The sequence below is a fragment of the Phycisphaeraceae bacterium genome, assembly GCA_019636555.1.
In the GTDB taxonomy this organism is placed as follows: Bacteria; Planctomycetota; Phycisphaerae; order Phycisphaerales; family UBA1924; genus JAFEBO01.
In genome coordinates this window covers 2,075,029-2,997,774 of record JAHBXH010000001.1, presented here as the reverse complement: position 1 = coordinate 2,997,774, position 922,746 = coordinate 2,075,029, and the positions used below count along the sequence as shown (strand labels likewise).

At 61.8% G+C, this 922,746-nt stretch carries 835 protein-coding genes, 17 tRNA genes, 1 other RNA gene and 1 pseudogene (1 of these 854 only partly in view); 470 read left to right on the top strand and 384 right to left on the bottom strand.

Translation table 11 applies throughout. The features are described from left to right. The 3 genes from KF691_12880 to KF691_12870 all read right to left on the bottom strand — a co-directional run. On the bottom strand, window positions 1-1,799 hold the 5' portion of the coding sequence (locus KF691_12880; protein MBX3390336.1) for a hypothetical protein. 556 nt of this gene lie to the left of the window's left edge; the window shows 1,799 of its 2,355 coding nt (coding positions 1-1,799); it begins with the start codon at window positions 1,797-1,799; the stop codon falls past the left edge of the window. Continuing rightward, window positions 1,796-4,099 carry a BatA domain-containing protein gene (locus KF691_12875; GenBank protein MBX3390335.1) on the bottom strand — a complete coding sequence of 768 codons (2,304 nt, stop codon included), beginning with the start codon at window positions 4,097-4,099 and terminating at the stop codon, window positions 1,796-1,798. The genes KF691_12880 and KF691_12875 overlap by 4 nt, the downstream gene beginning before the upstream one ends. A gap of 61 nt (window positions 4,100-4,160) precedes the next feature. Beyond that, a complete protein-coding gene (locus KF691_12870) occupies window positions 4,161-5,219 on the bottom strand; it encodes a DUF58 domain-containing protein (GenBank protein ID MBX3390334.1) in 1,059 nt (352 codons plus the stop codon). Window positions 5,220-5,374: 155 nt separating this feature from the next. Between KF691_12870 and KF691_12865 the strand changes: the two genes are divergently transcribed. Next, the gene (locus KF691_12865) at window positions 5,375-5,905 is read left to right on the top strand and encodes a hypothetical protein (GenBank protein ID MBX3390333.1); all 531 of its coding nucleotides are present in this window, start codon (window positions 5,375-5,377) and stop codon (window positions 5,903-5,905) included. Between the two features lie 80 nt (window positions 5,906-5,985). On the opposite strand, the gene KF691_12860 is transcribed toward KF691_12865, so the two are convergent. Next, window positions 5,986-6,465, bottom strand: coding sequence for a hypothetical protein (locus KF691_12860; GenBank protein MBX3390332.1), 480 nt, complete (start codon window positions 6,463-6,465; stop codon window positions 5,986-5,988). Between the two features lie 293 nt (window positions 6,466-6,758). On the opposite strand from KF691_12860, the gene KF691_12855 reads away from it, so the two are divergent. The 3 genes from KF691_12855 to KF691_12845 all read left to right on the top strand — a co-directional run bounded on the left by KF691_12855 (window position 6,759) and on the right by KF691_12845 (window position 11,972). Beyond that, complete coding sequence (locus tag KF691_12855) at window positions 6,759-9,293, top strand: serine/threonine protein kinase (protein ID MBX3390331.1); 2,535 nt, start codon at window positions 6,759-6,761, stop codon at window positions 9,291-9,293. A gap of 49 nt (window positions 9,294-9,342) precedes the next feature. Further along, a complete protein-coding gene (locus KF691_12850; GenBank protein MBX3390330.1) occupies window positions 9,343-10,149 on the top strand; it encodes a helix-turn-helix transcriptional regulator in 807 nt (268 codons plus the stop codon). Between the two features lie 116 nt (window positions 10,150-10,265). Continuing rightward, window positions 10,266-11,972, top strand: coding sequence for a hypothetical protein (locus tag KF691_12845; GenBank protein MBX3390329.1), 1,707 nt, complete (start codon window positions 10,266-10,268; stop codon window positions 11,970-11,972). 42 nt (window positions 11,973-12,014) lie between these two features. Here KF691_12845 and KF691_12840 read toward each other — a convergent pair whose 3' ends face one another. Both KF691_12840 and acnA read right to left on the bottom strand, forming a co-directional pair. Continuing rightward, window positions 12,015-12,464, bottom strand: a complete 450-nt coding sequence (locus KF691_12840) for an acyl-CoA thioesterase (GenBank protein MBX3390328.1) — start codon at window positions 12,462-12,464, stop codon at window positions 12,015-12,017. Next, entirely contained in the window at window positions 12,464-15,322 is a 2,859-nt protein-coding gene (acnA, locus tag KF691_12835) for an aconitate hydratase AcnA (protein ID MBX3390327.1), read from the bottom strand. The genes KF691_12840 and acnA overlap by 1 nt, the downstream gene beginning before the upstream one ends. Before the next feature lie 113 nt (window positions 15,323-15,435). On the opposite strand from acnA, the gene KF691_12830 reads away from it, so the two are divergent. After that, on the top strand, window positions 15,436-16,326 hold the full coding sequence (locus KF691_12830) for a LysR family transcriptional regulator (protein ID MBX3390326.1): 891 nt from the start codon (window positions 15,436-15,438) through the stop codon (window positions 16,324-16,326). Between the two features lie 80 nt (window positions 16,327-16,406). Then, window positions 16,407-16,841, top strand: a complete 435-nt coding sequence (locus KF691_12825) for a GNAT family N-acetyltransferase (GenBank protein MBX3390325.1) — start codon at window positions 16,407-16,409, stop codon at window positions 16,839-16,841. A 24-nt stretch (window positions 16,842-16,865) separates the two neighbouring features. Here KF691_12825 and KF691_12820 read toward each other — a convergent pair whose 3' ends face one another. Next, window positions 16,866-17,933, bottom strand: a complete 1,068-nt coding sequence (locus KF691_12820) for a hypothetical protein (protein ID MBX3390324.1) — start codon at window positions 17,931-17,933, stop codon at window positions 16,866-16,868. A gap of 171 nt (window positions 17,934-18,104) precedes the next feature. Here KF691_12820 and KF691_12815 point away from each other — a divergent pair, with 171 nt between their 5' ends. The 3 genes from KF691_12815 (at window position 18,105) to KF691_12805 (ending at window position 23,000) form a co-directional block, all read left to right on the top strand. Next, window positions 18,105-19,931 (top strand): S8 family serine peptidase, encoded by a 1,827-nt coding sequence (locus KF691_12815; protein ID MBX3390323.1) that lies wholly within the window; start codon window positions 18,105-18,107, stop codon window positions 19,929-19,931. A 101-nt stretch (window positions 19,932-20,032) separates the two neighbouring features. Beyond that, window positions 20,033-22,108 carry a S46 family peptidase gene (locus tag KF691_12810; GenBank protein ID MBX3390322.1) on the top strand — a complete coding sequence of 692 codons (2,076 nt, stop codon included), beginning with the start codon at window positions 20,033-20,035 and terminating at the stop codon, window positions 22,106-22,108. A 46-nt stretch (window positions 22,109-22,154) separates the two neighbouring features. Then, a complete protein-coding gene (locus KF691_12805) occupies window positions 22,155-23,000 on the top strand; it encodes a hypothetical protein (GenBank protein ID MBX3390321.1) in 846 nt (281 codons plus the stop codon). 6 nt (window positions 23,001-23,006) lie between these two features. Here KF691_12805 and KF691_12800 read toward each other — a convergent pair whose 3' ends face one another. Then, window positions 23,007-24,323 (bottom strand): hypothetical protein, encoded by a 1,317-nt coding sequence (locus KF691_12800; protein MBX3390320.1) that lies wholly within the window; start codon window positions 24,321-24,323, stop codon window positions 23,007-23,009. A gap of 126 nt (window positions 24,324-24,449) precedes the next feature. Between KF691_12800 and KF691_12795 the strand changes: the two genes are divergently transcribed. Continuing rightward, the gene (locus KF691_12795) at window positions 24,450-25,736 is read left to right on the top strand and encodes an NAD-dependent epimerase/dehydratase family protein (GenBank protein MBX3390319.1); all 1,287 of its coding nucleotides are present in this window, start codon (window positions 24,450-24,452) and stop codon (window positions 25,734-25,736) included. Window positions 25,737-25,822: 86 nt separating this feature from the next. Further along, window positions 25,823-26,605: a zinc ribbon domain-containing protein gene (locus KF691_12790; GenBank protein MBX3390318.1), complete on the top strand. Its 783-nt coding sequence runs from the start codon at window positions 25,823-25,825 to the stop codon at window positions 26,603-26,605. Between the two features lie 146 nt (window positions 26,606-26,751). On the opposite strand, the gene dps is transcribed toward KF691_12790, so the two are convergent. The 8 genes from dps to KF691_12750 all read right to left on the bottom strand — a co-directional run bounded on the left by dps (window position 26,752) and on the right by KF691_12750 (window position 33,566). After that, window positions 26,752-27,222, bottom strand: a complete 471-nt coding sequence (dps, locus tag KF691_12785) for a DNA starvation/stationary phase protection protein Dps (GenBank protein MBX3390317.1) — start codon at window positions 27,220-27,222, stop codon at window positions 26,752-26,754. Between the two features lie 54 nt (window positions 27,223-27,276). Beyond that, window positions 27,277-27,987, bottom strand: coding sequence for a nicotinate-nicotinamide nucleotide adenylyltransferase (locus KF691_12780; protein MBX3390316.1), 711 nt, complete (start codon window positions 27,985-27,987; stop codon window positions 27,277-27,279). 9 nt (window positions 27,988-27,996) lie between these two features. Further along, window positions 27,997-28,410, bottom strand: a complete 414-nt coding sequence (locus tag KF691_12775; GenBank protein MBX3390315.1) for a hypothetical protein — start codon at window positions 28,408-28,410, stop codon at window positions 27,997-27,999. A gap of 120 nt (window positions 28,411-28,530) precedes the next feature. Further along, entirely contained in the window at window positions 28,531-29,292 is a 762-nt protein-coding gene (locus KF691_12770; protein MBX3390314.1) for a ChbG/HpnK family deacetylase, read from the bottom strand. Window positions 29,293-29,326: 34 nt separating this feature from the next. Further along, on the bottom strand, window positions 29,327-30,073 hold the full coding sequence (locus KF691_12765) for a class I SAM-dependent methyltransferase (protein MBX3390313.1): 747 nt from the start codon (window positions 30,071-30,073) through the stop codon (window positions 29,327-29,329). A 273-nt stretch (window positions 30,074-30,346) separates the two neighbouring features. Further along, window positions 30,347-31,459 (bottom strand): hypothetical protein, encoded by a 1,113-nt coding sequence (locus KF691_12760; protein MBX3390312.1) that lies wholly within the window; start codon window positions 31,457-31,459, stop codon window positions 30,347-30,349. Window positions 31,460-31,502: 43 nt separating this feature from the next. After that, window positions 31,503-33,239: an HAD-IIIC family phosphatase gene (locus KF691_12755; protein ID MBX3390311.1), complete on the bottom strand. Its 1,737-nt coding sequence runs from the start codon at window positions 33,237-33,239 to the stop codon at window positions 31,503-31,505. 33 nt (window positions 33,240-33,272) lie between these two features. Further along, entirely contained in the window at window positions 33,273-33,566 is a 294-nt protein-coding gene (locus KF691_12750; protein ID MBX3390310.1) for a hypothetical protein, read from the bottom strand. Between the two features lie 252 nt (window positions 33,567-33,818). On the opposite strand from KF691_12750, the gene KF691_12745 reads away from it, so the two are divergent. Next, entirely contained in the window at window positions 33,819-35,261 is a 1,443-nt protein-coding gene (locus KF691_12745; GenBank protein MBX3390309.1) for an endonuclease/exonuclease/phosphatase family protein, read from the top strand. Between the two features lie 26 nt (window positions 35,262-35,287). Here the strand turns inward: KF691_12745 and KF691_12740 are convergent, their stop codons facing one another. The 4 genes from KF691_12740 to metK form a co-directional block, all read right to left on the bottom strand. Next, window positions 35,288-37,678, bottom strand: a complete 2,391-nt coding sequence (locus tag KF691_12740; GenBank protein ID MBX3390308.1) for a hypothetical protein — start codon at window positions 37,676-37,678, stop codon at window positions 35,288-35,290. A 150-nt stretch (window positions 37,679-37,828) separates the two neighbouring features. Next, a complete protein-coding gene (locus tag KF691_12735; GenBank protein ID MBX3390307.1) occupies window positions 37,829-38,545 on the bottom strand; it encodes a PEP-CTERM sorting domain-containing protein in 717 nt (238 codons plus the stop codon). A 242-nt stretch (window positions 38,546-38,787) separates the two neighbouring features. After that, window positions 38,788-39,408 carry a DNA-3-methyladenine glycosylase I gene (locus KF691_12730; GenBank protein MBX3390306.1) on the bottom strand — a complete coding sequence of 207 codons (621 nt, stop codon included), beginning with the start codon at window positions 39,406-39,408 and terminating at the stop codon, window positions 38,788-38,790. A gap of 110 nt (window positions 39,409-39,518) precedes the next feature. Next, window positions 39,519-40,694: a methionine adenosyltransferase gene (gene metK, locus KF691_12725; GenBank protein MBX3390305.1), complete on the bottom strand. Its 1,176-nt coding sequence runs from the start codon at window positions 40,692-40,694 to the stop codon at window positions 39,519-39,521. Between the two features lie 260 nt (window positions 40,695-40,954). Here metK and KF691_12720 point away from each other — a divergent pair, with 260 nt between their 5' ends. Together KF691_12720 and KF691_12715 are read left to right on the top strand one after the other, a co-directional pair. Next, the gene (locus tag KF691_12720) at window positions 40,955-41,959 is read left to right on the top strand and encodes an MBL fold metallo-hydrolase (GenBank protein MBX3390304.1); all 1,005 of its coding nucleotides are present in this window, start codon (window positions 40,955-40,957) and stop codon (window positions 41,957-41,959) included. A gap of 84 nt (window positions 41,960-42,043) precedes the next feature. Continuing rightward, on the top strand, window positions 42,044-42,292 hold the full coding sequence (locus KF691_12715; protein MBX3390303.1) for a hypothetical protein: 249 nt from the start codon (window positions 42,044-42,046) through the stop codon (window positions 42,290-42,292). 27 nt (window positions 42,293-42,319) lie between these two features. On the opposite strand, the gene KF691_12710 is transcribed toward KF691_12715, so the two are convergent. Together KF691_12710 and KF691_12705 are read right to left on the bottom strand one after the other, a co-directional pair. Next, a complete protein-coding gene (locus KF691_12710) occupies window positions 42,320-43,531 on the bottom strand; it encodes a hypothetical protein (GenBank protein MBX3390302.1) in 1,212 nt (403 codons plus the stop codon). Continuing rightward, window positions 43,531-44,367: a UDP-2,3-diacylglucosamine diphosphatase gene (locus KF691_12705; GenBank protein ID MBX3390301.1), complete on the bottom strand. Its 837-nt coding sequence runs from the start codon at window positions 44,365-44,367 to the stop codon at window positions 43,531-43,533. Before KF691_12705 ends, KF691_12710 begins: the two co-directional genes overlap by 1 nt. A 166-nt stretch (window positions 44,368-44,533) precedes the next feature. On the opposite strand from KF691_12705, the gene purM reads away from it, so the two are divergent. Together purM and KF691_12695 are read left to right on the top strand one after the other, a co-directional pair. After that, window positions 44,534-45,703, top strand: coding sequence for a phosphoribosylformylglycinamidine cyclo-ligase (purM, locus tag KF691_12700; protein MBX3390300.1), 1,170 nt, complete (start codon window positions 44,534-44,536; stop codon window positions 45,701-45,703). 108 nt (window positions 45,704-45,811) lie between these two features. Further along, complete coding sequence (locus tag KF691_12695; protein ID MBX3390299.1) at window positions 45,812-47,413, top strand: hypothetical protein; 1,602 nt, start codon at window positions 45,812-45,814, stop codon at window positions 47,411-47,413. 709 nt (window positions 47,414-48,122) lie between these two features. Here the strand turns inward: KF691_12695 and KF691_12690 are convergent. Beyond that, entirely contained in the window at window positions 48,123-48,695 is a 573-nt protein-coding gene (locus KF691_12690; protein MBX3390298.1) for a hypothetical protein, read from the bottom strand. A 237-nt stretch (window positions 48,696-48,932) separates the two neighbouring features. Here KF691_12690 and KF691_12685 point away from each other — a divergent pair, with 237 nt between their 5' ends. Beyond that, the gene (locus KF691_12685; protein MBX3390297.1) at window positions 48,933-49,343 is read left to right on the top strand and encodes a flavin reductase; all 411 of its coding nucleotides are present in this window, start codon (window positions 48,933-48,935) and stop codon (window positions 49,341-49,343) included. 4 nt (window positions 49,344-49,347) lie between these two features. Here KF691_12685 and KF691_12680 read toward each other — a convergent pair whose 3' ends face one another. The 3 genes from KF691_12680 to KF691_12670 form a co-directional block, all read right to left on the bottom strand. Then, window positions 49,348-49,698: a hypothetical protein gene (locus KF691_12680; GenBank protein ID MBX3390296.1), complete on the bottom strand. Its 351-nt coding sequence runs from the start codon at window positions 49,696-49,698 to the stop codon at window positions 49,348-49,350. A 197-nt stretch (window positions 49,699-49,895) separates the two neighbouring features. Then, the gene (locus tag KF691_12675) at window positions 49,896-50,822 is read right to left on the bottom strand and encodes an ankyrin repeat domain-containing protein (protein ID MBX3390295.1); all 927 of its coding nucleotides are present in this window, start codon (window positions 50,820-50,822) and stop codon (window positions 49,896-49,898) included. Between the two features lie 63 nt (window positions 50,823-50,885). Next, window positions 50,886-53,018, bottom strand: a complete 2,133-nt coding sequence (locus KF691_12670) for an elongation factor G (protein ID MBX3390294.1) — start codon at window positions 53,016-53,018, stop codon at window positions 50,886-50,888. A 348-nt stretch (window positions 53,019-53,366) separates the two neighbouring features. Between KF691_12670 and KF691_12665 the strand changes: the two genes are divergently transcribed. The 4 genes from KF691_12665 to KF691_12650 all read left to right on the top strand — a co-directional run bounded on the left by KF691_12665 (window position 53,367) and on the right by KF691_12650 (window position 57,860). After that, a complete protein-coding gene (locus KF691_12665; GenBank protein MBX3390293.1) occupies window positions 53,367-55,121 on the top strand; it encodes a glutamate--tRNA ligase in 1,755 nt (584 codons plus the stop codon). A 128-nt stretch (window positions 55,122-55,249) separates the two neighbouring features. Further along, window positions 55,250-55,879: a redoxin family protein gene (locus tag KF691_12660; GenBank protein MBX3390292.1), complete on the top strand. Its 630-nt coding sequence runs from the start codon at window positions 55,250-55,252 to the stop codon at window positions 55,877-55,879. A gap of 361 nt (window positions 55,880-56,240) precedes the next feature. Further along, window positions 56,241-57,023, top strand: coding sequence for a TlpA family protein disulfide reductase (locus KF691_12655; protein MBX3390291.1), 783 nt, complete (start codon window positions 56,241-56,243; stop codon window positions 57,021-57,023). 12 nt (window positions 57,024-57,035) lie between these two features. Then, a complete protein-coding gene (locus KF691_12650; GenBank protein MBX3390290.1) occupies window positions 57,036-57,860 on the top strand; it encodes a class I SAM-dependent methyltransferase in 825 nt (274 codons plus the stop codon). A 7-nt stretch (window positions 57,861-57,867) separates the two neighbouring features. Here KF691_12650 and KF691_12645 read toward each other — a convergent pair whose 3' ends face one another. Continuing rightward, the gene (locus KF691_12645; protein ID MBX3390289.1) at window positions 57,868-58,260 is read right to left on the bottom strand and encodes an ACT domain-containing protein; all 393 of its coding nucleotides are present in this window, start codon (window positions 58,258-58,260) and stop codon (window positions 57,868-57,870) included. Window positions 58,261-58,342: 82 nt separating this feature from the next. Between KF691_12645 and KF691_12640 the strand changes: the two genes are divergently transcribed. Beyond that, window positions 58,343-60,268: a glutamine--tRNA ligase/YqeY domain fusion protein gene (locus KF691_12640; GenBank protein ID MBX3390288.1), complete on the top strand. Its 1,926-nt coding sequence runs from the start codon at window positions 58,343-58,345 to the stop codon at window positions 60,266-60,268. Between the two features lie 9 nt (window positions 60,269-60,277). Here KF691_12640 and KF691_12635 read toward each other — a convergent pair whose 3' ends face one another. Then, on the bottom strand, window positions 60,278-60,694 hold the full coding sequence (locus tag KF691_12635) for a type II toxin-antitoxin system VapC family toxin (protein ID MBX3390287.1): 417 nt from the start codon (window positions 60,692-60,694) through the stop codon (window positions 60,278-60,280). Continuing rightward, window positions 60,691-60,945, bottom strand: coding sequence for a type II toxin-antitoxin system Phd/YefM family antitoxin (locus tag KF691_12630; GenBank protein ID MBX3390286.1), 255 nt, complete (start codon window positions 60,943-60,945; stop codon window positions 60,691-60,693). Before KF691_12630 ends, KF691_12635 begins: the two co-directional genes overlap by 4 nt. Before the next feature lie 117 nt (window positions 60,946-61,062). Between KF691_12630 and KF691_12625 the strand changes: the two genes are divergently transcribed. Then, window positions 61,063-62,472, top strand: a complete 1,410-nt coding sequence (locus tag KF691_12625) for a lytic transglycosylase F (protein MBX3390285.1) — start codon at window positions 61,063-61,065, stop codon at window positions 62,470-62,472. A gap of 32 nt (window positions 62,473-62,504) precedes the next feature. On the opposite strand, the gene KF691_12620 is transcribed toward KF691_12625, so the two are convergent. Next, window positions 62,505-64,019: an NADP-dependent isocitrate dehydrogenase gene (locus tag KF691_12620; GenBank protein MBX3390284.1), complete on the bottom strand. Its 1,515-nt coding sequence runs from the start codon at window positions 64,017-64,019 to the stop codon at window positions 62,505-62,507. A 158-nt stretch (window positions 64,020-64,177) separates the two neighbouring features. On the opposite strand from KF691_12620, the gene KF691_12615 reads away from it, so the two are divergent. Beyond that, window positions 64,178-64,672 (top strand): DinB family protein, encoded by a 495-nt coding sequence (locus KF691_12615; GenBank protein MBX3390283.1) that lies wholly within the window; start codon window positions 64,178-64,180, stop codon window positions 64,670-64,672. Here the strand turns inward: KF691_12615 and KF691_12610 are convergent. Next, entirely contained in the window at window positions 64,669-65,742 is a 1,074-nt protein-coding gene (locus tag KF691_12610; protein MBX3390282.1) for a threonylcarbamoyl-AMP synthase, read from the bottom strand. The two genes, KF691_12615 and KF691_12610, sit on opposite strands and share 4 nt — an antisense overlap. 162 nt (window positions 65,743-65,904) lie before the next feature. Between KF691_12610 and KF691_12605 the strand changes: the two genes are divergently transcribed. Continuing rightward, complete coding sequence (locus tag KF691_12605; protein ID MBX3390281.1) at window positions 65,905-67,482, top strand: hypothetical protein; 1,578 nt, start codon at window positions 65,905-65,907, stop codon at window positions 67,480-67,482. A gap of 12 nt (window positions 67,483-67,494) precedes the next feature. On the opposite strand, the gene KF691_12600 is transcribed toward KF691_12605, so the two are convergent. Then, the gene (locus tag KF691_12600) at window positions 67,495-67,962 is read right to left on the bottom strand and encodes an META domain-containing protein (protein MBX3390280.1); all 468 of its coding nucleotides are present in this window, start codon (window positions 67,960-67,962) and stop codon (window positions 67,495-67,497) included. Between the two features lie 63 nt (window positions 67,963-68,025). Between KF691_12600 and KF691_12595 the strand changes: the two genes are divergently transcribed. Beyond that, a complete protein-coding gene (locus KF691_12595) occupies window positions 68,026-68,466 on the top strand; it encodes an SRPBCC family protein (GenBank protein MBX3390279.1) in 441 nt (146 codons plus the stop codon). 39 nt (window positions 68,467-68,505) lie between these two features. Here KF691_12595 and KF691_12590 read toward each other — a convergent pair whose 3' ends face one another. Further along, entirely contained in the window at window positions 68,506-69,087 is a 582-nt protein-coding gene (locus KF691_12590; GenBank protein MBX3390278.1) for a TerB family tellurite resistance protein, read from the bottom strand. 122 nt (window positions 69,088-69,209) lie between these two features. Between KF691_12590 and KF691_12585 the strand changes: the two genes are divergently transcribed. Then, window positions 69,210-70,412: a hypothetical protein gene (locus KF691_12585; protein ID MBX3390277.1), complete on the top strand. Its 1,203-nt coding sequence runs from the start codon at window positions 69,210-69,212 to the stop codon at window positions 70,410-70,412. A gap of 3 nt (window positions 70,413-70,415) precedes the next feature. Here KF691_12585 and KF691_12580 read toward each other — a convergent pair whose 3' ends face one another. Then, on the bottom strand, window positions 70,416-71,306 hold the full coding sequence (locus KF691_12580; protein ID MBX3390276.1) for a hypothetical protein: 891 nt from the start codon (window positions 71,304-71,306) through the stop codon (window positions 70,416-70,418). 455 nt (window positions 71,307-71,761) lie between these two features. On the opposite strand from KF691_12580, the gene KF691_12575 reads away from it, so the two are divergent. After that, window positions 71,762-73,702: an NHL repeat-containing protein gene (locus KF691_12575; GenBank protein ID MBX3390275.1), complete on the top strand. Its 1,941-nt coding sequence runs from the start codon at window positions 71,762-71,764 to the stop codon at window positions 73,700-73,702. A gap of 4 nt (window positions 73,703-73,706) precedes the next feature. Here the strand turns inward: KF691_12575 and KF691_12570 are convergent, their stop codons facing one another. Then, window positions 73,707-74,159, bottom strand: a complete 453-nt coding sequence (locus tag KF691_12570) for a hypothetical protein (protein MBX3390274.1) — start codon at window positions 74,157-74,159, stop codon at window positions 73,707-73,709. 85 nt (window positions 74,160-74,244) lie between these two features. Between KF691_12570 and KF691_12565 the strand changes: the two genes are divergently transcribed. Continuing rightward, window positions 74,245-75,846 carry a sulfatase gene (locus KF691_12565; GenBank protein MBX3390273.1) on the top strand — a complete coding sequence of 534 codons (1,602 nt, stop codon included), beginning with the start codon at window positions 74,245-74,247 and terminating at the stop codon, window positions 75,844-75,846. Between the two features lie 27 nt (window positions 75,847-75,873). Here KF691_12565 and KF691_12560 read toward each other — a convergent pair whose 3' ends face one another. The 6 genes from KF691_12560 to KF691_12535 all read right to left on the bottom strand — a co-directional run bounded on the left by KF691_12560 (window position 75,874) and on the right by KF691_12535 (window position 80,612). Next, a complete protein-coding gene (locus tag KF691_12560; GenBank protein ID MBX3390272.1) occupies window positions 75,874-76,551 on the bottom strand; it encodes a DUF4190 domain-containing protein in 678 nt (225 codons plus the stop codon). A 78-nt stretch (window positions 76,552-76,629) separates the two neighbouring features. Next, window positions 76,630-77,529, bottom strand: coding sequence for a phage holin family protein (locus KF691_12555; GenBank protein ID MBX3390271.1), 900 nt, complete (start codon window positions 77,527-77,529; stop codon window positions 76,630-76,632). A 160-nt stretch (window positions 77,530-77,689) separates the two neighbouring features. Further along, complete coding sequence (locus KF691_12550; protein MBX3390270.1) at window positions 77,690-78,415, bottom strand: hypothetical protein; 726 nt, start codon at window positions 78,413-78,415, stop codon at window positions 77,690-77,692. Between the two features lie 256 nt (window positions 78,416-78,671). Next, a complete protein-coding gene (locus KF691_12545; GenBank protein MBX3390269.1) occupies window positions 78,672-79,088 on the bottom strand; it encodes a hypothetical protein in 417 nt (138 codons plus the stop codon). Window positions 79,089-79,133: 45 nt separating this feature from the next. Next, window positions 79,134-80,105, bottom strand: coding sequence for a fatty acid desaturase (locus KF691_12540; protein ID MBX3390268.1), 972 nt, complete (start codon window positions 80,103-80,105; stop codon window positions 79,134-79,136). A gap of 327 nt (window positions 80,106-80,432) precedes the next feature. After that, window positions 80,433-80,612 (bottom strand): DUF2726 domain-containing protein, encoded by a 180-nt coding sequence (locus KF691_12535; protein MBX3390267.1) that lies wholly within the window; start codon window positions 80,610-80,612, stop codon window positions 80,433-80,435. A gap of 178 nt (window positions 80,613-80,790) precedes the next feature. Between KF691_12535 and KF691_12530 the strand changes: the two genes are divergently transcribed. Continuing rightward, the gene (locus tag KF691_12530) at window positions 80,791-82,251 is read left to right on the top strand and encodes a methyltransferase domain-containing protein (GenBank protein ID MBX3390266.1); all 1,461 of its coding nucleotides are present in this window, start codon (window positions 80,791-80,793) and stop codon (window positions 82,249-82,251) included. Between the two features lie 98 nt (window positions 82,252-82,349). On the opposite strand, the gene KF691_12525 is transcribed toward KF691_12530, so the two are convergent. From KF691_12525 to KF691_12505, 5 genes are all read right to left on the bottom strand, one after another. After that, on the bottom strand, window positions 82,350-82,760 hold the full coding sequence (locus KF691_12525) for a hypothetical protein (GenBank protein MBX3390265.1): 411 nt from the start codon (window positions 82,758-82,760) through the stop codon (window positions 82,350-82,352). A gap of 120 nt (window positions 82,761-82,880) precedes the next feature. Beyond that, a complete protein-coding gene (locus tag KF691_12520) occupies window positions 82,881-83,108 on the bottom strand; it encodes a type II toxin-antitoxin system HicB family antitoxin (protein ID MBX3390264.1) in 228 nt (75 codons plus the stop codon). Next, the gene (locus tag KF691_12515; GenBank protein ID MBX3390263.1) at window positions 83,105-83,359 is read right to left on the bottom strand and encodes a type II toxin-antitoxin system HicA family toxin; all 255 of its coding nucleotides are present in this window, start codon (window positions 83,357-83,359) and stop codon (window positions 83,105-83,107) included. The genes KF691_12520 and KF691_12515 overlap by 4 nt, the downstream gene beginning before the upstream one ends. Further along, the gene (locus KF691_12510; protein MBX3390262.1) at window positions 83,356-83,931 is read right to left on the bottom strand and encodes a hypothetical protein; all 576 of its coding nucleotides are present in this window, start codon (window positions 83,929-83,931) and stop codon (window positions 83,356-83,358) included. Before KF691_12510 ends, KF691_12515 begins: the two co-directional genes overlap by 4 nt. A gap of 159 nt (window positions 83,932-84,090) precedes the next feature. Continuing rightward, complete coding sequence (locus tag KF691_12505; GenBank protein MBX3390261.1) at window positions 84,091-84,210, bottom strand: hypothetical protein; 120 nt, start codon at window positions 84,208-84,210, stop codon at window positions 84,091-84,093. Between the two features lie 95 nt (window positions 84,211-84,305). Here KF691_12505 and KF691_12500 point away from each other — a divergent pair, with 95 nt between their 5' ends. Both KF691_12500 and KF691_12495 read left to right on the top strand, forming a co-directional pair. Continuing rightward, a complete protein-coding gene (locus KF691_12500; GenBank protein MBX3390260.1) occupies window positions 84,306-84,680 on the top strand; it encodes a hypothetical protein in 375 nt (124 codons plus the stop codon). 258 nt (window positions 84,681-84,938) lie between these two features. Next, window positions 84,939-85,799, top strand: a complete 861-nt coding sequence (locus KF691_12495; GenBank protein MBX3390259.1) for a hypothetical protein — start codon at window positions 84,939-84,941, stop codon at window positions 85,797-85,799. A 19-nt stretch (window positions 85,800-85,818) separates the two neighbouring features. Here KF691_12495 and KF691_12490 read toward each other — a convergent pair whose 3' ends face one another. The 4 genes from KF691_12490 to KF691_12475 form a co-directional block, all read right to left on the bottom strand. Continuing rightward, the gene (locus KF691_12490) at window positions 85,819-86,046 is read right to left on the bottom strand and encodes a type II toxin-antitoxin system HicB family antitoxin (GenBank protein ID MBX3390258.1); all 228 of its coding nucleotides are present in this window, start codon (window positions 86,044-86,046) and stop codon (window positions 85,819-85,821) included. A gap of 8 nt (window positions 86,047-86,054) precedes the next feature. Further along, window positions 86,055-86,435: a DUF86 domain-containing protein gene (locus tag KF691_12485; GenBank protein MBX3390257.1), complete on the bottom strand. Its 381-nt coding sequence runs from the start codon at window positions 86,433-86,435 to the stop codon at window positions 86,055-86,057. A gap of 2 nt (window positions 86,436-86,437) precedes the next feature. Further along, complete coding sequence (locus KF691_12480; GenBank protein MBX3390256.1) at window positions 86,438-86,749, bottom strand: nucleotidyltransferase family protein; 312 nt, start codon at window positions 86,747-86,749, stop codon at window positions 86,438-86,440. Window positions 86,750-86,852: 103 nt separating this feature from the next. After that, window positions 86,853-88,916, bottom strand: coding sequence for an elongation factor 4 (locus KF691_12475; protein ID MBX3390255.1), 2,064 nt, complete (start codon window positions 88,914-88,916; stop codon window positions 86,853-86,855). 239 nt (window positions 88,917-89,155) lie between these two features. Between KF691_12475 and KF691_12470 the strand changes: the two genes are divergently transcribed. After that, window positions 89,156-90,871 carry a hypothetical protein gene (locus tag KF691_12470; GenBank protein MBX3390254.1) on the top strand — a complete coding sequence of 572 codons (1,716 nt, stop codon included), beginning with the start codon at window positions 89,156-89,158 and terminating at the stop codon, window positions 90,869-90,871. After that, window positions 90,822-91,232, top strand: coding sequence for a hypothetical protein (locus KF691_12465; GenBank protein ID MBX3390253.1), 411 nt, complete (start codon window positions 90,822-90,824; stop codon window positions 91,230-91,232). The genes KF691_12470 and KF691_12465 overlap by 50 nt, the downstream gene beginning before the upstream one ends. 71 nt (window positions 91,233-91,303) lie before the next feature. Here KF691_12465 and KF691_12460 read toward each other — a convergent pair whose 3' ends face one another. Both KF691_12460 and KF691_12455 read right to left on the bottom strand, forming a co-directional pair. Continuing rightward, a complete protein-coding gene (locus KF691_12460; protein MBX3390252.1) occupies window positions 91,304-94,138 on the bottom strand; it encodes a serine/threonine protein kinase in 2,835 nt (944 codons plus the stop codon). A 147-nt stretch (window positions 94,139-94,285) separates the two neighbouring features. Continuing rightward, on the bottom strand, window positions 94,286-95,200 hold the full coding sequence (locus KF691_12455) for a fibro-slime domain-containing protein (GenBank protein MBX3390251.1): 915 nt from the start codon (window positions 95,198-95,200) through the stop codon (window positions 94,286-94,288). A 308-nt stretch (window positions 95,201-95,508) separates the two neighbouring features. Between KF691_12455 and KF691_12450 the strand changes: the two genes are divergently transcribed. Beyond that, window positions 95,509-95,871, top strand: a complete 363-nt coding sequence (locus KF691_12450; protein ID MBX3390250.1) for a DMT family protein — start codon at window positions 95,509-95,511, stop codon at window positions 95,869-95,871. 14 nt (window positions 95,872-95,885) lie between these two features. On the opposite strand, the gene KF691_12445 is transcribed toward KF691_12450, so the two are convergent. The 6 genes from KF691_12445 to trmB all read right to left on the bottom strand — a co-directional run bounded on the left by KF691_12445 (window position 95,886) and on the right by trmB (window position 101,621). Then, entirely contained in the window at window positions 95,886-97,349 is a 1,464-nt protein-coding gene (locus KF691_12445; protein MBX3390249.1) for a trypsin-like peptidase domain-containing protein, read from the bottom strand. 301 nt (window positions 97,350-97,650) lie between these two features. Next, complete coding sequence (locus KF691_12440) at window positions 97,651-98,370, bottom strand: 7-carboxy-7-deazaguanine synthase QueE (protein ID MBX3390248.1); 720 nt, start codon at window positions 98,368-98,370, stop codon at window positions 97,651-97,653. After that, window positions 98,370-99,113, bottom strand: a complete 744-nt coding sequence (gene queC, locus KF691_12435) for a 7-cyano-7-deazaguanine synthase QueC (GenBank protein ID MBX3390247.1) — start codon at window positions 99,111-99,113, stop codon at window positions 98,370-98,372. The genes KF691_12440 and queC overlap by 1 nt, the downstream gene beginning before the upstream one ends. A 12-nt stretch (window positions 99,114-99,125) precedes the next feature. Further along, the gene (locus tag KF691_12430) at window positions 99,126-100,139 is read right to left on the bottom strand and encodes an aspartyl protease family protein (GenBank protein MBX3390246.1); all 1,014 of its coding nucleotides are present in this window, start codon (window positions 100,137-100,139) and stop codon (window positions 99,126-99,128) included. 3 nt (window positions 100,140-100,142) lie between these two features. After that, entirely contained in the window at window positions 100,143-100,760 is a 618-nt protein-coding gene (locus KF691_12425) for a helix-turn-helix transcriptional regulator (GenBank protein ID MBX3390245.1), read from the bottom strand. Window positions 100,761-100,862: 102 nt separating this feature from the next. Beyond that, entirely contained in the window at window positions 100,863-101,621 is a 759-nt protein-coding gene (gene trmB, locus KF691_12420) for a tRNA (guanosine(46)-N7)-methyltransferase TrmB (GenBank protein MBX3390244.1), read from the bottom strand. Between the two features lie 328 nt (window positions 101,622-101,949). On the opposite strand from trmB, the gene KF691_12415 reads away from it, so the two are divergent. After that, window positions 101,950-104,121 (top strand): hypothetical protein, encoded by a 2,172-nt coding sequence (locus KF691_12415; GenBank protein ID MBX3390243.1) that lies wholly within the window; start codon window positions 101,950-101,952, stop codon window positions 104,119-104,121. A gap of 1,143 nt (window positions 104,122-105,264) precedes the next feature. On the opposite strand, the gene KF691_12410 is transcribed toward KF691_12415, so the two are convergent. The 5 genes from KF691_12410 to KF691_12390 all read right to left on the bottom strand — a co-directional run bounded on the left by KF691_12410 (window position 105,265) and on the right by KF691_12390 (window position 110,047). Further along, window positions 105,265-105,426 (bottom strand): hypothetical protein, encoded by a 162-nt coding sequence (locus KF691_12410; protein MBX3390242.1) that lies wholly within the window; start codon window positions 105,424-105,426, stop codon window positions 105,265-105,267. Beyond that, a complete protein-coding gene (locus tag KF691_12405; protein ID MBX3390241.1) occupies window positions 105,426-105,740 on the bottom strand; it encodes a hypothetical protein in 315 nt (104 codons plus the stop codon). Before KF691_12405 ends, KF691_12410 begins: the two co-directional genes overlap by 1 nt. A 275-nt stretch (window positions 105,741-106,015) precedes the next feature. Beyond that, window positions 106,016-108,253, bottom strand: a complete 2,238-nt coding sequence (locus tag KF691_12400) for a hypothetical protein (protein ID MBX3390240.1) — start codon at window positions 108,251-108,253, stop codon at window positions 106,016-106,018. Window positions 108,254-108,611: 358 nt separating this feature from the next. Next, window positions 108,612-109,400, bottom strand: coding sequence for a hypothetical protein (locus tag KF691_12395; GenBank protein MBX3390239.1), 789 nt, complete (start codon window positions 109,398-109,400; stop codon window positions 108,612-108,614). Continuing rightward, window positions 109,397-110,047 carry an RNA polymerase sigma factor gene (locus KF691_12390; GenBank protein MBX3390238.1) on the bottom strand — a complete coding sequence of 217 codons (651 nt, stop codon included), beginning with the start codon at window positions 110,045-110,047 and terminating at the stop codon, window positions 109,397-109,399. Before KF691_12390 ends, KF691_12395 begins: the two co-directional genes overlap by 4 nt. A 271-nt stretch (window positions 110,048-110,318) precedes the next feature. Between KF691_12390 and KF691_12385 the strand changes: the two genes are divergently transcribed. Genes KF691_12385 through KF691_12375 form a run of 3 tightly spaced genes read left to right on the top strand, consistent with a single transcriptional unit; the run spans window position 110,319 to window position 112,335 of the window. Then, the gene (locus KF691_12385) at window positions 110,319-110,858 is read left to right on the top strand and encodes a PH domain-containing protein (protein MBX3390237.1); all 540 of its coding nucleotides are present in this window, start codon (window positions 110,319-110,321) and stop codon (window positions 110,856-110,858) included. After that, on the top strand, window positions 110,855-111,646 hold the full coding sequence (locus tag KF691_12380; protein ID MBX3390236.1) for a PH domain-containing protein: 792 nt from the start codon (window positions 110,855-110,857) through the stop codon (window positions 111,644-111,646). The genes KF691_12385 and KF691_12380 overlap by 4 nt, the downstream gene beginning before the upstream one ends. 20 nt (window positions 111,647-111,666) lie before the next feature. Beyond that, on the top strand, window positions 111,667-112,335 hold the full coding sequence (locus tag KF691_12375) for a nitroreductase family protein (GenBank protein ID MBX3390235.1): 669 nt from the start codon (window positions 111,667-111,669) through the stop codon (window positions 112,333-112,335). A 19-nt stretch (window positions 112,336-112,354) separates the two neighbouring features. On the opposite strand, the gene KF691_12370 is transcribed toward KF691_12375, so the two are convergent. From KF691_12370 to KF691_12360, 3 genes are all read right to left on the bottom strand, one after another. Continuing rightward, entirely contained in the window at window positions 112,355-113,302 is a 948-nt protein-coding gene (locus KF691_12370; GenBank protein ID MBX3390234.1) for a bifunctional helix-turn-helix transcriptional regulator/GNAT family N-acetyltransferase, read from the bottom strand. A 176-nt stretch (window positions 113,303-113,478) separates the two neighbouring features. Next, window positions 113,479-114,078 carry a GNAT family N-acetyltransferase gene (locus tag KF691_12365; GenBank protein MBX3390233.1) on the bottom strand — a complete coding sequence of 200 codons (600 nt, stop codon included), beginning with the start codon at window positions 114,076-114,078 and terminating at the stop codon, window positions 113,479-113,481. 72 nt (window positions 114,079-114,150) lie between these two features. After that, a complete protein-coding gene (locus tag KF691_12360; GenBank protein MBX3390232.1) occupies window positions 114,151-114,438 on the bottom strand; it encodes a hypothetical protein in 288 nt (95 codons plus the stop codon). A gap of 118 nt (window positions 114,439-114,556) precedes the next feature. Between KF691_12360 and KF691_12355 the strand changes: the two genes are divergently transcribed. Further along, window positions 114,557-115,441, top strand: a complete 885-nt coding sequence (locus KF691_12355) for a polyphosphate kinase 2 family protein (protein ID MBX3390231.1) — start codon at window positions 114,557-114,559, stop codon at window positions 115,439-115,441. A gap of 71 nt (window positions 115,442-115,512) precedes the next feature. On the opposite strand, the gene carB is transcribed toward KF691_12355, so the two are convergent. Next, window positions 115,513-119,151 carry a carbamoyl-phosphate synthase large subunit gene (carB, locus tag KF691_12350; protein MBX3390230.1) on the bottom strand — a complete coding sequence of 1,213 codons (3,639 nt, stop codon included), beginning with the start codon at window positions 119,149-119,151 and terminating at the stop codon, window positions 115,513-115,515. A 143-nt stretch (window positions 119,152-119,294) separates the two neighbouring features. Continuing rightward, window positions 119,295-120,473 (bottom strand): DUF1275 family protein, encoded by a 1,179-nt coding sequence (locus KF691_12345; protein ID MBX3390229.1) that lies wholly within the window; start codon window positions 120,471-120,473, stop codon window positions 119,295-119,297. 216 nt (window positions 120,474-120,689) lie between these two features. Between KF691_12345 and nhaA the strand changes: the two genes are divergently transcribed. Both nhaA and KF691_12335 read left to right on the top strand, forming a co-directional pair. Next, complete coding sequence (nhaA, locus tag KF691_12340) at window positions 120,690-122,120, top strand: Na+/H+ antiporter NhaA (protein MBX3390228.1); 1,431 nt, start codon at window positions 120,690-120,692, stop codon at window positions 122,118-122,120. 242 nt (window positions 122,121-122,362) lie between these two features. Continuing rightward, window positions 122,363-124,105 carry an agmatine deiminase family protein gene (locus tag KF691_12335; GenBank protein MBX3390227.1) on the top strand — a complete coding sequence of 581 codons (1,743 nt, stop codon included), beginning with the start codon at window positions 122,363-122,365 and terminating at the stop codon, window positions 124,103-124,105. A gap of 196 nt (window positions 124,106-124,301) precedes the next feature. On the opposite strand, the gene KF691_12330 is transcribed toward KF691_12335, so the two are convergent. From KF691_12330 to KF691_12310, 5 genes are all read right to left on the bottom strand, one after another. Beyond that, entirely contained in the window at window positions 124,302-124,469 is a 168-nt protein-coding gene (locus KF691_12330) for a hypothetical protein (protein MBX3390226.1), read from the bottom strand. A gap of 150 nt (window positions 124,470-124,619) precedes the next feature. Then, window positions 124,620-126,161: a SpoVR family protein gene (locus KF691_12325; protein ID MBX3390225.1), complete on the bottom strand. Its 1,542-nt coding sequence runs from the start codon at window positions 126,159-126,161 to the stop codon at window positions 124,620-124,622. An 84-nt stretch (window positions 126,162-126,245) separates the two neighbouring features. Beyond that, entirely contained in the window at window positions 126,246-126,512 is a 267-nt protein-coding gene (locus tag KF691_12320) for a hypothetical protein (GenBank protein ID MBX3390224.1), read from the bottom strand. Window positions 126,513-126,799: 287 nt separating this feature from the next. After that, complete coding sequence (locus tag KF691_12315; GenBank protein MBX3390223.1) at window positions 126,800-127,474, bottom strand: hypothetical protein; 675 nt, start codon at window positions 127,472-127,474, stop codon at window positions 126,800-126,802. 17 nt (window positions 127,475-127,491) lie between these two features. Next, entirely contained in the window at window positions 127,492-127,908 is a 417-nt protein-coding gene (locus KF691_12310; GenBank protein ID MBX3390222.1) for a DUF721 domain-containing protein, read from the bottom strand. A 344-nt stretch (window positions 127,909-128,252) separates the two neighbouring features. Here KF691_12310 and KF691_12305 point away from each other — a divergent pair, with 344 nt between their 5' ends. The 5 genes from KF691_12305 (at window position 128,253) to lpxA (ending at window position 133,011) form a co-directional block, all read left to right on the top strand. Beyond that, entirely contained in the window at window positions 128,253-129,347 is a 1,095-nt protein-coding gene (locus KF691_12305) for a hypothetical protein (GenBank protein ID MBX3390221.1), read from the top strand. Between the two features lie 130 nt (window positions 129,348-129,477). After that, a complete protein-coding gene (locus tag KF691_12300) occupies window positions 129,478-129,813 on the top strand; it encodes a ferrous iron transport protein A (GenBank protein MBX3390220.1) in 336 nt (111 codons plus the stop codon). After that, window positions 129,810-131,903, top strand: coding sequence for a ferrous iron transporter B (locus tag KF691_12295; GenBank protein ID MBX3390219.1), 2,094 nt, complete (start codon window positions 129,810-129,812; stop codon window positions 131,901-131,903). The genes KF691_12300 and KF691_12295 overlap by 4 nt, the downstream gene beginning before the upstream one ends. Continuing rightward, window positions 131,903-132,079, top strand: a complete 177-nt coding sequence (locus KF691_12290; GenBank protein ID MBX3390218.1) for a hypothetical protein — start codon at window positions 131,903-131,905, stop codon at window positions 132,077-132,079. The genes KF691_12295 and KF691_12290 overlap by 1 nt, the downstream gene beginning before the upstream one ends. A 113-nt stretch (window positions 132,080-132,192) precedes the next feature. Beyond that, complete coding sequence (gene lpxA / locus KF691_12285; protein ID MBX3390217.1) at window positions 132,193-133,011, top strand: acyl-ACP--UDP-N-acetylglucosamine O-acyltransferase; 819 nt, start codon at window positions 132,193-132,195, stop codon at window positions 133,009-133,011. Between the two features lie 40 nt (window positions 133,012-133,051). Here lpxA and rlmKL read toward each other — a convergent pair whose 3' ends face one another. The 3 genes from rlmKL to KF691_12270 form a co-directional block, all read right to left on the bottom strand. Continuing rightward, entirely contained in the window at window positions 133,052-135,301 is a 2,250-nt protein-coding gene (gene rlmKL, locus KF691_12280; GenBank protein MBX3390216.1) for a bifunctional 23S rRNA (guanine(2069)-N(7))-methyltransferase RlmK/23S rRNA (guanine(2445)-N(2))-methyltransferase RlmL, read from the bottom strand. Between the two features lie 12 nt (window positions 135,302-135,313). Beyond that, the gene (locus tag KF691_12275) at window positions 135,314-136,513 is read right to left on the bottom strand and encodes a glycosyltransferase (GenBank protein MBX3390215.1); all 1,200 of its coding nucleotides are present in this window, start codon (window positions 136,511-136,513) and stop codon (window positions 135,314-135,316) included. A 98-nt stretch (window positions 136,514-136,611) separates the two neighbouring features. Further along, window positions 136,612-137,262 (bottom strand): hypothetical protein, encoded by a 651-nt coding sequence (locus KF691_12270; protein MBX3390214.1) that lies wholly within the window; start codon window positions 137,260-137,262, stop codon window positions 136,612-136,614. Window positions 137,263-137,447: 185 nt separating this feature from the next. Here KF691_12270 and KF691_12265 point away from each other — a divergent pair, with 185 nt between their 5' ends. Continuing rightward, on the top strand, window positions 137,448-137,849 hold the full coding sequence (locus KF691_12265; GenBank protein MBX3390213.1) for a hypothetical protein: 402 nt from the start codon (window positions 137,448-137,450) through the stop codon (window positions 137,847-137,849). 18 nt (window positions 137,850-137,867) lie between these two features. Here KF691_12265 and KF691_12260 read toward each other — a convergent pair whose 3' ends face one another. Further along, complete coding sequence (locus KF691_12260; GenBank protein MBX3390212.1) at window positions 137,868-138,341, bottom strand: nucleoside deaminase; 474 nt, start codon at window positions 138,339-138,341, stop codon at window positions 137,868-137,870. Window positions 138,342-138,365: 24 nt separating this feature from the next. After that, the gene (locus KF691_12255) at window positions 138,366-139,895 is read right to left on the bottom strand and encodes a DEAD/DEAH box helicase (GenBank protein MBX3390211.1); all 1,530 of its coding nucleotides are present in this window, start codon (window positions 139,893-139,895) and stop codon (window positions 138,366-138,368) included. A gap of 626 nt (window positions 139,896-140,521) precedes the next feature. Here KF691_12255 and KF691_12250 point away from each other — a divergent pair. After that, window positions 140,522-141,286, top strand: a complete 765-nt coding sequence (locus tag KF691_12250; protein ID MBX3390210.1) for a hypothetical protein — start codon at window positions 140,522-140,524, stop codon at window positions 141,284-141,286. A 49-nt stretch (window positions 141,287-141,335) separates the two neighbouring features. After that, window positions 141,336-141,992 carry a hypothetical protein gene (locus KF691_12245; protein MBX3390209.1) on the top strand — a complete coding sequence of 219 codons (657 nt, stop codon included), beginning with the start codon at window positions 141,336-141,338 and terminating at the stop codon, window positions 141,990-141,992. A 299-nt stretch (window positions 141,993-142,291) separates the two neighbouring features. On the opposite strand, the gene KF691_12240 is transcribed toward KF691_12245, so the two are convergent. Then, window positions 142,292-143,104, bottom strand: coding sequence for a hypothetical protein (locus KF691_12240; GenBank protein MBX3390208.1), 813 nt, complete (start codon window positions 143,102-143,104; stop codon window positions 142,292-142,294). Between the two features lie 218 nt (window positions 143,105-143,322). Between KF691_12240 and KF691_12235 the strand changes: the two genes are divergently transcribed. Together KF691_12235 and KF691_12230 are read left to right on the top strand one after the other, a co-directional pair. Next, entirely contained in the window at window positions 143,323-144,222 is a 900-nt protein-coding gene (locus KF691_12235) for an SPFH domain-containing protein (protein ID MBX3390207.1), read from the top strand. Window positions 144,223-144,413: 191 nt separating this feature from the next. After that, window positions 144,414-144,608 carry a hypothetical protein gene (locus tag KF691_12230; GenBank protein ID MBX3390206.1) on the top strand — a complete coding sequence of 65 codons (195 nt, stop codon included), beginning with the start codon at window positions 144,414-144,416 and terminating at the stop codon, window positions 144,606-144,608. Between the two features lie 66 nt (window positions 144,609-144,674). Here the strand turns inward: KF691_12230 and KF691_12225 are convergent, their stop codons facing one another. Together KF691_12225 and KF691_12220 are read right to left on the bottom strand one after the other, a co-directional pair. Continuing rightward, on the bottom strand, window positions 144,675-145,727 hold the full coding sequence (locus tag KF691_12225; protein MBX3390205.1) for a ParA family protein: 1,053 nt from the start codon (window positions 145,725-145,727) through the stop codon (window positions 144,675-144,677). Continuing rightward, on the bottom strand, window positions 145,724-146,914 hold the full coding sequence (locus KF691_12220) for a putative DNA binding domain-containing protein (protein ID MBX3390204.1): 1,191 nt from the start codon (window positions 146,912-146,914) through the stop codon (window positions 145,724-145,726). Before KF691_12220 ends, KF691_12225 begins: the two co-directional genes overlap by 4 nt. A gap of 126 nt (window positions 146,915-147,040) precedes the next feature. Between KF691_12220 and KF691_12215 the strand changes: the two genes are divergently transcribed. Together KF691_12215 and ruvX are read left to right on the top strand one after the other, a co-directional pair. Continuing rightward, a complete protein-coding gene (locus KF691_12215; GenBank protein ID MBX3390203.1) occupies window positions 147,041-148,240 on the top strand; it encodes a mannose-1-phosphate guanylyltransferase in 1,200 nt (399 codons plus the stop codon). A 126-nt stretch (window positions 148,241-148,366) separates the two neighbouring features. Further along, window positions 148,367-148,849, top strand: a complete 483-nt coding sequence (ruvX, locus tag KF691_12210; GenBank protein MBX3390202.1) for a Holliday junction resolvase RuvX — start codon at window positions 148,367-148,369, stop codon at window positions 148,847-148,849. Here ruvX and KF691_12205 read toward each other — a convergent pair. After that, window positions 148,768-149,628 (bottom strand): hypothetical protein, encoded by an 861-nt coding sequence (locus tag KF691_12205; protein ID MBX3390201.1) that lies wholly within the window; start codon window positions 149,626-149,628, stop codon window positions 148,768-148,770. The genes ruvX and KF691_12205 overlap by 82 nt on opposite strands. Window positions 149,629-149,863: 235 nt before the next feature. Between KF691_12205 and KF691_12200 the strand changes: the two genes are divergently transcribed. From KF691_12200 to KF691_12190, 3 genes are read left to right on the top strand one after another with little or no spacing between them, the layout of a single operon-like run. Next, a complete protein-coding gene (locus KF691_12200) occupies window positions 149,864-150,973 on the top strand; it encodes a hypothetical protein (protein ID MBX3390200.1) in 1,110 nt (369 codons plus the stop codon). A gap of 4 nt (window positions 150,974-150,977) precedes the next feature. Next, on the top strand, window positions 150,978-153,707 hold the full coding sequence (locus KF691_12195; GenBank protein ID MBX3390199.1) for a tetratricopeptide repeat protein: 2,730 nt from the start codon (window positions 150,978-150,980) through the stop codon (window positions 153,705-153,707). Between the two features lie 36 nt (window positions 153,708-153,743). Beyond that, window positions 153,744-154,193, top strand: a complete 450-nt coding sequence (locus KF691_12190; GenBank protein ID MBX3390198.1) for a hypothetical protein — start codon at window positions 153,744-153,746, stop codon at window positions 154,191-154,193. A 74-nt stretch (window positions 154,194-154,267) separates the two neighbouring features. Here the strand turns inward: KF691_12190 and KF691_12185 are convergent, their stop codons facing one another. From KF691_12185 to KF691_12145, 9 genes are all read right to left on the bottom strand, one after another. Beyond that, the gene (locus KF691_12185) at window positions 154,268-155,305 is read right to left on the bottom strand and encodes a M28 family peptidase (GenBank protein MBX3390197.1); all 1,038 of its coding nucleotides are present in this window, start codon (window positions 155,303-155,305) and stop codon (window positions 154,268-154,270) included. Between the two features lie 182 nt (window positions 155,306-155,487). Continuing rightward, the gene (locus KF691_12180; protein ID MBX3390196.1) at window positions 155,488-156,108 is read right to left on the bottom strand and encodes a hypothetical protein; all 621 of its coding nucleotides are present in this window, start codon (window positions 156,106-156,108) and stop codon (window positions 155,488-155,490) included. 128 nt (window positions 156,109-156,236) lie between these two features. Beyond that, window positions 156,237-156,956 carry a hypothetical protein gene (locus tag KF691_12175; protein MBX3390195.1) on the bottom strand — a complete coding sequence of 240 codons (720 nt, stop codon included), beginning with the start codon at window positions 156,954-156,956 and terminating at the stop codon, window positions 156,237-156,239. A gap of 138 nt (window positions 156,957-157,094) precedes the next feature. Continuing rightward, a complete protein-coding gene (locus KF691_12170) occupies window positions 157,095-158,897 on the bottom strand; it encodes a hypothetical protein (GenBank protein ID MBX3390194.1) in 1,803 nt (600 codons plus the stop codon). A gap of 132 nt (window positions 158,898-159,029) precedes the next feature. Further along, window positions 159,030-159,884 (bottom strand): OmpA family protein, encoded by an 855-nt coding sequence (locus tag KF691_12165; GenBank protein ID MBX3390193.1) that lies wholly within the window; start codon window positions 159,882-159,884, stop codon window positions 159,030-159,032. A gap of 50 nt (window positions 159,885-159,934) precedes the next feature. Beyond that, window positions 159,935-160,717: a MotA/TolQ/ExbB proton channel family protein gene (locus tag KF691_12160; GenBank protein ID MBX3390192.1), complete on the bottom strand. Its 783-nt coding sequence runs from the start codon at window positions 160,715-160,717 to the stop codon at window positions 159,935-159,937. 211 nt (window positions 160,718-160,928) lie between these two features. Beyond that, a complete protein-coding gene (locus KF691_12155; GenBank protein ID MBX3390191.1) occupies window positions 160,929-161,447 on the bottom strand; it encodes an asparaginase in 519 nt (172 codons plus the stop codon). A gap of 143 nt (window positions 161,448-161,590) precedes the next feature. Further along, on the bottom strand, window positions 161,591-161,917 hold the full coding sequence (gene rplU / locus KF691_12150) for a 50S ribosomal protein L21 (protein ID MBX3390190.1): 327 nt from the start codon (window positions 161,915-161,917) through the stop codon (window positions 161,591-161,593). 126 nt (window positions 161,918-162,043) lie between these two features. After that, window positions 162,044-162,964, bottom strand: a complete 921-nt coding sequence (locus KF691_12145; GenBank protein ID MBX3390189.1) for a cation transporter — start codon at window positions 162,962-162,964, stop codon at window positions 162,044-162,046. 180 nt (window positions 162,965-163,144) lie between these two features. On the opposite strand from KF691_12145, the gene KF691_12140 reads away from it, so the two are divergent. Next, complete coding sequence (locus KF691_12140) at window positions 163,145-163,891, top strand: hypothetical protein (GenBank protein MBX3390188.1); 747 nt, start codon at window positions 163,145-163,147, stop codon at window positions 163,889-163,891. A gap of 60 nt (window positions 163,892-163,951) precedes the next feature. On the opposite strand, the gene typA is transcribed toward KF691_12140, so the two are convergent. The 5 genes from typA to KF691_12115 form a co-directional block, all read right to left on the bottom strand. Next, window positions 163,952-165,856 (bottom strand): translational GTPase TypA, encoded by a 1,905-nt coding sequence (gene typA / locus KF691_12135; protein MBX3390187.1) that lies wholly within the window; start codon window positions 165,854-165,856, stop codon window positions 163,952-163,954. Between the two features lie 236 nt (window positions 165,857-166,092). Continuing rightward, window positions 166,093-167,286 carry a hypothetical protein gene (locus tag KF691_12130; GenBank protein MBX3390186.1) on the bottom strand — a complete coding sequence of 398 codons (1,194 nt, stop codon included), beginning with the start codon at window positions 167,284-167,286 and terminating at the stop codon, window positions 166,093-166,095. Window positions 167,287-167,699: 413 nt separating this feature from the next. Continuing rightward, window positions 167,700-168,554 (bottom strand): hypothetical protein, encoded by an 855-nt coding sequence (locus tag KF691_12125; GenBank protein ID MBX3390185.1) that lies wholly within the window; start codon window positions 168,552-168,554, stop codon window positions 167,700-167,702. Next, window positions 168,551-169,195 (bottom strand): RNA polymerase sigma factor, encoded by a 645-nt coding sequence (locus KF691_12120; GenBank protein ID MBX3390184.1) that lies wholly within the window; start codon window positions 169,193-169,195, stop codon window positions 168,551-168,553. Before KF691_12120 ends, KF691_12125 begins: the two co-directional genes overlap by 4 nt. 175 nt (window positions 169,196-169,370) lie before the next feature. After that, window positions 169,371-169,967, bottom strand: a complete 597-nt coding sequence (locus tag KF691_12115) for a thioredoxin family protein (GenBank protein MBX3390183.1) — start codon at window positions 169,965-169,967, stop codon at window positions 169,371-169,373. Between the two features lie 160 nt (window positions 169,968-170,127). Between KF691_12115 and KF691_12110 the strand changes: the two genes are divergently transcribed. From KF691_12110 to KF691_12095, 4 genes are all read left to right on the top strand, one after another. Beyond that, entirely contained in the window at window positions 170,128-171,207 is a 1,080-nt protein-coding gene (locus tag KF691_12110) for a hypothetical protein (protein MBX3390182.1), read from the top strand. A gap of 59 nt (window positions 171,208-171,266) precedes the next feature. Continuing rightward, on the top strand, window positions 171,267-172,298 hold the full coding sequence (locus KF691_12105; protein ID MBX3390181.1) for an HD domain-containing protein: 1,032 nt from the start codon (window positions 171,267-171,269) through the stop codon (window positions 172,296-172,298). Window positions 172,299-172,310: 12 nt separating this feature from the next. Next, a complete protein-coding gene (locus tag KF691_12100) occupies window positions 172,311-173,030 on the top strand; it encodes an LON peptidase substrate-binding domain-containing protein (protein MBX3390180.1) in 720 nt (239 codons plus the stop codon). A gap of 158 nt (window positions 173,031-173,188) precedes the next feature. Next, window positions 173,189-173,458 carry a hypothetical protein gene (locus tag KF691_12095; protein ID MBX3390179.1) on the top strand — a complete coding sequence of 90 codons (270 nt, stop codon included), beginning with the start codon at window positions 173,189-173,191 and terminating at the stop codon, window positions 173,456-173,458. Between the two features lies 1 nt (window position 173,459). Here KF691_12095 and KF691_12090 read toward each other — a convergent pair whose 3' ends face one another. The 4 genes from KF691_12090 to KF691_12075 form a co-directional block, all read right to left on the bottom strand. After that, window positions 173,460-174,218 (bottom strand): hypothetical protein, encoded by a 759-nt coding sequence (locus KF691_12090; protein MBX3390178.1) that lies wholly within the window; start codon window positions 174,216-174,218, stop codon window positions 173,460-173,462. A gap of 27 nt (window positions 174,219-174,245) precedes the next feature. Then, complete coding sequence (locus KF691_12085) at window positions 174,246-174,884, bottom strand: hypothetical protein (protein MBX3390177.1); 639 nt, start codon at window positions 174,882-174,884, stop codon at window positions 174,246-174,248. A 135-nt stretch (window positions 174,885-175,019) separates the two neighbouring features. Beyond that, a complete protein-coding gene (locus KF691_12080) occupies window positions 175,020-175,709 on the bottom strand; it encodes a lipid-A-disaccharide synthase N-terminal domain-containing protein (protein ID MBX3390176.1) in 690 nt (229 codons plus the stop codon). Next, a complete protein-coding gene (locus KF691_12075) occupies window positions 175,706-176,551 on the bottom strand; it encodes a glycosyltransferase family 2 protein (GenBank protein ID MBX3390175.1) in 846 nt (281 codons plus the stop codon). The genes KF691_12080 and KF691_12075 overlap by 4 nt, the downstream gene beginning before the upstream one ends. Window positions 176,552-176,610: 59 nt before the next feature. On the opposite strand from KF691_12075, the gene KF691_12070 reads away from it, so the two are divergent. Genes KF691_12070 through KF691_12050 form a run of 5 tightly spaced genes read left to right on the top strand, consistent with a single transcriptional unit; the run spans window position 176,611 to window position 181,475 of the window. Continuing rightward, window positions 176,611-177,006 (top strand): 2Fe-2S iron-sulfur cluster binding domain-containing protein, encoded by a 396-nt coding sequence (locus tag KF691_12070; GenBank protein MBX3390174.1) that lies wholly within the window; start codon window positions 176,611-176,613, stop codon window positions 177,004-177,006. A 24-nt stretch (window positions 177,007-177,030) separates the two neighbouring features. Then, window positions 177,031-177,267: a Fe-S cluster assembly protein IscX gene (gene iscX / locus KF691_12065; GenBank protein ID MBX3390173.1), complete on the top strand. Its 237-nt coding sequence runs from the start codon at window positions 177,031-177,033 to the stop codon at window positions 177,265-177,267. Between the two features lie 4 nt (window positions 177,268-177,271). Then, window positions 177,272-177,925 (top strand): RlmE family RNA methyltransferase, encoded by a 654-nt coding sequence (locus KF691_12060; protein MBX3390172.1) that lies wholly within the window; start codon window positions 177,272-177,274, stop codon window positions 177,923-177,925. 9 nt (window positions 177,926-177,934) lie between these two features. Beyond that, window positions 177,935-179,941 (top strand): VWA domain-containing protein, encoded by a 2,007-nt coding sequence (locus tag KF691_12055; protein MBX3390171.1) that lies wholly within the window; start codon window positions 177,935-177,937, stop codon window positions 179,939-179,941. 55 nt (window positions 179,942-179,996) lie between these two features. After that, window positions 179,997-181,475 carry an alkaline phosphatase gene (locus KF691_12050; GenBank protein ID MBX3390170.1) on the top strand — a complete coding sequence of 493 codons (1,479 nt, stop codon included), beginning with the start codon at window positions 179,997-179,999 and terminating at the stop codon, window positions 181,473-181,475. Window position 181,476: 1 nt separating this feature from the next. Here the strand turns inward: KF691_12050 and KF691_12045 are convergent, their stop codons facing one another. The 4 genes from KF691_12045 to KF691_12030 form a co-directional block, all read right to left on the bottom strand. Then, a complete protein-coding gene (locus tag KF691_12045) occupies window positions 181,477-183,291 on the bottom strand; it encodes a hypothetical protein (protein ID MBX3390169.1) in 1,815 nt (604 codons plus the stop codon). A 62-nt stretch (window positions 183,292-183,353) separates the two neighbouring features. Then, on the bottom strand, window positions 183,354-184,493 hold the full coding sequence (locus KF691_12040; GenBank protein ID MBX3390168.1) for an AAA family ATPase: 1,140 nt from the start codon (window positions 184,491-184,493) through the stop codon (window positions 183,354-183,356). Further along, on the bottom strand, window positions 184,408-188,406 hold the full coding sequence (gene smc / locus KF691_12035; GenBank protein MBX3390167.1) for a chromosome segregation protein SMC: 3,999 nt from the start codon (window positions 188,404-188,406) through the stop codon (window positions 184,408-184,410). Before smc ends, KF691_12040 begins: the two co-directional genes overlap by 86 nt. Before the next feature lie 128 nt (window positions 188,407-188,534). Then, the gene (locus KF691_12030; GenBank protein MBX3390166.1) at window positions 188,535-190,469 is read right to left on the bottom strand and encodes a flagellar basal body P-ring protein FlgI; all 1,935 of its coding nucleotides are present in this window, start codon (window positions 190,467-190,469) and stop codon (window positions 188,535-188,537) included. Window positions 190,470-191,081: 612 nt separating this feature from the next. On the opposite strand from KF691_12030, the gene KF691_12025 reads away from it, so the two are divergent. The 5 genes from KF691_12025 to KF691_12005 all read left to right on the top strand — a co-directional run bounded on the left by KF691_12025 (window position 191,082) and on the right by KF691_12005 (window position 197,966). Next, window positions 191,082-191,660: a dCTP deaminase gene (locus KF691_12025; GenBank protein ID MBX3390165.1), complete on the top strand. Its 579-nt coding sequence runs from the start codon at window positions 191,082-191,084 to the stop codon at window positions 191,658-191,660. 47 nt (window positions 191,661-191,707) lie between these two features. Further along, window positions 191,708-192,073, top strand: coding sequence for a four helix bundle protein (locus KF691_12020; protein MBX3390164.1), 366 nt, complete (start codon window positions 191,708-191,710; stop codon window positions 192,071-192,073). A gap of 71 nt (window positions 192,074-192,144) precedes the next feature. Continuing rightward, window positions 192,145-195,678, top strand: a complete 3,534-nt coding sequence (locus tag KF691_12015) for an adenosylcobalamin-dependent ribonucleoside-diphosphate reductase (protein MBX3390163.1) — start codon at window positions 192,145-192,147, stop codon at window positions 195,676-195,678. A gap of 609 nt (window positions 195,679-196,287) precedes the next feature. Next, complete coding sequence (locus KF691_12010) at window positions 196,288-196,965, top strand: hypothetical protein (GenBank protein MBX3390162.1); 678 nt, start codon at window positions 196,288-196,290, stop codon at window positions 196,963-196,965. A gap of 308 nt (window positions 196,966-197,273) precedes the next feature. After that, a complete protein-coding gene (locus KF691_12005) occupies window positions 197,274-197,966 on the top strand; it encodes a hypothetical protein (protein ID MBX3390161.1) in 693 nt (230 codons plus the stop codon). A gap of 178 nt (window positions 197,967-198,144) precedes the next feature. Here the strand turns inward: KF691_12005 and floA are convergent, their stop codons facing one another. The 7 genes from floA to KF691_11970 form a co-directional block, all read right to left on the bottom strand. Beyond that, window positions 198,145-199,152 carry a flotillin-like protein FloA gene (floA, locus tag KF691_12000; GenBank protein MBX3390160.1) on the bottom strand — a complete coding sequence of 336 codons (1,008 nt, stop codon included), beginning with the start codon at window positions 199,150-199,152 and terminating at the stop codon, window positions 198,145-198,147. Window positions 199,153-199,280: 128 nt separating this feature from the next. Further along, window positions 199,281-200,594: an MFS transporter gene (locus tag KF691_11995; protein MBX3390159.1), complete on the bottom strand. Its 1,314-nt coding sequence runs from the start codon at window positions 200,592-200,594 to the stop codon at window positions 199,281-199,283. Between the two features lie 96 nt (window positions 200,595-200,690). Next, complete coding sequence (locus tag KF691_11990) at window positions 200,691-202,130, bottom strand: radical SAM protein (GenBank protein ID MBX3390158.1); 1,440 nt, start codon at window positions 202,128-202,130, stop codon at window positions 200,691-200,693. Window positions 202,131-202,221: 91 nt separating this feature from the next. Beyond that, window positions 202,222-204,261: an OPT/YSL family transporter gene (locus KF691_11985; GenBank protein ID MBX3390157.1), complete on the bottom strand. Its 2,040-nt coding sequence runs from the start codon at window positions 204,259-204,261 to the stop codon at window positions 202,222-202,224. Between the two features lie 65 nt (window positions 204,262-204,326). Next, window positions 204,327-206,819 carry an OPT/YSL family transporter gene (locus KF691_11980; protein MBX3390156.1) on the bottom strand — a complete coding sequence of 831 codons (2,493 nt, stop codon included), beginning with the start codon at window positions 206,817-206,819 and terminating at the stop codon, window positions 204,327-204,329. A 42-nt stretch (window positions 206,820-206,861) separates the two neighbouring features. Beyond that, complete coding sequence (locus KF691_11975; GenBank protein ID MBX3390155.1) at window positions 206,862-207,362, bottom strand: hypothetical protein; 501 nt, start codon at window positions 207,360-207,362, stop codon at window positions 206,862-206,864. A 54-nt stretch (window positions 207,363-207,416) separates the two neighbouring features. Beyond that, complete coding sequence (locus KF691_11970) at window positions 207,417-209,369, bottom strand: hypothetical protein (protein MBX3390154.1); 1,953 nt, start codon at window positions 209,367-209,369, stop codon at window positions 207,417-207,419. A gap of 177 nt (window positions 209,370-209,546) precedes the next feature. Between KF691_11970 and KF691_11965 the strand changes: the two genes are divergently transcribed. Beyond that, window positions 209,547-210,158: a hypothetical protein gene (locus KF691_11965; GenBank protein MBX3390153.1), complete on the top strand. Its 612-nt coding sequence runs from the start codon at window positions 209,547-209,549 to the stop codon at window positions 210,156-210,158. Between the two features lie 6 nt (window positions 210,159-210,164). Here the strand turns inward: KF691_11965 and KF691_11960 are convergent, their stop codons facing one another. Next, the gene (locus tag KF691_11960) at window positions 210,165-210,896 is read right to left on the bottom strand and encodes an NUDIX domain-containing protein (protein ID MBX3390152.1); all 732 of its coding nucleotides are present in this window, start codon (window positions 210,894-210,896) and stop codon (window positions 210,165-210,167) included. Window positions 210,897-210,985: 89 nt separating this feature from the next. On the opposite strand from KF691_11960, the gene KF691_11955 reads away from it, so the two are divergent. From KF691_11955 to KF691_11930, 6 genes are read left to right on the top strand one after another with little or no spacing between them, the layout of a single operon-like run. Continuing rightward, window positions 210,986-212,506, top strand: coding sequence for a UDP-N-acetylmuramate--L-alanine ligase (locus tag KF691_11955; protein ID MBX3390151.1), 1,521 nt, complete (start codon window positions 210,986-210,988; stop codon window positions 212,504-212,506). A gap of 3 nt (window positions 212,507-212,509) precedes the next feature. Further along, window positions 212,510-213,445, top strand: a complete 936-nt coding sequence (gene murB, locus KF691_11950) for a UDP-N-acetylmuramate dehydrogenase (protein MBX3390150.1) — start codon at window positions 212,510-212,512, stop codon at window positions 213,443-213,445. Next, on the top strand, window positions 213,442-214,371 hold the full coding sequence (locus tag KF691_11945) for a D-alanine--D-alanine ligase (protein ID MBX3390149.1): 930 nt from the start codon (window positions 213,442-213,444) through the stop codon (window positions 214,369-214,371). The genes murB and KF691_11945 overlap by 4 nt, the downstream gene beginning before the upstream one ends. A gap of 23 nt (window positions 214,372-214,394) precedes the next feature. Next, window positions 214,395-215,456, top strand: a complete 1,062-nt coding sequence (locus tag KF691_11940) for a hypothetical protein (GenBank protein ID MBX3390148.1) — start codon at window positions 214,395-214,397, stop codon at window positions 215,454-215,456. 18 nt (window positions 215,457-215,474) lie between these two features. Beyond that, on the top strand, window positions 215,475-216,515 hold the full coding sequence (locus KF691_11935; protein ID MBX3390147.1) for a hypothetical protein: 1,041 nt from the start codon (window positions 215,475-215,477) through the stop codon (window positions 216,513-216,515). Window position 216,516: 1 nt separating this feature from the next. Then, window positions 216,517-216,981 carry a transcription elongation factor GreA gene (locus KF691_11930; GenBank protein MBX3390146.1) on the top strand — a complete coding sequence of 155 codons (465 nt, stop codon included), beginning with the start codon at window positions 216,517-216,519 and terminating at the stop codon, window positions 216,979-216,981. Between the two features lie 37 nt (window positions 216,982-217,018). Here KF691_11930 and KF691_11925 read toward each other — a convergent pair whose 3' ends face one another. Then, on the bottom strand, window positions 217,019-217,846 hold the full coding sequence (locus tag KF691_11925; protein ID MBX3390145.1) for a TIGR00730 family Rossman fold protein: 828 nt from the start codon (window positions 217,844-217,846) through the stop codon (window positions 217,019-217,021). A gap of 83 nt (window positions 217,847-217,929) precedes the next feature. On the opposite strand from KF691_11925, the gene KF691_11920 reads away from it, so the two are divergent. From KF691_11920 to KF691_11885, 8 genes are all read left to right on the top strand, one after another. After that, window positions 217,930-218,778 carry a type II secretion system protein gene (locus KF691_11920; protein ID MBX3390144.1) on the top strand — a complete coding sequence of 283 codons (849 nt, stop codon included), beginning with the start codon at window positions 217,930-217,932 and terminating at the stop codon, window positions 218,776-218,778. 58 nt (window positions 218,779-218,836) lie between these two features. Continuing rightward, entirely contained in the window at window positions 218,837-219,670 is an 834-nt protein-coding gene (locus KF691_11915) for a hypothetical protein (GenBank protein ID MBX3390143.1), read from the top strand. An 82-nt stretch (window positions 219,671-219,752) separates the two neighbouring features. After that, entirely contained in the window at window positions 219,753-220,424 is a 672-nt protein-coding gene (locus KF691_11910) for a hypothetical protein (GenBank protein MBX3390142.1), read from the top strand. A 105-nt stretch (window positions 220,425-220,529) separates the two neighbouring features. Further along, entirely contained in the window at window positions 220,530-221,252 is a 723-nt protein-coding gene (locus KF691_11905; protein MBX3390141.1) for an ABC transporter ATP-binding protein, read from the top strand. After that, window positions 221,249-222,619: an ABC transporter permease gene (locus KF691_11900; protein ID MBX3390140.1), complete on the top strand. Its 1,371-nt coding sequence runs from the start codon at window positions 221,249-221,251 to the stop codon at window positions 222,617-222,619. Before KF691_11905 ends, KF691_11900 begins: the two co-directional genes overlap by 4 nt. A 31-nt stretch (window positions 222,620-222,650) precedes the next feature. After that, on the top strand, window positions 222,651-223,424 hold the full coding sequence (locus tag KF691_11895) for a DUF3299 domain-containing protein (GenBank protein ID MBX3390139.1): 774 nt from the start codon (window positions 222,651-222,653) through the stop codon (window positions 223,422-223,424). Between the two features lie 13 nt (window positions 223,425-223,437). Continuing rightward, entirely contained in the window at window positions 223,438-224,100 is a 663-nt protein-coding gene (locus tag KF691_11890; protein ID MBX3390138.1) for a CoA transferase subunit B, read from the top strand. Further along, window positions 224,097-225,224 carry a membrane dipeptidase gene (locus KF691_11885; GenBank protein MBX3390137.1) on the top strand — a complete coding sequence of 376 codons (1,128 nt, stop codon included), beginning with the start codon at window positions 224,097-224,099 and terminating at the stop codon, window positions 225,222-225,224. Before KF691_11890 ends, KF691_11885 begins: the two co-directional genes overlap by 4 nt. Here KF691_11885 and KF691_11880 read toward each other — a convergent pair. After that, window positions 225,221-226,192, bottom strand: coding sequence for a M48 family metalloprotease (locus KF691_11880; protein MBX3390136.1), 972 nt, complete (start codon window positions 226,190-226,192; stop codon window positions 225,221-225,223). The two genes, KF691_11885 and KF691_11880, sit on opposite strands and share 4 nt — an antisense overlap. 145 nt (window positions 226,193-226,337) lie before the next feature. Here KF691_11880 and ubiE point away from each other — a divergent pair, with 145 nt between their 5' ends. Both ubiE and KF691_11870 read left to right on the top strand, forming a co-directional pair. Continuing rightward, window positions 226,338-227,123, top strand: a complete 786-nt coding sequence (gene ubiE / locus KF691_11875; GenBank protein MBX3390135.1) for a bifunctional demethylmenaquinone methyltransferase/2-methoxy-6-polyprenyl-1,4-benzoquinol methylase UbiE — start codon at window positions 226,338-226,340, stop codon at window positions 227,121-227,123. Between the two features lie 364 nt (window positions 227,124-227,487). Then, window positions 227,488-228,231 carry a hypothetical protein gene (locus tag KF691_11870; protein MBX3390134.1) on the top strand — a complete coding sequence of 248 codons (744 nt, stop codon included), beginning with the start codon at window positions 227,488-227,490 and terminating at the stop codon, window positions 228,229-228,231. A 70-nt stretch (window positions 228,232-228,301) separates the two neighbouring features. Here KF691_11870 and KF691_11865 read toward each other — a convergent pair whose 3' ends face one another. From KF691_11865 to KF691_11855, 3 genes are read right to left on the bottom strand one after another with little or no spacing between them, the layout of a single operon-like run. Next, on the bottom strand, window positions 228,302-228,856 hold the full coding sequence (locus tag KF691_11865; protein MBX3390133.1) for a peptide chain release factor-like protein: 555 nt from the start codon (window positions 228,854-228,856) through the stop codon (window positions 228,302-228,304). A 38-nt stretch (window positions 228,857-228,894) separates the two neighbouring features. Beyond that, the gene (gene tsaD / locus KF691_11860; protein ID MBX3390132.1) at window positions 228,895-229,983 is read right to left on the bottom strand and encodes a tRNA (adenosine(37)-N6)-threonylcarbamoyltransferase complex transferase subunit TsaD; all 1,089 of its coding nucleotides are present in this window, start codon (window positions 229,981-229,983) and stop codon (window positions 228,895-228,897) included. A 3-nt stretch (window positions 229,984-229,986) separates the two neighbouring features. Then, window positions 229,987-231,723, bottom strand: a complete 1,737-nt coding sequence (locus KF691_11855) for a S41 family peptidase (GenBank protein ID MBX3390131.1) — start codon at window positions 231,721-231,723, stop codon at window positions 229,987-229,989. 289 nt (window positions 231,724-232,012) lie between these two features. Here KF691_11855 and hflX point away from each other — a divergent pair, with 289 nt between their 5' ends. The 4 genes from hflX (at window position 232,013) to KF691_11835 (ending at window position 235,213) form a co-directional block, all read left to right on the top strand. After that, entirely contained in the window at window positions 232,013-233,563 is a 1,551-nt protein-coding gene (gene hflX, locus KF691_11850; protein MBX3390130.1) for a GTPase HflX, read from the top strand. A gap of 43 nt (window positions 233,564-233,606) precedes the next feature. Beyond that, a tRNA-Thr gene (locus tag KF691_11845) sits at window positions 233,607-233,681 on the top strand. A gap of 170 nt (window positions 233,682-233,851) precedes the next feature. After that, window positions 233,852-234,787: a hypothetical protein gene (locus KF691_11840; GenBank protein MBX3390129.1), complete on the top strand. Its 936-nt coding sequence runs from the start codon at window positions 233,852-233,854 to the stop codon at window positions 234,785-234,787. Window positions 234,788-234,799: 12 nt separating this feature from the next. Then, complete coding sequence (locus KF691_11835; protein MBX3390128.1) at window positions 234,800-235,213, top strand: DUF2007 domain-containing protein; 414 nt, start codon at window positions 234,800-234,802, stop codon at window positions 235,211-235,213. 4 nt (window positions 235,214-235,217) lie between these two features. Here the strand turns inward: KF691_11835 and KF691_11830 are convergent, their stop codons facing one another. From KF691_11830 to gcvP, 3 genes are all read right to left on the bottom strand, one after another. Next, entirely contained in the window at window positions 235,218-238,304 is a 3,087-nt protein-coding gene (locus KF691_11830) for a proline dehydrogenase family protein (GenBank protein MBX3390127.1), read from the bottom strand. Between the two features lie 86 nt (window positions 238,305-238,390). Continuing rightward, window positions 238,391-240,169 carry a hypothetical protein gene (locus KF691_11825; GenBank protein MBX3390126.1) on the bottom strand — a complete coding sequence of 593 codons (1,779 nt, stop codon included), beginning with the start codon at window positions 240,167-240,169 and terminating at the stop codon, window positions 238,391-238,393. Window positions 240,170-240,185: 16 nt separating this feature from the next. Continuing rightward, a complete protein-coding gene (gcvP, locus tag KF691_11820; GenBank protein ID MBX3390125.1) occupies window positions 240,186-243,125 on the bottom strand; it encodes an aminomethyl-transferring glycine dehydrogenase in 2,940 nt (979 codons plus the stop codon). 145 nt (window positions 243,126-243,270) lie between these two features. Here gcvP and KF691_11815 point away from each other — a divergent pair, with 145 nt between their 5' ends. Then, on the top strand, window positions 243,271-245,211 hold the full coding sequence (locus KF691_11815; GenBank protein MBX3390124.1) for a M28 family peptidase: 1,941 nt from the start codon (window positions 243,271-243,273) through the stop codon (window positions 245,209-245,211). A gap of 30 nt (window positions 245,212-245,241) precedes the next feature. On the opposite strand, the gene KF691_11810 is transcribed toward KF691_11815, so the two are convergent. The 3 genes from KF691_11810 to KF691_11800 are packed head-to-tail and all read right to left on the bottom strand — an operon-like array spanning window position 245,242 to window position 248,273. Next, window positions 245,242-245,823: a hypothetical protein gene (locus KF691_11810; protein ID MBX3390123.1), complete on the bottom strand. Its 582-nt coding sequence runs from the start codon at window positions 245,821-245,823 to the stop codon at window positions 245,242-245,244. Beyond that, window positions 245,820-247,535, bottom strand: a complete 1,716-nt coding sequence (gene nadB, locus KF691_11805; GenBank protein MBX3390122.1) for an L-aspartate oxidase — start codon at window positions 247,533-247,535, stop codon at window positions 245,820-245,822. The genes KF691_11810 and nadB overlap by 4 nt, the downstream gene beginning before the upstream one ends. 12 nt (window positions 247,536-247,547) lie before the next feature. Next, window positions 247,548-248,273, bottom strand: a complete 726-nt coding sequence (locus KF691_11800) for a DinB family protein (GenBank protein ID MBX3390121.1) — start codon at window positions 248,271-248,273, stop codon at window positions 247,548-247,550. Window positions 248,274-248,344: 71 nt separating this feature from the next. Between KF691_11800 and KF691_11795 the strand changes: the two genes are divergently transcribed. From KF691_11795 to KF691_11780, 4 genes are all read left to right on the top strand, one after another. Further along, window positions 248,345-248,734 (top strand): acyl-CoA thioesterase, encoded by a 390-nt coding sequence (locus KF691_11795; GenBank protein MBX3390120.1) that lies wholly within the window; start codon window positions 248,345-248,347, stop codon window positions 248,732-248,734. 47 nt (window positions 248,735-248,781) lie between these two features. Then, window positions 248,782-249,132, top strand: coding sequence for an STAS domain-containing protein (locus KF691_11790; protein ID MBX3390119.1), 351 nt, complete (start codon window positions 248,782-248,784; stop codon window positions 249,130-249,132). Between the two features lie 47 nt (window positions 249,133-249,179). After that, a complete protein-coding gene (locus tag KF691_11785; protein MBX3390118.1) occupies window positions 249,180-249,764 on the top strand; it encodes a phosphoribosylglycinamide formyltransferase in 585 nt (194 codons plus the stop codon). A 392-nt stretch (window positions 249,765-250,156) separates the two neighbouring features. Further along, a complete protein-coding gene (locus KF691_11780; protein ID MBX3390117.1) occupies window positions 250,157-251,638 on the top strand; it encodes a PDZ domain-containing protein in 1,482 nt (493 codons plus the stop codon). 36 nt (window positions 251,639-251,674) lie between these two features. Here KF691_11780 and KF691_11775 read toward each other — a convergent pair whose 3' ends face one another. Next, on the bottom strand, window positions 251,675-253,219 hold the full coding sequence (locus KF691_11775) for a hypothetical protein (protein MBX3390116.1): 1,545 nt from the start codon (window positions 253,217-253,219) through the stop codon (window positions 251,675-251,677). Between the two features lie 166 nt (window positions 253,220-253,385). Here KF691_11775 and KF691_11770 point away from each other — a divergent pair, with 166 nt between their 5' ends. The 4 genes from KF691_11770 (at window position 253,386) to KF691_11755 (ending at window position 257,821) form a co-directional block, all read left to right on the top strand. Continuing rightward, a complete protein-coding gene (locus KF691_11770; protein MBX3390115.1) occupies window positions 253,386-254,396 on the top strand; it encodes an FAD-dependent thymidylate synthase in 1,011 nt (336 codons plus the stop codon). A 306-nt stretch (window positions 254,397-254,702) separates the two neighbouring features. Then, window positions 254,703-255,389, top strand: coding sequence for a PEP-CTERM sorting domain-containing protein (locus tag KF691_11765; GenBank protein MBX3390114.1), 687 nt, complete (start codon window positions 254,703-254,705; stop codon window positions 255,387-255,389). Between the two features lie 564 nt (window positions 255,390-255,953). Beyond that, on the top strand, window positions 255,954-256,679 hold the full coding sequence (locus KF691_11760; protein ID MBX3390113.1) for a PEP-CTERM sorting domain-containing protein: 726 nt from the start codon (window positions 255,954-255,956) through the stop codon (window positions 256,677-256,679). A 413-nt stretch (window positions 256,680-257,092) separates the two neighbouring features. Further along, window positions 257,093-257,821 carry a hypothetical protein gene (locus KF691_11755; protein MBX3390112.1) on the top strand — a complete coding sequence of 243 codons (729 nt, stop codon included), beginning with the start codon at window positions 257,093-257,095 and terminating at the stop codon, window positions 257,819-257,821. A gap of 73 nt (window positions 257,822-257,894) precedes the next feature. On the opposite strand, the gene KF691_11750 is transcribed toward KF691_11755, so the two are convergent. Continuing rightward, entirely contained in the window at window positions 257,895-258,581 is a 687-nt protein-coding gene (locus KF691_11750) for an RluA family pseudouridine synthase (protein MBX3390111.1), read from the bottom strand. 95 nt (window positions 258,582-258,676) lie between these two features. Here KF691_11750 and KF691_11745 point away from each other — a divergent pair, with 95 nt between their 5' ends. The 4 genes from KF691_11745 to KF691_11730 all read left to right on the top strand — a co-directional run bounded on the left by KF691_11745 (window position 258,677) and on the right by KF691_11730 (window position 263,550). Then, the gene (locus KF691_11745; GenBank protein MBX3390110.1) at window positions 258,677-259,978 is read left to right on the top strand and encodes a PD40 domain-containing protein; all 1,302 of its coding nucleotides are present in this window, start codon (window positions 258,677-258,679) and stop codon (window positions 259,976-259,978) included. A 105-nt stretch (window positions 259,979-260,083) separates the two neighbouring features. Beyond that, a complete protein-coding gene (locus tag KF691_11740; protein MBX3390109.1) occupies window positions 260,084-261,031 on the top strand; it encodes a hypothetical protein in 948 nt (315 codons plus the stop codon). 174 nt (window positions 261,032-261,205) lie between these two features. Then, complete coding sequence (gene fahA, locus KF691_11735; GenBank protein MBX3390108.1) at window positions 261,206-262,594, top strand: fumarylacetoacetase; 1,389 nt, start codon at window positions 261,206-261,208, stop codon at window positions 262,592-262,594. Window positions 262,595-263,232: 638 nt separating this feature from the next. Then, window positions 263,233-263,550 carry a multidrug efflux SMR transporter gene (locus KF691_11730; GenBank protein MBX3390107.1) on the top strand — a complete coding sequence of 106 codons (318 nt, stop codon included), beginning with the start codon at window positions 263,233-263,235 and terminating at the stop codon, window positions 263,548-263,550. Window positions 263,551-263,556: 6 nt separating this feature from the next. On the opposite strand, the gene KF691_11725 is transcribed toward KF691_11730, so the two are convergent. The 16 genes from KF691_11725 to KF691_11650 all read right to left on the bottom strand — a co-directional run bounded on the left by KF691_11725 (window position 263,557) and on the right by KF691_11650 (window position 278,537). Next, window positions 263,557-264,066, bottom strand: coding sequence for an FUSC family protein (locus KF691_11725; protein ID MBX3390106.1), 510 nt, complete (start codon window positions 264,064-264,066; stop codon window positions 263,557-263,559). A gap of 88 nt (window positions 264,067-264,154) precedes the next feature. Beyond that, a complete protein-coding gene (locus KF691_11720; GenBank protein ID MBX3390105.1) occupies window positions 264,155-264,670 on the bottom strand; it encodes a GAF domain-containing protein in 516 nt (171 codons plus the stop codon). A 265-nt stretch (window positions 264,671-264,935) separates the two neighbouring features. Beyond that, on the bottom strand, window positions 264,936-265,184 hold the full coding sequence (gene rpsR / locus KF691_11715) for a 30S ribosomal protein S18 (protein ID MBX3390104.1): 249 nt from the start codon (window positions 265,182-265,184) through the stop codon (window positions 264,936-264,938). 124 nt (window positions 265,185-265,308) lie between these two features. Beyond that, a complete protein-coding gene (locus KF691_11710) occupies window positions 265,309-265,845 on the bottom strand; it encodes a DoxX family membrane protein (protein MBX3390103.1) in 537 nt (178 codons plus the stop codon). After that, complete coding sequence (locus KF691_11705) at window positions 265,842-266,381, bottom strand: rhodanese-like domain-containing protein (GenBank protein ID MBX3390102.1); 540 nt, start codon at window positions 266,379-266,381, stop codon at window positions 265,842-265,844. The genes KF691_11710 and KF691_11705 overlap by 4 nt, the downstream gene beginning before the upstream one ends. 28 nt (window positions 266,382-266,409) lie before the next feature. Next, on the bottom strand, window positions 266,410-267,558 hold the full coding sequence (locus KF691_11700) for a DUF1573 domain-containing protein (GenBank protein ID MBX3390101.1): 1,149 nt from the start codon (window positions 267,556-267,558) through the stop codon (window positions 266,410-266,412). Between the two features lie 140 nt (window positions 267,559-267,698). Beyond that, window positions 267,699-268,868 carry a tRNA-dihydrouridine synthase gene (locus KF691_11695; GenBank protein ID MBX3390100.1) on the bottom strand — a complete coding sequence of 390 codons (1,170 nt, stop codon included), beginning with the start codon at window positions 268,866-268,868 and terminating at the stop codon, window positions 267,699-267,701. Window positions 268,869-268,911: 43 nt separating this feature from the next. Next, window positions 268,912-270,252: an NADH-quinone oxidoreductase subunit H gene (locus KF691_11690; protein MBX3390099.1), complete on the bottom strand. Its 1,341-nt coding sequence runs from the start codon at window positions 270,250-270,252 to the stop codon at window positions 268,912-268,914. A 151-nt stretch (window positions 270,253-270,403) separates the two neighbouring features. Beyond that, window positions 270,404-271,141 carry a hypothetical protein gene (locus tag KF691_11685; protein ID MBX3390098.1) on the bottom strand — a complete coding sequence of 246 codons (738 nt, stop codon included), beginning with the start codon at window positions 271,139-271,141 and terminating at the stop codon, window positions 270,404-270,406. Window positions 271,142-271,333: 192 nt separating this feature from the next. Next, window positions 271,334-273,076 (bottom strand): GH3 auxin-responsive promoter family protein, encoded by a 1,743-nt coding sequence (locus tag KF691_11680; protein ID MBX3390097.1) that lies wholly within the window; start codon window positions 273,074-273,076, stop codon window positions 271,334-271,336. A gap of 53 nt (window positions 273,077-273,129) precedes the next feature. Next, window positions 273,130-274,026, bottom strand: a complete 897-nt coding sequence (locus tag KF691_11675; protein ID MBX3390096.1) for an alpha/beta hydrolase — start codon at window positions 274,024-274,026, stop codon at window positions 273,130-273,132. Window positions 274,027-274,163: 137 nt separating this feature from the next. Beyond that, window positions 274,164-274,928: an ABC transporter ATP-binding protein gene (locus KF691_11670; GenBank protein MBX3390095.1), complete on the bottom strand. Its 765-nt coding sequence runs from the start codon at window positions 274,926-274,928 to the stop codon at window positions 274,164-274,166. A gap of 18 nt (window positions 274,929-274,946) precedes the next feature. Continuing rightward, on the bottom strand, window positions 274,947-276,617 hold the full coding sequence (locus tag KF691_11665) for an ABC transporter permease (GenBank protein ID MBX3390094.1): 1,671 nt from the start codon (window positions 276,615-276,617) through the stop codon (window positions 274,947-274,949). Beyond that, window positions 276,559-277,350, bottom strand: a complete 792-nt coding sequence (locus KF691_11660; protein ID MBX3390093.1) for an SDR family oxidoreductase — start codon at window positions 277,348-277,350, stop codon at window positions 276,559-276,561. The genes KF691_11665 and KF691_11660 overlap by 59 nt, the downstream gene beginning before the upstream one ends. A 47-nt stretch (window positions 277,351-277,397) precedes the next feature. Further along, window positions 277,398-277,772 carry a hypothetical protein gene (locus KF691_11655; protein ID MBX3390092.1) on the bottom strand — a complete coding sequence of 125 codons (375 nt, stop codon included), beginning with the start codon at window positions 277,770-277,772 and terminating at the stop codon, window positions 277,398-277,400. Window positions 277,773-277,814: 42 nt separating this feature from the next. Then, window positions 277,815-278,537, bottom strand: a complete 723-nt coding sequence (locus KF691_11650) for a hypothetical protein (protein ID MBX3390091.1) — start codon at window positions 278,535-278,537, stop codon at window positions 277,815-277,817. Between the two features lie 477 nt (window positions 278,538-279,014). Between KF691_11650 and KF691_11645 the strand changes: the two genes are divergently transcribed. Beyond that, window positions 279,015-279,095 (top strand) — tRNA-Cys (locus KF691_11645). A gap of 99 nt (window positions 279,096-279,194) precedes the next feature. Next, the gene (gene mscL / locus KF691_11640) at window positions 279,195-279,641 is read left to right on the top strand and encodes a large conductance mechanosensitive channel protein MscL (protein MBX3390090.1); all 447 of its coding nucleotides are present in this window, start codon (window positions 279,195-279,197) and stop codon (window positions 279,639-279,641) included. Between the two features lie 33 nt (window positions 279,642-279,674). Here the strand turns inward: mscL and KF691_11635 are convergent, their stop codons facing one another. Beyond that, a complete protein-coding gene (locus tag KF691_11635) occupies window positions 279,675-280,565 on the bottom strand; it encodes an FkbM family methyltransferase (GenBank protein MBX3390089.1) in 891 nt (296 codons plus the stop codon). A gap of 25 nt (window positions 280,566-280,590) precedes the next feature. Next, window positions 280,591-281,727 (bottom strand): peptide chain release factor 2, encoded by a 1,137-nt coding sequence (prfB, locus tag KF691_11630; protein MBX3390088.1) that lies wholly within the window; start codon window positions 281,725-281,727, stop codon window positions 280,591-280,593. A 122-nt stretch (window positions 281,728-281,849) separates the two neighbouring features. On the opposite strand from prfB, the gene KF691_11625 reads away from it, so the two are divergent. From KF691_11625 to KF691_11615, 3 genes are read left to right on the top strand one after another with little or no spacing between them, the layout of a single operon-like run. After that, window positions 281,850-282,758 carry a hypothetical protein gene (locus tag KF691_11625; GenBank protein MBX3390087.1) on the top strand — a complete coding sequence of 303 codons (909 nt, stop codon included), beginning with the start codon at window positions 281,850-281,852 and terminating at the stop codon, window positions 282,756-282,758. Further along, window positions 282,751-283,236: a hypothetical protein gene (locus KF691_11620; protein MBX3390086.1), complete on the top strand. Its 486-nt coding sequence runs from the start codon at window positions 282,751-282,753 to the stop codon at window positions 283,234-283,236. Before KF691_11625 ends, KF691_11620 begins: the two co-directional genes overlap by 8 nt. A gap of 44 nt (window positions 283,237-283,280) precedes the next feature. After that, window positions 283,281-284,549 carry a hypothetical protein gene (locus tag KF691_11615; GenBank protein ID MBX3390085.1) on the top strand — a complete coding sequence of 423 codons (1,269 nt, stop codon included), beginning with the start codon at window positions 283,281-283,283 and terminating at the stop codon, window positions 284,547-284,549. A gap of 17 nt (window positions 284,550-284,566) precedes the next feature. Here the strand turns inward: KF691_11615 and KF691_11610 are convergent, their stop codons facing one another. Then, window positions 284,567-285,253, bottom strand: coding sequence for a hypothetical protein (locus KF691_11610; GenBank protein ID MBX3390084.1), 687 nt, complete (start codon window positions 285,251-285,253; stop codon window positions 284,567-284,569). Between the two features lie 11 nt (window positions 285,254-285,264). Further along, complete coding sequence (locus KF691_11605) at window positions 285,265-285,765, bottom strand: hypothetical protein (GenBank protein MBX3390083.1); 501 nt, start codon at window positions 285,763-285,765, stop codon at window positions 285,265-285,267. A gap of 174 nt (window positions 285,766-285,939) precedes the next feature. Between KF691_11605 and KF691_11600 the strand changes: the two genes are divergently transcribed. Then, window positions 285,940-286,629, top strand: coding sequence for a hypothetical protein (locus tag KF691_11600; protein ID MBX3390082.1), 690 nt, complete (start codon window positions 285,940-285,942; stop codon window positions 286,627-286,629). Window positions 286,630-286,666: 37 nt separating this feature from the next. Here KF691_11600 and KF691_11595 read toward each other — a convergent pair whose 3' ends face one another. Beyond that, the gene (locus tag KF691_11595) at window positions 286,667-288,664 is read right to left on the bottom strand and encodes an ABC-F family ATP-binding cassette domain-containing protein (protein ID MBX3390081.1); all 1,998 of its coding nucleotides are present in this window, start codon (window positions 288,662-288,664) and stop codon (window positions 286,667-286,669) included. 175 nt (window positions 288,665-288,839) lie between these two features. Between KF691_11595 and ffh the strand changes: the two genes are divergently transcribed. Then, on the top strand, window positions 288,840-290,369 hold the full coding sequence (ffh, locus tag KF691_11590; protein ID MBX3390080.1) for a signal recognition particle protein: 1,530 nt from the start codon (window positions 288,840-288,842) through the stop codon (window positions 290,367-290,369). A gap of 3 nt (window positions 290,370-290,372) precedes the next feature. Here ffh and KF691_11585 read toward each other — a convergent pair whose 3' ends face one another. The 4 genes from KF691_11585 to KF691_11570 all read right to left on the bottom strand — a co-directional run bounded on the left by KF691_11585 (window position 290,373) and on the right by KF691_11570 (window position 294,257). Further along, complete coding sequence (locus KF691_11585) at window positions 290,373-290,927, bottom strand: hypothetical protein (GenBank protein ID MBX3390079.1); 555 nt, start codon at window positions 290,925-290,927, stop codon at window positions 290,373-290,375. Window positions 290,928-291,092: 165 nt separating this feature from the next. Then, window positions 291,093-291,836 (bottom strand): prephenate dehydrogenase, encoded by a 744-nt coding sequence (locus KF691_11580; GenBank protein MBX3390078.1) that lies wholly within the window; start codon window positions 291,834-291,836, stop codon window positions 291,093-291,095. 55 nt (window positions 291,837-291,891) lie between these two features. Further along, window positions 291,892-292,443, bottom strand: coding sequence for a hypothetical protein (locus tag KF691_11575; GenBank protein MBX3390077.1), 552 nt, complete (start codon window positions 292,441-292,443; stop codon window positions 291,892-291,894). Next, complete coding sequence (locus tag KF691_11570) at window positions 292,437-294,257, bottom strand: methylmalonyl-CoA mutase (GenBank protein ID MBX3390076.1); 1,821 nt, start codon at window positions 294,255-294,257, stop codon at window positions 292,437-292,439. The genes KF691_11575 and KF691_11570 overlap by 7 nt, the downstream gene beginning before the upstream one ends. A gap of 104 nt (window positions 294,258-294,361) precedes the next feature. On the opposite strand from KF691_11570, the gene KF691_11565 reads away from it, so the two are divergent. Further along, window positions 294,362-295,669 carry an MgtC/SapB family protein gene (locus tag KF691_11565; protein ID MBX3390075.1) on the top strand — a complete coding sequence of 436 codons (1,308 nt, stop codon included), beginning with the start codon at window positions 294,362-294,364 and terminating at the stop codon, window positions 295,667-295,669. A gap of 19 nt (window positions 295,670-295,688) precedes the next feature. Here the strand turns inward: KF691_11565 and KF691_11560 are convergent, their stop codons facing one another. Then, window positions 295,689-296,324 (bottom strand): hypothetical protein, encoded by a 636-nt coding sequence (locus KF691_11560; GenBank protein MBX3390074.1) that lies wholly within the window; start codon window positions 296,322-296,324, stop codon window positions 295,689-295,691. A 306-nt stretch (window positions 296,325-296,630) separates the two neighbouring features. Between KF691_11560 and KF691_11555 the strand changes: the two genes are divergently transcribed. Further along, window positions 296,631-298,316 carry a hypothetical protein gene (locus KF691_11555; protein ID MBX3390073.1) on the top strand — a complete coding sequence of 562 codons (1,686 nt, stop codon included), beginning with the start codon at window positions 296,631-296,633 and terminating at the stop codon, window positions 298,314-298,316. On the opposite strand, the gene KF691_11550 is transcribed toward KF691_11555, so the two are convergent. Continuing rightward, the gene (locus KF691_11550) at window positions 298,317-299,027 is read right to left on the bottom strand and encodes a hypothetical protein (GenBank protein ID MBX3390072.1); all 711 of its coding nucleotides are present in this window, start codon (window positions 299,025-299,027) and stop codon (window positions 298,317-298,319) included. 370 nt (window positions 299,028-299,397) lie between these two features. Here KF691_11550 and KF691_11545 point away from each other — a divergent pair, with 370 nt between their 5' ends. Then, window positions 299,398-299,559: a hypothetical protein gene (locus tag KF691_11545; protein ID MBX3390071.1), complete on the top strand. Its 162-nt coding sequence runs from the start codon at window positions 299,398-299,400 to the stop codon at window positions 299,557-299,559. A 36-nt stretch (window positions 299,560-299,595) separates the two neighbouring features. Here KF691_11545 and KF691_11540 read toward each other — a convergent pair whose 3' ends face one another. Further along, window positions 299,596-300,570: a 3-hydroxybutyryl-CoA dehydrogenase gene (locus tag KF691_11540; protein ID MBX3390070.1), complete on the bottom strand. Its 975-nt coding sequence runs from the start codon at window positions 300,568-300,570 to the stop codon at window positions 299,596-299,598. 82 nt (window positions 300,571-300,652) lie between these two features. Between KF691_11540 and KF691_11535 the strand changes: the two genes are divergently transcribed. Beyond that, window positions 300,653-300,961: a hypothetical protein gene (locus tag KF691_11535; protein MBX3390069.1), complete on the top strand. Its 309-nt coding sequence runs from the start codon at window positions 300,653-300,655 to the stop codon at window positions 300,959-300,961. Window positions 300,962-301,017: 56 nt separating this feature from the next. After that, a complete protein-coding gene (locus tag KF691_11530; GenBank protein MBX3390068.1) occupies window positions 301,018-301,455 on the top strand; it encodes a rhodanese-like domain-containing protein in 438 nt (145 codons plus the stop codon). Between the two features lie 7 nt (window positions 301,456-301,462). Here KF691_11530 and KF691_11525 read toward each other — a convergent pair whose 3' ends face one another. Continuing rightward, window positions 301,463-302,935: a dockerin type I repeat-containing protein gene (locus KF691_11525; protein ID MBX3390067.1), complete on the bottom strand. Its 1,473-nt coding sequence runs from the start codon at window positions 302,933-302,935 to the stop codon at window positions 301,463-301,465. 199 nt (window positions 302,936-303,134) lie between these two features. Beyond that, the gene (gene carA / locus KF691_11520) at window positions 303,135-304,340 is read right to left on the bottom strand and encodes a glutamine-hydrolyzing carbamoyl-phosphate synthase small subunit (GenBank protein MBX3390066.1); all 1,206 of its coding nucleotides are present in this window, start codon (window positions 304,338-304,340) and stop codon (window positions 303,135-303,137) included. A gap of 193 nt (window positions 304,341-304,533) precedes the next feature. On the opposite strand from carA, the gene priA reads away from it, so the two are divergent. Further along, entirely contained in the window at window positions 304,534-306,918 is a 2,385-nt protein-coding gene (priA, locus tag KF691_11515) for a primosomal protein N' (protein MBX3390065.1), read from the top strand. Window positions 306,919-306,933: 15 nt separating this feature from the next. On the opposite strand, the gene mnmA is transcribed toward priA, so the two are convergent. Beyond that, window positions 306,934-308,163: a tRNA 2-thiouridine(34) synthase MnmA gene (gene mnmA, locus KF691_11510; GenBank protein MBX3390064.1), complete on the bottom strand. Its 1,230-nt coding sequence runs from the start codon at window positions 308,161-308,163 to the stop codon at window positions 306,934-306,936. An 85-nt stretch (window positions 308,164-308,248) separates the two neighbouring features. Here mnmA and KF691_11505 point away from each other — a divergent pair, with 85 nt between their 5' ends. After that, window positions 308,249-309,388, top strand: coding sequence for a hypothetical protein (locus KF691_11505; GenBank protein ID MBX3390063.1), 1,140 nt, complete (start codon window positions 308,249-308,251; stop codon window positions 309,386-309,388). On the opposite strand, the gene KF691_11500 is transcribed toward KF691_11505, so the two are convergent. Both KF691_11500 and KF691_11495 read right to left on the bottom strand, forming a co-directional pair. Beyond that, window positions 309,315-310,325, bottom strand: coding sequence for a hypothetical protein (locus KF691_11500; GenBank protein ID MBX3390062.1), 1,011 nt, complete (start codon window positions 310,323-310,325; stop codon window positions 309,315-309,317). The genes KF691_11505 and KF691_11500 overlap by 74 nt on opposite strands. A 47-nt stretch (window positions 310,326-310,372) precedes the next feature. Next, window positions 310,373-311,197, bottom strand: a complete 825-nt coding sequence (locus KF691_11495; protein ID MBX3390061.1) for a phosphoribosylformylglycinamidine synthase subunit PurQ — start codon at window positions 311,195-311,197, stop codon at window positions 310,373-310,375. An 85-nt stretch (window positions 311,198-311,282) separates the two neighbouring features. Here KF691_11495 and KF691_11490 point away from each other — a divergent pair, with 85 nt between their 5' ends. The 4 genes from KF691_11490 (at window position 311,283) to KF691_11475 (ending at window position 316,313) form a co-directional block, all read left to right on the top strand. Continuing rightward, the gene (locus tag KF691_11490; GenBank protein MBX3390060.1) at window positions 311,283-311,744 is read left to right on the top strand and encodes a carboxymuconolactone decarboxylase family protein; all 462 of its coding nucleotides are present in this window, start codon (window positions 311,283-311,285) and stop codon (window positions 311,742-311,744) included. A 52-nt stretch (window positions 311,745-311,796) separates the two neighbouring features. After that, the gene (locus tag KF691_11485) at window positions 311,797-313,134 is read left to right on the top strand and encodes a DUF1015 domain-containing protein (protein MBX3390059.1); all 1,338 of its coding nucleotides are present in this window, start codon (window positions 311,797-311,799) and stop codon (window positions 313,132-313,134) included. 26 nt (window positions 313,135-313,160) lie between these two features. After that, window positions 313,161-313,733 carry a thioredoxin family protein gene (locus KF691_11480; GenBank protein ID MBX3390058.1) on the top strand — a complete coding sequence of 191 codons (573 nt, stop codon included), beginning with the start codon at window positions 313,161-313,163 and terminating at the stop codon, window positions 313,731-313,733. Between the two features lie 258 nt (window positions 313,734-313,991). Next, the gene (locus KF691_11475; GenBank protein MBX3390057.1) at window positions 313,992-316,313 is read left to right on the top strand and encodes a hypothetical protein; all 2,322 of its coding nucleotides are present in this window, start codon (window positions 313,992-313,994) and stop codon (window positions 316,311-316,313) included. Window positions 316,314-316,352: 39 nt separating this feature from the next. On the opposite strand, the gene KF691_11470 is transcribed toward KF691_11475, so the two are convergent. Continuing rightward, a complete protein-coding gene (locus tag KF691_11470) occupies window positions 316,353-316,886 on the bottom strand; it encodes a DnaJ domain-containing protein (GenBank protein ID MBX3390056.1) in 534 nt (177 codons plus the stop codon). 86 nt (window positions 316,887-316,972) lie between these two features. Between KF691_11470 and KF691_11465 the strand changes: the two genes are divergently transcribed. The 4 genes from KF691_11465 to KF691_11450 all read left to right on the top strand — a co-directional run bounded on the left by KF691_11465 (window position 316,973) and on the right by KF691_11450 (window position 319,852). Further along, a complete protein-coding gene (locus KF691_11465; GenBank protein ID MBX3390055.1) occupies window positions 316,973-317,668 on the top strand; it encodes an amino acid racemase in 696 nt (231 codons plus the stop codon). Window positions 317,669-317,935: 267 nt separating this feature from the next. Then, complete coding sequence (locus tag KF691_11460; protein MBX3390054.1) at window positions 317,936-318,940, top strand: site-specific integrase; 1,005 nt, start codon at window positions 317,936-317,938, stop codon at window positions 318,938-318,940. 15 nt (window positions 318,941-318,955) lie between these two features. Further along, window positions 318,956-319,040: transfer RNA gene (locus tag KF691_11455), tRNA-Leu, on the top strand. Between the two features lie 134 nt (window positions 319,041-319,174). Continuing rightward, window positions 319,175-319,852, top strand: coding sequence for a class I SAM-dependent methyltransferase (locus KF691_11450; protein ID MBX3390053.1), 678 nt, complete (start codon window positions 319,175-319,177; stop codon window positions 319,850-319,852). An 11-nt stretch (window positions 319,853-319,863) separates the two neighbouring features. Here the strand turns inward: KF691_11450 and KF691_11445 are convergent, their stop codons facing one another. After that, entirely contained in the window at window positions 319,864-320,355 is a 492-nt protein-coding gene (locus KF691_11445; GenBank protein ID MBX3390052.1) for a MogA/MoaB family molybdenum cofactor biosynthesis protein, read from the bottom strand. Window positions 320,356-320,430: 75 nt separating this feature from the next. Between KF691_11445 and KF691_11440 the strand changes: the two genes are divergently transcribed. After that, window positions 320,431-320,616, top strand: a complete 186-nt coding sequence (locus KF691_11440) for a hypothetical protein (protein ID MBX3390051.1) — start codon at window positions 320,431-320,433, stop codon at window positions 320,614-320,616. Window positions 320,617-320,623: 7 nt separating this feature from the next. On the opposite strand, the gene moaC is transcribed toward KF691_11440, so the two are convergent. Both moaC and KF691_11430 read right to left on the bottom strand, forming a co-directional pair. Beyond that, window positions 320,624-321,055: a cyclic pyranopterin monophosphate synthase MoaC gene (moaC, locus tag KF691_11435; protein MBX3390050.1), complete on the bottom strand. Its 432-nt coding sequence runs from the start codon at window positions 321,053-321,055 to the stop codon at window positions 320,624-320,626. A 90-nt stretch (window positions 321,056-321,145) separates the two neighbouring features. After that, on the bottom strand, window positions 321,146-322,360 hold the full coding sequence (locus KF691_11430) for a molybdopterin molybdotransferase MoeA (GenBank protein ID MBX3390049.1): 1,215 nt from the start codon (window positions 322,358-322,360) through the stop codon (window positions 321,146-321,148). A gap of 46 nt (window positions 322,361-322,406) precedes the next feature. On the opposite strand from KF691_11430, the gene KF691_11425 reads away from it, so the two are divergent. Genes KF691_11425 through KF691_11415 form a run of 3 tightly spaced genes read left to right on the top strand, consistent with a single transcriptional unit; the run spans window position 322,407 to window position 323,862 of the window. After that, entirely contained in the window at window positions 322,407-322,640 is a 234-nt protein-coding gene (locus tag KF691_11425) for a MoaD/ThiS family protein (GenBank protein MBX3390048.1), read from the top strand. Further along, window positions 322,637-323,080 (top strand): molybdenum cofactor biosynthesis protein MoaE, encoded by a 444-nt coding sequence (locus KF691_11420; protein MBX3390047.1) that lies wholly within the window; start codon window positions 322,637-322,639, stop codon window positions 323,078-323,080. The genes KF691_11425 and KF691_11420 overlap by 4 nt, the downstream gene beginning before the upstream one ends. Further along, window positions 323,077-323,862 carry a sulfite exporter TauE/SafE family protein gene (locus KF691_11415; GenBank protein ID MBX3390046.1) on the top strand — a complete coding sequence of 262 codons (786 nt, stop codon included), beginning with the start codon at window positions 323,077-323,079 and terminating at the stop codon, window positions 323,860-323,862. The genes KF691_11420 and KF691_11415 overlap by 4 nt, the downstream gene beginning before the upstream one ends. Window positions 323,863-324,138: 276 nt before the next feature. Here KF691_11415 and moaA read toward each other — a convergent pair whose 3' ends face one another. Continuing rightward, window positions 324,139-325,218, bottom strand: a complete 1,080-nt coding sequence (moaA, locus tag KF691_11410) for a GTP 3',8-cyclase MoaA (protein MBX3390045.1) — start codon at window positions 325,216-325,218, stop codon at window positions 324,139-324,141. 186 nt (window positions 325,219-325,404) lie between these two features. On the opposite strand from moaA, the gene allB reads away from it, so the two are divergent. From allB to pucL, 5 genes are read left to right on the top strand one after another with little or no spacing between them, the layout of a single operon-like run. Next, a complete protein-coding gene (gene allB, locus KF691_11405) occupies window positions 325,405-326,823 on the top strand; it encodes an allantoinase AllB (protein ID MBX3390044.1) in 1,419 nt (472 codons plus the stop codon). Continuing rightward, on the top strand, window positions 326,799-327,827 hold the full coding sequence (gene alc, locus KF691_11400) for an allantoicase (protein ID MBX3390043.1): 1,029 nt from the start codon (window positions 326,799-326,801) through the stop codon (window positions 327,825-327,827). Before allB ends, alc begins: the two co-directional genes overlap by 25 nt. A gap of 6 nt (window positions 327,828-327,833) precedes the next feature. After that, window positions 327,834-328,373, top strand: coding sequence for a 2-oxo-4-hydroxy-4-carboxy-5-ureidoimidazoline decarboxylase (gene uraD, locus KF691_11395; GenBank protein MBX3390042.1), 540 nt, complete (start codon window positions 327,834-327,836; stop codon window positions 328,371-328,373). Continuing rightward, a complete protein-coding gene (gene uraH, locus KF691_11390) occupies window positions 328,370-328,714 on the top strand; it encodes a hydroxyisourate hydrolase (protein ID MBX3390041.1) in 345 nt (114 codons plus the stop codon). The genes uraD and uraH overlap by 4 nt, the downstream gene beginning before the upstream one ends. A 46-nt stretch (window positions 328,715-328,760) precedes the next feature. Then, window positions 328,761-329,612 carry a urate oxidase gene (pucL, locus tag KF691_11385; protein MBX3390040.1) on the top strand — a complete coding sequence of 284 codons (852 nt, stop codon included), beginning with the start codon at window positions 328,761-328,763 and terminating at the stop codon, window positions 329,610-329,612. Window positions 329,613-329,630: 18 nt separating this feature from the next. Here pucL and KF691_11380 read toward each other — a convergent pair whose 3' ends face one another. From KF691_11380 to KF691_11330, 11 genes are all read right to left on the bottom strand, one after another. Then, complete coding sequence (locus KF691_11380) at window positions 329,631-331,100, bottom strand: hypothetical protein (GenBank protein MBX3390039.1); 1,470 nt, start codon at window positions 331,098-331,100, stop codon at window positions 329,631-329,633. Between the two features lie 75 nt (window positions 331,101-331,175). After that, window positions 331,176-332,939 (bottom strand): adenine deaminase, encoded by a 1,764-nt coding sequence (gene ade, locus KF691_11375; GenBank protein MBX3390038.1) that lies wholly within the window; start codon window positions 332,937-332,939, stop codon window positions 331,176-331,178. Continuing rightward, entirely contained in the window at window positions 332,936-333,538 is a 603-nt protein-coding gene (locus KF691_11370) for an NTP transferase domain-containing protein (protein ID MBX3390037.1), read from the bottom strand. Before KF691_11370 ends, ade begins: the two co-directional genes overlap by 4 nt. Then, entirely contained in the window at window positions 333,535-334,386 is an 852-nt protein-coding gene (gene xdhC, locus KF691_11365; protein MBX3390036.1) for a xanthine dehydrogenase accessory protein XdhC, read from the bottom strand. The genes KF691_11370 and xdhC overlap by 4 nt, the downstream gene beginning before the upstream one ends. A 4-nt stretch (window positions 334,387-334,390) precedes the next feature. After that, on the bottom strand, window positions 334,391-335,266 hold the full coding sequence (locus KF691_11360; protein ID MBX3390035.1) for an FAD binding domain-containing protein: 876 nt from the start codon (window positions 335,264-335,266) through the stop codon (window positions 334,391-334,393). After that, entirely contained in the window at window positions 335,263-335,766 is a 504-nt protein-coding gene (locus KF691_11355) for a 2Fe-2S iron-sulfur cluster binding domain-containing protein (protein ID MBX3390034.1), read from the bottom strand. The genes KF691_11360 and KF691_11355 overlap by 4 nt, the downstream gene beginning before the upstream one ends. A 6-nt stretch (window positions 335,767-335,772) precedes the next feature. After that, window positions 335,773-337,986: a xanthine dehydrogenase family protein gene (locus tag KF691_11350; protein MBX3390033.1), complete on the bottom strand. Its 2,214-nt coding sequence runs from the start codon at window positions 337,984-337,986 to the stop codon at window positions 335,773-335,775. Between the two features lie 77 nt (window positions 337,987-338,063). Beyond that, window positions 338,064-339,371 (bottom strand): hypothetical protein, encoded by a 1,308-nt coding sequence (locus KF691_11345; protein ID MBX3390032.1) that lies wholly within the window; start codon window positions 339,369-339,371, stop codon window positions 338,064-338,066. A gap of 2 nt (window positions 339,372-339,373) precedes the next feature. Further along, window positions 339,374-339,886: a hypothetical protein gene (locus tag KF691_11340; GenBank protein ID MBX3390031.1), complete on the bottom strand. Its 513-nt coding sequence runs from the start codon at window positions 339,884-339,886 to the stop codon at window positions 339,374-339,376. After that, on the bottom strand, window positions 339,886-340,941 hold the full coding sequence (locus KF691_11335) for a hypothetical protein (protein MBX3390030.1): 1,056 nt from the start codon (window positions 340,939-340,941) through the stop codon (window positions 339,886-339,888). The genes KF691_11340 and KF691_11335 overlap by 1 nt, the downstream gene beginning before the upstream one ends. Next, complete coding sequence (locus tag KF691_11330; GenBank protein ID MBX3390029.1) at window positions 340,938-341,432, bottom strand: prepilin-type N-terminal cleavage/methylation domain-containing protein; 495 nt, start codon at window positions 341,430-341,432, stop codon at window positions 340,938-340,940. Before KF691_11330 ends, KF691_11335 begins: the two co-directional genes overlap by 4 nt. A 161-nt stretch (window positions 341,433-341,593) precedes the next feature. On the opposite strand from KF691_11330, the gene KF691_11325 reads away from it, so the two are divergent. The 11 genes from KF691_11325 (at window position 341,594) to KF691_11275 (ending at window position 351,816) form a co-directional block, all read left to right on the top strand. Beyond that, entirely contained in the window at window positions 341,594-341,986 is a 393-nt protein-coding gene (locus KF691_11325) for a response regulator (GenBank protein MBX3390028.1), read from the top strand. Next, entirely contained in the window at window positions 341,983-343,164 is a 1,182-nt protein-coding gene (locus KF691_11320; protein ID MBX3390027.1) for an HD-GYP domain-containing protein, read from the top strand. Before KF691_11325 ends, KF691_11320 begins: the two co-directional genes overlap by 4 nt. Before the next feature lie 90 nt (window positions 343,165-343,254). Continuing rightward, window positions 343,255-345,048 carry a PAS domain-containing protein gene (locus KF691_11315; protein MBX3390026.1) on the top strand — a complete coding sequence of 598 codons (1,794 nt, stop codon included), beginning with the start codon at window positions 343,255-343,257 and terminating at the stop codon, window positions 345,046-345,048. Between the two features lie 11 nt (window positions 345,049-345,059). After that, window positions 345,060-345,395: an STAS domain-containing protein gene (locus KF691_11310; protein MBX3390025.1), complete on the top strand. Its 336-nt coding sequence runs from the start codon at window positions 345,060-345,062 to the stop codon at window positions 345,393-345,395. Continuing rightward, window positions 345,392-347,158: a Flp pilus assembly complex ATPase component TadA gene (gene tadA, locus KF691_11305; GenBank protein MBX3390024.1), complete on the top strand. Its 1,767-nt coding sequence runs from the start codon at window positions 345,392-345,394 to the stop codon at window positions 347,156-347,158. Before KF691_11310 ends, tadA (KF691_11305) begins: the two co-directional genes overlap by 4 nt. Continuing rightward, a complete protein-coding gene (locus KF691_11300; protein ID MBX3390023.1) occupies window positions 347,155-348,390 on the top strand; it encodes a type II secretion system F family protein in 1,236 nt (411 codons plus the stop codon). The genes tadA (KF691_11305) and KF691_11300 overlap by 4 nt, the downstream gene beginning before the upstream one ends. Further along, window positions 348,387-349,439: a hypothetical protein gene (locus KF691_11295; protein MBX3390022.1), complete on the top strand. Its 1,053-nt coding sequence runs from the start codon at window positions 348,387-348,389 to the stop codon at window positions 349,437-349,439. Before KF691_11300 ends, KF691_11295 begins: the two co-directional genes overlap by 4 nt. Next, window positions 349,436-350,035: a PilN domain-containing protein gene (locus KF691_11290; GenBank protein ID MBX3390021.1), complete on the top strand. Its 600-nt coding sequence runs from the start codon at window positions 349,436-349,438 to the stop codon at window positions 350,033-350,035. Before KF691_11295 ends, KF691_11290 begins: the two co-directional genes overlap by 4 nt. 8 nt (window positions 350,036-350,043) lie before the next feature. Beyond that, window positions 350,044-350,619, top strand: a complete 576-nt coding sequence (locus KF691_11285; GenBank protein ID MBX3390020.1) for a hypothetical protein — start codon at window positions 350,044-350,046, stop codon at window positions 350,617-350,619. 43 nt (window positions 350,620-350,662) lie between these two features. Beyond that, window positions 350,663-351,163, top strand: coding sequence for a hypothetical protein (locus tag KF691_11280; protein MBX3390019.1), 501 nt, complete (start codon window positions 350,663-350,665; stop codon window positions 351,161-351,163). Between the two features lie 170 nt (window positions 351,164-351,333). Further along, window positions 351,334-351,816, top strand: coding sequence for a type II secretion system protein (locus KF691_11275; GenBank protein ID MBX3390018.1), 483 nt, complete (start codon window positions 351,334-351,336; stop codon window positions 351,814-351,816). 130 nt (window positions 351,817-351,946) lie between these two features. Here KF691_11275 and KF691_11270 read toward each other — a convergent pair. Then, window positions 351,947-352,018, bottom strand: a tRNA-Gly gene (locus KF691_11270). A 312-nt stretch (window positions 352,019-352,330) separates the two neighbouring features. Here KF691_11270 and KF691_11265 point away from each other — a divergent pair. Then, on the top strand, window positions 352,331-354,607 hold the full coding sequence (locus KF691_11265) for an Ig-like domain-containing protein (GenBank protein MBX3390017.1): 2,277 nt from the start codon (window positions 352,331-352,333) through the stop codon (window positions 354,605-354,607). Here the strand turns inward: KF691_11265 and KF691_11260 are convergent. After that, window positions 354,604-356,403: a methyltransferase domain-containing protein gene (locus KF691_11260; protein MBX3390016.1), complete on the bottom strand. Its 1,800-nt coding sequence runs from the start codon at window positions 356,401-356,403 to the stop codon at window positions 354,604-354,606. The genes KF691_11265 and KF691_11260 overlap by 4 nt on opposite strands. Before the next feature lie 18 nt (window positions 356,404-356,421). Then, entirely contained in the window at window positions 356,422-357,144 is a 723-nt protein-coding gene (locus KF691_11255; GenBank protein MBX3390015.1) for a phosphopantothenoylcysteine decarboxylase, read from the bottom strand. Between the two features lie 500 nt (window positions 357,145-357,644). On the opposite strand from KF691_11255, the gene KF691_11250 reads away from it, so the two are divergent. The 28 genes from KF691_11250 (at window position 357,645) to arfB (ending at window position 395,428) form a co-directional block, all read left to right on the top strand. Next, window positions 357,645-359,006, top strand: a complete 1,362-nt coding sequence (locus KF691_11250) for a type II/IV secretion system protein (protein MBX3390014.1) — start codon at window positions 357,645-357,647, stop codon at window positions 359,004-359,006. A 19-nt stretch (window positions 359,007-359,025) separates the two neighbouring features. Further along, window positions 359,026-360,147, top strand: coding sequence for a type IV pilus twitching motility protein PilT (locus tag KF691_11245; GenBank protein MBX3390013.1), 1,122 nt, complete (start codon window positions 359,026-359,028; stop codon window positions 360,145-360,147). A gap of 348 nt (window positions 360,148-360,495) precedes the next feature. After that, a complete protein-coding gene (gene tadA, locus KF691_11240) occupies window positions 360,496-362,232 on the top strand; it encodes a Flp pilus assembly complex ATPase component TadA (GenBank protein MBX3390012.1) in 1,737 nt (578 codons plus the stop codon). A gap of 48 nt (window positions 362,233-362,280) precedes the next feature. Then, window positions 362,281-363,573, top strand: coding sequence for a type II secretion system F family protein (locus KF691_11235; protein MBX3390011.1), 1,293 nt, complete (start codon window positions 362,281-362,283; stop codon window positions 363,571-363,573). A gap of 94 nt (window positions 363,574-363,667) precedes the next feature. After that, window positions 363,668-364,807: a prepilin-type N-terminal cleavage/methylation domain-containing protein gene (locus tag KF691_11230; GenBank protein ID MBX3390010.1), complete on the top strand. Its 1,140-nt coding sequence runs from the start codon at window positions 363,668-363,670 to the stop codon at window positions 364,805-364,807. Further along, window positions 364,804-366,081: a prepilin-type N-terminal cleavage/methylation domain-containing protein gene (locus KF691_11225; GenBank protein ID MBX3390009.1), complete on the top strand. Its 1,278-nt coding sequence runs from the start codon at window positions 364,804-364,806 to the stop codon at window positions 366,079-366,081. Before KF691_11230 ends, KF691_11225 begins: the two co-directional genes overlap by 4 nt. Further along, complete coding sequence (locus KF691_11220; protein MBX3390008.1) at window positions 366,081-367,250, top strand: prepilin-type N-terminal cleavage/methylation domain-containing protein; 1,170 nt, start codon at window positions 366,081-366,083, stop codon at window positions 367,248-367,250. Before KF691_11225 ends, KF691_11220 begins: the two co-directional genes overlap by 1 nt. A gap of 59 nt (window positions 367,251-367,309) precedes the next feature. Next, window positions 367,310-369,286: a prepilin-type N-terminal cleavage/methylation domain-containing protein gene (locus tag KF691_11215; protein ID MBX3390007.1), complete on the top strand. Its 1,977-nt coding sequence runs from the start codon at window positions 367,310-367,312 to the stop codon at window positions 369,284-369,286. A 38-nt stretch (window positions 369,287-369,324) separates the two neighbouring features. Further along, complete coding sequence (locus tag KF691_11210) at window positions 369,325-374,622, top strand: hypothetical protein (GenBank protein MBX3390006.1); 5,298 nt, start codon at window positions 369,325-369,327, stop codon at window positions 374,620-374,622. Window positions 374,623-374,852: 230 nt separating this feature from the next. Further along, a tRNA-Pro gene (locus KF691_11205) sits at window positions 374,853-374,926 on the top strand. A gap of 27 nt (window positions 374,927-374,953) precedes the next feature. After that, entirely contained in the window at window positions 374,954-376,111 is a 1,158-nt protein-coding gene (locus KF691_11200; protein ID MBX3390005.1) for an ABC transporter permease, read from the top strand. Beyond that, complete coding sequence (locus KF691_11195; GenBank protein ID MBX3390004.1) at window positions 376,108-377,214, top strand: ABC transporter ATP-binding protein; 1,107 nt, start codon at window positions 376,108-376,110, stop codon at window positions 377,212-377,214. Before KF691_11200 ends, KF691_11195 begins: the two co-directional genes overlap by 4 nt. A 44-nt stretch (window positions 377,215-377,258) precedes the next feature. After that, complete coding sequence (locus tag KF691_11190; GenBank protein ID MBX3390003.1) at window positions 377,259-378,365, top strand: hypothetical protein; 1,107 nt, start codon at window positions 377,259-377,261, stop codon at window positions 378,363-378,365. 165 nt (window positions 378,366-378,530) lie between these two features. Next, a complete protein-coding gene (locus KF691_11185; protein MBX3390002.1) occupies window positions 378,531-379,388 on the top strand; it encodes a hypothetical protein in 858 nt (285 codons plus the stop codon). A gap of 93 nt (window positions 379,389-379,481) precedes the next feature. Continuing rightward, window positions 379,482-380,951, top strand: coding sequence for an exodeoxyribonuclease VII large subunit (gene xseA / locus KF691_11180; protein ID MBX3390001.1), 1,470 nt, complete (start codon window positions 379,482-379,484; stop codon window positions 380,949-380,951). Between the two features lie 8 nt (window positions 380,952-380,959). Further along, a complete protein-coding gene (locus KF691_11175) occupies window positions 380,960-381,208 on the top strand; it encodes an exodeoxyribonuclease VII small subunit (protein MBX3390000.1) in 249 nt (82 codons plus the stop codon). A gap of 75 nt (window positions 381,209-381,283) precedes the next feature. After that, window positions 381,284-382,612 (top strand): prepilin peptidase, encoded by a 1,329-nt coding sequence (locus tag KF691_11170; GenBank protein MBX3389999.1) that lies wholly within the window; start codon window positions 381,284-381,286, stop codon window positions 382,610-382,612. 202 nt (window positions 382,613-382,814) lie between these two features. Next, entirely contained in the window at window positions 382,815-383,510 is a 696-nt protein-coding gene (locus KF691_11165) for an OmpA family protein (protein ID MBX3389998.1), read from the top strand. Window positions 383,511-383,786: 276 nt separating this feature from the next. After that, window positions 383,787-384,386, top strand: a complete 600-nt coding sequence (locus tag KF691_11160; protein MBX3389997.1) for a sigma-70 family RNA polymerase sigma factor — start codon at window positions 383,787-383,789, stop codon at window positions 384,384-384,386. A gap of 29 nt (window positions 384,387-384,415) precedes the next feature. Next, a complete protein-coding gene (locus KF691_11155) occupies window positions 384,416-385,282 on the top strand; it encodes an anti-sigma factor (GenBank protein ID MBX3389996.1) in 867 nt (288 codons plus the stop codon). Between the two features lie 249 nt (window positions 385,283-385,531). Further along, window positions 385,532-386,443, top strand: coding sequence for a sigma 54-interacting transcriptional regulator (locus tag KF691_11150; protein ID MBX3389995.1), 912 nt, complete (start codon window positions 385,532-385,534; stop codon window positions 386,441-386,443). A gap of 343 nt (window positions 386,444-386,786) precedes the next feature. Beyond that, window positions 386,787-386,860: transfer RNA gene (locus KF691_11145), tRNA-Val, on the top strand. Window positions 386,861-387,096: 236 nt separating this feature from the next. Then, window positions 387,097-391,017, top strand: a complete 3,921-nt coding sequence (locus tag KF691_11140; GenBank protein MBX3389994.1) for a PDZ domain-containing protein — start codon at window positions 387,097-387,099, stop codon at window positions 391,015-391,017. A gap of 88 nt (window positions 391,018-391,105) precedes the next feature. Then, window positions 391,106-391,178 (top strand) — tRNA-Thr (locus KF691_11135). Between the two features lie 261 nt (window positions 391,179-391,439). Next, window positions 391,440-391,522 (top strand) — tRNA-Tyr (locus KF691_11130). Window positions 391,523-391,721: 199 nt separating this feature from the next. Further along, complete coding sequence (locus KF691_11125; GenBank protein ID MBX3389993.1) at window positions 391,722-392,786, top strand: fatty acid desaturase; 1,065 nt, start codon at window positions 391,722-391,724, stop codon at window positions 392,784-392,786. A 338-nt stretch (window positions 392,787-393,124) separates the two neighbouring features. Next, window positions 393,125-394,846, top strand: a complete 1,722-nt coding sequence (locus tag KF691_11120; GenBank protein MBX3389992.1) for a hypothetical protein — start codon at window positions 393,125-393,127, stop codon at window positions 394,844-394,846. 144 nt (window positions 394,847-394,990) lie between these two features. Then, window positions 394,991-395,428, top strand: a complete 438-nt coding sequence (gene arfB, locus KF691_11115; protein MBX3389991.1) for an aminoacyl-tRNA hydrolase — start codon at window positions 394,991-394,993, stop codon at window positions 395,426-395,428. A gap of 136 nt (window positions 395,429-395,564) precedes the next feature. On the opposite strand, the gene KF691_11110 is transcribed toward arfB, so the two are convergent. Next, a complete protein-coding gene (locus KF691_11110; protein MBX3389990.1) occupies window positions 395,565-397,028 on the bottom strand; it encodes a sigma-54-dependent Fis family transcriptional regulator in 1,464 nt (487 codons plus the stop codon). Between the two features lie 56 nt (window positions 397,029-397,084). After that, window positions 397,085-398,011 carry a HAMP domain-containing histidine kinase gene (locus KF691_11105; GenBank protein MBX3389989.1) on the bottom strand — a complete coding sequence of 309 codons (927 nt, stop codon included), beginning with the start codon at window positions 398,009-398,011 and terminating at the stop codon, window positions 397,085-397,087. Window positions 398,012-398,132: 121 nt separating this feature from the next. Between KF691_11105 and KF691_11100 the strand changes: the two genes are divergently transcribed. Then, complete coding sequence (locus tag KF691_11100) at window positions 398,133-398,333, top strand: hypothetical protein (protein ID MBX3389988.1); 201 nt, start codon at window positions 398,133-398,135, stop codon at window positions 398,331-398,333. Between the two features lie 21 nt (window positions 398,334-398,354). Here KF691_11100 and ileS read toward each other — a convergent pair whose 3' ends face one another. Together ileS and KF691_11090 are read right to left on the bottom strand one after the other, a co-directional pair. Beyond that, a complete protein-coding gene (gene ileS / locus KF691_11095) occupies window positions 398,355-401,387 on the bottom strand; it encodes an isoleucine--tRNA ligase (protein MBX3389987.1) in 3,033 nt (1,010 codons plus the stop codon). A gap of 321 nt (window positions 401,388-401,708) precedes the next feature. Continuing rightward, complete coding sequence (locus KF691_11090; protein MBX3389986.1) at window positions 401,709-402,251, bottom strand: DUF2617 family protein; 543 nt, start codon at window positions 402,249-402,251, stop codon at window positions 401,709-401,711. 253 nt (window positions 402,252-402,504) lie between these two features. Here KF691_11090 and KF691_11085 point away from each other — a divergent pair, with 253 nt between their 5' ends. Both KF691_11085 and KF691_11080 read left to right on the top strand, forming a co-directional pair. Further along, entirely contained in the window at window positions 402,505-404,694 is a 2,190-nt protein-coding gene (locus tag KF691_11085) for a hypothetical protein (protein MBX3389985.1), read from the top strand. Then, complete coding sequence (locus tag KF691_11080) at window positions 404,691-405,074, top strand: hypothetical protein (protein ID MBX3389984.1); 384 nt, start codon at window positions 404,691-404,693, stop codon at window positions 405,072-405,074. Before KF691_11085 ends, KF691_11080 begins: the two co-directional genes overlap by 4 nt. A gap of 1 nt (window position 405,075) precedes the next feature. On the opposite strand, the gene KF691_11075 is transcribed toward KF691_11080, so the two are convergent. The 6 genes from KF691_11075 to KF691_11050 form a co-directional block, all read right to left on the bottom strand. Continuing rightward, the gene (locus KF691_11075; protein MBX3389983.1) at window positions 405,076-405,903 is read right to left on the bottom strand and encodes a hypothetical protein; all 828 of its coding nucleotides are present in this window, start codon (window positions 405,901-405,903) and stop codon (window positions 405,076-405,078) included. A 308-nt stretch (window positions 405,904-406,211) separates the two neighbouring features. After that, window positions 406,212-407,528, bottom strand: coding sequence for a flavodoxin-dependent (E)-4-hydroxy-3-methylbut-2-enyl-diphosphate synthase (gene ispG, locus KF691_11070; protein MBX3389982.1), 1,317 nt, complete (start codon window positions 407,526-407,528; stop codon window positions 406,212-406,214). A gap of 156 nt (window positions 407,529-407,684) precedes the next feature. Next, entirely contained in the window at window positions 407,685-408,212 is a 528-nt protein-coding gene (locus tag KF691_11065) for an N-acetyltransferase (protein ID MBX3389981.1), read from the bottom strand. 13 nt (window positions 408,213-408,225) lie between these two features. After that, entirely contained in the window at window positions 408,226-409,815 is a 1,590-nt protein-coding gene (locus KF691_11060) for an MFS transporter (protein MBX3389980.1), read from the bottom strand. A 54-nt stretch (window positions 409,816-409,869) separates the two neighbouring features. Beyond that, window positions 409,870-410,487, bottom strand: a complete 618-nt coding sequence (locus KF691_11055; GenBank protein ID MBX3389979.1) for a hypothetical protein — start codon at window positions 410,485-410,487, stop codon at window positions 409,870-409,872. Between the two features lie 179 nt (window positions 410,488-410,666). Beyond that, entirely contained in the window at window positions 410,667-411,518 is an 852-nt protein-coding gene (locus KF691_11050) for a hypothetical protein (GenBank protein MBX3389978.1), read from the bottom strand. Between the two features lie 155 nt (window positions 411,519-411,673). Between KF691_11050 and KF691_11045 the strand changes: the two genes are divergently transcribed. Beyond that, window positions 411,674-412,066, top strand: coding sequence for a PilZ domain-containing protein (locus KF691_11045; protein MBX3389977.1), 393 nt, complete (start codon window positions 411,674-411,676; stop codon window positions 412,064-412,066). Window positions 412,067-412,131: 65 nt separating this feature from the next. Next, window positions 412,132-413,181, top strand: a complete 1,050-nt coding sequence (gene obgE / locus KF691_11040; protein MBX3389976.1) for a GTPase ObgE — start codon at window positions 412,132-412,134, stop codon at window positions 413,179-413,181. On the opposite strand, the gene KF691_11035 is transcribed toward obgE, so the two are convergent. The 27 genes from KF691_11035 to KF691_10905 form a co-directional block, all read right to left on the bottom strand. Beyond that, the gene (locus KF691_11035; protein ID MBX3389975.1) at window positions 413,129-413,761 is read right to left on the bottom strand and encodes a hypothetical protein; all 633 of its coding nucleotides are present in this window, start codon (window positions 413,759-413,761) and stop codon (window positions 413,129-413,131) included. The genes obgE and KF691_11035 overlap by 53 nt on opposite strands. 23 nt (window positions 413,762-413,784) lie before the next feature. Beyond that, window positions 413,785-414,681, bottom strand: a complete 897-nt coding sequence (lpxI, locus tag KF691_11030; GenBank protein ID MBX3389974.1) for a UDP-2,3-diacylglucosamine diphosphatase LpxI — start codon at window positions 414,679-414,681, stop codon at window positions 413,785-413,787. Window positions 414,682-415,139: 458 nt separating this feature from the next. Next, window positions 415,140-417,965, bottom strand: a complete 2,826-nt coding sequence (locus KF691_11025; GenBank protein ID MBX3389973.1) for a response regulator — start codon at window positions 417,963-417,965, stop codon at window positions 415,140-415,142. 364 nt (window positions 417,966-418,329) lie between these two features. Continuing rightward, window positions 418,330-418,650, bottom strand: a complete 321-nt coding sequence (locus KF691_11020) for a zf-HC2 domain-containing protein (protein ID MBX3389972.1) — start codon at window positions 418,648-418,650, stop codon at window positions 418,330-418,332. A 13-nt stretch (window positions 418,651-418,663) separates the two neighbouring features. Further along, the gene (locus KF691_11015) at window positions 418,664-419,302 is read right to left on the bottom strand and encodes a sigma-70 family RNA polymerase sigma factor (protein ID MBX3389971.1); all 639 of its coding nucleotides are present in this window, start codon (window positions 419,300-419,302) and stop codon (window positions 418,664-418,666) included. Window positions 419,303-419,349: 47 nt separating this feature from the next. After that, on the bottom strand, window positions 419,350-420,210 hold the full coding sequence (locus tag KF691_11010; GenBank protein ID MBX3389970.1) for a DUF620 domain-containing protein: 861 nt from the start codon (window positions 420,208-420,210) through the stop codon (window positions 419,350-419,352). 75 nt (window positions 420,211-420,285) lie between these two features. Beyond that, entirely contained in the window at window positions 420,286-421,623 is a 1,338-nt protein-coding gene (locus KF691_11005; protein MBX3389969.1) for a hypothetical protein, read from the bottom strand. An 89-nt stretch (window positions 421,624-421,712) separates the two neighbouring features. Continuing rightward, window positions 421,713-422,249, bottom strand: a complete 537-nt coding sequence (locus tag KF691_11000; GenBank protein MBX3389968.1) for a hypothetical protein — start codon at window positions 422,247-422,249, stop codon at window positions 421,713-421,715. Window positions 422,250-422,394: 145 nt separating this feature from the next. Beyond that, on the bottom strand, window positions 422,395-423,117 hold the full coding sequence (locus tag KF691_10995; GenBank protein ID MBX3389967.1) for a hypothetical protein: 723 nt from the start codon (window positions 423,115-423,117) through the stop codon (window positions 422,395-422,397). Window positions 423,118-423,146: 29 nt separating this feature from the next. Continuing rightward, window positions 423,147-424,931, bottom strand: a complete 1,785-nt coding sequence (locus KF691_10990; protein MBX3389966.1) for a flagellar hook-basal body complex protein — start codon at window positions 424,929-424,931, stop codon at window positions 423,147-423,149. A 127-nt stretch (window positions 424,932-425,058) separates the two neighbouring features. Then, window positions 425,059-425,538, bottom strand: coding sequence for a hypothetical protein (locus KF691_10985; protein ID MBX3389965.1), 480 nt, complete (start codon window positions 425,536-425,538; stop codon window positions 425,059-425,061). Continuing rightward, window positions 425,538-425,993, bottom strand: a complete 456-nt coding sequence (locus KF691_10980; GenBank protein MBX3389964.1) for a hypothetical protein — start codon at window positions 425,991-425,993, stop codon at window positions 425,538-425,540. Before KF691_10980 ends, KF691_10985 begins: the two co-directional genes overlap by 1 nt. Before the next feature lie 81 nt (window positions 425,994-426,074). Beyond that, on the bottom strand, window positions 426,075-427,625 hold the full coding sequence (locus tag KF691_10975; GenBank protein ID MBX3389963.1) for a flagellar hook-length control protein FliK: 1,551 nt from the start codon (window positions 427,623-427,625) through the stop codon (window positions 426,075-426,077). Further along, a complete protein-coding gene (locus tag KF691_10970; protein ID MBX3389962.1) occupies window positions 427,609-428,352 on the bottom strand; it encodes a hypothetical protein in 744 nt (247 codons plus the stop codon). The genes KF691_10975 and KF691_10970 overlap by 17 nt, the downstream gene beginning before the upstream one ends. After that, complete coding sequence (locus KF691_10965; protein MBX3389961.1) at window positions 428,349-428,807, bottom strand: flagellar FliJ family protein; 459 nt, start codon at window positions 428,805-428,807, stop codon at window positions 428,349-428,351. Before KF691_10965 ends, KF691_10970 begins: the two co-directional genes overlap by 4 nt. Window positions 428,808-428,816: 9 nt before the next feature. Continuing rightward, window positions 428,817-430,145, bottom strand: coding sequence for a FliI/YscN family ATPase (locus KF691_10960; protein ID MBX3389960.1), 1,329 nt, complete (start codon window positions 430,143-430,145; stop codon window positions 428,817-428,819). A 35-nt stretch (window positions 430,146-430,180) separates the two neighbouring features. Next, window positions 430,181-430,924 carry a hypothetical protein gene (locus KF691_10955; GenBank protein MBX3389959.1) on the bottom strand — a complete coding sequence of 248 codons (744 nt, stop codon included), beginning with the start codon at window positions 430,922-430,924 and terminating at the stop codon, window positions 430,181-430,183. A 24-nt stretch (window positions 430,925-430,948) separates the two neighbouring features. Further along, on the bottom strand, window positions 430,949-431,989 hold the full coding sequence (gene fliG, locus KF691_10950; GenBank protein MBX3389958.1) for a flagellar motor switch protein FliG: 1,041 nt from the start codon (window positions 431,987-431,989) through the stop codon (window positions 430,949-430,951). A gap of 16 nt (window positions 431,990-432,005) precedes the next feature. Then, entirely contained in the window at window positions 432,006-433,769 is a 1,764-nt protein-coding gene (locus KF691_10945) for a hypothetical protein (GenBank protein MBX3389957.1), read from the bottom strand. A gap of 200 nt (window positions 433,770-433,969) precedes the next feature. After that, window positions 433,970-434,278 (bottom strand): flagellar hook-basal body complex protein FliE, encoded by a 309-nt coding sequence (fliE, locus tag KF691_10940; protein ID MBX3389956.1) that lies wholly within the window; start codon window positions 434,276-434,278, stop codon window positions 433,970-433,972. A 141-nt stretch (window positions 434,279-434,419) separates the two neighbouring features. Continuing rightward, complete coding sequence (gene flgC, locus KF691_10935; protein MBX3389955.1) at window positions 434,420-434,848, bottom strand: flagellar basal body rod protein FlgC; 429 nt, start codon at window positions 434,846-434,848, stop codon at window positions 434,420-434,422. A gap of 105 nt (window positions 434,849-434,953) precedes the next feature. Beyond that, window positions 434,954-435,403, bottom strand: a complete 450-nt coding sequence (locus KF691_10930) for a hypothetical protein (protein ID MBX3389954.1) — start codon at window positions 435,401-435,403, stop codon at window positions 434,954-434,956. A 66-nt stretch (window positions 435,404-435,469) separates the two neighbouring features. After that, window positions 435,470-436,987, bottom strand: coding sequence for a sigma-54-dependent Fis family transcriptional regulator (locus tag KF691_10925; GenBank protein ID MBX3389953.1), 1,518 nt, complete (start codon window positions 436,985-436,987; stop codon window positions 435,470-435,472). 32 nt (window positions 436,988-437,019) lie between these two features. After that, entirely contained in the window at window positions 437,020-438,105 is a 1,086-nt protein-coding gene (locus tag KF691_10920) for a hypothetical protein (protein ID MBX3389952.1), read from the bottom strand. Between the two features lie 45 nt (window positions 438,106-438,150). Next, a complete protein-coding gene (locus tag KF691_10915) occupies window positions 438,151-438,591 on the bottom strand; it encodes a hypothetical protein (GenBank protein ID MBX3389951.1) in 441 nt (146 codons plus the stop codon). Between the two features lie 25 nt (window positions 438,592-438,616). Continuing rightward, the gene (locus KF691_10910) at window positions 438,617-441,082 is read right to left on the bottom strand and encodes a tetratricopeptide repeat protein (GenBank protein MBX3389950.1); all 2,466 of its coding nucleotides are present in this window, start codon (window positions 441,080-441,082) and stop codon (window positions 438,617-438,619) included. Between the two features lie 186 nt (window positions 441,083-441,268). Then, window positions 441,269-443,467, bottom strand: coding sequence for a DUF5110 domain-containing protein (locus KF691_10905; GenBank protein ID MBX3389949.1), 2,199 nt, complete (start codon window positions 443,465-443,467; stop codon window positions 441,269-441,271). A 294-nt stretch (window positions 443,468-443,761) separates the two neighbouring features. Here KF691_10905 and KF691_10900 point away from each other — a divergent pair, with 294 nt between their 5' ends. The 14 genes from KF691_10900 to folK all read left to right on the top strand — a co-directional run bounded on the left by KF691_10900 (window position 443,762) and on the right by folK (window position 457,012). After that, complete coding sequence (locus KF691_10900; protein ID MBX3389948.1) at window positions 443,762-444,565, top strand: DUF4097 family beta strand repeat protein; 804 nt, start codon at window positions 443,762-443,764, stop codon at window positions 444,563-444,565. A 91-nt stretch (window positions 444,566-444,656) separates the two neighbouring features. Further along, window positions 444,657-445,463, top strand: coding sequence for a DUF4097 family beta strand repeat protein (locus KF691_10895; protein ID MBX3389947.1), 807 nt, complete (start codon window positions 444,657-444,659; stop codon window positions 445,461-445,463). A 163-nt stretch (window positions 445,464-445,626) separates the two neighbouring features. Next, entirely contained in the window at window positions 445,627-446,124 is a 498-nt protein-coding gene (gene fliN, locus KF691_10890; GenBank protein ID MBX3389946.1) for a flagellar motor switch protein FliN, read from the top strand. A 53-nt stretch (window positions 446,125-446,177) separates the two neighbouring features. Further along, on the top strand, window positions 446,178-447,020 hold the full coding sequence (locus tag KF691_10885) for a hypothetical protein (protein ID MBX3389945.1): 843 nt from the start codon (window positions 446,178-446,180) through the stop codon (window positions 447,018-447,020). 158 nt (window positions 447,021-447,178) lie between these two features. Further along, the gene (gene fliP, locus KF691_10880) at window positions 447,179-448,006 is read left to right on the top strand and encodes a flagellar type III secretion system pore protein FliP (protein ID MBX3389944.1); all 828 of its coding nucleotides are present in this window, start codon (window positions 447,179-447,181) and stop codon (window positions 448,004-448,006) included. Then, on the top strand, window positions 448,003-448,260 hold the full coding sequence (locus KF691_10875; protein ID MBX3389943.1) for a flagellar biosynthetic protein FliQ: 258 nt from the start codon (window positions 448,003-448,005) through the stop codon (window positions 448,258-448,260). Before fliP ends, KF691_10875 begins: the two co-directional genes overlap by 4 nt. 18 nt (window positions 448,261-448,278) lie before the next feature. Further along, entirely contained in the window at window positions 448,279-449,064 is a 786-nt protein-coding gene (locus KF691_10870; GenBank protein MBX3389942.1) for a flagellar biosynthetic protein FliR, read from the top strand. Between the two features lie 3 nt (window positions 449,065-449,067). Continuing rightward, on the top strand, window positions 449,068-450,135 hold the full coding sequence (gene flhB / locus KF691_10865) for a flagellar biosynthesis protein FlhB (GenBank protein MBX3389941.1): 1,068 nt from the start codon (window positions 449,068-449,070) through the stop codon (window positions 450,133-450,135). A 16-nt stretch (window positions 450,136-450,151) separates the two neighbouring features. After that, window positions 450,152-452,359, top strand: a complete 2,208-nt coding sequence (flhA, locus tag KF691_10860) for a flagellar biosynthesis protein FlhA (protein MBX3389940.1) — start codon at window positions 450,152-450,154, stop codon at window positions 452,357-452,359. Window positions 452,360-452,534: 175 nt separating this feature from the next. Then, entirely contained in the window at window positions 452,535-453,917 is a 1,383-nt protein-coding gene (gene flhF, locus KF691_10855) for a flagellar biosynthesis protein FlhF (protein ID MBX3389939.1), read from the top strand. Next, window positions 453,914-454,936, top strand: a complete 1,023-nt coding sequence (locus KF691_10850) for an AAA family ATPase (GenBank protein MBX3389938.1) — start codon at window positions 453,914-453,916, stop codon at window positions 454,934-454,936. Before flhF ends, KF691_10850 begins: the two co-directional genes overlap by 4 nt. Before the next feature lie 216 nt (window positions 454,937-455,152). After that, entirely contained in the window at window positions 455,153-455,416 is a 264-nt protein-coding gene (locus KF691_10845) for a hypothetical protein (GenBank protein ID MBX3389937.1), read from the top strand. Window positions 455,417-455,585: 169 nt separating this feature from the next. Further along, window positions 455,586-456,443 (top strand): FliA/WhiG family RNA polymerase sigma factor, encoded by an 858-nt coding sequence (locus KF691_10840; protein MBX3389936.1) that lies wholly within the window; start codon window positions 455,586-455,588, stop codon window positions 456,441-456,443. Window positions 456,444-456,502: 59 nt separating this feature from the next. Beyond that, complete coding sequence (gene folK / locus KF691_10835; GenBank protein MBX3389935.1) at window positions 456,503-457,012, top strand: 2-amino-4-hydroxy-6-hydroxymethyldihydropteridine diphosphokinase; 510 nt, start codon at window positions 456,503-456,505, stop codon at window positions 457,010-457,012. A 14-nt stretch (window positions 457,013-457,026) separates the two neighbouring features. Here folK and KF691_10830 read toward each other — a convergent pair whose 3' ends face one another. The 5 genes from KF691_10830 to KF691_10810 form a co-directional block, all read right to left on the bottom strand. Next, complete coding sequence (locus KF691_10830) at window positions 457,027-457,818, bottom strand: N-acetylmuramoyl-L-alanine amidase (GenBank protein ID MBX3389934.1); 792 nt, start codon at window positions 457,816-457,818, stop codon at window positions 457,027-457,029. A gap of 112 nt (window positions 457,819-457,930) precedes the next feature. Next, the gene (gene asnB / locus KF691_10825; GenBank protein ID MBX3389933.1) at window positions 457,931-459,922 is read right to left on the bottom strand and encodes an asparagine synthase (glutamine-hydrolyzing); all 1,992 of its coding nucleotides are present in this window, start codon (window positions 459,920-459,922) and stop codon (window positions 457,931-457,933) included. A gap of 45 nt (window positions 459,923-459,967) precedes the next feature. Beyond that, window positions 459,968-460,573, bottom strand: coding sequence for a hypothetical protein (locus KF691_10820; protein ID MBX3389932.1), 606 nt, complete (start codon window positions 460,571-460,573; stop codon window positions 459,968-459,970). Between the two features lie 41 nt (window positions 460,574-460,614). Further along, window positions 460,615-461,394: a site-specific DNA-methyltransferase gene (locus KF691_10815; GenBank protein MBX3389931.1), complete on the bottom strand. Its 780-nt coding sequence runs from the start codon at window positions 461,392-461,394 to the stop codon at window positions 460,615-460,617. Continuing rightward, the gene (locus KF691_10810; protein ID MBX3389930.1) at window positions 461,391-461,723 is read right to left on the bottom strand and encodes a hypothetical protein; all 333 of its coding nucleotides are present in this window, start codon (window positions 461,721-461,723) and stop codon (window positions 461,391-461,393) included. The genes KF691_10815 and KF691_10810 overlap by 4 nt, the downstream gene beginning before the upstream one ends. Before the next feature lie 495 nt (window positions 461,724-462,218). On the opposite strand from KF691_10810, the gene KF691_10805 reads away from it, so the two are divergent. Together KF691_10805 and KF691_10800 are read left to right on the top strand one after the other, a co-directional pair. Then, window positions 462,219-463,049: a hypothetical protein gene (locus tag KF691_10805; GenBank protein MBX3389929.1), complete on the top strand. Its 831-nt coding sequence runs from the start codon at window positions 462,219-462,221 to the stop codon at window positions 463,047-463,049. A gap of 20 nt (window positions 463,050-463,069) precedes the next feature. Then, on the top strand, window positions 463,070-464,092 hold the full coding sequence (locus KF691_10800; protein MBX3389928.1) for a polyprenyl synthetase family protein: 1,023 nt from the start codon (window positions 463,070-463,072) through the stop codon (window positions 464,090-464,092). Between the two features lie 79 nt (window positions 464,093-464,171). Here KF691_10800 and KF691_10795 read toward each other — a convergent pair whose 3' ends face one another. After that, window positions 464,172-465,233, bottom strand: a complete 1,062-nt coding sequence (locus KF691_10795; protein ID MBX3389927.1) for a hypothetical protein — start codon at window positions 465,231-465,233, stop codon at window positions 464,172-464,174. A gap of 233 nt (window positions 465,234-465,466) precedes the next feature. Between KF691_10795 and KF691_10790 the strand changes: the two genes are divergently transcribed. Next, a complete protein-coding gene (locus KF691_10790) occupies window positions 465,467-466,384 on the top strand; it encodes a prepilin-type N-terminal cleavage/methylation domain-containing protein (GenBank protein ID MBX3389926.1) in 918 nt (305 codons plus the stop codon). Window positions 466,385-466,439: 55 nt separating this feature from the next. Then, the gene (locus KF691_10785; GenBank protein ID MBX3389925.1) at window positions 466,440-467,747 is read left to right on the top strand and encodes a tyrosine--tRNA ligase; all 1,308 of its coding nucleotides are present in this window, start codon (window positions 466,440-466,442) and stop codon (window positions 467,745-467,747) included. Between the two features lie 20 nt (window positions 467,748-467,767). Here the strand turns inward: KF691_10785 and KF691_10780 are convergent, their stop codons facing one another. After that, a complete protein-coding gene (locus KF691_10780; protein ID MBX3389924.1) occupies window positions 467,768-468,814 on the bottom strand; it encodes a hypothetical protein in 1,047 nt (348 codons plus the stop codon). Between the two features lie 78 nt (window positions 468,815-468,892). On the opposite strand from KF691_10780, the gene rnpB reads away from it, so the two are divergent. After that, window positions 468,893-469,357: RNase P RNA component class A (gene rnpB, locus KF691_10775), an RNA gene on the top strand. Window positions 469,358-469,416: 59 nt separating this feature from the next. Here the strand turns inward: rnpB and KF691_10770 are convergent. The 4 genes from KF691_10770 to KF691_10755 are packed head-to-tail and all read right to left on the bottom strand — an operon-like array spanning window position 469,417 to window position 473,124. Beyond that, window positions 469,417-469,830, bottom strand: coding sequence for a hypothetical protein (locus tag KF691_10770; GenBank protein ID MBX3389923.1), 414 nt, complete (start codon window positions 469,828-469,830; stop codon window positions 469,417-469,419). A 36-nt stretch (window positions 469,831-469,866) separates the two neighbouring features. Next, entirely contained in the window at window positions 469,867-470,730 is an 864-nt protein-coding gene (locus KF691_10765) for a hypothetical protein (GenBank protein MBX3389922.1), read from the bottom strand. Further along, window positions 470,727-472,157: an ABC transporter permease gene (locus KF691_10760; GenBank protein MBX3389921.1), complete on the bottom strand. Its 1,431-nt coding sequence runs from the start codon at window positions 472,155-472,157 to the stop codon at window positions 470,727-470,729. Before KF691_10760 ends, KF691_10765 begins: the two co-directional genes overlap by 4 nt. Beyond that, window positions 472,150-473,124, bottom strand: coding sequence for an ATP-binding cassette domain-containing protein (locus tag KF691_10755; GenBank protein MBX3389920.1), 975 nt, complete (start codon window positions 473,122-473,124; stop codon window positions 472,150-472,152). The genes KF691_10760 and KF691_10755 overlap by 8 nt, the downstream gene beginning before the upstream one ends. Window positions 473,125-473,275: 151 nt before the next feature. On the opposite strand from KF691_10755, the gene KF691_10750 reads away from it, so the two are divergent. Continuing rightward, window positions 473,276-474,403 (top strand): PCRF domain-containing protein, encoded by a 1,128-nt coding sequence (locus tag KF691_10750; protein ID MBX3389919.1) that lies wholly within the window; start codon window positions 473,276-473,278, stop codon window positions 474,401-474,403. Between the two features lie 6 nt (window positions 474,404-474,409). Next, the gene (locus KF691_10745) at window positions 474,410-475,738 is read left to right on the top strand and encodes an aminoacetone oxidase family FAD-binding enzyme (protein MBX3389918.1); all 1,329 of its coding nucleotides are present in this window, start codon (window positions 474,410-474,412) and stop codon (window positions 475,736-475,738) included. On the opposite strand, the gene KF691_10740 is transcribed toward KF691_10745, so the two are convergent. Further along, complete coding sequence (locus tag KF691_10740) at window positions 475,722-475,886, bottom strand: hypothetical protein (protein MBX3389917.1); 165 nt, start codon at window positions 475,884-475,886, stop codon at window positions 475,722-475,724. The genes KF691_10745 and KF691_10740 overlap by 17 nt on opposite strands. Window positions 475,887-475,933: 47 nt before the next feature. Between KF691_10740 and aroD the strand changes: the two genes are divergently transcribed. Together aroD and KF691_10730 are read left to right on the top strand one after the other, a co-directional pair. Then, window positions 475,934-477,652, top strand: a complete 1,719-nt coding sequence (gene aroD, locus KF691_10735; protein MBX3389916.1) for a type I 3-dehydroquinate dehydratase — start codon at window positions 475,934-475,936, stop codon at window positions 477,650-477,652. Window positions 477,653-477,713: 61 nt separating this feature from the next. After that, the gene (locus tag KF691_10730; GenBank protein MBX3389915.1) at window positions 477,714-478,043 is read left to right on the top strand and encodes a hypothetical protein; all 330 of its coding nucleotides are present in this window, start codon (window positions 477,714-477,716) and stop codon (window positions 478,041-478,043) included. Window positions 478,044-478,058: 15 nt separating this feature from the next. Here the strand turns inward: KF691_10730 and KF691_10725 are convergent, their stop codons facing one another. The 3 genes from KF691_10725 to KF691_10715 all read right to left on the bottom strand — a co-directional run bounded on the left by KF691_10725 (window position 478,059) and on the right by KF691_10715 (window position 479,482). Then, complete coding sequence (locus KF691_10725) at window positions 478,059-478,589, bottom strand: hypothetical protein (GenBank protein ID MBX3389914.1); 531 nt, start codon at window positions 478,587-478,589, stop codon at window positions 478,059-478,061. Window positions 478,590-478,614: 25 nt separating this feature from the next. After that, the gene (locus KF691_10720; GenBank protein MBX3389913.1) at window positions 478,615-479,001 is read right to left on the bottom strand and encodes an acyl carrier protein; all 387 of its coding nucleotides are present in this window, start codon (window positions 478,999-479,001) and stop codon (window positions 478,615-478,617) included. Between the two features lie 82 nt (window positions 479,002-479,083). Further along, the gene (locus KF691_10715) at window positions 479,084-479,482 is read right to left on the bottom strand and encodes a polyketide synthase dehydratase domain-containing protein (GenBank protein MBX3389912.1); all 399 of its coding nucleotides are present in this window, start codon (window positions 479,480-479,482) and stop codon (window positions 479,084-479,086) included. A gap of 92 nt (window positions 479,483-479,574) precedes the next feature. Between KF691_10715 and recO the strand changes: the two genes are divergently transcribed. Then, window positions 479,575-480,318 carry a DNA repair protein RecO gene (gene recO / locus KF691_10710; protein MBX3389911.1) on the top strand — a complete coding sequence of 248 codons (744 nt, stop codon included), beginning with the start codon at window positions 479,575-479,577 and terminating at the stop codon, window positions 480,316-480,318. Window positions 480,319-480,418: 100 nt separating this feature from the next. Then, window positions 480,419-481,900, top strand: coding sequence for an HDOD domain-containing protein (locus tag KF691_10705; protein ID MBX3389910.1), 1,482 nt, complete (start codon window positions 480,419-480,421; stop codon window positions 481,898-481,900). Between the two features lie 13 nt (window positions 481,901-481,913). Here the strand turns inward: KF691_10705 and KF691_10700 are convergent, their stop codons facing one another. Further along, window positions 481,914-483,152, bottom strand: a complete 1,239-nt coding sequence (locus KF691_10700) for an insulinase family protein (GenBank protein ID MBX3389909.1) — start codon at window positions 483,150-483,152, stop codon at window positions 481,914-481,916. A gap of 38 nt (window positions 483,153-483,190) precedes the next feature. Then, entirely contained in the window at window positions 483,191-484,258 is a 1,068-nt protein-coding gene (thiE, locus tag KF691_10695; protein MBX3389908.1) for a thiamine phosphate synthase, read from the bottom strand. 45 nt (window positions 484,259-484,303) lie between these two features. On the opposite strand from thiE, the gene KF691_10690 reads away from it, so the two are divergent. Continuing rightward, window positions 484,304-485,077: a 6-phosphogluconolactonase gene (locus tag KF691_10690; GenBank protein MBX3389907.1), complete on the top strand. Its 774-nt coding sequence runs from the start codon at window positions 484,304-484,306 to the stop codon at window positions 485,075-485,077. A 3-nt stretch (window positions 485,078-485,080) separates the two neighbouring features. Next, window positions 485,081-485,878 (top strand): RluA family pseudouridine synthase, encoded by a 798-nt coding sequence (locus KF691_10685; GenBank protein MBX3389906.1) that lies wholly within the window; start codon window positions 485,081-485,083, stop codon window positions 485,876-485,878. Between the two features lie 2 nt (window positions 485,879-485,880). Here the strand turns inward: KF691_10685 and hemW are convergent, their stop codons facing one another. Then, window positions 485,881-487,080 carry a radical SAM family heme chaperone HemW gene (gene hemW, locus KF691_10680; GenBank protein MBX3389905.1) on the bottom strand — a complete coding sequence of 400 codons (1,200 nt, stop codon included), beginning with the start codon at window positions 487,078-487,080 and terminating at the stop codon, window positions 485,881-485,883. A 223-nt stretch (window positions 487,081-487,303) separates the two neighbouring features. On the opposite strand from hemW, the gene KF691_10675 reads away from it, so the two are divergent. Beyond that, the gene (locus KF691_10675; protein ID MBX3389904.1) at window positions 487,304-487,804 is read left to right on the top strand and encodes an FHA domain-containing protein; all 501 of its coding nucleotides are present in this window, start codon (window positions 487,304-487,306) and stop codon (window positions 487,802-487,804) included. A 27-nt stretch (window positions 487,805-487,831) separates the two neighbouring features. Here the strand turns inward: KF691_10675 and KF691_10670 are convergent, their stop codons facing one another. Beyond that, the gene (locus tag KF691_10670; protein ID MBX3389903.1) at window positions 487,832-488,011 is read right to left on the bottom strand and encodes a hypothetical protein; all 180 of its coding nucleotides are present in this window, start codon (window positions 488,009-488,011) and stop codon (window positions 487,832-487,834) included. Window positions 488,012-488,184: 173 nt separating this feature from the next. Between KF691_10670 and KF691_10665 the strand changes: the two genes are divergently transcribed. The 5 genes from KF691_10665 (at window position 488,185) to KF691_10645 (ending at window position 492,544) form a co-directional block, all read left to right on the top strand. Next, the gene (locus tag KF691_10665; GenBank protein ID MBX3389902.1) at window positions 488,185-489,543 is read left to right on the top strand and encodes an adenylosuccinate synthase; all 1,359 of its coding nucleotides are present in this window, start codon (window positions 488,185-488,187) and stop codon (window positions 489,541-489,543) included. A gap of 26 nt (window positions 489,544-489,569) precedes the next feature. Next, the gene (gene uppS / locus KF691_10660; protein MBX3389901.1) at window positions 489,570-490,463 is read left to right on the top strand and encodes a di-trans,poly-cis-decaprenylcistransferase; all 894 of its coding nucleotides are present in this window, start codon (window positions 489,570-489,572) and stop codon (window positions 490,461-490,463) included. Continuing rightward, window positions 490,456-491,394 carry a phosphatidate cytidylyltransferase gene (locus tag KF691_10655; GenBank protein ID MBX3389900.1) on the top strand — a complete coding sequence of 313 codons (939 nt, stop codon included), beginning with the start codon at window positions 490,456-490,458 and terminating at the stop codon, window positions 491,392-491,394. The genes uppS and KF691_10655 overlap by 8 nt, the downstream gene beginning before the upstream one ends. Window positions 491,395-491,520: 126 nt before the next feature. Continuing rightward, the gene (locus KF691_10650; protein ID MBX3389899.1) at window positions 491,521-492,282 is read left to right on the top strand and encodes a hypothetical protein; all 762 of its coding nucleotides are present in this window, start codon (window positions 491,521-491,523) and stop codon (window positions 492,280-492,282) included. A gap of 28 nt (window positions 492,283-492,310) precedes the next feature. Next, window positions 492,311-492,544, top strand: coding sequence for a ribosomal protein L7/L12 (locus KF691_10645; GenBank protein ID MBX3389898.1), 234 nt, complete (start codon window positions 492,311-492,313; stop codon window positions 492,542-492,544). On the opposite strand, the gene ruvB is transcribed toward KF691_10645, so the two are convergent. Continuing rightward, the gene (ruvB, locus tag KF691_10640) at window positions 492,545-493,585 is read right to left on the bottom strand and encodes a Holliday junction branch migration DNA helicase RuvB (protein ID MBX3389897.1); all 1,041 of its coding nucleotides are present in this window, start codon (window positions 493,583-493,585) and stop codon (window positions 492,545-492,547) included. A 55-nt stretch (window positions 493,586-493,640) separates the two neighbouring features. Further along, entirely contained in the window at window positions 493,641-495,128 is a 1,488-nt protein-coding gene (locus KF691_10635) for a hypothetical protein (protein ID MBX3389896.1), read from the bottom strand. A 312-nt stretch (window positions 495,129-495,440) separates the two neighbouring features. On the opposite strand from KF691_10635, the gene rpsJ reads away from it, so the two are divergent. The 31 genes from rpsJ (at window position 495,441) to KF691_10480 (ending at window position 514,963) form a co-directional block, all read left to right on the top strand. Further along, window positions 495,441-495,749 (top strand): 30S ribosomal protein S10, encoded by a 309-nt coding sequence (gene rpsJ / locus KF691_10630; protein MBX3389895.1) that lies wholly within the window; start codon window positions 495,441-495,443, stop codon window positions 495,747-495,749. Between the two features lie 123 nt (window positions 495,750-495,872). After that, a complete protein-coding gene (rplC, locus tag KF691_10625) occupies window positions 495,873-496,565 on the top strand; it encodes a 50S ribosomal protein L3 (protein ID MBX3389894.1) in 693 nt (230 codons plus the stop codon). Window positions 496,566-496,936: 371 nt separating this feature from the next. Next, window positions 496,937-497,710 (top strand): 50S ribosomal protein L4, encoded by a 774-nt coding sequence (gene rplD / locus KF691_10620; GenBank protein MBX3389893.1) that lies wholly within the window; start codon window positions 496,937-496,939, stop codon window positions 497,708-497,710. After that, the gene (gene rplW, locus KF691_10615; protein ID MBX3389892.1) at window positions 497,711-498,001 is read left to right on the top strand and encodes a 50S ribosomal protein L23; all 291 of its coding nucleotides are present in this window, start codon (window positions 497,711-497,713) and stop codon (window positions 497,999-498,001) included. It abuts the gene before it with no gap. Window positions 498,002-498,028: 27 nt separating this feature from the next. Next, a complete protein-coding gene (rplB, locus tag KF691_10610) occupies window positions 498,029-498,886 on the top strand; it encodes a 50S ribosomal protein L2 (GenBank protein MBX3389891.1) in 858 nt (285 codons plus the stop codon). 51 nt (window positions 498,887-498,937) lie between these two features. Beyond that, complete coding sequence (rpsS, locus tag KF691_10605; GenBank protein ID MBX3389890.1) at window positions 498,938-499,240, top strand: 30S ribosomal protein S19; 303 nt, start codon at window positions 498,938-498,940, stop codon at window positions 499,238-499,240. Window positions 499,241-499,510: 270 nt separating this feature from the next. Beyond that, entirely contained in the window at window positions 499,511-499,846 is a 336-nt protein-coding gene (gene rplV, locus KF691_10600; GenBank protein ID MBX3389889.1) for a 50S ribosomal protein L22, read from the top strand. A gap of 11 nt (window positions 499,847-499,857) precedes the next feature. Next, the gene (gene rpsC / locus KF691_10595; GenBank protein ID MBX3389888.1) at window positions 499,858-500,559 is read left to right on the top strand and encodes a 30S ribosomal protein S3; all 702 of its coding nucleotides are present in this window, start codon (window positions 499,858-499,860) and stop codon (window positions 500,557-500,559) included. A gap of 62 nt (window positions 500,560-500,621) precedes the next feature. Then, window positions 500,622-501,041 carry a 50S ribosomal protein L16 gene (rplP, locus tag KF691_10590; GenBank protein ID MBX3389887.1) on the top strand — a complete coding sequence of 140 codons (420 nt, stop codon included), beginning with the start codon at window positions 500,622-500,624 and terminating at the stop codon, window positions 501,039-501,041. Between the two features lie 62 nt (window positions 501,042-501,103). Beyond that, entirely contained in the window at window positions 501,104-501,310 is a 207-nt protein-coding gene (gene rpmC / locus KF691_10585) for a 50S ribosomal protein L29 (GenBank protein ID MBX3389886.1), read from the top strand. A gap of 52 nt (window positions 501,311-501,362) precedes the next feature. Beyond that, window positions 501,363-501,701, top strand: a complete 339-nt coding sequence (gene rpsQ, locus KF691_10580) for a 30S ribosomal protein S17 (GenBank protein MBX3389885.1) — start codon at window positions 501,363-501,365, stop codon at window positions 501,699-501,701. Between the two features lie 43 nt (window positions 501,702-501,744). Beyond that, window positions 501,745-502,131: a 50S ribosomal protein L14 gene (gene rplN / locus KF691_10575; GenBank protein MBX3389884.1), complete on the top strand. Its 387-nt coding sequence runs from the start codon at window positions 501,745-501,747 to the stop codon at window positions 502,129-502,131. Window position 502,132: 1 nt separating this feature from the next. After that, complete coding sequence (gene rplX / locus KF691_10570) at window positions 502,133-502,486, top strand: 50S ribosomal protein L24 (protein MBX3389883.1); 354 nt, start codon at window positions 502,133-502,135, stop codon at window positions 502,484-502,486. 24 nt (window positions 502,487-502,510) lie between these two features. Further along, a complete protein-coding gene (gene rplE / locus KF691_10565) occupies window positions 502,511-503,206 on the top strand; it encodes a 50S ribosomal protein L5 (GenBank protein ID MBX3389882.1) in 696 nt (231 codons plus the stop codon). Beyond that, window positions 503,207-503,392 carry a type Z 30S ribosomal protein S14 gene (locus tag KF691_10560; protein MBX3389881.1) on the top strand — a complete coding sequence of 62 codons (186 nt, stop codon included), beginning with the start codon at window positions 503,207-503,209 and terminating at the stop codon, window positions 503,390-503,392. It abuts the gene before it with no gap. 44 nt (window positions 503,393-503,436) lie between these two features. Then, window positions 503,437-503,835: a 30S ribosomal protein S8 gene (gene rpsH / locus KF691_10555; protein MBX3389880.1), complete on the top strand. Its 399-nt coding sequence runs from the start codon at window positions 503,437-503,439 to the stop codon at window positions 503,833-503,835. Window positions 503,836-503,905: 70 nt separating this feature from the next. Next, complete coding sequence (gene rplF, locus KF691_10550) at window positions 503,906-504,475, top strand: 50S ribosomal protein L6 (protein ID MBX3389879.1); 570 nt, start codon at window positions 503,906-503,908, stop codon at window positions 504,473-504,475. A 38-nt stretch (window positions 504,476-504,513) separates the two neighbouring features. After that, on the top strand, window positions 504,514-504,876 hold the full coding sequence (gene rplR, locus KF691_10545; protein MBX3389878.1) for a 50S ribosomal protein L18: 363 nt from the start codon (window positions 504,514-504,516) through the stop codon (window positions 504,874-504,876). A gap of 53 nt (window positions 504,877-504,929) precedes the next feature. Beyond that, complete coding sequence (gene rpsE, locus KF691_10540) at window positions 504,930-505,649, top strand: 30S ribosomal protein S5 (GenBank protein ID MBX3389877.1); 720 nt, start codon at window positions 504,930-504,932, stop codon at window positions 505,647-505,649. 35 nt (window positions 505,650-505,684) lie between these two features. Beyond that, on the top strand, window positions 505,685-506,365 hold the full coding sequence (gene rplO / locus KF691_10535) for a 50S ribosomal protein L15 (GenBank protein ID MBX3389876.1): 681 nt from the start codon (window positions 505,685-505,687) through the stop codon (window positions 506,363-506,365). A gap of 129 nt (window positions 506,366-506,494) precedes the next feature. Beyond that, on the top strand, window positions 506,495-507,901 hold the full coding sequence (secY, locus tag KF691_10530) for a preprotein translocase subunit SecY (protein MBX3389875.1): 1,407 nt from the start codon (window positions 506,495-506,497) through the stop codon (window positions 507,899-507,901). A gap of 38 nt (window positions 507,902-507,939) precedes the next feature. Continuing rightward, window positions 507,940-508,164, top strand: coding sequence for a translation initiation factor IF-1 (gene infA, locus KF691_10525; GenBank protein ID MBX3389874.1), 225 nt, complete (start codon window positions 507,940-507,942; stop codon window positions 508,162-508,164). Between the two features lie 97 nt (window positions 508,165-508,261). Further along, complete coding sequence (locus KF691_10520) at window positions 508,262-508,999, top strand: polyprenol monophosphomannose synthase (GenBank protein MBX3389873.1); 738 nt, start codon at window positions 508,262-508,264, stop codon at window positions 508,997-508,999. Between the two features lie 86 nt (window positions 509,000-509,085). Beyond that, window positions 509,086-509,202, top strand: a complete 117-nt coding sequence (gene rpmJ / locus KF691_10515) for a 50S ribosomal protein L36 (protein MBX3389872.1) — start codon at window positions 509,086-509,088, stop codon at window positions 509,200-509,202. Between the two features lie 72 nt (window positions 509,203-509,274). After that, the gene (rpsM, locus tag KF691_10510; protein MBX3389871.1) at window positions 509,275-509,658 is read left to right on the top strand and encodes a 30S ribosomal protein S13; all 384 of its coding nucleotides are present in this window, start codon (window positions 509,275-509,277) and stop codon (window positions 509,656-509,658) included. 63 nt (window positions 509,659-509,721) lie between these two features. Continuing rightward, complete coding sequence (gene rpsK / locus KF691_10505) at window positions 509,722-510,096, top strand: 30S ribosomal protein S11 (GenBank protein MBX3389870.1); 375 nt, start codon at window positions 509,722-509,724, stop codon at window positions 510,094-510,096. A gap of 203 nt (window positions 510,097-510,299) precedes the next feature. Continuing rightward, window positions 510,300-511,319 (top strand): DNA-directed RNA polymerase subunit alpha, encoded by a 1,020-nt coding sequence (locus KF691_10500; GenBank protein MBX3389869.1) that lies wholly within the window; start codon window positions 510,300-510,302, stop codon window positions 511,317-511,319. Between the two features lie 187 nt (window positions 511,320-511,506). Then, window positions 511,507-512,130: a 50S ribosomal protein L17 gene (gene rplQ / locus KF691_10495; protein MBX3389868.1), complete on the top strand. Its 624-nt coding sequence runs from the start codon at window positions 511,507-511,509 to the stop codon at window positions 512,128-512,130. 99 nt (window positions 512,131-512,229) lie between these two features. Continuing rightward, window positions 512,230-513,270, top strand: a complete 1,041-nt coding sequence (gene pheS / locus KF691_10490) for a phenylalanine--tRNA ligase subunit alpha (protein MBX3389867.1) — start codon at window positions 512,230-512,232, stop codon at window positions 513,268-513,270. 234 nt (window positions 513,271-513,504) lie between these two features. Continuing rightward, window positions 513,505-514,131 (top strand): nucleoside monophosphate kinase, encoded by a 627-nt coding sequence (locus tag KF691_10485; protein ID MBX3389866.1) that lies wholly within the window; start codon window positions 513,505-513,507, stop codon window positions 514,129-514,131. Window positions 514,132-514,174: 43 nt separating this feature from the next. Further along, window positions 514,175-514,963, top strand: a complete 789-nt coding sequence (locus KF691_10480; GenBank protein MBX3389865.1) for a prepilin-type N-terminal cleavage/methylation domain-containing protein — start codon at window positions 514,175-514,177, stop codon at window positions 514,961-514,963. 54 nt (window positions 514,964-515,017) lie between these two features. Here KF691_10480 and KF691_10475 read toward each other — a convergent pair whose 3' ends face one another. Next, complete coding sequence (locus tag KF691_10475; GenBank protein MBX3389864.1) at window positions 515,018-516,685, bottom strand: transglutaminase domain-containing protein; 1,668 nt, start codon at window positions 516,683-516,685, stop codon at window positions 515,018-515,020. 136 nt (window positions 516,686-516,821) lie between these two features. Here KF691_10475 and KF691_10470 point away from each other — a divergent pair, with 136 nt between their 5' ends. Next, complete coding sequence (locus tag KF691_10470) at window positions 516,822-517,724, top strand: prepilin-type N-terminal cleavage/methylation domain-containing protein (protein ID MBX3389863.1); 903 nt, start codon at window positions 516,822-516,824, stop codon at window positions 517,722-517,724. 135 nt (window positions 517,725-517,859) lie between these two features. Here KF691_10470 and KF691_10465 read toward each other — a convergent pair whose 3' ends face one another. Then, entirely contained in the window at window positions 517,860-518,324 is a 465-nt protein-coding gene (locus tag KF691_10465) for a nuclear transport factor 2 family protein (protein ID MBX3389862.1), read from the bottom strand. 191 nt (window positions 518,325-518,515) lie between these two features. Between KF691_10465 and KF691_10460 the strand changes: the two genes are divergently transcribed. From KF691_10460 to KF691_10445, 4 genes are all read left to right on the top strand, one after another. Next, window positions 518,516-520,030 (top strand): class II fumarate hydratase, encoded by a 1,515-nt coding sequence (locus KF691_10460; protein ID MBX3389861.1) that lies wholly within the window; start codon window positions 518,516-518,518, stop codon window positions 520,028-520,030. Window positions 520,031-520,499: 469 nt separating this feature from the next. Then, entirely contained in the window at window positions 520,500-521,072 is a 573-nt protein-coding gene (locus KF691_10455) for a hypothetical protein (protein ID MBX3389860.1), read from the top strand. Beyond that, complete coding sequence (locus KF691_10450) at window positions 521,069-521,257, top strand: hypothetical protein (GenBank protein MBX3389859.1); 189 nt, start codon at window positions 521,069-521,071, stop codon at window positions 521,255-521,257. Before KF691_10455 ends, KF691_10450 begins: the two co-directional genes overlap by 4 nt. A gap of 494 nt (window positions 521,258-521,751) precedes the next feature. Then, the gene (locus KF691_10445; protein MBX3389858.1) at window positions 521,752-522,405 is read left to right on the top strand and encodes a hypothetical protein; all 654 of its coding nucleotides are present in this window, start codon (window positions 521,752-521,754) and stop codon (window positions 522,403-522,405) included. Window positions 522,406-522,457: 52 nt separating this feature from the next. Here the strand turns inward: KF691_10445 and KF691_10440 are convergent, their stop codons facing one another. Beyond that, window positions 522,458-522,970 (bottom strand): hypothetical protein, encoded by a 513-nt coding sequence (locus tag KF691_10440; GenBank protein MBX3389857.1) that lies wholly within the window; start codon window positions 522,968-522,970, stop codon window positions 522,458-522,460. Between the two features lie 512 nt (window positions 522,971-523,482). Here KF691_10440 and KF691_10435 point away from each other — a divergent pair. After that, window positions 523,483-525,060: a hypothetical protein gene (locus KF691_10435; GenBank protein MBX3389856.1), complete on the top strand. Its 1,578-nt coding sequence runs from the start codon at window positions 523,483-523,485 to the stop codon at window positions 525,058-525,060. A 123-nt stretch (window positions 525,061-525,183) separates the two neighbouring features. Here KF691_10435 and KF691_10430 read toward each other — a convergent pair whose 3' ends face one another. After that, a complete protein-coding gene (locus KF691_10430; protein MBX3389855.1) occupies window positions 525,184-525,402 on the bottom strand; it encodes a hypothetical protein in 219 nt (72 codons plus the stop codon). A gap of 98 nt (window positions 525,403-525,500) precedes the next feature. Here KF691_10430 and KF691_10425 point away from each other — a divergent pair. The 3 genes and pseudogenes from KF691_10425 to KF691_10415 all read left to right on the top strand — a co-directional run bounded on the left by KF691_10425 (window position 525,501) and on the right by KF691_10415 (window position 527,449). Continuing rightward, window positions 525,501-525,629: pseudogene (locus KF691_10425) on the top strand (transposase). A gap of 217 nt (window positions 525,630-525,846) precedes the next feature. Further along, window positions 525,847-526,701 carry a hypothetical protein gene (locus KF691_10420; GenBank protein MBX3389854.1) on the top strand — a complete coding sequence of 285 codons (855 nt, stop codon included), beginning with the start codon at window positions 525,847-525,849 and terminating at the stop codon, window positions 526,699-526,701. Between the two features lie 67 nt (window positions 526,702-526,768). After that, on the top strand, window positions 526,769-527,449 hold the full coding sequence (locus tag KF691_10415) for a hypothetical protein (protein ID MBX3389853.1): 681 nt from the start codon (window positions 526,769-526,771) through the stop codon (window positions 527,447-527,449). A gap of 280 nt (window positions 527,450-527,729) precedes the next feature. On the opposite strand, the gene KF691_10410 is transcribed toward KF691_10415, so the two are convergent. Together KF691_10410 and KF691_10405 are read right to left on the bottom strand one after the other, a co-directional pair. Beyond that, the gene (locus KF691_10410) at window positions 527,730-528,065 is read right to left on the bottom strand and encodes a ribonuclease E inhibitor RraB (protein MBX3389852.1); all 336 of its coding nucleotides are present in this window, start codon (window positions 528,063-528,065) and stop codon (window positions 527,730-527,732) included. Between the two features lie 9 nt (window positions 528,066-528,074). Then, window positions 528,075-528,731 (bottom strand): hypothetical protein, encoded by a 657-nt coding sequence (locus KF691_10405; GenBank protein MBX3389851.1) that lies wholly within the window; start codon window positions 528,729-528,731, stop codon window positions 528,075-528,077. 298 nt (window positions 528,732-529,029) lie between these two features. Between KF691_10405 and KF691_10400 the strand changes: the two genes are divergently transcribed. From KF691_10400 to KF691_10385, 4 genes are all read left to right on the top strand, one after another. Continuing rightward, the gene (locus tag KF691_10400; GenBank protein MBX3389850.1) at window positions 529,030-529,626 is read left to right on the top strand and encodes a transposase; all 597 of its coding nucleotides are present in this window, start codon (window positions 529,030-529,032) and stop codon (window positions 529,624-529,626) included. A gap of 107 nt (window positions 529,627-529,733) precedes the next feature. Further along, window positions 529,734-530,033, top strand: coding sequence for a hypothetical protein (locus tag KF691_10395; GenBank protein ID MBX3389849.1), 300 nt, complete (start codon window positions 529,734-529,736; stop codon window positions 530,031-530,033). Window positions 530,034-530,319: 286 nt separating this feature from the next. Further along, complete coding sequence (locus tag KF691_10390) at window positions 530,320-531,009, top strand: hypothetical protein (GenBank protein MBX3389848.1); 690 nt, start codon at window positions 530,320-530,322, stop codon at window positions 531,007-531,009. Window positions 531,010-531,352: 343 nt separating this feature from the next. Then, window positions 531,353-533,590: a hypothetical protein gene (locus KF691_10385; protein MBX3389847.1), complete on the top strand. Its 2,238-nt coding sequence runs from the start codon at window positions 531,353-531,355 to the stop codon at window positions 533,588-533,590. 193 nt (window positions 533,591-533,783) lie between these two features. Here KF691_10385 and KF691_10380 read toward each other — a convergent pair whose 3' ends face one another. The 4 genes from KF691_10380 to KF691_10365 form a co-directional block, all read right to left on the bottom strand. Further along, a complete protein-coding gene (locus KF691_10380; GenBank protein MBX3389846.1) occupies window positions 533,784-534,287 on the bottom strand; it encodes a tail fiber domain-containing protein in 504 nt (167 codons plus the stop codon). Then, entirely contained in the window at window positions 534,260-535,255 is a 996-nt protein-coding gene (locus KF691_10375; protein ID MBX3389845.1) for a hypothetical protein, read from the bottom strand. The genes KF691_10380 and KF691_10375 overlap by 28 nt, the downstream gene beginning before the upstream one ends. An 845-nt stretch (window positions 535,256-536,100) precedes the next feature. Further along, a complete protein-coding gene (locus KF691_10370) occupies window positions 536,101-537,663 on the bottom strand; it encodes a beta-lactamase family protein (protein ID MBX3389844.1) in 1,563 nt (520 codons plus the stop codon). A gap of 256 nt (window positions 537,664-537,919) precedes the next feature. Beyond that, a complete protein-coding gene (locus KF691_10365) occupies window positions 537,920-538,432 on the bottom strand; it encodes a DUF1801 domain-containing protein (protein ID MBX3389843.1) in 513 nt (170 codons plus the stop codon). A 396-nt stretch (window positions 538,433-538,828) separates the two neighbouring features. Between KF691_10365 and KF691_10360 the strand changes: the two genes are divergently transcribed. After that, a complete protein-coding gene (locus KF691_10360; GenBank protein ID MBX3389842.1) occupies window positions 538,829-539,695 on the top strand; it encodes a hypothetical protein in 867 nt (288 codons plus the stop codon). Window positions 539,696-539,747: 52 nt separating this feature from the next. After that, complete coding sequence (locus KF691_10355; GenBank protein MBX3389841.1) at window positions 539,748-540,308, top strand: dihydrofolate reductase family protein; 561 nt, start codon at window positions 539,748-539,750, stop codon at window positions 540,306-540,308. A 78-nt stretch (window positions 540,309-540,386) separates the two neighbouring features. Here KF691_10355 and KF691_10350 read toward each other — a convergent pair whose 3' ends face one another. After that, complete coding sequence (locus KF691_10350) at window positions 540,387-541,331, bottom strand: hypothetical protein (protein ID MBX3389840.1); 945 nt, start codon at window positions 541,329-541,331, stop codon at window positions 540,387-540,389. Window positions 541,332-541,498: 167 nt separating this feature from the next. On the opposite strand from KF691_10350, the gene KF691_10345 reads away from it, so the two are divergent. From KF691_10345 to KF691_10335, 3 genes are all read left to right on the top strand, one after another. Next, window positions 541,499-542,209, top strand: coding sequence for a VOC family protein (locus KF691_10345; GenBank protein ID MBX3389839.1), 711 nt, complete (start codon window positions 541,499-541,501; stop codon window positions 542,207-542,209). Window positions 542,210-542,229: 20 nt separating this feature from the next. Beyond that, a complete protein-coding gene (locus KF691_10340; GenBank protein ID MBX3389838.1) occupies window positions 542,230-542,985 on the top strand; it encodes a class I SAM-dependent methyltransferase in 756 nt (251 codons plus the stop codon). 245 nt (window positions 542,986-543,230) lie between these two features. Continuing rightward, on the top strand, window positions 543,231-544,082 hold the full coding sequence (locus tag KF691_10335) for a hypothetical protein (GenBank protein ID MBX3389837.1): 852 nt from the start codon (window positions 543,231-543,233) through the stop codon (window positions 544,080-544,082). A gap of 119 nt (window positions 544,083-544,201) precedes the next feature. On the opposite strand, the gene KF691_10330 is transcribed toward KF691_10335, so the two are convergent. Beyond that, entirely contained in the window at window positions 544,202-544,726 is a 525-nt protein-coding gene (locus KF691_10330; GenBank protein ID MBX3389836.1) for a GNAT family N-acetyltransferase, read from the bottom strand. Between the two features lie 141 nt (window positions 544,727-544,867). On the opposite strand from KF691_10330, the gene KF691_10325 reads away from it, so the two are divergent. Then, entirely contained in the window at window positions 544,868-545,413 is a 546-nt protein-coding gene (locus KF691_10325; protein ID MBX3389835.1) for a hypothetical protein, read from the top strand. Between the two features lie 48 nt (window positions 545,414-545,461). After that, the gene (locus tag KF691_10320; GenBank protein ID MBX3389834.1) at window positions 545,462-547,027 is read left to right on the top strand and encodes an FAD-dependent monooxygenase; all 1,566 of its coding nucleotides are present in this window, start codon (window positions 545,462-545,464) and stop codon (window positions 547,025-547,027) included. Between the two features lie 4 nt (window positions 547,028-547,031). On the opposite strand, the gene KF691_10315 is transcribed toward KF691_10320, so the two are convergent. The 4 genes from KF691_10315 to KF691_10300 all read right to left on the bottom strand — a co-directional run bounded on the left by KF691_10315 (window position 547,032) and on the right by KF691_10300 (window position 549,465). Further along, the gene (locus KF691_10315; GenBank protein MBX3389833.1) at window positions 547,032-547,976 is read right to left on the bottom strand and encodes a hypothetical protein; all 945 of its coding nucleotides are present in this window, start codon (window positions 547,974-547,976) and stop codon (window positions 547,032-547,034) included. Between the two features lie 187 nt (window positions 547,977-548,163). After that, window positions 548,164-548,418: a hypothetical protein gene (locus KF691_10310; GenBank protein ID MBX3389832.1), complete on the bottom strand. Its 255-nt coding sequence runs from the start codon at window positions 548,416-548,418 to the stop codon at window positions 548,164-548,166. Window positions 548,419-548,461: 43 nt separating this feature from the next. Continuing rightward, window positions 548,462-549,196: a Gfo/Idh/MocA family oxidoreductase gene (locus tag KF691_10305; GenBank protein MBX3389831.1), complete on the bottom strand. Its 735-nt coding sequence runs from the start codon at window positions 549,194-549,196 to the stop codon at window positions 548,462-548,464. Between the two features lie 89 nt (window positions 549,197-549,285). Beyond that, a complete protein-coding gene (locus KF691_10300) occupies window positions 549,286-549,465 on the bottom strand; it encodes a hypothetical protein (protein ID MBX3389830.1) in 180 nt (59 codons plus the stop codon). Between the two features lie 229 nt (window positions 549,466-549,694). Here KF691_10300 and KF691_10295 point away from each other — a divergent pair, with 229 nt between their 5' ends. From KF691_10295 to KF691_10270, 6 genes are all read left to right on the top strand, one after another. Continuing rightward, entirely contained in the window at window positions 549,695-550,573 is an 879-nt protein-coding gene (locus KF691_10295) for an acyltransferase (GenBank protein ID MBX3389829.1), read from the top strand. A gap of 295 nt (window positions 550,574-550,868) precedes the next feature. Further along, window positions 550,869-552,074 (top strand): thiolase family protein, encoded by a 1,206-nt coding sequence (locus tag KF691_10290; protein ID MBX3389828.1) that lies wholly within the window; start codon window positions 550,869-550,871, stop codon window positions 552,072-552,074. Window positions 552,075-552,196: 122 nt separating this feature from the next. Further along, window positions 552,197-554,122, top strand: a complete 1,926-nt coding sequence (locus KF691_10285; GenBank protein MBX3389827.1) for a sigma 54-interacting transcriptional regulator — start codon at window positions 552,197-552,199, stop codon at window positions 554,120-554,122. A 197-nt stretch (window positions 554,123-554,319) separates the two neighbouring features. Next, a complete protein-coding gene (locus KF691_10280) occupies window positions 554,320-554,577 on the top strand; it encodes a hypothetical protein (protein ID MBX3389826.1) in 258 nt (85 codons plus the stop codon). Then, window positions 554,574-555,203 carry a sigma-70 family RNA polymerase sigma factor gene (locus KF691_10275; protein ID MBX3389825.1) on the top strand — a complete coding sequence of 210 codons (630 nt, stop codon included), beginning with the start codon at window positions 554,574-554,576 and terminating at the stop codon, window positions 555,201-555,203. The genes KF691_10280 and KF691_10275 overlap by 4 nt, the downstream gene beginning before the upstream one ends. Before the next feature lie 198 nt (window positions 555,204-555,401). Beyond that, a complete protein-coding gene (locus KF691_10270; protein MBX3389824.1) occupies window positions 555,402-555,620 on the top strand; it encodes a hypothetical protein in 219 nt (72 codons plus the stop codon). A 12-nt stretch (window positions 555,621-555,632) separates the two neighbouring features. On the opposite strand, the gene KF691_10265 is transcribed toward KF691_10270, so the two are convergent. From KF691_10265 to KF691_10245, 5 genes are all read right to left on the bottom strand, one after another. Beyond that, window positions 555,633-556,232, bottom strand: coding sequence for a hypothetical protein (locus KF691_10265; protein ID MBX3389823.1), 600 nt, complete (start codon window positions 556,230-556,232; stop codon window positions 555,633-555,635). Window positions 556,233-556,361: 129 nt separating this feature from the next. Then, window positions 556,362-557,426 (bottom strand): dTDP-glucose 4,6-dehydratase, encoded by a 1,065-nt coding sequence (gene rfbB / locus KF691_10260; protein ID MBX3389822.1) that lies wholly within the window; start codon window positions 557,424-557,426, stop codon window positions 556,362-556,364. 140 nt (window positions 557,427-557,566) lie between these two features. Further along, a complete protein-coding gene (rfbD, locus tag KF691_10255) occupies window positions 557,567-558,424 on the bottom strand; it encodes a dTDP-4-dehydrorhamnose reductase (GenBank protein ID MBX3389821.1) in 858 nt (285 codons plus the stop codon). Beyond that, window positions 558,421-558,915, bottom strand: a complete 495-nt coding sequence (locus KF691_10250) for a dTDP-4-dehydrorhamnose 3,5-epimerase family protein (GenBank protein ID MBX3389820.1) — start codon at window positions 558,913-558,915, stop codon at window positions 558,421-558,423. Before KF691_10250 ends, rfbD begins: the two co-directional genes overlap by 4 nt. A 62-nt stretch (window positions 558,916-558,977) precedes the next feature. Further along, window positions 558,978-559,706 carry an NTP transferase domain-containing protein gene (locus KF691_10245; GenBank protein MBX3389819.1) on the bottom strand — a complete coding sequence of 243 codons (729 nt, stop codon included), beginning with the start codon at window positions 559,704-559,706 and terminating at the stop codon, window positions 558,978-558,980. 107 nt (window positions 559,707-559,813) lie between these two features. Between KF691_10245 and KF691_10240 the strand changes: the two genes are divergently transcribed. Beyond that, complete coding sequence (locus KF691_10240; protein ID MBX3389818.1) at window positions 559,814-560,932, top strand: glycosyltransferase family 1 protein; 1,119 nt, start codon at window positions 559,814-559,816, stop codon at window positions 560,930-560,932. A 24-nt stretch (window positions 560,933-560,956) separates the two neighbouring features. On the opposite strand, the gene KF691_10235 is transcribed toward KF691_10240, so the two are convergent. Beyond that, window positions 560,957-562,369: a M20/M25/M40 family metallo-hydrolase gene (locus KF691_10235; protein ID MBX3389817.1), complete on the bottom strand. Its 1,413-nt coding sequence runs from the start codon at window positions 562,367-562,369 to the stop codon at window positions 560,957-560,959. A 260-nt stretch (window positions 562,370-562,629) separates the two neighbouring features. Here KF691_10235 and KF691_10230 point away from each other — a divergent pair, with 260 nt between their 5' ends. The 3 genes from KF691_10230 to KF691_10220 are packed head-to-tail and all read left to right on the top strand — an operon-like array spanning window position 562,630 to window position 565,738. Continuing rightward, complete coding sequence (locus KF691_10230) at window positions 562,630-563,625, top strand: alpha-ketoacid dehydrogenase subunit beta (GenBank protein ID MBX3389816.1); 996 nt, start codon at window positions 562,630-562,632, stop codon at window positions 563,623-563,625. Continuing rightward, a complete protein-coding gene (locus KF691_10225) occupies window positions 563,622-564,293 on the top strand; it encodes a hypothetical protein (GenBank protein MBX3389815.1) in 672 nt (223 codons plus the stop codon). Before KF691_10230 ends, KF691_10225 begins: the two co-directional genes overlap by 4 nt. A 17-nt stretch (window positions 564,294-564,310) precedes the next feature. After that, complete coding sequence (locus tag KF691_10220; GenBank protein ID MBX3389814.1) at window positions 564,311-565,738, top strand: 2-oxo acid dehydrogenase subunit E2; 1,428 nt, start codon at window positions 564,311-564,313, stop codon at window positions 565,736-565,738. 3 nt (window positions 565,739-565,741) lie between these two features. Here the strand turns inward: KF691_10220 and KF691_10215 are convergent, their stop codons facing one another. After that, window positions 565,742-566,377: a response regulator gene (locus KF691_10215; GenBank protein ID MBX3389813.1), complete on the bottom strand. Its 636-nt coding sequence runs from the start codon at window positions 566,375-566,377 to the stop codon at window positions 565,742-565,744. A 27-nt stretch (window positions 566,378-566,404) separates the two neighbouring features. Continuing rightward, a complete protein-coding gene (locus tag KF691_10210) occupies window positions 566,405-568,090 on the bottom strand; it encodes a hypothetical protein (protein ID MBX3389812.1) in 1,686 nt (561 codons plus the stop codon). A 38-nt stretch (window positions 568,091-568,128) separates the two neighbouring features. On the opposite strand from KF691_10210, the gene KF691_10205 reads away from it, so the two are divergent. The 15 genes from KF691_10205 (at window position 568,129) to KF691_10135 (ending at window position 586,440) form a co-directional block, all read left to right on the top strand. Then, entirely contained in the window at window positions 568,129-569,523 is a 1,395-nt protein-coding gene (locus KF691_10205; GenBank protein MBX3389811.1) for a hypothetical protein, read from the top strand. 150 nt (window positions 569,524-569,673) lie between these two features. After that, a complete protein-coding gene (locus KF691_10200; GenBank protein MBX3389810.1) occupies window positions 569,674-570,153 on the top strand; it encodes a PTS sugar transporter subunit IIA in 480 nt (159 codons plus the stop codon). Beyond that, window positions 570,153-571,070 carry a polyprenyl synthetase family protein gene (locus KF691_10195; protein MBX3389809.1) on the top strand — a complete coding sequence of 306 codons (918 nt, stop codon included), beginning with the start codon at window positions 570,153-570,155 and terminating at the stop codon, window positions 571,068-571,070. The genes KF691_10200 and KF691_10195 overlap by 1 nt, the downstream gene beginning before the upstream one ends. A gap of 155 nt (window positions 571,071-571,225) precedes the next feature. Continuing rightward, the gene (gene dxs / locus KF691_10190; GenBank protein ID MBX3389808.1) at window positions 571,226-573,355 is read left to right on the top strand and encodes a 1-deoxy-D-xylulose-5-phosphate synthase; all 2,130 of its coding nucleotides are present in this window, start codon (window positions 571,226-571,228) and stop codon (window positions 573,353-573,355) included. Between the two features lie 21 nt (window positions 573,356-573,376). Next, window positions 573,377-574,249 (top strand): NAD(+)/NADH kinase, encoded by an 873-nt coding sequence (locus tag KF691_10185; GenBank protein ID MBX3389807.1) that lies wholly within the window; start codon window positions 573,377-573,379, stop codon window positions 574,247-574,249. Between the two features lie 124 nt (window positions 574,250-574,373). Then, entirely contained in the window at window positions 574,374-574,589 is a 216-nt protein-coding gene (locus tag KF691_10180; GenBank protein MBX3389806.1) for a DUF3185 family protein, read from the top strand. A gap of 363 nt (window positions 574,590-574,952) precedes the next feature. After that, window positions 574,953-575,966, top strand: a complete 1,014-nt coding sequence (locus tag KF691_10175; GenBank protein MBX3389805.1) for a hypothetical protein — start codon at window positions 574,953-574,955, stop codon at window positions 575,964-575,966. 219 nt (window positions 575,967-576,185) lie between these two features. Continuing rightward, the gene (locus KF691_10170) at window positions 576,186-577,184 is read left to right on the top strand and encodes a MoxR family ATPase (protein ID MBX3389804.1); all 999 of its coding nucleotides are present in this window, start codon (window positions 576,186-576,188) and stop codon (window positions 577,182-577,184) included. A 31-nt stretch (window positions 577,185-577,215) separates the two neighbouring features. Next, window positions 577,216-578,109, top strand: coding sequence for a DUF58 domain-containing protein (locus KF691_10165; protein MBX3389803.1), 894 nt, complete (start codon window positions 577,216-577,218; stop codon window positions 578,107-578,109). Next, complete coding sequence (locus KF691_10160) at window positions 578,109-579,110, top strand: hypothetical protein (GenBank protein MBX3389802.1); 1,002 nt, start codon at window positions 578,109-578,111, stop codon at window positions 579,108-579,110. Before KF691_10165 ends, KF691_10160 begins: the two co-directional genes overlap by 1 nt. Then, a complete protein-coding gene (locus tag KF691_10155) occupies window positions 579,107-580,165 on the top strand; it encodes a VWA domain-containing protein (GenBank protein ID MBX3389801.1) in 1,059 nt (352 codons plus the stop codon). Before KF691_10160 ends, KF691_10155 begins: the two co-directional genes overlap by 4 nt. Then, a complete protein-coding gene (locus KF691_10150; protein MBX3389800.1) occupies window positions 580,162-582,405 on the top strand; it encodes a VWA domain-containing protein in 2,244 nt (747 codons plus the stop codon). The genes KF691_10155 and KF691_10150 overlap by 4 nt, the downstream gene beginning before the upstream one ends. After that, window positions 582,405-584,291: a BatD family protein gene (locus tag KF691_10145; protein ID MBX3389799.1), complete on the top strand. Its 1,887-nt coding sequence runs from the start codon at window positions 582,405-582,407 to the stop codon at window positions 584,289-584,291. The genes KF691_10150 and KF691_10145 overlap by 1 nt, the downstream gene beginning before the upstream one ends. Then, window positions 584,288-585,217: a hypothetical protein gene (locus KF691_10140; GenBank protein ID MBX3389798.1), complete on the top strand. Its 930-nt coding sequence runs from the start codon at window positions 584,288-584,290 to the stop codon at window positions 585,215-585,217. Before KF691_10145 ends, KF691_10140 begins: the two co-directional genes overlap by 4 nt. A gap of 548 nt (window positions 585,218-585,765) precedes the next feature. Next, a complete protein-coding gene (locus KF691_10135) occupies window positions 585,766-586,440 on the top strand; it encodes a response regulator transcription factor (GenBank protein MBX3389797.1) in 675 nt (224 codons plus the stop codon). Window positions 586,441-586,631: 191 nt separating this feature from the next. Here the strand turns inward: KF691_10135 and KF691_10130 are convergent, their stop codons facing one another. Both KF691_10130 and KF691_10125 read right to left on the bottom strand, forming a co-directional pair. Next, window positions 586,632-587,411: a hypothetical protein gene (locus KF691_10130; protein MBX3389796.1), complete on the bottom strand. Its 780-nt coding sequence runs from the start codon at window positions 587,409-587,411 to the stop codon at window positions 586,632-586,634. Further along, complete coding sequence (locus KF691_10125) at window positions 587,408-588,658, bottom strand: right-handed parallel beta-helix repeat-containing protein (protein MBX3389795.1); 1,251 nt, start codon at window positions 588,656-588,658, stop codon at window positions 587,408-587,410. Before KF691_10125 ends, KF691_10130 begins: the two co-directional genes overlap by 4 nt. Before the next feature lie 709 nt (window positions 588,659-589,367). Here KF691_10125 and KF691_10120 point away from each other — a divergent pair. Then, window positions 589,368-590,501 carry an IS5 family transposase gene (locus tag KF691_10120; GenBank protein MBX3389794.1) on the top strand — a complete coding sequence of 378 codons (1,134 nt, stop codon included), beginning with the start codon at window positions 589,368-589,370 and terminating at the stop codon, window positions 590,499-590,501. 73 nt (window positions 590,502-590,574) lie between these two features. On the opposite strand, the gene KF691_10115 is transcribed toward KF691_10120, so the two are convergent. After that, window positions 590,575-591,495: a recombinase family protein gene (locus KF691_10115; protein ID MBX3389793.1), complete on the bottom strand. Its 921-nt coding sequence runs from the start codon at window positions 591,493-591,495 to the stop codon at window positions 590,575-590,577. A gap of 209 nt (window positions 591,496-591,704) precedes the next feature. On the opposite strand from KF691_10115, the gene KF691_10110 reads away from it, so the two are divergent. The 3 genes from KF691_10110 (at window position 591,705) to KF691_10100 (ending at window position 595,084) form a co-directional block, all read left to right on the top strand. Continuing rightward, entirely contained in the window at window positions 591,705-592,133 is a 429-nt protein-coding gene (locus KF691_10110) for a hypothetical protein (GenBank protein ID MBX3389792.1), read from the top strand. Window positions 592,134-592,370: 237 nt separating this feature from the next. Continuing rightward, window positions 592,371-593,462 (top strand): hypothetical protein, encoded by a 1,092-nt coding sequence (locus KF691_10105; GenBank protein ID MBX3389791.1) that lies wholly within the window; start codon window positions 592,371-592,373, stop codon window positions 593,460-593,462. A 425-nt stretch (window positions 593,463-593,887) separates the two neighbouring features. Beyond that, window positions 593,888-595,084, top strand: coding sequence for a type II secretion system protein (locus KF691_10100; GenBank protein MBX3389790.1), 1,197 nt, complete (start codon window positions 593,888-593,890; stop codon window positions 595,082-595,084). Between the two features lie 189 nt (window positions 595,085-595,273). Here KF691_10100 and KF691_10095 read toward each other — a convergent pair whose 3' ends face one another. The 4 genes from KF691_10095 to KF691_10080 form a co-directional block, all read right to left on the bottom strand. Next, window positions 595,274-596,407 carry an IS5 family transposase gene (locus tag KF691_10095; protein ID MBX3389789.1) on the bottom strand — a complete coding sequence of 378 codons (1,134 nt, stop codon included), beginning with the start codon at window positions 596,405-596,407 and terminating at the stop codon, window positions 595,274-595,276. 566 nt (window positions 596,408-596,973) lie between these two features. Continuing rightward, window positions 596,974-597,064, bottom strand: a tRNA-Ser gene (locus tag KF691_10090). Between the two features lie 193 nt (window positions 597,065-597,257). Continuing rightward, window positions 597,258-597,536: a hypothetical protein gene (locus KF691_10085; GenBank protein ID MBX3389788.1), complete on the bottom strand. Its 279-nt coding sequence runs from the start codon at window positions 597,534-597,536 to the stop codon at window positions 597,258-597,260. Window positions 597,537-597,741: 205 nt separating this feature from the next. Next, entirely contained in the window at window positions 597,742-598,374 is a 633-nt protein-coding gene (locus KF691_10080) for a DUF3553 domain-containing protein (protein ID MBX3389787.1), read from the bottom strand. Between the two features lie 337 nt (window positions 598,375-598,711). On the opposite strand from KF691_10080, the gene KF691_10075 reads away from it, so the two are divergent. The 3 genes from KF691_10075 to KF691_10065 all read left to right on the top strand — a co-directional run bounded on the left by KF691_10075 (window position 598,712) and on the right by KF691_10065 (window position 599,816). Beyond that, window positions 598,712-598,963 carry a DNA-directed RNA polymerase subunit omega gene (locus KF691_10075; GenBank protein ID MBX3389786.1) on the top strand — a complete coding sequence of 84 codons (252 nt, stop codon included), beginning with the start codon at window positions 598,712-598,714 and terminating at the stop codon, window positions 598,961-598,963. A 90-nt stretch (window positions 598,964-599,053) separates the two neighbouring features. After that, window positions 599,054-599,677, top strand: coding sequence for a phosphopantothenoylcysteine decarboxylase (locus KF691_10070; protein MBX3389785.1), 624 nt, complete (start codon window positions 599,054-599,056; stop codon window positions 599,675-599,677). A gap of 50 nt (window positions 599,678-599,727) precedes the next feature. Next, window positions 599,728-599,816 (top strand) — tRNA-Ser (locus KF691_10065). 21 nt (window positions 599,817-599,837) lie between these two features. Here KF691_10065 and KF691_10060 read toward each other — a convergent pair. Together KF691_10060 and guaA are read right to left on the bottom strand one after the other, a co-directional pair. After that, window positions 599,838-600,398 carry a GNAT family N-acetyltransferase gene (locus KF691_10060; protein ID MBX3389784.1) on the bottom strand — a complete coding sequence of 187 codons (561 nt, stop codon included), beginning with the start codon at window positions 600,396-600,398 and terminating at the stop codon, window positions 599,838-599,840. 22 nt (window positions 600,399-600,420) lie between these two features. After that, window positions 600,421-601,986 carry a glutamine-hydrolyzing GMP synthase gene (guaA, locus tag KF691_10055; protein ID MBX3389783.1) on the bottom strand — a complete coding sequence of 522 codons (1,566 nt, stop codon included), beginning with the start codon at window positions 601,984-601,986 and terminating at the stop codon, window positions 600,421-600,423. 120 nt (window positions 601,987-602,106) lie between these two features. On the opposite strand from guaA, the gene KF691_10050 reads away from it, so the two are divergent. Genes KF691_10050 through ftsY form a run of 7 tightly spaced genes read left to right on the top strand, consistent with a single transcriptional unit; the run spans window position 602,107 to window position 606,281 of the window. Next, on the top strand, window positions 602,107-602,487 hold the full coding sequence (locus tag KF691_10050; protein MBX3389782.1) for a hypothetical protein: 381 nt from the start codon (window positions 602,107-602,109) through the stop codon (window positions 602,485-602,487). Further along, on the top strand, window positions 602,484-602,993 hold the full coding sequence (locus tag KF691_10045) for an ATP-binding protein (protein ID MBX3389781.1): 510 nt from the start codon (window positions 602,484-602,486) through the stop codon (window positions 602,991-602,993). Before KF691_10050 ends, KF691_10045 begins: the two co-directional genes overlap by 4 nt. After that, window positions 602,986-603,336, top strand: a complete 351-nt coding sequence (locus KF691_10040) for an STAS domain-containing protein (protein MBX3389780.1) — start codon at window positions 602,986-602,988, stop codon at window positions 603,334-603,336. Before KF691_10045 ends, KF691_10040 begins: the two co-directional genes overlap by 8 nt. 16 nt (window positions 603,337-603,352) lie before the next feature. Continuing rightward, the gene (locus KF691_10035; GenBank protein ID MBX3389779.1) at window positions 603,353-604,186 is read left to right on the top strand and encodes an ABC transporter permease; all 834 of its coding nucleotides are present in this window, start codon (window positions 603,353-603,355) and stop codon (window positions 604,184-604,186) included. Between the two features lie 52 nt (window positions 604,187-604,238). After that, complete coding sequence (gene ribH, locus KF691_10030) at window positions 604,239-604,799, top strand: 6,7-dimethyl-8-ribityllumazine synthase (protein MBX3389778.1); 561 nt, start codon at window positions 604,239-604,241, stop codon at window positions 604,797-604,799. A gap of 1 nt (window position 604,800) precedes the next feature. Further along, window positions 604,801-605,316, top strand: a complete 516-nt coding sequence (locus KF691_10025) for a hypothetical protein (GenBank protein ID MBX3389777.1) — start codon at window positions 604,801-604,803, stop codon at window positions 605,314-605,316. After that, entirely contained in the window at window positions 605,316-606,281 is a 966-nt protein-coding gene (gene ftsY / locus KF691_10020) for a signal recognition particle-docking protein FtsY (GenBank protein ID MBX3389776.1), read from the top strand. The genes KF691_10025 and ftsY overlap by 1 nt, the downstream gene beginning before the upstream one ends. Window positions 606,282-606,437: 156 nt before the next feature. Here the strand turns inward: ftsY and KF691_10015 are convergent, their stop codons facing one another. Together KF691_10015 and KF691_10010 are read right to left on the bottom strand one after the other, a co-directional pair. Continuing rightward, on the bottom strand, window positions 606,438-608,192 hold the full coding sequence (locus tag KF691_10015) for a hypothetical protein (protein MBX3389775.1): 1,755 nt from the start codon (window positions 608,190-608,192) through the stop codon (window positions 606,438-606,440). Window positions 608,193-608,202: 10 nt separating this feature from the next. Further along, on the bottom strand, window positions 608,203-609,663 hold the full coding sequence (locus KF691_10010; protein ID MBX3389774.1) for a magnesium chelatase: 1,461 nt from the start codon (window positions 609,661-609,663) through the stop codon (window positions 608,203-608,205). Between the two features lie 199 nt (window positions 609,664-609,862). Between KF691_10010 and KF691_10005 the strand changes: the two genes are divergently transcribed. Together KF691_10005 and KF691_10000 are read left to right on the top strand one after the other, a co-directional pair. After that, window positions 609,863-611,227, top strand: a complete 1,365-nt coding sequence (locus tag KF691_10005; protein ID MBX3389773.1) for a pyridoxal-phosphate dependent enzyme — start codon at window positions 609,863-609,865, stop codon at window positions 611,225-611,227. 146 nt (window positions 611,228-611,373) lie between these two features. Next, window positions 611,374-612,591, top strand: coding sequence for a cystathionine gamma-synthase (locus KF691_10000; GenBank protein ID MBX3389772.1), 1,218 nt, complete (start codon window positions 611,374-611,376; stop codon window positions 612,589-612,591). Between the two features lie 325 nt (window positions 612,592-612,916). On the opposite strand, the gene KF691_09995 is transcribed toward KF691_10000, so the two are convergent. After that, the gene (locus KF691_09995) at window positions 612,917-615,061 is read right to left on the bottom strand and encodes a hypothetical protein (GenBank protein MBX3389771.1); all 2,145 of its coding nucleotides are present in this window, start codon (window positions 615,059-615,061) and stop codon (window positions 612,917-612,919) included. Between the two features lie 192 nt (window positions 615,062-615,253). Here KF691_09995 and KF691_09990 point away from each other — a divergent pair, with 192 nt between their 5' ends. Further along, window positions 615,254-618,286 carry an FAD-binding oxidoreductase gene (locus tag KF691_09990; GenBank protein MBX3389770.1) on the top strand — a complete coding sequence of 1,011 codons (3,033 nt, stop codon included), beginning with the start codon at window positions 615,254-615,256 and terminating at the stop codon, window positions 618,284-618,286. Window positions 618,287-618,307: 21 nt separating this feature from the next. On the opposite strand, the gene KF691_09985 is transcribed toward KF691_09990, so the two are convergent. Next, entirely contained in the window at window positions 618,308-618,544 is a 237-nt protein-coding gene (locus tag KF691_09985) for a CDGSH iron-sulfur domain-containing protein (protein ID MBX3389769.1), read from the bottom strand. A 142-nt stretch (window positions 618,545-618,686) separates the two neighbouring features. Between KF691_09985 and KF691_09980 the strand changes: the two genes are divergently transcribed. From KF691_09980 to KF691_09965, 4 genes are all read left to right on the top strand, one after another. Further along, a complete protein-coding gene (locus tag KF691_09980; GenBank protein MBX3389768.1) occupies window positions 618,687-619,652 on the top strand; it encodes a hypothetical protein in 966 nt (321 codons plus the stop codon). Window positions 619,653-619,656: 4 nt separating this feature from the next. Beyond that, the gene (locus tag KF691_09975) at window positions 619,657-620,070 is read left to right on the top strand and encodes a metallopeptidase family protein (protein MBX3389767.1); all 414 of its coding nucleotides are present in this window, start codon (window positions 619,657-619,659) and stop codon (window positions 620,068-620,070) included. Window positions 620,071-620,186: 116 nt separating this feature from the next. After that, window positions 620,187-621,983 carry a S49 family peptidase gene (locus tag KF691_09970; protein MBX3389766.1) on the top strand — a complete coding sequence of 599 codons (1,797 nt, stop codon included), beginning with the start codon at window positions 620,187-620,189 and terminating at the stop codon, window positions 621,981-621,983. Between the two features lie 15 nt (window positions 621,984-621,998). Continuing rightward, window positions 621,999-623,003: an aldo/keto reductase gene (locus KF691_09965; GenBank protein ID MBX3389765.1), complete on the top strand. Its 1,005-nt coding sequence runs from the start codon at window positions 621,999-622,001 to the stop codon at window positions 623,001-623,003. Between the two features lie 44 nt (window positions 623,004-623,047). On the opposite strand, the gene KF691_09960 is transcribed toward KF691_09965, so the two are convergent. The 3 genes from KF691_09960 to pyrH form a co-directional block, all read right to left on the bottom strand. Further along, complete coding sequence (locus KF691_09960; GenBank protein MBX3389764.1) at window positions 623,048-624,178, bottom strand: hypothetical protein; 1,131 nt, start codon at window positions 624,176-624,178, stop codon at window positions 623,048-623,050. A 240-nt stretch (window positions 624,179-624,418) separates the two neighbouring features. After that, a complete protein-coding gene (gene frr, locus KF691_09955; GenBank protein ID MBX3389763.1) occupies window positions 624,419-624,988 on the bottom strand; it encodes a ribosome recycling factor in 570 nt (189 codons plus the stop codon). Window positions 624,989-625,031: 43 nt separating this feature from the next. Next, complete coding sequence (gene pyrH / locus KF691_09950) at window positions 625,032-625,805, bottom strand: UMP kinase (protein ID MBX3389762.1); 774 nt, start codon at window positions 625,803-625,805, stop codon at window positions 625,032-625,034. A gap of 254 nt (window positions 625,806-626,059) precedes the next feature. On the opposite strand from pyrH, the gene KF691_09945 reads away from it, so the two are divergent. From KF691_09945 to metG, 9 genes are all read left to right on the top strand, one after another. Continuing rightward, complete coding sequence (locus KF691_09945) at window positions 626,060-627,037, top strand: VWA domain-containing protein (GenBank protein MBX3389761.1); 978 nt, start codon at window positions 626,060-626,062, stop codon at window positions 627,035-627,037. Continuing rightward, window positions 627,034-628,218: a hypothetical protein gene (locus KF691_09940; GenBank protein ID MBX3389760.1), complete on the top strand. Its 1,185-nt coding sequence runs from the start codon at window positions 627,034-627,036 to the stop codon at window positions 628,216-628,218. The genes KF691_09945 and KF691_09940 overlap by 4 nt, the downstream gene beginning before the upstream one ends. Beyond that, entirely contained in the window at window positions 628,218-628,964 is a 747-nt protein-coding gene (locus KF691_09935; protein MBX3389759.1) for a MotA/TolQ/ExbB proton channel family protein, read from the top strand. Before KF691_09940 ends, KF691_09935 begins: the two co-directional genes overlap by 1 nt. A gap of 18 nt (window positions 628,965-628,982) precedes the next feature. Further along, on the top strand, window positions 628,983-629,465 hold the full coding sequence (locus KF691_09930) for a biopolymer transporter ExbD (GenBank protein MBX3389758.1): 483 nt from the start codon (window positions 628,983-628,985) through the stop codon (window positions 629,463-629,465). Next, entirely contained in the window at window positions 629,462-629,881 is a 420-nt protein-coding gene (locus KF691_09925; GenBank protein ID MBX3389757.1) for a biopolymer transporter ExbD, read from the top strand. Before KF691_09930 ends, KF691_09925 begins: the two co-directional genes overlap by 4 nt. After that, window positions 629,865-632,537 (top strand): hypothetical protein, encoded by a 2,673-nt coding sequence (locus tag KF691_09920; protein MBX3389756.1) that lies wholly within the window; start codon window positions 629,865-629,867, stop codon window positions 632,535-632,537. The genes KF691_09925 and KF691_09920 overlap by 17 nt, the downstream gene beginning before the upstream one ends. Before the next feature lie 108 nt (window positions 632,538-632,645). After that, a complete protein-coding gene (locus KF691_09915; GenBank protein MBX3389755.1) occupies window positions 632,646-635,342 on the top strand; it encodes a hypothetical protein in 2,697 nt (898 codons plus the stop codon). Then, the gene (locus KF691_09910; GenBank protein MBX3389754.1) at window positions 635,339-636,298 is read left to right on the top strand and encodes a hypothetical protein; all 960 of its coding nucleotides are present in this window, start codon (window positions 635,339-635,341) and stop codon (window positions 636,296-636,298) included. Before KF691_09915 ends, KF691_09910 begins: the two co-directional genes overlap by 4 nt. A 49-nt stretch (window positions 636,299-636,347) precedes the next feature. Continuing rightward, complete coding sequence (gene metG, locus KF691_09905) at window positions 636,348-636,752, top strand: methionine--tRNA ligase subunit beta (GenBank protein ID MBX3389753.1); 405 nt, start codon at window positions 636,348-636,350, stop codon at window positions 636,750-636,752. A gap of 17 nt (window positions 636,753-636,769) precedes the next feature. On the opposite strand, the gene KF691_09900 is transcribed toward metG, so the two are convergent. Genes KF691_09900 through KF691_09890 form a run of 3 tightly spaced genes read right to left on the bottom strand, consistent with a single transcriptional unit; the run spans window position 636,770 to window position 638,976 of the window. Beyond that, window positions 636,770-637,816 carry a hypothetical protein gene (locus KF691_09900; GenBank protein ID MBX3389752.1) on the bottom strand — a complete coding sequence of 349 codons (1,047 nt, stop codon included), beginning with the start codon at window positions 637,814-637,816 and terminating at the stop codon, window positions 636,770-636,772. 21 nt (window positions 637,817-637,837) lie between these two features. Beyond that, on the bottom strand, window positions 637,838-638,338 hold the full coding sequence (locus KF691_09895; protein MBX3389751.1) for a hypothetical protein: 501 nt from the start codon (window positions 638,336-638,338) through the stop codon (window positions 637,838-637,840). Beyond that, window positions 638,335-638,976, bottom strand: coding sequence for a sigma-70 family RNA polymerase sigma factor (locus KF691_09890; GenBank protein MBX3389750.1), 642 nt, complete (start codon window positions 638,974-638,976; stop codon window positions 638,335-638,337). The genes KF691_09895 and KF691_09890 overlap by 4 nt, the downstream gene beginning before the upstream one ends. A 102-nt stretch (window positions 638,977-639,078) precedes the next feature. Between KF691_09890 and KF691_09885 the strand changes: the two genes are divergently transcribed. The 14 genes from KF691_09885 to speB all read left to right on the top strand — a co-directional run bounded on the left by KF691_09885 (window position 639,079) and on the right by speB (window position 654,007). Continuing rightward, a complete protein-coding gene (locus KF691_09885; GenBank protein ID MBX3389749.1) occupies window positions 639,079-639,420 on the top strand; it encodes a DUF4286 family protein in 342 nt (113 codons plus the stop codon). Between the two features lie 40 nt (window positions 639,421-639,460). Then, window positions 639,461-640,072, top strand: a complete 612-nt coding sequence (locus tag KF691_09880; GenBank protein ID MBX3389748.1) for a sigma-70 family RNA polymerase sigma factor — start codon at window positions 639,461-639,463, stop codon at window positions 640,070-640,072. Window positions 640,073-640,122: 50 nt separating this feature from the next. After that, window positions 640,123-641,346 carry a hypothetical protein gene (locus tag KF691_09875; GenBank protein MBX3389747.1) on the top strand — a complete coding sequence of 408 codons (1,224 nt, stop codon included), beginning with the start codon at window positions 640,123-640,125 and terminating at the stop codon, window positions 641,344-641,346. A gap of 166 nt (window positions 641,347-641,512) precedes the next feature. Beyond that, the gene (locus KF691_09870) at window positions 641,513-641,806 is read left to right on the top strand and encodes a 50S ribosomal protein L35 (protein MBX3389746.1); all 294 of its coding nucleotides are present in this window, start codon (window positions 641,513-641,515) and stop codon (window positions 641,804-641,806) included. Window positions 641,807-641,910: 104 nt separating this feature from the next. After that, on the top strand, window positions 641,911-642,285 hold the full coding sequence (gene rplT, locus KF691_09865; GenBank protein MBX3389745.1) for a 50S ribosomal protein L20: 375 nt from the start codon (window positions 641,911-641,913) through the stop codon (window positions 642,283-642,285). A gap of 132 nt (window positions 642,286-642,417) precedes the next feature. Next, window positions 642,418-643,098, top strand: a complete 681-nt coding sequence (locus KF691_09860) for a site-2 protease family protein (GenBank protein MBX3389744.1) — start codon at window positions 642,418-642,420, stop codon at window positions 643,096-643,098. Further along, the gene (locus KF691_09855) at window positions 643,095-644,387 is read left to right on the top strand and encodes a cofactor-independent phosphoglycerate mutase (protein MBX3389743.1); all 1,293 of its coding nucleotides are present in this window, start codon (window positions 643,095-643,097) and stop codon (window positions 644,385-644,387) included. The genes KF691_09860 and KF691_09855 overlap by 4 nt, the downstream gene beginning before the upstream one ends. After that, window positions 644,384-645,037, top strand: coding sequence for a hypothetical protein (locus KF691_09850; protein MBX3389742.1), 654 nt, complete (start codon window positions 644,384-644,386; stop codon window positions 645,035-645,037). The genes KF691_09855 and KF691_09850 overlap by 4 nt, the downstream gene beginning before the upstream one ends. Before the next feature lie 24 nt (window positions 645,038-645,061). Further along, the gene (locus KF691_09845; protein ID MBX3389741.1) at window positions 645,062-645,880 is read left to right on the top strand and encodes a BtpA/SgcQ family protein; all 819 of its coding nucleotides are present in this window, start codon (window positions 645,062-645,064) and stop codon (window positions 645,878-645,880) included. A gap of 107 nt (window positions 645,881-645,987) precedes the next feature. Continuing rightward, window positions 645,988-647,556, top strand: coding sequence for a M48 family metalloprotease (locus KF691_09840; GenBank protein MBX3389740.1), 1,569 nt, complete (start codon window positions 645,988-645,990; stop codon window positions 647,554-647,556). A gap of 1,139 nt (window positions 647,557-648,695) precedes the next feature. After that, window positions 648,696-650,180 carry an aminotransferase class III-fold pyridoxal phosphate-dependent enzyme gene (locus KF691_09835; GenBank protein MBX3389739.1) on the top strand — a complete coding sequence of 495 codons (1,485 nt, stop codon included), beginning with the start codon at window positions 648,696-648,698 and terminating at the stop codon, window positions 650,178-650,180. Window positions 650,181-650,286: 106 nt separating this feature from the next. Then, window positions 650,287-651,453 carry an arginine N-succinyltransferase gene (locus KF691_09830; GenBank protein MBX3389738.1) on the top strand — a complete coding sequence of 389 codons (1,167 nt, stop codon included), beginning with the start codon at window positions 650,287-650,289 and terminating at the stop codon, window positions 651,451-651,453. Continuing rightward, the gene (locus tag KF691_09825; GenBank protein MBX3389737.1) at window positions 651,450-653,018 is read left to right on the top strand and encodes an aldehyde dehydrogenase family protein; all 1,569 of its coding nucleotides are present in this window, start codon (window positions 651,450-651,452) and stop codon (window positions 653,016-653,018) included. The genes KF691_09830 and KF691_09825 overlap by 4 nt, the downstream gene beginning before the upstream one ends. A gap of 32 nt (window positions 653,019-653,050) precedes the next feature. After that, a complete protein-coding gene (gene speB / locus KF691_09820) occupies window positions 653,051-654,007 on the top strand; it encodes an agmatinase (protein ID MBX3389736.1) in 957 nt (318 codons plus the stop codon). Window positions 654,008-654,105: 98 nt separating this feature from the next. Here speB and KF691_09815 read toward each other — a convergent pair whose 3' ends face one another. Continuing rightward, entirely contained in the window at window positions 654,106-654,597 is a 492-nt protein-coding gene (locus tag KF691_09815) for a hypothetical protein (protein MBX3389735.1), read from the bottom strand. Between the two features lie 99 nt (window positions 654,598-654,696). On the opposite strand from KF691_09815, the gene tilS reads away from it, so the two are divergent. Next, the gene (gene tilS / locus KF691_09810; protein ID MBX3389734.1) at window positions 654,697-655,698 is read left to right on the top strand and encodes a tRNA lysidine(34) synthetase TilS; all 1,002 of its coding nucleotides are present in this window, start codon (window positions 654,697-654,699) and stop codon (window positions 655,696-655,698) included. Here the strand turns inward: tilS and cyoE are convergent, their stop codons facing one another. From cyoE to KF691_09760, 10 genes are all read right to left on the bottom strand, one after another. Next, window positions 655,699-656,625 carry a heme o synthase gene (gene cyoE / locus KF691_09805; protein MBX3389733.1) on the bottom strand — a complete coding sequence of 309 codons (927 nt, stop codon included), beginning with the start codon at window positions 656,623-656,625 and terminating at the stop codon, window positions 655,699-655,701. It abuts the gene before it with no gap. 151 nt (window positions 656,626-656,776) lie between these two features. Further along, on the bottom strand, window positions 656,777-657,997 hold the full coding sequence (locus KF691_09800) for an endonuclease/exonuclease/phosphatase family protein (protein ID MBX3389732.1): 1,221 nt from the start codon (window positions 657,995-657,997) through the stop codon (window positions 656,777-656,779). Window positions 657,998-658,025: 28 nt separating this feature from the next. Then, entirely contained in the window at window positions 658,026-659,423 is a 1,398-nt protein-coding gene (locus tag KF691_09795) for a family 16 glycosylhydrolase (GenBank protein ID MBX3389731.1), read from the bottom strand. After that, the gene (locus KF691_09790) at window positions 659,423-660,892 is read right to left on the bottom strand and encodes a beta-glucosidase (GenBank protein MBX3389730.1); all 1,470 of its coding nucleotides are present in this window, start codon (window positions 660,890-660,892) and stop codon (window positions 659,423-659,425) included. The genes KF691_09795 and KF691_09790 overlap by 1 nt, the downstream gene beginning before the upstream one ends. A 35-nt stretch (window positions 660,893-660,927) precedes the next feature. Beyond that, window positions 660,928-661,782 (bottom strand): carbohydrate ABC transporter permease, encoded by an 855-nt coding sequence (locus KF691_09785; protein ID MBX3389729.1) that lies wholly within the window; start codon window positions 661,780-661,782, stop codon window positions 660,928-660,930. Continuing rightward, window positions 661,779-662,756 (bottom strand): sugar ABC transporter permease, encoded by a 978-nt coding sequence (locus KF691_09780; protein ID MBX3389728.1) that lies wholly within the window; start codon window positions 662,754-662,756, stop codon window positions 661,779-661,781. The genes KF691_09785 and KF691_09780 overlap by 4 nt, the downstream gene beginning before the upstream one ends. Continuing rightward, window positions 662,753-664,177 (bottom strand): carbohydrate ABC transporter substrate-binding protein, encoded by a 1,425-nt coding sequence (locus KF691_09775; protein ID MBX3389727.1) that lies wholly within the window; start codon window positions 664,175-664,177, stop codon window positions 662,753-662,755. Before KF691_09775 ends, KF691_09780 begins: the two co-directional genes overlap by 4 nt. A gap of 107 nt (window positions 664,178-664,284) precedes the next feature. After that, window positions 664,285-665,106 carry a hypothetical protein gene (locus KF691_09770; protein ID MBX3389726.1) on the bottom strand — a complete coding sequence of 274 codons (822 nt, stop codon included), beginning with the start codon at window positions 665,104-665,106 and terminating at the stop codon, window positions 664,285-664,287. Between the two features lie 305 nt (window positions 665,107-665,411). After that, the gene (locus KF691_09765) at window positions 665,412-666,446 is read right to left on the bottom strand and encodes a DUF1559 domain-containing protein (protein ID MBX3389725.1); all 1,035 of its coding nucleotides are present in this window, start codon (window positions 666,444-666,446) and stop codon (window positions 665,412-665,414) included. Window positions 666,447-666,463: 17 nt separating this feature from the next. Further along, window positions 666,464-667,543 carry a LacI family DNA-binding transcriptional regulator gene (locus KF691_09760; protein MBX3389724.1) on the bottom strand — a complete coding sequence of 360 codons (1,080 nt, stop codon included), beginning with the start codon at window positions 667,541-667,543 and terminating at the stop codon, window positions 666,464-666,466. A gap of 529 nt (window positions 667,544-668,072) precedes the next feature. Here KF691_09760 and KF691_09755 point away from each other — a divergent pair. The 3 genes from KF691_09755 (at window position 668,073) to KF691_09745 (ending at window position 670,898) form a co-directional block, all read left to right on the top strand. Beyond that, window positions 668,073-668,285, top strand: a complete 213-nt coding sequence (locus KF691_09755) for a hypothetical protein (protein MBX3389723.1) — start codon at window positions 668,073-668,075, stop codon at window positions 668,283-668,285. A 207-nt stretch (window positions 668,286-668,492) separates the two neighbouring features. Then, window positions 668,493-669,881 carry a hypothetical protein gene (locus KF691_09750; protein MBX3389722.1) on the top strand — a complete coding sequence of 463 codons (1,389 nt, stop codon included), beginning with the start codon at window positions 668,493-668,495 and terminating at the stop codon, window positions 669,879-669,881. Window positions 669,882-670,019: 138 nt separating this feature from the next. Beyond that, a complete protein-coding gene (locus KF691_09745) occupies window positions 670,020-670,898 on the top strand; it encodes a hypothetical protein (GenBank protein ID MBX3389721.1) in 879 nt (292 codons plus the stop codon). Between the two features lie 23 nt (window positions 670,899-670,921). On the opposite strand, the gene KF691_09740 is transcribed toward KF691_09745, so the two are convergent. Beyond that, window positions 670,922-671,599, bottom strand: coding sequence for a GNAT family N-acetyltransferase (locus KF691_09740; GenBank protein MBX3389720.1), 678 nt, complete (start codon window positions 671,597-671,599; stop codon window positions 670,922-670,924). A 44-nt stretch (window positions 671,600-671,643) separates the two neighbouring features. Here KF691_09740 and KF691_09735 point away from each other — a divergent pair. Beyond that, window positions 671,644-671,717: transfer RNA gene (locus KF691_09735), tRNA-Arg, on the top strand. A 10-nt stretch (window positions 671,718-671,727) separates the two neighbouring features. Here KF691_09735 and KF691_09730 read toward each other — a convergent pair. From KF691_09730 to def, 4 genes are all read right to left on the bottom strand, one after another. Beyond that, on the bottom strand, window positions 671,728-672,765 hold the full coding sequence (locus KF691_09730; GenBank protein MBX3389719.1) for a hypothetical protein: 1,038 nt from the start codon (window positions 672,763-672,765) through the stop codon (window positions 671,728-671,730). A gap of 102 nt (window positions 672,766-672,867) precedes the next feature. Next, on the bottom strand, window positions 672,868-673,491 hold the full coding sequence (locus tag KF691_09725; GenBank protein MBX3389718.1) for a hypothetical protein: 624 nt from the start codon (window positions 673,489-673,491) through the stop codon (window positions 672,868-672,870). Window positions 673,492-673,500: 9 nt separating this feature from the next. Beyond that, window positions 673,501-674,436, bottom strand: coding sequence for a methionyl-tRNA formyltransferase (gene fmt / locus KF691_09720; protein MBX3389717.1), 936 nt, complete (start codon window positions 674,434-674,436; stop codon window positions 673,501-673,503). After that, window positions 674,433-674,984, bottom strand: coding sequence for a peptide deformylase (def, locus tag KF691_09715; protein MBX3389716.1), 552 nt, complete (start codon window positions 674,982-674,984; stop codon window positions 674,433-674,435). Before def ends, fmt begins: the two co-directional genes overlap by 4 nt. A 128-nt stretch (window positions 674,985-675,112) precedes the next feature. Between def and KF691_09710 the strand changes: the two genes are divergently transcribed. The 3 genes from KF691_09710 to KF691_09700 are packed head-to-tail and all read left to right on the top strand — an operon-like array spanning window position 675,113 to window position 679,558. Further along, window positions 675,113-676,609: a hypothetical protein gene (locus tag KF691_09710; GenBank protein ID MBX3389715.1), complete on the top strand. Its 1,497-nt coding sequence runs from the start codon at window positions 675,113-675,115 to the stop codon at window positions 676,607-676,609. A gap of 9 nt (window positions 676,610-676,618) precedes the next feature. After that, the gene (gene kdsB / locus KF691_09705) at window positions 676,619-677,428 is read left to right on the top strand and encodes a 3-deoxy-manno-octulosonate cytidylyltransferase (GenBank protein MBX3389714.1); all 810 of its coding nucleotides are present in this window, start codon (window positions 676,619-676,621) and stop codon (window positions 677,426-677,428) included. 51 nt (window positions 677,429-677,479) lie between these two features. After that, complete coding sequence (locus KF691_09700) at window positions 677,480-679,558, top strand: CTP synthase (GenBank protein MBX3389713.1); 2,079 nt, start codon at window positions 677,480-677,482, stop codon at window positions 679,556-679,558. Between the two features lie 10 nt (window positions 679,559-679,568). On the opposite strand, the gene KF691_09695 is transcribed toward KF691_09700, so the two are convergent. Then, on the bottom strand, window positions 679,569-680,237 hold the full coding sequence (locus KF691_09695) for a hypothetical protein (protein ID MBX3389712.1): 669 nt from the start codon (window positions 680,235-680,237) through the stop codon (window positions 679,569-679,571). A 145-nt stretch (window positions 680,238-680,382) separates the two neighbouring features. Here KF691_09695 and KF691_09690 point away from each other — a divergent pair, with 145 nt between their 5' ends. The 8 genes from KF691_09690 to KF691_09655 all read left to right on the top strand — a co-directional run bounded on the left by KF691_09690 (window position 680,383) and on the right by KF691_09655 (window position 687,695). Next, window positions 680,383-680,805: a hypothetical protein gene (locus KF691_09690; GenBank protein ID MBX3389711.1), complete on the top strand. Its 423-nt coding sequence runs from the start codon at window positions 680,383-680,385 to the stop codon at window positions 680,803-680,805. Between the two features lie 10 nt (window positions 680,806-680,815). After that, complete coding sequence (panC, locus tag KF691_09685) at window positions 680,816-681,688, top strand: pantoate--beta-alanine ligase (protein MBX3389710.1); 873 nt, start codon at window positions 680,816-680,818, stop codon at window positions 681,686-681,688. Between the two features lie 128 nt (window positions 681,689-681,816). Then, window positions 681,817-682,938 (top strand): glycine cleavage system aminomethyltransferase GcvT, encoded by a 1,122-nt coding sequence (gene gcvT, locus KF691_09680; protein MBX3389709.1) that lies wholly within the window; start codon window positions 681,817-681,819, stop codon window positions 682,936-682,938. A 296-nt stretch (window positions 682,939-683,234) separates the two neighbouring features. Beyond that, a complete protein-coding gene (locus KF691_09675) occupies window positions 683,235-683,888 on the top strand; it encodes a hypothetical protein (GenBank protein MBX3389708.1) in 654 nt (217 codons plus the stop codon). 121 nt (window positions 683,889-684,009) lie between these two features. Then, window positions 684,010-684,093 (top strand) — tRNA-Leu (locus KF691_09670). Between the two features lie 158 nt (window positions 684,094-684,251). Then, a complete protein-coding gene (locus KF691_09665; GenBank protein MBX3389707.1) occupies window positions 684,252-685,277 on the top strand; it encodes a hypothetical protein in 1,026 nt (341 codons plus the stop codon). 26 nt (window positions 685,278-685,303) lie between these two features. Beyond that, window positions 685,304-686,446 carry a bifunctional diaminohydroxyphosphoribosylaminopyrimidine deaminase/5-amino-6-(5-phosphoribosylamino)uracil reductase RibD gene (gene ribD / locus KF691_09660; protein MBX3389706.1) on the top strand — a complete coding sequence of 381 codons (1,143 nt, stop codon included), beginning with the start codon at window positions 685,304-685,306 and terminating at the stop codon, window positions 686,444-686,446. A 250-nt stretch (window positions 686,447-686,696) separates the two neighbouring features. Next, the gene (locus KF691_09655) at window positions 686,697-687,695 is read left to right on the top strand and encodes a hypothetical protein (protein MBX3389705.1); all 999 of its coding nucleotides are present in this window, start codon (window positions 686,697-686,699) and stop codon (window positions 687,693-687,695) included. Here KF691_09655 and KF691_09650 read toward each other — a convergent pair. Further along, window positions 687,692-688,987 (bottom strand): aminomethyltransferase family protein, encoded by a 1,296-nt coding sequence (locus KF691_09650; protein ID MBX3389704.1) that lies wholly within the window; start codon window positions 688,985-688,987, stop codon window positions 687,692-687,694. The genes KF691_09655 and KF691_09650 overlap by 4 nt on opposite strands. Window positions 688,988-689,205: 218 nt before the next feature. Between KF691_09650 and KF691_09645 the strand changes: the two genes are divergently transcribed. After that, the gene (locus KF691_09645; GenBank protein ID MBX3389703.1) at window positions 689,206-690,285 is read left to right on the top strand and encodes a M20/M25/M40 family metallo-hydrolase; all 1,080 of its coding nucleotides are present in this window, start codon (window positions 689,206-689,208) and stop codon (window positions 690,283-690,285) included. Between the two features lie 82 nt (window positions 690,286-690,367). Continuing rightward, window positions 690,368-691,891 carry a hypothetical protein gene (locus KF691_09640; protein ID MBX3389702.1) on the top strand — a complete coding sequence of 508 codons (1,524 nt, stop codon included), beginning with the start codon at window positions 690,368-690,370 and terminating at the stop codon, window positions 691,889-691,891. Between the two features lie 74 nt (window positions 691,892-691,965). Here KF691_09640 and KF691_09635 read toward each other — a convergent pair whose 3' ends face one another. Next, a complete protein-coding gene (locus tag KF691_09635; GenBank protein ID MBX3389701.1) occupies window positions 691,966-692,544 on the bottom strand; it encodes a response regulator in 579 nt (192 codons plus the stop codon). Between the two features lie 511 nt (window positions 692,545-693,055). Here KF691_09635 and KF691_09630 point away from each other — a divergent pair. The 8 genes from KF691_09630 to KF691_09595 all read left to right on the top strand — a co-directional run bounded on the left by KF691_09630 (window position 693,056) and on the right by KF691_09595 (window position 704,340). Beyond that, window positions 693,056-695,296 carry a HEAT repeat domain-containing protein gene (locus KF691_09630; protein ID MBX3389700.1) on the top strand — a complete coding sequence of 747 codons (2,241 nt, stop codon included), beginning with the start codon at window positions 693,056-693,058 and terminating at the stop codon, window positions 695,294-695,296. Window positions 695,297-695,408: 112 nt separating this feature from the next. Further along, entirely contained in the window at window positions 695,409-696,479 is a 1,071-nt protein-coding gene (gene pstS, locus KF691_09625) for a phosphate ABC transporter substrate-binding protein PstS (protein MBX3389699.1), read from the top strand. Between the two features lie 23 nt (window positions 696,480-696,502). After that, window positions 696,503-697,648: a phosphate ABC transporter permease subunit PstC gene (gene pstC / locus KF691_09620; GenBank protein MBX3389698.1), complete on the top strand. Its 1,146-nt coding sequence runs from the start codon at window positions 696,503-696,505 to the stop codon at window positions 697,646-697,648. Between the two features lie 10 nt (window positions 697,649-697,658). Then, the gene (gene pstA / locus KF691_09615; GenBank protein ID MBX3389697.1) at window positions 697,659-698,543 is read left to right on the top strand and encodes a phosphate ABC transporter permease PstA; all 885 of its coding nucleotides are present in this window, start codon (window positions 697,659-697,661) and stop codon (window positions 698,541-698,543) included. A gap of 219 nt (window positions 698,544-698,762) precedes the next feature. Next, window positions 698,763-699,524 carry a phosphate ABC transporter ATP-binding protein gene (gene pstB / locus KF691_09610; protein MBX3389696.1) on the top strand — a complete coding sequence of 254 codons (762 nt, stop codon included), beginning with the start codon at window positions 698,763-698,765 and terminating at the stop codon, window positions 699,522-699,524. Between the two features lie 126 nt (window positions 699,525-699,650). Continuing rightward, complete coding sequence (locus KF691_09605; protein ID MBX3389695.1) at window positions 699,651-702,602, top strand: 2-oxoglutarate dehydrogenase E1 component; 2,952 nt, start codon at window positions 699,651-699,653, stop codon at window positions 702,600-702,602. 47 nt (window positions 702,603-702,649) lie between these two features. Continuing rightward, a complete protein-coding gene (gene odhB / locus KF691_09600; protein ID MBX3389694.1) occupies window positions 702,650-703,993 on the top strand; it encodes a 2-oxoglutarate dehydrogenase complex dihydrolipoyllysine-residue succinyltransferase in 1,344 nt (447 codons plus the stop codon). Between the two features lie 17 nt (window positions 703,994-704,010). Then, on the top strand, window positions 704,011-704,340 hold the full coding sequence (locus tag KF691_09595) for a hypothetical protein (GenBank protein ID MBX3389693.1): 330 nt from the start codon (window positions 704,011-704,013) through the stop codon (window positions 704,338-704,340). Between the two features lie 17 nt (window positions 704,341-704,357). Here the strand turns inward: KF691_09595 and KF691_09590 are convergent, their stop codons facing one another. The 7 genes from KF691_09590 to ndhC form a co-directional block, all read right to left on the bottom strand. Beyond that, window positions 704,358-704,876: a low molecular weight phosphotyrosine protein phosphatase gene (locus KF691_09590; protein MBX3389692.1), complete on the bottom strand. Its 519-nt coding sequence runs from the start codon at window positions 704,874-704,876 to the stop codon at window positions 704,358-704,360. Then, window positions 704,873-705,805: a hypothetical protein gene (locus KF691_09585; GenBank protein ID MBX3389691.1), complete on the bottom strand. Its 933-nt coding sequence runs from the start codon at window positions 705,803-705,805 to the stop codon at window positions 704,873-704,875. The genes KF691_09590 and KF691_09585 overlap by 4 nt, the downstream gene beginning before the upstream one ends. Next, the gene (locus KF691_09580; GenBank protein MBX3389690.1) at window positions 705,805-706,464 is read right to left on the bottom strand and encodes a hypothetical protein; all 660 of its coding nucleotides are present in this window, start codon (window positions 706,462-706,464) and stop codon (window positions 705,805-705,807) included. The genes KF691_09585 and KF691_09580 overlap by 1 nt, the downstream gene beginning before the upstream one ends. Window positions 706,465-706,474: 10 nt before the next feature. Next, entirely contained in the window at window positions 706,475-707,140 is a 666-nt protein-coding gene (locus tag KF691_09575; protein ID MBX3389689.1) for a hypothetical protein, read from the bottom strand. Between the two features lie 44 nt (window positions 707,141-707,184). After that, the gene (locus KF691_09570) at window positions 707,185-707,637 is read right to left on the bottom strand and encodes a DUF2752 domain-containing protein (protein ID MBX3389688.1); all 453 of its coding nucleotides are present in this window, start codon (window positions 707,635-707,637) and stop codon (window positions 707,185-707,187) included. Between the two features lie 45 nt (window positions 707,638-707,682). Beyond that, window positions 707,683-709,452: an EAL domain-containing protein gene (locus tag KF691_09565; protein MBX3389687.1), complete on the bottom strand. Its 1,770-nt coding sequence runs from the start codon at window positions 709,450-709,452 to the stop codon at window positions 707,683-707,685. A gap of 238 nt (window positions 709,453-709,690) precedes the next feature. Next, window positions 709,691-710,101: an NADH-quinone oxidoreductase subunit A gene (ndhC, locus tag KF691_09560; GenBank protein MBX3389686.1), complete on the bottom strand. Its 411-nt coding sequence runs from the start codon at window positions 710,099-710,101 to the stop codon at window positions 709,691-709,693. 45 nt (window positions 710,102-710,146) lie between these two features. On the opposite strand from ndhC, the gene KF691_09555 reads away from it, so the two are divergent. From KF691_09555 to acpS, 11 genes are all read left to right on the top strand, one after another. Further along, complete coding sequence (locus KF691_09555; GenBank protein MBX3389685.1) at window positions 710,147-711,100, top strand: YdcF family protein; 954 nt, start codon at window positions 710,147-710,149, stop codon at window positions 711,098-711,100. A gap of 245 nt (window positions 711,101-711,345) precedes the next feature. Beyond that, on the top strand, window positions 711,346-713,082 hold the full coding sequence (gene groL, locus KF691_09550; GenBank protein ID MBX3389684.1) for a chaperonin GroEL: 1,737 nt from the start codon (window positions 711,346-711,348) through the stop codon (window positions 713,080-713,082). A 317-nt stretch (window positions 713,083-713,399) separates the two neighbouring features. Beyond that, a complete protein-coding gene (locus tag KF691_09545; protein MBX3389683.1) occupies window positions 713,400-714,137 on the top strand; it encodes a DedA family protein in 738 nt (245 codons plus the stop codon). A gap of 17 nt (window positions 714,138-714,154) precedes the next feature. After that, the gene (locus tag KF691_09540) at window positions 714,155-714,658 is read left to right on the top strand and encodes an HIT family protein (GenBank protein MBX3389682.1); all 504 of its coding nucleotides are present in this window, start codon (window positions 714,155-714,157) and stop codon (window positions 714,656-714,658) included. Window positions 714,659-714,742: 84 nt separating this feature from the next. Further along, window positions 714,743-715,033 (top strand): co-chaperone GroES, encoded by a 291-nt coding sequence (gene groES, locus KF691_09535; GenBank protein MBX3389681.1) that lies wholly within the window; start codon window positions 714,743-714,745, stop codon window positions 715,031-715,033. A gap of 37 nt (window positions 715,034-715,070) precedes the next feature. After that, window positions 715,071-715,442: a four helix bundle protein gene (locus KF691_09530; GenBank protein MBX3389680.1), complete on the top strand. Its 372-nt coding sequence runs from the start codon at window positions 715,071-715,073 to the stop codon at window positions 715,440-715,442. Window positions 715,443-715,499: 57 nt separating this feature from the next. Then, window positions 715,500-717,122, top strand: coding sequence for a chaperonin GroEL (gene groL / locus KF691_09525; protein ID MBX3389679.1), 1,623 nt, complete (start codon window positions 715,500-715,502; stop codon window positions 717,120-717,122). Between the two features lie 693 nt (window positions 717,123-717,815). Then, complete coding sequence (dnaJ, locus tag KF691_09520) at window positions 717,816-718,976, top strand: molecular chaperone DnaJ (GenBank protein MBX3389678.1); 1,161 nt, start codon at window positions 717,816-717,818, stop codon at window positions 718,974-718,976. A 51-nt stretch (window positions 718,977-719,027) separates the two neighbouring features. Further along, window positions 719,028-719,606, top strand: a complete 579-nt coding sequence (locus KF691_09515; protein MBX3389677.1) for a nucleotide exchange factor GrpE — start codon at window positions 719,028-719,030, stop codon at window positions 719,604-719,606. Window positions 719,607-719,623: 17 nt separating this feature from the next. Then, complete coding sequence (locus KF691_09510) at window positions 719,624-719,995, top strand: zinc ribbon domain-containing protein (GenBank protein ID MBX3389676.1); 372 nt, start codon at window positions 719,624-719,626, stop codon at window positions 719,993-719,995. A 21-nt stretch (window positions 719,996-720,016) separates the two neighbouring features. Next, window positions 720,017-720,406: a holo-ACP synthase gene (acpS, locus tag KF691_09505; protein MBX3389675.1), complete on the top strand. Its 390-nt coding sequence runs from the start codon at window positions 720,017-720,019 to the stop codon at window positions 720,404-720,406. A 5-nt stretch (window positions 720,407-720,411) separates the two neighbouring features. Here acpS and KF691_09500 read toward each other — a convergent pair whose 3' ends face one another. Beyond that, complete coding sequence (locus KF691_09500; GenBank protein ID MBX3389674.1) at window positions 720,412-721,227, bottom strand: tetratricopeptide repeat protein; 816 nt, start codon at window positions 721,225-721,227, stop codon at window positions 720,412-720,414. 105 nt (window positions 721,228-721,332) lie between these two features. Here KF691_09500 and KF691_09495 point away from each other — a divergent pair, with 105 nt between their 5' ends. Then, window positions 721,333-722,808, top strand: a complete 1,476-nt coding sequence (locus tag KF691_09495) for an AMP-binding protein (GenBank protein ID MBX3389673.1) — start codon at window positions 721,333-721,335, stop codon at window positions 722,806-722,808. Window positions 722,809-723,008: 200 nt separating this feature from the next. Next, window positions 723,009-725,108, top strand: a complete 2,100-nt coding sequence (locus tag KF691_09490; GenBank protein MBX3389672.1) for a hypothetical protein — start codon at window positions 723,009-723,011, stop codon at window positions 725,106-725,108. Between the two features lie 93 nt (window positions 725,109-725,201). Here KF691_09490 and KF691_09485 read toward each other — a convergent pair whose 3' ends face one another. Next, window positions 725,202-726,002 carry an NAD-dependent deacylase gene (locus KF691_09485; GenBank protein ID MBX3389671.1) on the bottom strand — a complete coding sequence of 267 codons (801 nt, stop codon included), beginning with the start codon at window positions 726,000-726,002 and terminating at the stop codon, window positions 725,202-725,204. A gap of 162 nt (window positions 726,003-726,164) precedes the next feature. Between KF691_09485 and KF691_09480 the strand changes: the two genes are divergently transcribed. Continuing rightward, window positions 726,165-727,364 (top strand): glycosyltransferase family 2 protein, encoded by a 1,200-nt coding sequence (locus tag KF691_09480; protein MBX3389670.1) that lies wholly within the window; start codon window positions 726,165-726,167, stop codon window positions 727,362-727,364. 86 nt (window positions 727,365-727,450) lie between these two features. After that, window positions 727,451-728,056, top strand: a complete 606-nt coding sequence (locus KF691_09475; protein MBX3389669.1) for a methyltransferase domain-containing protein — start codon at window positions 727,451-727,453, stop codon at window positions 728,054-728,056. A gap of 18 nt (window positions 728,057-728,074) precedes the next feature. On the opposite strand, the gene KF691_09470 is transcribed toward KF691_09475, so the two are convergent. Next, window positions 728,075-728,491, bottom strand: a complete 417-nt coding sequence (locus KF691_09470; protein ID MBX3389668.1) for a DUF3052 family protein — start codon at window positions 728,489-728,491, stop codon at window positions 728,075-728,077. Window positions 728,492-728,512: 21 nt separating this feature from the next. Then, window positions 728,513-730,216, bottom strand: coding sequence for an MmgE/PrpD family protein (locus KF691_09465; protein ID MBX3389667.1), 1,704 nt, complete (start codon window positions 730,214-730,216; stop codon window positions 728,513-728,515). Window positions 730,217-730,483: 267 nt separating this feature from the next. Between KF691_09465 and KF691_09460 the strand changes: the two genes are divergently transcribed. The 8 genes from KF691_09460 to KF691_09425 all read left to right on the top strand — a co-directional run bounded on the left by KF691_09460 (window position 730,484) and on the right by KF691_09425 (window position 739,055). Continuing rightward, window positions 730,484-730,672: a hypothetical protein gene (locus KF691_09460; GenBank protein ID MBX3389666.1), complete on the top strand. Its 189-nt coding sequence runs from the start codon at window positions 730,484-730,486 to the stop codon at window positions 730,670-730,672. 56 nt (window positions 730,673-730,728) lie between these two features. Beyond that, window positions 730,729-730,983 (top strand): sigma-70 family RNA polymerase sigma factor, encoded by a 255-nt coding sequence (locus KF691_09455; protein MBX3389665.1) that lies wholly within the window; start codon window positions 730,729-730,731, stop codon window positions 730,981-730,983. Continuing rightward, window positions 730,980-731,198 carry a hypothetical protein gene (locus KF691_09450; protein MBX3389664.1) on the top strand — a complete coding sequence of 73 codons (219 nt, stop codon included), beginning with the start codon at window positions 730,980-730,982 and terminating at the stop codon, window positions 731,196-731,198. The genes KF691_09455 and KF691_09450 overlap by 4 nt, the downstream gene beginning before the upstream one ends. After that, window positions 731,195-731,488, top strand: a complete 294-nt coding sequence (locus KF691_09445; GenBank protein MBX3389663.1) for a hypothetical protein — start codon at window positions 731,195-731,197, stop codon at window positions 731,486-731,488. The genes KF691_09450 and KF691_09445 overlap by 4 nt, the downstream gene beginning before the upstream one ends. A 156-nt stretch (window positions 731,489-731,644) precedes the next feature. Beyond that, a complete protein-coding gene (locus KF691_09440; GenBank protein ID MBX3389662.1) occupies window positions 731,645-733,171 on the top strand; it encodes an NCS1 family nucleobase:cation symporter-1 in 1,527 nt (508 codons plus the stop codon). A gap of 66 nt (window positions 733,172-733,237) precedes the next feature. After that, on the top strand, window positions 733,238-734,626 hold the full coding sequence (locus KF691_09435) for an aminotransferase class III-fold pyridoxal phosphate-dependent enzyme (protein ID MBX3389661.1): 1,389 nt from the start codon (window positions 733,238-733,240) through the stop codon (window positions 734,624-734,626). Between the two features lie 56 nt (window positions 734,627-734,682). Further along, complete coding sequence (locus KF691_09430) at window positions 734,683-736,530, top strand: cation:proton antiporter (GenBank protein ID MBX3389660.1); 1,848 nt, start codon at window positions 734,683-734,685, stop codon at window positions 736,528-736,530. A gap of 11 nt (window positions 736,531-736,541) precedes the next feature. After that, window positions 736,542-739,055: a hypothetical protein gene (locus tag KF691_09425; GenBank protein MBX3389659.1), complete on the top strand. Its 2,514-nt coding sequence runs from the start codon at window positions 736,542-736,544 to the stop codon at window positions 739,053-739,055. Between the two features lie 17 nt (window positions 739,056-739,072). Here the strand turns inward: KF691_09425 and hydA are convergent, their stop codons facing one another. From hydA to preA, 3 genes are all read right to left on the bottom strand, one after another. Beyond that, entirely contained in the window at window positions 739,073-740,458 is a 1,386-nt protein-coding gene (gene hydA / locus KF691_09420) for a dihydropyrimidinase (protein MBX3389658.1), read from the bottom strand. A gap of 101 nt (window positions 740,459-740,559) precedes the next feature. Further along, window positions 740,560-740,931, bottom strand: coding sequence for a GxxExxY protein (locus KF691_09415; GenBank protein MBX3389657.1), 372 nt, complete (start codon window positions 740,929-740,931; stop codon window positions 740,560-740,562). Between the two features lie 120 nt (window positions 740,932-741,051). Continuing rightward, a complete protein-coding gene (gene preA / locus KF691_09410) occupies window positions 741,052-742,182 on the bottom strand; it encodes an NAD-dependent dihydropyrimidine dehydrogenase subunit PreA (GenBank protein ID MBX3389656.1) in 1,131 nt (376 codons plus the stop codon). 284 nt (window positions 742,183-742,466) lie between these two features. On the opposite strand from preA, the gene KF691_09405 reads away from it, so the two are divergent. The 7 genes from KF691_09405 (at window position 742,467) to KF691_09375 (ending at window position 750,518) form a co-directional block, all read left to right on the top strand. Then, window positions 742,467-745,400, top strand: coding sequence for an insulinase family protein (locus tag KF691_09405; GenBank protein ID MBX3389655.1), 2,934 nt, complete (start codon window positions 742,467-742,469; stop codon window positions 745,398-745,400). A 111-nt stretch (window positions 745,401-745,511) separates the two neighbouring features. After that, a complete protein-coding gene (locus KF691_09400; GenBank protein MBX3389654.1) occupies window positions 745,512-746,363 on the top strand; it encodes a hypothetical protein in 852 nt (283 codons plus the stop codon). Window positions 746,364-746,489: 126 nt separating this feature from the next. Continuing rightward, a complete protein-coding gene (locus KF691_09395; protein ID MBX3389653.1) occupies window positions 746,490-746,864 on the top strand; it encodes a four helix bundle protein in 375 nt (124 codons plus the stop codon). A 17-nt stretch (window positions 746,865-746,881) separates the two neighbouring features. Next, entirely contained in the window at window positions 746,882-748,693 is a 1,812-nt protein-coding gene (locus KF691_09390) for a fumarate reductase/succinate dehydrogenase flavoprotein subunit (GenBank protein MBX3389652.1), read from the top strand. Between the two features lie 2 nt (window positions 748,694-748,695). After that, window positions 748,696-749,118 (top strand): hypothetical protein, encoded by a 423-nt coding sequence (locus KF691_09385; protein ID MBX3389651.1) that lies wholly within the window; start codon window positions 748,696-748,698, stop codon window positions 749,116-749,118. Window positions 749,119-749,161: 43 nt separating this feature from the next. Beyond that, window positions 749,162-749,950, top strand: coding sequence for a succinate dehydrogenase/fumarate reductase iron-sulfur subunit (locus KF691_09380; GenBank protein ID MBX3389650.1), 789 nt, complete (start codon window positions 749,162-749,164; stop codon window positions 749,948-749,950). Window positions 749,951-750,008: 58 nt separating this feature from the next. After that, window positions 750,009-750,518 carry a hypothetical protein gene (locus KF691_09375; protein MBX3389649.1) on the top strand — a complete coding sequence of 170 codons (510 nt, stop codon included), beginning with the start codon at window positions 750,009-750,011 and terminating at the stop codon, window positions 750,516-750,518. 10 nt (window positions 750,519-750,528) lie between these two features. On the opposite strand, the gene KF691_09370 is transcribed toward KF691_09375, so the two are convergent. From KF691_09370 to KF691_09355, 4 genes are all read right to left on the bottom strand, one after another. Next, window positions 750,529-750,984, bottom strand: coding sequence for an RpiB/LacA/LacB family sugar-phosphate isomerase (locus KF691_09370; protein MBX3389648.1), 456 nt, complete (start codon window positions 750,982-750,984; stop codon window positions 750,529-750,531). Between the two features lie 10 nt (window positions 750,985-750,994). Beyond that, window positions 750,995-752,635: a glucose-6-phosphate isomerase gene (gene pgi, locus KF691_09365; GenBank protein MBX3389647.1), complete on the bottom strand. Its 1,641-nt coding sequence runs from the start codon at window positions 752,633-752,635 to the stop codon at window positions 750,995-750,997. Between the two features lie 42 nt (window positions 752,636-752,677). After that, a complete protein-coding gene (tal, locus tag KF691_09360) occupies window positions 752,678-753,772 on the bottom strand; it encodes a transaldolase (protein ID MBX3389646.1) in 1,095 nt (364 codons plus the stop codon). A 109-nt stretch (window positions 753,773-753,881) separates the two neighbouring features. After that, window positions 753,882-754,478: a histidine phosphatase family protein gene (locus KF691_09355; protein MBX3389645.1), complete on the bottom strand. Its 597-nt coding sequence runs from the start codon at window positions 754,476-754,478 to the stop codon at window positions 753,882-753,884. A 221-nt stretch (window positions 754,479-754,699) separates the two neighbouring features. On the opposite strand from KF691_09355, the gene KF691_09350 reads away from it, so the two are divergent. From KF691_09350 to KF691_09320, 7 genes are all read left to right on the top strand, one after another. Continuing rightward, window positions 754,700-755,824 carry a hypothetical protein gene (locus KF691_09350; protein MBX3389644.1) on the top strand — a complete coding sequence of 375 codons (1,125 nt, stop codon included), beginning with the start codon at window positions 754,700-754,702 and terminating at the stop codon, window positions 755,822-755,824. Beyond that, a complete protein-coding gene (locus KF691_09345; protein ID MBX3389643.1) occupies window positions 755,821-757,764 on the top strand; it encodes an aldehyde dehydrogenase family protein in 1,944 nt (647 codons plus the stop codon). The genes KF691_09350 and KF691_09345 overlap by 4 nt, the downstream gene beginning before the upstream one ends. A gap of 32 nt (window positions 757,765-757,796) precedes the next feature. Beyond that, complete coding sequence (locus tag KF691_09340; GenBank protein ID MBX3389642.1) at window positions 757,797-758,798, top strand: hypothetical protein; 1,002 nt, start codon at window positions 757,797-757,799, stop codon at window positions 758,796-758,798. Between the two features lie 6 nt (window positions 758,799-758,804). After that, window positions 758,805-762,038, top strand: a complete 3,234-nt coding sequence (locus KF691_09335; protein ID MBX3389641.1) for an AMP-binding protein — start codon at window positions 758,805-758,807, stop codon at window positions 762,036-762,038. Between the two features lie 46 nt (window positions 762,039-762,084). After that, a complete protein-coding gene (locus KF691_09330) occupies window positions 762,085-763,068 on the top strand; it encodes a glycosyltransferase (protein ID MBX3389640.1) in 984 nt (327 codons plus the stop codon). Between the two features lie 62 nt (window positions 763,069-763,130). Next, window positions 763,131-763,910 (top strand): FkbM family methyltransferase, encoded by a 780-nt coding sequence (locus KF691_09325; protein ID MBX3389639.1) that lies wholly within the window; start codon window positions 763,131-763,133, stop codon window positions 763,908-763,910. Beyond that, on the top strand, window positions 763,907-764,791 hold the full coding sequence (locus KF691_09320) for a glycosyltransferase (GenBank protein MBX3389638.1): 885 nt from the start codon (window positions 763,907-763,909) through the stop codon (window positions 764,789-764,791). The genes KF691_09325 and KF691_09320 overlap by 4 nt, the downstream gene beginning before the upstream one ends. Window positions 764,792-764,803: 12 nt before the next feature. Here KF691_09320 and KF691_09315 read toward each other — a convergent pair. After that, a tRNA-Gly gene (locus KF691_09315) sits at window positions 764,804-764,875 on the bottom strand. A 55-nt stretch (window positions 764,876-764,930) separates the two neighbouring features. Between KF691_09315 and KF691_09310 the strand changes: the two genes are divergently transcribed. The 3 genes from KF691_09310 to KF691_09300 all read left to right on the top strand — a co-directional run bounded on the left by KF691_09310 (window position 764,931) and on the right by KF691_09300 (window position 767,510). After that, window positions 764,931-765,848, top strand: a complete 918-nt coding sequence (locus tag KF691_09310; GenBank protein ID MBX3389637.1) for an isocitrate lyase/phosphoenolpyruvate mutase family protein — start codon at window positions 764,931-764,933, stop codon at window positions 765,846-765,848. 106 nt (window positions 765,849-765,954) lie between these two features. Further along, window positions 765,955-767,121 carry a citrate synthase gene (locus KF691_09305; GenBank protein MBX3389636.1) on the top strand — a complete coding sequence of 389 codons (1,167 nt, stop codon included), beginning with the start codon at window positions 765,955-765,957 and terminating at the stop codon, window positions 767,119-767,121. Window positions 767,122-767,195: 74 nt separating this feature from the next. After that, on the top strand, window positions 767,196-767,510 hold the full coding sequence (locus tag KF691_09300) for a hypothetical protein (protein ID MBX3389635.1): 315 nt from the start codon (window positions 767,196-767,198) through the stop codon (window positions 767,508-767,510). Between the two features lie 77 nt (window positions 767,511-767,587). Here the strand turns inward: KF691_09300 and tig are convergent, their stop codons facing one another. Next, window positions 767,588-768,985 carry a trigger factor gene (gene tig / locus KF691_09295; protein ID MBX3389634.1) on the bottom strand — a complete coding sequence of 466 codons (1,398 nt, stop codon included), beginning with the start codon at window positions 768,983-768,985 and terminating at the stop codon, window positions 767,588-767,590. Window positions 768,986-769,162: 177 nt separating this feature from the next. Here tig and KF691_09290 point away from each other — a divergent pair, with 177 nt between their 5' ends. Beyond that, the gene (locus KF691_09290) at window positions 769,163-770,023 is read left to right on the top strand and encodes an ROK family protein (protein ID MBX3389633.1); all 861 of its coding nucleotides are present in this window, start codon (window positions 769,163-769,165) and stop codon (window positions 770,021-770,023) included. On the opposite strand, the gene KF691_09285 is transcribed toward KF691_09290, so the two are convergent. The 14 genes from KF691_09285 to KF691_09220 all read right to left on the bottom strand — a co-directional run bounded on the left by KF691_09285 (window position 769,980) and on the right by KF691_09220 (window position 786,159). Next, window positions 769,980-771,239, bottom strand: a complete 1,260-nt coding sequence (locus tag KF691_09285) for a pyridoxal phosphate-dependent aminotransferase family protein (protein MBX3389632.1) — start codon at window positions 771,237-771,239, stop codon at window positions 769,980-769,982. The genes KF691_09290 and KF691_09285 overlap by 44 nt on opposite strands. Before the next feature lie 104 nt (window positions 771,240-771,343). Continuing rightward, window positions 771,344-772,255: an N-acetylmuramic acid 6-phosphate etherase gene (gene murQ / locus KF691_09280; protein MBX3389631.1), complete on the bottom strand. Its 912-nt coding sequence runs from the start codon at window positions 772,253-772,255 to the stop codon at window positions 771,344-771,346. Further along, window positions 772,252-773,394 (bottom strand): anhydro-N-acetylmuramic acid kinase, encoded by a 1,143-nt coding sequence (locus KF691_09275; GenBank protein ID MBX3389630.1) that lies wholly within the window; start codon window positions 773,392-773,394, stop codon window positions 772,252-772,254. The genes murQ and KF691_09275 overlap by 4 nt, the downstream gene beginning before the upstream one ends. Window positions 773,395-773,398: 4 nt before the next feature. Beyond that, on the bottom strand, window positions 773,399-775,312 hold the full coding sequence (locus KF691_09270; GenBank protein MBX3389629.1) for a hypothetical protein: 1,914 nt from the start codon (window positions 775,310-775,312) through the stop codon (window positions 773,399-773,401). Beyond that, window positions 775,305-776,891 (bottom strand): sodium:solute symporter, encoded by a 1,587-nt coding sequence (locus tag KF691_09265; protein MBX3389628.1) that lies wholly within the window; start codon window positions 776,889-776,891, stop codon window positions 775,305-775,307. The genes KF691_09270 and KF691_09265 overlap by 8 nt, the downstream gene beginning before the upstream one ends. Window positions 776,892-777,452: 561 nt before the next feature. After that, window positions 777,453-778,337, bottom strand: coding sequence for a superoxide dismutase (locus KF691_09260; GenBank protein ID MBX3389627.1), 885 nt, complete (start codon window positions 778,335-778,337; stop codon window positions 777,453-777,455). Between the two features lie 102 nt (window positions 778,338-778,439). Then, on the bottom strand, window positions 778,440-779,261 hold the full coding sequence (tsf, locus tag KF691_09255) for a translation elongation factor Ts (protein MBX3389626.1): 822 nt from the start codon (window positions 779,259-779,261) through the stop codon (window positions 778,440-778,442). 75 nt (window positions 779,262-779,336) lie between these two features. Then, complete coding sequence (gene rpsB, locus KF691_09250; protein MBX3389625.1) at window positions 779,337-780,170, bottom strand: 30S ribosomal protein S2; 834 nt, start codon at window positions 780,168-780,170, stop codon at window positions 779,337-779,339. A 268-nt stretch (window positions 780,171-780,438) separates the two neighbouring features. Next, a complete protein-coding gene (locus KF691_09245) occupies window positions 780,439-782,115 on the bottom strand; it encodes an efflux transporter outer membrane subunit (protein ID MBX3389624.1) in 1,677 nt (558 codons plus the stop codon). Next, window positions 782,112-783,212: a biotin/lipoyl-binding protein gene (locus KF691_09240; GenBank protein ID MBX3389623.1), complete on the bottom strand. Its 1,101-nt coding sequence runs from the start codon at window positions 783,210-783,212 to the stop codon at window positions 782,112-782,114. Before KF691_09240 ends, KF691_09245 begins: the two co-directional genes overlap by 4 nt. Continuing rightward, complete coding sequence (locus KF691_09235) at window positions 783,209-784,000, bottom strand: ABC transporter ATP-binding protein (GenBank protein ID MBX3389622.1); 792 nt, start codon at window positions 783,998-784,000, stop codon at window positions 783,209-783,211. Before KF691_09235 ends, KF691_09240 begins: the two co-directional genes overlap by 4 nt. 5 nt (window positions 784,001-784,005) lie before the next feature. After that, window positions 784,006-785,166 carry an ABC transporter permease gene (locus tag KF691_09230; protein MBX3389621.1) on the bottom strand — a complete coding sequence of 387 codons (1,161 nt, stop codon included), beginning with the start codon at window positions 785,164-785,166 and terminating at the stop codon, window positions 784,006-784,008. Between the two features lie 90 nt (window positions 785,167-785,256). Continuing rightward, window positions 785,257-785,970, bottom strand: coding sequence for a CerR family C-terminal domain-containing protein (locus tag KF691_09225; protein ID MBX3389620.1), 714 nt, complete (start codon window positions 785,968-785,970; stop codon window positions 785,257-785,259). Window positions 785,971-786,085: 115 nt separating this feature from the next. Then, window positions 786,086-786,159: transfer RNA gene (locus KF691_09220), tRNA-Arg, on the bottom strand. A gap of 233 nt (window positions 786,160-786,392) precedes the next feature. On the opposite strand from KF691_09220, the gene rpsT reads away from it, so the two are divergent. The 3 genes from rpsT (at window position 786,393) to KF691_09205 (ending at window position 787,891) form a co-directional block, all read left to right on the top strand. Then, window positions 786,393-786,692, top strand: coding sequence for a 30S ribosomal protein S20 (gene rpsT, locus KF691_09215; GenBank protein MBX3389619.1), 300 nt, complete (start codon window positions 786,393-786,395; stop codon window positions 786,690-786,692). Between the two features lie 200 nt (window positions 786,693-786,892). Continuing rightward, window positions 786,893-787,624, top strand: a complete 732-nt coding sequence (locus KF691_09210) for a CPBP family intramembrane metalloprotease (GenBank protein MBX3389618.1) — start codon at window positions 786,893-786,895, stop codon at window positions 787,622-787,624. A 192-nt stretch (window positions 787,625-787,816) separates the two neighbouring features. Continuing rightward, a tRNA-Glu gene (locus KF691_09205) sits at window positions 787,817-787,891 on the top strand. Between the two features lie 49 nt (window positions 787,892-787,940). Here the strand turns inward: KF691_09205 and KF691_09200 are convergent. Next, window positions 787,941-788,522, bottom strand: a complete 582-nt coding sequence (locus tag KF691_09200) for an NAD(P)H-dependent oxidoreductase (GenBank protein ID MBX3389617.1) — start codon at window positions 788,520-788,522, stop codon at window positions 787,941-787,943. Between the two features lie 99 nt (window positions 788,523-788,621). Here KF691_09200 and KF691_09195 point away from each other — a divergent pair, with 99 nt between their 5' ends. Genes KF691_09195 through KF691_09185 form a run of 3 tightly spaced genes read left to right on the top strand, consistent with a single transcriptional unit; the run spans window position 788,622 to window position 791,619 of the window. Then, a complete protein-coding gene (locus tag KF691_09195; GenBank protein ID MBX3389616.1) occupies window positions 788,622-789,314 on the top strand; it encodes a methyltransferase domain-containing protein in 693 nt (230 codons plus the stop codon). Continuing rightward, a complete protein-coding gene (locus KF691_09190) occupies window positions 789,236-790,489 on the top strand; it encodes an FAD-dependent monooxygenase (GenBank protein ID MBX3389615.1) in 1,254 nt (417 codons plus the stop codon). The genes KF691_09195 and KF691_09190 overlap by 79 nt, the downstream gene beginning before the upstream one ends. Further along, complete coding sequence (locus tag KF691_09185) at window positions 790,486-791,619, top strand: type III polyketide synthase (GenBank protein ID MBX3389614.1); 1,134 nt, start codon at window positions 790,486-790,488, stop codon at window positions 791,617-791,619. The genes KF691_09190 and KF691_09185 overlap by 4 nt, the downstream gene beginning before the upstream one ends. 50 nt (window positions 791,620-791,669) lie before the next feature. On the opposite strand, the gene KF691_09180 is transcribed toward KF691_09185, so the two are convergent. From KF691_09180 to KF691_09160, 5 genes are all read right to left on the bottom strand, one after another. Then, complete coding sequence (locus KF691_09180) at window positions 791,670-792,539, bottom strand: hypothetical protein (GenBank protein MBX3389613.1); 870 nt, start codon at window positions 792,537-792,539, stop codon at window positions 791,670-791,672. Window positions 792,540-792,789: 250 nt separating this feature from the next. Continuing rightward, window positions 792,790-793,620 carry a carbohydrate ABC transporter permease gene (locus KF691_09175; protein ID MBX3389612.1) on the bottom strand — a complete coding sequence of 277 codons (831 nt, stop codon included), beginning with the start codon at window positions 793,618-793,620 and terminating at the stop codon, window positions 792,790-792,792. A 69-nt stretch (window positions 793,621-793,689) separates the two neighbouring features. Then, window positions 793,690-794,685: a sugar ABC transporter permease gene (locus tag KF691_09170; GenBank protein ID MBX3389611.1), complete on the bottom strand. Its 996-nt coding sequence runs from the start codon at window positions 794,683-794,685 to the stop codon at window positions 793,690-793,692. 42 nt (window positions 794,686-794,727) lie between these two features. Then, window positions 794,728-796,152, bottom strand: a complete 1,425-nt coding sequence (locus tag KF691_09165; GenBank protein ID MBX3389610.1) for an extracellular solute-binding protein — start codon at window positions 796,150-796,152, stop codon at window positions 794,728-794,730. 295 nt (window positions 796,153-796,447) lie between these two features. Next, window positions 796,448-796,699, bottom strand: coding sequence for a hypothetical protein (locus KF691_09160; GenBank protein ID MBX3389609.1), 252 nt, complete (start codon window positions 796,697-796,699; stop codon window positions 796,448-796,450). 130 nt (window positions 796,700-796,829) lie between these two features. Here KF691_09160 and KF691_09155 point away from each other — a divergent pair, with 130 nt between their 5' ends. Next, complete coding sequence (locus tag KF691_09155) at window positions 796,830-799,238, top strand: hypothetical protein (GenBank protein ID MBX3389608.1); 2,409 nt, start codon at window positions 796,830-796,832, stop codon at window positions 799,236-799,238. A gap of 62 nt (window positions 799,239-799,300) precedes the next feature. Here the strand turns inward: KF691_09155 and KF691_09150 are convergent, their stop codons facing one another. Both KF691_09150 and KF691_09145 read right to left on the bottom strand, forming a co-directional pair. After that, the gene (locus KF691_09150; protein MBX3389607.1) at window positions 799,301-800,338 is read right to left on the bottom strand and encodes a DUF1570 domain-containing protein; all 1,038 of its coding nucleotides are present in this window, start codon (window positions 800,336-800,338) and stop codon (window positions 799,301-799,303) included. A 41-nt stretch (window positions 800,339-800,379) separates the two neighbouring features. After that, window positions 800,380-803,673: a valine--tRNA ligase gene (locus KF691_09145; protein MBX3389606.1), complete on the bottom strand. Its 3,294-nt coding sequence runs from the start codon at window positions 803,671-803,673 to the stop codon at window positions 800,380-800,382. Between the two features lie 44 nt (window positions 803,674-803,717). Here KF691_09145 and KF691_09140 point away from each other — a divergent pair, with 44 nt between their 5' ends. Both KF691_09140 and KF691_09135 read left to right on the top strand, forming a co-directional pair. Beyond that, window positions 803,718-804,752 (top strand): tetratricopeptide repeat protein, encoded by a 1,035-nt coding sequence (locus tag KF691_09140; protein ID MBX3389605.1) that lies wholly within the window; start codon window positions 803,718-803,720, stop codon window positions 804,750-804,752. 230 nt (window positions 804,753-804,982) lie between these two features. Then, window positions 804,983-806,230, top strand: a complete 1,248-nt coding sequence (locus KF691_09135) for a hypothetical protein (protein ID MBX3389604.1) — start codon at window positions 804,983-804,985, stop codon at window positions 806,228-806,230. A 32-nt stretch (window positions 806,231-806,262) separates the two neighbouring features. Here KF691_09135 and recJ read toward each other — a convergent pair whose 3' ends face one another. Continuing rightward, window positions 806,263-807,897: a single-stranded-DNA-specific exonuclease RecJ gene (gene recJ, locus KF691_09130; protein ID MBX3389603.1), complete on the bottom strand. Its 1,635-nt coding sequence runs from the start codon at window positions 807,895-807,897 to the stop codon at window positions 806,263-806,265. Window positions 807,898-808,104: 207 nt separating this feature from the next. Here recJ and KF691_09125 point away from each other — a divergent pair, with 207 nt between their 5' ends. Beyond that, window positions 808,105-808,686, top strand: a complete 582-nt coding sequence (locus tag KF691_09125; GenBank protein MBX3389602.1) for a cob(I)yrinic acid a,c-diamide adenosyltransferase — start codon at window positions 808,105-808,107, stop codon at window positions 808,684-808,686. Window positions 808,687-808,689: 3 nt separating this feature from the next. After that, window positions 808,690-810,198, top strand: coding sequence for a serine/threonine-protein phosphatase (locus KF691_09120; protein MBX3389601.1), 1,509 nt, complete (start codon window positions 808,690-808,692; stop codon window positions 810,196-810,198). Here the strand turns inward: KF691_09120 and KF691_09115 are convergent. Next, window positions 810,188-810,511 (bottom strand): hypothetical protein, encoded by a 324-nt coding sequence (locus KF691_09115; GenBank protein ID MBX3389600.1) that lies wholly within the window; start codon window positions 810,509-810,511, stop codon window positions 810,188-810,190. The genes KF691_09120 and KF691_09115 overlap by 11 nt on opposite strands. Before the next feature lie 22 nt (window positions 810,512-810,533). On the opposite strand from KF691_09115, the gene KF691_09110 reads away from it, so the two are divergent. From KF691_09110 to KF691_09100, 3 genes are all read left to right on the top strand, one after another. Then, window positions 810,534-811,922, top strand: coding sequence for a hypothetical protein (locus tag KF691_09110; protein ID MBX3389599.1), 1,389 nt, complete (start codon window positions 810,534-810,536; stop codon window positions 811,920-811,922). Window positions 811,923-812,029: 107 nt separating this feature from the next. After that, window positions 812,030-812,665 (top strand): penicillin-binding protein activator LpoB, encoded by a 636-nt coding sequence (locus KF691_09105; protein MBX3389598.1) that lies wholly within the window; start codon window positions 812,030-812,032, stop codon window positions 812,663-812,665. A gap of 48 nt (window positions 812,666-812,713) precedes the next feature. Continuing rightward, window positions 812,714-814,483 (top strand): serine/threonine protein kinase, encoded by a 1,770-nt coding sequence (locus KF691_09100; protein MBX3389597.1) that lies wholly within the window; start codon window positions 812,714-812,716, stop codon window positions 814,481-814,483. 33 nt (window positions 814,484-814,516) lie between these two features. Here KF691_09100 and KF691_09095 read toward each other — a convergent pair whose 3' ends face one another. The 6 genes from KF691_09095 to KF691_09070 form a co-directional block, all read right to left on the bottom strand. Continuing rightward, window positions 814,517-815,053 carry a hypothetical protein gene (locus KF691_09095; GenBank protein MBX3389596.1) on the bottom strand — a complete coding sequence of 179 codons (537 nt, stop codon included), beginning with the start codon at window positions 815,051-815,053 and terminating at the stop codon, window positions 814,517-814,519. A gap of 32 nt (window positions 815,054-815,085) precedes the next feature. Beyond that, on the bottom strand, window positions 815,086-816,162 hold the full coding sequence (locus KF691_09090) for a ThiF family adenylyltransferase (GenBank protein ID MBX3389595.1): 1,077 nt from the start codon (window positions 816,160-816,162) through the stop codon (window positions 815,086-815,088). Window positions 816,163-816,184: 22 nt separating this feature from the next. Further along, window positions 816,185-817,447, bottom strand: a complete 1,263-nt coding sequence (locus KF691_09085) for a metallophosphoesterase (GenBank protein MBX3389594.1) — start codon at window positions 817,445-817,447, stop codon at window positions 816,185-816,187. 126 nt (window positions 817,448-817,573) lie between these two features. Next, complete coding sequence (rpsG, locus tag KF691_09080) at window positions 817,574-818,065, bottom strand: 30S ribosomal protein S7 (protein ID MBX3389593.1); 492 nt, start codon at window positions 818,063-818,065, stop codon at window positions 817,574-817,576. 147 nt (window positions 818,066-818,212) lie between these two features. Next, the gene (gene rpsL, locus KF691_09075) at window positions 818,213-818,608 is read right to left on the bottom strand and encodes a 30S ribosomal protein S12 (GenBank protein ID MBX3389592.1); all 396 of its coding nucleotides are present in this window, start codon (window positions 818,606-818,608) and stop codon (window positions 818,213-818,215) included. 113 nt (window positions 818,609-818,721) lie between these two features. Then, window positions 818,722-819,219 (bottom strand): response regulator, encoded by a 498-nt coding sequence (locus KF691_09070; GenBank protein MBX3389591.1) that lies wholly within the window; start codon window positions 819,217-819,219, stop codon window positions 818,722-818,724. A 178-nt stretch (window positions 819,220-819,397) separates the two neighbouring features. On the opposite strand from KF691_09070, the gene KF691_09065 reads away from it, so the two are divergent. Both KF691_09065 and dacB read left to right on the top strand, forming a co-directional pair. Continuing rightward, complete coding sequence (locus KF691_09065; protein ID MBX3389590.1) at window positions 819,398-819,871, top strand: hypothetical protein; 474 nt, start codon at window positions 819,398-819,400, stop codon at window positions 819,869-819,871. Window positions 819,872-819,958: 87 nt separating this feature from the next. Further along, window positions 819,959-821,485, top strand: coding sequence for a D-alanyl-D-alanine carboxypeptidase/D-alanyl-D-alanine-endopeptidase (gene dacB / locus KF691_09060; protein MBX3389589.1), 1,527 nt, complete (start codon window positions 819,959-819,961; stop codon window positions 821,483-821,485). Window positions 821,486-821,531: 46 nt separating this feature from the next. On the opposite strand, the gene KF691_09055 is transcribed toward dacB, so the two are convergent. Then, window positions 821,532-824,282, bottom strand: coding sequence for an insulinase family protein (locus KF691_09055; GenBank protein MBX3389588.1), 2,751 nt, complete (start codon window positions 824,280-824,282; stop codon window positions 821,532-821,534). An 86-nt stretch (window positions 824,283-824,368) separates the two neighbouring features. Continuing rightward, a complete protein-coding gene (locus KF691_09050) occupies window positions 824,369-826,540 on the bottom strand; it encodes a UbiD family decarboxylase (protein MBX3389587.1) in 2,172 nt (723 codons plus the stop codon). Window positions 826,541-826,553: 13 nt separating this feature from the next. Here KF691_09050 and KF691_09045 point away from each other — a divergent pair, with 13 nt between their 5' ends. Genes KF691_09045 through KF691_09035 form a run of 3 tightly spaced genes read left to right on the top strand, consistent with a single transcriptional unit; the run spans window position 826,554 to window position 829,563 of the window. Next, window positions 826,554-827,285, top strand: a complete 732-nt coding sequence (locus tag KF691_09045) for a class I SAM-dependent methyltransferase (GenBank protein ID MBX3389586.1) — start codon at window positions 826,554-826,556, stop codon at window positions 827,283-827,285. Then, window positions 827,282-828,313 (top strand): ABC transporter ATP-binding protein, encoded by a 1,032-nt coding sequence (locus tag KF691_09040; protein ID MBX3389585.1) that lies wholly within the window; start codon window positions 827,282-827,284, stop codon window positions 828,311-828,313. The genes KF691_09045 and KF691_09040 overlap by 4 nt, the downstream gene beginning before the upstream one ends. Continuing rightward, window positions 828,310-829,563: an ABC transporter permease gene (locus KF691_09035; GenBank protein ID MBX3389584.1), complete on the top strand. Its 1,254-nt coding sequence runs from the start codon at window positions 828,310-828,312 to the stop codon at window positions 829,561-829,563. The genes KF691_09040 and KF691_09035 overlap by 4 nt, the downstream gene beginning before the upstream one ends. Here KF691_09035 and proC read toward each other — a convergent pair. Then, window positions 829,560-830,453: a pyrroline-5-carboxylate reductase gene (gene proC / locus KF691_09030; GenBank protein ID MBX3389583.1), complete on the bottom strand. Its 894-nt coding sequence runs from the start codon at window positions 830,451-830,453 to the stop codon at window positions 829,560-829,562. The two genes, KF691_09035 and proC, sit on opposite strands and share 4 nt — an antisense overlap. Before the next feature lie 44 nt (window positions 830,454-830,497). Here proC and KF691_09025 point away from each other — a divergent pair, with 44 nt between their 5' ends. From KF691_09025 to KF691_09015, 3 genes are all read left to right on the top strand, one after another. Further along, window positions 830,498-831,502: an acetyl-CoA carboxylase carboxyltransferase subunit alpha gene (locus KF691_09025; GenBank protein ID MBX3389582.1), complete on the top strand. Its 1,005-nt coding sequence runs from the start codon at window positions 830,498-830,500 to the stop codon at window positions 831,500-831,502. Between the two features lie 142 nt (window positions 831,503-831,644). Further along, window positions 831,645-832,424, top strand: coding sequence for a TraR/DksA C4-type zinc finger protein (locus KF691_09020; protein MBX3389581.1), 780 nt, complete (start codon window positions 831,645-831,647; stop codon window positions 832,422-832,424). 86 nt (window positions 832,425-832,510) lie between these two features. Continuing rightward, the gene (locus tag KF691_09015; protein MBX3389580.1) at window positions 832,511-833,113 is read left to right on the top strand and encodes a signal peptidase II; all 603 of its coding nucleotides are present in this window, start codon (window positions 832,511-832,513) and stop codon (window positions 833,111-833,113) included. Here KF691_09015 and KF691_09010 read toward each other — a convergent pair. After that, the gene (locus KF691_09010; protein ID MBX3389579.1) at window positions 833,110-833,493 is read right to left on the bottom strand and encodes a cupin domain-containing protein; all 384 of its coding nucleotides are present in this window, start codon (window positions 833,491-833,493) and stop codon (window positions 833,110-833,112) included. The two genes, KF691_09015 and KF691_09010, sit on opposite strands and share 4 nt — an antisense overlap. A 43-nt stretch (window positions 833,494-833,536) precedes the next feature. Here KF691_09010 and KF691_09005 point away from each other — a divergent pair, with 43 nt between their 5' ends. After that, window positions 833,537-834,187, top strand: coding sequence for an MBL fold metallo-hydrolase (locus KF691_09005; protein ID MBX3389578.1), 651 nt, complete (start codon window positions 833,537-833,539; stop codon window positions 834,185-834,187). Between the two features lie 30 nt (window positions 834,188-834,217). Here the strand turns inward: KF691_09005 and KF691_09000 are convergent, their stop codons facing one another. From KF691_09000 to KF691_08980, 5 genes are all read right to left on the bottom strand, one after another. Further along, entirely contained in the window at window positions 834,218-835,906 is a 1,689-nt protein-coding gene (locus KF691_09000; GenBank protein ID MBX3389577.1) for a hypothetical protein, read from the bottom strand. Window positions 835,907-836,023: 117 nt separating this feature from the next. Further along, window positions 836,024-838,507 carry a hypothetical protein gene (locus tag KF691_08995; GenBank protein MBX3389576.1) on the bottom strand — a complete coding sequence of 828 codons (2,484 nt, stop codon included), beginning with the start codon at window positions 838,505-838,507 and terminating at the stop codon, window positions 836,024-836,026. Window positions 838,508-838,774: 267 nt separating this feature from the next. After that, window positions 838,775-839,626, bottom strand: a complete 852-nt coding sequence (locus KF691_08990) for a pseudouridine-5'-phosphate glycosidase (GenBank protein ID MBX3389575.1) — start codon at window positions 839,624-839,626, stop codon at window positions 838,775-838,777. 105 nt (window positions 839,627-839,731) lie between these two features. Continuing rightward, window positions 839,732-840,085 (bottom strand): HU family DNA-binding protein, encoded by a 354-nt coding sequence (locus tag KF691_08985; GenBank protein MBX3389574.1) that lies wholly within the window; start codon window positions 840,083-840,085, stop codon window positions 839,732-839,734. A 130-nt stretch (window positions 840,086-840,215) separates the two neighbouring features. Continuing rightward, entirely contained in the window at window positions 840,216-841,022 is an 807-nt protein-coding gene (locus KF691_08980; GenBank protein MBX3389573.1) for an endonuclease/exonuclease/phosphatase family protein, read from the bottom strand. A 47-nt stretch (window positions 841,023-841,069) separates the two neighbouring features. Between KF691_08980 and KF691_08975 the strand changes: the two genes are divergently transcribed. Further along, window positions 841,070-842,065 (top strand): D-glycerate dehydrogenase, encoded by a 996-nt coding sequence (locus KF691_08975; protein MBX3389572.1) that lies wholly within the window; start codon window positions 841,070-841,072, stop codon window positions 842,063-842,065. A gap of 18 nt (window positions 842,066-842,083) precedes the next feature. Here KF691_08975 and KF691_08970 read toward each other — a convergent pair whose 3' ends face one another. Beyond that, complete coding sequence (locus KF691_08970) at window positions 842,084-842,509, bottom strand: hypothetical protein (GenBank protein MBX3389571.1); 426 nt, start codon at window positions 842,507-842,509, stop codon at window positions 842,084-842,086. Window positions 842,510-842,722: 213 nt separating this feature from the next. On the opposite strand from KF691_08970, the gene KF691_08965 reads away from it, so the two are divergent. Further along, window positions 842,723-843,067: a hypothetical protein gene (locus KF691_08965; protein ID MBX3389570.1), complete on the top strand. Its 345-nt coding sequence runs from the start codon at window positions 842,723-842,725 to the stop codon at window positions 843,065-843,067. 154 nt (window positions 843,068-843,221) lie between these two features. Beyond that, window positions 843,222-847,199, top strand: coding sequence for a preprotein translocase subunit SecA (gene secA / locus KF691_08960; GenBank protein MBX3389569.1), 3,978 nt, complete (start codon window positions 843,222-843,224; stop codon window positions 847,197-847,199). Between the two features lie 78 nt (window positions 847,200-847,277). On the opposite strand, the gene KF691_08955 is transcribed toward secA, so the two are convergent. Beyond that, window positions 847,278-847,880 (bottom strand): hypothetical protein, encoded by a 603-nt coding sequence (locus tag KF691_08955; GenBank protein ID MBX3389568.1) that lies wholly within the window; start codon window positions 847,878-847,880, stop codon window positions 847,278-847,280. A 313-nt stretch (window positions 847,881-848,193) separates the two neighbouring features. Here KF691_08955 and KF691_08950 point away from each other — a divergent pair, with 313 nt between their 5' ends. From KF691_08950 to KF691_08920, 7 genes are all read left to right on the top strand, one after another. Next, complete coding sequence (locus KF691_08950) at window positions 848,194-848,991, top strand: type II secretion system protein (GenBank protein MBX3389567.1); 798 nt, start codon at window positions 848,194-848,196, stop codon at window positions 848,989-848,991. A gap of 44 nt (window positions 848,992-849,035) precedes the next feature. Further along, a tRNA-Pro gene (locus KF691_08945) sits at window positions 849,036-849,109 on the top strand. Between the two features lie 192 nt (window positions 849,110-849,301). Then, window positions 849,302-849,757: a winged helix-turn-helix transcriptional regulator gene (locus tag KF691_08940; protein ID MBX3389566.1), complete on the top strand. Its 456-nt coding sequence runs from the start codon at window positions 849,302-849,304 to the stop codon at window positions 849,755-849,757. An 87-nt stretch (window positions 849,758-849,844) separates the two neighbouring features. Next, the gene (locus KF691_08935; protein ID MBX3389565.1) at window positions 849,845-850,951 is read left to right on the top strand and encodes an efflux RND transporter periplasmic adaptor subunit; all 1,107 of its coding nucleotides are present in this window, start codon (window positions 849,845-849,847) and stop codon (window positions 850,949-850,951) included. Further along, window positions 850,938-854,048 carry an efflux RND transporter permease subunit gene (locus tag KF691_08930; GenBank protein MBX3389564.1) on the top strand — a complete coding sequence of 1,037 codons (3,111 nt, stop codon included), beginning with the start codon at window positions 850,938-850,940 and terminating at the stop codon, window positions 854,046-854,048. Before KF691_08935 ends, KF691_08930 begins: the two co-directional genes overlap by 14 nt. Then, on the top strand, window positions 854,045-855,505 hold the full coding sequence (locus tag KF691_08925) for an efflux transporter outer membrane subunit (protein MBX3389563.1): 1,461 nt from the start codon (window positions 854,045-854,047) through the stop codon (window positions 855,503-855,505). The genes KF691_08930 and KF691_08925 overlap by 4 nt, the downstream gene beginning before the upstream one ends. 9 nt (window positions 855,506-855,514) lie before the next feature. After that, on the top strand, window positions 855,515-856,402 hold the full coding sequence (locus tag KF691_08920) for an SDR family oxidoreductase (GenBank protein MBX3389562.1): 888 nt from the start codon (window positions 855,515-855,517) through the stop codon (window positions 856,400-856,402). 202 nt (window positions 856,403-856,604) lie between these two features. On the opposite strand, the gene KF691_08915 is transcribed toward KF691_08920, so the two are convergent. Next, entirely contained in the window at window positions 856,605-857,744 is a 1,140-nt protein-coding gene (locus KF691_08915; GenBank protein ID MBX3389561.1) for a PLP-dependent transferase, read from the bottom strand. A 245-nt stretch (window positions 857,745-857,989) separates the two neighbouring features. Here KF691_08915 and KF691_08910 point away from each other — a divergent pair, with 245 nt between their 5' ends. Next, complete coding sequence (locus tag KF691_08910; protein ID MBX3389560.1) at window positions 857,990-858,508, top strand: thioredoxin family protein; 519 nt, start codon at window positions 857,990-857,992, stop codon at window positions 858,506-858,508. Between the two features lie 229 nt (window positions 858,509-858,737). Here KF691_08910 and KF691_08905 read toward each other — a convergent pair whose 3' ends face one another. Further along, complete coding sequence (locus KF691_08905) at window positions 858,738-859,478, bottom strand: 3-oxoacyl-ACP reductase FabG (GenBank protein ID MBX3389559.1); 741 nt, start codon at window positions 859,476-859,478, stop codon at window positions 858,738-858,740. A gap of 396 nt (window positions 859,479-859,874) precedes the next feature. On the opposite strand from KF691_08905, the gene KF691_08900 reads away from it, so the two are divergent. Both KF691_08900 and KF691_08895 read left to right on the top strand, forming a co-directional pair. Continuing rightward, complete coding sequence (locus tag KF691_08900; protein ID MBX3389558.1) at window positions 859,875-860,654, top strand: hypothetical protein; 780 nt, start codon at window positions 859,875-859,877, stop codon at window positions 860,652-860,654. Window positions 860,655-860,786: 132 nt separating this feature from the next. After that, window positions 860,787-861,206 carry a hypothetical protein gene (locus KF691_08895; protein MBX3389557.1) on the top strand — a complete coding sequence of 140 codons (420 nt, stop codon included), beginning with the start codon at window positions 860,787-860,789 and terminating at the stop codon, window positions 861,204-861,206. On the opposite strand, the gene KF691_08890 is transcribed toward KF691_08895, so the two are convergent. The 3 genes from KF691_08890 to KF691_08880 form a co-directional block, all read right to left on the bottom strand. Next, window positions 861,184-861,666: a VOC family protein gene (locus KF691_08890; protein ID MBX3389556.1), complete on the bottom strand. Its 483-nt coding sequence runs from the start codon at window positions 861,664-861,666 to the stop codon at window positions 861,184-861,186. The two genes, KF691_08895 and KF691_08890, sit on opposite strands and share 23 nt — an antisense overlap. Before the next feature lie 271 nt (window positions 861,667-861,937). After that, entirely contained in the window at window positions 861,938-862,528 is a 591-nt protein-coding gene (locus tag KF691_08885) for a malonic semialdehyde reductase (protein MBX3389555.1), read from the bottom strand. Beyond that, complete coding sequence (locus tag KF691_08880; protein ID MBX3389554.1) at window positions 862,525-863,748, bottom strand: aminopeptidase; 1,224 nt, start codon at window positions 863,746-863,748, stop codon at window positions 862,525-862,527. The genes KF691_08885 and KF691_08880 overlap by 4 nt, the downstream gene beginning before the upstream one ends. A 130-nt stretch (window positions 863,749-863,878) precedes the next feature. Here KF691_08880 and KF691_08875 point away from each other — a divergent pair, with 130 nt between their 5' ends. After that, window positions 863,879-865,612 (top strand): hypothetical protein, encoded by a 1,734-nt coding sequence (locus KF691_08875; protein ID MBX3389553.1) that lies wholly within the window; start codon window positions 863,879-863,881, stop codon window positions 865,610-865,612. A 107-nt stretch (window positions 865,613-865,719) separates the two neighbouring features. On the opposite strand, the gene KF691_08870 is transcribed toward KF691_08875, so the two are convergent. Further along, complete coding sequence (locus KF691_08870) at window positions 865,720-866,379, bottom strand: DUF1579 domain-containing protein (protein MBX3389552.1); 660 nt, start codon at window positions 866,377-866,379, stop codon at window positions 865,720-865,722. A gap of 159 nt (window positions 866,380-866,538) precedes the next feature. Between KF691_08870 and KF691_08865 the strand changes: the two genes are divergently transcribed. Next, window positions 866,539-867,579, top strand: a complete 1,041-nt coding sequence (locus KF691_08865; protein ID MBX3389551.1) for a DUF2891 domain-containing protein — start codon at window positions 866,539-866,541, stop codon at window positions 867,577-867,579. Window positions 867,580-867,615: 36 nt separating this feature from the next. Beyond that, on the top strand, window positions 867,616-868,911 hold the full coding sequence (locus KF691_08860) for a PP2C family protein-serine/threonine phosphatase (GenBank protein ID MBX3389550.1): 1,296 nt from the start codon (window positions 867,616-867,618) through the stop codon (window positions 868,909-868,911). A 1-nt stretch (window position 868,912) separates the two neighbouring features. On the opposite strand, the gene KF691_08855 is transcribed toward KF691_08860, so the two are convergent. Together KF691_08855 and crcB are read right to left on the bottom strand one after the other, a co-directional pair. Continuing rightward, a complete protein-coding gene (locus KF691_08855) occupies window positions 868,913-869,293 on the bottom strand; it encodes a DUF190 domain-containing protein (GenBank protein MBX3389549.1) in 381 nt (126 codons plus the stop codon). 2 nt (window positions 869,294-869,295) lie between these two features. Next, complete coding sequence (gene crcB / locus KF691_08850; protein ID MBX3389548.1) at window positions 869,296-869,694, bottom strand: fluoride efflux transporter CrcB; 399 nt, start codon at window positions 869,692-869,694, stop codon at window positions 869,296-869,298. A 226-nt stretch (window positions 869,695-869,920) separates the two neighbouring features. On the opposite strand from crcB, the gene aspS reads away from it, so the two are divergent. After that, entirely contained in the window at window positions 869,921-871,774 is a 1,854-nt protein-coding gene (aspS, locus tag KF691_08845; GenBank protein ID MBX3389547.1) for an aspartate--tRNA ligase, read from the top strand. Window positions 871,775-871,787: 13 nt separating this feature from the next. Here aspS and KF691_08840 read toward each other — a convergent pair whose 3' ends face one another. Further along, entirely contained in the window at window positions 871,788-872,492 is a 705-nt protein-coding gene (locus tag KF691_08840; protein ID MBX3389546.1) for an SDR family oxidoreductase, read from the bottom strand. A 63-nt stretch (window positions 872,493-872,555) separates the two neighbouring features. Between KF691_08840 and KF691_08835 the strand changes: the two genes are divergently transcribed. From KF691_08835 to KF691_08825, 3 genes are all read left to right on the top strand, one after another. Next, the gene (locus tag KF691_08835) at window positions 872,556-874,121 is read left to right on the top strand and encodes an extracellular solute-binding protein (protein ID MBX3389545.1); all 1,566 of its coding nucleotides are present in this window, start codon (window positions 872,556-872,558) and stop codon (window positions 874,119-874,121) included. A 73-nt stretch (window positions 874,122-874,194) separates the two neighbouring features. Next, complete coding sequence (pyk, locus tag KF691_08830; protein MBX3389544.1) at window positions 874,195-875,754, top strand: pyruvate kinase; 1,560 nt, start codon at window positions 874,195-874,197, stop codon at window positions 875,752-875,754. Between the two features lie 16 nt (window positions 875,755-875,770). Beyond that, window positions 875,771-877,078, top strand: a complete 1,308-nt coding sequence (locus KF691_08825) for a CinA family nicotinamide mononucleotide deamidase-related protein (protein MBX3389543.1) — start codon at window positions 875,771-875,773, stop codon at window positions 877,076-877,078. A 9-nt stretch (window positions 877,079-877,087) separates the two neighbouring features. Here the strand turns inward: KF691_08825 and KF691_08820 are convergent, their stop codons facing one another. After that, window positions 877,088-878,482: a dihydroorotase gene (locus KF691_08820; GenBank protein ID MBX3389542.1), complete on the bottom strand. Its 1,395-nt coding sequence runs from the start codon at window positions 878,480-878,482 to the stop codon at window positions 877,088-877,090. Between the two features lie 178 nt (window positions 878,483-878,660). Here KF691_08820 and KF691_08815 point away from each other — a divergent pair. Beyond that, window positions 878,661-878,734: transfer RNA gene (locus KF691_08815), tRNA-Pro, on the top strand. Window positions 878,735-878,977: 243 nt separating this feature from the next. Here KF691_08815 and KF691_08810 read toward each other — a convergent pair. After that, the gene (locus tag KF691_08810) at window positions 878,978-879,499 is read right to left on the bottom strand and encodes a PD40 domain-containing protein (GenBank protein ID MBX3389541.1); all 522 of its coding nucleotides are present in this window, start codon (window positions 879,497-879,499) and stop codon (window positions 878,978-878,980) included. Between the two features lie 143 nt (window positions 879,500-879,642). Here KF691_08810 and KF691_08805 point away from each other — a divergent pair, with 143 nt between their 5' ends. Further along, the gene (locus KF691_08805; protein MBX3389540.1) at window positions 879,643-879,840 is read left to right on the top strand and encodes a hypothetical protein; all 198 of its coding nucleotides are present in this window, start codon (window positions 879,643-879,645) and stop codon (window positions 879,838-879,840) included. A gap of 158 nt (window positions 879,841-879,998) precedes the next feature. Here the strand turns inward: KF691_08805 and KF691_08800 are convergent, their stop codons facing one another. Genes KF691_08800 through KF691_08790 form a run of 3 tightly spaced genes read right to left on the bottom strand, consistent with a single transcriptional unit; the run spans window position 879,999 to window position 881,703 of the window. Further along, window positions 879,999-880,319 (bottom strand): hypothetical protein, encoded by a 321-nt coding sequence (locus KF691_08800; GenBank protein ID MBX3389539.1) that lies wholly within the window; start codon window positions 880,317-880,319, stop codon window positions 879,999-880,001. Window positions 880,320-880,348: 29 nt separating this feature from the next. After that, a complete protein-coding gene (locus KF691_08795) occupies window positions 880,349-881,149 on the bottom strand; it encodes a DUF899 domain-containing protein (protein MBX3389538.1) in 801 nt (266 codons plus the stop codon). Between the two features lie 47 nt (window positions 881,150-881,196). Beyond that, window positions 881,197-881,703 (bottom strand): SRPBCC domain-containing protein, encoded by a 507-nt coding sequence (locus KF691_08790; protein ID MBX3389537.1) that lies wholly within the window; start codon window positions 881,701-881,703, stop codon window positions 881,197-881,199. Between the two features lie 399 nt (window positions 881,704-882,102). On the opposite strand from KF691_08790, the gene KF691_08785 reads away from it, so the two are divergent. Together KF691_08785 and KF691_08780 are read left to right on the top strand one after the other, a co-directional pair. Next, window positions 882,103-882,708, top strand: a complete 606-nt coding sequence (locus KF691_08785; protein MBX3389536.1) for a class I SAM-dependent methyltransferase — start codon at window positions 882,103-882,105, stop codon at window positions 882,706-882,708. A 210-nt stretch (window positions 882,709-882,918) separates the two neighbouring features. Then, a complete protein-coding gene (locus KF691_08780) occupies window positions 882,919-883,389 on the top strand; it encodes a GNAT family N-acetyltransferase (protein ID MBX3389535.1) in 471 nt (156 codons plus the stop codon). On the opposite strand, the gene KF691_08775 is transcribed toward KF691_08780, so the two are convergent. The 3 genes from KF691_08775 to KF691_08765 form a co-directional block, all read right to left on the bottom strand. Next, entirely contained in the window at window positions 883,376-885,244 is a 1,869-nt protein-coding gene (locus tag KF691_08775) for a hypothetical protein (GenBank protein ID MBX3389534.1), read from the bottom strand. The genes KF691_08780 and KF691_08775 overlap by 14 nt on opposite strands. A 127-nt stretch (window positions 885,245-885,371) precedes the next feature. Beyond that, entirely contained in the window at window positions 885,372-889,328 is a 3,957-nt protein-coding gene (hrpA, locus tag KF691_08770; GenBank protein ID MBX3389533.1) for an ATP-dependent RNA helicase HrpA, read from the bottom strand. Between the two features lie 8 nt (window positions 889,329-889,336). Beyond that, window positions 889,337-890,881: a hypothetical protein gene (locus KF691_08765; GenBank protein MBX3389532.1), complete on the bottom strand. Its 1,545-nt coding sequence runs from the start codon at window positions 890,879-890,881 to the stop codon at window positions 889,337-889,339. A gap of 90 nt (window positions 890,882-890,971) precedes the next feature. Between KF691_08765 and KF691_08760 the strand changes: the two genes are divergently transcribed. Beyond that, window positions 890,972-891,208 (top strand): NifU family protein, encoded by a 237-nt coding sequence (locus KF691_08760; GenBank protein MBX3389531.1) that lies wholly within the window; start codon window positions 890,972-890,974, stop codon window positions 891,206-891,208. Between the two features lie 217 nt (window positions 891,209-891,425). After that, window positions 891,426-891,644, top strand: coding sequence for a carbon storage regulator (locus KF691_08755; GenBank protein MBX3389530.1), 219 nt, complete (start codon window positions 891,426-891,428; stop codon window positions 891,642-891,644). A gap of 18 nt (window positions 891,645-891,662) precedes the next feature. On the opposite strand, the gene KF691_08750 is transcribed toward KF691_08755, so the two are convergent. The 4 genes from KF691_08750 to KF691_08735 form a co-directional block, all read right to left on the bottom strand. Continuing rightward, window positions 891,663-892,088 (bottom strand): RidA family protein, encoded by a 426-nt coding sequence (locus KF691_08750; protein MBX3389529.1) that lies wholly within the window; start codon window positions 892,086-892,088, stop codon window positions 891,663-891,665. A 3-nt stretch (window positions 892,089-892,091) separates the two neighbouring features. Continuing rightward, window positions 892,092-892,562, bottom strand: coding sequence for a nucleoside-diphosphate kinase (gene ndk / locus KF691_08745; GenBank protein ID MBX3389528.1), 471 nt, complete (start codon window positions 892,560-892,562; stop codon window positions 892,092-892,094). Window positions 892,563-892,666: 104 nt separating this feature from the next. Beyond that, window positions 892,667-893,443 (bottom strand): trehalose-phosphatase, encoded by a 777-nt coding sequence (gene otsB / locus KF691_08740; GenBank protein MBX3389527.1) that lies wholly within the window; start codon window positions 893,441-893,443, stop codon window positions 892,667-892,669. Continuing rightward, complete coding sequence (locus KF691_08735; protein ID MBX3389526.1) at window positions 893,440-894,810, bottom strand: trehalose-6-phosphate synthase; 1,371 nt, start codon at window positions 894,808-894,810, stop codon at window positions 893,440-893,442. Before KF691_08735 ends, otsB begins: the two co-directional genes overlap by 4 nt. Window positions 894,811-894,984: 174 nt before the next feature. On the opposite strand from KF691_08735, the gene KF691_08730 reads away from it, so the two are divergent. The 4 genes from KF691_08730 to KF691_08715 all read left to right on the top strand — a co-directional run bounded on the left by KF691_08730 (window position 894,985) and on the right by KF691_08715 (window position 899,689). After that, entirely contained in the window at window positions 894,985-896,118 is a 1,134-nt protein-coding gene (locus KF691_08730; GenBank protein ID MBX3389525.1) for a glycosyltransferase family 2 protein, read from the top strand. A gap of 322 nt (window positions 896,119-896,440) precedes the next feature. Then, a complete protein-coding gene (locus tag KF691_08725; GenBank protein ID MBX3389524.1) occupies window positions 896,441-898,075 on the top strand; it encodes a peptide MFS transporter in 1,635 nt (544 codons plus the stop codon). A gap of 106 nt (window positions 898,076-898,181) precedes the next feature. Further along, window positions 898,182-898,811 carry an aquaporin gene (locus KF691_08720; protein ID MBX3389523.1) on the top strand — a complete coding sequence of 210 codons (630 nt, stop codon included), beginning with the start codon at window positions 898,182-898,184 and terminating at the stop codon, window positions 898,809-898,811. 44 nt (window positions 898,812-898,855) lie between these two features. Then, on the top strand, window positions 898,856-899,689 hold the full coding sequence (locus KF691_08715) for a M48 family metalloprotease (GenBank protein ID MBX3389522.1): 834 nt from the start codon (window positions 898,856-898,858) through the stop codon (window positions 899,687-899,689). Window positions 899,690-899,701: 12 nt separating this feature from the next. Here the strand turns inward: KF691_08715 and KF691_08710 are convergent, their stop codons facing one another. Then, a complete protein-coding gene (locus KF691_08710) occupies window positions 899,702-900,016 on the bottom strand; it encodes a hypothetical protein (GenBank protein MBX3389521.1) in 315 nt (104 codons plus the stop codon). A 137-nt stretch (window positions 900,017-900,153) separates the two neighbouring features. Here KF691_08710 and KF691_08705 point away from each other — a divergent pair, with 137 nt between their 5' ends. From KF691_08705 to KF691_08680, 6 genes are all read left to right on the top strand, one after another. Continuing rightward, window positions 900,154-902,394, top strand: a complete 2,241-nt coding sequence (locus KF691_08705) for a DNA topoisomerase VI subunit B (protein MBX3389520.1) — start codon at window positions 900,154-900,156, stop codon at window positions 902,392-902,394. 252 nt (window positions 902,395-902,646) lie between these two features. Further along, on the top strand, window positions 902,647-903,837 hold the full coding sequence (locus KF691_08700; protein ID MBX3389519.1) for a hypothetical protein: 1,191 nt from the start codon (window positions 902,647-902,649) through the stop codon (window positions 903,835-903,837). A 41-nt stretch (window positions 903,838-903,878) separates the two neighbouring features. Further along, entirely contained in the window at window positions 903,879-904,769 is an 891-nt protein-coding gene (locus KF691_08695; GenBank protein MBX3389518.1) for a hypothetical protein, read from the top strand. 80 nt (window positions 904,770-904,849) lie between these two features. After that, window positions 904,850-905,590: a dienelactone hydrolase family protein gene (locus KF691_08690; protein MBX3389517.1), complete on the top strand. Its 741-nt coding sequence runs from the start codon at window positions 904,850-904,852 to the stop codon at window positions 905,588-905,590. 80 nt (window positions 905,591-905,670) lie between these two features. Further along, window positions 905,671-906,801, top strand: coding sequence for a DNA topoisomerase IV subunit A (locus KF691_08685; protein MBX3389516.1), 1,131 nt, complete (start codon window positions 905,671-905,673; stop codon window positions 906,799-906,801). A 13-nt stretch (window positions 906,802-906,814) separates the two neighbouring features. Beyond that, a complete protein-coding gene (locus KF691_08680) occupies window positions 906,815-907,237 on the top strand; it encodes a zf-TFIIB domain-containing protein (protein MBX3389515.1) in 423 nt (140 codons plus the stop codon). Between the two features lie 24 nt (window positions 907,238-907,261). On the opposite strand, the gene KF691_08675 is transcribed toward KF691_08680, so the two are convergent. After that, on the bottom strand, window positions 907,262-908,533 hold the full coding sequence (locus tag KF691_08675) for a TCR/Tet family MFS transporter (GenBank protein MBX3389514.1): 1,272 nt from the start codon (window positions 908,531-908,533) through the stop codon (window positions 907,262-907,264). A 140-nt stretch (window positions 908,534-908,673) separates the two neighbouring features. Next, window positions 908,674-909,513 carry a hypothetical protein gene (locus tag KF691_08670; protein MBX3389513.1) on the bottom strand — a complete coding sequence of 280 codons (840 nt, stop codon included), beginning with the start codon at window positions 909,511-909,513 and terminating at the stop codon, window positions 908,674-908,676. Between the two features lie 220 nt (window positions 909,514-909,733). On the opposite strand from KF691_08670, the gene KF691_08665 reads away from it, so the two are divergent. From KF691_08665 to KF691_08655, 3 genes are all read left to right on the top strand, one after another. Beyond that, window positions 909,734-910,522, top strand: a complete 789-nt coding sequence (locus KF691_08665) for an AMP nucleosidase (GenBank protein ID MBX3389512.1) — start codon at window positions 909,734-909,736, stop codon at window positions 910,520-910,522. Window positions 910,523-910,601: 79 nt separating this feature from the next. Continuing rightward, window positions 910,602-910,997: a nuclear transport factor 2 family protein gene (locus KF691_08660; protein MBX3389511.1), complete on the top strand. Its 396-nt coding sequence runs from the start codon at window positions 910,602-910,604 to the stop codon at window positions 910,995-910,997. Window positions 910,998-911,150: 153 nt separating this feature from the next. Continuing rightward, window positions 911,151-914,534, top strand: a complete 3,384-nt coding sequence (locus tag KF691_08655) for a PD40 domain-containing protein (GenBank protein ID MBX3389510.1) — start codon at window positions 911,151-911,153, stop codon at window positions 914,532-914,534. 292 nt (window positions 914,535-914,826) lie between these two features. On the opposite strand, the gene KF691_08650 is transcribed toward KF691_08655, so the two are convergent. Next, window positions 914,827-915,759, bottom strand: coding sequence for an NHL repeat-containing protein (locus tag KF691_08650; GenBank protein ID MBX3389509.1), 933 nt, complete (start codon window positions 915,757-915,759; stop codon window positions 914,827-914,829). A 656-nt stretch (window positions 915,760-916,415) separates the two neighbouring features. Between KF691_08650 and KF691_08645 the strand changes: the two genes are divergently transcribed. From KF691_08645 to tnpA, 6 genes are all read left to right on the top strand, one after another. After that, window positions 916,416-917,519, top strand: a complete 1,104-nt coding sequence (locus tag KF691_08645; GenBank protein MBX3389508.1) for a prepilin-type N-terminal cleavage/methylation domain-containing protein — start codon at window positions 916,416-916,418, stop codon at window positions 917,517-917,519. 36 nt (window positions 917,520-917,555) lie between these two features. Beyond that, window positions 917,556-918,080: a hypothetical protein gene (locus tag KF691_08640; protein MBX3389507.1), complete on the top strand. Its 525-nt coding sequence runs from the start codon at window positions 917,556-917,558 to the stop codon at window positions 918,078-918,080. A 98-nt stretch (window positions 918,081-918,178) separates the two neighbouring features. Beyond that, window positions 918,179-919,225 (top strand): hypothetical protein, encoded by a 1,047-nt coding sequence (locus tag KF691_08635; GenBank protein MBX3389506.1) that lies wholly within the window; start codon window positions 918,179-918,181, stop codon window positions 919,223-919,225. 77 nt (window positions 919,226-919,302) lie between these two features. After that, window positions 919,303-919,743 carry a hypothetical protein gene (locus tag KF691_08630; GenBank protein ID MBX3389505.1) on the top strand — a complete coding sequence of 147 codons (441 nt, stop codon included), beginning with the start codon at window positions 919,303-919,305 and terminating at the stop codon, window positions 919,741-919,743. 69 nt (window positions 919,744-919,812) lie between these two features. Then, complete coding sequence (locus KF691_08625; protein MBX3389504.1) at window positions 919,813-921,258, top strand: M20/M25/M40 family metallo-hydrolase; 1,446 nt, start codon at window positions 919,813-919,815, stop codon at window positions 921,256-921,258. A gap of 387 nt (window positions 921,259-921,645) precedes the next feature. Then, the gene (tnpA, locus tag KF691_08620) at window positions 921,646-922,089 is read left to right on the top strand and encodes an IS200/IS605 family transposase (GenBank protein ID MBX3389503.1); all 444 of its coding nucleotides are present in this window, start codon (window positions 921,646-921,648) and stop codon (window positions 922,087-922,089) included. A gap of 291 nt (window positions 922,090-922,380) precedes the next feature. Here tnpA and KF691_08615 read toward each other — a convergent pair whose 3' ends face one another. Beyond that, window positions 922,381-922,551 carry a hypothetical protein gene (locus KF691_08615; GenBank protein MBX3389502.1) on the bottom strand — a complete coding sequence of 57 codons (171 nt, stop codon included), beginning with the start codon at window positions 922,549-922,551 and terminating at the stop codon, window positions 922,381-922,383. Window positions 922,552-922,746: the final 195 nt, after the last annotated feature.

Genomic DNA, 922,746 nt, shown 5'->3' with positions numbered 1-922,746 from the left:
AGAATGGCTTGCTGCCCGCTCCGGGAGAGACTTTCGCGCGCGAGCAGGCGAACGAGCGGGAGCCAGAAGCGTTCCGGCAAAGTCTCGCCACGACCGTATCGCCAGCGCCAGATTTCATCCGTCGCGACGTACAACACGCGTCCGGCTCCGTAGCGCATCGTGATGACCAGCGGCATCGCTCCCGAACTTCCGATCGGGCCGGACGACGGGCTCGCCACCGCGAGAACTTCCGCCGCGGGTTTGAGCTGCTTGGGGTCGATGAGCTGGGCGTATCGCAGAGCATTCCAGCCCGCGCTCACATCGCTCAGGATCTCGGGCCATGCTTGCGAGCCCTCTTCGCCGAGCCGTAGCACACCGAGGCGCTCCGCGGCCGGCGCGGGCGAGACGAGCACTGATTCAGCGAATGTTCTCGCGCCCGAAGAGCCGTCATCGAGCGCGAACGGAAGCAGGTCGGCGAGGGGAGTATTCCGCCAGGTCTGAGGGGTTGAGTTGGGTCCGGCTATCCAGAGCAATCCGGCGCCCTTGACCGCGACAAGCTCCTTGATCTGGGCGAGTTGTTCGGCGCTGAAGAGCTCGGATCGGACATCGCCCATCACGATGACATCGAACGGCAGCCACTCTTCTCGTGTTCGTGGAATCGAAGCGAGTGGATCGGTGCCTTCCTGCAGATAGCGTCGATCGGAGGAGAGAATGAGGGCGCTCGACCGGATGGAGCGCTCGCGCAGCAGCAGGTTCTTGAGGTATCGGTACTCCCAGCGCGGGTAGCCGTCGAAGAGCGCGACGCGCACGGGCCGATCCAAGACGCGCAGCCCGATCGAATACTCGTCGTTCTTGGTCGCAGCGGTCGGGCCGTTTCCTTCGGGAAGAACGGGTTTCACCACCCAACGGAATTCCTGAGCGTTCCCCGGGCGAGTCATCATGGTGAGCGTGGCGTTGCCTGTTGTGCCCGCACTCTCAGGGACCGGTCGGCTGTCGAGCAGCTTGCCGGTCGCTTCGTCGATGAGGTCGATCTTCGAGCCCCGCAATGCCTCCGGCTTTCCGATCGCTTCCAGATCGACCGTGACCGGGACAAAGTCTCCGACAAACGCAACCGACGGTGCGGTGACCCTCTTGAGCGAGATGCGAGTCGGAGGCTCGTCGCTGCCGAGCGCCACTGAAAACACGGGAACCTGCCGTCCTTGAAGCTGTCGGAGCAGCGATCGCGACGGCTCGTCGGCGCTGCGCCCGTCGCTGACCAGCACAATGCCGCTCAGCGGTTTGGAGGCGGCGCGCCGAAGTGTCTGTTCGAGTGCCGCAGCGATCAGGGTGCGCGTCCCGTCGGGGGGCGGCAGAGTGCTCGCGTCCGGAGGAAGATCAAAGGTCCGCGCGTCGAACCCGAGCCAAAGCACATTTCGCTCCGGATCGAGCTTGGCGAGGGCTTTTTTGGTTTCCTCGACGGCATGGCGCAATTGATCGTCGCGCGACTTGCCGTCAACGTCCGCGACTTCCATCGACTGCGAGCGATCGGCGAGTACAACGACCCAGTCCTTTTCCACCGTCTCTTCGGTCTTGACGAGACGCGGCCCCGAAATCATCGCGGTCACCAGCACCAGCGAGAGCCCTCGCAGTGTCGCCAGAATCGCGCGGCGATTGATAGTTCCCTCGAGTCGGCGGTAGCCCCACCAGGCAAGCGCAACGGCCCCTGCCAGCACGAGGGTCCATCCCCAGGCGGGAATCGGACGTATCCATTCGAGCGCGACGCCAGGATCGCCGGGTCGAAGTGTCTTCAGCGCGAAGAGTCTTGTGATCAGATCGTTCACGCCGCCACCTCGCGGATCTGATCTGTGGAAGGCTGGTCTTGGGCGGATTGCGGCAACGCAGGGCGATCGAGACGGTCTGCTCGAACGGTTGCGTGGCTGAAGAGACGTGAGAAGACCACATCAACCATGAGGAGCAAGAGGCCCGCGAGCAAGAGAGGAAGATCGATTGGGGGTGTGCGACGAGAGCCGCTGAGCATGATCGGTGCGCCGGGGGACTGAGAGTTTGTCGCCGCCCATGCAAAGTCGCGCGTGCGCATCCACTTGCGAAGAAACGACTCCAGTGCCGCCCTGGGCTGTGTCGTGGTGCTTGACCCGCGAGTGTCGACGTTGACGGCGATTACGTCCTTTGTCACTCCCCGATCATCCACTCTGCGCCAGATTCCGGAGCGTTTGGCGATGGTCGGGACGATCGCGCCATCCTTGGACTCAATGGCTCGAAGTTCGTCGGGAGATTCGAGCGCCGCGCCCGCGACCAGATCTATCGACCCCGAAGCGATGCCCACTCCCTGACGCACGATTTCCTGAATCAGAGGCACCATCAACGGCATCGCCGGCAGATTTGTCCAGCTCAATTCGGGCGAAACGAAGAAAACGACGATGAGTCCCTTGCCGGCGGCGCCCGTCGCGATCGGACGCGCGGAGGCGAGCAGCGGTCGGTGATCATTTAGTCGGAGCAGCCACGAACCGTCGCCCTTGAGATCCACACCGAGAAGCCGCGTCGCGACCACGGGCCGAGTGAGTTCGGTCAAATCGGCTCCCAAGGCTCCGATGATGGCCTGATCGGCATTCGCGCCTCCCAGCGGGCGCGGGTCCTTGAACTCGATCACCTCGCGCTCGAAGATCCAGCCGAAACCCATGGCCTTGACAAATTCATCCGTCCAGCGCTGCACACCGGTCTGCGGTGCAGGGCAAACAACGACGAGCCCGCCCTTGCGGGCAAAGTCGGCGATGAGCGGCCACGAGGCACCGTCGACGAGATCGGGCCGGACGACGAATGCCGCGTCGATCGCACCGAGCGCTTGTCCAGTCAGCCGGCCCGGATCAATCCGGCTGATCCGGATCGGGTCGTTCTCAGATCCGAGATCCACACCCTGAGTCGAAGCGGTCGGCGCGAGCGCGAGCGTGAGCCAGTCGGCGGCCGAATATCCGGCTGGGCCGGTTGTGCCGTCGCGGGCTTCGACAGGCGCGATCAGCGCGATACGGAGTTGCTCCCGAACTTTCCAGGGACGCCGGAAGACATTGTCGCTCGTGATCGCATCATCATCGATTCTGCCTTCAATCCACGACGCGGTCGGGATCGCTTCATCCTTTGTTGCCGGCATCGCGACAGGGGCGAGTACGGTCACGGCGTCTTCGCCGGCGGCAAAGCGCACCGGCGTTTTTGTCCATGATTGCTCGTCATCACCGTCGCGCCCGTCTGTCACGCGTAGCCGTAGCTGGACGGATGCCGGGCGATCGATCCCTCGCCCGAATCGTCGCAGGGAAACGCGAGCCTGCTGAGTCGACGTAATTTGACCGGTCCGCAGGAGCATCGAACGCAGGGGTTCGAGTCCTGTGATCGCGACGTTCTCGACCGAGTCGTCCGAAGGGGGCGACGCGACGAGCGTCAGCCGTGTATCAGCCCCGACGGTCTCGTTCGCGACATCGCGTTCGGGCGTTTCGCGCGAGAGGTCGATACTCCCGGCTCGCAGTGGCGAGAGCAAGGCAACGGTTTTTTCTCGTGAAGAGTCCCCGGACGAATTGTCGCGCGCCAGAGCCGCGGCCCCCGAAAAATCGGCGCCCGAGTCGGCCGGTTCGATCAGGTCGAGTACGCGCCGAACGCCGGTGAGGTCACCGGATGGTTCCGCGAGAAGCTTCTCCGCAGGCGATGCGAGCGTAACGATCGTCGCGCGGTCGCCCCGTCCCGCATCCAGTTCCTCCAGCAAGTGCGCCGCGCGCTGCTTTTGCGAGTCGAGTTCGGTCGCGCTTCCTGCCTCGGGCGCACGCGCTTGCGACGCGAGGCTGTTATCGATCACGATGGTCAGATCGCGGGGCCGTCTGCTGTCGGCGGCACTCGCGCCCGAAAACAGCGGTCTTCCAACCGCCAGAGCCAGACAGAGCACCGCGAGAGTCCGGGCCGCCAGCAGAAGGATCTGTTCGAGCCGGAGCCTGCGCTTGTGCCGCCTGAACGCTTCCAGCACGAATTTCATCGCTCCCCATTCCAGCGGCTTTCGTTTCCGGCGGAAGAGCAGGTGGATGATGATCGGCGCCGCGATGCACGCGAGCGCCGCCATCGCCAGAGTTGGATTGAGAAACGTCATGCGTCGGGCGATTCAATCCGTACGGTCGGTGAAGCGTGGGGGCGTGGGGCCTCGGGCTGTTTCATGCCAGGTGCCTCTTGATCTGCGCATTGCGACGAGAAACAAACGAGGCGAGTGCCGGTCCTAGGAACTCGTGCGTGTTGACCAGTGTGTAGTCGTACCCCATGCCGCGCAGGAGCGCCCGGAGTTTGGCGTTGTGCTCGTGGAGCGCCTCGAGATAGCCCTTTCGGATCGCGCGCGGATCGATCCGAAGAGTTGATTCGCCTTCGAGCCCTTCGAGCAGCACACCTCCGGCGTTCTCGCGGAGATCGAAGTCCAGCTCCGCTTCGTCCATAATCTGAAACGCCATCACGTCGGCCTGTGCATGCCGAGTGCGAGCAAGCGCATCCTTGATCGTGTCGATGTCCATGAAAAAGTCGCTGACGATCGCGAGTATGCAGCGGTTGGTGATCTGAGCAAAGGTCTCGTCGATCGCACGTCGCAGATCGCTCGGTCGGCTCGTCGAGTCTTCTGCGCCGGGGTGCGAGCGTCGCGCGGGGTGCGATGAGAGCGCGCTCACGATCTGGCGCCACGTTCCCTGACTGCTGGAACGCTTGAGCACCAGGCGCACGCGCTCATCGAACATTTCCAGCCCGACGCGATCGCCCTGGCGCAGCGTGATGTACGAAAGTGCCGCGGCGAGTGCCGTCGCGTGATCGAACTTGCTCCAGTGCGTCCGGCCGTCCGGGCTGTTTCTTCTTCCCGCTCCCGAGGCCTCGGCGAACAATCTGCTTCCGAACGACATCGAGCCGGAGCAATCGACCATCACGATCAGGTCGAAGTTTGTCTCCTGCTGATACTGCTTGAGATGCAGTTTGTCCGAGCGGGCGAACACCTTCCAATCGAGATGGCGAAGGTCATCCCCCGGCGAATATGGACGGTGCTGAGCGAATTCGACGGAGAAACCTTGGTAAGGCGACCGATGTTGACCGCTTGAAAGCCCTTCCACGATCATCTTGGCCCGGAGCTCGAAGCTCGAAAGTCGGGCGAGGGTCTGCGGATGGAGATAGAGAGAGGCCTCGGTTGACGGGTCTGAAGCCGATCCGATTCCGGGATTTCCGCTGGTTTTCGGGGTTTCCAAGCGTCCAATTGCCTCCCTGCACGACCATCCTATCGGTTCGCACCAGCCGCCCGAGTGGCTGGTTTTACCGAACTTTCTGCGACTGCACCCCTCTTTCTGCTCGTATCAGGAACTGGATGCGGTATTCTCGTACGATGGGACCAGTGGGAGCGGTCATGAAAACCAACCGGCAAGTCTCGATTCTGCGGCTTTTTGCGATGGGCGTTTTTTCGTTCCTGATCATGGGGTGCGAAAACAAGCTCACGCGGGATAACTACGAAAAGATCCAGGTTGGAATGACGGTTGATCAGGTCACGGCTATTTTGGGGCCGGGAGAAAAGATCACTGAGGGCGGCGCTTCGAAGCTCGCGAAGGACATGCTCGGGGACATCACGTTCGCGCAGCAGCGCCAGAATCAGAATCAGATCAAGCAGGGCTTGGGTGATCTCACCGGGCAAGCCGCCAATCGCGATAAGCAGATTCAGCGCGAAGCGGAGGGCAATCCGGCGCCGGTTCCCGCCGGATCTCCCGGTGCGCGCTCGGTTGCCGCAGCCTCGGGGAAGTCGGCTTCCGTTCTGGCAGCTGCGCCTGTTGTCGCGTCCCGTCCGCCGGTACGCGACCGCTGGATATGGAAGACCGATGGAATCGAGATCACGGTGGACTTTTCGGATGACATCGTGACGACGAAGAATCAGGACGGGCTGTAATTCCCGCCCGCAATTCTTCCTGCGACTCTTATGACAGCGCCGTGGCGCGATGATCTGCGGCGGCTCAGAAAAACCAAGGTTCAGGCCGTTCTTGCGACGCGCGCTTCGGATATGAACGTGTGCGCGTACTCCTGGAACTCGTCGTGAAGGATCTTCATCGAGGGATTCGCCATCATTCGCCGGAATGAGTCTTCCGCCGCGATGACCCTGAAGCGTTTCACCCACGATTCGAAGTATTCGTCCGACAACTGCCCGTGCTGATGGCTGTACCACGCGATCTCGAAGAGCGACAACTGCATCAGGTTGAAAAAATACTGCCTGATTTCTTCTTCGCCCTTCAGATTCCGCACGTCGTCCTTGTAGACATGGGCGAGCTGCGGGTTATCCACGCGCATCCGGCGCAGCGACATCTGCAACTCCACGAGCTTCGTGAAGTTGGCCACGTGCTGGGCCTTTCGCGCGTAGTAGAACTGAAATGCCGCGAAGATCAGACCGCCCGCGATCGAGAGCGAGGAGATCGTCTGGAGGATGATCGCCGCGAGTTGGAAATTCGGGTTCATGCGGGGCGATTCTTGGCGGTGCGCCGCGGTGTGCCGATCCGATCGAGCGGTTGCCCTGCCGCGGTTATCAAGCTCAGGATTCAACTGGCTTTCGCGCCACTTGTGTGTCAGAATGGGCGGAGTCGTGCCTGCAAGATTGATGTAAGTCCGGAAATGGGCTCGGTTTGGAAGAGAATCCGAACGACATCCCGCATGCGTCCATTACCCGGGTCCGGGAAATAGCCCGGAAAGTTGCCTCTGCGCCGAAGGAACGGCGCCGGTCGCTGCTCGAGTCCGAATGTGACGGCGATCGGGTGCTGCGATCTCGTGTCGAGATGATGCTGCTCCGGCAGGATCAGCAACAGACACTCGATGGGACAGCGGACGAGATCGTTCCGCCGATTTCGAGCGCCAAGTCGCCGGAGCGCGTCGGGCGCTACAGCATCCGGCGCATTCTGGGCGAGGGCGGGATGGGCGTGGTGTATCTCGCCGAACAGGATCGGCCGCGGCGGACCGTGGCGCTCAAGGTCATCCGACCCGGGCTTCTGACTCCCCGCCTGCTCCGCCGTTTCGAGCACGAGTCGGAGGTGCTGGCGCGCCTGCAGCACGCGGGCATCGCGCAGATCTACGAGGCTGCGACGCACGAGTCGGAAGCCGGCGCGCAACCTTTCTTCGCGATGGAACTTGTTGAAGGAAAGCCGCTCACGCATTACGCCTTCGAGCGGCATCTCTCCTTGAAGCAAAGGCTCGAGCTCTTTCAGAAGATTTGTGACGCCGTGCAGCACGCTCACCAGAAAGGCGTGATCCATCGGGATTTGAAGCCGAGCAACATCCTCGTCACGGCGTCCGGGCAACCGAAGATCCTGGATTTCGGGATCGCGCGGGCCGCGGATGATTCGGCGCAGTCGCCCGCCGCGACAATGAGGACGGAGGCGGGGACACTTGTTGGAACGCTGCCGTACATGAGCCCGGAGCAGATCGGCGATCCGTCCGGGGTGGATGTCCGCTCGGACGTCTACACGCTCGGCGTGATTCTGTTCGAACTCTTGAGCGGCAAGTTGCCCCACGCGCTCGAGACCCACACGCTGCCCGAAGCAGTCCGCATCATCTCGGAGTCCGACGCGCCCTCGCTCAACTCGATCGACCGCACCATTCCCGCCGATCTGGCGACGATTGTTTCGAAGTCGATGGAGAAGGATCGAACGCGGCGCTATCAGAGCGCGTCTGATCTTTCGGCCGACATCGGGCGGTTTCTGAGGGACGAACCGATCCTCGCGCGCCCGCCGAGCCGCGCGTACAAAGTCCGCAAGTTCGTGCGGCGGAATCGGGCGCTCGTCACCGGCGCGACCATCGCCGTGCTGGCGCTGCTCGGGGGAGTGGTGGGGACGACCTGGCAGGCGGCCGAAGCCATGCGGGGCCGGAGGCTCGCGGAGGTGCGGGGCGTCGCGCTCGAAAAGCAGAAACAGATCGCGGAGCGAGAGGCGCAGACCGCCCGGGCCGTCAACCTCTTTTTGACCCGAATGCTCGAAGGGGCGAATCCCGAAAGCGACGGCAGCGGCGACGTTTCCGTGCAGCAATTGCTGGCGAGCGCGATCGAAGAGCTCGAATTGACGACTCCGCCTCCGACAGTCGAAGTACCGGTGCGAGTGACGATCGCCGGAACGTTTCGCGGCATGGGGAAATACAAAGAAGCTATTCCGCAGATGGAACGTGCCTGCGAAGTTGCCGTGCGCGAATTCGGAGAAGCGGACGACCGCACGCTCGATGCGCGCCGCAACCTCGCCTTTGCATATGCCGACGCCGGGCGCACTGAAGACGCAGAAGAACTCACAAAGCGGATTCTGCCGGTCGTCGTTCGCAATCACGGGGAGGATTCTCTTGAAGCGGCTCGTGTGCGCTGTGAACTCGGTCGCGTCCTGATCGAGCGCGGCGAATTGACCGACGCCGAGAATTTTTTTCGTGCCGGGCTCTCGGTTCTCCGCCCGAGGCTGGGAGACTCTGACCGCGAAGTGCAGCAGGCAATGCACAACTTTGGAACGTCCTTGTCGGCCCTCGGAAAGCTCGATGAGGCCGAGCGCCTGCTTCGCGAGACGGCAGTTCTTCGCGAAGCGACCTACGGCAAGGACCATCTGCTGGTCGCCTACACGCTCAATTCGCTCACGTCCGTGCTGCAGCGCCAGGGCAAAAAGGAAGAGGCGCTGGCACTCCTGCAACAGGTGCTCGCGATGCGACTGAAACATCTTCAGCCCGATCATCCGAGCGTGCTGGTGTCAAAGGGCAATCTCGCCGTCGGCTTGGTGGGAGTGGGCCGCGTGGCCGAAGCCGAACCCCTCCTCCGTCAAGTCGCCGAAGCGCAGGTCAGGACGCTGGGTGAAACCCACCAGAAAACTCTGAGCACGATGGGCAATTTGGCCTATGTGCTGGAAGAATCGAAAAAGCCCGCCGAGGCGGAAGCCCTCTACCGGCGCATCCTTGCACTCCGCAAGGAGAGCGGGCAGATGGATGCCGATTCCTGGAACCAATACAACAACCTCGCGATGCTGCTCCAGGCGCAGGAACGCTTCGACGAAGCGCTCGGTCTTTACGAAGAATTGCTGGCCGGCTGTCGGGGCAAGCTTCCCGAAGACCACTGGGCGCTCGCCATTTATCGAAACAACTACGGTCAGTGCCTGACCGAAGCGGGACGCTACGAACAAGCAGCGAAAGAGCTTGCCGAAAGCCATGCGGTGCTGCTGGCTTTCTTCAAGGATGGACATCCTCGGGTGTTGAAGTCGCAGGAGCGGATCGAAATCCTGGCTCGCGAGTCAAAGAAACACGGATTGGCGCTCCCCCCCTCCGCCTCCCGGTAGGCCGAAACGATGCACCGAGAAGCTGGCGAACCGGTATGAATAAGCGACGATGATCCGGCTCAGTTCAGGCAAGTACTTCGGCGAAACGACGCAAGTCCGCACCTTCGGCGATTTCCGGGTGACAGCGACGCGCTATGCGCCGGGGACGGTGCTCCCGACGCATTGTCACGAACAGGCGTACCTGCTCGTGTCGCTCCGCGGCGTGGCCATCGAACGCGCGCTGCACGAGGATCATGTCTGCGTCCGGGGCTGCGTTGTGTTCAATCGTGCCGCCGAGTCGCATCGCGATCACGTCTCGAACGCAGGTGCCGAAGCGCTGAACATCGAACTGCCGGGGCCCTGGCTCGATCGAGTTGCCACCGATCTGCGCACCAGCCCCGTGCTCTATCGATTCGCGGGAGGTGCGCTCCACGCGGTCGGCGCGCTCCAACTCGCCATGTCTTCGACCGATCCGCTCGCGCCCTTTGTCGTTGAAGAGGCGGTCACCACGATTCTCGATTCGCTCAGCTGCATACAGCACCTTTCTTCGAGGAGAGCCCGCTGGCTGAACAGCGTCGAGCAGATCGTCCGGGAGCGGCAGGGTTTGCCGCCCAGCCTCGAGACGCTTGCGGATCACGCCGGAGTCCATCCGGCGCATCTCTGCCGACAGTTCCGCCGCACTCGCGGGCGCACGATCAGCGAATTTGCGGCGTGTGTTCGGGCCGACCGGGCGCTCGATCGGGTGCTGACAACTTCGACGCCTCTCTCAGAAATCAGTGCAGAGTGCGGATTCTCGGATCAGGCGCATCTGACGCGGATGTTCCGCCGGTTCTACAACACTACCCCGGGACGCGCCCGGCGCGAATCCCGGCGGTAGCTGAACCGCGAAGCGCAAACAGCCTTCAAGAAGGGTTTGCTCCGTTGCGGCATCATTTGGAGTGAGGAGCGATCCGACCGCTTGACGCGAACGGGCTCCTCCATCGAGGACAGCCAATGCAAACCTGTACGACCCGCTTCGTCGCCGCGTGTGCATCTCTCGTCACGTATTCCGTCTCGGCGTTTCCGCCACCGACCGCGCCGCACGCGGGTGAGCTCCTGCGCGCCAAGCAGTACGCCCAATCGGTCGTGGAGTATGAAGCGTACCTCAAGACCAACCGATTCGACGGTTCCGCGTGGTCGAACTACGCCTACGCGCTGCACATGGCGGGGGATCTGGAAGGGTCGATTCAAGCGGGGCTGAAGGCGCTCGAGCTGGGGTTCCGGCCAGAATCCGAGTCGTACAACATCGCCTGCGCGTACGCGCTGCAGGGCAAGAGCGATCAGGCGATCGAGTGGCTCACAAAGGCATTCGAGAACCGCTACGCGGATCAGGAAACTTTGGCGGCCGACGACGATCTGAATTCGCTCCGCAAGGACCCGCGATTCGTTGCGCTCACGGGGCTCAACCCGCCGGAAGAGAGTGATCCGGCGAAGAGATGGGCGTGGGACTTCGATTTTCTGGCGAGGCGGATGAAGCAGATGCATTGGAATCTCTACGCGAATGTCTCAAAGGAAAAATTCCTTGCGGAGATCGAGGCTCTCAAGAGCGCCGCGGCGTCCGGTGTGAGCGAGGACAGGCTGCGCGCGAGGATCTCACGGCTGCTCGCGATGGTGGGGGACGGGCACACAACTCTCGCGGCGTACGCCGAAGGCGAAAAAGCGTTGAACCGGATCCCGCTCCATCTCTGGGCGTTCCCGGAGGGGATCTACGTGATCGGGGCTCCGGAAGATCTGAAGGAGACTGTCGGAGCGAAGATCACACGAGTCGGAACGATGGGCGTGGAAGATGTGGCGACAAAGTTACGCCAATTCTGCTCCGTGGACAACGACATGGGGTACCTGTATTCGGTGCCGGCCAGATTGCTCCAGCCTGCGGCACTGCAGGAGATCGGGGCAACCGGGGAGGGTGACATCGAATACACCCTCCGCCTCGCCGACGGCAGCGAGAAGGCGATCCGAATCGCACCGCGCCCGATGGCCCGAGACGGATTCGGGAAATCGCGGCTCTTCCGCAAGGGTTATATCTATGCGAACGCAGGAGCGAATGTACGGGCGCCGCTGTATCAGCAGGATCTGGAGACGCCGCTCACGCTGAAGTATCTGGATGATCTCAACGCCGTCTACTTCGGCTTTCAGGCCGTCTCCGGAAACGAGAACGAACCCTTCCGGCACGTCATCGAATCAATGAACAGCCTCATCGAGGAGAAGTCGCCGGAATACCTCATCATCGACATGCGGTTCAACGGCGGCGGGAACACCGGGCTCGTCGGACCGTTCGTCGAATCCGTCATTCGCAACGAGAAACTGAATCAGCACGGCAAGCTCTTTGTCATCATCGGGCGGAACACCTTTTCCGCGGCGCAGAACACCGTGAACATGCTCGAGAAGTTCACCAACGCGACATTCGTGGGCGAACCCACCGGCTCACGCCCCCAGTTCGTCGGCGAAAGCACTTACGTGCTGCTGCCGTACAGCAAGCTGCGCATCCATTGCTCGTCGCGGTACTGGCAGATTCTTGATTCAACCGATCGGCGCACATGGGTCCAGCCCCAGATCGCGGCGGAATTGTCCTTCAAAGACTTCGCGGAAAACAGAGATCCGTGCATGGAGGCGATCAACGCACAAATCGCCAGGAGCGCTGCCACCCCGGCGTCGAAGTAATCTAGACTCCGACCGGGATTTCTCGCGCACCGGGCAACGCGACTATCGCGCACGGCCTTCCATTCCCAGGATCGCACTCCGAATCGTCGGCGGCATCCCAACCTTCGACGAGGCTTTGTAGTCGTACGACACGATGGTTCCGCGAGCGACCGCAGCGACTTCGCGGGTTTTGCCGCTGACGATCGCGTGCGCGAGCGTGAACCGATCTTCTTCGATCGATTCGAGCTTTGAATCGATGCGGATCGTGTCGGGAAAGACGAGCGGTTGACGGAACCGCATTTCCACGAATTGCAGTATGAATCCGACGCCGGTCTGATCGCGTAGCGCGTGGCAGCCCGCTTTCCGCAGGAAATCGATCCGCGCCGTTTCGATGTAGCGGAAAAAGACCACGTTGTTGACGTGGCCCAGCGCATCCATTTCGCCCCACGCGATCGGTATTTCGATCGACGTGTGCGCCGGATGAGCGAGATCGGCTCGGAGTTCGGCTGTCATCACACCATCGCCGGCTTCTTGGATTTGCTGTCGTTCAGCAATCGACGAAGAACGGTGTGCAGAACGCCGCCGTTGCGGTAGTACTCCGCTTCGACCGGTGTATCGATGCGGCAGCGCGTCGTGAAAGCCACCTTCCTCCCGTCGGGTTTGTTCGCGGTGACCTTCACCTCGCAGCGCGGCTCCACGAGTCCTTCAACGCTCACGTGCAGGTCGATGTCGAACGTCTCATCGCCCTTGAGCCCAAGTGACTCGGCGGTTTGGCCCTCAACAAAGTTGAGAGGCAGAACGCCCATGCCGACAAGATTGCTCCGATGGATGCGCTCAAAGGATTCGCTGATCACGGCTTTGACGCCGAGTTCGAGCGTTCCCTTGGCCGCCCAGTCGCGGCTCGAACCCATGCCGTAGTCCTTGCCGGCGAGCACGACGAGAGGCGTGCCTTCCTTTCGATAGTTCATCGCGGCGTCGTAGATGAACGAAATCTTGCCGCCGCCCGATTTCGACATGTCGCGCGTCCAGCCGCCTTCCTTGATCTTGTTGGTGGCCGGATCGACCGCAATCTTGTTCTTGACGCGGATGTTCGCGTAGGTGCCGCGGGTCATGACGAGGTCGTTGCCGCGGCGAGTTCCGTAGGTATTGAAGTCGGCCTTGCGGATGCCAAGTCCCTTCAGATACTCACCGGCCGGAGAATTCTCCGCGATGTCGCCGGCCGGGCTGATGTGGTCGGTCGTGATCGAGTCGCCGACGTACGCCAGCACACGTGCGCCCTTGATCGCCTTCGGAGGAGTGGGGGTCGGCTTCATGCCTTCGAAGAAAGGCGGCTTGTGGATGTACGTCGATTTGTCGTTCCACTTATACGAGTCGCTCTTGGAAACCGGGACCTTGTTCCACTGCTCGTTGCCGGTAAAGACATTTGCGTACTGCTTGCGGAATTGCTCCGGGCTGAGGCACTGGCTCTTCAGCTCTTGCACTTCCTTCCACGTCGGCCAGATGTCTTTCAGGTAGATGGACTTTCCGTCCTTGCTTCGGCCGATCGCTTCGGTCGCGAGATCGATGGCAACGCTGCCGGCAATCGCGTACGCCACGCACAAGGGCGGACTGGCGAGGTAATTCGCCTTGACGTTCGGGTGCACGCGACCTTCGAAGTTGCGGTTGCCGCTGAGCACGCTGGCGACGATCAGATCGCCGCCCTTGATCGCGCTCTCGATTGCGTCCGGAAGCGGGCCGGAGTTTCCGATGCAGGTCGTACAGCCGTAGCCGACGGTGTAGAAGCCAATCGACTCGAGATCGGCGGACAGATTGGCCTTGTTGAGATACTCGGTGACAACTTTGGAACCCGGGGCGAGCGAAGTTTTGACCCACGGCTTGCGGGTGAGGCCGAGCGCTCGAGCCTTGCGAGCAACGAGGCCCGCGGCGATCAAGACGTCGGGATTGCTCGTATTCGTGCAGCTCGTGATCGCGGCGATCACCACATCGCCGTGATGCAACTGGAAAGACTTGTTGTCGAGCTTGACATCAACGCCGATGCAGCCCGGGTCGGGCGCGCCGGACGGGTCCGCCGCGTTCGCGGGCTTCGCGGCGTTTCCGCCCTCGTCGATCCAGCGTGAAACGTTGACCGATTCGGCCGGGGCCTTCTTGCCGAAGCTATCGACGAGTTCCTTGTTCCACGCGGTTTTGACGTCTTTGAGCAGAACGCGATCTTGCGGGCGCTTGGGTCCGGCGAGCGAGGGCTGAACGGTCGAGAGATCGAGCTCGGCGACGTCGGTGAATTCGGGCTCGGCGCTTCCCTTGGTCCAGAACAATCCGTTCGCCTTGCAGTATTCTTCGACCAGCGCCACGGTTGCCTCGTCGCGCCCGGTGAATCGCAAGTAATCGAGCGTGGCCTGATCGATGGGGAAGAAGCCCATCGTCGCACCGTATTCAGGCGCCATGTTCGCGATCGTGGCGCGATCGGGAACGGAGAGTGCCGCGAGCCCGTCACCAAAGAACTCGACGAACTTGTCGACGACACCCTTCTTGCGGAGGATCTGCGTGACGGTGAGGACCAGATCGGTCGCGGTGGTGCCCTCGGGCAATTTGCCTTTCAGGCGGAATCCGATCACCTCGGGCGTGAGCATGTAGATCGGCTGGCCGAGCATGACGGCCTCGGCCTCGATGCCCCCCACGCCCCAGCCGACGACGCCAAGGCCGTTCTCCATGGTCGTGTGGCTGTCCGTTCCGACACAGGAGTCCGGGTACACCACGGTCTCGCCGTCTTGCTGTTTGGTGAGGACGCAGGTCGCGAGGTATTCGAGATTGACCTGGTGCACGATTCCGGTCGCCGGCGGCACGCAGGTGAAGTTATTGAGCGACTGCTGGCCCCACTTCAGGAATTCGTAGCGCTCGCCGTTACGTTCGAATTCCTTGTTGGCGTTGACGGTCAGCGCGGTTCCCAGCGAAGTGGGGGGGCCGAACGCATCGACCTGCACGCTGTGATCGATGACGAGATCGCACTTGACGAGCGGGTTGATCAGATTCGGATCGCCGCCCATCGATTTCATGGCGTCGCGCATCGCGGCAAGATCCACAACGCATGGCACGCCGGTGAAATCCTGCAGCACGACGCGCCCCGGCATAAAGGGGATTTCTTCTTTCGCCGGGCTCTTGGCGTTCCAGTTCGCAAGACCGGAAACATCGTCGGCGGTGACCACAAAGCCGTCGAGGTTCCGCAGCATCGATTCGAGCAGCACGCGGATCGAATAAGGCAATTTGTCCACGTGCCCGATGCCGGCCTGTTTGAGAGCGTTCAGGTTGTAGTAGGAGTACGTGCCGTGCTTGGTCTTGAGCGATGCTTTGGACTTGAAGGGGTCCTGGAATGCCATAGGTCACCTCGGGGTTGTCGGGTCGGAACGCACAACCCTATCCCTCGATCGGCATGAATCGAATCGATGCAGATTACGTGTCTGATAAACGCTTGTTATAATCAATCCGAGCCATGGAATTGAGCCAGCTTCGGTATTTTCGCGAAATCGCCCGTACCGGCCACATGACTCGTGCCGCCCGCGTGCTCGGGGTTTCACAGCCGGCGCTTTCGGCCATGCTGCGCAAACTCGAAGAGGAAGTCGGCACGAGCTTGCTCCACCGCACCGGCAAGGGTGTCGAACTCTCGGAAGCCGGCAGAGTGTTTCTGCGTCACGCCGATGATGCGGTCCGCAACGCGGATGAAGCACTGCACGAAGTGCGCCGGCTTTCGGGACTCGAAACCGGTTCAATCCGAGCGGGCGCGGGCGCGACCGCGGCTTCGTACATCCTTCCCGCCGTCGTGAGCGAGATGCGCCGCGCGTATCCGGGCCTCAAGTTTCATGTGCGCGAGATGGGGTCGTCTGCGGTCGTCGAATCCATTCTCGGGGGCGAACTTGATCTCGGGATCGTCACGCTTCCGGTGCGCCGCGTGGGCGCGAAACAACTTGTCTTGCAGCACCTTGTCGAAGACGAGCTGCGGCTCATCACGCCGATGCGTCACCGGCTCGCGAAAGAGACTTCATTCCGCTGGAGCGACTTGAAGGGTGAATCGGTCATCGGGTTCGAGGCTGGCTCGGCGGTTCGTGAAGTCGTGGACCATGCCGCGGCGAACGCTGGCGTGACTCTCGAAGTCGTCATGGAGCTGCGCTCGATCCAGAGCATCCAGCAGATGGTGGCGGCGGGTGTCGGAGTCGGGTTTGTGTCTCGGCTCAGCGACGGGGCCAAGCGCTTGCCTTCGTTGACACCGAAAGGCGAGCCGCTCAAGCGCGAATTGGCGATCGTGCGGCGGAGCGATCAGACACCGAGCAGCGCCGTCGCCGAATTCGAGCGCCGCCTATTGAAATACGCTGCGACTCTACCGTGAACCGGCGGTGTGCCAAGAACCGAAGTAGCGCAAGGACGCGCGGGGCGGGATTGCGCGAGGAACTTCTCCTATGTTCCGCCATGAATGTCACTATTCGTGTCGCGGCAGAGTCCGATGCGGTTCCGCTGGCCACCCTCTCGACGCAGCTCGGCTATCCGGCCTCCTCCGAAGTTATGCGAGAGCGGCTGCGATACAAGCCCGATCCGAATCGGGCGCTGTTCGTCGCCGAATCGGGAAATGAAGTTGTCGGCTGCCTTGAAGTCGCGGTGATGTTCGCCTGGGAAACCGGAGAGTGGGCTGAGATACGCGGTTTGGTTGTGCTGGATTCGGCGCGGAGCCTGGGAATCGGCGGGAAGCTCGTTGCGCACGCCAAAGAGTGGGCGCACGGCCGTGGTCACACCAAGCTTCGCGTCCGAACGAATGAGGTTCGCACTCGGACGCACGAGTTCTATGAACGGCTTGGATTTATGAAAACCAAGTCGCAGCGGGTGTATGACATTTCGCTTGGCGTATGAGATTCCCGATGTTTCAAGCGGAATCTATTTCAATCGCTCCACGATCATCTTCTGGCTTTGCCTGAGCGAGATGGTTTGTTCTCCGATCTTCAGCTCAGCATCGAGTTTCTGATTCGCCTGCGAGGAGCGGAGGAATCCGTCCTCCTGATCCCAATCGGTGAAGCCCGAGTACTCCGCCTTGCTGAGTTTCAGCCCGCCCGATCCGGGGCTCGGATCTGATGCGGGAACGAGTTGACCATCAAACTCGATCCGGCCGCGCGAGCCTTGAACTTTGGTCAGCTGGTAATCGGTGTGCAGGCGCGAGCCTCCGATCGGGAACAAATCGAGCGATGTGTCGGAAGACCAGCGCTCTCCGCGCTTGGCGTACCGCTTGCCAGGCGTGCTCACAATCGACTTGAACAGCTCGCGCAGCTTCTGATCGCCGCCGATCTGCATCATCTCCTCGGGCGCCATGGGGTTGAGAGCCCGGACGAATTTCTCGCCGCCGCGGACTTGCAGGACGTTTCCATCCGGATCAAAGAGCACGGTGAGCGTTTCCCCCACCAGCGGCCGGAGTGTTTCTTCGAGTGTCGGCGGCTCGCCGAGCCCGTTGAGCGGATCGCTCTTTTTCTTCAGCGCCGGCTTCTTCGCCGGAGCTTTGCTGTCGAATGAGTCGTTCACCCCCGGGCCCTCGACATGCGACCGGATGCTCTCGATGACGATGTCGACCTGGCTGTTGCCGTCTTCGCGCGGCTTTGTCGGTTTGAACACGAGCACAAAGTCCTGCTGGGTCTTCATCTCGTCTTCCTGCGGCGCCTTGTTGTCGATCAGCGCGGCAGGATCGGGCTTGGTCTCGCGGCTGTCGAGCGAAAGGCGGATGCGCCGATTCTGTCCGAATTGAAATTTCGGCCTCAGATCGAACGCGCCCGTCGGGATTTCGTCTTCTTTTTTCTGGTCGGATGGGCTGTCGCCGCTCGGTTTGTCAGCAGCCGGCTTTTCCGGTGCGCTCGCCAGGCCAGACGCGGAATTCCGAGGGGCGGAGTTTCCGTCCGCCCAAGCAGGCGGCGCGAACAAAAGGGCAACCGCGGGTGCAACGACACACAGGTTCTTCATGGTTGATTGTTCTCCCGCCGGGCTCAGCGCCCTCCGCATCCGTACGGATTTCCGCGTTGGCGGATTCGGCTCGCTTGCGAAAGTGTGGTCAATCCTGGGAGCTGCCCTCTTGCCCGGGGGCAAACCTCGATTAGACTGCGGTCGTGAGGGATTGTTTGGAGGGGTCGTTGCATGCAGATAGCTCGTCTTTCGCTCGCCACCGTTGCCGCGGCAGGCGCTTCTCTGATCGCGGCCTCCGGGCTGCATGCCGCTGCGCCGGCGGCACCGGTTGCCGGCCGCTCTGCCGTACTTTCCCTCGACTGGGCTCCTCATCCGGATCGGCATCCGACGCGCATTCTGCTCCGGCTCGATCCGCTCAGTGATCGTTCCGAATCTCAGACCGAAGCGATGCTCAGCAATGCGGGAGTGCGGCGCACCATTCAGAGCATCGAGCTGGTTCCCGGCTTGCGGATCGTCGAGACGGATGATGGCCGCGTAAACGAGGTCGTTTCTTCGTTGAGGCATCAGGCCGGCGTGCTGTATGCCGAACCGGACTATGCGATCTATGCGTGCGCGCAGCAGACGCCGTTTGGAATCAATGAAATCGGGGCGCCTCAGGTCTGGCCCAAGTGGGGAACCGGCTCGGGAATGAGTGGCGGGGGTGGGGGGGCGGGTGGGGTGATCGTCGGACACCTTGATACAGGCGTCGATCTCACGCATCCTGATCTTCCAACTCCGCTGATGACTGCATCGTTTGTGCCGGGTTTGATTGTCGATGACTTCGATTTCCACGGCACGCACACGGCGGGAACGCTGCTCGCGCGGGATAACGACATCGGTGTCGTCGGTGTTGCGCCGACGGCCGACATCATCGTCGCGAAGGTGCTGAACAACTGGGAGTTCGGCTTTCACAGTTACGCGATCGCCGGCGTCAATTGGGCGGTCGCGAACGGCGCGCGCGTGCTGAACATGGCGCTCGGCGCGACGAACTTTGATCAGGCGTATCTCGATACCTGCAACGCGGCACTCGATTCCGGCGTATTGCTCGTCGCGTCGGCCGGGAATCTTTCGAACAACGCACCGTTCTACCCGGCATGGTTTCCATCCGTCATGGCTATATCAGCCGTGTATCGGAACGACGAGTTCCTGCCGTGGTCGTCGTATGGTCCGCACATTTCACTCGCCGGCCCGGGCGAAGACGTGTATTCAACGATGCCGATTGTCGGCTGGAACGTGCGATGGAATGAGACGGATCACGCTTCCAATCAATTGCGCGGCGGTACGGTCGATCCATACACAGGGAACGCCGTGTTCTGCGGTTTGGGGGATTCCCCCGCGGCGTTTCCGCCCTCTGTCAACGGCCAGATTGCCCATGTCCGGCGCGGTGTCAACACCATCGGACAGAAAGTTCAGAACGCGTACAACGCGGGCGCGAAGGCGGTCATCGTCTCCAACAACGTGCCGGGCGGCTTCACGGAGAATTTCACGCCACATCTGCGTCTGCCGGTCTGTTCGATCTCGCAGGCCGATGGCGATGAACTCGAGGCGAACGACGGGATTCTGACGACGATCAACCAGTTCAACGCCGGGCATACTTATGGAAACGAATCAGGGACGTCGGTTTCGTGTCCGCACGTTGCCGGTGCCGCGGCACTCCTGATCGGAAACTTTGTTCCCGCTTCCGGACTGCCCGCGTTGCCGCCGCTCACGACGCGTTGGGTGCTTGAGCGCACCGCACGCCAGGTCGGCGATCCGCCCCGGAACGACTACTACGGCTGGGGGATCGTCGATGCGTACGCGGCCTCGCGCTACCTGCACGGACGGATTGCCTGTCCGGGAGATTTGAATACAGACGATTTCGTGGACGATACCGACTTCGTCGCGTTTGCCGGGTTCTACAACGATCTGCTGACTCCCGGGGGTCCCTACACCGGCGCCGATTTCAACGGCGACGGCTTCACGGACGACGCGGATTTTGTGATCTTTGCTTCGATGTACGATCAGTTGCTCTGCCCTTGACGCGACCGAAATCAACAAGAACCAATGAGCGGACAACGCCATCGCGCGAGGCGATCTCGTATCATCTTGCTCGAACCAGAATCCTTGTAACGGAGACTTCGATGACTCGATTCGCTCTTTGTGCCGTGGTTTCGCTGGGAGTTCTCGCCGTTGCCGGCCAGGCGAGTGCGCTCGCCGATGAAGGAATGTGGCTGCTCAGCAATCCGCCTCGCGAAACTCTGAAGTCCAAGTACAACTTCGATCCGAGCGAAGATTGGCTCAAGCACATGCAGCGATCGGTTGTTCGCGTGGGTATGGGCGGCACGGGTTCGATCGTTTCGCCCGATGGCCTGGTGATGACCAACAACCACGTCGGACTGAGCGCGATCGCGAAGCTGAGCACGAAGGAAAAGAATTATCTGAAGGACGGGTTCTACGCGCCGTCGCGAGAGGAGGAACTCAAGTGTCCTGACACAGAGATTCGAGTGCTGTGGGAGACGCTGGACGTGACCGATCGGGTGAACGCCGCGGCAAAGCCCGGCATGTCCGCGGCGGAGGCCGGCGCCGCGAAGCGCAAGGCGATATCGCAGATCGAAAAGGAATGCCAGGATTCCCCGGGTTTCCGCTGCCAGGTTGTCACGCTCTATCAGGGAGCGAAGTACCACGTCTACAAGTACAAGGTCTTCAACGATGTTCGGCTGGTCTTTTCGCCGGAGGAAGTGGTGGGTTCCTTCGGTGGCGACACGGACAACTTTGAATTCCCGCGCTACAGCCTCGACATGACGTTCTTCCGCCTCTATGAGGACGGCAAGCCGTACAAGCCGGAGCATTACCTGAAGTGGAGCGCGAACGGCGCGAAAGAAAACGAGCCGGTCTTTGTGTTCGGACATCCGGGACGGACGCGGCGTCTCTACACCGTCGACCACCTCAAGTTCCTGCGCGATGTCGATCTGCCCGAACGCATGAACCGGTATTGGCGCCAGGAGATCAAGTTGCAGGGCTTTGCGGGGCGCAGTGCTGAGAACGCGCGCATCACGCAGCGTGACATGCGGGGCGTCGCAAACGGGCGAAAGGTCTACACCGGCCTGCTCGCAGGACTCGAGGATCCCGTGCTGATGGGCACGAAGGTCAGCGAGGAGAGCGAATTGCGATCGTTCATTGATCGCGACAGCGAGCACGCGCAGGAGTGGGCGGGCGCGTTCGTGGAAATCGCGGACGCCGAACGCGCGTACCGCGACTTCTATGTGGAAAGGGCCACGATCGATACGGTCACCAACGGAAGCGGGCTCTTGAGCCGCGCATTCGATATTGTGCAACTCGCCGACGAGCTTCCCAAGCCGAGCGCAGAGCGTCTGCGCGATTATTCCGATCCATCGCTCCCGTCACTCTACCTGCGCTTGTATTCGACCGAGCCGCTTCCGGAAGCGCTCGAGATCGAGAAAGTCACGCAGATGCTCGGTCTGCTCGCGGAGCGGCTCGGCGGAGATCATCCGCTTGTGGTGAAGGCATTTGCCGGAAAGTCCGCACGCGCTCGTGCCGAGGAGTGTGTCAACGGCACCTCGCTCAATGATCCTGCGGCGCGAAAGGCTCTCGTGGAGGGCGGCGCGGCGGCGTTGAAAGCGTCGAATGATCCGATGTTGCAGCTCGCCGCCGTCTTCGATCCGCGATCACGCGAACTTCGGAAGATGTACGAGGACAAGGTCGAGAGCGTTGAACGCGACGCGTACGCCAAGATTGCCGCGGCACGCTTCGCCCGTTCAGGTGAGAACATGTACCCCGATGCGACGAGCAGCCTGCGCATGAGTTTCGGGAGGGTTCAGGGAGTGCCCCGCGACCGCACGCCGGCCTTTACCGACATCGCCGGTTTGTTTGCTCGTGCCGAAGAGCGCCAGGGAGAGCCCGAGTTCACCCTGCCTGCCAAGTGGCACGCCGCCAAGCCGAAGCTCGACATGGCGACCCCTTACAACTTCATCGCCGATTGCGACATCATCGGGGGCAACTCGGGTAGCCCGACGGTGAATGCCAAAGGTGAGATCGTCGGCCTGATCTTTGATGGGAACGTCTACTCACTGACCGGCGACGTGATTTATGACGGAACCAATGCCCGGAGCGTTTCCGTCGATTCGCGGGGAATCGTCGAGGCTTTGCGGAAGGTCTACGACGCCGAAAAGCTGGCGGATGAGCTGACTCACAAGTAGTGGCGCAGACCGAATTTGAAATCCGGTACGCTCTGCGCTCGGAGCCATGTCGAAAGTTTGCATCCATTGCGGCATCGATTGCAGCGAGAGCAAGCGCTTCAAAGACGCGAAGGGACGCTATGCGTGCCTCAAGTGTCACGATCGGATCAAGTACGGGCTGCCGATCGAGCGAGATCTTCCGGCGGATCAGGGTGCGCCGATCGCGCTCGCAGACGAAGCGCCGATCGAAGGTGAGCGCGTTGCCTGCCCGCGCTGCAAGCACGAAATCCCTCCGGGTGAAACGGTTTGTTCGAACTGCCGCTACGACATTTCGATCGGTGCGGCCCCGCCGGCGCCCATGACCGAGTACTCGCGCCCGTGTGGGAAGTGCGGCTATGACCTCAAGGGGCTTGCGCTGAGCGCCTCGTGCCCGGAGTGCGGAGCGGATCCGCACACGCAGGCGCGGGCGAAGAAAGCAAAGCACCAGAACCAATTCGAAATGTTCTACAAGGAGCCGCTCATCTACTCAGCGGTGGGTTTGGTTGCGCTGTTGATCATTCGCTTGCTCACGAGCGATCTGCAGACATTCGTGATCGACTGCATCGCGATCGGGATCTGTGTGCCCCTTGCACTCGGAGCGTATTGGGTGTTCAGTCTCATCTGGGCGGGCGGGTTTGATCAGGGTTGGCTGCTTGCCGCGGCAAACTTTCTTGCGGTCTTCGCAGTCGCTTCACCGGTCGTCGTGGTCTTCAGCCCGATTCCACTTGTGGGCTGGATCGTTTGGTTGACGGCATATCTCTGGCTGCTCAAGGTCCGGCTGGACCTTGATGGCTGGTGGGACGCATTCATCCTCGCGCTGATTCTGGCCGGAATCCAAATTCTTGCGAAGCTGGGCCTCGCGGCGCTCATCTAGTCTCAGTCAAACTGTCGGAGTCTCCGACGCTCTCTCTCGTTGTTTGAGCGTGCGGCCGAGGGAAACGCCGACCCCAGCGAACAGTGTGCAGAGGATCAACACGCTTGAAATGCCCAACGGCGGAGAGATCTTCTCGAGGCCCACTTGCGTCCAGCCCCCGACCACATCCCCGAATCGATAGACAAATGTGTCTATGAAGCTCTTCGACTTGTACCTTTCAACGGGCGAGACGACCGTGTACAGCACCTCGCGCGCCGGACGATCGAGCGCGTAATGAAGCCCGCGCCGCGCAACCTGGACCGGGATGAGCATGGTCACGGTGGGAGAGAACAGCAGGAGGCCGATGGAAGCGAGCGTTGTAAGCGGTGTGATCGTCAGCGTAGCGGCGATGCCGAGCCAGCGCAAAACCCTTCCGGCGACCAGGAATTGCAGCGCCGCCGTCAGAATATTGGCGTACAAATCGATCGATGCGGTCACATTTGTTCGCGCGATCTTGGCGTCCGCCTTTGGAAGGTCAGCGAACTGAACGCTGAGAATCTTCACCTGCAACATGTAAACCAGCGTGCCTGTGGCCGAGTAGAGAAACAGATAAAGCACCAGCCGACGCAGGTAAGGCGAAGCGATCGCCCGCCACATTCCCTCCGTCATTTCGGCGATCGTCCCACCGGATGCACGACGAACTCGAGAAGCGTGCTCCGGCGAATAGCGCAGGATCCACGCGGCGCACCCTGCGGAGATGACGAGCAGGGCTGTCGCGACCCACATGAAACTTGAATAGCTCAGGGTCACGGCGAGCAGCTTGACGATGAAGGAACCCGAGATGCCCCCGAGCGTGATCCCAAGGCCGACGATCGGGAAGCCGCGTTTGGCTCGGTCGGCGCTGAGAATGTCCGACATCGTCGCCCACAGAATCGAGAGGCTTAGCAGATTGGCGACGCTGACGCCCACATAAAAAACTCGGTCTACCAGAAGCGACCTTTCGGCACCCTGCGCGCCGAAGAAAAAGGCCGCCAGCGCTGCCGCGGCCACCCAGATCGAAAACGCGAGCAAGACAAAGTGCTTCCATGCCAGGCGCGAGACGAGCAGCCCGACGATGGCCACCGCCCCGATCATGGTGACGAACGTTGCGACCTGGAGGGCCGCGACCGCTTCGACTCCGAGTGCCGCGGCCGTCGCGTCGCGGAGCGGCTTGGCGACCGAGTAACCCGCGAAGAGTGAGAATGCGCAAAGAGCGGCCGGGCCGACGATCGACAAGTCGCCCGGTTGAAGGCCGAGAAACCGCGAGACCGGATCACGTTCTGACGGGTTGCCCGGCTCGGTCATGAAGCCCTTTCTTCAGCTAGGCCCATTGCGACTGCAACCCGCTTTCGGTGTCATGGTACAACGCACGATTCCGATCGTTGCACGGCCGCGATTGCGGTCGTTCCTGCCGGGCATGGAGTATTTCCGATGTCAGAGAACCACTTTTCACGCCGCGAATTCGCTCGTTTGACCGCTCTTGCGGGCGCCGCAATCGGAGTCGCGGTGGTCGGATTCGGGCCGACTGCATTCGCGCGACTTGCCGCAATAAGTCCGGAACAGCCGGACAAGCAGTTGTCCATTCTCATTCTCGGCGGCACCGGTTTCTCCGGCCCCAAGATGGCCGAGTATGCCAAGAGCCGGGGCCACAAGGTCACGCTCTTTAATCGGGGACGAACGGAAAAAAGAATCGGCATGGTGGAAGATGTCGGTCACCTGTACGGCAATCGCGATCCGGACAAGAACTCCGATGAGGCCGATCCCGATTCGCCCAAGGGTCTCACCCAACTCGAGGGCAAACGGTTCGATGCGATCATCGATACCTCGGGGTTCTATCCGCGCCATGTCAAGGCGTCAGCCGAGCTTCTGAAGGACTCTGGTTACTACCTGTTTATCTCGACGGTGTCGGTGTACGAAGGAAACAGCAAGCCGGCGGATGAGAATGACGAACTCGGAAAGGTCGAAGACACGACGACGGAAAACATGGGCGCTCAGATGGAGCGTTATGGTCCGCTCAAAGTGCTGTGCGAGAAGGAAGTCCAGCGCGTTTTCGGTGATCGCTGCTCGATCGTGCGCCCCGGTTTCATCGTCGGGCCGGGAGATCCGAGTGATCGCTTCACCTATTGGCCGGTTCGGGCCAGCGAGGGCGGCGAAATGCTGTGCCCGGGAGATGGTTCCGACCCGGTGCAGTTCATCGACAACCGAGACTTGGCCGAATGGTGTGTGCGCTTGTGTGAGACTCGGACTCCGGGCGTGTTCAACGCCATTGGACCTGACGGGATGGAAGGCAAGAAGCTCAATGTGAGGGGCCTTGTCGAGGCGTGCATCGCTGCGAGTGCCGCGACCGGCGGAAAAAAGGCGACTCCGGTTTGGGTCCCATTTGAATTCCTCGAAGAACAGCAGGTTTCGGTCGGTGGTGATCTTCCGATCATCATTCCTTCGACGGGTGAGGCGGCGGGCTTCCACAGGCGGTCGAACGCGCGGGCAGTCGCCGCGGGATTGACCTACCGGCCGGTGGAGGACACCTGCCAGGCGACGCTCGAATGGTGGCCCAAGGAAGTGGCCCGGCGCGAGCGCGTCGGGAATCAGTTGGTTGAAGAAGCAAAGAAAGCCGGCAAAGAGCCGCCGAGGCTTCCCGATCCGACCAAGCTGGGCGTCGGCATGAGCCGTGAGCGCGAGGCTCAGATCCTCAAGGCCTGGAAAGAAAGCAAGGGTTGAGTTGAAAGATATCTGCTAGGCGATTCGACGATCAACCCGTCATAATGCGGCGATTTCAACAAATCGTTTTCTGTTAGAATCTCGGCATGGGGTTGACGCCGAAGTCTGTTCAGAAGTTCAGCACGCCGTCAAGGCCGGCGCCGCTTCCGCTCGCGAGTGAAGTCGACGAAACAGTTACGAATTGTCCCGCGTGCAGCGTGGCGATCCGCCCTGGCGCCGTGCTCTGCATCAATTGCGGTGCGAGGATTGGTCGGATCGATTCGGTTGCGCCGTCTGGTTTCGCCACGCGTGCGCCCTGTCCGAACTGCGATTACGACATGTCCGGAATGAGCGGCACAACCTGCCCCGAGTGCGGCGGGGTGGCGCCGTTCGCACCGCCGAAACTCGATTTCCTGACGGAGCAGGAAGAGTGGACTTCAAGGCAGGTGTTCTGGGAAGCGTGTCGAAATGGAGTGTGGGTCGGGGCGCTGGGACTGGCAATTCTGTTTGCGCTCGCGGGCGGCTGGTACGGCGCGGATGGGATGAAGTTCTGGCTCGCGGCCATCGTGCCGACTTGGGTGGTGGCGTCCGTCGGTTTCATCGTGTGCGGCCTGATACTTCGGTTTTTGGATACGTCGCTCCCGATTACCCTGTTTCACGTGCTCGCTGTCGTGCTGGTCGGTTTGGCCGTGACAGAACTTGTCTTCCCCGTGACCGGCGGTCGGATCTGGTTCTCGCTGAAGACCATGCTGCTCGTACCGATCGTCGTCACCGGGGCGACTGTCTTGGTGATGGACGATGACGACAAGGTGCAGTGCTTCCTGGCGAGTCTGCCGATATCGCTGGCGTGCCTTGTCGTGCCGCTCGTCCTCTTCGCGATTCTGGCCTAACAGGCTGTTGAAAAACTCCAACCAGTCGCAATTTCGAACCGCCATCTACCCTCGCGACCCGGGTCTGAGGGCCAGAAAGTTGTCTGCAATGCGTCGGCGCAGTAGGCACAATCAGAATTTCAACAGCCTGCTAAGTGCGAGGGTCTTTAGGCGTTGTGGCTTTCGATGAGCCAGATGTACTTGTCGAGATCGCCAGTCAACCTTGTGAAAAGATCGGTGGTCACGGCATCTCCCGATTTATCGCAGTGATCAATCGCCTCGCGCCAACTGGTTGCCAGTGTCGAAAGTGAAGCGCACAAAGCGTCGACGTGCTTCTTCTCGCTGGCGATTCCGTGCGGATAGGGCTTGAGCGATGTGTTCTTGGCGACGTCGCGCGAGCATCCGCTCGGCGAGCCTCCGAGCGTCGCGAGCCGTTCGGCGATCGCGTCGGCGCTTTCGGCGATCGCGTCGGCGACTTTGTCAAACAACTCATGGATCGCGATGAAGCCCGGACCCCTCACATTCCAGTGTGCTTGCTTCGTATGGCTCCACGCATCCAGTGTGTCGGAGAGGCGAGCCTGGAGTACTTCGATCGAATCCGCCTTGATCTTTTTGGGCAAAGTATTGTGCGTCTTCATATCCGACGGTACGCCGAAGGACGAAAGAAAGCTTCTGGTGGAGCGATTCCGGCTTCAGCAGCGGTAGAGATGGTTCCGCCGGATGTAATCGAGCACGGCGGGCGAAAGAGACTCCGCCAGTTCGGGGGTTTCCTTTCCGCGCGCCGACCTGAGCAAATCTCTCACGCGTGTGGAGCTGATATTCGAACGCGAGATCGGAACGATCGACTCCTCCCAAATCCCAAGTTCGGATTCCGACCAAAACAGATTCTGCTTCATCGACGACAAAAAACTCAGTGCATCCGCTCCGCGGAGCATCACGATCGGCCGTGCGAGTTCGAGGATTTCCCGCGGGTCACGCCAGCGGTGAAACGAAAGCGCCTGATCGCTCCCGAGCAGGAGCCGTAGATTGAGCGGCCGACTCAAACATGTGCGAAGCCTGCGCAGCGAATCGACTGTGTAGCTCGGGCCGCCAGAAAAGCGAGCCCGCGCGAGTTCATCATCCCAAATCGCCGACTGCAGGACTGGCTCAATCGCAAGCTCGAGCATTGCCAGACGGTTCGCATCGCCGGCTCGCGGAAGCGAATCCTTCAACGGATTCTGTGCCGCCGGGACATAGATGAGCCACGCAGAATCCAAGTTCACGGCGGAGCGCGCTTCAACCGGAAGCCGAGTATGACCGAAATGGGGCGGATCAAAGGTGCCGCCGACGAAGATCAGATCGGTCGCGTGCCGAGGGATTTCGGGAGGTGTCGGCGGCGGGCAATGAGGTGGAAGGTCCGTCACGCCGACATGCTAGCGGTTGTCGTATCCCGAGTCGGGAGTGTCCGCAAGAACGTCCTTGGACGGACGAAAACCGTCGGCAGCGTCGCGCATTTCTTCCAGTTGGATGCCCGGAAACTGGCGGGCGAATTCGATCTGCGTCAGCCTCGTCGCGAGCGGCAAGCCGGCGCGATCGAAAACGCTGAAGACCCTCGTCTTGCCGTACAGACCGATCCGGACGATCGATTCGCGTCCGACGAGCGTGACAATCGGCTTGACGCCGAATTCGCGGGCAAGCGGTGGGAGTGTTTCGACGAGGAGCTGCGGTGACTCCGATGCACTCGCGGAGCTGGCCGAAAGCGAGCGACCGAGGATGACCGTTGCGACGAATGCCGCGGCGAGTGCGGCGGACGGCACGTGGCGGCGCCAGGCAAAGGCGGTGCGCATGTCCGACTTATCGGCCGGCTTTCGGCGCGAATGAAGCCGGGGTTGACTTCTTTGACAGAGTTTGAATTCGCGGGCCCGGCGCAAGGCCTGCCTGCACGCGTCCGGTCGCCTTGTTCGACTTCACAAGTCGTTGTAACTAACCAGCGAGATTGGCGGCTTGGAACGAGCTTCCCACGGAGTATCCATCAACTCCTCCTCGCGCTTGAAGATCGGATCGTCCGAGCCGGGGTGGACCATGAGTTCGACTGTCCGTGCCCGCGGGACCGTCGGCAGCAGATCGTGGTAGATCCAAAACCAGGTAAATAGGTCGGTGGTTGTGGTGCGAGGCGCCATCCAGCGGAGCGCCGTGTGCCAACCCAGCTTTTTGAGGCGTTGTTTCATGCCGCCCACGAGCGGATCGGTCGGGTGATACAGGTTCATCGTCGTGCGGACTCTTCGGATTCCTGTCATTGCTTGCACGCGCTTCAGCACTTTGAAGAGCGGCGCGTGCGTGTGGGTGTGGTGGTGCGAATCGAGATGGCTGACCGGTACTCCGAGCGAACGCACTTTGTTTACCTGCGTGATCCACTCGCGCTCCACGGCCGCGAGGAGGGCGTCGTCATAGGAAACCTCGCGCGCTTTGCGCGCGAACTCTCCGGCGTCACCGAGCAGCGGGCGCAGCGTCGGATCGCCTGTGACCGGGCGCAGGTCGGTCAGGTTCAGATGAACACCGAAGGAGCAACGCGGGAATTCCTTCGTGCGGGCCGCGGCATCTTCGAGCGCCGGTCCATTCGCCATGATCGTCGAACTTGTGAGGCGGCCCCGACGCATCAGGCCAAAGATCGCGTCGTTCACGCGACCGGAAAGACCCAGATCGTCGGCATTGATGATGACGCGCGTCATTTCAGGTGTCTGGGCGTGCGAGGGCTGGAGACAACTACTTCCGGACGCAACCGAACCCGTTGCGGATATTCAGATACTTGCGGCCCACTTCCCTGGAGAAGTGGAACATCGCGGGATTGGCGAAGATGTCGTCGGAGACCACAAAGCCGCCGTTCTTGACATGAGGCCAGGCGCAGCGGTACTCGAAGATCATGTGGTCGTACGTGTGCAGAGAATCGTGAAAGAAGATGTCGATCGTTCCGAGCTCCTTCAGCGCTTTGGGAAGGAGTTCGCGTGCATCGCCCAGACGCAAGTCGTAGCGAGTCCGCAGGCGCTGCGGAACGCACCAGCCAGGATCAACGCCCGGTGGCAGCGAGCCCTCGAGCATGTGATCGGTCGCGCCCTTGATCGGCTCAGTCGCCGGTAGATCGATCGACACGAGCCGCCCCTTGCTGTTGTCTTCCATCGCCTGCAGAATGACGGCGCTGCTGATTCCGTCGAAGACGCCGGTCTCCACATAAATCTCTGGCTTGGCCATGCGGACGAGGAGGTACTGGAATTCGAGCCAAGGTTCCCACTGAGCGCGGCGGCGGCGCTTGGTCAGCGACAAACGATCAACATCAAGAAAGAGGCTATCGTTCTTGTGGTACTCGTAGCGAAGCTGCTCGATATCTTTTGGATTTGCGTCCGGCCATAGCTTCTTGATGGCCTCCTGGGCGTAGAGCCGCTCGGGTTGCGTGAGCACTGCCGGCATGCGACGCGCGAAGTTGACGACTCTGCCGAACGTGATTGGTCGCTTCATAGTTCGGGAACCTCCAAACGGGATCACCAGTTCAGGGAAGAGCATCGGGCGAGTGGAGGGGTGGGTGTATCCGGAGGCGATGGCCGGCAGGGAATCACCGCGACGCCCCATGATATTGCAAAGAAGAGCGAATTATCGGAGTGAGATCGGCAACCAATTCGGAGCCCGCTGATCCAAATCATATGTTTTTTACATGAAGTCTGCTTTGCTGAGCGCTGCAGGCCGGGCGCAAATTCCGCCTCACCCCGCCGGTGCATCATAAAGAAGCTTTGATTACGGTCTCATCAGCAGCATGTCGCCCGATGCGTGGGTGAAAAACCACGGCGTCTGTTCATCAAAGGACGTCCCCGGGGGGGGGCGGAAGAGCACGCGAAGCCCGCCGGCATGCACCAACCCCATGCGCTTGAGAATTGCGTCAAACTCCGGATCAAAGACCTGGAGTTCAACGACTTCGACCCGTCCCCGTTCACTGGCGAGATCGCCGTCACCCTGGTCAGAATCAAAGTGGCGCAGGACAAATAGAGCAAGATCGCGTTTGCGTGGGCCGTCGATGTCCGCGATGAAGTAATCGAGAAGCGCGCCCACGCTTACCCGACCGAGCCCATGCTGCGTTGCGTCGAGAATGCTTCGCTTGAGAAGTGCGTACCCGATCAAACTGCCCTTGTCAAAAATCTCGAACGCCTTGATGCGTCGGTGAGCGAGCGCCCAGTTGAGAACGCGCGAATCGCGTGGAAAATAACTATGCTTCGATGCCAGGACGATTGCGTCGATGCGCGAATCGAAGCGATCGACCGCCTTGTACTCGAGTTTCGGCTGGGCGCGAGCGCCGCGGAACGCGTACAACACGCGTGCAGATACTCCAATCGGAAGTGCGAAGATTTTTGCGAGCGTCTCGGATTTGAATAACTTGCGTGCAACGGGCCGTCCGCTGAGAAAACAGACCCACCGTTTCAGAGGACCGATCTCTCTCATTCCCGCCGCCTTGTAGAGCTTCTGGGCGGCGGCGCTCGGACCTCCGCATGCGAGCATCGTTTTGCAGCGGGCAATAGCGTTCAGGATGATCATCGCGCCCGCGCCGGTCTGCCGACGCGTTTCGTCGAGAAAGAAGCCGTCCATTTCGTGGATGCGATGTACCTTGCCGTCAATGGACCAGGTCGTGGCATGGACGCCGAGCCGCCCCACAACCTCGGCACTCCCGTCTTCTTCCTGATCGAGCGCAAGGAGCATGACGAGGTCATTGGGCTGCGCGTGTGGATTGTCGTGCAGCAATCTCACCCACTCCGAAGTGTTGGACGCGAGGTATCCGTGGGGATCGGCGTACCGGCTCGCGATTCCTTCGGGTGGAATGTCGGCGAGTGTGTGGGTTTTAAGGATGACCTTTCCCATGCGGGTGGAGATTACGAGTCCGCTCAATTGCGTCGGTGCACGGTCACGAGCCGGCCAGAGTAGGTTCGGCGACAACCGTTCCATCGCCTCGAACCAGAGTGATATGCGAAGGAGTCGGGAACTCGTTCTCGTGCAGCCACCAGAATTCCGTGGCGGCGTCATTCTTCGGCAGGCCCGACTCGTCCTTGAAGTAGTCGTGACACGGCTTGTTCCGTTTGGTTTCGAGGTATCTCGCGGTCGTTTTTTTCGCTCCGAGCTTCTTCGCAAAGTCGAGCAACGTCGTCAACATCCCCTTCTCGACGCCACGCCCCATCACGCGGCAGGAAAGCAGAAAATCGGTGACGGTCGCTTCGCTTCCGTTTACTTCGACCGCCGCAAGACCCGTGAGCCCGTAATCGCCGAAGCGGTCCGCCACCCGATACGCGTACATCGCGTGGTTCTTTTCCTGGCCCCAGGCAAGTAATTCTGCTTCGGTCATGCGCCGAGTCGTCAGGTTCATCTGATTCGTCTTGTTGAAAAGCTGCGCCGCCCGCTTGATGTTGCCCAGTCCGAGCGGCTCGTACGTCACCTTCAGTTGGAGAGATGCGAGCCAATCCTCCATCGAAACGGAGGATGACTTAGACTCGGTGCGAGCGCGCTCCGCGACGTACATCTCCGTGCGCCCGAGGTCCTCGTCCGTCACGCTCGGCCGGTCGAAGAGTCGCAGCGCGTGCAGCGCCTGCGTGTAGAGCATCTTGTCGGCGGGCCAATCCGGAACCGTGACCTGCGGCAGTGACTCTTTCACGCGGGCCCGCTCCGCCGGGTTGTCGTCGATGAACACGACGCTGTCGAGGCCCAAGTTGAGTTCTTCAACAAGTTCCTTAATGTTCGTCGCCTTGTCGAGCCAGTTGATTCGCCAGCCTGCGAAATCGGAGTCCTTCAGAACCATTTCCGGGTTCTCGCGGATCGCGCCGATCGCGGTTTCCTCGTCGTTCTTGCTGACGATACCGAGGATGATCCCGGAGTTCTTGAGCGCCTTGAGCGCCCGCTGAAACTCAGCGAACGATTCTCCGATCGGGTCGTGCCCGCCGAGCGCGACACCCTCCCAACCGTTCTCGCCGACGATGCCGCCCCAGAGCGTGTCGTCGAGGTCGAGCACAACCAGTTTCTTCGAGAGCCCCGCGAGCCCCCGCAGAATCGCCTTGATATCCGCCGCGGCATCCTTGAAGACCTCGAGGCTGTAAAGCGCCTTGGTCATCAGCCACAACTTCGGATTCGTCGCATTTTTCCCCGCGCTCGCCATCCAGCGCGAAGCATCGAGCAAATGAACCTTCGAATTCGATCCGAGTTTTTCCGCAAGACGCGCGTTCATCAGCGTTAGCGCGTGCACCGCGCCGACCGCGCCGGGACGCGATTTGAGTTCGAGTCCTCCGGTGCCGCGCCACCACGCCGGCATCGTCCACATCGGAACAAACACGGCTTCAACTCGCTCGCTTGCCCGAGTGACAAGCGACGCGAATTCGTCCACTTCCTCAAGCAGTTCTTCTTGGGTCACACGCTCACGTGCGAGGATGCGCCGAAATGCATCGATCGCTCGCTCGGGGCGCGTCCAGGCCACCGCGATGTTCGCCCCTTCTTTCCAGCAGGAGAGCGCGCCGTTCATCAGAATCTGCTGCACTTGGTCGAACGGCGCAACCGTGGCCTTCATCGCGGGTGCATCGTCCGCGTTCCGCAGGATCGCGCCGAGCTGGTCGATCGTGTGGTCGGCGATGAGCAGGCAATGAATCGTCTTGATGTCCATGGTTTTCGGTACGCTCTCCCGAAGCGGAGGTCTTCAGCCCACTCGGGACACGATGTAGTCCGCCAGCGTGTCCACGGTTCGAAAAACCGTCGCCGTGTCGGCCATGGCTTTCTCGTCGGTCAAAGTAAAGCTCGGATGACCAGCGGCCTGTACGCGTTGCTCAACCTGCAGGACAAACGTGAGCAGGCCCAAAGAGTCCAGCTTGCCGCCTTGGCCGAACAGGATTGCCTTCGGATCCTTAGTGATTTGGTTCTCGGACCCTTGGGCAGCATTGACCTCGTCGATGGCCCCGTAGATCGCGTCCGTAATTTGCTGCTTGCTTGCCATAAGTCCTTTTCGGTGAAGCCGAGCGCCCGCATGGGTGGATCGGCCGATTGCACGCGCCGGAAAAGGGCGCATTGCCCAAAGAATTTGCCGGGCGGCGGGGGTCGAAGTTTATTCAGCCCGACAGGGGTTCGGAGCCCGCGCCAAAAGCTTGGTCCTGAGCCCGGCGGTCTTTGCGCGATCTCAAACGAGGGCGCCATTGATTTCCTGTTCCCGGGATTTGCAGTCGTCGCTGCGCTCGCGGATAGTGGAGGCATGAGAAGGTCGCTCCAGTACTGTATTGGTTTTGTCTTCCTGTTTGCCGCAGGTTGCGCGACCGAGTCGCCTCGAGCGCATCATGTTCCGGATGCGGCGTCCTCGAGCGCCGTCGCGCGCGCGGACGACCAGTATCTTTACCTGCGCTTCAACCCCGGCGACGCGAAAAAAACAATTCAGGACAGCGACGAAACGGTTGCGCTCCTGCTCGACACAGACGGCGATGCGGCTACGGGTTTTCGACGACGCGAAAAGCCGTTCGCCGCGATGGGCGCCGACATGGAGATCCAGTTTTCTCCGGTCAACCCCCGCGGCGGTGCGCCGGGAAAGGGTGTTGCGTTCTACCGCCTCGATCAAGCGGGCGGGAGGTCGCAGTTGCGCGCCGAGGACTTCGATTTTCTGTTCGCCCCGACCTACGCGTCGCGGTGGTATGACGCGCGCGTGTCGCGCTTCTTTGCCGCTTCTTCCGGCCTGCCGACCGCCGGGTTGGCCTCGAACGGAAAGGGTCGAGGCGCGTTCGTGATCTACGACCAGCGCGGGCGGATCGTCGGTTACAGCGATCCCTTTGAAGTTGAATTCCCCCCGATCGCTAGCGCACCGAAGCGCTCGAACGACGGAATCCCGCCAAAGTCACCCGATGCCGTCCGCATTATGGCATGGAACGTTTGGGGCAAAATGCAGGAATCGCCGGAGAAGTTTTGTGCCGTCATTCGCACGATCAACCCCGACATCATCATGCTCTCTGAATGGAAGAGTGATGCCCCGACGCTTGAGCAACTTCTGAATCGCAATATGCGTGGGGAGATCGGAATCGCTGTAGCATGGAATGCCGCGGCAGGTCCCGGTGTCGCGGTTGCTTCAGTTTTTCCGACGCGGCTCGCCGGTCCGAACAATCTCGAACTCGGTTGGAACGGCGAAAAACGCAAAGTGCGCTTTGTCTCCGCGGCCGTCCAGACGCCGGTCGGTCCGGTGCTGGTCGGCGCCATGCATCTCAAATGCTGCGGCGGAAGCGGCTCGAACGAAGACGCGCTGCGGATTGCGGAAGTGGACACGATCAATCAGGCGATGCAGCAGATCAGCCGCGCCGATGCCGCGGATATCCGCGTGCTCGGCGGCGATTTGAATCTTGTCGGAAGCCGTGTGCCGCTCGATATTCTGTGCCTGAACGCGGACGCCGACGGAAGCGATCTCACGCCGGCCGATCCTGTGGTGCTCGGCGATGATTGGCTCTACACATGGCGCGACTGGGGTAGCGGATTCTCGCCCGGCCGGCTCGATTGGCTGGCCTACAGCGACGCCACTGCGCAGCCGGTGCGTCAATTCGTGTTCGATCCGGCCCGACTGAGCGATTCGGCGCTAGCGAAAATAGGGCTCTCCCGCGCGGATGCGCAGCCGAGCGATCACCTGCCGGTCGTGGTCGACTTCAAACCGATCGCGCGATAGCGAAGGCGCGGTACCCGAATTCTCTTCTACAAGTAACCCTCGTCGCGCAGCGCCTGGATGATCTGGTTTACGATCGGGCCCGAGACCTTGCCGCCGCTCCCCGCGTATTCCATCACGACGCTGACTACGTACTTCGGCCGTTCGTTCGGTCTGCCGACCAGCACAACAAACCACGAGTGATCGCCCGAGCGCACGACATCGTTCGGTCCGGGGCCGATTCCGTCGTCGTCGGCGCTGTCGCCGAACTTCAAGTCCGGCGCCGCGGCAGTCCCGGTCTTTCCGAGAACGCGTACGCCCGGGATGTTGAATATTGGGTCACGAATGCCGTCGATCGAAAGGTGATTCCCTGTACCCAGGTCCTCTCCGACCGAGCCGGCGAGGCCTTCCATCGCATCCTGAACGGCCCAAGCAGGGAGATTCAGGTCAACGGGAGCCGCGCGCGGCGCATCGGCGACGATGCGGGGCGTCACGCGCACCCCCGATCGCGCAATCGTCGCGTATGCGTCCGCTGCATGCAGAGGCGTCCATGTCACGGGCCCCTGACCGATTCCCATCTGGATCGCCTCGCCCATGGTGAGGTCGCGCTTGTTGCCGTACACCTGCAGCGACCCCGGATATTCCGGCCCGATCCCGAGATTCCAAGTTTGCGTCACGCCGAATTCCCGGAAGACGTCGGCGATCGCCTCCGGACCCAGGCGCTTGCCGAGCGTGAAGAAGAAGATGTTGCACGAAACCTTGATGCCTTCCGCGTCGCTGAGAGCGTGGCCGAGTTGCTCGGTGTGCGTCTGATCGAAACGCTTGTAGATCCAGCACCGGAGCATGTTCGGTTCGTTCGGCAAGAGGTGGCCGGTGCATTCGATCGTCTGGCCTCGCAGAAAATTCCCGTGCTGCGCGGCACCCGTCAGAATGAGGGGCTTGACGATCGAGCCGGGCGGATACGGCTTGGCGATCGCGCGATTGAGGAATGGGACATTGATCTTGTCATCGAAGACCTGCTCGGGGTTTTCCTTGATCAGGCGCCGCGAGACCTCGGGCATCGACACCATCGCGAGGATGTCTCCCGTGTCGATATCAAGAACAACGGCGGCGCCCGCGAGCGGCGTGCCCACCGGCATGGTCGGGTTCGGCGTGCCGTGCCAATCCTGAACCACCGCCAGACCCGCGTTTGGAGACATCACCGCCTGCACGCGTGCCTGCAGCATGGCGTCGATCGTGAGTGGAACACTCGAGCCAACGGATGCGGGAAGCATTTCGATCGCGTCCGGCTGTGAAATGCGATCGAGGTGCTGAGTCCGGAGACCTCGAAGGCCGCGCAACCGAGATTCCATCGATGCCTCGATCCCCGAACTGCCGACTCGATCGTGCTCGCGGTACTCGCCCCGATCGACTCCGCCGCTCGTGAGCACGCGCGCCGCAAAGACCGGATCGTTCGCGATCTGGATTTCCCGCCTTTCCTGATCCTCACGGAAAACGCGCCCCCGCATCCAGCCCAGAATGTGCCCGGCCACGCCCTCGACGGGAACCTCGACTGTGGCATCCGACCGCATCGGCAGCGGGAAGCGCGACTTGTCGAGCGTGATCGTCATCGAATCGAGCGGATACTCGCGATCGCCGGTGTCGATGATCCTCACGCCCGGAAGCCGCGAGATCATCAGTTTGTCGGGATCGTGCACCGACTCGAGCAAGTCGGAAGCGCCAGGCAATTCGATCATTCCGTCCGCGATCATCTGTAGCTCGAAGGCGGTGCCATCAGGAATCCGCTTCAGTACCGAGACGGCGCGTTGTTGCTCGGCGATCGGGCGCGAGGCAACCGACTCGATCTTGCGAAGTTCTTCTTGCGTCAGAACGCGATCCGGCCCGCCACCTGCGGATTTCACCGCTTCGCGGATCATGTCTTCGCGCCTGCGATCCCGGATCGCGTCGTAGAGCTGATCGACTCTTCCCACGGCTTCCTTTGCGAGCGCATCGAGTCTCCCCCGGTCGATCGCCGCGACGCGTGCCAGTTCCGCCATTCCGCTTTCCACTCGGGCGTCGAGCAGCGCGGTCAGCCTCTCGATGAGCAGCTTTCGTGCGCCAGGGCCCGATTCGCTCCACTGCGCGCGGTTGCCGCGCGCCAGCTCCTCCGCTTTTTTCGCGGCCCAGGTGCCCTTGAGTACGTCGTAGCCGATGGCGACGTCGTAGCTCGGGCGGTCCTGCGCCAGAATCCGTCCCTTGCGGTCGAGGATGTTGCCGCGAACCGAAGGAGTCCATTGCCGCGTCACGAGGCGGGATTCGGCGGCACGAAGGAGTTCCGCGTGTCTCGTCGTTGTGAGTCGGGCAGTCTGCACCAGCGGGAAAGCCAAGCCAACAAAAACCAGGCTCATGATGATCAGGAGCCGGCGATGAAACATTCGGGGGATGAGGTTGGTGATGTCCACAGCCTGGCTGTTGTACGCGTGCGCGATGGTAAGGATCGGCGCGGAGCGGCCGGAGGCACCAACATCGCCAAGGTAAAAAGAAACAAGGCCCGCCGCGATGGGCCGGACCTTACTGGATTCGTTGTTACGCAGGAAACTATCAGCCGCAACTCAGCGGCGCCGGCGTCCCGCGATCAGACCGGAGAGGCCCAAAAGGGCGAGCGAGCCGGGTGCCGGGACTTGCTCCGCAATGATTTCAAGCACGGGGCCATCGTACGTGAAATTGGAGAATCCGGCGTATGTCGCGGCAACGGTGTCGCTTTGGCCCTCGAAGGTGAGGGTGACGATGTTGCTGGCCGAGCCCGCCATCAGTCGGCTGAGAAGGCCGGGGCTGAGAATAAGGTTGTAAGTATCGATCGTTCCGCTTGCGATTGGTGTGTAGGTGTACGTGACGAGAGCCGTCGCCTCGCGAACGAGGCCGTCGGCGCCCTGGCTGTTGCCGCCCGGAAGGAATCCGGCGTTGAATCGCAGAGGGCTCGTGCCGGAGTCAAAGGACGTGGAATTGTTCGAGCTGAAAAAGACCGAAACGTCTCCCGCGGTTGAAAAGGCGGCATTGGATTGAGTGAGTTTGAGACGGGCGCCCGTCACGACCCAGTTGTTTACACCGTACAGCGCATCGAGGGCTGCCTTGTCGGCGGTCATATCGAACCGCGCGGCGCCCCAACTGGCGAAATTGCCGTTCGCGTTTCCTTCGATATTGAAAAAAGCTTCTCCGCTCGTGGGTGGGCGAGGTCCGCCCGGCTGCACGGTTGCGTTCGAGAAAGCCTCCGCACCAAGTACCGAAGCGGAACACCCCATCGCGCATGCGATCGCCAGAAACCTGCTCATGTTCTCTCCTCCCGGGCTTCCACCCGACAAACCGGCCGAACCGCAAAACAAGCCACAGAACCGAAATCCTGTTTCCATCCGGCCCCGCCTGAGGCTACCGAGACATCAGCCTGATGCAATCGCGGTCCCGGAAACCATGCCGAAGAGTCCCGAGATTTTGTGAGTGCGAAACGTTTTGGAAGCTCTTTGATCGGGTTCTGCTGATGCGATCCGAACATCGGATTTCGGGCTTGCCCGTTTGCTCACACACGATGAACGGTGCGGTTCCGGTGGCCGGTCGCTCTTTCCGCTGAGATGGCCCGCGGGGCGCAAAAGCAGGTCGCGGCGTGATCGTTCACCATGCCGATCGCCTGCATGAACGCGTAGATGATCGTCGAGCCTACGAAGGTCATGCCGCGCCTGCGAAGGTCCTTTGAGAGTGCGTCTGACTCTTGAGAAACCGAGCGAAAGTCCTTCGGCCCCCGCGGACGATTGACGATGGGTTTGCCCTTCACGAACTCCCACAAGTAGCGATCAAATGAGCCGAACTCCTTCTGGATCGCAAGGAAAGCGATCGCGTTCTTGCGCGTGCCGAACACTTTCAGACGATTGCGGATGATGTCGCCCTCGGACAGAATTTGTTCGAGCTGCGCATCGGTCAGCTTCGCGACCTTGCGGACATCAAAGCTGCAAAACGCCTTGCGATAGCCCTCGCGCCTGCGCAGGATCGTGTACCAACTCAGGCCGGCCTGCGCCCCTTCGAGAATCAGCATCTCGAAGAGCTTGCGATCATCGTGCACAGGAACACCCCATTCCGTGTCGTGATACGCGATGTAGTCCGGTTTGTCTTGGGGTACCCACGCGCATCGACTCTTTGGTTTCATGCATAGTGGTAGGGGCGCCGCTTCCTTGCGACTCCCAACGAAAAAGCCCCGGGCGTTGCCGGGGCTGGAGGGAGCTTGTTTGTCCGAGTTCCGATCGTCGAGTTTCCTGCTTACTTGCACGCCGCCTTGAGCGCGTCGGCCTTGTCGGTCTTTTCCCACGAAAAGGTTTCGAACTTCTTGCCGTTCACCGTCACGCTTCCCGGAGCGCGTCCGAAGTGCCCGTGTTTCGCGGTCGCGCTGAAAATCGGCGTCCTGAGATTCAGGCTCTCGATGATCTTGCGAGGAGTGAGCCCGAACGTGTTGCGCACGGCTTGGCTGATCTTCTCTTCATCGACCTTGGCGGTCCCGAAGCAGTCGACGTACACGCTCGTCGGTTCGGCGACGCCGATCGCGTAGCTCAATTGAATCTCGCATCGATCGGCAAGTCCGGCGGCAACAACGTTCTTCGCGATGTAGCGGGCCATGTACGCCGCGGAGCGATCGACCTTCGTCGGATCCTTGCCGGAAAACGCGCCGCCGCCGTGCCGACCCATGCCGCCGTACGAATCGACGATGATCTTGCGCCCCGTGAGGCCGGTATCGCCGTGCGGCCCGCCGATCTCAAAGCGGCCGGTCGGGTTCACGTGCACCTTGATCGCCTGGTTCCACCACTCCTTGAGCACCGGCTTGATGATGTGCTCGACAACCTGCTTCTTGAGTTCTTCCTGGCGGTCGTTCCATTGCGGATCGTGCTGAGTGCTCAGCACGACGGTGTCGACGCGCACGGGCTTGCCGTCCTGATACTCAACGGTCACCTGGCTCTTGGAATCCGGGCGCAGCCCCGGGATCTTTCCGTTCTTGCGGACATTGGCCTGCTGCTCAACAAGCTGGTGGCTCAATTGGATCGCCAGCGGCATCAGCTCCGGCGTGTCTCTGCATGCATAGCCGAACATCATCCCCTGGTCGCCCGCGCCCTCGCGGTCAACGCCCATCGCGATATCCGACGACTGCTTGTTCAGCGCGACAAGGACCGCGCACGAATCCGAATCGAAACGCATGTCGCCGCTGGTGTAACCGATTTCGCGCACGGTGCGCCGGACGATCTCCGGAATGTCGACGTACGTCTTGGTTGTCACTTCACCCGCGACGACGACAAGCCCGGTGGCGCACAGCGTTTCGCACGCGACGCGGCTGTACGGATCATCCGCCAGCATCGCATCGAGAACGGCGTCGGAAATCTGGTCCGAAACCTTGTCGGGGTGACCCATCGAGACGGACTCGGAAGTGAACAGCTGCGTGCGAGCCATGAGGCATGCTCTCCAATTCTGGAAGTGAAGTTGTGCCGCCGCCGCGCCCGGCGGTCGGATCCGATTCCATCGGATGGAATCGGGGGCTGAGGATAGGCGCGCGAGCCGCTTGCCTTCTATGCGTCTATCCGGATATTCGGATGAAAGCAAGTGTGCCCCCGTTTGGAAATCACGGCGGCCCCTCCAAGGTCGGTATCTTCGCTATTGCAGCGATCGTGCCAGGTACGTTTATCGTTCCTCAACTCCGGAGCCCAAGCCCGATGAACGTACTTTGCCAAGCTATCGGGTTCCTCGGCGCGATCGGGTTCGCTCTTGGTGCGATTGGCTGCTCGTCAGCTCGTTCCGTCGACAGCAGAAGCGCCAACGAGCGCTCCCCATTCCTCATCGTGCTCGGCATAGCGCAGGACGGAGGTGTGCCGCAGGCGGGTTCGTTTGATGAGCCGGGCCGGCATGATGCATCGAAACGGAAGATGGTTTCGTGTCTGGGCTTGGTCGATCTGCAGACCGGCAAGCACTGGCTTTTCGACGCCACACCTGATTTCCCGGCGCAGCTCACTCTGCTGCACGATGCCGGCGCAAAAGGAAAGGCGCCGGACGGCATCTTCCTGACACACGCGCACATCGGGCATTACACCGGGCTCATGTATCTCGGGCACGAAGCGATGGGCACGCAAGGCGTGAAGGTCTACGCGGCACCGCGAATGCGGAGTTTCCTCGAGTCGAACGGACCCTGGGATCAGCTCGTTCGCTACCACAATATGAAGATCGAATCACTGACGCCGGGCGAGCCCGTGCGAATCTCGGAAGAGTTGCGAGTCACGCCGTTCCCGGTGCCGCACCGGCAGGAGTACTCCGAAGTGCTCGGATTCCGGATTGATGGCCCCGGTCGATCGGTGCTCTTCATTCCGGATATCGATTCGTGGGACGATCTCGACGCGACCGGCGTTCGCATCGAAGACCTGATCGCGGGAGTGGACGTGGCCTACTTGGATGGAACGTTCTTTGGTGAAGGGGAGATCCCCGGGCGCAGCATGAAGGGAATCCCGCACCCGATGATCAGTTCGAGCCTGGAGCGGTTCAAACACCTGCCGCCATCGGAGAGAGCAAAGGTGCGGTTCATCCACTTGAATCACACGAACCCGGTGCTCGATCCGGCTTCGGACGCCGCGAGGCAGGTGAGTCGGGCGGGCATGAATGTCGCTCAGGAAGGGGAAGTGATTTCGTTGGATACAGCCGAAGGGTCTGCCCGTGCGAACGCACGCTGAAGGCGCGGGACAGTACGCTGAAGAGGCAATCTCCTGCCTCGAAAGTTCTGAACACGGCGCGGAGCGCGACACGATTCCGTTCCGATGGCAAAACGCTGCGAGTTGCTGGAAAACCAACTTCAGAAGAATCTCAGCACCGACGGCCCGCTCGCAGCAGTCAGCGCCGCCCTCATTGCGAAGCTTGACTCCCCGCGCCCCAAATCAATCGCCCTGCTCGAATCTGTCTTGCGCGATCCCGCCAAGAACAAGCAGGCCCGTGCCGCGGCACGCGACGCGCTCTTCCATCTCCGCGATCGCACCGAAGCGGATCCGACAGCGCCACTGGATCGTTGAGTAGAAACGATGCACCCTCGCGCTGGGCTACGCAAGTGCGGGATGCGTGATGGTGTTCGCGCGGACAACCGGGGCAATTGAACTTGGCTCGTCCAATGGAGGCCTCAGCAGCCGCAACACTTCTCGCGCAGCGAACTTCGCGGCATCGGGCCTCGCCAGGTTTGCCGTTTGTGCCTGCATTCTCAGCAGCTGTTCTCGCTCGGACTCCAGCAGGCGCGCGGCGAGTTCGCCCGCGTCAAACTCGTTCGAGGCCAGTACCGCAGCGCCCGAATCGACAAGCACCTCGGCGTTCCGCACTTCTTGGCCCGGGATCGGGTTGAAGAGCACCATCGGGAGCTTCGCCGCGAGGGCTTCACAGGTTGTGAGGCCACCCGGTTTGCCGACGAGCAAGTCGGCCGCGGCCATCAACTCGTGCATGCGGTTCGTTTTTCCCACTACATGGCAGCGATTCGATTTTGTCCAATTCGCTCCGCGCATCTGCCGCAACAGAGCCAGATTGCGTCCGCAGACGACGACAACATGGGCCTGCGCCGAGGACTCGAGCAAAGCGTGCGCCGCACGATCGATGCCGCCCAGCCCAAGCCCGCCTCCGCTCACGAGCGCCACCGGCGAATCCGGCGGCAAACCGTGTCGCCGGCGAGCGACCTCGCGCTCCGGCAGGTTTGAAAACCTCTGATCAATCGGGATTCCCGAAACGTGAATTGTCCTTGCCGGAAAGCCGCACTCTTCGAGACGGTTCACGGCGGCCGGCCCCGCCACAAGAAACAAGTCGATTCCGGGCACTCGCCACGCTGCGTGCGGATGCTGATCTGTAATCACGACAGCCAGCCGGAATGAAAGACTTTGGCGCTCGCGCAGGCGAGCGAGCACCCGCGCGCAGAGAAAGTGCGTGCAGAGCACGACTTCTGCGCCGAGTACCTCTTCGCGCGTTTGCAGATGCCGCAGAGCACGATCTTCGACACTTGCAAGCACGCCGGGCTCCGATGGCGTCGGGCGTTCGTCGGTCCGGTCGTAAAGCCATCCGGTGAGGCGAGGCGCGCGGCGGGTCGCGATCAGATACGCATCGCGATACGCCGCAGTGAACCAGCGCGGCGCATCAGCCAGCACATCGATGATCGGAGCGCCGACCGTTCGATCGGCATGGCGCAGCGCCGTCGCGATCGCCGATGCGGCACGCGCGTGTCCACAGCCCACATCGGCGGTGCAGAGAACGACCGAGGCGCCGCCGGTTGCACGCATCAGAACGCGAGCTCCAGTTGCGGATCATCTGCGATGACCACTCCCTCCTCTGGAATGGTCGGGATTGTGATGCCGGCGTTCTGAAGCTCCGCTGCGGCATCGAGAATCTCAAAGCGCCCATCGTGATGTTCGACGAGCAGGGAAGTGCGCTCGATCCAGTCGCCGCAGTTGGCGTAGAGCGAAACGGACCCGTCGGATTCGGTGGTTTCTTGGATGAGGGGTTGGTGGATGTGTCCGCAGATGACGCCGTTCATGCCGCGCCGGCGTGCCTCGGTGAGCAGCGCCTGCTCGAAGCGCGAGATATAAGTGCACGCGCCCTTCACCCGGGCTTTCACCGTTCCGGAAAAGCTCCACTTTGGAAGTCCTACACACGAGCGCAGCCCGTTCACGATGCGGTTGAGCGCGATGAGCCGGTCGTATGCCCACGTTCCCACCAGCGCCAGCATGCGCGAGTGCTGCACGACAAGGTCGTATTCGTCTCCATGCGTGACCAGCAGCAGCCGCCCATCGACTGTGCGATGAGCGGCCTGCTTTGCGATTCGCACGCCGCCGAGATCGATCCCGATGTACTGCCGCAGCGCATCATCGTGATTGCCCGGGATGTACGTGACAACCACGCCCTTCTTGGCCAGTTTGAGTACGCGACGCACAACCTGGTTGTGCATCACCGGCCACCGCCAGCGGGAGCGCAGCGCCCAAAGGTCCACGATGTCGCCCACAAGGTAGAGCCGTTCGCATTGCAGATGCTTGAGAAACGCGGAAAGTTCCGCGGCGTGCACACCCGCAAACCCAAGATGGGTGTCGCTCAGAAAAACGGACCGGTACGAAAAGCTCATGTCGGCCTCCTTGCCCTGGAGCGTGTTCGACGGTCCGGGCAGCTATCGACCAGATTTGTCGCAAGCGCCAAGAGCGTCCGGCCTTCGTCAGCGAGGTCTCGCGCAATCTTCATGACCGGGAGGCGGACGCGATCTGCGACGAGCCGCCAAGTGATACCCTCGACGCATGCCCGCCGAAACCCTTCCGCCCGGCTCGAAGTCCCGCGCTTCGCTCACCTACGCCTCCGCCGGCGTCGACATCAACGAGAAGGACTCGTTCACCGAGTCGCTCGAATCGACCATGCGCCGAACATTCGGCCCGCGCGTGATCCCGAACCCCGGCGGCTTCGCCGGGCTCTTCCGGCTCGATTACAAAAAAGGTCTCTTCAGCCGCAACTACAAAGACCCGGTGCTTGTCGCGTGCTGTGATGGTGTGGGCACGAAGGTGAAATTGGCCGCGGATCTCGGCGTGTTCAACACGGTGGGAATCGACCTCGTCGCGATGAACGTGAACGACCTGATCGTGCAGGGCGCCGAGCCGCTGATTTTTCTCGATTACATCGCCGTGCCGACGGTGGATAAGAAAATGCTCGCGGCGATCGTCGAAGGCGTCGCCGAGGGTTGCAAGCAGAGCGGGTGCGCGTTGCTCGGGGGCGAGACCGCGAACATGCCCGATGTGTATCGCGCGGGCGATTTCGATCTCGCGGGCTTCTGCGTCGGCGTCGTCGAACTCAAGCGCGCGATCAATCCGACACGAGTGCACCCGGGCGATGTGATCCTCGGCCTCGCTTCAAGCGGGATCCATAGCAACGGTTACTCGCTGGTGCGGAAAGTCGTGCAGCACGCGGGGCTTGATCTCGGCAAGGTGTATGAAGAGCTGAACGAAGTGGCGAAGGGGCAGAGGGGCAAAGGGACAAAGGGAAAGAAGAAGGCAGGAGGCAACGGCGGCCCGCGCACGCTCGGGCAGGTGTTGCTCACGCCGACGCGGATTTACGCCGGGAACATCGTCAAACTCCAACGCAACTACCGCGTCAAGAACGTGATCAGCGGCATGGCGCACATCACCGGCAGCGGCCTCGCCGACAATCTGGTCCGCTCAATTCCGAAAAACTGCGACGCGATCATCGATCGCTCAACCTGGCCTGTGCCGCCGGTGTTCACGTTCCTCCAGCAGCATGGCAACATCGCGGATGACGAGATGAAGCGTGTCTTCAACCTCGGAATAGGTTACTGCGTGATCGTGAGGAAGGCGTTCGCCGAGAGCATCAAAGAGCAACTCGAGAGACTGGGCGAATCGGTGTTCGTGATCGGCGAGGTCGTCAAAGGCAAGGGACTGATGCGGGAACGAGCGATCTGAGGTCCGGACAGCCAGTTTTCTTTGCAAAGTTGCCAAATTTCGAGCAAGGATTTGGCCCGAACAGGCAAGGCTGGAGGGGCGTGAACCGCGCTCTTTGGGAGGCTCGCCATGTTGAATAAAGCATTGCTCGCTGCGTCAGCCGGCTTGACCGCCGCGATTTCGGCTTCCGCTGCTCCGCCTGTCATTTACAACCTCGGCATCTATCCGGGTGGCACGGAATCGCACGGAGCGGCAGTGAGCCACGATGCCACCTACGTGACCGGCTACGGCGATTACATCTTCAACAATCAGACTTTCTACTACGCGTTCCGATGGAGCATCGCGGGTGGGCTGGTGAACCTCGGGACGCCCGCGAACATCACGACGACCGCCGGCAACTCGATGGACTACAACGGGATCGGCATCGCCGGCAACGGGAGCAATAAATTGTTCCGATGGACGGTCGGGGGCGGGATGCAAAACCTCGGCCTGCTGACAGGCGGCACGCTCGGGCTGGCAACCGGGATCAGCGGCGACACCAACATCGTTGTGGGATACAGCAACACGACGGGCGGAAACACGTACGCGGTGAAGTGGGTGAACCCCGGCGGGGGCGGGCTGACGGTGCTCCCGTCGCTGCCGAATGGAGTCTTCGGCTCTGCCGCGTACGGAATCAGCTCCGATGGCTCGACGATTGTGGGCGGAAGCACCTGGTCGGGCAGCGGATATCGCGCCGTTCGCTGGTTGCCGGGAAACATCGTTCAGGACCTCGGTCCGCTCGCGGGGGCAACCGACTTGCGCGCGTACGCGATCAGCAAGAACAACGTGGTGATCGTGGGGGATGCGCAGATCCCATCGGGTGATCGAATCTTTCGATACGTGAACGCGACAATGCAGAATCTCGGCACACCCTTCGGAACGACCGATTCCTACAGCCGATCGACCAACTTTGATGGAAAGGTCGTGACGGGTCGCGCGAAGATCGGCCTCAACACCTATCGAGCCTGCTACTGGAGCACCAACACCGGAATGCTCGACCTCGCGACATGGGTCACTTCGCTCGGCGGCAATCTGACTGGCTGGGTGCTCGAAGAGTCGTGGGGCGTTTCGAACGACGGTTCGGCGATCGCGGGCACGGGCACGTTCAACGGCCAACGCCGCGCGTTTCTCATCAAGGGCCTTCCCTGCCCGAGTGTCGCGACGATTATCACCGATCCCGTTGATCGCGCGGTCTGCGCCGATCCGAATTCGAGCGCGACTCTCGGCATGACGATCGAGGCGCCCGGCGACGTGACGTATCAGTGGAGCGTCGAGTCGCCACCGGACAGCGGCGTTTTCGAGCCGATCACCGGCCCGGTCTTCGTCGATTCCACCGGGCAGTTTTCGTTCGAGGTTGCCGGCTGGGACGGACCGGAGATCACGATCACCGGAGCGCGGGCGGTGGGGCCGATCAAGGACATCAAGTTCGGCGGCGGAGTCACCAACCCCTGCGGCACGGTATCGACCAGCGTCGCCCGCGTCGCGCTCTGCACGTCGGACCTCACCTGTGATCTCGTTGTCGACGATGCGGACTTTGTGCAGTTCGCCGCGGCGTACAACGATCTCATCTGCCCCGGCGGCACGCCCGGCGTCCCCGATTTCTGCCCGGGCGATCTCAACTACGACGGCTTTGTGGATGACGCGGACTTTGTCATCTTCGCCGCGGCATACGACCAGCTTTTGTGCGTGTGAGACCCGGCATCCGGCCGAAACACAACCGCCCCGGTGGTGAACCGGGGCGGTCTCGGTGGTGGCGACGGGCATCTACGAATGGTGGGAGTGGTGCGCCCGCCGCCGGTGGTGGTGGTGATTCAGATCCCCGACCCGCGCGCGAAGTTGGTGTCGCCAACTTCGGCGGCAAATTGCTTTCCGGCGGCGCGACGACCCCAAAAGATTCGGCGCAGCCGCCTTGAAATGCCCCCGTGCGCTCTCGCCCGCGGCGGCATGACGTAGAACTCGGTCGAGTGCACCGGACTGCGGCCGTGCAAGGTTGCCCGTCGCGTGGGGGAGAGAATGAACCGTCATCCGATCGCATCATGCGATCGTCGTCGGGTTCGGGCGATCGGCGCATCCATGCGCCGCGGGGCAAATCCCTTTGCAATCCCCGCGCCGGGCAACCCCGGCGCACTCAAATCGAGAAACGATTCACTTGTCAGCCCACACCAAACCAACGCAACTCTCTTCTTGCCAGCGATCTACGGATCTCTCCGCGAACCGCGGGCCAAACTTTCCAACTCGGCCGGAGCCCTTTCGAGCTCGCGGCGGATTGATTCACACCCTCCCCAAACGTCCCGTTGCCGGGCCTGGTTTCAAGCGGTACGTCCCCACCCGACGCGACCTTCCTCGCGGCCGAATTCGCCGCAGGCCTGGGTCGCCGGTTGAAATCGAACCTCAACGCACTTCATCTCTTCCCATCTCCCGAATTGGTCGTACGCGTGAACTTTTCCGCGAGTCTGGGCATCGTCTGGAACCGCTCCTTCAAATTCGGCTTCCATGCATCTCGTCCCCTGACTTCGAGGCGATCCCTCACCCCGATGACCACGACCTCGCTCGGCATCCCAACCAGCTCCAGGTGCTGCTTGGGTAGCGAGAGCCGTCCGGCAGAATCGGGCTCGACCCGTTCCGCCAGCGAGAAGAACTCTGCTTCGAGCTGCGCCTGATCCGACGAAGGCATCAAGGTCTCGCGCCCCGCGTTCTGCAGGTTCGCGATCCGCTCGAACGTGCCTTCGGGATAGAGCCGCAGAAGCATCCCTTCCGGCCACGGAACGCAGATCCAGGCTTTGCCATCGATTCCCTCGTTCCACTGCGACCGGTACTTCGCCGGGATGGCCAGACGCTGCTTCGCGTCGATGGTCAGCTCCGTCGATCCGGTGAACAGCACTGAAACCCCCGGTCGATAGCACTGGAAACATCCCTCAGGCCGGAGAATCGCGGCGTCCCGCACGACGCGACCCGACTTGGGAAAGATACCCACTTTTCGACACTTTGCAACACCTTCCCCCACGAAGTGCACGAGTTGTGTATAACTTTTGCGCGAGTTTGCGAGTTGTGGATAATCTGTCGCTTCGCGCAACGTCTGCGCGGTTGCCTGCGAGATATATCCATGTGTCCACTGGTGTTACGTTCTCGAAGAGCCGACGTGGGTGGCGTGGTTGAGTATTTGCCACTGCCCGAGTCCCGTCGGTCGGAGGCGCTGTCGGTTCTCTCGCTTTTGCCCGCCGGCGCTTTTGTGATGGCGGCAGGCTTCGAGGGCAAGCGCGCCGGAGTGGTGGCGCGCAGTGTGGCGGTCGTTGCAGACGAGCCGTTGATGGTCGGAGTTTCGATTCGGCGCGGTCACTGGATCGAGCCGCTGATCCGAGACAGCCGCGCTTTTTCGATCAGTGTTCTCGATAGCGCGGACGCGTTGTCACCCCGAAAGTTTGCAGACGATGCGCCGCGCGACGACGATCCCTTCGATTGCATCGCGTGGGAAACCCTGCAGAGTCAGGCGCCGGTGTTGCGTCGATCGCTCGCGGCGATTGACTGCGAAGTGGTGCGACGGCTCGATCTCGAAGCCGACTGCGCGCTCATCATCGGGCGCGTGCTCGACGCGAAAATCTTCTCGGGTGTCGCGGGAAAATAGCCGTTTATCCGTTGACGTCGAGCGAGCGGCCGATCGCGACACCGGTCGCCGCGGCGTTGCGATCTCCGGGCTGCGCGTGCATCGCAAGAGTCCCGCGCGAGGTGTAGACCGCGGGTGCGGCGAACACCGACTTTGCGGGCGCACTCTTTTCGATCGCGGGTTGCTTGACAGCGCCCGACGTGAGGCGCTCGATGCTGTTACTCAGTTTCTCCGGACGCGAAATCGCGACTTGATCCGAAACACCCGCGGCACGAGAAATCGTCCCGGCGACGCTCCCTGCATTCGCCTGAGCGCTGGCGGGCGCGCCGTAGGTTTGCGAGAGCCGGATTGAAGCGCTGGTGTTGATTGTGTTCATGCGTGTGGCGGCTGGGAGACGGCGCGGGAGAAGAATCTAGCGGCGTTGAGCCTCTGTAGTCGTCACGGAGTCGCCACCACGTTGAAGATTTGCGCCCGCGGCGCAACGACTGCGCCCAAGGTGCGCAAAAACGAAGCACCCTTCCGCTCTGAAGAGTGCTGTCGTGCTGTTTCTGACGCGGCCCGGATCGAGACGAGTTAATGCGACTTTCGGACGAGTTCGGCAACCGCGTTCCCGTTGTCGTCCGAACGGCGGAGCGCCCAATCGAGTGCCGTCGCGCCGTCCTTGTCTTTGAGTTCGGTCTTGCATCCGTTCGCCAGCAGGATCTTCACTCGCTCGACGTCTGCGCGATCGCAGGCGATCATCAGCGGAGTCAAACCATCGGCGGACTGCGCGTTGATATTGCCGCCGCGTTTCACGAGCATCGAGATGACTTCTACCGGCGCGCCGCCTTCGGCGGCCATGTGCATCGGCGTCAGGCCGTTGAGGTCGGTGTCGTTCGGGTTCGCGCCCGCTTCGAGAAGGATTTCGGTTTTTTCCACGTTGCCGGCGCGCAGCGCCGTCATCAGCGCTGTCTGCCCCCACTTGTTTTTGGCGTTGATATCGGCGCCCGACTTCACAAGGAGATTCACGCTCTGTGCATCACCTCGACCCGCGGCCATCATGAGCGCCGTCCAGTTCGCTTCATCACGCACGTTCTTTTCGGCGCCGGCATCAAGCAGGTGCTGCACCATGTTCGGCGTGCCCCAGCCCGCGGCCCAGATGAGCGCCGTGCGCCCATCGCGGCTTCGGACATCGAGTGAGGGCTTCGCATCGAGGATTGTCTGGGTTGCTTTGTCCTGCCCCGCAACGATCGCGGCCATCAGAGGCGTCATGCCGCGTTGCCAGAGCGGACCGGACTCGATGACAACGTCGAGTTTCGCCCCATTCCGGATCTGCGCCGCCAGAGCTTCGGTGTCGCCGCGCTCCGCGAGTTCGTGCAGCGAGATTCCCTGGACCCCCGCGGAGGCGGTGGTCGCTCCGACATCAGTCGGTAGCTGGTGAACGTAGTAGTAGAGCACGCTCCCTGCCGCAGCGAGGGCGATCACGGTGACAATGAAAGAGATCGGTTTGCGTTCCGACATCGATACCTCCTAAGATCGCGCCTAGAGGACGATCCGCTTGCCGTCCTCAGCCTAGCACAACCCTCATTCTTTCTCTTCCTGGGGCTTAAATGCCGCAACAACGGCCGCCTGGACCTGGGGCGGCGTTTGTTCGTCGTGGCTGTAGTCCATCGAGAAGCTGCCGGCGCCGCCGGTCATGCTCTTGAGTTCGTTGGCGTAGTTCGAGAGTTCGCCCAGCGGAGCGACCGCACGGACAATGCACGTGTCACCCGACTGAACCTCGGAATCCTGAACTCGGCCGCGTTTGGTGGAGAGATGTCCGGCGATATCGCCCATGTAGCGACTGGGCGCGGTGACCTCGACGGTCACGTACGGCTCGAGCAGTTTGGGCTTGGCCTTGGTGACCGCTTCGATGAATGCCTTGCGGCCGGCGGTGATGAACGCGATTTCTTTGCTGTCGACGTCGTGATACTTGCCGTCGTAGAGCGCGACGCGGATTCCCTGCATCGGGTAGCCGGCGAATGCGCCGTTCTCGATGACCTGCTTCACTCCCTTCTCGACTGCGGGCCAGTATTGACGGGGGACCGTGCCGCCGACGACCTCGCTCGCGAATTCGAAGCCGGTCGGGTGATCGGAAGGCAGAGGCTCGATGCGGAGATAGACCTCGCCGAACTGCCCGGCGCCGCCGGTCTGCTTTTTGTGGCGGTGGTGCCCATCTGCCTTCCCGGTGATGGTTTCTTTGTAGGCGACTTTGGGCTGGCTTGTGATCAACTCGATGTTGAACTGCTTCTTGAACTTCTCGATGACGATGCGCAGGTGAAGTTCGCCCAGTCCGCGCATCACGGTCTGGTTGGTCGCGGCGATGCGCTCGATGCGGAGGCTCGGGTCTTCCGCCATCATCTTGTGCGAAGCTGCGGAAAACTTGGTTTCGTCCGATTGGTTCTTGAGTTGGATCGCCAGCCCGTAGAGCGGCTTGGGCAACGGGAGCGCGCGGAGGTGGACGGTGCTTGCCTCGGGCGCTTCGTGCAGGATGCCGTTGAAGTGCAGGTCGTCCACCTTACTGATCGCGGCGATCTCGCCGGGCCCGACCTCCGAAACTTCGACGTGCTCCTTGCCCTGCAACTTGAAGAGATGCCCGACGCGGAAGGGCTTGTTGTTGTCGTCGATGTAGAGTTCCTGCTTGTGTTTGATCGTGCCCGAATGCACACGGAAGATGCCGAGCTTGCCGACGAACGCGTCGGTCGCGACCTTGAAGACGTGCGCGATGACTTTTCCTTTGGGATCGGGCTTGGGCACGAACTCCTCTTCGATCGGGGCGCCGCTCTCGTCGGCGCCTTTGCGGATCTCGAACTCGGGCGGGCTCACTTCGAGGGGGCTCGGGCAGAGGCTGGCGAAGACGTGCAGCAGATCATCGACGCCCGCGCCGGTCTTGGCCGAGCAGAAGCAGATCGGGACAAGGTGCGCTTCGCCGAGCGCTTTCTCGAATGCCGCGTGCAGCTTCTCGGGATCAAAGCCGGCGCCTTCGCCCTTCTCGAGATATTCCATCGTGAGTTCGTCGTCGACCTCGATCACCTGCTCGACGATCGCCTTGTGCGCCTCGTGTACGGATGAGAAATCGGTCTGATCGCCGGCGGCGTCGTGCCCGTCGTGCTCGAAAACGTTAATAACTTTCTTTCCCTTCAAGGTCGGAAGATTGATCGGAAGGCAGATGGCCCCGAAAACTTCGCGAATGCGCGCGACGAGTTCCTCAAGCCCGTCGGCGTTCTCTTCCATTTTGTTGACGATGATCATGCGCGGGATCTTGCGGTCCGCGGCGACGCTCATCAGCCGGCGAACGACCGAATCGATTCCCTTGTGCGCATCGATCACCACGGCGACCGTTTCGACGGCGGGAAAGCACGCGATCGCATGCCCGATGAAATCGACGAGGCCGGGCGTATCGATGAGATGCACATCGTGGCCTTCATAGTCAAAGTGAAGAAAGGAAGGCTGGAGCGAATGCTTGTGGTGCCGCTCCTCCTCGGAGAAGTCGCTGACTGTGTTCCCTTCTTCCACCGTTCCTGCCCGCTTGGTCGCACCGGCGCTAAAGAGCAATTTCTCGGTGAGTGTCGTTTTTCCCGCTCCGCCCGAACCGACGAGGCAGATGTTTCTGACGTCGGCGACGGAGCGGGCACCTTGGCCTCCCGCGGTATGAGATTGGGTTTGAGTGGTGGTCATGGGCATTTCCTCCGTAGATAGGTGAGCTCGGGGACACAACCGACCGGATTGTCAGCGGGGGCGAGCCGGCGGCACGCTCCCGTCGCCCCAGTCTAAACCATCCGGAGCGAAGGTCAAAGTCGAATGTGCTCCGGGCGAGGAATGTATGGAGAAGTAGATGAAGACCGGCGTCGCCGCGTGGTATCGCTCGCCGCCGGAAAGTTCCGAATTCTGGAATGGTTCTTCTGTGATGCGTCGAGCGGACCAAGGATCGCCCGGGCGTGCTGAGCATATACGCGCACTTTGATCGAATGCGGCATGTTCGCGCCACTCCCGCGAAGTAGCATCTCATTCCTACCCTTGCCTCCCATGTCTTCAAGCCCACTCGTGACGCGCTTCGCGCCCTCTCCCACCGGCCATCTTCACATCGGCGGCGCGCGCTCCGCGCTCTTCTGCTGGGCCTTCGCCAAAAAGAACAACGGCCGCTTCATGCTCCGCATCGAAGATACCGACGCGGCACGCAGCAGCCTCGAATCCGCCCGCGGCATCATCGAAGACCTGCACTGGCTCGGCATCGTCAATGACCTCGGCCCCTACATTGCCAAAGACGGTTCGATCGGTCAGCACGACTGGGAAGCCGGAAGCGGTCGTGAACCAGTGGGGGAGTTCTTTCAGGCCAAACGGGTCCCGATCTACAACAGGTATCTCGAACAGCTCGTAAAAGCCGGGCGCGCGTACCCGGCCTTCGAGAGCAACGAAGAGATCGAGGCGCAGCGAAGAGCCGCGGTCGCGGCGAAGCAGACCTACCGCTATCCGCGCCCGGCGGAGATCGAATTCGGGAAGTTCAATGCCGCGCTCGAAGCGCGCTGGAATCGCGCGCAGGCCGGCGAGCGCCACGTGATGCGGTTCGCGGCGCCGCGCGAAGAGATCGTCGTCCACGATCAAGTTCTGGGCGATGTGAAGTATGCCGCGGGCGAGATGGACGATTTCGTGATCCGTAAGGCCGACGGCTTCCCGATCTATCACTTCGCGGTCGTGATCGACGACGAGACGATGGGCGTGACGCACGTGATGCGCGCGCAGGAGCATCTCAACAACACGCCGCGCCACGTCGCGCTGCAGAACGCTCTCGGCTTCCGCACGCCGTTCTATGCCCACATGCCGCTCATCGTGAACATGGACGGCAGCAAGATGAGCAAGCGAGACAAGGCGAAGTTCGCGCGCAAGGCGGCAAAGGACGCGATCGCGAAGGACAAGTCGATCACGCCTGCGACGCTGGCATCCGCGAGCGGACAGGACGAAAAGCTGATCGGACAGTTCCTGAGCGCCGACAACGACAGTTTGGAAGTCGCGCAATCGCTCGCGAAGCACTTCAAGGTTGCGCTCCCCGAAATCGAAGTGTGGGATTTTCGTCAGAACGGCTATTTGCCCGAGGCGATCACCAATTTCGTCTCGCTGCTCGGCTGGAACCCCGGTCTCAAGACCGCCGACGGCAAGGACCTCGAGAAGTTCGACATGAAGTTTCTCGCCGAGCACTTCGGGATCGAGCGCATCGGCAAGACCAGTTCCAAGTTCGACCGCGCGAAACTGCTGAGTTTCAACGCCGACGCGATCAACGCCTTGCCGGACGACCTCTTTGCAAAGCGCTGGCGCGAGTGGTGCACGGAATTCGAGCCGGACTTTGCGAGAGCGGTGGGAGATTCTGATTCGCGCTGGCTGTTGCTGGCGCGCGCCGTCAAACCCCGGGCCAAGACGTTGCGTGATGGAGTGAAAGCTTCGGCGTTCCTGCTTCGCTCGGATGCCGCCACCGATTTCGATCCTGCCGCCGCAGACAAGAACTTGCTCACGAGCGACCGCGCGGGTCTCAAACTCCTTCGCACCATCCGCGACCGATTTGAAACCGTGTCGGAAACAGAGTGGAAGTCGGAATTGCTGCATTCTCTGATCGAGCAGGTCGGGCAGCAGGCCGCAACCGGCATGGGACCTGTCTCGCAGGCAATCCGCGTGGCTGTCGCCGGCGCTGCGGTCAGCCCGCCTCTGGGCGAAACACTCGCAGTCCTGGGAAAGCGTTCGGCTCTCGTGCGGATGGATACTTGCTTGAAGAAGTTCGGGAACATTTGTTGAACGAACGGCTTTTCTGCGGAACTCGGCGAGCGGTATTCCCTCTAATAGAGGTTGACCCGGCCGGGTACAGGTCGCAACCTGATTCGTGAGTCGTTCTTTGTGGCGAACAGATCGATAGAGGAGTTGCCATGCGTCTTCTTTCCAAGCCGTCGGTCTTGTTGCTTGCAGTTGGGACGATTGCCGCATGTCTCGCATTGCCTCCGATGGCGATGTCAACCGCGCTTGCGGGAGAAAAGGCCGGGGCTGGGTCGGGTTCGCCGCAATCGAGAAAGCTCGAAGTCGGTTCGAACGCGCCCGAGTTCTATCCGTCGAAATGGATCAAGGGTGATCCGGTCAAGAAGTTCGACCAGGGCAAGGTCTACGTTGTCGAGTTCTGGGCGACGTGGTGTGGGCCGTGTCTCCAAAGCATTCCGCACCTGACCGAGATGCAGAAAAAGTACAAGGACAGTGTGGTCATCATCGGGATGGCGAGCTCCGAGCGAGTGAGCAAAGGCGGAAAAGATGAACGCTTCGCCAGGGTTCAGAAATTCGTGAAGGACCAAGGCGACAACATGAACTATCGCGTCGCATTCGAAGCTGATCGCAAGGTGAGCAAGGCTTGGATGGGTGCGGCAGGGGTGAGCACCATCCCGCATGCTTTCATCGTCGGTGGGGACGGGAAGATCGTCTGGATCGGAGACCCGCGAGTTCCCGCCTTCGGGGAGAATCTGAAGAGTGCAGTCGAGGCGGCCAACGCGGACATGAAAAAGGACAATTGATCTTCCGTCCCTTTCTGGTCGACCGCCTGTTTGACATTGAAACCAAGAGATGCCCCGCGTTCGGGGCATTTTTTTTGTGGGGTTGGGGAGGCAGACAGTGAAGCGATCACTCTTCCGGTCGACCGCGAACCCCAAAAAGCCCGGCGACCCCACACCCTTTTCCGGTGTCGATTTCTGCGCGAATCGCGCGGAGAACTCGCGGGTGTCGCGCAGACTCTGCACGACAAAATTCCGTGCAAAATACTGAACTCGAAGTTCATTCAAGTCGGCACAAAAAGTCCGATCTTCCTGCCCGATATCGAGCATCGGGATACGCCGCGCGACCGAGTGCGCCGCCGTCGAAGCCCCGGGGTGCCGACCCATGAAGATCCGTCCAATCTTTGCCGCCGCCGGTCTTGCCATCGCATGCTGCGCCACCCTGACGACGAGTCACGCCGTCGCGAACAACGCCGAAGCCGCTCAGGCTCCGGCGCTGACCGCCGGGTCGCGCGCTCCCCGCATCTCGGTCGATCGCTGGCTGAAGGGCGCGCCGGTTTATACGTACGAGCCGGGCCGCGTTTACGTCATCGAATTCTGGGCCACATGGTGCACGCCGTGCGTGGGAAGCATCCCGCACCTGACCGAGCTCCAGAAGAAATACCCCAACATCGTCATCATCGGCGTGACTGCCTCCGAGCAGCCGACGCAGTCAAACCTCGACGACCGCCTGACGAAGGCAGAGAGCTTCGTTGCCAAGCAGGGGAGCCGGATGGACTACACCGTGGCCTACGACGGAAACGGCTTCATGTGGTCGAACTGGATGGTCCCCGCGCAGCGTGGCGGCATCCCCTGCACGTTCATCATCGGGGCCGATGGAAACATCTCCTGGATCGGTCATCCCTTGCTTGATGAGTTCGACCGGGCGCTCGAAAACACGCTAAGCCAGTCGGGGGTCCGGAACGACGCATCCAATTGGCAAACGATCAACGTGAAGCCGTTGAACTCGACGATCCCCGCGCCGACGCCGAAGAAGGCTTCGGCCCCGACCAAAGTCGTTTCCAATCAGCCGGCCAAGATCGCTCCGGCTTCGACGCGAATCCCGCCCGCTTCGCCGGCAACAAAGAAAATCGCAACCGGTCCGACTCGTGACGACGGGCCGAAGTAGCCGATCGGCCGCGTGCCGCAACAATCCGGGGTGCGCGAACTCGACAGATTTGATTGCTACGAAGCCTGTGTGCAATCACCCGCGCACGTCGCGAAGTTTCTGCGCGCGGTGCATGGAAATCACCCGCGGGTTTTGCGTGAGGATTTCTGCGGCACCGCTGCACTGAGCCGCCGGTGGCTCGAAGATGCCGGACGTCTCGGCGAAGCGGCGCGGGCGGTCGCGGTTGATCTCGATCCCGATTGTGTTGAACGAGCTTCGCGGCAAAGTCCGGAGGCGCTCAGGGTGCTCCGCGCAGATTGCCGCAATCCGCATGTCGGAGATGGAGCCGCAGCCGACGTTGTCTTTGTCGGAAACTTCTCGGTCGGTTACCTCCATACTCGTTCGGAACTCGTGAGCTATCTGCGGCATTCGCGAGAGCGACTTGCTCGCGTAGCCAGGGGCGACCGCGGGGGAGTATTCGTCTGCGATACGTACGGCGGCGCATCGGCGTTCAAGCTCGGCTCGCTGACCCGCAAACACCCATCGCGAACGGGCGAAATCATCCACTATCACTGGGCGCACGAGGAGGCCGATGCACTGACGGGAATGGTGACGAACTCCATTTCGTTCAAAGTCGAGCGGGCGGGAGAAATCGTGCAGGAGTTGCCGCGGGCGTTCGTCTACCGCTGGCGGCTTTGGAGCATTGCCGAGCTGCGCGAAGCGATGATCGAAGTGGGCTTCGCATCAACCGAGGTGTACACCGAATGCAATGTTGTGCCCGGAGAAGTGCCGTGGGCGGTGCACGAGCCGTCGGAACTCAAAGATGACTGGATTGTGCTGGTGGTGGGCAGGACCTGAGCGATGATCAACTGAAACGGTGGCCGGCTTGGGTGAGAACTGCCTTTGCGCGATCAAGGTCGCTCTCGCGTACCAGGATGTAGTCGGTATCAAAGCTCGCGATCGGCGCGATGCTTATTCCCGCGTCCGCGAGCGGCACCGCGAGGCTCGCGATGATCCCGACTTGATTGAAATCCAGGGTCGCATCGATACCGATGATCCTCCACGGGCCTTCCTTCCGAATACCCGGCGGCACCGCCGAATCCGGGCAGATCACGCATTGCTCGGTGCGAGTGCGCACCCGCAAGAAGAGTGTCTCGTTCTCGGCCCACGTCGGCGGTTCGGCTCCGGGTTCGAGCCTTGCGTAGGCGAACAGTCCGGGCAGAACACGAAGCTGAAGCTTGTGGTTTGGAATCGCCATGCGCCGAGCGTACCCGCGCCCCCGCCAAAGACTCCTGTGAAGGGCGATTCCTGAACTCTTTCGCTCGTAGAATCCCGCCCTTATGACCGGTCCCACAAACACTTCCAAACCTTCCGGTGGCAAGCCCGTCGCGCCTTCCAATCCGCCCGCCGCGGAATCGTCATCGCAAGATCGCTCGCTGAACTTTCTCGAGCAGATCGTCGAGGCGGACAACGCTTCCAAAAAATGGGGGACGTGGGGCGCCAAGGAGCCGGCCCGGGCGAACGTGCCGCGGGTGCACACTCGTTTTCCGCCGGAACCAAACGGCTACCTGCACGTCGGCCACGCCAAGAGCATCTGCCTGAACTCCGGTCTCGCCAGGAAGTACGGGGGCAAGTTCAACCTGCGCTTCGACGACACCAACCCGGCGAAGGAAGAACAGGAATACGTCGATTCGATCATCCGCGACGTGAAGTGGCTGGGGGGCGATTTCGACACCGGCCCGAACGCGGGCGGGCTGCACTTCGCGAGCAACTACTTTGATCAGATGTACGCGTTCACCGAGGAACTCGTGCGCAAGGGCAAGGCGTACGTCTGCCAGTTGTCGGGGGAGGAGGTATCCGCCCGCCGCGGCACGCCGACGGTTCCCGCGACTTCTCCCCATCGCGATCGCCCGATCGAAGAGAGTTTGAGGCTGCTCAAAGAGATGCGCGACGGCAAGCATCCGAACGGCGCGATGACCGTGCGCGCGAAGATCGATCTCGCCTCGCCGAATTTCAACCTGCGCGATCCCGTGATGTACCGCATCATCCACGAGCGCCACCACAACACCGGCGACAAGTGGTCGATGTACCCGATGTACGACTGGGCGCACGGGCTCGAAGATTCGCTCGAAGGGATCACGCACAGCATCTGCACGCTTGAGTTCGAGAATCACCGCCCGCTCTACGACTGGTTCATCGATGCGATCAACGACGGGCGTGCTGGCTCTGGTGGCACCGGTCTCCAGACCGGTGATTCTGCGGCTCCCTGGTCATCCCTTCCCAAGATCCATCATCCGCAGCAGATCGAGTTCGCCAAACTGCGCCCGACCTACACCGTCATGAGCAAGCGCAACCTGCTCAAGATGGTGGAAGAGAATACAGTGTCGGGCTGGGACGACCCGCGCATGCCGACGATCAGTGCGATGCGTCGGCGGGGCTACCCGCCCGAGGCGCTCCGCAATTTCGTCACCGATGTCGGCGTGACCAAGGTCGAGAGTTACATCGACATCGGACGCCTCGAAAACGCCGTGCGCGACGTCCTGAACAAGATCGCGCCGCGCGGCATGGCGGTGCTAAAGCCGCTCAAGGTGACGATCGAAAACTGGCCCGCCGAACCCGATGGCAAGTCGAAGGTGGACGAACTCGATTTTGTCATCAACCCCGAAGACGAGAGCGTCGGAAAGCGCAAGGTGCCGTTCTCCAAAGTCATCTACATCGAGCAGGATGACTTCATGGAAAACCCGCCCAGGAAGTTCTTCAGGCTGGCGCCCGGGGCCGAGGTTCGTCTGCGCTGGGCGTACTTCATCACGTGCACGGGAGTGGAGAAGGACGCCGCGGGAAACATCACCGGCATCCGCGCGACCTACGACCCAGAGACGCGAGGGGGCGACGCGCCCGTCGGGCCCGACGGCAAGCCGACCAAGAAGGTCAAGGGCACGATCCACTGGGTGAGCGCGCAGCACGCCGTGCCGGCGGAAGTCCGACTGTTTGACAGACTGTTTACGGCAGAGGTTCCGGGCGAGAAGACCGGGAGCTACCTCGACGATCTCAACCCGAACTCGCTCGAAGTGGTGCAGGCGCTCGTCGAGCCCTGGCTTGCGGAGAATGCGAAGTACAACAACGAAGCCCTCGAAGGCGCACGCTTCCAGTTCGAGCGGCTGGGCTATTTCAATGTGGACAAGGATTCGACGCCCGGCAAACTCGTGTTCAACCGCACGGTGACGCTGAAAGACAGTTGGGCGAAGGAAGCCAAGCCGACATCCTGAGTGCACTCGCTATCCGAGCACCGCAATCTTCAACTTCCTTGCAGCGGTCGCGAGCTGCTTGTCCATCGTCGCCAGCGGCAGGCGCCGCCGCGCTGCAAGATCGAGGTATGCGGCGTCGTAACTGGTCAACCCGTGCGCGCGGCAGAGCGACAACAGCGGGCCGAACGCCCGGCTCGCGAATTCATGATCGACATCAATGTCGAGCGCAGACAACATCTTCAGAAACTTGTCTGATTGTGCGGGCGTGCTCCGCTTGCGCTTTTCCGCCATCGCGAGCGCGTTCGCAATTTCGAGCATCCACAAGCCCGGAACAACTGCCGCTTCTTCTTGCAATCGAGAGAGCAATTCACCAGTTTCCGGCGTCGCTTCTTCGTCGAAGAGCCAAGTGAGAGTCGTCGAACAATCGAGAACAAACGCGGCGCTCACCGGCGCCCCTCCGCGATGAGGTCTTTGATCCGCAGTCCACGGAGCTTCATCCCCTTCGCGAGCTTGCGCATGCCCTCGATCGCCGCCCGCTTTTTCGCGGCAGAACTCCGCCGAACCGGGACCATCTTCGCTACCGGCGCTCCGTGTCGCGTGATCGTCACTTCTTCTCCGTTCTCCACGCGTTCAAGAAGGTCGGAAAAGTGGGTCTTCGCGTCATAGGCGCCGATGCGGTTGTCTTTGAAGTCGGCCATACCGAAGTATATCGACTGGTCGGACACTAGTCTAAGCCGGCGTACCGCCGAATGGGCTTCTGGCTGCTGCGGCGGCGAGAGCCGCCGCACTTTGCCAAGTGCCGTAGACTGGGCCGCATGATCGCAAGAATCCTTTTCGCGGCCGCATGCCTGCTGCTCGCGCCCTCCTCCCGCGCCCAGTCCCAATCCGACATTCTCGTCCAGCGTGTCGGCTCGCTCCGCCACGACGATCTCCCCGAAATGCTCAAGCTCGGGGTGATCCGCGTGCTTGTCAGCCCCTCCCGCACCGATTTCTTCGTCGATCAAGGCCAGTGCCTCGGTTTCACCCACGATCTGATGACAGCCTATCGCGATGATCTCGTCAAAAGTCTCGACGATCACGACCGCAAACTCACGCTCGTCTTTGTTCCGGTTGCCTTCGACGATCTGATCCCGGCGCTCATAGAAGGAAAGGGCGATGTCATCGCCTCCAACTTCACGATCACGCCGCAGCGAGCCGAGAAGGTCGCGTTTTCCGATCCGTACATCTCGGATGTCCACGAGGTCGTTGTCAGCGGTCCGCGCAGCCCGAAAATCGATTCGATCGACGATCTCGCCGGCCAGGAATTGCTTCTTGTCGAAGGTTCCAGCTACGAAGCACACGCAAAGGCGCTCTCGGCGCGGCTGGTCAAGGAAGGAGAAAAGCCGATCCGCATCCACACGCCCGAGCGACCGCTCGAGACCGAGGACATTCTCGAACTTGTTTCCGCCGGTTCCATTCCTTTCACCGCCTGCGATCGTCACATCGCAAATCTCTGGGCGAAAGTGCTGCCCGATCTCGCCGTTCACGAAGACATTTTTCTTTCCAGTGGCAACAACATCGCCTTTGCCGTTCGACCGGACAGCAAGCAACTGCTCCAAAGCCTCAACCACTTCGTCGCCGACCACAAGAAGGGCACGCTGCTCGGCAACATCCTCTTCAAGCGCTATTTCGAGAACGCAAAGTGGTGCAAGGATGCGCTCAAACCCGTCGGTCGCGTCCGCATCGACCGCCTCAAGGCCGATTTCAGGAAGTACGCCTCGATGTACGATTTCGATTGGCTGCTCATGGCGGCACAGGGATATCAGGAATCGCAGCTCGATCAGGACAAGCGCAGCAGCGCCGGCGCGATCGGAATCATGCAGCTGCTTCCCAGCACCGGCAAGCAAATGGACTGCGGCAATATCGAAATCGCCGCCAACAACATCCACGCCGGCATCAAGTACATGTCGTGGCTCCGCGAAAACTACTTCAGCGATGACGACCTCGCGCCCGGACCGCGCGTGGATTTCACCCTCGCGGCATACAACGCCGGACCGGGGCGCATCCGGCAACTCCGCGAAAAGGCCAAGTCCGCCGGGCTCAACCCCAATCTCTGGTTCGACAACGTCGAACAGATCGCGATGCAGGAAATCGGCATCGAGACCGTGCGCTACGTCCGCAATATCAACAAGTATTACGTCGCCTATTCGTCGATGCTTGCGCTGCGCGAAGAGCAGGATAAATAACTACAAGTAGCATCAATCGACATCCGACATCGCTACTGCCCCTGCGCCAGGCTGTACCCCTTCACTCCATCGAACGTGCGAAGCAACTCGTACGAGCACACCGTAAAGCTCTCCGCCACGCGGTCCATGAGCGCCACACACCGGCTCTGCCCGAAACTCCCCGGCGCGACTCCGTCTTTTAATTCAAACCGCACGCGGTAATAGTCCACGCACTCGGTGTACACGCTCCCAGTCGGCCAGACCTGCGTGCCCCGGTTTGAAATAAGCGTCAACTTGAACGGCGTATCCGCCGCGGCACGCTGCATCTCTTCCGCCAGCGCCAGCGGGCTCAGCGGCGTATCAAGATAAATGTCGCAGCCGACCACGTGGGTGACCACGTTCTTGAACGTGCGGATCACCCGCGGCCCGCTCGGCTTGGCCTCGCGCACGAACGTGGGGGTCTTCGCTTCCGGTACATCCACCGCGGGCACCGTCTTTGGCTTGTTCCCCAGGTTCCCGATGATCGCGTTCGTGAAGTCACGCGTGCCGACGCTGGGTTTGCTCTTGTCCCCGAAATCGCCCGTGTGCACGCCGCTCTCGAGCGTCGCGAGCAGCGCGTTCTCGATGTTCGAGGCCTCGCGGTTCAGGCCGATGTGCCGGAGCATCATCATCCCCGACAGGACAAGACTCGTCGGATTCGCGATGCCGCGCCCGGCGATATCGGGCGCCGTCCCGTGCACCGCTTCGAAGATCGAGATGTGATTCCCGATGTTCGCGCTCGGCGCGAACCCGAGCCCGCCGACCAGCCCTGCGCACAGGTCGCTGACGATGTCGCCCTGCAGATTCGGCAGCACGATGATCTGATACTGCTGCGGCTTCACCACCAGATTCAAACACAGCGCATCAACAATCACGTCTCCCGTCTCGATCTCCGGAAAGTCCTTCGCCGTGGAGCGGAAGCGATCCAGAAAGAGGCCGTCCGTCATCTTCATGATGTTGGCCTTGTGTCCGCAGTGCACCTTTTTCACGCCCACTTTGCGCGCCGTTTGGAACGCGAACCGATGCACCTCATCACATCCCGGCGCGCTCATGAGACGCTTGCACTGGATCGTGTCGTTGCTCAGGCGGTGCTCGACGCCTCCGTAGGTGTCCTCGATGTTCTCGCGCACGATCGCGAAATCGATCGCGATCCCCGCCTTCGAGTACACCGTCTCCACGCCCGGCAGCGTCTTGAACACGCGATAGTTCGCAAACGCGTTCCACATCTTGCGCGCGGTGACGTTGATGCTCTTGCCACCGCCGCCCTTGGGAGTTTCCATCGGGCCTTTGAACAGGATCCCGCTCTCTTCCGTCACGCGGATCGCCTCGTCCGTCATGCCGCGGCTGTTCCCCTCCGCAAACACGCCCGCGCCCATCTTCACTTCGCGGAAGTGCACCCAATTCATCACGCCGGCGGCTTTGAAGAGTTCCAGCGTGGCGTCCATGATCTCGGGGCCGATGCCGTCGCCCTTGGCGACCGCGATCTGGATCTGATTCGGAGCGGGAGTCGTTGTCGCAGGGGTGCTCATGAGGGCTTTCGGGTGAGGCTGCTACGGGCTGCTGCTCGCGAATTCCGAAGTTTTTTCGGGATTCGGTAACTCGGGCGTTTTCTAGGTCATCCAACGCGGGCCGAAGGCCCTGTCGGGGGGCCCAACAGTAGACGCCGACGGTTCAAGGAGTCACGACCATGTCCACTGCGCAGCGGGATCACGCTCTTCATTCGCTCGCCTTCGCTCACGCCTTGACACAGAAGGCAATGGCCGATTTTCCCGAGGGCAAGCTCACGCACCAGCCCTCACCGACGGACAACCATGCGCTTTGGACCATCGGCCACCTCGCGACGACCTACGCGTGGTTCAAGTCCTGCTTCGATGGCGTGATGCATCCGCTTCCCGATTCCTATAACGCGCTCTTCGGCATGAAGAGCAAGCCGAATCCCGAAGCAAAGAACTATCCCTCGCTCGCAGAACTGAAGAAGCACTTTGATGCTTCGTACGACGCGTTCGTCGCCGCGGCGAAGAAACTCTCCGACGCCGATCTCGCCAAGGCGCCGGCGGTCGAGACCGGCGGCTTCTGCAACGACAAACTCGACGCGCTCGATCGCGCAGCCTGGCATGAAGGTTGGCACTGCGGCCAACTTTGCGGCGTGCGCAAGTCGCTCAATCTGCCGAGTGTTTTCTAGCGTTCGCTCGTCGCCCTCTTCAGTCGATCCCGCACCGCCCGCCACACCGGGTTCTTGCTTTCATCCGGGGGGGTCACGATGACAATCAGCTCCCCATGCAGCGCATCGGCTTCGCGCAGCGCCGCGTAGAGCCGACGCGCATACCCGCGCGCGTCCGCCGGCATGCGGAGGACATGTGCTCTCTGAATCCCCCTCCCGGAGGGAGGGGGCTTGGGGGTGGGCGATTTCTGAAGCCGCTCCCCTGAGGGAAGGGGTTCGGGGAAGGGTGAATCCGCCTCAGACTGGTGCGTCATCACGACGCACACTCCGCGCACGCCATTCACAACTTTCTCGACCTCGTCCGCATCCACCATGATCGCCTTTGTTCGCGGCGCATAGTGGGAGCCCAATTGTCCCGGTGCCTCAGCGGGCGTTGATGCCGTCGGCGAAGCGCGAATGACGCCGCTGTCCGCGCACTCGACATTTCGTCCCAGCACTTCGCCGATCAGCGCGGCATCGATCAAACCGCTCCGAAGCACCCGCGCGCTTCCCCCGACCACCGACACAACCGTGCTCTCGATTCCCCCCGTGCACGATCCACCATCGAGAACCAGAACGTCGCGCTCATCGAACGCATCGCGGACATGAGCCGCCGTCGTTGGCGAGACAAAGCCGGAGATATTCGCGCTCGGCCCGACCAACCCGCTCCCAAATGCTTCGAGGAGCGCAAGCGTCAACGGGTGCGCCGGACATCGGACCGCTACGTTCGGTCCGCTCCCGGTCACGACGTCGGGCAACGTCGAAACCTTGGGCACAACAATCGAAAGCGGCCCCGGCCAGAACTTCCTCGCCAGCTTTTTCGCATCCTCCGGCCATTCTGCCGCGACCGATTTCGCCATTTCTTCGCCGGAGACGTGGACGATCAGCGGGTTGTGCGCCGGTCTCCCTTTCGCCGCAAAGACTTTCCGCACCGCTTCTTCGCTGAAGGCATCCGCGCCCAGCCCGTACACGGTTTCGGTCGGAAAGGCCACCAGCCCGCCGCTCCGAAGGCGTTCGACCGCCTGGGCAATTTGTTCGGGGCTTCCGTCCACGGTCGCGAATGCTCCAGTTCGTGCGCAAGTCTTGCCGAAATCAATACATGGATTCGTTGGTTGGTGTTTACAAACCAACCGGCAATCCCCGCGTAAAGTACTCCCCGGTCGGACCGAACGCCGATCGCCAGCCCAGCATATTCGAGCAGAACGGAGTCTCTCATGCTCTCCCGATTTGATCTCACCCGTGCCGGTATCGTTGCAGTCGCCGCGGGGCTGCCCGCGTTTGCGATCGCGCAAGTGAAAGACGTCGCGTCCTATCAGGCCGTGATCGTTGCTCCGTCTGCCGACGTCCACTCGGGAGATACGTCCGTCTTCTACAGAGTGGGGGCGCTGCAGGAAGGCGCGGTCGTGCTTGTCGATGGCGAGAGCGCCAACTGGTCGCGCATCAGCTACCCCGCAGACTCCTTTGCGATCGTTCGCGCCGAAGACGCGACCTACGACCCCGCAACCAAGGAACTCAAGCTCAGCAAGCCGAGCCGTCTCTTCGCCGGCAACAAGACCTCGGGCTTCGCGGGTAGTTGGAAGGCGCTCCTCCCGACGACGCTGCCTGTCGGCACGAGTCTGAAAGTTCTGCAGGTTGAAGAGGGTGCTGCGGGCTCCGGTGCGGTCGCCTACCGCGTACCGGTCCCCGCCGAAGCACGCGCGTTCACCGAATCAAAGAATCTGCGTAAGGCCACGCCGGCAGAAGTGAGCGCGTTCCGCGCCAAGGGCGGAACTGTGGCCGAAGCGGGCGCAGCTTCACCCACTCCGACAGCCGAGCCGGTCGCCGCGGCACCGACAATAAACACACCCGCAGCTTCCCCACCCGCGAGCGCACCCTCGAGCACGCCCTCGACTCCAGCTGTGGACAACAGCCTCGTTACGCCCATGAACACCAGCGGCACAGCCGGCGCTCCCGCGTCGTCGTCTCCGGCACCAACCGAACCCGGCACAACAACGCCAGCCCCGGTCACGATCGATCAGAGCACAACCAACGCCGGTTCGACGCCGGCACAGGGCACGCCCGGATCGACTCCATCCACCGCCTCGGCACCCGCACCCGCGGCTCCGGTCACCGCAAACATGCGTGCCGCGGCACGCATCAAGGAGCTCGATCAGGCGTTCGACCGAGTCAATGCGCAGCCGCTGGGCGAGGCCGAGTACGAGACTCTGATCTCCGAATACGAGCGCACGCTGCAATCGCTTTCGGGCCAGATCACCCCCCGCCAGCGCACGCTTCTCGAGCAAAGGCTGAACATCCTCAAGTTCCGCAAGGATCTGCGCCAGCAGCAACTCGCGCTCCTGAACGACAGCGGCACGGTGCAGCAGCAGAATCAGCAGGTCTTGCAGAATGTGGCTCAAGTCGAATCAACACGCGTTTACAGCATCGTCGGCCAGTTGCAGCCGAGCACGGTCTACAACGGACAGACCCTGCCGCTGATGTACCGTATCCAGAGCGTCGGCACCAGCGTGCCCCGCACGCTCGGCTACATCAAGCCCGATCCGCGCTTCAGCTTCAACGACAAACTCGGCCAGATCGTCGGCGTCATCGGCGATTCGTCGATGGACAAAGATCTGAAACTGAACGTGATTACACCCGTGCGCATCGACCTGTTGCAGGGTGTTCCGATGCAGCCGACACCGCAGCAACAGGCGCCGGTGCAGGTCCCCTCGGCGCCTTCCGGACAGCAGTTGCCCCCGGTTGTGATTCCGGATTCGCCGCAGCAGCAGCAGCGCGTGGTCGAGCCGACCAAGTAACTCGCGATCGCGTCACGAGCCGCCGCGAACAAACTGCATGATCTGCGTCGCTCCGTCGGTGAGCGTCAGCTTTGACCCGTCGATCTTGAAGTTGCGCACTCTCCAGAGCGCGTCAAGATACTCGCGCTCCAATTTCATCGCGTACTCGGGGCCGGCCATCATGGTCGTGCCGGTCGGTGAGAGTTTGAAATCGCCTTTCGAAAGTGCATCAAGATCGATCTTCGACATCAACCGATTGACACCCGCAAACCCCGACACGCTCCCGTCAGCGCTGATGTCGAGCGTCGGTTTCTTCACCGGCGCATCCTGCGGCACAAGCTGCATGAAGCCCTTGTCCCCGATCGAATCCAGAGTCCAGGTCCCTATGACCGATTCGATCGCTTTCGATTCCGCAACGTTTTTGGAAACCGCATCCGACTCGCATGCCGCAACCGCGGCAAGCAAGAAGCAGCAGAACGCCGACAGGAAAGCAGTTCGCATCGGTACCTCCTCGATGCCTTGAGCCTATCACGTAGGCGAATCCGAATCGGTCGCCGGCGGCGAATGCTTCTGCGTGACCACGCAATCTTTATCCTCGAGATCTCGCAGGAGCTTCCGCTCCCGCTCGACTCGGTCTTCCCGTTTTTCGCAGCGCCGGAAAACCTCGAGGCCATCACGCCTCCGTGGCTCAACTTCCGCATTCTGACGCCCCGCCCGATTCAAATGAAGCAGGGCGCGCGGATCGATTACAGCATCCGGCTTCGAGGAATCCCGCTCCGCTGGCGGACGGAAATCACGCTTTTCGAACCGCCGCACCGCTTTGTCGATCTTCAAGTGCGAGGCCCGTATTCATTTTGGGAGCACACGCACACATTCGCGGCGACTTCGACGGGCACGCGCATCATGGATCGCGTTTGTTACTTGCCGCCGAAAATTCCTCTCTTTGCAACTCTGCTCGAGCAGCAGCGCATCCCGCAGTGCCTCCTGCAAACACCGGCGCATTGAGACCAACGCGATCACTCGTTCACTTGCAAGCCGCGAAAATCAGACCGTCAGTTCTTTTCGAATAGCTTCGATCGCCTTCTTTTCCGATGCGCTCTCGGTGAAGAAAACCTTGAGGATCCCGCCGCTGGCTTCCGCGACCTGGTGCGCGTATTTCAGCAGATCTTCCCGGAACGTGTCGAGTTCCTGCTTGCTCAAGGTCTTGCGCAGCTCCGCCGCGTACATCTTCCAGAGCGTCCGCCCGTCCGGAGTCGGTCCTTTGTTGAGCCAGTTCTTCAGGTGCGCAAGCACTTCGCTGTTCCGCGGAATGCCCTGCTTCGCCGCCGCGCTGATGACCGCGTCGGCCTCCGCCTGATCGAATGTTCCGTCCGCCCACGCGACCTCGACGAGCGGGAAGAGCTTGAACGCCGTCAGCATTTCGCCGTTCATATTGAGCCGAACGACACGATCGAGGAATTCATCGTTCGTGATTCCGGTCGCTTTGGTGATGGCATCCTTGGCCATCTTGTTCTCGAAGATGCCGCGAAGCTTGTCCACCATCTGAACGTCGCGCGTCCGAAAATAGCTGTCTTCAAGGCTCTGTCCGCGCTCCTTAAAGGCATCATGCGACTGCGAGAAACTCATCTCAAGACTCCTTGCTGGCGCCGGCGGCGCGAATTCGACGAAGAGCTTTCCAAACCCGGGGGGGCGTGATTCTACCGGGATTCGGACGTGTTTGCCGCTGGCAAATCGATTACCATGGCCGCATGACCATTCTCCTTTGCGCAATCCTGCTGCTCGCGGTGCCGGAGCCCAAACCGGCGCCGGATTTCATCGACATCGTCACGACAAATTTCACCAAATGGGATCTCAACCACAACGGGTCCCTTTCGCCGGAGGAGATCGATCGCCTGGTGATCGAGCCGAGCATCAAAGGAGACGAAGCCGCGGCGATCGGCGCGATCAAGACCATGCTGCGGCTCGGATATTCCGTGCCTCCGATGACCCTTGACTATTTCAAGCAGTCGGCGCCGAAGGCGGAGAAGACGGACGACGCCACGGCGGAAGGACGCCCCGAAGTGCGCTACTTTGGAGGGCCGAATTGGAACAAAGGCTTCGAGATCGCGCGCAAACGCATCGCCGATCCGAATCGCGATCTTTTCCGATACCCGACGGTGGATCTCAAGCAGTTCAAGCAGGGGATGCTGGGCGATTGCTACTTCGTTTCGATGATCGGCGCGCTCGTGAACAAGCAGCACGATGCGGTGCGCCGGATGATCGCGATCCAGCGCAACGGAATGATCAAGGTCAGCTTTGCTGACAACGAAACGATCGTGATCCCTCCGCTCACCGATGCCGAAATCGCGACGTCCTCCACGACCGGCGAAGAAGGCACTTGGGTCGCGGTTTTCGAAAAGGCGTTCGGAACGCTCCGACAGGCACAGTTTCCCGAAGTGCACAAGGAAGGGGTCGCTTCCGACGCGATCGCCTTCGGGGGCACGATGCTCACCACGATCCGTGTGCTCACCGGACACGAATCCGAGCAGTTCCTGATCAAGTCCTCGGTTCAGGTCTCAGGCAAAGGCGAATACAAGTTTCAGCTCCGCGCTCAGCCTCAGGAAATCACGCGGATGACGCGCGACAAGCTCAAGAACGCGCTCTCGAAAAAGAAGCTTGTCGGAGCCGGCACCTATCCCGAAGCGCAGCCGCCGGGAATTTCCAGCCGCCACGCCTACGCGATCATCGGCTATGAGCAGCAGGGGGATCAGGTCGTCATCTGGAACCCGCACGGAAACACGCACAAGCCCAAGGGAGCGCCCGGGCTTGAGAACGGATATCCCACCGAGAACGGCATTTTCAAGGTTCCGATGAAGGACTTCGTTCAGATCTTCGGCGCGCTCGAGATCGAACTCGACATCTCCGCAACGACCACGGGCGTTCGCAGCGGCAAGACCAGTGGCGGGCGTTAGCGCTCACTTCTTCTTGTCGAACAAGCCGGGAATCAGGTCGGTCGCTTTCTTCGCGGCGTCGTCCACCGCTTTCTTTCCCTGTTCGACCGCTTCGGTCACTTTGCCCGCGCTGAGCTTTTCCAGTTCCTTCGGGTCGGCGAGCACTTTCATCCCCAGCTTGTCGAGTTGACCGAGATTCGCCAAACCGCCCTGCAATTCGCCAAGGATTTCTGTCGGCAGAATCCCGTTTCCTTTTTCCGCAGCCGCGGCCAGCACCGCCTGCACGATGATCGATGAAAGCTGCGAGAGCGTGACCCCGCTTCCCCCGACTCCCGAGCCCGTCTGGCCGACGTTCTCAAGCTTCACTTCCTGAATCGGGATCGTCACCTTCGTGAGATTGCCGATCGCACCAGGTCCGCCGACAAGATCAACACCGACCTTGATGTTCTTCAGCGAGAGCTCGTTGATGACAAATTTCTTCTCGTTGCCGCTGCTCTTGGAAGGGGAACTGCCCGAACTCAACTTCGACAGATTGTCGAGGATAACCGAGTAGTTGGCCTTTCCGCCTTTCTTTTCGAGAGAGACATTCAGGTCGTCGAGCGAGAGGTGGGGGAGCCGCACGGTCGACTCGCGAAGCGAAGAAAAAGAGACCGCGACGCTCCCGTCCCCGAGCGACAGAAAGGGCGAAGACCCATACCCCGGCGGATTCGCGACGTTCAGGCCCGACATGCTGAACGTGCCGCCGAGGATCCCGACGTCGGCCGAGTTGAGCGTGGTGGGGACTCCGAGCGCGTACGTGCCGCCCGATTCGATCGCGCGCTTGGCAATCGAATCAATGGAATAGAACGCGAAGACGACCGCTCCGATCACGAGCAACACGAGCGCGAAGACGACCAGCATCAGTTTCTTGATCATGTGGATTGCTCCCCGTTTCAACGATGATACACGCTGCCGGTACGCGTGAGCACCAAATCAGGTCAAGAAAGATCGGCGCCGCGCCCGGCCGCCTGCGCTTTTCGGTGCACGCCAAACCCGAAGCGCTCTGTTACTCCGTCGCGCGGAGAATCCGTCTACACGATTCAGATGCCATCACGCCGAATTGAGTCGCTTCGCTTACCGCAACATCGATGTCCGAAATTCGTTGACGCTCCGCACGCCAAAATGATCTTGTCTTCATTTTGCGAACGCCGCCAATCAAACCGCAGATCGCCTTGACTGAAACGGCTTCGCCAAGTAGATTTGAACTTAGATCCATATGCGAGGCGGCCGCTCTTTGGCCCCTTTGTTGCTCTCTTCCTGCGAACCCCGATCACCTGTTGGGGGCGGCCAAAGCATTCTGCTTCACACAACTCGAAGCGCGGAGGTGTTCGATGAGACTATTTGTAGCGGCGATGGCGTTGCTCCTCGCGAATGTGGTGTTCGGCCAGGTTCGAGCCAGCGCCCCGGACATGCAGATGGTCCACGGGCGCGTCCGATCCGGAAACGCGCCGATTCCGTTCGCATCGGTCACGCTCTACCTCGCCGGCAAGCAGAAAGCCGCAGGGGAGCAGGCTTTGGGCTGGGCGATCGCCGATGGGGCCGGTAACTTTTCGATCGAATACACGCCTTCTCCTAATCGAGGCGATGTCTTCTATCTCGTCGCCGACGGTCCTCTCCCGACGGTCCGTCTCGCCACGGTGCTGGGCACGCAGCCCTTCCGCGGACTTGCCACGATCAACGAGCGCACCACGATCGCCACGGCAATGGCAATGGCTCAGTTCATCGACGGAACATCGATCGGAGGAAAAGGACCCGGCCTTCAGAACGCCAGCGCGACGCTGCGCAATCTCGTCGACATCCGCACGGGAAACGTCGGGCATGTTCTCGCGACCAAGCCGAACGGATCGCTCACTACCACGATGGCGATGTTCAATTCTCTCTCCAATGCGCTCGCAGGCGCTGTGCGCGGAATCAATACGGCGGGATTCTTCCTCGCCGCGGCACCTCCTGGCGGGCCCGTCCCCCTCAACACGCTCGACGCCGCGATCGATATCGCGCATAACACCTGGCATCATCCGCTGGCGCTCTTCGAGCTCTCTCTCGCAACGCAGCCCTATCAACCTTTTCTCGACCAGGCGCCGGTGACTTGGGCGCTCGCGCTCAAGTACGACGGGAACGGCCATGAATTCGACGGGCCCGGCGCGATCGCGTTCGACGCACAAGGAAACGCCTGGGTCAACAACAACTACGGCTTCCGAAACAATCACTCGCTCCCGACCTGCGGCAGCAAAGTGCTCTCGAGACTCACCCCCAGCGGCCAAGACTTCCCCGGCGCTCCCTACAACGGTTTCAGCGCCGGCGTCGACGGCGCTGGCTACGGGATGGCGGTCGATCCCTTCGGGCAAGCGTGGGTCGGCAACTTCGGCTTCTTCGGCTCCACATGCCCGTGTCAGTTCGCGCCGGCCGCCAATAGCGTCTCGCTCTTTAGCGCGACTGGAACACCGGTCAGCCCATCGACCGGCTACACACAGGGTTGCGTCGCCGGTCCGCAGGCCACCGTTTCTGATCACGGAGGGAATATTTGGATCGCCAACTCCTGCGGCGGAAGCGTGACGCGATACGCGAACGGCAACCCCAACACCAATTGGATCTTCGATTTCACCAGCAATCAAATCGTCGACGAGTGCCTCGGAATCACCGATGTGAAACCTTTCGGGATCGCGATCGACCACGCAAGCAATGCGTGGGTGACCCTGAATGGACAGGACACTGCGGTTCTGCTCTCACCGGCCGGAGTTCCGCTCGCACATGCCGCGTCGGACGCGCAGATCACGGCCCCGATGGGCATCGCGATCGACAGTGTCGGCGACGTGTATGTTTCCAATTCGGGAATCATCCACGTTCCGTGCTACGAGTGCGGCGACACCATCGATTCCATCTACGGTCCTCTTCTCCCCGATCTCGATCACGCCTCGGTTTCCAAGCTCTCTCCGACAGGAGCGACGCTCGCCCGGTTCACCGGCGGCGGCATCTTCATCCCCTGGGGCATCGCGGTCGATGGCGACGATAATATCTGGGTCGCCAATTTCGGCGGCAACCGCGTCTCCGCGTTTCACAACGACGGAACACCGATCGCCCCATTCGGGTTTCACAGCGATGCGCTCCAGCGCATCACCGGTGTTTCGATCGACCCGTCGGGGAATGTCTGGCTCGCGAACAACTGGCTCCCTCTTCCGGTGCAGACCAATCCCGGCGGAGACGGAGTCGTTGTATTTGTTGGGATCGCGGCGCCGGTGAAGACGCCGCTGCTGGGGCCGCCTCAGCAGCCGTAACTTTTCACGCTTCGCTGTAAAACCCGCCGCCCATGTCTTTCAGTTTTCCCGCGCGCACGAGCGCTTGCCAGATCTGGTCTGGGAATCCATCGGGCGGCTTGATCGCGTCAATGTCGGAGTGTCGCCCTCCGGACGTGTACCGCCCGCCGAGCCTCGATTCATCCGCGAGCCGGCTCACCTTGATCCGCTTGTGAAACGCGCGCATCGCCGCGTCGAGTTCGGACGCGGGAAACTCCGGGATCGGCGTCGCCGCGGCAGCATCGACCTTCCCTTCGATCGCGTCGATCAGCGCTTCGAGCCCGTCGAGGTCGCGCGCTTTGACCACTTGCTCGACGCGGACGCCGTCGCTCGTCAGGCGCGCAAGCAGACGCGATACGAGCGCCCACGATTCCGCGGCATTGCCCTTTCCGGCCCGCAGCTCTTTCGAAACCGACCGAACTTTCTCGAGCACATTCATGCCGGAGCATAGAGGCGGTGACGCTGGCTCGACGGCGATGACAGCGCCTGTACACTCCATGTCGTCAGACGCGGAGGTTGCACCGATGAAAACATCCTTCGAAACAGTCGGCGTTTCCGTTCGGCGACGCTGCTCCCGGGTGCTTCTCGCGGCATTCCTGAGCGTGGCGGCCTGCTTTGCCGCGCGCGCACAAGCTGCAGGCGGAGCGGATCGCCCCAACATTCTCTTCATCTTCTCGGATGATCATGGCACCCAGGCCATCAGCGCCTACGGATCGCGCATCAACCGCACGCCGAACATCGACGCCATCGCGCACGAGGGCATGCGTTTCGACAACTGCTTCGTCACCAACTCGATCTGCGGCCCTTCGCGCGCCGTCATCATCACGGGGAAGTACAGCCATCTCAACGGCTTCTATCACAACCGAAACAAGCTCAATCCGGATCAAACGATGGTCTCGCGCCTGCTCCAGCAGGCCGGATACAACACCGCGATCATCGGCAAGTGGCACCTCACGACCGATCCGCCCGGCTTCGATCACTACGAAGTGCTCAACGACCAGGGCACCTACTACAACCCTGAGATGTTCCGCGACGGACAGAAGGTCCGCTACACCGGCTACACCACCAACATCATCACCGATCTCGCGCTCGACTGGCTCAAGGACGACCGCGACAAATCCAAGCCCTTCTTTCTGATGTACCAGCACAAGTCGCCTCACCGGCCGTGGGACCCCGCTCCCGAATACTTCAACGTCTACGAAGATCAGCTCATTCCCGAGCCGTTGCTGCTGCTCGAAGATCTCTCCGCCCGCGGCACGCCCGCCCGCCAGTCCGACATGCAGATCGGCGAAACGCTTGATGATCGCGATCTCAAGTTCATCCCGCCCGCCGAACTCAACGCCGAGCAGCTCGCGGCATGGAACGCGGCATACGTCCCGCGAAACGCACGCTTCCGCGACTCGATGCTCACCGGCGACGCACTCATCCGCTGGAAATACCAGCGATTCATCAAGGACTACCTGCGCTGCGTCGCGGCAATGGACGACGGAATCGGGCGCGTGCTCAAGTATCTCGACGACTCGGGCCTCTCAAAGAGCACGATCGTCATCTATTCCTCCGACCAGGGCTTTTTCCTCGGCGAGCACGGTTGGTTCGACAAGCGATGGATGTACGAAACATCGCTCCGTACTCCGCTTCTTGTGCGCTGGCCGGGCGTCACTCCGCCCGATTCGTTCTGCAACGCGATCGTTTCCAACCTCGACTTCGCGCCCACATTCCTCGATATCGCCGGCGCGAAAATTCCCGACGACATGCAGGGCCGCTCACTCGTCCCGCTTCTCCGGGGTGACAATCCGCCCGACTGGCGCACAATCTTCTACTACCACTACTACGAGTATCCGGGTTGGCACTTCGTCCGTCGCCACGACGGCGTGACCGACGCCCGCTTCAAGCTCATTCACTTCTACGAGCCGGATGTCAACACCTGGGAGCTCTACGACGTGAAGTTCGATCCGTTCGAGATCAACAACCTGATCTCGAATCCCGAATACGACTCGGTCAAGAAGCGACTCATGCATCAGCTCGAAGAGCGCCGCAAGGCCCTGAAGGTCACCGATTCGGATCCTCCCGAATCCGACATGGGCGACTTCCCGCCGCGCACGCGGATCAAAAAGCTGGCGCCGTAATTCGGCCGAGCAGCGAAGCCGTGCTTGCTACTTGCTCGGCAAGATCCACGGTTTGCCCGTGTCGGTCGTAACGTCTTTCAGGTTCGGAAGGATGAGACGCCACTGTTCAGGAGCGAGAAACTGCACGCTCAAGTCACCGAATCCAACATTCGTGCCGGACCGGTTGAGCGCGGGATTCTCGAAGAGCAGAACCTGCTTGCCGTCGAATGTGCTTTTCTGGCCTCCGACGTACAAGTATGAGGGCTCGCCGGGAGTTGCAGAAGGCGATTCCCACACCGCAGGATCGACTATCTGGCCGAGTCTGACGCGCAGATCCGCGCCCACTTCAGGGAACGCGTCGTGGTTCTCGTCTGCATACACCATCAGCGCCTGCGAGATCGAGCGTATCTGCGTGCCGCTCTTGATCTGCCTCGCCGCCTGCCGCGCCTTCCCGAGCGCGGGTAGCATGATGCCCAGGTAGAAAAAGGACAGCACGCAACCAAGTACGAGCGAGGCACCCCCGACCGAAATCCCGGCGATCGCCAGGCCCTTGCCGCCAAACTCGCTCGGTCTGTTGTTGGCGCGTGTGAGCGCAATGATGCCCAGAATCAATCCGACCAGACCAAAGAGCGGAAAGCAAAAGCCCAGGAGCGCAAAGACCAAAGCGGTAATCGCCATCCCGGATTTCAGGCTCATAGGCGGCGGGCTTGTCGGAACATCGCTCATCTTCAGCACTCCCAATTGTGAATCTCTGCACAACGTGCGAAGAGACTAGCAGATTCCCGCGGGGCCTGCCCGCCCTGATCACCAGGCGCTCTGCGCCCGGACCGGGCTGTCATCTTCGCGCTTGGGGACGCCTTCGCCACGCGCGTCCTCCGCGAGTCGCGCGAACACGCGGGCGCACGGAAAAAAGTTCACTCCTGCGCTCGGGACCGCAATAAACGACTTCTTCTCTCCCGCCGCCGCGATGTGCATGTGCCCGTTGTGCATCCAGACCTGGCTGAGTTCGCTCCACCGAACCAGCGTCTGTTTCCGCTTGCCGCGCTTTGGCGTGATGCCGTCCCGCGAGACCTCCGCACTCTTGCACCACTCGAACCTTCCGCGCTCCGCAAGCTCCTTCTCGATGCGCTCGGCGACGTGGATCTCGATCGCTTCGCGCACGAAGTCCATCTCGTCTTCACCCTCGAACCGGCTCTTCAGAAACCCCTTGCGCTTTTCCTTGTGCTTGCCTCCATACGAAAACTTGCGCCCGTCCTCCATCCACATCGCGACCGTCATGATCGTGCCCGTGTACACCCCGTTGTGATAGTGTCGCACCAGGTTGTACATGAAGCGATCGACTTCTTCGTACGCAAACTCGTCCGTACGGCGCGGGCCTTTCCGCACCAGACCGCTCTCGTAGAAGTCGTAGGAGTACAGGATCTTGAACGCCGAGAGCAAAGCGGCGCCCAAGAACACGGCGCCGATCAGCACGCTCGGAAGCCACGACGGCGTATTCGGCGACTTCGACGACGCCGGAAGAAAGAAGCCGAGCGTCATGAGCCCGACGCCAAACAGCGCGGCAATCACGGCGAAAACCAGCCGCGCATAGAAGCCGGCGCCGCTGACGCCGCGGCTTGTGATGAATTCGCCGAAATCGCGCCCGGGCACTCCGCACCTTGGCGTGTCGTCCGCCGAAATCTTTGCTTGTTCGTTCGCGTCCATTCTCTGCCCCGGTTTGCGCCGCAACGCGGCAGCAGCAAAGAATAGAACAACGCGAATCGTGCCGCGAATGCAAGACCTTGCTCGGCCCGCTTGCCCCGAGGCTTACCCATCACGCACTTCCGAATCGTGTGCACGCTCTCCGGCTGCCGCACTCGATCCATCATCCGCGCCGGCGACGAACCCCAACAGCGCCGGCGATGCCCGCCAGCGCGAGCGCACCGGGCGCCGGGATTACGTGCAGCGTCCCCGCAAAGTCGATGAGATCCGCGTCCGGTGTCGCGGTGTTCACTTCTTGTGCGCCGTTGATGAGCAGATCGTGATACCAGAAGCTCTGCGTGCGAGAATTGTTGTGGAACATGATGGTGCGGGTGCCGCCGGCTTGGCCGATCGTCATCACGCCGGTGCGGACGATCCATTGAAGCTGCGGTGCGCCGCCGGAGCTTGGGCAATAGGCCGCAAGAGCGCCACTCAGCAGCAGATTCGCCGCAAACGAAGTTGGCGCAGTGGTTCCCAGGATGGTGTTGCCGCTCGAAATCGAGTTGGACAAATAGGCCGCGTTCCCGGCGGACATCGATCCTCGAAAATGTGAGCTGAGCAAATCACCGTTCGCTCCCGAACCCCAGTTCGTGAGCACTTCGGAGCCCGTGATGCGCGCGAACGCAACGGCCGGTCCTGTTCCGTTGACCGTCGTCACCTGTGTGCCCGGAGAGGCGTACGCGACCACGCGGAATCGGACCGTTGCCGATCCGGTCGTGACATCGACCGTCCGGTCGTTGCCATACGTTGCCCCGTCGTCGGAGCTGAATTCGTAACTAAATCCGAACGATGCGTGCGCACCGGCGGCGATGCCGCCCGCGGCCAAAAAGCCAATGACAAACGTCTTCATGTCTCTCCTCTCGTTCCCAAAGTGCAATTCAGGCGGCGGAAGCCTGTCCTCGGCAGCATACAAGCCTGGCCGTTGCGACGCAACACTTCTTGAGACTTGTTCCCGCGGTCTGAGCGAGCGCTTGACAACATCCGGGCGCGATAACTCGACACAGGCCCTTTGTTGTGTCCCGCGCGGAGCGCAATCCGCCTCTCCGTTGCCCTTCTCAACCACCCGAGTTGAAGAGAGGGTATTCGCTACGCCCGGCTGTCACCCGTCAACCACCCGTGTGGCGATTCTCGGCCCAAGCATCCTCCAGCGCGGCGCCCTGGTCGGCATTGAGGAATCCGATCCCGCGGAACGGGCTGCGCCAAACCTTCCACGAAGCAATGACCTCGCAGCGGAACGGATCGCACCGAATTGAACGCGATGACGCCGCCACGACCCGCATCCCGCAATCGGCACGCAGCGGCTGAAAATTCGGATGATCGCTCGAATGACGCAACGCGCTTTCGACGCAGAGCCGGCCACATAGCGCCGGCACCGGCCGCTCGTGAGCTAACCGCGTGACCACCCAGATCACATCGCCGCGCTTCAGCACCTGCAATTCGATTCCGCCCCACAGGTCGAGCTCGTCAAGGCCTTCGTGGCGCTCATCCTGCTCGCGCGACGATTCAAACACGATGCAGTGCATAACGACCGCCTTTCCGCGAGTCGTTCGCGCGATGGATTGAGTTCCTCACCATGGTCGCTTCTTGGCGGCGATGCGCACGCGATCCGGCTTCCGAATTTCGCTCGCGAGCCCTACCAATTGCAGCCCACGAATGAGCAGGTAACTGAGATCAAACTCCCACCAGCGAAGCCCGTGGCGTGCGCTCGTCGGGAAGGCGTGATGGTTGTTGTGCCAGCCCTCTCCGAGCGCAAGGAATCCGACGATCGGGTTGTTCCGGCTCTCGTCGCGGCTTTGAAACGGGCGCGTTCCCCACAGATGGCAGATCGAATTCACGCTCCACGTCACGTGGTGCACCAGCAGTATCCGCACGAGCCCTCCCCAGAGAAAACCCAGCAGCACGCCGCCCCACGACATCGAGATCAGTCCTCCGAGGATCGCCGGAAGCGCGAGACCGATCAGCACCCAGAGCACAAACTGTCGATCCGCCAGCGCGATCGCGCGGTCTTCGCGCAGATCGCGCGAGTATTTCGCCAGGCCCGTCGCGGCGGGGCCGAACAGCCAGCCCAGGTGCGCGTGGAACGCGCCGCGAACGGTCGCCAGGACTCCATCGCCCCACGAACCGCGCGGGCCCATGTGCGGCGAGTGCGGATCGTGCTCCGTGTCCGAATGCTGATGGTGTTTGCGGTGTTCGGCGCACCAGCGGATCACCGGGCCCTGCACCGCCATCGAGCCCGCCGCGGCAAACAGATATCGCAGCACCGCCGGAGTCTTGAACGATCTGTGCGTGCACAACCGGTGGAAACCGACTGTGATGCCGAGCGCGGAAACAACGGCCATGCCGAGAAGAATCCAGACATACAGCCACCCGAATGCCACGCCCCAAAGAAGCCCGATCGCCGCGCCCAGGCCCGCAAACGGCAAGAGCACCGTCGTGAGATTGATGGCCACCAGGCGCCGGCGCGCCCATCGATGCGGAGTCTCACCACCCGGTTCAACGAGCGGTGAGCATGCTTGTTCGATCGCTGGCGGTCTTTGCATCGGCGCTCCATCAACCTCTGGAGACAAGGGGGACGCCGGAAGTCAGCCGAGTCGGGGGTTGCTGGAACAGCATACGGATGCTCCGAGCGCAACGTTCAAATCTTTCAACATCTTGAAGTGATTCGACTGCGTCAACACCGATTCGCATCGCGCCAGCGGGCGAGCTTTCTCCGATTTCAGCGCGCAACCATCTCCAGCGACGCCAAAAGGCAGATTCGCTGAAATTATCCTGAGAATCGCCTGCACACTGCCCGTGCGCCGAGTGCCGAGCAGAAATGCAAGTTTCAAGAGAATCGACGGCCGCTGCCCGGTGGGAATTCGCCATTGTTAGCAAATCGCGAAGAAGTCATCCCCCGCCGCGGCGGGCACTCGCAAAAACGGCACGCCCGCCGCACTCAGGGCCCGGTTCACGAAGTCGACGCGCTCCCGCCTGTCCTCGCGGCGGTGTGAATTGTCGTCGAGTTCGATGATGAGTTGGGGGGCGAAGGTGTGAGGATCGCTGAGCACGAAGTCGACGGATTTGCGGTCGATTTTGTCTTGTTAGGCGCGCCACAGCGCGACGCCCGGGCGGGGGCAAATGAACTTGCAGAGTTGGACTTGGGGGAAAATGCGCGAGCGGTCGTCGCGCGAGATCGAAACTTCCCATCGGAACGTATCCTTTGAGACGCCCTCGGAGTCGCCCGCCATGTCGCTCACCGCCAACCCGCTTGCCGCGCTGCGTGAGCGATTGGTGCGACTTGAGTTTCACGTCCGGGGCCGTGTCGGCTTTCTCAACTCCGAGCGCGGCACGCCCGAACAGCGCCTCGAGAACCTTCTCGAAGCCACCGACGACGGCGCACCAATCTCCACTGCGCTCCGACTCTTCACGCTTGGCGTGCCTGTTTCAACGGCCCAGGCCGCGGCGAGCGTCGGCCCCGAGCTCGTCCCCGCGTTGGTCGAAGCCGGACTACTTCGTCGTGAAGGAGACCGCGTCCGTTCGACGGCGGCGATCTCCTTTGTGGGGGAGATCGCCGCGGCAGAGGATTTCACGCCTCATCGTCCGGAGGATGACGTCGATGACTTCGTCGCGCCGATCGCGCTCGGCAGCCGCATCCTCTCGCTCTTCAGCGTACCCAAGCCCGGCGGCGGGGGCCGGCTCCTGGAGATCGGCACCGGGCAGGGGTATCCGATCACCGCGGCTTCGCCGGCATTCCGCTCGGCCATTGGGACCGACATCAGCCCGCGCGCGATCGAGTGCGCCCGCATCACCGCCCAGCTCAATGGACGCGGCAACATCGAATTTCGTCAGGGGAACCTCTTCGAGCCGCTCGATCCAAAGAGCGACGTGTTCGATTCGATCATGGTCAATCCGCCGTATGTGATCGTTCCGACGGACGATACGGGCGCGGTCGCCGGGGGCGACGCGACGCTGACGGAGCAGATCGTTCGCGGGATTCCGCCTTTCCTGGCCGAGGGAGGGTTCGCGACGGTGCTTGGCAATTGGGGGCACGCCGGCGAGGCAGATTGGGCGCACCCGGTGCGGGATTGGGTGCAAGGGTCGGGCTGCGACGCCATGGTCATCCGGTTCAGAACCGAATCACCTCACGCGTACGTGCAGACGTGGCGGCGCGAGTTGAGAACGTTGCGGCCTTTTCGAGAACCGGCGCCGGTGGCGTCGTGGCTCGAAATGTTCCGTTCGATGGGCGTGGGCGCGATCACACTCGGTCTCATTGTCCTCGGCCGACGCGCCGGCAGGAATTGGTTCCATGAACTGACGCGCAACACCGCCGGCATTCAGCCTGGCGCGGGCGCACAACTTCGCCGGGTGTTCGCGGCACGCACAAGGCTCTTCAACACCGCGTCGCCTGCAGATCTGCTGGCACAGCCTGCGCAATTGGCGCCGTGCGAGTTGTCGGGGCGGCCCATGCCCAGGGGACCCGGAGAGTGGGGAGTATTCAACGGCACGCTCCGCCAAACCGAAGGCTGGCCAGAGCCGGTCGCGGTCGATCCGTTAGCGCTCGCGATATTGATGGGCACAACCAGCCGCAAACCGTTGCACGCCGTGACCGCTGCCGCGGCAGAGGCCAAAGGCATGAGCCCGAGCTACGCCCAGGAGATGATCCGGAATCACGTGTCACGCTGGTTCGAACTCGGGTACCTGTCGTAATCGTGAGGGGGGTGGCGGTGGGGGTGGGCGTGGGGGGCAGTCAGCAAGAAAAAACCCTGCGGATTCTTTCTGCAACGAATTCCGGCTCAGCAAAAGCATTACGTCAGATCGGCGGGGCGATAAATCTCGTGGAGGTAGCCGGGTAGCGGTTCGCCGCTATGAATGCGGAGTTCGAGCTGGACCTCGGTGCCATCCTTGTCGTAGATCGCGCCTTCGCCGTCGAGAGCGGCGAACAGGTTGAAGAACGCGCCGTGCAAGTGTTCAGCGATGGTGTTGCGCAGCGCTTCCAAGAGTTGCGGGTCGGTGTTGACCCCCAATTCCGCAAGGCGTTTGTGCAACGTCTGAGCAGATGCGACCGGGTTGAGAACCAGCGGCGTCTTGGGATCAAAGGGATTTGGTTGCGTTTTGGGTTGTCCGGTCTTGACGAAAGCAACCGTTCGATTGACTTCGGAGCGAATGCCTTTGTTGATGGTGTGAAAGAGAGCTTCTGCGGCGGCCTTGGAATCCATATGGAACTCCTCGAGAGTTGCACAAGATATCAATGGGCAGCGGGGATGGCCGTGCGGGTAGATGCGCATTAGAAGTGGGAGTCGTTCAACTCCTTGTTTGGGCTCGGGAGGAATTCAAATTTACGAGGCGATCGCGTAGTGCACCGGGCGGTAAAGCGCCTTCGGGATAGGGCGTTTTCTTGCACGAGCGGTCTCAAGCCAAAGCCGCATTGCGATCTGGACTTCGTGAACCGCTTCTTCCGGCGTCGCGCCGAACGCGGAGCAGTACTCCAAATCAGGAATGTCGGCGATGTACCCGCCGTCTTCCTTGCTGAAAAATACGTTGATGTGGTACTTGGGCTGCTTCATGGCCGTTCGATGCGGAGACTATACGCATCGACGAGCTGGAGCAGTTTCTTGATCTGGTAGGGCTTCGCTTGGCCACCGTAGTCCTGAAGGTTCAAGTGTTTTGGGACCTTTGGGTGGACGTAAATCCGGTGGCTGCCGCCGTCATGTCGGTCCAATTCGAAGCCCAGAGCCTCGATGAGTCGAACGAAGTCACCGAAGCGCACGTTGGCGCGATCAGTCTGGATGCGGCGAAGGAGTTTGTCCGGTTTCACGGAGTGAAGTCCTCAGCGATGGAATGCAGAAATGCTGCAAGTCGCTTTGCCTCGGCTTGCTTGAGATCTCTGGGCAGGTTTACCACCCTGACAATGAGATCTGGCCGCAGCGGGAATTCGTATTCAAGGCCACTGGGCGCACTCGGGGAGGGCGGCAGCACGCGGGAAACGTGATTGTGTGTTACGCGGTTTTCAGGTCGCATGGCCGACTTACGATTTGCGGTTACCGATTTCGTTACGACAGATTTCCCTTCTCCGCGCGCCTTCGGCATTTGAAACGCGACGGGATCATCCGTGTAACCGATGAAAAGCGAAAGAGATTTCTCGAGCCTGCTTCGATAATCCCGAAGCGACTTCGGTGAAACCTCTGGATTCAGATTGGCGAACCGACGCATTGCCGCTTCCACGTCAACCGTCCGCACATCCTCTCTTTCAAGCGGATCAAGAGACCAAAGCACCCGCTTTGAGTTGCTCTTCATTACCGAGATCGTGGCTTTCGGAATCCAACCCTTGTTCCCTGCTCGATCAATGAATTCGACGAGCTTGTCGGCCGAATAGTCTTGCGTAAGCATGGCGAACGATACCGCATTCAACGGTCGGCGACGGCCGTTTCTAGAAAATCAACGACACAACAACAGACAGAAAGGCGTAAATCCAGTAATGGCATGAAGTTGCGCCTAGAGAAAATTTCTGAAAAAGTGTCGGGTGTTGTCGAATGTGGTGGAGCGTCGTCAATCCCCCTGATCCAACACTGCCATAAACGCTTCCTGCGGGATCGTCACGCTACCCACGCTCTTCATCCGCTTCTTGCCTTCTTTCTGCTTTTCGAGGAGCTTGCGCTTGCGGCTCACGTCGCCGCCGGAGCAATCGGTTGCGCCACTCCCCAGCGTGCATTCATGATACCAAGCGCCGGATGCGGCCGGCGTTGCCGATATTCTCTGTCTCTGTGTTCATCCACTTCGGCGAAAAGACCGGTCGGTTCAAGGTCGGGCGGGTTGCGGCATTCTGCCCGATCTGCCGCGATGTGGCCGTGCATCGGCTGGTGAGCGTGCGGAAGCAGATGCATGTGCAGGGGCTCGGGATCGGCCGCGGCAAGGAGCTGCACGAGGAAACGACTTGCGAGGTGCGGGTGATCACGATTCCCCCGTCGTCCGCTCCTCTCTCGCCTTCCGCTCTTTCAACTCTTCGCCCGTTGCCAGACATGAAATGTCTGGTTCACGACCACACCCCCAAAAAGACATTTCCACCAAATCCCATCCTTGCCTCTATCCCTGTCGCGTCAGCGACACAAATCAACCTCTTTTCCCGCGGCACGCTCTGAGAACTCACCCCGCGCGCAATCCGCTCGGCGCGCCGCTCTCCACCGCCCCGTCCGGCTCTTCCCCACCTGTACGCTTCCCCTTTGCCCCTTTGCCCCTTTGCCCCTTTGCCCCTTTGCCCCTTTGCCCCTTTGCCCCTTTGCCCCTTTGCCCCTTTGCCCCTTTGCCCCTTTGCCCCCACAATCCGCTATCCACAAAAATCTCCCTTTCCAACCAAATTCCCCTTGCGTAGTACGGTATCTGTCCGGTATACTGCCCCCATGATCCCAGGAAACTCACCCGGCCACTGGCTGCCCGACATCAAGCGTTACGTCCGCCCCATCGACGGCTTTGCCGCCCCCGACATCGCCGATCCTCTGCCCCCCGGCGAGCGGCCCAAAGACTTCGAAATCCCGCCCGCGCCCGATTTCGACCGCCCCGTCAAACCCGGCCACGAGAAAGACCTTTTCCTCGCCCTCGCCGATCCGCACGCCTCGCTCATCGACGTCGCCAACGAGTTCAAAGTCTCGCTCGAAGCGCTCTCCGTCTGGATGGTCCGCCCCGATATCGCGGCACGCCTCGAATCCATCGCCGAGGCCTCCGTCGTCCGCGCCCGCTTCGTCGCCAAATCCTTCCTCCCCGCCGCGGCACGCACCGCGGGCCGCATCCTCGCGCTCCACCAGATCGTCCGGCGCCACAACCCCAAAAGCCTGGCACGCGATTCCAACAACGAACGCCGCTTCGACAAAACCGCAATCCAGGCCGGCATCTTGCTCGCGCGCCTCGCCACCTTCGGCGAAAAACCACCGCCGCGCAAGACTGGTTCGCCGCCCCAAGACAAAGCATCCGCGCAATCACCCGCGCAATCGCCGTCACAAGAAGAGTCTTCTCAAACAGCGCCGCCGCAATCCGCCGAATCTCCCGCAAATCAGGTTGCCGACTTTCAATCGACGTCTTTGCACGATGGAGCGCGCGAGCCCGCGCTCTCCCGATCGCTGTCAAAGAAGCGCCGCGAGACGTTGCACGCCTCTCCGCGCCATGCCGCCCCCGCAATTGCCCCGGCGATCGGACCTGCAGTCGCCGAATCAGCCGATTCCGCAGCGGTTTGCCAACGCCAAAAACCGAATGCATCGAGCGGGTGAAGACACTGAAAGCGATCGACTACGACGCGACTTGGTAGATCGCCGGCCGGTACCGGGGTTTTGGGATGCGCTTGCCGGCCGACTTTGCCGCGGCGAGCCATGCACGCATCGCGATCATGACTTCCCGCATCGCCTTCTCCGGGGTCTCACCGAACGCGGAGCAGTACCTGAGGTCCGGGACATCGGCGATGAAACCCTTATCCTCGGCACTGAAGAAGACGTTGATGTGGTATTTTGGAGTGGGCATTCAGCCGGCTATCCGCGTTCATTGTCATTGGGGAGGCTATCGATGCCTTTCTCAAGCGCGGCGAGAAGCGACGGAAGGTGAGAACGCAAGATCCGCCAGAGTTTGTCAGGCATCAGGCGGTCGTATTCATGGGAAAGGATGTGACGGGTGCCGACGATTTGCTTCCACGGAACCGCAGGCAGTTTCGCGCGAGCTTCATCGCTGACGCGAGAAGCGGCTTCGCCAATGGCTTGCAGATACCACGCGAGAGAAGTTTGAAATACGCGGCGAGCGCGGAATGTTTCTTCGTCGACCGAAGCGAATTCGGCGATGCACTCGCGGCAGAGGTAGAGCATGTGCTCTGCGCGAAGTCGGTCTTCCGGTCCCGATTGGCGACGATTCCGGCGCATGACTACGCGGCGAACGCGATCACAGAATTCGACACGACGCGTTCGAGGTTGTGGGGCGAAAACATATCGGGGATCTTCAGGTCGACTTCACGATTGAAGATTTCGCAGAGATCCTGCTGCATGCCGCCGAGTTCGAAAAGGTCCGGATCGGAGCCAGCGGTAAACTCGAGGAGAATATCGATGTCGCTCTCAGGAGTTTGGTCGCCTCGGGCGAAGGAGCCGAAGATGCGGATGCCTCGGATGCCGTTCGCCGCACAAAACGCCGCGAGCTTCGCGGGATCGGCCAGTTTGGAGATTGCAGAGTGTGCGACCATGTTGAATTCCCAGGTGGCAAACAAGTGTATCGGGCGGATGCGATCGCAAAGTCCCAAACCAGACCCAACCCCGACCTCTCCCTTTGGGAGTTTCAGATGATGATCAGTCCCCCTGATCCAAAACCGTCATGAACGCTTCCTGCGGGATCGTCACGCTCCCCACGTTCTTCATCCGCTTCTTGCCTTCCTTCTGCTTTTCGAGCAGTTTGCGTTTGCGCGAAACGTCGCCGCCGTAGCACTTGGCGAGGACGTTCTTGCGGAAGGCCTTGATGGTTTCGCGGGCGATGATGCGCGAGCCGATGGCGGCCTGCAACGGAATCTCGAACTGGTGGCGGGGGATCTGTTCTTTGAGGCGCGCGATCAGGTGTCTGCCGCGGCCTTCGGCCTTCTGGCGATGGACGATGATCGCGAGCGCTTCCACCGGATCGCCGTTGATGAGGATGTCCATCTTGTTGAGGTCGTCCGCTCGATACCCGATCACCTCGTAGTCCATCGTGCCGTACCCGCTCGTCAGGCCTTTCATCTTGTCGAAGAAGTCGTAGATGATCTCAGCAAGCGGAATCTCGAACTGCAGCAGCTCGCGGCCGGCGGAGACAAACTGCTGGTTTTTGTAGGTGCCGCGCCGGTCGAGGCAGAGCTTCATGATGTCGCCGATGTATTCCTTCGGGACCATGATCTCGACGCGGCAGACCGGCTCGCGGATTTCTTCAACGAACGAAAGACTCGGCAGGTCGGCCGGGTTGTGCACTTCGAGCAACTGGAAGTTCGCGGGCACGCCCTTGCCGTCCATGCCGGCGATGAACGGAGATTCGGGATCGACCGGCTTGAGCGATTGGCCGTTGGCGCCGGTGATGGTGTCCGTGCCGCGGACGAGCACGTGGTAGGAAACGGTGGGGGCGGTCTGGATGATCTCGACGCCGCCTTCGCGCTCGAGGCGCTCCTGGATGATGTCCATGTGGAGCAGGCCGAGGAATCCGCAGCGAAAACCGAAGCCGAGCGCTTCGGAGTGGACGGGCGCGAATGTAAAGGAGGAATCGTTCAGGGAGAGCTTTTCAACCGCCTCACGCAGTTCTTCGAAGTCCGAACCTTTACCGTCTTCGGTGGTCGCGGGATAGAAATCACAGAAGACCATCTGGCGCGGCGGCTGATAGCCGGGGAGCGCTTCGGTCGCAGGGTCAACCTCGAGCGTGATGGTGTCGCCGATGCGCACGTCTTTGAGCGTGCGGATGGCGGCGACGATGTAGCAGGTTTCGCCCGGGCCCACTTTGCCGCCGGGGAGGCGGTAGGGCTTGGGGTTCATCTTGCCGATCTCGGTGACGAGGAACGAGCGGCCGATGCCCATCATACGGATCTTGTCGCCGACTTTGAGTTCGCCGTCGAAGATACGGGCGTAGACGATGACGCCCCGGTAGTCGTCGTAGACGGCGTCGAAGATGAGCGCGCGGAGCTGCTTGACGACTGGTTTCCGGGGAGCCGGGAACTTTTCGCAGATGGCGGCGAGAAGTTCGGGGAGACCCTGGCCGGTTTTGGCGGAGACGAAGATCGCGTCGGCGGCGTCGAAGCCGAGAGTCTGCTCGATTTCTTCGGCAACTTCATCGGGGCGCGCGGAGGGGAGATCGATCTTGTTGATGACGGGAACGATCGTCAGATTCTCGTTGACGGCGAGGTAGGCGTTCACCAGCGTCTGCGCCTGCACGCCCTGTGTGCTGTCAACAACGAGGATCGCGCCGTCGCAGGCCTTGAGCGCGCGGGCGACTTCGTAGTTGAAGTCAACGTGGCCGGGGGTATCGATGAAGTTGAGCATGTAGAGCTCGCCGTGAGAATCGGCGGACTCGCCCTTCTTCGTCTTGTGGTTCGAGCCGTCGCCGCTCTCCGGGGCGGAATCGTCCATCGGCGATTCGTATTCGGTCTCGAGTTCGTCGGACTTGGTGCCGGGCTTGTGGCGATGGAAGACGGTGACGGCGGAGGCCTTGATGGTGATGCCGCGCTCGCGCTCAATGTCCATCGAATCCAGGATTTGCTCTTTGGCTTCGCGCGCGGAAACGGCGTTGGTGGCCTGGAGGAGGCGGTCGGCGAGCGTGGACTTCCCGTGATCGATGTGGGCGATGATCGAGAAATTACGGATGTGATCCGGAGGATGCGCTCCGGTTTGGGACGGTTCGGGCATTGGAGGGGATCGTAGGGAAGAAAAGCGCAAAAAAGCAGGCAGCAAACGCGTTAGTGGAGCAAACGGAAACAGGGAAAATGCAATGAATTGCGACGAGAGTGCGGATGGGTTCGTTGAATTCAAAGGTGTTTGCATTCGACATTCGTATTCGCCGCCGAAACGCCGCATCCCGGCACGTCGAGCGCGGTGTTCGCCCAAGGGGCGGAACCGATTCTCACAAGAGGCGTTATCGTGAAGTGATGCGGATTCCGGGCAGCAAGATCTACCGCGCGTTCCCTGACCTGGATCAGTTCAGCGATGACCAGTGCCGCAAGTTTCTTCGTGCCGCCAACCGCGGCTTCTGGTGGGCATCGCTCCGGATCTTCGTGTGGGTTTCCGGAACGATCAGCATTCTCATGGTCGCGGCGGTCGGTCTGAGTTTCCTGACCGGTGCCTGGCAGACTTGGCTGGGCGAAAGTGTTGTCGAATTCGTCGGCGGACTTTCTCCGTGGCTCGCACTTGCTGTGCTGGTGCCGCTCGCGGCATTGGTGTTGCGCGATTGGATGCTGATCCGGCTCGTGCGGTCGATCCTGCGAAACCGCGGATGCTGCAGCAAGTGCTCGTATGGTTTGCTCGGCTTACCGGTCGATGCGGAATTGTGCGTGACCTGTCCGGAGTGCGGCGCGCGGACGAAGGTTGATCCTTCGCTCGGCGAACTCACGAGGGACGCGCAGGGCAACACGCGCTTCCAGCCGAGCGCGGATTCGCTCGTCGTCCGCAAGTTCTGGACACCCCGGCGAAAGAAATGGGCGATCCGCATCGGCGCCGCGGCGGTTCTGGTCTTTGTCGTGTTTCCGCTTACCGCGCTCGCGATCCGCGAAGCATTGATGCAGTTCGATGCATCGAAAGCAAGCGCCGATCGCATGCGAATCCGGGCGGAGTGGGCGGCGCTAATGGAAGAAGGGCAGCCGCAAGGATCGTCGCCAGGACAAACCGATGCATGGACGATTCAGCAGGCGATCAGCAACACGCACGATCGGATCATCAATCAGCTGATGGCGACGGATCCGAAGCGAAACCCCGACGGCGACGTGCCGATGGTGGACTTGATTTATTTGCCGCCTGTGCCGCCCGGTCCGGATGACTTTGGAGGATCGCTCTTTCCGCCCGCGCTGGAGCGATACAAACGGAAGCTCAAATCACGCGAACTCGGCCTCGAACTGCTGAAGGAGATGCGCGAGGCCGGAGCTTTTGAGGACCTCGATCGGATGTGCAAGGCGCGTCGGGCGCTCCCGAACATCGTCGTCGACCCCAATCGTCCGCTCTCGGAGGTACTTCCCTCCGAGATTGGTCGGTGCAGGGCCCTGTTCCGGATGAACGCGGCCCGGATGTATCTCGCCCGGCAGAGCGGAGACGTGGACGAGTACGTTCGTGCCGCCGAGGCGAACTTTGCGTTGATCAGAATGCTCCGATGCGGTCCGACCGGCATCTATCAATTGGTGGCCACCGCGATTCAAGCCGGAACGCTCGACCAATGCAGCGGCTACTTTGCGGACGGTGCGCCGCCGGAGCTCGCCGGGAAACTGCGTGCGGCAATGGCCCGGCAACATTCGGTTGCCGCGTACCCCTACGGAATCCGCGGGGAACAACTGATGACCGCCGACACCATCGCGTGGCTGTTCGAAAAGCCGTCGCGGGTGCGGCTGGGGATGCGGAGTAGCGCGGTCATCGAACTACTCGGCACAAGCATGTCGAGCACGCCGATTTCCCAGTCTTGGGTCGGCTGGTACGGTGAGAACAAGGCCGTGTTGGAGGCTCTCTTTGCTGAGAAAATCACGAACTCGAAAGCAGAGTCGTGGCTGCGAACGGTGAACACCATTGACACAAGCCTATCCGCTCGTCGATCGCTTCGTCGGGGGCTACTCGATGATTCTCTATGCGCAGGACCGGGACCTGGCGATCGGGCGCGGCTTTGAACGGGTGCTCCGCATCGAAGAATTCCGCGCCGAACACGGCGCACTGCCAAAGTCGCTGGATGCGCTCGGCATCGAAGCGGGGAGCGATGTCGCGCAGGACCCGTACTCCGGAACACCCTTCGGCTACTTTGTCATCGACGAGGCGGGGAGAGAGGAACTCGCGCGCAGTTGGCCAGACAACGATTCTCGAGAAAAGCTGATTCGTCAGGGCTACTTGCTCATCTCGGCCGGGCCGGACGGCAAAATCGACTTTCAGACTTGGCGCGACTCCACATCTCTCTTACAGGTGTGGGAAGCGCCGCAGCGTGCAAGAGAGCCCGGAAAGGACTTGCTCCTGACCCCGCTACAGCAAAAGCGATGAGTGCGATCTACCTTGTCTTCAAATTGAGCCGCAGGTGTTCCTCTACTTCGGGGAATGCGTGCTCCGGCGCTTCAAGCCGGTTCGGGCTGCGCATCGCGTCCCGCGACGAGCGCGCCCGTCACCGCCAGCGCGATGATCGGCAAGCTTCCGACGAGCGTGAGCGGCGCGTACCACGTCGTGAGGTCGAGCGAGATGGGGAAGTTGACGAGGATCGTCGAGACGAGCAGCATCACCGAAAAGGCGAGCAGTCCGCACAAGCGAAGCATCAGCATGCAGCCGACCGCGCAGGCCGCGGCGGAGACCGAGACCGCATTGTCCTGCAAACCGCCGATGATCAGCCACAAGAACGCCGCCGACAGTACGTACGCCACCCACTGCGAGCGGAAGAGCTTGTCGCACCCGAGCAATACGAGCGTGATCAGCAAGGGAACAGCGATGTTTCCCGCCAGAGTCTGGAAGAGGATCGCGAGCGCGAACGGAAACCCGGAGAACCACGGCATGGTCGCGACGAACGGATCGGCGACGTGGAAAGGTTGAAGATCAACGATCACCATGAGCGCGAAGAACGGCCCGAAGAACGAGCCTGCGGCGCAGCCGATGAGAATGTCGCGCCACACGAGCGGATCGCGCCCGCGCCCGGAGAGAAGGCGCGTCCACGAGATGAGCAGGCGGGGCCAGCGTCGGCGGACGATCGGCTCGAGCGCGAGATACACGATCCACATCAGACCACCGAGCCACATGGCGCGAGCGAGCTGGAGTCCGATGATCTGAAAATCTATCAAGCCGGCAACGGAATGGCGGCCGACGCTGAGCGAGAAGAGACAGATCGCGCCGACAAAGACCGCGAGCGTGAGCGCGCCGCGCCGATCGCCCCGCCCCGCGCGATAGTTCTTCCACGCCAGCACGACAGAGCTCACGATTCCGACGAGCAGCGTGACGTTGATGATTCCGCCGATGATCTCCGCGGCGCTCCAATGTCTCACCGACCGATCCGAGGCTGCGGGCCGTCCGCCGCGTCCGGTCGCTGCGCTGTCGTTGGCGCGATCTTCTGCTATTGCGTCAGAGTCTTCGAGCGCCGGCGCCTCTTCGTGCGCATCCGGATCACCGGCTTCGGCTTTCGCGTTTGGGTGCGCAGGCAAGCGCCAGAGCGGCTTGGTGCGGAAAGAGACCGGAACGCCGTCGAGCGACGCGGCCTCGAACTGAACGGGAACATCCGGGAGATCCGGGTATGTGCCGCGCCAGGCGTAGCGCGTGTCGGCGGGGACGTTCGGCGCGATGGTCGGTCGGGTCGATTGGAACTTGTTGATGTCCACACCAGCCGCATCGAAGAACGGCGCCCAGTCGATCGGCTTCGCGGGCACCGAATCGCTCGTCCCCGCGAATCCGAACTCAGGCGCGCGCCGTTCAAAGCGCATCAAGTCGCCCGCGCTCGAGAGCGCTGCGTAGACGCCGTCGGCATATTCGCGGGGCGGCGAATCGGCCCCAACGAACAAATGCCCGATCATCGTCGGGCGAATCCAGCGCGGCTCCGCGCGATACCAGAAATAGATGCTGGGCGGAAAACGGTTTGCCAGCTTTTCGAATCCGCCGATTTTCGAGGCGCTCTTGATCGCGTTCTGGTCCGCGTCGTAGCCGTACGCCTGATACGCCTTGGGCGGATCGGCGCCCAGCTTTTCGAGCATCTCCCGCGCGCGGATCGCCATCGCATCCGTGGGCGAACCGAACGGAGCGATTCGATGAATGCCGTACCGATCCTGCAGCCAGCCGAGGATCCCGACCATCACAACCACGAGTGCGACCATTGCCCATGCGAACCGGCGCGGGATGCTCCCTTCGACACCGGCGAGCGCGACGAGTTCTGGGCTGGGCGTCTCGCCCGCGGCGAGTGCCGCGGCGAGCGGATCGCCTCCCGGAAGCGCAGCGGAAACCGCGAGCGCGCTTGCGGGCCGATGAGCTGGGTCGAATTCAAGGCAGCGGAGGATGACGGTCTCGACCGCGGGGTCGAGCGATTTGACGTGATCGCTCGGTGCCTGTGGGCGCGTGCCGCTCTCGCGCGAGGCGCGGAGCTGCTGCATGTTCTCGACCTGGTACGCCGGCTTGCCGGTGAAGAGCTCGTAGAGCACGAGTCCGAGCGAGTAGATGTCGCTCTTCTTGCTGACGCCCTGGCGCGCGAGCTGTTCGGGCGCCATGTACGCGGGCGTGCCGCTGGCGACGTCTCCTTTCGCGACGAGATCGGAGAGGATTCCGGCGACGCCGAAGTCCATGATGCGGGCGTTGCCACGCCCGTCGAGCATGATGTTCGCGGGCTTGAGATCGCGATGGATGACGCCGAGTTCGTGGGCGGCGTGGAGGCCCGCGCAGATCTGGCGCGCGAGCTGGCAAGCCTTGTCCTCGGGCAGGTGTCCGATTCGCTTCAGGAGTATGGAGAGGTCTTCGCCATCGACATACTCCATCGAAAGAAAGACGTGATGGCCGCCTCCACCCGCCGCGCTACCGATCTCTCCGAAGTCGTACACACGGCAGACGTTCGGATGGCTGATCTCGCGGGTGAGCCGAACCTCCGAACGGAAACGGTCGAGCTTGAGCGGATCGGCGGCGAACGCATCGGGCAGGAACTTGAGCGCGACGGAAGTTCCGAGCTTGAGATCGTCGGCGCGGTAGACCTCGCCCATGCCACCCTTGCCCAGGCGCGAGACGATCCGGTAGCGATCGGCGAGCACAGTACCGGGTGCAAAGCGCGAGCCGTCGGTCGATGTCGAAGTGAGATGTGTGGGCGGCAGGGGGTTCGTGCTGGGCGGTCCACCGGAGAGGCCCGACCCGCCAGAAAAGTTGCTCGGAGGACCCGCCGGCGCGGAAGGGCGATCGACCGTCACGGGATCTTCGGATGGCATTTGAGGTTCGGACACGCTGACCAAAACGTAGCACAATCCCAAAAAGCCGACACGGGCCTCAGGACGATCCTGAAGCCCGCGTCGCGGCGCGTGGGCACACGGAGGTGTGCGGTGGTGATCGAGGACGGTCCGCCGACTCCGCCGGCGGTCCGGAGGTGTCGCTTAGTCGAAGAGGCCGCTGACCGGGGGCGGATCGACTGCCATGAGGCTGATGGTCGTGTCGATGCGGCAGTTCGAGGCGGTGGTGTGGCGTTCCGCGAAGCAGAGCTTGAGCGGATACTTCTTGCCGTCCTCGAGGCCCTGGATGCGGTCGAGCTCGATGGTCTGGCTGATGGCGCTGTGCACGCCGCCGATATCGACCACGAGCTTCTTGTTCACGAACACCCAGACGTCGTCGTCACCGGTGAACGTGAAGGTCTGGCCGGTTCCCTTCTTGTACGTGAACTCGGTGTCGAGCTCGAAGGTGAACCCGAAATTCTTGCTCTGGTTCGGCGAGTTGCCGAAGAGTTCGCCGTTGATCGGGAAGAAGCCTCCCTTGGCCGAGTAGCCGGCGTCGGTCTTGTCGCTGAACGAGTAGATGTTCGAGTTCGCCTGGCGGACGAGCACGAGCGGGACCGTCTTGCTCAGGTTGACACCCGGCACGTTGCGGAACCACTGCTTGAAGTTGTCCTCGGTGGTGAGCGCGCCGCCGTTGCTCGTGGAAATCGAGCTGGCCTTGTCGCCGCTCTTCGCGGCGAGGTAGGACTTGGCGACGGGCATGATGTTGCGGCTGCTCGCGTCCATCGCTTCGGTGCTCACCTTATTGCCCTGACTCTTGAAAGCGGGCTTGCCGTCGGCGTCGAGTTCATCCTTCACCATGTTGGTGTAGTGGCCGTAGCCGCCGGACGGAACAAACTCGAAGTCCTTGTGACCGCCCGTTTCGCTCGCCCACTTGAAGTCGCGGCAGACGCCGTAGAGCGTCAGCGAACTGGGGAGTGCGGCGTACGGGTCGTCCGCCGTGCGTGCCGGCGCTTTCGAAGGCGTCAGCAACGCGCCGGCGACCGCGAGGCCCGCAAGGGCCAGGAGGCTGGCCGGCATTGTGAATCGAGTCCTGGATCGGAACATTTGGAAACCCTCCTCGGCCACCCGGCCGTTGCTCTCTTGTCGCGCCTTCGAGCGGACAGGTGAATGGTCAGAAACGCGAATCTGAGTTACCAGTGGCGGTGATCGTTTTTTCGACGGTGAGGTCCGTTTATTCCGGCGCGAAGAGAGTGAGGAGGTGAGGAGGTGGGAATACTCGAAAGCCTGTTCACCTGTTCACCTGTTCACCTGGTCGCCTCCGCATCTCCGCGCGTCGCAATCGGTCGGCGAAGGCGCGACGTGTTGCTTCGGTTCTACTCTCGGCCATGGAAATTCCCCGCTGGGTCTGGACAGTGCTGCTGCTCGCCGGTTCGAACACGTTTATGACCTTTGCGTGGTACTACCACGTCAAGCAGAAGTCGTGGCCATTGCTGGTCGCAATCTGCGCGTCGTGGCTTATCGCGCTGCCGGAGTATCTACTTCAGGTCCCGGCGAACCGAATGGGTCACATCGATCACGGCGGCGCCATGACACTGCCGCAACTCAAGATTCTGCAGGAAGCGATTACGCTCGCGGTCTTCACGGCTTTCACGATCTGGGTGGCGAAAGAAAAAATGCGGATCAACGACGCCGTCGCGCTCGGGTTGATTCTCGCGGCGGTCACGGTCTCGATGATGGGCCGGCGCTGAAGCGGATGCGACGTCTATTTGGCCGGGAAGTCGATCGCGCCGCGCATGCGGTTTCGGATCACGCTCATCCGGACGCCCTGCGACAGGTCGGCCTTCTCAAGAATCGCGCGGAATTCCTCGGCCGTGCGCACGGGCTGCTCGCCGATCGCCACGATGACATCGCCTTCGTCAAAATCGGACGAGGCAGGCCCGGCGGGATCCAGCTTTTGCACGATCACCCCCTGTATGCCGCCGAACCCCCGCCCGAGCATGCGCCGGATTTCCGGGTCGAGCGTGCGCACGATACCTCCGAATCGATCGGAGTAGATGCCGCCGAGGGACTGAGCTTCGTTGGCGCTCCAGTCGGCAATCAGGACATTGACCGACTTGATTTTTCCGTCACGAAGGATTTCGAACGTGGACTTGGTGCCGGGCGGCGTGACGCCGATCGCCGCGCGAAGCGTTGAGAATCTCGACATCGGCCGGCCGTTGTAGCGCGTCACGATGTCGCCCTCTTTGATGCCCGCCTCGGCGGCGGGAGTATTTTCCATGACGCGGCTGACGAGCACGCCGCCTTCTGAAGTCAGCCCGATCTGCTTCATGCGGGCGGAGGTGAGCTCTTCGAACTCGACACCGACCCAGCCGCGCACGACACGACCGGACTTGAGAATCGACTCCATCACTCCCCTGGCGATCTGGGCCGGAATCGCAAAGCCGATTCCCTCGCTGCCGCCGGCGCGGGTCGCGATCGCGGAGTTGATGCCGACAACGCGGCCCTCAAGGTCGAGCAGCGGGCCGCCCGAGTTTCCCGGGTTGATCGCGGCATCGGTCTGGATGAAATCCTGGTACATGTCGCGGCTCGCGCCGGGGAGGGCCACGCCGGAGCGGCTCTTGGCCGAGACTATCCCGGTGGTGACGGTGTTTGCAAAGCCGAAGGGTGAGCCGATCGCGATCACCCAGTCGCCGACTTCGACGCTGTCGGAATCGCCCATCATCGCAGTGGGGAAAACCTCGTTGGGCGGGGGGTTCTTGATTCGGACAACGGCAAGATCCGTGAGCGGGTCGCGGCCGACGACCACGGCATCGAACTCGCGCCCGTCGGTCAATTTCGCTTTGTGCGAGTCGCCGACTTCAACGACGTGGTTGTTGGTGAGGATGATTCCGCTGCTGTCAACGAGCACGCCCGAGCCGAAGCCGGCGGGCTGGTTGATCGTTCGACCGGTCGGCCTCGAAAAGAATCCGTTGCTCTCCATTTCGGGGACGCGCCGGATGGCGGTGATGTGGACCACGGCCGGTTCGACCTGCTTGGCGACGCGCTGGAAGGCGCGAGAGAGAGCACGGGCGGATTGGAGGTCGTCGGCGGCGGTCGGTTGCGGCGCGGTCTGCGCGCACACACTCGCCGGTGCGAGCGCGGCGGACGCTCCCGCGAACAGCGCGACGGCAAGAGAAATCGACCGGGCGATACGGGGTGAATCGGATCGGGCGTTGATGGAGGTCATAAGCAATTGTTCGCTCGGAGTGGCGGGGGAAGTTCATCGGAACGAAGTGAAGCGCGAGCCGGGCGCGAGGGGTTCGGCCCATCGAATCAAGATTCTTCAACGCAAAGACGAGGCCGGCGCGCACGTATCGCGCCGCGGCCGCTTCGCTCAATCAAGGAGATGCGCGACTCGGCACTTTCCGTCGGTGCCGGCGGAAACGATATCCGGAAGTGGGGGGTCGGGAGTATTCAAACGGACGCAGAGTGTGAGAGCGATTGAAGAGCGGCAGCCCGGCGGAGTCTTGGGACGCACGTTCTTCGCGTCACGTGCCGCGCACGTTTCCGAAGAGTTCGATGTGCAGTCTCGGGCAGTAGCGCCAGCCCCGCTTGATGCATTCGTCGACGATCCAGCGCCGTTGGGCGAGCGCCTCGACCGTGATCCCTTCGGGCATGAGCAGCACATCGTCGCGTGCCCAGCCGCGCAGGCTCTGGAGAAGTGCTTCGATTTCGTTCAACTGCGCCGGGTCGCTCACGACAAACTTGAGTTGGCGCTCGGGGTACGCACCGATGAGTTGCTGCAGGGCTTGGAGATTGATGCGGCGGGCTTCGTGGCGCGCCCGCCAGTGACCGCTCTCATCGCGCGGATCGCCGGCGAGCGGCGTCGAGTTGCTCAGTTTCGGGCTGATGCTTATCAGGTCGCACGCGATCTCGCGCCAGACTGTGCCCGCCGTTTCGATCGTGATGTGCATGCCGAGTGCGCGAAGCGCGGACGCGAGATCTTCGGCTTGTTCGAAGATCATCGGTTCGCCGCCGGTGATGACCGCGTGCGCGACGCCGGCGCGCTTGGCGCGGCCGGCTTCCGCGATGAGGTCCTGCATTTCTCGCTGCGTCGATTCCGCGTTCCAACTCGCGTACGGCGTATCGCACCAGGCACACCGCAGGTTGCATCCGCTGAAGCGGACGAACCAGGAAGGAACGCCCGCCAGTTTGCCCTCGCCCTGGATGCTCGTGAAGGATTCGGAGATGGGTGCGGCAGTTGCCATCAGGCGTATCGGGTCGGGTCGGGCACACCCGCCTCCTCGAAGCCGCGGCGGCGGAGTTGGCACGAATCACAGGCGCCGCAGGCGAGTGGTTTTCCCGCCGCGTCCACCTTCGGGTCGTAGCAACTGGTCGTCAGTGAGTAGTCCACGCCAAGCTTTGTTCCGAGACGGATGATCCCGGCTTTGGTGAGCGATGAGAGCGGCGACTGGATGACAAAGCCGCGCCCATGGCCGGCGAGCGCTTCGGTACCGATCTTGGTTCCGAGATTGGCTGCCTTCGCGAATGAGTCGATGAACTCAGGGCGGCAATCGGGGTAGCCGGAATAGTCGATTGCGTTCACGCCGACGAAGATATCTCGCGCGCCCACGACTTCCGCGAGCGCCGTCGCGATCGAGAGGAAGATCATGTTGCGTGCGGGGACGTAGGTGATCGGAACTCCGTCGCCGATCGCCTGTTCATCGCGGTTTTTCGGCACGGCGATGTCCGAGGTGAGCGCGCTGCCGCCGATCGCGCGCAGGTCGAGCCGCACGATCCGATGTTCGCGCGCCTGGAGAGAGCGCGAGACGAGTTCGGCCGCGCCGAGTTCGACGCGATGGCGCTGGCCGTAGTCGATCGCGAGCGTGACGCAGGCGAACCCCGCGTCGCGGGCCGCCGCGAGCGCGGTGGCGCTATCGAGTCCGCCTGAGAGGAGGACAACGGCGACGGAATCTGGACCAGCGGACGCTTGCGGCAGCACAATCAACAGTACGGGGCGCGGTTATTTCGTGGCGGTCGTCTCGGTCGAGACTTTGACGCCTTCCGGCTTGGGAACCAGCCCGATCCGCAGGTGCGGATAGTCGGTGATGATAACGAATTTCCGGAGGATGTCCGTGCCGATGTTCGCGTCTTTCGATGGCTCGGCGAGAGCGCCCTTGGCTTCGAGCGCGAAGTCGGCGTCCACGTTCTCGAACTTGCTGCCGCCGAGCTCGAGGCTGGTGATCTTGCCACGCTTTCCCGCCACGAAGCCACCGACGCCGCCCAACTTGCAGTCCTTGACCTCGCGATCTTTCAGAAGTTCATACTTCTCGACTGCGGGTTGATGGAACGTGACTGAGCCTGTCGCACCGAGATCCAGCCGGAAAGTGCCGGCATGTCCCTCGAAAGCGCCCGGCACGGTGGGCACGCGGTCGTGAATATCGAGCGGCGTCCACTCGCCCTGAGAAAGCGTGTAGGTCTCGGGATCAAACAGCGAGATGCTCGGTGCGGCGAGATCGATCTCTGCGACGCTCTTCGAGATCACGCCGTAGCCGATGATGCCGCAGATCTTTTCGCCGACCAGCGGCTCGAGAAACGCGAGATCGACTTCCATCAGCGGATGATCCTTGAACGTCATCGCGCCGAGCTGCATTTCCCTGGCGTTGTACAGCTTGGCTTGCTTGGATCCGCCGACACCGCTCGCCTGGATCGAGCCGTTTTCCTGAAGATCAAGACCCGCGACCTGCGGCGTCGAGATGCAGCAGATTCCAGCGCCGGTATCGAAGATGAACCAGCCCGCGTCGTGGTTGTTGATCTTGGGCCGCACGAGGATGTGGCCGGACTTGATGCGCTTCACTTCGAGCGCGGGCGATGCGTTCCGGTCAAACGTGATCTCGCCCTGGAGCGGGACTCCATCGGCGTCGGTCTTGCCCGAGTGCGGCGCCGGTGGCTCATCAAGCAAGCGGGCAGAGCACGGCGCGAGCGCGAGGCCGCAGCAGAGCAAGAGCGCGGATCGGACAGGCAGCGAGTTCTTCATAAGTTACCCTTTCTTCCCGGATTTGCCGGGAGACTTTGTGGATTTGCGCGAGCGTTCGCCGAAGCCGGATGGAGCCAGCAAAAAGCCCAGTGAGACCGCGCGCCGGTTGGGGCCCGGCCTGCCGCGCCGGAGCACCGAGTGGAGCGAATCGAGCAGCGAGTTGATGGACGCGAGGTCGGTCTCGTTGACCCAGCCCATCACGCGTCCGCCCCAAAGAACTCGGCAGCCATCGGGTCCGGGCGACCTGGCCGCCAGGCACTCGCGCTCGAATTCGCGGAGCGAAAGCTTGAGCGCGTTGCGCACGACGCGAACCAGATCGGTGCGCGGCGCGGATCGGTAATCGAGCTTCACCGAGCTGGCCGGAAGTTCATACACAACGCCGTTGCTCGCATCTTCGGGCTGTTGCTGGCGCTGGCGTACGAGCCCGACGCGTTCGAGCGCCCGCAGATGAAAGTAGAGCGCATCGGGGCGCCGCCCCAGCAGATCCGCGAGGCGGGCGACTGTTGATGGACCGGCGCTCGAGAGCGCATCGACGATTTCCTGGCGCGTCGCCGATGCGAGCGCGCGTGCCGCGGCGGGCTTGGCGATCGGAAATGAACGGGCGGCAGCGGCTGAGGACATATTGAATAATACACCAATTATTCAAACACGGCTTTTGGGGGGGCGGGATCGCCGGCGTTCGTCCCAGGCATGCGGACGTCTCTGTGCGGCGGCAGGGGGTTATCAGGACTTTCGGAGCACCGTCGCGTGCGGCTTCTTCGTTTCGCCGCACATCTTTTTTTCGTAGTTGGTCGCCACGACCTGTCCCTCGCCGACCCACTCGGGTGCCACGAACAGTTCGCGCGAGAACACTCGCCCGCCCGGAGCGTGCGTCGCGTCGGTCCAGCGAGCAAAGAAAGTCTCCATCCAGGCCCAGTATTCGTCGTGATCGGTCACGATGCGGAGTTCGCCGCCGGGCGCCAGCGCGCGCCACGCCTGCTCAAGAAACTTGTCCTGCACGACGCGGTTCTTGTGGTGCTTGCTTTTCGGCCAGGGATCCGAGTAATAGAGATGGATCGTGTTCACGATCTCATTGGGGCAACGCCACTTGAGGAATGCCACGGCATCGGCGTGGAGCAGACGGACATTGCCGAGCGCCGCACGACGGACCCGATCGGCCGTGTATGCGTAGAACGCGCCTTCCCACTCAATTCCGAGAAAGTTCGTGTGCGGGTTTTCTTTCGCGACGTTCAGGATGAACGTGCCCTTGCCGCAGCCGATTTCGATCTCGAATCGATTCGCGGGGGCCGCGAACCACCGGCGCGGGTCGAGCCTGCCCGCGAGCGGATTCGACATCACCTCGTCGGGGAGCGCCGGATATTCCTCCGGGGAAACCCCAATTTTTCCGGGCGCAACGTCGAGTTCTCGTCCGTGACCCAGTTTTCCTCCGGAAAAGCGGTCGGACTTTCCGGGAACGTGAGGATTCGAGGGATTTTGAGACATGAAGGGCGGTGACTTGAGCAATTCCGGCGAGATTGTTTGCTGTGCGTTCGCACTGTAGCGGCGAAATGAAAACGCGATCATCAATCCGCGGCGATCCGACGGGCAAAACCCTACGTATAACATGCCGGTTTGGAAATCCTGCCGTGTCCGCGCCCTCGCGATGTCGATAGAAGTGGGTGGCCAGCGCGGAGGCCGTTGGTGTCGCGTTTACAAGTTGGCGTTCCAGGGACGGATGGGATCAGGCCGGCGCTCCGCCGCGTGCTGCTCCCGATCTTTTTTTCGCGCACGGACGTTTCGGCGTTCGCGAAGCGCGACAAAGGGGTGAGACATGCTCGATGAGCGCAGTTTCTTCATGACCTCCTCCGCGATGGGTTCGGGTTCCGGCGGATCGCCGAGTTCGGCGGTGACGGCATCGGACCTCGTGGGCCTCATCGATTCGCGCCTCGATCGCAAGCGCTTTCAGGATCATCACTGGACGGGCTCGTTCTGGGAATACCTCGACATCGTTTCGCAGAACCCCTCGGTCTGCCGCAACGCGTATCAGCGTCTGTACGACGCGATCCTGTCCTGCGGCAGCGAGAAGTACCGCGTCTTCAAGAAGGACGTGACGCGCTATCACTTCTTCTCTGATCCGTTCGGCGGCGGCGCCGACGCGATCTTCGGCCTCGACGTCGCGCTGATGCAGCTCGTCGATTTCCTGCGATCGGCTTCCGAAGGCTACGGAACCGACAAGCGCATCCTGCTTCTGCACGGTCCGGTCGGTTCGTCCAAGTCCACCATCGCGCGCTTGCTCAAGAAGGGCAGCGAGGCGTACAGCCGCACGCCCGAGGGCGCGCTCTATTCGTATTCGTGGCTGCTCGACGAGCACTGCGAAGTGAAACCCGCGTCGACCGGCGCCGAGGCGCTCCGCACGCACGAATTTGCGTGCCCGATGCACGAGGACCCGCTGATCCTGGTGCCGCGCGAGGCACGCGATGCGCTTCTGGCGAACCTGAACGAGAAGTACCGCCCGCAGCACCACAACGGCAAGATCCGGATCTACGGCGACCCCGACCCGTTCTGCCGCAAGATTTTCGAAGACCTGATGACCTTCTACAAGGGAGACTGGAAGAAGGCGATGGACCATGTGAAGGTCCGGCGCATCGTGCTGAGCGAGAAAGATCGCGTGGGGATTGGAACATTCCAGCCGAAGGACGAGAAAAACCAGGACAGCACGGAATTGACGGGCGACATCAACTACCGCAAGATCGCGGTGTACGGCAGCGACAGCGATCCGCGTGCGTTCAACTTCGACGGTGAACTCAACATCGCCAACCGCGGCATCTGCGAGTTCATCGAAGTGCTGAAGCTGGATGTGGCGTTCCTGTACGACCTGCTCGGCGCGTCGCAGGAGCACACGATCAAGCCGAAGAAGTTCGCACAGACGCACATCGACGAGGTCATCCTCGGGCACACGAATGAGCCCGAGTACAAGCGGCTCCAATCGAACGAGATGATGGAGGCGTTCCGCGATCGCACGATCAAGATCGACGTGCCGTACAACATCCGGCTGGATGACGAGGTGCGGATCTATCAGAAGGACTTCGGTCCGGATCGCATCAAGAACATCCACATCGCGCCGCACACGCTCGAGGTCGCGGCGATGTGGGCGGTGCTGACCCGGCTGGAAGAGCCGAAGAAGGCCGGGCTTGCGCTCATGCAGAAGCTCAAGCTCTACAACGGCAAGAGCATCCCCGGATTCACCGAGGACTCGGTGCGCGAACTCAAGGAGGAGGCGCCGCGCGAGGGCATGAACGGCATCTCGCCCCGCTACATCCAGGACAAGATTTCGAACGCGCTCGTCGGCCGCCAGGCGATCGAGGAGCGCTGCATCAACCCGTTCATGGTGATCAACGAGATCGAGGGCGGGCTGGCGCACCACTCGCTGCTGAACGACGAGAACACCAAGAAGCGGTTCCGCGAGTTGCTCGCGGTCGTCAAAGAGGAATACGAGGACATCATCAAGGGCGAGGTGCAGCGTGCGATCAGCGCCGACGAGGACGCGATCCGGCGGCTCTGCGTCAACTACATCGAAAGCGTCCGCGCGTACACGCAGAAGGAGCGGGTCAAGAACCGCTACACCGGGCGCGACGAAGAGCCGGATGAACGGCTCATGCGGTCGATCGAGGAGAAGATCGATATCCCCGACAGTCGCAAGGACGATTTCCGCCAGGAGATCATGAATTACATCGGCGCGCTCGCGCTCGACGGGAAGAAGTTCGAGTACAACACCAACGCGCGGCTCTACCGCGCGCTCGAGCTCAAGCTCTTCGAGGACCAGCGCGACACGATCAAGCTGAAGAACCTCGTGAGCAGCGTGGTCGACGACGAGACGCAGCAGAAGATCGATATCGTGAAGCAGCGGCTCATCAAGCACTTCGGCTACAACGAGACGAGCGCGACGGATGTGCTCAACTACGTCGCGAGCATCTTTGCAAGAGGCGATAGCAAGCAGCGGTAAGTCTTGTCGCGAACCGAGAACATCCGGTTCGGGATGGCTTCAAGGGTCTCCAGGAAGTGTCGCGCTCTGGTGGTTTTCGTGAAACCGGACAGCGAGGGCCGTTGGTATCGTGTTGGGCGGTGGCATCCTCAACGCGCATTTCCTCGCCTTCGCCCGGTCGACGCGATCCGAATTGGGTGCGCGCGATTCGCCATCCCATAACGCTGCTCGGAATCGTTTTGGTATTGCTGCTCGACGCCGGATGGATTGACGCGTCGACATCCCCTCCGGCCTATTCGCCCGTTCTCAACTACGTTGCCGTTGGGCAGTGGGTCGATGATCCAATACTCGCCGTTGGGCCTCCGATACCCGTGCGCGTGTTTCGCGCTCCGGATGGAACCATCGAAGTTCGTTGCGAGGGCGATGAAAACCCTCCCACGGCAGCCGCCGTCGAGATTCGAGGTTGTCGGGTTCGGCGGGCCGCAACTTGGTTGTACGGACTTTGGGGCATGACTTCCGAAATACGCGGGATGTATATCGAGCCGAACTACGCGTTGATGACTCCGCGGGAGTGGCGGGCCTTTCCCGCAGCAGTGCTCGCCGGATTACAGGCGGCACCGAACTCGAGTGAGTACGAAGAGGAAATAGGCTTTTTGAAATCGGGGCAATTCCAGCACGCTCGTTTTCGGTGGCAAGGAGTTGTTCACAACGGAGTCGTCGGAGTACTCGTACTGGCGACCATGTACGGACTTGTCGAAAATCTACGGCATGTCTTTCGGACGCTGCGTGCGAAGCGAAGGCTCGCGCGTGGTCTTTGCGTCGAATGTGCATATCCATTCGCAGCAAACAGTCCGATCTGTCCCGAGTGTGGAGGGGATTTGACAACGGAGCGCGGGGCGTTTCAGAGCGCATGAAATACTCGGTGCGCCGCCGCCAGCGTCCGCTCGTCGCAATTCCGAAGGCCAGCAGCCCTGCTGAGGTGGCGCCAGGCGCAGGAATTTGCATAAACGAAAAGTTGTGCGTGCCGTCCAGGCTTCCCGACCCGCTCATGACGAGCGTTCCGTGGAACGCGCCAGTGACGGGGTCGTACTTCGGAACGTTGTCGGTTCCGAGCGAGCCGACAAGGAGTTTCCTGCCGAATCGCGCATCCGATCACGCGCGTTATTATTTTCGAAAGCCGAACAACCGGTCTTTCTCTGCCGCGGCATGACACCCAACGCACGATTCGATGGCCCCCATCGATGTGATCTCTTTCCCGCCGGAATCCATTGTCGCGTAGATCCAGCCACGATCCGAGTTCGGTGTCGATTCGTCGAACTTGGTCATCACAAAGAGTGACGAAATCGGTCCGGGCGATAGGTCTTCCCTTCGCGTTCGACGACCTCAGATGCCGGCGCCCCTTGGGCACCCGGCACCGTCGCCACGGGAGCGTGCGCTTCTTTGACGACCGTGAATCCCGCCGGAATCCGATAGTTGATGTCCGCGTGGCGATCCGCCCAGTCGTAAACATCGGGCTGATTGCAGTAAAGGTAATACAGCTTGCGGCCGTGGGCTTTCTCGTCCTTGCTCTCGCTCCAGTGAAGATTGACTGGTTTTGGCGGAAGGCAAAGCGTGGGCGCCCATCGCGCCGCATCGGACATGCGTTGCCAACCGGAATATTGCGTACCGGTCTCGTGCAAGGAGCGACGGATCTCAGCATCGGCCCATTGAGACGGCGATTCGGACGGGGGAGTCGGAGGCGGACCCGCGACCCGCGGAGACGCTTTGCGGGGGACGGATGACTGCTCTCCGCAAGAGCAAAGCACGATGCCGGAACAGGCGATCACGACGGCGGCTAAAGCTCGCATCCGGAACTCCCGACTCATTTTGCAGGCGCAACCGGGTGAGTTGTTCGCCCCGCGTCCCTTTGTTCCGTCTACGGACAAAGGAACGCGGTGTAGGCGGAATTAAAGATCACGAAATCGAGGTCGTCCACCACGCCGTCGTTGTTGAAGTCGGCAGCGCTCGAGGCGGGCGGAACGGTGAACTTGTCATATTCTGCCGCGAAGAGAATGAAGTCTGCGTCGTCCACGACATCGTCGGCGTTCAGATCGCAGGGGCAAGGAGGCCGAACGATAATCTGGGCCGCGGCAACCGCGACGCGCTTTCCGACGCAGATGTCGGCGTTGAAACGATCGAGGACCATGAGCACGTAGTAGGTTCCGGGCGCCGTCGTATTGGGGATCATCGATGCGGAGACGGTATTTGCAGACGATCCGGCGTTGAGCGCGGGACGATTGAGTGTGGAAGAGATCAGGATGTCCGCCGGTTCGTACGTCGTGTTGGTCGAGAGGTAGTAATAAACGTCGTAGACGCCGCTCGTGCTCGCGCCCATGTTGGTTGTGCTGCCGGTCAGCGTGATGGGGCGGCCGGCGCGGATCGGCGCGGGCGCGACATAGACCACCTCATCGGCGGTCAGATCGGCGCCGGGCTTGTCGCGCTCGTATCCCCACCACAGAAAGTGAGGTGTTCCGGCACCCACTCCGGCGCCGGTCTGGTCCCACACCGCGCCGATCCAAGTCTTCGGTTCGCAGTAGTTTCGGCGCGTGGTGAAGTAGTCACCCCACGCGTTGGTGAGTCCGCCAACACCAACGGCGGGCGGACCGTTCGTCGATTGCGCGACACCCTGATTCTCGAAACTAGCCGGGATATTGCCGTTGTCCGATTTCCACACGAACGCGGCAGGCTGATTCACACCCGCGGCGCCGGCGGAACCGACATAGATCGTGCCGCCCATGTTGTTCTCGGAGTTGGGATGCGCCGAGGGGAAGACCCAGCAGTAGTTGTTGTTGAAGATATTGTCGTCCTTGGTCGCGGCGCTCGTTCCGTTGATGTTGATGGTGCTCGTGGTGCTTCCAACGACTCGGGTATAGGGATATGTGAAACCGCCTCCGCGGTTCGACATCCACATGAAGCCGAGAAAAGTGTTGGGCACGCCGTCGCGGAGGACGTAGCAGCACATGACTCGGTTGTCGCCACGCTGCACGAAGTTCGTGCCATCGGAATGGGTGCCGGGCGGGGGCATCGTGAGCGGCGAACTCTGAAAGCCGGAGTGGGTGATATCACCCGAGAACATGTTTCCGCCGTCCGGCCAGATCCAGGCGCGAAGCGTCGTGTTGTTGACGTGCGTTCCCCAATACATGTTGACCCGGGAACCCTGTGATGGGCGGAGCGTTCCGGGAGTGGTGCGGTAGAGGTACTGGTATGTCAGACCGCCGCCATCGGTGAGGTCCGTCCAGGTCGCGCGGTAGATCACGGCGCCGCTGTTGGCGTTTCCCGCCGTGGTGTACACATTCGTTGTCTGATACAGGTTGCCATCCGAAACCGCGAGGTCGGGGTAGTCGAGCCAGAAGCCCGTGTTGGCGATTCCGAAATCCTCGGGAGCGGTGCGGTACAGCGTCCACGTGATCGCGCCGTTGTTCAGCGCGGTCGAGATGTTGGTCGAGACGGCGAGGCGCTGGATGTTGTGCGTGCCCGCGCCGTTCTGGTTGTACTGAAGCACCCAGACCATAATGTCGAGATCGCGGTTGTAGTGCACGATCTGGTCACAGCAGACGCCTCCGGCGTCTGCCGCGGGCGGCGCGGGAAACTGCGTGGAAGGGTTGATGTACTGCCACGTGACGCCGCCGTTTCGCGAGATCGCGGCGTAGGTATTGCCGGTCCAGAAAACGACGTTTTTGATTTGTCCAAGGCTCGGCTCGTTGGTTGTGATCGAATTGGCGGCCGGGACCAGCGGCGGGGCGCCGATGAACGCGGTGTTGTTGCGCCAGACGTTGATGTCGTTGGGTGCTCGATCGACGAAGTCGTTCCCGAAAAAGTTCGCCTCCGTTGGTGGCGAGGTGGGGACCAGGTGCGCGGGATCAAATCCCGGCGCGAGCGGCACTTTTTCGGCCGGGTGATCCGTGCGGCAAAGAACGCACTCCAGCGGCACGCCCATTTCGAACGGGTCGCTCAGGAGCTTCGTGGTGAACGTGCCTTCGGGCTGGATCGTCACGGACCCGATGAATTCGTCCGGGCGATCCGCGGTGCGCTGAACGGGCGCTGCCTCGGATGCGCGCGGAATGCAGAGCGACCAGGCCGCATAAGCAAGCACAGCGAAAGCACGATTCCTCATATTTTGCTCCCCGTGAGCGTCGCCTCGGCGCTCTCTTGCTCATGAAATTACACGCAGGCAACGATCGTTGCAAGTGGAGTTGGTCGATTCGGGTGGTGTCCGGCATACAGAATAAAAACATCGCGTCTGCGGCGTGGGACTTGGTGGCAAGCGGGGATCACCAGCCAACGCGCCGGATGCTCGCGCCGATGTTGTCGCGGGAACGCGCCGCACGCCATAGAGCGAGCGGTCCTGCGCGGCAAGCGGCCCCGCACGCGCGGGGCTCGCTGTGAGGAAAAGGGCTGGTTGTTGCAGTTTCAGATGTCGGACAAGCCGCGCCTGATTGCAGAAACGACGTCCGACACAACCTGCGATACAGCTAGTTTGCCGCCTTAAACACCGCGAGGTTATTGATGATGTGCGGCGCGTCGAGCGGAGTAACTTCGTAGAGCGCGATTCCGTCGATTTCCGTCGAGAAGAAATTCACGCCGCCCTTGTCTTCGGGTTGGCGGCGACACGGGAATCCCCAGTCGTTTTGGCGCGAGACCGTGTCGATCGCAACAATCACAGGCTTGCCGTCGACTCTGGCGAGCAGCAACCCCGTGTAGTTCGAAATCGCCGTGGTGTAGCTCCATCCGACGAACTGGACGTTCGGAAGGTCTTCTTTCGGGGCCAATGCGACACCGAATCGCTGCTCCATCCATCTCGCGAACTTTTCTTTCGTGGTGCACTCTTCGGAAGGTCGGAACTTGTGATCGACGAGTTTGTAATAGGCCGCGGCGAGCGTCGGCCGCTCTTTCTCGGTTCCCGGCGCTGTCATCCAGAAGTAGGCCTGGATACACACCGCAATCGCGAGGAGCGCCGCGAGCGCCCCGAACAACTTGTATTCCCGTGACCAACCGGTCCGTCGCGGCTTCGGGGCAAATGCTTCCGCTTCCTCACGCGTGAGAATTCCGGCGACGGGCGCCGCGCCGAACCCGGCGCTCAGCGAAGCATCCATGCGCCGCTGGAGTTCGACGTCGGCCTTGAGCGAGTCGGAGTGAGCGATTTTCTGCTCGAATTCCAGACGCTGCGATTCCGACATCGCGTTGTCGAGATAACGATCGAGGTCGTCGCCCTCGGGCGCCGGCAGATTCGAGGAGGAATTGGGAGGAACAGGCTGGCTCAACGCGGGCCTCCTTGCCCGATCCGGCCGTTTCTCGATGTCAGGAAGTCTCGCATCGCCCGGCGCGAGCGGAATACGTGGCTCATTGCGGTGTTTTCGTTGAGCTCGGTGATGGCGGCGATCTGGGCATAGCTCATCCCGCCGACGGTCCGCAGCAAAAGACAAACGCGCGAAGTCTCTTCGAGATTGTGGAGAGCCCTGATTACTTCCGCATCGAAATGATCCGGATTGGAGACCGATCCGTCCGCGGAGACGGCCGGGGCGCTGTGTTGCTGCTTGGACGATTTCGCCGCCTGATACGCGAGTGCATCCCCGCCTGTCGCTTTGGCAGGATTCCGAATCCGTTTCCGTAGGGCATTCCTTGCGACGTTGCGGACGATCTGAGCCATCCAACCTTCAAAGGACGTCCCCGGAGTAAAGCGATCCAAACTCGCTAGCGCGATCACCGACGCCTCCTGCACGACATCATCTGCTTCGACACGATCTCCCAATACCGCCGACGCCACGATCGTCAGAGCGGGTCGAGCACGTGCGATCAGCCGAGCAAACTCCGCTTCCGACAGCCGCGAACTCTCACCCGGCGCGACGCTTCCCGGAGCCTGAGGCTTCCCTGCGTCGTCGGAAGATGAACTGCTCGCTTCGAGATTCATAGCGAAACAGCGAAGCGTATTCCGTGCATTGTCGAACCTTTGTCCCCGCCGGACGGGTCGGCTTCCGGCGATTTCCCTCTTTCCTCTGCCCGCTCATGTCCGCCAAACGAGCGCTTCTTGCCGGATTGATCGCCTTCCGATGAAATTCGGGCCGAACATCACTCGAATCCGGCAATTGCCATCTGAATCGACATTCGGGGTTTGCCGAGCGAAAGGGCCGACCGGCAGACAAGCCTTCGCCCAACAATCGCATAAAGTCTCAAGAGCCGTCATGAATTCGGACCCCACCAGCGATCCCCGATCGATAACCAGGCCGGACCCGGCATTGCTCAATTACTACCTGGTTGTTTCGCTATTCACTCTTGTCGCATTTCCGATCGTTTTTCTTGTCGCGTATATCCGTTTCAAGACTCTTCGCTATCGCTTCGACGAAGACGGAATCTGGATGGCGTGGGGGCTCCTTTTCCGAAAAGAAATCACGCTGACGTACCGGCGGATTCAGGACATTCATGTCACAAGAAATGTCGTACACCGATGGCTGGGCCTTTCCACCATTGACGTCCAGACCGCCGCGGGAGGCACCGGGCCCCAGATGCACATCGAGGGCGTTCGCGAGGCCGATGGATTGCGCGACTTCCTTTACGAGCGAATGCGCGGGGCGAAGGGTCATCTTGAAGCGACGCCTCGGGAGGCTGAACCGCCGCTCGCGACGGATGAATCGCTGGCACTGCTCCGTGAGCTGCGCGGGTCGATCGATCGGCTCGCCGATCGGCTGGATGCTCTCGGCGGACGCGGAGGAGTGCGCTCGTGACCAAGGCGCTTCAGAATCAGGTAATGGGGCCGGTCGAGTCGTGCGCCGCCTGGATCTATGAAGGTGTCTGGGGGATTCTGGCTGATTTGCTGCGAACGCCGCGGCAGCCACCCTTGCTTCCCAGTGCTCCGGACGAGGAAACGGTTTCTCTCAAGCCAAGTCAGGCGTGGCTTCGCTATCTCAAATTCTGGTTTTGGATCGGGCTCACCATCATCGACGCGGTGATCCTGGGCGGGTGGCTGATTATTTTGTTTGTGAATCCGGTCGTCGGCGCGATTCTGGCGGTGCCGGCCTGGATTGTCGCGTTCGTGCCGGACATATTCGCGTACATCGCGATTCATCTCCGGTACGACACGACGTGGTACATCATCTCGCCGCGTTCGATCAGGCTTCGCAACGGGATCTGGGTCATACGCGAAACGACATTCACGTTTGAGAACGTGCAGAATGTCGAGATCACTCAGGGACCCGTCGAGCGATGGTTCGGATTCGCCAATCTCAAAGTCGAAACGGCGGGCGGGGGCGTCGTTCACACCCAGCACGGCGCGCACCCGGACGGCTCAAACGTCGCGTTCCTTTTCGGGCTCGAGAACGCCCACGAGATCCGCAAGACCGTCATGGAGCGCGTCGCGGCGTCGCGAACGACCGGGATCGGAGACGAATCGGCACGACACGTCACGGAGGCGGCGGCATCTACAGCGCCGTCGCGATTGTCGGCGGAACACCTTGCAGAGCTGCGGGCCATGCGAGACCGGCTGCGCACGGCGCTGGGCGAGTCTGCCGCGTGACGGATGAGAATGATTCGGGCATGGCGCTTCCTCCGCACACAGAACCGTTTCTTCCGTTCAAACCCGACCTTGAGCCCCCCGCGGCGGCACGGGAGTTCTACGAGACGATGAAACTCCGGCGCAGTGTCCGGATGTTCAGTCATAAACCGGTGAGCGATGAAACCATCCGGTGGTGCATCGCGGCCGCCGGGACAGCCCCATCGGGTGCGAACAAGCAGCCCTGGCGTTTCGTTGCCGTTTCCGATCCGGCGCTCAAGCGAAAAATCCGCGAAGGGGCGGAAGCGGAGGAACGCGAGTTCTACGAGCGGCGTGCGACCCCGGAGTGGCTGGCCGATCTGGTGCCGCTTGGGACCGATGCGGACAAGGGCTTTCTCGAAGTTGCGCCGTGGCTGATCGCCGTCTTCAAACTGATGAAGACCGACGCCGACGAATCGGGCGCCCAGGGTCAGGTCTACTACGTGAATGAATCGGTCGGAATCGCGTGCGGGATGCTCTTGAGCGCGATCCACCATGCAGGCCTGGTCGCGCTGACGCACACGCCGAGCCCGATGAGGTTTCTCACCGAGATATTGGGTCGGCCGGAATACGAGCGGCCGTTCTTATTGATCCCGGTGGGATACGCGAGCGACGATTGCGTCGTTCCCGCGATCACCCGCAAGCGAGTGGAAGAGATCGCAGTGTTTCGGTAGCGGGAAGCGGCCCCGTCACTCAGCGACCGACCTTGGCTTCCATGACGAGATCCGTGCGAGCGCACTCAGTCTTCGAAGGCTTTTCGACTTCCTTGAAGCCGAGCTTCTTGTAGAGGCGCACCGCGGGCTCGAGCACCCGGCTGGTCTCGAGAAACACGGTCTTCGCGCCCTTCTTCTTTGCCCGGGCCATGGCTTCGCGGGTCAGCAGCTCGCCGATGCCTCGCCCGCGGTGTCGCGCGTCAACTGCCAGCTTCGTGAGTTCCCAGCGGCCGGGCTCCATCGGCTTGATCGCCACGGCGCCGACGGTCTCCGCGCCCATCACCGCCATCAGCACGCTGCCACCCTTGGCGACGATTTCCGTTTCCGGGCTCCTGAGCGTCCGCTCGTCGATCGGCTCCATCTTGAAGTGCTGCTCGATCCACGCGGCGTTGAGCGTGCGGAACTTGTCCTTGTTCCGGTTGTCCATGTCCACGATCTTGACGCCTTCGCTCAGGAAAGCAGTCTCGATGCGCTCGGCGAGCGGGCGGACGCGGAGAGCCTCCTCGAGCCGTTCGAGCTTCTCGATGATGTCGAATCCTGCATCCTCGGAAAGTCCGCGGCTGGCCGCTTCGATCGCGCTCCAGATCGGCTCCATCTTGGCGGCGAGCTCGCGCCCTTTCTTGGTGAGTTCGAGCGTGCGCCGACGCTCGTCGCGGGCGTCGGTTTTCGAGGAGAGCATGCCGAGCGAGGTCAGCTCCTTGCTCATCTGGCTGATGGCCGGGTGCGTAAGCCCGAGTTGAATCGCCGCTTCGCCCACGCTCAACACCTCGCGTTCGGCGAGCAGTTTGAAGAGCCCGAACCACTTCGGCGAGAACTCGACGTTTTGCGTGCGATAGAAGCGAGCGGCATCTCCCATCAGATCATCCGAAAGCCGCCGAAAACGGCTGGCAAGCGCGAGATATCCCAGCGCACTCAGAAAATCGCCCATCGCGAGACCCCCTCGAACTTCGTCCTTCCCCCGCGGTAGCAGGGATTTGTGACGATGCGCGTAGTATGACACGAAAGCTGTTTCCTGTCTAGGGGCGTCCCCCAAGAACAGCGTTGAACGATCATTCAAATCGTATCCACTGCGGTCGGGCGTGGCAGCGATCGTCACTTCGCGATTCAGCCGAGCAACTTGCTCAGGATCGCGCTGCGGTAGTTCGTGTACGGCCACTTCCAGTGTTCGATGAAGCGGTAGCCGCGGCGGATGTAGAAGTCGTAGAGCTCTCTGTCCGGCTCGGCCATTGAGAGCGCGAGTTCTTTGGCGCCGGTTTCGCGAGCTCGTTTCTCGACCATGTCCATGAGCATGCGCCCGATGCCGCATCCCTGATAGTCGGGATCGACGGCGAGCTGAGAAAAGCTCGCCACTTCGGGTTTGCCGAACCAAGGCGGACCCTGGCTCTCTTCCACTTCGTGGAACAGAATGGTGCCGACCAGTTTTTGCCCGGTGCGAGTCTGAACGCCGGCAGCGTGATCGACCGCGACGTAGCACTCGCCGCTGAAAACCCGCTGCTCGGTGACCTCGGCGGTTTGGCGTCCGGCGAGCGGCTGGAGGCCGAGTGCGACCTGCTTCGCGTACGCGCGGTGCAGGAGCTTGGTCATTTCCACGATGGAATCGCTCGGAGCAAGGCGGCGCGTCGTGATGTTCGCGCTGTCGCGGCGGTCGATGGCGATCGACGCCGCCCGTCCGCGTTGTGATTCGTTTGGAGAGTCCAGACTCATGGAACGGGAACTCTACGCAATTGCGGGTTGCATGTGCGCCGGATTCCCGGCACGCGAAGAAAAAAAACGCGGCTATCGCCCCGCCGCCAGTTCGCCCACTAGCGCCGCCAACTGCTTCACGTCCCTGGCTTCGAGGACGGTCCGCGCCTTCGCCGGGTTCATGGGATATTTCGCCTGAATGAGGTGGCCCAGGGCCAGGTCAACCTTGGCCCAGAGCTTCTCGCGTGCCTTGTCCGATTCGGCAAGATACAGCTCGCTCGCGGCCTCCTGGAGCGTCGCGAGGTGGCGCGTGTCTGCATGCTCGTAGAACCGGTTGATCGCGCCCTTCGCCTTTTTGCCGTAGTGCCCGCCGTAGGTCATGCACGATCCTAGAAGGCGGTAGCAAGGCAGGGAGAAGTCGGGCTTGGGCGGCGGCGCGTTTCCCGGTACGATTTGAACGCCATTGTTTGCGGACGAACCCAGCTCGGAGGCGTTCACCATGCCCAAGATCACCGAGGACCTGATCCGCGACTATCGAATCACCAGCGGCAAAGGGTTCCGTCTGAAGCAGATAGACCCCGCTGACACCGGAAACCTTCACGAGAAGAAAGAAGCAAGGGAACTGCTCGAGCGAGGGGTGAACTGGCTGGCGGAGGAGCAGGAGAAGCTTTACGCCTCGGACAACTGGTCGCTCTTGCTCATCTTCCAGGCGATGGACGCCGCTGGCAAGGACGGAACCATCAAGCACGTGATGAGCGGCATCAATCCGCAAGGGTGCCAGGTGCACTCATTCAAAGCGCCGACCAGCGTCGATCTCGATCACGATTTTCTGTGGCGATGCTCGAAAGTGATGCCCGAGCGCGGACGCATCGGTATCTTCAACCGTTCCTACTACGAAGAAGTGCTCGTCGTGCGCGTCCACCCGGAGTTTCTCGCGAAGCAAAAGCTGCCGCCGCAGCTTGTCGGGAAGAAGATCTGGGATCAGCGCTTCGAGGACATCCGTAATTTCGAGAAGTATCACTCGCGGCAGGGCACGATCATCCGCAAGTTCTTCCTGCACGTCTCGCGGAAAGAGCAGCAGCGCCGGTTTCTCGCGCGCCTCGAAGAAAAAGACAAGAACTGGAAGTTCTCGACTTCAGACATCGCGGAGCGTGGCCACTGGGACAAGTACATGGACGCGTATGAGGACATGATCCGCAACACCGCATCAGATCACGCGCCGTGGTATGTCGTACCCGCGGACAACAAATGGTTTACACGCCTCGTGGTCGCCGCCGCAATCGTGGACGCGGTACACAGCCTCGACCTCAAATTCCCCGAAGTCGATAAGAAAAAGCGTCAACAGCTCGAAGCGATCGAGGCGACGCTGAAGAAAGAGAAGTAGACGCGGGCTCGCAATCTGCCGCGAGCCGCAAATTCTCTTCCAAACTCGAATCGGATTCCGGCAGCGCCGGATCACACCCCGACCGCCGCACGCTCGACCGAGTCCGTCTTCCCGTTGTTGTAATCGAGATAATCCTGCAGCGCCGCGACGCGCCAGTCGCCGAAACGCAGCGCCTTGATCGCGCGAACCGCCGCGGCAGCGCCGGTCGTCGTGGTGATGATCGGCACGCCCAGCCGGATCGCCGCCGCCCGAATCTTGCCTTCGTCGGTAAGCCGCCCCGTCCGCGTGGGGGTGTTGATCAGCATCTGCACCTGGCCGTCCGCCATCATGTCGATGACGTTGGGTCGGACCTGCGCTTCGATCTTCTGCACCGGCTTCACGTTCAATCCGTGCTCTGAGAAGAACGACGCCGTGCCCGGGCTCGCGAACAGGCCGAAGCCCATCGCCTCGAGTTCCTTGGCGAGCGGCATGAGCGTGATCCGATCGCTCTTGCGCACGCTGATGAAGACATTGCCTTGTCCCGGCAGCACCGTGCCGCAGGCGATCTGGCCCTTGGCGAAAGCGATGTCGGCGGAGAGGTCGATCCCCATCACCTCGCCCGTGCTCTTCATCTCCGGCCCAAGCACGATATCGACGCCCGGGAACTTGCTGAAGACAAACACCGACTCCTTGACGGCGTAGACGCCTCTATGCACAGGTTCCTTTGCCCCGAGTTCGCCGAGTTTCTTTCCCATCATCACCATCGCGGCGATCCGGGCCCACGGCGTATGCGTCGCCTTCCCGACGAAGGGCACCGTGCGGCTGGCGCGCGGATTGACTTCGAGAATGGAGATTCGGTCGCCCTTGATCGCAAGCTGCACGTTCATCAGCCCGTTCACGCGCAGTTCTGCCGCCAGGATCTGCCCGATCTGGCGGATGCGATCCACCATCGGGCGTGGGAGGCTCCACGGGGGCAGCGTGCACGCCGAGTCGCCCGAGTGCACGCCCGCCTGCTCGATGTGCTCCATGATGCCGATGACGATGCCCTTGCGGGTTCCGTCGTTGCCGGAAAGAAGGTCGGTCGAACCCGACTTCCCCGGGATGAAATCCGCGACGACGTCCATGTCGACTTCGGTCGCATCGTCGAGGAACTTGTCCACCAGCACCGGCGCGTTCTCGAGGTCGGAGATGTTCACGGCGCTCGTCATGTAATGGCGGAGCGCTTTTTCGTCCGGGCAGATTTCCATGCCGCGCCCGCCCAGCACGTAGCTCGGGCGGACCAGCACCGGATATCCGATGCGGTTGGCGATCTCAACGGCCTGGTCAAGCGTTCGCGCGATGCCGCTCGGCGGCTTGAAGAGCCCGAGGCGCTCGAGAAGCGCATCGAACCGCTTGCGGTCTTCGGCCAGATCGATGGAGTCGAGGCTGGTGCCGATGAGCGGCACGCCACCCTTGACGAGCCCGTGCGCGAGATTGAGAGGAGTCTGCCCACCGAACTGAACAATCGTGCCGTGCACCAGCCCGTTCCGCTTGCCGTTGCCGCCATCGGCTTCACGTTCCAGCGTCTTCCCGTTGAGGCGCTCGATGATGTTGAGCGTGTCTTCGAGGGTCAGCGGTTCGAAGAAAAGCAGGTCCGAGGTGTCGTAATCGGTGCTGACCGTTTCCGGGTTGGAGTTGACCATCACCGACTCGAAGCCGAGTTCGCGTGCGGCGAACGCGGCGTGCACGCAGCAATAGTCGAACTCGATTCCCTGGCCGATTCGGTTCGGGCCGCCGCCGAGGATCACAACTTTCTGCCGGTCGCTGACGCGGATCTCGTCATCGCCACGGAAAGAAGAAGGTGTCGAGGTGTCAAGGTGTCGAGGTGCCGAGGGCGCCACACCGGATAAGCCGGAAGCTGCGGATGTCTTCTGTTTCTGATTTCCCTGGACACCTTGAAACCTGGACACCTCGACACCTTTCTCATACGTCGAGTAGTAATACGGCGTGACGGCTTCAAACTCCGCGGCACACGTATCGACGAGCTTGTACACAGGTTCGATGCCGAGGCTCTTCCGATACTCGCGCACTCTCAGGATCATCTCGGGCGAAATGGTCCCGAGATAGAGATTCGCAAGCTGCGCATCGCTGTAACCAAACTGCTTGGCCTCGAACATCGTCTGCGCCGGCACATCTTCGAGCTTTGAATAGCCGCACAGCACATCTTCGAACTCGACGAGCTGACGAATCTGATCGAGGAAGAAGTAGTCGATCTTGCAGAGCTCGTAGATCTTCTCGTCGGTCCAGCCCAGCTTCATCGCGTAGCGGATGTAGTAGAGCCGGCCCTGGCTCGGGACCGCGAGTTTGCGGCTGAGTTTCTCGGGCGAAATCGGCCACTCGATCTCGGAACCGTCCACGGTGCGGTAAGAGTGCGAACCGTCGGGGTTGGTGATCCGCCCGGCCCGACGGGCGGCAAGCCATTTGTCGTTGCGATCAAGCCCGAGCCCGAATCGCTTCACGTCCATCGAGCGGATGACTTTCTGCAGGCTCTCCTTCAGCGTCCGCCCGATCGCCATCGCCTCGCCCACGCTTTTCATCTGCGTCGTCAGCGTCTCGTCCGCTTCGGGGAACTTCTCGAAAGTCCACCGCGGCATCTTGCTGACCACGTAGTCGATCGTCGGCTCGAAGCACGCGCTCGTCGTGCCCGTGATGTCGTTGCGGAGTTCATCGAGCGTGTAGCCCACCGCGAGCTTCGCGGCAATCTTCGCGATCGGAAAGCCCGTCGCCTTTGACGCGAGCGCCGAGGAGCGCGAAACGCGCGGGTTCATCTCGACGACGACCATCTCGAATTTGCCGTCGTTCGGCGCCGGATTCACCGCGAACTGCACGTTCGAACCACCTGTTTCAACCCCGACCGCGCGCATGATCGCGATCGCCGCGTCGCGCATCGCCTGATATTCCTTGTCGGTCAGTGTCAGGATCGGCGCGAAGGTCAGCGAGTCGCCGGTGTGCACGCCCATCGGGTCGAAGTTCTCGATGCCGCAGATGATGACGCAGTTGTCTTTCTTGTCGCGGACGACTTCGAGCTCGTATTCCTTCCAGCCGAGCACCGACTGATCGATCTGGACCTGGCCGATCATGCTGGCCCGCAGGCCGCGCATGGTGATCTCGTCGAACTCTTCCTGGTTGTACGCGATGCCGCCGCCGGTGCCGCCGAGCGTGAAGGCGGGCCGGATGATCGCGGGCAGGCCGATTTCCTTGAGAAACTCGCGTGCGTCATCCAAGCTCGTGACGGTCTTGGCCTTCGGCAGTTTGAGACCGATCGATTCGCAGATGTCCTTGAAGATCTGGCGGTCTTCGGCGCGGTGGATCACCTGACGCGTCGCGCCGATCATCTCGACGCCGAATTCCTTGAGGATGCCGTCGTCGAAGAGCTTGCAGGCGCAGTTGAGCGCGGTCTGGCCGCCGAGCGTGGGGAGGATCGCGTCGATCGGAAAGCCGAGGTCTTTTTCGCGCTGCAGGATTTTGCGAACGGCGTCGGGCGTGATCGGCTCGATGTAGGTCCGGTCGCTGAACGCCGGATCGGTCATGATCGTCGCCGGGTTGGAGTTGATCAGGACGAGCCTGTATCCCTCGGCCTTGAGCGCCTTGCACGCCTGCGTTCCCGAATAGTCGAATTCGCAGCCTTGTCCGATGACGATGGGGCCGGAGCCGAGGATCAGAATCGTCTTGATGTCGGTCCGCTTAGGCATCCTGTCCCTTTGTTCGTCGTCGCGGTCCCAGTGCCGAGGGTAGTGGGGTGGGGTTTGAAGGTAGGGTGGGGGTACCCGGGGCGCAAACTCGATGACAATAGCCGCCGCTTCCGGCAAGGTCCAAGTTTGAAAGGGGTGCGCCGTCAGAAACCGGGTTTTTGCCGTGTCGGCTCGACGCCGCCTTCTCGGTGGAGCACGTTCAGCCCGCGCGCGATGGCAAGCTCAAGATCGGCACAAGTGTCGAGCGGGTCGAGCAGCCCACCCGCGGCATCCCTGAGTTGCTCGAACTGTCGCGGCGTCAACCCGGCCAGCACCATCGCCCGTCCCTCGGCGTCCAGTTTTCGGAGTGCCGCTCGGAGCTCAATCGCGCTGTTCTCATCAAGGTGGGTCACTTCGTCGAGGTCGAGGATCACGACGCGAGCGGTGCGAGGGAGCCGATCCGCCCATGCCAGCAGGTTCGGCATCCGATGAATCTTTCCCGCCCGATCGTGGTCCTTGCGGACGTGGAAGATCGCGAGTTCCGGAGGCAGCCCAAGCCCGGCGGATTCATCCACCAGATCGCTCTCTTCGATCTCGGCGATCGGACGCGACACGTCCTGGTAGATGATCCACGCCAGAAAGAGCACGGGCGGAAACATCGCCCAGCGCGCACCGAACGCGAAGGCAAAGGTTCCGAGCCCGGCTCCGAGCGCGAACGAACCCATGATGGAGGCGAGCAGCGCGAGGCGCTTTGAAGCAGGGTGGCTCCGAAGGGAAACGCGAGGGTGCGAGCCCTCGATCCGGCGCTTGCGCTCGTCCGACAGCCACCAGAAAAACTGAACCGCTTCGAGTCCGAGGTCGGTCAGCACGCCGGTCACGTGCGTCGTGCGGACGACGCCGCTGGAGATGCGGGTGATCGTCGCGTTCTGAAGCCCCATCGCCAGCGACGCAACGCCCGTCATGAGCAAAAGACGGTTGCCGCTCGCGATCGTGTCGCTCGCGAGCGTCTCAACGAGCAACGCAAAGACCGCCAGCAAAGTTGCTTCGATCGCCATCGGCAGGACGTAAATGGACTCCCAGCCGCGCCGGTTTCCGAGTTCGGTCGTAAAGCCGGAAATCGCGGAGCCGACAACGAACGAAAAAAGCAGGAAAAGAAGAAAGGCGACGAAGCTCCAATTTTGCTCGCTGACCGCACGCCCGAGATCCGACGTGGTCCCCGAGACATGGCTCGTGACATGGCCACAGGTCAGAATCGTCAGGATGTTGGTATATCCCGCGATCCACGCGAGCGTGATCGCAAGCCGTGCTTGCTGAACAAAGGAATGTGCCTGCGCGACGAACACTGAGAGAGCCAGAATTGCCTAGGGTGGCGTGCGGGAGTTCCGTCTCATTATCGGCTCGCGCCTGTCGGCAACTCCGCCTCGCCTCCGGTCCACCGGCGAAATCGGTTCGGTCGCTTTCTGAAGCAGGCAGGCCAACCATCACACACCGCCCGCCTGCGCGGCCGGCGCGGTCGTTGTCTCGATTGCGGCTTTCATTCCAGTCACGGGGAACACTCGATGGCGCAGAAGAGTCCCGATTTCTTCAAGCAAGTCACCAAAAAGCGGCGCCCGATCGATGCCGCAATCGAGCCGGTCGCGTACTACGCCGGAAAGGAAGCCGCGGGCGGCATCGTGCTACTGGTGGTCACGATCGTCGCGCTGATTCTGGCCAACAGCACGCCCGCCATCGCGCACGCGTTTCACGACTTCTGGACCGGGATCCCGGTGAAGCTGCACATCGGATCGTGGGTGTTCCCCTCCGGAAAGCATCCGGGGCACCTGGAGTGGTGGGTGAACGACGCTCTCATGGCGGCGTTCTTCTTTGTCATCGGCCTCGAGATCAAACGCGAGTTTCTCGCGGGCGAATTGAAAGATCCTCGAAAGGCGGCGCTGCCCATCGTTGCCGCCGTCGGAGGAATGGCGATTCCCGGGCTGATCTACGCCGCGTTCAACTGGGGCGCCGAAACCATGCGCGGCTGGGCCATCCCGACCGCCACGGATATTGCCTTTGCGCTCGGTGTGCTGGCGCTGCTGGGCAGGCGCATCCCGCCCGGGCTGCGCGTGTTTCTTGTCACCCTCGCGATCGCCGACGATTTGGGCGCGCTGCTCATCATCGCGATCTTCTACACGAGTTCAGAGGACCTGAGCATGCTGTCGCTCGGCCTGGCGTTTGCCACCATGGCAGTGATGGGTTGCATGAATTTCCTGGGTGTCCGCCGCTGGTGGATCTATGGGATCGCCGGGCTGGTGCTGTGGTATTTCGTGCTCCAGTCGGGCGTGCATGCGACCATCGCCGGCGTGATGGGGGCGATGATGATCCCCGTCCGCACACGCATCGACGGCGCGGAGTTCGCTCGGGTTGCGCGCCGATTGGCCGACGAACTCGATCGTGATATCGCGGAGGAGAACAACGGCAACGGAGGCCACGGCAAACAAACCATGATCATCACGAGCCCGGTTCAGCAGGGTGTGCTGCAGACCATGGAAAAACTGGCCGAAGGCGCCCAGACGCCGCTCCAGCGACTGGAAAAGGGAATGATGCCCGCGGCCGTGTTCTTTGTCGTGCCGATCTTCGCTCTCGCGAACGCGGGCGTGTCGGTCGGAGATGTGTTCGCCGACGCCGTCCGCGATCACGAAGCGTGGGGAATCGTTGCGGGCCTTGTTGGAGGCAAGACGCTCGGCATCGTCGGTGCCTCGTTCCTGGCGGTTCGCCTCGGCTTCAGCGCGCTACCGACCGGCGTCACGTGGAGGCACATGGTGGGCGCAGCACTCCTCGGAGGCATCGGCTTCACGATGTCGCTGTTCATCGCGCACCTCGCGTTCGGGGGATCCGAGCGGCTGCAAATCGCGAAGCTGGCCGTGCTCACCGGCTCGACTCTCGCCGCGGTTCTCGGCGCCGGCGTGCTTTTGACCTGTCGCGCGACGCCCGAACCCGAGTCGAATCACTGAGCGGGTTGCCTCGACCTTGCCGGCGGATACCGGACGCCCGACACGGTTCGGAGTGAACATGCCGAGGCGTACGCAGGTCTTACTTGAGAATCTGGCTCCATTGATCGGCCGAGGATTGGTGCCGGCCCGGAAAGCGTTGCCGCCGCGACGCGAAAATGCCTTGTTTGGCAGAACGCGCGCAGTTAGAATCGAGTTCGGTTCAATTGATGCGCCGTTCACCCTTTCCGCCCCAAGGATTCTCCATGCGTGTTTCGATCGCCCTGCTCGCCGGCGTCGCTGTTGGTTCCTCTTCACTCGCCCAGCAAGTTCTTGAGTCGCAACCCGGTCCGATCCTCGAAGACGGCCGCCTCGTCTTCCCCGAAGGGGCCGATATTCCGCGCTCGATGACGCAGGCCGAGCGCGATTACATGGCGCTCCATCCGGCGCAGCAGAATCCGTTCACCGATCGCATCGGAGGCACGCGCCCGCCCGGCCCCATCAAGTGCCCCGGTGAATACGCGCCGGCGCAGGCCATCCTCATGTCCTGGGACGGCACAACGGCGCAGAACAACATCCTCGCGACGATGGCCAAGCACATCACCACGACCGGCAACGCCGACGTCTACATGGTCGTCGATACCACCAGCGAGCAGACAAGCGTCACCTCGTCACTGTCAAGCGCCGGCGTCAACATGTCGCGCATCAAGTTCTTCGTGCGCACCACCGACTCCATCTGGATCCGCGACTACGGCCCGCGCTTCATCTACATCGGCACCACCGGCGTCCCCGGTCAAGGTGCAGTCCGCGGCATCGTCGATCACATCTACAACCGCCCCCGCCCCAACGACGACGCCTTCCCGCTCTGGTTCGGCCCCTCCGGCTTCGCGAGCAAGAAGTTCGGCGTCTACGACCTGGGCATGACGCACGGCGGCGGCAACTACCACCTCGATTCGATCGGACGCTCCTTCGCGACGCAGCTCATCCAAAACGAAAACCTGTCGCTGAGCGCGTCGGACATCATCAACACCTGGCACGATTTCCAGAACGTCAACACGACGATCCTGCCGCCGTTCCCGACCTCGGTCGACAGCACGCAGCACATCGACATGTGGATGCAGATCATCTCGGACAGCCGGGTCATCATCAGTGACTGGCCCAGCAACCCAGGGTCCACGCAGGACGTCATCTGCGACAACGCAGCCGTGCAGCTCGCCGGCATGGGCTACACCGTTTTCCGCACGCCCGCCCGCTCGCTCAGCGGCACGCACTACACCTACGCCAACATGGTCGTCTGCAACGATCTCGTGCTCCTGCCCACGTACACAAACTCGACGATGACGAGCGCCGGACACAACACGCAGGCGCTCACCGCCGTGCAGCAAGCCTTCGATTTCAACAACGACGGCATTCCCGACAAAACAATCGTTCAGGTCCCGTGCGACGCGCTGGCAACCTCCGCCGGCGTCATGCACTGCATCGTCATGCACGTGCCCGCGGCACTCGGCGCCCCCGGCATCAACGGCCAGTGCCCGACGGCGCATGTCAGCACGCTCAACAGCGCCACGACGCTGACACCGGGACAGTCGTTCCCCCTCACCTGGCTCACCGACGACGACAAGAACATCGGCACGATCGACATCCACTATTCCGCAAACGGAGGCGTCTCCTTCCCGCTCACGGTCGCCGCGAACATTTCCGACAGCGGCACACTCGCCTGGACCGTTCCGAATCACCCGACCGCCAAGGCCCGCATCCGGGTCACAGTGCGCGATCTCGACGGCAACAGCGCCACCGACATCAACGATGCCAATTTCACGGTTTCAGGCACGCCCTGCCCGGCAGATATCAACCTCGACAGCTACGTCGACGATATCGATTTCGTCCAGTTCGCCGGAGCGTACGACGAGCTGACTTCTTTGCTCGGCGACTTCAATGACGACGGCTATACCGACGATCTTGATTTCGTCATCTTCGCCGGTGCTTACGACAGCTACGTGTGTCCCTGAACGTTTTTTGGAGAGTGACGTTCGAGGTTTGGCGGAAGCACACGAGCGGGGAGACGGCTTTCCGCCCGGCTCGCCACGCGAATCGTGATCGGCGAAGTACCGCGGCGCGTGTGATGGCACTCGCTCGTTGGCGGCTCGATCGCCCCGTTCAGGGGCGTGGTGATACGCAGCGCAGACGCGTTGCGCGACCGGGGCGCTACTTCTTGCCCGCGTTCTTGATGTTGTCGCTCGATTCCTGCAGGTCTTCGCCAAGGCCCTTGGTGGCGTTGCAGCCGAGGATGGTCACGGCGACGACGGCCGCCGCGGCAATCCCAGCAACACGAACGAGCGGACGAACCTTTTTGGTGTGGTTGTGAGTAGTCATGACGGGAGAATACCCGGCTTTTTTGGATTTGCAACCGACCGACCGGGCCCGCTCGCTTTTTGCCGCCGCGCTCGGCAAGGTATTGCATCACCGTGAACGGTTTCGCACGTTTGACTCATCCGACTTGCACGACTGAAGCCGGGCCCGGTCTCACTCGATGGAGTGCGCGGGTTTGGGCGTATCGGAGTTGATGCGTTCCTTCTTCGGCTTCCCGCCGATTTCTTCCATCGAAAGCAGGTGCAAGTCTTCGTTGATGATCGCCTGGAGATGCACCGGTCGGCCCCAGATCAGCCGCACGTTCTGAAGCACCTGCTGCGCTTTGGCGGCGTCGATCTCGAGCCCCGCAAACTTGTGCGCGAGGTAGAGCTCCCCCCGGTTCTGGAAGTTGGCGTCGGCCACATAGATAAACGGCTGTCCCATGTTGGTGAGATGGTGCAGCAGCGTCTGCTTCACGCGCTGGAAGTCGCGCGACACGACCTTGATCTCGCCCGTTTGCGGATCGCGCTTGTGCTGGTACATCTTGTGCCGCTCGACGAATTCCTCCGTCAGGAACTCATCGATGAAACTGATGTCGTTGTAGATGCGCCGCACTTCGAAGATCTTCTCGCGCCCCTTCATCGACTTGTCATCGAACGCCTGCTTGGCGCCGATCGCCTCGAGCTGCTCCCACGCAGCGCCGTGCCGGCCCGTGTCCCATCGGCGCTCGATGTCCTTGAAAAGCTCAACGCCGATCTTGTACGGGTTGAAGCCGCCCGGCGCCATGTGCACCACGCCGGAATGCTGGTCGGCGTAGTGGATGATCTCCGTCGCCTCGAGAAAGTGCTGCGTCATGAGCTTGCTGTGCCAATAAGTCGCCCAGCCTTCGTTCATGACCTTCGTCATCGCCTGCGGCGCGAAGTAGTACGCCTCGTCGCGAACGATCCCGAGGATGTCCTGCTGCCAGTCTTCGAGCGGCGCGTTCTTCAGCAGGAAGAGCAGAATGTCGCGCGTCGGCTGCGCCGGGTACCGCGCCCGCGCCGCTTTCTGCTGCGCTTCATGCGCCTGCTTCTCCCGGTCAAGTGCGTGCTGCGGGTTGATGAACGGGTCCATGTAGTCCTTGGCCGGAAGCTTCTGCGGCTCGAACTTTTCGTGTTCCCTCCCGCCCGATCGCGCCGGCGCCGCGTCGCGCTGCACGAACATCGAGTGCGGGTCGATCAAGTGCTCGATCGTCAGACACGCATCCAGAAAGCGCTCCACCTCTTCTTGTCCGTGCGTGTCGGCGTGGCGCCGCACCCGCGTCGCGTGGTTCGCCATCTCGTCCATCATCTTGCGGCTGGTCTTGCTGAACCAGAAATTGTTCTTGAAGAAATCCGCGTGCCCGTAGACGTGCGCCATCACCAGCTTCTGATCCGTGACGCTGTTCGATTCCTGCAGGTACGCATAACACGGGTCGTTGTTGATCACCATCTCGTAGATGCGCCCCAGCCCGTACGCGTCGCGCTTCGAGAGTTTCTCGTACTCCATCCCCCAGCGCCAGTGCGGGTAGCGCGTCGGGAACCCACCGTAGCTCGCGATCTGGTTCATCGTGTCGAACGGCAGAACCTCGAAGATCACCTCGGGAAAATCAAGGCCATACTCCTTCGCCTTGGCCTCGATGGCCTTTTTGTGCGCGAGGAGTTCCGGAGAAAGATCTGTGTGCGGCGTTCCGGGCATACGAGAGTTATCGGCGAGATTCCCTCAAGAGATACGCGGAACTCGCATTCCCGGTGCGGCCGGAGGCCCGATTTCAACCTCGCCTCATCCAAACAGGCCGGTGAACCGCGCGACGATCCAGAAAACGCTCAGGGCCGAAGCCAGCACAACATAAATCAGGAGCCGGAACGTTAGTTTTTCGACCTCGCCCATCACCTCGGCGCGGTTCCGCTTGATGAAAATCCGGGCCGCTCCCGGTGCGCCGAAAAACAGCAGCCACAGCGAGAGAACCCCCGAACCTGCGTAAGAGACAACAAACCCCCGCGGATAGGTGGCGGTGGGAATCTGGATTTGATTCCATAGGACCGGCAAATCTGGACCGTGCCGAGCAGACCGCTCAGTGCCCCGAGTGCGCCCGCCGAAAAAACAAACCAAAGTCGGCGCGGATTCGGCTTGGGAATCCGTTCGAGTTGCAGCCGCAACGGCGCCCGGCACTCCGGGCATGTTTCCGCCGTGATCCCGCGCAGGTTGTACCCGCATCCCGGGCAAAGGGCATCGTTTTCTGACAGAAAAGCCCTCAGCGCCGTCGTCGACATGCCGCGATGCTACCAAGTTGCCCACGACATCCTGCCCACGACTTCTTGCCCACGACACCGTGTCTAGAACATCCGCATGAGCACGGAAAGATAGTTCGCCACATAGTCCAAGATCGTCGCGATGAACACCGACACGCTCGCCGTCAGCAACAAGGCGTTCGTCCGCGGCGACATCGCCTTCATGCGCGGAATCGCAAGAAGCCCGACGCCGCCCACAAAGAGACTCAACACAAAAACGATGATCGTGATCTGATACACAAAATTCTGAGCAATGAAAAAAGTCCAGATGTTCTCGATCAGCGACGGCTCCCTGCCGCCCGCGTTCACTCCGCCGCCGGAAACCGGCAAGCTCCCGGGCGCCGGCGGCAGCGCAAGCTGCCGCGGCAATCCCGGCGCCGGAGCCGCGTTCACCACAGATGGAAACTTGCGCAGCGTGCCCTTGTGATACTGCCAAACCCTCATCCACGTCGAGAACGTTCCCCCAACTCCCCATATAAAAAGCGAGCCGTTGATCAGCAGCGAAAACATCCACTGCGGCACGAAACTCAGCCGGGGCTTGAGTTGCAGCGTGAGCGGCCACGCGCACTCGGGGCACCGGGATTGATCGCATCCGTGAACGTCATATCCGCAGTCCGGGCACCGTACGCGTCCTTCGCGCAGAAAAAGAACTCGAGCCTCATCCTGCGAGGCTCCCGCCGGCGACTCCGCGGATTGGATTTCGCTGGGAGGATTGCTCATACGCGGCACAATCGCGATCACCGATCACGCGGGGACTTGGCTCTGGTCTTTTTTCCGTTCTCGTGCCGATCCGGCTGTACTCGATTCCGCACCGGGCCCGCGACAAACCGCAACCGCAAAACTGGAACCCCTCTGCGAGCGAGCGCGCCGGCTCCCTCGCTCTGAAACCAATGATTCACCGAATACGCCGCGGCAGAAGAATCACAGGCGATCTCAAGCGTCCCCGAACGCAGCGCGACAGGCCGACAGGATTCGGCGATTTCGGGCGGGGCAGTTTCCTCCCACGCTTCGGTGGCCTTGATCAACCCGCGGTCAGCCCTTCTCGCGTCTTGCGCTATCCGCTGAACCCCCGCTGAAATCGTGAGGTTCTTCGGGACACTCAAACGCCACTTTCGCAGCCGATCGAGATGGAGTTTGGCGGCGGCAGAATGCACGGATCGAGTGTACAGCCTCGCCGCAGCGTTCCCGCCTCGGACGGACTATTGTTTTATGCCGATCGCCGGTTCCGGATTCTCAAGGCCGCCGGCAAGTGAAATGAGCGAGTCCTGTTTTTTGCTCGGTGCCAATGGAAGCGCCGACGGACTTCTCGATCGGTCCAAGCGATGCGCGAGAGGGAACATTCGCCAGCGCGGAAAGTCGAGCGAAGAGATTGGGTAATCGTCGAGGACGGCGTGGGAGGGGCAGGGGCGGCTATCCGCATGGAGCCGGCGGTGGCCATCCGCACGGCCGGCTCGGTGACCATCAGGGCGGCGGTTGGGGGGGCGGCGTCGCCGCCCTCATGCGCCCCGGCCCGGTGACGTTCCCAGGTCTCGAGATCCCGCCCGGGCTGACACGCATCAAGCCCTTCGAAGATCTCACCTCGATCGATCCGGCGCCACGCCTCACGCTCGAGTACGCGGGTTGCCCGGCGAGTTGCCGCCTCATCGACCTCTTCTGCCCGATCGGCCGCGGCCAGCGCGGGCTCATCGTCTCGCCCCCCAAGGCCGGCAAAACCACGCTCCTCAAAGACATCGCGACGGCGATCCTGCGCAACCACCCCGATGTCGAGGTCGTCGTCCTGCTGGTCGATGAGCGCCCCGAAGAGGTCACCGATTTCCGCCGCACCTTTTCGCAGTTTCTGACCGAGCAAGCCGACACCGTGCGCCGCGGCGAGCAGGCGGTCGCCGAACTCATGAAGGAACTGCCGCCGGATGTTGCCGCACAGCTCAACGCCGGAACCAACGGCGATGCCGACATCCCGCACGCGTCGGCGCCGGCCCCCGCGCCGATCGCCGTTGCCCCGCGCGTTCGGGTTGTCGCCAGCAGCAACGACCACCCGGTCGAGAAACACATCCAGGTCGCGCTCGCGACGCAGGCATACTGCAAGACGCTCGTCGAAGCGGGGCGCCACGTCGTGGTGATGCTCGATTCGCTCACGCGCCTCGGGCGCGCGTTCAACAACTCGCGCCATCACGCCAGCAGCGGCCGGACGATGACCGGCGGACTCGACAGCAAGGCGCTCGAAGTGCCGCGACAGATCTTCGGCGCCTCGCGCAACACCGAAGAAGCCGGAAGCCTGACGATGATCGCCTCCTGCCTCGTCGATACCGGCAGCGCCGCCGATCAGGTCATCTTCGAAGAGTTCAAAGGCTCGGGAAACATGGAGCTCATCCTCGATCGCAAGATCGCCGAACGCCGCCTCTTCCCCGCGATCAACCTCGCCGCCAGCGGCACCCGCAAAGAACACCTCCTCATGAGCGAGGCCGAGCTCAACACCATCACCGCGCTGCGCCGCCGCCTCCTCGCGATGCCGCCCCATCAGCAGATCGAGCAATTGCTCGCGGCACTCCAGCGTTTCCCCACCAACGCCGCGCTCGTCGGCAGTGCGGGATAATCAAAGATTCGACGCTCCGAAGCCGGATGCCTTGTGCCTCGATGCCCCGTGCCTTGATGCCTTCTTCTTTGTCGACCACGCTTCGCTCCAGTCGAATCGCGATCAACGCTCACCTCGCTACCATGCGCACGTGAGCGTCCCGATGAATACTCCGCCGCCGGGCTGTGTCGCCGAACCACCCACCGGCCCGACGAGTTCGCTCGATTCTCTGCGTCCCGGCGAGATCTCCCACGTCGCCAGTCTCGGCGTCGATGACCCGGGCGATGCCGCTCTTCTTCGCGCCATGGGTCTGCGTCCCGGAATCCGCGTGAAGGTCGTTCGCCTCGGCGAACCCACGATTCTTGAAGTACTCGGTGCCGAAGCGTGCGGCTGCGCGTGCGCAAGCCGCATCGGCCTGACCAAAGCGCTCGCGTCTCGCGTGCGAGTCGCGGCATCCGGGGTCACGGGGCCGGAGAAGGCTCGATGAGCGACTGCCCGCGTTGCGAATCCTGCGCAGTGGGTGTGGAGTTGGATGAAGGCGCGCCCGTGATCTCCGAACCGGGCGTGCTGCATGTCCCGCTCCTCGGAAACCCCAACACCGGCAAGACCACTCTGTTCAACTCGCTCTGCGGCCTCCGCCACAAGACAAGCAATTTCCCCGGCACGACTCAAGAAGCGAGAATCGGCGTCGTGCGCCTCGGGGCATCGGGCAACGGCGCGACCGTTCACCTCGTCGATCTTCCCGGCATCTACTCGCTCGAACTCGACCTGATGGAAGCCCGCATCTGCCGCGAGGTGCTCGCGGGCAGGCTGAGCCCCCGGGGCGAACCGATCGGCGACCCCGAGGCCATCTGCATCGTTGCCGACGCAACCAACCTCGCGCGCAACCTTGTTTTCGTCGGCGAGGCCCTCCGCCGCCGCTTGCCGACCGTCGTCGCGCTCAACATGATCGATCTCGCCCGCGCGGAAGGTCGCGATATCAACCTCCGAACGCTCGAAGAGCAGATCGGTTGCCGCGTCATCGCCGTCAGCGCCCGAAAGGGCGACGGCCTGCAAGATCTCGCCGCGGCACTCCGCACGGCGACCGTCCCGACGCACACCCCGCCGGGCGATCAGGCGGAACTCGAACTCTGGGCCGATCGCCTCGCGAGCAAGGCCATGCAGCCCGCCGGGGACGCGGCATTCGCAACTCCCCGCGCTTCGCTTACCGACCGGCTCGATCCGCTCCTCGTCTCACCGTGGACCGGTGTCCCGATCTTCGCACTCGTGATGGTCGCGTTGTTCTACGCCATCTTCTCGATTGCCAAGTTCCCCATGGACGGGATCGACTGGTTCTTCGGATACGCCGCGGACAAAATCGAGTTCTATTTGCCGCCGGGAATCCTGCGCGATCTGATCGCGCGGGGAGTGGTGGTGGGTATCGGCGCCACCGCCGTCTTCGTGCCGCAGATCTGCCTGCTCTTCTTTCTCATTTCGCTGCTCGAAGACACCGGCTATCTGGCGCGCGCGGCACTCCTGATGCACCGCGCGCTCCGGCCTTTCGGTCTGCCGGGGCACGCCTTCGTTCCTCTGCTCTCGAGTCACGCCTGCGCGCTCCCGGGCATCATGTCCACCCGCGTCATCCCCGATCGGCGCGAGCGACTCGCGACCATTCTCGTCGCACCCTTCATGACTTGCTCCGCCCGCCTCCCCGTCTACGTGCTCATCACAAGCCTTCTCTTCAAGGGCAAGCCGCTCTACGCCGGTCTCGCCTTTGTCGGCTGCTACATGCTCGGTGCGCTCGCGGGACTCGTGAGCGCGTTCATCGCGCGCCGGACAATTCTCAAAGGGCCGTCGCGCGCGATGGTTCTGGAATTGCCGACCTACAAAGTCCCGAGCCTCCGCACCGCGCTCGCGACGACAATCGACCGCGGCTGGGTCTTTCTCAAGAACGCGGGCACCAACATTCTCGCGATCTGCGTCGTGCTCTGGTGGCTCGGAAGTTACCCGCACGTGCCGCCGCCGGAAAGCGCGAACTTGTTGCGCGAGCAGGCGACGAGTCTGCAGGCGATCGCCGACACCGAGGCGGACAAACAAAAATCCGGAGAAATGAGCGATCGGGCGAAGGAACTTGGTGAAGAGGCCGATCGCCTCACCGCCGCGAACGCCAAAGCCAACTCGTTCATCGGCCGCATCGGAAAAGCCGTGCAGCCGGTCTTCGCACCGGTCGGCTACGACTGGCAGCTCACGGTCGGCGTGCTCACCAGTTTCGCCGCACGCGAAGTCTTCGTCTCAACGATGGCGGTCGTCACCAGCGCAGGTGACGAAGACCCCGATGTGCGCGATCAGGGGATCATCGACTCGATCGCAAGTGCGCCGCGCAGCGACGGCAAGACGCCGATCTTCACTCCCGCAACCTGTTGGTCGGTACTGGTTTTCTTCGTCCTCGCGATGCAGTGTCTGCCGACGCTCGCGGTCACAGCCAAGGAGGCCGGCGGCATCAAGTGGGCGCTCCTGCAACTCGGCTGGATGAGCGTGATCGCCTACGCCGCGGCATTCATCGTTTACCAGGGACTCCGATTCGCGGGGGTGTCCTGATGTCGCTCCCGATCGGGGATTGGCAGTTCTGGGTCGCGACGGTGGTTGCGGTCCTTGCGCTCTGGCTCGTCCTCCGCAACTTGCTTCCCCCCGGTTGGCTTCCGTTTACAAAGCCAAAGCCGAAGGAAACCAAGACCTCGATCACCATCCGGGGCGAACCGGTCGATCGAAAATGACATCTGTTTGACGCCGTTTCGCGCGGACAGGGTGGAATTGCGGAACTCGCGAATCTCGCACGGAATTTGTCGAAATACCGGTGGAGGGGTCCGCGTCGAAGCTACGGTGGGTTATGACAAGTGTGCATCCGACGTCGATTCTCTCCAAAGAGTGTGAGATTGGCGAAGGAGTTGTGATCGGGCCCTGGTGCGTTCTGGCAGGCCGGATTCGTATCGGCGACGGTGTCCGCCTGATCGGAAACGTGTACCTTCAGGGTCCGCTCACGATCGGCGCACGTACGGTCATCTATCCGTTCTGCGCCATCGGTTTTCCACCCCAGCACGTTCGCTTCAAGAACGGTGATCCGACCGCCGGTGTCATTCTTGGAGAGGACACGACCCTCCGCGAACACGTCACGGTCCACGCCGCGACCGGCGAGCAACGCGCAACAACGGTGGGCAACCGAAACCTGTTGATGGTGAATTCGCATCTCGGCCACGATGCCCGCACCGGGAATGACGTCGTTCTGGTGAACAACTCTGCGTTGGGCGGGCACGCCGAGGTGTCGGATGCGGCCACGCTGGGCGGCGGCGCACTCGTTCACCAGTTCACACGCGTCGGGCGCATGGCATTTGTCGGGGGCGGAACACGAGCCGTCGCCGACGTACCGCCCTTTACGAGCGCGGTCGAGCGATCACGCCTCGCGGGAATCAACCTGATCGGACTGCGGCGCGCCGGTGTTGCGCGGCACGACATCACCAGTGTGCGCGAGGCATTCCGCAAGAGCTTCCGCGAACCGATGACCCGGCCGGAGATGGTCGAAACTTTGACGCGCCTCGGCACGCGCTGCGCGATGGTCGCCGAAATGGCGACGTTCGTCAGCCAGTGCGCGAACCGTCCGATCAGTGTCGGCTACGAACGGGGCGAGCACGAAATCGGCGCGGTGGTCTGATTCGCGATCGAGGCAGGCGAAAGCCCGCCGCGCGTTTGGATCAGGGAACCGCGATCTTCCAGCACCGGTGGATGCGCTCGTTGCGGAAATCCTCGGGCACAGTTTGCCGGCTGATCTCGCGCACCTGCAACCCGGCTGCCTCGAGCTTGGTTTCGTCGAGCTTGAACTGACGAAAATTGTTCGAGAAGAAAATCGTCGAACCCTTCGCCATCATCGCGGCAGTTCGCGTGATGAGTTCGATGTGCGCCGCCTGCACCTCGAAGTCCGCCTCCGTGCTCTTGCTGTTGGAAAAAGTCGGCGGATCGATGACCGCCAGGTCGTAGTGCTCTCCGGGCGCGTGCCCGCGCAGGAACGCGAGCACATCCGAGCGCACCAGTTTGTGCTGCTGCGGGCTAAGGCCGTTCAGCGAAAGGTTCCGCGCCGTCCAGTCGAGGTAGGTGTTGGAAAGATCGACGCTTGTGGTCGAATCCGCGCCGCCCGCCCCCGCGTAGACCGTGAAGCTTCCGGTGTAGCAGAACAAATTGAGAAACCGCTTGCCTTTGGCCATGTCGCGCACCATGCCGCGCGTGATCCGGTGATCGAGAAACAGGCCGGTGTCCGCGTAGTCGGTGAGATTCACCTCGAATTTCAGCCCGCCCTCGCGCGCGACGATCGTCACATGATCGTCGCCCACGCGCTCGTGCTGCGTCAATCCGCGCTGGCGCGGCCGGTCCTTCATATGCATGTGCGACGGGTCGATCTCCAGCACCCGCGCGGTCCGAGCAACGACCTCGTCGCACCAATCCGCGTGCTGCGCGAGCGAGCGGCTGTGCGCACGCTCGTGCTCGAAAATGTGCGCGTGATCCTCGTACCGGTCGATCACCAGCGGCACATCGGGACAATCCCGCTCGTACAGCCGGTAGCAATGAATCCCGCGGTCCGGCCACTTCCGCAAATGCCGCACGCGCTTCGCGAGCCGCGACTCGAAATCGTTCAGCTCCCGCACATCACGCTCGCGCAACCCGCCGAATGCAGGCACCCCCTCCCTGAGGGAGGGGGTTGGGGGTGGGCGCGCTTTGTTGAATTGGCTACCGAAATCTGGATCAGCCTCCCCCTCCGCAGTCGCAGCCTCGCTCTGTCGACTCGTCCATTCCGCATTCGGCCGCGGTCCCAAAAACGAGTAATACGTGCACTCGATCTGCGCATTGAAAAGCTTGCGCCGGCGCGTCGCCTTCTGTCCGAGCAGCCGCTCAAACTCCGGGTAGGCCGTGAGAATGTGGTGCGACCACGTCGGCATCGACCGGAACACCCGCGGCATCGCGCGATACAACTCCTCGACCGGCGCCGTTTCTCCGAGGCGCACCCCGTACGGCGGATTCGAAATCGTGCATCCGTATTCGGCTTTGGTGGCAAGATCTTCAAAAGCGCGCTTGCTGAAATGGATCGCGCGATCGACGCCCGCCGCCGCGGCGTGCCTCCGAGCGAGCGCGAGCGCCTCATCGCTGATATCGCCGGCGTGGATCGTCACGGGCAGCTTGTCCTTCGCCAGGTCCGCCGCTTCCTCATCCGCCGCGTCCCACGCCGACTCGGGAATCGCCGGCCAGTGCGCGCTATCAAAATCACGCGTGCGACCCGGCGCGATGTTCAAGCCAATCAGCGCCGCCTCGATCGGGATCGTCCCGCTGCCGCAGAACGGATCGATGAGCGGCCGATCCGGATTCCAAACGCTGAGCAGAACGAGTCCCGCGGCCAGCGTTTCCTTCATCGCGGCTTCGCCCACATAGTCGCGGTAGCCGCGCTTGTGCAGCCCGACGCCGCTGGTGTCAATAGTCAGAACACAGGTATCTTCGAGCAGGGACACCTCGATCATGACGCGCGCGCCGGTTTCAGGCAGCGTCGTCGTGCGATGCGCTCCCAGCAATCGTTCGACGACCGCCTTCTTCACCGTCCGCTGAATCGCGGGCACGCTCGAAAGCTGACTCTTGACGCTGCGCCCATTCACCGGAAACTCAAAGTCGCGGCCGATCCACCGTTCCCAAGGCAGCGACTCTGTCGTTTCAAACAGCGCATCAAAATCGGCGCACGCAAACCGCGCGATGGTGAGAAGCACTCGATCCGCCGTGCGCAGCCAGATATTCGCCCTGGGAATCGCTTCCAGCCCCGCCTCGAACAGCACCCGCCCGGTCGAAACAATCTTCGCCTCGTAACCCAGTTGCGCAAGTTCGCGCTGCGCGACCGATTCGAGCCCGAATGCCGTGGCGGCGACGAGTTGGAAATGCTCGGTGGATTTGAACTGAGGGGAATCGTTCACGGGGGCTGAAGATTAGGAAGAAGGCGCGGCGTCGACCGACTCGCGGATCACGCGCCGCATCTGATCGAAATTGGCCTCTTCAGAAAACCGCTCCGCGTTCACGCGGCAGGCGCGCGCCGCAGAACCCTTCGACGGGCAATGCCCGATCGCATCCGCAAGCGATTCGACGGTCTGCTCATCGAACACGACTCCCGTTTGGCCGTTGATGACGGTGTCGCGCGAGCCGCCGACACCGAACGCGACCACCGGAGTGCCGCAGGCCTGGGCTTCGAGCGCGACGATCCCGAAGTCCTCGAGCTGCGGGAAGAGCAGCGCATCCGCGCGCCGGTAGAGTGCTCGCAGCAGCGGATCGCTGACGCGACCGAGCAGCGTGACGTACTTTGAATCGGCGGTGCTTTCCTTCAATCGGCCAAGCTGCGATCCCGAACCGGCGACGACGAGCGGACGTTTCAGCCGCTCCGCCGCGGTAATCGCAAGCTCCGCTTTCTTGTACGGCTCGAGCGCGCCGATATAGAAGAGAAAACCGGAGGGGAGCGAACCCAGCTTCGACTCGTCTTCCGCGGAGAGCGCATCGTCTCCTTCCGGTGTGAAGTAGAGTGTTCGCACCGGCGGGAAAACGATTTCGGAGTCGAGCCCGTAAAAGTTTCGGATGCGTTCCTGCGTGACGGTCGAGATCGCGATGTACCTCGTGACGTGCTGAGCGGCGCGATAGTCGAGCCGACGAAGAAACGGCGAGCAGCCGCGTAGGCCGAGACCCATCAGTCCCTGGTTGTACTGATCCCCGAGTTCCCAGAGGTAGCGCGGGGGCGTGAAGCAGACGCAGATGTGGCGCACACCCTTCGGCACGCGCAGCGCGTGAATTGCCGCGGAACTGGACGAAAGGACGACATCGATCGGACTGCGCGCGTGGTCGTGCGCGAGTGTGCGGGAGAGAGTCGCGACTCCGGCATGATAGAAAGGCAACAACCAGCGACGGGCACGATCCGAACCCGGAACGCTGTTCAGAAACGACACTCGCCGCGGCAGCGAGTCGATCGCGGACGTGATCGGCCTGCCGTTGTCAAACATGGTGTAGACAATTGGCCGCGGTCGATCTGGCGATTCGTGCGCAATCAGCCGTGCGTGGCAATCAAGCACGCCCTCGCCGCCTCGGTAGCCGACGAGCCAGTCGTGCGCGAGCGCGACGCGGGGAAATGGTGAACCGGCTTCCAAGGGGCGAAGCGTACCACTCCGGACACGGGCGATTCGCGCACGAAAAAGGCCGCGCCCGGGGAAAGGGGCGCGGCCCTGAACACCCTGAAGGAAATCGATCAGCGGCGCCGACGGCCGGCGATCAAGCCGCCCATGCCCAGGAGCGCGAGCGCGCCGGGGGCCGGAATGATTTCGAACGCCATGTTGTCGCTCGGACTGAACGCGATCCATCCGCTGTTCGGATAGAAGAATGAAGCGTTGGCGGTGTTGCCGGTCGCGCTGACATTCCAGACGAACGTATCGCCGAACGGGTTGGCGAGCAGCCCGCCGACGCTGAGCCAGTACTTGCCGCCGGCGAGATTGAGGGGCGCGATGTTCAGGTCGAACTGGTATTGGATGGCGTTGGCGACCGAGAGATTGCCGGTGGGTGTAATTGTGAGTCCGGCCTTGACGGGCTGGCTGTGGTACAGAACATTACCGGCATCCGGGATGCCGCCGAGATCGCCGAAGATCGCGACGTCGAATCCGGTGATGTTGGTCAGATCGGCGAATTGAAAATTCTGGCTGCTGCCCCACCAGCGCAGAGACGTGACGGTCCCGCCGGCGATGGTGAAATCGTCGGCCATGCGCTGCGTGAAGAACTGGCCGGGCCCTCCCACGGAGAAGTAGCCGCCGGAACCCGGCGCGTTGTCGGGCTGGCTGTACAAAGGCGCGGCAGACGCCGAACCACAAATCGCAAAAACGCTGAGCGCAACAAGACCCGTTTTCATGTCTGCATCTCCTCCAGAATATCGGCCGCGGCGGAGCGGCATGTATGAACTGACAGACTACTGGGCGCGTGCATTCGACGCAAGGCTCACTTTGAAAACTTTGCTCCTTAACAATTCGCGATACACGGAGCGCTTATCGGGCTTCGCGGCTCTGATTTGTCGACCCGGCAGAACAGGAGGGCATGATGACGCGGCAGAACCCAATCGGGCACATCAACTGGCACGACTACACAATGAAGGACGCGGGGGAACTTCGTGACTTCTACAGCAAGGTCGTCGGCTGGGGCACATCGGAAGTTCCGATGAAGGACGGGGACGGCGCCTACGCGGACTACTGCATGCATGCGTCGGGGGAAAAGGGTCAAGCGGGGCCGGTCGTCGCGGGAGTTTGTCACGCACGCGGATCGAATGCGAAGCTGCCCACGCAGTGGCTGATGTACATCACGGTTGCAGATGTCGAGGCGAGCGCGAAGCAATGTGTTGCGCTCGGAGGGAAACTGCTCGACGGCCCGCGCAAGATGGGGAGCCAGATGTTCTGCTGCATTCAGGACCCCGCCGGCGCCGTCTGCGCTCTCATCTCGCCCTGACGCCAGCTTCCCGCGCCATCAGTATGCGCGGCCGCGTGCGGCCTTCCATTCCGAAAAGAGATGGGCGCACTCAGCGACAAGCACGCCGCGGATCGCCTTGGTCTTGCTCTTGCCGATGCGGTAGACCTCTTCGATCGGCAGCGTGAGTTCGGTGAAACCCGCCGTCTCCGCATCCGCGATCGTCGCGCCGCAGTAGACCGCGTCGAGTTTGCTCCAATGAATCGCCGAGGCGCACATCGGGCAGGGCTCGGTGGTGGTGTACATCACGCAGCCGGCGAGATCGATCGAGGCGAGCGCTTTCGCGGCGTTCTGGATGCAGACGACCTCGGCGTGCGCGGTCGGATCGGTTCGCTTCCAAACTTCGTTGTGTCCGCCGGCAACGAGAGCGCCCGCGCGGACGACCACGGCGCCGAAGGGAGATTGGCCGCTCGCGATTCCTTTGCGCGCCTGCTCGATCGCGTGGCGCATCCAGTGTGAATGATCTTCGCTCATGCGAGAAAGCCTAGTCGTGCGGGGTCAGTGGTTTCCGTGCGGGCGACGATCGTTTCGCGGGCCGCGGCTTGGCCTGGGTGAGTGGCGCGGCTGGCCCCGGTTTGCGTGCCAGCCCCGACCGCCGGAGTCGGCGCGACGCTCGTGATGCGCGGACTCTCCGGCGTGTTCGTGCGGCGCGGGCGCCGGCGGCTCGGGGAGGTCGGGCAATTGCCAGATCGGATTGAATTTCTTGCCGGTGGTGCGCTCGATATCGCGCATCAGGCCGCGCTCTTCGCCGTCGCAGAAGCTGATGGCGATGCCCTTGGCGCCCGCGCGCCCGGTCCTGCCGATGCGGTGCACGTAGGCCTCGGGCTCCATCGGGAGATCGAAGTTGAAGACGTGGGTGATGCCGTCGACATCGAGCCCGCGCGCGGCAACGTCGGTCGCGACGAGGATGCGCGAGCGTCCGGAGCGGAAGCCATCGAGGGCGCGCTCGCGCTGGTTCTGGGCTTTGTTGCCGTGGATCGCGACGGCGGAAATGCCGGAGCGATTGAGCGTTTTCGACAAGCGATCGGCGCCGTGCTTGGTCTTGGTGAAGACGACTGCGCGCGTGACCTTTGCTTCCTGGAGCAGGTGCTCGAGCAGCACCGACTTCATGCGCTTCTGCACCATGTAGAGGGATTGCTCGATCATCGGTGCCGCGGACGCGATCGGAGTGACCGCGACTTTCACCGGGTTTCGCAAGAGCGAATCGGCGAGGCGCATGATTTCGCGCGGCATGGTGGCGCTGAACATCATCGTCTGGCGCTCGGGGGAAAGCAGGCTGACGATGCGGCGGATCGGTGCGATGAAGCCCATGTCGAGCATGCGATCGGCTTCGTCGAGGACGAGAATCCGGATCTGGCTGAGATCGACGTGGCCCTGATCGATGAGATCGATGAGGCGACCCGGCGTGGCAACGACGACATCGACACCTTCGCGGATGGCGCGGACCTGGCGACCCTGGCTGACGCCGCCGAAGATGCAGACGCCCCGGACGCCGGTGTGGCGTCCGTAGGCGACGAAACTCTCGCCGATCTGGGTTGCGAGTTCGCGCGTGGGTGAGAGCACGAGCACGCGCGGCAGATGGGGGCCGCGGTGGGTGAGATCGCGCGGCTGGGTCTGGAGCAGGTGGAGAATGGGGAGCGCGAATGCGGCGGTTTTTCCCGTGCCGGTTTGGGCGCAGCCGAGCAGATCGCGCCCGGCCATCGCGGGCGGGATCGCCTGCGACTGGATCGGCGTCGGGGTCGTGTAGCCCTCGTCGGTCAGCGCGCGAAGGACGGTGGGCGCGAGCGCGAGTTCAGAGAATTGCTTGACCTGCGGCGTCTCAACCGACGCGATGTCGGCGTTGCGCGGGGCATCGTCGGCGCCGCCGCGCGCGATCATGTTGTTCACCGGATTCTGAGAGGGCCAGCCGGAGCGCTGCGCGTGCGGGGCATCGGTCGCGTGCGGGTCGGCGTGTGAGGAGTTGTGGTGGGGATGGGGTCGATCGTGGTGGGGGCGCGACTGCGAGCGATCGCGCTGTTCGCCGTGCATCGGGTGCTGCCCCTTTGCAACGCGCGGATGTGAGGAATGTCCCGCGTGATGCCCCTGCTTGGCTTGGGGGCGTGCGGCGTGTTGACCGGAGCGGTTCTCGTTTGAGCGGTGCTCACTTGAACGGTTTTGGCCGCCCTGTTGATTGGAACTTCCCGCGGCATTCCCGTGGGAGTGTCCATTGTTTTTCTTCCAGTGACGCGGGCCGGAATGGGACTTGTTGCTATTGGGGCGGTTGTTGCCGCGGGAATGGTTGTTGGAACGTGGGTGCATGAAAAGACTCGGACTCCTCGTGCCGCGGGCGCATTGCCAACGCGGACGAACTGTTTCTGGCGTTTCCTGCACCAAACTATGGGGCGAGGTCGTGCCGTACTGGGCCCCCCGCGGAGAGTGGGAGGGTGGGTGGAGCGGCAGGAAAAAGCTCGTGCCGCTGCCAGCAGATTCCCAGGACGATCGGGGCGGGCACCCATGAAAGGGGGCCCAGCCGAAAGTTGAGGCCACTGGCGAGGCAAAACAATAGGCGCGCAAGGGAGCAGGTGCTCGTTGAGCTCTTGGTGCTGCGCGGTAGGCTTTTCTGAGGCGGGAGTGGAACAGCGAAACGATCGCGGACCGATTTCGAAAGGCAACTCATGCGCGCATCCAGCAAAGCTGTGGTCTTGGCGTGCGGGCTCGCGGGTCTTCAACTCTCGGCGGCGGTCGCGGGGCAGGTCTACTACACGGCGAAGGCGGGCTTCATCGGCGCGACCAATCCCGTGCTCGTCGAGGACTTTGAGAGCGCGCCCACGGAGCAGCTTCTGGCATCGCTCACGAGGCCGGTGGGAACATTCACCCCGTACGCGGGGACGCCCGGACCCAACGTCTACATCAATCTCGCGAACTACACCAACTTCGGCGTGCCGGGTCCGATCGGAACCCAGGTGATCACGGCGAACGGCGATGAAGACTTTGAGCTGTTCTTCGCTACGCCGACGAACAACGTGGGCTTTGACACCTACCTCAACGAGTTCGGGCCGGCGACGATCCGTCTGTACGGCGCGGGGCACGTTCTGATCGAAACGTACATGCACAATCACGATCCGACAACGGTCGGGTTCTTCGGGGTCGTTTCCGATGTGGCCCTGACCAGCATCCGGTGGACGACTTCGATCGGCCGTTCCGTTAACACCGGGTACGACAACATTCTGATCGGGGCGGCGTGCCCGGGCGATCTCAATCACGACGGCTTCGTGGACGACTCGGACTTTGTGATCTTCGTCGGCGCGTACAACATTCTCGATTGTGCGGATCCGGGGATGCCGGCCGGATGCCCGGCGGACCTGAACGGCGACGGGTTTGTGGACGATGCTGATTTCGTGGTCTTCGTTGTCGCCTACAACAATCTTGTGTGCGGGTAGAGTGCGCCGTGCAGACTGTCCGGGTTCGGACTCTGCTATCTTGTGGCGCATGCTCTGCCGCCTGACGGGCAAACTTGAATCGGTGAACGAATCGACGGCGATCGTCGCGTCGGCGGATGGGAGCAGCGCGCGCGAAGTGCTGTTGCCGGCGTATGTCGCGAAGTCGCTCGCGGCGAAGGTCGGCCAGATGGTGACGTTCAACACGCTCGAATATCTCGAGGGGCAGGGGCAGGGGACGAGTTTCATTCCGCGGTTGATCGGGTTCACGGCGCTGCGCGATCGCGCGTTCTTTGAAGTCTTCACGACCGTGAAGGGGATCGGGAACAAGAAGGCGCTGCGGGCGATGGCGGTTGAACCCGCGGGGATCGCCCGCGCGATCGCGGCGAGAGACGGCGCGGCGCTCGTGAAGCTGCCGGAAATCGGCAAGCGGATGGCGGAAACGATCATCGCGGAATTGCACGGCAAGGTCGAGACATTCCTCAGTGAACAGGAGCTGGGCTCACTTGAGATCAAGGCGGGAGCGATCCCGGCGCCCGTGCGGCTCAGCCCGATCGCGGAAGAAGCGGTGACGGTGCTGACGACGCTGGGCGAGACGCGGGGCGAGGCGGAGAGACGGGTGGCGCTCGCGCAGGAGAAAACGGCCCGCGCGGGGAAGACGGTGCGGACGGCGGATGAGTTGGTGGCGGCGGTGTTTGCGGGCGGGTGAAGAGAAGCAGTTCAACACGGAGAACCACGGGGAACCACGGAGAAAGACACGGAGGGTGAATTTGGATCGCAGATCGAAGATTTCAGATCGCAGATTTCAAATCGCAGATCGAATATTTCAAATCGCAGATCGCAGATTGGTGAAGCCGCGAATTTGATGGGACCCACCGATCGCGGAGAAACCACGACTGGTAGCACGGGTGTCGATGAACCACGGTTGCTGACACCGCTTTCGATGAATCAAGATTGGTGACAGGAGTTTCGAGGAACCGCGATCGGTGGCGCGTGGTCGCGCACGCGTCAAGCGGCGACGGGGACCGCGTCGGGGAGCGGGCTCGAGAGTTCGCCGGGAGAGATGATGTCGAAGGGCGATGGGATCGGCGGCGGAAATGAAGCGGGTGCTGTGATTTGTGGCGGATCGAACGGCGTGCTTGCGTGCGCTGTGGTTTGGCGCGCGACCGAATCAGAATCGGGAACGGAATCGCCGGGCGCTTCTTGATGTGTGGGTACTGGAGGTTGATCGGGTGCGGACTGATTTGCGTCTTTCAATGGCGCGGGATCGGATGTTTGCTCGATCGATTGCGCTTTGAAGACATCTCCGGAAGCATCGCTCGCGATCGGCGGCGGGATTTCGGGTGGCGAATCGAAGCCCGGAACGTCCGACGCGTGCGCGGAGATCTCGATGTCGGGCATTTGCTCAATGTCCGTGTTCGGATGGAAGGCTTCGGGGTTTGGGGTTTTGTGAAGGGTGCGGGCGAAGCGGCGTCCCTTGACGGGTTTGTTTGCGGCGCGGCTCTGGCGGAGCAGATCGGAGGCGGCGCGGCGCTTTTCGGCGAGCGAGCCTTCGGAGGCGCAGACTTCCCGCAGGGTGGACATGGCGGGGATTCGAGACGCGAGCGCGAAGAGGCGGGTCTGCTGCTCGATGCACTCTTCGTACTGCTCGATGCATTCACGGACCTCTTTGCCGCGGACGAAATCGAGGACCGTTGGGATGCCGACCTTGAGCGCGCGGGCGATCTGGACGAGCGGGACGCCCTCGAGGTAGAAGGCGAGGAGCGCGGCCTCATCGCGGGGTGGTGGAATCTCAATCGGTGCTGGTTTGATGGCGTCCATGCCGAACAAAATACGGGTTTTGATCGGTATTACAAGCAGAAAATCGGATTTTGTAAGGCAATTTCTTAAGTTTTTACCCCTCTCGGACTTAGGGCAAATATCCCACCCAACATGAAACCGGCGGGCTCCGTATCCTATCAAAATGATATCATTTCAATACCAAGCGAGCGACTTGTGGGGGCTGGATGGCTCGCGCCGGGGTTGGAAAGGAGATTCCGATGACGAACGAGATTGCGGCGAAGACGGTTCGGGGATGGCCGGTGTTGTTCGGCGGGCTGATTGCGTTTGTGCCGATCATCGCGTTGTTCGTGTATGCGGTGAGGAATTCGCAGGGAATGCCGCACGCGCCGGCGGGGATGGTGGCGCTGGGCATCGTGGCGGTGCTGCTGTTTGTCGCGAATGTGACTCTGCTGGCGGGGCTGACGATCATCCAGCCGAATACGGCGCGGGTGGTGATTTTCTTCGGGAGCTATCACGGCACGGTGAAGACGTCGGGCTTCTGGTGGATCAATTCGCTGGCGAAGAAGCCGAGTGTTTCCCTGCGCACGAACAACATGGTGACACCGACGATCAAGGTGAACGATGTGCGGGGCAACCCGATCGAGATCGCGGCGGTGGTCGTGTGGCGCGTCGAGAACGCGGCGCGGGCGACCTTTGACGTTGCGAACTTCAGCAGCTTTGTGGACACGCAGTGCGAATCGGCGCTGCGGCATCTGGCGTCGGTGTATCCGTACGACACGGGGGATGCGCACGAGATGTCGCTGCGCGGATCGACGGATGAGGTGAGCAAGACTCTGATGGCGGAACTTCAGGAGCGCGTCGCGAAAGCGGGCGTGACGATCGAAGAGACGCGGCTTTCGCATCTGGCGTACGCATCGGAGATCGCGGGCGCGATGCTGCGGAGGCAGCAGGCGGATGCAATCGTGTCGGCACGGTTCCGGATCGTCGAGGGCGCGGTGGGGATGGTTGAATCCGCGCTCGAGCATCTTGAGAAGGGCGGGAAGGTGAAGCTGGACGATGAGCGACGCGCGGCGATGGTGAGCAACCTGATGGTCGTGCTGTGCGGCGATCACGGGGTGCAGCCGGTCGTGAACGCGGGGACGCTGTACAGCGGGTGATGGGTGGCGCAGATATTCACCGCAGAGTCGCAGAGAGCGCGGAGGAAGAGGGAATGGAATTGAATGACGGCGGCCTCGACGCGAGGTCAACGGCATAGAGAGCTTCGAGTTTGGTGCAGAAAAACAAGGCGAACCCTTCCCCCAACCCCCTCCCTCAGGGAGGGGGCTTCTAAAGAGAGACGTCGGGATTCATGGCCGAAGACCGCAAGTCCATTTTGCTTCGGATACCGCCGGATCTGTGGGAGCAGATCAACCGGCTGGCGCAGAGCGAGCTGCGCTCGACGAATGCGCAAATCGAGTTTTTGTTGCGGGAGGCGATGAAGGGGAGGGGGATGGGTGAGCGAACACAGCCAGATGCCCAAGCCGGATCGGAGTTGAAGCAATGACGGGGCTGAAGCAACAGCTGCTAGATTGAATCGAACTCGGATCAGCGTCGCACGTCACAAGTTGGTTCAAGCGGCGGGCGTCGAGGGGTTGATTGACTCTGGGAGTGAAACGCTGCTCGAGGATTCGGCTTCAATATCTCGCAGGATCCGATTTGCAAGCGATTCGAACTGGTCTTTGCAGTCCAAAACGGCCGCGGCGTGACCCCCGATCGCCCCATCGGCGGCGGTAAGGTGAAACATCGGCTTGCGGGCGTCCTGCGCCATTGGCATCAAACTCTTGAAGTGCTTTAGCATGGCCAGTTGATTGGGATCGATTTCAGCCGTTGCGGCTGGAGTGTCTTTGGAATTCAAGACCTCGCGCGAGTAGACGCCGGGAATGCGGTTAGCCCACTTGAGGTAGGATTTTACTGGACGATTTTCGCGGACGGATGGATTGAGCAGCACATATCCCAGTGGGAGCATTTGCCCGGAGGGCAAGGGCAGTCCGGATGGGGGCTTGCCGTTTTCGAGCCGGTTGCGCCAGCCTTTGCGCCATTCCCGAAGCGTGGGACCAAGGTTTCTGAGGCCTTGAAGCGAGAAAAGGTCCGCACCGAGCGGAATGACGACGAAGTCGGCCGCGACGAGCGCCGCGCGATTAATGGCACCGATGTTGGGACCCACGTCGATGAGGACGATCTCGGCACCGCAGGACTCGGCAGCCTTTTTCATGATCCTGTAGAAAGCGGTGATCACGCGAAACGCGTCATGGGCATTGGCGGGATTGTCGTCGAGGCATCGGCTCCAAGCCTCGGAGACGCGATCTTCGAAAGTGCTGAGGCCCAGGTCGCCCGGAATCAGCGAGAGGCGTGGAGCGATCGACTGGGTGCTGCAATCAGAAATGTCGCCGAGTTTCTGGATCAAGGAATCGATGGCGCCGAGTACGGTGCGCGGGTGTTGGCCCTCGGGCCAGAGGCTCTCGACATCGGGTTCGTTGAGGAAGATGCTTGTAAGGTTGGACTGGGGATCGAGGTCTGTGGCAAGCACGTGATGACCAAGGTCGCGGAACATCCAGGCCAAGTGATAGACCATGGAGGTCTTGCCTACGCCGCCTTTGTTGTTGAAGAAGGCGACGGTCTTCATGGTTTTTTCCGGACGATCATTGCGATGTGATTCTCACCGACCACATAATCGAGAGCGGGGCTGCCGTTCGCGGCCAGACGGTCGTTGGCGAGGGCGATTCCGCGTCCGAACCTGTTGGCGAAGCCGAGGGTTTTTGCGGCTTCGGCGAGGAGGGGATTCCGGTAGGAAGTTCCATTTGGGAATTGCGACTTAGTGAGATCTCCGAAGAGAGAACCCGGATTTTGAATTTCGATTCTGTCTGTGAAATGGTTGATGGATACTGGCGTGGTTGAGCCCTCATAGTTGCGATGGATAATCGCATTGACGAATAGTTCGTGAAGCGCAACGTCGGGGTAGTCGTAGATCGTTTGCTCGCTCAAGTCGGGCTGGCGCGCCGGCCGCGCGTTCGCGACGTCTTTGGCTAGGCGGTCGAGATCGCGAAGGACGACGACGAGATCGCCGGAAAAGCGTTTTTCGGTTAGAACGGGCGAGGCCTGATCAGCCCCGTCGTAGCGAACATACTGGGTATATGCGGCGGGAAAGAATGTAAGCGGCGACTTGCCGAAGGTCAGGATCGATCCGTTTGTGGGAGCATTGAACTGCAAACTGTAAAACCGCAATGAGGCGAGTTGTTGCGAAATATCGCGACCGTTCTCGTCCAGCACTTCCTTGGACACGCTTCGCGGCAGGTAGTTGAGGGTAAACAGCTCTAGCGCGAGATCGTCGAGCGAGGCTTCTCGGCAAGCTTGCAAATCCCATGTCTTTGCGCGGTCCACGCGACGTTCGGAAAGACGGCGTTCCTGCTCCGCAGTCGCACGATCGACGGAAGGGCCCGTACGGATCCACACTGTTTGGTTATACCGAACCGGCGGCATGTCGGACGGGAGAACTTCTACAACCGCGATTTCGACTCCGTTGTGAGTGGCCGTGAAGACGTGCATTGACGGTAACGGCAGAATGTTGCCGTTGTCTCGGTAGCCGGCGAGCCTTTCAAGCAGCCTTTCATCAATTTTGTCTCCTGTCGGCCGGCCGTGGCGATCGACACCGACGAAGAGGTAGCCCGGCAACCCGCTTGCAGGCATGTCGTTGGCAAAAGCGCAAATCGCCTTACAAAATTTGGAGGAATCATCGAGTGACTGAGTACGTTCGACCCGAAAAGATTCGAGGTCCGCGAGAAGTTGCGCGATTTCGGCGGTCGTCAATGTCACGATCGGAGTCTATGCGAAACGGTGGACCGTGGTGGAGCTTTGCGGAGCGGGGAACCTGGGAATCGGGTTTGAAAGAGGGCGGTTCAGCATGGCAATTTCCTGTCCGCTCCCGTATCTTCCCCTCCCATGCGATACGCGATGATCATGGCGGGAGGAGCGGGAACTCGGTTGTGGCCCATGAGCCGCAAGGAGATGCCCAAGCAGCTCATCAAGTTCATTCAGTCGAAGAAGAGTGGCCCCGAATCGAAGGCGGCGAACGAGAAGAGCGCCCACCCCCAAACCCCCTCCCAGAGGGAGGGGGCTCCTGAAATGAAGTCGCTGCTCGGGATTGCCGCGGAACGGCTCGAGGGCGTGGTGCCGAGCGAGAAGAGATTTATCTGCACGAGCGAGGGATTTCGCTCGGTGATCCGGCGCGATCTGCCGTCGTTCACGGACGAGCGGATCATGGGCGAGCCGGTGGGGCGCGATACGGTGAACGCGGTCGGGTTCGCGGCGGCGGTGTTCGAGAAACTGGACAAGGACGCGGTGTTCTCGGTTCTGACCGCGGACCACATCATCGAGCCGCAGGATGTGTTCCGCGAGCGGATGGACCTTGGATACAAACTCGTTGAAGCGGACCCGAAGCGGTTGGTGACGTTCTCGATTAAGCCGACGTTTGCGGCGACGGGGTACGGATACGTCGAGCGCGGCACGCCGATCCGCGGAGTGGCGGGAGCTGAAAAGGATGGAAAGTCGCTGGCATTCCACGTCGCGCGGTTTGTGGAGAAGCCGGACTTGCCTCGCGCGCAGGCGTACCTGCAATCTGGTTCGTTCAACTGGAACAGCGGGATGTTCGTGTGGAAGGCTTCGACTTTTCTTGAGGCGCTCAAGAAGTTCAAGCCGGAGAGCCACGCGGGAATGATGGAGATCCAGAAGGCGTGGGGGACCGGGACGCAGCAGGAAACGATCGCGCGCGTCTATCCGAATCTGCCGAAGATCAGCGTCGATTTCGCGATCATGGAGCCCGCGAGCAAGGATAAGGAATTCTCGGTTTGCACGGTGCAGATGGATGTGAACTGGCTCGATGTCGGTTCATGGCCGAGCTATGGCGAGACGCTGAGCGCGGATGCGAGCGGCAATCGCACGGCGAACGGATCGGGCGCTTCGTTGATTCACCAAGGGAAGAACAACCTGATTGTGAACGGAGGGAAGAATCACACGGTGGCGCTCTTGGGTGTGGACGATTTGATCGTGGTACACACCGAGGATGCGACGCTGATCATGCCGCGGGCGAAGGCGGAAGAGTTGAAGAACCTGCATGCGAGTGTGGAGGAGAGGTTGAAGTAGGGGGGAGGCATTCGGCATTCGGCATTTGGCAACGGGCATTCGGCACGAAGTACTGGGCACTCGTATTCATCGATACATCCGCAATTCGCCAAGCGCCGAGCTCAGAATGGGAAGAGGATGCGGTATTTGGCGATTGATCTTGGGGAAAAACGGACCGGGCTTGCGATGGGAGATCGCGAGACGGGGCTCGTGTCGGCGCTCGAGGTGATCGAGTGCGCGATCGACGCCGATGCGGGGAAGATGCTGCTTGAGCGGCTCGCGCGGGCGATCGAGAATCATCTCGGGGATTCGGCGGGGACACTGGTGATGGGGCTGCCCCTGAACATGGACGGCAGCGAAGGGGCGCAGGCGAAGAAGGCGCGAACGTTCGGCGAATTGCTCGCGGCGAGGACATCGCGAGCGGTCGTGTATCACGACGAGCGGCTGACGTCGGTGGAAGCGGACTGGTCGATGGCGCGGACGGGGATGACGCGCGGGCAGAAAAAAGAGAAGCGGGATGCGCTTGCCGCGGCGGCGATTTTGCGTGATTACTTCGGCTCGCTGCGCGGCGAATCGGCGGGCTCGGACGGCGGCGTGTCGGATTCGCCGGATGTCGGCGAAGACTCTTGAGGCGAAGTGTCCTCGGAATTCTTTTGGCCATCGGGCGAAACCGTGGACATCAGAAGATCGGCGGTGACGTCCACCATGGGCACGGAGGTTTCGCCGGGAAGCGATGAGAAGAAATCGGCGAGGCGCACGACCCACTGCGCGCGGAGGGTCAATTGCTCGCCCTTGATCGAAAGATCGGCGGCGGGTGCGCGGAGAAACGATACCATCGTTCGCTGAATCACCCTTTCCGTGGTGATCCCGTTGATGCTGATGTCGGCGACGATGGTGCACATGTACGCCGAGGAGGACTCATCCTTTGAGAGGAGCTTGGTGTCGACGGCGTTGCGGATGGTGAGCGCGACGGTGGGAAACTCGTCGAGTTTCAGCGGGCCGCCCTGCGCCGTGCTCCAGCGGGCCAGCGTCGCGGCGTCGAGGATGGAAGTCCACGGCACCTGCCACTGACCGGCGGTGAGGACGGGCCCGAGCGCGCCGTTCGATGCGGCTTCCATTGGAACACGGGCGACGACATATCCGGCAAGGTTTTGCGGCGAAGACTGCAAGCCGCTGAGCGGGGCGGTGATCGAAAAAGAAGGAGCGGCAACTGTGTGATAGACCGCGCCAAGTTTTCGATGATTCAAGAAGGGCTTGAGCGCCAAGCCGGACTTGGTGCGCTCCGCGAGCTTGGGATTCGGTCTGCGGGCAAGGCCGCTCCCGGCGGGTGCTTCCCGCTTGGGCGGATCGGCGGGTGTTTCGGGTTCCGCGCCCGGCAGCGGAGAGACCGGCAGCGCCAGAGCCGTCATCGCAACCACCAGCGCCCGGCGGCGTGCCGTACCGGTCCTGAACGAGCGGAATTTTGGAAAGTTTCTCACCGCCAATACATTCGCACCGCACGGGGGCCTTGACAACACATTTTCGCGATTGGATGCCGATCTTCTTTGTCGCCAAGCTACCGGCGCATCTGTACCCTTCTCCGGGCCGCGGCGAAAGGTGAACAAAGCACGTCTTCCGGGACGTATAGGAAAGAGGGACCAGAAATTGAGTCGGCTTCACAACGCTTTCATCCGCTCGCACGCCCGCATTCGTTTTGGAACGGCGGTTGTCGCTGCCGGACTGGTGGCGGTCAGCGGGCGCGCCCAAACCGCGGAAACTCCGGCTACGCAGCCTTCGGAAATCCGATCCGAGCCCGTGCCCGGGGGGACGATCAAGATTCTTCCCGATGAGCCGATCGCGGGGTTCTCCACAGCGGACCAGTTGCTCGCGGAACTCGAAACCGCCGATGCGGACTTGCGCGCCTTGCAGGCGGACATCCGGTACACGCGCGACTTTGCGATCGCGGGCGACACGCAGGTTCGGACCGGCACGCTCTGGTTTCAGGATGTGACGGCGACATCGCAGGCGGGCAAGGGTTCGCCGCGCAAACGCCGCTTTGCGATTCAGTTCGACAAGCTGAGTTTCGGTGATCGCGAAGAGAATCAGACGCAGATTTACAACTTTGACGGCGAGTGGCTGGTGGAGCGATTCCCGGGTGAGAAGCGCATGGTCAAGCGGCAGGTTGTCCCGCCGGGCGAGAGCTTTGATCCGCTGAAGATCGGCGAGGGACCGCTGCCGATTCCGATCGGTCAGAAGAAAGACGACATCCTGGCGCGCTACGACGCGACGCTGCTGCCGCCGGAAGATGGGTTCGATGAGATGCCGGCGGTGCGGATGAGGGAGTTGACGCAGATGGCGGAAGGGTGCGTGCAACTCATGCTGAAGCCGCGGGCGGAGCGCGCGGACACGGATGACTTCAAAGAGATTCGTCTGTGGTATCGCCGACAGCCGCTGCCGAACGGGAAGGAGGGGAGGCTTCTGCCGCGGATCGCGAAGACGGAGAATCGCGCGGGCGACATTTCGGTCGTGCAACTGATTCGCGTGAAGACGAATGATCAGGTTCAGATTGAAGCATCGAAGTTTGACACGACGACTCCGCCGACGGGGTGGGATGTGGTCGTTCAGCCGTTCCGTGGAGGCATCGAGGGAGACAGCCCGGCCGTCGCGCCGGCGGGTGCGGCCCGCGCGACCGACGCAACCGAGCGTCCTCAACGTCCGGAAAACAGTGTTGTCCCGGGTTCTTCAAGACCACCCCAGAACTCCGAGCCGAAGTAAGACTATGGAATTCGCCAAGCCGATTGCGTTGGGAACTTGGCAGGCCGCGGCGCGGCGCGCGGGGGTTGTTGTCTTGTCGGCGTGCGCGATGCTGGCGTCGGCGGGCGTGACAGTCCCCGAGGCGGAAGAAAAGAAACCGGGTCCGCCGTCGGTCGTGCAGAGAATGCTCGATACGCCGTATCTCACGGATTCGGAGCGCGCGGATATCCGCGTGCGGCACGGGATCTGGACGGAGCAGGACCTGCAGGATGCGGCGAGGCGCGCTAGAGCGGCGATCACGCGGGGCGCGTGGGACGATCCGGCGCTGAGCGATCAGAACGCCGATGTGCTGGATCGGGCGGAGGCGATGGTGCTGCGGGGTGATGCCGCGGAAGCGCTGAAGGTGCTCGGTGGGCTGGAGGGCAAGGCGGTTACGCTTCGCGCGCTGCGGCTGACTGCCGAGGCGCAGGCAGCTCAAGGAGACAAGGACGGCGCGATCAAGACACTTGCGCAGCTCGAGCAGCGCGTGGTGAAGGAGCGGCAGAACTCGGCGTGGGAGCTTGTTGAGGGCGTCCGCGGGCTTCACCTCAAGTTGCAGATCGAAGGGCCGTCGAAAGTGGGGGCGGTCGGGCAGGATTTTCAGTCGATGATGTCGATGCTGGCCCGGGCGCGCGAGCAGCTCGATCGCCTGTGTTGGATCGCGCCGCTCGAAGAAGCGGTGCTGCTCTCAGAAAAGGACAATCGGCCCGAGGCGGGTGAGGCGCTCGAGCAGACGCTCGAACTGAATCCATCCTCCGCCGAGGCGTATTACCTGCTGGGGCGCATGTCGGTCGATTCATTCAATTTCCAGCAGGCCGAAAAGATCATCGAAAAGCTGCGAGAACTCGCGGGTCGGATCGATCGGGCCGGAACCGAGCCTGTCGGCACTCACGAAGCGGGCGAAGCGGTCGCGCCATATGCGGACATGCTCGAATCGCGCCTGCGCGTGAGGCAGCGCGATCCCAGGGGCGCGCTCGAAGTGTTGAAGCCGACTCTTTCCCGGTTCCCGTCGCAATTGGAAGCCCGGGCGCTCGAGGCGGCGGCGATCGCGGCAGGATTCGACCTGCCGGGGGCGGATCGAGCGCTTGCCGAACTCGACAAGATCTCACCCAACACGTATCTCGGATACCTGTATGTCGGCAAAGCGCTCGCCGAGCAGCGTCAGTACGCCGATGCGGCGCGATATCTCGAGGAGGCGACGAAACGGGCGCCGCGGCTTGCCGATGCCTGGATCGAGCTGGGCTTGCTGGAAGTGCAGGCGGCGCGCGATGACCGGGCGCTTGCGGCACTTGAGAAAGCAGAAGCGCTCGACCCGTTCAATGTTCGAGCGGCGAACAGCCTGAAGCTCGTGCGCGATGTCGCCGGCTTTTCGCGGATCGAGAGCGATCACTTTATTGTCCGCTATCGGCCGGGAGTGGATCTCGCGCTGGCGCGGGAGATGCCGCCGATTTTGGAGCGCATCTACGCGCGCGTCACCGGGGACAAGCCGGGGGGTATCCGGTATCCGCTGAATTTCAAGACCGTGATCGAGTTGATGCCGGATCACCACTGGTTCAGCGTGCGGATCACGGGCATGCCGCAGGTGCACACGATGGCGGCGGCGACGGGCCCGTTGATCGCGATGGAGGCGCCGCGGCTTGGTGATCAGAACACGGTTGGGGCGTACGACTGGGCGCGCGTCATTCAGCACGAGTTCACGCACACCGTGACGCTCGCACGCACGAGCAACCGCTTACCTCACTGGTTTACCGAGGCTTCGGCGGTCTACCTTGAAGATGCACCGCGCGATTGGAACTACATCCAGATTCTCGCCCGCGCGTGCGAAACGAAAACACTTTTCGATCTCGATGAGATCAATGTCGCGTTCACGCGCCCGAAGAAGCCGACCGATCGATCGCAGGCGTACGGGCAGGGCGCGTGGATGTACGAGTACATCGTGACGCGGTTCGGCCCGGAAGCGCCGCTGAAACTCATGGATCGGTATGCGGCGGGGGATCGCGAACCGCAGGCTTTCCAGTCCGTGCTCGGGATGTCGCGCGAGCAGTTCCTTGATGAATTCAAAACGTGGGCGGGCGAGCAATTGATCGCATGGGGCATGCGCCCGAAGCCGGGCCAGCCGGAACTTCTTACGTTGCTTGAAGAGTGGCGGGCCAAACTCGGCGCCGGTCACGAAGAGGCCCCGCCGACGATCGAAGTGATCGATGAGTGGCTCGAGCAATATCCGGATCACCCGGATCTGCTCGAAATGGCGGTGCGGTTGCGCGTCAAGGCGAATCGCAACAAAGCGTCGGCGGAGATGGTGCCGATCATCGAGGCGTATGCCGCGGCACGTCCGGGCGACCCGACGCCTCACAAGCTGCTGGCGGCGCTATTCCTTGATGAGGCATCGCCGGCGCACGATCCGGCGAAAGCTATTCCGCACCTGGAGTTTCTGGACGCGCGCGAACAGAACTCGGCCAGTTTCAGCGTGCAGCTCGCGCGCTTGTACGCAACGCAGGGAGATTGGGACAAGGCGTGGGCGAAGGCGATCCGCGCGTGCATCGTCGCGCCGTACGAGGCGGCGAACCGCGAATTCGCGGCGACGGTCGCGATCAAGAGGCGGGATTTTGATGCCGCGAAATGGCAGCTCGAAACGCTCCAGATTCTGGAGCCGGATCGGCCGATTCATGCGCAGCGACTCAAGGCGCTCGAGGGACTGAAGAACAAGGGCGAGTAATCGCACCGGCGGTCCAAATCGCCTATTCTCGTGGCCATGATCACCCCTGCGCCCACGACCAAGATTGATCCGAAACTCTGCCGCGGCGTGTTCGAAGGAACGGCCCCGGCCGCGCATTCGGTGGGCGAACCGGCGGCGGAGCACATTGTCATTTCGATCCCCGACACGTCGTACCAGCTGCACCTCATTCCGACCGCGCCCGTGACGAAGGAAAAGGGCGACCGGATCATCGGGACGATTCGGCTGAGCGCACGCCGCATCGATGTTGTTCAGACCGGCGGGCGCTATGTGGAGCCGGTGTTCGGAAGGCCGCGGCGCGTCCAGGGCACGGTCATCGCATTGGAAACGGATGCGATTGTGGTAAATGCCGGAGTGCCCATCTGGGTGGCTCCGACGGACCAGCGTCAATCACCGGGAAGTTTCGAGGTGGGGCAGTTTGTCAGTTTCGATGCGCTCGAGGGAGCGACGTTTTCGCCGCAGGTGTAGCGCGCAGCCTCGGCTCTCCGAAGTTGCTCGGGCCTCGTGCGGTTGCTGCAAGATGCGAACGTGCGACGTGGCTTCTACTTCGCCAGTTCACGGACAACCTGGGCGATGCCTTCGATGACGCGGGCCATGCGCTCGTAGTCGAGCGTGTCGGGCTTGTCGGAGGCGGTGTGGTAATTCGGATTTCGGAAATGTGCCGTGTCGGTGATCATGATCGCCGGATAGCCGACCTGCCAGAACGCCCAGTGATCGGACCAGCCGATGCCGGGAATTCCTTCAGGCAGGGCGGCGCCTTCGCTCGGGAAGTCGGTGCTCTCGCGGAAGACGCCGATGCATCGCTTGACGAGTGCGCGATTGGAGACGTTGCCGGCGAAGCCGATGAAGTTGGCGCGGTTTGAAAAGAGGAGGCCCATCGGGAAGGGATACTTCTGCGAGCCGGGGTCATTCTTGTAGTAACCGAGCATTTCGAGGCTGAGCATCGCGACGATGTTGTCTCCCGCGGCGCGGCATGCTTTCGCGTAGACCAAGCTGCCCATGTCGGCCTGCTGAAACGCCGGCGGCTCCTCGTTTGGAAACAGAACAAACCGAATCGTGCGATTCTGAGGCCGCGCGGCGAACGCCTTCGCGAGTGCGAGCACGCCTGCAACGCCGCTCGCGTTGTCGTCGGCGCCGGGCGTGCCTTGATAGGAATCGAAATGGGCGCCGACGATCACGATCTCATCGGGGAGTGTTGTCCCGCGCAGTTCCGCCTCGAGATTCGGCGCCGGGCTGCCGCGCGATGGAAACGAATGGTCCACAACTCGATACCCGAACGAATCAAGTTCCGACTTCAAGAAGGCAGCAGAACCGGCCAACTGACGCGGATGAAACGTGCTGCGATAGCCGATGTCCGCCGCTAGAGTCTCGACGTAGATCCGTAGCTCCGCCGCCAGTACCGCTTGTGCAGGAGTCAAGGGCCGAAGCGGACCTGCAAACGTCTCCCCGGGCATTCGCAACATCATCCACCAGCACCAGAGGAGCGCAAGAGCCAGGAGCATGCCGAGAATCGCGAGCCGAACGAGCGAGCGCTTTGTCGCTATGCGAAAACGACGTCCTTCCGAAACCGCTTGCTTCATGTCAGCCCTCCGGAATCAAATTCCGCAGGGCTATTCGTTGTTAGCGTTCACTAGTTCCGCCCGGCCATTGCAGTAAACACAAATTCTAAGCGCGGCGCTGCGGGAGGCGAACTCGCGCCTTTCGCCCAGCACTTTCCTGATCCAAGGCATTCGAGCCCGTCGGGAACGCGCGAGCGGAAGACTTAGAGTTTTCGTCGCCGAAGCAGAATAGATGCCGCCATGCTCAAGGGTGCGAGCGAACCGGCGCTCGGGACTAGGTAAAAGCTTTCCGGTGCGCCCTGAGAGCCGTCGATCGGATCGATCACGCGGATCCCGATGCGCACCGAATCACTGAGTTGTGAGCGCTCGTCATCGGACAGATTGACCGCGAAGAGGTGACCCGCACCGCCCACACCGGAATTGATTTGGGTAAGCAACATGGGAGTCGAAAAATCCGCTGAAAAGAGTTCCACGCCCGCCGCGGAATAGAAAACGACGGAGAATTGACGCAAGGTGATATCGGGATGGGAACCTGGCTGAGCGATATTGAGAACAACAGCAAGCTGCGAGAGATTCGCGCCGGCAGACACGATCTCGGCGATTGAGCGCGTCTGCGAAAACGGCTTCGCGTCGCCGCTGCGCACATCGGCGGAGCCGTTCCAGGCCACTCCGCCGGATTCGCTGCCGTTGGCCTGAAGCGCAAGCACCGAGAGCACGCTCCCGAAGCCTGTTCCGTCTTGATCGAACTGGCCCATGTACGAAATCGACGCGCCGACCGCCGTGGTGCTGGATGCGACGGCTGAAAGAAACGCATGGAACTTCATGTCGGGTCTCCTTTTTCCCGTTGAAAGGATCCGACAGGTGGATGAAGGGTCGCTCAACGGCGAGTAAAAAAAAACTCCCGGCGATCTCGCGCCGGGAGTTTCAGAATGTGCGCAAATTCACAGCGAATTCACGGCGTACACCGACGGCGCTGGCAGGCGATCAAACCTGCCATTGCGAGAGCGCCCGCTCCGGCCGGAGCCGGAACCGGGATGATCTCGACGCGCCAGTTGTCGATGCCGCAGTCGGTCTGAATGCTGGAGTTTCCGGAGTTGCCGCGCCAGAAGCCGAACTGCATGATGCCGCCGGAGGTGGAGAAATCGGGGTTGCTGGAAGAGATGAGATTCCCGGTGTTGGTGAGTTCCCAGAAGTCACCGGCGAGAAGTCCGGGGGCGGAATTGCTCTGCCACGTGTTGTACGTTGCGTAGGGCATGACGAGGATCGGCGTGCGCTGGATGTAGTACGTGCCGCCCTGGAAGATGACCAATCCCGATCCCTGGCCGTTACCCGGCTGGTTGATGAAATTGATCGAGTCCTCGCTGTAGTTGATCGAAGCGATCGCCTGCGCGCCCGGGTTGTAGCTGAACGTGCCCCGCATGTGCAGGCCGATGACCGCGGCGAGCGGGCCGGAGGCGTTCAGGGTGTTGCGGATGCGACGGTATTGGTTCGGATTCCCTCCGACCGGGATCTGCAGGCCGTTGGTCGTGCTGCCGAGGCCGTTGGCGTTGGTGACGGTGGTGAGCGTCCAGTCTGAATTGTTGAAGATGCCGTCGAAGAAAACGACGGCGCGGGCGGAACCGGCGAGAGCTGCGGCGGCGATAGCGCTCCAAACAACTGGGTTGCGAGACATCGTGAAAACTCCTCGATTGTCGGATGAACTTCCGCGCGACGCGTGCGAGAGCTTCATCGCAGCTGAATTGCGCGCCGAAACACAAACCTTGCAGCGGCATCAAAAGAAATCTCGTCCTTGCGCGGTCGGGCGCCGCTGCTACGGGCAAACAAGCGTGTCGTAAGCATTCGCGAAGATTGCGAAATCAAGATCGTCGACAAATCCGTCGAAGTTGAGATCGGCCGGGCAGCGGGGCGGCATGGCGGGCGCGGCGCAATCGAGCAGGTTGTACGCCGTCGCGAACAACACAAAATCGGAATCGTTTACGAACTTGTCGCAATTCAGATCCGCCCAGCAGACCGAAATCTGCGCCGTGGCGCTGGTCGCGCTTCCGCAGGAGTTGGAAACAATGCACCGAAGTTCGATGAACGGAAGGCCGGGGCTGAGCTGCTGGAACGCGCTCAGATTCAGCGTCGCGGTCGCGGAGTTCGCCGCCACGAAGGTGCGCGCTCCGCCCGTGTTTGTTCCGTTGGCCACAGGAATCCAGGAAGGAACGGCGACCCCAATTTTCCACTGCCACTGGTAGCTGAATGGACCGGTCCCGGCCGCGGTCAACGAGACCGCGGCGCCGTTCGGCGTGCAGGCCGTCAGATTGTCCGGCTGCTGGATGATGTTGATCGGGATATTCGATCCGAACACGAACGCGGCGCCCTGAACCGGATTGCTCCCGACTTTTCGGAAGGGCGCGCCGCCGACCGCGGCGCTGCCGGCGAGCGCAACCGAGGAGCCGAACATGTCTCCACTCTGGCCGTTCACCTCAAGAAGTTTGGACTGCTGCGACCAGGCTGTTCCGATGCGTGCAAAGACATACGCGGATCCCTGCGCATCCGAGCCGCCGACGCTTTGGTTGGGGGCGCCGAGAATCGCGGTATCGCCCGAGAGCACGCAGCTCGATCCGAGATAGTCAAACGCTCCGCCGTCGGAGGCGACCAGCTTTGCCTGCTGGCTCCACGCGCTGCCCGAGCGAAGGAACACGTACCCCGCGCCCTGGTATTCGTTCAACGCGACCGCCTTGTGGTACGCGCCGATGAGGGCGGAACCGCCCGAGATTGAAGCGCTCGAGCCGAAGTTGTCTCCGGTCGCGCCGTCGGCCGCTTCCAGCCTCGCCTGGTGCGACCAAGCGGCGCCGGATCGCGTGAAGACATACGCCGCCCCCTGCGCGAGTCGGCCCGAAACGGCCTTTCCGCTCGCACCGATGACGACGGTGTCGAGACCGGCGCCGACAGAGAAACCGAAGAAATCGTTGGCGGCGCCGTCCGCTGCGATGAGCTTTGCCTGCTGCGTCCAGACCGAGCCGCTGCGCGTGAAGACATACGCGGCGCCCTGATTGAAATTTGCACCGGACGACTTGGCATACGCACCGACGATCGCAGTGTCTGCGAAGATGCTGACGGCGCAGCCGAACGAATCTCCGGCGGAACCGTCGCCCGCGAGCAGCTTGGCTTGCTGGGTCCAAACGGTTCCGGTTCGAGTGAAGACGTAGGCCGCGCCCTGAAATGCGTTCCCGCCGACCGACTTCCCCGGCGCGCCGACAATGATCGTGTCGCCCGAGATCGACGCCGAAAATCCGAGCGAATCACCCGAGCTTCCGTCCGCCGCGCTCAGAGTGCCTTCCGCGGCCCAGGCGCCGCTCACGAACCGATAGACAAACGCCTGGCCCTGAAAGCCGTTCAGCCCCACGGACCGATTCGGAGCACCAAAGACGATCGTGTCGGTTGTGGCCGCCGCGGCACTTGCGAACGCATCGCTCGCGGCGCCGGCCGAGGCCGCAAGTTGAACGGGCACGCAGCCTTGCGCTTTGGCGTGCGAGCTCCACACGTCCACCCACGCCGCAACCCAAGTCGCGACCAACATCGCAACACGGGCGAATCCCATCGCTTTGCAGGCGAACCCACGACGCATTCTCTTCTCTCCGGCCCGCAGCGCACACCTCGTCCCTCCGCTGAATCGGGGAAGGCGCGAGGCGAGTCCGACCAGTCTACTGCGAAAACGACCGGCCGATCAAGCGGAATTGGGCGAAGAATCGCACCGGATCTAGGGTTCTTCGCTCTGCGTGTTGCCGGTCGCGGACTTGCTGTACGGATCCGGGGGGAGCGCTTCGCTCGTCACGACGATCTCGACACGCTGATTCGTGCGGTCGCTCTCCCTCGACCACGTGTTCGGTACCAGCCGGTCGCTGTCGCCGTAGCAACGGAGGATGAGCTGCTCCGGCGAGATTCCCTGCTCAATCAGGGCATTGAACACGGCCATCGAGCGGTCGTAGCTGAGCTTCATCGCTTTCTGCACGTTGCGCATCGCCTCGGGCGGGCTGCAGTGGCCTCGCAATTCGATGTAGTATCGCTGACCGCGGAGTTTCTTCGCGGTGTCCACGATCGTTTCCTTTGCGCTGCTCGAGAGCGCGGACGAATTGTCGTCGAACGCGATGAGCGCACCCAGGCTGCTGAAGTTCGTGGGTCTGAGCGTTTGCTGACTCTTGTGTTTGCCCGCGATCCCCGAGGCATCGCCTTCTCCGCGCAGCTCGCGCAGGCGCTCGACGAACTGCTGTTCGTTCGCCTTGGTCGAGTTGATATTGATCGGATTGCCGAACCCTTCGCGCATGCCGATGACGAAATCGAGCATCGCCTGCGAGGGCTTTCCCGGGTCGTTGGAAGGGTCTCCGCTCGACGAGGCCTCACCCTTGGGGCCCATGTTCATCGCGAGCAGGATGACGAAGAAGCCCATCATGAGCGCGACGTTATCGGCGAACGAAATGAGCCACTCGGGCGCACCCTCGTGTTCGCCCTCGGCGTGGCCGCCGCCCCCGTGATGCCCGCCGCCGTGATGGCCACCACCGTGGGATGCGCCTCCCTCGTGGCCTTCTTCGTGTTTGTCTTTGTGCGCGTCGGCCATGGTGGTTCTTCATCTGCACCACTCGTGCAGGGCGACGAGTGGTGACACGGTCATGCCGCGGCCTTGAATGGATCGCGGCGCACCGAGGGGATGAACGCGAGCATCTTGTCGAGTGTGACGCGAGGGTTATCGCCCGCCTGAACGCTGAGAATGGCCTGGACCATCATCTCGCGGTTGAGGATCTCTTCGCCCGACTTGATACCGAGCTTGTCGCCGATGGGACCGGCGACGGCGTTGGCGATAATCGCGCCGTACATCGTGGCGACGACGGCGATGGCGAGTGCATGGCCCAGGGCGCCGATGTCGGCGCTGGCGAGCTGACCGAACATGCCGACCTGACCGACCAGCGTTCCGACCAGTCCGTATCCGGGCCCGTAGAGCTTGATGAGATCGAAGAACTTCTTGCCGGCCTTGTGGCGATCCTGCATGGCGAGGACTTCCATGCGGAGCGTTGCTTCGATGCTCGCGGGTTCAACGCCGTCGATCGCCATCTTGAGCCCGGCGGCCAAGAACGGGTCCTTGATCTTCGCGATCTCGGGCTCGAGAGCAAGAATTCCGTCGCGCCGGGCCTTGTCCGAGAGCGACTGAACGGTCTGGATGACTTCGTTGGCGCTCATGCCCTTCTGGAACAGGAACGTCTTGATGTAACCCGGAACCTGCTTGAGTTTCTCCATCGGCATCGCGATGAACACGACGGAGACCGAGCCGCAACCCACCATCAGCACGCCTTCCAGCGAATAGAACATCAGCAGGTTGCCGTGCGAGACTTCGAAGACGACGAAGCCGAGCGCCGCAACGCCGATGAGGATGCCGATGATGGAGGCTTTGTCCATGGAGAATGCGCCTCTGACGAACGTGCCGGATACACCGGTGCGAGCGCGAAGCGCGAACACACCGGACCCCCACTCGATCGGCGAGGGACCGGGGCGGGCTGAGGGCGGGCGTGGGCGGCGTGCGACGAATAAACGGACGGACGCCGGTCGCGCCGGGTGTGACGGTCGTGCGCGAGCCCGATTCGATTATCGGGCAGTGGATTGAGTGAGGTCAGGCGCGGACAAAGGTGCCCCGAGTCCGATCTTTCTTGACGCCCGGGAATGCGAGCGCCCGTCCATGCGCGACGCAATACACGCCGGGTGCGAGCAGGCCCGCGGCGAAGATCGCCTCGTTCAAGTTCTGCAGGGCGTCCGACCGCTTCATTTCGAAGGGACGCATCGCGCCCGTGAGGACAATGGGGATACGAGGCGAGGGTATTTCCTGGAGGATTCGTTCACCCGTCAAAGCGAGCGTGTCGGTCCCGTGCAGGATGACGATGCCGCCGGACTGCGTCGCGTGTTCCGGCGAGCCGCCCGCGGCACGCACAGCGCCGACGATGGCGGCGCGATCTTCGTCTGTCATCTCGAGGCTGTCTTTGCTGAGTACTTCGATCGTGCGGATCGTCTTGTCGATCAACCGCAGCCGGGAAAGCATGCGCCGGACGATCGACCGGCGATTCGCGAGGCTGCCGCTCGCCTCGTCGTAGGTTTTTTCGATTGTACCGCCGGTGGTGATGAGGGTGAGGAGCATGGGGAAGGCACTAGTCAACAGGCACTAGGGAAAGAGACAAAGTGAAGCGTACCCCCAAAAAAGAAAACGGCACGGTGAGGACCGTGCCATTCCGAATTCTGTTCTTCACGAGTGCCTAGTGCCTAGTGCCAAATGTCTGCCCATCACCCGTTGATCGAGGTGATCTTGATCTTGGTGTACTTCTGGCGGTGGCCGGTCTTTTTGCGCCAGGTCTTCTTCTCACGGAAGTGGTGCACGTAGATCTTTTCGCCGGCCACGATCGGATCGACGACCTCGGCCTTGACCGAAGCACCGGCGACATAGGGCTGCCCGATCTTGGCCTCGCCGCCTTCTTTGCCGACGACAAGCACCTTGTCAAACGTGAGGGCGGAACCGACCTTGGCGTTGCCCTGCTCGGTCAGGTCGACGAGGATTTCCTCGCCCTGAACGACTTTGCGCTGGCCGCCGAATTCTTCGATAATCGCGTACATGCCGAACTCCAAGATCCCGCTGGGGGGTTGAGATACTAGGCAGGTCCGGGCGTTTTTTCGAGATTGGAGAGGGCAAGTGGTGCCCCCATCGCGGTTTGCAGGCCCCGGAGGCGTCTAGGTCGGCCCTTATTCGCTGCGACCGGTTTGGGAGCCTGCCGCGGGTTCGGTGTGAATGAGGACGTCCCGGACGTTCGGAAGCCCCGCCCGGACGGCGTCCTTGACCGCGTGGGCGACGGCGTGGGAGTCCCGGACCGTCATCCCGCCGTCCATCCAGACGTGCATGTCGATCCAGTAGAGGACGCCGCTCTTGCGGGCGAAAGCCTTCTGCACGAGCACGACTCCCGGCACTGCGGAAGCGATCTGTCGAGCCTGTTCCGCGACCGAGTCGGATTGCTCGTCGAGCAACTCACGCAGCGGCGTGCGCATGATGCGGCAGGCGTTTGTGATGATGATCGCGGAGGCAAAGAGCGCGGCCCAATCATCGGCGGGCGCCCAGGCGTCGGTTCCGGTCCGCCAGTTTCCGAACAGGGCGATGCTGATTCCGATGAACGCCGCGAGAGAGGTGATCGCGTCGGCGCGATGATGAAACGCATCGGTCGCGAGCGCGGTTGAACCTTCGGCCCGAGCGCGCCTGCGCCCGGCGCGATAGAAGATCTCTTTGGTGACGACGACCAGAATCAGCACCAGCAGTGTCCACCAGGCGGGGGGGTGGTGAGGCGTGATGATTTCGCGAATCGCCTCGATCGCGATTCCGATGCCGGCCAGGAGAACGAGAAACGAGACCGCAAGCGCCGCAAGGGGTTCGGCCTTGCCGTAGCCGTAGGGGTGTTGCTCGCTCGCCGGACGGGATGAAATCAGGAGTCCGCCCCAGATCACGCCGGAACCCACGATGTCTGCGAGTGATTCGATCGCATCGGCGATCAGCGCGTAGCTGTGGCCGACGATTCCCGCCACCAGTTTCACGACCGCAAGCAGCATGTTCGCGATCAGACCCGCCAGCGCGTAGCGGCGGGAGGATCGGTTCTTGGACGCTGGGCTTGGCGGCATGCAGAGCGATGGTATCGGACCGCGCTTGCGCACTCTCTCTGATCGCTGCAGACCGGCGTGCGGGAATCAGAACGCCGGCTGAGTGGTTGCCGCAGCGCCGTTGCATTGTGAGGCTTGGGGAAGGACCGGGAGTGTTTTCCGGGGGTCTCGGGGGGAGTTCCTTCAACGGGGGCGTGGATCATGAAAACGGTCAGAAACATCGTCGCCATGACGGGAGCCATCGCGGTTTGCTGCGCTGCGAACGCGGGCTTCTTTGCCGACTTCGAGACGTACGCACCGAACCAGAGACTGCAGGGCGTGGACGGGTGGAAGGGTTGGAACAACGCGTCCACCGTCGCCGGTCTCGTCAGCAGCTCCATGGCGTACGACAGCGACCGTTCTTTGCGGATCTCAGGAACCGCGCAGTCGTCGACTGATGCGGTCCATGAATTCTCGGGAGCGACTTCCGGTGTATGGACAGTCTCCGCGATGCAGTATCTGGGCGCGAACCAGAAGGGTTCCACGTACTTCATCCTGATGAACAAGTACAACGAGAACGCGAACAATAACAACGCCTTCTGGAGCACACAGCTCCGGTTCGACCTGAGCGCCGGTCGCGTCTACGACGATTTCCGCGGCGGATCGGCCTCGATCGTAACGAATCAGTGGGTGTCGATCCGCGTCGACATCGACCTGACGAACAACACCGTCAAGCACTACTACAACGACATCCTGATCAGTTCCGGTACATGGACCACGGGGTCGGCTTCGAAAAAAGCGATCGCGTCGATCAACTTGTATACGGGAGCGAAGAACGACGCGTACTACGACGACATCTCGATCGGCAGCAGCTCTGAGTTCAGCGCGTCGCGCATTCCCGCGCAGGGCTCGATCGCGACCATGGCGGTCGCGGGATTGTGCATGATGCCTCGGCGTCGGCGCAGGTAACGGAAAACAGCCGATTCTTCCGATCACGCAGGAGCGGGCCAGGCGCCCGCTCCTTTTGCCTTAGGCGCTCGCGGCCTCCGCCTTGTCGCGGCTCTGGCGTTCGGCGCGCTTGCGGGATGATTCGTCGAGGATTTTCTTCCGCAGGCGGATGCTCGCGGGCGTCACCTCGACAAGTTCATCGTCCTCGATGTACTCGAGAGCGTACTCGAGCGTGATTTTGCGGGGTGCTTTCAACACGACCGTCGCTTCCTTGCTCGCGGCACGGATGTTGGTGAGGTGTTTCAGTCGCGTGCAGTTGATGACAAGGTCGTTGTCGCGGTTGTGCTCGCCGACGATCTGCCCGGCGTAGACTTTTTCCTGCGGGATGACGAACATCACGCCGCGATCGGCGAGCTGTTCGAGGGCGTAGGTTGTGACGGCGCCGGATTCGAGGCTGATGAGAACGCCCATGGCGCGGTGGCTCATCTCGCCGCTGACGGGCGCAAATTTGAGGAACGAATGCGTCATGATCGCCTCGCCCTGCGTCGCGGTGAGGACGCGCCCCCGCATGCCGATAAGCGAGCGCGAGGGAATCTCGAACTTGAGGTGCGTGAGATCGTTGCCCCGGGGCTCCATTTTCTTGAGTTCGCCCTTGCGTCCGCCGACGAGTTCCATCACGGCGCCGACGGAGGAGTTGGGAGCATCGATGACGAGTTCTTCAACCGGCTCGTGAGGCGCGCCGTCGATCTCGCGGATGATGACCTCGGGCTTGCCGACCGAGAGTTCGAATCCTTCGCGGCGCATGTTCTCGATGAGGATTCCCAGGCTCAGAACGCCGCGGCCGGAAACCATGAACTCGTCGGCGGTGCGCCCGGATTCGACGCGCATCGCGACGTTGCGCTCCAGTTCCTTGAACAGGCGCTCGCGGATCTGGCGGCTGGTGACGTACGTGCCGTCCTGGCCGGCGAACGGTGAATCGTTGATGCGGAAGAGCATCGTCATCGTCGGCTCGTCGATCGTGACCGGCGGCAGCGCGATCGCGTTTTCCGGGTCGGCCACCGTGTCGCCGATGTCCACGCTTTCGAGCCCGACGAGCGCACACAAGTCGCCCGCTTCGATCGTCGCAACTTCGCTGCGCTTCAGACCTTCGAAGCGCATGAGTTTGGCGACCTTGGTGTTCACGCGCTTTCCGTCGCGCTTGAGCACGGCGACCTGCTGACCGGCCTTGATCTGGCCGGAGAAAATGCGGCCGATGCCGATGCGCCCGACATAGTCGTTGTAATCGAGGTTGGTGACGAGCACCTGGAGCGGCTTCTCGATCTCGGCCCGCGGCGGCGGCACGTGCTTCACGATCGCCTCAAAAATATCGCGAAGATCCGTTGGCTTGGGCTGACCCTCGGGCACCGGCCACGCGGTGGTCGCCCAGCCGTCGCGCCCGGCGCAGTACACCGTGGGGAAGTCGAGCGCGAGTTCTTCGGCGCCGAGTTCGACAAACAGGTCGAATACTTCGTGCATGACATCCATCGGGCGACCGTCGGGTCGATCGATCTTGTTCACGATCACGACCGGCTTCAGCCCGGCTTCGAGCGCCTTGGTCAACACGAACTTGGTCTGCGGCATCGGTCCGTCGAACGAATCGACGAGCAGGAGCACGCCGTCGGCCATTCGCAGCACGCGTTCAACTTCTCCGCCGAAGTCGGCGTGGCCCGGCGTGTCGATGATGTTGATGCGGTAAGTGACGCCGTCGAGACCGGTGTAGTTGACCGCGCAGTTCTTCGACAGGATGGTGATGCCGCGCTCGCGTTCGAGCGGGTTCGAATCCATGATCAGGCCGTGCTGCCCGCCTTCGAGCTTTTCGAGTTCGCCGGCGCGGAAGTTGCCCGACTGCTTGAGAAGATTGTCGACCAGCGTCGTCTTTCCATGGTCGACATGGGCGATGATCGCGACGTTGCGGATGAGCGGGTTGACGGGCGGATTCGTGGTCATGGGGCGTCGCGATCTGGAGGGAAAACACGGAGGGTGGGGGCGGGGCTGGAATTCCAACTCCGTCCGCGGCAATGGCTTACAAACAGGTGGACGGACGGCAGCGACGCCCGAACAGGTCCATTCTAGGGGGGAAGAAAGGGATCGTCTTCGCGCGTTGGGGGATTCTGAGAGGCTCAGAAACCGCGGCGTGATTCTGGTTCAGAAGTCGTTTTGATCGCGCGGAGTGGAGCGGTGAACTAGGGACAAAGAAGCGCGTTGTATGCATTCACGAAAACGACGAAATCGCCGTCATCCACGAAGCCATCGCCATTGAGGTCGGCCGGACAGCCGGGAGGCATCGCCGGATCCGTGCAGTCGAGAATGTTGTACGCCACCGCGAACGGCGAAAAATCGTTGTCGTCTACGAACCCATCTCCGTTCAGGTCTCCCTTGCAGGGAGGGTGATCCGTCCAGAGCAGCGCTTCCTCGCGCTGGTGCAAGCTGTTGTATCCGGATCCGGAGATATACGTCGTGCCGCCGTCCGTCCAAATGGCTGTGGCCTCTGACTGAATGAATTCCGACGGGAGGAACGTGGACAGATCGATCCACGAAGCGGCGCTGCCGGACCAGAGGCTGGCATGCTTCATGGCATCGAACACGGCGTAGCCCACTTGCAAAGAGCCGGCTATCCCTTTGGCAAATGAGTTCGTGGCGCCGGTCGGGTTCAGATCGATCCAAGAGCCGGCGCTTCCGCTCCAAAGCGCGGCGTGACTGGAGGTATCGGGCACCCGAACGTATCCGGCTTGATGCGTTCCATCGACGCAGTAGGCGATCGAGGAGATGTTTCCTGCCGGGTGCAGGTTCACCCAACCGGCGGCGCTGCCGCTCCAGAGTGCGGCGCTCTGGATTCCACCGTCGTTGACGACATAGCCGACTTGTTTGCCTCCCTTGACACCGAAGGCTTCCGACGAATGGGTATAGCCGGAGATCGGGTTCGGCGGTGGATTGAGATTGACCCAGGATGCAGCGGAGCCGCTCCAGAGCGCGGCGTTGTAATACCCGATGTTCGTGTTTCCCACCTGTTGTCCGCCCGCGGCAGCGAAGACGCTCGAGGTGGATGTCCCGGCGGGGTGGAGGTTGATCCAAGATGCGGCGGTCCCGCTCCAGATGCCGGCGCGCGGGAATCCATCCGTGTAGACCTCACCGGCCTGGAGGGCACCATCGACGCCATACCCGATCGAGTAAACGGTGCCGGCGGGGTGGAGATTCACAAACGAAGCGGCTGTGCCGGTCCATAGCGCCGCCCTGATATGGCCGACGGTCGGCCCGATTTGAGCGTATCCGACTTGCTGCTTCCCGCTGCCGCCATTGGCTCTGGATGAAAGCGCTCCTGCAGGGTGCAGGTTGATCACCGTCCATTGGGCGAGCGCGGCGGAGAGTGGTGCGAACAAGAGCCCACACACAACAAAAAACTTCGCTGCCCCGGACACGGCGCTTACGCGAGCATGTTTCATAAGACTCCCCCGGATTCATTCGCGTGCCGCGACCGTCGGCTGTCTCTAGCGTTTGGCCTCTCGAAGCGAATCAGAATAAAGACTAACCGGTCGAGCGCGGAATTGCTTGTCTGGATCGAGGAATGACGAAAAACAGCTAGTTTGAGGCCAGATTTCCTGCCATTCAGCCCCCGGGACCGAACGTTTGGTCGACGCGGGCCTCGGACTGCGGGTGCGTTGCGCCCGAAACGAGTCATTCGCTTCGCAATGAAGTCAGGGAAGAGGTGTCAGGCCGCGCTCCGAATCGGTGATCTGCGCGAGGGCTATTCGCAACCGAATTGCAAGTCGGCAGTCAGCCTTGCGATGCACAGTTACCTGAAACTGTCGCGTGCCGGGCCGGCCACAGGGACGTATGAGCTTTGCTCTTTTTGGCGGCCGGTGGCTGCCGCGGCACGGTAGACGTCGCTCCGCTGAAACTTGCCGCCGGAGTACATCGCGTCGGGCTGCGTGTTCCACTGGAGCACGGCCGCACGCGCGCGCCTGGACTGGTTCGAGTTTGCGAACCGATCAGGGCCGGGGTTTACGAAGCTCAGGCCGGTGCGCTCGATGCGCACGGCGCCCGTTCCCGCCATCTGATTCGCGACCGCGCGCGGATCGGTGTTGCGCGTCATGACGATCGACTCAATATCGGGGACGATCGAAGTCTCTGCAACAGGCGCGATGACATAGGAATGCTGCGATGGATTTCCGACCGGACTTCCCGTGGTATTACGAATCGCCTGACGCGCGTCGCTTACAAGATCGGTCTGAGCGATCGACTGCGTTGGTATCGGGTTGCGCAGCGCCGCAAGCGATATCCACATCACACCGGCGCAAAGCGCAAGCGCCGCGGCAATCCGCACGCCGATCGAGGAGGCAACGCTTCGCCTCGGAAGCGGAGCGGGCAGGAACACCGGCCTGTCCTGCAATTCGGCCAGGATCTGAGCGCTGAGGTCGCTTGAAGGCGACGGCGACCGAAGCATCTCGCCGAGTTGCTGAAAATCTTCCAGTTCTTGGCGCAGTTGCTCATCGCTCGCGAGCAGCGCCCGCAGCTTCGGAGACTGCGCCGAGATATCGCCATCAAGAAAAGCCTGAATAAGCTGGCGGCCTTCGACCCGGCGCGCGACAACATCAAGATGCTCCGATGGGCCTCTTGCGTTTCCCGGATTGGTCGGCTTTTCGGTCACGGCTTGGAATCCCCCGGGCTCAGCGCCACCGCGCGCCTCGCAAACAGCGGCAGCGCGCCGGCCTGCTGCTCGATCGCGACCACGTCGCCGACGCCCCGCACAAGTTCGGATCGTAAGCGCTGGCGCCCGCGGTGCAGGTGGCTCTTGACCGTGCCCTCGGGCAGTTCCATGTGTTCGGAGATCAGGCGGATCGGCCACTCGAGCTGGTGAAACAGGACGATTGCTTCGCGTTGCTCGGTTGAGAGGAGCAGCAACGCGCTCTGGAGCGCATCGCGTGCCATGCCGCGCTGCTCGACGTCGCGCCCGATCGAGCCGGCGTGATCGTCCTTCCGCATCGCCCAGATGTCGCTGGTGTCGCCCGCGCTCGCAGGGCGCTTTTTCTCGCACATGTTCAGCCACACCCGCCGGGCGATGGTGAACAGCCACGTTGAGAAGCGGAAGTTCTCGTTGAAGTTGTGCAGGCTCGAGAGCACGCGAAGAAAAGCCTCCTGGGTCACGTCTTCCGCGACATCCCACCGGCCGCACATGCGATAGATATACGCCTGCACGCCGGACTGATGGCGCCGAATGAGCATCTCGGCGGCGGACAGATCGCCGCGAGCCGCACGCCGTACCAGTTGGAGCTCTTGGAGCTTCTGCATGGTTTCGCTCCAGACTGGTACTCGGCATACCGCGGACCGGTTCCGCGGTTGCAGAAATACTGCCCGGAGGCCTCCTTCTTAGACCCGCGGGTCCAAAGCGGGTTCCTCAACCGCATAGAGATTCGCGAGACCCCGATTTCCGGCGTCGAACAGCGGAAACGCCCTGAAACCGGACCTAGTCGTGATGTTTCTGGCGCAGCTTCGGCGACAATCTCAGCAATAAGTGCACGCGCTCCAGTTCATCCAGCCAGTCTTGGCGCGTCTCGGCGATCTCGTCCGCCGGGACCGGTGCACCGGGAAACGGGCACGACGCACCCAGGGCCTTTGCCGCCATCGCCCGGTAGCGCGTCAGCGAGCGGTCACCGAGGATCGAGACGAACTCGAAGTCCTCGTTCAGAAAGATCACGGTCGGGACGCGATTGCCCCCGCAGATCATCGCGGCATCCGACAGTTCCGACGCATCGTCCCGATCCACAAAGCGAAGATCGATCACGCCTCCGGTGGAGACCGGCGAGACCTCCGCCAACTGCTGGAAGAGCGGGCACTGATGAACGCAGTCGCCGCACCATGTGCCGCTGAGGACAAGGATGTTGATCCGGCGCGTGAACGAGCGGATGAGTTCGTTTTGAATCTGCGAGAGCGGGGCGTGCTCGCGGCTGATCTTGTCGAAGTGATTCCACGATTGCTGCTGGTGATGCGTTCCGGTCGCGACATACGCGGGGTACGCGAGTGCGTGCTCGAATGTTGAACGGAGGAGTGATTGTGTGAACATGATGGTGTCGGGCGGATGCGGTGGGCTGGTGCGGACTGTGGCGGAGTTGGTGGGGCGGGGGACCGTTGCAACTCAGATGTCCCGAACCGGAACAAGGAACACAAGAACGGTCTGATTTTTGGAGTACGCGTTGACAGACCGGCGGAGAGATCGAGGTGCATTGTTCTCTGCGTGGCGGCTGCCCGTTCATGATGATGCGGGCGTCGCGCGAGAGCTGCTGCCGATGCGGAGCCTTCCATCCGGGACCGCGCGGCTCGATCGCGTGCGCGACAAGGCGCATCTCGTGTACAGCGATCTCACAAGTTTCCGGCGGCTCATGATCCGGGTCATCGTGCTCGCCGTCCCGATGGGGATCGCCATGCCCTTCGTCATGTTGTGGCTGAGGCCGGCCGGAGTGCCGTTGCCGGTGATCAGCGCGTGCGCGGGTTTGCTCATGGCACTTGTGCTGCGCGTGTGGATGAGGCGAGACTTCGCCAAGCTCGCGGCCCGCGCGCCGGAAATCGCGGATGCATGCCTCGACGAGGGCATCTGTCCGTGCTGCGGCTACAACCTCGCGGGGGTCGTGAGCGCCAGTGAGGCGGCGCCCGAATCAGGCAAAGTCGTGCGATGCACCGAATGCGGCGCATCTTGGTTCCGATCGCGCGTTCATCGCATCGAATGGGATGAAACCGCCGATGCGCGCGAAAAGCCGACCATGCGCACGATCCTCCGAGCGCAGTCGATGCTCTACAGCTCGATGGCTTTCAAAGACGACGCGGGCAAAGCCGTGTCGCTCGCGCGGTTTTCCGACCTCAAACTCGTTCGCAACTCCGCTTCCGGCTTGCATCGCGCGCGGCTGGACGATTGCATCCGCACGCTCCGTTACAAGGGTTTGTGGAAGCGCCTCTTGTTTGCCTCGCTCGTCCTGCCACTCTTGATCGCGATCATTTCCGACTTTGCGACCCGCCCGCTCTCCGGAATCGGTTTGCTGCAAGGTCTGCAGGCGATCGGGCTCGTCGTCTGGCTCATTGGCGCCGTCGCGATCATCCAGAGCGACATGGGACGGTCCGGCGCGAAGCGTGCCGCACTTTTGAAGTCGTACATGCTGTGCCCGGCCTGCGGCGCGGATCTTGAGTCGCGAATCGGAAGGGAGCCGGGCGCCGCGACTTGCGCCGAGTGCCGCGCAGCATGGAATGTCACGCCGCGCGCCCCACAACAGAACGCCGGCACCAACATATCGTCGCCGGCCGAGCCTCGATAGAATTGCATCGGGCGCTGCGTGAACGCTGCGCCCGCTTGTCAACGTTCATCGAGTAGATCATGTCCCAATTGTCCCTGGAAACCGAAAGACAGAATTCATCCTCGCGCCGCTTCATCGTGGAGTTCCGCGAGCCGCCGGAGCGCGTCAGCGGCGCGTTCTCGATCAGCAACGCCCAGATGGGCCAGACCCGCGCGGGCAAGTCGTATCTCCGCTGCATCATCGGCGACAAGACCGGCGAGATGCCGGCGCGGATGTGGTCGATTGAAGAACAGCAGTTTCGCCGCCTGCCGACCGATGGTTTCGTCGCCATCGAGGGCGAGACTCAGGCGTACCAGGGCGAACTGCAGTTGATCATCCATTCGATCAGCGCCGTCGAGCCGACGCCCGATCTCCTCCGTGATCTGCTCCCTTGCTCGAAGCGCCCACCGGAAGAAATGTTCGCCGAACTTTCCAAGCTGCTCGCAACGCTCGAGCACCCGGCGATCAAGGCTCTTGCGCAGACCTATCTCGCCGACAAGTTTCTGATGGACGCGTTCAAGCAGTGTCCCGCCGCCAAGAGCATGCACCACGCCTATCTCGGCGGCTTGCTCGAGCACACCCTTAACCTGCTCAATCTCGCCGACCGCGTCTGCCCGCTCTACCCGAAGATCAATCGCGACCTCGTGATGATGGGCCTCTTCCTGCACGATCTGGGCAAGACCCGCGAACTGAGCTTCGACAAGGTCTTCACCTACACCGATCGGGGCGAACTCATCGGGCACATCGTCGAAGGCGCAATCATGCTGCACGACAAGGCGCAGGTCATGATGCGCGAGAGCGGCCAGCGCCTGCCTCCCGGCGCGCTCACCGTGCTTCAGCACATCATCCTCAGTCACCACACCCTCCCCGAGCACGGCGCCGCGAAGATTCCCGCGACGCCCGAAGCGATTTTCGTCGCGATGCTTGACAACCTCGACGCCAAGACGACGATCGCGATGAACGCCGCGCGCCCCGAACGCGCCGCCGAATTCGACATGGGCGGCAACTTCACCGAAAAACAGTGGGCGCTCGAGAACGTGAAGCTGTTCAGGCCGGACGTCTTGAAGCAGTAGGCGGGCCACGCCATGTCAAGCGAAGACAACACGATCCAGGTGAACTTCTCGCGGGCCTTGCCGCTCTTCCCTCTGGATCAGGTCACGCTGCTCCCGCAGCAGGTGCTGCCTCTGCACATCTTTGAGCCGCGCTATCGCCAGATGGTGAGCGATGCGCTCGATGGCGTCGGCCAGATCGCGATGGCGGTTTTCCAGGGCAAGCGCTGGAAGCAGGAGTATCACGGACGCCCGCCGGTCCGACCCGCGGTCTGCATCGGGCACATCGCGCAGCACGAGAGACTGCCTGACGGCCGTTACAACCTGCTGCTCCGCGGCGTCTGCCGCGCCAAAGTGCTGCGCGAAACCCCTGCGCCCGAAGGCCGGCTGTACCGCGAAGCGATGCTCGAACCGATGGGCCTGTCGCAGGACGAAACACCCTTGCTCGCGCGACTTCGAAACTCGCTCGAGACGCGACTGGACCACGGGACGCTCAAGCGCCTGCGCCAAGCCGACACGCTGCTCGAGTTCGTCCGCGACGACGACATCCCGACGACCGCGCTGCTCGAACTGATTTCGTTCACGCTCGTGGAAGACAAGGAAAAGCGCTATCGCCTGCTCGAAGAAGGCGACGCTGATGCCCGCGCCAGAATCGTCGAGGTCGAATTGAAGCACCTCGATCGCCTCATCCGAATGGCGATGCCACAGATGGGCGAGGCAGGCGAGGGCTATCCCCGGGGCTACACGCCCAACTGACGCCTCTTAGGAATGCATTCGTCCGATAACACAAATCCATTCTCCAAGATTGAACTTGCAGGCAAAAACCGCCGTATGTAAAATGAGGACTAACATCGGGGGAGGCGGTTGCACTCCCGGTTGAAGGGTCTTCAGGGGAAACGGTTCAGGAGCGAGTCATGCGTACCACCACGATCAAGGCAAATCGGTTTGGCGGGTCCAAGTTGAGCGCGCTCGTGATCGCCGGGGCGCTCACGGTCGGAAGCACCGGCTGCAACAACGCCCTTGAGGGCGGTCTCTCGGGTGCGGGGCTTGGTGCGCTCGCGGGCATGGCGATCGGCAGCACCTTCGGCCACATGGGCACGGGTGCTGCGATTGGTGCCGCGGCGGGGGCGCTCGGCGGCCTGATCATCGGCGACCAGAACGAGCGTCGAGCCAACGGTCAGTAGTTCAAAATGAATATGGGTTCTCAGCGACCGCGCGCCGGCGAGGCTCGGGAGCAGGTCCTTCGCGCGCCGCGTCGCGGCACGCTTCCGCCAGGCGCTGATGAAGTTTCTCGTGCTCGGGAATCGCGTCGAGGTAGAGCATCAACTCGTCCACGCGCCACGACGCCGGGATGTTCGGGCTCACGCGCGCGATCGCGGCATCGCCGAGTGCTTCTTCGGTGCGCTCGAACCACTCGACGTCCGGCGCCGCCGATGAATTGTCCTTCGTCGGACCGACACCCTCGCGATCGTGCATGCCGACGACGCCGACGGGCGGATCGACCTGCGCTCGGATCGTGATCGTGTCGATCAACCCGCCCTTGGTGACCGCCGCGATCGGCCATTTTCCGGCGCGCGTCATCGGTTCGCGGCAGAGCAGCAGAATCGGAATCGACTTTGAGTCTGCGGCCTCGCGGATGTCGCGAGCTTCGATCGCGATCATCGGAGGTTGCGCGAGATACAGCCCCGGCCGCAGTTCCGATGGTTTGAGACGCGAGGTCACGATCGTGTGATGCCCCGCGTCGCACGCGATCTGACGGATCTGTCTGCGCGCTTCCTGCAGCGGTAACACGATCCGCGCCATGCGCTCGAAATCTTCGGCCTGTCGCGCGCGTTCGAGCGCGCGGACCGAGAGCTTGACGACGGTGAAGTACTCGGTGTCGAGCAGCGCCTGACTGGCTTGCTCCATCAGGCGATCGATCGGGTTGGAAGCGTCCTTGGCCATCATTGCGAGAATCGGAGCTGTGTCGCGTTACAACTGCGCGCCCGAGCCGATACGCCCGTCCCGGACCATGTCGGCGATCGATCGGAGCGTCTTGGACCACTGGCGCGCCAACGGCGCCATGTCGTACAGCAAAATATCGGAGAGCGCCGAGAAATCCTGCGACTCGAGCGCGGTGCGGATGCTGCCCAGTTTCTCGAGCATCGCCGAGAATCGTCCGGAGAGCGGTGTCGGATCGCCGTCGGCCAGCGTCAGCGAATCAAGATCAAGGTGAAGGAGCGCCGCACCCTTGTTCAGGATGTCGCACACCGCCTGCCACGTCGCGATCGACTCGCCGAGTTTGCCGAGCGCCGCCTGCGTCTTGCCCGCCTGGATGTCGCGCCCCACCTGATCGTGATCCTCGGCGACGTGCGTCAGCGCGTCCGCGGCATCCGCCAGCGTAAAACTCACGAGCGAGCGTGGCTCGGCGCTCCGCATGTTGAGGTGCTGGATATTGACCGGGTCGTCGCTCGGGCTCGAGAGCAGCTCATCCGAGATCTGCGTTCCGTCGGCGAACGCCTCCACGATGATGCGCCCGCGTGCCCGTGCGGCTTCCTGAGCCGAACGCATCGCCGCGGCGAGCGTCGGTCGATCGATCGGGATTGGCTGGTTATCGAGTAGAACCTGCATGGTCGAACGAAGTGGAAAGAGAATCCGGGCGCGACGTCGTTCTGCACCACACGCTTTCGAATTCACGCGGCCGTCCTGTCTTCGGTCGCGTCCGGCGGGTCGGGTGGGGGGTGGGGTGGGGGTGGGCCGGAGAGATCAGGATAGCGACCCGGCCCCGGAAGGTTGCGCCACGGTCGCGGGGTTCTCCGAGGCGGACGGAATATTCTCACGCTCCTGAGCCTCGCGGCGGCGCTGCTTCGCGATAAGGCGCAAGTTTCGTGCGTAAATCACGATACCGGTCGATTGGCCGAGCACTCCGACCGCATCCTGACGCCAGACAAAGTACGTGAACAGGCAGATTCCGCCGAGCAGGCTGAACCACCAGAAAGCCGGCGTAATGATGCTGACCTTGTGCCGCTCGCTGATGAGCCACTGCAGGAACATCCGCCCGCTGAACATGAGTTGTCCGCCGAAGCCGATCGCGATCCAGACGAGGCTCGCCCAGCTCGTGATGTTGAGCAGCCGGAAGAGCCAATTCTCGCGACCGTCCGCGACCTGTGCCGCGACGCTCGCGCCGAAGAAGGCCTCGAACTCCGGGCGCGAGAGCGCAGCGGATTCAAAGCCTTCGCGCGTGAGCAGGCGGAATTTCTGTGAATCGGGCGAGTCTCCGGTCACCTCGACGAGCCCGCGCGTATCACCGATTCGCACTTCTGTCGTGAGCGCATCTTTCTGCGGGTGCATTTTGTTGCCCGAAGGGCCCATCACCAGCCAGAAACCGATCCCGATGAGCAGCGCCATGAGCGCAGCAGGCTCCCACTTGAATCGGCCCTTGGTTTCCGGATTCAAGCGTGCATCTCCGCCGGCTGATTGGTCGCGGCTCCGGGCGTCGATCCACGCGATGCCGCGTTTTCCGGAGCGATCTCGACCGATTCCACGCTGCGCCTGCGCGATCGAAAATACCGCACGGCGAAAAGGTCGATCAGTCCCGGGATTGCGCGTTTCGTGATTCCCAGACCGTATTTGGTTTCGCCCGCATGGCGAGGGCGGTGATTCACCTGCACCTCCACGATCTTTCCGCCCAGGTCGCGGATCGTGACCGGCACAAACCGGTGCATCCCCCGAAGCTCGAGCGGCAGCGCGAGAGCGAATTCCCGCTTCATGATGCGGAGTGAACACCCCGTATCGCGCACGCGATCTCCCAGCAGCAACCGCCGGAAAGTCCGCCCGACCCACGAGCCGATTTTCCGGATGACATTGTCCTGTCGGGCGTGCGAACGGTCCCCTTGCACAAGGTCCGCGCCCGACTCCGCCATGCGCCGGAGCATCATCGGAAGGTCGGCAGGATCGTTCTGGAGGTCCGAGTCCATCGTCGCGATGAGCCGGCCTCGTGCGGCGCGAATCCCCGCATGAAACGCCGCGGACTGCCCGTTGCCCTTCCCGGGCGGCGTCTTGCTCATCGCGACGACCCGCAGCCACGGTCGATCGGCCGCGAGCGAGGTCAGAATTGTGCGTGTCCGGTCCGTGCTGCCGTCATCGACGACGACCAGTTCCCACGAAATCGAAAGGGGCGAAAGCGCCTTCTCGATCTCTTTCGCGAGCGCTTCGAGATTGTCCTGTTCGTTGTGCGCGGGCGTTACCACCGACAAATCCAGCACGCGGGTCGGGGATGTGGACGGTTTCACGAACATGAACCTCAAGGGTAGGAGCAATCGGTTCCGGCGCTTATAGTTCCGCACAAGGGACTGACATGCACATCCGTGAGATCGACACAACCAAAAACCCGGCGAGCGTCGCCGTGAAATTCCTTCTGGAAGACCCGGAGGGCATGGGAGTCTCCAATTCCGAGATGAGCTTCAAAGCGCCCAAGACCCGGACGCTTCTCGAACTCGCGCTCGAGAACGGGATCAACATCGAGCACGCCTGCGGCGGCGTCTGCGCCTGTTCCACCTGCCACGTCCACGTCGAGCAGGGGATGAACTCGCTGACCGAAGCAACCGAGGCCGAGGAAGACCGCGTCGAAGAAGCCCCCGGTCTCAGCCGCAACAGCCGCCTGAGCTGCCAGTGCGAAATCATCGGCGATGGACCGATCGTGGTGCGCGTGCCGGCGTGGAATCGCAACGCGGTCAAGGAAGTGCCGCACTAGCAACCGGCGAGGGCGATCGCAGCGATGGGCGCAAGCAGCACATTCGGCTGGCTCGACGTAAGGCGGATCGGCGAAGAACTCGCGGATCGTCTGCCGGAGAAGGATCCGGTGCGCGTCGGTTTTCCGGAGCTTCGTCAACTCGTCATGGCGTTGCCGGGCTTCAAAGAAGAACCGGGCCATCCTTCGAACGAGAGAATCCTCGAAGAGATTCAGCGCCACTGGATGGAGGAGCGGTCGGATCGTCTCGACGACGAAGACTAAGCCGATGGCCCAACGCCGAATCCTGCACGACGAGTTCTTCAAGAAAGCCAAGGCCGAGGGCTACCTGGCGCGCTCCGCCTACAAGCTGAAGGAAATCCAGGAGCGACACCGCTTGCTCCGCGCAGGCATGAGCGTCGTTGATCTTGGCTGCGCCCCGGGAAGTTGGCTTCAGGTCGCGAGCGAAACGGTTGGGAAGAAAGGCTTTGTCGTCGGAATCGACTTACAGGAAGTCCGCGACCGCATGCCGCCCAATGTCCGGACGATCCGGGGCGACATCTTCAAGACCGATGCAACAGCGCTTCTTCCGGAGCCCGAAGCCAAGTTCGATGTCGTGCTCAGCGACATGGCTCCCAACACCAGCGGCCACGGGGACGATGCGCTCTCGGTCCGCCTTTGCCGCCGGGTGCTCGAATTGCTCCCGAGCCTGCTCGCTCCGGGGGGCGGATGCGCGATGAAAGTGCTCGAAGGAAGCGGATATCCGGAACTGCTCCGCGACTGCCAGAAACTCTTCGCGAAAGCCAAAGGTCTCAAGCCCAAGGCCAGCCGCGACGCTTCGCGCGAGATTTTCATCGTGTGCGAGGGCTACAAGGCGCCGGCCGCGCCGGTGCAGCAACCCGCTCCCGGTCACAAGCCGGCCCCCGGTTGGTCGAGACCCTAGCGTCCAGCGATGTCGTTCCTCGCACCAACATCTGCGCTGATTGCCGCGGCACTCGTGCTGCCGGCACTCCTCGCGATGTATCTGCTCAAGTTGCGCCGGCGCCCTCTCCGCGTCAGTTCGATCATGCTCTGGCCCGAATCGGCAAGCGACATTCAGGTCAACGTCCCCATCGCGCCGCCCAAACCCAGCTGGCTGATGCTGCTCCACCTGCTGATCGCGTGCACGCTCATCGCGGCGGTGGGACGGCCGGTCCTGCTTCATTCAGGAGAGCACGCCGGAAAAGTCCTGCTCATCATCGATCGCTCCGCTTCGATGCGAGCGATGGACGGCGCATCGTCGACCGGCGAGCGGATCTCCCGACTCGACGAAGCCAAGCACAAGGCGCGCGGCATCGTCAATGGATCCGCGGCATCGACGCAGTTCGCCGTTGTCGCCGCCTCTTCGGGCGCCGAAATCATCGGTGAATTCTCGGCCAACCCGGGGAGTATCGCTTCGTCCATCGATCGCGTTTCGCCGACCGATCAACCGGGCGATCTGAACTCAGCCATGGAGGTTGCGCGAGCTCTACTCCAGAGCGTGCGGGTTTCCGAAGAGATCGATTCCGGGGCTGAGGTGCTCGTCTTCAGCGACGGATCATTCGAGGATGGATCGAGAGAGCCGCCCTCTCCCGGCGGAGTCGTGCGACTCGTCCGGTGCGGACCACCCCCCTCGGCCGACAAACAGAATCTCGGCATCGTCGTGCTTTCCGTGCGCCGAGATGCGGATCATCCGGATGTCGTCAATATCTTCGTCAAGGTTCAGAACGCGTCACGCTCGGCCCGTTCTGTTCCGATTCGGCTCTCGATCGACGGCGCCGTTCTCGAAACCCGCACGGTTTCTGTCTCGGGCCAAACCAACGCCGGATTGGGCGAGACGTCGGTCGTGTTTTCCGCGAGCGTTCCGGCCGGCGGCATCGCGATGGTTTCGCTGCTGGTCGATGAAGAGCGCGACTTGCTCTTGAGCGACAATGCCGCGGCAATCAACCTCCGGAACGCGGCGCCGGCCCGCATTTTACTGGTGCAGCGAGCGGGCGGACCGCGAATGGATGGCGAACCCGCCGCGATCTTCTCGGCGGATTTTCTTCTCGCGGATGCGCTCGCCGAGTTGAGCCCGGGCGAACTCACACGCGTCACGCGCGATCGCTACGAAGCGATGGCCGCGGCGGGCGAACTGAAGTTCTACGACATCGTGGTCTTCGATGGCGTTGCGCCGAGCGCAGCGCCGGTCCTTCCGAGCCTGAGCTTCGGCGCCGGAGTGCCCGAACTCGAACTGGGAGAGCCGGCGCCCGCCAAAGAAGCACACCCGGTTCAGTCCTGGTCACGGTCGAGTCCGCTGCTGCGGGATATCACGCTCGACGGCGTGGTCGTCGCGCACGAGCGTGCATTCCGAGGCAAGGGATCGGAGGTGTTGGCGCGGAGCGAGCGGAGTCCGCTGATCATTCTGAGCGAGCCCGAGAACGGGCCGAAGAGGATTCTCGTTACGTTCCGGCTCGAAGATTCGAATTGGCCGCTCCAGGCGGGATTCCCAATATTTCTGAAGTCCGCCGTCGATCTCTTGACCTCGAAGGGCGCCGAAAACGCCGGCGTGCAGTTTCTCACCGTGCAGCCCGTTTTCTTCGAGGGAATCGGCAATCCGCCCCGATACGTCGGTCCGGCGGACGTGCTTGCAAGAATCGCACCCGGACAACCAGTCAGCGACTCGCCCGACGCCAAGCGACGGATGACGCTCGGCGTGCTCGATCGCGCCGGGGTGTACACACCCGAATCCGGCGCGGGCTTTCCCCCGATTGCGGTCAACCTGCTCGATTCGCACGAGAGTGCGGTTGCAACGAGCGATGTGCTCCGCGTCGGGAGCCGCGTCCTTTCCCAAACCGGAAACATTTCTCGGCCCCGCGAAGTCTGGTGGTGGGCGCTGGTGCTCGCGGCCGCGTTGCTCGCGATCGAGTGGCTGATCTTCGCGCGCTCTGCACGTTTGTAACCGGGCATTGTCCGTACAATGCGGGTCGCCGGATCCAGCCACCGTCGGGATCGTCATGGAACCAACCAAGCACGTGCCGCATCTCGTCCCGCCGCTTGATCGGCGCGGTTTCCTCGGCCTTTCACTCGGTTCCGCCGCGGGCCTTGCCGCCGCGTCCGCATTTGCGCCCGGCCTGGCTCGCGCGCGCCAGCCGGTTCGAACAGCTCCGAGTTCCGCTGCCAAGACCGCGCACAACGTCATCTTCATGGTCTCCGACGGCATGAGTTTCGGCACCCTCTCGCTCGCCGAGATCGCGTGCCGGGTTCGACACGCCAAGCAAACCAGCTGGATCGATTTCTGGGGTCGTGAGGGTGCCCGGCGGTCGGTCATGCGGACCAGTTCCGCCGATTCGCTCGTGACCGATTCGTCCGCCGCGAGCTCGGCCTGGGGAACCGGCGTCCATATCAACAATGAGGCCGTCAATTTCACCCCCGACGGAAAGACCCCGACGCCGATTCTCGTGCAGGCGGCACAGAACGGCAAGGCGACCGGTCTTGTCACCACCACGCGGGTGACACACGCGACACCCGCAGGCTTCATCGCCAATCACCCTTCGCGAAACGCCGAGGGAGAGATCGCACGTCAGATCATCGAGCGACGGGTCGATGTGACGCTCGGAGGCGGGAGCAAGTTCTTCCCCGAAGCGCTCCTCGCGACGCGTACGGATCTCAAGGTTCTCCGAAGCCGCTCCGACTTTGAGGACTACTCCAAGACTCTCGGAGCCGAAGCGCCCGGCCCGGTGCTGGGTCTTTTTGAAAAATCCCATCTTCGCTATGAGTGCGAGCGCGACAACATCGATCCATCCCTGGCGGAGATGACAACGCTCGCTCTCTCGCAGCTTTCGCGGCACAGCAACGGCTTCGTGCTCCAGATCGAGGGTGGCCGCGTCGATCACGCGGCACACGCAAATGATGCCGGCACCCTGATCGGAGAGCAACTCGCGTTCGATCGCGCGCTCGGTGCGGTGCTCGCGTGGATCGAGAACCGGGACGACACGCTTCTCATTGTGACCACCGATCACGGCAACGGGAATCCGGGCCTGACCGTGTACGGACCGGAAAGTTACAGAGGAATCGAAAGTCTCGCCCACACCCGCCACTCGTTCGACTGGGTCTTCTCGCAGCTCGGACTAAAGCTCGAGTACGACGACCCCGTGGTTCACGAAGTGATCACCGGACAGGATCGTGTCGGCTCAATCGTCCGCGAGGCAACCGGTGTTGAACTCGGTCGCGAAGAAATCGCAGCGTTCGTCGGAGCGCTCCGCGGCCAGAACCCGCAGCTCTTCGAACCGATGAGCCGCGCGAGCAGTGTTCTCGGAAGCTGTCTCGCAAATCACTTCGGCATCGGATTCGTGAGCCCGAATCACACCGCGGACTTCGTGGAACTGACGGCGCTCGGACCGGGCAGCGAGAGGATCGCGCCCTTCATCGACAACATCGAGTTGCACGGCGTGATGACCGAAGCGCTCGATCTTCGGCCCGCGCGCGCGATCTGATCTACCACTTCGTCAAATCGACGCACGCACGTGCCGGCTCGGTGGACCATGGAAAGACGGCGCGAGGCCACGACGAACGGATATTCCCGCGCACGTGCTCGACGCCGAATCGAACGAGACCGGGTCTCTCGACGGCACGATTCGGAACCGGAAGCCGGAGCGACCAGTGACCGGCCGAGGGGACGATCTGCGCCCCCGGCAGCAGCGAGTCGCGCGTGCCGGCTTCGCGCACCGTCGCGACCGCTTCGCCGCTCTCGGGAATGCGCGAGGTCTCGGGCAATTCCACCTGCACAACCTGCGTCGGACGATCGATCGGTCCGTACCAGATCCGGATCGTCTGATGCTCGAACGTGCTCCGCTCCACCTCGAGGTAGATCGACCAGCCCGAGCCGGTCGGAACATTGGTCGGCCCGGCTTCGCGGACCAGCCGCGCCGCCAGGGCGCCCATGTCCGACCGGTCGCCGGTGGGAACAGGGCTGAGGGTTTGCGAGCGTGTCCACGAAGAAATTGTGAGATCGAGAAACGTCGGCGCGATGAGCAATCCCGGCGGGCGTGCAGCCAGACTGCGCCGGTTCACCGCGAGTCGAGTGGACCAGACGCCGACGTGTGCTTCGACCGACGATCCATCGTCGTTCCCGGCGGACAGAGCGAGTGCCGGGATAGCAACAATCTGGGCACGGTCCGGCGGAATCGAAATGAGTTCCGGCGATTGCGCGGCAACGCGTCCCCCGGCCCATCCGAGCGCGGGCGCACCGCTCAAGTTCGCCAGGCCGATACGCGGCAACGGCATCCGCGATTCGGTGTCGAGCAGCCCGGCATCATCGCTGACCCACGCGCACGCGGGAGGTCGGCGCGAGAGCCAGTTGGTTGCCGCGGCAATCACGCCTTGCGAAGTGTCCCGGTTCGAAAGCAGAGCATCCAGCAGCGCCTGAGAGTCCGCCGCGTCGGCCCACGCGGGCGCAAACCGATCGGTCGCTCCGCTCAATCGCACCACCCGCGTGCACTCAACAAGCACGCGCCGGTAGAGCGATGCATCGGCGCGCAGAAGCCGCAGCAGGGCGTGATTCCACATCGCGCTCTGCCGCGCCGCGAGCAAGTCCGAAATCGTCGGCGGATCGGGCCGCGCCACCGGCTCGAGCGAATCGAGGGCGAACGGCACCGGCGCAAGCGTTGTCGGCGCCGCCGGAAGACCGAAAAGCGCCGATCTCCAGCGCGTGAACGGGCTCATCCCCTCCAGGCGCAGGCACTCGAGCACAAGCGGATCGCTCCGCGCCGCACGCGATAGTTCCGGAATCTCGAACTTCAGCGGCTTCTCCGCTGGAATCCACGCGAGATCGATGTGCTTGTCCCCGATCCAGAGCCAGTGCCCGATCGCATCCGGCGGCAATCCAACTTCGCAGAATTCGATCGTGCTCGCACCCGGCTGCGAGACACCCGCGCCTGTTGTTTCATTGATTCGGCCCACCGGCCCGACCCATCTCGACGCGATGCTCTCGAGTGAGCCAAACGATTGTCCCGTCGAAAATGCTTCGGCCGTCGCCCGCCGAATCGTGATCGGCACCTCCCGCCCGTCGTCGAGTTTCGCCTGGGGGATGCGCCCCGTGCTCCCAAGAATCGCCGATGCCGGAACGAGCAGTGTCTGACCGAACACCGCGATAAGCGGCTGCCTGTCTTCCGCCTTTGGCGTCGGCGGCAGAAAGTTTGTGCTCTGCGCCGGACCAAACGGCGAAGGCTGCTTCGCCGGAGGGGGACTCGTCGAGCACCCGAGAATCGGGATCATCAATCCAAAGACGAGGATGCGCGTGGCCTTCTGCACCGGGTAAATGGATGGTTCGCAGCACGCCGCTTCGGGGTTGCACCGCCGGCGAAACGCGCTTCTCAAGTTCCTTCGAGCGGCAAAGTCTGCACGATATTCGAAACCACCGCATCGGGAGTGACCCCTTCCGCGCTCGCCTCGAAATTCATGATCAGCCGGTGACGCATCGCGGGCAGGGCCGCTTCCGCGATGTCTTCCGTGGACACGGCCACCCGTCCCTCACGCAGCGCGCGGCATTTACCAGCCAGCACCAGCGTCTGCGCCGCGCGGGGCGAAGCCCCCAGCCGCACGTACTGATTCACCATCGGCGTCGCGAACGACCGGCCGGAAACGGTTGCCGCAGGCTGCGTCGCGAGAACCAGCCGTACCGCGTAGTCGCGCACGCTCGGTGCGATCGGCACGCGCCGGATCAGATCGCGGTGCGCGAGGATCCGCGCCGCGTCGAGCGATGAACTCGGCGCCGCTTCCTCGCTGCCGGTTGTTCGCTCCAGAATCTCCGCGAGGTCCTCCCGCCCCGGCGGGCGAACGAGCAACTTGAAGAAAAAGCGATCGAGCTGCGCTTCCGGCAACGGATAAGTACCTTCCTGCTCGATCGGATTCTGCGTCGCCATCACAAGAAACGGAGACGGCAGCGGATACGTCGCGCCGCCGACGGTGACGCTGCGCTCCTGCATCGCTTCGAGCAGCGCCGATTGCGTCTTCGGTGTGGCGCGATTGATCTCGTCCGCGAGGATGACCTGAGCGAACACCGGCCCCTCGCGGAATCGAAACTCGCGCTGTGTTCGTCCGCCCTCGCCCGCGCTCTCGATCACCACGGTCGTGCCGGTGATGTCCGCGGGCATCAGGTCGGGCGTGAACTGCACGCGGCTGAACGAAAGACTCGTGGAGCGCGCGAGCGTGCGCACCAGAAGCGTCTTTCCGATCCCCGGCACGCCCTCGAGCAGCACGTGACCGCCGAGAAACAGGCACACCAAGACGCCCTCGATGATGTCCTTCTGCCCGACGATGACGCGCGAAACCTGTTCGAGCGCGCCCGCGAAATCTTTGCGGAATTGGTCGGCGAGTTGATTGATGTCTTCGTTCGGATCGCTCACGGGCCGATCGTAGCGGAATCCGTCAGTTGTCGCTCGGGACAACCGGAGATTCGCGCTCGTGCATCGCCGCGAGCGCCCGGCGCAGCGGACCCGGCGAAGCCGCACCATCCGAAACTTGCTTCGGTTCGATCGATTGTGCCGCCGTCGACTGCGCGTCGTGCCGGATCGACCCGTCCTTGCCGACCTGCTCGAACTTCACGGTGACGCGCGTCGAAACGCCGCGCTCCTGCATCGTCACGCCGAAGAGGCGATCGGCCTGCTGCATCGTCCGCTTGTTGTGCGTGATGACGATGAAGTGCGAGAGATCGGTGAACTGGCGTACCACCTGCCCGAAGCGGTTGACGTTGCTCTCGTCGAGCGCCGCGTCCACTTCGTCAAGGATGCAGAAGCACGATGGCTTGCTGCGGAAGATGCTCATCAGGAGCGCCACCGCCGTGAGCGTCTTCTCGCCTCCCGACAATTGGCTGATGCTGCGAGGCTCTTTTCCGGGCGGCTTCGCAACGACCTCGATGCCGCTCTCGAGCAGATCGACCTCCTCGGTTTCGACCTTGCTGATGGTGCCGTCGGCGTTCTCGATCTCGCGCACGAGGGGCATGAGGCGGACCTCGGCTTTGCCTCCGCCGAAGAGGCGCCGGAACATTCCTTCGGCGCCGCCGAACTGTTCCTGGATTTTCGTGAACACGGCGCCGAACCTCTCCTTGGAGATGACATTGAGCTTCTCGATGAGCTCGACGAGTGTCGCCCGGGCGGTGTCCATGTCCGCCACTTGTTTTACAAGGGTTTCGTTGGCCGACTCAAGCGTGCCTTCCTCGTCGATCGCGTCGAGGTTCACATTGCCCAGCGCTTTGATCTGTTCCTTGAGGTTTGCGATGCATGCCGCGGCGCTCGACACGTCGGGTTTGCTTACATCGCCCGTCGCGAGCATCTCGCGGTACTGCGGGTACTCGGCCGCGAGATCGACGCGGAGTTCCTGGTGCGTGCGCTCCTCGACGGTCTCGCGCTTTACCTCGAGCTCGCGCCGGGTGATCTCGAGCGCGTTCCAATCGCGCTCGAGGGTCATGGCGTGCTCGCGCGCGGAGTTGAGCGATTCGGTTACTTCGATGACGATGTCGCTCGCGCCCGCGATTTCCTTCGAGATCGCCTCGGATCTTGCGGAGACCTCGGCGAGGGCCGCGGCGGACTCCTCGATGAGCGAGCTGCTCTCCTTGATCGCGGCGTTGAGTTCTTCGACGCGGGCTGCGCCCTGCTCGGCGTGGGCCGAAAGATCGCGCTTCTGTCGCTCGGCATCGTCGCGCGCGAGTTCGAGGCGGGAGAGTTCGCGGCGAGCGACCGAGGCCTGCGCCGTGAGGCGCTCGACCGCGACCTTGACCTGGGTGCACTGTTCCGAGAGCGCTTCGGCGCGGGCGCGGGATGCGGCGGAAGCGGCCTCGGCCTCGCGGGTCTGGGCGGTGTGCTCTTCGAGAAGCCCGCCGAGCTTCTGCGCCCGCTCGCGGAGTTCGCTCGCTTCCTGTTCGAGCCTGGTGCGACGGGCGCGGAGCCCTTCGAGTTGCTGACCCGATTCGCTCTGATCGCGGACGATGCGGGCGAGTTCGGCGGTCTTGCGCTCCATCAAGCCGTGGTGCGCAACGGCCTGGCGCTGGGATTCGGCCAGCTCGCGTCGGAGCGCGCCGGTCTGTTCGCCGAGCGCCGAGGCGGCGGAGCCGACGGTTGCGAGTTCGCCCTTGGCGGCATCGAGCTGGGCGCGAACCTGCGCCGCCTGCTCTTCGAGTTTTTCGGTTTCTTCGCGGCGGGCGAGCACGCCCACGCCCGACGCGCTGTCGGCGCCGAGCGGACCCGCGATCACGCGGCCGTCGCTCTCGATGACCGTTCCATCCTGCGTGACGAAACGGGCCCGCTCCGGCAGCACGCCGGAAGCGGCGAGCATGAGCGCGCCATCGATCGATTCGACGACGAACGTCTCACCCAGCAAGCGGTCGATGGTGCGCGACAATGCCTCTGCGCTCTCGAGCCCCGCGCGGGGCGTGACGAGCCCGCCGAGCCGGACGACTTTGGATGCCAGTGTCGGATCGACATCGGAGATCGTGCCGGGGAATTCGCCGGTGCGCTGGGATCCGACGTCGAGCGGAAGAAAAGTCACGCGCCCCGGCAGCGACGCGATCTCTTCTGCATTCGGCAGCTGCGCCGGGGTTTCGACGACCAGCGCCTGCAACCCGGCGCCGAGCGCTGCTTCGACGGCCTGCGTCGCGCCCGGATTCACTTCGATCAGATCGGCGAGCGCGCCGCGCACGCCGGCAAAGCGACCTTCCTGCCGTGCCTTGAGCACGGCGCGAACGGCCTCGGCGTAGCCGACGTGGTCTTCGGCCATCTCACGGAGCGTGGCGCGCCGGCTCTCGATGCGTGCAAGATCCTGCTGCAACTCGCCGACGCGCTTGGCGAGCGAATCGCGGCCGCCCGAGAGGCGCTCAAGTTCCGCCAGCGCCGATTCGAGTTCGCCTTCCAGCCTCGACACTTCCGACCCGAACTGCGCGAAAGCCTGGCGGGCCTGTTCGCTGTCGCGCTCGGTCGCGAGCATCCCTGCCTGGATCTGCTCGGCGCGGCGCTCGAGCCCGGCGATCTGATCCGCGAGCCCGCGTGCCTGCCTTTCCTCGGCTTCGGCGGAGGCGACGAGACCGGCGCGCTCGCGGTCGATCTGCTGCATCTGCCGGCGCTTCTGCGCGAGTTCATCCTCGCGGGCCTGCGCTTCGGTCAGGAGCGAAGCACGTTCGGAAGTGAGTGCCGCGAGCGCACGCTCCTGCTCGTCGCGCTTTTCCGCTTCGGCGGCGAGCGTTTCACTCGTATCCGCGATCGCCGCGCCGACTTTGACCAGTTCCTGCTCGAGATTCGACAGGCGATCGCGATCGAGTTCCAGCCGCGCGACGACATCCGTGAGCGAGCGCTGCGACATTTCGCGCTTCTGCGTCGCCTGGGACGACTGGAACGCGACGTTCAGCCTTTCCTGTTCCGCGGCCCGGCCGATCGCCTGCTTCTCGGCGCGGGTTGCCTCGGCCTGCAGCCTCTGCTCGTCGAGTTGCATGACCTGCTGCTGCGCGCTCGTGCGCTGTGATTCCAGATCGCTCTGCCGGCTGGCGAGCCCGTCGAGACGCGTGCGAAGTTCGTCGTACTGATCGAATGCCAGTGCCGTGCGCCACGCGGTCAGTTCGGTATCGAGTGTCTGGAACTTGCGGGCCTTGGCGGCTTGACCCTTGACCAGACGAAGGCGGCGCTCGGTGCTTTCGAGTTGCAGGCGTGTGCTCGCGAGATTCTGCTCGGTCTTTTCGAGCTTGCGCATCGCTTCGATGCGGCGCTGCTTGTACTTGGCGACTCCCGCGGCTTCTTCGAAGATCGCGCGCCGTTCCTGCGGGCTTGCGAGGAGCATGCGATCGACCTTGCCCTGTTCGATGATCGAATAGGCGTCGGCGCCGATGCCCGTATCCAGGAATAGCTCGCGGATGTCGCGGAGACGCGCGCGTCGTCCGTTGATCAGATACTGGCTTGTCCCGTCCCGGTACAGCCGGCGCTCGACCTCGACCGTGTCGTGGTCGATGGGAAGGCCGCGCTTGCCCTTCACGCTCGCGTCGACGATCGAGTCCTCGGCCTCTTCGAGCGCGGCCGCTTCGCCAGCGGCATCTGCGAGCCCATCGGGCGTGATGCTTCCTTCTGGTTCGATCGATTCGGTCGTTTCGCCGATTGCGGCATCCGCCGGAGCGAGATCGGTTCGTACCGGGTTTTCAAAGGTGAGGGTGACGCTGGCCATCCCGGCGGGTTTGCGCCCGGCGCTTCCGGCGAAGATGACGTCGAGCATTTCCGTGCCGCGAAGGCTCTTGCTGCTGCGCTCGCCCAGCACCCATTTGATCGCGTCGACGACGTTGCTCTTGCCGCAGCCGTTGGGACCGACGATGCCCGTCACCATGTCCTCGAAAATGAACTCGGTGGGGTCGGCGAACGACTTGAAGCCGGCGAGAGACAGTTTGACCAGGCGCATGAAGCGGGCAACCTCCTGTCGCGAGGGTCGTGGGCCGAACTCGCGCCCGCGCCCCGGCCCGATCCATGGGCCAATAGCGAGGACGCAATTATAACAAATCCGGGTGCTCCGTGCGACGATTCCGGTGCTTACTTCTTCTTCGGCTCGCGCGGGATCGGAACAACGATTGGTTTGAGGCCGCCCTCTTCGCGCGGCGCCAGGGTCGCTTCGGGCGACTCGAGCACGACCACTTCGGCCCTGTCTTTGGTCGTCTCCGGGCGCTCTTTGTGCTGGCCGGCGTTTGCTGCCGTCAGGGCCGCGAGGAGGCGGTCGCGTTCGGTGGCGAAATTGCAATTCATCGCGCCGGCCTTGTGAATGGCGTACAGGGCACCGACCACCTCGCTGTAGCTGAGCCCAAGGCCGGGGCGGGGGTCCTCGGGCGTGGGGGTGTGGGCGAAGAACTCGATCAGCTTGGGCAGCTCGGGATCGACTTCCTGCTGGGTGATCGTGTCCGTTTTCCAATCCCGGTAGAAGAGTTTGATCGGGCCGTTCGCGTCCTGGGCGTTGATCATGAGGCGATCGGACCAGGCCGAAGCGAACATCGGCTTGACCAGCTTTGGATCCTGCCCGAAAACGACGACGCGCGGAGTTCCCTGCTGGGTGATGTAGACGAGGCCGGTGCCGCCTTGGACGCGATCGAGGAAGAACCCGTCGCCGAGCCGTTTGCGGCTGACGCCCTGGATGGAGCCGGCCGGGATGTCCGACTCCGCCAGGACCTGCAATTGCGTGGGGCTGAGGCGGATGGCGTTTGGGTCGGGATTGGTGAACTGTTCGCGGAGCAGGCGGTTCAGGCGATTGCGCTCGGCGCGCTCGGCCAGCGCTTCGTACGCCGCGACCCGTACCAGCAGCGGTTTTTCCTGCAGCAGATCGCGCAGCGTCAGGTCCACGGTCGGGCCGGCGCTGATCCGTCCGAGCAGGGCGATCGCGTCGAGCCGCTCGGCGCCGCGACCTTCGAGCGCCAGTTTCTTCAGCGATTCTGCCGCGAGCGGATCGCCCAGACTCGCGCCCGCCCGGAGTGCCGCGTAACGGGGCGCGACTTCGTTGTAGTCGTAGAGCTCACGGATGATGGGCAGGGCCTGATCGCCGAGCGCTTCCATGCACCACGACATTTCCCCGGCGAGGAACGGTTCGGCCTTTGCCGCGTCGACGTAGCGCTGGGCGTAGCGCTGAATAGGTCCGTCGACTTGCACGTACTGAACGAGTTTCAGAAACTCGACAGGATCGGAGCGATAGGACTCGGGCACCGAAATCTCGACAATCTGGCCCGAACGGCCGCGTGCCACCGGTGCGCGTTCGGGGGTTTCCTCGGGAAATCTCGAGTTGATCGCGCTGGTGATCGCTCGCGCGCGGGTGTGGAAGTTGTTATCGAGGACGATCTCGAGGGGCATCGGGTTGACCATCACGCCGCCGTCGAGGACGCGTCCGGCCGTGGCGGTCACGCCGGCTCCTTCCTGTCCGGGATCGGAGAAGGGGTTGATGAAGATCGGGCCATAGGCCTGCGCGACGACCTTGCCCCGCGGGCCGCCCGCCGGTTTGGTCTGCCCGAGCTGCAGGGCGGTGGTCCAGAGGCGACCTCCTTCGAGGCTCGAAGCGTTCATGGCGCGCACGAAAACATCGAAGTGCATCCCGCGCGGTGCACCCGGCGCGACCAGCGCCTGCACGTACACCACGGCGACGTTCTTGTCTCGGAGGAGCTGCTTGGGCGTGACCTTGTCGATCGCCTGCCACTTGTATTCGTTGGCGGCGCTGATGTCGCGGAGTTGAATCTCTCGCTCCATCAACGCGGCGATGCCGTCGTCGAGCTGCTGCCCGCCGGTTCCCTGGAGGCCGACGACAAGGCCGTAGCCGCTGACAAGGACGGGATCCACGTTGCGGAAACTCGATTCGGCGCCGACGGTGCCGCGCAGCGCCGGCGCTACATCACGCACGACCGGCGTGACGGCCCGGGGCTTGGGCTTGTCGTCCGAGGCGCAGCCGCTCAAAGAGAGCCCGATCAATCCACAGGCGAGAATGCCATTCCTCATCGCTTGAGCGACCTCCAAAGCCACACATCACTTCCGCTCGAGAGCCCCGACAACACGGAGCATTCCCGGTGTTTCGGGCGCCTCTCGGCGCCCCGTGCCCTTCCCGCGGCGGCAGACTGTACGAAATGCCGGGGGCGCTTCGTTGCAAAAGAACTGTCGCGAGGCCGAGATGCGCGCAATTTCCCGATTCCCGCTGGACGGCCGACCCGAACAGAATTCGGCTGTCGGTTGGTGTCGGCAACCGGCGGTTCCGGTCGTTCGATGACGGTCGGTGTCACCGCGTGTCGGCGCGGGGTGTGGATAACTTCCCTGTGAAGATTTCATAAGCAGCGCAAACGCTGAAAAACACGATTCTTGCGCGTTGGCGACAGATTTCACACAATCCATACCCACTATTTTGTGCCGCGAGACCCTTGCAGCCACGATCTGTAGTGGTATGCTCTGGGTCCTTCGACAGCAGATTCGAACGGGTCGTGGACGTTCGGGTCGGGGGGTTTCCGGGGCTTGGTCACCGGAAAGGAACTTGGAGCGGAGCCTCAAGCAATTCGGTTTGTCTCGCCGCGATCCGGGTTCGCGGCCGGAATATGCGTCGCTTTGATCGGAGATTGTTCAGTGTCTGTTCTATCGGATCGCCAAATCAGGAAGCTCGTGAAGATCGGGCCGTTCGAGGAAGCGAAAAAGCGTCCCGGGCGCATCTCATACGGCGTTTCGAGTTACGGCTACGACGTGCGCGTCGGCACGCACTTCAAGATCTTCACGCCCGCGACACACTCGGGCGACATCGCGGTCGTAGACCCAAAGGCGTTCAGCGACGACATGATGATCGAGGTCGATGTCGCGGGGCGGCCGGCGGACAAGCAGTACGTCATCATCCCGCCCAACTCGTTCGCGCTGTGCGAGACGGTGGAGTATCTCGATGTGCCGCGGGATGTCCTGGCGATCTGCGTGGGCAAGAGCACGTACGCGCGTTGCGGGCTGATCGTGAACGTGACTCCGCTGGAGCCCGAGTGGCGCGGCAAGGTGACGCTTGAGATCAGCAACACGACGCCCCTTCCGGCGCGGGTCTACGCGAACGAGGGGATTGCGCAATTGATTTTCTTGAAGGCCGACGACGTGTGCGAGAAGTCGTACGCGGACAAGGCGGGGAAGTACCAGGACCAATCGGGGCTCACTCTTCCGAAAGTCGACTGAAAAGAAGGCATCAAGGCACGGGGCATCGAGGCATCGAGCAATGAAGCATGTCAGAGCCAATCAAGTCGTATCAGGACCTGATCGCGTGGCAGAAGGCCTACACGCTGGGGAAGGTCATTTACGAGATAGCAGCAACGTTGCCCGAAGCGGAGAGGTTCGGACTGATGTCTTCGCTTCGACGGATGTCGGTTTCGATTGCAAGCCACATCGCAAACGGATATGGACGCGGCGTGACCAGCGACTACATCTGGTTTCTCAAACAGGCTCGAGGCGAGCTGTACCAACTCGACACTCAACTTCTCTTTGCTCGGGATTTCAAGTATGTCACGGCGCAGGTGTACGAGACGATCAAGTCTCAACTGGATGAATCGGAACGGGTGCTCGCGGGCCTGATCCGCAGCCTCGGCGGATAGTGCCTCGATGCCGCATGCCTTGATGCCTTCTTTTTCCTCGAACTCTCAACGCACTGAAGACGGATCATTTCATGAAGATTTCTCGCCGCTTCACTTCTGCAAATTCCGACCCCTTCTCCTCTGTCAAGTGGGTGAAGCGATCGTCGAAGATTTCCAACCCCGACGGCTCGATTGTCTTCGAGATGAAAGACGCCGAGGTTCCGGAGAGTTGGTCGCAGCTCGCGACCGATATCATGGTCAGCAAGTACTTTCGCAAGGCGGGAGTGCCGCAGGCGGATGGATTGAAGGGGCCGGAGAAATCGGCGAGGCAGGTGATCCACCGTCTGGCTGGTTGCTGGCGCTTCTGGGGCGAGAAGCACGGATACTTCGATTCGGCGTCGGATGCGCAGGCGTTCTACGACGAACTCTGCTACATGATGGTGCACCAGATCTGCGCGCCCAACAGCCCGCAGTGGTTCAACACGGGCTTGAATTTTGCGTACGGGATCAGCGGGCCGGCGCAAGGCCACTTCGTCGCCGATCATAAGACCGGCGCCGTGACGCTTGCGAGCGACGCGTACACGCACCCGCAGCCGCATGCCTGTTTCATTCAGAGTGTTGATGATGATCTCGTCAGCGAGGGCGGGATCATGGACCTCTGGGTGCGCGAGGCCCGCCTCTTCAAGTACGGCAGCGGCACTGGCACCAACTTCAGTTCGCTCCGGGGAGAGGGCGAGAAACTCTCGGGCGGCGGCAAGTCGAGCGGGCTGATGTCGTGGCTGCGCATCGGCGATCGCGCGGCGAGCGCGGTCAAGAGCGGCGGGACGACGCGGCGCGCGGCGAAGATGGTTTGCCTCGACATGGACCATCCGGACATCGAGACGTTCATCAACTGGAAGGTGCGCGAGGAAGTGAAGGTCGCGGCGCTGGTGGAGGGGCTCAAGGTTCTCAAGAAGGGCAACAAGGAGATTGCGGATACAAGCGAGCGCCTCGGGCTCAAGCTCGATTACGACTTCAACGGCGAGGCGTACTACACGGTCAGCGGGCAGAACAGCAACAACTCGGTGCGCATCCCCGATTCGTTCTTCGATGCGCTCGACAAGGACGGCGACTGGAACACGACGTGGCGCGTGAACGGGAAGGTCGCGCGTTCGTTCAAGGCGAGCAATCTTTGGGAGCAGATCGGCTTTGCCGCGTGGCGGTGCGCCGACCCGGGCGTGCAGTTCGATGGGACGATCAACGCGTGGCACACCTGCCCGAGCGCGGGACGGATCAATGCGAGCAACCCGTGCAGCGAGTACATGTTCCTCGACAACACGGCGTGCAACCTCGCGTCGCTGAACGTGCTGCGGTTCTATGACGCGGACGCGCGGACGTTTGATGTCGAGCGGTACGAGCACGCGATCGACCTTTGGACGATGGTGCTTGAGATCAGCGTGCTGATGGCGGCGTTCCCGAGCAAGCCGATCGCGGAACTCTCGTGGAAGTACCGCACGCTGGGCCTGGGCTACGCCAACCTCGGCGCGATGCTGATGCAGGCGGGGATTCCGTACGACAGCGAGGAGGCGCGGGCCGTGTGCGCCACGCTTTCTTCGATTCTCACCGGCCGTTCGTACCGGATGAGCGCGTTGATGGCGGGGGAGCATGGGCCGTTCCCCGGGTACGGACCGGACAAGGCGAACATGCTCCGGGTCATCCGGAATCACCGGTTCGCGGCGTACGGCGAGGCGCGCGACAGCGACTCGTACGAAGACCTGCGGATTCGCCCGGTGCCGATCGATCACAAGTTGTTCAAGTCGGGAAAGATCGCGATCGCCAACGCGGAGCAGATCCTCGATCGCGCGGTGGTCGCGTGGGATGAGGCGCTGACCGAGGGCACGCGCTTTGGCTTCCGCAACGCGCAGACAACGGTGATCGCGCCGACGGGGACGATCGGCCTCTTGATGGACTGCGACACGACCGGCGTCGAGCCCGACTTCGCGCTCGTCAAGTTCAAGAAACTCGCGGGCGGCGGCTACTTCAAGATCGCGAACGAGTCGGTGCGTCCGGCGCTCAAGGCGCTCGGCTACTCGGATGATCACATCAAGGAGATCATGGAGTATCTGCTCGGGACGCTCCATCTGAATGTCGCCGTGCCGCCCCACACCGGCGGGCTGAAGACGAATATGACGCTCTCGTCGCTCCTGCGCAGCAAGGGCGTGACGGAGGACGAAGTGCAGGCGATCACGATGAGCCTGCCCTCGATGTTCGAGCTGACGTTCGCGTTCGGCGCGTTCGCGGTGGGGGAGGAAACACTGAAGCTGCTCGGCGTTGATCCCGCCAAGGCTCGCGCGGACTACTCGTTCAACTTGCTCAAGCACCTGGGCTTGAGCGACGTGCAGATCGAAGGATTGAACCGGGCGATCTGCGGCACGCAGACGATCGAGGGTGCGCCGCACCTCAAGGCCGAGCATCTGCCGGTGTTCGACTGCGCCAACAAGTGCGGCAAGCTCGGGCAGCGCTATATCGCGGCCGAGGGGCACATCCGCATGATGGCGGCGGCACAGCCGTTCATCAGCGGCGCGATCAGCAAGACGATCAACCTGCCCAATGAGGCGACGGTGGACGACATCAAGTCGTGCTATCGCCTCTCGTGGGAGCTCGGGCTCAAGGCGAACGCTTTGTATCGCGACGGCTGCAAGCTGAGCCAGCCGCTCAGCAGCACGGCGGATGAGGCCAAGAGCGAACTCAAGAAGGAAGACGAAAAGGCGATCGAGGTCGAGGTCGTTTCGGGAAGCGACGAAGACGCGAACGAGCTTGCGGAAGCGCGAGCCGAAGTCGCGGGCGATGTGGCCCGCATGGCCAGCGCCGTGCAGGTAGGCAACGAGCGCGTGGTGGTCGAAACACAGGTGCAGATCGTGCACCGACCGATGCGCCGGCGCCTGCCCGACACGCGCCCGAGCCTGACGCACAAGTTCAACGTCGCCGGTCACGAGGGATATTTGTCGGTCGGGCTTTATGAGGATGGCCGACCGGGCGAGCTCTTTATCACGATGAGCAAGGAAGGCTCGACGATCGGCGGGCTGATGGACTCGTTGGGCACGGCGGTTTCGGTCGCGCTGCAGTACGGCGTGCCGGTCGAGAGCCTCGTGAACAAGTTCAGCCATCAGCGCTTCGAGCCGGCGGGCATGACGGAGAATCGCGACATTCCGTTCGCGAAGAGCCTCGTCGATTACATTTTTCGCTGGCTCGGGATGCAGTTCATTCCGGGGTATCGCGAGGCGCACGCGCCCAAGCGCGAGCCCGAGGCACCGACGCCGGTCGCGACGGAAGTTCGGATCTCGCTCGAACACGAGGCACCGAGCGCGGGGCGAGACCCTGCGCCGGGAAGGTTGACGGTCGATTCTCCCCGATCGGTCCAGGCATTTGCAGAGACGTTCACACGAGCGGGAACGGCGGTCGGTGCGGTGAAGGCGCATCTCGCGCCGGCTCCGCAGACTGTCGCGACGGTTGCCGCGTCGGCGCTGTCGGCGGCGATGGAGAGTCTGGGAGATGCGCCCGCGTGCGACGGATGCGGCACGATCACGGTTCGCAGCGGCACCTGCTACAAGTGCCTCAACTGCGGAGCGAGCATGGGTTGCAGCTGAGATTTGGAAGACGGAGGCGCGTGTGCGTCTTCGCAGAGGCCCGCGGCGTATACGAGTCCGCCCCGGGAAAATGTTCCGGTTGTTCGCCGCGAACGATCGGAACGCAGAGTTTGGTCACGTTTCATCCGGCAGCGGGAGGGAACCCTGCCGAGGCAGGCGGCACGGAAAAGTCGCCGGCCCACGAGGAACTTTTCGGTTCATGACGACGCACGGACTCCGGCGCGGTCGGAGTCACGGCAAAGCCGAACGGAAATTCGGAACGGGACAAGTGCCCGATCTGCTCGCGTCATGGATGAATCGAAAACGGGATGTGACCGATTCTGGGTGAGCTTGGCGTTTTCGGACCAATGACGAAGCGCCGTTGCGGGCCTCTGCGAAGACGCATTGTGGGCTGCCGTCAACCGTTTGGAAATAACGCGTGGGGGCATGGCGGAAGCCGCTTTCCGGACGAACGGTTGCTTGGAAAAGCACGAAAAAGTCGGAGATCGCCTTGCAAAAGTGCGAGTTCTGGAGAAAATAGGGTCCGGAGGTCGGCCCTCATTCGTCCGGATTGGTTTCCCGTTGGCGGGGGAGGACGGATGAAGGCCCTAGAGAGAGAGGAATGTTTCCGTGCCCAAATTTCAATCGATCGCTGTTGGTGCGTTGGCCATGGTCGTTGCCGCGGGTTCTGCCGTTGCCGGCCCGTTGGTGACGTTTACGTACACGAACCTGAACGGTATTTACAACGACAACGGAAATGGAACCGGCAATTTCACGGCGCTGGCAACGAATGGCGGCGGGTTGCGAACCGACGGATCGGTTTCGCGCGTTGTCGGACCCGGCGCTGGAACGGCGGTGTTCAATCCGGGCTTTTTCGGCGGTTCTGCCGCGGATTTCGTGCTGAATTTGTCGGTGTTCAATAAGAACAACGTCTTCGGCACGGCCCAGGGAATCGGCCATTTCACGATCACGGACACGCTCGGCAATCGTCTCGAGGGCGATTTGACGGGTGACTGGATCAACTTCGGCGGCGCGACGTTCTTCAACGGCGCTATTTCGAACAGCTTCTTCGTTCCGATCCTCGCCGGCGCCTTTGTTGGCAACACCGGGTTCTTTGCAATGGATGTTCCGGGGCAGCCTTTGGACGGATCGCTCGTTCAGTTGTTCCTGGACGCCCCGGGAGCCGGATTCTTTGATGCCTCGTTCCGAGAGATTTCGACGGGCGTCGCCGGACAGTTGGTTCCGACTCCGGCCTCGATTTCGTTGCTCGGCCTTGGCGGATTGATCGCCGCGCGTCGCCGGCGTTGAGTCTTGCGAAATACCAAATCGAACAAAGGCCAACCGAAGCGGTTGGCCTTGTTTGTTTTGCGTGTATGGCATAGCGAGGGACGTCCGGTAAGCCCGCAATGCGTGCGCGTCCGGGCAATTTTGTGGAGCAACCACAACTTTTCATGCCAGTTGCCTTGCCGTTCTTGCGGGCTGGTGCATGTTTGACACGTGGGAGAGTCCCGGCCTTTGTGGTCGCGTCCGTTGGCGACCGGGCGGGTCTCTTGGGTGTCCGCATCGGACCAGTCATTGAGGTGACGGTCCGCCAAGAGGATGGGAGAGGAGCTGTGGTGAAGACTTTGAATACGACCAAGCTTGCTGTTGCGGCGGGACTGACGATGGGGCTTGCGAGCCTTGCGTCGGCCGGACCGCTGGTGACCTTTACGTACACCAATCTGTCGGGGCAATACGCCTACAACCCGATCGGTGATACGGGTGCGTTCAAGGCGACGGCTGTTTCGAACGGCGCGTTGCAATCAGACGGCAGCGTGAGCCTTGTTCCGAACCCCGGCGCGGGCACTGCTGTGTTCAACCCCGGGTTCACGAGCCGCACGATCGCGAGCTTCGAGATCGACCTGAGCTTCTTCGGTCGAGTCGGAAACATGGCGTCGGGCAACGGGACATTCAAGGCGGTTGACACCCTTGGAAATATCCTCACCGGCCAGCTTGCCGGCGACTGGGTGATGTTCGGCGGCGCCGTGTTCTTCAACGGCGCGATCCGCGGCGCGGTGCTGATTCCGAATCCGGTGGCCGTCCTGCCGTTCACGGGTGAAACAGGCTCGTGGAACATGGGCGTGCCGATGGCGCTCCAACCGCTCGATGGTTCGATCGTTCAGATTCACCTCGCGGAGCCCGTGAATTCGAACATGGATCACGACTTCCGCGAAGTTTCGACCGGTGTTGCCGGTCAGTTGGTTCCGACGCCCGCGTCGATGGCGCTCTTGGGATTTGGCGGATTGATCGCCGCCCGTCGCCGCCGCTAATTGGTTTGAGTTTCGGCCGAGTCTGGGAAGAGAAAAAGTTACAGGGCCCGCGATATCGCGGGCCTCGTGACTTTTTTGGGGAATCGAGATTCCGGTGCGCGCCGGCGACTCTGCTCGTGCGGAATGTGGAGCGGACCACTCGATTCGACGCTGCGAGCCGAGAGGGAATCCGGATGGCTCAGCCCTGGTTCGGCAGATTGTTCGTGTCGCCTGCGATGCCCGCGCGCATCGCGGTGTCGGCCTGGACATTCTGCAGGCGGTAGTAATCCATGACTCCCAGGCGGCCGTTGCGAAGAGCATCGGACATAGCCTTTGGCACCTCGGCCTGCGCGAGCGTCACGATCGCCTGGTTTTCCTGGATCTTGGCCTTGTTTTCCTGCTCGAGCGCCATGGCAAGGGCGCGGCGCTTTTCGGCTTCCGCCTGGAAGCGGGCCTTGTCGGCCTGCGCCTGATCTGCCTGGAGCTTGGCGCCGATGTTGTCGCCGACATCGACATCGGCGATGTCGATCGAGAGGATTTCGAACGCGGTGCCGGCGTCGAGGCCCGAACGCATCACGGTCTTGCTGATCTGGTCCGGGTTCTCGAGCACGGCCTTGTGATCTGCCGCGGAGCCGATTGTAGAGACGATTCCCTGACCCACGCGAGCGATGATCGTCTCTTCGGTCGCGCCGCCGACGAGGCGAGCGATGTTGGTTCGGACCGTGACGCGGGCTTTGCAACGGAGCTGGATGCCGTCTTTCGCGACTGCGTCGATCGTTGCGCGGGGGCCGTTTTGAGCGGGGCAGTCGATGACTTTCGGGTTGACGCTGGTTTGCACGGCATCGACGATGTCGCGCCCGGCGAGATCGATGGCGGTCGCGACGTCCCAGGTGAGCGGGATCTTGGCTTTCTGGGCCGAAATCAGAGCGTTGATCACGTGGGGCACGCGCCCGCCGGCGAGGTAGTGCGTTTCGAGCGCGTTTGTCGGGATGTCCATGCCCGCCTTCACGGCACGGATACGGCTGTAGACGATGGTGCGCACGTCTACTTTCCGGAACCGCATCGCAATCATGTCGAAGATTCCGACGCTGGCATTGCTCAGCAGGGCCTGGAACCAGAGCGCGGCGAACTGGAAGAAGATCGTGATGAAGATCAGAAGGATGATCCCGCCGACGACGCCGAGACCGATCAGGACTGGAGTGGGCATGAAGAGAACTCCGCGGTTCGGGTCCGGAGTGGGCCCGACGCGGCGAGTATAGAGAGAAGCGGGGCGGGCGGGGCAGGGGGTCGGGGCGGTTCGTGCAGTGGGAACGAGCAAAGGCGAAGAACGGGTTGCTACTTCCCAGCATCTTCGGCGAGATCGATGGGCTTGTCGTGCAGCTTGTCGAGGCGGCGGATTTCGGGGATGAGCCAGGCGACGCCCGCGACGACGAGGATCGTGCCGAGGCCGCCGCTCACGACGCTGATGATCGGACCGAAGAACCGAGCGACGAGGCCGGATTCGAAGGCGCCGAGTTCGTTCGAGCATTCGATGAAGACGCTGTTGACGGCGGAAACGCGGCCGCGCAGATGGCGCGGGGTTCGGAGCTGAACAAGCACGTGGCGCACGACGATTGAGATGCTGTCGAGGGCGCCGAGCAGGACGAGCATGGTCATGGAGAGCGCAAACGAAGTCGAGATGCCGAAGATGATCGTGCAGAATCCGAAGCCCGCGATCGAGAGCAGCATGGCCGGACCTGCGCGCCGGATGAGCGGGAACCACGCGAGCACGAGAGCCATCACGCCGGCACCGATGTACGGACCGGCCTTGAGCCAGCCGAGCCCGACCGCGCCGACGTGCAGGATGTCGCTCGCGTAGATGGGGAGGAGCGCGGTCGCGCCGCCGAGCAGCACCGCGAAGAGATCGAGCGTGATCGCGGCGAAGATGGTGCGCTCTTTCCAGAGGTGGCTGAGCCCGTCGAGCATGCCGGCGAGCGACATCTTGCCGCGGGCCGCGGTGTGGTGAGAGATCGGCCTGAGCCCGAGCGTGGTGAGCGCGAAGACGGCGCAGAGAATCGCGGAGATCGCGTAAACGGGCCAGGCGTGGTGGACGTGATAGATGATGTAGCCGGCGATGAGCGGCCCGGCGACCGCGGCGACCTGGAACATGCCGCTGTTCCAGGTGACGGCGTTGGGAAAATCGTGCTCGGGAACAAGATCGGGGAGAAGGCTGGAGCGCGTCGGCCCGTTAAATGAGCGCACACAGCCGGAAAGCGTGATCAACAGGAACATGAGCCAGAGCGAGGCCGTTGAGAATGAGGCGAACGCGAGCAGCGCCGCCATGATCGCGAAGCCCGATTGGGTGAGAAACAGCACGCGCTTGCGGTCGAAGGAATCGATGACGTAGCCCGCGGGAAGGGCCATGATCACGACCGGGAGCGCGCGGGCCAGGCCGATGAAGCCGAGCGCGAGGGCGGCGCCCTTGGGGCCGAGGAAATTTTCGGCGCTGGCGCGTTCGTAGATCTCCCACGCGAGCGCCATCGCCATCATCTGAAGGCCCGTGGCGGAGGTGACGAAGCCGGCGGCGAACAGGCGGTAGTTGGGGTGACGGAGTGCCGCGAACGGATCGTGCTTTGCTTTCGAGTGGTGGGAGCGTTTGGAAGTAGCCATGAGGGTCGCGGGTAGGCGATCCTATGGCTTGGACAGTGAAAGGTTGCGGAGCTTGAGGAAGGTCCGCGCGGACTGAAGTCCGCGGCTCTGAATTGATCAAGATCGATCGTCAGCGACGCGCCACAGGTTTCCATCTCGCGACACGCGCCTGTACAACGTGTCGCGTTCCACCGGCTTGAACCCTGCTTCGCGGATCGCCTTCTGCAGTGTCCAGACGTTGACTTCCTGGTGCGTGCTGCTGCCGCCAACTTTCGTGATGTCGTACCAGACGACCGTGCCGTCGATATCGTCGGCGCCGGACTGGAGCATGAGCTGCGCCATCGGAAGCGTCTGCATGATCCAGAAGGCTTTGACATGCGGGAAGTTGTCGAGCATGAGGCGCGCGATCGCGAGCGTGCGCAGATTCTCGAGTCCCGCCGGGCCGGGGAGATGCTCGAGATCGCTGCCGTCGGGGAAGAACGGGAGAGGGATGATGGTCTGGAAGTAGCCGCTGGAAGAAGGTGTTGAGGTGTCGGCCTGTGGAGGTGCCAAGGTGTCGAGGTGTCGAGGTGTCGAGGGGGAACCAAAGGCAACGCGCTCGGGAAGCGGCGTGTTTTCGCGCGTCAGCGTGATGACCGGAACATCCGTGCCCTCGTCGCCGGAGTAGCCAAGATGGCCGATGGCGCCGTGCGCTTCAATTCCCCCGCTCTGGACACCTTGACACCTGGACACCTTGACCCCTTCATACCCCATCCGCGCCAGCGCGCGATCCTGCGCCCGGCGGAGCATGTCCATGTGCACAAGCCTGTCTTCGCGCTCTTCGATGTGACCGTACAGAATCGTCGCGTTCGTGTTGAGTCCGAGTTCGTGTGCAACGCGGTGGACATCGAGCCAGACATCCGAGCGAATCTTGCCCTTGAAGGCCTCATCATGCACGCGGTCGTCGAAGACTTCGGCGCCGCCTCCAGGCAGCGAACCGAGCCCGGCCTCTTTGAGTCTTTCGAGGACGAAGCGGATGCCGCTGACGCGGTCATCGGCCTTGTAGACCTTGGCGATCTTCGCGAGGTGAACGATCTCGACGGCGGTGAAGGCTTTGACGTGGAGCTCGCTGCCAAGCGAGCGGGCGGTATCGCGGATGGTGCTGACGAGATCGGTGTAGTACGAAAACGGCAAGTACGGATGCAGCCCGCCGACGGAGTGCATCTCCGTCGCGCCGTTCTCCACCGCCTGGCGCACCTGATCTTTCACATACTCCATGTCGCGCGTGTAGGCGCCGTCGTCGTCCTTCTTGCGATAGAACTCGCAGAACTTGCACGAGAGCGCGCAGATGTTGGAGTAGTTCAGGTGGCGGTTGATGTTGTAGTAGGCGATATCGCCGTGGAGGCGGCGGCGCACCGAATCGGCCAGCTCACAAACCGTCCAGATGTCGGGCGTGGTGAAGAGGAGTTCGCCGTCTTCGAGCGAGAGGCGCTGGCCGGAATCAATCTTCGCGCGAATACTGCTCAGCCGCGAGTCGATTCGAACGCCGGACACCGAGTGATCAAGAACCGCGGGCATGGCTCAGGGTAGAGGGCCGCCGAGCGGGTTTCAATTGATACTGAAAGATCAAAACAAGCCTGTTTTTTAGCCTTTGTGGCGGTTGCGGCGATCACGCTTGAGGGGGAGCAAGAGCGAAGACGCGAACGAGGATGTCGCCGATACCAACGAGTGCCGCACCGGCGATGATGCCGGCGCAGATGGGTTCGTGCGTGTCGATCCACAAGCGATGGCCGAAACTGTCCTTTCGGGCGTAGTAGATCTTGTGCATCAGCCAGAAGAACGCGGCGCCTGCAAACATTGCCATAGTGGATTCGGGGGGCACCACAACGCCCAAACCGATGGCGAGCGGGCTGAGAGGAAACTTGCCCTTGGTTCTGATTCGTATCACCTCGAAGACAAGGCCCATGACTCCCGCGATCACCATGGACCACACGATGGAGGTGGTGAGCAGCGATCCTGTCCCGCCACCGAAAATGGATGTCACGAGTTCCGAAACGCCCTTCCACTGAAGAGCCGACGGAAATCCGAACTGGCCGGTGACCATTTTTTGTTCGACGTTGTCGCCGGGCCGGTAGCTGGAAAGAAACAGGGCATAGAACAGGGGCACGCTGGCCATCGCGCCCGCCGTGATTCCGATGGTGTGGGCCCATGCCTGCTGGCGTGGCTTAGCGCCGAGCATGTAGCCGGGCTTGATATCCATCAGCAGATTGCTGGCGTTGCTCGCGACTTCCACGCACATGACGCCGGTCATGAGATTGGTGGGCGGGTGCTTGGGGTCGAGCGCGCCGTAGGTGAACTGCGGGATCTTCGAGAGAGCGCCCGTCGGCGTCGTGCCGGTGAGCGCCGTGCTGCTCGCGGCGATAAGCGTCAGCACGATCACCATGGGAATCGCGGTCGCCCCGAAGATGACCGGGACGCCGAACCACGCGGTGGCCATCCACACGCCGATCGCGCCGACGATCGGGATGCCGACGAACGAAACCCACAGGGGCAATTCGATGTGGCGAACGGGGTCGTGCGGCCGGTCGCCACGGCGGGTGAGACCCTTGAACGCTTCGATGAAGATCTTCGGTCGCGCGAAGAGCGCCGTCAGCGAAGCGACCACCATCATGACGATGCCCCACCAGAGCGACCAAGTGTTGAGAATCTGGACTCGCCCGAAGACGGCGTCGCCCGCGGCGAGGCTGCCGCTCTTTGGCTGAATCTCTCCGTAGTTGATCATGATGGGCGCGATCACGGCGAAGTTAATCATCATGCCGATAAGCAGACTGCTTGCCGATTTGATGCCCATGAGCGCGCCTGCGCCGACCATCGCGAGGTCGAGTGCGGGGGTGAGAGCGAGTTGGCGGAGCGGGATGCCGCCGATCGCCGGTTCCCAACCCTTTTTGCCGAGCCAGGTGTAGAAGCCCTCGATGTTGTGGGGCAGATGCCAAGTTTGATCGAGTTGGTCTTTGTAGTTGACAAGAACCGCCTGCCATTTTTCACCGGTCTTGAAGACGAGGTAGAGCGCGTGGAGCGCCTTGAGATAACTCTCGCCCATCAGGAACGAGAGCAGCCCCGTGAGCCCGGCGGCGATCGCGAGCGCCTTGGCTTTGAACATCCCCACGGCGGCGTGCGATGTGTAGAGCGTGTCGAGCACGACGCCGCAGGCACGGCCTTCCGGAAACGGCTGCTGTTCGTCGTTGATGAAGCGGCGCTTCATGGGGAAGGCAACGAGCACGCCGAGGATCGACAGGACGACATTGAAGAGCAGCATCTGCCACCAGGGCATGAGCTGGTTCTGCACCCACATGTAGGCGGTAATGCCGCTGATGAGCGGGCCGGTCATGTAGCCCGCGGCGGTAGCGACCGACTGTGTGCAGTTGTTCTCGAGAATGGTCATGTCGCGCATGCCGAAGCGCGACAGGAGCCGGTATATGGAGAACGAGAGAATGACGCTGGTGAGTCCGACACCGAGCGTCCAGCCGGTCTTGGCGCCGACGTAAAGGTTCGTTGCCGAAAGGATGCCGCCGAGCAGGAATCCGGTGAGCGCGGCGCGGAACGTGAGCTGGGGCATGCTGCCGCGGAAGACGTTCTCCAGCCACCAGCGATCCTTCTGCTCGCGCGACCAGGTACGGACTTGTTCGTCGGTAAGAGTGGGGATAGCCATGGGTTCGGAAGGGTACCCGAATCCGGGGGATGAGTTCGAGTTCAGACCGGGATCCAATTGGTGATTCAAAGAATCCAGCCGGCCTGAATCATCAAGCCGACGACCGTTGCGGTGATGGCGAGAGCCGCCGCCATGAGCGACTCACCGGCGATGAGTCCGGATGCGATCGGCACGTTGTACTTCTCGCAGGACTTCGACGCGATTTTCGACCAGACGAGCGCGATGACCGCGCCGATGAAGAATGAAAACGCGTTGTTGAACGGCATAACCCAAGCCAGACCCATGCCGGTCGCCGAGGGCATGTATCCGCGATACTTCTGAGGCAAGAGCCGATCGACGATCGGAAGGATGACGCCGACGACGGCGCCGATGAAGATCGCCCAAACCGCGGAAGGAGGCAATTCGGCGACGCCACGCACGAGCACGCGCGCGACGGCTTCCCACGCGCGCGTAGACGGAAGCGCGAACGACTCGAGTTTCTCGCGGTTGGGTACCATCAGGTACCAGATCGGGACGATCGCGACGGTTCCGAAGAAGACGCCGAAGAACTGCGCCAAGAACTGCTTGCGCGGATTGGCGCCGAGCAGGTAGCCGGTCTTAAGATCCGTCAGCAAGTCGGCCGAGGAAGAAGCGCTGTTTGCCGCAATTCCGGCAGAGGCAAGATTCGCGCTGATATTGGCGGGCGCCAAGCCTGCAAACATGAGCTGCATGACTTTGCCCATCGCGCCGATCGGTGTGGTGTCGGTTTCTCCGGTTGCTCGAGAAGCCACAAGCGAGAGCACAAAGGACATCGCCACCGCGATGATCCCCGCGTACCAACTGACTTTGAACGCTTGAATCTGTAGCCAGACCATCGCGATGGTGATCGGCACCATGCCAAGGATCATCCACATGCCCGGCACTTCGATCCGAGAGAGTTCCGCGCGCTCGTGAAGGCCGGCTTCTGCGCGCTGGCCCCGGAATGCGCGAACGAGCGTCTTCCATTGGAGTGCCACGGCCATGAGCGAGGAAAACACCATGAGCGAGGTGCCACCCCAGAGCGACCAGCGGGTGATCGTGATGGTGCCTCCGCCCCAGTCCCAGATGAAGTTCGGTTGATAGCGAAGGGGATTGAACGCCGCGGCGCGAGCCGCTTCGATCTGGGCTTCATTTTGTCCGGCGGCTTTGGCGGACGCGGCGGCGGCGTCGCCGGCCTTGATCGCCTCGCGGTTTGCGTAGTTGAATGCTGCGGTCTTCGCGGCGGCGTTGCCGATTCCCGTTGCAATGGCGTCGCGCTGATCGGCAAGTTCGCTTTCGGAGAGTTTCTTCGCTGAGCGGTTTTCTTTCTTTGCGACGCGCTCCGCTTCCGCTTGTGCCGCGGCGATCTCGTCGAGCTGGATCGTCGCCGCATTCTGTGCCGCTGTGCGAACCGGTGCGGCATCGAGGCCCAGTTTTTCGGCGGCGCTGACCGCAGCAGCGACCGCAGAAGCGGCGACATCGGCCGGGGGCGCGGGGGCTTTGGAAGTTGCTTGCGAGGCTTCGAGCACCGCCATCGCCGGAGCTTCAAGATGTGCGGCATCGACCGCGGCGAGCTTCGGCCCGACGACCGCGTAGAGCAGGAGCGAACTCAGAACGAGCGAGAGGCTGATGCGCATTCCCACGATCATGCCCGCGGCGATCAAAAGAGCGGACGGCTCAAAGGCGAATCCTGCCGCGTGCCTTTGTCCGGGGTAGAGCCGATCGATAAAACGCATCTCGATCTCGCTGGGGATGCGGATGCGATTGCCGAAGAAATCGAAGAACTTGCGGAGAAACGAGACCTTGTCGAGCACATCGTCGCCGACGCGCAGGAAGCCGACAAGCAATCCGAGCGCGAGCGCGATGACGAGCGCGTACGCCTTGTGGATGGCCTCGAGGCTCTTGCTGTAGAGGCTTCGCAGGGTTTCCGCGGCGGCGATTCCCGACGGAAACGGGAGCTGTTCGTGATTGATCATCTGGCGCTTCATCGGGATCGCGAGGAAAACGCCCATGAGTCCGGTGCAGAAGGTGAAAAGAGTGAGGATTCCCGGCGTGCCGCCCGGAACCGCCCATGTCGGCATGTCGGCGGCGGTTTTTCCGGGTGGGATGTCCTGCAGAAGAGCGAGCGCGCCGAACATCGTGGCGATTGTTGAGCCCGTCGAATAACCGGCGGCGGAAGCGCAGCTCGCCATACAGGCGTTCTCGAGCACCGACATCTGGCTGACCCGTTTGCCGGAACACAGAACGACAAAGTTCCACATGACAAACGAGAGCACGCAGGCTGTGATCGCGATGCCGAAAGCCCACCCGATCGAGAGTGTCGTGTAGAGGTTCGCGGCGGACATCAGCATGCCGAGAATGCCGCCCACGAACACAGCGCGCCACGTCAACTGAGGCATCTTGTCGCCCTGGTAGACGTGTTTGAACCAGTACTCGTCCTTTTGTTCGGCCGACATGTTCGCCATCGCCGCGGTCAGCGCAGCGACGTCGGTGGAGACCGGTTCGCCTTCGTTTACGGGTTCGATGTGTGCGGGGAGACCCTTCGGTTCGGGCGTGGTCATGGTGAAAGATACCAAAGAAGGCGGGAAGATGGACCACAAGAACTAGGAAATCGCCCGCACCCGGACCTGATTTGCGTCCACATGCACGACCCGCACCCGCGCACCGGGGCGCAGAAAATCACTCTCACAGAGCGCATCGTGGCGGATTCCGTCGATCTCGACAAGGCCGACGGGGCGGAGGTCGGTCACGACCTTGCCCTCCTTATTCAAGAGTTGCATTCGTGAGCGCACGAAGGCGTCTTCTTTCGCGACTTTCTCCGCGACTTCTTCCTCGGAAGGAACACCGATCATCCGACGTCCAAACGGCGTGTTTCGCCAGATTGACACGCCCGCGTAGAGCACGCCCGGCACGGCAAAGAGCATCCCGACCACCCCCATAAACCCCCACAACGGGTTGAATCGGAAGAGGCAGATCAGGCCGGCGATCGCGCACCCTGCGGAGAGGACCGCGATGAACCCGGCGCTGGGGACAAAGAACTCCATGAGGAGCAGCAGCAACGCCGCGAGCAGCAGACCGAGTCCCCAGAGCAGTAGCGCTTCCATCGGGCACAAGAATATCCGGCGCCGGTGGGGTGCATGTTTGCGTCGGCGCCCGAGCTACGCGTCGCGCACCGAGTCCACCCCGATACGGAACGGCGTCACGTTCACGACTTTCACCCGCTGGCCGGAATCGATAAACCCGAATTCGGCGACGACATCGTGCAGGCGTCCGTCGATCTCGATTTTGCCCGACGGTCGAAGTGGAGTCGTGGCGACGCCGATGTCTCCGACACGCACCGGGTCTTCCGCCATCGCCGCAAGAAGCGAGCCGCCCATCGCGCCGTCGCCGTCGAATCCGGGGTCCTGCAGGACAAGCCGGCGAAGGGCGGGGATACTCGAAATGTTGCGGTAGACAAAGAACAGTGCGATCCAGGTTGTCGCGCCGGCGAGCAGCATGGTGGTGACGCCGGTGGCGAGTCCGGCGCGGAACTCCGCGGCGGTCGCTCCCGTGCCGTTGGCCCCGGGCACGAAGACTCCGATCATCCCGATGAAGAGGGCCAGCAGGCCCAAGACCCCCGCGACGCCAAATCCGGGCAGAATGAAGATCTCCGCGGCGAGCATCAAGACGCCGATGAGGATCGCGGCCAGTTGCCACCACATCGCCATACCGACGATGAGCGGGGGGACGAAGAGGCCGACGATGCAGAGCGCCGCGATCACTGCGGGCACGGAGACGCCGGGCGAAAACATCTCGATGAAGATGCAGATGAGAAAGCCGGTGATGAGAATTCCGCGCACCCAAGTCGCGGACATGAATCGAGCGAGCGCCTCCGACCAGTTCTCATCGAGCCGGGTGATCGTCGCGGCGCCGAGGAATCGAGTCAGGTCCGCGTCGGAGTTGATCGCGTCGAGTTGCGCGGAGCCGTCCGGCGCACGCCGCGCGTTGGCCGCGAGATTGAAATAGGCCATTTCCTCTTCGTGGAGAACGATCGCGCCGTCGCCGTTGCAGATTTTGGCGAGAAGCGTGTAGCGACCGTTGGCATTGCTGCCGGTGCGGGGTCGCATGGAGGGCGTCGCGCCCGCAAGATCGAGGGCTTCCTCGGTCTTGGATTGGATGTCCGCGAGCGATGGAGCGGCCGGGGTGAATGGAACCGTCTCGCCCTCCTGCTGAGCCGGCGGCGAAGCCGCGTCAGGTGAAGATGAACCGGCGTCGGAATCCGGTGCCGGCGAGCTCTCCGCGCCGGATGACGAATCTTGGGGCGAGGTCGCACGGCGCGAGCGTGCGGAGCGGGTCGCTACTTCGTTGCTTCCGACAGACGCGGTCGCGAGCATCGGTTGGAGCACGGGCTTGTCGGGGAACAGGCGCTCGAACTCGGCGCGGTCCACGGCGAACCGAACGCCGGTCTTGTTGTCCTGCACCCACCAGAGTTCGGCATCGGTCGCGACGATTGCCTGCACGAGCAACTCGTCGGACTCGTACGCGCCTGCGGCGCGGTTGTGCCGTCGCGCGGAATCGACGACGTCCGCAAGAAGCGGCGGGAGCAGCTTCTGGCGCTCGGCATCGTTCATGTTGGTGATCTGAGCCGAAAATGATGAACGTCTGATCTGGATGACTTTCGCGTCACCGAAACTCGAACCGTCAGAAACGACGATTTCGCGGCAGGCGAGTGCGATGATCGCGCCGCCCGAGTACGCCATCGGGTGAATCCAGGCGACTGTGTTGCGGACGGGGCTCTGCTTGATCGCGTTGGAAATCTCGAGCACGGCGCCGAGTTCGCCGCCGGGGGTGTTGAGATCGACCACGACTGCGTCGGCGTTCATTGCGACGGCTTCATCGAGACGGCGACGAAAACTGCGGGCCATGATCCCGTCGATGGGGCCGTCGATGGTGATGACGGCGACATTACTCGCCTGACGCGACGCGGCGACGGAACTGGGAGCCGGGGATGCTGGAGCGAGCGTGGGGGAGGATGTATCGGCACAAGCGGAGTGAGACAGCAACTCGAGAAGGCTCACGCACGCCAGCAAGAACGCGGCAGCCCAGAGGCGAACCGGAATGGAACGGGTCACGCCGTGCATTGTGCATTGTAGATTCGTGGAACCGGTGTGCCGGTTTCACCAGCCCTGGGTATTGCAGGATTCAGGGGCTGTCGGTGCAAGGTTGGCGCGATTTGTGTGAACTCATGTGCCCGGAGCGCTTGGCGGCGAAGTGTGCCGCTCAAGACTCCGGCGTCTGGAGTTGACAGAATGCGATACGTACTGAGCGGCATCTGCGCGATGGCGACGGGATCCTCGTGCCTAGCTGTGATTGTCGGGACGACCGGCGCGGGCCTGCTTGTGGCGCCACCTCCTTCGCTAGCGCCGGGAGTCTTTGCGAACGCCAGCGTCGTATACGCGATCAACGAGAAGCAGGGCGTGTTGTTCAATGGATTGATTGATCGGTACTTGCCCGCGATCGGGCCCGCTTATGTTCTAGGTTCGGCCCTGCCCGTGAATCCGGGGCCTTTGTGGGTGAACAGCCACATTCTGCACTTTGACAACCAAGGGCAGCCGCAGGCCGGGATAGTCACCGGAACAGTGACGTTCGACAAAGCGATCATCGGAGTAATTTTCACGAACCAGCGGCTTGATTTGAGTGATGCGGCACTCGGCAACCCGGGGACGGTCTATCCATTCGGCGTGGCGAATCGCGGATTCAGTTCCGTGATTGACACGTTCACGCTTCTGAGCCCGTGGACGCTCCGGTTCACTTTGGCCAACGGCGGAGCGATGGATGAGATCCGCGTGTTGACAGTGCCGGTGCCCGGGACGCTGGTGTGCGGAGCGGGGCTGGCGGCGCTTGCAAGGCGGCGGCGATGAAACGATTCAGATCGCGGGCGTTTCCTGCTGGACGCTCCATTCGAGCCTGTCCCCGCGTTCACCGACGCACTCGATGTGGACTGCGAAGTAGCCGGGGCGACTACCTTCGCGCTTGGGTTCGTGTTTCCAGACCAGAGGCCAGATGATTTTCCGATCAGAATCCGGGATCGGCAGCGATTCGATCTCGTCGCGCCGATACCAGTCCAGCCGGCCTTCGGGCATGTCGCGCGGTTCGATCCACACCGGGCCGAGGACGCGGTAATAGAAGAGCAGCCAATGGCCCCGGCCTTCGAACGCGCTCTCGCTGATCAGGCCCGTCAAATGCAGTCGCTCGAGCGGGATGTGGATTCCGGCCTCTTCTTCGATTTCGCGCTGGGCGCAGCGAGCGGGAGATTCGCCGTGTTCGACATCGAGCTTGCCTCCGATCGGTGAAACCAGCCCTTTGTTGGGTTCCTTGGCCCGTTTGAGCAGGAGAAGCCGACCGTCTTTGTCGCGAAGATCGCACAAGCAGGCGAGGCGGTAGGGAAGCGAACCGGTCGGGCTCGCGGCGGCGTTGACGGCGTATTCGGGCATGGGCGAGGGTATGGATTCGCTCGGGGAAAAAGGCGGGTCAACCAAGATTGAACTGAGCTTTGCCGGGTGCCCGGTCGCACGGATGAGAAGGTTGGTCGGCGGCTCACGGTGGAGCGCTCGCTCGGTCGATACGTGCGGCCATGTCCACACTTCCGACTTCTTCATCGCTTAGTGTCTCCGCGCCGTCGCTTAAGATCGACCTGCCACCATTGCGCTACGTGCCGAGCGGCGTCCGACAGGAGCTCCGCGGGCCTTTGAAATTCGCTGATTTCAAGCAGGAGCAGCCGTCCGAACGCCGGCTCGACGTCGCGGGTAAAAGCCTCTATTTGATCGGCATCGGGGGCTGCGGCATGAGTGGGCTCGCGCGGATGCTGCGCGGGAGGGGAGCGGTCGTTCGCGGCTCGGACATGCAGGAGTCCGACGTCACCGTCGCGCTTGCCGCGGAAGGAATCGAGGTTGGGTTCGACCAGTCGAAGCGCTGGCTGCCCGAGGCGTGCGACATGGTGGTGTGCTCCGCGGCGATCCGCCCCGAGCACCCGCAGGTGGCCGAGGCGGTGCGGCGGGGAATTCCGGTGCTGTTTTATGCGGAGGCTCTCGGGCTTTGCATGATCGGCCGGACCGGAGTCGCGGTGGCCGGGACGCACGGGAAGAGTTCGACCACGGCGATGCTCGGCACCTCTCTGACGGATGCGGGGCTCGATCCGACGGTGATCGTCGGCGCGACGTGTACCCAGCTCGCAACCGGCACGCTGAACACGGTGAAGCGCGAACCGGGAGCGCAGATCTCGGGATTCCGATTGGGAGCCGAAAGGATCCCGGCAGGCAATCTCCGCGGCAAGCCCGGCGTGCTGGTCGCGGAGAGCTGCGAGTTCAATCGGAGCTTTCACAATCTGCATCCGACCGTCGCGAGCATCAGCAGCGTCGAGGCGGATCATCTTGATGTGTACGGATCGCTGGATGCGATCGTTGAGAGTTTTCACGAGTTCGCGCGGCTGATTCCTCCGGCGTCTGAAGGCGGCAAGCTGCTGATCGCGCACGAGGGCGCACACCGGCGCGAGGTGACGGCCGGGCTCGAGTGCGAAGTGCAGACGATCGGCTTCACCCCGGCGGCGGACTGGGTCGTTTCATACGAGCAGGAGACGCGGCGCGTCTCGCTCCAGCATCGCGGTCGCGATATTCAGCATTGGAATCTGCGCATCCCCGGGGTTCACAACGCAATCAACTCGGCGACGGCAATGGTGCTGGCGATCTGGCTCGGTGCGGATTCGGCCCGCGTGGCGCAATCTCTTGCGGCATTTTCCGGTGTCGATCGGCGGAATCAGTTTCTTGGCGCGCGTGCGATAGGCAAGGGTGAGGTGCGGGTGTACGACGACTACGGGCATCACCCGACCGAGATCGACGTCACGCTCCGCGCGCTGCGAGCGTTCGAAAAACCGCAGGATCGCGGCGGCAGATTGATCTGCGTGTTCCAGCCCCATCAGCATTCGCGCACACGCCACCTGCTGGAAGAGTTCGCGCAGAGCTTCAGCGGCGCCGACATGGTGCTTGTTCCCGATATCTACTTTGTGCGCGACAGTCAGGAAGAGCGGGCGAAGATCGGAGCGCAGGATCTTGTTGGACGCCTCACCGACCGAGGAGTGGACGCGAGCCATGTGCAGACGTTCGACAAGATCGTGGAAAAGCTCGAAGCAATCTGCCGCCCGGGGGATCTGGTGGTGGTGATGGGTGCGGGGCCGGTGTATGAGGTCGGAAGGAATTTTCTGGCCCGCGGATAATCCATGGTTGTGACGGACGAGTTGGCAATCTCAAGGCTGGAGCACGTTCCGACCTGGTTTGGGATCGGTGGCGGCGCGGACAGATTTGCGACGGTCCGGAACGTCGAGCAGCTCCGGCGTGCGATCGAGATCGACCCGCGGCTCCGGATTCTGGGCGACGGTGCGAATCTGCTGGTGGATGATGATGGTGTGGGCGAACTAGTCGTGAGAATCGATGGCGATCTCGCGGCGTGGACGATCGATGTCGCAAAGGGGACGGTGAGCGTCGGCGCCGGCGCCAATCTTCCCAAATTGATCAACGAAACGGTGCGCCAGGGGCTGGCGGGTCTTGAAACACTGGGCGGTATTCCGGCGAGCGTGGGCGGCGCGCTGACGATGAACGCCGGAGGGAAGTTCGGCGAGATCGAACAATTCGTGGTGCGTGTCCACGCGATTGACCGCGAAGGGCGCGAGATCGCTCTTGAGCGAAAAGACGTTCAATTCGGATACCGTCGATCGGGCTTGAACGAATTGATTCTGACATCCTGCGACTTGCAACTCGCGCCCGACGATGCCGGCGCGGTCCGGCGCCGGCTCAAAGAAGTGATGTCGTACAAGAAAACCAGCCAGCCGATGGCCGAGAAGAGCGCGGGTTGTACGTACAAGAATCCCACACTCGAGCACGACATCATGGATTTGTACGACGCGAACGGTCGCGCAGGACGACGCGTGCCCGCGGGTCTGCTCATCGATCGCGCCGGACTCAAGGGGCTTTCGGTCAACGCGGTTTCGGTCAGCGATGTGCACGCGAACTTCTTCGTGACGCGCCCGGGTGCGAAGGCGAGCGATGTGATCGCTCTCATGGAAGATGTCGAGCGGCGCGTGCTGGATCGGTACGGTGTTCGCCTCGAGCGCGAGATCGTCGTGTGGTCGCGACATGCGCAGGGGCATCACCGATGAGCACGAAAACTGTGATCGTGCTGGGCGGCGGCCCGGATGCGGAGCGCGAGGTAAGCCTCGTGAGTTCCAAAGCAGTGGCCGCGGCAATCGACCGGTCCGGAGAGTTCCGCGCGAACTACCAGGTAATTGAACGGTGCGGCGCGGCCGAACTGCGAGCGATGTCGGGCGAGGTTTTTTTTCCGGTCTTGCACGGCGGCTGGGGCGAGGGCGGCCCGTTGCAGGAGTTGCTCGAAGCGGACGGTCGCCCGTTCGTCGGTTGCCGCGCTCCGGCGGCACGCACGGCGATGGACAAACTCGCGACGAAACTGCTTGCGGCGCAGCTCGGGGTCCCGACAAAGCCGGGCGCGGTCTTTCACGCCCCGGACGCATCGTGCCCGTTTGAGTTGCCTGTGGTACTCAAACCGGTGCATGAGGGATCCAGCGTTGGTGTCCACATCTGCCGGACAGCGAGCGATTGGACCGATGCCGTTGAATCCGCTCGGGCTGACATTCGGAAGCATCCGAGTCGTGTCTACATGGTGGAGCCCGCCGTTCTGGGAGGTCGCGAACTGACAGTCGGCGTTCTCGACGGTAAGTCGTTGTCTCCAATAGAAATACGACCGAACGTCGCGTTTTACGACTATCAGGCCAAGTACCATCGGGATGACACGAGTTACATCGTCGATCCCGAATTACCGGCGGGCGTGCGCGAGACGGTTCAGGACTTTGCGTCCAAAGTCTTTCAAGGTCTCGGAGCGCGGCATTTGTCGCGGGTGGATTTTCTCCTCGACTCGGATGGACGGTCGTGGCTTCTGGAAGTCAATACGCTGCCAGGGTTTACGGATCATTCTCTGCTTCCCATGGCGGCAAACAGGCAAGGATTGCCGATGGAGAGTTTGTGCGCTTTGCTCGTGCGGATGGCGCTGCGCGATGCAGGGAAGGCGTAGTTGTTTGGCGGTTTGAAACTTTCATGGAAGAGAACGCAATCAACCCGCAGCATGAATCCATCGGGCGCGAATCCGAGAGCCAAATGGTCGCGGGCACGAGTGTGGCTCTTCCGGAATCCGCCGCCTCCAGATTTGACTGGCGTGCTTTCTTTGCTCACTTGACCACATTCCTGAGCATTGCGATTGTGATCACGCTCGGGCTTGGGTTTTTGCTGCTGCGGGATTCCATCTCGCAGCGCGCGGAGACGGTCGTCGCGCGTGAGCCCGCCCGTTTGCGGATTGAGTGGCCTCAATTCAAGCATGGCGGCGTCCAGGGCGCGCAGCAAACGTGGCTGGCGCCCCAATTTCAGGAGCAACTTACGCATATCGCGCTCAGCGCCCTGGGAGAAAACCCGGACCCGTTGTCGCGGGAGCCGCTCGATGCGGTCGGCGTTGCGCTCGGCGCATCGGGATGGTTCGATGGGCGCCCGAGCGTTGTGCGTCAGGGCGATTCAGAGATCGTGGTGCGCGGCGAGTGGCGCGTTCCAGCCGCGGTCGTCCGATCTGAACCTGCGCCATCCAAGCCCGGAGATTCCTCTGCGCGAACCGACTATCTCATTAGTTGGGACGGCCGCCCCATGCCGGTGATCTATCCGGAAGGCAAGTCGGGTTTGTTTGTGATCAAGGGATCTGCACACGCACCCGCGAAAAACGCAAGCGGAGAAATCGACTTTTCTCAAACCTGGCCGGGAGAGGACTGCGCCGCGGGTCTGGAATTGCTGCGGCTGCTCATGAATCAGGATTGGCGAGCGCAGGTGGCGGCGGTCGATGTATCCGGTTATTCAGAATCCAAACAACTGGCGATCGAGACCGTATACGGATCGCGACTTGTTTGGGGAGGCAGGCCTTCCAAGCCACTCACGGGCGAGTGCGCCACAGCCGCCAAGCTCGGCAAGATCGCGGAACTGAACGCTCTTTCACAGCGGATTGATGCGGGTCACGGCGAACTTGAACTCTGGTGGCCCATTAATAAGCCGCTGGAGATCGACCGCAGCGCGACGATCGAAGCTCAGAAATCGGCGAGCGCCGAGCCGGTTCGGCACTAGCGCCGCAAGCGAGCGTCTATGAGCGAATCTTTCGAACAATCCGAGCACCCGCCGGTCGAAATCGCGCGGCCTCCCGCGGACATCGCCGGCCAGATCGTGCCGGAGATCGTCGATCCGCCGCGCAAGCGGCATCGCCGTCCGCTCGAGTGGCTCAAGTCCGAGTTTGCGATCGCGAGAGGTTCGCAGGCGGACAAGTGGTCGCATCGGCGGGGCGAGCCGCGCAACTTCGCGTTCTTGTGGGCGATCTATCTGATGCTCGGATCGATCATCGCACTGGGCGTGGTGCTCGCGGGGGGCATCGTCACGCTCGACGCCTATCAACCCCTCTCGCGCGGGCTCGTCGTCACTTTGGCAGTGGGAGTGATGATCTTCTGGCCCTTAATTCGTCTGAGCCAGGTTGTACCTGTCGAGGGATCGCGGATCGCGGCGCTCAAAGATCTCGCGATCGTGCTGATTCCGCTGCAGGCGGTGGTCTGGCCGCAGATGGTGCTCGCGCGCTGGACACCGGACATCGTGCTCGCGACATCGATGGCGATGATCGCGTGGGGACTTTTGATCGGCGGGCTGATCGCGCTCGGCACGCGCTCCAATCACACCTGGCGCAGCGCATGGATGGCGGGGATTGTGTGTCTGGTGGTTGGCGGTGCGACGATCTCGATGTTGGCAGGACAGATCTCGCCCGATTTGCTCAGGCCAAATCATCCCGACGCGGCACCCGCGCTCGTGCTCGCATCGGGCGCCGGTCTTGTCGCGGATATTTCGGCGGATCGTTCGTGGTCGGGAAGCTGGGCTCTTGTGATGCCAGAGCACTGGCGTGCGATCTGGTGCACGTTTGGCGTCGGCGTTTTTGTTTGGATTCTCGCCGCGATCATGATTCATAGCGAAAAAATGGCGGCCGAACTTCGCACGCGGCTCGCTGGCCCGGAGCACATTTCACGCCTAGATTCAATTGCGGAGCTGGGAACAGATTCAGGGACCGATAGCAACGAGAGCCGGTTCGATTTGCGCTCCAACGGGACGGTGGGCAAGGCTTCCGATCCGGCATCGAATGGGAATTGAGATGGAACTTCTGAGCAAATCGGAAAAAGAGCAACTCGACCACCGATTGAGCCAACTCATCGCCAATCGGTCGGTGATCTCCAAGCGCATCGCCGAGGCCCGCGAACTGGGCGACCTGAAAGAGAACGGCGATTACCACGCTGCGCGCGAGCAGCAGGGGATCGAAGAGGCCGAGATCCGCCGCCTCGAGCAGCGGCTTTCTCAGGTCAAGGTCATCGACGATGCGATGCAGAAGGCCGCCGGCGGCACGGTATTCATCGGCTCGACGGTGAAAATGAAGGATCTCGACGACGAGGATGTGGACATGTACAAGCTCGTCGGCGAGGCGTCAGGCGCTGCGGACTACGTTGAGGTGACCGCCAGCAGCCCGATGGGCGAGGCGATGATGAAGGCGCGTGTCGGAGATGTCATCCGCGTAAGCGCACCGCGCGGCACGAAGCGATTCGAGATTCTCGAAATCTCATAACGCTCGGGCGTACGGGAACACAATCTGGAAAGCCGCGCTATTCGCCCAGCACCCACCACGGCTTGGGAGTGGTTTTCTGACGCTTCGCGCTTTCTTCGACTCCCTGCCACAGCATTGATTCGACTTCATCAGGCGAATCGGTCACCGCGAAGAGATCGATGTCTTCCTTATTGATCGTGTGGCCGTCGATCAGGCGGCACTTCATGAACTCGATAAGCGGATCCCAGTATTTGCGACCGACCAGAACGATTGGAAATCTTTCGACCTTCTTTGTCTGGACAAGCGTGACGACTTCGAAGAGTTCGTCCAGAGTGCCGAATCCGCCCGGCAGGATCACGAATCCGTACGAGTATTTCACCAGCATCACCTTGCGCACGAAGAAGTAGCGGAATTCGACAAAGCAGTCGACGTAAGGATTGGGTTTCTGCTCGTGCGGCAGGATGATGTTGCACCCGATGCTGCGCCCGCCGCTCTCCTTGGCGCCGCGATTCGCGGCTTCCATGATGCCGGGCCCGCCGCCGGTCATGGTGGTAAATCCCAGGCTCGCGATCTTCGCTCCAACTTGGCGTGCGAGTTCGTAGTACATGTGCCCTGGTTCGAATCGTGCGGACCCGAACACGGTGACGCAGGGTCCGACGAAGTGGAGCTTGCGGAACCCTCGCAGGAATTCCATTCCGATGCGCCCGATTCGCAGCAATTCCGACGTGCGGCTGAGGGGGCCGGACAGAAACTCCCGCGCGTCGTGGGTGGAAGGGCTTTTTCCCCAGGCGCTGCCGGTTGCGGGGGCTCCCAGCGGTGCCTGGCCGGAAATGACGGGTTCGGGAACGTGCGGAAGTGATTGGAGCAGATCGGGGTTCTCGGACATTTTGGGGTTCTCGCCGGGGAATGTATCCAAACGGTGAACAGGCCGGCTTGCCCCGGCGAATGAACGGGGGTATGTTTTTGAGAATGAATTCTCATTTTCGACAAACGGGGGGCGCGTGCGGGCGATCGGTCGCTCGGCGCGGCTTCACGCTGATCGAGCTTCTCGTCGTGATCGCGGTGATCGCGACGCTCATCAGTTTGCTTCTTCCCGCGCTCGGTCAGGCACGCCGATCCGCTCGCACGCTTGTGTGCCTCAGCAATGTCCGCCAGATCGAAATCGCGCACACCCTCTACGCCGACACGTTCAAAGGCGCGTTTGTCGACGCCGGGCTCGCGCACGGCGGACCTCCGAACCTCGACTCCATCCAGAGTTCGTGGATCAACACGCTCAAGCCCTTCTACGGCGGCACGGTGAACGTGCGCTCACCGATGGACAAGAGCGAGTTCTGGGCGATCTCTCAGGGGGGAACCGATCCGGGCTACACGCTCGACGAATTCACACAATTACTCGCGGCAGGAAAGAACGTGACGCTCACGCAACTGGCGCGATGGACGAGTTACGGCCTGAATGACTGGCTGACGACAAGCACAAGACCGGGGCTCGAGCCGCTCGAACCCTACAACAACCTCAGCAAGATTGACTCTCCCTCGACAACCGTTCACTTCCTGCAGATGACGCAGACCCAGTCATCTTCTGCGAGGTACGCCAAGAGCGATCACGTGCACAGCGCGGAGTGGGGAGACGGTCCGCCGGATTCGGCGCCGGCTGTCGCCGCAACACAGGTGGACCTTGCGGCACACGGCGGCAAACCGGCTTCGTGGAACGGACTCTCAAATTACAGCTATCTCGACGGGCACGCGGCAACGCAGCGTTTTCGCGATGTGTACACGGACTACGAGCGGAATCGGTTTCTGCCGCGGGTCGCGAGATGAGTGTTCGAATCCAAATAGATAAGAGCAGCGTTCGAGAATGAGTAACCGGAGTTCAGTTATGGGTTTCAATCGGATTGGTGCCACGGCGATCGGAATTGGGATTGCGTGCTCAACTGCGAGCGCGCAGCACCTCGTCGACATCGCCATCGGTCAGTCGCAAGGAAAGATCGCGACGGGTGTCTTTCAGATCCAAGGGTCGAATGTGGCCCCGATGCTGTCGCAGCGCGTGTTCATCGCGGAATTCGGCACATTTCCCAATTTCACAAGCAGCCCGGGCTTCGACTCGCTGGTCGGCGCTTTCCAGGGCGGCTCGCAGATCGGCTTCAACATCCGCAAAGCGCTGCGAAAGTGGAACGGCTCCGCGTTCCCGGCGGGTGCGGTCGGAATCCCGCCCGAAACGATCCAGATCAAACTGGGGCCCGCCGCCAACACGCGCGTGACGCCGATGACAGACCAGCTCGTCCCCGGTTTCTCGCTCGCCGTGAGCAGCGGGGGGAGCACAACCGGCGAGTTTCACCATCACCCGGGATTCACGCTTCTCGATCCCGCATCGGACGGTTTGTACTTGCTCGAACTCGAGCTTTGGTCCACGCAAGCGGGGCTTGCAACGAGCGAGCCCTACTGGATGGTGTTTTCTCAGAACGCGAGCGAGGACGATCTTCAGGTTGCGGCGAGTTGGGTTCGGGCAAATGTGTGGAAGCCGTCGTGCCCGGCGGATCTCAACAACGACGGGCTCGTGGATGACTCGGACTTCGTCTTCTTCGTCAACGCGTACGACTACTTGCTTTGCGATCCGCCCGGTTGTCCCACCGATTTCAACGGCGACTGGGCGACTGACGATGCGGATTTTCTGGTTTTTGCCTCGGCGTACGACCAGTTGATCTGCCCTTGAACGAATTCTGATTGCTCGACCGGTGGATGCCGCGACACCTCGAGTCAAGGCTGGGCGACAGCGGCGATTGGAGCGATGAAGGATGAGGAGTGTGTGTGCGGCAATCAGTGTGATGGTTTGGGCTTCGCGCGCGCTGGCCGAGGGCGACATCAGCTTGCAATTGGTCGGCAATCAGATGATTACGACCAAAGTGACCGAAGACGGAGTTCCGCTCGGGCCCGAACGAGTCTTCGGCGGAGCTTTTTCATGGATCGGAGGTAGCTGGTACACGGATGAGCCCGGAATACGGATTGACCGCGGAACTTTGCAAGCGGGATCGGTGCTGCAGCTGTACTTCACCAGGACGCTGCGTCAATGGAACGGAAGCAGCTTTGCGCTCGTCTCGGCGGGGCGCGTGAGCGCGACCTTCGGTCCTTCGTCGAATTCGATCGTAACGCCCGCGACCGATACGAACAGCGCGAACCTGTTGCTACCCGTCGATGGATCGGGCGGTTTGCACGATCACCCGGATTGGGTGCTCGAGAACTTTGATCCCGGGATTGACACGTATTTCTTCCTTGTGGAGGCCAGGTTCTCGAGCACGCAGTCGGGTTTGCTGGATTCCGATCCGTTCTACATCGTCTTCGGTGTGAATGCCGACGAACAGGCGCTCGAACAAATGGAAGACTACGTGCGCGAGAACATCGTTCCCGCGCCGGGCGTTTGGCTCTGTGCAGGAGTCTTTGCGGGCGGCATCGTGCGTCGCCGGCGCTGACAAGCTTCCCCGAAATGCGGGGAGATAAGCGTGAGTATCCCGCGCCCGGACTGCCCAGCCCCGGGCGCGGGGTTACTCTTTTTGCCGAACGATTGGCGGAGCAGCATGAGCAACGCAGTTTCTTCGACAGATCAATCAAAAAACCCCGCGCTCGCAATCAGCGACCTGCGATTCCGCTACGGCGGCGCCGACAGCTTTGGAATCGAGATTTCGTCGCTGTCGCTGGCGCCCGGAGAGCAGATGTTGCTCACGGGAGGATCGGGGACCGGAAAGAGCACGCTTCTCCAGATCATCGCGGGCCTGGTCGAACCGAGTCACGGATCGGTGCTGGTCGCCGGGCGAAATATCCACTCGATGCACGGAGCTGCGCGCGATCGATTCCGCGGCGCTCACATCGGAATGATCTTTCAGACGTTCAATCTGCTGCTCGGTTTTACTGCGTCGGAGAACGTGCTCGCCGCACTGATGTTCAGCGATCTTCCGAAGAACGAGCACAATCAGCGCGCCGTGAATTTGCTCCATTCCTTGGGAATCGAGCGGATCAACGCTTCGGTCGAAACTCTTTCGGTCGGGCAGCAGCAGCGGGTGGCGGTGGCGCGTGCGGTCGCCTGTCGCCCGGCGTTGGTTCTGGCGGATGAGCCGACCGCGAGCCTCGATCCGGAGAATTCCGCCGCGGCAATCGAGTTGATCCAACGAACCTGCCGCGAGAACGGCTCGGCGCTCCTATGCACGAGTCACGATCCGGCGATCAAGAGCCGGTTCGAGCGCGTCGAGTCTCTCGAAGCAATCCGGTTTGGCTCGGGCCGCGGCGCGGGAGTCGGCGCATGAACGACTTCACGATCATCCGGCGCAGCCTCGGGGCCCGCGCCCTCAGCACGGTATTCACTTCGCTTTCGGTGGCGGTGGCGGTCGCGCTGATGCTGGTGCTTTTCATGATGCGTGAGAGCGGTCGCGCCGCGTTCGAGCGCGGCAGCGGCAACATGCATCTGCTCATCAGCGCCGACAGCGATCCGCTCACGGCGATCCTCAACTCCGTTTTTCTTGCAGCGCCTCCGCGGCGCTATCTGGATCACGCGAAAGTCGAGCAACTCTCGTCGCCCCTGTGGGAGTACTTCATTCCGACGCAGATCGGCGACAGCTACCAGGGTCTGCCTGTCTTCGCGACGACGCGGGATTTCTTCGACAAGTTCAAGCCCGATCCGACCGAGCCGTGGAAGCTGAAGGCGGGCCGTTTCTTCGACAAAGACTTCGAGGTGGTGCTGGGAGCGCGTGCCGCAGAAGCAACCGGACTCAAAATCGGCGACAGAATCTCGCTCACGCACGGGATGCCCAAGACGCGGGCACAATTGCAGCAAGAAGGCATAACCGGCGAGGCGCCCGCACCGCACGTGCACGAAGAGTACACGTTTGAAGTGGTCGGGATCCTCGAACCCACCGGCGGCGCCCACGATCGCGCCATCATCTCGGGCCTAACGAGCGCATGGATCCTGCACGCTCACGACCGGCGAGAGAAGGAAGAGCACGACGAAGAAGCGGCCGAGGCTGCCAAAGGAGGCGCGACTCACGCCGAGCACGAGCACGATCACGAGCACGAAGCGCTGACAACAGAAGCGGATCTGCTCGACAGCGACAAGAAGGTGACGGGCATCTACGCGCGCGTGGCGACGCGCCCGGGTTCGGATTCATCCGCCATGATTCCGGTGGTGTTCAATCAGTTGCGCAAGGACCCGACGATCACCGTCGCCCAGCCGACGCAGGAGATCAACAAACTCTTCGCGATCGTCGGGAGCGTCGATCAGATTCTGATCGCCATGGCGGCGGTCGTTGCCGCGAGCTCGGGCATCTCGATTCTGCTCGTGCTCTACAACTCCATGGAGCAGCGTCGGCGCCAGATCGCGGTGCTCCGCGTTCTCGGCGCGAGCGCCGGAAGGATCTTCCGGCTGGTGCTTGCCGAATCGCTGCTGCTCGGTGCGATCGGTGCCGCGGCCGGTGTGGTCGTGGCTTTGATCGGTGCTCGCATTGTCGCATCCGAGATGAAGGCGAGGCTGGGTTTGGTTATCGAGCCGTCGATCGCACCTCTGATGGGGGTCTGTGTGGTTGGCGGGGCGGTACTCCTCGCCGGAATCGCCGGACTTCTTCCCGCGATTGTGGCGTATCGCACGAGTGTTGCGAAGAATCTGCGACCCTTGGGCTAGGTTGGCGCTTGTGGCTTCGGAGTCGATTGCAATGCGAAATGTTTTGATCGCTTCGATGATCGTGACCTGCGGAATGGCGTTGGCATCTTCCGGCGGAGACACACCGGGATCAGCACCGACTGCCTCCACGCCGGCCCTCGCACCGGCGGCAACTCCGCCGAAACCTGCTGAGCAGTCGTCGGCCGCAAAGCCCGACGCGAAACAAGCACCGATCGGCGACAACACGAAAGAATCGAAGTCCGCTTCCATGGCGCCCGCGGCACCGCTGCTCGCTCCCGGAGAGTGCGGCGACCTTGCCTCGCTTCAGAAACACTTCCCGACGCTGAAAGCGTCGAGCAAGCCCGATGGAACGCTCATCATCGACGAGCGCTTCCCGCTCAAGGGCAAGGGAACACTCGAAGACCCGTTCATCGTCACGTGGGATCAATTGACATCCGCGTCCGAGGTCTACGACCCGCGCAAGGGACAGAAGAAGATTCCGGACTCGGTGCAGATGCTCGATGGTCAATACGTCAGCATCACCGGTTATGTCGCGTTCCCGATTTACGTGAAAGAGCCGAAAGAAATGCTCTCGATGCTGAACCAGTGGGATGGGTGTTGCATCGGTATTCCACCCACGCCGTACGACGCGATCGAGGTGCACCTGAAAGACGTGGCGACGAAAGAGCAGCGGATGGCGACGTACGGCACGGTCTCGGGGCGTTTAAGCGTCAAGCCGTATCTCGTGGGCGATTGGCTCGTCGGGCTGTACGTCATGGACGATGCCGCGGTGAGCAAACCCAAGCAGGGCGGCAGCGGATCGTGAGTACACTCCGCTCATGCCATTGACGCGTGAGCAGATTACTCAACGTGCCGCGAAAGAACTTCGCGACGGATTCATCGTGAACCTGGGAATCGGGATGCCGACGCTGGTGGCCAACTACGTGCCCCCGGGCATGGATATCTGGCTGCAGTCAGAAAACGGGCTGCTCGGAATGGGTCCATTTCCGACCGACGCCGAGGTCGATGCCGACCTAATCAATGCGGGCAAGCAGACGATCACCGCGCGCCCCGGTGCTTCGTTTTTCTCGAGTGCCGAGAGTTTTCAGATGATCCGCGGCGGACACGTCGATCTCACCATTCTCGGCGCGATGCAGGTGAGCCAGGAAGGCGACCTCGCGAACTGGATGGTGCCGGGAAAAATGGTCAAGGGCATGGGCGGGGCGATGGACCTTGTGGCCGGCGCAAAGAAAGTCATCGTGACGATGGAGCATGTCGCGAAGGGCGATGCGCCGAAAGTGGTGAAGCAATGCGCGCTCCCGCTGACGGGAAAAAAGTGCGTGGACATGCTCATCACCGATCTCTGCGTGATGGAGATGGATCCTGCGAAGCGACGTTTCGTGCTCACCGAAGTCGCACCCGGCGTCACGGTCGATGAGATCAAGAAGAAGACCGAGGCGGAGTTTGTGGTCTCCGGCACGCCGAAAACGGTCGCGGTGTGATCTTCTTCGATTCCCATCTCGACCTCGCCTACCTCGCGGTCAACAAACGCGACATGCTCGCGTCCGATCCGCTCCAAGCCGGCGGCCCTGATCAACCGGCTTGCGTGACGCTTCCGTCGCTTCGAGGCGGGAATGTTCGCTTCGCGCTGGCGACGATTTTCACCGAGCGGGATGGCAAGGGTCCGGAGGGATATTCGGATGAGGCCCGGGCTCACGCAGTTGGAAAGGCGCAGCTCGAGGTTTACCTGACATGGGCGGAACGCGGACTCATCACGACGGACCTTTGCGATGCGCTTCACATCGATGTAAGCACGGGCGAATTGCGCGGCGGCATGGGCGTGAGCGAAATCGTCCCGCCGTCGATGGGGTCGCTCGTCGATCGTTTGACCGAGTCGCCCAAGGCGCCCGCGCTGCGGATCGGGATCCTGATGGAAAACGCGGACCCGATCCGCTCGCCGCGGGAACTTGAATGGTGGGCGAGCGAAGGCGTTGTCGCCATCGGGCTGACGTGGGCCAAGAGTTCGCGTTACGCGACGGGCAACAGCGAAGAGCCGGAAGCGAACAAGATCGGCATCACGCCGCTCGGCCGTGAACTCGTACGCGAGATGGATCGGATCGGAATCGTTCACGATCTCTCTCATCTGTCGGATCGCGCGACGAACGATCTGCTTTCGATCACCGATGCACCGGTCATCGCATCGCATTCGAACTGCCGCGCGATCATCGCTAGCGGCGCGAATGCGCCCGCGAACCTGCAGCGACACCTCGCCGATGAGACGATCCGAGAAATCGGCAGACGTGGCGGCGTCATCGGACTCAATCTGCTTTCTCAGTTTCTTGTTCCCGGAGGCGGGCGCGATCGGCGTGCGTCGATCGACGAAGCGATCGCGCATATTGAACACATCTGCGAGCTGACCGGTTCGCGCGCACATGTCGGGCTGGGTTCCGATGCCGACGGCGGAATCAGCCGCGAGAGATTGCCCGCCGGAATCGACTTGCCGCGCGATTTCGCCCGCTTGACCGAAAGCCTCTCCACGCGAGGCTGGACCGACGCGGAGGTCGCCGGGTTCGCTTGCGAAAACTGGTGCCGATTCTGGAGCCGGAGAAGCTCGTTGACAAATTAGTGGGAGATCGTCGCGAGACTCGTCATCCGCCAGTCAGGCATGAGCGGAAACGGGTTGCTGTCATCAGAACCGCGCGTTCCGATGCCCGCCGCGGCGAGCGCGTCGTCGCTTCTGAGAGCCGCGAGTTTGGGCAAGAACTGAGTCTTGAATTGTTCCGCGTTGAGCTTGTACTGCGGATTGTTCTGCGTGTACTTGTAATCAGTGTCAATGATTTGCTGGATGCGCTGGATGCGGGTTTCAGGGATCGGATGCGTCTGCAGGAATTCGGGCGAGTTCGAAGTACCCGCTTCCTTCTTGAGGATCTCCATGACCTGCAATTGCCCGATCGGGTTGTAGTAGCACTTCACCATGTAGCGGATGCCGAGCGCATCCGCCTCGCTCTCCTGACCGCGGTCGTAGCTGAGGAGCGTGATCTGAACCGCTTGCCCCGCGAGCCCGGCGACCGCATCACCGCCGCCGCCGATCACGGCGCCCAGCACCGTAAGCCCGACCGACGCGCCGGTCTGACGCGTGATCTTCTCGTTGATGTGGCGCGCGGTGACGTGTCCGATTTCGTGCCCGAGCACGCCGGCCATCTGCGCCTCGTTGGTCATCTTTTCCGCGAGCCCTTTGGAAACAAAGACCTTGCCGCCCGGCAGCGCGAACGCATTGATCACGTCGCTATTGAGCAATGTGAATTCCCACGGCAGCCCGGGGTTGTCGGCTTCGGTTTGTGCCGCGAGCTGGTGACCAAGATTCGAGACATAGGCGCGGGCTTCCGGGTTCTTCACCTCGCCCCCATACTCCTTCAGCATTTCGGGCTTGGACTCCGTGCCCATCTGGATCTCATCGCTCCGCGAGAGCATGTTGAGCTGCGAGCGACCGGTGGTCGGGTTCGTGCTGCACGCCCCGAGCCACACCGAAATCATCGCCGCGGCACATTGAACAAAGAGCACGCGACGCCCGGAACAGAATGCTGAAGACTGCATGGGATTCTCCTCGAGAGTGGAGCGGAAAACATCGGTCAAGCGGGACATTCTTGTCAAAGAGCCCGGCCCGCGGCCGTCTCGACAAATACGATCCCGTGATTCTCGTCCGCTCAAACCAGCCTGAAAAATGCCTCACACTTCTTCCTTGCCTCCAGCCTCTCCCACCTCCCCCGAAACCTCCGCCTGGAACGCGGAGGAATTGGCGTCCAACCCGCACAAACACTTGGACAAGGCGGGCAAAGTGCGGCGCATGTTCGGAGCGATCGCGGGCAGTTACGACATCAACAACCGGCTTCATTCCTTCGGGCGCGACCAGGCTTGGCGCAAGCACGCGGTGCGCGAGGCTGCGATCCAGCCCGGAGATCGTGTGCTCGATGCCGCCTGCGGCACGGGAGATCTCACCGAGTGGTTCGCTCGCTCGGACGCCAAGGAAGTGATCGGCGCGGATTTCACGCACGCAATGCTGGAAATCGCCCGGGCAAAACGCTCGCGAAATCTCACACAGGAACAGGCGGCAAAGGTCTCGTACGTCGAGGCCGACGCGATGAATCTGCCGTTTGAAAGCGAGTCGTTTGACGTCGTATCGATCGCGTTCGGCATTCGAAACGTAGCGGATCCGGCGCGCGCACTGGCGGAGTTTTGCAGAGTGCTCAGGCCGGGCGGGCGATTGATCGTGCTCGAGTTCGATCGGCCGAAGTGGTTTCCGATGAGGCAGCTGAATGATTTCTATTGCGGATGGATCATGCCGCGGACCGCGTCGCTGATCGCGCGGGATCGTTCGGGGGCGTATCGCTACTTGCCCAAGAGCGTGGGCACGTTTCTTGATCGCGCTCGATTCGAAGCGGCGATGCGAGAGGCCGGATTTGGCCTCGTGAGCTCGCGGGCGCTGACGCTCGGGATTTGCGTGTGTTATCGCGGTGCGCGGGATTGACGGAAAACTGGGCTAGTTTTGCCGGTTTTTCAGCCGTGCCGATAGAGTCACATCTGCGCAAAAGAGTTCTCGGACCTATTCATTTTTGGTCGAATTCGGCATCGACGCATCCCAGGATAACTTATTATAGGACGTTAGCCCTCTCGCAGGCCTTTTCCGCTCAGGTGGACAATCTTCACGTGTTGCGAGAGTGGGGCTCGATGAGTGCAAGCCGGACGAGATGGCTCGTCCGCCCGCCGGGGAGCCGCGGGACTTTCAACCAGTCTGCCAACGGCCAGGATGGCTTTGGCTGAATCCGGGGCCCTCAGGTTCTCGCAACCCAAGCTCACCCCACCCCACCCACCCCAGGCGGAGATTCCAATCCATGGCTCAGGAAATCCTTGTGGAGCGTCTATTCGAAGCGCTGGTGAACGGCGATCGCGGCTCTTCGCGTTCGATCGTGGACGAGTCGCTCCAGAGCGGCGCCGCTCCCGCGCTCATCATGACCAACCTTTTCTGGCCGACACACGAGCTGATCGAGCGCATGCACCGCGCCGACCAGCTCGGCCGCATCGGCTACCACATGTCCACCCGCATGCTCCGGGTCCTGATCGATCAGACCGCCGGCAGGCTGAATCGCCAGCAGTTCAATGGAAAGACCGTCTTCGCGTGCTGCGGCACGGCGGAGGGAGAAGAACTCGGTGCGCAGATCGCCGTCGATCTCCTCGAGGCCAGCGGCTTCCGCGTGACCTTCGGCGGTGGCGGAATTCCTTCGGACGAGATTCTCTCGCACGTCCAGGACACACAGCCGAGTTACCTCGTCATGTTCTGCTCCGCCGCGGCAGACCTTCCGGGAATCCGGCAACTCGTCGATCAGTTGCGCGAGATCTCGGCCTGCAAGAACACGCAGATCGCCGTCGGTGGAGGAGTCTTCAATCGAGCGGAGGGCTTGGCTGATGAGATCGGCGCCAAGATGCACGCGGGCAGCCCGCTGGATCTGGTGAAGCTGCTCATCAACCCGGAGACCTTTCTCGCCAAGCGAGCCGAAGACGAGCAGCGCGAGGCGACACGAGCGGTCCTGGCCCGCGCGGAGGCTCGCGCGGCGATGAAGAAGCGCCGGGCGGCCTGAGTTTCCTGAGGCAACTTGTTTCTGAGAGCCCCGCCGAGTGCGGGGCTTTTTCTTTCCACCGTCAAAGCCTCTACTTCAGCAAATGCAGCCCGAGCGACCCGCGTTGGCGGTTCCACATTTCGAAGGCCGCCGGATGATCCTTCACAAACTTGATCAATTGGCTTGCGGAGCACGACAATCGGAGCGCCGCCTTCTTCGCGTCCAGGCCGCTGACTTCGATGACGTCGAGCGCTTCAGCAAGCAGCGACGGGAAATCCGCGTGGTCGGGGTTGCAGGCGATCTTGCCCCCGGCGCAGCGCGAGCGCCAGAGGTCGCTCGTCACGTCGCCGAAAGAATCGCGTGCAACCGGGGCGCAGCGATGCTGGGTTGCGAGTGCCAACCGCAAGCGACGGAGCGCAACCTTTCGATTCTCTTCCGCGCTGCGCCGCTCCGAGGCCTGAGCTTCGATTCCCGTCGGCTCGTGAGTCAGAGTCACCTTGGTCTCGACCTTGTTTCGGTTCTGGCCGCCGGGTCCGCCATCGCGGCCGCGCGAGAGCGTGACGTGCTTGAGCAGTTCTTCTTCAGTCAGTGCCGCGGGGTGGGGGTGTCGGTGGGGGTGGGCGTGGGGGTGGGCGCTCGGCTTCACCGATTCATTCCGGCCGGCGTTGGGACGCAACTCGTGCATCAATTGGCCGTCGTGGGGACCGGTTCGAGCGTGAGATCGCTCGATTTTCCGGCCTGGTGATGGTGGTACGCCAGTCCCGCGATCATCGCCGCGTTATCGACGCAGAAGCGGAGCGCCGGCAAGTGCAGCCGAAGTTGGTTCACGGATGCAAACGATGAGAGTTCATGCCGGAGGCGCGAATTGGCGGTGACGCCTCCGCCTGTGAGAAGCGTGTTCGGCTTGACGCCGGCATCACGCAGTTGATAGAGCGCCCGCTCGAGCTTGAGAATCACCGTCTTCGCGGCGGCACGTTGAAACGTGGCCGCGAGATCGCGCCGCCGCTCATCGGTGAGCGGTGGGGGTGGGAGATAGCGAGACTCGGCGCGATGGTGCGCAGGGTGATCGGGCACGCCTCGCACTTCGTAGAGCATCGCGGTCTTCAGGCCGGAGAACGAGAAATCGAGAGAAGTCGGAGAGAGCCGGCTGATCGGTAGATCGGCAACGCGTTCATCGGCTCCGGGCGCTTGCGCGAGCGCGTCGAGATTGGGTCCGCCTGGATAGGGCAATCCCAGGATCGTCGCGACCTTGTCGTACGCCTCACCCAGCGCATCATCGATCGTTGCGCCCAGGCGCTGCAGCTTCACCCACGAATCGAGGCGGTAGATCGAAGTATGGCCGCCGCTGACGACCAGACCGAGCGCGGGGAAAATGTGGGTCTCCGGTTGGCCAGTGGCGCCCGATTGGTGGAGCAGGCCCGCGTAGAGGTGAGCGTGGACGTGGTCGACGCCGATGAGCGGTTTTCCGAGCGACCAAGCGAGCGACTTTGCCGCGGCAACACCAACGAGAAGAGAGCCGATCAAGCCCGGGCGATGCCCGACGGCGATCGCGTCGATGTCTGACAGCCTCACCGAGGCAGACGCGATGGCGCTCTCCACAACCGGCAGAATGTTCTCACAGTGCGCGCGGCTCGCCAATTCCGGCACGACTCCTCCGAAGCGTGTGTGGATCTCGTGCTGGCTCGCGACGACATTCGAGAGAACATCCACCCCGTCGCGCACAACCGCCGCGGCGGTTTCATCGCACGAGGTTTCGATGCCCAGGATCAGCATCGGTCACTTATTCTGAGGAGAGTTCGGAACCGGCGTCGTTGGATTCACCGCCACCGGCTTCCCGCTTTCTTCGCTCGCCTCGTGCTTTTTGACATCGGCATCGAGCAGCCATCGCTGCAAGTTGTTGCCCGTGATGTCGAGCGTCGCGACGACCCTGCCGTCCTTGTCTGTGATCTGCATCTTGCCGCCGGAGAGTTCGGCATCCTCGGGCCACAAGTCGCCGACCTTCGCCTTTGCGAGATCGCCCGATGCGGTCTCGAGCGCTTCGATGCGCTTTTCGACGCGGATCTGCTCGCGCGTCAATTGCTGCTGGAGCTTTCGTGCACGTGAGAGTTCGTCGAAAGCGATCTGAGTGCCCGCAAGGCCTTCTTTCCCGGTGGGCTTCCATTCGCCCGAATCGATCTTGCCCTGCACGGCCTTCACGGCGGCAGACAGCTGCGGATCTTTCAGGAAGGAGAGAATCCAATCCGGATTGCTCCAATCCTCGGTCGCGCCGGCAGTGCCGCTGGCGCTGCGGATGATCTCAAGATCGCGGCGGACGCGATACATGTCGATCAATTCCTTGTCCACCATCGGAACAAAGAAGCCCTTCGTCGGGTCGACGCCCCATTCGGCGCTCGTGTCCTTCCGGGTGATGCTGCGCCCGGACGGCAGGTAATAGCCCTGCTCGGTGACCTTGAGTTCGGCTCCGTTTCCGTTCGGCAGTTTCCGAACGCTCTGCACGCTCCCTTTTCCGTAGCTGCGCGTGCCGATCGCGATCGCGCGGTTATTCTCGACGAGCGCGCCGGCGAGCACTTCGCTCGCGCTCGCGGAGGAACCATTGATCAGCACGACCAGGGGGACGTTCGGCAGAGTACCCTTATCCTGAGCCTTGGCGATTCGTTCGGGGAAGTTGCGCCCGCGTGTCGAAACGATGACGCCCTCGCGCAGGAAAAGGTCGCCGATCGCGATCGCCTCTTCGAGCACGCCGCCGCCATTGTCGCGCAGATCGAGGATGACGCCCTGGAGGCGCTTTGCCGGATCGGGGTCGTTGATCCCCGCGTCGATCAACGCGTTCAAGATTTCCTCGGCGCAGCCGGGCGTGAACTGGGTGAGTCGGATATAGCCGACGCGGCGAGCCGGATCGATGGTGAAATCCCATTTCTCCGCATCGTTCGCCTGGCGGTGCACACCCTTCACGCTGCGCGTTTTGATCGCGGCGCGGGTGAGCGTCATCGGAATCTTCTCACCCTTGCGCTCGATGATGATGTTCACCGGAGTGCCGGCAACGCCGATCAGCTTGTCGATGCACTCTTCGACGCTCAGACCCTGCGTGGTCTTGCCGTCGATGTCGATGATGCGGTCGTCGGCCATGATGCCCGCCTTGTACGCGGGCGAATCTTCGAGCGGGCTGACGATCGTGAGCCACCCGTCGCGCGTGTTGACCGAGGCGCCGATGCCGACGTACTCGCCGGTCAAATCCTTGTTGAATTCGCGCACTTTATCCGCGGGCACATAGATCGTGTACGGGTCGCCGAGCGCTTCGACCATCCCGTTGATCGCGCCGTCCTGCATCTTCTTGAGCTGATCGTCGCTGAGCTTGTCGACGTAGAGACCGCCGAGCGTGCTCTTCACGTCGATGATGGGGTCGAAGAACTGGAGTTCCGCGGGCTTCCGGGCGAGCGCCAGGGTCGAACCGGCAACCGCAAGACCCAGAACACCCACAAGTGAAATCCGATACCACTTTCCGCTCGCGCTCATTTCGAGGGCTCCTCTAGACGCGATCCATCATCGTCTTTCTTTCAAACCCGGAGAGAACTATCATCGTAGGTTCACGCGGAGGCACGCTGCCCCACAACATGTTCCGCAGCCGGGGCGTGGAGGTTCGAGCGCAATGGTCCAGAACTGACGGTTCAATCGATTGTTCGACCCGGCATGCCTCTTTGGCGGCAAGCCCTCGTCGATTTCAGGCCCGTTCCCTCTGGAGCAGGCTCCGCTTCCCGGAAGTTCGGGCAGCGGCCGTCGGGACCAGTTCGGATTCTCAGGATTTATGCCACAACCCAAAGAACGCGAAGGAATTCAGGTGCGGTCGGAGCGCGCGGTGCTTGCCGCGGTCCGCTTGCCCGATTCTCGCTTTGACAAGTCAGACCCGTTCGGCGAACTCCGCTCCCTCGCGGAGCAGGGCGGCGCCGTTGTTGTCGCAGAACTTACGCAGAACCTGCCCAAGCCGGTGGCGGGGACCTACATGGGCTCGGGCAAGATGACCGAGCTCAAAGCCCTCTGCGAAGAGGTCCATGCCTCAACAGTCATTTTCGATCACGACCTTTCGCCCAAGCAGATCGCCAAGATCGAGGCCGCCGTCGGCCGCAAGGTGATCGACCGCTCCGAGCTCATTCTCGACATCTTCGCCGGCCGCGCGACGAGCACGGAAGCACAATTGCAGGTCGAACTCGCGCAACTCGAATACACCTTCCCGCGCCTCCGCGCCATGTGGTCGCACCTCGAACGCATCGTTGGCGTCGGCGGCATCGGGGGCATCGGAACCCGCGGACCCGGTGAGCAGCAGCTCGAAATCGACCGCCGACTCGTCCAGCGCCGGCGCGACGATCTCGCCAAGCAGATCCGCGACATCCAGGCCAGGCGCCGGCGCGAGGTTCAGACCCGCAAGGCCGAGAACTTCACCGTCGGAATCGTCGGCTACACCAACGCCGGCAAAAGCACGCTCTTCAACACGCTCACCGCCGGGGGCGCCTACGCCGACAATCGCCTCTTCGCGACCCTGATGACCCGCACGCGCGATTGGGATCTTGGCGGCGGCATGTCGGTCATGCTTTCCGACACCGTCGGCTTTGTGCGCGACCTGCCTACCAACCTGATCGCGGCGTTCCGCGCCACCCTCGAAGAAGCCACGCACGCCGATGTTCTGCTGATCGTGCTCGACGTTTCCGATCCTGCGGCAGAACTTCAGTACGACACGGTCTGCAAAACGCTCGATGACCTCCTGAAGGAAGTCGCCGAATCCGGCGAAGAACAAGACGGCTCGTGGAAACCACCCCAACGGATCGTGTTGCTCAACAAAGCCGACAAGCTCAAAGACAACCGCGAAGCGCTGATCTGGCAGCAGAAAGTTCCCGGCGCGATCCCGATCTGCGCGCTCCCCGCCGAAAAGGGGAGAGATTTTCGCTTGCGCGAAGGCCAGGCGGAGCTCACGGATCGCATCCGTGAGCTGGCCCGCGGCGCGATCGAGGATGTGCGGATCACGCTGCCGCTGAACCAGAGTCGCCTGATCACGATCATCGAGAATCAGTCGGACGTCGTCGCGCGCGATTATGCCGACGGCATCGTCACGATCCGGACCAAGATCGGTCGTCAGCAACTCGAGCGCCTGCTTGTCGGACGGCCACAGATGGAAATCCGCGATGCGCGTGGCAAGCCCTGGATTCCGCACTCGCCGAATCTGCGGCCCGCCGAACCTGCTTGGGTCGCTCCAAAAGCGGGATCGGCAAGCGACGGAATTGCCGCCCGGAAGCCGAGATCGGCCGGGAAGAAGCCACCAAGAGTGGAAAAGCGGGGCGGGAAGGCCGATACTTCCGCCTCTTAGGCCGAATCGGGTCGAGCAGGCCCGGACGCCGCAAGGCGTGTTTGCCACCTTAGCTCAGCGGTAGAGCGATGCTTTCGTAAAGCATAGGTCCAGGGTTCAAATCCCTGAGGTGGCTCCATGCGCCGATCGGGCCTGAGAAATCCAGAATTGGGAACCCCGAACGTTGTTTGGTGTCGAATAGGGACGTGCGGGTGGTAATTTAGAGGGCTGTTGGGCAGGAATGTCGGCGTGCTGGGTGTGGGGGTTGTGGGGGGTTGTGTGGGGGTCGTGCGGGCAAGGAGCAACGCGATGAAGTTGAGTCACAGGGCGAGCGCGGCAGTGGTTGCGGGGCTGGTTTTCGCATTCTCGGGTTCGGTGCTTGCGCAATCCACTCGCGTCGCACAACAGAGTCCGCAATCCCTCAGCGCGCAGCGCAAGGCGCTCGGTCTCATGCTGAAGACGATGAGCGTCGATTACCAGCAGACGCGCCTCGAAGCGGTCATGAAGAACATCGCCGATGTCACCGGCGCTCCGCTTCAGATCCTTTGGCAAGACGATCGAAACCCGGTCGGTCTCGACAAGGAATCGCTGATCACGTTTCGCGCCGATGACATGTCCGCGTTAACGGTCCTCGAGGGAGTTCTCTCCCGTGCCGGTGCGGATTTCACCGGCGGCGGAAACACGTGGCAGATGACCGAGAGCGGCATGATCGAAGTCGGCCCCAAGGAACGCCTGAACCGCACCAAGCGCCTCGAGATCTACGACATCTCGGATCTGCTTCTCGAGATTCCCGATTACAACCAGGTGCCGCAGTTCGATCTGAATAGCGCGCTGCAGGCCAGCAGCGGAGGCGGGGGTGGCGGCACAAGCCCGTTCTCCGGGGGCGGACAACAGGTCCAGAACACCGGAAAACCCGTGCAGGAACGAGCCGACGAAGTCATCCGCTTGATCACGGAGCTTGTGGAGCCCGATCAGTGGACCAACAACGGCGGCTCCGCTGCGACGGTTCGCTACTACAAGCAAGAACTGCTCGTAACCGCGCCGGACTACATCCAGCGCCAGATCAACGGCTATCCATTCTGGCCCGCGGAGCAGACTCAGATCGAGCAGGACAAAAAGAACCGCCGGGTGTCATTCACGCCTCCTCGCTCATCGGGAGTGGTGCAGACTGCCAACGTGCCGCAGCCCCCGAGTTCGACACCGGCACAGACCACGTCGACACCCACCACCGCGGAAACGAAGTAACCTTCCGAGCGGATGACGACCGATCCCGACACACTCGTGGACCTCACCTCGGCGCGATCCGAGTTCGAGGCCTCGATGATCGTCGAAGCCCTCAAGGCCCGCGACATCCCCGCGTTCACGTTTTCGAACGCCGGCATGACGCTGCAGTGGGAAGTGGCGGCAACCAACCCATTCCGCGTTTCGGTCCGTTGTCAGGATGTGGAAAAGGCCAAAGAAATCCTGCGCGCGATCAAGGCCGAGTCGGTGGACATCGACTGGTCCGAAGTGGATGTGGGGCAGAGGCAGGACTCGATTCCCGCCGCAAAGCCGGGTGCCTCACCTGAGGAAGACGAACAGCGCCGGATCACCGGCTGGATCGTTCTGCTCCTGCTGCTGGCGGCGCTCTTCTGGATACTCTGGAGCGCCTTCGCGCGGGCTCCGGATTGATCGGCTACATCTCTTCGCCGAGTTCCGGCGCAAAGCCGCGCCGGAGCGTGTTCTCTGCGATCGCTCGCGGCTCGACAAACTGAAGCAGGTAGTCCGCCCCGCCCGCCTTCGAGCCCACGCCCGACATCCCGAATCCGCCGAAAGGGTGGCGAGCGACCAGCGCGCCGGTGCAGCCCCGATTGATGTACAGGTTGCCCACGCGGAATTGCTTCTTGGCGAGCTCGATATGTGCCGGCTTGCGGGTGAAGACGCCGCCCGTCAGCTTGTACACCGACGAATTCGCAATCTCGAGAGCCCGGGAAAAGCTCGGGGCGTGCATGACGGCGAGAACGGGGCCGAAGATCTCTTCGGTCGCGATCCGCGCGTCCGGCGCCACGTGGCTGAAGATCGTCGGTCCGACAAAGTCGCGCCCGGTCTTTGTTTCGAGCCCCGGCGGCACCGCGAGCGTCAGTTCGTGGCGGGATTCGGCCTTGCCGATCTCAATGTAGCTCTCGATCTTGCGTTTGGATTCCGCATCGATCACCGGGCCGATGTCGGTTCCGCTGGCGACGGGGTCGCCGATCGTGAGCGCCTTCGTCGCCTCGACCAGCCTCCACGTGAAATGCCGGATCGCCGGGCCTTCCGGTCCTTCCGGATCGACAACGATCACGCGCGAGCAGGCGCTGCACTTTTGACCCTGGAAGCCGAACGCGCTCTGCCGCACGCCGAGAATCGCTTCATCAAGATCGGCGCTCGTGTCGACGATGATCGCGTTCTTGCCACCCATCTCGCACACCACTTTCTTCACGTGGTGCTGCGATTCCGGAGTGATCCCGGCCGCCTTGATGATGTCGAGTCCGACCGCTTTGCTCCCCGTGAACGCGATGAGGGCGATGCGCGGGTCGCGAACGAGCGCCGCGCCGACGGTTTCTCCCGGTGCCGGACAGAATTGCAGAACGTCTCCGGCAAGCGACGCGCTGAACCCGGCGCCGCGAAGCGATTCCTGCAAGATGTCAAAGAAAATGCTCGCGATGCCCGGCGTCTGCTCCGCCGGCTTCATAATCACGGTGTTGCCTGTAACGAGCGCCGCAGAGGTCATGCCGACCAGAATCGCCAGCGGGAAGTTCCACGGGCTGATGACCGCCGCGACTCCGCGCGCCTGATAGAACTGCTCGTCGAGTTCGCCGACGAATCTTCCGAGCCTCGTCCGTTCGAAGAGCCCGATTGCCATCCGCGCGTAATACTCGCAGAAGTCGATCGCCTCGCACACATCCGCGTCCGCCTCGCGCCAGGGTTTGCCCGCTTCGCGGATCATCACGCCCGCCAGCCCGTCGCGCTGCTTCCGCATTGCCGCCGCGGCACGAATCAAAACGTCCGCGCGCCGCTTCGGATCGGCATCTCGCCATTCCTCGAAGGCTCGGTGCGCCTTCCCGATCATCTCCGATGCCTGCTCGACCGTCTGTTCGTTCGCAACTTTGGGAACTGTCGCCCGGGCCACCGCCGCGGCGAACGCGCCGTGCTGCTTCGAATCGGCGAAGTCACGCACCGGTTCCGTGAAGAACGGCCTTCCGTCGCCGACCCCGGGAACAGCCGGGCTGAGCGCGTGGCGCTCGGGAGCCGATGCGAGCGACTCTGTGCTCGCGAGCGGCGTCGCACCGAGCCCGCCTCCTTTGGGCGCCGGCGCACGCAGCAATGCCCCCGCGTCCGCGTTCTCCATGAAACCGGCCTTTAGCCAACTCTCGTTGCTCGTGTTCTCAAGGAGCCGGCGCACGAGGTACGCCATCCCCGGGATCATCTCGCCCACCGGGACATATTCGCGGATGCGAAGGCCGATTTCCGCCGCGGAGTGCTTCAACTGATCCGCCATGCCGTGCAGCATCTGCAGTTCGATCGCTTCTTTCGGAATGCCGCGTGCCTCGAGCCCTGCCAACGCCGCGGCGATCGAACGCACGTTGTGGCTGCCCAGCGCGAGCTTGACGCCGCCGCCGGAAGCTTCGCTTTTGTTCTTCGGCATCGCATCGAGGAAGATCTCGGACATCCGCTCGAAGCAGGCATCGGTCTGCCACTTCTGAGGCCAAACCGGACACGGCCACCCGAGCAAATCGCTCTTGATCGTTTCGGCATCCCAGTACGCGCCCTTGACGAGGCGAACGGTGATGACGCGCCGCGCGCGGCGTGCCCAATCGACCATCCGCCGTGCATCGTCCGGCCCGCTCCGGAGATACGCCTGCATCGCCAGCCCCGCCTGGAACTCAATCTTCTCGCAGCTCCGCTGAAAAAGTTCGAGTGTGAAGTCTTTGAGGGCGTGGTGCTCCATGTCGAAGTTGACAAAGACTCCACGATCGCGCGCCGTCTCCAGAATCGGCAGGATGCGTTTGAACAGGTCGGCCATCGCGCCCTCGGAGTCGATCGGGTCGGTGCGTGCCGACAGGGCGGAAATCTTGATGCTGACATTGACGCGCGGGATCGGGCCGAGATGATCCGATTCGAGCCGCACGTTCGCGGGCCAGGAAGCAACCTGCGCCGGCAGATTCTGAATGAGATCGAGGTACTTGCGCGCGTAGTCGTCCGCTTCCATGTCTGAAACGCACGTCTCACCGAGCAAGTCCACGCTGAATGCGATCCCCTGATCCCACATCCTGCGCAAGTCGCCGAGCGCACTCGCCGCGTCCGTTCCCGCGATGAACTTTCCCGCCATGCCCTCGATCTGTTTGCCGATCGTGGCCGCGGCGGCGCTCTTGAGCAGCGAACCCGCCTTGAGCGCCGCGCCGATGACCGGCGGCACGCTGACGCCCGGTTGGCTGAGATAGTCGGTCAGATGGTCGTGGATGCTCTCCGCCGAGCGCAGCGTGGGGAAGGTGTCCACAAAGCGGAACATCTGCACCTTGAACTCGGGGTCCTTCATGGACCATTCCATCAGCGCATCGGAATAGAACTTCGCGGAGAGAATTCCGGCTTTGTGGCCTCGCGCGCGCCGCAGCAGGTCCGCTCCGATATCGAAGATGCGAGCCTCGTTGCCCGAGGGCGCCGGTGCCGAAACATCCGCCGTGGAGACAACAACTCGTTTTTCCGGCGCGGGCGACGTTCGATTCATCCACGAAAACAGACCCATAGCGCTTCCCTTTGCTCATGCAGAGCCAAGATCGAAATTCGGGCGACAACTGTAGATCGTGAGGCTCTGCGCCAGCGATCGTCGGATCAGAGCGCCGGGTTCGCCTTTTTCCGGGCGCACCAGTCACGCCAAGCCTGGCGATAGTGCGACTCGAGCCTGCGCGTAAACCCGACGTGGTCGCACAGAACGCTGCCCGTCACCATGGACCGGAGCTTGGAGCGGAGTTCGATCCGGCGCGGTTCATCCGCCGCGATCGCGGCACACTTCTCGAGGTAGTCGGCTTCGTCGGCCGCGATCAGGTCCGGCAGGCCCACGTTGGACAGCAGGCTGACCCCGACCCGCGAGACGTGGCTGTTCCCGGCGATCGTGACGACCGGAACACCCATGTACATCGCCTCCACGGTTGTTGTCGTGCCGTTGTACGGCCACGGATCAAGGGCCACGTCGATGCGGCCGTACATCTGCATGTGATCCGCCTTGCCCTTGGTCTCGCCTTCCAGATCAACCCGCGAACGCTCAATCCCCTGGGCCGCCAGGTACGCCCAGACCCGATCCCGCGTCGCCGGCATGGCCATCGCCATCGACTTCAGAAAGAGCCGTGAATTCGGAACCCGCTTCAGCAACTGCGCCCAGACATCGAGCACGTGATTGCTGATCTTCGTGTGCGTGTTGAACGAACCGAAGGTGACGTATCCGTTCTTCACGCTCGGAGGCGGAGCGGGGTCGCCCGCGTGCGGCGGGGGCGTGTAGCAGAGGAAGCAGCCTTCCATCCGGACGAGCTTTTCGGTGGCGAGATGGTCGGATCCCGGCGGATCGGTGAACGCATCCACGATGCGGAAATCCATCGTGGGCAGGCCTGTTGTATTCGGATAGCCCATGTAGGTGTACTGGATCGGCGCGGGCTTGAGCACGAAGGGAACGATCCTGCCCATGCCGGTGTGGCCGCTCAGATCGATCAGGATGTCGATCGCGTCGCCCCGGATGTAGTCGACCATCTTCTTGTCGTCCACGCGGTGCGTGTCGATGTAGCGCGAAGCGTGCTTGCGCAGGCGGATCGTGAGTTCGTCCTCGCTGATCACGTTGTGGTACAGCGTCACGTGAAACATCGACTTGTCGTGATTCGCGATGATCGGCTCGATGAAGTGGCCGGCCGAGCGATTGCGGAAGTCCTGGCTGCAATACCCGATGCGCAGCGGCCGCTCCGGATCGGCGATGTTGTTGTGCGGGCGGTTGTCTGCCGGCGCCATCTCCGTGACGAGTTGCCCCATGCGCACGTGGTGCTGGAACACGACGCGCGGATCGACGCCGTGCAGGCGCGTGAGCGGCAGCAGCAGGGCGGAGAGGATCGCCGCGTCGCTCGGCGCCTTCTCGATGGCGAGCAGCAGCACGCGCACCATCTCGTTCAGGTCCCCGGCGAGATCGCAGAAGCCCGAGTAGAGGGCGAGCGCCTTGATGTCGCCCGGTCGCTCGTCGTACAAGCGGCGCGCCGTTGCCATCGCCTCCTCAAAGTGGCCGTCCTGGTACATCGCGATGCAGCCGGCGCGCAGCGGCTCGATGTCGGTCGGGTCGATGTGGAACGCTTTCCAGAAGTACTTGGCGGCTTCACCGAAGCGCTGACGCTGCATCTCGATGTCGCCCGCGAGCATCATGTATTTGCGGTCGATCGGTGCCAGCTTCGCGGCGCGCTCAACCAGGAAATTCGCCTGATCGAACTGCTTGGTCTTGCACAAGAGCTCGACCGTCTTGTCGAGCAGCGGATAGTTCGCCGGCTGCTTGTCCAGTGCGCGACGCAAGAGCGTGATCGCCTGCGGGAATCTTCCCGCGGCGACATGCGGGGCGGCTTGCATGAGCGCGACTTCGTGCATCGTTCGGATCGTACCTCTAGTTGCCGTACGCGCTCATCGGTGGACACGTGCACACCAGGTTGCGGTCACCGTACGGATTGTCCACGCGTCCGACGAACGGCCAGAACTTGTTGTCGCGCACGTACGGGAGAGGGAAGGCCGCGGCCTCGCGCGAGTAGGGGTGCTTCCACTCGGTCGCGCTGATCATGCCCATCGTGTGCGGCGCGTTCTTCAGCGGGTTGTCGGCGCGGTCCGACTTTCCTTCTTCGATCGCGCGGATCTCGGCGCGGATGCCGATCATGGCGTCGCAGAACCGATCCAGCTCGGCCTTGGGCTCGCTCTCGGTCGGCTCGATCATCAATGTCCCGGGCACCGGCCACGACATGGTGGGGCCGTGGAACCCGTAGTCCTGCAGACGCTTGGCGATGTCCTCGACCTTGATGCCCGCGCTCTTCTCGAACGGGCGGCAATCGAGGATGAATTCGTGCGCACACCGTCCGCCCGGCCCCTTGAAGAGAACCGTGTAGCTCCCCTCCAGCCGGTGCGCCATGTAGTTGGCGTTCAGGATCGCCACCTGCGTCGCACGCGTCAGCCCCGCGCCCCCCATCAAAGCGATGTACACGTAAGAAATCGGGAGAATCGAGGCGCTGCCATACGGTGCCGCGGCGACAGCGCCGACCGACTTCTCCGTCGCGACATCTGGCTTCACCACCGGGTGCGAAGGCAGGAATGGAGCGAGATGCTTCGCCACGCCGATCGGCCCCATACCGGGCCCGCCGCCCCCGTGCGGGATGCAGAAAGTCTTGTGCAGATTGAGATGGCAGACATCGGCGCCGATGAATCCGGGGCTGGTGAGCCCGACCTGCGCGTTCATGTTGGCGCCGTCCATGTAAACCTGCCCGCCCGCATCGTGAACCATCGCGATGACTTCGCGGATGCCGGTCTCGAACTTGCCGTAGGTCGACGGATACGTGACCATCAGGGCGCCGAGGCGGTCCTTGTGTTCCGCGATCTTGGCCGCAAGATCGTCGTGATCGATGTCGCCGTTGTCCTTGTTGGCGACCGCAACGACCTCGAAGCCCGCGACGATCGCGCTCGCCGGATTCGTTCCGTGCGCGCTGTCGGGAATGAGGCACACGTTGCGGTGTCCCTGCCCGATCGATCGGAGATACTGGCGGATCACCATCAGCCCCGCGTACTCGCCCGCTGCGCCGGCGTTGGGCTGCAGCGAGACCGCGGCAAAGCCCGTGATCTCCGCGAGCCACGTCTCGAGCTCGCGGAACATCTTCTGGTAGCCCCTGGTCTGCTCGGCGGGCGCGAACGGATGGATCTCGCCGAACTCGGGCCACGTGACCGGGATCATCTCGCTTGTGGCGTTCAGTTTCATCGTACACGAACCGAGCGAGATCATGGAGTGCGCGAGGCTCAGGTCGCGTCCCTGTAGCTTGAAGATGTACCGGAGCATCTCGTGCTCCGAATCGTGGCTGTTGAAGACCGGGTGGGTCAGGTAGCCGCTCTGTCGAGCGAACGCCGCGGGCAGTTCGAGCTTTGCTGTCGCGAGAAGCGCATCGACATCTTCATTTCCGCCGCCGAAGCAGGCGAGAATATCCCTGACCAGCTTGCGATCGGTCGTCTCGTCGAGGCTGATGCCCAGCGTGCCATCGCCGAAATCGCGAAAGTTGATCGTGTTGATCTCCGCCAGCGCGAGAACGTCGGACGATGTCTTCCCCAACGGTTGGACGCGGAGCGTGTCGAAAACCAGATCGCCGTCGTTGATCGCGTGCCCGAGCTTTCGCAGGCCCGCACGCAGCGCCTGCGTGTACGCGTGCACCCGCAGCCCGATGCGGCGCAGCCCCTCCGGCCCGTGATAGACCGCGTACATGCCGGCCATGATCGCGAGCAGCGCCTGCGCCGTACAGATGTTGCTCGTCGCCTTCTCGCGCTTGATGTGCTGCTCGCGCGTCTGGATCGCCATGCGCAGCGCGGGCTGGCCTTGCGAATCGCGCGAAACGCCGATGATGCGTCCCGGCATCTTGCGGATGTGCTCTTCTTTCGTCGCGATAAAGGCCGCGTGCGGACCACCAAAGCCCATCGGCACGCCGAAACGCTGCGCGCTGCCGATCGCGATCTCCGCCCCCCATTCGCCCGGCGGTTTCAGCAGCGTCAGCGCGAGCAGATCCGTCGCCGCGATCGTCGTGACGCCCTTCCCGCGGGCGTCGGCGCACAGTTTTTCATAGCACTCGACTCGACCGTCGGTGGTGGGGTACTGCACGATGATGCCGAAATCGTCCGCGCCGAAAGAAACCTGCTTCGGATCGACGATCCGAACCTTGATCCCAAGCCCATCCGCCCGAGTTTCGATCACGGCGCGCGTCTGCGGATGTACATCCTGCGCCACAACAAATGTCCGCTTCGATCCGTCATGCCCGCCCGCGATCGCATACGCCATCGCCATCGCCTCTGCCGCGGCCGTCGCTTCGTCCAGGAGCGATGCCCCGGCGAGAGGCAGCCCGGTCAGATCGCTCACCATTGTCTGGAAGTTCAGCAGGGCCTCGAGCCGCCCCTGCGCGATCTCCGCCTGGTACGGCGTGTACTGCGTGTACCAGCCCGGGTTCTCGAGAATGTTCCGCAGGATGACGCCGGGCGTGATGCAGTCGTAGTAGCCCATGCCGATGCAGGAGCGGAACACCTGGTTCTCACCCGCAAGCTGGCGAAAAGCCGCGAGCATCTCCGCTTCGCCCAGCGGATGGTCCGCATCGCCCGTCAAGGTCAGTGGCGTGTTGAAACGGATGTCCGCGGGAACGGTCGCGCTGATCAACTGTTCGAGCGACTTGTACCCGATCGACTCGAGCATCTCGCTGATGTCCGCTTCGCTCGGACCGATGTGGCGATGCACGAACGTGTCGGACGCATTCAGCGCGGCGCCCGCCTTGGGAGCCCCGGTTGAGGCGATCGGTGACTTGGCAAACGTGGTCATGAAGGGCTCCGAAACCGCCAAAATATGGGTATCAACGGCGGCAAAGACGCGATTTATGCGACCGCCTTCGATCCCCGCTCCAATACTAGGTTGCGCATGTCCGGGTTCCTGCACGCCGGTACGCTCGCTCGTGGAGATTTCACCGATGAATCCCTTTCGGGGCTCTTTGTTCCTGACCGCCGCCTTCGCGGTCGCGTCGTTCGCGGCCGATATTCCATCGACGCCCGCTTCGGCCGGTGCGCGAGAGGTCACTCCTCCAGGATCCGAAGAGATTCTGACCGCGGATGAGGACATTCTCCGCGATCACATCACCACGCTCGCGAATCCGTTCTTTGAAGGTCGCTATCCCGGATCGCGCGGAGGCAAGCTCGCCGCAGACTACATCCAGTGGCAGTTCGAACATCTCGGTCTCAAGCCCGCCTTTACCGATGCTTCCGATCCGGCGAAGCCGTCGTTCCGTCAGCCGTTCCCCGGCCCTTCGCACAACGAGATCGAAAAGCAGGTTTTTTCGTTCGAGGCGAAAGGGAAAACGACAAGCCTTGTTCCCGGCAACGACTTCAATGTGCTCGGCCTTTCCGGAAACGGCACCGCGAGCGCGCCGCTCGTCTTCGCCGGCTACGGAATCACGATGGGAGACGATGGCTATACCAGCTTCCCGGATTCGGGCCCCGAAGTCGATGGCAAGATCGCGATCGTGCTGCGCTTCGAACCGATGAATGAAGACGGTACTTCGAAGTGGGCCAAGGAAGGGTGGTCGTTTTCGGCCGGCCTCGAACCCAAAATCGGTGCGACCATTCGGCGCGGCGCCAAGGCCGTGATTCTCGTCAACGCCCCCGGAGCGAAGGACGAGCGCGTCGACAACCTCGAGGATGTGAACAGCATCACGGCGCGCGAGCCCTACGAGGCCCCCGTGATCATGGCGACGATCGACACAGTCGACGCGATGGTTCGCGCCGGCGACCCCGAAGGACGCTCGCTGCTCGATCTGCGCAAGCTCGCAGACGAAAAGGGAGTCATCGTCGATCTTCCCGGCTCGACCGTGACCATCGACGCGGCAATCAACAAGGTCCGTCCCACAACGGACAACGTCGGCGCGATATTGCCAGGTGTCGGAGACCTCGCGGATCATTACATCGTCGTCGGTGGGCACTACGACCACCTCGGCTTTGGACAAGTCGGCGTGCGCTTCCCGAGCGACCGCGGCAAGCTCCACCCCGGCGCCGACGATAATGCCAGCGGCACTTCGGGAATGCTCCTGCTCGCGAAGCGTTTGAGCGAGAAGTACGCCGAGTTGCCGCCGGACATGCCGCGCCGGAGCATTCTTTTTCTCGGCTTCTCGGGCGAGGAATCCGGCCTGAACGGCTCGCGCTACTACACGCAGCACCCCATCGTTCCGATCGAGAATCACGATTTGATGCTCAATCTCGACATGATCGGGCGGCTTTCCGACAAGCCGCTCGAAGCCGGCGGCGTAGGCTCCGCGGAAGGTTTCGCCGATTGGCTCGCGCCGTACTTTGAGTCGAGCGACCTCAAAATCGCCGGCAAGCAGAGCGGGATGGGCCCTTCCGATCACGCGTCGTTCTACGCCGCCAAAGTGCCGGTGCTTTTTCTGTTCTCCGGGATGCACCCTCAGTACCACCGGCCGACCGATGTTGCCGCGCTAATCAATTGGGAAGGTGCTGCAAAGATCGCAGACCTCGGCTACCGCGTCGCGCTCGATGCGGCACTTCGCCCCGAACCGTGGAAGTTCACGTCGCCTTCCAACGTCGTGACGACCGAGGGCGATCAGCCTCCTCCTCCGACCCGCGGCAGAATCCGCTTCGGAATTTCTCCGGGCGACTACTCGGGTGAAGAAAAGGGCGTGCTCGTCGGCGAGGTTCTGCCCGAAACGCCCGCATCGAAAGCGGGCGTCAAGGCCAACGACCTGATCATCAAGTGGAACGACAACCGCATCTCGAGTGTCGAGGAGTGGATGCCCTATTTCAACGCCGCCAAGCCCGGCGACGTGGTGAAGGTGACGCTGATCCGCGACGGCAAGGAAATGAACATCGACGTGACGCTCGAGGCGCGATCGGGCCCGCGATGAATCGCTCGGTTTGGAAGAGCGCAAGGGCTTTCACTTCCCGTCGTTCTCGATAAACCAGCGCAGTTTCCAGTTTGATCCTTCGAGGATCATGTCGAATCCGCACCACGGCAGCGATGCCCTGTCCACATAGTGCAGGCGCACCCGCATCACGTTCACGCCGACCGTCTCGAGCTGCACGCCCGGGCTGAGTTCTCCCGAAGGAAGCATCTTAAAGAGCTTCTCCAGGTCTTCGCGCCGGCGCTTCATTTCCTTGAACGCCAACTTGGGGTCGTACCCGCGCTCGTAGAACTCGTCGCGCGTCTTTTCGCTCAGCACCTGCTCCGTGAACGTCTCTTCGTCGTCCTCGCGCATCGTCCACGCGATGTGGTACATCAGGTCGCGCCCGTTGCGCGAGACGATCGTTTTGGTCCCGTCCGCGTTCTCGATGATCGGCCTTTGGGTCGGTTGCGCCGCCAGCGGCGAATCCGGCGCGCGCATCGTCGAGTCGTACACCGGCGCCACCCCCGTCTGCGCGCCCGGCAGGCTCGCGAGCGGCGGGTTGTAGCGCACGACTTTGGTTTCGCAGCCCGCCGCGATCGCGATCACCACGATCATCACGCAGATCCGGCTCACACGAGCGCTCCTCGGCGCTCCGGCGCGCCCGAAAGCGGCTGCACCTGCACCTGCTGCTGCCCGCGCCGGAAGCAATCGTGCGCCTCGAAGGCGGCTTCGGGCTTTGAGAAATCCGAGCGGGCGTGGCACCCGCGCGATTCTTCGCGCCAGAGCGCCGAGCGCGCCACGAGCGAACCGACGAGCAGCATGTTCTGGACTTCCCAGCCCGCCGTGTCATCGAAGATTTTGTCGAGCGTGTAGCGCGCCCAGAAGTCCATCATGTCGCACACATCGCTGAGCTTTCCGCCGGATCGCTCGATGCCCACATTCTTCCACATCGCGCTGCGCAGGCTGCTGCGCACATCATCGAGGTCGAGCTCGCCGTGCTCGCTGGGTCGTATGTCGCTCACGATCGGGATCGGCGCGGGCCGCGCGCTCCAGCCGGCGGGCTTGTTGTTCGAGTGACCGTTGGTCTTCATTTCGGAGCACACGCGCCCCGCGATCTCGCCCATGACGAGCCCTTCGAGCAGCGAGTTGCTGGCGAGTCGATTCGCTCCGTGCAATCCCATCGATGCCGCCTCGCCCGCGGCGTACAGACCCGGTACGTCGGTGCGGCCGGAAAGATCCGTCCGAACGCCACCGACCATGTAGTGTGCCGCGGGGTGCACGGGAATCAAATCTTCTGAAGGATCGAGATCGAACCGGCGGAGCAGGGCCGTCATCCCAGGGAAACGATCGGCGAAACCGCGCACGTGGCGGCAATCGAGCCACACATGACTGCCCCCCGCGCCGGATGCCTGCTTGGCGATCTGGCGGACGATCGCGCGGCTCACGACATCGCGCGGCGCGAGTTCGGCGAGCGGATGCACATCGACCATGAACCGGTGTTCGCTGCTGTCGAGCAGGTGCGCGCCCTCGCCTCGCACCGCTTCGGTGATGAGCCAGCGCGCCGCGCCCGGAAGGTAGAGCGTGGTGGGGTGGAACTGCACGAACGCCATGTCGCGCACGGTGGCGCCCGCGCGGTACGCCATCGCAATTCCGTCCGCCGTCGCGAGGGGCGGATTCGTCGTTTCGCGGAATAGCACACCCGCGCCGCCGCTGGCGAGGATCGTCGCTTTCGCCCAGATCATCTGCAGGCCGTGCTTGGGGTGGTGCGTGATCGCGCCCATGACGGGCGCGCCGGGTTCATCGCCGGGCGTGATCAGATCGAGCGCGAAGCAATTCTCGAAGACGCGCACGCCGGAGGTCTTACGGACTTTTTCGCTCAGGCATCGTTGCAACTCGCGGCCGGTGGCATCGCCGTCGGTGTGAACGATTCTGCTCGCGCTGTGACCGCCTTCGCGCCCGACCGCGAGTTCGCCCTCGGAGTTTTTGTCGAGGCGCATGCCCCATGTCATCAACTCGCGGAGGCGCTCCGGCCCGCTCTCGACGATTTCGCGCACCGCGCCCTCTTCGCAGAGTCCTGCGCCGGCGGCGAGCGTGTCCTGCACGTGCGACTCGACCGTGTCGCCCTTTGTCAGCACCGTGGCGATGCCGCCTTGTGCCCACGCCGTGTTTGTGCCCCTGAGATCGCCCTTGCTCAGCACGATCACGTCGCCGTGTTCCGCCGCGGCGACCGCGGCACGGAGACCCGCGACGCCCGCGCCAATCACCAGCGTGTCGGTGAAGATCTGCGGCAGGAGCGATGAGCGATAAGGAATCAGGTAGCGGCGTTGGTCGAAGAGGCGGTCCATGGATGAGTTCGATCAGCCGTGCTGATGCGCTCCGCCTCCGCAGCATCCTCCGCTCGCCGCGGCTGCGCCTGCCGCGGCAGGTTCTTCGACGGGACCCAGCATCCGATCGCACTTGAGTTGCAGGAAGCGCGCGTGGTGTTCGACGTGCCAGATCGCGTAGGACAGAATGTCCCGCACGCGCTGCTCGCCCCGCTCGGGGTGCATCGCGATCCGGTCGAACTGTTCGGGCTTGAGGCCCGACAGCCACTGAAAGCTCCACATCCGCATCGTGTGGAGGACGGCGACGAATCCGCCGATCAGGCTTGCGGGGTCTCCTTGCTGAACCTCGCGCGGGATGGCGTAGAGCCCGCTATCAATAAACGCGTTCTCCTCCCAGACCGCGAGCAGCGGCCGATCTTCCGCGATCGCGCGGCGCATGCGATGCACAAACACGATCTCGGCGTCGGCCATGTGGCCGAGCAGCATCCGCACCGACCAGCGGCCGACATTCGCATCGGGCAGGAAGGCCATGTCGAGTTGTTCGGCGCTGAGGGAGAAGACGCGCGGGTCGTAATTGCCGACGCCGCGCCGATAGCGCGAGAGCATTTCGCTCGTCGGGAGCGCCGCGATTTCCTTCGCCGTTCCTGCCGGGATGACGAGTTTCTGCGAGCCGGTCTGGCAGCCGCAACCGCCGCCGGAAGCGGTGCCTCCGCCTTTCCCGCCGCAGCATCCTGAGTTTCCGTTTCCGGCGTCGCTCATAGAGAGTCCTTTCGTTCAACGATCGTAGGGGTTGCGACCCAACTGCCCCGGTGATCGGGCTACGGTCGGGCATGACACAGACTTCACCGCGCCGCCTGGCTCTTCGAGTCACCACGATGCCGCGCGATACGAATCATTACGGCACGATTTTCGGGGGCGTGATTCTTTCGTACATCGACCAGGCGGGGTTCGTCGAGGCGTGTCATCACGGGCGGCACAGGTGGGTGACCGCGGCGATTGACCGCGTGGAATTCAAAGCGCCGGTGCACGTGGGCGAGGTGGTGAACTTTTACGGGACAACCACCCGTTTGGGCACGACCTCCGCGACAGTGCTTGTGGAGGTCGAGGCGGAGCGCGAAAAGGACGGAAAACTGGTTCCGGTGACGGCAGCAACACTCGTCATGGTCAGCGTCGATCAGAACGGCAAACCGATCCCGTTCCGCCAGCCTCCGACCGCATGAAACACCGGCCGGATGGCGCGGCCTCCGTTCGGGTACACTTCGGGCCCATGTCCCAGAGTTCTTTCGTCTCCAACAACCTCGTCGGCAATGTGATGGTTTCGCGCCTCGAACGCGAGAAGATCACGGAGCATGAGTGCCAGGTCGTTCTCGCCGAACTGACCAACGCCGCATCGCAGTGCCACAATCACCTCGCGGTCGATCTCAGCATGGTCACGCTGATTGCGTCGGCCGGCTTGGGCGCCTTGATCACGCTGAACAAAACGATCAAGGGCAAAGGCGGCAAGGTTGTGTTCTTTAACATGAGCGAAGAGCTCATGCAAGTCTTCAAGCTGACGCGCCTCAACACGCTGCTCACCATCGTGAAGGACCGCGACGCGGCCGTGAAAGCGGCGCTCTGATCGGTTTTCGCGATAGGTCTGCGTGGGCTCGACGGGCGGAATAGAGAATGCCGACCGACTCGATCAGATCGCCCCGGCTCGCCGTCATGATTTCGGGCGGGGGGCGGACGCTGCTCAATCTGCTGGCGCGGATTGAAAAGCGGGAACTGGCCGCCGAGATTGCACTCGTCATGGCTTCGTCGGAATGTACCGGCGCCGCCAAGTCGCGCGAGGCGGGATTGACGACGCTTGTGATTCCCGGCCGCATTGCCCGCGAAAAACTCGAATCCGTGCTGGACGAGCATCGAATCGACTGGGTCGTGCTCGCCGGTTATCTGAAACTTGTTGATATTCCTCCCGCGTTCGACGGGCGTGTGGTCAACATTCATCCGGCGCTGCTCCCCCGACATGGCGGTGCGGGCCTGTACGGCCATCATGTGCACGAGGCGGTGCTCAAGGCCGGGGACAAGGTTTCGGGCTGCACGGTGCATCTGTGCGATTCACGCTATGACACCGGGCCGATTGTCCTGCAGCGAGAAGTGCCGGTGCTTCCGGGCGACACCCCGGATTCGCTCGCGTCGCGCGTGTTCGCGGCCGAGTGCGAGGCGTATCCGGAGGCGCTCAAGAAGCTCTTCGCGGGATGGCGGCCGTGAGAACGAGACTTCGCAACGCGATCGCCGGTCTCAAAGACCCGCTCTCTGGGAGAGTCGTTCAAACGACTTGCTTGGCCGATCGTTTCGAGCGCCCGATGTCGCACGCCTCCAGCGTGCGAGGGTTCTGCGTCCGTGCACCGAGGGTGTCGCTCAAGGACTCGCTCCACCCTCGGCTCGAATCTTTCAGCCCTGTCGGGCTGAAAGGCGGAAGAGGAGCGGTGGTCCATTCGGATGCCGCGGCAACGCACGATCGCCCGAAAGGAGAGCGAGAGTTGCGGGCATCCCGCGCGAGCTGTCGAGTTCGCCGCACTCCTCCGCGATCTTCGCTCGCGCGTCCATTGCGTCTTGCCTCTCTCTTTCTTGTTTTCTCTGTGCTCTCTGTGTTCTCCGTGGTGAACTGTCTTTCCGCGGAGCCACAAACAGCCGAGCAGGTAGAAGCGAGCGCCGATGCCGCGCTCGCCAAGCGGGATTTTGCAGTGGCCGAACCGTTGCTGCGCCGGCAGATCGAACTGCAACCCCGGAACTTTGTTCCTCTCTATAACCTCGCGTGCGTGTGCGCCGCGACAGGAAAAGCGGACGAAGCGGGTGTGCTCCTTGTGCGCGCGGTGGAGAACGGCTTTGATGACTACCGCAAGCTGACGCGCGACCCGGACCTCGCGGGCGTGCGCGAAAATGCGAACTACAAGAAACTAGTCGAAAACTGGGCGGTCGTGCTCGAAGCCCGGCGCGACGCGAATCTTGAACTGGCGCGCAAGGTTTTCGATCACCCGGACGACGGCTTCGAGTACGTCGAGTTTGTCGATGAGAAGCGCCGGCTGATCTATCGCAGCGCGTTCGACCCCGCGGAATTCAAGAAAGCGCGCGAAGAACTCGAAGGTCTCGGCGACTGGGCGGAGAAAAACGTATTCCCCGGCCTGTGGGAACCGAAAGAAGTCGCGCTCGATCCGTGGGTCATCATTGTGCTCCCGAGCAGGCGCGATTTCACAACCTGGCTCATCGTCACCTTCGGGCCCGCGGCACGGACCGGCTTCTCCACCATCGGCGGCAGCTACATCCACGAGCAGAAGCAGCTCGTCTCGCAGGACCTCGGCTCGACGCTTCGGCACGAATTCTTCCATGTACTCCACTGGCGCGATTGCACGCGCAAGGGTCAGACGCACGAATACTGGGTGCAGGAAGGGCTTGCGAGCCTTGTCGAAGATGTGGAAGTGCCGAGGGGCGCCTCGTATTCGCAGCTCAAGCCCGTTCCATCGTGGCGCACCAATATCGCGCAGCGCCGCGAGCGCAGCAACACGCTGATGCCGCTGGAGAAGTTCTGCGTGCAGCCCCGCGAGAAGTTTCTTTCTTCGCAGCAACTCGCGAACTACGCCGAGGCGCGCACGATCTTTTTCTACCTGTATGAATTGAGCAAGCTCCGGGATTGGTACGAGGCGTACGGGCGGGCGACGCCCGCTGAAGACGCGGGAGCAACAGCTTTCGAGAAAGTCTTCGATCGCCCGATCCGCGCAACCGACAAGGATTTCCGGATGTGGGTCCGCACCATCCCGGAAGTCGCGGAAGAGATCCGCGCCGGGATGGCGAGCCTGGGCGTCGAGGTGGAAACCGGAAGCGGCGACGGGGTCACGATCACGTCGATCATCGAGCCGCCGGGGCGCGGGCTGGCGAACATCATTCCGCCGCTGACTTTGAAGGGCGTGAAGGGCGAGTTGCGAGTGGGGGACGTGATCACGGCCGTGGATGGTGCCGCGACGCGCGACGTCGCGGAACTGGTGCGTGTGCTGGGCGCGAAGAAGCCGGGTGATGTGGTGGTGGTTGCGTACCGGCGTCGCGTCGATTCGGGCGAGGCGACGATCCGGCTGATCGCTAAGCCGTGAAGTGACGCCTCGCGGAAGAGCATGTCAATGCTGTGATCAATCGGCGTTCAGACACTTCTGAAGATCGGGGTCGGGAGTATTGAAAACGAAGTCGAATCCCTTTCCTGAAGGAGCGCCAATCAGAGGCGTGAAGGGGACCTTGACATTCATTTTTGCATCGTTGTCGGTCCGGTCCGATCCGACCGTGTAGAGCAAATAGTCTCGGCCGCATGGATCTTCGGATGGGTCCGTTTGTTTGTATCGAAGGGTGCCCGATGCGTACGGATCGAGCGGAAGTTCCGCAAGTATTCCGGGCACCAATTCGGAGAGCGCACCGGGCAATCGGTTGTTTCGAAGTCGAAACAACTCGATCGCGAGCAGAGTCTTCGTTCCGATGACTTCGCCCATCAACTGATCCTGTGCGGCGATCAGTTTTTGTGGCGCGGGATACAGAATCTTGAGAATGCGGAATCGCCTCGGCAGGCCTTCGACGGGGTCGTTCCAGGCGGCTGCGGTGCGGTCGCGCGGCAGTCGAAGGGATTTTTCGATGTCTGCGCCGAAGAGTTCATCGAATTTGTCGACGAGCTCCTTTTTGCTCGCGAGAAAGAATCCTTCGCCTGTTGCTGTCTTCCGGGCTTGGTTTCCGGTCAACGCTCCAAGATCGAAGTTTTCCGCAGCCAGGAAGTAACCATCCCCGCGTCCATCATCGCTGAAACTCCATTGCACCGTGTCGAGCACCAGGATTCGTTCGCAGCGCAACGCGAAGTCGCGTTCCGGCGCGTCCAACTGGCGCTCCATCGCCGCGAGGCAAAGAGCGAGTGCGTCCTCCCTCAGCGGACGGTTCATGCAGACCTCTCGGATCGTGTCGAGCGCCAGGACTTGGATCGCGATGCCGGTCAGTGAGTTGATCGCTCCGAACTGATAGCGATACGCGCGGCCGAGCGCGAGCAGCCACTCGAAGACTCGGGCGGCCTCTTTGTCTTGCGCGCCTCCCGATTTCCAGAGGCGAAACAAGAGAGCGCGGTCCGCGCGGGCGAGCCTTCGAGCAACAGTAAGATCGAGAAAGGTCGCGTCGATCAGCCTCGGGGCATCGATCGGCCGTTCAAAGTGCTTGGCGCGCTCGAAAAATTCCTGTCGGGCGAGCAGGCCGGATCGATCGAGGCGGGCGAGAAATTCGGCGCCGGCCTTGCTCTGCTCAGGCGAAGACGACGGGTCGTACGCCATCGACGCGTCCGGAACCCAGTTCGGGAGCGCAAAGCCGGCTGAGTCCTTCGGGGCCGGATAGTTCCGCTGGAATTCGCTCTGCAATTGCTCGTACGTCGCCAGAATATCCGCCAGTTCGCTCCACCGATTGGCTTCGTCTGCAAACGACCCTTGCGCTTCAGAAACAATTTCCGATGCCTGCATGCGAGTGTCGGTGTTGTCGCCTCCGATTTGCCGCTCCCAATGCCACACCCAGATCAGAACTGCCGCGACAACACCGAGTGTTGCAACGATCACCGAAACGCAGAACCAGCGAATCACGCGACGGAATGTCGAGCGGCTTGGGCCGTTTGATGGAGAGCGACCTGCGGTGGGAGGACTGTCGTCCTGATTCAACATTGTTTACCGAATATACGGCAAGCCACCGGAGCGGTCACTGAAGAGCGAGGAGCTGGGGACGGCTGTCCTTGCATCTGCGTGTTTCGAAATCGCAACTTCACTCTTCCCACGGTGAGGAGGCATCCTCTGCAATCCCATCGCCCTTTGACTCCGCTATCCTGCCCGCATGGCGGAGCCATCCATGCAGACAACGGATTTCACGCGCGCGTCCGAAGCGCCGAGCCAACTGCCCACGCCCGAGATCAAGCCGCTGAAGCCCGGCTCGGACGGGATCGTCCGCTCGGCACCTGAGACGCCGCTCGTGGACATCATGGGCGGCAGCGCCCGTCAGCAGATCAATGTTCTCGATCACGGTTTCATCGCGCTTGTGGATTGCATGCCGCGGCTGGTCCCGCAGGGGCAGACCGCCGATGCGGCGATCGTGCAGGCCGCTCGCGTTTCGTACGGCCAGGGCACGAAGAAAGTAAACGAGGATCGGGGCCTGATCCGCTATCTGCTGCGACATCGGCACACGACGCCGTTTGAGATGGTGGAACTGAAATTCCACGTGTGCATGCCGATCTTCGTGGCCCGCCAATGGATCCGGCACCGCACTGCGAACGTCAACGAGTATTCCGCCCGGTATTCGATTCTGCCGGATCGCTTTTACACGCCGAACCTGGATCAAGTCCGAAAGCAGAGCAAGGCGAACCGGCAGGGGGGTGAGGAACTGTTTCGCGTCCACGACGATGCGCAGGATCTCAAGACGGCGCAGGAGTTTGTGAACTACCTCGACGAAGTGGAGGGGTTCTACAAGCGGTATCTGGCGTTGACAGAGCAGGGGGTCAGCCGCGAAATGGCTCGGATCGGTTTGCCGGTCAATATGTACACCGAGTGGTACTGGAAGTGCGACCTGCACAACACGCTGAGGTTCCTGGCGCTCCGGATCGATTCGCACGCCCAAGCCGAGATCCGCGTGTTTGCGGAGGCGATGCTCAAATTGATCGAGCCGCTGGTGCCCGGGACGGTCGAAGCCTGGCGGGACTACGAGCTGGGCGGGCTTCATCTGAGCCGGCTCGAGGCGGAGGCCCTTTCCCGAATAGCGGCGGGCGGCAACCCGGAGCTGGCGAGCGACAACTCGCGGGAACGGGCTGAATGGTCCGAGAAACTGGCGAAGCTCGGCTTCGGCAACGGTTAGCCGAGCGAAGGCGGGTGGAATCGTCGCCCTGCAACAGTCATTAGCAATGTTTCAGAAACGGTTGTGGGCGATTCCGGATTCCGAGTCGGGTCCGGACGCAAGTTATTGCGTTTGCAGGCTTTAGTGCCGACATTTTCGCCTGGGAAAAAGGCTCCGTCGGCACCGGGAAAAGCGAAAAAGCCGACTTTTCCGCCAACTTCGCTGGCAACGCGAAAAACACGAGGCAGATTTGAAATACGGCTCTGCACGAGGTGTTCGCGCGGGCCATTGTTTGTCTTCCTTTGAGATTCGCGAGGAGACCGTAAGATGATGAAGAGCATGATTGCTGCTGTTGCTGGTGTGGCTGGCCTCGCTGCCGGCGCGAACGCTGCCTATGGCCTCAAGTTCGAAGTCTGGAATGGCGCCGCTTGGGTTTCCAGCGTGACCGCCACTGCGGGCGACACCGTCAAGTTCCGTTTCGGCGTGTACTTCGACCCGAACTCGGCCCCGACGATCACCACCGCGGACGGCACGGGCACGGCTCAAGCCCTCACCCGCTTCACGGGTTCGAACCAGGCTGTCGGATTCCAGGGCACCGACAACTTCCAGAACATCGTTCGCACGATCTCGAGCGGCAACCCCGCCCTGACGACCGTCGCGGGCGCCACGATCGGCACCTCGGCTGTGACGAGCTTCGGCTCGCAGCTGTTCCTCGCCGATGTTCCCTTCGAGCCGTACAAGGAAATCTATGTCGGCGAAGTGAAGCTCGACGCCGCCGGCCTGAATCACGTGATCACGCTTCAGAACAAGACTTTTGGTTCTGGTTCCACGGCGGGTCTCACGTTCTACAACAGCGCGTCGCCCGTGAACAAGCAGTCCGGCGCTCCGCAGGCCGGTGGTCCGGGCCGTGTTGACATGAATGCAACGATCACCGTTGAAGGCATCCCGGCTCCTGGCTCGCTCGCCCTCCTCGGCCTCGGTGGCCTTGTTGCCGCCCGCCGTCGTCGCGCCTGAGCGATCGGAAATAGTCTGAGAAACCGCGGCGAAGGCCGCAGACTCAGCAAGTCATGAACTCATCGTCCGCTCCGGTCTCACCGCCGGAGCGGATTCTTTTTTGACATCAGCTGAGTGTGTTCGTCGATCCGCGGATTCGGGAGCATGGGGTCATCACCCTATGTATCGGCTGTGGGGCGGAGCGCCGGAAACGAGGAAAGTCCGGGTCGAATGGGCATCGCGAGCCTCAACGCCTTGGTTGAGTTGTGATTGACGGATGCAGACCCAGATTTCGACTGAAATCCGCCCGGTGGGTGGGGCGCGAGAGATTCGATGGCGCGAAAAGGGGGGATTTCATCGGGCAAAACCCGGAGGTGGCGGGTGTTTCATTGGGTACAGACGTTACAGACCACCGAACGGGGCACTATTTCTGGGACGTGCAACCCTACAGACCAGAAAATCTGACAAAAAACGATCAAAACGAACTGAAAGGTCTTGAAGCACCCCCGGACTTCGATGTACATTTCATCGGTCAGGAACGAACCGCCCGTTCCGTGGGATTTTTTTTCAGAGGAGAAGAGAGACATGAAGAATTTCGTTGTGGGCCTCACGGCCATTGCTGGTATCGCTGCCTCGGCTAACGCTGCTTGGGGCTTCAAGTATCAATTCAGCACCGACAACGGCGCGACTTGGTCGTCCAACGCGGCTGTCGATGTGAGCAGCGGCAACAAGGCGGTCAAGTTCCGCGTTGTGGCCTACGCCGATCCGGAAACCCCGGTTCCCGCGTCCGGCGGCACGGGCCCGGCTGTTGCCTATGCCCGTTACACCGGCTCTGAGCGGATGAGCAACTGGGGCTCGGGTGCGAACGGCGATGCGCTCGGTGCGCAGACCCGCGGCGCTCTGACGAGCGGCGGCACGACCTACCTGAGCAGCTCGTTCTCGGCTGGCAACACGATCCTCGGCGGCACGACGGCCACGTCGTTCGCTTCGCAGCTGCTCCTCTCGGGCACCTTGGCGGCTTACTGCCCCTCGTCGGGCGGCACGCCCCAGCTCGAGTGGGTGATCCGCACGGGTGACATGACCGTCGGCCAGGCCGGTGGCACCCGCACGATCGTCTTCAGCAACAACCAGCGCACCCAGAACACGTGGTACCGCGATCTGCTCGTCAACGGCGTGCAGGACGTGAACACCGCGGCTCCGGAAGGCTCGCCGACGGATATCGCCGGCACCCTTCAGGTCGTCCCCGCTCCGGGCTCGCTCGCCCTGATCGGCCTCGGCGGCCTCGTCGCTGCCCGTCGCCGTCGCGCCTGAAAAGGCAAGATTGCACGGTAGAGAGATCCTCAGAAATCTCACGTGAACACCAGCCACGCTCGCCTTTCGGCGGGCGTGGTCTTTTTTCGTCCGATCTCAGTTTGTGTTTGATTTCCCCTGATGACGCCTCGCCGAAATCGCTCGAGAATTCAGGGGAATCCCGTGTGACATGAATGAAATACCGCAGAAAACAGGGGATGAAATCATGAGAGTAAACTCATAGTGAATCAGTTGCGAAGTATGTGACGAAATTGAGAAACCATGTCCGCCCCGTTCCGTAAAAACGGTTGAGCCTCCGTGCTGCCGGCGCTTTTTTCGCGGCGCCAGCAGCCGCGGCGCTCCGCCCTGTTGTTCCGGGCGGGCGCAACGGAGGCGCCCCGATGCCGCGAGAGCGGCGCTTTAGGAGAAGAGAGATGTTGAAAGGCTTTGTCTGCTTTGCCGCCGTTGCGGGTCTCGCGACGGGTGCGCTGGCGCAGTCCGCCCCGTCATACGGGCTGCTGTTTGAAGTCAGCACCGATGGGTCGACTTGGACCCGGAACCTGAACGTGGATGTCAGCACCGGCGCCAAGAGCGTGCTGTTCCGCGTGAGTTCTTTCTTCACCGAGGGCACGCAGGTGACCACGGCCGATGGCACGGGCAACGCTGTCGCGGTGGCTCGATTCACCGGTTCCAATGTCATGACCAACTTCGGCAACGGCTTCAACGGCGACCTGGTCACGGCATATCAGCGAGATCTGCCGAACGGGAACGCGGCGTTTTTGCAGCAGTCTCAGAGCGGCGGCAATCGCATTCTCGGGCAGGCGGGGACGCCCCTCTCATTTGCGAGCCAGTTATTCACCACGCTGCCCGATAACCCGATCTACGTCCAGCAGATCGCTTCGGGCAGCATCGTGATCGGCAACAACACGCTCGCGGCGTTTGTCCGTTCGATCGTCTTTACGAACAACACGTTCGGATCGGGCTCCGCGGCCGGTCTCACGTTCTACAACGCGGCTTCGCCGATCAGCAAGCAGTCGGGCGTTCCTTCGAATGCCGGCTCCCCCGAATTCCTGTTCGCCACGATCGACGTGATCCCGGCACCGAGTGCCGCGGCGCTTCTGGGTTTGGGCGGTCTGGTCGCGGCCCGTCGCCGTCGAGCCTGATTCCTGACCGATTCATTCGCAGTTTTCCGCACCCGCCCTTCTCCTCGGGCGGGTGCGGTGTTTTTGTGAAGTGTCAGAAGGGCGGGGCGGAACGGAATTCCAGGCGCGCGGCGCCTCCGGGCTCAACAAAGCTGAGAAATGCGGCATGAAGCATGAGCCTTGCGTCGGGATGATCGCCGTAGAGCGGATCGCCGAGGATCGGGTGTCCGAGGCCTTTGCTCGCGTGGACGCGGATCTGGTGGGTGCGCCCGGTGATGGGGCGGAATTCGACGCGGGTGCGATCGGTTTCGCGCGCCAGAACACGAAAGTGCGTCTTGGCGGGGCGGCCGTGCGCGTGATCCACGATCTGATACGGTCGATTCTCGACATCGAGTCGCATCGGTAGATCGATGGTGCCTTCGTCGGCGCGCACGAGGCCGGCGACGAGGGCGATGTAGGTCTTTTCGGGCCGGCGCTCTTCGAATTGCAGGGAGAGCTGACGCTGGGAATCGGCATCGAGCGCGACGACCATGAGGCCGGAAGTATCCATGTCGAGTCGGTGAACGATCATCTGGCCCGGTGAGGAGAGCGCCGGCGCGGCGCCGAGTGCGCTGAGCACGCTATGGACGCGTGACACCACGCAATCGGCTTTTTCGGGACCGATGCCGGGGACGGAGAGCACGCCGCTCGGTTTTTCGACCACGACAAAGCGGCTCGTGCGATGGACGAGGTGAATTCCTTTGAGGATTGAATCGAAGGAGTGCACGCGAGTGGTTCGCAAGCGGAAACCGGGTTGATCGATCCCCGGATTCTTGCGTGCGAACAATCGGGAAGAGGGCCGGAGAAAGGCGAGCGAAAGGCACGACGGAGCTCAAGATGCTGACAATTGTCATTCTCGCGGGGACTTTGTTCGGAGCGATGCAGGATGGGGGCACGCCCGCTCCGGCGCAACAGGTGGATTGGCGGAAGGAAGAGTCGCGGCTGCTGGATTCGTGGAAGGAGTTGACCTCCCGTAGCGAGTTCGTGAAGGCGGGCGAGGCGTATTTCAGCCCGAACGGCAAGCGGATCATTTTTCAGGCCGTGCCGATTCCGGAAGCGGGCAAGGAACCGGACCAGCACTATTCGATGTACGTTGCCGACCTCACGCGAAACGCCGGAGGAGAAACGACCGGGCTCTCGAACATCCGGCGCATCAGCCCGAAGGGCAGCGCCAACACCTGCGGCTGGTTTCATCCGAAGCATCCGGATACGGTGCTGTTCGGGTGCACGATCGAGCCGCCCCTTGCGCCGAACAAGCCGGGCTTTCAGGTCGGAACGAACAAGTATGTGTGGTCGTTCCCCGAGAACATGAAGATCGTGACGCTCGATCTGAATTCGCTGAATGAGGGCGAGGAACCAAAGCCGGTGGTGCTTTTCGAGCGGCCGGGATACTGCGCCGAGGCGAGTTGGGACCTGACGGGACGGTTTGTGCTTTATGCGAATGTCGATCCGGCGAAGCAGACAGGCGAGAAGCCCGATGCGGACATCTTCGTCTTCGACACGGTGAACAAAACGCACACGCCGATCGTGGTTGCGCCGGGGTATGACGGTGGACCGTTCTTTGCGCCGGGCGGCAAACGGATCTGCTATCGATCCGATCGCGCGGGTAACGATCTTTTGCAGTTGTACGCCTCGGACTTGCGGTATGAAACCGGCGCGGATGGCGTGCCCGTGCCGACGGGGATCGAGCGCGAGTATCAGTTGACGAGCAACGAGCATGTCAATTGGGGGCCGTTCTGGCATCCGTCGGGCGAGTTTCTTGTGTACGCGACGAGCGAGATGGGGCACCGGAATTACGAAGTGTTCGCGATCCGCGTCGATGAATCGGCGCTCGATGCCGCGGCGGGCGCCGCATCGAATCTCGCGAGCGGAGTTGCAACCGGGGCGCCCGGATTTGAAAAGGGGAAAATGGTTCAGGCGCCAAGCGTCGCGATCCCGGATTTACCGCACGCGCGTGTCACGAATGCATCCGGCGCCGATGTGCTTCCGGTGTTCAGTCCGGACGGCAAAGGGATGATGTGGACGGCGCAGCGGGGCGAAGTGGCAGCGGGCGAGACCAAGCCGTCGAGTCAGATCTGGATCGCGCGATGGCGCGGGGCCGATCCGTTCGCGACGGATTCGGCGAATCCACAAAAATGAGGCGCTCTCGGAACCCGGTTTTTGCCGCTGTGGCGGATTCCAAATACAGATTGCTCCGAGCAACCCGCGCCGGAGAATTGGGCCACCGTTGAGTATCCTGTACCCATGGAGACGCGGAGCATTCGGTCGCTTCTGGGCGGCCTGATCGACTATGCCGGGCTCTTCCCTCCCGCGAAACTGGCGATGCAGCCGGCCGCGGAGGCTTATTTCCGTGCGCTGAGCGGACAGCACGAGTGGATGCTGAGCCGGTTTGTCTGTCCGGCGACGCGGCTTGAGGAGTTGAGTGCCGCGGCGTCGATGCTCATGCCGGGAACAAACGCGACGAGCGGGTATCGGGAGTTTGCCGCGGCGGGCGAACCGTGGCGGATTTCGGCGTTGATTGAGAATGCGGGGGAGATCGATCTGATCGAGCGGTTCAACGAGCGGCACGCGCGGGAGGATCAGGGGCTTGCGGGTGTTGATGTTGTGGAAGTGAAAGTCGAGAGCGCCGAGCGCGTGGATGATGTGCTCGACGTGATACCGGAGGACATCTTTCCGTTCTTTGAACTGCCGCCGGTGGAGAAGTTGCCCGGCGGAGATGCTCGCGGGTTTGTCGCGGCGCTTGCCGGGAATTCGTGCGGGGCGAAGATTCGAACGGGCGGAGTGACCGAGAACGCGTTTCCGACGCCGCGGCAGGTCGCGGAGTTTCTCGTTGCGTGCAGGCAGGCGGAAGTGCCGTTCAAGGCGACGGCGGGCTTGCACCACCCTGTGCGGGGCGAGCACCCGCTGACGTATGAGAAGGGCGCCGCACGATGCACCATGCACGGATTTTTGAACGTGTTTGTCGCCGGGTGCTTTGTGTTCGGTAAGGGGCTGGACACGGCAGGAGCCGAGGAAGTGCTGCGGGAGGGCGAAGTCGGCGCATTTATCTGCACGGATCAGGGTTTGACATGGCGGAATCACGTACTCGATATCACCGAGATCGCGCGGGCAAGAGAGGCGTTCGCGCTGAGCTTCGGGAGCTGCTCGTTTGATGAGCCGGTGGAAGATTTGAAGAAGGCGGGACTGCTTTGAAGAGGGGTTCACCACAGAGGCACAGAGGCGCAGAGATTGGAGATGGTGGATTGCGGATCGTGAGGCGTGGACGTGCTTCGAAAAGCGTTTCGCGGAAACCTGATCTTCCCATTTCCGCCCTTCTCTCTGTGTCTCTGTGCCTCTGTGGTGACGTCTGATTGAGTTGAGAACGCGATGAACAACAAGCCGAATGAAACGCACAATCCTGATCTGAAATCCTGGGTCGAATCCGCGAACGATCCGAACACGGAATTCCCGATTCAGAATCTGCCCTTGTGCGTCTTTGCGGCGACGCACGGAGAGGGTGAGCACCAGCACACGCACGCGCATCAGGGCGTGGCGATCGGGGATCAGATTCTGGATGTGGGGATGCTGGGTGAGGCGGGGTATCTCGAGCGTGAGGGATCTGAAGAACTGCTCGAGGCGTTTGAGCAGGGATACTGGTTCGGGTTTGCGGAATCGCCGCGGCTGATCGGGGAGCTGCGGACGATCCTGCAGAAGTTCCTGAGCGAAGAAGGCGGCGGTCAGGGGATCCGCAGGCTGCGCGACAAGGCGCTGCGGCCGCAGAGCGAGACGAAACTGCTGCCGCCTCTGCCGATTATCAATTACACGGATTTCTACGCGTCGATCCATCACGCGACGACGGTGGGTGCGATGTTCCGGCCCGACAATCCGCTGCTCCCGAATTACAAGCACGTGCCGATCGGGTATCACGGTCGGGCGTCGTCGATCGTCTTGAGCGGTTCGCCGATCAAAAGGCCGAGCGGCCAGCAGTCGCCGGCGGAAGGTCAAACGGAACCCACGTTCGGTCCGTGCAAGATGCTCGATTACGAACTGGAAGTGGGGGCGTACATCGCACGCGGGAATCAATTGGGCGAGCCGGTGCCGATCGGTCTGGCGCACGAGCATCTCTTTGGTCTTTGCCTCGTGAACGACTGGTCGGCGCGGGATATCCAGAAGTGGGAGTATCAGCCCCTCGGGCCGTTCCTTGCGAAGAACTTCGCGACGAGCATCTCGCCGTACATCGTGACGATGGATGCGCTCGCACCGTTCCGGCGCGGCGCGATGGAAAGGCCCGCGGGCGACCCGAAGCCGTTGCCGTACTTGTTCGATGATGAGGATCAGAAGAGCGGCGGCTTCGACATCACGCTCGAGGTGTACTTGCTCTCGGCGCAGATGGCGGAGAAGGGGATGAAGCCCCATCGCCTCAGCCGCGGCAGTTTCCGCGACATGTACTGGACGTTCGGCCAGATGCTCACGCATCACGCGAGCAACGGGTGCAACTTGCTCGCGGGCGACCTGATCGCGAGCGGCACCGTGAGCGGGAAGGAAGCGGACAGCCGGGGGTGCTTGCTGGAGTTGACGTGGGATGGAATGGGTGAAGGCGGGAAGCCCCCCACCCCGAAACCGCGCAAGCCGATTCAGCTGCCGACGGGGGAAACTCGCACGTTTTTGGCGGATGGGGACACGGTGATTTTCAAGGGATTTTGTGAACGCGAGGGGTATCGGAAGATTGGATTTGGGGAGTGCTGGGGGCGGATTGCTGCCGCAAAATCGCCATGAGTGACGGCTTGCTGACACTCGCATGGTTCGGCGGATTGATCGCGGGGAGCGGGACACTCGGGCTCGTTTTTTTCGCGCCCGAAGTGTTTCGTATTCGACCACCGGAATCGGGTTGCATTGCTTGTGGCTACAACATGAATGGTCTTGAGCAAAGCGCCCCATGTCCGGAATGCGGGACCCGTGTCGTGGCGGGAGCCTCAGTTCGACGTCGGCCGAGCAAGTCGGCAATGATCATGGCGTATGTGTTTCCTCTCGTCACAATGTTTGTTGTCGGACTGACTCTTGCGCCGGAAGCCACGAGTTTCGGCGGTGTCGCTTTTTTTCTGTTGTTCCACATTCCCTCGATGTTGGCTTGCGTATTCGTGGCCAGTGCGATAGTTCGCCGAGGGTTGCCGGTGCTTTCAATTGCGTTCGGCGCAACAGCGAGTCTCATGTACTGCGGTTCCTACGTCCTTCTACTGCGATTCGGAATTGACCATAGCGACGCGCAGTCGGCTATCGCGGTGATGTTCCTTCCTTTCTGGGTTGGGCCGGTCCTTGGGTATGCGCTGCTTCTTACCGGGCTCGCATACATTGTCGCGGCTCATTTTTCTCGCGACAGCACGGGTTAATTCGTCGAGGCTGCGGAAAACTTCATTATGCACTGGCTGTACCTCATCATCGCGATCATCTTCGAAGTCGGCTGGGCGATCGCCATGAAGAAGTCCGAAGGGCTCACGAAGCTGCCGTGGACGGCCGCGTTCGGAGTGATGTATCTCCTTTCCGCGGCATTCCTCGCGCTCGCAACGAAGAAGCTCGACATCGGCCTCGCGTACGCGATGTGGGCGGGTGTGGGGATGGCGCTCATCGCGCTGTTCGGAATCGTGTTTCTGAAGGAATCCACGAGCGCGCTGCGGCTCGGATCGCTCGCGCTCGTGCTGGTCGGCGTCGTCGGGTTGAAGCTGAGCTCGCGATAGTTCCGGTCACTTCGCGGCGGGGGGCTTGCGGGGAAAAATCCGATCGTGAATTCCCAGTCGCCGCGTGGCGTGCTCCATGCCGATCTGGACCGACGCGGCGAGCGCACAGCCCGTGATTGTCGCGATGCATCGCTCCATTGCCGAGTGTTCCACGGATGCGTCATCGAACATGAGAATGATGATCACGGCGATGCATGCCGAACGCAGACCGAGATCAAGGCGCAGCAATTCGCAGGTGAGAATGACGAGCGAAAGCGAGAGGATCACTTGCCACCCGCCCATTCCCAGCGTGACGCCGACGATCATCCCGATCATCGCGCCGACGATGTTGGCGAGGATGCGAACGACCGCGGCCCGGAGCGATTCGTTCACCTCGGGCTGGAGCACGATGATCGCGGAAATGATCGCCCACGGGACTCCCGCCGCACCGAGGACGCGATAACCCAGGAGGAGGAGCGCGGTGCAGAGAAGCGCCTGAAGCGCGAAGCCTGCCGCGAGGGTGAGGCTCGTTGCCACGCTGCGATTCTCGCTGAGAAAACGATCCAGCAGGGAGCGAGTGCGAGGTGAGGGGTTGGTGTCGGGCATGCGGCAGATCGCCGGGCGATCAGGCTCGCATGATACGGGGCGGCGTGGAGCGGCCGGTCAGGCCAAAGTGAAGGAGCAGTTGCTGCATTTGTGCCGCATCGTGCTCATCGAACGCGGTGATCGCGAAGCTGTCAACATCCAGCACGCCGAAACTCTCGCCTTTCTCGTCGATCAGCGGCACAACGAGTTCGCTCTGATCGCGCGGGTCGCAGGCGACGTAGTTCGCGCCGAGTGTGCGGACATCATCGACGATGTAGGAAGTGGATTCGAGCATGCCCTTGCCGCAGAGACCGTGCAGGCCGATCGGGGAGCATGCGGGCTTGGGACGGCGGTCGATGAGGATCATCTGGGCGGCATCTTGGTGGTCGCGTTCGTAGAAGCCGATCCAGGAAATCGTCTTGCGCTCCGACGACGGATTCTCATCGCCGAACGCGGACCAGGTGAGGTCGAGGAACGCTCGCATGGAGGTGGCGCGGTCACCGGCGCGGTACGAGCGGGCGGAAGTCAGGAGGCTGGAGTAGTCGCGGAGGGGCATGGGAGAATCGATGTCGGATGCCGGAGATGTCGGGAACCCGAAGTCCCAAGTCAAAAATCTCAGATCTCAGAGTTCGGATCGCAGATCAAAGTATCGAAAACGGTATCGGTGTTGCCGCGACGAAGGCGGGAAGGCGGGGAGGCGGGGAGGCGGGGAGGTGGGGAGGTGCGGTGGGGGCGTTGAGGATGTCGTGCGAGCGGGCGCAAGAAAAAGCCGATCCAATCGGATCGGCCGGTGGCTGACAAATGGAAAGATGATCGCTTACTTACAGCGTCGCGCTGGTGTACGGCAGGAGCGCCATAAAGCGGGCACGCTTGATCGCCTGAGCGAGCAGGCGCTGCTCCTGGGCCGATGTGCCATTGCGCTTGCGAGCGAAGATCTTGCCGTTGGGCGACATGGTGCGGCGCAGGTTCTCGATGTCCTTGTAGTCGATGAAGATATTGCCCTTGGGGGTCGTCTTGGTGATCTTGGGCTTGGGCTGGGGGCCGGCGCTGAACTTGGCGAACTTGCTCATGGAACACTCCGTCGTGGACCTGGTCGTGGACTTCGGCCCGGGGTCTCAGGAGAACGCTCCCGTCCGGGCGACATGATCCACCGGAGGCCTTCAGGGCGCCCGGTAGGGTCAGGATGTTAGGCGTTCAGGCCTTGGAAGGCGAGGCCACGGGAGGAGGTGCGGTCGGCTGGGAGGCCGGTGGATCGAAGCGGATTCGCCTCATCGGGCGGTCAGAATCGAGGAAGCCGCCGCCGAAGACGGCGACGAGCAGCGTTGGGAGCAGGATCAAAGCGTTTTCAGCGACCTTGCAGCCGGTCATCACGTCTTTCGAGCAGAGAAGGGTGAGGTTTCCGAAGCAGCCGCACGAAACGGGAAGCCCGCGTGCCAGCACGGAGATGACGGCGGCAGTGAAGCCGATGAGCAGGAGCGCGAGCAGCGTTGCCGCGGCACGGGTCCAAAGGCCGCAGATGAGCAAAATGCCGCAGATGACTTCGAGCCAGGGGATCACACCGGTCGCGAGGAGGACGAGGTGGTCGGGGAGGATTTTAAAGCTGTGGACTGCGAGAGCGAACTTTTGCGGACCTGAATCGGGCGCGAAGAGTTTCTGGTACGCGGCAAAGAGGAAGAGCGCGGCGACCGCGAACCGGCAGAGCATCAGGAACAGCTTGCTCAGGATGCTCATGGTTTGGTGCTCTCGACCGGGAAGCCGTGCTTCTTCCAATCCGGGAAGCCGGCTTCAAAGATGTAGATCCTGGCGAACCCCGCTTGTTGGAGCAGGATGGCGAGGTTCTTGGAAGCATCGCAATCGCCCCCGTCGCAGTAGATGACGACGGGTTGTGATGCGTCAAGCACTTTCATCGCGTCTGCCGCGGCGGGCGTGCCGAAGTTCTTTGAATTGAGCCAGAAGGCCTGGGCGACGTGCTCTTCTTTGTACGCGCTTTCGATGCGGGCATCGAGGAAGACGACGCCGGAGTCGAACATCTCCTTGGCGCGCATTGCATCGATCATCATCTCATCGGATTCGCTTGGCGCGGTTTCCCTCGGCGAGATCGGTTCTTCAGCGCTCTTGATGGGCGCCGACGTCTCGGTACCTCGTGCCGGAACCGGGATTGCGTTTGGCTTGAGCGAAATGACGGCGGGGCGCAGCCAAGAGTCTGCGGCACCGATCGTGACACCAAGACCGATGATCGCGAAGATGCGACAGAGCAGGGTGATCATCGCGGCGCTCCTTGCCGGCGAACCTTGATCAGCGGACGACAACGTAGACACCCATGCGCACGGCTTCTTCGCCGGGCACGTCGGTGAGAACATCGAAGTCGATCACGCCGCGGTACATGTCCTTCGGGGCCTCGCCCGAGATGGCGATGGTGTAGGAGTTGGAATCGCCGCCGGCGCCGGCTTTGGCGGGCTGAATATCAAACTTCAGTTGCGGATCGTTGCGGCCCGGAGGCGCATCAATCTGCTTGATGCCCTTGATTTTGAACGGCTTGTTCGAGCGGCTGGCGATGGTGGCCGTGTTGCTGAACTCGGCCGAGCGAGCCACCAGGCCCATCGTCACGCGCTGGGGCTTGGTGTCGATGTCGCCGATGACTTCGCCAAGAACGGGAATGCGGATTTCCTTCTCGCGCGAGTCGTTGGTCGTCACGATCATGTTGCGGTTGAATCGCTCGATCTTCTTTGCTGGCGGATAGATGACTTTGACGGGAATCCTGTAGAACTTCTCGCCATTCATTTCGGCGGGTTCGGCCTTGCCGATTTCGGTCGTGATCTCTTCGCCCTGGCCATCGAACTTGATGTCGGTCACGGCGAAATTCTCGATCCTGCCGGTCACGACGAGATCGACCGTGCGCGATTCACCCTTCGCGACCTGGTTGAACGCCACGAGGCGCGGCTCGATTGTGACGATGGGCTGCACGTCCGCTTCGATGGAAAGCGACGCAGTCGGCGCGGTCGGATCGTTCGAAACGACGGTGACGCGCTGGGTCACCGGGCCGGCGGCTTTTCCCTTCGGGTCGAAGATGACGCGGATCTCGCCGGTTTCGCCGGGCGCGTACTCCATTTTCGAGAGTTGGGGCACGGTGCAATGGCAAGAGCCGGACGCGCTCGTGATGATCAGGTTCGCGTCGCCGGTGTTCTTGAACTTGAACGTGTGCTCGACGGAGTTCGAGGAAAGAATCTTTCCGAAGTTGAAGCTCTTCTCGTCGGGAGTGAAGCGGCCGCATGGACCAACGGGCTGCGGTGCCGCAGGCGGGAGTTGGCCGGGCCTTGGAGGAAGGCGATCCCCGGCGGGTGACTCGGAAGAAGGCGCTGTTTGCGGAGTTGCCGCGGGCTGCGCCCACGCGGTGCAGGCAAGGCTCAAGCCCGAAACAGCAACGATGATTCGATTGAAAGGCATAGGAAGCTCCCGTCGAGGCTTTGGTCTTATTCAGCGGCGAGGCGAGGCAATCGGTTCAGAAAAGAACCGAGTTTGAGCAGGACAAAGCATAGCGATCGTGTTTGCGATCTGTGAGGGGCGGTCGAATGATTTTCGGACGGCTACGCGTCCGCTGTCTCCGACGCCGGCATCCTGCTCCGAAGCCCGCCAGCCAGAAACTCATCCAGCCGGTCGTTGACTTCCTGCGGGCTTTGAGCGATTCTGACAGCCTCTTTCAGGGGTCGAACGCCGACAATTCGGCCTCGCTCGTCGATGGTGTGAAGCCGCTTGGCGAACCAGGTCATTCGGCGCCGGATCTGGACCATGGCGTAGTGCTCACCCCGGGTTTGGACCATCAGTTGCAGGTAGCGGCGGACGGTTTCGATGATCTCTTCTTTGGAGGGCTCTTCAGGAATTGCACCGGAAATCTGGAGCGCCCAGGCATCACGGAAGAGCCAGGGCGTGCTGAGAGCGCCGCGCCCGATCATGACGCCGGCGCAGCCTGTTTCGCGGATCATGCGCGTCGCGTGCTCGGGCTCAACGACATCGCCGTTACCGATGATCGGAATGCGCCCGTTCACTGATTCGACGACGCGCGCGATGCCGGCGAGCTGCACCTCTCCGGAGAACTTCATTTCGGTTGTGCGCCCATGCACTGTGACGCCAACGACGCCGACATCGGCGAGCATTCGGGCCAAATGGGGGGAGCACGCGTTGCCCGCGTGATAGTCAGCGTCGCTCCAGCAAAGACGGATCTTGCACGTAAGAGGCACTGGGCACTTGGCATTAGGCACTTGAAGAGAAGAATTGCCGAGGCGACGCAACCATTCATCCGTGGAAAGCGAGCATGCTTCAAGTTCCTTGACGACTCGGGCTGCGATTGCGACGGCTCGAGCCAGGTCGGTCAGGAGCTTGCTGCCCCCGTCCTTCTTTGTCACCTTGTCGACCGGGCAGCCCATGTTGATATCGATGAGCGTCGCGCCGTGCTCGACCGCCCAGCGCGCGCCCTGCGCCATGATCTCGGGATCGCTGCCGTAGAGCTGCATTCCTACGGGTTTGTCGAAGTTGTTGGTGGCGGCGAGATCGAGGCTCGTAGCGGTGCCGCGGAGAAGACCCTGCGGGCTGAGGAGATCGGTGCACGCGAGCCCGACGCCCGCGCCGACTCCAGCCGGATGCGTGGACCATTCGCGCACGATGGTGCGGAACGCAAGATCGCAGTATCCGGCGATGGGCGCCAGGAGCAGATTGCTCGCGAGGCGCAAAGGGCCGAGTTGGATGGGAACGCCGATCACGGGGAATCGTAATCGGTCGAGCGGTTGCGAGCGTGACGCGGGTCTATGCCCCGGCGGCTGCTTGCACCGGGCGATCTTCGCGCGCCGTGGGATCCGTCGGGCCGGTAATTACGGTTTCGCCTTCCATCGGGCTGTAGCGCGAACCGTAAAGCGGGATGCGGACGTTGCTCGCCGTGCGCGGCATCAGCGGCAGTGCGATCAGGATGACAAAGAACATGACGACGTTTGCGCCGAGGAGGGCGAGCAGAGATGTCTGGCCAAAGTAGACCATCACGCTGGTGACGATGACCACGAGCAGAGAAATCGGGATCGCGCCCTGCCACGCCGAGGTCATGACCTGGTCGTAGCGCAGGCGGGGAATCGTCCACCGGATGAGCATGCCGAAACAAATGAGCAGGAAGGTCTTGGTCGCGAAGACGGCGATCTTGGCGATCATGCCGATCGTGGTCGTGTTTTCAGGGCTAAACCAGTGATCGCGGCCGAGGAAACCGAGCGGCAGGTGATATCCGCCGAGGAAGATCATCGCAAAGAGCGCGCTCCCGGTGATGAGGTGCGCGTATTCGGCGAGCGGGTAGAGCGCGAAACGCATCGAGGAAAACTCGGTGTGGAAGCCGCCGACGAGTTCCTGCTCACATTCTGCGTTGTCGAACGGGGCGCGATTTCCCTCGGCGAGCGCGGTGATGTAAAAGAGTGCTGCGGCGATCGGCTGGCTGAGAATGAGCCAGCCATTCTGAAACTGGTAGCGGATGATCTGCTCGGGGATCAGGCTGCCGACCGTGAGGAGCACCGCAAGCAGAGAAAGCCCCATCGGGATTTCGTACGAAATCATCTGCGCTGTGGCGCGGAGGCCGCCGAAGAACGAGTACTTGTTGTTCGCGGCCCAGCCGCCGAGCGTGATGCCGTAAACGCCGAGGGATGCCGCGGCAAAGACGTAGACGAGACCGACGCTGATGTTGGCCCCCGCGACGAGAACGGTGGTGGAGGGGAGCCAACCGAAGAATGGAACGGGCAGCGCGGGCGCCATCCATTCGCCGCCCCACGGAATGATCGCGAACGTGACGAGCGGGGGAATCACGACGAGCGCCGGCGCGAGAGCGAAGAGCATCTTGTCGGCGCGCGCGGGGGTGTAGTCTTCCTTCAGGAAGAGCTTGAGGCCGTCGGCAAGGAATTGGCCAAGCCCCCACATGCCCTTCAGAAACGCGAGGAACGGAAGACCGAAGTCAAAGCCCACGCGGTTGGGGCCGATGCGGTCCTGGATGTACGCGGAGATCTTGCGCTCGAGATAGATGCACATGCCGGCGCCGCCCAAAATGACATGGAAGACCACGAGCAGCACGAGCACGGAGATGAGCAATTGCGATGTCAGAAACTCGGGGATGTGCATGCGGCCAGAGTGTAGTGGGCGTCGGCCGCGTTGTGGGTGTGCCGGATCGCACGCGTCGATGAAAAGAGGCGGCGCGGAACTTCGTCCGCACCGCCCGGGGTCGGGGCATTGGAAAGAACTGAGACGGGGGAAGGCTCTCTGATCCGGACACTTATCGCCGACGCCGGCGGGCGGCAAGAAGCAGACCCATGGCGCCGGTCGCGAACGAGCCGGGCGCGGGGATCATCGCGGAAATCACGATGACCGAGTCGTTGTAGTCGTAGTCCGCGCCGGGAGAGATCCGGTCTTCCCAGAAGAGCGCCCAGGTGGGCGTCGAAAAGCCCTCGCCGATGAGGCGGTACGTGACCAACTGGCCGTGAGCACCGCCCGACGCGTCGAGGTTGTCGCTGACGCGGCTGGTGAATTCCTTGCCGGTGGTCAGGTCCTGCAGCACCCAACGGAAGCTCGAGCTGACGGTGAAGTCGCCACTATTGCCGATGCTGCCGGTGTTGGTGACCTGAGAAAAGACGCCGCCGTTGGTGTCGTCGCGCCAGCCGAAGACGGAGTTGTCGCCTGCGTACTTGGCTTTGACTTCGAAGGCGACCTGCGAACCGGACCAGATCTGGCCGTCCGAGGTATTGAGGGAGCCTACCGAGGCCGTGAGGCTCATCGGTCCGCCCACGTTTCCGTCGGCGATTCGCTGGGCTGTGATCGAGCCGTTGCCGAGGTTGAGTGAGCCCGGGCCGCCGACGGCGCTCCACGTGCCGCCGAAGAGGATGCCGAGGATGCTCGAAACATTCTGCTCGCCGGAGGGCGCGGTCTGAATCGTGTTGTACATCGGGGCGGCGTTGGTCGCCGAAGCGGCGATCAGAGCGATCGCGGAGCCGATTGCGGCCTGACGAATCTTCATATCTCTCTCTCCCTGAGAAATGCGATGCTCTGGCGAGCAATCCATCGCTCAGGGTGAAACATGCCACAGAATTCGAGAGAAGCGAAAGCGGGCTCTGATAGCGCGGTGTGAAACCGGGGCGTGTTCCCGCACAATCGATTCAGTCGATCATGCCGGTCGGGCGGGGCTCGAACTTGGCTCTGCTCTGCCGGATTACCGGTCGCCCGAGAATTGCACTATCTGTTCGAGAAGCTCGCGGGAGTTGGCGCAGCGGGGGCATTTGTGCTGCCCGCCGAGCTTGCCGCGGGATTCGAGCCAGCGATGGAACGCGCCGGGCCGCAGTGGCGTGATTGTCGGGAGGGACATGCCGACGCCGTCGGTGCGTTTGGTCGTGTAATCGACGTTCTGCTTTTTGAGGCTCGCGTCGAACGCGTCGCGGAACCGTTCGAGCGAACCGCCGGACGCTTCGGGCTTGGACTCGATCTCGATCGCGAGTTCGAGACCCGCGCGTCGCGGGCCGCTCGGATAGACCGGAGCTGCGGTGAATTCGCCGACCAGGAAATCCGCGGCACGGGCTGCTTCCGCGACGGCGGTTTCGATGTGCTCGACAATGAGGTTCTCGCCGAAAGCGTTGACGAAGTGGCGATGTCGACCGACGATCCGAAGCCGGCTGGGTCCGTCGCCGCGGCGATCTGGTCCGTCGCAGATACCGTCGAACTCAACGACGTCGCCGATGTTGTAGCGCCAGAGTCCGGCGCATGTCGTGAGAATGACGCAGTAGCGCTGTCCTTTTTCAACCTGATCGGCGCTGAAGGCTTCGGGATCCGGGTCGTTGATTCTTTCGATCGGCACGAACTCGAAGTAATTGCCGAGGTCGGCGTTGAGGCGGAGCGAAGGATGCGAAGAGCCCGGGGGTGCGCCGATCGGATTCGGTGCATCCTGCATCGCGATGAACGCCTCGGAGGCCGGATAGAGCTCGAAGCGGTGGGCGATGTCGGCGCCGGTGGGCGAACCGGAGTAGACCTGGCGCACACGCGGATCGAACGGCTGGTAGCGCACCCCGCCGTGGACAAAGAGCGTGAGGTTCGGCCAGACCTGTCGCAGTGTCGTGATCGGCACGCCGTCTTCGCCGGGCACGCGGCTGGTGATACCGCGGGCGCGAGCGAGTTCGATCAGGCGTTCGGCGAGCACCATCGCCCAGCTCGGCATGCCGGAGATCATGCGAACGTCTTCGTTGATGCAGCGGAGCGCCATCGCCTCGATCTTGCTCGGCCAGTGGCTCATGAGCGCGACTTCGGGACCCGGAAGATAGATACTGGAGATCGGCCAGCGAATGAGCGGCGTGACAAGGCCCGAAAGGTCGCCGGTTCGTATGCCGTGCGAATTCGTGTCGAGGTTGGTCGAGCCGCCCAGGAAAAGACATTTCCCGGTGAGGAGGCTCGCGAGCTTGACGTTCTGATTTGCAAGATGCGCGAAGATATCGAGCGATGCACGAAAGTTGGAGCGCATCATCTCCGCTGAAACCGGGATGAATTTATCACCGGCGGTCGTGCCGCTGGTCTGCGCGAAATCGCGCACGAGTCCGGGCCAGAGAACATCTGGCTCGCCCCCTTCGCGCATGCGCGCGATTTGATCTTTGAACGAGTACCAGTCGCGCACCGGAAATGACTTTCGATAGGCGTCGATGAGCTCCGCGTCGGCGGTGCTTGCGAGCGCGGCAAACTTGTTCTCCCGGCCGAAACGCGTGGGCGCTGCGGTTCGGAGGAGATCGCGCAGAGTCTTCCGCTGGATCGCATGAGTGTTCGATCGCCAAAATCGCGTGTCCGCGAGTTTGCGAGCACGTGGTGTTAGGTATGTCCGAAGACCCGCGCCGATGAGCGTCGTCCAACTCGGGCGATCGCGGAACCGCGCGGGGCCGGGAGGCAGGTCGGGCAGCAGTTGAATCGTCGGGGCCATGTCGGGAAATACTGCGGAACTTCTTCGGAACTGCTCGACGTGTATCGCGGGCGTCAGCGACGGATGTCGGAAATAAAACCGGTCATCGCGTCGGCGAATTGTTCCGGGCATTCAATCATCGGCGCGTGTCCGCAGCGGTCGAACCACACGATGCGGCTGCTCGGTATGGACGCTCGAAAACCCTCGGCGGCCTCGGGCGGTGTCACGATGTCTTCGCGGCCCCAGATCAAAAGCGTTGGCACGCGAATCTGCCCCAGCTTGCTGCCCAAGTGGTTGCGCCTGGCGGAGCGGCTGAGTTTGACCATCGCACGGGCGCCGGATCGGCTCGAAAGCTCCTTGTACGCGCGCTCGATGTCGTTCTCGTTCAGGTGCTTGCGATCGTAAAAGAGCTCGCCGATCTTTCGGCGGAGCCACTCGCGGCTGGGACGGATCTGCACATCGCTCACCATCGATTTTTCGATCAGGCCGGACGAGCCCGCCAAAACGAGGGCTTGCACCAGGTCGGGGCGTTCGATCGCCAGACGAAGGGCAACATGACCTCCGAAGGAATTCCCAACGAGGGCGACCGGAAGCGACCCTTCGTTGCCGAAGTAGCTCTCGAGAAACCGGGCCGTGAGAGCCGAGACGCCTTGGATGGAGCAATCTTCGCCGCTGAGGTCGAGCAGAGGGATCTGCAGCATGATGCAGCGAGCGGTGGTGCTGAAGCGGCGAACAACGTTTTCCCAGTGTTCGTTCAGGCCCACAAGCCCGTGCAGGAAGACGAAGGGGGGCACGGACTTCGACCGCGGGCCGACATCGACAAGCGTGGCGGGAACTGGGCCGTGCGCGCCCTCGATCGAGATTCCCGTTGCCGAGAGCTGTTGGCATGCTCCGTCGAGGCGAAGACCGCCAAGGCTTGTCACCTGAGCGGAATGCGCAGAATCGATGGTGCTCGCGGATGATCGTGGCATGCGATGATTGACTCTCCCGACCGACCGGTGCGAAGTCAAAATATAGTACCCGCTAGCGTGTTTGTATCGCCGTCGTCTTTACGGTTTCTGAACGGGGCCTGCGTTCGATTGGGGGTATCTCGATCGGCGTTGCGATATCACTGACCGTTCTGGACCTTGCCGTCCACCAGCCTCACGATGCGGTCGGAACGTGCCGCGGTTGTTTCGTCGTGCGTGACGATCACCATCGATTGTCCGTCTTTGTGCAAGCTTGTGAACAGATCGAGGATGGATGCTCCGGTCACCCGATCGAGGTTGCCGGTCGGTTCATCGGCGAGGAGCAAGTCGGGCTTGTTGATAAGAGCACGCGCAATCGCGACTCGCTGACGCTCGCCGCCGGAAAGTTCCGCCGGCCGGTGAGCGATCCGGTGCGAAAGCCCGATGCGTTCGAGCAACTCCCGCGCGTGCGTCCGGATGGTGGCGCGATTCCGCCAGTATTCGAGAGTGCCCATGGCGGTCATCGCTGCGATCGTGACGTTCTGTAGCACCGTCAATTCAGGGAGCAGGTGGTAGAACTGGAAAACGAAGCCAACGCGCCGGCGCCGGTAGCCATCGAGCACGCGCGTGGAGACTTTGGTGAGGTCCTGTCCACGGAACATGATCGCGGGCGCTGGAACATCGGGGGACGGCGCGTCGACATTGTCGAGCCCGCCGAGCAAATGGAGCAGCGTGCTCTTCCCCGAGCCGGAGGCACCGAGCACGGCGATGGATTCCCCTTCGCGGATACTCAGATCAACGCCGCGCAAAACCGGGACCTTGGTCCGGCCCAGCTGATAAGTCTTCCGCAGATTCTCGGCGCGGAGAATGACGTCGCCTTTGGCGTTTGGCCGGAGCGAAGATTTGGAAGCGGCGACGGCGGTCAATCGTGTGCTCGTGTGTGTTTACTCGAATCGCAATGCCTGGACGGGGTTCATGCGGGCGGCGCGTGCCGCGGGCCAGAGCGCGCCGAGGCAGCTTGCGAGCAGGCCGCCGCAAAGAACCACCAGAACGTGGAAGGGGTCAAGATCGCTCGGAATGCGGGTGAAGTAGTACACGCGCGGATCCCAGATGTAGAGGTCGAGATGCTGTCCGATCCACTCGTGGATCGCGTTGATGTTGGTGACGACGACGTAGGCGAGCGCGAAACCAGCGGCCGATCCGGCAATTCCTATCGCCAGCCCGTAGAGCAACCACAATCCCGCGACTCCCGAGCGAGAAGCACCGACCGCACGGAGCACGCCGATGTCGCGTGTTTTCTCGCTCACCATCGCCCAGAAGATGGCGAGCACCAGAAACACCGCGGTGAGCGAGACAAAGCAGAAGATAAACAGCACGAGCCCGGTTTCCTTCTTGACCGCCGTGATCATCGTGCGGTTCTGATCGACCCAAGTCAGAATCCGGATCGATGTCGGATCGGGAACCTTGCCCTCGTGTGCCGCGGCAAATTGCTCGTAGATCGTTGCGACGCGCTTGGCGAGCCGATCCGCGTCGGCCATGTCGAACGAGTCGCGCTTGCTCCGCACGAGGACGCTCGTCACGCGCGCCGGATCTTCGCTGATCACTTTCCGAGGGAGAAACCGTTCGTCGTCCGGATTCTGCGAGAGTTTGATGCTGCCGCCGGAAGTGTCGATTTTCGCGGCACGGTCCATCTTCAGCATTTCCTGCAGCGCGTTCAACTGCACAAAAACAGTTCGGTGATCGATCTCGTAGAGGCCCGAGTGGAACTCGTTCGCCACCGGGAACGTGCGCGCCACCATCTCGATCGCCCGGCCTTTGCTGTCCATCGGGAGCACGTTGAGCGTGACCGTTCCATCGACGGGCAGCATGAACATGTCCACCGGCTTCTTTTCGCCCTCGGTCGTGCGGATCATCGGAAGGCCTGGATAGAAACCCCATGGCTCGCGGAAGTTGAATCCGCTGACCGAAATGCCCGGGACGACGGCGGGGCGCTCCACGGTCCGTCGATCCGTCTTGGAGATCTCGGTGCGCACCAGTCGCTTGCCGCCCTCGAGGAGTTGCTTCCAGAGGTCGTGCTTGCCGAGGCGAAGATCCTGGCGTGTCGTATCTTTTTCGTTGGGTTTGTCGATCGGGCGCCAGTACAGCGTCTTTTCAAAATCGGTCACCCGCGAGAAAGACGGGCCATCGATGCCCTTAATCGACACCGTTTCGGTGCGCCCGTCGGGCAGGCCAATGAGCCCGTACGTCTCGATCACCGGCGCTGCCGCGGCAACCTCCGGATCGGCTTCGAGCCGCTTGATCAGATCCTCGTAGTACGCAAAGCCGGTGATCGGCCAGGAGATCGAAACATCTCCGGAAAGCGTGCGCCCGGAATTAATGAGCATGACAAGAAAACCGCCCATCACCGACCAGACGACGATGACCATCGCCGTGCAGAGCGCGACGGCAAGTGCCGCGAGCAGCGGCATGATCTTGCTCGAAAGGTACCGTTTTGTCAGGAGCAGTTGGTACACGTGCGGGTGAGGGTAGCGGGGCAGGGAATCATCGCGATCGATTTCACGCGAGCCAGCGTCCGCCATCGACGCGGACGACTTCGCCTGTGACGTATCGGGCATCGAGCGCGAGCCACCGCACGGTTTCCGCGGCATCTTCGGGTGTCCCGGCGCGCTGCAGCGGAACCCGGCTCAGGTACTCCCGCCGAAACGCTTCGCCCGATTCTTTTCCCGCTTCCGGCCATGCGACCACGCCCGGCGCGACGGCGTTGATCCGGATCTTGGGCGCGAGTTCGCGCGCGAGCGAGCGGACCGCCTCCAAAAGTGCGGCCTTGCTCATCGAGTAGGCGAGCAAGTCTTTCCGAGGCCGGCCGAGCACGTGCATGTCCACCATCGCGACAATGCCGGCTCCGCCGGGCAGAGTCGATTTTTCCAGCAGCGTCAACAACTCTTCGACGAGCAACACCGGCGAAAAGGCGTTGATGGTCATGAAATCCGAAAGATTATCCGAGGTCAGTTGTCGCAACGGAGTCGGGGCGTAGCTGCTTGCGTTGAGCACGAGCGCATCGAGAGAAGCATGCTTTTCCTTCAAGCGTTGGGCGAGCGATGCGACGGATTCGCTGTCGCCGGGATCGAAACGCTCCAACTCGACGCGGGCGCCGAGCGCTTTGAGAACACCCCGCGCGTTCTGCGCTTCGGTCGAATCAGGATCGCGTGAAGTCAGGATAAGTGTCGTATTCGGTTTTTCGTTCGAGGACCGGTCGGCGGCGGCGCACCCCACGAGCGCCCTCGCAATGGCAAGCCCGACGCGTCGAGTACCGCCGGTGATGAGTGCTGTGAGCGTTTGTGCCGGCATTCCCGGTCAATTGTTCGGCGACCGGGGAGCACGCGGCGTCGGTGCGATCAGAATTGATCGGGTTTTCGGGGCTTGCGTCGCTTGTGATCGTTGCCCGAGTCACCCGGCCCGTCGTCGCCAAAATCGGGTGAATCCTCAATCCGCGTGTCGTCCTGATCGAAGCCGCTCGCCCGATACAGCTCTTCCGCCGTGGGAACGTCGGCTCTTTCCGCGCTTGCTTTCCACGGGTCCTGCGCTCGCGAATGGGTGCCCGATTGCGAAAGCACGCGCAGCCGGGCACGTCGGCGAGCCAGCATTCCCAGCACCAGCGCCGACATGACGACGACCAAGCCGAGACTCAGCAGCGCGAGAAGCAGAAATCCGCGCCCGATCTGACCCACCGGTGGGTCGGGGTTCGCAACTTCGGCAAGCAATTCCACCATTGAAGCCAGAGTATTCGCTTTCCGTGCAGTTCGCCCGCTGCTCTATTGCAACGGCCGTATTTGACCTACGGGTTCGAGCTGCGCGTGCAGCGGAAGGATGTAATTCTGGTTTCGATAGGCATACACCCGGCCTGTCATCACGATATCCAACGTTCCGGTGCGATTCGCGATCGCGCCTTCCAGACGTTCCAAGGCCTTCGAGCGGATGATGTACATCGCGGGCTCGGCCGGCGTGTTGGCGTCGCCGTCGAACGCAATGCCGAGCCGATCTCCCATCCGCACCAGCCTGCCCCGGCGATCCGTGAAAATCGTTCCTTCGGGGACAAGGGACCTCGCGGCGCCCGCATGTTCTGCTTCCGGCTCGGTCGCGGCTTTCGAATCGTCGGTCTTTTCATCTTTCGGATTAGTAATGCTGATCTGCGGCAGAGCTTCGGATCGCCGGGTCTCGAGTTGCTTGATGATGTCGGCGACTTCCGGATCATCTCCGGGCCTGACCGAGGTTGCTTCTTCCGACTCGTCCTTCGCGGCCGGCGCCGCCGGTTTTGCCGGGATCGAGGCGGGAGTCGGGGCGCGAGTCACCGTGAAGATCGTTGGGAGCAGTTGCTGTCGTTCGCGGTAGACGAAAAGCTGTCCGGATACCTCGACTCGGGTCTCCGCCGGGTTGGCGCTTGTGGCGATCGAAGACTGCATGGCCGCCAGCGTCTGACAAGGCAGGAGGATCATCGGGCGCTCGCCCCGCCTCCGTGCATCGCGAGGCGACGGCATGTCGGGAATGAAAACAGAATCTCCGGTCTTCAGCAATCTGACTGTGCCGGTTCGGCGGACGAGAAACGTTCCTTCCGGAAAGTAACGCCCGGGAGGGACGGCAAAGGTCTCCGGACTCAGGCCGGGAATCGTTGCGCGCGGTTTCGCGGAGTTTCCCTTCGGCGCACTCCCCTCAGCCTGCTGAGGCGATCCGGATTCAATCTTGACGGCCTCCGGCTGTTCGGGTTCGATTGCAAGCCCGACGGTGGCCGCGAGGAATAGAAACATTGCGGGAGGGAGCTGATTCATCCTTTGCCCGAACATGAAAACCTCCGAGCGAATGTTCCAAGCCCGCGATTGCGACGCCGCAACAGGACTAGCGTAACCAGTTCATCGGCTCGGGCGGGGTGGGTGTTCGAGCCCGATCGGCTGGCTCTCGGTTGACCTGTGAGGGGCGGGGCTTAGTATCAACCTTCCGGAAATCGCCGGAAAACCCTTGGCCGGGTGCCAGAGTGGTCAAATGGAGCGGATTGCAAATCCGTTGCGCAAGCTTCGTGGGTTCGAATCCCACCCCGGCCTTTGATTTTCGACGCACAAGTGAGTGAGGTCGAGTCGCCCTCGCCGTTCGGTATACTCCCGCCGCGCGAATAGTCGCGCGTTTTCTCAGGGGAGGAACGCATGGGCCTCATCAAAGAATTTCGCGAATTTGCCCTGAAGGGCAACATGCTCGATCTGGCGGTCGGGGTGATCATCGGCGCCGCGTTCGGGAGCATTGTCAATTCGTTGATCAAGGACATGATCATGCCCGTTGTCGGCATGGCGGGCGAAGTCGATTTTACGAACCGGTACATCCCACTCGGCGCGAAGGTCCGCGAGGCGGTTGAAGCCAATCCGAATATTGGTTTGGAAGAGGCGCGCAAGCTCGGGTCGGTGCTCGCGTACGGCTCCTTCATCACCATCACGATCAATTTCCTGATCCTCGCGCTGTGTATCTTCCTGGTCGTGAAGGCGTTCAATTCTGCGAGGCGGCGCTTCGAGGCAGAAAAGCCGCCGGCGCCGCCTCCGGGGCCGACGAACGAAGAAAAGTTGCTCACCGAAATCCGCGACCTCCTGGCGAGGCGCTAGCCCATCGGGAGAGGCCGAAAGGCACATCGATCTTCAATCGAGTCCCGCGAGAGGGGGCCGTTTGCCGGGATTCTCGCGGCCGGTGAGCCTGCGCAGGTATTCCGACCAGAGATCCGTGCTCATTTTTCGGTCGTAGTGATTCAGGATCACCGAGACCAGATCGACCGAGAGGTAGAGCTCGTGGAGCATTACCGCAAGCGCAAGCAGGCGCTCGGGCGGATAGAGATGCAGCCGACGGAAATCCGGCACGAAGATGGCGTCGGACCAGAGCGCTTGTCGGACTGGCAAATTGATGTTGTTGTTCGCGGTCACGGGCACGAAGCCCCGGCCGCCGAACCCGTTCAGAAAGTGAAGCATGAATCCCTGGGTGCGGAGAAACGAATCGATTTCTCCGAAGAGGGGCTGGCCTTTGTACATGTCCAGGAACTCGACTTCGCAATACACGAGCATTACCGATTTCAGAGTGCGTTCCGCGCCCTTCAGGACGTCAAGTTCGGCGCCCTGAACGTCGAGCTTCAAGAAATGAACGTCGGATACTTCGGAAACATCGTCGAGACGCTTGGTTTGGAGCTGCTCGGTTCCCTGCACGCGGGTTAGCTCGCCCAGATTGTTGAAGGCGTTGAGGAGCTCCGTGTTGGGCTCGTAGAGCGAAGAAGTGAATCCGGTGTTCGTGACATAGAAAGTTCGGACAGTGCCGTCGGCAATGCAGTACGGCAGAAATCGCTGCCCCGGCGATGCCGATTGGTTCAGTTTTTCGCACTCGGTCGATATCGGTTCGAACCCGGTCACGGTCGTGCGACCGGGTTCGAGCAGCGTGCGATAGGGGATGTGCTCGGGCCCGATGAACATCGCCCCCACATCAACGATGTGCAGATGGGGTACGCGATCTCCCAGCATTTCGATCAGAGAAAACGGCGCTTTCATAGGTCGGGTCGTTCCTGATTCCCGCTCAGGTCCGGGCCCGAGAGGCTTCCTTTTCCGCGCGCCGGCGTTTCAGTTCGGCGTCCACGAATTCGCCGATATCGCCCCGGAGCACCGCCTCGTAGTTGCTGTTTTCCATTCCGGTGCGGTGATCCTTCACGCGGTTGTCGTAGAAAACATAGCTGCGGATCTGTGTGCCCCATCCGCGATCGAGCGTGCCGCCCTGTGCCGCGACAATCTCTTTTTCGCGCTGCTCTTCCGCCAATTGTTCGAGCTTGGCCTGCAAAACCGCGAGCGCCTGACGCTTGTTCTGCCCCTGGTCGCGGTAGGTGCTGGCGACAACCTGGATGCCCGTCGGGATGTGCACGACCCGGATGGCGGAGGCGACCTTATTGACGTTCTGACCGCCGGGGCCGCTGGCGCGCACGAACGGGGTGATCTCGAGATCCTTCTCGGGAATCTGAAGATCGACTTCCTCGAACTCGGGAGTCACTTCGACGGTCGCGAAGCTGGTCTGGCGTTTTCCCTGCGCGTTGAACGGGCTGACGCGGGCAAGACGGTGCGAGCCGCGTTCGCACGAGAGATAGCCGAAAGCGAACGGTCCCTTGACGTGCAGCGTCACAGAATCGAGCCCGACTTCGCTTCCGTACGACTTGTCCATTTCTTCGAGCTGCCAGCCCATCTTCTCGCAGTAGAAGAGGTACATGCGGAAGAGCATCTCGCACCAGTCGTTGGCCTCGGTGCCGCCAACGCCGGCGCTGATGGTGAGGAAGCAGTTGCGGTGGTCGTGCTTGCCGCTGAGGAGCGACTGGAGCTCGATCTTGTCCATCCGCCCGACCAGCCCGAAGAGCTGCTCGTCGGCTTCGGCGAGGAGTTCCTTATCGCCCGCTTCCTTGGACATTTCGTAGGCGATCTTGGCGTCGTCGAAATCTTTGATCGCGCCGGCGAGCGGATCGACCTGGGCCTTGAGCGTTTTGACTTCGCTCACGACTTTTTTGGCGGACGACTGATTATCCCAGAACGACGCCTCGTTCATCTGCGCTTCAAGTTCACGGAGCTGTGCGGACTTGGCGGCAAAGTTAAAGCGAGTCGCGGATGGTTGTGATCCGCGCCTCGAGGTCGTTGATGATGGGTTGATGGGCGTCGTAGTGCATGGGGGTCTCAATTCCGCCTTCGGCGGCAGGGGCGGGAGTTTAGGACTCACGATTGCGAAAAAGTGGTCGTGGGCGCGCCGGAAGCCGGAGGCGGAAACGTCTTGTTTGGTAGAACCTATGCCAGGAGCAACTCATGAGGAATCTCGCAAAGTCCGTCGTCTTGGTCGCAAGCTTCGGAATCGCTATTTCGACCTGCGTTTTCGCCGATCCGCCCGCGACCGACCCTGTCGCGGCATACACGAACGCCAACGGGAACATGCCGGGGCTCAAGCAGCTCCTGCCAACCTTTGATTTTCAGGGCGGCACAGTGACCGAATTCGTTGACGCACTCCGTCTCGCCGCTCGCCCGCGAGAACTGAACATCATCGTGCTTGATCCGATGCCCGATGTCAAGATTGCCCCCGTGAAGCTGCGCAATATCAGCGTCGAAGGCGCTCTCTTCCTGCTGCGCGGACCCCTGACGAGTTCTGCTATCAACGTTGAATGGACCATACCCGAAAACCCTTGGGACAATCCGGTTGTCTACATCAAACGTCCGAACACAGTCGCATCGGAAATGGCTCAAAGAGCTGCTCAAGAGCAACGCCGGAAAACCGCGGTGTTGTCGCTGCAGATTGGTCCACAAAAAAAAGGCGACGAAGAGACAGCACGGAATGCGCAGATCGCCACGACGCTTGACGCGGTGAGTGAGGCGCTCAATCAGAATGTTCAGCCCGGAAACCGTTCCGCTGCGATCGACCTTCTGCGGCGTCGCGTTGCATTCCAGATTCGTGAACGCGGTGCGGCAAGGTCTGAAGTTTCTGATCCGCGTCTGCGCGGGACCCACTCTCCAGCCGACGGAGACTTCGCTGCCTTGACTCAAGCCCTTGCCACCCTCTCCCCCGACGATCAACTCCTCCTCCGTCTCCGCGCCGACTCTTCCGCCTCCTTCGAACAACTCACCTCCTCGCTCGGCGGCACACCCGATTCCCTCTACGGCCGCGCCCGCCGAGCCCTCGCCCGACTGCGCGCACTCCTCTCCGAGGAGAACGTCGATGCTTGAACCGATTCGTCAAGACTTGCAGGATGATCCGAAAGCTCTTTCGCCGCTCGTGCGCGAACGCCGCGACGCGATGCTGCCCGGTCTCCTCGAAGAAGTCCGGCGCGTCCGGCGGCGTCGCGTGGCAAGACGCGTCGGTTCTCTCGCGGCAGCCGTCGCACTCATCTCCGGCATCCTCGCGCTCGCTCTTTTCCGCACGTCTCCAACTGCCGTCAGTCAACCCATCGCGAAGGCGACGAGCGACAAGTCGCCCGGCGGCGCGCGGGTAATGCAAGCGCCTGGCCCCATTGGACCCCATGTCGAAATCGTTCAATCGTCGCCGGACGTGCTTGAACGACTCTCCGTCCGCGCGCCGGCACTCGTGCATGTCCAATACATCTCGACCGACGAAGCTCTCGCGCTTCTCCAGTCCACCGGCGATCGCTACGGCATCATCGAGATCGCCGGCCGTGTCGAGTTTGTCGCGATCGCGAAGAAGTAGGCCCGTGCTCCGCTCGCTCGTACACCATCTACCCTTGCCTACCGATGTCCGCTCCGAGCGAGCCATTGCCCGCGTTGCTCTTCACCGCCTTTGAACCCAGCGGCGACGATCATGCGGCAATTGTCATCGAGGAGTTGAAACGCCGGCATCCGTCGCTTCCGATTTACGCTTGGGGTGGCCCGCACATGGCCTCTGCCGGCGCGACGATCGTCGAGCGAACCGGCGACGACGCCGTGATGGGCATGCCGGGGATCAGCAAGATCCGAGAGCACCAGAAGATCAATGCGAGAATCGCGGCGTGGCTCGATTCCTTTGAGCCCGGTGGGAGTAATTCGAGGATGAGTCACCGTCCCGGGGTGCACATTCCGGTTGATTCACCCGCGGCGAATTTCCCCATCTGCGCGATTGCCAAACAGCGCGGTCTGAAAGTCGTGCACATGGTCGCGCCGCAGTTATGGGCGTGGGGCCCCTGGCGAATCCGCAAACTCCGTCGCCTGACCGATCAGGTGCTCTGCATATTGCCCTTTGAAGAGGAATACTTCACGAAGCGAGGTGTGGCTGCTCGCTTCATCGGGCACCCGCTCTTTGACGTGAGACTGGATACTGAAAGGCTCGATGTGATCGGGTCGGGTTTCGGCGAGGGGAGCCCGCGGGTGGCGCTCATGCCGGGCTCGCGCCCCGGAGAGATTGCCAACAACTTCCCGATCCTGCTCGAATCGTTCGTGCGACTGTCGGCTGAGTTTCCAAATCTGAGAGGTGTTGTCGCCGCGACAAAGCCGAGCGTCGAGTCGCGTCTGCACGAGATCGCGGCGCGTCACCGGCGTCGATTAGGTTCGTGGCCCGACAACCTCATTACCGTGCACGGGCAGACCGATGCCGTCATTCGCTGGTGCGATCTCGCGCTCGTGGTTTCGGGGACGGTGACTTTGCAGATCGCACGGCAGGTGAAGCCCATGGTCGTTGTTTATCGATCCAATCCGGTGCTCTATCACGGGTTTGCACGCTGGTTGTTGACGACCAAGTACTTCACCCTCCCAAATCTGATCGCCGGCGAGGAGATTCTTCCCGAATTTGTTCCGCACTTCGGTGGGGCGGGGCCGATCGCGAAGGCCGCGGCGGAACTGCTGCGCGATCCTCAGAAACTGGCATCGCAGCAGCACGAACTCCGGCGCGTGCTCGAAAAATTCGATGGCTTGCACGCCGGCCCGCTCGCGGCGGACCAAATCGAACGGATCGCCGGCTTGCCGCGCCAGAGCCGGGCCAACGACGTGCCGCGGACCCGAACCGGCATGCCGACCCTTCTGCCTGGTTGATGAATGCCGAGCGGATGTCAGGGGCGTTCGATCTCGAATGCCGCGATGCTTGCGTACCGATTGCCGATTCGATCCTCGATCGGCGCATGCTCGAAACTGAATCCCTTGACCGGGGCGCCGCGATCCAGGGCGCGATTGGCGGCGACTCCCAGATCATGCTCGGCGATTTCGCACGATTCGGAAAACAGGAGCACGAGTCCGGCGGCGTGCGCGATGAGCGGATCGCTCGCCAGTTTCACCGCGTCGCGGCGTACGGCGCCGATTAGTTCGGATGCGTACGAGCGATTCGGCAGCGGCACGCCGTTCGTGTATGTGAATTGGCCCACGCATTTGACCTCGATCCACAGACACTCACGCGGGTCAACGCCCTCGGGTGCGCTGTGTGCAAACAGCAATCCTTCGGTTTCCCGACGCTCGCGCCGAGAACGCAACTCGTCGCGGATCTGCTTGCCGGGCTCCGGCGAAAGCACCATGTCGCAACGCTGCCTTTGCGGATCGCGCTTCTGCGCGGGCGAGAGCGACGGAAAGGGAACCTCGCGCAGAACGCCGAAACCGGTTGCCTGCAACGCGCGCACGATCACGCCGTGCAACTGGATTTCGTCGAGCGAATCGAGCCCGGCAACGGCGCGTTCCAGGCGCAGCGATTCTTCTTCCCGAACAAGTCCTTCGAGAACAACCCGCGCGATGTTCAGCCCATGCCACATCGGGCGCGACTCTACGCGGGCTCGTGATTGACGCTTCCCCCAAGAGCCGCTGCAATCCGTTCGATCAGTTCTTGGGACGAGTGTTCTGCCGCGGCACGGGAGCGGTTCATCGCCGTCTTCCACACCCACGGAATCGGCAGAATTGTGAGCGGAATGTACCAGACACAGGTCTTCCAGAACTCCTTCGGGTACCAATCGAAATAGATCGAGAGCATCGAGTCTGTAATCCACACTCCCGGGAATACTGACAGGGCGAGCAGAGCCCCGACGATCCACGGCATTCTCGATTTGGCCACAAGACCGAATTCGATTCGAGTGCCGTCGGTTCCTGCTATGTACTTTCCGATGAGATCGAAGTCGTAGATCCAGCCATAGGCCAACGCGTCGAAACTGCCGCTTCGCGGCTCAAATCCCGGCAGCTTGCCGCGCTGCGACATCTCCAGCAGCTTTTCGGCGATCTTTGCTTCACTCAGGGACGTAACAACGAACGTCCTCTCCACCGGGGAGGCCATATGCTCGCCCGTCTCTTGCGGGTGATCAGAATGTGGGCTTGATGGAGTCAGGCTCGGTTCCCCCCAGCTTCATTCGGCCACGCGGAGTCGTGGAGAACAACATACCCAATCGGGGAAGCGAGTTCTCGGCTCGGGTTCCTCGATTGGCACGCCGTCTGCCAAGGGCCAAGGCATATGAAGAGCAGCAAGAACACGGGCGAAAACGCCCCCGGCGCGGCATCCCAAGGGCCTCCCCCCCGACTTCGGTACGTCGATGTGGTGGAATTGAGCCACCGACAGATGTCGGCTCCACGCCGCACGGAAGTACAGACGTCACAGACGGCAAAGCCCGCTCGTCGGACGCCGGCCTTGAGTGTGGAAGCGCCGACGCCCGCCCCGCAGCCCCTTGCCGACACGATTGAGCAGGCCCGTGCAGCGATCGCCGAGGCAAATCGCGAGGCGAGCCGAATCGGACTCGGCCCAAGATTCTTTGATTCGCTCGAAGAAACCCGGAGAGCGACCCCGGCCCTGCTGTCCGACGACGCCCGATGGGTGTTCGCGGTCCGCGTGAAGCGGGAACTCCAAGGGGGGCGAGCGGCGATTATCGCACCCGAATCAAGGAATCGTCTGCTCGGGCTCGCCAACCGGCTGGGGCTCCGGAACTTCGATGCGAACCTGGTGATCGCGATCGTTCAGGACGATGCTCGCCTGTATGGCACCGCTCTTCCAATTCCTTCGGAAGCCGCAAAGGGACCGCTGGCGCTCGTCCGCCCGGCAAACCCGACGCCTTCTTCAACTTCGACAGGAATCTGGATGTCTCTCGGCGCCAGCGTCGGTCTCGCGGCGATCGGCTGCTACTGGCTTGCGATGTGGTTTTTGAAGTAACAGGATCAGTCATCCGGAGCGAGCTGCTGCCGCGTTCCTACTCCGCTTCCGCGGCGCGGCGAGCCCACTCGAACTCGAGAGGTTCGAGTTGCTCGATCGCCGCAGTTCGCTCGTCGGTGAGGCGGGTCGCCTTGGCGTGATCGCGCCAGACGTTCGGATCGCCCATCAGGCCATCGATCTCCTTGATCCGGCGTTGGAGCGTTTCGATTTTTTCTTCTATCTGCTCGGTGCGCATCCGCGCGAGAGAATTAGCCGAGGGGCCGGCCGGCTTCTGAGCGGGCTTCTCGCTCTTTCGGCGTTCTTCTGCCTGCTTGCGCTGGCGCTCGGCCTCTTCGCGCCGATTCTTTTCATCGATCGCGGCACGATCTCGTTCGCGCTTGCGCTGCACATCCTTCTCGTGCCATTCGGTGTACGAACCGTGGAAAATTTCCACGTTTCCCGCTCCGTCGAGGATCATCAGGTGATCGCAAGTGCCGTCGATCAGCGCGCGATCGTGGCTGATGAGCAGCATCGTGCCTTCGTACCCGCCCTCATCTCGGAGCGCTTCTTCGAGGCGCTCGGCGCTCATCAGGTCGAGGTGGTTCGTCGGTTCGTCGAGAACAAGCATGTTCTTTGCAGAACAGAGCAGGGCCGCGATCGCCGCGCGGCTGCGTTCGCCTCCCGAGAGTTGACCGAGCGGGCGATCCTGATCTGTTCCGGAAAAGAGAAACGCGCCGGCGAGATCGCGTGCCGCCTGCTCGCTCATTTGAACGCCGGGCACTTCTTTCTTGATGGTGTCCTGCAGGTACTGATAAACAGCCTTCTCCGCGGGGAGATGTTCGTGCGTCTGCCGGTAATACCCGATTCGCACATTGGAACCAAGCCGCACGGTGCCCGTGTCGGGCGCGATTTCACCGAGCAAAGTGCGCACCAGTGTGGTTTTTCCCGCACCGTTTGGCCCGATGATTCCCCAGCGCTCGCCGCGCGAAACGACGATGTCGAGATTCTGAAAGAGCGTTTTCGTGCCGCCGCCGTCGAGCGGATAGGCTTTTGAGACTTCGCGCGCTGCGAAGACCATGTCGCCGCTGCGGGGCGCATTGGGCAAACGCACTTCGAACGAGTGCGCCTCGGGCGGACGTTCGAGTTGATCCTGCTCTTTGGCGCGTTCGAGCTTGGTCTCGCGTCCTTTCGCCTGTGCCGCACGGCGTCCCGCTTTGTACTTGCGGATGTACGCCTCTTCCTGGCGGAAGCGGCTCTGCTGATTCTCATAGGCACGCAGCATCGCCAGCCGGCGCTCGGCGCGGAGTTCGCGAAATGTCTCGTAGTTCCCCGGGTAGTCGATCAGCCTTCCGTCTTCGGTCTCGATGATCCGCTGCACGACATTGTCGAGCAGGTACCGATCGTGGCTGATGAGCAGCACGGCGCCCTCGAACTCGTTCTTAAGAAAATTCTCAAGCCAGAGGCGGCCTTCGATATCGAGGTGATTGGTGGGTTCGTCGAGCAGGAGCACATCGGGATTCTCAAGCAACAGCTTCGCGAGCGCGAGCCGTCCCTTTTGTCCGCCCGAAAGCCCGCTGACCTTGATTTTGAACTGCGCATCAATGAATCCGAGGCCGTGCAGGATCTCCGCGATCTTGTGGTCGATCGAGTAGCCGCCCGCGGCCTCCATCGCTTCGGTGAGCCTGGTCTGCTCCTCCATCAACTTCTCGAGTCGCGCCCCATCGGCCGTGGCCATCTCTTCGTAAAGGTGATCGAGTTTTTGGTGCAGTTCATGCAAGCGGGCAAACGCGCTCTCGGCTTCACCCCAGAGCGTTTCTTCCGGATTGAGCTTTGGATCCTGATGCAAGTAGCCGGCGCGGGCGCCGCGCTGGAGCGCCACATCACCAGAATCCGGCTGCATCAGGCCCGCGAGCATCTTGAGAAACGTGCTCTTGCCCACCCCGTTCCGACCGACCACGCCGACGCGCTCGCCCGGTTCGATGGAGAACGACACCCCATCAAGAATGATGCGGAGGCCGAACGCGTGCTTGAGATTGGTGGCGGTAAGAACTGGCAAGCCAAGATTCTAGAAGCAAGCGGCGCGGCTTTCATGTTCGGTGCCGTGATCTTCGTAGGACCCGGCGGTCCCATAGGACCCATTTCCTCCGTTCGCCCTCGCGTATTCTTCACGCGGTCAAGCCCTGACTCCTTTGGAGTCCGGCGCGTTCGCGCGCCCGCTATTCGGGGCAGCCATGCTTGACCGTCTCACAGAATCCTTCTCCGGCCTTTTCCGCAAACTCAGCGGCAACGCGACTCTTACGGAAAAAAATGTCCGCGACGCCATCGACGAAGTTCGCACGAGCCTGCTCGAAGCCGACGTCCATCTCGATGTCGTGAACGCCTTCACCGACGCCGTCCTGAAAGATGCGATCGGTCGTGACGTCACCAAATCGCTCAAGCCGGGCGAAGAGATGATCGGCATTGTCCACGCCCGCCTGGTCGAGTTTCTGGGCGGCACGCCCGAACAGGCCGATCCGCGCGCGGCGCTCCAGTCAACCGCCGATCAGACGATCATGAAGATCAGCCCCGGGCCGACCATCGTCATGATGTGCGGGCTGCAGGGTTCGGGCAAAACGACCACCTGCGGCAAGTTGGCGGCGGTCCTGAAAAAGCGCGGCCGCTCGGTCATGCTTGCCGCGGCAGACCTGCAGCGCCCCGCGGCGGTCGAGCAGTTGCACACGGTCGCGACGCAAGTCGAGAAGGATTTTCCCGGCGGCGCGCAGGTTCACTTCTACGGCGAACCGGAGAAGGTTGCTGAATACGGCAAGGCCGTCGGTGTCGCGGTGGGGGTCTGCCAGCGGGCGCTCGCCGCGGCACGCGCCAAAGGCGTGGACGTTCTGATCCTCGACACCGCGGGACGTTTGCATGTCAACGACGAGTTGATGGGCGAGCTGTCGCAGGTAAAGCGCCTTCTCCAGCCGCACCACATCTTTCTTGTCGTCGACGCGATGACCGGGCAGGATGCGCTCAATTCCGCCAAGAGCTTCCACCAGAAACTCGACATCGACGGTGTGATCCTGACAAAGTTTGACTCCGACACGCGCGGCGGCGCCGCGATGTCGGTCAAGCACGTGACCGGCGCACCGATCAAGTTCGTCGGCGTCGGCGAGAAACTCGACGCGCTCGAAGATTTTCATCCGACGCGTTTCGCCGGACGCATCCTCGGTATGGGCGACATCGTCGCGCTCGTCGAGAAAGCCCAGGAGCAAGTCGACGAAGAAGAAGCGAAGAAGCTTGAAGAGAAACTCGCCAAGGGCGAGTTGACGATGGACGATTTCCTGAAGCAGTTGAAGATGCTGCGCCGGATGGGACCGCTCAAACAGCTCTTCTCGTTGCTCCCCGGCGTGGGCTCGATGCTGAAGGATGTTCAGATCGAGGACAAGCAGCTCGACAAGGTCGAAGCGATGATCGGCTCGATGACGAAAGCCGAGCGCACCAAGCCCGACATGATCGACAACAGCCGGCGCAAGAGGATCGCAACAGGCTCGGGCGTCGATCAGAACGACGTCGGCCAGATGGTCAAGCAGTTCGGTCTGGTGAGCAAGCTCAGCAAAGGAATGGCGGGAATGAGCGCGGCGCAGAAGTCCGCCGCGGCACGCGAACTCGGCTCCGGCGGCATGGGCGGGATGATGCCGGGGCTCAAAGGACTCCCCGGCTTCGGCTCGCGCGGAAGCACGTTCACCGCGAGCCCGAAAGCAAAGTTCAAGAAACGAAAAAAGTGAGAGCTACTTCGGCCACAGCCACGCCATGATCGCACCCGTGATCAACCCCATAATCACGCCATCAATGATGCCGCTCACGACAGCGCTCTTATTCGCCTGAAACCAGATCGCGCCGGGCAAGCTGCCCACTGTGAACGTGAGGATGCCGACCGTGCCGAGGACCTGGAAGACTTTGGCGAACGGCTCGCCCCGGCCGAAGCCGGCCGCGACGCCGACATACGCGATCAGGAACGCGGCGATGAGTTCGACGATAAACGTGAGCAGCATGTTTCTGCCCATGCTCACTTTGCTCCAGACCGAGAGAATCCCCATCGGGCCGGTTTCCCACAGCTTCTTGATGCGCTCGCGGTCTTCACCCTCGCAGTGCATGTTGGGATAGCTGTAGACACCGGGCTGGAGACCGAGCCCGCGGACGAATTCAATGACCTTGTTGTCATCCGGCAGTTTCTTGAGATCTCGCTTGTGATGAGGGAGCGCCATCCAGGCGAGCGCGCCGTAGAACCAGAGCGCAACCGGCGTCGCGATGATGGCAAGCCAGCAAGCCGTGAGCAATTCCATATGGAACCTCCTTTGTGCCTGTGAGCAGAACGAAGGCGCCCGGGAGTGTTCCGACGAACGCGCCGGGGTTCCGTATCGACTTGCGCACCGGTGAAAGTTTGGAATTTGATCGCCCCGCCGGGCTTGGGGCGGCGACCTCACATGTTTGGGGCCAACAAGAGACCGCTACGGATGCCGGAGTTGCCTCTCGATTTTCGCAATATTTTCGGCGAATTGCCGGCGGACTTCCGCCGCGAACGGGTTCTCGTTCTCGATGGTCTTGAAGAGTTCCCACGAGTCGCCCGCGAGCGATTCGCTCATCTCCGCAAACCGCCTGTACGCCACCGTCGCAAGCTCCGTCTGTGGCAGTTCCAGCGCCGCCGCGGCACGTGCAACCAGGTGCGTCAATCCCTGCACATACGCCATCTGCCGATCGTGCTCCTCCGGCGAGACGTCGAGAACGCGGAGTTTGAGCGTGTCGCCGAGAAAGGATCGCACGCAGGCGATGCGCTCTTCGCTTGCGCGAACGGCGCAGAATGCGATTGGCAATCCCTCGATGCCGTGCTTGCCGCTTTGCGGGCCGAAGAGCGGGTGGGTTCCGATGATTTCGGTTTCGGGCGGGAGCAGATCGCGCATCAGCGCAATCGGCTTTACCTTGACCGACGCAACGTCGATCACAAGCGTGTTTCGACCCGCAAGAAGGGGAGCAAGCTGCCTGAGCAGTTGCTCCATCCGCTGGACGGGGATGGCAAGGACGATGAGATCAGAGGTGGCGGCGGTGGGGAGGTCGGTCCACTTCGCGCCGGTTTTCTTGGTTTCGGCAGAGAGATCTGTTGCATCGCAGACGCGCAGGTCAAAGTGCGGGGCGAGGTGGGCGGCCATGAAGCGGCCGAAAGCGCCGAAGCCAAGGATTGAAACGGAAGCGGGCATTGCAATTGAAAGAGATCGGAGAAGAAACTGGGGCTGCGAGACAAAGAGACTCTGATTATGAAGGCAACTCGGACCCTTGAGAATCGGCATCCGCACGGGCGACGCGGGTCCGCAAGTCTTTGAGTTCCCGATCGACATCGGCGCGAAATCGGGTCAGTGCCTGAACGAGATTGTCGCGACTCAAGCGAACATCCATTGCGGGTTCGGGTTGAAGGTCCGGGGGTCTTGAGGTTCGAGTCCCATTGATCGGATCAATCGCATAGCCGTTCTCAAGATTGAATCCGACGCTGACAAGTGCTTCGCCGTCGGTTTCAAGTTCGATGGTGATCCAGGTGACGCTCTGGTCGTTAAGACCGAATGGGATATGGAGAATCGAGGGAATCGTGGCGGAATTCACTGTCCGAATCCAGTTGTCGGCGGCTGACGCCAGCACGGCGTAAGCGTTCAATCCTGCATACTGATTTTGGTGTTGCCAGATTTCAAAGTAGTAGGAATCGCAGACGAGTCGTTCGGTACGAACTCGGACGAACAAATCGTCGTGGTGCGCCGAGTGCGGCCCCTCGACAAAGCCGATCTCAAAGAGATTTGAGTTCTGGTCTCCTACCACTCCGGCCCGCCTGAGTACCGCCCGTACACATCCGCCATCGCCTGCACCATCTCGCCCATCGTGCAGCCGCACAACGCCCCATCAATCAGCGCCGGCATCACGTTCGTCTCGTGCAGCCCGCCCGCTTTCCCCGGCGCGCTCGGCAGCGCATTCTGCAGCGTGAACGACTTCCCCTGGCACGATGCCCGGATGTTGTCGAGCGCCTGTTTCACCTTCGACGCGTCCCGCGCCTTCTTGAACTGTGCCAGCCGGTCGCACTGATTCACCTCGACATCGTGGCTGATCTGCAGAATGTCGATCGGCCGCTCGCCGGAATCTTCCGTATACGCGTTCACGCCCACGATCAACCGATCGCCCGCCTCGCACTCTTCTGAATACCGATACGACGCCTCCGCGATCTGCCGCCGGAAATACCCGCGATTGATCCCGTTGATCACTCCGCGCCCATACCCATGCAGCCGCTCATACGCCGGATGCTTGCTGAGGTCTTCTCCCTCCGCCCCATCGCCCCTCTGCCCCTTCGCCCCTTCCCGGTACGTCCCCATGTGATCAACATCACCGATATACCGCAGCGCTTCCCGCTCCATCGTGTCCGTCAACTGCTCCACATACCACGATCCGCCGAGCGGATCCGTCACGCGCGTCACGCCGGTTTCGTGCGCCAGAATCTGCTGGGTGCGCAGCGCCACCGTCACCGCTTGCTCCGTCGGCAAGCCCAGCGTCTCGTCCATGCTGTCGGTGTGCAAGCTCTGGCATCCGCCCAGCACCGCCGCCATCGCCTGATAGCCCACCCGCACGATGTTGTTGAGCGGCTGCTGCTCGGTCAGCGAGCAACCCGCCGTCTGCACGTGCGTCTTCATGTACCACGAGCGCTCGTTCTTCGCGCCATACCGGTGCTTCATCGCCCGCGCCCAGATCCGCCGCGCCGCCCGCAGCTTGCAGATCTCTTCGAAGAACTCGTTGTGGCTGTTGAAGAAGAACGAGAGCCGCGGCGCAAAGCTGTCAATATCCAGCCCTCGCTCCACGCACGCCTCGACGTACTCCATCCCGTCGCGCAAGGTGAACGCCAACTCCTGCGTCGCCGTGCTGCCCGCTTCGCGGATGTGATACCCGCTGATACTGACACTGTTCCACTTGGGCACAAAGCGACTCTGAAATTCGATCGTGTCCACGACGAGCTTCACGCTCGCCTCGGGCGGATAGATGAACTCGTTCTGGCTGTGGAACTCTTTGAGGATGTCGTTCTGAAGCGTCCCGCCCAGCGTGTTCCACGAAATGTTCCGCTGCACCGCCATCGCCAGGTACATCGCCCAGATCACGCACGCCGGGCCGTTGATCGTCTGGCTCACCGTTACGTTGCCGATCGGAATATCCGCGTACAGCCGGTGCATGTCCTCGATGGTGTCGATCGCGACGCCGCACCTTCCGACTTCGCCGACCGAGAGTTCATCATCGCTGTCGCGACCCATCAGCGTGGGCAGGTCGAACGCCGTGCTGAGCCCCGTGTTCGCCGCCGTTCCTTTGGCTGCCGACAGCAGGTACTTGAAACGCTTGTTCGTATCGTCCGCGCTTCCAAACCCCGCGAACTGGCGCATGGTCCAGAGTCGCGTGCGATATCCCTGCGGAAACAAGCCTCGTGTATACGGATATTGACCCGGTGCCGCGATGTCGCGTGACTGGTGCTTCAGGCTTTCTGGTGGCGCTTCGGGCGAATAAACCGGGTCCACCACGATCCCGGAGATCGTCACGGCGTTCGGGTCCACCGGCGGCGGCACGGCGGACGGAGCGACAGAAGGTCGATGCGCGGTGGTCATCTCGGTTACTCCGTTCGGTTCAGACCATTCTACGGACTTGTGATCGGTTTTGCCTCTGTGCTCCAGTGGTTTCGAGTCCGGCGAACGGCCGATATCCTGCCGCTGTGGATCCTCGCGAGATATTCCTGAGCCTCGCAGTCGCGCTCGCCTCCGGGCTGCTTGTCGGTATGCAGCGGGAGCGGACGCACAGCGACCTTGCCGGAATCCGCACCTTTCCACTGATCGCGGCCTTCGGCGCACTCTGCGCGATTCTTGCCAGGGCCGTCGCGAGCTTTCCGGTCGAAACTGCCGCGGTCGGCGTCGCGGGAGTCCTGATCATCGCCGGGGGGCTCGTTGCGATTGCGATCGTGGTGCTCACAGGAAACCTCGTGCGACCGGTGCCCACGGGCCAAGACCAGGAGCCACACGGCCTGACAACGGAGATGGCGATCCTCGTGATGTTCGCCTGCGGGACGCTGATCGGCCTGCGAATGTACGCGCCAAGTGTGGCAATGGCCGCCGCGACGGCAGTGCTGCTCCACCTCAAGACGCCGCTGCATCGCTTTATCCGCGGGCTGAGCGACACCGATGTCCGCGCGGTGCTGCAATTCGCCGTCATCGCGCTGATCATTTTTCCAGTGATCCCAAATGAGGCGATGGGCCCGTACGACGCGATCAATCCGTACAAGATCTGGCTGATGGTGGTGCTGGTCACCGGCATCAGCCTTTGCGGGTACGTGGCCCTCCGAGTATTCGGAACCAAATCCGGCACGCTTCTCGCCGCGCTTCTCGGCGGACTCGTTTCGAGCACGGCGACGACCGTGAGCGTGTCACGGATGGTCAGAAGCAAGGGAGCTTCGGCGGCTTCGGCGGCCCCCGCGATCGCCCTCGCAAACTCGGTCATGCTCGTCCGGGTGATCATTCTCGCCTTTGCCGCGGCGCGCGGCAGCGCGACTGTGATCGCGGTTGCGCTTGCGGTTGTGCTCGCGGCATCGGTTGTCGGAGCGGGCACGGGGTTTCTCATCGCAAGGCGCACAAAGGACTCGGAAATCGCGTTTTCGCCCTCCAATCAGAAGAATCCGACCGAATTGAAGTCCGCGCTGGTCTTTGCCGCCCTGTTCGCGCTGGTGCAGTTGCTGGCGATCGCCGGCAAAGAGAATCTCGGGAGAGCCGGGCTTTTCGCGATCGCGGCGATCAGCGGTCTGACGGATATGGACGCGATCACGCTTTCGACCGCGGGGATGGCCAAGTCCGGTCAGGCAGATGGATCAACCGCGGCGGTTGCGATCATCATCGCGGCGGTCGTGAATACACTCGTCAAGCTCGCGATCGCGGGCGCCTTGGGCGGTGCGCCGTTGGCACGGCGACTCGGCACGATTCTGCTCGCGCCCATTGTGGCGGGGGTCGCGGTGGTTGTGGCTCTGGTCCTTTGAAAACTGCCTCGGCCGTCGATCACCCTTCCGCCTCGCCCGATCCCAACTTGTACGCGGCACCGATCGCGAGAAACCCCCAGAGAATGTCGAAGAACGAAAATGACTTCGCAAAGACGTCTGACTCGATGCCGGCGACCACTCCATCCACCTCACCTTTGAGGTTCGCCTCGAGATCGCGCTTGTACCCGTCCTGCTGGGTCTGGCTCATCGCCGACCACCGGACTTTCGCATCGGACCAAACTTCGGTCGGAAACTCCGACTCTTCCGTTGCCTTGTCGTCCTTTACATCGGTGGGCCACGCGATCTTCTTACCGCTCTGTTCCCATTCTTGGGCGACCTGACGTGCGATATGCAGCACGGCGACCTCGTCGTCCACAATGATCGCCTTGTGAACGGTCCCCTTGATATTCGCGAAATAGGCATGAACGGTCATGAACTTGCCGCCGGCGATGGACGCAAGCGCGATGATCGCCGCGGCAACGCCGGTAAGCGGCGAGGCTTGATCTCCCGCAAACATGAATGTGCCGCCGCCGACCAACGCACCGACCCCGATTGCAACCAATCCGATCTGCACGTGCGCGAAGTACGCAATTGCCGCCCAGATCGCAGCGCCGATCGCACCGCCGATGACGCCCCCGATTATGCCCTTGATCATGCCCCAATCTCCTCGAATTGCCGCGGAATGCGGAGGGCGAAGACTAGCAAACTGTGAATTAGCTTGCAAGTGGGCGTGCGGACATCGGGGAATACACGGCTCCACCGCGCCTTCCGGCCGAGCGTGAATTCCAGGGGGTGCGACGGCTGCGTCGATACGCGATCGCGGTTTCCCTCATCGGAACAGTGCAGGGCAGCCCTCCAGCGAGCGCCAGGCAGAACGCGCAGCGGCAACTCCCCTTTGGGACGCGGCCTGATTGTGCACAAGGAACGCTCCGAATCGCGGTCGCTACGCTGTCAGGGAGTCATGGTCACTTTCTCACCCGTTGCCCGCCGCATCCGAAACGTCCAGCGGTACGTCCACGTGCTCGAAGTGCTCGGGCGGCACGGGTTCGCCGATTTTGCTGAGCAGATCGGGCTCGCGGCGCTCATCGAGCGCGGGCGGGAGATTCTCGGCAGGTCTCCCCGCAAGTCGGAGGACTTGCCCCGTCAGGTCCGGTTGCGGATCGTGCTTGAGGAGTTGGGACCGACCTTCATCAAAATGGGTCAGATTCTCAGCACTCGGCCGGACTTGATCCCGATTGAGTGGGCTGAAGAGTTCAAGTCGCTCCAGAACAGCGTCCCGGGCGTCGAATACGAGCTCATCGAAAAACGACTGGAGGAAGAGTACGGGCCTCGCCTGCACACGCTGTTTCGATCCATTCAGAAGAAGCCGCTCGCCGCGGCATCGATCGCGCAGGTTCATCGCGCTGTGCTTCACGATGGCGCGCGCATCGTGCTGAAGGTGCTCCGGCCGGGTATCCGCGACGTGGTCGAAGCGGACATGGAAATCCTCCGCCACCTCGCCGAGATCGCCGAGAACTATTTTCGCAATCTGGGATACAGCCCTTCGGCGGTCGTTGATGAGTTCGCGCGGGAAATCGCAAAGGAACTCGATCTCGAACACGAGGGCCGATCGACCGATCGCCTGCGCGGCTTCTTCGAAGAAGACCCCGGAGTGGTCTTTCCGAAGGTCTACTGGGAAGCAACGACGCAGAATGTTCTGGCGCTCCAGGAAATCCGCGGCAAAATCTTCAATCAGCTTGTTCCAGACAAAATGGAGCCGGAGACTTGCCGGGCACTCGTGGAAAACGGAACGCGCGCCGTGTTCCGCCAATGCCTCGAGTTCGGTTTCTTCCACGCGGACCCGCACCCGGGAAATCTGATCGCACTTCCGAAGGGTCGTATCGCCTTCATTGACTGCGGCATGACGGGCGAGATCGATGCGCGGACCGCGCGGCAGCTCGCCGACCTGGTTTCGGGTGTGGTGGGCGGAGATGTCGATCGGGTGATCGGCGTGGTGGGGGTACTGGGAGATGTGCCCGCGGAGAAGCTCGAGGATCGCGCGCTGCGGAATGATGTGCACGCGATCGTTTCGCAGTTCCAGAACGTCTCGCTCGATCAGTTGAATCTCGGAAAACTCCTCGACGAATTCTTCGGGGCACTTCGAGCGAACAAGATCAGCTGCCCCGCCGACCTGGTGTTCCTGATCAAGGCCCTCACGACGATCGAATCAGTCGGGCGATGGGTTGATCCGTCGTTCCCGCTCGCGGAGTTTGTGCGTCCGTTTGTTGAGAAACTCGTCGAAAAGCGATACAGCTTCACGGCGCTACGGACGCGCGCCCAAAAAAGCCTTCTGAACTACATCGAGTTCGCGGAGGATCTTCCCGCGGAACTGCGGTCACTCCTTACGCAGGTCAGGCGCAACCGGTTCGCGATCAATCTCGAGCACCGCGGACTGACCAGGCTCACTCACACGATCGAGCACGCCAGCCGCAACATTTCGTTTGCGCTGATCATTGCATCAATGCTCGTCGGTTCTTCGATTCTGATTCTGGCGGCGCGCAACGCCGGATTGGGCGCGCTGACGGCGATCGGGGTCGCGGGATTTCTCGCGGCGGTCGTGCTCGTCATTCTGATGGTCATCACCAATCGGCGGCTTCGGGACGACTGACTACTTCTTGCTCCCGGGCTTCTTGCCGGAAGCTCGCTTGCTCTTCTTCGCGCGCGACTTTCCGCGGCGCTTTTTCCGCCGCGTCGGCTTGGTCGCCATCGCGGGGCTCGGGTGTTTGGGGGCCACCAATTGGCCGATTCCCTCCATCAGTCCGCTCGCGGCGAGCGCGATCTGCTCGACGGCCTTACGTGCGAGCGACCACCCGGCCCGTCCGGCGTCCCGCGCGAGCGGCACGGAATTGTCCGCCGCGATCTTGCCCGCCTTCGATGTCGATTTGGCGATCGATCGACCGGCCTTGCGAGACCTCCTCACCAGGCTCTCGAGTTCCTTTCCGAATTCGGACGACGTCTTTTTCGCGAAAGCGCTCACGGCTTCGAGGAACTCTTCGTTTGCCGCCGCGACTTTCTGCCTGGCGGCGGGGAGCGCGTGGGTTGCCAAGTCTTTCCCCCGACGTTTCGCGCTCTTGCCGGTGTTGATCCCGGCGGAGGCCGCGGATTGGAACGCGTCGCGAAGCCCGTGGAATGCTTCGCTGATTTGTCGACGCCGCGCCGCGGGGATTTCTCTCTTGACCTGCTTCGCGGCGCCGTCGAGAGCGTCGTTTACAAGGCGCCGGACTTGCGCGGGGTTGAGATCTCGCTCCCGCATCGCGCGCATCGCCATTTCCCGGATCCGGGTTCGGGTGTTCTTTGTTGCTTTCTTCCGTCCGGCCATGGATGACCCCTTGTTTCGGATTTCACCGTCGAACAGGATACACGCGCGGCCCGCCATTCGCGCAACGCGAAAATTTCTGTCCCATGAAAGAATTTCTCGTCGCGACTTACCGCGCGCACGAGCAAGTTATCCACCGCGAATTGCGCCCGATTCGCATCGCGTACATGACGCGGCACGCGCGACTTGCGGTTCGCAGCGTGGGCGGTCCGCGGTTCGCAAGTCCACAGCGCAAGTTCATCCGCGTGTCCGTTGATAACACGCGATGCGCCTTCAAGCCACTCGAACTGCACGTGCGACGAGGCGTATGAATGTGCGTGCGGCGCGATTCTGTTTTCGCGAAGCGCGGGTGAGGCGTTGTTAGGGGAAAAAGATGAACCAGGAAATCAAGAAAGACTCGGTGAGGGCAAGTCTCGCGAGTGCGGAGGGGGAACGCGAGGCGCGGGCTTTGGATCAGATTTTGCGGGACATCGAAGCGATCGATCAGGCCGAGCGGCCCATCGTGGAAGGCCCCCGCTTGGTGCTCGTGCGCTGACATCGCAGTCGCTGCACGAATCAGTTCCCGATCTTCCTACACGCCGATCGCCGCTTTGCTCGACGTCATGCCGCCGTGACCGGTCTGGCTCGCTCCGCTCATGCCGGCGCCGCTTGCTCCGGGGTTTGAGCTCTGCGCTCCGGCCGGCGAATAGTCGTACACGCCTTTCGCGGTTTTGTCGCCCAGCCGGCCGGCCGCGACCAACTGTCGCAGCAGCGGGCAGGGCCGGTAGCGCTCGCCGCCAAGTCCCTCCGCGAGAACGTTCATGATGTGAACGCAGGTATCGAGCCCGATGAAATCGGCCAGGCGAAGCGGCCCCATCGGGAAGTTGCAGCCGAGCTTCATGATCTCGTCGATGTGCTGCGGTTCGGCGACGCCCTCCATCCACGCGTAGAACGCCTCGTTAATGAGAGGCATGAGCACGCGATTGGACACGAAGCCCGCCCGATCGTTCGCGGGAATGGGCGTCTTGCCGAGTTGCATCGCGAGATTGGTCACGCGCTGGACGGTCTCGTTCGAAGTTTGAAGGCCTCGGATCACCTCCACGAGTTTCATGACCGGCACGGGATTGAAGAAGTGCATGCCGATCACCCGCTCCGGGTGGCCCTGAGGTCCGACGCTCGCGCAAATCTCCGTGATGCTGATCGAACTGGTGTTGCTGGCGAGGATCTGAGCCGGAAACATGGCTGCGAGCCGTTGGAAGAGTTCCCGCTTGACTTTGGCGTCTTCGACGACCGCCTCGATAACGACATCGGCCCCCTTCAACATGTCGAGGCTTTCGACGTAGTGGAGGCGCCCCAGGGCCGTCTGGACGTCGGTGTCCTTCATGCGGCCCTTCTCAACCTCGCGAGCCAGACGCTTGTTGTGCGCATCGCGGCATTTTCCGAGCGCGGAGGACGAAGCATCGCATACGAGCGTTTTGAAGCCCGAAACCGCCGCCACCTGGGCGATTCCGCTTCCCATCTGCCCCGCACCGATAATCGCGATCGTGTGGATTGATTGAGTTGCCATGCGCTCAGCATACCTCGTTCGACGGAACCGGGAAAGGGGGGACCCGCCGACGCTCCTTGATTGTGCCGCCTTTACTTTGTTCATGCCGAGCGTTGAGCAGTTGCAGAGGCTTCTTGAGAAGAGCCCAGAAGATCCGTTTCTGCTCTACGCTGTCGCGCAGGAGCACGCCAAGAACGGACAATTCGCGTGCGCGGTCGAGTTCTACGACCGATCGCTCACCGCCGCGCCGGACGACGGATACACCTACTTTCACAAGGCAAAGGCCCTCGGCGCGATGGGTCGAACCGAAGAGCAGATCAAGGTGCTTCAGGCCGGGCTCGCCGCGGCAACGCGTTCGGGCGATCCAAAGGCCGCGGGAGAATTGCAGGCGGCGCTCGAGGAGTTGGAGTAGATTCTGGTATTCAACGGGCGAAGCCGGGGTGAGTCAGCGTTGGAAGGAGCTCAAAGATGGCCGATGCACACTTGAATGATCGTGGGCTTCCGGGGTCGTATCACTTCAAACCCGATTGGGAAGTCACTCCCCGCGAAGCCAAGGCCATGCTCGATGAAGGGGCGAACGTGCTCGTCATCGATGTCCGGTTGAAGCCCGAGTGGGATTTCGCGCACATCAAGGGTTCGGTTTTGGTGCCGCTGGATGAGCTCGAGACTCGGGCCGGCGAGATTCAGTCGATGGTGGAAGAAAACCCCGGCTGCACGGTGCTGACGCTTTGTCACCACGGCGTGCGATCGCTTAAAGCCGCGGCATTTCTCCGCGAGCAGGGAATCTCCGGCGTGAAGTCGATCGCGGGCGGGATAGAGCTCTGGTCGCTCGGCGCCGATTCCTCGGTGAAACGCTACGAGAGACAGGGCGCGAAGGTGTGGGCAGCGGGAACGAACCCGAGCTGATCGATGGTCACTTAGTGGCTGTGGGCACCGGAGCAGTGATGGATAGGCGTTTCGCCGTTGAAGACGGGACCCAGTCGGTGTTAGGGAAGCCGCCGGCAAGAAACGAATCAAGGTCGAAAAACGCGTACGATCGCATGCGACCCGACGGGCTCGTATCGACGGCGATCTCGTTGAGGAACCGCTCGTATTCAAGCTTGAGATCGTCGGCCTCCATATTGAGTTCGTTGACGTTGTGGAATCCCGTCAGTGTCGAGAAATAGGACACAAAGCTCGGCTGACAGCCAAAGAACGAGCATCCAACATCAAACGGATCGGGATACGGAGCGCTGAGGTGCGGCACCGTCACAAGCGTGGAGGGGAACGGCCAACCCGTCGGGTTCGGAATGGCCGGAGCTTCAAGCGGATCCGCCGGCGGCATGTTGTCCGGGGTATCCCAGCGGAATCGTCCCCCGGCGACCGGCGCGTAGGCCTTGCGAATGACAAACGCCGGCGGGCAGAGCAGATCGTTGTAGCCCGAGAGGAAAATCACAAAGTCCGCGTCGTCCACGAATCCATCGAAATTCAAATCGGCCGAGCAAAACTCGGGCATTGTTTCGTCGGCGCAGTCGAGAATGTTGTACTGCGCCAGGAACAAGACGAAGTCCTGATCTTCCACAAGCCCGTCCAGATTCAGATCTCCGGGACACGGCGGCGGCTCGGAGAGTTTCATCCAGTGCGTCAGAATCAGCCCATCACCCTTGATCTCGAGCGGCGGTTCGAATCCGGTCAAATCAAACAAGAAAGGCGACTCGACGCCGAAGAACGGAAAACTCACGAACGCGAACGAGAGTTGCAGCTCGAGCACGTACGGGTTCGTGACAGGATCGAACGCCTGTCCGACGTCGCTGAGCGAGAAGAAATAAATGCGGCAGATCCGAATCTCGAATTGCTCGGAGTATGAGGCGACGACGCTGCCGTACTGCGCGATCGGGAATCGAACATTCAGATCTTGGTCCGGCCAGTTCGTGGCGTGATAGGGTTCAAAGAGAAGCGAGAGCTTTTCGCCTCCGATCGTCTGGTAGAAATCATCCGGGTCCTGCGGATCGGACGAGATGTTGAATGCCAGAAACTGGATCCGAGGGCCCTCGTCGGGCGCAGAAAAATCCGGATCGGTGTACGCTTCTTTGTAGTTCCAGTTGAGGTTCAGACCGACGAGGCCGCCGGGGTTGTCGTAGTTGTTGTAGATATCCCGCGGAGCCGTGTCCTCCGCAACTTTTCGACCCGCGGCGACGCCCGGCGTGACGACCTGCCCGGTCTTGTCGTTTCGAATCCACAGAATGCGGGATTGCTGCGTTCCCGCCATCGCCGCATTGCTCGGCGACGAGGCAGCCAGGCGGCTCAGGGGGAGCGCGCGGGGGTTACTCGGCATCTGCAACTGAGCAGACGCGAAAGCGGCGACGATCGCCGTGGCGGCAAAAAACAACAACCCACGAGAATTCATGCTGGCATGCTCCGGTTTATCTCTGCACAAACCTACGAACGCTTTCCTGATTGGGTTGCCCCTGAAAGCGCGATTGTGATGTATCGAAACGCTTCCTTCGGCCTCGAACGCCCTCTTCAAGTATCGGTCCTGTGCAAACCACATTTGGTGACACCAGACGGAAATCCGCGTCACGACGCCCGATAACCGCGGGCTTTACTCACCTCTTCGCTTGGGTCATCGCCTCGACAAACTGATCAAAGAGGTAGCTCGCATCGTGCGGTCCCGGAGAGGCTTCCGGGTGGTATTGGACGCTGAAGACCGGCTTGTTCTTCAAGCGAAATCCCGCGAGAGTCTGGTCGTTGAGGTGGACGTGCGTCGGTTCCGCTCCCGCTTTTTCGAGCGAAGCTCGATCGACGGCGAATCCGTGATTCTGGCTCGTGATCTCGACCTTCCCGTTCGAGGTGTTGAGAATGGGCTGGTTGATGCCTCGATGCCCGAATTTGAGCTTGTATGTCGAGGCGCCGACCGCGAGCGCGAGCAACTGGTGTCCGAGGCAGATGCCGAACGTCGGTATCGAAATCGCGGGATCGGTCACGACGCCTCGCAGCGTCGCGATGGTTTTCTCCACGGCGGCCGGATCTCCCGGCCCGTTTGATATGAAGAGGCCGTCGATCTGTTTGTCGCGAAACTGCTGCTTGATCTCCTCCGCCGAAATGTCGTGCGGCACAAGCGTCACGTCGCAGCCGCGCTCCGTCAGATTGCGGAGGATGTTGCGTTTCGCCCCACAGTCAAGCGCGAGAACTTTGAATCGGCGAGGCGCCTGGGACGGCGATTGGCTCCAATCTCCCAGGTCTTCACTCCACGAAGACTTCGCCGCGCATCCGACCATGGGCACGAGATTCTGTCCCGCCATCGACGGATTCGCCTTCGCCATCTCGACAAGCTGCTTGTCGGTCGCGGCTCCGGTGCCGGTGAGCGGCGCATCCGTGAGCACGCCCTGAATCGAGCCGGTCGTTCTGAGTTGCTTCGTCAGAGCGCGCGTGTCGATGCCCTCGATGCCGATCACGTTGTGGCGGGCGAGATACGTCGAAAGGTCTTCGTTTGCGCGGTAATTGGAATGCAAGCGCGCGAGTTCACGCACAACGAATCCGGATACCTGCACCTTCCCCGACTCCACGTCTTCCGGATTGACCCCGGTGTTGCCGATGAGCGGAAACGTCTGGACCAGAATCTGGCCGGTGTACGACGGGTCGGTCAGCGATTCCTGGTAGCCGCAGACTGCGGTATTGAACACCACCTCGGCACGGGCGGTCACGCCTTTTCCGGCGGCGCCAAAGCCGCGCCCGTGAAATACCGTGCCGTCGGCGAGTGCGAGTCGGGCCAGAATGTCGGGGGAAGATCGGGCGGTCGGTGGCTTGGTCATCAAAGCAGAGTCTAGCGCACACGCGAATGGTTGTCGGTCGAGAGGACCAGAATCCCGGAAGAAACCGACGTTCAAGCCGCTCACTCGGCTCGCGAAAGCATCGGGCTTCTTGCGCATCGATGCTCTCGACCGCCAGCCTCGCCCGACGCCCCGGGGAAGCGAGGCGATGCGGCCGTGGGGTACAGTCGCAATCGTGGGACGCCTCTCGCTCTTCTCGCAGACCATCGATGCTTCGCACCGCTACGCGCTGATTGCCGTCGAGCGCGGCATTGAGCGAGCGGGGCAGGAAGGTGCGGAACTTCTCTACGAAATCCCGCCGCCGATCGAGTCCTCCGGGCCTGTGCAGATCGGCGAACGTGTCGAAGTGCCGCTCGGAAAGAAGAGAGTGGGCGGCGTAGTCGTGGACACCGGCGGGCCCGAACTCGTCGGCGAGATCGATCCTTCGAGGGTCCGGGCGATTGCCAAACGCTCCGGCGCGATACTTCCCGCGTCGCTCATCGAACTCGCGAAATGGATTTCCGCGTACTACGTGTGTCCGCTCGGAATGGTGCTGGCCACCATGGTGCCGAGCGCCGTGAAACGCGACGTCGGCAGACGCGAAGAAATCGTGCTTGTACGGGGGAGCGCGTCGCCGCCTGAAAAACTCTCCACGAGCATGCAGCAGCTCTGGGAAAAAGTGCGTGCCCTGCCGGAGGACGCGCTCCCCATGACCGCGGTCGCCCTGAAGGTCGCTGTCGCGGAAGTCACGCTTCGAGGCGTTCACAAGCTCCTGAAACTCGGATTGCTCGAGGAACAGACTCGCCAGGTCATCCGATCTCGGAGCAGCGTCGCGGTGCACCAAACCCTCGGTCCGAACAAAGCCGTGTCGTTGTCGGAAGAACAAGCCGCGGCGGTGAAGGGCATTCTGGCCGATCTTGGGCCGCGCGGAAACTTCGCGGTCCACCTGCTCTACGGCATCACCGGTTCGGGAAAAACCGAAGTCTACTTGCGACTGATTCGTGCGATGATCGAACAACGGCCGGGCGCGAGCGCGATCGTGCTCGTACCCGAAATCGCGCTCACGCCGCAAACTTCGGAGCGATTCCTGCAGCGCTTCGGCGATCTGGGCGTTGCCGTGCTCCACTCCGGATTGAGCGCGTCGCGCCGAAACAGCGAATGGGCAAGAGTTGCGAGCGGAGACGCAAGGGTCGTGGTGGGGGCACGCAGCGCGGTCTTCGCGCCGGTGCCAAGACTCGGTCTGGTGATCGTTGATGAAGAGCACGACGCCTCGTACAAGCAAGACCAGTTGCCTCGGTACCACGCGCGCGATGTCGCGATCAAACGAGCGCACGTCGAAGGATGCGCGATCGTGCTCGGGAGCGCGACCCCTTCGATGGAAAGCTGGGCGAACGCCGGCGGTCATCTGACGCAGACAGCCGATCAGACTCCCAGCCGCTATCGGCTTTGGAAATTGAGCAAGCGCGTGGGGGGCGGATCGCTCCCTCGCGTCCAGATCGTCGATATGTACTCGGAGCGTCAGGAGGCCCGCAAACTCGGGCTCCGTGATCCGAGCGTGCTTCCGACGCTCCGGCGTGCCCTGCACGCGGCGCTGAAGGAAGGCTCGCAGGCGATCTTGCTTCTCAATCGGCGCGGGTTTTCCACCTACGTCGGCTGCGCGAGCGGCCCGTCGTGTGGATGGGTCATGGGCTGCGAACGATGCGATGCCCGGATGATCCTGCACCGCGACGCGGCGCTCAAGTCGGGCGAGTTGCTCCGCTGTCATCACTGTCTTTCCGAATGCGTCGTGCCCAGGGCGTGTCCGCTTTGCTCACGCGCGCTGGTGCGACTCGGGGCGGGCACTCAGCGTGTGGAAGAAGAACTCTGGCCGCTTCTCGAAGAGTTGTCGCTCGGTCCGGACTCGCTGATCCGTGTCGATCGAGACACGATGAAGACGGCGAAGGACTACTTCGGCGCGCTCTCGGCTTTTTCGAGCGGAAGGGCTCGCCTTCTTCTGGGAACGCAGATGATCGCGAAGGGGCTCGATTTCCCCGGCGTCCGGCTCGTGGGAGTCGTGAGCGCGGATACCGGTCTCAACCTGCCCGATTTCCGCGCGGGTGAGCGCACGTTCCAGTTGATCAGCCAGGTTTCGGGTCGCGCCGGGCGTGCGGACGCTCGCGGACTGGTGATCATCCAGACGATGGAGCCTCAGAATCCGGCGATCGTGCTGGCGGCCGAACATGCGTTCGAGCGATTTGCATCAGAAGAAATCGGCGCGAGGCGCCGATTTGGATTGCCTCCTGCTTCGCGCATGGCTCGGATTGTCTGTCGCGACGGGAAACAGCAGGTCGTTCGCGAGCGTGCCGCGGCACTTGCCGAGTGGCTCCGCGCCTGGTCGAGCCGATACAACGCCGGCGTCCGCGTCAGCGGACCGACCGTGCCCGCGCTGACGCGCATCGCCGATCAGTACAGACTCGGTATCGAACTCGCCGCACCGCGGGCCGGGCTTGTGCAGGATGCGCTCGGCTCGGCGCGAGCCGAAGGGTTGCTCAAGAGCGATGCAAAGACCGCGATCGATGTGGACCCGGTCAGCCTGATGTGAGTTTGGCGCGATCGATCAATCCGGGCTACCCGCGTTGGGTGCCTCGACTCGCGCGATCCATCCGCCCCCGAGGACGAGTTCGGGCCGTTCTCTCGAGTAGAGCACCATCGCTTGGCCAGGAGCCACCGCTTCCTGCGGCGCGTCGAAAACGACCTCGAATGAACCCGTGCGGCCCGAGGGAGACGGCGCCGTCGGCTTATCCGCAAGAAGCCGCACTCGTGCGGGCGCCGCCGGAGTGTTGTAGCGATACTTTGCAAGAACGGGGAACCAGTCCGACAACTGTGAATGGTCTGTCAGCCAGTTCGCCTCCGCGCAGGTGCACGAGCCGCACGCCAGCGCTTCCTTCGGGCCGACTACAACCGTGTTTGTTGTGGAGTCTTTGTTGACGACGTACACCGGATACCCCAGCGACAGATTCAGTCCGCGTCGCTGGCCGATCGTAAATTGGTGCTGTCCCCGGTGCTTTCCGACCGTTCGGCCCGACGTATCCACAAACGCTCCTTCGCGCACCAGCGATGGCTCCCGTCTTTCGAGCAATCCCGCGTAGTCGTTATCCGGAACAAAGCAGATTTCCTGGCTGTCCGGCTTGTCGAAGACCGGCAGGCCGAATGACCTGGCGAGTTCTCGAACGCGCGGCTTCTCAAGCCCGCCGATCGGGAGCATCATGTGCTCCAGTCGTTCGCGCGGAGCGCCGAACAGAACGTACGACTGATCCTTGTCGTCGTCGATTCCTTTCAGCAGCACGGGATTGCCGCGCTCGTCGCGTCCGATCTGCGCATAGTGCCCGCTCGCGACAAAGTCCGCCCCGATCTGCTTTGCGTATTCGTGCAGCTTTCCGAACTTCAGCCAGTCGTTGCAGCGGACGCACGGGTTCGGCGTTCTGCCGCTCGCGTACTCGCCCGCGAAGTAGTCGATGATCCGGCCGAAGTCCTTCTTGAAATTGCAGACATAGAACGCGACGCCCAATTGCGCCGCGACGGCACGAGCATCCGCCGCATCGTTGATCGAGCAGCAGCCCTGATGCCCGATCCTGATCGTTCGCCCCTCACCGTTTGGCGGAACCGGACACGCCGCCGCGGCCTCGTACGGGATCATCGCATCCAGCGATTCGCCCGGCGAACCAAGGCGCATGAAGCAGCCCACGACTTCGTAGCCATCGCGCTGCAATAGTGCCGCGGCGACGGACGAGTCGACGCCGCCGGACATCGCGACGAGGACTTTGCCTTTGGTTGGGCGGGCGGTCACGGGGAATCGTAGGAATTGGTGCCGGATCCCGCGCGCAATACCATCCGTGCGGCATTCGCGCGCAGGCAGCTTCGACGGGAGTGAGATGACACCCGAGATCCATCTGTTCCTCATCTGGTCGAACGCACGACCGCAATTCGACAAGATAAAGGCCGATCTGCGCGACCGCTTCGAGCCGCTCTCGCACGTTGACATCCGCTGGAGCGCGGGGAAGTTTGCCCGCAACATGACGCGCTTCTACGGCACCCACCTTCCCTCGCAGTCGTACAAGGAAATCCACTGCGGCAACGGTCCCTTTGCGATGGTTCTGGTCCGCGACAACGAGCCCTTGTACGCCGAGCGCAAGACTTCGCGCGGCCCGAGCGTTGTCAACACGAAGGTCTTCGATGCCAAGGTGCGCTACCGGGAATGGACCGGCGGCGGGCATCGCATCCACGCGACGAATTCCGTCGAAGAATGCCGGCACGACGTCGCGTTGCTGACCGGCTTGTCTCCGGAAGATTTCCTGCGGGCACGGACTTCGCGGCCCGACGGTGAGTTGCTCGAGCAGGATCTTGCCGGTGCGCACGGATGGAGCGGTCTGCGCGAGCTCTTCTCGGTGCTTGATTTGTGCACCCGTTTCGTTGTTCTCCGCAACTTCGAATCGATGCCCGATCGCTACACGCTCGAAGGTCACGGCGACATCGATCTGCTCTGCGAGAAACCGGCAAAGGCCGCCTACGTGCTCGACGCGGAACGCGCGTTTCCCGATCCTCGCCGCATGCACTACTTTGTTTCCGTCAACAAGCAGCGAGTGCCGTTCGATCTGCGCACTCCGGAGGATCGGTACATGGAGCCGGAGTGGTCGCGCGCGATACTCCGCGACCGAGTTGGGCGCGACGGCTTTTTCGTTCCGACTCCGAATGACTACTTCTACTCGCTGCTCTATCACGCGATGATCCACAAGCGCCGGGTGTCGGAAGACTATCTGGATCGCCTGAGCCTTCTCGCACCTGAAGTCGGCGTCGCGCCCGCCGACGTGATCGATGCGGATCGACGAGCGCATCTCCTGAACGAGTTCATGCGTTCAAAGGGGTACCGCTATTGCAGCCCGGTCGATACTTCCGTCAATTTCTTCGTCGGAAGCGTGGGCGGGTTCGCAGCGCTCGGGTTCACCCCTCGGGCGGGTGTTGAAGCGAAGCCGGAAGTTTGGATCGGGGGAAGAAAGACCGAAGCGCTTGCGTGATCGGGCGCAACGGCGCGGGCACGCGCGACTGCGCGCCGCTCGTGGGGGCGATCAGCGAGTGTGCGCTACGGATGCAGCTCAGCAGAGCCGGCAACGAGGCCGCGAAGAGCCGGTGGTTGTTGACTCTGGCCTCAAGCGCAAGCTGACGCAGCCAGAAATACAAGTGGATCCACTTCGGCTGTTCACCCGATTCTGCGCGCACAAGCCTCGCCAGCTCCGGGCTTGCGTGCCCCACATTCATGAAACGGAACCAGTCTTCTTCCGGAAAACTCGTTACCCGAGCGAACTCATAGTCGATCAGCCGGATGCGGCGATCTCTGGATACCAGCACGTTGCTCGCAATGAAGTCTCCGTTGGTCCAACGGACTCGAGCGGGAAGCTTGACGCAGGCGGCACGAAGTGATGGAAGGGCATCGTCCATGAGAAAACGCAGGTCGGAAGGATCAAGGTCGGATATTTCAGCGATACGCGCCGTGAGCTCGCCGAATTCCGTCTCTCTCGAGCGCGGCCGCGACGAATGCGACGTGCGATCGAGCACATGCAGCGCCTGGCGCAGCAACGCAACCGCTTCGGGAGCCGTGAGAAACCCGTTCTCAACCGCGAGGTCGATGGGAACGCCCGGAAAGAGTTCGTGCGCGATCACATGGCCATCATCATCGCTCGAGTGAAACAGAACCGGGCAGGTCAGATCGGGACAGGCACGCGCGAAGCTCTTGCAGCGTTCGGCCAGATCGGTTTTCTGAGCATCGACCGTCAGGAGCTTCGGCGGCTCGCTCGACGATGAAAGGACAAAGCGACCGCGAGTCGCGGCGTCGGCTCGTTTCGGGTTCGAAGGAAACCGCTGGATGGTCCACTCTTCCGGTTTTCCTGAAATATGACCGCGCGCGAGGAGTAGATCTCGCAGCGAGGACGGATCTGTGAGTGCGGACTGTTGCATCGTGGGCGGAAAGCGGGGCTATCGCAAACTGTTTCCTGGAGTTTGAATCAGGATGCTTGCGCACACGAAGAGGTGGAGAAGCGCACGGCATTCTGAAAAATGCGCAGCCCGGGCGTTTGCTTTGAACGCACGCGCGGATCGAGTCGAGTCCAATAGGGATGGCGCGTCCACTCGAGGAATCGCTCCGGATGCGGCATGAGGCCGAAAACCAACCCGGAAGCGTCGCAAATCCCCGCGATGGCGTTCTGCGACCCGTTGTAGTTGTCCGAATAGCGAAGCGCCACGCGCCCGCTCGATTCGATGTCGTGGAGTACCGCCTCGTCTTTGCAGATAAAACGACCTTCCCCGTGAGCGACGGGGAACATCCAGACATCGTCCGCGTCGCGCGGATCGATTTCCTCTTCGATTCCTTTCGTCCAGATGCACTTGCTTTCTGGTTCCGCGATCATGCCGACCCAGCGATCGCAGAAGCGACCGTTTTCGTTGTCCGTCAGCGCGACACTCTGCGCCGGGGCTTCCTGCGCAGGCCATGCCAAACCCGCGGATGGGCCCGGCAGCATCCCGATCTGCACCAGCACCTGAAAGCCGTTGCACGCCCCGATCATCGGAACACCTCGCTCGACAGCTTCTCGGAGCGCCGGGTAAAGCTTCTCGCGGCAGCGCATGGCGAAAATGCGTCCGGATGCGATATCGTCCCCGTACGAGAATCCCCCGGGAAACCCGATGAGCTGATACCCCGCCAGCCGCGAAGGGTCTCTCACCAGCGCGTCAAGATGCATCAACTCCGGCGTGGCGCCCGCCAGTTGAAAGGCGCGGCACATTTCCTGATCGCAATTTGTTCCGGGAGCGCGAATCACCAGCGCGGTGGGCATGTGAAAGGATAGAACCCTTTGCCGCCGGGGCGCAGCGCCGAATAATCTGCGCCCAACGCGAATGACATGCAGAAAAGGAGCGGCCATGGCAATGCGAATGAACTACCCGAAGGCGGCCCCGGAGATCTACAAGGCGATGCTCGCGGTGGAGGCGGCTCTGCACGCGAGCGGCTTTGAAGCGGCGCTCCTCCATCTCGTGAAGCTGCGTGCATCTCAAATCAACGGCTGCGCTTTTTGCATCGATATGCACTGGAAGGACGCAAAGGCGGTCGGAGAGACCGACATCAGGCTCTATTCGCTCGATGCCTGGCAAGAGTCTCCGTTCTACACGGAAAAAGAACGCGCGGCACTCGAATGGACCGAAGCGCTCACCAGGATTTCCGAAACGCACGCGCCCGATCCGGCGTTCGAGGAACTCAAGAAGCATTTCGACGAGAAGCAGATCGCGGAATTGAGCTGGGCGATCTCGCTGATCAATGCGTGGAACCGTGTCTCCATCGGATTTCGCGCGACACCCGGAGTCTATCAGCCTCGAAAGCCGGAATGAGCGCGCCGAATCTCCTGCCTCCGTTCGTATAGTGACGTTTCCGGAGCGTCCGATGCCGCAGGTCTATCCATTTCGCGCCGTCCAGTTCTCGTCGGGTCCCGATCTCTCCGCGCTCATCGCGCCGCCCTACGACGTGCTCGATTCGAAGGCGAAAGCGCGGCTGCTTGCGCGCAGCGAGCAGAACATCGTCGGAGTTGATCTGCCGCACGTTCCGCCCAAGGAACTCGGCCCCGCGGCTTCCTACGAAGAAGCGGGCCGGCGCTACCGGCAAATGCTCGAGTCCAAGAGACTTGCTCGCCGCGCAGTGCCCGCGATGTTTGCGTACCGGCAGACCTTTGAATTCGACGGCGCGACGCATCAGCGATGCGGCATGGCCGCCACGATCGATGCGGTTTCCTTCGGAACACGCGCCGGAGGCGGCATTCTCCCGCACGAAGAAACTTTTTCCGGCCCGAAGGAAGACCGCCTCGCGCTCATGAACGCGACGCGCGCACAACTCTCGCCCATCTTCGGTCTTCACGCCGACGATTCCGGTGCCGCGACCAAACTCGTCCGCTCCATCATGTCCTCGCGCCGGCCCGATTCCGCGGCAAAGATGGACTACGACAGCGTGCTCCACGAAGTGTGGGCGGTCGATGATCAGGCGACGATCTCCGCCTATCAGACCGCGCTCGCCGGCGAAGACATTTTCATCGCCGATGGACATCACCGATACAACACGCAGCTCAATTATCTGAAGCAGCTCGAAAGCAAAGGGCCGGTTTCCGCGGATCACCCCGCCCGCAAATGCATGATGGTTCTCATCGGCATGTCCGATCCGGGTCTGATCATCGGTCCGACGCACCGCGTTCTCGGAGGCATGAAGGGGTATTCGCTCGATGCGTTCCGCGATGCCGCGGCAAATGACCTCCGCTTCGAGCCTGTGCGGGGCGATGCTGCCGCGCTCGATTCGGCAGTCAAGGCTGCGAAAGTTGAGAACACCATCGGTCTCTACGACTTCGCTTTGCGCGAGGCATTCTTCATCACACCGCAAAGGCCCGATCCGCTGGTTTCCCGCTTTGCGTCCAAGCCGCGCGAGTGGCGCACGCTCGATGTCGCGATCATTCAGTATCTGATCGTGGAAGCGATCTGCCAGCCAAAGCTCAACGGCAACGAAGCCGTGAAGTGGGCGTTTCCTCACTCGATCGCCGAGGTTCTCGAAATCGGAAAAGGCGCCGAAACCGGCGCCGGTGGCGGCAAAAACTTCGTGCCGCAGGTCGCGCTCATCGTCCGTCCAACTCCGCTGAGCGCCGTCCGTGCCGTCAGCCGCGCGAACGAACTGATGCCTCAGAAAAGCACGTTCTTCTATCCGAAGCTCGCGACCGGCCTGTTTCTCAATGCTCTGGAATAATTGAGCGAAGCTATTTCCAAATCATCGTGAAAATCCTCCGCCCCATCGCGCTGATCCTCACATTTATCGTCACGGTGATCGTGGTCCATCGCCTCTTTGGCGGCGCGACAGCGCCCGTGCCGAAAGTCTTTGCTCAGGGTCTCTCGCTCGATGCCGCGATAGAGCGCGGCCGCGCCGAGAAAAAGCCCGTGTTCGCGTTCACCACGGCCGACTGGTGCGGCCCGTGCCAGGAAATGAAGCGAAGTGTTTTGTCCGAGCCATCGGTTGAGCGGCAGATCGCGCGCGACTTTGTTCCGGCGTACGTCGATCTCGATAAAGAAAAAACCGCCGCGGAGCGGCTGAAAGTCTTCTCCATCCCCGCCACGCTGATCTTGTGGGACGGAAAAGTCGTCGCCCGCATGGAGGGTGTCGTTCCGCACGATTCCTACCAGCAGTGGCTCGCCGCGGCACACGCGCAGGCCATCAGCGATACACCATTCCTCGAACGCGCAAGCGACGAGTTCGTTCGGAATCTGAACGCGAAGATCGAGGCGCACGAGCCGACGCCGGCGTCGAGGGCAGCGGATACGGCCCCGGCGCTCAAGTCGCCACCTCACTAGCCCAGCGCCGCGACACGTCGGAATTATGACCGGCCGCAGCGCTCCACGACGGCCCACCGACTCCCCATATCTCTTGGTCCGCACATGGTTCTCCCGATCCGCAGGCAGTTTCTTTCGCGGTTCCTGCAAGGAAGCCTGTTCTTATCCGGACCGGTGCGGTATGTTTGATGACCAACGCCCTCGGAGGCCCCATTCATGACGAGTCGATCCGTTCGCTGGATTTGCCGGCTGTCTCTATCTTGTGGCCTCGCTTCCTCGATGGCATCGGCTCAGCCGGCGACGACGGACTCGCATAAACACGACGAATTCGATGACTGTCTCGCTCCTCTGGTTGATGGATGCGGCAAGGCCGAGATGCTCCGCCGACGCTTCGCCGCCGGGCTCGCCCCGAGCGATCTCCCGCCGGCCAATCCTTTTTCGGATCGCGAGGCCTTTTCGGCGACGGACGTGCTGAACAACTCGCTCGATATCGCCGTCGATCCGACAACGCAGGTCATCAGCGGCAGCAACACGATCACCGTCAAGAGCCTCGTCGCCAATCTCACTCAATTCACCTTCGCGCTGCGCAGCAACTTCACGGTCTCCGCGATCGAGATCAATGGCGTGCCCTCGAGTCTCCCCACAACCCCCTCCGGCAGTTCCTATCTCCGCACGATCACGCTCAACCGTCCTTACGCGCTCAACGAAGTTTTCACGATCAAGATCACCTACAGCGGCGTTCCCGTTTCCGCGGGTTTCGGTTCGATCACTTTCACGACACAAGCTGGGATTCCTGTCGTTTCCTCGCTCAGCGAGCCCTACTACGCGGGCACCTGGTGGCCCGCGAAAGACGGCGATTTTGCGCAGCCGGGCGACAACAGCGACAAGGCGACCTGGAATCTCGCGCTCACGACCCCATCGAACCTCATGGGCGTTTCCAACGGCACACCCCAGGGCGTCGACACTCTGATCGACGGACGCAAGCGCTGGCGCTGGCAGTCAAACTACCAGATGTCGACATACCTCGCATGCTTCAGCATGACCAACTACAACGAGCACTCGCTGTCGTACACCTACAACCCTCCGGGCGGCGGCGCCCCGGTGACATTTCCGTTCCGCTATTACCTCTACCCCCAGAGCGACACCGCTTCCAATCGCGCCGCGTGGGAAAAAGTGCCCGCGATGATGGACGTCCTCCAGCCCATCTACGGCGTCTATCCCTTCGCGAATGAAGGCTACGGCATGTATCAATTCCCGTTCGGCGGCGGCATGGAACACCAGACCATGACCGGCCAGCAGGGTTACGGCGAATCGCTCACCGTCCACGAACTCGGTCACCAATGGTTTGGCGACAACGTGACCTGCCGCACGTGGAGCGACATCTGGTTCAACGAAGGAATGGCCGATTACACCGAATGCCTTTGGGCCGAAAAGAAAATCGGTTCGAGCGGCCAGGCGGCACTGATCAGCGCGCTCAACTCGCGCAAGCCCAGCAGCAGCTCCGTCGCCGGAACGGTCTACGTCTACAACACCACCAACGACTCATCGATCTTCAACACATCGCTTGTCTACTACAAAGCCGGCTGGGTCTGGCACATGCTGCGCGGCGTCATGGGCGATACGACCTTCTGGAACTTCCTCGGCCAGATTCGTGCGCAATACACCGGCTCCGCCGTCACGACCGACGACATCCGCGCCGTCGCCGACGCCGTCACCGGCAAGGACTTCGCGCCCTTCTTCAATCAATGGGTCTATCTCGGCGGCGCGCCCACCTACGTCAAGGGCTATACGCCCCTCACCGTCAACGGAAAAACCTACGCCAAGTTCCACATCCGCCAATCGCAGACCGCGAGTTACCCAGTCTTCACAACCCCGATCGACTCGCAGTTCACAAGCGGCGCCGGCAGCGTGACGTACAAGGTCGCGCCCGCCGCCCGCACGAGCTGGTTCATCCGGCCGACGCCTTCCTCCCCGACCGGTTTCAATCTTGATCCCAACACCTGGATTCTCAACTACGGCAAGACCACCGAAACTTACATCTCCACCGGCGCGCCCCCGGTCATTCTCGAAGGCGCTCCCGTGCCAGGCGCCGCGCCCGAGTTCCGTGTTTCGCCCTCGAACGTGAAACTCACCTTTAGCGAGAACATGAACCTCTCCGCCGCAAACTTCCAGGTCCTCCGCAACGGCTCACCGATCGCGTTCACCTATTCCTGGAACCTCAGCACGCTCACCGCGACGCTTCAGTTTGATTCCAAACTCAGTGCCGCCTCCTACACCGTTCAATCTCTCGGCACGCCGACCTCCGTCGCCACTTCCGTCGCCCTCGATGGCGACATCGACAATCCGAATCTGGCTTCAAGCCTCCCCAGCGGCAATGGCGCGCCCGGTGGCGGGGCTTCGTACAACTTCGCGGTTGTCGCTGGTTCCTGCCCCGCCGATCTCAACAACGACAACGTCGTCGATGATGCCGATTTCGTGCTCTTCGCCACGGCGTACGACGTCTTCGTGACCATGGCCGCCGATCTCAATGGCGACGCCCTCACCGATGATCTCGACTTCGTGCTCTTCGCTCAGGCCTATGACCTGCTGAATTGCCCCTAAGCCCTCTCCAAGCCCCCCGGAGCGGCCTTTGCCGCCGAATCACGGGCTGTTGAAGTCCGCCGAATTCGGGTCATACGCCGGATCGAGCTGCTCGATCAGCCGCTCGATATACCGCCACGCATTCAGCGTCTTGCGCAACTCCCGAAGTGCACCCGGATCGGGAGAAGCCCCGAGCCCCGCAAACTGGCCCTTCACCTGCCCGACATACTTCGACCGCTCTTTCAGCCCCCAGTCGCTCCAGCGCTTCCGCTCCGCCTCATCTCCCGACGCCAGGCTCGACTCGATCGCTTCCCGGGTCTCCATGATCTCCATCAGGAACGCCGGCGGCAGCGATTTATCCGCTTCTTTCGGCGGTCCCCCAAGCAACGACAGCAGCAAGTTCGCTCTGGACTCGGGATCAACCAGGACGTCGCGCGCCCGGTTGAGTTCGGCCGATTCTGCTTGAGCGTCTTCCGCCTCCGCCAGATCGGGGTGCAATGCCGCGACTCTCGCAAGGTACGCGCGACGGATCGCGCCCTCGTCAAGATCGAAGGTGCGGGGCAATCCGAGGATTTCGAAAGGGCTTGAGGTCACGTCCGCCTTTCCGCTCTCATCCGCGCCGGAGCGTCTCATCCCGGTTCTCTCGCCGCTCCGACCTTCGGGCTTTCTACAGTCCTGCAATGTTGAAGCACCTGGGCATTGTTGGAGTGAGTCCGGAGGGAGCGGCGCTCTTTTATCGGCAGTTGTCGCGCGCCGCGTCGCACCATCTGCCACCGGACCAGCAGCCGGTCATCACGCTCCACAACGAGCCGCTCGGTCAATACATCGACGCCATCCGCAGAGACGACTGGCACGCCGTTGGCGGCCTTCTGCGCCGCTCCGCCGAGATGCTCGCCCGATGCGGCGCCCGCGTCTGCATGACGCCCGACAACATCGTGCAGCACGGCGTCTACCTCGCCGAAGCGGGTTCTCCGATCCCGTGGATCACCATGACCGATCTCGTCGCGCAGGCGATCGAGGTGGACGGGCGAAAAAAAGTGGGCATCCTCGGCACAAAGCTCGTGACCATGGCCTCCACCTACCAGACCCGCCTCGGCCTCAAAGGCATCCACGTCCTCGCGCCCGAGGAGAACGAGGTCGAACTGCTCGACGAAATCATCTTCGGCGAACTGATCTACGGCACCGCCCGCCCCGAAAGCCGCTCCGCGATCTTCTCGATCATCAACAACCTTTGCAAACGCGGCTGCGACGGCGTGGTCATCGCCTGCAGCGAAGTTCCGCTGGTCGTCACACAGGATGTCACCCCGGTGAAGCTCTACGACGCGGTCGACATTCTGGCCGACGGCGCGATGAAGTACGCCGCGGGCCGAAACTGAGAACCGAAGGATTCGACTTCTCCCCAGCCGTTCGATGCGCTGCCCCAATCGGAATCATCTCGACCCGCCTACCCCGCAACGCATTTCTTTTCTGCTCTTTGAGCCCTTCGAGCTCTTTGAGTTGAATGCCTTTCTGTCGGTCTCTCCGTCTCTCCGTCTCTTCGTCTCTTCGTCTCTCTTCTCTCTTCTCTTCTCCCCTCCGCGCCACTCCGCAAACTCCGCCCCTCCGCGTTCTCTCCCGCCTTTCAACCCTTCGCGCCGTTTGACTTGAACGCCTTCACGACGGAGCTTGAAGCCAAGGCGTTTGAAAACGAACTCCGGGCCAGGCTTGAGAAGGGCTTGGTGGTGGATACCAAGGCCCCCTCAGAGAAGCACACGCTGGGAGTCCTAAGGGATAAGGCCGTTGAGAAGTTCTGGAAGGGCACCAAGGGCGAGCGAATGGCCGTCCTGAATGCCGATCTCGTGGTGGAGATGCTTGGAGACATCGAGGTACGTCTCATCACCTCAGCGGTGATTGACCTGATGATCTCTGAACTGAAGACCAAGGGCAACTCAGGTGGGACCATCAACCGCAAGCTCTCCGCTCTTTCCAAGATGCTGAAGCTCGCTGATGATCTCGGCTGGCTTACCAAGATGCCTCGGATCAGCAAGCAGAAGGAAGCGGAACATCGAGTCCGCTGGCTCACCCAAGAGGAAGAGGATCAGGTCTGCCGATGGTTCAATCACATCGGGGATACGGACATGCACGATCTGGTGGTCTTCCTGATTGACACCGGAGCGCGTCTCTCCGAGGCCCTCAATCTGACCAAGCCGGATGTTCGGGAATCCAATGGGGAGTTCTGGGCGACCTTGAGGAAGACCAAGAACGGAACTACCCGAGTGGTTCCTCTCCCTCCACGGGTCTGGCAGATGCTCCAGCAAAGGCCGGCTGGGCTCTCCTTCTTCCCTCCTGAACTCACCGTCTCAGCCATTGACCACCGCTGGGATCGGATGAGGACCAAGCTCGGGCTGGAGATGGATGAGGAGTTCGTTCCCCACGTTCTTCGGCACACCTACGCAAGCCGTCTGGTACAGCGTGGTGTGGAGCTACTAACCGTCTCCAAGCTGTGCGGCCACAAGTCGATCATGACCACCCAGAGGTATGCTCACTTGGCCCCGAAGAACCACCAAGAAGCCATCAAGGTGCTTGGGCGAGCAGATTTTGTAAAGTTGCGTCTGCTGGATGAAACCCCGTCACAAGAGGGTGCCAAAAGACACTCGCAAGGTGCCTAACCTTCGTTTCTAGCGGCCGGAGTGGCGAAATTGGTATACGCAGCGGATTCAAAATCCGCCGCCCTCAAAAGGCGTGTGGGTTCGACTCCCTCCTCCGGCATTTTTTCCCTTTGGCAAGGCGTTGCGAATTCGCCGGCGGCTTTTCTCATTGTCCGCGGCAGCCCGCGGGGTTGACGAGCGATCATTCTCCGCCGGCGCTCAAGCACGCATTCCGCCAGTGTCGATCATGGAGGCATGACGACCACTATCGAGCGAGTGCTCGCCGATCGTTGCCAAAGTGTTCTGGCAGACGCGTACGAAACGAAGAAGCTGTTCGGTCGCTCCGGCGCGCCGATCGAAGTATTTCCGACAGGCATGACCCGCGATTCGGGCGATACGTTGACAGAGCTGATCGCAAACGAAGGCGCCGCAAACTTTCTGGAAGTCGGTCTGGGGCTCGGCCTCTCGACCGTCTTTCTCAGCCTCGGGATCCTGCGTCACCGGGAATCGTTCGACGCGCTCACGCTCGATCCCTTTCAGGAAAGCCACTGGGACTCTGTCGGACTTGAAATGATCCGACGCGCCGGATTGTCGGATCGGGTGAAGTTCGAAAAACAATACTCGGAGTACGTTCTCCCTCGCCTCGCAGAGGCGGGAACCAGGTTCGATTTCATCTTTGTGGACGGAGGCCACCTGTTCGACAATGCTTTCGTGGACACCTTCTTCGCTGTCAGGCTCGCGCGCCCCGGCTCTCTCATCGTGCTCGATGATCGATGGATGCCCGCCATACAGAAAACCGCGGCATTCTTCACAGGCAATATTGGGCTGATCGACGAGTCGGCGCCCAAAGGAACGCCCGGACATCGCTTCATTTCCTTGCGTGTTCCACGTGAGATGAAAGTTCGCAAGTGGGATCACTTCGCGGATTTCTGACCGCCTCCCATTTATCCATCCGTCACTTCCCCCCGCAGCGTCTCCATCGCGTGCGGCAACACATCCAGCAGCGCCTCCAGCATCTCGCCGGCTCCCCGCGGCGAACCTGGAAGCGTGATGATCAGCGTCCGGTTCCGCGTCCCCGAAATGCCGCGCGACAGATAGGTCTTCGGCGTTTTTTCGTAACACCGCCGCCGCGCCAATTCGAGCAGACCCGGGTGCTCGCGCTCGACCACGCGTTTCGCCGCCTCGGGCGTATTGTCGCGTGGCGCGAGCCCCGTTCCGCCCGTCGTCAGGATCAGATCGATCTTCTGATCAGGGTGCGACCACGCCACCAACTGGTTCGCAATGGCGTCCGGGTCGTCCGAAACGATGTCGAACGCCGCAATCTGTGCCGCAAGTTTCCCTGTCAGGATCGCCCGCAGCGCCGGCCCCGACAGATCCTCTCGCTCGGCCCTTGAACACCGGTCGGAAATGGTCAAAACAGCGGCTCGGATCGGCATAAGGGCAGGATACAGCAAAGGGACAAATCTTGAGAATCCGCTGCAAGAACCCGCCTTCCCGCGGCAAGTCCTTTCATGAAGACTCGCACCGACACCAACTCCGCCCGTTCGATCCTCTCCTCCGCCTCCGGTGAGAGCCTCCTCCTCCTCGCCATTCTCTCGGGTCAGCGCCAGCGCTCCGACATCGAAAGCGTTCTTGATAAGCGGGCTTTGGGTCTGGGTCGGGCCAAGCAGCACAAGCGCCGGGCCGCGGCAGCTTGAGTCGGCATCATCCCGGCGCCGTGTAATCGCCCCGCGTGCCGCCGGTCTTCTTCAGCAGCCGAATCCCGTCAATCCTCATCGAGCGATCAATCGCCTTCCCCATGTCATAGATCGTGAGCGCCGCGACGCTCGCCGCCGCTAGCGACTCCATCTCGACGCCCGTGCGTGAAGTCGCTCGCGCCGTCGCCACGATCCGCACCGTTTCGTCTTCCAGAAAAATCTGGACATCGACCGAGTCCAGCCCCAGCGAGTGGCACAGCGGGATCAACTCATCGGTGCGCTTCGCCGCCTGAATGCCCGCGAGCCGCGCCGTCTCGAAAATGTTTCCCTTGGCGATGCGGTTTTCCGAAATCGCCGACGCGAGTTCGCGCGAGACGCGAACAAACGCCTCCGCGACCGCGGTGCGCTCGCTCACCGGCTTCGCCGAGACATCGACCATCTTCGCGCGGTTGTCATCGATGTGCGAGAGTTTTCCGCCGCTGCTTGTCACGCCCAATCGTACGAGGCGGTCCGCGCCTGGCGCACGCCCTCAACACCGCCACAAATAGAACGGCCACGACCCGGCCCCGCAGGTTCCCGGCGGAATCTCGACGAACCCGTCCGATCGGGCCGACGCGATCAAGTCGCCGCTCCCCTTGTTCTCGACAAACTCGCCGCGTCCCGCCTCATTGACCCGCACGATGCGATGCCACCAAAGCGGGATCGTCTGTTCGTCCGGGCTTTCGATCGCGATCGAAGGCACCGGCCGGAGCGTCGCGCTCCCTCCGATGTGTTCAAGCGCCGGCACCGCAAACCGGTGCGCCGTGACGAGCACCGATACCGGATTTCCCGGCAGGCCCAAGATCAACTGATCGCGCGGACCCGTCGCCGCCAGGATCGGCTTCCCCGGACGCTGCGGCACCTTGTGAAACACCGTCGTTGCGCCCAGTTGGGCCAGCGCCGCCGGAACAAGATCGCGATGCCCCATCGAAACTCCGCCGGATAAAAACAACGCGTCCGATCGTGACAAAAGTTCCGAAGCGCTCGCCAATATCCGCGCCTGATCGTCCGGCGCGTGCCGCACTTCCACCGATTCGACAAACCCGAGGGACGAAAAAAGCCCCTCGAGTGCCGCGCCATTCCCATCGCGCAGTTGCCACGGCTGAGGCATCGCCTCCGCAGGCAAGACTTCATCGCCGGTGCTCAGAATGCCGATGCGCAGCCGGCGATAGACCAGGGGCGTCGCGATCCCGAACGAAGCGAGCGCCGATGCAACCGTGGGAGTGATGCACGTGCCCGCAGTCAGGATTTCCGCCCCGGCAGTGGCGTTCTCGCCCTGGCGCCGAATGAATCGGTTCGTAGGAAGCGATGCCCCGATCGACGGATCAAATGAGATCCGATCTTCTGCGCTCGTCGTGTCCTCAACGCGGATCACACAGTCCGCGCCCCGCGGCACAGGCGCTCCCGTCACAATCCGCGCCGCCGAGCCGGCCTCGAGCACAATCGGCGGCTTTCCGATCAGCGCATCGCCCCGAACGGGAAGTGTGCCACGGGCAAGATCTTCAAGACGTGCCGCGTATCCATCCATCACGCTCACATCGAGCGCGGGCGACGGCCGATCCGCGTGTACGGCCTCCGCCAGAAACCGGCCCGCCGTTCGGCCGAGCGCCACACGCTCCTGCGAAACCCGGGGGAGCCTGCGCAGCAATTCCCCGAGTGCCGCCGCCGGAGAGTTGAAACGAAATGGAGTCTCTTTGGTAGACATGCAGAGCATTTTCGCGAATCAGGAGACGGGACATTACACTGAAGCCATGAAGGTTCGAGTCTTTCTATTCGGCAGCGAACAGGCGAAGCTGGGGAGAGAGAGCGTGGAGGTCGAAGTGAACAGCCCGGCACGCGCTCGAGAAATCCTGCGGGTGCTGGAAGACAAGTGGCCCGAATTAAAGGGGGCGAGGCTCGCGGTCAATCACGCGTTCGCCTCCGGAAACGAAGTCGTCGGCTCGAAGGACGAGCTGGCGCTGATCGGGATGGTGAGCGGGGGATGAGCGTCTACGTTGAAATCGTGAGGGGCGCGCTCAAGCCGGCCCGCCTGGCGGTCGGAAAAGGAACCGGCGCGTTCGTCGTTTTCGAAGGAGTCGTGCGTGCCGAAGAAGCGGGAAAAAAAATCCGCTCACTCGACTATCAGGTCTACGAACCCATGGCGAGCAAGCAGCTTCAGCTCCTCGCCGAGGCCATGCAGAAAGAGTTCGGCGTGCTCGATGTTTCGGTCTGGCACAGCAAGGGCAAAGTGGGCGTCGGCAAAGTCTCATTCCGGCTTGTCGTGGAGAGCGCGCACCGCGCCGAGGCGCTCGAAGCGACCGGCGAATTCATCGACCGCATGAAACGCGACGTGCCAATCTGGAAGAAACCCGTCTTCGCCGAAGCCCGATCGAGAACGCCTGCACCCTCGAAGAAAAAGAAGAGCAAGCGAAAGGCCAAGCGTTGACCGCGGACATCTGGATTCTCGGTGCGCTCTTTCTTCTCGTCGGTTTTCTGTATTCATCCGTCGGTCACGCCGGCGCGTCCGGCTATCTAACCGTGATGGGATTGTGGGGGATGTCGGCGGCAGTGATGAAGCCGACATCCTTGACCCTGAACATCGTGGTTGCCGTGATCGGCACTGTTCAGTTCATAAGCGCGGGCCACTTCCGCTGGCGATCGTTCTGGCCCTTCGCGCTCATGTCCGTCCCCTTCGCATACATCGGGGGCACAGTGAATCTGCCCCCAGAGATTTACAAGCCGCTTATCGGTGCGATCCTCCTCTTCAGTTCGTGGCGGTTGTGGATCGGGTCGCTCAAGCGCGACGAACCCGCGGCACACCCGCCCCCGATTCCCATCGCGCTCGGCGCGGGCGGCGCGCTCGGTCTCGCCTCCGGTTTGACCGGCACCGGTGGCGGCATCTTCCTCAGCCCTCTCCTCCTGCTCTGCCGCTGGGCGACCGCCAAGGAAACCGCCGCGGCAAGCGTGCTCTTTATCCTCGTCAACTCGATCGCCGGACTCTCCGGCGCAATCAAGAGCGGCATGCACCCACCTTCCGAGATCTGGGTGTGGTGCATCGCCGCCGCCGCGGGCGGCTTGGCCGGTTCCTACCTCGGCGCTCGTCGCTTCGGTGGCCAGACAATCCGCCGTCTGCTCGCAATCGTCCTCGTCGTCGCCGGCACCGCTCTCGTCTGGGAAGGAATCCGCCTGTCGCTTCAGCCAGGCCGACCGATTGCCATCACCCGCTGAGCGTGCCGCCTCTCCTCGTCCTTAGTCCTCTTCGTTTCTTTCGCTTCGTCTCTCTTCTCTCGTCTCTTTCCCCGCTCCGCGCAACTCCGCAGACTCCGCTACTCCGCGTTCTCTCCTGCCTTTCAACACTTTGAGCTCTTCGAGCCCTTTGAGTTGACTGCCTTTCGTCTCCTCTCAGTCTCTTCTATCTATTCTCTTTTCTTCCCCTCCGCGCAACTCCGCAAACTCCGCAACTCCGCGTTCTCTCCTGTCTTTCAACCCTTTGAGTTGAACGCCTTACCCCCCGATCGCGGACATCGGTCTGGAAGGCTGCTCAAAATCCGGCGACGAAATTCCGTGCCCCGCCTGCTTTGTCCACGTTGCATCGATCAGGAATTGCTCAAGTATCGCGTCCTCCGCATTCGAACGCAGCAAAGACCGCACATCGAACTCGCGCAGGCTGAAGAGACACGGCCGAACCTTGCCGTCCGCCGTGATGCGCAGTCGCGAACAACTGCCGCAGAATGAGCGTGTGACCGGCGCGATGATCCCGATGCGTGCGGTATGCCGCGAACCTCGGGGCGTGAACAGAAACGTCTCCGCCGTTTCGCTCGGCCGCGCGCGATCGAGCGCCGTGATGTCTCCCTCTCCCCGCAGCAGTTCCAGGATTTCCGATGCCGGCACCAGCAGCGCCCGGTTCCATGCGTGCCCTGAATCAAGCGGCATGAATTCGATAAACCGCATCTCGAATCCGCCCTCCGCGGCAATCCGCGCGAGCCTCGCCATCTGATCCTCATTCTTCCCCCGCATCACCACCGCGTTGACCTTGACCGGCCCGAGCCCCGCTACGTTTGCCGCCGCGATCGCACCGAAGACATCCGAGATCTTCGAACGCGAACGCGTCATCGAGGCAAACGTCGCTTCGTCCGCGCTGTCGAGGCTGAACGTCAGGCGCGTCAATCCCGAAGCCTTCCACAGCCGCAGCCGCGCCGGCTCAATGAGCGAACCGTTTGTCGTCATCGAGAAATCGTCGAAGGCCAATTCGCCGACCCGCTCGATGATCTCGTCCAGCTCCGGCCTCAGCGTCGGCTCGCCACCGGTCAACCGCAGCCGCCGAATCCCCAGCGACTCGCAGATCGATGCGACGCGAACAAGTTCATCAACCGAAAGAAGTTGCTCGCGCGCAAAGAAACGGACATCCGGCTCCATGCAGTAGATGCAGCGGAAATTGCAGCGATCGGTGATCGAAAGACGCAGGTCGTGGATCGTGCGTCCGTGCGAATCCCGCAGTTCCCGAGCCTCCCCCGCATCGGCGCGCGGCGCCGCACTCAGCGGCAAGTCCTTCAGCAGCGGCAGCGAGTGCGGGCGGGGTGTCACGCCACGATCGTACAGGGCCGGCCCGATGCGGGCGATGGGTTGCGTTGAGAAGTCGGAGAGAACGCGGAGCTGCGGAGGAAGCAGAGCTGCGCGGAGTGGAGAAAAGAGACGCGGAACCCTTTGAGCCCTTCGAGCCCTTTGAGTTGACCGCCTTTCTTCTTCTCTTTCCCCGGTTATTCTCTTGTCGTGAACGAAGAACCCTTCGCGATTTTCAGCGAGCGCGTCGTGCGCGATGGAGCAATCGCCCCCGCGACGGTGATTGTGCGTGGCGAGCGCATCGCGGAAGTCCGCGCCGGCCGCAACCCGCCGCAGGGCATCCGCTCGATCGATATCGGGCAACTCGCCCTGATGCCCGGACTCGTCGATGCCCACGTGCACGTGAACGAGCCGGGTCGCACCGAATGGGAAGGCTTCGCGAGCGCCGGCAAGGCCGCGGTTTCCGGGGGCGTCACCACAATCATCGTGATGCCGCTGAACTGTTCGCCCGTCGCGACCAGCGTCGAAGCGCTCGAGGGCGAACTTCGGTCCGCTTCGGGGACGTGCGCCTGCGACTTTGGATTCTGGGGTGGTGTGGTTCCCGGCAACACCGGCGAACTGGAGAAACTCTGGAACGCCGGGGTGCTCGGCTTCAAGTGTTTCACGATCCACTCCGGAATCGATGAGTTTCCGAACGTCACGCGCCGCGATCTCGAGTCGGCGATGCCGCTGATCGCGGCCCTCCGCGATGGCGCGCACGCCGGCGCTTTGCTTGTGCACGCGGAAGACCCGCCCGCGATCGAGGCCGCGCGCGGGCCCAGCGGGCTCGAGTCCGATCCGCGCAGCTACCGCAAGTATCTCGCTTCGCGCCCCTCGATCTCCGAAACCCGCGCGATCGAGATGATGGTCGAGCTGTGCCGCCAGACCGGCTGTCGCACGCACATCGTCCATGTTTCGTCGGGAGATTCCATCGCACCGATTGCGCGCGCAAAGGAATCACTCCGCGGCTTCACCGCTGAGACCTGCCCGCACTACCTCTCTTTCGCGTCAGAGGAAATCGCCGACGGCGCGACCGAGTTCAAGTGCGCGCCGCCCATCCGCGAATCCGCGCACCGCGAAGCGCTCTGGCGCGCCCTTGAAAATGGCACGCTCGACCTCATCGCTTCCGACCACTCGCCCGCCCCCGCCGAACTCAAGAGCCTTCAGGAGGGCAACTTTGCCAAAGCATGGGGCGGAATCGCGGGCCTGCAGGCTCAGTTCCCGGCGGTGTGGGCCGGCGCCCAATCGCGCGGCGGAACACTCGTCGATCTCGCGCGCTGGATGTGCGAAGCCCCCGCGAAGCTCGCGGGCATCGAAGATCAAAAAGGCAAGATCGCGCCCGGCCTGGATGCCGATCTGATCGTTGTTGATCCCGAAGCCGAGTGGACCATCCGCGGCAGCGAACTCGAACATCGCCACAAGGCCACGCCGTATGATGGGCGGAACGTGAAAGGTGTTGTGCACGCGACATTCATCCGAGGAAAACAGGTGTTTTCGAGCGGCAATATTCGCTTCGGCTCGGGGCTCGATGGCGGGCGTGCATTCGCGAAAGAGGCAACCGGAAGATGGGTCAAGCGATCGCGGGCGTAGCAGACTTTTCCGATCTCATCGACCTGGCGTCGGCGCGGATGGGCGGCAAAGCGCTCATCGCCAGCGACGAGTTCTTCGCGGGCAAGGAAAACCTGCTCAAGCCGGGTCGCGCGATCTGGATCGCCGACAAGTACACCGAATTCGGCAAGTGGATGGACGGCTGGGAAAGCCGGCGCAAGCGCGTCGCCGGGCACGATTGGTGCATCATCGCGCTCGGCAGACCCGGCATCATCCGGGGCGTCAACGTGGACACCGGACACTTCAAGGGCAATCAGCCCGAGAGTTGCACCGTCGAAGCGGTCGAGATCGACGGCGACCCGGGCGTTGATCGCCTCCTCTCCCCCGACACGCGCTGGGTCCAGGTGACCGATCGCGCCACGCTCAATCCCGACAGCGAACACCTGATCCCCGCGAATGACGCCGCAGGCGGCAAGCGCTTCACGCACGTCCGCCTCAACATCTTCCCCGATGGAGGCGTCGCGCGCTTCCGCGTGCACGGAACCGTCCTCCCGGATTGGCAGGCGCTCCGAGGCAAAGTGGTCGATCTCGCCGGCGCGGAAAACGGCGCGCTCGTGATCGCCTGCAACGACATGCACTTCGGCTCGCGCCACAATCTGATCATGCCCGGCCGCAGCGCCAACATGGGCGACGGCTGGGAAACCCGCCGCAAGCGCGGGCTCAAAGGCGGCGAGTTCGATTGGTGCATCGTGCAGCTTGGCCACCGAGGCAGAGTCCAAAAAGTGGAAGTCGATACCAATCACTTCAAGGGCAACTTCCCCGAGAGCTGCGAAATCGAGATCTGCGATGCGCGCGCGGGCGATGCTTTCGATCCCGCGTTGCAGCAGTGGGAGACGCTGCTCCCGCGAACCAAGCTGCGAGCGAGCGAACAGCATTTCTACGAAAGCGAACTCCGCGCCGCCGGGAAGTCCTGCACGCACGCGCGATTGAAAATCTTCCCCGATGGCGGCATCAGCCGACTTCGACTCTTTGGAATCACGGAGTAGCCAGCGGTGGCAGATGCTCAATTCCAATCAGGCGCTACAACGGGGCTCGCGAAATTGAACGCGATGGATGAGCAATCCGCGCGTGCCGCGCTGCATTCCGTGTGCGGTTCGTGCAAGTGGGTAGACCAAATGCTCAGCTTGCGGCCCTTCGCCGATTCTGGTAAACTCTTCGCAGAGGCCGACCGCGTCTGGTTCGGCCTCGAAACAAAGGATTGGCTCGAGGCGTTCTCGCATCACCCGCGCATCGGCGAGCGCAATCTCGCACAAGCGAAATTCGCCGCAACCGCCACGCAGAGCTCGAAAGAACAAAGCGGCATGGCCGGCGCGAGCGAGCGGGTGAGAGCGGAATTCGCCGAAGGAAACGAGAAGTACGAGAAAAAGTTCGGCCACGTTTTTCTGATCTGCGCAACCGGAAAAACCGGTCAGGAAATGCTGGACAGTCTGAAAAAACGCATGAGCAACGACGGCGCGACCGAACTCAAGAACGCGGCACAGGAGCAGAGCAGGATCGTCCGGATCAGGCTGGAAAAGCTGGTGGAATCATGAGCGGAATCAGCACACATGTACTCGACACTTCGAAAGGCACGCCCGGCGTTGACGTGCGCGTAGTGCTCGAGCGAGAGGCCGCGCCGGGAAGCTGGGAGAAGCTCGGCGAAGGAAGAACCGATGCCGACGGGCGGGCGAAGTCGCTTCTTTCCAGCGGGCGTTCACTCGAACTCGCGACCTACCGACTCACGTTCGAAACCGAGGCGTACTTCGCCAAGTCGGGCGTGACGACTTTTTTTCCGAGCGTGACCGTCGTGTTCCGGGTTGTGGATTCGGCGCGTCATCACCACGTGCCGCTCTTGGTGAGCCCGTTCGGATACAGCACGTACAGGGGAACGTAAGGCGCAGCGCGGGATGCAGCGCGGTGTACAAGATGCAGGAGATGTGATGATGAGCGCGGTGCTGGGCGTCAACAACTACGGCAAGAGCAAGGTCCGGCTGGTCAAAGTCTCGCGCGACGGTGCGAAGCACACCGTGCGCGAGATCAGTGTCGACATCGCGCTCGAGGGAGATTTCGATGCGATCCACCTCGCGGGCGACAACTCCAAGTGTCTTCCTACCGACACGATGAAGAACACGGTCTACGCGCTCGGAAAGAATCATCCGCTCGACACGATCGAGGGCTTCGCGATGCATCTCGCAAAGCACTTCGTCGAGAAAACAGCACCGGTGCAGCGCGCGCGGGTGCGCATCGCGCAGGTGCCGTGGGAGCGGATGACGATCAACGGTCGCGAGCATCCGCACGCGTTCACGAAGGGAACGGAAGAAAGGCAAACGTGCGAAGTGTCGTTTGATCGGGGCGGCGCGATCGGCGCTGCGGGGGGAATCGAGAAGCTGCTTGTGCTCAAGTCGACCGACTCGGCGTTCTCGGGGTACCTGAAGGATGCGTACACCACGTTGCCCGAGACGCGCGATCGGATCTTTGCGACGAGCGTGACAGCGAACTGGAAGTACACCTCGGAGCGCGCGGATTTCGGCGCGGCGCGGGAGCGGATCCGCGGTGCGATCATCGAGACGTTCGCCGATCACAAGAGCGAATCGGTGCAACAGACGCTGTTCGCGATGGGGAAAGCCGCGATCGATCGGTGCGAATCGATCGGCAACATCCGGCTGAGCCTGCCGAACATCCACTGCCTGCTCGTGAATCTCAAGCCGTTCGGGATGGAAAACCCCAACGAGATTTTCGTCCCGACCGATGAGCCGTACGGATTGATCGAGGCGACGATCGAGCGGAAGTGACCGCGCTTCGAACCGGCGCTATTTGATGCCGCTGCGCTTGCGCAGGATCTCGATGAACGAGCGCATGCGGATTTCATCGGTCGTCAAGCCGGTTGCGGCGAGTTCCTGCGGGCTGATCGCCTGGCGGCGCACACCCTGGATGAAGAACGTGAGCAGGCCCTGCGCGGTTGCGGCGTCATCGAAGACGCTGCCGCCTCCCGCGCCGCCGGCTCCGCGCACGAGAGTTGCGCGTGCGGCCTTCTCGACGAAGTTGCGGAGGCGGGCGGTCGCGTCGGGCAGGTATTCGAGAAAGTACGAGTAGACCGCGGCGTAGCGGATCGGGAGCTGCGCCGGGTTGAGATCCCAGCCCTGGTACCAGCCGTGTGCGAGCGAGCGGCGGACGTGTGCAAAGTTGAGTTTCCAGGCGGAGTGAACGGCGCTGCGGTTCTCGGTGGTCTGCTGCGGCGTGAGCGCGCCGCCTTCGGGGGCGACATGCAGAGCGCTTGGCATGATGTTGGTCGCGCCGTCGGAGAGATAAAGGCCGGTTGCGCCGAGAGAGACCTGCATCACGTGGCGCGCGAAATCGCAGGCCCGGTGATCGATCTTTTGTTCCTGCGCGGTGACGCCGACGCTCGCGGTGTAGTCGTAAACGCCGAGCGCCGCGGCGATACAGCGGCCTTTGGATGCGCGCACGAAATCGGGGAGCGGGCAGATGCCTCGCGTGTCGATCACCGATTGCGTCGTCTCGACCATGAACTCCATCTTGAGTGAGCCTACGGGAAAGAGCCCTGCTTTTTCGAATTGCTCGAGAATTTCGACCATTGTCGCGACCTGCTGTGCCGAGACGAGCTTGGGGAGCATGACCACGAAATTGGGCGGGAGTTTCTTGCCGGTCGCTTCGGAGAGCGCGGTGAGGAAGATGTCGAGCGTGCGGATGCCGCGGGCGTGGGTGTCGGGGCCGAAATTCTTGATGCGGATTCCGATGAAGGGAGGCAGCGTGCCCTCCTTCATGCCGAGCGCGGTTTCGAGCGCGGCCTGGTGGGCGTGGGCATCTTCATCCGCATCGGTGCGCACGCCGTATCCATCTTCGAAGTCGATGCGGAAATCTTCGGCGGGTTCGCGGGTGAGTTTATCGACGACGCGGTTGTAGACGACGCGAGCAAACGCGGCATGCGGGTTCGCTTTTGCAGCACCGGAAGGATCGCGCTGGAACTCGGCGTCGATTGCGGCGGCGGCGCCGGAGGTTTCGGGGAGCGATTCGCTGCCGCGGAGACCGATCGCGCGGGCGAAGGTCGCGAAGTCCGGGGCGTAGTCGCGGAGAGACGCGAGCGCGACATCGCCGAGACGGCGGGCGGTGTCTTTCTTGAAAAGGTGCCCGCCTCCGTAGATCGTGTGCACGGGCTGGCGATCGATCGGTTCGCCCGGATAGACCTTGGCATAGGCGGAGTTGGATGTCGCGAGCTGCGAGAGTGTGGGAGAGAGAGCGGATGCACTGAGTGTGGTTTTCATGAGATGCAGAGAGTGAGAAATCAGGAATTAAAAATGGGGCACCCGCCCCCAACCCCCTCCCTCCGGGAGGGGGCTTCAGAGAGGCACTTCGAGGGGGACGACCCTGAACTGGTCGACATCCACGAGTCCGAGATCGGAGAGTTTGAGCGAAGGGATGACGGGGAGCGGCATGAACGAGAGGGGCATGAAGGGATCGTGGTGCGGGCAACCGAGGGATTGTGCCGCGGCCATGAGGGCGCGTTGCTGCTGAATCACAATCGTCGCCGGCTGATCGGACATCAAGCCGGCGATGGGGAGCGGGAAGAGGGCGAGAACTTTTCCGTTTCGCACGGCGCACTGGCCTCCGCCGCAGGCTTCGAGCGCGCGTGCCGCGGCGAGCATGTCGGCGTCGTTCGTGCCGAGCACGGCGAGGTTGTGCGAATCGTGACCGACGGTGGAAGCGATCGCGCCTTCCTTGAGGCCGAAGCCGGTGATGAATCCGCGGCCGATGTTGCCGCTGGCGCGGTGGCGCTCGACGACGCAGAGTTTCAGCAGGTCGCGCGAGACATCGGCGACATACTTGCCGTCGATGACTTTCGGCGGCATGATGAGATTCGTCGTCAGAAGCTGGTGCGGGTCCATTCCGATGACGCGGATCTGCTGCGTGCCGGACTTGGCAGGAATCGCGAACGAATCTTCCGAGAGCGCTGGAAGCCGGAGCGGTGAGACCGGCGGTTTGGGGCGCGGCGACGGGGGCATGGCCGCATCCACAAAGACGCCGTCTCTTGCGGTCAACCGTCCATGGAAATAGGTCTGGCGAGGTCGCGGCTCGCGAAGATCATCGAAGACGATGAGATCGGCGAAATAGCCGGGAGCGATCGCGCCGAGATCGCGTCGGCGGTAGTGCATCGCGGGGTTGAGCGTCGCGATCGTGATCGCGGCGATCGGGTCGAGCCCGAGCGCGATGGCTTTTCGCACGATGTGATCGATGTGACCTTCGTCGGCGAGGTCGCCGGGGTGGCGATCGTCGGTACAGAAGCAGAAGCGAGCGAGGGTTTCGGGCTTGACGGCGGGGAGCAGTGCTTCGAGATTTCGCGCGGCGCTTCCTTCCCGGATGTAGATGCGCATGCCGCGGGAGAGCTTTTCGAGCGCTTCGGCTGCGGTGGTGCACTCGTGATCGGAAGAGATGCCCGCGGCGATGTAGGCCTGGAGCGGCTTGCCTTTCAATCCGGGAGAATGGCCGTCGACGATGCGGCGATCGAGGCCCAGATTGATCTTTGCGAGCACATTCGGATCGGCGTGAACGACGCCGGGGAAGTTCATCATCTCGGCGAGCGCGACGACACGCGGATCGTCGAAGAGGGGAGCCAGATCGGATGCCTCGAGGCGAGCGCCCGAAGTCTCGAGGTGGGAAGAAGGAACGCACGACGAGAGCGCGAACATGGCGTTGATGGGCAGATCGGCCGCGTCGTCCATGATGTAGCGGATGCCGGGGATGCCGAGCACGTTGGCGATTTCGTGCGGGTCGAGGACGACGCCGGTCGTGCCGTGCGGGAGAGCGAGCCTTACGAATTGCGACGGCGGGAGGCTGGTCGATTCGACGTGCATGTGGGCATCGATGAAGCCGGGCGCGACGAAGGCGCCCTTGAGGTCGATGACTTCCTTGCCCGCGGCGTAGTCCCCGACTCCGGCGATGCGATCCCGATGGATCGCGACGCTGGCCGACTCGATCGAGCGGTTGAAGACATTGATCACCTTGGCGTTTGAGAGCAGCAGATCGGTGGGCGCATCGCCCCGCGCGACCGCGAGCAATTCGGGCGTGATCGGCCCGGCGGGGAGAGATGTGGAAGCAGAACTCACGCGGATAGTCCCGAGGTCGGCGATTCAAGAAAGCGGCGAAGATCGTCCGGCGTGTTCAGATTACACGCAACCACGGGATCGTTCACGGAGATTTCGAGCAGAGAGGGACGGAGCAATTCATCCAGCCGCAACTGATTCGGCTTCTTTGCGGCGGCAACGGCGGGATCGAATGTCGATGTGATCCACGTCCACGGAACATAAATCGGATGACCCTTCTTGCCCTCGAAAAGAGGCGCGACCGGCGCGGGGGCACCTCGGAGCGAGCGCCAGAGCGCGCCCTGGCGCGAGGCGGGGACATCAATCGGGAGGATGTAGACACCATCGGGCGGGCTCGCCCGGAATGAATCGATGCCGGTGCGGACGCTCGCGAACATCGGGAGGGAGGAATCGGACTTGATCAAATCTCCCGGTCCGATGACGCCGGAATCTAGCCGGGCGAGCACTTCAGGTGAAACGACCCAGCGCGCTGTGATTCCGGCTTCGCGGAGCCGAGTCGCCTGGATTTCCCACCACGGTCGATCGGCACACATCATCAGCGCTTTGGGGGTTCCCATCCGGGAGCCCTTTCCTGCCGCGAGAATCAGCGCCGGAGTGTTCATGCTTTCGCGGAGCGTGCATCGGCGGGAAGAGCGGTGCGGCTTAGGGCGCGCGCTTCGAGGAGCAATTGTGCCGCGACCGAGATGGCGACGGCGTGCGGTTCCTTGCCGGTATCGCCGACGCCGATCGGACAGCGGACGCGGCGCACGAGAGATTCATCGATTCCGGCGGCGATGAGCCGGCCGAAGAGGCAGGCGCGCTTGCTCTTTGAGCCGATGAGTCCGGTGAAAGCCGGGAGCGTCTCTCGCAGCAGGCCTCGAAGGATTTTGAAGTCGGTGTCGTGCGAGCAGGTCATCACGAGCGCGAGCGTGGACTCCGGCTGACTTGTCGCAGCGTCGATTCCTTGCGACCAGTCGGTGATTCGCTGCGCGCCGGGGTAGCGCTCGGCCGAATTCCATTCGGGGCGATCATCGACGATCGAAACGGCGAGCGGAGTAGGAGCGAGGATTTGCGAGAGCGATTGCGCGACATGCCCGGCGCCGAAGATGACGACACGCGCCGGGCTGCCGTGGTATTCGAGGAAGACTTCCATGACGCCGCCGCAGCACTGCTCGGCCTCGGCGCCGAGTACAAACCGCTCGGTCAGATGGGTGCGCTTTCGCAGGCACTCGCGCGCGGCCTCGAGTACGAGGTGCTCGAATTGTCCGCCTCCGATGGTGCCGAATGAACTGTTGGGAAGCGCGGCGGACTCTCTCGCGGGCGCGTCGGCCGGGTGCGGCCTCCAGATCATCTTGGTGCCGGCGGCGCGGGGCGTGCTTCCCTGCGTGCGGGTCACGGTGATGAGGACGAACTCTTCACCGGCTTCGGCGAGTTCGGCGGCCGTGCGGAGAATGAGGCGGTCTTCGTCCATGCGATCAGGTCACGGCGGGTGCGACGTTCCGGAGAGAATGGTAGAGAAGCCGGGCGAGCACTGTGCGTCGGTAGTCGGCGGTCGAGCGGATGTCGTCGATCGGGGAGACGTCGCTCGCGAGGGCGGGCAGAAAATCTTCGGGCTTTCGAACGGGCGAATTCGATTGCAGCAGTTGCTCGACCGCGGTGCAGCGCTTCACGGTCGCGGAGACGCTGTTCGCGACGACGCGCCAGGGGTGGAAATTCTCCCTTCCCCCAACCCCCTCCCCCAGGGAGGGGGCTTCAGACTCGCGTGTGATGGCGACGCCGATCTTTGTAATCGCTTGTGCGCGGCGAGCGCCGACCTTGTGGAAGACGGAAAAATCGTACTTGCGGATGGGCATCGAAATCGCGGAGATCAGTTCATCCGGGCGTCGCACGGACTTTCGGTAGCCGGTGTAGTACTCGTGCAGCGGGACCGAGCGAGAGCCGCCGGCGGAAGTGAGCGTGACGGATGCGTCGTACGCCATGAGCACTGGCACGCCGTCGGCGGCGGGGGACCCGTTCGCGATATTGCCCGCCCATGTGCCGCGGGACTGGATCTGGATGGCGCCGACTTGTCGCGCGGCTTCGAGGAGCAAGGGAAACTCGGACTTTGCTCTGCCATCTTGCAGGACATCCCAGTAAGTCGCGAGCGCGCCGAGCGTGAGCGTGCCCGATGCCCAACCGATTGTGCGGAGTTCCTGTACGTGAGAAAGATCGAGATAAGATTTGTCGTGTTCGGCTGGGTGGATGGGCCAATGCACGAGCAAATCGGTCGCGCCCGCGAGCGGGATCAGATCCGGCTGCTTGGCACAGAACGCGCAGGCTTCGGAGAGTGACGTGGGCATGAGGACGTTCATGAGCGTCCTCCGTCACGCCCGAGCCACTTCTCGAGCCCGTCGATGATGCCGTCGTATCCGGTGCAGCGGCAGAGATTGCCGGCCATGAGCGCACGCATCGAGTGTGAAGCGAGCACGCCGGAGTTCTCTTTGATCCAGTTCGCGGTGACGACGACACCGGGGGTGCAGGCGCCGCACTGGGTGGCGCCGGTTTCGAGCATCGGCTGAAGAGATGAAGCGGGGATCGACTCGATAGTGCGGACGATTCGATTTCGGACTTGAAAGGTCGGAACGAGGCAGGAATTGGCGGGCAGGCCGTCGATGATGACTGAGCAGGCTCCGCATTCGCCCTCGCCGCAGCCTTCCTTTGTGCCGGGCAGATTGAGGCGGTAGCGGAGCGTGTCGAGAAGGCGCTCGGTCGGGTCGACTGCGATCTCGACTTTCTGTCCGTTCAGATTGAAACGGATTGGAATCGTCGCGGAACGACCGGTCTTGGAGATGTTGCCGGCTTGATGCTGCATTGCGTGCTAGGCGGGCAGGAGTGGGAGCAGGCGCTCGGGTGTGAGAGGAATGGACATCGCCTGGGCGCAGGTGGCGTTGGCGACCGCGTTGAGGATCGCGGGCGCGGGGCCATCCATCGGCAGTTCGCCGACGCCTTTGGCGCCGCCGCCACCGAAGCGATACGGAGTCTCGTGAAAGACGACGCGGATGGGCGGAACATCGTCCGAGGTGGGGATGATGTAATTGGTGAGCGTGTTGTTGAGCATGCCACCGTCTTTGAACTTGATGTCCTCGGAGAGCGCCCAGCCGATGGCCTGAACGACACCACCCTGCACCTGACCTTTGGCGAGCACGGGGTTGATGACCTTGCCGATGTCCTGCATCGAAGTGAAATCGAGGAGGCGGACCGATGCGGTTCGAAGATCGACCTCGACATGGGCGATGCAGACGCCCCACGCGAAGGTGGCGTAAGCATCGCCGACGTAGTTCTTGTCGTCGAACTTCACGTTGGGCGGCGGGGCGTAGGTAGCGCGGCCCTTGAGTTCCTTGCCGGGATTGGCGGCATGCCACTGAGTTATGGCAGCTTTGAGCACGGGGCCTCGGAGCGGTTTACCGTTCTGACCGAGTTGTGAGGCAAGATCGTCGATCGCCCGTTCGATGAGTTTTCCGACGACCATGACGGTGCGCGAGGCAACGGTGGGGCCGGAATTGGGAACGCGGAACGTGTCGGGCGTGCCGATGACGACATCGGACGGGACGAAACCCGCGGCGTCCGCCGCGATCTTGGTGAACGCGGTGTTGGTTCCCTGCCCCATCTCGGTGCTAGCGGCGAGCACTTCAATCTTGCCGTCGGGCGTGGCGCCGACATCGACCTTGGAGTTGAGGTACACCTCGCCGTTTCCGGTGAAGCCGGCGCCGTGGAGCACGGTTGAGAGGCCGATGCCGCGGCGGAGATAAGGATGCGAAGCGTTGAACGCGGCGGACTCGCGTTTGTGGCGATCGTATTCGGACGCGCGCAGCGCTGCATCGAGGAGCGCGTGGCGGTCGGTGCCGTCGGAAATTGTTTGCTGCGTGGAGGTTGTTTGTCCGTCTTTGATGAGGTTGATGCGTCGGACTTCGAGCGGATCGAGCCCGAGCGCGTGCGCGATGCGGTCCATGTGGCGTTCGCAGGCGAAAATCGTCTGCGGCGCGCCGAAGCCTCGGAAAGCGCCGTAGGGAACGCTGTTGGTAAGAACGGCTTTGCCCTCGATCAGCACATTGTCGCAGGAGTAGGGTCCCGCGGCGTGGATGATGCCGCGGGAGAGCACGACGGGAGAAAGCGTGACGTATGCGCCGCCATCGAGGATGACTTCGATGTACTGAGCAAGAAGCTTGCCGTTTTTGTCGACGGCGGTTTTGTGACGCACGAGAGAAGGATGGCGCTTGGGAGTCGCGGCCATGTCTTCGGAACGGTCGTAGATGATCTTGACGGGGCGGCGGGCTTTGAGTGCGAGTAGAGCACAGTGAAGCGCGATGGTGGAGGGGTAGTCTTCCTTGCCCCCGAAGCCGCCGCCGGTCGGGGCCTGGATGACGCGGACGCGGGATTCATCGCGTTTGAGCGCGTGCTTGAGCGCGTTGAGGACGTAGTACGGGCACTGCATCGAGCCCCGGACGACAACGACGTCACCGTTCGGGCCATCTTCGATCCACGCGGACATCGCGTTGTTTTCGATGTAGACGTGTTCCTGTCCCCCGGTCTCGTATTCGCCTTCGATGATTCTGTGCGCGCGGGCGAAGGCGGCGTGGACGTCGCCCTTTTTGATCTGAAGTTTTTTGATGATGTTGTCGTTGCCGCGCTGGATCTGATCTGGGCGGGGCGCGACGCGAAAATCGAGTACGGGCGGATCTGGCTCTATCTCGACTTTGACAGAAGCGACGGCACGCCGGAGCAGAGCACGATCGGGATGAGCAATCAGAGCGACGGGCTCGTGCATGTGGCGCACATATCCGGGGGCGAGAACCGGCTGGTCGTTCTCAATCAGGTAGGTTTCGTTCGGGCCGGGGATGTCGCACGGCTCGACCACGACGAACTGAGACCAGTCGAATGCCGGGTCGTACGAGACCGATCGGATTTTCCCTCGAGAGGCCGGGGAGCGCACGGTCATGCCCCAGAGGCATCCTTTGAGTGGACCTTCGAGCGGTTCGTCGTCGAGGTAGCGCTCTACACCGGAGAGTTTGGAAAGACCTTCGAGACGTTGCATGGCGAATGTAGACCGATTGGCCGGTTTTTCCGGCGAAGGGTGGAATCGCCATCATACCCGACCATCTCTGGTGCGGTTCACTTTGTCTGAATCAGGTTTGCGACCGGCGGGTCATCGACGATCTGCTTCCACGAGCCTTGCGAGGGCGTCATGGACACGGTGTAGAAGCCGGGTGGGGGAGAGGTGTATGGAGTACTTGAGTACGAGAGAGTGAGCGTGCCGCCGACCGAGAGCGTGCCTTTCACGACGAGAACGGAGACCGTAGGTGCGTTGCTTGTCGTGACATTGCCCGAGGCGTATATCAGACCCGTGATCGAGGAGGGATACGAATCGCTGGTGTCGGTATCGGTCGAGCCTGTCGGATAGACGTACGGCGTACCCGGTGGATTGAAATTGGCGTTGAGACTGGATTCGCTGAGATTGGCGCTCGTCATTTGCAGCGCAATGCTGCCGTTGACCAGCAGGCAAGGGTAGTTTGAGACGGCGGGAGCCCAACGGACGCCGCCGGTCACAGCCGTTGAGAGTCCGGGATTCAGCAGAACGAGCGTTCCGGCGATCCGGCAGTTGGTGATGATGAGCGATTGTCCCTGGCAGTCGATAACGTAGATGCCGTTGGCGTTGGTCGCGCCGTACGGATTGGATGCGGGGCTGAGAACAACTTTCTGAAGAGTCGGCTTGAGCGAGACGACCGGAAGCGAGCCGATCGGGATCGGCGTGCCCGCGGCGACGTAGGAATCGAAGACCGATGACTTCGGAAGCGTGCGAGCTGCAACGCCCGACTTGGTCGTGCCGTAGAAGCCGGTGCCGATGATGGAAACCGTCGCCTCGACGTTCGGGCGGATCGTCGCGAGAACGGAAGTGATGCTCACGTTGGTCGCGATCGTCGCGCCGGATGGATTGATCGTCGAGGAGGTCGCGGTGATAGCGCCGCCGACCGTCAGGGGGACCGCGAGGCAGTCGAGCGGGACGGTCTTGGCATCGAGTTGGACGGAGAGCCGCTGTCTCGCTCGACCAACGGAGGCATCCCCGAGTACGACGACAGAGTCGAGTTCAGAGTTGTTCAGCGGTCCCGAAGGATTCGAAACGGAGACGTCGAATGTGGAATCCTGGAGTGACTGACCGGAATTCCAGGTGCCGTTCGTTCGGGTGGTACGCCAGGACGAATCCGACTGGATGAGCGCCCGTGCGAGTTCGATGGCCGATTTCGCTGCAATTCGAGCCTGAACTTCGTCCCGACGGAGTTTGTTCGACTCGGAGCGAGATCGCGCAACCGCCATGCCGCCGAGCGATACCGCGGCGACCATGAGGCCGATGCCCACGGCGACGACGTAGGCGGTGCCTCGCCGGGAAATCGGAACGCGGGCATGGCGACAGGTCGATCGCATGCTTATGGATCCGCTGCGCGCAGCGCGGTGAGTTTGCAGACGAGTTTTCCCGAGAATGTCACGCTCACCTCGATTCGCTTGAGTCCGGTTTCGGACGCGCTGTTGCTCTCGGGCGCACTGAGAAGCGCGCGATAGACCTTGACCGAGCGCGACCACTTTGTCATATTGGGAATCGGTGAACCGCCCGGAGACTGCGGGGGAGACTCGGTCCAATTGTGGAAGTCATCGACATCGTCGAAGGTGGCCTTGTTGGTCGCGACTTCGCCGGCGTCGATTCCGATGGTCGATGCTCCGGAGGGTTCGGCGTAGGCGAGTGAAGTCGCCTCGTTCAAAAGGCCTTCTGCGAGAAGCGAGCCGGTGAGTGCGCGCGCGCTGACGGCCTGGGCGGCGCCGGCGCCCGCCGCGGCGCGGAGCCCGGCGGTGATCATGAGGCCCAGGATTGCCGCGGCGCCGGCGCACTCGATGAGCGTGACGGCGGGGCGAAACGGAAGGCGATGTCTCGGCGTGGTGCGCATCACATTTGCGGGATATTGACGATCGGGATATTGACCTGAATGGGCACGCCCGAGGTCGACTCTGCGGTGACGCGGATCGAAGTGAGCCCGGTCGCGGTGGTTGTGGGCGTCGGGACGTTCGGCGTTCCGTAGACGGCGTAGATCATGTCTTCGCTGCCGAGCAGGCTCCATGATGCGCCTTGATCGTTGGATTTGAAGTAGCTGTTGGATTCGATCATCGCGCTGCCGGAACCGGAACTCAGTAGTTCGCAGGCTTCGGACCCACCCGAAACGTACGAGACGACAATCGCGATCGGGTTGATGACGCTGAGCCCGGTTGTCTTTGTAAACGTGACATCTTTCCACGCATAGGAAGAGGACAACTCCGATTCGGACACGATGCATTGATCAAGCACAACGCCGGAGGGAAACTGCGCGTTGGTTGTTCTGACTTGCACCGCGAGGGTGCTGTCGATCGCGTTCTTTGTACGGAGCATCAGTCTCGCTCTGGTCAGATTCCACGTCGTGGCGTTCGTCGGCAGATTTGCCGGGACGAAAGATCCGCATCTCCACGTATCGTTCTTTATCGAGGTGTTTTTCAGGCCGGAGTTGTAGTAGAAGCCACCGACCTGTACTTCGACGGTCTTCGCGGGAGATCCCGGCACAGAAATCGTCTGCTGATCGGAGACGATGGAGAGGGATTGAAGTGAAGGAACGACGGTTTCGGGCGCAGCTCCGTTGAGAGATCTCAACAGAGGAGCCCCCGCGGTTCCCGACCAGGAATACTCGATGAGCTCGTCTGCTCCGTCGCCGTTGCGATCGGGGACGACGACGCCGATTGCGTTGGCTGTGATGCGGGTGATGCGCGTCGAACAGGAAACGTCGTTGGTGAGATCATCGAGTGCGGCGCTGAGCAGAATGCTCCGATCGACGACGGGGCTGCGAGCGGCGTTCTTCGCGAGTCCGATCGCGCCGCGTCCGGCGGCGAGCAGGATCGCGAGAATTGCGCAGGCGAGCACGAGCTCGAGAAGCGAGAATGCGGGTCGCGAGGATGGACGGAGACCGGCGGCCGTCATTGGATGCTCACCGCCCCCGAGGCCGAATCGACGACAATGGATCGCTTGTCAACGCCGCCTCGGAGGACGATTGTGCCGCCGATCGCCGGGCATCCGAATCCGCCGAATTGCAGGTCTTTCGAGCCGGCGAAGTCGGCGCTCTCGAGGGTGATGGAATAGGGAGGGCTGCCCAGGCGGACGGTGTAGTCTGAGCCTTTGGAGCTGCCGACAACAAGACCGACGATCGAATAGGAATTGCTGCTGGGCACGAAGCGGATCGTCCAGTTGGAGCCGCTTGCGCGGGCGAGTGCGCGTGAGCGTTCGAGGTCTGCGGCGACTCGCCTCGCGGCGGCATCGAGCTTGTAGCGAGAGACGGCGCCGGCGTACTTGGGCGCGGCGATCGAGGCGAAGATCGTGAGGATCGAAAGTACGACGACCAGCTCGAAGAGCGAGAAAGCACGGTGAACGCGGATTGGCATCCGCGCCGAAGAGAATGGCGGAGACGCGGCCATGGCTCCTTCTGTTTTCGGTCTTGGAGGAGGCCGGGTTGAGCGCGCCGAGCGGGATTGGGGGTCGGAATGGCGCGGCGGGGCGTGTTTGGTCCGATTCGGCGCGAAGATCATGAAGGCGATAGGCAAAGGTGCCGATGTGCCGTGGCGGTCTGCCGCGGATTATGAGCACCAAGACCCTACTCATCGTCGACGACGAAGCCTGCATCACCTTCATGCTCGCCAGCCGTTTTCGCGAGCTCGGGTATGAAGTGGTGACCGCGGGAAATGGCGACGAAGCGATGAACATTGTGCGGTCGATGCCCGTGCCGCCGACCGCGGTCATCAGCGATTTTCAAATGCCCCAAAGAGACGGGCTTCAGCTTGCGCGAGAGCTTCGGAGCGAGCCGCGAACGGCATCCGTCCCGGTCATCATGCTGACGGCGCGTGGGCACAGGCTTTCGCCGAGGGAACTGCAGGAAACGGGGATCCAGCACGTCATGCCCAAGCCGTTCAGCGCGAGGGAACTGCAGGCGATGATCGTCGAGGTGTGCGGCGAAGCAAGGGAGGCGGCATGAGGCCCCCGAAAGAGGCGAAGATCGAGGGCGCAGAGCAGCTGCTGCACCACTTCAGCCAGCGGTTGATGCAGTCGTACGAGGAGACGTATTCGCTCTTTCGCATTCTGCGGCTTCTGGCTTGCGCGCCGGAACCGGTGCAGCAGATCAGGCTGGTGTGCAGCAATGTTCAACAGGTACTGCCGTTCCGCTGGGTTGCCGCGGTCTTTCGCACGGATGCCAACGTCGTTCCGGCATTGCGCGGCCGGACGATCGTGACCGGAGAGACGGGAAATCCCCTGGAATTTGAGGCGGCGCTGCGGCGCGCGTGCGATTCGCTTCGAGGAAACGAGTGGACCAAGGTTCTTGTCGTGGGGCAGCACGAACTGGCGACACTTTCGGGGTCGGAGGTCGTGTGTGATCCGATCACGTTCGACGACAGCGTCGTCGGGCTGCTGGTCGCGGGCGGGAAAGAGACAGAAAACGGCGAAATCGCAAGCCCGGAGATGCAGTTTCTCGATGCGGTCGCCGAGTTTGTCGGGACATTTCACGAGAACGCCGCGCGTTTCTTTGAGCAGCGGGCGATGAGCATCGGGACGATCGAGGCACTGACCGCCGCGATCGATGCAAAGGATCCGTATACACGCGGACATTCGGAGCGCGTCGCGGCGCTCGCGAAGCAGATTGCGCTGGCGTATGGTCTCGACGAGGGCGAGTCTGAGCGCATCAGGACGGCGGGAATCGTGCACGACGTCGGCAAGATCGGCGTGCCGGAGCGCGTTCTCTGCAAGCCGGGCAAGCTCGATGACGAGGAATTCGCGCTCATCAAGTTGCACCCGGAGATCGGCCACCGGATTCTCAAGGGCGTGACGCTCTTGGAACACACGCTGCCGGGGGTGCTTCATCACCACGAGCGCTTCGACGGACGCGGCTACCCGCATCGATTGACGGGCGCGGACATCCCGCTCCAGGCGCGGATTATCGGAATCGCGGATACGTTCGACGCGATGAGTTCAAGCCGCTCGTACAGGCCGGCGATGCCGCGCGAAAAGGTGCTCGCCGAAATTGCGCGGTGCGCGGGCAGCCAGTTTGATCCGGCGGTGGTCGAAGCCTTTAAGCGGATCGACCTGGGCGAGTACGACCGGCTGATGGCGCGTCAGGCGGCTTCGGCGGAAGCATCTCAGGTTCGTGCCGCCGCCTGAAAGACTCTGGTTCAGCGGTGAACCCGCTCGGCCGATATCCACAAGGGGTTGGGGGCTGGTTTTCCCACCGAATTGCGGGAGAGTTGCCGCGTGCGCCGATTGATGCTCCAGTTTCTTCCGCGACACAGCTCGATGGTGAGCGGCGTTCTCGTTTTGAACACGGCCATCGTCGCGCTCGCCATGGCGGCGCTCTGGGTTGTTGTCGGGGGCGTGCGCTACGAAGAATCGCAGCGTGCGAACGAACGAGCATCATCCGCCGTGGCGGAGATGGTTCGGCCGGATCTCGAAAAGGCGATTGCCGAGCGGGATATTGCAGCGGCGCGTCTGGCGATTGCGAAGGCGGCGCATGCCGGAGCGCTCTCGGGCTGTCGAGTCACCCTGGGCGACGGAACCGTGCTGGCGGATCTTGATGCATCAACCGTCACGTCCAAAGAGATTCCGGCGGAACTGCCCCCGCTGACTGTTGAACCCGATTCGCACCGTACCTTTGCGGTCTCTGTTCCGGAAAAAGGAAAGGTGTTGCTGACGATCGAGGCCCCACCTTCGGTCGCATCGCGCTCCGAGTGGTTGGAATACGGGTTTGGGGGAGTGTGTCTCGGTGCGATTGTGCTGCTCGGAATTGTGTCGGTCCGTGCGCAGAAGCGCGCGATGCCCATGACCCTGGTCCAGTCGGCGCTTCGTTCGTTGCAAGCGGGAGAGAAGGAACTTGCTGCGCTCGAGCTGGGCGAGTCGTTTGGCGGAGTTGCCACGAGCTGGAACGAGTTGCTCAGGGAATTGGCCACGCATCGCGCCCGGGCGCGCATCGAGTCCGTGCTCACGCGGCGGGAGCAGCCGGGAGAGCGTGACGAAGCCGTCGGGAAGATCATCGATTCCCTCTGGCACGGCGTCGTTGTGGTGGATGAGGAGATGCGGATCCGCTACTGCAACGGAGCCGCAGCGGTGTTCCTGTCCGGTACGCGCGACGGGCTGTTGGGAACGCCCATGCTCGAGCGCATTCAGGAAGCTCCCGTATCGGAGAAGCTCTCGAAATTGGCGTCGGCGAAAGGTCGCGCGAAGATTGTCGTAGAGACCCGCACGGGAGAGGGCGACCAAGGGGCGATCCTCCGGATCAGCGGCCGGCCCCTCGCGGGCGGCGGCGGCGCGATGTTGCTCATCGAAGATGTCACGCAGCAGCGCGTGGCGGACCGCTCTCGGAACGCGTTTGTTGAACAGGCGACGCACGAGCTGCGCACTCCGCTGACGAATGTCAGGCTGTATGTCGAAGCTCTCGTGGAAAAGCCCGACGCGGACGTCGCGACTCGGTCGCAACACCTGAACATCATCAATCAGGAAGTTCGCCGACTCGAGCGTATTGTGGGAGACATGCTCTCGGTCTCCGAGATCGAAGCCGGGTCGCTCAAGCTCGCGATCCATGATGTCCGCCTGCCGGCGCTGTTCGGCGATATCGAGGCGGAATTCGCGGCGCCGGCGCGAGCGAAGAACATCGCCTTGCGCTTCGATCTGCCGCCGAAGCTTCCCACGATTGTCGGCGATCGGGACAAGCTGGTGCTCGCCCTGACCAACATCATCGGCAACGCGATCAAGTACACGCCCGAAGGGGGAAGTGTAAAAGTGGGGGTGCGGGCGGAGGATTCGCTCGTGATCGAGGTCGCGGATTCGGGAATCGGAATCGCGGCGGACGATGTCGATCGCATTTTCGATCGCTTCTATCGCGCCAAGGACCCGAGAGTCGAGAAAATCGTCGGCACCGGTCTGGGGTTGGCGCTCGCGCGCGAAGTCATGCGGCTGCACGGCGGCGATGTCACAGTCCAGAGCGTGCCCGATCGCGGGTCAACTTTCACCATTCGGATGCCGCTCAAGGCGCCGTTGTCGCTGGCGGCCTGACCGGAGAAGCCATGGAGATACGTGAGCAACAACACGGCGCGGTGAAGACGATCGCTCCCCAGGGTCCGCTCTGCCAGGCGGACGCGACGGAGTTTCAACGTGTGGCATCGGGCGTGATCGCTTCGACGATGGGGAGGTGCGTCGTCGACCTGTCGGCAACACCCTATCTCGACAGCCAGGGACTTGAGACTCTTCTCGCGCTCAGCGAAACGCTGGGGGACAGCGGTCAGTTTCTGAAGTTGTGCGGCGTCTGTGAAACTGTTCGCGAGATTCTTGAGTTGACCGATCTCGCGGCGTCCGTCGAGCAATTCGAGGACGTCAACAGCGCGGTCAGGAGTTTCCTGTGAGTTCCGAGGCAGCCAAGCTCCGCATCGGCGATCAATTGCTCAAGGATGGGCTCATCACTGAGCAGCAGTTGAGCCGCGCGCTCGCGGAACAATCGCGCACCAATCGCATGCTGGGCGAACTGCTTGTCGAGCAGGGGGTGATCACCGGAACGGTGCTTGTGCAGACGCTCGCGAAATCTCTGGGCGTTCGGTATTGCCAGTTGCGGCACGGTTTGATCGATCCGCAGGTATTCAAGCTGCTCGGCGCCGAGGAAGCCGAGCGGCTCAAGGCGATCCCGCTGTTCAAGGTGCGCGATTCACTGACGGTTGCGATGGCCGAGCCGCAGTCCCTTCCGACGATCGATCGTCTGCGGACGTTGACGGGCTGTCGCATCCGTCCCGTGCTCGCGGCCGAAGCGAACATTCTTGAGTTCGTGAAGAAATACGCGCACGGCGATGTCAATGTTGATGCCTTTCTCACTTCGCTTTCGGAATCGAATCTCGAGGTGGTCGAGCGCGAGTCTGTCGACGAGGGACCCGCGACAGATCTCGACAAGCTCGTCGCGGGCAGCCCGATCATCAACCTTGTGAATGTCGCGCTTCTGTCCGCCGTGCGCGACAAGGCGAGCGACATCCACATCGAGCCCGACAAAAAAGGAACACGCATCCGTTACCGAGTTGACGGCGTGCTGCGCGATCTGATGAAGCCGCCCGCGGGCATGCACGCGTCGATCGTCTCGCGCGTCAAAGTCATCGGGAAGATGGACATCGCCGAGAAGCGGCTCCCGCAGGAGGGTCGCGTCCGGATCGTGGCCGAAGGGCGCGAAATCGATCTTCGCGTGTCCTCGATGCCGACGCTGCTCGGTGAAAAGATCGTCGTCCGAATTCTCGACAAGTCCAACCTCCGGGTACGCCTGGCCGACCTGGGTTTCCGCGCTCAGACTCTCGAGTCATTCACCCGCGTTCTCGAGCGCCCTCACGGTCTGGTTCTAGTGACCGGCCCCACGGGGAGCGGCAAGACCACCACGCTGTATTCCGCGCTCGATCTGCTCCGCAGCCCCGATGTGAACATCGTGACAGTTGAAGACCCAGTGGAGTATCAGCTGGATCTGATCAATCAAATCCAGGTGCAGGAGTCGATCGGCTTTACGTTCGCGCGGGCGCTGCGCAGCATTTTGCGTCAGGATCCGGATGTGATCATGGTCGGCGAAATCCGTGACCAGGAAACGGCGCGAGTCGCCGTGCAAGCCGCGCTCACCGGTCACCTCGTGCTCGCAACGCTGCACACCAACGACGCGCCGGGTACTGTCGCTCGACTCACGGACATGTCGATCGAGAACTACCTCATCTCGAGCGCGCTGAACGGCGTGGTCGCACAGCGGCTGGCCCGCACAATCTGCGACCAGTGCTCGACGAAGTACTACCCGGCGGAGCACGTGCTCGCCGACGCGGGCTTGAGCGACCAGGTCGGTCGTCCTTTCCGCAAGGGCGAGGGGTGTCCGCAATGCCACGACACCGGCTACAAAGGCCGCCTCGGAATTTATGAAGTGATGGAAGTGTCGCCGGGGCTCAAGCGCCTTATCTACGGGGGCGCGCCGACCCACGAACTGCGCGAGCAACTGCGCAGCGAAAAAGTTCTCAGCCTCCGGGAGGAAGGTGTCCTCCTTGCCAAAGAAGGGAAGACCAACCTCGAAGAAATCCTGCGCGTGACGCACATCGACGAACAACCCTCGAGCGCTGAGGTAACGCACTCGAAACCCGCGACGCCGAGGGCTGCCGCATGAGCTTCAATTACACGGGCTATGACGGAGCGGGAAACGCCGTCAGCGGCGCGATCGACGCTGGTGCCGCGGCGGAGGCTGTCGAGATGCTGCGCCGACGCGGGATCTTCGGCGCCCAGGTCAATCCCGGGTCCGCGCGCGGAGCGTCCGCCACGATCGGCCGCAAAAAAGCCGGCACGGGAGGCAAGGTCACGCTGCGAGACCTCAGCCAGTTCTTTCGGCAGCTCTCGATTCTGGTATCAACCAAGACGCCTCTCGTTCAGGCTCTCGACGCCCTCGAGAAGCAGGCGACGGAAGACGGGCTTCGAAATGTGGTGTGCGATCTGCGCGAACGGGTGGAACGGGGCGAGACGTTTTCATCTGCGCTCGCGGCGCACCCGCGTGCATTCGATCCGATCTGCCGCAGCATGGTCGCCGCCGGAGAATCGGCTGGCTTGCTCGATCAGATGCTGAAGTCACTCGCTGCACTCGCGCGCCAGCAGATGAATGTCCGGCGATCCATCGTCGGCGCGCTGACCTACCCCGGGATTCTGATCACTGTTTCCTTTGGTGTCATCATCGTGCTTCTCGTCTCCGTGCTGCCTCAGTTTTCGGAGATGTTTGATTCGCTGCAGACTCCGCTCCCGCCGTCGACCCAGCTTCTCATCGAACTCTCGGAGATTCTGCGCGGGTACTGGTATGTCCTGGCGCCGGGCTTTGCGGCGTTCGTCGCGATGATCGTGTTGTGGCTGAAATCGGACGCGGGCTGGGCGATGATGGACGCGGCGCTCTTGAGGCTGCCCCGCTTTGGCCCGGTCCGACGCAGCTTCGCCCAGGCGCGGCTCTTGCGCCTCCTTGGAACTCTTCTCGAAAGCCGCGTCAATCTGCTCGAAGCGCTCCGCCTGACGCGCGAATCGCTCACGAGCGCCGCGTACATCGATCTTCTGGTCCGCTGCGAGGCCTCGGTCGAGAAGGGCGAACCGCTCGCGGATTCGATCGGCGATGCCTCGCTCGTCAGCCCTTCCGTGAAGGAGGCCATTGCGAGCGGCGAACGATCCGGCCAGGTCGGCCCCGTGCTCCTGCAGGTTGCCGACTTCCTCGATGAGGACAACGAGCAGTTCCTCAAGATCCTGTCGGCCCTGATCGAGCCCATCGTTCTCACCATCATGGGGCTGCTCGTCGGGGGCGTTGCAATCAGCATGTTCCTTCCGATGTTCGACCTTGCCGCGAACGCGGGCGGAGGTCCCGCGCAATGAGACGGACCCGCTACACGCCAGTCGGGATCGAGATCGGCGGCAGGCTCATCCGCATGGTGCAGTTTGCGCAAACCGGGTCGGCCGTTCGGCTGCATTCCTGGGCGGTTTTTCCGCGACTGGACAGCAAGTCCGAACTGGCGCAGGAAATCGAAAGAATCGCGGCCACATTCGACCGACGCGGTTTCGTCGGACGGGACGTCGCGTTTTGCCTGCCCGATGAGGACACGCTCTCCGCAGTTCTCGAATTGCCGCCGATGAAATCGGGCGCGCCGGTCCATTCGATCGCGGGCGTGGAAATCGGGCGGATGTTCAAGCACTCCCCGCAAGAACTCGAGCTTGCACTTTGGGAATTGCCGACGAACTCGCGGCAGGCCGGCGCCGTCGCGAGCATGGTCGTCGCGTGCCCGCACACCACGTCGCAGCCGATTATCGATGCGTTCGAGACAAGAGACTTGACGATCCGGGCAATCGAACCGCGCTGCACAGCGCTGGTCCGGGCTTGTTGTCGCGACGGCGGCTCTGCGGAGTCGCTCGAGATCATCCTTTCGCTCGGTTGGACGCATTCCCGTCTCTACGCCGCTTGTTCCGGCGTGGTGGTGCTGGAACGCGTCATGGAAAACGCCGACCTCGAAACGCTGCACCGCGTGATCGCCGGAACGATCGGTGTCGACACCGATCTTGCCTCGATCGCGATCAGGGATGCGCTGCGGGGTGAGCGAGAACTCCTGACCGATCCCGACGCGACGCGCGAGATTCAGGAGCAATTCCGGCATTACTGCGATGTGATTGCGGCCGAGACGTTGACCGCGGTCTCCTACCTCTCCCGCCGTTACGCAGGCCGCCGGGTCTCGGGCCTGCTGCTTCTCTGCGATGGTGACGAGGCAAGCGATCTTACCAAGGACCTCGCGGCGCGACTCTCCATGGAATCGCGGGTGTGCTCGCTGACGGAATTGAATGTGGACGGCGTCGAGCGGATCGACCCCGCCACTCGTCGAGCGTTGGTCGCGACCGCGGGCTTGTGTCTCATCCCGAACGGAGGTGAGGCATGATCTCGGCGAACCTGCTACCGGCATCGCACAGGCGGCATCTCTCGCGACAGGATCGCACGGCGCGATGGTCGATTGTGATCGCCGTGTACGCGGTCGTGCTCGCGGTTCTTTGGCTCGGTTCGCGCCAGTATGTCGCGGGAGGACGTTTCGGGCTCGAGAGACGCGTCGCCGCGATCGACGCCGAAGTCGCCGGGATCAACTCGGGGATTGCCGGGCTCAAGGAAAAGGCGGTTCGTGTTCAGGCGTCGCTGTCGACGGCACGTTCCATCGCGGATCATCCTGATTGGAGCGTGCTCCTGAGCCTGATCGCTTCGCTCAAGAGCGCCGACATCGAAGTTGATCGCGTTGCGCTCGGCCCTCGAACAGCCGAAGCCAAGCCGGGCGGTGCGAAGAGCGTGAAGGGCGTATGGGTTCGACTCTCGGGTTTCGCCAAGGATCATCAGGCCATCGCGCATTTCGCGCTCCGGCTGGAAGGCGCGCACCTCTTTGATCGCGTCGCGCTCGAGGATGCCCGAAAGAACGCCGCGGAACCGGAGGGTCTTGTCGGCTTCGAGATCGAGGCTCAGATCGACGAACCCGCAGGGGGGTCGAAATGAGAAAACGGTTGGATCAAATCCGTCTCAACGTCAGCGTGGACCTCGCGGGCGTCGCGGTGATGCTTCTTTTGACCGCGATCGTTTCGGTCGGCGCGATTCTTCCGGTATTCACCGCCAGAGTCGCGCATCGGGCCCTTGAGGAGCGTCTCGAAGCCGGAAGAATGGAAGTGCGGGACCTTCGTGAGCAGCGCTCCGATCTCGAGCTCAACCTTGTTCGCCTGGAGAACGATCTCAAGGAAACCCGGGTGGATGTGGAGCCGGTCGCGCGCCTCAACTCCAGGATTTCGCGGCTGACCGAATCCGCATTCAATCGCAAACTGGCGCTCGATCGCGTCGCGCCCGATGCGCCGCAACGGGCCGCGAAAGCGACTCTTGTTCCGATACGAATCGAGGGGCGCGGGGCGTTTCTCTCAAGTCGCGATTGGATTTCTGATCTTCGCTCCGAGTTTCCGGACATAGCAGTCGCAGGATTTCAGATCGCTCGGGACAATTCAAGCCGCTCCGATTCGGCGTCGTTCAGCTTCGATCTGGTGTGGTACGCCGCACCGTCCGCGCCAACGGCACAGGCGGCCCCAAAGAAATAGCGACAGAGTGGCATCCCGCACCCGCGTTTTGCAGTGTTCATGCATGGCGATGTCACGTGAGCGCAAGGTCTACGCGGCGGTGGTGTTGGTTGCCGGGGCTGTCCTGGCGGTCGACCGTGGATTCTTCGGCGTGACCGGAGCGAGTTCGGCGCACGCTGCCGAGGCCGAAATTGTTCCCCTGACCGCGCGGACGGCGAAACCGGCGGCTCAGGTTCCGACGCTCGCGACCCGCCTGAAGCAATTGGGCAGCGTTCCGAGAACTGTCGACTTGCTCGAAGTCACCCTCCAGCGAACCGTGCCGGTCGAGATCGCCGAGCTGCCGGCTGCAACGCCCGTAGAGGACTCGAGGCAGCAGTTTGCTTCGACTCATCACCTGAGCGCAATCGCTTCGACGGGCCGGAGTGCGAACGCCGTGATCAACGGGCGAGCGGTGACCGTTGGAGAGGTGATCGCGGGATTCACGCTGACCGAAGTGACCCGAGAGGGCGCGGTGTTCTCGGGCCCGGGCGGGTTGGTTGAGCTTCATTTGCCGCCCGTCCGGTGATGCACCCAGCGGATCGATTGCGCAGTCCCCCCAAACCTCACAGGCGGTTGTTTCTTGTCGCCGCGCGCCTCCGGAACGATGTCCGGACTGATTTGGCGCGACGAATCGCTCGATGATCCGACCGTCACCGCCCGCAATGGGCGATTCGCGTCTACCACGGAGTACCGACGATGTCATTCGCTCTTCGTTCCCGCCGTGCATTCAGCCTTCTCGAACTCGTCATCGTCGTCGTGATCCTCGGGATCCTCGCGGCGATCGCCGTTCCGCGCATGAGCCGCAGCGCGACCGCCGCCGCCGACAACGCGGTGATGGCCGATCTTGCGGTGCTCCGCAATGCCCTCGATCTGTTCCAGACCGAGCACGGCGGCACGTACCCCTCGCTCGCCGACGTGACGAATGCTCTGACGCAGTATTCCGACATCGCGGGAACGACCTTCAGCGCGACCAAGAACACCGGCACGGGCATCATCTATGGCCCGTACATCCGTTCCATTCCGCCGCTCTCGGTCGGCGCCAACAAAGGCAAGATGACCTTCACAGGATCTCTCGGCGGCGCCTTCGGCTGGGTCTACGACGCATCAACGGGCAACGTCACGCCGAACTGCCCCGACACCGAAGTTGACGGGCGCGGCGTGAAGTACAACACCTACTGAAGGGCCTTGTCGACTGAAGGATTTGCGACAGAGTCGGAAGAAACACTCGAAATCGTGGACTGACAAACGCGAAGCCGCCGGATCTCCCGGCGGCTTCGTTCTTTTTGACCCAATCAAATATCGGGGCGAAAGCGGGCGAAGGGATTTGAACCCTCGACATTCAGCTTGGAAGGCTGACGCTCTACCACTGAGCTACACCCGCGTGGTGCCCATTGTAACCAGTCCAACCATCGATGTTCACCCGACGTTTGGTTGAGCCGGGAGTGCAGGGGATGAGGTGCTCCGAGGGGCGAGCGAACGAAGTATCGGTCCCAAATAACTCCAATTCGCACCGAAATCGCATCGGTTGGGTGCTCCCGTCCGAATGATTCCGGTACGCTTTCACCTGCACAGCCGGGCGCACGGGTGAGGAAGTCGCGCCTTCATTCGGAGGGAGCAGAAGGGGTTGATCCGACGGATTGGTCATGGTTTCGCCGCTCTCGGAGCGTGCGCGGGATTATCCGGCGCGCCCGCCATGCTGCGCGCGATCGAGCCCGTCGACTGTTCCGTTCCGGATGAAGCCTGCGGCAAAGCAGCCCTTATGAAGTACCTCTTTCGCGCGGGTCGTGCTCCTGCCGCCCCGTTCCAGGATCGCGACGCGCATCACGACACGGATGTCGTGCACAACAGCCTGACGATCGAGGTGTTTCCCTCGACGCAATCCGTCGAAGGCGTTTCGGTCATCACGCTTCAAAGTCGAGTTGACGGGTTGACCGAATTCACATTCTCTCTTGCGCCGGCGCTTACACCGGGACAGATCCTCGTGAACGGCGTTGCGGTACTTTCGCCCGTCTCGGCCGGCGCCCAGACCCGGACGGTCACGCTCGACAGGCCGTACAACACTGGCGAAACGGTGACTATCACGATTCCCTTCAGCGGTCCGGCGCTCCAAGGGCAGAGCGGCATCCTCTGGTCTACGCAGGATGGTCAGCCGGTCGTGAGCAGTTTCAGCGAGCCGTTCGACGCCGGAACGTGGTGGGCTTGCAAGGATGGCGATCGAGGTCTCCCCGGCGATAATTCCGACAAGGCAACGTGGGATCTCACGATAACGCACGACGCGGGACTCACCGCGATCTCGAACGGCAGGCTCGTCAGTCAGACTCCTATCGCCGGCGGCAAGACGGTTACTCGATGGGAGAGCGACTATCCGATGGCGACCTATCTCGGGTGCTTCAGTCTGGCCAAGTACAACAACTGGAGCCTGACATATCAGGGTGCGGCACTGCCGACGACGGGCCCGGTGGCGTTCCCGCTTCGCTTCTTTATCTATTCCGCGTTCGACACTCCCGCGCGCAGAGCCGCGTGGGAATTGGTCGTGCCGATGCTCGACGCGATGCGCCCGCTCTACGGCGAATACCCCTTTGTGAACGAGGGATATGGCATCTATCAGTTCCCCTTCGGCGGCGGTATGGAACACCAGACCATGAGCGGCCAGGGAAACTACGCCGAACAGGTCACAATTCACGAACTCGGGCACCAGTGGTGGGGCGACAATGTGACTTGCCGCACGTGGAGCGATATCTGGCTCAACGAGGGATTTGCGACGTACACGGAAGCGCTGTGGGCGGAGCACAAGCCGGGATCCACAGGCGCGACCGCACTCCAGAACTACATGATCGGGACCAAACCCGCCGCAGAAAACGTGGGTGGCTCGGTGTACTGCTTTGATACAAGCGATGAGGCGCGGATTTTCAGCCGCGATCTGACCTATCGGAAGGCGGCGTGGGTGCTGCACATGCTTCGCGGCATCGTCGGAGACCAGAAGTTTTTTGGGATTCTCGCGACGTGGCGGAGCGAGTTTCAAGGTTCGGCCGCAACGACCGACGATTTCCGGAGCGTTTGCGAGCAGGTGTACGGACAGTCACTCGGGTGGTTCTTTAATCAATGGGTGTTCGGGATAGGCGCGCCGACATATGCGAAGGGTCTCCAGACGTTTTCGGTGAACGGAAAATACTGGACGCGCTTCCATGTGCGGCAGACGCAGGACAGCGCCTGGCCGGTCTTCACAAATCCGCTGCTGGTTCGTTTGTCAACCGGCGCGGGTCCGGTCGATCACATCGTGAAGCCGATCGCACGCACGAGCTTCTTTGTGCGCTCATCCGGCGTGTCCCCGGCGTCGGATCTGTTCTTTGATCCGAACAGTTGGGTCTTGAATTACGGGGTTGCCGGCGAAGCTCCGCTTCAGGGGCCACCTGTGATTCTCGAATCGGCTCCAATGCCGGGCGCATCGTTCGAATTTGGAGCATCTCCATTGCAGATCACGCTCGAATTCAGCGAGAATGTTGCGACCGATGGCTCCCAGTTCGTCGTTCGGCGCGGCCCAGGCTCTCCCGTTCCGTTCACGTTTTCCTATTCCGCGGCTTTGCAGACCGCAACTCTTGCCTTCGAATCCGCGTTGAGCCCGAGCACCTACACGATCGAGCTCGTCGGCACACCGACAGCGATCGCAACAGGTCAAGAGCTCGACGGCGACGTGTTCGATCCCGAATCGCCGAAGAGTCTGCCGACCGGAGACGGTCAAGCGGGCACAACGATCGAGGGGGTGAAGATTCTCCGTTTCTTCGTGATTCCCGGCGCCTGCCCGTGTGATCTGAATGGTGACTCGATGGTGGACGATTCAGACTTTGTCGTTTTTGCCGCGGCGTATAACGCACTGCTCACAATGGCCGCCGATTTCAACGGCGACGGGCTGACCGATGACGCCGACTTTGTCATCTTTGCTCACGCGTACGACCAATTGCTGTGTCTTTAGCCAGCCGTGTTTGGGCGAACCGCGCGAATCGCAAGAAACATCGGAATTTCGCGGCGCGCGCGATTCTCCTCCGCGGCGCGCGGGCCCGGCTCACTCTCGCGGGCACTCGGCCACTCCTCCAGCGAGTCGATTAGCAAACCCGCTTCCCGAAGCAACCGCACGTAGGTTTGGATGGGCCGGTGGTGTGTGAGCGTGACGACTTTCTCGGCGCCCGATGCCGCGGCCCCTGGGTTCATCACGATTTCGCGATGCCCGGCGGACAGATAACCATCGACTCTTCGGAACTGACGATCGGAGCTTCGGGCCGACCCCGGTGCCGATCGCCCGGCAGCGTCGCTCCCTCGCACACCGCCACGCCCGTGCCTGTCCTTTGAAGCGGAAGAATCCCACACCCAGCTTGTTTGCCCAGGCGACCGGAAAGCGGGGTGCAGAATCACGCACACGAATGAACCGCCGCGTCGGATTTTCGATGCGATGCCCGCGAAGACCGGCGCGAGCGGTTCGATGTTCATCAATGCCATCAGGCACGTCGCGCGATCGAACGGTTCGCCATCGAGTGAGGCATCGCCGAGGTTGCGCGCATCGCCGACTTGAAATCGCGGAGCTGGGTGCAATCCGCCTGTACCGCGGCGTGCCGCGTCGATCAGATTCGGCGCCGCATCGATTCCGGTTGCCTGTACTCCGAGCCTTGCGAGAGTTCGGCAAAAGGCGCCCTGTCCGCAGGCGATATCCAGAATGTGCTGGCCCTTTGCAGGCTCGAGCAGCCGCAACGTTCCGGGAATAATCACCTTCTCGAAATGATCGCTGCGACCCTCTTCGATCAGTCGGTCATACCAGGTCGCGACATGGTTCCAGCCGGATTCGGATGCGCGCGGCGCATCCGGCGGGAGTGAACTCGCTCCGATCGGGCCGGCGTCCGCATCGCCGGGTGCCTCTCCTTGTTCGATCGCCGCCGCTTCGTCTCTGCCGGCCCCGACGAGACGAAAAAACTCACGCGGCACGGGGCTCTTGAGGCGCAGAGGGCGTCCTGAAAATGCGTGCACCATTCCGAGCTCGCCCGCATGCAGACACACGCGTCCGATCGGGTCGGTCACGGCGCCGTAGCGTCGGTCTCCCGCAATCGGATGCCCCACATCCTTCATGTGCACGCGGATCTGGTTTTTTCGCCCTGTTTCCAACCGAATCTGAAGAAGCGAACAGCCGCGCCCCGCGTTTACGCAACGCCAGTGAGTGACCGCCAGCTTTCCGTCTGACCTATCGCGATCGCCTCCTCGCTGCTGCGGCACTCGCGATGCCGCAGGCGGTGTCGATGAACTTTCAACCTGACCGCGCGAGTTTTCCCAAAGGTAACTCTGAATCGTTCCGGAGGAGCCCGTCCCCGCCGTTGGCAACTCACCCTCCACAACGGCGTAGTACAACCGGCTGAGTCGCCGCGCGCGGAGGTCTTCTTTCAGCCAGTGCAGCGCTCGTTCGCTCTTTGCAAAGATCATCAGACCCGAAACTTCCCGATCGAGTCGATGGACGACGAAGACGGGGGTGCGTGTTCTCGAGCGCACCCGGCCTCGCACATATCTCTTGACCAGCGAAAAGAGGTCGTCGCCCTCGTAACCCTCTCCGCGCGGCCCGCCGACATACGCCGACAACATTCCGCAGGGTTTGTCCACAATCAGCAAGTCGTCGTCTTCGAAAACGACGCGTACGCCGCGTGCGATGCCTCGGCTCGATTCCGCAGGATTTCGGTTCCCCCGCGCCGGCTTGTCGGGCTGTCCGTGGCGGCGTGGTTTGCGATCGGCCATGCTCCATTGTTCGGCGGCTCAGGCCGAAAGAGTGGCGTGAACGCTTTCGACGATATTCAATAGCCAAGGCGCAAACTCGGACTTCGAGATCTTTCCGTCCGTCGCGATGTCTTCGCCGCGACGTCCGAGCACCCGGGCCTTTATTTCGCCCGACTCCATGGTCTCGAGCGGATTCGCGACAATCAGGTCGATTGCTTTCCGTTGAAGTTTTTCCCGAGCCGACTGCTCCAGCCGTTCCGGGGGTTCGAGCGCAAATCCGACCAGCAATTGCCCAGGCTGCCGGTTTGATCCGAGCATCGCGAGGAGATCGGGCGTGGATTCGAGCTCAATTGTGAATGAGGATTCGCCTCTGCGAATCTTGCCGGATGAAGATCCCCCTTTGGGGCGGTAGTCCGCCACCGCCGCGCTCATGATGACCGCTTCCGCGTTCGGGCTGTGTTCCAAGAGCTGCCGCCGGAGGTCTTCGGTCGTACGGAACCGCAGCACCGTTCCATGCGTACGGATGCCGGTCAAAGTGATGTTGAAATCGCCCGATTCCCTCGCGGGCACCGGCCCCAGCAGCAGTGTGACCTTGTGCCCTCTCGAGACCGCTTCCCGCGCGAGCGCGAGCCCGAGTTGTCCCGACGAGCGGTTCCCGATGAAACGTACATCGTCGATCGGCTCCTGCGTGGGACCGGCCGTGATCAACACGTTCAGGGGCTTTGCGTGCTCCAAAGGAGTTGGAAATCCCGTCGTGATCATTTTCGCGACCGCACGAGCGTCCGCCGCAGGTGGGTGCAATGCTACTCTTCCGGTTCAATTCCTTTCGCCGCCGTCGCGGCATTATCTGATCGGTGTTCGGAGCAGGTTTCAACAGGGCAGCAGCGACCACGACCATGGCAAGATCCCGCAAGAAACTCGGTGAAATTCTGGTGGAGTGGGGCTTTGCCACTCGCGATCAGATCGAAAAGGCCGCTCTGGCGTCCAAGGGTTCCGGCAAACGGATCGGCGACGTGCTGATCGAGCAGGGATATGCAAAGGAAGAACAGGTCGCTAAGGCCCTGGCAACGCAATTCGGCTACGAGTTTTTCGACCCGGCCGCACCGGGGAACGCCGCGAAAATCGACCTCAAACTGATCCCGGAAGATCTGGTCAAAAAGCACCAGATTCTGCCGATCGGAAAAGCGGGCGGGCGCCTCAAGCTGGTGGTCCACGATCCGCTCGATCTCGAGCTCGTGGACATGCTCCGCTTCCGCCTCAATATGGAGATCGAGCCCCTTCTTGCTCCGCGTTCCGCGATCAAGAAGTTTCTTGAAGGCGGATCGAACGGCTCACCCGCGGCTTCGGCCAAACCCGATCCGGCGAAATCGCTCGTCACGACCTCGATCGACAAATCGGTCGACAAGTCGGTGGACAAGTCCATCGACGTGGCGAGCGAAGACGCGCCGATCGTCAAACTTTGCAATCGCATTCTCGTCGAAGCCGTGAAGATGCGAGCGAGCGATATTCACATTGAACCGATGGGCGATCGTGTCCGGTTGCGCTACCGCATCGACGGCGTCTGCATCGAACGCGACAACCTTCCAAAGCGCATGCAAAACGCGCTGCTTAGCCGCTTTAAGCTGATGTCCGGAATGAACATCGCGGAGAAGCGGATTCCTCAGGACGGCCGAATCAAGATCCCGGTTGATGAGGTGTTCGTGGACTTCCGCGTTTCGGCCTGTCCCGCCTATCACGGCGAGAGCGTCGTTCTTCGTATTCTGCGGCCCGACAGCGTACGCATCGGTCTGGCAAATCTCGGTTTCGAAGCGGACAACCTCGCTTCCTTCAACAAGATCATCCGACGCCCCAACGGGATCTTCCTTGTGACGGGTCCGACCGGTTCGGGCAAGACGACCACGCTCTACACGGCACTCGACATTCTCAACCGCCCCGACAAGAAGATCATTACCGCCGAAGACCCGGTCGAATACAACTTCGACGGGATCAATCAATGCCAGGTAAAGGAACACATCGGCCTGACGTTCAGCGCGATTCTCCGTTCGATGCTGCGTCAGGCGCCCAACATCATCCTCGTCGGTGAAATCCGAGACAAAGAAGTCGCCGAAATCGCCATCCAGGCGGCTCTTACGGGTCACCTTGTGTTCAGCACGCTGCACACCAACGACGCGCCCAGCGCGATCACGCGTCTTATCGACATGGGAGTCAAGCCGTTCCTGGTCGCGAGCTCCATTCAGGCCGTGCTGGGCCAGCGCCTGATCCGAATCAACTGCAAGAATTGCAATGCGCCGTATCCGTACGAAAAAATGGATCACAAGTATCTCCAACTCGTGGGCATCAGCGAAGAGGAAGCCAAGAGCGGCAAGCTCATGAAGGGCACCGGCTGCGACAACTGTGTCAATACCGGATATCGAGGCCGACGCGGCATCTACGAGTTGATGCAGATGAACTCCGCCATCCGCGAACTCGCGTTCAATCTCGCCCCGGTTTCGGAGCTCCGAAAAGCGGCCCTCGCCAACGGCATGCGGCCGCTGGTCACCGACGGCAAGATCAAGTGCATGAACGGGATGACAACACCCGACGAAGTCGCCAGCGTCGCCCAGGCGGACCTGGATAACAAGTAGCCCTGCTTAGGAATTCCGCATGTCCACGATGCAAATCGATCGCCTCCTCGACACCGTCGTCAAGCAGGGCGCAAGCGACCTTCACCTGACCGTCGGTCGGCCGCCCACGATCCGTCTCCACGGACACCTGCGCAACCTCGCGACCAAGGTGCTCGACTCCGACGACATGGTCTCGCTGATGAAGTCGATCACGCCGGAGCGAAATCAGCAGGAACTTCAGGAAGAAGGTGGGACGGACTTCGGCTTTGCCTACGGCGAGGCCGCGCGTTTTCGTGTCTCGGTTTTTCGACAGCGCGGCGATCTCGCGATCGTGCTCCGTCAGATTCCTAATCGGTTGCTGACCTTCGAGCAGATCGGATTGCCCGCGATCTGCCAAGAACTCATCCGGCGCCCTCGCGGCATGTTCCTGGTCACGGGTCCGACGGGGTCTGGTAAGACAACTTCGCTCGCGACCATGATCGACTTCATCAACCAGACCATGGACCGCCACTTGGTCACGATGGAAGACCCGATCGAGTACTACCACAAGCACAAGAAATCGATCGTCAACCAGCGCGAAGTCGGGAACGACGTTCCCAGCTTCGCCGAGGCACTCCGCCGCGTGCTGCGTCAGGACCCGGACGTGATCCTCGTCGGCGAAATGCGAGACCTCGAAACGATCGAAGCCGCTGTGCGAGCGGCCGAAACGGGCCACTTGGTCTTCGGCACTTTGCACACCACCGGTGCCGCAAAGACCATTGACCGTCTGGTGGACGCATTCCCCGTTACCCAACAAAACCAGATCAGAGTTCAGCTCTCAACGGCGCTCATCTGCGTTCTGAGCCAGCAGCTCCTGAGCCGGATCGACCAGCCGGGCATGGTCGCGGCCTACGAATTCCTTGTCGTCACGCCGGCGATCTCCAACCTGATTCGCGAGGCGAAGACTTTCCGAATCGACTCGGCGATTCAGACGGGGAAGAAATTTGGCATGCAGTTATTGGACGATCACCTTTGGAGCCTGTACATGTCGGGCAAGGTGTCTGCTGAAGAGATGATCGACAAGTCGAAGAACCCAGCCGATCTCCGTGACAAGGTGCACAAACTTGGACGAACAATCGGGCGAACCGATCTCGATGAAGACGATGATCTCGGCAAGGGTTGAACACGCCCAGGCTAGTAACATTTACCGGTGACGCATCGCATATTTTGCGGTGATTATTGGTTTTTCCATCCAAAATCGTCAACAGCATGCGAATGTACCGTCGTCCGGCGGGTATTTTTTCCTTCCCCCGCCGCGACGCCGGGTCTCGTGAGGGCTCGTGGAGCCGGGGCTGTGGGGTCGGGGGAGTGGGGAGGGCTCGTTGGTGCGGGCCCGAAATCTGGTCCGAGAACGTATTCGGATGGGAACGGTTGCGCGAGAGGTGTGAGGGCGAGCATTGACTGAACGGGTAGTTCGCCGGCGGATCACGCCGGCGGCAAGACGACGGCTGTGGTGGGGGGCGGAGACGACATGCCAGCGATTGAACCATCTGAACTGAAGGGCCGGAAGCTCGGGCGGGTATTGACCAAGCTCGGGAAAGTGACTCGGGACCAGGTCCACGAGGCGCTCGCCATCCAGCAGACTCGCAAGTCTCCGCTCGGTCAGTTGCTGGTTGAACTGAACTATTGCACTCAGCGAGATGTGCTCGAAGCCCTGGCGGGTCAGGCCGGCATGGCCTTTATGGATCTCTCCGACTTTGAAATCCCGGAAGAAGCGCTCGAAGCGATTCCGTCCGAAAGCGTTCGGAGTTACGAAGTCGTCCCGCTCGAATACAACAAGACGAGCCGGCGCCTGAAGATCGCAATGAAGACCCCGGACAACTTCCGGGCGGTCGACGACCTCCGGCTTCTGCTCGGCGGCAACGTTGAAGCCGTGGTGGGAGACCCCGCCGCAATCGACGCGCTGATCAAGAAACATTTTTCCAAGCAGGAATCGATCACGGACGTGGTGAGCGAACTCGCGAGCGACGAGCGGATCAAGAGTTTGGGCGGACGCGGCGGCGAATCGATCGACATCGACGCGATGGTCGAGATGGCCGGCGACAACCAGGTCATCAAACTGCTCAACCTCGTTCTGCTTCAGGCGATCAAGGATCGCGCTTCGGATATTCACTTTGAGCCGTTCGAGAATGAATTCAAGATGCGGTACCGGATCGACGGCGTGCTCTACGAGATGGTGCCGCCCCCCAAGCAGCTCGGTCCCGCCATCACGAGCCGCGTGAAGGTCATGTCGAATCTGGACATCGCTGAGCGGCGCCTCCCTCAGGACGGACGAATCGAACTGACGATCGGAGGCAATCCGGTGGACCTTCGCGTCGCCGTGCTGCCCACCATGTGGGGCGAATCGGTGGTCATGCGCGTGCTGGACCGGAGCAACGTCGAACTCTCGCTCGATCGTCTCGGTCTGCGCGACGACGACATGACGACACTCAAGCGGCTGATCAACAAGCCCAACGGAATTGTCATTGTGACCGGTCCGACCGGATCGGGCAAGACGACGACGCTGTACGCCGCGCTCTCCGATCTCAACGACGTCGAGACCAAGATTCTCACGGCGGAAGATCCGGTTGAATACGACATCGACGGGCTCTGCCAGTGTCAGGTCAACCAGGAAACCGGAACGACTTTCGCGAAGCTTCTGCGATCGTTTTTGCGTCAGGACCCGGACATCATTCTCGTCGGCGAGATCCGCGACCTCGAGACCGCGCAGATCGCGGTGCAGGCTTCGCTCACGGGCCACCTTGTGCTGAGCACGCTGCACACCAACGACGCGCCGAGCTCGATTGTGCGACTTCTTGATCTGGGGCTTGAGGCGTTCCTTCTCACCGCGACGCTCGAGGGCATCGTCGCGCAGCGTCTCGTGCGAAAAGTGTGCACGAACTGCAAGGAGTTCTACCAGCCGACGGAAGAAGAACTCATGGAATTGAGCCTGACGCCGGACATGGTGCGCGGGCGCCGGTTCGCACGCGGCAAGGGATGCGACCGGTGCAACGGGTCTGGTTACAAGGGGCGACTGGCACTCTACGAAATCATGACACTCGATGACGAGGCGCGCGAGATGATCATGAAGAACGCGAACACGGCGCTCCTTCGTCACCACGCACGCAAACGCGGCATGCGGGTTCTGCGCGAGGCAGGGCTGATGTCGATTTACGACGGAGTGACCACGATCGATGAAGTCGTGCGCGAAACCATCGCGGACGAGTAGAAGCACGAACACCGTTTTTTCGGTTTGAACCGGGGGCCGGAGGCGACCATGGCGACTTTTACCTACGAAGCGATGAACGATGCGGGCAAGCCGACCAAAGGCACGGTCGAGGCCGGCAGCAAGGAAGAAGCGATCGCTCGGATCAAGAGCCAGCGGCTCTTTCCGACCAACGTCGCGGAGCAGAAGGTTTCCAAGAGAGAAGCCAAGGCCGCCGCGGGCAAGGGCAAGGCCAAGCCGAAGAAGAAAGCGGGCGGGTTCAGTTTCGGGCGTGTGAAGCAGAAACAACTGACGAGTTTCACCCGTCAGTTGTCGACGCTGCAGGACGCCGGATTGCCCTTGCTCCGCTCGCTTCAGATTCTCGAGCAGCAGCAAAAGCCCGGCGCGATGAAGACAGTGCTGCTTGGCGTGTGCGAAGAGGTCGAAGGCGGCGCTTCGCTTTCCGAGGCGATGAGCAAGTTTCCCAAGGCCTTCGACAAGCTGTACACCAAGATGGTGAACGCGGGTGAAATCGGCGGCGTGCTCGATCTCATCCTTCAGCGCCTCGCCGAGTTCATGGAAAAGGCCGAAAAACTGAAGCGCAAGATCAAAGGCGCGATGGTCTATCCGATCGCCGTCATCATCATCGCGGCGCTGATCCTGACGTTCATCATGTGGTTCATTATCCCGAAGTTCGAAGAAATCTTCAAAGACTTCGGCGTGAAGCTTCCAATGCTCACGACGTTCCTGATGGAGGGCAGCCGCTGGGTTGCCGGCACGAATCCGGGTCAGTCGATCCCCGGCGCACTCATCGTGCTGCCGTCGCCGATCGTCATTTTCTTCGCCTGGAAACTCATCCGCGCGAGCGGCCCCGGCAAGGCCATCACCGACTGGATCATGCTCCGCGTTCCGATCTTCGGGAGCATGCTCCGCAAAACCGCGATCGCTCGCTTCACGCGAACCCTCGGCACGCTGATCGGCGCGGGCGTTCCGATTCTCGAAGCGATCAAGATCACCGCCGAGACCAGCGGCAACTACGTCTACGAAAAAGCGCTCACCAAGGTGCACGATTCGATCCGCGAGGGCGAGAGCTTCGCGACGCCCCTTCGCGAAAGTAAGACGTGCGACGCACTCGTTGTGAACATGATCGACGTCGGCGAAGAAACCGGCGAAATGGACAAGATGCTGCTCAAAATCGCGGACAACTACGACGAAGAAGTCGACGTCGCGGTCGCCTCGCTGGTTTCGCTGCTCGAACCGCTGATGGTCGTTGTGCTCGGCGGCATCGTCGGAACGATCGTCGTCGCGATGTTCCTGCCGCTGGTCAGCATGATCCAGTCGCTGCAGGGCGGCGGCGGGGGCTAAAGACAAAGTCTCGTGCCGGTGCTCGCTCACGCGGGTCCGGCGCTTTTCGAAACGGTTTGGGCGTGTCAGGAAATTCTGCAGTTGGAGCGACGAAGTGCGAACACACGAGAGAACAACGCGGCAGGGCTTCACGCTGATCGAACTCCTGGTTTCGATCGCGATCATCGCTCTGCTCATCTCGCTCGTCGTGCTCGGCATGTCGCACGTTTCCAAGCTCGCCCGCGGCACGTCGGAACGCCAGACTGTCGTGCAGATGAATCAGGCCGTGCAGGCGTTCAAGCAGGAGTTCGGTTTTCTGCCGCCATTGATCACGCATAGCGACACCATCCGGCCGGTCGAGTTCAGCACAGCCTTCAGTCCCGCGATTCCGGTTCCGAATTCCTACGGCGGGCGCGTCGCCGCGGGAACCCGTTCGTACAACGGCAACACGACTTTCCTCGAAGGATTCCAGGGCGCAAACCCCGGCCTCGACGGTTCGTCGGGCGGCTCGAAGATGATGAGCGCCGATTGGGGATTCGGCACGACCGGCCAATCCATAACCGCGCCCGACGTCCGCTTCAGCGAGTACTCGCTGGCGTATTACCTCGTCGGCGCGTTGCCGCGCGGCCTGGATGGTGTGGACGGGCCTGGAATGTTCAAGCCCAGGACAGACGGAATGTTCGAATCCGGCACGAAGTCGATGAGCGAACGAGTGAGCGACACGTCGGGAAGGCGCTATCCGCCGTTTGTTGAGACAACGCGCCGCACCCCCACGCTTGAAGAGGACTTTGTGACCGAAAAGAACAAGGACGCCAACTTGCGGTGGACCGACCCCGACACGGGCAAGACCACAACGGTCAGCGCACGCTTCCGGCTGGTCGGTCCGAACGGCAAGCCGTATCGCTTCTATCGCTGGTCGCCGCGTCAGAAAGCGCAGACTCAACTCTCGAACTATTACGACCAGTCGAAAGGCACGTTCACGAGACAGGAAGACGGGATCGATCTGCTGAATGTTCCTTCCTTGCTCGGCGATCCTCGCGCCGACGCTTCCCTGCGCAGCGCGGAGTATGCGATCGTCTCGGCAGGACCTGATGGATGGTTCGGAGACATGGCTTCGGAGGCGTCAACTGCAGACGAATTCGGTGCGTTCTGCTCGGCATTCAAGGTGAGCGTCAACGCATCCGACATGGACGGCACCTGCATCACGGCGCGCAAGGCCGCCCGCGCCGATAACGTCGTGGAGGTCGGACGATGATCCGGCGATTCGCCCATCATCGAAGGTTGATCGCGGGCTTTTCGCTCGTGGAGTTGCTCGTGATCATCGCGATCCTGGGCATCGCCGCCGCCGCGGGAATCCCGGCGATCCGCAACATGATCTACACCTCGACGGGTTCGATGGCCGAGCAGCAACTCCGCTTCGGGCTCGGCGCCGCTCGCGACATGGCGATCCGAAACGCCGGGGGCGACGCCGCGGCGGTGTTCGTCTTCGAACCGGGCGGACGCCTGAGCATTGTCCCGATGGTGTGGGTGGGGCGCATCCTCGATACATCCGATCCGAACCGCGCGCTCGATAATGGGCTGACCGGCCCGACCACCTATCGCGATGTGTTCGCGCCCACACCGCTCGCGGCGCCCGCGCAGTTGCCGGTCGGTTGGATGGTGCGCGGATTCGCGCCGCCGGGTTCGATCTTCGCCGCCGGACTCAACAACCTCGGAACCACGATCGAATCAAACGGCTGGTACTACGAAAAGAACCCGGTGGGCAATCGCCGCATCAATCTGGGTAACGACACGATTTCGGGCGCGCAGAACAAGGGCAACTGGGTCTTCCCCGAGACCGGGTTTTTCGATCCGACTCAGACGGGGCAGAACGGCGGCAACAGACCCAATTCTCGAAACACGTTCATGGTCCGATTCCAGAGCGGCACGGGCCGCATGACCGGGCCGAGCGTCGAACCGGTGATCGTGCTTCTGCCTCGGGCGACGATCGACTGGAACAGTACAAACGCTCGTGCACCACTCACCCAAGGTTGGAGCGGTGGTGTCTCCGATTGGCGCCGGATTGATCACGCCGACCATTTGACCGCGTGGGCGCGCGCCGTCGCCGATCAGGGCGATTACCACGACATCGCGGCGCTCATCGGTTGCCGCAGCGCGGATGCGGCTCTCGCGTGCAGCGTGAACCTGATCGCGCTCTACGACGAGCGCCGCATGGCGACCGAGATCGGCGCGACCGGGCTGAACAAAGAAACAGGCAGTCTCTACGGCATCGCGCCCGGCAAAGGGACCGCCGCGCTCGGCGACGCCGGAACGATTCCGAAAGCTCCCAACATCGATCTCTCGCTCTGGCCCAAGTCCGCGACGGCAGCGAACAACGCGGAATACGTGCAGATGCTGATCAACAACTACATGCTCAACGCGCTCAAGTACTCGGATGTGGATGCCGGCGGCCCCTCGACGATCGTCGAGTCGGACGCGCGGATGTTCCGGCTGGATTCGTACATGGGAACGATTGTGGAGGCCCAGTGATGCAGGCACTTCGTTCAACATTGCCCGCAAAGATCAGAGCGTTCACCCTCATCGAGGTGCTCCTTGGCATCATCATCCTGGCGATCGGGCTGCTCGGCCTCGCGGCGGTTTTCCCCCTCGTTGTCAAGCAGCAGCGCGATGCGCAGGACACGGTGATCGGAATCTCCGCCGCACGCGGCGCCGAGACGGTTCTCAAATCGCGCACGGGGTATTTCAGCCAGACCGCCCAAGACATCGTCGGGTTGAATGCCCCGTCGGGCAAGAGCGGCTGGGGCGCGCTCTCGTGGGCGCTGTACCAGACCGCGAATGCCAAGAAGTCCGAAGATTTCGGCCTGGTCCGCTGGAGCACCGTCTTCAACGACTCAAACACGTTCAAGACGGCGATTTACGGAAACACGGCGGAGCAGTTGGCGGGTTCTGCGCTCGGGACGAGCGCAGTCCGGGGCGCGCTCTACATCGGGAGCGACCAGGGCTCGCAGCACGACGTCGTGATCAAGCCATACGAGCGGCTGCTGCCGATGCCCGCGCCCGGCGTCGAGCCGCAATTCGTGTGGGACATCGTGCCGATGCTCGCGACCCCGATCGACACCAACACCATCATCGCGACCCGGACGGCTCTGCCCTTGCGGATCGCGATCTTTGTACGCCGGATTGATTCGGCGATCCGGTTGCCGCAGGACCCGACGACCGGAAAGACGATGTCGCTCGGCGACGCGGTCAACGCCGGTCTGGTGCTCCCGCTGGGTGCGGATGGCGATGGTCTTCCGACTTTGAACGGGCAGGGGATCTATCCGCGATTCTTCTATCCTTCGGTTCAATCGGCGTATCGCCGATTCGGGGCCGACGCGGGCCCGTTCAATGTGATCCGCTTCAAATCGACTACCTCCGCGACGGTGCTCGCCGCCGCGCGGCAGATCGGTCAGCAACTACTCGATAACGAAGGAAACTTCTATACGGTCGTCGCGCTGCCCGACGAGACCGGCTCCGAGGTGCCCTATCAGAACTTTCTCGACCAGTGCGTGGTGATCGAGCCCGGCTTGCCGACAGGCTATCTGCAATCGACATCGTCCAAGAGCAATTCGAGCGATGTCCGTTCGGGGCGGACGCTGGAGCTGCTTTGTTCGCCGCAGATTCCCGCCGCGGTCTCGACGTTCCTTGTTCGTCCGTGAGTCAAAGGTGCATCATGAACCACCGATCTGATTCAATTCGTTGCCTGAACCCGCGAGCGGTGGCAACGTCGGCTGGCCGTGCGTTCACGCTGGTGGAGATGCTCGTCGCGATCGGCGCGATCGCGCTGGTTTCGATCGGCCTCGCAGCGGTCTTCCAGACGGTCGGTAAAACGGTGACGACCGGCAAGCGGGTGAGCGCGCTCACGCAGCAGGCGGCTGTCCTCGAATCGCAGATGCGCGAGGACTTCGAGAACATGACGCGTGACGGGTTCCTGGTTCTGCGCCACCAGTTTACGATCGGGGGGACCAACGCTCAGCAGGATCCTGTGCCGATCGCGGTCAGCCGCTACCAGGGCGACCCGGTCGCGCCGCGCCCGCGCCGCATCGACGAGATTCTCTTCTTCGCCAACGGCGAATACCGCACCGCGCGCGAGGACCTGATCCCCGGGCGCACGGCCAAGAGTCGCTCCGCGCGGATTTATTACGGGCACGGGCAGAAAGCCAGTCCGGTGACGCCTGCGCAGGAACAGGAAAACAACTCCGACATTCACTATTTTTCACCATGGTTTGCGGACTGGTTCAGGGCTTCGACTTCGTCTCGCTTGGGCGAGACTCGCGGGTCGGGAATTAGTCGCTACGCGAGCACTTGGAACCTCGTGCGACAGGCGACGCTGCTCATTCGTCCGACCACGCCATCCGACGGCGGCTGGCCGGTGGATCGTCCCCGACCGTCTTTTCCGGGTGACCCGTACGCGAGCGGCGGTCAGGCGCTGACCAATCTCTCTTCCGACAGCACATTCCAAATCGCCGGGCAGCCCGCCGCCAACAGCATCTTCCGAAGCCTGAACGAGATGCTTCCCATGACCGATCGGCAGTACGGGGGGCAGGTCGCGAAGAACTTCGCGTTCTTCTGGGATCGAGATAGATCAAGCGGCGGAGACTTCAACGTGCAGGGAGTAGCCCCTCGTTCCATTTCCGGCGTCGTCGATATCGCTTCGACCGATCTCGACGAAATCGCGATGGTGGTCAACGGAAGCAGGTACAGCCCCAACGATCAAAAGGACGGGAGTTTCCTTTTCGGTCCCCGCACCCTCCAGGGAATCGGTGTGCTGGAAGCACCGATTCCGCTGATGAAGGGCTTTGTCAATGGCATTATGGTGAATGGCAAACAAGTCGACCCGTCGGTTTACCAATCGTCGTACGTCACGGCGGTTCAACCTCGAACACAGAGCGCGTTTAGCACGACTGCTGCGCGCATGCAGTCGTGGATGCTCAATGCGATGCCCGCACCCAGCGGCTATCACCCCACGATCTGGAATCAGGACGTATCAGCTATCAATACCGGCGATGGCTTGCAGGGACGTGTCGGATTCCGGATTCGTTGCGAGGACGTCTTGCCGGACGTGCGTGGCACGCTGGATCGCTTTACGAACCGCGCCGTGCAAACCAAGCGCAATGACCTGCTCATGGTCGGGCTTTCCAAGATCGCGGCGAACTGCTCCGAATTCGTCGTCGAGTGGTCCTTCGGCCAGACCTATCCGCCCAACACCAAGGCGAACGACCCGATCACCGGAAAACTCACCGACTTCAGCAACCAGACGATCTGGTACGGGCGAACGATCTACGGAGCAAACGGTCAACCGACCGGCGTCTATCACTATCAGCGCCCCGGTTCCGCCGAGCCTTATCCGCAGTTTCCCGACAGCGCCCTCGGCCTCGATCTTTCGTACAAGCCGTTCAAGGGCGATCCCGAATGGTCGGGAGTTTCGACCATTTCCGACTACGTTGTTCCCGAATGGCTGGTCCACGGCGTCTACAAGCGGAACATAGATGGATTTGACAAGCTCTCTCTGATTTCATATTTCGGCTACCTCGACCCGACGTACAAAAAGCAGAACACGAACGAACCGCCCAGCATCCCCTGGGCCTGGCCGAAAATGATCCGCGTGACGTTCACGCTCGCCGACGCCGCCGACCCGTCGATCGAGCAGACCTTCCAGTATGTGTTCGACCTGCCGCCCGGGCCAAAACTGTGAGTCCGGCTGTGAGTCCGGCCAAGAAGCGTGGAGGCGATATGAATCGACTTTCTAAGTCAATCGAGAACGCGCGGCTCTTGCTGCGATCACGACGGCGCGGCTCTTTCATGGTGCTGGTCGTCGGCACGCTGGCGATGATGTCGATCATCATGATCGTCTACGTCGCCGTGGGCAACGCCGACAAGCGCGCGAGCGCTTCGCTCGCGCGGCGCGACCGCTCCGACGAGATTATTAGCCTGTTTTCTGATTATGTCGCGCAGGTCATCGCCGACGATGTGGTTTCCGTCTCGGCCGACCCGAGCAACTCGAAGTTTCCGCCGCCGTCGGTGTCGACCTACGTGCGCGAAGCGTGGGATATCCCGACCACGAGCTGGCAGGCCGACAGCAGCATCGCCGACCGGACCAATCCGAATTTTTTCCGCGTGACGGGCGCGGGCGACGATCCGTGGCTCGCGAGCACGACGCCGGCGTGGATCAATTTCGATCCGGTCGCGAACAACCCGCCGCCGCAGGACGGCACCGCCAAGCACTTCAACAAGCGCCGCGACTGGCTCCACATCAGCAACATCGCGCCGGACGGGCGATTCGTCAACCTGTTCAATCTGCGTGACAACTTCAACGCCAAGCCGGGAACGTCCGAAGCCGCGGGCGATTTGCACACCAATGGCAATCTCTCGCTGACCGATCAATCGGGCAAGAAAGATGCTCCGCCCCCCTGGAGCCCGACCGCGATCTCCAACACCACTCCCGAGTATCAGAATCCGGCGATCTTCGATTCGTGGCAGGTCGGGGCGTTCCGTCCGGCACGCGGCCCGTTCACAGACGCCGGCACGCCGATTCTTCCGAGCGACCCGGCCTATCCGCCTTACCAGTGGGCCGACACGGATGGAGACGGCTTCCTCGATGCGCGCTGGTTCGAGATGATCGATTCACGCGATCCGAACCAGACCGGCGGACCGACCACGCCTCAGTTCTTCCGCAGTCTGCTGCCCCGCGATCCCAACTTCCGCTGGTTCTTTGCCGCGCGGATCATCGACCTGTCCTCGCTGGTCAATATCAACATCGCGGGCGATTCGAACGCGAACCCCAACGACCCGAACGCCGACGCCGGGAAGATGCCGGACAAGGGCGATGTGATCGGCCTCAATCCGAGTGATGTCGATCTCCGACGCCTGCTGACGATGCGCGATTTCCGCGAGTCAATTCTGAATGGCTCCAATGCGGGCGCGCTGGCGAATCAGATCAACGACGGAACGCAGTCTTTGAGTTACGACGGTGGGTACACCGGCCTGCGCGGGCCTGCCAACGGAAAGCCCGTGTCGCAGGATTACTCTGGCTACACCGACAAGGACGGCGGAGCATTCCCGGGCAACCCAAGCTTGTCGCTCGACATCGGGTGGGGCGGGTACGAATCGCTGCGCGCGGCGCTCAACGTCGGTCGGCCCCCGGGACGCTTCAGCAATTTCACAGTCAATCCGCTGCTCGACGCGAAGAACAGTTTCAAGACGATTGCGGCACGTCGGGATTTTTTCACCGGCGCCGCTCCATCAGTTGCCCGCCCCGCCTACCGAGACACGGACAAGGCGAAAGGCGATCCGGACGCGACCTTCCTGGGTGGAGGCGGCGGATTTGCTTCACCGATCACCGGTGCGATCGACTACGGCCTCGGTTTCAAGCTCAACAACCTCATCGAGCTGCTGACCTACCGCTCGGTCAACGACTCGGAAGTGACCAGTTCGCTCGAAGCGGCGCTCGGCGGCCAACGCTGGACCAATTTCAAGACGGCACCCGCAAGCATCAATACGCCGGGAGTCGATTTCAGCCCGGTGCGCGACAACCGATCGACCGCGCTCGAGCGCGAGCGCCTCGCGTACATCACGGGCGCCAACGCGGGCCAGCCGACTGATTCGGCGATGCTCAAGAGCTACGTCGACCTGCGCCAGTACCTGACGACGCTGAGCGGCGCCCGCCCGATCGTCCCGGCGAGTGTCTCGGTGACCAGCATCGATAACCCGCCGGAACTGACCGATTCGGATCTTTCGACGTTCGTGCCGCTCAACCCGACGGCGAAGGACCTGTTCGAGGCGTACACCAAGGCGCTGATGCCGGGGCTGGTGTTCTATCACCCCGGTGGCGCGACTCCGGTTGAGGTGTGGAAAGACATCAAGACCGACAACGATTCAAAGGCTTTTCGTGCGATGTTTTACGGTGGCCAGGGACCGATGACGGCGCTTCTCGCCGCGGGCCACATGGCGGCGAACTTCGCATCAGGCGCCCAGCCCCAGACCGGAACGGTCTCAAGAGCGCCGTACGTGTTGGTGCTGGCGGAGCCGGTGTACAAGGATGCGGCGGCGAGCCTTCCCCAGGACACAACGGCCATCGTCGATTGGAAGCAGTATTTTCCCGCGTGGTGGTCGGACGGCGACCGTCGCTTGAATCTGGCGCGACTGAATCCCACGACGACGGACGGCGCGAAGCTGCCCGTGACGAAGGCGGCTCCGGTTCCCGCGCCGGCGGTGAACATCTATGGAATGGGAGATCCGCACCCGTTCCTGACCGAGGTCGCGAGCTTCACGGTGTATCGCGACGTGCCGATTCAGTCGGGGCCCTTCACCTTCCCCAAGGCCGACATGGAGCTTACGCCGGTCTCGGGAAAACCCAATTTTTCTGAGGTCACAATCAACGGTGATGTGACGAAGGAAGACAACCAGGATTTGATGTTCCGGCTCCTCGCGGTCAAGGTCCACAACCCGTTCGCTCACGCAATTACGCTCTGTTCCGGCGGCGGCCAGTTCGGCACGACATTTTCCACCACTTCTGGCGCGCAATTTTCGGCCAACCTGGTGGAAGACGGTTTCTACCTTCAGGTGGGAGTCGGAGCGGAGGCGTCGTACTTCCTGCTCGCCGATGTTGTCGAACAAAAAGTTGGGGATGAGTACTCCGGAAACTACACCGTTCAGCCGGTCACAATTCGGCCGAATGAGACAATTCTATTCTACGCGTTGAATCGTGATGCGAAGTCTATTGTGGAACAAAGGTTCAATGCAACAGATCGAACGCTGACTTCCGATCCAAAGAATCCGAAGTACTTTGAAGATTGGCTGGAGAAGCAGCTTGGTCCGGCGACCAAGTCGGAGGCCGGCCCTCCGGCGCGGGAGTTTCGCCGGATCAAGATGCTGCGGGCAGATAGCGCATTTGGCGCTGCCGGCATCGCGGGCTTGAGCAAGGCGTCCTTTGCGTTCACGAAGTTGCTGCCTCAGTACGATTCCGACCAATCGGTGCTGCTCATGCGGACCGTTCGGGTTGATTCCGGATCAATTGTGGGAGATGACAGTCTCGCTGTCTCACCGAATACAATCTGGAACGACCGGTTGTGCGACCGTATTCGGCTGGAAATCCCCGGAGATACCACAAACAGAATCGTGCTTGATCAAAGGATGAAGCCCGGTCAGGGCACCGGGGGAAACATCGTCAACATGTATGTGGATGCTTCTCCGCTTCAGGCGAAGCAAGATCCGATTGTACCGAACCCCCTTCTTTCCGATGGTACCCCCAACTACAACACGCGCGTCACGATCACGCTCGCCGCGCATGTCCGCAGGAAAGGTGATCCCGCGACGACAAACCTGAGTGCGGGAATGCTTCCGGCGTGGGCGATCGATCCGAAAGACGCTGTGCCGACGACGTGGTACGACAACGAGGTGCTTCCTGTTGCGAACTCAAAGGGTTCAAATCAGGTGGTGCAATTGTCCACGGTATCGGCAGATCTCGCGCTCGGCTCAGGTGCGCGGTACATCGGGCGCTACCCCATCGATTGGCGTGGTCTTGGACCGGTTTTTCCCACGTTGGCTCAGTATGCCAACGAGTGGACCGACGATATCGGAAAGAACAAAGCCGGAACTGACTTCAAAGATCTGCGTCGGGAACTCGCGCAAAACGCAAATAAGTACGAAGGCTACAAAGAGGACTTCACGCCGAACGGCAAGAGCCAGATTCGCACGACCGATCTGCTCAACGTTATGGCAATCGGTTGCTCGCACGTGCCGGTGGATATCAACGGTTCTCCAATGGAGAATTCTGGTGTTCCCGACATGATGAGGCAGTGGACGACGACCGCCGAGGCGCTCGCAATCGCTATGGGATACGCCGACCGAGATAAATACGATCCGGCGCTCGGCGCGACCGCGAACGGCCCTCTTGATTACTGGTATTTCGATCAGACAGCGACAACGTCCGCCCAAGCCAAGCCCCTCTTTGATTCGGGTTTCCTGAAACTCGATGATTATGTTCCGGTGCGCTTCGACACCAGCGGGAAGGCGTACACCGCCGGCACGGGTGCACCGATCGCCGGAAACGTGCTCACGATGTTCCGCACCCAGCCGGATGACTACGCGAGCCTCAGCATCGCAACACCCGGGCTTGTCAACATCAACACCGCGCCGCAGGCCGTGCTGCGGGTATTGCCGATGACCTTTCCGTCCCAGAATGAACTTGTCGATACTGCCAAAAGCCAGCAGCCCAGCACCTTCTGGCCCGGTGCCGACGAGACCAACCGGAAGGACGAGGCGCTCAAGACCGACATCGCCGCGATGATCGAGTCCTACCGCGACAAGATCGCCGTGGAATTGCGGCCGATGGCGAAGATCACCGGCGGTCCGGCGGGATCGCCGACCTGGTTCGCCGGCTTCTTCGATCGCAAGGCGGCGAGCCTCGATTCGACGGGCGCGCAACTCATCGGTCCTAACGACACGGGAATCGGCGACTACTCCAACCTCGGCAGCAACCCGACTGTCTATTCGGGTGGGCGCTACTGGTCGAGCGGCATTCGCGGACTCCGGGAAGGCGCCGGGTTCCAGTCTGTTGCAGAGCTGCTTGCCACACGCCACGTCGAGTTTGATCCTCCAACAAACGCCGTCACGACAACGACCGCAGACTTGCAGAAGAGATTGAGCAACATCGACTGCCTCGGGTACCGCGACGTGGACAAACCGGCAAACATGCTGGGCGTCGACAATATTCTGGCGCGTGAGATCGATCCCGCCGACCCCGCCAACCCCAAGATCACCGACATAAAGCCTCTCCAGTTCGGCCACACCTACCAGGACAAACTCAAGATCCTCTCCGGTCTGCTCGGCAGCGTCTCGGTCCGGAGCGACATGTACGCCGTCTGGTTCATCGCCCGCGGCTACCAGCGATCCGATGTCGAGGGGCTGCCCTCGGCACAGCCGATGGTCCCGAGCGTCGAACGCCGCTTCCTCATGATCATCGATCGCTCGAACGTCACCAAGATCGGCCAGAAGCCGCGCGTGCTGGCGTTCGTCGAACTGCCGCTCTGATCGGTGCCGCCGCGCTCGCCGCGGCACAACACGCCCGACCCCTCCGCGCCGGCGACCTCTACCGGCGCTTTTCATTTCCACGCAATGCCCGGCCGGATCAGGCCACCCGTCGCCAGCTTTGCAGCTGTGGTTGGCTCTCTGCTCTCAGTCTTTCTCTCTTTGCCCCTTTGCCACTCTGCCCCTTTGGCCCTCTGTCCCTTTCCCCCTCCGCTACAGTTCCCGCACACTTTCAGGGTGTAGCTCAGCTTGGTAGAGCGTGTGGTTTGGGTCCACAAGGTCGCAGGTTCGAATCCTGTCACCCTGATTCCTTCACTCGCTATCGTGCTGTCCCATGTTGGGTCTCGGCGCGACACGCGACAACCCCTTCACTCGATCCATTCCCGGCCTGATCGGCGCCGGTTTCCTCATCTTGATGTTCGCCGTGTGCGTGCTCACGCTCCCGTGGACGCTCGGCGGAGTGCGCGACGACGGCGCGATCGTGCCGCGCTACAACGCGGGCTCGATCAATGATGCACGTTTGCCGCCGTTCTGGGCGCCGGGGGCACTGGCGCCTGGCGATTCGGCGCCGCGAGCAGGTGAAGCTCAAGCGCCGCACTTCTTCCTCGGTTCGGATGCAATCGGACGAAGCCTCTTGGTGCGCGTGCTCGCGGGGGGAGGAGTTTCGCTCACGATCGGAATCGCCGCGGCATTGCTCTCCGTGTTCATCGGCACCCTCTACGGCGCGATCAGCGGCTACGCCGGGGGAAGACTCGACGCGCTCCTCATGCGCATCGTCGATGTGCTGTACGGGTTGCCCTATGTGCTGCTTGTCGTGCTGCTCGCCGTCGCGGCGGACGCCGTAGTGGGGGAGTATGTCAGCCGCGAGCGCGAACGCGCGGCATGGATTGAATCGAAGGTTGCGACGACACTCGCGGCCGAATCGAAGCCGAGCGACAAGCAGGCTGTTCGCCGCGAGCTCGAAGCAGATGGCGAGCTCAAGCGCCGGCTCGAAGATGAAGCGCTCCACGCCGTGCCGCCCCGCGAGATATCTCAAACCGGAAGAACGACCCTCGATCTGGCCGTGCTGTTCATCGCGATCGGCGGCTTCAGTTGGCTCACAATGGCCCGCGTGATCCGTGGTCAGGTCATGAGTCTGAAGAACCAGCCGTTCGTCGAAGCCGCGCGAGCGATCGGTGCTTCGCGCCGGCGGATTCTATTTGTGCATCTGCTTCCGAACCTGATGGCGCCAATCATCGTCTACGCGACACTGACCGTGCCGCAGGCGATTCTGCAGGAGAGTTTTCTGAGTTTTCTCGGGATCGGCGTGAAGCCGCCATTGCCGAGCTGGGGAAATCTGGCCGCGGAAGGCCTCCCGGAGCTGAACCCCTACCGATCGAACTGGTGGTTGCTGCTGTTCCCGTGTCTGCTGCTCGGGCTCACGCTTCTCGCGCTCAACTTTGTCGGCGAGGGACTGCGCGAAGCGCTCGACCCGAGGAGACAGCGCCGATGAGTGTTCCGATTTCGAGCGATCCGATTCTGCGCGTGCGCGATCTGGCGGTCAGTTTTCCAGCGCGCGCACCCGGCGAAGAAAAGTTCCACGCCGCGGACGGTGTGTCGTTCACGATTCATCCGAAGCAAACGCTCGCGATCGTCGGTGAATCGGGCAGCGGCAAGTCGGTGACGGCGATGTCGCTCTTGAAACTCATCCCGGCTTCGCGCGTGGAGCGAGGCCGCGCCGACTTTGTCTCGCGCAAGGGCATAGTCGATCTCCTCGCGCTCGATGCGCCGTCGATGCGGCGCATCCGTGGCGCCGAGATCGCGATGATTTTTCAGGAGCCGATGAGCAGCCTGAATCCTGTGTTCACGGTGGGGGAGCAGATCGTCGAGGCCGTGCGCATCCATCAGGGTGCTGGCAGCAAGCAGGCGAAGCAGATCGCGCTCGACGCGATGCGAAGCGTCGGCATCCGCGAACCGGAGACAAGGTTTTCGCAGTATCCGCACCAGTTTTCCGGCGGGATGCGTCAGCGCGTCATGATCGCAATGGCGCTCTCGTGTCAACCATCTCTTTTGATCGCGGACGAACCGACCACCGCGCTCGATGTGACGATTCAGGCGCAGATACTTGAACTATTGCGTTCGCTGAAAGACTCGCGCTCGATGAGCGTGCTCCTGATCACGCACGACATGGGAGTCGTGGCGGAAAACGCGGATGTCGTATGCGTGATGTACGGCGGGCGCGTCGTCGAATACGCCTCGGTGGAAACCATCTTCGCTCACCCGTTGCATCCGTACACGCGCGGCCTGCTCGCGAGCGTTCCCCGTCTGGGCCGTCCGCGCGAGCGCTTGATCACGGTTCGTGAGGTTCTCGACAATCCGTCGGAATTCGCGCCGGTTCCCTGTCTTGCCTCGGGCGAAGAATCGGTTGTTCCCTGGTTCCCCGGTGTCCATGCCGCGCAAGGCGGGACGCGCACATCGGCTCCACGCCTTGTCGAAGTGCGCAGCGGCCACTGGATCGCGGCATGGCAATCGGCTCGCGCCGCCGAGCCGCCGCGCGAGCCCGACAACGCATTTCGACGGGAGGCCGGAGCCGCCGAATCGGCGTCGTCCATCTGATCGAGATCCTCTTGGGGCTCGTTTGAGCGTCGTAGAATCTCTCCGTGCGAGTGGTCGTGGTTGCAGATCGGATGTTTGCGTCGCGGGAGCGCGATCTCCTCAGCCGTCTCGAAATCGGGTTCGCGGACGAGGGCGTTCGCGTGCTGCAGGCGCTGCCCGACGGGGGCACCGACTTTCCGATCGTCGAGCAACCCAGCGGCGTTTGCACGGCCAGTTTCACGTTTCCTTCGGGCGGGCTTCCGTTCACGACCGGTCTGAGAGCCAGGCGTCTCGCCCTGCGGCTCGAAGAGGCCGACCTCGGCGTTGAGGAAGCACCGATCGACATCGTCCACGTGTTCGGCGGCTCACTCTGGCCGTTCGGGGCGGCGCTCGCCGAGGCGTGCGGCGCCGGGCTCGCGCTCGAGGTGTGGCGCGCCGGGCTGATCGATCGTGCTCCCGGCATCGTTTCCTCCGCGCCGCAGGATCTGCTCTTCATCGCGCCCGACCCGGAGATCGAGCGCACCCTTCGCCAGAGAAGTCTGCCGACCCGCTCCGCGACGTGGGGTGTTCACGCGGACGACCCCCCGGCTCCCAAGCTCAAGCCCGGGAACGCGCCGACAGTCATCCTGATCGGCGCGGGCAACGACGCGCGCGCGATGCGAGGGGCGCTCGAGGGCGTCGCCAATTGCGTGCGCTCGCACCCCGACATGCTGATCTTCGTCGATGCGCTCGCGGCACGCCGCGCCGACTTGTACTCCGTCGCCTCGCAGCGCGGGATCCTCGCGAATCTGACGCTCATCGAGGAGATCGAATCGCGCCGCGATCTTCTTGTCCAGGGCGATGTGCTGCTGCTCTGCGAGGGCAACGGAGAGCAGCGCACGATCGTGCTCGAGGCGATGGCGCACGCCATGATCGTGCTGAGCGCAGAGGACAAGTTCTGCGATTACCTCCGCGACAACCTGACGTGCCGGATCGTGCGCCCGTCAAACGCCAATGCCTGGGCCGCGACACTGGGCGCGCTGCTCGATGATCTTCCCGCGGCACGCCGCGTGGGCGAATCCGCACGCGAGTTCATCGCTCATCATCGTCGCGCGAGCGATCATGTTCGTGCCGTGCTCGACGCGTATTCGTGGCTGCGCCAGGAGCGTCCGGCGCGCTCGATCGTCCCGTAATCCTCCAGCCGTCCGATAGCGCGTTCCATCTGCGCGGTTCGTGTGGGATGTGGCGCGTGAAGATGTGCTGAGCGCAACGGTTCTGTGGCCGTTCGCTCAATCTGGGCCATGCTTGAGGTGTGGGCACGCGCCGGCTGCGCAGGCCCGACATCTGGAGACGTGAACATGCTCGCCGCCGTCACAACCGCCATTTCGCTTTCCGCCGGTCTGGGTGCGCAGCCCGTGCCCTATCCGCCGACGCTCGATATCAATCCCAGCCCGGTCGCAATCTGTCCTCCGACCAGCAGCCCGTTCCTCGCTTCGCCTATCCCGTTCAATCAGGGTGTTGATGACGTGCGCCGCCCCGGCTTCGGAGGCAAGGAGTGGGTGCAGTTCACCGAAGTCGGTGGTGAGTATCCTCGCGCCACACGCTCGGCTTTCGAGCCCGGTCAGAACGCCTACGGCGCGTCCGAGGGCGACGACAGCGTCGTCTATGTGCGTCTGTCCTCCGGCTTCATCGCCGCAATCTCGCCCTGGCAGCGAATCGATCCGGCGGAGATGCCGATCGACGCGCTCGACGCCGCCACGCGCGACTGGATCCGTGAGTACGGCATGACGAACCAGTACATCTGGGCCGAGCTCGAAGAAGGACGACAGAACTGGCTGCGCGAGCGCGGCTACACCTACAGCGTTCGTACCTTCACGGGTTACGGCTATCCCGAGGATCAGGCAAACGCGGGCGGCGCGATCAAGCCGGTCACGGTCATCGAGCGTCCCGTCGATCAGCCGCGCTTCAAGCAGAAGATGCAGGTCCGTGCTCCGCAGCCTTCCGCCCACGATCTTGAAATCTCCGCAATCGCGAGGGAGATCGCCAAAGGCAACGCCCGAATCTCGACGCCCCCGACCGTGGACAACGCGGCCCTCGCCAGAGCGGTCGCTCGCGCCAAGGCCGACGAAGTGAAGATCGTGCCGGCTCAGAACAAGCCCACCGAAATGGCCAAGGAGGGTCGCGATGAGCAGACGAAAAAGGTCGCGACTCGATAACGCTCGGAAGCACTTCCGTTCCGCCCGCACCGGCACCGCCGGGAGGGGATCCAGTGGAACCGCTCGGCATCGGCGGCGAGTACACTCGTCCCATTGACCGAGCGGCTCCCATTTGATCCCTCCAAAATGGCGGCACCCCGGAGGGACGTTCCCGCGGCGTCGTCCGGTGCTGAGCCGTGGTCCGTCACGCGCCTCGCGGGCGAAATCGATGCGGCGCTCCGAAAGTCCATCGCGGTTTCGGTTCGGGTTGTCGGCGAGATCAGTGGGTTTCGCGACCGCACGCACTGGTACTTCGATCTCAAGGACGATGGCGCCGTCGTCAATTGCGTCATGTTCGCGTCCGCCGCCCGAAAAATCAGTCCGCCGCCCCGCGATGGCGAACTCGTGATCGTCAAAGGACGTGTCGAGTTCTACGCCAAGGGTGGCAAAGTTTCGTTCATTCTCGATTCGCTCGAGCGCGCCGGCGAAGGGCCGCTCGACCGGGCGTTCCGCGAATTGAGCGCCGCGCTCAAAGCGCAGGGCTACTTCGACGTTGAACGAAAAAAAGGGTTGCCGCGGTTTCCGCGGCGAATCGCGGTGATCACAAGCCGTTCCGCCGCGGCGCTCCAGGACGTCATCAACACGCGCGATCGGCGCTGTCCGGCCGTCGGGCTTGTCGGGATCGATGTGCCGGTGCAGGGCGCCGCCGCGGCGCCGCTGATCGCACGCGCGATCGAACAGGTTTCAAAGAATCATGCGCGATTCGGGATCGACGCCGCGATCCTGACACGAGGCGGCGGCAGCAAGGAAGATCTCTGGTGTTTCAACGAGCGCGCCGTCGCGGACGCCATCTATCGCTGCGAAGTCCCGCTCGTTGCCGCGATCGGCCACGAGACAGATACGACGATCGCCGAGCTCGTGGCGGATGAGCGATGCGCCACTCCGACGCAGGCCGCGATGCGCCTGATCCCCGACCGGGCCGAGCTGGTGCGCCAGATCGATTCAACCGATCGCAGGCTCGCGACGGCCCTTTCGCGGAGTGCGCAATCCGCCGAGCGCACCTGCAGCATCTGCACGCACAAATTGAACGCCGCGGCACTCGCGCGCACGCGCTCGGCGCACGGAAGGATCGCGAGCGTTGAACTCCGTCTCGAGCGACTCAGGCCGCAAACCGTTCACGCGCGAATGATCGCAAGAATCGACAGCGCCGCCGCGCGTCTTCATCGCGCGATGCAAACGGCCGCGGAGATCGACACCAAAGTTCTGGCGACGCGCATGATCGCGAGCACGCGTGCGAGCCTGCGCGATAGCGCGCTCCGCGTCGACGCGATCGAAAAACACCTGAACGCGATCGCGCCGCAGCGCGTCGTCGAGCGCGGCTTTTCCATCACGCTCAACTCGAAAGGAAAAGTTGTGCGTTCGATTTCCGATGTTGGCGCGGGCGATACTCTGCGGACTCGCGTCGCGGACGGCACGATCGATAGCACCGTTGGGAACTCATTGTCGCGAAAACCGGTTGCAAAGACCGGGGCCTCGCGGGCCAAATCCGGTCAGCCCGACCTCTTTTCGCAGGATCCGGCATAATCTGGTTCATGGCCAAGCGGGTTGACCAATCTGAAAAAACCGATGCGGAGTTGTCCTTTGAAGACGCCTTGGCGCAGGTGGAATCGATCATCGAGTCCATCGAGGCAGGCGAGATTGGGCTCGAAAAGTCGCTCTCGGAGTACGAGCGCGGCGTGCGATTGATCAAGCGCTGCCGCGATGTGCTCTCCCATGCCGAGCAGAGGATCGAGATGCTGACGAAGGACTTGAAGCCTGCGGGCCGTTCCGATTCGGAGTAAACCGGACTAGACCCAGCCACCCTTCCCGCCCGATAGAACGCGGGAGGAGACGTCGCCCTGCCGAACATTCCGGACATGCTGATCGCCTCATTCACCGTGGCGCAGGTGCTCTGGTTTTTCGCGCTCGGCGCGAGCGCCGGATCGCTGATCAATGTGCTCGTGTACCGATTGCCCCTGGGCCTCAGCGTTGTCACCCCGCCCAGTCGCTGCCCGACGTGCCAGACGAGGCTTACGTGGCGAGAGAACATCCCGATCTTCGGGTGGCTGTTGCTCGGGGGACGCTGTCGGTTCTGTCGCTCTCGGATTTCTCCCGAATATCCGATCGTCGAGCTCGTCGTCGCCGTGCTTTTCGCCGGCTTATATGTGCTCTGGTACCTGACGCCGCCGGACGCCCGCTATCTCGGGATTGCGTTCGGGCAGGTGGCCCCGCCGTGGGCCGGGCCATCCCAAGGATTCGTATCGCCCTTGGCCCAAACCTGGCCGGTCTTCTTGCTCTGCCTGATTCTGCTGGGCTGTCTCGTGGCGATGACGCTCGTGGACGCGAAGACCTTCACGATCCCGCTCGTGCTCGCGTGGATTCCCGCCGGTGCGGCACTCGTGATTCATCCGCTCAACGCCTTGTACATCGAGTTGACGAAAGGACATCTCTGGCGGACCGCGCCGAATTGGGACTGGACGATTCCAACTCCCGGTCCAAACGGCTGGTATTGGGTCGGCCTTGGAATCGGCGGCGCGCTCGGGCTGCTCTGTTCGCTCGCGCTCCTCGCGTCCGGACTAATCACGCGCAGCTTCGCCGACTATGAGGAATGGGAACAGCAGGCGACGCAAGCAACCCAAGAAGGCGACCCCAAGCCCGATCAACAGGAACTCTGGATTCGGTACCCCCACGCACGCCGCGAAATGATCAAGGAACTCGCGTTTCTCGCCCCGCCGGTGCTGCTGGGGCTGATTGGCGGTTGGGGGGCGGAGCGCATCATCGGGGCCACCGCCGGCTGGACGTATCTACCGGCGACCGGGGGGTTCGTCACATCCTTCCAGGTTCCGTTATGGCTCTCCGCCCTGAGCGGCGTGCTGCTCGGCTATCTCATCGGGGCCGGAGCGGCCTGGCTCATCCGCATTCTCGGTTCGCTCGGCTTCGGAAAGGAAGCGATGGGGCTCGGCGATGTTCATCTCATGGCCGCGGTCGGCGCCTGCCTCGGCTGGATCGACGCTGTTCTCGCGTTCTTTCTCGCGGCCTTTGTCGGGGTGGCCTGGGCTCTTTTGGGGGCGGTTTTCGGCGGGCTGCGTCGGCAGTTGCCGTACGGGCCGCATCTGGCCGTTGCCTCCGTTCTCGTCGTGCTGCTCCGACCGCTGGTCGAACTGGGGTTGTCGAAGTTGCTTCGAACACCGGTTCACCTGCCCTAACCGACAGTTTTTCACCCGCGGCACGAAACTGTCGAATTGTGTCGGTTACGGCAGATTGTGCCGCCAGACCCCCCAAAGTACGGGAAAAGGTGCGCGATCTCCGATAATCTTGCGCCCCGAAGACGAGGGGCGCTGCCGCAAAGAGCGGGAGAGCGCGGAGCGGCGGTCCGGCGCTTGTCGCCCGGATGCGTCGATTCATCGGATGTGGAACGGAAGCACGGATCTGGGAGAAATGGACATGGAAGGCATGTGGAAGCGGGTTTTCATGACGGGCCTCTTGGCGGGCACACTGGCGCTTGGTCTTGGCGGTTGCAACAACAACAAGCAAGCGCAGGAAGACGCAGCGAATGAAGCAACCGAACTGCGCACGAAGAACGCGCAGCTCGAGCAGTCGCTTCGCGAGCGCGACGCGACGATCGCGGAACTCCAGCGCAGCCAGCAGCAGCAAGTCGCGACGCAGCAGGCGCCGGTCAATGACTTCCAGGGTGGCGGCGGCAACCGCGGCTACGCCAACAACGACCCCGACATCCAGCGCGACAGCATCGCCGAGGGTGACCGTCTGACCGTCGCCGGCGACGTTCTCTTCGGTTCGGGATCCGCCGATCTCAAGGCGACTTCGAAGAAGACACTGGACAAGGTCGCTGCGGAACTCAAGAGCAGCCGATACTCGCGCTACAGCGTGCGCGTCGATGGCTACACCGACAGCGATCCGATCCGTAAGAGCAAGTGGGGCTCGAACGATGCGCTCTCTGAGGCCCGGGCTCGCGCGGTCGAGAACTATCTCCAGTCCAAGGGTGTTAGCTCCTCGCGATTGAGCGCGTACGGCCGCGGCGCGTCGAACCTGAAGAAGACCAAAGCCGAGAGCCGGCGCGTCGAGATCATCATTCTCAATCGCTAGCTCAATTCGAAGAATCCCGATTCTCAAGCGGCCCGTCCCTTTCGGACGGGCCGTTTTTCTTTATTCGAACCGCTTCGCGGCCGACTCGAAACTGAGTTCATCTATTCCCCCCGCCAAAGCGAATACAGATGAGACGACGGTTTTGCTGCCGAGGTTCTGATGAATTCCGGGCTCATTCATTCCCGCGGATGGGGCGGCGAAGCATGCGAAGGCGGCAAAATCGCGAAACAGGAAGTGCGGCAACGCGGGGCCGCGCCCTTGTATGATCGCGGAGCCTTGGCGCGAATCGGACTCAGGCACGCAACATTGACTGCCGCGGATGACAACTCTGACCTCGATCCATCGATTCTTCAGCGGATCGCGGCGGGTGATCGGTCGGCGGTGCAGGAATGCATCGGGCAATACGCCGGATTGGTTTGGTCGCTTGCCCGGCGGATGTGTCTGAATGGTGCGGATGCCGAAGACGCGGTGCAGGAAATCTTCATTGAAATCTGGAGGAACGCTTTCCGATTCGATCCCGGAGTCGCATCGGAGACCGCGTTCGTCGCCATGATCGCCCGGCGCCGACTGATCGACCGAAGGCGCCGGATCTCCCGCCAGCGCGATCGCGCTCCTCTCGATGAAGCGCCCGCAGTGAACGAACAACCCAAGCCCGAACTAGGAGAGGAAGCCGGGATCGCCGCAAAGGCTCTTGAAGAATTGAGCACCGAGCAGCAGCGAGTGCTTCGGTTGTCGCTCCTGCAAGGACTCTCGCACGAGAAAATCGCAACGGCGACCGGCCTCCCGCTGGGAACCGTCAAGACGCACGCCCGGCGCGGGTTGTTGCGAATCCGAGAAATGCTCAGCACCAAGCGCGGAGAGGGGGTGAAATCGTGATTCCGCGAGAGCGCTCCAACCTGCCACCTATGCCGCCGGAAGATCTCGAGCTGCTGAATGAATTGCTGGCGGAGCGAGCCTTGAACGGTCTCACGGATGCCGATCAGGTTCGATTGAAAGAGCTCTTGCACCGAGCGGGGCTCGAAGAAGACGACTCGTTCGATCTTGCCGCGGCCGCCGCGATGCTCGCGCTGGCGCATCCTGCAGAAAGACCACCGGCATCCGTCTACACGCGCGCGGGTCAGGCGGCGGAGCAGTTCGCGCGCGAGCTCGAAAATAGCCGCAACGTGGTGGGGGCGCCGGCGCTGCGGATCGTGGAACCCGAATTCGGGGCGCCGCGGCCTCGCCGGATCAGCAGCGCTTGGCTTGGTTGGATGGCCGCGGCCGCCTGCCTCGCGTTCGCCGCGATCGGCTGGCTGCAGATTTTTGCAAATCGGCAATCGATGGTGGTTGCGCCCGTTTCGCTCGCTTCGCTGCGCGATGCGGTTGCCAAGTCGCCGGATGTCCGGCGATTGGCGTGGGGAGACTGGGACAACCCCGAGATCAAGGGCGTGACAGGCGAAGTGGTCTGGAGCGAGAGCGGTCAGAAGGGATTCATGACTTTCCGCGGACTTCCCGCGAACGATCCAACCAAAGAGCAATATCAATTGTGGATTGTCGATGAGAGAGGTTTGGATCAGCGAGTCAGCGGCGGAATTTTCAACGGCACCGGCGAGTCCACGGGCTGGCAGGGAGAAGTTCGTTCGCAGCGCGTGGGGGATGAGCTGGTCGTGGAGATTTCGCCCAGAATCCACGTTGGAAATCCGGCGTTGTTCGCAGTGACCATCGAAGCGCCGGGCGGAACATGGGTTTCCGATATGAAGCGCCGGGTTGTTGCGGCGTCCGCGGTAAACTAGCAATCCGCCAAACGTCATGTGGGCCGCGATACTTTGAGGCATTCACCCCAAGCAATGTCGCAGCCTGAAATATTTTGCGCGAGAATATCAAATTCTGTTGGCAAATTTGGAAAGTGTCGTTCGGACACACCTCCAGCTTTGTATTCTAAGTCCGTCGGATGGATGTGTGCGCACCGATGCGGGCAACACCGAAAGTGTTGGAGAGCACTCGACTGCACGCCTCGGTGGTCAACCGGGAGTAGAGGGGACATGGACATCCAATGTACAGATACCGCCATCGAGCGGTTGATTGGTGATTCCGCGCCAATCCGCCACGTCCGTGACACGATTCGTGTTGCGGCGGCTTTTCCGTCCACGGTGCTGATTCATGGAGAGAGTGGAACGGGCAAGGAACTGATCGCGCGAGCGATCCACGAGGAGAGCCCGCGCGCCGCAGGACCTTTCGTGACCGTCGATTGCACGGTGCTCACCGAAAGCCTCTTTGAGTCATTGCTTTTTGGCCACGAAAAGGGGTCGTTTTCCGGCGCGATCACCAGCACGGAGGGGTTGGTTCGAACCGCCGACGGAGGCACGCTCTTCTTGGATGAACTCGGCGAGTTGCGCGCCCCGGAGCAGGCCAAATTGCTCCGGCTCCTGCAGGAACGCACCGTTCTTCCGGTCGGAAGCACCAGGCAGATTCCAGTAGACATCCGCGTGGTCGCCGCGACTCACCGCAATCTGGCGGCAATGGTTGAGGAAGGACGATTCCGCAAAGACTTGTTCTATCGACTGGATGTCGTGCGAATTTCGACACCCGCGCTGCGGGAGCGCGCGCAGGACATTCCGGCCATCGCCCGGGACATAGTCGACCGGCTCGGAGCGCTGTTTGGTGTTCACCGTGAACTCTCGCCCGAAGCGCTGGAGGCGCTGCTGCTCTGTTCCTGGCCCGGCAATGTCAGGCAGCTCGCCACGTGCATCGAGCGGGCGGCAGTTCTCAGCCAGGATGAGGTGATCCAGCCGTGTCATCTCCGCCTCGAAACATCCGCCGCGAGAGAAACCGAGCCGAATCTGCTCGAGCGCTCGACGGCCGAAACGATCCGATTCGTCCTGAAGTCCGCCATGGCAATCGGTCCGCGGCGGCACGGCGCCTGGGCATCGATCGGCGGCAGTTGTACCGGATGATCGATCGGCTGCATCTGCTCGACGAGCCGAATCCCTCGATGTGATTGTCGTCCGCATCTCTGAATACTTCCGGTGGGCGATGTCTGTCGCTCGCCGGAAGACTTTGTGCTGCGCGCTCGTCGCGGCGTGTCACACCTGTCGCGCGACAACTGTGACACAGTGTCACACCTCCTTGATGAATCGCGTCGAGCCGGAGTTTTTTCTTTGTTGCTCCACGCGCCCGGCGGCGCTTCGTCTCTTCCCGCCGCGCGGCCACGCCGGGAATTCCAAGTTCCGCATGCCGGTTCTCGCGGCAGCGGCCCAGCACCCCGGGCTCTGCCTACTATCCGCCCTGACCGATTTCGGGCGATTGGCGCAGTTGGCTAGCGCGCCACAATGACACTGTGGAGGTCACTGGTTCGAGCCCAGTATCGCCCATTCTCGAATGGCCCCGGCAAGTCCGGGGTCTTGTTCGTTTTGTGCGCGGGCTGTTTTCCCGATTTCACGCCCAAACTCGCGATTTTCTGCCGCCGATTCCGAACGGAAACGCCGCGCCGGCGCACCTTGTCTGTAAGGAACGGTCACGGCCCGGGTTCCCGGGAAAGGACGCCAGTCCCAATTCCAATTAAGCTACCGGTCCCATGCAACGCTCATTCAATCCGGAGGTCAGTCTCTTGAAGTCGAATCGATTTCTTGTCGTGCGCACTATCGCGATCGTCGCGGCATGCGCTGGCGCCGCTGTTTCCACATTCGCCGACGTGACGCCCAGCGGCGTCATGATGCGCTTCCCCGCGATCAGCAAGGACAAGATCGCGTTTGTCTATGCGAACGACGTCTGGATCGTTCCGCGCGACGGCGGAACGGCCATGCCGCTCTCCACGCCGGCCGGCGTGGAAATGTTCCCCAGGTTCAACCCCGACGGCTCCAAGATCGTCTTCAGCGCCGACTACGACGGCGTGCAGAGCCTCTACACGATCCCCGTCGCGGGCGGCTTCGCCAATCGCGTGACCAATTTCGCCAGCACGCCCATGCCCGTCGGCTGGACCAACCAGGACGAGATCGTCTTTTTCACCGGCAACATCACCGGGATGGGGCGGCAGGCAAAGCTCTATCACGTTTCGCCCGACGGCGGCATGCCGACGCAGTTCCCGATGCCCTACGGCACGTTCGCTTCCGTCAGCCCCGATGGATCGCAGATCGCGTACATCCCGCACACGACCGACTTCCGCACCTGGAAACGCTACCGGGGCGGCATGGCCACCGACATCTGGCTTTTCAATCTGAAGGACAACTCCGCCCGCCTGATCACCGACTGGGAAGGAACCGACACCTTCCCGATGTTCAATCCCGCCGGCAAAGGCGACCTCGTCTATTACACCTCCGACCAAGGCCCGGAACACCGGCTCAACGTCTGGTCGTACGACATCGCGTCCGCCAAGCGAACCCAGCTGACCGACTTCAAGGACGATGACGTTCGCTTCCCATCAATCGGACCGGGCCCGGCCGGCAAGGGCGAAATCATCTTCCAGCTCGGTACGGGTCTCCAGGTCCTCGACCTCGGCACCGGAAAATCGCGCCCGATTTCGGTGACCATCCCCGGCGACCGTCCGAGCATCCGCCCGCGCACGTTCGATGCCGCGAAGAACCTCACCGACGCTTCGCTCTCGCCGACCGGAAAGCGCGTCGCGCTCATCGGCCGCGGCGACATCTGGACCGCGCCCGCGAAAGAAGGCGTCGTACGCAACCTGACGCGCACCGAAGCGATCAACGAGCGCGAAGCCGAATGGTCGCCCGACGGACGCTGGCTCGCCTACATCTCCGACGAATCCGGCGAATACGAAATCTGGGTGCGCCCCTCCGACGCGAAGCCGCCGGAAAAGAAAGCGGACAAAAAAGACGAAAAGAAGGCCCACGGCGACAAGCCCGACGACAAATCCGACGAGAAGGCCGAATCAAAGTCCGACGAGAAGGCCGACGAAACAGCCAACGCGGATTCGAAGACCGAAGGCGCCGACAAACCGGATCTCTCGAAGCCGCGCAAGCTGACTTCGCTGGGCGAAGGCCAGCGCAGCAGCATCCATTGGTCACCGGATTCCAAGTACGTCACGTTCTACGAGCAGACCGGAAAGTTGTATCTGCTCGAAATCGAAAACGCACGCCTCCAGGTGATCGATCGCGATCCGTGGGCGGGCGGAGCGCCCACGGTTTCCTTCAGCAACGACTCGGGCTGGATCGCCTACGAGCGGGCCGATGAGAACATCGCCAACCAGTGCATCTGGCTCTACAACGTCAAGACCGGCGAAAAGACTCGGGTCACCAACCCGATGACCGACAGTTCCGACCCCGCGTTCGATCGCAAGGGCGACTATCTCTACTTCACCTCCGCCCGGAACATCACCAGCCCGACCTACAGCGAAGTGCCCAGCGACACAACCTGGATCTACACCGACACCGGCGTGCTCCACATCCTGCCCCTGCGCAAGGACGTCAAGAGCCCGTGGCTCGTGACCAGCGACGAAGAAACGTTCAAAGATGACTCGGTCAAAGCCGAAAAGAAGGACGACAAGAAAGACGAGAAGAAGGAAAACGGCAACGGAGGCAAGAAACCCGATGCCGCACAAGACGACGGGGTCTCCGGTTCGTGGTCCGGAACCGTCAAGGGACCGCAGGGCTCTCCCATTCCGCCCGGCGGCATGCCGCTGACGATGAATCTCAAGCTCGCCGCCGATGGTTCAGTCACAGGTTCCATCACCGGCCAGATGGGCAACATCCCGATTCAATCCGGCAAATACGACAAGGCAACCGGCGAAATCTCGCTCGAGATCGCAACCCCCGGCGGCGCCGGCACGATCGTCGGAAAAATCAAGGCCGGCTCGTTCGAAGGCACCTGGAGCATGGGCGAAATGTCGGGCTCGCTCGTCGCGAGCCGCTCTTCGTCCGGCGATTCAAAGAGCGATTCGCTCGCCGAAGGAAAGAAAGACGACAAGAGCGGCGAAGCCAAAGAAGTCAAGATCGACCTCGCCGATATGGAAGTGCGCGCGATCCGGCTCCCCATCGCGCCGGGCCGCTTCGGCAATCTCCGTGTCACGCACGACGACAAGCTCATGTACGTCCGCCGCGGCACGGGCGAAGGCAGCCAGGGCGTCAAGATTTTCGACATCAAGGACGACAAGAAGGAAGAAAAGGCCGTCACATCCGCCAACGGCTTTGCCCTCGCCGCAGACGGCAAGAAGATCCTCGTCCGTCGCGGCCAGTCGTTCAGCGTCATGGATGCCGCGGCAGGCGGCGGCAATTCCACCAACGTGCCGACCGCCGGCATGGATGTCAGCGTCGACCTGCGCGACGAATGGAAGCAGGTCATCCAGGATGTCTACCGCTACCAGCGCGACTATTTCTACGAGCCGACGTTGCACGGCGTCGATTGGGCCAAGGTGCGCGACCACTACCTCAAGATGGTCGACGACGCCGTCAGCCGCGAGGACATCAGCTACATCATCGGTGAGATGATCAGCGAACTCAACATCGGTCACGCGTACAACCGTCCGGTTTCGTACGAGGAACCGCCGCGCGCAAACGTCGGCCTCCTCGGCGCCGACTACGAGCTTGAGAAAACCGATAAGGGCACGGCGTTCAAGATCACCAAAATCTACGACGGCGGAGTCTGGGATTCCGACGCGCGTTCCCCTCTCAGCCAGCCGGGGATCGACGCCAAGGAAGGCGAGTTCATTCTCGCCGTCAACGGCGTTCCGATCGACGTCACCCGCGACATCTGGGCGTCGTTCCAGAACACCGCCGACCGGCCCGTCACGATCACGCTCGGCAAGACCGCGTCGATGGACTCGGACACGCGCGACGTGATCGTCAAGCCGATTTCGAACGACACATCTCTCCGCTATCGCGCCTGGATCGAGAAGAACCGGCAGTACGTCTTCGACAAGTCCAAGGGGCGCATCGGCTACATCTACGTGCCCAACACCGGACAAGACGGCCAGAGCGATCTCGTCCGCCAGTTCAACGGCCAGCGCGCGATGGATGCGCTCATCATCGACGAGCGTTGGAACGGGGGCGGGCAGATCCCTACCCGGTTCATCGAATTGCTCAACCGCCCCAACGTGAACTACTGGGCCCGCAAGGACGGAAAAGACTGGCCTTGGCCGCCCGATGCGCACTACGGGCCGAAGGTGATGCTCGCCAACGGGCTCGCGGGCTCCGGAGGCGACGCGTTCCCCGGCTACTTCAAGCGCATGGGCATCGGCAAGGTCATCGGCCGGCGCACCTGGGGCGGGCTCGTCGGAATCGAAGGCTTCCGCCCGCTCATCGACGGCGGCGGCGTGACCGTTCCCAGCTTCGGTTTCTACGAGCGCGATCCGCAGAATCCCGGACAGGGCAAGTGGTCGATCGAAGGCCACGGAACCGACCCGGATATCGAAGTCATGGACGATCCGTCGAAGATGGTCAACGGCGAGGGCGATCCGCAGCTCGACGTCGCCATCTCCGAATTGCTCAAGGAACTCGAGACCAAGGCGTACGTGACGCCGAAGCGTCCGCCCAGCCCGCAGCGCGCAGGAATGGGAATCCCGCCCAACGAGCGCTAGAGCAAGTTTGCGATCGAGTTTTCAACGCCCACGGGCCCTCTGCCCGCGGGCTTTTTCTTTCGCACTCCGCGCGTACCATTGGCGTCGCGCCGCTGTAGCTCAGCTGGTAGAGCAGCGCTTTTGTAAAGCGCGGGTCGCAGGTTCAATTCCTGTCAGCGGCTTTCTTGGCATCGGCTTCGTGGCACCGGCCTTCTGGCCGGTGAGTTCGTTCGACTTTCGCGGCACCCGCCTTCCGGCCGGTAACTTCGTTCGCATTTCATGGCACCGGCCTTCCGGCCGGTGATTCTCCCGCCGGTCTCCACGGGCTCGCCGCAACCGCCGCCCTCGAATCGTGTTTTCTCCGCGTCCTCTTTGTCGGTCGCTTTCGGTCGCCTGACCGATTGCCGATCGTCTCCGCACGCGCTAATCTTCCCCCCTTCCCCGGGCGAATGCCGGAGTGGACAAACGGGGCAGACTGTAAATCTGTTGGCGAAAGCCTACGGGGGTTCGAATCCCTCTTCGCCCATTGCAAGCGCCCGCGAGAAATCGCGGGCGTTCGCGTTTTTGAGTTCCTCCCGCGCAAATCCCGACACTATGGTTCTGTCGACTGCTCGAGCCCGAGACGGCCCGAGACGGCCGGAGAACGACCCGAGTCCGAGCGACAGGTCGTCCGCCCGTCCAGCCCCCCCGCACGAGGCGATGCGTCGCCCAAGCCCGTTGTCCGGATGGATGTGCGCTACGCGCAGGAGAATGCCCTGAGACGCGAACTTGATGTCGGTTCTGTCGGCTTGATCGAAGCCCCCGAGGCTCTCCTTCACCCGACACGCGCGCCCGCCCCGACCGAACACAACGCTGAGCACGAACCGGTCGCTGAGGAAGAAGCCGCCCATGGCGGCTGCCCGCCGCGCATCCGCATCATCACCCTGATTACTGTCGTCTTCCCATTCGTCGCGCTCGCCCTCGTCATCGCGGCAATGTGGCAGGTCCCCTTCCACGGAACCTATCTCGCCATCATGGTCGGCATGTACGTCTCGACCGGCATCGGCATCGGCACCGGCTTCCACCGCCTGTTCACGCACAAATCGTTCTCTGCGGGACCCTATGTCCGGTTCTTCTGGGCCGCGCTCGGTTCGATGGCGGTGGAGGGGGCGCTGACCACCTGGGTCGCCGAACACCGCAAACACCATCAGCATTCCGATGCGCCCGGCGATCCGCACTCGCCCCACGCGCACCACCCGGAGCACTCCGAAGGCATCCTCGGCGTGCTCTACAGCTTCTACTACGCGCACATCGGCTGGCTCTTCCACAACTCGCCGACACAACTCGAGCGCTACGTCCCCGATCTTCTCGAAGACCCCGTTACCAACTTTGTCAGCCGCACCTACTGGTGGTGGGTCGCGCTCGGCATGATCATCCCCGCCGCGCTCGGCGGCATTCTCACCGGCACGTGGACGGGCGTTCTCCTCGGGTTCCTCTGGGGCGGCGCCGTCCGCACGCTCGTCGTCCACCACATCACCTGGTGCATCAATTCGGTCTGCCATCTCTGGGGCACGCGCCCGTTCCGGACAAGCGATCACAGCCGCGACAACCCAATATTCGGAATCCTCGCTTTCGGCGAAGGCTGGCACAACGCCCATCACGCCTTCCCGACTTCCGCGCGCCACGGGTTGGCCTGGTGGAAGATCGATATCAACTACATCGTGATCCGCTCGATGGAAATCCTCGGCCTCATCAAGGATGTCCGCCTGCCCTCGCAGAAGAGCCTCGATGCGAAGCGTCGGGATTCCTGATCTGCCCGAGACCGGCACAGCGACACGCACGCTCTGGTACTCTGCGTCTCCGCATCGATGAGGAGACACGCCATCACGCGCCCCACCGCTCCAGATCTTCGATTGGTCCTTCCTCGTTGCCCAACGCAGCATCGTCCACGGCTCACGGAAACGGTCTGTTCCGTCTCCCGGCTTTCAGCCCGAACGGGCTGGTGTTTCGTAGCCGGGGCGTGGAGCGAGGTCGCCGTAGCGACCGAGCGACACCCCCGGTTGCACGCATCAATTCCGGCACCCCGAAGGGCGTGCAGGTATTCCCGGTGTGGCCGACATTTAACATTGCGATTTCAAATGGAACCCGTATGAATCATCACCTTCTCCTCGCCGCGGTGGTTCCCTTGCTCGCATCAATCGCGACTTCCGGCGCAGCCCCCCGCTTTGAAGTCGCGGTGGATCAACGCTTCGCCTCCGCGCCGCTCGATGGCCGCGTGCTGCTGATGATCTCGACATCCGGCGATCAGGAGCCGCGGTTCCAGGTCCAGGAAGGCGTGAAATCGCAGCAGGTCTTCGGTGTCGATGCCGAGGGGTTTGGCGCGGGGAAGCCGGTTGTCATCGATGAAACGGTTCTCGGCTACCCCGCCGACTCGCTCAATCAGGTTCCCGCGGGCGATTATTTCGTGCAGGCGCTCCTCCACAAGTACGAGACGTTCAAGCGCGCCGACGGATTCACCGTCAAACTTCCGATGGATCGTGGCGAGGGCCAGCACTGGAACCGCGCGCCCGGCAATCTCTACAGCAAGCCCTTCAAGGTCCACGTCGATCCGAATTCGGCTCAGCCGATCCGTATCACGCTCGATCAGGAAATCCCGCCCATCGACCCGCCCAAGGACACCAAGTACATCAAGCATTTCAAGATACAAAGCAAGTTGCTCTCCGAATTCTGGGGCAGGCCGATGTTCCTCGGCGCGGTCGTATTGATCCCGCAGGGGTTCGACGAGCACCCCGAAGCACGTTACCCGCTCATCATCAACCACGGGCACTTCGAATCGACCTTCGGCGAATTCCGCGAGGAGCCGCCCGATCCGAATCTCAAGCCCGAGTACAGCGAGCGCTTCAAGATGGAGGGGTACAACCGGATCCAGCAGCAACTCGCGCACCAGTTCTACCTCGATTGGACCAGCCCCGACTTTCCGCGCTTTGTCATCCTCAAGGTCCAGCACGCCAATCCGTTCTACGACGACTCCTACGCCGTCAATTCAGCCAATCTTGGCCCCTACGGCGACGCGATCATGACCGAGTTGCTCCCTGAGGTGGAGAAGCGTTTCCGCTGCATCGGCGAGGGCTGGTCGCGCTTCACCTATGGGGGCAGCACCGGCGGCTGGGAAGCGCTCGCCGTCCAGATGTTCTATCCCGATCAGTTCAACGGTTGTTTCGCCGCGTGCCCCGATCCGATCGATTTCCGCGCGTACGGGTCGGTGAACATCTACAAGGACGCCAACGCCTATTTCGCCCAAGGCCCCTGGACACGCGTGCCCCGCCCCGCGACCCGCGACGGAAATGGCATCGCGACTTCTTCGCTCGAGGCAACCAACCGCCGCGAGCTCGTCCTCGGCACCCACAGCCGCTCCGGCGATCAGTGGGATATCTGGGAAGCGGTCTTCAGCCCGGTCGGGCCTGATGGTTACCCGGCCCGCATCTGGGACAAGCGCACCGGCGTGATCGATCCGAGAGTGGCCGCATTCTGGAAAGAGAACTACGACCTCCGCCACATCCTCGAGCGTGATTGGCAGCTGCTCGCCCCGAAACTCAAGGGCAAAATCCACATCTACTGCGGCACGATGGACAACTACTTCCTCAACAACGCCGTCGTCCTGATGGAAGATTTCCTCAAAACCACAAACCCGCCCTACGAGGGCGTCGTTGACTACGGCTGCAACGCCGAGCACTGCTGGAACGGCGATCACGCAAATCCGAACGCGATCAGCCGACTCCGCTATCACCAGTTGTACGTTGATCAGATGCTGAAGCGCATGAAGGAAACCGCACCGCCCGGCGCCGATCTGACGAGCTGGCGGTATCGGTGATCTTTTCTGAAGCCCCCTCCCCGAGGGAGGGGGTTGGGGGTGGGTGGACGAGCACCCGTCTTTCGCGCATTCGATTGCGGTTCAAGCCATTCTGCTCGCGCGAGTCAATTCTGTTCCACCCATTGAAGAGCGAACAATGTCCCCGTGCTCTCCGATGAGAACCAACCCGGCCTCGAACTCGCTCCCGGTGTGCGCGTCGATCCGGGCGTGGTTGAACTGTCATTCTCAAGCAGCTCCGGTCCCGGCGGCCAAAACGTCAACAAGCGCGCGACCCGCTGCCAGCTCCGCATCGCGCTCCGCGATCTCCCGATCCATCCCGAGGCAACCGAGCGGCTCAAGCACGCCGCGTCGCACCTGGTCACCCCCTCCGGTGATCTGCTCATCGACAGCGATCAGGAGCGATCGCAAGGTCGCAACCGCGATGCCTGCTTCGAAAGACTGCGCGAACTGCTCATCCTCGCGATGAAGCGGCCGAAAGTCCGGCGCGCTACCAGGCCGAGCCGCGGCTCCAAAGAACGCCGCATCGAAAGCAAGAAACGCCGGGGCGAGATCAAAAAGAACCGCCGCTCCAGCTTTGATTGATCCGCAATTCTCTTCAAGCTGCGAAGCAGCGGAAGCTTGAAGCCTGGGGCGTCAGCCCCAGGAAATCGCCCAAGGGAATACCCGGAGCCGCGAAGCGGCGACACCGCTTCTTCATGCCACCTTTACCTGCATTCATCTACGCCGCGCGCTCGTCTTCGGGCTGCATCCCCAGCATCTTTAGCCGTTTGTACAGCGTTGTTCGATTGACGCCCAACTGCTCCGCCGTCTTCTGCCGGTTCCAGTTGTTCGCCCGAAGTGCCTTTTGAAGAATCTGCCGCTCCGGTTCTTTGAGCGCCTCTTCCAGGGTCATCGGAATCCACGGCTCATCCGCGCCTCCCGAAACAGCGATCGGCTTCACAACTTCCTGCCCCGTCACGTTGCTCGGCAAGTCTTCGAGCGCGATCGTCGCACGGCGGCACAGCACCGCCGCACGTTCCACCACGTTCGCCAGTTCGCGCACGTTGCCCGGAAATGAATACCGCTGGATCGCGCTCATCGCCTCGGGCGCGAACCCGACAACCTGCTTCCCAAGTTCCGCGGCATGCTTCCGCAGAAAGTGCTCCGCGAGCTGCGGGATATCGCTCACCCGGTCGCGCAGCGGGGGCAATTCGATCTTCACAACGTTGATCCGGTAGTAGAGATCCTGCCGGAACCGCCCATCCGCAACGAGTTGTTCCAGCGGCTGGTTGCTCGCCAGGATCACCCGCGCATCGACTTCGATGGTCTTCGTCGATCCGACCGGCTCGAACTTCCGTTCCTGCAGCACGCGCAGCAGTTTCAATTGCATCCCCGGGCTCGCGCTGTTGATTTCATCGAGAAACAGCGTGCCGCCATCCGCGGCCTGGAATCGCCCGATCTTGTCCGCGTGCGCTCCCGTGAACGCGCCCTTGACATGCCCGAAAAGCTCGCTCTCGAGGAGCGTTTCCGGGATGCTGCCGCAGGAAAGTTCGACAAACGGGCGTGATGAACGCGGACTCGCGTTGTGAATCGCGTGCGCGATCAGGCTCTTTCCCGTGCCGGATTCGCCGGTCATCAGAACGGTGGTGCGGCTCGGCGCGACCGCCTCGATCAATTCGTAGATCTTCCGCATCCGGTGATCCGCGCCGACAATCGTCTCGAGCCCATGCCTGCGATCGAGCTGCTTGCGGAGCGTGCGGTTTTCCTGCAGCAGCGTCCGCTGGCGCAGCGCCCGCTGGATGCTGATGCGCAGCTCGGAATCGACGACAGGCTTGATGAGGTAGTCGCTCGCGCCGATCCGCAGCGCCTCGACCGCGGATTCGATCGTGCCGTACCCGGTCAGCATGATGCACACCGCGCCGAGCTTCCGCTTCACGATCTCGCGCAAGAGATCCATTCCCCCCATGCCGGGAAGCGACACATCGAGCAGCGCGAGCGAAAAGGGCCTCGAATCCGGCTCTTCGCTCTTTTCGAGCGTCGCAAGCGCTTCCGGCGCCGAGAGGCATGTTGCCGTATCGAACCCATCGCGCGACAGAAATTCCGCGAGCGACTCCGCGACGATCGTGTCGTCGTCCACGATCAGGATCCGGGGATTGACATTCGCCGCGTCGTTGGAGTTGTCGCCGCTGGGCCGGTTGGTCATGGTCTTCGTTCCGCTCTGCCCGCTTGTGGGCGCGCCGCTGGGAAAGTGCCGAGGTCTCAGGCCCGCTTGCGTCGGTTCGTGTCGTCCCGCGCCGGTTGATTCTGTTGAGATTGAACAGGGAAGCGCAGCGTCAGCACCGCGCCGGGTCTTCGATGATCCGATCGGTCGTCTCGCGGCGAGATCTCCGCGTGCCCACCCATCCGCTCCACCAGGCTGCGGCTGAGCGCAAGCCCGATCCCCCGCCCTTCCGACTTGGTCGTGTATCCCGCCTCGAAGAGCCGGGCCGATGTCACCCCGCGCGGAATCCCCGAGCCGTCATCCAAAATCTCGATGCACACCCACTCCGAAGCAGTCTTTCCGCGCGACCGCGGCGGTCGATCGGCGCGGCAATGCACCGCAATCGTCCCCTTTCCGCCGACCGCTTCGATCGACTCGAGCGCGTTCTTGAGCGCGTTCAAGACCGCCGGATAGATCGGCCCCGATGGACAGGGCGAAACGGTTTCCTCAATGTGCAATTCAATCGTTGTCTGATGCTCCGCCGCGGCATGGCGCATCACGTCCGCCGCGTGCTCGATCGCTTGGCCCAGAGTCACCGCCGGCGTGCTCCCGTCGAGCACCGTCCCGATCGGGATCGCGCGACCCTGCATCGCGGCATGCACCATTCCGGCCATGCGCTCGAGCGCTTTCGACGCGGTTTCGAGCTGCTTGCGCACCGATTCGATCTCGGCGAGCCCGACGCTCCCGATCGAGCGATCGAGCGTGCGCGCCGCAAGGCTGACGCAGCGCAGCGAGCCATCGAGCAGATTGTCGAGTTCGTGCACGAGCGCCGAAAGCCGGTCAACCTGCGTCGATGCGCTCTCCGCGCGCGTCACACTCCGAGGAAAACCGGCGCCGTCGCTAGACGGGTGCTTCCCGTCATCCGAGGGCTGCCGCCCGCCGTGGGGCTGATCATGAAAGGGCGGAATCTTCCCGGGCGTGTTCATGAAACGCAACATCGGATGGCCCGGCGCACGACTCAAGGGCGTGTTGCGTTTTTGCGACGGTTGTTCCGACGCGACAGAGAAGCCGCCGCGCGCCCCCCACGTAAATGCCATAAACTACGGCATGAGCACGCCCAAGAAAGACCCTGCGCCAAAGAAGAAACCGACGCCCCCCGGCCGTCCACAGATCATCGAAATGAGCGATGCGCTCAAACAGCCCGCGCCGTGGGACACCCGCGCTCAAAAGGGCGGCGCCAATCCGGGCAAGGGACAGGTTTCCGGTCACGCCGGACCGACGATCCGAAAAGGCTTGTCCGGCGCCTGATCCGATGTCTTCCGCGCGAACCTATTGAACTCCGATCGCCGCGGCATCGCGATCAGACAACATGCCCCCGTCGGAGCGCTGCTTCACCGTGCCGTCGCGCTTCCACGAACGCTCGCAGCGCGGCTCGTTTCGAAGATCCTGCACGGTCGGCGCCGCCGCGTCCTTGTCGAGTTTCACGCGGCTCACTCCAAGCAGATCCGCGAGATCGACCGGGTCGAACGCGCCGAGCGCGCCGTCACCATCGGGGAGCGTGACGCCCATGTCAAGCGGATTCTCAACACCGAGTTCGGCCTTCGCCTTCTCGATCGCGAGCATCGCCGCGCTCCGCGCCTGGAAAACCTTGTACCAGTGTTCGTGCGCGATCACGCCGAGTTCCGGCAGATTCTCTTCGAGGTGCACGCACACGTCGTCACTCTTCGCGCCGCGCAGCGCGCGGAAAGCCTCATCCGCCGTGTGGCAAAGGATCGGCGCGAGCAGGCGGCACAAGCCATCTGTCAATGCATAGATTGTCGCCTGCGTTTCGCGACGGCGGGGTGAATCCTTCGCGTCGCAGTAGAGACGATCCTTCACCGCCGCGAGGTAGAGCGCGGAAAGTGTGTCGTTGCAGAAGTCAAAGAGCTTGAGGTGCGCGCCGCGAAAGTCGAACGATTCATACGACTTGAGAACCTCGCTCGACAGCGCGTCGAACTCCGCGAGGACCCACGCATTGATCGAGGCGCTGCGCAGTGCCTTGAGCGCATCGTTGTCGTGCACATAGTCGCTTACGTTGCTCAAGAGGAAGCGCAGCGTGTTGCGCACCTTGCGGTAGCTCTCGCCCGCGCCGGCGAAGAACGATTTGTCGACCTTGACGTCGTTTTCGTAGGCGAGCGAACTCACCCACCAGCGCAGCACATCGACGCCGAACTCTTCGAAGAGATTCTCGACGGTGTCGCCGCTGCTCTTGCTGAGTTTGCGGCCGTCCTTATCGACCATGAATCCGTGCGTGAGCACGGTCTTGAACGGCGGCACACCTGTGACGCCGAGGCCCGTGAGCAGCGAAACCTGGAACCAGCCCCGGTGCTGATCGGAACCCTCGAGATAGAGATCGGCGGGGTAGCCGAGCTTCCGCTCGCGCAGCACCGCGTTCCACGACGAGCCCGATTCGAACCAGACGTCGAGGATGTCGTTGCCTTTTTTGAGTCCTGGGTCGGGTTGTCCTGTGTCCTGCGTCGTGAAGTACCGGGAGCTTTCAGTCGGAAGATCGGAGTCTTTCGATGCGTCGTACGAAGCGAGAAGTTCCGATGGGCTCAACTGGAACCACGCATCGGAGCCCTTGGCGCGCACGACGCTTGCGACGGCGCGCGCGATCGCGGCGGTCATGACGCTCTTGCCATCCGGGGTCAGGAAGCTCGGGATGCCCAGGCCCCACGCACGCTGGCGGCTGATGCACCAGTCGGGGCGCGACTCGAGCATGCCGCGCATGCGGTTGCGGCCCCATTCGGGGACAAACGCGACGTCCTTCGCGGTTGCATCGAGCGAAGACTGGCGCAGCGTCTTGGATGGAGCGCCGGGGGACGCTGCGAAACTGCGTTCGACACCGATGAACCACTGCTCGGTGCAGCGGAAGATGACGGGAGTCTTGCTGCGCCAATCGTGCGGGTAGCTGTGCGTGAACTTGTGGCTGTAGAAAAGATGTCCGCTGTCGCGCAGGTGATCGGCGATTTTCTGGTTGGCGTCCCAGATCGATTGGCCGCGCAGCCACTGCGGCGCGGTCGCGTCGTACTTGCCGTTGTGCGTCACTGGGCAGTAGACCGGGAGACCTTCGCGCTGTCCGGTCTGGAAGTCTTCGGCGCCGTGGCCGGGCGCGGTGTGCACCAGGCCGGTGCCGTCTTCGAGCGTGACGTAATCGGCGCCCATGAGCGAGAAGACCGAGTTGTTCTTCGCGCCGCGCGCGTCAAAGGCCGGTGAGGCGACACCCTCCTGCCTCGCGAGATCGATGAACGGATGGCGGTAGCGGAGACCAACGAGCTTGGCGCCGGGCGTCGTCGCGAGCACCATCACTTCTTCGCTCTTTGCCGCTTTCGTGACTTTCTCGACAAGGTCCTTTGCCATGACGGTGACGTTGCCGTCCACGAAAACGAGCGCGTATTCGAAATCAGGATTGACCGCGATCGCGAGGTTGGCGGGGAGCGTCCAGGGCGTGGTCGTCCAGATCGTGAAACTGGGGCGCTGGCCGGGGCGCTTGCCGGGTTCTGCCTTGGTTGATTCCTGATCTTCTTCGTCGTGGGGCGGAAGGCCGAAAGCGTCGTAGACCTTGTCCGGGTCCGCGGCTTCGAAATCCACGTAGACGGAGAGATCTTCTCGATCCATGTATTCGAGCTCGGCCTCGGCGAGCGCGGTTTCGTTCGCGATCGACCAGTGGACGGGCTTGAGTGCGCGATACACAAGTCCGTGCTCGAGCAGATCCGCCAGCACTTCGAGGACGCCCGCTTCGTACTCGGGCTTCATCGTCAAGTACGGATGCTCGTAGTCGGCGAGCGTGAGCAGCCGGGTCATCTGCTGCGTGTGCAGCTTCTGGTATTTCTCGGCGTGCTTCTGGCACTCGCGACGAACGGCGATGCGGCGCTGATCGTCGGTGAGTGTCAGCAGCTTGTCGATCTTCTTCGATTCGACAAGCTCGGTCATCACCTTGTGTTCGATGGGCAGGCCGTGGCAATCCCAACCCGGCACGTACGGACAATCGAAGCCCTGCATCGTGCGCGAGCGCACAACGAGATCCTTCAGCACTTTGTTCATCAAATGGCCGAGATGGATCGAACCGTTGGCGTACGGCGGGCCGTCGTGGAAGTTGTACTTCGGCTTGCCCGCGCGGGCGGCACGCACCTTGTCGTAGAGCTTGATCTTCTCCCAGCGCTTCAGCGTCGCGGGCTCGTTCTGCACCAGATTCGCCTTCATGGGAAAACTGGTTTGCGGGAGATTGAGCGTCGCGCGATAGCGGCTCTTTTCTCCCGACTCGGGCTTGGCACCCTCCGGGGATTTGGCTGATTCCGGGTTTGTCGTGGAAGCGGGGTTCATGGAGACTTTCCGGCCCGTCTGGGCTTGCAATTGTGTCTGAACTGTAGTGGGAGGTACAAACTCAAAGGCCTGAGCCCCGAGGAGAGCGAGCAGTGTGAGATTGGGTGCTATTGACCCGAGACCGGCGGGAAGAAGAGCCCGCCGAAAGCACACCGCGGCCCTCAGCGGGGCCGGGTAATTCGAATTCTACTCGAAATCGACTTGCGGGTCACGGTGGATTGTTGATGCAACTACACCGCAAGGCAAACGCAACGTCCACCTCAAGTGTCGGGCACATCCGAAGCGGATCCGCGAGATCCCGGCTTGTCGTGCGACGATTGATCAGATCGCTTCGAAGATGGTTTGCGTGCGGACCACCATGCCGCCGGTGGCGAGAAGGTGGTAACTCTGGGCGTGCAATTCTTTGGCGTGGCGCTGCATGTCCACTGCGGTCAGGCACCGGCCGGTGGCGTCGGTCCACTCGTACACGAGCGACTGCATTTCCTTGGCGTGCTGGCGCATCTCATCGAGGGTCGCGTCGAAAAGCGTTTCCGAGAGCGTTTCGGTCTGGATGCTGTGGATGTAGTGGATCCGCGCGGACTCGAAAGAGCGTTCGAAATCGTGCTCGCCGGCACAAACAAACGAATGGACGATTCCGCCATCCGGCGGCGATTTTTCCTGATCGAGCAGAAGTTCGCAGATGCAGCTCATTCCGGTTTGGAGTCTGAGAAGATGACCGCCGGGCATCAGCCACGCTTCGAGTTCGAGCCCGGCGTGCTTGAGGACCCGTCTTCCCTTGAGTTGGAACAATTCTGGATGAAGCGCCCTCCCATAAATGGTGGTTTGAAACGCCTGAAGGCCGTGGAGTTTTGGCTGAAGATTCATTTGCTGTGCGCTTCCATGGCTTTGAGTCCCGGATGCTTTCAAATACCAATCGGGGTCTTGCACGAAAAAGACCGGATTCGGCCGATTCTTGGACGATCGGTCGTTTGAACATTAACACTCGCTTAAAAATAACCGGTCTGTCAAGCCCTGATCCCTACATCTTGAGAATTGGTGCAGACCGATACTAGATCTTGCGAGGCCCCCGCTCCAAAGTTACGAACGAAACCCGCAACAAATCTCGAGCATAAAGGCCGTGTCAAGCCCGCCCCGACAGAACCTCCGCCCGCTCGCGCAACTCCAGCGGCTGCCTGTCGATACGAAGGTCGCGGTCCTGTCCGACGCCATTCCTTCCGCCTCGCCCGCCGAAGCTGTTTCGCTCGGCCTCGCGCTGGTGGAATGTGCGACCGACTATTCGGAGACTCAGCCTTCCGGTTCGGCCCTGAGTCGCGGGATTCAAAGTCTTTTTCGCGGGCTGTCCAGGCCTTCGCGGAGGGACCCCGACCGGGCGCTTGGCGCGATTGTCCGGGTCTGGTCCCATCTGCCGGCCGAGGTTCGAGCGCTGGCGGCCGTCGCGGGCAAAGGACGCTGGAGCAAAGTCACTGGAACGCTCGCGACGGATCAGAATCCGACCACTCGGCGTTCGGTTGCGGAGCTTGCGCGCGGTGCAGGCGATCCGGGACTTGGAGGAATCGCCTGCGAGCTTCTGGCCGACCAGGATGAACAGGTCGCGGCCGGCGCGGAAAGGGCTCTGTGCTTTCTGGCGCTCGTTGCCAGCGATCCGGCGTTGGCGGCGTGGACGGATCACGCGAATGTCGGCGAGCATGAAGAGGCGTCGCGCGTCAGGGCCCAGTGGAGCATCGCGGATAGAGAACGAATCTGTGCCGATCTAGCGATGGCGGTCCGGGGCCTTGCAACCCATCGACGGGAAGGGGTGCTGTGGGGTGCTCTGCTGCTGCTCGACCCGTGCGTGGTTCGGGGCTCGGGTCCGGTGGGCGGAGCGCAACTCGCACGCTGGATCACGGATCGCGAACAGTCGTCGCATTCGTTCCTGCGCGGGCTTTTGAGGAGAGATGCTTCGCCGCTGTCGAGGCTTCGCGCCTGGCAGTGGCTGGGAACCACTGCGGTCACGGGTGCCGCGGCGGATCGCGTGCTTGCGGCCCGCACGCTCGACGAGCACGAGGCGCTCTATTCCGCGTGGCACCTGATGCTGAATCCGTCGCGCCTCGCGAAGTTCAGGCAGAGCGAGCGCGGGGCGAAAGCCGTTGCGAAGGCGGGGCTGTTTCCTTCGCCGGAAGTTACGGAGCGATTGTCGATCGAAGGGCGTGTCGGCGTCGCGGCGATCTCGAGAGGGCTCGGGATGGCGGCGGGCGCGCGCGATGGAGTTTGCGAGCCGCTCTTGAGCGACCCGGAGCCGACGGTTCGGCTCGGAGCTTCGATCGCGTGCTCGAGCCGGATGCTCGGTGATTTCTGCCTTGATGCGTGCCAGGACGTGGCCCGATCGGCGGCGCTTCGAGCATCGTTCGCGGCGATTCCGGACGCTTCGCGCTCGCCGGGCGCGGAGCGGGTCGAGCAGGAGCGTGCGCGGCTGCGGATTCTGGCGAAGTCGCCCCACGAACAGGTACGACGGCTGGCGATAACCGATCTGGAACTGCTGTGCGATGGGGGATCGCTCGGCACGGCTCTCGGCGCGGCATCGCGCGTCGCGTATCGGCGTGCTCTCGAATCGGATCGCGCGTGGGTTCTGGAGCGGCTGCGCGCCATGCTTTCACAGAGCGAGGAATCGCGCTCGCTCGCGCTGCAACTGGCGCGGAAGCTGGGAGTCGTGATCGAATTGCGCGATCCGGTGCTCGCGGAGATCAGGAGAATGCTGCGCGAGCCGATGTCTTCGGCGGCGCCGGCGCGGAGCCTGGCCACCGCCGTCGCGACGCTCCGCGAATTTCCGGGGGAAGAGCCGCTGCGGCTTCTCAAGGAGTCGTCGGCGTTTTCGGATCAGCGCGTTCGCGCCAATGCGCTCGATGCGCTCGCGATCCGCGCACGCGACGGGATCGACTCGAACACAAACGAGGCGGCGTCGACGCTCCTTGAATTCAAGGAAGACTCGTGGCATCGCGTGCGAGGCTCCGCGGTTCGCGGGCTTGAATTGATCGGTATCCGAGCGAGCGAAGTCGGTTCGCGCGAGAGCATCATCGGCGAGCAGCTGCTGAAGATGCTGGAAGATTCGCGGCCGCAGCACCGGCTGGCGGGCGCATGGGTGGCGGATCGAACGCTGCCGGGCAGAACGCTTCGCGAGATGAAACTCTGGCCGAACATGATGGCGAGACTGCGTGCGCTCGCGCTGACCGATCTCGAGCCGCGCGTACGGATGCGTGCGAAGATGGCGCTCATGCGGTCGGGCGAGCCCCGGGTGCGCGGCGAAGGGCCGCTGGTGGGGAATGCCGCGTGAATCAGCCGCTTTCTCCCCCAACGCTGGTCGGTTTGCCGCAGAGCGCGAGCGCGTCGGGAGGGATCGGCTTGGGAACGATCGCGCCTTGGACGCTTGCGGCGATCGCACTCGCGGCGCTCATCATCTTCGTGCTGCGATGGGTTTCGTCGCGTCGGACAAGGTCTGCCGCCTCTTCTGCGATTCTGGTTTCGATGTGCAACGGGCTGAAACTGACGAAGGCGGATCGGAGGCTCCTGAAGCAACTGGCGGACGAGAGCAACGGGACGTCGCCGGTTTCGCTCCTGCTCTGCCCGTCGGTGTTCGAGCGAGCTGCGGCGAAGGCCGCGTCGAGAATTGACCAGAAAGCGCTGCATCGCCTGCGCCAGCGATTGGCGGCATGATCTAATGATCTGGAATCGGCGAGGCCGCGCCGAGCGGCGGATCGCCACGCAATCGCAGTGCGATATCGAGCGCGATCGCGGGATGCATCGTCACCGTGGTGTGCGCGAAGAGGCGCGTGCCGCGGACCCAGATCGGATGAGTCCCGTGCGGACTGCAATTGGACGAGCCGACGGTGATGTCGTTGAGGGTCGCGTAGGGGATGAGTTCGAAGTCGTCGTGCTTGCTGTGCTCGTCGAGTCGGGCGAGGAATTGTGAATTCGGCTGCATGTCGGTCGCGGCGCGATCGACATGAATCTTCAGAGCGAGGCGCGCCCCTCTGTGGGGAGTTCCGATCGTGAAGAGGCGCCGGACATCGACGCGCGGCACGCCCTTCGGGCGAGATCGCGTGCGTGCCGCGGCGAGTCGCCCGAGGATTCCGCCCATGCTGATGCCGACGACATCGACCGGCGCGGTGTGCTCGCCCGATGCGTCCGTTCCGAATTCATCACCGATGATTCGGGCGAGCCGGTTGACCAGCGGCTCGATATCGCCTGAGAACGGGTAGGCGAACATGCGAAAGTCGGCGGTGTTGCCGCTCGTAAGGCGGGCGATGTTGGTTGCGAGTTGTCCGCCGAAGATTCCGGGGACGCGATAGCCGCTGAAGACGATGACGGGGCGCGCGAGAGGCTTGGGATTCGCAACGAGCTCGCGCGACCGTTCGGCGATCGCTTCGGGAGCGGGGTTGAACGCGGGGTTTTCGGGGCCGAAGGTGAAGCGGCAAGGCCACGCGATCGGGCGGCCCATGAGGTGGCAGGCGGCGAGTCGGAACTTTTGGAAAGAACTTGTCATGGTCGTGGTACTTGAAACATGCGAGATCGCGATGCTGCGGCGGATTGTTCGGAACCCCCTCCGTCATCGCGGCGCAGAGCCTTCGCGATGACACCTCCCTCGTTGGGCAAAAGGGGAGGACAAAGACAAAGGCCGGGCGCGGAATAACCCCCTGCGTCATCGCAGCGCAAGGTCTTCGAGTTCGAGATTTCATTCGTTGCGAACCGGGCATTGCAATGAGACGGCGCGGCGGTGCGGCCAGACTGAAACGCAATCAATGAATTGCGAGCGGCGGTACACACAGATTGGGGCGTCGTCATCCCCGGTTGTTAGGAACGACTAACCGTGAGTTTCGCCGGATGTGATTGATTCTGCGGTTTGCCGTGGATTTTTTCGGCGGCCATTTTTTCCCAGCCGCTGCCGAGTTCGCCCATCGGATCGGGAGGGACGATGGAGACTTTCTTGTCGCCGAGTTTGGCTTTGCCTTGCTGGACGAGCTCCTGGAATTGCAGGCACTCCTGGAGCAGGCGCGGGAGGATTTCTTCTTCGGTGACGTTCGCAACGCGCTCGCCCTGGACGTAGATGATGCCGCGGCGGTCGCCGGCGAAGACAGCGACGTCCGCGCCTTCGGCTTCACCGGGGCCGTTGACGATGCAGCCCATGACGGCGACTTTCATCGGGACCGTGACTTTTTCGGCGAGCGCTTTGCGGACATCCTGGATGAGCGTGAAGAGATCGACCTGGATGCGCCCGCAGGTGGGGCAGGCGATGAGATCGACGCCGATGCGTTCGCGCAGGCCGAGGCAGTAGAGGAGCTCAAGGCCGTCCTGCACTTCGTAGATCGGGTCGTTGGCGTAGGAGATACGGATCGTGTCACCGATGCCGTTGATGAGCATGCCTCCGAGCGCGACGACGGAGCGGATGGTGCCGGTTTCTTTCGGCCCCGCGTGGGTGACACCGAGGTGGAGCGGGTGATCGAAGCGCTTGGAGATTTCGGTGTAGGCGTCGATGACGAGCGAGGCGTCCATCGACTTGGCGCTGATGACGATGTCGTGGAAATCCTGCTCGTAGAAGATGTCGAGGTATTCCTCGAGCTTGGCGATCATGATCGCGAGCAGGTAGCCGTGCTTGTGCTCGCTGAAGACGGCCCCGAGTTCCTTCTGGCGTTTTTGCTTGTCCTTGCGCTCGATGATCGAGCCCTCGTTGACGCCGACGCGGATGGGGAGCTTGCGTGCTTTGCAGGCCTGAATCACGTCGATGACCTGCGCACGGTCGGTGATGTTGCCGGGGTTGAGGCGGATCTTGTGGACGCCGGCTTCGACCGCTTCGAGCGCGCGCTGGAAGTGGAAGTGAACGTCGGCGACGATTGGGACGTTGACCTGCGGGATGATTTCCTTCAGCGCTTCGGTGTCTTTCTTTTCGGGGACGGCGACACGGACGATGTCGGCGCCCGCGCTCGAGAGCTTCTGGATTTCGGCGACGCACTTGTCGATTTCGTGTGTGTAGCCGGAGGTCATGGTCTGGACGCTGACCGGCGCGAGGACCGTGGGTCTTCCGGTGCGGTCGGGGAGGCCGCCTCCGATCTTGATGAAGCCGACGCGGGAATCTCCGATGGTGACCTGATGAGTGGGGCGGCGGGGTTGCATGTGCGGAAGTTTACGGGTGCTGGAGAAGAGAGGTTCAACACGGAGAACCACAGAGCACCACGGAAGAAGACAGGGAGAAGAGAAAAAACATTGGTGTAGCCGGGAAATCCGCATCCGTGGAGTGGTTCATCGACCCATGCACCACATGACGGCGATCTAGCTTGGAAGACGAAGCGACGAGGGAGCGGCGTTGATGGGCTGCAGGAAGCGCTGCCAGAATCCGACATCAACCCATTTGCCCATCTTCCATCCGGCTTGGCGAGCGATGCCGATCGCCTCGAATCCAATCGACTCGTGGAACTTGACGCTGGCTTCATTGGGCAGGGCGATTCCGGCGATGACGGAGTGAAAGCCCTGCTTGGCCATGATCTCAAAGAGTTTTTCATAGAGAGAGCGCGCCACGCCGCGGCGGCGGGCCCAGTCTTCGACGTAGACGCCGCACTCGGGGGTCCATTGATATGCCTCGCGCGAGCGCCAGGTGTAGGCCTTGCAATAACCGGCGAAGCGGCCGTCGATCTCGCAGACGAGGAACGGAAAGCGGTCGCGCGATCGATGCCACTGCTCGCGCAGTTCGGCGGCGGTTGCTTCGGTGGTTCCGAAGTGGATGGTTGTCTCGCGGATGAAGTAGTTGGTGAGCGTTGCGATCGCTTCGAAGTCTGAGTCTTTCGCGCTGCGCACGAGCATGAGCTGGTTCCGATCAGCGCGGGCGGTGGGCCCGAGCGGTGAGTCCACGGAAAAAGCCGGGAACGCGGTCGTACCCGGGCTCGCCGGGTTTGAGTCCGTCGACTTCGGGGGTTCGCCAGATTGTCATGACGATTCCGGCGGCGAGCAGGACGATCGCGGTGAAGGCGATGCCGGCCTGCGTGCCGATTCCGTCGTGCCAGAGATCGGGGCTGGTCTCTTTCAAGCCGGCGGCGAACCACTCGCCGACAAAGCTGGCGATGTAGGGGCCGATCGGCATGAAGCCGAGGGAGATCATGTTGCAGACGGCCATGACGCGGCCACGGAGCGAATCTTCGACGAGCAACTGGAGCGCGGACATGGACGAGTTGAACGACCACATCCAGAAGATGCCGACGAAGAACATGCAGAACCCGGCGACCCAGACGTTGGTCGCAATCGAGAACGCGAGGATCGACAGGCCACCGAAGAAGACGGAGATGGGGATGAAGTGGTGCTTGGGGTACCAGACCGGCACGTAGCGCATCGCCAGGCCGCCGACGACTGCGCCGACGCCCATCACGCCGGTGAGCAGGCCGAAGGTTTCTTCTTTCAGGTGATAGACCTGGCTGACGAAGAGAGGGAGGAACCGGAGCACGGGTGTTCCGAAGACGGAGAAGACCATGAGCGCGAGGAGGGCGGCGCGCGGGCCGCGCTGCGTGAACATGAAGGCGCAGGCTTGTTTGACGTCGGTGATGATGACGGAGAGATCGCGGATGCGTCCGCTCTGGACGGGCGCTGGCGCGTCGGGCGTGGTGGTGACCGCGAGCATGACGCCGATGTAGCTGACGGCGTTGACGAGGAAGAGCCACTCGCCGCCGAGCCAGGCGAGGAGCGCGCCGGCGATGGCGGGGCCGATCGCGCGGGCGGTGTTGAAGGAGATTCCCTGGAGGGTGATGGCGCGGACGAGTTCATCGCGCGGCACGAGGCGCGGGATCATGACCTGCCAGGCGGGCTGGTTGAAGGCGATGGTGACGCCCTGGAGCGATGCGAGCAGGAGAAAGGAATAGAGCAGGAAATCGTTTGCGTGGGCTTCGTCGCCGCCAAACCAAAGAGCGATCGGGACGTGCCAGCGCACGACCACGAAGAACGCGATTGCGATCAGCATCATCGCGAGCTGCGTGGCCATCAACAGTTTCTTGCGGTTGACGCGGTCGGCGACGATGCCTCCGAGGAGTCCGAGAAAGAGAGTCGGGAGCAACTGGGCGGCGCCGAGCGTGGCGAGCCACGTGGTGTCGCGCGTCTTGTCGGCGACGATCCACTGTGTGCCGATGAACTCGAACCAGTTGCCGACGAAGGAGCCGAACGCCGCGAGCCAGAAGATGCGAAAGTGCCGGTGGCGCAGCACGTGGACCATGCTGCGCTCGTCCACTGCGGGGCGTCCGGAGTCGAGGGGGAGTTCGGTTGGATCATCGGAACGGGCGCGCGGGCTCGAATCGACGTCGGCGCCCGCGACGACCTGGTCGGGCGTCGGCTGGGGTGTTCCGAGGTCGTCCAGAGGCGACTTTGACTTCGCTCCGGGCTCCTTCCCCGGAGCTCGGGTCAGATGTGTGTCAACGGCATCCATGGATTCCCGCTCACGGGACGCATCGCCGAATCCCTTCGGGCGTCCGCGGTGATGTTATGCGCTCTGGATGCGTACACCGGGGTGATTGCCGTAGCGGCAGGCGCGCAGGCCAAAATAGGTCGCCATTTCAAACCAGATCATGCCGGCGATGAAACCGAGCGGCGCGGCCATGAGCCGCACAGCGGCGAGATGGATCGAGATTGCAGCGGGCAAGCTGTTTGCGAGCGATTCGAGCGCAAGCGGAAGCAAGCGGGCGGCGAGCGCAGCGCCGATCCAGGCGCCGGAAGCGTGTGCGGTGCCGACGAGCGAGAGCACGGGATCGATTCGCCAGGAACGGCGGCGCGAATAGAAGTGAATGCCGATGCGCTCGATCCGAGTGAGCAACCCGATCAGAAGAGACCAGAGGAAGAACACCAGGATCAATGCCGTCGGCATCCAGGTCGGCCCGAGCATCACCGCGGGCGACTGTATCAATGTGATAGGCCAAAATGCGACGATCATGGCGGTGATGGTTTTCACGCTCTGCAGCGTGAGGAGCGCCGCCGCGATCGTGATGTTGATGGTCAGCAGGACGCGCGAACCGTCCGGAACAATCGAAGCCCTGCGCAACTGGCGCGAGGGCGCAAGCAAGCCGCCGGCGGTGGAGAGAACCCATGCAAGCGGCAGGCCCAACCAGCCCTTGCGCCAAGCCCGTTGCCATGCCGTGCCCGGCCTGCTTGAAGGCAGCGAATCCGCGATCGGCGCGGCGCATTCGGGACAGATCGATTCCGGCGCGAGATCGGAGAGTTCGTAGCCGCAGCGCTCGCAGAGGAGTGCATCGGTTGGCGGGGAGGAATGTCCCAGAGCGAATCCTATTTTGGAGGCTCCGAGGGAACTACCTCGAAGAAGCGCAGCGTGGCCGGACTGTTGGCGAAGCGGCAGGAATGGAGCGCGGTGAGACTAATGCGGGAAACGAGGATGCCGCCTGCGCCGAGCACGAGGATGGGGAGCGGGAGCAAGCCGTATCGACCGCCGGCCGCCGCGACCCAGCCCGAGGCGTCTCCGAGTGCGCGTGCAGCGCTTGGGTTTCCGGTCGACGAGATGATGAGCGTGGTGATAAACCACGCCGTGAGGAGAGTCCAGACAACGCCGGCGACGATGGTCCAGCCGAGCGCGGCGTGCGCGGCGATGGAGAGGGCTGTGGCACGGGAAACATGCCAGCCGCGAGCGCGGGCGTAGGCGCGGAGCAGTAACGAGAGAAGAACACTGGCGGCGCCGAGCACCGCCGCGAGGACGAGGATCTGAGCGATAACCACTCCCACGATCTGAATCACGCGGGAGAGCGAACGTGCGAACTGCATCTGGCGAACCGGATCGGCGACGAAGACTCCGCTCCAGGGAGAGAGGAAGGCGATCGCGGCGATGATCGACTGGAGAGTGAGGAGCGACCAGGCGCGGCGGCCGGAGGCTTCCATCGCGCGGAAGAGCGCGGCCGTACGCGAGGCAATCAACCAGCAGGTGAGCCAGAAGGAAGTGAGGCGGAGTCTTTGTTGCCAGGGTGTGCCGGGCCGCAGCGCGGGGGAGCTTTGCCAGCAGGGAATCCCGCACTCGGGGCAGGCGGCGGAAGGTCCCGAACTTTCGAGGACTGAGGCGAGCTCGTAGCCGCAGGTTTCGCAGCGGGGCGCGGCGGTGCGCGGATCGGAGTTGGCGGAAACGGGAGTCACCGAGTTGGAAGCCTCTTCGCAGGATATGAGGGCGCAGTTTTGCGTTGGCTTATGAGACGTGCGGAATTGGTTCTCGGCATGAAGCCGGGGAGCGCAAAGGGCGATAAGCGGGAAGCGAGGCGCGCCATTCCCCGGCGCGGATACAGGAGGCAAACATGAACGCCATCAATCGCCGCCGCTTTGAGCGTTTCACGCTCCAGCCCATGTACACGCCGGTGTGCGTGCGCGAAACAGATGGGAATGGACGGCCTCTCGAGGGGCACGCGTACGACATTTCGGAGGGTGGGATTCGATTTGAGCTGGACGAAGCGGTGAAACCGGGCTCGCGTGTGACGATGCAGATCACGCTGCCGGCGGGTCGGGGGCCGATCGAGAACGTGGCGGGGGCGGAGCGGAGCGTGATTGTCTTTGGAAATGTGGTCTGGCAGGATGCGAGCGAGCCGGGGCCGGTGCGGATGGCGATTGCGATCACGAGCTTTGCGCGATTGGGGGATCGCGAGCGGTTGCTGAAGTCGCTGGGCTCGGGCAGATACTTGCGGGCGGCCTGAGGTCGGCCTGCGATTGGCCTGAAAACCGATTTGGTTCGCGCGGCGCGGGCTCTTACGCTTGGCCTGTGTTTGTCGATACCGCACTAATTACTGTGAAGGCCGGAGACGGCGGCAACGGGCACATCTCGTTCCGGCGCGAGAAGTTCATTCCCAAAGGCGGCCCGAGCGGCGGCGACGCCGGCACGGGCGGCTCGGTGATCTTCGTTTGCGAGGAAGGTCTGTCCACGCTCTTTGATTTCCGTTTCCACCACCGGTACGAGGCTCAGCCCGGCGAGAACGGTGGAGCGAAGCAGTGCCATGGAGCGGACGGGAAGGATCTGATTCTGCGCGTGCCTCCGGGGACGCTGGTCTTCAACAACGACACGGGAGATCTGATTCACGACATTCAGCGGGGCGAGCGCGTGACGATCGCGCGCGGCGGTAAGGGCGGGTTTGGAAACGAACACTTCAAGAGCTCGACGTATCAGGCGCCGCGAGAGGCGACGCCGGGAGAAAAGGGAGAGCTCTTCAATCTGCGGCTTGAACTCAAGCTGATCGCGGACGTCGGGCTGCTGGGCAAGCCGAACGCGGGAAAATCGACGCTGCTGGCGGCGCTGACGAAGGCGAATCCGAAGATTGCTGATTACCCGTTTACGACGCTGAGCCCGCAGCTCGGCATTGCGGAAGTAGATTCGCAACGCCGGATCGTGATCGCGGATATCCCGGGGCTGATCGAGGGCGCGGCGCAGGGAGCCGGGCTCGGGCTTGAGTTTCTCAGGCACGTCGAGCGGACGCGTGTGCTCGTGCATCTGCTGGATGTCGAGCCCATCGATGGTTCGGATCCGGTTGAAAACTACCGCATGATCCGTGAGGAGCTGCGCCAGCATTCGCAGGCGCTCTATGACAAGCGCGAGCTGGTGGTGCTCAACAAGATCGACCTGATTCCGGACAAGTCGGAACGGGAGAAGATCATCAAGCGGATTTGTCGCGAACTGGAGTTGAGGCTCGATCGCGACGTCATCGCGATTTCGGGCGCGGCGCGGACGAACTTGAATGCGCTGCTGGAGCGGCTGTGGAAAGAACTCAACCCTGCGGACGAGGTGGAGGGGTGGCAGTCGCCGGCGCCGACGGTTTGAGCAGCGCGAGCCACTCGGTATTCCCTGTGCCCTTTGATTTTGAGCCGCTCTTTGCCCCGCCCAGCACGGGAGACTCTGTCATCGCAAGAACCGAGGCGCCGAGCGCGGGCATTTCGCCCGCGACGCGTTGCGCGATCTCGTACGCATGCGGCTTCTCGAGAACGACGTTCTCGCGGCTTGCGCGATCCTGCTCGTAGTGGGGCTTGATCAGCGTGATGATGAGGCCGCCGGGGGTGAGCCACTTGAGCGCGACGGGAACCAGAAGCTTCTGCTTCGTCCATCCGAGATCGGCGACGACGAGATCGATCTCGGGTTGGGGCGGCGGCGCGAGATGGAGCGCGTTGGCGCGCTCGCGGACGATGACGCGTGGATCTTGTCTGAGTTTCCACGCGAGTTGGCCGTAGCCCGTGTCGATCGAGACGATCGACTTCGCGCCGTGTTGCAGCAGACAATCTGTGAAGCCGCCCGTCGAACAACCAAAGTCGGCGCAGCGCAGGCCGGAAACGTCGAAGGAGAATTCTCGCAGCGCGTGCGCGAGTTTCAGTCCGCCGCGGCTGACATAGGGGCAGTCGGGGTCCACGCCGGATTGTTGGGCGGAGCGGATCAGACGATCGAAGGAACGCCGACGATCGAGATGCCGAGTTCATCGGCGAGATCGATTACGCGCTCTTTCTCGAGCATGATGACGTCGCCCGCGGCGAGCGCGAGACAGCCGGCGCCTGCCGCGGCCATCTTCTCGATGGTCGTCGCGCCGATGGTCGGGACGTCGCTGCGCCGGTCGTGTCCGGCGCGGGCGCCCTTGCAGAGCGTCCAGCCCCGGGCGCGGCAGAGGCGTGCCACGCGCTCGATCATGCGGTCGGTTCCTTCGACAGCTTCGACCGCGATTACATCACGCTCGCGGATCGCGACGGATTGACCGATATCGAAGCGGAGCAATTCGGACATCATCGGCCAGACGAAGTCGATGTCGGCGCGCTGCTCGGCGGTCGGCTGGGTGCGCGTCAGAACGCCGATGTGGGCGAGTTCGTCCGGGATCGGCATCGTCGAATCGAGGAGTGAGACGCCGAAGCGGTGGAGCTCTTCGGCAACGCCGCGGAGCACCATGTGTGAGCGCTTGTCGTGGCGAAGCCGTTGCAGCCAAAGCCGGACGGTGCGCGTATCCGGGATATTGCGGAAGATCCGCCACGGATCGTGCATCAGTTTGGCTTTGTCCACCCGGCCGACCATGATCGCGTGGCGGACGCCCCAGTCTCTCAGGATGCGGCCCCAGCTGCCCAGGCGCAGCACGCCGACTTCGGCAAAGGTTTCGCACAGGCGGGGCAACTGAGGGTCGTATTGGCTTGAGAGACCGAGACCGTGAACGCGGTGGCCCTGCGCCCGCAGGCCCTGGGCAATCTTGACTGGAAGAAGCCCGGCACCGGCAATGAGCCCAATCCCGGTCGGCGGTGCCGGTGGGTCGGGGAGAATCGTCAGTGAGCTGGGTGAAATGGCGAGCGTCATGAAATCCGGAAATGTGCGTTCCGAACAAGACTATTCGTCCGGGTCAGAGTCCGCTCGTGAATGAACGCGGTTTGGGATACTCCGTCCCATGAGAAAGTTATCATTCACTATACTAGCGACAGCGGGCAATATCAAGTCTGCGCAAAGATCGTTTGGATTTTGTGGGGGCAAAGGTCCCGAAGAGCGGCGACGCCGCCGATTGCCGATACACCGCTGCGTGAACTCCGAAAGCCTGGACATTCAAGAGAACTCGGGTGAGAGAACCGGTCCCCACCGAAGGCCATTCCTGCAAGTGCTCTTCCGATGCGGTCCGACCTATGTGCGTGTCTACCGGAATCGCGAGGGCACCGGATATTTCGCGCGGTGTCCGAAGTGCGGCCGCACCGTGACTTTCCGGGTCGGAGAGGGCGGGAGTGATTCTCGCGCCTTTGAAGTGGATTGCGGTCGTTGAGCGATCGTCAAGCAGCGGCGCGCGATTCGGTTTGAGAAACGGACATCCATTCGCGACACACCCTGAGGAAACGCTGCCGATCGATCGGCTTCTCGATCATGTCGTTGCAGCCGCTCTCGATCGCCCGGCGCCGCTGCTCGGTCAGGATGTTGGCGGTCAGTGCGACGATCGGTCGTGTATATCCGGCGGCGCGGATCTCGCGTGTCGTTTCGTAACCATCCTTCACGGGCATCTGCATGTCCATCAGAATGAGGTCGTAGGGATTGCCCGCGTTGACCCGCTCGAAACAACGCTTGATGCAGAGATTCCCGTTCGTTACGGTCTCGACTTCCGCGCCGGCCTGCTGAAGCAGATGAACAATCAGGCGCTGATTGTCCGGACCATCTTCGGCAAGGAGAATTCGTCCGCTGATCGCCTGCGTAGCGGGCGGGTTGGGCGAGCCGATTCCCTGTTCGATGGAGTGGTTGGCTTCGGCGATTCTGCACTTCAGCCGTGCGACAAATTCCGAGCCGCGGCCGGGCGTCGAGGTCGCGGAGATATCGCCGCCAAGAAGCCGGGCGAGCCGCCTGCTGATAGCAAGGCCGAGGCCCGAACCGCCGAACTTGCGTGTGGTCGACGGATCGGCCTGCGAAAACGCTTCGAACAGCCCGGAGAGCTGCTCGGTTGAGAGCCCGATGCCGGTGTCCTGGACTCTCAAGATTAATGCGCCGAGCGGCGGAAGCATCGCGTCCGGCTCGTACTCAAGGAGGACGCGCACGCGGCCTTTTTCGGTGAACTTGATCGCGTTCCCAACCAGGTTGATGGCGATCTGGCGCAGGCGAGTCGGGTCGGTCACAACGGTTGGCGGAACGGAATCGGCGAATGCGAATTCGAGCCCGATGCCCTTTTCGGCAGCCGGTCCCGTCATGAGGCTCGCCACGTCGTGGATGATCGTGGTGGGAGAGCACTCGATGCGTTCGATGGAGACCCGGCCCGATTCGATCTTGGAGATGTCCAGGATGTCGTTGATGACGGTGAGCAGGTGCTCGGCGTTGCGATGGATGGCGCGCACGAACTCGGCGTTGTTCTCCGGGCGCGTCTCTGAGTCGGCCAGCAGATCCGCGAATCCGAGAATCGAGGTCATGGGTGTCCGGATCTCGTGGCTCATGTTTGCCAGAAAATCGGATTTGGCGCGATTGGCCTCATCGGCGCGACGCCGCAGCTCCTGGGCGACGATCGAATCAAGCTCCGCTTGCCGGCGCAGCCGTTCGGATTCGGAAATCGAATTGGCGAGTTCTTCGTTTCTTCGCAGCAACTCGCGCCCGTGCGCTTCGAGGGCGTCGCGTGCGGAGGCGAGATCGCACACGCCGGCGCGGATGGCCTCGTCCGAGCGGCACCGTTCGATCGCGAGCGCGCACAACTTGGCGGCTTCGGAGATGAGGTGAATCTCGGGCTCGTCCGGCGCGCCGGGTTTGGTTCCGTAGATCGCGAACGTACCGAGCACCGTTCCGTCGGAAGCGAAGAACGGCTCCGACCAGCAGGAACGAAGACCTAGTTTCTTCAGCAAATCTCGGGGCGGCTCCCAATTCGGATCGCTCCAGAGATCGGCCGAGATGACTCGACGTCGCTCGTGGGCCGCGACGCCGCAGCTTCCGGCGGTCGGCCCGGCAAGCAAGCCGTCCGAAGCTGCGCGGTATTCAAGCGCAAGCGACGCCCCGGCCGCATCGCGCAGCACGATCTGTCCTTCGCGCTCTTCGGCGAGGAGAATGGATGCCAGTGCGCCGGGCTTGATCGCTTCGATGGATCGGACGAGCCGGTCAAAGGTCGCTTGAAGCGGCGCGCCGGTGAGCAGCATTTCAAGGATTCCGATGCGCTCACGCTGCCAGTCTTCAACGAAAATCTGCTGCGTTGCGTCGCGGCAGGCCCACGCGATGTGCTCGATCTCGCCGCGAGCTCCGGCAACCGGCGCCGCACGGACGTCGAGCCAGACGAACCCCCCGCTCTTCGTTTTGGCCCGCAGTCGTGCGTGGGCGCGATCTCCCGCCAGAGTTCTCTGTTGTATCCGCTGGAACGCCTCGTGATCGTCCGAGAGGAAGCACGATTTCCAGGAAGAATGGGAGAGCTCGTCGGATGTCCATCCGAGTGCGCGCTCGACGGAAGGACTCACGTAGATCGGCATTCCGCAGCGTTCGGTCAGAGTCACGAGGTCGTCGGTTGATTCGGCGAGAAGGCGGTATCTCTCTTCGGCCACTCTGCGGGCTGTGATGTCCTGAAAGACGCCGCGCAGGGCGGTGCACTTTCCGTTGTGGACGACACAAATGCAGATCGATCGGACCCAGATCCGGCGGCCGCGTGCGGTGATCAACGGCAATTCGATTTCGTAGCCTTCGCCCCGCTCGAGTGCGCGAGCGACGAGCGCGCGAATGGTCACTCCGGCTTCGCCGGGGTAGAAATCGGCCGCCTCGTTCAGGCTGCTTGGGTCGAAGTCGAGCGGTACTTCGTGTATTCGCTTGACCTCGTCGGACCACCGGACTTCACCGGACGCCGCATCCAGCGACCAGGTTCCGACGCGTGCAAGGCGCGAGGTGCACTCGATGAACTCATCCGGGTCGAGCAGTTCGCCGGCAGGATTGTGCCGAATCAACGCCGAGGTCGTTCCGATTTGCGAGGAGAGCGAGCCCGCGATTCGCTCGACCGCCGAGATCTCCGAAGCTTTCCATTTTCGGGCGCGAGTGTCAGCAACAAACGCGCACACGACACCGAACGAATCGGTGTCGACCGGAATTCCAAGGTAGCTGCGGGCGCGAGCGCGGCCGTGGAGGACTTTGTCGCCCGCCGGCCCGGTGAGGGTCATTGAGGAGGTGGTGATCGATTTGCGTTGGCGAATAACCCTCGCGCAAAGCGCACTCTTGGTTGACCGCCAGCCGCCTTCCAAGCCCGTGACGGGACCGCAATGGAGCCGACCGCCGCTTGACACTGAGAGTCCCGCGATGGGGGCGTTGGCCGCGGCGGCCAATGCCGAGATCAACGCCGAAAGAGATCGGTCGCTCGCTAGCGCTTCGCAGCGGCGTTTCGAGTTTTGGTCCCCGTTTTGCGCCTGCATCCTGACACCCAGCGTCTCGCCCGGAAAGGATCGACACAATCGGACCTTCAGTTGATCGAATTCAGTTCGAGGGGTTTGCGTGAAATCTCGCCTCCCACCCCCGGGGGGCAGCGGGCTATTGGCGTTCCTGCTGAGGCCTGCCCAGCGAGGCCAAAATTGCCGCAACCAATTCCGGTGGGCATTTGCCTAACTGAGGGTTTGCCTTGGGGCAACAGGCCTCCTGAGCCAGTTTTACGGTCTGTCGATACGTGTCCACGTAATTGCGACACGAGCAGCAGTTCGAAAGATGCGTTTCGAATCGAGCTCGGATTTCCTGGCCCATCTCATTATCGAGATACGCCATGAGGAATTCACTGCAGTCGCGGCAATTGAGCGAGCCGCCGGCTTCGAGCCGCGCGACCAAATCTCCGAATTCTCGTGGAACGCCGCCTGCCAAAGGAAAACTCCTCCTAGTTGAGCCCTTCCCGAAGGGTGTTATCGAGCAATTCGCGCAGTGCCTGACGAGCACGGTGCAAACGGATCTTGACCGCCGCTTCTGTCGTTTCGAGAAGCTCCGCGGTCTGCGCTGTATCCATCGCTTCGATGTCGCGGAGCACCAGCACGATGCGGTAGTGCTCCGGGAGTTTTGAAATCGCCGTACGGATCCGTTCCCGAGTCTCCGCGAGTTCTTCCCCCGTGACCGGTTTTCGCCAGGTTCCGGCGGCGTGCGCGGGGTAGCCATCGGCGCCAAAGGCGGGTAGCAGGGAATCGAGCGAGACTTCATCCTGGCGTCTCTTTTTTCGTAGACGCATCAGACACGCGTTGACCGTGATCCGGTGGAGCCAGGTGGCGATCTGAGAATTGCCCGCAAATTTGTCGATGTTGCGGAAAGCCGAAACGAACGCATCCTGTACGGCATCTTGCGACTCATTCTCATCGACAAGGATTCGGCGGGCAACCGCGAGCATGCGGCCGCCCATTTCACGAACGACCTGCTCGTACGCGCCGCCATCGCCCGCCTTCAAGCGCGCGAGCAACGCCGATTCGTCAGGATGTGACGAACCCGGAGCGTGCGCGGTATCAACCGGATTGGAAGGAGCGGGGGTCAAGCAGAACTCGAACGGGCCGAAGGCAAACTCGAGGGGGATTCGAACGCTTACTTCATTTCGTCAGGAGCCTGCGGATTCTTCGAATCTGCGGCGGGTTTGGTCTCCTGATTGGCCAGCAACGCCTTCACGTCGTCGGGAAGATCGAAACGTGCGGCAGGAATGGGCGCATCGAGTTCGATCTTCTCGATCGTGGTCACCATCTCGGTCTGCATTGCCTTGACCACAAACTTGAACGGCACCTTGGTGCCTTGCACGTCCCGGTAATCAGAAAAGACGGTTTCACTTTTGATCTCACCCATCTGCGAGGTCGTCGTCGTGCGCAAGCCGACCAGCAGGCCGCTCTCCTTGTCAAACAGTCGGGTTTCCTTGGTGTCGTCTTGGTTCACGACTTCGACCGCGTACGCGGGGCGGCCGGCGATATTCTCGACGCCGACGGTCTTCATCGATTTGAAGAGATCCTCGTAGTCGTAGTCGGCGTTGAATCGCATGCCGCGAAGAAACGCGGCCCGCTCGGCGCCCTTCAGGATGCGTGTGCCCATCATGACATTGGATTCCCAGACGGTGTCGCCGTCGGAGCCTTGAAGGATTTTTCCGATCTGTGCGATCTCGGTTTCCGAGTACGCCATCGCCGGAGGCATCTGGTACAGGTGCACCACGCCCTTCAATCCCTGCGCGGGCATCTCCAGATTCATCGTGATCTGGCGTGACTTGATTTTCTTGAGACGATCCACGCCTCCTAATGCGTCGAGGTACTTCTCCATGATCGCCTTGGCGTCAGGAAGGCTCTCGGCCTGGGGGGCCGCCGGTGCCGGGGTGTCAGCGGGCGCGGGCGGCTCGAGCGAGGCGAAACATGGCGCCAGATTCAGGACGGGAGCAAGCAGCGAAAGGACGACGAGTTTCTGACGCATGAAGTGGTTCCTGACTAAAGGCGACTGACGGCTACACATCCGGGAGAACATCATTGGACGCTTCGCCGATGCGCATCACTTGGATTGCGCTTCGATCCACGAAATCGCGGCTTCCAGCACGGGATCCCGTCCGGCGAGAAGCGCCTCCCTTGTTATGGCAATCTGTTCATCGAGATGCACGCCCCGGGCTTCGAGCGCTTCACCCTTGGCGCTGATGTAGTTGGCGAAGGCGAACTGCAGCCGATCGCCGCTGGGGAGAATCTCGACGGTCGAGGGAAGTGCGGCACCGGGGGTTGGGGTACCAAAGACGCGGGCTCGGCCGATGTCCTGCATTCCGCCGGCGAAAATCTCGGAGGTCGAAGCCGACATCTCATCGACAAGTATGGCGAGCGGGCCGGTGAACGGCGAGGGCCGTGGATTGAGCACGAAGTTCAATTGCGAATCGCGGGTGATCAGCGTTCCGAGCCGCTGATCGGGCTTGTCAACAAACCAGCTGCCAAACCCCATCGCGAGGGCGCCGATGCCACCGATGTTTCCTCGGAGGTCGATGATAAAGCCCTTGCAGCCTTTGCATTCCTTGATGGCAGCCTGCAATTCCCCCATCAGCCGCGGCGGATCGAACCAGACTGAAAACCACATGTAGCCGATTCCCGGCGCACGCGGCGTGCGATCGATGTCGAGGTACATCGTCGGGAGATTCCCGAACTCGACAGGCTTTCCCGAAGGTGGTTGCAAGACCAATTGGACTTCAACCGGTCGATCGTCCGCATCGAGAAACACGTACTTCGAGGAGGAACCTTCCGGTCCGCGCTCGAGTGAACGCAGCGCGACACTGATCATCAGGCCACCGTCGCGTGCGTCGCCGTGGGCTTTTTGGAGTTTCGCGAGTATCGGCGCGACGGCCTTGCCGTTGACGGACTCGAGCGCCCATCCGGGACGGACGCCCGCGTCAGCGGCCGGAGAACCCTTTGCGACTCGCACGACAACCGCCTGGTTTTCGACTTCGCGGAGTTCGAAGCCTGGTTCGCCCGCATGGTCGACTTTGGATCGCGCTTGGGACGGCGCGGTTTCTTCGATCGCTTCGTAGACCTCCTCCGGAATGATGCCGAAGTGCGATTGGTGGAGCGAATCGATCAGCTCCTTGATGGCGGCGCGCGCTTCGTCCTCGCTTTTAGCGTTCTCGACTTTGACACGGAGTTCTGCGTGCTTGGCGTCCCATGCCGGGCCGACCTTGCTCGGATCAAAGTGGCGCTCCTTGATTTTGGAATGCACCACATCAAACGATTGCAGCTGCGCGGCCCTTTGCTGTTCAGTGAATTCAGCCTGCTTGGCCTTGGAAGCGCACGAGGAGTTCGCGATGATCACGCCCGCAATGATCGCTCGCGCCGTTCTGTGGATTATCCGTGAATTCAAGAAGCGTCCTCCCGGTGCGAACCGCGTTCATCGGTTCGTACCAGAATACGCTGCGAGAGTTTCGGGTGATCGGGGCGAATGTGCCCGGTTCAGCCCGCCGGGAATCCGCGGCACTTGGGGATGAGCACGCGTTCGATGCGGCTCGCGCCCTCCGGCGTTTTTTCCACAATTTCGTTGATGTACGCGCTGATCTCGCGGTTCATCGTTTCGAGGCCGGGCTCTTTCAACTGGCTGTGCTGCGCCCGGCGGAAGATGTAGGCGATTCCTTCCTTGATTTCGGCGGCGCGTGCCTGGAGCACTTCGGTCACTTTTTCTTCGTCGCGCTTCTTAACTTTTACATACACGGCGGCGTCCCAGATCCAGGCCTGCCCACCGGTCATGTTCTGAAACTTGTCTTCGACGAGCGGCAATTCCACCAAGGCATCCAGTCGGGCCTCGTCTTCGCCGTGCAGTTCCCCCGCTTTGGATTCGGTCGGTTTGCGCATCGTGGAGCCCACCACGAAGAAGACGCCCGCCGCTTCGGCGATCATGAGAACGGCGACGATCGCGATCGTTTTTATGGGCAGCCCGCCCTTGGCGGGCGACTTTGGATCTGCCGCGGTTTTCGCATCTTTTTCGTCGGCCATGACACCCTCCGCGCCCGGTCCATCGGGCTTCGAGCAGCGTTCACTTCGACGAGGGGAGCGGCCGACTGGAGCAGCAAGTCTGTTTGGAGACGCGGGGACCGTCGCTCCGACCCGACAAACGGCCCCGAAACGGTTTTCGGACCGCTCAGGCGGCTTGTCGAAGCGCGGAAGACGCGGGCGACATGCCGAGCATCAGACGGGTGAGGGAGCCCACCTCCTCGGAGCTTGCGCCGCCACAAATCGCGGAAAGCCCGAAGACCAGCGCCTCAACCTCGATAGTCCGCTGAGCGACGCTGTCTTCGGCGCACTCGCACATCCATCGCATGACGGACGACGCAACCAGCAGGGAGATCACGAATACGAAGGCCAGGCCGGCGATCCATCCGTTCGTCGGGGTGACCGCGCCAAGGACTCCGAGCATGTGGATCAGAAGAACGCCGAGCGGGAACACGACCAACCCGCAGGAAAACGACGCGAATCTGCGCAACCGACGAACCCTTCGCGCAGCCACAATCTCCGCGACATGCTCGAGCTTGTGCGCGATTTCCGCGGGCTGCGCACCGTCGGCGAGAAGCCCGGATCCCAGCCGCAGCAGCCGCCAGGAGCACCGATCGCCCGCACGCCGCGCAGCGCGCAGGTTGCCGGCGCGCGCAAGATCGGCGAGATGCTCGAGGTGTGCGACGATTTCGGATCGCGAGGGTTGACGCAGGAGCAACTTATTCAATAGCGTGTCCAGCTTCATGGACCGGGCCAGCGCGATCATCAGCAGCGGAGCTCCCACGCAGATGACGAGGAGCCAGAGCAGCGACCCCGCGTTTGCGAGCAGCGAAACGGAGTGGAGAGTCTCGGCTGCGTTCGAGTGGCTCATGTGAATCTCGGCAAAGTGGCCAGGCCGGTTCATCGCCCGAGCGACAGAAGCTGCTGGAAGAGATCATCGGTGGTTCGGATCACCCGAGTCGAGGCTGAATAGCCGGTTTGGGCGAGAATAAGCCCGAGAAACTCCGAGCCAAGATCAACGTTGGACAGCTCTAGAGCCCCTCCGATGATCTTGCCGGTTCCGAGGTCGAGGGGGGACGCGATTCCCGCTGTGCCGCTGTTGGGTCCGACTCGGTACAGGTTGTTCCCCAAATCAACGAGTCCTTCGGGATTGGAAAACTTGGCGAGCACAACCTGACCCAGCGTGCGAGACAGGCCGTTCGAGAACGCGCCGGTGATGATTCCATCGTCTCCGACGGCGAAGCTCTGCAGCGTGCCGATCGCGGCGCCGTCCACCTGCTGCGCCTGCAGATTTGAGTTTCCGCTTGTGTTGGCGAAAGAGGTCACGCCGCCTTGGCCGCTCGTCAGCGAAATATCGAAGGTCAGAGGCGTGATCGCGCCGGTTCCGGAGCGGTTGACGGAAATGGAAAGGGGTGTCGTGGTGAGCAGAGCGCCCGAGGTGCCGAAGCTGACGACGCCCGTTCCGAGATTGATGGACGTGGCGTAGGAGTTCCCTGACTCTGCGTAGTAGCGCCAGTTGGAGCCTGTCCCGCCCGGCGTTGATTCGAGCGAGAAGCCGACGTTGATGTTGACCGGAGTGCCGAGCGAGTCGTACGCGACGAAACTGGTTCGCACGCTTTCGCCGTCCGCAGCGGCGGATTTGCTCATGCTGAAGAGGCTGGACTGGACCTGGTTGCCGCTCGCGTCGAGCAGCTGCAGATTCGCGGGATTCAGCGTGATGTCGTTGATCGTGCCGGTGTTTCCGATGATCGAAACCGCACCGGTTGTCGGATCGAGCGTGACGCCCGTCGTCGCTCCGTCCGGATTTGTCTGTCCCGGAACAATTCCGTACGCGTTCTGCAGGAAGTCCATCAGGTCCTGCATGGTGGTCGAATTGGTGATCGCGAGCGTCGCATCGGGCAGGTTCTTCGCGTTGACTCCGGTCAGACCTTTTTGAGCTCCCGTCAACCGGATGGTCTGCCCGGCGGCGAAGAGCGCTGTCGTCGTGCCGGCGATGGCGGGATCATCGATATCGACAAGTCTGGTGGTCGCTTCAACGACGTTGCCCGGACCCGGCGCGGGGCTGGCGCCGGTGACGACTCCAAGGCCGGAGCTTGCGCTCGCCATGAGCGAAACGAGCGCACCGTGCGTCGGAAGCGAGCCGTTCTTGTTGAGATTTCCTGACAGCGTCGCGAGCGTGGTGGGCTCGGCGATCGTCAGCGACCCGAGCGGGATCGAAACTGGATTGATGTTCGACTTGTCGAGGTTGAAACGTGAGTCAACGCCGTAGCCCATCAACCGCTCGCCCGACAGCGTGACGAGCTGGTTGCTGCTGTTGGGGCGGAAGGAACCCGCGCGGGTGTAGACCAGTTCGCCCCCGGCGCGTTGCACCACAAAGAACCCCTCGCCTTCGATCGCCATGTCGCGCGAATCGCCGGTCGCGTTGATTGCGCCGTTACCGAAGTTCCTTTGTGTACCGGTCGCCTGGACGCCGAGCCCGACTTGCCCTGGATTCGTGCCGCCGCTGTTGACGCCGGGCGCGCTGCCGATGCTGAAGGTGCGGTTGAACATCGACCCGAACATGACGCGGTTTGACTTGTACGCCGTGGTGTTGACGTTCGAGATGTTGTTGCCGATCACATCGATCAGGCGAGAGTTCGCGTTCAGCCCCGACAGGCCGGTGAACAAAGCGGTGGTGGAGGCCATGGGTCATTCCTCTTGGCGATCGCGGCGCCTCCGCGCTGCGATGCCGTTCGATCCGATTTCCGGACACGAACTCCGTTCGCGTCGAGTTTCGATTCGTTCGGAGGAAACGCAATCCGCGAGCCAATCGCTAGGCCGCGGCTTCGGACGGCCCGCCCAGAATCTTCGCGAGGTTCGGGTGGAAACCGGCGGTGGGCATCGTCGCTTTGTGCGCTCCCGGAGTGTGGTCGCCCGCCTGCACGACGGTATCGACGCCGGACATGACCGAGGCCTTCTGCATGTCGACCTTCTGGACGACCTGGCGCACGCCGACGTCGACTTTGAGCGCCATGCCGTCGATCATCACGATCGCGTGCTGCGCTCCGGCGGCTTCCGCCTGATCGATGGCGTTGCCGACTCGGGCCAATTGATCTGAGCTCAACTCAATTCCGGCTTCCGGCCGGATATTGACGCCGCGACCCGTGAGAAGCTTGCCACTGGCCTTGCCCGCGAGCAGATCCGCGAAATTCTGGCCTTGCACTGCGCTGGTCGTCGAGTGGCCGGAGCGTCGTTCAACGCCCGGAGGCAGGATCGTCGAGGACAGCGTGCGAAGGAGATCGTTCGTGCCCATCACTTCAACCCCAGAAGCTCTTTTTCCTCATCGGAGAGCGTCGCGACATCGATGATGCCGTCCATGTTCTTCATGTGAATGCTCAAGCCATTGTTCAAGTTGAGGAATACCCCGTCGTCAGTCTTCGACACCGAATCCACCCTGCCGATGGTCCGGACGTTGTCGGTGGAGATTCCGCCGATGATCTTGCCCATCATGTTGGATGCCGCGGCGAACTGGTTATCCGAAACCAGCGACCCGAGCTTTTCCGACAGATCCATGCTCGACTGGATGTTGCGGATGGAAGAAAGCTGCTGGAGCAGCGCGTTTGTGTCGCTCGGCGAGAGCGGATCCTGATTCGCCAATTCGGTCAGGATGATCTTCGTGAATTGCTCGCTCGAGAGCGCGCTGAACCCGGAGGGCTGCGCCGAAGTTTGTGTTGAGGTTGAATTGAGGATTGAGGATGCTGCGCTCATGGTGAGACTCCGGACGAGTTTCGCAATCGCCGTGCCGGACTCGGTTCGGTGAACAAGGGAGAATCGGTGAGGAGTGGGGGATCAGGCGACTGCGTCAAGTTCGAGGTGTGCCTTCAGCGAAAGCAGACGGGGTTCGATCGCGAGCGAGATTTGCGCTTCGGAGGATGCGACCGACTCATGTTGGGTCGAGCCCTCCATCAGCCTCGACCACTCGCGCGAATGCCCCGTTTGACCCTGCTGCGACTGGCCGCCCTGACCAGACGACGAGTTCCCGTTGTTCGTGCCTTGTTGCGAGAGATCGCCGCCGTTGCTGCGCCCTTCGCCGCTGCCGCTCTGAGAGCCGTTCTGCTGCGACCAATCGGGAATGGAAACGACTTCGATGTGCTGCGCCGTCAGCCCCCGGGACTGGAGAGCGTCGCGGAGTGCGCTCATGTTCTGCGCGAGCAGGTCCTTGGTTGCTTCGCTGGTCGCTTCGAATCGCGCCGAGATGGTGCCCTGGTCAAAGGTGAGTTGGATGCGCACTTTGCCGAGACTCTCGGGCGACATCCAGAGCGTGACCTGGGGGGTGTTCTGGCGGAATGCCGCGGTCAGCCCGCGACCGATTTGTGTTTCGACCGCGGTGATTTCCGCTTCGGAGAGCGGCTGCGAGCCGTTTGCCGGTGTCGTTTTCAGCTTGAGGGTGACGGGCTGCTCGATCAGGCGGCCGCCGCCAGTTTTGGGAGGTGAGACCTGATCGATCGGCGCAGTGACCTGGCTCCCGCCGCCGGTTGCGCCTGCCGTCGCGCCGACATTCAGTGTCGAGCCGGTCGAAGGTCCAACACTGGCGGCATTCGTCACGCCTGCGGCCGATGGCGATGCGATTCCGGAATTCGGCGCGATGGTGCTCGAAGACTTCGTGCCCGCGCTCCTGATCGAATTCTCGTTCAATCGAGCAACGGTCTGTTTGGAGTTGGCATTCTGCGAGATGTCTGTTTCGCCGGCGGCTTGAACCGCGCTTGACTGCGAGGCCAAAGGAGCGTCTTCCACCGCGGGTTGCTGGTTTGGCGTGATCAGCCGAAGCGGATCGCTTGGCTGACGCGGCTTCGATTCTGATGCAGCCGCTTTCGACTGGTCGGGGGTGGCGGCATCTGGTGCCGGGTCGGTTGGAGGCGAGTCCTGTGCGGCGGAGTGCGCCGCGATGGCAGCAACCGTCGGAGCTGCTGCTTCGCCTGTCGGCGCCCGCAGCGTGGAATCGGGTTGGCGGGACGCGCACAGCAGAGAGTCGTCGTGCCGCGAATCGCTCGCTTCGGCGAGAGGCCGGTCGCTCTGCTCGGGAGCTCGCCGGGTCGGGTCATCTTCGTTTTCTGGGCGCCTCGAATCAGACGGAAGTTCGTTCTTGGAAGCGTTCTTCGGGCGTGATCGATCGGGCGTGCTCTTCGCCGACTCGGCCCCATCGCTGAAGATTCCCTGCGGGGTCGATTGCCGCCTGGATTCAGATTCGAGGGATTGAGCGAAGGACCCGCCGTCTTCGCCCGGCGAGGAAGTTCCTGCGCCAAAGAGACCTATTGCTGCGCTTTGAAGATTCGCCCGAGCGTGAATTGCGCTCGAGGAGGTGACGGCTTGACTGGAGAGGGAGCTAGCGCTGGCGGTCATTTGGGGAAACCTCCGGAGCGCGGAAAGCAAGCCCACGCGTCCGGAGTCGTTCCAGCAAGTCCGCTGCCAGTTTGGGGTCGTCCTGGATGAACTCGTTGACGACCTTCACCCGCGCACGACCATCCATCGAATTCAAGTAACTCACGACCAGGTCCATCCCGGTATGAATCGTGGAGGCCGATCCGGTCGGCGCGGGCGTCATGGCGATCATTTCCTTCATCGCCTTCTTCGCCTGATCGGGCTTCAAATCCTGCAGTGTCGTGAGCGTCTTCTTGAATTGTGCCGATCCCTCCTGCTCGAGGACGCGTTTGCGCATCGCTTCGAACGCCGCCTGATCCTGATTCAGTTGATCTCTCGAGCGGGCGACTTCGGCGCTGTCCCGGGCCAAAGAAGCGCGGAGCAAATCAACCTGCTTCTCCAGACTCGCGAGTTGCTGGCGGCGCACTTCCTCGCCTTGGGCGCTCAACTCGAGGCGATCCGCGGCGTTGATCGGGGGCCTCTGTGATTTTGCTTCTTCAGCGGCTTTCGCTGCGTCTTCGGCTCGCTTGGCCTCTGCTTCTTCCGTTGCCTTTCGTTCTTGGGCGATCGTCGGTTGGAACAGTTCGCGCAACCGAATCATGCGATCCTTGCTCAGCCGGTCGGTTGCTTTCAGCCAGCCGACGAGCCCGCCCAGCGCGAGCACGTTCGCGAGTGCGAGAATCGAAATGACAGTCCAGATCCGTTTCACTCTTGTTCCTGCCTCGCGGCGAATCCCATGACGCCTATTTCATCCAAAGCGGCAGCCTCTCTTGCCGTCTCCGCCGCCATCCATGCCTCATATCGGCGCTCCTTGAGCTTTTCCACCGCTTTGCGCCTCGTGGTCGCGGTGAGCAGGTCCTTTCGAGCGGTTTCGAGCTTTCGGTGCAGCACCGCGAGCTGGTAAACGGTCTGCTGCGCGAGCGAGACGAAATGAAGGGACATGTTCGCCTGCATACGGACTCCTCCGGGATCGAGCGTGCGTCCGGGCTGCAGCGCGTGGCGAAGGTCCTGCTTTTCACCGACCAGCGATGCGTGAAATCCCCGCAGTCTTTCTTCCAGCCCGAGGCGGACCCGCTCGAGTTCTCCGAGTGCGAGCTGCTTCTGGCGTTCGACGGCGAGCCGCTGCTTGAAGACCGCTTCGAGCTCAAATCGGAACTTCGCCACGGGTCATCCTCATGCGGTGCGGGGTCGAGACTTTGCCAATCGAGAAGCAACAGCGTTTGCCTGGTCCGAAAGACGCAGCAGCGCCGACTTGGCTTGCTCAAAAGTCGGCGAATCTGATGAACTCTGACGGAGCACGTCGGTAATCGCCGGATACATCTCGATGGCGACATCCGCTTCGGGGTTCGAACCACGCGCATATGCGCCGATTTGCACCAGGTCTTCGACTTCGCGGTACACGGCGAGGAGGCGGAGGATCTGCCGGCGGGCATGCTGATGGACCGGTTCGGTCACGTCGTCCGCCACTCGGCTCACGGAATCGAGAACATCGATCGCCGGGTAGTGCGCCTTCTGGGCGAGCTTGCGTGACAAAATGACATGGCCGTCGAGAATACCCCTCGCCGCGTCCGAGACCGGCTCGGTCATGTCGTCGCCTTCAACAAGAATCGTGTACAACCCGGTGATCGAGCCGCCGCTTTGCAGCGTACCCGCGCGCTCGAGCAATCCCGCGAGCGCCGCAAAGACACTTGGCGTGTACCCTTTGGTCGCGGGTGGTTCGCCGACCGAAAGCCCAATCTGCCTTTGTGCGTGCGCGAACCGAGTAATCGAATCCATCATCAGCAGGACATCTTTCCCGAGGTCGCGGAAAAACTCGGCGGCGGCGCAGGCGAGCTTCGCGGCGCGCAGGCGCAGCAACGGGGATTCATCGCCGGTCGCCACGACGACCACGCTTCTCGCAAGACCTTCCGGGCCGAGCGAGTGCTCGATGAAGTCCTTGACCTCTCTGCCGCGCTCTCCAATCAACGCGATGACGTTCACGTCCGCTGCGGTGCGCTTGGCGATTGTTCCGAGCAGCGTGCTCTTGCCGACGCCAGGACCGGCGAAGATGCCCAGACGCTGTCCGCGCCCGAGCGTTGTCATGATGTCCATCGCGCGAACTCCGGTCGCCAGCGCGCGGCTGATTCTCTGACGCCTCATCGGGGAAACGGGATCGGGACTGAGCAAGACCGGATGTGCATCGCGGATTGTCGGCCCGCCGTCGATCGGGCGCCCGAGCCCGTCGATCACGCGACCGAGCATGAAACGACTTGCCCCGACGGTGGGAGAAGATTGCTCCGCGTGGGCTCTGTCCCCGGCGCAAATCCCGCCCGTTTGCCCGAGCAGCATGATCACCGCGTGATCTTTTGTGAAACCGACAACTTCTCCGGGGATGGGATTCGTTCGCGAGCCGGCGCTTGAACGAATGGAAACCATCGATCCGACCGGAACGGGCAGGTCCTCGACAAGAACGGTCATGCCTCGCACCGCGGCGACGCTTCCCTTGACCAATAGCGGCTGCATGCGCCGAACTGTTGCGATGGCGCTCGAGAGCGTTGTCACGATCCGCCCTCGGTGGGCCTGTCCGGCGCCGGTTCTCTCGTCGAGTTCGAGGGCACGATGCCCTGGACGATCCTGTCCAATTGAACCGAGATGCTCGCATCGACCTCGCCGCCCGCGGTTCGCGCGGTACACGAGCCGCGCTCCGCCGCGGCGTTGTCTTCTAGCTCAATGTGCGTTGCGTTGGCGCAGCGTGCGAGCAATCCCGGGAGCGCAACTTCGAGCAATTGCCGATCCTGCGGGTGCACGCAGAGTCGGACCCGGGAGGGGCGTGCGATCATTTGAAGTGCGGATTCCGCTTGCGAAACAACCAACTCGGGACGGAATTCGATATCGCGCTTGACCACGGCGCGAGCGATTTCGATAGCGAGCCGGATCACTTCGGTGCGTGCCTCCAGAAGCAGCGTGTCGCGACCCCTCTCGAATTCGTCGAGAGCCTTGTTCCATCCGGCGAGAAGCGTGGAGAGTTGCGAAGAAGTCTGCGAGATCGCCTGAGCTCTTCCCGCTTCTTCGCCTTTGGCGAATCCTTCTCGGTATCCCTGTTCCCGCCCCAGCCGAAGGCCTTCTTCGCGGCCGTCGGCGATCAGGCGTTCTCGTTCGGCTCGCGCTTCCGCCAGCATCGTCGCTACCTGACGTGATGTTTGCTCGCGCAGCGCGGTACCCTCGCGGACGAGATCGCCGAGACGGTACACAATCGCGTCTGCAAGCGGACTGGACTTTTCCGTCTGACGAATGAGCGCCATGAGTCAATCTGCTTGCGTTTGGGCCTAGACCACCAATTCCGCATCGCCTCCGCGACCCTGGATGACGACTTCTCCCGCTTCTTCGAGGCGCCGGACGATGTCCACGATGCGCTGCTGCGCCGCTTCGACGTCGCTGACCTTGACCGGCCCCATGAACTGGATGTCCTCCCGCACAAGTTGGGCGGCGCGTTCCGACATGTTCTTGAAGATCTTGTCCTGCAGATCCTGGCTTGCGGTCTTGAGCGCGAGCGCCAACTCGTCGTTCTCGACTTCCTTGAGAACCGCCTGGATTCCCTTGTCGTTCACCATCTTGATGTCTTCGAAGACGAACATCAGTCGCCGGATCTGCTCGACAAGATCGGGGTCTTCCGCCTCGAGGCCTTCCAGAATCGCCTTCTCGGTGGCGCGATCGGCCAAGTTGAGGATCTCCGAAACCGTCGGCACGCCACCCGCCTTTTCCATGCTCTGGACGAGCATGTTGGCGAGGCGGCTCTCGAGTCCTTTCTCCACTTCGCGGATGACCTCGGGGTTGGTCTGCTCCATGTTCGCGATGCGTTTGATGACTTCGATCTGCTTCTGGAGCGGAAGTCCGCCCAGGATCTCCGCGGCTTTGTGGTGCGCGAGGTGGCACACGATCAGTGCGATGGTCTGCGGATGTTCATCCTGGATGAACGTCAGCAGGTTTTCGCTCTCCGCACGCTGCAGAAAACTAAATGGAGTCTTCTGTACCTGCGTTTGAATCTGGGCGAGCACGCGTTCTGCTTGCTTGGGGTCGAGCGAATTCTGGAGCACGCTCTTGGCGTAATCGAGATTTCCCTCGGTCGCGTATTGGCTCGCGATCGAGATGTTGTAGAACTCTTCGATAACCTGATTCTGGAGGCGCTTGGGCACACGTCCCAGGCTGGCCAGTTCCCTCGTCACTTCTTCGACGGTCTCGGGAGCCATCGACTTCAGCACCGAAGCCGCCTGGTCGGGCCCGAGCGCAAGAAGCAAGACGGCAGCCTTCGTGACGCCTTCAACGTCCTCGATGCTGTCCGGTAGTTTCTCGTGCGGCTTGCGCGGCATTTGTTTCACTCGGTCCTCAGAGCTCCGTGGCGATCCACCTGTTCAACAGTTTCGCGGCACCATCCGGGCTTCCCTTCACCCAGTCCGTCACCTGATCGAGCATCTTGCCCGTTCGAATCTCGGCGTCGTCGACCTCGATACCCATCATCGGAGCGTCGCTTTCGTCGGCCTCTCCGATGAGATCGTTCTTTGTCGCGAGCGCCGGAGGCAGGCCGACAATTTCTTCGGGTGACGGGATCGAGGCGCCGCCGCTGGCGCGCTTCACCATGATGATCATCATGCCCATCGCGAGCAATGCCATGCCGCCGAGCGCGATGTTCTCAATCATCGGGGTGCTCAAGCCGAACGGGAGACCCGAGGACCCGCCGTTGCCCGCACCCGATCCGCTGCCCGCTCCGGGCATCGAGGGAGAGCCGATGGTCAAGCCGGAAATATCGAGCGGAATCATCGCGACGCTGACCTGCGCGAGGAGCAGCTTGTTCAGCTCCTCAGCGCTCAAGCCCGGGTTCTCCGAGGCGATCATCGCCTTCACATGGGGGACGATGCTCTCGATGATTTTCGGTTTGATGTCCTTCTCAAACTTGTCGCGGAGTTGCTCGTCCGACGGCCCTTTGGCGGCATCTGCGCCACCCGAAGGAGTCGAGGCGCTCGCGACCGCAGGGATCTGCGATGCAACGAAAGCACGCGGAACATTGACCGATACCGCGACCATCGAGGGGCGACCCTTGTTGTCGATGATCTGATCCTGGACGCGGCCGGGAAAGTTCAAGAATTCGCTCTCGTCTTCCTTGATGCTGCTCCCGGCGGCGGCGCCGGCTCCCGTCGAGTTGACGTCCATGCCGACATTGGAGCGGATGCCGACTTCACCCCCGGGCGCCGCGCCGGCTTGCGTCTGCGACGAACCGCGCTCGCGCTTGATCAGTGAAATCGTCCCGCTGTCTTTCGGGAGGAACTCTTCGCGCGTCCGGTTCAACCTTGTGTTGTCGATCTGGGCGGTGACGGCGACCATGACTTCAGGGATGTACGAGAGAAAGTTGACCAGTTTTTCGCGTGTCGCGTTTTCCCACTTTGTCACGTCTTCGAGGTAGTTGCCCGCCGCCTGATCTTCCTGAGACGTCGCCCGTCGCTGCCTGCGCATGTTGCCGTCGATGACGCGAACGTTTTCAATGAGCAGCCCCGCCTTGCTGCTGGCGATCAGGCCCGCGATCGCATCCACAGTCGCCTGATCGAGTCCGTTCTTCCCCTGCGCAAAGACCGTCGCGGAAGCTGTTGGCTTGCGCGATCCGGCGCCCAACCCCTGCCTCTCCGGCGCGTCGATGATTACCATCGCCTTGGAAATCCCGTTGAACTTCGAGATCACCGAGGCGAGTTCGTTCTGGAGCGCCAGGTTGTACGTTTGCTCGTTTTGTTGTCGGGTCGAATACCACGTTTGCTTCTCCAGCATTCCCTGGAAGAGCATCGAGGTATCCTGCGGCAGGTTTCCCGCCTCGGCATAGCGGGAGAAGAGTTCGTGCTGTCTTGCCGCGGGCACCCACGGATGCGTGCCCTTCATCTCCGGGGAGACGTCGTGGTTGCGGAGCCACTGGGCCGCCTTGGCTTGCTCGACATCGGACGCGCGTGGCAGGAATTCCGCGTACTCCTGTTTGGCCGACCACGACCACACGAGTAGCAGCGACATCACCGCGATGACGGCGACGAGGGCGACGAGCAATTTGTGGGTGAGCGTGAGCTGACCGAGATACTTCTGGATCGTCGCGAGCGTTTTGCGAAGCTGATCCACGTCCCGGGGCCTCCTGCCGATTCACATCGCATCCTGCGCTGTGGCGACCGCCGCCGGCTCGTGTCCGGTAGCGCGTTCGCAGCCAGTCATTCGGCAGCCGGACGGCCCGCGCTTGAAAACGTGCGCACTCTCGGCGCGTCATTCATGCGCTGGGCATGCGCTGATTCTGCGCGATGCCAGGACCAGCCAAGTCAGGCGGATCAGACTCGCGTCTGTTTCAGCTCGTCGTAGGCTTCCATCACGCGGTTTCGCACAGCCTGAAGCATTCGGAAAGCGGAATCCGCTTGCTGTGTCGCGAGGATGACGCCTTCGAGATCGTCGCGTTTGCCGGTTGCGATGTCCTCCATCGCTCGATTGGCTTGCTGCTGCAGGTCATCCACCCGCTTGATGTTGCTGATCAAGGCATCTTTGAACGATGCGCCGTCGGATGCCGACGTCGAAGCTCCACCCTGCAAGAAGGAGGGTCGCACCGGCTGCGAACCCGAAATAAATCCCAGCGGATCAGCCATTCTCATGCCTCTTCATTCCGGTGCGTCGGGCTCCTTCCCGCGCTACCCGGCTGATGTTACCGCGACGCCTCCATCGCTTGATTCGGTCTTCCTACCGCAAATCCCGCGCCGAAGTCGGGCTCAGAAGAATCGCCCGATAGCTCACGCTAGCAGACGGAGTGCCTGGGCCATCATCTGCTTGGTTGTTTCGGCGGAAACGATGTTCGCTTCATAAGCCCGGGCAGCCTCCATGGCGTTCAACTGCTCGACCACTGGATTGACGTTTGGCTCCGGAACGTAGCCACGCTTATCGCCCTTCTGGATGGCGTAGGGATTCGTCGGGTCCCAGCGGTAGTTGAATTCGCCCTGATCGAGCTCGATTGCCGCGACATGCACGCCCAGAAGGCGTCCTTCGGGGGTGCTCGCCTGTGGGTCGCCCGGGGCGAAAACGACTTTCCGAGCTCGATACGGATTCAGGTTGCCCTTGTCGTCGAGAATGGTGGATCGGTTGGCGATGTTGGCCGCGATCGCCGCCATCCGCGCCCGCTGGGCCATCATTCCGCTCGTTGAAATATCCAAGGCGCCGTACATCGTTCACGCTCCCTGCTGTCTTCGACTCCGCCTCACAACCCCGTCGCGTTCGCTCAGAGCGGCTTATCAGGCAATCGGCGTGCCGAATTGCTCTTGAGTCGATATTCAGGGTCGCTGCGCAATCGCCGACTTGAGAATGTCGAATCTGGTTCGGAGCAGATCCACGTTCATGCGGTAGAACGCCGCGTTTTCAACGGAGTCCTGCATCAGACGCTCGAGATCGCGATTGTTCCTGTCATGAAAAAGCACGCCGCCCTCAGACGATGTCGAAGATCGTTCCGGGCTGAGTTCGATCGTGCCGTCCGCTCGAGTTTCAATCGAGCCGGAATTCCGCAGAACGAGTGGCCCGGATTCTCCCCCGGTTTGCCTCCGTCGGTTTTCCACGGCTTCTGAAAGTGCCCGTTGAAACTCGGAAACCGGCACGTTGCGCTGAATGAAGTTCGGCGTCTCGACATTGGCGATGTTGTGTGCGATGAGTTTCTGGCGCTCGCTGGCGAAGCGCAGGGCCGCCGAGAGAGTCGGAATAGCGCCGGAGTTGGTGAGATCCGTCAGCACCTGATTCCCTCGCTGCAATCAACGATTGCCGAACGCGACAGGCTTTGATTCACTGGACCCGGTGAACTAGAGCGTTGCCTCGACCAGGCGCAACTCTTTCCACTTCTTCAGTTTCAGACCGAGCGTCCGAACGCCAATTCCCAGGGCGCTCGCGGTTCTTTGCCGGTGACCGTTGAACTTGTGGAGAGCCTCGATGATCGCTTCGCGTTCGAGTTCTTCGAGCGTGCGGATCACGGAAGAGAGCCCGCTGGAACCGGTGGGTTTTCCTTCGACTTGTGCGGCCGGGGGAATGTGGGCGGTGGCCGGTGGCGCCCCGATATTCGTCAGAGGCGTCGCACGAACCGGCGTGGCATTGAGCCAGGAATGGAGCGATTCCGGCCCGACCGTAACCGGCTCGTCGGTGTCGCCACGGCTGAGCAGTACCACCGCGCGCTCGCAGATGTTCTGCAGCTCACGCACATTTCCTGGCCACGCGTATCCCTGGAGCAGACGAACGGCTTCCGGGCTGAGCTTGAGGCACGCGCGTCCCTCGCGCTTGCAGACGATCGAAACAAAGTGATTCGCCAAAGCGCCGACGTCGCTTACGCGCTCGGCGAGCGGGGGAACCTGAACCGGCAGCACGTTCAGCCGGAAAAACAAGTCCTGCCTGAACTCTCCGGCGGCGACCGCGGCGGTCATGTCGCGGTTGCTCGTCGCGATCACGCGCACATCGACGCCGATCGAAAGGCTGCTCCCGACGCGCTCGAACGTTCGCTCCTGCAACACTCGCAGCAGTTTCGCCTGAATGCGGGGCGAAACCTCGGAAACTTCGTCCAGCAGCAGAGTGCCCCCGTCCGCGAGTTCGAATCGGCCCTTGCGGAGCTTGTCCGCGCCGGTAAATGCGCCCTTCTCGTGCCCGAAGAGTTCGCTTTCCAGCAGGCTCTCCGAGAGAGCGGCACAGTTGACGGCGAGGAAAGGTCCGCTCTTGCGGGACGACATCTCGTGAATCGCTCGTGCGACGACTTCTTTGCCGGAGCCGGACGGGCCCGAAACGAGAATCGTTCCCTGGGAAACCGCGATTGCGCGGATCTGGTCACGAAGCTTGCGGATTGGCTCGGAATCGCCGACAAGCCGTGCGACTCCGTGCAGATTCGGACCGCCCGCGCGTTCCGCGCCTTCCATCGCCGGCGAATTCTCGCTCAGCCCCGCCGCGGCCCGCAAGAGCTTGTTTTCACGCAGCACGCGACCGTGTTCGGCGGCGCGTTTGACCGTGATGACAAGCTCGTCACCCTCGAAGGGCTTGGTGAGATAGTCGAAGGCGCCCTGCTTGATGGCCGAGACCGCGGTTTCAATCGTTCCGAACGCCGTCATCAGCACGACGGGAAGATCGTCGTCGATTTGCCGGATGCGTTCAAGCAGCTCGATGCCGGTCATCCCCGGCATCTTGAGGTCGGTGACGACGACATCGGGCCGCTTCGCCGCGATCTGCTGGATCGCGGCTGGGGCATCCATGGCCGTCGCCACGAGAAAGCCGGCGCGCTCGAGCGTCCCGCCGACGCTGTCCCGCATGAGTTCCTTGTCATCAACTACGAGCACACTGCGCATGCGCACGACTCCGTCGTTCTCGCGCCACATTTTCACGCAGCCCCGGATAGCCTCCGATCCGGTCCGGCTGCGATGGCAACGAGCGGCAAATTCTGCTCGACGTCACCCATCGGCTGTCCGAGCGCTTCGGCACGAGAACTTTCTGCGCGTTCCTTTCCGTGGCCCGAGTGGTGATCCCCGCCGGCTCGTGTCGCCGCTTGCGGAAACAACAACTGCACGGTTGCGCCGCCATCCCGTCCGTTTGAGGCGATCACTCGTCCCCCGTGCGCGTCCATGATCCGGTGGACGATCGCCAACCCGAGTCCAGTTCCGGCTTTGCGCGTGGTGAAAAAGGGATTAAACATCCTGCGCAAGACCTCGTCGCTGAGGCCCGGGCCCGAATCGATCACGCGGAATCCGATCAAACGTTGGCGTTTTCCCTGGGCATCCGCGATGCTTTGCTTTCCGATCTCGAACGCGAGAGTTTTTTCCGGTGCGTTCGCCTCGATCATCGCCTCCATGGCGTTACGAATGATGTTCGTCATTGCCTGTACCGCGAGCGACGAATCGAGCAAAACCGTAAAGGGCGATTTGCGATCGTGCCGCACGATCTCGATCTTTTCCCAGCCTTCAACGCCGTCGTTCTGGCAGGCTTCGAGTGCCCGGTCGACGATCTCGGAAGCGAGCGACTCCTCCTTATGCACCCGGAATTCGCGAGAGAACGTCAGGACATCGCCGACGACAGCATTTAAGCCCTTGGCGGAGGCGATGATCTTCTCCGCGAGCTTTTGTTGAACAGGCCGCTCCGACAGGTCGTCCTTCAGCATCCGGGCGAAGAGCGAGATCGAGCCGAGCGGATTGCGGACCTCGTGCGCAATCCCCGCCGCCATCTCACCGAGCGCCGCCAGCCGCTTGGTGCGGGCCAATTGTTCATTCGCCTCGGTCAATTCGCGCGTCAAACGGGCGACTTCCCCCCGCAATTGCTCGTGCGTCTCCTGCAGCCGGCCGGTGACGGCGTTAAACGCCGACATGAGTTCCGCGAGATCGTTCGAGGTCAACGGCGGGTGATTGGCAGCCCGCGGCGGTAAACAACCGGCGGCCGAAGCGGGGGATTCATTGAGATTCTTGCTTTGCGACATGAGGCCTCGAGCTCCGCCGAGGAAAGAAAGAGAAAAGAAACGAGATCAGGCGCTCCGATCCTGGAATCCCGGGTCGACCGGCCCGGGCGCACCTGCGTACGCCGTGGCTGCCGCACGGCTCGAGTTCATTCCGGCCAGAGCTCGCGCAAGCTCATCGCGTTTGCGCGCGAGCGCGACGCCGTGCTGTCGATCGGTCTCCGCGATCTGGCGTGCGAGGTCGGCGACGGCCCGTCGTCTTTGTTGGATGAGCGCGAGCTGCGGATCGTCCGGCGCCAAGGACCCCATCCCGGCATCGATTTCGCGGCTCAATGCGGTTGCTTTTTCCAGTACCTTGGAGCGTTGCTCCAGTACCGCGACAAGTTGCTCGGGCTCGTCTTCCTCGATCACTCGCGCCTGGACGAGACTTAATTCGCCAACGGTGGCGAGCAGATCGTGCTGCGTCGCCAACATGGAAAGAAGCCGCCCGCCCGGATCCGGTTGGTTCATGTGGACCTCCAGACTTCCTATTTCGTCACTCGGGGCGTTCGTGGTCCAGACTCTCGCCGTTCGCGAGTCGGTCGGTGGCGTCGAGCCAGCGCTCCCAATCCTCTTTGCTCATGGGCAAGTTGGGGTCATTCCAGACTTCCGGAGGAAGCCCGCGATAGAACCGCTTCGCGCGCTCGTTCGCCGTGAGCGCGGCTTTGACATCGCCCCGCTGCAGGTTGGCGTTCACGATTTGGATCATCGCGACCAACGAAGCAGGATCGCTCGGGTAACGGTCGCGGGCGGCGGTATACGCGCGAATGGCGCCGTCGTAGTCGCCCAAGGCAAAGGCGCAGTCACCCAGATAGAAGCAGGCATTGCGGAGGTACGTTTCTTCCACCGCCGTCCGCTTGTCTTTCGGCTTCGCATCGAGTGCGCGCCGCACTTCGTCGAAGCCCGCCGCGGCATGTTCGAGGCGCTCCGTTCGCGTCTTTTCGAGATTCCTGCGTTCTTCATCCGGCATTCCGTCCGCCATCGAATTCTCGATTTTGGCGGCAGACAGCCGGTAACTGTCGGCGAGTCGGAATTTCGCCAGTTCCATCCCGTGTTCGTCGGGATATCGCTTGAGCAGCTCATCGATGTTCTCGATCGCCCGTTCGGGCTCGCCGTTGCGATAGAACATGGTCCCCAATTCGGCGAGCGCGTCGCGGAATCCGGGAGAATCAACACCCACAACTGTTCCGTTCACGACCGCTTTCAACATCCGGGTCGCCTTCGTTACCGCTTCGGGCTGTCCGGTCGCGAGATAAGTCTGAGCCAGTGGAACGTAGCTCAAGTCGGCAAACGGGCCGCTTCCGGGTTCTCCCGGCGCGCCGTCGCGTGTCGCGATGAGTGCTTCATAGGCCTGCGCCGCAAGGTCGAGATCGCCGCGAGCCTGATAGCAGCGTGCCAAACGAAACCGGGCTTCGGCCATTCTCGGATCGGTGGGGAATTCATCCGCGAACTGCTTGAAAAGCGCGATCGCTTTGTCCTGGTCGCCGGCTCGGTCGAAGCAATCGGCCGAATTCCAAAGCGAATCCGAATATCCCGGACCGTTTTGCCCCGCGACGATGCCGGCGTGAACGCGGAGCGCGTTGGCGGCGGCGAGATAATGCTCTCTCGCGCGCTTCCGCGTGGTGGGATCGACATCTTCCAATCCAGCCCGGGGCTGTCCGCCGGTCGCCTCCGCGATCGCCTCTGCGGCAAGCTTTCGATTCGCCTCTCCAATCGCGAGCACCACATCGGCCGGCGCTCGTCCCTGGGCGAAGAGAGATTCGGCAATGGATGCGAAACGCAGCGCCGTTCGAGCATCGCCGGTTTCGAATCTTGTACGAAAGCGCGCGATCGAGCTTGTCGCGACGCGATCGCGATCAATCGAGCTTGTCAGCGATGCGTCCCGAAACGTCTCGGCGAGCTTGGAATAGGACTCCAGCGAAGCCTCTATGTCGTCCAGCGACGCCTGGCTTTCCGCGAGCCCGAGCAATGCTTCTCTCTGGAACCGCTTGCTGCCGGGTGCGTCGAGGACTCTTTGGTATTGCTCTTTGGCCGCTTGAAAGTCGCTTCTGCTCTCGGCCACCCTGGCGAGGTTCAGCCGAATCTTGCTCGTCAAAGGCTCGTGTTCGTCCGCGAGCCGTTCCGCGCGCGTCAGCCATTTTTCGGCTTCGGCGTGCTTCCCATCTTCGATATATCCCCACCCGAGTAGCGCCAGCAATTCGGCACGATCCTCCGCGGCGCTTTCCTCCACGCGAGGCAATTGCTGAAGCATGCCCCGTATCGCTTCCTCGCGATACCCGCCGATCAGACGCAATTCCGCTTGCCTCGTCATCGCCCAGACGCGGTCGGAGTCGCTCAGCGCCGGCTCCGAGAGCAACCACGCGACAAGATCGGTCGCGGCCTGCTGATCCGGGACCGGCTTGGCGAGGAGTTTGGTGATGAGCTTGCGGACAAGGGCGATTCTCCGAGCCTGGTCGCCGCTCGGAATCGTGTCGATGCGCCGCTTGGCCTCGTCGAGCCGATCGAGGGCCATGAGGCTCAGCGCGAATCGTTCGATGTCAGCCGGCTCGAGGCGCTGCTTGAGTTCTTCGGCGCGCACGTAACTCCGAATCACATTCTCAAAGTTTTCGGCTCTCAGCAGCTTGCGTTGGGTCGCGGCCTCATAGATTGATCGCGCCGCGAGCAGGTGGTAGCGTTTTTCGTCGCCGGGCGCCAGCTTTCCTTTTTCGATCTGGGGCCACACGTCTTCGTTCAGGATTTTCAGCGCATCCTCGAATTTTTCTGCCCCTACAAGCTGCGCGGCTTCATCGATTCGAGGCGCGACATCCACGGCCGGGCGCGCGAACATCACCGCGGCAATGCCGACGACCAGCAATACCGCCGATACGACAAGAACCGGAATCTGCCAGGCATCACGCCATGTCGGCGCCGGCTGCTCGGGAGCCGCGGGGTCAACCGGCGGGACATTCTGCTGCTCACTCACGACGCCCATCCAATAAAGGAAGGAGCGCGTAAGCGCTCCCGTTGAGAAACCGGCAACTTCTGCTCTATCGGGTCGTTTCCAATGGCCCCTTCAGCCCGAAAACCGCCTTTGTCAGCGCCCGAATCCTTCCGAGAGTTCGCTTTCGCTTTGGGAACCAGTTATTCGTCTCTTTCGACTTGCAACCGTTCAGCCGCGGCGAAAGCCTCCGTGTTCCGGAGGCCTCCCCTCCCGCAACACGACGACATCCACCTGGCGCTCCGGAATCGGAAAAACGCCCGCCAGCTTATTCGCGATGACTTCAACGCCCTTCGGTGTCTCGCGGGCTTCGAACTTGAATTGGGCAAAATCGCCTTTTTCGAAACCAAATCCTTCACCCGAATCTTCGTAGTACTCGCCCGACGCGACCCCGTTTTCATCCAAAGCGACGACGAGCGTGAGCACATCGAACGGTCGTTCGCCGTCGTACTGCATGAGCGGCCCGAGCGGAATGATCCTGCCCGCTCGAACAAAGAGTTCTGGAAGATCTTCATCGAGAACCTTTGAACCAGGCGCGTTCTGCCAGCCCATTTCGAGCGGTTCGAACGCTCGCCAGGCGGAGGGCCCTCCGGGAAGTTTGGCCGGCGCTGCACCCATTCCGGGTTCCCAGACATTGCAACGAACGAGCAGCGAGTCTCCGAGCAGAAACGCGTCGTCGACGCTGCGGAGCGCAGGGTCGGCGGCGTCGGCGAAGAAGAGCGGGCGCGCGATCGGAAGTCCGGTCATGTGCGATTCACGGAAAAGCGTGTACAAGAAAGGCAGGAGCCGGATTCGCCTCTCGAGGGCGAGCCTGCATGTGTGCTCGCACCTTGGCCCGAAGCTCCATGGTTCATGGGCCACGCTATCTCGGACAGTGTGACCGCGCGCAAACGGCAGCAGAGATCCGATTCCCATCCATCGCGCGTAGAGCACGCCGTCGGCGTTGTCCGCAAAGCCGCCGATATCCGGCCCGACGAATGGCTGGCCGCTCATGCCCAGGTTCAGCACCATCGGGATCGACCAGCGCAGATGGCGCCAGTTGCTTTTGTTGTCACCGGTCCACGTGGCCGCGTATCGATGCCCCCCGAGAAAATTCGAACGGGTCAACACAAACGGTCGTTTCTCCGGGTTCGCCCTTTGAATCCCGTCGCGGCTTGCGCGAACCATCTGCATGCCGTAGATGTTGCGATAGCGCAGGTGGGTGCCGGGACCGCCCAGATCTTCATCCGCGGCGTGCCGGTTGCTTTCGGGCATTTGCTTGTTTGGGACATCGAATACCGCGGGCTCGTTCATGTCGTTCCAAACGCCGTCGATGCCCGTCGCCATGAACTCGGCGTAGAGCGTCGCCCACCATTCCCGCGTGCGTCTGCGCGTGAAATCGGGGAATGAACACGGACCCGGCCACACTTTGCCGACGAAGTCGTACCCCCAGCGATTCTTGACGAAATGATCGCCGTGCTTTCCGGCTCGATAGGCCGGATAGTGGTCGTCGGTCATCAGCCCGGGATCGATCATCCACACGCTCTTGAATCCGATTCGGTGCAGATGGTCGTTGAGCCCGCGTGGATCCGGGAACTTGTGCGTGTCGAATGTGAAGCATCGGAAGCCGAACATGTAGTCGATATCCATCCAGATGACGCCGCAGGGAATTTTGCGCGACCGGAATCCCTCCGCGACTGCGCGCACCTGTGAGTCGGTTTCGTAGCTCCACCGACATTGCTGATATTGGAGCGCCCATCGTGGCGGCATCGGCATCCTGCCCACGAGCGAAGCCAACTGACGCAAGACGTCTTGTGCGTCTCGGCCTTCGAGAACGACAACACCGGGGCTCTGTGTGTCGCGGTCTGAATACTGAGCGGCGAAGAAAATCCCGTCGCGGAGGTCGATGGTGGCCCGGTGGGTGGATTCGAAGATGATCCCGAAGGCCGATCCATCCTTTCGTACCGCAAGAACCCAAGGGTGCGCCTGGTAGAGCGCAGGCATGGTGTCCTCGTAACTGAAGCAATCAGTCGTCCAGATATCCCGGCGCGTTCCCAACCTGTTTAGTCTTCCCGGCTGTTCGCCGGTTCCGTAAAGGCTTGTTCCGGCTTCGATTTGCACAAACGCCGCGCTCCAGCCGCGGACCTGCGCAAAGCGAACCGATACCGTCGAACTCGGGATTTCGGCACGTAAGTCGCTGCGACGCACCTCCGTTTCCGTCGGCTGGCGGGTGTAGGCGGGAAAAGGAGCGAGCGGAATCGTGCAGAATTCGGGATCACGGAATCGGAAACCGCCGTCCTGCAATTTCCGAGCAATGCCGCTCCGCCACTGGGTGACGTCGGTCGAACGGGGGGCGCGGCTGAACGAATAGTCTTTTGGCGGTTGGATCATGGAAAACGACGGCAGAGCGAGGCAGTGGGGAAACGACACCGGCTGCGAGCGTAGGAGACGGGCAAACCGGAGAATCGGCTGCAATTCGCCCCAGAGCCTTCCCAAGGAACGGAAGACCCGCGCCCGCGGGATTGGTGATCCCGACTCCATGGAGGTTTCATGAAGACCCGTGCTACATTCCGATGCGGTGCCTTGACGCTTGGGTTGGTTGCCTCTTCCCTATTGCCTGGGTGCATCATCGTGGCCAACGGCCTCAGCGACAATCCCCGGTACTCAGAGACGCGAACTGTGCGCGTGCCTATTCAGTCTGGCGCGGGAGTCGATGTCCAGACGCGCAACGGCAGCGTTGAAATTGCTTCCGCAAATAACAGCAATGCGGGAACGGAGGGAGCGGTGGTCACCGCAACTCTGCACGCCCGCACTCAGGAGCGCCTGGATGAGGCTCGCGTGGTCGCCGAGCCGGTCGGCGACCGACTCAATGTTCGCGTGGAGTGGCCGAACGGCCGTCCGCAATCCGGCGAAGGTTGCAGCTTCCGCATCGACGCTCCAAGCCCCGGAAGCATCAATGTCGCGACATCCAACGGGCGCATTTCGCTTCGAGACTGCGGCGGCCACGCTGAACTCGACACTTCCAATGGCTCGATACGCGTGACGAATCAGTCTGGCGATGTAAACGCAACGACGGCGAACGGGCGGATCGAATTGAGAGACATCGCGGGGTCTGCGGACGCGAGCACAACCAACGGATCGATCGATCTCATCAATATTTCCGGGCGCGCCTTCGCTTCGACGTCCAACGCCTCGGCGACCGTTCATCTCGCGGACGATTCAACCGGGCCTTTGCAAATCCGCACTTCCAACGGCAACATCGATCTTGCGATCGGTCGTCATTTCGCGGGTGATCTTCGACTCTCAACATCCAACGGCAGGATTCGGTTTGATTCGCCGATGGAAGTCCGCGAAATGGAGTCCAATCGGTCTGCTTCGTTGCGGTTCGGGACGGGTGGCGGCGCCTCTTCGGCCAGGACGTCCAACGGATCGATTTCGATCACATCCCACGCGATAGCCGACTCGCAGGTTTCGACCGGATCCCGCTGATTTCCTGTCCGCTGGGCGACGTTTCGTCGCGTCTCGGGCATCTAGGCAGGTTGTCCGACGCGCGCCAAGTGCAACCTCTGGAGAGCCACACATGCGAATGACATCACTGACCGGATTGGTTGGGGCTTCCGTCCTGCTCTTTGCGAGCGCTCCGAGCGCCGACAAAATCACGGAGACGCGAGAGCTCAAAGTCGCCACCGCACCCGGATTGCCTCTGACCGTGAAGACTTCGAATGGAAGCATTGAGGTTATTCCGACCGATTCGAGCGAGCTGCGGATCAAGGCGACCGTCTACGCGAAGCACAAAGAACGTCTTGAAGCCGTGCGAATCTCCGCGTCGAACGATCCCGCGACCGGAAACGACATCCGTGTTGACTTCCCTGAGTCTGCACAAGGAGAAGGATGTTCGCTGGTGATCGAGGTGCCCGGGGCAAAGAATGTCAATCTCTCCGCTTCCAATGGAGCGCTGAGCATCCGCGGCACGGCGGGCATCGCGTCGCTCGACACGAGCAACGGAGGCGTGGTTGTGAAGGATCACGACGGCGATGCGACCGTGCGGACAAGCAACGGTGCGGTGACGGTTGCGTCGCTGAGCGGCAGGGTCTCGATCACGTCATCCAACGGCCCGGTGCAATTGTCCGGCTCCGCTCATCCATTCCAGATCCAAACCACAAACGGTCCGGTCACGGTCGGTTTCGATCGTGCATTTTCCGGGGTGGTGTCGATCGCGACATCCAACGGAACAATCTCCGCGCCCAATTCGGCCAAAGTGCTTTCCGATTCTGGAAACAAGGGATGGGACGAGGCGACAATGAAGATTTCGATCGGCGAGGGAACTGAAACCTCGAGCATCCGGACGACGAACGCGCCGGTCAAGATCCGGAGCGCCGCCGACTAAGCGCCTGCGCATGCTTTGCGCTGCGGGCGTGCTCGATGCGCGAATCGCGCAGGACCGGCGTTGAATTCTGGCGCGGGGAATACTGCGTCGCCGATGCACCATTGCGGCACAGGATGTGCCGCGCCGTCGTCGCGCCGGTTGCGCACGGTTGAGAGAGGCCAGGATGGCCGAAGAACTTTCAAATTCAGGCGAGCCCGCTGCAACGCCGACCGGAAAACCGGCTGAAAATACTCCGCCGGTCCAGCCGCAACAGTCGGTTGAAGTGCCGCAGGCAGCAGCCCCCGCGACGCCCAATTCTCCAGGTTCCGGTCTTTCGCCCGGCGAGGCTGGGGGCGACGCCAAGCCAGTTGATCTTCCCGCTTTTTCCGGGGGGACCGGGAATGGGGCTCCTGCGAGCATCGACTTGCTGTGCGACGTGGCGCTTCAGGTGAAGATCGAGCTGGGGCGCACCCGCATGCTCGTCGAAGATGTTCTGCGTCTTGCGGACGGAGCCGTGGTGGAACTGGACAAGCTCGCGGGCGACCCCGTCGACATCTACGTCAACGAGCGACATGTCGCACGAGGCGAGGTGCTGGTATTAAACGATAATTTCTGTGTGCGAATCAACGAGATTCTGGACTCTTCCATTGAAGCCAAGCCGCCGGTGAAGCAGGCGGGTTGATCGAATTCGTGGGGCGTGCGGAGCATGCCTTTTTCCGACAGGATGTCGCCGAAGTGAGTCCCGCTCTCCGCCATCTCGTGCTGGGCCTCGCGTTGCTGTTGGCGCCCGCCGCACCCGCCGAATTGGTTGTCGGCCCGTCCGAAAATGCCGCGGCAGCGTCGGCAGAGCTGCAGACACCAGAATCGAGGAGGCTTAGCTCGCCGGAGAAATACGGCGTTCACCCTGCGAATCGCGCCGCAAATGCGGGGAAATCCGGAGCCGGTGCCGATTCTGGATTGCTTCAGGGTGTCCTTGGCCCGCTCGCGGTTGTTTTGGTGCTTATCGGGATGCTGGCGGGGCTTGTCGTTCTCATTGCCAGAATCCGAGGCGGTAGCAGGGGAAGCTTGTCCGCTTCATTCGGTGCCGGGGGACGTGCGCCCGCCGGAATCATGGAAGTGCTCGGCCGATATCCGCTCGCGCACGGGCTCACGCTGGTGCTTCTGAAATTGGACCGCCGCGTGCTGCTGCTGAGTCAGACGCGGAACGGGCGACTCGGTGGATTCTCGCTCTCAACTATCTGTGAACTCGATTCTGCCGAGGACGTCGCGTCGATCCTGCTCAAGGTCCGCGACGCCGAGAACGCGTCGCTCACACACAAGTTTGCGTCGGTGTTCCGGTCGCTCGACCGGGAGGCCGCGGACAAGATTCAGAATCTTGACGGCAAGGTCATGACGACGATTGCTCCGGCGCCGACTCCTCCGAGTCGCTCGCGTGGGGCATCGCAAATCTCATCCGAGAGGCAGACCTCGTTCGGCTCCGATCCCAGCCCGCAAACCGACTCGATCAACTCGCTTCGAAGCAGGCTCGAGGCACTGCGAGTTCCGGCGGCGCGCCACGTCCGGGGGCCGAGGTCATGAGGCGGATCATCGCGATTCTCGCGTGCATCGTTGCACTTGTCGCGGCTTCGCGCGCAGGCGCACAGACATACGGTCCGCCGTTGCCGGATCTGCAGAGCGGCACTCCTGTTGTGCCGGCGGGCCCGGTCGCGCCGCAGATACTTCAGCAGCTCGCCGCGATGGCGCCCGATTCCAAATCCGCGCCGGCGATGAATCCATTGACGGTCTTGGATGCCGCGGGGCGTGCGCTCCCCGGCGGCGCCGGTGCGAGCGATTCTCCGGGTTCTGCGCTCTCGGCGCCCGTCACGATTCTCCTCCTGCTCACGATCATCTCGCTGGCGCCGGCCATCGTGCTGATGACAACGTGTTTCCCGCGGATCCTCATCGTGCTCGGCTTGCTGAAGCAGGCGATCGGCGCGCAGGGGATTCCTCCGCCGCAGGTCATCACGGCGCTCGCGCTCTTCATGACAATGATCGTGATGGCGCCGACCTATGACCGGGTCTACAAGGAAGCGATCGCGCCCTGGTCGAGCGGCGAGATTCGCGACATGGACACGCTGTGGCTCAGGGCGCGCCAGCCGGTGCGCGACTTCATGTTCGACCAGATCGAGGCGACGGGAAACTGGAACTCGCTGTACATGGTGCTTGAGTACCGCGGCATCGACACCTCGGAGCCTGAAAGGCTGACGCGCGCGGATGTGGACATGATCTCGCTGATCCCGGCGTTCATGCTCGGGGAGCTGAAAGCCGCGTTTCTCCTGGGCTTTCGCATCTATTTGCCGTTCTTGGTGATCGACATGGTGATCAGCAGCTTGCTCATCTCGATGAGCATGATGATGCTTCCGCCGGTGCTCATCAGCTTGCCGTTCAAGTTGCTGCTCTTTGTGATGGTGGACGGATGGCAACTTGTCGTCGGCGGGCTGCTCCGCAGTTTCGCGACTTCTCCTACAGCCGCGGCGATTGCCTCGAGCGGCGTGGGAGTCGTGGGGGGGGGAGGTGGCGGATGATCGACGAGTCGATGCTCGAAATGGTGCGTCAGTGTCTTGTCGTCACGCTGAAGATCGCGGCGCCGGTTCTGCTCGCGGGAATCGTCATCGGCCTGGCGATCAGCCTCTTACAGGCGGTGACCTCCATTCAGGATCAAACACTTTCTCTTGTTCCCAAGATCGTTGTGATGGTGGTGGTGGCGGCGCTCCTGCTGCCGTGGTTGCTCGGAAAGCTGGCGGAGTATGCGGTGGAGGTTTTTTCGTTTTCGGCGTGATCGAGGACGGCGGATCGAATGTCGGAGATCGTTCTTTCCAATCTCATCCCGTTCATGCTCGTGGCGTTCCGCCTCGGCGGGCTGTTCATCGCAACTCCGTTGCTCTCGAGCGCGGTTGTTCCCTTGCGACTCAAGCCGTTCATTGTGCTCGCGCTCGCCGCGGCGGTGTATCCGCTCACGCCCGCGTGGTCGGTTCCAGCATCGATGTCGATCGTCTCTCTCGTTCCGATGATCGTGGGCGAAACGCTGATCGGGTTTGTGATCGGCCTGCTTGCCAGTCTTCCATTGATCGCTGCGGAGACTTGCGGCATCATCGTGGGACAGCAGATGGGCTTCGGGCTCGCCAAAGTCTACAACCCGGAGTACGACGCGGAAACGGACGTGCTTGGCCAGGCTCTGTTCTTCGTCGTATTCGGCGCGTTTCTTGCAATGGGTGGGCTCGAGTCGGTCTTTCGCGCGCTTGTCGCGACATTCGAGCGCGTCGGGCCGGGCGGAATCGGGATCGGGCAGGCGCCGCTGGAAACGCTTGTTGGAGTTGCCGCGTCGGGCCTTGAACTCGCGATGCGGATGTCACTCCCCGTGATGGGAGCAATTCTTCTTCTCATCGTTGTGTTCGCGGTGATCTCCAAAACCATGCCGTCGATCAACATCATGAGCGTGGGCTTCACCGTGAAAGTGCTCGCGGGCGTGACGGTTCTGACGCTCGCGCTGCCGTCGATCGCACGGGTTGCGGGCGATGAAGCAGGTGAAGTGCTTCATGTCATCGACGGATGGGCGCGATCGCTCGGAAAGCAGGGAATCTGATCCATGGCGGAGGAACTGGGCGAAAGAACCGAAGACCCCACAGGAAAGCGCTATTCCGAAGCGCGCGAGAAGGGGCAGGTCGCCAAGAGCCAGGATCTTGCGGCGGCGATCGATTGGGCCGGTGTGCTCGTCATGCTGCTGCTGCTCGGCAGCCTTCTGGTCAAGTCAATGGGATCGGTGATGAGGCGTTCGCTCGAGGACGCCGGCTCCGAGGGCAGCCTCGCGCTCGGCAATCTGACTGCGACGGTTTTCTATTCGGCGGGGCAATCCGTGATCGCGGTACTCCCGTTCTTTCTTGCATTTGTCGCCGTGACCGTCGTGGCCCACTTTGCTCAATATGGCGCGCTGTTCACCAGCCAACCCATCCAGCCGAATCTCAACAAGCTCAACCCGATCACCGGATTCGGGAAGATTTTTTCCGCGAAAGGCGCCGTCCGCACGGTGCTCAGCCTGCTCAAGGTGATTCTTGTTTCGATCATCGCCTACTGCGTGCTCACGCCGGAGGTGCCGCTGATCTTGCAATTGCCGCAACTGCCGCTCATCGGCGGGCTCTACCGGATCTGGACGATGATGCTCGCGCTTGCGGCTTGGCTCATCGTCGTGCTGCTCGTGCTCGGCGTTGCCGACTACATGTATCAACGCTGGATGCTGAAGCAGGATCTCAAGATGACCAAGCAGGAGGTCAAAGAAGAGCGCAAGAGCATGGACGGTGATCCGCTCGTGCGCGGTCGCCGTCTTCAGATGATGCGATCGATCGCGATGCAGCGCGTGAATCAGACCGTGCCGCAGGCGGATGTCATCGTGACCAATCCGACGCATTTTTCGGTGGCGATCCGCTACTCACAGGATGAGATGGCGGCTCCGCGCGTGATCGCGAAAGGCGCGGATTTCATGGCGATGCGCATTCGTCAGCTTGCGATGATCAACAACGTGCCGATCGTGGAACGCCCGGCTCTCGCCCGCGCCCTCTTCTATGCAATCGAAGTTGGGCACGAGGTTCCGCACGAGCACTATCAGGCTGTTGCCGAAGTGCTCGCGTACGTCTACCGGTTGGAGGGTCGCGCGGCGTAATCGCTGAATCGGCACCATGGCGAAGGCACCAGCAAAGCCCCGCAAGCCCGCCCCCGCAGTCGCGGCGATTTCCGCCGTCTCGGCCATTTCCAATATGCCCGGTTGGATGCGGAACCTGCACAAACATCGCGGGCTGATCGTGCCGCTGTCGTTCATTGCGTTGCTCGCGGTGCTGCTCGTACCGGTGCCGCCCGCGCTGATGGACGTGCTCATCTGCTTCAACATCAGTCTCGCAGTCATCGTGCTGCTGACAACGATCTCGATGAAGCAGCCGCTCGATTTCAGCGTGTTTCCGTCGCTCCTGCTCGGGACAACGTTGCTTCGCCTCGTCCTCAATATCGCGTCCACACGACTGATTCTGACGGCGAAGGCGGATTCGCCCGAGGCCGCGGCGTCGGTTGCGGGTCACGTGATCATGGCGTTCGGCGAATTCGTCGCCGGCGATGAGTTGTTCGTGGGCGTGGTGATTTTCCTGATCCTGGTGATTGTGCAGTGGGTCGTGATCACCAAGGGCGCGACGCGTATCTCGGAGGTCGCGGCCCGCTTCACGCTCGACGCGATGCCCGGCAAACAGATGGCGATCGACAGCGACCTGAACGCCGGACTTATCGACGAGCAGGAGGCCCGCCGGCGCCGCGAGCGCATCGCGCAGGAAGCGGATTTCTTCGGCGCGATGGACGGTGCCTCGAAATTCGTGCGGGGCGATGCGATCGCGGGAATCATCGTCACGCTGATCAACGTGTGCGGCGGTTTCGCAGTCGGGATGCTGATGCGCGGATGGGATGCCGGTCAGACGGCAAGGGTCTTCACCAAACTGACGATCGGCGACGGGCTCACCAGTCAGATTCCGTCGTTCGTGATTTCGATTGCCGCGGCACTGGTCGTGACGCGCTCAGGAAGCAAGGAAGACCTGGGCGATCAACTGACGGGTCAGGTCACGAGTCAGCCCAAGGGCTTGATCATCACTTCGGCGTTCTTGTTGTTGCTCTGCCTGACACCCCTGCCGACCGTTCCGCTGCTGGTCACGGCGGTGGGGCTTGGAGCGCTCGCCGTCGCGATTTCTCGGGCCACGCAGGCAAAGGAAATCGCCGAAGCTGAAGCGGTGAAGCAAGCCGCGGCACCTCCTCCGCCACCTGTCGAGCAGCTTCTCAAGGTCGACACCCTCGAGATCGAAGTTGGTTACGGATTGGTGGCGCTCGTCGACACCAATCAGGGCGGCGATCTGCTCGAGCGGATCTCGGCAACCCGTCGACAGCTGGCGGCTGAGTTCGGGCTGGTCATGCCGCCGGTTCGCATCCGCGATAACATGACCCTCCAACCCACCGAATACCGGATCAAGATTCGAAACAATCCGATCGCGATCGGGCAGACCCGGCCGGGCAAGCTGCTCGCGATGGATTCCGGTATCGCGAGCGGTCAAATCGGCGGCGACCCGACGAAAGAGCCGGCCTTCGGGCTCGATGCGTGGTGGATCGACCCGTCGCTCCGGGCGCGGGCCGAGACGATGAACTACACCGTGGTCGAGCCGACGGCGGTGATGGCGACGCACCTGACCGAAGTTGTGAAGCGGCATGCGGATGAACTTCTCACCCGCGAAGAGGTGGGAAACTTGCTCGAACAGCTCAAGGAGAAAGCGCCCAAGCTGGTCGAAGAGGTGGTGCCCGGCATCCTCAAACCGACCGAACTCCAGAAGATCCTGCAGAATCTGCTCCGCGAGCGGGTGCCGATCCGCGATCTCGAAGCCATCCTCGAAGCCCTTGCCGAGTGGGCTCCCAAAACGAAGGACCCCGAGGTGCTCACCGAGTACGTGCGCAACGCTCTTCGCCGGAGTATCTGCGGCCAATATTCGAGCGTGCGCGACGGCGGGAAGCCCAAACTCGTCTGCGTAACCATCGATCCGAGCCTTGAAGACATCATCAACGGCTACATCGATCGCGCGCCCGGAGGCACAACCGTGAACATGCCCGCTCGCGTCGCCAATCAGATCGCCGAACACGTTGCCCGCTCGATGCAGATCGTGCTTTCGGGTGGTCATCCGCCCGTCGTCGTGGCTTCGCCCCAGGTGCGAGCCGTGGTCCGGCAGATTCTCGAGCCGCATATCGCGGGCGTTGCGGTGCTGGGTTACAACGAACTCATCCCATCCATGGAAGTCGAGAGCGTCGCGCTCGTGATGCCGCCCGACGCTTTGGTCGCACAGTCGAACTCGCCCGCGATGGCAGCCTGACGCGGATTCTGCGCGGCAGCGTCCAAAGAGTGCGCTCTCATCCGTCAACTTTGCGCCGGGTCTGCGCCGATAGAGGGTGGAGCGAAAATGCTCGGAGCTTGGCCGCTCCGCGTATTCCCGCGACGACCAGCGGCACGGAGGCCCTGGATTGCGTTTCCAAAGCGCTGAGCCACGGATGGCATCGATGCAGCTCAAGACGTTCCGCGGTAATTCGATGGCCGATGCCCTTGCCGAGGTGAAACGGGAACTCGGCTCCGAAGCGGTGATCCTCCACGCCCGAACAATCCGCGTGGGCGGTGTCGTGGGTTTTGGCGCCAAGAACCAGTACGAAATTACCGCCTCAGCGAGCGCTCCGAAGGCCGACTTCAAGCAATCTCGGATCGCTCCGATGCGGCAGCCAGCGCAACCCGCCGCCCAAGTCGATCGCACCTTCGAGCCGGCGGAGTTCACCAACCCAACCGCTGCCACAGTCGCCCGGATCGAATCCGTCGCGGCCCGTCCAGACCCGGAAGCAGAAGCCCCGGTCGTTCACGTCCCCGTTGCCCGCTACGCGGCTCGCTCGAACCCCGTGCGGTTGGCCACACGGGCGGAGCTCAAGCCTTCTTCGGAGTCGGCTGCTCGCTCGGTGGACGAAGAACTCGCTTCGATCAAGCGACTGGTGACGCAACTGCTGCAAGAGCAGCGGCTGACCGCCGCACGCGGAACACACATGGTGATGGCCCCGGGAATGCCCGATGCCCTTTCGAAGGCTTTGGTGACGCTCACCGATCGGCAGGTCTCGGCGTCGCTTGCTTCCGATCTCATTGGCGAAGTGCGCGACACGCTCGATCCGTCTGAACTCCTGGACGATGACATCGTTCGGACCACGCTTCTCGCTCGTCTCTCGGCACGTCTTCGCATTACCGGTGGGCTGACTCCTCCTCCATCCCGGCAGTCGGGGGCGAGCACGCTCATCATCGGAGTCGTGGGCCCGACGGGCGTCGGGAAGACGACGACGATCGCCAAGATTGCCGCCACATACAAACTTCGCCACAACCGGCGGGTCGGGCTCATCACCTGCGATACGTATCGCATCGCCGCCGTCGATCAACTGCGGACGTACGCGAACATCATCGGTTTGCCCTTGAAAGTGGCGCTCACCCCGATGGAGGTGAGTTCCGCTCGCGCTCAAATGGCGGACTGCGATGTACTGCTTGTTGATACCCCCGGACGCGCTCCGTCTGACCAGAAGCGGCTCGACGAGCTGCGACGATTCATCGAGGCCGCGCAGACTTCCGAAACGCATTTGGCGCTTGCCGCGTGTGCGTCGGAAAGTGTGATGCGATCCGCGGCCCGCGCCTTCGGCCAGCTCGAGCCTGACCGCGTGCTGCTGACCAAGATCGACGAGACCGACACGCTGGGTCCTGCCTTTAACGTGCTGACAGAACTGAACTTGCCGCTAGCCTGTGTGACAACCGGCCAGGAAGTTCCCGACGATATGGAAGGCGCGAGCGCCGAACGGTTCGCCCGCTGGGTGCTTGAGCACCCGGTCACTGCATCCGTGGCGGCTGCATCATGACGGCGTTCGAGGTTCCAGTTCTGGTGTCGCCGGAAGCGGGCGACCAGGCCTCGCGCCTCCGCGAGCTCTTTCGTGACGGATTGCCTCCGGTCTCCGTCGCTTCGTGGTCGGCGCCGGTCATCGCCGTGACTTCAGGAAAGGGAGGAGTCGGCAAGACCAACGTTTCCGTCAACCTTGCGACCTTGCTGGCAGAGCGGCATCGACTCACCCTCGTCGACGCCGACTTGGGGATGGCCAATGCCGACATCTTGTGCGGGGTGACTCCAGCCAGGAGGCTTCAGCACGCTCTTCCGATGTCGGATGGCTCCGTGCACGGCCGGACCGGCGCTCATCCTTCCGCGGGCGCCAACTTGGCATCGATTTGCCTGCAAAGCCCACTTGGCTTCTCTCTGGTCCCCGGCTCGGTCGGCGTGGCGAGAATGGCGGATCTGCAATCGGCGGAGCAGCGGCAGCTTCTTCGCGGACTGGCAGCGGTCGAGGCACGTAGTGACCTCGTACTTTTGGACACCGGGGCCGGGATTTCGCCGGGCGTCCTTGGATTTCTCGGCGTTTCGGACCTTGTACTCGTCGTTGCGACCCCCGAGCCGACATCCATCGCCGATGCGTATGCACTGATCAAGTGTTTTGCGCATCGGGCTGAAGAGTCGCCGCCCTGTGAGCGCCCCGGGCGGAGTCCGACGCGGGTTGCGCTCGTGATTAATCAATGCCGAAACCGCCGGGAGGCTGAATCTGTTTATCGAAGGTTGGTCGGAGCCTGCGAACGCTTTCTCGGAATGCACGTGCCGCTGGCCGGCGTCATCGAGAAAGATGGTCGGCTTGTGGACTCCGTCATGGCGCGAACGCCGGTGGTTCGGTTTGCGCCGGAGAGCTCGGCCTCTATCGGATTGCGCTCGTTGGCAATGGTGATCGAATCCGAGTGGCTTTCGACGGCGAAGGAGCTCACTCTCGGAAAAGCCGGACGAGGAAACGCAGGCAGATTCGATGCTCTGCGCCGAATGTGGCGGATCCGTGGTCATTGAACCTCCGGTGTTCGATTCGCCGATGCTGTCACTTCAGATTGGAAGTCGCGATCTGCGCGGAAGTTGCGCGTACGACGACGAGTCCTGATCGGGGCCCGTGCTGTGAAGAGAGCGCCGAAAGTCATCGCTGCTGTGTTGGGTTGCACTGCCTTCGCCATCGCTTGTGTGGGCGGACTTGCCGCACACAATCCGTCGAATGTCGTACTTTCGCGCGCCTTGTGGGCGCTTGTCATGTGCTACGTCGCGGGGCTTGTGCTTGGGACAGTCGGTGAGACGATCATCGCGCAGCATCTTGCTTTGTACGCCAAGAAAAATCCCATCCCGGAAATCAAGCCGCTCCCAAAAGAGCCTGTTTTGATAGCGGAATTGGCGGAAGATCAAGCCGGCGCCGGAGTTCCGATCGCCGGATCCAAGTTGAATCAGGTTTCCCAAGTTGCCCAAACGGCGCAGTCTGTGCCGACGGTACGAAAAGCGGCGTAATTTTTCGCTACCCCCCTTGCAGCGCGCGCGCGAGCCTGTATACTCCGCTGCACGCCGGGCAAGGATCGCTCGGCATGGATGAGTTTCCGAGGCGTTCGCTTCGGGGCTCGGGCGGGCGCGACGAGAGTCGCGGTCGCTTCGACAATTTGTCGGTGGTCAAGGAGCGACCATGTCTGCATTGAAATCCTCCGTCCGGGGCGGTCTGCGTGGACGATTCGTCGTCCGTCACGCGGAACCATCAAACCTGCCGACGCCGTTCGATAAGTTGCCGATCAACGACGTCTGGAAAAAGTACAAGAAGGATCCGAACGAGGCCATCCGGAATTTCCTGATGGAGCGGTTTCTCCATCTTGTGCGCTTCAACGCGGAACGCATCCATGCGCGTCTGCCGGACGAAGTTGATGTCGAAGATTTGATGTCCGCCGGGCTGTTCGGCCTCATGGATGCCATCGACTCTTTCGATCTCGATCGCAAGGTGAAGTTCGAGACCTTCAGCGCCAACCGCATTCGCGGTGCCATTCTCGACGAGCTGCGTTCGATGGACTGGGTGCCCCGTCTGGTGCGTCACCGCACGGCGAAGTTTGATCAGGCCCGCCAGCAGATCGAGATGGAACTCGGACGCCCAGCGACCGACCACGAAGTCGGGGCTCGTCTCGGAATACAGGGCGAAGAGTTCGACAAGGTGAAGCGCGACAGCAGCGCTGTCGGCACGCGTTCGCTGAATCAGCGGGCCTTTCAGTCGGACGGCGGGCGGGATGTCCGCGAAATCGATGTCGTCAAGGATGATTCGCAGATCAACCCGCTCGGCGATCTGCAGCGGCGCGATCTGAAGGAACTCATCACCAAGGGCCTGAGCCGCGCCGAGCGTTTGATCGTCATTCTGTACTACTACGAAGGAATGACGATGAAGGAAATCGGCGCGACGCTCGACCTTTCCGAGTCACGCGTCAGCCAGATGCACAGCTCGATTCTCGCTCGCCTCAAGGCGCAGCTGCAGCACCGCCTCAAGGAAATTGAGGAAGAATAAGTCCCGGAATTTTGTCGCTCCGAAGCACGCCCGAACTCCGGGCGTGCTTTTATTTTGGCGTGACGCAGCCCCCGTTGAACCACGCCTGCATCGCACTCGGCTCGAGCATCGAACCTCGGGCGGAGCACCTGCGCGCCGCGATCGAGGCACTCGATGGCGCTCTCGGTCCGCACGGTCGCGTTGTTGCGGTCAGCCGCTGGCACGAAACCGAGGCGGTCGTCCCGCCCGGCCAAGCGCCGGGCGCGCCGTATCTCAACGGCGCATGCGTGATTGAAACAGAAGTCTCGGCGCGGCAACTCCTGAATGCGTGTCTCGAGATCGAGCGTTCACGCGGGCGAGATCGCCGGGTGGAAGGCAGGTGGGGGGCCCGGACGCTGGATCTTGATTTACTTCTCTTGAACGATGAGGTCATTCGGGATGAGGGGCTGGAAGTCCCTCATCCAAGAATGTTGGAGAGGCTCTTTGTCCTCGTGCCGCTCGCCGAAGTAGCCCCCGGATGGCTCGTGCCCGGCACGGACAAAACCATCGCCCAGCATCTCGATGCGCTGCGGCGTTCAATGAATTCCTAGTTGGTCGGCGATGCTCAGACGTACGTGGAAGCGATGCGTCCGCCGGGGCTGCGTGTTGCAAGCATGTAGCGTTGCAGGTTGCGACCCGGACAAGCGGTTTTTCCGAGTTCTTGGTGTGTGTAGACGCGGGAATTCGGAATCCGATGTCGCTGCATGAGTGAAGCGACAAAGGCGTCGAGTGCCGCGGTCTGCTGGGGCGTCGGGCGCTGCACATCAAAATTGCCCATGCACATGACGCCGATGTTGTGCTCGTTCTGGTCTTTGACGTGGGCGCCCTGATACCCGAGCGGACGCGCTTCCCAGACGCGGCCGGACGGGTCGATGACGTAGTGGTAGCCGATGTCGGCCCAGCCCTCGCGCAGGTGGCTCTGCCGAACCGAATTCAGCCGGTTGATCGAGTCGCGCTGCGAAGCGATGTTCTGCGAAGGGATCGCGTCGTGGTGAACCGTGATCCTGTTGACTCCGTTCATCGGGTTGGCGAGTGATCGGATCACTCCGGCGTTGGTCCACGCCGAGCGCGGCATCACGTTCGGGGGCAAGCCGTAACTGGCGGAGGATGGCGCCGGAGTCGGGGCGGGAGCGTTACGCACCGGGGTGGGTGGAAGTGCCGAGAATGTGGGGTTGCGCTCGTCCGGCCAGACAGGGCTGGGCAGGTCACTCGGTGCGCTCGCCTGCGGACCCGTTTGACAGCCCGCGAGAACGAGTGCCGCGCCCGCAACCAGCCCGCCAGCGAGCAATTCGCGTCGTGCGAGAGCGCCGGCGATATCCGGCAGTTCGCTGTTGCGCGGGTCGATATCGTGACTCATGCCAAGCCCTCTCCGGGAAACGGTCGCGTGTGGTGGATGTTACCACCGTCTCTTCGGTCGATAGTCGCCGGACTCCGCATAATCCGGGGAGATTCTGCGCGAAATCTCGGGCCTAGTTCCGGATCGTGCCCGAAAGCCCGCGAAGCCAATCCGACCAGATCGCGAGCACGAGCAGCATGTAGAGGCGCTGCGAATGGTCGCGGCGGCGGTCCATGTGGTCTTCGACCATCCGGGCGATGAAAGTCCGGTTTATCCGGATGCCCAGGATGTCTTCCGGGAAGGGGTCCGCGCTGTTCAGCGTGTCGAGCAGGAGCTGTTTCATCCCCCCGTAATCGGTGCGAAACCACTCGCCGATTGGAATCGAAAAACCCATCTTGGGGCGATCGACGATCTCGTCGGGGAGGTATTTGCGGGCGACGGCTTTGAGAAGGCCTTTGCGCTCGCCATGGGGCATGAGCGCGCTCACCGGAGTCATCATGCTTCTTCGAACGATTTCGGTCGCAAGAAAAGGGGCGCGAACTTCGAGCGCAACAGCCATTGAGGCGGTATCGACTTTGGTAAGCAGATCGCCGGGAAGATAGTTGAGAATATCGAAACGCATCGCCTGCGAAACGGAGTCGCCGCGAGGATCGTCCTCCCACGGCTTGCGGCCGGGGAAGCTTGCCAGCTGCCGAAGCTCTGATGGAGGAAAGATCATCAGCAACGCGGGGTAGCCGCCCTCCTTTGCTGCTTGAACCAGTCTTCCGATTCGCGTCATCCGACTTTTTTCGCGCCGCCGGTACCTCGTCATGGAAGGAACCATTCGAAGAAACGAAGCGAACCGCTGCAGCAGTTGGGCTGCTCGGTAGCGTTCGTACCCGCCAAACAACTCATCGCCGCCATCGCCGCTGATCGCGACGCCGATCGCATCTCTCGCGGCGCGAGAAACCCAGTGCGTCGGCAGGAGCGATGAATCTCCGAACGGCAGGCCGAGTTGCCGGATGAGTTGAATGACGTCGCCGCTCGGATCGCCGTGGCAATCAAGCGTCTGATGGACCGATCCGATGTGCTTCGCAACCAGCCCGGCGATCGGGCTTTCGTCGTATTCCAGTCGGGGCATTCGAACACAAAACGTTTGCAATTCGCCAATCAGCTTCTTTGCCAGAATGCTCATCAGAGACGAATCAATGCCACCCGAGAGAAAACACCCCGTCGGAACATCGGAGCGGAGTCGCGATTCCACAGCGCGATTGAGAATGTCCTCGACATTGCCGGCGTTGATGGCTTCTGGGCTCTCGGAGTTCCTGACGGAGAACGCGGGAAGACGAGCCGGATCGGGATTGCAGGGTTCGGGCCGGACCGATCCGCGTGTTGCGAAGATGCCGATGGGGCTTCGTGGTGAAACTCGTCGCACGAGTTCGATCGGGGTATACCCCAAGCTCCCATCGTCGGAAAGAAAGCCGTAGGCCAACAGATCGGAGAACCCCATCGGATGAGTGTCGGCGCGGGGCGTGATTCCGAACGCTCTTTGGAATCGCGCCAACGCAGGGATGGTGCTCGCGAATGCGCACAAAGTGTGCCGCGGCCAGTCGCTGAAGGTGTACAGGGGTTTTTCGCCCACCAGGTCGACGGCGGAATAGATCCCGGCACTCGCATGATCCCAGATCGAAAAAGCGTACATTCCATCCAAGTGCCGGTGGATCTCCAGTCCCCATTCGCGCCAGCCGTGGATCAGCACTTCGGTATCGCTGTGGTCCGTGACGAACTTGTGTCCCGCGCTTTGTAGTTCTTTTCTCAATTCGCGGTGGTTGTAAATGCACCCATTGAAAACAACCGCGACGCGGCCATTGCGGGGCTTTTCGGGGTACGGCCCTCGCTCGCTGACCATCGGTTGTTGCCCGCAGGCGAGGTCGATGATCGCGAGTCGGCGATGCACAAACGCGACATCGACAACGCTGCCGTCCGGTCTCGTGGCGCGATCGCGGAAACGACCCTGCCCGTCAGGCCCACGGTGCTTGATCGACTCATCGAGGACGTCGAGCCAGGATTCGGGAATCGCCACGTCCGGAGGAGGCACTTCGCTCCCCAGCGGATGGACTCTCAGGATTCCCGCGATGCCGCACATCGCTTCAGAGTAGCGTGTAGAAATCTCGCGATGCCCATTGGTTGATCACACTCGCGCCGACTGCTTCGCGACGTACTTGGCGTGGCGTCGGCGTTCTTCGACGAGCATCCAGATCGTATGCACGATGCGGGATGTTCCGATCCCGATCACGCCGCCGATGGCGGTCGCCCACCCGGCCCCGATGCTTGACTCGGCGATCAAGTAGTGCTGCACCCAGAGCCAGATGATGTAGAGCATCGGGCTGAGAATCGCTCGCTGCATCTGCACGAGACCGGCATCGTGCAGGAAGGACATGCCGCGGTAGGCAGGGTTGTGGCTGACAAACTTCCGGAACGGCCCGTGGTTGGCCAGATAGTGCAGGCAGAAGTAGATTGAGAAGTCGAAGACGACGTCGAGCACGAACGTAATCGCGGCGATCGCCTTGGCATTTTCGATGAACTTGGTCGAGTGAATGAAGTGGACGCAGATCGAAACCGGGACGAGGGCGAGAAAGCCCGCCGCGATGATGTTGATGTTGACGTTGACGATCCGGCGTGCGTACCAGTGCGCCACGGCGCGAACCAGCGGATTGCTGATGTGATGAACGACTTCCGCTTCGGCGATCGGGCCTGTCTGGGCCTGCTTGCCGGCTTGTTGGGGGGCGTCACTCATGCCTCGGGTGATCGTAAGGGGAATTTGCTCGGTGACCAGCATCAGGTATCGATCGGATGAAGGGAAAGATTTGTTCGCGAGATTGTCCGGAATTCATTGGATGCCAGCCGCTTCTTCGCTGTTCGCACCGCCGCGGCGGATTGATCGCAGCCGATTCCGATTCTGCCGAGATTCTTTGCCGCGACAAGGGTGGTGCCGCTGCCGCAGCACGGATCGAGCACGGTTCCGCCCGGGGGCGAGCATGCTTCGACAAGAAGTTCGAGCAGCGCGAGGGGCTTTTGGGTCGGGTATCCGGTGCGCTCCGTCGCCATGTTGTTGAGCGAAGGAATGTCGAGGATGTCGGTGGCCTTTTTGGTTTGCCCCTGCATGCGGCGGCTGGTGGCGGGGACGCGCGGCGGGTGGAAATAGTACTTCTTGGGATTCACGCAGTAGAAAAGGATGTCGTCGTGCTTCCGGGCAAAGCAGCGAGGGGACGAGCCGCCGAGCCCATAGGACCAGATGAGGTGATTCACGAAGCGGTCCGGGCCCAGTAGTTCATCGAGAAGCAGGCGGACATGGTGCGATGTGCGATAGTCAATGTGCAGGAGAATGTTGGCGGTCGGCTTAAGGGCGGGAAGCGTGGCCTGCAGACGCTCGCGCAGCCACCGGATGTAGTGCCCGTTGGTCGGCCAGGCGTCGCGATAGCGGGCGGAGTGGCCTCGTAGCCCCGTGCGAGGCTTTCCGGTGTTGAAAGGCGGGTCGGCGTAGAGAACGTCAATACTCGCGCGCGGGAGAGCTTGCGCGAAGGTGAGCCAGTCCGCTCTCGAGAGCTTGGCGGTCATGCGGGGGAAGGTATGGTCGGCCGCGATCGAACCAGCAACCACGAGCAGATTGCGGCCTGAAAAACCAGAATCAGCGGAGTCACGAGCATGATCCGAGCAATTCGATTGCCGGAAAACATGTCCGCGGAATGAATCAGACTCTTTGTGGTGGGAAGTGGAAGGTTGCCCGACAGTTCTGACCATCTCTTGGTATCGATGGCCGAGAGCATCCGGGCTTGATCATCGCAAAAGGCGGAAAGCCCCGCGCCAGCCCAGAAGGATTGGAAGATCACATAAGCGGCAAGCAGCAGGTTTGACGCAACCAGGAGCGTGAGAAGCGGGCGGGTCATTTCAGGAGGCTATCCGAACCGCGCACCTCTTGAGACTTCGTTTCTGCTCCGAATTAAGAGAACGCCAGCGGTGAGAGTGATGGCCGCGTTCGCTGCCCACAATCCCAAATTCGTGTGCAAGTGCTTGCTGGCAGAGGTGACAAGGGGATCGGCAATCCATCGAGCCAAGCCGACCTGGCTGTCCTCAAGCCGGGGATCGAACGCACGTGCGTTTTTGATTGCCAGCGTCCACATTTCTTGATTGGCCTCATAGGTTTGATTGGACTCCCCGAACGCTTGCCGGAGGGGGTACTCGACGTAGGACCACCCCATGATCCGATACGTGCCCGCCACGAAGTACGAGCCATAGGCAAGTACGCGCTGGCGGCAGCCCAAAGGAGCAACACAATGCCGAAGAGTTGTCGCATCCGTTCAGCCTATCCAACCAAACTTTCGGCCAAGAGCTGAGGGTTCGACGCAGACGCAGTTCGCCTGTGGTGCGTACCTTCCGGCTCCATGCCCCGCACCAGCCTCCCAATCCGCACTCGCGCTAATTCCGACAAGCACGATTTGTACGAGCGGGCGGTGCAATGCTCGGAGGCCGAGATCGAGTTTGTGGACAAGACATTTCGGAAAATCCGAGGCAAGCGGGCGACGGTCCTGCGGGAAGACTTCTGCGGCACAGCCGCGACCGCGTGCGAATGGGTCAAGCTACGGAAAGAAAACCGAGCCGTGGGAATCGACCTCGACGGCCCGACGCTCGCGAACGGAAAAAAGAGGCACGTTTCGAAACTGACGGCGGAGCAGCAGGACCGCCTCACGCTCATGCAGCGGAACGTGCTGAACCCGACGGGTGGGGCGGTCGGAGCCGACGCCGTGCTCGCGATGAATTTCAGCTATTGGATATTCCGAACGCGGGAAGAACTCGGCGGCTACTTCCGGAGTGTCTGGAAGAGTCTCGCGAAGGACGGCGTCTTTTTTCTTGATCACTACGGCGGGGGCGATTCGTACCTCGAGATCAAGGAGCGGCGGCGGATCGGCGGGCCGCGGCGGGGGTTTACGTATGTCTGGGATCAGTCCCACTACAACCCGCTGACCGCAGAAAAGATCAACCACATCCACTTCGAGTTTCACAAGGGTCCGGCATGGAAAAAGGCGTTCACGTACCACTGGCGGCTGTGGTCGCTTGTCGAGGTGCGCGAGCTGCTGCGCGAGGCCGGTTTCCGCGACGTCAAGGTCTACTGGGAAGGCGACGACGGCAAGGGAAGCGGCGACGGTAATTTCCGTGAGACGGCGCGCGGCGAGGCCTGCCGCTGCTACATCGCGTACATCGCGGCGATCCGGTAAGACGCTAAAGTGTGGCGAGGATGCAGCAGATCATGCACAGCATCGGTTCGGGCGGCTCCGAATTGACGGAGGTTGTAAGCGCATTTTTGACGCGCGTCGGCGCGATCTTCGATGCGCAGCTCGAATCGGATCTCGCGCCGGTCGCCGTGCTCGTGAAGCATGTCGAGGCGTATCGCGGCAAGATGCTCCGCCCGACCCTGGTCGGATTGTGCGGGTTGGCGACGCGACCGAATGCGGAATTGACGCGCGAACACGCCGTGGTCGGCGCGGTGTGCGAGATGGTCCACATGGCGACGCTCGTGCATGACGATGTGCTCGACGATGCGGAAACCCGGCGCAAGGGTTTGACCGTCAATCGGCTGCGCGGCAACGAGCCGGCCGTCATCCTGGGCGATCTGCTCATCGCGTCTGCGTATCACCTTTGTTCGCAATTGCAGGATCAGCGGGCCGCCCTCGCGGTCGGCCACGCGAGCATGGTCATGTGCACCGGCGAGTTGCTCCAGCTTCACCATCGAGACGACTTCGCGCTCGACGAGAAGACGTACTTTGAGATCGTCGGGCGCAAGACCGCGGCGCTCATTGCGACGGCCTGCGAACTCGGGGCGGCCCGGAGCGGCGGGGATCAGGCTTCGTGCGCGCGGCTCGCGGGTTACGGACGCAAACTCGGGGTCGCGTTCCAGATTCAGGACGATGTGCTCGATCTCACCGGCGAAGAGGAAGTGGTGGGGAAGACCCTCGGGAAAGACCTCGAGAAAGGCAAACTCACGCTGCCCTTGATTCACCACCTCGCGAGTGTTTCCGGCAAGGAGCGGGGAAAGTCGCTCCTGCTTCTCGAAGAGGCGTGCGAGGGGCACGAGAAATCCGCGGATGCCGCGGCAACATTGCGCAGCGCCGTCGTGGATACGGGATCGCTCGACTACGCGCGGTCGGTCGCGCTCCGGCTTGTGAGCGAAGCAAAGGCCGAGATTGCTCCGATCGAGCAGTCAGCGGCAAAGGCCGGCTTGCTCGCCGCGGCGGATGCCGTTGTGAACCGAAGTCTCTGAAGCCCGGTGCAGCCGAAAAAAGAACGCCGACCCTTTGGTCGGCGCGAAGCGGATCCGGTTTGCTGCGGCGACCGGTTGATCAGTCGCAGAGCAGCTGGTCGTACGCAGCGACAAACAGCGAGAAGTCGGCATCGTCCGTGACATTGTCCCCGTTCAGGTCGCAGCGGGCGTCGAGCAATTCGTTGTACGCGCCGACGAAGAGCGAGAAATCGGCATCGTCCACCACATTGTCGCCGTTGAAATCCGCGGCGCAGGTGATCGCGACTTCCAACGAGAGTCGCGGGGCGAACCCCAGCGAGGAAACCGCGTTTTCCTTGGTGTAGATTCGCGGATACGTGACGCCTCCGGTGCCGCCGCCCGGTCCGCCGGAAGTCGGCTCGAGCGTGGTCACGAGCAGGCGAACGAGTCCGCTGTTGAGTGCATTCTGGAGGTAGACGTAGTTCGCCGAGGAGACATTCGTGAGACTGAACCGGACTTCAGTGCCCTGCGGGACCAGAGTGCCGGGCGTCAGTTCCGCGCTGTTCTCATCGGAGAGTCGCGCGAGCGCCATGGGATTCGCGGCGAGTTTCTGCCTCACCTGCAGCGCCACATCGGTCGCGTTCTGAGCGTTGTCGAGCAGCGCGGGAAAGACGTTTCGGGCCTGCTGCGCCGGCTGGACGACCGGCGTGCCGCCGAACGGAGAGTTTTCCTGGAATGTTGCGGCGGAGAAGCCGTTGCGATACCCGGCAGCCCAGACTTCGATCGGCTTGCTCGGATCCGAGTCGGCGACGTACTCGGGGTCGGAAGAATCAAAGCTCGAAGCGAGCGGATCGGCAGAAGGGTCGTAGTAGAACTCGTTGTCGTTCTCGACGAAGACGCTGAGCGTCGCGCTCAGGAGTTTGTAGCGCAGGCGGCCCATGCCGGTGGGGATTTCGGCGTTGGTGTTGAAGCCGACGAGCAATTCGCCGTCGCGGTCATCGAAGCCGGGTTGGTTCAGCGCCGCGAAAAGCGAGGCGCGGCTTTCGGTGCCGGCGGAGAAATTGAACGGGTACATCCAGCGATCAAGCACTGGAGAGGAGTAGGTAGCGTTGAAGTTCTGGGAAAAAGCAGGCGTAGCGGCAGCAGAAAGGCTCGCGGCGAACAGAATCGAGCGGCTGAGCATGCGGAACTCCTTGCGGCAAATGAGCTTGAATCAGAAACGACGAGATTCGTGCTGGAATGCAAAACTTGCGGTTTGACAGGAAATAATGTCCCGTGAGGATTGAAAAGCAAGCGGAGGCTGGAAAATATTGAGACACAGTCTCATTTATATCCTTGGCAGGGGATGTCGTTGGGGGCGACGCAAAGGCGTGGTTTGGACGGCACACATTCATGACTCACCGAAGCCCGCGCGGCATGCAACCCCGAACTCCTGCAAATGAACGCGTCCGATGCTGCCCGATCCGGCGATTGCTCGGGGACAAGGCGTTCACGCTCATCGAACTCCTCATCGTGATCGCGGTCATCGCGATTCTGATTTCGATCATGGCGCCGTCGCTTTCGCGGGCGCGGATGCTCGCGAAACAGACGCGGGAAATGAACGCCGCGCGGCAACTGATGGTTGGATTCACTTGCTATGCGGGGGACAACAAGAACTCGGTCCTGGTCGGGTTTCCGAGCGAGGCGATGGTGAGCGGGGCGATGGTCGTAAACGACGATCGCGGGAACCGGGTGTTCGGGCCGACGGCGCAGCGGTATCCGTGGCGGATCGCTTCGTATTTCGGTACCGGATTCTGTGCGCTCTACGACAACCAGAAGTTGCTCACGGATCTGCGGAACGCCGAGGGCCAGTACGAGAGCATGGGTGTGCACTATCCGTACATCGTGAGCCTCTATCCATCGCTGGGGATGAACATCGCGTTCGTGGGTGGAAGCGACAAGCACGGTGCGAACGACAAGACCTTTCAAAAGCTCTACGGACGCCTGTACGTCGAGAAGATCGATGAGGCGGTTCGGCCCAGCAGGTTGCTGACGTTCGTATCCGCGCGCGGCGATGACCAGCCCGCGCTGCCGGGGATCGGGCGTCTCGACGGGTTTTTCTACGTCGCGCCTCCGTACTGGAACGTTCGCAAGTGGGCACAGGCGTACAAGGAAAACCCGGCCTCGCCTGAGACGGTTGAAGCCAACTCGGGCAATGTTGCACTTCGGTACGGCGGGAAAGCCGTGAGTGTCGCGTTCGATTCTCACGCCGAGATGCTCGGTTGGACGGAGCTGAACGACATGACGCGCTGGTCGAACAAGGCGACGAGCGCGGATTGGGTGCTCACGAAGTAGCGGTCGGACTCGAGCCGGGGCAATCGGAGCACTCGGGCGCATATTCTCTGTCCCCATGAGCACGGGCAGAGACAATTCGTTCCTTGCGGAGATGCGATGGCGCGGGCAACTGCACCAATGCACCGACGAGGCGGGCCTCGAGAAGCACCTGAGTTCCGGCGTTCGTCGCGCATACGCGGGCTTCGACCCGACAGCGGACTCACTCACCATCGGCAACCTCGTAACGATCATGGCTCTCGCTCGTTTTCAGCGAGCAGGACATGCTCCGGTCGCGGTCATGGGTGGCGGAACGGGGCTGATCGGCGACCCTTCCGGCAAGAGCGCCGAGCGTCAGCTCATGACGGCGGAGACGGTCGCGAGCAACGTCGCCAAGATCGAGCGTATCTTCGATCGCATTCTCGATTTCTCGGGGAACGGGCTGACCAAGGCCACGATGGTGAACAACATCGACTGGCTCGGAAAACTCGGCTATCTCGAGGCGCTCCGCGACATCGGAAAGCACTTCTCGGTCAACATGATGATCCAGAAAGATTCGGTGCGCGATCGCCTGCACAACCGCGATCAGGGAATCAGCTACACCGAGTTCAGCTACATGATCCTGCAGAGCTACGACTTTCTGCATCTTTTCCGCGAGAGCGGCGTGACGATGCAACTCGGCGGCAGTGATCAGTGGGGGAACATCGTCGGCGGGTGCGATCTCGTTCGCCGCCTCGTGCCCGCGCCGGGGAACGAGAGTTTCGGACTCACGTGGCCGCTCGTGACGAAGTCCGACGGCGGCAAGTTCGGCAAAACCGAAACCGGCGCCATCTGGCTCACGAAAGAACGCACCAGCTCCTACGCCTACTTCCAGTTCTGGCTGAACGCGGCGGACGGCGATGCCGTGCGATTCCTGAAGACTTTTACGTTCTTGCCTGAAGGCGAGATCGCGGCGCTCGAAGACAAGGTGAAGACCAATCCCGGCGAGCGCGAGGCGCAGAGGACGCTCGCGCGCGAAGCCACGAAGATCGTGCACGGCGAGAGCGAAATGCAGCAGGCCGAAGCCGCGGCGAAGGCGCTTTTTTCGGGAGACATCGCGGGCTTGTCCGCGTCGCTGCTCGATGAAGTCTTTGCGAGCGCACCGTCCGTCACGCTTGCAAAGACTCGTCTTGAGGGTGAAGGTGTCGCGCTGCTCGATCTTTTGGTCGAGATCAACGCGGTGGCCTCGAAGCGAGAGGCGAAAGAGTTTCTGGGCAACGGCTCGGTCAGCATCAACGGCCAGAAAGCGGGTCCGGATCAGAAGCTGAAGACGACCGATCTGCTGCACGGGCGTGTGATCGCGATCCGCCGCGGCAAGAAAAACTGGCACGTGACCCGCTGGGGGTAATTGAGGTGGTAGGGCCGCAGTTACTCGCGGCTGACCATCCGCCGGATCGTGTCCGGACTTTCAGGCTGACCCGTGCGCGTGCTGAGAAGCGCCGCCTGCGCCGTTGAAAAAACAGAGAGCGTGTCCATCGGCGCGGGCGCGGAAATGTGCGGGTCCAGGAGCCGGTCGATCCCGTCGCTCAGAACCTCGATGCTGTGCGGTGCGCTCTTTGCGGTGCGACGGTGGCGAGCCTCATCCACCTTGTCGCCGCTCGGACCGAGGAATTCGAATCCGTCGTCGTAGATGCGCAGGCGTCCGCCGGGCCCGAGCAGCGTGAGCACGCGGTTCCAGCGGCCGGCGTGATCGCTCGCGACAATCGTCGCGGCACGCCCGTCCGCAAACCGGAGGACCGCGGTGAGATCGCCCGAGAGCCCGCGCAAGGAATCGCCGGGTACGGTGTAGACGGTTTGCCCTTGAGACGGCGAGACAAACGACGCGTCCACGGTCTCGGGCGTCCCGAGATGCGCCACGATCACATCGAGCGCCGAGACAAGTTGGGAGCCGAGCGAGCCCTGCTCGGGCGCGTTGTAGAGTTCGAGCGAAAGAGTGCGGACATGGCCGAACTGCTCGATCACCTCGAGGGCATCGCGGTAGCGCTTCGAGTGACGGAGCATCGCGAGCAGCCGGACGGTTTCGGGGGCGCCGGTCTGTTCATCCGAATCCGCGGGCGAGTTCTGGAGCGCCAGCGCGCTCGCCGGTATCGGTTCGAGCGTCGCGATTCTTACGCCGCGCGATCGTGCCGCTCCAAGGGCGCGATCGTCGGCGGGCTCGCGCTCTGTCGCGAAGTCGCCTGGGTCGAGCAGAAGCACGAGAGATGTCTTCGCCTCGGCGATCACCGAACGCAGGTCGTCGGCGGGTTCGGAGGAGAGCTGCTTCGCGAGCGCTGTGGACTCGCCGCGGACCGGAGAGCCGACAGTTTCAATGATCAAGTTGGATGCCGCGGCAAGATCGTGCGCAAGCGAAACCTGATCCGGTCGGAGCCAGACGACGGCGGTCTTCTTCGAGGCTTCCTTGCGCGAAGTGGGCACCTTTGGCATGGTATCCGAAGCCGAATCGCAGGTTGATGGCCGAACCGGGGTTGCGTGAAGGCCGATAGAATGGGGTCAAGACGCGGCAAGGCGGCCGCGGGCGCCGGATGTTCCGGCGTCTGAGGAAAGTCCGAGCACGAAAGGACACGCTGGTGGGTAACGCCCACCCGATCGGCGACGGAGCAATTCGGAGCCCGGTCGAGGGAAAGTGCCACAGAGATTGAACCGCCGATGGCCGCTCTCGCTCGTCGAGAGCGGATCAGGCAAGGGTGAAAAGGTGCGGTAAGAGCGCACCGGCCGGCTCGTGAGGGCCGGCGCATGGCAAACCCCAGCGCGTGCAAGGTCACGCAGTTCCCGCTTCCGAAAGGAAGGCGTTCTGTCCGGACGCGAGGCAACTCCGGAAACGGGTGGACCGCTCGAGCCACGCGGCAACGCGCGGCCCAGAGAAATGGTCGCCACGGCCAGAAGGTGCGCTGGGCTCCCGTCAAGGATCGAGCGCAAACCACCGGCCGGACAGAACTCGGCTTACCGCCGCGTCGGGCCGATCGCGGGCTCTCGGGATGACCGGGGGCCCGCGTCCTTTTTGCCAGCGAATCGTCTGCTCAGCCGCACTTGGCACGCTCGGGCAGCAGGTGGATCGGGACGCTGAGATGCTCTCCACCGCTACCTTCGAACGAGATGATGTTCTGACCGGTGAAAATCGCGAACGAGGCGTATCCGCTTCGCGCGATGCGAACGACGAAATCCGAGTAGCTGATCCGATCGAGCCGGCTCCGTTCGAGCGCCTGCAAGGCGCCGGAGAGTGATGGCGTCTTCCGCGTCGAAACCCCTCGGAGCAGGCCGTTAAACCTGGAAGCAGATTTGTCTTCGAGATCAAAGTAAAGCGTTTCCATGCGGACGAGATCGACGCGCACGCGGGCGATCCCGGCTTGCAGCCAGAGGCCGACGAGATCCGGAAGCGAGACTGCTCCCGCTTCGGCGGTCATCCACAAACGCGACACAAAGTCTCGATCCACTTCATCTCCCCCTTCCCGCGCCGCCGTGCGAACGACTTACCGGCGCGCGAGGATATACACGACCCAATTCTCGTCGAGGGGGTTTTCCGAATCGCATGGGCGCAAGTGGAGTTTGCCCGAAGAATCAATGGCATCACCGAGCCGGTCGTGAACTTCCACCGATCGGAATCCGGCTTCGGTTAGGGCGTCGATGAGTTCGGGAAGCGACCAGAGTCGCCAGTGGTACACAAACGCGTCATTGAGTTCGAAATCGTGCCTTCTTGTCTTTCCCGATTTTTTGAACACGCGGAAGTGGAGCGCATCCAGCACGAGGCCGGTCGCCGGATCGGCGGCGCGCTGCTCGAAGGCGTATTCAACGAGTTCGCCTCGCCACGGAGACGTCGTGGGCGCGCGGAGCATCTGAACGATTTTGCCGGGCGAAAACGCATCGCGCCCGCCGTACAGATCGCACACGAAAACCCCATCTCTGTTGAGAGACTTCCGTACGTTTCGGAGGTACTGCATCAGCGCGGCACGGGAGTGCTGATATCCAATGGGGAAGTTGGTGGCCGCGACGATGTCCGCTCGCGCCATCGCCGTCTTGGCGTCGGCAACCAGCGGTGTGACGCGGGGATGTGCCGCGGCACGAGTCAGCACGCCGGGATCGATGTCTACCGCGATCGCGCGCCGAGCCCGCGACGATGCCGCCCAGGCACGGGCGAGCGCACCCGATCCGGAAAAATCTTCGCGCAGCAGCTTCGGCTTTCGCCCGTGCGCTGCACCGAGAAAACGGATCAGCCTCGACGGCTCGGTTACGCACAATTCGTACAGATCAATCGCCGAAATCGCGGGCGCCGAATGCGCGCCTCTCTTGCCTCTGCTGTTCTCTAGCCTTTTCCCGCTGTGTGCTTTCTTCTTCACGCCATCCGCACCCACTTGATGAGTGTCGCAAAGTTGGGCGGCTTGCCGTACATCAGGACACCGATGCGGAAGATCTTCGCCGCGGCCCAGCACATGAACACCACGGTGAGCAGGCCGACCAGGATACTCGCCGGGATCTGCCAGACGGGGATCGGTTCGCTGCCGCTGAGGCGGAGCACCATGACGAACGGATTGATCATCGGAACGAATGAGCAGACCTGCGCGAACATGGAGTTGGGGTTGCGCAGGATGGGCATCCAGAGCATCATCGGGATGATCAGGATCATCATCACCGGACCCATGAGCGACTGCGCTTCGTTGATGTCGTTGACCGCCGAGCCGATCGACGCCATCAGACAAGCGATCACGATGTATGCGATCATGAAGAAGACGAAGAGGTACACGAGGTTCTGCCATGCGAGCAAGTGCGAGTACGCAAAGAAAATCATGGCACTGATGCCGGCGCTCGAATAAAGGAGCAGGATCAGCAGACCCACGGCGCCCTTGCCGAGGATCTTTCCGAGCATGAGCTGCATCGGGCTGACCGCGGAGAGCACGACCTCCATCACACGGCTCGATTTTTCTTCGATCGTACTGGTGAGAAGGTACTGACCCGCTGTGAACGTGCTGATCCAAAGCAGGAACATGAACGCCCCGGGAATCATCAGTTTGGCGACCCTGTTGGTTGAACGGTCCCCCTCTTTCGTTACCGCCTTTTCTTCGACTCTGGGCCACGCGGTCAGCCCCCTGATTTTCTCCGGGTCTTGGCCCGCGTCGGCCAGGCGGGCATCGACGATCGCGCGATTTGTCTGATTGCGAATGTCCTGCTGCACCTCGACATCCAGGAGCGGCGCCGTGAGCAGCTGATAGGCGCTGAAGTCTGGAAGCCCTTCTTTGTTCAGTTCGGTTGTGCGGACGGTTGTTTCCGGAATGACAAGCAGTGCGAGACGCGCGCTGGTTTCCTCAGCGGACTGTTCCCGTCCGGTCGCCTTCAGAATCTCCTTGCGGGCTTCTTCAACCGATGTCGTGGGCGGAAGCACCGTAACCGTGAGATTTGTTTCCGGTGTGAGCGCGTTGGCAGCAGCCATCGGATTGGAATCGAGCTGCGCCTTCGCCTTCTCCGCCGTCTCCGCGTCTATGCCCATCGCCTTGGAACCTTCCTCCACGGCCTCGCGAATTTTCTTGTCTTTTCTCTCTTTGATCTTTTCGGCGCTGAAGGCTTCCATGATGCGGGGAGCGACCAGACCGCTGGGGTCGACGACCGCGATGTGCCCATAGACGGTCGGGGCTTTCTTGTTCATCAGGATCGGCATCATCACGATCATCAATGTCATGATGAACGGCGGAAAGAGCATGCCGAAAATGAATCCCTTGGTCGCGACAGTCGCAAGAAACTCTTTCCACGCGACGACGAAGACTTTACCCACGGCTGACCTCCTGGAGAGGGGGCTTTACATTGCTATGCAATTCGCGTCGAACCGCCGCGGCATCGCCGCCGACAAGCGTGATAAAGACATCTTCCAAACTCGGGCGTTTGAGTTCGAGCCGGCGGAACGGCGCCATCGCCGCCGCTTGCCGCATCAATTCCGGGACATCGGCGTTGTCTGCAAGGCGCAGATCGATGATTCCGTCGGTCTCCACGACTTCCTTCACGCTAGGAAGAGAGGCCCACGGCTTCTGAACATCCGCCGCATCGATTGGTTCGATCACGACCGTCTTTGGGTCGTACCGGCGCCAGACGTCCTGCAGGGACGAGTCGATTACCTTTTCGCCTTTGTGGATCATGAAAATGTTGTCGCAGAGCTCCTCGGCCTCACGCATCGCGTGGGTCGAGAAGATGATCGTGCGACCCGCATCGTTCTGCTCGCGGATCAGATCTCGCATCAACCGTCGGTTCACCGGGTCGAGCCCCGTGAACACCTCGTCGAGGATCAAGAGGTCAGGCTCGTGAATGACCGATGCAACGAACTGCACCTTCTGCTGCATGCCCTTGGAGAGTTCTTCGCATTTCTTGCGGTATGTCTCGGCCAGACCGACGCGAACAAGCCATTCCTTGGTGCGGCGGTCCGCCTCCGCCGCGTCGAGTCCCTTCAGGCGACCGATGTATTTGAGGAACGCGCCGACTTTCATTTTCCGGTAGACACCGCGCTCTTCCGGCAGGTATCCGATTCGGTCTTTGCTCTCGACTGCGGAGGATTTTCCGAGCACGCGCAGCTCGCCCGAATCCGGGAAGATGATCGACATGATCATCCGAATGGTCGTGGACTTTCCCGCGCCGTTGGGACCGATGAAGCCGTAGAGCGAACCTTCAGGGATATCCAGGTCGAGATCCTGGACGGCGCGCTTCGGACCGAATGTCTTGTTCAAGCCTCGAATTTCGATGGCGTTGGTCACCGTGTTCCTCCTCGAAACGCCACGGGGCGATCACCCAATCTTTGGCAGTCGGGCAGCGCCGTTTTCACCCAATCAATAATTTGCAGCGCGTACATGAATGAGGCGACCTCATCGAATTATGAATTCGCGCCCGAAGCGGGTATCGTTCCGCATGTCGACCGGGGCTTCAATTTCAAGTGATGCAAGCGCGGCACTCGCGGGACTGCCGATGCCTGTCCTCGAAAAGCTGGAGGCGCTGCGCCGAGAGTATCTCGATCTTGATGCGCAGCTCCAGGACCCCGAAGTCCTGACGGATCATCGGAGAGTGCGTGCGCTCTCCGTCAAGAAATCGGCGATTGCGCCGGTGGCGGCCGCGGTTCAAGAATTTGAACGGCTGGCGAAGGAAGTCGAGGATCTGGAAGGTGCGTCCGCGAGCGGTGACCGCGACTTCGCGGCATTGGCGAAGGAAGAACTGCCCTCTCTCAGGCAGAGTGCAAAGAGCGTGATTCGTGAAGCCGTGCGCAATCTCGTGACGGCGGAAGATGCCAAGGTCGGCTCGGTGATTTTGGAGGTTCGTGGCGGCACCGGCGGTGACGAGGCGGCGCTTTGGTGCCGCGATCTGTTCGAGATGTACACGAAGTACGCCGGAAAGAAGGGCTGGAAATTCGAGGTGCTCGACTTCGTGCCCGAGACCGATGCCGGCGGCATCCGCTCCGCGGTCGCCAACGTTCGGGGCGACGGAGTTTGGAGCGAACTCGCATTTGAGGCGGGTGTGCACAGCGTCAAACGCGTGCCCGCGACCGAGGCGGCGGGCCGAATTCACACCAGCACGGCGACCGTCGCCGTTCTCCCCGAGCCCGAGGAGGTCGATGTCAAAATCGACTGGGCAAACGACGTCGAAGAGTTCGCGACGCGCGCGCAGGGCCCGGGCGGACAGAACGTCAACAAGGTCGAAACGGCGTGGCAGATCCATCACAAGCCGACAGGAATCATCATCAAGATGATGGAAGCCAAGAGCCAGCAGCAGAATCGTGAGCGCGCGCGTCGGCTGCTTGTGACCAAGCTCTACGAGGCGGAACGTCAGAAGCAGCACGCCGAGCGCTCGCAGGCAAGAAAATCGCAGATCCGCGGCGGAGATCGGAGCGAGAAGATCCGAACGTACCGCTGGAAAGAAGGAATCGTCGCGGACGAGCGCCTTCCGGGGGAATATCAACTGCGCGACATCATGTCCGGCGATCTGAGCAAGCTGATGACCGACCTCGTGGAGCAGGAAACCGCGAAACGCGTCTCGGAGCTGTGACCCCAAATGCCCCGGCACGTGGACATCGCGGTGGTGGGCGCCGGGGCCGCCGGACTCTTCGCTTCCATTTGGGCGGGGCGGGCTCTGCAAAGAACCGACCTCAATCAGAGCCGCGGACTTCAGTCCGCGCGGAGCTGCGGTCGGATCATCGCTCTGGACGGGGCAACGAAACTCGGCGCAAAGATTCTCGTTTCGGGTGGTGGGCGCTGCAATGTCACGCATCACGCCGTTGATGAAAGTGCGTACGCCGGGAGCAGCAAGAACGCGATACGCAAAGTGCTTCAACGCTTTCATGTGGAGCGGACCGTCGAGTTTTTTCGCGAAGCCGGCGTGGAGCTCAAACGCGAAGAAACGGGAAAGCTCTTTCCCGTCTCCGACGACGGGCAGACGGTGCTTGATGCGCTGCTTCGCGCTGCCGCGGGAGCCGGAGCGGATGTTGTACACCCGTGGCGTGTCGCAGCGATTGAGAGGTCCGAGGGCGGGTTTGTGATTCATCGCGAGCCCGTCGGGGAATCGGGTGAATACGTAAGCGGCGATCGCGTGCTTGCCCGCCAAGTGATTCTCGCCACCGGAGGTAAGAGTCTACCCAAGACCGGCTCCGATGGATTGGGTTTCGAGATCGCAAAATCGCTCGGACACTCGATCACTTCCCGCGTGTTCCCCGCGCTCGTGCCGCTCACGATCTCGAAGGATCACTGGCTCACCCATCTCAGCGGCGTGACGCTCCCCGCGACACTCGAACTCCGTGCCGCGAGCGGCAAGCGCCTCATTTCGTTCACAAACTCGACGTTGATCACGCACTTTGGATTGTCGGGGCCGAGCGTGCTTGACATGAGCCGGTACTTCACCGATGCAAAGTTGAGCGGAGAGTCTCCCCCGGTTCTCGTGCTGAACTGGATGCCGAGTGAGTCGATTGAAGCGCTTGACGCCGCGCTGAGCGCGGCAGGTCGAAGTGGGGGCGTTTCGATTCTTCGATTTTTTGAGACCAAACTCGCTGAGCGCATCGTTCGTGCGGTCTGTTTCGCGGTGGGTGTCGATCCGGCGGCTTCACTGAGCGAAATGACAAAGGAAAAACGCAGGGCGCTCGCCATCGCGCTCACCGAGTTTCCGCTGCCCATTACCGGCGACCGAGGCTACTTGTTCGCCGAAGCAACGGCGGGCGGAGTTCCCCTCTCCGAACTCAAACTCGACACGATGGAGAGCCGCGTCTGCCCCGGGCTTCACATCTGCGGCGAGTTATGCGATGTCGACGGGCGAGTCGGTGGGTTCAACTTCCAGTGGGCGTGGGCGAGCGGTTATGTGGCTGGGTGTGGCGCCGCTACCACCAGCGCATGAGCCAGCCAATCCACCAGACCGCGACCACTACCGTCGCGATGCCACATAGGACGAGGAAGGCTCGAAACAAGCCGCCCGCTGCAATCAAGCGGTCGGTCACGACGAAATCGATGAATGCTTCCGCGAGGGAGTGGATCCAATCAATCATCGTTCTTTCCCGCCTGCGTTCGGTTCGCCGGGCCGTACACTCGGCCCGTGACTCTGCTCTGTGTTCCCATCCTTGTTCGGGATTTGCAATCCGCACTTGCGGACGCGAATGCCGCGAAAACCGCGGGCGCCGATATCGTCGAGTTTCGCATTGATGATTTCTTCGATCCCTCCGTGGTGGAGGCCGACCCCGATCGACGCGAGCGGGAAATCTCGCGGATGGTGAGCAAGAGCCCGCTTCCGTGCATCGTGACATGCCGTGCGTCGAGCGAAGGGGGCGGATACTCGGGAAGCGATGATGACCGCATGGCGCTCTACGAGAGGCTTGCGGCAAGCGGGGCAAAGAACGCCTCTCCGCCCCGGTACCTGGATATCGAATTCGCATCGCTTGCGAACGAAGCGGTGCGTGCGCGGATCGCGAAGCTCGCGGTCGTGGACGGTGAGAACGCGAGCGGGCTGATACTTTCCGCGCACGATTTCCAAGGCAGGCCCAGCGATCTGACGAGGCGCGTGCTCGCGATGCGCACCGATGGTTTTGCGAGTGTCCTGAAGATCGCCTATCGCGCCCGTTCTCTGCGCGACAATCTCGAGCTTTTCGAGATGCTCCGCGAGTCGGATCGGCCGATGATCGCTCTCGGAATGGGCGAGTTCGGCCTGATGAGCCGCGTCCTCGCCCCGAAGTTCGGCGGGTTTCTTACGTTCGCAAGCCTGCGCCCGGAAACCGTCACGGCTCCCGGGCAGCCGACGGTTTCGGACCTTCTCGATCTCTACCGGTTTCGATCGATTCGAAGAGCAACGAGGGTGTTCGGCGTGGTCGGCTGGCCGGTGGCGCATTCGATGTCTCCGCTGGTTCATAACGCGGTCTTTGCCGAGCACAAGTTCGATGGTGTGTATCTTCCGCTCCCGGTTCCCGCGCCGGACCAGCAGAATCCCGGCGGCGCCGAAGCGGCGTTCGCAAGTTTCAAAGCAACGCTGGGCGCGTTGATCGACGACCCGTCGCTCGACTTTGCCGGCGCGAGCGTGACGCTTCCCCACAAAGAGAACCTGGTTCGCTTCGCGTTGGAGCGGCTCAAAGCCGAGCCGGGAGTCTGGTCACTCGACGCCGTATCGCTCGCAACCGGTTCTGCCAATTCTCTCCTGGTCGAGAGAGACGGCTCGCGCGTTCAGCGCGCACGCGTTTTCAACACCGATGTTCCGGCCGCTGTCAGTCCGCTTCGTTCCGCGCTCGCCGGGCTCGAAACAAAGACCGTGTTCGTACTCGGCTCCGGCGGCGTCGCCCGTGCGCTGGCATTCGGGCTTGCGCATGCAGGGGCAAACGTAACCGTTTTCAATCGAAACGTCGCACGCGCCGAGGACGCGGTCGCCGCGATTTCGAAGCACCTGCAAGGCCGCGGTAACTTGCGTTTCGCGGCGATTGGCACGCTCGCCGATTCACCGATCGCAGACGCGTATGTCCAATGCACTCCGGTCGGCATGGCCGGAGGGCCGGAGCCGACCGGAAACCTCGTTCCGATCGAAAAGTTGTTGCAAGTGGACACCAGCCGGCGAAACACGCGCGCCGCCAGCGTCGTATTGGACACTGTCTACAACCCGGTTCAAACGCCTCTCATCCGGGCGGCCAAGAGCGCGGGGTGGGGAACGATCGACGGCGTCACGATGTTCATCGAACAGGCGGCGCTGCAGTCGGAAGCCTGGACGGGAAAATCCGCTCCGCGGCAACTGATGGATCGACTGGTACGTTCGAAGTTGAATCAACCGCCTGAATAGGCGCTGAAATCGGGAAGGGGTTTTCCAGAAAGACTGAGAGCAGGTCACGAGAGGGAATGGCATGTTGTATGCGCCGATCCTGTATCCAAAGACGTACGCGGTTTTTCTGTTGGTCGCCGCGATGGACGTGATCTGCACGTGGATCGTGCTTTCGTTGGGCGGACGGGAGATCAACGCGCTCGCGAACATGTTCCTTCAGCGCTGGGACGTGCACGGTTTGCTCGCGCTCAAATTCGGCGTCTGCGTGATGGTCCTCCTGACCTGTGAATTCATCGGAAGGCGCAAGCCGATGACCGCGGCCCGTCTTGTGATGGCCGCGATCGTGCTGAACTGCTTTCCGGTCGTCGTCGGAACCGCGCAGGTCGCCGGATTCCTGATGATGCAGCCCTGAGCTTCAATCAAAGCGTTACCAGGCGCCCGCGACTCCGCTTGAACGCAGCAGAGTCTTGAACGAATCTCCGAACACAAAGTTGTGTTCCGGGAACTTCTCGCCGCTCATGTTGTTGTCGAGATGACTGAACATCATCTCGAACTTTCCGATCGGCGCCGCCGATGCGCTCGCGCCGCGAGCGCCGTACTCGAGCAGATCGATGGTCCCGGTCGTGGCGGCGCCGACTTTGTCCATCTGTTGAATTGTGGCGCAATAGCGGAGCGTCTGACCCGGAAAAGCGTCCCGTTCGATTTCAAACTTGCCGATCTTCGCGAGGATGACTTTCTCGCGAAATTCCTCCGCATGTCCGACCAGAATCCCGGCTGTCTGGGCGCACCCCTCGACGATCAGGCTCGCGGGCATGACAGGCAAAGCGCCGCGCGACCCGCTTGCAGGAAAATGATCGTGCAGATGATCTTCCGCGAGGCTGATGTGTTTGATGGCGACCAGCCGCTGCCGGGGCACAATCTCGACGACGCGATCGATCCACATCCAGCGCATAGGCATCGCAATTGGTAGACCGGCGGCGGTATTACTTTGCAGCGAGCTTGCGCTCGACAAACGTCACGAGCGCATCGACCGTGAACACTTCGGCGACTTTGGTGATCTGCGGATCGGATTCGAACTTTGAAAAGTCCGCGTGCGGCAGGCGCGCCTTGAGCGCCGCGAGACCCTTGGGCGTCACCTTCCCGTCCTTCACATATTCCGGATCCTGGGCGACGTTTTCGGGGAACAACTCGCCCTGCGCGATCTTGAACCCGAACTGCTGCTCGAGTTTAAAGACGATGTCGAGAAAATCGATCGACTCCGCGCCGAGGTCCGTCGTCAGCCGCGACTGCGGCTTCACGTCGTCCTCGTCCACCGCGAGCGCGTCGACCAGAACATCGCGAACTTTCGAAAAGATTTCGTCTCGTGTCATGCGTGCTTATTCCGTCTCCGCGAGTCCGCGCCGGGCAATCTCGGAGACCGCGATGATAGCCGCGGGTCGAGGGGTCGAAACCTCACCGGCGAACTGGCCTGAGCGCAAAGCGGCCCGACACCGCGACTTTGGCCTCGCTACTGGCATCAGAAGGTGAAATCCGGCTCGCCTCACCCTTGAACTCGATCGTGCCGTCATCGGCCTGCTTGCCTTTTTCGACGGTCACCCGAAGCGAATCGCCCGGGCGTACAAACGCGCCGTATTTCAGAGCACGCACCTGCCCCAGCACCATCGGCGGCTCAGACGGACCGGCAAGGCGGCGCGCTGCCTGCACCATCGCCTCGAGCATCATCACGCCGGGAAGCACCGGGTATCCGGGAAAATGATCCAGCAGATACTCCTCCGCGTTGCTCACGTGCTTCTGCGTGACGATCCGCGTCGGTCCTTCTTCGATGATGGAGTCGATCAGGGCAAAGTGCATCGGTTGAGCATATTCGCAAGAATCCTGAACCGGTGGTCGATTCCGGAAGTCGCGCACGTGTTCGACGCGTTCCGGCACCCTATTTTTCAGCCTTGGCCACTGTTCACGACGACGCATTCTGCATTCGCGTGTGGGACTGGTCGGAAACAAGCCAGACCGTGTCCTTGTTTTGTCGTGCGCATGGAGTCGTTCGGGGCCTCGCAAAGGGCGCGAAGCGCGACGACGCTCGGTTTTCCGGCGGCTTCGAGTTGTTCACGCGCGGGCAGGTCGGGTTGATCCTGAAGTCCTCCGAAGCGATGGCGAGTCTCACGGCGTGGGATCTGTCGCATACTTATCGCGGAGCGCGCGCTTCCTTGGCCGCCTTTTATTGCTCGATGGCCATGCTGGATTTGGTCAATCACATGGTCCGCGATCACGATCCTCATCCGGCGCTGTTCGACGCACTGGCGAGCGGCGCGGCACAACTCGGTGCCGGGCACCCGGTCGCGGGCGCGCTGACTCGGTTTCTATGGAGCGTGCTCGTGGAGGCAGGATTCCGGCCGGAACTCGACCGCGACGTCCGCACGGCTCAACCGTTGGACGATTCCGGACCGTTGACGTTCGATCCACGGCTGGGCGGATTTTCTCGATCGAGCAACGGCGCCGCGGAAGAGGGGTGGCGCGTGCGACCTCGCACCCTCCAGCTCCTCAGGACTCTTTCGGAAAACGGGAACAGTGTCTGCGAGCCCGAAGACCTACTCCGGGCCGCCAGACTGCTCTACGCCTACGTCCGAGAAACCGCAGGAATTCCGGTTCCGGCGGTCGAAGCAGCGATCCGGGTGATTCGCGGCGCGTGACTTTCGGACTCCGAGGTTCAGCGGGCGTCTCTGCGCGTCGATACGGAGGTATTCCGGACGGGGTTCGTCGCCCCGGATTCTTGTCAACCGCAGAAGCGCCATGGATCACGAGATCATCGAGGAAATCCTGAGCTGCTCGTCGCTGCCTTCGCTGCCCGCGGTGGCGCTGCGCGTCGTCGAATTGACCTCGAACGTGGATGTGAAACTCCCGGAACTTGCGACCACGATCCAGAACGATCAGGGGCTCGCGTCGAAGGTTCTTCGAACCGTGAACTCTTCGTTCTACGGTCTGCCGAACCGCTGCGCGAGCATCAACAAAGCGCTTGTGCTGCTCGGGCTCGGCCCGGTGAAATCGCTGGCGCTGAGCTTCTCGCTCATCGGATCGATCGGTGATCAGGACGACGGGTTCGATTATCAATCGTACTGGCGCCGGGGTTTGTATACCGCGGTCGCCGCGAAAGTGGTCGCCGATCACCTCAAGCTTCCGGTTGCGGATGAAGCGTTTCTCGCCGGTCTTCTTCAGGACATCGGCGTCGTCGCGATGCACCGCGCGCTCGGATTCCGATACGCGGAAGTCACCGAAGCGGCCGGGGGCGATCACCGTCAACTCGTCAAGGCGGAACTCGGCGCGCTCGAGGTGCAGCATCCCGAGATCGGCGCGATGCTCGCGCAGCGCTGGAAATTCCCCAATGAACTCATCATGCCGGTGCGATATCACGAGCGCCCGACCGCTGCGCCGCAGGGATATCACGAGATTGTCCGGCTCATCGGGCTGGGGAATCTGGCGCACGATGCGCTGACCGATGCCGATCCCGGTCCCGCTCTGCGCAAGTTCTATCAGCGGGCGGATCAATGGTTCGGCATCAAGTCCGATGCACTGCAGACTCTCATCCGGAAGATCGCGGATGGCGCGAAGGACATGTCTTCGCTGCTTCGCCTCGACACCGGTATCCATGCCGACACCGAATCGATCGTTCGCCAGGCCGAGCAGCAGCTGATGGACATGGCGTCCACCGGGGCTTCCTCCTCACAGACGCTCGAAAACCTGCTGATCGACTCCAAACAATTCGACCCGCTGACCGGCGCGGTGGGGCGTGCGGGTTTCGATCTGGCGCTCAAGAAGGCATTCGAATTGTCCAGCACTTCAAATGAACCACTCGCCCTGGTGCAGGTCGCTCTCGATGGCCTGCAAAGCGCGGCGATCAAAATCGGCACGTCGGCCGGTGATGAGACTGTGAATGCATGCATCGTTCTGCTGCGAAAGCATTTTTCTGCGCACGGCGGAGTGATATGCAAGCTTGGCGGCGATCTGTTCGCCGTCGTGCTCTACGGAACGAACGGTAAGGCTGCGCAACGGGCTGCCGAGGAGTTCCAGGGTTCTTTCATGAAAGCCACATTGACCTGGCCACTGGGTGGCGGCTCGGTGACAGCTTCCTTCGGCGTGGCCTCGCACGAGCCTGGCACGCAAAACACGTACGCTGGCCTTCAACAACTCGTCGTCAACTCGGTCAATGCGCTGAAAGCCGCACGGGCCGGGGCCCCAACCGGCACGTCGATCTCCGCCAACCGCGCCGCCGCGTAAGTTGAGATACCTGTTAGGAAACCGAGTCGGGCGTCAGGACTCCGATCGTCGCGGGTGTGAGCGGAAACTGATCCGCGACCGATCGCATCTCTTGCAGCGAAACACGCCCCATGCGGTCGACTTCTTCGTCCAGCGATTCGTAGCGGCCAAGTTCGGTCCAAGAGCGCCCGAGCCTCTGCATCCGGTCACTGGGTCTCTCGCCTCCGACGGTCGCTGCGGTTCGAACCTTGTTCCGGAGACGCTCGAGGTCGTCTTCGGTGAGGCTCTGCGCCAAGTCCGCGATCTCTTTCAGAATCACCGCCTGAATCTCTGCTATGCGACCCGGTTCTCCGGCCGCGAAAATGTAGTAGTCACCTGCGCCGTCGTGAGCGCCGAAGCCGCACTGCGCATCCTCCGCGAGCCCGGACTCCACAAGCGCCCAGTGCAACCTGCTGTTGTCCGGTGCTCCCAGGACCTGTGACAACATGGCCGCGGCGTAACGGCGTTCATCGTCGGCGGCCGGCCCGGGTGCCATCGACAGCAGATAACCCCGGGCGACTTTCGCATCGGTCAGCCGGACTTCTACAGGCGCATCGATGCGTCGCGTGATCGGAGCGATCCGAGCGGCCGGCTTTGTCGGCATCCAGCGGCAGCAGAGTTCGCCGATGTGATCGCATGCCTTGTCGAAGTCAATTCTGCCCGCCATCGCGACGGTTGTGTTGTCCGCCGAATAGCGCCTAGCGAAGTAGGAACGCATCTGCTCACTTGTGAGCTCGGTGATCGTCTCGGCTGTTCCCAAAACACGGTGCCCCAGGGGGTGAGGCGCGTAGTGGCTTTCGGTAACCGCTTCAAACAGCACCCAGAAGGGATTGTCTTTGTACATCGCGATCTCTTCGAGAATGACCGATTTCTCGGTGTCGAAGTCGCTTTGACGAAGAGCCGGACGCATCATGCGCGCGAGTAGTTCCAGCGACTTTGGAGCGTGCTCCGGGAGCGACGACGCATAGAAGCAAGTCATCTCGCTCGTCGTGTAGGCGTTGTTCTTTGCGCCGATCTCGTCGAACGCTCGATTGAGCTGCTCCGACGAAATATCTTCCGTGCCCTTGAACATCATGTGTTCGAGGAAGTGGCTGACTCCCATGATCGGCGCGTCTTCGTCGCGTGCGCCGGTCTTGACGAAAAAACCGGCTGAAAACGTAACCGCCGCGGGATCGACTTCGGCCACGATGGTCAGGCCGCTGGGAAGTACGCGCTGATGGAACTCGATGGGCATGGCCGAGTTTAATCGGCAAATCGGACCCGCGTCGGCGATCAGCCGACGTCGGCGAGCCCTTTGATCGCCCGAGAAAGCCCGCGGCAGACTTCTTCCGGGTTTGGCGATCCGCACACCGCCGCGCTTGTCGCGATTCCCTGACACCCCGCTCCAACAAGTTGAGCCACGTTTGCCTGAGTGATCCCGCTGATCGCCAGGTGAGGCACCCTTCGAGTCGCCTCGTCGGCGATGTACTGTGCAATCAGGGCGGGCCCGCTCAGGGCAGGCTTGGCTTTCGTGGACGAAACAAACATCGGTCCAAGCCCGCAAACGTCGGCGCCTTCCCGCACCGCGAGGCGCGCGTCCTCTATCGTCGCGCAGGAGACTCCGATCCTGAGACTCCCGCCGGCGATTCGTCGCACATCGTTGATCGAAAGATCACTTTGCCCGATATGCACGCCATCGGCTCCGGCAAGAATCGCGATGTCGGGGCGATCGTTGATCACCACCGCCGCGGCCTGCTTGTGCGCGAATTCCACCAGCGTCCGCGCTCGTCCGAGCAGTTCGCGATCGGCGATGCCTTTTTCGCGAAGTTGTAAGCAATCCGCTCCGCCGTCGATCGCCCGGCGCGCGACTTCTTCCCAGCGGTGGTGCACGCAAAGCGATTCTGTGATGAGCACGCAGAGCGTCCACTGCGGGCCGCGCCCGCCCATGAGCGCGAGCTCGAGATCTCGACAAAGGTCGTAGGCTTGGTAACGAATTCTCTCGATCGCGGCCGCAACCGGGAGCGCGCCGCGGATCGCTTTCGATGATTCCTCGAGCACCCGCAGCGACTCGCCAAGTCGCGAAGACGCGGCGCTCGCAACCGCCGATTCAGATTCGCGCCCCGGCAGCACAATCCCCGAATCCTGCGCGCCCACATCGCCGGCCGTATTTCGCCACGCGAGCAGCGTCGCGCGATCAATCGGCAACTGACCGAGGCAGCCCGTCAGATCGTGCCGCAGCTTCTTGAAAGACCGCGAGAGTTCCGAATGATCGAGGCGAAGTCTTGCGAGATCCTCAAGCACGCGGAGCGCCTCGCGGGCGCGATTGGAATTCGCGTCGACGACGCGGGCAAGTGCGGGCATGCCGTGAGCCTATGCACCGAGGGTCTGCTACCGTTCGCCAGGATCATGCGCGAAATCGAACCCCGCGATTCCCGCGATTCGCCGACCGACCCCCCGGGTCGGCGCAGACCCGCGCTCCCGAACGGCACGGTCATCGTTCGTCGCAACGCCGATGAATTGATGGACGCCGTCGCGACGGATCTCTTTCTGCACGCGGGAGCGTGCGTGCGTCAGTTCGGCGATTTTCAGCTCGCACTCGCCTCGTGGCCGGAGGCGGAACCGTTGTTTCTTCGGCTCCTCTACGACCCGCGCTATCGGGAGTTGCCCTGGCGACGAACGCACCTTTGGGTGGTGGAGGAAGAACCGGGCGGCAAAGAGACGCACTTCGAACTGCTGAAAGACTCGATCGTGGCCCAATCGGATATTCCGGACGAACAAGTGCATCGGCCGCTCGCCGGTGAGGACTACGAGGATGATTTGAAGAACGTGCTGGGATGGCGCGAAAAGGGACAAGATCGCCTCGACTACATGCTTCTGCCGGTGCTCGCCGGCGGATTCACGCACGGGTCGCCGCTCACGGGTCCAGATTCGCCCCTGATCGACTCCGGCCACGGCAGAATCCGGATGTCCCGAAGGTTGATCGAGGCAACGCGGTTTATCTCCCATGTCGCGCTCGGTGCTGACATGGAGTCGGCGATCAGAGAAGTCACGCGCGCCAAGAATGGCTCGATCCGCCTGCTCGCGCGCGAAGTTCGTCCGATCGGAGGCGAACTCCGCTGGTATGTCGAAGAAAGCGCGTGCGAAAACCGGCCCGGACCTCCACCTATCCCGCTCGAGTAACCCGTGGCCAATTTTTCCGTCGAGCCCAATGATCTCGTGCGCTACAAGGTCCGGCATTCGGACCAGGATCTGCTCGTCGTCGAGAAGCCCGCGCACGTCGTATCAACGCCCGGCGCGGGTCACGAGCGCGGTTCGCTGCTCAACGGGCTGTTCGCGGCGTACGGAAAGCAACTTCAGAATCTCGGAAAAGACCGCGACTTCGGCATGCTCCACCGTCTCGATCGCGAAACCAGCGGCTTGCTCATTGTCGCGCTGCGGTCCGGGGCGTACGACAGGCTCCGCAGAATGTTTGAGACTCGAGATATCAGAAAGTTCTACTTTGCGGTCGTCGCCGGCGTGCCGCGCCAGAATTCGGGCGTCATCCGCCGGCCCATCAACGAAGTTCGTGAGATTCGCAACCGGCACGAGATGAAGATCGCCAAGATTTCGGGCGGAGGCAAACCGGCGACCACGGCCTATCGCGTTCTGGACTCGGTCGCGGCCGCGAGCCTGCTCGAGTGCCGGGCCGTCACCGGTCGGCTTCATCAGTTGCGCGTTCATCTCGAATCCATCCGCTGCCCGATCTTCGGCGACGATCTATACGCACCGCCAGTCATCGCATCGGGGGCCGCACGACTCGCTCTTCACGCTCATCGACTCGCATTCGCGCACCCGGTCTCTCAAGCCGAGATCGATATTCGGTCTCCGCTGCCCGCGGATCTGAAGAAGCTCATTGGCAAACTGGGAATGGATCCTCAAAAAGCAATTTCGCCACCAGTCGATTCGACCGCGCAGATCGCCGACGATGACGATTCCGCCTGATGTCAGTCGTCGAGCGCGGCCATGAAATCCACAACAATTCCATCGGCGATCAGCATCCCGCGATCGGTGAGCGCCCACCTGCCGTCGGCATCGGTGAGCATGCCGGACGCACGATTCGTCGCGACGACCGCGGCCAGCCGCTCGCTCGCGCGAACACTGATCGCGCGGACTTCGGCAAGCGTCGCATCAGAATCAAGACCCTCTCGCAGCCGCAGCCCGGTCCAGATGCGCTCGCGCAGCGCTCGCGAGGCGTCCGGCGGCTCGACATCGACAACATCGGGCAGACCGTCCGAGCTCTCTCGCAAGTAATCGTCAAGCCGCGGCACGTTCTTCCATCGCCAGCCCGCGACGTGCCCAGAAGCCGAAGGCCCGGCCGCGAGCCACTCCTCTTGCCGCCAGTATGACAGATTGTGGCGCGATTCGCATCCGGGCTTGGCATAATTGCTGACTTCGTAACGCAAGAGCCCCGCCGATGCAAGATGCCGCTCGGTGAACTCGTACATTTCGACTTCAACATCTTCATCCGCCGGAGCAAATTCGCCCCGCTGAAGCCGGGCAGTCATCGCCGTGCCTTGTTCGTACGTCAGGTTGTAGCACGAGAGATGCTCGGTCTCGAGCGCAAGGGCCGAATCGAGATCACGCCGCCAATCTTCGAGCGATTGTCCCGGAATCCCGAAGATGAGGTCGACCGAAAGACGCCGAAACCCTTCGTCGCGCGCCATGCGGATAGCCGCCCCGACCGTCGCGGGATCGTGCTGTCTTTCGAGCGTCTTCAAGTGGGCGCGATGAAACGATTGTGCGCCCATGCTGATCCGATCGACGCCTCCCGCTCGAAGCAGACCAAGCAATTCGGGAGATACAGACTCGGGATTGCATTCGACCGTGAATTCGCCCTCGCCGCGCCGAATCTCGCTCAAATCAAAGCAGTCGTCCAGAGCGTCGATCAGCCTGCGCCAAAGGTCGAGTCGAAGCAATGACGGGGTACCACCGCCCACAAAGATCGTTCGGAGTGCGGGTCCCTGCGCGGGATCCGACAGTCCGTGTAACTCCCGAATCAGCCGGTCGGTAAAGGCCTGCTGGCGGTCCTGTTTGTCCACCAGGCTATAGAAATCGCAATAGTGACATTTGTGGGAACAGAACGGAACATGCAGGTAGAGCGACCGAACAGAACGCTGTAGGACTCCCGCGCCCCCGGTGCGCAACGGATGCGCCCCGGTATTGCCCGACGGCTGGCGTTGCCGGAGCAGGGAAATTCGGTTATCGTCGTTTGTTACTGGTCGCGAGTGTTTCACGGTCTTGCGTTCTGGCTGGCCACCGGTTCTTCGAGGATCTTCGCGAAAATCGGGTCGTGTTCAGTTGCGAGACTCTTCGGGTTGGGAGATGAATTGTCAGGCGACGTTCGCAGCGGTGAAAGGATAGCGAGCATTGGAAACCTCCCTCATTCTTGTGAATCGCGACGGCACGCAGCGGGAAATCCCGCTGAAGAAAGCCCGCTTCATCGTGGGCCGTCAGGCGGATTGCCAGATCCGCCTTCCCGACCCCGGTGTCTCGCGCCAGCACTGCGAAATTCAGATCGACGCAGCCAAGCCCATCATCAAAGACCTCGGTTCGAGCAACGGAACGTATGTGAACCGCCGCCGCGTGAGCCAGACGGAGCTGGCCGCCGGAGACACGCTGAGCATCGGGCCATTTGTCTTCGTCTTCCGCGTGGACGGTGAGCCGTCGAACATCGACGTCGAAGAAGTACTCGAGGACGCCGTCGGAATCGCCGCACCGGGTAATGCCCCGCACTCCGCTCAGAATCACGCGGACGAACCGGCGGCACCGCCCGCCGGGCAGGAGCCTCCGACGCGAATCCCGGATCCCGACGACAGCGACGAATTCGAGTTCGACTTCCTCGATGAAGACGACTCGCCCAAACTCTAAAGCCAGAATGTTGTGGGATCGATTGGTTCAGGCGGCCGGTGCGCTCGGCTTTGCCTGGCCATCGCCGCTGACGTTGACGCCAGGAACGCGGATGTTGGTCCCGCAATTCTTGCAGCGAACAGTCTTGCCCCGCGCGTTTCCGGGCACTGCGAGGACCTTGCGGCACGTCAGATTCGGGCACATGATTCGAACTGTGTCTGCCGCCATGGTTCGCTCCCCCGGACGCATCGCCTCTGACCGGAAGGACCATCGACCGCCGGGCAATGTTTTTTGAGTAGCGACGGCAAAAGAAGCGTCAGCGGTTCCGCTTGGGACGAGTGTGAGGGTGGCCCCGACGCCTACCGTCTGCGTTGCTCGCAAACGCCAACCGGAACGCCGTCATGTCCGAGAACTCGCCAAAGAGTGAAAGCCAATGCAGCGCCGTCGTCGGCCTCCAGTGGGGGGATGAAGGCAAGGGCAAAATCGTTGATCTGATTGCACCATCGCACGACGCGATCGTTCGCTACAACGGGGGCGCAAACGCCGGCCACAGTGTCGTTGTCAAGGGTGAACGCTTTTCACTGCACCTCATTCCTTCCGGCATTCTCTATCCGAGCAAACTTGCCGTCATCGGCAACGGCGTCGTTCTCGATCCGGACAAGCTGCAGGAGGAGATCGACGGCCTGCGTTCCCGGGGCGTCGATCCGTCCGGACTCATCGTCTCGAGCCGGGCGCACGTTGTCATGCCGTATCACAAAGCCGAAGACGCGGCACGCGAGGATTCGCTCAAGTCTGAACGCCTGGCGCGAGAAGCGGGTGATGCCGGTTCGATTTCCGAAATCGGCACGACCCGCCGCGGCATCGGCCCGGCATACGCCGAAAAAGTTCAGCGCGCAGGTGCCGTCCGAGTGGGGGATCTGCTCGATCGGGCGACCGTGCATGAGAAAATCGCGATCGCCATCGCGAACAAGCGTGCGGCGCTCGCCGGACGCGCGGACGCCGCCGATTCACTGGATGCAAAGCGAGTGACCGATTGGGCGCTTCGCGCGGGTGAAGCCATCCGTCCGATGACGCAGGACACGACCTATCTGTTGAACAATCTTGTTCGGGCCGGGAAAAACATTCTCTTCGAGAGCGCGAACGGAACACTGCTCGATGTCGATCACGGAACGTACCCGTTCGTGACCGGATCGTCCTGCGCGGTCGCCGGGATCGGCACCGGCACCGGCGTTCCCGTGCAGAGGATTCGGCGGGTCACCGGCGTGATGAAGGCGTATTCGACTCGAGTAGGAGCCGGGCCGATGCCGACCGAACTCGCCGGTCCCGGCGCCGACGGCCAAATCGGCGATCGGATCCGTACGCGCGGCCGTGAGTTCGGTACGACCACCGGCCGCCCACGTCGCGTCGGGTGGCTCGACTTGGTGGCCGTGAAGTACTCGGCGATGATCAACGGCACGACCGGGCTCGCGCTCACGATGCTCGATGTGCTCTCGGGGTTTGACACGGTACGGGTCTGCACCCGGTACGAGATCGACGGAAAGCAGAGCGATCGCTTCCTTCCCGATTCACCCGCGCTTTCGAGAGCGCGACCGGTATACGTCGAGCTTCCGGGTTTTTCGGAAGATATTTCGTCCGCTAGGCAGCGCTCCGAACTGCCTTCCAGGGCTCGGTCGTACATCGAATTCATTGAAGAGACAGTCGGTGTTCCCGTCGAAATTGTCAGCGTCGGTCCGGATCGGGCGCAAACGATGACGAACTGAATTGAAAAGCTTCACGATACTGTGCCATGTCAGTGACCCCGCTCTCAACCCCCAGCGATCCCGTACGCCCGGAAGCCGCGTTCCTGTCGGACCCGGCGGTTCTCGCCCGCGTCGCGGAAATGCGAACGCGATACGGGAAAGCAGATCCGTTGAACCGGCTCCCCGATGTCGATCCGCGCCGGATCCCGCGCCACGTCGCGGTCATCATGGACGGAAACGGACGATGGGCGCGCCAGCGCGGGTTTCCGCGTATTTTCGGCCATCGCAACGGTGCCAGGGCGCTGCGCGAAACGGTGGAGGAGGCGGGGCGCCTCGGGGTTGAGGCGATGACGTTCTACTCATTCAGCCTCGAGAACTGGCGACGGCCGGCGGAAGAAGTAGAAGCGCTTATGTTGCTTTGCATCGCCTACTGCGAAGGCGAGCGAGAGGCTCTGGTGCGCGACGACATCCGCTTCAGATGGATCGGGAGACGAGCGGGACTTCCAGCGCCGGTGCTCGCCGCCCTTGATTCCGTTGTCGAGGCGACGAAGCAATGCGGCGGCCCGACTCTGTGCGTCGCGGTGAATTACGGATCGCGCGCGGAGCTCGCCGACGCCGCAAGGGCGATCGCGAGCGAAATCAGGGCCGGGACGCTCCGCCCCGAAGACATCGACGAGGACTCCATCGCTGCGCGACTCTACGCGCCCGACCTGCCCGATCCCGACCTTCTGATTCGAACCGCAGGTGAAATGCGCGTCAGCAACTACCTGCTGTGGCAGATCAGCTACGCCGAGCTGTATGTCACTGAGACGCTCTGGCCGGATTTCGATTCGGCGTGCCTTCACGCGGCAATCCGGGACTTTGCGGGTCGCACGCGGCGCTTCGGCGGGCTCGATCTTGCAGACGCGGAGCCCCGCGATTCAGGAGCCGGCCGTGCGTGACCGGCTTGTCCTCGGCACGATTCTGATCGCCCTTCTGCTCGGCCTTCTCTGGCTGGACGGCTATCTCGATCGGCTCTCTTGCCCGGCCTGGCTGACAAATCTCGGATATCCGCACCCGACGCTACCGCCAGGAATCGTCCTCTTCATTGTCATGCTCGGGCTGAGCATCATGGCGGCCCGCGAACTTGCCGACATTTTGCATGACAAGGCAATCGACGCGTCGCGCCGGATCACGACGCTCGCCGCATTTTTCGGCCTGTGTGTCTCTTGCTTCATCCCCCGAAATTTCAGCGACGGCGCGAGCACCCTCGGCCCGCACTGGGATTCCGCGACCGGCGGACTGATCGTCAGTTCGTCCGCGGTCCTTGTGCTCATCGTCGCGTTGCGTTTCTATTCGCGTCACAAGAACACAGAGGGAGTCATCGCCGCTGCCGGCGGCACGATGCTGGCGTTTGTGTATCTCGGGTTGATGTTCGGATTTGTGCTGGCAATCCGACGCGAACACCCCGTTTGGACCGTGGCCTGGGTGTTGCTCATGATCAAGGCCTGCGACATCGGGGCGTACTTCACCGGCCGGGCGGTCGGAAAACGAAAACTGATTCTGTGGCTCAGCCCCGGCAAGACCTGGGAAGGGCTGATCGGCGGGGTGGTTGCTTCGATGGCGGTAGGAATCGCGGGCGTGTGGTTGATTCAGTGGAAAGAGCCGCCGTCGCATCCCTTCGCTGTCGGAGCGTTGACCGGGATGATCTTTGGGTTGATCGGGCAGGCGGGTGATTTGATGATGAGCCTGTTCAAGCGCGATGCCGGCATCAAGGACTCCGGAAAATCACTACCCGGCTTCGGCGGGGTTCTCGATGTGCTCGATTCCCCGCTTCTGGTCGCCCCCTTTGCGTATTGGTGGCTCCGGATCATGCTCCCCCCGCACGGCTAGGTCGGTCTTTGGTCGCAGGTCGGTGTCGCTCGGACGGTCTTTGTCGGCATACTTGCTGTTCTTCTTCGCGCCCCCAAACACCGGAACGATCGGCGCGACTACACTCAAGCGGTTGGCGGAGTGCACATGAACGTCACGTCGAAGCTCCTCAGCGTTTTCAAGGTTGACAAGCAGTATCGGGGTCTTCGCTCACGCCTGAGCGCGGCAGAGAAGTATCTCGCCGAACAGACTCGCCAGATCAACGACATCGATGCGAAGAAAGCCTCGATCGAAGCGCAGCTCAGGCAGCTCACTGCCACAGGCGCGAACTTCGAGGGCGAGGTCAAGCGGCTCGATGCCCGGATGGCGACCATCCGCGAGCAGATGAACTCCGCTCAGACCAACAAGGAATACAAGGCATTCCTGACCGAGGTCAACACGATCAAGGCCGAGCGCGACCGTCAGGAAAACTCGGCGCTCGAGCAGATGGCGAAGGCAGAGGAGTTGCGCCGCCAGATCGAAGAGCTTTCAAAGAGCAGGGCCGAACGCGAACGCATCCAGTCCAAAGCCGTGAGCGATCGCGATCAGCGGGCCGCGGAAATCAAGGACAAACTTGCCGATCTTCAGGGCCAGCGAGACACGCTCGCAAAGGAATTGCCCAAGGACACTCTGCTGGTGTTCGAGCGATTGGTCCAGACCCGCGGCGACGAGGCGATGGCCCACATCGAAGAGGCCGATCGTCGGCGCCATGAGTATCACTGCGGCGCGTGCATGATGGCTCTACCCATCGAAGCCGTGAACGGTCTGCTCGTTTCGGGAAAGCTGACCCGGTGCGCATCGTGTCAGTGCATCCTCTACATCGAAGAAGAACTCGCCAAATCGATGCGCGAGCCCGCCGGCAAGCGCTGATCGAACGCCATCCATTTTCGGAGGCCGCATGTTCAACTTTCTGCCGCAGCAGACGGATCCCGCGCTCATCCGCAGGGTCGACCGGATCGAAAAAAAGCTCGACCTGCTCCTCACGCGCGCGGGAATCGAGCTGCCCGAGGACAATCTCGATGAAGTGCGCGAACTCGCTCGCCGCGGCGACAAGATCGCGGCGATCAAACTCTACCGGGAGATCACCGGCGCTGGGCTTGCAGAGGCGAAGAGTGCCGTCGAGTCGCTCTGATCAACGGTCGTTCTCGAAGAGGCCGGTTTTCTCACCGACATACGCGACACCAAGGTGATCGCACGCCGCGCGCGTCAGTTGCCGGCCTCGCCGCGTGCGCGCGAGAAAACCGATCTGCAGAAGGAACGGCTCGACAACATCTTCGAGCGTTCCCGAATCTTCGTTCATTGTTGCCGCGACGGCTTCGAGCCCCACGGGGCCGCCTGAATAGGTCGTTGCGATCACGCGCAGATAGCCGCGGTCGAGTTCGTCGAGCCCGAGATCATCGACCCCTTCGAGTTTCAGCGCCTGGGCGACGGTTTCCGGCCGGATGATGCCATCCCCCTTGACCGACGCGTAATCGCGGATGCGGCGGAGCAAACGATTCGCGATGCGGGGCGTGCCGCGCGATCGGGATGCAATGCTCTCGAGGCACTTCTCGTTCGCGACTTGCACGTCGAGCAGCATGCAGCTGCGTTCCAGAATGCGCACGAGTTCGGCGCCCGAGTAGTAGCGAAGGTGGTGTGTGATCCCGAAGCGCGAGCGCAAAGGACTCGAAATCAGCCCCGCGCGCGTCGTCGCCGCGATGAGCGTGAACGGCTTGCAGCGGATCTGCACGGTGCGTGCCGACAGCCCGCTATCGACAGGCACATCGATCCGGTAGTCCTCCATGGCCGGGTACACAAACTCTTCCACGGACGCCGGCAGGCGGTGCACCTCGTCGATGAATAGCACGTCGCGCTCGCGCAGCGAGGTCAGCGCCGCGACCAGATCGGTACCCTTGGTCAAGACCGGTCCGCTCGTGACGTGAATTCCCGATCCCATTTCCGTGGCAATCAGGTGCGCGAGCGTTGTCTTCCCCAATCCGGGCGGCCCGTGAAAAAGCGCATGCTCGCACGGCTCGTTGCGCTTCTTCGCGGCACGGATCGCGATCCGCAAGCGTTCGATCAGGTCTTCCTGACCGACATACTCGTCAATCTTCGTCGGGCGCAGCGCCCAGTTGCGCTGCTCCTCGCGCGGATCCGCGCTCGCCCCCGCACTGATAAGACGATCCGTCGCCATGAATACAAAGTAGCAGCAAAGCAGGGAAAGGGAAAGCTGTCAGCTTGATGCCACCCTAGTCCAAGGGCAGCCCCTTCGACTTCCAGAGTTTCACCAGTTGATCCAGCGAAGACGGCTCCACCTTCACGCCGCCGGGAAGATCCGCGAAGATCAGGTCGCCGTTGTCGCGGCAGAGCGCGATCTGCGCCGGACTTCCGTCGCTCATGCGGGTGGTGACGCGATAAATGTTCTTCTTGTCCGGGGGCTGCTCGACCATCTCGCGCCGGATCTCGATCATGTCAGACTCTGACGAATAGGTGTTGAACGCAAACTCCGTGGTGAGGCGGGCGTTGATCAGCATCCGCTGAACGAGAAACGATTCGACGCGCGAGAGATACGCCCGGTCCGGGACAATGAGCGTGGTCGCGGGCCGGTCGGTTCGCTTCACTGTGAGCTGATTGCCCTTGCGTGTACCCAATTCTGTGCTGAGCCGGTCGTTCTTTCCCTGGCGAACACGTGTGCTCAGGCTCCACATTTCTTCTTTTCGGTCGAGTGTCTGAAAGAAGATCCCCTGGGAATCGGTGAGCGTGTCGTTCGCCTCGCCGATCACGCCCCGGAAATCAACCTGGATCAGGATTCCTTCGTCGAGGTCCGGGCCCGCGAACTTTTTCGGGTCGCGCGTCGGATCGAGCTGGCCTCGCTTCCCGATCGAAGTGCGGATCCGCCGATACCCGACTTCGCGAGCATCCGAATCCGCTCCAGTCTTGGCCGGCACGTACAGCCGCCACCATGTTTCCTTGGATTCAAGAACCGCCGAACGCAGCGCCGCCTCATCCAGCCCCTTCTCGAAGCGGTCGCCCGCGTCGAGCAATGCGCGCTTGGAACTCTCAAGGCTCGCGGCATCCACGAAGCTCGACGTCGCGATCATCGCTTCCATCTCTGGCTTTGCACGATCAAAGTCGGCTTCGCCGCAACTCGCTTCAAAGCATGCGAAGCGACCCGGCGCGAGCTTGATGAACGTCACGCCATAGATCAGTCGCGGCCGTCCCGCGTGCTTCGGATCTTCGTCCTTCGGGCCAAGCACGTAGAACCGCTCCGCCGGCAGCGTGCCGATCACAAGATTCTGTGAGCGCTCGATGAGCTGTGCGCCCGTTGGTCCGGTGCCACCGACGAGGATCGCCTCCGCTCCCATCTGATTCTTCAGGTTTGTGTCCGCCACCTGCTGGAGCGTCAGGTTCAGGTCGCTGCTCTCGAGCACACGCGCGCCCGACATCCACTTGCTGTCCGGGCCTGTGACCTGCACCGCCGCCTGATTGCCGATGGCGGTCGAGCTCGCGCTCGCGCCGACCGGCAGCGACATCGTCAGGCCCATCGTTTCAACCCGCAGCGGCTTTTCGTTAAACCGGACTGCCCCCGCGGTCGGAGCGTTGCTGCGCGCCGGCTGAGCATTTTGGCTCTGTGGCAGTTTTGCGCTCTGCTGCGCCCAAGCAGTCGTCGGGGTGAAAAGCAGGCCCAACGCAAGCAACCGAGCCAAGAACCATGACGTCGTGCGCAAAATCTTCATCCGTGGCTCCTTCCACGCGCAAGTCCAGTGAAGACACCCCCCATTATCATCGGCCATCCGCGCCCGCCCCGTCGGAAACCGCCGGGGTGTCAATGACATCCGCCTTCGGAGGCCGCTCGGTTGCGACCGACCCGGTTTCGCCGAGTTCCGGGATCCTCGAACTATTGACCCGACAGGGGCGGGGGCTATGCTTCTCGGCTACGCACCAGCAAAATACCTGTTGCGGGAGCGCGACCGATCGCACTCCCAGGGTTTCTTGCCCGCGTCGCTCGGACCTGTTCACACCAATCTTTGAAACGGAGCGATTTCTCGATGACCGGCGGCAAGATTCGAATTCGGATGGAGGCTTACGACCATATCGCCCTCGATGCTTCCGCCAAGGAAATCGTCGAGCACGCCAAGCGCACCAACGCGAAGGTCGCCGGCCCCGTGCCGCTCCCCACGCGCATCGAGCGCTACACGGTTCTCCGTTCGCCCTTCATCGATAAGAAGAGCCGCGAGCAGTTCGAGATCCGCACGCACAAACGCATCATCGACATCATCGAGCCCAACGCCCGCACGGTCGAAGCGCTCAATCGTCTCGTCGTTCCCGCCGGTGTGTTCATCAAGATCAAAGCGTAAGTTTGTTCAATCGGGGCCTGTTTTCAGGCCCTTTTTCGTTGGTTCACGGTTCGACAACTCGCGGCACGATGCTCCCCGATGGAGGAGCCTCTCGAAGAAAGTCGCACGAAAGGAAAGTCTTCCATGGCACTCTCACTGCTCGGTCGCAAAGTCGGCATGACGCGCGTCTTCAACGATGCCGGCGTCAACGTTCCCGTCACCGTTCTTCAACTCGGCCCGTGCGTCGTGACGCAGGTCCGCACGCCGGAGAAGGACGGCTACTCCGCGGTGCAGATCGGCTTTGAAGAAGTGAAGCCGCGCCGCTCAACGATTCCGGTCATCGGTCACGACGCCAAAGCCGGCGTGGGACCGCAGCGCGTTCACCGCGAATTCCTGGTTGATGCCAAGGACGCAGCGAATTTCTCGCTCGGCCAGGCGCTCACGGTCAAGGACTTTGCCGGAACGCTCTTCGTGGACGTCATCGGAACCAGCAAGGGCAAAGGCTTTCAGGGCACGATGAAGCGCTGGAACTTCAAGGGGCAATACGCCTCGCACGGTACCGAACGCAAGCACCGCTCCCCGGGCTCGATCGGCTCGCTCTGCTCGAACCGCGGCTTCGGCGGCGGTTTGGCCAAGGGCAAGAAGATGGCCGGCCACATGGGCGCCGTCCGCCGCACCTGCCGTTCGCTCGACATCGTCCGGATTGATGAAGAAAACAACCTGATGCTGGTCAAGGGCTCGGTTCCGGGTGCAAACACCGGGATCATCGAGGTCCGCCCGGCGATCCGGCTCTATCGCGGCAAGGCGAAGAAGGTCGCCGATGCCGCCAAGAAGTAAGGATTCCGTCTGCATGCAGGCCCTGGCGACTTGTCCGGGCCGGGTATGCAGGCAATAATCGCGACCCCAGATTTCACGGGGGTTTGAACGGACAGTCGCCGCCGGTTCCTCCAAGGCAGGAGTCGGCGTGCTCGGAAGGTCGGAAGGGTCTGCCCCGACGAAACCGCCGAGCGACGACAAATGAAGGGCTTGAAAGGGTTCGCAGCCCCAAGCCCGGACGGCCGAGTCGATTCCGAGCCGACCCCCGCGAGTGCAAATTCGCGCTCCCTTGGAGGGAACTGGAGGCGGACGGATAGGCGAGTAAGTGCCGGTTCTCGCGTCGCTCGATCGAGTGCGCGGGGCTGGTGAGGCGTCAGGACGAGAAAAGACAGATGGATGTCACCGTCTTCAACATGCAGGGTCAGTCGGTCGGAAAACTGACCGTTGACGAGAAAGCCCTTGGTGGCGAGATCAACGCCGGCCTGATCAAACAGGCCTACGTGCGTTATCACTCGAACCTCCGTCAGGGTTCAGCTCGCACCAAGAACCGCCACGAGGTCGAAGGCTCGACCAAGAAAATGTACAAGCAGAAGGGCACCGGCAACGCCCGCCACGGCGACCGCAAGGTGAACCTGATGAAGGGCGGCGGCCACGGCCACTCGAAGAAAAAGACGCGCGAGGATTTCCGCCTCGACATGCCCAAGAAGATGCGGCGCAAGGCCAACCGCAACGCGCTGCTCGCCAAGCTCATCGACAACGAAGTGAAGATTGTCGACTCGATCGCGATGAAGGAGCCCAAGACCAAGGACTTCTCCGCGTTTCTCGAAGCCATCAAGGTTGATTCTTCGGCGCTCGTCGCCCTCGGCAGCGACCCGTCCCAGACGCGGAACGCCCGCCTCTCGGCTCGCAACATCGACGGCATCTCGCTCGTCCACGCGACCGACATCAACGCGTTCAACCTTTTGAATCACCGCTACCTCGTCATCACCAAGGCCGAGCTCGAGTCGTGGCTCACCGGCCCTTCGTCGCAGACCGGCAAGGACGCGAAGACGGCTCCGAAGGGGGCCGCTCCGGAAGCCGAGAAGCCGGCCAAGGCCCCGAAGGCCAAAGCCGAAAAGCCGGCAGCCGAAAAACCAGCAGCCAAGAAGACGAAGGAGGCCCGCTAAATGCCAGCCAACGTCGCGCCACATCACATCATCAAGAAGCCCCTCGTCACCGAAAAGGGCACCTTCGCGATGAACGAACTGACCAAGTACACCTTCCTTGTCGATCCGCGCGCCACCAAGACGGAAATCAAGGAAGCGGTGCAGGCGATCTATAACGTCAGCGTCACCGGCGTCAACACCGTCACCAGCAAGGGCAAGTTCAAGCCCACGCGTTTCGGTCTTCGCGTCGAACCCACCACCAAAAAGGCAATCGTCACCCTCAAGAAGGGCGAGACGATCGAGTTGTTCTGACACCCACCCTCCCCCCGGAGCTGAATCATGCCGATTCGCATCTACAACAAGACCAGCGCCGGGCGCCGCTTCGCCTCGGTCAACATGCACGCCGAGGTCACGAAGAAGAACCCCGAAAAGTCGCTGCTCGCGCCGATCAAGAAGTCGGGCGGACGCAACAACCAGGGCGTCATCACCTCGCGCGGCATCGGCGGCGGTGCGAAGAAGAACTACCGCCTTATCGACTTCAAGCGCAAAGACCGTCACAATGTCGAAGGCAAGATCGCCGGCATCGAGTATGACCCCAACCGCTCGTGCCACATCGCGCTCGTGCAGTACTCCGACGGCGTGAAGCGCTACATCCCGGCTCCCGCAGGCATTAAGGACGGACAGGTCATCCTGACCTCGACCGATGCCGCGGTTGAACCCACCGTCGGCAACGCGATGCCGCTGGCATTCATCCCGACCGGTCTCGAAGTCCATTGTGTTGAACTGATTCCGGGTCGTGGCGCTCAGATGTGCCGCGGCGCCGGCACGTTTGCCCGCCTCTCGAACAAAGAGGGCGACTACGCGACGCTGGTTCTGCCCTCGGGTGAAGTCCGCCGCGTTCCGCAAACCTGCATGGCGACGATCGGCGCCGTCGGCAACGGCGATCATCGTCTCCGCCGCCTCGGCAAAGCCGGCCTGACCCGCCTGCTCGGTCGGCGCCCGATTACCCGCGGCATCGCGAAGAGCCACCATGCCCACCCGTTGGGCGGTGGCTCTGGTCGTTCAAAGGGCAATCGTCCTCCATGCGGACCGACCGGCGTGCTCGCCAAGGGCGCTCCGACCCGCAACAAGAAGAAGCACTCCACCAAGCTCATCATCCGCCGGCGCGTCAGCAAGCGGTACGGCCAGCTCAAGTAATTCACCGTCAGTCAATCACCGGATCAGAAAGTACACCGAGGAAACGAGAACATGGGTCGCAGCCTGAAAAAAGGTCCGTACGTCGACGAGAAGATCTTTCGCAAGATCGAGAATCTCAACGCGCAGCGGAAGAAGGAGCCCATCAAGACCTGGGCCCGTCGGTGCACCATCGTCCCCGAGTTCGTCGGTCACACGTTCAAGGTTCACAACGGGCGCATCTTCATGGATGTGTTCGTCACCGAGGACATGGTCGGTCACAAGCTCGGCGAGTTCAGCAACACCCGCACGTTCCGCGGGCACACGAACAAGAAGGAAGGCGTGGAGGGTGGCGACGGCGCGCCCACCAAGGCCTGATTCGAAAGGCACAGAGCCTGGTCGGTCGGATAGTCAGCGGTTTGCTCGGAGGTTTTTCAAGTGAGAATCAGAGCCGACAGAATCAAACAGCTCGCCGGAACCCGCAAGGTGACGCGCGCTCAGCTCGCGCAGGCCATCGAGCGCGACGGACTCAAGGGCGCTTCCGCCAAGTCCGCGCTCGACAACTGGCTGCGCGGCCGCAACCACCCGCGCGCCCGCAAAGGCGACATCGAAAAGCTTGCCGGCGCTCTGGGCGTCGCGGGCAAGGACATCGCCAAGTTCACGAGCGAAGTCCGCTTCCACCGCGGCTCGCCCCGCAAGGCTGATCTGCTCGTCGATCTCGTCCGCGGCAAGCCGGTCGAAGAGGCGCTCAACCTCCTCACCTTCACGACCAAGCGCGCCGCCGTCAACGTCAAGAAGTGTCTCGCCGCGGCAATTGCCGACGCGGAGCAGAACGAAGCGGACGTCACGAACCTCGTCGTTTCCGAGGCCCGAATCGACGATGCGCCCCGCATCAAGCGTTTCAATCAGAAAGACCGCGGCCGGGCTCACCAGATTCTCAAGCGGCTCACGCACATCACCGTCAGCGTTCAGGAGCGCGCGTAAGCGCATCATCCATGGGACAAAAGACCAACCCATTCGGTTTCCGGCTCGGCATCACCGAGGCTCACAAGAGCCGCTGGTACGCCCCCAAAGCGCTCTACGGCGAGCTGCTTGTTGAAGACGCGAAGATCCGCGGCTACCTCGACAAGCGCCTCAACCGCAAGCCGCCGTATGCCGCCGTCAGCGATATCCACATCGAGCGCACCCGCGAAGAGCTCAAGGTCATCATCAAGACCGCTCGTCCGGGCCTGGTCATCGGACCCAAGGGCGCCGAAGTGGAGCGCATGACCGAAGAGCTTCAGTACATGACCGGCCGAAAGGTCGCGATCTCGATCCTCGAGATCCGTAACCCCGACCTCGAAGCGACACTGATCGCCGAGGCCGTTGCCGAGCAGCTCGTGAAGCGCGCTTCGTACCGTCGCGTGATCAAGATGCGCTGCGACGCCGCAATGCAGGCCGGGGCTAAGGGCGTGCGTATCCAGGTCGGCGGCCGTCTCGGCGGCGCCGAAATCAGCCGCGTCATGGCGATGCGTCTTGGCTCGCTCCCGCTCTCGACGCTGCAGGCGCACATCGACTACGGCACGGCCGAAGCGATGACGACCTACGGCGTCATCGGCGTGAAGTGCTGGGTCTACAAAGGTCTCTACACCACCGAACGCACCGAAGAAGAGTCCGATGCCGCCGGCGGCCGCGCCCGCGCTCGTGGCCGGCGCTGATCGAGGTTTTCCGGTTTGTTGTCCGCTTCTCGTTTTCCGCTTTTCGATTTGGAGTTCCGCAAATGGCCTTGATGCCCAAACGAGTGAAGTACCGCAAAGAGCAGCGTCGCATCCGCGATCGCAAGGCGACGAAGGGCAACTACGTCGCGTATGGCGATTACGGTCTGCAATCGCTCGACGGCGCGTGGCTTCCCGGAAACGTGATCGAGGCCGGTCGCGTCGCGGCGCAGCACTTTCTCAAGCGCGAAGGCAAGCTGTTCATCCGCGTCTTCCCGGACAAGCCGATCAGCAAGAAGCCGCTCGAGACGCGAATGGGAACCGGAAAGGCCGAAGTCGAGTACTGGGCGGCCCGCATCAAGCCCGGCACGGTGCTCTTCGAGATCGCCGGCGTTCCGGAAGCGACCGCCAAGCTCGCGTTCGTGCGCGTCGCGATGAAGATGCCCGTGAAGACCCGCTTTGTCGGCCGCCGCGTCCGCGTGTGATCGAGAGATAGAAGAGCAGAATTTGAAGAGCAAGAAGTTCAAGAGCAAGTTGGAATCAAGCCATGAAGTCTGAATCGCTCGATGTCAAGAAGTTCCAGGATCAGCAGCTCAAAGACGAGCTCGCCAGCCTTCAGAAGAAGCTCTTCGATCTGCGCTCGCAGACCGTGACCGAAAAGGTCAAGGACACCAGCCAGTTCTCGAAGACCCGCCGCAACATCGCCCGCATCAACACCGAACTCCGAGCCCGTCAATCCGCAGCCAAGAAGTAAGACCAGATAAGACCAGTCGATTTCCGCACCTCCCGCCAAGGGAAAGACACGAATGCCCACCAGCACTTCCAAAACCGCAAAGCCCGCCGCTCAGCCCGAGGCCACGTCGCTCAAGGGAACCAAGATCGGCGTCGTCGAATCCGACAAGCGCGACAAGACGCGCAAGGTCGTGATCGCGTACCAGGCGATGCACCCCAAGTACGGCAAGTACGTCCGTCAGCGCACCGTGCTCCACATCCACGACGAGAACAACGAGAGCAAGCTCGGTGATCTGGTCGAGGTCGCGCAGTGCCGCCCCATGAGCAAGACCAAGTTCTGGCGTCTGGTCCGGATCGTCGAGCGCCGCAGCGCCGCCGCCACCGCCCTCGCCAGCGCCAAGGAAATCGTCTGAGTCCGCACCGGCCACATCGCACACCAGCCAAGAAGACCCAACCATGCTCCAGCAAGAAACACGATGCGAAGTCGCGGACAACTCGGGCGCCAAGATCGCCTACGTGATCCGTGTCTACGGCGGCTCGACCGCCTCCGGCGCCTTCACGCGGCGCATCGCCAACGTCGGCGACCGCGTGTTCGTTTCGATCAAGCGCGCTCTCGCCGGCTCGGACGTCAAGGAAGGCGATAAGTCCAAGGCCGTCGTGGTCCGCACGACCAAGCCCACACGTCGCGCCGACGGTTCGTACGTCAAGTTCGATTCCAACGCCGTGGTCCTCATCCAGGACGACGGCAACCCCAAGGGCACGCGCATCTTCGGACCCGTCGCCCGTGAACTCCGCGAGAAGAACTACATGAAGATTGTCTCGCTCGCGACGGAGGTGGTCTGACATGCCCGCACACGTTCGAAAAGGTGACACCGTCTTCGTCCGCTCCGGTTCGGCCAAGGGCCAGACCGGCGAAGTCGTCCGCGTCGATGTCAAGCACAGCCGCGTTTACATCAAGGGCGTGAATCTCCGCGTCAAGCACATGAGGCCGACGCAGGCGGCCCCGCAGGGCGGCGTCGTTCAGCGCGAGGCGCCGATCCACATTTCCAATGTGAGCCCCGTCGCTGAAGGCAAGCCGACGCGCGTCCGTTTCGTCACCAAGTCCGACGGTTCCAAAGTGCGCGTCGCGGTCAAGGGCGGCGCGGAGCTTTCCGTCCTTCACAAGGGCGGTCGCCAGAAGACCAAGAAGCCGCACTAATCCAGAGCGATCACGAGAACCACCATGTCCAGCGATCAAGACAAACAGAAACAGCAAAAGCCCCAGGGCGGAAGGCCGCAAGGCTCGAAGCCCAAGGACGGCGGCTCGAAAAAGGGCAAGTACGACGACGTCCCGGCCGAAACCGGCCCGAAGACGCCGCCGCGCCTGAAGGTTCGCTTCGAGCAGGAAGTCCGCTCGAAGGTTGCCGAGAAGTTCGGCATCAAGAACCCGATGGCGATGCCCAAGCTCGAGAAGATCGTGCTGAACGTCAACATGGGTCGCCACATCGAGGGCACGAAGATCCCGCCGCACATCAAGGCTCAGGTCATCGAGACTCTGACCAAGGTCACCGGCCAGAAGCCCGTCGTCGTGAAGGCCAAGAAGAGCGTCGCGAACTTCAAGCTCCGTGCGGGCTACGAGTCGTCGGCGATGGTCACGATCCGGCGCGACCGGATGTGGCACTTCCTTGATCGATTCATCAACCTCGCGACGCCCCGTATCAAGGACTTCCGCGGGCTCTCCGACACCGCGTTCGACCGCCAGGGCAACTACGCCACCGGCGTCACCGAACAGGGCGTCTTCCCCGAGATCAACATGGCCGAGGCGCAGTTCACCCACGGCATGAACATCAACGTCTGTTTCGCCCGCTCCAACAAGGACCGCAGCCGCTTCGTTCTCGAGCAGCTCGGCATGCCGTTCAAGAAGCCGGAGGGCAAGTAAATGACGACCAAGGCACAGATGGCCAAAAGCCGTCGCACTCCCAAGTTCAGCACCCGCACCGTGCGTCGCTGCGAACTGACCGGCCGCGCCCGCGGCGTCTATCGCAAGTTCCGCATCTCACGCATCATGCTCCGCAAACTCGCCCTGGAAGGCAAAATCCCGGGCATGCGCAAGGCCAGTTGGTAAGCAGTTGGTAAGCCCCCCACGCGGGCACGAAAGAGGTATTCACGATGTCCATCGGCGACCCCATCGCGGACATGCTCACCCGGATCCGGAACGCGGTCCACATCAAGGCCAAGGCCGTCACTTGCCTCAACAGCAAGGTCTGCCGCGGCATCGCCAACGTCCTCAAGGACGAGGGCTATATCGAAGGCTTTGATGTGATCGAGGACGGACGGCAGGGCCTGATCAAGATCCGCCTCAAGTACACCACCGGCGGCGACCCGCTCATGCACTCCCTCGAGCGCATGAGCAAGCCCGGCCGGCGCATGTACCGAGGCGTGGACCTTCTCCCCAAGCCCATGCAGGGCCTTGGCATCGCCATCGTTTCCACCAGCAAGGGCGTGCTCAGCGACCGCATGGCCCGCGAGCAGCGCATCGGCGGCGAACTTCTCTGCACCATCGAGTAACCCCCACCCAGCACCCAACTGGCGGAAGCCGGAACAACATCCGCGAGCAACACGCCAAGGAGCCCTGACCATGTCCCGTATCGGAAAAAAACCCATTGAAGTTCCCGCCGGAGTCAAGGTCTCCGTCAGCGGCAACACGGTCGAACTCCAGGGCCCCAAGGGCAAGGACAAGCTCGTCGTCCACCCCAAGGTGAAGGTCGCTTGGTCCGAGAGCGAGAAAGCGATCAGCGTTTCGCTCGCGAACAGCAAGGATGAGAACGACGCCGACGCGAAGGCGCAGTGGGGCACCACTCGTGCGCTCGTTCGCAACATGATCGAAGGCGTCACCAAGGGCTACGAGAAAACGATGCAGGTCGTCGGTACGGGCTGGACCGCGTCGCTCGCCGGCAAGAACCTCAAGCTCACCGTCGGTATGGCGAACGCGATCCTGATGCCGGTCCCCGAGGGGCTTACCGTGGTCGTCGAAAAGCAGGTCGGTGAACTCACCCCGATCAAGGTTTCCGGCGTTTCGCGCCAGCTTGTCGGTCAGTTTGCTTCGGCCATGCGGGCCAAGCGCAAGCCCGAACCCTACAACGGCAAGGGCATCAAGTACGCCGAAGAAACTATCAAGCGCAAGCAGGGCAAGCAGTTCGGAGCCTGATCCGTCACGTCAAAGACTAAAGAGCGAAAGAACCAGTCATGAACAAGCAAGTCAACAAGCAGGTTCGTCGGACGCGTCGGCGGATCGGCCTGCGCAAACGGATCTCGGGCACGACGCAGCAGCCGCGCCTGAGCATCTACAAGTCGCTCAACCACATGTACGCCCAGATCATCGACGATCTGTCCGGTCGCACGATTGTCGCCGCTTCGACCACCGACAAATCGGTGAAGACCGAGAAGACCGGGAACGCCAAGGCCGCCGAAGCCGTCGGCACGCTCCTCGCCGAGCGCGCCAAGGGCAAGGGCGTGACCACCGTCGTGTTCGATCGCTCCGGCTTCCGTTTCCACGGTCGCGTGAAGGCTCTCGCCGACGCCGCCCGCAAGGCCGGACTCAAATTCTGATTTACCTTTGATTGCTGAATACCGATCGCTGAAAGCTGACTAGGACCCAACCCATGCCCGAGATTCTTGACGAAGCAAGTTCAATCGAGTCCACGACCGTCGGCGTCTTCCGCACGTCGGCCACGGTGAAGGGCGGCCGGCGCTTCAGCTTCGGCGCGCTCGTGGTCGTCGGCGATCGCAAGGGTCGCGTCGGCTTTGGCTACGGCAAGAGCAACGAAGTGCCGCAGGCGGTCGAGAAGGCCCAGAAGTACGCCAAGCGTGCCATGTCGGATGTGCCGATGGCCGGCCGCACGCTCCCGCACGAAGTCGAAGGAAAGTTCGGCGCCTCCAAAGTCCGTCTGATCCCGGCTTCGCCGGGAACCGGCGTCGTCGCCGGATCGACCATCCGCGCCATCCTCGAAATGGCCGGCATCACCGACTGTCTCACCAAGTGCTACGGCAACACCAACTCGTTCAACATCGTCAAGGCCTGCTTCGACGGGATCGATCGCCTCCGCAAGCGTGAGGAAGTCGCGGACGCACGCGGCGTGAAGATCGACACCACCGAAATCGAAAAGAAGATCGAAAAGGGCAAGGCCTTTGTTTCGACCGCCAAGGGCGAGAAGATGAAGGGCCCCGTCAACACCATCGGCCAGGAACGTCGAGGCGGACGTGGGGGTGGTGGTGGCCGAGGCGGTCGAGGCGGACGGGCCGGCCGTGATGCCGGTCGCGACGGCGGCCAGAGCGCGCCGGCAGGTGACGGAGCTTCGGGCGGCGGCGCACCCCAGAACTGAACGATTCAAAGAGCATTTCCGAGAGGGTTTCTCCCATGATGATCCACGACATTACAGCCAAAGCCGGACGCTACAAAAAGCGCAAGCGCGTCGGTCGCGGCGAAGGCTCCGGCCACGGCAAGCAGTCGGGCCGCGGCCAGAAGGGCGCGAGCTCGCGCTCTGGTTACTCCGCGAAGCGCAGCTTCGAAGGCGGCCAGATGCCGTATTTCCGGCGACTGGCGAAGTTCGGCTTCACCAACGCCGCTTTCCGCACCCACTTCTGGATCGTAAACCTGCGCGAGATCGTCGCTCACCCGTCGTTTGCCAAGGGCGGCACGGTGAACATCAAGTCGCTGCAGGAAGCGGGCCTTGTCCGCGACGACAGCCGCGATCTCAAGATTCTCGGCGCCGTCGGCGATGAGGGCCTCAAGGTCAAGCTCACCGTTGAAGCGGCTCGAGTCTCCGACAAAGCTGCGCAGCTCATCACCCAGGCCGGCGGCAGCGTCAAGCAGACCGGCACGCGTCGCGACAAGGTCCGCGGCATCGATCTGACCAGCGAGGATCGCACGCCAAAGAACCTGACCAAGAAACTCAAGCGGTCCTCCAAGCCCAAGAAGGTTTCGGACGAAGAGGGTGATGAGGAAGCGACCAAGGACGCCAAGGCCGCGAAACCGGCCAAGGCCGAAGAGAAGGGCGCGGACAAGGGCGCTTCCAAGAAGCCGCCCGCCGCCGAGTGACCCTCAGAGTTCCCAATGTTCCTCCCCGGCCCCGCGTGAAATGACGCGGGGTCATTTGTTTCCGCACATTCCGCATCGCGCGGAATACACTTGGCTTCTTCGATTCACTCAGCCCAACTCGAGCCACGAATGTTCGCCACTCTCAACAACATCTTTTCGATTCGGGATCTTCGAAACAAGATCCTGTTCACCTTCGCGATGCTCCTGGTCTTCCGCATCGGGCACTGGATCCCCCTGCCGGGAATCAACCAGGAAGCGCTCGCGAAGATGATGAAGAGCGCTTCCGAGAGCAGCAGCGCGTTCGGTCGCGTCGCCGATTTCGTCACCATGTTTTCCGGAGGATCGCTCTCTCACTCGACCATCTTCGGTCTCGGCGTGATGCCGTACATCACGGCGGGCATCATCTTTCAGCTCGTCGCCACGGTCTCTCCCCGGCTCAAAAAGTTGCAGGAAGAAGGACCGACGGGTCGCCAGAAAGTCATGGAGTGGACTCGCTACGTCACGGTCGCGCTCTGCATCGTGCAGGCGGCGGGTTGGATCGGGTACCTGCGCTCGCAGGATTTCATCATGCCGCAATATGTCAACAGCGGCCTCTGGTGGACGATGGCCGTCGCGACGCTGACCGCGGGCACGATCTTCCTGATGTGGATCGGCGAGCAGATCGATCGATTCGGAATCGGTAACGGCGTGTCGATGATCATCATGGCGGGCATCCTCGCCGGGATGCCGCAAGCGCTTCTCGACGCGAACAAAAACTTCGATCCGGGCAACTCGGACAAGATGGGCTGGATGGGCCTCATCATGCTCTGTCTCGGCTTCCTGGTCGTCGTGGGCGGCTCGGTCTTGATGACCATCGCGCAGCGGCGCATCCCCGTGCAGCAGGCCAAGCACACGCGCGGCCGGCGCGTCTTCGGCGGGCAGAAGAGCTATCTGCCCCTTCGCATCAATCACGGCGGCGTGATGCCGATCATCTTCGCCAGCTCGCTCATGATGTTCCCGAGCGTTCTGTTCGCATGGATTCACGAGTATGTCAACGCCTACCTGAACCGCACGGGTTCATCGCAGGGCTTCTTCTATCACCTCTCGCAGTTCCTCGCGATCAATTTCACGCAGGGAGAGTATCTGTACGTCGTCCTCTACATCGTGATGGTCTATTTCTTCAGCTACTTCTGGATCACCGTGCAATTCAATCCGCAGGACATGAGCAAGCAGCTCAAAGAACACGGTTCGTTCATTCCCGGGTTGCGTCCGGGGCCGCGCACGGCCGAGTATCTCGAAACGGTCATCACGCGGGTGACCTTTGTCGGCGCCGCGTTCCTTTCGGTGATCGCGATTCTGCCGGTCGTTGTGAACAAGGCGTTCGGAGTTCCGCCGACGGTCACGCAGTTCCTGGGCGGCACCGGTTTGCTCATCGTGGTTTCGGTCTGCATGGATTTCCTCCAGAAGGTGGAAGCCCAGTTGCTCATGCGGAACTACGCCGGGTTCCTGTCCGAGGGCGAAGAGGGCGGCCCCAAGTTCCACGGCCCGCGAGGTTGAGGCAAAGTTGATCCGGTTCCGAGCACGCAGGGAGTTTCATGGGTAAGCAGGACGACAAGTTCACGTTCGAGGCCGAGGTCACCGAAGCGCTTCCGAACGCGATGTTCAAGGTTCGCCTGCCCAATGAGCAGAAGACGGAAGTACTGGCGTATGTCTCCGGCAAAATGCGCATGAACTACATCCGCATCCTCCCCGGCGACAAGGTCACCGTCGAGATGAGCCCGTACGACCTTTCGAAGGCACGCATCACGTTCCGGCATTGACCGTCCGATCGTGATGGTGCGTCTCGCTCGATCAGATTCACATCGCAAAGCCCCGGAATCCCGCGTCATGGTCGAGGCCCCTCCGAAGAGTGCAGCGATGCCGGCAGGCGCACCCGTCTTAACCCCGCGCGTATCCGTCGTCGTTCCCACATTCCGCGAAGCGTCCAACATCCAGGAACTCGTGGAACGCATCGAATGCGCGGTTCCGGATTCTGAAGTTATCATCGTCGACGACAACAGCAACGACGGAACGGATGAGGCCGTCCGAAATCTCGCGCGAGACAACGTCCGTTTGCACGTCCGCACGACCGAGCGCGGGCTTTCGTCCGCCGTGATCGCCGGTTGCCACCTCGCCCGCGGCACGCACATCGTGGTCATGGACGCCGATCTCAGCCATCCGCCCGAGTCCATTCCCGCGATGATCACGGAGCTCGAACGCGGCGCCGACTTTGTCATCGGTTCGCGATACATCGCGGGCGGCAGCACCGATGCCGCGTGGACCCTTTTCCGCCGCATCAACAGTCTTTTTGCCACGCTGCTCGCCCGCCCGCTCACAAAGCTGTCCGACCCCATGTCGGGTTTCTTCGCGATGCGCTCGGAAGACTTTCGGGCCTCGCGCGACCTCAACCCGATCGGCTACAAGATCGCCCTCGAAATGCTGGTCAAGGGGCCCTTCCGTGTCCACCGCGAGGTTCCGATCCACTTCGCCGATCGCAAGCGGGGGGAGAGCAAGCTGAGCCTGAAGGAGCAAATCCGGTATGTCCGGCATCTCGCCCGGCTCTACCGGTTCAAATTGATCGGTTCCCGAACAGTTTCCACCCCCCGGAAAGGCTGACTTTCACGGGGCTGTGGCCTAGTATTTCGGCCCGGGCCGGCTCGAACCGGACCGGTGTCGAACAAGCAAGCAGGAATGGGTGTCTCATGAAGGTTAAAGCGAGCGTTCGTCGCATTTGCAACCAGTGTCAGGTTGTCCGCCGCAAAGGCAAGGTGCGCGTGATTTGCAAGGCAGAGCCCAAGCACAAGCAGGTGCAGGGCTGATCGTTTAGTCCATCCCGGCGCCACGCGCCGGTTCCGTTCGCGGCAACAACCGCGAAGCAGCGAGGAGTTCCGATGCCCCGTATCGCCGGCGTTGACGTGCCCGACAACAAGAAGATGCTCTACGCGATCCAGTACATCCACGGGATCGGTCCGCGCTTCGCCAAGGCCATCCTCGATGAAGCCGGCGTGAACGGCGACACGCGGGCTCGCGAAGTCCCCGAGACCCAGCTCGCGCAGATCAACGCCATCATCGACGCGAACTATCTCGTCGAGGGTGCGCTCCGCCGCCAGGTGCAGCAGAACATCCAGCGCTTGAAGGACATCCGCAGCTATCGGGGCGAGCGTCACCGCAAGGGCCTTCCGGTCCGCGGCCAGCGCACGCAGTCGAATGCTCGCACCCGCAAGGGCAAGAAGAAGACCGTCGCCGGCAAGAAGGGCGTCAAGGCCAAGGCCTAATCGGGTTTTACATCTAGCACAGCGGGGACGACACTTCGTGTCGGATGATCCGCGGAGGATTGCATGTCGAAGAAGGGTAAAGTCAGGAAGAACGTCGTCCGTGGCATCGCTCACATCAAGGCGACGCAGAACAACACGCTCATCACCATCACCGACGCCAACGGCGAGACCGTCGCGTGGGATTCGGCCGGCACGATCGGCTTCAAGGGCGCCCGCAAGAGCACCCCGTTCGCCGCGACCCGCGCCGCTGAAACCTGCGGCCAGAAGGTCCGCAAGATGGGCATGAGCGAAGTCGAGATTCGTATCCGCGGCTCGGGCGCGGGACGCGAGTCGGCCGTGAACGGGCTGGTTTCGACCGGCCTCCGCGTCTCGGCGATCGAAGATCACACGCCTGTTCCCCACAACGGCTGTCGCCCCGCGAAGCGCCGTCGCGTCTAATGCACTTCACGTTGCATGCTCGAAGGAGCACGCAACGCTTTCTCGAAATCGTGTCGCTTCCCTCGAGCAGAAGAGGCGATGAGAAGCGCGGCAGCTTCTCTCGTTCCTCGTGAATCGGCGGGTTTCGCGACAGTCAGTTCGGAGACACGGGCGATTTCGCTCTCGTTTCCTTGTCCCTGCCGCCTGATTCGGAGATTCAGAACATGCGATTCCGCTGGCGTGGATTGGAACTTCCCACTCGTATCGGCGCCGACTCTCGCTTCAACAGCAGCGTCTACGGCCGCTTTGTGATCGAGCCGTTCGAGCGCGGCTTCGGCACGACCGTCGGCAACAGCCTCCGGCGCGTTCTTCTCAGCAGCCTCGAAGGCGCCGCCGTGACGCAGATCAAGGTGAAGGGTGCGCCGCACGAGTTCTCGAGCATCCCCGGCGTAATGGAAGACGCGACCGATCTGGTCCTCAACGTCAAGAACCTCGTCGTGAAGCTCGAAGGCGATGAGTCCAAGACCATGCGCCTCGCGGCCCGCGGCCCCGGCGAGATCACGGCCGACATGATCGAAGCCGATACCGCCGTGACGATCGTCAACAAGGAACTCGTGATCGCGACCCTCACCGAGAAGGTCGATTTCGAGATGGAGCTCACCGTCGGCCGCGGGCGGGGCTATGTCCCGGCCAGCGAGCAGATCGCGGCGCAGGAAGAGGATCAGGAAATCGGCATCATCCCGATCGACGCGATCTACAGCCCCGTGCAGCGCGTGCGCTACAAGGTCGAGGACGCCCGCGTCGGACAGCGCACCGACTACGACAAGCTCACGCTCGAGATCTGGACCAACGGCACGGTTACGCCCGAGATGGCGATGGTCGAGGCCGCCAAGATTCTCCGCAAGCACCTCAACCCGTTCGTGCAGTATTTCGAGCTCGGACCGGACACGGTGAGCGAAGAGGCCGCTGCCGCCGCGAGCGTGGACGAGGAACTCATCCGCAAGCTCAACATGAGCACCAACGAGCTCGAGCTTTCGGTCCGCGCCAGCAACTGCCTGGAGTCGGCCCGCATCGACACGGTCGCCCAGTTGGTCACTCAGACCGACGGCACGCTCCTCAAGCTCCGTTCGTTCGGGCGCACCAGTCTCCGCGAAGTGAAGCGCAAGCTGCAGGACATCGGCCTCGACCTCGGCATGACGTTGCCCGAGGGCTTCGTGGTCAAGCAGCCCGAGATCCCCGCCTGATCGTGGCACCGCCCTTCTGGGCGGTGTTCCCCTTTGCATTTCCTCAGGGCGGGCAGAAATGCCCGCCCTTTGCTTCAGAACTTGGCTTCAAAGCCCGTCGAAATTGAGTTTTTCGGCGGTCCAGCCTAGTATTTCGGCCCTGAACCGTGCGGCATTCGGCCGCTCGGCCCTGTCTGGAGTTTGCGTCATGCGCCACCGTCGCGCCGGATCCCGTCTCACCCGCACATCATCGCACCGCGACTCGATGCTGCGCAATATGGCCGCGTCGCTCTTCGAGCACGGCCAGATTACCACCACGATTCCCAAGGCCAAGGCCGTCCAGCCCTTTGTCGAGAAGATCATCACCGACGCGAAGAAGGGCGACCTCGCCTCCCGTCGCCGCGTGATCTCGAAGCTCGGGCACGATCGCCTCGCCTTCGAGTGGATGTACTTGCCGAAGAACGCCAGCGAAGCCGAGAAGGAGCACGTCAAGAACCTCCGCGAATTCCGCGAGGGCTTCTTCGATCTGCCCAAGTCGGAAGAAGTCGAGCGCAACCGCTACGGTGAACTGCGCAAAGCTCCCAAGCTCGTGAAGCACATCTTCGAGCGCGTCGCGCCCCGCTTCACCGATCGGCCGGGTGGCTACACCCGCATCGTGAAGCTCGGACGCCATCGCATCGGCGATGCCGCGGAACTCTGCGTGCTCCAGCTCGTCGGCAACGAAGAGGGGCCGGAAATCGGCGGCAAGCCGAGCACCCGCCGGCGCATCGCCGACAAGCGCACCGCTTTTGCCGCCAAGGTCCGCAAGGACAAGGGCGAAGCGAAGGGCTGAGAACGCCACAGAAGCAAATGTTTGTTGCGAGGCTCACCAATCGGTGAGCCTCGTGCATTTCCATAGGACCTACTTCTCTTCTCCCTACCATCCCGCCCAATGCTCGACCTGATCGAATCACTCGAAAGGAACGGCCTCGCCGAACTCGGTGCGACGACCTCCGCCGACGCGCTCGAGAATTGGCGCCTGGCGTATCTCGCCGGCAGCGGCAAGCTCAAGGCCGCGATGGCCGGGTTCAAGGACGTGCCGAAGGAGCAGAAGCCCGCCGTCGGCGCGAGGATGAATCAAGTCAAGGCGGCGCTCGAGCAGGCGTTCGAAGAAAAGAAGGCTCAGATCGCGACCGCCGCATCGGCGCACGTGCAGCGGCTGGACATGACCGAACCCGGTTTTGTTTCGAGCCAGTCGATGGGCCGCGCGCACATCATCACGCGCGTGATCGACGAACTCTGCGAAGTCTTCGGACGCATGGGTTTTGAAGTCGCCGAGGGGCCCGAGCTCGAAGATGACGAGCACAACTTCATCAAGCTCAACATCCCGGCCGGCCACCCCGCGCGCGACCCCGCGGACAATTTCTACGTCGATGACCCGCGCACGACCGCGCGCCCGCGCATGATCCGTTCGCAGACTTCGACCGTGCAGGTGCGCGTGATGGAAGCCGCCGTCAAGGAAGGCGGGGGCAAACTGACCCGCCCGATCAAGATCATCTCGCCCGGGCGCGTCTACCGGCCCGACACGGTCGACGCGACGCACTCGTTTATGTTCCATCAGATCGAGGGCCTCTACCTCGATCGCGGTGTTTCGATGATCGATCTCAAGACCACACTCCTGCAATTCGCGCGGGCCTATTTCGGTGAGGATGCCGAGGTTCGTCTGCGGCCTTCGTACTTCCCCTTTACCGAGCCGAGCGCCGAACTCGACATGAAGATCCGGCTCCGTCCCGATCAGCCCGCACGCTGGATCGAACTCGGCGGCTGCGGTATGGTCGATCCGGCCGTGCTCGAACACTGCGGCATCGATCCCGAGGAATGGACCGGGTTCGCGTTCGGATTCGGCATCGAGCGAATCGCGATGGGGCGCTATTCAATTCCCGACATCAGGCTGCTCTTCGAGAACGACTTGCGATTCCTCCGGCAGGTCTGATCTCGGCGCTGCTCACACTCCACGAATCGGAGAATGCCGCCGTGCCACACTCGCGCTGGGCAACGTCGGGAGTTCCGATGTAAGCGCTTCCGGACGCGCAAACCCCGCCGAATTGCGGGGTTTTTCGTTTCCAGGCCGCCCCGTCCCCAAGGCCCGCCGCCGGCAATCCGATTACACTTTCGACCCCCCCATCCGGGGCGTTGTCATTCTTGCGCTCTTGAGACGGAAAACCTCATGGCCGACGACCGCTACCAGACCATTCTCCTCTTCGGCGCACCGGGCGCCGGCAAGGGGACCCAGGGCAAGATCCTCTCGACGATCCCCGGCTTCTTCCACATGTCGACGGGCGAGATGTTCCGCAACATCGACATCAACTCCGACATCGGCAAGATCTTTTTCTCCTATTCATCCCGCGGCGAACTGGTTCCCGACGACGTCGTCATCCGGCTCTGGTCCCAGACCATCCACGCGTACACCACGCTCTCGATCTACAAGCCCCGCGCCGATCTGCTCATTCTTGACGGCCTGCCCCGCAACGTCGCGCAGGCGCGCCTCATGCACAAGTACATCAATGTGCTGCGCATCGTTCATCTCAAGTGCGAGGACAAGGAAGAGATGATCAAGCGCCTCGCCCGGCGCGCACTCAAGGAAAACCGCCCCGACGATGCGCGCGAAGAAGTGATCCGCCGGCGCTGGGACGTCTATGAGCGCGACACCTTCCCGGTACTGGATTTCTACCCGAAGAATCTCGTCACCGAAGTGAACGCCGTCGGCGCACCCGCCAACGTGCTCTGCAAAGTTCTCGAAGCCGTTGCGCCCGTGCAGGACAAGCACTTCCGCAATCCGCTCGCGGACAAATAGAAGCGTCACGCCGGGGCGGCAAAAACCCGGAATACGCTTCTGCGTGCGCCGCGCCTTCACCCTTATCGAACTCCTTGTCGTCATCGCCGTGATCGCGGTCCTGATCGGCGTGCTGCTTCCCGGTCTTGCACAGGCCCGCCTCACGGGGCGCTCGCTCGCCTGCCTCTCCAAGCTCAAGCAGATCGGCGTGGGCGTCACGCTCTACTTCAACGATTTCCGCGACACGCTGCCTCAAACAAAGGGCGCACTCCCCGCCGGCGGCACCGCCGTCATCGGCGCACTCTTCGGGGGCACCAGCGGCACGCTTCCCTTCTACGGCATCAACACCACCGGCGCCGACAAGCGACCGCTCAACAAGTACGTCGTATCGCTCGACTTGAAGCCCGCGATCAAGGGCGAACCTCGATTCGAGCTCGACGCGTTCCGCTCGCCTCTCGATCGCGGCGCGCGAAACACCGGCGTTCCTATTCCCGGATTCGACTCGACCGAGTCCTACTACGAACTCGTCGGCTCCAGCTACACGCTCAACGATCACGCGCTCGAAGGCGATGAGGTACCGACGCTCGTGCCGCGCACCGACACCGGCGACGGCGGCCCGATGCCCTTCGTCGGTGACACCGGAAAAACATGGATGATCGGCACGCACCCGATCTACAACTTTCAATCCGGCGGCGACCGCGGCAGCATCTGGTATCACCCTTCCCACATCGAGGCGAACCTGCTCTACGTCGATATGCACGCGCGCATGCGGGTGCGAGTTCCGCCGGGGATCACAAACACGACCGACGATTACACGTTCTTGCCTTTGCCCGAGTCGAACACACTCAAATAGCACAGCGCTTCGTCCGCAAGTCGCGCGGCGAAGCTGAACAACAAAGCGAGCCGTTCACCGCACCTGGTTCGGCGGGTTGTTGCTCTCGCCCTGGTTCTTCTTCGCGTTCTGGGGCGAGGTACCCGCGCGGCTCGTGCTCACTGTCACCTGCTGCCCGAGATTCACAGGCACGCCGGGCATGAGCACCCAGCCCCACAACGCCGGATAGCCGTAGCCCATCACGGTCGTGGGGGGGAAAGCCTGCAGCGCGACGGGGACCATCGAATCCGCATACGTCAGGGTTCCGATGTAATTCCACGGTTCATCGAGGTTGCCCATCGCGTTCGAGGTGAATCGGAACTGCTGATAGTCGATCGGTACCCAGTTGACCGTCTTCTTCGCTTCGTCGTAGAGGCAATACTCAACCCAGCAACGGAACCGGTCGTTGCTCGCAAAGTGAACGAGCGAGTTCCCGTCCGAGACGTCCTGCATCGCCTGATAGCCGTACACCAGTCGCGCGGGCAATCCCGCCTCGCGCATGCACGCGACGAGCACCGTTCCCATGTCCTTCACGCCGATCTGCCTGGTCTGCAAAGCCAGCGGCGCGCCGAGCAGATCAAGGCCCAGGATCGACTGGGGCAGCGTCCCCCAGTAAATATCGGGTCGGCCCGGGATCATCCCGTGCACCACTTTGTGCGTCAGATACTTCGCCAGCTTGTGAGGCGTCACGGCCTTCGGGTTGCCGTTGGTCCATTCGCGCACGGCGTCCTGGACCGGCTTCATGTTGTACATCTTCATCTCGTACGTCACGGGGTCGATCCCGCAATCGATGAACATCTGCGGCTGGAAGCACGCCGCGGCAATCTCCGGCCACGGGCCCTTCGGCCACTCCACTTTGCACGCGCCCGCGTCGTCGATGAAGGTGCGCGTCGAAGTCGACGGAATCTCGATCATCAACTGAACCGTCTTTGTCTGCGTGTTCTGCTTTTCCCAGTACCACTTGCCCAGCATCACGCCCGCCGGATAAAGCTGACCGTTGGCCATGGTTCGGAGGAGAACCGGCGCCGGATTCTCCGCCGTCCACTCCTTCGCGAAACCGCCCGTCATGACATCGTGTCCTTCGAATCGCAGCCAACTTCGAACACCCGAAATGTTCACCTGAGAGTTGCTCGCATTCGCGACGATCGGAAAAACCATCGTCATGGAGTCGAACACAAACGGCGTGCTGCTCTGCACCCAGAGCGCCGGATTGATGCTGCCGTTGCTCGAAAGATCGACGATGATTTGCAGCAGCCAGTCCTTCGGCACCGAGGTGGTGATGTACGGACCCTGCGTGACCTTTGGCCATTCCGGCGGCGCTCCCTGCATTCCGGCCTCAGGCGTCACGACCGGCCCGGTTGTAGGCGTGGTCGGCCGATTCTGGGGTGTTGTCGAGCCCGGTCCGGTCGGTGTGGTCGTTCCGGGAACCTGTCCGTTTGTCGGGTTTGTAGCACCAGGCGGATTCGAAGGGCCGGGCCGATTGTGCGGCGTGTTGTTGGTGGGCGTGTTGTTGGTGGGGGTGCCGCTGGTGGGGGTGCCGTTGGTGGGGGTGCCGTTGGCCGGACTGCTGGGAGCAGGAGCGTTCGAAGCCGGAGCGTCCGGCGCTTTCGGAGCGCTCGGCTTTCCGGGTGTCGTCTGCGCGACGGCCATTCCAGCGCCAAGCATCGCGAGCACCGGTGCTTTCCACACATTCTTCAACTTCATCGCTTTGCTCCCGTCCCTTGCACGAGCCGCTCACCGGTCCGCGCGCCCCTTCACACGACGCTCACAATTATCCGATCATGAACGCCGCGTGCGCGCCGGTCGCAACATTGTACCGCATTCCTTGTAAGCTTCCCGCATGCAGAAACGCGAGCACCGACGTGCCTTCACCCTTATCGAACTCCTGATCGTGATCGCGATCATCGCGACGCTGATCGGCATCCTGCTCCCCGCACTCGCCGCGGCACGAAGGGCCGCACGCGCCACCGTCTGCCTCAATTCCCAGCGGCAATCCGCGATCGGCATGCACGCGTACGCCGGAGATAACAAGGAAATTGTCATCCCGTCGTACAACATGTCCGACACCACCGGCGTCAACCCGTGCGACGGTTGGGCGCCGATCCTCGATCGCGACGGCTACATCGCCGGCGGCGTCCAAACCAAGGCGACTGTTTTCTACTGCCCCGAAACGATCGATGTCGAAGGCATGGCCACCGGCCAGACCGGAACGGATCAGCAGCTCCCCAAAGGCTGGATGGATTGGCCCAACATGCGGACCGGTTCGAAGAATTCTCCCGTGCTGATTCCCGAGCGCGGCTTCAACCGAATCATCCGCGTCTCGTACTGGATCAACGCGAACAACCCGATCGGCAGTCAGGTGGCCACCATCGTTGACGATGAATTCTTCACCGGCTCGGTCGGATACGGTCCTGCCGCGGACGGCAAATTCATCAAGCACACGCGCTTCTCCGCGCTCAAGCGGCCTTCGTCCTTGATTGCGACCGCCGATGGCGTTTACGCCGGTCGCCAGCGCGACAACAAAGTCGGAACCACCAACTGCCGCGTCGGCTATCGCCACCCGGGCGCGGGAGGTGGCGCGGCAAACGTCGCCTTCGCCGATGGCCACGCTTCGATCGTGACCGCTCGCGATTTTCCGCGCGGACTCAACGGCACGACCGATCTCGACCTCGTTCGCGAAGAAAACTCGTACGGCAAGCCCACCGTCTACGCCGACCCGGACAAATCACTCGCGGTGAAATAAGAAGGCCGTGCGACGCACGGCCCAAGGACCCCGCGAACGGGGTTGATCAGAACGACACGAATTGTTGTGCGCCGGCCTGTCCCGGCGCTGTGATGTCTTCGCGTTTTCCGACTGCCCAGTGCCTAGTGCCTTCTCCTATTTCTCGTCCATGCCGCAGCCCGGGTAGAAGAACTTCGCCTCGCTGATCTTCCCGTTCTTGACGGTGTAGAGCGCCGTCTCCTGCATGTTCATCCGCATGCCTTTCATGGGGCCTTCGTTGAACGTGCTGTCGAGGCTCATCGGCAGCAGGAATTGATCCCCGTTCACCAGCGGCTTGCCAACCGTGTGCCCGTGGATCGTGATGCTGTCGTGGAACTGCTGCGCCTTCTGCAGCAGAGTCGACTTGCCCTCGGTGATGCGGTCGCATCCGGGGCCGCCCATGACTTCGATGTGCTTGGCGTTGTCCGCGTAGAGCTCCTTGATCGCATCGAGGTTCTTTCTCGCTCCGATCATTTCGGTTAGCTTCTTCGCGACGGCTTCGGTCGCCTTGTGCTCGGCCGACATCGGGGGCATTTCGAACGCGGGTTTGGACGTGGGGGTGGGGGTTGCAGTTGTGCTCATACCAAAAGACTATCACGGGATTTGCCCACTGCCAACACCGATTTTCAGCGTGAAAAGAGGCACTTGGCATTAGGCACTTGGCATTCGGGAAAGAAATTCCGTGTGCCCATTCCGCACTCCGCACTCCGAACTCCGCACTGCCTTTTCCCCCCTAGTGCCAAGTGCCCAGTGCCTCTTCCTAAACTCCTCGCATGACCACAGCCTCCCCGTCCACCCGTACCGAAAAAGACACCATGGGCGAGATGCAAGTGCCCGCCGACGCCCTCTACGGCGCATCCACCCAGCGTGCCGTCCTCAACTTCCCCGTCAGCGGCCGCCCCGTCCCCGAAGAAGTCATCAAGGCCTACGCCATTCTCAAATCCGCCTGTGCCGCGGTCAATCACAAGCTCAACCGCCTGCACGAGCATCGCACTAAGGCGATCATCGAAGCCTGCAACGAGATCCACGACGGCCTGCCGCGCTTCGGCGGCCTCGCGAAGCACTTCCCCATCGACATCTACCAAACCGGCTCTGGCACCTCCACCAACATGAACGTCAACGAGGTCATCGCCAACCTCATCTGCCTCCAGAAACACAAACCCATCGGCTCCTCCAAAGACACCGGCTACATCGACAACGAAGGCGGCGTTCACCCCAACGACCACGTCAACGCCGGGCAATCTTCCAACGACACCTTCCCGACCGCGATGCACCTCGCCGCGGCAATCGCCATCCACACCCGCCTTCTCCCCTCCATCAAGGCGATGGCCACCGACCTCGAGTCCAAAGCCGCCGCCTGGGACAAGATCGTCAAGATCGGCCGCACCCACCTCGCCGACGCCACACCCATCCGCCTCGGCCAGGAATTCAGCGGCTTCGCCTCCCAGCTCCGCCACGCCGAGGAGCGCCTGCATCGCGCGCTCCATGCGCTCTCAGAACTTCCGATCGGCGGCACAGCCGTCGGCACGGGCATCAACGCCCACGAGAAATTCGGCGCGATGGTTGCCGCGGAACTCACCGCGCGCGTCGGTGTTCACTTCCGCGAGGCCACCAATCACTTCGAGGCGCAGGCCGCCAAAGACGCCATCGTCGAAACCAGCGGCATCCTCAAAACCATCGCCGTCAGCCTCAGCAAAGTCGCCAACGACATCCGCTGGCTCGGCTCCGGCCCCCGCTGCGGCATAGGCGAGTTGGTGTTGCCCGCCGTCCAGCCCGGCTCCAGCATCATGCCCGGCAAAGTCAACCCCGTCATCGCCGAATCCCTCATCATGGTCTGCTGCAGCGTGATCGGAAACGACACCGCCGTCACCCTGGGCGGCGTCGGCGGCGTCGGCTCCCTCCTCGACCTCAACGTCGCCATGCCCATGATGATCCATCACCTCTTGGACAGCATCAACCTGCTCAGCCGCGGCTGCGACATGTTCACCGAAAACCTTTTGAAGGGACCAGGGGTGGGGCTCCAGCCCGACGAAGCCCGCTGCAAGAGCCTCATCGAAGGCTCTCTCGCCATGTGTACAAGCCTCGTCCCCGTCATCGGTTACGACAAGTCCGCCGCACTCGCGAAAGAGGCGTTCAAGCAGGGGAAGACCGTCCGCCAGCTCGCCCACGAGCAAGTGGTGGGGCAGAAGGATGTTTCTGGTAGGCTCATCACAAAGGAGCACATCGATGAATACCTGAACCCGTGGTCAATGACGTTGCCCGGAGGTGAAGGCAGTGCCGGAGGCTAATGGTTTTCCCGAACGCCAAATGCCTATTGCGCAGTGCCTTCCTGCGCAAGGACGCTGCCGGGTGGGGAGGGCTCCGCACGCGGTTGAGGCATTCCTCTAGTGCCAAGTGCCTAATGCCCAATGCGTTCTGGTATCCTCCGATCGTGGGCGATGACGTTGCCGGGGGGTGAGGGGGCGGCGGGCGGTTGATAGGTCAACCAACTGGAGGTTGCCGAGATGGGAGAAGAGTTGGGGCAGTTGACGGCCCCAAACGCGAACCGTAAAGGGCATTCCTTCACATACTTTGTCGAAAACGGATGCCCTATTGGGACTGGAGTGGGCTTCGAAGACAATGAGTCGACTGCCAGCAGATCTTGGTCAGCAGTGACCTTTGCAAGCGAATCTAGCGAATACCCAGACGGCGTGTAGGCTAGAATTCGAAATCAGTGGCAGACTGGGTCCGGTTTGGCATCCTTGCGGGCGTTTGCGAATGCTTGACAACGAAAAAGTTTGTGATTTGTTCTATCGCGAGTACCGCGCCCAACATGAAGCGACAGACGCAATCTACACCAAGTATCAGTTTGCTGTCGCGACAATCGCATTGATTGGGGGCATTGTCGGTGCCCTATCACGGCGTGATTTGCTCCCTTTGTTTTGGCTGCGCATCGACGTTTGTGTTTATTATATTCTTGTTTTTGTGTCGATGGCTTTTATTGGATGTGCAAGTGTCTGTCTCGTGATCAGCATCACGCCACGAAAATTTCAGCAACTGGACGGTCTGCAAAAATGGCAAAAATGGCGTTCCGATTACAAAGACGACGTGATCGCGTCCGGATACGGGTCACAAGAGCCGCATTTGGTAGATGACGCAGTTGCGCATGCAACCTGCGAGCAAGCCACAGCGCGGCTCGCTGAAGCAACAGATTGGAATGCCACCAAAAATAACATAAAACTTCGCTGGTTCAACATGTGCTTTTATTTCACTGTCGGTGCAATCGGTGTAGTGGCAGCACAGGCGGTCATGCATACCATCCTCTTGCTCAACGAGGTAAAACTGCCATGAGTGATTCGATTGAGCCGGGCCAGCAAGCGCAGCCCCCTATGCTTGAAAAAGCGACCGGTACGCCACCATTGCCCAAGTCGTTGACGCAGTCGAAAGCCAAGGAAAACAAGTCGCCACCCACCCCCAAGGCTGCGCCAGAGAATATTGTTGTGACGGCGAAAGAATTGGAAGGACCCAATCCATGAGCGAGAATCAGCCTTCGTCCCCTCCTCCCGCGAGCCCGGCTCCCACGAATCAAACAACACAAAAGTCTGCACCCCTGCCACCGGCGCCGAAGCCTGCGCCACAAAATGTGCTGATCACTGAAGGGACTCGGCGAGTTCAGCCCAAGCAGTGAAGTGGCGCGATGGGTATGAAGGCCTGTTGCTCCCGCCGGGGTACGTTCCCGGTGGGACGTAGCACTCCCATCAAGGAGCAACAGGCATGGAGACTGTACCCGTGTACGTGGGGCTGGATTATCACCGTCGGAGCGTGCAGGTCTGCGTCGTCGATGCCGGCGGGCGGGTGCTGAGCAATCGCAAGTGCGGCAACAGCATTGCCGAGATCGTGGGCCAGGTGCCGCAGTCCTGCCGCACCGAACTGTCACCGCGAATAGGGCGAATACCCCACCGGCGTTGGTTGCGAGACAGCTGCGCACTGGCTAAGAATGCGGGTACGAGTATTCAAGTGCGAGGAACAAATGAAAGTAAGCGGTAAAGGATTGGTTGAGTTCATGCGCGCTCGTGCTGATCGTCAGCGGTCAATTCTCTATACGCTGAAGTTTCCCGATGAAAAAGAGCGAGCGAGTCGCGGCAGTTATTACAGCACAGCAAAGAGGAATATCATTGCTTTCCACCGCGAGTCCCATCCAATCGGATGGCTCGCCACTCAAGCCGAGAGCATCGATGCCAAAGCTAAAACGGCGGCAAAGGATAGTGAAAAAAAGCGATTGCAATCGAACGCCAAAGCGCTGCGTCACTACGCGCAACATTTCGGGAATCGACAATTTGTCGTTCAGCCCACTGCAAGATTTGGGCTGACCATCGGCAGTGTGGAAACGTCCGTTGCCCCCGAACTCTACGTTTCTGAAAAGGGCCGACTGCAGTTGGTCAAGCTCGAGTTCAGCCCGCAACTGATGGCACCAGATGTTGTGCAACTGTTCTTGCGATTTCTCGCGCATGCAGCTGCGAGGAACGGTTCGCCAGTAACGCCAACACACTGCTTTCTCTATCACGTGCCGACGGGCGATGTTTATCGCTCGCCGGGTATCGGCTCGAGGTTCGTGAAGGAGTTGGAAGCCGCTTGCCAGACTGTCGAGGACATTTGGGACAAGTTGAAAAAGCGCGCGGCATGATTGAAAACCTCAACCCGAAACCCGCTGACTTTGGCAGGGGCGGGTGGCACTTCTATGAAGACCCGTCGGAAGTCAAGCCGTGAAGAGCACCCACGCGCGCGTTCATGCCGGGGTCTTCGGGCGGATCGGGATTCACAGAGAGCCAGCCGTAGTGTGTGTGGTCAGCAATCATGAACCGCAACCCAATAAAGAAGGCGCCGGCAAAGTAGTCGACTTGGCCAAAATGATTGAACGAGACAATCAGGAAATCGCCGCCGGGCTCAAAGTGGCTGGCTGGCCCGATGGATGTCCCCTCGGCGAGTCCTTCAAACTCGTTGACCACCACTCCGCCCAGGCCGTCCAGGCTCTCGACTTGCAGAAAAAGGTTGGTGTGGAATCCCCCTTCCATGCTCCAACTGCGCACGCCGAATCGCGGAGCCCCGGGCACGGGAAGCGTGAGGTCGTGAAAGCCGACTTCCCAAAGTGTCACTCGGACATCAAGGGGCGTGTAAACAACTTCAGCGCGCACGACCTCCGTACTGGCGCACGTCACCAGAAGAGCTGACAAGGCAAGAAGTCTTCGCATAGAGAACCCCTCCATTGCAGTATGCCACCAATTCAGGGCAGGTGCAAGATTCTCCGGCGGCCGGTGGCCCGGACCTTGCCTCCTTCTGCGTCGCTCCGAACCCCACCCCACGCGTCGTGCCACTGACCTCGGTTCCTCCGGCGTCGGTGTGCTTTCGGCCCTTCCGTCCTTGCCTCCCCCCAACCCAAACCCATTGACCTTGAAGTAGGGTCATTGGCACGACGCGATCAGCCGCCACCATCACGCAATGAATCCATCTGGTAAAGTGCCCGAACTGGGCCAACACAAGCCCGGTCGGGGGCAGTCGATTGTTTGAAAGACTGGCATTCAAGCTCTTGCGGGAGGTTGTGGGTGATCGGCCTTGGGAGTCGCATCCCGCCGCGGCATACTTGTTCGTCGGTGGGCTTCTGCCGGGGCTGGCAGGTGCCGCCGGTTTGGTATTCGGATCACTCGGGTCTGCCACACTAACAAGTCCGCAGGTTCTGTGTCATGTAATTATGGAGTAAAGTAAAATGGAGTACGTTTTCATTAGTTACGCAAGTCGATCTTTGCCCATCGTCGCAAATATTGCCGGGGCCTTAGACGCAATTGGTGCCTGTCCACTTGTATATCAAAGACCGAACGAGGCAACTGCAGTCGATTCCGATACGCTTACAAAAATTAGAAATCAGATTGAATCGTCTGCTTTCTTTATTCAAGTTCTAGATGGAAGTGCTGGAACTTCTGTGGAGTCACATGACGGCACCTCAATTTTACAACTTGAGATGGATTGGTATCTTCAAGCTCGCGCGCGAACCGGCGGTCGTCGACTTCTTCCCCATGTCGTTAGTTTCCCGCCAAGCTCAGTCGGCGACGAGCGAAAAACATTTGATCGCTATGTAAGATGGTTTGAGAACAGAGGTATTGGATACGAGCCTGTGTCAGACTCCGCGAGCGCAGTGAGAGTGGCATTAGGGTGGTTTGTGAGGCACCGGTATCGATCCATTGAATTAACAACGCTAGACGGAAGTCTGGATATTGCAGTTGGCGATCCGCCAGTCGATCAGGCTATTGATTTTGCATTAGTGCGAGGATATCCTTTGCCGCAGAAATATTTGTATACGTCTCCGGTTGCAGCGTTGCTATGGAACAAATTGCTTCAAGCAAAAAACAGCAAAACGCGGCAATTCTATGAAACAATCGATTATCGAAGTGCGAATCTCTCTGGCATTAAGAAGATGTTGACCGCCTTTGGCGATGCTCCACATACTCTTCCGTTGTCGGTTATTGCTCTGGGATGCGGCAGCGGGAGGCGAGAATGTGACCTGATACAGACGATTTCTCGCTTAATGCCGCACAGAAAAGTGCGTGTTCTACTGGTTGATGTATCCAAAACCCTTATCGCACAAGCGGCGAGGTATTTCAGTGCCCAAGAGTTTGGCGTTGGTGCGAGCGACGCCTCGATTAGTTTCGCGCTCGCGGATTTTGAGCATCCAAGAAGCGTTGCCGCTCTTATGAAGCATTGGAGTGGAGAATCACTATGTATCTCTCTTTTATTCGGAAATACTCTTGGAAATATTGATTCCAGCACTTTCTTGCAATCAATATCAAGTGCGATGAAGCCGCAGGATATTCTTGCTGTGGAAATTGCTATCGCCAATGAAAATGAAATAAGAGAAGCTACGCGTCTAAGCGCAAGTGGACGAGGGTGGGAGCGTGCTGACACGCAGCGAGATGAGAATTTTGAATTTGTTTGCGGGCCAATAAGGGCGCTTGGGCTACATCCAAAGACCGAAAGATTTCGTTCAAAGACACAGATTGGCGATTATGCTGTTCATAAATACTATGGTTACGCGTTAGAATCAAAGGACATAGAGGAAATAGGCGCTGTTGCGCACGACCTTACTGTTCAAAAGGCGCTCTTGCAGCTTATCAAGGTCGACTCTTTTATTGAATCAAATCTTGCTACGCTGTATCCAAGCGATCTTCGTATCGAAGCTGTAGATATTGTAGATTGCGAGCGGGTTCAGAAACATGGAAGATCCTCGAAAATGGGATTTGTGGTTGCGGAACGAATCAAGACGCCTCCTTCCAACTTGATTGACAGGTGAGTTGATAGGACGGCGCGATGGGTATGAAGGCCTGCTGCTCCTTCCGGGGAACGATCCCGCTGGGACATAGCACTCCCATCAAGGAGCAACAGGCTCTGTACCTGTGTACGTGGGGCTCGATTATCACCGTCGGAGCGTGCAAGTCTGCGTCGTCGATTCCGGCGGGCGGGTGCTGAGCAATCGCAAGTGCGGCAACAGCATCGCCGAGATCGTGGGCCAGGTGCCGCAGTCCTGCCGCAGTCCTGCCGCGCCGAGCGCGTCGCGGTCGAGAGCTGCTGCGGCGCCGCCGATCTTGCGGAAGACCTTCGGGACGGACCGGGTTGGCCCGTCACGCTGGCGCATCCGGAGTATGTCTCCCGGATGAAGCACAACCCGGATAAGAGCGATTACTCCGATGCACGCATGCTCGCTGAACTCTCCCGCGCCGGCTTCATTCCGCCGAATATCCGGGTGTCGGCAAGGTCACGGCCTGGTCGATGCGGGCGCTCATCGGCGACTTCTCGCGCTTCCGTTCCGGCAAGCAGCTCGCGTTCGCCACACTCGGTGAACCTGCACACGCGTTACCGTAGATGCCGTACGACGCGGCTGCACCGAGGTTGGTTCGACAACGTGCTCAGTGGGCAAAAATTGCATTGTACAATTTACAATCAAAATTAGTGTCGATGTCACACGCCACCTTCCAGTTACGCCCGCTTTATGGCGGCGTCTCTGTCGCGTGTGGCGACGAAGCGGCTGGGGCTTATGGGTTGGCCTCGCGTGGGGCACATTCCCGTAAGGAGATGTTTCATGTTGTCAAGAAAAATGCGTTCGTTCATCCGCGGCAGTTCGTTGGCTGCTACTCTGTTGTTGACAGTTGGCGGGGTGTACGCTTTGACAGCCTGCACAGTGCGATTTCCGCAGGCTCCTGGCGCCCCGGAAGTTGAAGTGAAATGGCCCGAGCCGGGGACAAAGACCCCTTCTCCCGACACTCCAGGAGTGACTATTCCGAATCCGCTAAACCCCGGCCGTACGGTGACCGGCTACGACACAGACGGCGATGGCGAAATTGATCTGGTCTATGACCCGATGACGAAGTCGTGGTACCGGATAAAAAAGATCACCCCCGGTGGAGGCACACCGGCTATCGCGGTTGGAATCGGGGAAGGCCCGGTCGATTACGATGGCCCGCACAATGATGCCCGTCCGTACTATGTCCTCGATGGATGCCGGTTATCCGGGGCCCCGCTTGACTGGGGTGCCGCCACTGCGGAGGACTTCATCGAGAACTTGGGACTCGATGCAGCGAGTTCTACGACGTCAACCGTGACTGGTCTTGTCCAGACCCATGAATTCGATTCCGAGGGCGAAGCAGACATCACGGTGATGTGGTCGACCGATCAAGCTCTCGTGAATCCGAACGATTATTCCCTTTGTTCCGCCATGTATGCGCTGCCCAGCACAATTGCGGGCGCACCGGCTGGCATGCAGATCCACGTTCGAGGCGAGTGGCGTAGCGTTTCGAAATGGTTGCTGGCGATGGGCTTTCAACGCTTCTCGATGCCGGTGGAAGGGGTTGACTGGACCCTGACCGCTGTGCCCGGACAGTCCGCTGTGGATGTTGCCATCGGCGGGATATATGTTGAAACCATTTCTCTAAACTAGCGACATGCAATTTCGAATCAAGATGCTCTGGGCTTTGGCGCTTGCGAGTCTGATTCTCGCGGGCTGTGTGACAAAGAGCACGCAGCCCGCGAGTCATTTTGAGATTCCCGAAGAAGTGAGAGCCGTTCGTGTTTGTCTGGTGGCTGATCCGCTGAGCGAAAAGCCCTGGTCCGGCTCGGGTGTTCCCGTCGGCGATCAGATTCTTGCGACGACGATGCATGAATTCTCGTTTCTTCCTCTGACAGCACGCCCCCTGCGTTTGGATGGCCGCCAATTTCAGGCGGAGGTGTATTCAACGGGCGGAACCGACTGGCGCATTGATGCAAACGATTGGTTGCTCGCCCGAATCGATTCTGACGATCTGCGCCCCGCAAGCGGGACGCAGATCGATTTTGAACGAGAGCTGCGCCAAGGTGCCCGCGTATACCTGATCGGATTCCCTGGCGACCCAACAAGGATCGACCGGACACTGGCGGAACAGATGAAACCGCAAGTGTTTTCAGGGAGTCTGGTTGCTCAAGGATCAGACGGCCCACGCACCTTCCGAGTGAAACTGGACGACGACGCCAGCCTCGGCGGCATCAGCGGCGGTGCAGCGGTAGTTCTTGACGAGGTCAAACGAGAGGCTGTCGTTGTGGGGATTTGTCGGGGAGCAGCGGTTCAATCTGTTGGCATCGGTCTGATTTCGTGGACGTTTGGACGGGAACAAGTGGTGGTCAGGCCTGTTCTCTCAACTCCCCAAAAGTGAACTTGTTCATGCGCCGTCAACGGGTGGCACCGATATTCCCTCCTTCTACGGCGCGATGGGTATGAAGGCCTGCTGCTCCTTCCGGAGAACGATCCCGGTGGGACGTAGCAATCCCATCAAGGAGCAACAGGCTCTGTACCTGTGCATGGGGGGCTGGATTATCACCGTCGGAGCGTGCAGGTCTGCGTGGTTGATGCCGGCGGGCGGGTGCTAAGTCCGGTCGCACTTTTCCTCTCGTCACCAAGCCCCGATCTCATTCCTGGTGTTGCCGCAGGAACGTCTACTCACCCGCATTCCCAAAGCTTCCCCACCCATCCGCTTCCGCCCCGAACGGTCGCCCCGCGATATTCAGCTCGCGTTGCGCATCCAAGATCGCCGTGTGCGAGGGAACCATCCGTCTGCTGCAATAGCAAATCCACTCACCAGAAGGCTCGTCTTTGTCGAGGTCCGCTTGATACCCGAGCCGAGTTGCTGCGGCCGCGAACGCTGCACCAGCTTGTTCGTTTGGGACCGACATAGCAAAGTCAATTGTCATCGGACGCGTAAGGTCCGATCCGCTTTGCCAGAGCCGGCGAAGTGCATCTCCGTCACTATCGCTTGGAAGATTGAGTGTCATCGCGCGCCCTCAACCCCGATTCACCTCTTGCAACCAGTCCCACGATTTCGACCTGTAGTCGTCGTGCGCCTCCCGAACTCGCTTCATCACTTCCTGCTCGCTCATCGACTCAAACGCCTTCTTCGATACACGGCCGTACGTCCTGCCGTGCACATTCGAAACACCGTAGCTGAAACCGCCAAACTCCTCTTTCAAATCCAGCCAGTAACCTTTCTCAAGCATTGCGAGGTCTTGTTCAACATACGAACGACGCTCCGCGTCCTTTTCGTTGGTGAGCATCTCTCGAACGTCCGGCACGTACTCCTTGCACTCCCACTTCACCGTTCGCGAGCACGCTTCCAGGCGAACATCAAACACACGATCGACAAAGCCAGCGCGGATCATTTGATCCGCTGCATCTTCCGGCCGCGGCTTCTTGAGCGTCGAATACCGCAGCATCAACAAGCGCGCTTTCGCCGGCGACTTCCGAAATAGGGACGTCAGCCATTCTGTCGGCTCGGCGTGGGCACAAGCAATGCAGCCTGCACAACGCGCGCCGGCAATAACGGCATACACATACTTGCTCTGAACAAGCTTCTCCGCATCTCGAAACCACGAAGGCGATACACGTTTCCGCCGCCCAGCCTCCAGCCATGCGTTCACAGCCATGCACAGCCGTTCGCCCATCGATGCAAGTTTCGCATCCTTCACCATCTCTTTCGCGTCATCCGCGAGAATCAAGAGTTTGTGTCGGCCCTGTTTCAAGAGAAGCAGAATACAGAAACCTAGTGGGGGATCCGGCAGATGGCCCTGACGTTGCCTCCACTTCGACCCGCGAAACTCACCCCACGCGTCGTGGCACTGACGTCGGTTCCTCCGACGTCAGTGTGCGTTTCTGCCTTTTCTGCTTCCCGAACGCAAACCCACTGACCTTGAAGCAAGGTCAGTGCCACGAATCGCTCACCATTCTTGTATCTTCCTCTTCGTGTCGCTCCCCATCGACATTCTCAGGCCTCCCAGCAAGAAACTCCATCGCCGCGAGCACGGAGTCCGATTCATCACCTTCTCCTGCTTCCGCGGACTGACTCTCCTCAGCAAACCCGGCGCACGAAAAGTCTTCGTCGATTGTCTCTACGAAGCCCGCGAGGAATTCGGGTTCGCCCTCTACGCCTGGGTCGTCATGCCCGAGCACGTGCACATCCTGATGCACACTCGCCGCAAAGCCCCGATGGCGACGATCCTGAAATCCATCAAACTCAAGACGTCGATCCGCATCCTCGCGCGTTGGAAAGAACTCCGAGCGCCGATCCTCCTCAAGATCCTCGGCCCCACCGGCCGTCCGCGGTTCTGGCAACCCGGAGGGGGCTTCGACCGCAACGTGCGCGACCACTGCGAGTTCATGAAAGAAGTCCGCTACGTCCACCGCAACCCCGTGAAGCGCGGCCTCGTCGATCGCCCGGAGCAGTGGGAGTGGTCGAGCGTCCGCTGGTGGATGGGCGAACATGACGGACTCCCGTGCGATCCTCCGCCGCTCTACGACGACGAACTCGCCGGATTTCTTGCCGCGCGGGGATTCATGTAAGTCGTGGCAATGATGTCGGTTCATTCGACGTCCATGTGTCTTTCTGCCTTTTCTGCTTTCCGATCCAAACCCACTGACCTTGAAACAAGGTCAGTGCCACGACGTCAATGCCACCAGCCGCCGACTATCAGAAGCTCGATGGCGCGATTGCATTCGAAGAGACCGAGAGAGAATTGCTCGTCTCCACGCTTGTCGAGCTGAGCAGATTCAGCGAGGACTGCTTTCTTCTTCCCGCGAGTTTCCAGGCGTGCGCCTTGCTCAGCCACCACGATGTGGTTCATGTGGACTTCCCGTCGCTCGAACTTTGCGAGGCGTTCGTTGCGAGCATGGCCGGCGCGGGCTATACCCCCTTGCCGCGCATCCGCCCGACTGGACGTTTCGATTCAACCCCGACGGGGTGCCGGTGAAGAGGGCTGGGGGCGCTGACCTTCCCTGATTCCGCGACCCCGAACCCTACACACGCGTGCAAAAGACCTTGGTTCCCCGAAGCCAGTGTGTGTCTTTCCGCCTTTTCTCCCTCCCCTCCCAAGCCCACCGACGAGCAGAAGCCCAGATCCGCGGAACGACCTTGCCGCCACCTCGACGCGTGGCCGAATTCTGTTCATGTCGTAGGTCACATTCGGTTATTGCTTGCGTTGCCGTGTCGCGGGCGATAAATTACCTCTGCTCTGGGGAACTATTGAGGAGGAGACCATGAAGTTACTGACTGCCGCCCTCGCTATGGGGATCGCTTCGAGCGCACTGAGCGCGTACACCGTCCAATCCCGCTTTTCTGAAGTCAAGAGAGTGAGTTGGAATTGGCTTGAGGGCAATTCCTCTTCCTCGCTCGGTTCCACAACTTCGTTCAATCCGTTTATTGTCTACACCAATCCGGGGAATCCCAACCCCGCGAACGTGTACCAGGAGTCTTCGCTCTCGGCTTTCGGCGCGACCTACCGCGGCTACACCAGCGCATGGGGAACGTCCGGTCCGCCCGCGGGTTCCAATCGCTACGGCCAGTACGAAACCTCTTCGTTCGAACTCAACTTCAACCTCTCGACGACCGAGTCGTACGCGCTTGCCGGCAGCTTCATCCGCGGACTCAACGGCAACACCACGCTCAAGCTCGAGCGGATCTCCGGCACGCCGACAGTTTTGCGCAGCTTCGTCGCGGATTGGAACAGCCCGAATTGGCAGCCCATCGATGTGAACTGGACCGGCGTCCTCACCGCGGGGAACTATCGCCTCTCGATCTTTGAAACAGGCGCGCAAGCCCCCAACGGCGAAGTCGGTCAGATGACCCAATCCAATTTTACCTTCCAGGTTCCCGCCCCCGGCGCGCCCGGGGCATTCCTTGCACTCGCGCTCATCGCCACGCGTCGTCGCCGCAACGGAGCCTGCTGACCCCCACGCTTCCCCAATCTCACGCTTCCTGCACGCTGATCTCACCGCTTGAGGTCAGCGTGTTTCTTTTCGGGGAAACAAGGGTCGCGGCGGGTGGCGCCGACTCTATCAAGCCAATGTCTGTGGCACGATGCCGCCCGCCGCTCGCGTTTCGGCACGCGGCTGAATCAAGATGAATCGTGGAAATTTGATCCGAAGAACGCCGGATTCTTGGCAAAAACTGAGCGCCAGCGACCACTGGATTGCAGTATTCTAAAGGAACGTTTAGTTTTGCCCGCGCCGTTGCCCGGGAGGGGGATTCGGTGCGGGGAAGTACCTGATGGCCGTTCAGAGAGAGGGTGCTATGAGAACACGTGAAGACGGAGCGAAAGCCTTGCGGAACGGGATTCGCGCTGGCGCGATGATTTTGGCCGTCATGGCCGGAGCGTTGCAGGCACAGGTTGCGTTGGCGCAGCCCGTGCAGACCGGCCAGCCACTCGGCGAAACCGTCGGCGTGCCCTGGGTCGGCGAACGGGGAATTACCGAGTCGGTGCAGGAGATCGTCGCGCGAGATTCTCTGATTCCCGGGTTTGTCCGCGAGGTCAAGCCGTTCTTCTTTGACCATCACAGCAACTTCATGATGCAGGACCCGGCGTCGGCGGCGGTGCCGAAGTGGCCGTTCGACGGAAACTGGAACGTTGTTTCCGGCAGCGGGTTTCCGTCACGCGTGATGCAGCACGTCAACGGATTTGATGAGGGCATGCTGCTGCCCCAGACGATCAGCAACGACTTCATCGCGGCCACCATCGCGCAGTCGGGGTTTATTCCGCCGGACACGATGGGCGACGTCGGGCCGACCCAGATCATGACGCCTCTGAATGGAAGGATCCGCGTCTTTACGAAAGCGGGCGTCCTCACTGCGGTCAACACAACGACCGACTCGTTCTTCAACTCGGTGCGGAACGGCTCGACGACCAGCGACCCGCGGGTTGTCTACGACAAACTCAGCCAGCGATGGTTCGTCGTGATGATCAACACCTCGTCGCCGAACCGGATCATGATCGCCGTGAGCAGCGGCCCGGTCATTACGAGCACCGCCAGCTTTACGTTCTATCAGTTCCAGCAGGACTCCACCGGCGGCGGCACCGCGGATAACGGCGCGTTGGCCGACTACCCCTCGCTCGGCGTCGACGCGAACGCGCTCTACATCGGCTGCAACATGTTCAACCCATCGTATACGGGCACGACCGGCTGGGTCGTCCGCAAGTCGAGCGTGCTGAGCGGCGGCCCGATCGTGGTGACCACTTTCCGCCAGATGTCGCCGGTCAGCGGCGAAGGTCCGTATTCGCCGCGGGGTGTGTCCAATGACGATCCGGCCGCAACCGAAGGCTATTTCCTGGGCACGAGCAATATCGCGCTCGGGCGCTTGGTCCTCCGCCGGATCAGTGATCCGGGTGGCACTCCCTCGATCTCGTCAAACATACTGCTGACCGTTCCCACGACGGCGAATCCGATCAACGTTCCCGCGCAAGGGAGCACAACCGCCGTCGATGCGTTGAATACCCGGCTGTACGATGCGCGCATCTACCGCAACCGGTCCACCGGGAGCAGGACGCTCTGGACAGCGCACACCATCCAGGTGAACTCGTCCGGAGTGGCCAGCTCGTCGGGCGGACGCAACGGCGCCCGTTGGTATCAGATCGGGAATCTGACTGCAACTCCGACGCTCGTGCAATCGGGCACGCTCTTCGACAGCGCCGCTTCGAGCCCGAGGTATTACACCTTTCCGACAGTGGCGATGAGCGGCCAGGGTCACATGGGGCTCGGCGCAAGCTTCGGCGGCGCCGTGAATTTCATGTCCGCCGCCGCGGCCGGACGGCTCTCGAGCGATCCGCTCGGAACGATCCAAGCCCCGACCACAATCGTCGCGGGCGCCGGTTCGTACAACGTCATCGGGAGCGGGCGGAACCGCTGGGGAGACTATTCGAGCACCGTCGTCGATCCCGAAGACGATCAGTCCATGTGGACTTTCACGGAGTATGCGAGCGCCGTCGATACCTGGGCGATTCGGGTGACCAAGCTGCTCGCGCCACCTCCGGCAACGCCGTCGTTGATCACGCCGGGCTCGGTGGAGCAGGGCCAAGCCAATGTGAGCCTCTCGGTGACCGGCACGTCCGTCGCCGGGTCTGCGTTCTACGACACCGAACCGGGTTTCAACCGGCTGCAAACCGCGTTCTCCGGCGCGGGAATCACGGTGAACTCGATCGCCTTCAACAGCGAAACGTCGCTCACCCTGAATGTGTCGGTTTCGGGCGGGGCCGCGACCGGGCTGCGGAATCTCACGGTCACGAATCCGGACGGGCAGAGCGCGACGGGTATCGGTTTGCTTGAAATCAAAGTGAAGTGTGTCGGCGACCTCAACAACGACGGGCTGGTGGATGATTCGGACTTCGTGATTTTCGCGGCCGCTTACGACATTCTCGATTGTTCCGACTTGGCCATGCCACCGGGCTGCCCGGCCGATCTCAACGGCGATGGGTTTGTGGATGACGCCGACTTTGTAATCTTCGCGGCGGCATACGACGCACTTCTTTGTCCGTGACGAGGAATCCAACGGATGGGTTCTGGCCATCCTTGATTCCTCGATTCCTCGATTCTTAAACTCCACTCCAACGATGCGCACACTGGCCTCGGGTTCCTCCGAGGTCAGTTTTTATTTCTGCCTTGTCTTTTCTCCATTCAAACTCACTGACCTTTCCAGCCAGCCGGCTCATCCTCACTACCGAACCATCCGCTCACCGGCTGCCGGACTCTTGAACAAGACTTTCGAGCCGATCCAATCGCTCGCGAAGTGCCGCGAGTTCGCGATCCTTCTTTTCAAGTTCCCTCTGCTGGTCCTTGATTGCCCGGATTGCCAAAGCGGTGAGCCGCGTGTAGTTCAGCCCTTCGGGCTTGCCGTCGATGAATGTCACCGCTTCGGGCAGAACCTTGGCCACATCTTCGGCGATCATGCCGACATCCTTTGTTCCACCGACGGATCCGATCTCGGGCATGTTTTCGTTCCAGGTGAATTCGACGGGTTCGAGCTGAACCAGGCGGTCGAGCAGGGGCCGCACGTCGTGCTTGTAGCGGGCGCTCGAAGCGTTGGTAAAGCCGACACACCGCAAGGCGCCCTGCACATCGAGCTTGGTGCCCGCCGTCGGTAAGGCCGGGCCCATCGCGATTCCGCCGGCCTTCTGGATCGTGAAAGCGCGGCCGTTGCCGACGTCGTCTATGTAATAGTTCCCGCTCGTGTCCATGCCGCTGCCCCACTTGACGGCGCCGCCCGCTGCGAAGTCGACGATTGCCGCGATCTGCACGCCCGGAGAATCAACGCGAAGAACGGCGTGGTGGTCGGATTGGTCACGCGCACCCAACCGAGGAAGCCCGACTGACCGCCGAGGCCGCCCGCTCCGCCCGCGCCGGCGGTGAGCGTCAAGACGCCGCCGTTACCTCCGTTCTTGAGCGTGCCTCCCGTTCCGCCGTTCCCAGCGGTGATTTCCATCGAAGTTCCGGGCCCGCCGTTTGCCAGAAAACTTCCGCTCGCTCCATCGGGCGCCCGAAGTTTGACCGGGCCCGCGGGGTCGATGCGGAAATACTCGATGGCGTTCGCGAAGATCGAGAGCTGGCCGTCGCTTCCCCAGTTGAGCCCGGTGTCGGTATCGCCGACGGCAAAGGTGATCGTCGGGGCGCCGCCGAACCCGGACGGATCAACATACATGTTGCCCTTGAGATCCAGATCGGCCTGGGGCGAAGTGGTGCCGATGCCCAGCCGGTCTTGCGGGTCGATGTTGACCAGCGGCGAAGCGGCACCGGGAAGCCGCGACCCGAGCGAGCTTGCCGTGATGGCGTGCGGTACGGGCGAGAGGGATACACGGGGTGAGAGCACCACATTTCCGCCGGCTGCGTCGATTTCGATCTCAAGAAAGCGCGACCCGCCGGTGAACGCCGCGCTTCCGTACTCCGCGGCGGTGTTCAGTTCAACGGTGAACGCGCCGGCGGCATCGGGGGAGAGAATCGTCGAGAAGGTCGAGCCGATCTGCGATCCGCCCGTCGCGACGTCGTAAAGGCGGAAGTATGCGCGAGTCGGCGTGACGACACCCCTGCCGCCGCTTTGCAGACGACCCTGGTATGTGAACCCGGGTGAGAACGGGCTTTGTGCCGCGGCTTCGAGAGCGAGCGCCGTGCAGCCACAAAGGACGATCATCGCACACCATGTCCGTCTCATGACAAGCCTCCTGACGATAACGATGAGTTGTGAGAATCCCCCGCAATGCCCACGCATGCACCCGCGCGAATACGCAATAAAAGCATAACACGCGAGTCCAGAGGCCCCGGGGCGGGAGCGACCAAGTGCCTGTGTGACGAAGGCATCGAGGCAATTGCAACCGGCGTTGCACCATTCCAGAATGCCGGGGGGCGGGCGCGTGATGGCAGCGGCATAGTTGACGCGGCCGTTGTGCGAACTATCTTCGCCTGCGTGCTGCGGCGAGCAGGGCCACACCGGCGAGCGCGAAGGCGCCGGGAGCGGGGACGATCGTGTCGATGACGATCGACGCTTCACCGCCAGAATGTGCGGGCCCGAAATATCACCGAAGAGAAACTGGCTCTCCGGCAGGAAATTGGTGTTGTGTGTCTGAACCAGTTCGTTGCTCGGCAGCGCCCCCGCAATGGCCGCGCCCGAAACGAAAATCCAGCCCTGGGTTGTTGTGTACGGACTTCCACGCCACGACGGCGGGTTGAAGTCTCCGCCTGCGAGGGCCAAACCCGCGAACGAATAAGCCGCGAAACACGCAAGAGTCTTATGCACGTCCACGCCTCCAAAGTTGCGCGGGAACGTCGAGGACGAAAAGGAAATTCGGAAATCCTCAGCGCCGAAGCAACCGTCGGGAGGTAATCAAAAAATATCGCGGCCGCAAAAGCATTTGCAGGAGGCAGTACCATCCGTTGCAGTCCTCCCGAATGCGGGAGGTGGAGGAAATGAAGGACATCGCAGCGCGGGCGCAGAGATACGGGTTCGTAACGAGAGTTGTGCGCCGGTCCAGGTTCGGCCGCGAATGTGGCGGCGAACGCTCACCGCCCCTGCCCGATCAACTCACGCGCCTTGGCTTCGACGAGGCGGGCGGCGCCGTCGTAGTTCGACAGCACGGAGACGGTGTACCCGCTCTCCAGATACATCCGAAATTGCGCGCTGATCCCGGCAAAGTCGCCGCCATGCCCGACGGCGCGCCCGACCGCCGTGTCTTCGACAAAGAAGCCCAATCCGTAGTCGAAAGACTGCGGCACTTCGGTCCGGGTCCATGCCGCGGCAAGGGAATCTTTGTCGAGAAGTCTGCCGGCGCGCAGCGCGCGATCGAATCGAAGCAGATCGGTCACGGTGGAATAGCCGCCGCCGGCCGGCCCGCCGCGAAAGACGTGCGCGAAGATGTTGTTGAAGTACTCGGTAGGGGAGCCGCCGGGGCCGATGAGGCGCTCGTATCCAACGGCGAGATTGTCGTTCACATGATCGAGCTGGTAGCAATCGGTGTTGCTCATGCCGGCAGGGCCGGTGACATGCTTGCGGATGTACTCGAAGTAGTTGTCGCCGCTCGCCTTTTCGACAACTGCCCCGGCGATGAGAAAGCCCGTGTTGCTGTAGCGCTGCTTTGTGCCGGGCTCGAACGCAAGGGTTTCGCCGACTGTCAGCGGCTTGTAGTCGTTCACTTCGCGAAAGTGCGCGCGGCTAGTACGCTCGAACGTCTCATTGAAGTACGACCCGAGGCCGGACGTGTGGTTGAGGAGTTGTCGGATCGTGACACGGTCGAGGATATCCTGGCTCAGCCACGAGGTATCGAGGTGCTTCGCGAGCGTGTCATCGAGGGAGAGTTTTCCCTGTTCCGCGAGCTGGAGGATCGCGACCGCGGTGAACATCTTGTTCATCGAACCGAGGTTGAACTTCGTGTCCACCGTGTTGGGCACCTTAAAGTCGCGGTTCGCCTGGCCCACGGCGGCCGAGAGCAGTACCTCGCCGTCCTTTGCCAGGAGCACCGCACCGCTGAACGCGTCCTGCTTCGCGAGCCGTTCGACATACGCGCCCAATTCCTGCGCGATCTGGGAATCGCTCAACGCCTCGGCCTTGGGCAGATCGCTCGGCGTGCGGGCGCGGCCGAAGTTGAGGCTCGCGATCTTGTACGGAGGCGCATCTTCGACATCGAGAATAATCGCCATCCACTGCTCGGAGATGCCGGTGCGCACAACGAGAATCGCGCTGGTCTCCGGGCGGGGCGGGTCATATGTGCGGGCGCCGTGCACCGTAAGCGTTCCGGCGACGGAACGGAAGTCGTTGTACACCTCGCCATGATGCTCGCTCGCGTCACGGAACGGAGGCGCGAACGACTCCTGCACGTAACGCAAGTACTGCGAAACGTCGCCCTTGTTGACAAGTTCGAGCACCTCCCGAGCGCGCTCGTAAGCCGGCGTGTCAGGAATCGGGGATGAATCGGAGTAGGGAGGAGGTTGGGAAGGAGTGGGTGCGGGACTCGAAGTTGGATTGGGGGCGGACTGAACGCTTTGCGCCATCGCGGGCACGGCGAGCAGCAAGGACCAGGCGACGGCGCGAAGACAAGCACGATGACGGAAAAGGCGGCGAGTCTGCATGAATTCTCCTCAGCGCAACAATGGCCCCCATCAAGAAGATATGTCGAAGAGCACCTTCCGTCGCAAAGTGTCGAGTTTTGCTCGGCGCCTCGCGAAAGCCCAACCGATCGTTCGTCCCGAACTCACGTGCTGGCGGGTCAATCGGATGGCAACAGCGCTGCACTTGGTGGATCGGCTGATCACCCCGAATCTGTTCCTGACCCGCGAATTATCGAACGCGCCGCGCGCCGGGCCGAGCCGGTCGCGCGAGATTGATTCACTTCTTGCGCGCTGATAAAGGAGGTTTCGCAAGCTTCGTCCGCGCACCCGCGGCACTCTTCTCGCGTGTGGGTCTTCCACCTACATCCACTCGCTTTCCGAGTCCGAACCGAATCACATCTTCAAGCACATCCACATCAACATCTGTCAAACTCTTGAACCGAATGCAATACCCCGTCACGCTTGCTTTGCCGAGCTTGGCCGCAAACTTCTTTTTCAGGAATGCCTTGTCGTCGATTCCCAGCACATACACCGAGATGCCCGTTGCATTGGCGCTGATGCCGATGCGAAACACATCTTTTGTGGTTCCGTCGGCATGCCGCATCGTGTGCGAGCCATACCCGATTGTCGGGTTGCTGACAGTTCGACCCCTTTCGTCTTTGCCATCAAAGAACGACAGCCGACACGCGGGCGATATGCGTATCGCCCGCCGGTGCAACTCGTGCATATCGCCGCGTTTCGGTTCGGGCTGGCTGTTGATGTACGCCGAGATTTGGTCTTTGACGCTCATAGAAAACACGATCCGAAAATACTCGATCGACCCTTCGCGCGAAAGCGCTCTGGACTTCGGATTGGAGTCTACAGCCGATCGTTCTGGCGGAAAGATGGGCGGTGGAGCGTTGGGGCGGGGTTGGTGTGTGGGAGGGTGGGGGTGGGGCGTTGCGGGTTGGCGGGCCGGGGTGGTCGCACAACAGCTTCGTGCGTGCTCTCAGCTGCCAACCACCTATCAAGCCCCAAAATCGCGAATCTGCGACGGCTTGGTTGAGAGTCACAGCGTGCCGCCACCTTGTAGGAACTTCTCCTGTTTCTTGTTTCTCGCGCGAATTGCCGCAATCCGCGCGACGTTGGAACGGGTGCGCCAGATACAATCGGTCCGCGCGGAGAATACTTGTAGGGGAGTTGGTTCATGAAGAGCTGTGGGTATGCCGCGGCAATGTCAATCGTCTTCTGCGCCCCTTCGTTCGCAACCTGGGGCGTGAAGTATCAGGTGAACGCCGGGGCCGGATGGTCGTCATCAATCACGGTCGACGTTTCCTCAAGTCCCAAGACAGTTGATTTTCGCATCATCGTCTATCACGACGGGATGACAGTTTCGAGCACCGAGTATGGAAGCGCTCCCGCATGGGCGCCGCTGCGGCTCTGCAACTCGCAGAAGATTCAGAACTTCGGCCTTGCCTCGCTCGGCGACAGTCTCTTGAGCTTTAAGGCCGAGGTTGGAACAGTGAATTCCAGCGCCCTGGTTCATGTGCAGTCGGGCGCGGACCGCATACTGGGCACACCGAACTCGGCATTTTCGTTCGCGTCCGACTCGGACTATTTGCTTCTCAATCCGCGCCCTCAAAGGCTGGAAACGATCTTCTACTCGGGGCAGATCCGAATCGGCAACACCGGTGCCGCGGCAACCGTGCGCAGCATCGTCCTGACCGCGAATTCATTCGCCTATCCGGACGCGGGCCAGGGCATGGGCGGGATGTACGGCGCGAGCTTTGTCACCGCGCCGAGTCTCGGGTTCGGTGTTGCGCTTCAACCGGCCATCCCGATTCCTGCGGTCATCTCGGTCGGGGCTCAACCGCCGTGCTTCGGCGATTTCAACGGCGATCGTCAGGTTGATGATTTGGACTTTGCGATCTTCGCGATCGCGTACGACCTTCTCGAGTGTTCCAATCCGAACATGCCCGCCGGCTGTCCCGCCGATCTGAACCGTGACGGATTGGTGGACGACTCCGATTTCGCTCTGTTCGCAGCGGCATACGACGCGCTCCTGTGTCCGTGAATCAGAATCGGATGGCGGGACGCGAGCGGCCTGACCGTGATACTTTGTTCGCATGCGCCCGCTTCGCTATTCCATCAACATCACACTCGACGGCTGCTGCGATCACCGCGCGGCTATTCCCGACGAAGAATTGCACCGTCATGCGGCACAACTCATCGCCCGCGCCGACGCTCTGTTGTTTGGGCGCGTGACTTACCAGATGATGGAATCGGCGTGGCGGTTGCCGCACGGAGAAGTCGTACGCAGCGGGCCCGATTGGATGCAGCCGTTCGCCCGCACGATCGATGCGGCGAAGAAGTACGTTGTTTCCAGCACGCTCGACCAGGTTGATTGGAATGCGGAGATTGTCCGCGGCGATCTCAAAGCGGCCGTTCTGGATTTGAAACACCAGCCCGGCGAATCGCTGTTCACAGGGGGCGTGCAACTCCCGCAAGCGCTCGCCGAACTCGGATTGATCGACGAGTACGAGTTCATCGTGCATCCGCGGATTGCCGGGCGCGGGCCGACGGTGTTCGCGGGGCTGTCGAAACATGTTGACTTGAAACCGATCGGCCGCATGGAATTCGCATCCGGAGCGGTGGCAATGAAATATGTGCCGCGGCGAGCCGATTGAGAATTCCGCGCGGACTGGGCTTGCCCGCATCCGGTGCTCAATGGCTCGCGATCTTCGAAGGCGATTCGCTTCGGACGGTCATGGGCAGACCAGCGCGTTGTACGCAAAGACGAACTCGACAAAATCGCCATCATCGACAAGGCCGTCGCCGTTCAGATCGGCCGGGCAACCGGCCGGCATCGCGGGATCGATGCAGTCCAAAATGTTGTACGCGGCGGCGAACGTCACGAAGTCGGAATCGTCCACCTGCCCGTCGTGATTGAGATCGGCTGGGCAGGTGTTTGAGGGAAGTGCCCAGTTTTTGCCTGAGCCCGAGGTCACGGTAAAGAGCGGAACCGGGGTTCCGTTCGAAAGAACGACACTTTGGATGCCGTCCCATACCACCGTGAGCGATGGGTCGACTGCCGCGGCGCCGGGGCCGTTGATGCTGAACGAGGCGAGTGCTGTCGCGGAGAGTTCGACTCGGAGCGTGCTTGGCACTCCGAACTGGAACGAAGTGCCGGGTGTATACGCCCCGATCGGCGCGCCTTGGTAACCGGGGTTGCCGGCATCTGGGCTGTTGAACTGTCCATCAACGCCGAGGTCGGGGCCGCCGGTGCCGAGATCGGCCTTGATGTACCAGCGCGCGACGGCGGAACCAGACCAGGCGTTGAGGTTGCCGGCGGCACGCACCCTGTACGTCACGATGCCGGCGGTGCCCGTCGGCACGCCCGGGGCGTTGATGGTAACGGTGTCTTCGAAAATTCCGGTTGCGGTCGACAGGAGTGCGCCGTTGGCGTGCGTGATCAAGCGGATGAAACCGTACTTGGTGTGAGCGCTCGCATCGCCGCTCGAATTCATTCCGCCCGTCGTGGAACCGGCCGCGTCCACAATGCCGGAGTTGGTATTTGTGATATCGATCGGCGTGCCGCCGAAGTGCGGGAAGACGATGACGTGCGCCGAGTTGGTGACGGCGCGAGCTGCGTGGCAGATTGTGAAAAGGGAAAGAGTCGCAAGAATCAGGTGCGCCGTTGAGAGATACATTGTGTTGTCTCCACAAGGGAGTTCGCGTGCCTCCGGGACGAGCGTAACAGGCGTGTCCACTTCAACAACGAATCGCTTTGCCCGAACGATTCGCATTGGAAAAAAGCCCCGGTAGACTTCAGAATGTCGCGACGCGAGACTGCTGGCTCTGGATTGGATCCGCGATTGTGCACTCTCAACTCTCCTGTCCGCTCGGAGAGCGCTTGCAGGGTGTCCAGCACTTCGGACTGACCGTCCAGAACATGGACCGCGCCTTCGAGTTCTATACCGAAGTTCTCGGGGGAACCGAGATCATGCGCGACGGCGACTTCCAGGGAGAACGCATCCACAACACGCTCCTCACTGATCAGGAAATCGAGGCCCGCCGCCGCCGGATCAACCCGCGGACGATGGGCGTCCCCGACCTCAGGGGCGGCGCCCAGCGACTCGACGTCCGTTTCATCCAGTTCGACAATGTCGTTATCGAGCTGCTGCAGTACCGCGACGCGTCGCAGCCGGCCGGAACCGGAGCGAGCTTTGCCGAACCGCTTGACCACATGAGCCCCGCCTTCCCGCGCATGATGCACATCTGCTTTCACATGCGAGACGATGTCGATTTCAACAAGTTCATCGCGGATCTCGAAGCGGAATCCGCGAAGCGCGGCATGACGCAGGTGCGCGCCAACCGTGTGATCACGGTCACAAGCGAAGAGGAGCGGCTTGGCGCGCCGCGCGAATCCAACAGCAACGGCATCACCGAGGGCAGGTCGAACGGCTGGCGGCTCATCTACTGCAAGGGACCAGAAGGCGAGCAGCTCGAGTTCGTGCAGGCGCTCGGACCCGTGAAAGAGATTTTTGACGGCGCGTCGGCGGCGCGACAGATCGCGGCGCGCAAATGAGGACTTCGAAACAAGAGAGCATGTCCCTCTACGACTCGATCGGCACGAACTATGCCTCGTTCCGGAAGCCGGATCCGCGCATCGCCGAAGCGATCACGCTCGCGCTCGGCGACGCGGCGAGCGTGGTGAACGTGGGCGCCGGAACGGGCTCGTACGAGCCGCGCGACCGATCCGTGGTTGCGCTCGAGCCCTCGGAGGCCATGATCCGGCAGCGCCCGGCGGGCGCTGCGCCGTGCATTCAAGGTTTGGCGGACGCGCTGCCGCTCGAGTCGAAATCTGTTGACGCTGCGATGGCGGTGTTGAGCGCTCATCACTGGCCGGAACTGGAGAATGGGTTTCGCGAGATGGCGCGGGTTGCGCGCGGCCGGGTTATTCTGCTGACTTGGGTGCCGGATTCCGCACCGTTCTGGCTGACCCGGGACTACTTCCCGGAGATTCTCGCGCACGATCGGGCGATTTTTCCGGAGGGCGGGGCGCTCGCGGCGATACTGGAGCGCGCGGTCGGGCCGACTCGGGTCGTACCACTGCCGATTCCGCACGACTGCATCGACGGGATGCTTGGTGCATATTGGCGCAGGCCGGAGCTGTATTTGGAGGACGATCGCCGGAGCTGCATGTCGAGCTTCGCGCGAATCGATGGCGCGCCCGGGCTGGCGAGGCTCTGTGCCGATCTTGTGAGCGGGCGCTGGGCCGAGCGCAATCTTCATATTCTGGATCTTGAGTCGCTCGATCTCGGATATCGGATCGCGGCTTGCGACGTCCGCGGCGCATCCTGACGCAAGTTCTGATTTGCGAATGGCTTCCCGGTGTCGCGCGACTGGTCGGGCGCGCGAGCGGAATCAAACTGCGGCGGGCGTGACAGAATTGTCGATGGTCGAGTGCAACCGTTCGGTCAAGGCCGCCGAACGTTGATCGGCGGGTGGCAGGCGGCGGCGGGGGAACGGGATTCACGATTTGTTTGCGATGAGCGTGCGCATTGAGGCGCATGCCGGTGCGGGAATTGTTTTTCAGAAGCAGGCTCATGCTGAACTTTGGGATGGCGGCGGGAATGGCGACCCTTGTGTGCTCGAACGCGCTTGCCGTGTGGGGCGTCAAATATGAAGTCAACAGCGGCTGGACCAATCCGACGACCATCGACGTCTCGGGCGGCGCCAAGACGGTCGATTTTCGGATCAGCGTGTATCACGATGGGGTGACACAAGTACTGAGTGCCAGTGGGTTGAAGACAGCGCTTGCTTGTTTGCGGTTGTGCAATTCGCAGAAGATCACTGACTTTGGCTCGGCGGGTTCAGGCGACGAACTGCTCGCGTATCAGTGCATCGTTTCGAGCGTGAACAACAAAGCGCTTGAGCATTCCCAGGTGGGTGCGAACATGATCCTGGGAACCCCCAATAGCGTGCTTTCGTTTGCGTCTGACACGAACCATGCCCCGTCCAAGCCGATCCTTCAGAAATTGGAAACCCGGTACTACGCCGGACAGATTCGCATCGGCACCGGGGCAGGAACCGCGCGCACGGTTTCAATCACAGCGAATTCGTTCGGCTATCCGAACGCGGGCACCTCGGCAGGCGGTCAATACGGCGCGAGCTTCTACGTCTCGCCGACGGTCGCAGATAGCGGCATCGTGTTGGCGCCGGCAGTCGTTGTACCCGCGATCATCACGGTCGAAATTCCGTGTCCGGCCGATCTTGATGGTGACCGCGTAGTTGGCGACGCCGATTTTTCGATCTTCGCTGCCGCGGCGGATATATACACATGCTCCGATACTTCGATGCCCGCGGGTTGCCCGGCGGACCTCAACGGCGACGGCTTTGTGGACGAGTCCGACTTCACGATCTTTGCGTTGGCGTACGACGAGGTGCTTTGCCCGTAGGCCTTCGTTGGGGGCGGCGCCTTCGGTCTACTGCGCCGGGCTGCCGCCTCGAGCTTCGGTCGCCCGAAATCCGATCAGTCATGCGTTCGGGTGATTTGCTGCGCGATTTCGATCACACACTAGGCGAGTTCAAACTCCGCGATCTCGCGGGCGACGTACCGCTCGGTTTCTTCGCCCATGCGGAAGCCGGTCAAGCGGAAGCCGCACTTTTCGAGGATGCGACGCGACGCGGTGTTGGTGGATGCCGTGGTCGCAAAGAGCGGCCGGCGCGGCTCTTCCTTGAGAAACAGCTCGAGCGCGCGCGAAGCGAATCGCTTTCCCCAGTGCGCTTTGGCGATCCAGTATCCGACGCAGTCGCGGCCGTCGGCCTGGAAACAGGAGATGCTTCCGGCGATCTCGTTCGCCGCGATTCCGTTTTCGGTTGCCTTGATCTCGATCACGCGCGAATTGATCGTCGGATTGGCGAAGTGCCCTTCCCAGGCGGCGAAAAAAACTTCGCGTGAGCGCGGCTTGGTGCCCGCCATTTCGTTCGAGACCGGGTCGCACTGCATTTCGAAGAGCGCCGGTAAATCGTCCGGGGTTGTCCGTCGAAGCCGGATCTGAGGAACCTCGGACTCTGGAAGGTTGCGGACACCGGAAGGCATTGCAGATGCTAGCGGATCGCGGGCGGCAATCGGTATTTGTCGGTCGCGGATCGCATTGGATGTTGTCGGGCTGCAAGGTTTTGCTCCGGCGCGGCAACTCCTGAGAGTCCGTTCTCGCCTTTTGTTGTCCGGAGCTCTCCAATGAAGAATCGATTTGTCTGTCTGAGCCTGATTATCGCGGGTGTCGAAGTCGGTCTGGCCGATTCCGCCTACGCGTTCACATTCACGCTGACGCCGGTCACAAACACGACCCCGAATTTCGCGGGGACGATCCTGATTACGGGCACGGTGACCATGGGCGCGGGCGAGACGTTTCTCAATCCGAATGTGATGTCGACCGTGTACCTGCCGTTTTTGCCGACGTTCACCGCGGGATTCAACAGTCCGGGGCAGACGTGGGACGCGGGGTTTCTCGCCTGGAACGGGATCGGTTCGTACACGGGGGCGATCTACAACCACCAGATCAACGCGGGGAATCTCGGGTATTCCGGGGGGATGCCGCTGGGTCTGTACAACTTCAACCCGGGCGGGCCGGGCGGTTCGCCGGCGATCACATTGAGCTATATCGATGCGAGCGGCGGCACGCATTCGGTGACTTCGAAGTACGCGGTGAATGTGGTTCCGGCACCGGGCGCGGCGGGCGCACTGGCGATGGGTGCGCTGCTGGCTATCCGACGGAGGCGATAGATTCGGCGGCCGGCCGGGCATGAATCCGACTGCCTGATACAGTCCGATATGGCTGCTGATGTCGGCGTGCTCATCGTGGGAGGCGGACCGACCGGGTTGCTCCTTGGGTCGGAGCTGATCCGGCGCGGCGTTCCGGCACGAATCGTCGATTGCAATCCGGCGCCGCTGAAATGGGACCGGGCGACGGTCGTGCATCCGCGGTCGCTGGAGTTCTTCGAGGCGCTTGAGATCGTCGAGCCCTTGCTGGAAGTGGGTGCCAAGCAGAGGGTCGCGAAGATCCATTCCTATGGGGAGCAACTCGCGACGATCGATCTGTCGCTGTGCGACAGCCGCTACCCGTTCAACGTGGGCGTGTCGGAAGAAGTCACCGAGCGGGTGCTGACGGGGCTTCTTGAGAGCGTTGGTGGCGAGGTGATTCGGTCGTCGAAGCTTGTCGATCTGGTCGAGCGCGGCGACCACGTGCTCGCGACGATCGAGCGCGAGGGCAGAAAAGAAGAACTGGAAGCCGGGTGGGTGGTGGGGTGCGATGGACTGCACAGCGTGACGCGCGAGAAGGCCGGGATCGGGATGGAGGGGAGCGACATCGAGAAGCCGTGGGCGGTGTTCGACGCGACGATGCGCGGTTGGCCGGACACATACGAGGGCAACTTCGGGTACCTGGATGATCCGACGGTATTGATCACGGCGCTGCCGGGGAAGAGGTGGCGGGTGTATCTGCACCCGAAGTCGCCGACTTCGGATTTGGTTGCGGATGCGAAAGAAACGGTGACGCGCTATGTGCCGGGGCTCGAGTTCGACGACGTGGTGAATCCGGTGCGGTTTCACTGTCACTCGAAGATCGCGACGCGGTATCGCGCGCGGAAGATCCTGCTGGCGGGCGATGCGGCGCACGTGTGCTCGCCGGCGCAGGGGCACGGGATGAACACCGGGTTGGGGGATGCGTTCAATCTGGGTTGGAAGCTCGCGCTCGTGTGCAAAGGGCTGGCGAAAGAGGCTCTGCTGGACACGTACGAGGCGGAGCGGCGCGCGGTGGCGGAGATGGTCCTGAAGGAGGGCCAGGATTTCGAGAACGCGTTGCTCTTGAAGGATCCAGAAGCGCGCGCGGAGCGCGATCGTGCGATCGCCTCGGCTTTCGGCGATGAGGCGGGGAGGCATCACGAAGCGGCGGCGGAGGCGGAACTGGATATCGACTATGGCACTTCGCCGATTGTGGTGGGGGAGAAGAGCGAGGGGGTGCGCGCCGGCGGCCGGATCGTGGATTCGATCGCGATCTCAAAATCGGACGTGAGATGGCTGCACGAGCTGGCGCATCGCGCGGGGCACACGGGGATCGTGCTTGCCGGGCCGGAATCGGATGCGGATGAGGCGACGAAGCTGTACCGGACATTGAGCGAGACCGAATCCGCGCTCATCGAGAAGTGGGCGCTGGTCACGACGCGCCCGGACCCCGCGGGCGTTACGCCCCGGATGACGCCGGGTGGGGCGGCGAGGTTGGGCGTTCGCGGCACGACTTTGCTGGTGATCAGGCCGGACTTGTACATCGGGCTGCGGGCCGATGAGGATCATGCGGAGGCGCTCGAGCGATACCACGAGAAAGTGGAGAAAGGGGGGTGATCGCTCACGGGCACACAAGATCGTTGTACGCGACGACGAAGAGTACAAAGTCGGAGTCGTCGACGAAGCCGTCGCCGTTGAGATCGGCGGGACATCCCGCAGCCATCGACGGATCGGCGCAGTCGAGAATGTTGTATGCGTTGACAAGGAGGACGAAATCGGAGTCGTCGACGAAGCCGTCGTTGTTGAGGTCGCCGGCGCATGCCGCGGCGGCGGGGGCCCAATCGGTTCCTGATTCGGAACTGATTGAGAACGTGCCGACCGGAGCGCCGTTCGCCTGTACATCCGAGATTCCGTTCCAGTACAGCCGAACAAAGGGGGCGACCGATGCGAGCCCGGGGCCGTTTTGGCTGTAGCTCGCCTGCGCGCTCGCGGACAGCTCCACGTCGAGCGTCGTGGTGACGCCGTACTGAAACGAGACCGTCGCGGAGTATGTGCCAAAGGTGTCGCCGGAAGCGCCGGGCGGGAACAAGTCGGGGCTGTTGATGCGTCCGGAGCGTCCGATGTCGAACGCGCCGCCGCCGAGGTCGGCGGACAATCGCCAACTGGAGGCCGATGCGCCCTGCGTCGCGTTCAAGAAGCCTTCGACGCGCACGCCGAATGTGAGCGATCCTTGCGTGCCGGCGGCGACACCCGGAGCGGTGATCGTTAATGAATCCCGAAACCAGCCGATCGCGGCGGAATTGATCGCACCGACCGCGTGCGATTGAAGGTTGATGAAGCCGTACGACGTATGGGCGTTGGCGTCGCCGGAGGAGCCGGCGCCGCCGGTGGTGGAGGCCGATGCGTCGATAGGGCCTGCGCTCTGGTTGATCAGGTCAATGGGCCCGGCGCCGCCGCTGAAACTGGGGCTGAGTGTGACCCGCGCGGTGTTGATGTGCGTGGCGCGGGCTGCGCACGCGAAGGCCATCGCGGCGATGAAGCAGGACGGCGATCGACGGATACGCATATCAATCTCCTCTTTCGCCGGACTCCGGCAACCGAATCTCATTTGAAAGAGCGGAATTCAAAGCAGACTGCCGCGGAACGATCAACAAAATGGTGCAGATATTCGGTCGGGCACGACCTCAAATGGGGGAACGGTTCGGGGAGGGTGGGGCGCCCGGGAGAGCCGGAGCGCGAGGGCATCGGCGGCGTCAATTCGGGCGTCTGATCGCGTCGGCGATGGCGTCCATCAGCGTTTGAGTCGCGAGCGTGGCCTTGGCGTATGCGGCGCGGTGAATGCGGTCGGGGGACGCGACGAGTTGCGCGAACGTGTCGATCATGCGGATTTGCTGGGGGACGGGCGAGGGTGTTTCGATGAAGCGAATGTCTTTACGGGTGCCGGTACCGGTGCGGAATGAGTAGCCGGTTCGGAGGTCGGGATTCCGGATGCCCAGCTGTTGGTGCAATCGATCACGAAGTCGTCCATGCTGATCGCACCGCTCGGGCCGATCAGATCGAGATCCATGATCGCGACGCCGGTGCTGAAACCGACATCAAAGGTCGAGACCTCGCCGCTCTCGAACACGAGCATGCCGGTGGCACGAATGATGGCGCCGGATGAAGGATCGAACGCGGCGCTCGCCGTGGAGGAGGCGATGCGGCCGGCCGGGCGGAGGTATTCCACGACGGATCGTGCGGAGTACCAGCCGAGATCACCGAGCGCGCCGAACGGCTCCTGGGCGCGATCGAAGCGGATGTTTGCGTGATCGGAGAGCTGGATGTAGAAGCGGGTGTGCAGCGTGCGTGCCGAGCCGAGCTGCGATGGGATGGCGGCTTGAATTGCCGCGGTTCTCGGATGGTGAACGAAGTGAGTCGCGTCCATGAAGACGAGTGCGCTGGCCCTGCTGCATCGGTCATGTGTCGAACCGAGGCGAGATTCAAGAAGGGCTTTTCGACGAGCACGTGCTTGCCCGCGGCGATCGAAGCGAGCGTGATTGATTCACGCGGAATGGTGGGGGAGGAAATGTAAATCGCATCGACGTCCGTGCGGCGGAGCAGCTCATCCAAACCCTCGACCGGTTCGGCGCTGTTGGCGGACTCGCGGCCGGAAACAAACGACCGCGCCTTTTCGAGGGTCCGGCTCGAGACCGCGGCGAGGGCGGCGCACTTCGATTGCGAGATCGCATCGGCGACAATGCCCGCGATCACTCCGGTGCCCACGATTCCGAATCGAACCCGAGACATCGCGAACCCTTGTGCGATCGGCAAGAGGAAGAAGCCGCGGGGACAGAGTAGACACGCGGGAGGCGGGCGCGACCGAATCTATCGCGCGGTCACTTCTCGTGCGCTCTTGCTTGAGAAGTGTCGGCCAGGCTCAAGAGCAGAACGAAGCCGAACATCGGAAGCAGGAAGTCTTCGTAGGTGAGGGTTCTTCCATTATTCTTTGCAATAGCAAGCCCGCCCAGCGCGATGATGAGCAGAATCACGTTCAGCACAATTGCAACCTTCCGCATTCGATGCCCCCTCGCTCACAGAGAATATCAAGAAGACGTGTTCGAGCGAAGCGAAGGGTTGGAGCGAGGCGCGGCCGGCGCAAGACCGGTTTCCGGGAGCCGCGCTCGCGGGGCGGCGATTTGCCCGGCGAGCGGCGCAAGCCCATCCGGAAGGCCTCTTCACAATCCGGTCGGGTTCTGGTAAACTGGAACGCTTTCCACCTCAAACCATGAAACGGGAAGATCCACCATGCCCCGAGTGACACGTGCAGCGTTGATCCAGTGCTCGAACCCGGTGTCCGAAACGACGGACCTGAAGAAGATCAAGTCGGCGATGATCGAGAAGCATCTGGGGCTCATCAAGAAGGCGGCGGAAGACGGCGCGAAGGTCTGCTGCCTGCAGGAGATTTTCTACGGGCCGTATTTCTGCGCCGAGCAGCAGGTGAAGTGGTACGACACAGCGGAGCCGATTCCGGACGGGCCAACGATCAAACTGATGCAGGACCTCGCGAAGAAGCACCAGATGGTGATGGTGGTTCCGATTTATGAATTGGATATGACCGGCGTGTATTACAACACGGCGGCGGTGATCGACGAGACGGGGCAGTACCTGGGCAAGTATCGCAAGCACCACATCCCGCATTGCCACCCGGGATTCTGGGAGAAGTTCTACTTCAAGCCGGGGAATCTGGGCTATCCGGTTTTTCAGACACGCTTCGGGAAGATCGGCGTGTACATCTGCTACGACCGGCACTTCCCGGAGGGCGCGCGCGAGCTGGGATTGAACGGCGCGGAGATCGTGTTCAACCCGAGCGCGACGGTCGCGGGGCTCAGTGAGTACCTGTGGAAGATCGAGCAGCCGGCGCACGCGGTGGCGAATCAATATTTTGTCGGCGCAATCAACCGCGTGGGGACGGAAGCGCCGTGGAACATCGGTGAGTTCTACGGGCAGAGTTATTTCTGCGATCCGCGCGGGCAGATTATCAAGCAGGCGAGCAGAGAGAAGGATGAGGTGGTCGTTGCCGACCTCGATCTCGACAAAATCCAGGAAGTGCGGAATGTGTGGCAGTTCTATCGCGATCGGCGGCCGGAGAGCTATACGCAGACGGCGAAGGCGATCGGGGTGTAGGGAAATGGCCAAAGGGCCAAATTTCCAAAGGGCCAAAGAGGGGAATGCGAAAGCATTTACGACGGAGGCGCAGAGGCACGGCGAAAAGGGAAGATGGGGAAGGCAAAGAGTCAGAATGCCAAAGGGCAAGTCGCAATTCGAGATTCGGATTTTGGATTGCGGAATGACGGGGCGGGGTGGAGTGAGCGTGATTTTTTTGCCGCGTAACGGGGGCGGAATCCGCTCATCCAACGCTGGCGTATCCTGACAGAACGAGACACTTCACGGCATTTGCCGGTCATTTACGGAGCAGTTCATGTCCACCGCGAACACGATCCCCGTCATCCTTGCCGCCAAACGCACACCGATCGGGAAGTTCTTTGGTGGACTGTCGAAGGTGCCTTCGCCGGTGCTGGGGTCGTACGCGTTGAAGGCGGCGCTGGATGCGGTTCCGGGCGCGGCCGGCGCGGTTGATGAGGTGATCATGGGGTGCGTGCTGCAGGCGGGGCTCGGACAGAATCCGGCGCGGCAGGCGGCGTTGAAGGCGGGGCTGCCCGACACGATGAGCGCGCAGACGATCAACAAGGTGTGCGGCAGCGGATTGCAGGCGGTGATGCTGGCGGCGCAGTCGATCAAGGCGGGGGATAACCAGATTGTCGGTGCGGGCGGATTCGAGAACATGACGGCGGCGCCGCACTTTGCGCGGGTGCGCGAGGGCGTGAAGTACGGCCCGGCGGCGATGGAAGACCACATGGCGTACGACGGGCTGCGCTGCGCGTTCGAGGCGTGTGCGATGGGGAACAGCGCGGACCATATCGCGCGGAAGTTTGAGATTTCACGTGCAGAGCAAGATCGGTTCGCGGTGCAGAGCCATCAGCGGGCGGCGGAGGCGACGAAGAACGGTTGGTTCAAGAACGAGATCGTCGCGCTGACGGGTGAGCTGTGTCTGGATAAAAAGTCGCCGGGCGTCAGCGCGGATGAGGGGATTCGCGCGGATACGAGCATCGACAGCGTGGGCAAGTTGCGTCCCGCCTTTGAAAAAGACGGAACGGTGACGGCGGCGAACGCCAGCCAGATTTCGGATGGCGCGGCGGCGCTGATCGTCGCGAGCCTCGCGAAGGCGGAGCAACTGGGCGTGAAGCCGATCGCGAAGATCATCGCGTATCACACCAGCGGCGTGGCGCCGAAGGACATTTTCGCGGCGCCGATTGAAGGGATCAAGGGCGCGCTGGCGAAAGCGAAGTTGAGCGCGAAGGACATCGACCTATTCGAGATCAACGAGGCGTTCGCGGCGCAGATCCTGTGCAATGTGAAGGGGCTGCTCTCGGCGGGGCACGAAATCCCGGAGAGCAAGCTGAACATCACCGGCGGCGGCATCGCGCTTGGGCACCCGATCGGGGCGAGCGGTGCGCGCGTGCTGACAACGCTGATTCACCAGTTGCACCGGACGGGCGGGAAGAGAGGCGTTGCGGCGCTGTGTCTGGGCGGGGGCAATAGCGTGGCGATGGTGGTGGAGGTTTGATGGCGGTGTGCTGATTTTCGAAATCTTTGAAAAACTGCGAAGACGCCGAATGAGCGGGTGAAGGAACTCCTTCATCGCTGGACGCGGCCGCGGCCTGACTTCGGGTACGATGCTGCGCGAAGATGGCGATACGGGCGCGACAACGGATGACCGGGGACATTCCAAAGCATCTTGACCCTGCGGCGACGCCGGAACTCCTGAAAGAGGATTCTGCGCTGGCGACACTTTTGAGGAGCGTCGCGGCGGCGTCGGGCGATGAGCGATTCCGGCGGATGGCGCAGTGCCTGGCGGAAGCGCTGAGTGTCAAGTATGCGATCGTCGCGCAGTTCGATGCGGCGAAGCAATCCGCGAAGTCGCTGGCGTTCTGGGCGGGGGACAAATTCCTCGACAATGTGGAGTGGCCGATCGCGGGCACGCCGTGCGAGCGCGTGCTTGGCGGGAAGTTCAGTTTGTATCCGAAGGACACCGCGAAACTGTTTCCGCTGGATACGCCGCTGGCGGAGATGGGAGTCGAGAGCTATCTGGGTGTGCCGCTGCTCGAACAGAAGGGGGCGGTGCTCGGGCACGTGTTTGTGATGGACACCAAGCCGATGCCGCCGGAGCCTCGGCATCTGGCGCTCTTTCAGATTTTCGCGGCGCTGGCGGCGGGAGAGCTCGCGCGGGTGCGGTTGGAGAAATCGCTGATCGAGAGCGAGGACCGATTCAGGGATCTCTTTGATGAGGCACCGATCGCATATGTGCATGAAGGGGTCGATTCACGGTTCATTCGCGCGAATCGCGCGGCGATGCGGATACTCGGAATTCGGCCGGATCAGATCGAAGGCACGTACGGCAAGAGCTTTGTGCCCGACACGCCTGAGGCGCAGCAGCGTTTGAAGGCGGCGTTCGAGTCGATCGGACGCGGCACGGATACGAGCGGCGTCGTGCTCGAACTGCGGCGGAAGGACAACGGAAAGCCGGTGTGGATCCAGTGGTGGTCGAAGCCGGATCCGAGCGGGATGTACACGCGCACGATGTTCGTCGATATCACGGACCGCGTGCTGATGGAGCAGGAGCAGGCGCGGCTCAAGGCGCAGAACAGGTTTCTCAGCGAAGAGATCAAGGCGAGCCACAATTTCGATGAGATCGTGGGGAGCAGCACGGGATTGATCAAGGTGCTCGAGAACGTGGAGCGGGTCGCGCCGACGGATTCGACGGTTTTGATTCAGGGAGAGACCGGAACAGGAAAGGAATTGATCGCGCGGGCGATCCATGAACGCAGCCAGAGGAAGAACGGACCGTTTGTCAAGGTAAACTGCGCAGCTTTGCCGGCGGGGCTTGTCGAGAGCGAGTTTTTCGGGCACGAGAAGGGCGCTTTTACGGGCGCTGTGAACGCACGTCGCGGCAGGTTCGAGCTTGCCGACGGGGGAACTATTTTTCTGGATGAGGTGGGAGAGGTGGCGCCGGATGTTCAGGTGAAGCTGCTGCGCGTCTTGCAAGAGAACGAATTCGAACGGGTCGGCGGATCGGAGACGGTGCGGGTGAATGTGCGTGTGATCGCGGCGACGAATCGGGATTTGGCGGCGGACGTGAAGTCGCAGAAATTCCGCGCGGACCTGTTCTTTCGGTTGAGTGTCTTCCCGATCAGTGTGCCGCCACTGCGGGAGCAGATCCCGGACATCCCGATCCTGGCGTCGTACTTTGTGACGCAGATCGCGGCGTCACTCGGTAAGAAATTCGACGAGATCGACGGCGCGACGATGGAGCGCCTGCTGCGCTATGGATGGCCTGGGAATATCCGCGAGTTGAGAAACCTGCTGGAGCGTGCGGCGATCTTGTGCGATGGGCGCGTGCTGAGGCTCAGCGAGAACGATCTTCCCGGGGCTGGGGATGCCGGCGCGGTCGAGGCAAAGTCTGCGTCGCTCGAGGAAGTGGAGAAGCAGCACATCCTGGCGGTGTTGGCACAAACCGAGGGTGCAATCGCCGGCCCGAAAGGCGCGGCGAAGATTCTCGGGCTCGCGCCGAGCACGCTGCGGAGCCGGATGGATCGCCTCGGGATCAAGGCCTGATGGCGGTTTGAAAGCGTGAAACGCGACGACGGGCCGCGCCGGACGCGATCGGCCGCGTCGAAACGAAAAAGTCATACGTCGTTTGGAAATCGGAATTCTTGGCGTAATTGACTGTCAAAACAGGCGTTACGAAAGTTAGGTGTCGTGGATTTCGTCTGGCACGCCCGTTGCCTTTGTCATCCAAAGGAGTACGGCGCGTGTTCAAGATAACGACAAGCCGATCGGCGTCCGGGGAACCCGAGGTTCGGGTAGAGGGCCGATTGGACGACGCGGCAGTGCTCGCCCTGGCGCGCGCCGTCGAGCATGCTGGTGAGAAGTTCACGCTGGACTTGAGCGATGTGACGGCGCTTTCGGAAGCGGCGCGCCGGTTTGTTTCGGGAATTCAGAGCCGCGGCGGCAATCTCAAGGGCGGATCGCTGTACATCAAGCGGCTGCTCGGGGAGGCACGGTCATGATGTCCATAGGAACGATGAAGCAGAGCGAGGCGTGCGAAACAGATGATGCCGCGTTGCTCGCGCGGCTGCGGACGGGCGAAGAGCGCGCGTTCGATGAATTGACGGATCTGGCTGCCGGCCGCATGCTCGCGGTCGCGCGGAAGATGATGCCGAACGAGGCGGATGCGGAAGAGGCGGTGCAGGACGCATTCCTGAATGCTTTCAGGGGCCTGGCGGCATTCGATGGGCGATCGAAACTGACCACATGGCTGCATCAGATCACGGTGAATTCGTGCCTGATGAAATTGCGGAGCAAGCGCCGCCGGCCCGAAACTTCGATCGAGGCGATGCTCCCGGCGTTTCAGTCGGATGGACACCAGGTGCGATCGAGCGAGCGGTGGGCCGAAGTTGACGAATCGACACTGGAGCGCCACGAAATCAAGACATTGGTGCGTGCGAAGATCGAGGAATTGCCGGAGCAGTATCGGGTGATTCTCATGCTGCGGGATGTTTCGGGCCTCGACACCGAAGAGACCGCGAGAACGCTTGGTGTCACCCTCGATACGGTGCGCACAAGGCTTCATCGCGCGCGGCAGGCGCTCAAGACGCTGCTCGATCCGTACTTTGAATCGGGTCGCGCGGAATAGCCGCCGGACCAGATCGCCAAACAGGCAACGGATTCTGGGACTCGCGATTTCTCGCGGACACCTCGATGGCACCCTAACGGGGGATTCGATTGGACCGGATGCCGAAGAAATGTCGGCGGCAGGGGCGGGCTGCGCGTGAAACGCGTGAATTCAGCAAACTGCCGGTCGCGTTTGAAAGTAAGCGCCGATGACACTGGTATGGAACTCGGCAGTCCCGTATCGCTGATTTCGGGCGTTCTGATCGGAGCAATCGGAACGGGGATGTTCATCTACGGAAAGAAACAGGAGCGGCCGCTGACGCTTTTCACCGGCGCGGCGCTCTGCATTTTTCCGATGTTCGTCGCGTCGGTCCTCGCGATGTGGCTGATTGCCGCGGGGTGTATCGGCGGGTTGTATGTTGTCTCGCGGAACGGCTGAGCGGCACTGAAACTAGCGGCGAGAACGGCGCGAACGCGGGATGACCATGATCATCGCTGCCGCCATCATGGCGATCGTTCCTGGGCTGGGAATGTCCTCGGTGACGATGAATTCGAAGTTGTAGTTGGCCGGACTCAAACTCGATTGATCGATCCAGAACGTGAACATCTCGCCGTCGGGGGAGCCTTTGAAACCGATCGCGTCGGATGCGCTGCCAAGGGATTGGAGCAGGTCCGTGCCGATATCAGAGTGGAAGAACGAGACATAGCCGAGCACGTTGCGCAGGTCTGTTCCGGCGGCGGGCTCGGTGAAGATTGAGCCGGATTGCAGGCTGAGGAACGTGGCCTCGCTGCCGGACGAGGCGCGAAGGATGATCGCGGTCAGGTGTGTACCGGAGGGGAGCGCAAGCGTGAAATAGTCGCGATCATTGCGGTCGACGCTGCCGTCGATGAAATTCGAGCCAAGGTCGACATGCAGAAGCGTGGGCAGGAGGGGGTTGGAAGAAAGATCGCCCGAGGCCAGCTCGTTGAAAATCAGCATGGCGCTCGCGGGTGCTGCCGCGGCCGCCAGAGAGCCGGAAAAAGCGAGCAGTGCTTGGCGTAGGCGAGACATGGCGTGCGGCTCCATTGGCGCAGCGCGACCTCGCACAAATGTTGCGCAACCCGATGAAACATGCCTCAAGGACTGGAAACGGGCAACCCAAAAACACTCGGCATTTGGCGGGATTGAAGCGACTTCTGATTAAGCGCTTGCAGAAGCTGGGCTTGCGAGTGGGGCTGCCGGGCCACGATTTGCGTACAAAGTTTCGTGAAACTCCCGATACGCGCCGCTTTTGATTCGCTGCCACCAGCCAGGATTCTTCACGTACCAGTCGACCGTCTTGATCAGCGCGTCGGGCCATTGTGAGCGAGTCGCGTTCCAGCCGAGTTCGCTTTGGATCTTGGATGAATCGATCGCGTAGCGGCGGTCGTGGCCGAGGCGATCTTCAACGTGACGGATGAATTCGTCGCCTTTGCCCAGGATGTGGAGGAGCGAACGGGTGAGATCGAGATTCGACTGCTCGTTGTCGGCGCCGATGTTGTAGACCTCGCCGGGCTTGCCTCGTTCGAGGACGGCGAGCACCGCTTCGCAGTGGTCTTCGACGTGGATCCAATCGCGGACATTGAGCCCGTCGCCGTAGAGCGGGACCTTCTTGTCCTCGAGGAGATTCGTAACAAAAAGCGGGATGACTTTTTCGGGGAACTGATAGGGCCCGAAGTTGTTGGAGCAGCGCGTGATGCAGGTGTCGAGGCCGAACGTGTGGTGCGCAGCGCGGACGAGCATGTCGCTCGCGGCCTTGCTCGCGGAGTAGGGGCTGTTGGGCTTGATCGCGGATTCTTCGGTGAAGCGGAGTTCGCGGCGATCGAGCGGCAGGCTGCCGTAGACCTCGTCGGTGCTCACGTGCACGAACCTTGTCACTTTGCCGGCGACGGCGGCGTCGAGCAGGGTTTGGGTGCCCAGAACATTGGTGCGAATGAATGGGCGGGTATCGAGGATCGATCGATCGACGTGCGATTCGGCGGCGAAGTGGACAATCGCGTCGGCCTTGGCGACGAACGGGCGGATCGTTTCGGTATCGCAGATGTCGGCGTGAACGAATGAGTAACGTGGATTTCCCTCGAGGTCACGGAGATTCTCGGCGTTGCCGGAGTAGGTGAGCGCGTCGAGGTTCGTGATGTGCGTTTGCGGGCGTGCGGCGAGGACATGGCGCACGAAGTTGGAGCCGATGAAGCCGCTGCCGCCGGTGACGAGGATGCGTGAGAACATGCGTTGATTGTATGAGAAGAAAAATGAATCACCGCAGAAACTCAGAGGTGCGGAGAGAGACGGAAAGAAGGATGGCGATGAAATGCGGGTCTGCCGAGATGCCAAGGCGTGAGTCACCCAGTTGATGCGACGGAGCGCGATCATGGTTCTAAGCACGCGATGACTTCGGAGAGATTTGATTGCCACGCGGGAAAGGGGCCGAGTTCTTGTTCGGCCTTTGCGATATCGAGCACGCTGTAGGCGGGGCGCTTCGCCTGTCTTGGGAATTCGGCGGATGTGCAGGCGATCACGTTGCAATGCGCGCCGGTGAGGCGGACGATTGCCGACGCGAAATCGAACCGAGTGCACTCGCCGGAGTCGGTGATGTGCCACGTGGCGCGGCGGCCTCGGTCGAGCAGCGAGAGTGCAGAGCGCGCAAGGAGTTGTGCGCTGGTGGGGCGGCCGCGCTGGTCGTTGACGACTCTGAGCTCGGGTTTGGTGCGTGCCGCGGCGGCGATGGTGCGGACGAAGTTCTTGCCCCAAGGCGCGTAGAGCCAGCTCGTACGGATGATGAGGTGTTCGCAGCCGGATTGCTCGATGAGCTCTTCTCCGTGCGCCTTGCTCTGGCCGTACTTGTTGACCGGGTGGCGCGGAGCATCGGTCGAGTATGGCAAGGTGTTGTTTCCATCGAAGACATAGTCGGTGCTGAAATGAATAAGCGGAGTCGCATGCGCCTTGCAGAGGCGAGCGAGTTCTCCGACGGCGCGGCCGTTGATCTGTTCAGCGAGATCCGAATTCGATTCGGCGCCGTCTACGTCGGTGTAGGCGGCGCAGTTGATCACCGCGGACATGCGCGGCGAGAAAGCGGCGCGAATGGAATCGGGACGCGTGAAATCGATTTGTGGAAGCGTGAGCGCTTCGAATGGGCGGCCTTTTGCTTGGAGCAATCCGGCGAAGGCGCGACCGAGCATGCCGTCGGCGCCCAGGAGCACGATTGGTTTTTCTGTGAGCGCGCTCATCGCGGCTGGACGGTCCACGGGAACCAGGAAGGCGAATCGAACGCGCGGCGTTCTTCATCGGGCTTGGAAGCGTCGTAGGCGTGGGAGACGTAGTAGAGAAGGCTCGCAGGCTCATTGCCGACGGTCGCGGCGCCGTGCCAGAGCGGTGGAGGGATGATGACGAGCGCGGGCCGATGCTCACCGATGATGGCCATCCAGGCGCGATCGTCGTCGCGATGCACACCAACCTTGATTTGGCCTCGCACACAGATCCAAAAATCCGTCTGCTTCTGATGGCGGTGCCACGCCTTGATGATGCCCGGATACTGGAGCGAGACGTTGAGTTGTCCTTCAGAGGACATCACGCCCTGCAACTGGTTCATGATCGACCAGCCACGATCATCGGCGAAGAGATTCAGGGGCAGGAGCAGAGGCTCGTTTTTCTGTTTCGCCGCAGCGAAGGCTTCGGAAGCGGAGCCGGTGAAGATCTGAATGGGGGAGATTGCTGGCATCGGAATTGAAGGGTAGTGAAGAAGTACTCCCTTCCGCAACCCCTTCCCTCAGGGAGGGGGCTTCAAACGTGATTGGCGCCGCCTTCGGCAACGAACTTGGAGGCACGGAAGAGACTCTGGAACGTGCCGGCGTCGGTCCACCAACCTTCAAGGACTTCGTGCGTCAGAGTACCGGCCTTCAGGTAGGCGTTGTTGACATCGGTGATTTCGAGTTCGCCGCGGCCGGACGGTTTGAGCGTGGCGCAGATATCGAAGACGGTCTGGTCGTAGAAGTAAATTCCGGTGACCGCGAGATCGCTGGGCGGGTTCTTCGGCTTCTCAAGGATTTCGGCGATGCGGTTGTTCTCGAGACGAACAACGCCGAAGCGGTGGGGATCGGGCACTCTCTTCAGCAGAATCTTGGCGCCGTGCTTCTGCTCGCGGTAGTTGTTGGCGGCAACGCGGATGTTCTTCTCGATGATGTTGTCGCCAAGCACCACGCAGATGGGCTGGCCATCCGCAAAATCCTGCGCGAGTTTGAGCGCATCGGCGATGCCGCCGCTGCCTTCCTGATAGGCGTACTCGAGATGGCGGATGCCGAGCTGTTTGCCATTTTTGAGCAGGCGGAGGAAATCCCCCGCGTGTTCGCCTCCGGTGACGATCAGGACTTCGTCGATTCCCGCGTTCAGCAAGCACTTGATGGGGTAGTGGACCATCGGCTGGTCGTAGACAGGAAGCAGATGCTTATTGGTGACGAGCGTGAGCGGGGCGAGGCGCGAGCCCGTGCCGCCGGCGAGGATGACGCCTTTCATGGGACCTCCAATCGGAAGCGTAGTTGGGAAAACTGCCAAGCAGCAAAGGGGCAATGGGGCGAAGGGAAGCAAGGCGGAGGGCGTGCAATGGAGTACAGTCGAGGCGCATGTCGTTTACGGCAAGAGAAATGATGCGGGCGATGGCCGCGGAGACGGCGCTCGAGCCGCTTGGTGCGCCGGTCTATTTCGTGATGCGCGATCCGACACGAATCGCGGCGTTTCGGGAACTCTTCGAAACGAGCGGAATGCCTCCGTCGGCATCGGTGTATTGGAACAAGTGGGACGGTGAGACCGCGTGGATCATCAACACATACATCCAGTTGCGGCGGCGGGGGATTGACGCGCGGCTGACGGACCGGTTTGTGCCGCAGGGCCTGTGCGTCGCGACCTATGACGATCTGCGTCGCGGCGGGATGCCGTGGCGGAGTTACGTGATTGCGTGCCGCATGGATCGGGCGCGGCCCACGCTCTGTGAAGAGGTGATCGTGCAGAATCGGACGCGGTGTGAGCGGCCGACGGACCACTATATTGCACACTGGCCGCAGTTGTCGCTGCGCCCGCGCGATGACGAGCGGGGCGCGCGGCTCGAAAACATGGTGTTCCACGGCGAGATGGACAATATCGATCAGGAATTTCGGGGCGAGCGTTTTCGTGATGCGCTCAGGGAACTCGGGATCTCGTTCGTGGTACACGGGCTCAAAAGCAACCGCGTCGGGGTTTCCGGAAGAGACTGGTCGCAGACGGATGCGGTGCTCGCGGTGCGGGGCGGGACGGAGTACTTCCGCTCCGTGAAGCCGGCGCTTAAACTCGTCAACGCGTGGCAGGCGGGGTGCCCGGCTTTGCTCGGTCCCGAGGCGGGGTACCGCGAAGAGCGGCGGAGCGAACTCGACTACTTTGAAGTCGCGACGGCGGAGCAGGCGCTGGGGGCGCTTCGGCGATTGAAGGATGAGCCGGGACTGTTTCGCGCGATATCGGAAAACGGTCGGAGGAGAGCGATGGAGCACACGCCGGATGTGATCGCGAATCGCTGGTGCCAGGTGCTCGCTCGCGTCATCGAGAACGGGTATTCGAAATGGATGAAGCGATCCGCGGCATCGCAATTCTGTGCCGGCGCGGTTCGTCACTTCGGGCGAACAGTGATGCACAAAATCGAGCGAGAAAAATTCTGGAAGGCGCTCGGGGGTCGCAGTTACAAGTCAGCCGCGACGGTGAGATCGAGCTCGTGATTCGGGCGCACGGCGGTGCGATCGTCACTCGGCCCCCTGATCCGCGAAGGCGACGATTGATCGGAAGCCGTCTTTGCGATAGGCGCGCACACCAAGGAAATAGTCGTCCTTGCTGATGGGAAGTGTGATTTCGGTCACGTTGCCAACATCGCGAGCGAAGGTCCACATCGGTGAGGTCGTGTCGCGCCAGACGATTTCGTATCCGTCCGCATCGGGGCTTGTGTCCCATCGGAGCGTGGTGGCATTTTCGAGTTTGGCGGTGATGATGCGGGCTCGCTGTGGCACTTGGGGAGCATTCGCGAGGTTGATGAGGCACTTGGCGTTGAGGCGCGCCACGTTCGAAAGGTACTCCGGATCGACAAACCGAACGACATCACCGGTTTCGCGAGCGTGGCCACCTCCGATTTGTGGCGGACCCGACACGTTCTGGTGCTGACGCGAATAGGTTTCGTTGCTCGCGGTGAAGCGGACGGCAGGAAATCCGGCCTGGTTGAACATCGAGTGATCGCCGCCGCGGAGGAAACGGTCGAGACGAAAGACCAGCCGCGGCTGCACGGCGGTTTTTTCGATCGCCGCGATTTCGGCGACGTATCGCGCGAGTTGGCGTGATGGCGAATCGGATTCGGCCGAGAGAGCGCGAAGCCGCGCGAGTTGCTCCGCACTCGCGTTGCGCGGCAGTCCTTCGGAAAAGACGCGGATCACGGTCGGCTGAGCATCAAACCCATCAGTCGGCGGTGCGGAAGGATCGCCGACGATGTCGTTGTTCAGGACCGCGACGATATTTTCGTTGCGGGCCCGGGCGGAATCGGCGTGATACTTCGCTCCGACGAGCCCTTGTTCTTCGCCGATCGTGCAGAGGAAGACGACGGTCGCGCGCAGGTTTTCTTTCGCCAGCGCGCGGGCCGATTCGATGACCACGGCGCAGCCGGATGCATCATCGTTCGCGCCGGGCGCATCGCCTATGGGGTCCATGACATTGGCGTTCATGCTGTCGAGGTGGCCGACGACGTAGACGCGACGGTTTGCCGCGGCGGGATCGGTGCCGGGCAGAACGGCGACGACGTTGGCGACCCTTGCGTATTCCTTGATGCGAGGTCCGACCGGGGCATCGAACTCTTCGAGCGACGCTTGAATGCGCGGCCCCGCGGCACGGAATTGCTCGAGAACCCAGTTGCGGGCGGCGCCGATGCCGCGGGTTTCGGAAGTGGTGTCGGACAGGGTGTGACGCGTGCCGAAGTCGGCGAGTTTCTGGACAATCGCGATGGAAGCTTGGGGCGTGATTGAGTTGGTTGCGCTCGTATCGGGTACAGGAATGCGCGCGGGCTGAACGAGCGGAAGCGTGGGGTTCGGAAGGTCTGCCGCGGGTGCCATGAAACACACGGCAGCGGATGAAACGAGCCACCCGGCCAGAACGATGGAAGGGAATCGGGAAGGCATTCCAAGAGACTACAGCAAGCAGGGGAGGCGGTTTTGGGCTGCGAGAGCACTTTGCGCGCGTAGAATCCTTGTCCGGCGCAGGAAAGCCCCATGAGAGGCTTGGGCGACGGGTTGACAAACGACGTTCGTCGGCTGCTTGGAATCGCGCGGCGGGACCCGCCTCAAAGGGGTGGGCCACCAATGAGTCGGTTTCCCGGCGTCGGGTTGAAAGGGTTTTCATGGCTGCCGAGTTGATGTTGCCGGAGATGGGACTGGATCCGATGGGTGGAGGAACGGCGCGGGAGATCCAGTTCCGCGAGGCGCTGCGCGAGGCAATGACCGAAGAAATGCGCAAGGACGACCGGATCTTCCTGATGGGAGAAGAGGTTGCGCAGTACAACGGCGCGTATAAGGTCAGTCAGGGGATGCTGGATGAATTCGGCCCGAAGCGGATCATCGATTCTCCGATCTCGGAGAACGGGTTCGCCGGGTTGGCGGTCGGTGCGGCGATGTACGGTCTGCGTCCGATCATCGAGTTCATGAGTTGGTCGTTCAGCCTCGTCGCGGCGGACCAGCTTTTGAACAACGTGCCGAAGATGCTTTATATGAGCGGCGGGCAGTGGGGCTGTCCGGTTGTATTCCGCGGCAACGACGGCGCGGGCGGTCAGCTCGGATCGACGCACTCATGGTGCGTCGAGGGCTTGTACAGCAACGTGCCGGGCGTCAAGATCGTGATCCCGAGCAATCCGTACGAGGCGAAAGGGCTGCTCAAGACTTCGATCCGCGACGATGACCCGGTGTTTTTCCTCGAGAGCGAGCGCATGCTCGGCGACAAGGGGCACGTGCCTGGCGGGGAATACACGATCCCGTTCGGCAAGGCGGCGCTGCGCCGGCAGGGCGATGACTGCACCGTGGTCAGCTTCGGCCGCCCGGTGAATTTCTGCATGGATGCTGCGGACGAGTTGAAGAAGGAAGGAATCAACGTAGACGTGCTGGACATGCGCACGATCCGCCCGCTGGACATCGATTCGATTCTGGAGAGCCTGAAGAAGACAGGGCGGATTGTGGTGGTGGATCAGTGCTGGCCGTTCGCGAGCGTCGCATCGGAAGTCGTTACGCAGGTGTGCGAGCGTGGGTTTGACTATCTCGATCATCAGCCGCTGCGTGTGAACACCGAAGATGTGCCGACGCCATACGCAAAGAACCTGGAGGCGCTGTATCTGCCGCACAAAGGGAAGATCATGCAGGCGGTGAAGGCGAGTTTGGGACGGCTGTGAGACTTATTGACGGCGATTATCGCGGAATCGAGCAAGCAGTGTCACGCGAGAATGTGAGTATTCCCGCACGACTGGCATACGCGACGACTTTGCGTCGCCTTGCTGCCGGTCTGATCACGACCTGCGAGCACGAGAGTGCGTATTTTCGCATTTCCAAGTTCTATGGCTCCGATGACGCCGTTGCTGCAATTTGGGAACGTGTGATTGCAACATACGGCGATTTTCATGATGGCAAGCTCCGTGGTCGTCATGCCTGGTCGCGCGAGACCAAACGCTACGTGTCACAGTGCATTCTGCTTCTTCGTACATCGCGCCAGCACGAAGCATGCGAGTGGCCCGCCGACGACAAGATTGCGCCGGGTAAGCAGATTCCGTTCGTGACGCGGTGCGTTCTGATGGCAGGCTGGATTGCCCTGGTTCTTGCGCCTGTAGTGTTTCTGTGTGCCGGCCTCGTCTGGCCTGCACTGGTCGGGATTGCGGCTTGGGGAGTCTTTGGCTTGACGCTTGCGATCTCGCACGAAATTCAGGACAGACGCATGGCCGCGTTTGAGGTGCAGCCGCCATTCAACGTTGTGAGTGCTTGGCCGTTTGCTACGCGTGGGGACCTTGCTGCCGCCCGCCGACATCCGACGTATCTTTGCGGTGATCGTCCCGTTTCTATCGCTTGATCGACTGAGATCCCACCATGCCTATTCGAATCGAAATGCCCCGCCTCTCCGACACCATGCAGGCCGGAACCGTCGTCAAGTGGAACGTCAAGGAAGGCCAGAAGGTCAAGAGCGGCGATGCGCTGGCGGATATCGAGACCGACAAGGCGACGATGGAGTTGCAGAGCTTTGAAGACGGGACGGTCGCGTCGATCGCGGTTCCGGAGGGTCAGAACGTGCCGATCGGCACGGTGATCCTGGTTCTTGCGGCACCTGGCGAAGACGTTGCTGCGGCAAAGAGTGGAGGCGGCGCAGCGCCGGCGCAGAAGCAGGCCGGCGGATCGCCCGTGAATTCTGGGCAGAGCGCGACCGCGACGATGGAGCCCCCGGCGGGCCCGACATCCGCGGGTCAGTCATCGGCAGGGCAGGCATCGAATGGGCATGCCGCGCCCGGACGAGATGGAGGACGGGTATTCGCAAGCCCGCTGGCGAAGAAGATCGCGGCGGAAAGCAATGTGGATCTCGGTTCGCTTCAGGGTTCGGGCCCCGGCGGACGGATCATCCGGAAGGATGTTGAAGCAGCGGTGGGCGGAGCGCCGGGTCGTGGCGCGGGTGGGTCGCAGGCTCCTGGTTCGGCTCTGCATACGGCCAAGCAGGCCCAGCCGCTCGCACGCACGCAGGTGAGCCAGCCGACGCGTCCGGCTCCGATGGCCATGCCTTCGAGCGGCGGTGGACTGGTCGCGCGGATTGTGCCGCTGTCGAACATGCGGAAGACCATCGCGAAGCGCTTGGTTGAAAGCAAGACGACGATTCCGCATTATCAGGTGACGGTCGAGGCGAGCATGGACGCGCTGGTGGAACTGCGCGGGCAGTTGAACGAGCAACTCGCGAATCAGGGAATCAAACTAAGCGTCAACGATTTCCTCGTGCGTGCGTGCGCGCTCGCGATGCATCAGCATCCATACGTGAACACGAAGTGGGCGGGGACACCGGGTGGTGGGGGCAATGAAGCGATTGAATACCTACCGGACGTGAACGTCGGTGTGGCGATCGCGCTGCCGGTGATGGAAGACGGCACCGGCGGCGGGCTGGTGGTCGCGACCATCCGAAACGCCGATGTGCTCGGCCTGCGCCAGATTTCGGCCGAGACCAAGCGTCTCTCTGAGAAGGCACGCACGAAAGGCCTGAGCGTCGAAGAAATGAGCGACGCGACGTTCACGATCAGCAACCTCGGCATGTTCGGCGTGGAAGCGTTCACCGCGATCATCAACCCGCCCAACACGGCGATTCTGGCGGTGGGTGGCGCGGTCCAAAAGGCAGTCGTGAAGGAGGGGCAGATTGTGCCGGGTCATGTGATGAGCATGACGATGAGCAGCGACCATCGCGTGATCGACGGCGCCATGGCGGCGAGCTACCTCAACACGGTGAAGAGCCTGCTGGAGAAGCCGGCGACGCTGCTGGTGTGACGGCTAGAAGCCACCGGCACTCAGCCATTCACTCGGCTTGCGTTTGAGCGCCCCCGCGATCGAAAGCAGCGATTCCAAACTCGGCAGGTGTGCGCCACGTTCGATCGACGACAACTGGCTCACGCTGATGCCGCTCGCATCGGAGAGTTCCTTGAGCGTCCACGCGGCCTCGGTCCGCGCGAGCCGGATGGCGCGACCGAGTTCAGCACGCAACTTATCCTGCGGTCGCTGCCCGAGTCCGAGTGCTTCGGCGGCCTGCGCAAGCGCACGGCGCAGCTCGGCGAGCGAAAAGGGTTTGGCGAGATAGTCGAACGCCTGCTGCTTGAACGTCTCGCGCATCGAGTCCATCGATGGGTAACCGGTGACGACGATCACCGCGAGGCGGCTCCAGCGCTTGCGGATTTCCTGGAGAACCGTTTCGCCGCTCTCGTGCCCCATTTTGATATCGAGCAGCACGAGATCGGGCAGCCGCGATTCGCAGGCTTCGAAGAACTCTTCGGAATCAGAACAGACGCGCACCTCGTGACCATCCTGCTGAAGAGTTGTGCGCATGTACTGACGGAAATCTTCATCGTCGTCGAGGCAGACGATGGAGAGCGGAGGTGCTCCGGTCTCGGATTGTTTGGCGGTTTCGGTCATATAGGGGCGAGGAGTGCGCCGACGAGGTTAGCGAGGGGAGTTTGCCAGCGCGGCGAGCCCGCCCCCTGCCCCCTCTCTGGGGGCTTCTGAGGATGCGGATCGGCTGATCGAGAGCATGATCTCGAAAACCGCGCCCGAAAGGTCGGACGAGACGGTGTCGGTGGCGGATCGGTTCCGGGCGAGCAGTATCCCGTCGTGCTCGCGGATGATTCCCTCGGCGACGGCGAGACCCAGGCCCGTGCCGCGGCTGTCGAGGCGCGTACTTGCGAAAGGCTCGAAGAGCGTCGGAAGGATCGCGGCGTCGATGCCGGGTCCGGTGTCGCGGATGCGGATCGAAAGCCAGTCCGAGCCATCGCGCTGGATTCGTTCGGCATCAACGACGATCCGGTCGACCGACGAAACCGGCCGATCGCGCCGGGAGTTGATGGCGTCCGCGGCATTTCGAAGCAGATTCACGAACACTTGCGTGAGGCGATCCGCATCGCAATCGATGAAGAGCGCGGGATCGACCCTGTTCTCGATCGGCGCGGCCCGAACGGAGCGATCGAGGCGCACGAGCGTCGCCGCCTCGTCGATGATCGGAGCAAGCAGCACGGTGCGGCTCGATGGCGGACGAACCCGGGCGAAATCAAGAAGACTCTCGCTCAATCGTTCGAGGCGTTCGACGACTCGGAGCATGAGGGCCGCACGTGTGGGCTCGACCGGGTTTCCCGGATGGGCTGCGATTTGCTCGACGCTGCCCTTGAGCACTGCGAGGGGCGTATTGAGTTCGTGGGCGATGCCGGCGGACATCATGCCCAGGCTCGCAAGGCGATCGGCATCCGCCAGGTTTCGCTGCGCGGATTGAAGGAGATGGTTCTTGCGCTTGAGATCGGTCGCGGCTGTTTCGAGCTGGGAGAGCGCGAGATTCAGCGCCTGCTGGATATTGCGGAGGGCGCGGATGGAATCGTTGCGCGAGCGCATGATTTCCCCGAGTTCGTCGCGCGGAATATGGACTTCGGGAACCAGTTCGCCGTCGCTTCCGGTCTGTCCGGCCTGATTCTCCTGGACGACTTTGTCGGCTTCGAGGATCCGCCGGATCGGGTCATACACCGACTGCGGGAGCACGAAGATCTCGAGCGCGAGCGCGACCAGCGCATAGACGACGAGAAGCGCAATGAGCGTGTAGAGGTAGAGCCACATCACGTTCGATCGGGCTTCGGGGCTTGTCGCGGAGAGGACGATGTAGCGTCCTTCCGTCCCGCCGTCCGGCGTAATAAAAGCGACCGCCGCGGCCTCCCAAGGCGGCGAATTCAGTTCGAGCGGAGTATTGGGCGCAACGCTGGCACTCACGGCGAGTTCGCGAGGGATTCCCAAGTCGGAAGCGGAGCCTTCGCGAAAAATGATGTGCGGATGTCGATCGAGGAACGCGCGGGCGCGGCTCTCCTGTTCGTCAGAATGACTCGAAAGCCCGGGCGCGAGAACGGAGAGCAGGTCCATCGAAGCGCGGGAGTCGGCGCGATCGACGATGCGGGCGATCGCCGGGCGGAGTGCAACGATCAGAACGAGAGTGAGGCCCAGCGAAAAAAAGGTGTGGAGGAAAAAAAGCTTCTTGCGGATGCGCATGCCGGCCAGTAATCCGCGCCCGCTCGTGGCGCGCGGAACGACCTTGGCGATAATCCTGCGAGGCCCCGTGGCCAAAGGCTTTGCCGGGTTGGGTGTGCGCTCCGACATCGTGTCTGATCTATTTTACGTTGGGACTAGACTCGACTGTGACCAAAGCGCGGAGCGACATCCAGGGACACCCCGAAGCGCCGGATCCGGCGCGGGCCTACGCCATCGAGGCGATCGCGGCACAGGCAAAGCGATTTCCGGACCTCGAATTCCGAGGTGACGCAGACTTTGCGGCAGGGCGCGACGGGGCCTTTGCGCACGCGATCTTCGACTCGGTGCTCCGCCGGTGGTTGACTCTGGAATTTGTGATCGCCAGGGGATTGAAGCAGCCGTTCTCGGCGATCGAGCCGGACCTGCGTGCAGTCTTGCTGGGGGGCGCTGCACAGTTGCTGTTTCTCGATCGCGTGCCCGATCACGCGGCGATCGACGAGAGCGTGCGTCACGCCAAGTCGCGGATTCGCACAGGCGCCGGAGGATTGGTCAATGCCGCGCTACGACGCGTCGCGGAATTGAAGGGTGAAAGTGGTGCGCGACCCGACGACTGGATGCAGCGACGAGATTTGCTGCTGACCCCGGACGGGAAGGCCATGAAGATGCGCGCAGAAGTGTTGCCCCGCGAATTCGCCCATCGCCTGGCAATTCAAACAAGTCATCCCGAGGGGCTTTTGCGAAGGTGGATCGCGGCGCACGGTGAAGAAAATGCGTCCTTGTTCGCGATGAAGGGAATCGCAGCCGTACCGACGATTCTAAACATTGAAGCCGACGAATCCGAGGGCGCGTTGCTGGTTGACCGCGGCCTCGCAATGCGTCACGAAGACCCGCTTGCGCTCGTCTGGACCGGCGACCGGACGAGCCTTCGCGAAGTTCTCGCGCGGAATCGATTGTGGGTTCAGGATCCCTCGTCGGCGGAGGTGGTGCGCACCGCGAGCGTGGTCGAAGGCGCAGATCGGGTGCATCGGATCGTCGACCTGTGCGCGGGCCAAGGAACCAAGACTCGCCAGTTGCTGCAACGTTTCAGAAATGCATCGGTGCTTGCGGCGGATGTGGACGACCGGCGGCTCGAGACGCTGAAACACGTATTTCAAAGTGAGCAAAGAGTGGAAGTCACGCACGCCCGCGCGGTGCGCGAAGGAAACGGCAAGGCTGATCTCGCCCTGCTCGACGTGCCGTGTTCCAATTCGGGTGTGCTCGGGCGCCGAGTGGAGGCGCGATACCGGATCCGCGGAAAGTCAGTCGCGGAACTCGTGGAGATTCAGCGGGCGATTCTACAACAAGGTGCGGCGATCGTTCGGGACAGAGGCTTCGTCGTCTATTCAACATGCAGCCTCGAACCGGAGGAGAACTCCGAACATTTGAAATGGGCGCGCCACGAGCTGGGGCTCGAGGTATTGGCGGAGCGCTCGAATGTGCCGCGGGGGGGCTGCGGGCTTGATCAGGGCGTGGCTCGTGACGGTTCGTACGTGGCGGTTCTGAGAAAGGGTGGCGGACGGTAGAAACCGGGCGCTCGAAGGCGCGTCGTCGTTGCGACGGGAATTGGAGGATGCACCTCGCAGGGCTGAACTGGCGCGTGATGCGGAGCGGAGAACGGCCGACAGGCGTACACTCTCGCCCGTTCGAATCCGGAAAGAGTTCGTGAGCGCTCCATGAATCTTCTCGACATACTCAGCATCGATTGCATCCGCGCGCCGCTCATCGCATCGGACAAGCTCGGCGTGATAAACGAGCTGGTCGATGTTCTCGGCGCGACGGGCCGCGTGAAAGACGTTGCGGCGCTCAAGGATGCGGTCTGGACGAGAGAACAGACTCGAACGACGGGGATCGGGCACGGCCTTGCAATCCCGCACGGCAAATGCGCCGGAATGACCTCGCTCGCCATGGCGATCGGAAAGCCGCGCGAGCCGATGGATTTTGACTCGATCGATCGCCAGCCCGTTCGATTAATCGTGCTGCTCGCGAGCCCGCCGGACAAGACCGGCGATCACATCCAGGCGCTTGCACAGGTCAGCCGCCTGATGATGATGGAGCAGTTCCGCCAGCAGGTTTATGCGGCACAGTCGCCGCAGGAAATCTACGAATTGCTCCGGACTCAGCAGCAGGTCACGCCTGTTGCCGGAAAGTCCTGATGGGCGCGGGTGATCCCTTTTCCGTGCTCCCCCGTATCGAGCGCGCTCTGCGTTCATTCGTCGAGGGTCTGGAGATCGGGGAGAGTCTCAAGAGCGCGATCGCCTATTCCCTTTTGTCCGGCGGCAAGCGTTTGCGGCCGGTCTTGGCTTGGCATTCGTGTGCCGCGGCAGGGGGCGATCCCGAGGATGCGCTTCCCGCGTGCGTTGCCCTCGAACTCGTGCACTGCTTCAGCCTCGTGCACGATGATCTGCCGGCGATGGATGATGATGATCTGCGCCGGGGGGTGCCCACTCTGCACAAGCACGCGGGCGAGGCGATGGCGATCCTCGCCGGGGACGCGATGATGACGCTTGCCTTCGATCCGCTGACGACGGCCAGAGTTTCTTCCAAACTCGGGGCGGCGGACCCACTTTCGGTCGCGCTCGTTCGCGATCTGGTGCGTGCGGCAACCGCCATGATCAGCGGGCAGGTCTTCGACACGATTCCCGGGACGGTTCCCGGTGGGAGCGCGATCGAACGCGTGCGGGTGATTCATCGCAACAAAACAGGCGCACTCATTCGTTCGTCGTGCACGATGGGGGGCATGTGCGCGCGATTGAGCGGGGGCGGGAGCGACGCCAGCATCACATCGCTGGCGAAATTCGGCGACGCGGTGGGACTGATGTTCCAGATTGTCGACGACCTGATCGATCTCGAGCAGCCGAGCGAGCTCGTTGGCAAGCGGACCGGCAAGGACGAGCAGGCCGGCAAGTTGACATATCCCCTGGCGTACGGCGGAGGCAATGAAGGAGCAGGAAAGTGCCGCGAAGAAGTTGCGAAACTTCGGTCGGAGGCGTTCGAGGCAATTGCCTGCTTTGAAGGCAAAGCGGGCGCGCTCCGAGAACTCGTTGATTTTCTGGCGACTCGCAAGAAGTAGATCAGGCCGGGCGAACTTTGGAACGGGGCGCGGGTATGGAAATCCCGCGCTGCGGCGCCCTGGAAGTTGCTACGCTTTCGCGATGGAATGGGCCATTTTGGCGAGCGGATCGCCAGAGGACGGGCCGGCACGGAAGCGTCTACGGATTTCATACAATGGCTGACAAGGCTTCGGTTCGTGGAAACGGCTCGAGACGGGATCGCACGCCGTCGCACGGCGCTGGGTTTCCGCTTCTGGAGAACATCCTCGGCCCGGCCGACCTGCGGAAGCTGCCCGTCGAAAAACTGCCCGAGGTGGCGGCTGAAATCAGGCGGGCGATCCACGACCAGGTGTCGAAGGTGGGTGGGCACCTCGCTCCCAACCTCGGCGTCGTGGAACTGACGGTTGCGCTCCACTACGTCTTCGACTTCGCGCACGATCGCCTGCTCTTTGATGTCGGGCATCAGTGCTATCCGCACAAGCTGCTGACCGGCCGACTCGGGATGCTTTCCAATCTTCGAACGCGAGAAGGCATGTCGGGCTTTCCAGAGCCCACGGAATCGCCGTACGACCTCTTCCGGGTGGGCCATGCCGGCACCGGGATTTCGACCGCGGTCGGCATGGCGCGCGGAGACTCGCTGAACGGCGATGGTTTCGACCCGGAAAAGGCGCCCGGCGGCAGGCGCGTCGTGACGATCATCGGCGACGCTTCGATCGTCAACGGCGTCGCAATGGAAGGTCTGAATGGCGCCGGCACACTCAAACGCCAGTTCCTCGTCGTCTTGAACGACAACGGGATGAGCATCAGCCATCCGCAGGGTGCGATGGCGCACTACTTCGATCGCTTCCGGCTGAGCGCGAGCTACGGCACGTTCAAGAAGCAGGCGAAGGAGGCTCTCAAACGCCTTCCCGGCGGCAGCGTGCTGAAAGAGGCGTATCACGCCGCGGGTGAAGCCGCGAAGAGCTGGTTCCACACGGACAAAATCGAAGGCGGCTGGTTCGAACACTTCGGACTGATGACGATCGGTCCGATCGATGGCCACGATATTCCGACGCTTGTCAGTTTTCTTCGCGAGGCCCGCGAATTCGACAAGCCGATGGTGCTCCACGTCAAGACGGTGAAGGGCAAGGGTTACGAGTTTGCGGAAAAGGACTCGAGCCGCTTTCATTCGCCGGGAGCTTTCAAGGTTGTAAACCCCGACGGCGAGAATGTCGGCGAGCTGGTGCGAGAAGGCTGCCGCGTCGAGATCAAGAGCGAAGGCAGAAGCTTCACGGCCGCGGTCGGCGACATCATGCTCGACTTGATGGCGAAGGACTCGCGGATCGTCACGGCGACGGCGGCGATGCCCGACGGTACTGGACTTACTCGCGCACTCGTCAAGTATCCCGATCGCGCGTTCGACACCGGAATTTGCGAAAGCCACGCCTTCGACATGATGGCTGGGCTTGCGAAGACCGGTTGGAAGCCCTTCTTCGCGGTCTATTCGACGTTCCTGCAGAGAGCCTTCGATCAGGCTTTCCAGGAAGCGGCGCTCCAGGGGTTGCCGGTGCGGCTTCTGCTCGATCGCGCGGGGCTCGTCGGAGGTGACGGCGCGGTTCATCACGGTTTCTGCGACATCGCGCTGCTGCGCACATTGCCGGGAGCTGTCCTTGCCGCCGCGATCGACGAGCCTTCGTTGCGGGCGGCGATGGAATTCATGCGAGGCTACGAGACCGGGCTTTCTGCTGTGCGGTATCCGCGCGACGTCGTGAGCGATCGCTTCGCGGGGAATCCCTGTCCGTCGTTCGAATTGGGCAAAGCACGCTGCCTGACGCCGGATTTCGCTTCGCCCAAGGCCGAGATGGACGTCGCGGTGCTGGCTTTCGGCACGCCCGCGATCACCGTCTGCGAAGCGGCGGAGAATCTCAAGGGTGTTCTGCGCGTGGGAGTCTGGGATGCACGCTTTGCCAAGCCCGTGGATACGGGGCTGATTCGCTCTCTGGTCGCACGGGGCATCCCGATCGTCACGGTCGAAGATCACAGTGTGGTTGGCGGCTTCGGCGCCGCCGTGCTCGATGCGGCTCAGCAGCTCGGGCTGAACGACGCTCGGATTACACGCCACGGTTTGCCCGATCGTTGGGTGCTGCAGGATTCGCGTGCTCGGCAGCTTGCGGAAGTCGGACTGGACGTCGCCGGAATTGTGAAAGTCATCGGAGGCGCCGTGAAACAAACCGGGTCAAACGGTGAGGTCTCCAAATCATCGCAGTCGGCGCGGGTGCGTGTGACGGGCGCGAGGCAAGCCGAGCACAAGACCGCTCGTCGCTGACCGCTCGCTAGACTGGGGGCCATGCCGCGCCGGGTGCTGCTCATCGTGAATCAGGAAAAGGCCGACGCTCTGGCGGCAGCGGAGAAAGTGCGCGGCCTCATCGAACGCCACGGCGCGCTCTCGGGAGAGACCGAGGCGTCCGACAGCGTGCTTTCGAAGCAGGAAGCCTCGGCCGATCTCTTTGTGATTCTCGGTGGAGACGGCACGCTGCTCGGGCAATTGCGCCGGCTCGTGCCTCTCGGAAAACCGATCCTCGGCGTCAATTTCGGAAAACTCGGCTTCATGGCGGAGTTCGACATGCCCGCGCTCACCCGCGCAGCGAGCGAAGTCTTCGGCAGCGAGGCCTTGCAGCTTCACGAAACACCGCTGCTCGCCGTTCGAGTCACCGGACCGGACGGAAGTGTTCGGTTCGAATCGATCGCGGCGAACGACTGCGTGCTCACCGCGGGCCCTCCCTACCGAATGATCCGGATGGCTCTGTCGATCGACGGCAATGTCGGACCGACCGTCAGCGGTGACGGGCTCATCGTCTGCACGTCCACCGGGTCCACGGCGTACAACCTTTCCGCGGGCGGTCCGATCGTCGCGCCCGAGCTCGAAGCGATGGCGATCACTCCGATCGCCGCCCATTCGCTGAGCTTCCGGCCGATTGTCGTCCCCCTCGAGAGCAAAGTGAACATCCGAGTCACCCGCGTGAACAACGACAACGGTCACGGCACGACGCTGGTGGTGGACGGTCAGGTGCTGACGAAATTGAGTGAGGACGACTCCGTGAGCGTGACGCGCCACGAGCGCAAAGCGATTCTGGTGCGCAACCCGCACACCTCCTATTGGTCCACGCTGATCACAAAGCTTCGCTGGGCGGAAGCGCCGCGCCTGCGGACGTTGAGCTGAGCGGGTCCGACTCGCCAAGGCAACGCAAAAACAACGGAGATGCACCGCTGTTTCATGCGGCTCTCAGGCGGCTGCCGCATGGTAAAGAGCGACGAGCCGGAAGCTCGTTTCCAAGGAGGCGCCGATGCGTATTCCGATTGGCATCATGCTCGTGGTTGTTGGGATCATTCTGCTCGTGCTCGGAATCCAGGCATCCAACTCATTCGCTTCGGATGTTTCCCGCCTGTTTACCGGCAACCCGACCGACCGATCCGTCTGGTTGATCCTCGGCGGCGTCGTGGCGATTCTCGCGGGCGCCGGCACGGCGGCCATGAACTGGAAATCGCTGACCAAGGCTTGAAACCGACGGTGCTCGAATCCGACTCCCCTCTCGCTGAGCAAATGCGCTTCGCTCTTCGCGGAAGCGCATTTGCTCGCTTTCATTTTTGAGTCGAGCTTGCGCAACGGTGTTCCGGTCCGTTGACGATCGTCCGCGGCTCGCCTAGTCTTGCCTTCAATTCGAGGAACTATGACGACTTCATTCGGCAAATCCCATCAACACCGCGGCAATATGTGCTGCGCGGGGCTTTGTCAACGCCACTGCTCGCAGCATTGAAGCTCGTAGCGGCGTAACTCAAGTTCTTTGATTTTCCCCCCAAAAACTGAAGCGTTTTTTCTCGGAACGATCGCGTTTGTGCGCGTTCCGCGGTTTGGAGTGTGTGCGATGAAGGTCTACATCATCAACGAGAATCCGGAATGGCTGGCTCCTCTGGGCCGCGAGCTCGACGAGCGCGGGATCCCGTGGGAAGACTGGTACATCGATCGGGGATCGATCGATCTGGACGCCGAGCCGCCCGAAGGAATCTTCTTCAACAAAATGAGCCCGAGTTCCTACACGCGCGGGCACATGCACAGCGTGACGCACACGCGAGAGTTGTTGCAGTGGCTCGAGTGCCGCGGCCGCAAAGTGTTCAACGGTTCGAGCGCTTTCGAACTTGAAGTTTCCAAGGTTCGCCAGCACCAGGCGCTGCGCGCCGCGGGGATCCGCACGCCGCGTTCGGTCGCCGTCATTGGCGGCCGCGAGGCGATCTTCGATGCCGCGCGCGGGTTTCCCGTGCCGTTCATCATAAAGCCCAGTCGGGGTGGGCGGGGCCAAGGCGTCCGGCTCATCACCTCGCTCGAGCAGCTCGTGACGTATCTGTCATCCCCGGACATCGAGCTCCCTCCGGACGATGTCGTGCTGCTGCAGGAGTACATTCGCGCATCCGAGCCCGTGGTCACGCGCGTCGAATTCGTCGGGGGCGAATTCGTCTACGCGATCCAGTCGCGCACCGCCGACGGTTTCGAGCTGTGCCCCGCCGAGGCGTGCTCGCCTTGCGACCCGGATGCCAAGTTCACGCTGCGCGAAGGATTCTCCGACCCGATCATCGATCGCTACAAGGCGTTCATGCGTGCGAACGGGATTTCCGTCTGCGGCATCGAATTCGTCGAGGGCCGCGACGGGCGCAAGTACACCTACGACATCAATTCGACGACAAACTACAACCCCGAAATCGAGTCCAAAGTTCCCGAGTCCGCGAACCGAAAAGTCGCGGCGCTCCTCGGAGCCGCGCTCGCCCGCGAGAGGCAGAGTCTTTCTCGAGGAGAGGGGGTTTCCGCCAGTCGGCGCCGCTTCGCGCAGGAAATGGCGGAAATCTGGGGCACGCCGGTACAGGCCGAAAGGGGCGTCGGCCCGTAACTGTTTGTCAGGACGACCCTTGGAGGACCAAGCCCGATCGGCTTTCTTCGTTCCGCCCGTTTGGGTGGTTCGCGCTGCGCCTCAACTTCGTCAAAGACGGAACTCGGCGCTGCGCGCATCTGGTTGGGAGGGGAACTTTCTTCCCCAAAGTCGCCTATTACCGTTACTTTGTTGTCGCCCGCACGAGCGGGCACGGTCAATCGGCGCGGAACTACCAGAATGAGCAATTCCGAAACTTTCGTAAAGCAAACCGACGGAGAAATCGAAGCAGCTTCGGAAGGAATCCGGAGATTGCTGGCAGCGATCGAAACGGTCGTCATCGGGCAGCGGGCGATGGTCGAGCGCCTCATTCTCGGTCTCTTGACCGGCGGACACGTCCTGCTCGAGGGTGTGCCCGGTCTTGCCAAGACGCTCACGGTGAACACGCTCGCACGCGGCATCCACGCCAAGTTCGCGCGCATCCAGTTCACGCCCGATCTCCTCCCCGCCGACCTGATCGGAACCCTCATCTACAACCCGCGCGATGCGACCTTCAGCGCGAAGAAAGGCCCGATCTTCGCCAACATCGTTCTCGCCGACGAGATCAACCGCGCACCCGCAAAGGTACAGTCGGCGCTCCTCGAGGCCATGCAGGAACGCCGCGTCACCATCGGCGACACCACATACCCGCTCGAGCAGCCCTTCCTCGTTCTCGCGACTCAGAACCCGATCGAGCAGGAAGGAACTTATCCGCTCCCTGAAGCACAGGTCGATCGCTTCATGCTCAAGCTCAAGGTCGGCTATCCGACCAAGAGCGAAGAACGTGCGATCGTTGATCGCATGGCGACGACGCGCCCCGCGACCTCGATCGATCCCATCATCACCCTCGAAGAAATCGATCGGTTGCGGCTCCTGGTCGATCGTGTGCGCCTCGATGATCGAATCAAGGACTACATCGTCACAGTTGTGCACGCGACGCGCGACCCCAGGGCGTACAACCTCGATATCGAAAGGCTTCTCGAATTCGGCGCTTCTCCCCGCGCCAGCATCAGCCTCGCGGTCGCTTCGAAGGGACACGCGCTGATACAGGGCCGGGGGTACGTGACACCGGCCGACGTGAAGTCCGTTGGTCACGATGTGCTGCGTCACCGCGTGATCCCGAGTTACGAAGCGCAGGCCGAAGATGTGGATTCGGATCAGATTGTCAAACGCATCTTCGATCAGATTCCCCTTCCCTGATTCCACCCCGAGAACGATCACTCCCCGACCCATGCTCACGCAAGACCTGATGCGAGAAGTTCGGCGATTGCAGGTGCGGACGAAGCGCCGGGTGGAAGGACTGTTCGCGGGGGAGTATCACACCGCGTTCAAAGGCCGCGGCATCGAGTTCGCCGACGTGCGCGAGTACGAGCCCGGCGACGATGTACGCACGATCGACTGGAACGTGACGGCACGCACGGGTAAGCCCTTCATCAAGCGGTTCGTCGAAGAACGAGAGCTCACCGTTTTTCTCGCCGTCGATCTTTCCGCATCGGAAAGCTTCCTCTCAGCAAACGGGCCTCGACCCAAGAACCGCATCGCGATCGAAGCCGCCGCCGTGCTCGCGCTCTCGGCCTCGACCAATCACGACCGCGTCGGTCTCTGCATCTTCACCGAAGACATCGAGCTCTATCTCCCCCCCGGGAAGGGTCGCGGGCACTCGCTCAGGTTGCTGCGCGAACTGCTGAGTTTCGAGCCCAAGGCGCGCGGCACCAATATCGACCGTGTGCTCCTCCGCCTCGGCCACGTCCTGCCCCGCCGCGGCACGCTCTTTCTGGTCTCCGATTTCCTTGCGCCCGGCGGCGCGAAGTCGTTCGAGACCTCGCTCAGGCTTCTCTCGCGCAAGCAGGAAGTGATCGCGCTCCAGGTGACCGATCCGCGCGAGCGCGAGCTGCCCAACGTTGGCCTTGTCGAAGTTTTCGATCCCGAAACCGGCGCGAAGCGGCTGCTCGATACAGCTTCTCGAGGCGTTCGGAATCAATACCGTCAGGCCGCACTCCAGCGGGAGGCGGAACTCACGAAGTTGTTCGGGCGCACCGAAACCGATCGGGTCGTTCTGAGCACCGATCGCCCGTTCGTCCAGGATCTCGTGAAGTACTTCCAGATGCGGGAGCGGCGCCGATAGTGAGAAGGATCTCGTCCATCCCGCTCTTCTGCCTGCTCGCCGCGTGCCTTCTGCGTTGCGGCGTTGCTTTGGCCGACGCCCCAAAGTCCGACGTGGCGCCGGAGCAATCCGTCAGCGCCGGCCCGATCCAGGCCACGCTCAAGCTCGATCGAGCCTCGCTCAACGTCGCGCAGTCGCTCACCGCAATCCTGACTGTGCGCGCCCCCGTTGGCGTTCGGGTCACTCTGCCCGAAGAAGAAGCCAAGCTCGATGGGTTCTCCGTTGTCTCGGTTGTCAACGAGCCGCTCCGAACGCTTCCAGTTGGTTCAGGCCAGGAGCAGCTCCTCGTCCGGCGCTACAAGCTCGCTCCCTTCCTTCCCGGCGATTACAAACTGCCGCCGATGGAAATCCGCTGGCAGAAGAGCGAGAAAGAAAGCGGCGTCGCGCGGACCGCGGAAGTGAAAGTCGTCGTCGATTCGCTCTTGCCCAAATCCGCCGCACCGAATTCAAAGGCGCTCGACCCTGGCACAATCCGTGCTGAATACACACTCCCAGCGCAATCGGGCTACCGCTCGCTCTGGGTCGGGTTCGCGGTTGGCTTCGGCACCGCCGCGGCACTCGGTGCCGGACTTTGGATTCTCAACCGACGCAGGATGCCAAAGGACGATCTTGAAGTTTTGGTCGCGCAAGTCGAAGCGCTGCGTCGCCAAGGTACTTTTACGGCAGAATCGCTCCATCATCTCGCTTCCGCCCTTCGTCGGGGACTGGCCAGCCGTCTCGATCCATCCGCTGGTTCGCAAACAAGCGGCGAACTCGTCGCCACTCTCGCTCGAACGCCGGACTGGGGAGAAGCGGAAGCCCGGCGCGCCGGCGACGTGTTCGACACTCTCGACGCGGCACGATTCGGCGGAACTTCCTTGAGCGAAGATCGGTATCGAAACCTCGCGGAGACAGTTGCATCGATGCTCGCCCGGCTGCGTGCGATGCCGCCGAGGGCGATGCGAACGGAGGTGGCGCCGTGAGCTTCGTCTATCCGTACGTGCTTTTGCTGCTCGCGCTGCTCCCGATCATCGGCTGGGCCGCGAGCCGTGCGAAGCGCCCCGAACTCGCGCCGCTCCCCGGCGCGCAATCGCTGCCCGCCTTCGGAACATCCTGGCGGGTCGCACTCCGCTGGTTGCCCGCGGCACTGCGTTTCCTTGCGCTCGGCGCCATTCTCTTCGCGATCGCGCGACCTCAGGCCTCGACCGGGTGGACGACGACTTCGACCGAAGGCCTTGCGATCCAGATCGTGTACGACCGCTCCGGAAGCATGAGCGAGCCGATCGGCGACGGCGATGTCAGCAAAAATGAAGTCGCGAGGCAGGCGCTCATCGACTTTGTCAAGGGCGACGGCAAGGAGCTCCAGGGAAGAGTCGGCGACATGATCGGTCTGATCGCGTTTGCGCGATACGCCGACACGGTTTCTCCTCTCGCCCGCGTGCACGAGCCGCTGATCGATGCCGCGAAATTGCTGAAGCCGGTCGAGAATCGTTCGGAAGACGGTACCGCGATCGGCGATGCGCTCGCGCTCGCCGCCGCAAGACTCAAGCGCGCCGAAGAAGAAGTCTCACGCGGAAAGCCCGCGGACGGCAAAAAGCCCGACTTCGAAATCAAATCGAAGATCATCGTGCTCATGACCGACGGCCAGAACAACGCCGGCGACGTTTCGCCGTACGACGCTGCAAAGCTCGCCAAGGATTGGGGCATCCGAATCTACACGATCGGTGTCGGCGCGGGGGATCGGATCGTCACGATCGACACGCCGTTCGGCCGCCGACAGGCTTCGCGGGGCAACGCCGTGGACGAGCGGATGCTGCGGCAGATTTCGCAGGAAACCGGTGGCGAGTACTTTGCCGCGGGCGACCCTCACGCCCTCGAGCAGGCGTACAAAGCGATCGACAAGCTCGAGAAGTCGCGCATCGACAAGACCGAGCACTCGCGAAAGACCGAGCTGTTCGCGCCCCTCGCCGCGCTCGCGCTCGCTTTGCTCGGCCTCGAACTGCTCGCGGCAAACACCGTCTTCAGGAGGGTCGGATGACGCTGGCACCGACGGTCACTCTCGGGGCGGCGGCGTGGCGATTCGGTTCGCCCGCGGCGATCCTGTTGCTCGTGGCTGTTCCGTTTGTCGTGGCCCTGCTTTGGTTCGGCTTTGAGCGGGCTCGACGCGGCCTCCTCACTTTCGCCGGCACGACTCCGCAGAACTCAAAGCCGGGTGTCGCTCGCGCTGGATTGAAGATTGCCCTCGTCGCAGCGGGCTTGAGTTCGCTCATGCTCGCGCTCGCGCGGCCGCAGGCCGATCCCGTCGAAGAAACCGTCAATGTGCGAGGCAGAGATGTCGTGTTCATCCTCGATGTCTCACGGAGCATGCTCTCGCGCGATGCCGTTCCCAATCGCCTGGCGCGCGCGAAACTCTGGATCAACGATCTTGTCAACACGCTCCAGGGCGACAGGGTAGGGCTCGTCGCGTTCGCCGGCGCCGCCGTGGTGAAGTGCCCGCTCACCTTGGACTACGGCTTCTTCCGCATGGCGCTCGATGAGCTTTCGCCCGCGTCTGTTCCCAGGGGCGGCACACTCATCGGAGATGCGATCCGCAAGGCAATGTCCGATGTCTTCGAGCCCGGCCCCGGCAGATATCGGGACATCGTGCTGATCACCGACGGCGAAGACCAGGGCAGTTTCCCCGCCGAAGCCGCCAAGCAGGCCGCCGAACAGGGGGTGCGCTTGATCGTGATCGGTATCGGCAGCGAAATCGAGGGCGCACCGGTGCCGGCGGGGGAAAAGAGCGACACGCGGTACCTCGAGTATCAGGGCGAGCGCGTTCGCAGCCGCCTCGACGAAACCACGCTCGCCAAGATCGCCGAGGCCGCGACACGCGCCGCCGGCGACAGCGGGGGCGGAGGCGTCTTCCTCAATGTCGGCACCGGCACAATCAACCTCGACAAGGTGTATCACGATCTCGCCGGCAGCTCGGAAAAGCGGGAGGTCGAGACCAAGTCAAACGTCGTCTACCGGGAGCTCTTTCCGTATTTCCTCGTGATTGCGGCGCTCTGCCTCGCCGTCGAACCCACAATCGGAGGCAGAAGAAGGATTTCGAGTCCGAAGAGCGCCGCGGTCTCACCTTCCTTCTCGAGGCCGATGGCCGCCGCCGTCGCGCTGATTTGCGCCGTGATTCCCGCGCGCGCCGCGGAACCCGCGAGTCCGGCGAGCGCCGCGCCAACTGGTACCGTTGCACCGGTCGCGCCCGCGCCCCCGATGGGCGCCGATGCCCTGTACAACTCGGGCCGAGAATTGTTCCTCGCCGGAAAGTATTCGGAAGCCGCCGAGCGCTTCCGAAGCGCGGATCTCGAATCACGCGACCCCGAACTTTCGGCAAGAGCAAGATTCAATCTCGGCCAATCGCTTCTGAAAGAAACCAGCCCGCAGGAAGGCAAACCGATCGATCCGGCACTGGCCAAAGCGCGTCTCGAAGAGGCGGCGCAGGCTTTTCGTTCCGCGTTCGAAGCGAGGCCCGGGGACACCGAAGCAGCGCGCAATGTCGAGATTGCACGCCGAATGCTGAAAGACCTTGAGGAGCAGCAGGAAAAGCAGAAGCAGCAACAACAGCAGCAGTCAGACAAGGATCAGAAGAACGACGGCAAGTCCGGCGAAGACCAGGATCAGCAAGGTCAGAACGGCGACCAGCAGCAGAAACAAGACGGCAAGTCCGCTCAGCAGCACCAGCAGAATTCCGACAAGCTCAAAGACCTGGCAAAGCAGCAGTCGCAGGCCGCGGATCAATCACAAAAGGCCTCTGAGCAGCAGAATCCGGAGCAGCGCGAGCAGGAACAACAGAAGGCACAGAATCAGCAGGAATCGGTAAACAAGCAGACGCAGCAGCAGAAGCAGAAGTCAACGGCTTCGGCGGGCGAGCAGGCCAAGCAGAAAATGGACGAGGCGCAAAAGGAACAACAGGCCGCATCCGACGCACTGAAGAAGGGCGACAACAAGAAGGCGGAACAACATCAGCGGAACGCCGCGGACTTGCTGAACGAGGCCGCGCAATCGGAGGAAAAAGCCGCTCAGGAAGCGAAGCAATCGCAGGACCAAAAGCAAGGGCAGGAGCAGAAGCAAGGGCAAGGCAAAGATCAAGCGAAGAACGAGCAGGCCAAAGAGGAAAAGCCCAAGTACAACGAGACCGCGTCTCAATTGCTCGACAAAGAGCGGCGCGAGCGGGATGCGCGCCAGCAGGTGCTTCGGGCGCTCCGCGGCAGGCCGGTCCCGGTGGAGAAAGACTGGTGATGAAGCATCTCATCAAAGTGTTCGTCGCGAGCACCCTGCGTGTCTATGCCGCCGCGATTGTCGTGGGCGTCAGCAGCGTCGCATTTGTATCGGGCGCCCGCGCTCAGCAGAGCGGCGCCTCAGTCCGTGCGCCCGAGGTGACGGTTGTTCTGTCGAGCGACACCGTCGAACTCGGTGATTCCCTGATCTACCAGATGACCATCGATGGAGTCTCATCCGCCGATCCGCCGACACTCCCGCGTGCGGGCGGGGCCAAAGTCGAATTCCTCGGCGGGCACGATGAATCGAGCCGTTCGATCATGACCATCAACGGGCGAACGACGGAGAATTCCGTGCTCCGCTACATCATGCAGTGGAGAGTGACTCCGGCTCAGAAGGGCGCCGGCGCGATCGAGGGCTTCTCGTTCGATATTGCCGGGCGCAAGATCGAAGTGCCGCGCGTGGCCTTCTCCGTTGTCGAGCCGCAACCGAATCCGAATTTCACGCTGACCCTCGAATCGGAGGCGAAAGTCGCGTACGTCGGAGAGCCAGTTCACATGCGGCTTGTGTGGCTGCTGGGCAACAACGTTCGGAGCGCCGCATTCTCCGGACCCGATGGCGGCGCTCGGTTCGATGTGGCTCCGATCGATCCGCGCCCTCCGCAGAACCGCGGCAAGCAACTCGTGCAGAACGAGCCGTACCGTGCGGTTCCGTTCCTCAACGGCGACGCGGTCGTCACGCAGTCGCAATCCGAATTCCGAGGCCGCATGGTGCCCTCCATCACGCTCGACCTCGTCATCACGCCGCGAGAGCCGGGAAAGATTGAAATCGGTCCATATCGCGTCGCGCTCGACGAAGTCGTGGGGCAGCGCCCGTCATCGTTCTTCGATTCGTTCTTCGAAGATCGGAGTAAGACGCGGCGTTCGGTCGTGGCGAGCAACGCGGTGACGCTCGATGTCAAACCCCTGCCCTCCGAAGGCAAGCCCGATGATTTCAATGGATTGATCGGTGTTTATTCGATCGACTCCAAGGCCGGAAACACCGAGGCCAACGTCGGCGATCCTGTGCCGCTGACTGTGACCATCTCGGGACCGGAGCCGCTGGACGCCGTGAAGCCGCCCGATCTCGATCTGCAGAGTAACTTCGCGTCGGAGTTCAAGTCGTCCCCGGAAGGTTGGGAAACTCCGACCTCCATCGCCGCGGCACCCGGCGAACGCACCTTCGCAACGACGATCCGGCCCAAGTCCGCCTCCATCACCGAGATTCCCGCGATCCGCCTCCCGTACTTCGACACCAAGACCGGGAAGTACTCGGTCGCGACCAGCAAGCCCATCCCGCTGAAGGTTCGTGCGGCGCGAGAATTTACCGCCGCCGATGTGGCGCGAACCGGCAGCGCCACCGGATTTTCTCTCCCGACCGCGATCTCCGCGACGCTGACCAGCGCCGCCCCCGGTGTCGGGGCGAACAGCGAATCGCTCGATGCACTCACGAATCAGCGAGTCGGCTTGCTCGCCGCCGCAACTTCGCCGGGCGGACTCGTTTTGATTGTTGTTCCGCCTCTCGGCCTGCTTGTCGCAAGCATCGCGGCGTGGCGAAGCCGAGCCAGCGATCCAAGGGTTGTCGAGCGCCGGATCGCGGTGCGCAAAGGAAAACGCCGCGCCGCTTCGGCGCAGTCGGCCCCCGAACTGCTCAGCGCGATCCGAGTGGCGCTCGCTCCGTTCGTCGGGGCAACGCCGCAAGCGGTGGCGTCCAGCGATCCCGACGAATCTTCCCTGCCCGCCAACGCCGCTTCCAAAGCGCGCGATCTGCTTCAGCAACTCGAAGGCAACGAGTTCGCCGGCTACAACGTCGACCTCGCTTCGGCAAAGGCAAGCACCCGCGAACTCTTTTCGATGCTCGACCGATGAACACAAGCCGAATCATCCATCTGCCTTGCACGCTCGCCCGTCTCGGAGCGATAGCGCTACTGACGCTGTTGGGCGCGTTCGCCGTTCCAAATGACGCACGAGCCGACGAATCTTCGCGACCGCAACTCTCCCGCCCGGAACTCGAAAAGCTCTTCGAGTCCGGCAACGCGCTCTTCCGCGCCGGTGTCGAGCTCTATAAAAGCGATCGCGCCGCCTCCGAATCAAAGTTCCGCGAAGCCGCGGGCGCCTGGCGCGAAGTCGCCCGTTCGGGGAAGATCAGCAACGCCGATCTCGAAAACGACATCGCCAACGCGAGCGTGTTCGCGGGAGACATTCCCAACGCGATTCTCGCCTATCGGCGCGCGCTCTCTATTGATCCCGCCAACAAGAAGGCGGAGCAGGGTCTCGCCGCGGCCCGTCGAAGCGCCGGAACCGAAGCTCTCCTGCTCGGCGCTCCGGCAAGCAAGGAAGAAAATGTCGGAGCCCTTCGCGGCGCGCTCGACGCAATCGGTGCTTTCGCGCGAGCCGGGGCCGATCGCGCTTCCGAGTTCGTTTCGTTGAGAGCGTTGCTGGTCGTCGGCTCCGTGTGCTACGTGCTGTTCTTCATTGGCGCCAGCGTGCGCGTGCTCGGTCTGCGCAAGGTGCACGGCAGCGTGCTGGGCATCTTGCTGTTGTGCGCGGTGCTCACCACGCTGCCCATCGTCATGCGCGAGGTGCACAACAGCCGCCGAGAAGAAGCCGTGGTCCTCGCCGCCAACGTCACCGCGCGAAACGGTCCCGCGGATATGTACGACCCCGCGTTCAAGGAACCGCTGCGCCCCGGACTCGAGGTCCGCGTCGAAGAACGCAGAGGCGAATGGTCGAAGATCCGCTTGCGCGACGGGCGTGCCGCTTGGATCCGCTCCGATTCCCTGGAACTTGTGTAGGCGGATCGCGCACCTCCGGTGAGGGTTGCGGCACGGATTGCGCAGCGCAACATTCGAAGCAAGCCTTTCCTCGACGAGAAAACGGGGGTGCTGTGCTGGCCGCCAAATTGTCCCCAGAAATGAGACGCATTTCAGCGATCGTTCACTCCGGCAACAGGGGTCGGGCGGAGAATCCTTGCGGGTTAACGGATTCAAAGAGGGGAAGAAGGCGCGATGAAAAAGCGAAGGAACGCGGAGGAGATGTTGCGGCAGCTTCGGGCCGCGGAGAACAAGCGTGAAGATTCGATCCTGAAACGGATTTGCACGGATGCCATGCAGTCGGCCGGGCGTGCATCGCCGGACGGGTTGTTCGTCGCGATGCGGAAGCGCCGCGTACGCCGTCTTGTTCGGCACGGATAAAACATCATGGAAACGGGGTGTGATTCGCATCTCGGAGTGTTTCGTGAATCAGGATTCATCTGAGTATGAGAACATGGTTTTCCTGCAGGTTGAGAGCGCGGATTGCGCTTTCGATTGGTGGGGCGGGGCGAGACGACGAGGAGTGACACATGCGGGCCCTTGTGATCGAAGACAATGTGAAGATGGCAAAGGGAATTCAGACCGGTCTCGAAGATGCGGGCTTCTCGATTGATGTTTCGCATTCGGGTGCCGAGGGCGAAGATCTCGCGGCGAGTTCGCCGTTCGACGCAATTCTGCTCGACCTGATGCTGCCGGACCGCGACGGATTCGAAGTCTGCCGCAATCTCCGGCGACGAAAGGTGTCAACTCCCATCCTCATGCTGACGGCGCTCGGCACGACCGAGGACAAAGTGCAAGGATTGGATTGCGGCGCCGACGATTACCTGCCCAAGCCGTTCCGATTCGAGGAACTCATCGCCCGCATGCGCGCCATGACGCGGCGGCACCAGTCGACCGAAAGCAAGTACCTGCGCTGCGACGACCTCGAACTTGATCTCTACACCCGGCGCGCGAAGCGCGGCGAAGAGTATTGGGATCTCGCGGCTCGTGAATTCGGTTTGCTCGAGTACCTGATGCGCAACCAGAATCGCGTGTTGAGTCGCGCGCAGATCGGTGAAAACGTTTGGGACGTCAACTTCGAACCGACCAGCAACGTGATCGATGTGTACATCTCCTCACTGCGCCGGAAAATCGACCGGGCCGACCGGCGACCCCTCATCCACACCGTCAAGAACGCAGGCTACCGATTCGGTCTGATGGATTGAGTCGAACTCGCTCGGCTTCGGTACAGTGAGTTGAATTCATCGGTCGAACGCCCAGCCGCTGCCGCGAAGTACACCCCCGAAGAGATTTGAATCGCTGCTCGTTGCCGAAACACCGCCCTGTACTCCGGGGCGGTGTTTTTGTTTCGAGCGCGCAGAGGCCGCGGCAATCTTCAGAACTTGATCTTGGAAGTTCACGGACAAATCAATTCGTTGTACGCGCCGACAAAGATCACAAAGTCGGCGTCTTCGACGACGGAATCATGATTGAAGTCGGCGGGGCAACCCGCGGGCATTGACAACGCGGTGCAATCCAGCAGGTTGTATGCCGCAACGAAGACTGCAAAGTCGGCGTCGTCCACTTGTCCGTCGACATTGAGGTCGCCGGTGCAAATAAACGGCCAGAACTCATACGCGCCGCGGTCGAGCGGTGGACCGAAACTTGCGTTCGGCACGTTCGGATCGTCCACGACGCGGATGCGGTCATCAAGATCGACATTCAGGAACTCCAGCAGTCCGTAGTGGATGAGATCTGCAAAGAGCCGTGTGCCATTCGCAGAATCGATCGCGGGCGAGCCCTGGGTCAGGCGGCTGTTGTCGTCGAGCGTTCCGGGGATGCCGTCGGGGCCGAGGATGTCGGCGAACTCGGGATCCACGTTCGAATTCTGGAGGATCGGGTCGGAGATCGAGGGAATCCATCCCTGAACATCGTAGTACACCGCGATTCCACCGACGACTTGGGCATCGAGTGATTGGCCGAGAGACTCTGACTGATTGAAGAAGACGATCGAATTACTGAGGTTGGCTTTGTATATGCCTGCTCCCTGACCGCGCGCCATATTGCCGGCGATCGTGCAGTTGTCGATCGAATTGTCGCCGATGGCGCAGATGGCGCCGCCGATTCCGTCGCGTCCGGGCGGAGCGGTGGAGGTGTCGCCCTTACCGGCCTTGTTCCCGGTGAGTTCGCAATTCACGAGGAAGACGAGCGAGCTTGAGAAAATGGCGCCTCCGTCTCCGGCGTCGCCTTCTTGCAGGCCGTTGCCGGCACGGTTCCCGAGAAAACGGCAGTTGGCGAAGGTGGCCGAACCAGCCGCATACACCGCACCTCCGGAGCTCGAGCCGACATCGCTCCGTCCCGCAGAATTGCCCATGAAATTGCAGCGGGAGAACGCGGCGGACCCGCCGCTGAGATAGACGGCTCCTCCCTCACCTGCCGGGCCCCCTGTGTGTCATAGCCAAAAACAGGGTCGGGAAAGCCGCAGGTGATGCCGAAGGACGACCCAGCGGAGTTCCCAAAGAAATCACAGTCGAAGACTGCAAGCGAGGAATTGAGAGCATAAAGCGCGCCGCCGGACGCGGCGGCACCGGGTGAATGGCCGTTACCGGTGATGCATTCCGCCGATGTTTCTCCTCCGCGATTGCTTGAGAATGTCGAGTTGCGAAGCACCAACGTGCTGCCGTCAACATAAATGGCGCCACCGTGGCCCGGGAGGGGCGGGCGTGGCCAGACAATAAAATCCCACTCGGGCCATCCGTGCGAAAAATTGGAATCAAAATGGCAGTCGCTGATCGTCACGTCGGCGCTGTTGACGATGCAGATTGCCCCTCCCTGCCCGAAATCGCCGTTGGGCACGGTGTACGTGCTATTGTTCGCGAGCACACAATGCAGGATCGACACCGTGCCGCCCTGCACGAGCACGCCGCCTCCGCCCGCGCGAGTTCCGCTCAGCCGCGGCGCGTATCCATCACGGATCGTAAATCCCGAGATGGTCATTCCGCCGCCGCTTTCAAGAACAAGGACCGAAGATCCCTCGTGGTAAGAGACTGGGGCCTTCAGGATTGTGACGTTCTCGTTCGGTCGAGCCTGGCTGAGATCAGTCTCGGTTCCGGAGAATCCGCCGTAGAGGCTGGCCCCGGTGGGAACCATGAAGCTCGTGTATACATTCGGTGTGCTGTAGATCCCCTTGGTAACCCAGAGCTGATCGCCGCTCTGCGCGGCGGCAAGCGCGCTGTCCATGGTGTTGAAGGCGGTTGTCCAGCTCAAGCCGTCGCCGCTGGACGGCGACGCGCCGTTCACAAAGATCACGCCAGCGGGCGCGGTCGTCGAGCCGGCGATCGCAAGCAGCAGGGCAGCCCCGAGGGTACCAAAGCGCTTGATGCGGTGGCGGCGAGAGCAGGTGAGTGTCTGATCAAGGAAATCCGGGTTGAAGCTGCGCTCCATGAGTCACCTTCTCGTGTCGTTTGGACCGCGGCGTCCATACCACGAACGGGCGGCTCCGCACAATGAACAGCATCCCATGGCGCAGGAGGCATCTCAACAGGAAAATTTCCCGGATAGAAAATCGCGTCCGGCGGGTGATCGTCGTTGACGAATCTCGTTTTCCGCTCGGTGTCATCGCAAGCCCGAATTTGCTGCGAGCATTTCCCGAGCGAGTGATCCCCGTGCGGCGACGAAAGCCAGAGGACCATGGCTGCATCCGGTCGCGCAAATCGGAACTCGTCGCGGACGACGCGAAAGAAGCGGAAACCGGCATGTCACTATGCGATCGGCACGCTCCCGCCGATGCACGATCATGAACCGCAGATTCGGCGCATGATCCGAAATCGAAGCTCACGGAAAGACTTGATCCCAAGCGTCCACGAGGTCAAGAAATATTGCCTTGCACGCGGGGATGACCGACGACTCCGTGCGAGAACCGCGCGGGAGCATGCGAGAGAAAGCGGAGACTACTCCAAAACGTTCGAACGATTCTCACGTTTTGGGATGGTGAATCCCAGACCGGCGTTGGAGGTCCCGACGCCGACCGAACCTGACAGATTCCCAGGCTGTTCGCAAGCCTCGCGAACAAGACCGAACAGCCTTAGCAGGCTGTTGAAGAATCCCGCAAAGCCCGCGCAACCGGAAGTTTCCGGCGTGCGAAGATGAGGGCATGAAGGGCACACCCGGTCGGCAGGCGGCGATCTACCACACGTTCAACGTCGAAGATTTGATCGAGACTGGCCATCCGCTGCGGCCGATCAAGCGGATGGTGGACACGGCGCTGGCCGAGATGACCCGCACGTTTGCCGCGGCGTACAGCAGCCTCGGGCGGCCGGGCATCCCGCCCGAGACGCTGCTCAAGGCGCTCCTGCTGCAGTGTCTCTACACCATCCGGTCCGAACGCGAGCTGTGCAGGCGTCTGAAGACCGACCTCCTCTTCCGCTGGTTCCTGGATTTGCAGCCATCGGACGAAGTGTTCGACCACTCGGTCTTCACGCACAACCGCGACCGGCTGGCCGAGCACGGCATCACGAGGAAGTTCTTCGAGCATGTGGTGAAGCAGGCGATCGATGCGGGATTGACCAGCGACGAGCACTTCACGGTGGACGGCTCGCTCATCCAGAGCCACGCCTCGCTCAAGAGCCTGAAGAGGATCGAACGCGAGGCGTCGGACAAAGACGACGATGGACCATCGGGACGCAACCCATCGGGGGACTTCAAGGGCGAGCGGCGGACCAACGCGACGCACGCCAGCACGACCGACCCGGAGGCGAAGCTCTACAAGAAGGGGAATGGGGTGGGAGCGTTCCTCTGTCACTCGGGCCATGCGCTCACCGAGAACCGGCACGGGCTGGTGATGAGCGTGCGGGTGGATGAAGCCAACGGCACGGCCGAGCGTGCCGGCGCGCTGGCGATGCTCGATCATGTCGAGTGCCGGCACGGGGTGCGTCCATCCACGCTGGGTGCGGACAAGGGGTACGACGCGGGGGCGTTCCTGCTGGCGCTCGAGGAGCGCTGGATCCGGCCGCACGTGGCGATCAAGGAGGGGAAGATCGACTGGGCGAGCACGCGTGCGGACGAGGGAACCTGGGCGAGATGGTTCGTCCGCGGCGAACGACGGAGCGCCGCGTTCAAGAAGAGCCAGCGACGAAGAAAACTGGTGGAGGAGTTCTTCGGATGGGTCAAGACGGTGGCGGGGATGAGACGGGCCAGGCACGTGGGACGCGAGAAGATCGGGCAGTGCTTCGAGCTCGCCGCCGCGGCGTACAACCTGGTGCGGATGCGGAAGCTGCTGGCGGCGTGAGCGGTGCGGGAAACCAGCCAGCAGGAACGATGCCGCCGGGGAAGTGCTCAAATCGCCGGCAATCGGCCGTTGTTCAACAGCCTGCTAGGTCTTCCTCGATGCTGACTGACCAAAGAGCTTGCCGGACTTGCTCGTGGAGATGTTCTTCCCGCAAGTACTTTTGGCTGCATTGCCCCCTTTTCTTCGTGCATCGCAGATATCGGTGCCCTTTCTGAATTTCCATCGTGATCGTGCTTCCGCACTCTCCACACCGAACATGCCCGCGATACATGAATGGCTTGAGTACTCCCCATGTCTTGAATCGGGCGTGGTCATTCATGGCTACGCGGCATTTGTCGAAGACCTCTTGGCTGACCAAAGGCTCGTGCTTGCCCTGGTAGAACTCGCCTTTGTATCGAAGCAGGCCGTAGTAAAACGGATTCTGCAATGCGTGCTGTATCCGACTGTCCGACGGAGGCCTTCCCCGTGGACCCAAGAGTCCCAAGTCGCTCACGATTCGCCGAACATCCTTGAGCGTGTAATCGCCGGTCGCATATAGCTCAAAGAGTTTCGTCACAAGCGGCCCATACACCGGGTGTGGCACAACCATGTGTCGATTTCGATCATTGACGTAACCGAGAGGAGCGACCTGGGGCCAGTGCCCGTTCTTGATGCGATGATTTTTCCCGCGTCTCACGTTTTCGCCAAGGTTGTCCGAGTAATACTTCGATTGACCGAACATCACGGAAAGCATGAATTTGCCTTGAGCCGTAGGTTCAAACGTGAACGTTGGAAATCGCAAATCACGAATGACGCCCGTGTCGATCAGATAGATCACACGTCCGCCATCCATCGAATTGCGAGCAAGACGGTCGGGATGCCAAGCAATGATGCCTGACGCATCGCCTTTGGCGATGCGATCAAGCATTTCGCCGAACATTGGTCGGCCGGGGCGTTTAGCCGTTTGACGTTCGACGAAGACTTGGACGACTTCAAGCTCGTATCGCTTTGCCAAGTCCTTGGCTTCCGCGATTTGATCTTCGATCGATCGGATTTGTTTCGTCTTGTCGTCGGTGGACTTGCGGGCGTAGATGTGTAATGGCCGCGATTGTTGGAATGACTCACTCTGCTTCAGCAGCGTGGACGCATTTCAGATGGACCGGTGTACCGGTTGGTGACAATCCCGCCGGATTCGAGTCCGCGAGATTGGACTTGTATCTCGACATGGCGACGTTCAACGTTCCGGGCAACAAGATTGAGTCGTCGTATGCCGAACTTCGGTACTTCAAGGGTGCATCCGCTACGACATTCGCGTCCGTCGTCGGAGCGGCGGATTACACGTTCAACGATGGATTCGCGTACGACATCACTCCGAAGTTCGCATTCCTTTCAAACTGGTCTTTCCTTGTATCGCTTATCCGTCCATTGGCTCACCCGTGGCCTTCTGCGAATCCACAAGCATTTCTTGATGCAACGACAACGCCGGGTGCGGGCTTGAGCATTCTCGTTGTTGGTCCGACATTTTGGCCTGGCATGTACGCGATGAATCCCGCAACAGTGACATCCGATGTGCCGCCGCCGCTTGTTCCAGCGACGGGCGTTGCGCCAGTGCTGATCGGCGGGTGTGCTCTCGCCGTACGGCGAAAGCGGTAGAACGCGTCATCAACGCTGTTCCTGAAAGCCGCTCGTGGAGGCGGCTTTTTTAATTGCGCCGCGAGATTTGTGTTCGCACTGATGGCGAAGGCATGAGGGCCAAGTTTCGATGACTCCCGTAGGGGCAACCGGCAAGAATTGCGGCGTGTGACATCAGTTTGACAAGTCCGGTTCCTGTCTCTGGTGTTGGGGTTCGGATTGGTTTACGGCCGAGCAGAGATTTGGTACTATTCGCCCATGCGGTTTACCAGAGCGGTCAAAGCATGTGTCCTGATCTCAATGCACGGCGCCGCGTCAGCGTTTGCCGTTGATCAGACGGTTGTAGAGAAGTGGCTCCAACCGTTCTTGGATCCCAAAGCAGATCCTCGGAGTGTGCTTCCGCCCAACACTTGGATCGCATTCAACCTGGTTACTCGATCGAGCATTTCGGACTCCGATTTTGTCGCACTTCAGCAAAGAGTCGGTCAGAAGCCGGATCATCCGGATCGAAAGGCGCTTGAAATCGAGCAGGCTCGTCGATCACCGCAGGGTAGCGTCGAGAACAAACAGGTGTGGTTTGGAAGCAGTTCACTTTGGCGAGCCTGCACGGGGGCTCAGTCATCGTTTCTTGACTTTGGCGAAAGCGGTAATGACCTGTGGACGCTGTCACCCCAGCGTTTCGTGTGGACGTCCCCGAAAGTTAAGCCACTTGAAGGGCATGACATCGCGACGGCATTCACGATGGAGCTAGAGGGTTTAGATTATCTCGTAACAGGAGGCCTGCGAGAAGCGGCGCGCCTAGGTCAGACGATTCAAAGTATCTCCCAAGAAGGGAGTTCATGGAAGGTGATTCTGAAGCGTGCTGATGGCAGTCTTGCCCGTCGCCTGATTGTCGAGTGGAACGACTCAGCCAATCGAGGGTTCATTTCTGAAAACATGCACCTCGATCAAGCGGGTAAGGATGCGGGGGGTTGGCGCATTAGCGGATGGTCGTTACGGTTGCCAAACCTCTGGATGGCTTCATCGGCCTCGAGCGATGGAAGGTGGGGCGGCGGGAAGTATGAATTCCAGTTGGTAAAAGTGGAGACGGTCGATGAGGCCAAGATCAAAGAGATGGCGATGCCGCCCCAAGAGGGACGCCCCGACCCAGTTCGAGGGGAATTGACCTTCCGGACTTTTATTGATGGTCGTAGCGGAAGCATGGAGGTTTCCAAGCGCTCGGCTGAAAACATGGTGAGGGTAGATGCTTCGTCTCCAAGCGATCGATTGAGGCTTTTTGGATGGCTGATTGGCGGATCTGTAATTATCGGCTTAATTGCTCTCCGGGCGTGGCTTCGTAAGCCGGGCTAAATTGGAGAGATGCTGTTGGACGTTTCTAAGGGAGTCGACATGCGAAATCGGAGTGCAACATTGGCAGCGGGACTCGGGGCAGCGATCATGTTGGTGGCCGCAGCCTCATTTGCGGGCGACGAGACCCTGCCTTGTTGGTCAGATTATCAAATCTATCCTTCCGTTTGTGACAAGGCACCGGCAGGCACCTTTACCAATATTTGCCCAATTCTTTCCACAGAGGACAGCGAAGTCATTGCCTGCAGACGCTCGTCGAACGGGGGCACCGCGCCAGGCGCACCCCAGCCGGCCGTTTGCAAGAAGTCACATCTCACGAAGGTCAGCTTGGATTGCGTTCAGCCCACTATTTTTAGTTCGTACACGATGAACAGCCGCTTTGCCGAGGGCAATTGCGGCGCGGTCGAGTAGATCCTTTGAGGTTGCAAATGACTGCGAAGGTTTGCTGGTTGCTTGCATCCGCCGTTGCCTGCGTAATTGCAGTCAGCGGCATTCTTAAGCTTGCGGATCTGCCGGGCTTTAGTCAGGCGTTGTCCACTTGGACTGTGCTCCCCGGACCGGTAAAGAGCATTGTCCTGGTTTGCCTTCCGATTTTAGAAGTTGCCGCCGGAATCGGCTTTCTTTTCTTTGGGCGTTCGAAGGCCGTGTTCATCGGAATGTTCGTTTTCCTAGTAATGGCAAGCGCCGCCTATGTGACGCAGCTGTTGACGGGGGAGGCCCCAAAGTGCGGGTGCTTGGGGCTGCTGTCGGAGTACGTTTACCAACGCGAGACGGCCAAGGCGGTACTGTTTCGCGACGGCGTATTGCTGCTTTGCAGCGCCCTCGCTCTTGTTCTTTGGCCTCGTCGAAAGCTGGACCCTGCTTCGGCGGGCCGAGCGACAGTCGCTCCAACTCTTCCCCCTGTCGAATCGCCCGCAAATGGATTTACGTTGATTGAAATGCTGGTGAGCATAGCCATCGTCGCCATCCTACTTGCTCTTGTCGTGCCTTCGCTCATGCCAATGCGAGCGGCGGCTCGCGATACCAAACGGCTGGCACAGCTTCGTTCTCACGGAACAGTGTTCGCCAGCTACGCAAATGACTTCCGCGAGTTGTTTCCCGCGATTACCGAACCGAAAAGCACGGCGACAGTTTACAGGTTCCAAGGGCGAGCTTTCTATGTGCCATATTTCGGGGCGTGTTGGGCTTGGAACTTGGCGCTCGCACCTAGCTATTACGGGGACAACCCGTGGGACGCTTCCTTCACTCCGCCCGGACAGAAACCGCAGGTTTTTTCGCAGTATTACTGGTACGCTTCGTCATTTCTGACTGACCCGAAATTCTGGGATCCGTACGAACGCCTCGGGCCATCGCAGTGGCGTTCCACGCGATTGAACGAAGTGACCTTTCCACAGAAAAAGGCGCTGATCACGAACGAGGGCGAAATTGGATTTCTTGAAGGACGCGGAATCAATAAGTCGGAACGATCAGCGGCCTTTGTCGATGGGCACGCGGCAAAGACCGCGCCCGAAAACATGGTGACGCCCTATCCAAATGGCCTGGGCGATTGGTTTGATTGCACCAGTGAGAAGGAAGTCTTTGGCCTTTACACTCTTTACGGTGTTAAAGGTCAGGACGTCCGCTAGTGACGCAGTCCGATTGCTCAACGTGTAGCTTGTGACTCAAGAGAATGGCTTTGCGGCAAGCCAAGTGCTGGCTTGCCGCACTGTCCACGAAGCACTAAACTCTAGCAGGCTGTTGAACAACGGCCGATTGCCGGCGATTTGAGCACTTCCCCGGCGGCATCGTTCCTGCTGGCTGGTTTCCCGCACCGCTCACGCCGCCAGCAGCTTCCGCATCCGCACCAGGTTGTACGCCGCGGCGGCGAGTTCGAAGCACTGCCCGATCTTCTCGCGTCCCACGTGCCTGGCCCGTCTCATCCCCGCCACCGTCTTGACCCATCCGAAGAACTCCTCCACCAGTTTTCTTCGTCGCTGGCTCTTCCTGAACGCGGCGCTCCGTCGTTCACCGCGGACGAACCACCGCGCCCAGGTCCCCTCGTCCGCGCGAGCGCCCGCCCAGTCGATCTTGCCCTCCTTGATCGCCACGTGCGGCCGGATCCAGCGCTCCTCGAGCGCCAGCAGGAACGCCCCCGCGTCGTACCCCTTGTCCGCACCCAGCGTGGATGGACGCACCCCGTGCCGGCACTCGACATGATCGAGCATCGCCAGCGCGCCGGCACGCTCGGCCGTGCCGTTGGCTTCATCCACCCGCACGCTCATCACCAGCCCGTGCCGGTTCTCGGTGAGCGCATGGCCCGAGTGACAGAGGAACGCTCCCACCCCATTCCCCTTCTTGTAGAGCTTCGCCTCCGGGTCGGTCGTGCTGGCGTGCGTCGCGTTGGTCCGCCGCTCGCCCTTGAAGTCCCCCGATGGGTTGCGTCCCGATGGTCCATCGTCGTCTTTGTCCGACGCCTCGCGTTCGATCCTCTTCAGGCTCTTGAGCGAGGCGTGGCTCTGGATGAGCGAGCCGTCCACCGTGAAGTGCTCGTCGCTGGTCAATCCCGCATCGATCGCCTGCTTCACCACATGCTCGAAGAACTTCCTCGTGATGCCGTGCTCGGCCAGCCGGTCGCGGTTGTGCGTGAAGACCGAGTGGTCGAACACTTCGTCCGATGGCTGCAAATCCAGGAACCAGCGGAAGAGGAGGTCGGTCTTCAGACGCCTGCACAGCTCGCGTTCGGACCGGATGGTGTAGAGACACTGCAGCAGGAGCGCCTTGAGCAGCGTCTCGGGCGGGATGCCCGGCCGCCCGAGGCTGCTGTACGCCGCGGCAAACGTGCGGGTCATCTCGGCCAGCGCCGTGTCCACCATCCGCTTGATCGGCCGCAGCGGATGGCCAGTCTCGATCAAATCTTCGACGTTGAACGTGTGGTAGATCGCCGCCTGCCGACCGGGTGTGCCCTTCATGCCCTCATCTTCGCACGCCGGAAACTTCCGGTTGCGCGGGCTTTGCGGGATTCTTCAACAGCCTGCTAGCCAACGAGTTGCGGGTTGCGGTCGAGCAAGAAGCGGCAAATGACGTGAACGCTGCCCAAATTGAGGAGTATCGCTTGCGAGCGGAGATTGCCGCGGATCAAAGCCGATTGGATCGGCTGATGATGGTGTATTTGGACAAGGCAATCTCGGTTGAAGAATACCGGGAAACGAAAAATCGGCTTGTCCAAGCCAAGCACAAGGCAGAAGAAGAGCTCGGGGCACTCGCTGAAAGCGGTGGATGGCTCGAACCGGCGAAGCGTGTTCTAAGTGCTTCTTATGAAGCCGCTTGCATCGCAGAAAGCGGCGATCCCGTGAAAACTTGGCGTTTCTTCCGAAACGTCGGCTCGAACCTGACTCTTCGGAATCGCGAGCTTCAGTGGGCTCCTCGCGGGGCGTGGCAACTGTTTGCGGATCAGGGAGTTGCGGGGCGGGAACCAAGCGGGGCGGATTGCGGTGGCGCAAGAAAAATGCCCGAGAACCGGGCAGATCGAATCAAGCGGAGAGGGGGGGATTCGAACCCCCGATACAGACCTAAATCCGTATAACGGTTTAGCAAACCGCCGCCTTCAGCCTCTCGGCCACCTCTCCGGCGTGGTCCAAGCATAGCCGACTTTTGCGGGCCCGACAAAGCTGCGCCCGGGTCTGTGCAGGCCGCTCGAAAAAGGTGCGACGGCTCCAGCGCGGCGGAGTCAACGCGCGCGGAGCCGTCGCTTTGGGGGGGCTTGGTTTCATCCGGGGAGAACGCTCTTGCGTTCCGGATCCGCCAACAAGCCGAACTCGATCAGTCCGAGCCCTCGGATTCGCTGTTGCGTTTTTCGAGCAGGCTGCGGAGGTAGTCGTTTTCGCGCCGCGTGGCTTCGAGATCGAAGACAAGGTACTTCACGCTGAGCCGGAGGTAGTCGAGCGACTCCTGCAGGTCGCCGATCGTCTGACGCATTTTGTCATGTCGTGTCTGCGCTTCGCCGGCCATGGCTTCAAGAGGTGCGCGATCGGTCTCGGGGAGCTCGCCGATCTGGGCCATGAGTTCCCCGAGCTTCTTCTGAAAGTCCTGTTCGTTCATGTCTCTCTCCATATGTCACTTCCCGAATGGGAAGCCAGGAACGGAGGGAGACGATGCAACCAATGGGCCGAACCCGTGCCAAAGCGCGAATTCCGGCGCGGTCCGAGAAAAGGCGATGTCTTGAGTCTTGTGAGGGCGCGAGCGACAGGCCGGTCCGCTCATTCGGGCTGTCGGATAGAAGGGTGCTGCGGGGTGTTGCCAAACATCAACGGTTGATGTCGATCCGACGCACGGCGGCCTGGGCTTCCGGAGAAGCCTGCGAGAGCGTCTGGCTGAATGCCGCGGCATCGAGCTTCTTCAGCTCCTTCAGGGTCTTTCGCGCGTGGGCATCGAGGTTCTGCCTGAAGCGATTGAAGAGAGTTTCCAGTTCGTGCCGGTTGTAACGACTGAGCGGATCGCGCATCCCGGACTGCATAACCGCCCAGTCCAGGAGCGAGGCTCCGGAAGGCGTGAACCGGTAGAGGCTCAGGGTTGCGACCGCGCGCTTCTGCAGGGTCGAAAAGGGGTCTGTCGCCGCCTCGGGCAGTCGAAGGAATGTGTCCTCCGTCGCGGCCTTGGCCTCGAGATTCAGAATGGTGTCGGACGTAGACATTGTTGCGTTTCCAAGAGTGGAGCCGAGTGAAAAAGGCTCCGAAGATTCACCCGCGCCCAGAAGTTTGGCGAAGGCGGTTGAGATCGTTTTGCTTCCGACCTTGTCAAACCGGATGGTCAATCGCTGGCAGCGCACGCCTTCCTGCACGAGCGACTGCGCAGCCGTCACAACTCCGACTCCCCATTCGGGTCGATCGGAATGGCGAACCTTGTTGCCGACGCTCCAGTCACGGACGAGATTGGACATTGTCGAGCAATCCGAGCCGCAGAACGGCGAAGCGCCGATGCGCTCCCGCGGACAAAGCCGGTGCACGCCAATCCGCAACCCGCGGAGCGGGCGTGCTTTTCATCAGAAACGGGCCTAAACTTATCGCACGGCGAAAGAGCGGCGCCATCGCACGCATTCTCCAGAAAGCTCCCGGTGCAAACCGGATAGCCCACTGGTGAGCGACGATCGCGAGCGACGTTCGATTCGCGTGACTGAGTATAGGTGATCCGAAATTCGCACGCAAGGAAAATCCGGACGACGCGGGGCGGCATGACCCGGGACCGGAAGCAGTCTTTAAGACAGGACCGATAGAAGCATGATCGAAGCCCTGAAGAGCGACGGTATTGTGAACAAAGTCGGGGGCCGCTTCAAGTTGTGCGCGCTGATCCAGCGCCGGCTTGTTCAGCTCATGGAGGGCTCTCGTCCTCTCGTCGAGCGGAACGGCCGCACCGATCTTGAAATCGTGATCGAAGAGATCATGTCCGACAAGATCACTCTTGATTTCGACAACGCTTCGCTCGTCGAAGCCAAGTCGATCTCGATGGAGCCCAGCGAGGCGCTTCTGTAGTTCCGCGCCCTTGCGGCGAAACGGGGGCGAATCGTGCCGAAGTCCGCGCCATCAAAGTCAGGATCACCGGCTCGATCGTCGAGTTCCGGCATGGCAGGCTTGGGCCCGACCGCAGATCCGGAAGCGCTCCGCGGTTTTGTTGCCGGGCGGCGCGTTCTGATCGGCGTCACGGGCGGGATCGCGGCGTACAAGACCTGCACGATCGTCAGCCGGCTCGCGCAAGCCGGTGCAAACGTCACGGTCGCGATGACGGAAGCGGCGACGCACTTCGTGACCCCGCTTACTTTCCAGGCTCTTTCCGGCGCGCCCGTCTACACGAGCGCGTGGGAGCACATCGAATCGAAGGATCCGCAGCACATCTCGCTCGCGAAGGATCTCGATCTGGCCATCGTCGCACCCGCCACGATGGATTGCCTGGCAAAGCTCGCGACCGGTCGGACAGACGACGTCGTGACGCTCATTCTTTCAGCGGTGGATCGGCGGAAGACGCCGGTCGTACTCGCGCCGGCAATGAATGACGTCATGTGGTCGCAGCCGAGCACTCAGCGGAACACCAAGCAGCTCGTGGAGGACGGTTTTTATCTCGTCGGGCCGGGCTCGGGCTGGCAGGCGTGCCGCACGATCGGAACCGGTCGGATGAGTGAGCCGGAAGAAATCCTCGGTGCGATTCCGCAGTTCCTTCGGCGCCCGGGCGAGAACAGCCGGAAGAAATGATGTTGACGTGGGCGCGGGGGCGCCGAAAGATCGTGGCTCGGTTCGAGTTCGGAGAGGTGCCAGAGTGGTTGAATGGACCGGTTTCGAAAACCGGCAGAGCTCGTAAGGGTTCTCGGGAGTTCGAATCTCCCCCTCTCCGCTTTACTATGCGTCGGGCGGTTCAGGTCTGCCGTTTCTGCCGTGCAGGTTGATGCTTGATCGGGGCGAGCGGGTCTTTCCATTCCTCGATCGTCATCGCCCAGCGCTGGTGATCGCACCATTTGCCGTCGATCTGCAGAAACCGGATCGCCACTCCCTCAAAGCGCATGCCCGCTTTCTTGAGCACGCCGATCGACGCAACGTTGTGCGGCTGAACGTTCGCCTCCACGCGGTGCAATTCGAGCGATCCAAACGCATGGCGGATGGCCAGCAACAGCGCTTCGGTCATGTAGCCGCGGCGGGTGAATTCCTTGCCCATCCAATAGCCGAGATCGCAGCCCTGGAGCGCGCCGTGCCGGATGCCGTTCAAACCGACGTAGCCGACCATGCGCGAATCTTCGTTTCGGAAGATCAGCAATCGCTGGCGTTCGTCGGAATCTGAGGTCCGAAAGAAAGTGTCCCAGCGTTCCGCCTCGGAGCGCACACGCAAACGCGGTTCCCACTTCAAAAGATGATCAAGGCTTGATTCGCGGAGCGCGATCCACGCGGCGCGGTCCGTTGCGAGCGGTCGGCGGAGATACACCGCAGGACCGGATTGAATCGCGTCATTCCCATTCGATCGTCGCGGGCGGTTTGCTGGAGATGTCATAAACGACCCGGTTGACCCCTCGGACTTCGTTGATGATCCGGCTGCTGATCGTGGCCAGAACCTCATACGGCAAGCGAACCCAGTCTGCGGACATGAAATCCTGCGTCTCGACCGCGCGCACGGCGACGCACGAATCGTACGTTCGACCGTCGCCCATCACGCCGACCGATTGGACCGGCAGCAGCACCGCGAACACCTGGCTCGTCTTGCGATACAGATTCGCGGCGGTGATCTCATCCAGCACGATCTCGTCGCATTCGCGGAGGATTTCGAGTTTCTCACGCGTCACTTCGCCGAGGACGCGGACCGCAAGTCCGGGGCCCGGGAACGGATGACGCCAGATGATCTGATCCGGAAGTCCGAGCACTTCGCCCAGCTTCCGCACCTCGTCCTTGAACAGTTCGCGGAGCGGCTCGACCAACTCGAATCCGAGTTCTTCCGGCAGCCCGCCGACATTGTGGTGCAGTTTGATCCCGGCCGACTGTCCGGCGTGGCCATGGCCCGACTCGATGACATCGGGATAGAGCGTGCCCTGCGCGAGAAAGTGCGCATCCTTGATGTCGCGTGAAGCGTGTTTGAACACTTCGATGAAGCGGTGTCCGATGCGCCGGCGCTTTTCCTGCGGGTCGGTCACGCCGGACAAATCGCCGAGAAAATCGGCCGACGCGTCGACGACGCGAAGGTCCATGTGGAAGTGATCGCGGAATGTGGATTCGACGAGATCACGCTCGCCTTTGCGGAGCAACCCTGTATCCACAAACACGCACGTCAACTGGTTGCCGATCGCCTTGTGCAAGAGCGCCGCGGCAACCGACGAATCGACGCCGCCGGAGAGGCCGCAAACGACGTGGCCGTTTCCAACCTGCTCGCGCACGCGATCGGCCGCGGCGCCCGCAAAGTCGGACATCCTCCAGGTATTGCGGCAACCACAGATGTTGAAAAGGAAGTTCTGGATGACTTCGGCGCCGTGGGGCGTGTGCGTGACTTCGGGGTGGAACTGCACGCCGAAAAACCGGCGATTCCCGATCCGGCTTCGGACTGCTGCGTGCGGACAGGTCGGCGTTGAAGCGAGCGTTTCGAAATTCGCCGCGTCGGTCGCCGCGACCTGATCGCCGTGCGACATCCAGACGGTCATTTTTTCCGGCAGCGAAGCAAACAGATCACTTCTATCGGAAACGGCAACCGTCGCGCGACCGAACTCCTTGTGATCTTCACGATTCACTCGGCCGCCCAGCAGGTGTGCGGCGAGCTGCATTCCGTAGCAGATGCCCAGCACCGGGATACCCAGATCGAAGACCGCCGGGTCCATGGTGGGGGCGCCGGGTTCGTAGACGCTTGCCGGGCCACCGGACAGCACGATGCCCTTTGGTGCCATCCGCCGGAGTTCTTCGGGCGTGATCGACGGCGCCACCAAGACCGAATAAACACCCGCGTCGCGGATGCGCCGGGTGATGAGCTGAGCCGTCTGACCCCCGAAGTCGACGACAGGAACGATGTCCCCCGCGACGGGCGGAGACGCGATTGAACTCTTGAGTTTTGTGGAGGGTGGCAACCGATGGCCTCTTTCTTGCGGTAATCGGCCAAGTGTACGGTTCACGGATGGGAACGGCGCGTCAGGTGAGAAGCGGATACGATGATTCACGTGAAGATTCCAGCCACTTTCCTCTTGGCGTCGATGGGGGCATGGGCGGGTTGCAGCTACTCCCCAAGCTTCGATTCCCCCAACCCACAAATGCGTATGTGGGCGACGGTCCAGGCGGCGGATTCGACCGATCCCGCCGACTTTCCCAAACTGGTCGAACAGCTCGACGCCGAAGACGCGGACACGCGGATGCTCGCCATCGGCGTGCTGGAACGGCGGACGGGCACGAATCGCGGGTTTGACTACGCGGCGCCGCGTGCGGAGCGTGCGGCAAGCGTCAAGGAGTGGCAGGAATGGGCGGAGCAATACGCAAGGCTTTCCTCACGCGAACGGTCCTCAGGCTCACGCCGCAGGAAGAATCGGGACGGAGCGGCGGGATGAAACCGGTCGACTCGATGCAGGGAGCCCATGTACGCATGGAGCTGCTCAGCAGCCCGGTCTATACGAGCGGCGCCCGCGACCTCGTGCAGGCGATCACCCGACGGATGGGGTTCCCCGAACTCGACTGTAACAAGATCGCCCTCGCCGTGGATGAAGCGCTCTGCAACATCATGCGCCACGGCTACGAGAGCAAGCCCGATCAGCCGATCTGGCTGGGAGTCTGGCCGCTCGGACTCGCCGATGGCGGAAGCGGCATCCGCATCGTCATCGAGGATCTTGCCCGGCAAATCGAGCCGGACAAAATCAAGGGAAGAGAACTGCACGATGTGAAGCCGGGCGGGCTCGGTGTTCATGTCATCAAGGAAGTCATGGATAAGGTGAGCTATGAAAAGCGCCCCGAAGGCGGAATGCGCCTCACGATGATCAAGCATCTGACGGCTGCGGCCGCGCCGGGGGCGGGCTGCACCGCGGATGGGTGCGAGGGAGGAAAGGGTTGTCATGCCTGAAGGACAGACGTTGCAAGTTGGGTTCGAGACCAAAGGTGACAACGTGATCGTTTCGCCGCAAGGCGAAATTGGTTACAGCGAGGCCACCGTCTTCCGCACCTGGCTCCGAAAGGCTCATGATTCCAAGGCCGCTCGGATCATCGTCGATCTCGCCAAGGTTGACTACATGAACACGCCCGGCGTCGCGACCCTGGTGGAATCGCTCCAGATCTCGAAGCGGAACAAGTCGCGGCTGATTCTCTGCGGAATGAACGAGAAAGTGTTTGCCATTTTCAAGATCGCAAGGCTGGACACCGTCTTTGAGATCTGTCCAACGCTGAGCGACGCAATCTCCAAATCCTGATCCGGTTGCCTTGAGCATGAGCGAAATCGACAGTCCATCCAAAGCGGCCGCGAACCCGTTCCTGTTCATCTGGGTACGCCTCATCGGGTTGCTGTCGCAAATCGGCTCGATCACGCTGCTGTTTTTCAGCGCAGCAAACTGGGTCATCCGTGCGACCTATCAACCGAAGGTACGCATCGGTCGATCCGCGATCGTGTCCCAGATCGTCCGCATCGGAGTGCGCTCGATCGGCATCGTCAGCCTGGTCTCCGGCTGCGTCGGCCTGATTCTCGCGTTTCAGTTGAGTCCGCCGCTCGATGAGTTCGGCCAGAAGGACAAGGTCGCCAACATCGTCGGCGTCGCGGTGCTGCGAGAACTCGGCCCGCTCATCGCGGCAATCGTTCTGACCGGTTTCGCCGGCGCATCCATCGCCGCCGAAATCGGCACGATGGTCGTCGGCGAAGAGATCGAGGCCCTCGAAGCTTGCGCGATGAATCCCGTCAAGTTCCTCGTCGTGCCGCGCGTCATCGCATCGATCCTTTCCCTGACGGCGATCTCCGTGATCAGCGACATCGTCGCGGTCGCCGCGGCACTCGGCATATCCATGGTTGCGCTCGGAATTCCCTATGCCGCGTTCATGAGCAACCTGTACGACCAGGTGAAACTGGTCGACTTCGCCACCGGCGTGTCGAAGGGCGCTGTCTTCGGGCTGCTCATCGCGATCATCGCGTGTTACAACGGCTTGAAGGTCACTGGCGGCGCGATGGGCGTGGGCGTCGCGACGACGAGCACGGTCGTGCAGTCGGTCGTCGCGGTCATCATCTGCGACCTTGTTTTCACGACGATCTTCTTCGCGCTCGGATTTGTTTGAAGCGCGAAGTCCAGCGGAAAAGCGAGCGGCCCGGACGTACCATCCGCCCTCTATGGCGTCGAGAAAGGGACCTGTGAAAAAGGCCGGGCGGGAAGACTCGCCTCGGATCGCGGTGGTTGTAAGTCGCTACAACGCGACGGTCACCGATCGGCTTGTTCTCGGCGCGATCGAGACGACGGTCCGCCGCACCGGTCGAACCCCCGAAGTGTTCGATGCGCCGGGCGCGTTCGAGCTGCCGGTGCTTTGCGATACCGTCGCACGGAGCGGCCGGTTCTCCGGCGTCGTCGCGCTCGGTTGCCTGATCCGGGGCGAAACGATCCACGACCGCGTCATCGCCGACAGCGTCGCGGGCGCGATCCAGAATTCGATGCTCAAGACCGGCGTACCGATCGCCTTCGGCGTCCTGACCGTCGAGAACGCCGCCCAGGCGCGTGCGCGCGCGGGCGGCAAGCACGGGAACAAGGGCTCCGAGGCGGTCGAAGCCCTGCTCGACACGATTGAATCGCTGAGCGCGATCCGCGACGCAAGCACGACAAGGATTGGTCGAAAGCTTCCCGACAAGACGAAGCCACGTGCCGGGATGAAACCAGTCGCCCGCAGGAGGAAGGGTTGAAATGGCCGAACAGTTGTTGATCCGCCGCCTGGCATTTCTCGCCCTTTTTCAGCTTGATGCTCGCGGCGATTTGACCGATGCGGAACTCGAATCGTCGGTGCTCCACGGCGACGATCCCAAAGTCGATGTCTCGACAATCGACCGCGGTTCGCAGCGCAAGGCATGGGAACTCGCGCGCGAGGCGTACGCCGACCGCAAGCGCTGCGACGACGTCATGAAGAATCTCGCGCCCGAGTGGCCGGCCTACCGGCAGGCCGCCGTGGATCGCGCGTTGCTCCGGCTGGCGCATTTCGAGATCCACAGCGAGCGCGTGCCCGCGCCGATCGCGATCGACGCCGCGGTCGAACTCGCGAAGGAATTCAGCACGGAGAAATCGCCCGGTTTCATCAACGCGCTGCTCGATCAGGCGGCAAAGAGGCTTGCTTCCAAGCAAGAGACCAAGGCCAAAAAGCCTTCGAAAGAATCCGACGCCGGGGCCGATGCTCAAGCCGATGAGGATTCGGAGACGGGCGGCTGATGGGGCTGTTTTCCGCGATCACGGCGAAGATCAAGGGCGGGCTCGCGAAGACGCGCGAGGTCTTCGTCACCGGCCTGAAGTCGCTCCTGCTCGGTCGGAAACTCGATGAAGCGACGATCCAGGAAATCCGAAGGCGCTTGATCGAAGCGGACGTGGGCGTCAAAACGACGGACCGCTTCGTCACCCACATCCAGGAGCAGTTCCGCGCGGGCAAGATCGACAAGGGAGATCAGGTTCTTGACTACCTCAAGTCCGAACTCCGCTCGATGTGGCCCCCCGAAGATCGCGAGCTGCGGCTCTCAAGCGCAAAGCCGACAGTAATTCTCGTGACGGGCGTGAACGGCGCGGGCAAAACGACGAGCATCAGCAAGCTCGCGAAACTGCTGCAATCACGGGGCAACAAGGTGATGCTCGGCGCGTGCGACACATTCCGCGCGGGCGCGGTGCGGCAGCTCGAGATCTGGGGAGAAAGGCTCGGGATCGACGTCGTGAAGGGGCAGCAGGGGGGAGATCCTGCCGCGGTCGCGTTCGATGCGTGCCAGGCGGCGAAATCGCGCGGCGCCGATGTCTTGATCATCGACACGGCCGGACGGCTCCAGACGCAGGACCCGCTGATGCGACAGCTCACGAAGATCCGCTTGGTGGTGGGGAAGCAGATCCCCGGCGCGCCGCACGAAGTGCTTCTCGTCCTCGATGCAACCGCGGGCCAGAATGCGCTGCGACAGGCGGAAGAGTTCGATCGCGCGATCGCGGGAGCCGGCGCGAATCAGCCCAAGCCGGCGGATGCGCTCGGCGTGACCGGCATCTTTCTCGCAAAGCTCGACGGCACGGCGAAGGGCGGAATCGTCGTCGCGATCAAGGAGGCGACGAAGATCCCCGTGAAGTTCATCGGAGTCGGCGAGACGCCGGACGATGTGCAGCCGTTCGAGCCGGAGAAGTTTGTGGATGCGCTGTTTGAGGAGTAGAAAAGACATTCACCACCGAGGCACGAAGACACAGAGAAAGCCACGGAAAAGGGGTTGGAAACATCCCTGAATGAGCTCTGCAGATTATTTTCCCAATCTGTTTCTTCACCGCTTCTTCTCTTCTCTGTGCCTTTGCGCCTCGGTGGTGAATGTCTCTCACCCGATGACCTTGCGTCGCTGGCTCACGTAATCCCATAAAACGAACCGGTCGAGGTCCTTGCCGCCGGTGAAGAAAACGCGCCCGCCCGTCGCCTGCGCCATTTTCTGCGCAAAGCGGATATCCTCGTGCGTCTGCGACCAACTCGGGAGCAGGAAGATGTTGATCGTGATGTTCTCTTTCGCGCAGAGGTTTGCTTCGCGCATCGTCGCTTCTTCGGTGCGCGGGTCGGGCGGGTAGAGCATGTAAAGCTCGCTGCCCTCGAAGTGCGCCGTCGGCAATCCGTCGGTGACAAGCATCACCTGGCGATTCGGCGTGTCCTGCGGCACGAGCAACTGCCGCGCGAGCTGCAATGCACGCTGAATGTTTGTGAAGTGCTGCGGCACGCGCGATTCGACCACTTCCGGATCGCCCATGTCCGCCTTCAATCGCACAACGGGGTTGTGGATGGAAACCATCTTCGGCATAAGCGTCGGGAGTTCGCTGGCCGGACGCACCTTCGCAAACGTGTACATCTCGATGATGCGCAGAAAATCGCCGGGGTATTCGGAACGGATCAGCCCATCGAGCGCCATGCCCATCCGCTTCACATCGACGTATTGCCCGCCGTAGCGCATCGAGCCCGACATGTCGAGCAGCACGCACGAGGCGCAGCGCGGGTTGTTCCGCGTGCGATGGATCTCGATGTCGGACAGATCGAGCCGGAGACGAGCGTGGGCCTTGCGGGTGCCTTGTTCTCGAGCCGAGCGCACCGCGGCGTTGATGAAGCTCCCCGGCGCGTCCATGTTGGCGATCGAGTCGCCGAATTCGTACGGCTTGGTGCGCGGCAGTTCGACCGCGCCCTCGCCGTAGATCGGACCGGTGTGCCTGCCCGAACGCGCCGCCTGCAATTCGCTGAAGATTTCCTGGAGCACGCGCGACTGAAAGATCTTCGTCGCCTTGGGGGTCAGCGAGAGCCCGCGCTTGGATTGCTCGACTCCTTGACGTTCCATTTCCTGGTGCAGGTAGTCTTCGACCTGGCGCTGCAGGTCGTTGATGTTCTCGATGTCCTGCGATTGGGCGAATTGAGCGAGTTCTTCGAGGTCGATGATCGCGAGCTGCGAGTTCTTCATCGCCTCACGCAGTTGCGCGAGCAGGCGGTCGATCGTTTCGAGTTCTTCCTTCAGTTCGAGCGCGCGCTCCACATCCGTCTTTTCGCGACCCGTAAACGCGTATTTCCCCGCGAGATGTTCGAGCTGGTACTTGTCTCCGAGCGCGGAAGTGATCCGCATCAGGTCCTGAGCGAACGGCGAGTTGTCGTCCCCCTGCATGCTCCACAGGCGTTCGAGATCGCGGATCTGCTCCGACCTCGCGAACCTCTCGAAGTCCGATCGAAACCGCGAAGGCGGACGCGCTTGCTCGAGCGTCTTGCGGTATTCACCGGCGGCGGCCTTCCGAGCAGAATCGGTTTCGTACGTCTCGAGGATCCGCTGCTTCCGTTCTTCCAGCATCGCGATGAGCGAATCCAGGCTCGGTCCGAGCCTGGGAAACATACTCGGATCAAGCCGGATCGCGTTCGCAAGTTCTTCCGGCGTCAGGTCACGCGTCGAGCCGTGCGCGAGCATGTGCTCCATCGCGGCAGACGCCAGGTCAGGCGGCTCGGCGGTCGGCGAAGGAAAATTCTTCGGGTCGTAGCCGAGATACGTGTGGATGAGTCCGGGGGCAGTATCCCCACGATTGCTGCCGCTGGCGGATGATGGGCTGCCGGAGTTCATCTGTGATCGCTCAGGTTTCGAACGTGATCTTGCCGTGGCGCTGCGAGCGGCTGATCCGGTCCGCGGCATAAAGCCCGCTCAACACAAACTCGACGCAGCTCGCACGGACCGCCGCATCGCTCGAAGCGTTCACTTCAAACGCCTTGTCCCACACCGGCGGCACGCGCTTCAACAGCTTTTCGTAGTGCGAACTCGGCAGCATGTCGCCCACTTCGATCTTCACGCCCTTGGCGAAGATCTCGCCGATCTCGGCAAGGCCGTGCTCGCTCACATATTCGCCGAACACGGTCTTGATCGCCTCGGCGGCGATGGCATCGAGCACCTGACGCTCGGACAACTGATGGCTCCCCATCATGTCGAGTTCGAGTTTCCCCGTCGCGGCAGTATGGAAATGAGAGAGGTCGCTGATCCGGGGCACCGCCGGCCGCTCGTTCAATCGGATCGCTCGCTGACGCGCCGAAGCGATCATCGTGCGATACATCGCGATGCTGAGTCGCGCGGAAACCCCGGAAGCGTGGTCGACAAACTTGCTCTTGCGTGCCGCAATCGAGATCTGCTCGACGATCTCTTTCATGAACGGGGGCACGATGACCGGGTATTCGCCGCCCAAATATCCGCCGACATTGCCGCCATCGCCCTTGGCGGCTTCCTGCTCCATGATCTCGATGCCGAGTTCGCGTTCGAGCGGATAGTGCGTCTGGATGACGCTGCCGATGCGGTCCTTGAGCTGCGGGATGACCTTGCCCGAGCGGTTGTACGTGCTCGGGTTCGCCGAAAACAACACGACGATGTCGAGATCAAACTTGATCGGGTAGCCGCGGATCTGCACGTCGCGTTCTTCGAGAATATTGAAGAGGCCGACCTGAACGAGATCGTCGAGGTCGGGCAGTTCGTTCATCGCGAAGATGCCGCGGTGCATGCGGGGGATGAGGCCGAAGTGGAGCGATTCTTCAACGGACATGCTCGCGCCCGAGGCGAGTTTGCCGGGGTCGATCTCGCCGACGACATCCGCGAACTTTGTTCCGGGTGCGAGCCGCTCGGCGTAGCGCTCCTCGCGGGGCCACCAGGCGATCGGCGCGTTCTCGCCGTGCTCGGCGAGGAAAGCTCTTCCGACGGAAGTGATCGGGCGGTCCGGGTCCTCGTGGACCGGCGAGCCGCCGCGGAAGCTCGCGGGGATATCGAGATACGGAATCGCGGGGTCGAGAAACCGGGAGAGCTGCCTCATCAGACGGCTCTTGGCCTGACCCTTTTCTCCCAGAAAGAGCATGTCGTGTCCGGCGAGGATCGCGTTGATGATCTCGGGGATGACGGTGCTGTCGAACCCGACGATGCCGGGAAAAAGCGTGTCGCCGGAACGAAGCGCGCAGGTCAAGTTCGCGGCAAGCTCGGATTTGACCGTCCGCGACTTCCAGCCCGAGGCTCGGAGTGCTTTCAGAGATTTCGCGCGGGTTTGGGATGCTGCGGTGCTCATGGCTTTCAAAGGTTCTCGATGCACAGGTATTGTTGGATGCGGCTAAACACCATTTCGATGCGTGATTTCCCGAGGACTCGCAACAGAGGCGGGGCAAACGCGACGTTCGCACGACCGACCACCGGGAAAATTCCGGCGTATCGTCGGCAAACCCCGAATCACTCTTGCCGCTCATTTTTGCTAAGGTGAACGCACTCCCATGCAAGCAAACATTCTCGAAGCTGTCGGCAATACTCCCCTCGTTCGGCTGAACAAAGTCGTCGGCCCCGATTCCGCCACCGTGCTGGTCAAGTGCGAGTACATGAACCCGACCGGTTCGATCAAGGACCGCATGGCGGTGCATATCCTCAACGAAAGCGAGAAGCAGGGCCTGATCAAGCCCGGCGCCACCATCGTCGAGAACACCAGCGGAAATACGGGGCAGGGCGTCGCGATGTGGGCGGCGGTGCGCGGCTACCGGTGCGTCTTCACGATGCCGGACAAGATGAGCCTCGAGAAAGTGAACATGCTCAAGGCCTTCGGCGCCGAGGTGGTGATCACGCCGACCGATGTCCCAGGCGATTCACCCCAGCACTACGTCGAGACCGCCAAGCGCATCGCCCGCGAGACCCCCGGCGCGTTCTACGTGAACCAGTATCACAACCCGCTGAATATCGATGCGCACATGCTCTCGACGGGGCCGGAGATCTGGAAGCAAACCGGCGGCAAGGTGGACGCGGTCGTTTCGGGCGCGGGCACGGGCGGCACAATCTCGGGGATCGGTCGCTATTTTAAAAAGAACCATCCGCACGTGCGCATCGTCGGGGTCGATCCGATCGGCAGCGTGCACTATCACTATTTTTACACCAAGACGATGCCGACGCCTCATGTGTACAAGGTGGAAGGAATCGGCGAAGACATCCTCTGCGACGCCATGGACTACAGCGTCGTCGATGAGTTCCACCAGACCAACGACAAGGAAGCGTTCACGATGGCGCGCCGCTTGGTGCGTGAGGAAGGTCTCTTCTGCGGCGGTTCCTCCGGTTGTAATGTCCACATCGCGGTGAAAATCGCCAAGCAACTCGGCCCGGGCAAGACGGTTGTCACCCTGCTTCCTGATTCGGCGACGCGCTACACGACCAAATTCCTGAACGATGCCTGGATGAAGGACTACGGGTTTCTCGGCAGCGACCGCGATATGGGACTGGTCGAGGATGTTCTCAAGGGGCGTCAGGTCCAGATCATCACGGCGAAGGAAACGGACTCGATCGAGTCGGTGATCGCGCTGCTGAAGAAACACGGTGTTTCGCAGGTGCCGATCGTGGACGACAAGGGCCGGCCGCACGCGATCGTCGCGGAAGTGGACATCTTGCGCGGGCTCCAGGACGGTCACGCGCAGATGTCGTCGCCGGTGAAGGTGGTCTCGCAGCGCATCGGCGGGCTGATCTATCCCAAGGCGCGCATCGAAGAGCTGTACCGCATCTTCGAGACCAACCAGGTCGCGATCGTCGTGGACAACGAGAAGATCGTCGGTGTCGTCAGCCAGATCGACGTGATCGATTTCATGAGCAAGAAGGGGCGATAAGTCCGTTCAGAAGAGCAGAGGGAGAACGCGGAGTTGCGGAGGGTGCGGAGTTTCGCGGAGAGATGAGAATTGATTTCGCTCATTGAATTCTCCGCGTATCTCCGCCTTCTCCGCGACTCCGCGTTCTCTCAAATTTGAGCACACATATGTCGAATGAATCCCACCGTTTCGGAACCAACTGCATCCACGCCGGGCAGGAGCCCGACCCGACCACCGGCGCGATCATGACGCCGGTCTACATGACGAGCACGTTTGTGCAGAAATCGCCGGGCGTCTTCAAGGACGGATACGACTACGCGCGGAGCAAGAACCCGACGCGCCAGGCGCTCGAAGACAACCTCGCGGCACTCGAAGGGGGCAAAGTCGGCCTCGCGTTCTCGAGCGGCCTTGCCGCGATGGACTGCGTGCTCCACCAGTTGCGCGCGGGCGATCACGTCGTGCTTTCTGATGATGTCTACGGCGGCTCGTTCCGCCAGATGGACAAGGTCTTCCGGCACATGAACATGTCGTACACGCGGGTGGACATGACAAGGCTCGAAGAGGTCGAGCGCGCAATGACGCCCAAGACCCGCGCGGTCTGGCTCGAAACACCCAGCAACCCGATGCTCAAGGTGATCGACATCGCGGGCGTGCGGAAACTGGTCGATAGCGCGAAAGTGAGCGACCACGGGAACACGGACAAGTCGCTCGGGCCGCTCGGTACGCCCCTCGCAAAGCCGCTGCTCGTCGTCGATAACACCTTCGCCTCTCCGTATCTGCAGAATCCGCTCGCGCACGGCGCGGATGTCGTGCTGCACTCGTGCACCAAGTACATCGGCGGCCACAGCGACATGGTCGCCGGCGCGATCGTGACCAAAACCGAAGAACTGGGCGAGCGCTTGAAATATGTTCAGAACGCGGTGGGGGCGGTGCCCGGCGCAATGGACTGCTTCCTCATGCTCCGCAGCACCAAGACGCTCCACCTGCGCATGCTGCGTCACTGCGAGAACGCGCTCAAGATCGCCCAGTGGCTCGAGAATCACGCGAAGATCGAGAAGGTGATCTATCCCGGCCTCGCCAGCCACCCGCAGCACGCCCTCGCGAAGAAACAGATGCGAAACGGCTTCGGCGGCATGATCTCGTGCGTCGTCAAGGGCGGCCTGGAACCCTCGCGCAAGGTACTCGAGAAAACCAAACTCTTCTCGCTCGCCGAATCGCTCGGAGGCGTCGAAAGCCTCATCGAACATCCGGCGATCATGACGCACGCGAGCGTGCCCGCTCCGGCCCGGGCGATCCTTGGCATCGCGGACGGTCTGATCCGGCTGAGCGTCGGCTGCGAGGATGTCGAGGACCTGATGGCCGACATCGAGCAGGCCTTGGCGTGACCTCACGGCTCATCGGCGTGCTTCTGGTCTGAGGGTGGCTCTGTCCTCCCCGCACGCCTCCGGGCCGCCTGGAGCCCTTCCGGGAGGCCGTCTTGTGCCACGCCTTCGGCCTGCCGCCTCAGAGCCGGATTCCCCAGATATTCAACCCCGCGTGAGGAAGGTGCATTCTGGGTTTCTGGCTATCGCCGAACTGGGGGGGGAGTGGGGGAGTTGGGGGAGGAGAGAAAGGAGAGAGAAGAAGAGAAAAGAAAAGAAGAGAAGGGAATCGCCGGAATCCCAGACACTGATGGCCCTCACACAGGGCTGACATTCTGGGAGCGGCCGTTCACTCCACGTTCAACTCGCTGATGTACTTGGCAAGGTCGTCCTGCATCGAGCGCAGTTTTTCCTTGCTCTGGATGTTTTCGGCTCCGATCTGTTCGCCCTGGGTTTCCTGCTCGCCCAGCTTCTTCATGTATCGCGCGTAAAGATCGCTGTTGCGGTCGATGGTCCGCATGTTCTCGCGCGTACGGTTCTGGTCGTCGCTGGTCCGCTTCCACTCGGCATCGAGGTCCGCGATGCGGCGTTCGAGCGACTTGATCGCGCTCTGCCGCTTCGCGACTTCGCGAAAGGCTTCAAGAACCTGAGGAGAAGCTTTCCCTTCCTGTTGCCACGCGACGATGGAGCGGTCGTCGTAGGAGTTGAGCGCGAGTGTCGAGGTGCCGGCGGTTTCCTGCACGACCTTGAACTCTTTCGACTCGCCGGGCTTGAGTTCCACTTCGAACCGGTAGAGCGAACCGGTTTCACTGGTGGGCTTGGACGGGTTGGCGAGCTTGTATCCGCCGAGGCGCATCTGCTCGAGAATGACGGTGCGGCTTGCCTTCTCGTCTTTGTTGCGCAGTTTGTACGTTGTGGTTTGCGTCGCGTTGGTGCGGAGCTCGAAACTGCCGCGGACGATGCGCAGTCGCTTGATATCCGAAGTCGCCGATTCATCCGTGGTCGCCGGGACTTCGAGGTCGGTGGCGTAGGAGATGAGGCGCGAGTCGCCCGGGCCGATCTGCTCGATCATCGAATCGCCTGCGTAGACACCGGAGTCATAGACGGCAACAGGGCCAGGCAGAAGTTGCAGGTCGGTGGAATTGGTCAGTTCCATGCCGCGCATCGGGTAGCGAGTCTGATTGGAAGGACCGGGCGAGAGGATGCTGACGCGACGTGCTTTCACATCAGCGCCGACGATCGGGATCATCGCGGAACTCTGGCGGGCGATCGTCGTTGGAGTGCTGACGTCGTAGTGGAAGACTTCGCCCGTCACTGTGCCCGAAGCGCCCGAGGCCATCGAATCCGCCATCGACTCGGAGCTCAATTGGGCCCAGCCAGTTGCGGCCGCGTCTACGGCGGGCGCCGCCGGAGCGTCGGCAAATCCGTAGTTGCGTGCATCGCCCGACTTCGACTTTGCCGCCGCCGCCGACAGCTGTCGCCCCGCGACCTTTTTCTCATCCTTTGACCCCGCACTGGCAAGCCGATCGACTTCCTCTTCATACAGCCGAGGCAGCATCCCTCCGACCGAAGGTACCGCGACCGAGGGGCGGTACGCAAAGAGCGGCTCCTGCAAGTCCATCGTGAAACTGACGGGGCGCCCGGAGACCAGCGACAACTGCACGTCGGTCCAATCCTCATCCGTCGTGTTTTCGATGATCGCCCAGCCGCTCAGTCGTGTCTTGGCGTCATCGCCGAGCAGCACGCGGTACGAGGCTTTCCACACCGGCGATTCGTGCGTGTACATCAGCGCGACCTTGCGATCGCCCTTGCCCGTGAACGAGACATCGAGCGATCGGCTCTGTTCTCGGCGCTGCTGCGCGATCGCCGCGAGCGCCTTGGTGAGTTCGGATTGAAGCTCGGGATCGGTCAGTTCAATCGTGCGAGCCTCGAAGAGATTCACGGAGTGAATGCCGCTTTTCCCAACGATGTTCAGAAACGGAACCTGGATTGTTTTCCGGGCATTGCCGCTGGCTTCCTCGCGCATCTCGCTGCCGAGAATTGTGCCAGTGACGGTGCCGTTCGCCGTCGCGATCTTCACTTCGGCGCCGCGCAGCCGACCGAGAAGCGTTCCCATGGAAGGGTCATCGCCCAGGTTGATTCCGAACGCCGCCAGCCTCCGTGCCAGCGGCGCATTGCTCGCGTACGAAACGCCGCGGATGGTGCCGTTTCCGGAAAGATCGGCGGCAACAAGCGACTTCAGCACATCGTTCACCTGCGCGTTGTCGAATCGCAGATTCAGAGTTGCATCACCGGAGACCGTGCCGGAGCGCTCGAACGAAGCCACGCCCGATCGGTAGAGCGTGATGCGGGTGATCGGGAGCGAAACCTCAGGGGCGTTTCTCGATTCTGCTGTGCCGACCGCTTCACTTCCTGCGATCGCCCGCGGCGAAGGAAGTGCGCAGCAAAGCCCCGAGACGAGCGTAAGAACAAGTGCGGCATTCAATTTCGACATGGTTCACTCCGTTTCACTGTGCGCCGCACATAGAGCGCATGGACTCTTCGTTGGGTTCATCAGTCGAATAACTCTGACAACAGAACGATGGGCGCACCCCTCCAGCAATCGTGCCGCGAACGCCGATCCGTATAGTGCGGCGTGTCGCGTTCACTCTGGCCGAACTTCCGGCCTTTGCGGGATGTATCGGCAATGAGCAGCCTTCCGGTTCTGAACAACCAATCCCGCCCGCCGATCGCGCGATCGTGGTCTGCGCCGTTGCCTTCGCCCGACTTCGATCGCGACACGATCGCCCGCGCGCTCGCTTCCGCGGTCGAGGGCGAAGTGCGCTTTGGCTTGCACGATCGGCTTCTCTACGCGACCGACGCCTCGCTCTACCAGGTCGAGCCGCTGGGAGTGTTCATCCCGGCGAGCACCGACGATGCGGTTCGCGGCGTCCGATTCTGCCTCGAGCGCAATCTCCCGATATTGCCGCGGGGAGGCGGAACTTCGCTCGCGGGGCAGTGCACGAATCGAGCGGTGGTCATCGACTTTTCGAGTCGGTGCAATCGGCTGCTCGAAGTGGATGCCGCGGCATTGTCGTGCCGGGTCGAGCCGGGAATCACACCCGATGACCTGAACGAGAAGATCGCATCGACCGGGCTCTTTTTCGCGCCCGATCCCGCGACATCGAAACACGCGAACGTCGGGGGGCTCATAGGCAACAACGCAGCGGGCGCGCGCTCGATCCTGTACGGACGAACCTCGGAGAATCTGCTCGAGGTCGATGCCTGTCTTGCGGATGGATTTGTCGCGCGGCTCGAAGCGGGAGCCGCGTCGCGCCACGAGCACATCGGGCGGTTGACGCGGCGCATCGTCGATGTCGTCTTGCGGAACAGGAACTTGATTCGCGAGCGATTCCCGAAAACCGTTCGGCGTAACGCGGGGTACAACCTCGATCTCATCCTCAATCAAATCGAGAAGGCAAACGGAGATCTCGACGGGGTCAATCTTGCGCACCTGCTCGCGGGCAGCGAGGGCACGCTCGCGGTGATGCTCGGCGCGCAGCTCAAGCTGCACCCGCGCCCGAAATTCAAGGGTCTCGCGCTCCTGAGTTTCTCCGATCTTGATCCCGCGATCGAAGCGACGGTGCCGATCCTGACAACCGGTCCCTCGGCGGTCGAACTGCTCGACGACACGGTGATCGATCTGGCGCGCGCGAACATCGAGTATCGAAAATATGTCGAGTTGATGCCAAAGCCGGTGCAAGGCGAACTGCGCGCGGTGCTGTATGTCGAGTACTACGGCAACCACAAGGAGGAGCTCAACGAACGGTTCAGCGCACTGCGCAGGCTCTTCCCCACGGTCGCGATGAAGGAAGTTGTGGACGGCGCCGCGATGGCGAGCGCCTGGAAACTTCGAAAAGCCGGCGAGCCGCTGCTCCACGGTGTGCCCGGTCACCGAAAACCGATCACGTTCATCGAAGACAACGCGGTGCCGGTGGAGCATCTCGTCGAGTTCGTTCACAAGCTCCGCCAGATCGTGACGAGGCACGGAACCCGCGCGGCCTACTGGGCGCACGCATCGGTCGGCGTGCTGCATGTTCGGCCGCTCATCGACATCCACGATGAAGAAGATCGCAGGCGCATGCAGGCGATCGCCGTCGAGGCGGCGGACCTTGCGAAGAGTCTTGGCGGCGTGATGTCGGGTGAGCACGGCGATGGAAGAGTGCGCGGTCCTTTGCTCGAGCGCTTCTACGGGCCCGAACTCATGCACGCGATGCGCGAGATCAAGGAGGTCTTCGATCCGCGCAATCTCTTGAATCCCGGGAACATCGTGGAGCCGCGGCCGATCGAGTCGATCGCGGCGAATCTGCGCATCGAGCCCGCGGGCAAACCGGCGCCGATTCCGGATGTCAGCACGTTCTTCGAGTACGAAGATCAGCACGGTTTCGGCGGCGCGGTCGAGATGTGCAACGGGTCGGGTGTTTGCCGCAAGAAATCCGGAGGGACCATGTGCCCGTCGTACATGGGCACGCTCGATGAGAGACACAGCACGCGCGGGCGGGGCAACGCGCTGCGCCTGGCGATCAGCGGCCAACTCTCGGGAGGGGGAAGCGAGCCGGCGTGGAACGATGCCGAGACGATCGAGACGCTGGACCTGTGTCTCTCGTGCAAGGCGTGCAAGACCGAGTGTCCCAGCAACGTGGACATCGCGCGATTGAAAGCGGAATACACCGGTCAGCGATACCGACAGAATGGATATGCGCCGCTGAAGGCGATGCTGCTCGGGCATTTCCGGCCGCTTGCAAAGCTCGGGTCGATGACGCATGGCATCGCAAACCGGATGAACAATTCGGCGATCGGGCGCGCGGTCATCAACGGCGTGATGGGGTTTCATCCTCGGCGAACGGTGCCGCCGTTTTCGGCGAGCCTCAAGAAAAGGTTCGGGAGAACGAATCACGCGAAGCAGGATCGTCCGACCGTCGCGCTCTTTGGCGATTGCTTCACGATGTATCTTGATTCAGGAATCGGCGCTTCGGCCAAGCGCGTGTACGAGCGTCTGGGCTATCGGGTCGTGCTCGCGGATGCGGGATGCTGCGGCAGAACGCTTATCTCAACGGGGCTGCTCGAAGACGCGACGACTCAGATCGATCGCACCATCGAAAAGCTTCGTCCGCTCGCGGAAGATCCGTCGATCCGGGCGATCCTCGTGATCGAGCCCTCGTGCCTTTCCGCGATCAAGGACGACTGGCTTCAACTGAAGCTTCAGAGCACGTTTGACCTGCGGAAGCGGATCGCGTCGAAGTGTTTTCTTGCGGAGGAGTTTTTCGCGAAGGAAGCCAAGACGCATCCGAATCAGAAAGCGATCGCCCATGCCACGGCGGTCGCGGCGAGCGAGACTTCACCCGTTGTTCTGCACGGACACTGTCACCAAAAGGCGCTCTGGGGCGCCGAGTCGAGTGGGGCGGCACTCAAGTTGCTCGCGGGCGCTCGCGTGAAAACGCTCGAGACCGGGTGCTGCGGCATGGCGGGATCGTTCGGCTACGCCAAGGACAAGTTCGATCTGTCGATGAGGATTTGCGAGCTGTCGCTGGCGCCGGCAGTTCGCGCGGCGAAAGCCGCGGATTCGGGCACGCCGATTTGTGCGCCCGGCACTTCTTGCCGGCATCAGATCTACGACGCGACGGAGCAACACGCGATCCACCCGATCGAACTCATTGAGCGGTGGATGAACGGTGGTTGAGCGCTGGATGATCGTGTCGCGTCAGGCTTCGCTTTCGGGAATGGAATCGATCACGGCCTTGGTTACCGGGTCATAGGTATAAAGCCTGCCCGGTTCCTCGCGGCATGACTTGTGTGTGCCGTCGCAAAGCGGGAATTTGCTGGACAGGCCGCACGCGCAGACGAAAATCGTTTTCAGGTTGCCGTGCTCATCTCTCGGCCAGGTTGCCGGGTCGATCTTGATTGGACCTGTCTGCTCGTGCCGGACCAGCCTTGCCATGCGAATCTCCCGGGATTTCAATGCTAGGGTTCGAACTTTGCATTACACTTCCGTTCGGATTTCGACAAGGACACAATACGACTTCCGGCGTTGAGCGGGGCAGGAAAAGGCGCGTCGGGAAGTGCGGAGGCATCGGACAGCCTTGGAAAGCACGTTTGATTCGAATCAGTCCGCCGCGTTTGATGCGGTGCCGGACGGCCAGCCCTTGCTTGCCAAGGAACTGACCGGCGATCTGCGCTGCGCGCGCTGCAAGTACAACTTGCGTGGACTTTCGATCCGGGCGAGGTGCCCCGAGTGCGGGATGTCGATCCGCGGCACGATTCTCGCCAAGGTCGATCCACACGCCACCGAGCTTCAGCCGATCTACTTTCCGCGCCTGACATCGATCGGGCTTTTGGCGTGGCCTCTTTGCGGGCTGTTTGCGGCGCTGTGCATCTGGTGCGTCCGAGCCTCGGAGCTTGCGGGGCGGCCGGCTCCGGGCTGGGTGTCGGATGCCGCGGTGATCGCGACGCTGCTCTCGGGTCTCGGTGCGATCGCACTGATCAAGCCGCACGCCCAGATCGCAGCGGACGGCATCGCCCGTGCGGTGGTCGGCGTGCTGCTGTATCTGCCGCTGGCGCTGGCGTACCACATCGTGCTCACACGCATCGATGCGGTTTCGCCCACGCCGTTTCTCGCGCTTGGTCAGTTGAGCGTCGAACGATCGGCCGTTCGGCTCATCTGTGATTTGCTGCTGATGATCATCATTGCGTGCCTGAGGCCGAACGCCCGCCTCTTTGTCCATCGATCGATGCTGCTTCGTTCGGGCAAGGTGGATCGCCAGACGATGCTGGCAATGGTCGGGGCGCTCGGGGTGGTTGCGATCGGAGATTCCATACACCTCGTCGGGACGCAGTTGAGCGGCGGGCTCGAGCAGATCGCGCAGGTTCTCGGGACGGTTCTCATTGCGGTCGGATCGATGTTTCTCACGGTCGGAATTGCGGGGGTCGTGGTGGACATCACTCGCATCATCCCCGCCGTGCTCAGCCCGCCCATCTCGCTCGAATCGGTGACCGATGGACAGTTCTCTGGTTCCATTCTGAGCACGTCCAGCTCGCGCGTATCCTGAACCTGTGTTGAATTCCCGCGACCGCGATCGGTTTGATGCGCTTCTCGAGGAGGCGATTTCTCAGCTTCCTCCCGCGCTCCACAAACTCCTTGACGAGGTTCCGGTGGTCGCGCTCGACCGCCCGACGCCGGAGATGCTCCGGGAGTTCGGCTTGGACCCGGCAAGCGAGGAGGACGCGACTTCGCTGTGCGGCCTGCATTCCGGCGTTGCGAACACGGACAAATCGGTCGAGCGCTCCGGCGACATGCCTTCGGATATCCACATTTTTCGCGAGGGGATCATCGGGCTCGCGGGAGGATTCGATCAGCCCGAGGCCGACGACGTGATCTACGAAGAAATCATGATCACGCTGCTTCACGAAATCGGTCACCAATTCGGGCTGGACGAGGACGACCTCGAGCGTCTCGGCTACGGATGAAATGAGCGGCATCGTGCCAAGGGATCGATCGCGAGCGATTCTTTTTCATTGGACGCAGAGAGAGGGGCGGCACCGGACCGCCAAAGATTCGTCACGCACCGCAAAGGGAGTTGCTCATGGCTTTTGCACATCGTTCGGTCCGCGTCCTTCTCGCCGCTGCGCTCGCCGGTTCCATGTTTTCCGGCGCGTTCGCGCTCGGCGGAGGCGCCGACTCCAAGGGAAGAATCGGCAACTTGGAGATCAAGGGCGCTCCCCCGGCTCGCTCGAGCCCGATGTCGTTCTTCGGCGCAAAGAGCGGGTCCACACTCCGCGAACTCGTCGACGCGATCGACTCGGCCGTCGACCGAGACGATGTGGCGGCGGTGCTGATCCGTCTCAAAGACGCCAAGCTGACGATGTCGCAGACCGAAGAACTCGGTGCGGCGATCAAGCGGGTGCGTGCGAAGGGCAAGCGGGTATCGGTCTTCAGCGAGAGCTACGACGCGACCGATCTGCTTCTTGGAAGCTACGCGGACGAGATCATCATTCAGAAAGCCGGCCCGGTTTCCCTGCCCGGCATGCACATGGAAGAGATGTTCCTTGCGGACACGCTCGGGTGGGCGGGCCTGAAGGCGGATCTGGTTCAGATCGGCGAGTACAAAGGCGCCAACGAGCAGATGACGCGGAGCTCGCCCAGCAAGCCGTGGAGCGAGAACATCGATCAGTTGCTCGACAGTCTCTACGCCAATCAGCGAGCGGTCATCAAAGAAGGCCGCTCGATGGACGACGCGAAACTGGACGCGGCGATGAAAAAGGCGTGGATGGCGGATTCGGAGGACGCGATCTCGGTCGGGCTCGTTGATTCGCAGCTCGACCTGCCCGACCTGCTCAAGCACGTTGCATCCAAGAGCGGGCTTGACTCGCAGAAGACCGTCAATCTCGTCGCGGCGCGGGACGAGGTCGATCTGGCTTCGGCCAATCCCTTTACGATTCTCTCGACGATCATGAAGCCGCAGAAGCGGGAGATCACTCAGGATTCCATCGCGATCCTGCACATTGACGGAACAATCGTCGATGGCGACTCCAAGGCCGGGTTCAGCGGCGATCGCAGCGTCGGCAGCCGCACGGTCCGCAACGCGCTCGAGGACATTCTCGATGAGGACCTGGTCAAAGGCGTGATCGTCCGGATTGATTCTCCCGGCGGCAGCGCGGTCGCGAGCGAGGTCATCTGGCAGGGCCTCAAGCGCGTCGCGGCCAAGAAGCCGGTGTGGATCAGCGTCGGCGGCATGGCGGCCAGCGGCGGTTACTACATCGCCAGCGCCGGTCAGAGGGCTTATGTGAACCCTTCGAGTATCGTCGGCAGCATCGGCGTCGTCGGGGGCAAGATCAGCCTGGGCGGGCTTTACGACCATCTGAAAGTGCACGTGACCAGCCGCTCGCGCGGCCCGATGGCGGGGATGTTTGACTCCACGACGCCGTGGACCGACGAGCAGCTCGGGCTCGTGCGCGCGAAGATGACCGAGACATTCGATTTGTTCAAGAAGCGGGTCGCGGAGGGGCGGCACGGAATCGATCTGTCGAAGACCGCGGGCGGGTGGCTATTCGCCGGGCAGAAGTCGATCGATTTGAAAATGGCTGACAAGGTGGGAGGGCTGCGGGATGCGCTCGATGATCTCAGCAAGCAACTCAATCTCGAGACGTACGAGGTTGTCGACTACCCCGAACCTCCATCCTTTGCGGACATGATCGAGAATGCCTTTGGCTCGGCGGAAGCGCCGGCGACGCCGAGTGCGCTCGCGGAATTGCGACGGATCGGAACGAGCGTTGTCGGAGAGCGCGCCTGGAGTCAGATTTCAGAGGCCATGGACGGCTTGCTCCAACTCCGGCGTGAACCGGTGCTCCTGATGCACCCCGGGATCCTCATTTTCAAATAAACGGAGGAGCGCGAATTGCGTTACCGCACTGTCGGGAAAACCGGAATCAAGGTCTCGGAAATCGGGTTCGGCTGCTGGACCATGGGTGGTCCGAACTGGTCCACATCCAACGGACAACCGATCGGCTGGGCGGACGTCAACGAGGATGAGATCCGCGATGGCATCAAGGTCGGACTCGATGCCGGCGTGAACCACTGGGACAATGCGGACGTTTACGGAAACGGGCGCGCGGAGCGCACGCTCGGCAATTGCTTTCGAAAACTCGGCGTGAAGCGGCAGGATCAGGTCATCGCGACCAAGGTTGGTCACTTCAAGGGAACTGCCGCGAACGCGTACGAGCCGTCAAACATCCGGCACCAGTGCGAACAGTCGCTTCGCAACCTGCAGACCGACGTCATCGACATTTACTACTTCCATCACGGAACGTTTGTCGGTCCGACCGTGGACGGGCGCGAGCACGACTATTTGCAGGAGGCGGCGGACACGATGCGTGCGCTCGTTAAAGAGGGCAAGGTGAGGGCGGTGGGGCAGAGCGCGTACACCGAAGAGGACTTTGAACGCGCCATCCCCGTCGTACGGCCGGATGTTCTCCAGAACAAGGCGAACATGCGCTACGACCAATTCATCCGTCCGGGGGCGAAGGTGCCCGCTCTGATGGAGAAGTACGGGTCCACGTTCGTCGGATTCGGGCCGCTGGATCAGGGAATCCTGCTCGACAAGTTTGATCCCGACAACCCGCCCAAGTTCGCCGAGGGCGACTATCGGAACAACCGCAAGGACATGCTTCCGGAGGCGCTGCGGGAACTCAAGCCGAAAATGGCGAAGCTCAAGGAGCGATTCGGCAATTCGGTCGAATCGCTCTCTTCCGCGGCGTGCCGCTTCGTGCTCGCTCATCCACACGTATGCAGCACGATTCCGGGATTCCGCAACTCTCGACAGGCGGCCTGCAACCTCAAGGGCGCATCCGATCCCGCGATGACTTCCGAAGATCTCGGCTTCTGCCGCGAGCTCTTCAAATAGTGGCTTGCATGGGCTGCGCGCCTGATCGAGGTTCGGGAGGCGGCTCAGCGCCGGCGACGGCTGGCCCCGAGAAGCCCAATGGCGCTCAGCAAGACAACACCGCCGGGTGCGGGAACTTGCCGATCGGCGCTCGAGGACGACTTCGGACTTGATCCGGTCGCGGGCATCATTCCAAAGTCATTGGGGATGTACGCCGCGACGTACGGGTTGCCCCATTCGCCGTGATACTGATTGGTGCCGGAGCCGCCGCCGCCACCTTGCGATCCCGAATCGGGAATGAGCGCGAGCACGACGTTGGTGAGGCCCCATTCCGGCGATTCTTTGCTCGAGAGCCCCCGCGCAAAGAATTCGATGCGGATGTCGTCGGTTCCGTTTTCGGCCGCGGCATTTGTGCGGTTGAAGCGGTAGGTCAGGCGGTAGACGGTCGCGGTTTGACCGTCGGAGGTGCTGAAAGATTCCACCGCCTGGTAACCCGCTTCGAAATTCGAACGGCCGACGGTGTCCGGATAAGCCTGCATGGTCCCGGGAGCGGTCGCAAAGTTCGTTTCGGTGAGTGTCGGACCATCGACCACGCGGACGCCGAACACCTCGGGAGCGCCGTTTCCGGTGGTGTTCCCGCGCCAGTTTCCCAACGCGAGCACGTCAAACTGGATGATGTAGTCGCCGTTCTGAGGAGCCTGAGATACGGTCAGCGTCGTCGAGCCGTTCCCGATCGTGCCCAGGAATCGACGGCCCTGCTTGGCCTGTTGCACATCGCCGTACGACCACTCGTCGCGCAGTGTTTCCTGAAGGGGAGAATCGAAATCAGACCTGTAGATCACGCGGCAGGCGTCGTCCGCCGTGCCCCGCTGCAAGACGATATTGGCGTCGAAGCTGTTCGTCGGCGCGATGCCTCCAAGTCCGGCCGGACCCGGGTTGAACGGCTCGAGGGTTGCGGCTTCAAGCTGAGGAGAGAGCGTCGGCGACAGGATCACGAGCGCTCCCGGCAGGTGCGCGCCGTAGTTGCCGGTATTGATGGCATCCACGCGCCGGGAAATCCGGCTATTGATCTTGTTGGAAATCGCCGGGTCGGAGAGCGAGCCCAACGCTTCGCTTGTTGCGAATGCAGAAATCGACACGAGCGCGGCGATCGCGCCGGCGCCGAAGCGCCTGGTTTCACGTATAACGGGTGTCATCCCTTTTTCCCCTTCCCTGAAGCTCGGTCGGCTGCACCGAAACGGAAGCGCACCCCCGACCGCTCTTCGAGACTCTCGTAGTCAGTCTCACAATGCCATGCGCAGACGAACTTTGCAAGGTTCCCTGCGCGCGGTCCGCAAGTTCAAGATTCTTGTGTCGTCATAAACAGAAAACGCCCTGCATTTGCAGGGCGTTTGTCGAATAACTTCCGTGAAAGCGGTTCCAAGTCCGCATGGATATCAAACGGTCTGAATCTCCTTGACCTTTTCTTCCACGCGGTTGTCGATCTCGTCCTCGTACTTCTTGAGCAGGTTCTGGATTTCTTCCTTCAGCGTCTCGATCTCGTCTTCGGGAAAGTGCGCTCCGGCCTGCTTGGACAATCCCTCGGCGTGCTTGTTGGCGTCGCGCCGGACATTGCGTATCGCCGTCTTCTGCTCTTCGCCCATTTTCTTGACCTTGGCCGACAATTGCGTGCGCCGTTCGGACGAGAGCGCCGGGATGATCAGGCGGATCTGTTTTCCTTCCACCTGAGGATTCAGGCCCAGGCCCGAAGCCTCGATCGCCTGCTTGATCGCGCCGACGGATCCGGCATCGAACGGCTTGATGAGGAGCTGCGATGGCTCGGGAACACTGATTGCCGCGAGGCTCTTCAGGTCGGTCATCGTGCCGTAATAGTCCGCCTTGATGAAATCGACCATTGCCGGGCTGGCGCGCCCCGTCCGGATGCCACGGATCTCGCTCTTGAGGTACTCGAGCGCCTTGGACATCGATTCTTCAGTTTCGAGCAGGATGGTGTCTGGGTCGCTCATTGGTGTTCACTCCGGAATGCCCGATCGTAGCGAATCCGCGTGTCTACCGCACGGTCACAAGCGTGCCGACCTGTTCGCCCCTGATCACGCGCGCAATATTTCCGCTCTTATTGAAGTCGAATACGAGAACCGGAATTTCGTGCTCCTGACACATCGCCAGCGCCGTCATGTCCATGATCTTCAGTTGCTTTGCCAGAGCGTCAGCAAAGGAGAGCGTCTCGAATCGCTTGGCGGTTGCGTCTTTTTTCGGGTCGGCGGTGTAGACGCCGTCTACTTTGGTCGCCTTCAGCAGAATCTCGCATTCCAGTTCCGTCGCGCGCAGCGCGGCGCAGGTGTCGGTCGTAAAGAACGGGTTGCCGGTGCCCGCCGCCAGGATGACGACCCGACCCTTTTCCATGTGGCGCAGCGCACGCCCCCGGATGAACGGCTCGGCGACCGCGCGTATCTCGATCGCCGACATCACGCGGCACTCGTTGCCCAGCTCCTTGAGTTTCTCTTTGAGGGCGAGCGCGTTGATCACCGTGCCCAGCATGCCCATATGGTCGGCTGTCGCCTGGTGAATGTGTCCGGCTTCGGCCAGTTGCGCCCCGCGGATGATGTTGCCTCCTCCGACAACCACCGCGATCTGAGTTCCGAGCTTGGCGGCTTCGCGGATCTCGTTCGCGATCCAGTGCAATTCTTCCGAGCCGATCCCGAATCCGCCGGGCTTGCAGAAAGACTCGCCGCTCAGTTTGAGCAGCACTCGCTTGTATTTCCCCGAGCCGCCTGACCCGGTCCCTGCGCCTGTCACTTTGCGGGGCGCTTCCTTGATTGGCATCGTCGCTCCTTGATCGTTCGAACCGGGCATTGAAACCGAAGGGGCTTCGCGCGTCAACCTTGCGCGGCCCTTGTGGTCCTCGAAGTCGAGTTTTTCTTGACTTTGGGCGATCTTCCGATGCCGATTCTTGCCTCGAAAGCAACCAATCGCTCTGGTTTGTGGAACAGTCAGGAGCCTGGGCCAGTCGCGGGAAGGCGGCCTTGGTGCTGTACCCCCACAGGCGGAAGCTTCCGGTGAAGCCATAATTCCATTCCATGGAGCAGGTCTTCGATCCAGAATCAGAACTGACGACTGCTGACGGAGCCGTTGCGGCCGAGCCGACATCCCACCTGGTGTTCCGGCTCGCTCGCCGGGCGCTGCTCGTCGGGCTGATCTTGTCGCTGCTCTTTCACTTTGTCGGGTTGCTGATCTCTTCACGCGTGTTCTACGGAATCGGTGGCACAGCTTCAGCCGGTCCGGACGAACCGCCGGGGCTTGCGCTGATGCGAGGGCCCGAGTTGAGCGACCTGATGGCGGGTTCGATCGAGATCTCGACGCCGTCGTCCGGCGACCTTGCGTCGGAACTTCGGGAGATGAGCCCGGAGCAACCGCTCGATGTGCCGCGTGATCCATCGCTGGCTCAAACCGAGAATCTGGAATCGGGCGCTCTCTCGGGCGCGGGGAACGTGTCCGCCAACGAGGCGATGGGGGACGGTCTGGGCCTAGGAGGAGGCGGCGGCGGCGCCTCGTTTTTCGGTGTCGAGGCCACGGGCAGTCGGTTTGTCTTCATTGTCGATGTGTCGGGGTCCATGAGCGTCGGCGGCAAGATCGACGCTCTCCGCGCTCAACTCGTCCGCTCGATTCAGAATCTTGTCGAGACATCAACCTTTGCGGTCTTCACGTTTTCTGACGATGCCACGCCGCTCGGGAACGCGCGCGACTGGTCGCAGGCGATCGAGGAGAGAAAGCGCTGGGCACGACGGTGCATCGCCGGATTGAATCCGCGCGGCGGGACGATCCCGATCAACGCATTCCGCGCCGCGTTCAAACTGCGGCCGAGGCCCGACGCGATTTATTTCATGACCGACGGAGAATTTGACGCTTCGGTGGCGGATGAGATCGCGCGGATGAATTCTCCTCGAATCCCGATTCACTGCATCGCCTTCATGAGCCGCGAGTCCGAGCTGCAGATGCGCCGTATCGCGACCCAGTCCAGGGGGACCTACACCTTCATCTCCGGAGCAAGGCCATGATTCGGTCGTTGCTGCTGCTCGTGACGTGCGGAGCGACCGCATTCGGAGCCCGCGCCGAGGATTCGTTCGCCCAGCTCCGTAGCGGCGCCCGCATGGCGATCTCCGATGTTTCGCCCGCAGGAGTCACAATCGCTGAAGAGCGGGGTCGGCCGAGCCGGGTCGAGTCCCTGTCGCAGGTTCGAGCGGTGACGGGTCCTCTTGCTCTGAAGTTTGAAGAGCAGCGCGCGCTCGCAACAGACCTTTGGCGCGCGAGCGCGAGATTGAGCCGGGAAGACGAAGGGGGCGCCGAACCGCTGTTCGAAAAGCTGTGGACACGCACCAGCGGCGTCTCTGGCCCCACGCGTGCCGAGGTCGCATCCGGGCTCGCCGCCTGCCGGGCGCATCGCGGAGCGTTCGCGACCGCCGTGGAACCCTGGACCGAATGGGTGCGGCAGGCTGGTCAAGTTTCGCCTGAGCAACTTGCCATCCAGCGATCCCGACTCGGCATTTCTGAAGGCTCCGGAATCTGGATTGAAGCGATGCCGCCAATCTGGACAGATTCGACGGCGGTACGGGGGCTGGCGGCCCAAGCGGTCGTGCCTTCGGGAAAGCCCGTCACGCATCCAACAGGCGATGACCTGGTGCTGATCTACACGGTCGCGGCCCGGCGCGACACCGGACAGGCATGGGGACTGGACCCTTCCTCTGCCCTCAAGGATCCCGGATGGGCGAACTTGGCCGGAGAGATGGTACTTGCTGAATCGGAGGATCCGATGGTTCGAGCGGAGGCGCGACAGCGGCTTTCGTCGCGCCTGGCATCCGATGTGCCGATGTGGAAGCAGATTTGGATTCGCCTTGCGCTTGGGAGATCGCTGCTACTCGAGCCGGGCGCCGACGAACGGCGCTCGGGCATACTCAATCTTTTCTGGATCGCGTCGCGCCCCGCGGATTCCCTGCCGCTCGGCGCGGGAGTATCGCTGGCTCTGGTCAGCGCCGCGCACGGACTTGTCGTGCTTTCTGATTTTGAAGGCGCGCGTGCGGTTCTCGAAGATCTCGAGCGGCGCTTCGTCGGCGATGTCATTCTGGATTCTCCGGGAGTTGCGGCGGTCCGTCGCGCTCTTGCGCAGGTTTCAGCCGGATCGCCGGCCGCCCCCGTTTCAGCCCCGACCCCAACCCCGGATTCGTCCGCGAAGGAGCCGTGATGACATTGTTCGGAGGATTTCCCTTCACTCTGGCTGAGGCCGCGGCCGGCGCCTCGCGCCGCTCACTGCTCGAGTACATCCAGGCCGGCGGATTAATCGGCTACCTGCTGGTGTTGCTCTCGATTGTGGCGGTGGCGCTGCTGATCGCGCATCTTCTGAAGGTGCGCATGTCGGTGATGGCGCCGACCGAAGTGGTGCTCGGGCTCGAGGAACGGCTCCAACGCGCCGACACTGCCGGGGCGATCGAATTCTGCAGGCGAGACGAGAACAAGAGCTTCCTGGCCAATACCTTCGCGGCCGCGCTCACGAGATGTTCCCGCTCCAGTTTCGGGCTTCTTGAGTTGCGAACAGCGCTCGAAGATTCCGGGACGAAAGAGGTTGAAAAGCTGATCCGTACTACCGATGGCATCGCCATCATCGCGGCCATCGGTCCGATGATGGGGCTTTTGGGCACCACGATCGGCATGATCGGGGCGTTCGCGACGATCGGCCAGCTCGAGGGCGCCGCTCGCTCGAACGAACTATCAAACTACATGTCGCTCGCACTTGTGACGACGGCGCAGGGGCTGCTCGTGGCGATTCCCTGCACGGTGCTGTACACGATCCTTCGCCGGCGCGTCGAAAGGCTTGCCGCCGCTGTTGGCGAAATCGTGGAAGACCTCGCGGCGACGCTGAGCACCCCGGGCTCTGAGAGACGGTCTCCGCGAATCGCGAGCGAAAACCCCGAACCCGTGGAAGTCGCCTGATCTGTTGTTCCAATCGAAATGCGATTTAACCGCAACAAAGAAATGCCCGAAGCCGGCTTCGACATCACATCGATGATCGACGTCGTCCTCCTGCTCACCATTTTCTTCATGATGTCTTCGCAGTTTTCGCGAATTGCCCAGCGCGATCTCGACCTTCCGCGTCAGCCCGGCGACGCCCATCCAAGACCGGATTCGGCGGCGGACGCGGCGGTGGTCATCGATCTCGAGAAAGACGGCCGGCTTTCGGTCGCCGGACGAAACTATCCGCTGGAACGCCTCACGACGATGGTGGCGATCGACCGGCAGCGTGCTGAACGCACAGGAAACTTTCTCGACGTCATCATTCGGGCCGATCGATCGACGCCCGCGCCGCAATTGCAGAAACTCGCCGGTGCGCTCAGCGCCGAAGGGGTGGACAGCTGGCGGCTGGCCACGACCGGTGAAGCGCACCGGTCGCGAGGCGCCTCTTCGCTCGAAAGCGGAGGAGGGTCAAAGCCTTGAACTTCCGCCGATCAGAGGAGCGAGGCATTCGATCGATCCCGCGGCTGTCGCTCGTCGCGTTCATCGACATTGTTTTGTTCCTTCTGCTTTATCTCATGCTCGCCGGAACTCTGACGGCGCCGGAATCTCGGATTTCCGCGGGACTCGAGAAGGCCGCTGCTCCCGGCGCGAAGGCGCCCGATCTGCCGCCGGTCTCACTACGTGTGGCTCGCGCCGGATCCAGCGTGGTGTTCAGAATCGGGCAGCGTGACCTGCCGTCGTTCGACGCGCTGGTGGTCGCCCTCGCTCAATCTCCCAAGCAGGGTGGACTAATCGTTCGATCAGACGCGAACACATTTGTGGGCGATATCGCCGCCGCCATGCAAGCCGCGAAAGACGCGGGATTCGATCGTGTGAGCTATGCGCCGACTCCTTGATCTCATTCCTGCTGTGATCCCGGCTCTGCTCGCGGCCACCGTGGCCGGTGCGAGGCTGGCCGCCCCGACGCCGGATCATGCGCTCAACGACGCAGCGCTGGACGAGTATCTCAAGCAGCGCGGGCTGCTCACGATGCGTGTCTATTCGCTCGAAAAGCGGCTGCTCTCCACTTCGGGGGCCGAGCGATCCCGCATTCTTTCGGATCTGGCATCAGCGTACGAAACGCTGCTGGAATCGCTGCCGGCCGAAAAACGTGCCGCCATTCGCGAACGCTCCCGCTTGCTGCTCAAGGACAATCCGCGTCCGGAACTCGCGGCACTCCGCATCAACCTGCTCAAGGCCGAGTATCTCTCGGCCGAACAGGTTGCCGAGCGCCAGCGTTTGCGGCTGGGCACCGAATCCGATGCGGCGGAAGCTATCGCTTCGCTCAAGCGACTCGCGATCGAGTTTTCCGAGATCGCGCAAGCCGCCAACGCAAAGGCACGCGCACTCGATGATCAGATCCACGCCCGTGGCGATCTCAGCTACGCCGATGAAGAAGACGCCAAGCGCCAGCTGCAGGATGCGAGGCGCGTCAAGTCCTTGGCGCACTACTACGCAGGATGGAGCGACTGCTACATCGCCCAGTTGACCGGTGAGCGGGAAGCTGCGGGCGAAGCGCTGGTTCACTTCGGCGCACTGCTGAACGCGCCGGACAAGAAGACTCCAAGTTTGGATAGATTGCCGCGCTCTCTGCTCTCGTACGAGCATATCGCCCGGGCCTGTCTTGGAACCGCGACGTGCCTCGCGTTGTTGGGAAACGATGCCGAGGCGCTCCGCTGGCTGGACGAGCTGTCGACGGCGGACAACGTGCCCGCCAGCGTCCGTGCGCAGCTCCTTTCGCGGAGAATCGCGGTTCTGGGTCCGAGCTCGCGCTGGAACGAACTCGCGGCGTGGGTGCGGCGAACACGCGCTCCGCAGGGAAAAGTGACCGCACCTCTGGAAACCGCCGAGGCCGTCCTTCTCGCGGTCGTCGCGCTCGAAGGGGCGAACGGCCCCGAACCAGGAGGCGAGGCGGTGCGCACGGAGCTCGGTCGACTGGCGCTCGCCGATCTCATCTCGCGCGGGCAAACCGGTTACGTTGTGGCGCTATCCAAGCGATTCGGGACCGGCGCGCTTTCTTCCGAAGGATTCATCGCGCAATACGTCCGGGCGCTGCAGGAATTTGATTCCGCGCGTGCGAAACACCGCGATGTCGGTCGGGACAGCGAGCCGGCTACTGACGCTGAAATTGTTCGCGCTTATCGGCGTGCCGCGGCGCTGTTCGACGCCGCCGCATCGGCGCCGGACGCTTCGGCGTTTGAGTCCGATGCCGAGAGAGCTGCGCTCAACGCGGGGATGAGTCTCTTCTACGCGGGCGATTTTGCCCAGGCAGCGGATCAATTCGCCAAGGTTGCGCGCCGATCCAAGCAGGACGATTCCCGTCGCGAAGCGCTCTGGTATGAGGTCGTGGCGCTCGATCGCGCGTTCGAATCCGGAAGGAAGGACCTCGCCGATCGGAGGGACGGGGCGGCGGTGCTCTTTGTTTCGACATACCCGAGAACAGAGCAGGCGGCGCGCCTTCTGCTCAAGCGCGCAGGGATCGGCAAGTTCTCGGACAAGGAAGTCGTGGAATCGCTTCTCAGCGTCCCGGAGAGTTCTCCTCTCTGGCAGGAAGCAAGGGTTCAGGCTTCAACGATTCTCTTCCGTATCGCAAGAGGCGCGGCGCCGTCGGATCGGGACGAGACGCTCACCAGATTCCTCGAGATTTCGGATCAGGTGTACCCGGCGGAGCGAGACGCCGCGATCGCATCGGAGGGTTCACGGCGCCAGACGCAGGCGCAGCGGGCCATCCTCATCGCCCGTCAGCAACTCGAAGCGGCTCTCGGACTTTTAACGCCGGATGCGGAGCGTGCGAGGCGTTTGCTTATCGAGATTCCGCGCGTCGCCGAACTGTGCGGTTTCCCGATCTCGGACCTTGTTGATGAACTCGCGTTTCGCCGCGTTCAACTCGCGGTTAGCGCCGGGAATGATTCCGAATTGGAAGCGGCGATCTTTTCGCTCAAAGAATCCTCCTCCGGATTCGCTCAGAGCGCGCGGCTGCTTGCGCTTCGGCGTGCCATCGAAGCGTTCCATGCGGCGCCGACCGATGTCGAAGCGGCGCGGCGCATCGTGGCCGTTGGAGAAGATGTCGTGCGATCGCTGGACGATCAGAAGCAATTCGACGCGCGCGCAAACGCGCTCCGAGACGAGGTCGCGGGTGCGGCAGCCTCTGTCTTTCATGAAACGGGTGGAAGTCAATTTCGGGATCTCGCGCTGCGGATCGATCGGGCGATGTACGAGCAGGGAGGGCGGTTCACATCCAGCCTGCGCCGCCTTGCCGAAATGAGCGAGCAGGTCGGGGATGAAGCGACAGCGCTCGAGTGCTGGAAGTTGCTGGTCTCCGGTCTGCGTGAGGATCAGCTCGGCTGGTTCGAGGCGAGATATCGTTCGATCATTCTGATGTTGAAGTCCGATCCGGCTGCGGCGCGCGACGCGTTCAAACTCTTCGAATTGTCGCATCCCAACTTCGGGCCGACGACGTGGGCTCCGAAGTTCCGGGAACTCCGGGAGCGACTCGCTGCGCCCCCGGCATGATGTCTCGCGGTGCGCTCGTGCGCATCGTTGTTGTGGAGCCTATTTCTGAGCGAAAAGATCCCATCTTCCACTTCTCGACGACGCGAGCCCCGAAAGGATCCCGTGCCGATGTTCTTCGGTCCGACGGGCCCAGGCCCATTCTCGCTTCTCGGACTGGAGCCAAGGGAAATCGAGCCGCTCCTGGTGCTGCAGGCGCTCCACACCCGCCTCGCAGAGCTCGCGAAACACCCTCAGAGTTCGACACCGGCGGGGGAAGAGGTCAGCCTTGCGCTGCACGCCGCCGCGGCGCAGCTTTGCGACCCCGCGAATCTTCGCGTGCTGCTTCGCATTTGGAAATCGGAACACTCGCGTCATTCATCGCAACGGCGGTCGGATGCAGCCCCGCTTGACTTTGCACCAACTCCGATCGAATTGGCAATCGAGCGAGATCTCCACATCGCCGTCGGCCTGAGCGGGGGCTGGAACGCGCAGGCGATGCAGCGTCTCGCCATGGCGTGTCGCGCGAAAGGAGTGGAGCCCGGCGACGCCGTCCGCGCGGTGCAGTGGGCCGGGAGAAACAGAAACGGGCCTTCGCAAGCGCACCTGGACCCGCCGGCCGCGAGGACGCGCATCGGCAGCCGAAACACGAAGCGCGAATTGCCTCCCGAGGATCGCAATTCTTCCACAGTGGGTGCGAAGCCTCGCGGGATTCCCGCCGATGCGATCATCCTTCTTGGGATCGGCGGATTGGGAATCGTGCTCTTCGCCACCGCCATTATTTTGCTCACGCCCGCCCGCAGACCCGAGATTTCGAAGGGTTCGTCGGCGGAGAATTCGGCCATTTCCGCGCCGCTGGAGATCACGCGGCATGAGCCTTCTCATCGTATTGAGACCTCTGACTCCAATGAACTGGCAATGGGGAATCCGCGCGCCATTGCGCAGGAGTTCGCAGGAGCCACGCACGATCTCGCAACCGATGCCACTAACGCACACAACCGGTTTGCGCGTGCCTACGAAGCGTTCGGCAAGTCGTGGACGCTGATGAGCGCGGACGAGATCTCCTCGATCGTTTCCGCGATTGTCGACTTCTGTTATGGCGCCGCAAGGCTCGAGACGCCAGTCGCTTCGACGGTCACCCGGCCGCTTCACCAGTCCTTGTCGGGCAGCAAATCGGCGGTTCGCGCCGCGGCCGCCGCGGCGGCGATCACCGGCCGATTGCTCTCGGAAAAGGAGCTCCCGCGCGCCTTTCTCGATCAAGTCCAATCCGGCGCCACCATAGGAGATCGAAGTTCAAGGGTCGAAATCAGCTCCGCGTTTCGAGTCGGGCTCGAGAGAAATCTGAGCAGTCTTGCGCTGCTGATCGCCGCCGATTGCCCGACGAGTCCCGCGTCCTGGGAGGGATTTGTCGAAGTTCGCGACTTGGCGCTCGGCGACAGGCAGCCCGCGACGGACATGCTGACGCTGAACGCGCTCGAATCTCTTCTTCGCAATTCCGCCGTGCAGCCGCAAGAGTTGTCGAGGTCGGTAGGCGTGCTTGCTTCGTCCTTGAGCTGGCGTCCTTCGGAGGAATTGCAGGCGACGTTGTCGGGCTGGCTCGAGGACGCCACGGTTTCCGCCGAATTGCTCACCGAGGTCACGCGCGCCATGGTCGCCAGCAGCGCACCGGGCGTTGATTCCACCATGGTGCTGCCGCCCGGCGCGGGTCCCGAAGCCCGAAGCAATTTGCGGGAGCGTCTGGCGTCGGCGTGGCAGGGAAAGACAATCACGAGCGAACCGGAAGAGGTCGCTGCGTGGGCCACTTGGGCTGAGAGACTTCTTGACGAAGTCCCAAAGAACGCGGCGGAGCGATTGTGGACCGCCGCGCGGATTTCTCAAGCGATTCTCGCCGGCGAGGAGCTTCGGGCGGGTCGCGCGGACCGGACATCCGGAATCATTGCGGCGGATTCGCCCAAGCTGCCTGCGGGTTTCGGTACGGCGAGTGCGGACGTGCCGCGCCCGGATCCGAATTCGAAGGCGCTCGAGTACGCCGCCGCTGGCGTCTCCGTGCAGGGGCGGCTTGAAGTATTGAAGCAATTTCAATCGTCGAACGCGAGCCCGGATTCTCTCTTTGCGGACGTTCTGGTCGTCGAGTCGGCACGCGGCTCGCCGGCCTCGATCCGAGATCTGGCTCGATCCGAAGTGCGAAAGCACTCGTCGGAACCCTCGATCGTCCTCGCCACTCTTCGCTTGCTTCCGCAGATTCCGGAGACGCCGGAGAATGCGGACTGGGTGGCGGAAGTCGCAAAGTCGCCGGGGAATTGGAAGAAGCGCTCAAAGTGGAAGGATGCCGCGCAAGTCGCGATGCTCGATCGGGCGATCGCGATCTTTCCGGTCTCGCCGGACGAAACAGCCATCGATATCGCCGCCGCTCAACTCGCGGACTCGTGGGCGGATCGAGCCGGAGACGAATCCGTCGGAAACCAGCGGGATCCTGCCGTCGCGATCGAGGCACTCGAAGCGTCGATGGCGACCGCCACCCGCTCGATTCGAGGTGCGCCGGCGGGACTGAGTATTTCGGATATTCGCCGCCGCCTGGCGGCACGGAGCGAGATCGCGGTCGGCCCGCTGGAGCGGGCCGTCGCGCTTCAGTCGGCGTGCGTCGAGTGGACAGCGCTCAACGTCGCGAGAGAACGCCCGTCCGATCTCGGTCGACTGCAGCAGATGCTGGAGTCGTGGAAGGCATCGCGACGAAGCGCCTCGACCGGCACGGGGCAACTTCTCGAAGGCGAACGGGTCATGCTCCGCATGCAACTGCTGCGGATGGGCAGGAAGGGGAATTCTGCGTGAACCGTTCCGTCGCATTGTTCTGCATGCTTTCCATCGCTGCTGCGACAGCGCGGTCGCAGCCCGTGACACCCGAGTCGCCAGCGACAACGCCCGCGGCGTCTGCAACTCCTCGTTCGAACGAAGTGCAGAGTGTTCGGGATCGTGACGAGCGAGAACGACTCCGAGCACTGAAGCCGTCGGATCCTGCCGAATACCTCGAGTTGGCTGAAGAATTGCTCGACACCCCGGATTCTCCGGAGCGCGTCGCGCTCACACGCGAATTGCTCATTCGGGCACTGGAATACGGCCGCACACAGCCGGGACATCGGCGCACCGCGGCGTCGGCCGCGATTGCGCTCGCCTCTATGAGCACCCAGGACGGCGATCGGCTCTGGCTTCGTTCGATTGCCGCGATTCTCGAACCCTCAAGCGCCGATTTTTCTCTTTCGCGCCGGGCGAGAGAACAGGAATCAATCGCCGCCGCAGCCCGCGCTTCGCAATTTCTGACACAACTTCGCGCCGGCGCCGGTATCGAGGCTCGGGATTCGCTTGCGGCGAAGGGCGTTCGTCGGATCCTCGAGGAGCACGCGCGGGAACTCTCGGCGCGCGGCACAATCTCGGTGCAGGACCTCGAGAACGAGTCCAAGAAGCTGCCCTGTTTCGACTGCGCCGGTACCGGAATGATCGCTCCACCCAAGGGACAGCGCGGCCCCGCAAGAATTTGCCCGGTTTGCGGAGGACAACCCGGCATCAAACTCAGTGCGCCGGATCTCGCGGCTCAACTCCGGCTCCAGCGCCGCCTCGCGGGATCGTTCGATGAACCGTGGGGATCGCTGATCGTGACCGAAGGCGACGGACCTGCACGCGATCCTGATCCTGCGGACGTGGCCGTCGCATTCGCAGTCGATGTCCGCCTTCCGTTCTGGAGAGACGGTCAGTGGGTTTCGGCAGAAGCGGCGACTCCGGCCCAGCCATGAACGTTGAAACACAGCTCCCTACACTCGGCCCTCTTTAGGAGTCTTTTCGATGTCCGATGCACCGGTTCCGGCACCCGCGACGGGCGCCGTTTCAGCCAAGCCGATGATCACGTTCGAAGATTTCGCGAAAGTGGATCTGCGCGTGGCGAAGATCACCAAGGCGGAGTTTCACCCTTCCGCCGATCGGCTGTTCAAACTGCAACTCGATGATGGTTCGGGCACACCGCGGCAGATTTGCGCCGGGATCCGCGGCCACTACACCCCTGAGGAACTGACGGGGCAATCGATCATCATCGTCGCCAATCTCGCTCCGCGCGTCATACGCGGCGAAGAATCTCGCGGCATGCTGCTCGCGGCGAGCGATGCTCCCAAAGACGCTCCGCCGGACACGCAACGACGCGTTGTCATTTTGATGCCGAAGAGCGATATTCCGCCCGGATCTGTTGTTTCTTAATCGCGCTGCTTGCTCCGCTATTGCGGTCCGGGCTCGGGCCTTCGGTCGCCGCCGGGTCCCTGCGGCTGCTTATCGCGCGGGCTGGGAGGTCCGTCGCCCGGCTGCGGCGACACGCGTTTACGTTCCAGCAATTGGGTCATTGCTTTTTCGATCATCTGCTCGCGCACGTCCTTGGTTTCCTGGATCCGCGCGCGGGATTCGTCGAGCCGCTTCGCGAGTTTGTCGGCCTCGTACTCGCGCACGCGCACGCGGGCGTCGTAGCCCTTGCCCATCAGATCGCGGAGTTCCGCCTTGGCCTTTGTCAGCTTCTCGCTGTCGGGCTCACCCTTGGGCTCGCTCATCTGGAGAGTGCGCACCTCGGTGGATTTCTCGACGACGAGAATGCTGGTGCGAAGATCTTCCTTGCGAAGTTCGTAGAGCTGCACATCACGATCCCGTTCGTGGAAGGTGTCGACCGCTTGCATGATGAGGTGGCCGATCACGGCACGGAACGCACGGGGCTCGGTCTTCTGCCACTCGTCGAGCTTGGCGGCGAACTCCGGCCGAATCTCGCGGATGAACTGCATCAGTTCTTCCCGCTGCTGCGGGTCAGGACCGCCTCCCGGGCCGATCTTGGGCTTGTCGAAAATCGGTCCTTGTGAGTTGGCTTCTTCCCGGCGCTCTCGCCAATTCTGGAAGAACACGTCGGCCATGTTTCCCGCGCGTGCTTCGCGGAGCATCCGGAAGACTTCTTCGGGGGGTGTTCCCGCCTCGAGCTTGTTCTTGGCGTCCTGCAACCGGCGCTCAATCCGGTTGTTCTGCTCGAGCATCCGATCGATGATGTCTTTCAGCAGCTTCGGATCGTGCGATGCGGCCTCGCGGAGAAGCGGCGAATCGAATCGATCGCCCCCACGCCGGCGCTCGTCGCCGGGTCGGCGATCTTCGCGGGCTGGAAATGGGGGAGGCCCCTTTTCGTCAGATGCAGGCGTTGAAGCGGGGGGCGACTGGGGAGCCGGATCCGATGCCGCCGGAGGCTGCGCGAGCACGCCCGCCGCAACCAGCACGAATGGGATAGACAGACTCATGAATGCGTCACGCGTGTGCACTTAAACCCCCTGGCTGTTCTTTTCTTCCGCGTTTTCCGCCGCGAAAGGCTGCTGCGTCGTCACCAATTCGTGAAGTCGCGCCGCGTCCGCCGCCAATTGATCGAAATTCCCGTTGAGCGGTTCATCAAGAAGGGAAACCGCTGCGAGGACCATTTCCATGTCCGGCGCGCCCTTCCCGGTGTCGGTCGAAGCGATGACCTGGGCGGGCATCGGCCGCAACGAAATCACGACGACGCTCACGCCAGCGACGAGTGCAATCGCCGCCGCCAGCTTCCACACCATCGGCGAAACGTGTCGAGCGACCGGTTCGATGCGTCCGACCACCGGAGAATCGTTTCTCAGCACGTCCTTCGTAGACGCAAAGATCCGGTCCTCAAGCGTCGCGCCGATGCGACTGCCCGGCGCCTCACGAGCGCTCTGCGCGTCCAGCTTCGCCGCGCGTCGCGCGATCGAATCGGTCTCGAGAAGAGCGGCATCAACTTCGTGCTCGTGCATATTCATGCTTCCAACCTTCCCCCGGCGCGAACCCCGGAACTATCCGATTGCATGGATTGGTCCATCAACGCCTTCAACTTGGCCAGCGCTCTGTGGTGTCGCGCTAGCAACGTACCAAGCGGCTCACCCAGCACTTCCGCCATCTGTCCAAAGCTCATCTGGCCGTGATGGCGAAGTTCAATCACTTCCCGATCCGAGTCGCCGAGCTGTCCCATCGCCCAGCGCAGCCTTCGCACCTGCTCGGGCGGTGCGGACGCCGGCTCTTCCGAGTTTTCGGTGCGCGCGATTCGCTCCGAATCGTGCGTCGTCGGATGACGCCGGTTGCGTCGCTGCTCGTCCCGAATCCGGTTCGACGCGATGCGAAACAGCCAGGGCTCGAACTTGCCGCGCTCGGTGTAGCCGCCCCCGACCAATTTGGCCGCGAGAGTCGCAAACACGGATTGGGCAATTTCTTCCGCCACGTCGGGATTCCTTAACCTTGCCTGCGCGAGCGCGAAAACGCGTCGCGCGTACAAATCCACAATCTGCCGCCATGCGGTTTCATCGCCCCTCGCGGCAGCAAACAGAACCGGCGTGATGTTCACGCCGTCCGAATCCGGTTGCGGGAGGTGGGGGAGGTTCTTGCCCTCCGGCACGACGGTCATCTGAAAAGTCCAACGCTCATGGAGCTTCACTATTGCCCGAGAGATGCGTGTTCACGGCTCCGAGAACCGGTTGCGGGTTCAATTGGGGAGTATGCTGCTCGGATGTCCGCGATCGCGTACACGGTACTAGCCACCTTCCCGGACGAGCCGACGGCTCGCGAATACATCGACTGGCTGTTGGGTGGCCATATCGGTGCAGTCCTGAGGGGCGGAGCGTCCTCCGCTCAAATCATCCGGAATCAATCCGAACCCATCCAGGTCGAAATACGCTATCTTTTCCCGAACCAGCAGGTCTTTGATCGATACGTCGCGGAGGTCGCTCCGGGGCTGCGGGCGGACGGGATTCGCAGGTTTCCGCCCGAGCGGGGAATTCGGATGGAAAGGCGGTCTGGAGTCATTCTCAACCAGCATCAGTCCCGTCTGGACGCCTCGCCAAGTCGGTAACCACTATCGGTTCGGTCGTGATTCGCAGCAAGGAACGCCAGTGAAGGAACTTACGGACGAAAAGCTGTTCGACCAATTCAGGCGGGGGGACATGGGGTCCTTCCGCAAGCTCTTGGAGCGGTACAAGGACGATCTCCTGCGATTCCTGTTTCGCTTGGTCGGGGACCGAACCGCGGCGGAGGACGTCTTCCAGGAGACGTTCATGCAGATTTATCAGTCGTGTGACACATTCGACATCGAACGACGTTTTCGGCCCTGGCTTTTTACGATCGCGGCGAACAAGGGCCGGGACTACCTCCGTAAGAAAATGCGTCGCCAGGAATTGGACCTTCTGGCGCCCGTCGGGGGAGGGGATGCCTCCGACGGTTCCGGTGCCATGTTCGTTGACCTATTGGAGGTCGACGTGGACAAGCCGGATGCAGCAATGGATCGATCCGAGCGGGACAAGCTGGTTCAGGAAGCGCTCGCAGGCCTGTCCCCGACTCTGAAGGAGATTCTTCTTCTTGCCTACTTCCAGCGCCTGAGCTACGTGCAAATTTCTGAGGAACTCGAGATTCCTCTCGGGACGGTCAAGTCCCGCTTGCACGCGGCGGTCGCCGCCTTCGCCAAACGCTGGCAGGCCGTCAACAAGAGTCAGGAAGAAGCCGCTTAGTTTTCTCGTTCGTTCCGTCTCTCGTCATTTCGAGTTTGTTGAGTGCCCCAATGACTGATCCGATCGCAAATTCCTTCGTCGAAGAAACCGTCCCGCCGGTCGCGCTCGGCGCGACGGACAGCGCGGCACTCGACGCGCTGATCGAAGCGGGGATGGAAATCGAAAAGGTTCCTCACGAGATGCGCCAGCGTGCCCGGCACGTCGGCGCCTTGCTCGGCTTGCTCGACGCGGGGCACATCACGTGCGATGCGGCGCTTGTCGATGTCACGATCCAGCGAATCGCTCGCCACGCCGAGCCGGTGCTGAGCTCCGAAGACGCGGAAGCGCTGGATTCATGGGCGCTCGCGGGGTACGACGCGAATCACACGCCTGCAGCACTGAGAGATCGCGCACGAAAGCACGAGCAGCTCGCGTCCACGGTTGTCGAAAGCGAGATTTCCGCGACGCCGCTGCTGGTCGAACGAACGTTCCAGGCAGTAGAGGCGAAAGTTGCCGCGAATCGTGCGCAGGGAATCATCACCCCGACGTCGCGCGGATGGCGGATGTCCGACCTGATTTCGATCGCGGCGATGCTCCTGATCGGAGTCTCGGTGCTTTGGCCCACGATGAACTTTGTGAGCCAGAAGGGTCGCCAATATTCCTGCCAAAGCAATCTCGGCAGCGTCGCCTCGGCGATGAGCCTGTACGCCGGCAATCACCGGGACTCTCTTCCTATCGCGACGGCCGGATTCGGCGGCTCGCCGTGGTGGAACGTGACTCCAGAGAAGCCTCAGGCCAATTCCTCCAACCTTTTCACGCTCGCGCGGACGGGGTATTCCAAGTTGCGCGATCTGGCCTGTTCGGGCAACCCGAAGGCCGATGTGGGAGAGGTCAAGAAAGGCGCCTTTGACTGGTCCAATCTTGAAACGATTTCGTACAGCTATCAGATCATGGATGGACAGGAGCGCCCGAACTGGCATCGCTCCCCTGCGGAAGCGCCCGCGACCATCGTCGTGTTGGCCGATCGTTCTCCGGTCGTGCTCCACGCGTTCAACGACGAAGTCATCGACCCGATGGAAAATTCTCCCAATCACTGCGGCGCGGGTCAGTTCGTGCTCTTTGCGGATGGAAACGTGGCGTGGCTTTCCACCCCCGAGCGTGCCGACGGCGACAACATCTGGCTGCCGCGAGCGATCGAGGTCATTATCCGGCAGGCGGCAAAGATGCATCAGACCGGGAGGCTGGAAGGCATCGAGGTGCCGATGGACGCGAAGGATTCGTTTGTCGGCCCCTGAGCCCGGTTCTCCCGTTTTCCGCTAGCCACGCCTGAGCGGGCGCCTCTGCAGAGAGCCCCGCGATCGCCTGCGACGCCCTCCCAAGTGGCCGTCAAGCGACTTTCTGCCTAGTATCTTGACCCTGCCAAGGCCGGTCAAGGCCCATGGCACGGGGATCGAGAAAGTCATGCCCAAGACCAAAAACCATAAAGGCCTTCTGAAGCGCATCCGCATCACCAAGACCGGTTTGGTGCGTCACCGCTCGGCGAATCACAAGCACCTCCGCTCCGGCAAGGGTGGCAAGCGCCTCCGCCAGCTGCGGAAGGACCCGATGATGTCGAACCCCGAAGCCAAGCGGATCGAGAAGCTCTTGTTCCGTCGCCTTCGTGGCCGGTCACAGTCCCGTGCGACGATCAAGCGCAACCCGACGCCGGCGCAGCGCAAGGCTGCCGCGGCAAAGTCCGCCTCGAAGTCCAAGTAGCACGTCTTTTTTCTCGGGCGACTCGTCCGGGTTCATATCACCGTCCGCCGGGTCACAAGTCGGGAGTGGATCCCGCCCCGTTCGGATCAGCAGGAGTTTGAATTATGCCTCGCGTTCGCAAAGGCGCTGCCCGCGCTCAGAATCGGAAAAAGCTTCTCCGCGAAGCCAAGGGCTATTTCGGCACAAACAGCAAGCACTGGTATCGCGCCCGCAACGCGGTGATCCGCGCCGGCGTCTACGCGATGCGCGATCGTCGCTACCGCAAGCGCGACATGCGCGCTTTGTGGATCGTCCGCATCACTGCCGCCTGCCGCATGCGCAACACCCGCTACAGCCTCCTGATGAACGGCCTGCGGATGTCGGGCATCCTTCTCAATCGCAAAATGCTGAGCGAGATCGCGATCAGCGACCCGAAGCTCTTCGACAAGATTGTTGCCATCGCGGTCAAGGCCTCCAAGGCTATCCCTGCGAAGACTTGATCGCATTCTCATTGTTCGTTCCCCACGAGCCCGGCTTAACGTCGGGCTTTTTTCTGCGCCAGAACTCCTTCTCGGCTATTCTGCCGTGAGGTTGCGGGGCGACCTTTACGGGATGGAATCCAGGGAGACCACATGGACTGGTGGGTTGCCAACATCTACGCCGCGAGCCCGATTCTGCTCTTCTCCTGGATTCTCTGGGTGGTGGGGTCCATCTGCCTGCACGAGCTCGGGCACGGCTGGATGGCGATCCGGTGCGGAGACAGCACGCCTCGCGCGCTCGGCCACATGACCATGAATCCGTTCGTCCATATTCCCTGGCCCTGGGCGTGGATCATGTTTGCGCTTTTCGGGTTCACGTGGGGCCTCATGCCGGTTTCCCCGGACCGATTCCGCGGCCGATACGACGATGCGAAGGTTGCTGCGGCGGGACCCGCGGTGAATCTCATTCTGGCAACATTGTGCGTGTTCGCTTCGGTCGGATGGATGATCGTCGGTCCGAACGTTCCCGACAACGTGCGCCACAACGTCGGCGTCTTTTTGTGGACCGGTGTGATGATCAACTGCGTCGGGGTGCTCTTCAATCTCATCCCAATCCCGCCGCTGGACGGCTCTCGCATTCTTGCCGATTTTTCCATGCCCTATCGAAGGCTGATCAACAGCGAGCAGAGCGCGATGATTGCCATGCTCGGGATGATCCTGTTATTCACGGCCGGCGCCGGGCACATCTGGCACGCGACATTTGTCGTGACGGATTGGTCGCTTTCCAATGCGGCGCGGTTGTTCGGGCAGACATGGAACGGGAGACCCTGGTGAAATACATCGTGGTCATTCCCGATGGCGGCGCGGATTTGCCGATCGCGCAGCTCGGCGGGAAGACGGCCTTTCAGGCCGCGCGCACGCCGAATCTCGATGCGCTCGCAGCGAGGGGGCGGATGGGAGTTGCAAAGACCACGCCGCCTGGATTCGAAGCGGGTTCCGATGTTTGCTCCATGTCTCTCCTTGGCTACGACCCCGCGAAGTATCACACGGGTCGCGCGCCGCTCGAGGCGGCGTCGCTCGGTCTCAAGCCCGTCGCGCGCGACTGCATCTTCCGGTTGAATCTCGTCGCGACCGGGGCTTCTACGTCGGGGCCGTACTCGGCCTCGGACGATGCACTCATGATCGATCATTCCGCCGGCGCCATTTCCGATGCCGAGGCTCGGGAGTTGATTGCGAGCCTTGTCAAACATTGGAAAGCGGCCGTGCCCGGTGCGTCCGATTCGATGACACTGACCCCCGGTGTGAGTTACCGCAACATCCTGATCGACACAAGCGGACGTGACTATTCCGAAGTTGTCACGACGCCGCCGCACGCGGTCCCCGGTGAATCGTGGCGGGCGCATCTTCCAACGCCGAAGACCCGCGCGGGGACCAATGGAGCCGCCGTACTCAACGAACTGATGCTCGCATCGCGTGATGTGTTCTGCGATCATCCGGTGAACAAGGCGAGGCTTGCCGCGGGCAAGCGCCCCGCGACAATGGCCTGGATCTGGGGACAAGGCGTGAAACCCAGCATGCCGAGTTTCCAACAAAGATTCGGCATCAGGGGCGCCATGATTACCGCCGTTGATCTTCTTTCCGGTATCGCGGCATACATGGGGTGGGAACGCCTCGATGTTCCCGGTGTGACGAGTTACCACGATACCGACTACGCGGCACAGGGGCGAGCCGCGGTCGAGGCGATTACGCAGAAGGACTTCGATATCGTCTGTTGCCATGTCGAAGCGCCCGACGAGGCGTCGCATCAGGCCGATTGGAAAACCAAAGTCGCCGCGATCGAACGCATCGACCAACACGTGGTCGCGCCGATTTCCGCGTGCATTTCGAAAATGGAGAAACAGGGACAAGGCTGCCGAGCTTTGATCATGCCCGATCACTACACGCTGGTTAGCACGCGCAAGCACGATGCCACGCCCGTCCCGTTCCTCATCACCGGAACAGGCATCGCTCCGAACGGTGCGACGAACTTCGACGAGTCCAACGCCGCCTCAACGCGTGTTGTCATCGAGCGCGGTCACGAACTGATGCGAGAATTCCTAGGTATCCGCGAGAACCAATCATGAGCGAAACCGAAGGCAACTCCGGCTCGGCTTCCGAATCTGCGCGGCCTCCCCTCGGTCCGCCGCTCGTGGATCCGAAAGAGTCGTACGACCTCGAGCCTGCCGAACCATTGCCGTCACCGCCGCCCCCGCCCGTGATCCCGCCACCTCCGGTTGCGGCAAAGCGCGTTCTTCCCACGGCCGACTTCATCAAGTCCGGACTCGGATCGAGCCAGGTCATCGGTATCGCGGGTGCAACTGTTTTGGTCATCGCATCGGTTTTCGCCGCGATCGTCTCGAGTCGTTCCGGCGGCAGCTGGTGGGCCGGCGGCTTGCTCACGGCCTACCTTGGTCTGCTCCACGCCGGAACCGGTGCCGCGGCAGTTGGTTTCGTCGCGTACGCGCTCGGTCGTGAAGTCGGGAGCATCCCGCTCGCCGCGGCACGAATGCTGCTGGCGGTTTCGCTCTTTCTTTTGGCCATCAATTGCGGGCTCTCGCTCCACCCGATCTTGCTCTATCTCTGTGCGATTCTGCTGTATGCGCTCGTCACCATCGTGCTGTTTCGGTGGGAAATATCGGAGTGGGCCGGAGTCGCGAGCGTGCACGCGGCGCTCTGGTTTCTGATGTTCCTCGCCGCAAAGCTGCAAGTTGCCGCCGCGGCAACGGGCAAATAGCCGCCAGTCTTCCAAGAATCTCGCATGGCAAAGAAGTCTGCTTCGGTTTCTTCGCGCGGCGTTCCCGGCAAAGCGCTGATCGGCATGGTGCACGTCGGTGCGCTCCCGGGTTCTCCGTTCGCGCGAGCGCCGCTCTCCAAAATCGAAGCAACCGCCCGCGAAGAAGCCAAAGTCCTCATGGATTCGGGCTTCGACGCCGTCATTGTCGAGAACATGCACGATCGTCCGTACGTGCAGCCGCCGCACTCGCCCGCGACCGTCGCATCGATGACCATCCTCTGTGCCGCGGTAAAAGACGCCATCGGCTCCACCCCGATGGGGGTTCAGGTTCTTTCCTGTGGCGAATGCGAGGCGATCTCGATCGCGCTCGCAACCGGCGGCTCCTTCATCCGCTGCGAAAACTTCGTCTACGCCCACGTGGCCGACGAAGGGTTGCTTTCGCGTGCCGCAGCCGGTCCCCTGCTCCGTTTCCGACGTGAGATCGGCGCCGAGCACATCAAAGTCATCTGCGACATCAAGAAAAAGCACGCCTCGCATTCCATCACCGGCGACATCATGCTCGGCGACGCGGCACACACCGCGCAGTTTTTCGGAGCCGACGGAGTGATCGTGACGGGGGCATTCACCGGCGACCCCGCGAATGAAGAAGATGTAGAGGAAGCGAAGCGCTCGACGAGCGTTCCGGTCTGGGTCGGCTCCGGCGTCGATCCCGATCAGGCGGCATCCCTCTTCGAACATGCGGATGCTCTCATCGTCGGCTCGTACATCAAGCGTGGAGGTGTCTGGTCAGCTCCCATCGACCCCAAACGCTGCCGTGCGATGGCGAAGTCGAAGCGCTCATGAAGATCAGGCGATCATCACTGGACGCCGCGAAAATACAGCCCCGCCTCATCAAACCCCCTTTGGCTTAATCCTTTTTTGTGCCTCAGTGGTAGTTCTTCTGCTTTCTCATGACCACCGGGCTCGTCATCCTGATCTATCTTCTCGACGCGCTGGTGCCGTCGCTCGGTCCTGATTTGCCGCAGCATCCTTGGGCATATGCCGGCTGGCTCTTTGGAGTTGTGTTCTTCGTCGGGACCGCCTTCGAGTTTCTGAGAAGACGGCTTGATCGCACGGGACGAACGCGCAACATCGTGCGCGCCGAGCGGCTGCTCAGTCTTGGACGAGCGATGATCGTCGGCTTGCACGCCTACGCAATCGTCGAATTGGGTTGGAGCCGGACCGCCGAACGCCTGACGGGAAATCTGCCGGTGGTGCGGGAATTCGTCACAGCGCTGCCGCCTCTTCTCGCATTTGTCGCTCTGTATTGGTCGTACGCGCCGATCCAGCGGCGGATACGCGAAGCCCTGCTCTGGCGTCATTTGCACGAGAGCGTCCCGATCATCCCGGATCGATCGCGCTGCGCCCTGGTCTGGGAGCACGTGCGGCACTCGATCCTCCTCGGTCTCGTTCCGCTCTTGATGCTCAGCGCGTGGCATCACTTCGGCGATTTCGCAACTTCGTTCACCCGCGCCCGGAGCGCCGGATGGGGTGAGTGGGCTCTCATTCTCTGGCAAGTCGCCGGAGTCTTCATTGTGCTGGCAGTCTCCCCGTGGGTGCTCCGCTTCGTGTGGGACACGGTTCCGCTCAAGGGTGGGGCGCTGCGCGAGTCAGTCGAGAGCGTGTTTTCGAGGAATCGCGTTTCAGCCCGCGAGGTGCTCGTGTGGCAGACTTCCAGCGGAATACTCAACGGCGCACTCATGGGGATCATCCCCCGCGCCCGCTACGTCCTCTTCACCGATGCGCTTCTCCAGCTTCTTCCGTTGCGCCAGGTGGAGGCAGTCGCGGCCCATGAAGCCGGGCACGGACGCCTCCGTCACCTGCCGTGGTTGCTCGGATCGACCATCGTCGCCGCACTTTTCGGTGCCGTGATTCTTGCCGTGATGCTGGAATTCCTGAAACTTCCGGAGTCGTGGTGGCTGTCTGTGGTGGGAATCCTTGCGACAGCGGGCCCCGGCGTACTCATGCTCGGCTTTGTCAGCCGCCGTTTCGAATTGCAGGCCGACGCCTTCGCGGCAAAGGATCTCAGCCGGTTTCAACCCGCGCCGGAAGGGGGCGTGCCGCCGCCCGCAAGCCACGAAATCACGCACGAAAGTGCTGCCTCCATGATCGACGCCCTTGAAACGGTCTCCCGCCTCAACGGAATCCCACCGGAGCGATTCACCTGGCGTCACGGCACGGTCGAGGGGCGTCAAGCCCACCTCGCGTCGATCGTCGGCCTGCCGCTCGACAAACTGCCGATCGATCGGGTTGTTTCGCGGTTGAAAACTGTGACTCTCGCCGCCGCGGCAATCGTGGTGCTGGCGCTGGTCGCGAGCGTGCTGTTTCTTCCGTCGGGCGATACTCTCAGGCATGGCCCTGAGTCCGAGCGAACGCCGGCTGTCCGACATGATTCGCGGCTCGAGCACGAAACTGCTCGACGACCTTCGCACGCACGTGAATCTTCCGACCGGAGGTATCTCGGCGCCCGCGATGGATGAATCGCTCGGGCTTTTCACGCGCAGACTCGAGAAACTCGGCGCGAGTATCTACAGCGAAAAGGGCGAGCGACCGCCGCACTGGCTTTTCGCAGGCGCGGACGAGATGTCTCAGCGCAGCGTGGCGATCTGCTCGAAAAAATCTTCCGGCGCCACCCGCATTCTGCTCAGCGGTCACGTTGATACCGTGCACGAACCGGACAGCCCGTTCCGCGAATTGAAAATCGCGCCCGATGGCAAGTCGGCGACCGGCCCCGGCTGTGTGGACATGAAGGGCGGGCTCGTCATCGCCGTCGCCGCGCTTGAAGCCATCGAAGATTGCGGCATTCCGTGCACGTGGTCGTTCATTTTCTCCACCGATGAAGAGACAGGCTCGTATGCCGCCGGCCGATTTCTGCGCGAGCAGGCGAAATTGCACGATGTCGGGCTCGCGCTCGAACCGGCCATGGCCGATGGGGGGCTCGTGATCGAGCGACCCGGGAGCGGGCAGTTCTTTATCGAGGCCACCGGCAACCCCGCACACGTCGGTCGCGATTTCAAGAGCGGCGTTTCCGCGATCGATGCGCTCGCCCGCGCCATTCCGCCAATTGCGTCTCTGGCCGCGCCCGACGATGGGCTCATCGTCAGCGTCGGGATCATTCAGGGCGGCACCGCTACCAACATCGTGCCCGATTCGGCGATGGCGTGGGGCAATCTCCGCTTCGCCAAGCCCGAGCAGGGCGAGGCCGCGATCCGCGGCATCCACTCCGCGTGCAGCGCCGCCGCCGGCAAGGCCACGATCGATGTGCAATCGACGCTCAACCGACCCGCAAAGCCCACGACGGACGGCACGATGGTTCTCGCCAATCTCGCCCGGTCGAGCGCCGAAGACCTCGGACAGAAACTCCCGTTCGGCAAGACCGGAGGCGTCTGCGAGGGAAACAACCTGCAAGCCGAAGGGTTGCCGACGATCGACACGCTCGGGGTTCGGGGAGGCGGGCTTCACACGCCCCAGGAATGGATCGACCTGAGCAGCCTCGTGGAGCGCTGCCAATTGCTCGCCGTGCTCATCTCAAGACTTTCGGAGCGATCCTTCCAAGAATGGTCGAAGCAAGCACGGGGCTGAAGAGGGTCGAATCGACCCGCGCCCGCACGGAGTGACCATGACACAGGTTGCCAAGACGGTTTTACCTTCGATTCATCACGCGGCAGGAGCCGCCGAAACAGTGGGGGCTCAGTTGAAAGCCAGCCCGGCGGTGCACGCCGCGATCGATGCGATTGTCGCCGATCTGCAAAGCAAGAGTGCGCAGATCACCGATGTGCGTCCGCCCAACCCCGCGCTCAAGCAGTCCTACGACGCGCTCATGGCCCGCGCAGCCGAAACCCGGGGCCGGGCACTCCTTTATCCCTACATCGGCTCCGGCATCGGCAACGGCGCTCTCGTCGAGCTCTCCGACGGCAGCGTGAAATGGGACATGATCTGCGGCATCGGCGTCCACTACTTCGGGCACAGCGACGCCGACCTCATCAAGGAGAGCCTCATCGGTTCGCTCGACGACACCGTCAAGAGCGGCAATCTCCAGTCCAACATGGACGCCTACGAGTTTGCGGAAACTCTGGCGACCGAAGCCAAGAAGAACAGCCGGCTGCGCTATGTCTACGTGAGCACCTCGGGCGCGATGGTCAACGAGAACGCGCTCAAGGTTTGCTTCCAGAAGCATGCGCCCGCGAGCCGCGTGATCGCGTTCAAAGACTGCTTCATGGGCCGAAGCATCACCATGGCGCAGATTGGCGACACCGCCGATTATCGCCAGGGCATCCCGCTCAGCACGCTGGTGGACTACATGCCCTTCTGGGATGAAGTTGCCGCGGAACGCATCGGCAAGACCAAGTTCATCGACGGCGCCGTCGCGCAATTGCAGGAGTACATCACGCGCTACCCCGGCCAGCACGCCTGCTTCATCTTCGAGATGATTCAGGGCGAAGGCGGGTTCAACGTCGGCGACCGCGATTTCTTCAAGGCGCTGATGGATGTGTGCAAGGCGAACAAGATCGCGATCTGGGACGACGAGATCCAGACGTTTGCGCGGACGAACCGCCTCTTCGCGTACGAGCACTTTGACCTCGGCCAGTACATCGATGTCTTCTGCGCCGGCAAGCTCACGCAGGCCTGCGTCACCATGTTCAGCGAGGAGTACAACCCAAAGCCCGGCCTCCTCAGCGGCACGTTCACCGGCGAAGGCCCGTCGTTCCGCGTCGGCAAGCGCATCATCGAGCGTCTGCGCGACGGCAACTACTACGGCGACAACGGAATCATCGTCAAGCATCAGCAGGCCTTCCGCGTCGAGATGAACAAACTGATCGCGAAATTCCCCGGCCACTTCCCGGCGGTGCCCGCGCTCGGCGGGGGCGGAAACATGCTCGTCGGCGGCACCGGCGGCATGATGCGCTTCACCCCCTTCGGCGGCAAGAAGGAAAAAGTCGCCGGCTTCTGCAAGACCGCCTTCGAGCACGGAGTCGTGCTCTTCTACTGCGGCCACGGTCCGTACCACCTCCGCATGCTCCCGCCCATGGGAGTCATGAAGCTCGAAGATTGGCCGCGCGTCTTCGCTTGTCTTGAAAAGGCGTTCGCCGCGGTTCCGGCCTGAGGGCGAATAGCGCTTTTCTGCTCCAAAAAAGGCCGACAACGCCTTTGTGATCTACCATGCCCTCCCCGCAGGCGCCCGGGCCTGTAATCCACCACGGAGGGTCCGCTTGTTCCTTATCCGGCAATCCAAGCTCGAAGACGTCGCGACCTTTCTCCGGCTCGCGAAAATGGTCTACTTCATCAACCTGCCGCCCAACGAACAGATCATCGCCGGAAAGATCGAGCAGAGCAATCTTGCGTTCGGCCGTGCCGCGGGCAAGGTGAAAGAACCGAAGCCGACCAAGGGCCGCAAGTCGGCATCGATGTACGAGAGTAGTGACCTCTTCGTCTTCACGATGATCGATACCGATACACGCTCGGTCATCGGCACGTCGCAGATCCGCGCGCATCAGGGCGGCCCCGGCGACCCCAACTGGGCCATGAAGATCACCGAGCGCACCTTCCGCTCTGAGCCGCTTTCGTATTCCTCCACGCACAAGGTCGGCCAGTTGTACGGCGATGAGAGCGGGCCGACCGAGATCGGCGGGCTCATCATCCAACCGAGTTACCGCGGCAATCACCTCCGTCCCGGCCGCTTCCTCTCATTCGTCCGTTTCCACTTCATCGGCCTCTACCGCAAGTTCTTCGCCGATCGCATCCTCGCCGAGATGATGGCGCCAGTCAGCAGCGAGGGCGAGAACACGTTCTGGGACAACTTCGGCCGCAAGTTCATCCCGGTGAAGTACGCCGAGGCCGACCGCTTCTGCCAGCACAACCGGCGCTTCATTCCCGAACTCCTGCCCCGCGAGGAGATCTATTTCTCGCTCTTCTCGCTCGAAGTGCAGAACATGGTCGGCGAGGTCGCGCCCGAAACCGTGCCCGCACGCCGTTTGCTTGAATCCATGGGTTTTCGTTACCGCGGCATGATCGACCCGTTCGACGGCGGACCGCACCTCGACGCCCCGACCGACCAAATCGAACTCGTCAAGAAAACCCGCTCGCTCCCCCTCGTCGCGCCGTCAAGCGGACGACTCGGTTCACACGGCATCGTCAGCGTCCTGACGAAGGACGCCGAATTCCGCGCGATCGAAGCGCCATGCGCCGTCGAGAAAGGCGGCATCCGCCTGAGCGAAGAAGTCATGGGCGCGCTCGAGGTCGCACCGGGCGCGCAGATCGGGTTTACTCCGGTCGCTCCGGCCGAAACCGCTTCACATCACGAAGCGCCCACCAAGAAGGCCAAGCCGACCGCTCAGAAATCCGGCAAGCCCGTCCGCCGCGGCAAGGTGAAGGCGTGAAGCACCCTTCCCTCCAGAACGAACCGAGCGACTTGGTCGCCGGAAAGTTCGTCCGCCCCGACGGCACGCCCCTCCGCTCGACCAACCCGGCCCGCCCGGATTCGGTCGTATGGGAAGGCGCCGCAAGTGTTGCTCAAGTTGACAAGGCCGTCGCCGCGGCACGCGCCGCGCTCCCGGCCTGGTCTCGCGCGCCGATCGAAAAGCGATTCGCCGCGCTCCGCCGTTTTCAGAAGATCTGCGAAAGCAAGCAGGACGCGATCGCAACGCTGATCCGCGACGAAACCGGCAAGGTGATGTGGGACAGCAAGGCCGAGGCAGGCCTTCTCGGCGCAAAGGTCGATATCACGCTCGATTCCAGCGACATCGGCGCGATGCGCCGCGTCTCCGGCTACGAGATCGATCTTGCCGCCACGCGAAAAGGCCGAGCCTGGTTCCGTCCGCACGGCGTGATGGCCGTGCTCGGTCCCTTCAACTTCCCGGCGCATCTTCCGAACGGGCACATCATCCCCGCGCTCGCGATGGGAAACACGATCGTGTTCAAACCCAGCGACAAGACTCCGGCAGTGGGGCAGTTGCTCGGCGAGTTGTATCAGGAAGCTCTCGCCGCCGAAGGCTTCGGCGAAGGCGTGGTGAACGTGATTCACGGCGGTGTCGATGTCGCCAAGAAACTGTCGGCTCACCCCGGTCTCGACGGCATCCTCTTCACCGGTTCTTGGCCCGTCGGCCGTGCGATCATGGAAGCCAATCTCGATCACCCCGGGCGCATGCTCGCGCTCGAGATGGGGGGCAACAACGCCGCCATCATCCTCGACGATGCCGATCTCAAGCAGGCCGTCATCGAGTGCGTCCGCTGCGCCTTCATCACCACGGGTCAGCGCTGCACTTGCACGCGCCGCGTGATCGTGCAGAATGGCGTCGCCGAGAAAGTCATCAGCGCGATCTGCAAGAGCGCAAGCAACCTGATCATCGGCGACCCCGCCGCGGAGCATCCCGTGTTCATGGGCCCTCTCATCTCGCGCGGCGCACGCGCAGGAGTGCTTCAAGCCCAGGAGCAATTCATCCGCGCCGGTGCACAGATCCTTCTCAAGTCCGAAGCAATCGACGAACCGTCGCCAAGCCCCGGGGGTGGGGGCGGCCACTACATCTCCCCCGGCATTCTCAAGGTGGACAAATTCGTCCCCGACGACGCCACCGGTTACGCCGGCGCCGACGTCGAAGTCTTCGGTCCCTTGCTCCGCATCTCCGTCGTCGAGACGCTCGACGAAGCCATCGCGCAAGCGAACGCAACCAGGTACGGCCTCGCCGCCTCGATCTTCTCAAAGAACCCGGCTTCGATCGATCGCTTCCTCGCCGAAGCCCGCGCCGGCTGCGTCAATGTCAACGCCGGAACTGCCGGGGCCAGCAGCAAACTCCCCTTCGGAGGCCTCGGCCACAGCGGCAACCACCGCCCCGCCGGCTCCTTCAGCCTCGACTACTGCGCGTACCCGGTCGCTGGTATGCTCGAACACGGCAACGCCGCGACGATCAGCGCGGGCATGCGCGTCGACGACGCGTGGCTTTCCTGAAATCAGGCGGATTCGGTCGATTCAGGAATCGCATGAGCAAGAAGACGGTTCTCCCCTCCGGCCGCGTCCAGCCCCGCTTCGCGGGCATCTGCACGTTTCTCCGCGCGCCCCACATCGACGATGTCGCTCCCGAAAACCGTCCGATTGACTGGGTGATCTATGGAATTCCTTCCGACGCCGGAGTGACCTTTCGTCCGGGCGCCCGCTTCGGTCCGCGTACTGTCCGTGCCGCCAGCCAATACATCAAGCCCTATCTCATCGAGCAGGCCGTGCACCTCGCCGAGAAACTGAGCATTGCAGACGCCGGCGATTCGCCCGTCAGCCCCTATTCCTGCAAGCAGACCATCGAAGACGCAGTCGCCTTCGCTTCCAAACTCGGCGACCCCAAGCACACCAAACTCTTCGCCATAGGTGGCGATCATTCCATCGCTTTCGCCAATCTGAAAGCAACCTACGAACGCCGCGGCAAACCCTCCGGCGGCCTCGCCCTCATCCACTTCGACGCGCACATGGACACCGTCGACGAAGTCTGGGGTGAGAAGTGGGGGCACGCCTCGCCCTTCCGCCGCGCCATCGAAGCCGGGATCATCGACCCCAAGTCCATGATCTCGATCGGCGTCCGTGGCACGCTCAACGACCCCGCCGATCTTGAGTACGCGAAACAGCATGGCGTCACGCTCATCACCTTCGATCAATGGCGAAAGAACGGCCCGCAAACTCTTGCCGCTTTCGCGGCCAAGCTCGCAAAGCGCGAAACCTACATCACCTTCGACGTCGATGCGGTCGATCCGGCCTTCTGCCCGGGCACGGGCACGCCCGTCGCCGGCGGTTTTACGAGCGCCGAAGCGCTCGCCGCGGTTCGTTCGCTCAAAGGCGTCAATCTCGTCGGCGCCGACATCGTCGAGGTCCTTCCCGACCGCGATGTCTCAGAAATCACCGCCACCTTCGCGGCGCAACTACTCGCCGAAATCCTCGGCCTCAGCATCTGACTTCTACTCGATGCCTCGATGCCCCATGCCTCGCTGCCTTCTTTTCTTGCAAACTGTCTTTCTGCGCGACCCCAGCGCTCGCGTCGGTGCAAGGCCTTTCAGTTCCTCACCGAAACCCGCCTTCCCCGCAGATTCAGTATCAGCTCGACCTGCCCTGTCGGCATCTGCAGTCTCCGCGCGATGTCCACGGGGCTCAATCCCTCATCCGACATCGAGCACACTTCCCGGTGCATCGGGTCCGAAATGATCGACGGTTCCGGTGCGCTCGGCACGTTCCGCAATTTTGCCTCCGCGATCACGGCATGCGGCCGCGCCGCGGCACGCTGCTCGCCTTCTTTCATTTCGGCGATGGCCGACTCCGCGCGCTCGATCAATCGCTCCAGCCGCTCCGCGCGAGCCTCGAGTTCATCGATCAATTCGCGCGTCAGTCGCTCCGCGCCGTCGCGTGCGTGCCCCGGCACTTCGCGTTTGCGGCTGAAGATCCCCCAGCACACGAGGAGCACGCCGATCCCCAGTGCACCGCCCGCGAGCAGCAGTTCTCGAACGCCAAACTCGCCTTCGGCCAGCATTGTCTGAAAGATGCCCGCCATCCTGGACCTCCGTGTCGATCAAGCCCCTCGGCTCTTCCTGCCGCATGTCCCGCAGCAGAACCCCTCTTGCACCCCTGCTTGCCAAAGTACCATCTTTCCGTGCTCGATGCGAGCCGTCCAACCCCGCCCGCCAAGTCCGACCCAACGGTCCATGCCATCGTCTCGGAGTGGCGACGCCTGACCGGGGGAAAGGCGGTCCGCGACGCCGACCGTCGGACCCTCATCGCCTGCTCAGGTGGGGCGGATTCCTCGGCACTCGTCCTTTCCCTCGCCAGACATCCGGAAAGCGTGGCCGTCGCGCACGTGGTGCACGACATGCGGCCCGCCCCAGAGTCCGCGGCTTGCCTCCTTTCGGCGCGCCGGCTGGCCGAGGGTTTGGGCCTGCCGTTTGTTTCGGTCGACATCGCCGCCAAGGTCGAAGGGGGCAACTACGAGGCCGCGGCAAGGAGGCTTCGGTACCAAGCGCTCACAAGGCTCGCGCAACAAAGCGGCTGCCGGTACATCGCGACCGCGCACCACGCCGATGAGCAACTCGAAACGATTTTGCTCCGGCTACTGCGCGGCGCCGGTCCAAGAGGTTTCGCCGGAATTCACGCGAAGCGCAGACTTCTGACTGGCGTGACGCTGATCCGGCCGATGCTGGGCATGTCGCGCGAGCAGGCTCGCGAGCTCTGCCGCGCATGCGGGTGGCAATGGTCCGAAGATGCGTCGAATGCCGACATCTCGCGCCGGCGCGCCGCAATGCGCGCAAATGTGCTGCCGTCTCTGTTGGCGATCGAACCGGGCGCGGCCAAAAAAGCGGCGGAAGCGTCACGCCTGGCTCTTCTCGCGGCAGATCATCTCGATCGCGCCGCAAGAGCGCTCGTATCCGGCGCCGCTGCGGGCGAACCGGGGACGTTCGATCGAGAACGCTTGCGTGCAGCCGATCGCATCGTCCTGTTGACCTGGCTGCGCGGAATGGATCGCGAAGCTCCGCTCCGAGTGCTCGAGTCCATCGCACTTGCGATCAGGTCTTCCAGTGGCGAGCCGCGCGAATGGAAACTCCGAATCTGCACGCTGCGGCTCGAACGCGCGCGTGTGATCATCCGATCGAATTCGTAACTAGAGAATGAATCGCCGCACCAGCGCTTCGCCGACCAGGATCATCAGCAGCAGGGGCAAGTGCGCGATCGACGCAAAGAAGACCCGTCGCGCCGCGTCGCGCGTTCGCAAACGACCGAATCCGATCGTGAGCCAGAGAAACGCGACACCCGAAATCAGCGCGCACGCGCCGTACACCGCCCCTACGCGCCCCGGCATTGCCCAGACCGGCATCAGCGTTGCGGGAAGCAGCACGATCGCCCAGCCGATCATGTTGCGGGCCGTTCGCACGCCCGTCGGGTCTTCCGCCGCGAGCACGCGAAACCCGCCGAGCGAATAGTCCGCCCGATACATCCAGGCGATCGCCATGAAGTGGGGGATCTGCCACACAAACATCAGCGTGAAAAGCGACCACCCGCCCGGCTGCAGAAGCGTCGGCGCGCCCGAATTTCCTCCCGCCGCAGCCCACCCGATCAGAGGCGGCAGCGCGCCCGGAATCGCTCCGATCAGCACCGACACCGGCGATTTCAGTTTCATCGGCGTGTAGATCGCGACGTAGGTGATGATGCACGCGAGCGAAACCAGCGCCGCCCAGACATTTGCCGCGAGCGCCAGCACGATCATCCCGAGCGCGGACTCAACCAAGCCGGCGATCAGCGCGATCCGCGGAGAAATCCGTTGCTGCGGCAGCGGCCGGTGCGCCGTCCGCGGCATGAGCGCATCCCGATCGCGCTCGAGCCATTCGTTCAGGGTGTTCGCGCCGAGCGAAGAAAGCGCCGTGCCGACGAGGCAGCCGGCGACGAGCAACCCAAGCTCAGCCCAACCGGCGCTCCGCCCGATCGCTGAAAGCACAAAGCCAACCAGCGATGTGATCGTCACCATCCGGGTGATGCCCGGCTTCCCCGCTTCGATGATGGCCGCAAAGAGCCCCGCGCGAGTTCGACTCACACGTGCGACCGAAACGGATTCACTTGACGAAACAGCGCGGCTCAATGGCCCTTCTTTTCCGTGAAAAACGAGGGTTTCAACGGGCAAGGATAAGCGCGCGCACGTCGATTTTCCGCGGGGCGAGTCGGCTCACGACCGCAGACAATTCTCCTCATTTCTTCCCCGGCGGCACGATCACATCCACCCAAACAGGAAAGTGATCGCTCGGGAATTTCCCCCCGGTGCCGACGGCCGCCGGCAGCGCCCGCCAGATTCCGCTCTGCACAACCTTCAAGTCCTTCGAAGGCAGCACGTAGTCCACCCGCATTTTGAACAACGAGGTATCGGTGGGCTCGAGATTGGCAACTTCGATCTCCGAAGACGGCGTGACTCCGCGTGCCAATCGGCGTGCCCCGAGCAATTTGAACATCGGGTTCTTGAAACTGTCGCCCTTTTTCGGGTCGGCGTTCATGTCGCCGACGATCACGAACGGCGCATCGCTCGCATACCCACCGTACTTCGCGTTGTCGTCCACGATGTACGGTTCATTCGAAAGGTAATCCATCCAGAATCGGATCTCATCGTGGTTGCGCTTCCCGTTGCGGTCTTCCGGGCCGTCAAAGACCGGCGGCGTCGGATGGCTGCAAAAGACGTGCAACTCCGAACCGTTCGGCAGTCTCACCGGCACATCCCAGTGACTCTTGCTGCTCAGCCGCATCACGGCTTTTTCTTCGTTCGAATACCACGGCGTGCCGTCCGCATTCATCGGCAAGAAATTTCCGGTGACGTAGTCCCACGGCAGTTTCTGAAACGTGCGGATGTTCGCCTCATCAATCGTCAGCCGCTCATCGACGAGCAGCGCCATCCCGTACTGCCCCGGGAACGTTCCGAATCCGAAGCAGTCGTTTCCGTACGCCCGACCCTCCGGAGTCTGCCCGCCCGGAGTGCCGTCCGGCTTGGTCCCCGGCGGCATCGGGTACGCATCCACGACTTTGCCGTCGTTGTCGAGATCGAAACCGCTGAACAACCCCGTATTCACCGGCGCCATGAAGGCCCTGTACTTGATCGGCGTCAGCCCCGGCGCCTGCGCCGTGCTCAGATAGTTCTCGACAAACCGTGCCGCGTTCTGACCGGGCGCGTCGCCTTCCTTGAATCCCGGCGCACCGGGCATGTCGTAGGCGATCTCGTTCAGGAAAATGATGTTCGGTGCGATCCGCTGAATCACTTCCGCGATCGCCTTCAATCGCGGGTTGTCGTTGCGCGCAACATCCTCCTCGCGCACGTCCTCGATGTTGAACGTGGCGATGCGCACCGTCATCGGCGCATCGATGCTCGCCAGCGCGCAGCGACACAATGCAACGACGAGCGAGGCGACCAGAATCATCCTTTGCATGGAGCCAATATAGCTCCGCGCTCAGGCCTTACGGACACAACAGATCGTTGTACGACGCGACGAAAAGCACAAAGTCCGCGTCGTCCACGATCGTGTCCCCGTTGAAATCCGCCGGGCAGACCATCCCGCAAACGAGCTGGTCGTACGCCGCCGCGAAGTTCACGAAGTCCGTGTCGTCCGTCATCCCGTCGGCGTTCGTGTCCGTCGGGCAAGTCCCTTCGCGGAAGTCGATCTCGTCGGTGCGTGAAGACCCCGCGGCCATCGCCGGTTGCTGGAACGAAACGACAAACCGTACCTTGGCGGCATTCGGCGGCGCGAAGCCCTGCGTCTGACTCTTGAACCACTGGTTCACCGGCGTCGTTGCATCAATGGCCGGGTTCGAGTTGGTCGAGATCAGCGCGCCGCCCGCGGTGTACCACTCGAGGATCAAGGAAGTCGTGTTCGCGCCCGCGATCCGATCGTTCGAAGGCGTGTACCACTGACCCGAAACTTTGTACCACTTGCCGGGCGTGACGTTCACCTCCTGATACACGCCGGAAGTGTTATAACTCCCGCTGAAGTTGCCGAAGAGCTTGACCGAACTCGCGCCGGCATATCCAAGCGCGCCGTCGTAGAAACGATTGCCGAAACCCGTCCAGCCAAACAGCGTCGTGTTGTTCGGCCCGCGGGATTCAAAGCCGGGATTGACATACGCGGGTTGATAGACGCGCACATAGTCGATGTCGAAATACTGCGGAAAAACCGTCGAACCGTTCGGATAGCCCGGCCAGTCGCCGCCCACTGCCGTGTTCAGAATGATGAAGAACGCCGAATTCGGGACAGCCTGCGTATGGGTGGCGCGCCGGAATCCGTCGATGTACCACTCCATGCGATCCGGCCACCAATCCACGGCGAAGGTGTGGAACCCCGCCGCGAAATCCGGCCCGCTGTAGCTCGTTGTCTGGTGCGAGTTCGTCGGCCAAACGCCCCAGTGGTTGCTGAAGTAGACCGTGTCGGGGTCGTGTCCGAGCAATTCCATGATGTCGATTTCCGGCGGCCAGCCCGACGGATTCGGCAGCAGCCAGAACGCCGGCCAGATTCCCTGCGTCTTGGGCATCTTCATGCGGCCTTCAAAGCGCCCGTACAGCTGAAAAAACTTGTTCACCGATTCGACCGAGCCCGATGTGTACGGCCGCCCGCCCGTCGATTGATTCGTCGACTTCAGCGTGAGCAGACCGTTCGCCACGCTCACGTGGCTCGGGTGGTAGTACTCCTGCTCGTTGTTCTTGTTCGGCGCGAGGTTGATGATCTTCCATTTGGTCGTGTCCACCGCCGTGCCGTTGAATTCATCAGACCAGGTCAGTTTCCACCCCGGGAGTTCCTGCGCGATGCACACGCCCGCGGGCAAAACACCGGCGAGCACAAACAACAGATTGGACGCTCTCATCATCGACCTCCGGGTATCGCCGCGGACACACGTGCCCCCGGCTTGGACTCGATCACTGGCTTTCGCTCCTGCTTCCCCGTTGACGTCGCCCCGGAAGCGGCGGCAAACGGGCTCGCATCGGAAAGATGACCACCATGCGTACGTATCACTTCGGCGTACCAATACGCCGAGTCCTTCAGGGTTCGCTTCTGCGTCGCAAAGTCGACGTGGATCAGACCGAACCGCTCCTTATACCCCTCAGCCCATTCGAAATTGTCCAGAATCGCCCAGTGGAAATAGCCGCCCACTGGCACGCCGTCGGCTCCCGCCCGCTCAAACTCCAGCAGGTGCGAACGCGTGTAGTCGATCCGCTGCGGGTCGTGCACGCGACCGTCGGACGCGATCCAGTCCAGGTTCGCCATGCCGTTTTCCGTGATGACGATCGGCAGCTTGTAACGCTCGTGCAGAAATCTCGGGCCCCAGTACAGCGCTTTGGGCGCCACCGGCCATCGCATCGTGCTCGTCGGCACTCCCGGTGCCCACGGCACGATTTCCGCATTCCCGTTCGCACCGATCTTCACCGGCACGCCCGAATAGACGTTCACGCCGTAGAAGTCGATCGGCTGGTGGATCGTCTCCATGTCCCCCTTCTCGATCCGCGGCATGTCCTTGCGATACAACTTCACACCGTCTTCCGGGTAGTGCCCAAGGCACACCGGGTCGCCGAACCACGTGTTGTTCCAGAACCCCGGCTCGCGCAGCGCAAACGTCGATCGCCGCGCCGCCTCGATCTCGTCCGCCGTTTCGCTGATCGGATACTCCACACGACCGATCGGCGCCCACCCGATCTGGACCGGTTTCTTCGTCCGCTCGCGAATGACCTGCACCGACCGCCCATGCGCCAAGAGCACGTTGTGCGCCGCCGTCAACTGCTCGCGAATCGAGAGTTTCAGCGCCGGCGCATGCTTGCCGTCGCGGTATCCGAGCCCGACAAAGATCTGCGGCTCGTTGATCGTGATCCAGTGCCGCACGCGATCGCCCAGCCGATCGACCATCACGCGCGTGTACTCCGCAAACCACGCCGGAATCTCCGGGCTCAGCCAGCCCCCTCGATCGAACAGCGCCTGCGGCAGGTCCCAGTGATACAGCGTCAACCACGGCTGAATGTTCGCTTCGAGCAGCGCATCCACCAGCCGGTCATAGAACGCAAGCCCCGCTTCGTTCACCTTGCCGATGCCCAGCGGCAGCACGCGCGGCCAAGCAACGCTGAACCGGTACGCCTGCAGCCCGACGCGCCCCATCAGCGCAACGTCTTCGCTCATGCGGTTGTAGTGGTCGCACGCGACATCGCCCGTTTCACCATTGTGGATCGCGCCCGGACGGCGGCACAGCGTGTCCCAGATCGAGAGCCCGCGCCCGTCCTGCGCGAACGCGCCCTCGATCTGGTACGAGCTCGAACCTGCTCCCCACACGAATCCTTCGCCAAACATGCAAACTCCAATCTGCAAGCTCACGCCCTGCGCGGTCAAGCCTTGACCGCGCCCGACGTGAGGCCCGAAACAAAGTCCTTCTGCATCACCAGGAACAAAGCCATGACAGGCAGGATCGAGACGATCGTGCCCGCCATCTGAAGCCCGTAGTCGTTGTAATACCCGCGCCGAAGTTCGGCGACCGCAACCGAAAGCGGAAATTTCGACGGATCCTGCAGCACAACCTGCGGCGCAATGAAGTTGTTCCACATCGCCAGGAACGTCACCATCAAGAACGTCCCGATCATCGGGCGCACCAGCGGCAGCACAACCGTGACAAACGTCCGCCACTCGCCCGCGCCGTCGATCCGCGCCGCCTCGAGCAGATCATTCGGCACACCCGACACGATTGCCTGGCGGAAAAGGAATACGCCGAACGCCGGCGCGAGCGCGGGCAAGATCAACCCCGCGAACGAGTCCAGCAAATCCATGCGATAGAGAAGCTGATACGTCGGCGCGATGATGAGCGGCGCCGGGATCAAGACCGCCGCCAGAACCAGAGCCGTGCAGAATCCCCGCCCCTTGAACCGGAATTTCGCCAGCGAATACCCGCCCATCGCGCAGCACAAAGTCGCGACGACACCAGTGACCGACGACAGAAAAACCGAATTCGTCAGGCTGTTCGAGAAGTTCAACTCCTGGAACAGCCGCTTGAACGGATCGGTCGTCAGCCGCTCCCAGACGATCCGTCCGCCCTCCACCGGCAGGAACGTCGAACGGAAAAACTCCTCATTGCTCTTGAAGCTCGATGCGAGCAGCCAGAAGAACGGGATCAGCGTGATGATCCCGGCGATCAGCAGGATGCCACGCGTCCAGATCCAGGCGAAAAGGCGTGAGACACGCAGGCTCATGCCGCGGCCTCCTCTCCGCGCGCGGTCAATCGCTGAAACGCCGCGCACACGACCAGGATCACCGCGAGCGCCCAGCCGATTGCGCTCGCGTATCCAAGGTCGCCGGTCTCAAACCCGTTCTGGAACAGATACAGCACAATCGTCAGCGCGCGATTGTCCGGTCCCCCCGTGTTGTTGAACATGATGAACGGCAATTCGAACAGCTGGAAACTCCCGATCACGCTCATCAGCACCACAAATCCCGCCACCGGCCGGATCGCCGGGATCGTCACAGTCCAGAATCTTCGCAGCGGCCCGGCCCCATCCACAACCGCCGCTTCGATCAGGTCCTTCCGCACATTCTGAAGCGCCGCCGAGAAGAACGTCATGTTGAATCCGACATACATCCACAAGCTCGCCAGGATCAGCGCGCTCATCACGTGCTGCTGCAGCCAGCCGAAATCAAGACTCCAATCGATGCCCAGCGGCGAGAGCAGCGAGTGCAACCCCTGATTCGCCAGCCCCGTCTGCTTCTCGAAGATCAGCGCGAACATCATCGCCGCGAACACCACGCCGACCATCGACGGCGAGAACAACAGCAGCCTGATCCAACCGCGCCCGCGAAGGCCCGGCGTCTCGAGCACCAGCGCCAGCCCGAGCGCGATCGGCAGCTGAATCAGCAGCGATCCGAGCGTATAAACCGCCGTGTTCTTGAGCGCGATCCAGAAAAGCGGATCGTGCATCAGGCCGCGAAAATTGGAGAGCCCGACAAACTTCGTCGCGCCCGGCCCGAACGTGGTCTGCATCGAAAGCACCACCGACTGCACCAGCGGATACAGCGTGAACAGCGCAAAGCAAGCGAGAAACGGCGACAAAAACAGCCACGGCGCCAGCCGTCCGCCGCTTCCAGCCCGCGCGCGGCTTCTCACACCGCCGCTCAAGTTCCCGACACCGCTGGGCGCGCCGGCCGGAATCGCAGCAACCGAAGCGCTCATGATGCGCCCCCTTCGCTCGATTCCAAAAACACGTTCCGCTTCAGCACGTTCTCGACCTGCCGCTGCGCCTCGCCCAGAAACACCCGCGCGCGAGCCTCCAGCGCCTGCATGTCATACCGCCCCGTCGCACGCGCCTCCTCCGTCATCTGCACCAGCGCATCCACCACGCGATACATCGCGAACGTGTTGTACGGCGAACTGTTCCGCATCGGCACCGCCGGCGCGAGATCGATGTACAGCCTCCCCGCCGGCTGCCCCGAGAAATAAGCGTTCGGCTCATCGAAGATCGGGTCCGTCCAGTACTTCTTCACCGGCGTCACGATCCCGCCCTCGCGATACAAATCCCGCATGAACTGATCCGAGATGTACAGCTCCTTGCAGAACGACCAGAGCGTCTCGAAATCCTTCGGGCTCTTCACCGCCGTCTTCGGGATGCCCAGCATCGTCCCGCCCCAGACGCTCGTCCGCCTGCCGCCCCTTTCCCACGCGGGCAGCGGCATCAGCTTCATCTTCCCGCTCAAGCTCGGGATCTCGTGCTTCCAGATATCGCCCATCCAATCCGGGAAGAACGACGCCACCACATACCCGTCTGCTTTCAGCTTGTTCCCCGCCGCCGTGAAGTTCGGTGCGTCCGCGGCAATCCGGTTCGGCCCCGCCAGCCACGTCACGATCGTCGCCAGGATGTGCACGTTGATCGCGCTGTCCAGCGTCGGCTTCTCGTTCTCATCGAAAAATCCGCCACCCGCCTGCAGGAGCAAAACCTCCAGGTGATCCTGGTTCGTTTCCCACATGTTGAGCAGATACCGGTCGGGCTTGCCGTCGTGATCCGTATCGGCCATCAGCGGCTTCATCACCCGCGCGAAGTCTTCCCACGTTTCGATCTTCGAAACATCGATCCCCGCCGCCTCGACCAGGTCCGCTCGATACCCCAACATCACCGGATGCACATCGTGCGGCAACCCGAAAATGCGCCCGCGCGTGGTCCACGGGCTGAAACTCGGCGCGTTGATCTCTTCCAGCAATCCTTCTTTTTCGAGTCGATCGGTCAGGTCGTAGAACCCCACGCTCTCGACCGGCCCGCCAAACGTCCTCGACACGCCGCGCCGCTCCACCTCCAGCACATCCGCCGAAGGCACATCGCCGAGAAACGCCGCCATCATCCGCCGCTCCATCGCCGGCAGACTGAGCAGCCGCAGATCAAACGGAGTTTTCCCCGATTTGTTCCATGCTTCCACGCGCGGCTCGTACATCAAGTAATGAGGACGTGCAAACGTCCACATCGACTTCTCATTCGGCGTCGCTCGCGCCGCCCCCGCCAGCAGCACGCACGTGCTCAAGACCGCCAATGCGCCGACGATCGCGGCGCCCGGCGGCAGCCACTCGGGAAGGAAACCTGCGAGTCTGTCCCGTTGCTCCCTCATCAAGGTCCGCTATACAAATAGACCGCCACAAAGCTCCGGGGCCGGCGCTCGCCGCACCGGCCCCGGGAGTCGGAAAGGAAGAATGATCGCGAACTCTGCTCGATCAATTACGGGCAGATGAGTTCGTTGTACGCAGCCACGAAGAGCACGAAATCCGAGTCGTCCACAAAGTCGTCGTCGTTGAAGTCAGCCGGACAGCCCGTGGGCATCATCGGATCGGTGCAGTCGAGGATGTTGTACGCCGCGGCGAACAGGACGAAGTCGGAGTCATCGACGAACCCATCGCCGTTCAGGTCGCCCGTGCAGGTCGCCGGCGCGCCCGTCGCGATCACCGCATTGCCATAGGGGCCGACATCGGTGATCCAGACGCACGGGCCGTTCACGTTAAAGCCCCACTGCACGTGGCGGGCGGGATCGGGTTCGGTCTCGAGCGTGAGGCTGAACGGACCCGGCACCAAATCGATCACCGCTTCGTTGAACGAGGAATAGTCCGGTGCAAAGTCGCGGATGAAGATCTTCGCGACGTGCGACGAAGTGAACGAGTTCGAATTGACGGTCCCTTCGAACGTGACCGGAACGCCGGACAGCGAGCCATCGCTCACCTCATGGTAAAGGTTCGCGTCCATCTGCTTGTTGCCCACCGAGCCAGGTTCACCCATCGGCGTATACCAGAACGGGCTCGGGTCATCGACGCTGTTCGGGAACAGCGTGACCGTGGCCGCGCCGTCGTTGAACTCGGCGCGCAGTCCGTCAACGCCCCACGGGCTGCCGAAGACGTAGCCGCCGCCGTTTTCCGGCAACTCAAACACGTTCATGAATCCCAGCCAGTTCGCATTCGAATCGCCGACGCTCACGACGACCGCTTGGGCCGAAAGCGCCGCACCCGCGACCACGCCCATCGCCAACATTTGAAGAGAACGCACGTTCATTTCTGAGCTCCTTTGTTTCCGACTCTCGAAAATCGTTTCGCGCACGCACCGTGCACGTTGCTTTTTCGCTCAATCAACCGGGCAACTGCCGCTCCGGCCATCTCTCTCTCCGCGGAGCGAAACGCCGCGAAGAGCTCTCTACGAACTGCAAGACTCAGTTTTCGTTTCTTCCCGAGCGCCCGCTCGCTTACTTCGAACGAGCTCTCGAACTCAGAAATTCTCCCGTTGTAAGAAGCCCGGAACCTCTTGAAAACCGCCTCGATGCGGAACACGTCGCGTCCACCCTGACGACGACGACTAGATAATCACGGTGTGGACGGAATAGCATCCAATTCAAGATCCTTCGGAGACCACAAAATCTGGAGCGTGCTCCTCGGCGGCGTTACACCGCCTTCGAAGAGCTGCTCCGGTCGCCAACTTTCCACGTGCCCGTCGACAAAGGCGAATGGTGCGGATCCCTTGATTGCGGTCATTTCCTTGTAGCGCCTCGGATGTCGATACCACGGGATATAGCTCTTGAAATCGTTGACTCCTGTTGTGCCAACCATTTCCGGTGGAATCGTCCAGCCGGCCTGCGGATATGTGATCGCGTTTGATAGTGTCGGTGCGCCAAATCGCGTTGCTATTCGATACTTTCCTCCCGTGAATTGAGCTCCGCGCCCTATGTCTGCGCCGGCGAAGAAAGTCTGGGAAGTATCGAGTTTCCCTGCATCAAGCATCGACCCGTACGGAGCCCACGCTTCTCCGAGGAGAATGGTTTTCGACGCCAAGTTCACCGTCAGGTCGAAGCCAGTACCGTACAATGCCTCGTACTTGTAACCGAGCGTGTCAAACCCCGGCTTGAATGTTCGCTTGAGGACCTTTCCACCTGGTTGGGTCGGCTCCCAAGTCGTTGCGCAGTTCGACCAGAAGTTCATTGCATAGGAGCGTGCCGCAAAGGGATGGTTGGGGCACGCAAGTACACCTCCGCCGACGGACTGATTTTCTTTGGCACCGCTATTCAAATCGATGTTGGACCTATCGGCGAGTGGAAGATAGCGTCCGATTCGATTTTCGTCATACCAATAAATGCTCTCCCGTTTGGAGTCGGGGTCTTCGCATCCTTGCAGTCTCGGAGGAAACAACTGCTTGTAGTCGTTCGCGTACGCCGTTAGCGCGAGAGCCACCTGTTTCTGATTGACCGAGCATTTCAGCCCGCGTGCTGAATCTCTCGCCTTCCCCAGTGCCGGCAAGAGAATCCCGATCAACAGCGCGATCACCGCGATCACGACGAGCAGTTCGATCAAGGTGAATCCTCGACAGAACCTCCGGCTTTGGTTTGACTCCGACTTCATGCGCATCGAATTCCTTTCCAGTCTCACGAGTGTGGTTGCTGGAGCTTCACGCGCGTGCCGTCCGGCAGAACGCGCACGGGGTCCGAAGACGGGCGGCCCGTCGTCTGATTGATTTCAAGCCGCGTAGTCCGTACGAGACGCAAACTCTTGAGGTTCTCATCTCCCGGGTTGATCAGCCGGCGCGTCAGCCAGCGCGCCGCTTCGAACCCGAGCATCTCCGCGTCCTGCACGACGGCCGTGCACGCCGGGTACGTGTGCTTCCGCACGTCGCTGTCGTCAAAGCCCACGATCGACAAATCTTGCGGAACGCGCACACCAAGTTCCAGGCACCGACGCAAAGCGCCGACCGTTGCCAACGGATCGGTGAAGAACACCGCGGTGGGGGGCAGCGGCATCGACATCAGCCGCGTGATCAGCCCCGCGCCGCCCTCCGTGCTCGCGACGATCTCATTCTCGAGCGCCGGGTCGAGCGCGATGCCGTTGTCCCTGAGCGCATCCTCATACCCGTTGCGCCGATCCACGTGGTCCGTGTCGCGCACGCTGTGAACACCGAGCGCGATCCGCCTGTGCCCGAGATCGACAAGATGCTGGATCGCGCGGCGCGAATCCGCACGCGATTCGCAGCACACAAAGTTCACATTCGCATGATCCGGGAATCTGTCCGCAATCACCACCGACGGAATCCCCGATTCCGCGATCTCCGCCGCGATCAATCTCGAATCCTCGAAAACCCGCAGGATCGTGCCGCCGATCGTCTTCTTTTCGAGCACCCGCGCGTACCCCTCGCCCGGAACCGCGTCGCGCTGCAGCGCCACCATCCGCAGATCAAACCGGTGCTCGTTCAGCCCCCGCAGAATCCCCGCCTGCATCGCGGCATCGAATCCGCCGTAATCCGCCCGCACCAGCTCACCCGTGTACGCCAGGGCGATCACGTTCGTCTGAATCGCACGCGCCGAGAAAACCTTCGGATAGCCGACGCTCTCCGCCGCCTCGATCACCTTCCGACGCGTGTTCGGATCGACGTTCGGATGGTTGTTCAGGGCGCGTGAAACCGTCGCCACCGAAACCCCCGCCCGACTCGCAATTCGCCTGACTGAAGGCATGAATCCTCCCGGCTGGACACGATGTAACATCGTGAAACAGTTTCAAGTTACTTGAAACGCCAAGGCCCGTCAAGACGGCGCAAACCAAAAAATCGGAATTTTTGTTCCATGCGGCATCACTCCACCGGCGAACGCAGAGAGCGAAGCCGTTTCTGCAGGCATTCCGCCGTTTCGAACCGGACTTTGAGGGCAAAAGCCCGCCCCACACTCCCGGTTCCCAACCCGAAACATGCGTCATTCCCTCAAGCGAGCGTCATCGCCCGAGCGAAAGCGTCCTTTCTTGAGAGAGAGGCGTCATCCAACAGCGATCAAATCCTTTTCCCGCTTGTTTTCAGCCCGAAATGGCTGGTGTTTCGTAGCCGGGGCGTGAAGCAAGGCGCCTTGGCGACCGAGTGACACCCCCGGACCCCGCGCGACAGTCTCCTGCACCCCGAAGGGCGTGCCGGTTCGTTTTCTGCCCGCCCGCTCTCTTTTTGAGTAATCCAAACAAAACCCTTGCAATACTGCTTTTGTTCGGTATACTGCCGGAATGAGCCCGCCCATCAAGGCCCTCGCCCCCGACCAACCCCTCTTCGCTCCCTCGCCTGACGAGCAGCGCTGCCTCTTCAACCTGCTCCTCGATCCATCTCATTCGCTCCTCTCGATTGCCGACCATTTCCAAACCTCTGCCGCGGCAATCTCGCTCTTCCTCTCCCGCCCCGAGATTTCCGAGCGATTCGCCTCACCAGGGCGCCCGCACTGATTTGAAATAGTTATCCACAATACAAGGCATTGCGGCGACATGATTTAACGGCTAGGGCGCACATTCGCCCATGACATTCAAATTGTTGATATCATGCGGCTAAATGCATTGGCACAAAATCAGACGTGTTTGACGTGGATTTGGAAGCGAAAAATAGTGTTAATATAGCATATATGAAAGTGACTATAGGTAGCACGAGGTGAAAAAATGAAAGAGAGCAAAATACGCCAGTCCGCCCTAGTTCGAGCCGGTTTCTGCGTTGCGAGCATCGGAGCATTCAATTTAGCATGTTTGGCAAGTTCGATAGAAACAGATGTTCAGTTTACGCTGACAGCGTCAGCTTCGCGTCCGGCCCTTTCAAATTCGCCAATTATTGCGGGTAGTTCAGCGTTCGCGTTTGCGAGCGTTATGTCTGCGGGCGGAGTGTATTCGATGGTGGATACTCAAGAGCTAACTGGAGGAGGTGCCTCGGCGGGTGCGGTGGCCTATACCTCCGGGTGCTGGAGTTACGTGGGGGGGGCGGGCTTTGCAAGCATGCTTGGAGGTGTGGGAGAATGGCCTGTATTCCAGACGCTTTATACTTTAAGTGATTTGTCGCAGTTGCAAATGAATACTGATCCGTGCATGTACATTGGGTTTGGAACTGCGTCTGGAAATCTAAACTATTCGTCGTTTCCAGGTGGGACGGTGATTGTTTATGGCGTAGAATTTAATTCGTTTACGTCAATTCAGTCAAAAAGCCAAGCGTCAGGCGCAGTACATAGGAGAGATTACCAGTCCGGTAGCCGCCGGCAGCGGTATGCAGTTCTCGAGGATTCGGCGGTGATCGGCATGTTTCAGCGCATTGATGATAAGGTTACAGCTTCGCCTGGATGGAGCACTCCAGTCAGTAGTTACGATCCGTACAACGGCGAAACAACGGTAACTTCGGAAAGTGACCCAGTTACTCCCACTATTGGAGGCGGTGGTGGTCTTAATATCTCAATTCGTATCGTGCATGCGGACGAGAACGCGCTCGATCTAAATGGTGATGGACGATTCGACGAGGCCGATGCCACATGGCTAGCGGGCGAAATTCCGTCCACAGATCCAGCGCTCCTAACACTCGTAAATCTCGTTACCTGTCCGCCTTGTCCTCCTGAGGAAGAACCCTGTGAGTGCACCGAAGTCATCGACGGAGACGATCTTGCGGCGCTCGAAGCATTGCTGGGATACGGCCTTGGCAGCATCAAATTCGGCGATCGGGACGGTGACGGCTGCGTGACGTGCGCCGACGCGATCCACGGCGTCGTCGATGTGGATCCCCAATTTGACGACGTAGGAACAGGCAGCTCGCTTTACAACATGGGGCTGGATGCCAACGGCGACGGCATCCTCGATGCCACGGACCGCGCTGCCTTTTACGCCCTTGTCAATCACGCTGATTTCAACAATGACGGCTTTGTCGACGACGCTGATTTCCTCATTTTCGCCAGCTACTATAACACGCTCGATACAGCGGAGGGCGACCAGAACGGCGACAACATCACCGACGACGCGGACTATGTGATTTTCACGGCTCGCTACAACGAACTTGTGTGCCCTTCGTGTGAGTAATTGGTCCTTCCGTCCCTTGCCTAAGAAAACTGTCGATTCCAAGCACCGCCCCGGAGGGTGCTTTTTTTATTGAAAATATTTGGAAAATGTTCGGAAACAGGATTGAAAGGATGGTTTTTGTACGGTATTCTGTTCTGCATGAGTCCGCCCATCAAAGCTTTGCAGCCCGATCTCGACCAGTTCGCGCCGGATCACGATGGGCAGCAACTCTTCTTCGATTTGCTCCTCGATCCTTCGCAGTCGCTGCTCTCGATCGCCGCTCACTTCCAGACCTCCGCCGGGGCAATCTCACTCTTCCTCTCCCGCCCAGAAATTGCCGACCAATTCGCTTCGCTCGAGAACCTCGTTGCTCGCCGCACCCGCCTCGCCGCCGGCGCGCAGCTTTCCGCAGTGATCGCGAGCGCGCAGCGCGTCCTCGATTCCTTTGAATCGGGCGACTCTTCGTGCTCACGCGAAACCGCGCTCCGCGCTTCCCGCATCCTCATCCGCCTCGCCAATTTCGCGTCCGGTCCGGTGATGCCGCGCGAATCAGTTGCGAAGTCATCGCGATCCGGCGCACGTCGCGCCGAGGTTTTCGAACGCTCCGCCCCGCCGCGGCATCGCGACACCGACGAAGCCATCCACGCGCCCCGTGAATCTGAACCCTTGGAAGTTCCTCCTGCTCAATTCGAGGCGGAGAAACCCGGTGACCCTCCAAGCGATGAACCGCCAATCGGCTTTCGCGATGAATCGCACTGCGACTCTCCCGCCGATCTCCTCGCCGGTATCTCCGGCGACTCGACCGGATTCGTATCGGAAGAAGCTGAACAAGTTCGCCTCGCCCTCGAAGCACTGAAGAGCGAATACAGCGACGCCGAACTCCACGAGCTGTTTCGCGTCGCTGCCGAAATCGTCGCCGAAGCAGAGCAACGGGGAATCAACGTGAATTCCGGCTCCGATCCTCCCGATCTCGCCGCGGGTGAAGGCTCGCGCGCGATTCCTCTCGAGCCCGTGCCGCGCGCCTTCTCGCCTCCGTAGATTCCCGATTCTCGCTTGAAGTCTCAGCGCGGCAGATCCCATCCCGATTGCAGCAGTTCATCGCCCGAGAGTTTCGGACGCTGCGGATTGATCCATTGGATCACCTCCGCCCAGTTCGCGCTCTCTTCATCATGCTGCAAGTACCCGTGAATCGGACGGATCGCTTTCCATCCGTCCTTCAAATGAATGCTGAGCACCGGGTCGAACTGTTTCCCGGCGATCACGTCGTTCACATACGCGCCGATGTCCGTGGTCGCCGCGACCTTTCCGAATCCCGGCAATCTGCTCGCGCCCACCATCCGCCAGAGCCCCATCTCTTCAACCAGCGTTTTCGCGGCCTCCGTCAAGACCCGCGCAAGCCCGTGATGCTGAAACGACGGATGCACCATGATGTCCGCGCCGTAGAGCGTGTGCCCTTCCGGGTTGTGATCGAGAAACGTGCCGCGATCGGTCAGCACATCCCACGAGTCATCAATGTGAAAATCGCGGATATGCAGTTGAAGCGTGAAGTGAACCCCTGCAACCCGCGCGCTCGCCTTCTCCACCGCAACAAACTGCCCGCGCGGGAACACTCGCACATGATCCCCCAGTTCCTCGCGCGTGTACGGAGTCTCCTTCGGATACACCGTGCGGCACATCTCGATGATCGCATCAAAGTCCGTCGGTTCCACCCGCCGGATCGCAAAGTCAGATGGCGTCATGCTCCGAGTCTAACCGCCGCGCCGCGCGAATACGATCCGGCGGTGTCCCGGTAGCTCAGCTGGATAGAGCGGCGGTTTCCTAAACCGCAGGCCGGCAGTTCGAATCTGCCCCGGGACGTTTCAATTCTTCACGGACACACCAGTTCGTTGTACGCGACGACGAACACCACAAAGTCCGCGTCGTCCACAAACCCGTCGTAGTTCACGTCCGCCGGGCACCCCGGGTGCATCTCCGGGTCGGCGCAGTCCAGAACGTTGTAGCCGGTGACAAAAATTGTGAAGTCCGTGTCGTCCACGAGGCTGTCGTGATTGAAGTCCGCCGGACATGTCGGAACGTAAATGTTGTCGACGATGTTCGCCTGAACACTCGACGCCGTGTAACCCGGAGGCAGATCGAAGACCGGCTTCCCGACCACCAACTGCAGCGTGCTCCCGAAGTCGGCGCTCGAGCTGCCGTTTCCGGAATTCGCAAAGTAGTGTTCGATCGACGAACCGACACTCACGGTCAGCGTCATCGTGAGCGGGGTTTCGGTCGGCAGGTTCTTCGGAATCGTTCCGAATTCGACGATGCCGCCGAAGTTCTGCAGCGGTCCCGAACCGTTGATGAAGTGGTTGCCTCCGCTGGTGTTCTCGGAATAGAAGCCGCCGTTTGCGTTGTTGAACCCTGCGAGCAAGATCGAAGCCTGCACCGTGCAGTAGCCGGAGTAGTTGACCGATGTCCCGACCGAGATCCGTCCGGTGAGCTGCGCCCGCACCGACGTGAACACGGTTGGTCCCGGTCCATGCAACACGACATCGTCAACCGTGAACGAAGCCGCCGCGCTCCCCTCGACGCGGTAATAGAACGCGCCCGATCCGGCGCCCGTCTTGATGTTCTGAGCAAACGTCGAAGCGCTGAGGTATCGCAGTCCCGCCGACGCCGTCGAGCGCATCACCAGATACGGGATCGTCGGATCGGACGGTTCCGACGGCTGGATAAACGTGCGGCTCGCCTGTCCGCCCGGGTCGGTGCGGTAGTAATCCTCTTTGTAGGTATTCGTGCCGCCGGCGTAGATGCCGATCGCGCCCGTGTAGTACACCGTTCCACCCGCCAGCAGCGTCTGCGGAAATGTTGCAAGCACTCCGCTTCCGGCCAGAACCAACAACGCCACGCGCGAACGGCTCATAGTGATTCTCCAACCCGCGTGCTCGAGCGACGCGGCAGACCAGAGTCTGCGGCATGGAGGCGACGTTTGCAAGCAAATTCGCGTCAGGATGCCCCAGACCGCTCATGCCGAAGTACGGGCCGAAGGGGCTTCCACATACGGAGCAAGTTCGGGCGGAAGATCGCGCAGCCCCCTCCGCCTGGCTTTTCGCACGGCGTATCGCAGACTCCGGTGCATCCGCGTCCGAACGCTGTCGGTGATGTTGAGCCCGTGCTCCTCCATCGCGCGGATCGAGAACATCCACGCGTGATACTCCTCGAGGCAGCGCGGCTTGAACGCGCCCAGCCCGATCGCATGATGCCCGATCTCGTGCAGAAAAATCGCCATCGACATCGGGCCCTTGGGCTTGGGGCTTTCGAGCAGCCGCACGATGCGCCCGTCGCGATACTTGATCGTCCACGCGATGCCGCTCGACGAGCTCCGCCACTTGCGGACGCGCACGTCATACTTCTTCAGCATGAGCGCGACGACCGCGTCGTACTTTTCCTGCATCCCCAGCTTTGCGGGCCGATCCGCACCGCGGACCGGTTTCCGGCGCGCCGGCGCGACCAGCACGCCGTTTCGCGATGCGGGTTCGGCTTTCTTCGGCGCCGGCGGGCGCGCGATCTCCACGACTCGGGCAACCGCGGGTTTGAGAAGATCCCAGAGCGTGAGCACGAATGTTCCCTGAAGAGAGCCGCGCGGCATCATCAAAACCTAGGACTGTCCGGCGAGCACTTCACCTTTCATCGGCTTGTGCCCGCGCGCAAAATCAACCCACGGCATCGCACGCTTCCCCGGCGCCTGCACCTCGACGAGCTGCAGCGCCGATCGCTCGCACGCGACCGTGCCGAGCGCCGGATCGACAATCGAACCCGGCACAGTATCTTCTTGGCCGGCGCGATCGACCGATTTCGCGCGCAGCAGCTTCAGCGGCTGCCCCCGGTACTGCACCGTCACCCCCGGCCACGGGTTCAGGCCGTGAATGCGGCGCCGGCATTCGTCCGCCGACTTTCTGAAGTCCACCCATCCATCCGCTTTCGAGAATTTTGGCGCGATGGTGACGAGCGATTCGTTCTGCGCTTCTCCCGGCGGCCGCTCCCGCAGCACCCGTTCCACCAAATCCGGTCCGTCCGCCGCGAGAATGTCGTGCAGGTCCGACGCGGTCCAATCGGGATTCGTCGGATGCGACGAAGTCGCGAGAACAAGCCCCGCATCCATCTTGTCCGCCAGTGTGATCACGCTGTTCCCCACGTGCGAATCCCCCGCGATGATCGCGGCGTTGATCGGCGCTGCACCGCGCCAACGCGGCAAGATCGAGCCGTGCAGATTGATCGCGTACACCCCGTCCAGCAACGTCTTCCCGAGTTTCTGACCGAACGCGATCACGACCAACACATCGGCGTTGAGCGCCCGGATCGAATCGCGCACTTCGGGCACGTTGATCTTCTCCGGCTTGATGATCGGGATGCTGGAAAAGTTCGTTTGCACCTCGGCCGCGATCGGAGTCGGGGTCATCGTGCCGCCGCGGCCCGCGGGACGATCGGGCTGCGTGACGACCATCGCAACATCATGCGTCTTCACGAGCGCGCGAAGAGTGGGGAGGCCGAACGCTCCGCTACCGAGAAACACAAGTTTGAAGCGTTGGCTCACGAAGGCCGTTCCAGATCGCGCACGGCCGACCGGTTCTTCATCCGCGACATCTGCGTCATCTTGTCGAGGATGAGCACGCCCTGCAAATGGTCGAACTCGTGCTGGAGGCATCGCGCAAGCAGACCGCCCGCGCGGATCGTGAACGTATTGTTCTCAAGGTCGGTCGCCTGCATGACGACGACCGGAGGCCGCAGCACATCACCCCTGATCTCAGGAAGGCTGAGGCAACCTTCCTCATACGGCTCCGGCGCGCCCTCGAACGAAAGAATCTTCGGGTTGACAAAGACCATGACGTCCGACGTTGCGCTCGGCGGGTCGGTGTCGGGCGAGTTCTTCTCGCCGGTCGGAACATCGACCACGAAGAGCGAAATGGAAAGCCCGACCTGGGGAGCCGCAAGTCCAATCCCCTCCGCCTCATCCATCAATTCGATCATGCGCTCCGCGATACGCCGGGTCTCGTCGTTGATTTCTTTGATCGCTTTCGCCGGTGTCCGCAACGCGGGCTCCGGATAGTGCAAGATGGTCAGGGTTTCGGCGTTCACCGGCATCATCCGATGGTACGGAGCGCCGAATTGATCGGATCGGCCGAGCGGTCGCCGACCGGCGAACGTATCATGAGTAGAGGCAGCCTCGGTCGTTCACGCCCGGCGGCCCGCGAGAGGAACCAGCGCACGTCATGATCTCAGGACTCTTCGGAAAAAAGCCGCCGGGTGAAGGCGGCGGCGACAACGGCGGCGGGCCGAATTTCCAGCCGGACAAGGCCGAGAAATTCTTCACCCACGCGCGGGTTGCTCACGAGTCGGAAAAATACGAATACGCCATGGGACTCTGGCTGCGGGGCCTGCAGCAGGACCCCCGCATGGTCACCGGCGTGGACGGATACGTGAGTTCCGCCAGTCACTTTTTGCAGTCGCCCGAAGGGAAGAAACGAGCAAGCAAAGAGACCCGCAACGCCGTCAGCGGCAGCGGCGACCTGAATAAGTTCCTGAGCGCCCTCTATGAGTGGTCGATGAACTTGGAAGACCGCTCGTCCGCCGCGAACTGGGCGATTCGGGCCGCCGAATCCGTTTCCAAGATCGGCGCGGGTGATGTGGGCCGCTGGGTCGCCGAGCGCGCGTTCGCCGCGGCCAGCAAAGACCCCAAACCGAAAAAAGACAATTACGTCCGGCTGATGAAAGCGGCCGACGCCATGAACCTCGCCGACATCGCGGTGAACAGCGGCGAAGAAGCGCGCCGGCTCGACCCTTCCGACGGTCAACTGGCGAACGAAGTGAAGATGCTCGCTGCCAAAGCCACGATGCAGAAGGGCGGCTACGAGAACACCGGTCAGGAAGGCGGGTTCCGCCAGAACATCCGCGACGCGAGCAAGCAGCAGGCGCTCGACGAAGCGAACCGCATCGGCAAGACCGAGGACATGAAGGATCGCGTCCTCGCGAACGTCGAAGCCGAGTTCAATCTCCGGCCGGACGATCTGCCCACACTCGGGCGGCTTGTGCAGGCTCTCCGCGAGCGCGGCAAGCCGGCCGACGAAGAGCGCGCTCACGAACTGCTGATGAAGGCGTACGAACGGTCCAAGATCTACAAGCTCAGGCAGGACGCGGGCGAGATCCGCATCAAGCAGTCGCGCCGGCGCGTGAGCGAAGCCAAGCGGATGCTCGATTCCGCGCCCGAGGATCCGATCGCGAAGAGCGTGTACGAAACCGAGCGCAAGGCATTGCTCGAACTCGAAGTCGAGGAACTGAGGAGCAACGTCGAGAACTATCCGACCGATCTGCGCTGGCGCTACGAACTCGGTCGGCGCTATTTCGAACTCGAGAACTACGAAGAGGCGATCGGCCAATTCCAGGAAGCGCAGTCCGATCCGCGCGTCCGCGGCAAGGTGCTGCACATGCTCGGCCAGGCGTTCTTCAAGTGCGATCTCGCCGAGGAATCGATCGAGACCTTCCGGCGAGCCCTCGAGTCTGCTGATATGACGCCGGACGATCAGCGCGACATCCGCTACGACCTCTGCTGCGCTCTGCAGGTAGTCGGGGAAACACGGCGCGATCTCGCCGCGGCGGAGGAAGCAGAGAAGATCGCGAGCCAGATCCTGATCCAGGCGATCGGGTACAAGGACATCAAGTCCCGGCGCGAAGTCCTCAAGAAACTGGTCGCCGAACTCCGGGCCAAGTGAGAATGTCGCATGTCGAACGGCGGCATTCACGGCGCAGCGACTGAACTCGGCGGCAAAGCCAAGCCCGAAGTCGTCGCGATCATCCCCGCCCGGTTCGGTTCCACCCGCTTCCCCGGCAAGGTTCTGGCGAGCAAGACCGGCAAGCCGCTCATCCAGCATGTGTGCGAGGCCGCGGCAAAGTCCCGGTCGCTCTCGCGTGTGATCGTTGCGACGGACGATGATTCGGTCCTCGCGGCGGTCCGGTCGTTTGGCGGCGAGGCGGTCATGACCCGCGCCGATCACCCCAACGGCACGAGTCGGTTGGCCGAAGCCGCGGCGAAACTCGGACTTTCGCCCGATGCCCTCGTCGTGAATGTCCAGGGCGACGAACCCGAAATCGAGCCGGCGGTGATCGACGCGGCGGTCCAAGCGCTTGGGAATGCGCCGGTTGCGACCGCTGCGTCCCCGATGTCCGATGCGGACGCCCCGAATCCGAACATTGTGAAGGTGGTCGTTCGCCAGGACGGGACCGCGCTCTACTTCAGCCGCGCCCGGATTCCGCATGTCCGCGATGCCTCCAATGCATCGTTCGGGACCGCATTGCGCCACGTCGGGCTGTATGTCTACCGGCGATCTTTTCTCGACCGTTATCTGACGCTTGCTCCTACGCCCCTCGAACGATCCGAATCGCTGGAGCAACTGCGGATTTTGGAGCACGGCTTCACAATCGCGGTCGCCGTGCTTCCGAAGGAAGTTGGTTATGCGGGGATCGATACCCCGGAGCAGTACGAGGCGTTCGTCCGGAGGGTGGCGGAAGGGCGTCCCGAAAAGTCACGTTGAATTCATGCGGAAGGGCACACGCGAACACCTCCCGGTGTGATATGCTGGGACATGCCCCCGCCATTGTTCGAAGCGACGCGCCAGGAGTATGAGGCCGGCCCCGGTGTCGGTACGTATTCCGACACCGGCGCTTGGGATGCTTCGGACTTCCAACCGGTCAATGAATCGCGCAACGGTTCGCGGAGTGGCAACGGATCGGGCAATTCTTCGAACAGCGGCGCGCAGGTTCCCGAGGGTGGCATCACGCTCGCGAGTTTGGGAGATCAATCGGCGGAGAGCGAGTTCTATTCGCCGCTGCCTCCGGGCTACGTGAAAGGGCGGCACAAATACGTCGTCGTGTTCGGCACGGTGATGAGCGGGCTCGGAAAGGGAATCTTTGCGAGCAGCCTCGCGAAGATGCTGAAAGATAAGGGACTTTCGGTCGCCCCCATCAAGATGGAGGGCTACCTCAACATCGACTCGGGAACTTTGAACCCGTACCGGCACGGCGAGGTGTTCGTGCTCGACGACGGCACCGAGTGCGATATGGATCTCGGAACGTACGAGCGCCTGCTCGACCAGAATCTTTCGCGCCGCAACTTCACGACCAGCGGTCAGATCTTCAGCGAGATCCTCGAGCGCGAGCGGATGGGCGTTTATCTCGGGCGTGATGTGCAGATGATCCCGCACGTGACGGGCGAAGTGAAGCGCAAGCTGCGAGAGCTCGCGCTGCACGGTGACGGGCAGCGCCCGGCCGACGTCGTGTTCGTCGAAGTGGGCGGCACGGTGGGCGACTACGAGAACGCGTTCTACATCGAAGCGATGCGCGAACTCGCGTTCGAAGAAGGGCCGGGCTCGACCTGCTTTGTCGCGCTCACCTACATCATCGAACCACCGGCGCTTGGCGAGCAGAAGAGCAAAGCGGCACAGCTCGGCATCAAGCGGCTGATGGAAGCCGGTATCCAGCCGCACGTGATCGCGTGCCGCTCGAGCAAGCCGGCGACCGAGAAGGTGATGCAGAAGATCGCGATGTTCAGCAACGTGCCGCTGCGGCGCATGTTCTCGATGCACGATCGCGAGAGCATTTACACGATCCCCGAAGACATGAGACAGGAAGGCCTCGACCGGGAAATCCTCTCGATCCTCGGGCTGCACGATCGGGTCGACTTCTCCTCCGAGGACAAGGCGCGCGAGCGCTGGACCGGATTTGTCCGGAAGTTGACCGCGCCCAAGCGCCACCACGTGACGATCGGCGTCGCGGGCAAGTACGCGCAGATCCGTGATGCGTACGCATCGATCGACAAGGCGATCGAGCACTGCTCCGCGGCGCTCTCGGCCGATGTCGAATTGCATTGGATTGAAACGACGGACGTGAGCGAGTCGAATGTCGCGGGCAGGCTCGCGGGCATGAACGCGGTGATCGTGCCGGGCGGGTTCGGATCGCGGGGAGTGGAAGGCAAGATCGCGTGCGTGCGCCACTGCCGCGAGAACCATTTGCCGTATCTCGGATTGTGCCTCGGGTTCCAGATGGCGGTGATCGAATTCGCCAGAAACGTGCTCGGGCTGAAGGACGCGAACAGCACCGAGTTCAAGCCCGGGTGCGCCAATCCGGTCATCAGCGAGCTGCCGGAGCAAAAACGGATCGAAGGTCTCGGGGGGACCATGCGCTTGGGAGGGCAGGAAGTGATCCTGGCGCCGGGGACCCTTGCGAGCTATCTGTACGGTAAACAGGCTTCGGTGCGAGAACGCTTCCGCCACAGGTACGAAGTGGACCCGGCGTACATCGAGCGCTTCGAAGATGCCGGGCTGATCTTCAGCGGACGTCATCCGACGCGTCCGATTATGCAAATTCTCGAACTCCACCAGAGCCTGAGCGAGGTGAATCAGCCTGCGGCGAAGATCCGAAAGAGCGCGGGCACGATGAGCGAAGGCGCACTCTCGCTGCGGGGCGCGCACCCATTCTTCATCGGTGCGCAGTTCCATCCGGAGCTGACCGGACGACCCCTCAAGCCGCAGCCGATGTTCATGGGTCTGGTTGCCGCGGCGGTGGCGCAGTCGATCGGACGCGAAGCGGCGCTCGCGGATTTGGATGTCGGTCGGTGGCTGCGGACACCGGTGCCGGCGACGAGGCAGCAGACTCAGACGGTCTGAATCACTCCGATCACGACAACGATCCGTTGGTCGCGCGCGGACGATTTGACGATTTGAGCGTGCGGCCCGAATCGAGCAGAACAAGTGCGGAGAAGCGATCGGCCCGGCCGAGCGAGACGATGCAGTTGTGGAGGAGCGTCTCGGCGTAGAGGCGATGTTCGACCGATCCGGTTTCGAACGCCCGGAAAAGAAAGACATGAGCGGCCCACGGGTGGCTTGTCGCGTTGTCGGGCTGGAGATTCTGCACGATCCAGTCCGAGGCAGAATCGACGCGCGACTTCGCGAAGTCGCCGGCGTGACTGAGCGCGTGGAGTGCCGCGAGTTCGGTTTCGGTCGCGACTTCGATCGCCAGCCGGTTGAACTCGGGCGTGACGGGGCCGCTCTTGGGGTTGACCATTTCGAGCATCGACTCGCGCCGGCTGTCGAGGAGCAAGCGCCACAGGCGCATGTCGGTCGATTCGCAAGCGGGGAGCGATGGAGTGGTGGTGTGCTGAAGCCAGGCGATCAGCAATGCATCGATCGGGCGGCGGTTGCCGGATTCGTCCGAAAACTCGGGGACTCTGGCGGGGGGGACCGGCTCTTCCAGCAGCAGATAAGCCCAAGGCGTACCGACCAAGGCCAAGCGAGCTTCGCCCAGCAGCCGTTCTCCCCATCCGGGCAATGTGGTGCGCCCGGTCATCACCGGTAGGGTATAACACAAAGCAACATATCCTGCAAATCGGGCTCGCCCTCAAATTCGGAAGAATCGGATTAATGTGTTCGATTCGTGTCAAATCAGGGCTCTGAGGATTGCTTCATTGAGAGCGGTTTCAGACTTTTGAGGCATGCCGGCACTCGCAACTCGCAGCGCGCTCGCAAACGAAACAGGGTCCGCGCCCGAAGCTTTTCTTCAGCAGAAGCACGTGGCTGTCCGGCCCGCCGGGCATCGATTCAACGCGGATGTTGAAGTGTCGGAGATCGATGAACGCACCAGGCCGGGGCCATCGTGGGTCGCTCGATCGCTCGAACTGAGCCGCTCGCACGTGGTGATGGAGTCGAGGCGGATGTGCTATCCGGGTCGGGTGCTGGCTCTCGCGGTGCACCTGATCGACGACCGCCCCGTCCCGTTGCTCGGCCGTGTGGTCACCTGCCAGTACAGCGATGACGGGCTTTACCGGGTGGATCTCGATTTGATCAAGATCCCCGAGGGGCACAGCGTGTACGCCTGGGCGGTTGCACGTTCCGGGCCGGTTCACAAGAGAACCTGACCCTGCGGACTTGACCGCGTGCGTGGCGCGCACCACGCTTGAGCCCGTGGAGACGCTCAACGACATCGCGGCGCTCGAGAGGTTCCAACCAAACGCCGGGGAAATCGTCCTCATCCCGACAATGGGAGCGCTCCACTCCGGACACGAGAGCCTTATCCGGTATGGAGCATCGCTTGCGAGCGCGCGGCGCGGAACGTGCATCGTCTGGATCTTCGTCAACCCGACGCAGTTCAACGATCCGGCGGATTACGCGCGGTATCCGAAGACGCTCGATTCGGACCTTTCGATCTGCCGGCGGGCGGGCGCGGGGGCCGTGTTTGTTCCTTCGAAAGAAGAAATCTATCCGTCTGGCATTGAGATTCGTGTGCCGGAGTTGCCGCGGGTCGCGACGAAGCCGGGATTGGAAGACGCGAAGCGTCCGGGTCACTTTGCCGGCGTGTGCCAGGTGGTGCTGCGCTTCTTTGAGCTGGTGAAGCCGAACGTTGCGGTATTCGGCGAGAAGGATTGGCAGCAGTTGCAGGTGGTCCGGGCGATGGCTGCGAGGGAGATGCCGCGGGTCGAGATCTTGGCGATGCCGACGGTTCGCGAAGAGGATGGTCTGGCGATGAGCAGCAGGAACCGATTCCTTTCGGCGGAAGATCGGGTGCGGGCGCTGGCGCTTTCGCGCGCGCTTCGAGGTGCCGGCAGCGAGTCGAGCCCGCGCGCGGCGGAACAGTCGATGTCGAGCGTTCTATTACAAGCGGGCGTCGAGCCCGAGTACGCGGTCGTTCGGGACGCGGCGACACTGGAGCAACCGGGCGACGGGCCGAAGCGAGCGCTGATCGCGGCAAGAGTGGGGAGCGTGCGGCTGATCGACAACGCAGAGTGGCCGGCGCAGGGTTGAAACGGGCAGTCACGAAGCGTTCGAGACACAAGGAATAGACCCTTCCCCAAACCCCCTCCCTGAGGGAGGGGGCTCCTGAGAGGCGTAGGCTTGCGACCCGGAACTCTTCCGGCCATGGAGTCAACAGTTTGCAACGCACCCCCCTGAACTCGTTTCATGTCGAGAAGAAAGCGAAGATGGTGGACTTCGCGGGTTGGGAGATGCCCATGTTTTACACGGGCATTCTCGAAGAGCACCAGCAGGTTCGAAAGAGCGGGGGGCTGTTCGATGTCTCGCACATGGGACGGGTGAAGGTCACCGGGCGGCACGCGCGGAAGTTTCTCGAGAAGCTGTGCACGCGGAAGATCTTCGATATGACGCAAGGGCAGTGCCGCTATTCGCTCGTGTGCAACGAGCAGGGCGGCGTGAAGGACGACATCATCGTCTATCGCTTCGATGAAGACGATTTTCTGCTGGTGGTGAACGCGTCGAACCGCGAGAAACTGCTGCCGCACTTCGAGAAGGTGAAGGGCGATCTGCAGGTGAAGATCGACGACCAGACGTTGAGCACGGCGATGGTCGCGATGCAGGGTCCGAAGGTGATGGACATGATCTCGAAGTTTTCGAGCGAGATCCCGACGCTGAAGCGCTACCGGTTCACGACGAAGAACCTGATGATCATGAAGGTGATCGTGAGCCGCACCGGGTACACCGGGGAAGACGGCGTCGAAGCGATTCTGCCGGCGACCTTTGTCGGCATGGCGATGAAGCTGATTCTGAAGGACGTGGACATGACTTCGCCGGATGCGATCGTGAAGCCGGCGGGGCTGGGCTGTCGCGACACGCTGCGGATCGAGGCGGGGATGCCCTTGTACGGTCACGAGCTGGGCGAAGAGATCAATGCGCTCGAGTGCGGCGTGGACTTTGCGATCTCGCTCGACAAGCACGAGGGAGAGCGTGGCGAGCGGTTCGTGGGGCAGGATGCGCTCGAGGCGGCCGCGAAGGCGGGCGTGAAGCGGAAACTGGTCGGCATCGCGCTCGAGGGGAAGCGATCGGCGCGGCAGGGCATGAAGGTCATGTCGGGAGGTACGGAAGTCGGCGTCGTGACGAGCGGCTGCTCGAGCCCGACGCTCGGATACCCGATCGCGATGGCGTTTGTCGATGTGAGCAAGTCCGAACTCGGCACACCCGTGCAGATCGAGTGCGACCGCGGCACGTTCGAGGGAAAAGTCGTAAAGATGCCGTTCTACTCGCCGACGAAGAAGGGCTAGGAACGCGGCGGCACCTGCTTCGCACTACGCGATTGCGCCGGACGCAACTGAAGTTTGCGCGCGGACTCCATTCCGATCGTGAATCGATGGGGCGCGTGACAAATTGTGTATGTGGATTCGCGATCAGCACCCGTCGCGCGACTCGGCAAATTGCTTGAGCAATGTGCCTAAGCAGATTGCTTGGGGTGAAGGCCTCAAATTCGATGCGGAGGAGGTAATGCGGAGAGATTGTTTGGAGGCTGCGGCACGCACAAGTACACTGCGTTCAATTCCGCGACTCAAACAAGGGGAGTGAGATGAGAACGACGAATGCCAAGGCATGTGTTGCCGCTGCGATCTTGGTCATGTCCGGTGGCGTCGCCACCGTTCGTGCCGCGATTATTTCGGCGGTGGGGCCGGGAGCTCTCGATCTCCTGATGGGCACGCCGCTGCTTGCGGTGCCGGATGATGGCTTTCCCATCGGCACGATCTATGGTCATCCGCCGTCTGCGACTCCGGGAATGCCCTTGGCAACACCGATCGGGCCCATGGGGTTTGGGCCTTCGCACGAACGCATCACGGCGGGAACGCCGTTCTCCTCGGGATACTTTCACGCCATTCCAGGACCGGCGGGACCGATCGCGGGCTCAACCGTGTACGCGCCGGTGGGCGCGAGCGCGATCGACTTTTTCATGACCCCGGCGCCCGGGGCGACGCACCTGTTCGAGATCACGGCGATCGGAACGGCGACGACGACCACGATTGTCGTCCCGGTTGGAATCGGACCTCCGGTGTACGTGGGCTTCGGAGCGTTCGGCGAATCGATCATCGCGATCTCGATCGTCAAGCTTCCGTTCCCTTCGCCGACAGCCCTGACTTGGAACGTCGGAGACATCCGGGTGCTGCCGGCGCCGAGCGCCGGAGCGGTCGTCGGGATGGGGCTGTTGTTGGCAGGACGCCGGCGCCGGTAGGGTGACCGACACGAAAGGTGAATCCAACGAGCGACCGCGGGCTGCTTTCAGACGCGGAACGCTGCGGGTTTGCCGCGGGCGTTGTCCGCGCGCCGGGTCGTGCGTAAACTCAACACCCGCTGCGGCTGTGGCGGAATTGGCAGACGCGCTAGATTCAGGTTCTAGTGGGGTCACACCCGTGGAGGTTCGACTCCTCTCAGCCGCACTTGCACGAGGCCCGGTGAACGCCGGGCCTCGGTGCGTTTTTGGCCGCTGATTTGAGGTGCGGAGATGCAGGTCTGGCGATTGGTGTCGCGATCGCTCTCCCTTCCCCCAACCCCCTCCCTCAGGGAGGGGGCTTCAGAGGCGGTAACATCGGCCCCCATGGCGCTGTTGCTGGTTGGAATCGATGAAGCGGGGTTCGGGCCGATGCTCGGGCCGCTATGCGTTGGCATGAGCGCGTTCCTGATCGAGGATTGGAACGAGGGCGACAAGAAGCCGTGCCTGTGGAAGTTGCTTTCGGGGGGGGTGTGCCGCGAGGGGAAGGACAAGCGCGGGCGCATCGCGTTCGCCGATTCGAAAGCGCTCAAGCTTCCGAACGATGTGGGAGAGAACGGGGCGAAGCGGCACCCGCTGATGCACCTGGAGCGAGGCGTGCTCGCGGCGATGGGGAATCTCGAGAGCGACTCGGTGCCTTTGTCGGATTCGGATTTGCACGAGGTGCTCGGCGCGGCGCTGCGCGGGCACGCGTGGTACGAGGGCGAACCGATCGCGCTGCCGGTGTCGGGGAGTGCGCCGATGATGGGGATCGCGGCGAACCTGCTGGCGAGCGCGCTGGAGAGCGGAAAAGTGCGGGTGCTGGCGATGCGCTGCCGCGTGATGGAGGAGCGCGAGTTCAACGAGATCATCGGCGCGACGGGGAACAAGGGCGATGTGTGCATCGCGGCGCTGGCGGATCATTTGAAGACGGTGATGGGCATTGCGGAGCGGTATCCGGAGGCGACGGTGCGGGTGGCGTGCGACAAATTGGGAGGGAGAGATAGTTACGCGCCGGTGCTGGAACGGGTCTTGCCCGGGTGGGAGTGCGGGGTGATCGAGCAGCACGCGGAGCGATCGAATTATGAGTTGAGGAAGAAAGACCCTTCCCCAAACCCCTTCCCTCAGGGAAGGGGCTTTCGGATTTCGTTCCAGCCGGAGGCGGAGACGGAACACTTGCCGGTGGCGCTGGCATCGATGATCGCGAAGTATGTGCGAGAACTGGCGATGCACAGGTTTAATCGGTACTGGTCGAAGCGGCTGCCGGAGTTGAAGCCCACGGCTGGCTACACGCTGGATGCGCGGCGGTGGCTTGCGGATGCGGCGAAGGTGATTACGAAGGAAGAGCGGGCCGTGATGGTGCGAAGGGCGTAGGCCCGAGCGGCCGGAAAGAGTTGAGGATGCAGGATCGCGAACAACTCGATCGCCGGATGCTCGACCTCGCGGCGAGGTTGGGAGCGCGCGCGGAGGGGTACGTCGGCGAGAATCCGCTGGTGGGCGCGGTGATCGTGAAGGATGGGAGGGTGCTCGGGCTGGGCCATCATCGAAAGTTTGGAGCGGCGCACGCGGAGCGGGAAGCGATCGAGGACTGCAAGCGGCGCGGCAATGACCCGCGCGGCGCGACCATGTACGTGACGCTCGAGCCTTGTGCGCACATGGGCAAGCAGCCGCCGTGCGCGGACTTGCTCGTGCAAGAAGGCATCGCTGAAGTTGTGTGCGCGCGAAAAGACCCGAACTCGATCGCGGCGGGGGGTGCGGAAAAGCTGAAAGCGGCGGGGATCGCGGTGCGTTTCAGCGATGCGAGCAGCGCGGCGATCGCGCTCGGCGATCCGTTCGTGAAGCGCATCACGACGGGCTTGCCGTGGGTGATCGCGAAGTGGGCGCAGACGATCGATGGAAGAATCGCGACGCGGAGCGGTGAATCGAAATGGATCAGCAGCGACCGCTCGCGCCGGCGCGTGCATGCGATCCGGGCTCGTGTCGATGCGGTCTTGACGGGGATGGGCACGGTGCTCGCGGACAATCCGATGCTGACGGCGCGGGATGTGCGGAAGGTGCGGAGTCGCGCGCTACGAGTGGCCGCCGACAGCGATCTCGACATTCCGGAGTCGAGCGAACTGGTGAAGACCGCGCGGCAAGTTCCGGTGGTCGTCGCGTGCGAGCGCGAAATCGCAAAGTCGGAGATCACACGGGAGAAGCGAGAGCGGCTCGAGGCGGCGGGTGTGCGCATCGTGGGCGTCGGAGTCGGCGCGAAGGGAACGGGGATTGACCTGCGGGAACTGTTGAAGGCGCTCGCGTCGCAATTCGGGGTTTTGAGCGTGCTGGTCGAAGCCGGGCCGGGATTGATCGGCTCGATGATCGACGGCGACCTGATCGATGAGCTGCGGGTGTATGTCGCGCCGCTGATGCTGGGGGATGAGATGGCGCGGAGTGCCGCAGCGGGACGGATTGCGCCATCGTTGTCCGCGGCCCAGCGATTTCGATTGGTCCGATCGAAGGTTATTGAAAACGATCTGGAAGTTGTCTATCGAAAGCGTACATGAGCGAGTAAACTTGGGAATCGTGGGGCCAGGAGCGCGCTGTATGTCTCGAGGTAATTTGGCGATTTGCCTTTCTCTTGGCATAGGGATGTGTGCGAAGGCCTCCGCTGGTTGGAAGACCGTTTTGCTTCATCCGCCCGGGGCGAGTACTTCGCTGGTGCGAGGGGTGGGTCCGTGGCAACAATCCGGCTACTACAGAATCACATCACTCGATCTTCACGCGGCCTTTTGGAGGGGCTCCGCGGAGTCGTTGGTGACTCTGGATACACCCGGCGCCGCGAACGCGCGCGTCAATGGAGCAGCCGGTAATACACAAGGCGGGGACATCGAAGGCGAAGCCGGAATTTGGTCGGGGACAGCGCAAAGTTGGGTGAATCTGCAACCAAGCTTCGCGACCTCATCGACGATTTTCGGCGTCAGCGAGAATCAGCAGGGCGGAAGAGCAGCCGTTCCATTTGAGAATACGTTTCAGTCGCACGCGTGCCTGTGGCGTGGATCGGCGGCATCGTGGGTGGATCTGCATCCTTCCGTCGGCGATTACTCGCAGGTCAATGCCGTCGCGGAACCGAACATGCAGGGTGGCTATTTCAGCTATCCGAACCAGATATGGCATGCGGCGCTTTGGCGCGGAACGAAGGCTTCGTTTGTGGATCTTAATCCGGCCGGTGCTACCGCGTCCGAAATTCGGGCCATGACGGCGACCCAACAGGGGGGCACTACGCGAGGAGCTTCCGGCAACGACCAAGCCGCGTTGTGGAGCGGGACGGCGCAATCGGTGGTTAGTTTGCATTCCGGCGGCAATTTTGGGTCCGCCGTGAACGGCATGGTCGGAGACATGCAAGTCGGTTCTTTGGGAGATGTGGTGGGACTAAAAGCAACGATGTGGAAAGGAACGGCTGCGTCGCGGCACAATCTCCATCAGTATTTGCCGTCCAATTACAAGAGTTCATTCGCGATGTGCATCTGGACCGATGGAATCTCGATCCTGATCGGCGGGAGCGGCACAAATATGTCGGCAGGCGGTCCGTTCGGGAGGAACGAAGCCGTGTTGTGGGTCTGGGACGGGTGCCGTTCCGACTTCAATCGCGACAATGTTGTCGATGATTCGGACTTTGCTGAATTTGTTTCCGCGTATGATGAGTTGCTTGTGCCGCCGGCGAATCCACAGGCCGATTTGAACCACGATGCTCAGGTCGACGACGCCGATTTTGTGATCTTTGTCGCCGCATACGACCAGTTCGAATGCGACTAAGGCGATTTCAATCGAAGGCTCGACAATGTTGGCATGACCGTCATTTCGATTGAACGGTCCTCGGCGGGGATGCGGAAGCGTGCGCCGGGCGATGCGAGATCATTCTTGATTGCCGCGAAACAGAGCGGGGTAGCGGCGTTCATGGGGCTGAGCGTGGAACTGGTGACGACGCCGACGGATTCGGGGGCTTCGCCTTCGATCGGGAAAACCCGAGCGCCGGAAATTGGCTGGAGCGCGCCGGCGAAGTAGGGGTCTTCGGGTTGAGAGGACAGCGCATGTTGCGAGGATTGGCTTTCGGCGCGGAGCGCGACGAGCTTGCGCTTGGAGTGTCCCCGCGCGTGCATGCGGGCGACGATTTCCTGGCCGAGGTAACACCCCTTGGTGAAGCTGACACGGTCTTCGATGACGCCGCTCTCGGCGGGGAGAGAACTCGGACCGAAGTCGATGTAATAAAGGGGAGTTCCGGCCTCGATTCGCGCGATGTTGAAGGCGTGCCAGCCGCCGGGTCGGAGGCGGACCTGCGCGGAGAGTTCTGAGGAGTGAACACGCTCGTGGACGTGCTCGTGCGGGAAGCCGCGTTGGAGCAGGAGTTCGTAGATCGTGCGTGCGTGCGTTGTCGGAACGATGAGATCGAGCCCGATCTCGCCGGTCTGGTCGCGCCGGTCGATGATCGCTTCGGTCTCGGCGATGCGGACGAGGCAGGACTGGTTGGGTGGAAGCGACTCGATGCTGGGGCCGCCGACGGGAGTGGAGACCGTCGCGAGAAGCTTGGCCGCGGTGGGGCCGTGGAGCGCGAGTCGGTGCGAGGTCGCGGAGAGATCGGTGATCGCGGCGTCTTCGGTGATGATGAACGCGTTGAGGCCGTCGAGCGTGCGCTTCACGGCGTGCGCATCGCACTCGAGCAGCACGCGCTCGGGCAGCACGATCACACGCAGGTCGGCGTCGATGCGGCCTTTTCGGTTAAGCCAGAAACTGGAGACAGAGTTGAACGGCTCGAGCCACTTCTTTCCCGGCTTGAGCTCCTGCGTGATCATCCGATTCAGGAATTCGAGGCGATCGGCGCCGGTCACTTCGAGCACGGCCCGCTGCGGCAGATCGAGAAGCAGGCAGCCCTTGCGGATCGCGGCGTATTCGAGTTCGAGTTCGCCGTAGGTGCCGACGATGTTGACCGGCTCGGGCGCTTCGTGAGCGGGGGCATCGGGCGCTTGAGGCGGCGGAGAATCCGGGCCGTAGGGGAGCATCATGGCGCCGGCTTGGTCGTGAAGTGGTTGGATCGGGCTTTGTCGGGCCATTGGCGCGTGTTCGAGGAGAGCGGTTTTCTACGAGGTCGAACGGAATCAAACGGATGGGATGACTTGCCCACCCCCCAAAGCCCTCTCCCTCCGGGAGGGGGAGAAGAAGCCGTCCGCAACTGGTGCGGCGGATCACGGTATTCTTGCGATCCCCCGCGCGCGGGACTCTGTTTGATTGCCGCAGTCGGGTGCTGGATTCAATAAGGGAAGCAGCCAACATGAATGTCGATCTCTTGAAGCGTTTGTGCGAGACTCCGGGTGTTCCAGGGCGCGAGGAGCGTGTGCGGGTGCTGATCGAGGAAGAGATCGACGGCTTGTTCGATGAGGTGCGGACCGACGCGATGGGTTCGTTGATCTGCACGCGGCATCCGCGCGGGAAGGCCGCGGGAGGCGGCAAGAAGAAAACGAGCCAGTCGCGGCCGACGCGGGTGATGCAACTCTGTCATATGGACGAAATCGGGTTCTACGTCACGTACATCGACGACAAGGGGTTTATCTGGCTGAACAACGCGGGCGGATTTGACACGCGCAACCTTTTTTCGCGGCGCGTGCTCGTCTGCACCGAAGGCGGCGACATCAAGGGCGTGATGAACCCGGGCGGAAGGCCGATTCACATCTCGGGGCCGAAGGATCGCGAGAAGGTGCCGGAGGTGAAGGAGTTCTTCGTCGACATTGGGCTTGCGGCCGACAAGGTGAAAAAGAAGGTAAAGGTCGGCGACTATGTGGTGATGGATGAGCCGCTGATCGAAGTGGGGGACAAGCTCGTCAGCAAGGCGATGGACAATCGTGTCGCGTGCTGGCTGGGGATCGAGAGCGTGCGGCAGCTCGACAAGAACAAGAACGGCCACGCGTGCGAAGTGGTGGTCGCGTTCACGGTGCAGGAAGAAGTGGGGCTGCGCGGCGCGAAGACGGCGAGCCATTCGGTGCTTCCGGATATCGGGCTGGGGATTGATGTGACGTTGAGCTGCGATACGCCGGGCGTGCCGCCGGAGGAAGCGGTGACGCGGCAGGGGCAGGGCTTCGGCTTGCACATCAAGGACAGCTCGTTCATCTCGGATTACAAGCTGACGTTGGAAGTCGAGAAGCTGGCGCAGAAGCACAAGATCGCGTATCAGCGGACGATTCTCGCGGCGGGCGGGCAGGACGGTGCCGCGGCACAGCAGGCGGCGGCGGGCGCCCGGGCGGTCGGCATCACGGTCGGGACGAGGTACATCCACACCGTGACGGAGATGATCGATCGGAAGGATCTCGCGGCGGCGCGGGATATTTTGGCGGCGTATATGGCGGGGTGTGAGTAAGCCAAACAGCAAGAACCTCGAGCTCTGAAATGAAACTCGTCCGAATCCGGTCCGAACAGAGTGATTGGAGGGGCGGTAGGCGATGCTTCTTTTCTGGCTGATCAAGTTCACGTACTCGCTTGTCACGGGCATGGCTTTCTGGTTTGGCGAGCCGGCGCCGTCGCGCAGATATGTTGCGGAGTACAACGCGGAAATGCTGGCATTGCCGGAATCGGAGACAGCGTGGCGGATTGTGCGGCAGGCGGCATTGAGGCCGGTGCCGCTGATCGAGGGCGCGAAATATCCAGAAATGGGGATTCAGGCGACGGTGCCTGAAGATCCGCTCTGGCCGGCGATGGTGAGAGCGGTTGAGGCGAAGAAAGCCTCGATCGAGTTGGCGTTCAAAGCGGCGGAGCGCTCGCGCATGGGAATGCCGCTGGTTGTGTTCGAAGAAGCGGCAACTCCACCCGCAAAGTGGGAGATGCTCGATCACGTTGATCCAAAGGCGAGCCCCTCTCCGCTTGAGGTCAGTCTGCAGCCGTTAGGAAGGATTCGAGGATGGAGCCGCGAACTCGCCATGGATTGCCGCATTGCGGCGGAAGCGGGGGATTCGGGGCGCGTGATGCGAGACTTGCTCGTGATGCAGAAGCTGGCGGGACTGACGCGAGATCCGCCCCTGTTGATCTGCCAGCTCGTGGACTTTGCGGTTTGCGGGCTGGTTGCGCGTGAATCGGGATACGTGCTTGCTTCGTATCCGGGGTTGCTTGATCGGGGACAACTGGACACTCTGGCGGCGGAGTTGAAACGGACGCGTAATCGGTTGCGTGTTGAGCTCGATTGGGAATGGGCGATTTTTTTGGATTGGATCGGGCGGGTTTACAGCGACGACGGCAAGGGAAACGGAGTGGTGACCTACTCGGGCTTGACCGAAATGGAAAGCGGCGGGGAAAGGCCGACGTGGCGTCGTGCGTTCGGGCTCGCGTTGACAGTTTTGCTCGGAGTGGACTTTTCGGGGGTGAATGGATCAAAGCGTGATCTTCTCGAGCGCCTGGATTCGGCGCGGACCGCCCTCGAACGAGACGTCGAGACCAAGCCGTGGTCGCGCACCAGTTGGGCTATTGACCAAGTCATACGTGAAGACGGCGCCGACATGAAGCAAGTAGGGGATTTTTTGCTGGCCGTTTCGATGCCGGGACTCAAAAAAGCTGTCGAAGAATGGAACAGCGTGACCAATCGAATCGATGTCGCGATTCTCGTGACCGAGTTGGAGCGATACCGATTGGAACACGGCGACTATCCGCGAGCACTCGGGGATTTGCAGCAATGGGATCGCGAGACCGCTCCGCTCGATCTGATGGACGGGAATCCCGTGCGGTATCAGTATCGCGAAGGACAGCTCCCACTGGTGTACTCCATCGGCGTGGATCGGGTCGATGATGCGGGCCGCGCTGCCGAGGACAATCTTCGCGCGGGATGGCTCAGCAGCAAGTCGAAATGGGAGTCAGGATCGGAATGGGAGAAAGACCGCCTCCGGGGCGATTGTGTGTATTGGCCCCCGGTGACGGTTCAGTGGCTTGATGAAGGTGAGAAGCCGTTCGTCCCGCGCCGGCCGCTGCGGAAGCCTTGATTTCGATGTTGACGCGAAAGAAAAAACCCCGGGTCGGTGGATCCGGGGTCTTATCGCGTCCTTGCGATGTGGCTTCAGGCGACGAGGTTGGTCGCGTTTTCGATCGACTCGACGACCTGGCGCACCTGGAAAGGCTTGCGCAGGAATCCGTCGAAGCCCTGGCCCTTGAGCGAGTAGGCCTGGCCGTCGGTGAGCTTGCTGCTCATCGCGATGACCTTGGTGATCTGGAGGTTGTCGTTCTTGCGGATGACCTCGGTGAGCGCCTTGGCGTCGCCGTTACCGAGTTCGAGGTCCATGAGAAGGACATGCGGCTTGAAGCGCTCCGCTTCGACGCCTGCCGCGAAGCCGTTGTTGGCCGAGCGGACTTCATAGCTTGTTTGTTCGGAAAGAACTTTTTCAAGCGTGGCCGCGACTTCTTTATCGGCGTCCACGATGAGCACACGGGTGCGGCCGCTGGCAATCCCCTCGAGCGGGATGTTGTGAGCTTTCATGAAGCGGATGAGTTCGCCGGTCGGGATGCGCCGGTCGCGCGAGCCCGGGATGCGGTAACCCTTGAGTGAGCCCGAATCGAACCACTTCGACACCGTGCGGGGTGCGACGTTGCAAATCTTCGCCACCTCGCCGGTCGTCAGTACTTCTTTTTCCATGGCCATCGCTTCACCTCGTGGAGCACACAACGGGCTGCGGATGACTCCGGCAACCGGTGGACGACAACAAATCGGCCAAGCCTGAGGGGCGATTCACCCAGGAGGATGCTCGGCAGGCAAGAAAAGCGGATTTCCCCATGGCCACGGCGTTATCAGGGCTTGGGAGAGCCGGATAGGCCGGCTTGGCAAGGTGCGCTGTTTAGGACGGCTTGCGGAGGGGGACGGCAGAACGTAGATTGGCTATCCTCTCGGTCCCACGGACGCCGGATGCGTCCGGATCGCGTTCCGGAGCGGATGCAACCGCTTCTGATGCGCTCCGAATCGGCCCCTATCCGACCGAGAACTCGGTCGGGCGCGGCAAGTGGAATTCGCTGGAAGGTCGCAGTTGAGTTGTTCGAGTTGAGCTTTTTGAGACGTTGGGAGTGGGGGAGTGGGGGATGGATCGCAGGACGCGTGAAGCCGGCGCTGCCGCAACTTCCGAATACATGAGGCTGACAGTTAAGAGGATTACCGCGAGATGACCCGCTCTTCCTACCGACGCGTGAACAAGTCTGGACTTCTTGCCGCACTGATGCTGGCTGCGAGCGCATTCGCAATGAGCGACGCCGATGCGCGCCAGGCGGTCGCGCCGGAGTTGAAGACCGATCAGGGAATCAAGGCCGCGACCGACGGCGATCTGCTCAAGGACTTCATTCACTTCACACGGATTGCGCGTTACGACGTGGCGGGGAGCGTCGGGCGCGAGTTGCTCTCGCGGAATCTTCAACCGAAGGACTTCGTGAAGCTGGTTGACTCGACGGGTGAGACGACGCGGTTCGACGAGACGGTGGGGCGCGCGATGCGGGTCGCGGATCTCGAGCCTCTCGCGGGCGCGATGTACAAGTTGTACGAGACCGGAAGGCTGGAAGCGGCGCGCGATCCGAACGAGATCGCCGAGAACATCGCGAAGCTGACCGGTACGGTTCAGGGGCGAGTGCGGGCTTCGGCTCGACTCAAGGCGGCGGGCGAGTATGCGGTGCCGCAGCTATTGACGGCGCTGATGGATCGTGACAATCCCGCACTTCGATCGGAAGCACAGCGCGTGCTCGTCGATATCGGGAGCCAGTCGGTGATTCCGCTGGCGACCGCCATGATCGGCGGCGACCCGGCGATGCAGGAGCGGTTGGCAGACGTGCTGGGGCTGATCGGGCATCGCTCGGCGCTGCCGTTCCTCGCGGACGTGCGGATGACCTCTTCGGTTTCGAATGTGAAGGCCGCGGCCGAGCGTGCGATGAACCGCATCGATTCGGGTTCGGCCGGCGCGAGCGTGGCGGAGTTGTACATTCAGTTGGCCAACCGGTATTACAACCAGACGCGCGACGTGACTAGTTTCCCGGGCGAGGAGTACCAGCTTTTGTGGCACTTCCAGCCGGGCATGGGACTCACCATGACGGGGATTCGCTCGAGTGTCTACCACGAGGCGATGGCGATGCGTCTGGCCGAGCGGGCGCTCGAGATCGACGCCACGAGCCGCGAAGCGCTCGCGATCTGGCTCGCTTCGAACCTCCGGCGTGAGATCCAGCAGCCGAAGAACTACGACAACCCGGCGTATCCGAGCGATCGTCGCGACGCCATGTATTTCGCCGTGACGGCGGGCGCCGGGCCGATGCAGGCGGTGCTGGCCCGGGCGATCGACGCGAAGGACACGTTGCTTGCGCGCAAGTCGATCTCGGCGATCGAGCAGACGGCGGGGAGCAAGGCGCTGGTTGAGTCCGGCGCATACGGAGTTTCGGGTGCGGCGCGTCAGCCGCTCGTCGAAGCTTTGACGTATCCGAATCGGCGCGTTCAGTATGAATCGTCGCTTGCGATCGGCAGTTCGCAGCCGTCGAACGGGTTCTCCGGCAGCGACCGCGTCGTCCCGACGCTTGCCGCGGCGGTCCGTGAGGCTTCGAGCAAGTACGCGGCGATTCTCGCCCGCGACATCGAGCAGTACCAGGCGATCCGCAAGATCCTCGAGAGCGACGGCTACACCGTCCTCGCCCGCGGCGCGACGATGGCCGAACTCGAAGGGCCGATTGCGGAAGTTCCGGCGGTCGACCTGATCGTCGCCATCGATCCGAATCCCGCGGACTTTCCGCAGTTGATCACCGAAGTGCGCGGGACTTCGCGCACCGCGGCGACTCCGATTCTCGCCTTGACCATTCCCGAGGCCTATCCGGAGCTGCGCCGGCGCTACGAGACTGAAACGAGCGTCGCGGTTCGTCCGCTTGCCATTTCGCCGGAAGCGATTTCGAAGTCGGCGGCAGATCTGGTGCTCGCGGCATCCGGAGGTCCGATCGGAACCGACGAGGCGCGAGACTACGCGGTCCGCTCGCTCGGTACTCTGCGCGACCTCGCTTTGACACGAAACCCGATTCTGCCGGTGGAGGAGTCGGTGCTGCCTCTGATCAAGTCGCTGGGCGAGACGACCGGCGCGACTCGCCAGGATGTGGCCGAGGTGCTCGCGTTGATCCCGCAGCAACGAGCGCAGGTCGCGCTGATGGACGCCGCGGTTGCCACCTCGGGTTCCGAGCGGGTCATGCTGCTCAATCAGGTTTCGACAAGCGCGAAGCGTTTCGGGAATCAGCTTGAAGAGCGTCAGGTTCGCCGGGTGCTCGAGCTCGCACGGAGCCGAGACGCGGCGGAATCGACCGCTGCGGCGGCCCTCGCGGGGGCGCTCAATCTGCCGAATGCCGATCTGCTCCCGCTGATTCTTGGGACCGAATCCGGCTCGAAGTGAGGACGGTGGCGGGTCGGGTCTTCGCGGATTCTTAACGTGAATGCCCGCCGGGGATCAATGCCCGTCGGTACAGTTTCCCTGCCGTGAATCTGAATTCGCGGCAAGGAGCGCCATGAAATCAGGACTCATCGGAGCCGTCGCCTCGATCGCGATTGGCGGATTTTCGGTCGCGTCCTACCCGGGAGAAATCCGCCTGAGCGGCGCGGGCGCCACGTTTCCGGCACCGCTATACACACGGTGGGTGTCGGAGTATCAACGAGCGCATCCGAGCGTCAAGATCGACTACCGAAGCATCGGATCCGGCGGGGGCGTGAAAGCACTCGCCGACAAAACCGTGGCCTTTGGCGCCACCGACGCGCCTTTGAACGAGAAGGAAATCGCGGCGATGGGCGGGACCGATGCCGTGGTGCAATTCCCCGCGACGCTCGGAGCGGTCGTTCCGGCGTACAACCTTCCGGGAGTGAAAGAACCACTTCATTTCACCGGCGCGGTACTCGTGGATATCTACCTGGGGCGGATCAGCTCGTGGGACGACGCGCAGCTTCAAAAACTGAACCCCGATGTCAAGCTGCCCAAGACTCCGATTACGCCGGCGTTTCGCACGGATGGAAGCGGAACGACGCATGTGTTCACGAGCTATCTTGGAACACAGAGTCCGGTGTTCAAAGCGGAGATCGGGGTCGGCAAGCAGGTGAAATGGCCGCTGGGTCAGGGCGGCAAAGGAAATGAGGGTGTTGCGGCCGTCATCCAGCAGACCGTGGGTTCGATCGGCTACATCGAACACAACTACGCGATTGCGAACAAGATTTCGTTCGGGGCCGTGCAGAACAAAGTCGGCAAGTTCGTGCTCGCGAACGCGGAATCTGTTTCCGCCGCGGGAGACGAGACCTCCGGCGAATTGAGGGGCGATATTCTGCGGGCGGATGCGTGGAATGCACCCGGCGAAAAGGCGTACCCGATCAGCGCTTTCACCTACATCGTGCTGTACAAGCACCTTGAGAACATCAAAACACAGGCAGAGGCCGAGGCGCTGCTGGGTTATTTGCGCTGGACGCTCGGGCCGGGGCAGAAATTGTCCGAGGCGATGTACTACTCGCCGCTTAGCGAGAAAGTCCGGTCGGCGGCGCTCGGCGCGCTCAATTCCGTGACGCACGACGGCAAGCCGGTTCTGGTTCAGCCCTGAATGTTGGTGCTCCGCATCCACCCATGACGACCCACGCCGTTGCAACGCCCGCCGACCGCCCGAAAGGGTGGTCGCGCGAAGCGATGTCGGCGCCGCCCGGGAGTGGCGGGCAGACCGGAGTCGCACGGAGCGCACATTTGGGTGACGCAGCGCTGGGGTGGGCCTGCCGCCTGAGCGCGGCGATCGTGTTTCTCATGCTGATTTCACTGATCGCCGTGCTGGTTCACTCGGCCTGGCCCGCGATCCGGCAATTCGGCTTCGGGTTTCTGGTTTCGACCGAGTGGCGGGTGAACGAACTCGAGCGGCCGATGCGTGATGCGACCGGGCAGGTCGTTCTCATCGACGGCGAGCCCGTGATGGAGACGCTCGCGCCGGCGTTCGGGGCGTTGCCGGTGATCTGGGGCACGGCGGTGAGTTCGGTGATCGCGCTCGTGATCGCTGTGCCGATCAGCTTGAGCGCCGCGATTTTCCTGGTTCGCGTCGCTCCGAAACTGCGAATCGCGGGCGCGGCATCGTTTCTGATCGAGTTTCTTGCGGCGGTCCCGAGTCTTGCGTTTGGAATCTGGGCGCTGTTCGTTCTCGCGCCGCTCTTTCAGAAATACGTGGGGCCGTTTCTGCAGCGCGTGCTCGAACCGATCCCGGGGTTTCGATGGATGTTCTACGAGACGGTGACCGTCGCTGGTCGGAACATTGAGCGTCCGATTCCTCTGACCGGGCGCGATCTGTTCACCGGCAGCCTGATTCTTGCGATCATGATCCTCCCGATCATCACATCGGTGAGTCGCGATGTGCTGAAGTCGGTGCCGCGTACGCAGATCGAGGGGACGCTCGCTCTGGGCGCGACGTGGTGGCAGAGCTGCGTCGCGATGCTGCGGTACGGGCGGAGCGGATTGCTCGGCGCGATCATGCTGGGGCTTGCGCGTGCGGCGGGAGAGACCATGGCGGTCACGATGGTGATCGGCAACAACAGCCAGATCTCGCCTTCGCCGTTCGCGCCGGCGCAGACGATGGCGAGCGTGCTGGCAAACGAATTTGCCGAGGCGTCGGAGGGGCTGCATCGCGCGGCGCTTCTGTACGTCGCGCTGATTCTGCTCACCATGTCTCTGGTTTTCAATGTCGTTGCACGCCGGCTCGTTGTCGGCGGCATCTCACCGACCGGCAGCCACTAGGAGAACCGCTTTGCCCGGCTCGTTCGCGGAATTCCGAAGGCGCTCGATCAGCTCGATCATGTTCGGGCTGTGCGCCGGCGGCGCGGCGCTCATTGTCGCGATTCTGCTGCTGGTGATCGGCTATCTCGTCTGGATCGGCGTCGCATCGCTCTCGTGGGAGTTCCTGACTTCGGTGCCGACGGGCGATGTGGCGCACCCCGGCGGCATGCGCCATGCGATTGACGGAACGATCATCCTCGTCGCGCTCGCGTCCGCGGTCGGTGTCCCGATCGGCGTACTCGCGGGGATCTATCTGTCGGAGTATCCGGGCGAACACGTTGTCACCAATCCGCTACGGTTCATCGCCGATGTTCTTGCCGGCGTCCCGAGCATCGTGGTCGGAATTCTCGGCTACGAGCTCGTGGTCGTTCCGGTTTCGCGCTGGACCCAGAGTTCGGTTTCGTTCAGCGGATACGCGGGCGCAGCGGCGCTCGCGTTCATCATGATCCCGATCGTGGCGCGCACGACCGAAGAAATGCTGCGGCTCGTTCCCAAGACGTTCCGCGAGGGCTCGCTGGCGCTCGGCGCAACGCGTGCGCAGACGATTTTCCGCGTTGTTCTTCCAGGCGCGTTCGGAGGCGTTGCCACGGGGATCATGCTCGCGATGGGTCGTATCGCGGGTGAGACGGCGCCGCTGCTATTCACCGCGCTTGGAAGCCGGTTGCTCACGCACAACCCGGCAGAACCGTTTCCGTCGCTGACGCTCCAGATCTACACCTACGCCACCGGACCATATCCGGAGCAGAAACGATTGGCGTGGGCCGGTATTCTCGTCCTCTTGTTCATGTTGTTCGTGGTCAATCTTTCGATCCGCCTAGTTGCCTCGCGTCACGCGCGTTTTCGAGTTGGTGTGTAGCGGCCCGCTTACTGTCTGGATGACCCTTGCATGCCCGCGTCCCTTCCCATGACCCAGTCGCCTCCCAGCCCCAAGCCGCAGCCGGAGCCGCCGATGGTGGAATTACCGGCGCGCAAACGCCCTGTTGTCGGGCCCGCGGCGAGTGGAGCAGGCCAGTACCCGGTGATCGATGCGATCAAGCGGGGGGAGACGCCGGAGCCGCGCCGCCACGAGTCGGTGATGGGGGTGCCCGCGGTTCTCGAAGTCCGTGATTTTCAGCTCTGGTACGGGCACAACAAGGCGCTCCATGGCATCAACATGCCGATCGCCGATGGCAAAATCACCTCGATCATCGGACCCAGCGGGTGCGGCAAGTCCACGCTGCTGCGCTCGGTGAATCGTCTGAACGATCTGGTGGACGGCGTGCGCACATCGGGTTCGATCACGCTCCGGGGAGAAGACGTGTACGGTCGCGGCGTCGACGTGATCTCGCTCCGCAAGCGCCTCGGGATGGTTTTTCAGAAGCCCAATCCGTTCCCGATCTCGATCTTCGAGAACGTCGTGTACGCGCTGCGAATCTCCGGCGAGCGGCGCAAGTCAGTGCTCGAACAGGCCTGCGAGAAAGCGCTCAAACAAGCCGCGCTGTGGGATGAAGTGAAAGACCGTCTGAAGTCGTCGGCGATGGGGCTCTCCGGCGGGCAGCAGCAGCGTCTCTGCATCGCGCGAGCGATCGTATGTGAGCCGCAAGTGCTTCTGCTCGACGAGCCTTGCTCGGCGCTCGACCCGATCGCCACTCTCCGGATCGAAGAACTCATCCTGGAAATTGGGAAACGCTACACGGTCCTCATCGTCACGCACAACATGCAGCAGGCGGCCCGAGTGAGCGACTACACGGCGTTCATGTATCTTGGAAGGCTGGTCGAGTACGGACGGACCGCGGATATTTTCCAGTTGCCCCGGCTTCGAGAAACCGAGGATTACGTGACCGGGCGGTTCGGCTAAGCCTTCCGCGGACCGCCGAAACACGGGAAACTACCCCGACCCCAAACCTACCATTGCCCGCCGCGTGCTCGCGCGGTCGGCCAAGGGAATGGTCGGCTGCTGTGAGCCGCTGCGGAGGGTCCGGCAATGGCCGGACACGACCGGATGACCGCCAAGGACATGACAGGACAATCGATCGCTTCCTCCCCGTCGGTGAACGGCTGGCAGGGACCGTATTTGGAAGCACAGTACGAGCAGTACAAGGCCGATCCGAACAGCGTTCCCGCTGATATGCGATCGTTCTTCATGGGCTTTGAGCTGGCCGGCGCTCCCGAGGGCGCGATGCTGATCAGCTCCGGCACGCGCATTCCGATTTCGGGTGAGGCCTCGCGGTTTCAGGCCGCGGTGGACGCCCTGATCGCGGCGTACCGCAAGCTCGGTCATTTCGCGGCAAAGCTCGATCCGTTCGGTCGATCGGAGCCCCGTCCCGACGCCCTCAATCTGGCGTTCCACGGGTTGAGCGAGACCGACCTCGGGCACAGCGTTGATGTTTCACTGGTCGGCGTCGAGGGCTCGACTTCGACGCTCGGCGAACTGGTGGCTTATCTCGAGGCCACCTACTGCGGCACGATCGGCCTTGAGTTCGTCCACATTCAGGATCTGCGCGAGCGCGAATGGTTCCTGCGAAAATTCGAAGCCAAGCGGGGCAAACGAGAGCCCTCACGCCCGGAAAAGCTGCGCATCCTCGAGTTGCTCAGCAAGTCCGAGGGTTTCGAGCGCTTCGCCGCCAAGCGCTATCCGACCGAGAAGCGATTCAGCCTCGAGGGCGCGGAGTCGCTTATCCCCATGATGGACCGAATGCTCGAGCACGCCACGACCGCCGGAGTCGAGGAAGTTGTGATCGGCATGGCGCACCGGGGCCGTCTCAACGTGCTCAACACGATCATGGGGAAGACCTACCAGCAGATCTTCACCGAATTCGAAGACAACTGGGAAGAGGGCTTCGCGGACGGCGGCGGCGACGTGAAATATCACCGGGGCTACTCGGGGACGCGCAAGTTTCCGAGCGGGCGTCAACTGCACCTTGCGATGGCGAGCAACCCCAGCCATCTCGAATCGGTGAACCCGGTGGTGGAAGGACGGACGCGTGCGAAGCAGCGCCTCAAGGGAGATACCGAGCGCCGCAAGGTTCTGCCTTTGTTGATTCATGGCGATGCCGCGATCGCGGGCCAGGGAATGGTCGCCGAATGCCTGAACTTCTCGCAGCTCGAGGGGTACACCACCGGCGGCACGGTTCACATCGTCATCAACAACCTGATCGGGTTTACGACGGTGCCGCAGGACGCACGCTCGACGCGCTACTGCACGGATATCGCCAAGGCTTTTGATTGCCCGATCTTCCACGTGAACGGAGAAGACCCGGACGCGATGCTGACGGTGGCGGAACTCGTCGCGGAGTATCGCCAGACCTTCCGCAAGGACGTGTTTGTCGACATGTTCTGCTATCGCAAGTACGGGCACAACGAGCAGGACGAGCAGAGCTTCACCCAGCCGATTCTGGCGGGGATGATCAAGGCAAGGCCGAGCGTTCTCACGACCTATTCGCAAACGCTGCTGACCGACGGGACGGTTTCCAAGGAAGACTTCGAGGCGATCAATACGCAGCTCGAGAATGCGCTGGAAGAAGCGCAGCGTGCCGCGAAAGCAAAGCCTCACGATCCAACGATCGACCCGGGTTCGGCTCGCTGGAAGGGGATGGGAGCCGAGTATTCGCACGAGCCGATCGAAACCGGCGTCTCGCTCGAACGGCTCGAGGAAGTTTGCGCCGCACTCGGCCGAACGCCCGAAGGATTCAACGTCAATTCCAAACTCAAGGGCCTGCTGCAGCAGCGCGCCGAGCTGCCGAAAAAGGGACGCGTGAGTTACGCCGATGCGGAAGTGCTCGCGTTCGGCACGCTCCTAATTGACGGCATCCCGGTGCGGCTTTCCGGTCAGGATTGCCGGCGCGGCACGTTCACCCAGCGTCACGCGGTCCTGCGCGACGCCGAAAGCGGAAAGCCCTTCACGCCGCTTAACAACATCCGCGAAGTGGGCGAACCGGGCACAGGGCGCGAGATCGGCGCAAAGGGCTCCGACGGCAAGCCCCGCCAGGCGAAGCTGTGCGTGTACGACAGCCCGCTCTCCGAAGTGAGCGTGATGGGCTTTGACTACGGCTATTCGCTTTCCGATCCGAACATGCTCGTCTGCTGGGAAGGGCAGTTCGGTGACTTTGTGAACGGGGCGCAAGTGATCATCGATCAGTACCTGTCGTGCTCGGAGCAAAAGTGGGATCGCTGGTCGGGTCTGGTGCTGCTCTTGCCTCACGGCTACGAAGGCGCGGGGCCGGAGCACTCGTCGGCGCGCCTGGAGCGCTTCCTGCAACTCTGCGCCGACGACAACATGCAGGTGATCTACCCCAGCACGTCCTCGCAGATCTTCCACGCGCTGCGCCGGCAGGTTCGGCGCAACTTCCGCAAGCCGCTGATCGTGATGACTCCGAAGAGCCTGCTTCGGAAAGAAACGAGCGAGTTCTCCGAATTCGAGAAGGGCTCTTTCCGCGAGGTGATCGACGATCCGCGTTTCGACGGCGACTCGAAGACCGCCGACCGCAAGGGGGTGGCGACGGTGCTCGTGTGCTCTGGCAAGCTCTATTGGGAACTCGCCGAACGCCGCGACGAACTTGCGAAGAACTCGATCGCAATCGTGCGCGTCGAGCAGTTCTACCCGCTGCACTCGCAGATGCTCAAAGCGATCTTCGATCGCTACCCCAAGACGGCGAAGAAGGTTTGGGTGCAGGAGGAGCCCCGCAACATGGGCGCGTATCTGTTCGTGCGCGACATGGTGCAGAGCACGCTCGGCATCGAGCTCGGCTACATCGGCAGGCCCGCGAGCGCGAGCCCGGCGGTCGGCAGCAAGCACATGCACAAGCACGAGCAGGAAGACATTCTCGAGGAAGCGGTCGGCAAAGCGCCGCCCAAGGCCGCCGCGCCGGGCAACGCCTCCCCTGAGGCCAAACCCGCCAAGGGAAACAAGCAGGATGCGGTGCCCTCGCGCCGATGAACGGTCGATAGAAAAGACGGACCCGAACCAAACTCAGCCTTCAACCTATGCCCACCAACATCACCGTCCCGAGCATCGCGGAATCCATCACCACCGGCGTGATCTCGAAGTGGCACAAAAAAGACGGCGACTTCGTCAATCGCGATGAGGAATTGCTCGATCTCGAGACCGACAAGGTGACGATGCCGATCCTCGCGCCCGAGGCGGGCGTGCTCAAGCGTTCGGCGAACGAGGGCGACACGGTCGATGTCGGCCAGGTGATCGGTTCGATTGAGGCGGGGGCTGCCGGCGGCGCGAGCAAGGCTGCACCGGCCGCTTCTCAAGCTTCTGCAAAGGCCGAGTCGCCGGCTCCCAAGACCGCGGCACCGGTTGCGGTCGCGCCAGCGCCCGCGGCTAGGCCCGCGGCGCCTTCGGTCCCCGCGTCTCCGCCCACCGCGCCTCCGATCTCAAACGGCAGCGCGGGCCACGAAGTGTTCGCGACGCCACTCGCGAAAAAACTTGCCGCGGAGCACAACGTCGATCTCTCGAAGCTGACCGGCACCGGAGGCGCGGGTCGTATCCGCGAACAGGATGTGCTCGCGTTCGTGCAGGCGCGCGGCTCGGGGGGATCAATTTCAGTGGGGGCGTCGAAACCTGCCGCGCCCGCTATCTCATCCGCTTCGGCACCCGGCGCGGGCGCAACGCGAGAGAAGATGACGCCGCTCCGTCAACGCATCGCGCAGAGGTTGGTGCAGGCGCAGCACGCCGCGGCGATGCTCACGACTTTCAACGAAGTGGATATGGGCGCGGTGATGGACCTGCGCAAGAGCTACAAGGAAGATTTCGAGAAGAAGCACGGGATCGGCCTCGGATTCATGGGCTTTTTCGTCAAGGCGACGGTCAGCGCGCTCAAGGCCTTCCCGATGGTGAACGCCTACATCGTCGAAGAAGGCGGGCAGATGCTCATCGAGAAGCACGCGACATGCGACATTGCAGTCGCGGTGAGCACGCCGAAGGGGTTGGTCGTTCCGGTGCTGCGCCAGTGCGAGACCAAGTCGATGGCGCAGATCGAGTCGAGGATCAAGGACCTCGCCGTGCGCGGGCGCGACGGCAAGCTCGGCTTCGACGAGATGCAGGGCGGCACGTTCACGATCACCAACGGAGGCGTCTTCGGCAGTTTGCTCAGCACGCCGATCCTCAACGCGCCGCAATCGGCGATTCTCGGGATGCACGCCATCAAGAGCCGGCCCGCGGAGTTTCCTGTCGGCAGCGGGCAGGTCGCGATCCGCCCGATGATGTACCTCGCGCTCAGCTACGACCACCGCATCATCGACGGCGCCGAGGCCGTGCAGTTCCTGGTGCGGATCAAGCAGAACATCGAGGATCCGCAGCGGCTGCTGCTCGAGATCTGATTGCGCGAGAATTGTTGATGAGCGGTTCCAAGGTCATCGCAGTGTGTCTCGCGATCTTCGGTCTGGTTCACGTGCTGGGCATGGTCTGGTGCATCTCGGGCGGGCTCGATGCCTCGCGGTCGGACATGGCGGCTTTCCGCGCGGTCACCGAACCTCTGAAGAGCCGGAACGAAATCACCGAGGCAGGTGAGAAAGCGCTCGAACAGAATGTCGAGAAGCGATCGAAGGTGCACGCGACCGTGATGTTTTCGTACGCTGCAGTGCACGGCGTGACGGCGGCCGCGCTTTTCGCTGGTGCGGTACTCCTTTGGCGCTCGGGCCGATCCCGGTCGGTCACGAACGCCTGAGCGAAATGAGCTTTTTTCTACTTTGTTCGCTTCGATTGAGTGTGTTCGAGTAATCCCTCGCACGCCGCCTTGAGCATCACGTACATCTTCTCGAAGCCCTCGCTTCCGCCGTAGTACGGGTCGGGGACGACGAGCCGGTGCTCGGGTTCGCCCTTGAGCGCCGGATCGAACGATCGCATCAAGTGGACCTTGTGCGCCGGAGCGCCGGCGTGAATCAATCCCGCCTTGTTGTCGAGGTCCATCGCGAGCAAGTAATGGAAGCGATCGAAATCGCGTCGGGGATCGAGCTTGCGCGCCGAGTGCTCGAACTCCAGCCCGTGAAACGCGGCGATCTGCACCGTGCGCGGATCGGCTCCGTTGCCCGCGTGCCAGCCGCCCGTGCCGCACGAGTCGATGTCGAAGCGGTGCGTGAGATTCCGCTCTCGCACCAGTTGCTGGAACAATCCCTTGGCGAGCGGGCTGCGGCAGATATTCCCGAGGCAAACGAAAAGAACGCCGGTTTTTGCATCATCGGCTCGGTGTTCGGGGTGATTCACGCCAAGACCTCGTCGCGCTGATCGGACGGCTCGGCGAGCCGCTCGCCGGAAGAGAGGAAATGCTCGTTGATCGCTCGGGCAACATGCACGGCGAGCCTCGAGCGCGGGCGCAGGATAAATCGCTCGAGCCGCGCCGACCCGGCTCCCTCGTCCCACACAACCGGGATTCCCAGCAGCGCACAGGTCTCCGCCATCCATCGCTGCGAGTGGAGCGGCACGTGCCGCGGCGCGGAGCCTTCGCGCACATTCAAGACAACGGCATCGGCGCAGGGCAGAAGCGTCCAGATCGGCGCCTCGCAGGTGACCAGTCGCACCGCGACGCCCGTCGATCGAAGCGTTGCCTTGGCACGCTCCATTTCCTGAGTCTGCCGCGGCACGATCGCGACAACCTTTCGCCCGACCAGCCCGACCAGCGCGCTGGCTCGAACGAAATCGTGCGCACTCAGAGAATCGGGTGGATCAGACGCGAGAATCAAGGCGTGTTCGGAGTCGCCGATACCGAGTGCGGAGCGGATCGATTCGCGGGTTGACGCGGGCACGCGCCGGACGGGAATATCAAATTTCCTGCCGTCGACGATTTCGAGCGCGGCACCCCAGATCGACACGGTTGAGTTCTTCAGCCTTGGGAAAAGCGCATCGTCCCAGCACACCAGCCGCTCTGGGCGTTGCATGCGAGACAGCACGCGGCGAAGCCCGTCGCGGATATTCCGGTTCCGAAGGCAGGAGGGTGGCGCGACCAGCGGAGTTCGAAGCCCGAGAGCCGCGGCACGGCGCTCACCGTGTTCGCCGGCGATCAACAGGACTCGATCCGCACCGTTGCTCCGCGTGCGAATCCGTTCCACGCACGCGAGTATCGCGGCGTCGGTCGCGCCGCGAAGCAATCCGACCTCTCCCCACGCGCTCACGATGTGAATCTCGCCGGAGTCCATCACTTTCGGTTGGGACGCTTCGACTCGTGCTCGAAGAAAAGCTCGCCCACGGCGACGCCCGTCTCGCGGGCGAGTTCGTTCTCCGCCTGAGCCACCTGCGCAGCGCTCTGAGGGCGCGCCCCGGGCTTTTCGTGCATGTTGATGTTGAGAGGAGCGCCTTCCGTCAGATTCGGGTCGGGCCAGAGCCGGTGATCGTTCTCTGCGTCCATCACCTTGACACGGACGCGTGCTGTCGGGGCGTAGGCGACGCCGCCCGACGAGAGCGAAAACGCATCGATCGTGACATAGATGACGACTTGGGCCTTCACGGCGCGCCCGACGGCGACGACGCTCATCGGTTCGCTGTCGCGATCGCGCGTCGCCGCGACGATGGCGCCGCGGCTGTCGATCATGTCTTCCACCAGTTTTTCCGTCTGGATCGTCTGGGTTGCCGCGGCGGCGATCTCCATCCGCAGCGAACGGCGAGGCAGAATGCTGTTCTGGTCATCGACGAAAACGACCGTTGAGCGTTTGGGGTCGAGCGTGAACGCCGCGGGCGTTTTCTCGGGTCCGTGGATGAAGTAGTAGGCGGGCCCGACGATATTGCAACCCGCGCTCGAGATCAGCAGCACACAGGCCGCAAAGCGAGCCGCGTTCCGAATCACAATTGAAAAAGACATTGGCATTCGATTAGTACTTCGGGTAGTACGGTTCCTGGTGCGTGATGAAGGGCCACACCACCCGGTCCACAAACCGGCGCATCAATTCCGTCCGCACCGCCGCGACCGGAATCTCTTCGGTTCGGTGTCCTTGCTGGTCCGGATACTTGACGAGGATTGTCCGCTCAAAGGTGTAGTAGTCCGCGAGATTCGAGTCGGCCTCGACGACGGCGACCGAGCCCGCGGCAACACCGTCGTACAGATACTTGTTTCCGGGTTCGCTCGTGCGAAACTCGGATACTTCGACAAAGACCAGACGCTGAACGCCACCGAGCTCCTTGGCAAGGTCTTCCATCGATTTGGCCCGCCACCCCGGGTGGTCGTACATGTACTGAATCACCATCGACGGCGGAACGACGCCGGTCGTGCCCGCGTCGTTGGCCGGGTTCGCCAGCGCCTGAGTAATGCGTGAGACGAGCGTCGCGCTCAATCCCGGTGCCGTCTCTTCGATCGAGCGGTCGGCGGTGACCAGCACTGCAAACGACTTGCCTTCAAGAACATTGGTTTCCGGCTTGACTTCGTGCGTAGAAGATTTCTTGTACGACTCGGCCATGCCACCGATGAGCGCGGGAATCGCGCAGCCGCCGAGCACCGCGAACGCGCTCGCCAGCGTGAACCCACCGAGAAGATTTCGCATGTGTCGCCGACGCGCTCCGGACATCCGCTGAAGCCCTTCTGTTGCTAGAACACCGCGATCTTGTACGCCCATGCCGCGAGCAGCACAATGCCCGCGATCCAGAGCACTCGGGGCCGCACGAGGGCATCCAACCCGGGTTTCAGGCTGATCCCGGTCGCGGCAGCGTGCAGCCCGAACCACACCCCCGATGCTAGCACAATCGCGGCGAGCGCTCCGGCAGGTTGCGTTCGGAACGACTGCAAAAAGTGCCCGTGCGCCGCCAGTGTCACCGCCGTGGTCATGCCGCAAGTCATGCACGGTCGGCCGAAGGCGAGCAGGAAACCGCAAGGCGGCAGACCGAGGGCCTCATGGGTCCCGTGCCCCTGCGGAGCAGGGGTCAAAAAGGCGCCGAACAGAAGCGGGGCTGCGCAGAGCAAGGCAAGCGCAAGCCCTTGGAGCCTGCGGCTCCACTGTGCGTGCTGCATGGGTGCCGCCGTGACCGTGCCCGCGCGATCCATGCCCAGAGGCTACGCCGGTCGCCCGGATGGAGTTGCAGGAATCCGTCAGGCCGAGGCCCGAAGGCGGGTTGACTCGACCTGTTCGGCGACGATTTCGAGCTCGCTTCCCGAGCGCTCCGGCCCGGCTTTCAATCGCCCTTGATCAAAGAGGCGATAGAGCGACTGCGGGCTCGAAACCCACCGGCTTGCGCCCGGAGCGAGCGTGACACGCAACTTCGGCGTGAGAGCACCCGCGCGACCTGCGGCGATGGTGCACTCGCGCTCATCGAATTCGATGAGGAACCGTTCGATGGGCGCGCGGAGAGATCCTTCGGGAGCGGTCGCCAGAAACCGGTCGTTTCCGACATGTGCAAAGAAGATATCGGGGCGATTGGAGCGCGCGCTCGTTCGGAACTGCTCGGCGACTCTCTTGAGAAGTTCGTCGCCGAGTTCGTAACCCATCGCCTCGTTATACCGCGAGAATCCGCGGATGTTGAAGAGTGCCGCGTCGTACGACTTGGAGACGGCTCTTGCGTTGAGACCACTCGGCGAGCGATTGAAGATCGACTGCAAGTGTTCGTCGGCGAGCACCCGACCGGGAAGGCCGGTCAGCGGCGCGATCCGAAGCCTGGTTTCTCTCGACAGGTCCGCCGCGGCGTGCAGCAGATCTCCGATCGAAAGGATCCCGATGATTTCGTTGTCGTCAGCGACGATGAGCGGCAGGCCCACGCAGCGCTCCTCGCGCCCGGAAGCCAGTTCGAGCGCGTCCGGGATGGACGTATCGGGCGCGGCGCAGACCACGCCGGGGCGAACGATGAACTCCATTCTCTGGCCGAACAGGTCGTCGGCGGCATGGCGGAGCAGCGCTTCGCGTTCGCACCAGCCCGCCGGCCTGCCCGCCTCGGTTACCAGCACTCCCGAGATCGCCGGATTGCGCATGATGTCCGACGCCACATCGATCACCCTGCACTTGCCATCGACGACCGTCGCGGCACGCGCGTAGCGGCCGACGTTGGTGATGCGCGGGTCACGGTGCGAACCCGAGATGCCGCCGATGCGGTGCGCTCGGATGAAATCACGCACCTCCTGGCGCAGTTGCTGATCGCGAGAACCGGGGCGAGCGAGAAAGTAGCCCTGGCCGTAGACGACGCCGAGCTCCATGAGCGTGGCGAGTTCGGATTCCTGTTCGATTCCTTCGGCGATGAGGCGCACTCCACTGAGCGTCGCGAAGCGAAGGAAGAAACGGATCAGATTCTGGCGTACCCGGTCGTGCGCGATGTTCTCGATCAATTCCCGGTCGAGTTTGAGCCAGTGCGGGCGGAGCGCCATCATGCGGTTCAGCCCGCTGGTTCCGGCGCCGACGTCGTCGATCGCGACTTCAAAGCCGGCCGCCTTGACCATCCGCACCTGTTCATCGAGTGAGTTGTCGTGATGGTGCGCCGATCGTTCGGTGATCTCCAGCACGATGCGCGTGGGTGACAGGCCGGGCGTGGCTCGCACGGCCTTGACAAGCTCCGCGCAGAAGCGCGGATCCGAGAACACCTGCGGAGTCGTATTCAGGAAGAGTTTCGAACCGGTGGGCCAGCGCGATGCCGCTGCGAGTGAAACCCGGCGCGTGACTTCTTCGATGTTCCAGAGCTCGCCCGCCTTTTCCGCGGCGTCGAACAATTCGGCGGGTGATTTGAATTCGCTGGAGTCGGAAAGTCTCGTGAGGGTCTCGAAACCGGCGATCTGTGCGGACTTGAGGTCCACGATCGGCTGAAACGCCGCGCTGACGCTGCCGGCGAGCACGGTCGCGTCGAGTTGGGCTTTGAGCCTTTCTACGTCGATCGTCATATCTTTCTCTGCTCCGTGCCACGCCCTCGCGGACTCTCCTCCAGCGGGGTTGCAAAGGGTTCATCGGAGAATCTTCCCCTGTTCTCGCGGAGGTGGAAAAGAGCGAGCGGCGGGTGCGACGATTGCGCGAATGCGCCCGAATGCGCCGTCGAGTTACAGTCCCTTGCGCAGAGATTTGGGACTCGCGCCGCGAGCCATGACCAAATACCGGACTGGGAGAAGGTTCGCTTTTTCCGCCTCAATCAAAGCGGAAAACGCCCTTGCGATAGCCATAGATGTATGCCACGACCGTGGTCAGCAGAAAGAAAAAGATTCTTCCGAGCCAGATCAGTCCCTCGTTCGACATCGGCGCAATATTCGGAAAAGTCGTCGCCCACGGGTAGAGGAAGACGATCTCGACGTCGAAGACCAGGAAAACCATCGCGATCAGATAAAACCGCACGTTAAAACGCTTGCGGGCTGTGCCGACGGGGTTCATGCCCGACTCGTACGACTGCGCTTTCACGCGCCCTTCGCGCCGTGGTCCAAGAACCAGCGAACCGATCACGTTGATCGCGCCGAACGAAACCGCCATCAGAATGATGAGCAGGATCGGGAGATAGCTCGAAAGGTCTGTCGTCGCAAGGTGGAGTGTCGAAGGCGCAGTCATTGATTCGATAATATCGGGTCCGACCAGAGCGTGCCGGGAGCAACCATGATTCGACCCGTGGCCAGAGCCTTTGGATTGACGATCGGGTTGGTGCTGCTCGCCAGCCTGCCCGCGTCGCTTTTCGGGTGGGATCCATCTCTTTGGATTCTGGATTTGAGGCCGCTCGGTCCGCTCAAGTATTTTCTGTTCGTCGCCGGGGGCGGCACACTCGTTGCAATCGGAATCGAGCGAGTGCCGCCGCGATGGGGCTTTCTCGTCCCCCTCGTCATCGGTGCGGTCGGCCTGATTTCATTGATCGACACCGCGCGCTTCTTCGCCCTTGCATTCCGCGGCAACTTTGCAAGTTTCGGACCCATCCCGCTTTCCGCGATCGTTTTCGCGGTCATCGTGATGATCGGCGCGTCGCAGCGCTCCCGGCCTTGGGCTGGTTCCGCTCGGTGGGTCGCTCCGCTCGCTCTGGCTTGTTTCGCACTTTTTCCGGCGACTCTGATGTGGACATTCGGCCTGACGGACTACCGGCGTCCTGCTGATGCCGCTGTTGTGTTCGGCGCAAAGGTCTATGCCGACGGACGCGTTTCAGACGTTGTCGCCGATCGGGTTCGCACGGCGTGCCACTTATATAAACAGAGACTTGTGCACGCGATCGTCTTCTCCGGGGGCCCCGGTGAGGGTGCAACTTCAGAGCCGCAGGCGATGAGAGCCCTTGCAATTACGGAAGGCGTGCCCTCGAGCGCGTGCGTGCTTGATGAGTCTGGGCTGAACACTCGAGCCTCGCTAAAAAACGTGCAAGCTCTCGCCGCGGAACGTGGGTGGACCTCTCTGCTAGCCGTCAGCGACTTCTATCACCTGCCTCGGATCAAGATGCTCTCAGATCGTGAGGGGCTGGAGATGATCACGGTTCCTGCACGTCAAGGCCAACCACGTTCTGGAACCCCTTTCTGGATTTGCCGCGAGACCGCCGCGTGGTGGGCTTACGCCTTCGGCATTCCGACAGGCTGATTCGAGCCTGCCGAACTGGCAGCCCCCGAAAGCCCCGAAGGCATCGAGTGGCAACGAATCCTCGGTTCGATCCGCAGGCCACCCGAACACACCCCCATTTCGCCGCTCGTGTCCGATAGGCGGCTGGCACAGGTCTTGCCCTAGCCAAGCAGCGTCCGGCGGCGTCCCCGCCCGGATTGCCTACTGACCGAACCAGATTCCGGGCCCTGTCTTCGGCCCCGGACCAAACAGGGAGATCTCTCGAGATGGCCGCCAAAGAACTTTCCTTCGATGTGGATGCCCGTCAGTCCCTTCTCGCCGGTGTCGAGAAGCTCGCCAAGGCCGTGAAGGCCACCCTCGGCCCCCGCGGTCGCAACGCCGTGCTGGACAAGTCCTGGGGCGGCCCGACTGTCACCAAGGACGGTGTCTCGGTGGCGGAAGAGATCGAGTTGAAGGACAAGGCGGAGAACATGGGCGCGATGCTGGTCAAGCAGGCCGCCTCGAAGACTTCCGATGATGCGGGCGACGGCACCACGACTGCGACCGTCCTCGCCGAAGCGCTCTTCCGCGAAGGTCTGCGCCACGTCGCGGCAGGGGTCGAGCCCAACACACTCGTCCGCGGCATGAAGGCCGCCGTTGAACAGGTCACGAGGTCGATCGACGACATGGCGACCCCCGTCAAGGGCAAGGCCGACATTCAGAATGTCGCGACCATCTCCGCGAACAACGACGCGGAAGTCGGCAAGATCATGGCCGATGCGTTCGAGAAGGTCGGTAAGGACGGCGTCATCACCGTCGAAGAAGGCAAGAACATCGAAACCGAAGTCACGGTCGTCGAAGGCATGCAGTTCGATCGCGGGTTCCTCTCGCCGAACTTCGTCACGGACGCGGACGCGATGAAGGTCGAGTTCGACAAGGCGCTCGTGCTCATCCACGAGGACAAGATCGACAATCTCTCGAAGCTTGTGCCGCTGCTCGAGAAAGTGATGGCTTCGAAGAAGCCGCTGCTCATCATCGCGGAAGATGTGACGGGCGAGGCGCTCGCCACACTCGTGATCAACAAGCTGCGCGGCACGCTCAACGTCGCCGCCGTCAAGGCTCCGGGCTACGGCGACCGGCGCAAGGCAATGCTCGAGGACATCGCCATCCTCACCGGCGCGACGCCGATCATGAAGGACCTGGGCATCGAGCTCGACAAGGTGGAACTCAAGCAGCTGGGCATGGCGAAGAAGGTGGAGATCGACGCGGACAACACAACGATCATCGAAGGGGCAGGCAACACGAAGGACATCCAGTCACGCATCGCACAGATCCGCGCGGAAATCGAAAAGACCACGAGCGATTACGACCGCGAGAAGCTCCAGGAGCGCCTCGCCAAGCTCGCCGGGGGCGTCGCGCAGATCAAGGTCGGCGCCGCATCCGAAGCCGAACTCAAGGAAAAGAAGGCCCGCATCGAGGATGCGCTGCACGCGACCCGTGCCGCGGTCGCCGAGGGCATCGTTCCCGGTGGCGGCGTCTCGTTCATCCGCTCGCGCAAATCGCTCGAGGACATGAAGGAGTACAAGGCGCTCTTCGGCAAGGGCGGCGATGAAAAGTCGTCCGAAGATATGGGCCGCTACGCGTTCGACTTTGCCGCGGGAATCCGCACCGTGTACACGGCGCTCGCGCTGCCTCTGCAGACGATCGCCGACAATGCGGGCGCGAAGGGAACAGTGGTAGTGCAGAAGGTGGCCGAAGGCAAGGGCAACAACTTCGGCTACAACGCGCTCACTGATACGTACGGCGACTTGATCGACCAAGGCGTGATTACGCCCGCGAAGGTCGATCGCTCGGCGCTGCAGAACGCCGCCAGCGTCGCGACGCTGCTGCTGACGTCCGATTGCATCATCACCAGCAAGCCCGAACCCAAGGAAGCCGCGCCGGCCGGCGGCGGAATGGGTGGCGGCATGCCGGGAATGGGCGGTATGGGTGGAATGGGTGGCATGGGCGGGATGGGGTTCTAATCGGAAACATTCTTGTGCATGAGTCACAGCCGTACCAGAATCGGTTCTTAGTGGGCGAGCGCGTTTCAATCGCGGCTGTGCAGCGACTCGAGGAGTTCAAGAACAGTTGGAAATTGCATCACCCAGTGACGGAAGAGCAACTCAGATATGCCGGTCAAGATTCGGTGGTTATCGAAGTCAGCTTTTATCACGGCGGCGATGTGCTGTACGAATTGGACAAGATTCCCGGTATTTGGCATGAATGCTGTCTGGAGTCGGCTGTGGAGAGGACCAATTAGCGGCGAACGCCTTGATGCAAGAAAATATTTTGAGATTCCATGCAGGAACTGATCCACAACATCCTCCACATCGATCAGGCCCTCGCCGGGCTGCTGACTTCGCACGGCCCGTGGGTGTACGCGATCCTCTTCGCCATCGTCTTCGCCGAAACCGGACTCGTGGTGACGCCGTTTCTGCCGGGCGATTCGCTGCTCTTTGCGGCGGGCGCGCTCGCGGCGTCGCAGCCTCACGCGTTCAATGTCTGGATCGTGTCGTTGCTCCTCATCTTCGCGGCGATTCTGGGTGATGCCGTGAACTACGCGGCTGGAAAGTGGATTGGTCCGCGGGTTTTTTGCAAGGAGCTCGATCCGGATCGCAGGCCGTCTCTGCTCGAAAAACTCCTGAACCGCAAGCACCTCGACAAGGCGCACGCGTTCTACGAGAAGTACGGCGGCAAGGCGGTTGTGATTGGTCGCTTTGTGCCGATCGTCCGGACCTTTGTTCCGTTCGTTGCGGGAGCCGGCGCGATGAACTACTCGAAGTTCTTTTTTTACAATGTTGCCGGCGCGTTTCTGTGGGTCGGCGTGTGCGTGGCCGCTGGTTACGCCTTCGGAAACATGCCGATCGTCAAGGACAATTTCTCTCTGGTAATTCTCGGGATCATCGTGGTCTCGGTACTGCCGATCGCGTTTGAGTTTGTGATGGCGTACCGCGAGAAAAGATCGCCTGCTCTACCCGCGTCCACCGTCATCAGCCCCGCACCTTCACTGGAGCCCCGCAAGTCCGACGCGGCTTAGCGCGCCGGGGGAAACACATGGCAGGACACCAGCAAGAATGCGAGATCTGCAATCGCGTGGCCGAGTGCCGCGCCGGGAAGCACCCCGGCTTCATCGCGGAGCTTGACACGGGCTTTGCCGTGCTCGGCGATTCGCAGCAGTTCCGGGGCTACACGCTCTTTCTTTCGAAGACGCCGGCGACGGAACTGCACCAGCTCGCGCGGGCCGCGCGGGTCCGCTTCATCGAGGAGATGACGCAGGTTGCCGAAGCCGTGCACAACGCGCTTCGTCCACACAAGCTCAACTGTGAATCACTCGGCAATGTCGTGCACCACATCCACTGGCACATTTTTCCGCGGCGAAAGACCGATGCCGATCCGCTCGCGCCGGTGTGGGGCCAGATGCACAAGGAAGGCACGCCGGAATATGCCGCGACGAAGCTGAACCCGGCAAAGGACCAGGAACTGATCGAGTCGATCCGCGCCGAACTCGTGAAGGCGCGCAAACACGAAAAAGCCTCGGAGGCTTCCAAAGCGGAATAGGAAATTTTGCAAGCGGGCGCCGAGCCCGATTCATTCGCACACGACGCAATCAATCGATTGCAGCATCTTGAAGGAGATTCTGAAATGGCCGTGAAACCACTCGAAGACCGCGTGCTCGTCAAGCCGATCGAAGCCGAAACCAAGACCGCTTCGGGCATCTACCTTCCCGAGACCGCCAAGGAAAAGCCGGTGAAGGGGAGCGTCGTGGCGACGGGGCCCGGCAAGCGCCTCGAGAACGGCAAGCGCGCCGAGATGAGCGTGAGCAAGGGCGACACGGTTGTTTACGGCAAGTACGCAGGCACCGAAGTCGAGATCAAGGGTGAAAAGCACCTGATCCTGCGGGAGTCGGAACTGCTGGGAGTGATTGAGGGCTAGTTCCGGAGGCATCAGGAGTTGGGCATCAGGCATCAGCATGAGTGAGATCAATTCACATCGCGACTTGGTGGCTTGGCAAAAGGCCATGGATCTCGGTTTGTTGATCTACCGGCTGGCGGCCTCGCTTCCCGACCATGAGCGCTTCGGACTAGTGAGCCAGTTGAGACGAGCTTCGGTTTCGGTCGCGAGCAATATAGCGGAGGGATATGGTCGCGGATCGACGCAGGACTATTTACGATTTCTGCGAGTCGCTCGGGGAGGGCTTTTCGAAATTGACACACAGTGCCTCTTCGCGTTACGCCTGAATTACATCACTCAGGTGGCACACGAAGAAGTGAATCAGCGAATTCATGAGTGCGGAAAGATCCTTCAAGGTCTTATCCGCAGCATTGAGGGAAAACAGAATTGATCGGCAGGCTCGGCTGATGCCCGATGCCTGATGCCCGATGCCTCAGAGGTGAATCCAATGTCTACGAAACAGTTGATGTTCTCCGATTCCGCTCTCGTCGAGATGAAGAAAGGCGTTGATGCCCTCGCCGATGCGGTCAAGTGCACGATGGGTCCTTCGGGCCGCTTTGTCGTCATCGAGAAGTCCTACGGCGGCCCGCACGTCACCAAGGACGGCGTCTCGGTCTCGAAGGAAGTCTCGCTCCCCGCGCCGTTTCAGTCGATGGGCGCGAAGATGGTGAACGAGGTCGCGAAGAAGACGGCCGACAAGGCCGGCGACGGCACGACCGCCGCGACGGTGCTCGCCCAGGCGATCTTCTCCGAGGGCCTGCGCCACGTGACCGCCGGCGCGAACCCGGTGCACCTGCAGCGCGGCATCAACAACGCCGCGGCGGCTGCGGCCGATGCCATCGACGGCATGGCCATCAAGTGCAAGGGTCGCGAGGACTACAAGAAGATCGCGACGGTTTCAGCGAATCACGATGCCGCGGTCGGTGATCTGATCGCCGAAGCGATCGACCGCGTCGGCGCCGAGGGCGTTGTTGAGATCGAAGAGGGCAAGACCGCTGAGACCACGCTCGACTACGTCGAGGGAATGCAGTTCGATAAGGGCTACCTGTCGCCGTACTTCATGACCGACCCGAAGACCGCCGAGTGCGTGCTCGAGGACGCGTACATCCTGCTCTACGAGAAGAAGATCAGCAACCTGCCCGATCTGCTGCCGCTCCTGAACAAGGTCGTCGCTACGGGCAAGCCGATTCTCCTCATCGCGGAGGAAGTCGAGAACGAGGCGCTCGCGACGCTCGTCGTCAACCGTTTGCGCGGCACGCTCAAGATCTGCGCCGTCAAGGCGCCGGGATTCGGCGATCGGCGCAAGGCCATGATGGGCGATATCGCCACTCTCACCGGCGGCACGTTCATCGCGGAAGACCTGGGCCGCTCGATCGAGAGCATCGAGCTCTCGGAGCTCGGTCGCGCCAAGAAGCTCGTCATCACGAAGGACGACACGACGATCATCGAGGGCGCCGGCAAGAAGGCCGACATCACGGCGCGTGCGAACCAGATCAAGGCGCAGCACGAGAAGTCCACCAGCGACTACGACCGTGAGAAGCTGATGGAGCGTCTCGCCAAGTTGACGAGCGGCGTGGCGATGATCAACGTGGGCGGCGCGACGGAGATCGCCATGAAGTCCACCAAGGATCTCGTGGACGATGCGTTGCACGCGACCCGTGCGGCGGCAAAAGAGGGCTATGTGCCCGGCGGCGGCGTTGCGCTGCTTCGCACGCAGGATGCGATTCTGAAGGCCGCCGGAAAGGCGAAGGGTGACGAGAAGCTCGGCTTCGACATCGTCGCCAACGCGGTCGAGGCCTGCGCCAAGCAGATCGCGGAGAACGCCGGCTTCGATGGCGACCTCGTCGTCGAGAAGATTAAGGATGGCGGCAAGGGTGGCAACTCGTTCGGCTTCAACTCCGCAACGGGCGAATACACCGACCTTGTCAAGGACGGCATCATCGACCCCGCGCTGGTTGCGAAGACCGCGCTGATCAATGCCGCGTCGGTGGCGGGCCTGATGCTGACGACGGATGTGCTGATCACGGACCTGAAGGAAGAACAGGAAGTGACGGCGGGCGCGACGGCGTGAAGAAAAGGCACTGGGCACTAGGCATTTGGCACTAGGGCAGAACGAAAACCACCGAATCCGTTCGCGAGAGCGAGCGGATTCGATTATGCAGAGCGTGCTAATGCAAACGGATTGGTGGGGATTCAGCGCCGCGGGGGCGTCCGCAGTGGCGGCATTGGCATCGGTGTTGATTGCTTTCGTCAGTCTGCGAACCGCCCGCGAGTCCACAAGGCACTCAGAATTGATGACCAAAGAAACGCAGGCAATGCGGGAAGCACAGACACTGCCGCATGTGATCTTGTACCCAAGGGTTTCCCCCGTCAATCCAGATGCCGCAGAGCTCGTATTGGAGAATGTAGGTCCCGGATGTGCGTACAACGTTCAAGTATCGGGTCAAAAACTTCCGCCGGATCCAATTCTGCCTCTCAACAATTGCACACTAACTTTTCCCTCGATTCCCGCGCTCGGTCCGGGGCAACGCCGAGTTTTCTCGTGGGGCAAACGTTCGCAGGTGCACACATTACTCACGACCTTGGGGAGCGACTGGTTGGCAGAGGTGAGTTTTTCCTGCCCCCTTCGCGAAAATCGGATTACTACGGAGAATCCGATTGAAGCTCGAATATTTGATTCGGCAAGTCGCCTATCTGGTTGGACAGATATTGAGTCGCTGCAAAATGGTTTGAAGTCCCTGATTCTCGTTAGTGCGAGTCGTTGATGCCCTCCGTCACCCGCGACTACTACGAAGTTTTGAGCGTTGAGCGAACCGCCGACGGCGAGGAGATCAAACGCTCGTACCGGCGCCTCGCGCTCAAGTATCACCCAGACCGCAATCCGGGCGATGCCGAGGCGGAAGTAAAGTTCAAAGAGGCTGCCGCGGCATACGAGGTGCTCTCCGATCCGGAAAAGCGCAAGCTCTACGACCAGTACGGGCATGAAGGCTTGCGTCAGGCGCGAGGCCCGGCGGCACACGACTTCAGCCGCATGAACGTCGAGGACATCTTCTCGATGTTCAACGACATTTTCGGCGGGGGCGGCGGTGGTTTCGGGGGTCCGCAGGGCCGACGGGGCGTCGCTCGCGGCTACGACCTCGAAACCGAAGTCGAACTCACACTCGAAGAAGTCTCCGTTGGCGTCGAACGCGAAGTGCACTTCACGCGGCTCGATGTCTGCGAAACATGCACCGGCACCGGCGCGAAAAAAGGAAGTGCTCCCATCAAGTGCCCGACGTGCGGCGGGCAGGGAAAGGTTCAGCAGACGGGGTTCGGCGGCATGTTCCGCATGGTGACGGCGTGCCCGGCCTGCCGCGGGCGCGGACAGATCATCAAGGACTTCTGCGACGCGTGCAAGGGCAAGGGGCGGATGCCGCGCAAGCGGACGATCAGCGTGAAGATTCCGCCGGGGGTAATGGACGGACAGGCGGTGCGAGTTGCGGGGGAAGGCGAACCGCCTCCGCCCGAGATTTCGCCGGCGGGCGAAGGCATCCGTGGCGATCTGCATGTTGCGATCCGCGTTTCGCATCACGAGTTGTTCCAGCGCGACGAAGATAACCTGATGCTCGAGATGCCGATCAGTTTCGCGCAGGCTTCACTTGGCGCAGAGGTCGATGTTCCGACGATCGGGGGCAACGCGAAGCTGACGATCCCGCGCGGCACGCAGCCGGGAAGCGTGTTTACGGTGAAGGGGAAGGGCCTGCCGAATCTTCGTTCGGGCCGGGCGGGCGATCTGCTCGTTGGCGTGAAGGTCGAGGTTCCCCGCAAGTTGACGAAGGCGCAGGAGAAGTTGCTGCGCGATTACGCGGCGAGCGAAGATCAGGCGGTCTTGCCCGAAACGCAAGGCTTCTGGAAGAAAGTGAAGGAGATGGTGAAAGGGGATTGAGTCCCGATTCTCCCGCCTGCGCGAGCGCAGACCGCAACAGATTGAGTGGCAATGATCTCAAGATCCAAGGACGACATGAACAGCGAATCGGACAATCCGCGGGAGTGGGAGATTCCGGAGGAAGGCGATCCGGAAACGAATCTCGCGCTCCAGGAAAAAGTCTCGAAGCTTGAGGCCGAATTGTCGGAAGCGAACAGCCGCGCTCTCCGCACGATGGCGGATTTTCAGAACTACCAGAAGCGCTCGTATTCGAACGAACAGATCGCCAAGGCGACCGGCGTCGCGGGTGTCGTGCAGGGAATCGTTTCAGTCATCGATCACTTCGATCTCGCGCTGCAGCAGGACACGAACAAGGTCACGGCGGAACAGATCGTTTCGGGCGTGAAGGTCATCCGCGAGGAATTGCTCCGGGTTCTGCAGCAGCAGGGGCTGAAAATCATCAACCCTCAGCCGGGCGATGAGTTTGTCCCGGGCATACACGAAGCAATCATGCAGCAGAAGGCGGATGGCATCGAGCCGGGTAAGGTGGTTGCGACATTTCAGGCCGGGTATTCGCTCGCGGGCGCCGCGGCGGGCGGCGGCGACAAGGTGCTTCGGCCCGCGAAGGTTTCCGTTTCTCCGACCGAGTAACTCTGCGGTTTTCTCCCATGCCAACGTACGACTACAAGTGCAACGCCTGCGGACACACCTTCGAAGAATTCCAGTCGATGACGGCGCCGCTCCTCAAGAAGTGTCCAAAGTGCGGCAAAAACAAGCTCGAACGGCTCATCGGCACCGGCGCGGCGCTGATGTTCAAGGGCTCGGGTTTTTACATTACGGATTACAGGTCGGATTCGTATAAGAAGGCCGCGGAAGCAGAGAAGGGCGGCGGCAAGGCCGACGGCGCGGCAGAAAAGGGAAAATCCGACGCTGGGAAAAGCGAGACCACGAAGTCCGAACCGGTCGCGGCGAAGAAGTCCGAGCCGGCGGCGAAGCCGGAGCCGAAAGCCAAGGGCAAGAAATCTTCCAAAGAAGCGTGATCAAAGCGGGCGCGACGCACCATGGCAATCGTCGGACACGGGATTGATCTCACGAGTGTGGACCGCATCCGCGAGATGGTGGCCGATCACGGCGATCGATTCCTCGATCGCGTCTTTACAATCGCGGAGCGTGAGAGCGCCGGGCGACAGGCCAACGAGTCGAAGCGTGCCGAGCATCTCGCCGGGCGATTCGCGGCAAAGGAAGCGGCGCTCAAAGCACTCGGAACCGGCTGGCGCGATGGCATCGCGTGGACGGATGTCGAGATTCTGAATCAGCCATCGGGCGCGCCGTCGTTGCGTTTGCACGGCAAGGCGTCGGAAATCGCCGCGGGGCTTGGCGCGAAGACATTTCACGTCAGCATCAGCCACGCGGCCAGCGTCGCAACGGCTTCGGTGATCTTCGAGTCGTAAGACTGCTATTCGCCGCTCGCGGTCGTGATCTTGGCTTCGGTGCCGAGCTTCTGCTGGACCGCTTCCGCAGCGCCGCGATTCTGGAATCGGCCGACGCGGACCGCGTAGACCTTGACTCCCTTCTGGCTTGTGGTCTGCACGATGCGGGGGGATGGGTAACCCGCGGATTGTGCACGGGTTCGGTAGCGGTCGGCCTGAACCTGGGCGCGCTGGAAGCTGCTGAACGCGCCGAGTTGCACGGTGAACTGTCCGGAACCGACCGATTGGTTGCCGGTGACCGCCGCGAGCCGGTCGGAGATCAGCACTTTCAGCGTGCTGTCATCCTGCACCTGCGATTGAGCGCGCTCATAGCTGGCGCGGGCTTCGCTTGCTCGGCCCTGGGCGCGGAAGGTGTCTCCGGCATAGAGCGAAGCGCGGGCTGCTTCGTCGCCGGTCAGCTTGTTGGAAGCTTCGGTCAGGAGTTCGGAGGCCTCGGCGTGCCGATCTTGCTCATAGGCAATCAGCCCGAGCTGTGCGGCGGCCTTGCCGCTGACGGTCTGATCGCCGCTCTTGAGCAGCGGGCGGAGAATCTTCTCGGCCTGGTCGTTCTTGCCGAGCGCCGCGGCGGAGAGGCCGGCAATGAGGGCGGCCTGCTCCTTTTGAACGCTGGAACCCTCTGTCTCGGCTTCGAGGGCGGCTTTGTAGGCCTCCGCGTAACGGTGTTGGCTGTAGAGCTCGCGATAGTCGGCTTGGGCGGGTTTCGGGGAAGAGGCGCACGCTTGGAGCAACGCCGTGACGATTACCAGAAAAGCCAACCCTGTCGCACGCATGTTCGACGTCATGATCGCTGGTTTCCTTGTCGGCACCGTCCGGGCGACGGTGGTTTTCGGTATTATCGTCGCCCGGCGGGCGGATTAGCCAGTTTCGCTGGCCATTCGGAGGGTGCTTTGACGGTACATCGTCCAATCCTGTGGCAATTGCTGAGCCATCCGCGCTCGATTGCCTGCGTGGACGACCGGAGGGCGACAAAAAACATTGAATTGCTGGCGGGCGTGTTCCACATTGCCGCGCGGCTCGAGACCGTGAATCACAGCCAGCGCCTCGGGTTGCTCCTTCCGACCGGGGGGAGTTTTCCGGCGACGGCGCTGGCGGGTTTGACAATCGGGCGGACGATTGTCCCGTTAAATTACCTTCTGAAGCCGGAAGAACTTCAGTACGTCATCGATGACTGCGGGACCGACACGATCGTCACGGTCAAGCCGATGATCGAGCATCTGGGGCACGTGCCCCGCGTCAAGAATCTTTTGTACCTGGAGGAAATGGACTTTTCGGGTCTTCCGGACTTTCGCTGGCCCGCGCCGGCGAGCGATGAAGACCTTGCGGTGCTGCTTTACACATCGGGAACGAGCGGCAAGCCCAAAGGGGTCATGCTGACGCACGGAAACCTGACGAGCAACATCCGCCAGATCCGGGACTGGGTGGAGTTTTCCCGTGCGGATTCCATGCTCGGAGTGTTGCCCCAGTTTCATTCGTTCGGCATGACGGTGCTGACATTCTTGCCGTTGAGCGGCGGGATAAAGGTTGTGTACACCGCGCGCTTCGTGCCGGGGAAGATCATCCGGCTGCTGCGCGAGCACCGGCCGACGGTGCTCGTCGCGATCCCCTCGATGTTCAACGCGCTGCTGCACGCGAAAGACGCGACGGCGGATGACTTCCGCTCGCTCCGGTACACGGTGAGCGGGGGAGAGCCGCTGCCCAGTTCGGTGCGAGACAGATTTCGCGAGCGCTTCGGCGTGACTATCAACGAGGGTTACGGATTGACGGAGACTTCGCCGGTGACGAACTGGTGCCGCCCGCACGAGTTCCGGCCGGGTTCGGTGGGGCGGCCGATCCCGCTGATCGATCAAAGGATTGTCGATTCATCGACGGGGCGGAGCCTGCCGCCGAATGTCGACGGCGAGGTGTGGATGAAGGGCCCGAACGTGATGCGGGGGTACTTCAATCTACCGGAAGAGACCGAGAAGGCTTTCAGCAACAACGGCTATTTCCGAACGGGCGACATCGGACGATTCGACGACGATGGTCATCTGCACATCACAGGGCGGCTGAAGGAGATGCTCATCATCGGGGGAGAAAACGTGTTCCCGCGCGAAATCGAGGAAGTGCTCGATCGGCATCCTTCGGTGAACGCAAGCGGTGTTGTCGGGGTGAGCGACCCGATGCGGGGCGAGCAGCCGATGGCGTTCGTCGAGATGCGAGACGGCGCGGCGTTTGATGAGAAAGAATTGATCGGCTGGTGCCGACAGAATCTGGCTGGATACAAGGTGCCCGTTGAAGTGCGACATCTCGAAGCGCTGCCCCGGAACGCAACCGGCAAGGTGATCCGGCGCGAGCTCAAGACGCTTGCGGCGTCGGGATCTTGAGGGGGTGGCGATGAAACATCGCACCGAAATTTCAGACTTTGAATAGCCGGCGTGGTCATCGCCGTCGCACGGGTTGATAACGCCGAACATCAAGTGTGCCCTCGCGGGTTGAGACGTGACTGCCTGACGAAGCAAGGTCTGTGCGACCTTGCGCGGGGATGGCGCGGCGATCGAGTGCAGATTTCAACAAGGAATTCGTCATGCTCCGCTTTTCAGCAATCTCGGCTCTGGTGCTTCTCGCCGGTTCGGCGGCGGGTCAGTCGGTGAACGTCGATGTGAACTACACGGGCAAACCCGTGCCGTCGGCGTCATACGGCGCTGCCGCGGCGCAGCCCGGCAGTTGGAATCAGGTGGTCGCTACCGGCGCGGGCGCGACGGTGAATCTGGTCGGCCTGAACGGGCTTTCTGCGGGATTGACGCTTACGGCCAAGACCAACAGCGGAAACCACAGCGGCGATCTTGGCACCGGCGATTTCGGGTCGCTGATGGATGATTACGCGATGGGCTTTGACACCAACGGCGTGGTGACCGTCGAGATCAACGGGCTCGACGAGGGCTTCTATCGCGCGTATGTGTACGCGGCGCTCACCGCAAGCGACGCGTCGTACACGGATACCTTTGGTTTCACGGCGTACTACAACAATCAGCTCTCGGGCGATATCGGCGGCGCCGGATTCGGTGCGGCAACGACCTCCGGACCCACGACGCCGAATGTTCATCAACGCGGCAAGACGTACCAGATCTTCAACTTCAAGGTCGGACCGGGGGCGCCGAAACTCAAGCTCTCGTCTTCGTGCGAGTTCATCGGCCTTGCGAAGTGCGCGTTCAACGGGCTGCAGCTTGTCAAGATCAACGGCAATCGCCTGTATGTCAACGACAACGCGCCCGGTGCGAACACCGGGCTTTCCTGGACCGATGCGTTCAAGGATCTGCAGGAAGCGCTGACCGTCGCGAAGGCGTCGGCGGGTCAGATCACCGAGATCTGGGTCGCGGGCGGCATGTACAAGCCGGGGGCCTCGCGCTCCAACTCGTTCAAGCTCGTTGAAGGCGTCAAGATGTACGGCGGGTTTGTCGGAAACGAGACGAATCTCAACCAGCGTGTGCTGAGCGTCGGAAATCAGAGCTACCTCTCCGGCGAGATCGGCACCGGGCTCCAGAACGACAATTCGTACCACGTTGTCGATGCGTCGTCCGTCACGTACCAGACCGTGCTCGACGGATTTACGATCGCTTCCGGTTATGCGAACGGAAGCGCGCCGAACGAGGCCGGCGGCGGGCTCTACGCCGCGAACGGATCGCCGACTGTGCGCAATTGCACTTTCTTCGGCAACTACGCGCTGCACGGCGGCGGCGGAGCGTTCATCGACGGGACGGCCGCGTTCTTCGGCCCGACGTTTGACAAGTGCATTTTCTGGCAGAACACGGCGGATCAGGGCGCAGGGCTGCAGTATTGGGGGGGCTCGGGCGGGTTGTTCCAGCCGGTGCTGGTCGTGTACAACTCGAAGTTCCTGCAGAATCAGGCGGCGAGCGTCGGCGGCGCGGTGCGCTCCTACGGGGATGCCTGGTTCTACAACTCCGCGATGTGGGGCAATAGCGCGACGCAGGAAGGCGGCGCCATCTACATCACGGGGACGAACGTGGACCTGGGCGTCCGGAATTGCACGATCGTGAACAACCTCAGCACGAGCGGATCGGGCGGCATCCGTGCGCTCGCGTCTGCGAATATCAACATGAGAAACTCGATCGTGTACGGGAATACGGGGCCGGGATTGATGCTCCCGACGGTCAAGCAAGTGAATGCGTCCGGCGGATCATTCGACGTTCAATATTCCTGTGTGACCCCGGACTTCAGCAACACTCCGATCGCGGGTGTCGGGAACATCGGCAATTTGCCGTCGTTCGTCAGCTCGAGCGGTTCGGATGGCATTCTCGGCAATTGGGACGACGACTATCGCCTCAACAAGAACTCTGCGTGCGTGGATGCGGGCAGCAATGCCGATGCGTACGGCACCGACCTGATGGATCTGCCGCGCATTGTGGACGGCAACGGCGATGCGATCGCGAGGGTCGATATGGGGGCGTTCGAACTTCAGAAGACGGCGTGCCCCTGCGATCTGAACCACGACGGGCTCGTGGATGATTCGGACTTTTCGATGTTCGTTGGCGCATACAACACGCTGGACTGCTCCGATCCGGGGATGCCGAGCGGTTGCCCCGCGGATTTCGATGGCAACACACTCGTTGACGATGCGGATTTCGTGATCTTCGTCGCGGCGTACAACGAGCTGCTGTGCCCCTAACCGAGTGTCGCGAGTTCGTGACGGGCCCGAGCGTGAAAGCGCGCGGGCTCGCTTCGTTTCAGGACAGGGACGGCTGGGGAATCGGCTCGTCGATCAGTTGCTGGGAAAGGCAAGCGAGACGAGGGTTGGCAGAAGATCGCCGCTCTTTCCGTGCAGGCAGAGATCGACCACGTGCGACGCGGCGGTGGGCTCCGCGTTGATTTCGATGGTGAATGCTCCATTTTGGCGTGCGGCGTGCAGGAAACCCGCGGCGGGATAGACGACGGCGCTGGTTCCGATGGAGAGAAAGAGATCGCAGGTCGAGACGGCGTCTGACGCCGCACGGAGCGCGGCTTCGGGGAGCATCTCGCCGAACCAAACGACGTGGGGGCGGAGGAAGGCGCCGTCGCAAACGGGCGACGGAGCTGGGAATGCCGGCAGAGCTGCCGGTGGTAGATCGATGACACGGTGAGTCGATGTGCAGCGCCACTGGATGATGTTGCCGTGGAGTTCGACGACGTTGGTGCTTCCCGCGCGCTGATGCAGGCGATCAACATTCTGGGTGAGCAGCGTGAATGCGCCGGCGCGCTTCGCGACCTCGCGTTCGAATGCGGCGAGGGCGAGGTGGCCGGGATTGGGTTCGGCGGCGAGACAGCCGAGCCGTCGCCAGTCGTACCAGCGGGAAACGCGCTCCGGATCGGCCTCGAAGGCTTCCGGAGTGGCGAGTGTTTGCGGATCGAATTCGGCCCAGAGGGCTCGCATGTCGGGCGGCAAGTCGTTCGGGTTTGCCGCGGAGATGCCGCGGAAAGTGCGCAGGCCGGATTCGGCCGAGATTCCGGCGCCGGTGATGACGATGACGGAGCGTGCGGCGCGGAGGCGGGATGCGGCGGCAGAACATTCGTCAGGTTGGCTCAAGGAGTGCTCTCCGGGCCGGACGGGGGACCCGGCATTGTGTGCCGCTGCCGAGACCGCCGGTGTGCCCGCGTGGCGAGCTTTGTACCATGTCGCGGAATCGGGAGCGGTCGTGGTTGAAGCCGGAAGATCGCGTGGCGCATTGTTCTTCGCGGGGAAGTGCGGATGAGTACTGAGGTCGAAAGCGACGCAAAGCAGAACCGCGACGATCCTGGTTTGGCGACGCGAGCGTGGAGGTCGATTCTGGGCGGGCGTGTGGCAAGATGGACCGATGCCGGCGCGCGAGTGCGAGCGAAGGCGCTCAAGCTCAAAACGATTCCCGGAAGACTTCGGCGGCGGATCAGCCGACATTTGTTCGGTCCGCCGCGGCCCGGGCGGCTCACCCTGATCTGCATGGTGCGCGACGAGGCTGAGATCATTCGAGGATTCATGGCGCACGCGCTTGCACTCTTTGATCATGTCATCGTTTTCGATCATCGATCGACGGACGGCACTGGCGAGTTTCTTCGCGAGCTGTCGGCGCGACAGCGCAAGGTCCAGTGCATTGGATTCGACGAAACGGGCTACTACCAATCGAAAGTCATGACCTGGGCGGCGCACAACCTTGTCCGCCGCCGGAAGGCAGGATGGGTATTCCTCCTGGATGCGGACGAGTACCTGCCGTTTGCAAGCCGCGGGGAGTTTGAATCGGCGTTGATGGAACATGCCGAGCACCCGGTCATTCGCATGAACTGGTTGAATCTTGTGCCGCTGGATATGGAGAGCGGCGCGATTCAAGGCGGACGATTTCTGCGACCACCGGTGCCGTCGCCGTATGTAAAAATCGCGTATCAGCCATCGAAGGTGCGTCCGAAAGAGTTCGCGATTTGGGAAGGGAATCACTCGTTGGTGACGACGGACGCTCAGAGAAGGGAGATTGAGGCGCACCCGGCCTTTGGTCTGTATCACCTGCCGATCCGAACCAAGCGCCAGCTTCAACAAAAGGTTGAGAACGGGGCTGAGGCCTATCGGCTCATGGGCGTTGATCGTGGAGAGCACTACGGGACCCATTGGGATCAAATGAAGGCGTTGATCGCATCGCAAGGAATCACGGATGATCTGATGGCGTACATGATCGTGCGGTACGCGATGCCTATGGAGCCGCCGTTCGGTCGCTCGATCGAGAGCATCCGCGCTGAGCAGTATTCCGAGTTTGTGCTCGATGTTGCAGCGGCAGACCCGGGGTTGGAGTTCCCCCGGTCCCGATTGGGCGATTGTCCAGCGCCGATCACGGTCAAGGCGCCGCCCGTCCAAAGGCCCGCGAGATCGCTCCAGTTCGATGCAAAGAAGAAAATGCTTCGTTTCCGAGATCGCTTGAACGTTTAAGGGCTTCGTAGGGTCTTTTTGGACTCGTGCAAGCGTGAATGATGTTGGGGACGCTGCGACGCGCGCGCGTTTCGTATCCTGCCGACATGGAGACGCGCGTTCGATCCGATCTGAAAGCACTGCTCACGAAACGCCCGGTCGTGGTCGAGATCGGCTGCGGCCCGAATAAGAAGCCCGGGAGCATCGGCATCGATGCTCTCGAATTGGCGGGCGTGGATATCGTGGCCGATGTCAACCAGGGGCTTGCGTTTTTGCCGGATGCGTCGGTGGACCGGATCGAATCGGTGCACACGTTCGAGCATCTCTCGAATATCGAGACCGTTGTGCGCGAAGTCGTGCGCGTGCTGAGACCAGAAGGGGAGTGTCACATCACCGTGCCGCACTTTTCGAATCCGCACTACTACTCGGATTACACGCACAAGACGCCGTGGGGGCTGTACTCGCTCGGGTATTTCTGCAAGGAAGGCTGGCCGTACAAGCGGAAGGTGCCGGCGTTTTACAACGATGTATCGGTGCGGGTGATCTCGCAGAAGGTGCGGTTCAACTCTGAGTTTGTGGTGATCAGGCAGCTCAAGAAAGTACTGCAGGCGATCGTGAACTCGTCGCGGCTCATGCAGGAGCTTTGGGAAGAGAACTTGTGCTGGCAGTTGCCCGCGAGCGAGTTGCGGATTGTGTTCGGGCGCACGAAGTAAGACGATGAGTCACCCGAGCTACTTGGCGCGGTGCTTTAAGCGGATGACGAGGCGCAGGCCGGACCAGGTTTCATCAATCGCGCAGACCTTGTTGTCAACGAGATCGGTCGCGAGAGCGAGATCGCGGATGACGTCTTCGGTGATATCGGTCTTGACGCCGCTGGCTTTCTTTGGCCACGCGATCCAGAGGCCGGCGGCGGGATTCATTCTCGCGCGGGCAGCGGCGAGTCGAGTCGCCAGCTCTTTCTGAGATTTGACGAATACGACGAGCACATCGAGCGGAGACTTGCCGCGGGAGAGCGAGGTGAAGGGCACATCCGGCGGCAGGCCGTCGAGCGCTTTGGTGAAGCCAACCGGCTCGGACCACAGGCCGACCGCATGGCCCGGTTTGATGCCGAGTTTTTTCGCCAACGGAGTTCCTGAGTATCCGGCCATGAGTGGAAAGATGAACGGAAGCTACTCGAACTTCCCGTGCGACTTGATCTCGAAATCCATGATTTCTGCGAGTTGCTTGGCCGACTTTGATTTGAGTCCGCCGAGTCGCTTGACGAGCGCTTTCGGGTCGTCGCTCGCGATCTCGGCCAGTTTCTTGAACTTGTGATCGAGTACCTCTTGCAGATCGATCTTGTCCGGGCCTTGATCGTTCCGGGCGTGCCCACCCGGATACATCACGAGGCCGCTGTCGAAGGACTGGCCCTGATCGTCGGTGATGATCATCGAGGTGGGAATCCCGTCCGGATACTTGCGGTCGTACTCCTCGCCGCCCCATTCGAACGACATCTTGTCCATGAGACGCCGCGTGAGCGGGTCGCTGAGGCTCTTGGCGGAGAAGTCGTGAGGGAGGAGCATGACATCGCGCCATGTCGCCTTCGCCGCCTTGCTCGCGGCGCGATTCTCGAGTGCCTTGCGGAGCATCGTGCAGACCAGATAGAGCATCGAGTGATCGGCAGATTGGCGTGTCTTCGGATCGCGCTTCGCGGGGTCGCCGATGATCCCGAACGCGGGCTCGTATGCCTTGACCACGATCTTGTCGATCGCGTCGCCGGTCTGATCATCAAGCAGGTGCGGGTTGCGGGAAATCAGGTTGATCATCCCCTGCAGCGCGCCCGCGCTCTGATGTTCATAGAGACCCAGCTTGAAGTGCATGCCCATCACCGCGAAGTCGGAGCCGGCGCGGCCGAGCACAAGATCAAAGGGCGAGGCGTAGGTCTTTGTTCCCCAAGATTCCTTCGCGTCGGGGATGCCCGTGCCGCCGCTGGCGGTTTTCTTGAACAACTGACCGGGCCCTTCGAAGAGGCGGAAGATTGCTTCGGGATTGCGGAAGATGTCGCGCGGACCGAGGAACCCGGCCATGCTGCGCTTGACCGAAAGCACTGCTGCTTCCGTGCTGATCGCTGCGGAAGCGCCCTTGGAATCGCTGAGTTGCTTGCCGGCGCGGATCGCGCGGAACGGGATGTAGTGCGCGACGACCATGCCGATCGCGCTCTCGATCTGTTCCGCGGTCGCGCCCATCATCGCGCCGAATGCCGCGGCACTTCCGATGGCGCCGTGTACGACATGATCAATCTTGTACGACTTGAGGCTGAAGACCTCGGCGAGTCGGCCTCGGATCTCGTCGATGAGGATCATGCCGCGGAGCGCGAAGTTGCCGTCCTTGCCGCGGAGCTGCGCCGCGGCGAGCGCGACGCCGTAGAAATCGTTGTGGCCGAACTCGCCGGCGGTGTGACCGAGTTCGGGATTGAAACCGAAATTGGTTCCGTTCGAGTCCCACTCGCGCACGGCAGCGCCGTTGGCGACGAGTGCCTTTTCGACCTGCACATCGGTGCGGCTTCCAAAAGTGGGGACACCCGAGCGGACAGCGCCTCTTGCCCACGGCACGCCCGCGAGTGAACCACTGCCGGAAACCGGCGTTGCATACTGGTGCGCTTCGGCGCGGAGGATGGTGGGGGCGTTGGTGCCGAGCGCGAGGGCCGAGACGCCGCAGAGATTCGCGTCTGTGTGGAACAACTCCGTGCGATCGAGGACAGACTGGTCGGGTTCGCCTCTTTTGGCTGGCGAATCGGACATGAAGTCGATGGCGTACTGCGCGATGCCGAGGGCCTGATTGGTGTCGGCCGGGAGATGGATGTGGGTGTTTTTGTTGATGTTGAGTGTTGGCATGAGCTTGGATGACTCAGTGAAGGGAGCGAGTGGGCTGGCATTGGGGGTCGTACCCCGGGGGGAATTCGAGCCGCAAGCGTACGCACCGGAGAATTTGCGAAAAACCCCAAAACACCCAACGGCGGCCGGAACCTCCGGGAATCCTGTGACTCTTGAGAGGTGTGATGGAATCACACGGGCATCTGTGCGGGCGAGCCGGAGGGGCGGGTCGAGGCAGCAAAAACGGCCGGCGATTCGACGGCCGCACTCCACACAGAATCTTTCGGTTTGCTCTATCGCGAGCACTACGGAGCGGTCGCGGGCCTGATTTACCGGCGGACGGGGAACAAGCACGTCACCGAGGACCTGGCGAACGACGTCTTCGTCGCCGCGTTCTGCTCGATCCACACATACCGGGCGGAAGTTCCGATGCTGGTCTGGCTTCGGCGCATCGCGCACAACCGAGTGAACCGGTAGGTTCGGCGCGAGGCGGGCTGCGCGGCATCCTCCGACGGATCCCGATCTTTCGAGAAATGCTGCCCGAGCCGCGGCTCGAAGGCGAGCAAACACCGGCGCTTGCGGCGCTGCTCCGGCTTCCGGCGTCGCAGCAGGAAGTGCTTTCATCGCATTATCTCGAAGGGATGCCGCTCGAAGAAATCAGCATGATGCTCGGAATTAACACTCAGGCGGTCAAATCGAGGCTGGCGCGTGCAAGGGAATCGCTGCGAAGGGAACTTGATCGCGACGGGCACCTTCGGCGCAGTACGGAAACGGAAACACGATCATGAGCAACAAGAACGATCCAGTTGAAAACGCCTTGAAGTCGCTGTCCGCTGCGCAGTGGACAGGAGAACCGGATTGGCGCAAATTGCAGGAGCAGATCATGAGCACGAGAGGCTTTGGGTGGAAGCGATTTCTGTTTGCCGCGGCACTCGCGGGCGGCTGTTTCGCGGCGGGGGCTGCCAGCGGCATTGCGTGGGACCGATTCACTTTTCCGGCGTGATGCATCTGAATAACGGTGGAACCGCAAACGTCGTCGGCGAGGCGGTTCGACAGCCGGACGGAACCGTCCACCTGACGGTCGACGCGAACGGCGCGGACCTGACGTCCGGCGGCGTGATGGAGATGAAGATGCCCGATGGGGGCACAGGGACTTTTGTGACGAAGGGAGTCGATCCGTCGAATGGGCGGGAGATCACGCTCCCGGATGGCAGAAAAGTTCGCGTGACCAACGAAGAGGATGCCCAGGCGCTGCTGCGAGCCGTGGAACAGAACGCGCCTCAGCCGAAATAAGAGTAGCGAGTCTGATTCTCGAAAGGCTCTTCCCATCGGGAAGAGCTTTCTTGCTTGGCCGGGAACGGGCAGAGAGCAAGAAATCTGGAGCTTTTAGCCGATATCACAAGGTTCGCACGTCTGTTTCGGAGGGACAGGCGTCCGGAACCATTGCTCATGAACGAATCAGGTTTCGCTGCACTTTCAAATCCCGATCTCGCCCCGACGACTCCGGCGCAGCGAACCTGGAGCACGTGGCACATCGCGGCTCTCTGGATCGGCATGGCGGTGTGCATCACCACGTACACGATCGCCGCCGGGATGATCGGGCAAGGGATGGCGTGGTGGCAGGCGGTGATCACGGTCGCGCTCGGCAACCTGATCGTGCTTATTCCGATGATTCTCAACGGCCATCCGGGCGCGAAGTACGGCATCCCATTTCCGGTCCTGATGCGGGCCAGCTTCGGCACGACCGGGGCGAATATCCCGGCGATTGCGCGGGCATTGGTCGCCTGCGGCTGGTTCGGGATTCAGACTTGGATCGGCGGCGACGCGATTTACCAGATACTCGCTTCACTCGGTGCGATCGATCTGGTTGCGGAAAAAACGCGGATCATGGCGATCGGCCTCACGCCTTGGCAGGCCGCGTGCTTTCTCGCGTTCTGGTTCATCAATCTCCACTTCGTCTGGCACGGAATGAATTCGATCAAGTGGCTCGAATCGTGGGCCGCGCCGTTTCTGATCGCGGCGGGGCTCGCGCTCATGGGCTGGGCGCTCTGGCGGGCCTCGGAAGTCGGAAGTGTCTCCGATGTGTTCGCGCAGGGTTCGAAGTTTCAGAGCAACCGCGCATTCTGGCTGGTTTTCTTCCCGAACTTGACGGCGATGGTTGGATACTGGGCGACGCTTTCTCTGAATATCCCCGACTTCACGCGATTTGCTCGCGACCAGAAATCACAGGTGTGGGGGCAGGCGATCGGACTGCCGACGACGATGACGCTCTTTTGTTTCATTGGAATCGTCGTGACCAGCGCCACGACGATCATCTTCAAGCAGACGATCTGGGATCCGGTAACGCTCGTTTCCAAGCTCGGCTCAATTCCTGTGATCGTGATTTCGCTGATCGCGATCACGATCGCGACGCTCTCGACCAACATTGCGGCGAATGTCGTCAGCCCCGCCAATGATTTTTCGAATCTCAACCCACGTGTGATTTCGTTCCGAATCGGCGGGATCATCACGGCGGTCATCGGCGTGCTCATCATGCCGTGGTATCTCTACACTAATCTCTCGGCGTACATCTTCACCTGGCTTATCGGATACTCCGCGCTGCTGGGGCCTATCGCCGGAATCATGCTCTGCGACTATTACATCATCCGCAGGAAGCAGCTGAACGTGGATGCGCTCTACGACCCTCGCGGCGAGTACTCCTACTCCGGCGGAATCAACTGGCGGGCGGTGATCGCGATGGGCCTCGCGGTCTTGCCGAACATTCCCGGATTCCTCAATGCCGCGGCAAACCGGACGCACGCGCAGGCCGCGGCGAATCCGAACGTGCATCCGATGTTCCCTCAGTTTTTTGATGAGATTTACGGGTACGCATGGTTCATCGGGCTCGCGCTCGCGATGGCAATTTACTACTTCCTGATGCGGGGGAGGGTGAAACGCGGCTCGCACATCGCGCTCGGTACCGCAACTTTGCGATAAGCGGGGACCGACGGCGGTGTTCTACCCTTCCCATAGAGAAACACGCACAAAGAAGAGGGATTTACCATGACAACCGCCACCGCATCGCCGTCCAAGGCCCCGACCCTTCCGCCTTGTGATTTCAAGCCCGCGCCCTACACGGGCCCCAGCAAAGAAGAAGTGCTGGCCCTTCGCAAGGAGTTCTGCACGCCCGCGCTCGTCACCTATTACAAAAATCCGGTGATGATGGTGCAGGGGCACATGCAGTACCTGTTCGATGAGACCGGCCGGCGCTATCTCGATGTCTTCGGCGGCATCGTGACCGTGAGCATCGGCCACTGTCATCCGAAAGTGATGGCGGCGGTGAATGCGCAGAACGCTCTGCTCCAGCACACGACCACGATCTATCTGCACCCGACAATCGGTCAATACGCAAAGAAGCTCGCGTCCACCTTTCCGAAAGAATCGGGGCTGAGCGTCGTTTACTTCGTGAACTCGGGCAGTGACGCGAACGACCTCGCCATGCTGATGGCGCGGGCGCATACCGGGAACTACGACTTCATTGCTCTTCGGAACGGCTATCACGGCGGTTCGGCAGCCCCGATGGGTCTGACGGCGCACAGCACCTGGAAATTCAACACGCCTCAGGGCTTCGGCGTGCATCACGCGATCCTGCCCGATCGCTTCCGGGGCCAATACGGATACGACGATCCGAAGGCGGGCGAGAAATACGCAATCGATGTTCAGGACGTGATCCGCTACACGACCAGCGGGAAGGTCGCCGGATTCATCGCCGAGCCGATGCAGGGCGTCGGCGGCGTTGTCGAGATGCCTCCGGGCTATCTCGGTGCGGCCTACAAGGCCGTGCGCGACGCCGGCGGCCTCTGCGTAGCCGACGAAGTGCAAACAGGCTTCGGTCGCACCGGAGAGAACTTCTGGGGCTTCCAGACGGTCGGCGGCCGCGGCGTCTACCCGGATATCGTGACCATGGCCAAGGGCATCGGAAACGGATGCCCGCTCGCCGCGGTCGTCACAACGCCCGCGATCGCCAAGAGCCTGACCAGCCGCATTCACTTCAACACCTTCGGTGGCAATCCCGTCTCGATGGCGCAGGGCTTTGCGACGCTCAATGTTCTGCTCGAAGAGAACTATCAAGAGCAGGCGAAGGACAAGGGCGCGAAGCTGTTCGCCGGGCTGCGCGAACTTCAGAAGAAGCATCCGATGATCGGCGACATCCGCGGCAAGGGCCTGATGTGCGGCGTCGAACTGGTCACCGACCGCGCGACCAAGACTCCGGCAAGCGCTCAGTGTGCCGCGGTCTTCGAGCGCTGCAAAGACCTCGGGCTCATCATCGGCAAGGGCGGCTTCTTCGGAAACGTGCTGCGCATCAAACCCCCGATGTGCCTGACCGATGCCGACATCCAGTTCATGCTCGATGTACTCGATGTCGCGATCGGCGAAGTCGAGAAGGCTTGAGACGCTTTTCTGTGCGGGCGCGCACGCTGTGCTGATTGGCGATACTTTAATCGCTGATGTGCGACCTTTTTGCGATTTCGGTGCTCGGCGCGGGTGGGGGCGCGAGTGGAGCGGACGGCTTTGACAGTCTGCCGCTGATCCGGACCATCGCCGCGGCATTCGCCGTGGCGTGGGTGCTCGGCCTCGTCACGCAACGTCTCGGGCTCTCGCCGATCGTGGGCTATTTGCTCGCCGGCGTCATCATCAGCCCGCATACGCCGGGATTTGTCGGGAATGTCGAAATCGCGCAGGAGCTCGCGGAGGTCGGCGTCATCCTGCTCATGTTCGGTGTCGGCCTGCACTTTCATCTCAAAGATCTGAACGCGGTGAAGTGGATCGCGATCCCAGGCGCATTCGGGCAGAGTCTCGTCGCCACGTTGCTCGGAATGCTCATTTTCTGGTCGATGGGATGGGATTTGCGCGCAGGAGCCGTGCTGGGAATGGCGATGGCGGTCGCGAGTACGGTTGTTTTGATCCGCGTTCTGACGGATAATGGTGTGCTGACGACCCCGGCGGGGCATGCCGCGGTCGGCTGGCTGATCGTGGAAGACCTGTTCACCGTCGTGTTTCTCGTCATCCTTCCCGTGATGGGGGGTTCATCCGATAGCGGCGGGCTGGCGGAAGCGACGACGGCGAATGTGAGTTTCTGGCCGACGCTCGGCTGGGCGCTCGCGAAACTCGGCGTCTTTGTTGCGATCGTGTTTGTGATCGGCGCGAGAGTCGTGCCGTGGATTCTGGTGCAGGTTGCGAGATTGCGCTCGCGCGAACTGTTCACGCTGACAGTTCTCGTGCTTTCGGTTGCGGTTGCCGCGGGGGCGTATTACCTGTTTGGCGCTTCGATGGCGCTCGGCGCATTCCTGGCCGGCATGATGGTGGCGCAGTCTCCTGTGAGCCATCAGGCGGCGGCCGATGCGCTCCCGCTCCGCGACGCCTTTGCAGTGCTCTTCTTCGTGTCGGTCGGGATGCTCTTTGATTGGCACATTCTGGTCGATCAACCCGGGATGGTGCTCGCGGGGCTCGGGATCGTGCTCGTCGCGAAGCCGATCGCGGCGCTGATCATCGTGCTGGTGCTCGGCCACTCGATGCGGACGGCGTTGACCGTGGCGGTGGGTCTCGCGCAGATCGGCGAGTTCTCGTTCATTCTTTCGAACGTCGCGATGGGACATTCGCTCATGCCGAGCGAAGGGCCGAATGTGATCGTTGCCGCGGCGATCCTCTCAATCACGGTGAATCCGCTTCTGTTCCGTCTTGTGAAACCGGCGGAAAACTGGCTGCGCTCGATGCCGCGCTTGTGGAACGCGCTCAACGCAAGAGCGGAGCGCCGGGTGCACGCCGACAACGCCGAAACTGTGGAACGACTTGCGGCCGGCTCGACCGAGGAGCACGGGCGAACCGCGGTGGTAGTTGGGTATGGACATGTCGGAAGGACGGTCGATCGGCTGTTGCGCCAGGCGGGGCTGCGAACCGTCATCATCGATATGAACATGGACACTGTGGGGGAAGTGAATCATGCGGGGCGGCTGGCGATCTTCGGCGATGCGCAGAGCGCGGAAGTGTTGACGCAGGCGGGTGTGCGAGACGCCAAGTACCTGCTCGTGACGATGGCGGCGCATTCAAACCCGGCGCCGGTCGTCATGCAGGCGCGACAGTTAAATCCCGACATGCACATCCTGGTTCGAACCCGCTATCTGAACGAGAAAAATGCGCTCGCGGTCGCTGGCGTGACGGGGGCGGTGTTTGAGGAAGCAGAGGCCGCGATCGCGCTGGGCGAATTGGTTTTGAAGGACTTGGGCGCCGATAGCGCCACCATCGACAAAGAGATCACCGGTTTGCGCGCGGGAATCGTTTCGGGCGCGATTCGGTAGGAGTCCAGAGCATGCGCACTTTGCGAATCGGGATCGTCCTGTTGGTTTGCGCGGCGTTTGGCTATTCCGCCGCCGCGATGGATCTGAAGTTCGAACTTCAATTTCCTCGCGCAAAGCGGGTGTACCTCGCCGGCAATTTCAATAACTGGGCCGCGAATGTGAACGGCAAGCCGCAAGACGCCGGCGCTCTCATGTCCACAGGTGCGGACGGCCTCTGGACAAAGCAAGTCGAGGTTGATCAGATCGTCGTGCGCTACAAGTTCGTTGTCGAAGATGCGAGCGGGCGATTCGAATGGATCGCCGATCCGAATGTGCGCCAGCAGGATCCAGACGGCAACAGCGTCATCTTCGTCGGAACCGGGCCGATGGAGCCACTCGCCGCGATTCGAAGAATGGAAGTACGCTCGGATGGTAAGGCGATTGTGCTCGTGCTTCGCGACGAGCGCGAAGTCATGCTCGACGCGATAGAAATCAAAGGGCCGAGTGGCATTGACAACCTGCATCTCGACGCGAAGGCGACCAGCGAGCGCGCAATCGCGATCGAGTGGACCGCCGACGACCAAATCCACGATTTCGACGCGAGATTGAAAGACAACAGCCGCTACTACGGCGGCGGCGAGCGGTTCAACGCGATCAATCAAAAAGGCAACGTCCTTCGGATGGCAAGCAGCGACCACCCGGAGGAAAAGGGGCTCTCCACGTACAAGCCCGTTCCGTTTGTGATCAGCAGCAGGGGGTATGGAATCTGGCTCGACAGCACGACGCCGAGCACGTTTGATCTGAACTCAACGGAGCGCGACTTCGTGATCGTCCGCGACCATGCCAGGCGCATGCGGCTGGTGCTGATCGCGGGTCCGAAGCCCCAGGATGTGCTTTCTGAATTCACGCGGTTGACCGGGCGACCGAACGTGCCGCCTTCGTGGGCGTTCGCGCCGTGGAAGAGCCGCGACGTGCACCGCAATCAGAACGAAGTACTGGATGATGCGAGCCTCAGCCGCAAGCACGGCCTGCCGGCTTCGGTCATTGTGATCGATAGTCCGTGGGAAACAAGCTACAACGATTTCCGCCTGAATGAGCAGCAGTTCGCCGACCCGGACGCGATGTTCGCCGAGGTGAAGAGGCAGGGCTTCGTGCCGTGTTTTTGGCTGACGCCGTTCGTCAATCTCACCAACGTGACGGACATGAAAGGAATCGACGGTGGCCCCGCGAGCAATTTCGAGGATGCGGTCCGCAATGGCTACCTCGTGCGCTCCGGGCCGAGCGCCGGAAAAGATGCGGGCAAGCCGTCGATCGTGCCCTGGTGGAAGGGGACCGGCGCGCTCGTGGACTTCACGAATCCCGCCGCAGTGGAGTGGTGGCAGGCGCAGATGCAACCGATGGCCAGGTGGGGTGTCGCTGCGATCAAGTGCGACGACGGCGAGAGTAACTTCGTCACAGATGCGGTCTTTCACGACGGATCGACCGCATCGGAGATGAAGGGTCGATACGCTCAGCTCTATCTCAAAGCCGCGAACGATTTTCTGGAGGAGGTCCGTCCCGGTGATCACACGCTGATTTCGCGGTGCGGCTTCACCGGCACGGGGAAGTATCCGTTCGGCTGGGCCGGAGACAACCACGCCGACTTCTCGTTCGAGAATGGGTTGCCCGGAGTCATCATCGCGGCACAAACCGCTTCGCTTTCCGGCTTGCCATTCTGGGGCTGCGACATCGCGGGTTACATGGGGGATGCGACGCCGGAGCTCTTCATCCGCTGGACGCAGTTTGCCGCGTTCACCCCGCTGATGATGGCGCACATGCAGTCGAACAAGGGGCCGTGGGATTACGGTGAACAGGCGCTCGCAATCTATCGCGACTTTGCGAACTTGCACACCCGGTTGTATCCCTACATTCGAAACGCGGCACAAGAGGCGAGCGAGAAGGGCGTGCCGCTCATTCGGCCCATGGCGTTTGCTTTTTCCGACGACGCTGCCGCGGCGAGCGCACAGTTTCAATTCCTGTTCGGCCCGGATTTACTGGTGGCGCCGATGTTTCAGAGCGGAACGCAGCGCTCCGTGTATCTGCCCCGCGGCACGTGGATCAACTACTGGACCGGCGAGGGGATCGCCGGACCCAAAACGGTTTCAGTTGCGGCGCCGCTGGAACAGGCTCCGCTCTTCGTTCGAGCCGGGGCACTTGTGCCGATGCTGCCGCCGGGCATCGCCACGCTCATGAGGCGCACCCCGGAGATCGATCCGAGCGTCGAGTGTCTTGATGACCGCTTGATCCTCGAAATCTGGCCCGGAGATAGTGGTTCGGTGGCTTGCGCCGATGGATTGAGTGCCGCTGTTTCCAAGCAGGGCATGCAGCGGACTCTTCGCATCACGCCCGGCTTTGCGCGGGACATCGAAGTCAGGCTTCGCTACGTGAGCCCCGGAATCACTGTTTCGCATTCCGGACCGGATTCCACCGATGCTCTGCGCGACGGTGACGCTGCGGTACTCACATTCCCGAAAGCGAGCGAAGCGTTCAGCGTGACTTGGAAGTGAACTCGCAGGTCGCTTCATCAACCACGTCCAACGAGCCTGCCGGTTCCCATCTTGCCAACGAACTTGGCGCCCTTCACCATCACCTGCCCGCGCACCGTGACTGTGTCGCTCCGTCCCTTCATTTCCCATCCTTCGAACGCGGAGTAGTCGGTCGCCATGTTGTGATGGGTCTTCGATGCAGAGTGGACTTTTCCGCGATACGCCGGGTCATATACCACGAGATCCGCATCGGAGCCTACCGCGATCGTCCCCTTGCCTTTGAGACCGAAGATCCGCGCCGCCTGCGTGCTCGCGGCATCGACAAAGGTGTTCAAATCGATCCTGCCCGTCGCGACGCCCTGCGTGTAGAGCAGATCGACACGGTTCTCCACGCTCGGAATCCCGTTCGGAATCTTCGTAAACGCGTCTTTGCCCATCGTCTTCTGCGATTCGAAATCGAAGGGCGCGTGGTCGGTTGCGACTGTCGCGATCGTGCGCGATGCAAGGTGGGCCCACATCTTGGCGAGCTGCGACTTGTCGCGGAGCGGAGGAGACATGACGAATTTCGCGCCCTCGAATCCGTTCTTCTGTGTGTACGAGTGATCGACCACAAGATGCGGGATCACGACTTCGATGTGCGCCTTCACGCCCCGCCCGATCGCGGCAACCGCTTCTCGCACCGCTTCGTCGCACGACGTGTGCACGACGTACACCTCCGCCCCCGTCAATTCGGCGAACGTCATCAGGTGATGCACTCCCTCGGCTTCGACCTGCACCGGTCGCGAGGGTTCATGGAATTCCGGGGCGGTCTTGCCCGCCGCGAGCAGTTCCGCCTGCATCTCGGCAACAAGCGTTTCGTTTTCGCAGTGCGCCGTCACGACGACGCCGAGTTCCTTGGCGAGCTTGAGCGTGTGATATAGCTCGCGATCATCGACGCCGAGCGCGCCCTTGTACGCGAGAAAGACCTTGAACGAGCGGATGCCGCGCTTCACGATCTCTCGGAACTGCCTGGCCGCCGTGTCGTCAAATCGCGTGACGCCCATGTGGAACGTGAAATCGCACGCGGCCTTTCCCTGCGCTTTGCCGAGCCAGGTCTCGAACGCCGCCATCGGCTCGTCGGTTTTTCCCGGACAGATCATCTCGATGAGCGTGGTAGTCCCGCCCAGGAGCGCCGCACGCGAGGCCGATTCCCAGTCGTCCTTCGCGTAGGTGCCCATGAAGGGCAGGTAAATGTGCACGTGCGGGTCGATGAAGCCGGGGAACACATACTTGCCCGAGGCGTCGATGACTTCCGTGCCCGGCGCGCACGACTTCGCATCGATGCTCTTCTCGATGCGTGTGATCGTGTCCGCCGCGCAGTAGATGTCGGCGACGTAGTCGTCGGAGGCGGTAATGACGCGGCCGTTCTTAATGAGTAAAGGCATGGGATTTCAACACGGAGGACCACTGAGTACCACGGAGGAAACACTGAGAAAATCAAAGCCAATCAAAGCCAATCAACGGAAATTGTGAAAGTCGAAGCCAGTCAAACAATCCGCCGGATGAGATGATCGGTGACACGCAACTGATTGAAGTTGATCAACAGGCCGACGCGGATGCCTGAGAGACGCAAATAAGTCAGCAACTGGGCCTCGTGAATCGGCGCGATCGCTTCGACCGACTTCGCTTCGACAATGACGCTGTTCTCAACCACGATGTCCGCGCGATAACCGCACTCCAAATGAGTCTCTCGATAAATGATGGGGATGTCCACTTGGCGACGTACAGACAGCCCTCGGTTCATGAGTTCAAAACAAAGGCACGCCTCGTAAGCGGACTCCAGAAGCCCAGGCCCCAACTCATCATGCACGGCAACCGCCGCGCTGATGATTTTTCCAGTCAGTTCTGAGTGGAGCAACTTGCTCAATCGAATTCTCTGATAGCTTTCGTTCGTCTCTCTCTCTCTCTCTCTCTCTCTCTCTCTCCGTGCCTTTTCTCCGTGGTTCCCCGTGGTACTCCGTGTTTATCTTCCGGTCTCTCAGTTCGCCACCAGCTTGTTCGACTGTTCCACAAACTTCTCGCCCGTCCACTGCGTGTCCTTGGTCACGCGGCCTTCCGCCGCGGCCTTTTCCAGCGCCTTCGCCTGCGCCTGGCGCTGCACCAGATCGTGATGCGTCGTGAAATACTGGAGCGAGTGGCCCCGGAATTCTTCGATTGTCTTGAATCCCTTCGCGTCCATGAATGCCGACAAGCCGCGGCAGAGTTCTTTCGCCAGCGCATATCCGTGGATCATCACGCCCGTGCAGACTTGCACCGTGTTCGCGCCAAGCAGGATGAACTGCGCCGCATCTTCGCCGGTCTCTACGCCACCGATCGCGGAGAGCGAGCGGCCGGGAAATTCTGACTTCATCATCCGCGCGCATTCCATCACCATCCGGAGCGCGATCGGCCGAACCGCCTTGCACGAATAGCCGCCTGGGGTCGTGTACCCCTCGACGGTGGGCTCGGGGCGCAGAGTCTTGAGGTCGACTCCCATGACACACAGGATTGTGTTGATCGCCGCAATCCCCTCGCAGCCGTTGCGAAGCGCCGCGCGTGCCGGCTCCTCGATGTGCGTGATGTTCGGCGTCATTTTCGCCCAAACTGGTTTCTTGCTGACGCTGTTCACCCAGCCGCAGACCGTGCCGAGGACTTCGCAGTCCTGGCCCATCGCGGCGCCCATCTTGCGTTCCGGGAGTCCGTGCGGGCACGAGAAGTTCAGTTCGAATGCATCGACGCCGGCGTCCTGGCAGCGCTCGACGATTTCGCACCAGGCGTTCTTGTTGTACTCCTCCATGATGGAGGCGATCAGGATGCGATCCGGGTACTTCTGCTTGACCTGTTTGAACTCTTCGATCCACGTATCGAACGGCCGGTCCGAGATCAGCTCGATGTTCTGCCAGCCGACGATCGTCTCGCTTCCCTTGGCCCCAACCCTCATCCGGGCGTAGCGAGGCGCGACGTTGATGACCTTCGATGCATCCAAGCTGATCGTCTTGGCGATCACCGCGCCCCAGCCCTCATCAAAAGCCTTGCCGATGACGTTTGCGTTCGTGCCCGGAGGGCCGGACCCGATGACAAACGGGTTCGGTAACTTCAAGCCATCGACTGTCACACTCAGGTCGGCCATGACAGAGCCTCCGTTTCCGCGGTTGGACGCCGCGGCATGCTCGCGGGAGAGAGGGGGTGAACCGCTCAGCATACCGCATCTTCACAAAGAATGCGAGAGGTGTTCGGTATCAACAGACCGGAATTGCCGGGGCCGGCGTTGCGTCGGAAATACCAGTATTTTCAATGACTTACGGCCGGCGTAGCAGCAATTGATTTGTGGTAAACTATCCGCCCTGGTGGGCGGGGCCCAAGCCGTGTGTCCCATGATCCCCTCCCGATCGATTTCACCAAGGAAAGGCCACAATGAATTCAGTATCCCGCGCTGCGAGCGCTCTTGTCGTCGGGCTGGGTGTGCTTTCTTCCGCCATTGCGCAGCCCCTCCCGGTCGACCCCGCGCTCGTCGTCGGCCAACTCGACAACGGCCTCAACTACATCGTGCGGCAGCACTCGGTGCCCGAGGGACGCGCGGTCGTCTGGGTGCACATGCACACGGGGTCGCTCAACGAGACCGATCCGCAGCGCGGCATCGCTCACTATCTCGAGCACATGGCGTTCAACGGATCCGAGAACTTTGCTCCCGGAACGCTGGTTCCGTTCTTTCAATCGCTGGGAATGCAGTTCGGTCGCGACCAGAACGCGTTCACCAATATGGAGCAGACGACGTATCAGTTGTCGCTTCCGGATACCAAGCCCGAGACCTTGGGTAAGGGCTTGACGTTCTTTGCCGACGTCACCGGTCGGCTCTCTCTATTGCCGAATGAAATCGACGACGAGCGCCAGATCATTCAGGAGGAGCGTCGGCGCGGCTTGTCGGGTCGCCAGCGTACCGGTTTCTACGTGATCGAGCGCATCGCGCCGGGATCGCTGTACGGTGAACGCATCACGATCGGCAAAGAAGAGACGATCGATAGTGTGAAGAAGAAGGACTTCGAAGACTACTACGGCAAGTGGTACGGCGCATCCAACGCAACACTCATGGTGATCGCCGACGCAAACCCCAACGAGGTAGTGACGCTCATCAAGGAAAAATTCGGATCGCTTCCCAAAAAGCCGAAGCCGACCCCGGTCGACGTGCGCGTGAAGGCGTACGACAAAAGCTTTGCGATCGTCGCGAGCGACCCCGAGGTGCGCAGCGAGGACATCCAGATTGTCCGGCTCGAGCCGGGGCGCCCCGCCATCACCACGGTGCCGCAGTTCCGCGACGACATCGTCGCCGGGATCGCCGAGATCGCCATGAATCGCCGGCTGAGCGACAAGGTTTCGAAGGGATCGACCAGCTATCTCAACGGTCGCGTTTCGATGGGGAATCAGGGAACCGCGATCTATGCCGCGAACGCGAACGCGCGTGCCAAGCCCGGAATGTGGAAGGAGACGGTTGAAGAAATCGCTCTCGAAATCCAGCGCGGGCGGCAATTCGGGTTCACTTCGCGCGAAATCGAAGACGCGAAGAAGGAGATGATCGCAAGCGCGGAGCGAGCCGTCGAGACCGAGGGGACGACGCCGATGCAGGGATTGATGAATCGTTTGAACGGCGCGGTCTCCGCCGGCGAACCCGCGATTTCGCCCGCGCAGCGACTCGAGCTTCTTCAGAAGCTGCTCCCGCAGATCACCGAAGAGGAAGTCGAGAAGCGATTCGCGAAGGAATTCGATCCCACTGCGATCGCCTTTGTCGCGACACTTCCGTCGGGTCCGAACGTGCCGAGTGAATCCGAACTTCTCGCGATCGGCACCAGGGCTTTCACGGTGCAGCCGACTCAGGAATCGGAAGCCGAGCACGCCACCCAGTTAATGAGCGATCTTCCCAATCCGGGAGAATTTGTCGAATTCACGGAAGACCCGTCGAGCAAGGTCTGGTCGGGGTGGCTCTCGAACAACGTGCGGGTTCACTATCGATTCATGGACGAGCGGAAGAATCAGGCCTCGGTGCAGATCGCGCTCATCGGGGGGGAGCTGCTCGAAAACGCCGACAACCGCGGCATCACGAGCGCGGCGCAGCTCGCGTGGAGCCGGCCCACAACCCAGAAGCTCTCCTCGACTGATATCCGCGAACTGATGACGGGAAAGAAAATCAACGTGCGTGGCGGCGGCGGCGCCTTTGCCGGGCGCGGGGGTGGGCGCGGGGGCCGGGGAGGTGGAGGAGGAATCGGCGGCGCAGAAGACGCCATCACACTCAACATCAGCGGAAACCCGGAGGAACTCGAATCTGGTTTCCAACTGGCGTACTTGCTCCTGACCCAGCCGAAGATCGAGGCCTCGTCGTTTGATCAATTCAAGACGATGTCGAAAGAGATGCTGATCGAATCGACCAAGAACCCGATGATGATGGGGATGCGCACGTCGATTTCGGCGCAGTATCCGGAAACAGAGCCTCGCACGAAGGTCATGACCCCGGAGCAGGTGGATCGACTCTCGCTCGCGTCGTCGCAGGCGTGGCTCGACAAACTCATCAAGGATTCGCCGATCGAGGTTGTCGTTGTCGGCGATGTGCCGAAAGATAAAGTCGTGGAACTCGCGGAGCGTTATCTTGGATCGCTGCCGCAGCGTACGAAGGTCAGCGCCAACACGTACGCCAATCTCCGCAAGATCGAGAGGCCGAGCGGTCCGCGGATCATCGAGAAGACGATCGATACGCCCACGCCGCAGGCGTTTGTGATGTCCGGTTTTTATGGCGCGGACCAGGCGAATCGTGCCGATGTTCGGGCGCTGGCGATGGCCTCGCGAATTCTGTCGACACGCATGGTGAAAGAAGTGCGTGAGGATGCGCAGCTGGTGTACAGCATCGGCGCACAGTCGCGGGCGGCAACGACGTATCCGGGATTCGGCATGTTCTCTGCCGGCGCACCGACGGAGCCCTCCAAGGTGAAGCCTCTGGTGGACAAGCTGGCCTCGATGTATGACGAGTTCGCGAAGAACGGGCCGACTGAGGAGGAGATGGTGGTGGCGCGCAAGCAGTTTGCCAACACGTTCAAGGATCAATTGCAGGACCCGGGGTACTGGGCGCAGCGGCTGGATCAGATCACATTCCGCGGTCTGAAGCTCGAGGAGATCGTTGAAGATCCCGAGGCGTATCAGGCGCTGACCGCCGATCAGGTCAAGCAGGTCTTCGCGAAGTACTACTCGCCCGACCAGGCCGTCGTCGTGACGGTTCGCCCCGCGGCTTCTGCTTCGCCGGGCGCGGTTCCCGCACCCCGGTCGACGGTTTCAGGAGAATCGGAAGGCTCGGGAAGCGGGCACTGAAAGCCGCTTGAGCTCGACATTGATGATCGAACTCAAACCCGCCCGATTGACGATTGAAGTCCGGGCGGGTTTTAGTATGCTCAGCCCGTCGGCACGGTCGAGGAGCCATTGATGAGTCGCGGAATCGACGTTCGGTTGCCCCAAATCCGAAAGCTTGGTGAGACGTCGCGCACGGATGCGTGGTGGGTTCAGCCGCTGCTCACGTTTCTCGGGCTCGGCGCGTTCGTCGTCTATTCGACGTGGGCCGCATTTCAGGGCAAGAACTTCGCGTATGACGGCGGGGGAGCGCACTATCTCTCGCCGTTCTATTCGCCTTTGCTGTGGGACCCGCCCGGAATGCACACCGGGCACGCGTGGTTCGGCGAGGCGCCGAGCTGGCTGCTCTCGATCTGGCCGAGCTTCATCGTCTTTTCGCCTGCGCTGCTGATCCTGTGGGCCCCGGGCGGCTTTCGATTCACCTGCTACTACTACCGCGGCGCGTACTACAAGGCTTTCTGGGGCGACCCGCTGAATTGCGCGGTCGGTGAGCCCGGGTTTCGGAAAGAGGCGTATCGGGGCGAGCGGAAACTGCCGCTGATTCTGCAGAACGTGCACCGTTACTTTCTGTATCTGGCGCTGCTGTTCCTCATCATCCTCGTGTACGACGCGGTGCACGCGTATGTGTTCACGAATCCCAAGACCAAGCGGAACGGGTTTGGAATCGGGATCGGCTCGCTGGTGCTCACCATCAACCCGATTTTGCTGGGCGGCTACACGCTCGGGTGCCATTCGTTCCGACACCTGATCGGCGGGCGCAAGGACGAATTGGGAGGCGGCGCGAGCAAGAAAGCGTACGACTGCGCCTCGTGCCTGAACCGCGGCCACATGATCTGGGCGTGGCTGAGCCTCTTCTGGGTCGGCTTCACTGATTTTTACGTGCGCATGTGCGCGAGCGGGTATTGGGCGGATATTCGGCTCGTTTAGGCGGAGCGTCGTGGGTCCTCGGTCCTGAAGTCCTGAGTCCTGAGTCGGGAACGAAACGACAGAGAGGTAAAGCTCGTGGTTGTTCGAAAGTTCGAAGATCTTCAAGTGTGGAGGAAGGCTCGAGTCGTGAACAAGCGAATTCATGAATTGACACGGGAACGCGCGTTTCGGCGTGACTACGTGATGACCGATCAATTTCGCCGGGCTTCGCTTTCCGTCATGAACAACGTCGCCGAGGGGTTCGAGCGATATCGAAGAGCGGAGTTTCTGCAGTTTCTTTCGATTTCAAAAGGCTCGGCCGGGGAGATTCGCTCGATGCTGTATGCGGCCCTTGATGTCGGGCACATTAACCAGCCGACCTTTGAAGAATTGCTAGAGCTCATACAAGAACTGGGCAGCTCGCTGGGGAGTTTTCGATCGGGTTTGGAGCGCAGCGCGCCAAAGCCCTCTGTGGGCCGAAGAAAAGCCACGGTTTGTGTGACGCAGGACGCAGGACACTAAGACTCAGGACTCCTCCAATGAGCGACTATCAGACTCACGAACACGATGTGCTGGTGATCGGTGCGGGGGGCGCGGGATTGCGCGCGGCGATCGAGGCCTCGGCTTCGGGTGTCTCTGTGGGCCTGGTGTGCAAGTCATTGCTCGGCAAAGCGCACACGGTGATGGCCGAGGGCGGCATGGCCGCGGCGATGGCCAATGTGGACGACCGCGACAACTGGAAGGTTCACTTTTCCGATACGATGCGCGGCGGCCAATACCTCAACAACTGGGTGATGGCGGAGATCCACGCCAAGGAAGCGCCGGACCGGGTCCGCGAACTCGAGAAGTGGGGCGCGCTGTTCGATCGCACGAAGGACGGGCGCATTCTCCAGCGAAACTTCGGAGGTCATCGCTATCCGCGCCTCGCGCACGTGGGCGACCGCACGGGACTCGAGATGATCCGGACGCTTCAAGACTACGGAATCCATCAGGGCATCACGGTCTACATGGAGCACACGACGACGGCGCTTCTGAAGGACAGTGAGCGCGTTGTCGGCGCGTTCGGATACGACCGCGAACGGGGCCGGTTCCGGGTGTTCAAAGCCAAGGCGGTGGTGCTCGCGACGGGCGGCATCGGTCGCGCGTTCAAGATCACCAGCAATTCGTGGGAATATACCGGCGACGGGCAGGCGCTCGCGTATTTTGCGGGCGCGGACCTGATGGATATGGAGTTCATCCAGTTCCATCCGACGGGGATGGTGTGGCCGCCGAGCGTGAGAGGCATTCTCGTCACCGAAGGCGTGCGAGGCGAGGGTGGACGCTTGCTCAACAACAAGGGCGAGCGGTTCATGTTCAACGACATCCCGGACCTGTACAAGAACCAGGTTGCAAAGGACGCCGAGGAAGGCTGGCGGTATGTCGAGGGCGACAAGAACGCGAATCGGCCGCCGGAGTTGCTGACGCGCGATCACGTGGCGCGCTGCATCAATCGGGAGGTGAAAGCGGGAAGGGGCAGCCCGCACGGCGGCGTTTATCTCGACATCGCGTGGATCAAAGAGAAAGTGGCGAACGCGCCGGAGCGCATCAAGAAGAAACTGCCGAGCATGTATCACCAGTTCAAAGAACTGGCCGGCGTCGACATCACAACCGAAGCGATGGAAGTCGGCCCGACAACGCACTACGTCATGGGCGGCGTGCGCGTCGATGGTGTGACGCAGATGTCGAACGTGCCCGGTCTTTTCGCAGCGGGCGAGGTCGCGGCGGGCTTGCACGGTTCCAATCGATTGGGCGGAAACTCGCTCTCGGACTTGCTCGTTTTCGGAAAACGGGCGGGCGAGCACGCCGCGGAATTCGCGAAAAAATACGGCGCGGGCGCGATCGATGAGGGGCAGGTGAGCGCAGCGGCCAAAAAGGCGCTCGAGCCCTTCGACCGGCCGACGGGCGAGAATCCGTATGTCGTGCAGCACGCGCTGCAGGAGATGATGCAGGACAAAGTGGGGATCGTGCGTACCGAGGCGGACATGATTGCGGCGCTGGAGGGGCTGATGATGCTCAGGAAGCGTGCCGCGGGAGTCGGGATCGACGGGAATCGTGAGTACAACCCGGGCTGGCACACGGCGCTGGATCTTGAGAACCTGCTCGTGTGCTCCGAAGCCGCGACGAGGAGCGCGATCGACCGGGAAGAGAGCCGCGGCGGGCATTTCCGCGAGGATCATTCGGAGAAGAAGAAGGAGTTCTCGCAGCACAACACGGTGGTTCGGCGCGGGCCCGATGGATCGATGCAACTTCGGCGCGAGACCATCTCGCCGCTGCGGGACGATCTCAAGCAGGTCATTGAGGAAAACAAGTAGACGTGGCGAACGACGGAACAAAGCCTCGGATTCGAGGGCTTCGGCCGATGCTGGCGGTTGTTGACCTGCCGGGGGCGGTTCGGTTCTACATTGAAAAGCTCGGATTCAACTGCAGTTCGATGCACGGGAATCCGCCGGTCTGGGCGGAGGTCGAGCGCGATGGGACAGCCGTCATGCTCAACGCGCCGCCGGCCGATTCGGTTCGGCGCGATGTGCCACGCAAGAGCAAGGACTATCAGGTTTTCTACTTCGATGTGCGGAACGCGGAAGCGCTTCGCGAAGAGTTTCTCGCAAAGGGTGTCGATGCCGGGGAAATGCGTGTCGCGATCTACGGCATGAAGGAATTTGAAGTGCGAGATCCGGAGGGTTACTGGCTCTGGTTTGCAGAACCAACGGACGAAGCGCCGACAGCACGCGAGGAATGAAACGGAGCTTTGGGAATAGGGTATCGGTTCGATCGGAGAATGCATGACCACAACCGGCAACACGCGCCCTTCAAATGGCACACAGAGAGCCATGTTCCGAGTCTGGAAAGGGCAGGGCGAGAGCGCCGCGTTCAAGGATTTTCATACCGACGTGAGCGGCGGCATGGTCGTGCTGGATGCGATTCACCAGATTCAGGCGGAGTCGGAGCCGACGCTCGCGTGCCGCTGGAACTGCAAGGCGGGCAAGTGCGGCTCGTGCTCGGCGGAGATCAACGGCAAGCCGCGCCTCATGTGCATGACCAGGCTCGACACGCTCGATCTTTCGATGCCGGTGATCGTCGAGCCGATGAAATCGTTCCCGCACGTGAAGGATCTCGTCACGGATGTGTCGTGGAACTACGAGGTGAAGAAGCGGATCAAGCCTTTCAGGCCGCGGAAGCCCGATGCGCCGGATGGAACCTGGCGGATGCAGCAATCGGATGTCGATCGGGTGCAGGAATTCCGCAAGTGCATCGAATGTTTCCTGTGCCAGAACGTGTGCCACGTGCTCCGTGATCACCACAAGCACGACGAGTTCGCAGGCCCGCGGCACTTTGTGTACACGGCGGCACTCGAGATGCACCCGCTCGACACCGAGGATCGCACGAAATATCTACGGGATGAAGAAGGTCTTGGGTATTGCAACATCACCAAATGCTGCACAAAGGTCTGCCCGGAAAACATCACGATCACGGACAACGCGATCATCCCGCTGAAGGAGCGCGTGGTGGACGAGTTCTACGACCCGTTGACGAAGCTGTTCCGGATGTTCAAGCCTCGGAAGTTGGAGTGATTTGGCGGAAATGGTGTTCGAAGCGATGTGAATCGATCACGAATTACCGGAGGTTGATATGTTCGCGCTGAAACCTATTGCGCTGGAATCGGTTTCTCGTGCGCTCGCCAAAGCAGAGCGATATCGGCTCCTGAACGAGCCGCGGGAAGCGGAGAGCATCTGCCGCGACGTTCTCGATGCCGATCCGGGAAACCAGGATGCGATTGTCGCGCTGATTCTGTCGCAGTCGGACCGATTTGGGTCGCCGAAAGCGTCCGCCGACGAGGCACGTCAGCTCGTCTCGCGGCTAAAGGGAGAGTTCGAACGCTCGTACTATCGAGGCGTCGTCGAAGAGCGGTGGGCCAAAGCGTTGTTTGATTCCGGCTACCCAGGTGAGACGATTTTCGGCCTGTTGCGCGAAGCGATGACCTGGTTCGAGGCCGCGGACAAAGTCGCCAGCTCGGGAAACGACGACGCCGTTCTCCGATGGAACGCCTGCGTCCGGTTCATCCAGCGTGAGGGATTGAGCGCGGCAACGCCCGAGCCCGAGGGCGAAGAGAGCTTCGACGACGACGTGCCGGCGCGATGAACGACGATCGTCACCGCTTGCGATCGGCGGAGAGCGCCGCGACTTTTGCGAGCCGGCGGAGATGGCGTTCTTCCTTGCTGTACTGCGCCGTGAGAAACGTCTGAACGAAGTCCCAGGCGGTCTCCACGCCGGTTGTTCTGCCGCCCAGGCACAGCACATTCATGTGGTCGTCTTCGACCCCTTGCTTTGCAGAAAAGTGGTCGTGGATGAGCGAGGCGCGGACACCTTCGACCTTGTTCGCGCAGATTGCGGCGCCGACCCCGCTGCCGCAGACGGCGATGCCGCGCTCGACCTCTCCCGCAGCGACAGCGCGAGATAAGGGAATGACATAATCCGGATAATCGTCGGCCGGGGTGCTCGCGCCGTCGCCGAAGTCGCGGACGGTGTGGCCCGCTTTCTGAAGGCGCACGGCGAGTTCGCGTTTCAACTCGAATCCACCATGATCCGCGGCGATTCCGATGATCACGCTGGCCTCCCTATTTGCCCGAGCGAGCGGCCCGGTAGCGGCGGATCAGATTCGACGTGGAACTGTCGTGCGCCAGGTTGGGTTCGGCTGGCGCCTCGAGCTCGGGGATGATCTTCTGGGCGAGAGCCTTGCCGAGCTCGACGCCCCATTGATCGAAACTGTCGATGTTCCAGATCGCGCCCTGAACGAAGACGCTGTGTTCATAGAGCGCGACGAGCGCGCCGAGAACCGCCGGCGTCAGCCGATCGGCAAAGATCATGTTGGAAGGACGGTTTCCTTCGAAGACGCGGTGGGGGACAAGCGACTCGGGCGTTCCTTCTTTGCGGACCTCGTCGGCGGTTTTGCCGAACGCGAGTGCTTCGGCTTGAGCCAGCACGTTGGCGATCAGCATGTCGTGGTGGCGACCGAGGGGCGTCAACGCGTGATTGAACGCAATAAAGTCGCAGGGGATGAGGCGCGTGCCCTGGTGGATCAACTGGTAGAACGAGTGCTGGCCGTTGGTTCCCGGTTCGCCCCAATAGATGGCGCCGGTCGCGTAGTCGACGGTTTTGCCGCTGAGGGTCACATGCTTGCCGTTGCTCTCCATGGTGAGCTGCTGGAGATAAGCCGGGAAGCGTTTCAAGTACTGCTCGTAGGGGAGGACCGCGATCGTCTCGGCCTTGAAGAAATCCGAGTACCAGAGGGCAAGAAGGCCCATGATGACGGGGAGATTCTTCTGGAAGGGAGATGTCCGGAAGTGCTCATCCATCTTGTGGAAACCGTCGAGCATTTGGCGGAAACCGTCGGGACCGACGGCGAGCATGGTCGAGAGGCCGATGGCGGAGTCCATCGAATAGCGGCCGCCGACCCAATCCCAGAACTCGAACATGTTGGCGGTGTCGATGCCGAACTCGGCGACTTTCTTGGCGTTGGTCGAGACGGCGACAAAGTGCTTGGCGACCGCCGTTGCGTCACCGCCGAGACCCTTGAGCAGCCAGTCCCGTGCGCTCTGCGCGTTGGTCATGGTCTCGAGCGTGGTGAACGTTTTCGAGGAAACAATAAAGAGCGTTTCACTCGGATCGAGATCGTGCGTCGCTTCGACGAAGTCGATTCCATCGACATTGGACACAAACCGGAATGTCATATCTCGCCGCGTGTAATGGCGGAGCGCTTCGTAGGCCATGACGGGCCCGAGATCCGAGCCGCCGATACCGATGTTGACGACGTTCCGTATCGCTTTGCCGGTGTGTCCTTTCCAATCGCCCTTGCGGACGCGATCGCAGAACGAAGACATTTTGTCGAGAACCGCATGGACTTCGGGCACGACGTTCTCGCCATCAACGGTGATCGTGGTGCCGCGGGGCGCGCGCAGCGCCGTGTGGAGCACCGCACGATTCTCGGTGATGTTGATCTTGTCGCCGCGGAACATCGCGTCGATCTTCGCGCGCAAGCCCGCTTCCTCGGCGAGCTTGATGAGGAGCCCGAGTGTTTGCTCCGTGATTCGGTTCTTTGAATAGTCGAGGAACAGCCCGCCGCCTTCGACCGTCAGTTTCGTGCCGCGCTGCGGGTCCTGTGAGAACAACTGACGAAGGTGCGCTTCGCGCACTTTGCTGTAGTGATCGCCGAGTGCACGCCACGAGGGTAACGACGTCAAGTCTTTCGATTCCGGCATCGAATACTCCAAAGAAATGGCAAAGTCGCTGGCGTGACCGATTCAGGCGACGCCGGCCGGGGCCTTTGCGCCGCGAACCTTTTCCGAAAGGCCCGAGAGCAGCGACTCCCAACTCTTCACGAACGATGCAGCGCCGTCGGTCTGCAGTTTTGCCGCGAGTTGATCGAGATCGACTCCCGCCTTGGTGAATCCGGCGAGCTGTGTTTCGCCGGTGCCGCCGTCTGCCGGGAGGAGTTCACCGACTTCGCCGTGATCGGCAAACGCTTTGAGTGTGCCTTCGGGCATGGTGTTGACGGTGAAGGGTGAGGCGAGGCCCTTGATATAGAGAATATCGGAGGCCTTGGGGTCCTTCGTACCGGTGCTGGCCCAGAGGAGGCGCTGGGGGCGCGCCCCGAAGTTGTACATGCGTTGCCAGGCCTGTGAATTCAGCAGATCGCGATACGCCTTATAGATTCGAAGTCCCATCGCGAGGCCGAGCTTATTCGTCAGCTCGGCCGGCACTTTCCCGGCGATCGCGCCGTCCCAACGGCTGATGAAAACCGAGGCAACCGATTCAACGCGCGGATTGAGACCCGCGTTGATGCGGCGCTCGATGCCGCGTTGATAGGCCTGTGCCGCGGCAACATACTGCTCGCGCGAAAAGAGCAGCGTCACGTTCACCGGAACACCGGCGGAGATCGCTTCCTCGATGGCCGGCAACCCTTCCTTTGTTCCGGGAATTTTGATGTAGAGATTCGGGCGATTGGCCTTGGCGTGAAGCGACTTTGCCGCGGCGATGGTCGCGGCGGTATCGAAAGCGAGCTTCGGCGAGACCTCGAGCGAGACGAAACCATCGAGCCCGTTGGTTTTGTCGTAGATCGGGCGGAAGAGGTCTGCGGCGGCGGTCAGGTCTTCGATCGCGATGTCGAAGAAGAGAGGCTCGTCGGTTTTGCCCTCGCGGACTTTTCGCTGGATCGAGTCGTCGTAGAGCGAGCTGTTCTTGAAAGCGTGCTCAAAGATGGTGGGGTTGGACGTGAGGCCGGTGACCGACCATTCGTTGATGTACTTCGCGAGCGTGCCGCTCTTGAGCAGATCGCGCGTGATGTTGTCGAGCCAGAGGCTCTGGCCGATGTCTCTGAGTTTGGCGGTGGCGTTCATGAAAAACCTCCGTGTTTGAATTCGCCTGCAAGAGCGTACCGCGCCCGGTGCCGCGGGGCTTTTCTTCTCATCCGACGCCGGAACTGGGCGGGGCGTTCGTGAAAATGGGTTACTTTGGGACATGATGGCGGTCATTCCAGAGGGAGATGGCCGGTTCCTGCAAGTTGTGTTCGTAGCTGAGGATGCTGACGCTCGCCGTGCCCAGAAGCAGGTGTCCGCCGCCCGGATAGATCGGGACTTGGAGCCAGCGGGATGCCAGCGCGCGGAGAAAGTGGCCGCTGGAAAAGAGGAGCACGCGGCCGCCGATTTTCCTGGTCTTGGCGACGACGCGATCGGCGCGGGCGGCGATCGCCGAGGGGCTCTCGCCACCGGGGCATCCGTCGCGAAAGAGATTCCAATCGGGGTTCTGTTGCCGGATTTGAGCGCTCGTCAGGCCTTCATAATTGCCGTAGTCCCATTCCACGAGGTCGTGATTGACTTCGGCCATTCCACCAAAGCCGGCTAGTTTGCACGTTTTGAAGGCGCGCTGGAGCGGACTCACAAAGACTCTATCGAATCGCTGTCCCTGAAGACGTTCACCGATGGCCCGTGCCGCGGCTTCCCCTTGCGGCGTTAATGGCAGATCGGTCAATCCCGTGTGTTTTCCACTCTTGCTCCATTCGGTTTCGCCGTGGCGCGCGAGGACGACGGATGGGAATTCGCTCATGAAATGATCCTTGCGGAGAGCGGGCGTCCTGCGAGTGCGCGTCAGGCGGAGGAATTGACGCGCATGTTATCGTGCCGCGAGACTTGGGCGCTGCGATGACGGCGCGGGCGAAATCGAGTACTCTGACGCTGCGGCGTGTAGTGCGGGGGAGTGTGGGTGAGAGCGACTGCCAGAAGGGGTTGATCAGACCCTCGGACAGGAAGAAAGAGGCGAAAGCGGAGATGAAGAAAGTGATCGAATCGATCGTTCCGAGGGAAGCGAACGGAAGAGTGCGAGGACGGTTGCTTTTGGGGATATTCCCGGGAGAGGGCATTGGCCCGGAGGTGCTTCGAGCGGCACTCGAGGTTTTGGACGCGGTCGAGTCAGCAGCGGGTGTGAAAGTCGAACGCGTCGCGATACCGGAAGGCCCGTTTCGTTTCGACGGAAGTGGATTTCAAAACTTGCCCGATGAGGTCGCGTCATTCTGCCACGAGATTTTCGAGCGCGGAGGAGCTCTTTTGTGTGGACCGGGGGGCGGCCGGTTTGTCTATGAAATGCGGCGACAGTTTGACCTGTTTTGCAAAGTTGCACCGATCAGACCGGTTGCGGCGCTCGCGCAATCTGCGCGATTGAAGCCGCACGTCGTGCAGCATGCAGACATGTTGGTCGTGCGAGACAATGCCGGGGGCGTGTATCAGGGGCAATGGGAAGATCGAGTCGATCCGATCGGCGGGAGAGTTGCCGAGCATCGATTCAGTTATTGCCAGCATCAAGTCGAGAGGATCGTCGGGGTTGGATTGCGTCTCGCGGCGACTCGTCGCCGGAGGATGCATGTCATCGTGAAAGACGGGGGCGTGCCTTCGATTTCGAACTTGTGGCGTGATGTCACGATGCGTCTCGGGGCGGGGAGCGGCGTCGAGTGCTGCATGATGAACGCGGACTATGCGGCGTATCAGATGATTCAGCATCCTGGCGAGTTCGATGTCATCGTGACTCCGAATATGGTCGGGGACATTCTCGCGGATCTGGGCGCCGTGTTTCTCGGATCGCGCGGCATGTCGTACTCCGCGAATTTCGCCGCGGACGGGCGCGCGGTCTACCAAACCGGGCACGGCGGAGCAAAGGATCTCGCGAATACGGATCGAGCCAACCCGCTGGCACAGATCTTCTCGCTCGCGATGCTGCTTCGGGAGAGCTTCGGAATGGATGAGGAAGCGTCGCTTGTGGAGAGCGCGATCGATCGCGTGCTGGCGGACGGATGGCGGACTGATGATCTCGCCGAGGCCGGATGCCGCTGTATCGGCACGCGGGAGATGGGCGCGTTGGTGGCGCAGTCGGTTGTGGCGGGAGTCAAGGTGTCGGCATGAAACCGGCTCTGGTGCTTGTTGATTTTCAAGAAGACTTTCTGCACGCGGCGGGGCTCGAGCCAGCGGCGGGAAAGGTTGTTGATTCCGCGGCGAATTTGTTGCGAAGTTGTAGAGAGCGGAGGATTCCGGTCATTCATGTATGGACGACGGTCCAGCGGGAGCCGGATAGTCGCATGCCGCACTGGCGAGAGAAGGAGATTTGGAGATGCGTCGAAGGAACGCCCGGGCATAAGACGCCGCCGAGCCTCACGCCGATCGCCGGGGAAACGTTGATTCACAAGCGGTTCTTCAGCGGGTTCGGTTCCGAGGAACTCGATCGGCGACTTCGCGCGAATGGCTGCGACGCGATCGTTCTGGCGGGAGTGCACCTGCACGGATGCGTGCGGGCGACCGCGTTTGATGCCTACCAGCGCGGGTATCGCGTATTGATCGCCGAAGACGCTGTCGCGAGCGACGACCCGATTCACGCGGCGATTACGCGCTGCTATTTGGAGCGCCGGGCGGCCCGGTTCCTCTCCGTGGATCGAGTGCTCGAGAGAATCGGTGGAGAAGGGCGCGAGGATTCGAGATTCTCGCACTTTTCACCGGTTGATCGAACGCGTGAATTATGGAGTATCGGCATCGACGGCGCCGCGGCAGTTCGCGGAAAGGCGAGCGCGGCAAGGTGTGCATGGCGGCAGTGGAGACTTGAGGAGCCGACGAAGCGCGGCGCTCTGCTGCGGCGCTGGGCTTCGAAACTGCTCGGTGAGAGCCGGCCGCTCGCGGATTTGATCGTTCGCGATATCGGAAAGCCGATTGCGCAGGCTCGGGGGGAAATCCGAAGGAGCGCTGAGCTGCTCGAACTGGCCGCGGCAATGGCGGAACAGCCGCTTGGGAGCACGACGAGCGCGGAAACGCGATTTCGATATGAGCCGCTCGGGGTCGTCGGGATCATCACCCCGTACAACAACCCGGTCGGGATTCCTGCGGGAAAAATCGCCCCGGCGCTGGCATTCGGAAACACGGTGGTTTGGAAGCCGGCTCCTGCGGCGACGGCCATCTCGCATCGGGTGCTCGAGATCGCGCGCGAAGCGGGCATTCCCGATGGGGTGCTTGGTCTGTGCGCCGGAGATCACTCGACCGCTCTGCGTCTCGCCGAAGACGACGCGATCGACGGAGTGACGCTCTCCGGTTCTGCTCTTGCCGGTTACGCGATACAGGAAATCTGCGCGCGCCGTCGTGTGCCTTACCAGGGCGAATTGGGTGGGAACAACGCGTCGATCGTCTGGGAGGATGCGGAGTTGACAGCGGCGGCGGAAAAAATTGCCGAGGGCGCATTCGGCTTCGCGGGACAACGCTGCACGGCGAACCGGCGCGTCATTGTCGCCGAATCCTGCTTTGAAGCTTTTATTTCTGCCCTGAAAAAAGCGACCGCGCAACTGGTTTGGGGCGATCCGTCGAAACCCGAAACGGTCATCGGACCTCTGATCAGCGCGCGGAAGCGAAGCGAGACCGAACACTTGCTTCGCCGCGCGCGTGAGGACGGACTGGTCGCCTTGACTCCGCACCGGGAGCAGGCGGACTTTTCGCAACTGATGGATCAGGGATCGTTTTTTCCACCGACGATCGTATTTGCCGATCGCGAGTCTCATGAGATCGTGCAGGAGGAGAGCTTTGCGCCCATTCTCGTCGTGCAGCGAGCGACCGACTTCAATCATTCATTAGCATTGTGCAACGGTGTTCGCCAGGGATTGGTCGCAGCGGTGTTCTCGTCTTCACCGCGGTTGAAAGAACAATTCCTGCTGGAAGCGCGGGCGGGCGTGCTGAAGATTAATCGGGCAACAGCTGACGCCGATGCGGCCTCGCCACTGGGCGGGTGGAAAGCATCAGGAGTGGGGCCGGCGGAACACGGGCCGTCGGATCGGGAGTTCTATTGCCGCGTGCAGACGATTTATGGCTGATGTGAAGCGCGACGAAGAAAGGAGCGGCTGGAATGGCGAGCAGTGACGCAAAAAAGTTTGATGAACTCGACGCTCAGATGCGACCGTTGGCAAAGCGTCTGCACGAGAACCACATGGCCTGCTTGGGAATCCGGAACACCATGCGACTGGCTCTCGCGTACAACCAGGCCAAGTTCCAGCAGCAGGACGAATTGCGGCGGTCGCTCTATCAAGATCGGTGGAAGAAACTTATCGACGAGAACGGGCCGATCACCCGGAAGCCGGTCGAAATGAACGACGGCTGGGGACGGGATGATTCAAGGACACTCCCTCATCTCGACCGCGTTCTGGAGGATTCACGACGGATCATCTCGGAGCGATCGGGCACTCGTCGCTCCTCGCCCGGTGCGTATCGCAGCTATTTCCAGGATGTGTGGACGCCGGAAGACCTTGAGCGCTATCCGTCTTTTCTCGACTTTGCGACCTCGAGCGAATTGCTGTCTGTTGTTGGCGCGTATCTCGGATGTGTGCCGGCGCTGTCGACAACGCTGCCGTCCGGAATTCGCTTTGTGGAGTCGAACGCGGCCTTTGACGATCAGCCGGATAAGCCCCACGACAGCCAGCTCTACCACCTCGACTACTACTCGTTGCCCAATCTCTATGTGCTTGTACTGCTGGAGGACACGACCAGCGAGCACGGCCCATGGACTTTTCTGCCTCGCTCGATTTCACAAGAGGCGTCTTCAAAGCTGGGGAACTGGGGACCTGGACATGGCTATCGCTTCACCGACGAAGAGGTCTATTCGGTTGTCGATCGGCGTCATGCAATCGAATTCACGGGTGCGCGAGGCTCGGTCATGTTCATCGAATCGTCGGGATGCATGCACTTTGGGAGCAGGAATTCTGTCAAGCCTCGCTTCCAATTGATGCTCGGGTACACCGGCGTCTGCCGCACCGACTTCAGCGAACTCATCATGATGCCGAAGGTCTATCCGGTCCGAACGACCGACTCCACCCTGAGAAAGCTGGTGCTGGACAAGAACGCACTTCTTTGAAAAAACATGATCGAGCGGAATCCGGACAGCTCGTTGGAATGCGCTCCGCTTGCCGCGGAGACGTTTGTTTCGATCGAAGACGAGTCGGTTCCTTCATGCTTTGAACGTGTCGCTCGTTTGCAAGGTGCGAAGTGCGCCATCGGTTCGGGGAGTTGGAGGCCAACATATTCCGAGCTCAATGCCGCGGCGAATCGACTGGCGCATCACCTGATCGCTCGCCCCGGAGATCGCGGGGATCGTGTGGCGATCGTGGTGAGGCACGATGGTCCTCTGATCTCGGCGATGATCGGCGTCCTGAAAGCCGGGCGTGTCGCCGTTGTGCTGAATCCGACGGAGCCCGAATCTCGCCTTTCACGGTCACTGGACGATGCGCAGCCGGCGTTCATCATTGCGGATTCCGCAAATGAACGGCTTGCTGCGAGTTTGGCGAAGAAAATCCCGGTGATCAGGCTTGAATTCGCCGATGGTGAATCGGAAGAGAATCCGTCGCTGCCGATTTCGCCGCGCGATCTCGCGTTCCTGATCTATACCTCCGGATCAACCGGCCAGGCGAAGGCGGTTATGAAACCGCATCGGAGCGTCCTGCACAATGCTCGCCGGCTCGCGATCGGGCTGGAATTGAAGCCTGAAGATCGGAGTCTCTGGCTTGCTTCGCCGAGCGGTGGACAGGGCTTGGCGACGCTCTGGTCGGTCCTGTTGAGCGGAGGTGAGATCTGCCCCTTCCCGGTCATGGAACGGGGTGTGACCGGCTTGGCGGATTGGCTCGAAGACCACGGGATCACAATCTGGGTTTCGGCGGCCTCGATTTTTCGTCACTTCGTTCAGACGCTTGACGCGAACCGGAGGATCGAATGCGTGCGTGCGGTCCGCCTCGCCTCTGAGATCGCAAACTGGAATGATGTTGCATCGTGGCGCCGGCATTTCAGCACACACGGTTTCCTGTTGCATACCTATTCGTCATCAGAGACGGGCAACGTCACACAGTTCCGCGTTACCGGCGAGACGCCGCTTCGTGAAGGACGTCTGCCGATCGGCCGGGCAGCCGATGGTCTGGAAATCCTGTTGCTGCGGCGCGACAGCGAAGGAATCGCGCAAAGCGGCGAAGGAGAAATCGCGGTACGAAGCCGGTTCCTGTCGACGGGATACTGGCGCCGCGAAGACCTGACATCCGAGCGATTCGTCGGTGGCGACGGACCGGACGGTACCAGGACGTTTCGCACCGGCGATCTCGCACGGATGAACGAGCGCGGCGAGTTGATCATCGCCGGCCGTGCTGACAAGCGGGTAAAGGTGCATGGCTACCGCATCGAGATCTCCGAAGTCGAAGAGGCGTTATCGCGGGTGATCGGCATCCAAGGAGCGGTGGTGCGTGCGAGCTCCGAGAGTGCCGGGGAAACCCGTCTTCGCGCCTTCGTTTGCCGGCGCATCGGCGCAACGAACGGTGCCGAAGCTATCCGGAGCGAGCTTCGCGCAGCGCTTCCCGGGCACATGATCCCGTCGGAGATTGTGTTCCTTGAGCAGTTTCCGACGACGCCGCACGGGAAGATCGACGGTAAAGCGCTCGACGAGATGGAAGTGCAGATCGAAGAATCATCTGCACACATCCCACCCGCGAATGCAAGAGAAGCGATGATCGCAGAAATCTGGGAGTCGGTGCTGAAGCGCCCAAGAGTCGGGCGCGGCTCGAATTTCTTCGATCTTGGCGGAGACTCTCTGTCCGCCGCGGTGATTGCGGCGCGAATCGACGCGGCAATGGGGGTGCAGCTGGATTTGCGGGTGTTCATCGATCACCCGAGTCTGGGGAGCCTGGCGGAGGCTATCGAGCGGACTTCGAAAGCAGAAAAGAACCGAGCATTGATTGGACTCCAACACGAGTCGCGCGCGAACCCGCTTCCGCTCTCGTTTGGCCAGGAGCGGATGTGGCGGTTTTCGAGGCGGCCTGAAGACTCCGCAAGGTACACGGTCGCTTGTCGCTATCAGATACTCGGGCCACTTGACGTTGAAGCATTCCGTGAGAGCCTCTCTGCTGTCGCCAACCGACACGAGATTCTTCGAACGACATTCGAAGAGGTTCAAGGCAGGCCCGTTCAGCGAGTGCATCCGCATGCGCAGGTTGAAATTCCGGTGATCGACCTTTCGGCGGAACCAGGGGCTGCGGAGATTGCGACGCGGACCTTCCGCGAGCTGGTCGCAAGACCCTTCGATTTGACTCGGCTTCCGCTGCTGCGCATTGTGTTGTTGCGCTTCGGAGACCGGGAACACGGTCTGCTGCGCGTCAATCACCACATTGTGTCGGATTCGTGGTCGTGGGGCATTTTCTTTCGAGAAGTGGCGGCGACTTACGAGCTTCGATGCGGCGGCGGCTTGATACCTTCGTCGCCGGAAAAGAGTTTCCAGTACGCTGACTACGCCTCGTGGCAGCGTCGTCACTTGGACCGTCAGGCGTCCGCGTATCGCGAAACAGTGCAATGGTGGAGAACCCTACTCGCCGATCCCCCCGGGCGCTTGGAGCTCCCGCGGCGAGTGGGACGGTCAGCGGTTCAACCGGAAGACGGACTGATCTGGTGGGGACTGAGCCCGGACATTTCTCGTCGGTTGGAATCGCTCGCCCGTTCGCGAGATGCAACCTATTTCATGGTCCGTTTGTCGGCGTTCCTTTTGCAACTGGCCTGGGAAACTGAAACCCGGGACATCGTGGTGGGGACCTATGCAACGGGCCGGGCACGTCTGGAGACACAGCAAATATTCGGGTACTTTGCAAACCTGGCGACGTTGCGACTTCGGCTGACCCCGGACCGCCCGTTTTCGCACTGGCTTGGCGAAACCCAACGGTTGGTAAGCGAGGTTCAGGCGCGAAATGAAATTCCGTACGATGAGTTATGCGATGAATTGAGACGAGAAGGGATGAATCCACCCGAGGTGCAAGCGGTCTTCAGCCTTTCCGACCACAGGGCTCCATTGCGATTCAGGGATGTTGAGTTGAGATGGCTGGAGCGTCGGGTGGAAGCGATGCCGTGGGGGTTTAGTCTCGCATTCGACCCGCACAATGAATTGAGCGGTTGTTCGGTGATGTTCGATGCCAACAAACACGATCCTGCTTGGGTGCGGGGTTTCATTCGGCGATATGTTGAGTTGCTCGATTCAGTTTCTCAAGATCCGGAGGTCGTTTGCTGGCCGCATTCAAAGCTAGGAGTCATGGAGCAGGTAGACGCCCCTAGCGCTCGCGTTGCTCCTCGCTGACCGATCTGAACACTGTTCGTGGTTCCGCAAACCGAGATTCTGACCAATGACCGCAGACGAACTAACGCTTATCAGGGATGCGCCGCTGAGCGGGAACATCAAGCGCGTTCTGAAGCGACTTGCCCGACCTCTCGGTCTGAAACTCGGAGTCTATGGACAGCATCGCCCAATTCCGTTCCGTCCCGACCCGGAATTGCTTTCCGAGCAATCGAGCAAACAGAGTCTCGAGGCTGCGCTCATTGACCCGCCGCTGATTTCGGTCGTGACGCCCAGCTTCAACCAAGGACGTTGGCTCAGGGGCGCCATCGAGAGCGTGACCGGCCAGCGCTATCCGCGGCTGGAATACGTTGTCATCGACGGCGGCTCCACCGATAATTCAATCGACGTTCTGCGGTCAGCCGCGGGAATAACGCGCTGGATTTCCGAGCCGGACCGCGGGCAGGCCGACGGGATCAACAAGGGGTTTGCGCTGACCAGCGGCGAAATCATGGCGTGGCTCAATTCGGACGATCTCTTCTTGCCGGGCGCATTCCGCTATGTGGCGCGATGGTTTCGCGAGCATCCGGAAGTCGACGTGGTCTACGGCAATCGGATCATTATCGATACGAACGGCGACGAGGTGGGCAGATGGGTGCTTCCGCCGCACCGATCCGCGGCATATCTCTGGCGCCAGTACATCCCCCAGGAAACCCTATTCTGGCGCAGATCGCTTTGGAATCGGACGGGCGCACGCGTCAATACCGAATTCGACTTCTTGATCGACTGGGAGTTGATACTCCGATTTCATCACGCCGGTGCGAAGTTCTGCAGGCTGCCGCGCACGCTTGGAGCATTTCGAACGCACCCGCTTCAAAAGAGCGTCCGCGTCGCGCACTCGGTCGGAAAGCGCGAGGTGGATCGCCTCCGGGCGCCCCTCGACCGCACGCGCCGGCTTTGGTATCGGATCGACAACCTCGCGTATGTTCTCGAATCTGTGGCGCAATCCTGGGCGCGATCCTTTGCCGACCGAATCGCGAGGAAGAGAACGTAGAGTTTGTCACTCAAACGAATTGCCCGACCGGGATCGGAAGTGCCTACCACACGGAATCAAGAATGCCTGTTCGTAGAATGATCAGCGGCGCGCTGCACCGGGCCGCAAACCGAATCTGGGCACCCGCTGCTCCGAGCCAAGCGGCGGCCAGTCTCACCAGCCCAGAATTGGAGACCCGTGTTCGCGATGCCGCAAGCACTCTCCGGGCGCTCACGCTTGTTCGTGACCGCGGTCACCAGGTGAGCACAGTCGTCGATATTGGTGCATCGGATGGTCGGTGGTCGGCCGCTGCGAGGAGCGTGTTTCCGGGCGCGAATTATCTTCTCATCGAGGCGCAGGAACTGCATCGCAAATCTCTCGAGGCATATTGCGCCGGGCATCCGGGCGCCGAGTTCTGCATTTCCGCGGCGGGACCGCGTGCGGACGGGATGGTCTACTTTGAACCAAGCGGGGAATTCGCCGGCTCGGCGAGCGAACACCCGACCGACAAAGAGACAATCAAGATCCCCGTTACAAGCATTGATCACGAGCTAGCGAAACGTGCGTGGCAAGGACCATTCCTGCTTAAGCTCGACACGCACGGATTTGAGGTTCCGATACTCGAGGGCGCTCGTCGCACGCTCGAACAAACCGAGATTCTCGTGATCGAAACGTACAACTTTCGGTTGAGCGACAACGCGCTGATGTGGCATGAAATGGTCGCATTCCTCGACCGGCTTGGTTTCGGAGTGGTAGACTTTTCGGAGCCGCTCTGGAGAGTTTACGACCGCACGCTGTGGCAAATGGACCTGTTCTTTGTTCCCAAGCGGAGCGAAGAATTCAAATACGTGAATTACGCTTGACATCCGGCAACGAAACTCTGCCCAGCTTCGCTCTTGTCACGCCGTCTCTCAACTGCGGCAGATTCATCGAGCGCACCATCCGTTCCGTGCTCGACCAGAACTATCCCAATCTGCGCTATGCGGTCGTCGACGGCGGTTCGAGCGACAACACCGGGGATGTGCTCGCCCGCTGGAAGCACAAGATCGATCATGTCTTGATCGAACCGGATGGAGGTATGTACGACGCGCTCAACAAGGGATTTGCCAATATCGACGCGGACATAATGGGGTGGATTAACGCCGATGACCTGCTTCTGCCGGGTACGTTGCGGTTGGTCGGGAGTCTCTTCCGTCAATTCCCGGAAATGGAATGGCTCACGACGCTGTATCCCTGCGTCATCGACGAGCACGATGCGGTGGTCAAACTCAGCCCGCTCGCTCAGGTCAGCTCGGCAGGCATTCGTCGCGGGGACTATCTTCCGATCGCGGGTTGGTACGGATTTGGCTTTATCCAGCAGGAGGGAACTTTCTGGAGACGCAGCCTATGGCAGCGCGCCGGAGCTCGAGTCGATAGCTCGCTTTCCGCCGCCGGCGATTACGAGCTTTGGTGCCGCTTCGCTCCGCTGGCAGAGATTTGGGGCGTCGATGTCCCGTTGGCCGGATTCCGCTACCATCCGAATCAGAAGACGTCGCGCAACTTGGCGGAGTACAAGTCGGAAGCCCTGAGGATCACAAAGCGATCCGGCTATTCTCCGAGATTTCGCTGGTTGCACAACCTTCGAATTCTGGGAATTCGAGCTTGTCCGGGGCGAATCCGATATCTGCTCGACGAGCTTGGCCTGCGTTCTCGCGGTCCCGAGATCACTTATGACTGGTGGGGACGTCAGTGGCGCAAGCACTGAAGTCTGCGTCAAAGCGGGCGACCGGGATCGAACCGGCGACATTCAGCTTGGGAAGCTGACGTTCTACCGCTGAACTACGCCCGCGGCAGGCTCAGTATAGAACACGCGATCCGCCGGGGCGGATCAGTATCATCTCGCCATGAGCAACGGCTTCTACCAAGTTCTGGCCTCTCCCGGAGCCCGTCTGCGGGCCGCGATGGACCGGCAATGCATCGCGATCCCCGGTGCGTTCAACGCACTTTGTGCCAAGGCAATTGCGCGCCACGGATTCGAAGCCTGCTACATCTCCGGTGCCGCGACGAGCGTCTCGGCGGGCGTGCCCGATGTGGGGCTCTTGACGCTCGAACATTTCTGCCGCGAGATTCGCGAAGCCGCGGATGCCAGCCGCCTGCCCGTGCTCGCAGACGCCGATACCGGATTCGGGGAAGCCGAGATGGTGCGGCGGACGGTCATCGAGTACGCGCGAGCCGGTGCCGCCGGGCTGCACCTGGAGGACCAGAAGTTTCCCAAGCGCTGCGGCCACCTCGACGGCAAGGAACTTGTGCCGCTCGATCACATGGTGGAGAAAATCCAGTGGGCGGCCGCCGCGGCAGACCGCGTGACGACTGCGGTCGAAGCCGATTCGGGTTTCGTCGTATGCGCGCGAACCGATGCGAAGGGAGTGGAGGGGTTCGATGCCGCAGTGAAGCGTGCGAAGGCATACGTGCAGGCCGGCGCCGACATGATCTTTCCCGAAGGACTGACGAGCGAGAAGGAGTTTGCGGAATTCGCTCTCCAACTCCGCGCGACCTGCCCAAAGGCGTATCTGCTTGCGAACATGACCGAGTTCGGAAAGACGCCGATGATCCCGCTTTCGAAGTTCGGTGAGATGGGGTATTCGTGCGTGATCTTCCCAGTCAGCCTGCTCCGCATCGCGATGGGGGCGGTGGACCGCGCGCTCGAACAACTCAAGCACAGCGGATCGGTCGAGGCGATGCTCGGGCAGATGCAGACAAGGCAGCAGTTGTACGACCTTGTCGAGTACAAGCCGGGGGTGCCGTGGGAGTTTCACGCGTGATCCCGGTCAGCGTCCCCGCGGCATTTGCCGCAGAGGCGCGGCGAATGTGCGTCACCTATGCTCTGTTTCTCGCTCATAGCCGCTTTCTGCGCTAGGAAAGGTACCCATGTCCACAACCGCCGAAGCCGCGTTCGCCAAGGGTCTTGAAGGAATCATCGCCGGTGAGACCAACATCTGCTCGATCGAGCAGGGCGGCCTCTACTACCGGGGCTACGAGATCCACGATCTCGCCCAGAACGCGACGTTCGAGGAAGTGGCTCACGTTCTCCTGGTCGGGCATAAACCCTCCGCCGATGAACTCAAGAATTTCAAGGCCGACCTCGTCGCGGAGCGTGCGCTGCCGCTGCCTGTCGTCGAGTTCCTGAAGCAGTCGGGCCCGTGGCTCAAGGCCGGCACCGCCGTCCCAATGGATGTGCTCCGCACCGCCATCTCGATCCTCGGTCATCTCGACAAGGAATGCCAGGACAACTCCGCTGCGGCAAATCTTCGCAAGTCCAAGCGGTTGCTCGCAAAGACCCCGACCGTCATCGGACACATGCAGAACGTGATCGACGGCAAGCCGATCGTCGGCCAGGAACGGGGGGGCGATCCGTCGCTCGATCATGCCGCGAACCTGCTTTACATGATGACTGGTACGAAGCCTCCAGCCGAATACGCCCGCTGCATCGACGTCTCGCTGACTCTTTATGCCGAGCACGACTTCAACGCGAGCACGTTTACCTGCCGCGTGATCGCAGGGACGCTCAGCGATATGCACGGCGCGGTCTGCGGCGGGATCGCCGCCCTCAAGGGCCCATTGCACGGGGGCGCGAACGAGGCCGCGATGGAGATGCTCAAGGAAATCCGCGAGTTCACCGAAGCCGGTAAGGGCTCGGTTGAAGACTTCATGAAGAAGGCGTTCGCCGAGAAGCGCAAGCTCATGGGTTTCGGTCACCGCGTCTACAAAAACGGCGACCATCGGGCGCCGATCCTGGGCAAGCTCGGGCGCGAGATCGCGCGTTCGCAGGGGCCGAGCCAGCTCAAGTGGTTCGAGATCGGCGACGAAGTCCAGAAGATCATGCTCCGCGACAAGAACATCCATCCGAACGTGGATTTTCCTTGCGGCATGACGTATTTCGTCATGGGTATCCCCGTGCCGCAGTACACGCCGATCTTCGTCGCGGCCCGCGTCAGCGGCTGGTGCGCTCACATCATGGAACAGCACGCGAACAACCGCCTGATCCGCCCCCTCAGCCAGTACACCGGACCGGGCGTTCGGAAGTGGAACGGGTAAACCTTTCGACGGCTCGATTCGCGGCGCGGCCGGGCTCCTGACGGGCGGCAGGATCTCGCGTATCCTCTCCGGTCATGCTCGAACGCTCTCGCAGTTGGCTCCAAGGAATCCGGCTCAAGGCGCTCGCCGTGGTCATGGCGACGGTTCTTGCCGCGATCGGCGTCATCGCATGGAGCACGCTGCCTGCCTGGCCGGTGATCGGCGTGGGTGTCGCCATTGTCGCGGTCGCTCTCAATCACGTCGCCGTCCGACTCCATGAGCCCATGTGCTGGAGCTGCGGCCATTCGATGAAGTCGCAGCCCATCGGCCAGCACGGGAGCATCTGCCCTTCGTGCGGGGCCGTGAATCAGCCCCTGCTCACCAGCGACGAGGAAGCGCGCAACGTCTGAATGATTCACCGGACAAGAAAAGAAAAACCCGTGCGTTCAAGCACGGGTTTTTCGTTGCGGGATGTCTCAATCTCGAATCAGGCCGGGGCGCCGCCCTTGGCTTCTTCCGCCATAAGACGATTGAACTCTTCCGCCGGCATCTCGGTGATGGTGGCCTTGGAGAGGATCACGTCCATTGCCTTGTGATCGCGGATCTGCTGATAGATCACGCCGAGCTGGTTGCGCTGCATGATCTCCTGGCGGAGCTTGTCCGGACGGACGCCGCGCTCTGCTGCCAACTGCGCGATGCGACCGTTGATCTCCGCCTCCTCGACGCGGACGTTGAACTCATCGGCGGCACGGTTGAGGATGAAGAACAGCTTGAGCTCGCGGACCGCGATTTCGCTGCTGCCGCTGCGGAGTTCGGCAATGTGCTCCTCGATCTTCTGCGCGTCGACGCCGCGGTACATCAGCTCCATGCGTTTGCGTTCGAAGTTGCGTGCCGACTGGATCGCCGTGATTCGCTCGGGCAGATCGACCTTCGTGTTCGCGAGCAGGTGCTGCGCGAGCTGCTGACGCATGACCGACTGCTGCTGGATCATCACGCGCTGCTCCATGCGCTGCTTGATCGCGTCGCGGAGCTGCTGCTCATCGGTCATCCCGAAGTTCTTGATGACGTTGTCAACCTTTGCCGGGATGATGCGGTCCACCCGGTCGACGGAGAACGTGATCGTGAGGTCCGCCCCGCGGATCTGCTCGACTTCGTGATTCTCCGGGCCCTTGGTTTTGATCGTCGCGGTCTCGCCCGCCTTCGGCAGGCCGAACTGCTTGGAGAAATCGTTCACCATTACGCCCAGGATCATGCCCTTGCCGTTCTTGTCGGCCGTGGGAACTTGAACCACGCAGCCCTTGATGTTGTAGAACTCGGTCCCATCGGCGCCCTTCATGACGCCGTGGCCCGTCAGGTAGTCGCCGGCTTCGGGCTTGTCGCGGCTCTCCAGATCTCCCTCGTTGATGAGGATCTTCTGGACCTCGTCGGTGATTGCACTATCGGGCAATTCGATCGTGGGTTTCTTGACCGGGATGCCGTCGAGGCTCGGAAGCGCGAACTCGGGTTGCACCTCGACGTCGATTTCAAACGCGAGGTCCTGGCCTTCTTTGATCTCGACGTTGCCGAGCGATTCACTGAACGGATCGCCGACTATCTTCAGATTCGCTTTCTCGATTGCCGCGCTATATGCCGTCGCGACGAGCTGGTTCTTCGCCTCGTTGCGGAGCGCCGAACCGAAGCGCTTCTCGACAAGCGCCGGCGGCACGTGACCCTTGCGGAAGCCGGGCACCTGCGCTTCGGCCGAGATCGCCGCCAGCGACTCCTTCAGCTTCTCGTTCACGCGCTCCTTCGGGATACGGATCGAAATCCGTTTCCGGCACGGGCCGGCGTCCTGGATTTGGACGTCGTTGTTTTTCACATCTTCCGGGGCAAGCGTCTGAGTCATCGGATCTGCTCCGCAAACATGGCCCAACGCTTATCGCGCCGGCGGTCGGATCGTCGGTGGCCAGCCGCCACTCGGCGGCCGAAAAGGTGTCCTGGTAAGGACGCCAAGTGTACGCCGAAACCGCCCGGCTTCAACTTCCCTTCATGCGGCGTTCGGGTTCAGGTCGAATGATCCGACATGGCCTCGCTCGGAGTCGATATCGGGGGTACCTCGGTCAAAGTCGCATTTCTCGACGGCGATCGCATCTCGACCGCCAGAAGCGCGGAATACTCGCGGCCCGGAGCCGACGAATTGTGCGACGCCATCGCATTGGCGCTCCCGCCGGGCTCGCGCGGTGCCGCAAAGATCGGTTTGTGTGTCCCCGGAAGGCTCGACCCTTCGCGGTCTTGCGTCGTTCAGTCGATCAATCTTCCCGGAATCGAGAATCTGCCGCTCTCCGATTTGGTGACTCGATCGACGGGAGGAGTCGTCACACCGCTCATTGTTTCCGATGCGTACGCCGCGGCACATGATTACTGGTCTTCGCAAAAACCTCTCGGACGCCTGCTCGCGATCTCGATCGGAACGGGTGTTGGAGCGAGTGTGCTGGATGATGGGCGACCGCTTCTTGTCAGCGGGGAGACACCGGGGCACTTCGGGCAGATCGATGTGACGTTCGAAGGCAGTTCGGCGCCCCGCACGCTCGAGTCGTATGTCGGCGCGAACGCGATCCGGGCGGAATACGGCGATGGCTTCGCCGACGCTGTCGGCAAGTTCGACAAAAAAGCGCGTCCCCTCCTCGCGCTCGCACGGGGAATCCGAATCGCCCATGCGATCTATCGACCGGACACGGTGGCGCTACTCGGGTACGTCGGGATGCTGTTTCAGGGCTGCCGTGAGGAACTGGAAAGCGCGATTCGATCCGGCCTCACTTCAGTCGCGAAAGCGGACTGGAAGCTTTCGTTCGGCACTTCACCATTTCATGCCGCGATCGGCGCCGCTCGACTCGCATCACTCAGCCAGGCAGCGCGGGGAGTCGGGGATTCATCATCGGGGTAAGCGAGAGATCCCACGGGCCAATTAATTCTCTGCCGCCGCTTTGTCCCTCGGGAAACTTCAGCGGCTTTGGCTCTGCTGCACCTTCCGATTTCGCCTTTGGTTCCGAATCGATGGCATCGGCAAACGCGGCGATCAGCCCGTCGATCTGTTCCGAGGTGTGGACGGCATTCACCGTGACACGGAAATAGCGATCGGTCGGGCCACCGGGGTAGGCGATGAGTGGTGCCAAGTAGCCCGCATCGATGAGCTTCCGATGAATCCGGTCCATGGATGCCGTGTCGCCGGTCACAAAGGTGAAGATGGGTGCGGGTGTCGGATAGAGCGAGATTCCGAGTTTCTGAAAACCGCGCCGGAGGCGATCGGCGTTGACCCGAAGCCTTTGCATCAGGATCGGATCTCGATTCAGCACCTTGAGCGCCTGACGTGCACCCTCGATGATCGCGGGCGGCGCAGGGGTCGTTCCGCGATAGACACTCGCAATGTCTTGCGCCCGCTGGATGATGGTTGAAGGGCCCGCCAGCACGCCTCCGTAGCACCCAAGACCCTTCGCAAGGCTTGTGGTAATCAGCACGCGCGACTCGAGCGGCACACCGCTCGCACTCAAGCCGTGATGATCTGCGGTGCCGCGTCCGCTCCGCCCAAGCACGCAGAAGCCGTGACAATCATCAATAACCAGCAGCGCCCGTTCTTTGGGAAGAACTTCGAAGAGCGACTTTGCCGGCGCGATCGAGCCGTCCGCGGCAAAGACTCCGTCCGTCAGGATCACGACACCCTCACCGATGTATTGCGAAGCCAGCGCTCCCGCGGCACGCGCATCGAGGTGTGGATAGGCGATCACACGCATGCCCGCCGCGGCAACCGCGTGCGAAACGCTCCGATGGCACTTTTCATCCGTAATCGCGACGCGATAGTCATGGGCAAGAGCTTGACCGAGGGCCATGTTTGCCGAGTAGCCTTCGGGTGTGACAAGGCACTGCTGAACCTGGAAGAAATCAGCCAGTTCGGCTTCGAGCAGTTCGTGCGACATGGTGTCGCCGGTCGTTTCGCGCGAGGCCGTTGTACTCAGGCCGTACTTCTCGATCCCTTTGCGAACCGCATCGAGCACATCTTGGTGATGAGCAAGACCGAGGTAGTTGCAACCGCCAAAGCCGATCAGCTTCTTACCTTCGACGACGATTTCCGTCGCCGTCGCGCTCTCCACCGGGATTCGGGCCAACGCAATTCTCCTGCAGGGCGCTCTCGCGCAGCACTTCTATCGGATAATGCTCGCTCAACCCGCGAAGTTGTAGGGGAGCACCGCCGGGGTGAGGTCCGAGTTGCTCAGCCGCTCGCCAGAACTCGTTCGAGGCGTCCATGATTCGCGGCGAGCAGACGCTCTGCAGCGCCATGATCGACCTTCTTTCGATGCATCACGACCGCCGTTTTGACGCTATTTCCCGCCTGTTCGAGGAGTTTGAGCGCTTCCGTGCGGGAGAGTCCGGTCAGTGTCGAAATAATCCGTGCTCCGCGATCCCTCAGTTTCTCGTTCGTTGCGCGCAGATCCACCATCAGGTTCTCAAAGACCCGCCCCGAGCGGACCATCAGCACCGTCGAAATGGTGTTCAGAGCCATTTTCGTCGCGGTGCCCGCCTTCATCCGCGTCGAACCGGTCAGCACTTCAGGGCCTGTTTCAATCACGATCAATCGGTCCGCTCCCGCGGGCTTCGGCGTGGGCGAGCATGTCAGCAACGCACTCGTCGGCCGGCTCGCTAGACCGCTTACGAATTCGAAGGCACCGCGGACATAAGGCGTGGTGCCTCCCGCAGCAATTCCGAGCACGCTATCCCTTGAGTTCAATCCCAGCGCGCGAAGCTCTTCCCAAGCTCCCTTCGGATCGTCTTCTCTGCCCTCACTGCTCTTTCGGAGCGCGGAATCGCCACCCGCGATGATGCCGATGATTTTTCCCGGTTCGACTTGGAAGGTTGGCGGGGCCTCCGAAGCATCCAGCACGCCGAGTCGACCCGATGTTCCCGCGCCGACATACACCAGCCGACCACCCTCCAAAAATCCGGGCTCCGCGCCAGAAATGAAAGCATCGATTTGTGGTGCCGCGGCTTCGAGCGCTTCCAGGACCGCGCGATCTTCCTGCTGAATCAACTGCACGCACTGAGCCACCGAGAGCGAGTGCAGATCCATCGAGCGCGGATTGCGCTGCTCGGTGAGGACGTGCGAGCGATCTGGCGGCACGGTCATGTGTTTACCTTATCCACGCGGCTCGGAAAAGCCCACGAACCCGAGAGTGGGGCGGGAGACTCCACCTTTGTGATTCGCGGAATCGTGATAGGTAGTCCGTCCTGACAAAGGGCGCCGAGGATCGCAAATTCCATCGCTTCGCGAAAGTCGATCGGCACGCCGAACTCATCGGACCGGTGAATTCGAGGAATACCGGCGGCGTTCGCGCTACGGCGCAATGCGGCCAGAAGTCCCTCATTCTTCACGCCTCCTCCCGCGACGATCATCGGCCCGAACTCTTTGCATTCGGAAACGATCCTTCGTGCGATCGCTTCGCACGCCGTCGCCGCGAGATCGTCGCCGGTCATGCCATCAGCATGAGCGTGTATCCAGTCAAAGGCTTCATCACCGGTCCCGAGGCTGCGTCGTTTTTGGCGAGACTCAAGCAAGATTCCCGCGAGCTGCTTCGCGGCGTCCGCTTGAACCGCGCCCCGGACCGCGGATGCACCATTGCTGTCGTACTCCGCGTTCAACTTCAGCCTTGCAATCGAATTGAGAAGCTGATTGCAAGCGCAGATGTCGAATCCATGTACAGTCGGCTCGTTGTGCTGCACCGGATTCGTGACGAGGGCCGTGACATTGGCGAACCCGCCGAGATTGACCACGCAGCAAAATGGCCGAAGGCTTTCACTTTGCGAAAACAACAAGTAGTCTGCGATCGGAGTGATCGGTGCACCCTGTCCGCCCGCGGCAAGGTCCGCGCCACGCAGATCGAAAACAACCGGTACCCCGAGCGACCGTACGATCGGCCACGGATTCAGCAATTGCCACGACACCGGCGGCGTATGAAAGACCGTTTGCCCATGAACGCAAACCAGGTCAAGGCCGTGCTCGGCGGTGAGTTCCTCGAGCGCGTGTGCATGGAGCAAGGCGAAGTCACGAGCCAGCGCCGCGATCGCGCCCGCCGTCATCGGCTGTTGCTGGGCCAATGCTCTCAATGCCGGCCGCAGCTGGCCAAGATCGCGCGACAGCGTCGCCACCAACTCCGGTCGCATCTGCATTCCTTTACCTTCGATGCGCACGAGCGCGCAATCCAAGGCGTCGATGCTCGTGCCGGTCATGCAGCCCGCGACGAGGCGTGTGTTCGCACGAGGTCCCACCGCTTCACTCCCTCTTGCTGACTTCTGCAACCAGCTGGTCATAGTGCGCCGTGCTGCTCTCGAGTCCACCCGGACGCGAACGGACCAACCAGAGTCGTCGATGCTCCGACCGGACAGCCTCGAGATCGGTTGCAAGAGATGCCAAGGCGCCGGAATCTCCTCTGCGTGCCGCGGCACGTGCGCACAGCGTGCGTGCGCACTGCGCGGTGAATCGAATTTCGTCACGGGTTGATTCGCTCAAGTCTGCCGGCACGCGCCCCTCCAGCCACTTTGCCGCGGCAGCGCTCTCCATCCACAGCCCGGCGCTCCCGGGTTTCCACGTGTCATTCCATCCGAGCGTGGAATCCTGCAAGAGCGCCGAAGCGTTCTTGAGCCGCGTCGGCTTGCCGTTGGCATCGGGTTTGCCGCTGATCTGCTTCTGAATCTTGTCGATCTCGCCGACATCTTCAAGCCAACCGGCGGCTTGAAGCGAGCGATCGCCAAACACCTGCAGAGATTCAGCGCTCGGGTCTCCGCCGCCAGATTCGCCCGTCCATGCCGCGTTGAGCGCGTCCGCGATTCCATGAAGCGAAACGGGCCATTGCTGCCGATGGCCGAGGTCTCCCCAATCCGTGATCAGCAGGCCAGTGGCGTCGTGCCTGTGCGCCGCGGCAACGGCGGAATCGATATTGCCGCGGCGTTCGACCGTGCGCCCGATGATGCTCCGCCACGCGCTCGTGCCGGGGCAGACCCAGAACTCGCGTCCGTTGTTCTTGAGTGTGCGGCCCCAGTTGTCGAAGTCGCTGTCGGGCTCATAGCCCCACGCGAGTGAGAGCAGATCGCTCGGCATCATCCCGATCTTGTCCGGGTGTGAGAGCGCGATGTCCGCCCAGAACATCGGGCGGAATCCGTGCCGGCGCACTTCGCTCACGATCTTGTGGACAAAGTCGTAATAGACTCTTGCACGCCCGTGCTCCGCAACTTCTTTCGCGCTTCGTCCCTGGCCGACGTCAAAGGTCTCGTCGCAATTGATGTTGATTAGCTTGTTCGAGAAGTGGGGTAGGAGTTGATCCAGCAGGTCCCGCACCAATTCGTGCGAGCGCGGGTCGATCGGGCAAAGGCTGTACGGACCGGGCCGATCCCATTCCATGAACTTCCATGTCTTCTCAAGACTGTCGATCTCTGCGAGCGGCAGATACCGGGGCAGACTCAGCCACTTCGCAAGATGCCCGAAGCAATTCTGATTCGCCCCGAGCGTGATACCGAGTTCGCGACACCATCCATCGAGGATTTCATATTCGGCACCTGTCATGGGCGAAGCGCTGCGCCAAACGTCTTCGTGACCCGCGTACGCGAACGTGTGCTCGGTATACAGCTGCAGGTGATTGCACTTGAGGAGCGCGAGCGTATTCACGATTTCGCGCAGGTGTTCCATCGTGGGCACGCGATCGCGCGAGATGTCGAGCATGACGCCGCGCGTCGGAAGAAACGGCTCATCGCTTATCCGAAGCGCCGGCAGCACGCAGCCGTCCACACCGTCGTACTGCCGGAGTAACTGTGTGAGCGTCGCGGCACCGCAACGAAGGCCCGTCGATGATGCCGCGCGGAGCACGACGCTCGGGCCTGCAGCCTCCGAAGCTGCCCTGTCCTGAGCGATATCAAGGTGATACCCGTGTTCGTTCCGTCCGTCACCCGCAAGCCCGCGGTCGAGGGATACGCGGACAAACCCGCCCCCGGATCCCGGCGTCACATCTTTGCCACCGATCCACACGACCCGGTCATCGCCGAATTCCGCTGCACGCAACATCGGCTCCACAATCGTCCGGTGTGGTCCGGCATCAATCCGAATCGCAAACCCCAGGCGCGCAAAGCCTCCAACCCGGATGATCTCGCAGGGTTTGGGCATGATCAAAGGAGGCAGTTGGGAAGGATCAGGCATGGCCCGCATCGTTGGAAGGCTTGGTCTTCGCCGGGGACGCTCCGGTCATGCAGACGAGAAACGCGAGTGTGGTCGCCGTCACAAAGTACCAGGGCCAAGCGACATCCCACGTTGCAAACGAATCCAGCCCGAGCACCGGCGCCCAGCGCACGCGTGCCCACGGTTGCAGTACGAGCACAACGCAGAACCCGACCGCGAGCGCGCTCAGCACGCTCACCTTGTTTCCCCGCCTGGTAAAGATCGCGCACAAAAACACCGCCAGCAGCCCCGCGTATGCGAAAGTCATGACCCCCAGCGCAAAGGAAATCAGCGTTTCGCCGCTCCCTTTCTGCCAGAAGACACACAGGCTTGCGAACCCGCCGAGAATGACACCCCACGCGCACACGGCGAGCCGGCCGACCGCCAGATAGTGCCTTTGTTCTCGTCCTTTCACATAGCGCTGATACACGTCATTGACAAATGTCGCGCCCATCGCGTTGAGCGCCGAATTGAAGGAGCCGAGCCCCGCGGCAAACAATCCCGCCATCATCACCCCGGCCATGCCGCCGGGCATTTGGTCCAGAATAAAACGAACGAACACCTCGCTCGACTTGGCGGGTGCAATCTGGATGTTTCCGCCCATCAGATCTGGTCGCGTGTAGAAAACCCAAAGCAAAAGTCCGATTCCTAGGAAGAGCAACTGCATCGGCAGATTCAGAAGGATCGCGACGATGACCGATTGGCTGCCCTTCACCGCGGATTTGCAGGTGAGCATCCGCTGCGCGAGGTCGTGGTCCGTGCCGTACGACGCCATACCCAGAAGCACAAATCCTGTGATGGCCGTGAGCAGCGTGTAGACCGTCTTCGGATCGCCGCCGAGTCGCAAGATGGTCAATTTCGGGCTTCCGTCGGGCGACTGCGCACCGGCTATCGCGTTCCAGATTTCACCGATCGGCGCCGGAATCTTGGCGAGCAAAACAAACACGGCGGCCGCGGCCGCTCCGACAAAGACCGCGGCTTGAATCACATCGGTGTAGATGATGCTGCGAATCCCTCCGACGAGTGTGTACAGAACACCGACAACCGTGAGCGCCGCGATCGCGCTGATGAGTTGCCAGTCTTTCGTCTCATGAAAGAGAATCAGCGACAACGGAATGGCCGCCATGAAGAGCCGCGAGCCGCTGGCCAGCACGCGCCCGATCATGAACATCCAACTGCTCGCCTGCTTTGCCTCGTGTCCGAACCGGATCTCGAGAAGGTCGTAAACCGTCGTGACGTTGTGTTGGTAGAAGGCGGGGATGAAGAACGCTGCGACGATGAAGACGGCGATCACGCCGCCGATGTTTGTTGACAAGTAGGTCAGGTTTCGCGCGTAGCCCTCTTCCGGGCTGCCGATGAACGTTGCCGCGGAAGTGGAGGTTGCCAGCACACTGATCGCGACCGCCCACATCGGCATCTGCCGATTCGCGAGGAAGTACTCCTTCGGTCCCGCCATTTGCTTTCGGCTGAACCACCAACCCGTCGCGGCAACCAACGCGAAGTATCCGGCCAGCACCGCCCAATCCAGTGCCGTAAAAGCGGTGGCGGCCAAACTCTGCATCCGTGCAAGGCTCCCTTCGCGCCAAGTCCTCCCAACCAGTGAGGGACTATCGCAGGGGGCGAGGATAGTGAATAGCAGGAGAGAGCGACGCCCAGCGCGTCTGAACCAGCCCGCCAATGAGACTTGAGCGTGAGCAGGCGCCTTTGAGTGAGCCGCACCACTGGGTTCCGAGGCTCACGGGAGCACGATGCCGGCATGCTCCGGTGGTCAGCAGGCCAAAAAAGAAAAAACTCACCAGCGAATTCCGCCCGCGGGTGAGTCATAGGAGGAGAGAGACAAGAACTTTCGAGGGCTGGCGAGTTTCCCCGCGTCCCTCTGTAAACCCGGCTACGTGTTTCCGCCCGCAGCCGAGTCAATAGGAGGAGAGAGACAAGACAACTCAAACATGCCACCGGATTGCGGCCATGCCACCCATCTGTGCGGAATAATTTGTTTTTGCGGCCTATGACGGCCTAAGTGCCTATATCAAATACACTTAGGTCGATGTCAAAGTCCAAAAAAAGCCCAAGGCGGACGCCTTGGGCTTCATCCATGCAGATTCCGAGGCTTCCGATGCTCAATTTATCGGGCTATTGCCCGGTCGTAGAGTTTGCCGCAGAATTCCCAGTTGATCAGGTTGAGGAACGCGTTCACGTACTCCGCCCGCTTGTTCTGATATTTGAGGTAGTAGGCATGCTCCCAAACGTCGACTCCCAGCACCGGAAGCGCCCCAGTGACCATGAGGTCCTGCTGCTTCTCGCCCTGAAAGAGCAGCAATTGCTTTGACCACGGCTCGACCGCGAGCCAGCCCCATCCGCCACCTTCAACCGAGCCCGCGGTGGCTTTGTATTGGGCCACAAACTGCTCGTACGAGCCGAACGACCTGTTGATGGCCTCAGCCAAGGCTCCTCGCGGCGAGCCGCCTCCGCCCTTTCCCGGAGGCGCCATCATGTTCCAGAACAGGCTGTGGTTGATGTGGCCGCCGCCATTGAACGATACTTGGTTCGCCCAAAACTTGACCAGGGCCGAATCGCCCGCGGCGGTGCGTATGCGTCCGAGTTCCGCCAGGGCCTTGTTCAACCCGGCGACGTACCCGGCATGGTGCTTGTCGTGATGGATCTCCATCGTCTTCGCATCGATGAACGGCTCCATCGCGTCAAAGGAATAGGGCAGAGCGGGGAGGATGAATTGGCCCGTCGCCTCATCGAACACATTCAGTTCAGCGGGCGCAACATTTCCGGGAATGACGGCAGTGGGTGGGCCCTTCAGCGGAAGGTCTTTCGGAAGCCGTGGCTGCGTCGCCGGCTGATTCGGCTGGGCAAGAGCCGAACTTGCCGCGGCAACCGCACCAATTCCGAGCACTGCGAGCGCTTCGCGTCGACGCATCGGCTCGGATTGCTCGAGAGACGGAGAATCGGACGTCACGTTGTTGTTGAACATGGTGTGGTCCTTTCTGGGAGAAAGCATATGAAAACGCCGCCTCCGGTCGGGAGGCGGCGCTGATTTGTACAGGAGTTGATCCGAGCGGATTCACCGGAACCCGCTTTGGGGGAGCCGATGCGAATCGAATCAGGCGGGCTCGCCGACCTGCCAGCGGAAGAACGCGATGATCGATGCCTTCGGGCCGACGAGGTCTTTCACTTTCTTCGTCGGATCCATGATGAACGGCTGTTCCATCAGAGCGATCTCTTCAAAGAACTTGCGCATGCCTCCCTCGACCATCTTCTCGGCGATTTCCTTCGGCTTGCCGGATTCCATCGCCTGTTCGATGCGGAACTTGCGTTCCTTTTCGACAACCGCCGCGGGCACGTCCTTGGCCGAAACACCTTGGGGACGCGGAACCGCCGCGACGACGTGCATGCACACCTGGCGCAGGGTTTCCTGGCTGATGTCGCCTTCGCCCTGCACAAGCGATCCCGTCTTGCCGTCGTGGTGTACATAGGCACCGAACGAGGTTTTCCCGGCTTCGCCCAGCAGTTTGTGTCCGCGCGCGTAGGAGCAATTCTCGCCCGTCGAGATGCGAACCTCATCCACGGCGGACTTGATCGCCGGCGACTCTGCGACTGCGCCCGCGTGCGACTCGGATGCCAGCCTGGCAACCTTGTTCACCATCGTGACAAACTGCTCGTTTTTGGCGGTAAAGTCTGACTCGGCGCGCACCTCGACGATGGTGGCGGCGGTGTGATCTTCATTGACGAAGATGCCGATGCGCCCTTCGCCCGCAGCGCGATCGGTACGGCTCTCCATCTTGCCCTTGAGCTGCTTGCGGAGGATCTCTTCGGCTTTTTCGGGATCTCCTCCGGCCTCAACCAACGCGGCTTTGCAGGCCATCATCTGGAGGCCCGTCTTGTTGCGAAGGGCCATGACGTCTTTGCTGTTGATCTCTGCCATGGGAACTGTTCCTTGCCGCGCCGATTTCACGGCGACGGATACTGCTGATTGTTCGCGTAGTGGGAAGTCGCGCGCTTACTGGGCCGAGGCGCCCTCATGCACTTCCTGGGAAGCCATTTCGTTCGCGCGGGTCTGGGGCCTGCGGCTGCGCCGCTGCTGGTCTCCGCGTCCCGGGCCGGAAGACTCGTCACCGCTGCCGCCCGATGGATTCTCGCCGCTGATCTGGCGCGCCGACTTTCCATCCACCACGGCGAGGCAGAGTTCGCGGACCACGACATCGATCGACTTCATCGAATCGTCGTTGCCCGGGATCGGGATATCCACGAGCTCGGGGTCGCCGTCGGTATCGATGAGCGCGATGGTGGGAATGCCGAGCTTGCGGGCTTCCTTGAGCGCCGTGACCTCGTGCTTCACGTCGATGACCACCAGCGCGCCCGGCAGCTTCTCCATCTTGCGGATGCCGTCGAGGTTGCGCTTGATTTTGGTGAGCTCACGCTTGAGCTGGCTTTCCATCTTCTTGGAGTAGGAAGCAAAGTTGTCGGTGTTCTGGATCGCTTCGAGTTCTTCGAGGCGCTTGAGGCGCAGGCGGATCGTGCGGAAATTGGTCAGCGTGCCGCCGAGCCAGCGCTCCGTCACGTAGTGCATCTTCGCGTCGCCCACGCGCTGCTCGAGCACGCTCTTGGCCTGGCGCTTCGTGCCGACAAAGACGACGTCCTTACCCGAAGAGACAGTCTTCGCGATAAACTTCTTCGCGAGCAGAAGACCCTTGACGGTCTCCTTGATGTCGATGATGTGGATGCCGTTGCGCTTGCCGTAGATATACGAACCCATCTTGGGGTTCCATCCGCTGGCGCGCTGGCCAAAGTGAATTCCTGCTTCGATGAGATCCTGAACGAGCGTGTTGGCCATGGGCCACCTCTTCTGTCTTGCAGCGACACCGGCAAAGCCCGGATCGGTCGAAACCCCGACCGCACGGCCGGGCGTCTCGCGAACTTGCCCAAGGGCGCTTCTGTGTTCGGCCGCGGCTTGGAACCGTCGACCGTCTTTGTGTTCCGCTGGGGCGCCCGAATGGAACGCGCCCGGACTCGACGCCGATCAGCGCCAAGTACCGGACTATAGGTTCGGCCTCCTCGTCGCGGCAATCAATCAGCGTTATCGGCGTGCAAGGTCTTCACAATCAGGGCTTTGCCGCGGACGGCGTCCCCGACGGCGGCGCGGCCGGAGGGGCGGATGGCGGATCGCCCGCCGGTGGCGGCTCCTTCGCCGGTTGTGATGCTCCCAGCTCGGTGCTTTGTTCCCCCGATTCCGAGCCGGGGTTCGCCATCGCCTCGACGGCGGCGGAAATCGTGCTGCTCGGGATGAGCGTGGGCTTCCACTGGTCCTGCTCGAGCGACTCCCAGCCGCCTCCCAGCGATTTGTACAGGCTGATCATGCTGGTCAGCGTCAATGCCTGGCTGATGACCGCCTGATCTTCCGCCACGAACAAGTTGAGCTGGTTGTCGAGCACGGTGCGGAAGTCGACGTTGCCCGTCTGATAGAGATCATCGGCAAGCTGCACGGCGCGCGCGCTCGCTTGAACCGCGCGAGTGAGCGCTCCGTAGCGTTGTTGCTCGCTGACCATCTGGAGCAAAGCCGACTCTACATCCTCAAAAGAGTTGAGAACGACTTGTTCGTAAACGATCATCGACTGTTCCGCGCGCGCATCGGCAACTTGGATATTCGATCGGATCTTGCCCCAGTCGAGCACGGGCCAGCTCACGCCCGGAACGACGTTCCAGTATCGGCTGCTCATGTTCCACCAGCTTCCGAACTGATTCGATTGCAAGCCGAGCGCGGCCGTAATCGAAAAGCTCGGATATAAATCGGCCGTTGCCACACCGATGCGGGCGGTTTGCGCGGCGAGCGTTCTCTCCGCCGCACGGATGTCCGGCCGGCGCTTCAGCAGTTCGGACGGAACCCCCACGTTGACAATCGCGGGGGCAACGGGCAGCTTTGCACGAGGTGAAAGCTCGTCCGCGAAGGCACGCGGAGGCTTCCCAAGCAGCACGCCGATCCGGTTGATCGCCCGTTCCATCTCGGTCTTGATCGGAAAGAGCTGCGCAACGCGATTCTCGAGCTGCGCCTTGGCCTGCGCGACGTCGAGCTCGCCGACCAGCCCCGCGCGAAATCTGCTCTCCGTCAGGTTGAGAGAATCTTCCTGCGCCTTCACGGCGCGTTCGGTCACGGTCAGACGCTCCTGTTGTCCACGGAGCGTCACGTAGTTGCTTGCAACCTCCGCGAGAAGCGAGATCATGACATCGCGCCGGATCTCGATCGTCTGGCCGATGACCGCGTCGGCAGCCTCCACGCCGCGCGCTGTTTTGCCCCAGAAATCGATTTCCCACGAGGCATCGAATCCGGCGGTGTACAGGTCCGTGCCGCCGGTCGGATTCGGCCCGATGAATCCGATGTTGTCGCTGCTTCGGCTTCGCGAGTACGCGGCGCCGGCTCCAACCGCCGGGAACCAATCGGCCACAACAATTCCCCGGGCCGCGCGAGCCTCTTTCACACGCGACTGGGCAAGCTTGAGATCAAGGTTACCCTGGAGCGCTCTTTCAATCAGCGAATCGAGGGTCGAATCACCGAACTGCTTCCACCACGCCGCGAGCTCGACATCGCCGGGCGCGGGCATCGACTTGACGTCGGGCACCGGACCTTGGGGCACCGCCGCAAAATCAGAAGGCGATGTCATTTCCGGCGGGCCCTTGTAGTCGGGGCCCACCTTGCACCCGTTGAGAGAGAGTGCTGATCCGCAAACCAGCGCCAGCACGAACGTCCCCGGTCCCGTTCCGATCGATTCGCTGCGAGATTTCACTTCTTGCTCTCCGAAGCCGGCGATCCCGGCTGCATTGGTTTGTTGCTGCCTTCAGGGGCAGACTCGATATAAACGTCCATCTGCTGTCCGACAAACACGGGCAGGTCGTCGGGATCAAACGAAAAGAGAATCTGAAGCACGCGCGTATCCACGCGCTCGCTGGAATCTCCCGTAAGTGATTTCTTGGGAACAACATAAGGCTCAAAGCGGACGAACTTCAGCGCCGCTTTGATGTCGCGATTGCCCCGAAGATACCCCTCTGCACTCGCGCCCGCACGAACTCGCCACGCATCGTTTTCATCAACATCGACCCGCACGTGCAGCGGATCGACTGCACCCATGAGGATGAGTGGAGTGGCGAGGATGCCGGCGCTCGCGTATTCACCGGGGCGCACTTTGACCTGCAACACGCGGCCGTTGATCGGCGCCCGGATGATTCGACGATCGATCTCGGTTTGGATCTGTTTCGCGGCCGCTTCAGCGGCAAGTACCTGCGCCTTTGCAACTTCGATTTCGGGCTTCCATGCACCGGCTTTCAGAAGCGCGAGATCCGCTTGGGCTTCGTCCAGCCGTCGCTTGGCGACCAGTACAGCAAACCGGCGGCGCGACATCTCTTCTTCCGAGCGGGCGCGAGGGTCATTCACCCGCTCCATAATCGTCAGTTGGTTCTGAAGATCATCCACAGTGGCTTGTGCCGCTTCTACGCGGGCTTCCGCTGGCGGAATCTGCTCAGGCCGGGGCATCGATTCCAATCGCTTCAAGCTCTGGCGTGCCGCCTCCAACTCGGCTTGTTTCACCGCGAGCTGCGCCTGTTGATCTCGGCTATCCAGTATGAACAGCACGTCGCCCGCGTTGACGCGATCGCCCACACGAACGGCAACTTTTTCAACGGTGCCCCCGACAGGCGTACCGATCGCGATGTTTTCAGAGTTTGCCTCGATGATGCCCGACCCGGCGACGCGTGCCTCAAACGGAGACACGGGCGGCATCACGACCGGAATAGAAGGAGGCTTTGGCTGGCTGCTCCGAACCACGATCACCATGGCAAACACCATGCCGCCGATCGCGAGCAGTGGAACGAGAAAAGTCCGAATCATGGGCGCTCACCTCCTCGTGCCGCGCTATCGAAGCTGGGTCCGTACAGGTCTTTCGCCGAACCGACAATCTTGTCCACCTGCCCGTCGTCCATGTGCGCGATGCGATCAGCGAAATCGAAGATGCGGTTGTCGTGGGTGACGACGACGAGCGACCGGTTTCCGCCCATCGCGACGCCTTTGAGCAGTTCGAGAATTCTGTGCCCGGTTTCGTGATCGAGGGCGCTCGTCGGTTCGTCACAGACGATCAACTTCGGGTCGTGTACGAGCGCTCGAGCGATCGCGACGCGCTGCTGTTGGCCGCCCGAAAGCCGATTGGGCGCATCGTTCACCCGCTCACCGAGCCCGACGGTCGCGAGAATGTCCTTCGCTTTCTTTAGAGCGGTCCGACGATCGGTGCCGTTCAGGATCAGCGGCACCGACACGTTTTCTGCGATCGTGAGAGTCGGGATCAGATTGAACGACTGGAATACAAACCCGATGGTCTGCCCTCGAAAGCGCGTGCGCTGACGCGAATTCATCGCGGAAAAATCCTCGCCGTAGACCGTGCATTCGCCTTCGTCGCGATCGAGCACGCCCGCGATGACGCTGATCAGAGTCGTCTTGCCGCATCCCGATGGCCCGACGAGCATGAGCAGTTCGCCGGCGTAAACATCGAGATCGATCCCGCGCAGGGCTCGTACGACCGAGGCGCCGCTCCCGTAGTTCTTGACGACTCCGCGGCAACGCACCGCCAGGTCTCGGCCCGATGGGTCGGTGTGCGGTGCGGGCATTGATGCGATCGCGGACATCGGGTTCATCCTTTGAAAACCACCGCGGGCTCAAGAGCGACGACTTTGCGCACGCTGAGCATCGCCGCCAGCATGCAGATGATCAGCACCGCACCTCCCGACAGGACCAGGATTTGCCAGGTCAACCAGAATGCGAGCTGTGAGTCTTTCATGGAGACCCCGAACACCGTGGCGGCTCCGGCCCCGATTCCAAATCCGATGCAGCCGACCGAGAGCGCCTGGAGCAGGATCATCGCCATCAGCGTGCTGTCGTTGGTTCCCATGGCTTTGAGGGTGCCCAGGTACTTGAGGTTGTCGATCGTGAACGAGAAGAACATGAATCCGGTAATCAGTGTTCCGATGATGAATCCCAGAGAGACCGCGATCCCGAAGTTGATTGGAATGCCGGTGTACTTCAAGAAGTAATTCACCGTGAGCATCTTGAATTGCTTTGCTGTGTAGGCAGCCAGACCGGTTCGATCCGTGATTCGTGCGCGCAGCTCCTCGGGGTCTTCCCCGGGTTCGGCCTTCACGAGCACGAACGAAAGCAGCTTGCGCTCCTTCGGGGCAAAGGTCACGGCGCGCGAGTACGTGGTGAACAGGTTCGGCTGTGACTGAAATGTTCGCGAACCTTTGGATATGCCGACGACGACCGCGCGATGGTCATTGAGCTCGAGCGTGTCTCCGATCTTCAGCGGTATTCTGGGCCCGCCGGGAACAGGGTTCTTCTTCGCGAGCTTGTCGCGCGCGCCTTCCACATCGACGATGACGGAATCGGCCATGCGGAGGTCGGCGAGGCGCCCCTCGATCATTTCTCCGGGGCCCCCGATCAGCGTGGAATCGTCGAGCCCGTAAAGATTGCAATTCTGAAACAGGCCGCTGTCCGTACGCGCGCGGATGATTCCTTTGTACAGCGGCACGGCCGACGCGACGCCGGGTACGCCGCGGACTTCGAACAACTTGGTGTCGGCGAGCGGCTTGGTGTCATCAATGAACTGGACCTTTGGGTCCATCACCCAGATGTCCGGATAGTTCATGTCGGTGATCACGCCAAACGTCCGCGACATCAAGCCGACGAAGATCGACCCTTGCTGCGTAATCACCAGCGACGCGAGCGTGACGCCCATAACAATGCCAAAGAACTTGGCTTTGTCGTTGAAGAGCATTTTGAGCGCTAGAAAGTACATCGCCTCGTCTTTTCCCTTTTCGACCTGACCATTCCTTCCGACTTGATCCGGCGTATTCCCTTCTCTTCGCTGCGCCCGGAGAGCCCCCGATCACCCGTGTTTGCGTTTGGCCTGCGCTCCGCGCTGTTTGTCCCTTTGGCTCGCGGACAGCTCGAGCCCGGAAAAAGCCGCGAGCGAAAAACGGGTGATGTGATCGGTCAGAAACTCGAGATCGAACGGAAATCCGCTTTTGCGCTCGGAGTACAGCCGCTTGATCATCGAATTGCAGTGGTGATAGTGCAGAGCCTGCCCGATTACGCTCGCGGCGCTCGCCTCGATCTCGTCTCCTCCCAAGCTGGGCGCGAGAGACTTGACGATCGCGCACAGCGCACCGAATTGAGGCCGGATTCCTTCTTCGATCAGGAGATTCAACGCCGGGGTCGGCTCGGTCATCTCCCGGGAGATCAACCTCCCGTGCCACTTGGGCCGGTCTGGATCAAGAATCTTCGCGAGAAAAGCACGCACGAAGGCGTGCAGTCGGTCTTTCGGCGACGCATCGGGAGTCAGACCGCCGTCGTGAGGATAGTGCTCGATTGAGTACCGGTGCGCGTAGCGCAGCGTCTCGAGATAAAGCGTTTCTTTGTCGCGAAAGTGGTAGTTCACCGCCGCGATATTTGCCCCGGCGCGCGCGCAGATGTCTCGCACAGTTGCTTTGGCGAAGCCATGCTCGGCGAATTCTTCACCCGCGGCGTCAATCAACCGCGCCCGTGTATCGGGGCTTGATTCCGCGGCGCCGTGACTGAGTTGGGAGCGTGATCTGGTCATCAAACATCCGATTCAAACAGATGTTTGACAAGCAGCAGCCGGGCGTCAACCGCCAGTACGCATTTTCGAAAACGCACCGGGGAAGAGTCTTTCGCGCCGAGCGGTACCGGGAAAACACGGGCGGCAGGAGTCGAACCTGCAACCTCCTGATCCGTAGTCAGGTGCTCTATCCAATTGAGCTACGCCCGCTCGACCGGCGGCAACTTGCCGCCGGGGAGCAAGGATAGCCGTGTTTTCGTCGGTCGGCCTCTCTCTTGCGCGACGCTTCGCAGGGAACCCTGCAAGATTCCACCAGAGCAAGCGATCGAGCGTCTTCCGTCACTCCGTTGGAGGCAGCGCCCTTGATTCTGACGGGGGGATTGCGAATCATTCTGACCCCCCGCAAACACGCGGCGAAGGTTCTCGTTTGATCAAGGAATCCAATGGCTCACTCGCTCTCCGCCCAGAAACGCGTCCGTCAGAATGAAGCCGCCCGCGCCCGCAACCGCTGGCGCCTCCGCACGATGCGCGACGCCATCAAGGATTTCAACGAGAAGGTGTTGCACGGCAGCGCTGAGGAGGCAAAGTCGGCGATGACCAAGGCCGCGCAGATTATCGACCGGACCGCCGCCAAGGGCGTGATCCATAAGAACCAGGCGGCACGCCGCAAGAGTCGCCTTTCAATGAAGCTCAAGGGCAAACAGGCTGGAAAGTCGACCAAGGCCGGCAAGTCGAACAAGTGAACCAGATTCGGATTTCAATGCGACCGCTCCAGAATGAGCGGTCGTTTGCTTTTTGCGGCGAGGAGCCCTCTGCCGAGTGCGCGATAGGCTTGCCCCCGGAGGAGTGAATGCCGGGTTCTCCGCTGCCACGCACATCCAACTCAAACACGCGGACTCATCATCCGGATTTTCATCGAGATGGCAGCTATTGGCGGCTTTCGATGTCGCCGCTTCACATTCTGGTTTTTCTTCTTCCGCTCATCGCAATCTACGAATTCGGCTCGCTTTGGTATTTGCAGGATGCGACAGGGGTGATGCGAACGGTGAGCGCGCGAAATCTGCTCGCGCGCTTCTTCACGGTGTTCGGGGCCCCGAGTTTTCATCTGCCCGCGATCACGCTGGTGGTTGTTCTTCTGATCTGGCACGTGCTCAACCGGGATTCGTGGCGAATCCGGCCCGGGGTTCTCGTCGGCATGGCGCTCGAGTCGTGCGTACTGATGATTCCCTTGCTGGTGCTGGGGCTCATCATGAACGCCAAGACGCAGTCCGGCTCATTGGCGGCGATGTCGCTGGCGCCGCCGCAGGTCGATCTTCACTCGTTTTCGTGGCAGGAGCGGCTGACACTTTCGATAGGCGCCGGGCTCTACGAGGAACTGGTGTTTCGGCTGGTGATGATCACGGGTGTGCACCTTGTGTTGTGTGATGTGCTCAAGATATCCCGGAATACATCCGCGATCATCGCGTGCGTCGTTTCGGCGCTGGCCTTTGCCCTCTACCACGAGGTTTCGCTGGCCGGGCTGCGAAGCGGCACCGATATCGCCAGCGCGATTTTCCTGGCGGCAGCCGGACTCTATTTCGCCGGACTCTTTCTTGTTCGGGGCTTTGGGATCGTGGTCGCAACCCACGCTCTGTACGACGTGATCGTGCTCGTTGTGATCGCTTCGAAGCGGTAGTCGAGCCGGCGTGGCGCCGCTTTGGACGCGGACCTCTTTTCGTCAAACGCGCGGCGAGCAGGCCTCTTTCCGGCCGGATTTCGGCGGTTCGGAAGAGCGAATCCAAAGACGCACAGAACGGTTGACCCAACTCGCCCGCGTCCTATTGTCTCCGCTGTCCTGGATCGCGTCATTCGCGAATCCGATCGCATTGGCCCCATCGTCTAGCCTGGTCCAGGACGTCAGGTTCTCATCCTGAAAACAGGGGTTCGAATCCCCTTGGGGTCACTTGAGCACCCCGCGAGCGATCGCGGGGTGCTTTTTTGAGCGCCGTGGATCACATTCCAAGTCTCTTCAGGAACTCCACGAGCTTCTTTGGGACAGCCTCGATGCGTGCCTGTTGCTTCGGATCTTTCAGTCCGCCGTCCGGCGTGAACGCTTCCGAGGCATTCGGAATCGTGGCCTGATCGGGCAGCACGACCGCCCCGACATGGGCGAGGATCGCGCGCAGGTGGATGAGGCTCCGGGCGGCACCGAAAGCGCCGGGCGAGGCGCCGAGAAGGGCGATAATTTTTCCCTGGAACGCCGCGAGCGGCGGCTCTCCTCGAACCGGGCGCGAAACCCAGTCGATCGTGTTCTTCAGCAGGGGAGGCACGGAACTGTTGTACTCCGGCGAAGCGATCAGAAACGCGGGATGTTCGATCATCAGCTGCTTGAGCTTCATAGCACTTTCGGGGATGCCCTGAGATGCTTCCAAATCCTCATCCATGATCGGAAGGGAATAGTCACTCAATTCGATGTGAGTGACCTCGGCACCGGCTGCTCGCGCAGCATCGATCGCCACTCGAAGCGCTTTTCTGTTGAACGATTCTTTCCGATTGCTTCCGGCGAATGCCAGGATCCGGGGCTTCGTACTCATGCGTCGGCTCCACCTAATCAGGCCAATGCGCCAAGCGACAAAAGATAGCGTGCTGGTCGCGCTTTCACGTTACCATCCGCGTCGGGACCGGAGTCGTTCATGCTGCGTCGGCTGAGCCCCGAACTAATGGATGATCCAACGCTTCCGCCGGAGGCACTGGCGGGTGCGCTGAGCGGGCTCTCGCGGTTGAACGCACTTTCTGGTGCGTTCGGGCGAACTTTCCGAGAAATCGAACGCGAATCTCGCCGCCATTCGGAACCTCTTCGCGTTCTTGATATCGCGTGCGCTCGAGGGGACTTTGTCGTTCGGGCCGCGCGCCTTGGGGAAGAACGGGGTCTTCGGGCTACGTTCGCTGGCTGCGACGTCAATCCAAACTCGATCCGATTGGCGAGGCAATCGGCGGCAAGCCGAGGTCTTTCGTGTGATTTTCTCGAGCACGATGCGGTGAGTTCGCCGCTCCCGAGCGGATTTTCCTGCTGCGTTGCGAGTCTCTTTTTTCACCATCTCGAGGCGTCGGATGCGGTTCGGCTGCTTCAGAATATGGCAGTCCAATGCGATTGCGTGATTGTCAATGACCTTGTTCGCTCGCCGGTCAATCTGGCGATGATCGCGGTGGCAAGCCGGGCGGTCACGCGGAGCCCCGTCGTTCACGCGGATGCGGTGTTGTCCGCCCGTGCCGCATTTACACGCGACGAAATGCGCGAATTGGCTGAATGCGCAGGTCTTCGGGGTGCAACGATCAAGTTTGGAGGCATCTCACGGATGATGCTGGTCTGGAGAAAGCCAAACTGAGTGTTCAAAGCGCGAACTCGTCGGAATCCACTTCCTGGCAGGTTGCGGTGATTGGCGCCGGGCCGGCCGGTTCTGCGGCCGCATGGGCTTGCGCTTCGCTCGGCCTTCGTACGCTTGTCGTCGAGAAGGCGGAGTTTCCGAGGCCCAAGGTGTGCGGATGCTGCGTGTCCCCGTCGGGGATGGCGAGTCTGAAGACTATGGGAATCGATCGCGCGGTTCGACAGCGTGGCGCTCCGATTCATTTCTTCTCGCTCGCAGCGCGAAACCGAACATTGAGAATCGACCTGGCGCGACACGGAGTCGCGATCGGTCGGGAAGATTTCGATGCGATGCTGCTCGAACACGCCCGTGATCGGGGTGCCGCTGCAAGGATGGGTGAGGGCGCGACATTGGAAGGCGGGGCTGCCGGCGCATGCCGTTTGACGCTCACAGGCCCGCGGGGCGCCGTCAGCTTGACGGCGGACGTCGTCATCGTGGCAGATGGACTGGCGGGAAGTTTTCTGCCGCGCACCGAGGAATGGAACCCGCGTATCGCGAACACCTCTCACTTTGGCGTGGGCGCTCGCATTCGTGATGGTGGGGCCGAGCGATTGTGCAGCGAGGCTGAAATAGCGATGCGCTGCGGGAAGGCGGGATACTTTGGCGCGGTTCGATTGCGAGACGGATCGATCGATATTGCCGCGGCACTCTCTCCGCAAGTCACGCGTCGCTCGGGCGGACCGGCCGCGGCTGTTTGTGAAATCGCAAGGGAGTGTGGCCTCGATGAATGTGTAGCGCCGCTCGCGAACGCGCCATGGCGCGGCACCGGGCTGTTAACCAGGCGACGGCGCGTGGAGGGTCAACGGCTCTTTGTCGTCGGGGACGCGGCGGGCTACGTCGAACCGTTCACCGGCGAGGGCATTTCGTGGGCGATGCAAGCCGGGTTGGCGGTTGCGCCCTTCGCTCGCGCTGTCGTGGCGGGGGAATACAGGACGGGAGCCTGGACACAGGCGTGGCATCGCACGGCGAACTCTCGGCGCGCCGCCTGCCGCGTGACCTCTCGGGCGCTCCGCAGCCCGGCGATCGTCGCTGCGACAGTATCTGTTGCCAACAAAGTGCCGAGCGTTCGCGACTACCTGGCATCGGCGATCAGCGGCCCATGGCACCTCTCGGCACCGGAGTCTGTCGCCGTATGAAATCGGATGACCCGGCCATACTCGGACTCGGAGTCGCAGCCCCCGACCGACCCTTCTCACAGGAAGAAGCGCTGACGCTGGCGCTGGAGCTCTCGCCTCCAGAAACCGAAGACCAGCGCCGCCAGATCGAGCTTATCTACCGGCGGAGCGGAGTCGATTTCCGAGGAACGGAAGCGGCACACTCGGTTTCGGCTTCAGGTACTCAATCCGATGCGCCAAGCTTTGCACCCGCATCACTGCGTTGCCCGAGCGGACCGGGCACGGCGGCCCGAATGGCGATCTATGCAAAGCGTGCCACTTCCCTTGCGATACGATCGACGCGCGCAGCGCTCGCGGACTCGCGAGTCCATCCGGGAGAAATCACACACCTCGTGAGCGCTTCCTGCACAGGATTCGCTTCGCCGGGCTGGGACATCGACCTCGTGGAAGCGCTGGGACTTCCGCGAACGGTGCAGCGTACGAATGTTGGGTTCATGGGGTGCCACGCGGCGATCAACGCGCTGCGCCTGGCAGAGGCGTTCTCGCGCGCAGACAAAGCAGCCCGGGTGCTTGTTTGCTGCACCGAGGTTTGTTCCGTTCACTTTCGCTACGACGCGCGCCCCGATCAGGTTGTCGCGAATGCGCTGTTTGCCGATGGCTCGAGTGCCGCGGTTGTCGGGGCGTGGGGTGGGGCGTGGGGTGGGGTGGGGGCAGGTGAAGCTGAGTTCGCGTGTGTATCTTCAACTTCATCACGACTGATCGAAGACTCTCGAGATCAGATGGGCTGGGCGGTGGGTGACCACGGATTTGAGATGAATCTCGGGATTGAATTGACGGGCACGATCCGGAGGCGGGCCGGGGAATGGGTGCGGGAATGGCTTGATTCGGAGGAGTTAACGATCGAGGAGGTTGGATCGTGGGCGGTTCATCCGGGAGGGCCGAAGATTCTGTCCGCGATCGGCGAAGCTCTCTGCTTGCCGGGTTGCGCGCTCGATGCATCGCGGCAGGTGCTGGGTTTGCACGGCAACATGTCGAGCGCCACGGTTCTATTTGTCCTCGAAGCCATGCGCTCACGCCGAGAACTTCGGCTCCCGTGCGTGCTCATGAGTTTCGGACCGGGAATCACGGCCGAGGGGCTGTTGCTGAGATAAAAAAAACCCGGCACTCGCCGGGGCTTGATCAATCCGAGTCGGACAAGGAATCAGGGCGCGCAGATCAGATCGTTGTAGGCGCTTGCAAAGAGCGAGAAATCGGCATCGTCGGTCAGTCCGTCGCCGTTCAGATCGGCGCGGAAGTCGATGAGGTTGTTGTACGACGGCACGAAGATGACGAAATCTGAGTCGTCGACCAGGTCGTCACCGTTGAAGTCGGCGGGGCAACTGTGATCCTGCACGACCGAAAGGTCGTCGATAAAAATCGTGTTCGTGCCCGCGCCGCCGCCCGATTCGCCGCCCCAGCGACCCGGAGTGACCTTGACGCGGCTCGGATAGGGCGGAACCCCGTATGGCGGTGGTCCATTGTTGACAAAGCAGCCACCGTTGCAGTTCTCGGTGGCGTTGATCCAGACTTTTTGCTTGATGTCAGCCTTGTTCCAGACCACTTCGTACTTCACCCACGCGCCGCCGGTGTTGCCTTGGATGTCCCACGCACCGTCCAGCGTCGCGTAGTTCTGGTTGAAGAGTTTGACGTCGAGTTTGAGTCCGCCGCCGCCACCGACGACCGGCGAATCGGTCGGAATCAAATACCACATCGTGGCGCGGATGTTGCCGCCGTACCAGTTGATCGAGGGGTCGTAGTAAGGGCGCGACGGCAAATAGATGTTGACACTGTCGGTCGTGATGCCGACAAAATTGTTGACCGCGAGCGGTCCGAGGCCGACGCTTCGGTTGCCGGTGCGATGCTGCGACGTTTCGACATCGGCTCCGGGCAGCACGTTGTAGCCGAGCAGGCCGCCGAAGATCGGGTCGTCGTCCTCAAAGGAACCGTTGGTAATCGGCAACGGCGTTTGCGCCATCGCCTGGCCGCAGAGCATGGCGAGTGCTCCCAATCCAATCCAAGAACCCAATTTCATTTCGTGTGCTCCTTTCCAACCCAGGGATGAACCAAGGGGAGGTCGATCTGGTGGGACCGCGGAAAGCATCAACAATCCGCGATGTAACCGTTTTCATTGTGACGCAATCCGCGTCGTTTTGCAAGTTTCCTTTTCAATCCTGCCACAAGTCTTTTGCCGCGTCAATTAGGCACCACTGGGTCGGAGGCAGATTGCTCAGAACATTGTTTTCGGACCTGTTCGCCTGCTCAGCGAGCCCGCCAAGCGGCGATCAGCCCTTGATACCCGTGGTGGCCACACTCTTCACGAGAGCACCCTGCGTGAGGATGAAGAGCACAAGCACGGGCGCGATAACGAGTGTGCTCGCCGCCATGAGGTGATTCCACGGAGTTTGTCCCGCCTTGCTCTGATAGAGCTGCAGGCCGAGCGCGAGTGTGAACTGATCCTGGTTTCGCAGAAAAATGAGCGGGGCGAGAAAGTCGTTCCAGACGAATACAAAGTGAAAGAGCGCGACGACCGCGAGCGCGGGCTTGCTGAGCGGCACGATGATTCGCCAGAAGATCCCCCAATTGCCGCAGCCGTCAATTCTGGCCGCTTCATCCAAGTCCTTCGGGATCCCCATGAAGAACTGGCGGAGCATGAAGACGTTGAAGCCGTTGGCGAAGAAGGCCGGAACCCAGAGCGGCTTGAGACTGCCGATCCAACCAAGCCAAGAAAAGAGCAGAAACATCGGTCCCATGACGACCGGGAAGGGGATCATCATCGTGGCGAGCACAAGCGCGAACATCGCCTTCTTGCCGCGCCAATCGAGACGCGCGAATCCATACGCGACGATCGCGCTCGAGAGCGTCATCCCGATGACGCTGAGTCCGGCGATTATCAGAGTGTTGCGAAGGTAAAGCGGGAACCGAACGACCGGGTCGTTCCAAACGGCGGAGTAATTGTCCTTCGCGTTCTGAACGATCATGGTCGGATCATCGGGCAAAAGAGAAAACGTGGCCCGAGAGGCTTCGGTCTGCGACTTGAAACTGGTGGCGATCATCCAGACCAGCGGCATGAGAAAAGCGATGGTGATCACGATCAGCGTCGCGTAAACGACCATACGGGACAGAAGTCCTCTCTCTCCTCTGATCACGGTGCTGGGTCCGTCTCTGGCCAATGAGCCTCCGGTTCAGGCGCGATAGTGCACGAGCCGCTTGCTGGCGATGAACAAGATCGCCGTCAATCCGAGAGTAATAAGCAATTGCACCCACGCCTGAGCGCTGGCATAACCCATTTGCCCGTATCGGAAACCGTTGTCGTACATGTACATCGTGTAGAAGTACATCGCGCGCGGGTCGCCTCCGGGCGTGGCGGCGGACAGGATGTAGGGAATGGCGAAGATCTGCAGCGCGCCGATCATCAGCGTGACGACGTTGAAGAGAATGACCGGCGAGATCAACGGGAGCACGACGCTCAGAAAGCGCCGGATCGGCCCCATGCCGTCGAGTGCCGCGGCCTCGAGCATCTCGTCCGGGACTTCCTTGAGCGCTGCGAGGTAGACGATCACCATCTGCCCGATGCTCCACAGGCTGATCATGACGATCGAGGGCATCGCCCACTTGCTGTCGGAAAGCCAGTTGGGCCCGGAAATGCCGGCCCAGCCGAGCAGTCGATTGATCGACATGTTGATCAGCCCGTACTCGCCGTTGAGCATCCAGAGCCAGATCATGGCGCTGCCCGCCATCGGGACGAGCGTGGGGATGAAGACCGCTGCCTGAAAGAAGCCGCCGGCTTTCACTTTTCCGTTGAGTAGACCGGCAATCGCGAGCGCGAAAATCGTCGCCAGCGGGATGAAAATGATCGCGAATTGCGTGGTCCGCCAAAGGACCGATCGAAAAGTTTCGTCGGTCAACATCCGGCGGTAATTCTCGAGGCCGATCCAGATCGGTGGTTCGAGCAGCGGATAGTCGGTGAACGAGTAGTAGAGGCTCACGAGCATCGGGCCGAAAAGAAACGCCAAGAAGCCGATGACCCACGGGCTGATCCAGAGCCAACCCGCGGCATCGCGCTTCAGCTGGGCGGCATGGGCGCTCATGAGCGAGAGGGTCCTGCTTGATATTGGTTTGGACGGATGATCGAGGGCATGGCGGCGTCGCTGCTGATCGGCGGTCAGAGCATTCGCCACTCTACATGATTTGTCGACCGCGGGCCGGGGACTTTTCGGAGATCAGGATTTGCGGCTTGACCTGCCGTATCCGCGCTGCGATCTCTGGGCCTCCACGGTGTCCAGATAGTCCTGAGACCGTCGCTGGATCCGTGCAAGTTCTTCCCTGGCGGGACGCTCGAGCGACCACATCCGTTGCAGGCCCGCATCGAACTCGTCTTTGATCTGGGGCCAGGCTCGTGTTCGCGGTACCATGTACGTGCGGTCGCTCTGTGCGATGGCGTCGAAAGTGAGAATGCCCCGATTGGGATGGTTTTCGAGAAAAGCCTTGCTGCTCACCGCAAGGGGTGAATTCTTGTAGTGCGCGAGCGCCATCGCCTCGACATTCTCCTGGCGCTGCAGATACGCGATGAATTCCATGCACGCTTCGGGATATTTGACACCCTTAGGGATGACCATGATGTCGCAGTCGATCAGCCCGACGGGATGTTTCGTGTCCAACTCGCTCTCGATCACCGGCATCGGGATCACGCCGTAATCGAGGCTTGGTCGCCCCTGCGCGTCTTTCGGGCCGTGCGCGTTGATCACGTTCGCGAGCCATGGCCCTTGGATGACCATGGCGAGTTTGCCGGTGAGGAACGCGTTGAGGGGCGAGTCGTAGTTTCCGAAGCCCGCTTTGAAAGTCTTGGTTGCATCGACGCCGTGCTCTTCACTCGTGCGCTGCACCCAGTCAAATCCGGCGATATTTTGCGGCGATGCCGCGAGCGATCGATCGTTTTGTGCGTCGTAGAGATTCCCGCCGTACGAATAGCCCCAGATCCAACTCCACCAGCCGGGTTCGATGTGCAAAAAGCCCGCTCGCTCGATGGGGCTGCGCGATCCTGGACCGGAACGCTTCAGCAGTTTGCGATTGGCGTCTTCGAGAGCTTCAATCGAAAGCGGCGGTCGCTCTGGATCGAGGCCGGCTTCCCGGAGGAGCTGCTTGTTGTAGTAGAGAGCGAGCACGCCGCCCGTGTTCACAACGGCCCATTGACGGCTCTTGCCCGTGCGCGGGTCGGGATGCATCAACACCGGACGAAAACCCGGCGCGAATCTCTCGGGGCGGACTTCTCCCTTCGTGTCGAGTTCATCGAGCGGGAGAATCGCGCCGGTCTCGGCGTATTGCGGAACGTTGTAGTTCCAGAGCCCGACTAGGTCGGGCGGGTCGCCTGCGGCGATACTGATGAGCGCCTTTTGATCGATTCCCGCCGTCGTCAAGTAGCGCACGCGGATGCGATTCTGACTGCCGTTGAACGCGTCGATGATCTTCAGCATCGCGCGCGCTTCGTGACCCGTCCACTTTTCCCAGTAGTCGAGAACGATGCGACCGTCCGAAGTCTGCTTGGCTCCGCGAGGTCCAAACGCGGCGAAGCCGATGCCGCCGGCGATCATGGCGGTCAGCGCAGCGCGCCGCGACATCGTGGCGAAGTTGGACGGATCGTCGGTCACCGGGGGAGCCTAGCAAGGAGACAAACGACCGAAACCGGTTTCAAGGTCTTCGAATCAGTGCGATTGGCAAAGTTTGCGTGGCAATCCGCATTGACGCCGAGATTTCGTGAGGCTTGAGAGGGTGGCCGGGTCGAGGGCGCGCGCTGGCGTCGCGGGATAGAAAGGGTCGTCCGGGCGGTGGATTCGTTGTCTGTTGGGTATTGTGAGTAGCCAACCCTGCGAACGCAGATTCGCACCCGGCGGAGCCGGCGTTTGAGATTGCCATCGAAAGGGGAGACGCTTGGTGGCGTCTTACTCAGGCAGCCTTTTTCGGTTGTTCCGGCTCAGCGGGGAGCAATTCGACTTCGCCGGTCTGAGCCGCTTCTTGCAACGCTCGCATGCGGGCCTGATATTGCTGCTGGAGCTTGGCGACACCCACCTGCACATCGTGCGTGTAGGTCTGATTTCGGACCGCCGTGGCAAGGGTGTACAGCGTGGCGATGACCGAGCACGCAATGAGCCCCACGACCACGATCCATGAGTTGCCCAGAATCTCAGCCATGGTCATGTGAATCGTCCCCGGACATGCGCGACTTTGGTCCAACTCCGCGAACGGTGTGCCGCCGTTCACATTCCTACATTCAGCGGCTTCGGCTCGCCGTGCGAACCGAACGCCGCCCGCTTTAGAATGGTGTTCGATGCACATCCGCCACCTTTTTCGCCTCTTCGTTTTTGCTGTCGCGCTCGCGGGGGCGATGCAGGCTTCTGCCCAAGCCATTCAGGCCGACGAAATCAAGGTTGAAGTGGGGGAATTCGGCGTCGGAAACGTCTGCCGGGCGGGCGACTGGTGCGGCGTGAGGCTTCGGCTGACCGATTCGGCGGTCAAGCAGCGCGACGTCCTGGTTCGAATCGTGACGTCCGACGCCGATGGTGACAGGCCGGCCTACACGCGGACACAAACGCTCAATCCCGGCGTCACCATGGATGCCTGGGTTTATTTCCGGCTTCCCTTTTGGTTTCGAGGCGGCGAATCTTTGCTGATTCTCGTCAACGAGCCCATCGCTGACGATCGCGAGCCGGTCGGTCAGCGGCCAGGCCGACTGCTGGCGCGCCGGCAAATTTTGCCGGGGGGCAAGGTGTTGGACTCGGGTACGGCCATGACCGGAATCGTGGGTGTCCACGAAATGGGCCTTCGGCAGTATGCGACGTCGGTGGCCACCGGCGCCTCGGTCTTTCCAGCGTTGTCGCACGAGTTAGTCGAATCGGTGCCGGGGCTGACGGCCAAGGGCATGCCCGACCGGTGGATGGGACTCGCCCCCTACGAAACGATCGTCTGGGGCGATTCGACCGGCGGAACGGACACCGACATCAGCCAGTTGCGGGGCGACAAAACTCGCTCGATCAAGGAGTGGGTGCAGCGAGGCGGACATCTTGTCATCGTCCTGCCGCCCAGCGGGCAATCGTGGACGAATTCGGCGACCAACGAGCTCATGGATATCTTGCCCGCCGTGAACATCATGCGGCGGGAGGGTGTGGACCTGTCGGATTTTCGCGGAATGCTGACACGAAGCAAGGAATCGCCGCTTCCTCGTTCAGCGGTCCTGCACGTATTCGAGCCGCTCAATTCCGCCGCGCCGGGTGACGCTATGCGGATATTGAGCGGCCCAAAGGGAGAGTGCGTTGTCGTGCGGCGGATCGTCGGGATCGGGGCCGTGACACTCATCGGCTTCGACTTGTCGTCGCGGCTGTTTTCGCAAGGCGGAGTGCTCGATGCGGACGTGTTCTGGCATCGCGTGCTCGGGAAGCGCGGCATTCTGCAGCCCGATCAAAAAGAGGTGATCGGCCGCGGGCAGGTAATCGGGGTCGATCAGACGATTTCGTCGCAGATCGCCAAGCGCGGCACCGCCGTCACGGGAGTGTTGCTCGGCGTCACCGTCTTTATTCTCTACTGGCTGCTCGCGGGGCCGCTGGGTTTCGGCGTGCTTCGCGCCCGCAAGGCGACGCGGTTTGCGTGGCTCGGTTTTATGCTGACCGCGGTCGCGTTCACCGGCCTCGCGTTCGGAACCGCGACGTGGTTTCGGCCTCGCCACTTCGAGGCTTCGCACCTCACGATCCTCGATCATGTGTACGGTCAGAATGTTCAGCGCGCGAGGTCGTGGATGAGCCTGATGCTTCCTCGCGATGGATCGGTGCGCGTGGTCGCGCCGGATCGCGACGGACTGCCGGAGTCGCCGGGGCTGAGGCGCGAGCTCAGCGGCGTGCTTTCACCGTGGGATCCGGTCGGGAACTCACAGCGCAGCGGCTTCATGGATGCGCGCGAGTATCAGATCGACGGGCGAGACCCGACGCGGCTCGATCTTCCTTCCCGTTCCACAGTCAAGCAGGTGCAACTCGACTGGGCGGGGCTGCCGCGTTGGGGAATGCCGCACCCGTATCAGGGCGGGACGATCCGAGCCGACGGAGCGAAGCTGATCGGCGCCCTCGTGCACGAGTTGCCGGCGCCGGTGCACGATCTCTTGATCTGTCACGTGGTCACCCAGCAACCGGTCGGGGCGGACGTACGAGCGCGGCTTGTTTCGCGCGTGCAATTCTGGAAATGGCCCGCGAGCAAAGCGTGGGCGCCCGGCGTTCCGCTCGATCTCACGATCGAAACCGAGCAGACTCCGGCATTGAGCTCGGGTGAACTGTATTTGAGCAACCTGGTGCCGACCTCAACGTACGGCAGCCTCGGGCTCAACTCGGGGATCGACTCGGGCGCCTTTCGATCGGTAACCGACGCGATGACTGCGGTGAGCTTGTTTCCGGAACTCGGGATTCCGGAAGACGCGAGCCGGCAATCGTCTTCGCAGGTTTCGATCCTCCGGCGCGAAGCGACGCAGTGTCTCGATCTGGGGCGCTGGTTTACGCAGCCGTGCGTGATCATGATCGGCTTCGTCGGCGGGGCGGCGGGCTCTGGAGACGGATTGCCCGCGCCGGTGACGGTGAGTATCGAAGGGCAGCCGATGGATACGAAGGGCATGACCGTGGTGCGGTGGGTCTTTCCGCTGAACGATCTGCCCCCGACGTGGCGCGGCCAGAGCGAATTGCCCGAGCCGAAACCGCAATAATTGCCGCGGGAAAGTGCTTCTCGAGAGGCGCGAATGACGTCGGTGCAGAACTCGTATGAGCGTCACTCGATTGGCGAGTGTCCGGCGATGATCTTGTCGCGCGACCCGGTCTGGACGACCCTCGCGATAAACGCCTGATAGGAGTCGTTGGCTGAATCGGTGTCGGCGCCGAAGTACGTCTGCCAGATTTCAGGACCCGGGCGCTTCTGTCGCACGTACACGGCGGACTTGGCTCCGAGCTTCCGTTCGACGCGTTCAAGAATCGCGCCGTTCGACGCATCCACAATAATCTGGTTCAAACCGGCCCGCATCGCGCCGTTGTCTCCCTCGTTGAGCCAGTGGACGAGCACCCATGCCTGCGCATACCACGTGAGCGCGTCGCCTCCCGAAGCGGAAATCTGGCGCGTCGGGCTCGAAGCCATGAATTCTCGCAGGTTCATAAGCGCCCCGGCGGCGTACGCATCGCGGAGTCGATCGAAACGCTCGGTGTTCGCCCACGGAAGGAAAACAAACCGGTCTGTTCCCGCCTCGCTCCGGAAGCCTTCCATGTATGCCGCGATTCCTTCATCGAGCCAGGTCGGGAGTTGCTCCTTGAAAGTCGATTGCGCGAACTGGTGCCAACCCTCGTGTGCCGCAAGCACGAGCGTGTCTCGCGGTCCGATGTCGTAGAGCACGCTCTTTCCGCCGGCGGTGACGCCGCCGCGCTGGATGAAGAGATAAGGGTCGGATTTCTCCGCCCAGATCATCTGCACGCAGCGCGACCATTCGGTGCGGTTGGCGAGCACGAAGGTCTCCATCCGGTCGGCGGGCGCAGGTAAATCGGCGAGCGCGGTGCGATCGTGGACGAGCGACGCTTCAAGAAACGCGGGCAGTCGCGACGTGAGCCCCGCATCGGCCGTCGAATAGATTCGGAACGATCGCGTCGTGATGGCGATTCCCTTGGCGGAGCCGAAATCCCATGTGTCACGCGCCATGACGGCTTCGACGTGAGGAGCGTTGCTGGTGATCGAGGATGCGGGCAACTCGAAGCCGCTCTGGGATGCGGGTGCGTCGCATCCGGAGCTCAGCAATGAGAGCGCGAGCGCCGGGGCGCCGATCATGCAAAGCCACGATCGGCAGCATGAGTAGAAACCGGCCCTTCTCACAACGCCGCCAGTGCGGACTGTGCCGCGTCGCGATCGGCCTTGGCCTTCGCGAGTTGATCTTGCGTCTGCTTCACCATCGCGGGTGGGGCCTTCTGCGCGTAGCCCGGGTTGTTGAGTCGGCCTTCGAGCGTCGCGATCGACTTCTCGTTGTCCGCGATGACTTTCTGAAGGCGTTCGCGCTCGGCGCCGGTGTCGGCTGCCGACGCGGCATCCTTCAGATTGCTCAGATGCAATTGCGACGACTCGAACGGCATAGCGACCGAACCGGAGGGCGATACGTCCGAAGTGATCGTTTCCACGCCTGCGAGCGTCTGAACGAGCGCGCCGGCTTGCGCATCAACTGCTGCGCCCGCGGCATGGAGCGTAATTCGGCGCTTGGGTGGCACGGCGTGCTGAGCCCGCACTTCGCGGATCGCTGTGACGAGGGAGCGTGCCCGTTCGAACTCGGCTTCGATCTCTTCGCTTCGGAGCGAGTCGGACACTTCCGGCCACCCAGCGGTGCAAAGCAAATTGCCCTTTCGCGACGAAGCGAGCGAAATTCCCTTCACCGGCATCTCGGGCAGCAATCGCACTTGTTCGTAGACCGCCTCGGTCACGTACGGCATGATCGGATGGAGCAGGCGCAGGATGCAATCGAGCGTGGTGCGGAGCACCGCTTGCTGCGACTTGTCCGACGCGATGGTGGGTTTAATTGCTTCGAGATACCAATCGCAAAAGTCGCGCCAGAGCAGGTCGTACATCGTCTGGGCGTAGTTGCTGTACTCGAAGTTTGCGAGCGCTTCGTCGACTTCCTTCGTCGCGGTCGCGAGTCGCGAAAGCATCCAGCGATCGATGAGCGATGTCGGATGCGAAGTGTCGGATGTCGGATGTGAAGAGGCGAGCATCGACATCGTGAAGCGCGCGGCGTTCCAGAGCTTGTTGGAGAAGTTGCGCCCGAGATCGAATTTGGGCGAGGTATTGCGGCCGGTCGTCGGATCCTTGACCATCGGCATGCGGACATCTTGCGTCTGTGTCGTCATCTGACAAAGCGTGAAGCGCATCGCATCCGAGCCGTGCGAAGCGATGATGTCGAGCGGATCGAGCCCGTTGCCGAGGCTCTTGCTCATCTTGCGGCCTTCGCCGTCCTGGATGACGGCGTGGATGAACACGTTCTTGAATGGGAGCGGACCGCGGCCTTCGCCGTTTTCGGCGAGCGATGCGAGGGCGTTCGGCTTGGTCTTTTCCGCTGCCCATTTCTCCGGCATCAGATAGCGCTCGAACATCACCATGCGGCTCACCCAGAGCGTGATGATTTCACGCGCCGTGCAGAGCGTGGTGGTGGGGTTGAAAGCTTGGAGAAGACCGTCGAATTCCTTGCCGGCAAGCTCCGGATTCGGCCAGCCCATCGTGGAGATCGGCCAGAGGGCCGAGGAGAACCAGGTGTCGAGGACGTCGGTGTCCTGCTCGAAACCATTCATCTCAAGCTGAGAAACAATCTCATCATCATCTTGATCGAGTACGCAAATGTGGATTTCGCTCGAAGTGTTTTTTTCCGCGAGATCCAATTTGAGTCCTTGTTCGGTCAGGGGATTGCCGAAGGCATATCCACAAATCCTGCCTTCGCGAATCCAAGACGCTAGTGTGCCGAGACTTCGGCTGAAATCGCCGCCTTTCAAAGGCGCATCGTCGCGTAGCGTCCACACCGGCACCCGATGCCCCCACCAAAGCTGCCGGCTGATGCACCAATCCCGAATTCCATCATGCCACTGCTCGTACGTCTTCGCGTAGCGGGCCGGATAGAACCGAAGTTCTCCGTCTGAGTTGGCTTTCTCTTTGCCTTTGGTGGCACTGGTCTCCAGACCAGTGCCACCAAAGGCAGAAGACAATGCTCTATTCGCCGCCGGCGCCAGTCGATCGTCCGTCACCTTCACGTACCACTGATCGCTCAGGTACGGTTCGATGATCGCCTTGCTGCGGTCGCTGTGCTTTACGCTGTGGCGATAAGGCTTGGTTTCGGCGAGCAGCGTCGCGGTCGAGTTGTCAACCGTTCGCGCTTTGAACTCTTCGAGCACCTTCTTCCGCGCCTTCTCGCGCGGCAGGCCCACAAACAGATGCGCATCACCCACATCGGACCAACCGTGCTTGTCGCTCACGCTTCCGTCCGGCGCGAGCATGTTGATCATCACCGGGTTGCCGCAGGCCTCGATCGCGTCCTTGTGGCGCTGGCCGATCTCGTAGTCGTTCGGATCGTGCGCCGGCGTGACTTTCAGGAAGCCGGTTGCGTACACCGCTTTCGGATCACCCTTTGCGGCCTCGGGGTCCGCCTGCATCGCCGCGGGCAGCACGACGTAATCATCCTCGATCACCGGAATGATGCGGCCGACCAGCGGCAACTCGACGAACAGCCCGCGCAGCGACTTCGCACGCGGGTCCTTCGGATTGATCGCAACCGCAGTATCGCCCAGATAGGTCTCCGGCCGCGTCGTCGCGACCGTCACCCAGGCCTGTTCTTCGCCGCCATGCTGCTCTGCACCCGGATACCCGCGCCGCGCGAGTTCGTTCCACGTAACCGGCATCGATTCATTCGCGGAGACTTTGGCGCTTTGGCGCTTTGGCCCTTTGGCCATTTCCCTCAGCGGATAGCGCAGGTAGAAGAACGAAGAGTCGATCTCTTCCTCGTAGCACTCATCATCCGAGACCGCCGTTTGCAGCACCGGGTCCCAGTTCACCAGGCGCTTGCCGCGGTAGATGAGCCCGTCTTTGAAGAGCCGGAAGAACGCCTCGCGCACGGCGCGGGCGCAGACCTCATCCATCGTGAAGCGTTGGCGATCCCAGTCGCAGGAGCACCCCATCAGCTTGAGCTGATCGGTGATGATCTTCTCGTACTCGTCCTTGAACGCCTGCACCTTCGCGACGAATTTCTCGCGACCGAGTTGCTGACGCGTAATCCCCTCGTCCTTCTTCAGCCGGCGCTCGACCACCGCCTGCGTGGCGATGCCCGCGTGGTCCGTTCCGGGCATCCAGAGCGTCTCGAAGCCCTTCATCCGGTGTGCCCGGGCGAGCACATCCTGAAGCGTGTTGTTGAGCGCGTGCCCCAGGTGCAACCGGTCCGTCACGTTCGGAGGCGGGATGACGATGCAGTAGGGCTTGGCCTCGCCCCGCAGGACGCGCTGCGGATCGGCGTGGAACGCCTTTGCCTCGTCCCAGCGGGCGCGAATACGCTGTTCATGGTCGGCGGGTTTGTACTGCTTGGGCAGTTCGACGCCGCCGGTCGCCTCGGAAGCGGAAGATGGCTTGGAAGTCTCGGACATTGGAGGGCGAGTGTACGCGCCGCGGTACGGTTGCCGCCCGATCGGTGCATCGCTCGGGAGGATTCATTCGGGTCGCCGCCTTCTTCGCGGTTCTGGTGATTGGCGCGATCATCGGGGCCGCGATCTATCTGCTGCGGGATCCCTCGGCGCCGCTGGATTTCGGGTCGATCCCGACGCTTCGCTCGCTCGCGCCCGAGAAACCCACCGCGCCGGCAATCAAGGCGCAGGACCCCGACGCCCGGAAGGTCGACGCGATTCTTGATTCCGTGGACAATCTGTTGCGGGCACAAAAAACGTCCGAAGCCCAAGCGATCCTGAGCGGCGCGATCGCGCAGTTCCCGACCGATCAGCGTTTGCGCATCGCTTTCGCAGAATTGATGCTCGACAAAGATGACTTCAGCTCCGCTTACGACAGCTACGTTCGCGCGCTCGCCATCGGACCGCGCGACGCCAGGCTCGAGTTTCAAGCTGGAACCATTTCGAGCATGCTCGGAAAGACCGATCGAGCCCTCGAGCACTATGCCGCGGCACAGACAGCGGACCCGACGAACGCGGAGTATCCGCTCTATCTCGGGCAGGTGCAGCTCCAACTCGGCAGACTGGACGAAGCGCGCGCGAGCCTCGTGCGTGCCGGCCGACTCAATGCCGACGATGGACGCGTGTGGGGCTCGCTCGCGGAGATCGCGCTTCGAGAAAACAAGCTCGACGTGGCGATGCAGCAGATCGAGAAGGCGAGAAAGCTGCAGCCCCGCATTACGGTCTGGAGATTCATTGAAGCGCGGATTCACGCTCGCGCGGGGCGTCCCGAGAAGACGGTCGAATTGCTCGTCGGGCTCGAGCCAAGCGAGCGCGCCGTAGAGGCTCATGCACGCGTCCTCGCCGATGCGCTCTCCTCGCTGCACCGCGGCACCGAAGCGGCCCAAGTCCTGGCAGAGGCCTCGGACGCGGCGCCAAAGAACGCGAATCTGGCCTTTGATGCCGCCGTGAGGGCGCGCCGGGCCGGCGAGGCATCGCTCTTTGAGCGGCTTCGTGACAGGGCGAAGGAATTGGGCCATCCGGATGCCGCGTCGCTTGACTAAGTCCCGTCATCAAGCCGCGGAAGTGAAATGTTCTCGGACTTGAAGATGTTGTTGCTTTTTCGGTCCTTCCGCAAGTAGCATTAAGGGATTGAGGGGAGCAGGGTGCACTCGGCGGTGCGCGTGGGACGCGGACTCGGGGTTGACACCCATCATGACGCTCGGACGTCAGGCCGCCGCGGCCGGATTGGATTGTGATGCGCGCGATGAATAACTGTGAAGTAGCCTTCACGATGGGCGCCTTTTTCGTCTGCGCGCAGCTCGCGCGAGGCGCGCCGGGTCGCTTCGATCTGACGGGTGAGATCCCGATCTCGGTGCCCTCCAACAAGGCGTTCATCAATATCAGGGGCTGGGTGGCCGCTTACTCGACGACGGGTCCCGTGCTCTGGAAGAACGGTTCGCTTCAGGCAGTTCCCGGACAATCGGGAAGGACCTGGACCGCCGTGACGGGAGTCAACGATTTCGGAGATGTCTGCGGCACCTATCAGCAAACGGGAAGCACCATCGCGCGCGCATGGGCGTGGTCGAACGGACAACTTGTGGATGGACCAACCGGCCCGTCGTGGATGGCGAACAGCGCCACCGGGATCAACAACAAGCGCGAGTTGGGTGTGTTTGTCGTTCCGTTCAGCGTTGTTGACTGCGGCAACGGCAGCACGCAGTGGTACGGCAAAGGCGGATTCGGGAAAGAAGGAGCGTGGAAGTCCGCCGGGCCGTGGTCGCAGCAATGCACCTCGGCGTGCACCGTGTATTCGAGCGTGTCTTATTCGATCAACAACGCGAGCGACCTGCTGGTCAACGGTTACGGTTCGCAGACGCGATCGGGCGGCGGTTGTTCGCTCATGAACAGCTACTACGTGTATTCGAGCAACGGAGTCGCGACACCGATTCCCGATGTGTACTACTCGTCGCAGCCGGCGATGAACGACATCGGAGAGGTCGTGAGCACGGCGAGTTGGATCGACGGGAGCGTGACCAAGGTCGGGATTCAATACTGGAGCAACGGGGTCGCGAAGAAGATCTACACGTTTGGAAACCTCGTTCCCGGGATGACAGTTCCGAGCGGCCCTCTCCGCTTGAACTCGTTCGGTCAGATCATCGCCACAAGCGTCGGCTATCCGACCGGCTTGTACCAGGACGGCAAGTGGTACGACCTGCGCACGCTCGCCAACCTTCCTTCAGACGTCACGATCAGCCTGCTCCTGGACATCAATGACCTCGGCCAGATCGTCGCGGTGGGAAAGCGCGGTAACACGTCGCGACTCTTCGTTCTGACGCAGCGGCCGTACTGCGCCGCGGACCTCAATTTCGACGGCATAGTCAACGACCTCGACTATGTTCTGTTTGTCCAGGCGTATGACAAGATCGAGTGTCCCGCGCCGCCGGCGGAATGTCCGGGCGATCTGAATCTCAACGGCGTCGTTGATGATGCAGACTTCGGCCTGTTCCTGATTTCGTACAACCTTGCGGTCTGCCCGTGATCCCGCAGAGCCAATGAATCACAACGGCCGCCCTAGTCGGTGAGCCGCAGGTCTTCGAGCGAGGCTTCAACCGAGCGGCGCCCGTTCCATGTGTTGATTTCGGGGGAAACCAAAAGGTCGTATTCCTGTCCGGGACGAAGGGAGATCCCCGCGTTCGCGAGAATGCCCGCCCAATTCCAGCACTTGATGCGCAGCGCTGTTCGCATGTCCCCAATGGCGAATGAGAGGTGCTTGCCCGAACTTCCGAGCGGTCGCGCAGCCGATGCGATCCGCGCGCCCCGAATCAAGAGAAGCGGCTTGTTGTTTTCGCGACCGAACGGTGCGAGGTGTGCCAGATCTTCGGCCGCCGCCAGATCGAGTTCGCCAATTTCGCATTCCGCATCGATGTACGTTCGGCGCGTCAAATCCGAGTGGCTCAGCTTGCTGTTCGCGTAGGAAACGAATGCGTGCCTGAACGCTTCGAGCCGATCGAAGCGGATTTTCATTCCTGCCGCCATCGCATGGCCGCCGAATGACTCGAGGTGCTCCGAGCACGCCTGGAGCGCTTCATGCAGATCGAAGCCGTCGATCGACCGGGCGGAACCATGACAAGTCTCGCCGTCGCGCTGAAGAAGGATGGTGGGGCGGTGGAATTGCCCGACGAGGCGGGAGCAGCAGATTCCGATCACGCCCCGATGCCAAGACGAGTCACAGAGCACGATCGCCCGATGGTCGTGAGCCGTCATGCCCGCTTGCACTGCGAGCGATTCGGCCTGACGCGATATGAGAGATTCAGTCTTTCTTCGTTCGTCGTTCCAGACACTCAGAGCCTTCGCAATGTCGGTAGCGCGGCCGACATCCGCCGTCGTGAGAAGCTCGAGTGCTTCCCGAGCGTGGCCGAGGCGGCCGATCGCGTTGAGACGTGGTGCGAGCCTGAAACCGATGTCGGCAGCGTCGATCGAATCTTCGCCGATTCCCGATTCGTCGCGGAGCGCCCGCACGCCCAGAAGCGCGCTTCGGAGAATTTGTTCAAGGCCGAATCGGGCGATCACCCTGTTTTCGCCCCGAAGCGGCACGACATCGGCGATCACTCCCATCGCCGCCAGGGCGAGCAATTCGACGAGCAGGCGCTTGAAAGGTGGCGCCGCTTTTTCCGATTCATTGTGAAGAGTGGCGAGCCGCCACGCGAGTTTGAACGCGACGCCCGCACCGCACAAGTGAGGAAACGGATAGGGCTTGTGGCCGGGGATCGCGGGATGGACGATCGAAAAGGCTTCGGGCAACCCCGCGGCCTCGGTTGGCGGAGTATGGTGATCGGTGATGATGAGATCGATCTTGCGATCGCGCGCGATGCGCGCGGGGACGACGGCCGTCACGCCGCAGTCGACACTCACGATCAGATCGTGGGAATCGCAAAGCTTTGAGATCGCTTCGGCGTTGAGGCCGTAACCTTCTTCGAGGCGATGGGGGAGGTAGGTCGAAACGTTCGCGTCCGGATCGATCGCCCGGACCATGTGCCACAGGATCGCCGCCGCGGAAACTCCATCCACGTCGTAGTCCGCGTAAACGACGATTCGCTGGCGCTGCCGGATCGCGCGCAGAATGCGCTCGGCGGCGCGATCGATTCCGGGCAGCAGCGATGGATCGTGAAGCTGGGTGAGCGACGGAGTAAGGAAATCGGGATCCAAGATTCCGCGAGCTCGCAACACGCGCTCGACCAAAGTGCCCGATCGTTGGGAGAAATCTTGAAAAAGCCACGTTGATCGAATCCCATGAAGCGAAGCTTCTGAAGGTGAAAGCGACCCACCGACTTCCACGGGTCGGATACGCTGTTGGCTGATGGGAGGAATCTGTGCCACGATCAAGTAGGGGCGACGGGGGAGGGCGAAATTGAGATGGTGAAACTGAACAAGATATACACCCGTACAGGCGACGACGGCACGACCGGCCTCGTCGGGGGACGGCGGGTCAAAAAGACAGACCTTCGGGTCGAAGCCTATGGCTCCGTTGACGAGGCGAACTCGTTCATAGGTTTGGCGATTCTGCACGCGGACCAAGGATCGAAGACGCGCGCTGCGCTGCTGGCGATCCAAAATGATTTGTTCGATTTGGGGGCGGATCTCGCCACGCCGATCGAACCGGGCGAGGCTGCCGGCGCGGCACTCCGGATCACCGCGGGCCAAGTTGAGAAGCTGGAAAAACTTATTGATGAGTTCAACGAACTCATTCCACCGCTCACAAGCTTTGTCCTTCCGGGGGGAACGCCTCTGGCGGCAGAGCTTCATGCCGCGCGAACCGTGACGAGGCGTGCCGAGCGCGCCACGGTTGCACTAATGGACTCTGAACCGGCAGCTACCAGCGCCGAAGCCGTCCGGTATCTCAATCGTTTGAGCGATTTGTTGTTCGTTCTGGCACGAACGGCAAACGGGAATGGTGCAACCGATGTACTCTGGAAGCCGGGCGCGGGGCGTGAGTGATCGATGATGCCGAAGGCTCCTACAACTCGCTCGCTGAACACCTCGGAATTCGCGGGCGAGTTCGAAGCGCACACGCTCAGACTGCTCAAGCAGCGATTTGTCGTTTTCTGCACCATCGGCGCGATCTTCGGGATGACCGTGACGGCGATCGGCCTGATCGTGCGAAGCGTCAGCCTCTACAACGCTTCGCAGGAGAATGCTGCCAGCGCGATTCAGTTTATCTGGAAGGAGGCTTTCCCGGCGCTGATGGCCGTCGGCGCGAGTCTCATTCCGGTCGTCGTCTTTATCACGGCGCTGCTCTGGACGCAGCGGGGTAGGGTGCAGGAGCTATCGCTTCTGCGATTGTCGCAGGTTGTGGTGATCCTGGTCGGGGCGTATCACATGATCGCTGCGGCGATCGGTCTTGGTGGGAGCATCGGCTGGCTGGAAGCTTCCATCACTCTCCTGATTGCCTGCGTGCTCTTGCCGTGGGCCGCTCGGTCCGCCGTGCTCGCGGCGGGCGCATTGGCTCTGCTCTACATCATCATTCGGATTCTGGGGGGCGCCAGCTTCGGAGGCGTCTTGGGCTACGCCTTTTTTATCGTCGCGCTCTTCGCGCCGAGTGTGCTCATCGCGTGGCTGAAACATTCGCAGTACGCAAGCCAGTTTAAGATGGCGGTGCTCCAGCAACGCTACGGCGAAGTGCGCCGGGAATTGACCGACGCGCGGCGAATTCACGAAGCGCTCTTCCCGGCGCGCATCGATGCCGGACCCCTGCAGCTTGGGTATCAATACGAGCCGATGCGCCAGATCGGCGGGGACTACCTCTACGCGCACATCGGTCCCGGTGTCGCTGGCGGGCAGAGGCTCAGCGTCGTGCTGATGGATGTCACGGGGCACGGTATTCCTGCGGCATTGACTGTGAACCGACTGCACGGGGAGCTGGAAAGAGTTTTTGCGGAAGACCCCACGATTCAGCCCGGCCGTGTGCTTTCACTCTTGAACCGGTACGTTCATTTGACGCTCGCTTCACATTCCGTGTACGTCACCGCCCTCTGCCTCCGCATCGATTCCAGCACAGGAACCCTCGAATTTGCCAGCGGCGGACATCCTCCCGCGTTTCTCATCGCGGTGGACGGGACCGTGCGCGAACTGAATTCGACCGCCCTGGTTCTGGGGGCTTGCGAATCCGAGGAGTTCGATGCGGCGCAGATCGCGACGGATTTCGGTCCCGGCGACACGCTCGTGGCATATACAGACGGCGCCATCGAAGCGCGCGACAGAACCGGCAAGATGCTCGGCGTGCAGGGATTTCTTCGTCTGGTGGCTTCACTCGCCAATGATCGGAATCGGGAACACTCGTGGAGCCGTGAGCTATTGAGTGCGGTCGAGCATTTCCGATATGGTCCGCCGGCGGACGACACGCTTGTGGTCGAAATCTCCCGTGTACTTCGTGACGCGGAGCTCGAAAACGCCGGGGTGCGGATCGGTTCGCTCGTAGAGGGGCGGGGAGTCGCCTCGGTTAGTCCTTGACTCCTTGAACGAGTCCGGGAATCGTGTATTTCTGTACCGCCTTTTCGAAACTCACGCCCGTGATATTGGCAATCGTCGCGAGCCACGCCAACACATCCGCGAATTCTTCCTCCAGGTTGGCTTGCTGCTCGGGCGTCGGAGTCTTGCCCGGCAGATTCGCGTGCAGCGCCGTCGCCAGCTCCCCGAATTCCTCGGTGAGGAGGAGAAAGGTGGCGGCGGGGCCTCGCTTGCTGTCGGTTGCGTAATATCGATCCCGAATCAGCCGCTGGAAACCATCGAGAGTCAGCGGCGGAGTGTGAGCCGGTGTGTCCATAGCGATCAATCTACCACACAACATGGCGCGGCGAGCGTGCGTTGCACTGGTTGCGGGATTCGCGGCGACGGGAATTCTTTCGGGTTGTGTTTCACCGTTCGACGTCGCGCAGGATCGATTGCGCACCGAGCATCAGGCCGGCGCGTTCGAAGCGGCCGCGAAAACGCTCGACGACCCGGAAACGATCGACGCCTTCGGTGATCGGAACCGGTTGCTCTGGCTTCTGGATCGCGGCGGCGTAGCGCTCGCTCAGAACAATGCATCCATGACGATGCGCACGCTCGACGACGCCGAAAAGCGGATTGATGCACAGCGCGAACTCAAGCCGTCGGAACAGGCGGCGCAGTGGGTGCTCAACGACACCGTCGTGCCCTACATCGCGCCACCGTATGAAGATGTTTACGTCAATGTCTTCAAAATGCTGGCTCAACTCCAGCAGGGTCGCGTTGACGGCGGAGCGACGGTCGAGGCCCGGCGCATGGCGAACAAGGCGAATCTGCTACGCGATCAGTATCTTCGGGAAGAAAAGGCGCTCAGGAACGAGGCGGGCGATCGCTACGCCGCCGCCGAAAGAGCCGGAGTAGCACAGAAGTACGCGACCCCGACGGGCGGCGAGTTCATCGAAAGCCCGCTGGGAACCTATCTCTCGGCGATCACGTTCATGAAAACGGGCGATAGGGAGTTTCAACGCGTGGCCGGAAAGCGGCTGCTGCAGGCAATGGAAGCGCAGCCGAAGCTTTTTCCTGATGTCAACGCGGACGCCTTTGCCGGCTTGTCGGACCTGGATCCCGGGGCGGGCAACGTGCTCATCGTTTCCCTGACCGGGTGCGGGCCGTACCTCGCGCCGGATCGTGTCGGCCCGATCGCCATCTTTTCGTTCCCCGTGTACTTCGAGTTGCCTCGCATGGTGTTGCGCGGGAGCGCGGTCGCTTCCGTGCGGATCGAATCACAAGATTCCGGCGGCACAATCCGCGATAGCGGAAATCTGCAGCTTGTCGAAGATCTGGGTGCCGTCGCCGCGGAGAATTTTCGACGGCAGCTGCCCTTGATCTACCAACGAACCATGGTGCGATATCTCGTGAAAGCCGGAGCGACAGTGGGAGCCTCGGAGGTAGTTGCCCAAACGCAGCAGGACCAAAACACGCAGTGGCTCATCCGATCCGTCGGAGGGCTCATAGGACTTGCGGTTTTGGGAGCAACTGAAAAGGCCGATCTTCGCTCTTGGGAGTTCTTGCCCGCCAAGGCATTTGTCGGACTCGCCACACTTCCTCCGGGCGCTCATCGAGTTCGACTGGTGTACTTGGACGAGTCGGGGAGATTGGTGGGTGATTCTGCATGGACAGACGTGGCAATTCCCGAAGGTCCTGTCGCCGCCCAATTGGCCACCGTGGTGCAAACCACGGCGAAGTAGCCGCTGCAGACGGAATCGCCTTCCAGCAGAATTCGAAACCCACGAGCAAGTTAGTGCGTATAAACTTAGCGTGACGCGGCATGAATCCCGCGCCCGGAGAGGAATCCATGGGCTCCATCGCAAAGTTAGTTTCGTTCGTCCTGAGTGGAATCGGTGTGGCGTGCATGACCGTCGGCGGGGCGGGGTGCAACAGCGGCGGAGCGTACGGAAACTGGGGTGTACAGCGCGTCGACCCGGAAAAGACGGTCGATGTGGATTACAGGTGGCAAGACGACGACGCGCGCGAAGCGTATCGGGCGCTCATCGCCGATTGCCTCGCGCGCCCGTGGGTCGAGAACTTCCGAGTTTCGCACAATGGAAACCGACCTGTTGTGTTTGTGGGTACCGTGCGCAACGAGACCAGCGATTACGTGGATACCAAACTTGTGACCAAGCGATTCGAGGAAGAGCTCATCAACTCCGGTCGCGTCCGTGTGGTGGCCGATCGCGATCAGCGCGGCGAGATCCGGGATGAGCGCCAACAGGGTCAGGCCTGGAACATGCCGGAAACGGTCAAGAAACAGGCGATGGAGCTCGGCGCGGACTACATCATGCTCGGTCGCGTTGGCGAGGTGAAGCAGGAAAGCAACGACCGACGCACCATCGTGCAGTACTACCAGATCAACCTCGAACTGATAGACATTCAGAGCAATGAAAAGGTGTGGATCGGATCGAAGGACATCAAAAAGGTGGCACGCCGCTAGATTTCGCGATTCGCGGACGCCTCGCGAGGGCCGTTACCATTCCCCGCCGTGGCGGACTCAGAAGCAGAGACCCGAAGTGAATCGGACTTTCCTCAGGAGCCGGCGCGGCAGTTGCCTTCGCGCGTCGGTCCTGTGCGTCTGCTTCGGCAATTGGGTCGAGGCGGAATGGGGGTCGTTTGGCTTGGACACCACGAGCTTCTCGATCGCGAAGTCGCCGTGAAGTTCCTGCTTCATCTCACGCCAACGGACGCGGATCCGACATTTGAAGCCCTCATCCGTGGCGCTCGTGCCGCGGCGGGATGTCATCACCCCGGCCTCAACCAGGTCTTTCACGCGGACGTGATCGACGGCGTGCCGTTTCTTGTGCTCGAACTGGTGAACGGGAGGGACCTCTCGGAAATTGTGTCCGAGCGAGGCGCGCTGGAACTGCCGGTCGCCAGGACGCTGCTGAGCGAAATTTGCGAAGCGGCATCGGAGCTGCACGATCGGAATCTGGTCCACCGCGATATCAAGCCCGCCAACGTCATGGTCTCGCGGGATGGGCATTGCGTGTTGACCGATTTCGGTCTGGCAAAGGTTCAAGACCAGTTGACCTTCGGGACGAAGATGGGCTCTCGGGCCGGGACGATCGCGTACATGGCGCCGGAGATGTTTGAGGGCATCGCTTCTGTACGCACGGATGTCTACGCCATCGGTGCGACTGCGTTTCAGATTCTTTCGGGCAGACCCCCGTTCCGCGGCGATTCCGAAGAGGTTTTGCGTCGAAAGGGCCAGCTCGCTCTCGAAACGGGTGAACTCCACGCCAGAGGTGTGCCGGCGGGCGTCATTGATGTGCTCGAGCGTGCGATGAACCGCTCGGCCATGTACCGGCTCAAGTCGGCCCGACACCTGCACCACGCGTTTGAGAACGCCTGGGAAAAAGCCGGAGTGATAAGGGCGCATCCGACGACCTTGGCTGCGATTGTGCCGAGCCCTGCATTGTCGAGTTTGCAGGCTCGACCGTCCGAGTCCGCGTCAACGTACTACGAACAACTTTCGGCCATGGCGGAGCGACGGCAAACGTCGCCGGTCGGCAGCGCAATAGCGGATGGCACCCACCAGCTTGCTTTGCCCGACCCCGCGATCATCGGGAAGCTCGCTCGGGAGCGACAACAGGTGCGGCGTGCAAGTGTGGTCGCAATTGCTCTGGGAGGTTTGCTCACCGTTTTGATCGGGATCGCGGCCGGCAGCGCGTTTGTGCGTTTCAACGTATGGTTCGAGACGAGCCGTCGCACTCGCGAGGTTGCGGTCTTCTGGGCGAATCCGGTGATGTACGCGATCGTTCTCGCCGGCGGCGCTGTTGCGATGTTGATTTCGCTTCGATTCTTCCAGGCGATGACGCCTCGCCGCGCTCGCGGACAAACATCGGTGCACTGTGGAGAATGCGGATATGAGCGTCGGGGAGTGACAGACCGGCATTGCAGCGAGTGCGGCCACCTGATCGGGGAGGTCGTTCAGGACGAACGCTCGGCGTGGACGGCGCGAGCCCGCATCGCGCTCGAGAGTGCCTTTATGCCCGGCTTGTTCGCCTGCGCAGCCATGATGGTCGGATCTGTGTTCTTGTCGCCGCAACCAGTTGAGACCGGTGGACAGTCGATCGGGTGGATTGTCTTCTTGGCGGGAATGACCGCAACAGGCGTGTTCTTGGGGGTCAAGTTGTTCGACCGCTCCGAACAGGAATGGTTTCGCCGGTGCGGCAAGTCGTGGTGTCCAGCGTGCGGCTTTGAACTCCGGCGCGATGAATCGGGTCGATGCGCGAATTGCTCGCGTCCGATTTAGGACGAGAATCGATCGACCCGTTCTTGATTCCGACTACATAGCGGATGGAAGGCCGAAGCAACGCCGCCAAGTGCTCACCTGACCCATGTGCATCATGACGTGACTCGTGAGCATGAAAGTCAGGGCCACACCGACCGTTGGAAAGTGCTGTCGGTATCGCTCATCCGGCGTGGGCCTCTGGAGCAACGCATCGTCCAGGGAGACGAGGCGATCGAAAGCGCCGTCATAACCGCGGAAAAAAGCTGTGGTGATTGTCTCCATGGCCGGATAGAAACTGCCCTCCGGATCGTCTTTGCATTCAACGCCGGCCTTGAAAAGGTCGGTGAATTCGGGAGGTGCCGCGACGGGTGCCGGATCGAGTTCCACAAGCGAATAAAGCCGGGCCGGATACAGGGCCAAGTGCCCGTATACGAAAGCCGGATGATTGCAGTCGATCACCCTTGTCCCGGATGTTGTTTCGAAGCGAGGCTTCCTGCAAAACATTTGAGGCGTGACGCCGACGGTCATCTTTTCGGCGAGCCCGCGCCCCCGCCGGGCCGCCGCGATGATTTGCTCAAAGACCTGACCCATGGACTTGCCTCCGAGAGAGTGCGTTCGCTCAGCTAAACGCCAACATATCGATCGTACAAAGATCGCGCTTCTCCATCGTTCGCCGCCCCGCGAACAACCGCGCGAGAATCGGCGAAGACCGTCATTTCGATACCCTCCCGAGGTCTGATGCGCACGAAGAACTCATTCGATGTGACCGGTGAAACACGAGAGACTCTCTTCGCCAGACTCGCAAGATCGATCCCGTGCGGACCGGCCGCAACCTGAAACGCTCCCCTGCCGCACAATGAGACAGCGGGTCGGACTCGCTCACCGGACAGGAATTCATACCGGGATTGGCCGCAGCAGATGCATTGTTCGCGCGACCGAGCGCCGGAGAGATTCGAGAGGTCGAGCGTGCGAAAGCGGCCCGTTCCCAGATCGAACTCCGTGAGAAGCGGGGGCACATCGCGATCCCGTGCGACGATCAGATCGAGTGCCGCCGAAACCTGGAGGGACGCGGAGATCGAAACGGCCGGACCCAGCACCCCGGCTGTATCGCAGGTTTCCACAGCTCCGGCAGTGGGCTCAGGAAACACACAGCGCAGGCAGGGTCCGCGCCCCGGTCGGATCGTGAACTGCATGCCGCGCCGTGCGATCACGCCGCCGTAGATCAGTGGGATGCCGTGCTTTACGGCAAGATCGTTGAGCAAGTATCGTGTTTCCAAGTTGTCGGTGCCGTCCAGGATCACGTCGGGAGGGTTGTCGGCGAGTATCAATGCCTGCGCGTTCTCGTGGTTGAGGTCCGCGATGTGTGCGGCGACAGAAATCGCCGAATTGATTCGCGCAATGCGGTTTCGCGCGGCAATCGCCTTCGGTGTTCCGGCTTGAGCATCCTCTTCGTCAAATAGGACTTGCCGCTGAAGGTTGGTCCACTCGACGATGTCGCGATCGAGAATGGAGAGCCGGCCGATGCCGGCGCGAGCGAGTTGGTCGAGGATGGTGCACCCGAGCGCCCCACAGCCCACCACGACCGCGCGGGCTTGAGCGATTGCCTGCTGGCCAGCTTCGCCGATTCCGGGCAGAATCACCTGGCGCGAGTATCGATCGTGCAGATGGTCCGGGAGTGGAAGTTTGGAATCTGGACTCACACGCAAGAGTATCAGGCGATCGTTATTCGGTGGGCGCTGATCGCGTGAGAGTGATCTCCACGACTTCGGGCGGCACCAGGAATCTGAACGGAACAAGGGAAATGCCGATGCCGCGTGAAATCAGAACGAGGCATTTGGGGCCCTGCACGAGACCCGCAGAATACCGATCGCCGTATTGCGACATCAGCCCGGTGCCCGTGCCTATCCCCGGTATGCGCACCTGTCCGCCGTGCGTGTGCCCGCAAATCATCAAGTCGATCCGGGGAGCGCCACGACTCACGACGCTCGACTCTTCCGCGCTGTCGGGGTTGTGCGCGATCACCAGGCGCGGCATCCGTGGATCGACGAACGCCAAGGCCCTTTCCGGGTCGATGTGATGTTGTCGGAGATCGCCCAGACCGCCGATGCAGATGGACGGTCCAACGGGAGAACTCGCGAGCGAGAACTCCCGCGAGCCGGACGCACTCAGAAAGACTCGGTCGTTGTCGATCATTCGCACGCCCACGGCGCTCAACGAACGCGACATCCGCGAGCCGTCGTTGAACCAGTCGTGGTTCCCGAGTACTCCAACGACGGGTTTTCCGGTCGCGACGAGAGGAAAGAATTGACGAGTAGCGGGCTCGATCCATTCCAGCCCGCAGTGAACGTAATCGCCCGTCAACAGAAAAACATCGGGTTGCAAACCGATCGCCATGCGGATCGCTGCGTCGATGAATTCGGCCGGGACGCGCGGGCCAAGGTGCGTGTCCGTCAATTGAGCGAGGCGCAATCCTTCGAATTCGCGTGGAAGATCGCGAATCGCCACGGTGTATCGCTGCAACCGCAGTCGCGCCGGCTCGATGCAGGCCGCGTCCGCAACGACCGACAAGGCGGCGGCGGACGATCCGAAAACCAGGCCATCTGTCAGAAACTTCCGGCGCGAGAAACGCGTCGGTAAATTGCTCCCGTCGGATTCGGGAATGATGGTTTGATGGTCTGGCTTTGCGTTCCCGGCGAGCAGTCGACGCACGGACATCAGCCACATTGCGCCGATGATGATCGCGAACAAACCGATGGCGCACGCGAGCAGCGCCGCGACCAGATCGCTCTCACCCCACGAATGAAGAGTCAGGCGCGCGACGAGCCAGCCCGGAAGAGTCAGAACATGAACGAGATTCCCGATCGGCTTGAGAAACCAGCCGATCGGCTCCATCGCGATCACGTAGCGATTGTGCAGCCAAAGTGCGATGTGCACAAGATAGAAGCCGGCGCAGAGCAGAAGCCACGCCCAGAGCCACGGCTTCACGCTTTCTCGTCGCTTCGGATTACTTCCCATGCATCGGGTACGCCCCAATCCTTCAATGGGTCGTTCGCCAATGAAAAACCCGGCGAGCGCCGGGTCAGTCTGCGGTCTTGAGTTTGAAGAACGCGATCAGTTGGCGAAGTGAGCGAACGCGCGGTTAGCTTCGGCCATCTTGTGCGTCTGGTCGCGGGTCATCATCGCCTTGCCTTCCTTCTTTGCCGCGGCATAGAGCTCGTCGGCAAGACGGTTGGCCATCGGTCGGCCTTTCTCGGCGCGGCACGAATCGATGATCCAGCGGAAAGCCAGCGACTGCTGTCGCTTGTGGTTTACCTGCATCGGCACCTGGTAGTTCGCGCCGCCGATTCGCTTGGAGCGAACTTCGACAAACGGCTTGACGTTCTCGAGCGCCATGCGGAAAAGCGCGATCGAGTTCTCCGGCTTCTCAGGCGCCGTTTCTTTCGCGAGCTTCTCTTCGATAATGTCCATCGCGTCGTACACAACGCGCTGCGCGACCGACTTCTTGCCCTGTCGCATCACACAGTTGATGAAGCGCGACAACACCTTGTCGCCGAAACGCGGATCGGGACGTAACTGTTCGTCTGCCTTGGTGAACTTGCCCATCGAAAGGAAACTCCCTTGTGACTGTTCGGCCGATTGTGGCCGGCAGTCGGGTTTTCGGCGTGACCGGAGCGACGATGCCCCGGGACTTTTCACCGTTCGGCAGGCGTGGGCTCACGCTTGCCGGCGATTACTCGCCGCGGAATGCTGCTACTTCTTCGCCGCCGGTGCGCCGCCCTTGGCCCGCTTCGCACCGTACTTCGAGCGACTCTGCTTGCGACCTTCGACGCCCAGGCAGTCGAGGCTGCCGCGAACGACGTGGTATCGAACGCCGGGAAGGTCGCGGACGCGGCCTCCACGGACGAGAACGATCGAGTGTTCCTGCAGGTTGTGGCCTTCGCCGCCGATGTAGGCCGTGACTTCGCGGCCGTTCGAAAGACGCACGCGGGCGATCTTGCGCAGCGCCGAGTTCGGCTTCTTCGGCGTCATGGTGCGCACAACAAGGCACACGCCGCGCTTCATCGGCGAAAGATTGAGATCGCGCACCTTCGATTTGTTGGCGGGGCTGCGACGGGGACGGCGAACGAGCTGGTTGATCGTGGGCATGGTAACTACCGGCTGGGAATTTCCCACAGGCTCATCGCCCGACGGGCCCCTGACAGGGGTCGAAATACTAGGCGCAAGCCCGGAACAGGGCAATTCTTCGACACAGCCCGGCGTCAATTCCCGGATTGATCGCGAAATGCTCGGAGCTGCGAAAGCGTGCGCTGAAGTTCGGATTGCATCTTGCTGATCCGAACCAGCGATTTCACCCTCGTCAGAAGCTCGAGCTTGTTGACGGGCTTGCTCAAAAAGTCGTCTGCGCCGCATTCGATGGCCCGCTCCACGTCGCTGACCTCGTTCAGGGCGGTGACCATGATGATCGGAATGTCCTTTGTGGCACTCTCCTGCTTGAGCTTGGCGCACACCTGGAATCCGCTCATGCGGGGCATCATGACGTCAAGCAGGATCACGTCCGGGTGTTTTGCGGCCACGGCATCGAGGGCCTCCATGCCGTCACGGGCAAGCCGCAGCTCGCAAGAAAGGTCCTCGAGGTAGGCCTCAAGCAGCTCAAGATTCTGCTCGTTGTCGTCTACGAGCAGCAGATTGACCCCGGACCCTTCCCACGGGTCGCCCAAAGGGCTTTGCGGTGTCGGAAATGACGCGTCTGCAGGCATCTGGAAAAGAATAGGGGCCCGGTAGGAGCCGTTCGCCAAACTGCGGACCAGCGACTTTACCGACCACCCGAGAAGGGCAATAATGTTGGGACGGTGTCTGGCAGGGATGGCTCAAATAGCGTCGTTTGCGGACGGGGAAAAGGTTCCAGGGTTGGGGTTTCCAAAGCGCGGAGTGTGTATGTCCAGCGGCACGGTCGCCCGTTCAGCGTGGAATGATCGGTTTCGCAAGCCCAGTGCGGAATTGCTGATCTCCGAGATTTCCAAATCGCTTCATTCCGCGGCGGAAGTCGCTCGTGGTCAGTTGCTCGGCATCGAGGGCGCGTCCGAAGAAGTTTCGTGGCAGGGCGTGCCTTGGCGATGGTCGGTTCTATTCCGGCACGAGTCCATCGCCGGCCGCGCGTGGGCCTATCTGGTCCCTCAGCCGCATCAGCCGCTGCTTGTCATTCCGCTGACCGCCGAGGGTGTTGCGGCGCTTCCAATGCGAAAACTCCTCAAGCCCGTTCGGGATGCGATCACCCATGCCAAGCAGGTTGACGGGATTCGCTGGGCGCAGTGGGAGATTCAAAGCAAGGCTCAGGTAGAAACGCTTGTGAAGCTCGCGAAGATTCAATTGGAAACGGCCGGCGCAAGCGTTGCAGTTACCGCGGGCTGATCAGAATCGTCGACGACTCTGTTCCTGATTGCAGTGGGGTATTGTCGCTGGCCGATAGCGCTCAGAGCCGTCGGAATTTTTATGCACATGACGAAGACTCGGCGTTCCATCCCTTCCATTCTCGCCGTTTGCGCAGCGGGCGTGATCGCAACGCACGGGCTTGCTCAGCCGCTTCAGGGCGAGGTCGATCGTCTGATTCACGGTGCCAAGCTCGGCAAGTCGCGGCTTGGCGTCAGCGTGCTCGACGTGAAGACGGGCGAGGTGCTCGCCTCGCGCAACGCCGACGAGGGGTTCTGCCCGGCCTCGAACATGAAACTCTTGACCACGGGCGCCGCGCTTTGGACTCTGAAGCCGGACTTCGTGTTCAAGACCGAGTTGAAGCTCGACGGCGATCGGCTGGTGGTGGTCGGTTCGGGAGACCCCGCATTCGGTGATCCGGAGATTCTGCAGAATGCCTCGCCGCGGCTGACGGTGTCGGACATGCTCGACACGATCGCCGGAAGCGTGACGCGCGCGGGGATCAAGAAGATCTCGGAAGTCATCGTCGATGATCGGATCTTCGACCGCGAATTCGTCCATTCAACTTGGCCGAGAGACCAGCTCGACCGTTGGTATTGCGCCGAAGTGTCGGGCCTCATCTTCCATGCGAACGTGCTGGATGTCTATCCGCGTCCTGGTGCGGAAGGTCAGCGGCCCAGCGTGTCGATTGATCCCGAAACGTCGATCATCGAGGTGGATGTCTCAAAGTCGCGCAGCGTTACCAGCGGCAACAACAGCGTCTGGTTGAAGCGAGACGCCAATGAAAACCGCTTTCAGCTGATGGGCGATGTGCGGTTCGCGGTCACCCAGCCTGTCCGTGTGACGCTCACACAGAATCCGACGTTCTTTGGGCAACTCCTTGCGGACCGGCTCGAGCGCTCCGGAGTCGCGATCTCGGGTGCCGGGCAGCCCGCGCTTGGTGGGGGCGATGCCACTCCGGTCGCCCGTGTCGCCGAGCCCGGTGAGTTGCTCTCTTCGGATCGCACGCTGGCCATCGTTACAACTCCGCTCGCCGACGTCGTTCGACGATGTAATGTCGAGAGCTACAACCTGTATGCCGAGGCGATGATCAAGCGGATCGGGCACGACGTCACCGGGCAGCCGGGCAGTTGGGAAAACGGCGCTTCGGTCATCCGGATGCTGCTGGCAGAAAAGCTCGGACCCGATTCGGCCAAAAACACGATCGTGCGCGACGGTTCGGGCATGTCCAAAGAAAACAGAGTCTCGCCGCGGACGATGACTCAATGGTTGGCGGCACTCGCGAACGATCCAGCCGTTGCCTCCGTCTTTGTTCGCTCGCTTCCCAAGCCGGGCGAAGGCACGCTGGAGCGGCGCTTCAAGAACAACCGCCCGAAGAACGAGCTCCGGGCCAAGTCCGGATACATCCGAAACGTGCGTTGCCTTTCCGGGTATGTGATCGACGACAACGGGCACGCTGTGGCGTTCTCCATTCTGGCGAACGAAGTGCCGGCGGGTGAGGAAGATCAGGCCGCGCTGCAGTTGCACGAGCAGGTCGTGTCGCTGATCGACGGATATCTGAATAAGGATCGCGCAGCGACCAAGTCCCGGCGCTGAGCATCCGGAAATCTCAAGCCGAAATCGAGGCGACCGCGCTCGACGCTTACTTTGCCGGCTCGATATCTCCGGCCTGCAACTCAAAGAACGATGCGCCCGACAACCGCTTCTTGATGGCATCGTTCACCTGCTGAACGCTCAGGCTCTCGATCCGGTCGAGCCTTTCCGCGTCCCACTTCATCGTGCGCCCGAGATAGAGATCGCCGGCGAGCATGCCCGCGACCACGTTGTCCTCGTTGAGTTCGGAGAGGAACTCGAGGCGATAACTCTTCTGGGCTTCCGCCAATTCCTTCTCGTCGAGCCCGCTATCGATCCATCGCGTCATCTCCTCGCGCATGGCCGACGCCGCTTTCGGGGCGTTCTGCTTGGCGCAGATCGCAAACGCGGCGATCGAGGTCACCGGGTCGAGCGGGCTCGATTGAATGTTCGCGCCCGCTCCGTATGAGAGCCCTTCCTTCTGGCGCAGCCGGTCGCTCATGCGGTTCTTGGCGCCGCCGCCCAGCATGTACCCGCCGATCTCGATCGCATCGGCATCGGGATCGGTGTCCTGCATTTTGATTGCCGTGGCCATGCCGACGACGGCCATCGGCTTGTCCGGCGTGCTGATCACCTTCGAACCGGCCTCAATTGGCTCAAACGGGCGTGCGATGCGCGCGAACGGCTTCTTCACGGACCAGCCGCCGAACAGCTTTTCGAGACCGTCGCCGAGTTCCTTTTCTTCGAATTGGCCCACTGTGGCAATCTGGACGCTTGATGGACCGACCTGTTCGTTGTAAATCCGTTTCACATCGTCGAGCGTGACCGCTGTGAGTTCCGCGAGACTCTCTTCGATGGTCGGGATGTAGTTCGGAGAGTCCTTTGGGAATGGTGCGAGAGCACGCCGGATCGCGTTCTGCGCGAGCGCCTGCGGTTGGCCCTTGGCGGCTTCCAGCCCGGCGATCCGCTCTTTTTGGATTGTTTCAAATTCCTGCTGAGGGAATGAGGGATTGCGGAGCATGTCCGTCGCAAGCTCGATTGCCTTCGCGAGATTCGTTTTGTCGGAAGTGATGTTGACCCGAATCGCTCCGAGCGAAGACGAAATCCCGATCGTGGACTGAATCTTGTCGAGCTCGTCCGAAATCTGCTGGAAAGTTCGAGACGAGGTTCCGCGGCGCAGGAGCGAGGCGAGCAGTTCACTCGGAACCCGCGCGCCGGCGAGCGATTTCTCATCGCCGAAGCGTACCGTCATCGAAATGTTCACCGCCTCGCCCCGCGTCTGCTTGTTGAGCGTTGCGAGCTGGATGTTTTCGCCCAACTTGGTGCGCTTCACACGCGATTCGATGTTGGCGGGAGTGGGATCGAACGTTTCGCCCTCGCTGACCGTCTCGCTTCCCTTGTAATCCTCGACGATCGGCGTGATGTCCGGCTTCGCCGGGATTTCCGCGCGCACCGGACTCTTGGTCGGGATGAACTTGCCTGTCGTCCGGTTGTTCTCAACGAGGTACTTCACCGCGGCGGCTTGCACTTCCGGAGTTTTGATCTCCTTGATGCGGTCACGGCCGATGAAAAACAGCCGCCAGTCTCCAAGCGATGCGGATTCGGTGAGATCGACGCCGATGCGGTTGCTGTCGGTCATGGCGATCTTGATCTGAGAGAGTTCCGCGGCCCGCGCGCGTTCCACCTCTTCATCTGTGACCGGGTTCTTTGCGAATCCCTCCACCACCTCTTCGAGCTTCTTCAGTGCCGCATCGGGATCCTGTCCGTCCTTCAGCGTCGCGACGATCAGGAACTGGCCCCGTTCGGCCATTCCAAACGGCAGGACCGTCACCGCAGCAGCCAGATTGCCTTCGACCAGTGCCTTGTACAGGCGGCCGGCCGGACGAGCGCCCAAGACCTGACCGAGTATGGTCGCGGCGGTCGCATCCGGGTGTGATCCGGCAGGAGTGTGATAAAGCGCTCCGACCGAAGCCTGCGTGCCTTCGCGCCGAATCTCGACGGATCGCGGCCCATCCTGCGTCGGTTCATCCGTCCATGTGTCGACAATCGGTTCGGACGGATTTGGAATCGGCGCAAAGTACTTATTGATGAGATCGAGCGTTGACTTCGGATCGAACTTGCCGGCAACGACCAGCATCGCGTTCTCCGGCCGGTAATAGTGCTTGTAGAACGCACGCAAATTGTCGGCGGGCACACGCTCGATGTCCGAGCGATTGCCGATCGTGGAATCGCGGTACGGGTGCCAGTCGTACGCCTTCGCAAAGAGCTCTTTCATCAGAATCCCGAACGGGCTGTTCTCGCCCATTTCGAATTCGTTGCGTACGACGGTCATTTCCTTCGAGAGCGCTTCCGCCGAAATGAAAGAATTCACCATTCGGTCGGCTTCCAACTTCAGCGCGAAGTCGAGATTCTCGTCACTGGCAACCAATGTTTCGTAGTAATTGGTGCGATCTGTCCAAGTCGTGCCGTTGAAGTTCGCTCCGTGTTCCTGGAGACTCTTCCACGGGTCGGGATGATTCGGCGTGCCCTTGAAGACCATGTGCTCAAGCAAGTGCGCCATTCCCTTTTCGCCGCGGCCCTCCTGCCGAGAACCCACGAAGTAGGTAATGTTCACCGTGACGTTCGAAGAACTCTGATCGGGAAAGAGCAGCACGCGCAGGCCGTTCGGCAGTCGGTATTCCGTAATGCCTTCCACGGTGGTGAGCGGGTGGCTCATCCACTCGCCCTGTGGGGCTGGGGCTTCGGAAGCCCCAGCGGGTGACAGCAAAACCAAGCTTGAAGCGACGACAGCCTGAAGCAGAGACTTGATGCTCGATCGCATGTGTCCTCCGAATGATGACGATCCGCTCGAAGCGGGGCGTAGAGCGTAGGTAAGGGTGATTCAGCGACAAGAATCGAAAGTTGCTGTTATTCAAAGCCAAAAGCCGCCCATTTGGCGTCGACGGCCGCGTCCACCTCCGCAGACATCTTGAGAATCGGGGGCCACTCTCGGACCGGCTGGCCGTTCGCTTCATCTCCCGGCAGCTTCGGGGTTGCATCGAACGCAACCCGCCTGCCGCACAAGCTCAAAGCACGATCACGATCGGGTGCGGTATTCGCCATCCAGTGAAAGAGTGCATCGTCCAGATTGGCAAGGTCTGCGTCTCCCCCCACAACAAGCGTCCAGCGCGGCAGCCCGCATTCCGAAGTAAGCCCGCCCAGCGCCTTGATGGTCCTTGCCCCATCTCCCGCTGCCTGTTTCGCGATGCGCACCAACAACCACCAGCCGCCGAGTTCGTCGGGCACGCGCGCATCCAGCACGCCGGGCATCCGCCGAACGCGGGTTTCGGTCGCCCGGGCTGCATCCCCTGTGACGGGGTCGATCGGTCCCGCTTCGCAGAGCCGCTGGGCTGTTTCGTCCAGCGCGCGATGCATTTCGGCGGCTTCGGTTTTTCGCGTGGCGTCGAGTCCGAGCTTGCCTCCCGCGCCGAGAAACGGTGCGGCATGGTCGAGGATGTCGAGCGGGCCCCGGACCAATTCGCAGTCTCGCGCCGGCACGCACCGTTCCCCGACGGTGCGCAGCACCTCTGATCCGTCGTGCACGTTCACATCGTGATCCACGATCACGATCGTCTTGGTCCACGACATTTGACCCGCGCCCCAGATCGCGTGCATCACGCGGCGTGCATGCAGCGGGTATTCCTTCTTGATCTTCACAAAGGCGCAGTTGTGAAACGCTCCGAACATCGGAAGGTCATAGTCGATGATGTCCGGAACGATCGTGCGCAACAGCGGAAGGAAAATTCTCTCGGTCGCCTTGCCCAAGTAGTAATCTTCCTGCGGCGGCAATCCGACGATCGTGGTCGGATAGACCGGGTCGCGTCGATGAGTGATCGCCGTGACTTCCATGAGCGGGTATCGATCAGGCAGCGAATAGAAACCGGTGTGATCGCCGAACGGCCCTTCGAAAATGGCTCCAGGGCCGAGTTGCCGCGCCCAGAATTCCGCTTCCGACTCGGTACCCCTTGGAGCTTGCTTCGCGATTTCGTTGGGATCAAATCCGATGAGACCCGCCTCGCTACTCACGTAACCCTCGATCACGATTTCCGCATTCGCCGGCACACTCAGTGGGACAGTCTTGCAATTGACAATCGGGATGGGACCGCGGTTCAGAAAGCCCGCGAGCAGAAACTCGCTGATTCCCGGGGGCATCGGCGCCGTGGCCGCATAAGGAAGAATGCTTTCGCCGCCGAGCGCGATCGCCACCGGCATTCTCTCTCCCTTTGCTTTCCATGAACGCCAATGGCGAGCGCCGTCATGGTGCATGTGCCAATGCATCGCGAGATAACGCTTGCCGAAGAGCTGCGCGCGGTACATCCCGATGTTGCGAGAGGGTGGCGCGTCCTTTCCGATGTCATCGGCGTGAATGGTGTGAACGCTTCCGAGAGTGATGTAACGCCCGCGAAAGCTTTGGTCCCAATCTGTGCCGGAACCAAGACCATTTTCCGAAATCGCAGCATCGTTCACGCCCACCGGATAACCGAGAGAGGCAAAGTCGCCATCCCGCGGCCAACACTTGATGATGGGCAAACGGGTCAGATCGACTTGCTTGTCCGTGTGCACGACATCTTGACAAATGCCGCTGCGCACTCTCTTGGGTGGGATCTTGGCGATCTCGATGAGTTCCGGAATCTTCTGCAGCTTGGCCAGAAGCGTCGGGGGCGGCTCCGGCTTGACCAATCTCTCGATCTTTTCTGCAAGACCCTCAAATCCACCCAGCGTGTGGCCTTGAGCGACACCCGGTCCGGCGTCATTGCAGCCGAGCGCCATCTCGACGCGCCGGTAGGAGCCCCAGCCGTTGATCAGTACCGGAATATCCGATCCCTGCACATTCTCGAACAGAAGGGCATGGCCGCCGCCGGTGCAAAATCGCGGGTCGGAAGCTCGAGCGCTCGCTGTCGGGCCGTGCGGCGCCGGCGATTTGCTGACGCGATCGGCGATCTCGGAAATCTCGAGCACAGGCGAGACGGAGCCTTTCACTCGGCGCAGCTCGCCCGCCAGATCGAGGGCTCGTATGAAGTCTTGCGTATTCTCGTACATCGAGGATCCTTGCGTGGCGACGAACGATCAATCATTTCAAGCCGACGTGCCGTTGCCCAGGCGTAGTGCTTTGACGCCCGACTATCAACGCGACTGGCCAGAGTACTACACCGCGGTGCAGGGAAAGCCGCCCCGTGACACGCTTCTGAGGGCACTCGAGCTCTTCGAGAAAGCCTCAAAGGGTCAGCGGGAACTGCTTGCGATCGATGTGGGTTGCGGCTCGGGCAGAGACTCCCACGAATTGCTCCGCCGCGGCTGGCGAGTCTGGGCAACCGATTTTCATCGCGGTGCGGAACTGCTGACCGCCTCAGAAGCGCCGAGCGGAAGCGACGATCGGATAACCTTTGTCCTTTCGTCGATGGAAGACCTCCCGGGCAATCCCCAATTACCCGGTGCGGTACACCTCGTGAACGCAAGCTTTTCGCTTCCGTTCTGCAAGCCCGAGCAGTTCGAGAGCGTTTGGCGCTGGATAGGACGAGTCACAGGCGGGGGCGGAAGGTTCGCCGGGCAATTCTTCGGCGACCGGGATGAATGGATGTGCGTCCGACCCAAGAGCCACTTCACTCGCGCGGAGGTCGGGGAACTGTTCCAAGGGTGGCAGATCGAACATTTCGAAGAGATTGAAAAAGAAGGCGACGACGCGACCGGTAGACCGAAGTATCACCATGTATTCCACGTTGTTGCGCGGCACGACTACACGCATGATTCCGTGCAGCACTCCGACGTTCGAATGGAGAGAGCATGACCGATCTGGCGCTTGATCTGCACGACGTCGACAAGGTCTACGGCGGCGTTTTCGGCCGGCGCGTTCACGCCTTGCGTGGCATCGACATGCGGGTGGGACGCAGCGAGATCTTCGGCCTGCTCGGCCCCAACGGCGCGGGCAAGAGCACACTTGTCAAAATCCTCATGACCGTCATCCGACCCACGCGTGCCCACGGCACGGTCCTCGGGCGCGCCGTCGGCGAAAAAGCGACGCTGGCGAGGGTGGGGTACCTGCCGGAGCATCATCGGTTCCCCGACTACCTCACGGGGCGTCAGGTTGTCGAGTTCTATGGAGCCATGGCGGGAGTGGGGAGACGCGATCGAAAGCAGCGCGCCTCGCAGCTGCTCGATTTCGTCGGGATGGCTCGCTGGGCGGACACGCGCGTGCGTGGGTATTCCAAAGGCATGCGCCAACGAGTCGGGATCGCCCAAACGCTCGTCAACAAGCCCGATCTTGTGATCTGGGATGAGCCGACGGACGGTGTCGATCCGGTCGGCAGGCGCGATATTCGCGAAATGAGCCTCGAACTCAAGCGCCAAGGGACAGCGGTCATGTTGAACTCGCATCTGCTCAGCGAGCTCGAGATGGTGTGCGATCGTGTCGCGATTCTCGTTCAGGGACGCGTGTCGTCTCAGGGGACGATCGACGAATTGACGGTGCACCGACAGGGATACGAAATCGAGGTCGGATCGCAGGACAGCAACATCGATACCGAGATCCGATCGGCACTCTCGGCGTGGCTGCGTCCCGGGGATCTCGCCGGCACATTGCCCGGAGGCGAACGATTGAACGTGAACCTCGGTACGGCCCATTCGCCTGCTCAGCTCAAGGTGAATTCTGCCGACGCCTCAGTCGTGCAGCCCTTGCTCGATGCCCTCCGGGCCGCGCGTCTCACGATCAGAGTGGTCAAGCCGATCCGCCCGTCACTCGAAGATTTGTTTCTTGAGGCAGTTACCGATCCGCTGACGGGTCAAACACTTGCCCCCGGCGCGAAAGAGGGCGCGTGATGATCCTCACTCAGACTCTGGCGATGCTCGTCGATGCATATCGCGAACTGAACGCGCGGAAGATGTTCTGGATCACGCTGATTCTCTCCGCGATCGTCGTCCTCGCGATCGCGTGCGTCGGCATCAACGAGCGCGGACTCACCGTTCTGTGGTGGACTTTTCCATTCGACGTCTTCAACAGCTCGATCGTTTCTCCCGCGTTCTTCTACAAGCTTATTTTCATTCAGTTCGGTTTCAACGTCTGGCTCGCCTGGGCCGCGACGATTCTCGCGCTGGTCTCGACTGCCTCGCTGATTCCGGAATTCGTCTCGGGCGGCAGCATCGACCTTTCGCTTTCCAAGCCGATCGGGCGTTTGCGTCTTTTCCTGACCAAGTATTCGACCGGACTGCTCTTTGTCGCTTTGCAGGTCGGCGTCTTCTCCGTTGCCAGTTTTCTGGTCATCGGCATCCGCGGTGACTCGTGGGAATGGCGCATCTTTCTCGCGATCCCCCTGGTCCTGCTTGTCTTCAGCTTTCTTTACTGCGTGTGTGCGCTCATCGGGCTCGTCACTCGATCGACGATCGCGGCTCTGCTGCTCACCGTTCTGTTCTGGTTTGTCGTGTTCATCCTGAACAACGCGGAGCAGTCGCTGCTGCTCTTCCGCCTGAATGCCGAACATCGGGTCGCCGCGATCGAAAAGAAAATCGAACCGCTCGCGGCGTCGATCGCGAAACAAGAGGAGACGATCAAGCGGCTCTCTGAGTCACCGCCGGATGAGACCGCCGAAGCACGCGCGGATCGGCAGTCGCACATCGCCACGGCGCAGGCGGCGCTCACCGGACTGGAGCTGCGTCGCCAGACAAACAAGTCAAGCCTGAAGGAATATCAGGAGTCTCAATCGCTTCTCAGTCGCTGGCACACCGGCATTTTCGCGCTTAAAACGGTGCTCCCGAAAACCGCCGAGACCATGGGAATACTCGAGCGCGAGCTGACGTCTCTCGATGAGGTGACGCGACTTGCGGACGCGCAGGAGGAACGGCGGGTCGAACGCCGCAATCAGCGCACGGGCGAGAAGCCAGACAAGGCCGACGACGAAGCCGACCGGCCCGAAGGAAGAAGAGGCCCGCAGGGTTTCCCCCCGGAAGTCACGAAGAAGCACACGGAGATCATCCGATCGCGCTCGGTTTGGTGGGTCCTTGGAACTTCCATCGCCTTTGAAGCCGCGGTGCTCGGAATCGCCTGCGTGATTTTTCTGCGCCGGGATTTCTAGCGATTCGGCGGTTCGTTCGAGAGCTGCTTGCCCCGGGCCGTCGCTTCCGCGATCGCACGCGTCAGAATGTCATTCACTTTGTTCGAGTCAAAAACCGAGATGGCCGCTTCGGTCGTTCCGCCCTTGCTGGTGACGCTCTTTCGTAGCTCCAGAGGAGTTTGCTCGGACTTGGTAAGCAGCAATTCGGACGCGCCCGCAAGCACGGATCGAACGATTGCAGAGGCGGCATTGGGTTCGATCCCCTCGCGAACGGCGGCCGTGATCATCGATTCCGCCAAGTAGAACAAGTAAGCCGGACCGCTTCCCGCGACCGCGGTGAACGCGTCGAGCAAACGCTCTTCGAGCCGAACTGTCATTCCGAGAGTTTCAAACAGCTCAATGGTTGCCGCCTCATCACCCGCGACCGCGCTCGACCCGGGGGCCCACGCCGTGGTTCCACGCCGGATTTGCGCCGGAGTGTTGGGCATCAGTCTGATCACGCGAGCGCTTGTCCCAAGCGCAGATTGGAGAAGCGACGTCGACAGCCCGGCCATGATCGAGACGACCCGGCGCGGAGCCGAATCGAGCAGACCCCGAAGATCGGCTTCGACTCGCGGAAAGACCTGCGGTTTGACCGCGAGCAGAAAATGTCCGCTCGAAGCGGGCGATTCGATCTCTTCCACAGCTCGTGCGCCCTCACTCGCCGTCGCAAAAACTCGGATGCCCGCTCTTCCAAACTCGAGACGCTTGGACTCTTCCGGTTCAACGATCACGAATCGATCGGGACCGATCTGTCCCGAAGCGATCGCCCCACGCACGATGGCGCCGGCCATGTTCCCACCCCCGATGATGCACCAGGAGGAGCTGGCGAGAATCGGCGAAGCGGATCGCGGCGTGGTTGGGGCGGGCATAGCCCCTGAGCCTAGCGGGCGGGAGCCTCATAAACTTCCCCCCGATGGCAACGTATTACCAGCTCGACTTCGAAAAGCCCCTGCTCGAACTCGACCAGAAAATTGAAGAGATCGAATCGCGGATTCGGGTGGAGGAGCCTGATCCGGCGCAGGCGCTCGGGATCGAATCCCTCCGGTCGCAGGCTCAAACTCTGCGTGCCGAACGGGCGGGAATGCTGACCGAAATCTACTCGAAACTGACCGCGTGGCAGACCGTGCGGGTGGCTCGCCATCCGTTGCGGCCGCAAACTCGCGACTACATCGATCTCATGGCCCGAGATTTCGGTGAGATGCACGGAGACCGGCGCTTCGGCGACGACCCCGCGCTGGTCTGCGGCATGTGCCGCATCGGGCCGATCAAAGTCATGCTCATCGGGCACCAAAAGGGGCGAGAAACCAGCGAAAAGATCGCGTGTCACTTCGGGTGCGCTCACCCGGAGGGGTATCGAAAAGCCCTGCTCAAGATGCAGCTCGCGGAGAAATTCGGGCTGCCCATCGTCACCCTCGTCGATACGCCGGGGGCCTACCCGGGTCTCGGAGCCGAGCAGCGCGGGCAAGCCGAAGCGATTGCCGTCAATCTCCGTGAGATGAGCAGGCTTCGCGTGCCGATCGTCAGCATCGTCATCGGTGAGGGCGGATCGGGCGGCGCACTCGGAATCGCGGTTGCGGACCGCGTCGCGATGCTCCAGCACGCCTGGTACTCGGTGATCAGCCCCGAGGGATGCGCCGCGATTCTTTGGAAGGAAGCCAACGAGCAGACCAATACCGCTGCCGCGAAGAGCCTGAAATTGACCGCGGCCGACAACCTCGAATTGGGAATCGTGGACGACATCATTCCCGAGCCTCTCGGTGGCGCCCATCGCGACCCGCGAGGAACTGCCAACAACCTTGCCGAGTGGATCGTTCGCGAACTTCAGGAACTTAAGGGGCGAAGCGCCGACGAGCTTGTCAACGCCCGTTATGAGCGATTCCGGCGGATGGGAGAGTTCCTCGAACAGGCACCGGCGTAGCGCAGCAGCCCGGGTCGGCGGCTTTTGACCGGGACAGCGCGACCATCTACCCTTGCCCCGCCGTAGAACTAGCTGAAGGGAATTTTGGTCCCTGCGGCGGTTTGGATGCCGCGCGATGGCGTCAGAGAGGGCGGAGGAATTCGTGGCGCAGAAATCAGCAAAGAGCACCAAAGCCAAACCGGCCGCCAAATCGTCGAAACCTTCGAAACCGGCCGCCGCGGCAAAGAAACCCGCGCCCAAGCCGGCGCCAAAGACCGCGGCAAAAACCGCGAAGGCGCCATCCCCCTCAGCAGCGAGTGCCGCGAACGCCAAAAAGCCGCTGCGCAAGGGAATCACGATCGTCACGCCAAAGCCCGTCAAGAAGGTCAAGGCCAAGCCTTCGATCCCGTCTTCGATTTCCAACCTTGCTGGGAGCTTGTTCGGCGCGGGCAAATCGCGCAAGCCGTTGATCCCTTCGGGGCCGGCGCTCAAGGGATCCGGTGTGCCGCTCGGTTACCAGGGTGGCGTTCAGCATGAAGAGCTGCCCGAAATCAAGGCCAAATCTCCGTTCGACAAAAAGCAGCTCGAACACTACAAGGCGGTGCTCATCCGCAAGCGCCTCGAGCTGGTTGGGGATGTTTCGAATATGGAGCAAGAGGCGCTCCGGGGCCAATCGGGTTCCCTCTCGAATCTTCCGCAGCACATCGCCGAACAGGGAAGCGACACGTTCGATCAATCGCTCGCGCTGGACCTTGCCGCGGCGGACCGCAAGCTGATCAAGGAAATCGAGGATGCTCTCAAACGCATCGAAGAAGGGACATACGGAGTGTGCGAGCTAACCGGAAAGCCGATCAAGGCGGACCGGCTCGAGGAGCTGCCTTGGGCGCGATACTCCATCGAAGCTGCAAGAATGCTCGAGCGGCAGCAGATGACCCGCCCGTAGGGCTCCGATTTCTCCCGATCTTTGCGATGGAAAACTCTGCAACTGTTTCGAACTCTGCCGCGCCGGGTGAATCCGCGAGGATGTCGGTGCCTGCATCCAGATCTATCACGTCGTGGGCGCTTCTGCTCGGCGTGATTGTGATCGGGCTGGCGATCGATCTGTTCTCAAAGTACTGGGCGTTTGCAACGATCGCCGGGGCGCCCGTGGAATTCACGCGTGAGCAAGCCCTGAGCGTCTCGCCTCTCTCGGCGCTTATTCCTCCCCATCGGCCGATGGTCATCATCCCTTCGATTCTCAATTTCACCCTTGTCTTGAACCCGGGCGCCGTTTTCGGGATCGGGGCGGGAAGAACCGTGTTCTTTATCATCGTGACGATTGTGGCCGTCGCGTTCGGGCTCGGGGTGTTTGTCTTTGCGACGCGCAGCCGGGATCGGTTGTCGCATATCGGCTTGGGGCTGATTCTCGCAGGCGGTCTCGGGAATCTCTACGACCGGCTCATCTATGGCTGCGTGCGCGACTTCATCCACCCGCTGCCCAAGGTGACGTGGTGGGGGACCAATCGCGAAGTGTGGCCCTACGTCTCGAACGTTGCCGACTTGTTTCTCTTGATCGGGATCGCCTTGCTCCTTTGGCACGCGTGGATGGGCGAGCGATCGGCGAAATCTCGCCCGACCGGTTCGAGCATCTAGGCGCCGGGAGTCGGGTCTCCGCAGTCGCGCGTGACGGGTACGAGGCAAAGAAACCGCAGTCCGGCGCTCGCATCCGCTTTGAACTGGTGTTCCTGATTTGCCGGGACATAGATCACGTCGCCGGAACGAACCGCCTGTTCCGTTCCGTTGAGAAGGACCGTCCCGCCGCCGTCGACGATGAAGACTTCATGCTCGTAGTCGTGGCTGTGCCGGGGAGTGTTGCCGCCCGGCGAAACGCGAAAATGCCGGAGCGCGAAATTCGGCGCACCGTGTTCCCTTCCGACCATGATCGCCATCTCGGCGCCGTTGACTCCCGCCATCTGAACCGGATTGGTCGGAACAGAGTTGATGTTTCGGATAACGCCTTGTGCCGCGGGCATGGAAGCACTCCTTCACTGGTTGTAGCCCATCCTATTCTCACGCATGAGCGCCCGTTCCCGCCTGCAGATTCAGGGGGTGCCCCTCGGACCCTTCGAGACAAACTGCTACGTCGTTTCGGAAATCGGATCGACGGAATGCTTCATTGTGGATGCGGGTTTCGGGAGTGCGCAGCTCGCGGAAATTGTGCGTGAAGGAAAGCTCAAGCCGATTGCGCTTGTTCTGACACACGCTCACCTCGACCACATTGCCGGTGCTCGCCTGCTCCGCGAGACGTTCCCTGAGTTGCCCATCTGGATTCACGAAAACGAAACGCAGTGGCTGCTCGACCCGGAGCTCAACCTAAGCGCCGCGGCCGGAATGCCCGTCACCGCACCCAAGTGCGATCGGGGGCTTCGGGATGGCGATCAACTGGACCTGCCCGGAGGTCCGTGGAAAGTGCTTCACACTCCCGGTCACTCTCCCGGCAGCGTCACGTTGTGGAGCGCCAATCACGGCGTCGCATTCGTCGGCGACGCGCTGTTCGCAGGGTCGATCGGGCGAACAGATTTCCCGGGATGCAGCTTCCAAGATTTGTCGAAGAGCATCCGCGAGCGGTTGTACACACTTCCGCCGGAGACCAGGTGCTTTCCGGGGCACGGGCCGCAAACAGACATCGGACGCGAAATGAAGTCGAACCCGTTTGTTCGTCCGTAACCGGAAGCTCTCAGGAAGCACGTGCTTTGATCAGGGACAGGCGAGCAGGGCGTCGTACGCCGCCGCGAAGATCACGAAGTCCGAATCATCGGTGAAACCGTCGCCATTGAAATCGCCGTCCGTCGTTTCGAACACGTCGTAAGCGATCGCAAAAGCGACAAAGTCGGCGTCGTCGACGAATCCGTCCAGATTCAGGTCGCAGATGCCTCGCACCTGAAAACTCCAGACGCCGCTCGGTGATGGCGCCGTGCCGCCACGATTGGTCGCGGACACGCTCCAGTAATACGTGCCGCAGTTCGAAAGCAGACCGGCCGGGATCTGAACCGTGTACGGTCCGGTTGCGGGAACCGCGGCGGTGTAGATCGGAGACGAGAGATCGCTGTTCTCGGATAGCACGACGGAATAGGTTGTGACGCGAGCGCCGGAGGTCCAAGCGAGGCTCGCCGGCGTTTCAAGATTCTGCGCCGCATCACCGGGGCTCACCAACGCGTGTCCGGAAGGAGTTTCGGGCGCGGGCAAGACAAAGTCCGCGACGACGGCTCGATGATCCGTCCACGAAGAAATATTGAACCACAGTCCCGGATATCCGGCGAGTTCGGGAGGAGTGGCGGTTGATGGCATCGTGCTCGGTCGGAACACGAAGGAGCGGCGCAAAACGGCGATCGAATCCTGCCAGCAGATGTAGTCGAGCTTGTTGTTGGAACCCGAACCCTGCGTATTGCGATTGTTTGTGAACGGATCGCGGGAATCGTCATAGCTGCTGTCGGTGCGATCGCGATCGGTGCCGTCCGTCCCGCCCGGACTTGCAACTGCCGCCCGGGTCATCCAGAGCGCCGGGCCATCGCGTCCGTTTGTGAGTTCATCTTCGTTGAAGTCGCCCGCCCAAACTACAGGGGTCTGCGCCGTGAGCACCTTGGTCGGGCGCGGGAAATTGCTGCACTTAAAGTGTGGATCGGGAGTTGAGCCGCCGAGTCCGTTGAAAACCGCGTCGATGTAGTACGCGATGCGCTGACTGGCCGCCAAGCGGTCAGCAAGATCCGAGGTATTGCTTCCAGACTTGAGATGCCCGCCGCCCATCACAAAGTCGCCGCCGTATCGATCATCGGGCAGGTTGATTTCCGCGAACAGGTAACCGCGAACCCCGGCGTTGCCGGCCGTGTAGTACGGAACCGCCGCGTCGGCGGAAAGCGTGAACGTGCCGATCGCGGTTCGAAAATCTCCGTTGAGATCAGTGAGCGGAAATCTCGAAAGCACCACGTTCCGGTTGAACGTGTCGTCTTGATCAGAGACATAGATGTACGGCAGGTCGTAGCCCGGGGCATACTTTGTCACGTACGCCGTTACGGTCGGGTTGCCGGCGACATAGGGGTCTGTGCCGCCGTGCACGAGCAGATCAAGCGTTGTCGTCAACCGGGCGACGGTATCGACCGTGTTGTATCCCTGCGCGATTCCCGTTCCGTTCCCGGAATTGTCGCCGCACTCGACCATCACGAGCACGTCGGGGCGCACCGCGGCGATTTGGACCGCAATGGCCGTCCACGAATTCTGACCCTCCTGCTTCGCATTTGTTGAGCAAACGCGATCCTGAATGTTGAACGTCATCACTCGGTAATCATCCGGATCGTCTTTGCCCCATTGACGATTCGCGGGATTCCACTGAGCGTGCGCCAGAGTGCCGGAAGCCAAACAGAGGAAGAAGGCGGCGTTTCGAAAATCCAAGATCAACTCCTTGATTTTCCTTTCCGCCCCGACGGAAAGTTCAACAGGTTCTTTGCAAAGCCGCCCCCGGGCGGTTGAGCCCGGGGGCGGGACAGTTCATACGAAATCGAACGTCGATCAATTCGGCTGCAGGACGCAGAGGAGCTGGTCGTACGCCTGAGCGAAGATCACGAAATCGGAGTCGTCGGTCAGGTTGTCGAAGTTGAGGTCGCCGAAGGTGTCGAGCAGGTTGTTGTACGCCTGTGCGAAGATCACGAAGTCGGCATCGTCAACGAAGGTGTCGCCGTTGAAGTCGGCGTCGCACGAACGGAAGTTGATGTAGAACAGGCCCGAGTACTGCTCGTCCACCGAGTTCGGGTTCGACGGGTTCGTGCCCGAAGGATCCTGGAACTGGTTGTCGCCGTCAACGTCGTAGAGGAAGTTGCCGCCGAGGACCAACCCGCCGAGCGTGCGCGGGTCGATGACGGCGCCGTTGTTGCCCCAGTTCACGATGTCGCCGTTCGAGATGGCGCTGGCAACGTTCATGTTGCGGTCGGCATACGGAGCGACGCTGCTCGAGAAGAACGTCGAAGGCGAGGTCGCGTTGTTGGCCGCGGCGAAGATGAATCCGCCGATCGAGTAACGAGTCAGCGAGTTCTTGCCGAGAATTCGATCGCCGAATTCGGCGACGAGTTCGAGGTCGTAGGTAAAGGTGTCGGGGTTGTAGACGCCGCGGATGAGAGCACTGTTGTATCGGCTGAAAGTCGATTGGGTCGTTGTGCTGTACGTGTTGATCGCCGCAACGCGAGCGGTAAACCAGACGTTGCCGACCGAGTCGAACGCCGGCATCGAAAGCGCGGGCGAGCCGAGGACCGACGGACCGGGGAAGCTCAGCGAAGGCTGCAGGCGACCGATCGGGCGGTCGTACACGGCAGAGACGGGATTCAAATCAACCTTCCCGTCGAACTGGCCGGGGCTGGGCTGCGAGGAGGACTCATTGCCGTAGTTGCCCCAATCGCCGCGGATCGGCGATCCGTCGCACTCGGAAACCGTGGCGCCGTTCGCGTAGGTCCACGCGACGACAGTCCACTGGACTCCCGCCGGATTGTTCGGATCAAATCGACCGACGATGATGGCGTTGTTCGGCGTGGGCGTCGTGTCACCGTTGGGCATATTGAAGTTTTCGTAGTAGAGCCCGGCGACAAGCCCGCGACCCTGCAGATCCTTGCCGATGGCGACCTGCGAATTGCCGCCCTGGAAAGCCGTTGCGCCCTGGTGCCCGGCGAGCGCGCCGCCGAAAGTAATATTTGTCGCGGTGATCACGGTCGGCGGAAATGCCGGATTCGTAATCGTCTGGAAGATTGTCGGACCGATCGGAGAATTGTCGGTTGCCGGGGAGCGATTCATCGTGATGCTCGTCGGAACCGGCAGGGCGTACACCTTCCCCGCGGTGATGCTGGAATCGTTGTTCACGCCCCAGATCGAGATGTAGTCGTTGTTCGGGCCCTGAGCGCCGCTGCGGGCGAGAACCGCGGCGGTAGCGACCGACCCGCCTCCGAAAAGGGAGCCCGGATAAACGCAAATCGAGCCGCGATGGTCGGGATAGGTTCCGCCAATCGGCTGGCCGGACGTCGTCGAAACCGTTGCGAGATAGCTCGACGCCGGCGGGAGGATCGTCACCGGACCGCCGACGACGGGTTCATACTCGAAGGCCTTGTTGAAGTCCGGCCCAAGGTAGCGGGCGTTTCCACCCTGCGCGAGCGAAGCCGGGAGCATGCTCGGGATCGAAATCGTGCCGCCGGTGTAGCCGTTGACCACGAACGCAGTCGCCGCGGCGTCAGCGGCAGCGGTGTTCGCGCCGCTTCCGAAAAGGGTGTTGATCGCGTTGTTTCGGGCGAGCAGGTTCGTGCGGAGCACGTTTTGTCCCTGAATGCGCTGGGTCGTCGCCGAGTTGCCGCCGTTGTTGTCGGCACGCAGCGTGAACAGACCATTCGAATCCGCGGCGCCCGTGGACAGCGAGCCGTTATTGTCGCTGGCGTTACCGGTCGGGCTGCTGGAAGCGAGCAGCGAGCGATCGACGTAGAACCGGCGGATGTTGTCCGGCGCGTAGTTGACGACCGCACCGATGCTGGAGTTCACGGTGGAGGACGGAGCGTCGGCAGCGCCGAACTGGTTGACGAATGCGCCGAACTGGAACGAAGAACCGGCAGGAGTCAGCGGCGCATAGTTCAGAGTCTGGTCGTTCTGCGTCGGATTCAATCCGGCCGTCGCCGCTTGCCAGTAGGTATAGCTCGTGCCGCGGAAATTCGCCACTCGCTGCGTGCGGCTGAGACCGAACGAGCCCGCCAGGTTGTTGAAGAACGAAGTGGTCTGGGTCGCATTGGTCGGACGGTCGGTCTTGATGAGCGGGACAATGCCGAACTTCACGCCCCACGAGGTGGTCAAGCGCTGCGACTCAACCACATACCGGCCGCGCTGCGCGAGCGAGTCGGTCCAGTTCAGCGCATCGCCCGGGAGGCCGTTGCCCCCGTTTGCGTTCTTTGAAATGCTGTCTTGGGCCATTGCCGGGGCCGCGAGGCCGGCGACGATAACGAGCGCGAGCAGATTCGCCTTCCGATCCATTCTCATTCTCCTTGCTGAAAAAATTCCGACGCTTCGATACCAATTCATGCATGCGCAGTTTTCGCGCACCACGAGTACTCGGGAACCCGGATCTGTGCCAACGGCGGCGGGTTGTTCCTGCGAAGGGTTCTCTCAACTCCCCCGTCCGCTGACTTCTTAACAATTGTACCAGAATCAGCCCGGCAAGCGGCTCAGTCACTGTCGTTTTGGCGCGAAACTTCGGTGAAGGCGAGGTGCTTACCCCATTCCGAGAACACCCAAATCTAGTTAGTGATTACCTAACGCGGCAGCAAGGCGCGAGCCGACTTCGACATTCGAACGGATCAACGCCAAGTTCGCTTCGAGCGTCTTTCCCCCCGATAACGCGTGCAGCCTTGCCAGCAAAGCCGGAGTCGCTTGGCGGCCCTTGGCAGCGTCTCCAAGTTCGGACCGTGCCGAATCGAGCCAACCCGAGAACTGAGCCCTATCCAACTCATCCGCTTTCGGAATGGGGTTGACGATCAGTATTCCGCGCCCGGTTCGCTCGAGTTCCTTTCGGATGAACCCGGCGAGACTCTGAACGTCGTCAAAGCGGGCATCCACTCCCGCGCCGGACTCCCTCAAATAGAACGCGGGAAACTCGGACGTTTGAAAGCCGATGACCGGAACGCCGAGCGTTTCCAGAAGTTCGCGCGTCGCGAGAACATCCAGGATGGATTTGACGCCGCTCGCGATCACGGCCACCGCAAATCTGGTCAACGCCAGCAGATCGGCGGAGATGTCAAGGTGTTGTGCGAATCCCTGGTGAACACCCCCGATGCCGCCGGTCGCAAAGACTTTGATTCCGGCTCCCGCCGCGATCTCCATCGTCGCGGCGACTGTTGTCGAAGCATGCGATTGCTGGAAGATCAGCGCGCCGAGGTTTGCCGAGTTTGCCTTGGCGACTTCTCCTGAATTCAACATCTCGACGAGTTGTGACTCGCTCATGCCCGCGATCGGCTGACCGCGAAACACCCCGACAAGCGCCGGCTCCGCTCCGTTTTTCGTGCAGATCGCGGCGAGTTCGCGCGCGAGCGGCAATGCCGCGTCACGAGGCACGCCGTGGGTCAATATCGTTGTCTCGAGTGCCAGTCGGCCCATGTGCTGGATTGTGTCACGCCTGCCGGGCTTTTCAAATATCGCCGGCAAAAAGCAGACGCCCCAGCTTCGGCCGGGGCGTTGCGAATTCCTGCTGAAAGAATCGAATCAGACCATTGCCTTCAGGGCGCGCAGCGCGCGAACCTTCACGACCTTGCGGGCCGGCTTCGGCTTCACTTCCATCATTTCGCCCGGCTTGAACGGGTTGGGGCGCATGCCGCCCTTGGTCGCGGGCTTCTTGATCACGGTGATCTTCATCATGCCCGGGACAGCGAACATGCCGCAGCCCTTGGCGAGGTCGGCTTTGATGATTTCGCTCATCGTGTCGAACACACCGGCGACTTGTTTGCGTGCGAGGCCGGTGTGAGCGGCGATCGTGCCGTACACATCGCCCTTGCTGCGGACCTTGGGAGCGGGAACAAGTTTCGGGGCTTTGACTGCTGCGGGTTTCGGTTTCGCCATGTGTGTCGTCTCCATTGACTCGGTACACGCGTGTCCTCCGGACACGCCTCGGTCCCTGTGAAAGACTGTTTTTCACGGGGATTTCGCGGAGTTTGTATCGCAGAACAACGCGCTCTGCAAGTCCGACGGGTCAAAAAATCGCCGTTTCCCGCATCAAATCCACACATTTTTGTTTTCCCGATCCGGCCGTGTCAAGTTCGACCACCATGGCGGAGTGATCGGAAATGCCCGTTTTCCGCACGGAATGGATGTAATCTGCTCGCGCAAGGCGGGAAACAAGTGGGGGAGACACCAACGCGGAATCCAGCCGAAAACCGCCGGAAAGTGCTGTGCTTGCAGGTCTTGCGCGCGAACCGAGCGGTGCTTTCCACGTCCATTCTCTCGCGCGGGGGGAGAAAACCCGGAAGGCGTCAGCGTACCCGAGCGTGCAGACGGCACCGAGCTGGCTGGTGCAGGTGAACGTGCGACCTTCCTCGTCCAGCCCATGACGCCCGGTATTGAAATCTCCCAAAAAAATGTGAGATTTATCCTTCTGGATACGGGCGTGATTCACAATCGCCCGCCAGCAAACCGCGCGTGCCGCCGGTCGAGAGTCGTCCGGAATATGAAGGCCGGTCAGGTGCAGATCGTGTCCTTCGACGATCACCTCCAGCCAGCGGGTGCCGAGTCCGTGCGTCGCCGGAGCTGGGCTCGGCGGCACCTCAAGCGGAAAGCGCGAAGCCCACATCAATCCGTTCTTGTGGGCAGCCGGAAGAGAAGACCGTTGATGTTCGAGGCCGTGATCGGCGAGAACCCCTCGAATCTGTCCACCGACTGTCGTTCGATATTCAGAGAGCAGTATCAGGTCCGGCTTCTGGGCGAGCAGGTTGAGGATGATCTCGGGCATCCTTCTCGATCCGCCGCCATGCAGAATGTTCCAATGGATGATGCGGATCATGGCTCTCCCACCGATCAGATTCGGTCAACTGTCATAGGCTATCGCCCATGAATCCGCGGCCACCGCTGAAATCGGCGCTCGTTGTTGCGACGCGTGAAGTTCCCGGCAGGCTTTCGATTGAGTCGCCGGGAATCGATGTTGTGCTCAAGAACGGGCCCGCCGACCGCCTGGATCGGGCGGGGCTTCTGCGCCATGTTCGCGGAGCCGATGTCGTCATATCGATGTATTCCGACAAGGTGGATGCGGAGTTTCTCGATGCCGCGGGCTCGCAGATCCGCGGGGTATGCAATCTGGCGGTCGGCCACGAGAACATCGATTTGGCGGAATGTGCGAAGCGCGGCGTTTTCGTAGGCAACACGCCGGACGCGGTCACCGAAGGCACGGCCGACATGGCGTGGCTGCTGATTCTCGCGACCGCGCGTCGGTTGATTGAAGCCGACCGGTTCGCACGATCGGGTGATTGGGCCAAAGCCGGTCCGCTCGGCATGGCGCAGTTTCTCGGACAGGATCTGACCGGCAAGATGCTCCTGATCGTGGGCGCCGGGCGCATCGGGTACGCGACCGCGCTGCGCTCGGTTGGTTGGGGAATGCGCGTGTTGTATGTCGCCCGATCACGCCATCTCGAGTTTGAAATGGCGCCTCTCGCGGCCGAGCGCGTGGCTTTGCACGATGGAATGGCCCGGGCAGACGTTGTGAGCGTCCACACGCCCCTGACCGCAGAGACCCGACATCTCATCGATGCCGCGGCGCTCGCGAAGTTGAAAGAGGGCGCGATTCTGGTGAACACCTCGCGCGGGCCAGTCGTGGATGAGCAGGCGCTCGTGGATGCGCTCAAGAAAGGAAAGTTGTGGGGGGCGGGTCTGGATGTCTTCGAACGCGAGCCGGCAATCCATCCGGATCTTGCGACGATGACCAACGTCGTGCTTTCGCCGCACATCGGGAGTGCCGCGGCCCGGTTTCGCGCGATGATGACTCAACTGGCGTGCGAAAACGCAGCGGCTATTCTCGCCGGGAAAAAGCCGCCTCATCAGGTTCTGGCTTGAGCCGTCCGCTCCCGAGGCTCAGAATCGGCGCGGAGCTTTTTCGAGAAACTCGAGTTCGAGATACCGGGCGACGTAATCGATAATCGATTGCGCTTCGGGGATTTCCGGGTTGCTCGTAGGTCCCATGGGCTCGAAGCGCATGTTCTTGAAGCGGGCAACAGCTTCCTTCAGAGGCAAGCCGAATTGCAGCGCGAGACTGAACGCGCGGCAAAAGGCCTGAGCCATGCCGCAGATCGTTGAGCCCTCTTTCGCCATTTTCACAAAAATCTCGCCGGGGCGGCCGTCGGGGTACAGGCCGATCGTCAGGTAACCCTCGTGCCGAGCGATCATGAACTTGTGAGTGATCGACGCACGGGTGGCGGGCATGACATCGCGGATGGCAACCATGGTTCGTTCCTTGAACTCATCGGGGCCGGCTGGCTGTGGCGTTCCTTCGCCTGTCATCGTGCGAAGGTAACTCCCTCAGGCCCTCCGGTCCACCGTTTGCATCGCCTAATCCGATCGGACGAAGCGGGGGGCCCACAGCACATATCGGGCTGCCAATTCGGCGGGTCGCTGGCCCTGCCGGTGAAAGAATCCGCAGGAGAAACAGGTTCCGTAGAATCTCCCGGTTTGGCTGTTTGCTTCAACTCCCCAAAGGGCCGATACTTGGAAGCCTTGGATACTCAGTTCGACCAGATCCGCGCGAGCAACAGCAGGCGAAGCCTCTCGCTGCTGGTCGTTGTCGCGCTGGCCTTGCAGGGCGGCTTCGGTCTTGGAGAGACCTCGGCTCTTTTGCGAGAGTCCTCAGGTCAAACGACCGCGATCCGAGCGCTCGCGGAGGCCGTGGTCCGCTACGCCTCCAAGCCGGTGAGAGTTCAGGAAGAGCGCCCCGCCCGTGTTTCGGCTCGGGAGCTGGGGCGCGGGAATGAATCCGGGGCTTCCTTCCCCGTGGTTCTCGGCACCTCCGCCATCCGGATGCTGCCGCTCAGCCTGATTGCGCTGCCGCCGCCGCAATTCTGAATGGCGGCTGGCGTCTTATTCACTTCACACAAGGCGAGAATGCGCAGTTTCGGTCGCGAGCCGATCGGGATGCGCGTGAACCAATGGCATATCGGCGGTTGTGCGCGAGCGGGCGAAGACCCATCGCTTGCGCGGGCCGCGGGAAAGGTGATCTATGGCAGAGCAAGGCATTCCGGTTGTCGGCTGGATATTGAACAAGATGATCGGTACGCGTAACGAGCGATTCGTCAAGCGCTACACCAACCGCGTCGACGAGATCAACGCGCTCGAACCTCAGATGAGAAAGCTCACGGATCAGGAACTCCGTGGAAAGCTTGCCGAATTCCGCTCGCGGTTCGACAAGGGCGAGTCGGAAGACAAACTGATGGTGGAAGTGTTCGCCACGGCGCGCGAGGCGATGGATCGCGCGGTCGGAATCCGAAATATCTTCAATCCGACCTCGGGATTTGACGCCTCGAAGCTGCCGCCGGACGCGCGGGCCATGTTCGACGCGGTGCAGGCTCACATCGGCACGCTGACGGATGCCGAGCCGAACGGCGATTTTCTTGGATGCACCGAGCCGATCGCGCCCTGGCGCTACGCCGATATCCCCGTCGAGTTGTACGAAGCGGTGCGGGTGCTCTACCCCGAAAGCCGTCCGCCTTTCCGCGCGCGGCCCTTCGATGTGCAGTTGATCGGTTCGATGGTGCTCTGCCAGGGCAAGATCGCGGAAATGCGCACGGGCGAAGGAAAGACGATCGTTGCCCCGCTGGCGTGCTACATGGCCGCGGTCGAGCACTCGCGCGTGCATGTCGTCACGGTCAATGACTACCTCGTGCAGCGCGACCGCGACTGGACATTCCCGTTCTTCTGGGCCCTGGGCATGACGGTCGGTGCGATCCATCCCATGCACATGCAGAACGAGGACGAGAAGCGCCGCATGTACCGCTGCGACGTGACGTACGGCACGACCGCCGAATTCGGCTTCGACTACCTGCGCGACAACATGAAGCGCAGCGTCGATCAGCAGGTGCAGCGCCGGCGCCAGTTCGCCATCGTCGACGAAGTGGACAGCATCCTCATCGACGAGGCGCGCACGCCGCTCATCATCTCCGGCCAGGCGCACAACGACAAGCCGCGCTACGAACTCGCCGACCGGCTTGCCCGCCACCTGCTCGAAAAGCAAAAGCCGTGGGCCGAGCACGACGAGAAGGTCAAGCACCTGCAGATGCGCGCCAAGGGTCTCGAGGGCGACATCCGCCAGGCACGCGACAAAACAAAGATTCCCGCGCTCCAGGCGCAGATGAAAGAAGCCAACGCGGAAGCGGCCCGCGCCGAAATCGAGCGGAACAAATTCACGCAGTATTTCGAGGTGATGCCCGAGCGCAAACAGGCGTTCCTGACGCACGATGGCGTGGCGGAAGCGCAGCGCGTCGCGGGGATCGGCTCGTTCTATGTGGATGAGAACATGGACTTACCGCACCTTGTCGAGCAGGCAGTGCGCGCGCACGCGGTCTATCAGCGCGACAAGGACTACGTGGTCATCCCGCAGGACGACCCGTACACCGGTCGGCCGCAGCCGGCGGTCGTCATCGTCGATACCAACACGGGCCGGCCGATGGTCGGGCGCCAGTGGTCGGACGGATTGCACCAGGCCGTCGAGTGCAAGGAAAAGGTCAACATCAAGGAAGAGACTCAGACCGTCGCGACGATCACGATCCAGAATTACTTCAAGATGTACAAGCGGCTCGCGGGCATGACAGGCACCGCCGACACGGAAGCCCAGGAATTCAACGACATTTACAAACTCGACGTTGTCGCGATCCCGACGAATCGGCCCGTGGTTCGGGGCGACCACAACGACCTCGTGTTCCTTCCCGCCAAGGACAAATGGAACTACATCACCGATGAAGTCAAAGGGTTCCACGATGTGGGAAGGCCGATCCTGGTCGGAACGACCAGCGTCGAGAAGAGCGAAATGCTCGGCCAGATGCTGATGCGCAAGCACGCGATCCCGCACGAGATTCTCAACGCCAAACAGCACGAGCGCGAGGCGCACATCGTCGAAAATGCCGGGCAGCTCGGCGCCGTGATGATCGCGACCAACATGGCAGGACGCGGCACCGACATCAAGCTCGGCAAGATCACTCGCGAACAGTTGCTCGATCACTGGCTGCGCCGGGGCCTTGCTCCGCGCACGCTGACGACCGATGCGAGCGTCGAGCAGCTGAGAGAGGCGATTTTCCGCAAGATCGCGCCTCAGGAAATCGACATCCGCAAGAAGGACGCGGACGAGATGCCGATCGCGGAATTGGAGTTGAAACTGCTGCGGGCGTGGGCGGCGCGGCACACGCTCGAGTCGCCGAAGTCGATCGACAAGATGGACGCTCCGAAACTGCGAGCGCTGCTCGATGAATCCGGACGGTTCCTGCTCCACAACCTGCGCTGGTTCGATTCCATCGAGGATATGGGCGGGCTGCACGTGATCGGAACGGAACGCCACGAGGCACGGCGAATCGACAACCAGCTCCGCGGACGTTCCGGACGCCAGGGCGACAAGGGATCGAGCCGCTTCTTCGTCAGCCTCGAAGACGATCTCATGAAGATGTTCGCCGGCGAGACGACCATGAAGCTCCTCAGCCGCATGGGCATGAAGGAAGGAGAGTCGATCGAGCACTCCATGTTGAGCAAGAGCATCGAGAACGCTCAGCGCAAGGTGGAAGAACGCAACTTCCAGATCCGCAAGCAGGTGCTCGAATACGACGAAGTGATGGAGCACCAGCGCCAGACGTTCTACGGCCTTCGCCAGCGCGTGCTCGAAGGACGCGACGTGAAGGGACTGCTGCTCGACTGGATACGTGAGAGCGTGCAGGATTCCGCAGGCGAGTATCTCGATCCGGACTACTCCGCGATCTGTCTCGCGGAATTTGCCAGCTCCACTCTCGGCGTCACGATCGATCCGAAGCGTTTCAAAGCCAAGGAAGCGCACGAGATTGAGGAAATCATGCGTGAAGAGGCGCGGGCAGACGCCCGCCAGATGATCGAGATCACTCTCGGCGAGTACATGCCGGCCGAGGGCTCGGAAATCCAGATGGATTTCGACGCGAGCGGCCTGATCAGCTGGGCGAAGAACCGTTTCGGCGTCGAAGTGAGCGAGGCGGAATTGCACGGAGCCGACACCGGCAATCGATACGTCATGACCGATCGACTGCACGCGGCGGCGTGCGCCAAGATCGATGCCGCGGACCTCAGCGGCCTCGAGCAGTATCTCCAGCCCGGGTACGGAGTCCAGCAACTCATCAACTGGGCGAAGAACAAGATGACGATCGACTTGAAGGCGGACGAGATCGAGGCCGCGCAGCGCGACCCGGAGCATCCGCCGACCGAGCTCATCATGAAGAAGGCCGAGGAGTTGTATCTCCAGCGCGAGATCATCTACCCCGTCGAGATGACGATGGAACTCGGCATGATCATCGCTCGGCGCAGCCCGACCGAGGCCTTCGAGTTCATCGCGAACTGGGCCAATCAGCGCCTGAACGCGGGGTGGACACCGGAACAGGTTCGCACCATGCCTCCCAACAAGGTCTTCGCATCGCTGCGCGACCTGAGCGAGAAATTCGTCAAGTCCGGCAAGCTCGAGCAGGAAATCGAATCGGCACAGACAATCAAAAGCGACGATGAACTCGACGCGTACTTGAAGCAGCGATACAACGTCGATGTCGGCGTCACCGAACTCATGCGCTACCTCGAAGGCGAAGAGCGCTCCAACGCCGTTCGCTCGCGCGTTGAGAACATCCTGCGCACGGAGCTTCTGCAACTCGAGCGAATGCTCTGTCTCGAGACCCTCGATTCGACTTGGAAAGATCACCTTTACGCGATGGATCAGTTGCGCGATTCGATAGGTTTCCGCGCTTTCAGCCAGCTCGATCCCCGCACGGAATACAAGCGGGAGGGCAGCCGCATGTTCCGCGCCATGCTCCGGAGCATCCGCGAACGCGTGACGGACATGGTCTTCAAGGCGAAGTTGACGCCCCAGGCGCCGCCTCCGCCCGCGCCGCAGGTCAAGCCGGCCCGGGTGGGGCCGATGCCCCTTATCAGCGGACCGGGCTTTGACGATGTCGGCGCCGGTCGCGGCGGCGGCAACGTCGCGTGAACGAATGCATGAAAAAGAGGGGCCTCCCAGGCGGGAGGCCCCTTTTACTTACAACTGTTCCGAGTAACGGACCGGTTCTTATTCCGCGATGACACCTTCGGGCAGCCGGGTTGCCGCGAGATACTTGCGGGCTCTCGATGACTTGTCCTTGCTGTCGATCATGCTGCCATCGGCACGATACCGGATGACCCGCCCGACCTTGCAGAGTTTGGCCAGTGCCTGGTTGATGCTCGATTTGAGACTTGCGGGCGCGGCGGATGTCTCGTATCCGATGCTCTTCACAGCGTCGGCGAGCTCATCGGTCGTGAGCGGCTCGGCAAAGCGGTCCTGCTGCCAAACGGAGAGAATGGCCTCTCCCAGATTCTTCGGCTCGGCGAGATACGCCGGCGTGCGGCCCTGCCTGGAGCCGACCTGCGATGGCTGTTGCTTCGTGCCGAGCAACCCGTCAAATGCGGCCATTTTTTCACGATTCGCCTTCAGGAGTCTCTCGGCGTAGGCCCGGATTGTGGAGACTCGTGACTCCACTTCCGAAGCCACCGCGTCGTACACCTTTCGGGCCTCGCGCTCTCGCACGCGCTCGTTCTCGATCCATCGGGTGACGTTCTCGAGCGCTCCGACGATCTCGGTAATGGTCATTTCCGCGATCGGCTTTGAGTTCTCGAAGGGAAGATTGCTGTCCATGTCGAAGTTCCTTGGAACGATCGGGCCAAAAAATGGGCCCCCACGTCAAAGCAAATACTTTGCCTTGCACCGGGAATTCCTCTCAAAGAATGCCGAGGAGTGAAACAAGATAGGCATCGGCGCGGATGCGGGCAACGGCGAACTTTGAGATGATCGCGGTTCGGCGAATCCGGCCGATGCCTCATAACGTATGGGACGTTGGGCGCGATTCGGGTTTCTTCCGGTTCGCAGGTGTGAATACATGTTCACCTCTGCGGGCGATTGGTGCGTCCGAGCGCGGTTCTTTTCCGTATCGTCTCGTGTGGAGGGTTTCATGAAAGCGTCGAGTCAACCGAACCGAACCCCGCGAGCGTTTACGCTGCTGGAACTGCTCGTGGTCATCACGATCATCGCGATCCTCGTCAGCCTGACACTGGCGACGGGAACGAAAGTCGTCTCCATCGGGCGCGAACGCGGCACACAGTGGGCGCTGCAGGCCCTCGATACTTCCGTCGGCGAATACATCCAAGCCAACGGCGCCATTCCGGCGGCTACGGTTCGCGATCCATCACCGAATTCCACGTGGCGCGTGCCGATTATCGACGGTGGCGTTGGCAAGGACGCGGCGAATCTCAGAGCGATGGATTCGACCGCGTGGTACGTCTATCAGCTTCAATCAGAAGGCAGTTCTGCGCTTGCGGCCATCCACCAGATCGATGCGCGATTGCGAAAAACAGGAATTGCGAAAGATTCCGACGCTCAATACGACGAGAGCCACACCGGCACTCGAACGACACAGATTCTGGATGTCTGGGGAAACCCGATTCACTACGTCCACCCGAGGTACGGCGGCGTGCATGGTGTCGGAAGTGGCGTCGCGGAGGACATCGCCGACGTGCTCGGAACCTATGTGCCCGGTTACGGTACCAAGTCGTTCGAAATCAAGGTGTTCAGCCGCGACCCGGCGCCGAAGGTGCTGCCTTCTGGCAAAAAGATTGACGACTACAAAAACGACGCCGATGGCGGTGCTGCTCCGAACCGGCGACCGTACTTCTACTCCGCCGGGCCCGACGGCGATCCATCGACGACCGAAGACAACATCTACACGATCCGGCCGAACCTGCCGCGCTGATTCGACTGTTCCTGTCGCCCGACCTACCATCGCTCCACACCACACGGGGTGTAGCGCAGCTTGGTAGCGCGTCTCGTTCGGGACGAGAAGGTCGTAGGTTCAAATCCTATCACCCCGACTTTGATCGAGAGTAAAGCCCTTCGACGTGCATGTCGAAGGGCTTTCTGCTTGATAAAGCACGACTCACGCGAGTTCAATCGCGTGCCGAATCTGGGCAAAAACAGCGGTTAAGGGGGTAGGTCTTGGCGGGATTTGAACTTCGAGCCCACCGGGCTTGACATCTTTGAATATAGTTGTATATACTACCATCATGGACAGCAACCTCCCCAGTCCAGAGCAGGTATTCAGGCAGATCCCATGCTTCTGCGGCGTGCTGCAGGTTGCCGCACGCTCGGTCACGAGGCTCTACAACGAGGAGCTCCGCGGTTCCGGGATTGAAGTCACTCAGCACGCGGTATTGATGATGCTCAAGGCCCTCGGACCAACGCCTCTCGGAGCGCTTGGCGAACGCCTCGCTGTCGACAAGACGACCATCAGCCGGAATGTCAAGATTCTGGAACGGCACAGATGGGTCGTCACGGACCGTGGCGAGGACGCACGCGAGCGAGTGGTTTCGCTCACGGACGCGGGTGCTGCCGCGCTCGTAAAGGCGCGTCCATCTTGGGACCGTGCGCAGAAGCGAATGCGTGCCGCGCTGGCTTCAGGAGAGTTCGACCAGTTTCGTGGACGTTTTCCCGACGTGGCGCTTGCGGCCATGTCGGCGTAGTTTTTCTTTCTCTGAACAGATGTATATACAACTACTTGGATCGCCCATGATCTTTGTCTACCCGACCACCAGCACAGGAGAGGAATCATGAGCCCCGGAAAACAACTGGCGCGGGTTGGTCTGCTTGCAGGATCGTTGACAGTGGCTCTGATAGCACACGGGTGCTCGAAGTCGCCCGCGGAAGATCCACGCTTGCAGACTCCGAGGGTGCAGGTCATCGCGGCGAAGGCGGTTGGCACAGATGCCAGGACGTTCACCGGGATCGTGGGAGCCCGCGTGCAGAGCGACCTGGGCTTCCGCGTTGGGGGCAAGATCCTTGAACGGGCCGTCGATGTTGGACAGCGGGTCCAGAAAGGTCAGGTCCTTCTGCGGCTTGATCCCGTGGACCTCGAACTTGCGCTCGCCGCGCAACAAGCGAAGGTCGTGGCGGCCCGGGCCAGATACGTGCAAGCCAAGGCCGATGAGGCGAGGTTCGCCGCAGCGGTTGGTTCCGGCGGGGTATCGCGTCAGGGGTATGACGCGGCCCGGGCAGAGCTGGATAGTTCAAAGGCACTGCTGGAAGCAGCGGAGGCGGAGGCAAGAGTCAGCCACAACTCCAACGAATATGCCGTTCTCATTGCCGATGCTGACGGCGTGATTGTGCGGACATTGAGCGAACCGGGGCAAGTCGTGGTCGCGGGGCAGACTGTGATCCAGTTGGCGCACGATGGCCCCCGTGAGGCCGTGGTCAATCTGTCCGAAGGTGTGCGCCCCGCTCTCGGGACGAGCGCCGCGGCGCGGTTATATGGGCAGGACCAGGTGCATCAGGCGCGGCTGCGCCAGCTCTCCGATGCGGCGGATCCGGCGAGCCGAACCTTTGAAGCGAGATTTGTGCTCGAAGGCGAAGCCGCTTCGGCTCCGCTCGGCTCCACTGTCACCGTCGAAATGCTCACCAAACACGACTCCGGCAACAGGTCCGTCATGGTTCCCGTCGGGGCGGTAACCGATCGCGGGAGCGGGCCGGGCGTCTGGATCGTGAACGGCAGGTCGGAAGTGGCCTTCCGCCCCGTCCAAGTCGCATCGATCGGCAAGGAGGACATCGTCATCTCCCGCGGGATCGAGGCCGGAGAGAAGGTAATCGCGCTCGGCGCGCACCTTCTGCACGAAGGTCAGACTGTGAACCCTGAGAAGGCGGTGCAGCATGCGCGGCATTAATCTTTCCGCGCTGGCGGTGCGGGAACGCGCGATCACGCTGTTCCTCATCCTCGCCTCGGCGTGTGCGGGCGTCTATGCGTACCTGCAACTCGGACGAGCGGAAGATCCATCCTTTACCATCAAGGTGCTCACGGTGACCGCGGTTTGGCCCGGGGCGACCGCCCAGGAAATGCAGGACCTCGTCGCCGAGCCGCTGGAGAAAAGACTCCAGGAGCTCCGCTGGTATGACCGCGTTGAGACTATCACGCGGCCCGGCCTGGCCCTGATGACGCTGCAACTCCTCGACAAGACTCCTCCGAAGGAAGTCCCCGAACAGTTCTACCAGGCGAGAAAGAAGCTCGGCGATGAAGCGCGCAAGCTGCCGCAGGGCGCGATCGGGCCTTTCGTGAACGATGAGTATTCGGATGTCTCGTTCGCGATCTACTCCGTCGAAGCTCCGGGTATGCCGCTGCGAAAGCTCACCCGCGTGGCCGAAGAGCTCCGCCAGAGATTCCTCCACGTGCCGGGGGTCAAGAAGGTGGACATCGTCGGCGAACAGCAGGAGCGGATATTCGTCGAGATGTCCTATTCGCGTCTGACGATGCTGGGCATCTCGCCCGCGGACGTCTTCTCCGCTCTGGCGCGACAGAACGCGGTAACTCCCGCCGGGTCGGTTGACACAGATGGCGCGCAGGTGTTTGTCCGCCTCGACGGGGCTTATACCGACATCGATGCAATCCGCGACACGCCGATCGTGGCCGGACAGCAGAGCTTCAAGCTGTCGGATATCGCGGAGGTCACGCGGGGCTATGAGGACCCGGCCACGTTCGTCATCCGGCACAATGGGGAGCCGTCTCTGTTGCTGAGTGTCGTGATGAAGGACGGCTGGAACGGGCTGCAGTTGGGCGACGCCCTGCGCTCCGAAAGCGAAAGGATCGCCTCCGACCTGCCATTGGGCGTCAGCCTGAAACGGGTGACTGATCAGGCGATCAACATCAGCTCGGCGGTCAACGAGTTCATGGTCAAGTTCGCCATGGCGGTCGGCGTGGTGCTGCTGGTCAGCCTGCTGAGCCTTGGATGGAGGGTTGGGATCGTCGTCGTGGCGGCAATCCCGCTCACGCTGGCCGCGGTTTTCGTGATCATGATGATCACGGATCGGGTGTTCGACCGGATCACGCTGGGAGCGCTCATCATCTCGCTGGGGCTCCTCGTGGACGATGCCATCATCGCCATCGAATCCATGGTCGTGAAGATGGAGGAGGGAATGGACCGCGTCCGGGCCGCGGCCTATGCCTGGAGCCATACCGCGGCGCCAATGCTCGCCGGGACGCTCGTCACGGTCATCGGCTTCCTGCCGGTGGGGTTCGCACGCTCGACCGCGGGCGAGTACGCCGGCAACATCTTCTGGATTGTCGGATTCTCATTGATCGCATCGTGGGTCGTGGCGGTTGTGTTCACGCCGTATCTTGGCGTGAAGCTCCTCCCCGAAATCAAGCCTGTCGAGGGCGGCCATGCGGGGATCTACGCCACTCCCGGACACCGGCGGCTCCGGCGACTGGTCGCCTGGTGCGTGCGGAGGAAGTACGCGGTCGCAGGAGTTGTCGTGGGGATGTTCCTCCTAGCGGGCGGAGGCATGGCGGTCGTGAAGAAGCAGTTCTTCCCGAACTCGGACCGGCCGGAATTGCTGGTCGAGGTCCAACTTCCCTTGGGCACCAGCATCGAGACCACGAGCGATGCGGCACGCAAGGTCGAAGCGTGGCTGTCCGAGCAAACCGAGGCCACGATCGTGACGTCGTACGTCGGTGCGGGTGCGCCTCGGTTCTTCTTCTCCTATAACCCGGAGCTTCCCGATCCCTCCTTTGCGAAGATCGTCGTATTAACGCCCAGCGCGGAGGCGCGAGATCTCCTGAAAACCCGACTGCGACAGGCGGCGACCGATGGTCTAGCGCCGGCAGCGCGAATCCGCGCCACGCAGCTGGTCTTTGGGCCCTACTCACCCTTCCCCGTTGCGTTCCGCGTGATGGGATCGGAACCCGTCAAACTTCGTGAGATCGCTCGTGGTGTCGCGGAAGTCATGCGCGCAGATCCGAGCATGCGCACGGTGAATGTGGATTGGGGCGAACGCGTACCCAAGTTGCACTTCGTGCTGGATCAGGAACGACTGCAGTTGATCGGGCTTTCACCCCAGGAGGCGGCGCAGCAGTTGCAGTTTCTCCTGAGCGGCCAAACCATCACCCAGGTTCGCGAGGACATTCGGGCGGTGAACGTCGTCGTGAGAAGTGCCGGTTCTGAGCGATTGGACCCGGCGCAGCTTGAGAACTTCACCCTTACGACAAGGCACGGCAAGCCGATTCCGCTCAGCCAGATCGGACGGGTGGACATCCAACCAGAGGACCCGCTCATCAAGCGGCGGGATCGCACTCCCACCATCACCGTGCGCGGCGACAACGTTGAAGCAACCCAGCCACCGGATGTCTCATCCCGGATATGGGCCAGCCTTGCTCCTCTTCGAGAATCGCTTCCGGATGGGTATCGCATCGAGATGGCGGGATCAATCGAGGAGGCGCAGAAGGCAAACTCTGCACTCGCGCCGCTCTTCCCGATCATGCTGCTGCTCATGCTGGGCGTCATCATCGTCCAGGTGCGCTCGTTCTCGGCCATGTGGCTGGTGATGCTGACCGGTCCGCTCGGGCTCATCGGCGCGGTGCCGGTCCTGCTCATCTTCCATCAACCGTTTGGCTTCAACGCCATTCTCGGTCTGATCGGTCTATCGGGCATCCTGATGCGGAACACGCTCATCCTGATCGGCCAGATCCACACCAATCAAGCGGATGGTCTCGATCCCTATCACGCGGTCATTGAGGCCACCGTCCAACGCTCGCGTCCGGTCATCCTGACCGCGCTCGCCGCCGTCCTCGCCTTCATTCCTCTCACGCATTCGGTGTTCTGGGGATCGATGGCCTACGTGCTGATCGGAGGTACCGCCGTTGGCACCGTGCTGACGCTTGTCTTCCTTCCCGCGCTTTACGCCATTTGGTTCCGCGTGAGGCATACCGAGGGGAATCAACCAGTGCACACGACCCCTCCAGCGTCCCAGCTCGCGGAGACCCTCGCATGACACGCTCACTACGACACTTGCTGATGCTCATGTCGTCCGCAATTCTCGCGTCGTGCAGCGCGGTCGGTCCGGACTACATCCGCCCCGACGCTGAGGTGTCTCTGGCGTTTCGGAACCCGGCGTTCCACGCGTCCGGCACCCACGCATCCGATCGCTGGTGGGAGACGTTCCAGGACCCGGTCCTCACGGGACTCATCGAGGACGCCGTCCATCGCAACCAGGACCTTCGGATCGCCGTCGCAGCCGTTCGTGAGGCGCGAGCGGCGCGTGGCATCGCTGATTCACGTGGGATGCCGTCCATCGACGCGAATGCGAGCTATCGGCGGCTGCGTGCGAGCGAGAATGGAGTGCTCCTCGGCCCCCTCTCGCAGGCCGGCCTCGCGAGTGTTGAGACGGACTTGTACCAGACCGGCCTTGAAGCGAGTTGGGAGATCGATGTCTTTGGTTCGGTGCGCCGCGAGAACGAAGCCGCGACCGCACGGGTCCAAGAGGCCCACGAGCGCCTCGCGGATGCTCTCGTCGCGGTCGCGGCCGAGGTCGGCCTGGCGTACACCGACCTGCGCGGCACCGAACGGGAACTCGCGGTGCTCAGGCGCAACATCGAGGTGCAGTCCCAGACGGCGACGCTGGTCCAGAGTCAGTTCAAGACCGGCATCGCCTCCGAGATCGATTCTGACCAGGCCCGGTCGCAGCTCGCTCGCACCAGGGCGCAGGAGCCGCTGCTCCAAGCCGCCATCGACATTGCGACCTATCGACTCGCCGTCCTCACCGGCAGGATGCCGGGTGAACTCACCGACGCGCTGAAGGGCTCGGCCGCGTTGGTCGTCCGCGGTGACTTGGTTCCAGTCGGGCTTCCGTCCGAGCTGCTTCTGCGTCGCCCGGATGTCAGGGCCGCAGAACGAGGCCTGCACGCGGCCACGGCGGACGTCGGCGTCGCCGTGGCCGAACTCTACCCTCGGTTCTTCCTGACCGGAGCCACCGGCTTTGAAAGCGTGAGCTTCGGTGATCTCTTCAATAGCCAGAGCGGCTTCTTTGCGATTGGCCCGACCATCCAGTGGCCGGTATTCCGTGGCGGAGCGCTGCGGGCACAGGTCGTCGCCGCCGAAGCAAGAGCCGACGCGCAGTACGCCCGGTATCAGCAGTCGATTCTCCTGGCGGTGGAAGACGTTGAGCGGTCACTTGTCGAATACGGTCAGCAGGAGCTACGCCGGCGTCAGCTGGTGGAGTCACGCGACGCCGCCGTGAGCGCCGCGACCCTTACCCGGCGGAATTACGATCGCGGCATCGTGCGGTTCCTCGATGTGCTCGACGCCGAGCGTCGGGCGCTTGATAGCGATATTGACCTGGTGCGATCAGAAGTAGAGGTGACGAGGCAGGCTATCCGTCTATACCGCGCACTCGGCGGCGGCTGGCAGCATTCCCTTGGAGCCCTCGATTCCGAGATCGCGGTCAAGTAGGAGTAGCACATGACGTTGCAACAGCCCGCTCGTTCATCTCGTCTCCGAGACCGCTACGGCCCGGCGGCCGTTGTCACTGGGGCGAGTTCCGGGATCGGGGAGCAGTTCGCACGCGGCTTGGCAGCGGAGGGGTTCGATCTGCTCCTTGTCGCTCGCCGAAGCGAGCTGCTCCAGCAACTCGCGGAGGAGCTTCGCGGCAAGCACGGCGTCTCGGTGCATGTGCTCGCGGCCGATCTGGCCGATCCCGGCTCCACGGACACCGTGGTGACCACGGCCCGCAAGATGGATGTCGGGCTCCTGATCTGCTCCGCTGGTTTCGGCACCTCGGGCGCGTTCATCGACGGCAACCTTGCCGACGAATGCGCCATGGTCGATGTCAACTGCCGATCACTGATGGCTCTGACTTGGCACTTTGGAAAGCAGTTCGCCGATCGGCGTCGCGGCGGGATCGTGCTCATGAGTTCGCTCGTCGCCTTCCAAGGCGTGCCCACTGCGGCGAACTACGCGGCGACCAAGGCTTACGTGCAGAGCCTCGCCGAGGGGTTGCACTACGAACTCAAGCCCCTCGGCGTTCACGTCCTTGCCTCCGCACCCGGACCGGTCCACAGTGGCTTTGCTGGCCGCGCGAACATGCAGATGGGTATGGCTTTGCATCCGCAAGACGTTGCCGCGGCGACGCTCACCGCCCTCGGCCGCCGCTCGACAGTGCGACCGGGGTGGTTGTCCAAGGCGCTTGAGTGGTCGCTCAAGCCGTTGCCGCGGTGGGGCCGAGTCCGCATGATGGGTATCGTCATGCGCGGAATGACGCGGTCGCGAGCACCGGGCAACAGGCATACGCCCCGAGTACCTCTGCGGCAGAGGATGCCGATCAATCTCCCGAAACCGCCTTGGCGCTGAGCAATCGGCGTATCCCAAGGCTCCCATACCCTAGCACCCGCCAGGAAAAGTTCTATTGGTGTACTGTCACCCCGATTCAGCAGGCTTGATGGCCCCGGCAAGTGCCGGGGCCATCGGTGTTTACGGGATAGTTCAACTGCGTCCTGTCATCCTGGGACCGATGGGCTGAATTTGAACTTTTCGGTCGAGTGATCCGCGGAACTTAGGCACGCGATTCGTTGAGCGCTTGCTCTAAATCGCGCCAGAGATCTTCCACCTCTTCGCAGCCAACGCTCATCCTCAACAGCCCGGCCGGAAGATGCTCTTGACCAGGCACCGCAGCACGCCGTTCGATCGTTGATTCCACCGCGCCAAGACTCGTGGCGTGTCGGATGATCTTCAGCGATCGGCACGCGGCATCAGCCCGAGCCGCGTCACCGTGGACCTCGAAAGTCACCACGCCGCTGAAGCCTCGCATGAACGTTGAAGCGAGCTTGTGTGCTGGATGCGACGGCAACCCGGGATAACGAACCGAGTGCACGCGGCGATGCTCGCTCAATCTCCTCGCAATCGTCAACGCGTTTGCCTGACTCGCCGCAACCCGGAGCGACATTGTGCGGAGCCCGCGAAGAGCGAGGAACATCTCCAACGTGCCGGGCGTCCCGCCGGACAGTTCTCGTGCCTTTCGCAGTTCATGCGCCAGCGCCGGAGTTTTCGCAACCGCAACCCCCGCTAAGAGGTCTGAGTGCCCGCCCATGTACTTGGTGGCCGAGTGCATGACCGCGTCAGCGCCCATTGCGAGAGGTTGTTGGTTGAGCGGCGTCGCGATGGTGTTGTCCACGACCAGAAGCGACCCCGGCTTACGCTGCGATCCGCAGATACGGGGCAAATCAGCGACATCGAGCAAGGGATTGGTGGGCGACTCGAGCCAGATCAGATCTGCTGTTTGCAATTGAGCGAGCCACGCCTGGGTATCGATGACTGGCAACCGGACACACTTCCAACCGCGCCTTGCAACGCCCTGCTCTACCAAGCCCCCGACTCCGGCGTAGCAGTCGGTCGGCAACACGATCGACGCTCCCACGCCGAGTGTCCCGATCAATGACGCTGCGGCGGCCATTCCGGAGGCGAAAGCCACCGCCGTGCCGCCTTCAAGACCTCCGACCACGGTCTCCAACGCTTCCCAAGCGGGGGTCGCGTCGTCGCGGGCATAGGCCCGGGCCGAACCCAGAATGAAGTTCGACGCCGGCACAAGCGGTGCGTTGAGAGGCTCTCCGACGTCCGTAGGACGGCCCCCGGCAATGAGCCAAGTCGAGGGCGAAATGCAGGGGTCTGAGCGGCCAATGCTTTCCAGTTGATTCATGCGGTAAGGGTACTGACGGCAACCGGGATTGGCCGCCTACCCACAAAACGGCTTCAGGAGCGAGGCCCAGACCCTAACGCCTTCCAAGAAAAGTTCTATTGGTGTACTGTCACCCCGATTTTGGATTCATGATGGCCTCGGCACTGCCGAGGCCGTCTGGTTCATGGAAGCTCATCGCAAGAGGGACGTGATCTTCGGTCTTTGAGCGGTTGGCGCGGAGAGATCTTGTTTCTAGCATCGGCGAGATGAACACTCACGAAGCACCGTCCCAATCATCACTGCCCGCCGATCAACTGCCGGTCGATCATTCACGACAACCCGATCGACCAAGATTCTTCAGATTCTGGCGCTGCTTCTGGCTGACTTTCCTTGTGGTTTCGCTCGGCTACGCCTGGTACTGCTTCTACGTCCCCAGCAACAACATCGATTGGGCCGACGACTACACGGCCGCTCAGCAGCTCGCCGCGCAATCCGGCAAGCCCATCATTCTTTTCTTCTCGGGCGAATGGTGCGTTCCATGTCGGATCATGAAGCGCAACGTCTGGGCTGATGAACAGGTGGCGGAGAAGGTCAATACCGCATTCGTCCCCGTATCAGTTGACGTGGACGATCCAGACGCGGCTGATGTAATCACTCGCTACCGTGTCGGCGCCACCCCGAACACGATCATCACCGATCCTCAAGGGAATGTCTTGGGGCAACAGACCGGGGGAATGAATAAGGCCGGCTTTCTTGAGTTACTCGAGCAGGCGAAGCGACTCTGAATTGCTTTTTTCTTCGATCGCTCAGCGATCGCGTGCGTCGAGATCACAAACCGTGCGGGCTCAGGCTCCAGAATCATCCGACAGATGCTGGACAGAAGGAGCGATTCGGATACGGCACGGCGTCCGTCGCCGATCGCGCTGCTTCTACGTCCAGGCATGAACTCGTTGCCGCCGTGGCGATGAGAGTTCGTTCGGCGCTGCTTTTTGGGTTCGATTCTGTCGCCGCGGTTTAAGCGTTGGTGCCGCCGTCAATCGTGAAGCTCGCTCCGGTGATGTATGAGGACTCCGGGCCGGCGAGGAACGCGACAATCGCCGCCACTTCTTCAACATGTCCGTATCGCTTCAATGCGGTGTTGGCGATTTTAGCCGGCGCGTTCTTTTGGGTGGCAGGATTCAGATCGGTGTCGATCAGACCCGGTTGAACGTTGTTGACCGTGATTCCCTTGACCCCTATTTCTCTGGACAGCCCCTGGGTGAACATTTTGATCGCGCCCTTGGTGGCCGAATACACCGCCATACGCGGAGTGGGCATCCGTTCTCCGGCGCAAGAACCGATCATGACAATGCGGCCGCCTTCTTTCATATGCGCGAGCGCCGCCTGTGTCGCGATGATTACGCCCCGTAAGTTGATGTCGATCATCAGATCTATCTCGTCGAGAGCGGCCTCCTCGAAGGGCTTTGCGACCGCGGTCCCGGCGTTATTCACGAGCACATCGAGTCCGCCGAAGGTCGCAACAGTCTTCTCAATAGCCGCTTTGACCGCTTTCGCATCGCGCGCATCCGCTTGAAGAGCGATGGCTTTCCTGCCGGCACTCTCGATGTCCTTGATCACCGAGGCCGCGGCGTCAGCGCTTTTCGCGTACGTAATCGCGACATTCGCTCCATCGGCCGAGAGCCGCCTGGCGATGGCTGCGCCGATGCCGCGCGAGCCTCCGGTGACAAGCGCCGCTTTGCCAATCAGGTTTGCCACAGGTCGCTCCAGTGAATTCTGGGTCTGCTCCGGTCGCCCCGCGAGCGCGGGAACGCAGCGAAGTCGCAGGACGTCATCCGCATCGACAATACGCCGCTTTGAATCGAATACATATTTCTGACTTTGCGAACACGGATTCAATTCGGGACGGCTTCAGCCGCACGTGCTGTAGGCGTCGAATCAGTCAATCGAATGGTTCTTCCCTCGCGCTCCCTGCGGAATCAACTCGACAGAGTGCTTGACGCTTGCGCTGATGCCACATGCCGATCCTGCGCTTTGCCATGACTTCGATGTGTTGGCGCGCGGGCGGTGCCCTCAACCGTGTGACACGACAATAGCTGGTGGTAGCGTGAGATCCCGCGTGCAGCCCAGAGAGCTTTCGATTACGCTCCCCAAATGACAAACGTTGCAGCGAATTCGACAAACATCATGGCTCGCGACATTCCTCGGTCCGACCTCACGCGTTGGTTTTACCCGACTGCCGGGCTTGTCTTGCTCGTCCTCACGGTTTGGGGTTTCAGACATTTCTTCTTCCATGGCCAATCGCATCCGGGGCGGCCGATCACTCCCCCAATCCGCACGCTCATCATCGTGCACGGCTGCGCGATGTCGGTCTGGATCATCCTGTTCACCCTTCAACCTTGGCTCGCTGCCCTGCGCCGAAAGAAGCTTCACATGATGCTCGGGCAACTTGGGATCGCGGTCGCCGCGGCGGTCTTCGGGCTGGGAATGATGGTCGGGGTTTCGTCCGCGCGTGTCGCTCCGCCCGATTTCATTCTCTGGGATTTGAATCGGACGCAGTTCATGGCTGTTCCGCTTTTCTCCGTTGTTGCGTTTGCCGCGTTCGTGACGGTGGCGATTCTGAAACGGCGGCAGCCTGCCATTCACAAGCCCATGATGCTCTGCGGCACACTCGCGGTCATGGGCGCAGCGATCAGCCGAATCGATGTTCTCAGCAATCTTTACATCGGCACGGTGTGGGAACGCGCGTTCGGGCCATTCTTCATGACCGTCGTCCTCGCTTTGGTTCTGCTGGGAGTGCGATGCGCCATCACTCGCAGCTTCGACCGGTGGCTCGCGCTCGGTGTGACACTGCTTATCGCCATCGCTTTCTCGACCATGGCGATCGCCAGAACCGATGTGTGGACGTCGTTTGCGTCGCTGCTGGTTCAGTAATTCGATACGTCAGATCGAGGTCAGGCCAAGAAGCGCTTCGGAAATCCGCGACGGGCGGCGAATCGACGACTTGCTGCCCAGCCGACAAGGGGGTTGCAAATACTCGATGAGCGGCAAAGCAAAGAGCAGTGCATGCGAAAGCGAGGACGATTCGTGCGATCCGAGGTATGGGTAGCTCTCGCGCTTTCGGGGCTTTCAATCCTGCTCCACGCTCTGATTCCGCGCGATGTCAGCCGCGAGTTGTTCGCGGTGGTGCTCGGCTCTCTCGGAGGTGTGTATCTCGGCGGGGCGCTCAAGGCCGGGACAAATCGCGACATCGCGATCACGGCGCTCGGTGCGCTGGTGTGTGTTGGTTTCGCAGTCGCCGGGCTCCGAGGGCCTTTGTGGATTATCGGCGCCGGTTTTCTCGCGCACGCGGTCTGGGATTGGGTTCATCACGCGATACGAAAAGGAACTGTGGGGCGGTGGTGGCCGCCGTTTTGCGCGATTTACGATGTCGTCGTCGGCGGATACCTGTTGGCCGTGAGCCTTACTTCGCCATCGCGAGCTTGAGCGCTTCGCTGTCGATCTTGACCATGCCCATCATGGCCTGCATGGCCTTCGACGCTTTCGCGTTGTCGGGATCAGATATGAGATCAATGAGCAACTTCGGATCGATCTGCCACGAAACTCCGAAGTGATCGGTGATCCAGCCGCACGCGACGGGTTTCCCGCCCGCGGCGACGAACTTGTCCCAGTATTCATCCACCTGCTGCTGCGTGTCGCAGATCACGGAAATCGAAAAGCCCTGGGTGAAGGTGAACTGCGGCCCGCCGTTGAGTGCCGTAAATGTGCGCCCATCGAGCGTGAACTCAACTGTCATGACGCTTCCGGTCTTGAACGGTGATTGCGGTCCAAGGTCTGGATAGCGAGTGATGCGCTCGATTTTCGAGTTCGGGAAGATCGAGGTGTAGAAGCGTGCGGCTTCTTCAGCCTGATTGTTGAACGTCAGGAATGTACTGATCTTGGGCATGCGACACGCTAAGAGTCCGATTTGCGTGTGTCAATCGCCTCCGAAAGTTCTCTTTGCGAAAGAAGGGGAGATTTCTGCCCGCAATCCCGAGTGCGAAACACCTTGCGCTCGCCGGGCGTTGCGACCTCCAAGCACGGCTAGCAGGCTGTTGAAAAACTCCAACCAGTCGCAATTTCGAACCGCCATCTACCCTCGCGACCCGGGTCTGAGGGCCAGAAAGTTGTCTGCAATGCGTCGGCGCAGTAGGCACAATCAGAATTTCAACAGCCTGCTAGACAATCGTGCATGCTTCGTTGAATGCCAGCCGATCACCGCGCGGATAGAGCTTTGATGGATCACCGTATCCGAGATTGCACAGAAAGTTCGATTTCACCGCGGTGCCCTTGAAGAACTCCGCGTCCACCTTCGCGGGATCAAATCCGGACATCGGGCCGCAATCGAGCCCGAGTGAACGCGCCGCAAGAATGAAATACGCGCCCTGAAGCGAGGAGTTCCGCAGCGCGATCGATTCGAGCGACGGCTCCGGCATTGCCTGAAAAACCGACGAAAGGTCCTTCGCTTTGAACAGCCGCGGCAGGTGCTGATAGAAGTGGATATCCATTCCGATGATCGCGGTCGCCGGCGCCGCCATCGTCTTCTCAACGTTGCCCGCATCGAGCGCCGGGCGCAGCCGTTCTTTTCCTTCCTTGGTCTTGACGAAGATGATCCGCATCGGAGACATGTTGGCGGACGTCGGCCCCATTTTCGCGAGGTCGTAAACCCGCTTCAGCAACTCGTCGTCCACGGCGCGCTGCTGCCACCCGTTGTGCGTGCGGGCTTTGCGAAAGATGAGATCGAGTCCTTCCTCGTTCAGCGTGCTCATGAAAGTCTCCCGTGAGTCAACCGCAAAAATATGCCGCCAATCGAGTCGCTTCCCAAGTTGCTGTGTCGCGCTGGTCCGTCGGCACGCGGAAAACCAGGATTGAGAAATCTGCCGTCGCGCTGAATGACTTCGCCGTCGGCTTCGATCGTTCCGCCGTTTCGGAGATCGCAGACCAGATCCCAGTGCAGGCCGGACTGGTTTGTATTGCCGGTTTCTGGGTAGCCGGCGCCGAGCGCGATGTGAAAAGTGCCGCCGATCTTTTCGTCGAAGAACGCGTTCTTCCAGATCTCGGTCAATTGATAATTGGTGCCGATTCCGATTTCGCCCGCGTTGCGAGATCCTTCGTCCATGTCGAGCAATTTGAGCAAGTGGTCTTGGCTCGTCGTGGCGCTTGCCTCGACCACTCGGCCGTCCCTGAAGCGCAGGCGAATGCCGTCCATTTCTTTGCCACGGTGCACCGCCGGAAAATTGAAAGTCACAACGCCATTCACATCGCGTGGACCGCTGAAGACTTCCCCGTCGGGAAAATTCTCGCCCCCGGCGCAATTGACCCACGCGCGGCTCGAAACATCGACCGTCAGATCGGTTCCTTCCAATCGGCCGCCAATCGCCGAAGCTGGGACGCGAAAGCGGAGGTGACTCTTCTTGGACAGAAAATCGCAGAGTGATTGCTGGCATGCGTGCAAACGGCGCCACTCCTGAAGCGGATCGGGCAAATGAAGAAATCCGGCGCGATACACGCGATCGGCGTATTGCTCGAGCGACATTTCCGCGTCTTGTGCCGCGGCATGGCCGGGAATCTCGGTGAGCACGTACCGCATACGATCTTCCGCGGCACGTCTCAGCGATTTGGCGATGAGACCGCGGCGGGCCGCTTGGGCGAGCACCGCGTTTGCGGCATCGATCCGACCCGGTGATCGCGTGTTCCGCGGCTGTTTGAGAAAAATGAGCACGTCGCAGTGCTCGAGTCTGAAATCCTCGAACGGGCAGATGTGTCGCAGTTGTACCTCGGTGCCGTATCTCAAAAGGAGTTCGTGAAGCGCATCGCTCCGAACATGAAAGCTCGGGTGCGCGCCGGCACGCAATGCTTCTTCGAACACAGCTTCGACGGCTTCCGAGCATCCGGTGTCGCCGACGATCGTGACGAGGTCGTTGGGCTCTACTCGTGCGCAGTGATGCACAAGCACGCGCGCGAGCTTGTCGAGAAGCGGATCTCGCATGGACCGATTCTACAGATTGCTTGTGCCATGAAACTGCACGCCGGATTTGTAACGGAGCAGATTCTATTGATCGCGTCAAAACAGCCGGCGGTTTCTGCCTTACTCTGGCAGCAAGGCAGAGCGCCGACTCATGCAGATTCGCATTTCGAACATATTGCCGCCAATTCTGATCGTCGGGCTCGGCGCGCTGGCCGGGTGCCAGACGCATCGAGCGCCGCTCGAAGGTCCGACAAGCGCCCATCCGGACTTCGGTCCCAATGTCTTTGTCTTCGATCCATCGATGCCGGATGTGCAGAAGCACGTCGATGCGGTCTTTGCGCGCCAGGAGAAGAGTCAGTTCGGAACAGATCGCTACGCGCTTCTCTTCAAGCCGGGGAAATACGACCTCGACATGCAGGTGGGTTTCTATACGCATGTCGCAGGTCTGGGCGCGACGCCCGACGATGTCGAGATCAACGGCGCGGTGCGAACGAATGCGAAGTGGATGAAGGGCAACGCGACCTGCAATTTCTGGCGGTGCGTCGAGAATCTCGCGATCGCACCGACCCAGATTGAAACTCCGAATATGTGGGCCGTATCGCAGGGCGCGTCCATGCGCCGCGTGCACGTGAAAGGCGACCTGGTTCTTGCCGATCACGGCTGGTCGAGCGGCGGCGTCCTTGCCGATTGCAAGATCGACGGCGAGGTCACTTCCGGTTCTCAGCAGCAGTGGTCTTCGCGCAACTGCAATTGGGGACAATGGTCCGGCGGCAATTGGAACATGGTTTTCGTCGGCTGCGAAAATCCGCCGGCCGGCGAGTGGCCCGAAAAGCCATTCACGGTGATTGACCGAGCGCCGATCGAGCGCGAGAAGCCGTACCTATTTGTTGAAGGCAGCCGCTATTTCGTCATGGTCCCGCCGCTTCGGCACGAAACTGTCGGAACGACGTGGGAATCAGATTCGCCGCGCGGCACCCCGATTGCGATCGAGCACTTTTACATCGCGAAATCCGATCGAGACAACTCAAGCTCGATCAACGTGGCGCTTGCTTCGGGCAAGCATCTGCTTCTCACACCGGGCATTTACAGAATCGATACCCCGATCCGCGTCTCCTCGCCGGGGACGGTGGTGCTGGGTCTGGGATATCCCACCCTAATCCCGGAGCGCGCTCAACCGGCGATGACGGTGGCCGACGTCAACGGAGTTCTGATATCCGGCATCCTGATCGACGCGGGGGAAGCGCCTTCGCCAACACTGCTTGAGGTCGGTGATCCCGATTCGTCTCTTTACCATGCCGCGGACCCGGTGTTTTTGTTTGATGTCTTCTGCCGCGCCGGCGGCGCTTCAATCGGCTCGGCGTGGAGTTTTGTCACGATCAATAGCCACAACGTGGTGGGGGACAACTTGTGGCTGTGGCGCGCCGACCATGGCGCGGGCGCGAAGTGGAACGTCAACGAGAATCAGAACGGCCTCATCGTCCGCGGTGATGATGTGACGATGTACGGTCTGTTCGTCGAACACTGCCAGGAATACCAGACGGTGTGGAACGGAAACGGAGGACGCGTTTTCTTCTATCAATCCGAGATGCCGTACGACCCGCCGTATCAGGAAGCATGGATGCACGATGGCGTGAACGGCTTTGCTTCGTACAAAGTTGCGGATCATGTGACCACGCACGAGGCGTGGGGGCTCGGGGTCTACTGCGTATTCTGGCGGGCGCCGATCATTGCGGACACCGCGATCGAAACACCGACCGGCCCGGGAATCAAGATGCGCCACTTGGTCACGATCCGCTTGAACGGGCATGCCGACAGCGGCATCTGCCATGTGATCAATGATCAAGGCGAGCCGGTTGTGTACGATAGAAAAGCCGTGATCGACTAGCGAACACTTGCGCGAGCGAGACGACAGCAAAGAAAACCCGCGCTCGGGCGCGGGCTGGTTTCACGCGATCACTCTGTGCGCGATCGCTACGTTTGCCGGTAAAATGTTTACGACGACTGACGAGTGAAATCGATCTTCATCATTTTGAATTCCTTGCCGCTCTTGGGATCGATCCCCCACATTTCGAGTGTCTTGGAATTCGGTCCCGTGATGGTCTCGACTTCGCGCATCGGCGTCTGCTTCTTGGTGATGGGGCAGTTGTACGTGTAGTTCCAGGTCAGGACCTTCCCGTTCTCAGAGAGTTCGCCCGTTCCCTGGAGCATGCCCGTGCTCATGTTGTCGATCCACGAAGAAACATACTGCTTGCTCACGTTGTCGAAGCCGTAGATGCCGAAGCCTGTGAAAGGTCCCATGCCGGGCATATCGCCGGTGATTTCACACTTGGTGTAGCGACCGTCCATGATGGGCGTGATCGTGGCCACGCACTCGCTCGCCATCGGCGGCGTGTCGGGCGCCATCCACATCTGGTTCTTTCCGTTCCACTTTCCGGCGCCCGACGCCAAGACCTTGTGCTGTTCGCCCGGAGTACCGGCTTCCATGCATGCCTGCATGTCCTGCGGCGTCCAGCCCGGCGGGAGCTGCATGTCCATTGGCTGACCGGCGGGCTTCATGTCCTTGGAAGGATCTCCCATGGCGATCGAGCCGACCGCCGCGAGAAGCCCGACGACTGAGATTCCCATTGCCACGATGACCGTTTGTTTGCTCATTGGTCGACTCCTGAAAAGGTCACGCCGATCCGCCACCCGAGGCGGAATGCGTGACACTTGATTCAGTGTACAACAAGTGTTCGGGTCTGCCCCGAAACTCGCGATTCGGCCAAAAAAACAAAGGATTGGGCCGGTTTCATCTGCGGATAGCATGCGCAGATGAGAACACGAAGCGCCGAGGACGTGATCGATCACTTTGTCGCCGTCGTCTTGAATCACATCGGGCGCGAGTATCCGAACAAGCTCGACCACGTGATGAACAACGCCGCGGAGGTCAAGGGTCCGCGCGAGCTTCACCCGATTTTCTACGGCTCTTTCGACTGGCACTCCTGCGTGCACGGGCACTGGCTGTTGATCCGCGCGCTGCGGCTGTATCCAGGGCTCTCGCAGGCGCGCGAGCTGCGCGGCTTGCTTGATGAGCGCTTCTCCACCGACAATGTTGCGAAGGAGGCCGAGTATCTCTCGCAGCCGCTCCGCGCCACATTCGAGCGTCCGTACGGCTGGGGATGGCTCCTCAAGCTGGCGGCAGAACTGAAGTCGCCTGCGGCGCCCGGTATTGATCCGAGCACTTCGGAATGTCTATTGAGGTGGAGTCAAGCACTTGCGCCGCTGACTGAGGCATTTGTTCAGCGATTCCTCGCGTTTCTGCCGAAGGCGACCTACCCGATTCGGGTCGGCACACACACGAACACAGCATTCGCCTTGGCGATCAGCCTCGATTATGCTCGCGCCGCGAAAAATCACGAGTTGGCGGATGCGTTCATCGGGAAGGCGCGACAGTGGTACGGCGCGGACGCACACTATCCGGCATGGGAGCCGGACGGTTCGGACTTTCTTTCGCCGTGTTTGGTCGAAGCCGAGTGCATGCGCCGCGTGCTGCCCCGGGAAGAGTTTCTCCCTTGGTTCGCTCGCTTTTTGCCCGATCTCCGCAATGAGGAACCTCGAACGCTCTTCACTCCCGCGTTTGTCAGCGACAGGACCGATGGCCAGATCACGCACCTCGACGGGCTCAACCTCAGCCGCGCGTGGTGCTGGCGGGCAATCGGCGAGACGCTTCCCGAAGGCGATCCGCGGCGGGAACTTGCGACCAAGGCGTACCAGACTCACCTCGATGCCGCGCTGCCGCACGTCACCGGCGACTACATGGGTGAGCACTGGCTCGCGACGTTCGCGATGCTCGCGCTGACGGAGCCGGCGTAGCGGACAGCGCCGGGGCCCTCGCCGATACCATTGGCCATGCTTCAACGTCGGCGTCCGTGGCGCGAAGAACTCGAGATCATCGACAAGACCATGAAGTCTGTTTCGGGCATCACCGACCCGAATCAGATGGTGGAGGTCTATTGGGACGGCGTCGGTGAACTCTGGCCGATGGACCATTACCTCTCGCTCTCTCGGCGCGGCGTCGATCCTCCGAAGTACCTGATTACCCGGTCATCGCGGTTTACCGAGCACTTCAATCCGTGGACGCAGCGCGAGAAGTTGCCGGTGTTGTCGGGCGGCATTCTCGGCGAAGTGGCCTATGCGGACAAGCCGCTTGTCATCACGGACTTGGACAAGCGGCTTGCGAAGGACGATCCGGCCTGGTTCTATCTCGAGGGATTTCACACGCTGATCGCGCTGCCGCAGTATGAAGACGGGAAGGGATTGAACATCGGGATTTCGCTGCTCGCGCCGGGTGAGGAATTCGATGAATCGATGCTGCCGATGATGCACTGGCAGGCGGGCTTGTTCGGGCGCGGCACGCAGAATCTCGTGCTCCGCAATCAGCTCGCGCTTGCGCTTGCGAATCTGGATCGAGAGTTGCAGGCAGTCGGCGAAATCCAGCGGTCGCTGCTCCCGAAGGAGCTCCCTCGGATCGACGGCTTCGACATCGCGGCGTGGTACCAGACGAGCGCCCGCGCGGGCGGCGATTACTACGACTTTTTCCCCATCGGTGAGAAGGAGTGGGGAGTCTTCATCGCCGACGTCTCGGGACACGGAACTCCGGCGGCGGTTCTGATGGCGATCACGCACGCGATCGCGCACACTCGACCGGGCTCGCCGAAGCCGGTGACGGAAGTGCTGGGCCATCTGAATTCACATCTCGCGAAGTCGTACACGCCGCTGGGTTCGTTCGTGACCGGTTTCTACGCGACACTCGATCCGGCGAGCGGAAAGTTTGTGTATTCCTCGGCCGGGCACAATCCGCCGCGGCTGCTGCGCGACGGCCGGATTCTGGAGTTGAATGAAGCGGGCGGTCTGCCGCTGGGCATTCTGGAAGATCAGTCGTATCCGGAAGCAACCGCGATGATCAAGCCGGGCGATTTGCTGCTTCTGTACACCGACGGAATCACCGAAGCAATGGCGCCGCCGAATCGGGAAGGTGCGAGAGAGCTCTTCGGCGAAGCGCGGCTTGATGAGTTGCTGATCCGCCACGCGAAGGACTCCGCGGAAGAATGCGTCGCACGAATTCAAGAAGAAGTCACCAGATTCCGTGCCGGAACCGCACCGACGGACGATCAGACTCTTGTCGCGATCCGCCGAACGAAGTAAGTCAAACCCGGCCGGAAGACTTTGCGGATGGGCTGTAGATTGCGACGCCCACGTCCTCCACCGTCACAAGCCCCCCGCTGACCATGCCCTCAAGCTCCGCGAGCAGGAGCGACACGTTTGCGGCGCTGTCGACGATCTGCACGACAATCGGAAGATCTTCGCTCAAGCGCAGAATCTTTGTTGTGTGGATGCGGCTGTCCGCTCCGAATCCCATCGGCCCCCGCAGAACTGTTGCGCCGGCGAGGTGCAATTCTCTCGCCTTGAGAACGATCTCCTCGTACAGGGGTTTCCCGTGCCACCGATCGGACTCGCCGATGTAGATCGTGAGCCGCCGGGCAGGAGCCGGCGGATGAAAGATTCCGTGTGCGAGGGGAGTTCCCATTCTCAGGCTCCATAGATCTTGTGCGCCGCGACGGCGCCCGCCCAAACCGCGACAAGACTCACAAACACGCTCGCCAGTACATACGCGCCGGCGCGAATCCACTCGCCCCGGGAGATGAGTTCGAGCGTCTCGCGGCCGAAGGTCGAGAATGTGGTGTAGCCGCCGAGCACTCCGATCAGAATCGCGATCCGGCATTCCTCGCGCACGAGCACCGGCCCCATCCACGCTGTCGCGAAAAACCCCATCGCGAGACACCCTGAAACATTGACGAGGAGGGTGCCGATCGGAAAAGTCGATCCCCACCAGTTCTGAACGGCAGCGCCGATCCAGTAGCGGAGCAACCCTCCTGCGCCAGCGCCGAGGAAGACGAGCGAGGAATTGAGAAGAACATTGACGGCCACGAAAACTCCTACGCAAACCGCGTGCGGAAAGCCCGCAACCAGTTGAGTAGGAGTCATCAGGTCGGCCCTTCGCGGGCGCCGGTTTCTCGCGGAGCGAGCGGCGGACTCCATCGCCATCAGATGTTAGACAACCAATCGGCGATCGAGTGGCGTGAGATCATCTCGAGAGGCGATTCCGCGCGCCGGACTTTCCTATAGTCGCCGTCCATTTTTGAAAAGGGATCTCATGCTCCGTCGCACGCACACATGCGGCCAACTCCGCGATTCTGATGTCGGTCAGACCGTCACACTGAACGGCTGGGTTCATTCGTACCGGGGCCACGGCACCGGGCTAGTCTTCGTCGATCTTCGCGACCGCTTCGGTCTCACTCAGCTCGTCTTCGATGGCGAGGATTCGCACAAAGCGATCCTGGACGCGGCGGACAAGCTGCGCCACGAGTACGTGGTTGCCGCGAAGGGCAAGGTGCGCATCCGCACGGGCGGCGAGAACCCGAAGCTCGCCACCGGCAAAATCGAGGTCGTCGTCGACGAGCTCGAGGTTCTGAACAAAGCCGAGACGCCCCCTTTTCTTCCCGACGACAACCCGCAGGGCGGCAAGCTGCCGAACGAGGAACTTCGCCTCGAGCATCGCTACATCGATCTGCGGCGTCCGAAGATGCAGCACATCCTCGGCACGCGCGCCAAGGCTCTCAAAGTCACGCGCGACTACTTCTACGAAAACGGGTTTCTCGAAATCGAGACGCCGATTCTGTACAAGAGCACGCCGGAGGGCGCGCGCGAATTCCTCGTGCCGAGCCGGCACCAGCCGGGCGAGTGGTACGCGCTGCCGCAGAGCCCGCAGCTCTTCAAGCAGATCCTGATGGTGGCGGGAGCGGATCGCTATTTGCAGATCTGCCGCTGCTTCCGCGACGAGGACCCGCGCGCCGACCGTCAAGCCGAGTTCACGCAGATCGACCTCGAGATGTCGTTTGTTCGGCGCGAGCACGTGATGGAGATGATGGAAGGTTTTGTGCGGCGTCTCTGGAAAGAGATGTGCAATTACGACGTGCCGCCGATCCGTCGCATGCCCTATCGCGAGGCGATGGAGGACTATGGGATCGATCGGCCGGACACGCGCTACGACCTCAAGATCAAGGACATTTCCGAGGTCGCGGCAAAGGCCGACTTCGGCGTCTTCAAGGATGCACTCGCGAAGGGCGCGGACCGCCCGAAGTTCAACAGCGGCAGAGGTGTTGTCAAGGCGTTGCGCGTGCCCGGCGGCGCGGAGAAACTGACGCGCAAAATCACCGACGGCTACACCGAGTTCGTCAAGGGGTTCGGTGCCGGCGGCGCTGCCGTGGTCAAGATGAACGCGCAGGGCGCGCTTGAAACCGGCATTGCCAAGTTCGTCGAGCCGATCAAGGCCGAACTCGTCGCGGCACTGGGCATGCAGCCCGGCGACACCGTGTTCTTCCTTGCCGATACGTATGCGGTGGCGACGAAGGCGATCGGCGAACTTCGTCAGAAGGTCGCTCGGGATATGGGCATGGTGCCCAAGCCGGGCGCCGAGGGCGGTCCGTGGAATTTCCTCATCGTCATCGACTTCCCGATGTTCGAGAAGAACAAGGAAACGGGGAAGTGGATCGCGATGCACCACCCGTTCACGGGACCGCGCGACGACCAGGCCGAGGCATTCGTCAAGGCGGATGTGGACGACGAGGTCACGATCGAGTCGATCGTGTCGGCGGGTTATGACATCGTGCTGAACGGCCAGGAGATCGCGGGCGGCAGCGTGCGCATTCATGATGGCGCAGTGCAGAGCAAGGTTTTCCAACTGCTGGGCATGTCGCCCGCGCAGGCGCAGGAAAAATTCTCTTTCCTGCTCAAGGCGCTTCAGTTCGGTGCACCGCCTCACGCCGGAATCGCGTTCGGATTCGATCGGCTCATCATGAACTTTGTCGGCACGGACAACATCCGCGATGTCATCGCGTTCCCCAAAACGCAGACCGGCGCCGACCTCATGACCAAGACGCCGTCGGCCGTGACGCCTCAGCAGCTCAAGGACTTGCATGTCGCCAGCACCTTTGTGAAGCCCGGCTGATTTCACCGGCGAATCAAGGGCTGGGCAAGAGAATGGTCCCGCCATTCTCGGCGTCCCGCTTTCCTTGAATGCATTCGAGAATCACATTGGCTACCGTTTCCGGCGCGAGCGCGCGACGACGAGGCAGGGTGTGCTCGGCGAAGAGACTCCGGAGAAGGGGAGTCTCAACGGCGCCGGGCGCGATCGCGAACGCGCGAACTCCGTGTCTGCCTTCTTCGTTCACGATGGACTTGACCATGAGCGACATGCTCGCCTTTGCCGCGGCGTAGGCGAACAAGCCCGGGAATGGGTTGACCACGGCCATTGACGCGACGTTGACGATGCAGCCCCCTCCCGAGGCGACGATGTGCGGGATTGCGCGAGCGATCGCGACGCACGGACCGATGGCGTTGAGCCGAAAGATGTGATCAATGTCCTCTGCAGAGTGTTCGGAGATGGGTTTCAAAAGTGTCCAGCCGGCGTTGTTGATGAGAACATCGATCCGCCCAAACCGGGTCGCCGCGTCGGCGATCATTCCCTCGACGGCATTGCTATTCGCCATGTCGGCCGAATGAATCGCGGCGTCGGGACACTCTTCTGCCGTTGCTTCGAGCTTTCTTCGATCGCGGCCCACCAGCATGAGCCGGAATCCCGCTGCGTGCAGAATTCGAGCTGTTTCCAGGCCGATTCCGGAGCCCGCCCCGGTCAAGATCGCGACTTTCTTGCCATGCTCGCTCATGCAACTGCCTCCGGAAGAGGACCGATCCTCCTTGGTCGAGTCGAATCACGGTAGACTTCCTCCGTGAGTCTCCGAATTGTGCCACTACTTGCCGCGTTCCTGCTGATCATCGGCGTGCCGTTTTTGCTGCGACCGGCCGGCGGCTCGTCGGTGCCGGCGAAGGATGGGCCGCGGCTGATCATCATCACGCCGCACGTGACCCAGATCTCGGCGGAGTTTGGCCCCGCATTCGAGGCGTGGCACCAGCGAAAGTACGGAACGCCGGTCTCGATCGACTGGCGCGGACCGCTCGGGACAAGCGAGATCATCAAGCTGCTGCAAAGTCAGTACACCGCGGCAATCAATAGCGGCGCGATCGCGCCGGACGGATCGTGCAAACCGGGGACGATCGACTACGACCTCGTGTTCGGTGGCGGCTCGTTCGACCACGGGCGCCTGAAATCCGGCGAAGGCGTGATCGTGAAGGTTGAGAAGGACGGGAAACAGGTTTCCAAGAACATCCCGATGTCGGTGCCTGCGGGGTTCACGCAGGCGCAGCTCGACGAGTGGTTCGGCAGGAACGAGATCGGCTCGGCGCTTCTCTACGACCCGGATCAATACTGGATCGGGAACGCCCTTTCGGGATTCGGAATCGTGTTTAACCGCGATCTGCTTTCGCGATTCGGGTTGAAAGATCCGACATCGTTCGAAGATCTCGCGAATCCAAAGCTTCAGGGAATGGTCGCGCTCGCGGACCCGCGGCAATCAGGATCAATCTCGACCGCATTTGATGCTGTTCTGAGCAACTACGGTTGGGAAAAGGGTTGGCGCCTCCTGCGGGAGATGTGCGCGAACGCCCGCTATTTCACCAATTCGTCGACGAAGCCGCCGATTGACATCAGCCTCGGAGAGGGCGCGATCGGCCTCGCCATCGATTTTTACGGACGCAGCCAAGCGCAGGCGATCGCGCGATCGGGAGAAGATCCGTCGCAGGTCCGTGTCGGATACATCGATCCGAAAGGAACGGCATCCATTGATGCTGATCCGGTTTCGATTCTGCGCGGCGGACCCAATCCGGAAATGGCGAAGCGATTCGTCGAATTTGTGCTCTCGATCGAAGGGCAGTCTCTCTGGAATTTCCGGACGCAGAATGCGGACTCACCTGTTCTGGACGGTGTCAAGCTCGGGCCGAAGCACTACGAGCTTCGTCGCATGCCGATCCGGCGGATCATGTACGAGAAATACTGGAAGTATCTGATCGATCAAGTCAATCCGTACGAGTTGGCGTCTTCGGTGAAACCAGCAGGCTGGCGATCTGCGATCGGCGTGATGATGGGTGCGTTTGCGATCGACAATTCCGAAGAGCAACGAGCCGCGTGGAAAGCGATCAACGAAGCTCGCGGTGATTCTTCCTTCCCAAAGACCGTGCTCGCGGAGATGGAGAAGACTTTCTACGCATGGCCTACCACGCTGGGAGCGGACGGCAAGGAGATCCCATTTACTCCTGAGACATTCCAGGCCGTGCGGAATACGTGGAAGGGCCCAGGAGCCCAGAGGCGCGCGGAAATCGCCTACACCAAGTTTTTCCAACAGCGGTATCTCGAAGTCGTGCGGCTCTTCGAACAGGCTCGCGCGAAGGAACAGTTGTGAGCGGCTCTATTCATGTGAAACTTGTGGCGCCTCGCCCGAAAATCATGCTCCGTTGATCGTTCAATTCCGGCCGATGATTCCGCCAACTACTCCAACCGCATTCACCAAGATTGTCGCAACGATCGGGCCGGGAAGCGATTCTCCTCCCGTGGTGCGCAAGCTGATCGAAGCCGGAGTCGCGATCTTCCGCTTCAACTTCTCGCACGGTGATTTCGCGGCACACGAGCGCCGGCTCGACACCGTGCGCCAAACTTCGGCGGAACTCGATCGGCCCATCGCGTGCCTCGGGGATTTGCAGGGACCCAAGATCCGCGTCGGCAAAGTCGAGCCGCCCGGGATTTCCGTCGAACCCGGTCAAACGGTGGTTTTTCGAAACGATCTTGAGATCGCGAGGGTTGAGAAATCCGGGGCGGGCGAACCGATCGCGGCTTTCCCGACCACCTACCCGGCAATTGTGCGTGAGGTCGAGCCCGGTCACAAGGTGCTGATCAACGACGGTGCGATCCGCTTGCTCGCGCTTCCGCGCGAACGCGACGGCGAGCTGCGCTGCACGGTCACACTCGGCGGCGGCGGGCTGATCACAAGCGGCAAGGGCATCAATCTGCCGCAGAGCGCGGTCTCGGCGCCCGCGATCACCGACCGGGATTGGGAGTGTGTTTCGTGGGCGGTCGAGAATCAACTCGATTTCCTCGCGCTCAGCTTCGTGCGCACAGCCGCGGAAGTGCTGGAATTGAAGGAGCGCCTGCAGAGCATCTGCCCCGTCACGCGATACGCGGACCTGAAAGGTGAGTCGGCCAGTATTCCGGTAATCGCCAAGATCGAAAAGCCGCAGGCGGTCGAGAACATTCGGGCGATCGTTGAGGCAGCCGACGGGATCATGGCGGCGCGTGGCGACCTCGGCGTCGAGATGGATATCGCCCAGGTGCCCGTCGTTCAGAAGCAGCTCATCGCGGAAGCGCACGCGTGGGGAAAGCCGGTCATCGTCGCGACGCAGATGCTCGAGTCGATGATCGAGAGCCCTTCCCCGACGCGAGCGGAAGCAAGCGACGTGGCGAACGCGGTCTTCGACGGGGCGGACGCCGTGATGCTCTCAGCCGAGACGGCGACTGGAAAGTGGCCGGTTGTTGTGGTGGAGACAATGCGTCGGATCGCCTCCGCCGCCGAAACGCGGATGTCGTTTGCGATCCAGCATCACGACGCCCCGCATCACCTCATTCAGAGCAAGTATCAGACCGCGGCGCTGGCACACGGTGCGTGGCAGATTGCTCGCGACGTCGGCGCGAAGGCCGTTGTTTGCTGGTCGCAAGCCGGCGGAACGGCGCGTTATCTCTCGCAGAACGATTTCGATATTCCGATCATCGCGTACTCGTCTTCGCACCGCGCGTGCCGCCGGATGGCCATCCTTCGATCGGTCACCGCGGTCTGCCTGAAGACGCCAGACGCGCCTTCGCCCTTGGCGCAGTGGAACGAGCAAATCGATCGATTCCTCGTGTCGCGAGGAATTGCCCGCCAGGGAGACTCGATCGTCATCGTCTGCGGCAGACCTCTCGGCGTCGCGAAGTCGGTCAATCTCGTTGCCGTGCACAAGGTGGGGGATGACGAGGCGGGGCTTCGATCGCACAAGCACGTGTGATTGATAGAGTTTGCACATGCATCGGAAGGCTGCGATCATTTCTCAGGGCGACGAAATAGTCATCGGGCAGACGCTCGACACCAACAGCAAGTGGATCGCGGCAAGGCTTCTCGATCTTGGGATCGTGCCGGTCGAACACGCCTCGCTGCCGGATGATCGCAACGCAATTGCCGCGGCGTTCGCGCGGCTCGCGGAGAGTGTGGACCTGATTGTCTGTACCGGCGGATTGGGACCGACGGAAGACGATCTCACGCGATTTGCCCTCGCGGACGCATCGAGCGACGCGCTCCTCGAAGATTCGGATGCGCTCGCGCAGATTGCGGCGTGGTTTTCCGCACGTGGGCGGCAGATGAACGAACTGAACCGCGTCCAGGCGCTGCGGCCGACGCGGGCCGAGTTTCTTCCCAATCTGTTCGGGACCGCCCCGGGAATCCGCTCGCGTATCGGAAGATGCGATGTGTTCTGCCTTCCCGGCCCGCCCCGAGAGCTTGCGGCGATGTTCGAGCGACTGGTGATTCCAAGACTGAAACCGGATCCGTCGCGAACTGTTCTGGTGCGTGTCCTTCACACGATCGGACTTGGCGAGTCGGACATTGCGCTGCGCTTCCGCGATGCGCCGGGCGGAGATTTGATGTCGCGCGATCGGATTCCGCTCGTCGGCACAACCGCGAGCAACAGCGTTGTGTCCTGCCGAATCCGATACGAGGGGCCCGTGTCGAACGCCGAAGCCAAGAAACTCGTCGCGCGCGACGAGGCCACGATTCGGGCCCTAATCGGCGAGGCCGTCTTCGGTACGGATGACGACACTTTGGCTTCGGTGATCGTGCAAGCGCTGCGCGAGCGCGGCCAGACAATTGCGATCGTTGAGAGTTGCACCGGGGGCCTTGTCGCGTCGCAGCTCACGGACGTCGCCGGGGCGTCGGACGTGTTTCGCGCCGGTTGGGTGACCTATTCAAACGAAACCAAGACCCGTGAAGTTGGGGTATCGGCGAATCTCTTCAAGGATTCCGGCAATTCCCCCGCACCGGGAGCAGTGAGCGCCGAAGTCGCTTTGGCGATGGCGACCGGCGGCATGACGGAAGCGAACGCCGACTACGCGGTTGCGATCACCGGGGTCGCGGGGCCCTCCGGGGGCACGGAACAAAAGCCGGTCGGCACGGTGTTCATCGCGCTCGCGTCGCGCGAGGCGGAGCCGGACATCAGGCGATTTGCGTTTACCGGCGATCGTGCCGCCATCCGAGAGTGGTCGGCTCGCGCGGCACTCGCGATGATCTGGCTCTCGCTCAGCGGTCGGCGCGGTGTCCGCCTGCTCAGGCAGGAGTGATGCCGTTGGTCAGGCGTCGATGCCGCATTCGTGAACAAGCACGCCGCCGACGATCGTCGCCACAGCGCGGCCGACGAGTTTGCGTCCCGCGAGCGGCGTGTTCTTGCTCTTGCCGACCATCTTGGCCGGATCGATCGACCATTTCGCGGTCGGGTCGATGATCGTGATATCCGCGGGCGCGTCCTTTTGCAGAGAACCAAGGCCGAGCGCATCAAGTCCGCAGAGTCTTGCGGGTTCGACCGTGAGAAGAGCGATCAGCCGCGGCCAGGAGATCGCGCCCGAATGCACGAGAGCTTCCGCGTAAAGCGGGAGCGCGCACTCGAGCCCGACGATTCCCATCGGCGCATCTTCAAACGGAAGAGACTTTTCTTCCGCGGAGTGAGGTGCGTGATCCGTGCCGAGAATCGTGATTGTTCCGTCGGCAACGCCCTCGACCAGCGCGTTGACGTCGATTGCTTCGCGAAGCGGCGGATTGACCTTGGCGAGCGTGTTGTACCCGTCGCACAAGTCGTCGGTCAGGAGCAAGTGGTGGGGCGATGCTTCGCCCGTCACCGGCAGACCGTCGCGACGCGCCTGGCGGATGATGTCGATCGAACCGGCGCTTGAAATGTGCTGCGCGTGGTAGCGGCAGGGGGAGCGCAAATGGCGCAGCAAGCGCACATCTCGCTCGATGATGATCTCTTCGGCCATGCGCGGCCATCCCGTCAAACCGAGCCGAGCCGAAACCGTTCCGGCGTGCATCGACGCGCCCTGCGTCAGGGTCGGTTCCTGGCAGTGCTGCATGAACGTCGAGCCGGTCTGGCTAATGGCGGCGAAGACGCGCGACATGACCTGCGCCGACGCGATGCAATCGCCGTCGTCGCTGAATGCGACCGCCCCGGCGCGATGCAGGAGCAGAATCTCCGCGATTTCGAGTCCTTTGCGTCCCTTGGTACCGGCCGCGACCGGAAACACGCGACACTGCGCCGTCAGATTCGCGCGGTCGTAGACAAATCGCACAAGTTCGGGCGTGTCGATCGCCGGGCTCGTGTTCGGCATGCAGCAGACACTTGTGAATCCGCCAACGACCGCGGCGCTCGTGCCGCTCTGAATGGTTTCTTTGTGCTCGTGCCCCGGCTCTCGCAAGTGAACGTGCGGATCGATCAGGCCCGGAGTCACGAGCAAACCGGTCGCATTGATCGCGAGCCCGCCCGATGGCGCATCGAGGTTCTTCCCGATCGCGCGGATCACGCCGCCTTCGACAAGCACATCGCACACTTTGTCGGTCTTCGAAGCGGGATCGACGACGCGGCCACCGCGAATGAGTAGACATCGCTGGGCCGGCATGGCTCGGAGCGCGACGGTGTTCTTGGGAGCGTCCTGGCGACTCTTGATCGTGGTTGTCGTGACGGTTTGTGGCGGCATCCGGTGGTGAGGATACAGACTGAAAGGAGGGCGCGCAGCAGAGGAGAAAACGCGAAATCGCCAGCTGCCCAGAGAGTGCGACTATTCCCGATTCCACAAGAAATGGCGGGTTTCGCGCAGCATTGTCGCGAGGTCGCCGCGCAGACAGTTCGCGGCCTATGCTCGTCTCCGCAGATTGCGGGGTGTAGCGCAGCTTGGTAGCGCGTTTGACTGGGGGTCAAAAGGTCGTGGGTTCAAATCCCGCCACCCCGATTCACGCATAAAGCCCCGCAGGCCAAGGACTTGCGGGGCTTTTGTTTTTGGAAGTTTGAACTTTCTCAACCGCCCGCGCCATTTTGAGGCTCGACTCGCATCCTGGTCGCCGGCATGAGAGCCACCACCATGTCCGGCTTTGCGGCTACTTCGCCGTGCCCATCTTCGCTCGAATCTCTTCCAGGAAGTTGACGATCAGGTCGATGCGGCTTACCCGCTCGTTCTCCCCTTCCAAGATGACCATCAGACGCCGCCATCATGTCCGCTCGTCGAGATCTGCACGCGCCCGCTCGCGGCGTCCTTCGCGCCAGACCCTGCGCCGGTGAAGCGCTGCGCGTATAGCTCGTGACGCCCGGACTCAACCGAGCAGAACACCACCCACTTGCCGTCGGGCGAAAACCGCAGCGCGTGTTCATCGACCGGCGAGTTCAAATATGGTGTGCATTTCCACTCCGTGCTGTCCGGTTCCTGCTCCAGCATCAGCACATCACTCTTGTTGGTCTTGATGTCGGACTGGACGATCGCCAGGATCTTGCCGTCGGGTGACCACGCACTCGGAGCCACAAACAGCTGTTGAGCGATCGGGGTCGCAAACATCTTCGCGGCTCCGCCCGACGGGACCGCCGGTCGCTCCCAGATCGAAAATTCTTTGTTCGTAAAAGTGCTGTACGCGATCTGCCGCCCGTCGTTGCTCCACATCATGCCGTCCGTCATGCCCTCGACCGGGAGCCGTGTCGTGGTCTGCGTTTCAAATCTTGTATCCACACTTGAGTACCCAAATCGTCCGGGCTGGTGCTTTCCTGGGTGGCAATCAATCGCTCACCGTCCGGCGATATTGCAATGCTTGAATAGGACCGCGCCGGTGCGGGGACGGGCAGTGGAACGGGTGCCAGTTCGAGTGGCGCGAATTGAAGAACCCGAAAAAAACCGGCGCGACGGTTTGGAGCGCTTTCAAAGCTGACACGAAGTACTTCGGGGCAGGCAAGCAGGGGCACATGATCAACTACCGGGTCGCCGACTTAAGGAAGATGCTGTCACAGCTGAAGAAAGAAGGCGTGTGGGTCGATCCGCAAACCCAGGATTCCGAATTTGGAAAGTTCGGCTAGATCAAAGATTGCGAAGGTAATCGAGTCGAATTGTGGGAGCCCCCTGTGCCGCGTCGGAAAACCGCCACCAAACGAAAACGCCGGAAGTGACTTCATAGCTGCGATCGCCGCCAGCGAAATTCCTGCATCTTCGGATCGTCGTTTTTGGCACCGATCGGTCAAACTCGCACGGCCAATACGCCGCGTAGGGTCCGAAAGGTGAGGTACGCAAGTGCCGCGATGCAGAAACCGATCAACCCGAACCGAATCGCCGTCGCGGCAGAAAGAGAAAGGCCGATTCCCGAAATCAGCAGCACGTATCCCGCGATACAACCCGGGCACTTCGGGATCAGCGCAAGCGTTGCGACCGGAACGACCCATTCGATCGTGCGCAGAGCGCGCCGGAAATAGGTACGCGTCAGCGGAAAACTCTGATCGACGTGCGTCGCCCGCGCAGGGTTACCCGGCGCCACGGGCGCTTCGTTGGTGCAGCAATTCATGCGTTGCCCTTTGTGAAATTGCGGATCGGTCAGCGCGGGAGCGGAGACGTGATGCCGGGCCTCTCGAGCCAAGGATCGACAAAGGCCGTGTCGTCATAGCGATCGTGATGACGCAGCCAGCCCATGCCGCCGGTCTGTGCTTCGTCACGGCCCTTTGGAGTGACGTCGATGAACCGGTACGCGGTCAGGAAATTTTCCAAGCCGCGAGCAAACGACGAATACGTGTGGAAGACTTCGTTCCGATCGTTCTTGATGAAAACGGACAAGCCGGGCAGTTCGCGGATCGGATAGGGCTTGTCGGTGAAGTTGTACGTCGCCTTGCCGCCGGTCAGCTCATCATCGGTGAATGACACACCGAAGTCGCGGCCGAAGTCGTTGTCCGCGCCGGAGACCCATGGAAATGTCCATCCCATTCGCTTTCGGAATTGCTCGATCTTGTCGATCGGGGCTTTCGAAACGGTGAGGAATGAGATGTCGCGCTGTGCAAGGTGCACGACGATCCCGTTGTAATGGTCTGCGATGAATGAACATGATTTACAACCCTGCGTCCATGTCGGGTCGAACATGAAGTGGTAGACGACGAGCTGGGGCTTGTCACCGAAAAGATCGGCGAGCGATCGCTTGCCGCGTGGCGAATCAAACACATACGACTTGTCCACCTTCACCCATGGCAGATTGCGGACCTTGTCAGCGACGGCATCGCGACGATGAGTGAGTTCTTTTTCTTCCGCCAGTAGCGTGATGCGCTCGCGGAGCCATTCGTCGCGCGAGACGATGCGACGACCGGTGAAGGGATCGGCCGCGGCGGATTGTGCAGTTTGCGGGCTCATGTGTTTCCTTTCTTACTTGTGCGCAGAGGTTCAGGGACCGTGACGGATCAGCGGGACTTGGCTTTGCGTTCGGCAACCTGCTTGATGCGCCCGATCGCCATTTGCCAGCCTTCCGGCATGCCGCTCTTGTGCTCGGGCGTGATCAATCCCATCGCGCGGTGCACAAAGGACAACCGCGTCCCTCCGTTCTCCGCCTTCAGCCGATACTGGACGTGATTGATCGCCGGGTAGGACATGGGCATCGGCCCGATGAGTTCGAGAAGTAGGGGCGCCTTGATCACCTGAACGTGCGCCCAGAGGTGGCCGTACTTATGACCGCCAGTCTCTCCCAAGTCCCGATAGAGGCGGCCGCCCGGCCACGGTTCGATCTTCATCGGGAATGGAGTTCCATCCGGGAGTTGGCTCCCCGGACCGAGTTCTTCCAGGATCGTTCCGAAAGTGATTTCCGGGGACGCCTCAATGAAGGTCTCCTTGCGGATTTCCAGAGATTGAACGGGCTGATTGTCGCTCGATGAGACGATGGAATCGGACAGTTGCGCGGGTGCGGTCGGCATGGTCATTCCTTTCGTGATTTGCCGGGTTTGATCGGGCGGATCTGTTTCGCTTGAGCGGCGGACTTTTCGGAGCGTTCCTTGATTCTCTGGACTTGGTGAAGCCAGAAAATCCTGTAAGCCTCTCGCCACGCGGCCGCCAAACCGATTGTGCTGCCATTCAGCCGATTCACAATTGATTCTCTTCGATCGGAGCGGCTGGCGTGAAGCGGACGGAGACGGGCGAGAAACCGGGTGCAGGCCTGACGCCGTCTGCGGCAGACACCCGCCGCGTCACAAATATATTCCGATACGAGTATATGTCAAGTTCGAATTCCCGTTCCCTTTGAAAATCATGCTCTCGGCGTGGATTCGTCGGGAATGGCAGAATTGGTTCCCGCCTCCTCTGGGGTACGCTTGCCCATGTCAAGTGCTTTCTGGAACGAGCGATACGCCGCCAGCGAGTTGGTCTACGGCGAGGAAGCGAACTCTTTTCTCCGTGAGATGGGCGCTTTGCTCCCTCGAAAGGGGCGGGCCCTCGACATCGGCGCGGGGGAAGGACGCAACGCCCTCTTTCTTGCTTCGCTCGGCCTTGATGTTCTGGCCGTCGACCAGAGCGAGGTCGGAATGCAGAAAGCGGCGCGACGCGCAAAAGAGAAGGGGCTGCATCTCCGCACGCGGGCAATTGATCTGCAGGACTTCGATGTTGAAGCGAATTCGCTCGACGTGGTCAGTTCGATCTTCGTTCACTTGCCCGCCGCGCTTCGCGCAAAGGTTCACGCTCGCGCGCAGCGCTGGCTCAAGCCCGGAGGCGTGTTCATTCTCGAGGCGTACGCGCCCGATCAGATCCAGCGGAACACGGGAGGACCGAAGGACCCTTCCTTGCTCGCGCCTCTCGACACCATTTTGAACGAACTCTCGGGGATGAATATCGAACGCCAGGTCGCAATCGTGCGAGACGTGACCGAAGGGCAATTTCACTCCGGCGAAGCGTCGGTCGTTCAAGTGCTGGCCCGAAAAAAGAAGTAGACCCATGGATGTTCAATTCTCGTCGGCGGCTTCGAAGGCGAAGTGTTCGCCGAGCTTGCGGTCCAGTGTTCTTTCGTGAACGGCGTTTCCGGGCGCCGTTGAAGGTCAGGCCGCTCGTGTCGTCATGCCAAAGAAGTTCCAATTCATGTCGAAAGGACCGGCACTCGTCCGACAGCAACGAGATTGCTCCGCCGCTAGGCTAAAAGCAGAATGGAGCCCAGGCCGAGATTAAGTTTCAGCATCCGAAACGGGACAGCGGGGGATGCTCCGTCCATTGCGGAACTCATTGGCGAGCTTGGGTTCCAGATCGGCCTGCCCCAGCTTTCGGCAAAGCTCGCGGACTCTTGCTTTGCCAACGCGTGCCTCGTCGCGGAATCTCAATCGAAGGTCGCCGGAGTCGCCACAACGCACATCACCCCCGTGCTGCACCGTTCCAAGCCTGTCGGACGCGTCACCATGCTCGTGGTTTCCGAAACAATGCGCGGTCACGGAATCGGGCGCTCGCTTGTCGAAGAAGCGGAGCGCCGGCTCTCCGGTGCGGGCTGCGGACTCATCGAGATCACCTGCAACGATTCGCTCGAGGACGCGCACTCCTTTTACGAACATCTTGGATACAGACGAACCAGCGTTCGATTCTTCAAGCCGATCGACAACTCCGGACAATCGTCTACTCGCAAATGAGCAGGTTGTACGCCGCGGCGAACGCGACAAAGTCATCGTCGTCCGTATCTCCGTCGCCGTCGAAATCGGCAGCGGCGGTGACGAGAATGTTGTAGTACTTGGCGAACTCGACGAAGTCGAAGTCGTCAACAACGCCGTCGCCACCCCCCGGCGGGTATAGATCGGCGTCGCAGCCGGCCTCATACGCTCCGATGTCGGCGACGTTCACATTCGGCCGCACGAAATAGCGCTGATCAAGCGGAAGAATCAAACCGGTGTGGTCGACGACCCCGTTTGGATCGGCGGCACCGATCGCGACACTCTTGAAATACAGGCGATGCGTCGGTGTGGGGCCGCCGTTGTTCTGAAGCGCGCCGAGGTACGGATTGATAAACATTCCCCCAGCGGTCGGATGAATGTCAGATGGTTGAGAAAGGCTGAACGCTCCCTGCGTATCGAGGTTGTAGCCCTGCGAAAGAACCGTTTGCCCGGAAGGCGCTGTGTAGTTGGATGAGGCGGGAGCGGCCGGGTAATTCGACAGAAGCGAATTCCGGACAACCACAACCGGGAGGAATCCGATGTCGCCGCTGGAGATGCTGTCGCCGGCGTTCGCGATGTTCTGATGGAAGGTGCACGAACTGATTTCAGCGAAACCATTCGAAGCGTTGTGGAGCCCGCCGCCGGTCTGAGCGGGGGCCATATTGCCCGAAATCGTCGAGTCGACCAGATAGAGCGTGGCGAACGAATAAATGCCGCCGCCACCCGAACCCGGGACCGGTCCGACGGCGTGGTTTCCCGAGATTGTTGAATGTCGGACTTCGAGAGTTCCGGCGTTGTAGAAGCCTCCGCCGGAGTCGGAGAAGTTCGATTCAATCAAGGAATCTTGCACGTAAGCGGACGAAAGCCCCGCCACGAGCATCCCTGCGCCCAGAAACGCGCCGTTCAGCCGCACGGTGCTGTTGAGAAGCTTGACCGTCCCGCGGTTCTCAATCCCTCCACCAGATGCTCCGGGACTGGTCATGTTGTTCTCGATCACACAATCCGTCAGGGTAAGGTCGCTGCGGTTGGCGATTCCTCCACCCGATCCGCCGCCGACAGCGTTACCCGAGCGATTGTCCATGAACGACGTCTTGAAGGCCGTGACAAACGGGCCCGGGGTCCCGATGTTGAGTCCGCCGCCGCGGCCTCCCGAGGTATTCGAGCTGATATTGCATCCGGTCATGGTGAGCCGGGTTCCTTGAAACTCGATTCCGCCGCCGGAGCCTTGGCAGTTGTTGAAGATCACGTTGGTATCGGTGAGGGTGAGATCTCCAAAGCTCAGGATCCCGCCCCCGTCGGCGCCTGCGGCACCAACCGCACTGCAGAATCCGACTTCGACGCCTTCCATGGTGACGACAGTGCCGCTTTCCTGGCGCAGCCCTCCTCCTCCGACGCTGTTGGCGGATTCGATGAACAGATTTCGAAACGTCGCCCGACCGCCTCCAAGCACATGAAAGACTCGATCGCCGGTCATTGAACCCCCGACGACAGTCGGTGGGCCGGGAAGCGGGGGAGCGCCGATGATTTCGACGGTGATTCCGTTGATGTCGAGATCACCCGCTGCCGCGGAATTCTCTCCCGCCCCCGGCACGGTGAGGTTGAAGTTGCCTGATGGAAGAATGATCTTCCAGTTGCCTCCGTTGAAGTTGGCGTGCATCAGGATCGCACGCAACGTCATCTGGTTCCCGGCAGCGATCGGGTCGGCGTCGATCTGTCCGTCGGTCACGTCAAAGTCCGGCGCGTCATAGAAAACATTTGGGCTAACGGTGATCTGGCCGAGTGCGTTTGAAGAGATGGCGAACAGCGAGACGGTCATGAACGTCGCGGCGAGTCGCATAGGCACCTCCGTTTGTGAGCTTGGACCGCTTATAACAGCGACGTCCGAACGAATCAACTGCAGATGCAAGGACCCAGCAAAAGTCTGAATCTGCGGTCGGGCCCGTTGTAAGCGCTTTCGGTCGCGGCTAGGACCCCGATTTCATCACTTCTTCCCACTGTTGCGCGATGCGCTTGTACGAAATCGGCATGGCGGTGCGCAAACTCTGTGCGAACAGCGAAACGCGCAACTCTTCGAGCATCCACCGGAATTGCACAAACGCGTCGCGGCGTGGACCGTCTTGTGCGAGCACGTGCAGGTTCCCCGTAAAGAGTTGCCACCACGGCTTCAATTCCGCGAGCAGCTTTTCATCGCGTGTGATCCCGCCCCCGGGAAGACGTTCGAGACGTAACCGGGACGCTGTCAAATAGCGTGCGGTGTGAGGGAGCCACTCGCGCGGCGTGCTCAACAAAAAGCCGGGCTCGACGAGGCGCGGCGCGTGGTCGAGTTCATCCGCAAGCACGTTTGCAAAAGTGGGACTCTTTGTCGTTGACAACTTGGCGGCGAGCAATTGGTGGGCTTCGACGATCTCGCCGACCACTTTGCGGACGGCGCTCCCCGCGTTCCAGAGCTTCGGCTCGGCGCGGGCAACCGATCGGTCGAACGAGACCTCGTCGCGGACGTCTTCGTATCCGCTCTCGAAGAGCGTCTGATCTGCCGCGAGCAGCATCAGATCGTTCAGGAACTCCTCCCACTTCGCAAGCGGAGCCGACATCAATCGCAATCGTTCAAGATCCGGAATGCCGCGGCGGAGACGGCCGAATTCGTGAGAGGCGGTGAGGATGTACAGGCGGCACAGCCCGGCGCGGTGCAATTGCGCCGCGCGGGCGGGAGAGTCGGCCAGACGCAAGCCGCACGAAGTCGTGAGATCGACGAGCGCCGGATACGCCGTGATGTTGATGCCGGCGCGATCGATCTGAACCACCGCAGGAAGTTCTCCAAAGTCCCAGCTGCGTATCCCGTCGCGACTGAACCGATCGCCGCCTCCCTTGGGGAGTCTTCGCGTTCCCACCGGTGCAAACTTGGATTTGAGTGCCGCGAGATCGCGGCTCTGCGCGAGTTCTTTTCCCGAGTCGTCGATCACGCGGTAGTTGAACCGCAGATGGGCGGGAATCGCATCAAGCCGCCATGCGCTTCGGGCGATGTCGCCGCTCAGTCCCTTGGTGTACAGGCGCACTTCGCCGCCGAGTGTGTCGAGCAGCGACCCTTGTCCGAATGTCAGGCGCTCTGCGAGCGATTCTGCGAACGAGGGGATGTTCACGATGTGATGCCGATACGCCTTGGGCAACGAACGCAGCAACTCGGCAACGAGTTCCTTCAGCAAACCGGGCACGAGCCACAACGAGCGATCCTCATCGATCTGATGGAGCGCTTCCAGCGGAACATCGACAGTGATCCCGTCGCGCGCAGCACCAGGATCCATCGTGTACTTGAGGGGAAGGCGGCTGCCGAAAACAGGCATTTCGGAGGGGTATTGCCGCGGATCCGCCTCGATGTCTGACGCGATCACGTCTTTGCGCGAGAGATAGAGCAGACGCGGCTCGCGCCGATCCATCTCTTTTCGCCACGCCTCGAAAAGATGCGTGGTGCAGACGGTTGAGGGCAGCCGTTTGTCGTAGAAATCGAAGACCGCGCGATCTCCCGCAAGAAGATCGCGCCGGCGCATCTTCGCCTCGAGTTCCCGGATTTCCTCGATGAGCGCGAGGTTGTGGGCAAGAAAGGGCGCCATTGTGTCCATGTCGCCCTGCACGAGAGCGTTTTCAATGAAGATCTCGCGGCTGGTCTTGGGGTCGATGGGTCCGAAATGAACCGGTCGCTTCGCGACGATCTCGAGCCCGTGCAGGAGCACCCGTTCGTTCGCGATGACCCGGCCGGACTCGCGCTTCCACCGTGGTTCGTTGTATGTCCGTTTGACGAGGTGAGCCCCGAATTGCTCTATCCACGCCGGATCGATTTTCGCGGCGCACCGCGCGTAGAGCTTGGTTGTCCGGACGAGCTCGGCCGCCATGATCCATTGGGGCTTGGATAGGGAAAGTGCCGATCCGGGATGGAGAAAGAACTTGATGTTGCGGCATCCGGTGTACTCCGCGTTGTCGCCTTTTGTCCCGACGCTCGTGAGCAGCCCGGCGAGCACGGCGCGGTGCACCTGATCTCCGGAGGCGGGGGACTTCGAGAACCGCAGTTTCAATTCTGAGGCGAGCGAGCGGAGCTGCCGATAGATCTCGCTCCACTCACGCAGTCGAAGGAACGACAGGAAGCTCTGGCGGCACGCGGTGCGCAGGCGGCTGCTGGTCAGCTTGTCGTTCAATTCGTGATAATGCTTCCAGAGATTCAGCAGCGATTTGAAATCGGAAGAGGCGTCCTTGAAGCGGGCGTGCATCTGGTCGGCCTGCTCGCGCTTGTCGAGCGGACGTTCTCGTGGATCCTGAATCGAAAGCGCCGAGGCGATGACGAGCGCTTCGTGCACACAGTCCTCATGATCCGCCGCGAGAATCATGCGGCCCAGGCGTGGATCGATCGGGAGCTTCGCGAGTTTGCGCCCGATTTCGGTGAGGTCGCCGCTAGAGTCGAAAGCTCCGAGCTCGTGCAGCGTTTCGACGCCGTCGCGGATGGCGCGATTGTCCGGGGGCTCGACGAATGGAAAGTCTTCGGGCGCGCCGAGCCGCAGCGCCTTCATCTGCAGGAGAACGCTCGCGAGATTCGTGCGCAGGATTTCCGGCTCGGTGAACTGGTCTCTCTTGAGAAGATCCTGTTCTTCGTACAGTCGGAAACAAACTCCCGGTCCGACGCGTCCGCAGCGCCCTGCGCGTTGACTCGCGGATGCCTGCGAAATCGGTTCGATCGGGAGGCGCTGCACCCGCGTGCGCGTGGAATACCGGCTAACACGTGCGAGGCCCGGGTCGATGACGTACCGGATTCCGGGAACGGTGATCGAGGTCTCGGCGACGTTTGTTGCGAGTACGACTCGGCGGCGAGCATTTCCTGAGCGAAAGACCCTCATCTGCTCGTCGGTGGAGAGTCGCGCATACAGCGGGAGGATCTCCGTATCGTGCGGCAACGTGCGGCGCAAGGTATCGGCGACGTCGCGGATCTCGCGCTCTCCGGGAAGAAAAACGAGAATATCGCCGGGGCCGGTCGCGACCGCCTCCTTTGCCGCGGCGACGATGGCTTCTTCCTCCGTCAGGTCGAGATCCGGCCCGTCTTCGTCGCCCGATGGAGCGGACAGCGGCCGGTATCGGACTACGACCGGGTAGGTGCGCCCGGAGACCTCGATGATTTCGGCTGGCTTGCCTCCGGTGGAAAAATGCTTCGCGAAGCGCTCCGGGTCGATCGTGGCCGACGTGATGATGACCTTGAGATCGGGCCGTTGCGGGATCAGGCGCTTGATGTATCCGAGCAAGAAGTCGATGTTCAGAGAGCGCTCGTGCGCCTCATCGATGATGAGCGTGTCGTACTGATCGAGCAGGCGATCGTGCTGTGTCTCGGCGAGCAGTATGCCGTCGGTCATGAGCTTGATGTAGGTGTCCGGTGATGTCGCATCGGCGAACCGCATCTTGAAGCCGACGGCGCCGCCCGTTTTCACACCCAATTCCTCCGCGATGCGTGCAGCGACCGATCGAGCGGCAACGCGCCGGGGCTGGGTGTGTCCGATGAGTCCGCGAGTGCCGCGCCCCAATTCCAGGCAGATCTTTGGAATCTGCGTGGTCTTTCCGGACCCCGTTTCGCCGCACAGGACAAGCACCTGGTTCCGCCGGATGGCCTCGAGGATTTCCGCGCGGCGTTGCACAACAGGGAGCGAATCGTCGAACGTCGGAACCGGCTTTCGAGCGACCCGGGCCTCGTACTTTGCGACGGCTCGCTCGATTTCATCCTGGAGCACCGGCAGCCTCGGATCGCTCCGGTCGCGGATCGAATTCAATCGCGAAAGCAAATGGTTCCGATCGACATTGATACAATCATCAACGCGACGGCGCAGCCCTTCATAAGTTGGAAGCGAATCGTCGGTGCGTACCGAGTTGTCGTTGAGCGCGTTCTCGCCGGGCACACACAAGTCTATTTCTGTTCGATCGTGCCGAGATCGACCACGACGCCGTTTGGCTGGTAGTAGTCCACGTCGAGCTCGTCCGTGCCCAGGCTGGTGAAGACGAGGCAGTTGCGCCCGCACCGCGCCGCGTACTCGAGGTCTCCGGCCGAAGGGCCCGCGACTTCACTGTTTCGGGCGCGATGCACGTGGAAATGGAAGTGGGCGAGCGCCCGGTCGCTTGAGAGAATCATTTCCTCCGGGGCCACGAACTCGGTGTCGTTCGGTCGCTGGCCCGGGCGCGGCGGAAACAGCCACGCCACGATCTTGCCCGGGTTTTCGATCACGGCCCGCCCGTCGCCGACATTCTGCGTGGTCAGGATCAGTCCACCGTACTCGGTGGTGCGATCCTCGCGATCGAGTCCGACGTAGACGAAGATTCTCTCGATGAAGTCTTTCTGACGGACCGCTCTGTCCAGGATCGCGATCGAGAGCAAATCGCCCCACGACAAGCCGTTCTCCCAGACTTCCACTTGTTCCTTCGCAGCTTTCACAAGCCCCTGCGCCTCGTTCGAACGCTGCACCGTCTTGCGACCGCCGATCGCGGTTTTCATGTCGGAAAGCAGTCCGGCCCGGTCCTTTGCAAAGAGATCGGGGTGGTACACAGAAGCAACGCGAACGGATTCGAGGTGGCGCATCTGCAAACCGTCGAGTTTCTCCGGCGGCATCGTCGCGACGATCCCTTGCACCTCGGTCCACCATGCGGAGTCGCGAGCGTTCTTCGGATCGGCGAGCCTCTCCAGCCAGCGCAGTTCTTCGCCGCTGATCGGGATTACCTTGAGTTGCGTCACTCCGCGTCGAAGCAATTGAACGATCGAGTCGTCGTCTGAAGCGAGCGACGGATCTTCGAGCAGCCGCTTGCGATACGCGCCGGAAGTGTCGAGCTTTCCGAGTACGTCGTACGCATCGGCGCGGGTGCGCTCGCGGAATTCAGCGGGTGAATCGGGATCCTCGTCCGGCGGATTGAGAAAAATCGCGAAAACCGTCTCGACCAATGGCGTTCCACCGCTGAGTTGAATCAGCGCGATCCGCTCCGCACGATCCTGATCTTTCACCAGCGGCACACGTCTGGAATAACTTCGGATCAGAGCGGGAACGCAGTCCGTCCAGCCCTTGGCCGCGGCGGTCTGGCAGAGAATCAATTCCATTTCTCGACTGGGTTCGCGCGGGATCATCAGCCGCGTCTGACGCCGGATGTCTTCGATCGATTCCGGGTCCGAATCCTCGGCGAGACAGCGGTAAAGCTGAACGCGCAGCGATGGCGCGAGGGACGCCGACCAGATCATTTCCTTGAACGTCGCCCGAACCGCTGCTTTATCTTCCGGAGATCGCTGAGCTTGCTTCCAAGCAGCGTCTGCGGCGATCTCGCGTTCGCGCAGCGGTCGCTGCGGATTTCTCAGCACAGTGAGAGGCTCGTGCTCAAGCTGTTTTTGAGCGTTGGATGCGCAGCCGCAGATCGCGAGACCGAGCGACAACAAAATGCAGGCGACCGGAAGCCGCCAAGCCAGAATCTTCATGGGCGGGAGTCTACGAAGTGCTGGTGCGAACGTCCCCCCGCCTCGAAAGTTCGCACCTAGAATGAGAAAGTGAACAGCGGGGCCGCCGAAATCTCGGATCCGATCAAAGAGCGCGTCGCGAAGGTCATCAGTCTTATCAGACCCGCCGTGCAGTCCGACGGTGGAGACGTTGAACTTGTCGGGATCACGCCGGACGGCACGGTCGAGGTACGCCTCCATGGTGCGTGCGTGGGATGCCCTTCGAGCCGCCTGACCCTGCAATTGGGTATCGAGCGGAATCTGAAGGCACACGTTCCCGAGGTCCATGGTGTGCGGGCGGTGGTCTAGCGACAGGATATTCGCTCCCAAGTCATTGAATCGGCATTGTTTACACGAGCCAGAGGTGCGGAATCCATCGGATTCTCCTTCCAAAACACCGGCTCGATGTGGTATACCATCTCCTCGGTGGTTAAGGCCTGTGGTGAAGGCCGTTTCGACATACGGGATCGGGTTCCCGTGAAAAGGACTTTGCCCGAGCCGGGGGCACGAGCCAGGGAGTGGTCTCATGTTGGTCATTACGCGTCGCGAAGGAGAAGAAATCGTCATCGGCGATCCGCGCAATCCAATCGGCGTGGTCCGGATCGCTTCGATCAAGGGGGAGCGCGTGCGCGTCGCCTTCGATTTTCCGCGACATGTCGAGATCCATCGCCGCGAAATCGCGGATCAGATCGCGACGCAGGAACCGGCGGTGGTGGGGACTATTCGGCCGGCGTCGCCCGCCTGAGTTCGAGAGCCAGCAACGTTATTTTCTCTGCTTCGCGGGCTGTCCGCAGCCGCGCAGCGATGTAACTTCGATCTCGATTCGCATTCGCGAATCCGCCAGCCCGGCTTGAAACATCGTTGCCGCCGGTCGTGATTCACCGAAATGCTTTCGAAGAATCGGCCACACTCGCGGAAACTCCGAAGCGTCCGGCAGAATGTAGTGAACGCGCACGACCTCGGAGATCGTCGCTCCGGCTTTGTTGAGAGCCGCGGAAATGTTCAACAGGCAATGCTCGGCCTGCTGCTCGATTTGGGAAGCGATCGACATTGTCGAATAGTCGAAACCCGTTGTTCCCGAGACGAAAACCTGATCGCCGACGGCGACGGCGCGTGAATATCCGATTTCGGATTCAAAGATGGAACCTGAGGAAAACAGGATCTTCCGAGTCTCTGGCTGTGAGGCCACGCCTCACTCCGGTTTGCCGCCCGACATGTCGTAGACCCAGGTCTCACTCGCGCGATTCCAGTTGAGCACCTCGCCGGGCTGGAAGAACAGTTTCAGCTCGCGCTCCGCGGCTTCCGGGCTGTCGGAACCGTGGATGAGGTTGAACGAATTGCTCACGCCGAAATCGCCCCGGATCGTGCCCGGATTGGCCTTGCTTCCAAAGGTAGCGCCCATCATGTTTCGGGCAATTCCGATGGCGCCGTTGCCGCGAACTGCGAGAACGACGACGGGCGAGCTGGTCATGAAGCGAACCAGCCCTGCGTAGAAGGGTTTGGATTGGTGCGCTTCGTAGTGGGTCGCCGCGAGCTGCTGGCTGATCTGCATGAGTTTCATGCCGACGACTTGGAGGCCCTTTTCTTCAAATCGGCTGATGATTCTGCCGCAAAGACCCCGTTGGACGGCGTCGGGCTTCAGGATAATGAGCGTGGTTTCCATGGCTGGCTCCGGGAAAATTGGGGGCAATACTAGCCCGGACGTCCGAAGACCAAGCGCTGGGAAATCGCGCTGGCACTCACAATGAGGTTGTGGCACCGGTCAAACTAGGCCTGATCTGCCGTTCCGCGTTCGATGGCGATCTTGCGTGCATCAGCGAGAGCTCTCAGGAAGACTCCGACAGCCGCCGGATCAGCAATTCGCCTGTTTGCCACGGTTTCTCCGGATCCGACCTTGATCCCGATGTCTTGGGCTCGCAGCACCGCGAAAGCAGACTCGTCGGTGGTGTCATCGCCGAGAAAAACCGTGCGTGACGCGCCCACATGGGACGTCAGCCACTCCAAGCAACGTCCTTTGTTGGCCTCCAGCGCAAGAAACTCAACCACCTCGATCCCTCGTAGCCTGGTGGCGTTCGGAAACTGCTCTCCGAGTTTCTGAATCTCCATCAGCAGGCGCGGCAATACCACTCGGTCAACGCTGCGATAGTGGAAAGCGACTCCGAACGGCTTTTCCTCGACCAGTGAGCCTGCAAATCTCGCCGCGAGACTGTGGCTGCCCTGGGTGAGCGAAACGAGGGTTGATTTCTGTTCTGGCGTCATCGCGGTGAGGCGCCAAGAACCCTCACCGCCGTGGCTTCCGAACAGCTTGAGATCCTTCTCATCGGGCAAATGGAGGGAAAGATCGGAGAGCGCCCTTCCGCTGATGACGGCGGTAAAGGTGCGAGGCAGCTCGCCCAGCTCGCGCAATGAGTCGAGCGCCTCGAGATTCGGACGCACGGCGTCGGGTCTCGGCGCCAGCTCGGCCAAAGTTCCGTCAAAGTCGCTGGCGACAAGCAGGACCGGCGCCGAAGCCAGCATCTCGATGTCGCGTGTGGCGTCGTTCATCCGGCGAGCGCCCTGAGGAATTCATCGGCCCATTCGAAGACGTCGTGACGGCGAACGACCGTGCGAAGAACAGCCATGCGATGGCGGGCGTCGCTCTTGGGCATCGCCAATGCGGTCTCGAACGCGTCCGCCATTCCCTCGATGTTCCTCGGGTTCACTATGGTCGCCTGGCGCAACTCGCGAGCGGCCCCCGCGAATTCGCTGAGCACGAGCACGCCCGAATAGTCCGTGCGCGTCGCGACGAACTCCTTCGCCACGAGATTCATGCCGTCGCGCAGGGGAGTGACGACCATGACGTCCGCCGCGCGGTAGTACGACGCGAGTTGCTCGCGCGTGAATCCGCGACGGAAATAATGAACCGCAACTTTCCCCGGCTCGCTGAACTCGCCGTTGATTCGGCCCACGAGCTGCTCGATTCGAACGCGCATCTGCGCGTACTCGTGCACCGGTTCTCGGCTGGGCGAAGCGATCTGGATAAACACGCATTCATGCACGCGGGCACGCTTGCGCTTCAGCATCGCTTCGTACGCCAGCAATCGGAGATCGATGCCCTTTGTGTAGTCCAGTCGGTCGACGCTCAGCAAGATCTTTCGGCCCGCGCCCACCTTTCGGCGAAGCTGCGTCGCCTCACGGATTGCTTCCGGTGTCGAAGCGGCCTCGGCGAACCAGTTGAAATCGATCGAGATTGGAAATGAAGCGACCTTGATCTTGCGGCGCTGAAAGATGAGTTCCGAGTCGGTTCCTTCGGCCGGGCAATACTCGCGGGCTGCGCGTGAAAAATTCCGTGCCGCGGCCTGAGTTTGAAAACCGACGACGTCGGCGCCGAGCAGACCCTCCAGGATTCTCTCTCGCCAGGGGAGCCAGGCAAAGAGCTCTTCGGGCGGAAACGGGACGTGCAGAAAGAAGCCGATTCTCAGGTCCGGACGCATCGCGCGAAGCATGGCTGGGACCAGCTGAAGGTGATAATCATGCACCCAGACCAGGCCGTTACGTGCCGCGACAGATGCCGCGGCCTTGGCAAACCGGTGGTTCACCACGACATACGGACGCCACCAACTGTGATCGAATTCCGGCGTTCGGATCGCGTCGTGATAGAGCGGCCAGAGCGTTCGATTCGAAAGCTGGTTGTAGAACCCTTCGATTTCCGCCTCGGAAATCTGGACGGGCTGGATTCGGAAGTTCTCATATTTGAATGAGCGCGTGGAGGCACGCGCCGAACCCGACCAGCCCACCCACGCGCCGCCGCGCGCCTTCAGCGCAGGAACAAGCGCCGTCACCAGTCCGCCGGCATTCTCAACAAACCGATCTCCCGATCGATGAACGGGAAGGCGATTGGCCACAATGACAATCGGTCGGGGTTTGGGCAACGAGTTCCTCCGTTGATTCTCCGCCGGCGCGATGTGCCGCGACCGACATCTATGTATATCCGCAAATCAGGCCGAGGTCGCGTCATGCGCCGCGTGTTTGTGCGATCGAGATGAAATTCGATTCACGGTTCGTTGTCACAATGGCTCGTACATGATGCGATCGAGTCGCGGCCGATGCCGCTTCTACGGCAATCAGCTCAGTGGATCGTCGTTCTGGTGGAGCGGGGAAAGAGCCGCGGCACGCGAGCCAGCCGCGCTGAAAGGATGTGCTTGCCGATTGTCCGCGTGATCATCGTGAATTACAACTGCGCCAGGTTGGCGATGGACTGCGCCCGCAGCGTCCTGAAATGCTCTTCGAACGGCGGTGCGATTGCGGTGACAATCGTCGAAAACGGGTCGACGGACGACTCGCGAGAAGTTCTGAACGTGCTCCTGGGACCGCCGTGCAGAAGCGGCGACATCCGCTGGATCGATGCTCAAGAGAACAGGGGTTTCGGCGCCGGCTGCAACGCGGGATTCGCCGATGCGCTGAACGGAGGGCAGGCCCCGGATTTCTGGTGGCTCATCAATCCCGACGCCCACGCCGTCCCCGGCTGTCTCGACTCCCTTCTGAGCGTCATGAACAAGAACCCCGCGGCGGGGATAGTCGGCGGAGGCTTGATCGACTGGTCCGGGCGAGCAATGGCCGCCTGCGGCCAAGATCCGACGGCTCTCGTCGAACTCGTCGTCACCTCGCAAGTGCCGTCGCTCATGGACCGGTATTCGCGCGGGATTCCCGAACAACAGTGTTCCGCGGATTGGGTTTGCGGCGCCAACATGCTGTTGCGAGCTCGGGCGCTCGAGCAGGTGATTGGATTCGACGAAGGGTTTTTTCTTTATTACGAGGATTTGGATCTTTGTCGCCGGGTGCGCAATACCGGTTGGAGAGTCATCCATGAGCCGGCGGCGCGTGTCGTTCATTCCGTCGGCAAGTCGACTCAGATTCCGCTCATCGGCCGGTGGCCCGGCTACTTCTTTGAATCGCGGTGCCGCTATTTTCTGAAACACTCGGGAAAATGGGGGTTGGTAAAGGCCGACGTTGCTTGGACACTCGGCTGGCTTGTCCGCCGAATTCGTCGTTGGTGGGATTTGGGACGGACGATTGCTCAGTTTCCAAAGCGATTCGCGTCGGATTTGCTGCTGACCGATCTGAAATCGCTCGCCCGACAATGCCCTCCGCCTACTTCCGGCATCTTGCCAAAAGCGCGGGAGAGGAGGCAATTCGCGAGAAATATCCGGCAGACTGTGAACCGACCGACATCGCCTTGAATCGCTCCTTGAGAGAAGAAGCCGAGACCTTCCTACGTCCACCCAGCCCGCAAGGGCGACGGTGGGCCGCAGGCGAGGCGAGCAGCGAATCGCGAAGCCTCACTCCAAACGAGAAACGGATCACTCGTGTGTTGTTCACCCTTCACATGCCACCGGCCGGCCGACGCACAAGCGCTTGACCTGCGGCCGCCTGGACTCAGCAACGTGCACGATCCTGATTGCGAACGTGATCAACCGGATCAGCCGAAGCGACGGCGGGACCGCTGAGTAGTGGGTCGCCGGCGAATTCGCCTTCGTCAGAGATTTGCTACATTCAACGCACATGGAACGCCCCGCACCCCGCTCAGATAGAACCCTTCTCGGACATCCGGTCGGCCTATTCCTGCTGTTCCTGGTTGAGATGTGGGAACGGTTCAGTTACTACGGCATGCGCGGCCTGCTCGTGCTGTATCTGGTTTGCCCGACTACGGGAATGACCGAGCCGCCCCCGGGACGACCGGACGGGTACAACCCGGGGCGCGGGTGGAGCGCGTCAGATGCCTCGACCTTGTATGGCCTTTACACCGGTTTGGCTTACTTGTTTCCGGTGTTCGGCGGGATGATCGCGGACAAATTGATCGGAACCCATCGATCGATGGTGGTCGGCGGAATCCTAATCGCCGCGGGCCACATCGCGCTCGGGGCTTCCGGATTGGGCGAATTGGACCGTTCGGCAACCGGAATGTCGGTGTTCATCTTCGGAATGGCGATCATCGTCTTCGGGACCGGGCACTTCAAACCGTCGGTATCGGTCATGGTCGGACAGCTGTACCAGCCCGGTGATCCGCGTAGAGACGGTGCTTTCTCGATCTTCTACATGGGCATCAATCTCGGCGCCTTCCTTTGCAATATTGTCTGCGGAATCCTCGCTTATCGATATGGCTGGCACTGGGGATTCGGCGCGGCGGCAGTCGGGATGATCGCGGGGCTGCTTCTCTACCTGTGGGGGCGCCCGCGATATCTTGGCTCCATCGGAGAGGCGCCCGCGGGGGCCTGGCGGAATTGGTCTGGTATGTTCCTGGTCGCGGGTGTGCTGCTCGCGGGCCTTGCCGGAGTACTTTTCCACGCCGGGGTGTTCGGAACGATTCGACGGATGATCGGCGATTTCACCTCGTCGCAGCCAACCGTGGCTTCAGCAATTGCCGTTGGTCTGTTCGTTGCGACCGTGGTGGCGGCGGCGTGGTTCAGTCGAAGCATGCCTCGTGGCGATCGTGGTCCGGTCGCCACAATCTTCATTTTCATGTTCTTCAACGCGTTTTTCTGGCTTGCGTTCGAGCAGGCGGGCTCATCGATCAATCTCTTTACCGAGCAGTACACCCAGCGCCAACTGGATATCTTCGGGTGGAAACCGACCATCGATACGCCGCTGTTTCAGTCGGTCAACGCTTTCTTTGTCATTACGCTGGCGCCGATCTTCGGAATGATCTGGGTCGGGCTTGGGCGACGAGGACTCAATCCGTCTCAGCCGATCAAGATCGCGCTCGGCCTGATATTCCTTGGAGCGGGCTTTGCGTTCATGGTCTGGGGCGCGGTCATTGCGAAGGCCGGGGTGCCGGGCGCCGAGACCGTCGTGAAGGCTTCAATGCTCTTCATCCTTCTGACGTATTTCCTTCACACGGTGGGAGAACTCTGTCTTTCGCCGACTGGCCTCTCCTATGTGACCAAGGCCGCCCCGGTGCGGTTCGTTTCTCTGCTCATGGGCATCTGGTTTGTTTCTTCATTTATCGCCAACTTGGGCGGCGGCCTGATCGCGGCCCAGGTCGAGCGCGTAGAAAAGGGAGAAATCCGTTTGCCGTGGAACTTTGGCGGCCAAGCAGATTTCTTCATGCTCTTCGTCGTCTCCAGTATCGGCGCCGGCGTGCTGATTCTGATTCTTACGCCACTCCTCAAGAAACTTATGAGGCCGAACGTGGATTGATCGCTCTCGGCAGGAAAGTTCGCTTCTCGCCAGAAGCGAATTGGACAAGCCGGCCTTGGAACGGCGCGCCATTCGTCGTATCGCTGAAATAGAGGAATAACGGCTCATGCCCAAACTGTTGATCGAGTTTGTCGGAACTTTCTTTCTTGTGCTTCTGATCGCGATTGCTGTGAACCTGGACAATCCGGTCGCCCCGCTCTTCATCGGAATCGGTTTGGCCTCGCTCGTGTACATGGGCGGCTGGGTCTCCGGCGCACACTACAACCCGGCCGTGAGCGTTGCGCTGATGATCCGGGGCTCACTATCCGCGGTGCAGCTCGTTCCATACGTTCTTTCACAAATCGCCGGCGGGACCCTCGGAGCACTGATTGGCGCGCGGATCTTCCAGAAGCACTTTCTTCCTGCCCCGGGTGCCGGAGTGACTCTCCCCGTCGCGCTCGCGGCAGAAGCACTTTTCACGTTTCTGCTTGCGCTCGTGGTCATCAACGTCGCAACAGTGAAGAAGGTGCAGGGCAATTCCTATTACGGGATCGCGATCGGGATGACCGTTGCTGCCGGGGCGTATGTCGCCGGGCCGATATGCGGCGGGGCGTTCAATCCCGCGGTTGCGCTTGGGGGTTGCGCGAGTTCCGAGATCTTTCCGATTCACATCGTGTACTACATCCTGACACAGATCGGCGGCGCGGCGGCGGCAGCATTGGTCTTTCGATTGGTGCAAAAAGAAGACTTGAAGTAGTCCTTTTGCGTGTCGGAGTACGCTCGTATCTCGGAGCGCTCCGCATGGAATACTCGGACAATCGTCGCCGAATACGAGTTCCGCCCCGCCTCATCATCGGCGGCATCATCGCGCTGCTCGCCGTTCTTGGCTACTTCGCGAATTCCAGCAAAAACCCGGTGACGGGGCGGACGCAGCACATCTCGTTGACGCCGCAGCAGGAAGTCGTGCTCGGACTGCAATCCGCTCCCGAGATGGCTCGCGAGTTTGGGGGCTTGAGCAGCGACCATGCTGCGGCGGCGCACGTTAAGCGGGTCGGTGAGCAACTCGTTGCAAGACTGCCGCCGGAAGCCACACCTTATCCGTTCGAGTATCACCTGCTCGCCGATTCAACAACTGTGAACGCGTTCGCGCTGCCCGGTGGCCAAATCTTCATTACCGAGGCACTGTTCTCGCGCCTCGAAACCGAAGGCCAGCTTGCCGGAGTCTTGGGCCATGAAACCGGACACGTGCTCGCGCGGCACTCCGCGGCACAAATGGCAAAGAACCAGCTCACCCAGGGATTGATCCAGGCGGTCGGAGTCGCGGGTTCCGATACGGCGCAAGGGGCGCAGAATGCGGCACAAATCGCTCAGCTTGTCGGCAACTTCATTCAGCTGAAATACGGCCGCGACGATGAACTCGAGGCGGACCGGCTCGGTCTCCAATTCATGGTTGCGAGCGACTACGACCCGAGGTCGATGAACCGCGTCATGGAAATTCTTCGGCAAGCGTCGGGCGGATCGGGTCAGCCACAGTTCATGAGCACGCACCCTGATCCCGGCAATCGAATCCAGCACATCGAAGCGTGGATTCAACGCTCCTTCCCGGAGGGCGTTCCGGATTCGCTCAAGAAATAGTCCAATGTCGCGCTACTCCTCTTCTTTGGGCGGCCTCATGAGCAGCACGACCACCGCCCCCAAAATGCTCAGCCCCGAGATTCCCCCGGTCAGTAACGTCCCGGCGCCGAGAAAGATCATGGCGGATCCCGCGCCCCCGTCTTTGGTTCGGTACACCATTCCGCTCTGAAGATCGCGGAATCGGGAAAGACGGTCCGAATCCGCTTTCGCCGAAAGGGTTGCCGTGCCGAGCCACCATGCGGCGGCAGCGAAAAAAGTGGCGATGACCAAAAGTCCCGCGGCGCTCGAGAATCTGTCGTGAAGGCTCCAACCCCGGACTTCTGCCATGACGCAAGATTATCAGGAGAATCGGGACTCTACCGATGTAGAATGGAACGTCTGTTCCGCAGCCAAGGAGGGCCGCGATGTCGCAATCAGCGCTTTTGGAGGAAGCAGATACAGCTTCCTCAAACATTTCACGACCCATGAAAAGCAAATCCGCACCGCGTGCCACCGCCGAGTCGATGGCGTCGAAGCAACGCGATATTTCCGTATCCGAGTTCTTTGCCAAGAACAGACACCTGCTCGGATTCGATAATCCCCGCAAAGCGCTGCTGACGACCGTCAAGGAAGCGGTGGACAATTCGCTTGATGCGTGCGAGGAAGCCGGAATTCTTCCGGACATCACTGTTGTCATTGAGGATTTGCAGCCGGATCGACCGGCGAGCGCGAAGTCGGCGCGATATCGCGTTTCGGTCGTGGACAATGGACCGGGCATTGTGCGAAAGCAGGTCGAGAACATTTTCGGCCGCTTGCTCTATGGCTCGAAGTTTCACAGGCTCAAGATGAGCCGAGGGCAGCAGGGGATCGGCATTTCCGCCGCGGGCATGTACGGACTCATCACTACCGGCAAGCCGATGGTGATCCACACCAAGCCCAGCGCGAGGCAGCCCGCTCATCACATCGAGCTGGCGATGAACACCAAGACCAACCGGGCGGAAGTTACTGAAGACACCGAAACCAAAGATTTCCCCCCAGCGAGGTTTTCGCAACTCACTCAAGGCACCCGCGAACTCGGCGAGAGCGGGAATTTCCTCTCGCCAAGTGTGTATGTCACCGGAACGAGCGTCAGTATCGAACTCGACGGCCGCTATCAGAAGGGCCGCGGCAGCGTCGATGAATTTCTTGAGCTGACGGCGATCGCCAACCCGCACGCCCGCTTCACCTTTGTGCCGCCGAGCAAGGTCAGCGAAGAAGAGAAAGATGACACTCCTCTGCTCAAGCCGCGCGGCGGCAAGATCAAAACAAAAGACGAAGATACGAAGACCGAGCCGATTCCTGCTCCCGAGCCGCCCAAGCCGATCGAACCCGCGGTGACAACCGAGACCGGCGGTGTCATGGTTTTTCCGCGCGCGGTCGAAGATCTGCCGCCGGAAACCAAGGAAATTCAGCCGCACCCGAAGGGGATCGAGCTCGGAATTCTGCTTCAGATGCTGAAGGAAGCCGAGATCGAGAAATCCGGTTACACGCTTTACAACTTCCTTCAGGACAAGTTCAGCCGCGTGAGCGCCGCGACAGCGAGCAGCTTTTGCGAAAAGATCGACGTCACAAGCCGCACAAAGGTTGTTGACATCGATCACGATACGGCGGAGAAACTCTTCCGCGAGCTCGAGGAGTCCAAGCTTCCGCCACCGCCGACGGATTGCCTCGCGCCGATCGGCGTGCAGCAACTCCTGAAGGGAATGTTCAAGGGAGTCCGCGCGGAGTTCTACGCTGCGAGCAGCCGCGAACCGGCAATCTACCGCGGCCGTCCCTTTCTCATTGAAGCCGCGATTGCTTTCGGAGGAGAGCTGCCCGCGGACGAGCCTTGCCGCGTGATCCGATTCGCCAATCGAGTGCCGTTGCTCTTTCAGCAGAGCGCGTGCTCCAGTTTCAAGGCCGTGATTGAAACGAACTGGCGAAACTACGACCTGCAGCAGCCACGCGGCGCAGTCCCGGTCGGTGCGCTCGTGATCATGATCCACATGGCGAGCGTGTGGGTGCCGTTCACCAGCGAGAGCAAAGAAGCGATCGCGGACTACGACGAAATCCGCAAAGAGATGAAGCTCGCCCTGATGGAGTGCGGACGAAAGCTCGGCTCTTATCTCAACAAGCGACTGAAGATGAAGCGCGAATCGGAACGCCGCGACGTTTTCGAGCGTTACATCGGCGAAATCGCCAACGCTTGCAACGCGATCAATGGGGCCGACGCCAAGAAGCTTTACGACGCGATGCTCGCGCAGGCCAAGAAGCGGACCGCCATCGCCGATCTGCAACTGGACGAAGAGGGCAAGAAAGTCAAGGAATCAGACCCCGCGGATCAAGAAGGAGTCATCATCGTCGAGAGCGCGATGACGCCGTCAAGCGACTCAAACGCCGGGTCAGACTTGCCTCCCGCAGCCAAGCAATCGAAAACCGAGAGGGCGAGGATGGAAGTCGCGGCGCGGAGCAAGCGGGCAAGGGACGATGCCGAGCCCAAGCTGATCGATCAGGAGCCCGCGCCCTCGAAGTCGCGTTCGAAAAAGGCTTCCGAGCCCAAACCCACCCAGAAAAAAGCCTCTACTTCCGCACCGAAGCCGGCAGCGCTTGCCGACAAGAAGCCCGCCCCGGCCCCTGCGAAAGCCAAGCCCAAAATGCGCCTCGTGAACGGTAAGCTGGTGCCCGCCGACCAGCCCGGACTGTTCTAACGAATCGGGGTGCGTGTGATCGTAAATGATTCCAGGAAGCGGATATTGCTCGCTCGCATGATCTGCGCCGTCTCGTGCGCTGCGATCCCTTTGTCCGGATGCATTTCGCCCGACGCAGCATTATCGCATCAGGCACGCCCGCGGCCTCACGTCACCATGCGGGATCCGGAATCAGGCGAGATCGTTCAAGAGTTGACAAAGCCGCAACTACAAAACCAGCTCTTTGATTTGTGCGATCTCTGGGCGAGTTCGATGCGCAGTGTTTTCGAACCGCCGATCGACGAGGCGACAGATTCGAGTGTTCGCTCCGCCCTCGTCGAGCAGAAACTGCGATCGATCGTCTCCGGTTACACCATTGCCGTGACCTCCGATCCCGTCAGCGGCGTGCTCGACATGATGGTTCTCTCTCGCTTGCTCGCGCGATCGTGGGCTCCGGGAACCGCCGCGTTCGAAAGCTTCGGGACGTTTGGTCCACAGGTCAGTCGGGGCGTGAACGTCGCCGAAAGCAAGATTTGGAAGACCGGGGGCGCTCTTCTGAGCGCCTCCGAGCGCAAACAACTGGAAGACCGCATCGATCGATGGATCGCGGAATCGCCGGACATCAAGTCTGTTTCCTTTGCGCGCCTCAGCGATATCGATGCCGGATTCGATGCCCGGCTCGAGGCCGAAGTTGCAAAGTCCCAGGGATTGATGGAAGTACTCGACGAGGCGATGCAATCCGCCGAAGAACTCCGCATGCTCGGTGAGCGATCGTTGTGGCTCGCGTCTCGGGCGCCGATCCTCGTTCGCATGACCGCCGAAGCGAGCGTGGTCACGGCGTTCGACACGCCTCAGGTCCAGGATGTACTGAACTCGTCTCGCGCCTTACCCGTCGCCGTTGATCAACTCGCTTCGCAGATCCGAGACGCCGCGGCAAACATCGATCGTCAGCGGCACGAAATCACCGCGTCTTTCGAGTCAGCGCACGATTCGATCCAGCCGGTGTTGCGTCAAGTCGGGGAGATCGTCGATCGTGTGGACGGCGTCATTCGTGAAGCACGCAAACTGTCATCCGAGCGAAGCGAAGCCGCCGAGGCGGCCGCCACGGCCTCAAAGAATCTTCAAGAAGCTCTCGCGACTCTCAATTCCATGGCGGAGCGATATTTTCCGCCCGAGGCAGGCGGTGCACCCGATATTCGCTCTCGACCAACTGCCGATCTCGCACTTGCCGCGGAGCGATTCAATTCCGCGGTCCTCAACCTTCAGACGCTGATTTCTTCGAACGATGCCGGCCAATCAATTGCCGATCTCTCGCGCATGGCCGATGCGAAGGTCGCGGCGATTTCGGAAAGCACCAACGGAGTGATCGACCGGGCGTTCTGGAAGGGTGTCATTCTGCTCATTCTCGCGTTCACGCTGGCTTGCGCCTACAAAGTGATCGCGCCCCGGCTGGCGCCCCGTTGAACCGGCCGCAGAACCTGCGTCCCTGATTCCAGGGGTCGGACGTGTTGAAAGCTTTGGGGCATCTTGGGCTTTGGGCCGGCCTGTACGCACTCGCGGCATTCATCTGCTTCAGCCAACTCGCCGGGCTTACCCGGGCCGGGCTACTGCCGCAGTGGGAAGCAATGGCTTGCGTGCTCCTCACCGCGACCGCCGTCTATTCCATCGACCGCGTCAAGATGTTTTCCGCCTGGCTTGATCCCGCGGATATCGAGGCCCAGCCCGAGCGGTACAAGTTTTTGTCGCGGCAGCCGGTACGGGTTCGCAGCTTCGCGGTTGCGCTGCTCATCGCCGCCGCGATCGCGGGGGCACGGATCCACTCGTTCTTGCCGATTCTCGTCGTTATCGCGGCGGCAAGCACCGTGGTCTATGCACCCAAGCCCCGCCGCCGGTTCGCGCGGGTGAAAGATCGACTCTGGCTGAAAAACGCGTACGTGGCGATCGGAATGACCGCGTTTTCCGCGCTGATCGCAATCGCCGCGGCGTATCCCGGAACCCTCGAACAGATGGCGCAGTCCGCGTGGACCGAAAGAGCCGCAATCCTCACTTCATTCATCACAGTGACTCTTCGAATCCTGTTCGACGCCGCCCTCTGCGACATCGACGACGAACCGACCGATCGCCGTTTCCGCACTGAAACGTTCGCTACTAGCCTCGGGACGCTCCGGGTATGGAACTGGGCTGGAATCGGACGGATCGCTATTGCGGCAGGACTTTTCCTCGCCCGTCCGCTTCCCTTCGTGACGCGGGTTTCCTGGAGCATCGCGATGATTCTGGGAATGATCGCGCTGCGATGGCGTCACCCGACCCGCATCCGCGATACCGTGGACTTTCGATTCCTTCCCGAAGCGGTGTTCGTCACTGTTATTCTCTTCTTCTGGAAAAGAAGCTCATAGACTCTCGAAAAGGAGCAGGTATGAGAGCGTTTTGGTCTCTGATTGTGATGTGTTTCCTCGCCCACGCTACCCTCGGAGCAGTGCAAACGAAACGAATCGAATACAAAGACGGCGACACGGTACTGGAAGGGTTTCTCGCGTGGGATGACGCGAAGGTCAGTTCCGACAAGCCGGCTCCTGGAGTTGTGTTGTGCCCCGAGTGGTGGGGGATGAATGAGTATTCGCAGAACCGCGCCAAGCAGCTTGCCGAACTCGGGTACGTCGCCTTCGCGATCGACATGTACGGTAAAGGCAAAACCACGACCGATCCGAAGCAGGCGGCGCAGTGGTCGGGCGAGATCATGAAGGATCAGCAGGCTCGTCGCGCGCGTGCCGCGGCAGGGCTGAAAGTGCTCACGGACCAAAAAATCGTCAATGCGTCCCGCCTCGCCGCGATCGGTTACTGCATGGGTGGCACTGTCGCGATGGAGTTGGCGCGAACGGGCGCCGATTTGGACGCGGTCGTTGCGTTCCACGCTTCGACGTACTCTGCGCAGAATCCCGACGACAACAAGAAGATCCAAGGCACCGTCGTGATCTGCCAGGGAGCCGACGACACCTTTGTGCCCGAAGGCGAGCAGGCGAAGTTTGAAAAGCAAATGAAGGATGCCGGTGTTGATTTCGTTTTCGCCGAATTCAGCGGGGCTGTGCACGCATTTACCAATCCGAACGCGGACGGCTATCACGTCCCGGGCGTCAAATACAACAAGAACGCCGATGTTCGGTCGTGGGCCATGATGAAAGAAGTGTTCGCCGAGAAACTCGGCTCATCCAAGCCCTGAGTTGCTGTGCTCGGCGCCAAGAAGCCGATTCTGCAGATTAGAACGCAGGACCGCATCAAGCTCGCATCAAGGATGATCCGATGGCAAAGGCCAAGCAAACCGTTTCCCCCAAAACCAAAGAGCGCGACAAAAAAACGCTTGAAAAGATCGTCCACCTCGCCGACGACGTTTCGAAAAAGACGCTCGGCGGCAAGGAACCCATTTTCCATATCCCGACTCGCGCGAAGTCCAACACGATCTGGAACAAGAAGCGCGGCATCCTCGAGATGGGCGACGGCAAAGCCGACCGCCCGCTCTTCGACCTCAAAACCGCAAAGCAGTTCATGCAAACGATGCTGCACGGGAGCACGATCAAGGATCTGATCGACTCCGGAAAAACCTCCAGCCTCCGCGGTGTCTTTTACAAAGCCAAGCACACTGTCGCCGGCACGAAGGAAAACACGTTCGACACGCAGGATGAATCCGATCCGATCCTTGAAGACCTCGAGGTGACGCTCGGCGCGCTCCGCGAAGAGCTCCACATCTTCGCCGAAAACCGAGGCACGCTCGTCGGCAACATCACGATCGTCGACAAGGGCGATGAAATCGACGCCCGCAGAATGGGCTCGGGTGGTTGGGGAATCCCCTCGATCGTTGAGCCCGACGTCATCCAGTTCAAGAAGTGCGAAGCCAAGTTCGTGCTCCACGTCGAAAAGGGCACGGTCTGGAATCGCTTCAACGAAGACCGGTTCTGGGAAGAAAACAACTGCATCCTGACTCACGGCGCCGGCCAGCCGCCGCGCGGTTGCCGTCGATTGCTGCAGCGCCTCAACCAGGAACTCAAGCTGCCGATCATTTGCGTACTCGATTGCGATCCGTGGGGGCACTACATCTACAGCGTCATCAAGCAAGGTTCGATCTCGCTCGCGTTCGAATCTTCGCGACTCGCGATCCCGGATGCCAAGTTTCTCGGTATCCGCGCCAAGGACTACGACGAGTGCGATCTCGGCGATGCCGTGAAGATCGATCTTACAGACAACGACATCAAGCGCGCCAAGGAGATCGCGGCCTATCCGTGGTTCGAACACCACAAGGGCTGGCAGAAGGAAATCCAGAAACTCCTCGAGAACGGCTTCAAGATGGAAGTCGAAGCAATGATCAACAAGGGAATCAGTTACGTCACCGAGGAATATGTGCCCGAGCGGCTCAAGGCTCGTGACTGGCTCGACTGAATCAAGGAACGCCATGCACCTCACACCCCCCGGCAAGATCCGCTGTCCCAAAGACGCCACCATCATGGAGAAACTGACTGTCGGCAGCAGCGATCTCGTTGTCGATCACTGCGGCAGATGCGGTGCGATCTGGTTCGATGCGTACGAACTCGAACGCGTGATCCGGGCGAAGCAGCAGGGGGTCGATCTCGACGAGATCGACTACGGCACCGCAAGAAACAACTACGAATACAAGGTGCTACGCGACGACTTCCTCGAGTGCCCGCGCGATCACTCCAAACTCTTGCAGGTTCCCGATCCCCGCCAGCCGCACGTCATCATCGATCTGTGCCGCGAGTGCGGCGGCGTCCTCCTCGACGCCGGCGAGCTCAAGGATCTCAGCGAGTTCACCCTCGCCGAGCGCGTGCGCGGCATCTTCCGGAGCAAGAAGGCCTGACAGCTTGCAAGAATCGCGAGATTGTCAGGCCTTGGCGCCCTCAACCGCCGGTTCCATCGTGTGCGGGCTCGCGACCGGATAGCCTCGCGTCGCCCAGGCCGCAGCGATCGTCCCAAACGCCGAGAAAATCGCGCCGAGATAGAACGATGCCCCCGGCATATAGATCGGCGCGCGATCCGAAATGAACAAACCAAAGACCTGCGTCGCGATGATCGGACCGAAGATCTGCGCGATACACTGCAGCGATGTCAGCGCGCCCTGCACCTCGCCCTGCTCGTAGGGTCGCACGGTCTTGGTGATAATCGCCTGCGCCGAAGGCTGCGCGATTCCCCCGAGCGATGCGAACGCGATGATCCCGTAGATCATCCAACCCTGCGTCGCCGAGCCGTAGCCGATGTAGGCGAGAACGCCGATGCAAAGACCGATCAGGAGCGATCGCCGCTCTCCCAATTTGGGAACGATCTTGCGCACCAGCCCGGCCTGCACGATCACCGCGCCCAGCCCCACGCAAAAGAGCGAAAGCCCCACCTGCCACGGTTTCCACTCGTACCGGTGCGATGTGTAGAGAACCCATGTCATGTGCAGACCGAACATCGCGAGGTTGAGGAGGAACATCGCCGCGGCGAGCCCGGCAACAACTGGGTACCTTCCCAACCCGTGGAACGCGGCGATCGGATTCGCCCGTGAAAGCCTCAAATGCGATCGCCGCTCGCGCGGCAGCGATTCCGGGAGCACGACGAGCCCGTACAACCAGTTCGCGATCGACAGCCCGCCCGCCACGTAGAACGGGAGCCGGATGTCGTAATCGCCCAGGACACCCCCCGCCAGTGGGCCCAGGATGAATCCGAGCCCGAACGCCGCGCCGATCATGCCGAATGCCGCGGCACGCTTCTCCGGTGGCGTGATATCCGCGATGTACGCGTTGCACACCGTCATGCTCGCGCCCGACAACCCGTTGATCGCGCGTGTAACAAAGAAAATCGCGAGCGTCGGCGCAAACGCCATCGCGAAGTAGTCAAGGCCCGATCCGAGGATCGCGATCAGGAGAATCGGCCGCCGCCCCACGCGATCGGAGAGCGCGCCGAGCAGGGGCGAAAAAAGAAACTGCATGATCGCGTACGTCGCCGCCAGCCAGCCGACGGCGTACGCCGCCTGCTCGTCTGTTCCCCCTGCACCGTGATTCAGCAAACTCTGAACAAGCTTCGGACCCACAGGAATCAAGACGCCGAACCCGAGCACGTCGAGCAGCAATGTCAGAAAGATGAACCCGATGGCTGGGGTGTGTTTCGCGCGCACGGCCCGCCAGCGTAGCGGAGCGCGAGAACCGCTGTCGGAGTTTCAATCCCGGTACGCCCCGAAGAGCAAACCGCGGCACCCCTCGGCGCCGCGACGATGCTCCACGAATTGGCCATGTACCGAATCTCATCTCGTTGAATTCAATCCGTCTTCCGAACCGTCAGCTCGACCCGAGTTGGGTGACCGAACCAGCCGTTCACGCCCCCCGGCCCCGGATACTTCTGATCGAGCACCGCGGCGACATCCGCGATGTTTCCATTCGCATCGACCCAGCCGCCGTTAATGTCGGGGAAATCCACGCAGCACTTCTCGCACTTCTCCGGCGAGGTGTACCGAATCGGGCACCAGAAACTCTCGACGTTCCGCAGCATCTCGCTGCCGAGACTCCAAACCCCCGTCATCCAATCGCAATACAGGCACCAGATCAGATCGTGCCCGACCAAACCGGAAAACTTCTGCCGGCTCACGTTGATCCACTCATTCACGTTGTACTTGGGCAACCGCACGAGCCAGTGAAGGGGCGGGTACAACAGAATTTCCGCGATGCGCACGATCGTGAAGAGCGGCACAGCCCAAGCAGTCCACCAGACCGCCGCGTGATTCCGGAACCGCCCGACCTTGCGGTTCAATGTGCTGACAATCCGCGGCCCCTTGCGGATGCCCGGATGCATCGCCTCGTGCATCCAGCCCCAGAGAACGAGCGTGACCATCTGCGCGAGGATGGCGGTGGCGAGGAGGGGCCAGAAACAGTCCCAGAAGGTAAAGCACGTGACGCAAGGGCGACCCAACGCAAATGCCGCCGCCGCCACCCACGGCCCATGGACGAAGTAGAACACCGTGATGTCGAGCAGGTACCCCTTCGCGCACGCATCACAGATCGCGTTTCCGAACTTGCCCATCCGCGCCAGCGCATGAAACACGAGCGCAGAGAACAAAAGCCCGACCACACACGCGCCGAAGAACCAGAGCAGTGTTTGCATGCCGCGAGCCTATCAAGATCGGCACTTGATGCCCCAGTGCCTCTTGCCTCGATGCCTTCTTCTGCCTCGAACGCCGCCCTCCTCCCGGTCATCTCTTTGGCTCTCCGCGTTGAATGCCTCCGGCTTGCTTTCCTAGGGCTCTTTGCTCTCTCTCCGCGAAACTCCGCTCTCTCCGTATCTCCGCGTTCTCTCCACGCTTCCCGTATCCTGTAACCCAGGCATGAAAACCAAAGCCGACATCGTCCGCGACTGGCTCGTCCGCTACACCGGCCGCCCGCTCGATCAGTGGGGCAAGTACATCTTGCTGACCAACTTTCAGAGTTATGTCGAAGCGTTCGCGACCCGTTTCGGCGTGGAGGTTCTCGGTCGCGACCGCCCGATGCAGTCAGCCACCGGCGCACCGGGTTCGCCCGCCGAGAGCATTTCGATCGTGAATTTCGGCATGGGCTCCGCGATGGCCGCGACCACGATGGACCTGCTCAGCGCTGTCGAGCCCGATGCCGTGCTCTTCCTTGGCAAATGCGGCGGCCTCAAAAAGACCAAGCTCGGTGATTTCGTTCTCCCCATCGCCGCGATCCGCGGCGAGGGAACCAGCAACGAGTACATGCCACCCGAAGTGCCCGCGCTGCCGTCGTTCCGCCTGCAGCGCGCCGTCTCCACCGCGATCGTCGAGCACAAATGCGACTACTGGACCGGCACGGTCTATACGACCAACCGGCGTGTCTGGGAACACGATGAGAAATTCAAGGATTACCTGCGGCAGATCCGCGCGATCGGGATCGACATGGAGACCGCGACGCTCTTCATGGTCGGCTTCGTGAATTCAATCCCCAAGGGCGCGTTGCTCCTCGTCAGCGACAACCCGATGAGCCCCGAAGGCGTGAAAACCGGCGAGAGCGATCTGCACGTCAGCAAGAATTTCGTCAAGAACCACCTCGAAATCGGCATCGATGCACTTATCGACCTGCGCGATAGCGGGGAGAGCGTGAAGCACTTGAGGTATGAGTAGCGAGACAACCAGCTTTAGTAATACCGGTCCTTCAGACCGGTGAACTATCGAACCTTCGAACGTTACCGCCAGCAATTCAATGACCGCCAACCTTTCCCTGGTTCAATCCCTCTATTCCGCTTTCGCTTCGCGCGATCGCGAGCGCATTCTCTCGATCTTCCATCCAGACATCGAATGGATCCAGAACGACGGCTTCCCCGGTGGCGGCATGCACAAAGGCGCCGCTCACGTCCTCGATGATGTCCTCTCGCAGTTCCGCCGCGATTGGGACAGTTGGCGCGCCCGCGTGACCGAGTGGCACGATGCCGGTAACACCGTCATCGCGATCGGCATCTACGAAGGGACGAACAAGGCGACGGGAAAGCAACTCTCCGCTGCATTCGCCCACATCTACGACGTGAAAGAAGGCCGAATCACTCGCTTCCGCCAATACACCGACACTGCGCTCGTCCATCGCGCAGTTTCGCGCTCATAGTCGAATTCCCAATGCCCCTCCCCGAGGCAGGGGGTGAGGGTGCGTCCGCTTCGCGATTCCGCTGTTCATGCCGGAGCCGCTCACTTGAGTTCGCGGCAACCTCGTCCCGCCAATCCGGTACTCTTCCACACTCACCCCGGAGACTCCGCACCCATGCGACTTTTCTTCGTTTCCGCAACACTCGCCCTTAGCCAACTCGCCCTCGCACAGCCCGCTTCTGGCCCCAACCCCAACCCGCAAACCCACGGCTACTACCGCCAGCCTTCGATCCACGGCGACACCATCGTCTTCGTCAGCGAGGGCGATCTCTGGCGCGTGCCCGCCTCCGGCGGCACGGCCACCCGCCTCACCACCGGCACGGGCGAAGAAGCTCGTCCCGCCATCTCCCCCGACGGAAAGACCATCGCCTTCGTCGGCACGTACGAGGGACCAGGCGAGATCTACACCATGCCGATCGACGGCGGCCTCCCTGTCCGCCAGACCTACGGCGCCTCGCGTGTGAGCTTCGTCGATTGGACGCCTTCCGGCAAAGTCCTCTATTCCACCCGCGAGTTCGCGACGCTGCCTTCAAGCCAGCTCGTCGCGTTCACGCCGCGTGCTCGCGAAGCCGATCCGATCGAAGCCGCGGCAGTCGATCGCGTTCCGCTCTATGAGGCGGATCAAGGTGTCTACTCCGACGACGGCAAAACCCTCTTCTTCACTCGTCTTCCCTTCCAGGGCAGCAACACCAAGCGCTATCAGGGCGGCTTCATCCAGCAGCTCTGGAAGTTCGGCGCGGGCGATGCCGAAGCCACTCCGCTCACCACCGACTACGACGGCACAAGCAAGGACGCGATGTGGTGGCAGGGGCGCATCTACTTCGCTTCCGATCGCGACGGCGTCATGAACATCTGGTCCATGGACCAGAGCGGCAAGGACCTCAAGCAGCACACCAAACACACGGAATACGACGTCGCCTCTCCCAGCCAGAACAACGGCCGCATCACTTATCAGCACGGCGCCGACATCTGGCTCCTCGATCTCGCCAGCGGCAAGGATTCTCACGTCCCGATCCAGATCTCGAGCGATTTCGACCAGATGCGCGAGGATTGGATCAAGGAGCCCGCGAAGGCGATCGCATCGACCTCTGTGTCGCCAAACGGCGACCGCGTCGCGCTCACAGCCCGAGGCCAGGTCTTCGTCGCGCCCGCCAAGCAGGGCCGCTTCGTCGATGTCACGCAAAAATCCGGAACGCGATTCCGCGATGCCACGTTCCTACCCGACGGCAAGTCGCTCCTTGCCTTTAGCGACGCATCGGGCGAAGTCGAACTCTGGAAACTCCCCGCCAACGGTGTCGGCGAACCGACTCAGATCACGAACGACAGCGAGATTCTCCGATTTGCGATCGTGCCGAGCCCCGACGGCAAACTTGTCGCGCACACCGACAAAAACCAGAAACTCTACATCACCGATCTCGACGCCGAATCCACCAAGACCATCGTCCAGAACAAGACCGGCGATATCGGAGATGTGTCTTGGTCGGCGGACTCCAAATGGCTCGTCTTTGCCGCGCCCGCGCCCAATTCCAACAGCGTGATCAATCTCTACTCCGTCGCGACCGGCCAGACCACGCCCGTCACCACCGATCGCTTCGACAGCGCCAGCCCCGCCTTCAGCCCGGATGGCAAGTGGCTCTATCTCCTCAGCGACCGCAACTTCCAATCGACCGTCCAAAGCCCGTGGGGCCCGCTCGCGCCTCAGCCTCACTTCGACAAGCGCACGAAGATCTATCTCGTCTCGCTCAAAAAAGGCCAGCGCTCTCCGTGGCAACCGAACGATGAGCTCAATGCCGATAAGAAGGACGAAAAGAAAGACGACGCCAAGAAAGAAGACAAGAAGGACGAAGCCAAGTCCGACCCGAAGGCCGACGGCGCGAAAGACGATAAGGCCGACGCGAAGAAAGACGACAAAAAGCCCGCGACCGAAGTCGTCATCGATCTCGACGGCATCCAGTCCCGCCTTGAAGAAGTTCCTCTCCCACCCAGCAATTACGGCAACCTCAGCATCACCGACAAGTCACTCTTCTTCACCGATTTCACGCGGGGCGAACCCAAAACCAGCCTCCACGGCGTCAACATCGGCAACGAAAAGATCGAAAACAAAACCATCTCCGCCGACATCCGGCGCTACGAACTCTCGCACGATCGCAAGAAGCTCTTCATCCAGAAGTCCGGCCCCGGCGGCAGCGCCTCTCTCTTCATCGTCGATGCCGCCGCGGCGCCCGCCGATCTCGACGGCAAATCCGTCGATCTCTCCAAGTGGAAGTTCAGCCTCGTCCCCGCGATCGAGTGGAAGCAGATGTACGTGGACGCGTGGCGTCTGCTCCGCGATTACTTCTACGCAACGAACATGCACGGCGTCGATTGGCCCGCGATGAAAGCCAAGTACGCGCCGCTCGTCGAGCGCGTCCGCACCCGCGCCGAGCTCAACGACATCCTCGCCCAGCTCTCCGGCGAACTCTCAACGCTGCACCACTTCGTTCGCGGAGGCGACATCCGCGACTCCTCCGACGACATCGCCAACGCCTTCCTCGGCGCCGACATGTCGCGCGAGAGCGGGGGCTGGCGCGTCACGCACATCTACGATTTCGATCCCGACGAACCGGGCTCGATCCCGCCCCTCGCTCGCCCCGGCGTCGATATCGCCAGCGGCGACCTCATCGAGCAGATCAACGGCATCTCGCTCGCCAACGTCGCCGATCCCGCCTCCCTTCTCCGCGGCAAGGCCGGTCAGCAAGTCCTTCTCCGCGTCAAACCCGCCTCGGGAGCCGATGCGCGCGACGTCATCGTCACGCCGCTTTCCGGAGGCGAAGCCGCCGATCTCCGCTATTCATCCTGGGAATACACCCGGCGCCTCGAAGTCGAGAAGAAGGGCAACGCCCAGATCGGCTACGTCCACCTCCGCAACATGAGCGGCGGCGAAATCGGCCGCTGGGCGAAAAACTTCTTCCCCGTCTACAACCGCGCCGGCCTCATCATCGACGTCCGCCGCAACACCGGAGGCAACATCGACTCCTGGATTCTCGGCGCGCTCATCCGTAAAGCCTGGATGTTCTGGAATGCCCGCATCGGCCAGCCCGACTCCTGGAACATGCAGTACGCATTCCGCGGCCACATGGTCGTCCTCTGCGACGCGTTCACCGCTTCCGATGGCGAAGCCTTCTCCGAGGGTTTCAAGCGCCTGGGTCTTGGCAAAGTCATCGGCACGCGCACATGGGGCGGCGAGGTCTGGCTCAGCATGCAGAACCGCCTCTCCGACGGAGGCGTCGCGAGTGCAGGCGAAACCGGCGTCTTCGGCCCCGACGGCATCTGGCTCATCGAAGGCAAAGGCGTCGTCCCCGACATCGAAGTCGACAACCTGCCGCACGCAACCTTCGAAGGCAAAGACGCGCAGCTCGATGCCGCCATCGCACACCTTCAGCAGCTCATCAAAGAGAAGCCCGTGCTTCCGCCTCAGCCGCCCGCACTTCCCAACAAGAGTTTCACACCGTCCAAGTAGCGCGTCCTCCGAAGCCCCTTCCCTCAGGGAAGGGATTGGGGGAAGGGAGTGCTTGTGTGGCGCTCTGATCTTTTTTTTTGCCCCCTCCCGGAGGGAGGGGGTGGGGGGGGGGGGGTGGGCGCTGCTGCTGAGTCGCCCCCGCGCGGCAAGTTCCCGCCATCGCCACCAACAACTCCGGCGTCGAAGTTCGTCGCGGTCTGACTTCGCCGCCAAAAAAGCATTCCCAGCTTCTTCCTTCAGTCTCTGCGCCCTCTGTGCTCTCTGTGGTGAATGTCTCTCTTCGGCTTTGCCTTCACATCCGCCTTCTCCTCCCCGCAATCACGACACCCATTCCCAACACCGCAATCCCTCCCGGGCCCGGAATGATCGTGATGAACGCCGGCAATTGAAAACTCTCCGCGCTCCCCGTCGCGAACACGCCAACGAACGCGCCGGTCCCTTCGTCATACTTCAGAATCTGATTCGACCCGCTCGAACTCACATACAAGAACCCGTCGCCTCCGAACGCCATCCCGATCGGCGTGCTCAAGCCTCCCGCGCCCGTCGTCATCCAGTTGCCCAGCCCCGCGCCCGTCGTCCCGTTGAACCGCCTCACCTGGTTCGCGCCCTCGCTCGCGACGTAGAACACGCCGTTGAACCACTCAAACTGCCGCGGCCGATTCACGCTCGCGATGAAATTCCCCATCGAGGCGCCCGTCGTTCCGTTGTACTTGATCACGCGATTGTTGTTGTAGCTCGGCACATACAGATTCCCATCCGGCCCGAACATCATCCCGTTATCCGCGCCGCTCAATCCGCCGCTGCCGGCCGTGACGAAGTCACTCAGATACGCGCCCGTCGCGCCGTTGTACTTCCGCACCTTGCTTCCGTTGAAGCTCGAAACATACATGTCGCCGTTCTTGTCCCACGTCACACCCGTGGGGGAGTTCATGCCCGCGTCGGCGACGAATGTGTCGAGAAACGCGCCCGTCGTGCTATACCGCACGATCCGGTTGTTCCCCTCGCTCACAACGTAGATCTTCCCGTCGGGCCCCAATCGCGCTGCCAGCGGACCCTGCAGGTTTCCCGCCGCGTCGAGGTTCCCGAGAAAATTGCCGCTCATGTCATAGCGCGCGACGCTGTTCGACCCGAACCCGCACACCAGCATCTCTTTCGCGGGCGCCATCGCCGTTCCCGCAAGCACACCGCTCATCGCCGCCAGCATCACACCGATTTGCTTGAACATCACTCTCTCCATGCCCACGAATCCCGGGCCGCTCCCACGCGGCACACATCCACCGCGCGCAGAGCCACCAGTTTGAGTGTGCCCCATGTTCCCGCCCCTCGCTTGCATCCGGTTGCCGTTCTCGACAAGCCCTCATCCGGGATTTCGGGGGAAACGTCTGTTCGCGCTTCGGACGTCCCAAGCACATCCACCCCGCAAAACTCCCAAGTCCGATCCTCGGTTATGCCTTTCGGAGGCTCCCGGCCCCACGAGCCAACTGCGAAGATTCCGCAAAGTTTCAAGTTCGAGTCGGTATTTTGATTCGGGTGGACACCGACGCCCGCACCTCCCGCATAGCCTTGAGCGTACCCGACTTCTCCTCTGGGTTCGGTTCACGTCAGGCATGTCGCTTTTGAGTGTTCGAACGTGGTTCTCGCCCCACGCAGGCCCGAATTCTGGTATGCTCCGGGCGTCTTTACCGAACGTCTGGTGTGTGGTGGGGGTGGTGGGGGTGGTGGGGGTGGTGGGGTGATCGGGTCTTGGTCAGATTTGTCGAGCTTCATGTCGTTCGGTTCCGGCTTCTGTTCCTGTTCGAGTTCACCAAAAAGTTCACGAGGAAGGGGCCGCGGAAGCGCGGCAGGAGTCAGCAAGGATTCGGCTCCAGAAAGGTCGCAGTCATGAAACAGCGCCGCCCGGGTTTCACCCTCATCGAACTCCTCATCGTCATCGCGATCATCGCGCTGCTCATCTCGATCCTGCTGCCGTCACTCGGCGCGGCGAGACGAATCGCGAGGAACGTGATCTGTCAATCCAATCTGCGTCAAATGGTGATCGCGACGACTTCTTACTGCGACGACAACAAGGATTGGCTGCCCGGGGCGCCAACAACCTCCGGTTACGACGCCGCAAAAAACGGAGTGTTCAACGGCGTAGCCGCTTCGAGCTATGACTTCATGGGTCCGCTGACGGTTTCGATGGGTCTGAGAGGCCCCGGCGATGGTTATTCGAAGAAGGACGCCGGGGATATCGAGCGCGGACGCCGCTTCGAGTGGTACGGGACGTTGAATTCGATGCAGTGCCCGGAAAACAATTTCCGGTCGTACGCATATTCCGATGCCGGCTCGGGCGCGGACTTGTCGAAATTTGGCGAGATCAGAATGTTCTCGTACAACTCCTCGACCGGCTTCTTTTCAACCAACGACCCGGTCTCGACCAATTTGGGAATCGGCAATTTCCCCGGCGATGACCGCAGCAACTACTTGCCGATGCTCAACCGCGTCGGCCCGCAGTCTCGAAAGGCGGTTTTCCACGACGGACATCGCTTCGCTGATATCGTCAAAGCCGTCATGGGACCGGACTACGACCCGGGCATTGCCGCGAACTATGGCGGTGCCTTCGGTGATGCAGGCCCTTGGATCAATGAGAGCAAGTCTCTCTCCCGTCGAGCGGCGCCCGGCGAGTTCACCCCTTCTCCCTGGTCCCCGAGCATGGTTGATGCGAGATTCTGGGCGTTTCGACACGGCTTGAAGAAGGTCGTTCCCATTGCCGGTGGTAGCACCGGTGCTCCGGGCGGCGTTCAGTGCCTAGGAAACGTGGCGTTCTTTGACGGCCACATCGAATTGATGAACGACCTGCAAGCGACAAATCCGACCTATTGGTTGCCGACTGGAACAAAGCGGAAAGCTGGATCGCCGCTCGGTGCATGGAAGACCACCGCCGCTGCGTATCCGGATCAGGCCGGTTCGGGAACCTATTTGAGCCAAGAATATGTGTGGCCGTAACTTGTCGGCTATGTCCACCTCAAAGGAATTGAGCCGATGACATCGACCGAACGCCGCGGCGGCAGCCTGATGGCAGATCTCGAGAGCGAGTCGCGCGACTCGGCGCGGAAAGGTCCCCAGGGACGCACTGTTGGTACGCGGATGCTCGTGTCGGTGGCTCTGGCGGTTCTTTCTCTCTTCGTGCTCGGCTACGTTGTTTATTCAACCTTTCGCGGCTACGCAAACGATCCACGACGCCAGGCGTTTTTTACCGTGGTTGCCGATTCTGAAACCGGCGAAGTGGATGTTCACTTTCCTTTGCCCGACGATGGTCGGGGTTATCCTGCCGTCAATCCCAAAACGGGCAAGCGAACGCTTTATCCGGCCGAGAGTTGCTATTGGACCAAGGATGGAAAAGCGAAGCTCGATCCCACGTACGTGATTCTGAATGGTTGGTTTGAAAAGCCGGGGCCGACCAAGTGCCCGGACTGCGGACGGACCGTGACCAAGAGCAACCGAATGCCCCCAGACGCTCTGATGCAAAAAGCCTGGGACGCCGCAGAGTCAGCCAAGAAGCGCTGATCGCACGCACTTTGTTCCGCAATCGCGCTTTTTGACTGCTGTGGAAGCATTGATAATTTCATCAAGCCCTGTCACACAGTGGCCTCTCGCTTCGCCCAATGTCTGTGTCTGACGCCATCTCCGTCGAGATCGGTGCAGACATTTGGAGCAAGCAGATGTATTCAGATCGTCGCCTGGGCACCTCGATCATCAAACTTGGGCTTTGTGCTGTGGCCGGAATGGGATTGATTCCTTGCACCGCCGCACTGGCATATCCGAAGTATACAGTTCGCCTCTCGACAACAATCAAGGGCGTGTACACAAGTTCTCCCAGCCCGTTGCCAACTTGGTGCGATACAGCAGCAGCGGCATCCGGATACGCTTCTGTCGCCGTTGACGGGAGTGCAATGTGTGTCCGCTTGGACTCGCCCGCACCTGACTCGAATTGCGCAATGCTGAACGGCGCATTTGTTCAAGCAGCGACCGGTTGCTATCCGGATTCTGAAGACGGCACCGCAATTGCAAAAGGCAGCAACGTTTCGACAGGAAGTCTGTTTTCGGCCGCGCCTTTCATCGAAGAAAAGACGAGAAATGATCTCGGCGTTTGCCAAGATAGCCAAGGAGCTTGTGTCATAATCGGGTCGTGGGCTTCGGCATCTGCCGATGTTGCATTCACTGGACTCATGACTCCAATCGAGTATCTCGTAGAAACCAAGTTCGAGATTACAGGGAGTTTTGCGCGCGAATCCGGTCGAACCGGGGCACAAAATGATATGAAGCGTTTTGCTATAACCGTAAGTCTGCCAAACGGCTCGTCGACTTACTACGGAAGGTTCAATTTTGATGGCGTTTCAATTGATGGCCTAACTCCGACGAGCGTGAGTGGTGGGACGACAATTTTTACACTGGCACATACAACAACTTCTTCTTCGACTCCGTCTTTCGCTGCGTCTCATCAGTTGGTTGACGACAATGTGTACGACATGAATGGCGATGGCGCATTCACCTATGCCGATGTCGACTGGATTCGGAACAACTTTCGCACGATCGACATAAACAATGAGAGCCCGTACCTCGCGAAAGGGAATTTTGTCGTGACATTTCCAGAGACATCTCCGACGGAGGCAATCGACGAAGACGACGCCGAGTATCTAGCAGGCTGTTGAAAAACTCCAACCAGTCGCAATTTCGAACCGCCATCTACCCTCGCGACCCGGGTCTGAGGGCCAGAAAGTTGTCTGCAATGCGTCGGCGCAGTAGGCACAATCAGAATTTCAACAGCCTGCTAGAAGACCGACTCGCCCAATTCGGCCCGTCCTTCGTCTTCGGCGATTTCAACCGTGACGGCCTCATCGACTGCCACGACGCGTGGGGCAGTACTCCGTACTTCGGCGTGAGCATCGGCGATCCCGATTATCGCTACGAACTCGACGCGAACCGAGACGGCGTCGTGGACGAAGACGACAAGGCCGCGTTCTTCGCGCTCGTCAATCACTGCGACTTCAACCAGGACGAGCTTGTTGACGATGCGGACTTCATCATCTTCGCTGCTGCGTACAACCTTCTCGATTGCGAAGACCCGGGCATGCCCGCCTATTGCCCGGCGGATTTGAATCTCGATGGCTTTGTTGACGAATCAGACTTCGCCATTTTCGAGGTGCGCTACAACGCCGGAGGGTGCTGAGTAGTCTTGACATTCTGATTTTCCTGTCGCCCGCCTCCCGCGGGCGTTTTTCTTTCCAAGAATGTCGCCATGACTACTTCCACCGCTTCCTCTCACCTTGCCCAAGTCACTTCTCTCCTCAAAGACCGCGCCGAGGCGCAGGTGCGCGAACTCATCGACTGGCTCAAGATCCCCAGCATCAGCACCGACCCGGAATACAAGAAGGCCTGCCGCGATGCCGCGCAGTGGGCGTCGGATCATCTCGCCGCGAGCGGCTTCAAGTCGGCCCTCCGCGAAACCGGCACGAAAGAGAAGCCCGGCCACCCCGTCGTGCTCGCGCACACGCCCGGCGCGCCGGATTACAAGGGACCGCACATTCTCTTCTACGGGCACTACGACGTGCAGCCCGCCGATCCGCTCGAACTCTGGAACAGCCCGCCCTTCACGCCCAAGCTCGTGACCGATCCGTCCGACGGCCCGGCCCGCATCATCGCCCGCGGCGCGGTCGATGACAAAGGCCAGGTCATGATGTTCCTCTCCGCGATGCGCGCGTGGAAAGAAGTCTCCGGCCTCGCCGCCGGTGGCGTCAAGGTGACCGTGCTGCTCGAAGGCGAAGAAGAATCGGGCTCGGTCCACCTCGACGCGTTCATCGACGCAAACAAATCCGAACTCGGCGCGTGCACCGTCTGCGTCATCAGCGACACCGGCATGCTCGACCGGGGCAAGCCCGCCATCACATACGGCGTCCGCGGGCTCGCCTACACCGAGGTCGTCCTCCACGGCGCGAATCAGGACCTGCACTCGGGCATGTGGGGGGGCAAATCACCCAACCCGATCAGCGAACTCGTCAAGGTCCTCGCGCAGCTCTGGGACAAAGACCGGCGCGTCACAATCCCCGGCTTCTACGACCGCGTCCGCGCGATCGCGCCCTCCGAGCGCGAGGAGTGGAACAAGCTCGGCATCAACCCGACCGAGGCGCTCAAGAAGATCGGCTTCCCGCCCGACGCCAACGTCGGCGAAGCCGGCTACTCGTTTATCGAACGCGAATGGGCTAGGCCCACCGCCGAGATCAACGGAATCGTCGGGGGCTACACCGGCAAGGGCGCCAAGACCGTGATCCCGAGCCACGCGAGCGCCAAGGTCTCTTTCCGACTCGTCGCCGATCAGGACCCGGTCGAAGTCACGCAATCATTCTTCAAATGGTGCAAGGATCGCACGCCCCCCGGCTGCCGCTGGGAACTCATCGATCATCACGGGGGTAATCCCGCGACCGTCAGCACCGATTCCAAGGAACTCGCCGCGGCAGCCCGTGCGATCGAACGCGCCTGCGGCAAGCGCCCCGCGCTCATCAAAACCGGCGGCAGCATTCCCGTCGCCGGCTCCCTCAAGAGCAAGCTCGGCCTCGAAACCATCTTCATGGGCTTCGGCCTCGACGACGATCGCGTCCACTCGCCCAACGAAAAGTTCGAACTCGAGTGCCTCCGCATGGGCACGCTCAGCCACGCGTACCTGGTCGACGAACTGCTGAAGATGTGATGACTTCGCGCACTTCCGAAGCCCCCTCCCGCGCGTGGGGAGGGAGGGGGCTGGGGGAAGGGAGTCCTTTTCACTGCGAAGCGGCGATCGGCAATAGCCGGCGGGGGTGGGGTCACGGCAAAGCCGCACCAATTGTCGAGCTCGTGCAATTCTCTTTGTTCAGGGCGAAGCCCTGATCGGAAATAGCCGGCGGGGGTGGGGTCGCGGCGAAGCGGCACCAATTGTCGAGCTCGTGCAGTTCTCTTTCTTCAGGGCGAAGCCCTGACCGGCAATAGCCGGTGGTTGCGGCGAAGCCGCACCACCGGGAACAGGCCGTCACCCGATCCGGCAGGCCGAAGGCCTGCTCGTCACCGCGTGCAAACCTGCAATTTTGCTAGCGTATTCAAAATGGCATCCACGCTCACGTCCTTGCTCATTCACGTTGTGTTCTCGACAAAGGGGCGCGCCGACACGATTGCTCCCAACACCGAACGCGATCTGTACGACTACATCGGCGGCATTTGCCGCCGCATGTCGTCGCCGATCATCTCGATCGGCGGCACCGCGAACCACGTTCACATTTTGCTCTCGCTCTCCAAGACGCTCGCGCTCGCGGATCTCATGATGGAAATGAAGAGAGACTCTTCCAAGATGATGAAGCACAACACCGCATTGTTTCAGTGGCAGGACGGCTACTTCGCGTTCTCGATCGGCCAATCGGGCGTTGAGGAATTGAGCGCCTACATCGCCAGCCAGAAAGAGCATCATCGGCACCGCGATTTCAAAGATGAGGTGCGGTCGCTTTGCACGAAGTACGGTGTCGCTCTGATCGAAGAACTCGCATGGGATTGAGCCTGTGCAGACCTTCGGTCTGCCCACTTCCGATCGCACACTCTCCGGGGCTGCCGCTGCGCGGCAAGCCCCGGCTATTGCCGCCGACGCCTTCGGCGTCGCATCCGATTTCAACGTTTGGCGCGTTCGGGGTTTTCACCGCGAACCGGCGATCGGCAATAGCCGGCGGGGGGTGGGCTCGCGGCAAAGCCGCACCACTGGTCGTGCTCTTGCAATTCTCTTTGTTCAGGGCGGAGCCCTGACCGGCAATAGCCGTGGTCGCGGCGACGCAGCACCACCGGGAACAGGCCGTCACCCGATCCGGCAGGCCGAAGGCCTGCTCGTCTTCGCGCTCGTGACCGCGTGCAGGCCTTCGGCCTGCGCTTCCATGAGCGCACTCACACCGGGGCTGCCGCTGCGCGGCAAGCCCCGGCTATTGCCGCCGACGCCTTCGGCGTCGAATCCGATTTTAAACTGTGCCACGTTCGGGGCTTTCACCGCGAAGTGGTGAGCGGCAATAGCCGGAAGGGTGGGGTCGCGGCGCAGCCGCACCAGTTGCCGTGCTCGTGCAGTTCTCTTTCGTCAGGGCGAAGCCCTGATCGGAAATAGCCGGTGGTTGCGGCATAGCCGCACCACCGGTCACAAGCCAACTCCAAACCTTCCGCAGGCCGAAGGCCT

Bases quoted from the DNA above. Each gene is read 5' to 3' on its own strand.
- KF691_12875 (MBX3390335.1), bottom strand. From the start codon at position 4,099: ATGACGTTTCTCAATCCAACTCTGGCGATGGCGGCGCTCGCGTGCATC.
- KF691_12865 (MBX3390333.1), top strand. From the start codon at position 5,375: ATGAAAACCAACCGGCAAGTCTCGATTCTGCGGCTTTTTGCGATGGGC.
- KF691_12860 (MBX3390332.1), bottom strand. From the start codon at position 6,465: ATGAACCCGAATTTCCAACTCGCGGCGATCATCCTCCAGACGATCTCC.
- KF691_12850 (MBX3390330.1), top strand. From the start codon at position 9,343: ATGATCCGGCTCAGTTCAGGCAAGTACTTCGGCGAAACGACGCAAGTC.
- KF691_12845 (MBX3390329.1), top strand. From the start codon at position 10,266: ATGCAAACCTGTACGACCCGCTTCGTCGCCGCGTGTGCATCTCTCGTC.
- KF691_12840 (MBX3390328.1), bottom strand. From the start codon at position 12,464: ATGACAGCCGAACTCCGAGCCGATCTCGCTCATCCGGCGCACACGTCG.
- acnA (MBX3390327.1), bottom strand. From the start codon at position 15,322: ATGGCATTCCAGGACCCCTTCAAGTCCAAAGCATCGCTCAAGACCAAG.
- KF691_12830 (MBX3390326.1), top strand. From the start codon at position 15,436: ATGGAATTGAGCCAGCTTCGGTATTTTCGCGAAATCGCCCGTACCGGC.
- KF691_12825 (MBX3390325.1), top strand. From the start codon at position 16,407: ATGAATGTCACTATTCGTGTCGCGGCAGAGTCCGATGCGGTTCCGCTG.
- KF691_12820 (MBX3390324.1), bottom strand. From the start codon at position 17,933: ATGAAGAACCTGTGTGTCGTTGCACCCGCGGTTGCCCTTTTGTTCGCG.
- KF691_12815 (MBX3390323.1), top strand. From the start codon at position 18,105: ATGCAGATAGCTCGTCTTTCGCTCGCCACCGTTGCCGCGGCAGGCGCT.
- KF691_12810 (MBX3390322.1), top strand. From the start codon at position 20,033: ATGACTCGATTCGCTCTTTGTGCCGTGGTTTCGCTGGGAGTTCTCGCC.
- KF691_12805 (MBX3390321.1), top strand. From the start codon at position 22,155: ATGTCGAAAGTTTGCATCCATTGCGGCATCGATTGCAGCGAGAGCAAG.
- KF691_12800 (MBX3390320.1), bottom strand. From the start codon at position 24,323: ATGACCGAGCCGGGCAACCCGTCAGAACGTGATCCGGTCTCGCGGTTT.
- KF691_12795 (MBX3390319.1), top strand. From the start codon at position 24,450: ATGTCAGAGAACCACTTTTCACGCCGCGAATTCGCTCGTTTGACCGCT.
- KF691_12790 (MBX3390318.1), top strand. From the start codon at position 25,823: ATGGGGTTGACGCCGAAGTCTGTTCAGAAGTTCAGCACGCCGTCAAGG.
- dps (MBX3390317.1), bottom strand. From the start codon at position 27,222: ATGAAGACGCACAATACTTTGCCCAAAAAGATCAAGGCGGATTCGATC.
- KF691_12775 (MBX3390315.1), bottom strand. From the start codon at position 28,410: ATGCGCACCGCCTTTGCCTGGCGCCGCCACGTGCCGTCCGCCGCACTC.
- KF691_12770 (MBX3390314.1), bottom strand. From the start codon at position 29,292: ATGACGCGCGTCATCATCAATGCCGACGATCTGGGTCTTTCCGGTCGC.
- KF691_12765 (MBX3390313.1), bottom strand. From the start codon at position 30,073: ATGAAGCGACCAATCACGTTCGGCAGAGTCGTCAACTTCGCGCGTCGC.
- KF691_12760 (MBX3390312.1), bottom strand. From the start codon at position 31,459: ATGGGAAAGGTCATCCTTAAAACCCACACACTCGCCGACATTCCACCC.
- KF691_12755 (MBX3390311.1), bottom strand. From the start codon at position 33,239: ATGGACATCAAGACGATTCATTGCCTGCTCATCGCCGACCACACGATC.
- KF691_12750 (MBX3390310.1), bottom strand. From the start codon at position 33,566: ATGGCAAGCAAGCAGCAAATTACGGACGCGATCTACGGGGCCATCGAC.
- KF691_12745 (MBX3390309.1), top strand. From the start codon at position 33,819: ATGAGAAGGTCGCTCCAGTACTGTATTGGTTTTGTCTTCCTGTTTGCC.
- KF691_12735 (MBX3390307.1), bottom strand. From the start codon at position 38,545: ATGAGCAGGTTTCTGGCGATCGCATGCGCGATGGGGTGTTCCGCTTCG.
- KF691_12730 (MBX3390306.1), bottom strand. From the start codon at position 39,408: ATGAAACCAAAGAGTCGATGCGCGTGGGTACCCCAAGACAAACCGGAC.
- metK (MBX3390305.1), bottom strand. From the start codon at position 40,694: ATGGCTCGCACGCAGCTGTTCACTTCCGAGTCCGTCTCGATGGGTCAC.
- KF691_12720 (MBX3390304.1), top strand. From the start codon at position 40,955: ATGAACGTACTTTGCCAAGCTATCGGGTTCCTCGGCGCGATCGGGTTC.
- KF691_12715 (MBX3390303.1), top strand. From the start codon at position 42,044: ATGGCAAAACGCTGCGAGTTGCTGGAAAACCAACTTCAGAAGAATCTC.
- KF691_12710 (MBX3390302.1), bottom strand. From the start codon at position 43,531: ATGCGTGCAACCGGCGGCGCCTCGGTCGTTCTCTGCACCGCCGATGTG.
- KF691_12705 (MBX3390301.1), bottom strand. From the start codon at position 44,367: ATGAGCTTTTCGTACCGGTCCGTTTTTCTGAGCGACACCCATCTTGGG.
- purM (MBX3390300.1), top strand. From the start codon at position 44,534: ATGCCCGCCGAAACCCTTCCGCCCGGCTCGAAGTCCCGCGCTTCGCTC.
- KF691_12695 (MBX3390299.1), top strand. From the start codon at position 45,812: ATGTTGAATAAAGCATTGCTCGCTGCGTCAGCCGGCTTGACCGCCGCG.
- KF691_12680 (MBX3390296.1), bottom strand. From the start codon at position 49,698: ATGAACACAATCAACACCAGCGCTTCAATCCGGCTCTCGCAAACCTAC.
- KF691_12675 (MBX3390295.1), bottom strand. From the start codon at position 50,822: ATGTCGGAACGCAAACCGATCTCTTTCATTGTCACCGTGATCGCCCTC.
- KF691_12670 (MBX3390294.1), bottom strand. From the start codon at position 53,018: ATGACCACCACTCAAACCCAATCTCATACCGCGGGAGGCCAAGGTGCC.
- KF691_12665 (MBX3390293.1), top strand. From the start codon at position 53,367: ATGTCTTCAAGCCCACTCGTGACGCGCTTCGCGCCCTCTCCCACCGGC.
- KF691_12660 (MBX3390292.1), top strand. From the start codon at position 55,250: ATGCGTCTTCTTTCCAAGCCGTCGGTCTTGTTGCTTGCAGTTGGGACG.
- KF691_12655 (MBX3390291.1), top strand. From the start codon at position 56,241: ATGAAGATCCGTCCAATCTTTGCCGCCGCCGGTCTTGCCATCGCATGC.
- KF691_12645 (MBX3390289.1), bottom strand. From the start codon at position 58,260: ATGGCGATTCCAAACCACAAGCTTCAGCTTCGTGTTCTGCCCGGACTG.
- KF691_12640 (MBX3390288.1), top strand. From the start codon at position 58,343: ATGACCGGTCCCACAAACACTTCCAAACCTTCCGGTGGCAAGCCCGTC.
- KF691_12630 (MBX3390286.1), bottom strand. From the start codon at position 60,945: ATGGCCGACTTCAAAGACAACCGCATCGGCGCCTATGACGCGAAGACC.
- KF691_12625 (MBX3390285.1), top strand. From the start codon at position 61,063: ATGATCGCAAGAATCCTTTTCGCGGCCGCATGCCTGCTGCTCGCGCCC.
- KF691_12620 (MBX3390284.1), bottom strand. From the start codon at position 64,019: ATGAGCACCCCTGCGACAACGACTCCCGCTCCGAATCAGATCCAGATC.
- KF691_12615 (MBX3390283.1), top strand. From the start codon at position 64,178: ATGTCCACTGCGCAGCGGGATCACGCTCTTCATTCGCTCGCCTTCGCT.
- KF691_12605 (MBX3390281.1), top strand. From the start codon at position 65,905: ATGCTCTCCCGATTTGATCTCACCCGTGCCGGTATCGTTGCAGTCGCC.
- KF691_12600 (MBX3390280.1), bottom strand. From the start codon at position 67,962: ATGCGAACTGCTTTCCTGTCGGCGTTCTGCTGCTTCTTGCTTGCCGCG.
- KF691_12595 (MBX3390279.1), top strand. From the start codon at position 68,026: ATGCTTCTGCGTGACCACGCAATCTTTATCCTCGAGATCTCGCAGGAG.
- KF691_12590 (MBX3390278.1), bottom strand. From the start codon at position 69,087: ATGAGTTTCTCGCAGTCGCATGATGCCTTTAAGGAGCGCGGACAGAGC.
- KF691_12585 (MBX3390277.1), top strand. From the start codon at position 69,210: ATGACCATTCTCCTTTGCGCAATCCTGCTGCTCGCGGTGCCGGAGCCC.
- KF691_12580 (MBX3390276.1), bottom strand. From the start codon at position 71,306: ATGATCAAGAAACTGATGCTGGTCGTCTTCGCGCTCGTGTTGCTCGTG.
- KF691_12575 (MBX3390275.1), top strand. From the start codon at position 71,762: ATGAGACTATTTGTAGCGGCGATGGCGTTGCTCCTCGCGAATGTGGTG.
- KF691_12570 (MBX3390274.1), bottom strand. From the start codon at position 74,159: ATGAATGTGCTCGAGAAAGTTCGGTCGGTTTCGAAAGAGCTGCGGGCC.
- KF691_12565 (MBX3390273.1), top strand. From the start codon at position 74,245: ATGAAAACATCCTTCGAAACAGTCGGCGTTTCCGTTCGGCGACGCTGC.
- KF691_12560 (MBX3390272.1), bottom strand. From the start codon at position 76,551: ATGAGCGATGTTCCGACAAGCCCGCCGCCTATGAGCCTGAAATCCGGG.
- KF691_12555 (MBX3390271.1), bottom strand. From the start codon at position 77,529: ATGGACGCGAACGAACAAGCAAAGATTTCGGCGGACGACACGCCAAGG.
- KF691_12550 (MBX3390270.1), bottom strand. From the start codon at position 78,415: ATGAAGACGTTTGTCATTGGCTTTTTGGCCGCGGGCGGCATCGCCGCC.
- KF691_12545 (MBX3390269.1), bottom strand. From the start codon at position 79,088: ATGCACTGCATCGTGTTTGAATCGTCGCGCGAGCAGGATGAGCGCCAC.
- KF691_12540 (MBX3390268.1), bottom strand. From the start codon at position 80,105: ATGCAAAGACCGCCAGCGATCGAACAAGCATGCTCACCGCTCGTTGAA.
- KF691_12530 (MBX3390266.1), top strand. From the start codon at position 80,791: ATGTCGCTCACCGCCAACCCGCTTGCCGCGCTGCGTGAGCGATTGGTG.
- KF691_12525 (MBX3390265.1), bottom strand. From the start codon at position 82,760: ATGGATTCCAAGGCCGCCGCAGAAGCTCTCTTTCACACCATCAACAAA.
- KF691_12520 (MBX3390264.1), bottom strand. From the start codon at position 83,108: ATGAAGCAGCCCAAGTACCACATCAACGTATTTTTCAGCAAGGAAGAC.
- KF691_12510 (MBX3390262.1), bottom strand. From the start codon at position 83,931: ATGCTTACGCAAGACTATTCGGCCGACAAGCTCGTCGAATTCATTGAT.
- KF691_12495 (MBX3390259.1), top strand. From the start codon at position 84,939: ATGATCCCAGGAAACTCACCCGGCCACTGGCTGCCCGACATCAAGCGT.
- KF691_12490 (MBX3390258.1), bottom strand. From the start codon at position 86,046: ATGCCCACTCCAAAATACCACATCAACGTCTTCTTCAGTGCCGAGGAT.
- KF691_12485 (MBX3390257.1), bottom strand. From the start codon at position 86,435: ATGCGCCGGAATCGTCGCCAATCGGGACCGGAAGACCGACTTCGCGCA.
- KF691_12480 (MBX3390256.1), bottom strand. From the start codon at position 86,749: ATGGTCGCACACTCTGCAATCTCCAAACTGGCCGATCCCGCGAAGCTC.
- KF691_12475 (MBX3390255.1), bottom strand. From the start codon at position 88,916: ATGCCCGAACCGTCCCAAACCGGAGCGCATCCTCCGGATCACATCCGT.
- KF691_12470 (MBX3390254.1), top strand. From the start codon at position 89,156: ATGCGGATTCCGGGCAGCAAGATCTACCGCGCGTTCCCTGACCTGGAT.
- KF691_12465 (MBX3390253.1), top strand. From the start codon at position 90,822: ATGATTCTCTATGCGCAGGACCGGGACCTGGCGATCGGGCGCGGCTTT.
- KF691_12455 (MBX3390251.1), bottom strand. From the start codon at position 95,200: ATGCCGGCCAGCCTCCTGGCCCTTGCGGGCCTCGCGGTCGCCGGCGCG.
- KF691_12450 (MBX3390250.1), top strand. From the start codon at position 95,509: ATGGAAATTCCCCGCTGGGTCTGGACAGTGCTGCTGCTCGCCGGTTCG.
- KF691_12445 (MBX3390249.1), bottom strand. From the start codon at position 97,349: ATGACCTCCATCAACGCCCGATCCGATTCACCCCGTATCGCCCGGTCG.
- KF691_12440 (MBX3390248.1), bottom strand. From the start codon at position 98,370: ATGGCAACTGCCGCACCCATCTCCGAATCCTTCACGAGCATCCAGGGC.
- KF691_12430 (MBX3390246.1), bottom strand. From the start codon at position 100,139: ATGAAGAACTCGCTGCCTGTCCGATCCGCGCTCTTGCTCTGCTGCGGC.
- KF691_12425 (MBX3390245.1), bottom strand. From the start codon at position 100,760: ATGTCCTCAGCCGCTGCCGCCCGTTCATTTCCGATCGCCAAGCCCGCC.
- trmB (MBX3390244.1), bottom strand. From the start codon at position 101,621: ATGTCTCAAAATCCCTCGAATCCTCACGTTCCCGGAAAGTCCGACCGC.
- KF691_12415 (MBX3390243.1), top strand. From the start codon at position 101,950: ATGCTCGATGAGCGCAGTTTCTTCATGACCTCCTCCGCGATGGGTTCG.
- KF691_12410 (MBX3390242.1), bottom strand. From the start codon at position 105,426: ATGACCAAGTTCGACGAATCGACACCGAACTCGGATCGTGGCTGGATC.
- KF691_12405 (MBX3390241.1), bottom strand. From the start codon at position 105,740: ATGTCCGATGCGGCGCGATGGGCGCCCACGCTTTGCCTTCCGCCAAAA.
- KF691_12400 (MBX3390240.1), bottom strand. From the start codon at position 108,253: ATGAGGAATCGTGCTTTCGCTGTGCTTGCTTATGCGGCCTGGTCGCTC.
- KF691_12390 (MBX3390238.1), bottom strand. From the start codon at position 110,047: ATGAATCTCGAAGCGAGCAGTTCATCTTCCGACGACGCAGGGAAGCCT.
- KF691_12385 (MBX3390237.1), top strand. From the start codon at position 110,319: ATGAATTCGGACCCCACCAGCGATCCCCGATCGATAACCAGGCCGGAC.
- KF691_12375 (MBX3390235.1), top strand. From the start codon at position 111,667: ATGGCGCTTCCTCCGCACACAGAACCGTTTCTTCCGTTCAAACCCGAC.
- KF691_12370 (MBX3390234.1), bottom strand. From the start codon at position 113,302: ATGGGCGATTTTCTGAGTGCGCTGGGATATCTCGCGCTTGCCAGCCGT.
- KF691_12365 (MBX3390233.1), bottom strand. From the start codon at position 114,078: ATGAGTCTGGACTCTCCAAACGAATCACAACGCGGACGGGCGGCGTCG.
- KF691_12360 (MBX3390232.1), bottom strand. From the start codon at position 114,438: ATGACCTACGGCGGGCACTACGGCAAAAAGGCGAAGGGCGCGATCAAC.
- KF691_12355 (MBX3390231.1), top strand. From the start codon at position 114,557: ATGCCCAAGATCACCGAGGACCTGATCCGCGACTATCGAATCACCAGC.
- carB (MBX3390230.1), bottom strand. From the start codon at position 119,151: ATGCCTAAGCGGACCGACATCAAGACGATTCTGATCCTCGGCTCCGGC.
- nhaA (MBX3390228.1), top strand. From the start codon at position 120,690: ATGGCGCAGAAGAGTCCCGATTTCTTCAAGCAAGTCACCAAAAAGCGG.
- KF691_12335 (MBX3390227.1), top strand. From the start codon at position 122,363: ATGCGTGTTTCGATCGCCCTGCTCGCCGGCGTCGCTGTTGGTTCCTCT.
- KF691_12330 (MBX3390226.1), bottom strand. From the start codon at position 124,469: ATGACTACTCACAACCACACCAAAAAGGTTCGTCCGCTCGTTCGTGTT.
- KF691_12325 (MBX3390225.1), bottom strand. From the start codon at position 126,161: ATGCCCGGAACGCCGCACACAGATCTTTCTCCGGAACTCCTCGCGCAC.
- KF691_12315 (MBX3390223.1), bottom strand. From the start codon at position 127,474: ATGAGCAATCCTCCCAGCGAAATCCAATCCGCGGAGTCGCCGGCGGGA.
- KF691_12305 (MBX3390221.1), top strand. From the start codon at position 128,253: ATGCGCCCCGGCCCGGTGACGTTCCCAGGTCTCGAGATCCCGCCCGGG.
- KF691_12295 (MBX3390219.1), top strand. From the start codon at position 129,810: ATGAGCGACTGCCCGCGTTGCGAATCCTGCGCAGTGGGTGTGGAGTTG.
- KF691_12290 (MBX3390218.1), top strand. From the start codon at position 131,903: ATGTCGCTCCCGATCGGGGATTGGCAGTTCTGGGTCGCGACGGTGGTT.
- lpxA (MBX3390217.1), top strand. From the start codon at position 132,193: ATGACAAGTGTGCATCCGACGTCGATTCTCTCCAAAGAGTGTGAGATT.
- KF691_12270 (MBX3390214.1), bottom strand. From the start codon at position 137,262: ATGAAAACGGGTCTTGTTGCGCTCAGCGTTTTTGCGATTTGTGGTTCG.
- KF691_12265 (MBX3390213.1), top strand. From the start codon at position 137,448: ATGACGCGGCAGAACCCAATCGGGCACATCAACTGGCACGACTACACA.
- KF691_12260 (MBX3390212.1), bottom strand. From the start codon at position 138,341: ATGAGCGAAGATCATTCACACTGGATGCGCCACGCGATCGAGCAGGCG.
- KF691_12255 (MBX3390211.1), bottom strand. From the start codon at position 139,895: ATGCACGGCGAACAGCGCGATCGCTCGCAGTCGCGCCCCCACCACGAT.
- KF691_12250 (MBX3390210.1), top strand. From the start codon at position 140,522: ATGCGCGCATCCAGCAAAGCTGTGGTCTTGGCGTGCGGGCTCGCGGGT.
- KF691_12245 (MBX3390209.1), top strand. From the start codon at position 141,336: ATGCTCTGCCGCCTGACGGGCAAACTTGAATCGGTGAACGAATCGACG.
- KF691_12240 (MBX3390208.1), bottom strand. From the start codon at position 143,104: ATGGACGCCATCAAACCAGCACCGATTGAGATTCCACCACCCCGCGAT.
- KF691_12235 (MBX3390207.1), top strand. From the start codon at position 143,323: ATGACGAACGAGATTGCGGCGAAGACGGTTCGGGGATGGCCGGTGTTG.
- KF691_12230 (MBX3390206.1), top strand. From the start codon at position 144,414: ATGGCCGAAGACCGCAAGTCCATTTTGCTTCGGATACCGCCGGATCTG.
- KF691_12225 (MBX3390205.1), bottom strand. From the start codon at position 145,727: ATGAAGACCGTCGCCTTCTTCAACAACAAAGGCGGCGTAGGCAAGACC.
- KF691_12215 (MBX3390203.1), top strand. From the start codon at position 147,041: ATGCGATACGCGATGATCATGGCGGGAGGAGCGGGAACTCGGTTGTGG.
- KF691_12205 (MBX3390201.1), bottom strand. From the start codon at position 149,628: ATGACGGCTCTGGCGCTGCCGGTCTCTCCGCTGCCGGGCGCGGAACCC.
- KF691_12195 (MBX3390199.1), top strand. From the start codon at position 150,978: ATGGAATTCGCCAAGCCGATTGCGTTGGGAACTTGGCAGGCCGCGGCG.
- KF691_12190 (MBX3390198.1), top strand. From the start codon at position 153,744: ATGATCACCCCTGCGCCCACGACCAAGATTGATCCGAAACTCTGCCGC.
- KF691_12185 (MBX3390197.1), bottom strand. From the start codon at position 155,305: ATGAAGCAAGCGGTTTCGGAAGGACGTCGTTTTCGCATAGCGACAAAG.
- KF691_12180 (MBX3390196.1), bottom strand. From the start codon at position 156,108: ATGAAGTTCCATGCGTTTCTTTCAGCCGTCGCATCCAGCACCACGGCG.
- KF691_12175 (MBX3390195.1), bottom strand. From the start codon at position 156,956: ATGTCTCGCAACCCAGTTGTTTGGAGCGCTATCGCCGCCGCAGCTCTC.
- KF691_12170 (MBX3390194.1), bottom strand. From the start codon at position 158,897: ATGCGTCGTGGGTTCGCCTGCAAAGCGATGGGATTCGCCCGTGTTGCG.
- KF691_12165 (MBX3390193.1), bottom strand. From the start codon at position 159,884: ATGGCCGACGCGCACAAAGACAAACACGAAGAAGGCCACGAGGGAGGC.
- KF691_12160 (MBX3390192.1), bottom strand. From the start codon at position 160,717: ATGGACAAAGCCTCCATCATCGGCATCCTCATCGGCGTTGCGGCGCTC.
- KF691_12155 (MBX3390191.1), bottom strand. From the start codon at position 161,447: ATGCTCCTCACCCTCATCACCACCGGCGGTACAATCGAAAAAACCTAC.
- rplU (MBX3390190.1), bottom strand. From the start codon at position 161,917: ATGTACGCGATTATCGAAGAATTCGGCGGCCAGCGCAAAGTCGTTCAG.
- KF691_12145 (MBX3390189.1), bottom strand. From the start codon at position 162,964: ATGCCGCCAAGCCCAGCGTCCAAGAACCGATCCTCCCGCCGCTACGCG.
- KF691_12140 (MBX3390188.1), top strand. From the start codon at position 163,145: ATGAAAACGGTCAGAAACATCGTCGCCATGACGGGAGCCATCGCGGTT.
- typA (MBX3390187.1), bottom strand. From the start codon at position 165,856: ATGACCACGAATCCGCCCGTCAACCCGCTCATCCGCAACGTCGCGATC.
- KF691_12120 (MBX3390184.1), bottom strand. From the start codon at position 169,195: ATGCAGAAGCTCCAAGAGCTCCAACTGGTACGGCGTGCGGCTCGCGGC.
- KF691_12115 (MBX3390183.1), bottom strand. From the start codon at position 169,967: ATGTTCACACAATCACTCCTCCGTTCAACATTCGAGCACGCACTCGCG.
- KF691_12105 (MBX3390181.1), top strand. From the start codon at position 171,267: ATGTCCCAATTGTCCCTGGAAACCGAAAGACAGAATTCATCCTCGCGC.
- KF691_12100 (MBX3390180.1), top strand. From the start codon at position 172,311: ATGTCAAGCGAAGACAACACGATCCAGGTGAACTTCTCGCGGGCCTTG.
- KF691_12095 (MBX3390179.1), top strand. From the start codon at position 173,189: ATGCGTACCACCACGATCAAGGCAAATCGGTTTGGCGGGTCCAAGTTG.
- KF691_12090 (MBX3390178.1), bottom strand. From the start codon at position 174,218: ATGGCCAAGGACGCTTCCAACCCGATCGATCGCCTGATGGAGCAAGCC.
- KF691_12085 (MBX3390177.1), bottom strand. From the start codon at position 174,884: ATGCAGGTTCTACTCGATAACCAGCCAATCCCGATCGATCGACCGACG.
- KF691_12075 (MBX3390175.1), bottom strand. From the start codon at position 176,551: ATGTTCGTGAAACCGTCCACATCCCCGACCCGCGTGCTGGATTTGTCG.
- KF691_12070 (MBX3390174.1), top strand. From the start codon at position 176,611: ATGCACATCCGTGAGATCGACACAACCAAAAACCCGGCGAGCGTCGCC.
- iscX (MBX3390173.1), top strand. From the start codon at position 177,031: ATGGGCGCAAGCAGCACATTCGGCTGGCTCGACGTAAGGCGGATCGGC.
- KF691_12060 (MBX3390172.1), top strand. From the start codon at position 177,272: ATGGCCCAACGCCGAATCCTGCACGACGAGTTCTTCAAGAAAGCCAAG.
- KF691_12055 (MBX3390171.1), top strand. From the start codon at position 177,935: ATGTCGTTCCTCGCACCAACATCTGCGCTGATTGCCGCGGCACTCGTG.
- KF691_12050 (MBX3390170.1), top strand. From the start codon at position 179,997: ATGGAACCAACCAAGCACGTGCCGCATCTCGTCCCGCCGCTTGATCGG.
- KF691_12040 (MBX3390168.1), bottom strand. From the start codon at position 184,493: ATGGTGCGGCTTCGCCGGGTCCGCTGCGCCGGGCGCTCGCGGCGATGC.
- smc (MBX3390167.1), bottom strand. From the start codon at position 188,406: ATGCGCCTGGTCAAACTGTCTCTCGCCGGCTTCAAGTCGTTCGCCGAC.
- KF691_12030 (MBX3390166.1), bottom strand. From the start codon at position 190,469: ATGAGGAATGGCATTCTCGCCTGTGGATTGATCGGGCTCTCTTTGAGC.
- KF691_12020 (MBX3390164.1), top strand. From the start codon at position 191,708: ATGTCAGAGCCAATCAAGTCGTATCAGGACCTGATCGCGTGGCAGAAG.
- KF691_12015 (MBX3390163.1), top strand. From the start codon at position 192,145: ATGAAGATTTCTCGCCGCTTCACTTCTGCAAATTCCGACCCCTTCTCC.
- floA (MBX3390160.1), bottom strand. From the start codon at position 199,152: ATGCCCACTCCAGTCCTGATCGGTCTCGGCGTCGTCGGCGGGATCATC.
- KF691_11995 (MBX3390159.1), bottom strand. From the start codon at position 200,594: ATGGCTACTTCCAAACGCTCCCACCACTCGAAAGCAAAGCACGATCCG.
- KF691_11990 (MBX3390158.1), bottom strand. From the start codon at position 202,130: ATGCCCGCGGTTCTTGATCACTCGGTGTCCGGCGTTCGAATCGACTCG.
- KF691_11985 (MBX3390157.1), bottom strand. From the start codon at position 204,261: ATGGCTATCCCCACTCTTACCGACGAACAAGTCCGTACCTGGTCGCGC.
- KF691_11980 (MBX3390156.1), bottom strand. From the start codon at position 206,819: ATGACCACGCCCGAACCGAAGGGTCTCCCCGCACACATCGAACCCGTA.
- KF691_11975 (MBX3390155.1), bottom strand. From the start codon at position 207,362: ATGGAAGCGCTACTGCTCTGGGGACTCGGTCTGCTGCTCGCGGCGTTG.
- KF691_11965 (MBX3390153.1), top strand. From the start codon at position 209,547: ATGCGATACGTACTGAGCGGCATCTGCGCGATGGCGACGGGATCCTCG.
- KF691_11960 (MBX3390152.1), bottom strand. From the start codon at position 210,896: ATGAAGAAGTCGGAAGTGTGGACATGGCCGCACGTATCGACCGAGCGA.
- murB (MBX3390150.1), top strand. From the start codon at position 212,510: ATGGTTGTGACGGACGAGTTGGCAATCTCAAGGCTGGAGCACGTTCCG.
- KF691_11945 (MBX3390149.1), top strand. From the start codon at position 213,442: ATGAGCACGAAAACTGTGATCGTGCTGGGCGGCGGCCCGGATGCGGAG.
- KF691_11940 (MBX3390148.1), top strand. From the start codon at position 214,395: ATGGAAGAGAACGCAATCAACCCGCAGCATGAATCCATCGGGCGCGAA.
- KF691_11935 (MBX3390147.1), top strand. From the start codon at position 215,475: ATGAGCGAATCTTTCGAACAATCCGAGCACCCGCCGGTCGAAATCGCG.
- KF691_11930 (MBX3390146.1), top strand. From the start codon at position 216,517: ATGGAACTTCTGAGCAAATCGGAAAAAGAGCAACTCGACCACCGATTG.
- KF691_11925 (MBX3390145.1), bottom strand. From the start codon at position 217,846: ATGTCCGAGAACCCCGATCTGCTCCAATCACTTCCGCACGTTCCCGAA.
- KF691_11920 (MBX3390144.1), top strand. From the start codon at position 217,930: ATGAATTCTCATTTTCGACAAACGGGGGGCGCGTGCGGGCGATCGGTC.
- KF691_11915 (MBX3390143.1), top strand. From the start codon at position 218,837: ATGGGTTTCAATCGGATTGGTGCCACGGCGATCGGAATTGGGATTGCG.
- KF691_11910 (MBX3390142.1), top strand. From the start codon at position 219,753: ATGAGGAGTGTGTGTGCGGCAATCAGTGTGATGGTTTGGGCTTCGCGC.
- KF691_11905 (MBX3390141.1), top strand. From the start codon at position 220,530: ATGAGCAACGCAGTTTCTTCGACAGATCAATCAAAAAACCCCGCGCTC.
- KF691_11900 (MBX3390140.1), top strand. From the start codon at position 221,249: ATGAACGACTTCACGATCATCCGGCGCAGCCTCGGGGCCCGCGCCCTC.
- KF691_11895 (MBX3390139.1), top strand. From the start codon at position 222,651: ATGCGAAATGTTTTGATCGCTTCGATGATCGTGACCTGCGGAATGGCG.
- KF691_11890 (MBX3390138.1), top strand. From the start codon at position 223,438: ATGCCATTGACGCGTGAGCAGATTACTCAACGTGCCGCGAAAGAACTT.
- KF691_11880 (MBX3390136.1), bottom strand. From the start codon at position 226,192: ATGCAGTCTTCAGCATTCTGTTCCGGGCGTCGCGTGCTCTTTGTTCAA.
- KF691_11870 (MBX3390134.1), top strand. From the start codon at position 227,488: ATGGCTCAGGAAATCCTTGTGGAGCGTCTATTCGAAGCGCTGGTGAAC.
- tsaD (MBX3390132.1), bottom strand. From the start codon at position 229,983: ATGCTGATCCTGGGCATCGAAACCTCGTGCGATGAAACCGCCGCGGCG.
- KF691_11855 (MBX3390131.1), bottom strand. From the start codon at position 231,723: ATGAGCGCGAGCGGAAAGTGGTATCGGATTTCACTTGTGGGTGTTCTG.
- hflX (MBX3390130.1), top strand. From the start codon at position 232,013: ATGCCACAACCCAAAGAACGCGAAGGAATTCAGGTGCGGTCGGAGCGC.
- KF691_11840 (MBX3390129.1), top strand. From the start codon at position 233,852: ATGAAGTTGAGTCACAGGGCGAGCGCGGCAGTGGTTGCGGGGCTGGTT.
- KF691_11835 (MBX3390128.1), top strand. From the start codon at position 234,800: ATGACGACCGATCCCGACACACTCGTGGACCTCACCTCGGCGCGATCC.
- KF691_11830 (MBX3390127.1), bottom strand. From the start codon at position 238,304: ATGGGTCTGTTTTCGTGGATGAATCGAACGTCGCCCGCGCCGGAAAAA.
- KF691_11825 (MBX3390126.1), bottom strand. From the start codon at position 240,169: ATGCACGAAGTCGCGCTCATGCAAGCCGCCCCGCATGTCGCCGCGGGA.
- gcvP (MBX3390125.1), bottom strand. From the start codon at position 243,125: ATGACCACGTTTGCCAAGTCACCGATCGCCTCAACCGGGGCTCCCAAG.
- KF691_11815 (MBX3390124.1), top strand. From the start codon at position 243,271: ATGAATCCCTTTCGGGGCTCTTTGTTCCTGACCGCCGCCTTCGCGGTC.
- nadB (MBX3390122.1), bottom strand. From the start codon at position 247,535: ATGGACCGCCTCTTCGACCAACGCCGCTACCTGATTCCTTATCGCTCA.
- KF691_11800 (MBX3390121.1), bottom strand. From the start codon at position 248,273: ATGAGCGACGCCGGAAACGGAAACTCAGGATGCTGCGGCGGGAAAGGC.
- KF691_11795 (MBX3390120.1), top strand. From the start codon at position 248,345: ATGACACAGACTTCACCGCGCCGCCTGGCTCTTCGAGTCACCACGATG.
- KF691_11790 (MBX3390119.1), top strand. From the start codon at position 248,782: ATGTCCCAGAGTTCTTTCGTCTCCAACAACCTCGTCGGCAATGTGATG.
- KF691_11785 (MBX3390118.1), top strand. From the start codon at position 249,180: ATGCCGACCGACTCGATCAGATCGCCCCGGCTCGCCGTCATGATTTCG.
- KF691_11775 (MBX3390116.1), bottom strand. From the start codon at position 253,219: ATGTTGAATCAGGACGACAGTCCTCCCACCGCAGGTCGCTCTCCATCA.
- KF691_11770 (MBX3390115.1), top strand. From the start codon at position 253,386: ATGGCGGAGCCATCCATGCAGACAACGGATTTCACGCGCGCGTCCGAA.
- KF691_11765 (MBX3390114.1), top strand. From the start codon at position 254,703: ATGATGAAGAGCATGATTGCTGCTGTTGCTGGTGTGGCTGGCCTCGCT.
- KF691_11760 (MBX3390113.1), top strand. From the start codon at position 255,954: ATGAAGAATTTCGTTGTGGGCCTCACGGCCATTGCTGGTATCGCTGCC.
- KF691_11755 (MBX3390112.1), top strand. From the start codon at position 257,093: ATGTTGAAAGGCTTTGTCTGCTTTGCCGCCGTTGCGGGTCTCGCGACG.
- KF691_11745 (MBX3390110.1), top strand. From the start codon at position 258,677: ATGCTGACAATTGTCATTCTCGCGGGGACTTTGTTCGGAGCGATGCAG.
- KF691_11740 (MBX3390109.1), top strand. From the start codon at position 260,084: ATGGAGACGCGGAGCATTCGGTCGCTTCTGGGCGGCCTGATCGACTAT.
- fahA (MBX3390108.1), top strand. From the start codon at position 261,206: ATGAACAACAAGCCGAATGAAACGCACAATCCTGATCTGAAATCCTGG.
- KF691_11730 (MBX3390107.1), top strand. From the start codon at position 263,233: ATGCACTGGCTGTACCTCATCATCGCGATCATCTTCGAAGTCGGCTGG.
- KF691_11720 (MBX3390105.1), bottom strand. From the start codon at position 264,670: ATGCCCCTCCGCGACTACTCCAGCCTCCTGACTTCCGCCCGCTCGTAC.
- rpsR (MBX3390104.1), bottom strand. From the start codon at position 265,184: ATGAGCAAGTTCGCCAAGTTCAGCGCCGGCCCCCAGCCCAAGCCCAAG.
- KF691_11710 (MBX3390103.1), bottom strand. From the start codon at position 265,845: ATGAGCATCCTGAGCAAGCTGTTCCTGATGCTCTGCCGGTTCGCGGTC.
- KF691_11705 (MBX3390102.1), bottom strand. From the start codon at position 266,381: ATGATCACCCTGCTCTGTCGCATCTTCGCGATCATCGGTCTTGGTGTC.
- KF691_11700 (MBX3390101.1), bottom strand. From the start codon at position 267,558: ATGCCTTTCAATCGAATCATCGTTGCTGTTTCGGGCTTGAGCCTTGCC.
- KF691_11690 (MBX3390099.1), bottom strand. From the start codon at position 270,252: ATGCACATCCCCGAGTTTCTGACATCGCAATTGCTCATCTCCGTGCTC.
- KF691_11685 (MBX3390098.1), bottom strand. From the start codon at position 271,141: ATGAAGATTCGTCAGGCCGCAATCGGCTCCGCGATCGCTCTGATCGCC.
- KF691_11680 (MBX3390097.1), bottom strand. From the start codon at position 273,076: ATGGCCCCGACGATTCAACTGCTGCCCGACCTGCCTCCCGGCCCCGCG.
- KF691_11675 (MBX3390096.1), bottom strand. From the start codon at position 274,026: ATGCCACGATCATCCGCGAGCACCATCGATTCTGCGCATTCCGCTCAG.
- KF691_11665 (MBX3390094.1), bottom strand. From the start codon at position 276,617: ATGCCCGATACGTCACAGGCGAAGTCGTCCGCGTCGATGGCGGACGCT.
- KF691_11660 (MBX3390093.1), bottom strand. From the start codon at position 277,350: ATGCCGGCACAAACGCTCACAGCACTCATCACCGGCGGTACTCGACGC.
- KF691_11655 (MBX3390092.1), bottom strand. From the start codon at position 277,772: ATGGTGGAATTGCTTGCCGAAGTTGCGAACCCCGACCCACCGGTGGGT.
- KF691_11650 (MBX3390091.1), bottom strand. From the start codon at position 278,537: ATGCCGTCGCCTCGCGATGCACGGAGGCGGGGCGAGCGCCCGATGATC.
- mscL (MBX3390090.1), top strand. From the start codon at position 279,195: ATGGGCCTCATCAAAGAATTTCGCGAATTTGCCCTGAAGGGCAACATG.
- KF691_11635 (MBX3390089.1), bottom strand. From the start codon at position 280,565: ATGAAAGCGCCGTTTTCTCTGATCGAAATGCTGGGAGATCGCGTACCC.
- KF691_11625 (MBX3390087.1), top strand. From the start codon at position 281,850: ATGAGGAATCTCGCAAAGTCCGTCGTCTTGGTCGCAAGCTTCGGAATC.
- KF691_11620 (MBX3390086.1), top strand. From the start codon at position 282,751: ATGCTTGAACCGATTCGTCAAGACTTGCAGGATGATCCGAAAGCTCTT.
- KF691_11615 (MBX3390085.1), top strand. From the start codon at position 283,281: ATGTCCGCTCCGAGCGAGCCATTGCCCGCGTTGCTCTTCACCGCCTTT.
- KF691_11610 (MBX3390084.1), bottom strand. From the start codon at position 285,253: ATGTGGCATGGGCTGAACATCGCGCGGGTTGTTCTCGAAGGACTTGTT.
- KF691_11605 (MBX3390083.1), bottom strand. From the start codon at position 285,765: ATGGCCTCCCCGGTGGAGAGGACGTTCGTTGTTACGTCCCTGAGTGAA.
- KF691_11600 (MBX3390082.1), top strand. From the start codon at position 285,940: ATGAAGAGCAGCAAGAACACGGGCGAAAACGCCCCCGGCGCGGCATCC.
- ffh (MBX3390080.1), top strand. From the start codon at position 288,840: ATGCTTGACCGTCTCACAGAATCCTTCTCCGGCCTTTTCCGCAAACTC.
- KF691_11585 (MBX3390079.1), bottom strand. From the start codon at position 290,927: ATGGAATTGCTCACGGCTTGCTGGCTTGCCATCATCGCGACGCCGGTT.
- KF691_11580 (MBX3390078.1), bottom strand. From the start codon at position 291,836: ATGCCCGCTTCCGTTTCAATCCTTGGCTTCGGCGCTTTCGGCCGCTTC.
- KF691_11570 (MBX3390076.1), bottom strand. From the start codon at position 294,257: ATGACCACCGCGCATCGACCTTCTGTCGCTCCGTCCGCCGTGCCGCCG.
- KF691_11560 (MBX3390074.1), bottom strand. From the start codon at position 296,324: ATGATCAAGGGCATAATCGGGGGCGTCATCGGCGGTGCGATCGGCGCT.
- KF691_11555 (MBX3390073.1), top strand. From the start codon at position 296,631: ATGGTCACTTTCTCACCCGTTGCCCGCCGCATCCGAAACGTCCAGCGG.
- KF691_11550 (MBX3390072.1), bottom strand. From the start codon at position 299,027: ATGGCCGGACGGAAGAAAGCAACAAAGAACACCCGAACCCGGATCCGG.
- KF691_11545 (MBX3390071.1), top strand. From the start codon at position 299,398: ATGAACCAGGAAATCAAGAAAGACTCGGTGAGGGCAAGTCTCGCGAGT.
- KF691_11540 (MBX3390070.1), bottom strand. From the start codon at position 300,570: ATGGCAACTCAATCAATCCACACGATCGCGATTATCGGTGCGGGGCAG.
- KF691_11535 (MBX3390069.1), top strand. From the start codon at position 300,653: ATGCCGAGCGTTGAGCAGTTGCAGAGGCTTCTTGAGAAGAGCCCAGAA.
- KF691_11530 (MBX3390068.1), top strand. From the start codon at position 301,018: ATGGCCGATGCACACTTGAATGATCGTGGGCTTCCGGGGTCGTATCAC.
- KF691_11525 (MBX3390067.1), bottom strand. From the start codon at position 302,935: ATGAATTCTCGTGGGTTGTTGTTTTTTGCCGCCACGGCGATCGTCGCC.
- carA (MBX3390066.1), bottom strand. From the start codon at position 304,340: ATGACCAAGCCACCGACCGCCCGATCTTCCCCCGACATTCTGGCCCGA.
- KF691_11505 (MBX3390063.1), top strand. From the start codon at position 308,249: ATGACACCCGAGATCCATCTGTTCCTCATCTGGTCGAACGCACGACCG.
- KF691_11500 (MBX3390062.1), bottom strand. From the start codon at position 310,325: ATGCAACAGTCCGCACTCACAGATCCGTCCTCGCTGCGAGATCTACTC.
- KF691_11495 (MBX3390061.1), bottom strand. From the start codon at position 311,197: ATGCCCACCGCGCTGGTGATTCGCGCTCCCGGAACAAATTGCGATCAG.
- KF691_11490 (MBX3390060.1), top strand. From the start codon at position 311,283: ATGGCAATGCGAATGAACTACCCGAAGGCGGCCCCGGAGATCTACAAG.
- KF691_11485 (MBX3390059.1), top strand. From the start codon at position 311,797: ATGCCGCAGGTCTATCCATTTCGCGCCGTCCAGTTCTCGTCGGGTCCC.
- KF691_11475 (MBX3390057.1), top strand. From the start codon at position 313,992: ATGGCATCGGCTCAGCCGGCGACGACGGACTCGCATAAACACGACGAA.
- KF691_11465 (MBX3390055.1), top strand. From the start codon at position 316,973: ATGTTGAAGCACCTGGGCATTGTTGGAGTGAGTCCGGAGGGAGCGGCG.
- KF691_11450 (MBX3390053.1), top strand. From the start codon at position 319,175: ATGACGACCACTATCGAGCGAGTGCTCGCCGATCGTTGCCAAAGTGTT.
- KF691_11445 (MBX3390052.1), bottom strand. From the start codon at position 320,355: ATGCCGATCCGAGCCGCTGTTTTGACCATTTCCGACCGGTGTTCAAGG.
- KF691_11440 (MBX3390051.1), top strand. From the start codon at position 320,431: ATGAAGACTCGCACCGACACCAACTCCGCCCGTTCGATCCTCTCCTCC.
- moaC (MBX3390050.1), bottom strand. From the start codon at position 321,055: ATGGTCGATGTCTCGGCGAAGCCGGTGAGCGAGCGCACCGCGGTCGCG.
- KF691_11430 (MBX3390049.1), bottom strand. From the start codon at position 322,360: ATGTCTACCAAAGAGACTCCATTTCGTTTCAACTCTCCGGCGGCGGCA.
- KF691_11425 (MBX3390048.1), top strand. From the start codon at position 322,407: ATGAAGGTTCGAGTCTTTCTATTCGGCAGCGAACAGGCGAAGCTGGGG.
- KF691_11420 (MBX3390047.1), top strand. From the start codon at position 322,637: ATGAGCGTCTACGTTGAAATCGTGAGGGGCGCGCTCAAGCCGGCCCGC.
- alc (MBX3390043.1), top strand. From the start codon at position 326,799: ATGGGTCAAGCGATCGCGGGCGTAGCAGACTTTTCCGATCTCATCGAC.
- uraH (MBX3390041.1), top strand. From the start codon at position 328,370: ATGAGCGGAATCAGCACACATGTACTCGACACTTCGAAAGGCACGCCC.
- pucL (MBX3390040.1), top strand. From the start codon at position 328,761: ATGATGAGCGCGGTGCTGGGCGTCAACAACTACGGCAAGAGCAAGGTC.
- KF691_11380 (MBX3390039.1), bottom strand. From the start codon at position 331,100: ATGAAAACCACACTCAGTGCATCCGCTCTCTCTCCCACACTCTCGCAG.
- KF691_11370 (MBX3390037.1), bottom strand. From the start codon at position 333,538: ATGAACACTCCGGCGCTGATTCTCGCGGCAGGAAAGGGCTCCCGGATG.
- xdhC (MBX3390036.1), bottom strand. From the start codon at position 334,386: ATGGACGAAGACCGCCTCATTCTCCGCACGGCCGCCGAACTCGCCGAA.
- KF691_11360 (MBX3390035.1), bottom strand. From the start codon at position 335,266: ATGAACGTCCTCATGCCCACGTCACTCTCCGAAGCCTGCGCGTTCTGT.
- KF691_11355 (MBX3390034.1), bottom strand. From the start codon at position 335,766: ATGCAGCATCAAGCCGGCAACATCTCCAAGACCGGTCGTTCCGCGACG.
- KF691_11350 (MBX3390033.1), bottom strand. From the start codon at position 337,986: ATGCAACGTCTCGAAGGTCTTTCCAAACTCTCCGGTGTAGAGCGCTAC.
- KF691_11345 (MBX3390032.1), bottom strand. From the start codon at position 339,371: ATGCGATCGACCTGTCGCCATGCCCGCGTTCCGATTTCCCGGCGAGGC.
- KF691_11340 (MBX3390031.1), bottom strand. From the start codon at position 339,886: ATGCGCACCACGCCGAGACATCGCCTTCCGTTTCGCCCCGCCGTCACG.
- KF691_11335 (MBX3390030.1), bottom strand. From the start codon at position 340,941: ATGACGGCCGCCGGTCTCCGTCCATCCTCGCGACCCGCATTCTCGCTT.
- KF691_11330 (MBX3390029.1), bottom strand. From the start codon at position 341,432: ATGGCCGCGTCTCCGCCATTCTCTTCGGCGCGGATGCCAATCCGCGTT.
- KF691_11325 (MBX3390028.1), top strand. From the start codon at position 341,594: ATGAGCACCAAGACCCTACTCATCGTCGACGACGAAGCCTGCATCACC.
- KF691_11320 (MBX3390027.1), top strand. From the start codon at position 341,983: ATGAGGCCCCCGAAAGAGGCGAAGATCGAGGGCGCAGAGCAGCTGCTG.
- KF691_11310 (MBX3390025.1), top strand. From the start codon at position 345,060: ATGGAGATACGTGAGCAACAACACGGCGCGGTGAAGACGATCGCTCCC.
- KF691_11300 (MBX3390023.1), top strand. From the start codon at position 347,155: ATGAGCTTCAATTACACGGGCTATGACGGAGCGGGAAACGCCGTCAGC.
- KF691_11295 (MBX3390022.1), top strand. From the start codon at position 348,387: ATGAGACGGACCCGCTACACGCCAGTCGGGATCGAGATCGGCGGCAGG.
- KF691_11290 (MBX3390021.1), top strand. From the start codon at position 349,436: ATGATCTCGGCGAACCTGCTACCGGCATCGCACAGGCGGCATCTCTCG.
- KF691_11280 (MBX3390019.1), top strand. From the start codon at position 350,663: ATGGCGATGTCACGTGAGCGCAAGGTCTACGCGGCGGTGGTGTTGGTT.
- KF691_11275 (MBX3390018.1), top strand. From the start codon at position 351,334: ATGTCATTCGCTCTTCGTTCCCGCCGTGCATTCAGCCTTCTCGAACTC.
- KF691_11265 (MBX3390017.1), top strand. From the start codon at position 352,331: ATGCTGCGCGCGATCGAGCCCGTCGACTGTTCCGTTCCGGATGAAGCC.
- KF691_11260 (MBX3390016.1), bottom strand. From the start codon at position 356,403: ATGGCCGATCGCAAACCACGCCGCCACGGACAGCCCGACAAGCCGGCG.
- KF691_11255 (MBX3390015.1), bottom strand. From the start codon at position 357,144: ATGATCACGACGGGATTTCCAACTCCTTTGGAGCACGCAAAGCCCCTG.
- KF691_11250 (MBX3390014.1), top strand. From the start codon at position 357,645: ATGGAGATCGAGCCCCTTCTTGCTCCGCGTTCCGCGATCAAGAAGTTT.
- KF691_11245 (MBX3390013.1), top strand. From the start codon at position 359,026: ATGTCCACGATGCAAATCGATCGCCTCCTCGACACCGTCGTCAAGCAG.
- tadA (MBX3390012.1), top strand. From the start codon at position 360,496: ATGCCAGCGATTGAACCATCTGAACTGAAGGGCCGGAAGCTCGGGCGG.
- KF691_11235 (MBX3390011.1), top strand. From the start codon at position 362,281: ATGGCGACTTTTACCTACGAAGCGATGAACGATGCGGGCAAGCCGACC.
- KF691_11225 (MBX3390009.1), top strand. From the start codon at position 364,804: ATGATCCGGCGATTCGCCCATCATCGAAGGTTGATCGCGGGCTTTTCG.
- KF691_11220 (MBX3390008.1), top strand. From the start codon at position 366,081: ATGCAGGCACTTCGTTCAACATTGCCCGCAAAGATCAGAGCGTTCACC.
- KF691_11210 (MBX3390006.1), top strand. From the start codon at position 369,325: ATGAATCGACTTTCTAAGTCAATCGAGAACGCGCGGCTCTTGCTGCGA.
- KF691_11200 (MBX3390005.1), top strand. From the start codon at position 374,954: ATGTTGGGTCTCGGCGCGACACGCGACAACCCCTTCACTCGATCCATT.
- KF691_11195 (MBX3390004.1), top strand. From the start codon at position 376,108: ATGAGTGTTCCGATTTCGAGCGATCCGATTCTGCGCGTGCGCGATCTG.
- KF691_11185 (MBX3390002.1), top strand. From the start codon at position 378,531: ATGCTCGCCGCCGTCACAACCGCCATTTCGCTTTCCGCCGGTCTGGGT.
- KF691_11175 (MBX3390000.1), top strand. From the start codon at position 380,960: ATGGCCAAGCGGGTTGACCAATCTGAAAAAACCGATGCGGAGTTGTCC.
- KF691_11170 (MBX3389999.1), top strand. From the start codon at position 381,284: ATGCTGATCGCCTCATTCACCGTGGCGCAGGTGCTCTGGTTTTTCGCG.
- KF691_11165 (MBX3389998.1), top strand. From the start codon at position 382,815: ATGTGGAACGGAAGCACGGATCTGGGAGAAATGGACATGGAAGGCATG.
- KF691_11155 (MBX3389996.1), top strand. From the start codon at position 384,416: ATGCCGCCGGAAGATCTCGAGCTGCTGAATGAATTGCTGGCGGAGCGA.
- KF691_11150 (MBX3389995.1), top strand. From the start codon at position 385,532: ATGGACATCCAATGTACAGATACCGCCATCGAGCGGTTGATTGGTGAT.
- KF691_11125 (MBX3389993.1), top strand. From the start codon at position 391,722: ATGGATGTGCGCTACGCGCAGGAGAATGCCCTGAGACGCGAACTTGAT.
- KF691_11120 (MBX3389992.1), top strand. From the start codon at position 393,125: ATGAATCATCACCTTCTCCTCGCCGCGGTGGTTCCCTTGCTCGCATCA.
- KF691_11110 (MBX3389990.1), bottom strand. From the start codon at position 397,028: ATGACCAACCGGCCCAGCGGCGACAACTCCAACGACGCGGCGAATGTC.
- KF691_11105 (MBX3389989.1), bottom strand. From the start codon at position 398,011: ATGAACACGCCCGGGAAGATTCCGCCCTTTCATGATCAGCCCCACGGC.
- KF691_11100 (MBX3389988.1), top strand. From the start codon at position 398,133: ATGAGCACGCCCAAGAAAGACCCTGCGCCAAAGAAGAAACCGACGCCC.
- ileS (MBX3389987.1), bottom strand. From the start codon at position 401,387: ATGAACCCCGCTTCCACGACAAACCCGGAATCAGCCAAATCCCCGGAG.
- KF691_11090 (MBX3389986.1), bottom strand. From the start codon at position 402,251: ATGAATCTTCAGCCAAAACTCCACGGCCTTCAGGCGTTTCAAACCACC.
- KF691_11075 (MBX3389983.1), bottom strand. From the start codon at position 405,903: ATGACAAGTTCTTTCCAAAAGTTCCGACTCGCCGCCTGCCACCTCATG.
- ispG (MBX3389982.1), bottom strand. From the start codon at position 407,528: ATGCAACCCCGCCGCCCCACTCATCAGGTCACCATCGGAGATTCCCGC.
- KF691_11065 (MBX3389981.1), bottom strand. From the start codon at position 408,212: ATGCTCGTGCGCAGCGCGAAAGACTCAGACTTCGAAGCGATCGCAACG.
- KF691_11060 (MBX3389980.1), bottom strand. From the start codon at position 409,815: ATGGATGCCGTTGACACACATCTGACCCGAGCTCCGGGGAAGGAGCCC.
- KF691_11045 (MBX3389977.1), top strand. From the start codon at position 411,674: ATGAACGCCATCAATCGCCGCCGCTTTGAGCGTTTCACGCTCCAGCCC.
- lpxI (MBX3389974.1), bottom strand. From the start codon at position 414,681: ATGACGCTCGCCATTTCACCCAGCTCACTGACGATTCTCCCCGACCCA.
- KF691_11025 (MBX3389973.1), bottom strand. From the start codon at position 417,965: ATGACCCTCACCGGGCCGGCGGGCGACAAAGTCCTCCACGGCCGCGCT.
- KF691_11010 (MBX3389970.1), bottom strand. From the start codon at position 420,210: ATGCGTCAGAAACTCGTCGTCCTTTCGCTGCTTGCTCCCGTCCTGAAT.
- KF691_11000 (MBX3389968.1), bottom strand. From the start codon at position 422,249: ATGGCCGACGAAAAAGATGCGAAAACCGCGGCAGATCCAAAGTCGCCC.
- KF691_10995 (MBX3389967.1), bottom strand. From the start codon at position 423,117: ATGAGCCACTCGAACGCAGCCGAGACTCTCCACTCCGTTTCGCTGCTC.
- KF691_10990 (MBX3389966.1), bottom strand. From the start codon at position 424,931: ATGGCCTCCACCACCGCTTTGTTCACCGGCCTGTCGGGGCTGAACGCG.
- KF691_10985 (MBX3389965.1), bottom strand. From the start codon at position 425,538: ATGGGCACGAACGATCTCCTTCGCACGCTGTCCTCGACGATCCTGCCT.
- KF691_10980 (MBX3389964.1), bottom strand. From the start codon at position 425,993: ATGAGCGCAGCATCCTCAATCCTCAATTCAACCTCAACACAAACTTCG.
- KF691_10975 (MBX3389963.1), bottom strand. From the start codon at position 427,625: ATGACCGCCAGCGCTAGCTCCCTCTCCAGTCAAGCCGTCACCTCCTCG.
- KF691_10960 (MBX3389960.1), bottom strand. From the start codon at position 430,145: ATGCAGCCGCTATTGGTCAAGGGAAGCGTCGCCGCGGTGCGAGGCATG.
- KF691_10955 (MBX3389959.1), bottom strand. From the start codon at position 430,924: ATGGCGCTCATTCGTCAGACGGAAAAGTCCAGTCCGCTTGCAGACGCG.
- fliG (MBX3389958.1), bottom strand. From the start codon at position 431,989: ATGCCGCGCAAGCCGCACGAGAAACTACCGGACAGCATCGAGGACGTT.
- fliE (MBX3389956.1), bottom strand. From the start codon at position 434,278: ATGGCTGATCCGCTGGGATTTATTTCGGGTTCGCAGCCGGTGCGACCC.
- flgC (MBX3389955.1), bottom strand. From the start codon at position 434,848: ATGTACGGCGCCTTGGATATTTCAACGAGCGGAATGATGGCCCAGCGG.
- KF691_10925 (MBX3389953.1), bottom strand. From the start codon at position 436,987: ATGCGCAGTGTGCTCGTAGTTGATGACAAGGAACTCATGCGGGACAGC.
- KF691_10920 (MBX3389952.1), bottom strand. From the start codon at position 438,105: ATGTCGCAAAGCAAGAATCTCAATGAATCCCCCGCTTCGGCCGCCGGT.
- KF691_10915 (MBX3389951.1), bottom strand. From the start codon at position 438,591: ATGAACCAACCGGATCCGGGCGGGCGGCTTCTTTCCATGTTGGCGACG.
- KF691_10905 (MBX3389949.1), bottom strand. From the start codon at position 443,467: ATGATCCAACCGCCAAAAGACTATTCGTTCAGCCGCGCCCCCCGTTCG.
- KF691_10895 (MBX3389947.1), top strand. From the start codon at position 444,657: ATGCGAATGACATCACTGACCGGATTGGTTGGGGCTTCCGTCCTGCTC.
- fliN (MBX3389946.1), top strand. From the start codon at position 445,627: ATGGCCGAAGAACTTTCAAATTCAGGCGAGCCCGCTGCAACGCCGACC.
- fliP (MBX3389944.1), top strand. From the start codon at position 447,179: ATGGCGCCCGATTCCAAATCCGCGCCGGCGATGAATCCATTGACGGTC.
- KF691_10875 (MBX3389943.1), top strand. From the start codon at position 448,003: ATGATCGACGAGTCGATGCTCGAAATGGTGCGTCAGTGTCTTGTCGTC.
- KF691_10870 (MBX3389942.1), top strand. From the start codon at position 448,279: ATGTCGGAGATCGTTCTTTCCAATCTCATCCCGTTCATGCTCGTGGCG.
- flhB (MBX3389941.1), top strand. From the start codon at position 449,068: ATGGCGGAGGAACTGGGCGAAAGAACCGAAGACCCCACAGGAAAGCGC.
- flhA (MBX3389940.1), top strand. From the start codon at position 450,152: ATGGCGAAGGCACCAGCAAAGCCCCGCAAGCCCGCCCCCGCAGTCGCG.
- flhF (MBX3389939.1), top strand. From the start codon at position 452,535: ATGGCATCGATGCAGCTCAAGACGTTCCGCGGTAATTCGATGGCCGAT.
- KF691_10850 (MBX3389938.1), top strand. From the start codon at position 453,914: ATGACGGCGTTCGAGGTTCCAGTTCTGGTGTCGCCGGAAGCGGGCGAC.
- KF691_10840 (MBX3389936.1), top strand. From the start codon at position 455,586: ATGTCTGCATTGAAATCCTCCGTCCGGGGCGGTCTGCGTGGACGATTC.
- KF691_10830 (MBX3389934.1), bottom strand. From the start codon at position 457,818: ATGAGTCACGATATCGACCCGCGCAACAGCGAACTGCCGGATATCGCC.
- asnB (MBX3389933.1), bottom strand. From the start codon at position 459,922: ATGTGCGGCATCGCGGGAATCCTGAGAGTCCATCCGCTGGGGAGCGAA.
- KF691_10820 (MBX3389932.1), bottom strand. From the start codon at position 460,573: ATGAGTGACGCCCCCCAACAAGCCGGCAAGCAGGCCCAGACAGGCCCG.
- KF691_10815 (MBX3389931.1), bottom strand. From the start codon at position 461,394: ATGACCGCCAAGCTCTCGAGAGCGGACTGGCTCACCTTCGCGCAAGCT.
- KF691_10810 (MBX3389930.1), bottom strand. From the start codon at position 461,723: ATGACCCGCCCGCTTCTCACGCTCCTGGTTGCGTCAAACCTGCTGCTT.
- KF691_10805 (MBX3389929.1), top strand. From the start codon at position 462,219: ATGCCCCGCACCAGCCTCCCAATCCGCACTCGCGCTAATTCCGACAAG.
- KF691_10800 (MBX3389928.1), top strand. From the start codon at position 463,070: ATGCAGCAGATCATGCACAGCATCGGTTCGGGCGGCTCCGAATTGACG.
- KF691_10795 (MBX3389927.1), bottom strand. From the start codon at position 465,233: ATGCTCAGCCGCTCGATTCTGTTCGCCGCGAGCCTTTCTGCTGCCGCT.
- KF691_10790 (MBX3389926.1), top strand. From the start codon at position 465,467: ATGCAACCCCGAACTCCTGCAAATGAACGCGTCCGATGCTGCCCGATC.
- KF691_10785 (MBX3389925.1), top strand. From the start codon at position 466,440: ATGAGCACGGGCAGAGACAATTCGTTCCTTGCGGAGATGCGATGGCGC.
- KF691_10750 (MBX3389919.1), top strand. From the start codon at position 473,276: ATGTCGACCGGGGCTTCAATTTCAAGTGATGCAAGCGCGGCACTCGCG.
- KF691_10745 (MBX3389918.1), top strand. From the start codon at position 474,410: ATGCCCCGGCACGTGGACATCGCGGTGGTGGGCGCCGGGGCCGCCGGA.
- KF691_10740 (MBX3389917.1), bottom strand. From the start codon at position 475,886: ATGATTGATTGGATCCACTCCCTCGCGGAAGCATTCATCGATTTCGTC.
- KF691_10730 (MBX3389915.1), top strand. From the start codon at position 477,714: ATGTTGTATGCGCCGATCCTGTATCCAAAGACGTACGCGGTTTTTCTG.
- KF691_10725 (MBX3389914.1), bottom strand. From the start codon at position 478,589: ATGCCTATGCGCTGGATGTGGATCGATCGCGTCGTCGAGATTGTGCCC.
- KF691_10720 (MBX3389913.1), bottom strand. From the start codon at position 479,001: ATGACACGAGACGAAATCTTTTCGAAAGTTCGCGATGTTCTGGTCGAC.
- KF691_10715 (MBX3389912.1), bottom strand. From the start codon at position 479,482: ATGCACTTTGCCCTGATCGACTCCATCATCGAAGAAGGACCGACGCGG.
- KF691_10705 (MBX3389910.1), top strand. From the start codon at position 480,419: ATGGATCACGAGATCATCGAGGAAATCCTGAGCTGCTCGTCGCTGCCT.
- KF691_10700 (MBX3389909.1), bottom strand. From the start codon at position 483,152: ATGCCCATCGAGTTCCATCAGCGCGTACTTCCCAGCGGCCTGACCATC.
- thiE (MBX3389908.1), bottom strand. From the start codon at position 484,258: ATGCCCGCACTTGCCCGCGTCGTCGACGCGAATTCCAATCGCGCCCGC.
- KF691_10690 (MBX3389907.1), top strand. From the start codon at position 484,304: ATGCGCGAAATCGAACCCCGCGATTCCCGCGATTCGCCGACCGACCCC.
- KF691_10670 (MBX3389903.1), bottom strand. From the start codon at position 488,011: ATGGCGGCAGACACAGTTCGAATCATGTGCCCGAATCTGACGTGCCGC.
- KF691_10665 (MBX3389902.1), top strand. From the start codon at position 488,185: ATGTCCGAGAACTCGCCAAAGAGTGAAAGCCAATGCAGCGCCGTCGTC.
- uppS (MBX3389901.1), top strand. From the start codon at position 489,570: ATGTCAGTGACCCCGCTCTCAACCCCCAGCGATCCCGTACGCCCGGAA.
- KF691_10650 (MBX3389899.1), top strand. From the start codon at position 491,521: ATGAACGTCACGTCGAAGCTCCTCAGCGTTTTCAAGGTTGACAAGCAG.
- KF691_10645 (MBX3389898.1), top strand. From the start codon at position 492,311: ATGTTCAACTTTCTGCCGCAGCAGACGGATCCCGCGCTCATCCGCAGG.
- ruvB (MBX3389897.1), bottom strand. From the start codon at position 493,585: ATGGCGACGGATCGTCTTATCAGTGCGGGGGCGAGCGCGGATCCGCGC.
- KF691_10635 (MBX3389896.1), bottom strand. From the start codon at position 495,128: ATGAAGATTTTGCGCACGACGTCATGGTTCTTGGCTCGGTTGCTTGCG.
- rpsJ (MBX3389895.1), top strand. From the start codon at position 495,441: ATGACCGGCGGCAAGATTCGAATTCGGATGGAGGCTTACGACCATATC.
- rplC (MBX3389894.1), top strand. From the start codon at position 495,873: ATGGCACTCTCACTGCTCGGTCGCAAAGTCGGCATGACGCGCGTCTTC.
- rplD (MBX3389893.1), top strand. From the start codon at position 496,937: ATGGATGTCACCGTCTTCAACATGCAGGGTCAGTCGGTCGGAAAACTG.
- rplW (MBX3389892.1), top strand. From the start codon at position 497,711: ATGCCAGCCAACGTCGCGCCACATCACATCATCAAGAAGCCCCTCGTC.
- rplB (MBX3389891.1), top strand. From the start codon at position 498,029: ATGCCGATTCGCATCTACAACAAGACCAGCGCCGGGCGCCGCTTCGCC.
- rpsS (MBX3389890.1), top strand. From the start codon at position 498,938: ATGGGTCGCAGCCTGAAAAAAGGTCCGTACGTCGACGAGAAGATCTTT.
- rpsC (MBX3389888.1), top strand. From the start codon at position 499,858: ATGGGACAAAAGACCAACCCATTCGGTTTCCGGCTCGGCATCACCGAG.
- rplP (MBX3389887.1), top strand. From the start codon at position 500,622: ATGGCCTTGATGCCCAAACGAGTGAAGTACCGCAAAGAGCAGCGTCGC.
- rpmC (MBX3389886.1), top strand. From the start codon at position 501,104: ATGAAGTCTGAATCGCTCGATGTCAAGAAGTTCCAGGATCAGCAGCTC.
- rpsQ (MBX3389885.1), top strand. From the start codon at position 501,363: ATGCCCACCAGCACTTCCAAAACCGCAAAGCCCGCCGCTCAGCCCGAG.
- rplN (MBX3389884.1), top strand. From the start codon at position 501,745: ATGCTCCAGCAAGAAACACGATGCGAAGTCGCGGACAACTCGGGCGCC.
- rplX (MBX3389883.1), top strand. From the start codon at position 502,133: ATGCCCGCACACGTTCGAAAAGGTGACACCGTCTTCGTCCGCTCCGGT.
- rplE (MBX3389882.1), top strand. From the start codon at position 502,511: ATGTCCAGCGATCAAGACAAACAGAAACAGCAAAAGCCCCAGGGCGGA.
- KF691_10560 (MBX3389881.1), top strand. From the start codon at position 503,207: ATGACGACCAAGGCACAGATGGCCAAAAGCCGTCGCACTCCCAAGTTC.
- rpsH (MBX3389880.1), top strand. From the start codon at position 503,437: ATGTCCATCGGCGACCCCATCGCGGACATGCTCACCCGGATCCGGAAC.
- rplF (MBX3389879.1), top strand. From the start codon at position 503,906: ATGTCCCGTATCGGAAAAAAACCCATTGAAGTTCCCGCCGGAGTCAAG.
- rplR (MBX3389878.1), top strand. From the start codon at position 504,514: ATGAACAAGCAAGTCAACAAGCAGGTTCGTCGGACGCGTCGGCGGATC.
- rpsE (MBX3389877.1), top strand. From the start codon at position 504,930: ATGCCCGAGATTCTTGACGAAGCAAGTTCAATCGAGTCCACGACCGTC.
- rplO (MBX3389876.1), top strand. From the start codon at position 505,685: ATGATGATCCACGACATTACAGCCAAAGCCGGACGCTACAAAAAGCGC.
- secY (MBX3389875.1), top strand. From the start codon at position 506,495: ATGTTCGCCACTCTCAACAACATCTTTTCGATTCGGGATCTTCGAAAC.
- infA (MBX3389874.1), top strand. From the start codon at position 507,940: ATGGGTAAGCAGGACGACAAGTTCACGTTCGAGGCCGAGGTCACCGAA.
- KF691_10520 (MBX3389873.1), top strand. From the start codon at position 508,262: ATGCCGGCAGGCGCACCCGTCTTAACCCCGCGCGTATCCGTCGTCGTT.
- rpmJ (MBX3389872.1), top strand. From the start codon at position 509,086: ATGAAGGTTAAAGCGAGCGTTCGTCGCATTTGCAACCAGTGTCAGGTT.
- rpsM (MBX3389871.1), top strand. From the start codon at position 509,275: ATGCCCCGTATCGCCGGCGTTGACGTGCCCGACAACAAGAAGATGCTC.
- rpsK (MBX3389870.1), top strand. From the start codon at position 509,722: ATGTCGAAGAAGGGTAAAGTCAGGAAGAACGTCGTCCGTGGCATCGCT.
- KF691_10500 (MBX3389869.1), top strand. From the start codon at position 510,300: ATGCGATTCCGCTGGCGTGGATTGGAACTTCCCACTCGTATCGGCGCC.
- rplQ (MBX3389868.1), top strand. From the start codon at position 511,507: ATGCGCCACCGTCGCGCCGGATCCCGTCTCACCCGCACATCATCGCAC.
- pheS (MBX3389867.1), top strand. From the start codon at position 512,230: ATGCTCGACCTGATCGAATCACTCGAAAGGAACGGCCTCGCCGAACTC.
- KF691_10485 (MBX3389866.1), top strand. From the start codon at position 513,505: ATGGCCGACGACCGCTACCAGACCATTCTCCTCTTCGGCGCACCGGGC.
- KF691_10475 (MBX3389864.1), bottom strand. From the start codon at position 516,685: ATGAAGTTGAAGAATGTGTGGAAAGCACCGGTGCTCGCGATGCTTGGC.
- KF691_10470 (MBX3389863.1), top strand. From the start codon at position 516,822: ATGCAGAAACGCGAGCACCGACGTGCCTTCACCCTTATCGAACTCCTG.
- KF691_10465 (MBX3389862.1), bottom strand. From the start codon at position 518,324: ATGAGCACAACTGCAACCCCCACCCCCACGTCCAAACCCGCGTTCGAA.
- KF691_10460 (MBX3389861.1), top strand. From the start codon at position 518,516: ATGACCACAGCCTCCCCGTCCACCCGTACCGAAAAAGACACCATGGGC.
- KF691_10455 (MBX3389860.1), top strand. From the start codon at position 520,500: ATGCTTGACAACGAAAAAGTTTGTGATTTGTTCTATCGCGAGTACCGC.
- KF691_10450 (MBX3389859.1), top strand. From the start codon at position 521,069: ATGAGTGATTCGATTGAGCCGGGCCAGCAAGCGCAGCCCCCTATGCTT.
- KF691_10445 (MBX3389858.1), top strand. From the start codon at position 521,752: ATGAAAGTAAGCGGTAAAGGATTGGTTGAGTTCATGCGCGCTCGTGCT.
- KF691_10440 (MBX3389857.1), bottom strand. From the start codon at position 522,970: ATGCGAAGACTTCTTGCCTTGTCAGCTCTTCTGGTGACGTGCGCCAGT.
- KF691_10435 (MBX3389856.1), top strand. From the start codon at position 523,483: ATGGAGTACGTTTTCATTAGTTACGCAAGTCGATCTTTGCCCATCGTC.
- KF691_10430 (MBX3389855.1), bottom strand. From the start codon at position 525,402: ATGCGCCAGCGTGACGGGCCAACCCGGTCCGTCCCGAAGGTCTTCCGC.
- KF691_10420 (MBX3389854.1), top strand. From the start codon at position 525,847: ATGTTGTCAAGAAAAATGCGTTCGTTCATCCGCGGCAGTTCGTTGGCT.
- KF691_10410 (MBX3389852.1), bottom strand. From the start codon at position 528,065: ATGACACTCAATCTTCCAAGCGATAGTGACGGAGATGCACTTCGCCGG.
- KF691_10405 (MBX3389851.1), bottom strand. From the start codon at position 528,731: ATGGGCGAACGGCTGTGCATGGCTGTGAACGCATGGCTGGAGGCTGGG.
- KF691_10395 (MBX3389849.1), top strand. From the start codon at position 529,734: ATGCCACCAGCCGCCGACTATCAGAAGCTCGATGGCGCGATTGCATTC.
- KF691_10390 (MBX3389848.1), top strand. From the start codon at position 530,320: ATGAAGTTACTGACTGCCGCCCTCGCTATGGGGATCGCTTCGAGCGCA.
- KF691_10385 (MBX3389847.1), top strand. From the start codon at position 531,353: ATGAGAACACGTGAAGACGGAGCGAAAGCCTTGCGGAACGGGATTCGC.
- KF691_10380 (MBX3389846.1), bottom strand. From the start codon at position 534,287: ATGGACACGAGCGGGAACTATTACATAGACGACGTCGGCAACGGCCGC.
- KF691_10375 (MBX3389845.1), bottom strand. From the start codon at position 535,255: ATGAGACGGACATGGTGTGCGATGATCGTCCTTTGTGGCTGCACGGCG.
- KF691_10370 (MBX3389844.1), bottom strand. From the start codon at position 537,663: ATGCAGACTCGCCGCCTTTTCCGTCATCGTGCTTGTCTTCGCGCCGTC.
- KF691_10365 (MBX3389843.1), bottom strand. From the start codon at position 538,432: ATGAGCGTCAAAGACCAAATCTCGGCGTACATCAACAGCCAGCCCGAA.
- KF691_10360 (MBX3389842.1), top strand. From the start codon at position 538,829: ATGAAGAGCTGTGGGTATGCCGCGGCAATGTCAATCGTCTTCTGCGCC.
- KF691_10355 (MBX3389841.1), top strand. From the start codon at position 539,748: ATGCGCCCGCTTCGCTATTCCATCAACATCACACTCGACGGCTGCTGC.
- KF691_10350 (MBX3389840.1), bottom strand. From the start codon at position 541,331: ATGTATCTCTCAACGGCGCACCTGATTCTTGCGACTCTTTCCCTTTTC.
- KF691_10340 (MBX3389838.1), top strand. From the start codon at position 542,230: ATGTCCCTCTACGACTCGATCGGCACGAACTATGCCTCGTTCCGGAAG.
- KF691_10335 (MBX3389837.1), top strand. From the start codon at position 543,231: ATGCTGAACTTTGGGATGGCGGCGGGAATGGCGACCCTTGTGTGCTCG.
- KF691_10330 (MBX3389836.1), bottom strand. From the start codon at position 544,726: ATGCCTTCCGGTGTCCGCAACCTTCCAGAGTCCGAGGTTCCTCAGATC.
- KF691_10325 (MBX3389835.1), top strand. From the start codon at position 544,868: ATGAAGAATCGATTTGTCTGTCTGAGCCTGATTATCGCGGGTGTCGAA.
- KF691_10320 (MBX3389834.1), top strand. From the start codon at position 545,462: ATGGCTGCTGATGTCGGCGTGCTCATCGTGGGAGGCGGACCGACCGGG.
- KF691_10315 (MBX3389833.1), bottom strand. From the start codon at position 547,976: ATGCGTATCCGTCGATCGCCGTCCTGCTTCATCGCCGCGATGGCCTTC.
- KF691_10305 (MBX3389831.1), bottom strand. From the start codon at position 549,196: ATGTCTCGGGTTCGATTCGGAATCGTGGGCACCGGAGTGATCGCGGGC.
- KF691_10300 (MBX3389830.1), bottom strand. From the start codon at position 549,465: ATGCGGAAGGTTGCAATTGTGCTGAACGTGATTCTGCTCATCATCGCG.
- KF691_10295 (MBX3389829.1), top strand. From the start codon at position 549,695: ATGCCCCGAGTGACACGTGCAGCGTTGATCCAGTGCTCGAACCCGGTG.
- KF691_10290 (MBX3389828.1), top strand. From the start codon at position 550,869: ATGTCCACCGCGAACACGATCCCCGTCATCCTTGCCGCCAAACGCACA.
- KF691_10285 (MBX3389827.1), top strand. From the start codon at position 552,197: ATGGCGATACGGGCGCGACAACGGATGACCGGGGACATTCCAAAGCAT.
- KF691_10275 (MBX3389825.1), top strand. From the start codon at position 554,574: ATGATGTCCATAGGAACGATGAAGCAGAGCGAGGCGTGCGAAACAGAT.
- KF691_10270 (MBX3389824.1), top strand. From the start codon at position 555,402: ATGGAACTCGGCAGTCCCGTATCGCTGATTTCGGGCGTTCTGATCGGA.
- KF691_10265 (MBX3389823.1), bottom strand. From the start codon at position 556,232: ATGTCTCGCCTACGCCAAGCACTGCTCGCTTTTTCCGGCTCTCTGGCG.
- rfbB (MBX3389822.1), bottom strand. From the start codon at position 557,426: ATGTTCTCACGCATCCTCGTCACCGGCGGCAGCGGCTTCATCGGCTCC.
- rfbD (MBX3389821.1), bottom strand. From the start codon at position 558,424: ATGAGCGCGCTCACAGAAAAACCAATCGTGCTCCTGGGCGCCGACGGC.
- KF691_10250 (MBX3389820.1), bottom strand. From the start codon at position 558,915: ATGCCAGCAATCTCCCCCATTCAGATCTTCACCGGCTCCGCTTCCGAA.
- KF691_10245 (MBX3389819.1), bottom strand. From the start codon at position 559,706: ATGAAAGGCGTCATCCTCGCCGGCGGCACGGGCTCGCGCCTCGCCCCG.
- KF691_10240 (MBX3389818.1), top strand. From the start codon at position 559,814: ATGTCGTTTACGGCAAGAGAAATGATGCGGGCGATGGCCGCGGAGACG.
- KF691_10235 (MBX3389817.1), bottom strand. From the start codon at position 562,369: ATGCCTTCCCGATTCCCTTCCATCGTTCTGGCCGGGTGGCTCGTTTCA.
- KF691_10230 (MBX3389816.1), top strand. From the start codon at position 562,630: ATGGGTGGAGGAACGGCGCGGGAGATCCAGTTCCGCGAGGCGCTGCGC.
- KF691_10220 (MBX3389814.1), top strand. From the start codon at position 564,311: ATGCCTATTCGAATCGAAATGCCCCGCCTCTCCGACACCATGCAGGCC.
- KF691_10215 (MBX3389813.1), bottom strand. From the start codon at position 566,377: ATGACCGAAACCGCCAAACAATCCGAGACCGGAGCACCTCCGCTCTCC.
- KF691_10210 (MBX3389812.1), bottom strand. From the start codon at position 568,090: ATGTCGGAGCGCACACCCAACCCGGCAAAGCCTTTGGCCACGGGGCCT.
- KF691_10200 (MBX3389810.1), top strand. From the start codon at position 569,674: ATGAATCTTCTCGACATACTCAGCATCGATTGCATCCGCGCGCCGCTC.
- KF691_10195 (MBX3389809.1), top strand. From the start codon at position 570,153: ATGGGCGCGGGTGATCCCTTTTCCGTGCTCCCCCGTATCGAGCGCGCT.
- dxs (MBX3389808.1), top strand. From the start codon at position 571,226: ATGGCTGACAAGGCTTCGGTTCGTGGAAACGGCTCGAGACGGGATCGC.
- KF691_10185 (MBX3389807.1), top strand. From the start codon at position 573,377: ATGCCGCGCCGGGTGCTGCTCATCGTGAATCAGGAAAAGGCCGACGCT.
- KF691_10180 (MBX3389806.1), top strand. From the start codon at position 574,374: ATGCGTATTCCGATTGGCATCATGCTCGTGGTTGTTGGGATCATTCTG.
- KF691_10175 (MBX3389805.1), top strand. From the start codon at position 574,953: ATGAAGGTCTACATCATCAACGAGAATCCGGAATGGCTGGCTCCTCTG.
- KF691_10170 (MBX3389804.1), top strand. From the start codon at position 576,186: ATGAGCAATTCCGAAACTTTCGTAAAGCAAACCGACGGAGAAATCGAA.
- KF691_10165 (MBX3389803.1), top strand. From the start codon at position 577,216: ATGCTCACGCAAGACCTGATGCGAGAAGTTCGGCGATTGCAGGTGCGG.
- KF691_10150 (MBX3389800.1), top strand. From the start codon at position 580,162: ATGACGCTGGCACCGACGGTCACTCTCGGGGCGGCGGCGTGGCGATTC.
- KF691_10145 (MBX3389799.1), top strand. From the start codon at position 582,405: ATGAAGCATCTCATCAAAGTGTTCGTCGCGAGCACCCTGCGTGTCTAT.
- KF691_10140 (MBX3389798.1), top strand. From the start codon at position 584,288: ATGAACACAAGCCGAATCATCCATCTGCCTTGCACGCTCGCCCGTCTC.
- KF691_10135 (MBX3389797.1), top strand. From the start codon at position 585,766: ATGCGGGCCCTTGTGATCGAAGACAATGTGAAGATGGCAAAGGGAATT.
- KF691_10125 (MBX3389795.1), bottom strand. From the start codon at position 588,658: ATGGAGCGCAGCTTCAACCCGGATTTCCTTGATCAGACACTCACCTGC.
- KF691_10120 (MBX3389794.1), top strand. From the start codon at position 589,368: ATGAAGGGCACACCCGGTCGGCAGGCGGCGATCTACCACACGTTCAAC.
- KF691_10110 (MBX3389792.1), top strand. From the start codon at position 591,705: ATGGCGACGTTCAACGTTCCGGGCAACAAGATTGAGTCGTCGTATGCC.
- KF691_10105 (MBX3389791.1), top strand. From the start codon at position 592,371: ATGCGGTTTACCAGAGCGGTCAAAGCATGTGTCCTGATCTCAATGCAC.
- KF691_10100 (MBX3389790.1), top strand. From the start codon at position 593,888: ATGACTGCGAAGGTTTGCTGGTTGCTTGCATCCGCCGTTGCCTGCGTA.
- KF691_10095 (MBX3389789.1), bottom strand. From the start codon at position 596,407: ATGAAGGGCACACCCGGTCGGCAGGCGGCGATCTACCACACGTTCAAC.
- KF691_10085 (MBX3389788.1), bottom strand. From the start codon at position 597,536: ATGAACGAACAGGACTTTCAGAAGAAGCTCGGGGAACTCATGGCCCAG.
- KF691_10080 (MBX3389787.1), bottom strand. From the start codon at position 598,374: ATGTCCAATCTCGTCCGTGACTGGAGCGTCGGCAACAAGGTTCGCCAT.
- KF691_10075 (MBX3389786.1), top strand. From the start codon at position 598,712: ATGATCGAAGCCCTGAAGAGCGACGGTATTGTGAACAAAGTCGGGGGC.
- KF691_10070 (MBX3389785.1), top strand. From the start codon at position 599,054: ATGGCAGGCTTGGGCCCGACCGCAGATCCGGAAGCGCTCCGCGGTTTT.
- KF691_10045 (MBX3389781.1), top strand. From the start codon at position 602,484: ATGAAACCGGTCGACTCGATGCAGGGAGCCCATGTACGCATGGAGCTG.
- KF691_10040 (MBX3389780.1), top strand. From the start codon at position 602,986: ATGCCTGAAGGACAGACGTTGCAAGTTGGGTTCGAGACCAAAGGTGAC.
- KF691_10035 (MBX3389779.1), top strand. From the start codon at position 603,353: ATGAGCGAAATCGACAGTCCATCCAAAGCGGCCGCGAACCCGTTCCTG.
- ribH (MBX3389778.1), top strand. From the start codon at position 604,239: ATGGCGTCGAGAAAGGGACCTGTGAAAAAGGCCGGGCGGGAAGACTCG.
- KF691_10025 (MBX3389777.1), top strand. From the start codon at position 604,801: ATGGCCGAACAGTTGTTGATCCGCCGCCTGGCATTTCTCGCCCTTTTT.
- ftsY (MBX3389776.1), top strand. From the start codon at position 605,316: ATGGGGCTGTTTTCCGCGATCACGGCGAAGATCAAGGGCGGGCTCGCG.
- KF691_10015 (MBX3389775.1), bottom strand. From the start codon at position 608,192: ATGAACTCCGGCAGCCCATCATCCGCCAGCGGCAGCAATCGTGGGGAT.
- KF691_10010 (MBX3389774.1), bottom strand. From the start codon at position 609,663: ATGAGCACCGCAGCATCCCAAACCCGCGCGAAATCTCTGAAAGCACTC.
- KF691_10005 (MBX3389773.1), top strand. From the start codon at position 609,863: ATGCAAGCAAACATTCTCGAAGCTGTCGGCAATACTCCCCTCGTTCGG.
- KF691_10000 (MBX3389772.1), top strand. From the start codon at position 611,374: ATGTCGAATGAATCCCACCGTTTCGGAACCAACTGCATCCACGCCGGG.
- KF691_09995 (MBX3389771.1), bottom strand. From the start codon at position 615,061: ATGTCGAAATTGAATGCCGCACTTGTTCTTACGCTCGTCTCGGGGCTT.
- KF691_09990 (MBX3389770.1), top strand. From the start codon at position 615,254: ATGAGCAGCCTTCCGGTTCTGAACAACCAATCCCGCCCGCCGATCGCG.
- KF691_09985 (MBX3389769.1), bottom strand. From the start codon at position 618,544: ATGGCAAGGCTGGTCCGGCACGAGCAGACAGGTCCAATCAAGATCGAC.
- KF691_09970 (MBX3389766.1), top strand. From the start codon at position 620,187: ATGGCTTTTGCACATCGTTCGGTCCGCGTCCTTCTCGCCGCTGCGCTC.
- KF691_09960 (MBX3389764.1), bottom strand. From the start codon at position 624,178: ATGACACCCGTTATACGTGAAACCAGGCGCTTCGGCGCCGGCGCGATC.
- frr (MBX3389763.1), bottom strand. From the start codon at position 624,988: ATGAGCGACCCAGACACCATCCTGCTCGAAACTGAAGAATCGATGTCC.
- pyrH (MBX3389762.1), bottom strand. From the start codon at position 625,805: ATGCCAATCAAGGAAGCGCCCCGCAAAGTGACAGGCGCAGGGACCGGG.
- KF691_09945 (MBX3389761.1), top strand. From the start codon at position 626,060: ATGGAGCAGGTCTTCGATCCAGAATCAGAACTGACGACTGCTGACGGA.
- KF691_09940 (MBX3389760.1), top strand. From the start codon at position 627,034: ATGATTCGGTCGTTGCTGCTGCTCGTGACGTGCGGAGCGACCGCATTC.
- KF691_09935 (MBX3389759.1), top strand. From the start codon at position 628,218: ATGACATTGTTCGGAGGATTTCCCTTCACTCTGGCTGAGGCCGCGGCC.
- KF691_09930 (MBX3389758.1), top strand. From the start codon at position 628,983: ATGCGATTTAACCGCAACAAAGAAATGCCCGAAGCCGGCTTCGACATC.
- KF691_09920 (MBX3389756.1), top strand. From the start codon at position 629,865: ATGCGCCGACTCCTTGATCTCATTCCTGCTGTGATCCCGGCTCTGCTC.
- KF691_09915 (MBX3389755.1), top strand. From the start codon at position 632,646: ATGTTCTTCGGTCCGACGGGCCCAGGCCCATTCTCGCTTCTCGGACTG.
- metG (MBX3389753.1), top strand. From the start codon at position 636,348: ATGTCCGATGCACCGGTTCCGGCACCCGCGACGGGCGCCGTTTCAGCC.
- KF691_09900 (MBX3389752.1), bottom strand. From the start codon at position 637,816: ATGAGTCTGTCTATCCCATTCGTGCTGGTTGCGGCGGGCGTGCTCGCG.
- KF691_09895 (MBX3389751.1), bottom strand. From the start codon at position 638,338: ATGAATATGCACGAGCACGAAGTTGATGCCGCTCTTCTCGAGACCGAT.
- KF691_09890 (MBX3389750.1), bottom strand. From the start codon at position 638,976: ATGACCGTCGTGCCGGAGGGCAAGAACCTCCCCCACCTCCCGCAACCG.
- KF691_09885 (MBX3389749.1), top strand. From the start codon at position 639,079: ATGTCCGCGATCGCGTACACGGTACTAGCCACCTTCCCGGACGAGCCG.
- KF691_09875 (MBX3389747.1), top strand. From the start codon at position 640,123: ATGACTGATCCGATCGCAAATTCCTTCGTCGAAGAAACCGTCCCGCCG.
- KF691_09870 (MBX3389746.1), top strand. From the start codon at position 641,513: ATGCCCAAGACCAAAAACCATAAAGGCCTTCTGAAGCGCATCCGCATC.
- rplT (MBX3389745.1), top strand. From the start codon at position 641,911: ATGCCTCGCGTTCGCAAAGGCGCTGCCCGCGCTCAGAATCGGAAAAAG.
- KF691_09860 (MBX3389744.1), top strand. From the start codon at position 642,418: ATGGACTGGTGGGTTGCCAACATCTACGCCGCGAGCCCGATTCTGCTC.
- KF691_09850 (MBX3389742.1), top strand. From the start codon at position 644,384: ATGAGCGAAACCGAAGGCAACTCCGGCTCGGCTTCCGAATCTGCGCGG.
- KF691_09845 (MBX3389741.1), top strand. From the start codon at position 645,062: ATGGCAAAGAAGTCTGCTTCGGTTTCTTCGCGCGGCGTTCCCGGCAAA.
- KF691_09840 (MBX3389740.1), top strand. From the start codon at position 645,988: ATGACCACCGGGCTCGTCATCCTGATCTATCTTCTCGACGCGCTGGTG.
- KF691_09835 (MBX3389739.1), top strand. From the start codon at position 648,696: ATGACACAGGTTGCCAAGACGGTTTTACCTTCGATTCATCACGCGGCA.
- speB (MBX3389736.1), top strand. From the start codon at position 653,051: ATGAGCAAGAAGACGGTTCTCCCCTCCGGCCGCGTCCAGCCCCGCTTC.
- KF691_09815 (MBX3389735.1), bottom strand. From the start codon at position 654,597: ATGGCGGGCATCTTTCAGACAATGCTGGCCGAAGGCGAGTTTGGCGTT.
- KF691_09800 (MBX3389732.1), bottom strand. From the start codon at position 657,997: ATGCAAAGGATGATTCTGGTCGCCTCGCTCGTCGTTGCATTGTGTCGC.
- KF691_09795 (MBX3389731.1), bottom strand. From the start codon at position 659,423: ATGAGAGCGTCCAATCTGTTGTTTGTGCTCGCCGGTGTTTTGCCCGCG.
- KF691_09790 (MBX3389730.1), bottom strand. From the start codon at position 660,892: ATGTTTGGCGAAGGATTCGTGTGGGGAGCAGGTTCGAGCTCGTACCAG.
- KF691_09785 (MBX3389729.1), bottom strand. From the start codon at position 661,782: ATGAGCCTGCGTGTCTCACGCCTTTTCGCCTGGATCTGGACGCGTGGC.
- KF691_09780 (MBX3389728.1), bottom strand. From the start codon at position 662,756: ATGAGCGCTTCGGTTGCTGCGATTCCGGCCGGCGCGCCCAGCGGTGTC.
- KF691_09775 (MBX3389727.1), bottom strand. From the start codon at position 664,177: ATGAGGGAGCAACGGGACAGACTCGCAGGTTTCCTTCCCGAGTGGCTG.
- KF691_09770 (MBX3389726.1), bottom strand. From the start codon at position 665,106: ATGAACGTGCGTTCTCTTCAAATGTTGGCGATGGGCGTGGTCGCGGGT.
- KF691_09765 (MBX3389725.1), bottom strand. From the start codon at position 666,446: ATGCGCATGAAGTCGGAGTCAAACCAAAGCCGGAGGTTCTGTCGAGGA.
- KF691_09760 (MBX3389724.1), bottom strand. From the start codon at position 667,543: ATGCCTTCAGTCAGGCGAATTGCGAGTCGGGCGGGGGTTTCGGTGGCG.
- KF691_09755 (MBX3389723.1), top strand. From the start codon at position 668,073: ATGAGCCCGCCCATCAAGGCCCTCGCCCCCGACCAACCCCTCTTCGCT.
- KF691_09750 (MBX3389722.1), top strand. From the start codon at position 668,493: ATGAAAGAGAGCAAAATACGCCAGTCCGCCCTAGTTCGAGCCGGTTTC.
- KF691_09745 (MBX3389721.1), top strand. From the start codon at position 670,020: ATGAGTCCGCCCATCAAAGCTTTGCAGCCCGATCTCGACCAGTTCGCG.
- KF691_09740 (MBX3389720.1), bottom strand. From the start codon at position 671,599: ATGACGCCATCTGACTTTGCGATCCGGCGGGTGGAACCGACGGACTTT.
- KF691_09730 (MBX3389719.1), bottom strand. From the start codon at position 672,765: ATGAGCCGTTCGCGCGTGGCGTTGTTGGTTCTGGCCGGAAGCGGAGTG.
- KF691_09725 (MBX3389718.1), bottom strand. From the start codon at position 673,491: ATGCCGCGCGGCTCTCTTCAGGGAACATTCGTGCTCACGCTCTGGGAT.
- def (MBX3389716.1), bottom strand. From the start codon at position 674,984: ATGCCGGTGAACGCCGAAACCCTGACCATCTTGCACTATCCGGAGCCC.
- KF691_09710 (MBX3389715.1), top strand. From the start codon at position 675,113: ATGATCTCAGGACTCTTCGGAAAAAAGCCGCCGGGTGAAGGCGGCGGC.
- kdsB (MBX3389714.1), top strand. From the start codon at position 676,619: ATGTCGAACGGCGGCATTCACGGCGCAGCGACTGAACTCGGCGGCAAA.
- KF691_09700 (MBX3389713.1), top strand. From the start codon at position 677,480: ATGCCCCCGCCATTGTTCGAAGCGACGCGCCAGGAGTATGAGGCCGGC.
- KF691_09695 (MBX3389712.1), bottom strand. From the start codon at position 680,237: ATGACCGGGCGCACCACATTGCCCGGATGGGGAGAACGGCTGCTGGGC.
- KF691_09690 (MBX3389711.1), top strand. From the start codon at position 680,383: ATGCCGGCACTCGCAACTCGCAGCGCGCTCGCAAACGAAACAGGGTCC.
- KF691_09675 (MBX3389708.1), top strand. From the start codon at position 683,235: ATGAGAACGACGAATGCCAAGGCATGTGTTGCCGCTGCGATCTTGGTC.
- KF691_09665 (MBX3389707.1), top strand. From the start codon at position 684,252: ATGGCGCTGTTGCTGGTTGGAATCGATGAAGCGGGGTTCGGGCCGATG.
- ribD (MBX3389706.1), top strand. From the start codon at position 685,304: ATGCAGGATCGCGAACAACTCGATCGCCGGATGCTCGACCTCGCGGCG.
- KF691_09650 (MBX3389704.1), bottom strand. From the start codon at position 688,987: ATGGCCCGACAAAGCCCGATCCAACCACTTCACGACCAAGCCGGCGCC.
- KF691_09645 (MBX3389703.1), top strand. From the start codon at position 689,206: ATGAATGTCGATCTCTTGAAGCGTTTGTGCGAGACTCCGGGTGTTCCA.
- KF691_09640 (MBX3389702.1), top strand. From the start codon at position 690,368: ATGCTTCTTTTCTGGCTGATCAAGTTCACGTACTCGCTTGTCACGGGC.
- KF691_09635 (MBX3389701.1), bottom strand. From the start codon at position 692,544: ATGGCCATGGAAAAAGAAGTACTGACGACCGGCGAGGTGGCGAAGATT.
- KF691_09630 (MBX3389700.1), top strand. From the start codon at position 693,056: ATGACCCGCTCTTCCTACCGACGCGTGAACAAGTCTGGACTTCTTGCC.
- pstS (MBX3389699.1), top strand. From the start codon at position 695,409: ATGAAATCAGGACTCATCGGAGCCGTCGCCTCGATCGCGATTGGCGGA.
- pstC (MBX3389698.1), top strand. From the start codon at position 696,503: ATGACGACCCACGCCGTTGCAACGCCCGCCGACCGCCCGAAAGGGTGG.
- pstB (MBX3389696.1), top strand. From the start codon at position 698,763: ATGGGGGTGCCCGCGGTTCTCGAAGTCCGTGATTTTCAGCTCTGGTAC.
- KF691_09605 (MBX3389695.1), top strand. From the start codon at position 699,651: ATGGCCGGACACGACCGGATGACCGCCAAGGACATGACAGGACAATCG.
- odhB (MBX3389694.1), top strand. From the start codon at position 702,650: ATGCCCACCAACATCACCGTCCCGAGCATCGCGGAATCCATCACCACC.
- KF691_09595 (MBX3389693.1), top strand. From the start codon at position 704,011: ATGAGCGGTTCCAAGGTCATCGCAGTGTGTCTCGCGATCTTCGGTCTG.
- KF691_09585 (MBX3389691.1), bottom strand. From the start codon at position 705,805: ATGGACTCCGGCGAGATTCACATCGTGAGCGCGTGGGGAGAGGTCGGA.
- KF691_09580 (MBX3389690.1), bottom strand. From the start codon at position 706,464: ATGTCTTTTTCAATTGTGATTCGGAACGCGGCTCGCTTTGCGGCCTGT.
- KF691_09575 (MBX3389689.1), bottom strand. From the start codon at position 707,140: ATGCGAAATCTTCTCGGTGGGTTCACGCTGGCGAGCGCGTTCGCGGTG.
- KF691_09570 (MBX3389688.1), bottom strand. From the start codon at position 707,637: ATGGATCGCGCGGGCACGGTCACGGCGGCACCCATGCAGCACGCACAG.
- KF691_09565 (MBX3389687.1), bottom strand. From the start codon at position 709,452: ATGACGATCGACGTAGAAAGGCTCAAAGCCCAACTCGACGCGACCGTG.
- ndhC (MBX3389686.1), bottom strand. From the start codon at position 710,101: ATGACTGCGCCTTCGACACTCCACCTTGCGACGACAGACCTTTCGAGC.
- KF691_09555 (MBX3389685.1), top strand. From the start codon at position 710,147: ATGATTCGACCCGTGGCCAGAGCCTTTGGATTGACGATCGGGTTGGTG.
- groL (MBX3389684.1), top strand. From the start codon at position 711,346: ATGGCCGCCAAAGAACTTTCCTTCGATGTGGATGCCCGTCAGTCCCTT.
- KF691_09545 (MBX3389683.1), top strand. From the start codon at position 713,400: ATGCAGGAACTGATCCACAACATCCTCCACATCGATCAGGCCCTCGCC.
- KF691_09540 (MBX3389682.1), top strand. From the start codon at position 714,155: ATGGCAGGACACCAGCAAGAATGCGAGATCTGCAATCGCGTGGCCGAG.
- groES (MBX3389681.1), top strand. From the start codon at position 714,743: ATGGCCGTGAAACCACTCGAAGACCGCGTGCTCGTCAAGCCGATCGAA.
- KF691_09530 (MBX3389680.1), top strand. From the start codon at position 715,071: ATGAGTGAGATCAATTCACATCGCGACTTGGTGGCTTGGCAAAAGGCC.
- groL (MBX3389679.1), top strand. From the start codon at position 715,500: ATGTCTACGAAACAGTTGATGTTCTCCGATTCCGCTCTCGTCGAGATG.
- dnaJ (MBX3389678.1), top strand. From the start codon at position 717,816: ATGCCCTCCGTCACCCGCGACTACTACGAAGTTTTGAGCGTTGAGCGA.
- KF691_09515 (MBX3389677.1), top strand. From the start codon at position 719,028: ATGATCTCAAGATCCAAGGACGACATGAACAGCGAATCGGACAATCCG.
- KF691_09510 (MBX3389676.1), top strand. From the start codon at position 719,624: ATGCCAACGTACGACTACAAGTGCAACGCCTGCGGACACACCTTCGAA.
- acpS (MBX3389675.1), top strand. From the start codon at position 720,017: ATGGCAATCGTCGGACACGGGATTGATCTCACGAGTGTGGACCGCATC.
- KF691_09500 (MBX3389674.1), bottom strand. From the start codon at position 721,227: ATGACGTCGAACATGCGTGCGACAGGGTTGGCTTTTCTGGTAATCGTC.
- KF691_09490 (MBX3389672.1), top strand. From the start codon at position 723,009: ATGCTCCGCTTTTCAGCAATCTCGGCTCTGGTGCTTCTCGCCGGTTCG.
- KF691_09480 (MBX3389670.1), top strand. From the start codon at position 726,165: ATGAGTACTGAGGTCGAAAGCGACGCAAAGCAGAACCGCGACGATCCT.
- KF691_09475 (MBX3389669.1), top strand. From the start codon at position 727,451: ATGGAGACGCGCGTTCGATCCGATCTGAAAGCACTGCTCACGAAACGC.
- KF691_09470 (MBX3389668.1), bottom strand. From the start codon at position 728,491: ATGGCCGGATACTCAGGAACTCCGTTGGCGAAAAAACTCGGCATCAAA.
- KF691_09465 (MBX3389667.1), bottom strand. From the start codon at position 730,216: ATGCCAACACTCAACATCAACAAAAACACCCACATCCATCTCCCGGCC.
- KF691_09455 (MBX3389665.1), top strand. From the start codon at position 730,729: ATGCTGCCCGAGCCGCGGCTCGAAGGCGAGCAAACACCGGCGCTTGCG.
- KF691_09450 (MBX3389664.1), top strand. From the start codon at position 730,980: ATGAGCAACAAGAACGATCCAGTTGAAAACGCCTTGAAGTCGCTGTCC.
- KF691_09440 (MBX3389662.1), top strand. From the start codon at position 731,645: ATGAACGAATCAGGTTTCGCTGCACTTTCAAATCCCGATCTCGCCCCG.
- KF691_09435 (MBX3389661.1), top strand. From the start codon at position 733,238: ATGACAACCGCCACCGCATCGCCGTCCAAGGCCCCGACCCTTCCGCCT.
- KF691_09430 (MBX3389660.1), top strand. From the start codon at position 734,683: ATGTGCGACCTTTTTGCGATTTCGGTGCTCGGCGCGGGTGGGGGCGCG.
- KF691_09425 (MBX3389659.1), top strand. From the start codon at position 736,542: ATGCGCACTTTGCGAATCGGGATCGTCCTGTTGGTTTGCGCGGCGTTT.
- hydA (MBX3389658.1), bottom strand. From the start codon at position 740,458: ATGCCTTTACTCATTAAGAACGGCCGCGTCATTACCGCCTCCGACGAC.
- preA (MBX3389656.1), bottom strand. From the start codon at position 742,182: ATGGCCGACCTGAGTGTGACAGTCGATGGCTTGAAGTTACCGAACCCG.
- KF691_09405 (MBX3389655.1), top strand. From the start codon at position 742,467: ATGAATTCAGTATCCCGCGCTGCGAGCGCTCTTGTCGTCGGGCTGGGT.
- KF691_09400 (MBX3389654.1), top strand. From the start codon at position 745,512: ATGAGTCGCGGAATCGACGTTCGGTTGCCCCAAATCCGAAAGCTTGGT.
- KF691_09390 (MBX3389652.1), top strand. From the start codon at position 746,882: ATGAGCGACTATCAGACTCACGAACACGATGTGCTGGTGATCGGTGCG.
- KF691_09380 (MBX3389650.1), top strand. From the start codon at position 749,162: ATGACCACAACCGGCAACACGCGCCCTTCAAATGGCACACAGAGAGCC.
- KF691_09375 (MBX3389649.1), top strand. From the start codon at position 750,009: ATGTTCGCGCTGAAACCTATTGCGCTGGAATCGGTTTCTCGTGCGCTC.
- pgi (MBX3389647.1), bottom strand. From the start codon at position 752,635: ATGCCGGAATCGAAAGACTTGACGTCGTTACCCTCGTGGCGTGCACTC.
- tal (MBX3389646.1), bottom strand. From the start codon at position 753,772: ATGAACGCCACCGCCAAACTCAGAGACATCGGCCAGAGCCTCTGGCTC.
- KF691_09355 (MBX3389645.1), bottom strand. From the start codon at position 754,478: ATGAGCGAATTCCCATCCGTCGTCCTCGCGCGCCACGGCGAAACCGAA.
- KF691_09350 (MBX3389644.1), top strand. From the start codon at position 754,700: ATGAAGAAAGTGATCGAATCGATCGTTCCGAGGGAAGCGAACGGAAGA.
- KF691_09345 (MBX3389643.1), top strand. From the start codon at position 755,821: ATGAAACCGGCTCTGGTGCTTGTTGATTTTCAAGAAGACTTTCTGCAC.
- KF691_09340 (MBX3389642.1), top strand. From the start codon at position 757,797: ATGGCGAGCAGTGACGCAAAAAAGTTTGATGAACTCGACGCTCAGATG.
- KF691_09335 (MBX3389641.1), top strand. From the start codon at position 758,805: ATGATCGAGCGGAATCCGGACAGCTCGTTGGAATGCGCTCCGCTTGCC.
- KF691_09330 (MBX3389640.1), top strand. From the start codon at position 762,085: ATGACCGCAGACGAACTAACGCTTATCAGGGATGCGCCGCTGAGCGGG.
- KF691_09325 (MBX3389639.1), top strand. From the start codon at position 763,131: ATGCCTGTTCGTAGAATGATCAGCGGCGCGCTGCACCGGGCCGCAAAC.
- KF691_09310 (MBX3389637.1), top strand. From the start codon at position 764,931: ATGAGCAACGGCTTCTACCAAGTTCTGGCCTCTCCCGGAGCCCGTCTG.
- KF691_09305 (MBX3389636.1), top strand. From the start codon at position 765,955: ATGTCCACAACCGCCGAAGCCGCGTTCGCCAAGGGTCTTGAAGGAATC.
- KF691_09300 (MBX3389635.1), top strand. From the start codon at position 767,196: ATGCTCGAACGCTCTCGCAGTTGGCTCCAAGGAATCCGGCTCAAGGCG.
- tig (MBX3389634.1), bottom strand. From the start codon at position 768,985: ATGACTCAGACGCTTGCCCCGGAAGATGTGAAAAACAACGACGTCCAA.
- KF691_09290 (MBX3389633.1), top strand. From the start codon at position 769,163: ATGGCCTCGCTCGGAGTCGATATCGGGGGTACCTCGGTCAAAGTCGCA.
- murQ (MBX3389631.1), bottom strand. From the start codon at position 772,255: ATGACCGTGCCGCCAGATCGCTCGCACGTCCTCACCGAGCAGCGCAAT.
- KF691_09270 (MBX3389629.1), bottom strand. From the start codon at position 775,312: ATGCCTGATCCTTCCCAACTGCCTCCTTTGATCATGCCCAAACCCTGC.
- KF691_09265 (MBX3389628.1), bottom strand. From the start codon at position 776,891: ATGCAGAGTTTGGCCGCCACCGCTTTTACGGCACTGGATTGGGCGGTG.
- KF691_09260 (MBX3389627.1), bottom strand. From the start codon at position 778,337: ATGCTTTCTCCCAGAAAGGACCACACCATGTTCAACAACAACGTGACG.
- tsf (MBX3389626.1), bottom strand. From the start codon at position 779,261: ATGGCAGAGATCAACAGCAAAGACGTCATGGCCCTTCGCAACAAGACG.
- rpsB (MBX3389625.1), bottom strand. From the start codon at position 780,170: ATGGCCAACACGCTCGTTCAGGATCTCATCGAAGCAGGAATTCACTTT.
- KF691_09240 (MBX3389623.1), bottom strand. From the start codon at position 783,212: ATGATTCGGACTTTTCTCGTTCCACTGCTCGCGATCGGCGGCATGGTG.
- KF691_09235 (MBX3389622.1), bottom strand. From the start codon at position 784,000: ATGTCCGCGATCGCATCAATGCCCGCACCGCACACCGACCCATCGGGC.
- KF691_09230 (MBX3389621.1), bottom strand. From the start codon at position 785,166: ATGTACTTTCTAGCGCTCAAAATGCTCTTCAACGACAAAGCCAAGTTC.
- KF691_09225 (MBX3389620.1), bottom strand. From the start codon at position 785,970: ATGACCAGATCACGCTCCCAACTCAGTCACGGCGCCGCGGAATCAAGC.
- rpsT (MBX3389619.1), top strand. From the start codon at position 786,393: ATGGCTCACTCGCTCTCCGCCCAGAAACGCGTCCGTCAGAATGAAGCC.
- KF691_09210 (MBX3389618.1), top strand. From the start codon at position 786,893: ATGTCGCCGCTTCACATTCTGGTTTTTCTTCTTCCGCTCATCGCAATC.
- KF691_09200 (MBX3389617.1), bottom strand. From the start codon at position 788,522: ATGAGTACGAAGCCCCGGATCCTGGCATTCGCCGGAAGCAATCGGAAA.
- KF691_09195 (MBX3389616.1), top strand. From the start codon at position 788,622: ATGCTGCGTCGGCTGAGCCCCGAACTAATGGATGATCCAACGCTTCCG.
- KF691_09190 (MBX3389615.1), top strand. From the start codon at position 789,236: ATGCGCAGGTCTTCGGGGTGCAACGATCAAGTTTGGAGGCATCTCACG.
- KF691_09185 (MBX3389614.1), top strand. From the start codon at position 790,486: ATGAAATCGGATGACCCGGCCATACTCGGACTCGGAGTCGCAGCCCCC.
- KF691_09180 (MBX3389613.1), bottom strand. From the start codon at position 792,539: ATGAAATTGGGTTCTTGGATTGGATTGGGAGCACTCGCCATGCTCTGC.
- KF691_09175 (MBX3389612.1), bottom strand. From the start codon at position 793,620: ATGGTCGTTTACGCGACGCTGATCGTGATCACCATCGCTTTTCTCATG.
- KF691_09160 (MBX3389609.1), bottom strand. From the start codon at position 796,699: ATGACCATGGCTGAGATTCTGGGCAACTCATGGATCGTGGTCGTGGGG.
- KF691_09155 (MBX3389608.1), top strand. From the start codon at position 796,830: ATGCACATCCGCCACCTTTTTCGCCTCTTCGTTTTTGCTGTCGCGCTC.
- KF691_09150 (MBX3389607.1), bottom strand. From the start codon at position 800,338: ATGATCGGCGCCCCGGCGCTCGCGCTCTCATTGCTGAGCTCCGGATGC.
- KF691_09145 (MBX3389606.1), bottom strand. From the start codon at position 803,673: ATGTCCGAGACTTCCAAGCCATCTTCCGCTTCCGAGGCGACCGGCGGC.
- KF691_09135 (MBX3389604.1), top strand. From the start codon at position 804,983: ATGGGCGCCTTTTTCGTCTGCGCGCAGCTCGCGCGAGGCGCGCCGGGT.
- KF691_09125 (MBX3389602.1), top strand. From the start codon at position 808,105: ATGGTGAAACTGAACAAGATATACACCCGTACAGGCGACGACGGCACG.
- KF691_09120 (MBX3389601.1), top strand. From the start codon at position 808,690: ATGATGCCGAAGGCTCCTACAACTCGCTCGCTGAACACCTCGGAATTC.
- KF691_09115 (MBX3389600.1), bottom strand. From the start codon at position 810,511: ATGGACACACCGGCTCACACTCCGCCGCTGACTCTCGATGGTTTCCAG.
- KF691_09110 (MBX3389599.1), top strand. From the start codon at position 810,534: ATGGCGCGGCGAGCGTGCGTTGCACTGGTTGCGGGATTCGCGGCGACG.
- KF691_09105 (MBX3389598.1), top strand. From the start codon at position 812,030: ATGGGCTCCATCGCAAAGTTAGTTTCGTTCGTCCTGAGTGGAATCGGT.
- KF691_09095 (MBX3389596.1), bottom strand. From the start codon at position 815,053: ATGGGTCAGGTCTTTGAGCAAATCATCGCGGCGGCCCGGCGGGGGCGC.
- rpsG (MBX3389593.1), bottom strand. From the start codon at position 818,065: ATGGGCAAGTTCACCAAGGCAGACGAACAGTTACGTCCCGATCCGCGT.
- rpsL (MBX3389592.1), bottom strand. From the start codon at position 818,608: ATGCCCACGATCAACCAGCTCGTTCGCCGTCCCCGTCGCAGCCCCGCC.
- KF691_09070 (MBX3389591.1), bottom strand. From the start codon at position 819,219: ATGCCTGCAGACGCGTCATTTCCGACACCGCAAAGCCCTTTGGGCGAC.
- KF691_09065 (MBX3389590.1), top strand. From the start codon at position 819,398: ATGTCCAGCGGCACGGTCGCCCGTTCAGCGTGGAATGATCGGTTTCGC.
- dacB (MBX3389589.1), top strand. From the start codon at position 819,959: ATGACGAAGACTCGGCGTTCCATCCCTTCCATTCTCGCCGTTTGCGCA.
- KF691_09055 (MBX3389588.1), bottom strand. From the start codon at position 824,282: ATGCGATCGAGCATCAAGTCTCTGCTTCAGGCTGTCGTCGCTTCAAGC.
- KF691_09050 (MBX3389587.1), bottom strand. From the start codon at position 826,540: ATGTACGAGAATACGCAAGACTTCATACGAGCCCTCGATCTGGCGGGC.
- KF691_09040 (MBX3389585.1), top strand. From the start codon at position 827,282: ATGACCGATCTGGCGCTTGATCTGCACGACGTCGACAAGGTCTACGGC.
- proC (MBX3389583.1), bottom strand. From the start codon at position 830,453: ATGCCCGCCCCAACCACGCCGCGATCCGCTTCGCCGATTCTCGCCAGC.
- KF691_09025 (MBX3389582.1), top strand. From the start codon at position 830,498: ATGGCAACGTATTACCAGCTCGACTTCGAAAAGCCCCTGCTCGAACTC.
- KF691_09010 (MBX3389579.1), bottom strand. From the start codon at position 833,493: ATGCCCGCGGCACAAGGCGTTATCCGAAACATCAACTCTGTTCCGACC.
- KF691_09005 (MBX3389578.1), top strand. From the start codon at position 833,537: ATGAGCGCCCGTTCCCGCCTGCAGATTCAGGGGGTGCCCCTCGGACCC.
- KF691_08995 (MBX3389576.1), bottom strand. From the start codon at position 838,507: ATGGATCGGAAGGCGAATCTGCTCGCGCTCGTTATCGTCGCCGGCCTC.
- KF691_08990 (MBX3389575.1), bottom strand. From the start codon at position 839,626: ATGGGCCGACTGGCACTCGAGACAACGATATTGACCCACGGCGTGCCT.
- KF691_08985 (MBX3389574.1), bottom strand. From the start codon at position 840,085: ATGGCGAAACCGAAACCCGCAGCAGTCAAAGCCCCGAAACTTGTTCCC.
- KF691_08980 (MBX3389573.1), bottom strand. From the start codon at position 841,022: ATGATCCGCATCATCCATTGGAACATTCTGCATGGCGGCGGATCGAGA.
- KF691_08975 (MBX3389572.1), top strand. From the start codon at position 841,070: ATGAATCCGCGGCCACCGCTGAAATCGGCGCTCGTTGTTGCGACGCGT.
- KF691_08970 (MBX3389571.1), bottom strand. From the start codon at position 842,509: ATGACAGGCGAAGGAACGCCACAGCCAGCCGGCCCCGATGAGTTCAAG.
- secA (MBX3389569.1), top strand. From the start codon at position 843,222: ATGGCAGAGCAAGGCATTCCGGTTGTCGGCTGGATATTGAACAAGATG.
- KF691_08955 (MBX3389568.1), bottom strand. From the start codon at position 847,880: ATGGACAGCAATCTTCCCTTCGAGAACTCAAAGCCGATCGCGGAAATG.
- KF691_08950 (MBX3389567.1), top strand. From the start codon at position 848,194: ATGAAAGCGTCGAGTCAACCGAACCGAACCCCGCGAGCGTTTACGCTG.
- KF691_08940 (MBX3389566.1), top strand. From the start codon at position 849,302: ATGGACAGCAACCTCCCCAGTCCAGAGCAGGTATTCAGGCAGATCCCA.
- KF691_08935 (MBX3389565.1), top strand. From the start codon at position 849,845: ATGAGCCCCGGAAAACAACTGGCGCGGGTTGGTCTGCTTGCAGGATCG.
- KF691_08930 (MBX3389564.1), top strand. From the start codon at position 850,938: ATGCGCGGCATTAATCTTTCCGCGCTGGCGGTGCGGGAACGCGCGATC.
- KF691_08925 (MBX3389563.1), top strand. From the start codon at position 854,045: ATGACACGCTCACTACGACACTTGCTGATGCTCATGTCGTCCGCAATT.
- KF691_08920 (MBX3389562.1), top strand. From the start codon at position 855,515: ATGACGTTGCAACAGCCCGCTCGTTCATCTCGTCTCCGAGACCGCTAC.
- KF691_08915 (MBX3389561.1), bottom strand. From the start codon at position 857,744: ATGAATCAACTGGAAAGCATTGGCCGCTCAGACCCCTGCATTTCGCCC.
- KF691_08910 (MBX3389560.1), top strand. From the start codon at position 857,990: ATGAACACTCACGAAGCACCGTCCCAATCATCACTGCCCGCCGATCAA.
- KF691_08900 (MBX3389558.1), top strand. From the start codon at position 859,875: ATGACAAACGTTGCAGCGAATTCGACAAACATCATGGCTCGCGACATT.
- KF691_08895 (MBX3389557.1), top strand. From the start codon at position 860,787: ATGCGAAAGCGAGGACGATTCGTGCGATCCGAGGTATGGGTAGCTCTC.
- KF691_08890 (MBX3389556.1), bottom strand. From the start codon at position 861,666: ATGCCCAAGATCAGTACATTCCTGACGTTCAACAATCAGGCTGAAGAA.
- KF691_08885 (MBX3389555.1), bottom strand. From the start codon at position 862,528: ATGAGCACGCTGAACGAGGAAGGACTCGATCTCATCTTTCGCAAAGCC.
- KF691_08880 (MBX3389554.1), bottom strand. From the start codon at position 863,748: ATGCGAGATCCGCTTCTCGACAAGCTCGCGCGCGTGCTTGTGCATCAC.
- KF691_08875 (MBX3389553.1), top strand. From the start codon at position 863,879: ATGCAGATTCGCATTTCGAACATATTGCCGCCAATTCTGATCGTCGGG.
- KF691_08870 (MBX3389552.1), bottom strand. From the start codon at position 866,379: ATGAGCAAACAAACGGTCATCGTGGCAATGGGAATCTCAGTCGTCGGG.
- KF691_08865 (MBX3389551.1), top strand. From the start codon at position 866,539: ATGAGAACACGAAGCGCCGAGGACGTGATCGATCACTTTGTCGCCGTC.
- KF691_08860 (MBX3389550.1), top strand. From the start codon at position 867,616: ATGCTTCAACGTCGGCGTCCGTGGCGCGAAGAACTCGAGATCATCGAC.
- KF691_08855 (MBX3389549.1), bottom strand. From the start codon at position 869,293: ATGGGAACTCCCCTCGCACACGGAATCTTTCATCCGCCGGCTCCTGCC.
- aspS (MBX3389547.1), top strand. From the start codon at position 869,921: ATGCTCCGTCGCACGCACACATGCGGCCAACTCCGCGATTCTGATGTC.
- KF691_08840 (MBX3389546.1), bottom strand. From the start codon at position 872,492: ATGAGCGAGCATGGCAAGAAAGTCGCGATCTTGACCGGGGCGGGCTCC.
- pyk (MBX3389544.1), top strand. From the start codon at position 874,195: ATGATTCCGCCAACTACTCCAACCGCATTCACCAAGATTGTCGCAACG.
- KF691_08825 (MBX3389543.1), top strand. From the start codon at position 875,771: ATGCATCGGAAGGCTGCGATCATTTCTCAGGGCGACGAAATAGTCATC.
- KF691_08820 (MBX3389542.1), bottom strand. From the start codon at position 878,482: ATGCCGCCACAAACCGTCACGACAACCACGATCAAGAGTCGCCAGGAC.
- KF691_08800 (MBX3389539.1), bottom strand. From the start codon at position 880,319: ATGAATTGCTGCACCAACGAAGCGCCCGTGGCGCCGGGTAACCCTGCG.
- KF691_08795 (MBX3389538.1), bottom strand. From the start codon at position 881,149: ATGAGCCCGCAAACTGCACAATCCGCCGCGGCCGATCCCTTCACCGGT.
- KF691_08790 (MBX3389537.1), bottom strand. From the start codon at position 881,703: ATGCCGACCGCACCCGCGCAACTGTCCGATTCCATCGTCTCATCGAGC.
- KF691_08785 (MBX3389536.1), top strand. From the start codon at position 882,103: ATGTCAAGTGCTTTCTGGAACGAGCGATACGCCGCCAGCGAGTTGGTC.
- KF691_08780 (MBX3389535.1), top strand. From the start codon at position 882,919: ATGGAGCCCAGGCCGAGATTAAGTTTCAGCATCCGAAACGGGACAGCG.
- KF691_08775 (MBX3389534.1), bottom strand. From the start codon at position 885,244: ATGCGACTCGCCGCGACGTTCATGACCGTCTCGCTGTTCGCCATCTCT.
- KF691_08765 (MBX3389532.1), bottom strand. From the start codon at position 890,881: ATGAAGATTCTGGCTTGGCGGCTTCCGGTCGCCTGCATTTTGTTGTCG.
- KF691_08755 (MBX3389530.1), top strand. From the start codon at position 891,426: ATGTTGGTCATTACGCGTCGCGAAGGAGAAGAAATCGTCATCGGCGAT.
- ndk (MBX3389528.1), bottom strand. From the start codon at position 892,562: ATGGAAACCACGCTCATTATCCTGAAGCCCGACGCCGTCCAACGGGGT.
- otsB (MBX3389527.1), bottom strand. From the start codon at position 893,443: ATGAACGACGCCACACGCGACATCGAGATGCTGGCTTCGGCGCCGGTC.
- KF691_08730 (MBX3389525.1), top strand. From the start codon at position 894,985: ATGCCGCTTCTACGGCAATCAGCTCAGTGGATCGTCGTTCTGGTGGAG.
- KF691_08725 (MBX3389524.1), top strand. From the start codon at position 896,441: ATGGAACGCCCCGCACCCCGCTCAGATAGAACCCTTCTCGGACATCCG.
- KF691_08720 (MBX3389523.1), top strand. From the start codon at position 898,182: ATGCCCAAACTGTTGATCGAGTTTGTCGGAACTTTCTTTCTTGTGCTT.
- KF691_08715 (MBX3389522.1), top strand. From the start codon at position 898,856: ATGGAATACTCGGACAATCGTCGCCGAATACGAGTTCCGCCCCGCCTC.
- KF691_08710 (MBX3389521.1), bottom strand. From the start codon at position 900,016: ATGGCAGAAGTCCGGGGTTGGAGCCTTCACGACAGATTCTCGAGCGCC.
- KF691_08705 (MBX3389520.1), top strand. From the start codon at position 900,154: ATGAAAAGCAAATCCGCACCGCGTGCCACCGCCGAGTCGATGGCGTCG.
- KF691_08700 (MBX3389519.1), top strand. From the start codon at position 902,647: ATGCGCAGTGTTTTCGAACCGCCGATCGACGAGGCGACAGATTCGAGT.
- KF691_08685 (MBX3389516.1), top strand. From the start codon at position 905,671: ATGGCAAAGGCCAAGCAAACCGTTTCCCCCAAAACCAAAGAGCGCGAC.
- KF691_08680 (MBX3389515.1), top strand. From the start codon at position 906,815: ATGCACCTCACACCCCCCGGCAAGATCCGCTGTCCCAAAGACGCCACC.
- KF691_08670 (MBX3389513.1), bottom strand. From the start codon at position 909,513: ATGCAAACACTGCTCTGGTTCTTCGGCGCGTGTGTGGTCGGGCTTTTG.
- KF691_08665 (MBX3389512.1), top strand. From the start codon at position 909,734: ATGAAAACCAAAGCCGACATCGTCCGCGACTGGCTCGTCCGCTACACC.
- KF691_08660 (MBX3389511.1), top strand. From the start codon at position 910,602: ATGACCGCCAACCTTTCCCTGGTTCAATCCCTCTATTCCGCTTTCGCT.
- KF691_08655 (MBX3389510.1), top strand. From the start codon at position 911,151: ATGCGACTTTTCTTCGTTTCCGCAACACTCGCCCTTAGCCAACTCGCC.
- KF691_08650 (MBX3389509.1), bottom strand. From the start codon at position 915,759: ATGTTCAAGCAAATCGGTGTGATGCTGGCGGCGATGAGCGGTGTGCTT.
- KF691_08645 (MBX3389508.1), top strand. From the start codon at position 916,416: ATGAAACAGCGCCGCCCGGGTTTCACCCTCATCGAACTCCTCATCGTC.
- KF691_08640 (MBX3389507.1), top strand. From the start codon at position 917,556: ATGACATCGACCGAACGCCGCGGCGGCAGCCTGATGGCAGATCTCGAG.
- KF691_08635 (MBX3389506.1), top strand. From the start codon at position 918,179: ATGTCTGTGTCTGACGCCATCTCCGTCGAGATCGGTGCAGACATTTGG.
- KF691_08630 (MBX3389505.1), top strand. From the start codon at position 919,303: ATGCGTCGGCGCAGTAGGCACAATCAGAATTTCAACAGCCTGCTAGAA.
- KF691_08625 (MBX3389504.1), top strand. From the start codon at position 919,813: ATGACTACTTCCACCGCTTCCTCTCACCTTGCCCAAGTCACTTCTCTC.
- tnpA (MBX3389503.1), top strand. From the start codon at position 921,646: ATGGCATCCACGCTCACGTCCTTGCTCATTCACGTTGTGTTCTCGACA.